This is a genomic window from Janthinobacterium sp. NKUCC06_STL, assembly GCF_019345455.1.
Taxonomy (GTDB): domain Bacteria; phylum Pseudomonadota; class Gammaproteobacteria; order Burkholderiales; family Burkholderiaceae_D; genus Janthinobacterium; species Janthinobacterium rivuli.
In genome coordinates this window covers 625,571-1,543,384 of record NZ_JAHKQY010000001.1, presented here as the reverse complement: position 1 = coordinate 1,543,384, position 917,814 = coordinate 625,571, and the positions used below count along the sequence as shown (strand labels likewise).

815 protein-coding genes, 8 tRNA genes, 1 other RNA gene and 4 pseudogenes (2 of these 828 only partly in view) are annotated in these 917,814 nt (G+C 62.7%); 435 read left to right on the top strand and 393 right to left on the bottom strand.

Going from position 1 to position 917,814, the window contains the following annotated elements; translation table 11 throughout:
- Together KO539_RS07025 and KO539_RS07020 are read left to right on the top strand one after the other, a co-directional pair.
- Positions 1-512, top strand: the final stretch of a protein-coding gene (locus KO539_RS07025) for a proline--tRNA ligase (RefSeq protein WP_219308059.1). It extends 1,228 nt beyond the left edge of the window; 512 of the gene's 1,740 nt are visible here — the last part of the coding sequence; its start codon lies beyond the left edge, outside the window; the stop codon is at positions 510-512.
- Positions 509-1,135: a lytic transglycosylase domain-containing protein gene (locus tag KO539_RS07020; RefSeq protein WP_219308057.1), complete on the top strand. Its 627-nt coding sequence runs from the start codon at positions 509-511 to the stop codon at positions 1,133-1,135. Before KO539_RS07025 ends, KO539_RS07020 begins: the two co-directional genes overlap by 4 nt.
- 78 nt (positions 1,136-1,213) lie before the next feature.
- Here the strand turns inward: KO539_RS07020 and KO539_RS07015 are convergent, their stop codons facing one another.
- The gene (locus KO539_RS07015; RefSeq protein WP_071653383.1) at positions 1,214-1,609 is read right to left on the bottom strand and encodes an SWIB/MDM2 domain-containing protein; all 396 of its coding nucleotides are present in this window, start codon (positions 1,607-1,609) and stop codon (positions 1,214-1,216) included.
- 355 nt (positions 1,610-1,964) lie between these two features.
- The gene (gene ffh / locus KO539_RS07010) at positions 1,965-3,332 is read right to left on the bottom strand and encodes a signal recognition particle protein (RefSeq protein WP_096237853.1); all 1,368 of its coding nucleotides are present in this window, start codon (positions 3,330-3,332) and stop codon (positions 1,965-1,967) included.
- Between the two features lie 239 nt (positions 3,333-3,571).
- Here ffh and KO539_RS07005 point away from each other — a divergent pair, with 239 nt between their 5' ends.
- From KO539_RS07005 to KO539_RS06970, 8 genes are all read left to right on the top strand, one after another.
- Positions 3,572-4,081: a sigma-70 family RNA polymerase sigma factor gene (locus KO539_RS07005; RefSeq protein WP_219308056.1), complete on the top strand. Its 510-nt coding sequence runs from the start codon at positions 3,572-3,574 to the stop codon at positions 4,079-4,081.
- Positions 4,078-5,070 carry a FecR domain-containing protein gene (locus tag KO539_RS07000; RefSeq protein WP_219308054.1) on the top strand — a complete coding sequence of 331 codons (993 nt, stop codon included), beginning with the start codon at positions 4,078-4,080 and terminating at the stop codon, positions 5,068-5,070. The genes KO539_RS07005 and KO539_RS07000 overlap by 4 nt, the downstream gene beginning before the upstream one ends.
- Positions 5,071-5,184: 114 nt before the next feature.
- Positions 5,185-7,386 (top strand): TonB-dependent siderophore receptor, encoded by a 2,202-nt coding sequence (locus KO539_RS06995; protein WP_219308052.1) that lies wholly within the window; start codon positions 5,185-5,187, stop codon positions 7,384-7,386.
- 110 nt (positions 7,387-7,496) lie between these two features.
- Positions 7,497-7,778 carry a hypothetical protein gene (locus KO539_RS06990; protein WP_219308050.1) on the top strand — a complete coding sequence of 94 codons (282 nt, stop codon included), beginning with the start codon at positions 7,497-7,499 and terminating at the stop codon, positions 7,776-7,778.
- Positions 7,775-9,478, top strand: a complete 1,704-nt coding sequence (locus tag KO539_RS06985; protein WP_219308048.1) for a PepSY domain-containing protein — start codon at positions 7,775-7,777, stop codon at positions 9,476-9,478. The genes KO539_RS06990 and KO539_RS06985 overlap by 4 nt, the downstream gene beginning before the upstream one ends.
- The gene (locus KO539_RS06980) at positions 9,475-9,816 is read left to right on the top strand and encodes a DUF3325 domain-containing protein (RefSeq protein ID WP_219308047.1); all 342 of its coding nucleotides are present in this window, start codon (positions 9,475-9,477) and stop codon (positions 9,814-9,816) included. Before KO539_RS06985 ends, KO539_RS06980 begins: the two co-directional genes overlap by 4 nt.
- A 91-nt stretch (positions 9,817-9,907) precedes the next feature.
- On the top strand, positions 9,908-11,095 hold the full coding sequence (locus tag KO539_RS06975) for an efflux RND transporter periplasmic adaptor subunit (RefSeq protein WP_219308045.1): 1,188 nt from the start codon (positions 9,908-9,910) through the stop codon (positions 11,093-11,095).
- Between the two features lie 5 nt (positions 11,096-11,100).
- On the top strand, positions 11,101-13,095 hold the full coding sequence (locus KO539_RS06970) for a MacB family efflux pump subunit (RefSeq protein ID WP_219308043.1): 1,995 nt from the start codon (positions 11,101-11,103) through the stop codon (positions 13,093-13,095).
- A 74-nt stretch (positions 13,096-13,169) separates the two neighbouring features.
- On the opposite strand, the gene KO539_RS06965 is transcribed toward KO539_RS06970, so the two are convergent.
- Positions 13,170-14,372, bottom strand: a complete 1,203-nt coding sequence (locus KO539_RS06965; protein WP_219308041.1) for an MFS transporter — start codon at positions 14,370-14,372, stop codon at positions 13,170-13,172.
- A 138-nt stretch (positions 14,373-14,510) separates the two neighbouring features.
- On the opposite strand from KO539_RS06965, the gene KO539_RS06960 reads away from it, so the two are divergent.
- Both KO539_RS06960 and KO539_RS06955 read left to right on the top strand, forming a co-directional pair.
- Positions 14,511-15,398 (top strand): LysR family transcriptional regulator, encoded by an 888-nt coding sequence (locus KO539_RS06960; protein WP_219308039.1) that lies wholly within the window; start codon positions 14,511-14,513, stop codon positions 15,396-15,398.
- A 191-nt stretch (positions 15,399-15,589) separates the two neighbouring features.
- Positions 15,590-16,534, top strand: coding sequence for an ABC transporter substrate-binding protein (locus KO539_RS06955; RefSeq protein WP_219308656.1), 945 nt, complete (start codon positions 15,590-15,592; stop codon positions 16,532-16,534).
- A 68-nt stretch (positions 16,535-16,602) separates the two neighbouring features.
- Here KO539_RS06955 and KO539_RS06950 read toward each other — a convergent pair whose 3' ends face one another.
- Positions 16,603-17,142 (bottom strand): hypothetical protein, encoded by a 540-nt coding sequence (locus tag KO539_RS06950; protein WP_219308037.1) that lies wholly within the window; start codon positions 17,140-17,142, stop codon positions 16,603-16,605.
- A 326-nt stretch (positions 17,143-17,468) separates the two neighbouring features.
- Here KO539_RS06950 and KO539_RS06945 point away from each other — a divergent pair, with 326 nt between their 5' ends.
- From KO539_RS06945 to KO539_RS06920, 6 genes are all read left to right on the top strand, one after another.
- A complete protein-coding gene (locus KO539_RS06945; RefSeq protein WP_035822139.1) occupies positions 17,469-18,272 on the top strand; it encodes an inner membrane protein YpjD in 804 nt (267 codons plus the stop codon).
- Positions 18,269-18,529: a PP0621 family protein gene (locus KO539_RS06940; RefSeq protein WP_219308035.1), complete on the top strand. Its 261-nt coding sequence runs from the start codon at positions 18,269-18,271 to the stop codon at positions 18,527-18,529. The genes KO539_RS06945 and KO539_RS06940 overlap by 4 nt, the downstream gene beginning before the upstream one ends.
- A 120-nt stretch (positions 18,530-18,649) precedes the next feature.
- Positions 18,650-19,726: a sigma 54-interacting transcriptional regulator gene (locus KO539_RS06935; protein WP_219308033.1), complete on the top strand. Its 1,077-nt coding sequence runs from the start codon at positions 18,650-18,652 to the stop codon at positions 19,724-19,726.
- On the top strand, positions 19,704-20,315 hold the full coding sequence (ampD, locus tag KO539_RS06930; RefSeq protein WP_219308654.1) for a 1,6-anhydro-N-acetylmuramyl-L-alanine amidase AmpD: 612 nt from the start codon (positions 19,704-19,706) through the stop codon (positions 20,313-20,315). The genes KO539_RS06935 and ampD overlap by 23 nt, the downstream gene beginning before the upstream one ends.
- Positions 20,316-20,707: 392 nt before the next feature.
- On the top strand, positions 20,708-23,671 hold the full coding sequence (locus tag KO539_RS06925; RefSeq protein ID WP_099401603.1) for a ribonucleoside-diphosphate reductase subunit alpha: 2,964 nt from the start codon (positions 20,708-20,710) through the stop codon (positions 23,669-23,671).
- A 118-nt stretch (positions 23,672-23,789) separates the two neighbouring features.
- Positions 23,790-24,941: a ribonucleotide-diphosphate reductase subunit beta gene (locus KO539_RS06920; protein ID WP_034746600.1), complete on the top strand. Its 1,152-nt coding sequence runs from the start codon at positions 23,790-23,792 to the stop codon at positions 24,939-24,941.
- Positions 24,942-25,660: 719 nt separating this feature from the next.
- Here the strand turns inward: KO539_RS06920 and KO539_RS06915 are convergent.
- Together KO539_RS06915 and KO539_RS06910 are read right to left on the bottom strand one after the other, a co-directional pair.
- The gene (locus KO539_RS06915; RefSeq protein ID WP_219308031.1) at positions 25,661-26,209 is read right to left on the bottom strand and encodes a hypothetical protein; all 549 of its coding nucleotides are present in this window, start codon (positions 26,207-26,209) and stop codon (positions 25,661-25,663) included.
- The gene (locus KO539_RS06910; RefSeq protein WP_219308030.1) at positions 26,167-26,796 is read right to left on the bottom strand and encodes a hypothetical protein; all 630 of its coding nucleotides are present in this window, start codon (positions 26,794-26,796) and stop codon (positions 26,167-26,169) included. Before KO539_RS06910 ends, KO539_RS06915 begins: the two co-directional genes overlap by 43 nt.
- A 253-nt stretch (positions 26,797-27,049) precedes the next feature.
- Between KO539_RS06910 and KO539_RS06905 the strand changes: the two genes are divergently transcribed.
- Complete coding sequence (locus KO539_RS06905; protein WP_225242595.1) at positions 27,050-27,583, top strand: YggT family protein; 534 nt, start codon at positions 27,050-27,052, stop codon at positions 27,581-27,583.
- A 49-nt stretch (positions 27,584-27,632) separates the two neighbouring features.
- Here KO539_RS06905 and KO539_RS06900 read toward each other — a convergent pair whose 3' ends face one another.
- From KO539_RS06900 to KO539_RS06865, 8 genes are all read right to left on the bottom strand, one after another.
- On the bottom strand, positions 27,633-28,571 hold the full coding sequence (locus tag KO539_RS06900; RefSeq protein WP_219308028.1) for a carbohydrate kinase family protein: 939 nt from the start codon (positions 28,569-28,571) through the stop codon (positions 27,633-27,635).
- 11 nt (positions 28,572-28,582) lie between these two features.
- Positions 28,583-29,839 carry a DUF3426 domain-containing protein gene (locus tag KO539_RS06895; protein WP_219308026.1) on the bottom strand — a complete coding sequence of 419 codons (1,257 nt, stop codon included), beginning with the start codon at positions 29,837-29,839 and terminating at the stop codon, positions 28,583-28,585.
- Between the two features lie 8 nt (positions 29,840-29,847).
- Positions 29,848-30,792 (bottom strand): 50S ribosomal protein L11 methyltransferase, encoded by a 945-nt coding sequence (gene prmA, locus KO539_RS06890; protein ID WP_035822121.1) that lies wholly within the window; start codon positions 30,790-30,792, stop codon positions 29,848-29,850.
- A complete protein-coding gene (accC, locus tag KO539_RS06885) occupies positions 30,789-32,204 on the bottom strand; it encodes an acetyl-CoA carboxylase biotin carboxylase subunit (protein WP_034746622.1) in 1,416 nt (471 codons plus the stop codon). The genes prmA and accC overlap by 4 nt, the downstream gene beginning before the upstream one ends.
- 101 nt (positions 32,205-32,305) lie before the next feature.
- The gene (accB, locus tag KO539_RS06880; protein ID WP_035822119.1) at positions 32,306-32,770 is read right to left on the bottom strand and encodes an acetyl-CoA carboxylase biotin carboxyl carrier protein; all 465 of its coding nucleotides are present in this window, start codon (positions 32,768-32,770) and stop codon (positions 32,306-32,308) included.
- A 91-nt stretch (positions 32,771-32,861) separates the two neighbouring features.
- Positions 32,862-33,299 carry a type II 3-dehydroquinate dehydratase gene (aroQ, locus tag KO539_RS06875; RefSeq protein ID WP_034746628.1) on the bottom strand — a complete coding sequence of 146 codons (438 nt, stop codon included), beginning with the start codon at positions 33,297-33,299 and terminating at the stop codon, positions 32,862-32,864.
- Positions 33,300-33,381: 82 nt separating this feature from the next.
- Positions 33,382-33,948: a TlpA disulfide reductase family protein gene (locus KO539_RS06870; protein WP_219308025.1), complete on the bottom strand. Its 567-nt coding sequence runs from the start codon at positions 33,946-33,948 to the stop codon at positions 33,382-33,384.
- A gap of 19 nt (positions 33,949-33,967) precedes the next feature.
- Entirely contained in the window at positions 33,968-34,606 is a 639-nt protein-coding gene (locus tag KO539_RS06865; RefSeq protein ID WP_219308024.1) for a hypothetical protein, read from the bottom strand.
- Between the two features lie 115 nt (positions 34,607-34,721).
- Between KO539_RS06865 and mpl the strand changes: the two genes are divergently transcribed.
- From mpl to KO539_RS06820, 9 genes are all read left to right on the top strand, one after another.
- Positions 34,722-36,098, top strand: coding sequence for a UDP-N-acetylmuramate:L-alanyl-gamma-D-glutamyl-meso-diaminopimelate ligase (gene mpl, locus KO539_RS06860; RefSeq protein ID WP_219308023.1), 1,377 nt, complete (start codon positions 34,722-34,724; stop codon positions 36,096-36,098).
- The gene (locus tag KO539_RS06855; RefSeq protein ID WP_219308022.1) at positions 36,095-36,679 is read left to right on the top strand and encodes a YqiA/YcfP family alpha/beta fold hydrolase; all 585 of its coding nucleotides are present in this window, start codon (positions 36,095-36,097) and stop codon (positions 36,677-36,679) included. Before mpl ends, KO539_RS06855 begins: the two co-directional genes overlap by 4 nt.
- Positions 36,676-37,290, top strand: coding sequence for a chorismate lyase (locus KO539_RS06850; protein WP_219308021.1), 615 nt, complete (start codon positions 36,676-36,678; stop codon positions 37,288-37,290). Before KO539_RS06855 ends, KO539_RS06850 begins: the two co-directional genes overlap by 4 nt.
- Before the next feature lie 2 nt (positions 37,291-37,292).
- A complete protein-coding gene (locus tag KO539_RS06845; RefSeq protein ID WP_176387399.1) occupies positions 37,293-39,380 on the top strand; it encodes a ribonuclease catalytic domain-containing protein in 2,088 nt (695 codons plus the stop codon).
- Positions 39,381-39,518: 138 nt separating this feature from the next.
- Positions 39,519-40,376: an energy transducer TonB gene (locus tag KO539_RS06840; RefSeq protein ID WP_034746649.1), complete on the top strand. Its 858-nt coding sequence runs from the start codon at positions 39,519-39,521 to the stop codon at positions 40,374-40,376.
- A gap of 11 nt (positions 40,377-40,387) precedes the next feature.
- Complete coding sequence (gene aroE, locus KO539_RS06835) at positions 40,388-41,215, top strand: shikimate dehydrogenase (RefSeq protein ID WP_219308020.1); 828 nt, start codon at positions 40,388-40,390, stop codon at positions 41,213-41,215.
- On the top strand, positions 41,197-41,940 hold the full coding sequence (mtgA, locus tag KO539_RS06830; RefSeq protein ID WP_374106371.1) for a monofunctional biosynthetic peptidoglycan transglycosylase: 744 nt from the start codon (positions 41,197-41,199) through the stop codon (positions 41,938-41,940). Before aroE ends, mtgA begins: the two co-directional genes overlap by 19 nt.
- Before the next feature lie 222 nt (positions 41,941-42,162).
- On the top strand, positions 42,163-43,128 hold the full coding sequence (gene corA, locus KO539_RS06825; protein WP_034746658.1) for a magnesium/cobalt transporter CorA: 966 nt from the start codon (positions 42,163-42,165) through the stop codon (positions 43,126-43,128).
- 266 nt (positions 43,129-43,394) lie between these two features.
- Positions 43,395-44,123 (top strand): HAD family phosphatase, encoded by a 729-nt coding sequence (locus KO539_RS06820; RefSeq protein ID WP_219308018.1) that lies wholly within the window; start codon positions 43,395-43,397, stop codon positions 44,121-44,123.
- Positions 44,124-44,134: 11 nt separating this feature from the next.
- Here KO539_RS06820 and KO539_RS06815 read toward each other — a convergent pair whose 3' ends face one another.
- The 7 genes from KO539_RS06815 to KO539_RS06785 form a co-directional block, all read right to left on the bottom strand.
- Positions 44,135-44,872 carry an SDR family oxidoreductase gene (locus tag KO539_RS06815; protein WP_219308017.1) on the bottom strand — a complete coding sequence of 246 codons (738 nt, stop codon included), beginning with the start codon at positions 44,870-44,872 and terminating at the stop codon, positions 44,135-44,137.
- Between the two features lie 2 nt (positions 44,873-44,874).
- A complete protein-coding gene (locus tag KO539_RS06810; protein WP_219308016.1) occupies positions 44,875-46,425 on the bottom strand; it encodes an FGGY-family carbohydrate kinase in 1,551 nt (516 codons plus the stop codon).
- A 13-nt stretch (positions 46,426-46,438) separates the two neighbouring features.
- A complete protein-coding gene (locus KO539_RS06805; protein WP_219308015.1) occupies positions 46,439-47,530 on the bottom strand; it encodes an alcohol dehydrogenase catalytic domain-containing protein in 1,092 nt (363 codons plus the stop codon).
- A gap of 36 nt (positions 47,531-47,566) precedes the next feature.
- Entirely contained in the window at positions 47,567-48,574 is a 1,008-nt protein-coding gene (locus KO539_RS06800; protein WP_219308013.1) for a ribose ABC transporter permease, read from the bottom strand.
- A complete protein-coding gene (locus KO539_RS06795; RefSeq protein WP_219308011.1) occupies positions 48,552-50,048 on the bottom strand; it encodes a sugar ABC transporter ATP-binding protein in 1,497 nt (498 codons plus the stop codon). Before KO539_RS06795 ends, KO539_RS06800 begins: the two co-directional genes overlap by 23 nt.
- Positions 50,049-50,121: 73 nt before the next feature.
- A complete protein-coding gene (locus KO539_RS06790; protein WP_219308009.1) occupies positions 50,122-51,039 on the bottom strand; it encodes an ABC transporter substrate-binding protein in 918 nt (305 codons plus the stop codon).
- A gap of 85 nt (positions 51,040-51,124) precedes the next feature.
- Positions 51,125-52,003, bottom strand: coding sequence for an AraC family transcriptional regulator (locus KO539_RS06785; protein WP_219308007.1), 879 nt, complete (start codon positions 52,001-52,003; stop codon positions 51,125-51,127).
- Positions 52,004-52,467: 464 nt separating this feature from the next.
- On the opposite strand from KO539_RS06785, the gene KO539_RS06780 reads away from it, so the two are divergent.
- Positions 52,468-53,160: an HAD family phosphatase gene (locus tag KO539_RS06780; protein ID WP_219308005.1), complete on the top strand. Its 693-nt coding sequence runs from the start codon at positions 52,468-52,470 to the stop codon at positions 53,158-53,160.
- 5 nt (positions 53,161-53,165) lie between these two features.
- Here KO539_RS06780 and hemL read toward each other — a convergent pair whose 3' ends face one another.
- Together hemL and KO539_RS06770 are read right to left on the bottom strand one after the other, a co-directional pair.
- Entirely contained in the window at positions 53,166-54,455 is a 1,290-nt protein-coding gene (gene hemL / locus KO539_RS06775) for a glutamate-1-semialdehyde 2,1-aminomutase (RefSeq protein WP_099401582.1), read from the bottom strand.
- 59 nt (positions 54,456-54,514) lie between these two features.
- Complete coding sequence (locus KO539_RS06770) at positions 54,515-55,372, bottom strand: hydroxymethylpyrimidine/phosphomethylpyrimidine kinase (RefSeq protein ID WP_035822099.1); 858 nt, start codon at positions 55,370-55,372, stop codon at positions 54,515-54,517.
- A gap of 96 nt (positions 55,373-55,468) precedes the next feature.
- Here KO539_RS06770 and KO539_RS06765 point away from each other — a divergent pair, with 96 nt between their 5' ends.
- The 7 genes from KO539_RS06765 to KO539_RS06735 all read left to right on the top strand — a co-directional run bounded on the left by KO539_RS06765 (position 55,469) and on the right by KO539_RS06735 (position 65,412).
- The gene (locus KO539_RS06765; RefSeq protein WP_010401308.1) at positions 55,469-55,621 is read left to right on the top strand and encodes a rubredoxin; all 153 of its coding nucleotides are present in this window, start codon (positions 55,469-55,471) and stop codon (positions 55,619-55,621) included.
- Positions 55,622-55,705: 84 nt separating this feature from the next.
- On the top strand, positions 55,706-56,128 hold the full coding sequence (locus KO539_RS06760; RefSeq protein WP_219308003.1) for a response regulator: 423 nt from the start codon (positions 55,706-55,708) through the stop codon (positions 56,126-56,128).
- Between the two features lie 34 nt (positions 56,129-56,162).
- Positions 56,163-56,528 carry a PleD family two-component system response regulator gene (locus KO539_RS06755; RefSeq protein WP_035822096.1) on the top strand — a complete coding sequence of 122 codons (366 nt, stop codon included), beginning with the start codon at positions 56,163-56,165 and terminating at the stop codon, positions 56,526-56,528.
- A gap of 2 nt (positions 56,529-56,530) precedes the next feature.
- On the top strand, positions 56,531-57,172 hold the full coding sequence (locus KO539_RS06750) for a chemotaxis protein CheW (RefSeq protein WP_219308002.1): 642 nt from the start codon (positions 56,531-56,533) through the stop codon (positions 57,170-57,172).
- Positions 57,172-59,409, top strand: coding sequence for a methyl-accepting chemotaxis protein (locus tag KO539_RS06745; protein WP_219308001.1), 2,238 nt, complete (start codon positions 57,172-57,174; stop codon positions 59,407-59,409). Before KO539_RS06750 ends, KO539_RS06745 begins: the two co-directional genes overlap by 1 nt.
- Positions 59,410-59,449: 40 nt before the next feature.
- A complete protein-coding gene (locus KO539_RS06740) occupies positions 59,450-64,753 on the top strand; it encodes an Hpt domain-containing protein (RefSeq protein ID WP_219308000.1) in 5,304 nt (1,767 codons plus the stop codon).
- A gap of 29 nt (positions 64,754-64,782) precedes the next feature.
- Positions 64,783-65,412, top strand: coding sequence for a hypothetical protein (locus KO539_RS06735; protein WP_219307999.1), 630 nt, complete (start codon positions 64,783-64,785; stop codon positions 65,410-65,412).
- On the opposite strand, the gene KO539_RS06730 is transcribed toward KO539_RS06735, so the two are convergent.
- Positions 65,405-66,868 carry a deoxyribodipyrimidine photo-lyase gene (locus KO539_RS06730; protein WP_219307998.1) on the bottom strand — a complete coding sequence of 488 codons (1,464 nt, stop codon included), beginning with the start codon at positions 66,866-66,868 and terminating at the stop codon, positions 65,405-65,407. The genes KO539_RS06735 and KO539_RS06730 overlap by 8 nt on opposite strands.
- 341 nt (positions 66,869-67,209) lie before the next feature.
- Between KO539_RS06730 and KO539_RS06725 the strand changes: the two genes are divergently transcribed.
- From KO539_RS06725 to KO539_RS06700, 6 genes are all read left to right on the top strand, one after another.
- On the top strand, positions 67,210-67,857 hold the full coding sequence (locus KO539_RS06725) for a YqgE/AlgH family protein (RefSeq protein ID WP_374106344.1): 648 nt from the start codon (positions 67,210-67,212) through the stop codon (positions 67,855-67,857).
- On the top strand, positions 67,854-68,252 hold the full coding sequence (gene ruvX, locus KO539_RS06720) for a Holliday junction resolvase RuvX (RefSeq protein WP_217916667.1): 399 nt from the start codon (positions 67,854-67,856) through the stop codon (positions 68,250-68,252). The genes KO539_RS06725 and ruvX overlap by 4 nt, the downstream gene beginning before the upstream one ends.
- A gap of 39 nt (positions 68,253-68,291) precedes the next feature.
- Complete coding sequence (pyrR, locus tag KO539_RS06715) at positions 68,292-68,816, top strand: bifunctional pyr operon transcriptional regulator/uracil phosphoribosyltransferase PyrR (RefSeq protein WP_035828187.1); 525 nt, start codon at positions 68,292-68,294, stop codon at positions 68,814-68,816.
- The gene (locus KO539_RS06710; RefSeq protein WP_034746695.1) at positions 68,809-69,774 is read left to right on the top strand and encodes an aspartate carbamoyltransferase catalytic subunit; all 966 of its coding nucleotides are present in this window, start codon (positions 68,809-68,811) and stop codon (positions 69,772-69,774) included. Before pyrR ends, KO539_RS06710 begins: the two co-directional genes overlap by 8 nt.
- Positions 69,775-69,798: 24 nt before the next feature.
- On the top strand, positions 69,799-71,100 hold the full coding sequence (locus tag KO539_RS06705; protein WP_219307997.1) for a dihydroorotase: 1,302 nt from the start codon (positions 69,799-69,801) through the stop codon (positions 71,098-71,100).
- Between the two features lie 147 nt (positions 71,101-71,247).
- The gene (locus KO539_RS06700) at positions 71,248-71,994 is read left to right on the top strand and encodes a 1-acyl-sn-glycerol-3-phosphate acyltransferase (RefSeq protein WP_219307996.1); all 747 of its coding nucleotides are present in this window, start codon (positions 71,248-71,250) and stop codon (positions 71,992-71,994) included.
- Here KO539_RS06700 and KO539_RS06695 read toward each other — a convergent pair.
- The 7 genes from KO539_RS06695 to KO539_RS06665 form a co-directional block, all read right to left on the bottom strand.
- Positions 71,991-72,755 (bottom strand): ABC transporter permease, encoded by a 765-nt coding sequence (locus KO539_RS06695; RefSeq protein ID WP_219307995.1) that lies wholly within the window; start codon positions 72,753-72,755, stop codon positions 71,991-71,993. The two genes, KO539_RS06700 and KO539_RS06695, sit on opposite strands and share 4 nt — an antisense overlap.
- A 2-nt stretch (positions 72,756-72,757) precedes the next feature.
- Complete coding sequence (locus KO539_RS06690; protein WP_219307993.1) at positions 72,758-74,002, bottom strand: ABC transporter substrate-binding protein; 1,245 nt, start codon at positions 74,000-74,002, stop codon at positions 72,758-72,760.
- A gap of 17 nt (positions 74,003-74,019) precedes the next feature.
- Complete coding sequence (locus tag KO539_RS06685) at positions 74,020-74,814, bottom strand: ABC transporter ATP-binding protein (RefSeq protein ID WP_219307991.1); 795 nt, start codon at positions 74,812-74,814, stop codon at positions 74,020-74,022.
- Positions 74,811-75,893: an acyl-CoA dehydrogenase family protein gene (locus KO539_RS06680; protein WP_219307989.1), complete on the bottom strand. Its 1,083-nt coding sequence runs from the start codon at positions 75,891-75,893 to the stop codon at positions 74,811-74,813. Before KO539_RS06680 ends, KO539_RS06685 begins: the two co-directional genes overlap by 4 nt.
- Position 75,894: 1 nt before the next feature.
- On the bottom strand, positions 75,895-76,449 hold the full coding sequence (locus tag KO539_RS06675; RefSeq protein ID WP_099401571.1) for a carboxymuconolactone decarboxylase family protein: 555 nt from the start codon (positions 76,447-76,449) through the stop codon (positions 75,895-75,897).
- Positions 76,450-76,567: 118 nt separating this feature from the next.
- Positions 76,568-77,488, bottom strand: coding sequence for an AraC family transcriptional regulator (locus KO539_RS06670; protein ID WP_219307987.1), 921 nt, complete (start codon positions 77,486-77,488; stop codon positions 76,568-76,570).
- 93 nt (positions 77,489-77,581) lie between these two features.
- Positions 77,582-78,421, bottom strand: a complete 840-nt coding sequence (locus KO539_RS06665) for a symmetrical bis(5'-nucleosyl)-tetraphosphatase (RefSeq protein WP_219307985.1) — start codon at positions 78,419-78,421, stop codon at positions 77,582-77,584.
- A 408-nt stretch (positions 78,422-78,829) separates the two neighbouring features.
- On the opposite strand from KO539_RS06665, the gene KO539_RS06660 reads away from it, so the two are divergent.
- The 4 genes from KO539_RS06660 to waaA all read left to right on the top strand — a co-directional run bounded on the left by KO539_RS06660 (position 78,830) and on the right by waaA (position 82,958).
- Complete coding sequence (locus tag KO539_RS06660; RefSeq protein ID WP_219307983.1) at positions 78,830-79,138, top strand: H-NS family nucleoid-associated regulatory protein; 309 nt, start codon at positions 78,830-78,832, stop codon at positions 79,136-79,138.
- Between the two features lie 93 nt (positions 79,139-79,231).
- Positions 79,232-80,626, top strand: coding sequence for a phosphomannomutase/phosphoglucomutase (locus tag KO539_RS06655; protein WP_099401567.1), 1,395 nt, complete (start codon positions 79,232-79,234; stop codon positions 80,624-80,626).
- Positions 80,627-80,630: 4 nt separating this feature from the next.
- Entirely contained in the window at positions 80,631-81,653 is a 1,023-nt protein-coding gene (gene waaC, locus KO539_RS06650) for a lipopolysaccharide heptosyltransferase I (RefSeq protein WP_219307981.1), read from the top strand.
- An 18-nt stretch (positions 81,654-81,671) separates the two neighbouring features.
- A complete protein-coding gene (gene waaA, locus KO539_RS06645) occupies positions 81,672-82,958 on the top strand; it encodes a lipid IV(A) 3-deoxy-D-manno-octulosonic acid transferase (RefSeq protein WP_219307979.1) in 1,287 nt (428 codons plus the stop codon).
- Between the two features lie 102 nt (positions 82,959-83,060).
- Here waaA and KO539_RS06640 read toward each other — a convergent pair whose 3' ends face one another.
- The 11 genes from KO539_RS06640 to miaB form a co-directional block, all read right to left on the bottom strand.
- Positions 83,061-83,996 carry a M48 family metallopeptidase gene (locus tag KO539_RS06640; protein ID WP_219307977.1) on the bottom strand — a complete coding sequence of 312 codons (936 nt, stop codon included), beginning with the start codon at positions 83,994-83,996 and terminating at the stop codon, positions 83,061-83,063.
- Positions 83,997-84,040: 44 nt separating this feature from the next.
- Positions 84,041-84,781 (bottom strand): 1-acyl-sn-glycerol-3-phosphate acyltransferase, encoded by a 741-nt coding sequence (locus tag KO539_RS06635; protein WP_034746739.1) that lies wholly within the window; start codon positions 84,779-84,781, stop codon positions 84,041-84,043.
- Positions 84,782-84,797: 16 nt separating this feature from the next.
- On the bottom strand, positions 84,798-85,385 hold the full coding sequence (gmhB, locus tag KO539_RS06630; RefSeq protein ID WP_176387426.1) for a D-glycero-beta-D-manno-heptose 1,7-bisphosphate 7-phosphatase: 588 nt from the start codon (positions 85,383-85,385) through the stop codon (positions 84,798-84,800).
- Positions 85,385-87,487 (bottom strand): glycine--tRNA ligase subunit beta, encoded by a 2,103-nt coding sequence (gene glyS / locus KO539_RS06625; RefSeq protein ID WP_219307975.1) that lies wholly within the window; start codon positions 87,485-87,487, stop codon positions 85,385-85,387. Before glyS ends, gmhB begins: the two co-directional genes overlap by 1 nt.
- A gap of 39 nt (positions 87,488-87,526) precedes the next feature.
- The gene (glyQ, locus tag KO539_RS06620; RefSeq protein ID WP_176387428.1) at positions 87,527-88,444 is read right to left on the bottom strand and encodes a glycine--tRNA ligase subunit alpha; all 918 of its coding nucleotides are present in this window, start codon (positions 88,442-88,444) and stop codon (positions 87,527-87,529) included.
- Positions 88,445-88,591: 147 nt separating this feature from the next.
- Positions 88,592-90,172, bottom strand: a complete 1,581-nt coding sequence (gene lnt / locus KO539_RS06615) for an apolipoprotein N-acyltransferase (protein ID WP_257626125.1) — start codon at positions 90,170-90,172, stop codon at positions 88,592-88,594.
- 16 nt (positions 90,173-90,188) lie between these two features.
- Entirely contained in the window at positions 90,189-91,067 is an 879-nt protein-coding gene (locus KO539_RS06610; RefSeq protein WP_034746750.1) for an HlyC/CorC family transporter, read from the bottom strand.
- A gap of 117 nt (positions 91,068-91,184) precedes the next feature.
- The gene (locus KO539_RS06605) at positions 91,185-91,613 is read right to left on the bottom strand and encodes a DUF4259 domain-containing protein (RefSeq protein WP_219307973.1); all 429 of its coding nucleotides are present in this window, start codon (positions 91,611-91,613) and stop codon (positions 91,185-91,187) included.
- Between the two features lie 4 nt (positions 91,614-91,617).
- Positions 91,618-92,082: an rRNA maturation RNase YbeY gene (gene ybeY / locus KO539_RS06600; RefSeq protein ID WP_219307971.1), complete on the bottom strand. Its 465-nt coding sequence runs from the start codon at positions 92,080-92,082 to the stop codon at positions 91,618-91,620.
- Complete coding sequence (locus KO539_RS06595) at positions 92,066-93,130, bottom strand: PhoH family protein (protein ID WP_034746759.1); 1,065 nt, start codon at positions 93,128-93,130, stop codon at positions 92,066-92,068. Before KO539_RS06595 ends, ybeY begins: the two co-directional genes overlap by 17 nt.
- Positions 93,127-94,494 (bottom strand): tRNA (N6-isopentenyl adenosine(37)-C2)-methylthiotransferase MiaB, encoded by a 1,368-nt coding sequence (miaB, locus tag KO539_RS06590; protein WP_219307969.1) that lies wholly within the window; start codon positions 94,492-94,494, stop codon positions 93,127-93,129. Before miaB ends, KO539_RS06595 begins: the two co-directional genes overlap by 4 nt.
- Positions 94,495-95,151: 657 nt before the next feature.
- Between miaB and KO539_RS06585 the strand changes: the two genes are divergently transcribed.
- Positions 95,152-95,478 (top strand): hypothetical protein, encoded by a 327-nt coding sequence (locus KO539_RS06585; RefSeq protein ID WP_034746769.1) that lies wholly within the window; start codon positions 95,152-95,154, stop codon positions 95,476-95,478.
- A gap of 141 nt (positions 95,479-95,619) precedes the next feature.
- Here KO539_RS06585 and KO539_RS06580 read toward each other — a convergent pair whose 3' ends face one another.
- Positions 95,620-96,465: an HDOD domain-containing protein gene (locus KO539_RS06580; protein WP_219307967.1), complete on the bottom strand. Its 846-nt coding sequence runs from the start codon at positions 96,463-96,465 to the stop codon at positions 95,620-95,622.
- Positions 96,462-96,791: a hypothetical protein gene (locus tag KO539_RS06575; protein ID WP_307789025.1), complete on the bottom strand. Its 330-nt coding sequence runs from the start codon at positions 96,789-96,791 to the stop codon at positions 96,462-96,464. The genes KO539_RS06580 and KO539_RS06575 overlap by 4 nt, the downstream gene beginning before the upstream one ends.
- 210 nt (positions 96,792-97,001) lie before the next feature.
- On the opposite strand from KO539_RS06575, the gene KO539_RS06570 reads away from it, so the two are divergent.
- The 3 genes from KO539_RS06570 to KO539_RS06560 are packed head-to-tail and all read left to right on the top strand — an operon-like array spanning position 97,002 to position 99,375.
- Complete coding sequence (locus KO539_RS06570; RefSeq protein WP_219307965.1) at positions 97,002-98,579, top strand: sensor histidine kinase; 1,578 nt, start codon at positions 97,002-97,004, stop codon at positions 98,577-98,579.
- A 15-nt stretch (positions 98,580-98,594) separates the two neighbouring features.
- Complete coding sequence (locus KO539_RS06565; RefSeq protein WP_219307963.1) at positions 98,595-99,176, top strand: DUF1697 domain-containing protein; 582 nt, start codon at positions 98,595-98,597, stop codon at positions 99,174-99,176.
- A gap of 19 nt (positions 99,177-99,195) precedes the next feature.
- Positions 99,196-99,375, top strand: a complete 180-nt coding sequence (locus KO539_RS06560) for a hypothetical protein (RefSeq protein WP_099376588.1) — start codon at positions 99,196-99,198, stop codon at positions 99,373-99,375.
- 82 nt (positions 99,376-99,457) lie between these two features.
- On the opposite strand, the gene KO539_RS06555 is transcribed toward KO539_RS06560, so the two are convergent.
- Positions 99,458-99,862 (bottom strand): hypothetical protein, encoded by a 405-nt coding sequence (locus tag KO539_RS06555; RefSeq protein ID WP_219307961.1) that lies wholly within the window; start codon positions 99,860-99,862, stop codon positions 99,458-99,460.
- A 331-nt stretch (positions 99,863-100,193) separates the two neighbouring features.
- On the opposite strand from KO539_RS06555, the gene KO539_RS06550 reads away from it, so the two are divergent.
- The 4 genes from KO539_RS06550 to KO539_RS06535 are packed head-to-tail and all read left to right on the top strand — an operon-like array spanning position 100,194 to position 102,305.
- Entirely contained in the window at positions 100,194-100,547 is a 354-nt protein-coding gene (locus KO539_RS06550; RefSeq protein ID WP_099401553.1) for a helix-turn-helix transcriptional regulator, read from the top strand.
- 7 nt (positions 100,548-100,554) lie between these two features.
- Positions 100,555-100,980, top strand: coding sequence for a YeeE/YedE family protein (locus KO539_RS06545; protein WP_099401552.1), 426 nt, complete (start codon positions 100,555-100,557; stop codon positions 100,978-100,980).
- Positions 100,977-101,408: a DUF6691 family protein gene (locus KO539_RS06540; protein ID WP_219307959.1), complete on the top strand. Its 432-nt coding sequence runs from the start codon at positions 100,977-100,979 to the stop codon at positions 101,406-101,408. The genes KO539_RS06545 and KO539_RS06540 overlap by 4 nt, the downstream gene beginning before the upstream one ends.
- A gap of 42 nt (positions 101,409-101,450) precedes the next feature.
- Positions 101,451-102,305, top strand: a complete 855-nt coding sequence (locus KO539_RS06535; protein ID WP_219307957.1) for a ChaN family lipoprotein — start codon at positions 101,451-101,453, stop codon at positions 102,303-102,305.
- Positions 102,306-102,308: 3 nt separating this feature from the next.
- Here KO539_RS06535 and KO539_RS06530 read toward each other — a convergent pair whose 3' ends face one another.
- Positions 102,309-103,136 carry an IclR family transcriptional regulator C-terminal domain-containing protein gene (locus KO539_RS06530; RefSeq protein ID WP_219307955.1) on the bottom strand — a complete coding sequence of 276 codons (828 nt, stop codon included), beginning with the start codon at positions 103,134-103,136 and terminating at the stop codon, positions 102,309-102,311.
- A gap of 165 nt (positions 103,137-103,301) precedes the next feature.
- Here KO539_RS06530 and KO539_RS06525 point away from each other — a divergent pair, with 165 nt between their 5' ends.
- The 7 genes from KO539_RS06525 to KO539_RS06495 all read left to right on the top strand — a co-directional run bounded on the left by KO539_RS06525 (position 103,302) and on the right by KO539_RS06495 (position 110,251).
- Positions 103,302-104,000: a 3-oxoacid CoA-transferase subunit A gene (locus KO539_RS06525; protein WP_076573106.1), complete on the top strand. Its 699-nt coding sequence runs from the start codon at positions 103,302-103,304 to the stop codon at positions 103,998-104,000.
- Positions 104,001-104,010: 10 nt separating this feature from the next.
- Positions 104,011-104,652 carry a 3-oxoacid CoA-transferase subunit B gene (locus tag KO539_RS06520; protein ID WP_219307953.1) on the top strand — a complete coding sequence of 214 codons (642 nt, stop codon included), beginning with the start codon at positions 104,011-104,013 and terminating at the stop codon, positions 104,650-104,652.
- Between the two features lie 26 nt (positions 104,653-104,678).
- Positions 104,679-105,881 carry a 3-oxoadipyl-CoA thiolase gene (gene pcaF, locus KO539_RS06515; RefSeq protein ID WP_219307951.1) on the top strand — a complete coding sequence of 401 codons (1,203 nt, stop codon included), beginning with the start codon at positions 104,679-104,681 and terminating at the stop codon, positions 105,879-105,881.
- A gap of 153 nt (positions 105,882-106,034) precedes the next feature.
- Entirely contained in the window at positions 106,035-107,330 is a 1,296-nt protein-coding gene (locus KO539_RS06510) for an MFS family transporter (protein ID WP_219307950.1), read from the top strand.
- A gap of 76 nt (positions 107,331-107,406) precedes the next feature.
- Positions 107,407-108,102, top strand: coding sequence for a fumarylacetoacetate hydrolase family protein (locus tag KO539_RS06505; RefSeq protein ID WP_099401546.1), 696 nt, complete (start codon positions 107,407-107,409; stop codon positions 108,100-108,102).
- Between the two features lie 21 nt (positions 108,103-108,123).
- The gene (locus KO539_RS06500) at positions 108,124-108,444 is read left to right on the top strand and encodes a thioredoxin family protein (protein ID WP_374106370.1); all 321 of its coding nucleotides are present in this window, start codon (positions 108,124-108,126) and stop codon (positions 108,442-108,444) included.
- Positions 108,445-108,952: 508 nt separating this feature from the next.
- Positions 108,953-110,251: an MFS transporter gene (locus KO539_RS06495; RefSeq protein ID WP_035822011.1), complete on the top strand. Its 1,299-nt coding sequence runs from the start codon at positions 108,953-108,955 to the stop codon at positions 110,249-110,251.
- Between the two features lie 52 nt (positions 110,252-110,303).
- Here KO539_RS06495 and KO539_RS06490 read toward each other — a convergent pair whose 3' ends face one another.
- The 9 genes from KO539_RS06490 to KO539_RS06450 all read right to left on the bottom strand — a co-directional run bounded on the left by KO539_RS06490 (position 110,304) and on the right by KO539_RS06450 (position 120,525).
- Positions 110,304-111,812 carry a histidine phosphatase family protein gene (locus KO539_RS06490; protein ID WP_257626124.1) on the bottom strand — a complete coding sequence of 503 codons (1,509 nt, stop codon included), beginning with the start codon at positions 111,810-111,812 and terminating at the stop codon, positions 110,304-110,306.
- 106 nt (positions 111,813-111,918) lie between these two features.
- Positions 111,919-114,402: a TonB-dependent receptor gene (locus tag KO539_RS06485; RefSeq protein ID WP_219307948.1), complete on the bottom strand. Its 2,484-nt coding sequence runs from the start codon at positions 114,400-114,402 to the stop codon at positions 111,919-111,921.
- 80 nt (positions 114,403-114,482) lie between these two features.
- The gene (locus KO539_RS06480) at positions 114,483-115,481 is read right to left on the bottom strand and encodes a FecR domain-containing protein (RefSeq protein ID WP_219307947.1); all 999 of its coding nucleotides are present in this window, start codon (positions 115,479-115,481) and stop codon (positions 114,483-114,485) included.
- Complete coding sequence (locus KO539_RS06475) at positions 115,478-116,005, bottom strand: sigma-70 family RNA polymerase sigma factor (RefSeq protein WP_219307946.1); 528 nt, start codon at positions 116,003-116,005, stop codon at positions 115,478-115,480. Before KO539_RS06475 ends, KO539_RS06480 begins: the two co-directional genes overlap by 4 nt.
- A gap of 181 nt (positions 116,006-116,186) precedes the next feature.
- Positions 116,187-116,263: transfer RNA gene (locus tag KO539_RS06470), tRNA-Met, on the bottom strand.
- A gap of 60 nt (positions 116,264-116,323) precedes the next feature.
- Positions 116,324-116,400: transfer RNA gene (locus tag KO539_RS06465), tRNA-Met, on the bottom strand.
- Between the two features lie 91 nt (positions 116,401-116,491).
- Complete coding sequence (gene miaA / locus KO539_RS06460) at positions 116,492-117,439, bottom strand: tRNA (adenosine(37)-N6)-dimethylallyltransferase MiaA (RefSeq protein WP_219307945.1); 948 nt, start codon at positions 117,437-117,439, stop codon at positions 116,492-116,494.
- Between the two features lie 109 nt (positions 117,440-117,548).
- Positions 117,549-119,456 (bottom strand): DNA mismatch repair endonuclease MutL, encoded by a 1,908-nt coding sequence (mutL, locus tag KO539_RS06455; protein ID WP_219307944.1) that lies wholly within the window; start codon positions 119,454-119,456, stop codon positions 117,549-117,551.
- Positions 119,457-119,583: 127 nt separating this feature from the next.
- On the bottom strand, positions 119,584-120,525 hold the full coding sequence (locus KO539_RS06450) for a peptidylprolyl isomerase (RefSeq protein ID WP_219307942.1): 942 nt from the start codon (positions 120,523-120,525) through the stop codon (positions 119,584-119,586).
- A gap of 248 nt (positions 120,526-120,773) precedes the next feature.
- Between KO539_RS06450 and KO539_RS06445 the strand changes: the two genes are divergently transcribed.
- A complete protein-coding gene (locus tag KO539_RS06445; protein WP_035822000.1) occupies positions 120,774-121,424 on the top strand; it encodes a VTT domain-containing protein in 651 nt (216 codons plus the stop codon).
- 208 nt (positions 121,425-121,632) lie between these two features.
- A complete protein-coding gene (locus tag KO539_RS06440) occupies positions 121,633-122,613 on the top strand; it encodes a carbonic anhydrase (RefSeq protein ID WP_257626123.1) in 981 nt (326 codons plus the stop codon).
- Here the strand turns inward: KO539_RS06440 and KO539_RS06435 are convergent.
- Genes KO539_RS06435 through tsaE form a run of 3 tightly spaced genes read right to left on the bottom strand, consistent with a single transcriptional unit; the run spans position 122,610 to position 125,310 of the window.
- Positions 122,610-123,446 (bottom strand): D-hexose-6-phosphate mutarotase, encoded by an 837-nt coding sequence (locus KO539_RS06435; RefSeq protein ID WP_219307938.1) that lies wholly within the window; start codon positions 123,444-123,446, stop codon positions 122,610-122,612. The genes KO539_RS06440 and KO539_RS06435 overlap by 4 nt on opposite strands.
- A gap of 14 nt (positions 123,447-123,460) precedes the next feature.
- Entirely contained in the window at positions 123,461-124,858 is a 1,398-nt protein-coding gene (locus KO539_RS06430; RefSeq protein WP_219307936.1) for an N-acetylmuramoyl-L-alanine amidase, read from the bottom strand.
- Positions 124,822-125,310 carry a tRNA (adenosine(37)-N6)-threonylcarbamoyltransferase complex ATPase subunit type 1 TsaE gene (tsaE, locus tag KO539_RS06425; protein WP_034746843.1) on the bottom strand — a complete coding sequence of 163 codons (489 nt, stop codon included), beginning with the start codon at positions 125,308-125,310 and terminating at the stop codon, positions 124,822-124,824. The genes KO539_RS06430 and tsaE overlap by 37 nt, the downstream gene beginning before the upstream one ends.
- A 78-nt stretch (positions 125,311-125,388) precedes the next feature.
- Between tsaE and queG the strand changes: the two genes are divergently transcribed.
- Complete coding sequence (queG, locus tag KO539_RS06420) at positions 125,389-126,480, top strand: tRNA epoxyqueuosine(34) reductase QueG (RefSeq protein ID WP_219307933.1); 1,092 nt, start codon at positions 125,389-125,391, stop codon at positions 126,478-126,480.
- A gap of 7 nt (positions 126,481-126,487) precedes the next feature.
- Here the strand turns inward: queG and KO539_RS06415 are convergent, their stop codons facing one another.
- On the bottom strand, positions 126,488-126,865 hold the full coding sequence (locus tag KO539_RS06415) for a DUF3052 family protein (protein WP_219307931.1): 378 nt from the start codon (positions 126,863-126,865) through the stop codon (positions 126,488-126,490).
- A 113-nt stretch (positions 126,866-126,978) separates the two neighbouring features.
- Here KO539_RS06415 and KO539_RS06410 point away from each other — a divergent pair, with 113 nt between their 5' ends.
- On the top strand, positions 126,979-127,635 hold the full coding sequence (locus tag KO539_RS06410) for a PadR family transcriptional regulator (RefSeq protein ID WP_219307929.1): 657 nt from the start codon (positions 126,979-126,981) through the stop codon (positions 127,633-127,635).
- Between the two features lie 22 nt (positions 127,636-127,657).
- Positions 127,658-128,485 carry a siderophore-interacting protein gene (locus KO539_RS06405; protein ID WP_219307927.1) on the top strand — a complete coding sequence of 276 codons (828 nt, stop codon included), beginning with the start codon at positions 127,658-127,660 and terminating at the stop codon, positions 128,483-128,485.
- Between the two features lie 83 nt (positions 128,486-128,568).
- Here the strand turns inward: KO539_RS06405 and KO539_RS06400 are convergent, their stop codons facing one another.
- Both KO539_RS06400 and KO539_RS06395 read right to left on the bottom strand, forming a co-directional pair.
- A complete protein-coding gene (locus KO539_RS06400; RefSeq protein ID WP_035821983.1) occupies positions 128,569-129,153 on the bottom strand; it encodes a response regulator transcription factor in 585 nt (194 codons plus the stop codon).
- 32 nt (positions 129,154-129,185) lie between these two features.
- The gene (locus KO539_RS06395; RefSeq protein ID WP_257626122.1) at positions 129,186-131,210 is read right to left on the bottom strand and encodes a PAS domain S-box protein; all 2,025 of its coding nucleotides are present in this window, start codon (positions 131,208-131,210) and stop codon (positions 129,186-129,188) included.
- A gap of 135 nt (positions 131,211-131,345) precedes the next feature.
- Between KO539_RS06395 and KO539_RS06390 the strand changes: the two genes are divergently transcribed.
- The 6 genes from KO539_RS06390 to KO539_RS06365 all read left to right on the top strand — a co-directional run bounded on the left by KO539_RS06390 (position 131,346) and on the right by KO539_RS06365 (position 136,449).
- Positions 131,346-132,338 carry a TRAP transporter substrate-binding protein gene (locus KO539_RS06390; RefSeq protein WP_374106368.1) on the top strand — a complete coding sequence of 331 codons (993 nt, stop codon included), beginning with the start codon at positions 131,346-131,348 and terminating at the stop codon, positions 132,336-132,338.
- A gap of 116 nt (positions 132,339-132,454) precedes the next feature.
- Positions 132,455-133,027 carry a TRAP transporter small permease gene (locus tag KO539_RS06385; protein WP_035821976.1) on the top strand — a complete coding sequence of 191 codons (573 nt, stop codon included), beginning with the start codon at positions 132,455-132,457 and terminating at the stop codon, positions 133,025-133,027.
- Entirely contained in the window at positions 133,024-134,304 is a 1,281-nt protein-coding gene (locus KO539_RS06380; RefSeq protein WP_070223052.1) for a TRAP transporter large permease, read from the top strand. Before KO539_RS06385 ends, KO539_RS06380 begins: the two co-directional genes overlap by 4 nt.
- A gap of 425 nt (positions 134,305-134,729) precedes the next feature.
- Complete coding sequence (locus tag KO539_RS06375; RefSeq protein ID WP_219307925.1) at positions 134,730-135,242, top strand: methylated-DNA--[protein]-cysteine S-methyltransferase; 513 nt, start codon at positions 134,730-134,732, stop codon at positions 135,240-135,242.
- Complete coding sequence (gene xerD, locus KO539_RS06370) at positions 135,239-136,156, top strand: site-specific tyrosine recombinase XerD (protein ID WP_225242529.1); 918 nt, start codon at positions 135,239-135,241, stop codon at positions 136,154-136,156. The genes KO539_RS06375 and xerD overlap by 4 nt, the downstream gene beginning before the upstream one ends.
- Positions 136,157-136,236: 80 nt before the next feature.
- Positions 136,237-136,449 (top strand): hypothetical protein, encoded by a 213-nt coding sequence (locus KO539_RS06365; protein WP_099376618.1) that lies wholly within the window; start codon positions 136,237-136,239, stop codon positions 136,447-136,449.
- 69 nt (positions 136,450-136,518) lie between these two features.
- Here the strand turns inward: KO539_RS06365 and KO539_RS06360 are convergent, their stop codons facing one another.
- From KO539_RS06360 to KO539_RS06350, 3 genes are read right to left on the bottom strand one after another with little or no spacing between them, the layout of a single operon-like run.
- The gene (locus KO539_RS06360; RefSeq protein WP_219307923.1) at positions 136,519-137,796 is read right to left on the bottom strand and encodes a TolC family protein; all 1,278 of its coding nucleotides are present in this window, start codon (positions 137,794-137,796) and stop codon (positions 136,519-136,521) included.
- Positions 137,783-140,887 (bottom strand): efflux RND transporter permease subunit, encoded by a 3,105-nt coding sequence (locus KO539_RS06355; protein ID WP_219307921.1) that lies wholly within the window; start codon positions 140,885-140,887, stop codon positions 137,783-137,785. The genes KO539_RS06360 and KO539_RS06355 overlap by 14 nt, the downstream gene beginning before the upstream one ends.
- Positions 140,880-142,013 (bottom strand): efflux RND transporter periplasmic adaptor subunit, encoded by a 1,134-nt coding sequence (locus KO539_RS06350; RefSeq protein ID WP_219307919.1) that lies wholly within the window; start codon positions 142,011-142,013, stop codon positions 140,880-140,882. Before KO539_RS06350 ends, KO539_RS06355 begins: the two co-directional genes overlap by 8 nt.
- A gap of 236 nt (positions 142,014-142,249) precedes the next feature.
- Between KO539_RS06350 and KO539_RS06345 the strand changes: the two genes are divergently transcribed.
- Positions 142,250-142,930, top strand: coding sequence for a response regulator transcription factor (locus KO539_RS06345; RefSeq protein ID WP_070287908.1), 681 nt, complete (start codon positions 142,250-142,252; stop codon positions 142,928-142,930).
- Positions 142,923-144,320: an ATP-binding protein gene (locus KO539_RS06340; RefSeq protein WP_219307917.1), complete on the top strand. Its 1,398-nt coding sequence runs from the start codon at positions 142,923-142,925 to the stop codon at positions 144,318-144,320. The genes KO539_RS06345 and KO539_RS06340 overlap by 8 nt, the downstream gene beginning before the upstream one ends.
- Here KO539_RS06340 and KO539_RS06335 read toward each other — a convergent pair.
- The 4 genes from KO539_RS06335 to KO539_RS06320 form a co-directional block, all read right to left on the bottom strand.
- Entirely contained in the window at positions 144,312-144,623 is a 312-nt protein-coding gene (locus KO539_RS06335) for a hypothetical protein (protein ID WP_046686166.1), read from the bottom strand. The genes KO539_RS06340 and KO539_RS06335 overlap by 9 nt on opposite strands.
- On the bottom strand, positions 144,623-145,345 hold the full coding sequence (locus tag KO539_RS06330) for an MgtC/SapB family protein (RefSeq protein WP_035821955.1): 723 nt from the start codon (positions 145,343-145,345) through the stop codon (positions 144,623-144,625). Before KO539_RS06330 ends, KO539_RS06335 begins: the two co-directional genes overlap by 1 nt.
- 360 nt (positions 145,346-145,705) lie before the next feature.
- Complete coding sequence (locus KO539_RS06325; protein ID WP_219307915.1) at positions 145,706-148,822, bottom strand: efflux RND transporter permease subunit; 3,117 nt, start codon at positions 148,820-148,822, stop codon at positions 145,706-145,708.
- Positions 148,823-148,825: 3 nt separating this feature from the next.
- Positions 148,826-150,067, bottom strand: coding sequence for an efflux RND transporter periplasmic adaptor subunit (locus KO539_RS06320; RefSeq protein ID WP_219307913.1), 1,242 nt, complete (start codon positions 150,065-150,067; stop codon positions 148,826-148,828).
- A gap of 391 nt (positions 150,068-150,458) precedes the next feature.
- On the opposite strand from KO539_RS06320, the gene KO539_RS06315 reads away from it, so the two are divergent.
- Positions 150,459-152,990 carry an EAL domain-containing protein gene (locus KO539_RS06315; RefSeq protein ID WP_219307911.1) on the top strand — a complete coding sequence of 844 codons (2,532 nt, stop codon included), beginning with the start codon at positions 150,459-150,461 and terminating at the stop codon, positions 152,988-152,990.
- Between the two features lie 20 nt (positions 152,991-153,010).
- Here the strand turns inward: KO539_RS06315 and KO539_RS06310 are convergent, their stop codons facing one another.
- Complete coding sequence (locus KO539_RS06310) at positions 153,011-153,982, bottom strand: endonuclease/exonuclease/phosphatase family protein (protein WP_219307909.1); 972 nt, start codon at positions 153,980-153,982, stop codon at positions 153,011-153,013.
- A 37-nt stretch (positions 153,983-154,019) separates the two neighbouring features.
- Between KO539_RS06310 and ybaK the strand changes: the two genes are divergently transcribed.
- The 21 genes from ybaK (at position 154,020) to eutC (ending at position 175,205) form a co-directional block, all read left to right on the top strand.
- The gene (ybaK, locus tag KO539_RS06305; RefSeq protein WP_219307907.1) at positions 154,020-154,511 is read left to right on the top strand and encodes a Cys-tRNA(Pro) deacylase; all 492 of its coding nucleotides are present in this window, start codon (positions 154,020-154,022) and stop codon (positions 154,509-154,511) included.
- Between the two features lie 97 nt (positions 154,512-154,608).
- Entirely contained in the window at positions 154,609-155,253 is a 645-nt protein-coding gene (plsY, locus tag KO539_RS06300; RefSeq protein WP_232730721.1) for a glycerol-3-phosphate 1-O-acyltransferase PlsY, read from the top strand.
- A gap of 90 nt (positions 155,254-155,343) precedes the next feature.
- Positions 155,344-156,015, top strand: a complete 672-nt coding sequence (locus tag KO539_RS06295) for a DsbA family oxidoreductase (RefSeq protein WP_219307904.1) — start codon at positions 155,344-155,346, stop codon at positions 156,013-156,015.
- 70 nt (positions 156,016-156,085) lie between these two features.
- Positions 156,086-156,376, top strand: coding sequence for a DUF427 domain-containing protein (locus KO539_RS06290; protein WP_219307902.1), 291 nt, complete (start codon positions 156,086-156,088; stop codon positions 156,374-156,376).
- 37 nt (positions 156,377-156,413) lie between these two features.
- Positions 156,414-157,373 (top strand): DUF2157 domain-containing protein, encoded by a 960-nt coding sequence (locus KO539_RS06285; RefSeq protein ID WP_219307900.1) that lies wholly within the window; start codon positions 156,414-156,416, stop codon positions 157,371-157,373.
- Positions 157,370-159,031: a GDYXXLXY domain-containing protein gene (locus KO539_RS06280; RefSeq protein WP_219307899.1), complete on the top strand. Its 1,662-nt coding sequence runs from the start codon at positions 157,370-157,372 to the stop codon at positions 159,029-159,031. Before KO539_RS06285 ends, KO539_RS06280 begins: the two co-directional genes overlap by 4 nt.
- Before the next feature lie 102 nt (positions 159,032-159,133).
- Entirely contained in the window at positions 159,134-160,366 is a 1,233-nt protein-coding gene (locus KO539_RS06275; RefSeq protein WP_219307898.1) for a metal-dependent hydrolase, read from the top strand.
- 111 nt (positions 160,367-160,477) lie between these two features.
- Positions 160,478-162,229 carry a cation:proton antiporter gene (locus KO539_RS06270; RefSeq protein WP_219307896.1) on the top strand — a complete coding sequence of 584 codons (1,752 nt, stop codon included), beginning with the start codon at positions 160,478-160,480 and terminating at the stop codon, positions 162,227-162,229.
- A gap of 80 nt (positions 162,230-162,309) precedes the next feature.
- Positions 162,310-163,218: an ion transporter gene (locus KO539_RS06265; RefSeq protein WP_219307894.1), complete on the top strand. Its 909-nt coding sequence runs from the start codon at positions 162,310-162,312 to the stop codon at positions 163,216-163,218.
- Positions 163,219-163,268: 50 nt separating this feature from the next.
- Positions 163,269-164,249, top strand: coding sequence for a 3-oxoacyl-[acyl-carrier-protein] synthase III C-terminal domain-containing protein (locus KO539_RS06260; protein WP_219307892.1), 981 nt, complete (start codon positions 163,269-163,271; stop codon positions 164,247-164,249).
- Between the two features lie 10 nt (positions 164,250-164,259).
- Entirely contained in the window at positions 164,260-165,297 is a 1,038-nt protein-coding gene (locus KO539_RS06255; RefSeq protein ID WP_219307890.1) for an NAD(P)-dependent oxidoreductase, read from the top strand.
- Positions 165,290-166,120 carry an MBL fold metallo-hydrolase gene (locus tag KO539_RS06250; protein WP_257626121.1) on the top strand — a complete coding sequence of 277 codons (831 nt, stop codon included), beginning with the start codon at positions 165,290-165,292 and terminating at the stop codon, positions 166,118-166,120. Before KO539_RS06255 ends, KO539_RS06250 begins: the two co-directional genes overlap by 8 nt.
- The gene (locus tag KO539_RS06245; RefSeq protein WP_219307888.1) at positions 166,117-167,412 is read left to right on the top strand and encodes a F390 synthetase-related protein; all 1,296 of its coding nucleotides are present in this window, start codon (positions 166,117-166,119) and stop codon (positions 167,410-167,412) included. The genes KO539_RS06250 and KO539_RS06245 overlap by 4 nt, the downstream gene beginning before the upstream one ends.
- Positions 167,409-168,047, top strand: a complete 639-nt coding sequence (locus tag KO539_RS06240) for a phosphatase PAP2 family protein (protein ID WP_219307887.1) — start codon at positions 167,409-167,411, stop codon at positions 168,045-168,047. The genes KO539_RS06245 and KO539_RS06240 overlap by 4 nt, the downstream gene beginning before the upstream one ends.
- On the top strand, positions 168,044-169,159 hold the full coding sequence (locus KO539_RS06235) for a sterol desaturase family protein (protein ID WP_257626120.1): 1,116 nt from the start codon (positions 168,044-168,046) through the stop codon (positions 169,157-169,159). The genes KO539_RS06240 and KO539_RS06235 overlap by 4 nt, the downstream gene beginning before the upstream one ends.
- Positions 169,156-170,274, top strand: coding sequence for a fatty acid desaturase (locus KO539_RS06230; RefSeq protein ID WP_374106342.1), 1,119 nt, complete (start codon positions 169,156-169,158; stop codon positions 170,272-170,274). The genes KO539_RS06235 and KO539_RS06230 overlap by 4 nt, the downstream gene beginning before the upstream one ends.
- A gap of 67 nt (positions 170,275-170,341) precedes the next feature.
- Complete coding sequence (locus KO539_RS06225; protein WP_219307885.1) at positions 170,342-170,896, top strand: GbsR/MarR family transcriptional regulator; 555 nt, start codon at positions 170,342-170,344, stop codon at positions 170,894-170,896.
- Positions 170,893-171,531: a DUF4166 domain-containing protein gene (locus tag KO539_RS06220; RefSeq protein WP_219307884.1), complete on the top strand. Its 639-nt coding sequence runs from the start codon at positions 170,893-170,895 to the stop codon at positions 171,529-171,531. Before KO539_RS06225 ends, KO539_RS06220 begins: the two co-directional genes overlap by 4 nt.
- Positions 171,528-172,991: a TIGR01777 family oxidoreductase gene (locus tag KO539_RS06215; RefSeq protein WP_219307883.1), complete on the top strand. Its 1,464-nt coding sequence runs from the start codon at positions 171,528-171,530 to the stop codon at positions 172,989-172,991. The genes KO539_RS06220 and KO539_RS06215 overlap by 4 nt, the downstream gene beginning before the upstream one ends.
- A gap of 43 nt (positions 172,992-173,034) precedes the next feature.
- Entirely contained in the window at positions 173,035-174,423 is a 1,389-nt protein-coding gene (locus KO539_RS06210; protein WP_219307882.1) for an ethanolamine ammonia-lyase subunit EutB, read from the top strand.
- An 8-nt stretch (positions 174,424-174,431) separates the two neighbouring features.
- Positions 174,432-175,205, top strand: a complete 774-nt coding sequence (gene eutC, locus KO539_RS06205) for an ethanolamine ammonia-lyase subunit EutC (protein WP_219307881.1) — start codon at positions 174,432-174,434, stop codon at positions 175,203-175,205.
- Here eutC and tsaD read toward each other — a convergent pair whose 3' ends face one another.
- On the bottom strand, positions 175,206-176,246 hold the full coding sequence (gene tsaD / locus KO539_RS06200; RefSeq protein WP_096237719.1) for a tRNA (adenosine(37)-N6)-threonylcarbamoyltransferase complex transferase subunit TsaD: 1,041 nt from the start codon (positions 176,244-176,246) through the stop codon (positions 175,206-175,208).
- Positions 176,247-176,455: 209 nt separating this feature from the next.
- Between tsaD and KO539_RS06195 the strand changes: the two genes are divergently transcribed.
- Entirely contained in the window at positions 176,456-176,863 is a 408-nt protein-coding gene (locus KO539_RS06195; RefSeq protein WP_219307880.1) for a nitrite reductase (NAD(P)H) small subunit, read from the top strand.
- A gap of 115 nt (positions 176,864-176,978) precedes the next feature.
- On the opposite strand, the gene KO539_RS06190 is transcribed toward KO539_RS06195, so the two are convergent.
- Together KO539_RS06190 and KO539_RS06185 are read right to left on the bottom strand one after the other, a co-directional pair.
- A complete protein-coding gene (locus KO539_RS06190; protein ID WP_219307879.1) occupies positions 176,979-178,040 on the bottom strand; it encodes a 3-deoxy-7-phosphoheptulonate synthase in 1,062 nt (353 codons plus the stop codon).
- A gap of 144 nt (positions 178,041-178,184) precedes the next feature.
- Positions 178,185-178,862 (bottom strand): hypothetical protein, encoded by a 678-nt coding sequence (locus KO539_RS06185; RefSeq protein WP_219307878.1) that lies wholly within the window; start codon positions 178,860-178,862, stop codon positions 178,185-178,187.
- Between the two features lie 157 nt (positions 178,863-179,019).
- Between KO539_RS06185 and ybiB the strand changes: the two genes are divergently transcribed.
- From ybiB to KO539_RS06135, 10 genes and pseudogenes are all read left to right on the top strand, one after another.
- The gene (gene ybiB, locus KO539_RS06180; protein ID WP_219307877.1) at positions 179,020-180,012 is read left to right on the top strand and encodes a DNA-binding protein YbiB; all 993 of its coding nucleotides are present in this window, start codon (positions 179,020-179,022) and stop codon (positions 180,010-180,012) included.
- A 56-nt stretch (positions 180,013-180,068) separates the two neighbouring features.
- Entirely contained in the window at positions 180,069-181,283 is a 1,215-nt protein-coding gene (locus KO539_RS06175; protein WP_219307876.1) for an NAD(P)/FAD-dependent oxidoreductase, read from the top strand.
- A 169-nt stretch (positions 181,284-181,452) separates the two neighbouring features.
- Positions 181,453-181,665 (top strand): 30S ribosomal protein S21, encoded by a 213-nt coding sequence (rpsU, locus tag KO539_RS06170; protein WP_008451879.1) that lies wholly within the window; start codon positions 181,453-181,455, stop codon positions 181,663-181,665.
- A 195-nt stretch (positions 181,666-181,860) separates the two neighbouring features.
- Positions 181,861-182,313, top strand: coding sequence for a GatB/YqeY domain-containing protein (locus KO539_RS06165; protein WP_058049818.1), 453 nt, complete (start codon positions 181,861-181,863; stop codon positions 182,311-182,313).
- A 129-nt stretch (positions 182,314-182,442) separates the two neighbouring features.
- The gene (dnaG, locus tag KO539_RS06160) at positions 182,443-184,239 is read left to right on the top strand and encodes a DNA primase (protein WP_035821898.1); all 1,797 of its coding nucleotides are present in this window, start codon (positions 182,443-182,445) and stop codon (positions 184,237-184,239) included.
- A 464-nt stretch (positions 184,240-184,703) separates the two neighbouring features.
- Complete coding sequence (gene rpoD, locus KO539_RS06155; RefSeq protein ID WP_034779848.1) at positions 184,704-186,944, top strand: RNA polymerase sigma factor RpoD; 2,241 nt, start codon at positions 184,704-184,706, stop codon at positions 186,942-186,944.
- A 109-nt stretch (positions 186,945-187,053) separates the two neighbouring features.
- Positions 187,054-187,132 (top strand) — tRNA-Ile (locus tag KO539_RS06150).
- A gap of 278 nt (positions 187,133-187,410) precedes the next feature.
- Positions 187,411-187,563 (top strand): annotated as a pseudogene (locus KO539_RS06145) (tyrosine-type recombinase/integrase); the annotation flags it as partial.
- A 29-nt stretch (positions 187,564-187,592) separates the two neighbouring features.
- Positions 187,593-189,056, top strand: a complete 1,464-nt coding sequence (locus KO539_RS06140; RefSeq protein WP_219307874.1) for a PIN-like domain-containing protein — start codon at positions 187,593-187,595, stop codon at positions 189,054-189,056.
- Positions 189,057-189,289: 233 nt separating this feature from the next.
- The gene (locus KO539_RS06135; RefSeq protein ID WP_219307873.1) at positions 189,290-189,625 is read left to right on the top strand and encodes an FKBP-type peptidyl-prolyl cis-trans isomerase; all 336 of its coding nucleotides are present in this window, start codon (positions 189,290-189,292) and stop codon (positions 189,623-189,625) included.
- Positions 189,626-189,641: 16 nt separating this feature from the next.
- Here KO539_RS06135 and KO539_RS06130 read toward each other — a convergent pair whose 3' ends face one another.
- Positions 189,642-190,118 carry a DUF2726 domain-containing protein gene (locus tag KO539_RS06130; RefSeq protein WP_219307872.1) on the bottom strand — a complete coding sequence of 159 codons (477 nt, stop codon included), beginning with the start codon at positions 190,116-190,118 and terminating at the stop codon, positions 189,642-189,644.
- Between the two features lie 96 nt (positions 190,119-190,214).
- Positions 190,215-190,928, bottom strand: a complete 714-nt coding sequence (locus tag KO539_RS06125; protein WP_219307871.1) for a YjjG family noncanonical pyrimidine nucleotidase — start codon at positions 190,926-190,928, stop codon at positions 190,215-190,217.
- Positions 190,929-191,053: 125 nt separating this feature from the next.
- Between KO539_RS06125 and KO539_RS06120 the strand changes: the two genes are divergently transcribed.
- Both KO539_RS06120 and KO539_RS06115 read left to right on the top strand, forming a co-directional pair.
- Entirely contained in the window at positions 191,054-191,779 is a 726-nt protein-coding gene (locus KO539_RS06120) for a pyridoxine 5'-phosphate synthase (RefSeq protein ID WP_035821887.1), read from the top strand.
- Entirely contained in the window at positions 191,767-192,297 is a 531-nt protein-coding gene (locus tag KO539_RS06115) for a DUF2947 family protein (protein ID WP_219307870.1), read from the top strand. Before KO539_RS06120 ends, KO539_RS06115 begins: the two co-directional genes overlap by 13 nt.
- Before the next feature lie 56 nt (positions 192,298-192,353).
- On the opposite strand, the gene KO539_RS06110 is transcribed toward KO539_RS06115, so the two are convergent.
- Together KO539_RS06110 and KO539_RS06105 are read right to left on the bottom strand one after the other, a co-directional pair.
- Entirely contained in the window at positions 192,354-192,755 is a 402-nt protein-coding gene (locus KO539_RS06110; RefSeq protein ID WP_219307868.1) for an STY0301 family protein, read from the bottom strand.
- Positions 192,756-193,011: 256 nt separating this feature from the next.
- Entirely contained in the window at positions 193,012-193,503 is a 492-nt protein-coding gene (locus KO539_RS06105) for a DUF4265 domain-containing protein (RefSeq protein WP_035821876.1), read from the bottom strand.
- Between the two features lie 130 nt (positions 193,504-193,633).
- Here KO539_RS06105 and KO539_RS06100 point away from each other — a divergent pair, with 130 nt between their 5' ends.
- Entirely contained in the window at positions 193,634-194,017 is a 384-nt protein-coding gene (locus KO539_RS06100) for a GFA family protein (RefSeq protein ID WP_219307866.1), read from the top strand.
- 106 nt (positions 194,018-194,123) lie between these two features.
- Here the strand turns inward: KO539_RS06100 and KO539_RS06095 are convergent, their stop codons facing one another.
- Positions 194,124-194,786, bottom strand: a complete 663-nt coding sequence (locus KO539_RS06095; protein WP_219307864.1) for a hypothetical protein — start codon at positions 194,784-194,786, stop codon at positions 194,124-194,126.
- A 175-nt stretch (positions 194,787-194,961) separates the two neighbouring features.
- The gene (locus KO539_RS06090; protein WP_035828139.1) at positions 194,962-195,681 is read right to left on the bottom strand and encodes a Crp/Fnr family transcriptional regulator; all 720 of its coding nucleotides are present in this window, start codon (positions 195,679-195,681) and stop codon (positions 194,962-194,964) included.
- A gap of 561 nt (positions 195,682-196,242) precedes the next feature.
- Here KO539_RS06090 and KO539_RS06085 point away from each other — a divergent pair.
- Positions 196,243-197,928: a methyl-accepting chemotaxis protein gene (locus KO539_RS06085; RefSeq protein ID WP_219307862.1), complete on the top strand. Its 1,686-nt coding sequence runs from the start codon at positions 196,243-196,245 to the stop codon at positions 197,926-197,928.
- Here the strand turns inward: KO539_RS06085 and KO539_RS06080 are convergent, their stop codons facing one another.
- On the bottom strand, positions 197,929-198,147 hold the full coding sequence (locus KO539_RS06080; protein ID WP_219307860.1) for an oxidoreductase-like domain-containing protein: 219 nt from the start codon (positions 198,145-198,147) through the stop codon (positions 197,929-197,931). It abuts the gene before it with no gap.
- A 375-nt stretch (positions 198,148-198,522) separates the two neighbouring features.
- Here KO539_RS06080 and KO539_RS06075 point away from each other — a divergent pair, with 375 nt between their 5' ends.
- From KO539_RS06075 to KO539_RS30695, 6 genes are all read left to right on the top strand, one after another.
- The gene (locus KO539_RS06075) at positions 198,523-200,073 is read left to right on the top strand and encodes a DEAD/DEAH box helicase (protein ID WP_219307858.1); all 1,551 of its coding nucleotides are present in this window, start codon (positions 198,523-198,525) and stop codon (positions 200,071-200,073) included.
- A 1,068-nt stretch (positions 200,074-201,141) separates the two neighbouring features.
- Entirely contained in the window at positions 201,142-201,507 is a 366-nt protein-coding gene (locus tag KO539_RS06070; protein WP_219307856.1) for a GtrA family protein, read from the top strand.
- Complete coding sequence (locus KO539_RS06065) at positions 201,504-202,424, top strand: glycosyltransferase family 2 protein (protein ID WP_219307854.1); 921 nt, start codon at positions 201,504-201,506, stop codon at positions 202,422-202,424. Before KO539_RS06070 ends, KO539_RS06065 begins: the two co-directional genes overlap by 4 nt.
- A 205-nt stretch (positions 202,425-202,629) precedes the next feature.
- Positions 202,630-203,829, top strand: a complete 1,200-nt coding sequence (locus KO539_RS06060; RefSeq protein ID WP_219307852.1) for a lipopolysaccharide biosynthesis protein — start codon at positions 202,630-202,632, stop codon at positions 203,827-203,829.
- Positions 203,830-204,167: 338 nt separating this feature from the next.
- The gene (locus KO539_RS06055; protein WP_257626119.1) at positions 204,168-204,371 is read left to right on the top strand and encodes a hypothetical protein; all 204 of its coding nucleotides are present in this window, start codon (positions 204,168-204,170) and stop codon (positions 204,369-204,371) included.
- 31 nt (positions 204,372-204,402) lie between these two features.
- Positions 204,403-204,630, top strand: coding sequence for a transposase (locus KO539_RS30695; protein ID WP_219307850.1), 228 nt, complete (start codon positions 204,403-204,405; stop codon positions 204,628-204,630).
- 225 nt (positions 204,631-204,855) lie between these two features.
- Here the strand turns inward: KO539_RS30695 and KO539_RS06045 are convergent, their stop codons facing one another.
- The 18 genes from KO539_RS06045 to KO539_RS05960 form a co-directional block, all read right to left on the bottom strand.
- The gene (locus KO539_RS06045; protein WP_219308645.1) at positions 204,856-206,796 is read right to left on the bottom strand and encodes a nucleoside-diphosphate sugar epimerase/dehydratase; all 1,941 of its coding nucleotides are present in this window, start codon (positions 206,794-206,796) and stop codon (positions 204,856-204,858) included.
- 290 nt (positions 206,797-207,086) lie between these two features.
- Positions 207,087-207,572, bottom strand: a complete 486-nt coding sequence (gene rfaE2, locus KO539_RS06040; RefSeq protein WP_219307848.1) for a D-glycero-beta-D-manno-heptose 1-phosphate adenylyltransferase — start codon at positions 207,570-207,572, stop codon at positions 207,087-207,089.
- Between the two features lie 58 nt (positions 207,573-207,630).
- The gene (locus KO539_RS06035; RefSeq protein WP_035821863.1) at positions 207,631-208,191 is read right to left on the bottom strand and encodes a sugar transferase; all 561 of its coding nucleotides are present in this window, start codon (positions 208,189-208,191) and stop codon (positions 207,631-207,633) included.
- The gene (locus KO539_RS06030; protein ID WP_219307847.1) at positions 208,188-209,147 is read right to left on the bottom strand and encodes an NAD-dependent epimerase/dehydratase family protein; all 960 of its coding nucleotides are present in this window, start codon (positions 209,145-209,147) and stop codon (positions 208,188-208,190) included. The genes KO539_RS06035 and KO539_RS06030 overlap by 4 nt, the downstream gene beginning before the upstream one ends.
- A complete protein-coding gene (locus KO539_RS06025; protein WP_219307846.1) occupies positions 209,144-209,980 on the bottom strand; it encodes a hypothetical protein in 837 nt (278 codons plus the stop codon). Before KO539_RS06025 ends, KO539_RS06030 begins: the two co-directional genes overlap by 4 nt.
- 183 nt (positions 209,981-210,163) lie before the next feature.
- Positions 210,164-210,697 (bottom strand): serine O-acetyltransferase, encoded by a 534-nt coding sequence (locus tag KO539_RS06020; RefSeq protein WP_035821856.1) that lies wholly within the window; start codon positions 210,695-210,697, stop codon positions 210,164-210,166.
- Positions 210,694-211,827: an NAD(P)-dependent oxidoreductase gene (locus KO539_RS06015; protein ID WP_219307845.1), complete on the bottom strand. Its 1,134-nt coding sequence runs from the start codon at positions 211,825-211,827 to the stop codon at positions 210,694-210,696. Before KO539_RS06015 ends, KO539_RS06020 begins: the two co-directional genes overlap by 4 nt.
- Positions 211,824-212,405 carry an SIS domain-containing protein gene (locus tag KO539_RS06010; RefSeq protein WP_219307844.1) on the bottom strand — a complete coding sequence of 194 codons (582 nt, stop codon included), beginning with the start codon at positions 212,403-212,405 and terminating at the stop codon, positions 211,824-211,826. Before KO539_RS06010 ends, KO539_RS06015 begins: the two co-directional genes overlap by 4 nt.
- Positions 212,402-213,646, bottom strand: a complete 1,245-nt coding sequence (locus KO539_RS06005) for an O-antigen polymerase (RefSeq protein WP_219307843.1) — start codon at positions 213,644-213,646, stop codon at positions 212,402-212,404. Before KO539_RS06005 ends, KO539_RS06010 begins: the two co-directional genes overlap by 4 nt.
- Before the next feature lie 24 nt (positions 213,647-213,670).
- Entirely contained in the window at positions 213,671-214,894 is a 1,224-nt protein-coding gene (locus KO539_RS06000; protein WP_219307842.1) for a glycosyltransferase family 9 protein, read from the bottom strand.
- Complete coding sequence (locus tag KO539_RS05995; protein ID WP_219307840.1) at positions 214,887-216,122, bottom strand: oligosaccharide flippase family protein; 1,236 nt, start codon at positions 216,120-216,122, stop codon at positions 214,887-214,889. Before KO539_RS05995 ends, KO539_RS06000 begins: the two co-directional genes overlap by 8 nt.
- Positions 216,123-216,129: 7 nt before the next feature.
- Positions 216,130-217,125: an ADP-glyceromanno-heptose 6-epimerase gene (gene rfaD, locus KO539_RS05990; RefSeq protein WP_035821841.1), complete on the bottom strand. Its 996-nt coding sequence runs from the start codon at positions 217,123-217,125 to the stop codon at positions 216,130-216,132.
- Positions 217,126-217,133: 8 nt separating this feature from the next.
- Entirely contained in the window at positions 217,134-218,069 is a 936-nt protein-coding gene (gene rfaE1, locus KO539_RS05985) for a D-glycero-beta-D-manno-heptose-7-phosphate kinase (RefSeq protein ID WP_081922576.1), read from the bottom strand.
- 67 nt (positions 218,070-218,136) lie between these two features.
- Positions 218,137-219,000 carry a dTDP-4-dehydrorhamnose reductase gene (gene rfbD / locus KO539_RS05980; RefSeq protein WP_035821839.1) on the bottom strand — a complete coding sequence of 288 codons (864 nt, stop codon included), beginning with the start codon at positions 218,998-219,000 and terminating at the stop codon, positions 218,137-218,139.
- Entirely contained in the window at positions 218,997-219,542 is a 546-nt protein-coding gene (rfbC, locus tag KO539_RS05975) for a dTDP-4-dehydrorhamnose 3,5-epimerase (protein WP_219307838.1), read from the bottom strand. Before rfbC ends, rfbD begins: the two co-directional genes overlap by 4 nt.
- A gap of 3 nt (positions 219,543-219,545) precedes the next feature.
- On the bottom strand, positions 219,546-220,439 hold the full coding sequence (gene rfbA / locus KO539_RS05970) for a glucose-1-phosphate thymidylyltransferase RfbA (protein ID WP_219308644.1): 894 nt from the start codon (positions 220,437-220,439) through the stop codon (positions 219,546-219,548).
- The gene (rfbB, locus tag KO539_RS05965) at positions 220,439-221,521 is read right to left on the bottom strand and encodes a dTDP-glucose 4,6-dehydratase (protein ID WP_219307836.1); all 1,083 of its coding nucleotides are present in this window, start codon (positions 221,519-221,521) and stop codon (positions 220,439-220,441) included. Before rfbB ends, rfbA begins: the two co-directional genes overlap by 1 nt.
- A gap of 482 nt (positions 221,522-222,003) precedes the next feature.
- Positions 222,004-222,900, bottom strand: coding sequence for a sulfurtransferase (locus KO539_RS05960; protein ID WP_219307834.1), 897 nt, complete (start codon positions 222,898-222,900; stop codon positions 222,004-222,006).
- Between the two features lie 137 nt (positions 222,901-223,037).
- On the opposite strand from KO539_RS05960, the gene dnaE reads away from it, so the two are divergent.
- Entirely contained in the window at positions 223,038-226,577 is a 3,540-nt protein-coding gene (gene dnaE / locus KO539_RS05955) for a DNA polymerase III subunit alpha (protein ID WP_257626118.1), read from the top strand.
- 63 nt (positions 226,578-226,640) lie between these two features.
- Here dnaE and KO539_RS05950 read toward each other — a convergent pair whose 3' ends face one another.
- The 4 genes from KO539_RS05950 to KO539_RS05935 form a co-directional block, all read right to left on the bottom strand.
- Positions 226,641-226,871 carry a DUF6139 family protein gene (locus tag KO539_RS05950; protein WP_035821830.1) on the bottom strand — a complete coding sequence of 77 codons (231 nt, stop codon included), beginning with the start codon at positions 226,869-226,871 and terminating at the stop codon, positions 226,641-226,643.
- A 113-nt stretch (positions 226,872-226,984) separates the two neighbouring features.
- On the bottom strand, positions 226,985-227,980 hold the full coding sequence (locus tag KO539_RS05945; protein ID WP_219307832.1) for a VirK/YbjX family protein: 996 nt from the start codon (positions 227,978-227,980) through the stop codon (positions 226,985-226,987).
- 46 nt (positions 227,981-228,026) lie between these two features.
- Positions 228,027-228,581 (bottom strand): universal stress protein, encoded by a 555-nt coding sequence (locus KO539_RS05940; protein WP_219307830.1) that lies wholly within the window; start codon positions 228,579-228,581, stop codon positions 228,027-228,029.
- 88 nt (positions 228,582-228,669) lie between these two features.
- Positions 228,670-229,491 (bottom strand): MipA/OmpV family protein, encoded by an 822-nt coding sequence (locus KO539_RS05935; RefSeq protein WP_219307828.1) that lies wholly within the window; start codon positions 229,489-229,491, stop codon positions 228,670-228,672.
- A gap of 157 nt (positions 229,492-229,648) precedes the next feature.
- Between KO539_RS05935 and KO539_RS05930 the strand changes: the two genes are divergently transcribed.
- From KO539_RS05930 to KO539_RS05915, 4 genes are all read left to right on the top strand, one after another.
- Positions 229,649-230,335, top strand: a complete 687-nt coding sequence (locus KO539_RS05930) for a response regulator (RefSeq protein ID WP_176387556.1) — start codon at positions 229,649-229,651, stop codon at positions 230,333-230,335.
- Positions 230,332-231,720 carry an ATP-binding protein gene (locus KO539_RS05925; protein ID WP_219307827.1) on the top strand — a complete coding sequence of 463 codons (1,389 nt, stop codon included), beginning with the start codon at positions 230,332-230,334 and terminating at the stop codon, positions 231,718-231,720. Before KO539_RS05930 ends, KO539_RS05925 begins: the two co-directional genes overlap by 4 nt.
- Positions 231,721-231,839: 119 nt before the next feature.
- Positions 231,840-233,435 carry an ATP-binding protein gene (locus KO539_RS05920; RefSeq protein ID WP_219307826.1) on the top strand — a complete coding sequence of 532 codons (1,596 nt, stop codon included), beginning with the start codon at positions 231,840-231,842 and terminating at the stop codon, positions 233,433-233,435.
- Positions 233,422-234,033, top strand: a complete 612-nt coding sequence (locus tag KO539_RS05915) for a response regulator transcription factor (protein WP_257626117.1) — start codon at positions 233,422-233,424, stop codon at positions 234,031-234,033. The genes KO539_RS05920 and KO539_RS05915 overlap by 14 nt, the downstream gene beginning before the upstream one ends.
- 15 nt (positions 234,034-234,048) lie before the next feature.
- Here KO539_RS05915 and KO539_RS05910 read toward each other — a convergent pair whose 3' ends face one another.
- The 4 genes and pseudogenes from KO539_RS05910 to KO539_RS05895 form a co-directional block, all read right to left on the bottom strand.
- Positions 234,049-235,149, bottom strand: coding sequence for a glycosyltransferase family 9 protein (locus KO539_RS05910; protein WP_219307825.1), 1,101 nt, complete (start codon positions 235,147-235,149; stop codon positions 234,049-234,051).
- Between the two features lie 35 nt (positions 235,150-235,184).
- Positions 235,185-236,918 carry a lipid A export permease/ATP-binding protein MsbA gene (gene msbA, locus KO539_RS05905; RefSeq protein WP_219307824.1) on the bottom strand — a complete coding sequence of 578 codons (1,734 nt, stop codon included), beginning with the start codon at positions 236,916-236,918 and terminating at the stop codon, positions 235,185-235,187.
- A 49-nt stretch (positions 236,919-236,967) separates the two neighbouring features.
- Complete coding sequence (locus KO539_RS05900) at positions 236,968-238,179, bottom strand: O-antigen ligase (RefSeq protein ID WP_219307823.1); 1,212 nt, start codon at positions 238,177-238,179, stop codon at positions 236,968-236,970.
- 251 nt (positions 238,180-238,430) lie between these two features.
- Positions 238,431-239,669 (bottom strand): annotated as a pseudogene (locus KO539_RS05895) (malic enzyme-like NAD(P)-binding protein); the annotation flags it as partial.
- A 207-nt stretch (positions 239,670-239,876) separates the two neighbouring features.
- On the opposite strand from KO539_RS05895, the gene KO539_RS05890 reads away from it, so the two are divergent.
- The gene (locus KO539_RS05890; RefSeq protein ID WP_219307822.1) at positions 239,877-240,902 is read left to right on the top strand and encodes a LacI family DNA-binding transcriptional regulator; all 1,026 of its coding nucleotides are present in this window, start codon (positions 239,877-239,879) and stop codon (positions 240,900-240,902) included.
- Between the two features lie 73 nt (positions 240,903-240,975).
- The gene (locus KO539_RS05885) at positions 240,976-241,515 is read left to right on the top strand and encodes a hypothetical protein (RefSeq protein WP_035821807.1); all 540 of its coding nucleotides are present in this window, start codon (positions 240,976-240,978) and stop codon (positions 241,513-241,515) included.
- Here the strand turns inward: KO539_RS05885 and KO539_RS05880 are convergent.
- From KO539_RS05880 to KO539_RS05810, 15 genes are all read right to left on the bottom strand, one after another.
- Positions 241,491-242,114 (bottom strand): LysE family translocator, encoded by a 624-nt coding sequence (locus tag KO539_RS05880; protein ID WP_219307821.1) that lies wholly within the window; start codon positions 242,112-242,114, stop codon positions 241,491-241,493. The two genes, KO539_RS05885 and KO539_RS05880, sit on opposite strands and share 25 nt — an antisense overlap.
- A 74-nt stretch (positions 242,115-242,188) precedes the next feature.
- Positions 242,189-242,974, bottom strand: coding sequence for an AraC family transcriptional regulator (locus KO539_RS05875; RefSeq protein WP_219307820.1), 786 nt, complete (start codon positions 242,972-242,974; stop codon positions 242,189-242,191).
- A 5-nt stretch (positions 242,975-242,979) separates the two neighbouring features.
- Positions 242,980-243,831, bottom strand: coding sequence for a retropepsin-like aspartic protease (locus tag KO539_RS05870; protein WP_219307818.1), 852 nt, complete (start codon positions 243,829-243,831; stop codon positions 242,980-242,982).
- Positions 243,832-243,850: 19 nt separating this feature from the next.
- Positions 243,851-245,314: a ribonuclease G gene (rng, locus tag KO539_RS05865; protein WP_034747098.1), complete on the bottom strand. Its 1,464-nt coding sequence runs from the start codon at positions 245,312-245,314 to the stop codon at positions 243,851-243,853.
- A gap of 43 nt (positions 245,315-245,357) precedes the next feature.
- Positions 245,358-245,978 carry a nucleoside triphosphate pyrophosphatase gene (locus KO539_RS05860; protein ID WP_219307816.1) on the bottom strand — a complete coding sequence of 207 codons (621 nt, stop codon included), beginning with the start codon at positions 245,976-245,978 and terminating at the stop codon, positions 245,358-245,360.
- 8 nt (positions 245,979-245,986) lie between these two features.
- Positions 245,987-246,457, bottom strand: coding sequence for a 23S rRNA (pseudouridine(1915)-N(3))-methyltransferase RlmH (gene rlmH, locus KO539_RS05855; RefSeq protein ID WP_035821794.1), 471 nt, complete (start codon positions 246,455-246,457; stop codon positions 245,987-245,989).
- Positions 246,458-246,463: 6 nt separating this feature from the next.
- Positions 246,464-247,153 carry a ribosome silencing factor gene (gene rsfS, locus KO539_RS05850; protein WP_099378127.1) on the bottom strand — a complete coding sequence of 230 codons (690 nt, stop codon included), beginning with the start codon at positions 247,151-247,153 and terminating at the stop codon, positions 246,464-246,466.
- Positions 247,154-247,810 (bottom strand): nicotinate (nicotinamide) nucleotide adenylyltransferase, encoded by a 657-nt coding sequence (gene nadD / locus KO539_RS05845; RefSeq protein WP_219308638.1) that lies wholly within the window; start codon positions 247,808-247,810, stop codon positions 247,154-247,156. It lies immediately after the preceding gene.
- A gap of 11 nt (positions 247,811-247,821) precedes the next feature.
- Positions 247,822-248,736, bottom strand: coding sequence for an oxygen-dependent coproporphyrinogen oxidase (hemF, locus tag KO539_RS05840; protein ID WP_219307814.1), 915 nt, complete (start codon positions 248,734-248,736; stop codon positions 247,822-247,824).
- Between the two features lie 101 nt (positions 248,737-248,837).
- Positions 248,838-249,641, bottom strand: a complete 804-nt coding sequence (locus KO539_RS05835) for a hypothetical protein (protein WP_219307812.1) — start codon at positions 249,639-249,641, stop codon at positions 248,838-248,840.
- Complete coding sequence (locus KO539_RS05830; protein ID WP_219307810.1) at positions 249,638-250,285, bottom strand: hypothetical protein; 648 nt, start codon at positions 250,283-250,285, stop codon at positions 249,638-249,640. The genes KO539_RS05835 and KO539_RS05830 overlap by 4 nt, the downstream gene beginning before the upstream one ends.
- 4 nt (positions 250,286-250,289) lie before the next feature.
- Entirely contained in the window at positions 250,290-251,573 is a 1,284-nt protein-coding gene (locus tag KO539_RS05825) for a hypothetical protein (RefSeq protein ID WP_219307808.1), read from the bottom strand.
- Between the two features lie 83 nt (positions 251,574-251,656).
- Complete coding sequence (locus tag KO539_RS05820; RefSeq protein WP_219307806.1) at positions 251,657-252,403, bottom strand: hypothetical protein; 747 nt, start codon at positions 252,401-252,403, stop codon at positions 251,657-251,659.
- A gap of 88 nt (positions 252,404-252,491) precedes the next feature.
- On the bottom strand, positions 252,492-253,760 hold the full coding sequence (gene purD / locus KO539_RS05815; protein ID WP_219307804.1) for a phosphoribosylamine--glycine ligase: 1,269 nt from the start codon (positions 253,758-253,760) through the stop codon (positions 252,492-252,494).
- Positions 253,761-253,820: 60 nt separating this feature from the next.
- Positions 253,821-254,546 (bottom strand): YebC/PmpR family DNA-binding transcriptional regulator, encoded by a 726-nt coding sequence (locus tag KO539_RS05810; RefSeq protein ID WP_034747129.1) that lies wholly within the window; start codon positions 254,544-254,546, stop codon positions 253,821-253,823.
- 155 nt (positions 254,547-254,701) lie between these two features.
- Between KO539_RS05810 and KO539_RS05805 the strand changes: the two genes are divergently transcribed.
- The 4 genes from KO539_RS05805 to KO539_RS05790 all read left to right on the top strand — a co-directional run bounded on the left by KO539_RS05805 (position 254,702) and on the right by KO539_RS05790 (position 259,624).
- Positions 254,702-257,173 carry an alkaline phosphatase gene (locus KO539_RS05805; protein ID WP_219307802.1) on the top strand — a complete coding sequence of 824 codons (2,472 nt, stop codon included), beginning with the start codon at positions 254,702-254,704 and terminating at the stop codon, positions 257,171-257,173.
- 99 nt (positions 257,174-257,272) lie between these two features.
- Complete coding sequence (locus KO539_RS05800) at positions 257,273-258,193, top strand: DMT family transporter (RefSeq protein WP_219307800.1); 921 nt, start codon at positions 257,273-257,275, stop codon at positions 258,191-258,193.
- 28 nt (positions 258,194-258,221) lie between these two features.
- Entirely contained in the window at positions 258,222-258,611 is a 390-nt protein-coding gene (locus KO539_RS05795; RefSeq protein WP_035821766.1) for a methylglyoxal synthase, read from the top strand.
- A 23-nt stretch (positions 258,612-258,634) separates the two neighbouring features.
- Entirely contained in the window at positions 258,635-259,624 is a 990-nt protein-coding gene (locus KO539_RS05790; RefSeq protein WP_219307798.1) for a quinone oxidoreductase, read from the top strand.
- Positions 259,625-259,930: 306 nt separating this feature from the next.
- Here the strand turns inward: KO539_RS05790 and KO539_RS05785 are convergent, their stop codons facing one another.
- Positions 259,931-260,560, bottom strand: coding sequence for a DUF4136 domain-containing protein (locus KO539_RS05785; RefSeq protein WP_035821761.1), 630 nt, complete (start codon positions 260,558-260,560; stop codon positions 259,931-259,933).
- Between the two features lie 197 nt (positions 260,561-260,757).
- Here KO539_RS05785 and pepN point away from each other — a divergent pair, with 197 nt between their 5' ends.
- From pepN to KO539_RS05770, 3 genes are all read left to right on the top strand, one after another.
- On the top strand, positions 260,758-263,412 hold the full coding sequence (pepN, locus tag KO539_RS05780) for an aminopeptidase N (RefSeq protein ID WP_219307796.1): 2,655 nt from the start codon (positions 260,758-260,760) through the stop codon (positions 263,410-263,412).
- Between the two features lie 136 nt (positions 263,413-263,548).
- A complete protein-coding gene (locus KO539_RS05775; RefSeq protein ID WP_034747152.1) occupies positions 263,549-264,550 on the top strand; it encodes a class 1 fructose-bisphosphatase in 1,002 nt (333 codons plus the stop codon).
- 115 nt (positions 264,551-264,665) lie between these two features.
- Positions 264,666-264,741 (top strand) — tRNA-Thr (locus KO539_RS05770).
- Positions 264,742-264,810: 69 nt separating this feature from the next.
- On the opposite strand, the gene KO539_RS05765 is transcribed toward KO539_RS05770, so the two are convergent.
- From KO539_RS05765 to KO539_RS05750, 4 genes are all read right to left on the bottom strand, one after another.
- Entirely contained in the window at positions 264,811-265,236 is a 426-nt protein-coding gene (locus tag KO539_RS05765) for a cupin domain-containing protein (protein WP_219307794.1), read from the bottom strand.
- 77 nt (positions 265,237-265,313) lie between these two features.
- Positions 265,314-266,141 carry an AraC family transcriptional regulator gene (locus KO539_RS05760; protein WP_219307792.1) on the bottom strand — a complete coding sequence of 276 codons (828 nt, stop codon included), beginning with the start codon at positions 266,139-266,141 and terminating at the stop codon, positions 265,314-265,316.
- A gap of 97 nt (positions 266,142-266,238) precedes the next feature.
- A complete protein-coding gene (locus tag KO539_RS05755; RefSeq protein WP_219307790.1) occupies positions 266,239-267,330 on the bottom strand; it encodes a porin in 1,092 nt (363 codons plus the stop codon).
- Positions 267,331-267,337: 7 nt separating this feature from the next.
- Positions 267,338-269,212, bottom strand: coding sequence for an amidohydrolase (locus KO539_RS05750; RefSeq protein ID WP_219307789.1), 1,875 nt, complete (start codon positions 269,210-269,212; stop codon positions 267,338-267,340).
- Between the two features lie 240 nt (positions 269,213-269,452).
- Between KO539_RS05750 and KO539_RS05745 the strand changes: the two genes are divergently transcribed.
- Together KO539_RS05745 and KO539_RS05740 are read left to right on the top strand one after the other, a co-directional pair.
- On the top strand, positions 269,453-270,151 hold the full coding sequence (locus KO539_RS05745) for a YoaK family protein (RefSeq protein WP_219307787.1): 699 nt from the start codon (positions 269,453-269,455) through the stop codon (positions 270,149-270,151).
- A gap of 6 nt (positions 270,152-270,157) precedes the next feature.
- Positions 270,158-273,232, top strand: coding sequence for a sensor histidine kinase (locus KO539_RS05740; protein ID WP_219307785.1), 3,075 nt, complete (start codon positions 270,158-270,160; stop codon positions 273,230-273,232).
- Here KO539_RS05740 and KO539_RS05735 read toward each other — a convergent pair.
- A complete protein-coding gene (locus KO539_RS05735) occupies positions 273,206-273,838 on the bottom strand; it encodes a response regulator transcription factor (RefSeq protein WP_219307783.1) in 633 nt (210 codons plus the stop codon). The two genes, KO539_RS05740 and KO539_RS05735, sit on opposite strands and share 27 nt — an antisense overlap.
- Positions 273,839-274,047: 209 nt before the next feature.
- On the opposite strand from KO539_RS05735, the gene KO539_RS05730 reads away from it, so the two are divergent.
- Positions 274,048-274,734: a hydrolase gene (locus KO539_RS05730; RefSeq protein WP_035828118.1), complete on the top strand. Its 687-nt coding sequence runs from the start codon at positions 274,048-274,050 to the stop codon at positions 274,732-274,734.
- A 73-nt stretch (positions 274,735-274,807) separates the two neighbouring features.
- Positions 274,808-275,086: a XapX domain-containing protein gene (locus tag KO539_RS05725; RefSeq protein WP_035821735.1), complete on the top strand. Its 279-nt coding sequence runs from the start codon at positions 274,808-274,810 to the stop codon at positions 275,084-275,086.
- 44 nt (positions 275,087-275,130) lie between these two features.
- On the opposite strand, the gene KO539_RS05720 is transcribed toward KO539_RS05725, so the two are convergent.
- The 3 genes from KO539_RS05720 to KO539_RS05710 form a co-directional block, all read right to left on the bottom strand.
- The gene (locus KO539_RS05720) at positions 275,131-275,772 is read right to left on the bottom strand and encodes a response regulator transcription factor (protein ID WP_219307781.1); all 642 of its coding nucleotides are present in this window, start codon (positions 275,770-275,772) and stop codon (positions 275,131-275,133) included.
- Between the two features lie 26 nt (positions 275,773-275,798).
- Positions 275,799-276,542 carry a sensor histidine kinase gene (locus tag KO539_RS05715; RefSeq protein ID WP_219307779.1) on the bottom strand — a complete coding sequence of 248 codons (744 nt, stop codon included), beginning with the start codon at positions 276,540-276,542 and terminating at the stop codon, positions 275,799-275,801.
- A gap of 164 nt (positions 276,543-276,706) precedes the next feature.
- Positions 276,707-277,687, bottom strand: coding sequence for an alpha/beta fold hydrolase (locus tag KO539_RS05710; RefSeq protein ID WP_219307777.1), 981 nt, complete (start codon positions 277,685-277,687; stop codon positions 276,707-276,709).
- 187 nt (positions 277,688-277,874) lie between these two features.
- Between KO539_RS05710 and KO539_RS05705 the strand changes: the two genes are divergently transcribed.
- Positions 277,875-278,288: a DoxX family protein gene (locus KO539_RS05705; protein WP_200880283.1), complete on the top strand. Its 414-nt coding sequence runs from the start codon at positions 277,875-277,877 to the stop codon at positions 278,286-278,288.
- Here KO539_RS05705 and KO539_RS05700 read toward each other — a convergent pair.
- On the bottom strand, positions 278,285-279,685 hold the full coding sequence (locus tag KO539_RS05700; protein WP_219307775.1) for a PLP-dependent aminotransferase family protein: 1,401 nt from the start codon (positions 279,683-279,685) through the stop codon (positions 278,285-278,287). The two genes, KO539_RS05705 and KO539_RS05700, sit on opposite strands and share 4 nt — an antisense overlap.
- A gap of 331 nt (positions 279,686-280,016) precedes the next feature.
- Here KO539_RS05700 and KO539_RS05695 point away from each other — a divergent pair, with 331 nt between their 5' ends.
- From KO539_RS05695 to KO539_RS05670, 6 genes are all read left to right on the top strand, one after another.
- Complete coding sequence (locus KO539_RS05695; protein ID WP_219307773.1) at positions 280,017-280,370, top strand: YqjD family protein; 354 nt, start codon at positions 280,017-280,019, stop codon at positions 280,368-280,370.
- Between the two features lie 247 nt (positions 280,371-280,617).
- Positions 280,618-283,029 carry a catalase gene (locus KO539_RS05690; protein ID WP_219307772.1) on the top strand — a complete coding sequence of 804 codons (2,412 nt, stop codon included), beginning with the start codon at positions 280,618-280,620 and terminating at the stop codon, positions 283,027-283,029.
- A 207-nt stretch (positions 283,030-283,236) separates the two neighbouring features.
- Positions 283,237-284,931: an MFS transporter gene (locus tag KO539_RS05685; protein ID WP_219307770.1), complete on the top strand. Its 1,695-nt coding sequence runs from the start codon at positions 283,237-283,239 to the stop codon at positions 284,929-284,931.
- A complete protein-coding gene (locus KO539_RS05680; protein ID WP_257626116.1) occupies positions 284,918-286,111 on the top strand; it encodes an HlyD family secretion protein in 1,194 nt (397 codons plus the stop codon). Before KO539_RS05685 ends, KO539_RS05680 begins: the two co-directional genes overlap by 14 nt.
- Positions 286,108-287,502 (top strand): efflux transporter outer membrane subunit, encoded by a 1,395-nt coding sequence (locus KO539_RS05675; protein ID WP_219307767.1) that lies wholly within the window; start codon positions 286,108-286,110, stop codon positions 287,500-287,502. Before KO539_RS05680 ends, KO539_RS05675 begins: the two co-directional genes overlap by 4 nt.
- A gap of 91 nt (positions 287,503-287,593) precedes the next feature.
- Positions 287,594-288,334: a tetratricopeptide repeat protein gene (locus KO539_RS05670; RefSeq protein WP_219307765.1), complete on the top strand. Its 741-nt coding sequence runs from the start codon at positions 287,594-287,596 to the stop codon at positions 288,332-288,334.
- Positions 288,335-288,353: 19 nt separating this feature from the next.
- Here KO539_RS05670 and KO539_RS05665 read toward each other — a convergent pair whose 3' ends face one another.
- From KO539_RS05665 to KO539_RS05610, 12 genes are all read right to left on the bottom strand, one after another.
- Positions 288,354-289,331 carry a hypothetical protein gene (locus KO539_RS05665; protein ID WP_219307763.1) on the bottom strand — a complete coding sequence of 326 codons (978 nt, stop codon included), beginning with the start codon at positions 289,329-289,331 and terminating at the stop codon, positions 288,354-288,356.
- A gap of 131 nt (positions 289,332-289,462) precedes the next feature.
- Positions 289,463-292,579 carry an efflux RND transporter permease subunit gene (locus tag KO539_RS05660; protein WP_219307761.1) on the bottom strand — a complete coding sequence of 1,039 codons (3,117 nt, stop codon included), beginning with the start codon at positions 292,577-292,579 and terminating at the stop codon, positions 289,463-289,465.
- A gap of 9 nt (positions 292,580-292,588) precedes the next feature.
- Positions 292,589-293,758 (bottom strand): efflux RND transporter periplasmic adaptor subunit, encoded by a 1,170-nt coding sequence (locus KO539_RS05655; RefSeq protein ID WP_219307759.1) that lies wholly within the window; start codon positions 293,756-293,758, stop codon positions 292,589-292,591.
- 13 nt (positions 293,759-293,771) lie between these two features.
- Positions 293,772-295,184: an efflux transporter outer membrane subunit gene (locus tag KO539_RS05650; RefSeq protein WP_374106339.1), complete on the bottom strand. Its 1,413-nt coding sequence runs from the start codon at positions 295,182-295,184 to the stop codon at positions 293,772-293,774.
- A complete protein-coding gene (locus tag KO539_RS05645) occupies positions 295,181-295,909 on the bottom strand; it encodes a CerR family C-terminal domain-containing protein (protein ID WP_219307757.1) in 729 nt (242 codons plus the stop codon). The genes KO539_RS05650 and KO539_RS05645 overlap by 4 nt, the downstream gene beginning before the upstream one ends.
- Positions 295,910-296,173: 264 nt before the next feature.
- Positions 296,174-297,535: a response regulator gene (locus tag KO539_RS05640; RefSeq protein WP_219307755.1), complete on the bottom strand. Its 1,362-nt coding sequence runs from the start codon at positions 297,533-297,535 to the stop codon at positions 296,174-296,176.
- 142 nt (positions 297,536-297,677) lie between these two features.
- Positions 297,678-298,412, bottom strand: coding sequence for a 2OG-Fe dioxygenase family protein (locus tag KO539_RS05635; protein WP_219307753.1), 735 nt, complete (start codon positions 298,410-298,412; stop codon positions 297,678-297,680).
- Positions 298,413-298,514: 102 nt separating this feature from the next.
- Positions 298,515-300,551, bottom strand: a complete 2,037-nt coding sequence (locus tag KO539_RS05630) for a TonB-dependent receptor (RefSeq protein ID WP_219307752.1) — start codon at positions 300,549-300,551, stop codon at positions 298,515-298,517.
- Between the two features lie 14 nt (positions 300,552-300,565).
- Complete coding sequence (locus KO539_RS05625) at positions 300,566-301,054, bottom strand: DUF6702 family protein (RefSeq protein ID WP_219307751.1); 489 nt, start codon at positions 301,052-301,054, stop codon at positions 300,566-300,568.
- Positions 301,051-303,426, bottom strand: a complete 2,376-nt coding sequence (locus tag KO539_RS05620; RefSeq protein ID WP_219307750.1) for a M1 family metallopeptidase — start codon at positions 303,424-303,426, stop codon at positions 301,051-301,053. The genes KO539_RS05625 and KO539_RS05620 overlap by 4 nt, the downstream gene beginning before the upstream one ends.
- Positions 303,427-303,591: 165 nt before the next feature.
- A complete protein-coding gene (locus KO539_RS05615) occupies positions 303,592-304,053 on the bottom strand; it encodes a MarR family winged helix-turn-helix transcriptional regulator (protein ID WP_219307749.1) in 462 nt (153 codons plus the stop codon).
- Between the two features lie 21 nt (positions 304,054-304,074).
- Positions 304,075-304,950 carry an aldo/keto reductase family oxidoreductase gene (locus KO539_RS05610; protein WP_219307748.1) on the bottom strand — a complete coding sequence of 292 codons (876 nt, stop codon included), beginning with the start codon at positions 304,948-304,950 and terminating at the stop codon, positions 304,075-304,077.
- A 120-nt stretch (positions 304,951-305,070) separates the two neighbouring features.
- Here KO539_RS05610 and KO539_RS05605 point away from each other — a divergent pair, with 120 nt between their 5' ends.
- The gene (locus tag KO539_RS05605) at positions 305,071-305,988 is read left to right on the top strand and encodes a LysR family transcriptional regulator (RefSeq protein ID WP_219307747.1); all 918 of its coding nucleotides are present in this window, start codon (positions 305,071-305,073) and stop codon (positions 305,986-305,988) included.
- Positions 305,989-305,993: 5 nt separating this feature from the next.
- Here KO539_RS05605 and KO539_RS05600 read toward each other — a convergent pair whose 3' ends face one another.
- Positions 305,994-306,815, bottom strand: a complete 822-nt coding sequence (locus KO539_RS05600; RefSeq protein WP_219307746.1) for a sugar phosphate isomerase/epimerase — start codon at positions 306,813-306,815, stop codon at positions 305,994-305,996.
- Entirely contained in the window at positions 306,815-307,654 is an 840-nt protein-coding gene (locus KO539_RS05595) for a phytanoyl-CoA dioxygenase family protein (protein WP_219307745.1), read from the bottom strand. The genes KO539_RS05600 and KO539_RS05595 overlap by 1 nt, the downstream gene beginning before the upstream one ends.
- A gap of 109 nt (positions 307,655-307,763) precedes the next feature.
- Between KO539_RS05595 and KO539_RS05590 the strand changes: the two genes are divergently transcribed.
- A complete protein-coding gene (locus KO539_RS05590; RefSeq protein ID WP_257626115.1) occupies positions 307,764-308,723 on the top strand; it encodes a LysR family transcriptional regulator in 960 nt (319 codons plus the stop codon).
- Here the strand turns inward: KO539_RS05590 and KO539_RS05585 are convergent.
- Complete coding sequence (locus KO539_RS05585) at positions 308,716-309,786, bottom strand: hypothetical protein (RefSeq protein ID WP_219307743.1); 1,071 nt, start codon at positions 309,784-309,786, stop codon at positions 308,716-308,718. The genes KO539_RS05590 and KO539_RS05585 overlap by 8 nt on opposite strands.
- A gap of 285 nt (positions 309,787-310,071) precedes the next feature.
- Between KO539_RS05585 and KO539_RS05580 the strand changes: the two genes are divergently transcribed.
- Entirely contained in the window at positions 310,072-310,491 is a 420-nt protein-coding gene (locus KO539_RS05580; protein ID WP_219308632.1) for a hypothetical protein, read from the top strand.
- A 224-nt stretch (positions 310,492-310,715) separates the two neighbouring features.
- Here KO539_RS05580 and KO539_RS05575 read toward each other — a convergent pair whose 3' ends face one another.
- Positions 310,716-312,218, bottom strand: coding sequence for a hypothetical protein (locus tag KO539_RS05575; RefSeq protein ID WP_219307741.1), 1,503 nt, complete (start codon positions 312,216-312,218; stop codon positions 310,716-310,718).
- Positions 312,215-313,099: a hypothetical protein gene (locus KO539_RS05570; protein ID WP_219307739.1), complete on the bottom strand. Its 885-nt coding sequence runs from the start codon at positions 313,097-313,099 to the stop codon at positions 312,215-312,217. Before KO539_RS05570 ends, KO539_RS05575 begins: the two co-directional genes overlap by 4 nt.
- A 168-nt stretch (positions 313,100-313,267) precedes the next feature.
- Here KO539_RS05570 and KO539_RS05565 point away from each other — a divergent pair, with 168 nt between their 5' ends.
- Entirely contained in the window at positions 313,268-314,185 is a 918-nt protein-coding gene (locus KO539_RS05565) for a hypothetical protein (protein ID WP_219307737.1), read from the top strand.
- A gap of 188 nt (positions 314,186-314,373) precedes the next feature.
- Positions 314,374-314,703 (top strand): hypothetical protein, encoded by a 330-nt coding sequence (locus KO539_RS05560; protein ID WP_219307735.1) that lies wholly within the window; start codon positions 314,374-314,376, stop codon positions 314,701-314,703.
- A gap of 45 nt (positions 314,704-314,748) precedes the next feature.
- Here KO539_RS05560 and KO539_RS05555 read toward each other — a convergent pair whose 3' ends face one another.
- The 4 genes from KO539_RS05555 to KO539_RS05540 all read right to left on the bottom strand — a co-directional run bounded on the left by KO539_RS05555 (position 314,749) and on the right by KO539_RS05540 (position 321,663).
- Entirely contained in the window at positions 314,749-316,791 is a 2,043-nt protein-coding gene (locus KO539_RS05555) for a tetratricopeptide repeat-containing diguanylate cyclase (protein ID WP_257626114.1), read from the bottom strand.
- A gap of 183 nt (positions 316,792-316,974) precedes the next feature.
- Entirely contained in the window at positions 316,975-318,780 is a 1,806-nt protein-coding gene (locus KO539_RS05550; protein ID WP_219307733.1) for an ABC transporter ATP-binding protein, read from the bottom strand.
- Complete coding sequence (locus KO539_RS05545; RefSeq protein WP_219307732.1) at positions 318,770-320,521, bottom strand: ABC transporter ATP-binding protein; 1,752 nt, start codon at positions 320,519-320,521, stop codon at positions 318,770-318,772. The genes KO539_RS05550 and KO539_RS05545 overlap by 11 nt, the downstream gene beginning before the upstream one ends.
- A 290-nt stretch (positions 320,522-320,811) precedes the next feature.
- Positions 320,812-321,663 carry a phasin family protein gene (locus tag KO539_RS05540; RefSeq protein ID WP_219307730.1) on the bottom strand — a complete coding sequence of 284 codons (852 nt, stop codon included), beginning with the start codon at positions 321,661-321,663 and terminating at the stop codon, positions 320,812-320,814.
- 369 nt (positions 321,664-322,032) lie between these two features.
- Here KO539_RS05540 and KO539_RS05535 point away from each other — a divergent pair, with 369 nt between their 5' ends.
- The 12 genes from KO539_RS05535 (at position 322,033) to KO539_RS05480 (ending at position 336,152) form a co-directional block, all read left to right on the top strand.
- Positions 322,033-323,307: an amidohydrolase family protein gene (locus tag KO539_RS05535; protein WP_219307728.1), complete on the top strand. Its 1,275-nt coding sequence runs from the start codon at positions 322,033-322,035 to the stop codon at positions 323,305-323,307.
- A gap of 35 nt (positions 323,308-323,342) precedes the next feature.
- On the top strand, positions 323,343-323,861 hold the full coding sequence (locus tag KO539_RS05530) for a GNAT family N-acetyltransferase (protein ID WP_219307727.1): 519 nt from the start codon (positions 323,343-323,345) through the stop codon (positions 323,859-323,861).
- Complete coding sequence (locus KO539_RS05525) at positions 323,858-324,400, top strand: GNAT family N-acetyltransferase (protein ID WP_257626113.1); 543 nt, start codon at positions 323,858-323,860, stop codon at positions 324,398-324,400. Before KO539_RS05530 ends, KO539_RS05525 begins: the two co-directional genes overlap by 4 nt.
- A gap of 136 nt (positions 324,401-324,536) precedes the next feature.
- The gene (locus tag KO539_RS05520) at positions 324,537-325,808 is read left to right on the top strand and encodes a sugar ABC transporter substrate-binding protein (RefSeq protein ID WP_219307725.1); all 1,272 of its coding nucleotides are present in this window, start codon (positions 324,537-324,539) and stop codon (positions 325,806-325,808) included.
- A gap of 119 nt (positions 325,809-325,927) precedes the next feature.
- A complete protein-coding gene (locus KO539_RS05515) occupies positions 325,928-326,818 on the top strand; it encodes a carbohydrate ABC transporter permease (protein ID WP_219307723.1) in 891 nt (296 codons plus the stop codon).
- Between the two features lie 134 nt (positions 326,819-326,952).
- A complete protein-coding gene (locus tag KO539_RS05510; protein ID WP_374106367.1) occupies positions 326,953-327,771 on the top strand; it encodes a carbohydrate ABC transporter permease in 819 nt (272 codons plus the stop codon).
- Positions 327,772-327,780: 9 nt separating this feature from the next.
- Positions 327,781-328,821 (top strand): NAD(P)-dependent alcohol dehydrogenase, encoded by a 1,041-nt coding sequence (locus KO539_RS05505; RefSeq protein ID WP_219307719.1) that lies wholly within the window; start codon positions 327,781-327,783, stop codon positions 328,819-328,821.
- Between the two features lie 2 nt (positions 328,822-328,823).
- Positions 328,824-329,948: an ABC transporter ATP-binding protein gene (locus KO539_RS05500; RefSeq protein WP_219307717.1), complete on the top strand. Its 1,125-nt coding sequence runs from the start codon at positions 328,824-328,826 to the stop codon at positions 329,946-329,948.
- Between the two features lie 35 nt (positions 329,949-329,983).
- The gene (locus KO539_RS05495) at positions 329,984-330,874 is read left to right on the top strand and encodes an AraC family transcriptional regulator (RefSeq protein WP_035821643.1); all 891 of its coding nucleotides are present in this window, start codon (positions 329,984-329,986) and stop codon (positions 330,872-330,874) included.
- Between the two features lie 17 nt (positions 330,875-330,891).
- The gene (xylB, locus tag KO539_RS05490; protein ID WP_219307715.1) at positions 330,892-332,373 is read left to right on the top strand and encodes a xylulokinase; all 1,482 of its coding nucleotides are present in this window, start codon (positions 330,892-330,894) and stop codon (positions 332,371-332,373) included.
- Between the two features lie 167 nt (positions 332,374-332,540).
- The gene (locus KO539_RS05485; RefSeq protein ID WP_219307714.1) at positions 332,541-334,169 is read left to right on the top strand and encodes a methyl-accepting chemotaxis protein; all 1,629 of its coding nucleotides are present in this window, start codon (positions 332,541-332,543) and stop codon (positions 334,167-334,169) included.
- A gap of 168 nt (positions 334,170-334,337) precedes the next feature.
- Positions 334,338-336,152 carry a bifunctional diguanylate cyclase/phosphodiesterase gene (locus tag KO539_RS05480; RefSeq protein WP_219307713.1) on the top strand — a complete coding sequence of 605 codons (1,815 nt, stop codon included), beginning with the start codon at positions 334,338-334,340 and terminating at the stop codon, positions 336,150-336,152.
- Here the strand turns inward: KO539_RS05480 and KO539_RS05475 are convergent.
- The 7 genes from KO539_RS05475 to KO539_RS05445 all read right to left on the bottom strand — a co-directional run bounded on the left by KO539_RS05475 (position 336,143) and on the right by KO539_RS05445 (position 343,207).
- Entirely contained in the window at positions 336,143-338,590 is a 2,448-nt protein-coding gene (locus tag KO539_RS05475) for a TonB-dependent receptor (RefSeq protein WP_219307712.1), read from the bottom strand. The genes KO539_RS05480 and KO539_RS05475 overlap by 10 nt on opposite strands.
- A gap of 77 nt (positions 338,591-338,667) precedes the next feature.
- Positions 338,668-339,621, bottom strand: coding sequence for a FecR domain-containing protein (locus KO539_RS05470; protein WP_257626112.1), 954 nt, complete (start codon positions 339,619-339,621; stop codon positions 338,668-338,670).
- The gene (locus KO539_RS05465; protein WP_307789015.1) at positions 339,618-340,145 is read right to left on the bottom strand and encodes a sigma-70 family RNA polymerase sigma factor; all 528 of its coding nucleotides are present in this window, start codon (positions 340,143-340,145) and stop codon (positions 339,618-339,620) included. Before KO539_RS05465 ends, KO539_RS05470 begins: the two co-directional genes overlap by 4 nt.
- 5 nt (positions 340,146-340,150) lie before the next feature.
- On the bottom strand, positions 340,151-340,504 hold the full coding sequence (locus tag KO539_RS05460; protein ID WP_219308624.1) for a DUF3325 domain-containing protein: 354 nt from the start codon (positions 340,502-340,504) through the stop codon (positions 340,151-340,153).
- Positions 340,504-342,126, bottom strand: coding sequence for a PepSY domain-containing protein (locus KO539_RS05455; protein WP_219307709.1), 1,623 nt, complete (start codon positions 342,124-342,126; stop codon positions 340,504-340,506). The genes KO539_RS05460 and KO539_RS05455 overlap by 1 nt, the downstream gene beginning before the upstream one ends.
- A complete protein-coding gene (locus KO539_RS05450; RefSeq protein ID WP_051959021.1) occupies positions 342,123-342,458 on the bottom strand; it encodes a DUF3649 domain-containing protein in 336 nt (111 codons plus the stop codon). The genes KO539_RS05455 and KO539_RS05450 overlap by 4 nt, the downstream gene beginning before the upstream one ends.
- A gap of 2 nt (positions 342,459-342,460) precedes the next feature.
- Positions 342,461-343,207 (bottom strand): DUF4198 domain-containing protein, encoded by a 747-nt coding sequence (locus tag KO539_RS05445; protein ID WP_219307707.1) that lies wholly within the window; start codon positions 343,205-343,207, stop codon positions 342,461-342,463.
- Between KO539_RS05445 and KO539_RS05440 the strand changes: the two genes are divergently transcribed.
- On the top strand, positions 343,206-343,538 hold the full coding sequence (locus tag KO539_RS05440; protein ID WP_219307705.1) for a hypothetical protein: 333 nt from the start codon (positions 343,206-343,208) through the stop codon (positions 343,536-343,538). The genes KO539_RS05445 and KO539_RS05440 overlap by 2 nt on opposite strands.
- Before the next feature lie 55 nt (positions 343,539-343,593).
- Here the strand turns inward: KO539_RS05440 and KO539_RS05435 are convergent, their stop codons facing one another.
- From KO539_RS05435 to KO539_RS05425, 3 genes are all read right to left on the bottom strand, one after another.
- Positions 343,594-345,990 carry a TonB-dependent receptor gene (locus tag KO539_RS05435; RefSeq protein ID WP_257626111.1) on the bottom strand — a complete coding sequence of 799 codons (2,397 nt, stop codon included), beginning with the start codon at positions 345,988-345,990 and terminating at the stop codon, positions 343,594-343,596.
- A gap of 91 nt (positions 345,991-346,081) precedes the next feature.
- Positions 346,082-347,173: a FecR domain-containing protein gene (locus tag KO539_RS05430; RefSeq protein ID WP_257626110.1), complete on the bottom strand. Its 1,092-nt coding sequence runs from the start codon at positions 347,171-347,173 to the stop codon at positions 346,082-346,084.
- The gene (locus tag KO539_RS05425) at positions 347,173-347,658 is read right to left on the bottom strand and encodes a sigma-70 family RNA polymerase sigma factor (protein ID WP_219307703.1); all 486 of its coding nucleotides are present in this window, start codon (positions 347,656-347,658) and stop codon (positions 347,173-347,175) included. Before KO539_RS05425 ends, KO539_RS05430 begins: the two co-directional genes overlap by 1 nt.
- Before the next feature lie 168 nt (positions 347,659-347,826).
- Between KO539_RS05425 and KO539_RS05420 the strand changes: the two genes are divergently transcribed.
- Positions 347,827-349,458, top strand: a complete 1,632-nt coding sequence (locus KO539_RS05420) for an alpha-D-glucose phosphate-specific phosphoglucomutase (RefSeq protein WP_219307701.1) — start codon at positions 347,827-347,829, stop codon at positions 349,456-349,458.
- A 50-nt stretch (positions 349,459-349,508) separates the two neighbouring features.
- On the opposite strand, the gene KO539_RS05415 is transcribed toward KO539_RS05420, so the two are convergent.
- The 5 genes from KO539_RS05415 to groES form a co-directional block, all read right to left on the bottom strand.
- The gene (locus KO539_RS05415) at positions 349,509-351,083 is read right to left on the bottom strand and encodes an oligopeptide:H+ symporter (protein WP_257626108.1); all 1,575 of its coding nucleotides are present in this window, start codon (positions 351,081-351,083) and stop codon (positions 349,509-349,511) included.
- A gap of 82 nt (positions 351,084-351,165) precedes the next feature.
- The gene (locus KO539_RS05410; protein ID WP_219307699.1) at positions 351,166-351,723 is read right to left on the bottom strand and encodes a GNAT family N-acetyltransferase; all 558 of its coding nucleotides are present in this window, start codon (positions 351,721-351,723) and stop codon (positions 351,166-351,168) included.
- 60 nt (positions 351,724-351,783) lie between these two features.
- The gene (locus tag KO539_RS05405) at positions 351,784-352,260 is read right to left on the bottom strand and encodes a hypothetical protein (protein ID WP_219307697.1); all 477 of its coding nucleotides are present in this window, start codon (positions 352,258-352,260) and stop codon (positions 351,784-351,786) included.
- 232 nt (positions 352,261-352,492) lie between these two features.
- Positions 352,493-354,142, bottom strand: a complete 1,650-nt coding sequence (gene groL, locus KO539_RS05400; protein WP_010400981.1) for a chaperonin GroEL — start codon at positions 354,140-354,142, stop codon at positions 352,493-352,495.
- Between the two features lie 50 nt (positions 354,143-354,192).
- On the bottom strand, positions 354,193-354,483 hold the full coding sequence (gene groES, locus KO539_RS05395; RefSeq protein ID WP_010400979.1) for a co-chaperone GroES: 291 nt from the start codon (positions 354,481-354,483) through the stop codon (positions 354,193-354,195).
- Positions 354,484-355,017: 534 nt separating this feature from the next.
- Here groES and KO539_RS05390 point away from each other — a divergent pair.
- The 5 genes from KO539_RS05390 (at position 355,018) to KO539_RS05370 (ending at position 357,271) form a co-directional block, all read left to right on the top strand.
- Positions 355,018-355,764 carry a hypothetical protein gene (locus KO539_RS05390; RefSeq protein ID WP_219307695.1) on the top strand — a complete coding sequence of 249 codons (747 nt, stop codon included), beginning with the start codon at positions 355,018-355,020 and terminating at the stop codon, positions 355,762-355,764.
- Between the two features lie 129 nt (positions 355,765-355,893).
- Positions 355,894-356,184 carry a DUF904 domain-containing protein gene (locus KO539_RS05385; RefSeq protein WP_306558416.1) on the top strand — a complete coding sequence of 97 codons (291 nt, stop codon included), beginning with the start codon at positions 355,894-355,896 and terminating at the stop codon, positions 356,182-356,184.
- Positions 356,184-356,495 carry a cell division protein ZapA gene (locus KO539_RS05380; protein WP_034747344.1) on the top strand — a complete coding sequence of 104 codons (312 nt, stop codon included), beginning with the start codon at positions 356,184-356,186 and terminating at the stop codon, positions 356,493-356,495. Before KO539_RS05385 ends, KO539_RS05380 begins: the two co-directional genes overlap by 1 nt.
- A gap of 54 nt (positions 356,496-356,549) precedes the next feature.
- Positions 356,550-356,727, top strand: a non-coding RNA gene (gene ssrS, locus KO539_RS05375) — 6S RNA.
- A 79-nt stretch (positions 356,728-356,806) separates the two neighbouring features.
- Positions 356,807-357,271: an EVE domain-containing protein gene (locus KO539_RS05370; protein ID WP_219307693.1), complete on the top strand. Its 465-nt coding sequence runs from the start codon at positions 356,807-356,809 to the stop codon at positions 357,269-357,271.
- Here KO539_RS05370 and KO539_RS05365 read toward each other — a convergent pair.
- From KO539_RS05365 to KO539_RS05355, 3 genes are all read right to left on the bottom strand, one after another.
- Positions 357,268-358,764 carry a GGDEF domain-containing protein gene (locus KO539_RS05365; protein WP_219307692.1) on the bottom strand — a complete coding sequence of 499 codons (1,497 nt, stop codon included), beginning with the start codon at positions 358,762-358,764 and terminating at the stop codon, positions 357,268-357,270. The genes KO539_RS05370 and KO539_RS05365 overlap by 4 nt on opposite strands.
- Positions 358,765-358,919: 155 nt before the next feature.
- Positions 358,920-359,750, bottom strand: a complete 831-nt coding sequence (gene lgt, locus KO539_RS05360) for a prolipoprotein diacylglyceryl transferase (RefSeq protein WP_035821609.1) — start codon at positions 359,748-359,750, stop codon at positions 358,920-358,922.
- A gap of 79 nt (positions 359,751-359,829) precedes the next feature.
- On the bottom strand, positions 359,830-360,741 hold the full coding sequence (locus KO539_RS05355) for a LysR family transcriptional regulator (protein ID WP_219307690.1): 912 nt from the start codon (positions 360,739-360,741) through the stop codon (positions 359,830-359,832).
- Between the two features lie 174 nt (positions 360,742-360,915).
- Between KO539_RS05355 and ilvD the strand changes: the two genes are divergently transcribed.
- Positions 360,916-362,781 carry a dihydroxy-acid dehydratase gene (ilvD, locus tag KO539_RS05350; RefSeq protein WP_219307688.1) on the top strand — a complete coding sequence of 622 codons (1,866 nt, stop codon included), beginning with the start codon at positions 360,916-360,918 and terminating at the stop codon, positions 362,779-362,781.
- Between the two features lie 220 nt (positions 362,782-363,001).
- Positions 363,002-363,313 carry a c-type cytochrome gene (locus tag KO539_RS05345; protein ID WP_034747381.1) on the top strand — a complete coding sequence of 104 codons (312 nt, stop codon included), beginning with the start codon at positions 363,002-363,004 and terminating at the stop codon, positions 363,311-363,313.
- A gap of 21 nt (positions 363,314-363,334) precedes the next feature.
- Here the strand turns inward: KO539_RS05345 and KO539_RS05340 are convergent, their stop codons facing one another.
- The gene (locus tag KO539_RS05340; RefSeq protein WP_219307686.1) at positions 363,335-364,336 is read right to left on the bottom strand and encodes an NAD-dependent epimerase/dehydratase family protein; all 1,002 of its coding nucleotides are present in this window, start codon (positions 364,334-364,336) and stop codon (positions 363,335-363,337) included.
- 108 nt (positions 364,337-364,444) lie between these two features.
- Between KO539_RS05340 and KO539_RS05335 the strand changes: the two genes are divergently transcribed.
- Positions 364,445-365,347: a LysR family transcriptional regulator gene (locus KO539_RS05335; RefSeq protein WP_219307685.1), complete on the top strand. Its 903-nt coding sequence runs from the start codon at positions 364,445-364,447 to the stop codon at positions 365,345-365,347.
- Between the two features lie 91 nt (positions 365,348-365,438).
- Here KO539_RS05335 and KO539_RS05330 read toward each other — a convergent pair whose 3' ends face one another.
- The 5 genes from KO539_RS05330 to folD form a co-directional block, all read right to left on the bottom strand.
- Entirely contained in the window at positions 365,439-366,581 is a 1,143-nt protein-coding gene (locus KO539_RS05330; protein ID WP_219307684.1) for a branched-chain amino acid ABC transporter substrate-binding protein, read from the bottom strand.
- A 261-nt stretch (positions 366,582-366,842) separates the two neighbouring features.
- Entirely contained in the window at positions 366,843-367,211 is a 369-nt protein-coding gene (locus KO539_RS05325; RefSeq protein ID WP_219307683.1) for a hypothetical protein, read from the bottom strand.
- Complete coding sequence (locus tag KO539_RS05320; protein ID WP_219307682.1) at positions 367,208-367,633, bottom strand: DNA polymerase III subunit chi; 426 nt, start codon at positions 367,631-367,633, stop codon at positions 367,208-367,210. Before KO539_RS05320 ends, KO539_RS05325 begins: the two co-directional genes overlap by 4 nt.
- A 5-nt stretch (positions 367,634-367,638) precedes the next feature.
- The gene (locus KO539_RS05315; RefSeq protein WP_374106338.1) at positions 367,639-369,723 is read right to left on the bottom strand and encodes a M3 family metallopeptidase; all 2,085 of its coding nucleotides are present in this window, start codon (positions 369,721-369,723) and stop codon (positions 367,639-367,641) included.
- 120 nt (positions 369,724-369,843) lie between these two features.
- Complete coding sequence (folD, locus tag KO539_RS05310; protein ID WP_219307681.1) at positions 369,844-370,689, bottom strand: bifunctional methylenetetrahydrofolate dehydrogenase/methenyltetrahydrofolate cyclohydrolase FolD; 846 nt, start codon at positions 370,687-370,689, stop codon at positions 369,844-369,846.
- A 588-nt stretch (positions 370,690-371,277) separates the two neighbouring features.
- Between folD and aceE the strand changes: the two genes are divergently transcribed.
- The 3 genes from aceE to lpdA (KO539_RS05295) all read left to right on the top strand — a co-directional run bounded on the left by aceE (position 371,278) and on the right by lpdA (KO539_RS05295) (position 377,540).
- Positions 371,278-373,974, top strand: a complete 2,697-nt coding sequence (gene aceE, locus KO539_RS05305) for a pyruvate dehydrogenase (acetyl-transferring), homodimeric type (RefSeq protein ID WP_099378038.1) — start codon at positions 371,278-371,280, stop codon at positions 373,972-373,974.
- A gap of 94 nt (positions 373,975-374,068) precedes the next feature.
- Entirely contained in the window at positions 374,069-375,742 is a 1,674-nt protein-coding gene (gene aceF, locus KO539_RS05300; protein WP_219307680.1) for a dihydrolipoyllysine-residue acetyltransferase, read from the top strand.
- A 10-nt stretch (positions 375,743-375,752) separates the two neighbouring features.
- Positions 375,753-377,540 carry a dihydrolipoyl dehydrogenase gene (gene lpdA / locus KO539_RS05295; protein WP_219307679.1) on the top strand — a complete coding sequence of 596 codons (1,788 nt, stop codon included), beginning with the start codon at positions 375,753-375,755 and terminating at the stop codon, positions 377,538-377,540.
- A gap of 82 nt (positions 377,541-377,622) precedes the next feature.
- Here the strand turns inward: lpdA (KO539_RS05295) and KO539_RS05290 are convergent.
- Both KO539_RS05290 and KO539_RS05285 read right to left on the bottom strand, forming a co-directional pair.
- Positions 377,623-378,988, bottom strand: a pseudogene (locus tag KO539_RS05290) (IS3 family transposase).
- A 271-nt stretch (positions 378,989-379,259) separates the two neighbouring features.
- A complete protein-coding gene (locus KO539_RS05285) occupies positions 379,260-380,453 on the bottom strand; it encodes a hypothetical protein (RefSeq protein WP_219307678.1) in 1,194 nt (397 codons plus the stop codon).
- A 425-nt stretch (positions 380,454-380,878) separates the two neighbouring features.
- On the opposite strand from KO539_RS05285, the gene KO539_RS05280 reads away from it, so the two are divergent.
- Positions 380,879-382,054: a hypothetical protein gene (locus KO539_RS05280; RefSeq protein ID WP_219307676.1), complete on the top strand. Its 1,176-nt coding sequence runs from the start codon at positions 380,879-380,881 to the stop codon at positions 382,052-382,054.
- A 23-nt stretch (positions 382,055-382,077) separates the two neighbouring features.
- On the opposite strand, the gene KO539_RS05275 is transcribed toward KO539_RS05280, so the two are convergent.
- Complete coding sequence (locus KO539_RS05275) at positions 382,078-382,797, bottom strand: TetR/AcrR family transcriptional regulator (RefSeq protein WP_219307674.1); 720 nt, start codon at positions 382,795-382,797, stop codon at positions 382,078-382,080.
- A gap of 144 nt (positions 382,798-382,941) precedes the next feature.
- On the opposite strand from KO539_RS05275, the gene KO539_RS05270 reads away from it, so the two are divergent.
- The 3 genes from KO539_RS05270 to KO539_RS05260 are packed head-to-tail and all read left to right on the top strand — an operon-like array spanning position 382,942 to position 387,272.
- On the top strand, positions 382,942-384,144 hold the full coding sequence (locus tag KO539_RS05270; protein WP_219307672.1) for an HlyD family secretion protein: 1,203 nt from the start codon (positions 382,942-382,944) through the stop codon (positions 384,142-384,144).
- A 6-nt stretch (positions 384,145-384,150) separates the two neighbouring features.
- The gene (locus KO539_RS05265) at positions 384,151-385,749 is read left to right on the top strand and encodes a DHA2 family efflux MFS transporter permease subunit (protein ID WP_176387968.1); all 1,599 of its coding nucleotides are present in this window, start codon (positions 384,151-384,153) and stop codon (positions 385,747-385,749) included.
- A 50-nt stretch (positions 385,750-385,799) separates the two neighbouring features.
- Complete coding sequence (locus KO539_RS05260) at positions 385,800-387,272, top strand: efflux transporter outer membrane subunit (RefSeq protein WP_219307671.1); 1,473 nt, start codon at positions 385,800-385,802, stop codon at positions 387,270-387,272.
- Between the two features lie 9 nt (positions 387,273-387,281).
- Here KO539_RS05260 and KO539_RS05255 read toward each other — a convergent pair whose 3' ends face one another.
- On the bottom strand, positions 387,282-388,199 hold the full coding sequence (locus tag KO539_RS05255; RefSeq protein WP_219307668.1) for a LysR family transcriptional regulator: 918 nt from the start codon (positions 388,197-388,199) through the stop codon (positions 387,282-387,284).
- Positions 388,200-388,311: 112 nt separating this feature from the next.
- Between KO539_RS05255 and KO539_RS05250 the strand changes: the two genes are divergently transcribed.
- From KO539_RS05250 to KO539_RS05230, 5 genes are all read left to right on the top strand, one after another.
- Complete coding sequence (locus KO539_RS05250) at positions 388,312-388,911, top strand: short chain dehydrogenase (protein ID WP_219307667.1); 600 nt, start codon at positions 388,312-388,314, stop codon at positions 388,909-388,911.
- Positions 388,912-389,023: 112 nt separating this feature from the next.
- Positions 389,024-390,745, top strand: a complete 1,722-nt coding sequence (locus KO539_RS05245; protein WP_219307665.1) for a hypothetical protein — start codon at positions 389,024-389,026, stop codon at positions 390,743-390,745.
- Positions 390,746-390,898: 153 nt separating this feature from the next.
- The gene (locus KO539_RS05240) at positions 390,899-391,594 is read left to right on the top strand and encodes a hypothetical protein (RefSeq protein ID WP_219307663.1); all 696 of its coding nucleotides are present in this window, start codon (positions 390,899-390,901) and stop codon (positions 391,592-391,594) included.
- A gap of 104 nt (positions 391,595-391,698) precedes the next feature.
- On the top strand, positions 391,699-392,430 hold the full coding sequence (locus tag KO539_RS05235) for a BON domain-containing protein (protein ID WP_219307661.1): 732 nt from the start codon (positions 391,699-391,701) through the stop codon (positions 392,428-392,430).
- Positions 392,431-392,586: 156 nt separating this feature from the next.
- Positions 392,587-393,879, top strand: a complete 1,293-nt coding sequence (locus tag KO539_RS05230; protein ID WP_219307659.1) for an MFS transporter — start codon at positions 392,587-392,589, stop codon at positions 393,877-393,879.
- Positions 393,880-393,933: 54 nt separating this feature from the next.
- On the opposite strand, the gene KO539_RS05225 is transcribed toward KO539_RS05230, so the two are convergent.
- The gene (locus KO539_RS05225) at positions 393,934-396,093 is read right to left on the bottom strand and encodes a S9 family peptidase (protein ID WP_219307658.1); all 2,160 of its coding nucleotides are present in this window, start codon (positions 396,091-396,093) and stop codon (positions 393,934-393,936) included.
- Between the two features lie 174 nt (positions 396,094-396,267).
- Here KO539_RS05225 and KO539_RS05220 point away from each other — a divergent pair, with 174 nt between their 5' ends.
- Together KO539_RS05220 and KO539_RS05215 are read left to right on the top strand one after the other, a co-directional pair.
- Positions 396,268-397,314, top strand: coding sequence for a lysozyme inhibitor LprI family protein (locus KO539_RS05220; RefSeq protein ID WP_219307656.1), 1,047 nt, complete (start codon positions 396,268-396,270; stop codon positions 397,312-397,314).
- 3 nt (positions 397,315-397,317) lie between these two features.
- Positions 397,318-397,821: a hypothetical protein gene (locus KO539_RS05215; protein ID WP_219307654.1), complete on the top strand. Its 504-nt coding sequence runs from the start codon at positions 397,318-397,320 to the stop codon at positions 397,819-397,821.
- Positions 397,822-397,824: 3 nt separating this feature from the next.
- Here KO539_RS05215 and KO539_RS05210 read toward each other — a convergent pair whose 3' ends face one another.
- The 5 genes from KO539_RS05210 to KO539_RS05190 all read right to left on the bottom strand — a co-directional run bounded on the left by KO539_RS05210 (position 397,825) and on the right by KO539_RS05190 (position 401,678).
- Positions 397,825-398,229: a hypothetical protein gene (locus KO539_RS05210; protein WP_219307653.1), complete on the bottom strand. Its 405-nt coding sequence runs from the start codon at positions 398,227-398,229 to the stop codon at positions 397,825-397,827.
- A gap of 104 nt (positions 398,230-398,333) precedes the next feature.
- Positions 398,334-398,409, bottom strand: a tRNA-Lys gene (locus tag KO539_RS05205).
- 68 nt (positions 398,410-398,477) lie between these two features.
- Positions 398,478-400,232 carry a GspE/PulE family protein gene (locus KO539_RS05200; protein WP_219307652.1) on the bottom strand — a complete coding sequence of 585 codons (1,755 nt, stop codon included), beginning with the start codon at positions 400,230-400,232 and terminating at the stop codon, positions 398,478-398,480.
- A 47-nt stretch (positions 400,233-400,279) separates the two neighbouring features.
- Positions 400,280-401,068 (bottom strand): spermidine synthase, encoded by a 789-nt coding sequence (locus KO539_RS05195; protein ID WP_219307651.1) that lies wholly within the window; start codon positions 401,066-401,068, stop codon positions 400,280-400,282.
- Positions 401,069-401,165: 97 nt separating this feature from the next.
- Positions 401,166-401,678 carry a glycine zipper 2TM domain-containing protein gene (locus KO539_RS05190; RefSeq protein WP_034785134.1) on the bottom strand — a complete coding sequence of 171 codons (513 nt, stop codon included), beginning with the start codon at positions 401,676-401,678 and terminating at the stop codon, positions 401,166-401,168.
- 400 nt (positions 401,679-402,078) lie between these two features.
- Between KO539_RS05190 and KO539_RS05185 the strand changes: the two genes are divergently transcribed.
- The 5 genes from KO539_RS05185 to KO539_RS05165 all read left to right on the top strand — a co-directional run bounded on the left by KO539_RS05185 (position 402,079) and on the right by KO539_RS05165 (position 407,409).
- Positions 402,079-402,477 (top strand): barstar family protein, encoded by a 399-nt coding sequence (locus tag KO539_RS05185; RefSeq protein ID WP_034747450.1) that lies wholly within the window; start codon positions 402,079-402,081, stop codon positions 402,475-402,477.
- 156 nt (positions 402,478-402,633) lie between these two features.
- Entirely contained in the window at positions 402,634-403,242 is a 609-nt protein-coding gene (gene purN / locus KO539_RS05180) for a phosphoribosylglycinamide formyltransferase (protein ID WP_219307650.1), read from the top strand.
- 21 nt (positions 403,243-403,263) lie between these two features.
- Positions 403,264-404,583, top strand: coding sequence for an RsmB/NOP family class I SAM-dependent RNA methyltransferase (locus KO539_RS05175; RefSeq protein WP_219307649.1), 1,320 nt, complete (start codon positions 403,264-403,266; stop codon positions 404,581-404,583).
- 125 nt (positions 404,584-404,708) lie between these two features.
- Positions 404,709-406,067: a mechanosensitive ion channel family protein gene (locus tag KO539_RS05170; protein WP_219307648.1), complete on the top strand. Its 1,359-nt coding sequence runs from the start codon at positions 404,709-404,711 to the stop codon at positions 406,065-406,067.
- A 172-nt stretch (positions 406,068-406,239) separates the two neighbouring features.
- Complete coding sequence (locus KO539_RS05165) at positions 406,240-407,409, top strand: fatty acid desaturase (RefSeq protein WP_369811458.1); 1,170 nt, start codon at positions 406,240-406,242, stop codon at positions 407,407-407,409.
- Positions 407,410-407,548: 139 nt separating this feature from the next.
- On the opposite strand, the gene rpmG is transcribed toward KO539_RS05165, so the two are convergent.
- From rpmG to radC, 3 genes are all read right to left on the bottom strand, one after another.
- Positions 407,549-407,716: a 50S ribosomal protein L33 gene (gene rpmG, locus KO539_RS05160; protein ID WP_010400929.1), complete on the bottom strand. Its 168-nt coding sequence runs from the start codon at positions 407,714-407,716 to the stop codon at positions 407,549-407,551.
- A gap of 22 nt (positions 407,717-407,738) precedes the next feature.
- The gene (rpmB, locus tag KO539_RS05155) at positions 407,739-407,975 is read right to left on the bottom strand and encodes a 50S ribosomal protein L28 (protein ID WP_010400928.1); all 237 of its coding nucleotides are present in this window, start codon (positions 407,973-407,975) and stop codon (positions 407,739-407,741) included.
- Between the two features lie 247 nt (positions 407,976-408,222).
- On the bottom strand, positions 408,223-408,897 hold the full coding sequence (radC, locus tag KO539_RS05150; protein WP_046686001.1) for a DNA repair protein RadC: 675 nt from the start codon (positions 408,895-408,897) through the stop codon (positions 408,223-408,225).
- 244 nt (positions 408,898-409,141) lie between these two features.
- Here radC and KO539_RS05145 point away from each other — a divergent pair, with 244 nt between their 5' ends.
- The 9 genes from KO539_RS05145 (at position 409,142) to KO539_RS05105 (ending at position 415,324) form a co-directional block, all read left to right on the top strand.
- Positions 409,142-409,402: a hypothetical protein gene (locus KO539_RS05145; protein WP_219307647.1), complete on the top strand. Its 261-nt coding sequence runs from the start codon at positions 409,142-409,144 to the stop codon at positions 409,400-409,402.
- Between the two features lie 94 nt (positions 409,403-409,496).
- The gene (locus KO539_RS05140; RefSeq protein WP_219307645.1) at positions 409,497-409,658 is read left to right on the top strand and encodes a hypothetical protein; all 162 of its coding nucleotides are present in this window, start codon (positions 409,497-409,499) and stop codon (positions 409,656-409,658) included.
- The gene (locus KO539_RS05135; protein ID WP_219307643.1) at positions 409,652-409,807 is read left to right on the top strand and encodes a hypothetical protein; all 156 of its coding nucleotides are present in this window, start codon (positions 409,652-409,654) and stop codon (positions 409,805-409,807) included. Before KO539_RS05140 ends, KO539_RS05135 begins: the two co-directional genes overlap by 7 nt.
- Before the next feature lie 118 nt (positions 409,808-409,925).
- Complete coding sequence (locus KO539_RS05130; protein WP_070224501.1) at positions 409,926-410,381, top strand: peptidylprolyl isomerase; 456 nt, start codon at positions 409,926-409,928, stop codon at positions 410,379-410,381.
- A 10-nt stretch (positions 410,382-410,391) separates the two neighbouring features.
- The gene (gene ispH / locus KO539_RS05125) at positions 410,392-411,339 is read left to right on the top strand and encodes a 4-hydroxy-3-methylbut-2-enyl diphosphate reductase (protein WP_035821545.1); all 948 of its coding nucleotides are present in this window, start codon (positions 410,392-410,394) and stop codon (positions 411,337-411,339) included.
- 295 nt (positions 411,340-411,634) lie between these two features.
- On the top strand, positions 411,635-412,564 hold the full coding sequence (locus KO539_RS05120; RefSeq protein ID WP_034747477.1) for a branched-chain amino acid ABC transporter permease: 930 nt from the start codon (positions 411,635-411,637) through the stop codon (positions 412,562-412,564).
- Positions 412,565-412,586: 22 nt separating this feature from the next.
- The gene (locus tag KO539_RS05115; protein WP_099378016.1) at positions 412,587-413,804 is read left to right on the top strand and encodes an ABC transporter ATP-binding protein; all 1,218 of its coding nucleotides are present in this window, start codon (positions 412,587-412,589) and stop codon (positions 413,802-413,804) included.
- A 12-nt stretch (positions 413,805-413,816) separates the two neighbouring features.
- A complete protein-coding gene (locus tag KO539_RS05110) occupies positions 413,817-414,590 on the top strand; it encodes an ABC transporter ATP-binding protein (protein ID WP_071075779.1) in 774 nt (257 codons plus the stop codon).
- Between the two features lie 11 nt (positions 414,591-414,601).
- Positions 414,602-415,324 carry an ABC transporter ATP-binding protein gene (locus KO539_RS05105; protein ID WP_139248441.1) on the top strand — a complete coding sequence of 241 codons (723 nt, stop codon included), beginning with the start codon at positions 414,602-414,604 and terminating at the stop codon, positions 415,322-415,324.
- 132 nt (positions 415,325-415,456) lie between these two features.
- Here KO539_RS05105 and KO539_RS05100 read toward each other — a convergent pair whose 3' ends face one another.
- Positions 415,457-416,023 (bottom strand): phasin family protein, encoded by a 567-nt coding sequence (locus tag KO539_RS05100; RefSeq protein ID WP_035821535.1) that lies wholly within the window; start codon positions 416,021-416,023, stop codon positions 415,457-415,459.
- 350 nt (positions 416,024-416,373) lie between these two features.
- Here KO539_RS05100 and KO539_RS05095 point away from each other — a divergent pair, with 350 nt between their 5' ends.
- The 3 genes from KO539_RS05095 to KO539_RS05085 all read left to right on the top strand — a co-directional run bounded on the left by KO539_RS05095 (position 416,374) and on the right by KO539_RS05085 (position 419,281).
- Entirely contained in the window at positions 416,374-417,291 is a 918-nt protein-coding gene (locus KO539_RS05095; RefSeq protein ID WP_219307642.1) for a DMT family transporter, read from the top strand.
- A 19-nt stretch (positions 417,292-417,310) separates the two neighbouring features.
- Positions 417,311-418,030 carry a nitroreductase gene (locus tag KO539_RS05090; protein ID WP_219307641.1) on the top strand — a complete coding sequence of 240 codons (720 nt, stop codon included), beginning with the start codon at positions 417,311-417,313 and terminating at the stop codon, positions 418,028-418,030.
- A 177-nt stretch (positions 418,031-418,207) separates the two neighbouring features.
- Positions 418,208-419,281, top strand: coding sequence for a serine hydrolase (locus tag KO539_RS05085; RefSeq protein WP_219307640.1), 1,074 nt, complete (start codon positions 418,208-418,210; stop codon positions 419,279-419,281).
- A 32-nt stretch (positions 419,282-419,313) separates the two neighbouring features.
- Here KO539_RS05085 and KO539_RS05080 read toward each other — a convergent pair whose 3' ends face one another.
- Positions 419,314-420,093 carry an IclR family transcriptional regulator gene (locus KO539_RS05080; protein ID WP_034747499.1) on the bottom strand — a complete coding sequence of 260 codons (780 nt, stop codon included), beginning with the start codon at positions 420,091-420,093 and terminating at the stop codon, positions 419,314-419,316.
- Positions 420,094-420,244: 151 nt separating this feature from the next.
- Between KO539_RS05080 and KO539_RS05075 the strand changes: the two genes are divergently transcribed.
- The 8 genes from KO539_RS05075 (at position 420,245) to KO539_RS05040 (ending at position 427,040) form a co-directional block, all read left to right on the top strand.
- Positions 420,245-420,628: a diacylglycerol kinase gene (locus KO539_RS05075; protein ID WP_225242383.1), complete on the top strand. Its 384-nt coding sequence runs from the start codon at positions 420,245-420,247 to the stop codon at positions 420,626-420,628.
- Between the two features lie 130 nt (positions 420,629-420,758).
- Complete coding sequence (locus KO539_RS05070) at positions 420,759-421,763, top strand: sulfate ABC transporter substrate-binding protein (protein ID WP_225242382.1); 1,005 nt, start codon at positions 420,759-420,761, stop codon at positions 421,761-421,763.
- Positions 421,764-421,807: 44 nt separating this feature from the next.
- Complete coding sequence (locus tag KO539_RS05065) at positions 421,808-422,374, top strand: alpha/beta hydrolase (protein WP_070224511.1); 567 nt, start codon at positions 421,808-421,810, stop codon at positions 422,372-422,374.
- Between the two features lie 41 nt (positions 422,375-422,415).
- Entirely contained in the window at positions 422,416-423,054 is a 639-nt protein-coding gene (locus KO539_RS05060) for a peroxiredoxin (protein ID WP_219307639.1), read from the top strand.
- A gap of 234 nt (positions 423,055-423,288) precedes the next feature.
- Positions 423,289-424,098, top strand: a complete 810-nt coding sequence (cysT, locus tag KO539_RS05055; protein WP_099408869.1) for a sulfate ABC transporter permease subunit CysT — start codon at positions 423,289-423,291, stop codon at positions 424,096-424,098.
- The gene (gene cysW / locus KO539_RS05050; protein WP_257626107.1) at positions 424,095-425,021 is read left to right on the top strand and encodes a sulfate ABC transporter permease subunit CysW; all 927 of its coding nucleotides are present in this window, start codon (positions 424,095-424,097) and stop codon (positions 425,019-425,021) included. Before cysT ends, cysW begins: the two co-directional genes overlap by 4 nt.
- A 1-nt stretch (position 425,022) precedes the next feature.
- Positions 425,023-426,093: a sulfate/molybdate ABC transporter ATP-binding protein gene (locus KO539_RS05045; protein WP_219307638.1), complete on the top strand. Its 1,071-nt coding sequence runs from the start codon at positions 425,023-425,025 to the stop codon at positions 426,091-426,093.
- Between the two features lie 14 nt (positions 426,094-426,107).
- Complete coding sequence (locus KO539_RS05040) at positions 426,108-427,040, top strand: CysB family HTH-type transcriptional regulator (protein WP_070256667.1); 933 nt, start codon at positions 426,108-426,110, stop codon at positions 427,038-427,040.
- Here the strand turns inward: KO539_RS05040 and KO539_RS05035 are convergent.
- Together KO539_RS05035 and KO539_RS30105 are read right to left on the bottom strand one after the other, a co-directional pair.
- Positions 427,037-427,390 (bottom strand): MmcQ/YjbR family DNA-binding protein, encoded by a 354-nt coding sequence (locus KO539_RS05035; protein ID WP_219307637.1) that lies wholly within the window; start codon positions 427,388-427,390, stop codon positions 427,037-427,039. The two genes, KO539_RS05040 and KO539_RS05035, sit on opposite strands and share 4 nt — an antisense overlap.
- On the bottom strand, positions 427,387-427,998 hold the full coding sequence (locus KO539_RS30105; RefSeq protein WP_257626106.1) for a DUF2185 domain-containing protein: 612 nt from the start codon (positions 427,996-427,998) through the stop codon (positions 427,387-427,389). The genes KO539_RS05035 and KO539_RS30105 overlap by 4 nt, the downstream gene beginning before the upstream one ends.
- Positions 427,999-428,288: 290 nt before the next feature.
- Here KO539_RS30105 and KO539_RS05025 point away from each other — a divergent pair, with 290 nt between their 5' ends.
- Positions 428,289-428,978 (top strand): hypothetical protein, encoded by a 690-nt coding sequence (locus KO539_RS05025; protein WP_035821517.1) that lies wholly within the window; start codon positions 428,289-428,291, stop codon positions 428,976-428,978.
- An 83-nt stretch (positions 428,979-429,061) separates the two neighbouring features.
- On the opposite strand, the gene KO539_RS05020 is transcribed toward KO539_RS05025, so the two are convergent.
- The 3 genes from KO539_RS05020 to KO539_RS05010 form a co-directional block, all read right to left on the bottom strand.
- Positions 429,062-431,479 carry a TonB-dependent siderophore receptor gene (locus tag KO539_RS05020; protein WP_219307636.1) on the bottom strand — a complete coding sequence of 806 codons (2,418 nt, stop codon included), beginning with the start codon at positions 431,477-431,479 and terminating at the stop codon, positions 429,062-429,064.
- Positions 431,480-431,774: 295 nt separating this feature from the next.
- On the bottom strand, positions 431,775-432,821 hold the full coding sequence (locus KO539_RS05015; protein ID WP_219308606.1) for an aldo/keto reductase: 1,047 nt from the start codon (positions 432,819-432,821) through the stop codon (positions 431,775-431,777).
- Entirely contained in the window at positions 432,821-433,870 is a 1,050-nt protein-coding gene (locus KO539_RS05010) for a quinone-dependent dihydroorotate dehydrogenase (RefSeq protein WP_219307635.1), read from the bottom strand. The genes KO539_RS05015 and KO539_RS05010 overlap by 1 nt, the downstream gene beginning before the upstream one ends.
- 203 nt (positions 433,871-434,073) lie before the next feature.
- Here KO539_RS05010 and KO539_RS05005 point away from each other — a divergent pair, with 203 nt between their 5' ends.
- Positions 434,074-437,385 carry a S41 family peptidase gene (locus tag KO539_RS05005; RefSeq protein ID WP_219307634.1) on the top strand — a complete coding sequence of 1,104 codons (3,312 nt, stop codon included), beginning with the start codon at positions 434,074-434,076 and terminating at the stop codon, positions 437,383-437,385.
- A 124-nt stretch (positions 437,386-437,509) separates the two neighbouring features.
- On the opposite strand, the gene KO539_RS05000 is transcribed toward KO539_RS05005, so the two are convergent.
- Genes KO539_RS05000 through KO539_RS04990 form a run of 3 tightly spaced genes read right to left on the bottom strand, consistent with a single transcriptional unit; the run spans position 437,510 to position 439,618 of the window.
- The gene (locus KO539_RS05000) at positions 437,510-438,232 is read right to left on the bottom strand and encodes an arginyltransferase (RefSeq protein WP_219307632.1); all 723 of its coding nucleotides are present in this window, start codon (positions 438,230-438,232) and stop codon (positions 437,510-437,512) included.
- A gap of 60 nt (positions 438,233-438,292) precedes the next feature.
- Positions 438,293-439,009 (bottom strand): leucyl/phenylalanyl-tRNA--protein transferase, encoded by a 717-nt coding sequence (aat, locus tag KO539_RS04995; RefSeq protein ID WP_099402950.1) that lies wholly within the window; start codon positions 439,007-439,009, stop codon positions 438,293-438,295.
- A 30-nt stretch (positions 439,010-439,039) separates the two neighbouring features.
- Complete coding sequence (locus KO539_RS04990) at positions 439,040-439,618, bottom strand: NUDIX hydrolase (protein WP_219307630.1); 579 nt, start codon at positions 439,616-439,618, stop codon at positions 439,040-439,042.
- Between the two features lie 186 nt (positions 439,619-439,804).
- Between KO539_RS04990 and KO539_RS04985 the strand changes: the two genes are divergently transcribed.
- From KO539_RS04985 to KO539_RS04945, 9 genes are all read left to right on the top strand, one after another.
- A tRNA-Met gene (locus KO539_RS04985) sits at positions 439,805-439,881 on the top strand.
- Positions 439,882-440,022: 141 nt separating this feature from the next.
- Positions 440,023-440,099: transfer RNA gene (locus KO539_RS04980), tRNA-Met, on the top strand.
- A 405-nt stretch (positions 440,100-440,504) separates the two neighbouring features.
- Positions 440,505-441,485: an ATP-binding protein gene (locus tag KO539_RS04975; protein ID WP_219307628.1), complete on the top strand. Its 981-nt coding sequence runs from the start codon at positions 440,505-440,507 to the stop codon at positions 441,483-441,485.
- A 62-nt stretch (positions 441,486-441,547) separates the two neighbouring features.
- Complete coding sequence (locus KO539_RS04970; RefSeq protein WP_219307626.1) at positions 441,548-442,750, top strand: hypothetical protein; 1,203 nt, start codon at positions 441,548-441,550, stop codon at positions 442,748-442,750.
- Positions 442,750-444,342 (top strand): methyl-accepting chemotaxis protein, encoded by a 1,593-nt coding sequence (locus KO539_RS04965; RefSeq protein ID WP_219307624.1) that lies wholly within the window; start codon positions 442,750-442,752, stop codon positions 444,340-444,342. Before KO539_RS04970 ends, KO539_RS04965 begins: the two co-directional genes overlap by 1 nt.
- A 1-nt stretch (position 444,343) precedes the next feature.
- Positions 444,344-444,985 carry an OmpA family protein gene (locus KO539_RS04960; RefSeq protein WP_219307622.1) on the top strand — a complete coding sequence of 214 codons (642 nt, stop codon included), beginning with the start codon at positions 444,344-444,346 and terminating at the stop codon, positions 444,983-444,985.
- 90 nt (positions 444,986-445,075) lie between these two features.
- On the top strand, positions 445,076-446,410 hold the full coding sequence (locus KO539_RS04955) for a hypothetical protein (RefSeq protein ID WP_219307620.1): 1,335 nt from the start codon (positions 445,076-445,078) through the stop codon (positions 446,408-446,410).
- Entirely contained in the window at positions 446,407-448,404 is a 1,998-nt protein-coding gene (locus KO539_RS04950; RefSeq protein ID WP_219307618.1) for a hypothetical protein, read from the top strand. The genes KO539_RS04955 and KO539_RS04950 overlap by 4 nt, the downstream gene beginning before the upstream one ends.
- Positions 448,401-451,118: a helicase-related protein gene (locus tag KO539_RS04945; protein WP_219307616.1), complete on the top strand. Its 2,718-nt coding sequence runs from the start codon at positions 448,401-448,403 to the stop codon at positions 451,116-451,118. The genes KO539_RS04950 and KO539_RS04945 overlap by 4 nt, the downstream gene beginning before the upstream one ends.
- Positions 451,119-451,238: 120 nt before the next feature.
- Here the strand turns inward: KO539_RS04945 and KO539_RS04940 are convergent, their stop codons facing one another.
- The gene (locus tag KO539_RS04940) at positions 451,239-452,027 is read right to left on the bottom strand and encodes a helix-turn-helix transcriptional regulator (RefSeq protein WP_219307615.1); all 789 of its coding nucleotides are present in this window, start codon (positions 452,025-452,027) and stop codon (positions 451,239-451,241) included.
- Between the two features lie 110 nt (positions 452,028-452,137).
- Between KO539_RS04940 and KO539_RS04935 the strand changes: the two genes are divergently transcribed.
- A complete protein-coding gene (locus KO539_RS04935) occupies positions 452,138-453,316 on the top strand; it encodes an MFS transporter (RefSeq protein WP_219307614.1) in 1,179 nt (392 codons plus the stop codon).
- On the opposite strand, the gene KO539_RS04930 is transcribed toward KO539_RS04935, so the two are convergent.
- The 7 genes from KO539_RS04930 to KO539_RS04900 all read right to left on the bottom strand — a co-directional run bounded on the left by KO539_RS04930 (position 453,313) and on the right by KO539_RS04900 (position 459,994).
- Positions 453,313-455,619 carry a xanthine dehydrogenase family protein molybdopterin-binding subunit gene (locus KO539_RS04930; RefSeq protein ID WP_219307613.1) on the bottom strand — a complete coding sequence of 769 codons (2,307 nt, stop codon included), beginning with the start codon at positions 455,617-455,619 and terminating at the stop codon, positions 453,313-453,315. The genes KO539_RS04935 and KO539_RS04930 overlap by 4 nt on opposite strands.
- Positions 455,616-456,092, bottom strand: coding sequence for a (2Fe-2S)-binding protein (locus KO539_RS04925; RefSeq protein ID WP_219307612.1), 477 nt, complete (start codon positions 456,090-456,092; stop codon positions 455,616-455,618). The genes KO539_RS04930 and KO539_RS04925 overlap by 4 nt, the downstream gene beginning before the upstream one ends.
- A 150-nt stretch (positions 456,093-456,242) precedes the next feature.
- Positions 456,243-457,043: an anti-sigma factor gene (locus tag KO539_RS04920; RefSeq protein WP_219307611.1), complete on the bottom strand. Its 801-nt coding sequence runs from the start codon at positions 457,041-457,043 to the stop codon at positions 456,243-456,245.
- The gene (locus tag KO539_RS04915; protein ID WP_219307610.1) at positions 457,040-457,555 is read right to left on the bottom strand and encodes an RNA polymerase sigma factor; all 516 of its coding nucleotides are present in this window, start codon (positions 457,553-457,555) and stop codon (positions 457,040-457,042) included. Before KO539_RS04915 ends, KO539_RS04920 begins: the two co-directional genes overlap by 4 nt.
- A 15-nt stretch (positions 457,556-457,570) precedes the next feature.
- Positions 457,571-457,942 carry a hypothetical protein gene (locus KO539_RS04910; RefSeq protein WP_219307609.1) on the bottom strand — a complete coding sequence of 124 codons (372 nt, stop codon included), beginning with the start codon at positions 457,940-457,942 and terminating at the stop codon, positions 457,571-457,573.
- Positions 457,943-457,998: 56 nt separating this feature from the next.
- Complete coding sequence (locus KO539_RS04905; protein WP_219307608.1) at positions 457,999-458,916, bottom strand: DNA-3-methyladenine glycosylase; 918 nt, start codon at positions 458,914-458,916, stop codon at positions 457,999-458,001.
- A 70-nt stretch (positions 458,917-458,986) separates the two neighbouring features.
- On the bottom strand, positions 458,987-459,994 hold the full coding sequence (locus KO539_RS04900) for an XdhC family protein (RefSeq protein ID WP_219307606.1): 1,008 nt from the start codon (positions 459,992-459,994) through the stop codon (positions 458,987-458,989).
- 98 nt (positions 459,995-460,092) lie between these two features.
- Between KO539_RS04900 and KO539_RS04895 the strand changes: the two genes are divergently transcribed.
- Complete coding sequence (locus KO539_RS04895) at positions 460,093-460,233, top strand: hypothetical protein (protein ID WP_162995759.1); 141 nt, start codon at positions 460,093-460,095, stop codon at positions 460,231-460,233.
- 128 nt (positions 460,234-460,361) lie between these two features.
- Here the strand turns inward: KO539_RS04895 and KO539_RS04890 are convergent, their stop codons facing one another.
- The 14 genes from KO539_RS04890 to KO539_RS04825 form a co-directional block, all read right to left on the bottom strand.
- Entirely contained in the window at positions 460,362-461,417 is a 1,056-nt protein-coding gene (locus KO539_RS04890; RefSeq protein ID WP_307789010.1) for a M48 family metallopeptidase, read from the bottom strand.
- A gap of 58 nt (positions 461,418-461,475) precedes the next feature.
- Positions 461,476-461,925: a dUTP diphosphatase gene (gene dut, locus KO539_RS04885; RefSeq protein WP_219307602.1), complete on the bottom strand. Its 450-nt coding sequence runs from the start codon at positions 461,923-461,925 to the stop codon at positions 461,476-461,478.
- Positions 461,926-462,080: 155 nt separating this feature from the next.
- Positions 462,081-463,301 (bottom strand): bifunctional phosphopantothenoylcysteine decarboxylase/phosphopantothenate--cysteine ligase CoaBC, encoded by a 1,221-nt coding sequence (coaBC, locus tag KO539_RS04880; RefSeq protein WP_219307600.1) that lies wholly within the window; start codon positions 463,299-463,301, stop codon positions 462,081-462,083.
- 17 nt (positions 463,302-463,318) lie between these two features.
- Complete coding sequence (gene lspA / locus KO539_RS04875) at positions 463,319-463,828, bottom strand: signal peptidase II (RefSeq protein WP_219307599.1); 510 nt, start codon at positions 463,826-463,828, stop codon at positions 463,319-463,321.
- 196 nt (positions 463,829-464,024) lie between these two features.
- A complete protein-coding gene (gene ileS / locus KO539_RS04870) occupies positions 464,025-466,925 on the bottom strand; it encodes an isoleucine--tRNA ligase (RefSeq protein WP_219307597.1) in 2,901 nt (966 codons plus the stop codon).
- An 88-nt stretch (positions 466,926-467,013) separates the two neighbouring features.
- Positions 467,014-467,985 carry a bifunctional riboflavin kinase/FAD synthetase gene (locus KO539_RS04865; RefSeq protein ID WP_176388010.1) on the bottom strand — a complete coding sequence of 324 codons (972 nt, stop codon included), beginning with the start codon at positions 467,983-467,985 and terminating at the stop codon, positions 467,014-467,016.
- Between the two features lie 242 nt (positions 467,986-468,227).
- A complete protein-coding gene (locus KO539_RS04860) occupies positions 468,228-469,439 on the bottom strand; it encodes a hypothetical protein (protein WP_035821474.1) in 1,212 nt (403 codons plus the stop codon).
- 78 nt (positions 469,440-469,517) lie between these two features.
- Entirely contained in the window at positions 469,518-469,949 is a 432-nt protein-coding gene (locus tag KO539_RS04855) for a biopolymer transporter ExbD (protein WP_170840419.1), read from the bottom strand.
- Between the two features lie 105 nt (positions 469,950-470,054).
- The gene (locus tag KO539_RS04850) at positions 470,055-470,483 is read right to left on the bottom strand and encodes a biopolymer transporter ExbD (protein ID WP_035821469.1); all 429 of its coding nucleotides are present in this window, start codon (positions 470,481-470,483) and stop codon (positions 470,055-470,057) included.
- A 3-nt stretch (positions 470,484-470,486) separates the two neighbouring features.
- Positions 470,487-471,419 (bottom strand): MotA/TolQ/ExbB proton channel family protein, encoded by a 933-nt coding sequence (locus KO539_RS04845; protein ID WP_200880281.1) that lies wholly within the window; start codon positions 471,417-471,419, stop codon positions 470,487-470,489.
- A gap of 86 nt (positions 471,420-471,505) precedes the next feature.
- The gene (locus KO539_RS04840) at positions 471,506-472,162 is read right to left on the bottom strand and encodes an energy transducer TonB (protein WP_035821463.1); all 657 of its coding nucleotides are present in this window, start codon (positions 472,160-472,162) and stop codon (positions 471,506-471,508) included.
- A gap of 539 nt (positions 472,163-472,701) precedes the next feature.
- A complete protein-coding gene (locus tag KO539_RS04835) occupies positions 472,702-474,303 on the bottom strand; it encodes a SpoVR family protein (protein ID WP_099402964.1) in 1,602 nt (533 codons plus the stop codon).
- Positions 474,303-475,571: a YeaH/YhbH family protein gene (locus tag KO539_RS04830; protein WP_219307595.1), complete on the bottom strand. Its 1,269-nt coding sequence runs from the start codon at positions 475,569-475,571 to the stop codon at positions 474,303-474,305. Before KO539_RS04830 ends, KO539_RS04835 begins: the two co-directional genes overlap by 1 nt.
- A 72-nt stretch (positions 475,572-475,643) precedes the next feature.
- Positions 475,644-477,566, bottom strand: a complete 1,923-nt coding sequence (locus KO539_RS04825) for a PrkA family serine protein kinase (RefSeq protein WP_099402965.1) — start codon at positions 477,564-477,566, stop codon at positions 475,644-475,646.
- 556 nt (positions 477,567-478,122) lie between these two features.
- Here KO539_RS04825 and KO539_RS04820 point away from each other — a divergent pair.
- Positions 478,123-479,154, top strand: a complete 1,032-nt coding sequence (locus KO539_RS04820) for an adenosine deaminase (RefSeq protein WP_219307593.1) — start codon at positions 478,123-478,125, stop codon at positions 479,152-479,154.
- Between the two features lie 23 nt (positions 479,155-479,177).
- Positions 479,178-481,709 (top strand): ABC transporter permease, encoded by a 2,532-nt coding sequence (locus KO539_RS04815; RefSeq protein WP_219307592.1) that lies wholly within the window; start codon positions 479,178-479,180, stop codon positions 481,707-481,709.
- On the opposite strand, the gene KO539_RS04810 is transcribed toward KO539_RS04815, so the two are convergent.
- Positions 481,706-482,713, bottom strand: a complete 1,008-nt coding sequence (locus KO539_RS04810) for a response regulator (protein WP_219307591.1) — start codon at positions 482,711-482,713, stop codon at positions 481,706-481,708. The genes KO539_RS04815 and KO539_RS04810 overlap by 4 nt on opposite strands.
- 3 nt (positions 482,714-482,716) lie before the next feature.
- Positions 482,717-484,015, bottom strand: a complete 1,299-nt coding sequence (locus tag KO539_RS04805) for a sensor histidine kinase (RefSeq protein ID WP_219307590.1) — start codon at positions 484,013-484,015, stop codon at positions 482,717-482,719.
- Positions 484,016-484,167: 152 nt separating this feature from the next.
- On the opposite strand from KO539_RS04805, the gene cqsA reads away from it, so the two are divergent.
- Positions 484,168-485,415 carry an alpha-hydroxyketone-type quorum-sensing autoinducer synthase gene (gene cqsA, locus KO539_RS04800; protein ID WP_099377975.1) on the top strand — a complete coding sequence of 416 codons (1,248 nt, stop codon included), beginning with the start codon at positions 484,168-484,170 and terminating at the stop codon, positions 485,413-485,415.
- A 21-nt stretch (positions 485,416-485,436) separates the two neighbouring features.
- Here cqsA and KO539_RS04795 read toward each other — a convergent pair whose 3' ends face one another.
- Genes KO539_RS04795 through KO539_RS04785 form a run of 3 tightly spaced genes read right to left on the bottom strand, consistent with a single transcriptional unit; the run spans position 485,437 to position 487,569 of the window.
- Positions 485,437-485,886 (bottom strand): MarR family winged helix-turn-helix transcriptional regulator, encoded by a 450-nt coding sequence (locus KO539_RS04795; protein ID WP_219307589.1) that lies wholly within the window; start codon positions 485,884-485,886, stop codon positions 485,437-485,439.
- 57 nt (positions 485,887-485,943) lie between these two features.
- A complete protein-coding gene (locus KO539_RS04790) occupies positions 485,944-486,291 on the bottom strand; it encodes a GIY-YIG nuclease family protein (RefSeq protein ID WP_219307588.1) in 348 nt (115 codons plus the stop codon).
- Between the two features lie 12 nt (positions 486,292-486,303).
- Positions 486,304-487,569, bottom strand: coding sequence for an MFS transporter (locus KO539_RS04785; RefSeq protein WP_219307587.1), 1,266 nt, complete (start codon positions 487,567-487,569; stop codon positions 486,304-486,306).
- 131 nt (positions 487,570-487,700) lie between these two features.
- On the opposite strand from KO539_RS04785, the gene KO539_RS04780 reads away from it, so the two are divergent.
- Entirely contained in the window at positions 487,701-488,096 is a 396-nt protein-coding gene (locus tag KO539_RS04780) for a group II truncated hemoglobin (protein ID WP_099378180.1), read from the top strand.
- Positions 488,097-488,101: 5 nt separating this feature from the next.
- Entirely contained in the window at positions 488,102-489,487 is a 1,386-nt protein-coding gene (gene rmuC / locus KO539_RS04775; protein WP_219307586.1) for a DNA recombination protein RmuC, read from the top strand.
- A gap of 12 nt (positions 489,488-489,499) precedes the next feature.
- On the opposite strand, the gene KO539_RS04770 is transcribed toward rmuC, so the two are convergent.
- The 6 genes from KO539_RS04770 to KO539_RS04745 form a co-directional block, all read right to left on the bottom strand.
- A complete protein-coding gene (locus KO539_RS04770) occupies positions 489,500-490,402 on the bottom strand; it encodes an MHFG family PEP-CTERM protein (protein ID WP_219307585.1) in 903 nt (300 codons plus the stop codon).
- Between the two features lie 297 nt (positions 490,403-490,699).
- Positions 490,700-491,482, bottom strand: coding sequence for a hypothetical protein (locus KO539_RS04765; protein ID WP_219307584.1), 783 nt, complete (start codon positions 491,480-491,482; stop codon positions 490,700-490,702).
- Entirely contained in the window at positions 491,479-493,338 is a 1,860-nt protein-coding gene (gene glp / locus KO539_RS04760; RefSeq protein WP_257626104.1) for a gephyrin-like molybdotransferase Glp, read from the bottom strand. The genes KO539_RS04765 and glp overlap by 4 nt, the downstream gene beginning before the upstream one ends.
- A 62-nt stretch (positions 493,339-493,400) precedes the next feature.
- Entirely contained in the window at positions 493,401-494,522 is a 1,122-nt protein-coding gene (gene moaA / locus KO539_RS04755; RefSeq protein ID WP_219307580.1) for a GTP 3',8-cyclase MoaA, read from the bottom strand.
- A 29-nt stretch (positions 494,523-494,551) separates the two neighbouring features.
- Entirely contained in the window at positions 494,552-495,883 is a 1,332-nt protein-coding gene (gene chrA / locus KO539_RS04750; RefSeq protein ID WP_219307578.1) for a chromate efflux transporter, read from the bottom strand.
- An 86-nt stretch (positions 495,884-495,969) separates the two neighbouring features.
- Positions 495,970-499,089 (bottom strand): Rne/Rng family ribonuclease, encoded by a 3,120-nt coding sequence (locus KO539_RS04745; RefSeq protein ID WP_219307577.1) that lies wholly within the window; start codon positions 499,087-499,089, stop codon positions 495,970-495,972.
- 697 nt (positions 499,090-499,786) lie between these two features.
- On the opposite strand from KO539_RS04745, the gene KO539_RS04740 reads away from it, so the two are divergent.
- The 4 genes from KO539_RS04740 to KO539_RS04725 all read left to right on the top strand — a co-directional run bounded on the left by KO539_RS04740 (position 499,787) and on the right by KO539_RS04725 (position 502,946).
- Entirely contained in the window at positions 499,787-500,782 is a 996-nt protein-coding gene (locus KO539_RS04740; protein ID WP_219307575.1) for an RluA family pseudouridine synthase, read from the top strand.
- A gap of 89 nt (positions 500,783-500,871) precedes the next feature.
- Positions 500,872-501,531 (top strand): HAD-IIIA family hydrolase, encoded by a 660-nt coding sequence (locus tag KO539_RS04735; protein WP_219307574.1) that lies wholly within the window; start codon positions 500,872-500,874, stop codon positions 501,529-501,531.
- Positions 501,528-501,905: a Rieske 2Fe-2S domain-containing protein gene (locus tag KO539_RS04730; protein WP_219307573.1), complete on the top strand. Its 378-nt coding sequence runs from the start codon at positions 501,528-501,530 to the stop codon at positions 501,903-501,905. The genes KO539_RS04735 and KO539_RS04730 overlap by 4 nt, the downstream gene beginning before the upstream one ends.
- A gap of 39 nt (positions 501,906-501,944) precedes the next feature.
- Positions 501,945-502,946 carry a S49 family peptidase gene (locus tag KO539_RS04725; protein WP_219307572.1) on the top strand — a complete coding sequence of 334 codons (1,002 nt, stop codon included), beginning with the start codon at positions 501,945-501,947 and terminating at the stop codon, positions 502,944-502,946.
- 376 nt (positions 502,947-503,322) lie between these two features.
- Here KO539_RS04725 and KO539_RS04720 read toward each other — a convergent pair whose 3' ends face one another.
- The gene (locus KO539_RS04720; RefSeq protein WP_219307571.1) at positions 503,323-503,706 is read right to left on the bottom strand and encodes a hypothetical protein; all 384 of its coding nucleotides are present in this window, start codon (positions 503,704-503,706) and stop codon (positions 503,323-503,325) included.
- A gap of 256 nt (positions 503,707-503,962) precedes the next feature.
- Between KO539_RS04720 and KO539_RS04715 the strand changes: the two genes are divergently transcribed.
- From KO539_RS04715 to KO539_RS04665, 11 genes are all read left to right on the top strand, one after another.
- Positions 503,963-504,673 carry a pseudouridine synthase gene (locus tag KO539_RS04715; protein WP_099403034.1) on the top strand — a complete coding sequence of 237 codons (711 nt, stop codon included), beginning with the start codon at positions 503,963-503,965 and terminating at the stop codon, positions 504,671-504,673.
- Positions 504,674-504,761: 88 nt separating this feature from the next.
- Positions 504,762-505,760, top strand: coding sequence for a fumarylacetoacetate hydrolase family protein (locus KO539_RS04710; protein WP_219307570.1), 999 nt, complete (start codon positions 504,762-504,764; stop codon positions 505,758-505,760).
- 139 nt (positions 505,761-505,899) lie between these two features.
- A complete protein-coding gene (flhB, locus tag KO539_RS04705; protein WP_219307569.1) occupies positions 505,900-507,084 on the top strand; it encodes a flagellar biosynthesis protein FlhB in 1,185 nt (394 codons plus the stop codon).
- Complete coding sequence (gene flhA, locus KO539_RS04700) at positions 507,081-509,177, top strand: flagellar biosynthesis protein FlhA (RefSeq protein WP_219307568.1); 2,097 nt, start codon at positions 507,081-507,083, stop codon at positions 509,175-509,177. Before flhB ends, flhA begins: the two co-directional genes overlap by 4 nt.
- A gap of 271 nt (positions 509,178-509,448) precedes the next feature.
- Positions 509,449-510,777 (top strand): flagellar biosynthesis protein FlhF, encoded by a 1,329-nt coding sequence (gene flhF, locus KO539_RS04695; protein WP_034754102.1) that lies wholly within the window; start codon positions 509,449-509,451, stop codon positions 510,775-510,777.
- Positions 510,770-511,633: an antiactivator of flagellar biosynthesis FleN protein gene (locus tag KO539_RS04690; RefSeq protein ID WP_219307567.1), complete on the top strand. Its 864-nt coding sequence runs from the start codon at positions 510,770-510,772 to the stop codon at positions 511,631-511,633. Before flhF ends, KO539_RS04690 begins: the two co-directional genes overlap by 8 nt.
- A 45-nt stretch (positions 511,634-511,678) precedes the next feature.
- Positions 511,679-512,410, top strand: a complete 732-nt coding sequence (locus KO539_RS04685) for an RNA polymerase sigma factor FliA (RefSeq protein ID WP_035821402.1) — start codon at positions 511,679-511,681, stop codon at positions 512,408-512,410.
- The gene (locus tag KO539_RS04680) at positions 512,392-513,138 is read left to right on the top strand and encodes a flagellar motor protein (protein WP_219307566.1); all 747 of its coding nucleotides are present in this window, start codon (positions 512,392-512,394) and stop codon (positions 513,136-513,138) included. The genes KO539_RS04685 and KO539_RS04680 overlap by 19 nt, the downstream gene beginning before the upstream one ends.
- 5 nt (positions 513,139-513,143) lie before the next feature.
- Positions 513,144-513,920 (top strand): flagellar motor protein MotD, encoded by a 777-nt coding sequence (gene motD, locus KO539_RS04675; protein ID WP_099378177.1) that lies wholly within the window; start codon positions 513,144-513,146, stop codon positions 513,918-513,920.
- A 49-nt stretch (positions 513,921-513,969) separates the two neighbouring features.
- Positions 513,970-514,332 carry a translation initiation factor Sui1 gene (locus KO539_RS04670; RefSeq protein WP_176390723.1) on the top strand — a complete coding sequence of 121 codons (363 nt, stop codon included), beginning with the start codon at positions 513,970-513,972 and terminating at the stop codon, positions 514,330-514,332.
- Between the two features lie 43 nt (positions 514,333-514,375).
- Complete coding sequence (locus KO539_RS04665) at positions 514,376-515,260, top strand: hypothetical protein (RefSeq protein WP_219307565.1); 885 nt, start codon at positions 514,376-514,378, stop codon at positions 515,258-515,260.
- 18 nt (positions 515,261-515,278) lie between these two features.
- Here KO539_RS04665 and KO539_RS04660 read toward each other — a convergent pair whose 3' ends face one another.
- From KO539_RS04660 to flgA, 3 genes are all read right to left on the bottom strand, one after another.
- Positions 515,279-515,746: a flagella synthesis protein FlgN gene (locus KO539_RS04660; protein WP_219307563.1), complete on the bottom strand. Its 468-nt coding sequence runs from the start codon at positions 515,744-515,746 to the stop codon at positions 515,279-515,281.
- A gap of 8 nt (positions 515,747-515,754) precedes the next feature.
- Positions 515,755-516,063, bottom strand: a complete 309-nt coding sequence (gene flgM / locus KO539_RS04655) for a flagellar biosynthesis anti-sigma factor FlgM (protein WP_219307562.1) — start codon at positions 516,061-516,063, stop codon at positions 515,755-515,757.
- A 111-nt stretch (positions 516,064-516,174) separates the two neighbouring features.
- Positions 516,175-516,870, bottom strand: a complete 696-nt coding sequence (flgA, locus tag KO539_RS04650) for a flagellar basal body P-ring formation chaperone FlgA (protein ID WP_219307561.1) — start codon at positions 516,868-516,870, stop codon at positions 516,175-516,177.
- 191 nt (positions 516,871-517,061) lie between these two features.
- On the opposite strand from flgA, the gene flgB reads away from it, so the two are divergent.
- From flgB to KO539_RS04585, 13 genes are all read left to right on the top strand, one after another.
- Positions 517,062-517,514: a flagellar basal body rod protein FlgB gene (flgB, locus tag KO539_RS04645; protein ID WP_219307560.1), complete on the top strand. Its 453-nt coding sequence runs from the start codon at positions 517,062-517,064 to the stop codon at positions 517,512-517,514.
- 2 nt (positions 517,515-517,516) lie between these two features.
- A complete protein-coding gene (gene flgC, locus KO539_RS04640) occupies positions 517,517-517,918 on the top strand; it encodes a flagellar basal body rod protein FlgC (protein ID WP_034754081.1) in 402 nt (133 codons plus the stop codon).
- Between the two features lie 15 nt (positions 517,919-517,933).
- A complete protein-coding gene (locus KO539_RS04635; RefSeq protein ID WP_219307559.1) occupies positions 517,934-518,632 on the top strand; it encodes a flagellar hook assembly protein FlgD in 699 nt (232 codons plus the stop codon).
- A 48-nt stretch (positions 518,633-518,680) separates the two neighbouring features.
- Entirely contained in the window at positions 518,681-520,228 is a 1,548-nt protein-coding gene (locus tag KO539_RS04630) for a flagellar hook protein FlgE (protein WP_219307558.1), read from the top strand.
- Positions 520,229-520,285: 57 nt separating this feature from the next.
- A complete protein-coding gene (locus tag KO539_RS04625) occupies positions 520,286-521,029 on the top strand; it encodes a flagellar basal body rod protein FlgF (RefSeq protein ID WP_219307557.1) in 744 nt (247 codons plus the stop codon).
- Positions 521,030-521,101: 72 nt separating this feature from the next.
- Entirely contained in the window at positions 521,102-521,884 is a 783-nt protein-coding gene (gene flgG / locus KO539_RS04620; protein WP_034754070.1) for a flagellar basal-body rod protein FlgG, read from the top strand.
- A 50-nt stretch (positions 521,885-521,934) separates the two neighbouring features.
- Positions 521,935-522,585 (top strand): flagellar basal body L-ring protein FlgH, encoded by a 651-nt coding sequence (locus KO539_RS04615; protein ID WP_219307556.1) that lies wholly within the window; start codon positions 521,935-521,937, stop codon positions 522,583-522,585.
- Positions 522,586-522,587: 2 nt separating this feature from the next.
- Positions 522,588-523,703 (top strand): flagellar basal body P-ring protein FlgI, encoded by a 1,116-nt coding sequence (locus KO539_RS04610; protein WP_257626103.1) that lies wholly within the window; start codon positions 522,588-522,590, stop codon positions 523,701-523,703.
- 10 nt (positions 523,704-523,713) lie between these two features.
- On the top strand, positions 523,714-524,640 hold the full coding sequence (gene flgJ, locus KO539_RS04605; protein WP_219307555.1) for a flagellar assembly peptidoglycan hydrolase FlgJ: 927 nt from the start codon (positions 523,714-523,716) through the stop codon (positions 524,638-524,640).
- An 88-nt stretch (positions 524,641-524,728) separates the two neighbouring features.
- Positions 524,729-526,696: a flagellar hook-associated protein FlgK gene (gene flgK / locus KO539_RS04600; protein WP_219307553.1), complete on the top strand. Its 1,968-nt coding sequence runs from the start codon at positions 524,729-524,731 to the stop codon at positions 526,694-526,696.
- Between the two features lie 51 nt (positions 526,697-526,747).
- Positions 526,748-527,989, top strand: a complete 1,242-nt coding sequence (gene flgL, locus KO539_RS04595) for a flagellar hook-associated protein FlgL (protein WP_219307551.1) — start codon at positions 526,748-526,750, stop codon at positions 527,987-527,989.
- 168 nt (positions 527,990-528,157) lie between these two features.
- Positions 528,158-528,601 carry a MarR family winged helix-turn-helix transcriptional regulator gene (locus tag KO539_RS04590; protein WP_219307549.1) on the top strand — a complete coding sequence of 148 codons (444 nt, stop codon included), beginning with the start codon at positions 528,158-528,160 and terminating at the stop codon, positions 528,599-528,601.
- Between the two features lie 48 nt (positions 528,602-528,649).
- On the top strand, positions 528,650-529,909 hold the full coding sequence (locus tag KO539_RS04585; protein ID WP_219307548.1) for an MFS transporter: 1,260 nt from the start codon (positions 528,650-528,652) through the stop codon (positions 529,907-529,909).
- Between the two features lie 9 nt (positions 529,910-529,918).
- Here KO539_RS04585 and KO539_RS04580 read toward each other — a convergent pair whose 3' ends face one another.
- Positions 529,919-530,815, bottom strand: coding sequence for a LysR family transcriptional regulator ArgP (locus KO539_RS04580; protein ID WP_219307547.1), 897 nt, complete (start codon positions 530,813-530,815; stop codon positions 529,919-529,921).
- Positions 530,816-530,888: 73 nt separating this feature from the next.
- Here KO539_RS04580 and KO539_RS04575 point away from each other — a divergent pair, with 73 nt between their 5' ends.
- Positions 530,889-531,536 (top strand): LysE/ArgO family amino acid transporter, encoded by a 648-nt coding sequence (locus KO539_RS04575; RefSeq protein ID WP_219307546.1) that lies wholly within the window; start codon positions 530,889-530,891, stop codon positions 531,534-531,536.
- Positions 531,537-531,542: 6 nt separating this feature from the next.
- On the opposite strand, the gene fliR is transcribed toward KO539_RS04575, so the two are convergent.
- The 13 genes from fliR to fliF form a co-directional block, all read right to left on the bottom strand.
- Positions 531,543-532,409, bottom strand: a complete 867-nt coding sequence (gene fliR, locus KO539_RS04570) for a flagellar biosynthetic protein FliR (RefSeq protein WP_035821367.1) — start codon at positions 532,407-532,409, stop codon at positions 531,543-531,545.
- A gap of 16 nt (positions 532,410-532,425) precedes the next feature.
- The gene (gene fliQ / locus KO539_RS04565; RefSeq protein ID WP_035821365.1) at positions 532,426-532,695 is read right to left on the bottom strand and encodes a flagellar biosynthesis protein FliQ; all 270 of its coding nucleotides are present in this window, start codon (positions 532,693-532,695) and stop codon (positions 532,426-532,428) included.
- Between the two features lie 10 nt (positions 532,696-532,705).
- Positions 532,706-533,464, bottom strand: coding sequence for a flagellar type III secretion system pore protein FliP (gene fliP, locus KO539_RS04560; protein WP_370385431.1), 759 nt, complete (start codon positions 533,462-533,464; stop codon positions 532,706-532,708).
- A 7-nt stretch (positions 533,465-533,471) separates the two neighbouring features.
- On the bottom strand, positions 533,472-534,071 hold the full coding sequence (fliO, locus tag KO539_RS04555; protein WP_219307545.1) for a flagellar biosynthetic protein FliO: 600 nt from the start codon (positions 534,069-534,071) through the stop codon (positions 533,472-533,474).
- Complete coding sequence (gene fliN / locus KO539_RS04550) at positions 534,068-534,502, bottom strand: flagellar motor switch protein FliN (protein WP_034754038.1); 435 nt, start codon at positions 534,500-534,502, stop codon at positions 534,068-534,070. The genes fliO and fliN overlap by 4 nt, the downstream gene beginning before the upstream one ends.
- 51 nt (positions 534,503-534,553) lie before the next feature.
- Entirely contained in the window at positions 534,554-535,540 is a 987-nt protein-coding gene (fliM, locus tag KO539_RS04545) for a flagellar motor switch protein FliM (RefSeq protein WP_034754035.1), read from the bottom strand.
- A gap of 6 nt (positions 535,541-535,546) precedes the next feature.
- Positions 535,547-536,059, bottom strand: coding sequence for a flagellar basal body-associated protein FliL (gene fliL / locus KO539_RS04540; protein ID WP_035821361.1), 513 nt, complete (start codon positions 536,057-536,059; stop codon positions 535,547-535,549).
- 186 nt (positions 536,060-536,245) lie between these two features.
- Positions 536,246-537,544: a flagellar hook-length control protein FliK gene (locus KO539_RS04535; protein ID WP_257626102.1), complete on the bottom strand. Its 1,299-nt coding sequence runs from the start codon at positions 537,542-537,544 to the stop codon at positions 536,246-536,248.
- A gap of 19 nt (positions 537,545-537,563) precedes the next feature.
- Complete coding sequence (gene fliJ, locus KO539_RS04530; RefSeq protein WP_035821358.1) at positions 537,564-538,004, bottom strand: flagellar export protein FliJ; 441 nt, start codon at positions 538,002-538,004, stop codon at positions 537,564-537,566.
- A gap of 32 nt (positions 538,005-538,036) precedes the next feature.
- A complete protein-coding gene (gene fliI, locus KO539_RS04525) occupies positions 538,037-539,353 on the bottom strand; it encodes a flagellar protein export ATPase FliI (RefSeq protein WP_225242837.1) in 1,317 nt (438 codons plus the stop codon).
- A gap of 89 nt (positions 539,354-539,442) precedes the next feature.
- Complete coding sequence (locus KO539_RS04520; protein WP_051959609.1) at positions 539,443-540,144, bottom strand: flagellar assembly protein FliH; 702 nt, start codon at positions 540,142-540,144, stop codon at positions 539,443-539,445.
- Between the two features lie 43 nt (positions 540,145-540,187).
- Positions 540,188-541,186, bottom strand: coding sequence for a flagellar motor switch protein FliG (gene fliG / locus KO539_RS04515; protein ID WP_034754023.1), 999 nt, complete (start codon positions 541,184-541,186; stop codon positions 540,188-540,190).
- Positions 541,179-542,894 carry a flagellar basal-body MS-ring/collar protein FliF gene (gene fliF / locus KO539_RS04510; RefSeq protein WP_099402998.1) on the bottom strand — a complete coding sequence of 572 codons (1,716 nt, stop codon included), beginning with the start codon at positions 542,892-542,894 and terminating at the stop codon, positions 541,179-541,181. Before fliF ends, fliG begins: the two co-directional genes overlap by 8 nt.
- 327 nt (positions 542,895-543,221) lie before the next feature.
- Here fliF and fliE point away from each other — a divergent pair, with 327 nt between their 5' ends.
- Positions 543,222-543,524, top strand: a complete 303-nt coding sequence (gene fliE / locus KO539_RS04505; RefSeq protein ID WP_230539976.1) for a flagellar hook-basal body complex protein FliE — start codon at positions 543,222-543,224, stop codon at positions 543,522-543,524.
- Positions 543,525-543,667: 143 nt separating this feature from the next.
- On the opposite strand, the gene KO539_RS04500 is transcribed toward fliE, so the two are convergent.
- The 9 genes from KO539_RS04500 to KO539_RS04460 all read right to left on the bottom strand — a co-directional run bounded on the left by KO539_RS04500 (position 543,668) and on the right by KO539_RS04460 (position 551,932).
- Positions 543,668-544,414 carry a flagellar brake protein gene (locus KO539_RS04500; protein WP_219307543.1) on the bottom strand — a complete coding sequence of 249 codons (747 nt, stop codon included), beginning with the start codon at positions 544,412-544,414 and terminating at the stop codon, positions 543,668-543,670.
- A gap of 25 nt (positions 544,415-544,439) precedes the next feature.
- Positions 544,440-544,766, bottom strand: coding sequence for an EscU/YscU/HrcU family type III secretion system export apparatus switch protein (locus tag KO539_RS04495; RefSeq protein ID WP_035821344.1), 327 nt, complete (start codon positions 544,764-544,766; stop codon positions 544,440-544,442).
- On the bottom strand, positions 544,759-545,940 hold the full coding sequence (locus KO539_RS04490) for a flagellar hook-length control protein FliK (RefSeq protein ID WP_219307541.1): 1,182 nt from the start codon (positions 545,938-545,940) through the stop codon (positions 544,759-544,761). Before KO539_RS04490 ends, KO539_RS04495 begins: the two co-directional genes overlap by 8 nt.
- A 26-nt stretch (positions 545,941-545,966) precedes the next feature.
- Positions 545,967-546,293, bottom strand: coding sequence for a flagellar protein FliT (locus KO539_RS04485; protein ID WP_219307539.1), 327 nt, complete (start codon positions 546,291-546,293; stop codon positions 545,967-545,969).
- Between the two features lie 3 nt (positions 546,294-546,296).
- On the bottom strand, positions 546,297-546,743 hold the full coding sequence (gene fliS, locus KO539_RS04480) for a flagellar export chaperone FliS (protein WP_219307537.1): 447 nt from the start codon (positions 546,741-546,743) through the stop codon (positions 546,297-546,299).
- Positions 546,744-546,765: 22 nt separating this feature from the next.
- A complete protein-coding gene (gene fliD / locus KO539_RS04475; protein ID WP_225242327.1) occupies positions 546,766-549,447 on the bottom strand; it encodes a flagellar filament capping protein FliD in 2,682 nt (893 codons plus the stop codon).
- A gap of 229 nt (positions 549,448-549,676) precedes the next feature.
- Positions 549,677-550,048: a flagellar protein FlaG gene (locus KO539_RS04470; protein ID WP_219307535.1), complete on the bottom strand. Its 372-nt coding sequence runs from the start codon at positions 550,046-550,048 to the stop codon at positions 549,677-549,679.
- 84 nt (positions 550,049-550,132) lie between these two features.
- The gene (locus KO539_RS04465) at positions 550,133-551,596 is read right to left on the bottom strand and encodes a flagellin (protein ID WP_219307533.1); all 1,464 of its coding nucleotides are present in this window, start codon (positions 551,594-551,596) and stop codon (positions 550,133-550,135) included.
- A gap of 141 nt (positions 551,597-551,737) precedes the next feature.
- On the bottom strand, positions 551,738-551,932 hold the full coding sequence (locus KO539_RS04460; RefSeq protein ID WP_219307531.1) for a hypothetical protein: 195 nt from the start codon (positions 551,930-551,932) through the stop codon (positions 551,738-551,740).
- A 95-nt stretch (positions 551,933-552,027) separates the two neighbouring features.
- On the opposite strand from KO539_RS04460, the gene KO539_RS04455 reads away from it, so the two are divergent.
- From KO539_RS04455 to KO539_RS04445, 3 genes are read left to right on the top strand one after another with little or no spacing between them, the layout of a single operon-like run.
- Complete coding sequence (locus tag KO539_RS04455) at positions 552,028-554,091, top strand: glycosyltransferase (protein ID WP_219307529.1); 2,064 nt, start codon at positions 552,028-552,030, stop codon at positions 554,089-554,091.
- Complete coding sequence (locus tag KO539_RS04450; RefSeq protein ID WP_374106336.1) at positions 554,091-555,029, top strand: UDP-glucuronic acid decarboxylase family protein; 939 nt, start codon at positions 554,091-554,093, stop codon at positions 555,027-555,029. Before KO539_RS04455 ends, KO539_RS04450 begins: the two co-directional genes overlap by 1 nt.
- Positions 555,026-556,237: a class I SAM-dependent methyltransferase gene (locus KO539_RS04445; RefSeq protein ID WP_219307526.1), complete on the top strand. Its 1,212-nt coding sequence runs from the start codon at positions 555,026-555,028 to the stop codon at positions 556,235-556,237. The genes KO539_RS04450 and KO539_RS04445 overlap by 4 nt, the downstream gene beginning before the upstream one ends.
- Positions 556,238-556,326: 89 nt before the next feature.
- On the opposite strand, the gene KO539_RS04440 is transcribed toward KO539_RS04445, so the two are convergent.
- The 4 genes from KO539_RS04440 to KO539_RS04425 form a co-directional block, all read right to left on the bottom strand.
- Positions 556,327-557,898: a diguanylate cyclase gene (locus KO539_RS04440; RefSeq protein ID WP_219308601.1), complete on the bottom strand. Its 1,572-nt coding sequence runs from the start codon at positions 557,896-557,898 to the stop codon at positions 556,327-556,329.
- Positions 557,899-558,096: 198 nt separating this feature from the next.
- Positions 558,097-558,744: a response regulator transcription factor gene (locus KO539_RS04435; protein WP_034753998.1), complete on the bottom strand. Its 648-nt coding sequence runs from the start codon at positions 558,742-558,744 to the stop codon at positions 558,097-558,099.
- A gap of 30 nt (positions 558,745-558,774) precedes the next feature.
- Entirely contained in the window at positions 558,775-560,277 is a 1,503-nt protein-coding gene (locus KO539_RS04430) for a histidine kinase (protein WP_257626101.1), read from the bottom strand.
- 17 nt (positions 560,278-560,294) lie between these two features.
- Positions 560,295-560,885 carry a membrane protein gene (locus KO539_RS04425; RefSeq protein WP_035821327.1) on the bottom strand — a complete coding sequence of 197 codons (591 nt, stop codon included), beginning with the start codon at positions 560,883-560,885 and terminating at the stop codon, positions 560,295-560,297.
- 115 nt (positions 560,886-561,000) lie between these two features.
- Here KO539_RS04425 and greB point away from each other — a divergent pair, with 115 nt between their 5' ends.
- Entirely contained in the window at positions 561,001-561,567 is a 567-nt protein-coding gene (gene greB, locus KO539_RS04420; protein ID WP_035821325.1) for a transcription elongation factor GreB, read from the top strand.
- Between the two features lie 70 nt (positions 561,568-561,637).
- Positions 561,638-562,282: a transposase gene (locus KO539_RS04415; RefSeq protein WP_219307523.1), complete on the top strand. Its 645-nt coding sequence runs from the start codon at positions 561,638-561,640 to the stop codon at positions 562,280-562,282.
- Between the two features lie 180 nt (positions 562,283-562,462).
- Here KO539_RS04415 and KO539_RS04410 read toward each other — a convergent pair whose 3' ends face one another.
- The 3 genes from KO539_RS04410 to gmk form a co-directional block, all read right to left on the bottom strand.
- On the bottom strand, positions 562,463-564,745 hold the full coding sequence (locus KO539_RS04410; RefSeq protein WP_219307521.1) for a bifunctional (p)ppGpp synthetase/guanosine-3',5'-bis(diphosphate) 3'-pyrophosphohydrolase: 2,283 nt from the start codon (positions 564,743-564,745) through the stop codon (positions 562,463-562,465).
- Between the two features lie 82 nt (positions 564,746-564,827).
- Positions 564,828-565,031, bottom strand: coding sequence for a DNA-directed RNA polymerase subunit omega (gene rpoZ, locus KO539_RS04405; protein WP_010400723.1), 204 nt, complete (start codon positions 565,029-565,031; stop codon positions 564,828-564,830).
- Between the two features lie 60 nt (positions 565,032-565,091).
- Positions 565,092-565,730 (bottom strand): guanylate kinase, encoded by a 639-nt coding sequence (gene gmk, locus KO539_RS04400; RefSeq protein ID WP_080753685.1) that lies wholly within the window; start codon positions 565,728-565,730, stop codon positions 565,092-565,094.
- A 210-nt stretch (positions 565,731-565,940) separates the two neighbouring features.
- On the opposite strand from gmk, the gene KO539_RS04395 reads away from it, so the two are divergent.
- Positions 565,941-566,351 (top strand): DoxX family protein, encoded by a 411-nt coding sequence (locus KO539_RS04395; RefSeq protein ID WP_219307519.1) that lies wholly within the window; start codon positions 565,941-565,943, stop codon positions 566,349-566,351.
- A 7-nt stretch (positions 566,352-566,358) separates the two neighbouring features.
- Here the strand turns inward: KO539_RS04395 and KO539_RS04390 are convergent, their stop codons facing one another.
- Positions 566,359-567,249 carry a YicC/YloC family endoribonuclease gene (locus KO539_RS04390; RefSeq protein WP_099403009.1) on the bottom strand — a complete coding sequence of 297 codons (891 nt, stop codon included), beginning with the start codon at positions 567,247-567,249 and terminating at the stop codon, positions 566,359-566,361.
- A 300-nt stretch (positions 567,250-567,549) separates the two neighbouring features.
- Between KO539_RS04390 and rph the strand changes: the two genes are divergently transcribed.
- The 3 genes from rph (at position 567,550) to hemW (ending at position 570,272) form a co-directional block, all read left to right on the top strand.
- The gene (gene rph, locus KO539_RS04385; protein ID WP_141170407.1) at positions 567,550-568,278 is read left to right on the top strand and encodes a ribonuclease PH; all 729 of its coding nucleotides are present in this window, start codon (positions 567,550-567,552) and stop codon (positions 568,276-568,278) included.
- A gap of 138 nt (positions 568,279-568,416) precedes the next feature.
- Positions 568,417-569,001: an RdgB/HAM1 family non-canonical purine NTP pyrophosphatase gene (rdgB, locus tag KO539_RS04380; protein WP_219307518.1), complete on the top strand. Its 585-nt coding sequence runs from the start codon at positions 568,417-568,419 to the stop codon at positions 568,999-569,001.
- Positions 568,998-570,272: a radical SAM family heme chaperone HemW gene (hemW, locus tag KO539_RS04375; RefSeq protein ID WP_219307516.1), complete on the top strand. Its 1,275-nt coding sequence runs from the start codon at positions 568,998-569,000 to the stop codon at positions 570,270-570,272. The genes rdgB and hemW overlap by 4 nt, the downstream gene beginning before the upstream one ends.
- A gap of 14 nt (positions 570,273-570,286) precedes the next feature.
- Here hemW and KO539_RS04370 read toward each other — a convergent pair whose 3' ends face one another.
- The 3 genes from KO539_RS04370 to KO539_RS04360 form a co-directional block, all read right to left on the bottom strand.
- Positions 570,287-571,474, bottom strand: a complete 1,188-nt coding sequence (locus KO539_RS04370) for a tetratricopeptide repeat protein (protein ID WP_219307514.1) — start codon at positions 571,472-571,474, stop codon at positions 570,287-570,289.
- A 129-nt stretch (positions 571,475-571,603) separates the two neighbouring features.
- Positions 571,604-573,322, bottom strand: coding sequence for a methyl-accepting chemotaxis protein (locus KO539_RS04365; RefSeq protein ID WP_219307512.1), 1,719 nt, complete (start codon positions 573,320-573,322; stop codon positions 571,604-571,606).
- 121 nt (positions 573,323-573,443) lie between these two features.
- Positions 573,444-574,523, bottom strand: a complete 1,080-nt coding sequence (locus KO539_RS04360; RefSeq protein WP_219307510.1) for a patatin-like phospholipase family protein — start codon at positions 574,521-574,523, stop codon at positions 573,444-573,446.
- Between the two features lie 203 nt (positions 574,524-574,726).
- Here KO539_RS04360 and KO539_RS04355 point away from each other — a divergent pair, with 203 nt between their 5' ends.
- Positions 574,727-575,587: a hypothetical protein gene (locus KO539_RS04355; protein ID WP_219307509.1), complete on the top strand. Its 861-nt coding sequence runs from the start codon at positions 574,727-574,729 to the stop codon at positions 575,585-575,587.
- Positions 575,588-575,657: 70 nt separating this feature from the next.
- On the opposite strand, the gene tal is transcribed toward KO539_RS04355, so the two are convergent.
- The gene (tal, locus tag KO539_RS04350; protein WP_035821310.1) at positions 575,658-576,593 is read right to left on the bottom strand and encodes a transaldolase; all 936 of its coding nucleotides are present in this window, start codon (positions 576,591-576,593) and stop codon (positions 575,658-575,660) included.
- A gap of 207 nt (positions 576,594-576,800) precedes the next feature.
- On the opposite strand from tal, the gene KO539_RS04345 reads away from it, so the two are divergent.
- The 10 genes from KO539_RS04345 (at position 576,801) to KO539_RS04300 (ending at position 587,110) form a co-directional block, all read left to right on the top strand.
- Positions 576,801-579,665, top strand: a complete 2,865-nt coding sequence (locus KO539_RS04345; RefSeq protein ID WP_219307507.1) for a type VI secretion system Vgr family protein — start codon at positions 576,801-576,803, stop codon at positions 579,663-579,665.
- 13 nt (positions 579,666-579,678) lie between these two features.
- Positions 579,679-580,608 carry a DUF4123 domain-containing protein gene (locus tag KO539_RS04340; protein ID WP_219307505.1) on the top strand — a complete coding sequence of 310 codons (930 nt, stop codon included), beginning with the start codon at positions 579,679-579,681 and terminating at the stop codon, positions 580,606-580,608.
- Positions 580,609-580,648: 40 nt separating this feature from the next.
- On the top strand, positions 580,649-581,101 hold the full coding sequence (locus KO539_RS04335; protein ID WP_219307503.1) for a DUF3304 domain-containing protein: 453 nt from the start codon (positions 580,649-580,651) through the stop codon (positions 581,099-581,101).
- Entirely contained in the window at positions 581,052-583,268 is a 2,217-nt protein-coding gene (locus KO539_RS04330; RefSeq protein WP_374106335.1) for a phospholipase effector Tle1 domain-containing protein, read from the top strand. The genes KO539_RS04335 and KO539_RS04330 overlap by 50 nt, the downstream gene beginning before the upstream one ends.
- Positions 583,269-583,306: 38 nt before the next feature.
- On the top strand, positions 583,307-583,759 hold the full coding sequence (locus KO539_RS04325; protein WP_219307501.1) for a DUF3304 domain-containing protein: 453 nt from the start codon (positions 583,307-583,309) through the stop codon (positions 583,757-583,759).
- A 272-nt stretch (positions 583,760-584,031) separates the two neighbouring features.
- On the top strand, positions 584,032-584,484 hold the full coding sequence (locus KO539_RS04320) for a DUF3304 domain-containing protein (protein WP_219307500.1): 453 nt from the start codon (positions 584,032-584,034) through the stop codon (positions 584,482-584,484).
- Between the two features lie 398 nt (positions 584,485-584,882).
- Positions 584,883-585,335, top strand: a complete 453-nt coding sequence (locus KO539_RS04315; protein WP_219307499.1) for a DUF3304 domain-containing protein — start codon at positions 584,883-584,885, stop codon at positions 585,333-585,335.
- A 108-nt stretch (positions 585,336-585,443) separates the two neighbouring features.
- Positions 585,444-585,908, top strand: coding sequence for a DUF3304 domain-containing protein (locus KO539_RS04310; protein ID WP_219307498.1), 465 nt, complete (start codon positions 585,444-585,446; stop codon positions 585,906-585,908).
- Positions 585,909-586,055: 147 nt separating this feature from the next.
- Positions 586,056-586,508, top strand: a complete 453-nt coding sequence (locus KO539_RS04305; protein ID WP_219307497.1) for a DUF3304 domain-containing protein — start codon at positions 586,056-586,058, stop codon at positions 586,506-586,508.
- Positions 586,509-586,654: 146 nt separating this feature from the next.
- Positions 586,655-587,110 carry a DUF3304 domain-containing protein gene (locus KO539_RS04300; RefSeq protein ID WP_219307496.1) on the top strand — a complete coding sequence of 152 codons (456 nt, stop codon included), beginning with the start codon at positions 586,655-586,657 and terminating at the stop codon, positions 587,108-587,110.
- A 153-nt stretch (positions 587,111-587,263) separates the two neighbouring features.
- Here KO539_RS04300 and KO539_RS04295 read toward each other — a convergent pair whose 3' ends face one another.
- The 3 genes from KO539_RS04295 to KO539_RS04285 all read right to left on the bottom strand — a co-directional run bounded on the left by KO539_RS04295 (position 587,264) and on the right by KO539_RS04285 (position 590,068).
- Entirely contained in the window at positions 587,264-588,118 is an 855-nt protein-coding gene (locus tag KO539_RS04295; protein ID WP_034750862.1) for an SIS domain-containing protein, read from the bottom strand.
- 86 nt (positions 588,119-588,204) lie between these two features.
- Positions 588,205-589,677, bottom strand: coding sequence for a glucose-6-phosphate dehydrogenase (gene zwf / locus KO539_RS04290; RefSeq protein WP_034750861.1), 1,473 nt, complete (start codon positions 589,675-589,677; stop codon positions 588,205-588,207).
- 193 nt (positions 589,678-589,870) lie between these two features.
- Complete coding sequence (locus tag KO539_RS04285; RefSeq protein ID WP_219307495.1) at positions 589,871-590,068, bottom strand: hypothetical protein; 198 nt, start codon at positions 590,066-590,068, stop codon at positions 589,871-589,873.
- A gap of 172 nt (positions 590,069-590,240) precedes the next feature.
- Between KO539_RS04285 and KO539_RS04280 the strand changes: the two genes are divergently transcribed.
- Complete coding sequence (locus tag KO539_RS04280; RefSeq protein ID WP_035821285.1) at positions 590,241-591,194, top strand: chemotaxis protein; 954 nt, start codon at positions 590,241-590,243, stop codon at positions 591,192-591,194.
- Between the two features lie 289 nt (positions 591,195-591,483).
- On the opposite strand, the gene KO539_RS04275 is transcribed toward KO539_RS04280, so the two are convergent.
- Positions 591,484-592,380 carry an SMP-30/gluconolactonase/LRE family protein gene (locus tag KO539_RS04275; protein WP_219307494.1) on the bottom strand — a complete coding sequence of 299 codons (897 nt, stop codon included), beginning with the start codon at positions 592,378-592,380 and terminating at the stop codon, positions 591,484-591,486.
- Positions 592,381-592,394: 14 nt separating this feature from the next.
- The gene (gene pgi, locus KO539_RS04270) at positions 592,395-594,059 is read right to left on the bottom strand and encodes a glucose-6-phosphate isomerase (RefSeq protein ID WP_219307493.1); all 1,665 of its coding nucleotides are present in this window, start codon (positions 594,057-594,059) and stop codon (positions 592,395-592,397) included.
- A 336-nt stretch (positions 594,060-594,395) separates the two neighbouring features.
- On the opposite strand from pgi, the gene edd reads away from it, so the two are divergent.
- From edd to KO539_RS04255, 3 genes are all read left to right on the top strand, one after another.
- Positions 594,396-596,309 (top strand): phosphogluconate dehydratase, encoded by a 1,914-nt coding sequence (gene edd / locus KO539_RS04265; RefSeq protein WP_219307491.1) that lies wholly within the window; start codon positions 594,396-594,398, stop codon positions 596,307-596,309.
- Positions 596,310-596,312: 3 nt separating this feature from the next.
- On the top strand, positions 596,313-596,942 hold the full coding sequence (locus tag KO539_RS04260; RefSeq protein WP_099403574.1) for a bifunctional 4-hydroxy-2-oxoglutarate aldolase/2-dehydro-3-deoxy-phosphogluconate aldolase: 630 nt from the start codon (positions 596,313-596,315) through the stop codon (positions 596,940-596,942).
- 62 nt (positions 596,943-597,004) lie between these two features.
- On the top strand, positions 597,005-597,517 hold the full coding sequence (locus KO539_RS04255) for a Rhs element Vgr protein (RefSeq protein WP_219307489.1): 513 nt from the start codon (positions 597,005-597,007) through the stop codon (positions 597,515-597,517).
- Between the two features lie 8 nt (positions 597,518-597,525).
- Here the strand turns inward: KO539_RS04255 and KO539_RS04250 are convergent, their stop codons facing one another.
- The 23 genes from KO539_RS04250 to KO539_RS04140 form a co-directional block, all read right to left on the bottom strand.
- Positions 597,526-598,542, bottom strand: coding sequence for a LytR C-terminal domain-containing protein (locus tag KO539_RS04250; RefSeq protein WP_219307487.1), 1,017 nt, complete (start codon positions 598,540-598,542; stop codon positions 597,526-597,528).
- Between the two features lie 13 nt (positions 598,543-598,555).
- The gene (locus KO539_RS04245; RefSeq protein WP_219307486.1) at positions 598,556-599,503 is read right to left on the bottom strand and encodes a type II secretion system F family protein; all 948 of its coding nucleotides are present in this window, start codon (positions 599,501-599,503) and stop codon (positions 598,556-598,558) included.
- Positions 599,504-599,522: 19 nt separating this feature from the next.
- On the bottom strand, positions 599,523-600,497 hold the full coding sequence (locus tag KO539_RS04240; RefSeq protein ID WP_219307484.1) for a type II secretion system F family protein: 975 nt from the start codon (positions 600,495-600,497) through the stop codon (positions 599,523-599,525).
- Between the two features lie 10 nt (positions 600,498-600,507).
- Positions 600,508-601,875: a CpaF family protein gene (locus tag KO539_RS04235; protein WP_219307482.1), complete on the bottom strand. Its 1,368-nt coding sequence runs from the start codon at positions 601,873-601,875 to the stop codon at positions 600,508-600,510.
- A 45-nt stretch (positions 601,876-601,920) separates the two neighbouring features.
- On the bottom strand, positions 601,921-603,072 hold the full coding sequence (locus KO539_RS04230) for an AAA family ATPase (protein ID WP_219307480.1): 1,152 nt from the start codon (positions 603,070-603,072) through the stop codon (positions 601,921-601,923).
- 36 nt (positions 603,073-603,108) lie between these two features.
- Complete coding sequence (locus KO539_RS04225) at positions 603,109-603,627, bottom strand: TadE/TadG family type IV pilus assembly protein (protein ID WP_219307478.1); 519 nt, start codon at positions 603,625-603,627, stop codon at positions 603,109-603,111.
- A 10-nt stretch (positions 603,628-603,637) separates the two neighbouring features.
- The gene (locus KO539_RS04220) at positions 603,638-604,105 is read right to left on the bottom strand and encodes a TadE/TadG family type IV pilus assembly protein (protein ID WP_219307476.1); all 468 of its coding nucleotides are present in this window, start codon (positions 604,103-604,105) and stop codon (positions 603,638-603,640) included.
- A gap of 7 nt (positions 604,106-604,112) precedes the next feature.
- Entirely contained in the window at positions 604,113-605,663 is a 1,551-nt protein-coding gene (locus KO539_RS04215; protein ID WP_219307475.1) for a Tad domain-containing protein, read from the bottom strand.
- A 46-nt stretch (positions 605,664-605,709) separates the two neighbouring features.
- Positions 605,710-605,997, bottom strand: coding sequence for a hypothetical protein (locus KO539_RS04210; protein WP_219307473.1), 288 nt, complete (start codon positions 605,995-605,997; stop codon positions 605,710-605,712).
- A 9-nt stretch (positions 605,998-606,006) separates the two neighbouring features.
- Entirely contained in the window at positions 606,007-607,620 is a 1,614-nt protein-coding gene (locus tag KO539_RS04205) for a type II and III secretion system protein family protein (RefSeq protein WP_219307471.1), read from the bottom strand.
- 22 nt (positions 607,621-607,642) lie between these two features.
- Positions 607,643-608,491 (bottom strand): Flp pilus assembly protein CpaB, encoded by an 849-nt coding sequence (gene cpaB, locus KO539_RS04200; RefSeq protein ID WP_219307469.1) that lies wholly within the window; start codon positions 608,489-608,491, stop codon positions 607,643-607,645.
- On the bottom strand, positions 608,488-609,834 hold the full coding sequence (locus KO539_RS04195; RefSeq protein ID WP_200880280.1) for an ATP-binding protein: 1,347 nt from the start codon (positions 609,832-609,834) through the stop codon (positions 608,488-608,490). Before KO539_RS04195 ends, cpaB begins: the two co-directional genes overlap by 4 nt.
- 31 nt (positions 609,835-609,865) lie before the next feature.
- Positions 609,866-610,486: an isoprenylcysteine carboxylmethyltransferase family protein gene (locus KO539_RS04190; protein WP_219307467.1), complete on the bottom strand. Its 621-nt coding sequence runs from the start codon at positions 610,484-610,486 to the stop codon at positions 609,866-609,868.
- Between the two features lie 39 nt (positions 610,487-610,525).
- Positions 610,526-611,113 (bottom strand): prepilin peptidase, encoded by a 588-nt coding sequence (locus tag KO539_RS04185; RefSeq protein ID WP_219307465.1) that lies wholly within the window; start codon positions 611,111-611,113, stop codon positions 610,526-610,528.
- Complete coding sequence (locus KO539_RS04180) at positions 611,110-612,180, bottom strand: phosphatase PAP2 family protein (RefSeq protein WP_219307464.1); 1,071 nt, start codon at positions 612,178-612,180, stop codon at positions 611,110-611,112. Before KO539_RS04180 ends, KO539_RS04185 begins: the two co-directional genes overlap by 4 nt.
- Positions 612,177-612,350, bottom strand: coding sequence for a Flp family type IVb pilin (locus KO539_RS04175; protein ID WP_081922552.1), 174 nt, complete (start codon positions 612,348-612,350; stop codon positions 612,177-612,179). The genes KO539_RS04180 and KO539_RS04175 overlap by 4 nt, the downstream gene beginning before the upstream one ends.
- Before the next feature lie 93 nt (positions 612,351-612,443).
- Positions 612,444-612,626, bottom strand: coding sequence for a Flp family type IVb pilin (locus tag KO539_RS04170; protein WP_035821247.1), 183 nt, complete (start codon positions 612,624-612,626; stop codon positions 612,444-612,446).
- Positions 612,627-612,699: 73 nt separating this feature from the next.
- Complete coding sequence (locus KO539_RS04165) at positions 612,700-612,846, bottom strand: hypothetical protein (RefSeq protein WP_158300249.1); 147 nt, start codon at positions 612,844-612,846, stop codon at positions 612,700-612,702.
- Between the two features lie 248 nt (positions 612,847-613,094).
- Positions 613,095-613,796, bottom strand: a complete 702-nt coding sequence (locus KO539_RS04160) for a response regulator transcription factor (RefSeq protein ID WP_257626100.1) — start codon at positions 613,794-613,796, stop codon at positions 613,095-613,097.
- Entirely contained in the window at positions 613,793-615,460 is a 1,668-nt protein-coding gene (locus tag KO539_RS30690) for a sensor histidine kinase (RefSeq protein ID WP_035821245.1), read from the bottom strand. The genes KO539_RS04160 and KO539_RS30690 overlap by 4 nt, the downstream gene beginning before the upstream one ends.
- A gap of 150 nt (positions 615,461-615,610) precedes the next feature.
- On the bottom strand, positions 615,611-616,582 hold the full coding sequence (locus tag KO539_RS04150) for a sensor domain-containing diguanylate cyclase (protein WP_219308599.1): 972 nt from the start codon (positions 616,580-616,582) through the stop codon (positions 615,611-615,613).
- Between the two features lie 5 nt (positions 616,583-616,587).
- Positions 616,588-617,214 (bottom strand): chemotaxis protein CheC, encoded by a 627-nt coding sequence (locus KO539_RS04145; RefSeq protein ID WP_034786994.1) that lies wholly within the window; start codon positions 617,212-617,214, stop codon positions 616,588-616,590.
- Positions 617,215-617,216: 2 nt separating this feature from the next.
- Complete coding sequence (locus tag KO539_RS04140) at positions 617,217-617,585, bottom strand: response regulator (RefSeq protein ID WP_219307462.1); 369 nt, start codon at positions 617,583-617,585, stop codon at positions 617,217-617,219.
- A gap of 206 nt (positions 617,586-617,791) precedes the next feature.
- Between KO539_RS04140 and rpiA the strand changes: the two genes are divergently transcribed.
- Entirely contained in the window at positions 617,792-618,469 is a 678-nt protein-coding gene (rpiA, locus tag KO539_RS04135; RefSeq protein WP_219307460.1) for a ribose-5-phosphate isomerase RpiA, read from the top strand.
- A gap of 47 nt (positions 618,470-618,516) precedes the next feature.
- Here rpiA and KO539_RS04130 read toward each other — a convergent pair whose 3' ends face one another.
- Positions 618,517-619,053 carry a DUF6622 family protein gene (locus KO539_RS04130; RefSeq protein ID WP_219307458.1) on the bottom strand — a complete coding sequence of 179 codons (537 nt, stop codon included), beginning with the start codon at positions 619,051-619,053 and terminating at the stop codon, positions 618,517-618,519.
- Between the two features lie 155 nt (positions 619,054-619,208).
- Positions 619,209-619,481 (bottom strand): oxidative damage protection protein, encoded by a 273-nt coding sequence (locus KO539_RS04125; RefSeq protein ID WP_034750797.1) that lies wholly within the window; start codon positions 619,479-619,481, stop codon positions 619,209-619,211.
- Positions 619,482-619,700: 219 nt separating this feature from the next.
- Here KO539_RS04125 and kdsA point away from each other — a divergent pair, with 219 nt between their 5' ends.
- A complete protein-coding gene (gene kdsA / locus KO539_RS04120; RefSeq protein WP_034750794.1) occupies positions 619,701-620,546 on the top strand; it encodes a 3-deoxy-8-phosphooctulonate synthase in 846 nt (281 codons plus the stop codon).
- A 44-nt stretch (positions 620,547-620,590) separates the two neighbouring features.
- On the opposite strand, the gene argA is transcribed toward kdsA, so the two are convergent.
- Positions 620,591-621,901 carry an amino-acid N-acetyltransferase gene (argA, locus tag KO539_RS04115; protein ID WP_046685875.1) on the bottom strand — a complete coding sequence of 437 codons (1,311 nt, stop codon included), beginning with the start codon at positions 621,899-621,901 and terminating at the stop codon, positions 620,591-620,593.
- A 56-nt stretch (positions 621,902-621,957) separates the two neighbouring features.
- On the opposite strand from argA, the gene hrpA reads away from it, so the two are divergent.
- A complete protein-coding gene (hrpA, locus tag KO539_RS04110) occupies positions 621,958-626,157 on the top strand; it encodes an ATP-dependent RNA helicase HrpA (RefSeq protein ID WP_257626099.1) in 4,200 nt (1,399 codons plus the stop codon).
- A gap of 191 nt (positions 626,158-626,348) precedes the next feature.
- Here the strand turns inward: hrpA and KO539_RS04105 are convergent, their stop codons facing one another.
- Positions 626,349-626,936 (bottom strand): PRC-barrel domain-containing protein, encoded by a 588-nt coding sequence (locus tag KO539_RS04105; protein ID WP_219307454.1) that lies wholly within the window; start codon positions 626,934-626,936, stop codon positions 626,349-626,351.
- Between the two features lie 398 nt (positions 626,937-627,334).
- Between KO539_RS04105 and KO539_RS04100 the strand changes: the two genes are divergently transcribed.
- The 3 genes from KO539_RS04100 (at position 627,335) to KO539_RS04090 (ending at position 632,173) form a co-directional block, all read left to right on the top strand.
- Entirely contained in the window at positions 627,335-628,534 is a 1,200-nt protein-coding gene (locus tag KO539_RS04100) for a PHB depolymerase family esterase (RefSeq protein WP_219307452.1), read from the top strand.
- Between the two features lie 307 nt (positions 628,535-628,841).
- Positions 628,842-630,056 carry an MFS transporter gene (locus tag KO539_RS04095; RefSeq protein ID WP_219307450.1) on the top strand — a complete coding sequence of 405 codons (1,215 nt, stop codon included), beginning with the start codon at positions 628,842-628,844 and terminating at the stop codon, positions 630,054-630,056.
- Between the two features lie 83 nt (positions 630,057-630,139).
- Positions 630,140-632,173, top strand: coding sequence for a GNAT family N-acetyltransferase (locus KO539_RS04090; RefSeq protein ID WP_219307448.1), 2,034 nt, complete (start codon positions 630,140-630,142; stop codon positions 632,171-632,173).
- Between the two features lie 52 nt (positions 632,174-632,225).
- On the opposite strand, the gene KO539_RS04085 is transcribed toward KO539_RS04090, so the two are convergent.
- Entirely contained in the window at positions 632,226-633,491 is a 1,266-nt protein-coding gene (locus tag KO539_RS04085) for a putative Na+/H+ antiporter (protein ID WP_219307446.1), read from the bottom strand.
- A gap of 206 nt (positions 633,492-633,697) precedes the next feature.
- On the opposite strand from KO539_RS04085, the gene imuA reads away from it, so the two are divergent.
- From imuA to KO539_RS04065, 4 genes are all read left to right on the top strand, one after another.
- Entirely contained in the window at positions 633,698-634,408 is a 711-nt protein-coding gene (gene imuA, locus KO539_RS04080) for a translesion DNA synthesis-associated protein ImuA (RefSeq protein WP_219308598.1), read from the top strand.
- On the top strand, positions 634,338-635,825 hold the full coding sequence (locus tag KO539_RS04075; protein WP_219307444.1) for a DNA polymerase Y family protein: 1,488 nt from the start codon (positions 634,338-634,340) through the stop codon (positions 635,823-635,825). The genes imuA and KO539_RS04075 overlap by 71 nt, the downstream gene beginning before the upstream one ends.
- 81 nt (positions 635,826-635,906) lie before the next feature.
- Positions 635,907-636,611, top strand: a complete 705-nt coding sequence (locus tag KO539_RS04070; protein WP_219307442.1) for a glutathione binding-like protein — start codon at positions 635,907-635,909, stop codon at positions 636,609-636,611.
- A gap of 70 nt (positions 636,612-636,681) precedes the next feature.
- Positions 636,682-637,440, top strand: coding sequence for a S9 family peptidase (locus KO539_RS04065; RefSeq protein ID WP_219307440.1), 759 nt, complete (start codon positions 636,682-636,684; stop codon positions 637,438-637,440).
- Positions 637,441-637,524: 84 nt separating this feature from the next.
- Here KO539_RS04065 and KO539_RS04060 read toward each other — a convergent pair whose 3' ends face one another.
- Positions 637,525-637,875: a hypothetical protein gene (locus tag KO539_RS04060; protein ID WP_035827997.1), complete on the bottom strand. Its 351-nt coding sequence runs from the start codon at positions 637,873-637,875 to the stop codon at positions 637,525-637,527.
- Positions 637,876-638,097: 222 nt separating this feature from the next.
- Between KO539_RS04060 and KO539_RS04055 the strand changes: the two genes are divergently transcribed.
- The 5 genes from KO539_RS04055 to coaD all read left to right on the top strand — a co-directional run bounded on the left by KO539_RS04055 (position 638,098) and on the right by coaD (position 643,640).
- Positions 638,098-638,565: an Hsp20 family protein gene (locus KO539_RS04055; RefSeq protein WP_219307438.1), complete on the top strand. Its 468-nt coding sequence runs from the start codon at positions 638,098-638,100 to the stop codon at positions 638,563-638,565.
- 283 nt (positions 638,566-638,848) lie between these two features.
- The gene (locus tag KO539_RS04050) at positions 638,849-640,369 is read left to right on the top strand and encodes a Do family serine endopeptidase (protein ID WP_219307436.1); all 1,521 of its coding nucleotides are present in this window, start codon (positions 638,849-638,851) and stop codon (positions 640,367-640,369) included.
- Positions 640,370-640,400: 31 nt separating this feature from the next.
- Positions 640,401-641,060: a response regulator transcription factor gene (locus tag KO539_RS04045; protein WP_010400558.1), complete on the top strand. Its 660-nt coding sequence runs from the start codon at positions 640,401-640,403 to the stop codon at positions 641,058-641,060.
- A 2-nt stretch (positions 641,061-641,062) separates the two neighbouring features.
- Positions 641,063-642,397 (top strand): ATP-binding protein, encoded by a 1,335-nt coding sequence (locus KO539_RS04040; RefSeq protein ID WP_046685864.1) that lies wholly within the window; start codon positions 641,063-641,065, stop codon positions 642,395-642,397.
- A 94-nt stretch (positions 642,398-642,491) separates the two neighbouring features.
- Complete coding sequence (gene coaD, locus KO539_RS04035) at positions 642,492-643,640, top strand: pantetheine-phosphate adenylyltransferase (protein ID WP_219307434.1); 1,149 nt, start codon at positions 642,492-642,494, stop codon at positions 643,638-643,640.
- 39 nt (positions 643,641-643,679) lie between these two features.
- Here the strand turns inward: coaD and KO539_RS04030 are convergent, their stop codons facing one another.
- Entirely contained in the window at positions 643,680-645,878 is a 2,199-nt protein-coding gene (locus KO539_RS04030; RefSeq protein ID WP_219307432.1) for an OsmC domain/YcaO domain-containing protein, read from the bottom strand.
- A gap of 228 nt (positions 645,879-646,106) precedes the next feature.
- Here KO539_RS04030 and KO539_RS04025 point away from each other — a divergent pair, with 228 nt between their 5' ends.
- Positions 646,107-646,634 carry a hypothetical protein gene (locus KO539_RS04025; protein ID WP_219307430.1) on the top strand — a complete coding sequence of 176 codons (528 nt, stop codon included), beginning with the start codon at positions 646,107-646,109 and terminating at the stop codon, positions 646,632-646,634.
- Positions 646,635-646,710: 76 nt separating this feature from the next.
- Here KO539_RS04025 and KO539_RS04020 read toward each other — a convergent pair whose 3' ends face one another.
- Positions 646,711-649,113 carry a TonB-dependent receptor gene (locus KO539_RS04020; RefSeq protein ID WP_219307428.1) on the bottom strand — a complete coding sequence of 801 codons (2,403 nt, stop codon included), beginning with the start codon at positions 649,111-649,113 and terminating at the stop codon, positions 646,711-646,713.
- Between the two features lie 177 nt (positions 649,114-649,290).
- Entirely contained in the window at positions 649,291-650,085 is a 795-nt protein-coding gene (locus KO539_RS04015; RefSeq protein ID WP_219307426.1) for a PhzF family phenazine biosynthesis protein, read from the bottom strand.
- 144 nt (positions 650,086-650,229) lie between these two features.
- Here KO539_RS04015 and KO539_RS04010 point away from each other — a divergent pair, with 144 nt between their 5' ends.
- The 4 genes from KO539_RS04010 to KO539_RS03995 all read left to right on the top strand — a co-directional run bounded on the left by KO539_RS04010 (position 650,230) and on the right by KO539_RS03995 (position 654,714).
- Positions 650,230-650,595 carry a DUF6516 family protein gene (locus KO539_RS04010; RefSeq protein ID WP_219307424.1) on the top strand — a complete coding sequence of 122 codons (366 nt, stop codon included), beginning with the start codon at positions 650,230-650,232 and terminating at the stop codon, positions 650,593-650,595.
- On the top strand, positions 650,592-650,942 hold the full coding sequence (locus tag KO539_RS04005; RefSeq protein ID WP_219307422.1) for a transcriptional regulator: 351 nt from the start codon (positions 650,592-650,594) through the stop codon (positions 650,940-650,942). The genes KO539_RS04010 and KO539_RS04005 overlap by 4 nt, the downstream gene beginning before the upstream one ends.
- A 112-nt stretch (positions 650,943-651,054) precedes the next feature.
- Positions 651,055-654,195: an error-prone DNA polymerase gene (locus tag KO539_RS04000; protein ID WP_219307420.1), complete on the top strand. Its 3,141-nt coding sequence runs from the start codon at positions 651,055-651,057 to the stop codon at positions 654,193-654,195.
- A 39-nt stretch (positions 654,196-654,234) separates the two neighbouring features.
- A complete protein-coding gene (locus tag KO539_RS03995; RefSeq protein WP_257626098.1) occupies positions 654,235-654,714 on the top strand; it encodes a GNAT family N-acetyltransferase in 480 nt (159 codons plus the stop codon).
- Here the strand turns inward: KO539_RS03995 and KO539_RS03990 are convergent, their stop codons facing one another.
- From KO539_RS03990 to KO539_RS03980, 3 genes are all read right to left on the bottom strand, one after another.
- Positions 654,715-656,124 carry an FAD-binding oxidoreductase gene (locus tag KO539_RS03990; RefSeq protein ID WP_374106334.1) on the bottom strand — a complete coding sequence of 470 codons (1,410 nt, stop codon included), beginning with the start codon at positions 656,122-656,124 and terminating at the stop codon, positions 654,715-654,717.
- Positions 656,125-656,227: 103 nt separating this feature from the next.
- Complete coding sequence (locus tag KO539_RS03985; RefSeq protein WP_219307418.1) at positions 656,228-657,478, bottom strand: low temperature requirement protein A; 1,251 nt, start codon at positions 657,476-657,478, stop codon at positions 656,228-656,230.
- A 119-nt stretch (positions 657,479-657,597) separates the two neighbouring features.
- Positions 657,598-658,455, bottom strand: a complete 858-nt coding sequence (locus KO539_RS03980) for an oxidoreductase (protein ID WP_219308596.1) — start codon at positions 658,453-658,455, stop codon at positions 657,598-657,600.
- A gap of 113 nt (positions 658,456-658,568) precedes the next feature.
- On the opposite strand from KO539_RS03980, the gene KO539_RS03975 reads away from it, so the two are divergent.
- The 6 genes from KO539_RS03975 to KO539_RS03950 all read left to right on the top strand — a co-directional run bounded on the left by KO539_RS03975 (position 658,569) and on the right by KO539_RS03950 (position 664,984).
- Positions 658,569-659,558, top strand: a complete 990-nt coding sequence (locus KO539_RS03975; protein ID WP_219307416.1) for a LysR family transcriptional regulator — start codon at positions 658,569-658,571, stop codon at positions 659,556-659,558.
- Positions 659,559-659,683: 125 nt separating this feature from the next.
- Positions 659,684-660,601 (top strand): ChaN family lipoprotein, encoded by a 918-nt coding sequence (locus KO539_RS03970; RefSeq protein WP_219307414.1) that lies wholly within the window; start codon positions 659,684-659,686, stop codon positions 660,599-660,601.
- Positions 660,602-660,742: 141 nt separating this feature from the next.
- Positions 660,743-661,489, top strand: a complete 747-nt coding sequence (gene exbB / locus KO539_RS03965; RefSeq protein WP_219307413.1) for a tonB-system energizer ExbB — start codon at positions 660,743-660,745, stop codon at positions 661,487-661,489.
- Between the two features lie 3 nt (positions 661,490-661,492).
- Complete coding sequence (exbD, locus tag KO539_RS03960) at positions 661,493-661,918, top strand: TonB system transport protein ExbD (protein WP_219307412.1); 426 nt, start codon at positions 661,493-661,495, stop codon at positions 661,916-661,918.
- Positions 661,915-662,694: a TonB family protein gene (locus tag KO539_RS30565; RefSeq protein ID WP_219307411.1), complete on the top strand. Its 780-nt coding sequence runs from the start codon at positions 661,915-661,917 to the stop codon at positions 662,692-662,694. The genes exbD and KO539_RS30565 overlap by 4 nt, the downstream gene beginning before the upstream one ends.
- A 31-nt stretch (positions 662,695-662,725) precedes the next feature.
- Positions 662,726-664,984 carry a TonB-dependent receptor domain-containing protein gene (locus KO539_RS03950; protein ID WP_219307410.1) on the top strand — a complete coding sequence of 753 codons (2,259 nt, stop codon included), beginning with the start codon at positions 662,726-662,728 and terminating at the stop codon, positions 664,982-664,984.
- Between the two features lie 52 nt (positions 664,985-665,036).
- On the opposite strand, the gene KO539_RS03945 is transcribed toward KO539_RS03950, so the two are convergent.
- Complete coding sequence (locus KO539_RS03945; RefSeq protein ID WP_034750714.1) at positions 665,037-665,444, bottom strand: PRC-barrel domain-containing protein; 408 nt, start codon at positions 665,442-665,444, stop codon at positions 665,037-665,039.
- Positions 665,445-665,690: 246 nt separating this feature from the next.
- Here KO539_RS03945 and KO539_RS03940 point away from each other — a divergent pair, with 246 nt between their 5' ends.
- From KO539_RS03940 to ftsB, 3 genes are all read left to right on the top strand, one after another.
- The gene (locus tag KO539_RS03940; protein ID WP_219307409.1) at positions 665,691-667,343 is read left to right on the top strand and encodes a CTP synthase; all 1,653 of its coding nucleotides are present in this window, start codon (positions 665,691-665,693) and stop codon (positions 667,341-667,343) included.
- Between the two features lie 141 nt (positions 667,344-667,484).
- On the top strand, positions 667,485-668,768 hold the full coding sequence (gene eno / locus KO539_RS03935; RefSeq protein ID WP_034750709.1) for a phosphopyruvate hydratase: 1,284 nt from the start codon (positions 667,485-667,487) through the stop codon (positions 668,766-668,768).
- Positions 668,769-668,829: 61 nt separating this feature from the next.
- Complete coding sequence (gene ftsB / locus KO539_RS03930) at positions 668,830-669,153, top strand: cell division protein FtsB (protein ID WP_035821182.1); 324 nt, start codon at positions 668,830-668,832, stop codon at positions 669,151-669,153.
- A gap of 264 nt (positions 669,154-669,417) precedes the next feature.
- Here ftsB and KO539_RS03925 read toward each other — a convergent pair whose 3' ends face one another.
- The 5 genes from KO539_RS03925 to KO539_RS03905 form a co-directional block, all read right to left on the bottom strand.
- Positions 669,418-669,705, bottom strand: coding sequence for a hypothetical protein (locus KO539_RS03925; RefSeq protein ID WP_099379086.1), 288 nt, complete (start codon positions 669,703-669,705; stop codon positions 669,418-669,420).
- A 164-nt stretch (positions 669,706-669,869) separates the two neighbouring features.
- Positions 669,870-670,988: a glycerophosphodiester phosphodiesterase gene (locus KO539_RS03920; protein WP_374106366.1), complete on the bottom strand. Its 1,119-nt coding sequence runs from the start codon at positions 670,986-670,988 to the stop codon at positions 669,870-669,872.
- Positions 670,989-671,011: 23 nt separating this feature from the next.
- Entirely contained in the window at positions 671,012-673,426 is a 2,415-nt protein-coding gene (locus tag KO539_RS03915) for a TonB-dependent receptor (protein ID WP_257626097.1), read from the bottom strand.
- Positions 673,427-673,577: 151 nt separating this feature from the next.
- On the bottom strand, positions 673,578-674,558 hold the full coding sequence (gene hslO / locus KO539_RS03910; RefSeq protein WP_219307407.1) for an Hsp33 family molecular chaperone HslO: 981 nt from the start codon (positions 674,556-674,558) through the stop codon (positions 673,578-673,580).
- Between the two features lie 4 nt (positions 674,559-674,562).
- Positions 674,563-675,087 (bottom strand): gamma carbonic anhydrase family protein, encoded by a 525-nt coding sequence (locus tag KO539_RS03905; RefSeq protein ID WP_219307406.1) that lies wholly within the window; start codon positions 675,085-675,087, stop codon positions 674,563-674,565.
- A gap of 206 nt (positions 675,088-675,293) precedes the next feature.
- Here KO539_RS03905 and KO539_RS03900 point away from each other — a divergent pair, with 206 nt between their 5' ends.
- The 8 genes from KO539_RS03900 to bamC all read left to right on the top strand — a co-directional run bounded on the left by KO539_RS03900 (position 675,294) and on the right by bamC (position 682,343).
- The gene (locus KO539_RS03900) at positions 675,294-676,172 is read left to right on the top strand and encodes an alpha/beta fold hydrolase (RefSeq protein WP_219307405.1); all 879 of its coding nucleotides are present in this window, start codon (positions 675,294-675,296) and stop codon (positions 676,170-676,172) included.
- Positions 676,173-676,257: 85 nt separating this feature from the next.
- Positions 676,258-677,091 carry a 3',5'-nucleoside bisphosphate phosphatase gene (locus KO539_RS03895; RefSeq protein ID WP_219307404.1) on the top strand — a complete coding sequence of 278 codons (834 nt, stop codon included), beginning with the start codon at positions 676,258-676,260 and terminating at the stop codon, positions 677,089-677,091.
- Between the two features lie 92 nt (positions 677,092-677,183).
- On the top strand, positions 677,184-678,068 hold the full coding sequence (htpX, locus tag KO539_RS03890) for a protease HtpX (RefSeq protein ID WP_070303511.1): 885 nt from the start codon (positions 677,184-677,186) through the stop codon (positions 678,066-678,068).
- Positions 678,069-678,106: 38 nt separating this feature from the next.
- On the top strand, positions 678,107-678,730 hold the full coding sequence (locus KO539_RS03885; RefSeq protein ID WP_219307403.1) for an L-threonylcarbamoyladenylate synthase: 624 nt from the start codon (positions 678,107-678,109) through the stop codon (positions 678,728-678,730).
- A gap of 83 nt (positions 678,731-678,813) precedes the next feature.
- Complete coding sequence (locus KO539_RS03880; RefSeq protein WP_035821162.1) at positions 678,814-679,491, top strand: site-2 protease family protein; 678 nt, start codon at positions 678,814-678,816, stop codon at positions 679,489-679,491.
- Between the two features lie 42 nt (positions 679,492-679,533).
- Positions 679,534-680,106: a bifunctional 2-polyprenyl-6-hydroxyphenol methylase/3-demethylubiquinol 3-O-methyltransferase UbiG gene (locus KO539_RS03875; RefSeq protein WP_219307402.1), complete on the top strand. Its 573-nt coding sequence runs from the start codon at positions 679,534-679,536 to the stop codon at positions 680,104-680,106.
- Positions 680,107-680,190: 84 nt separating this feature from the next.
- Positions 680,191-681,069 carry a 4-hydroxy-tetrahydrodipicolinate synthase gene (dapA, locus tag KO539_RS03870; RefSeq protein WP_116745242.1) on the top strand — a complete coding sequence of 293 codons (879 nt, stop codon included), beginning with the start codon at positions 680,191-680,193 and terminating at the stop codon, positions 681,067-681,069.
- Positions 681,070-681,149: 80 nt separating this feature from the next.
- On the top strand, positions 681,150-682,343 hold the full coding sequence (bamC, locus tag KO539_RS03865; protein ID WP_219307401.1) for an outer membrane protein assembly factor BamC: 1,194 nt from the start codon (positions 681,150-681,152) through the stop codon (positions 682,341-682,343).
- Between the two features lie 172 nt (positions 682,344-682,515).
- Here bamC and KO539_RS03860 read toward each other — a convergent pair whose 3' ends face one another.
- Positions 682,516-682,770, bottom strand: a complete 255-nt coding sequence (locus KO539_RS03860) for a hypothetical protein (RefSeq protein ID WP_034783358.1) — start codon at positions 682,768-682,770, stop codon at positions 682,516-682,518.
- Positions 682,771-683,123: 353 nt separating this feature from the next.
- Positions 683,124-684,245 (bottom strand): cupin domain-containing protein, encoded by a 1,122-nt coding sequence (locus KO539_RS03855; protein WP_035821152.1) that lies wholly within the window; start codon positions 684,243-684,245, stop codon positions 683,124-683,126.
- A gap of 93 nt (positions 684,246-684,338) precedes the next feature.
- Here KO539_RS03855 and KO539_RS03850 point away from each other — a divergent pair, with 93 nt between their 5' ends.
- Positions 684,339-684,884 (top strand): peptidylprolyl isomerase, encoded by a 546-nt coding sequence (locus tag KO539_RS03850; protein WP_035821149.1) that lies wholly within the window; start codon positions 684,339-684,341, stop codon positions 684,882-684,884.
- A gap of 198 nt (positions 684,885-685,082) precedes the next feature.
- On the opposite strand, the gene KO539_RS03845 is transcribed toward KO539_RS03850, so the two are convergent.
- The 4 genes from KO539_RS03845 to KO539_RS03830 form a co-directional block, all read right to left on the bottom strand.
- Entirely contained in the window at positions 685,083-686,120 is a 1,038-nt protein-coding gene (locus tag KO539_RS03845) for a hypothetical protein (RefSeq protein ID WP_219307400.1), read from the bottom strand.
- On the bottom strand, positions 686,117-688,807 hold the full coding sequence (gene mutS, locus KO539_RS03840; RefSeq protein ID WP_219307399.1) for a DNA mismatch repair protein MutS: 2,691 nt from the start codon (positions 688,805-688,807) through the stop codon (positions 686,117-686,119). The genes KO539_RS03845 and mutS overlap by 4 nt, the downstream gene beginning before the upstream one ends.
- A 432-nt stretch (positions 688,808-689,239) precedes the next feature.
- The gene (locus KO539_RS03835; protein ID WP_219307397.1) at positions 689,240-689,809 is read right to left on the bottom strand and encodes a hypothetical protein; all 570 of its coding nucleotides are present in this window, start codon (positions 689,807-689,809) and stop codon (positions 689,240-689,242) included.
- Positions 689,806-692,046, bottom strand: coding sequence for a serine/threonine-protein kinase (locus KO539_RS03830; RefSeq protein WP_219307396.1), 2,241 nt, complete (start codon positions 692,044-692,046; stop codon positions 689,806-689,808). Before KO539_RS03830 ends, KO539_RS03835 begins: the two co-directional genes overlap by 4 nt.
- Positions 692,047-692,356: 310 nt before the next feature.
- Here KO539_RS03830 and KO539_RS03825 point away from each other — a divergent pair, with 310 nt between their 5' ends.
- Entirely contained in the window at positions 692,357-692,620 is a 264-nt protein-coding gene (locus KO539_RS03825) for a PAAR domain-containing protein (RefSeq protein WP_099379104.1), read from the top strand.
- On the opposite strand, the gene KO539_RS03820 is transcribed toward KO539_RS03825, so the two are convergent.
- The 7 genes from KO539_RS03820 to cphA (KO539_RS03790) form a co-directional block, all read right to left on the bottom strand.
- Positions 692,617-693,939, bottom strand: coding sequence for an aspartate aminotransferase family protein (locus KO539_RS03820; protein WP_219307394.1), 1,323 nt, complete (start codon positions 693,937-693,939; stop codon positions 692,617-692,619). The two genes, KO539_RS03825 and KO539_RS03820, sit on opposite strands and share 4 nt — an antisense overlap.
- An 81-nt stretch (positions 693,940-694,020) precedes the next feature.
- On the bottom strand, positions 694,021-694,908 hold the full coding sequence (locus tag KO539_RS03815) for a MurR/RpiR family transcriptional regulator (protein WP_219307392.1): 888 nt from the start codon (positions 694,906-694,908) through the stop codon (positions 694,021-694,023).
- A 44-nt stretch (positions 694,909-694,952) separates the two neighbouring features.
- A complete protein-coding gene (locus tag KO539_RS03810; protein WP_219307390.1) occupies positions 694,953-695,237 on the bottom strand; it encodes a hypothetical protein in 285 nt (94 codons plus the stop codon).
- Between the two features lie 169 nt (positions 695,238-695,406).
- Positions 695,407-698,073, bottom strand: coding sequence for a TonB-dependent receptor (locus tag KO539_RS03805; protein ID WP_257626096.1), 2,667 nt, complete (start codon positions 698,071-698,073; stop codon positions 695,407-695,409).
- Between the two features lie 227 nt (positions 698,074-698,300).
- Positions 698,301-701,468 carry an EAL domain-containing protein gene (locus KO539_RS03800; protein WP_219307388.1) on the bottom strand — a complete coding sequence of 1,056 codons (3,168 nt, stop codon included), beginning with the start codon at positions 701,466-701,468 and terminating at the stop codon, positions 698,301-698,303.
- A gap of 172 nt (positions 701,469-701,640) precedes the next feature.
- A complete protein-coding gene (cphA, locus tag KO539_RS03795) occupies positions 701,641-704,211 on the bottom strand; it encodes a cyanophycin synthetase (RefSeq protein WP_035821128.1) in 2,571 nt (856 codons plus the stop codon).
- A gap of 79 nt (positions 704,212-704,290) precedes the next feature.
- Positions 704,291-706,468, bottom strand: a complete 2,178-nt coding sequence (gene cphA / locus KO539_RS03790) for a cyanophycin synthetase (RefSeq protein ID WP_219307386.1) — start codon at positions 706,466-706,468, stop codon at positions 704,291-704,293.
- A 467-nt stretch (positions 706,469-706,935) separates the two neighbouring features.
- Here cphA (KO539_RS03790) and KO539_RS03785 point away from each other — a divergent pair, with 467 nt between their 5' ends.
- The 4 genes from KO539_RS03785 (at position 706,936) to KO539_RS03770 (ending at position 710,756) form a co-directional block, all read left to right on the top strand.
- Positions 706,936-709,206 carry an ABC transporter ATP-binding protein gene (locus KO539_RS03785; RefSeq protein WP_257626095.1) on the top strand — a complete coding sequence of 757 codons (2,271 nt, stop codon included), beginning with the start codon at positions 706,936-706,938 and terminating at the stop codon, positions 709,204-709,206.
- A gap of 2 nt (positions 709,207-709,208) precedes the next feature.
- Positions 709,209-709,679, top strand: a complete 471-nt coding sequence (locus KO539_RS03780) for a DUF1854 domain-containing protein (RefSeq protein WP_099379111.1) — start codon at positions 709,209-709,211, stop codon at positions 709,677-709,679.
- Positions 709,680-709,812: 133 nt separating this feature from the next.
- Positions 709,813-710,289 carry an antitoxin Xre-like helix-turn-helix domain-containing protein gene (locus tag KO539_RS03775; RefSeq protein WP_233516225.1) on the top strand — a complete coding sequence of 159 codons (477 nt, stop codon included), beginning with the start codon at positions 709,813-709,815 and terminating at the stop codon, positions 710,287-710,289.
- The gene (locus tag KO539_RS03770; RefSeq protein ID WP_176389002.1) at positions 710,286-710,756 is read left to right on the top strand and encodes an RES family NAD+ phosphorylase; all 471 of its coding nucleotides are present in this window, start codon (positions 710,286-710,288) and stop codon (positions 710,754-710,756) included. Before KO539_RS03775 ends, KO539_RS03770 begins: the two co-directional genes overlap by 4 nt.
- 7 nt (positions 710,757-710,763) lie before the next feature.
- Here KO539_RS03770 and KO539_RS03765 read toward each other — a convergent pair whose 3' ends face one another.
- Positions 710,764-712,278, bottom strand: a complete 1,515-nt coding sequence (locus KO539_RS03765; RefSeq protein WP_070221052.1) for an AMP nucleosidase — start codon at positions 712,276-712,278, stop codon at positions 710,764-710,766.
- A gap of 112 nt (positions 712,279-712,390) precedes the next feature.
- On the opposite strand from KO539_RS03765, the gene KO539_RS03760 reads away from it, so the two are divergent.
- From KO539_RS03760 to KO539_RS03745, 4 genes are read left to right on the top strand one after another with little or no spacing between them, the layout of a single operon-like run.
- Complete coding sequence (locus tag KO539_RS03760) at positions 712,391-712,990, top strand: TetR/AcrR family transcriptional regulator (RefSeq protein ID WP_219307385.1); 600 nt, start codon at positions 712,391-712,393, stop codon at positions 712,988-712,990.
- Positions 712,991-713,007: 17 nt separating this feature from the next.
- The gene (gene map, locus KO539_RS03755) at positions 713,008-713,811 is read left to right on the top strand and encodes a type I methionyl aminopeptidase (RefSeq protein WP_100874007.1); all 804 of its coding nucleotides are present in this window, start codon (positions 713,008-713,010) and stop codon (positions 713,809-713,811) included.
- Between the two features lie 2 nt (positions 713,812-713,813).
- Entirely contained in the window at positions 713,814-714,341 is a 528-nt protein-coding gene (locus tag KO539_RS03750) for a hypothetical protein (RefSeq protein ID WP_219307383.1), read from the top strand.
- A gap of 56 nt (positions 714,342-714,397) precedes the next feature.
- Positions 714,398-715,045: an FABP family protein gene (locus KO539_RS03745; protein WP_176388999.1), complete on the top strand. Its 648-nt coding sequence runs from the start codon at positions 714,398-714,400 to the stop codon at positions 715,043-715,045.
- A gap of 120 nt (positions 715,046-715,165) precedes the next feature.
- Here the strand turns inward: KO539_RS03745 and KO539_RS03740 are convergent, their stop codons facing one another.
- Together KO539_RS03740 and KO539_RS03735 are read right to left on the bottom strand one after the other, a co-directional pair.
- A complete protein-coding gene (locus tag KO539_RS03740; protein WP_219307381.1) occupies positions 715,166-717,628 on the bottom strand; it encodes a tetratricopeptide repeat protein in 2,463 nt (820 codons plus the stop codon).
- Positions 717,629-717,709: 81 nt separating this feature from the next.
- Positions 717,710-718,489, bottom strand: coding sequence for a helix-turn-helix transcriptional regulator (locus KO539_RS03735; RefSeq protein ID WP_099403630.1), 780 nt, complete (start codon positions 718,487-718,489; stop codon positions 717,710-717,712).
- Positions 718,490-718,590: 101 nt separating this feature from the next.
- Here KO539_RS03735 and KO539_RS03730 point away from each other — a divergent pair, with 101 nt between their 5' ends.
- Together KO539_RS03730 and KO539_RS03725 are read left to right on the top strand one after the other, a co-directional pair.
- Positions 718,591-719,481: a DMT family transporter gene (locus KO539_RS03730; RefSeq protein WP_219307380.1), complete on the top strand. Its 891-nt coding sequence runs from the start codon at positions 718,591-718,593 to the stop codon at positions 719,479-719,481.
- Positions 719,482-719,519: 38 nt separating this feature from the next.
- On the top strand, positions 719,520-720,107 hold the full coding sequence (locus KO539_RS03725) for an O-methyltransferase (protein WP_099403631.1): 588 nt from the start codon (positions 719,520-719,522) through the stop codon (positions 720,105-720,107).
- On the opposite strand, the gene KO539_RS03720 is transcribed toward KO539_RS03725, so the two are convergent.
- The gene (locus tag KO539_RS03720) at positions 720,091-720,993 is read right to left on the bottom strand and encodes a LysR family transcriptional regulator (RefSeq protein ID WP_219307378.1); all 903 of its coding nucleotides are present in this window, start codon (positions 720,991-720,993) and stop codon (positions 720,091-720,093) included. The two genes, KO539_RS03725 and KO539_RS03720, sit on opposite strands and share 17 nt — an antisense overlap.
- A 90-nt stretch (positions 720,994-721,083) precedes the next feature.
- Between KO539_RS03720 and KO539_RS03715 the strand changes: the two genes are divergently transcribed.
- The 13 genes from KO539_RS03715 to KO539_RS03655 all read left to right on the top strand — a co-directional run bounded on the left by KO539_RS03715 (position 721,084) and on the right by KO539_RS03655 (position 737,489).
- Positions 721,084-722,070 (top strand): aldo/keto reductase, encoded by a 987-nt coding sequence (locus KO539_RS03715; RefSeq protein WP_219308588.1) that lies wholly within the window; start codon positions 721,084-721,086, stop codon positions 722,068-722,070.
- Positions 722,071-722,193: 123 nt separating this feature from the next.
- Complete coding sequence (locus KO539_RS03710; protein ID WP_200880276.1) at positions 722,194-723,018, top strand: protein-glutamate O-methyltransferase CheR; 825 nt, start codon at positions 722,194-722,196, stop codon at positions 723,016-723,018.
- A 1-nt stretch (position 723,019) separates the two neighbouring features.
- Positions 723,020-723,628: a chemotaxis protein CheB gene (locus KO539_RS03705; RefSeq protein ID WP_035821099.1), complete on the top strand. Its 609-nt coding sequence runs from the start codon at positions 723,020-723,022 to the stop codon at positions 723,626-723,628.
- Between the two features lie 106 nt (positions 723,629-723,734).
- Positions 723,735-724,859 (top strand): hybrid sensor histidine kinase/response regulator, encoded by a 1,125-nt coding sequence (locus tag KO539_RS03700; RefSeq protein WP_219307376.1) that lies wholly within the window; start codon positions 723,735-723,737, stop codon positions 724,857-724,859.
- A complete protein-coding gene (locus KO539_RS03695) occupies positions 724,856-728,254 on the top strand; it encodes a PAS domain S-box protein (RefSeq protein ID WP_219307374.1) in 3,399 nt (1,132 codons plus the stop codon). Before KO539_RS03700 ends, KO539_RS03695 begins: the two co-directional genes overlap by 4 nt.
- A 48-nt stretch (positions 728,255-728,302) precedes the next feature.
- Complete coding sequence (locus KO539_RS03690; RefSeq protein WP_176388990.1) at positions 728,303-728,701, top strand: MAPEG family protein; 399 nt, start codon at positions 728,303-728,305, stop codon at positions 728,699-728,701.
- A gap of 116 nt (positions 728,702-728,817) precedes the next feature.
- On the top strand, positions 728,818-730,515 hold the full coding sequence (locus KO539_RS03685) for an ATP-dependent DNA helicase RecQ (protein ID WP_219307372.1): 1,698 nt from the start codon (positions 728,818-728,820) through the stop codon (positions 730,513-730,515).
- A 90-nt stretch (positions 730,516-730,605) separates the two neighbouring features.
- Positions 730,606-731,637, top strand: a complete 1,032-nt coding sequence (locus KO539_RS03680; RefSeq protein ID WP_219307370.1) for a ligase-associated DNA damage response exonuclease — start codon at positions 730,606-730,608, stop codon at positions 731,635-731,637.
- Positions 731,630-733,261 carry an ATP-dependent DNA ligase gene (locus KO539_RS03675; protein ID WP_219307368.1) on the top strand — a complete coding sequence of 544 codons (1,632 nt, stop codon included), beginning with the start codon at positions 731,630-731,632 and terminating at the stop codon, positions 733,259-733,261. Before KO539_RS03680 ends, KO539_RS03675 begins: the two co-directional genes overlap by 8 nt.
- 7 nt (positions 733,262-733,268) lie before the next feature.
- Complete coding sequence (locus KO539_RS03670) at positions 733,269-735,734, top strand: ligase-associated DNA damage response DEXH box helicase (RefSeq protein ID WP_219307366.1); 2,466 nt, start codon at positions 733,269-733,271, stop codon at positions 735,732-735,734.
- A complete protein-coding gene (pdeM, locus tag KO539_RS03665) occupies positions 735,731-736,420 on the top strand; it encodes a ligase-associated DNA damage response endonuclease PdeM (RefSeq protein ID WP_219307364.1) in 690 nt (229 codons plus the stop codon). The genes KO539_RS03670 and pdeM overlap by 4 nt, the downstream gene beginning before the upstream one ends.
- Before the next feature lie 206 nt (positions 736,421-736,626).
- Complete coding sequence (locus KO539_RS03660) at positions 736,627-736,992, top strand: KGG domain-containing protein (protein ID WP_219307362.1); 366 nt, start codon at positions 736,627-736,629, stop codon at positions 736,990-736,992.
- Positions 736,993-737,225: 233 nt separating this feature from the next.
- Positions 737,226-737,489 (top strand): hypothetical protein, encoded by a 264-nt coding sequence (locus KO539_RS03655; protein ID WP_219307360.1) that lies wholly within the window; start codon positions 737,226-737,228, stop codon positions 737,487-737,489.
- 109 nt (positions 737,490-737,598) lie between these two features.
- Here the strand turns inward: KO539_RS03655 and KO539_RS03650 are convergent, their stop codons facing one another.
- Positions 737,599-738,096, bottom strand: a complete 498-nt coding sequence (locus KO539_RS03650; protein WP_219307359.1) for a pyridoxamine 5'-phosphate oxidase family protein — start codon at positions 738,094-738,096, stop codon at positions 737,599-737,601.
- Positions 738,097-738,375: 279 nt separating this feature from the next.
- Here KO539_RS03650 and KO539_RS03645 point away from each other — a divergent pair, with 279 nt between their 5' ends.
- From KO539_RS03645 to KO539_RS03620, 6 genes are all read left to right on the top strand, one after another.
- Positions 738,376-739,029, top strand: coding sequence for a PepSY-associated TM helix domain-containing protein (locus KO539_RS03645; RefSeq protein ID WP_035821075.1), 654 nt, complete (start codon positions 738,376-738,378; stop codon positions 739,027-739,029).
- Positions 739,030-739,061: 32 nt separating this feature from the next.
- Positions 739,062-739,577 (top strand): DUF2271 domain-containing protein, encoded by a 516-nt coding sequence (locus KO539_RS03640; protein ID WP_099403641.1) that lies wholly within the window; start codon positions 739,062-739,064, stop codon positions 739,575-739,577.
- A 10-nt stretch (positions 739,578-739,587) separates the two neighbouring features.
- On the top strand, positions 739,588-740,412 hold the full coding sequence (locus tag KO539_RS03635; protein ID WP_099403642.1) for a DUF4198 domain-containing protein: 825 nt from the start codon (positions 739,588-739,590) through the stop codon (positions 740,410-740,412).
- 26 nt (positions 740,413-740,438) lie between these two features.
- Positions 740,439-741,476, top strand: coding sequence for an FAD:protein FMN transferase (locus KO539_RS03630; RefSeq protein ID WP_219307357.1), 1,038 nt, complete (start codon positions 740,439-740,441; stop codon positions 741,474-741,476).
- 12 nt (positions 741,477-741,488) lie between these two features.
- The gene (locus KO539_RS03625) at positions 741,489-742,853 is read left to right on the top strand and encodes a sulfite reductase subunit alpha (protein WP_219307355.1); all 1,365 of its coding nucleotides are present in this window, start codon (positions 741,489-741,491) and stop codon (positions 742,851-742,853) included.
- Positions 742,854-742,922: 69 nt separating this feature from the next.
- Positions 742,923-743,474, top strand: a complete 552-nt coding sequence (locus KO539_RS03620; protein WP_176388981.1) for a glutathione peroxidase — start codon at positions 742,923-742,925, stop codon at positions 743,472-743,474.
- A 9-nt stretch (positions 743,475-743,483) separates the two neighbouring features.
- On the opposite strand, the gene KO539_RS03615 is transcribed toward KO539_RS03620, so the two are convergent.
- The 6 genes from KO539_RS03615 to KO539_RS03590 form a co-directional block, all read right to left on the bottom strand.
- Complete coding sequence (locus tag KO539_RS03615) at positions 743,484-744,710, bottom strand: DUF2325 domain-containing protein (RefSeq protein WP_219307353.1); 1,227 nt, start codon at positions 744,708-744,710, stop codon at positions 743,484-743,486.
- Between the two features lie 37 nt (positions 744,711-744,747).
- Positions 744,748-745,074, bottom strand: coding sequence for a hypothetical protein (locus KO539_RS03610; protein ID WP_219307351.1), 327 nt, complete (start codon positions 745,072-745,074; stop codon positions 744,748-744,750).
- Between the two features lie 85 nt (positions 745,075-745,159).
- On the bottom strand, positions 745,160-745,357 hold the full coding sequence (gene hemP, locus KO539_RS03605) for a hemin uptake protein HemP (RefSeq protein WP_034750559.1): 198 nt from the start codon (positions 745,355-745,357) through the stop codon (positions 745,160-745,162).
- 250 nt (positions 745,358-745,607) lie between these two features.
- Entirely contained in the window at positions 745,608-746,414 is an 807-nt protein-coding gene (locus KO539_RS03600; protein ID WP_035821063.1) for a Crp/Fnr family transcriptional regulator, read from the bottom strand.
- A gap of 341 nt (positions 746,415-746,755) precedes the next feature.
- Positions 746,756-747,400, bottom strand: coding sequence for a response regulator transcription factor (locus KO539_RS03595; RefSeq protein ID WP_034783426.1), 645 nt, complete (start codon positions 747,398-747,400; stop codon positions 746,756-746,758).
- Between the two features lie 157 nt (positions 747,401-747,557).
- Positions 747,558-748,025 carry a universal stress protein gene (locus tag KO539_RS03590; protein WP_035821061.1) on the bottom strand — a complete coding sequence of 156 codons (468 nt, stop codon included), beginning with the start codon at positions 748,023-748,025 and terminating at the stop codon, positions 747,558-747,560.
- A 466-nt stretch (positions 748,026-748,491) separates the two neighbouring features.
- On the opposite strand from KO539_RS03590, the gene KO539_RS03585 reads away from it, so the two are divergent.
- The 18 genes from KO539_RS03585 to KO539_RS03500 all read left to right on the top strand — a co-directional run bounded on the left by KO539_RS03585 (position 748,492) and on the right by KO539_RS03500 (position 769,570).
- Positions 748,492-749,331 (top strand): protein phosphatase CheZ, encoded by an 840-nt coding sequence (locus KO539_RS03585; RefSeq protein ID WP_219307349.1) that lies wholly within the window; start codon positions 748,492-748,494, stop codon positions 749,329-749,331.
- A complete protein-coding gene (locus KO539_RS03580) occupies positions 749,331-751,220 on the top strand; it encodes a chemotaxis protein CheA (RefSeq protein ID WP_219307348.1) in 1,890 nt (629 codons plus the stop codon). The genes KO539_RS03585 and KO539_RS03580 overlap by 1 nt, the downstream gene beginning before the upstream one ends.
- 278 nt (positions 751,221-751,498) lie before the next feature.
- Entirely contained in the window at positions 751,499-752,902 is a 1,404-nt protein-coding gene (gene leuC / locus KO539_RS03575) for a 3-isopropylmalate dehydratase large subunit (protein WP_219307347.1), read from the top strand.
- A 68-nt stretch (positions 752,903-752,970) separates the two neighbouring features.
- Positions 752,971-753,093 carry a lipoprotein gene (locus KO539_RS03570; protein WP_010400408.1) on the top strand — a complete coding sequence of 41 codons (123 nt, stop codon included), beginning with the start codon at positions 752,971-752,973 and terminating at the stop codon, positions 753,091-753,093.
- 51 nt (positions 753,094-753,144) lie between these two features.
- Positions 753,145-753,792 (top strand): 3-isopropylmalate dehydratase small subunit, encoded by a 648-nt coding sequence (gene leuD, locus KO539_RS03565; RefSeq protein WP_035821053.1) that lies wholly within the window; start codon positions 753,145-753,147, stop codon positions 753,790-753,792.
- 10 nt (positions 753,793-753,802) lie between these two features.
- Complete coding sequence (gene leuB / locus KO539_RS03560) at positions 753,803-754,873, top strand: 3-isopropylmalate dehydrogenase (protein WP_219307346.1); 1,071 nt, start codon at positions 753,803-753,805, stop codon at positions 754,871-754,873.
- Between the two features lie 45 nt (positions 754,874-754,918).
- The gene (gene asd / locus KO539_RS03555; RefSeq protein ID WP_219307345.1) at positions 754,919-756,046 is read left to right on the top strand and encodes an aspartate-semialdehyde dehydrogenase; all 1,128 of its coding nucleotides are present in this window, start codon (positions 754,919-754,921) and stop codon (positions 756,044-756,046) included.
- A gap of 250 nt (positions 756,047-756,296) precedes the next feature.
- Positions 756,297-758,780: a FimV/HubP family polar landmark protein gene (locus KO539_RS03550; RefSeq protein ID WP_257626094.1), complete on the top strand. Its 2,484-nt coding sequence runs from the start codon at positions 756,297-756,299 to the stop codon at positions 758,778-758,780.
- Between the two features lie 150 nt (positions 758,781-758,930).
- The gene (gene truA, locus KO539_RS03545; RefSeq protein ID WP_219307343.1) at positions 758,931-759,761 is read left to right on the top strand and encodes a tRNA pseudouridine(38-40) synthase TruA; all 831 of its coding nucleotides are present in this window, start codon (positions 758,931-758,933) and stop codon (positions 759,759-759,761) included.
- A 28-nt stretch (positions 759,762-759,789) separates the two neighbouring features.
- The gene (locus KO539_RS03540; RefSeq protein ID WP_219307342.1) at positions 759,790-760,473 is read left to right on the top strand and encodes a phosphoribosylanthranilate isomerase; all 684 of its coding nucleotides are present in this window, start codon (positions 759,790-759,792) and stop codon (positions 760,471-760,473) included.
- A complete protein-coding gene (gene trpB / locus KO539_RS03535) occupies positions 760,466-761,716 on the top strand; it encodes a tryptophan synthase subunit beta (RefSeq protein ID WP_035821039.1) in 1,251 nt (416 codons plus the stop codon). Before KO539_RS03540 ends, trpB begins: the two co-directional genes overlap by 8 nt.
- 97 nt (positions 761,717-761,813) lie before the next feature.
- Positions 761,814-762,611, top strand: coding sequence for a tryptophan synthase subunit alpha (gene trpA, locus KO539_RS03530; protein ID WP_219307341.1), 798 nt, complete (start codon positions 761,814-761,816; stop codon positions 762,609-762,611).
- A 197-nt stretch (positions 762,612-762,808) separates the two neighbouring features.
- A complete protein-coding gene (gene accD, locus KO539_RS03525) occupies positions 762,809-763,681 on the top strand; it encodes an acetyl-CoA carboxylase, carboxyltransferase subunit beta (RefSeq protein WP_010400390.1) in 873 nt (290 codons plus the stop codon).
- A 115-nt stretch (positions 763,682-763,796) separates the two neighbouring features.
- Entirely contained in the window at positions 763,797-765,095 is a 1,299-nt protein-coding gene (folC, locus tag KO539_RS03520; RefSeq protein WP_099403654.1) for a bifunctional tetrahydrofolate synthase/dihydrofolate synthase, read from the top strand.
- Positions 765,096-765,119: 24 nt separating this feature from the next.
- Positions 765,120-766,109 (top strand): SPOR domain-containing protein, encoded by a 990-nt coding sequence (locus tag KO539_RS03515; RefSeq protein WP_219307340.1) that lies wholly within the window; start codon positions 765,120-765,122, stop codon positions 766,107-766,109.
- A gap of 20 nt (positions 766,110-766,129) precedes the next feature.
- Complete coding sequence (locus tag KO539_RS03510; protein WP_035821029.1) at positions 766,130-766,618, top strand: CvpA family protein; 489 nt, start codon at positions 766,130-766,132, stop codon at positions 766,616-766,618.
- 38 nt (positions 766,619-766,656) lie between these two features.
- Positions 766,657-768,180, top strand: a complete 1,524-nt coding sequence (purF, locus tag KO539_RS03505) for an amidophosphoribosyltransferase (RefSeq protein ID WP_034750508.1) — start codon at positions 766,657-766,659, stop codon at positions 768,178-768,180.
- 148 nt (positions 768,181-768,328) lie between these two features.
- The gene (locus tag KO539_RS03500) at positions 768,329-769,570 is read left to right on the top strand and encodes a cystathionine gamma-synthase family protein (protein ID WP_219307338.1); all 1,242 of its coding nucleotides are present in this window, start codon (positions 768,329-768,331) and stop codon (positions 769,568-769,570) included.
- Positions 769,571-769,638: 68 nt separating this feature from the next.
- Here KO539_RS03500 and lexA read toward each other — a convergent pair whose 3' ends face one another.
- On the bottom strand, positions 769,639-770,274 hold the full coding sequence (gene lexA, locus KO539_RS03495; protein WP_035821024.1) for a transcriptional repressor LexA: 636 nt from the start codon (positions 770,272-770,274) through the stop codon (positions 769,639-769,641).
- Between the two features lie 275 nt (positions 770,275-770,549).
- On the opposite strand from lexA, the gene rpsF reads away from it, so the two are divergent.
- From rpsF to KO539_RS03460, 7 genes are all read left to right on the top strand, one after another.
- Positions 770,550-770,939, top strand: a complete 390-nt coding sequence (gene rpsF, locus KO539_RS03490) for a 30S ribosomal protein S6 (RefSeq protein WP_034750499.1) — start codon at positions 770,550-770,552, stop codon at positions 770,937-770,939.
- A 20-nt stretch (positions 770,940-770,959) separates the two neighbouring features.
- On the top strand, positions 770,960-771,259 hold the full coding sequence (priB, locus tag KO539_RS03485; protein ID WP_034783455.1) for a primosomal replication protein N: 300 nt from the start codon (positions 770,960-770,962) through the stop codon (positions 771,257-771,259).
- A gap of 25 nt (positions 771,260-771,284) precedes the next feature.
- Positions 771,285-771,575 (top strand): 30S ribosomal protein S18, encoded by a 291-nt coding sequence (gene rpsR / locus KO539_RS03480; protein ID WP_010400024.1) that lies wholly within the window; start codon positions 771,285-771,287, stop codon positions 771,573-771,575.
- Between the two features lie 27 nt (positions 771,576-771,602).
- The gene (rplI, locus tag KO539_RS03475; protein WP_034783456.1) at positions 771,603-772,058 is read left to right on the top strand and encodes a 50S ribosomal protein L9; all 456 of its coding nucleotides are present in this window, start codon (positions 771,603-771,605) and stop codon (positions 772,056-772,058) included.
- 135 nt (positions 772,059-772,193) lie between these two features.
- Positions 772,194-773,579: a replicative DNA helicase gene (locus KO539_RS03470; protein ID WP_034750488.1), complete on the top strand. Its 1,386-nt coding sequence runs from the start codon at positions 772,194-772,196 to the stop codon at positions 773,577-773,579.
- A gap of 91 nt (positions 773,580-773,670) precedes the next feature.
- On the top strand, positions 773,671-774,297 hold the full coding sequence (locus KO539_RS03465; RefSeq protein WP_010400015.1) for a DUF47 domain-containing protein: 627 nt from the start codon (positions 773,671-773,673) through the stop codon (positions 774,295-774,297).
- 42 nt (positions 774,298-774,339) lie between these two features.
- On the top strand, positions 774,340-775,350 hold the full coding sequence (locus KO539_RS03460; protein WP_034783457.1) for an inorganic phosphate transporter: 1,011 nt from the start codon (positions 774,340-774,342) through the stop codon (positions 775,348-775,350).
- Between the two features lie 46 nt (positions 775,351-775,396).
- On the opposite strand, the gene KO539_RS03455 is transcribed toward KO539_RS03460, so the two are convergent.
- Positions 775,397-776,293, bottom strand: a complete 897-nt coding sequence (locus tag KO539_RS03455) for an MBL fold metallo-hydrolase (protein WP_099403659.1) — start codon at positions 776,291-776,293, stop codon at positions 775,397-775,399.
- Between the two features lie 188 nt (positions 776,294-776,481).
- Here KO539_RS03455 and KO539_RS03450 point away from each other — a divergent pair, with 188 nt between their 5' ends.
- The 8 genes from KO539_RS03450 (at position 776,482) to KO539_RS03415 (ending at position 792,051) form a co-directional block, all read left to right on the top strand.
- Positions 776,482-778,104 (top strand): HD family phosphohydrolase, encoded by a 1,623-nt coding sequence (locus tag KO539_RS03450; RefSeq protein ID WP_219307336.1) that lies wholly within the window; start codon positions 776,482-776,484, stop codon positions 778,102-778,104.
- Positions 778,101-780,356 (top strand): CHASE2 domain-containing protein, encoded by a 2,256-nt coding sequence (locus tag KO539_RS03445; RefSeq protein ID WP_257626093.1) that lies wholly within the window; start codon positions 778,101-778,103, stop codon positions 780,354-780,356. Before KO539_RS03450 ends, KO539_RS03445 begins: the two co-directional genes overlap by 4 nt.
- A gap of 210 nt (positions 780,357-780,566) precedes the next feature.
- Positions 780,567-782,177, top strand: coding sequence for a ShlB/FhaC/HecB family hemolysin secretion/activation protein (locus KO539_RS03440; protein WP_219307334.1), 1,611 nt, complete (start codon positions 780,567-780,569; stop codon positions 782,175-782,177).
- 16 nt (positions 782,178-782,193) lie between these two features.
- On the top strand, positions 782,194-787,617 hold the full coding sequence (locus KO539_RS03435; RefSeq protein ID WP_219307333.1) for a YDG domain-containing protein: 5,424 nt from the start codon (positions 782,194-782,196) through the stop codon (positions 787,615-787,617).
- A complete protein-coding gene (locus tag KO539_RS03430; protein WP_257626092.1) occupies positions 787,586-788,341 on the top strand; it encodes a FecR family protein in 756 nt (251 codons plus the stop codon). The genes KO539_RS03435 and KO539_RS03430 overlap by 32 nt, the downstream gene beginning before the upstream one ends.
- 103 nt (positions 788,342-788,444) lie before the next feature.
- The gene (locus KO539_RS03425) at positions 788,445-790,886 is read left to right on the top strand and encodes a heavy metal translocating P-type ATPase (RefSeq protein WP_219307332.1); all 2,442 of its coding nucleotides are present in this window, start codon (positions 788,445-788,447) and stop codon (positions 790,884-790,886) included.
- 1 nt (position 790,887) lies between these two features.
- Positions 790,888-791,307, top strand: a complete 420-nt coding sequence (cueR, locus tag KO539_RS03420) for a Cu(I)-responsive transcriptional regulator (protein ID WP_034750463.1) — start codon at positions 790,888-790,890, stop codon at positions 791,305-791,307.
- 21 nt (positions 791,308-791,328) lie between these two features.
- Positions 791,329-792,051, top strand: a complete 723-nt coding sequence (locus KO539_RS03415) for a glutathione S-transferase (RefSeq protein ID WP_219307331.1) — start codon at positions 791,329-791,331, stop codon at positions 792,049-792,051.
- Between the two features lie 47 nt (positions 792,052-792,098).
- Here the strand turns inward: KO539_RS03415 and KO539_RS03410 are convergent, their stop codons facing one another.
- From KO539_RS03410 to KO539_RS03395, 4 genes are all read right to left on the bottom strand, one after another.
- Positions 792,099-792,299, bottom strand: a complete 201-nt coding sequence (locus KO539_RS03410) for a heavy-metal-associated domain-containing protein (RefSeq protein WP_034750458.1) — start codon at positions 792,297-792,299, stop codon at positions 792,099-792,101.
- 65 nt (positions 792,300-792,364) lie between these two features.
- Positions 792,365-793,306, bottom strand: coding sequence for a bestrophin family protein (locus KO539_RS03405; protein ID WP_176389569.1), 942 nt, complete (start codon positions 793,304-793,306; stop codon positions 792,365-792,367).
- 261 nt (positions 793,307-793,567) lie between these two features.
- Positions 793,568-794,101, bottom strand: coding sequence for a membrane protein insertion efficiency factor YidD (yidD, locus tag KO539_RS03400; RefSeq protein ID WP_374106329.1), 534 nt, complete (start codon positions 794,099-794,101; stop codon positions 793,568-793,570).
- Positions 794,053-794,727, bottom strand: coding sequence for a site-2 protease family protein (locus KO539_RS03395; RefSeq protein ID WP_374106328.1), 675 nt, complete (start codon positions 794,725-794,727; stop codon positions 794,053-794,055). Before KO539_RS03395 ends, yidD begins: the two co-directional genes overlap by 49 nt.
- Positions 794,728-794,910: 183 nt before the next feature.
- Between KO539_RS03395 and KO539_RS03390 the strand changes: the two genes are divergently transcribed.
- On the top strand, positions 794,911-795,225 hold the full coding sequence (locus tag KO539_RS03390; RefSeq protein ID WP_219307329.1) for a hypothetical protein: 315 nt from the start codon (positions 794,911-794,913) through the stop codon (positions 795,223-795,225).
- 220 nt (positions 795,226-795,445) lie between these two features.
- Positions 795,446-796,468, top strand: coding sequence for a PoNe immunity protein domain-containing protein (locus tag KO539_RS03385; RefSeq protein ID WP_219307328.1), 1,023 nt, complete (start codon positions 795,446-795,448; stop codon positions 796,466-796,468).
- 195 nt (positions 796,469-796,663) lie between these two features.
- Here KO539_RS03385 and KO539_RS03380 read toward each other — a convergent pair whose 3' ends face one another.
- The 7 genes from KO539_RS03380 to KO539_RS03350 all read right to left on the bottom strand — a co-directional run bounded on the left by KO539_RS03380 (position 796,664) and on the right by KO539_RS03350 (position 804,410).
- A complete protein-coding gene (locus KO539_RS03380) occupies positions 796,664-798,481 on the bottom strand; it encodes a PhoH family protein (RefSeq protein ID WP_219307327.1) in 1,818 nt (605 codons plus the stop codon).
- 289 nt (positions 798,482-798,770) lie between these two features.
- Positions 798,771-799,241 carry a peroxiredoxin gene (locus KO539_RS03375; RefSeq protein ID WP_034785468.1) on the bottom strand — a complete coding sequence of 157 codons (471 nt, stop codon included), beginning with the start codon at positions 799,239-799,241 and terminating at the stop codon, positions 798,771-798,773.
- Positions 799,242-799,316: 75 nt separating this feature from the next.
- On the bottom strand, positions 799,317-800,276 hold the full coding sequence (locus tag KO539_RS03370; protein WP_035820990.1) for a polysaccharide deacetylase family protein: 960 nt from the start codon (positions 800,274-800,276) through the stop codon (positions 799,317-799,319).
- Positions 800,276-801,328, bottom strand: coding sequence for a bifunctional UDP-4-keto-pentose/UDP-xylose synthase (locus KO539_RS03365; protein ID WP_035820989.1), 1,053 nt, complete (start codon positions 801,326-801,328; stop codon positions 800,276-800,278). Before KO539_RS03365 ends, KO539_RS03370 begins: the two co-directional genes overlap by 1 nt.
- Positions 801,329-801,349: 21 nt before the next feature.
- Complete coding sequence (locus KO539_RS03360) at positions 801,350-802,267, bottom strand: formyltransferase (RefSeq protein ID WP_219307326.1); 918 nt, start codon at positions 802,265-802,267, stop codon at positions 801,350-801,352.
- A complete protein-coding gene (locus KO539_RS03355; protein WP_257626091.1) occupies positions 802,267-803,262 on the bottom strand; it encodes a glycosyltransferase in 996 nt (331 codons plus the stop codon). The genes KO539_RS03360 and KO539_RS03355 overlap by 1 nt, the downstream gene beginning before the upstream one ends.
- Before the next feature lie 11 nt (positions 803,263-803,273).
- Positions 803,274-804,410, bottom strand: coding sequence for a DegT/DnrJ/EryC1/StrS aminotransferase family protein (locus KO539_RS03350; protein WP_219307322.1), 1,137 nt, complete (start codon positions 804,408-804,410; stop codon positions 803,274-803,276).
- Here KO539_RS03350 and KO539_RS03345 point away from each other — a divergent pair.
- Positions 804,409-804,552 (top strand): hypothetical protein, encoded by a 144-nt coding sequence (locus tag KO539_RS03345; protein WP_219307320.1) that lies wholly within the window; start codon positions 804,409-804,411, stop codon positions 804,550-804,552. The two genes, KO539_RS03350 and KO539_RS03345, sit on opposite strands and share 2 nt — an antisense overlap.
- Positions 804,553-804,614: 62 nt before the next feature.
- Here KO539_RS03345 and KO539_RS03340 read toward each other — a convergent pair whose 3' ends face one another.
- Together KO539_RS03340 and KO539_RS03335 are read right to left on the bottom strand one after the other, a co-directional pair.
- A complete protein-coding gene (locus KO539_RS03340; protein WP_219307319.1) occupies positions 804,615-806,288 on the bottom strand; it encodes a glycosyltransferase family 39 protein in 1,674 nt (557 codons plus the stop codon).
- Positions 806,285-806,677, bottom strand: a complete 393-nt coding sequence (locus KO539_RS03335; RefSeq protein WP_176389577.1) for an Mth938-like domain-containing protein — start codon at positions 806,675-806,677, stop codon at positions 806,285-806,287. Before KO539_RS03335 ends, KO539_RS03340 begins: the two co-directional genes overlap by 4 nt.
- A 423-nt stretch (positions 806,678-807,100) precedes the next feature.
- On the opposite strand from KO539_RS03335, the gene KO539_RS03330 reads away from it, so the two are divergent.
- Both KO539_RS03330 and KO539_RS03325 read left to right on the top strand, forming a co-directional pair.
- Positions 807,101-808,330: a pyridoxal phosphate-dependent aminotransferase gene (locus KO539_RS03330; protein WP_034750427.1), complete on the top strand. Its 1,230-nt coding sequence runs from the start codon at positions 807,101-807,103 to the stop codon at positions 808,328-808,330.
- A gap of 73 nt (positions 808,331-808,403) precedes the next feature.
- Positions 808,404-809,726, top strand: coding sequence for a homoserine dehydrogenase (locus KO539_RS03325; RefSeq protein ID WP_219307318.1), 1,323 nt, complete (start codon positions 808,404-808,406; stop codon positions 809,724-809,726).
- Between the two features lie 212 nt (positions 809,727-809,938).
- On the opposite strand, the gene KO539_RS03320 is transcribed toward KO539_RS03325, so the two are convergent.
- From KO539_RS03320 to KO539_RS03310, 3 genes are read right to left on the bottom strand one after another with little or no spacing between them, the layout of a single operon-like run.
- The gene (locus KO539_RS03320) at positions 809,939-810,289 is read right to left on the bottom strand and encodes a ribonuclease E inhibitor RraB (protein WP_219307317.1); all 351 of its coding nucleotides are present in this window, start codon (positions 810,287-810,289) and stop codon (positions 809,939-809,941) included.
- A gap of 21 nt (positions 810,290-810,310) precedes the next feature.
- Complete coding sequence (locus tag KO539_RS03315; protein WP_257626090.1) at positions 810,311-811,825, bottom strand: sensor histidine kinase; 1,515 nt, start codon at positions 811,823-811,825, stop codon at positions 810,311-810,313.
- Complete coding sequence (locus KO539_RS03310; RefSeq protein ID WP_077409227.1) at positions 811,822-812,544, bottom strand: response regulator; 723 nt, start codon at positions 812,542-812,544, stop codon at positions 811,822-811,824. Before KO539_RS03310 ends, KO539_RS03315 begins: the two co-directional genes overlap by 4 nt.
- Before the next feature lie 214 nt (positions 812,545-812,758).
- On the opposite strand from KO539_RS03310, the gene KO539_RS03305 reads away from it, so the two are divergent.
- From KO539_RS03305 to KO539_RS03285, 5 genes are all read left to right on the top strand, one after another.
- On the top strand, positions 812,759-813,820 hold the full coding sequence (locus KO539_RS03305; RefSeq protein ID WP_099403680.1) for a porin: 1,062 nt from the start codon (positions 812,759-812,761) through the stop codon (positions 813,818-813,820).
- A gap of 3 nt (positions 813,821-813,823) precedes the next feature.
- Entirely contained in the window at positions 813,824-814,819 is a 996-nt protein-coding gene (locus KO539_RS03300; RefSeq protein ID WP_219307316.1) for a tripartite tricarboxylate transporter substrate binding protein, read from the top strand.
- A 43-nt stretch (positions 814,820-814,862) separates the two neighbouring features.
- Positions 814,863-815,960: an ABC transporter substrate-binding protein gene (locus KO539_RS03295; RefSeq protein ID WP_176389579.1), complete on the top strand. Its 1,098-nt coding sequence runs from the start codon at positions 814,863-814,865 to the stop codon at positions 815,958-815,960.
- A 69-nt stretch (positions 815,961-816,029) separates the two neighbouring features.
- Positions 816,030-817,820, top strand: coding sequence for an iron ABC transporter permease (locus tag KO539_RS03290; protein WP_219307315.1), 1,791 nt, complete (start codon positions 816,030-816,032; stop codon positions 817,818-817,820).
- Positions 817,821-817,855: 35 nt separating this feature from the next.
- Positions 817,856-818,929 carry an ABC transporter ATP-binding protein gene (locus KO539_RS03285; RefSeq protein WP_046685768.1) on the top strand — a complete coding sequence of 358 codons (1,074 nt, stop codon included), beginning with the start codon at positions 817,856-817,858 and terminating at the stop codon, positions 818,927-818,929.
- Positions 818,930-818,966: 37 nt separating this feature from the next.
- Here KO539_RS03285 and KO539_RS03280 read toward each other — a convergent pair whose 3' ends face one another.
- Genes KO539_RS03280 through KO539_RS03270 form a run of 3 tightly spaced genes read right to left on the bottom strand, consistent with a single transcriptional unit; the run spans position 818,967 to position 820,621 of the window.
- The gene (locus KO539_RS03280) at positions 818,967-819,752 is read right to left on the bottom strand and encodes a DUF2145 domain-containing protein (protein WP_219307314.1); all 786 of its coding nucleotides are present in this window, start codon (positions 819,750-819,752) and stop codon (positions 818,967-818,969) included.
- 5 nt (positions 819,753-819,757) lie between these two features.
- Positions 819,758-820,174, bottom strand: coding sequence for a hypothetical protein (locus tag KO539_RS03275; protein ID WP_219307313.1), 417 nt, complete (start codon positions 820,172-820,174; stop codon positions 819,758-819,760).
- Positions 820,175-820,198: 24 nt separating this feature from the next.
- Positions 820,199-820,621 (bottom strand): hypothetical protein, encoded by a 423-nt coding sequence (locus KO539_RS03270; RefSeq protein WP_219307312.1) that lies wholly within the window; start codon positions 820,619-820,621, stop codon positions 820,199-820,201.
- A 160-nt stretch (positions 820,622-820,781) separates the two neighbouring features.
- On the opposite strand from KO539_RS03270, the gene KO539_RS03265 reads away from it, so the two are divergent.
- The gene (locus KO539_RS03265; RefSeq protein ID WP_257626089.1) at positions 820,782-821,525 is read left to right on the top strand and encodes a helix-turn-helix transcriptional regulator; all 744 of its coding nucleotides are present in this window, start codon (positions 820,782-820,784) and stop codon (positions 821,523-821,525) included.
- Positions 821,526-821,562: 37 nt separating this feature from the next.
- Here KO539_RS03265 and KO539_RS03260 read toward each other — a convergent pair whose 3' ends face one another.
- Positions 821,563-823,017: a DUF3999 family protein gene (locus KO539_RS03260; RefSeq protein ID WP_219307310.1), complete on the bottom strand. Its 1,455-nt coding sequence runs from the start codon at positions 823,015-823,017 to the stop codon at positions 821,563-821,565.
- Positions 823,014-826,190 carry a DUF2339 domain-containing protein gene (locus tag KO539_RS03255; protein ID WP_219307308.1) on the bottom strand — a complete coding sequence of 1,059 codons (3,177 nt, stop codon included), beginning with the start codon at positions 826,188-826,190 and terminating at the stop codon, positions 823,014-823,016. Before KO539_RS03255 ends, KO539_RS03260 begins: the two co-directional genes overlap by 4 nt.
- Positions 826,191-826,422: 232 nt before the next feature.
- Between KO539_RS03255 and KO539_RS03250 the strand changes: the two genes are divergently transcribed.
- Complete coding sequence (locus KO539_RS03250) at positions 826,423-828,309, top strand: MFS transporter (RefSeq protein WP_219307306.1); 1,887 nt, start codon at positions 826,423-826,425, stop codon at positions 828,307-828,309.
- A gap of 3 nt (positions 828,310-828,312) precedes the next feature.
- Here KO539_RS03250 and KO539_RS03245 read toward each other — a convergent pair whose 3' ends face one another.
- Positions 828,313-829,854, bottom strand: a complete 1,542-nt coding sequence (locus KO539_RS03245; protein WP_219307304.1) for an ATP-binding protein — start codon at positions 829,852-829,854, stop codon at positions 828,313-828,315.
- A gap of 8 nt (positions 829,855-829,862) precedes the next feature.
- Positions 829,863-831,374, bottom strand: coding sequence for an ATPase domain-containing protein (locus KO539_RS03240; protein WP_219307302.1), 1,512 nt, complete (start codon positions 831,372-831,374; stop codon positions 829,863-829,865).
- 576 nt (positions 831,375-831,950) lie between these two features.
- On the opposite strand from KO539_RS03240, the gene KO539_RS03235 reads away from it, so the two are divergent.
- From KO539_RS03235 to KO539_RS03210, 6 genes are all read left to right on the top strand, one after another.
- Positions 831,951-833,027: an efflux RND transporter periplasmic adaptor subunit gene (locus tag KO539_RS03235; RefSeq protein ID WP_374106327.1), complete on the top strand. Its 1,077-nt coding sequence runs from the start codon at positions 831,951-831,953 to the stop codon at positions 833,025-833,027.
- A 15-nt stretch (positions 833,028-833,042) separates the two neighbouring features.
- Positions 833,043-836,207 carry an efflux RND transporter permease subunit gene (locus KO539_RS03230; protein WP_219307301.1) on the top strand — a complete coding sequence of 1,055 codons (3,165 nt, stop codon included), beginning with the start codon at positions 833,043-833,045 and terminating at the stop codon, positions 836,205-836,207.
- Between the two features lies 1 nt (position 836,208).
- On the top strand, positions 836,209-837,657 hold the full coding sequence (gene adeC / locus KO539_RS03225) for an AdeC/AdeK/OprM family multidrug efflux complex outer membrane factor (RefSeq protein ID WP_219307300.1): 1,449 nt from the start codon (positions 836,209-836,211) through the stop codon (positions 837,655-837,657).
- Between the two features lie 68 nt (positions 837,658-837,725).
- Positions 837,726-838,340, top strand: a complete 615-nt coding sequence (locus tag KO539_RS03220; protein WP_035820927.1) for a TetR/AcrR family transcriptional regulator — start codon at positions 837,726-837,728, stop codon at positions 838,338-838,340.
- 102 nt (positions 838,341-838,442) lie between these two features.
- Positions 838,443-838,519, top strand: a tRNA-Pro gene (locus tag KO539_RS03215).
- A 197-nt stretch (positions 838,520-838,716) separates the two neighbouring features.
- Positions 838,717-839,484 carry a hypothetical protein gene (locus tag KO539_RS03210; RefSeq protein ID WP_219307299.1) on the top strand — a complete coding sequence of 256 codons (768 nt, stop codon included), beginning with the start codon at positions 838,717-838,719 and terminating at the stop codon, positions 839,482-839,484.
- 206 nt (positions 839,485-839,690) lie between these two features.
- On the opposite strand, the gene KO539_RS03205 is transcribed toward KO539_RS03210, so the two are convergent.
- The 5 genes from KO539_RS03205 to KO539_RS30685 form a co-directional block, all read right to left on the bottom strand.
- Positions 839,691-839,867 (bottom strand): hypothetical protein, encoded by a 177-nt coding sequence (locus KO539_RS03205; protein ID WP_219307298.1) that lies wholly within the window; start codon positions 839,865-839,867, stop codon positions 839,691-839,693.
- Positions 839,868-840,042: 175 nt separating this feature from the next.
- Positions 840,043-840,474, bottom strand: a complete 432-nt coding sequence (locus tag KO539_RS03200) for a hypothetical protein (RefSeq protein WP_219307297.1) — start codon at positions 840,472-840,474, stop codon at positions 840,043-840,045.
- A 133-nt stretch (positions 840,475-840,607) separates the two neighbouring features.
- Complete coding sequence (locus KO539_RS03195; protein WP_219307296.1) at positions 840,608-841,897, bottom strand: hypothetical protein; 1,290 nt, start codon at positions 841,895-841,897, stop codon at positions 840,608-840,610.
- Between the two features lie 485 nt (positions 841,898-842,382).
- A complete protein-coding gene (locus KO539_RS03190; RefSeq protein WP_219307295.1) occupies positions 842,383-842,643 on the bottom strand; it encodes a hypothetical protein in 261 nt (86 codons plus the stop codon).
- A gap of 172 nt (positions 842,644-842,815) precedes the next feature.
- Positions 842,816-842,971 carry a phage virion morphogenesis protein gene (locus KO539_RS30685; protein WP_374106326.1) on the bottom strand — a complete coding sequence of 52 codons (156 nt, stop codon included), beginning with the start codon at positions 842,969-842,971 and terminating at the stop codon, positions 842,816-842,818.
- 335 nt (positions 842,972-843,306) lie between these two features.
- On the opposite strand from KO539_RS30685, the gene KO539_RS03180 reads away from it, so the two are divergent.
- The 7 genes from KO539_RS03180 to KO539_RS03150 all read left to right on the top strand — a co-directional run bounded on the left by KO539_RS03180 (position 843,307) and on the right by KO539_RS03150 (position 858,498).
- The gene (locus KO539_RS03180) at positions 843,307-844,473 is read left to right on the top strand and encodes an efflux RND transporter periplasmic adaptor subunit (RefSeq protein WP_307789000.1); all 1,167 of its coding nucleotides are present in this window, start codon (positions 843,307-843,309) and stop codon (positions 844,471-844,473) included.
- Positions 844,473-847,661 (top strand): efflux RND transporter permease subunit, encoded by a 3,189-nt coding sequence (locus KO539_RS03175; RefSeq protein ID WP_219307292.1) that lies wholly within the window; start codon positions 844,473-844,475, stop codon positions 847,659-847,661. Before KO539_RS03180 ends, KO539_RS03175 begins: the two co-directional genes overlap by 1 nt.
- Positions 847,658-849,151, top strand: a complete 1,494-nt coding sequence (locus tag KO539_RS03170) for an efflux transporter outer membrane subunit (protein WP_219307290.1) — start codon at positions 847,658-847,660, stop codon at positions 849,149-849,151. Before KO539_RS03175 ends, KO539_RS03170 begins: the two co-directional genes overlap by 4 nt.
- Before the next feature lie 147 nt (positions 849,152-849,298).
- Positions 849,299-850,708 carry an MFS transporter gene (locus tag KO539_RS03165; protein ID WP_219307288.1) on the top strand — a complete coding sequence of 470 codons (1,410 nt, stop codon included), beginning with the start codon at positions 849,299-849,301 and terminating at the stop codon, positions 850,706-850,708.
- A gap of 190 nt (positions 850,709-850,898) precedes the next feature.
- Entirely contained in the window at positions 850,899-852,911 is a 2,013-nt protein-coding gene (locus tag KO539_RS03160; protein WP_219307286.1) for a S9 family peptidase, read from the top strand.
- Positions 852,912-853,536: 625 nt separating this feature from the next.
- On the top strand, positions 853,537-858,039 hold the full coding sequence (locus KO539_RS03155; RefSeq protein ID WP_219307283.1) for a putative Ig domain-containing protein: 4,503 nt from the start codon (positions 853,537-853,539) through the stop codon (positions 858,037-858,039).
- Positions 858,040-858,204: 165 nt separating this feature from the next.
- On the top strand, positions 858,205-858,498 hold the full coding sequence (locus KO539_RS03150) for a hypothetical protein (protein WP_255206422.1): 294 nt from the start codon (positions 858,205-858,207) through the stop codon (positions 858,496-858,498).
- Between the two features lie 64 nt (positions 858,499-858,562).
- Here KO539_RS03150 and KO539_RS03145 read toward each other — a convergent pair whose 3' ends face one another.
- The 4 genes and pseudogenes from KO539_RS03145 to KO539_RS30085 form a co-directional block, all read right to left on the bottom strand.
- Positions 858,563-859,096, bottom strand: a complete 534-nt coding sequence (locus KO539_RS03145; protein WP_176391027.1) for a tail fiber protein — start codon at positions 859,094-859,096, stop codon at positions 858,563-858,565.
- A 48-nt stretch (positions 859,097-859,144) separates the two neighbouring features.
- Positions 859,145-859,678, bottom strand: a complete 534-nt coding sequence (locus KO539_RS03140) for a phage tail protein (protein WP_219307281.1) — start codon at positions 859,676-859,678, stop codon at positions 859,145-859,147.
- Between the two features lie 30 nt (positions 859,679-859,708).
- On the bottom strand, positions 859,709-859,966 hold the full coding sequence (locus KO539_RS30090) for a phage tail protein (RefSeq protein WP_257626208.1): 258 nt from the start codon (positions 859,964-859,966) through the stop codon (positions 859,709-859,711).
- A 99-nt stretch (positions 859,967-860,065) separates the two neighbouring features.
- A pseudogene (locus tag KO539_RS30085) lies at positions 860,066-860,209 on the bottom strand (phage tail protein); the annotation flags it as partial.
- A 547-nt stretch (positions 860,210-860,756) separates the two neighbouring features.
- Here KO539_RS30085 and KO539_RS03130 point away from each other — a divergent pair.
- Positions 860,757-866,216, top strand: a complete 5,460-nt coding sequence (locus KO539_RS03130; RefSeq protein WP_219307279.1) for a putative Ig domain-containing protein — start codon at positions 860,757-860,759, stop codon at positions 866,214-866,216.
- Between the two features lie 77 nt (positions 866,217-866,293).
- Here KO539_RS03130 and KO539_RS03125 read toward each other — a convergent pair whose 3' ends face one another.
- The 9 genes from KO539_RS03125 to KO539_RS03085 form a co-directional block, all read right to left on the bottom strand.
- Positions 866,294-867,322, bottom strand: coding sequence for an acyl-CoA dehydrogenase (locus tag KO539_RS03125; protein ID WP_219307277.1), 1,029 nt, complete (start codon positions 867,320-867,322; stop codon positions 866,294-866,296).
- Positions 867,323-867,438: 116 nt separating this feature from the next.
- A complete protein-coding gene (locus tag KO539_RS03120; protein ID WP_219307275.1) occupies positions 867,439-868,059 on the bottom strand; it encodes a hypothetical protein in 621 nt (206 codons plus the stop codon).
- Between the two features lie 217 nt (positions 868,060-868,276).
- The gene (locus KO539_RS03115) at positions 868,277-868,939 is read right to left on the bottom strand and encodes a hypothetical protein (protein WP_219307272.1); all 663 of its coding nucleotides are present in this window, start codon (positions 868,937-868,939) and stop codon (positions 868,277-868,279) included.
- Positions 868,940-869,212: 273 nt separating this feature from the next.
- Positions 869,213-871,288, bottom strand: coding sequence for a methyl-accepting chemotaxis protein (locus tag KO539_RS03110; RefSeq protein ID WP_219307271.1), 2,076 nt, complete (start codon positions 871,286-871,288; stop codon positions 869,213-869,215).
- A 57-nt stretch (positions 871,289-871,345) separates the two neighbouring features.
- Complete coding sequence (locus KO539_RS03105) at positions 871,346-872,140, bottom strand: TorF family putative porin (RefSeq protein ID WP_257626088.1); 795 nt, start codon at positions 872,138-872,140, stop codon at positions 871,346-871,348.
- Between the two features lie 239 nt (positions 872,141-872,379).
- Positions 872,380-872,793: a hypothetical protein gene (locus KO539_RS03100; RefSeq protein ID WP_219307270.1), complete on the bottom strand. Its 414-nt coding sequence runs from the start codon at positions 872,791-872,793 to the stop codon at positions 872,380-872,382.
- Between the two features lie 63 nt (positions 872,794-872,856).
- On the bottom strand, positions 872,857-873,876 hold the full coding sequence (locus KO539_RS03095) for a YafY family protein (RefSeq protein ID WP_051958896.1): 1,020 nt from the start codon (positions 873,874-873,876) through the stop codon (positions 872,857-872,859).
- 81 nt (positions 873,877-873,957) lie between these two features.
- Entirely contained in the window at positions 873,958-874,977 is a 1,020-nt protein-coding gene (locus tag KO539_RS03090; protein ID WP_219307269.1) for a GGDEF domain-containing protein, read from the bottom strand.
- Positions 874,978-875,085: 108 nt separating this feature from the next.
- Positions 875,086-875,784, bottom strand: a complete 699-nt coding sequence (locus tag KO539_RS03085) for a FadR/GntR family transcriptional regulator (RefSeq protein ID WP_255206344.1) — start codon at positions 875,782-875,784, stop codon at positions 875,086-875,088.
- A gap of 152 nt (positions 875,785-875,936) precedes the next feature.
- Here KO539_RS03085 and KO539_RS03080 point away from each other — a divergent pair, with 152 nt between their 5' ends.
- The 4 genes from KO539_RS03080 to KO539_RS03065 all read left to right on the top strand — a co-directional run bounded on the left by KO539_RS03080 (position 875,937) and on the right by KO539_RS03065 (position 880,683).
- Entirely contained in the window at positions 875,937-876,728 is a 792-nt protein-coding gene (locus KO539_RS03080) for a (Fe-S)-binding protein (protein ID WP_219307268.1), read from the top strand.
- The gene (locus tag KO539_RS03075; protein ID WP_219307267.1) at positions 876,725-877,441 is read left to right on the top strand and encodes an LUD domain-containing protein; all 717 of its coding nucleotides are present in this window, start codon (positions 876,725-876,727) and stop codon (positions 877,439-877,441) included. The genes KO539_RS03080 and KO539_RS03075 overlap by 4 nt, the downstream gene beginning before the upstream one ends.
- On the top strand, positions 877,438-878,883 hold the full coding sequence (locus tag KO539_RS03070) for a LutB/LldF family L-lactate oxidation iron-sulfur protein (RefSeq protein WP_219307266.1): 1,446 nt from the start codon (positions 877,438-877,440) through the stop codon (positions 878,881-878,883). The genes KO539_RS03075 and KO539_RS03070 overlap by 4 nt, the downstream gene beginning before the upstream one ends.
- Before the next feature lie 93 nt (positions 878,884-878,976).
- Positions 878,977-880,683, top strand: a complete 1,707-nt coding sequence (locus tag KO539_RS03065; RefSeq protein WP_219307265.1) for a lactate permease LctP family transporter — start codon at positions 878,977-878,979, stop codon at positions 880,681-880,683.
- 58 nt (positions 880,684-880,741) lie between these two features.
- Here the strand turns inward: KO539_RS03065 and KO539_RS03060 are convergent, their stop codons facing one another.
- Complete coding sequence (locus KO539_RS03060; RefSeq protein WP_219307264.1) at positions 880,742-881,269, bottom strand: NADPH-dependent FMN reductase; 528 nt, start codon at positions 881,267-881,269, stop codon at positions 880,742-880,744.
- A gap of 109 nt (positions 881,270-881,378) precedes the next feature.
- Entirely contained in the window at positions 881,379-881,612 is a 234-nt protein-coding gene (locus KO539_RS03055) for a DUF3563 family protein (protein ID WP_080698581.1), read from the bottom strand.
- Positions 881,613-881,915: 303 nt separating this feature from the next.
- On the opposite strand from KO539_RS03055, the gene fucP reads away from it, so the two are divergent.
- Positions 881,916-883,217: an L-fucose:H+ symporter permease gene (gene fucP, locus KO539_RS03050; RefSeq protein WP_099400289.1), complete on the top strand. Its 1,302-nt coding sequence runs from the start codon at positions 881,916-881,918 to the stop codon at positions 883,215-883,217.
- Between the two features lie 51 nt (positions 883,218-883,268).
- Here fucP and KO539_RS03045 read toward each other — a convergent pair whose 3' ends face one another.
- The gene (locus tag KO539_RS03045) at positions 883,269-884,162 is read right to left on the bottom strand and encodes a LysR substrate-binding domain-containing protein (protein WP_219307263.1); all 894 of its coding nucleotides are present in this window, start codon (positions 884,160-884,162) and stop codon (positions 883,269-883,271) included.
- A 161-nt stretch (positions 884,163-884,323) separates the two neighbouring features.
- Here KO539_RS03045 and KO539_RS03040 point away from each other — a divergent pair, with 161 nt between their 5' ends.
- Positions 884,324-885,820 (top strand): acetyl-CoA hydrolase/transferase family protein, encoded by a 1,497-nt coding sequence (locus KO539_RS03040; protein ID WP_219308571.1) that lies wholly within the window; start codon positions 884,324-884,326, stop codon positions 885,818-885,820.
- Between the two features lie 62 nt (positions 885,821-885,882).
- Here KO539_RS03040 and KO539_RS03035 read toward each other — a convergent pair whose 3' ends face one another.
- Positions 885,883-886,254 carry a hypothetical protein gene (locus KO539_RS03035; RefSeq protein WP_219307261.1) on the bottom strand — a complete coding sequence of 124 codons (372 nt, stop codon included), beginning with the start codon at positions 886,252-886,254 and terminating at the stop codon, positions 885,883-885,885.
- A 95-nt stretch (positions 886,255-886,349) separates the two neighbouring features.
- The gene (locus tag KO539_RS03030; RefSeq protein WP_219307258.1) at positions 886,350-887,012 is read right to left on the bottom strand and encodes a TetR/AcrR family transcriptional regulator; all 663 of its coding nucleotides are present in this window, start codon (positions 887,010-887,012) and stop codon (positions 886,350-886,352) included.
- 301 nt (positions 887,013-887,313) lie between these two features.
- Between KO539_RS03030 and KO539_RS03025 the strand changes: the two genes are divergently transcribed.
- Positions 887,314-888,435, top strand: a complete 1,122-nt coding sequence (locus KO539_RS03025) for a M14-type cytosolic carboxypeptidase (protein WP_219307256.1) — start codon at positions 887,314-887,316, stop codon at positions 888,433-888,435.
- A 12-nt stretch (positions 888,436-888,447) separates the two neighbouring features.
- Complete coding sequence (locus KO539_RS03020; protein ID WP_035827883.1) at positions 888,448-888,912, top strand: CYTH domain-containing protein; 465 nt, start codon at positions 888,448-888,450, stop codon at positions 888,910-888,912.
- A 165-nt stretch (positions 888,913-889,077) separates the two neighbouring features.
- Here KO539_RS03020 and KO539_RS03015 read toward each other — a convergent pair whose 3' ends face one another.
- The 5 genes from KO539_RS03015 to KO539_RS02995 all read right to left on the bottom strand — a co-directional run bounded on the left by KO539_RS03015 (position 889,078) and on the right by KO539_RS02995 (position 896,021).
- Positions 889,078-890,331 carry a DUF2863 family protein gene (locus tag KO539_RS03015; protein WP_219307254.1) on the bottom strand — a complete coding sequence of 418 codons (1,254 nt, stop codon included), beginning with the start codon at positions 890,329-890,331 and terminating at the stop codon, positions 889,078-889,080.
- A gap of 213 nt (positions 890,332-890,544) precedes the next feature.
- Entirely contained in the window at positions 890,545-893,265 is a 2,721-nt protein-coding gene (gene acnA, locus KO539_RS03010; RefSeq protein WP_099380767.1) for an aconitate hydratase AcnA, read from the bottom strand.
- Between the two features lie 88 nt (positions 893,266-893,353).
- Positions 893,354-893,908: a hypothetical protein gene (locus tag KO539_RS03005; RefSeq protein WP_219307252.1), complete on the bottom strand. Its 555-nt coding sequence runs from the start codon at positions 893,906-893,908 to the stop codon at positions 893,354-893,356.
- A gap of 13 nt (positions 893,909-893,921) precedes the next feature.
- The gene (locus KO539_RS03000; protein WP_219307250.1) at positions 893,922-894,920 is read right to left on the bottom strand and encodes a CoA ester lyase; all 999 of its coding nucleotides are present in this window, start codon (positions 894,918-894,920) and stop codon (positions 893,922-893,924) included.
- Positions 894,921-895,031: 111 nt separating this feature from the next.
- A complete protein-coding gene (locus KO539_RS02995; protein ID WP_034789110.1) occupies positions 895,032-896,021 on the bottom strand; it encodes a malate dehydrogenase in 990 nt (329 codons plus the stop codon).
- A gap of 305 nt (positions 896,022-896,326) precedes the next feature.
- On the opposite strand from KO539_RS02995, the gene KO539_RS02990 reads away from it, so the two are divergent.
- The 20 genes from KO539_RS02990 to KO539_RS02895 form a co-directional block, all read left to right on the top strand.
- Complete coding sequence (locus tag KO539_RS02990; protein ID WP_219307248.1) at positions 896,327-897,220, top strand: GntR family transcriptional regulator; 894 nt, start codon at positions 896,327-896,329, stop codon at positions 897,218-897,220.
- A gap of 306 nt (positions 897,221-897,526) precedes the next feature.
- Positions 897,527-897,949, top strand: coding sequence for a succinate dehydrogenase, cytochrome b556 subunit (sdhC, locus tag KO539_RS02985; protein WP_034752080.1), 423 nt, complete (start codon positions 897,527-897,529; stop codon positions 897,947-897,949).
- 2 nt (positions 897,950-897,951) lie between these two features.
- Positions 897,952-898,317 (top strand): succinate dehydrogenase, hydrophobic membrane anchor protein, encoded by a 366-nt coding sequence (sdhD, locus tag KO539_RS02980; RefSeq protein ID WP_034752078.1) that lies wholly within the window; start codon positions 897,952-897,954, stop codon positions 898,315-898,317.
- Positions 898,318-898,319: 2 nt separating this feature from the next.
- Positions 898,320-900,101, top strand: a complete 1,782-nt coding sequence (sdhA, locus tag KO539_RS02975) for a succinate dehydrogenase flavoprotein subunit (protein ID WP_219307246.1) — start codon at positions 898,320-898,322, stop codon at positions 900,099-900,101.
- 9 nt (positions 900,102-900,110) lie between these two features.
- Positions 900,111-900,821, top strand: a complete 711-nt coding sequence (locus KO539_RS02970; RefSeq protein ID WP_034752075.1) for a succinate dehydrogenase iron-sulfur subunit — start codon at positions 900,111-900,113, stop codon at positions 900,819-900,821.
- 117 nt (positions 900,822-900,938) lie between these two features.
- Positions 900,939-901,220, top strand: a complete 282-nt coding sequence (locus KO539_RS02965; RefSeq protein WP_034752073.1) for a succinate dehydrogenase assembly factor 2 — start codon at positions 900,939-900,941, stop codon at positions 901,218-901,220.
- Positions 901,221-901,341: 121 nt separating this feature from the next.
- Entirely contained in the window at positions 901,342-902,643 is a 1,302-nt protein-coding gene (gene gltA, locus KO539_RS02960; RefSeq protein ID WP_071076256.1) for a citrate synthase, read from the top strand.
- Between the two features lie 98 nt (positions 902,644-902,741).
- The gene (locus KO539_RS02955; RefSeq protein WP_219307245.1) at positions 902,742-903,083 is read left to right on the top strand and encodes a helix-turn-helix domain-containing protein; all 342 of its coding nucleotides are present in this window, start codon (positions 902,742-902,744) and stop codon (positions 903,081-903,083) included.
- A gap of 224 nt (positions 903,084-903,307) precedes the next feature.
- Complete coding sequence (locus tag KO539_RS02950) at positions 903,308-903,850, top strand: NAD(P)H-dependent oxidoreductase (RefSeq protein WP_257626087.1); 543 nt, start codon at positions 903,308-903,310, stop codon at positions 903,848-903,850.
- 219 nt (positions 903,851-904,069) lie between these two features.
- Positions 904,070-905,044, top strand: coding sequence for a LysR family transcriptional regulator (locus KO539_RS02945; RefSeq protein ID WP_219307244.1), 975 nt, complete (start codon positions 904,070-904,072; stop codon positions 905,042-905,044).
- 257 nt (positions 905,045-905,301) lie between these two features.
- On the top strand, positions 905,302-908,154 hold the full coding sequence (locus tag KO539_RS02940) for a 2-oxoglutarate dehydrogenase E1 component (RefSeq protein ID WP_034752063.1): 2,853 nt from the start codon (positions 905,302-905,304) through the stop codon (positions 908,152-908,154).
- A gap of 117 nt (positions 908,155-908,271) precedes the next feature.
- A complete protein-coding gene (odhB, locus tag KO539_RS02935; protein ID WP_099380774.1) occupies positions 908,272-909,528 on the top strand; it encodes a 2-oxoglutarate dehydrogenase complex dihydrolipoyllysine-residue succinyltransferase in 1,257 nt (418 codons plus the stop codon).
- A gap of 94 nt (positions 909,529-909,622) precedes the next feature.
- Positions 909,623-910,006: a PspC domain-containing protein gene (locus tag KO539_RS02930; RefSeq protein ID WP_176390183.1), complete on the top strand. Its 384-nt coding sequence runs from the start codon at positions 909,623-909,625 to the stop codon at positions 910,004-910,006.
- Entirely contained in the window at positions 909,996-911,426 is a 1,431-nt protein-coding gene (gene lpdA / locus KO539_RS02925) for a dihydrolipoyl dehydrogenase (protein ID WP_035820749.1), read from the top strand. Before KO539_RS02930 ends, lpdA (KO539_RS02925) begins: the two co-directional genes overlap by 11 nt.
- Positions 911,427-911,496: 70 nt before the next feature.
- The gene (zapE, locus tag KO539_RS02920) at positions 911,497-912,594 is read left to right on the top strand and encodes a cell division protein ZapE (RefSeq protein ID WP_035820745.1); all 1,098 of its coding nucleotides are present in this window, start codon (positions 911,497-911,499) and stop codon (positions 912,592-912,594) included.
- A gap of 19 nt (positions 912,595-912,613) precedes the next feature.
- On the top strand, positions 912,614-913,339 hold the full coding sequence (locus KO539_RS02915; RefSeq protein WP_225242026.1) for a hypothetical protein: 726 nt from the start codon (positions 912,614-912,616) through the stop codon (positions 913,337-913,339).
- Between the two features lie 137 nt (positions 913,340-913,476).
- Positions 913,477-913,677 (top strand): YdcH family protein, encoded by a 201-nt coding sequence (locus tag KO539_RS02910; RefSeq protein WP_034752051.1) that lies wholly within the window; start codon positions 913,477-913,479, stop codon positions 913,675-913,677.
- A 43-nt stretch (positions 913,678-913,720) separates the two neighbouring features.
- Entirely contained in the window at positions 913,721-915,775 is a 2,055-nt protein-coding gene (locus KO539_RS02905) for an ATP-dependent DNA helicase (RefSeq protein ID WP_374106323.1), read from the top strand.
- Positions 915,776-916,046: 271 nt separating this feature from the next.
- Positions 916,047-916,652: a toll/interleukin-1 receptor domain-containing protein gene (locus KO539_RS02900; RefSeq protein WP_219307242.1), complete on the top strand. Its 606-nt coding sequence runs from the start codon at positions 916,047-916,049 to the stop codon at positions 916,650-916,652.
- A 19-nt stretch (positions 916,653-916,671) separates the two neighbouring features.
- Positions 916,672-917,814, top strand: the start of a protein-coding gene (locus KO539_RS02895) for a tetratricopeptide repeat protein (RefSeq protein ID WP_219307241.1). 1,311 nt of this gene lie beyond the right edge of the window; the window shows 1,143 of its 2,454 coding nt (coding positions 1-1,143); the start codon lies at positions 916,672-916,674; its stop codon lies off the right edge, out of view.

The following is a 917,814-nucleotide window of genomic DNA, read 5'->3' as shown; positions in this document are numbered from 1 at the left end:
TCGCCATCGAGCGCGGCATCGAAGTGGGCCACGTGTTCCAGCTGGGTACGGCGTACTCGGAAAGCATGAAAGCCACCTTCCTCGACGAAAACGGCAAGCCTGCGCCGCTGCAGATGGGTTGCTACGGCATCGGCGTGACGCGCATCCTGGGCGCCGCCATCGAACAGAACTTCGACGACAAGGGCATCATCTGGCCCGCGTCGATCGCGCCATTCGAGGTCGTGCTGTGCCCGATGGGGATGGACCGTAGCGAACTGGTCAAGGAAGAGACGGAGAAGCTGTACGCGGCCCTGCAAGGCGCTGGCGTGGACGTCATCGTCGACGACCGCGGCTTGCGCCCTGGCGCCATGTTTGCTGACTGGGAACTGATCGGCGTGCCGCACCGCATCGTCATCGGCGAGCGCGGCCTGAAAGAAGGCAAGCTGGAATACCAGGGCCGCCGCGACGCGGAAGCGACTGGCGTGGCACCGGACGAGATCGTCGCCTTCATCCAGGGCAAAATGGCGCAGTGAAGCGTTTATCTGTAAGCAAGACGGCTGGCGCGCTCGCGCTGGCCGCCGGCCTGGCCTGCGTCTCTCCGGCGCAGGCCGGCAACCAGAAGGAGGAGGCGCTGGCCGACTCCGTCCGGCTGGCCCTGTCGCACGCGATCCGCGACGAACGCCCGCCGCAACCCAAATTTGCCACGCCCGCCGACTTGCAGCGCTACCAGCAATGGCTGACGCAGATGTCGTCGCGCCTGCAGCGCAAGCTGCCGGACGCCCAGCTGCGCACGGAATTTCTGGAAACCGTATGGTATGAAGCGCGCCGCGCGGGCCTGGAACCGGCCCTCGTGCTGGGCCTGATCCAGGTCGAATCGGCCTACCGCAAATATGCCGTCTCGCTGGCCGGCGCGCGCGGCTACATGCAGGTGATGCCATTCTGGACGGGTGTCATCGGCGACCATGACCGCAGCAAGCTGTTTCACATGCAGACGAATCTGCGCTACGGCTGCGCGATCTTGCGCATGTATCTGGATATGGAACGAGGGGATTTGTATCTGGCGCTGGGGCGGTATAACGGCAGCCGGGGCAGGGCCGAGTATCCGAATGCGGTCAGGGCGGCGTGGCGGCAGTGGGAATTCAAGCCGGCCGCTTGAACGGCAGGCAAAAAAATGCCCCGCTCGCAGTAAAGCGGCGGGGCACTCACACGGCGTAGACGCCCTGTGCGTATCTGATTATTTCAAATGATCGGAGATCAGTTTCGTCATTTCAAACATGGAGACTTGGGCTTTGCCGCCGAAAACTGCTTTCAGCTTGTCGTCCGCATTGATCATGCGGCGGTTGGCCGGATCTTGCAGATCGAGTTTTTTGATGTAATCCCATACCTTTTTGGTCACTTCCGTGCGCGGCAGTGGTGCTGCGCCAACAACGGCGGCCAGCTCTTTCGATGGCGTCATTGCTTTCATGAATGCTGCGTTTGGCTTGCGTGGTGTTGCCGGTGCTGCCGCTTTCTTCGCCGCTGCTGGTTTAGCTGCTGCTTTGGCTGCGGGTGCTGCTTTCTTGGCGGCTGCAGGCTTGGCTGCTGCTGCTTTGGCTGGCGCTGCTACTGGGGTTTTTTTGGCTGTTGCCATCTTCGAGCCTCCTTAACAAACACATGGGAAATTGCGCAATTAATCGCACGGCTAATATTGGTGTGGATTTACCTTGTATGCAAGTGTTTTTCACGTTTTCACGAGGAAAATGCAGGGAAATGGCCATGCTGTCGCCCGGGCGCACCGCTTGGGAGCGCAGAACGGCGTTTTTGCCCGTAAATGGCATGGTTGCTGGCTATGCGGGGAGGGGCGCTGCTGGGGGAGGGAAGAGTGATGCCGGACACATGAAAATGCAATCCGGCATTATTTATAACGATGTTTTTTGCGTTTCAAACGAAGATGCTGCGGCATCTCGAAGGCCGTCAGAATCCCCGTGAGCGGGGATTCTGACGCCTTACCTCATGCCAGGCATCATGCCCTTCATCGAGCGCATCATCTTCATCATGCCGCCGCCCGACAATTTCTTCATCATCGTCTGCATTTGCTCGAATTGCGTCAGCATGCGGTTCACTTCCTGCACCTGCACGCCGGCGCCGGCGGCGATGCGGCGCTTGCGCGTGGCCTTGATCAGTTCAGGCTTGGCGCGTTCCTGCGGCGTCATCGAGTCGATGATGCCGCACATGCGGCGCACCTGCTTGTCGGCTTGATCCATATTCTTGCCGCCTGCCGCCTGCTGGAACTGGGCCGGCAGCTTGTCCATCAGGTTGGCCATGCCGCCCATTTTCTTCATTTGGCCCAGTTGCGCCTTGAAGTCGTTCATGTCGAACTTGCCGCCGACCTTGATTTTTTGCGCCAGGTCGGCCGCCGCCTTGCTGTCGACGCCCTTGCGCGCTTCTTCCACCAGGGCGAGGATGTCGCCCATGCCGAGGATGCGGTTGGCCATGCGGGTCGGGTCGAACGCTTCCAGGCCGTCGAGTTTTTCCGAGACACCGGCAAACTTGATCGGTTTGCCCGTGATGTGGCGCACGGACAGGGCCGCACCGCCGCGTGCATCGCCATCGAGCTTGGTCAGCACGATACCGGTCAGGGGCAGCGCATCATTGAAGGCTTTCGCCGTGTTGATGGCGTCCTGGCCCAGCATGGCGTCGACGACAAACAGGGTTTCGATCGGTTTCACGGCGCCGTGGATGGCGGCGATTTCGCGCATCATCTCTTCGTCGATACCGAGGCGGCCCGCCGTATCGATGATCAGCACGTCGTGGTAATGCTTTTTCGCCCAGTCCAGCGCAGCCAGGGCGATGTCGACCGGCTTGTCCGTGCTGGCGGACGGGAAGAAGTCGGCGCCTACCTGGGCGGTGACCGATTGCAGCTGGGCGATCGCGGCGGGACGGTACACGTCGGCCGAGACGGTCAGTACTTTCTTCTTCTTTTCTTCCTTCAGGTACTTCGCCAGCTTGCCGACGGTGGTGGTTTTACCCACACCCTGCAAACCGGCCATCAGGATGATGGCGGGCGGCTGCTGCGCAAAGCTGATCTGCGACGCTTCCGGTCCCAGGTCGGCGCCCATCAGGGCGGCCAGCTCGCGCTGCACCACGCCCACCAGGGCCTGGCCTGGCGTGAGCGAGGAAATGACATCCTCGCCCATGGCTTTTTCTTTGACTTTGGCGATGAATTCGCGCACGGCGGGCAGGGCGACGTCGGCTTCGAGCAGCGCCAGGCGCACTTCGCGCAGCATGTCGGCGGTGTTCGCTTCGGTCAGGCGCGCCTCGCCGCGCATGGTCTTGACGACTTTGGCAAGCCGTTGGGTGAGATTATCTAGCATGATGAACCTGCAATGAAAAGCTTGGGAGTGGGCGGCGCAAGCCGGACGATGGGCGCCATTTTACCTTATCGCGGGTCGCCGGCGGTCCCGCGCTGCGCCGCCTGGCGGTTGGCCTGCTTTTGAATTAGTTGGTATTTCTGGCAATGCCGCGATTGCATGAATGGCAGGAACGCGGTTAGAATGAGAATAATTCTTATTTACATTCTCGGGCGCCGCACGCCCGGGCGGAAAGGGATGCCATGTCGGCCGCCGATTTTGCACAGCAACAAGACCTGCACGCGCTCTACAGCAGCCATCACGGCTGGCTGCAGGGCTGGCTGCGGCATAAGCTGGGCAATGCAGGCGACGCGGCGGACCTGGCGCAAGACACCTTCATCAGCGTGCTGACGGCCGATTCCGCGCCGCAGATCCGCGAAGCGCGGCCGTTTCTCGCTACCATCGCGCGCCGTCTGGTGGCGCACCGCCATCGCCGGCAAGTGCTGGAAGACGCGTATCTGGAGGCGCTGGCCTGCCTGCCGCCCGAGCTGGCGCCCGCGCCCGAAGAACGGCTGCTGGCGCTGGAAGCCTTGCAGGAAATCGACCAGGCCCTCGATGGCTTGCCGGCGCCCGTGCGCACGGCGTTCTTGCTGGCGCAGCTGGAAGGCCTCAGCTATGTCGAGATCGCCGCACGCCTGAACGTGTCTGCCAGCTCGGTCAAGCAATACCTGACGCGCGCCAACCGCCAGGTGTTTTTCTCCCTGCCAGCATGAGCACGGTGGCAGCACCCGTGGCCGCGGCAGCCATCAGCGAGGACGTGCAGCAGCAGGCGGCCGAGTGGCTGACCATGCTGATGTCGGGCGAGATGGACGCGGCGCAGCAGGCCGCATGGCAGCGCTGGCGCGAGGCCGACCCGGAACACGAACGGGCCTGGCGGCATATCGAAGCCGTATCGCAGCGCTTCAATAGCTTGCACCGCGGTGCGGCCGCGCAGGCGCTGGCCGGCACGCAGCAGCAAGCCGTCAACGGCAAGCGGCGCCAGTTGCTGGCGTGGTTGGGCGTGGCGGCCGGCGGCGGCATGCTGGCCGCGCAGACGGATGCCTGGGATGGCGTGCGCGCCCTGCGCGCCGACTACCGCACGGCCACGGGCGAGCGGCGCGAAGTGGTGCTGGCCGATGGCAGTGTGCTCAGCCTGAATACGGCTTCGGCCGTGAACGTGCGTTTCGACGCCAGCCGCCGCCTGATCGAGCTGCTGGCTGGCGAGATCCTTGTCACCAGCGGCCATGGCGCCGGCAGCGGCGCGCCTTTGGTGGTGGCCACGCGCGAAGGTCTGGTGCGCGCGCTGGGCACGCGCTTTGCCGTGCGCCAGCAGGATGACTACAGCACCGTGGACGTGTTGGAAAGCGCCGTTGAAATCCTGCCCCGCGACGGCAGCGGCGCGCCCTTGCTGCTGGCGGCCGGCCACGGCGTGGCGTTTTCCCGCCAGGCGCCAGACGCGCCGCACGCCATCGATGCGTATGCGCACGCCTGGTCGCACGGGCAGCTGATCGTCGACGACGTGACCCTCGGTGATTTCCTGGCCGACCTGGCCCGCTACCGCCCCGGCGTGATCGATTGCGCACCGGCAGTGGCCCAGCTGCGCCTGTCGGGCGTGTTCCCGCTGGCCGATACCCAGCGCATCCTGAACATGCTGCCCAATTCGCTGCCGGTGCAGGTGCGCAGCCGCACGCGGTATTGGGTCAGCGTCGAACCGGCGCCGTAGTACCCCACAAAAAATACTTGCAGCCGGACTGCCCGTTTTTCGTTTTCGCGGCACCTACAGAGTAGGGCGCCTGTTTTTCACCGTCTGATGACGCCACTACTATCAGGAACTTGCATGTTTCACGCTTTGAATTTTGTCAGTTTGCCATCTCCTCACTGCGCATTGCGTCCGCTGGCGCAAGCGGCTGCGGCCCTGTGCCTGGCCGCCAGCCTGCCGGCGCTGGCGCAGCAGGCCACGCCTGCCATCCCTGCTGCCGAACAGACCATGCTCGGCGTGTCCGTCACGGCAGGGCGCGATGCGACAACAGAAGGCAGCGGCTCCTACACGACAGGCGTGAGCAATACGGCAACCAAGCTGAACCTGTCGCTGCGCGAGACGCCGCAGTCGGTCAGCGTGCTGACGCGCCAGCAGATCGACGACCTGGGCATCACGACCCTGGACGACGCGGTGCAGTCGATCACGGGGCTGGTCATGCAAAAGGGCAACTTTACGGGTGATTCGGGCAGTTTCAGCGCGCGCGGTTTCCCCGTCGAGAACATCCTGTTCGATGGCTTGCCTACCAGCCTGGGCGCGAACGGCACCTTCAATGGCGACAATGACGATCTGGCCATCTACGACCGCATCGAGGTGGTGCGCGGCGCCACGGGCTTGATGACGGGCAGCGGCACGCCCAGCGCGGCCATCAATATGGTGCGCAAGCGCCCGACGGCCACGCCGCAAGCGTCATTCTCTGCCAGCGTGGGCAGCTGGAGCAACTACCGCCTGGAAGCCGATGCGGCCAACGCGCTCAATGAAGCGAAGACTCTGCGCGGGCGCATCGTCGCGACGGTGCAGGATAAGAAGGATTTTGTCGACGTGCTGCATGGCCGCAACCACCAGCTGTACGGCATCATCGAAGCCGACTTGCGGCCCGACACCACGGTCACCTTGGGCGCACACTACCGCAAGACGGATAACGACGGCGTCGCGACGGGCATGGTGACGGCCGCCGACGGCAGCTTTTTGAACTTGCCCCGCTCGACTTACCTGGGCACCGACTTCGATGGCTGGCGCCAGACGGATAAAACCATCTTCGCCGAACTCGAACACCGCTTCGGCAATGGCTGGAAGGCCAAGCTGGCCGCCACGCGCAAGACGCCCGAGATCGACACGACGTTTTCCGGCATCAACCGCCGCGGCGACACCCTGCGCTTCAATTCGCAAAGCTACCGCGCCGAACTGGCCAATACCAGCTATGACGCGTATGCCAGCGGCAGCTACAGCCTGTTTGGCCGCGAGCACGAGCTGACGGTCGGCGCCAGCCACCGCCGATCGTCGAAAAACAGCTATGGCGGCTGGGCGGCGTACACCCGGCAAGCGAGCGCGCCGGTGATCGACCCCTACCACTGGGATGCGGGCAGCGTGGCGCGCCCCGTCATCAATTACGCGCAGTGGGGCACGGCCAGCATCACCGAGCAAAGCGGCGTGTATGCGGGCACGCGCATGCGCCTGGCCGAGCCGCTGTCGCTGGTGCTGGGCGGGCGCGTGAGCTGGTACAAGGACGATGCCGGCTACTCGGTGGCGCGCGAATTCACACCGTACGCCGGCGTCGTGTATGACCTCGACAAGCAGCATTCCGTGTACGCCAGCTGGACCGAGATCTTCCAGCCGCAAGCGGCCACCGACGCCAATGCGCAGCCATTGAAGCCGATCAGCGGCACCAACTATGAAGCGGGCGTGAAAGGCGAATACTTCGGCGGCGCCCTCAATGCCAGCGCGGCCGTGTTCCAGATCCGCCAGCAAAACCGCGGTGTGGACGACCTGGCCGGCCCGGATCCCTGCCCCGGCAGCACGTGGGGCTATTGCCAGCGCGCGTCGGGCGAAGTGCGCAGCGAAGGCGTGGAGCTGGACGTGGCGGGCGCGCTGACGCCCGACTGGCAGCTGTCGGCCGGTTTTACGTATGTGAAGGCGCAATTTACGCGCGACAGCGATCCGGCCAATATCGGCAAGGACTTCAACAGCCGCTATCCGCGCCAGCAGCTCAAGCTGGCCACCAGCTACCGCCTGTCCGGCGCGGCGCAGGGCTGGCGCATCGGCGCTTCGGTGTACGGGCAGGGCGCGACCGAGTCGAAGGAAGGCACCTACCATCTGCGCCAGGGCCGCTACGCGATCGTGGGTCTGAACGCGGCGTGGCAGATCGACAGCCGCGCCGAGCTGCGCCTGAACGTGAACAATGCGCTCGACAAGCGCTACTACCAGAGCATCTACTCCGATGTGGTAGGCAACCTGGTGGGCACGCCGCGCAACCTGATGCTGACCTTGAACTACACACTGTAAATAATCGCTTTTGAATGATCTATCTTGATGAAGGATGCATGGCTTATGGAAGTGCAGTTGAATCTGACCCGCGATGGCGCGCGCCAGCGTATGCCGCAGGGAGCGCCGCGATGATGAAATCGGCCCACATGATGTTGTTCTCGCGCGTGCTGGCCGCCGTCTTTGGCGGCTATGCACTGACGTCCGGCGTGGCCGTGCTGCTGGCCGCCGTGCTGCCGCTGTCGCGCGCCGAAGCCGTGCTGACGGCCACCCTGAGCGCCTTCGTCGTCTACACCTGCGCCGTGATCTGGGTCTTTGCCGTGCAGGATCTGCGCCGCGCCTGGCTGGGCATGCTGCTGCCGGCCATCGTCTGCGGCGGCCTTGGCCTGCTGCTGTCGCGAGGTGCCGCATGAACGCCGTCAAGGTAGATAAAGTGGTGAAAACGCCGCAGCAGGGCGGCTTGCGCCAGGCCATGGCCTGGCTGCATACGTGGAGCGGCCTGTGGATTTCCTGGCTGCTGTTCGCCATTTTCCTGACCGGCACCCTGGCCGTCTTCGACGACCCGATCGGCCACTGGATGACGCCCGAACACGCGCTCGAAGAGGCGGCGCATGCGAACGATCCGCCGCTGCCGAAGGTCACGGACCGTGGGCACCGCCTGGAACTGGCGCTCGACTTCATGGCCAAGGAACATCCGAAGGCGGACATGTGGGAAATCTGGCCCGTGCAGCGTCCCGGCCACGGCTTGTCCGCCTACTGGTTCCAGCCCGCCGGCGGCTACGGCTCGGCGGACCTCGATCCGCTGACGGGCGCCGTCGTCGAACATGCGCGCGAGGAAAATGCGCGCGAGACCATCGGCGGCCACCATTTCGTCGATTTCCACTACGAGCTGCACGCGGGGCGCATCGGCGTGTGGATCGTCGCCATCACCACCATGATCATGCTGGTGGCGCTGGTGAGCGGCGTCATCACGCACAAGCGCATCTTCAAGGATTTCTTCACCTTCCGCCCGGCCAAGGGCCAGCGCTCGTGGCTCGACGCGCACAACGCGGTGGCCGTGCTGACCTTGCCGTTCCAGTTCATGATCGCCTACACGGGCCTGGCCTTCTTCAGCGATGACTATGTGCCGGCCCCCGTGGTGGCGCAATACGGCATGGACAATGCCAAGAAAGCCTTTTTGGCCGACTGGAACGATGTGGGTAAACCCGTGAAAACGGGCCAGCCGCTGGCCATTCCCGCGCTGGAATCGTTCGCGCTGCGCGCCGAACAGGCCATCGGCCAGGAAATCCGTGCCGTGGTGCTGGACAACCCGAACGACGCGTCCATGCGCGTGTGCATGTACGGCTGGAATGAAGAGACGGATACGATGGAACGCCTCAGCGCCAACACGGGGCGGGCCTGCTATGCGCTGGCCACGGGCGAGCAGGTCGCCTTGCGCCTGCCCGGCGAGTCGGATACGGGCGGCGCGGGCCTGACGCGCTCCGTCATGTCGAACCTGCACATGGTGGGCTTCGGCGGCACGCCGATGCGCTGGCTGTACTTCTTCTGCGGCCTGGCCGGCACGGCCATGATGGGCACGGGCGCCATCCTGTTCATGGTCAAGCGCCGCCAGAAGTCGGGCGGCGAGTTCGGCGCCTACACGCAGCGCGTGTACCGCGTCATCGCCTGCCTGAACGTGGCGGCGATCGCCGGCCTGTCCATCGCCTGCGCGGGCTTCCTGTGGGCCAACCGTTTGATCCCCGTCGGCATCGAGCAGCGCGCCGGCTGGGAATTGCGGGCCTTCTTCGGCGTGTGGTTTGTGATGCTGGTGCACGCCTGCCTGCGCGCGGAAAAGCGCGCGTGGATCGAGCAACTGGGCTTGCTGGCCGCCCTGTGCCTGCTGCTGCCGGTGCTCAATGTACTGAGCACGGGCGACAACCTGGCGGCGCAGATCGCGCGCGGCGACTGGGAAAGCGCCGGCGTGGAGCTGGGCAGCATGGCCTTCGGCCTGCTGGCCGCCTGGGGCGCATGGAAAGTCCACAAGCGCAAGGAAAAACCGCTTAAAAAAGCGGCCGCCAGGGAAAACGCCGCGCCCACGGCCAGCCTGCACGTCACTACGGAAGGACAGTCATGATCAATACCATCCTGTGCGCGCTGGGCCTGTCGTATGCGGGCATGGCCAGCCTGTCGCTGGCGATGGACCGCCACCATGGCCAGGTCTGGGGCCGGGACGCGGCGCCAAACGTGCGGCGCGCGCTGCAACTGGCCGGCACCGTCCTGCTGGCGCTGGCCATCTGGCCCTGCGTGGCCGGCTGGAGCGTGACCGTCGGCGTCGTCGCCTGGCTGGGATTCATCGGTGCCGGCGCGCTGCTGGTGGCCCTGCTGCTGCCGTATGCCCCCCGCTTGCTGTTTCGTAGTTCCCTGCTGGCAGCCGTCGCCGCGCTGGCAGGTCTTGTGACGTTCCTGCGGTGATATTCACCGCCATTTTCAAGGATAGACCGATGCACTTTTCACGCCTGGCGACACCGATTGATGTGTTGAATGTATTGAAAGCGGCTGCCTGATGGCGGCCCGCCTGCCTACCCGCCGCGCCCGCATCCTGGGCGGCGTGGTCTTGCTGGCGCTGTTCGGCGCCGGCGCACTGTGGGCCACGCGCGGCCCGAAAACCGTGTTCGACACGGCGCCCGTCAAGCGCGGCAACATTGAGGCCAGCGTCACGGCCATCGGCACCCTGCAGCCGCAAACCTATGTCGACGTGGGCGCGCAAGTGTCGGGCCAGATCACGCGTTTGCACGTGCAGCCGGGCAGCGCCGTGGAAAAAGGCCAGCTGCTGGCCGAGATCGACCCCAGCGTGCAGCAGGCGACAGTCGACGCGGGCCGCGCCGCGCTGGCGGGCTTGCGCGCGCAGCTGGCCGACCAGCAGGCGCAGCACCGCCTGGCGGGCCAGCAGCATGTGCGCCAGAAACAGATGGCCAAGTTCGATTCCACGCCCTTGGCCGACCTGGAAACGGCCGAAGCCACGCTGGCCTCGGCCGGCGCCAAGATCGATCACCTGAAGGCGCAGATAGCCCAGACCCAGGCCAGCCTGAAGGCGGACGAGGCGCGCCTCGGTTACACGCGCATCTACGCGCCGATGGCCGGCAAGGTGGTGGGCCTGGACGCGAAAGAAGGGCAAACCCTGAACGCCACGTACCAGACGCCGAACATCCTGCGCATCGCCGATCTGTCGGCCATGACGGTGTGGACGGAAGTGTCGGAAGCGGACGTGCGCCGCGTGCGCCCGGACATGCCCGTGTACTTCACCACCCTGGGCGGCGACCAGCGGCGCTGGAGCGGCAAGGTGCGGCAAGTGCTGCCGGCGCCGCCAGTGCCCGGTGGTTCTGCCGCCGGCACGGCCCTGGCGCCGTCGACCAGCAAGGTGATTTTATATACCGTGCTGTTCGACGTGGATAACGCCGATGGCGAACTGATGCCGCAGATGACGGCGCAGGTGGTGTTTGTCACGGCAGCGGCAAACAATGTGCTGGCCGTGCCCTTGCCGGCCCTGAAACCATCGACCGAGGAAGGCGCCAAGCCGGGGCAGTTCACGGCCCGCGTGATGGATGCGGACGGCAAGGTCGATACGCGCGCCGTCACCGTGGGCGTGCGCAACCGCCTCAGCGCGGAAGTGCTGCAAGGCTTGCGTGAAGGCGAATTGCTGGTCACGGGCGAACAGCCATCCAGCAGCGGCAGCAGCAGGTTCCAGCTGTGAGCGCGATGAGCGAGGCCAGGTCGCTGGGACAAGCAGGAGAGCCTGGCCAGCCGGCGCCACTGATTGAACTGGAGGGCATCCGCAAGCGCTACGGCGGCCATGACGGCGCGCCGGCCGTGGAAGTGCTGCGCGGTTTGACTTTGTCGATTGGCGCCGGCGAATTCGTCGCCATCGTCGGCGCGTCCGGCTCCGGCAAGTCGACCCTGATGCATTTGCTCGGATGCCTGGACCGGCCCAGCGACGGCACTTACCGCTTCGCCGGCCAGGACGTGGCCAGCCTGAATCCCGATGAACTGGCATGGCTGCGGCGCGAAGCGTTCGGCTTCGTCTTCCAGGGTTATCACTTGATCGCCACGGAATCGGCGCGCGAAAACGTGGAAGTGCCGGCCCTGTACGCGGGCATGCCGGCCGCGGCCCGCCATGCGCGTTCCGCAGCGCTGCTCAAGCGCCTGGGACTGGGAGAACGGCTCGATCACCGGCCGAACCAGTTGTCGGGCGGGCAGCAGCAGCGCGTGTCGATCGCGCGCGCCTTGATGAATGGCGGGCGCATCATCCTCGCCGATGAACCGACGGGGGCGTTAGATAGCAGTAGCGGCGCCGAAGTCATGGCGCTGCTGGGCGAACTGGCGGACGCGGGCCACACCATCATCCTCATCACGCATGACCGCAAGGTGGCGGCCCAGGCGCGCCGCGTGATCGAGATCAGCGATGGCGAAATCATCGCAGACTCGGGCGCCATCGCCATTCCCGCCACGTCGACGGCCTTGCCGCCGCTGGACATGTCGCGCGCCGCGCACGATACAGGTGCGTCGCTGGGCACGGAATTGCTCGACGCGGCGCGCGCGGCATGGCGCGTGCTGTGGATCAACCGCTTCCGCACGGGCCTGACCCTGCTGGGCATCGTCATTGGCGTCGCCTCCGTCATCGTCATGCTGGCCATCGGCCTGGGCACGCGCCAGCAGGTGATGGCCCAATTGGGCGCCTTCGGCTCGAACCTGCTGTACATGGCGTCGCGTGGCGAAAGCTCGCGCATCCCGGGGCGCAGCATCACCCTGGCCGACCTCGATGCGCTCAAGGACGTGCCGGGCATCACCCACGTGCTGCCGAATGTCACGGGCAACAAGGTGATACGCCACGGTAACCTCGACGTGCAGACCTATGTGCGCGGCACGGGGCCGGCCCTGCCGCAGATCCAGACCTGGCCCGTGGCCAAGGGCGGCTTCTTTACCGAGGAAGACGAGCGCGAGATGGCCACCGTGGCCGTGCTGGGCGCGCACCTGGCGGAAAAGCTGATGCCCGACGTGGCCAATCCCGTGGGGCAGAATATCCTGATCGGCAACGTGCCGTTCCAGGTGATCGGCGTGATGAGCGCGAAGGGCGCGCTGACGGGCGAGAAGGATGAAGACGACGTGCTGCTGCTGCCGTTTTCCACGGCAGGCATCCGCGTCTTCGGCCAGCGCGAGCCGACGTACACCGTCATGGCGGTGGCTGACGTCAAGCGCGTGACGGAGGTGGAGGCGGCGGTCGACGCCACCATGTTCGAGCGCCACCGCATCCGCGACTACGGCATCAGCAACGCGGCCGCGTCGATCGCCGCGGAAGCCAAGACGCAGGACAACATGACCATGATGCTCAGCCTGATCGCCGCCGTCTCGCTGGTGGTGGGCGGCATCGGCGTCATGAACGTGATGCTGATGACGGTGCGCGAGCGCACGCGCGAAATCGGCATCCGCATGGCGACGGGCGCGCGTCGGCGCGACATCCTGCGCCAGTTCCTCACCGAAGCCGTGCTGGTGTCGGTGGTGGGCGGCGTGGCCGGCATCGTGGTCGGCGTGACGGTGGCCGGCTTGCTGCTGGTATGGGACGTGCCGGTGATTTTTTCCCTGAGCGCGATCGCCGGCGCATTTGCCTGCGCCGTGGTGACGGGGCTGGTGTTTGGCTTCATGCCGGCGCGCAAGGCGTCGGGACTCGACCCGGTCGTGGCGCTGGCTGGCCAGTAAGGCCGGCTGTTGTAAAAGCGCCGGCGCAGTGCCTGCCATCGCGGCCAGGCATGGCGCCGGCGCGGCCGCACGCATCAACTTCCGCTGCAACTCCTGCCTGCCAACGCCTTGTTCATGGCGAAGACTGTAGCGAGCAACGAGACGGCGAGAAATCCGATGACGGTCCATGCGAACGACGCCACGTCTGACCGGTCAAGCAAAATTCCGCCGACCACGCCGCCGCTGGCCACCGCCGTGTTCCAGCCCGTCGTGTACATCGATTGCGCCACATCAACCGATTCGCCGGCAAAGCGGGACAAGGCCGTTTGAGTGATCGTGGCAAAACCGCCCACAGCGAGGCCCCATACCGCCACAGAGGGGTAGACCACTTGCGACAGGTCGCCCCAAAGACCCAGCAGCAGGGATGCGGCGGCAAAGACCATGACGCTTGCCACGGCAAGAAACTGCAGCCGACGATCGACCATGGCACCGACGACCCATAGGCCGATGATCGAACCCAGTCCGAACACGAACAGGACGGTTTCCACGTTCGCTGACAAGCCCGAAGGCACGAGCAATGGCTCAATATAGATGTAGAGAATGTTGTGGGCAACAACGAAGGTGAGGACCACGAACAGCACGGCGCGAATGCCGGTCTTGAAAAATATGCTGGAAAGCGCTTGGCGCTGCCCCTTGCTCTGGCCAGGGAAGTCGGGGACGATGGCAATGATCCACAGCATGAGCAAGAGTGCCAGGGCACTCATCAGGCCAAACGCGCCTTGCCAGCCGATGGCGCGGCCAAGTAGCGCTCCGAGCGGCACACCGAGCACCAGCGCGATGGTCGCGCCGGCACCGGATATCGCAATCGCCCGTCCGCCGAGATGAGACGGCGACATGCGCACCGCATATCCAGCCAGCAGCGTCCAGACGATTCCACCGAAGACACCGGCGAAGAAGCGCGCCACCAGAGAGACGGCATAGCTGTCGGACAGCGCGGTGACGAGATTGACAAGCGCAAAGCCGAAGATCGCCGTCAATAGCAAGGGACGCCGCCGCATGCCTTGCGTAAGCATGGTGACGGGAATCGCGGCGACCAGCGCACCGACCGCGTAGGCGGTAATGAACTGGCCTGCCAGGCTGTCAGAGACGCTCAAGCCTTGCGCAATGGAAGAAAGCAATCCCGCCGGCATGATCTCGGTCAGCAGCGTGACAAAGGCTGCCATGGCCAAGGCAAGCAGTCCACCCAAGGGCAATCGCTCGGCGCTCTTGTGTCGAGCGGATGTTGTTGTCTGATGCATAAACTAGGTTCCTCAAATTGAAGTCGTTCTGGTTCTGTGTGAAGTATCAGTACGTATGCTGCCTGCTTACCAATAAAAGAAAAATAGGCTAAAGTGAACAATATATGTGACATAACCGTCATTAATTGATGGGCATAAATGGAAAATCTTGGTTCTCTTGATCTCTTCGTACGCGCGGGGGAGGCCCGCAGCTTCACCGCGGCCGGGCAGCAGCTGGGCATCTCCGCATCCGCCGTCAGCAAGGCCATCGCGCGGCTGGAGGAGCGCCTGGGGGTTCGTCTGTTCCACCGCTCTACGCGCACCATCAGCCTGACATCGGAAGGGGCGTTGTTCCTGGAGCGCTGCCGCCGCATCCTTTGTGAGGTGGAGTTGGCCGAAGCCGAACTCTTGCAAACGCAAAGCGCCCCGCATGGCAAGCTGCGCATCAGTCTGCCATCGCTCGGCACCTTGTTCATGCCCAGGCTGGCGGCCTTCCAGCGGTGCTATCCCGCTGTCGCGCTGGACATCGACTGTTCGGATCGTTTGGTGGAAGTGATCGAGGAAGGCTTCGATGCCGTGATCCGTACCGGAGAACCCAGCGATTCCCGCTTGATGGCACGCACGCTGGGCGCTTACCGACGAGTCATCGTCGGCGCTCCCGGCTATTTCCAGGAGGCGGGACTTCCGCAGCAACCGGAAGACCTGGTCAACCATGCCTGCCTGCTGTACCGCTATCCCACGACGGGCAAAATGGACGCATGGCCGTTGAGCAGGAACAATCAACCCCTCTCCATGGAGCTACCGGGCAGCATGGTCACGAATTCGCTGGATCCGCAGATCTGCTTTGCCGAACAAGGTCTCGGTATTGCTTGTGTGCCTGACATCGCCGTGCGTCGTCAGCTGGACGAAGGCCGGCTCGTCACGGTGCTGGACGAATACAACCAGGACCGCACCACATTCCGCATATTGTGGCCCTCCAGCAAACATCTGTCGCCCAAGCTCAGGGTGTTCGTGGACTTCATCGCGCAGAACTTGTTTCCGCTTTGACAGTGGACATAGCTTGCACTCGCTTAAGTCATCGTGCAATAAAAAAGATTGCTCCTGGCTTAACACACGGTACTATCTCCCCATAATAAAAAAGCAGTGATTCGCGTGCCCTTGCGGGCACACACCAACCACCACAGGAGAACCCGATGCAGAAAAAATCAACTTTGAAGACCGGTATCGCCGCCGCCCTCATGCTGGCGTTTGGCCTGGGCGCCGTGCAGGCGCAGGCGCAGGAAGTCGTACGCCTGGGCAATCTGAAATTCGCCCATTACGGCGCCGTGTCGTACATCAAGGAAATCGCGCCCAAGTGCGGCATCAAGGTCGAAGAGCATATCTTCGCCAAGGGCCTCGACGTGATGCAGGCGATTATCGCGGGTGAGCTGGACGTGGGTGCGACGGCATCCGAAGCGGCCATTTCCGGCCGCGCCGGCGGCGCGCCGATCTACGTGGTGGCCGGTTTTGCCAAGGGCGGCGCGCGCCTGGTGGGCGGAGCGGGGCAAAAGATCGCCAGCGTCAAGGAACTCAAGGGCAAGCGCGTGGGCGTGACGCGCGGCGGCATCCAGGAAGTGTTGCTGCTGGCCGAGCTGTCGCAAGCGGGCCTGACGTATTCCGAAACCAAGGGCAAGGATGTGCAACTGGTGTTCCTCGCCTACGCCGACCTGAACCAGGCGCTGATGGGCAAGAATATCGACGCCATGATGCAGTCGGAGCCGCAATCGTCGCAGGCCATCAACAAGGGCTTCGGCACCGAAGTCATCAAACCGTACGACACGCCGATCGGCGAACCCGTGCGGACCATGGTGATGACGGAAAAGTTTTACAAGGAACGCCGTCCCGTGGCGGAAAAATTCATGCGCTGCTTCGTCGAAGCCACCAAGACCTTTATCGACAACAAGGCGACGGCGGAAAAGTATGTGCGCGAAGTGGTGTTCCGCGGCCAGATCACGAAGGATGACTTCGACGACGCGATCAGCAATTCGCCGTATTCATATGACATCTCGCCCGAGCATATCCAGATCACCACCGACGTGATGGTGAAAACGGGCGTGGGCCGCATGACGAAGCCGCCCGTGGCCAAGGACTGGGTCAAGACGGACTTGCTGGAACAGGCGAAAAAGAGCCTGAACGTGAAGTAAATCAGGCAGCCATGAAAAAAACCTCCGGACCAGCGATGGCGCGGAGGTTTTTTGATGGAGGAGTGGCCTTAGCGGGCGTTAAAACCCATCCAGCCCTTCTCCGTCTGGCGGAAGCTCAGCGTGTAGATGCGGGTCAGCTCATCGCCTTTCTTGAGCTGGCGGTTGATGATGGCGCCGTAATTGTCTTGCACGATCTGGTCAGACCACTGCAGCAGGTTCTCGAAACGCTCGGCCGTCATTGCCGCCTGGCGGGCCAGCAGGGGCGCGGGGATCGCCTTCTTTTCCTGCTGCCGTACCCAGAATTCGTGGAAAACTTTGTTTTCGCCGCCCATGCTGCGCGCCATCAGGCCCAGGCCCATGGTCATGCCCACGGAGCTGTCCGTCTTCGCCTCCGCCTCGAGCTTGTTGGCCACGTCGGCCAGCAATTCCAGGTAGCCCACCTTGGCGCGCAGCACGGCCGAGCCCTTGATTTCGTACTGTTCGTTTTCTTTCCAGCCATTCAGCTTTTCCAGCTTCGCGATGTCGAAGTATTCCTTGTACAGGTCATAGCTCTGGATGGACGTACGGAAGTATTCCTCGTACGTGGATTGGGAAGGCGCATCTTTCATGCAGCCGCTAAATAGAGTGCAGGCGGCCAGCAGGAGACAGGTCCAGGACAATTTTCGAAAAGACATGGCGAGGGGCGGTGGCGTAAGGGTGGATAAATATTGCTATGTGGACATAATTATAGGACTGGCTCATCGGGATGGCAACGTGGCTGCGGCGCGGCGACCGTGCGCCGCAGGAAAGATTGCCGAAATCTTGAGGGTACGCCACCCCGTCATGCCTCAGGCGCGATATCATGGCAGGCTTGCGGCATTGGATGGCGGCGTCGTGCCTGTCACCCGGGCTGTCGCCTGAATCGCGCTTGCCGGCTATGGTGTAAACTTAAACTATGCAGATCTATTTCTTTTTCATCGCCGCCCTGTTGTACGCGGCGTGCGCGGTGCTTCCTTCGTCCCGTGCCCGGCTCATTGCCGGCCTGACCGGCGTCGCCTGGCTGGCGCACGCCGCCACCCTGTGGTTCGACCTGATGGCGCCGGGCACCTTGCGCTTCGGTTTTTCCGCCATGCTGTCGGCCGCGCTGTGGGTGTCGGTGGGCGCCTACTGGATAGAGAACCGCAATTTCAGTCTGGACGGACTGCGCCGCATGGTCATGCCCAGCGCCGTCCTCGCCATCGGCCTGGCCTGGGCCTTTCCGGGCAGCCAGGTCAACATGGAAGGCAAGTCGGCCGTTTTCGGCTGGCATATTGCCGTGGCCGTGCTCGCCTACAGCACCCTGACGATTGCCGCCTTTCACGCCGTGCTGATGGCGCTGCAGGAGTCGCGTCTGCATACGCGCAGCGAAAGCCGCGGCTTCATCGGCACGGCGCTGGACCAGCTGCCGGCCCTGCTGACGATGGAAAAGCTGCTGTTCCGCATGATCGGCCTGGGTTTTATTTTGCTCAGCCTGACCGTGCTGTCGGGCATCGTATTTTCCGAACAACTGTTTGGCAAGGCGCTCAACTGGGATCACAAATCCGTGTTTACCATGCTGTCGTGGCTGCTGTTTGCTTCGCTGCTGGCAGGGCGCCGCTTCCGCGGCTGGCGCGGCAAGACGGCCCTGAGCTTTACCCTGGCCGGTTTCGCCACCTTGTTGCTGGCCTATGTCGGCAGCCGTTTTGTACTGGAAGTGGTTTTACACCGAGGATTCGCATGACACGTGTTTTATTCTGGCTGGCGCTGGTGTTCCTGGTGCTGTTTGCTATCCGCAGCAAGATCCGTGGCATGCAGCAGCGCGCTCGCGCGCAGCAGCAACAGCAGCCGAATCCGTTTGCGCCACCGGGCCGGCCGCAGGAATTGCCGGATGCCGAGCTGATGCTGTGCTGCGCCCATTGCGGCGTGTATTACCCGGCCTCGGAAAACGTGCAGGCCAAGGGCCACGATTACTGCAGCCACGCGCACGCCACGGTGTAAGGGCAGGCCCGCAGGTTCGCGCGCGTTGCTCAGCCGTATCGTAACGTCGTCCGGCATCCGTCCGGCGTAGCATCTGCAAGAGGCGGTTCGTCGCCGCCATTGCGGAAAGGCGCGCTCCCCATGTCAAGTCCAAGCCCCCGTCCCAGTCCCAGCCAGCTTCCTGTCGCCGGCATGCCGCCGGCGCCGCAACTGAGCGGCAACTCGCTGCCCATGCAGGCGCTGCGCGCGCAGATCGGCCGCATCGCCCGCTGCGGCGCGCCGGTGGCCATCCGCGGCGAATCGGGCACGGGCAAGGAACTGGCGGCGCGCGCCATCCATGCGCAGGGCGCGCGTGCCAGCTTCCCGTTTATCGCCGTCAACTGCGGCGCCATTCCCGAAGCGCTGATGGAAGCGGAATTCTTCGGCTGCCGCCCGGGCGCCTATACGGGCGCGCTGCACGAGCGCCAGGGTTTGTTCCAGGCGGCCCACGGCGGCAGCCTGCTGCTTGACGAAGTCGACGACCTGCCGCTGGCCATGCAGGTCAAGCTGCTGCGCGTGCTGCAGGAGCGCCGCGTGCGCAAGCTGGGCGGCAGCAGCGACGAAGCCGTCGACGTGCGCATCCTGTGCGCCAGCCAGCATGGCCTGGCGCGCGGCGTGGCCGCCGGCACGTTTCGCCAGGACCTGTTTTACCGCCTGCATGTGATCGAGCTGGCGCTGCCGCCGCTGCGCGAGCGGCGCGGCGATCTGCAGGTATTATGTGAGGTGATCCTCGCGCGCCTGTCGCCACGCCGGGCCGTGAGCCTGGCGCCGGCCGTGCTGGCGGCCCTGGCCGCGTATGCGTTTCCCGGCAATGTGCGCGAACTGGAAAACGTGCTGGAGCGGGCGCTGGCCTTTGCCGACGGCGGCGTGATCGCGCTTGACGGATTGGATTTGCCATCCGCCGCTGGCAGTATGCCGCTGAGGGTACCACCGGCCTTGCCGGAACGGCAACTGTGCCTGCCCGGCATGGCGGCGCATGGCGTGGCCCCGGTCCTGCCGCTGGACGTGTATTTGCGCCAGGCCGAGCGCGACATGATCATGCTGGCGCTGGTGCAGGCGCGCTACCACCGGGCGCGGGCGGCGCGCCAGCTGGGTCTGAGCGTGCGCCAGTTGCGTTACCGCATGCAGAAATTGACGATACAGGAAAGCCTACTTGATGCGCGCATGGACGATAGATGAAGACGGCTGGTGCGACGGCGCGCTGCGCTACGACTCGCCATACCACGACGCGCGCCCGGACGGTGCGCAAGTCGACTTGCTGGTGATCCATAACATCAGCTTGCCGGGCGGCCACTTCGGCGGGCCGCATGTGTCGGACTTGTTTACGGGCCGGGTAGATTATAATGCCGATCCTTCTTTCGCCGACCTGCGTGGCTTGCAGGTGTCGGCGCACTTTTTTGTGCGGCGCGATGGTGCGCTGCTGCAATATGTTTCTGCTGATCAACGTGCCTGGCATGCGGGCGCGTCCACCTTCGAAGGACGTCCGCAGTGCAATGGCTATTCCATCGGTATCGAAATGGAAGGCGCGGACGATGTACCCTTCCAGCGGCGGCAATACCCTGTGCTGGCGGCGCTGACAGCGGCGCTGGTGGCGCGCTACGGGCTGTCCCAGGTGCGCGGCCACGAGCATATCGCGCCGGGAAGGAAGACGGATCCGGGGCCTTTTTTCGACTGGTCTTTTTACCAAGAGTGCTGGCTGGAAACCTTGCGCGGGCAGCCTGCGTTAGCGCTTACTTCGCGGGGATTGGGCTTTCCATCCATACCCTGAAAAGTCAACCGAAATCGTATATGAAAATACAAAAAATTACGCCGACGGATGCCGGAAAACTATTGCATCGCCCTTCGATGGGCACTACAATTAGTGCAGAAGTTGGACGTAAAGACTATATGTAGTGCCATCACAGACGTTTTCAGAATTATTGTCAAAGCTACCCGGATTGCTGATAAAGCACTGGAACTGGCGGTTTACCACCCTTGATCGTGTTTCGCGCCAGCCGGGCAGTGCGGTGTGGCGAGATGGATTCTGACACTGTTTTATGCATTATTAATTTACTATTTAGCAACAAATATCTGAAGAAACCCTGACCATCGGGCGTTCTATTCAACAACACACGCGGCAGCAAAACTGCAGGCTGACTTTAGCTGACAACGGGAGCTTCAATGCAATCACCACAAGATATTTCCATCCATCCAACGCCAGTATCGCCAGCGCCAGGCGCGGCCAACAGCGTGGCGAGCACGGGCGCGGCATTGGGCGACTATCGCATCATCCGCCGCAACGGCGCGGTGGTGGCATTTGAGCCTTCGAAGATCGCCATCGCCATGACCAAGGCGTTTTTGGCCGTTAACGGCGGCCAGGGTGCAGCCTCGGCACGCATCCGCGAACTGGTGGAACAGCTGACCGACGGCGTCGTCGCCGCGCTGGTGCGCCGCCATCCGGGTGGCGGCACCTTCCATATCGAAGACGTGCAAGACCAGGTGGAACTGTCGCTGATGCGTTCGGGCGAGCACGACGTGGCGCGTGCCTACGTGCTGTACCGCGCCAAGCACATGGAAGAGCGCCGCCTGCAGAAGGAAGCGCTGGGCGCTTCCGCGCAAGTGACCGCGCCCCAGCTGAACGTCACCGACAACGGCGTGCGCCGCCTGCTGGACATGCAGGAAGTGCGCGACCTGATCAACGCCGCCTGCGCCGGCCTGGAAAAGCACGTCGATGCCGACGCCATCCTCGCTGAAACCGTGAAAAACCTGTACGACGGCGTACCCGTCGAAGAACTGCACAAGTCGGCCATCCTGGCGGCGCGCGCGCTGATGGAAAAAGACCCGGCCTACAGCCAGGTCACGGCCCGCATCCTGCTGCACACGGTGCGCAAGGAAGTGTTCGGCAAGGAAGTGCCGCAAGCGGCCGCTGCAGCCGAATACCTGACGTATTTCCCGCAATACATCGCCAAGGGTATCGCCGCCGAGCTGCTGAACCCGGTACTTGCCAGTTTCGACCTGGAGCGCCTGGCCAAAGCCATCGTGGCCGACCGCGACTTGCAGTTCGGCTACATCGGCCTGCAAACCCTGTACGACCGCTACTTCCTGCACATCCAGGACGTGCGCATCGAAATGCCGCAGGCGTTCTACATGCGCGTGGCCATGGGCCTGGCGCTGAACGAAGCGGACCGCGAAGCGCGCGCCATCGAGTTCTACAGCCTGCTGTCCTCGTTCGACTTCATGAGCTCGACCCCGACCCTGTTCAACTCGGGCACCCTGCGCTCGCAGCTGTCGTCGTGCTACCTGAGCACCGTTTCGGATGACCTGGAAGGCATCTACGACGCCATCAAGGACAACGCATTGCTGGCCAAGTTCGCCGGCGGCCTGGGCAACGACTGGACGCCAGTGCGCGCCCTGGGCGCCCACATCAAGGGCACCAACGGCAAGTCGCAAGGCGTGGTGCCGTTCCTGAAAGTGGTCAATGACACGGCCGTGGCAGTCAACCAGGGCGGCAAGCGCAAGGGCGCCGTCTGCGCCTACCTGGAAACCTGGCACATGGACATCGAGGAATTCCTCGACCTGCGCAAGAACACGGGCGACGACCGCCGCCGCACGCACGACATGAACACGGCGAACTGGATTCCCGACATGTTCATGAAGCGCGTCATGGAAAAAGGCGACTGGACCCTGTTCTCGCCATCGGACACGCCAGACCTGCACGACAAGGTCGGCAAGGCCTTTGAGCAGGCTTACCTGGGCTACGAAGCCAAGGCCGCCGCCGGCGAAATCCGCGTCTTCAAGAAGATCGCCGCGCTGGACCTGTGGCGCAAGATGCTGTCGATGCTGTTTGAAACGGGCCACCCATGGATCACGTTCAAGGATCCTTGCAACATTCGCAGCCCGCAGTCGCACGTCGGCGTCGTCCACAGCTCGAACCTGTGCACGGAAATCACGCTGAACACGGGACCTGACGAAATTGCCGTCTGCAACCTCGGTTCCGTCAACATGCCGGCGCACATGAAGGAAGGCAAGCTCGATCACGTCAAGCTGGCCAAGACCGTGCGCACCGCCATGCGCATGCTCGACAACGTCATCGACATCAATTACTACGCCGTCGAGAAGGCGCGCAATTCGAACATGCGCCACCGTCCGGTCGGCATGGGCGTGATGGGCTTCCAGGACTGCCTGCACATGATGCGCATCCCGTTCGCCTCGGACGCCGCCGTGTCGTTCGCCGACACCTCGATGGAAGCCGTCTGCTACTACGCCTACCTGGCGTCGACGGAACTGGCCGAAGAGCGTGGCCGCTATGAATCGTATGCCGGTTCGCTGTGGGACCGCGGCATCCTGCCGCAGGACTCGGTCAAACTGCTGGCCGAAGAGCGCGGCGGCTACCTGGAAGTCGATTCCTCGTCGGCCATGGACTGGACGCCGGTGCGCGAACGCATCGCCAAGTTCGGCATGCGCAACTCGAACTGCGTGGCGATCGCCCCGACGGCGACGATTTCGAACATCATCGGCGTATCGGCCTGTATCGAGCCGACGTTCCAGAACCTGTACGTGAAATCGAACCTGTCGGGCGAATTCACCGAGATCAACGGCTATCTGGTGCGCGACCTGAAGGCGCGCGACCTGTGGGATGAAGTCATGATCTCCGACCTGAAGTACTTCGACGGCTCGCTGGTGAAGATCGACCGCATCCCGCAAGACCTGCGCGACATCTACGCCACCGCCTTCGAAGTGTCGCCAAGCTGGCTGGTGGAAGCGGCTTCGCGTCGCCAGAAGTGGATCGACCAGGCCCAGTCGCTGAACATCTACATGGCTGGCGCCTCGGGCAAGAAACTCGACGAGACCTACAAGCTGGCATGGCTGCGTGGCCTGAAAACCACCTACTACCTGCGTACCATCGCCGCTACCCACATGGAGAAATCGACCTCCAAGACGGGCGCCCTGAACGCCGTGGCAGTCGACGGCGGCATGTCGGCCAGCGCCCAAAGTGCACAAACCAGCGCCCAGGCAGCCGTCGTGGCGGCAGCAGCAGTGGCCGTGGCGCCAGTGACGGCAGCGGCAGCGGACGACGCCGATGGCGAAGCCTGCTACCTGCGTCCTGGAGATGACGGTTTCGAAGAATGCGAAGCCTGCCAGTAAGATTTTAGTTGTCAGCCCAGTACTTCTGGGCTGATTCAATGTTGTCAATGTCCGTATTGTCCGATTCAACGGGCCTGTTGCGGATCGCCGGCTCGCCGGCATGGAAAGGAAGAAGAATATGTCGTTGTCATGGGATGATGAAACCACGTCGGCAGCTGTGCCGCGTCCGGCGCAGCAAGCGCCATTGGGAAATACCGAATTGAACCTGCCGGCAGGTGCCGAGCCGTCCGAAGCGAACGCCGAGCAAGTGGCGCGCCGCGTGAATGCCGACGACAAGCGCATCATCAACGGCAAGACGGACGTCAACCAGCTGGTGCCGTTCAAGTACAAATGGGCGTGGGACAAATACCTGGCCGGTTGCGCCAACCACTGGATGCCGCAGGAAGTGAACATGCAGCGCGATATCGAGCTGTGGAAAAACCCGAACGGCCTGACGGACGACGAGCGCCGCCTGGTCAAGCGCAACCTGGGCTTCTTCGTGACGGCCGACTCGCTGGCCGCCAACAACATCGTGCTGGGCACCTACCGCCACATCACGGCGCCGGAATGCCGCCAGTACCTGCTGCGCCAGGCGTTCGAGGAAGCGATCCACACGCACGCCTACCAGTACATCGTCGAGTCGCTGGGCCTGGACGAAGGCGAGATCTTCAACGCCTATAACGAAGTCAAGTCGATCCGCGACAAGGATGAATTCCTGATCCCGTTCATCAACACGCTGACCGACCCGGCGTTCGTCACCGGCACGGTGGAAAACGACCAGAAGCTGTTGAAATCCCTGATCGTATTCGCCTGCCTGATGGAAGGCCTGTTCTTCTACGTCGGCTTCACGCAGATCCTGGCGCTGGGCCGCCAGAACAAGATGATGGGCGCTGCCGAGCAGTACCAGTACATCCTGCGCGACGAATCGATGCACTGCAACTTCGGCATCGACTTGATCAACACGATCAAGATGGAAAACCCGCAGCTGTGGACGGCCGAATTCCGCGAAGAGATTAAAGTGTTGTTCATGCAGGCCGTGGAACTGGAATACGCGTACGCGGAAGACACCATGCCGCGCGGCGTGCTGGGTCTGAATGCGCCGATGTTCAAGGGCTATTTGCGCTTCATCGCCAACCGCCGCGCGCAGCAGATCGGCATCGAGCCGCTGTTCGCCCAGGAAGAAAATCCATTCCCGTGGATGAGCGAAATGATCGACATGAAGAAGGAACGTAACTTCTTCGAGACGCGCGTGACCGAGTACCAAACGGGTGGTGCGCTGAACTGGGAGTAATCCTTTTTCAGTCAACGACAAGAAGCGCCGTCATCGTGACGGCGCTTTTTTTTTGTGTGCATGGCGGCAGAAAAATGCGTGCTTCATCAGGCCATGCGACGACGCTTGCGCCACGATTTTCGGCTGCCGCGAATGACCGTATCACGAACCCAAAAAATCATTTCCGGAGACGCTGGCGGCGGCATTTGCCGCGCGATTGTGCGATAGCACGCGTATCGTGCAAAAAAGCGGGCGAAAACGTGTCGTGCCGGTTGCGCATTGACAAGGTTTTCGTGTACTTTATGAGATTGCAAATGCGAGCGTTAGAATGCGGGGTTTTTTAACCAGCGCGGTAGCGAAAAAACCTCGCAAAACAGGGATACAGATTTACACGGATATGCACAAAACCACACCGTTTTCGTCTGCCGCCGTGCCCGAATTTTTTCAGGCATGGCGGTTTTTTATTTGACGTATCGGTGTTGTGGCGAGCGCGATGCGAGGAGCGAAAAAACGCACGGCATCGAAAACGAATGACCGAATTCAGACTTTGCCACCAGCTGCGAGATAAAGCAGGGTGGCACCGACGATGGCTGAAGTGCTGCAAACGTGAGGAGTTGCAGCAGTTCAGCTGGTGCCGAATTCATTAGCGCAAACGACCGTTTGTGCCGATGAATAATTCGCCTGGCCTATCCCTGTGGTGGGTCGGACGGGTTTAAATCTTGTAGCTTAAATTTCTCATCTCAGATGAAGGAGAGACAAATGGCAACAGCCGCTAAGAAATCAGAAGTAAAGAAACCAGCCGCCAAGGCTGCTCCTGCCGCGAAGAAGCCGGCAGCCGCAGTGAAGACGGTTGCCGCTAAACCAGTCGCTAAACCAGCTGCCAAGGCCGCAGCGAAACCAGCAGCAAAACCAGCCGCCAAAGCCGCAGCCAAGCCTGCGGCAAAAGTGGCTGCCAAGCCAGTAGCGAAAGCCGCAGCGAAACCAGCGGCCAAGGCAGCAGCGAAACCGGCAGCCAAGCCAGCAGCGAAAGCCGCAGCGAAACCTGCCGCCAAGGCAGCAGCCAAGCCTGTCGCGAAAAAAGCCGCAGCCAAACCGGCAGCCAAGCCAGCAGCAAAAGCCGCAGCAAAACCAGCCGCCAAAGCAGCAGCGAAGCCAGCAGCAAAAGCTGCAGCCAAGCCAGCAGTGAAAAAAGCCGCAGCGAAACCTGCAGCCAAGGCAGCAGCGAAACCGGCCGCCAAGGCAGCAGTCAAGCCAGCAGCGAAAAAAGCCGCAGCAAAGCCAGCAGCCAAGCCGGCCGCCAAAGCAGCAGCCAAGCCAGCAGCAAAAGCTGCAGCCAAGCCAGCAGTGAAAAAAGCCGCAGCGAAACCTGCAGCCAAGGCAGCAGCGAAACCGGCCGCCAAAGCAGCTGCCAAGCCAGCAGCGAAAAAAGTCGTCGCCAAGCCAGCAGCAAAAGCTGCAGCGAAGCCAGCCGCCAAGGCAGCAGCGAAGCCAGCCGCAAAAGCGGCAGCCAAGCCAGCCACCAAGGTAGCAGCGAAGCCAGCCGCAAAAGCAGCAGCCAAGCCAGCCGCCAAGGTAGCAGCGAAGCCGGCAGCAAAGGCAGCAGCCAAGCCGGCAGCCAAGGCAGCAGCGAAGCCAGCAGCCAAGCCGGCAGCCAAAGCAGCAGCGAAACCTGCCGCCAAGGTTGCAGCAAAACCTGCAGCCAAGCCAGCGGCCAAGGTAGCAGCGAAGCCAGCAGCAAAAGCTGCAGCCAAGCCAGCCGCCAAGCCAGCAGCGAAAGCAGCAGCGAAACCTGCCGCCAAGCCAGCCGCCAAGCCAGCCGCAGCGCCAGTCGTGGCAGCCGCACCAGCAGCAGCGCCGGCAGCAGCTCCAGCGGCACCAGCCGCCGTGGCAGCCAAGCCAGCCGCCAAGAAGGCCGCGCCTAAAAAGGCCGCACCGAAGAAGGCAGCTCCTGTCGCCAAGCCATCGGCGCCTATCGCACCTGTAGCAAAAACCGTGTTGGCACCGGCTGCAGCCTGGCCATTCCCAACCAGCACCCGCCCATCGTAATTCCTGCGATACGGGTGCCTGGATGAGGCAACACGCCGCTGTGTGACTCAATCACACAGCGGTTTTTTTTTGGAGAATTAGTCGTGCTGATCGTTATCCTTACATTGATCGTTGATACCATCGCCACCTTGCTGGGCGGCGTGTTGCTGCTGCGCTTCTGGATGCAGGCGGTGCGCGTGCGGCCGCCCTCGTCGGTGGCGCAATTCACGTTTCAATTGTCCGACTGGCTGGTGCGCCCCCTGCGCCGCGTAGTGCCGGGCGTGGGCGGGTATGACTGGGCCAGCCTGATCGGCGCCTTCCTGATCGTTCTGCTGGCCAGCTCGGTGCTGTTTATTGCCGGCGCTCCCGTCGAAGTGGTGCTGCTCAAGTCGCTGCAACGCTTCCTGCAATGGATACTGTACGGTTTCATGGCCTTGCTGATCATCGAAGCCATCTTCAGCTGGGTCAACCCGCATGCGCCGCTGGCGCCGTTTGTACGGGCCCTGAACGAGCCGCTGCTGCGTCCGATCCGCAAGGTCGTGCCGCTGGTCGGCAGCCTGGATTTGTCGCTGCTGGTGGCTTTGATCCTGCTGCAGATTGCGCAAGTGCTGGTGGGGATGATTATTGTACTGAGGTAAAGCGAGAAGGTCGGCTTGGCGCTTGGGCGCAAGCCGACCGGGTTACATATTAATAGCGGTAAGCAAACGCCGCTTCGAACTGATCGGCGATGCTTTCAGGCGTAAACACGTGGTTTTGCGCGCCCTGGGTGGCGATCTTGATGGCGCCCAGCAGGCTGGCCAGGCGGCCGCTGGTTTCCCAGCCCAGGTCGTTGGTGATGCCGAACAGCAAGCCGGCACGGTAGGCGTCGCCGCAACCGGTCGGGTCCAGCACTTCTTTGGCGGTCACGACAGGAATGTCGATGCGCTTGCCGTCCGTATAGATTTCCGACCCTTTTTCGCCACGCGTGACGATCAGCGCTTCCAGGCGGCTGGCGATGTCCCGCAGGGTCAATCCCGTGCGTTCCATCAACATTTCCATTTCATAATCGTTGGCCGACACATACGTGGCTTTGTTGATGAAGTCGATCAACTGTTCGCCATTGAAACGTGGCAACTGCTGGCCCGGATCGAACATGAAGGGGATGCCCAGCTCGGCCAGGTCGGCGGCGTGCTTGAGCATGCCCTGGTCGCCGTCCGGCGAAATGATGGCAACCTTGGCCGGGCCGGCATTGGCGATCGGGTTTTCATGCGCAAACGACATGGCGCCCGGGTGGAAGGCATTGATCTGGTTATTGTCCGCGTCGGCCGTGACGAAGCACTGCGCGTTGTAGCTGTCGGCCTTGATCAGGATGTTGGCGGTGGAAATGCCCAGCTTTTGCAGGCGTTCCAGGTAGGCGGCGCTGTCTTGCCCCATGACGCCGACGATGCGCGGGTCGCCGCCCAGCATTTTCAGGCTGTAGGCGATGTTGCCCGAGCAGCCGCCGAACTCCGTGCGCATGGTAGGCACGAGGAAGGAGACGTTCACCTTGTGCAACTGGTCGGCCAGCAGGGATTCGCCGAAGCGGCCAGGGAATTGCATGATGGTGTCGGTGGCAAGCGAGCCGCAGATCAGCGATGTTTTGGTCATGATAGTGTCGGTTAAGGGTAAAAGATGGCGATATGGTAGCCAGACGCCGTGAGCTGGTCTAATGCAAAGTACAGTTTGATGGTTTGTTCCGAGCGCGGCGCAAAGCCCTTGCTCACGTCGACCGTGGCTGGCAGATAGTCGCGCGGCGCGATCACGCGGCGCAAGACGGGCTTGTCGTTGGCGTCGTTGAGGATCAGTTCGATGCTGGGCCAGGCTTGCACGCTGCGGCTCTGGTTGCGCAGCAGCGAGACATAGGAAAAGGTGTGCTCCTTGATGGTCTGCAATTCGCCTTGTTCGATGGCCAGCGCCTCGATCTGCGCCGGCAAGTCGACCTGGCAGCCACTGAGCTTGCACAGCGTGACCAGGGTCGGCTTCCACTGCGGAAATTGCGCCGCCAGCGGGTTGCGGAAGGTGGTCATTACTTGCAGGAACAACAAAAGTAGCAGCACCACGGAGCCGGCGGCCATGGCCACGCGCAGGGCCTTGCCGCTCTGTTCGCGGCGCCGGCCCAGGGTCACAAAGGCCGGCTCGTCGTCGGCTGGCGGCAGGGCGGGTGCTTCCTGCTCTTCGGCGGCATCCGTCGCGATGGGGGCGGCGGGCAGTGGCGTGAAGGAATGGTCGGCCAGCGTCGGTTCCCGGCGTGCGGGCGCGGGCTTGTCCAGGCTGACTTTTTCGGCCGCGGGCAGCGCCGGTGCGGCGCCAGTTTCCAGGTTCGGTTCGCGGCGGCTGTCGCGCAGATACGTGGCGAAGGCGGGCGCGTCATCGACCTGGCGGCGCTTGAAGGGCGCCATCGGCTGGGGCAACGGTGGTTCGGGCAGTGCTTCCGGTGCTTCTACCGGTGTTGCTTCAGGTTCAGGCCTATCGAGCGGTATGTCGAGCGGTGCGGCGGCCGGTACCTCTTCGGGCAGGGCCACGTCGAGGTCCAGTTCGATGTGCTCGCCATCGTCTTCATCGTCCTTGAGCTGCGCCGTTTCCGGCAAGATGCCGAACGGGTCGAACGAGGTGTCGAAGTCGAGGGAATAAATGGGTTCGTCGTCCGTGGCGGATGGCAGGCTGGCGTCAAGCGGGTAATCGGTCGGCAGCGGGGCGGCAGTGCCGGGAGCGGAGGTTAAAAACGGCGATGCCGCGGCTGGATCGACCAGCGCGGCATTGCCGTCAAACACTTCTCTGCACGTGCCACAGCGCACGATGCCCCCACGTAACTTCAACTGGTCAGCAGCGACCCGAAATATCGTGTTGCAATGTGGGCATTTGGTGGCGAGGGCCATTGCTGTGCTTATGCACCTTCCGCGCGGGGCGCAGGCGCTTGCGTGCTGCCCAGGCGGCCATGCAGGGCCACCCAGCCGTCTTGCTCGGCCCACACGCCCAGTTGGATGAACGGTGCGTAGGCAGCGGCCACTTCTTCCGCCTGGCGTGCCAGCACGCCGGACAGGATCAGCGCGCCGCCGTCGGCGACACGGCCCGACAGCATCGGCGCCATCAGCTTCAATGGGCTCGACAGGATATTGGCGACGACGATGTCAAACTTGGCCGTGGCGTGTGCCGAGGTGGCAAACGTGTCTGGCAAGAAATATTCGATGTCGCACTGGTTGCGTTCGGCATTGTCGCGCGCCGATTCGATCGCTTGCGGGTCGATGTCGACGCCGGCCACCGTTTGCGCACCGAGTTTCTTGGCCACCATGGCCAGGATGCCGGAACCGCAACCGTAGTCGAGCACGGTCTTGCCTGGAGCGGGGTTCGCTTCCAGCCATTCCATGCACAGACGCGTGGTCGGATGGCTGCCCGTGCCGAAGGCCAGGCCAGGGTCCAGTTCCAGGATCAGGCCGTCAGGATCCGGTGCCTCGTGCCAGCTGGGCACGACCCAGATATTCTTGCCGATGTGAATCGGGGCGAATTGCGATTGGGTCAGGCGCACCCAGTCCTGCTCTTCCACGGGGCGCATGGTGAAGGCGGGCACTTCCGCCATGCCGACCGCCTGGGCGGCGGCGGCCACGATGGCGGCCTGGTCGGCGTCGACGTCGGTCAGCGCCACCACGCGGCTGCGTTCCCACGCCGCTTCCTTTGGTTCCATGCCGGGTTCGCCAAACAGAGGCTGCTCGGCATCCGTGCCTTCATCGGCGTCTTCCACCGACACCGACAGGGCGCCCGCTTCCATCAACGCGTCGGACATGGCCTCGGCGTTGTCACGGGCGATTTCGATGACGATTTCCGTCCAGCTCATGCGCCCGCCTTGATTTCGGATTTCTTGGCGATGCTGGGGCTGCCGCCATTCAGGTTCTTGCCCAGGTCCGGCATGTCGGCCAGTTTCTGTTCCAGATAGTGAATGTTGGTGCCGCCTTCGATGAAGCGCGCGTCGATCATCAGTTCGCGGTGCAGGGCGATATTCGTGTTGATGCCTTCGACCACCATTTCGGACAGGGCGATCTGCATGCGGCGGATCGCTTGCTCGCGCGTGGCGCCGTAAGCGATCACTTTGCCGATCATCGAGTCGTAGTGCGGCGGCACGTAGTAGCCGGCGTAGGCGTGCGAATCGACGCGGATGCCAGGGCCGCCCGGTGCATGCCACGAAACGATCTTGCCTGGCGATGGCGTGAACTTGAACGGATCTTCGGCGTTGATGCGGCACTCGATGGCGTGGCCCGACAGCAAGACGTCGCGCTGGCGGAAACGCAGTTTTTCGCCGGCGGCGATGCGGATCTGCTCTTGCACGATGTCGATGCCGGTGATCATCTCGGTGACGGGATGTTCCACTTGCACGCGGGTATTCATTTCAATGAAATAGAACTCACCGTTTTCGTACAGGAATTCAAACGTGCCGGCGCCGCGATAGCCGATCTTGCGGCAAGCTTCGGCGCAACGGTCGCCAATTTTCTCGATCAGTTTGCGCGGGATGCCCGGCGCTGGTGCTTCTTCGATCACTTTCTGGTGGCGGCGCTGCATGGAGCAGTCGCGCTCGCCAAGCCAGACGGCGTTCTTGTGTTCGTCGGCGAGGATCTGGATTTCCACGTGGCGCGGATTTTCCAGGTACTTCTCCATATACACTTCAGGGTTGCCGAAAGCCGTGCCGGCTTCCGTCTTGGTCATCGCCACGGCGTTGATCAGGGCCGCTTCCGTGTGCACCACGCGCATGCCGCGTCCGCCACCGCCACCGGCGGCCTTGATGATGACCGGGTAGCCGATCTTGCGGGCAATTTGCACGATCGCTTTCGGATCGTCGGGCAACGCGCCTTCCGAGCCAGGTACGCACGGTACGCCAGCCTTGATCATGGTTTGCTTGGCCGATACTTTATCGCCCATCAAACGGATCGATTCGGAGCGGGGGCCGATGAAGACGAAGCCCGATTTCTCGACGCGTTCGGCGAAGTCGGCATTTTCCGACAGGAAGCCATAGCCTGGGTGAATCGCTTGCGCATCCGTCACTTCAGCGGCGCTGATGATGGCGGGCATGTTCAGGTAGCTCAGGGACGACTGTGCCGGGCCGATACAAACGGATTCGTCGGCCAGCTTGACGTATTTCGCGTCCTTGTCGGCTTCGGAGTGGACTACAACCGTTTTAATGCCCATTTCGCGGCAGGCGCGCTGAATACGGAGGGCAATTTCACCACGGTTGGCAATCAGGATTTTTTCAAACATGGTAGGTTCGCGTATGTCTGTGAGAGCCGGCGAGCCGGCGAAACAACAAGTGTGAGGGGCTAAAACTGCAAACGGCCGTTGCCGGCCGTGTGGACTGGGTTTTAGCCGATCACAAACAAGGGTTGACCGAATTCGACCGGTTGGCCGTTTTCGACCAGAATCTGGGTCACGACACCGGCTTTATCGGAGTCGATTTCATTCAGGAGCTTCATCGCTTCGATGATGCACAGGGTATCACCTTCCTTGACAGTCGAGCCCACTTCAACATAGGCGGCGGTGCCAGGAGCGGAGGAGCGGTAGAAGGTACCGACCATCGGCGACTTGACCACATAGCCCGTTGGCTCGGCGGCGACCACGACGGCGGCTGCCGCAGCGGGGGCGGCGGCTGGCGCGGCTGGCTGGTACTGGGCTTGCATGCCTTGCGGCTGCATCATGACCATCTGGTTTTGCGGCATGGCCGACGATTTGACGATGCGAACCTTGCTTTCGCCTTCGGTAACTTCCAGCTCTGCGATATCCGATTCGGCGACCAGGTCGATCAAGGTCTTGAGTTTTCGTAGATCCATGTAAAACCCCTAGGAATGTAGTTTGTTTTATGAGTGATGCGGTGATGTCCAAGAACCTATCGCCGCGCTAAATGCGTGCAGATCGCGTAGATTAACGTTTTTTAAGCGCAAAGTCGATGGCAAACCGATATCCATCGATACCCAGGCCGCAGATCGTCCCCTGCGCGATCGCGCTGAGAAATGAGTGATGTCGAAACGTTTCGCGTTGATAAATATTCGAGATATGGACTTCCACGAACGGGATGGCGACCCCGGCCAGCGCATCGCGCAAGGCAACGCTGGTATGGGTCAGGCCGCCCGGATTGATGACAATGGCATCGATCCCTTCCGCTCGCGCGGCATGGATGCGGTCGATCAGCGCGCCTTCATGGTTGCTTTGAAAGCAAACCAGGTCGGCACCGGCCGCCATGGCTTGCGCCATTGCTGCCTGCTCGATATCGGCCAAGGTGCTGGCGCCGTAGACCTCAGGCTCGCGCGTTCCCAGCAAATTCAGGTTGGGACCGTTGAGCAGAAGGAGGTTTTTTGCCATGTATGGAAGACCGTTTTAGCGAAAGTTCCGCATTTTGCCGCCAAAGATACGCATTGGCAAGAGAAAAAAGCACGCTCCGAATTTACAATTTATCCAGATCGGCGCGTAACTGATCAAATTTCAAGCGGCCCAGATAGGTCTTTTTGACTTCGCCATCGGCGCCGATCAGCACCGTAAAGGGCAAACCGCCCGTGGCATTGCCAAAATGACGCGACAGGTCGGTACCGCTCATGCCGGACACATACACGGGATAGGCGATCTTGACCTTGCTGGCAAAAGTGGCAATATTGCTGGCCGAATCGATGCCGATACCGATCACCTGCAGGTTTTTCCCCGCATAGTGGCCTTGCACTTCGGATAACTCCGGCATTTCTTCAACGCACGGCGGGCACCACGGCGCCCAGAAATTCACCAGCAAATTCTTGCCTTTCCATTGCGACAAGGCTTGCGTGGCACCGGCCGCGTCCGGCAGGGACAGCGCATACAGTTCGTTGACGGGACCCGTCGCGCCTGGCGCGATGGCGGTCGTCTGCGGTCCCGCTTCTTTTGCCGCTTCTTTCGCTTTTTCCTTGCTCAAGCCGACGTAAGCGCCCATGCCGCCAAACATCAGCGCCACGATGGCGCAGGCGATCCAATTCTTTTTTGTCATAACTTTATCTATATCAATGTTAGTCGGCAGCCGGCACGCCATCGGCGAGGCTGGCGGCCAGCAGGCTGCGCAGCCCGGCGATGTCGGTGCGCAGCACCTTGCCGTCCGCCTTGGCTTTCAACGCGCCGCGCATATCGTCAAGCTCATACATGGCCGCGTGCACGCCTTCGTTTTTCCACAAGAAACTGGCTGTCTCGACCGCATCATAACGCGCTCCCTTGAAATGCGGGCTTTCCGACATATCGAGCACGATATTTTTATTCAGCAGGAAGATGTGGATTTCCTTGGCGCTCTCGGCAAACAGCTGCAGATAGATCTCGTCATGGGGGCCGGCAGTGCCATTGAGCACGGGGCCGCTGAGCAGGGGATGAAATTGTTGCAACGCTTCCATCACCTGCAGCGCGATCGTGCGCAGCTGAAACAATCGCGCCGGCTGGCTGTCGGCCAGGAACAGGGCATTGTATTGCCGCACCTGCTCTTCGATCATGTCGTTGTCGGGAAGTATATTGGGCCGGTTCGGCGCGTCGCCGAGGACTTGCCGCGCCGCCTTGCGCTTGGTGCTGCCATAGTCGGCGCCATCCTGCGCCACGAGGCGCGCGGCAGCGGCGGCGATTTCCAGGCGCAACTGCGCGCTATCGTCAAATGCATCGTTCGTCATGAGCGAGATGATACTCCGAAGCGGAAAAAGTCATGGCGTCAGGTAAAATCCTGCACTTGCTGTTTTTTATCTCACCGTCTTACTTACTTAAGCGTGCGCCTTTCGCACTGATCACATGCATATTCATATTCTCGGCATTTGCGGTACCTTCATGGGCGGCCTGGCTGTCCTGGCCAAGGAAGCCGGCCATAAAGTCACCGGTTGCGATGCCAACGTGTATCCGCCGATGAGCACCCAGCTGGAATCGCAGGGAATCGAACTGATCCAGGGTTTCGATCCGGAACAGACCAAGCTGAACCCGGATTTGTATGTGATTGGCAATGTGGTCTCGCGCGGCAACCCGCTGGTGGAAGAGATCCTCAACCGCAGCTTGCCATACGTGTCCGGCCCGCAATGGATCGGCGAACACATCTTGCGCAATCGGTGGGTACTGGCCGTGGCCGGCACACATGGCAAGACGACAACATCAGCCATGCTGGCCTGGATACTCGAAGACGCGGGCTATGCGCCGGGCTTCCTGATCGGTGGCGTGCCGATGAACTTTGGCATTTCCGCCCGCCTCAGCGGCAAGATTGACGGCAAGAGCGCCGAGTCGGACTTCTTCGTCATCGAAGCCGATGAGTACGACACGGCCTTCTTCGACAAGCGCAGCAAGTTCGTGCATTACCACGCGAAGACGGCCATCATGAACAACCTGGAATATGATCACGCCGACATCTTCCCCGATCTGCACGCGATCGAGACGCAATTCCACCATCTGGTGCGCACGGTGCCCGGCATCGGCCGTCTCGTCTTCAACGGCGACGAAGCGTCGCTGCAGCGCGTGCTGGCGCGCGGTTGCTGGAGTGAAAAGGAAAGTTTTGGTCAAGATGCTAACTGGCAACTGCAAGAGCAGGCCGATGGCAGCTTCGACGTGTTCTTCAATGGCAAGCAGGAAGGCCATGTGGCGTGGGCCCTGACGGGCAAGCACAACCGCAGCAATGCGCTGGCGGCCATCGCCGCCGCGCGCCACGTAGGCGTGCCGATTGCCCAGGCGTGCGCTTCGCTGGCCAGCTTCGAGAGCGTCAAGCGCCGCATGGAAGTGCGCGGCGTGGTCAACGGCATCACCGTGTACGACGATTTCGCGCATCACCCGACGGCCATAGCCACCACCGTGGGCGGCCTGCGCCAGAAGATAGGCGGCAGTGCCCGCATCCTGGCCGTGCTGGAACCGCGTTCGAACACCATGAAGCTGGGCGCCATGAAAGATGCGCTGCCAGGCAGCCTCAAGGATGCCGATCTGGTCTTCGGTTTCGGCAGCCATGCCGCGCTGGGCTGGAGCCTGGGCGACGCGCTGGCGCCGCTGGGCAAGATTGCCAGCGCCTACGAAGACATCGATACCCTGGTGGCGGCCGTGGCGGCCAGCGCCCGTCCCGGCGACCAGATCGTGGTGATGAGCAACGGCGGCTTTGGCGGCGTGCACCAGAAGTTGCTGGAGGCCCTGGGCCGATGATTCTGTACCTGCATGGATTTCGCTCGTCGCCCCTGTCGATGAAGTCGCGCCTGCTGGCCGCGCAGATGCAGGCGCTGGGCCGCGAAGCACAGTGGCTGTGCCCGCAATTGCCGGCTTCGCCCAAGCTGGCCATAGCACTGGCCTTGTCGCTGGTCAAGGACGTGGCGCCGGCCGAGCTGACGATAATCGGCTCCTCGCTTGGCGGCTATTACGCCACCTGGCTGGCCGAGCAACTCGGTTGCCGCGCCGTATTGCTCAACCCCGCCATCGTCCCCTTGATCGACCTGGAACAGCATGTGGGCGTGACGACGGAGTTCCATTCGGACAAGCCATTCGAGTTCAAGCGCGAGTACATCGATGAGCTGCGCGCGTTTGCCGTAGAGACAATTACTGAGCCGCAACGCTATTTCCTGATTGCCGCCACGGGCGATGAAGTGCTCGACTACCGCGACATGGTGGCGCATTATCAGGGGGCGCGGCAGTTGCTCATCGATGGCAGCGACCATGGCATCAGCGAATTTGCCGATTATCTGGCGCCCGTGCTGGCCTTTTGCGGCATCGATGCGGACGCCGTCAAGTGAGGCCGGGTTCGCTGCGGCAGGCGCAATGGCATGCGCACGTGAATGCCGTCAATGCGCCGGCGGCCTTGCGCCATTGGCTCACGGGCGGCGGTTCGCTGACGGCCAAGCTGAAAGCGCATAGCAGCGCGTTTCGCGTGCAATGTTTGCATCAGGAAACGGCACGTTGCTTGAGCGACGAGGCTGCCATCATTGGTTTGCACCGCGCGGGCCGGGTATGGGAACGCGAAGTGCTGTTGCGTTGTGATGACAAGCCGGCCGTGTTTGGCCATACCGTCGTGCCCATGCAGGCGACGGCCACGGACTGGCCCTTGTTTTCCGCGCTGGGCGAGCGTTCGCTGGGCACAACCCTGTTTGGCGACCGCATGGTACGCCGCGGCGCACTGGAGTTTGCCCGCTTGCGCGCCGGGCATCCGCTGGTGCAGCGGGCGCAGGCGGCGCTGGCATTCGAGGGGCGGCGCGCCGACGGGCAGGCGCTGTTTTTTGCCCGCCGCTGCCTGTATCAGCGTCACCAGGGCTTGCTGCTGGTAACCGAAGTATTTTTGCCGGCGGTGCTGGAGTTGACGTCCGTCACTCGCACCGTTGCAACCGACACATTAATAAACAAAGCATAACAATGAATCTATTTTTTGAAGAATCCGGCGATTTCAAGGTCGGCACGGTCCTGTCGCAAGCGGGTGAAGCCTACCAGGTCGAAATGGCCAGCGGCAAGCGCACCAAGGTCAAGGTCAAGGATGTGCTGCTGCAGTACGAAAAGCCGGCCCCGGCCGAGTTGCTCGAGCAAGCCAAGGCTGTTGCCGCCGAGATCGACCTTGATTTCCTGTGGGAAGTGGCTGGCGAAGACGAGTTCGGCTTTGCCGAGCTGGGCGCCGAGTATTTCGGCCATGCACCGTTGCCGCCGGAAGCGGCCGGCCTGATCCTGGCCCTGCATTCGGCGCCCGTGTATTTCTACAAGAAAGGCCGTGGCCGCTACAAGGCGGCGCCGGAAGCATCGCTGAAGGCGGCTCTGGCTGGCATCGAAAAGAAAAAGCAGCAGGCGCTGGTGCAGGCAGGCTATGTGGAAGAGCTGAAGCAGAACCGCTTGCCCGCCTCGATGCAGCCCATGGTGCTGCAACTGCTGTTCAAGCCGGACAAGAACACGATTGAATACAAGGCACTGGAAGCGGCGTGCACGGAATTGCACACGACGCCGCCGCGCCTGATGCTGGCCGTCGGCGGTATTGCTTCGCCGAAAGACTTGCACCTGTCGAAATTCCTGTTTGAAAACTTCCCGAAAGGCGCCGGTTTCCCGAACGTGCCCGTGCCGTCCGTGACGGCCAAGCTGCCGCTGGCCGATGTGGCCGCCTTCTCGATCGACGACGTGACCACGACCGAGATCGACGATGCCTTCTCCGTGCAACCCTTGCCCGATGGCACCGTGAAAGTGGGCATCCACATCGCCGCGCCGGGCCTGGGCATCCGCCCGGAAGACGTGATCGACAAGATGGCGCGCCAGCGCATGTCGACCGTCTACATGCCGGGCGACAAGATCACCATGCTGCCGGACGAAATCGTCAACGCGTTTACCCTGGCGGAAGGCACGACGTGCCCGGCTCTGTCGCTGTACGCGACGCTGGACCCGAAAGCCGACTGGGCCGTGGTCAGCACGCAGACGCGCGCCGAGCTGGTGCCGATTGCCAGCAATTTGCGCCATAACCAGCTCGACGACCTGGTCAACGAGGAAACCCTGGCCAGCGGTGAGGGCGAGTATCCGCACAAGGCCGATTTTGCCGTGCTGTGGCAATGGGCGCAGCAGCTGGAACAGGGCCGCATGAAGAAGCGCGAAGCGTTTGGCCTGAAGCCGGAACAGAATAACCGTGTCGATTTCAATTTCTATGTGGAAAACGACATCGTCACCGTGGCGCGCCGCAAGCGTGGCGCGCCGCTCGACAAGATCGTCGCCGAACTGATGATTTTTGCCAACAGCACCTGGGGCAAGATGCTGCACGACCATGGCGTGCCAGGCATCTACCGCAGCCAGGGCGGCGGCAGCGGCAATAGCTGGGCGGCAAAGATGCAGGTGCGCATGGTTACCCATGCGGCGCCGCACCAGGGCCTGGGCGTGGATCAATACGCGTGGAGCACCTCGCCCTTGCGCCGCTACACGGACCTGGTGAACCAGTGGCAAATCATCGCTTGCGCCGAGCATGGCGTGACGGCGCCGCTGGTGGCCCCGTTCAAGCCGCGCGACGCGAATCTGTTCGCCATCGTGTCGGCGTTTGACGCCGCGTATGCCGCGTATGGCGATTTCCAGTCGAACATGGAACGTTACTGGTGCCTGCGCTGGCTGCACCAGGAAAACGCGCGCCAGGTCGACGCCGTCGTGTTGAAAGACGAGATTTTGCGCCTGGTCGACATTCCGCTGGTCATCAAGCTGCCGGGCATGCCATCGGTGGCGCGCGGTGCCCAGGTGAAACTGGACTTGCTGCGCTGGGATGAAGTCGACCTGAGCATCGAAGCGCGCCTGCTGGAAATTGCCGCCGTGCCCGATGCGGCGGCCGACGCCGAGCTGGACTATGAGGAAGAGTCTGGCGACGAAGGCGCCGACGAGGGCGACGTGGCAGCGGAAGCCGCGCCGGAAGCGGCCAACCAGGTCGGCGACGCCGAGGCGGAAGTGGCGGAACTGGCCAGCGAAGACGTGGTCAGCGAGCCCGAGGTCAAGTAAGGCATTCCTCACGCCATCAAGGCGGTGCTGAAAACTGTTGCCGGCACCGCCCTTTGACGTAGAATTCAGCCATCTTGTATGGTGTGCTTGTTGCGAACTGGGTTGCGCGTGAAGTCTTTCCGAGAGAATCGTTTCCTGATGATAGCCGTGGCGGTATCGCTGCTGGCGCACGGCGCCTTGCTGGCGATGCATTTTGTCGCCCCGGCGCCGCAGCGGGCCGTGGCCACCGACCCCGGCCTGGAAGTGATCCTGGTCAACGCCAAGCATGCGAACAAGCCGCTGAAGGCCGATGCCCTGGCGCAAGCCAACCTCGATGGCGGTGGACAGGCCGACAAGGGCCGCGCCAAGTCGCCCTTGCCCGACATGCGCAAGGTGGAGGAGGGCGACAGCGTCAAGGCCAGCGCCAGGCGTATTGCCGAGCTGGAGCAGAAGCAGCAGGAACTGCTGACGCAGGCGGCCAGGCCGACGCCTTACAGCGCCGCGCCCGTCACTGAAAAAGACAAGCCCAATCCCCTGGCCACTGGCTCGGACTTGATGGAAAGCAGCAAGGCCATCGCCCGCATGGCGGCCGAGATCAGCCAGACCGTGGAAGACCAGAATAAACGTCCGCGCAAGACGTTCATTACGCCCAGCACGCAGGAGGTCGGCTATGCCATGTATTACAAGACTCTGCAAAAGCGTATCGAGGAAATCGGTACCCTGAATTTCCCGCAAAAGAATGGCCGCAAGATGTATGGCGAACTGGTCGTCTACATCCCCATCTTCCAGGACGGCACGATTTACCAGAAAGAGGGCGGCGCCCGCGTGGAAAAAAGCTCGGGCAACCCGGCACTCGATGCGGCGGCTCTGGCCATCGTGCGCCGCGCGGCGCCGTTTGGCCGTTTCCCACCGAACATGTTGTCGAGTGACAAGGATGACCTGTGGGTCGTCATCACCCGCTTCAAATTTACGCGCGAAGAAAAAATGGAAGCTAACCTGACTGGCGGCAGCAATTGAACAAGCAAGCAATGAATCCTGATCAGTATTGTGTCTTCGGCAATCCCATCGCCCACAGCAAGTCCCCATTGATCCACGCCGCGTTTGCTCTGCAGACAGGGCAAGCGTTGGTCTATGAGCGCCGGCTGGCGCCGCTCGATGGCTTTGCCCTGGCGGCCCGCACGTTTGCCGCCGAGGGTGGCAAGGGCGCGAACGTGACGGTGCCCTTCAAACTGGACGCGTGCGCGCTGGCCACCGAGCTGACGCCGCGCGCGCAAGCGGCCGGTGCCGTCAATACCCTGCGTTTCGATGGCGACACCATTCTTGGCGACAATACCGATGGCGCGGGCCTGGTGGCCGACATCGTGCGCAACGCGGGCGTGGCCATCGCCGGCAAGCGCGTCCTGCTGCTGGGTGCGGGCGGCGCCGCGCGCGGCGTCGTGCTGCCCTTGCTGGAACAGGGACCGCAGGAAATCTTCATTGCCAACCGCACCGTGGCCACGGCCGAGGCGCTGGTGGCGCAGTTTGCCGACGCGCTGGCGCACTCCGGCCAGCTGCGCGCCGGCGGCTTTGCGCAGCCCGATGGCGTCTTCGATATCGTCATCAACGCCACCTCGGCCAGCCTGGCGGGCGACTTGCCGCCCGTGCCGCCTGGTATTTTCGGCAGCCATACGCTGGCGCTGGACATGATGTACGGCGCCCAGCCCACCGTCTTCATGGACTTTGCCGCGCAGCATGGCGCGCAGGTGCGCGACGGCCTGGGCATGCTGGTGGAGCAGGCGGCCGAAGCGTTTTACGTGTGGCGCGGCGTGCGTCCGCAGACGCAGGACTTGCTGGCGCAATTGCGCAGTGCCCTGTGAGCGCCGGCAAGAAGGGCCAGCGCAAGGGGGGCAGCGGCAGCTATGGCTGGATCAAGTGGCTGTTCATCGTCCCCATATTGGCGTTTATCGTCGTGCAACTGTACTTCTTCCTGCAAATCTGGTGGTGGGTCGACCATAACCCGTCCAGCACGGCTTTCATGCGGGAACAGTTGTCCGTCTTGCAGGACAAGAATCCCAATGCCACCATCAAGCAGACGTGGGTGCCGTACAACCGCATCTCGAACAATCTGAAACGGGCCATCATCGCCTCGGAAGACGCGAATTTCTCCGAGCACGAAGGCGTGGACTGGGAAGCCTTGCAAAAGGCGTATGAAAAAAACAGCAAGAAGCAGAAGGTCGTGGCGGGCGGCTCCACCATCACGCAGCAGCTGGCGAAGAATCTGTTCCTGTCCGGTTCGCGCAGCTATGTGCGCAAGGGCCAGGAACTGATCATCACGTACATGCTGGAAAACCTGATGGAAAAGCAGCGCATTTTCGAGATTTATCTGAATGTGGTGGAGTTTGGCACGGGCACCTTTGGCGCCGAAGCGGCCGCGCGCCACTATTACAAGGTCAGCGCGGCGGGCCTGAGCGCGGGACAGGCGGCGAAACTGGCCGTGATGCTGCCGAATCCCCGTTTTTATGACCGTCACCGCGATACGGGTTACCTGAACCGGCGCACGGGCGTGATCCTGCGCCGCATGGGGGCGGCGGAATTGCCTTGATGGCAGCTGGCTTTCTTTGCATAAAATTAAAGCTGCCTGATTGGCACTATTGCGGCGCAGCATCTTAATCGGCCCCGCTTGGTGCAACGCCGCACTTTTTCCGTGAAAAAGCCGTGCCGGGGGTGGTCGTGAAAAGGCCTTTGCGGGTACACTTGCGCTGTTTTCATTTTTGGCGCCAGCGCCAGCACATCACGATAACCCCACATCCGGCTGAGAGCGCGCATGATCAATGTCTTTGTATTACAGAATGGCCGGCTCAACCAGGTGCCGATCGACAGCCGCGCAGACCTCGAAAATGCCGAACCGGTGTGGGTCGACCTGACCGACCCCACCGATGATGAACGGGCCTGGGTCAAGGCCATCTACAACGTCACCCTGCCGGGCGAAGACGAAGTCAAGGATATTGAAGCGTCGGCCCGCTATTACGAAGCGGAAAACGGCGACTTGCACCTGCGCACGGATTTCCTGCGTGAAGAGGACGACGGCCCGTCGCGCGTCATCACGGTCGCCTTCATTCTTGCCCGCAAGATTTTGTTTTCCATGCATACGGACGACTTGCCCGTGTTCCGCCTGGTGCGCATGCGCGCCCGTTCGCGGCCAGGCTCGATTGCCGACTACATGGATGTGCTGCTGGACCTGTACGCCACCGATGCCGAGTATTCGGCCGACGTGCTCGAAGGCATCTACCAGAACCTGGAAGAAGTCAGCACGCGCGTGCTGCAAAAGGAATTTACCGACGCGCACGCGGCCGAAGCGCTGAACGCCATTGCCCACGAGGAAGATTTGAATGGCCGTATCCGCCGTAATATGATGGATACGCGCCGCGCCGTCAGCTTCCTGATGCGCGGCAGGTTGCTCAATTCCGAGCAGTTCGAGGAAGCGCGGCAGATTTTGCGCGACATCGAATCGCTGGACGGCCATACTTCCTTCCTGTTCGACAAGATCAACTTCCTGATGGATGCCACCGTCGGTTTCATCAACATCAACCAGAACAAGATCATCAAGATCTTCTCGGTGGCCAGCGTGGCCTTCCTGCCGCCGACCCTGATCGCCAGCGTGTACGGCATGAACTTCAAGCTGATGCCGGAACTGGAATGGTCGTTCGGCTATCCATGGGCCTGGGGCTTGATGATTACCAGCGCCATCGCGCCCTTCCTGTACTTCCGCCACCGCGGCTGGCTGAAATAAGCCGCATCGCCGGGGCGCTTCCGCGTCCCGGTGTCAAGACGAACGCAGCGAATTCAAAAATCGGCGATAATCACTGGTATTGTGTGGTATTGAATTGGTATTGTTTATTTGCCGATTCATGCCTGCCGCCTGCTGCGCAGAAAAGTATCGTCATCGAGACGTTTTTTGCGTGGTGGCATCCGCCTGTTCCACCTATGATCGTTGCGACGCCTGCCCTGGCCGGCTGGCCGCCGCATTTCCCGTCACCATTGCTTTCTGGAGAGTCCATGCCTGATACCGCCACCACCCCACCGCGCTTCACCCACCTGATCAGCGACTGCGATGGCGTGCTGATCGACAGTGAAGCCGTGGCCCTGCAAGCGCTGCTGGAATTGCTGGGGCCGCGCCTGCAAAACCTGCCCGAGGGCGTCACCCTGCAAGGCTTGATCGAGCCGCGCCTGGGCCAGCGCCTGGTGCCGCTGATGCAGGATATCTACAAGGAACTGGGTCTGCCGCAATTGCCGGCCGACGAGATCATGGCCATCGGCAATGCCGTCGATGCGGCCTGCGATGCGCAGCTGCGCGCCGTGCCCGGCGTGGCGCAGGCGCTGGCCGCGATTCCCCTGCCCAAGGCCGTGGCCTCGAACAGCGTCAGCGCGCGCGTGCTGTCGGCGCTCGAGCGCACTAACATGGCGCCGCTGTTCGACAAGCGCGTATTTACGCCGGACCTGGTGGGCCATGCCAAGCCGCATCCGGGCGTCTACCTGGCGGCGGCGGCCGCTTTCGGCGTGCCGCCAGGCCAGTGCCTGGTGCTGGAAGACAGCGTCACGGGTGTGACGGCCGCCGTGGCGGCGGGCATGACGGTCCTGGGCTTCATCGGCGGCGGGCATATCGCGCCCGGCCAGGAAGCACGCCTGAAGGCGGCCGGCGCGCATGTCGTGTTCAGCGACATGGCCAGTTTGCCGGCGCTGGTGGCGGCACTGCTGCAGCCGGCCAGCGAGCCGCAAGTCGCTTAATTGCAAGTGATTTAGCGGCAGGTATAGCCGCCATCGATCGGCAGGCTGACGCCGCTGATCATGGCGGCGGCGTCGCTGAGCAGGAACAAAATGGGGCTGGCTACCTCTTCCGGGGTGGCGAAACGGCGCAGCGGGATGGCGGCCAGCATGGGGCCGCTTTTTACCGGATCGCTCCAGTCCCGTTCCGCCATCGGCGTCAGGGTCACGGTCGGGTTGACGCTGTTGACGCGGATGCCGTGCGGCCCCAGTTCCAGGCACAGGCTGCGGGTGATCGCATCCATGGCCGCCTTCGAGGCGCAATACGCCAAGTGATGCTCAAGCGCCACCAGCGCCGCCTGGCTCGAAACGTTCACGATGCTGCCCTTGTGTCCTTCGCGCAGCATGCCCTGCGCCACATGGCGCGCCATCATGGCCGCGCTGCGCGCATTGACCACCATCACGCGGTCAAAGCTGGCCGCATCGACTTCCAGGCTGGGCCCCAGTTGCGAGATGCCGGAGCAATTGACGAGACCATCGATGTTGCGCAGCGGTGCCAGCGCGGCCGCCATGGCGTCGCTGTCGCTGATGTCGAGCTGCAGCGGCTCGCAACCGGTTTCGTCGGCCAGCGCCGCCAGCCGTTCGGCGTTTTGTCCGATGGCAATGACGCGCGCGCCGGCCGCGCTCAGCATGCGCGCCGTGACCAGGCCGATGCCGCTGGAAGCGCCCGTGACGATGAATTTTTTGTGGCGGAAATCGAATAGCATGGTCATCCTTAGTTTGGGTTGGCGTGGTTGATACGGTGCATCAGGGGCCGCAAGGCGGGATAGGCATCGCGGTACAGGGCAAAGGTGCGGCGGTAGAGCTCGCTGGCGTCCGCTCGCGGCTTGCTGCGCGGCACCAGGGTGACCCAGCCCCGCTGGGCCGCGTCCTTGCTGACCAGGCCGGCACCGAGCGCCGCCAGCAAGGCCGCGCCCAGTGCCGCCTCGACGTTTTCCGCGATGGTGTAGACGGGGTAATTGGTGATGTCGGCAATGATCTGCATCCACAGGGGCGAGTGCGCGGCGCCGCCGACGACGATCAGCTTGTCGTCGAGCGCCACCGTGCCGGTACCCCTGGCGCCCGCCTCGATATTGTGTTGCAGGGCAAAGCTCACGCCTTCGAGCACGGCGCGGTACAGATGGGCGCGGCTGTGGTACAGGCTCAGGCCCAGGAAGGCGCCGCTGGCCCTGGCGTCCCAGATGGGGCTGCGCTCTCCCATCAGGTAAGGCAGGAACAGCACGCCTTCCGCGCCGGGCGGTACGGCCTGCGCCTGCTCTTCCATCAGCTGGTGCGCATCGGCATGGCCCAGCCGTCTGGCCGCCTCCACGTCGGCCTGGCAAAACTCGTCGCGGAACCAGCTGACGGAGGCGCCGGCCGTGATGGCGCCGCCGAACACATACAGGTCGGACTGGCTGTTGAACACGTGCGGCATGCTGATCAGGCCGTGGCGCGCATCGACTTGCTGGTGGATATAGCCCCAGCACATGCTCGTACCGATCATCGCCACATGCTGGCCCGCGCGGCTGGCGCCGGCGGCGAAGGTGGCCACGGCCGCGTCGACCCCGCCGGCGATGACGGGCGTGCCGGCCAGCAAACCGAGCTGCTGTGCTGCCAGCGGCAGCAGGGCGCCCACCACCTCGGACGAGTCGACCAGGCGCTGCGGCATCATGCGCGCGGGAATGCCCAGCGCGTCGAGCATGGGCGCTGACCAGCCGCGCGCGGCCAGGTCGTACACGCCGCCGATATTGCCGGCCGAACTATGGTCGACGGCCACTTCCCCCGTCAGCAGATAGTTGATGTAGCTGTTCGGCGGCAGGAAGTAGCGCGTGCCGGCCCACACGTCGGGCCGGTGGCGCTTGAGCCACAGCATCTTGGTATAGCCGTAATAGCTGTCGACGCCGTTGCCGGTCGTCGCGTACAGCCGTTCCAGGTCGACGTGCTGCTTGACCCATTCCACCTCGTCGGTGGCGCGCCGGTCCATCCAGATCAGGCAGGGGTGCAGCGGCTGCATGGCGGCATCGACGGGAATGCCGGAGCCGCCATACAGGCTGCTCACGCAGATGGCCTTGACGTGCTGCGCCGGCACGCCGCTGGCGTGCAGCATCTGCCGCACGCAGCTCACGACGGCGTCGTACCATACGGCCGGCCACTGTTCAGCCCACAGGGGGCGCGGCGTGTCGACCTGGTAGCCCTGCGCATGCTGGGCCACGATGGCGCCGCCGCTGGTGACGAGCAGGGCCTTGGTGCTTTGCGTGCCGATATCGACACCGATGACGTAATCCATGCCGGTTTCCCCGTTAATGTTGCGCTGGCTTCAGCAATACCTTGATGGAATCGAGCGAGTTGGCCAGCGCGAACGCCTGCTCCCAGTCTTCCAGCGGAAAGTCGTGCGTGACGATGCCTTTCGACGTGACCAGTCCGCGCTCGAGCAGGTCGATGGCGATCGGGTAGCAATACGGTCCCAGGTGGGCGCCGCGCACGTCGAGTTCCTTGCGGTCGCCGATGATGGACCAGTCGGCGCTGGTTTCCTTGCCGAACACGCTGAATTCGACGAAGCGGCCCAGCTTGCGAATCACATTCAAGCCCTGCGTCACGCCGGCCGGCACGCCCGTCGTCTCGATATACACGTCGCAGCCGTAGCCGTCCGTCAAGCCGTGGATGATGGCCAGCGCATCGTCGGTGGCGGGATTGATGGTGACGTGGGCGCCATATTCGCGCGCCAGCGCCAGGCGCTCCGGCACCATGTCGATCACCACCAGTTTTTTTGGCGTCTTCAGGGCGGCGATCTGCGTCATCATCAGGCCCAGCGGCCCGGCGCCGGCGATCACCACCACGTCGTCGAGCTGCACTTCGGCGCGGTTGACCGTGTGGATGGCGCACGCCATCGGCTCGATGATGGCCGCGTCTTCCAGCGAAATGCTGTCGGGAATTTTATGCACGAGGGCGGTGGGCGGGATGCGCATGTATTCGGCCATGCCGCCATCGGCCACTTCGCGCTGGAAGCCGAAGATATTGTGCACTTCGCACATCCAATATTTGCCCGATTTGCAAAAGCGGCACTTGCCGCAAGGCACGATCTGCTCGGCAATGATGCGGTCGCCCACCTTCACGCCGAAGTGTTCCTCGCCGTGTTCTCCCGCCTCGACCACGTAGCCGAAAAATTCATGGCCGGGCACCACGGGCGGCTTGACCCACGATGGCTGGCCGTCGCCGCCCCAGAACATGGCGGCGCCCGAGTGGCATTTGCAGTCGCTGGCGCAGATGCCGCAGGCGGCGATGCGGATCAGCAACTCGTTCAGGCGTGGCTTGGGGCGGTTGATCTTTTGCAGGCGGTAATCTTTCGGACCGTGGCAAACGACGGCTTGCATCTCGACTTCGGTGTACTTCATGGCAGGCTCCAGGTGGTAAAGGTGGTCAGACGATGGTCAGGCGCGCTTGCTGCTGTTGCGGCTGATGTAAATGGCGAGCAGGATGATCACGCCCTTGATGATGTTTTGCAGGTAGGGCGAAACGCCCATCATGTTCAGGCCATTGTTGAGTACGCCGAGCATGACGGCGCCGATCAGGGTGCCGACGATGGAACCGCGCCCGCCCGTGATGGCCGTGCCACCCATGACGACGGCGGCAATCGCGTCCAGCTCGAAGCCGATGCCGGCGTTCGGCTGGCCGCTCATCAGGCGCGATGTGAGTACCAGGCCCGCGATGGCGGCCGTGCCGCCGCTGATGGCATACACCAGCAGCTTGTAGCGCGCCACGCGCACGCCGCTCAGGCGCGTCGCTTCCTCGTTGCCGCCGATGGCGTAGATATAGCGGCCCAGCGGCGTATGGTCGAGCAGCACATAGGCGACGAGGAAGACCAGCAGCATGGCCAGGATCGGCGTCTGCACGCCCAGCACATTGCCGCGGCCAAAGAATTCGAACCAGTCCGGCAAGTCGTTGATCGGGTAGCCGCCCGTGTACAGCAGGGCCAGTCCCCGGGCGATGCCCATGGTGGCCAGGGTGACGATAATCGGCGGCATCCTGGCGTAGGCGACAAAGAAGCCATTGCCCACGCCAAAGGCGACGCCCACGGCCAGGCCGGCCGCGATGGCCAGCCCGGGCGGCAGGCCCGCCACCATCAGGCCCGCCGTCAAGGTGCCCGTCAGCGCCATGACGGAGCCGACGGACAGGTCGATGCCGCCGCTGAGGATGGCGCACGTCATGCCGACGGCAATGATGGCGTTGATCGACACTTGCCGGGCGATATTGACCAGGTTATCGCTGGAAAAGAAATGGTCGGTGGTGGCCGCCATCGCGGCCGATACCAGCAGCAGGCCCAGCAGCGGCAGGAAGGCGGGCGACTGCTTCAGCATGGCCCACAGGCGCCTGGCTGGCAGGGGAGGGGCGGGGCGGCGTGGCGCCGCGAGGGATTCAGTGTTGACCGGCTGTTGCATGGCGCATTACCTCGCTGGAGTGAATGGACGTGCCTTCCAGCATGGCCACGATGGCGCCCTGCTTGAACACGGCGACCCGGTCGCACATGCCGGTGATTTCCGGCAGTTCCGATGAAATCAAAATGATGGAATAGCCATCGCTGGTGAGGGCGCGCATCAGGCGGTAGATTTCCGCCTTGGCACCCACGTCGATGCCGCGCGTGGGTTCGTCGAAGATGAGGATCTTGCAGTGATGGTTGAGCCAGCGGGCGATCACCACTTTTTGCTGGTTGCCGCCGCTCAGGGTGCCCACGCGCGTACCGGGGCCGGGTGCCTTGACGCCCACCTTGGCCATCATGGCCCGCGTAGCGGCCAGCTCGGCCGGGCGGCGTATCAGGCCCGCACTCGTGTATTTCCCCAGGTTATTGATGGACATGTTTTCCGTGACGCTGAAATCGAGGATCAGCCCTTCGGTCTTGCGGCTTTCCGGCAACAGGCCTATGCCGTGGCGCAAGGCATCGGCCGGATCGCGCAGGCTGGCGCGCTTGCCGTGGATGCGGATGTCCTTGTGCCAGGCCGGGTGGGCGCCCATCACGGCCAGCGCCAGTTCCGTGCGGCCGGAACCGACGAGGCCGGCAAAGCCGAGGATTTCGCCCTGCCGCAGCTGGAAGCTGTTGGCGGGGCCATCCTTGCTCAGGCGCACGTCGCGGGCCTCGAGCACGATGGCGGGCGAGGCGGGGCGCGCCGGCTTGGCGGGGAAGTTCGCTTCCAGCTTGCGCCCGACCATCATTTCCACCAGCTGGCCGATATCGGTGGCGGCCACGTCCGTCATGCCCACGTACTGGCCATCGCGCAGCACGGTGATGCGGTCGCACACGTCGAAGATCTCTTCCATGTGATGCGAAATGAAGATCATCGCCACGCCTCGCTGGCGCAGTTCGCGCATGATGGCAAACAAATGCCCCGCTTCGCTGGGCGTCAGCGTGGCCGTCGGTTCGTCGAGGATCAGGATGCGGGCATTGAGCGAAAGGGCCTTGCCGATTTCCACGAACTGCTGCTGGGCGATGCTGAGCTGGCTGACTTCGGCCGACAGGTCGATGGCGATGTTCAGGCGCGCGAAGATGGCTGCCGCTTCCTGCCGCATGGCTTTTTTCGACAGCAGGCCCAGGGCATTCGTCCGCTCGCGTCCCAGGAAGATGTTTTCCACCGCATTCAGGTAGGGCACCAGGGAAAACTCCTGGAAGATGATGGCGATGCCGGCGGCGATGGCGTCGTTGTAGCTGTGAAAATCGCAGGGCTGGCCATCGACCACGATGTTGCCCGCGTCGGGCCGGTAGATGCCGCTGAGAATTTTCATCAGGGTCGACTTGCCGGCGCCATTTTCACCGAGCAAGGCGTGGATTTCGCCCTGGCGGATGCTCAGGTTAATGTCGTTCAAGGCTTTCACGCCGGGGAAACCCTTGGTGATGTTTTGTAGCTGCAAGATCGTCTGCATGATGGGATCCGGAGTAACGGTGAAGCTCCCGCAGCCAGGCCGCGGGAGTGGGCAGGCACGGTGGCGGCGACGCTTACCAGCTGAAGGACTTGGCGCCTGCCTTGTCCACCAGCTTGACGTCGACCGGCACTTGGGCCGGCACGTTGGCGCCCCATTTTTTTGCCATGGCGATGGCCAGCGCCAGGCGCACCTGGTCGCGCGGGTACTGGGCGGCCGTGGCGATGAATTTGGAATTGGGCTTGAGCATCGCCTTGATGGCTTCCGGCGCGCCGTCCACGCTGGTCAGTTTCACGTCCTTGCCGCTCGCTTCGATGGCCGACAGCGCGCCCATGGCGCCGCCATCGTTGACGCTGAAGATGCCTTTCAGTTTGGGCTGCGCCTGCAGGATGTTTTCCGTGACCGTCAAGGCCTGGTCGCGTTCCTGCTTGCCGTTCTGGGTGCTGACGATCTTGATGCCAGGAAAGGCTGCCAGCGCATCCTTGCAGCCGCGCACCCGCTCCAGGATGGGCACGACGGGGATGCCGTCGAGGATCGCCACGTCGCCCTTGCCGTCCAGGCTCTTGGCCAGGTAGGTGCAGGCCAGCTGTCCCGCATTGAAATTTTTCGAGCCGACGAAGGAATCGACGGGGCCGTTGGCATTCGCATCGACGGCGACGACGATCACGCCGGCCGCCTTGGCCGCCTTGACGGCCGACTGGATGCCGACCGAATCGGTGGGGTTGAGCAGCAGGATGTCGATCTTTTTCTGGATCATGTCTTCCACGTCGCTCGTCTGCTTGGCCACGTCGTGGCGCGCATCGGTGATCACCACCGTGGCGCCGATGCTGGCGGCCGCCTCTTCCAGCGCCTTTTTCATGGTGATGAAATACGGGTTGTTGAGTTCCTGGAAGGACATGCCGATCTTCAGCGGCGCGGCTCTGGCGCTCACGGACAGGCTGGCGGCGCACAGGGCGGTCGTGGACAGGGCCAGCAATTTTCTTTTCAACATCATCGTCTCCTGGTTTTTAGTATGGATTTTGGGTGTCGTGGCAGCCTTGCCTTGCCTGCTGCCGGGGCATGAAGCGTGAAAAAGGGAGTCAGGTGCCTGGGGCTGCCGTTTTGAGGCCGTCGTAGCGGCGGAATTTAGACGGTGAAATGCCCTTGTGCGCGAGGAACTGGCGGTTGAAGTTGGACAGATTGTTAAAGCCCACCTGATAGCAGATGTCCGTGATGCTCAAGGCGCTGTTGCTGAGCATTTCGCAGGACAGCTTGATGCGCAGCAAGTTCACGTATTGCACAAAGGAAATTCCTGTGTGCTTGCTGAACGAGCGCGAGAAGGAGCTGACGTTTTGTCCGATCAGTTCGGCCAGTTCCGATTCGCGCAAGTCGGTCGACAGGTTCTTGCCGATGTAAGCCAGCGCCAGGTTGATCTTCGAGGCCATATAGCTGTGCGGATCGGGCAGGTAGCTGGGACTGGACAGCTTGCGGCGCTCGCTGTCGTGCAGCAGCAGTTCCAGCAGCGACAGGAACAGCATGACCCGGCGGCAGCCGCGCGCTTCCAGCAAGGCCTGCATCAGGGGCCTGGCGGCGGCGCCGGCCTCCGGCGTAAACAGCAGGCCGCTGCGCGATTCGTCCAGCAGGGTCACGACCGGCTGCAATTCCGGGAAGGCGGCGATGGCCTTGGCCATGAATTCGGCCGTAAATTGCAGGATCAGGCAACGCTGCGGCACGGGCTGGTTATCGGGCAGCTCGCTGACCCAGTTATGCGGCAGGTTGGGGCCGGACATGACCAGGTTGCCCGGCTCGAAATCGCCGATATAGTCGCCGACGAAGTACTTGCCGCTGGTGTCGGTGATCAGCTGGATTTCATATTCGGGATGAAAGTGCCAGCGCACGGTGCGGTAAGGGTAGCCGTGCGACCAGGCTGTAAACGATTCATCGGCGGGCACGCGGACGACTTCGAGATCGGGTTTCATGATGTGCTCCCTCGCGCCGCTTAGCCGGTGACGGTGGGAAAAAGAGAAACAGCGCGGTGGCGGCGAGGCGTGAACGGGGCGAGGCGGATGCGTGGCATGACGTGTCTCCTGCTGGGTTACCGTGCGCTTCGACCCTGTTGCCGGCCGGGCGTGTTTTTGATTTATGGTTCCATTCTATGCAGGCGAACCCGGCGGGGCCACTCATTCCATGTGGGTATACCGATACTTTTTTTGCATTTTCCTTGCATCAGAGGAGATGTAGTCAAATTTTGTGCATCGCGTCAAATGTTGCTGAGCAATACGCTGGCGGGAAAAGATGGCAATTGCCCAAAATAGTATCGATAAAACAGGGTCTTTGACGTAGCGCCCGTCCCCATGCCGCTTGTATGCTGGCCAGGCTGGCCGCGACCGGGCCGGCGTCCCTTCAAGAATACCCATGCCGGAGAGCGCCATGCGAGTAGCGTATGTCTGATGTCTATTTGACGCACCTGATCAGCGATTGTGATGGCGTCCTGGTCGACAGCGAAAGCGTGACCTTGGTTTCTCTGCTGAAGCAGCTGCGCCCGTACGTGCCCGCCGATACGCCGCTGGTCGCCCTGATCCAGCCGCGGCAAGGGCAGAACTTCGAGACGCTGCTGACCGGCGTGTTCCTCGAACTGGGTCTCGCGCCGCTGGCGCCGGCGGTCTGCGCAGCGATCCGCCAGGGCGTCGAAACCGATTGCGACCGCCTGCAGCGGGCCGTGCCCGGCGTGCTGCGGGCGCTGGCTGCCATCAATATGCCGAAAGCGGTGGCGTCGAATAATACTGGCGCACGCGTGCGGTCGGCGCTGGAGCGGACCGGCATGGCACCGTTATTTGGCGGACGGGTGTTTACGCCGGACCTGGTGGGCCATGCCAAGCCGCATCCGGGCGTCTACCTGGCGGCAGCCGCTTCGTTTGGCGTGCCGCCGGGCCAGTGCCTGGTGCTGGAAGACAGCGTCACGGGCGTGACGGCCGCCGTGGCGGCTGGCATGACGGTATTGGGATTCATCGGCGGCGGGCATGTCGCCGCCGGCCAGGAAGCGCGCCTGAAGGCGGCCGGCGCGCTTCTTGTGTTCAATGACATGGCCAGGCTGCCGGCGCTGGTGGCCGCGGTGATGGACACCGCGGCCGTGTAAAACGCTTATGCCAGTTTGGCAAACACCTTGCGCGCGGCGGCGATGGTGGCGTCGATGACGGCATCATCGTGCTGCGCCGAGACGAAGCCCGCTTCGAAGGCGGCGGGCGCGAAGTACACGCCTTCGTCCAGCATGGCGTGGAAGAAGGCGTTGAACTTGCTGCGGTCGCCCGCCATCATTTCCGCGTAGCTGGTCGGCGGCGTGGCGCTGAAATAGATGCCGAACATGCCGCCGATGTAGTCGGCGCAGAAGACCACGCCGGCCTCTTTGGCGGCGGCGGTCAGGCCTTCGGCCAGGCGCTTGGCCGTGGCGCCCAGTTGCTCGTAGAAGCCTGGCTGCTGGATCAGTTTCAAGGTGGCCATGCCGGCTGCCACGGCGACCGGGTTGCCCGACAGGGTGCCGGCCTGGTAGACGGCGCCCAGCGGCGCCATGTTGTGCATTAGCGCCGCGCTGCCGCCGAAGGCTGCCACCGGCATGCCGCCGCCGATCACCTTGCCCAGGGCCGTCAGGTCCGGCTTGATGCCGTACAGCGCCTGCGCGCCGCCCAGAGCCACGCGCAAGCCGCACATGACTTCATCGAAAATGAGCAGGGCGCCGTGCTGCGTGCACAGTTCGCGCATCGCCTGCAGGAACTCCGGCGTGGCTTTCACCAGGTTCATGTTGCCGGCCACCGGTTCGACGATGACGCAGGCGATGTCCGCGCCGAAGCTGTCGAAGGCGTCTTTCAGCTGCTCCACGTTGTTATAGTCGAGCACCAGGGTGTGCTTCACAAAATCTTCCGGCACGCCGGCCGACGTCGGGTTGCCGAAGGTGAGCAGGCCGCTGCCCGCCTTCACCAGCAGCGAATCGGCGTGGCCGTGGTAGCAGCCCTCGAACTTGACGATCTTGTCGCGTCCCGTGGCGCCGCGCGCCAGGCGCAGGGCGCTCATGGTCGCTTCCGTGCCCGACGACACCAGGCGCACCTGCTCGATCGACGGCACCAGGCGCGTGATTTCCTCGGCCATCAGCACTTCGCCTTCCGTCGGCGCGCCGAACGACAGGCCCAGCGCGGCCGCATCCTGCACCGCTTTCACCACGTCCGGGTGGGCGTGGCCAACGATGGCCGGGCCCCAGGAGCCGATGTAGTCGATATAGCGCTTGCCATCCGCATCCCAGAAGTAGGGGCCTTCGGCGCGCGTGATGAAGCGCGGCGTGCCACCGACGGAGCGGAAGGCGCGCACGGGCGAATTGACGCCGCCTGGCGTGGTTTTTTGTGCGCGGGCAAACAGGATGTCGTTCTGTGAAGTCGTCGTCATGATAATCGTGCCTTGAAAGTGGATCGTTGTCTGTGTCGTCTGTCTGGTCTGCTACAGAGTTATTGGGCGCCGCGCTGGCGCTGCTGCCGGAACAGCCGGTTCGGCACCAGCTTGCCCATGCCGTGGCGCTGCGCGTGGGCCAGCGCGCCGGCCGTGAATTCCTGCGCCGCCACGACTACCTGCGGCACGTCGTCTTCGTTTTCCGCCAGGGCCAGCAGGGCGGTGGCCGCGGCCGACAGGGTGCTGCCGGCGCCGTTGAAGATGCCGGGCAGGTGCTGCCATTCGTCGTGGCGCACCACGCCGTCTTCGCCAAACAGGGTATTGGCGCGCAGCTTGCCTTCGCCCGTGCCGGACTTGCTGGCGTCGGCCGGCATGCCGGTGACGAGCACGTATTCGCAGCCCAGCGCCACCAGGTAGTCGACGTCGTTTTGCAGGGTGTCGTCGGGATCGGCGTCGCGCCAGGTCTCGGCCAGGCGCTCCAGTTCCACCGGCGAGAGCACCAGCAGGGTCGTTTGCGGGATCAGCAGCTGGCGCACGGCCGTCAGGATGTCTTCATCGTCCATGCCCTGTTCCGGCAGCGCCGAAATGAAGGGATCGAGGATCAGCGGCACGTTCGGATAGTCGGAGACGATTTCGGCGATGGCCGTGACGTTTTCCACGCTGCCCAGCGCGCCGATCTTGATGGCGGCCACGGACATGTCTTCCAGCAGCACGCGCGCCTGGTCGGAAACCCAGTCCGGGTCGACCGCCTGCACGTCTTCCACGCGCGCCGTATCGCTGATCAACAGGCCCGTGGTGACGGACAGTCCATGGCAGCCGAAGGCTGAAAAGGTGGCCAGATCGGCCTGGATGCCGATCGCACCGACCGGATCGGACACGCCGAAGCTTAATATGAGGGGAGAAGTTTGGTTTTGCACGGCGGGTAGATTAAGATACCTAATTCAGCATTTTACTTGATTGAAGGGTGGCAGAACGTGAGTAGCAACGAAACAACGCAGCAATTCCAAACGTGGATGTGTCTTATTTGCGGCTGGGTTTATGATGAAGCGGCCGGTCTGCCCGACGAAGACATCGCTCCCGGCACGCGTTGGGCCGATGTTCCGATGAACTGGACTTGCCCTGAATGCGGTGCGCGCAAGGATGATTTCGAGATGGTGGCGCTGTAATCAATCAGTTCCACGGGATGCCGCTGCCGCACGCAGGTATCGCGGCTGCCTGTGCTATCGTATGAAAGATTGTCGAATAATCACATGACGCGTCCTTTTTTGCCCGCGGCGCCGTCCGATGCCGTGGGTGCCAGCGCCACGATCCTCGTCATCGACGACAGCGCGACGATACGCAGCGCGGCCGCGAAGATCCTCGGCGAGGCCGGTTATCGCGTGGTGGTGGCGGAAAACGGCTTCGCGGCCCTGGCCATGATCGCCGACTGCCAGCCGGCGCTGATCGTGTGCGACATCGTGATGCCGCGCCTGGACGGCTACCGCACCTGTGCGCTGATCAAGGCCAGCGCGGCTTTCCACTCCACGCCGGTGCTGATGCTGTCGTCGAAGGAAGGCTTGTTCGACCGCGCGCGTGGCGCCATGGCGGGCGCCAGCGCCTGCCTGGCCAAGCCGCTGGCGCGCGAGGCGCTGCTGGAGGCCGTGCGGCTGCACCTGGCCGGGCATTTTGAGTAGTGATTTATTGATTGACAACGCAGCAAGGAAGCAGATGGCCATACACACAATTCTGATCGTCGATGACTCGCCGACAGAGCGCTACTACCTGAGCGAGATGCTGGTGCGTGCCGGTTATGCCGTGTTGACGGCGCAGGACGGCGCCGACGCGCTGGCGCAACTGAAGCAGGCCAGGCCCGACCTGATCCTGATGGACGTGGTGATGCCCGGTGCGAATGGCTTCCAGATCACGCGCGCCATCGCCCGCGATCCCGAACTGCAGGACGTGCCGGTGATTATCTGCTCCAGCAAGAGCCAGGAAACGGACCGCATCTGGGGCTTGCGCCAGGGCGCGCGCGATTACCTGGTCAAGCCGGTGGTCGAAGCCGATCTGCTGGCCAAGATCGCCGCGATTTCCTGAGCATGCACACGATGCCAGGTCACGGCGTGTCCACCGCGGCGTTTCCGCCTGCCGCTGCCGCCATGCCCGTCTTCGAGACGGGTGCGCGGCAGGGGCGCTTGCGCCAGTATCAGTTGCAATTGATCGAGCGGATACAGGCTGCGCGCAGCGGCGCGCTGGCGGCGCGCAAGGAACTGGGCGTGATGCTCGGTGGCCGGCCCTGCCTGCTCGACCTGACGCAGCTCGGTGAAATCGTCATCGCTACCGGCGTGCAGATCCAGGGCGTGCCGCTGGCGCAGGACTGGTACCTGGGCCTGGCGGCCATGCGCGGCCGCCTGACGGGTGTCGTCGACCTGGCCCGCTACATGGGCGAACCGGCTTGCGCGCCGGGCAATCACTGCCGCATCATCACCTTTTCTCCCCGCCTGGGCCTCAATTGCGCATTGCTGGTCGAACGCGTGCTCGGTTTGCGCCAGTTGCGCACCATGCAATCGGTGCCCGTTCAGGATGCGGCGCCGGGCATGCTGCCATCGTGGGCGGCGCAGGCGCTGCGCGACAGCGAAGGGCAAGAGTGGCTGCGCCTGGACCTGGCGCAGCTGGCGCAATCGGCACGCTTCCTCGATGCCGGCTTTGGCGGCTTCCCCGAACACAAGGATCTTTGCTGATGGGCGCCCATTCTCCCATTCTGGCGGCCGGCATGCCCGAAGCGCAGCATGCGCCGGACGCGCCGGCATCGGCGGCCGACTTGCCGCTGCGCCTGCGCGACGCGCTGGGACGGCGCAAGTCGCTGGCCAGCGCGCCGGCCGGGGACTGGAAGCTGCCGCTGATCGGCCATTTTCCGCTGCAAAAGCAGCTGAGCATCCTGTCGACGCTGATGGCCCTGAGCCTGGCCGCCAGCCTGCTGTTCGTCGGACTGAATACGCGCAGCAGCAATATCGCCTCGGCGCAGACGCAGCTGGCCAGCGATGCGCTGATGCATTCGCAGCGCATCGGCAAGGCCGCGCCGAACGCCGTGCAAGGCAATCCGGAAGCCTTCCGCCAGCTCGAGGAAAGCCGCAATGAACTGAACCAGGATTTCCGCCTGATGCTGCGCGGCGGGACGTATCACGGCCGCGATATCGGCGAGTCGCGTTCCGCGCTGCTGGCGGCGGTGGCCGACGCGCGCAAGAAGTGGGCCAGCAGCGACCGCGCGGCCAGCACCATCCTGCGCCTGAAGCCGGAGTTGGGCGAATTCGACAAGACCTTGCAGCAATTGAATGGGCTGTCGCCGGCGCTGCTGGCGCAGACCGAGGAAATCGCGGCCTTGAAGGTGCAGCGCGGCGGCAATGCGCGCGACCTGGCCGTCATCGGCCGGCTGATGATGCTGAGCCAGCGCATGAGCCGCAGCGCCAGCGAGTTCCTCTCGTCGGGCAGCATCAGCTCGGAAACGGCGTTTTCGCTGGGGCGCGACACGACGTATTTCCGCGCCGCCGTCGAAGGCCTGCTCAATGGCAGCGTGACGCTGCAACTGGCGCCCACGCGCGACGCCGAACTGCGCGACCGGCTGGTGGCGCTGAAAGCCAGTTTTGACAATTACCAGAAGCTGGTGTCGTCGATACTCGACCGGCTCGATAAATTCAGTGCGGCGAAAAGCGCAGAGCAGCTGATCTTCAACGAGAACGAAGACCTGCGTCAGCGCTTGACCCTGCTGCAGCAGATGTACCACGTGAACCAGGAAACCCTGGGCATCGCCTTCTGGATGATGGTCGGCGGCGTGTTGCTGACCCTGATCGCGGCGGCCGGTATCGGCAGGGTACTGCTGCAGGACTCCGTCAACCGCACGCGCGACGCCGAGCGGCGGCGCCAGGAAGCGGAAATCCGGCGCCTGCAGTCGCAGGAAAAAGAGGAAGAGGCGAAGGCCAGGAATGAGCAGAACCAGGCGGCCATCCTGCGCCTGATGAACGAATTGCAGAAGGTCGCCGATGGCGACCTGACGGTGCAGGCCACCGTGTCGGAAGACATCACGGGCGCCATCGCCGATTCCGTCAACTACACGGTCGAGGAATTGCGCGGCCTGGTGGGGAGGGTGACGGCGACGGCGGAACAGGTGAACCGCGCCTCGACGCAGGCGCAAAGCATCTCCAGCAAACTGTTGATCGCATCGCAGCAGCAGTCGCGCGAAATACAGGGCGTCAGCGCCACCGTGGTCAAGATGGCCAATGCGATTACCGACGTGTCGAAGTCGGCCAGCGTCTCGGCCGACGTGGCGCGCCAGTCGGTGGCGGCGGCGCAGCAGGGTTCGACGGCGGTGGAAAACGCCATCAAGGGCATGCATGAAATCCGCGAGCAGATCCAGGATACCTCCAAGCGCATCAAGCGCCTGGGCGAATCGTCGCAGGAAATCGGCGAGATCACCGAGCTCATTTCCGACATCACCGAGCAGACCAATGTGCTGGCGCTGAACGCCGCCATCCAGGCCGCATCGGCCGGCGAGGCGGGACGGGGTTTTTCCGTCGTGGCCGAGGAAGTGCAGCGCCTGGCCGAACGCTCGGCCGCTGCCGCCAAGCAGATCGGCGCGCTGGTACGCACCATCCAGGCCGATACCCAGGACGCGACGCGGGCGATGGAAACCTCCACGCAGGGCGTGGTCGAGGGTGCGCGCCTGTCCGACGCGGCCGGAGCGGCCTTGAACGACATCAGCCAGGTATCGAAACACCTGGCAGAACTGATCCAGGGCATCTCGTTCGCCACCGGCACGCAGGCCGGTTCGGCCAGCGGCGTGGCCTTGAATATCCAGCATATCCTGAGCGTGACGGAGCAGACCCAGGATGGCACGCAGCAAACGGCGCAATCGATCCATAAACTGTCGATGCTGGCGCAGGAACTGAAAAATTCGGTGTCGCGCTTCCGCGTCGCCGCCTGAACGCCGCGCCAGTCCAGGCGATTTCCTTACCGAGGCATGCATGAGCACACCAGATAGTCCACAGCAGTCCAAGCCGTTCGACAGCGAGCCTTTGTCGTGGGTGATGGTGGAAATCCGCGAAGCGCTGGGCCGCTCGAAAACGGCCCTGTTCGAAGCGGGTGGCCGCGAGCGCGAGGAACGCGCCACGGCCCTGCAGCATGCGCGCTCGCATTTGCACCAGGCGCATGGCGCGCTGGTGATGGTGGACGTGGCCGGCGCCAGCCTGCTGACGGACGGCGCGGAACAGGCGCTGGCGCGCTTTCGCGACGGCAGCCTCGAATACACGCTGGACCATGCGCAAGTCGTCGCCGAACTGTATCAGGCCTTGAACGAATACCTGGAAGACCTGGTGGCCGGCACGCCGCCGCAGCCGGTGCGTTTGTTCCCCTACTACCGCGACCTGCAAAGCATGCTGGGTGCCGAGCGCATCCATCCGGCCGACCTGTTTTTCCCGCCAGCGTCGACGCTGGAAGGGCATGCCATCGCGCTGGCGGAGGCACCCCCGGCAGCCGATTATCCGGCCTGGCGCGGACGCTTTGAAAAGTCGTTGCTGCCCTTCCTGAAGGCGCAGGATGACGCAACGCGGCGCCAGCATGCGGGCGATTTGCACGCCACCTTGACCCTGGTGGCCGATGCGCAGCAGGAAGCGCCGGCGCGCACTTTCTGGTTCGCCATGCAGGCGTTTGCCGGGCTGGCGGCCAGCGGCGAGGGTATGGGCACGCTCAACGTCAAACAGTTGTTTGGCCTGATCAATCTGCAGTTGCGCCGTCTGGCGCAGGGCACGGCCAGCCTGCCCGAGGCAATGCTGCGCGACGCCCTGTTCTTCATCGCCGCGGCACCCGAGCCGACACCGGAGGCACGCCAGCTGCGCGCCGCTTTCGCGCTGGAAGGCATGCTGCCCGCCGACGTGGAAACGCGGCGCTACGGCCAGGTCGACCAGGCAGCATTGCAAGGCGCCCGCACGGCGCTGGCGCAGGCGCGCGCCAGCTGGAGCCGCCTGGCGCAAGCCGACCTCGATCCAGCCTTGGGCGCCGAGTTTGAAGCGTCGCTACAAGAAGTGGCGGCACATGCGGAGTCCCTGAAGCAGCCGGCGCTGGCCAGCCTGCTGCGCGAATGCGCGGCCGTGGCGCGGCAAGCCGTGGCCAGTGGACGCAGCGCGGCCCTGGAAAATGAAATCGGCATGGCGCTGCTGTTTGCCGACACGGGGCTGGAGCAATTGCGCCGTCTGCCCGACGATTTCGCCGGCAATGCGGAAACCATCGCCGCGCGCCTGCAGGCGCTGCTGGCTGGCGAAGCGCCGCCGCCCGTCACGGCGGGCGAGTTGTCGCGCCAGATCGAACAGGGCCAGACGGTGGCCGCGCTGGCCGAGGACATGAAGACGGGCTTGCGCCAGGTGGAAAAGGTGCTCAATGCGTATTACGCGGATGCGGCGGGCGCGGGGACGGCAACCCTCGACGGCGTCGCGCCCGTGCTGGAGCAGTTGCAGCAGCAGCTGGCCGGGCTGGGACAGGAAGACGCGCGCGCCGCCGTGCTGCAGGTCGATGCGGCCGTGCGGCAGCTGGCCGCTGGCGACACCAAAGCGGACGCCAAGGCGGACGCCCATGCCGAGGCGCTCGACGAGATCGCGCAAAATGTCAGCGCGCTGGGCTTTTTTGTCGATATGCTGGGCCGCAACGCGCAGGCGGCCAGCGGGCGTTTCCATTTCGACGCGGCCGCCGGCACTTTCCGCGCCCTGCCATTTGAAAAAGTCGCCGCCGCCGGCGCCGTACCGGTACCCTTGCTCGACCAGGCCCTGGCGCCCGCCGCGCCAGCCGGCATGGATGCCGCGCCGGCCGTGACCGATGTTGATGCGGAAATGCTCGACATTTTCATCGCCGAAGCGCGCGAAGTGCTGGCCTTCATCGACACCACGCTGGCCCTGCCGCGCGAGCAGGCCGCCAGCGGCGACCACCTCGCCATGCTGCGCCGCTCGTTCCACACCCTGAAAGGCAGCAGCCGCATGATCGGCCTGGCGCAGTTTGCCGAAGCGGCCGGCGCCATCGAACGCGTCATGAATACCTGGCTGGCCGAATCGCGCCCCGTCAGCGACGACTTGTTTACCTTGCTCAATTACGGCTGGTACCAGCTCAGCGAATGGGTGGCCGAACTGGAAGGCGGCGCGGGGCGCGAGCGCGAGGCTGGCATGTTGCTGATGGCGGCCGAGCGCGTGCGCGAAGGCGGACCGTTCGAACTGCGCAAGCCGCGTCCGGCATCGGCATCGGCCGCGCCCGTGGCCAGCAATGGCAATGTGATCGGACTGCCTCTGGCCACGGCGCCCACGCTGCACGAAGCGCCGGACGATCACCTCAAGCACGTGGGCGAACTGCGCATCAGCCTTCCCTTGTACAACATCTACCTGGCCGAGACGGATGAATTGCTGCGCGTGCTCACGCGCGACTTCGGCGAATGGCGCCATGAGGAGCGCGCCGTCAGCGCGGAGGCGCTGCAAGCCGTGCATACCCTGGCGGGAACGTCGGGCACGGTGGGCTTCCAGTCCCTGCGCGACCTGGCGCACGCGCTCGAAACGGTGATTGAAACCGTGGTGCCGCCGCTGGCCGGCCTGCGCGCCGAGCAGCACGACGTGCTGGAGCAGGCCACGCAGCGCATCGGGCAAATGCTGCAGGCGTTCGCGCTGGGCGACCTGGCACCCACGCAGCCGGACATGATCGAAGCGCTCAACACCCTGTGGCGCGCCTTGACGGCGCCGCCCGGCGAGAGCCAGGAAGAGCGGCTCGACGCCCTGTTTGCGGCTGCTTACGCCAGCATCGTCGGCGCGCCGGCGCAGCCTGCCGAGCCGCAGGCCGAAGTCCCTGTGCAGCAGCTCGAGACCCTGTTCGAAGCGACGTATGCGAGCATCGTCGCCGACGCGCTGCAGCCGGAGGCTGCCGCGCTGCCGGCACCGGACACCGGCATTGGCGACGATCTGTTCGACGCCGGTTTCGAGCACGCGCCGCCGTTGGAGCATGCGGCGCCGGAAGCGCCGGCGCCCGCCATCATGCCGGCCGATGCGGCCGCGCTGCTGGCGGCGAGTGCCGGCATCAGCGATGAACTCGACCTCGATCTGTTGTCCGTTTTTCTGGAAGAGGGTGCCGACCTGCTGCCGCGGATCGGCGAGGCGCTGCGCAGCTGGCAGCAGCAGCCGCACGACAGCGGCCAGGCGCAGATGCTGCTGCGCACCCTGCATACGGTCAAGGGCAGCGCGCGCATGGCCGGCGCCATGCGCCTGGGCCAGCATGCGCATGAAATCGAGACGCATATCGAAAACATGCTGCACGCGGGCACCGCCACGCCGCAGGCCTTCGAGGAATTGCTGGCCCATTACGACCATGCGCTGCACCTGTTCGAGCAGCTGCAGCAGCCCTTGCTGCCCTTGCCGGGCATGGAAGATACGCCGGCCGCCGAACCGAAGGCGGCCCTGGTGCGCGTGCGCGCCGATATCCTCGACCGCCTGGTGAACCAGGCCGGCGAAGTGTCGATCACGCGCTCCAAAATGGAAAATGAAGTCGGCGTGCTGGGCGCTTCGCTGTCCGAGTTTTCCGACAACCTGGCGCGCTTGCGTCGTCAGCTGCGCGAAGTGGAAATGCAGGCCGAATCGCAGATCGCCTCGCGCATGGCCGTCGGCAGCGAGCGCGATTTCGATCCGCTCGAATTCGACCGTTTTACGCGCCTGCAGGAACTGACGCGCATGATGGCCGAAAGCGTCAACGACGTGGCCTCGTTCCACGAAAACCTCAGCCACAGCGTCGATGCGGTGACGGACGACCTGGTGCTGCAGGCGCGCCTGACGCGCGAGCTGCAGCGCGACCTGATGCAGATTCGCATGGTGCCGTTTGCCAGCATCGCCGAACGCCTGTTCCGCGTGGCGCGGCAAAGCGCCAAGGAAGTCGACAAGCGCGTCAACCTCGACATCCGCGGCGGTGGCGTGGAAATCGACCGCAGCGTGCTTGAACGCATGGCCGCGCCCTTCGAACACCTGCTGCGCAACGCCATCGTGCACGGCGTGGAGCCGCGCGACGCGCGTCTGGCCGTAGGCAAGAGCGAAACGGGCGAGCTGCTGGTGCAGGTCAGCCAGCAGGGCAATGAAGTGGCGATCGCTTTTTCCGACGATGGCGCAGGGCTGGACCTGGAACGCATCCGCGCCAAGGCGCACGGCGCCGGCCTGGTGGCGACGGATGCGCCATTGACGGACGCGCAAGCGGCCGAGCTGATTTTCACGCCCGGCTTTTCCACCGCCGACAGCCTGACGGAACTGGCCGGGCGCGGTTTTGGCATGGATATCGTGCGCTCCGAGGCGCTGGCCCTGGGCGGAAGAGTGGAAACGCAGACGCAGGCGGGCCTGGGCATGCGCTTCACCATCCACCTGCCGCTGACCCTGGCCGTCACGCAAGTGGTGCTGCTGGCGGCCAGCGGCAAGACGTATGCCTTGCCCTCGGTGCTGGTGGAACAGGTGCTGCACCTGAAAGGCGAACAGCTGGAGCAGGTGCGGGCGGCCGGGCGCATCGAGTCGCACGGACAGTCGCTGGCGCTGCACCACCTGTCAGCCATGCTGGGCGAGACGCCGGCGGCGCAGGCCACGCAGCGCTATGCGCCCGTGCTCCTGCTACGCAATGGCAATGACAGGCTGGCCTTGCAGGTCGATGACGTGGTGGGCAACCGCGAAGTCGTGGTCAAGCACGTGGGGCCGCAGTTGGCGCGCATGCCGGGCATCGCCGGCGCCACGGTGCTGGGCACGGGCGACATCGTGCTGATTCTGAATCCGGTGGCGCTGGCGCAGCACCTCGAGCATCATCCGGAACTGTTGTCGCAGTATGCGCTGGCCAGCAGCGCGCAGCATGCCGCTTCCAGCGCGCTGGAAGCGCCTGCCGTGCGCGTGATGGTGGTCGACGATTCGCTGACGGTGCGCCGCGTGATGCAGCGCCTGTTCGAGCGCGAAGGCTACCAGGTGCTGCTGGCCAAGGATGGCGTCGATGCGCTGGAGCAGTTGCATGCGCTGGAGCCGGCTGCCATGCCGGCCCTGCTGCTGGTCGACGTGGAAATGCCGCGCATGGATGGCTTTGATTTGACGCGCAATGTGCGCAGCGATGACAAGACGCGCGCCATCCCCGTCATCATGATCACCTCGCGCAGCGCCGACAAGCACCGCGCGCATGCCTTCGAGCTGGGCGTGAATGCGTATTTCGGCAAGCCGTTCCAGGAGGACGAATTGCTGGCGGAGGTGCGGCGCTTGCAAGCGCGTGACGGTTCCGAAACATCTCGGCTACCATAACAGGCCGACATCGCCAAACCAGGAAAATAATGAGCCTTCACGTCAAACTGAAAAAACTCGAAGACAAAGCCATGGCCGAAGGCGAGCATGCGGCCGCCGCGGCCGCAGCCCATCTGTTGCAGGATATTGACTCCATGGACAGGCAAATCAACCTTGTCGGGGCGCTGCACGAGGTGGGCTATCTTCAGAACTCGCTGAAGCCCTACTGGAATGCGTTCAGGGCCGATGAGCCGGCATGGATAGAACGCTGCCTGGCCAGGCTGCTCATTGCCGACCATGACTATTGGGCACTCGCCGCGCTGCTGGGATGCGATGGCCCGGCCACCATTGCCATCGCCACGGGCAAAGGTTTCAAATCCGCCGCGACAAGGCAGTACGAACGATTCGACAAGCCCGATGTCCATGTCGATACCTTGTATCTGACCGGTATGGGGAGCGTGCTGCACCCGATATTGGAAATCGGCTATGACACCAAGGACATGATCAATGTCGACGTGGGAAGGGCGCGGGCACTGAGTTTGGAAAACCAGCAATGGCAGCCGGGTGAGCCACTGGGGACGGGTGCACTATCCCTTTCCATGCAGGCGAAACTGCCGCACGGCGCCTGGCGGTCGGTCTGGACGCCGTTCACCACACCGGAAGCCGGCGGCCCTACTTGAGCACTTTGACCACTTCATAACGTTCCAGGGTCTCCTTGCGCGCCTCGTCGTGCTGCACCAGCGGTTCCGGATAATCGCGTCCCAGCACGATGTTTTTTTGCTCGAGCAGCATGCGCGGCACCAGCCAGGGGGCGTGGATTTCCTTGTCGCCCAGCGCCTTCAGCTGCGGCAGATAGCGGCGGATGAAGCGCCCGCTGGCATCGAATTTTTCCGACTGCGTGACGGGGTTGAAGATGCGGAAGTAGGGCTGGGCGTCGCAGCCGGACGACGAAGCCCATTGCCAGCCGCCGTTGTTCGATGCCAGGTCGAAGTCATTGAGGTGCAGCGCGAAATACGCTTCGCCGCGGCGCCAGTCGATACCCAGGTCCTTGATCAGGAAGCAGGCCGTGACCATGCGCAGGCGGTTGTGCATATAGCCCGTCTGGTTCAGCTGCGCCATGGCCGCGTCCACCAGCGGATAGCCGGTGCGTCCCTCGCACCAGGCGGCAAACGCGGCATCGGCGTCAGGCCCCGTTTCCCAGGCGATGGCGTCGTAGGCCGGTTTGAAGGCGCCGTCTTCCACGTGCGGGTTCTGGTACAAAATCATGGCGTAAAAATCGCGCCAGATCAGTTCCGCCAGCCACACGGGCGCGCCGTCGCCGCCGCCACCACGGTCCATCAGGTCGACTACGGTGCGCACCAGGTAGCGCAGCGACACGGTGCCGAAGCGCAGATGCATGGACAGGTAGGACGGTCCCTTCAGGGCGGGGAAATCGCGCGCCACGTCATAGCGTGCCACGCGCGGCAAAAAATCCTCGAACAGCGTGCTGGCGCCCGACATGCCGGTCGGAATGGCCAATTCGGCCAGGTTGCTGGCCTCGAAACCCAGCTCGCCCAGAGTGGGCAGGGGCGCCGGCACGGTACTGCGCGGCGGCGCCAGGCTGGCCGCATGCGGTTCGATGTCGAACGGCGCCAGGTAGCCGGGTTCGGCGCGCATTTTCTTCAGCCAGGCATTTTTATACGGCGTGTAGACGGTATACGGCTTGGCTGACAAGGTCAGCACCTCGTCCTTTTCAAAGATCACCTGGTCCTTGAAGCTGAACCACAGGCGCGCGTCGCGCGTGAGCGCGGCGGCCACCGTGGCGTCGCGCGCGATCGCTTGCGGCTCGTAGTCGTGGTTGGCAAAGACGGCGTCGGCATTCAATTCGGCGGCCAGGCGCGGGATGGCCTCGGCCGCGTCCGCGTGCAGCACGATCAGGTCGCCACCGAGCTGGCGCAGCTCACTGGCGAGCTCGGCCACGCTGGCATGGATGAAGTCGACGCGCCGGTCGCGGCGCGGCAGGGTTGTCAGGATGGCCGTGTCGTAGACGAAGACGCAATGCACGGCCTGGCTCTGGTGCAGGGCGTGATGCAGTGCAGCATGGTCAAATGCGCGCAGATCGCGCCGGAACCACACCAGGGAAGTCTTGATTGTCATTATTTCGCGTGTTCAGGGTCAAAGATAGGCGATTTTTTGCCGCCAACAGGGGTTTATGGCCGCTCGCGTCGCGCCTTTGGCGTCGCTGCGGCGGCAATTCAGTGTAAACTACCGGGTATGTTCATGGTGCTTTATGTGCGACGGCGATTTTGCAATCAATTTTACAATTGGCATTGAAATGCGCCGGCAAGCATGGCAAATGGATCACTAATTTATAACATAACAAGAATAACGCCTGGCACCACGGTGCGCGCCGCCCAAGATTTGCGGCAGCTTGTGCCAGGCGTACGATAGCGGGGTAAGCGAGACTTGCCAGCAAGCCCACAGAGAGAGCATCGCGTATGAAAAAGAGTAAAATCGACCAGACTCTACCAGGACATCGTCTGATGCAGGGTGTGGGAGAGCCGGCCGCGACCGGTTCCTCCCCCCTGAATCTGGCCAACCATTTCCTCATTGCGATGCCGGCCATGCAAGACCCGATCTTCGGCGGCACGGTCGTCTACGTGTGCGAACACAATGAAAACGGCGTGCTCGGCGTCGTCATCAACAAGCCCACCGACATGACCATGGAAGTGCTGTTCGACCGCATCGACCTGAAACTGGCGGCCGGCAGCGACACGCCCATCATCAATGAACCGATCATGTTCGGCGGCCCGGTGCAGGACGACCGCGGCTTCGTGCTGCATACGCCGGGCGCCCGCTATTCCTCGTCGCTGACGGTGACCGATGAAATCGCGTTTACCACGTCGATCGACGTGCTCGAAGCCGTCGCCAAGGGCGATGGCCCCGAGCGCATGCTGGTCTCGATCGGCTATTCGGGCTGGAGTCCGGGCCAACTGGAAGACGAAATCGGCCGCAATGGCTGGCTGACGGTAGGCGCCTCGGCCGACATCCTGTTCGATTTTCCCATCGAGCAGCGCTACGTGGCGGCCATCAAGTTGCTCGGTATCGACCCCCTCATGCTGGCATCGGAAGCCGGACACGCATGAGCGGTGACGCCATCGACACCATCCTCGCCTTCGATTTCGGCTTGAAACGCATCGGTGTGGCCATCGGCAATACCATGATTTGCCAGGCCAAGCCGCTCAGCGTGATCACGGCCACGGCGAACGAGCCGAAGTTTGCCGCCATCGATAGCCTGATCAAGGAGTGGGGCGCGAGCCGCATCGTGGTGGGCTTGCCCAGCCATCCCGATGGCACGGAACACGAGATGAGCGCGCGCTGCCGCCGTTTCGCCAACCAGGTGCATGGCCGCTTCAACCTGCCGGTGGAACTGGTCGACGAGCGTTATTCCTCGGCCGTCATCGCCGCCAGGCGCGGTGAAGTCATCGACGACCGCGCCGCCGCCATCATCCTGCAACAGTATTTTGACGCGAATTATTAATCTGACCTTTTGGCCCATTCCTGAATGATCAAGAACTCCATGCCGCATCCTACGAATCCATCCCAACTCGACGCCGAGGCCCTGTACGCGGTCTTGCTGCAGCAAGTGCAGAGCGGCCTGGCGGGCATCCCCAACGTGGCCATCGTCGGCATCCATTCGGGCGGCGCCTGGCTGGCCGAACGCCTGGCGCGCGACCTGAACCTGCCGGGCCGCCTGGGTGTGCTCGACGTCTCGTTCTACCGCGACGACTTCGCCCAGAAGGGTCTGCATGCCGACGTCAAGCCGACGCAAATCAGCTTTGACGTGGCCGGCGCCACCATCCTGCTGGTCGACGACGTGCTGTACACGGGCCGCACCACGCGCGCGGCCATCAATGAATTGTTCGATTATGGCCGTCCGGCGAAGATCATGCTGGCCGCCCTGGTCGACCGCGGCGAACGCCAACTGCCGGTGGCCGCCGATTTCGTGGCCGCCTTCACAGCCGTGCCGCCGGGCCAGGCCCTGGTCCTGAAGCAAGCCGACGATGGAAAATTCACGCTCACCATAGATACCCACCATGCTTAATCCGCAACTGAATAAACACGGCGAACTGCAACACCTGCTGACGATTGAAGGCTTGCCGAAGTCTATCGTCAACCACATCCTCGACACGGCTTCCTCGTTCGTCGGCATCTCCGACCGCGATGTGAAAAAGGTCCCGCTGATGCGCGGCAAGAGCGTTTTCAACCTGTTCTTTGAAAACTCCACGCGCACCCGCACCACCTTCGAGATCGCGTCAAAAAGGCTGTCGGCCGACGTCATCAACCTGAACATCCAGGCCTCGTCGGCCAGCAAGGGCGAGTCCCTGCTCGACACCATCGACAATCTGTCGGCCATGCATGCCGACATGTTCGTCGTGCGCCACGCGCAGTCGGGCGCGCCCTACCTGATCGCCAAGCACCTGATCGACACCAAGCAGCCGCACGTCCACGTCGTCAACGCGGGCGACGGACGCCACGCGCACCCGACCCAGGGCTTGCTCGACATGTACACGATCCGTCACTACAAGAAGGATTTCACCAATCTGACGGTGGCCATCGTGGGCGACATCCTGCACAGCCGCGTGGCCCGTTCCGACATCCATGCGCTGACCACCCTGGGCGTGCCGGAAGTGCGCGCCATCGGCCCGCACACCCTGCTGCCAGGCGGCCTGGAACAGATGGGCGTGCGCACCTTCACCAACATGGATGAAGGCTTGAAAGGCGTGGACGTGATCATCATGCTGCGCCTGCAAAATGAACGCATGAGCGGCGCGCTGCTGCCGTCGGCGCAGGAGTATTTCAAGAGCTACGGCTTGACGCCCGAGCGCCTGGCGCTGGCGAAACCGGACGCCATCGTCATGCATCCGGGCCCGATGAACCGCGGCGTGGAGATCGATTCGGCCGTGGCCGACGGTCCGCAGGCGGTGATCCTGCCGCAGGTGACCTTCGGTATCGCCGTGCGCATGGCGGTGATGAGTATTTTGGCTGGTAATCAGGGCTGATAGCCCAAGGACGAGTAAGCGAGCATGACGACACTACATATCAAGAACGGCCACCTGATCGACCCTGCCAATGGCATCGATGGCTTGCAAGACCTGTTTATCGCCGACGGCAAGGTGCTGGCCGTGGGCAGCGCCCCGGCCGGCTTCACCGCCGACACCACGTTTGACGCGGCCGGCCTGGTGGTTTCCCCCGGCCTGGTCGACCTGTCCGCGCGCCTGCGCGAGCCGGGCTACGAATACAAGGCGACCCTGGAATCGGAATTGCAGGCGGCGCTGCAAGGCGGCGTCACGAGCCTGGTCTGCCCGCCCGACACCGACCCCGTGCTGGACGAGCCGGGCCTGGTGGAAATGCTGAAATACCGCGCCAAGACGCAGAACAAGGCCCACGTGCATCCGCTGGGCGCACTGACCATGGGTTTGAAAGGCAAGTCGCTGACGGAGATGGCGGAACTGACGGAAGCGGGCTGCATCGGCTTCGCGCAGGCGGAAGAGCCGATTGAAGACACGACCGTGCTGCTGCGCGCCATGCAGTACGCGAACACCTTCGGCTACACCGTCTGGCTGCGCCCGCAAGACCCGCACATCGGCCGTGGCGGCATCGCCCACAGCGGCCCGCTGGCCTCGCGCCTGGGCTTGTCCGGCGTGCCCGTGATGTCCGAAACCATCGCCCTGCACACGATTTTCGAATTGATGCGCGCCAGCCGCGCGCGCGTGCACCTGTGCCGCATTTCGTCGGCGGCCGGCCTGGAACTGATCCGCGCTGCCAAAGCCGAAGGCTTGCCCGTCACCTGCGACGTGGGCGTGCACCATGTGCACCTGACGGATGCCGACATCGGTTTCTTCGACCCGAACGCCAGGGTCACGCCGCCATTCCGCAGCCAGCGCGACCGCGATGCGATCCGCGCCGGCCTGTTGGACGGCACGGTCGACGCCATGTGCTCGGACCATACGCCGGTCGACGATGATGAAAAACTGCTGCCGTTCGGCGAAGCGTCGCCCGGCGCCACGGGCCTGGAACTGCTGCTGTCGCTGGCCCTGAAATGGGCCGACGACTACGCGCTGGGCCAGCCGCAGGCGGGCGCCCGTCCGCTGGCGCGCGCCGTGGCCAAGGTCACGTCCGACGCGGCCCGTGTCGCCGGCATCCCGGCCGGCAGCCTGGCCGTGGGCGAAGCGGCCGACATCTGCGTCTTCGATCCCGCCGCGCGCTGGACCGTGTCGTCGGCCTCGCTGGCCAGCCAGGGCAAGCACACGCCTTTCCTCGGCTATGAGCTGAGCGGCATCGTCAAGGCAACCATCGTTGCCGGACGGGTGGCGTTTCAGCGTTAATTGTTTGTATCGGAGCCGTAGGTCGGATTAGCGGTACGCGTAATCCGACAAGTCCATGGCGGCTCCTGTCGGCTTACGCCGCGCCTCGCTGGCGCGGCTAAGCCGACCTACGCGGCTGTATGGATCTGCTTCCAACCTTGGTGTCATTTGAAACTTCTGCTTACCTACCGCCTCGCGCGCATCGCCATTCACCTGGGCTGCGGCATGGCCAAGAGCGCCGTGCTCTTTCCCTGGCTGGACCTGGAGGGGCGCAACCGGCGCATCCGCCGCTGGTCGACGCAGCTGCTCGACATCTGCGGCGTGCACGTGGCGCAGCCGGCAGACAGCGTGCCGGCGCTCGCCCATGCGATGGTGGTGGCGAACCACGTTTCGTGGCTCGACATCTTCGTCATCAATGCCGTCCATCCCTGCCGTTTCGTCGCCAAGGCGGAAATCCGCGCCTGGCCGATCTTGGGCTGGCTGGCGGGGCGCGCCGGCACCATTTTCATTTCGCGCGGCAGCAAGCGCGATTTGCGCCTGATCTTCCAGGGTCTGGTGGATAAATTGACGGCGGGCGAGCGCATCGCGTTTTTCCCCGAAGGCACGACCGCCGCGCAAGGGCAGATCCTGCCGTTTCACGCCAATCTGTTCGAGGCGGCCATCGACGCGCAAGTGCCGGTGCAGCCGTTCGCGCTCGTGTATGTGGATGACAAGGGGGCCTTGCACCATGCCGTCGATTTCATCGGCGACATGAGCTTTGCGCAAAGCATGGTGGCGATCCTGAGCGGCCCGCCCATCACGGCGCGCCTGACCTGTCTGGCGCCGGTGGCGACGCTGGACGCGCACCGGCGCGAGCTGGCGGCGGCAACGCAGGCGACTATCGCCGCTACGCTGCCGCTGGAGAAGGTAGCTTAATTCTTCACGTGCAGCCAGCGCGCATGCGCGGCGCGGGCCAGGTAGTCGAGGATAAAGCCTAAAATCCCGATCAGCACGATGGCGGCCATCAGTTCCGAATACGCGAGCCGGTCGCGCGTGTCGAGGATGAAGTAGCCGAGTCCCGCCGACACGCCCAGCATTTCCGCCGGCACCAGCACGATCCAGATGATGCCGATGGCCAGGCGCACGCCCGTCAGGATATCGGCCGTGATGCCCGGCAAAATCACCTTGAAGACGATCTCGCTGCGCGTGGCCGACAGGCTGCGGGCCAGCAGCAGCCAGTTCGGATCGAGCCGCGCCACGCCGGCCGCCGTATTGAGCAAAATCGGCCAGACGGCGGCAAACCCCAGCAGGAAGTACACGGGCGCGTCACCGACACCGAGCACCATCACGGCGATCGGCATCCACGACAGCGGCGAAATCATGCGCAGCAGCTGGAACAGCGGCATGGCGGCGCCGGAAAAGCTTTTCGACATGGCCACCAGCACGCCGAGCGGCACGCCGATGATGATCGCCAGTCCCAGGCCCACGGCCACCCGTTGCAGGCTCAGTACCACGTGCAGCCAGATGTCAAGGCCGCCGACCATCTCCTGGAACGCCAGCGCCGTGGGCAGCGGCGCGAAGGCGGTGGCAATCGGCGTGGATTTCTCCAGCGTCGTCACGCCCATGGACCACAACAGCAAGGCACAGGCCAGCCCCACCAGGGGCAGGCCGAACTTCGTGAACAACTTGCTCGCCATCGTCAGACCGCCACGGTTTCGCTGCGCAGCAGGTTGGCCGGCAAGCCGAAGGCGGCCGGGCCGCCGACTGCCGTGATGGCCTTGCGCACGAAGCGGTCATCGACCAGGTCGCGCGCGGCGAACTTCGGATCGAGGTTGGCCAGGAAGCGCGTATCGCCCTCGACCTTGGTGCGGCCGATGGCGCGCACCAGTTCTTCCGTGTACGAGGCGAACGGGTACGGCTGGAAGTCGATGCGGCGCTGCTGCCAGTTCTTGTGCACGATCAGGCCCTGCTTTTCATAGCCGGCGTAATCGGTGGTGGCCAGCACCTTGGTCAGCACCTGCAGCGGATGCGGCGTGTAGCGGTGCTCGCCCACGTTCGACAGCAGCTTGGCCGTGTCTACCTGGTTCGAGCGCGTCCACAGCTGCGCCTTGACGATGGCGTTGGTGACCTTTTGCGCCCATTCGGGACGCGTGTTGATGTCGCGCTCGGACAGGAAGGTGACGCAGCACGCATGGTTTTTCCACACGTCGCCCGAGAAGCGCAGGATCTTGCCGATGCCGGCGTTTTCCGCCGCCGCATTGAAGGGTTCCGCCACGATGTAGCCGGCAATCGACTTGCTGGCCAGGGCCGAGACCATTTCGGCAGGCGCCAGCACGATCAGGTTGACTTCATTCGGTTTGATGGCCGCGTTGCGCGCGCGCGTGACCGGGGTCAAGCCGTTCGAGGACAGGATTTGCTGCAGCAGGATGTTGTGGATCGAGTACCAGAAGGGAATCGCGACCGTGCGTCCGCCCAGGTCGGAGACCTTGTTGATCTCGTTGGCCACCGTCAGCGCGGAGCCGTTGACGTGGTTCCAGGCGACGACCTTCGCGGGGAACTTGGCGCCGTAGCGCACCCACAAGGTGGCCGGCGACAGCAAGTGGATGACGTTGACCTGGCCGGCGACGAACGCTTCGATGATCTGCGCCCAGCTGCGGAACAGGCGTGGCGTTTCCGCCTGCAAGCCTTCCGCTTCGAACATTTTACGGGCGTGGGCGACGAGCAGGGGGGTGGCGTCGGTGATCGGCAGGTAGCCGATTTTCACGGGCTGGTCGTCGCCTTTCGGGCCTTGCTGGGCCATGGCGTCGCCGGCGAACAGCAGGGGCGAGGCGACGCTGGCCGTGGCCAGGGCCGACATGCGCAGGAAGTCGCGCCGCGTCAGGCCGCAGTCGCAATCGGACGAGGCGCAGATATGCAGGGGTTTGTTGTGGTCTTCGAATGTCATGGGAAAGTTCCGGTCGATTAATGGGGAGCAAAGGCAGGCGCTTGATCCTGCTTTTGCAGCGCCTGCAGGGCGTCGAGGATATCCATTTTCAGGGCGATGACGTCGGCGCTGTGGCCGACGCGTGGCTGGTCGATGGCGACGGGCCATTCGCGCACGATGTTGCCCGGCTTGCCGCCCATCAGCAAGATGCGGTCGGCCACGAGAATCGCTTCGTCGATATCGTGCGTGACCAGCAGCACGGCCGTGTGCCAGCGGTGCACCACGTCGACCAGCAAGGATTGCATCTCGGCGCGGGTGATGGCGTCGAGGGCGGAAAACGGTTCGTCGGCGAACAGCAGTTCCGGTTCGCGGGCCAGCGCGCGGGCCAGGGCCACGCGCTGCGCCATGCCGCCCGACAGCGCGGACGGATACAGCTTTTCGCGGCCCTTCAAGCCGACCGCTTCGATGGCTTGCGCCACGCGCGCCTCGTGCGCTGCGCGCGTCAGCTGCGGCTGGTGCTTGAAGTCCAGGCCGAAGCCGGCGTTGCCCGTGACGTTCAGCCAGGGTAGCAAACTGGCTTGCTGGAAGACGAGGGCGCTGCGCGGGTCCGGTTCGCGCATGGGAGCGTCGAGGAACTGGATCTCGCCCGTGGATGGTGGCTGCAAGCCCGCCAGCACGCGCAGCAGGCTCGATTTGCCGCAGCCGCTGCCGCCCAGCAGACAGACGATTTCGCGCTTGCGCACGCCCAGCGAGACGTGCTGGAACACGGGTGCCGTGCCCGGATAGGCGTAGCTCAGGTCCTGTGCCTGCAGCGCCCAATCAGTCACGCTCATGCCGACGCTCCCGCCTTGGCCGCCTGCTGGCTGTCGAACAGCTGCAAGGCCGCCTGCAATTGCGTCAGGCTGGGAGTGACGATGGGGATGAACGACGATTCGCGCCAGCGGCGGGCAAAGCCCTGCTGCTCGGCGTTCAAATAGGCGCGCCCGCCCATCGCTTGCAGCTCCAGCATCAAGGCTTGCTGCAGCACGTCGGCCAGCTGTATGCGCAGGCGGAACATGGCCGGCGCCTGCGTCCTGAAACGGCCATCGTGCACGCCGGCCAGCAGGGTCGCGACGGCGCTTTCCAGGGTCGCTTGCAGCGCTTCGATGCGCGGCGTGAGCTGGTTGCGCGAACCGGCGGAAATCTGCGCCGCTTTGGCCAGGCTGGCGCGCGCCAGGCCGATCGACAGGCCGCACTGCATGCCGAGGAACGAAGGGCGCACTTGCGGCAGCCAGGCCGGCGCATTGTCGCTGATGATGTCCGCGGCGGGGATGTGCACCTGCGCCAGCTTGACGGAAGCCGTATTGCTGCCGCGCAGGGCGATCAGGTCCAGGTCGTCGCTGCGTTTGACGCCAGCCGTGCCGCTGTCGAAGGCGACGATGACGGGTGGCGCGCCGTCGTCCGGCGCCACGGCGGCCGCCGCGACGAAACCCGCCTTGCGCAAGTTCGTCACCCAGGCCAGGCCGCCGTCGACCAGCAGGCCGTCATCGTGGCGCGCGCCCGTGATTTGCAGCTGCTCGATGCCGGACAAGAATTTCATGGCGTTCGACAAACCGCTGGCGCCTGCCTGCGTGCCTGCCAGCAGGCCGGGCAAGCGGCGCTCGGCCAGCGCGCGGTTTTCGCTTTGCAGCAGGAATTCGATGAAGCAGCGCTGGCCCCAGAAGACAAAGGCCGCAGTCACCGATTGCTCGGCCACTTTGGCGATGGCGTCGATGGCGTCGCGCACGTCGCCGCCCGCGCCGCCGTGTTCCCGCGGCACGCCGATGGCCAGCAGTTGGTCGCCAGCGAGTGCCGGCAGGACGGTTTCAGCCAGTTCCGACGATTGGTCTAGCTGGTCGGCATGCATGTGCAGCCAGTGATTAAGCTGGCCCATGTCAGACGGCGCCAGGCAGGTAGGGTGTCAATTGCGGATTGACGGGCGTGCCGGCCAGGCTGTTGGAGAAATTGCACAAGGTGGCCAGGCTGATGCCCAGCACCACTTCCAGCGCCTGCTGTTCGTTGTAGCCGGCGGCCAGGAAGGCTTGATATTCGGCGTCGCTGACGGCGCCGCGCGTGGCGATGACGGCTGTGGCGAAGGCGGCGACGGCGTCGAGTTTTGCGTCGTTCGTCGGCTGGCCGTGCTGCAGGGCGCGCACCGTGTCCGGCGTCTGGCCCGCTTTTTTCAGCGAGATGGCGCTATGGCCGGCGATGCAGAAATCGCAGCCGTGGATGCGCGCGGCCGTGATCTGCACCACTTCGCGTTCCATCAGGCTCAGGCTGGCGCGCCCGTTGATGCCGGAGACGGTCAGATAGGTTTCCAGGGCCAGCGGGGCATTGGCCAGCACGCCGATCAGGTTGGGCAGGAAGCCATTGTTGGCGATGGCCTTTTCCACGAAGGGGCGGCTATCGGCCGGGGCGGTATCGAGAGTGTGCAGCGTCAGACGGGACATGGGGTACCTTGCTAAGTTGGTAAGTCACCCGGCCATTATATCGGCCATGCCGTGCACGCAACAGACGTCAGCGTCGTCGTTTTGTGTTCGTTCGTCTGCGATTTCGCGTTCCTTGACTTCAGCTGGCCAGCTGGCGCAATCTCTGGTCGCGCCGGTAGGCGCCCGGCTGCTCGCCCGTGACGCGTTTGAAGGCGCGCGTAAAGGCGGCGTGCGAGCGGTAGCCCACCAGTTCGGCCGCGCGTTCGACGGAGACGCCGTCGTGCAGGCGGCGCGCGGCGATCTTCATGCGCAGCAGGAGCAGGAACTGGGCCGGCGAGTGGCCGCTGGCGCTGGCAAAATGCTTGCAGAAGCTGGCGCGCGACATGCACGCCGCCTTGGCCATGTTCTCGATCGACCAGTCGTCGGCGGGCGCGTCGAGCATGCGTTCGAGCAGCGGCGAAAACGCGGGCTGGTGCAGCAGCGACAGCAGGCCGGCCGCCACCTGCTCGCCCTGCGCCACATGGCGGATCAGGTAAAAGAACAGCAGTTCGACCAGGCGCGCAATCAGCGGCGACGGCTGTTCCGGATCGCCGCCCGCTTCCGCCAGGATCAGGTCGAACAGCGCGGCGGCGGCGCTGAAGGCGGGGGCGTCGCCGCGTATCAGCAGGTACGGCGGGAAGGAGTCGACGATCAGCGCGGAGAGGGCACCGCGAAATTGAAAGAAGCCGCAGGCCAGCGCCGTCGCTGGCTGGTCCGTGGACGCTTGCAGCGGCAGCATCGTTTGCGCGCTGACCGCCTGCAGCGGGTCGCTGTGGGGGCTGAGGAAGTGCGGCAAGTCGCGCAGCAGGAAGACGCCGTCGCGCGGGCCGAGCGCAATCGGCGCCGCCCCATCGAGGTGCAGATAGCAGTGGCCATCGAGCACCAGGTGAAAGCTGCCCAGTTCCCGGCCGGCCGTGGAAGCGCGCCAGCGGCCGCAGTACTGGCCCACATGCAGGACGGCGGTGTCGAGTTCCAGGCTGCCGAGCAGCCAGCGCGCCAGTCTGTCGGTATCAGGATGCATGGGATCGCACAGGCAAAAGCGCCATCATACGGGCTGCGCGCGGCAAGGCCAACGACCGATTTCGACTAAGCATATGCGCGCCATGCTTGCCATTTAGCGCTTGCCGCTGTGCTGCTGGAAGGCGGGGCAGTCGACCTGCAGCAAGGAGCGGTCTTCCAGGCACACGGCCGACAGTTTTCCACCCCAGACGCAGCCGCTATCGAGGCCGATCAGGTGTTCCCGCAACTGCAGTCCCAGCGCCGACCAGTGGCCGAAGACGATGGTGTCGCCGGCGCTGCGCCGTCCCGGCACGTCGAACCACGGCAGCAGGCCGGAGCCCGGTGGCGGGCTGCCGCTCTCCTTCATCTTGAAGTCCATCACGCCGTCCGGCGTGCAAAAGCGCAGCCGCGTCATGGCGTTGACGATGCAGCGCAGCCGGTCGGCGCCCTGCAGGTCGTCGCGCCAGGCGGCCGGCTCGTTGCCGTACATGGTGCGCAGGAAGGCCACCCACTCGTCGCTGCGCAGCATGGCGGACACTTCGCCGCTCAGGGACAGGGCCTGGGTCGCGCTCCATTGCGGCAGCAGGCCCGCATGCACGAGCACATGGCCGTCGTGTTCCAGCGCCAATGGCCGCTGGCGCAGCCAGGTGAGCAACTCGTCGCGGTCGGGCGCGTCGAGGATCTCGGCCAGCGTATCGGACGCATGCTCGGGGCGGATGCCGTTGGCCACGGCCAGCAGGTGCAAGTCATGGTTGCCCAGGACGCTGTCGGCCAGGCCCTGCCGCGCCAGCGCGTAAATGTGGCGCAGGGTGGCCAGCGAGGCCGGACCGCGGTTGATCAGGTCGCCCGCGAACAGCAGGCGGTAGGGGCCATCGGCTGCCGCCTGGATCCGTTCGATCAGTTCGACGGTTTGTGCATGGCAGCCTTGCAGATCGCCGATAAAGTAAGTTTTCATGTGTGCCGGGTGAAGTGAACTATGCGCCTGCATTATAAGCATGCCGGCCCATTGGCGTCGGCTGCATTGCCGGCGATTTCCCGATTGCGAGTCTGGCCGGCGGAAGAAAATAAGGGCGCCGATTATGGCCGCAGGGGGATTTAATTGGGCGGAACTTTCCGCTGTCATATATCGGTCATTATCTTGCGGCACGCCGCTCAGGCATTCCGGAATGCCATTTCATCCATGTTTATTTACCTCCACGCACGCTTCCTGCATATTCTTCATTTAATCTTAATGTTGGGCCGCCAAATAAATCGGGAGTCGTGATTCAATTGGCGATGGATTATGCAATGGTGCGCAGGTATTTATGCAATGTAGTATATTCCACGTGATTTTATTATTTAAATTAATATAAAGGATGTACCAATGGATCTGTCGACGCTGACGATGCTGGAATTGCGCAAACTGGAAGATAATGTCAAGCAGGAATTGAACGGCCGCGAACGCGAAGACTTGAACAAGGCGCGCGAACAGATCATGGCCATCGCGCAGCAGGCGGGCATTCCGTTGAAACAGCTGATACTCGATGGCTTGCACCCGCGCACGGGCAAAGTCGCCGTGCGTTACCGCCATCCTGACAATGCGTCCGAGCAATGGACTGGCCGTGGCCGCCAGCCGCTGTGGGTCAAACAGTGGGTGGAATCGGGCAAGTCGATCGATCTGCTGCGCGTATAATTCGGTATACTCCTGGCGCAGTGGCACGGCTGTCAGCCGCGCGCCGCGCCTTGCCAGGCTTCCCTATTTGACCCTACTTATACCGCCCACACCATGCTTCCATTGTCCAGAACGATCTTCAAGGCCTACGATATTCGGGGCATCATCGCTAAAACCCTCGATGCCAGCGTGGCCCACAAGATCGGCCAGGCATTTGGCCAGGCCGCCCTGGCCAAGGGCGAGCAGCGGGTCGTGATCGGCCGCGATGGCCGCCTGTCGGGACCGGAATTGACGGCGGCGCTGGCGCAGGGCTTGCAAGCGGCCGGCGTCGACGTGATCGACCTGGGCGTGGTGGCCACGCCGATGGTGTACTTCGGCACGAACGTGCTCGATACGCGCTCCGGCATCATGGTCACGGGCAGCCACAATCCGCCCGATTACAACGGCTTCAAGATGGTGCTGGCCGGTGAAGCGATCCACGGCGAAGCGATCCAGGCCCTCTACCACAGCATCGTCGCGCACGACGGCAGCGCCAGCGCCAAGGACGTTGCCAACCCGGGAACCTATGCCACGCACGATATCCGCGCCGCCTACCTGGAGCGCATCCTGGGCGACGTCAAGCTGGCGCGCCCGATCAAGATCGCCGTCGACTGCGGCAATGGCGTGGCCGGTGCATTCGCGGGCGACCTGTTCCGCGGCATGGGCTGCGACGTCATCGAACTGTTCTGCGAAGTCGATGGCAATTTCCCGAACCACCACCCGGACCCGGCGCATCCGGAAAACCTGCAAGACCTGATCCGCTGCCTGGCCGAGACGGATGCCGAAATCGGCATCGCCTTCGATGGCGACGGCGACCGCCTGGGCGTAGTCACCAAGGATGGCCAGATCATCTACCCCGACCGCCAGATGATGCTGTTTGCCGCCGACGTGCTGACCCGCCACCCTGGCGCGCAGATTTTGTACGACGTGAAATGCACGCGCCACCTGGCGCCGTGGATCAGCAAGCATGGCGGCGTGCCGCTGATGTACAAGACGGGCCACTCGCTGGTGAAAGCCAAGCTGCGCGAAACGGGCGCGCCGCTGGGCGGCGAAATGAGCGGTCATATCTTCTTCAAGGACCGCTGGTACGGTTTCGACGACGGCATGTATTCGGCCGCGCGCCTGCTGGAAATCCTCACGCGCGAAGCGGATCCTTCGGCTTTGCTGAATTCCCTGCCGCAGTCCGACAGCACGCCGGAACTGCACCTGGAACTGAAGGAAGGCGAGAACGTCGCACTGATGGACATGCTGCGCCGCGACGCCGTCTTCCCCGGCAATGAACAGATCATCACCATCGACGGCTTGCGCGTGGAATACGCGGACGGCTTCGGCCTGGCCCGTTCGTCGAACACCACGCCGGTGATCGTCATGCGCTTCGAAGCGGAAACGCCGGCAGCGCTGGCGCGCATCCAGGGACAGTTCAAGAGCGTGATCCTGGCCGCCAAGCCAGACGCCGTACTGCCGTTCTGACAGCATGGCGGCTCAACCTGGCGCACAGGCGCCCTTGAAAATCCTGCTGGTGCGGGTATCCTCGCTGGGCGACGTGCTGCATAACCTGCCGATGGTGGCGGACATCGCACGCCATTTCCCGAACGCGACCATCGACTGGGTGGTCGAGGAGGGTTACGCCAGCCTGGTGCGCCTGAACCCGCGCGTGAACACCATCTTCCCGTTCGCGCTGCGGCGCTGGCGCAAGAGCCTGGGCAAGAAGGAGACGCGCGCGGAAATCGCCGCCTTCTTCCGCAGCCTGCGCCAGACGCATTACGATTATGTGTTCGATACCCAGGGCTTGCTCAAGACGGGCATCATCATGGGCGCCGCGCGCCTGGCGCCGGGCGGACAGAAGGTCGGCCTGGCCAATGGCAGCGAAGGCTCCGGCTACGAAGGCATCTCGCGCCTGTTCCATACCAAAAGCATTCCGCTTGACCCGCGTACGCATGCGGTGGCGCGCGGCCGACTGGTGGCCGGCGCGGCACTCGGCTACGCGGTCGACACCCCGGCCGATTTCGGCTTGCCGGAAGTATCGAACAGCGAGCCGCGCCCGGACTGGATGGGCGAAGCACCTTACTGCGTGTATTTCCACGGCACGGCGCGCGACGCCAAGAAATGGGCGCCGGAACACTGGATCGCTCTAGGCCAGGCGCTCGCACCCATGCCGATTTTGCTGCCCTGGGGTTCGCCCAAGGAAAAGGCGGAAGCGGAAGTGCTGGCGGCCGGCCTGCCCAACGCGCGCGTGCTGCCGAAACTGTCGATGGGCGACGCCACCCTGCTGGCGCGCCACGCGGCGCTGGTGGTCGGCGTTGACACGGGCCTGACGCACATCGCCGCCGCCTTTGTGCGCCCGACGGTGGAAATCTATGCCGATTCGCCGCTGTGGAAAACGGAAGGCAACTGGTCGCCGAAAATCATCAACCTGGGCGACAAAGGCGCGCCGCCCGGCGTGCCGGAAGTGCTGGCCGCGGCGCGGCGCCTGCTGGCCGACTATCCTCCCGCCTGACTTTAACATTCAATAAACATGCGACTTCTTTATACCCTCGCCTGGTGGCTGGCCTTGCCCCTGGTGCTGGCGCGGCTGTGGCTGCGCGGACGCCAGGAACCCGGCTACCGCCAGCACTGGGGCGAGCGCCTGGGCTGTTACGGCCGTCAGCCGGCACCTCTTCCTGACACCATCTGGCTGCACGCCGTCTCCGTCGGCGAGACGCGTGCGGCCGAGCCGCTGATCGATGCGCTGCTGGCCGCCTGGCCCGCGTGCCGCATCGTCCTCACGCACATGACGCCGACGGGGCGCGCCACTGGTAAATCCCTGTTCGCGAAACACGGCGCGCGCCTCGTGCAAAGCTATCTGCCGTATGACACGGGCGCCATGCCGGCCCGTTTCATCCGCCATTTCGCGCCGCGTATCTGCATCCTGATGGAGACGGAAGTGTGGCCGAATCTGATCCACCAATGCAATCGCTACAAAGTGCCCGTGGTGCTGGCCAATGCGCGCTTGTCGCAGCGCTCGCTGGGCAAGGCGCAGCGCCTGGGTCAACTCATCGCCGATGCGGCGCGCGGCATCACCCTGGTGGCGGCGCAGACGCAGGACGACGCCGATCGCGTGCGCCAGCTGGGCGTGCGGGACGTGGTGGTCACGGGCAGCATCAAGTTCGACGTCGTCGTGCCCGAGGCGGCGCTGGCGACGGGGGCATGGCTGCGCGGCGCCATCGATGCATCGTCCCACCCGCGCCCCGTGCTGCTATGCGCCAGCACGCGCGAAGGGGAAGAGCAGCTGATTCTCGATGCCTATACCCGTGCCAACTTGCCTGCGAATGCGCTGCTGCTGATCGTGCCGCGCCATCCGCAGCGTTTCGACGAGGTGGAAAAACTGATCGCGGCGCAGGGCCTGGCCGTGCAGCGCAGGTCTGGCCTGGCGCAGGGCGATGCCGTCGCTGCGGGCACGCAAGTGCTGCTGGGCGACTCGATGGGCGAGATGTTTGCCTATTACGCGGCCTGCGATTGCGCGTTCGTCGGTGGCAGCCTGCTGCCGCTGGGCGGGCAAAACCTGATCGAGCCGGCGGCCCTGGGCAAGCCTGTGCTGATCGGCCCGCACACCTTCAATTTCGCGCTGGTGACCGAACAGGCGATCACCGCCGGCGGTGCCGCGCGGGTGGCGGACGCCGATGCGCTGATGGCGCAGGCGTCGGCCTTGTTGCAGGATCCGGCGCAGCTGGCGTCGATGGGGCAAAAGGCGCTGGCGTTTGCGGCGCAGCACCGTGGGGCCACGCCGCGCACCGTCGCTGCGATCAAACCGCTGTTGGCGTGATGTATGCGCGGCCAACAATGTTGTCGGATTACGGCCTGCGGCCTAATCCGACCTACGTGACTGTAGGTCGGATTAGCTCGTAGAGCGTAATCCGACAGGCACCTACGTAAACAGCACCGGCAACTCCTGCGAGCGTTTTCTCAGCGCCTGCTTGGCGCCATCGTAATCGGGATAAATCGACTCCACGGTGGCCCAGAAGCGGGGGCTGTGGTTCATTTCCAGCAGGTGCGACAGTTCATGCGCCACTACGTAGTCGATCAGCGGCAGGGCGAAGTGGATCAAACGCCAGTTCAGGCGGATCTTGCGCTCGATGGTGCAGCTGCCCCAGCGCGTGCCGGCTGACGATAGCGACAGTGAATCGTAGCGCACCCCCAGCTTGTCCGCATACACGTCCAGGCGCGCCTCGAACAGCTGTCGCGCTTCGTGCTGGAACCAGCCCTTCACTTTTTCCTTCAATTGCTGCTCGCTGCCCGTGGGCGTGACCCATACGTGCAGCTCATTCGTCTCGCGCTGGAAGCTGGCGCGGTGGCGCGGCGCCTGGTGCAATCGCAAGGTGATCTCGCCGCCGAGGTAAGGCAGCACGGCGCCGTCGACCCAGGCCACGGGCGGGCGCTGCTGGCGCTGCACCTTGCGCTCGCCCCGCTCCAGCAGCTTCGAGACGATCCAGCTCTGCTTGGCGCGGATGGCGTTGTCGATTTCGGCCAGGGTGACGCGCTTGGGCGCCGTCACGCGCAAGCCGTTATCGTCGATCATGAAGCCGATGGAACGGCGCGTGGAGCGGCGCAGGGCGAATTCGACGAGGTGGCTGCCCAGCTGCAGCTGGCGCAATGGCGGGCCATCGGCGGTGCGTGGCGGGGAGGGAAGGACAGGGCGCGCGGGAGGCGTGGCAGGCGCCGGTGGCGGCGCCAGGGGAACTACAGGCTTTGCCTCCACGGGCGGCGCTGGCGGTGCCGTGGGGCGCACCGCCGGGGGCGTGCTGGTCGAGACGTCATGCGCGAACAAATCCAGTTGCTGGTCGCCGACCTTGATGGTCTTCATCTGCTGGCGCAGTGTCGGCTCCTGGATGACCGCGCTGATGCCGTCTAGCCAGCGTTGTAGGCGTGAGGCGAAATGACGCGCATTTCTGATTCTATCCAATTTTCCACCTGTTGCATCATGCTGTCCGGGGTTTGCCCTTCCGGCGAAATCGGTTTGCCTATCGAGACGGTGATCAGTCCCGGGCGTTTGAGGAATGACTGCTTGGGCCAGCACTCGCCTGAATTGTGCGCAATCGGCACCACCACGGCGCCCGTGGCAATCGCCAGACGCGTGCCGCCGCTTTTGTACTTGCCCGCCTGGCCGACGGGAATGCGGGTGCCTTCAGGGAACATGATAATCCATTGGCCATCGGCCAGGCGTCGCTTGCCATGCGCGACGACGCTCTTGAACGCATGCTTGCCCTGCTTGCGGTCGATGGGGATCATGCGCAGCAGCGCCATGGCCCAGCCGAAGAAGGGGATGTACAAAATCTCCTTCTTGAACACATACACGAGCGGGCGTGGCAGGCTGGGAAGCAAAAAGATGGTTTCCCATGCCGACTGGTGCTTCGACAGCACGATGGCTGGCGCATCGGGGAAGTTCTCGGCGCCCTTGACTTCGTAGCGGATGCCGCAAATGACCTTGGCACACCACAGGATAAACACGTTCCAGCGCGAGGTGACCCAATAGCGCTTGTTGTAGCTCAATGGCGCGGCAAAAAAGCACACGCAGGCCCAGACGATGGTGGCCACGATCATGATGATCATGAACAGCAGGGATCGCAGGAACAGGGAAATATTACGCAATGCGGTTCTCCGAAGATTAGATGCTCAATGCCACGGCGGGCGCCGATGCCGCGGGCGCCTTGAGCAGGTGGCTGACGACGGCGGCCAGGTCGGGGAAGACCTGGGTGCCAGGCGGCAGGCCACCCGTTTCGTTGGTTTTTTCGCCCTTGCCCGTCAAGACCAGGTAGGGCACGCAGCCGCTGATGAAGCCGGCCTGCAGGTCGCGCAGCGAATCGCCGACTGTGGGCACGCCTTTCAGGCTGGTGTTGTAGCGCTGCGAAATTTCATGGAACATGCCCGGTTTCGGCTTGCGGCAGTCGCAATTGTCCGCGCCCGCGTGCGGGCAAAAGAAGATGGCGTCGATATCGGCGCCCACCTGCTGCGCCAGGGTGTGCATCTTCTGGTGGATCGCGTTGAGCACCGTCATGTCGAAATATTCGCGCGCGATGCCCGACTGGTTCGAGGCGATGACCACGCGATAGCCAGCCTGGTTCAGGCGGGCGATCGCTTCGAGCGAACCGGGTATCGGCAGCCATTCGGCAGGCGACTTGATGAAGTCCGGCGAGTCATGATTAATGACACCGTCGCGGTCGAGAATAATCAGTTTCAGCGCCGGCGTGCCCATTATGCCGCCAGCTTGGAAATGTCGGCCACGCGGTTCATCATGCCGTGCAGCGACGACAGCAAGGCCAGGCGGTTGTTGCGCAGGGCGACATCCTCGGCCATCACCATCACATCGTTGAAGAAGCCATCGACGTCGTCGCGCAGCTGCGCCAGCGTTTGCAGGGTGCTGGTGAAGTCGCCCTCGGCAAAGGCTGCATCGACTTCCGGCTGCACGCGCGAGACGGCGGCGGCGAGTTTTTTCTCCGCCTCGTCCTGCAGCAGTGCCACGTTGACGCCGCCGGCGGCGACCTGGCTCACGGCTTCCTCGTTCTTTTTCAGGATGTTCGTGATGCGCTTGTTGGCCGCTGCCAGCGAGGCGCTTTCCGGCAGGGCGGCAAACGCCTGCACGGCTTCCAGGCGCTGCACGATGTCGTCCAGGCGGTCCGGGTTTTGCGCCACGACGGCTTCGATTTCATTCGGCGAGAAACCGCGCTCGCGCAGGATGCCGCGCAGGCGGTCCAGCATGAAGGTGGTGACATCCGCGACGGGGTCCTTGAATCCGGGAACGGCTGCGAACTGCGCGGCCGCATCCGCCAGCAAGCCCTGGATCGACAAAGGCAAGCGTTTTTCCAGCAGCATGCGCAGCACGCCCAGCGCATGGCGGCGCAGCGCGAACGGATCCTTGTCGCCCGTCGGCGCCAGGCCGATGGACCAGATGCCGACCAGGGTTTCGAGCTTGTCGGCCAGGGCCACGGCGGTGCCGGTACCGGTGGTTGGCAGGCTGTCGCCGGCAAAGCGCGGCTGGTAATGTTCGGAGGCGGCCAGCGCCACTTCTTCCGGTTCGCCGTCATGGCGCGCGTAGTAGGTGCCCATGATGCCTTGCAGCTCAGGGAATTCGCCCACCATGTCGGTCAGCAGATCGGCCTTGGCCAGCAGGGCGCCACGTTCGGCCAGGGCCACGTCATATTGCAGCTTGGCGGCGATGGCGCCGGCCAGCGACTTGACGCGCTCTGTGCGGGCCGCTTGCGTGCCCAGCTTGTTGTGATAGACGACGTTGGCCAGCAGCGGCAGACGCGATGCCAGGGTTTTCTTCTTGTCTTGCTCGAAGAAGAACTTGGCGTCGGACAGGCGCGGGCGCACGACGCGCTCGTTGCCGCCGATGATGTGCTCGGGCGTGTCCGTCTCGATGTTCGAGACGATCAGGAAGCGCGAACGCAGCTTGCCTTCGCTGTCCGTCAGCGCGAAATACTTCTGGTTCGTCTGCATGGTGAGGATCAGGCATTCCTGTGGCACGGCCAGGAATTCTTCCTCGAAGTGGCATTCATACACGACCGGCCATTCGACCAGGGCCGTGACTTCATCGAGCAGCGCTTCGGGCATCAGCACCTGGTCGGCGCCGGCCTTGTCCAGCAACTGGGCGCGGATGCGTTCCTTGCGTTCCTCGTTGCTGGCGATGACGCTGGCGTTGAGGATCAGGGACGGCGCATAGTTTTCCGCGTGCGCGATGGTGATCGGTTCGCCGTCGGTGAGGAAGCGGTGGCCCAGGGTGGTGCGGCCGGCCGTCAGTCCCAGCAGGGTCAGGGGCAGGATATTGATGCCGTGCAGGGCGATCAGGCTGTGGGCTGGGCGCACGAATTGCACGGTGGTACCGTCCGGGCGCTGATAGCTCATCAGTTTTGGAATCGGCAGCTTGGCGGCCGACTCCGTCAATGCCGCCTGCGCGCCGGTGGCGAGCTGGCTGCCTGGCGCCGTGTAGGTGTAGAAGAAGCTTTCAGCCTTGCCGTCGGCGGCGCGTTCCAGCTCGGCCACCGTCAGGTCGGGGAAGCCCAGCGCGGCCAGTTTCTTGGCCAGCGGCGGCGTGCCGTTGCCGTTCGCGTCCAGCGCCACGGAGACGGGCAGGACTTTTTCACGGATCGATTTGTCGGGCGAGACTTCGCGCACGTTGGTGATGGAGACGGCCAGGCGGCGCGGCGAGGCGTAGCTGGTGGCGACGCTGTCGGCTTCCAGGAAGTCGCGCGCCTTCAGGCCGTTGACGATGCCGGCCGTGAAGGCGGCGCCCAGTTTGGCCAGCGCTTTCGGCGGCAGTTCTTCGGTCAGCAGTTCGATGAGCAGTGTTTGGTTCATGGTGTTCTTGTCTGGTACGGCGGTGTATGAGCTAGGCGATCAAGCGGCGGCGGGTTGGTCTGCGGCGGGCAGCATCGGGAAACCGAGGCGCTCGCGCGAGTCGTAATACGCTTGTGCCACCAGGCGCGACAGGGTGCGCACGCGGCCGATGTAGGCGGCGCGTTCCGTTACCGAGATGGCGCCACGCGCATCGAGCATATTGAAGCTGTGCGAAGCCTTCATGATCTTTTCGTAGGCGGGCAGGGTCAGTTGCAGCTCGATCAAACGCTTCGCTTCCGCTTCGTAGTTGCCGAACTGTTCGAACAGCAGGTCCGTATTTGCGTGCTCGAAGTTGTAGGTCGATTGCTCCACCTCGTTCTGGTGGAAGACGTCGCCGTAGGTCAGCTTTTTCGTGGTGCCGTTTTCTTCCCACTCCGTCCACACCAGGTCATACACGTTTTCCACGCCTTGCAGATACATGGCCAGGCGTTCGATGCCGTACGTGATTTCGCCCAGCACGGGCTTGCAATCGAGGCCGCCCACTTGCTGGAAATAGGTAAATTGGGTCACTTCCATGCCGTTCAGCCAGACTTCCCAGCCCAGGCCCCAGGCGCCCAGGGTCGGGCTTTCCCAGTCGTCTTCGACGAAGCGCACGTCATTCTGCTGCAAGTCCAGGCCCAGGGCGGCCAGCGAACCCAGATACAGGTCGAGGATGTTTTCCGGCGCGGGCTTGAGCACCACCTGGTACTGGTAGTAGTGCTGCATGCGGTTCGGGTTTTCGCCATAGCGGCCATCTTTCGGGCGGCGCGACGGCTGCACATACGCGGCGCGCCACGGTTCCGGACCAATCGCGCGCAGGAAGGTGCCGGTGTGGAAGGTGCCGGCGCCGACTTCCATGTCGTAAGGCTGGAGCAGGGCGCAACCTTGCTTGTCCCAATAGGTTTGCAAGGTCAGGATAATTTGTTGAAATGTGAGCATCGTATGAGTTCGCCGCGCGGGAGGCTGCGCTTTGTTAAGGTTTGCTTGAAGCCCGGACGCATGCTTGGAAGCGCGTCCGGGCCGGGGTTTTGCTAATTTTAGCGGTTTTTACGGGCCCACTGTGACTCTTCGGGCAATATCGGCCGCTTATTGCTGCGCGGCGCGGCCACGGCGGGCGGCGCGCGACAGCAGGAAGGCCGTCAGCAGGGCCAGCGCGGCCAGGGCCAGCACCAGTTTATTGCCGTACAGAATGTATGGCGTCATGCCGCCCATGCCTTGCACCTTGGCCGCCAGGGTCGCTTGCTGCTCCGGCGGCAGCAGGCTTTGTACCACGCCCTTGCCGTCGATGACGGCGGTGGCGCCCGTGTTCGTCGAGCGCAGCATCGGGCGGCCCGTTTCCAGGCTGCGCATCTGCGAAATCTGCAAATGCTGCGGGATGGCGATCGAATCGCCAAACCAGGCCAGGTTCGAGATATTGAGTAGCACGGACGCCGACTGCTTGCCATGGCGGTGGGCGCTGGCCAGCTGTCCCGCGATTTCCTCGCCAAACAAATCTTCGTAGCAGATATTCGGCAGCACCAGCTGGTCGCGCACGGGCAAAGGCGCCTGGACTTCCGCGCCGCGGCCCATGTCGCCCAGCGGGATGGCCATCATGGCGACAAACCAGTGCAGGCCGGGCGGCACGAATTCGCCGAACGGCACCAGGTGGTGCTTGCGGTACTGGTAGTACGGACCCGGCGTGCCGTTGGGCGTGATCCCCACGGCCGCATTGTAGAAGCGCTGCTGCTCGTCGAGCACGGGCATGCCGACCAAAATCGTGCTGCCCGTCTGCTGTGAATACGTCGCCAGGTTATCCAGATAGCCGGGCGGCAGCTGGTGCGGCAGCACGGTGACGGCCGTTTCCGGCGTGGCGATCAGATCGGCCGGCGCGCTGGTGATGGCGCTCTGGTACATCTGCAGGGCGCCCAGCACGAAGCCGGGATCGAATTTCTGCTGCTGCGGCACGTTCCCTTGCAGCAGGCGCACGGTGATCGGGCGTCCGACCGGGTGCGTCCAGGCCACGTACTGCAAGCCAATGCCGGCCGCGTACAGGGCGATGACGCCGCCCAGCGCAAACCAGCGCGTGCGGTGTGTCAGCAGCAGCAGAGCGCCGGCCGACAACGCCGCCAGCCAGCCCAGGCCATACGCGCCGACGATGGGAGCAAAGCCGGCCAGCGGGCTGGCATTGTGGGCGTAACCGGTGGCCAGCCACGGGAAACCCGTAAACAGCCAGCCGCGCGTCCATTCGAACAGGGTCCAGGTGGCGGGCAGCACCAGCAGGGTCATGGCGGGCAGGGACAGCACCCAGCGCTGGCGCAGCCAGGCAGCCGCGCCCATGGCCAGGGCCACGTAAATGGCCATCAGGAGGGCCAGCAGGGCCACGGCGATGGCGGCGATCGGCGCGGCCATGTCGCCATAGCGGTGCATGGAGATATACAGCCAGTGCGTGCCGGCCGCGCACCAGCCAAAGCCATAGGCCCAGCCGATCAGCGCGCCGGCCTTGACGTTCGATGCGCGCAGCACCTGGTAGAACAGCACGCCCAGGCTGAGGATTTGCAGGGGCCAGTAGCCGAAAGGGGCGAACGCCAGCACGGCGACGGCGCCAGCGATGGCGGCAGTCAGCATGCGCGCCCACGTGCTGAGGGGCGGTTTGGCGGGGGCGTTGGGATCGACGCGTCTGAAACGCATTTACAGCACGCGCATGTCAGAGTTCCAGTTCCGGCACGTTGGGCAGGCGCTCGACGAGCAGCACGTGCACCTGGCGCGCATCGGCGCGCAGCACCTCGAAGCGAAGATTGCCCAGGTCGAAAATATCGCCCTTGTGCGCCATGCGGCCCAGGTACTTCGAGACGAGGCCGCCGATGGTGTCGACGTCGTCGTCGACCAGGTGGCTGCCCACTTCTTCGTTGAACTGTTCGATCTCGGTCAGCGCCTTGACTCTCCAGCGGGGGCCGAACTGGCCTTCCTTGAGCGAGAGGATATTGTCCTCGGCTTCGTCGAAGTCGTATTCGTCCTCGATGTCGCCGACGATCTGTTCCAGCACGTCTTCGATGGTGATCAGGCCGGCGACGCCGCTGTATTCATCGACGACGATGGCCATGTGATTGTGGTTGGCGCGGAAATCGCGCAGCAGCACATTCAGGCGTTTCGATTCGGGGATGAAGATGGCGGGGCGCAGCATGTCGCGCACGTCGAAAGTTTCTTCTGCGTAATAACGCAGCAAGTCTTTCGCCAGCAGGATGCCGATGACCTTGTCGCGCTCGCCTTCGATCGCGGGGAAGCGCGAGTGGGCGGTCGACAGGACTTCCGGCATCCATTCCTCGATCGGCTTGCTGATGTCGATGACATCCATTTGCGAACGGGGAATCATGATGTCGCGCGCGCAGAGATCCGATACCTGGAACACGCCTTCGATCATCGACAGGGCGTCGGCGTCGATCAGCTTGCGTTCATGCGCATCGTGTAGAACTTCGAGCAATTCTGCACGGTTCTCTGGCTCGGGGGATATGAGTGCGGTCAGGCGTTCAAACAGTGACCGGTGGGGCTTGACGTCAGTTCTGACGCCACTAGGGTGCTCGGGCATAGGAGGCGTGAGCCGTTGTTGCGAAGGGATATAGGATACACCAAAAGTGGGGGAATACCGGATTTCCCCGCTTTTGATGCAAATTTAATACGTTGAAGTGCGCCGTTGCGCGATCTTTCAGGCCGCTTCCTGGCCCAGCACGCGCGCGCGCAGGGCCGCCACGTCGGCCTGCCAGTCGGCGAAATGCTCGCTGTCCTGCCACAGTTGGCGCAGTTCCGACGACTCGGCCGTGATGCGCTCGAAGGCCAGGCGCGCTTTTTCCAAGAGCGGCGGCGTGACCTTCTTCTTGCAGGCGGCCACCCATTCGTCCACTTCGGCCGTGGCCGGGTCATCCTCGCCCTCGCCAGGCTGGCCCTGCAGGCGCGCGATCACGTCCAGCGCGGCCAGCGCTTCGGCGGCGAATGGCGCTTCGAGTGCCGCTTCCTGGCTGTCGATGACGTTGTCGAGCGTCGTCTCGACCAGTTCCAGGGTTTTATATTCGTGCAAGTCCTGCGCCCAATCCATGGCGTAGTCGTTGCCGAAGGCGTCTGTGGCCCAGGTTCCCATGCGCTTACTCCTTGTACGGGTCGGTAATGCCGAGTTTCGCGAGGATGTCCGTTTCCAGGCCCTCCATCTCGGTCGCTTCCTCGTCATCCATGTGGTCGTAGCCCTGCGCATGCAGCACGCCGTGGACGATCAAATGGGCCGTGTGCTCTTCCACGCTTTTCTTCTGTTCTTGCGCCTCCTTTTCCAGCACGTCCGTGCACAGGATGATGTCGGCGCGCGTCGGCTCGTCCTCGGCCAGTTCTTCGCCTTCGTTGTAGGCGAAGGTCAGCACGTTGGTGGCGTAGTCCTTTTCGCGGTAGTCGCGGTTCAGGCTGCGGCCTTCTTCCGCGTCGACGAAGCGGATGGTGAATTCGGCCGGCGCGAACAGGGCCGCCTTGACCCAGCGGCGCACTTTCGGGCGCGTGATCAGGGTTTCCAGGCGGGTGTCCGGGTATTGCACGGACAAGGACAGTTTATTTTTTTCGGACATTTTTGGCGGCAGCTGGTTTCAATAAGGAGGGCAGGTGGGCGGCGTCGGCGTTGGCCGCCTGCGCCGTTTCATACGCGTCGACGATGCGTGCGACGAGCGGGTGGCGCACCACGTCGGTGCTGTTAAATTGCGTAAAGCCGATGCCGCGCACATCTTTCAGCACATGCACGGCGTCGATCAGGCCGCTCGTCTGGCTCTTGTGCAGGTCGACTTGCGTGACGTCGCCCGTCACCACGGCCTTGCTGCCAAAGCCGATGCGCGTCAAGAACATCTTCATCTGTTCGACGGTGGTGTTTTGCGCTTCATCGAGGATGACGAAGGCGTGGTTCAGGGTGCGTCCGCGCATGTAGGCCAGCGGGGCGATCTCGATCACCTGTTTTTCAAACAGCTTTTGCGTGCGGTCAAAGCCCAGCAGATCGTACAGCGCGTCGTACAGGGGACGCAGGTACGGGTCGACCTTTTGCGCCAGGTCGCCCGGCAAGAAGCCCAGGCGCTCGCCCGCTTCGACGGCGGGGCGCGTCAGGATGATGCGCTTGACGGCATCGCGCTCGAGCGCATCGACGGCGCAGGCGACGGCCAGGTAGGTTTTACCCGTGCCGGCCGGACCGACGCCGAAGCTGATGTCGTGTTCGAGGATGTCGCGCAAATACGCGATCTGGTGCGGCGTGCGCCCGCGCAGGTCGGAGCGCCGCGTTTTCAGCACGGGGCTGGCGATGTCTGGCTCGACGAAGGTGCTGGCGGGCGCGTTGGCGTGGTGTTCCGAGGCGGCGGACAGGCCCGCGCGCTGCTCCACCAGGGCCAGTTGCACTTCTTCCAGCGGCACGACCTTGTTGGCGATGGCGTAGAACTGTTCGAGGATTTCCACGGCGCGTTCGGCATTGCTGCCGCCGACGATGAATTTCTCGCCGCGGCGGAAGATCGTCACGTCGAGGGCGGCGGAAATCTGGCGCAGGTTTTCATCGAGGGGGCCGCACAGGTGCGCCAGGCGCGTGTTGTCGAGCGGCTCGGGGATGAAGTAATGCGGCTGTATCGGGGCTTTGGTTTTCAACTGGCTCTTTTCAATGCGGGTGCGCTGGCGACGAGTTCGCCGCGTAGGGTGTAGGAATGGCTTTCGGTGATGCGCACGTCGACCAGCTGGCCGATCAATTGCAAACCGTCGGGGCCGGCGTCGAAGTTGACCACGCGGTTGTTTTCCGTGCGGCCTTGCAGTTCACGATCAATTGTGTCCTTCTTCGAACGGCCTTCGACGAGGATGGTTTGTACCGTGCCCACCATGGCCAGGCTGTACTTGCGCGTGTTGGCGTCGATGGCGGCCTGCAGCTGCTGCAAACGGGCCAGCTTGACTTCATGCGGCGTGTCGTCTTCCAGGCTGGCGGCCGGCGTGCCGGGGCGTTTGCTGAAGATGAAGCTGTAGCTGTTGTCAAAGCCCACGTCCGCGATCAGCTTCATCATGGCGTCGAAGTCGGCCTGGGTCTCGCCGGGGAAACCCACGATGAAGTCCGACGAAATGGCCATGTTCGGGCGCACGGCGCGGATGCGGCGGATGATGGACTTGTATTCGAGGCCCGTGTAGCCGCGCTTCATGGCGCCGAGGATCTTGTCGGAACCGTGCTGCGCCGGCAGATATAAATGGTCGACCAGTTGCGGGATCTTCGCGTAGGCGTCGATCAGGCGCTGCGTGAATTCCTTCGGGTGGCTGGTGACGAAGCGCATGCGCTCGATGCCGGGAATGTCGGCCACGTATTCGAGCAGCAGGGCGAAGTCGGCGATGTCTCCGCCTTCCATCGCGCCCCGGTAGGCGTTCACGTTTTGCCCCAGCAGGGTGATTTCCTTGACGCCCTGGGCGGCCAGGCCAGCCACTTCCGTCAGCACGTCCTCGAAGCGGCGCGACACTTCCTCGCCGCGCGTGTAGGGCACGACGCAGTAGCTGCAATATTTGCTGCAGCCTTCCATGATGGAGACGAACGCAGAGGCGCCTTCCACCTTGGCCGGCGGCATGTGGTCAAACTTTTCGATTTCCGGGAAGCTGATGTCCACTTGCGAGGTGCCGCTGGTGCGGCGCAACTCGATCATCTGCGGCAGGCGGTGCAGGGTTTGCGGGCCGAAGACCATGTCGACATACGGTGCGCGCTTGACGATGGCGTCGCCTTCCTGCGACGCCACGCAGCCACCCACACCGATCAGCAGGTGCGGCTTGGCCAGTTTCAGCTCGCGCAGACGGCCCAGGTCGGAAAACACTTTTTCCTGCGCCTTTTCGCGCACGGAGCAGGTATTGAGCAGGATCACATCGGCATCTTCCGGCGTGTCGGTGCGCACCAGGCCATCGGAGGCGCCCAGCACGTCGGCCATCTTGTCCGAGTCGTACTCGTTCATCTGGCAGCCGAAGGTTTTAATGAATACTTTTTTCTGCATGGCGTCGGGCGCTTATCGGTAAGTGTGGCGGCAAACAAGAGGGTTGGACAGGATGCTGCAGCGCAGAGGGGACCGCTCAGGGTCGGGCGCGGTGGATGACCGGCCGGGCGCCTCTGGCTACCCGGTGGCAGGCTCGCTGCAAGTTCAGGCCATAGTTTAGCGTAAATCGCCGGGGCGGGCCATGTTGTACTTACCTTGCCGACAAGGTTGCCGCCTGCATATGCGCCCATTTTCAGTAATGCCTAAAAGCATTTATTGCCGTGCGACACCATTGATTTGTAACAAGTTGCTGCAAAGCCTTGTGTGCGCCCGCTGGCATCCTAATGTGTTGAAATAGCATCGTTGCCAAGCCAACCAGCAGCTTGATTGATATTTAACAATCAGGAAGTTTGCGCGAGGCGCAGATGCTGCGTGATTGGGCTAGTATATTGTCTTATATGCAATTCATTTCAGAGAATTGCACGTGCTTTTAGTGTCTTTACTCACGCGGCAAGCTGCGTACCTTGGCTGGGCGTGGCTGTGCAGGTCCTGTGCAGGCAGTGCGATAAGGAGGGGAGGCTGAATCCGATGGAAAGACGTTTATTTAATTAAACACTCTAAGCCAGCCTTAAGTTCGAATCGGCATTATTTTCTACATTCACCAGACGAGGAAAAATCATGGCACATCATGCATTAGCATCGCAAGAGAGTTACAACCCGAACCACCTGCTGGATATTCTGCTGAGCAAGATGCAGCTGAAAAACGATGCAGCCCTGTCGCGTCTGCTGGAAGTGGCGCCACCCGTCATCAGCAAGATCCGCCACCACCGCTTGCCGGTCGGCGCCTCGCTGCTGATCCGCATGCACGAAGTGACGGGCATGAGCATCCGTGACCTGCGCGACCTGATGGGCGACCGCCGCACCAAGTATCGTTTGTCCGACGCCCAGGGCCGTCCAAAAGCGGAAGACCGCGGCGATGCGCAAGAATCGAATTACGCGCACTGATGTGGCGGTTGCACGCTGACTGTGCCGCTTGCGTAGCTGCTGGCGGCAACAGGCTGGCGTGGGCCGGGCAGCATGGACGTACCGTACTACCCCTAACGGCTTTCGCCTCGCAGCGAGAGCCGTTTGCGTTTGCGCCAGTGTTTAGCTCAGCAGCGCCGAGGTGATTTCATCGTAGCGCAGCTCCGTTTCGCGGAACAGTTGCAGATACGTGTCTTCGCCCAGGCCCAGCGCATCCCAGGCCACCGGCGAGACGCGCGGCACCATGTCGTCGCCCGCCTGCGCCAGGTCGAGCGCGCACACAATCGCATTGGCCACGTGGATCAACGATGCGAGGAAGCCTGCCCCCGGCGTTTCCGGCTGCAGGTAGTTGCCCAGCGCCAGGCGCATGGTGTCGGAAAAATTCCAGTGCTCGGCCAGCGCCACGCCAGCCTGCACGTGATCCACGCCCAGCACGGCCTGCTCCGCTTCGAGCAGGCTGCAATCGTGCGCCGCCTGGTACGCGATGACTTGCGCATAGTGCGCGGGAAAGCTGCTGACCAGCACCAGGCGGCCGATGTTGTGCAGCAGGCCGGCCGTGAAGGCGTAGTCCTGGTTGAAGCGGATCTGCCGCGCCAGCACCTTGGCGCAAGCGGCCGTCGCCACCGAATGGCGCCAGAAAGCCTTGTCGTCGAAACCGGGGCAGCGTCCTTCCGGGAAGCAACCCGTGATGGCGGCCGACGTGATCAGGCTGCGCGTCGTCTGGAAGCCCAAGTAAGTAATCGCCTGCTGGATGGTGGTGGCTTTGACTTGCAAGCCATATTGCGAGGAGTTGGCCAGGCGCAGGGTTTTTGCCGTCAGCGCCTGGTCGTACGACACTTTTTTGGCCAGCACGGAAATATCGACGTCTTCCTGGTCGATGCTGTTGAGCAGTTCCATCACGACGGCGGGTAGCGAGGGTAAATCATCGAGGTGGGCGACGATGTCGTCGAGCGTCAGCTGGGTGCTCATGCGGCCTCTCCCGTGCCCAGGCGGTAAGCCGTGACATAGCCGCGCAGCAAGGTGGTGGCCGCGTCCAGGGGATCCTCGGGGTCATGCTTGCGGAACAGGTAGGCCAGCCGTTCGCTGTCGGCCGCCTGTTGTGCGGCGATTTCTTCGGGTGACGGTGGCGGCGCCTGGATCGGCAGCATGTCGATGTTGTGTCGGGGCATCAGGGCCAGCATGTTTTCCGTGAGTACCGCGCCTTGCGGCAGCAGCACTTGTCCATGCGCATCGAGCAAGACATCCGACAAGACCATGCCAGGACGAACTTGTTCCAGGGGTAGATGTTGATGCATGACCGCCATGACGACTCCTTAGATGATTGCGGGATATTACCATTGCCATGACGCAATGTCTCAACCTGTATCAAGGCCTGGTGGAAAACGGCATTGCTGTAAATCTTGCCAATAAGCATGTCATACCGTACATTTGATTCAGGCTGTTGTCCGCTGACGTCTGTGCGCCCGCGCCGCGGGCTGGCGGCCTGGCACGGGGAGTATTGATCGATGGTGAGTATCCAAGTCCGGCTGACCCTGCTTTTTGTCGTGATCGTCACCCTGGTGCTGGGCATTTCGGGTACCTATACCCAATATACACTGAGCCAGGAACTTGAATCGGGCAGCGCGCGCCTGCGCAGCGGCGTGCTGACGCGCTTGCAGACCAGCTTGCCCTCGGCCCTGTGGGACCTCGACAAATCCAAGGTTGACAGCATCGTCGCGGCCGAAATGCTGCCGCCGGAACTGGTTGGTATTCGCGTCTACGACGCCTCCGTCGGCCTGTTCGCCGGCGAAGTGCGCGACGCGGCCGGCACCCTGGTGCCCTTGAGCGCCGACGTGGCCATGGGCGGCACGCCCGTCGAGGCGCCGCTGGTGTTCCGCGATGCCGTAGCCGCGGCCACGGGCGGCAAGCCGGTGATCGTCGGCAAGGTCATCGTCAATTTCAGCCGCGCCCAGATCGATGCGGCCCTGCGCGGCGAAGTGCGGCGCAAGGTGCTGGAAGTGTTGCTGCTTGACATCATTTTGGTGGGCGCCCTGGCGCTGAGCCTGCGCATCGTCTTTGGCCCCTTGAAACAGTTGCGCGACGGCTTGTTCGACCTGGCCACGCGCGGCAGCGACGAGGTCGAAGAGCTGCCGGAAAACCGGCGCGACGAACTGGGCGACGTGATCCGCGGCTTCAATGCCGTGCAGCGCAAGCTCAAGTCCATCATCGAGGGCAGCCGCGAGGCGGAAGACATGGCGCGCCGTTCGCAGCAGGCAACGGCGCAGGCCATGGACGAGCTGCGCCGCGCGCAGGAATCGTTGCTGCAGTCGGAACGCCTGGCCTCGCTGGGCAGCCTGGTGGCCGGCGTGGCGCATGAAATCAACACCCCGGTCGGCATCGCGCTGACCAGCGCCTCGGTGCTGAAGGAAGCGACCGATGAGATCAGCGCGGCGGTGGCCGGCGGCAGCGTGAAGAAGACCGATATCGTGCGCTACCTGGAAACGGCCGGCGAAAGCGCGCGCCTGATCATGAACAATGCCTACCGCGCCGCGCACCTGATCCACAGTTTCAAGCAGATCGCCGTCGACCAGGTCAGCGAGGCGCGCCGTTTATTTGAAGTGCGCGACTATATTGGCGAGGTGATCTCGAGCCTGCAGCCGACCCTGAAAAAGACGCGCATCCGCATCGATATCGATTGCCCACCTGGCATCATGCTCGACAGCTATCCGGGCGCGCTGGCACAGGTGCTGACCAACCTGGTCTTGAACTGCGTCGAGCACGCCTTTGATGCGGATACGGACGGCCATATCCATATCGGCGTGCTTGGCGACAAGGACTGGATCGCCATGCAGGTGCGCGACAACGGCCGCGGCATCGCGCCCGACATGCTCGACCGCGTGTTTGATCCGTTTGTCACCACGCGGCGGGGACAGGGCGGCACGGGCCTGGGCTTGAATATCGTATTCAACTTGATTGCCAAGCAGTTTGGCGGCACCATCACGGTCAGCAGCACCTTGGGGCAGGGCGCGACGTTCCTGCTGCGCCTGCCCAAGGTCACGCCATTGCCGGAAGGCGCCGCCAGCGTGCCGGCCGGCCAGGCATAGGCAAGGAGACAAGACATGGCACAGATGGAAAACAGTCAGCAAGTGGCGCTTTTGCGCGGCATCAATGTGGGCCGCGCCAAGCGCGTGGCCATGGCCGACCTGCGCAAGCTGCTGGGCGACCTGGGTTTTGCGCAGGCGCGCACCGTGCTCAACAGCGGTAACGTCGTGTATGACGGCGGCAAGGTCGCGCCGGCCGAGGCCGCTGCCCGCATCGAGGAAGCGCTGGTGCTGAAACTGGGCGTGGCGGCCAGGGTGACGGTGCTGTCGGCCGGCCAGTTCGCCGAACTGATCGACCAGAACACCCTGGCGCCAGCGGCCGATGCGGCCCGTTTGCTGACCCTGGTGCTGAACAATCCGGCCGACATGCAGCGCCTGGCGCCCTTGCTGCAGCGGCCGTGGCAGCCGGAAGCGCTGGCGCTGGGCCAATGGGCCGCGTATGCCTGGTGTCCCGATGGCGTGCTGGCCAGCAAGGTGGTGGCGGCGCTCGGTGTGCTGCTGGGCGATGGCGTCACCTCGCGCAACTGGGCCACCATGCAAAAATTACAGGCGCTGCTGAACGGGCCCGATGCGGCAGCCACATCTGCCAAGGAGCACTGATGCCTTTCATCGAGACGCCATGAACTGGGATATCGTCAAGGGCGTGCTGATCTTGCTGGTTGCCGTCAGCGCCCTGGGCACGGCCTTCGTGCTCATTTCCGCCTCGGGCACGGACAAGGCGGCCTGCATCGCGCGCGCCCTGAAGTCAGGCATTCCTGTCGGGAATATCGAACGGGTGTGCCGCTTGCTGGACAAGTGAGACCGGACGATTGACGTGGCCAAAAAAATTCCGCGCAATGCGGAATTTTTTTAAGGCAGCGGCATCGGCCGCCGAAATAAGCTCAGCTATCGAATTTTTCCTGTTTTTCACCGTGCATGCTAAAGGCCAGCAAGCCCAGTCCCACCAGCAACATCGAGACCATGCTCGCTTCGGGCACGGGCGGCGGCACGTTCGCGTGCTGTACCGCAGGGATGGTGGCCGCGGGCGGCGGCAGTGCGCCCTGGCGCGCACCGGCGCTGCGCCAGCGCGGGGTGGCATTGAGCGTCGAGTCCTGCGCCAGCAGGCGCGCATACGGCAAGTCCGGTGTTTCCCAGCCAGGATTGTCCGCCGTGTTGGTGAAACCGAGACTGTCGTCGCTCACGGCAGGCGCGCGTGCCGTGGGCGGGGAACTATCGCTGGCCGCCACATTGCCGGTACACGCCGACAGCGCCAGCATGGCCATGCATAGCGGCTCAAGTATCTTCATCTTTGACTCCCTGGTTCACCGTGCGGTGCGGCCGAAACCGGCCTGCGCCTGGACGGACAATGCGCCTGTACGGGGGCGTATCACGATTTTTCTAATGAGGTCTTATTACAGCACAAATCGTGGCAATTTTGCTACGTATATTTGCTTTAAATTACGAATATTTATCATTTTGATAGCGCGCAGGCTATCGCTGCCGCACACTTCGCATGAGTACGCTATCGTCGAAAAACACTGTTGTTTTTTTGTGCGAATCGCCAGCACGAAAACAATATATTGATTAGTATATTGTTTATCGTATGATGATCAATATGACCGCCTGTGGGAGGGCAAGATGGAGACAGTTACAACACAACACGCCGAATACAGCCTCGACGCCATGCGTGGCTCGGCCTACAAGGCCAGCTCGCTGCTCAAGGCCATGGGCAATGCCGACCGTTTGATGCTGCTGTGCCAGTTATCGCAGGGCGAGCATTGCGTCAGCGACCTCGAACAGAAAGTGGGCATCGGCCAGCCGACCCTGTCGCAGCAACTGGGCGTGCTGCGCGAAGAGATGCTGGTGGCCACGCGGCGCGACGGCAAGCAGATTTATTACCGCGTCGCCAGCGCGCCCGTGCTGGCCGTGCTGCAAGTGCTGTACGCACAATTTTGCGCGCCGCGCGCCCCGTTCAACGACGAAGCGGACTGATACTGCCATGAACATAGCCTGGCAGCACTTCACGCCATGGGCTTCGCTGGCCGGCGGCATGCTGATCGGCCTGGCCGCGGCCCTGCTGATTCTGTTCAATGGCCGCATCGCCGGCATCAGCGGCATTGTCGGCGGCTTGCTGCGCCCGCGCAGTGGCGACCTGGGCTGGCGCATCGCCTTTCTTGCCGGCCTGATCGGCACGCCCCTGCTGTACCAGTTGTGGCAATCCTTGCCGCCCGTGCAGATCGACGCTGGCACGCCGGCCCTGATCGTCGCGGGCCTGCTGGTGGGCGTGGGCGTGCGCTATGGCGCCGGCTGCACCAGCGGCCACGGCGTGTGCGGCCTGTCGCGCCTGTCTGCGCGTTCGCTGGCGGCCACTTGTGCCTTCATGGCGGCCGGATTCCTCACCGTGTATCTGTTGCGTCACTTATGAGCAAGCTGATCCTTTCCCTGTTGAGCGGCCTCGTCTTTGGTGTGGGCCTGATCGTCTCCGGCATGAGCAACCCGGCCAAGGTGCTCGCTTTCCTCGACCTGGCCGGCGCCTGGGATCCGTCGCTGGCGCTGGTGATGGGCGGCGCCATCGGCGTGGCCTTGCCGGCCTTCTGGCTGGCGCGGCGGAGGACCAGTTCTCTGCTGGGCGTAGCCATGCAATTGCCGGTATCGCGGCGCATCGACCGGCGCTTGCTGCTGGGCAGCCTGGCCTTTGGCGCGGGCTGGGGCATCGCCGGTTTCTGTCCCGGCCCCGCCCTCGTGTCTTTGCTGGCGGGCCAGCCGAAGGCGTGGCTGTTTGTGGGCGCGATGCTGGCCGGCATGGCCGTGTTTGAAGTGCTGGAGCGCCGCAAGCTGCCCGCGCCGGCCTGAGACGGTACAATCTGGCGCATCGCCACTTTGGATACCGCTTACATGACAACCGTGATTTTCCGCGCCGGCGCACGCGCCGCTCTGCTGTGCAGCGTGCTGGCGCTGGCCGCCTGCGGCAGCTTGCTGAAGAAAGACGCTCCGCCCGCTCCCGTGCCCGTGGCTGACACCTTGCCCAATCCGCAAGTGTTGCTGCTGGGCGAAGTGCATGACAATGCGCAAGGCCAGCGCCTGCGGGTCGAGGAATTGCGCCGCCGCCTGGCGGCCGGCTGGCGTCCTGTGATTGTCATGGAACAGTTCGACCGCGAAAACCAGGCCTTGCTGACGCGCGCCGCGCGCGATTGTGCCGACCCCGATTGCATCATCCGCGTGATGGAACAGCCGCGCTGGGATTGGAGCTTGTACCGGCCCGTGCTGGACCTCGTCATCAGCTATCAGCTGACCCTGGTCGCCGCCAATCTGTCGCCCGCCGATGCCTCGCGCATCGTGCGCGACGGCATCCAATGGTCGATGCCACCCGCCATGGTGGCCACCTACCTGGCCGCGCCCGTGCCGGCAGACATTTTGGATGGGCAACAGAAGGAAGTCCAGGCGGCCCGCTGCAATATGCTGCCCGACATGATGGTGGGTGGCGTCGTCAACGCGCAAGTGGCGCGCGATATCTGGATGGCCAAGCTGATCCGCGACCAGGCGCCGCGCGACGTGGTGCTGATCGCCGGCAACGAGCATGTGCGCAAGGATATCGGCGTGCCCCGCTGGCTGAAACTGGCCGACCCGCAACTGAACGTGCGCAGCATCGGCTACCTGGAACAGGGTAGCATCGGTTTCAAGGGCACGTTCGACCTCACGCAAACGATGCCGGCGCAACCGCGCCCGGACCCGTGCGCCAAATTCAAGTAAACGCTACTGCTGCACCCGCACCAGCGCGCTGACCCGGCTTGCCGTATCGAGCAGTTTCGGCAAGCTGTGTTCCAGCAGGTGCGCCACGGACGGCCCCGCCGTCTGGCCGCTGACGTTGATTGCCGCCACCACCTTGCCGGCCCGGTCGAATACGGGCGCGGCCAAGGCGATCAAGCCCTGTTCCAGCTCTTCCTGCACCAGGCACCAGCCCTGGCGCCGCACTTGCGCAATCTCTTCCATCAAGACGTCGATATCGACCTTGGTTGCCGGCGTGATTTTCAGCAGCGCCATCTTCGACAGCCGTTCGCGCAGCGCGTCGGGCGCCAGGCCCGATAGCAAAACCCGTCCCATCGAGGTGCAGTAGGCGGGCAGGCGGCTGCCGATGCCCAGGTTGATCGACATGGTGCGGTGCGCGGACAGGCGCACGACATACACGATGTCGTCGCCGTCGAGCACGGTGGCCGAGCACGACTGGCGCAAGGTCTGCATCAATTCTTCCAGCAGCGGCTGCGCCTGCGTCCACACGGGCAAGGATGACAGGTAGGCGTAACCGAGGTCCAGCACCTTCGGCGTCAAACGGAACAGCCGCCCATCCGCTTCCACATAACCGAGATGCAGCAAGGTGAGCAGGATGCGCCGCGCGCCCGCGCGCGTCAGCTGCGCCCGTTCCGCCACTTCGCTCAAGGTCTGTTGCGGCGCGTCCGCGCCAAAGCTGCGCAGCACGGCCAGGCCCCGCGCGAACGATTGCACATAGCTGTCGCCGGGACGCGGCACGCCGTCCGCATCGACGGTTTCTTCGGTAGCAAGGGAGGTGCTGCTGCGTGCGGTCATGGCAATTCCAATGGATCAAGGTGGCAATTATAGCCATGGCGCTGGCAAAAACGGCAAATTGACAAGCGCCCCGATCAGGCATATTCTCACGAATAAGTTCTAAATACGAATATTTGTTCGTTGTGCGAACAAATGGCCGATGGGTTTGATGTGAAGGAGACCGCAATGATCGACAAACTGCGTTCCAGCGTGCTTGATGCGCTGGCCGATATCCACGATGGCGCCACCGTCATGATTGGCGGCTTTGGCGGCGCGGGCCAGCCGGCCGAGCTGATCGACGGCTTGATCGCCCAAGGCGCGCGCGACCTCGTCATCGTCAACAACAATGCGGGCAATGGCGACACGGGCCTGGCCGCCCTGCTGAAAAACGGGCAGGTGCGCAAGATCATCTGCTCGTTCCCACGCCAGGCCGATTCCCACGTCTTTGATGCCTTGTACCGTGCGGGCAAGCTGGAACTGGAACTGGTGCCGCAGGGCAACCTGGCCGAGCGCATCCGCGCCGCCGGCGCCGGCATCGGCGGCTTTTTCACGCCCACCGGTTATGGCACGGACTTGGCCAAGGGCAAGGAAACACGCGAGATCGATGGCCGCATGTATGTGTTCGAGTCGCCGATCCACGCCGATTTCGCGCTGATCAAGGCGGAGCAGGGCGACCGCTGGGGCAACCTGACTTACCGCAAGACGGCGCGCAACTTCGGTCCCATCATGGCCATGGCCGCGAAAGTCAGCATTGCTTCCGTGCACGAGGTGCTTGACTTGGGCAGCATCGATCCCGAGCACGTCATCACGCCGGGCCTGTTCGTGCAGCGCCTCGTGCAAGTGCCGCGCACGGCCACCGGCCCCGCCGGCTTCAAAGCTGCCTGAGGAGTAACAAATGAACAAATGGAATCGAGATCAAATGGCGGCCCGTGTGGCGGCCGACATCCATGAAGGCAGTGTCGTCAACCTCGGTATCGGCTTGCCGACCCTGGTGGCGAACCACTTGCCGGCTGGCGCGGAGATCATCCTGCACAGCGAAAACGGCGTCATCGGCATGGGCCCCGCGCCAGCGCCGGGCGAGGAAGACTACGACCTGATCAACGCCGGCAAGCAACCCGTCACCCTGCTGCCCGGCGGCAGCTATTTCCACCATGCCGACAGCTTCGCCATGATGCGCGGCGGCCACCTGGACATTTGCGTGCTGGGCGCGTTTCAAGTATCCGCCACGGGCGACCTGGCCAACTGGCACACGGGCGCACCGGACGCCATTCCCGCCGTGGGCGGGGCCATGGATCTGGCCATCGGCGCGAAAAAAACCTGGGTCATGATGGAATTGCTGACCAAGACGGGTGAAAGCAAGCTGGTGCAGGCATGCACTTATCCGCTGACGGGCATAGCCTGCGTCAGCCGCATCTACAGCGACCTGGCCGTGCTCGACCTGGGGCCAAATGGCGCCACGGTGGTCGAACTGGTGGACGGCTTGAGTTTTGAACAGTTGCAAGCGTTGACGGCCGTGCCGCTGACGGACGGACGTTAATTCAACACTTTCTTGGAGGAGAGAACATGACCCACGCATACATTTGCGACGCGCAGCGTACGCCGTTCGGCCGCTACGGCGGCGGACTCGCTGGCGTGCGCGCCGACGACCTGGGCGCCGTACCCATCCGTGCCTTGATGGCGCGCAATCCCGAGGTGGACTGGACTTTTGTTACCGACGTGCTGTACGGCTGCGCCAACCAGGCGGGCGAGGACAACCGCAACGTGGCGCGCATGGCGGCCCTGCTGGCCGGCCTGCCCGACAGCGTGCCGGGCGCCACCCTGAACCGCCTGTGCGGTTCGGGCCTGGACGCCATCGGCAGCGCCGCGCGTTTCATCAAGAGCGGCGAGGCGGGATTGATGATCGCCGGCGGCGTGGAAAGCATGAGCCGTGCGCCGTTTGTCATGGGCAAGGCCGACAGCGCTTTTTCGCGCGGCATGAAAATGGAAGACACGACCATCGGCTGGCGTTTCATCAACCCGCTGATGAAGGCGCAGTACGGCGTCGATTCGATGCCGGAAACGGCGGAAAACGTGGCGTCGGACTTTGGCATCAGCCGCGCGGACCAGGATGCGTTCGCCCTGGCCAGCCAGGTCAAGGCCTTGGCGGCGCAGCAGGCGGGCGTGTTCGACAGTGAAATCTGCCCTGTCAGCATCGCGCAAAAGAAGGGCGACCTCGTTGTTGTCAGCCGCGACGAGCACCCGCGCGCCACCACCCTGGAGACCCTGGCCAAATTGAAACCCGTCGTGCGCGTGGACGGCACGATTACCGCCGGCAACGCGTCCGGCGTCAACGATGGTGCCGCGGCCCTGCTGCTGGCCGACGAGGCCAACGCGGCCCGCTTCGGCCTGACGCCGCGCGCCCGTGTCGTGGCCATGGCGACGGCTGGCGTGGCGCCGCGCATCATGGGCATGGGTCCCGCGCCCGCCACCCTGAAAGTGCTGGCCATGACGGGCTTGAGCCTGGCCGACTTCGATGTCATCGAACTGAACGAAGCGTTTGCCGCCCAGGGCCTGGCCGTGCTGCGCCAGCTGGGCTTGCCCGACGACGATGCGCGCGTCAACCCGAACGGCGGCGCCATCGCCCTGGGCCACCCGCTGGGCGCCTCGGGCGCTCGCCTGGCCATGACGGCCGTCAACCAGCTGCACCGCACGGGCGGGCGTTATGCGCTCTGTACCATGTGCATCGGCGTGGGGCAGGGCATCGCGCTGGTGCTGGAACGGGTCTGATTCCACGCGCCCGCAGGCGAAAAAAAGTTGCCCGTCATACGTATTAACGCGTATGCCGGGCGGCTTTTTGACCCGGATCAAGGGCGTATGATGCAAAACCAGCCTGGGCAATCCGGCTGGCGTTGGCTTTTTCACACGAACAAGAAGACTGATATGACATCCCACGATACTCCGCATGACGTTGCGCAGCTGACTTCCCAGCAGCGCATCAAGGCCATCATTGGCGCTTCCTCCGGTAACCTGGTCGAATGGTTCGACTTCTACATTTACTCGTTCTGCGCGCTGTATTTCTCGCACGCTTTCTTCCCTTCCGGTAACCCGACGACGCAGTTGCTGCAGACGGCCGGCATCTTTGCCGCCGGCTTCCTCATGCGTCCCGTGGGCGGCTGGCTGTTCGGCCGCATCGCCGACAAATATGGCCGCCGCCAGTCGATGATGATTTCCGTGCTGATGATGTGCGGCGGTTCCCTGATGATCGCCGTCCTGCCCACGTATGAAACCATCGGCGCCTTCGCCCCGTTCCTGCTGCTCGTGGCGCGTCTGTTCCAGGGCTTGTCCGTGGGCGGCGAATACGGCACCAGCGCCACCTACATGAGTGAAGTGTCGGAATCGGGCAAGCGCGGCTTCTTCGCCTCGTTCCAGTACGTGACCCTGATCGGCGGCCAGTTGCTGGCCTTGCTGGTGCTGGTGGTCTTGCAGCAACTCTTGACTCTGGAAGAGCTGCGTGCCTGGGGCTGGCGCATCCCGTTTGTCTTCGGCGCCCTGGCGGCCCTCGTCTCGCTGAACCTGCGTAAATCCCTGACGGAAACGACCACCGCCAGCGAGCGCAAGGACAAGGACGCGGGCAGCCTGCGCGGCTTGCTCAAGCACAAGCGCGCCTTCATCACGGTACTGGGCTTTACGGCCGGCGGCTCGCTCGTGTTCTACACGTTTACCACCTACATGCAGAAATACCTGGTCAACACAGCCGGCATGGATACCAAGACGGCCAGCGCCGTCATGACCTGCGCCTTGCTGGTGTACATGATTTTGCAACCGGTGTTCGGCGCCTTGTCCGACCGCATCGGCCGCCGCACGTCGATGCTGTTCTTTGGCGGCTTGGCCACCCTGTGCGTGTTGCCGATCATGCATGCCTTGAAAGACATCACCAGCCCGTACGCGGCGTTTGGCCTGATCATCATCGCGCTGGCCGTGATCAGTTTCTACACGTCGATCAGCGGCTTGATCAAGGCCGAAATGTTCCCCGTCGAAGTGCGCGCGCTGGGCGTGGGCCTGTCGTATGCGGTCGCCAACGCCATGTTCGGCGGTTCGGCCGAATACGTGGCGCTGCAGTTCAAGGCCTGGCACGTGGAAGAGTATTTCTACTGGTACGTGACCGTCATGTGCCTGATTTCCTTCATCGTCGCCATCCGCATGCCGGACCCGAGCCGCTCGGGGCTGTTGAAGTAACGTTGTCGTAAAATGAGGGACACTGCGGTGTCCCTTTTTCATCACCGTCTTTTTATCGTGCCGATCAGGAGTTTTCATGTCGTATGTCATTCCCGCAGCCATCCAGCCCAGCGTTCCCGTCACGGGCAGCGCCGACAGCTTTCCCGTCCACCGCATCTATTGCGTGGGCCGCAACTATGTCGACCACGCCAAGGAAATGGGCCACACTGGCCGCGAGGCGCCGTTTTTCTTCATGAAACCCAACGATGCCGTGCTGCCCGTGCCCGCCGGCACGACGGGCGAACTGCCGTATCCGGCGCAGACGCAGGATTTTCAGCACGAGATGGAGCTGGTGGTGGCCATCGGCAAGGGCGGCAGCGACATCGGCGTGGCCGACGCCATGGACCACGTGTGGGGCTATGCGGTCGGCCTGGACATGACGCGCCGCGACGTGCAGGGTGCGGCGAAAAAACTGGGCCGTCCGTGGGACACGGGCAAGGCCTTCGAGCATTCGGCGCCCATCGGCCCCATCACTCCGGCCGTGCAGGCGGGTGATATTGGCAGTGCTGCCATCACCCTGCACGTGAACGGCGAGTTGCGCCAAGGCAGCAGCATCGACATGCTGATCTGGAACGTGGCTGAAACCATCGCCGACCTGTCGACCTATTTCACTTTGCAGCCGGGCGATCTGATCTACACAGGCACGCCGGCCGGCGTGGCGGCCGTGCAGCGCGGCGACGAGCTGGTGGGCGCCATCGATGGCCTGGGCACCTTGCGCGTGAAAGTGGTCTAAGTTCTCAAGGAGACGGGCATGATGAACGACACATATTCCGTAGCACAACCGACTCGCGCCGAGATCGACGCCTTGACCGGGCCGGCCCTGCTGGAATTTGGCACGGGCTGGTGCGGCCACTGCCGCGCCACCCAGGCGCCGCTGGCCGCCGCGTTTGCGCAGCACCCTGGCGTGCCGCATATCCGCGTGGAAGACGGCCCCGGCCGCGCCCTGGGGCGTTCGTTCCGGGTGAAACTGTGGCCGACCCTGGTTTTTTTGAAAGATGGCCAGGAAGTGGCGCGCCTCGTGCGCCCGCTTGACAGTGCGGAGATCGGCAAGGCGTTTGCCCTGATCGAGGCGTAATTGGCTTGCATCATTTCTTGCCGCACCGCACCACTGCGCGTATCATAAGCCGCTTACAGCAAGATCAACCGCATCCTGAGTGATGCAGGCGCGATCATCGCCGGCCCGCTCCACCCGGAGGGGCCGCAGGCAAGGATTCACCACAAATGACCGATGCCGCGATGCCGACGCGCGGGTCTGGTACGGAATGCCTGGCGATACGCCGGGCCTGATACACGTCGCCCATCCCATGACGCCTTTCCTGCCGTGCCCCGGGTAACCGGATGGCGCACGACCGTTGTTTCTCTAAATCAGCACTGATCACGGCGCGATAGCGCGCGTTGCCAGCAGTTCGCTACGGCAACAAAAACCGTTGTTTTTGTTTGTAAATTTAATAGCAAATGCGCGGCAAATGCCTGCGCGCACGGCTATGATATGCCAACAACGCGCCTAGACACCGTGCTGTGCTGCTGCCTGAAAAAACATCCAGAGAATGGCCTTTAGACACCCTCCCCAAGGAGCGCAGTAAATGAGTAAGCCCCGGAGCACCCCCCCCAAGAAAAATTCCCCCGGCACGGTGCTGTTCGCCAGCCTGATCGGCACCACCATCGAGTTCTTTGACTTTTATATCTACGCCACCGCGGCCGTGCTGGTGTTCCCGAAACTGTTCTTTCCCGCCGGCGACCCGTCGGCCGCCGTGCTGCAGTCGCTGGCCACGTTCGCCATCGCCTTCTTCGCCCGCCCCATCGGCTCGGCCGTATTCGGCCACTTCGGCGACCGCATCGGCCGCAAGGCGACTCTCGTGGCAGCCTTGCTGACCATGGGTATCTCGACCGTCATCATCGGCTTGCTGCCGACATATGCCGCCATCGGCACCCTGGCGCCGCTGCTGCTGGCGCTGTGCCGTTTCGGCCAGGGCCTGGGCCTGGGCGGCGAGTGGGGCGGCGCGGTGCTGCTGGCCACGGAAAACGCGCCACCGGGCAAACGCGCCTGGTACGGCATGTTCCCGCAGCTGGGTGCGCCGATCGGCTTCTTCCTGTCGGGTGGCATCTTCCTCCTGCTGAGCGAAACCATGACCGATGAACAGTTCTTCAGCTATGGCTGGCGCATCCCGTTCCTGGCCAGCGCGCTGCTGGTCATCGTCGGCCTGTACGTGCGTCTGAAGATCACGGAAACGCCGGACTTCCAGAAAGTCATCGACAAGAACGAAGTCGTCAAGCTGCCCGTCGCCACCGTGTTCCGCCAGCATGGCCGCATGCTGTTCCTGGGCACCATCATCGCCCTGGCCACCTTTGTGCTGTTCTACCTGATGACGGTGTTCGCGCTGAGCTGGGGCACGACCAAACTGGGCTTCACGCGCAAGGAATTCCTCATCGTGCAACTGTTCGCCGTGCTGTTCTTCGCGCTGACGATTCCATTCTCGGCCGTGCTGGCCGACCGCCGCGGCCGCCGCGCCACCCTGATCTGGGTTTCCGTCGCCATCGCCATCTTCGGCCTGGTGCTCGCGCCCATGTTCGGCTCGGGTGTGACGTGGGAAGTGACCGTCTTCATGGCCGTCGGCCTGGGCCTGATGGGCATGACCTACGGACCGCTGGGCACGATGTTGTCCGAGCTGTTCCCGCCCGAAGTGCGCTACACGGGCGCTTCGCTGACGTTCAACCTGGCCGGCATTCTGGGCGCCTCGCTGGCGCCGTACATCGCCACCTGGCTGGCGACGAATTACGGCTTGCAATACGTGGGCTACTACCTGTCGCTGGCCGCCGTGCTGACCTTGGGCGCCTTGCTGATGGTGGGCAAGCCACGCGAGGGCAAGGAAGCCTGGCAGTAACTGCTTTCTGCTCGAAGTTCGAAAGCCGCCAGCTGCCCAGCTGGCGGCTTTTTTATTGCGCCGCCACGTGGCCGTAGCAGGCTTTCAGTCCCGTGTAATCATAGAACACGCTGCCCGGCGCGATGCGGGCACTGTCGCACGATGGCTGGAACGGCGTTTCCTTTTCGTTGTGCAGCAGGCGCACGATGAGCTGACCGTCGCCGTTGCGGTACACGTCCCACTGCATGTTGGCCGCCAGTGGCGCGACGGTCTGGCCGCGCCATGGATGATTGTCATAACTATAGCTGGCCGAAGCCGGCAGCGGCTGCTGCAAGCCCATGGCCGATGCCAGCGGAATGATCATCTCGGCATGTGTGAAGCGCAGCTTGGCCGCGTGGCGCAAATCTCCTTTGGCCAGCGCGTCGACTTCCTTGAAAAAATCGTCGCGCAAGGCCAGCGCGAAGCGCCAGGTCACGCCGGCGCTTTCCGTGGTGGCCGGTCCCTTTTCGTAGAAATCCTCGTGGTCGGCGACCGCGGCGTAGTAGCGTGCATCCTCGGCGGGCATGTAGCGGCTGAAATCGGCCGGCACTTCATGGCGCATGCCGGCGGCGATCGCGTACAGCGCATACAGTTGCGTGGCGGCCGCATTCAGGCTGCGGATGACGGTCTTGCCGCTGCCCGTCATGGTGCGCGTGAGTTTGCCGTCGTCGCTGGTGAAGGTGTAGTTGCCCGTGTCGGCATAGCTGGCGCCGCCGCGCTCAAGCTGGTCGAGGAAGGCGGGCGCAAACAGCCGTTCGAGCACATGGCGCGCGTGCGCGGCAGCCGCCGGCAGCCGGGCGGGCGAGTCCATCAGCGCGTGCAGGCCCTTGGTGCGGATATAGCGCTGGTACGCCTGGCTGGCATGGTAGGTGGCGTAATAAGGATGGGCCGGATCGGTGACCCGGTCCGTCTGCGGCGCCAGCTTGTGCGCGTACAGCAGGAAGCGGTTGACGCCATCCGCTTGTAATATCGGCTGTACCGCGGGCGCGTGTTCGAGCAGCGACTGCGTGAAGAAGCGGGCGCTGTCGCGTGCGCGGTCCACGCCGGAATGGATGGTGACGAGCTGGCGCGGCGCCGTCACGGCATCTTGCCCCACTTGCGCAAACAGGGCGGGCAGGCGCGCCAGCAGGCGCGCAGCCAGCTGTCGGTGTTCCTCGATGCCCGTCTGCGACAGATTGCCGTAGCCGGGTGTCTCGATGCCGACCACGCCATAACCGAGCAAGGCGTTCGCCCGCATCAGGGCCAGGATGTCTGGACCCAGTTCACGGCCCAGCGGCGTCAGGGCATCCTGCGCGGCCGCCTGCTGCCACATCGTATACAGGGCCGCGTCGCCCTTCATGCGCGTCAATCCGCGCGCACCGTGGCGCGCCACCAGCTGCGTGAAAATTGGCTGGAAGCCGGCCGGCGGCGCGGCATACGTGGCCGGATCCTGCTGCGGCGCATACGGCGTCTTGGTCTGGTAATGGCCGTCGATGGCCAGGGCGGGGCTGGCGCAGGCGGCCAGGGCCAGCAACATGCTGGACAGGGTAAGCGGTGGGGACATGTTTTTTTGGTGGATGGTTTCTTGAATGCAAGCCTAGCACTGAACGAAAAAAAGGCGGGCACGGCTGAATGCCCGCCCGCCTGTGCTGTCAGCGCAGTGCGTCAGCCTACCACTTCGGCGTGTACTTCAGGGTGAACTGCACGTTGCGCGGGTCGCCATAGTAGTTGTTCGAACCGGTGGTGTTGTAGGCGGGAATGATGTAGCGCTTGTCGAGCACATTGTTGACGTTGAGCGACAGGGCTACTTGCGGCGTGGCTTGCCAGGCCAGGCGCGCGTTCCAGATCGAGAAGCCGGCAACCTTGAACGTGTACGCGGTATCGAGCGTATGGCTTTGCGTGTTGACGCCGGCGCCCACGCTGAACTTGTCCCAGGCGCCGGGCAGGGTGTAGCTGGACCACACGCGCAGCATGTGTTTCGGCGTCCAGGTGGAAAAGACCTTGCCCTGATTGTCCGGGTCGTTCAGATACGTCGTCGTCGTGTAGGCGTAACCGGCAGACAGCTGCAAGCCGCGCGCCACTTCGCCCGATACTTCCGCTTCCATGCCCTGGCTGCGCACCTTGCCCGAGGCGCGCGAGCAGTACTGCCCGTCGCACGCGAGGTCGGCAGCATAGTCGGTGACGGAGCGGTTCTTGTGGTCGTAGCGGAATACGGCCAGCGAGGTGTTGACCTTGCCATCCATCAGTTCCCCCTTGATGCCCGCCTCGTAGTTGCTGCCCGTGATGGGCTTGAGGACCTTGCCTTGCACGTCGCGGATGCTTTGCGGCGTGAAGATGTCGGCATAGCTGGCGTAAGCCGACCATTGCGGATCGAGCGCGTAGATCAGTCCCGCCGATGGCGTGAACTTGGCGGTGGCGTTGAGTTGTTCTTCGGAACCTTTGGGCGTCGCATACAGGAAGTCATACCAGCTGAAGCGTCCGCCCAGCACGGCTTTCAGCTTGCCGGTCAACTGGCCGTTCCAGCTGCCATACAGGCCTTTCTGGCGTATTTCGTAGGTGCTGTTGCTGGTCACGCCCATTGGGCGCGCGGCGATGCTGTCGATATCTTGCCATGGGCGGTGGTGCTTGATGTTGAAGACGTTCGCCCCGGATTCCCAGACGCGCGCGTAGCGGTCGTCCGATGCCAGCGTGACATAGCTGGCGCCCACGAGCACTTCCTGCGCCATGCCCAGGCCGTCGAATTTGCCGCGTACGTAGGTATCGATGCCGCGCTTGCGGTTGTCGAAATCCATGCCAAAGTCGCCATAGCTCGCGCCGCTGCCGTCGGGCTGGATGGCGGAAGCCAGGCGCTGGTGCACGGAGCCGGTGTTTTCCTTCATGTTCACGGCCGAGGCCTTCAGGCTCCACTGGCTATTGAAATGGTGCTCCAAGTCGAGATACACGTTGGTTTGCTTGGCCTCGCTGCGGTTCCAGTCGGCACCCGTGAAGGTGGAGCGTGGCAGTGGTAGAGGGCTGCCATCCTCGTAGCGGGGCAGGCCGATGAAGGTGGGGCGGCCGTGGACATTGACGTTGCTGATGGCCAGACCCAGGGTGGTGGCCGGACCCAGGTCATAGTCGAGCGCCGCGTACAGGGTGCGGTTCTTGCTCCACACCTGGTCGATGAAGGAGTGGGTATCGTCTTCATCGACAATGACGCGTCCGCGCAGGCTGCCGTCCGCAGTCAGGGGGCTGCTGACGTCGAGCTGCGCGCCATAATGGTCCCAGGATCCCGCGCGCGCCGTCAGGCTGACACTGCGCGTGGCGCCCGGGCGCTTGCGCACCAGGCTGACGGAACCACCGGGGCTGCCCGTCCCAACGAGCATGCCCGAGGCGCCGCGCAGCACTTCCAGTCGGTCGTAGATGACCATGTTTTCCTGGCCCCAGTTACCCAGCGCATAGGTATTGCGGTCGATCGGCACGCCATCGTACTGCCATTGATCGATCTGGAAGCCGCGCGCCGTGATCACCACGCCCGGCCCCACGCCATGCACGCCCACCACGCCGGTGACGTTGTTGACCGCCTCGCGCAAATCCGTGATCCCTTGGTCGTCCAGGCGCTGGCGCGTCAGCACGCTGACCGATTGGGGGATGTCCTTCATCGCTTGCTCGCCCTTGCCGATGGTGAGCTTGCGCGCCGTGTAGGAGCCGCTGCCTTCCGTGGTGGCGCCTTGCTCGGCCTGGCCAACGATGGTAATCGAGGGCATCGTGCGCTCGGCCGCCGAGGCGCTACTGGCCGCCGCCGTGGGAGCGGCGACCGCAGGCGCGGCCACCAGCACATAGCCGGTGGACGTCTTGCCGATGGCGTAACCGCTGCCGCGCAGCAGCATGGCGAAACCGTCATCGACGGCGTAGCTGCCTTGCAGGCCGGCGCTGGTCAAGCCTTGGACCTTGGATGCATCGATGACGATGGACACGCCCGCCTGCTGCGCATAGCGGTTCAGGGCGCCGGCCAGCGGACCGGCGGGAATGCTGTAGCTGGCGGTGGCAGGCGCCGTTTGCGCAACTGCCTGGGCGTGCAGGCCGGCGCCAGCGAGCAGCATGGCCGCCAGGGCCAGCGGACGCAAACGCGTGCGCAAGGGATTCGGGGACGAAACGGGAACGACTTGAGCGTACATGGTGACAGCCTTTTTTGATTGATCTCAGCTGCCTTGACGCACGAGATGCGCAAAGTGGAACCGCGAACGCAAAAAAACATTTATTTTTTTGCGGTGCCAGTGTCTGGCGCGTCCACCATCACCAGGTAGCGCGTCAGCATGCGGATGCGCAGCTGCGGGAAATTGTCGATGAGTAGCTGCAGCGCCTTGTCCGTGTCGTCCAGCGGCAGCACGGCGGCCACGCGGATGCCGGCGATCTGCGCGCGGTCGTAATGCAGCTGGCCGGGGCGGTGGCGCGCCAGCTCGTCGAGCACCTGGGCCAGCGGCAAGTCGTCGACCACCAGCTGGCGCGCGCGCCAGGCATCCTGCACGCTGGCCGCATCGATGCTTGTCAGTGGCCCGACGCCATCGTCCGTGATGCGCGTGCGCTGGCCCGCCTGCACCACGACGGCCGGATGTTGCGGCACCTGCGCCAGCACCCTGGATTCCAGCATGCTCAGGATGGTGGCGCCGCCTTCCCTGCGCACCGTGAAGCGCGTGCCCAGCGCGCGGATCGCCGCCTGCTTGCTGTCGACGATGAAGGGGCGATGCGCATCCTTGGCCACGTCGACGAGGATGTCGCCGCGCACCAGTTCCACATGCCGCTCGCCCCCATTGAAACGCACGTTGACGGCGCTGTTGCCGGCCAGCGTGATCTGGCTGCCGTCGGCCAGGGTGTGCGTCTGCCATTGCCCCGTGGGGCTGCGCAGGTCGGCCAGCAGGTAGGCGGGGCGCTCGCCGAGGGCCAGTGTACCGGTCAGCGCGAGCACGGCCGCGGCGCTGGCGGCGGCCAGCTGGCGCAGACGCCGGCGCTTGGGCGCGATGGCGGCCAGGGCGGCGCGCGCGGGGCGATGGTCGCCGCCGGCCGGCTCGCGCACGGCGCTCAGTTGAAGCAGCAGGTTTTCCATGCCGGCGGCGACCGTCGCGTGCAGCGGGTCGGCCGCCTTCCACGCGGCAAAGCCGGCTCGCGCCGTGTCGCGTTCGGCTGGATCGTCGGCGCTGAGCTGCACGATCCAGCGCGCGGCCTGTTCGGCGGCGATATCGGCGCGCGTGCCGCTCATGCCGCCATGGCCGGGCAGGCGTGGCGGCAGGCCAGCAAGGCTTGCACCAGATATTTTTGCACCATGCGCGTGGAAACGTTCAGCTGCGCGGCGACGGCGGCCTGCGATTGCTCTTCCAGGTAGTGCAACAGAAAGGCGTCGCGCGCCTTGGCCTGCAAACCGTCCAGCGCCGTGGCGATCTGCCCGAGCGCCTGCACGGCCATCAGGATCTCGTCCGGCGAGGGCGCGCCGGGCAGGCTGTCGGCCAGCAGGGCCAGTTCCGCCAGGTAGCTGCGCTCGAGTACTTGCCGGCGCGCGCGGTCGAGCAGCAAACGCTTCGCCGTCGTGGACAGGTAGGCGCGCGGCTCGCGCATGCCGAACAGCGCGTCGCGCGAGGCGATGATGCGCACGAAGGTATCTTGCGCCACGTCGGCCGCGCCGTGCGGACAGCTGAGTTTTTTGCGCAGCCAGCCGACCAGCCAGCCGTGATGCTCGCTGTAGAGCGACTGCACTTGCTGTTGCAGGCTGGACTGGATGGCGGACATGGGCGATGAATAATATAAATGAGAATTATTCTCATTGTAAGCGGCAGAGGTGGCTCGCCACAATCCCCAATGCGTGGGGATGGGGCAGGTGTTGCGTACAGGCCGCACGCGAGATGGTGCCGGAAATGAAAAAACCCGCCGCTGCGCAGGGCAGGGGCGGGTTCTTCATGCTGCTAATTCTTGGTGGTGATAGGTGGACTTGAACCACCGACCCCAGCATTATGAATGCTGTGCTCTAACCAACTGAGCTATATCACCAAACAGACCGGTCAGACCGGATGCTGGTTTTGATCAGTAAAAAACCTGATCGATGTTCTTTGGTGGTGATAGGTGGACTTGAACCACCGACCCCAGCATTATGAATGCTGTGCTCTAACCAACTGAGCTATATCACCCAACAGCCGAGCATTATCCAGTCTTCCCATTTCCTTGTCAATGCCGGCGCAAAAAAATCTGTGGATTTTTTGTGTGCTGTAGCGTTCATGATTATTTCATCAACGGCTGGATCTGCGCCAGCATGGACGAGGCCGGATCAGGGCCCAGGCAATCGATGACGATGCGTTCCGGCATGGAGCGTAACCATGTCAACTGACGTTTGGCCAGCTGGCGCGTGGCGATGATGCCCGTCTCGCGCAAGGCGGCGCGGTCGATGCGGCCATCGAGGTATTCCCAGGCCTGGCGGTAACCGACGCAGCGCATCGAGGGCAAACCCGGGTGCAGGTCGCCGCGCCGGCGCAACCCATCCACTTCATCGAGCAGGGCGTCGTTTTTCAGCATGATGTCGAAGCGCGTGGCGATGCGCGCATGCAGCACGGCGCGGTCCGACGGTTCCAGCGCGAACGATTGGAGCTGGAACGGCAGCACGGTCTTTTCGCGCCGCGCCAGCAGGGCCGACATGGGCTGGCCGGACAAGGCGATGATTTCCAGCGCGCGGCCGATGCGCTGCGCATCCTGTGGCGCCAGGCGCGCGGCCGTGACGGGATCCTGCTCGGCCAGGCGCGCATGCATGGCGGGCCAGCCGATGGCGGCCGCGTCTTCTTCCAGCTGGGCGCGCAGCACGGGATCGGCGCCGGGCAAGTCGTCGAGGCCATCGGCCAGGCCCTTGAAGTACAGCATGGTGCCGCCGACCAGCAAGGGCAGCTTGCCGCGCGCCGAGATTTCGCTCACCAGGCGCAGGGTATCGTTGCGGAACTGCGCCACGGAATACGCGTCCAGCGGGTCAATGATGTCGATCAGATGATGCGGTACCTGGGCCAGCTCTTCCTTCGACGGCTTGGCCGTGCCGATATCCATGCCCCGGTAGACGAGGGCGGAATCGACGGAAATGATCTCGGACGGGATGGCTTGCGCGATGGCCAGCGCACTGGCCGTCTTGCCGCTGGCCGTGGGGCCCATGATGGCGACGGCCAGGGGGAGGTGTGGGGTGTTTGTCATGGTGCTCTATGTTTTGTGTGATGCACACCCCAACGTCAAAATACCGGGGTCGGACGGGGACGCCAAGTCCCTGAGGGTCCGACCCCAGCCCTTGCCGTTGGGGTTGGAATTATTGGCCGCGCAGGAATAATTTATCGAGCGCGTTGATCTCGACCTGCACCCACGTTGGCCGGCCATGGTTGCACTGGTCGGCGCGTTCCGTGCTCTCCATCTGGCGCAGCAGGGCGTTCATTTCCTGCACCGATAAAATCCGGTTCGCGCGCACGGCCGTGTGGCAGGCCAGGGTGCCCAGCAATTCGTTCTGGCGCTCGATCAACACGCGCGAACCGCCGTATTCGCGCACGTCGCGCAGCACGTCGCGCGCCAGGGTTTGCGCGTCGGCGTTTTTCAGTAGCGTCGGCACGCTGCGCACGGCCAGGGTGGTGGGCGACAGGGCGGCGATATCAAAACCCAGCGCTTTCAAGGTGTCCTGGTTTTCATTCGCCGTCGACACTTCGATGGCATCCGCGTAGAACGTCACGGGGATCAAGAGCGACTGCACCTGCATGTCCTGGCCCGAGACCTGCGCCTGCAGCGCGTTTTTCAGCTGTTCGTACAGGATGCGCTCGTGCGCCGCGTGCATGTCGACCAGCACCAGGCCCTTGGTATTTTGCGCCAGGATGTAGATGCCGTGCAGCTGGGCCAGGGCAAAGCCCAGCGGATATTCTTCGCGCGCCATCGCTTCGGGCGAGGCGATGTACGGTTCCACCTGCGTGATCGGCGAGGATGCGGCAGCGCCGCCGAACAGGGCGCCATACGCCGCCGTGTCCTGGGCCACGCCTGGCGCGTCGGCAAAGAAGGGAAGGTTCGCGCCGGGCGAGGCGGGCGCGAAGGTGTTCGTGAATTGCGTGCCGAACGACGTTTGCGTCTGCTCGCGGCGCCAGATGCCGGGGCCACCCAAACCGGCGCCCGCGGTATCGCCGCTCAGGGTGGAAGCGGCCGGCAAAGGTGCAGGCACGCTGCCAAACGCCGTGGCCGACGTCTGCGCCAGCGCGCGCTGCACGGCGTGGAAGACGAACTGGTGCACGGAGCGGCTGTCGCGGAAGCGCACTTCGATCTTCGACGGGTGCACATTGACGTCGACCAGGGCCGGGTCGAGGTCGAGCGCCAGCACGTACGAGGGAAAACGGTCGCCATGCAGCACGTCCTGGTACGCCATGCGCACGGCGTGCACCAGCAGCTTGTCGCGCACGAAGCGCCCGTTGACATAAAAGAACTGGCCGTCGGCGCGCGCCTTCGATGCCGTCGGCAAGCCGGCAAAACCGTGGATGCGCAGGCTGCCGGCCGATTCGTCCAGCGCCAGGCGCGCTTCGGCAAAGTCATTGCCCAGAATGTGGGCGCTGCGCTTGGCCAGTTCGCTGATATTCCACTGGTCGATGGTGCGCCCGTTGTGCGACAGCGAGAACGATACGTCCGGCCGTGCCAGCGCGATGCGGCGCACGACTTCGGCACAGTGGCCGTATTCCGTCTGTTCCGATTTGAGGAATTTGCGCCGCGCGGGCGTGTTGAAATACAGGTCTTGCACGTCGACCGTGGTGCCGTGCGCGCCCGACGATGGCGCGACGCTGCCATTGTGCGAGCCGACGATTTCCCACGCATGCGCGGCGTCCGCCGTGCGCGAGGTCACGGTGACGGCGGCCACCGAAGCGATCGAGGCCAGCGCCTCGCCGCGAAAGCCCAGGGTGCCCACGTTTTCCAGGTCGTGCAGGGACGCGATTTTCGAGGTGGCGTGGCGCGCCAGGGCCAGTGGCAGCTGGTCCTTGTCGATGCCGCGCCCGTTATCGGTAATCGCGATGCGTTTCACGCCCCCTTCTTCCAGCCGCACGGTGATCTGCGTGGCGCCCGAGTCGAGCGCGTTTTCCAGCAATTCCTTGACGACGGCCGATGGCCGCTCGACCACCTCGCCAGCGGCGATTTGCGAAATCAACTGGTCAGGCAGGGCCTGGATCGGGCGGTGGGGCGTGATGGGAGCGTTCATGCGCCAATTATACCGGGGTCAGACCCGCAACGCCGCCAACGCCAGCGTACTTGGGGTCAGACCCTCAACACCGCTAACTCAAAATTTGGCGCCGACGTGCCCGGGGGTCTGACCCCAGCCTTAGTCCCTATTTATTCCCCACCTCCCGCACTGGTATCGGCGCATTGCACAGGTCGATATGGCCGGCCGTGACCTTGCTCCACGGGCCACCGCGGTGGCGCTGGGCTTCCAGCACGGCCTGGTAGGTGGCGCTGTCGGTGCGCATCACTTCCAGGTTCGCGCGCTGCTCCGCCGGCACGCTGGCGGCCAGGCGGATGGACTTGATCGGCACGTTTTTCTCGGGGCTGTCATAAAAACCCATGGGGCCCGTGCCGCGTGGCAGGGTCGACAGCAATGGCATGCCGGAGACGACTCTGCCGACGACGGTGATGTCGCGGTCCAGGTGGCGCGGCGACTGGCCGATGACGGCGTACAGTTCCGTGCCGCCGCCACTGTCGCTGGCGCTGTCGCGGCCCACGCCCACGGTGGCATAGCAATGCGTGAGCCAGGCCGTGCCGGTTTTCGGATCGCGTGCGGACGGGAAGCCGTTCGAATGGCCGACCTGCGGCGCATAGCCGTCCACGTCCGGCAGGCGCGTGAAGCTCTTGATATTTTTCAGCGGCACCGTGAATTCGCCGGGCAGGGTGCGCTGCGCATGCTGGATCGGCTTGGGATTTTTCTCGTTCGGATCGCCCCACTGCGCCACCCAGTTATCCTGCGCGCGCGTGATGGCCAGGCCGTCGTAATACTGTTCGGCTACCAGGGCCTTGATGTTGGCCACGTGTTTCGGCGCGAAGTCCGGCGCCAGCTCGATCACCACGCGGCCGGCGGGAATGTCCAGGTACAGGGTGTTGTCCGGGTCTAGTGGGCGCCAGTCGGACGGTTTCGAAGCCTTGATCACGTCGGCCAAGGTCGCCTTGGCGGGCAGTTCGGCGGGCGCCTTGATCTGGACAGGCGCCGCGTGGGCAGTCAGCTGTGCAAGGCCCAGTACGGTGGCCATGGTCAGGCCGCTCAGTGGGTGTCGATACATGTTTTCTCCTGGTCGACGCGGGTTGCGCCGTGCAGAAAGTGTATACCGGAATGCCAATATTTCGTTGGAAAAACATTGCAGACAGCAATCCTGACAGTTGTCTGCCGATAAGGCGATTCCTTAACCTTTACTTAAATTGCCACGCCGCCAAGGGCGCCGCATAATTAATCCAGAAATATCGGCCCGGGGACTGCCGTTGCGCCGGTCCGGTGGTGTATGATTCCGCCGCTACCTTTAGGGAAAAATATATGGATTTTGTGCAATTCCTCGACATGATCGTGCATGTCGACAAGACGCTGGGTCTCTTGATCGAGCAGTACGGCACCCTCGTGTATGCGGTGCTGTTCGCCATTATTTTTTGCGAGACAGGCCTCGTGGTGCTGTTTTTCTTCCCTGGAGATACCTTGCTGTTTATCGCCGGCGCGTTTTGCGCGACGGGACAGATGCACCTGGGCTTGCTGATCTTCCTGCTCGTCACGGCGGCCGTCACGGGCAACACGCTCAATTACTGGATAGGCGAGGCCATCGGGCAAAGGGTGTTTACCCACGATTACCGCTGGATCAACAAGGACGCCATGCGCCGCACGCATGAGTTCTTTGAAAAGCACGGCGGCAAGACCATCATCCTGGCCCGTTTCGTGCCGGTGGTGCGTACCTTCGCCCCGTTCGTGGCCGGCATTTCCGACATGACGCATACGCGCTTCCAGATGTACAACATCACGGGCGCCCTGTTGTGGGTGGTCGGTCTGGTGACGGCGGGCTACTTCTTCGGCAATATCCCGTGGATCCGCGACCACCTGACCCTGATCGTGCTGATCGGCGTCGGCGCCGCCGTCGTACCGGTGGTGCTGGGCGGCATGTGGAAGCTCTACAAGCGCATGGTCGGCAAGTCGGCGTAAGGCCGCATGGATACGGGGCAAGCGCGCTGCGGCACAGTCCGCAGCCGGCCCCGGATCCCGTTTTCCCCTGCCTCGTTTCTGTTTTACTCCCGCCTTGATTCAAGTTTTGTTGCTTTCCAGCCGTAAACCAGAGGGTATTCTCACTTTCTGGATTTCCATGCGACATTTGAGCGCCCTGTTAGCTTGCAGCCTTGCCGCGATGGCGGCCATGGCAAGCGCCAAAGATGCCCCCGTCCCGGCGAGCGCCACCGCATCCGCGCCCATGTCGGCGTCGGCGCGCGCGGCCGCCATGAAAACCCTGACCGAATCGGTGAAGGGCAAAGAGGCCAAGGCGCCTGTCGTCGTCGCGCCCACGGCGCGCGAAAAGGAGGAAGCGGCCGAAGTCGACCTGTCCGAACGCATTGCCGCGCGCCTGGCGGAAATGCGCGCCACCCAGGCGGCCCGCGCCGCCGCTCGAGCCAAGCGCGCGGCCGTGGTGAAGGCCGCGCCGCCGCCACCGCCGCCCGTGCCGCGCGGCACGCACTGGTCGTACGAGGGCGACAGCGGCCCGGCCCACTGGAGCAAGATCAATGTCGACTGGGCCAAGTGCGGCAATGGCAGCCGCCAGTCGCCGATCGATATCCGCGATGGCATGAAGGTGGAGCTCGAGCAGATCAGCTTTGACTACCATCCGTCGTCATTCAACGTGGTCGACAATGGCCACACGGTGCAGGTGGGCGTGAGCGGCGGCAATTACATCACGGTGCAGAACCGCATGTTCGAGCTGCAGCAATTCCATTTCCACCGTCCGTCCGAAGAGCGCATCAATGGCAAGGCGTTCGAGATGGTGGTGCACCTGGTGCACCGCGACGCGGAAGGCCGGCAAGCCGTCCTGGCGCTGCTGCTGGAACGCGGTGCGCCGCAAGCGACCATCCAGACCGTGTGGAACAACCTGCCGCTGGAAAAATTCGAGACCATGCAGCCGACCATCCTGCTCGACCCGGCCGAGATGCTGCCCACGCGGCGCGATTACTACACGTACATGGGATCGATGACGGAGCCGCCTTGCAGCGAAGGCGTGCTGTGGATGGTGATGAAGCAGCCGGTGCAGGCGTCGCCGGCGCAGATGGCGCTGTTCAGCCGCTTGTATCCCTTGAATGCGCGCCCGATTCAGCCGACGAATGGGCGCATCATCAAGGAATCGAATTAAATAAATTCAAGGCGCTGGCGGCCCGTCCATTCGGCGCCGGCGGCCAGCAGGTCGGGTTGGATCAGGGCCGGCTCGATGCAGATGAAGCGCGGCTGCTCGTCGTCGGCCAGGTCGGGCAGGGCGGCCGCGTCTTGCGCACCGGGGTTCCACACGACGGCGTCCGTAAAGCCCTGCTGCTCCAGGCGCAGCGTGTGGCTGCCAGACTGCAGGCTCAAGGCGCCCGGCAGCTGGTAGTAGATGCGGTCCAGCTTGTCGGTGAACTGCAGCACTTCTTCCGCCTGCAAGGCGTCTTGCGGCGTCTCGTCCGAGTAGCGCACGCGCTGCAAGCCGCCAATGCGCGCTTCGCTCAAATCATCAATCGCAAAATACGTATGCAGGGCGGCCGAGAATGGAAACGCCTGCTCGCCCGTGTTGTGCACGGACAGGTGCAGCTCCAGCGATTGGGCCGTGACGGCCACGCGCAGGCGCAAGGTGAACGCGTAAGCCCAGCTGGCGGCGATCGCTGCCGGCAAGTCAGCCTGGGTCAGGATAAATTGCGCCCATGCGGCGCCATCGGCCTCGCCGCTCGATTCCTGCTGCCACGTCGCCACGCGCGCAAAGCCGTGGCGCATGCCGGTGCCGCGCGCGCCGAACTGGGGAAAGATCACGGGCACGCCGCCGCGGATGGCGCGGCTGCCGTCGAGCGCGGAATCTCGGCTGCAGAACAGGCGCTCCTGGCCATCGCTGGTCTGCCACGAGACCAGGTGGCCGCCGTACAGGGTGACGGTCGCTTGCGCGCCATCGGCGGCGCGGATGGTCACGGCCGGCAGCTCGCCAAAGATACTCTCGCTCATGCTAGGCTTTCATGTCAGGTCAGGCGGCTTTTCGCCAGCGGCGGATTCTTGGCAAAGTAATTCTTGATGCCCGTGACGATGGCGTCGGCCATCTGGTCCTGGTAGCCGTTGTCGGTCAGCTTGGCTTCCTCTTCCGGATTCGAAATAAAAGCCGTCTCGATCAGGATGGAAGGGATGTCGGGCGCTTTGAGCACGGCGAAGCCGGCCTGTTCGACGGAACCCTTGTGCAGGCGGTTGATGCCGCCGATTTCGCGCAGCACGGCCTTGCCCAGCTTCATGCTGTCATTGATCTGCGCCGTCGTCGACAAATCGAGCAGCACGCTGGCCAGCTGCTTGTCGTGGTTTTTGACGTTCACGCCGCCGATCAGGTCGGCCTGGTTTTCCTTGTTGGCCAGCCAGCGCGCGGCCGTCGAGGTGGCGCCCTTTTCGGACAGCACGAAGACGGACGAACCGCGCGCCGTCGGCTGGATGAAGGCGTCGGCGTGGATCGAGACGAACAGGTCGGCCTGCACCTTGCGCGCTTTTTCCACGCGCATGCCCAGGGGGACAAAGAAATCGGCGTCGCGCGTGAGCATGACGCGCATGTTCGGCTGCATTTCCAGCTTGGTCTTGAGGCGCTTGGCGATGGCCAGCACCACGTCTTTTTCGCGGCTGCCCCGGCTGCCCATGGCGCCCGGGTCTTCGCCGCCGTGGCCGGGATCGAGCGCGATGGTAATCATGCGCACCACCTTCTGGCCCGGCAGCGGGCGCGCTTCGGGGCGCTGTTCCGGACGCACGTCGGGCACGGGCGGCACGATGGGCGTTACCGGCGCGACGACGGCCACGGGCGGCTTGCCGCTCTCGGGCAATGGCAGCGCGGGCGGCGGCGTATGCGTGTCGGCCATGGGCGGCTTGGCCGGGTCGCTCGACCAGTCGCCCTTTTCGATCATCTGTGCGATCAGGTCCGGCTCGCGCACGGGATACAGGTCGAAGATCAAACGGTGGTTGTAGGAGCCGGCCGGCGGCAGGGTAAACAACTGCGGCGTGACTTCCTCTTTCAGGTCGAAGACCAGGCGCACGACGTTGGGCCGGTTCTGGCCCACGCGCACCTGCTTGATGTACGGGTCGTTCGATTGGATCTTCGCCACCAGGCCCTTCAAGGTGGGATTGAGTTCCAGCCCTTCGATGTCGACCACCAGCCGTTCCGGATCCTTGACGATGAAGTGGGTCGCCTTGAGGATGCTGTCGTTTTCCAGCGTGACGCGGGTGTAGTCCTCGGCCGGCCAGACGCGCACGGCGAGAATTTGCGCCGCCATCGCCGACATGGGCGCGAACACGGACAACAGCAGGGTGCCGCCGGCCTTGAGTACCGTGCGCCGGGTGATGGGCGAGGAGATCAAAGGTTCGGGGCGAATTTGAGACGGTGAAGGCATGACAGACCCAATTCAGAAGACGCTTGCAATTCTACATCACGTCCTGTACCCGCAACGTTCAAATAAATATTCAGGTCGGCCGGCGGCAGTACCGGTTCGGCTTTCTCCGGCCATTCGACGATGCAGATATTGCGGCCGTCGAAGTCTTCGCGAAAGCCCGCGTCGAGGAATTCCTCGGCGCTGCCCATGCGGTACAGGTCGAAATGGATGACGTTGACGCGCTGGCCATCGAGTTGCACCGTGTACGGTTCGGACAGCGTATAGGTGGGGCTTTTCACGTGGCCCGCATGGCCGGCCGCGTGCAACAGGGCGCGCGTGAGGGCCGTCTTGCCGGCACCGAGGTCGCCGTGCAGGTAGATCGCCAGGCCCGGCGCCAGCGCGCGCGCCAGCGCGGCGCCCAGCGCGGCGGTGCCGGCTTCGTCGTGGAGGTGGGCTTTGAAGTGTTCGGTCATGATCTTCGGTATCGCATAAAATGGAGGCTGCTGTCATTGTAACCGCCCACGCGCCTGCCGTTTTCCGTAAAGTCCCCTATGTCCGCCACCATCACCGATCTCGCCGTCCTGGCGCGCACCATTAAAGAATGGGGGCGCGAGCTGGGTTTTGCCGAGGTGCGCATCGCCGACGTGGACCTGTCGCACATGGAAGCGCCCCTGCAAGCCTGGCTAGCTGCAGGGTATCACGGTGAAATGGATTACATGGCCAGCCATGGCATGAAGCGTGCGCGCCCGGCCGAACTGGTGCCGGGCACGGTGCGCGCCATCAGCGCGCGCATGAATTATCTGCCGCCGGCGCTGGGGCCCGACTGGCGTGAGCACGAGGCGGCGCGCGATGCCGATCCCGAAGCGGCCGTGATTTCCGTGTATGCGCGGGGCCGCGACTATCACAAGGTGATGCGCTCGCGCCTGCAGCAGCTGGCCGAGCGCATCAAGGGCGAGATCGGCGACTTCGGCTACCGCGTCTTCAGCGATTCGGCGCCCGTGATGGAAGTCGAGCTGGCGCAAAAAGGGGGCCTGGGCTGGCGCGGCAAGCACACCTTGCTGATCAACCGCCAGGGCGGTTCCTTCTTTTTCCTCGGCGAGATCCTCATCGACGTGCCGTTGCCCGTCGACCCGCCGGAGACCCCGCGCTGCGGCCAGTGCTCGGCGTGCATCACGGTGTGTCCGACGCAAGCCATTCTGGGACCGTACCAGCTCGACGCGCGCCGCTGCATCTCTTACCTGACGATCGAATTGAAGGGCGCTATTCCCGTCGAGATGCGTCCCCTGATCGGCAACAAGGTGTACGGCTGCGACGATTGCCAGACTGTCTGCCCGTGGAACAAGTTCGCCCAGCGCGCCGTGGTGCCCGACTTCGACGAGCGCCACAGCCTGGGCAGCGCCGGCATGGTGGAGCTGTTCGCCTGGACGGAAGAGGAATTCAACCGCCGCATGGAAGGCAGCGCCATTCGCCGCATCGGCCACGAACGCTGGCTGCGCAACCTGGCCGTCGGCATGGGTAATGCGGCCACGAAGGCGAAGGGCCAGGCCGACATCGTCGCGGCCCTGCTGTCGCGCCGCGAGCACCCGTCGGCCATCGTGCGCGAACACGTCGAGTGGGCGCTGGCCTTGCACGGCGTCGCTTGACCTGCGTTTAAGCTTGCTTCAGCCGCAGCGCCGACCATTCGTTATCGATGGCGACCATCGCCACGCTGTCGAGTCCTGATTCCTGCGCATACAGGCGGATATCGTCGCGGTGGATGTCGCTGCCCGCTTTGATTCCACCCTTGCGGTACGCCACCCAGACGGCGCCGCCGGGTGCCAGCCGCGCCTGCGCCACCGGCAGGAATTGCTCCAGCTCCGCGCGGCTGCGGGCGAACAGCAAGATCCAGTCCGCATTGTCACCTTCCCGTACCAGCCGCTCCGCCGGCAACTGCGCCAGCAGGGCGGCATGTTCGCCGCCGTCATTGAACACGGCCAGGGCCGTGGCATTTTTCACATACATTTTTTCAGCAACGGTTTTTTCAGGCATGGCATCGGCGTGTGGATGGTGAAAAGAGGAGCATAACAAATTTATTCTTGACTTATCGATATATCGTTATAAAATGACGATACCTACTAACGATATATCTTTAAAGAGAAAACATGAGAAACTCACACCACACAGAACACGGCTATTGCGGTCAGCATCACCACCACCATCACGGCGAGCATCGCCACGACCACCGCCATGAGCACCGCGGTGATTACTTCATGCATGGCCGCGGCCCGCGCGGCTTCGACGAGCGCGGTGATGGCATGGGCGGTGGTCCTGGCGGGCGCGGTGGGCGCGGCGAACGGGCCGAGCGCGTCTTTGGCCGCGGCGACCTGCCGCTGATCGTGCTGGCGCTGATCGAGATCAGTCCCCGTCACGGCTATGAAATCATCAAGGCCATCGAAGAGCGTTGCGGCGGCGCCTACGCCCCCAGTCCGGGCGCCGTGTATCCGACCCTGACCTTGCTGGAAGAACAGGACCATGTCACATCGTCCGAAAGCGCCAGCGGCAAGAAGCTCTATACGATCACGGACCTGGGCCGCGCCTATCTCGACGAGAACCGCGCCCAGGTGGACGGCATCCTGGCCCGGCTCGACATGTTCGCCCGCGTCCAGGCGCGCAACGCCTTGCCCGAGCGCGTGCGCCAGGCCATGCACACCCTCAAGCATGCGCTGCTGCTGAACAAGACCAATTGGAACGAGGCGGAAGCCGAGCGCGTCTCCGCCGTGCTGGAACAGGCGGCGAACGCCATCGTCGACGGTCACTGAGCCCACTTTACAAGGACAAGCAATGACTAACGCCTCACCTGCAACGCCACGCCCGCACGCCATCGAGCGTGTGCGGCATGACTTGACACTGCGCGTGCTCACCGTCGTGCGCACCGAGCAGATCACGCCGCACATGCGCCGCATCACCCTGGCGGGCGACGACCTCGATGGCTTTGTCTCGCCGGCGCACGACGACCACGTGAAACTGTTCTTCCCCGCTCCGGGGCAGACTACCCCCGTATTTCCCGTACTGGGCAATGGCCCGAACCCCATCCAGTACGCGCAAGGCGCGCGCCCCATCGCCCGCAACTACACGCCGCGCCGCTACGACGCCGCGCGGCGCGAGCTTGAAATTGACTTCGTGCTGCATGGCGACGGCCCCGCGGCCAGCTGGGCGGCGCAAGCCGCGCCTGGCCAGACCCTGGGCGTGGGCGGCCCGCGCGGCTCGATGCTGGTGCCGCTCGATTTCGACTGGTATGTGCTGGTGGGAGACCAGACGGCCTTGCCGGCCATCGCCCGCCGCCTGGAACAGTTGCCGGCCACGGCGCGGGCGATGGCCGTGATCGAGGTCGTCGAAGACGGCGAACAGATCGCGCTCGATTGCGCGGCGCAGCTGGACCTGCGCTGGGTGGCGCGCAATGGCCGCAAGGGACCGCTGCTGCTGGATGCGCTGCGTCAGGTCACGCTGCCTTCAGAAGGCGACGGCTATGTGTGGGTGGCGTGCGAGCATGCGCAGGTGCAGGGCTTGCGCGGGCATTTTATCGATGCCGGGGTGCCGAAGCAGCATCTGCATGTGGCCAGTTACTGGAAGCATGGGGCGGCCGAGCATCATGAGCATCACGATGAGTGATGGTGGTGGTGTCGGCTTACGTTGCAAGTGGCGTACGTTGGATTAGCGGCGCGCCAGCGCCGCGTAATCCAACATGACGGTCATTATTTCAACAACCCCGCCAGCTCCACCGCCGTCTTGACCTGCATCTTGTCGAAGATATGCGCGCGGTGGACTTCCACGGTGCGCATGCTGATGCCCAGCTTGTCGGCCACCACCTTGTTCATCTTGCCCGCCAAAATCAGGTCCAGCACTTCGCGTTCGCGCGTCGACAGGGTGGCCAGGCGCGCATGCACGGCGGCCAGTTCGCCCGCCTGGCGCGAGTTGGCCAGGCCCTGCTGCACGCGGTCCATCAGGTCGTTGTCGTTGAACGGCTTTTCAAAGAAATCGAAGGCGCCCCGTTTCAGGCTGTCGACGGCCATCGGCACGTCGCCGTGGCCGGTGAGGAAAATCACGGGCAGGCGCGCCGTCAGGTCGCGCTTGACCAGCTGGTCGAACATGGCGATGCCGTTCATGTCGGGCATGCGCACGTCGAGCAGCACGCAGTCGCCGGCGGCATCGAAGCTGCCATCGAGGCTATCGAGGAATTGCTGGGCGCTGGCGTAGTTGCGCGATTCGATGCTGCGCGAGGCGGCCAGCCAGGACAGGGAGTCGCGTACGACTTCTTCGTCGTCGATAATGTGTAGCATGGGGTCTCCGGCTTGTCGTTATGCGTTATGCGTTATTCGTTATTGCTTGGTGCGGCGCGCGGCGCGGCCGGCACACTGAATGTAAAGATGGTACCGCCAGCGGGGTTGGCGCCGAAGGTCAGCGCGCCGCCGTGAAATTCGATGGCGGTGCGGCAGATGTTCAGGCCCATGCCCATGCCTTCGGACTTGGTCGAGAAAAACGGCGAAAACAGCCGCTCGGCCACGTCCTGCGGAATGCCATGGCCATGGTCGATCACGTCGACCGTCACCATGTCCTGCTGCGCGTCGTGGCTGGCCCGCAGGCGCATGATACGCCGTCCCGGCACCGCGTCCTGCATGGCCTCGATGGCGTTGCGCGTCAGGTTCAGCAGCACTTGCTCGATCATCACGGGGTCGGCGCGCAGCAGCGGCAGGTCCGGCGGCAGCTCTTCCTGGATGGTGACATAGTATTTGCGCGCCTGCAGGTCGATCAGCGCGCGGATGCCGTCGATCAGGGTGCGGATGGCGATATCTTGGCGCTGCGGCTCGCTCTTGCGCACGAAGTCGTGCACGCTGCGGATGATCTGGCCGGCCCGCTGCGCCTGCGCGCTGGCCTGTTCCAGCGCCGGCTTCAATGTATTCGGCTCGACGGGGGCACCGCTGTCGATGGCGCGGCGGATCAAATTCAAGGCGCCCGTCGTATAGCTGGAAATGGCCGCCAGCGGCTGATTCAATTCGTGCGCCAGCATCGACGCCAGTTCGCCCATGGTGGCCAGGCGCGAGCTCGTTTGCAGCTTTTCCTGCTGCTGGCGATTCAGTTCCTCGACCCGCTTGCGGTCCGAGATGTCGAGCACGGAACCCATCCAGCCCGTCTGCTGGCCGTTCTTGTCCACCAAGGGCGCCTCGAAGATCAGCACGGCCACGCGCGTGCCGTCCGGACGCTGGAAATAGGTTTCGAACTGCGGCGTGGGATTGCCGGCCAGGGCCTTGACGAAGCGCTGCTGGTATTCCTCCAGCGCCTCGGGCACCCAGTAAGGCATGGGCGGCAAACGGCCCAGGATTTCCTCGGGCGGATAGCCGACGATCTGGCAAAACGCGGGATTGACGTAGGTGACTCTGCCTTCCAGGTCGCGCGCGCGCATGCCCGTCACCAGCGAATTTTCCATCGCCGTGCGAAACAGCATCTGCTGGCGCAGCGCGCCTTCGGCCACCAGGCGGCGCGAAATGTGGCGCCACAGGGCCAGCAAGCTCCACAGCAAGCCCAGCGACAGGGCGATGACGGAGCCGACCAGCAAATTGGGCAGCAATTTCGGCTGGCTTTTCACGCTGTCGGTAAACAGGGTGATGCTGGCGCCGGGCACGTCGAGCGCGCGCTTGTGCGTGTACACGCCGTGGCCGGGACCGGCGGCGGCGCGCCGCGCCAGCACCTTGTCGTCGCGGTCGATCAGCGAAATCTGGTTATCCTGGGCGAACCACCACGGCACCATTTCATCGAGCAGGCTGCTGATCTGGTAGGTGGCCACCAGGCTGCCCACGTAGCGCTGGCCGTCGAACAGGGGCTGATGGTAATCCATCAGCATGGCGCCCGGCGGCGCGTCGGGAAAGCCCGTCTGCTGCGAAGGCTGGGCGTACTGGCCCCGGTGCAAACGGCGCGCATTGTCGGCCGCCGTCAGCGAGGCCGGCGAAAACGACAGCGCATGCGGCAGGCTGTTGTCGCTGGTAGCCAGCACCTTGCCGCTGGTGTCGAGCCACAGCACGCGCTGCAATTCGCGGCCATTGCGCAACATCTGCTGCAGCCGTTCGTGCACTTTTTCCGCCGACAGGGAGCTGCTGGCGATGTCCACGCCCAGGTTGAACAGGCTTTCCTCGTTGCGCGCCAGCTGGAAGCGGATGGTCTGCTCCACCCACAGCGTGTCGGCGATCAGCTGCTCCTGGCGTTCGTTGCTTTCCATCTGGCGCGCCTGCCAGGGCAGCCAGAACAGGATGGACAGGAACAGCAGCAGCAGGATGACGGGCAGCAGCCAGCGCATCGGGCTCGATAGCTTGAAGCGGCGTGCAAGGGTGGGGGGAGTCGGCATGGCTGGCAGGGTAGCGGCTTATCGGGAGCCGGCTATTGTGGTTAACCACAATAGCCGAAGCAGTTTCTTTGGCACAATATCCAAGTAGACAAATAATAAAGTTTTTCAAAAACCACTCAGGAGACAAAAATGCAGATGAAAACCATGTTCGTCGCGCTGTGCGCGGCCATCGGTGCCACCGCCGGCGTGCACGCTTACGCGCAAGCCCCCATCGTCATCAAGTTCAGCCACGTCGTGGCCACCGACACGCCGAAAGGCCAGGCCGCCGAGCGCTTCAAGCAGCTGGCCGAGAAAGCCACGAATGGCAAGGTCAAGGTCGAACTGTACCCGAACAGCCAGCTGTACAAGGACAAGGAAGAACTCGAAGCCCTGCAGCTGGGCGCCGTACAGATGCTGGCGCCCTCGCTGGCCAAGTTCGGCCCGCTGGGCGTGAAGGAATTCGAAGCGTTCGACCTGCCCTACATCTTCCCCACCAAGACGGCGCTGTACAACGTCACCGAAGGCGAAATCGGCAAGAGCCTGCTGAAAAAACTGGAACCCAAGGGTATCACGGGCCTGGCGTACTGGGACAACGGCTTCAAGGTGATGTCGGCCAACAAGCCGCTGCACAGCCCGGCCGACTTCAAGGGCCTGAAAATGCGCATCCAGTCGTCGAAGGTGCTCGACGCGCAAATGCGCGCGCTGGGCGCCAATCCGCAGGTGCTGGCCTTCTCGGAAGTGTATCAGGCGCTGCAGACAGGCGTGGTCGACGGCACGGAAAATCCGCCATCGAATATGTACACGCAAAAGATGCATGAAGTGCAAAAGCACGTGACCGTGTCGAACCACGGTTACCTGGGCTATGCCGTCATCGTCAACAAGAAATTCTGGGATGGCTTGCCGCCCGATATACGCGGCCAGCTGGAAAAAGCCATGCGCGAGGCGACCACGTTTGAAAAAGCCATCGCCCAGCGCGACAACGACCAGGCCCTCGACGCCATCAAGAAAGCGGGCAAGACGCAGATCTACACCTTGACGGTGCAGGAACAGGCCGAATGGCGCAAGGCGCTGGCGCCCGTGCAGAAGACCATGGAAGCGCGCATCGGCAAGGATCTGATCTCGGCCATCAACAAGGAAAGCGCGAAGTAATCGCGCTGGCCGCGCCACCCGGCGCGGCTGTCAGGGGCCTCCCTGTCTTTCTGCAGCAACGGCACCTGCGCGTCCTGCGCGGGTGCCAGCGTACCCGCATTCTTTGAAAGTCCACCATGAAATTTCTGGATCACCTGGAAGAGTGGCTGATCGCGACCCTGATGGGCGCGGCCACCTTCATCATTTTCGTTGCGGTCGTGCACCGCTACCTGGCAGGCTTGCCTATCCCCGGCCTGCAAGACTTCCTGATTCAAATCAATACCAGCTGGGCCCAGGAACTGTGCATCTATATGTTCGTCTGGATGGCCAAGTTCGGCGCCGCATATGGCGTGCGCACGGGCATCCACGTGGGTGTCGATGTCTTGATCAACCGCATGAACCCGCGCTGGCGCGACCGTTTCATCGTCTTCGGCCTCGGTGCCGGCGCCCTGTTTACGGGCATCGTGGGTACTTTGGGCGCCAGCTTCGTGTGGTCGATTGGCCACACGGACCAGACCTCGGCCGACATGGAAGTGCCGATGTGGCTGGTCTACCTGGCCGTGCCGCTCGGTTCCTACCTGATGTGTTTCCGCTTCCTGCAAGTGATGGTGCACTTCATCAAGACGGGCGCCTTGCCAAAACACGACCACTCGCACGTCGAGGGCCTGGAAGATGAACTGACGGCGGAAGAAAAAGGAGCCAAGGCATGAACGCGCTGATCATTTTTGTGTTGCTGCTGGCGCTGATGCTGACCGGCATGCCGATCTCCATTTCGCTGGGCCTGACGGTACTGACGTTCCTGTTTACCATGACCAGCGTGCCCATCGAATCGGTGGCCCTGAAGATTTTCACGGGCATCGAGAAATTCGAGATCATGGCCATCCCGTTCTTCATTTTGGCGGGCAACTTCCTCACGCATGGCGGGGTGGCGCGGCGCATGATCAACTTCGCCAGCTCCATGGTCGGCCACTGGCATGGCGGCCTGGCGCTGGCCGGCGTGATGGCGTGCGCGCTGTTTGCCGCCGTCTCCGGTTCCAGCCCTGCCACCGTGGTGGCGATCGGCTCCATCATCCTGCCGGCCATGGTCAAGCAGGGCTACCCGCGCGGTTTCGGCGCCGGCGTCATCACCACCTCGGGCGCGCTGGGCATTCTGATACCGCCATCGATCGTGATGGTGATGTATTCCGTCAGCACGAATACCTCGGTCGGTAAACTGTTCATGGCGGGCGTGATTCCCGGCATGATGCTGGCCATGCTGCTGGGCCTGACCACGTGGTTTTTGGCGCGCAAGCACAATTATCCGCGCATGCAAAAGGCCAGCTGGGGCGAGCGCTTCGTCACGTTCAAGAAGAGCGCCTGGGGCTTGCTCCTGATCGTCATCGTCATGGGCGGCATTTATTCCGGCGCCTTCACGCCGACGGAAGCGGCCGCCATGGCTGCCGTGTACGCCTTCATCATCGCCGTCTTCGTCTACAAGGACTTGAAGATCAAGCAGGTGGGCAAGGTCTTGCTCGATTCGGCCGCCATGTCGGCGATGCTGTTGTACATCATCACGAATGCCGTGCTGTTCTCGTTCCTGATGACCAGTGAAAACATTCCGCAAGCGATGGCCGAGTGGATTACGGGCAAGGGCCTGGGCGTGATCAGTTTCTTGCTGGTGGTCAACGTGCTGCTGTTGTTGGCTGGTAACGTCATGGAACCGTCGTCCATCGTGCTGATCATGGCGCCTATCCTGTTCCCCGTCGCCATGAAGCTGGGTATCGACCCTGTGCACTTCGGCATCCTGATCGTGGTCAATATGGAGGTCGGCATGTGCCATCCGCCCGTGGGCTTGAATCTGTATGTGGCGTCCGGCATCACGAAGATGGGCATCTCGGAGCTGACCGTGGCCGTGATGCCATGGCTGCTGACGATGCTGGCCTTCCTGGGCTTGATTACCTACGTACCACAAATCTCGCTGTGGCTGCCAAATTTAATTTACAACTAAAACAGTTGTCCCCGTCATGGTGCAAAAAAAGTCGATACGGCCGAATAAATGCGCTATGATGGGCAGCCTTAAGGGGAAACACGTATATGCATATGCGCCCCGGTAGCAAGGCTGAAATACAGAATTGGCAACAAGGTTAGTGGGGGAGTGGTCTATAAAAACGGTATTGATACCGGGGATATATTGAGGAGACACACGTTTCACAGAAGTTGTTGAGTCATAGCTGTCTGCGGCCACAAGCCGGCACCGGCGGACCCAAACGACCGGGAACGTGAAGCAATATTTGAAGCGCACCGACTGGTGCGCTTTTTTTTCGTGCGCGGGAAACGTCCGCCGGCACGCCCAAAGACGGTGCATAATTCCCGTGGCGCCGTTTCCCGCGCCGGCAGGTTGCATATTTGCCACACTTGAACAATGATCAGCAGATGAAAAAACAACAGGGCAGTGAACTGTTCAGCGCCATCGTGGCTGCGCCATTCGGCGCCATGGGCGTGCGCGCGCAGGATGGCCAGGTATGCGAACTGGTGTACCTGCCGCCGCACTTCGACGAGAAGGAACCGCAGGATGCCGTCTCCGAGCTGGCATGTCAGCAACTGGCGCGCTATTTCCACGATCCCGATTATGTCTTCGACCTGCCGCTGGCCGCTTCGGGCAGCGCCTATCAGCAACGGGTGTGGACGGCGATTCGCGGCATTGCGCGCGGCCAGGTGCGCACCTATGGCGACGTGGCGCGCCTGATCGGCTCGGCCCCGCGCGCCGTGGGCCAGGCTTGCGGCGCCAACTGGTTTCCCGTGGTGATCCCCTGCCACCGGGTCACGGCCGCAGGCGGCCTGGGCGGCTTTGCGCACCACGACGATGCGGCGGGCTTCCACCTGGGCGTCAAGCGCTGGCTGCTGGCGCATGAAGGCGTGGCGGGCATGGGGTGGTCAACACGATGATGAACAGCCTGCTGGCGCCCGACAACGCTACCCTGATCGACGAATTCTGCGACAGCCTGTGGCTGGAAGACGGCTTGTCGAAAAACTCGCTCGACGCCTACCGGCGCGACATGCGGCTGTTTGCGCGCTGGCTGGAAGTGGCGCGGCCCGGCCGCGAAGGCCTGTACGAGGTGTCCACGGCCGACATCGAAGCGTATTTCGCCGCCCGCCACGACGAGAGCAAGGCCACGTCATCGAACCGGCGCTTGTCCGTGCTCAAGCGTTTTTACCAGCTGGCCTTGCGGCACAAGCATATCGCGGCCGACCCGTGCCTGAAGATGGTCTCGGCCAAGCAGCCCGCGCGCTTCGTGCATACCCTGAGCGAAGCGCAGGTGGAAGCCTTGCTGGCGGCGCCCGACGTGAGCACGCCGCTGGGCCTGCGCGAACGCACGATGTTGGAACTCATGTATGCGAGCGGCTTGCGCGTGTCGGAACTGGTGGACTTGAAATCCGTCGAGCTGAGCCTCAACGATGGCGTGCTGCGCATCACGGGCAAAGGCAGCAAGACGCGCCTGGTACCGTTCGGCGAGCAGGCGCGGCTGTGGATAGAGCGCTACCTGAAGGAAGCGCGCGGCATCATCCTCGACGGGCAAATGGACGACGCGCTGTTCGTCACGCGGCGCGGGGGCGCCATGACGCGGCAAATGTTCTGGGTCATCATCAAGAAGCACGCGCTGAGCGCCGGCATCACGGCGCCGCTGTCGCCGCACACCCTGCGCCACGCGTTCGCCACGCATTTGCTCAACCATGGCGCGGACTTGCGTGTTGTGCAATTGTTACTGGGACACTCCGATATTTCCACCACGCAGATTTACACGCATGTGGCCCGCGAACGGCTGAAACTGCTGCATGCGCAGCATCATCCGCGCGGCTAAAAATTTTGTATTTGCTCCAACTGCGTCATAATGTGTCCTATGTGCTTATCTGTAACAATAAAAAACTAAAGAGGTAGTAAATGGCCAAGACAAATTTCCAATACGAAAAACGGCAAAAAGAGCTGGAAAAGAAGAAGAAAGCCGAGGAAAAAGCCAGACGCAAGCTGGAAGCGAAGAACAATCCGAAGCCGGCCGATGGCAGCGAAGGCGATGAGCCGGAAGCGGACGACGCCGACGACGCCGATGACGCAGATCCGGCCGCCGAAGGCGACGCACCCGTCCAGCCGCAGTAATTCCCCGTTCCTGACGACCGGTGCGGCACCATCGCCGCGCCGGTATCCCCTCGTTCTACTTTCTCCCCGCTACAAACTCGGCCGCTGGCCGATGGCCAGTTGCAGCTGCGTGCTGGCGATGGCCGCATCGGCGCGCGCCTGCACATAGCCCTGGTACGCCTCATCGGCCGAACGCTGCGCCGCCAGCCATTCCAGCAGCGAGGCATTGCCTTTGACGTAAGACAGGCGCATGCCGTCGACCACCTTCTGCGCATCGACCAGCACGCCATCGCGGTAGCGCGCCAGCCTGTCTTGCGCCGCACGCAGTTGCCGCTGCGCCGTGCGCACCTGCGTCTCCGCCGTCAGTTCCGCCTGGCGCAGGGCCAGCATCGCCTGCGTCACACTTGATTCCGCCTGCACGATGTCGCCCTTATCGCGCCGCGACAGGGGAATGGGGATGGCCAGCGAGATGGACAGCGCGCGCGAGCGGGCCGCGCCTTCGACGGGATTGCCGCTGGCATCGATGCCGTCATGGTAGCCGCGCGCGGCGGCCAGGCCCACGGTGACGGTCGGATCGACGGCGCGGTTGGCACGCACGAGGGCCGCGCCATCGCGCATATTGTCCAGAGTGGCGCGGGCGATGCGCACGTCGCTGCGGGCGCCGAGCGCTTGCGGTAGCAGCACGCTGGCATCCTGGTCGGCAAACGCGGCGAAGTCGCAGGCTAGCTGCACGTCGGGAAACAGCGCATCGAACTGGCGCCCCAGCGGCGGAGATAGGGCTAGCATGGCGCTGTCCGCCTCGCTGCGCGCCTGCGCCAGCTCGGCCTGGAACTGGTCGCGTTCCACGCGCGACTGCAGCAGTTCGATGCCGCCCACGTCGCCCGCCTTGCGCCGCACGGTGTTCGCCTCCACCACTGTCGACAGGGCCGCCATGGTCTGCTCCTTGCGCGCTGCGACGTCGCGCGTGCGGCACGCTTCCGTGAACGCGGCGGCGGCCGTGCCATACAGTTCGCTCTTGAAGCCGGCCACCGTTTCCTCTGCCAGCGCGACGTTGCTGTGCGCCGCCTTGATGCGCGCGGCGCGCTTGCCGCCCGTCTCGATGGCCATGCTGATGGACGGGTTCCACGTGACGGGACGGCGTTCGACGCTGCGCACGGTGTCGCGCGTGGCGCCCAAGGTGAACTCGGGATCGCGACGCAAGCCGGCGATGCCGACGCCGGCCTTGGCCGCAACGATGCCTTCCTGCTGCGATTGCAGTTCCAGGCTGTGGCTTTCCACGGCGGACAGATAGGTGTCAAAGCTCAACGGAGTGGCAAGGGCGCCGGGCGCGATCAGCCAGGCCGCCAGCAATACATTAAAACGTGTCATGGGTCTCTCCTTCGGTATGCGTCTGGCGTTTTTGCAGGTGCGCCTCGATCAGGTAATACAGCGCTGGCAACAGCAGCAAGGTCAATGCCGTGGCCGTCACCAGGCCGCCCACCACGACGGTCGCGAGCGGGCGCTGTACGTCGCTGCCCAGGCCTGTTGCCAGCATGGCCGGTGTCAGGCCCAGGGCGGCCACGGTGGCCGTCATCAGCACGGGGCGCATGCGGTCGCGCGCGCCTTCGAGCACGGCGTCGCGCAAGCTCTTGCCCTCGTCGACGCGCAAACGGTTGATCTGCGCCAGCATCAGCACGGCATTCAGGACGGCCACGCCGAACAGGGCGATGAAGCCGACGGCACTCGATACGTTCAAGGTCATGCCGCGCAGGTGCAGCGCGGCCAGGCCACCGAGCATGGCCAGCGGCACGGCCAGCAAGACCAGCGCGGGCTGGCGCAGGTTGCGGAACTGGCCAAACAGCAGCAAAAACATGGCGCCCAGGGTCATCGGCAGGATCAGGGCCAAACGGCTTTGCGCGCGCTGCAGGTTCTCGAACTGGCCGCCCCATTCGACGCTGATGCGCTGGTGCTCGTTGGCCACGGCTTGCGCCACCAGCGGGCGCGCTTCGGCCAGGAAACCGGCCAGATCGCGTCCGCGGGCATTCAGGCGCACGATGATGTGGCGCCGTCCCATTTCGCGCACGATCACGCTTTCGCCCGAGGTGGTGCTGATAGTGGCCACCTGCGCCAGCGGAATCCTCGCGCCATTGGCGGCCGTCAGCTTCAGGCTGGCGATGGCGTCCGGGCTGGAACGCGTGGCGGGCGGGAAGCGCACGGCAATGTCGTAGCTTTTTTCGCCGACATACACCTGGCCGATGGGCGCGCCGCCGATGCCAGTGGCAATCAGGTCAGCCACGTCGGCCGCATTGATGCCATAGCGGGCTGCCTTGGCGCGGTCCAGTTCCACCTTCAGGTTGGGCAGCGGCGGCTCGACGTCTACGGCCACGTCGGAGGCGCCGTCGACGGTCTTGAGGACATTGGCCACCTTGCCCGCGATGGCGCGCACTTCATCGAGGTCGTTGCCGAAGATTTTCACCGTCAGGTCGCTGTGCGCGCCCGACAATTTATCCTGCACGCCGTCGATCATCGGCTGCATGAAGGCCACCGTAAAGCCGGGCATGCGGGAGAAGCGTTCATTCATTTTGGCGATCAGCTGCTGCTTGCTCATGCCGGACTTCCAGCTTTTATACGGATGCAGTCCCACGCTGGCCTCGATGTGCGACGGCGTCCAGTAATCGGTACCGTCGTCGTTGCGCCCCGTCTGCGTGACGATGGTCGACACTTCCGGGAATTCCAGCGCGGCGCGGCGCAATTCGCTGGCCATCCCGGACGCCTTGTCCAGGGTGATCCCGGGCGGCATCTGCACCTGCAGCCACAAGGAGCCCTCATCGAGGTAGGGCAGGAAATCGCGCCCGATGCTGCCGCCCAGGATGGCAAGCGCTGCGAGCGATCCTGCGCACACCATCGCCACCCAGCGCTTCCTGCCCACCATGCGCTCGAGGAAGCGGCCATACGCGGCGGCCAGCGTGTCCAGCGCGCGGTTGTGGAAAGTGCGGCGCGGCTTGCGCAAGGCCAGCCAGGCCAGGCCGGGAATCAGCACCAAGGCCACCACCAGCGCGCCCACGAGCGCCGCGCCCACCGCATACGCCATCGGCGAAAACAGTTTGTATTCGATACGCTGGAAGGCGAACAGGGGCAGGTAGGCGGCGATGATGACGGCCATGCCGAACATGATGGGACGCGCCACTTGCAAAGTGGCGTCGATGGCGTCCTGCAGGCTCAGGGGCCGTTCCTGATCCCGTTCGCGGCGGCGCAGCATGTTTTCCAGCACAACCACGGAACCGTCGACGAGGATGCCGAAGTCGATCGCCCCCAGCGACAGCAAGTTGGCGGGAATCTTAAAATGGTGCATGAAGATGAAGGCGATCAGCAGGGCCAGCGGAATCGTCAGCGCGACGATGGCGGCCGCGCGCGGGCTGCCCAGGTACAGCAGCAGCACCAGGGCGACCAGCAGCATGCCTTCGCCGAGGGTGAATCCGACCGTGTGCAGGGTGGCGTCGATCAGCGAGCTGCGGTCCAGGTAGGGCACGACTTTCACATCCTTCGGCAGCAGCTTGGCATTTAAATCGTCCACGGCCGCATGGATGCCGGCCAGCGCTTCGGACGGATTGAAATCCTTGAGCAGCAGGGTGATGCCTTCGATGGTGTCGGGGTTGTCATCCTTGCCGAGGATGCCGCGCCGCTCCACGTTGCCGTAAGCGAGCTTGCCCAGGTCTTTTACCAGTACGGGCACGCCGTCCTTGCTGCTGACGACGACGTTGCCCATGTCGTCGAGGGTATGCAGCAAGCCCACGCCGCGCACCACGTACGACTGCTGGCCGCGGTCGATCACGCTGCCGCCGCCGCTGATGTTGTTGGCGTTGATGGCGTCCTTGACCTGCGCCAGCGAGAAGCCGTAGCTGTCCAGTTTTGCGGGATCGAGTTCCAGCATGAACTGCGTCGTCAGGCCGCCGAAATTGCTCACGTCGGCCACGCCGCGCACCTGCTGCAGGCGCGGGATCACGGTCCAGAACTGCAGCTCGGACAGTTCGCGCAAGCTGCGCGTTTTCGATTCCAGCGTGTAACGGTAGATCTCGCCCGTGGGCGAGGTATAGGGATCGAGGCCCGGCTTGGCGTCGTACGGCAGGTTCACGCTGGCCAGGCGTTCCTGCAGCCGTTCGCGCGTGAAGTAGCCGTCGCTGCCATCCTCGAACACCACGGTGATCAAGGACAGCGCGAACAGGCTGCGCGTGCGCAGCACGTGCATGCCCGGAGTACCGAGCAGGGCGCGCTCGAGGGGAATGGTGATCTGCTGCTCGATTTCCTCGGCGCCCAGGCCCGGCACCTGCGTGACGATCTGCGAGGTGACGTCGGCGATGTCGGGATAGGCTTCGATGGGCAGCTGCTTCCAGCAATAGACGCCGTAGGCGGCGACAAACAGCAGCACGAGCCAGACGATGCCGCGCCGCTGGCAGCAGGTGGCGATGACACGGTCAATCATTGAGCAGCACTCCTTCCTTGACGACGATGCGTTCGCCGGCCTTCAGGCCCGAGACGATTTCGACCTGGTCTCCATGGCTGGCACCCACCTGCACCGTGCGCGGCGTGAATACCAGCGGGCTGCGCTCGACCATCACGCGCGTCGATGGCCCGCTTTGCAGCACGGCGGCGGCCGGCACGAGGAGGGCGCGGCGGGAAGCGCCGGCGAATCCCGCGTGGGCGAACATGCCCGGCTTGAAGGCGCCGGCGCGGTTGTCGATGGCCACGCGTACTTTCACCGTGCGCGTTTCGGGATCGAGCACGGCGCCCACATACGCGACCTTGCCTTCGAAAGCCTTGCCGGGCCAGGCGTCAACGCTGATGCGGGTCGCTTGGCCCACGGCCACCTGCGCCAGATCCCTTTCGGCCACGTTGGCCGCCAGCCACACGGTGGACAGATCTGCCACCGTCATGACGGGCGCGTTGATGTCGTTCCAGTAGCCGCCCTGGGCGCCTTCCATGGCGATCACGGTGCCTGCGATGGGCGAACGCAAGACATAGTCGCGGCGGGTGCCGCGTGTGCCGCGTGTGCCGGCGCCGTACTGGGCCAGCTTGTCGGCGCTGGCCTGGGCGTCGCTGCCGGCCTGCGCAAAGGCGGCCTGCGCCGCTTCGTACTCCTTGCGCGCGGCGATTTCCGCCTCGAACAGGGTTTTCTGGCGCTCGAGTTCCTGGCGCGCCTGCAGCAGGGCGGACCTGGCTTTGCTGTCGTCCGCGTAGGCGGCGCTCAGTTCCGCCGAATCGAGCGTGAACAGCGGGTCGCCCGCCTTCACGCTGTCGCCCAGTGAACGCTGCAAGCGCGTGATGCGCCCGGCCAGCGGCGGCGTGATTTTCACCAGTTTTTCCGGCATCGCCTCGATGCTGCCGGGCGCCTGCGTCTGCGTGGCGATCTCCTGTTCCTGCACGGGCGCGATCTGCAGGCGCTGGCGCAGTGGCGACATTTTGTCGACGGCGATACTGCCGTCGTCCAGGTGCGTCGATTGGGCGGGCGGCGTGGCCGCCGGCGTCGGCTTGGCGCAGCCGGCCAGGGCCGAGCAGGCGAGAGCGAGGGCGCAGCTGGCGCCCAGGGCGTTGCGGGTGGTCGTGTTCATCCCGTGTTTCCTTGTTATTGATGGTGAGGGGGCATGCGTGGATGCGGTGCCCAGGCGGGCAATGAGAGGGGCGCAGGTGGCGCAGGCAGCGTCACTACAGCGCCGGGAAAGCATAACAATGTGCTCCTGAAGAAGCGCCCAAGAATGCCTGAATCATTCTTCAGGTTCTGTGCGCGCACGGTGGAGCGCGGTAAAATGCAAAGCATGGAAAATAAGGCGCGACGCGAAAGGCAGGCATGAGAATCCTCCTGGTGGAAGACGACCGCAAGGCGGCGCGCCTGCTGGCCCGCGGCTTGCAGGAAGAAGGCTTTGTTGTCGACGTGGCGCACAGCGCGGAAGAGGGCGAGGACGAAAGCTACGCCGTCGACTATGACGCCATCGTGCTGGACTGGATGTTGCCGGGCAAGCAGGGCATCGATTTTTGCCGCGACTTGCGCGCGCGCGGCATCCAGACACCCGTGCTGATGCTCACGGCGCGCGACGCCACGGCCGACCGGGTGGCGGGCCTGAACACGGGCGCCGACGATTACCTCACAAAGCCGTTCGAATTCGAGGAACTGCTGGCGCGCATCCGCGCCTTGCTGCGCCGCTCCGACATCAGCCGCCCGCTGGTGCTGGCGCTGGCCGATTTGACGCTCGATCCCGTCAGCCACCAGGCCACGCGTGCCGGCGCGCCCCTGGTGCTGACACCCAAGGAGTATGCGATTTTATTGATCCTGCTGCGCCAGGCGGGCGAGGTGGTCAGCCGTGCGCGCCTGGCCGAACAGATCTGGCAGGCGGACCTGATCGGCATCGACAACCTGATCGATGTCCACGTGCGCAACCTGCGGGGAAAAGTGGATGCGCCGGGCTTGCCGCCCTTGATCCACACGGTGCGCGGACGCGGCTTCCGCCTGGCGGAAAACCACGGTGGCTAGTTTTCGCAAGCGCTTGCTGCTGGTGCACCTGGCCGTCATCCTCGCCATCGTCGCCTGCACGGCGCTGGCCGGTTATTGGGGCCTGTCGCGCGCCGTGCATGGCCAGCTCGATGCGGCCCTGTTGGCGCTGGCCGAGACGGAAATGGCCATGCTGCCGGCCGCGCCGCGCCAGCCCGTGCAGGTGCACGAGGTGGCGCCGGGCCTGGCGCAGCCGTCATTGACGCGCCTGGACCGCCTGGTGCAGATCATCGATGGCGAAGGCCGCGTGCTGGCGCGTAGCCGCAATCTGGAGGCGGCGCAGCTGCCGGCGCCGCCGGCCTTGCTGGCGCGCCTGGCGGCCGGCGAGACCGTCTTCGAGACCTTGCCCAAGTTCGGCGAAGAGCCGCTGCGCATGGTGTCGATTCCCGTGCCCTCGTCCGGAACGCGCCTGGCGGTGCAGGTGGCCGGTTCGCTCGACGACACCAATCACGTGCTGGCCGCGGCCACCGTGCTGTTTGGCGCCATGGCGCTGGCCTTGCTGGCGGCCGTGGGGCTGGCCGGCGAAATGCTCACGCGCCGCGTGCTGGGCGCCATCGATGACGTGGTGGACCAGGCCCATTCGATCGGCGAAGCGAGCCTGCACCAGCGCTTGCCCCATCCCGGCACGCGGGACGAAATCGGCCGCCTGGTCGATACCCTGAACGCCATGCTGGACCGGCTCGAACACGGCTACGATGCGCAGCGCCGCTTCACGGCCGACGCCTCGCACGAATTGCGCTCGCCCCTGTCGCGCCTGCGCACGGAAATCGAAATCACCCTGCGCCGCCCGCGCGAGTCGCCCGAGTATGTCGATGCGCTGGCATCCTGCCTCGATGAAGTGCAGCGCCTGACGACCCTGGTGGAAGAGTTGCTGATGCTCACGCGCCTGGACGTGGGCCAGGAGCGCAATGCCGTGGAAACCATAGCACTTAATCCCCTCGTGCGGGCGGCCGCGCAGCGCCTGGAAAAGGCGGCCGCGCAGCGCGGCATCCGCATCGTTGTTGATGACAGTGTGGCCGTGCAGGCGCGGGTGGCGGCCGGCCCCGTGGATCTGGTGCTGGCCAATCTGCTCGATAACGCCGTGAAGTTTTCGCCGCCCGACAGCATGATCACGGTGCAGGTGTCGCGCGAGGGCGACCATGCGTTTGTCGGCGTGGCGGACGCGGGACCGGGCATCGGCGTGGAAGACTTGCCGCATCTGTTCGAACGTTTTTACCGGGGCGCCCAGGCGCGCGCGGGCGAGGCGCCCGGTTTCGGCCTGGGACTGGCCCTGTCGCAAGCCATCGTCCATGCGTATGGCGGCAGCATCGAGGCGCAGAACCGTCCGCAAGGCGGCGCCCTGTTCCTCATGCGCCTGCCTGCCTCAGATTGAGGGCGCGACGCCTTCCCAGCGCACTTGCCGCACTTGCGGCCAGGCGCCCGCGCGGTTGACGAAGCGCACCAGCACGGCGCGCTGCACGGCCTGGCACAGCACCGTGGCGATCAGCTGCACCACCTGCCTGGCTTCGTCCCAGCTGCGCAGCATTTGCGACGGGGCCAGGCCCGCGCCTTTGAGTTCGGCCAGCAGCAGGCGCACCACATGGTCGGCCTGCGCCGCAGGGCAAGTGACGGTCAGGCGGTAGGTGGCCACGACGGGACCGCGTCGGGCAAACCAATGGAAGAATTTTTTCATCATCACACTCCCCGTTCGGCGACAAATTCCGCGTTGTTCACCAGCGCCCAGCGCACGGCCGAGACGCTGCCTTCCAGGCTCACCTGGCTGACGATCTGCTCCAGCAATCCCAGGCTGGACAAGGGCGTGAGCAGGTCGGCGCGCACTTCGATGCGTCCGGCGTGCGCCGCGTCTTCGCTGTGCAAGGATTGCAGCATCAGGGCCGGCATGCCGCTGATCATGCGCAGCATGAGGTTGCGCACCTGGACTTCCTGCTCCGCCTCGCACACGGCCGTGACGCGGTAGATGCTTTCCGTCTCGATGCCCGCTTCGCTGCCGTGCGCGTTGATGCGTTGCGCCAGGTGGCGCAGCACGAGGTTGGCGATCAGCACGAAGCCCGTGCCGATGGCCGCTTCCAGCGCGAAGCCCAGGCCGCACAGGATGCCGATGGCGGCCGAGCACCACAAGGTGGCGGCCGTGTTCAAGCCGCGCACCGTCATGCCTTCGCGCATGATGACGCCGGCGCCAAGGAATCCAATGCCCGACACCACCTGCGCGGCGATGCGCATGTGGCCCGCGCTATCTCCTTCGAGCACGGAAACCATCACGAACAGCGAGGCGCCGACGGATACCAGCGCGTTGGTGCGCAGGCCCGCCATGCGCTGGCGCAGCTGGCGTTCGGCGCCGATCATGGCGCCCAGGGTCAATGCCGCGGCAACGCGCAGCGCAAAGTCAAATACCACCATCAGTTTCTCCCGGCTGGGGAGGAACAGGCGAGTGCACAAGGCGAAGACAATTCGCCCCGAAAGGGGGCAGCAGACGACAACGGTGGAACGATGAGGGGGAAGTGGCGGCGAGAGAGTACTGCCGCTGGTAAAACCACACCTTGCCGAGGGCAGGGCGGGCGGAATGCGCGCGTCTTGCCTAAGGCCGATCGCCGATGGTCAATCGACTACTGTCACTGGAACAAGCACCCACGAGTCACTCCATATCATTGATAACGGGGACAGTCTAGCCAGTGGAGCCGCTTTGGTCAACTGAAGCTCTCTTCAGGAAGCCGCCGCGTCGTCCCCGCCAATGCGGGGACGGTGAAGGCGACCGGTGGATCAGTGGGCGTGTGCCTTGGCGTCGTCGGCATCGGTGTGCGCATGCTCGCCGCCGCCAAAGAAGCGCGCGGCGCGCTTGCCCAGGCTATCGAGGTAGGTGTAGGCGACGGGTACCACCACCAGTGTCAGCAAGGTCGAGGTGATCACGCCGCCGATGACGGCGCGGCCCATCGGCGCCTGCGATTCGCCGCCGTCGCCCATGCCGATGGCCATCGGCAGCATGCCGAAGACCATCGCCAGGGTCGTCATCAGGATGGGGCGCAGCCGCACTTGCCCCGCTTCCATCAGCGCCTCGAACTGCCCCAGGCCTTCGCGCTGGCGCTGGTTGGTGAAGTCGACCAGCAAGATCGCGTTCTTGGTGACCAGGCCCATGAGCATGATGAAACCGATCACGGAGAAGATGTTCAGCGTGCTGCCCGTGATCAGCAGGGCGGCCAGCACGCCGATCAGGGAGAGCGGCAAGGACACCATGATGGCGATCGGCTGCAAGAAGCTGCCGAACTGCGACGCCAGCACCAGGTAGATGAAGATCACGGCGATGCCCAGCGCCATCATCGCGCCGCCCATGGTTTCAGCCATCTGCTGCGCATTGCCGGCCACGTCGAAGCGCACGCCGGGCGGCAGGTCGATGGACTTGATGGCTTTCTGCACGTCGGCGTCGACGTCGCCGGCGGGGCGGCCCTGCGTGCCCGCATAGATGGCGACCCGGCGCTGCAAGGCCTGGCGTTTGAGCACTTGCGGGCTCGATGACGGCACGAAGTCGACCACCTGGCGCAGCGGAATCATGACGGGCTTGCCGTTCGCATCGAGTTTGCTGGACGCCAGCGACAGGTCGGCCAGATCGGCCACTTTCTGGCGGCCCGACTTGGGCAGCTGCACGTTGACGTCGTAGTTTTGCCCGTCGCTGGCCAGCCAGTGGCTGACCGTGTCGCCCGCCACGAAAGGACGCAGGGCATTGCCGATCTGCTGCACCGACAATCCGAGATCGCTGGCCAGTTCGTTATTGATCTTCACGGTGGTCGATGGATTGGCGCCTTCCTGGCTGTACTCCATGTCGGCCAGGCCCTTGATGTTGCGCATCTTGTCCATCAGGCGGTGCGCTACCGCATCGAGCTTACCTTCATCCGTACCCAGGATGGCGATGAAGATGGGGCGGTTACCGACGGACAGGGTGATGCCGGCGATCGGCGCCAGGCGTTCGCGGATCAGCTTTTCCAGTTCCTGCTGCGAGCGGCGCTTGTGCGTCTTGAGGTCCGTCAGCTTCAGGTTCACCTCGGCCGCGTTGCGGCCATCGGGCGTGCCGATATTGGCCACCAGGCTGTCGATTTCGGGGAATTCCTTCAGGGCCGTTTCGATCTGGCGCACCTTGGAATCCGTGTATTCGAGGCTGGAGCCGACGGGCGTCTTGAAGCGCAGGTTGACCCAGCCCTGGTCCGTCTCGGGGAACATCTCGCCGCCGATCATGGGCACGAGCATCAGGCTGCCCGCGAACAGCGCCACGGCCGTGGCCAAGGTGGTCTTGCGCCAGCGCAGGGCCACTTTCAGCACCTTGCCATACCAGACGTGCAGGCGGTCGATACCCGTCTCGATCCAGGCCATGAAGCGGCCCAGCCACGGCGCGTACTTGAAGCGGTCCTTGACGGGGTCGCGCCAGACGGACGACAGCATGGGGTCAAGGGTAAAACTGACGAACAGCGAGACAAGCACGGCGACGGCCACGGTGATGCCGAACTGCAGGAAGAAGCGGCCGATGATGCCGTCCATGAAGGCGACAGGGACGAACACGGCGACGATGGCGAACGTGGTGGCCATCACGGCCAGGCCGATTTCATTGGTGCCGTCGTTGGCCGCCTTGTAGTGGTTCTTGCCCATGCCCAGGTGGCGCACGATGTTTTCGCGCACGACGATGGCGTCATCGATCAACAGGCCTATGCACAGGGACAGCGCCATCAGGGTCAAAAAGTTCAGCGTAAAACCGAAGGCCTTCATGGCGATGAAGCTGGCCAGCACGGAGATCGGCAAGGTCAAGCCGGTGATGATGGTCGAGCGCCACGAGTGCAGGAACAGGAAGACGATCACCATGGTCAGCACGGCGCCTTCGATGATGGTGCGCTTGACGTTATTGAGCTGGCTTTGCACGCGCTCCGATTCGTCGTCGAGCACGCGCAGCTTGATATCGGGCGGCAGGGTCTTTTGCAGATCGGCCGCCACTTTCAGGATGCCGGTGCCCACTTCCACCACGTTGGCATCCTGCACCTTGGTGATTTCCATCGTCACGGCTTGCTGGCCATTCATGCGCGAGATCGACAGTTCTTCCTGTTCGCCGTCGACGACGGTGGCCACCTGGTCCAGGTACACGGGGCCGACGGCGCGGCGCGCGACGATGATCTTGCCGAATTCGCGCGCATCCTTGATCTTGCCTTCCACGCGCACCAGTTGTTCGGCCGCGCCATGGCTGATCGAGCCGGCCGGCAGATTGGTATTCGTGGCCTGGATGGCGCGGATCACTTCATCGACGCCGATGCCCTGGGCATTGAGTTCGATCGGCTTCATGCTGATGAGGATCTGGCGCGCGCGCAGGCCGCGCAGCTTGACTTGTCCCACGCCGGCCACGCTCTGGAAGCGCTTGCTGATGATTTGCTCCGTCATGGTCGACAGCGAGCGCAGGTCATGTCCGGTCGACGTCAATACGATGGTGGCGATGGGGCGTTCGTTGTCGCCTTCGGCGCGGGCGATGAACGGGTCCTTGGCTTCTTTCGGGAAGCGCGGACGCACCAGGGCCACCTTGTCGCGCAAGTCCTGCATGGCCTTGTCCATATTCGTCGACAGCTCGAATTCCAGGTAGACGCCGGCGCGTCCTTCCCACGAGTTGGCGCGGATGGTCTTGATGCCGCTGACGGTGTTGACGGCGTCCTCGATGGGGCGCGTGATGTCGTTTTCCACGGCTTCGGGCGAGGCGCCCGGATAGTTCACTTCAATGGCGGCGAACGGGAACTGCACGCTGGGCATGCTTTCCACGCCCAGGCCACGGTAGGAGAAGATGCCCAGCACCACCAGCGCCACCATGACCATGGTGGCGAAGACGGGGTTTTGAATACTGACTTTGGTCATCCACATGGCTTAATCCTTCCGTGCCAGCACGGCTGCCGGTGTGGCGGGCGCGGTGGGGGAGGTGGCTGGCGCGGCGAAGGTCACGCTGTGGCCCGGCTTGACGCCATCGAGTTTGGCGATGATGACTTTCGCGCCCGGCACGAGACCCGATTTGACTTCCGCATAGCCTTCATCCTCGTTGCGCAAGCCCAGGGTGACGGGCTGGGCGACGACCTTGTTGTTCACCAGCGCATACACGACGGGCCCCTGCTTTTCATTGCGCACGGCCGTCAACGGCACCAGCGGCGCCACGCTTGATCGCTCGGTGACGATGCTGCCCTTGGCGAACATGCCGCCGCGCAGCGCGCCATCGCCATTGTCGACGGCGATGTAGACGAGCATGGCGCGCGAGCCGCTCTCGGTGGTGGGGTTGATGCGCGTGACCTTGCCGGCGAAGTCGCGCGCGCCGAAGCCGTCGACCTTGAAGTGCACGTCCTGGCCCAGCTTGATGCGGGGGATTTCCGCGCTGGGCACGGGCGCTTCCAGGGTCAGTTGCGCCAGGTTGACGATGGTGTAGACGGGCATGTCGGGCGAGACTTTTTCGCCGGCCTGCAGGTGGCGCTTGCTGACGATGCCGGCCATCGGCGCGCGGATCACGGTGTCGGCCAGCGCGATGCGGGCGATGTCGACCATCGCGGCGGCGGACTTCACATTGGCGCGCGCCAGGTCGACCGAGTTTTGCGTCGTGTCGTAGGCTGTTTGCGAAATGTATTTTTGCTTGAGCAGGGCCTGGCTATTCGCTTCATTTTTGCCGGCCATCGACAATCGCGCCTGCGCTTCGTCGAGCATGGCTTGCTGCTGCGTCAGGCGGGCGCGCAGGTCGGCCGCGTCCAGACGCACGAGGATTTGCCCATTCGCCACTTGCTGGCCTTCCTGCAAGGTGGTTGCCTCGATCACGCCGGAAACCTTGGCCTTGATGGTGGCCTGGGTCACGGGCGCCAGCGAACCGGACAGGGGCAGGCTGATGGACAGCGCGCGCGCGGCAATGGCGGCCACGTCGCCTTGCGCCAGTTCATGCACGGGCGTCTTTTCCTGCTCCTTCTTCTTGCTCGCCTGCAGTTCGGCCGCCTTGGCGGCTTGCTGCTTCGATTGCATCACCGTCCAGCCGCCGCCGGCCAGGCCCAGCACGACGAGGATCAGCACGGGGGTGCGCCAGCGCCGGCGGCGCGTGGCGGCAAGGGGGGAGGCGGGGGGCAGGGTCTCGTTTTTCATAGGTTTTTTTCAGGAGCGGCGCAGGGCTTCGGCGCCAGGTCTCGGTATGGCCGGCCTGTCGCTGGCCGGGAGAATTCGGGGTAGCGCATCACCGTGGCGGCCGCAGGCAGCACGCCTGCCGCTGCGGCCGTTCACGGCGATGCGCATGTTGCCACTTTAGGAAGATTCAAGTCCGGCCGCCATACCCGTGCGACAGATTGCACAAAATCGGGGCTGGAATGCAAAAAACGGCGACCGGAACCAACTTGCCCGTGTCGACGCCGCGCACGTCACGATGCTTGCGCATCCTCAAGAAGCCGATTCGCCGGCGCGCAAGAATGGTCGGGATGGTTGCGCCACCGGACAGGCCATACGTCCGCCGGTTGCCGCGCGGCCGCGCCACGGGGGGCTGATGTCTGATCGGATTGCCGGAGCCGCCCCGTCGCCGGGCCGTTTGCTGGCCGCTGCCGAACCGCAGGCGGGCGCGGCCGGCAAGGCGCTCGATTTGCTGTCCATCATCGTTGCCGCCGTCGAGCAGGCACCGGGCCTGGCCGTGCGCGGCATCGACCGCGATGGCATCGTGCGCTACTGGAGTGTTGGCGCCGCGCGCCTGTATGGCGTGACGGCCGAGCTGGCGCTGGGCCAGCCGTGGGCCAGGGTAGCCGCCGCGCTGCCGGATGCCGCCACCGTGGCCGAGGAGCTTGCCGGCGAACTGGCGGCCGTGTGGGAGAGCGGCAAGGCGCGCAGCACGCGCCTGTGGAAGCTGGGCGCCGACGGGGCCTCGCCGCGCTGCATCTGTTCCACCGTATTCCCCGTCATGCAGTCCGGACACGTGCGGCAAGTGGTCTGCATCGATGTCGACATCACGGCCAGTGGCCAGGATGGCGCGGCGCAGGGCGCTTTGTTGTTGATGGGCGACAATTTCCGCCAGCTGTACCAGAAATCCGCCGACGCCATCGTGCTGCTGCGCGACGAGCATATCGCCGAAGCGAATCCGGCCGCCATCGCCCTGTTTCAATGCGAAGACCGGACACGGCTGCTGGGGCGCCGCCTCAGCGACTTTTCGCCCTTGCGCCAGCCCGATGGCGCATTGTCCTCGTTGCGCGGCACGCAGCTGGCGGCGCAGGCCCACGCGGACGGCAACTGTCGCTACGATTGGCGTTACCAGACGTGCACGGGCCAGCTGTTCTGGGGCGAAGTGCTGCTCACGTCCGTCACGCTCGACCATAGCTATCTGTTTTACGCCGTGATCCGCGATATTTCCTCGCGCAAGCTGGCCGAGCGGGCCCTGTACCTGTCGGCACAGGTGGTCGAGCATGCGCGCGAGGCCATCGTCGTGCTGGACCCGCAGCAGCGCGTCGTCAGCATGAATCCCGCGTACAGCGAGATCAGCGGCTACAGCCTGGACGACATGCTGGGCAAACCCTTCGTCCTGCAGGGCGTGGAACCGGATGCGCCCGCGTTTTTCGACCACGTGTGGGATGAGGTCGAGGCGAACGGCTATTGGCAAGGCGACATCATGGGCCAGCGCAAGGCGGGCGGGCGCTACCCGGCCTGGCTGTCGCTGACGGCCATCCGCGACTCGCAAGGGCAATTGAGCAATTACCTGGCCATCCTCAGCGACATCAGCGAGCGCAAGAAAAACGAGGAGCACACGCGCCACCTGGCCGAGCATGATTTCCTGACCGACCTGCCGAACCGGGTGCTGCTGCTGGACCGGCTGTCGCTGTCGCTGGCGGCCGCGCGGCGCAAGCTGAGCATGCTGGCCATCCTGTACCTGGACCTCGACCACTTCAAGCACATCAACGACAGCATGGGCCACCACGTGGGCGACTTGCTGCTCAAGGAAGTGGCGCGGCGCCTCGTGCGCTGCGTGCGCGGCGTCGATACGGTCAGCCGGCATGGCGGCGACGAGTTCGTCATCATCCTGTCCGAGGTGGGCGGCATTGACCAGGTGGCCCACGTGGCGTCCAGCCTGCTGCATGCCGTCACGCAGCCCTATCAGCTGGGCGAATACGAACTGCATGTGTCGACCTCGATCGGCGTGGCCATCTTTCCCAGCGATGGCGACGGCATCGAGACCCTCGTGCACAACGCCGACATCGCCATGTACCACGCCAAGGAAAGCGGGCGTAACAATTTCCAGTTTTTCAATGCCGAGATGAATGCGCAAATCGTCGAACGGGCCAGCCTGGAGCAGGGCTTGCGCGCCGCGCTGGGCCGCGATGAATTCGTGCTGGAGTTCCAGCCCGCGCTCGATGTCGCCAGCGGGCAGATCCTCGGCGCCGAAGCGCTGTTGCGCTGGCGCCACCCGCAACTGGGCGTGCTGCCGCCCGAGCGCTTCATCGCCGTGGCCGAGGAATGCGGCTTGATGGTGTCGATCGGCAACTGGGTGCTGCGCCACGCCTGCCTGCGCGCGCGCGCCTGGCACGATGCGGGCCATGCCTGGCGTGTGGCCGTGAATCTGTCGCCGGCGCAATGCCTGCACAATAATTTATTGCTCAGCGTGCAAGAGGCGCTGGCCGTGTCGGGTTTGCCCGCCGCCTGCCTGGAACTGGAAGTGACGGAATCGTTGCTGATGAAGGGCGGCGCGCGCCTGGCCGGCGTGCTGGCGCAACTGCGCGCGCTGGGCGCCAGGCTGGCCATCGACGACTTCGGCACCGGCTATTCGCGCCTGGCCAATCTGCGCCATTACCCGGTGGATAAACTCAAGATCGATCCCTCGTTCCTGCCCGCCGCCGATGGCGCGGCCGGCGAATCCGACACGGCTGTCGCCGCCACCATCATCGCCATGGCGCGCGAGCTGCAATTGACGGTGATTGCCGAAGGCGTGGAAACGGCGCAGCAGCTGGCGTATCTGCGCGGGCAGGGCTGCCAGCAATACCAGGGCCGCTATGCCAGCGCGCAAGTGGAGGGCAGCGCGCTGGCGAAGTTGCTGCATTAGTTATTGCATTAGTGACTGAGTTAATCAATGTTTCCCAGCAGCTTGATGCGCGCCAGCACCTGGCCATGGTCGGATGCGTACGGCAAGCCCAGTAGCAAATGATCGTTGAGATAAGTCACTTCCTGCAGCACGCCGATGGCGCGCGGCGAGGCAGGATGAAAATGTTCGGACACGAGGATGTGGTCGATCGTCATGTAGGCGCTGTCGTGGATATTCGTGTAGCCCACGTGGCGCAGGGCATCCTGGCGCAGCTGGATGGCGTTGGCGTCGTACAGGCGCGCGCGCATTTCCGGCATGTCACCATGCGGCTCGCACGGCGCGCCCGCGCCCATGACGATGGCCGTGGTGACGGCATTGGCGATGTCGTTGAAGTCGCCCAGCACGATGCGGGGACGGCCGCTGTGGCCCAGCTCGCTTGCCAGCATGCGCAGCGCCACGGCTTCCGCGCCGCGCCGCTGCAGCGAGCGCAGGTTGGCCAGCGCGTAGCTGGCCGCATCGTAGCCGTCGCCATGGCGGTAATCGGGCCGGCGCGATTTCAAATGCACGACGACCACGTCCGTGAGCTGTCCGCCAGGCAAGATGACCTGCACATGCAGCGGTGCGCGGGCAAAGCGGCAGGCGTTGTCCTCGGCGGAGACGCTCACGCCGGTAGGGAAATCCGCCCAGGCAATACCAGCGCCGGCCAGCGGCAGGCGCGACACGAGCGCCACCGTGGGTAGCATGCGTCCGGCGGGGTCCATCGCGTCGTAGCCGGCCACGGTGGCTTCGCGGTAATGGCGCGTGCGCGACAGCACGTCGCGCAGGGCCGCTTGCGAGAAAATTTCCTGGAAAGCGATCACGTCGGCGTCGAGCAGGTCGATCTGCCGCGCCGTCCACTCCGCCTTGGCTGCGTATTGCGCCGGGCTCAACGGTTCCAGGTTGTCATACAATTTCGCCCCGGCGGGGGCAAGGTTGCAGACATTGAATGTGGCAAAGCGGATTTCTTCCTGCATAATTAGCACTCCTCACTGAACGATCAGCGTATCACGCATGGCTAAAAAAGAGCATATTTCCGAAACCCAGGCGACGCAGCTGCTGCGCAAGCATCAAGTTTCCTTCGATGAACACCCGTATCCGTATGAGGAGCACGGCGGCACCAGCGTGTCGGCGCGCGAGCTGGGCGTGCCCGAGCACTCTGTGATCAAGACCCTGGTGATGCAGGACGAGGCGGCCAAGCCGATGATCGTGCTCATGCATGGCGATTGCAAGGTGTCGACCAAGAACCTGGCGCGCGCCATCGGCTGCAAGTCCGTCGAGCCGTGCAAGCCGGAAGTGGCGCAGCGCCATTCCGGCTACATGATAGGCGGCACCTCGCCGTTCGGCACGAAGAAGGCCATGCCCGTGTACGTCGAGGAATCGATCCTGGCGCTCGAACGCATCTACATCAATGGCGGGCGGCGCGGTTTCCTCGTCTCGCTGGCGCCGCAGGTGCTGCTCGATTTGCTCAAGGCCAAGCCGGTGCAGTGCGCCTTGCAGGATTAAGAAAACTGGATACCGCCCTGTCCGTTGGCTGGGCGCTGGTGTATATTCTGCTGCGCCAGCCTCGATGCTGGTGCAATAAACACAATAAAGGGAAGAAATGAATCCAGTAATCACAACCGTGGCAATGACAGTGGCCGCTTACTTGCTCGGCTCGATATCGTTTGCCGTGGTGATGAGCAAGGTCTACGGCATTGCCGATCCGCGCACCTATGGCTCGAAAAATCCGGGCGCCACCAACGTGCTGCGCAGCGGCAACAAGGGCGCCGCCATCATGACCCTGCTGGGCGATGGCGCCAAGGGCTGGCTGGCCGTGTTCCTGGCTGACCATTTTGCCACCGCGCTGGGCGTGGGCGACACGGCAGTGGCCCTTGTGGCCATCGCCGTCTTCCTCGGCCATTTGTGGCCCGTGTTCTTCCGCTTTGTCGGCGGCAAGGGCGTGGCCACGGCCCTTGGCGTGCTGCTGGGCATCAATCCATGGCTGGGCCTGGCTACCCTGGCCACCTGGCTGATCATTGCCTACGCGTTTCGCTATTCCTCGCTGGCAGCGCTGGTGGCGGCCCTGTTCGCGCCGTTTTACTATGGCTTGCTGTTCGGCGTCGATCCCATCTTGCTGTCCGTCATCGTCATGAGCGTGCTGCTGGCTTACCGCCACAGCCAGAACATTGCGAACTTGCTCTCTGGTAAGGAAAGCAAGATCGGTGGCAAGAAGGATGCGGCCAAGGCGCCCGTCAAGAAAAAGTAAGCGCTTGATTTCCCGCGGCCCGCACGCATATGCTGTGCTTGCGGCGCCGCGCGGTGCGGCCGCCACCGACTCGCGCAAAGGCTGCCCACCATGACTGTTTCCACTTCCCCCGTCACACCCGTCCCCGTCCGTATCGATTTCGTTTCCGACGTTTCCTGCCCCTGGTGCGTGGTCGGCCTGAAATCGCTGGAGCAGGCGCTGGACAAGCTGCAAGACACCGTCCAGGCCGACATCCACTTCCAGCCCTTCGAGCTGAACGCCAACATGCCGCCCGAAGGCGAGGATATCGGCGAACACATCGCCCGCAAATACGGTTCCACCGAAGAACAGATGGCGCAGTCGCGCGAAGCCATCCGTGCGCGCGGCGAACAGCTGGGCTTTACCTTCGCCATGGACAAGCGCGGCCGCATCTACAACACGTTTGACGCGCACCGTCTGCTGCACTGGGCCGCTCTGGAAGGGCGCCAGAAAGAACTCAAAATGGCGCTGTTCGATGCCTATTTCACGCAGGGACAGGATCCGTCTTCGCACGAGGTGCTGCTGGCCGTGGCAGGCAAGGTGGGGCTAGACCCTGTGAAAGCGGCCGAGGTGCTGGCATCGAGCGTCTATGCGGACGAGGTGCGCGCGCAGGAGCAGTTCTACCAGCAGAACGGCATCAACTCGGTGCCGGCCGTCATCATCAATGAGCGGCACCTGATTTCCGGCGGCCAGCCGCCCGAAGTGTTCGAGCAAGCCTTGCGCCAGATCATCGCGGGCGCCTGAACCAGGCGCCAATGGCGCGCGCCATGGCGGACTTTTTGCGCTACACTCGGCGCAGAAGGAGGATAGTCAAATGCCAACAGCCCGCTGGAATGGCGCCGTCATCGCGCAAGCCACCGATGCGCAGGTGCAAGTCGTTGAAAACAATGTATATTTTCCTTTATCGGCAGTGACGCAGGATTACCTGCGTCCCAGCAGCCACACGAGCGTCTGCCCGTGGAAGGGCACGGCCAGCTATTACGACCTCGTCGTCGATGGCCAGACGAATGCCAACGCGGCATGGTTTTATCCCGAGCCCAAGGACGCTGCCCGGCAAATTGCCGGCCACGTCGCCTTCTGGCGTGGCGTGAGCGTCGAGCGCTGACCTGGCTCCCCCAATTTCCCGATAAAGAAAGCAGACGATGGATTTACGCCTCGCCGTGTACCAACTCGCCTCGGCCCATGCGCTCGATGCCCAACAAACCCGGCAGTTGCAGGAAGTGGCCGGCTTCCAGCGCGAGCCGGCTCGCCTGGCCTACTGGCTGCCGCGCGGCGTGGCCGTACTGGGCGCCGTGCTGCTGGGCATGGGGCTGATCTGCTGGGTCGCCGCCAACTGGGAAGACTTCGGCCGCATGGGCCGCTTCGCCCTGCTGCAAGCGGTGTTGGCCGCCGCTTGCGTGGGCGCGTTTGCCGTGCCCAGGGCGAAAGTCCCCTTATTGCTGCTGGCCTTGCTGGCCATCGGCGGCCTGTTCGCATATTTCGGCCAGACGTACCAGACGGGCGCCGATCCGTGGCAGCTGTTCGCCCTGTGGGCCGTGCTGGCCTTGCCCCTGTGTTTTGTCGCGCGCAGCGACGTGCTGTGGACGCCGTGGATGCTGATACTGGCGACGGCCGCCACCCTGTGGATGCAGGCGCAGGCGCGCCATAGCTGGCGCATCGATTCGGCCGACCTGAGCATTTTCGTCAGCGGCTGGCTGGCCGTGCTGCTTGCCTGTGCGTTTGTCTCGCCCCTGCTGGCGCGCTGGACGGGCGCGGGCAGCTGGGCCTTGCGCCTGGGCCTGGTGCTGGCCACCATCCTCATCACGGGCACGGCCGTCAGCGCCCTGTTCGGCCACGATATCGAATCACCGTACTGGGCCGGACTGGGCTTGCTGCTCGTCGCCGGCGTCCTGCTGGCCACCGGCCGGTTCTTTGACGTGTTCGGCCTGAGCGCCGTCGCGCTCGGTATCAACACCTTGCTGGTGGGCGGGCTGACGCACGTGCTGTTCAATGGCCAGGGCGATGGCGTGGGCGCGCTGGCCATGCTGGGCTTGCTGGCCGCCGTGCTGCTGGCCTTGACCGTGCAGGGCATTTTGTGGCGCACGCGCCGGGAGGCGGCATGAACAATGTGAATAGTCAGCGAACCGACGCGCTCGCCACCCTGATCGACGACGCCACGCGCGCCGGCCTGTTGCCGCCCAACGCCACCCGTCCCGTGCAGGATGTGCGGCCGTGGCCGCTGGTGCTGATGACGGCCTTCGGCGCCTGGCTGGCCGCCATTCCCCTGATGATTGCGCTGGGCGTGGGGCTGGAAAGCGTCGTGCGCCACGGTCCCGGCGCGTATGTCGTGGCCGCCATCGTGCTGGTGGTGGCCGTGCTGCTGATCCGCGCGCGCGGCGTGGCGCTGTTCGTCGAGCAGCTGGCCGTGCCCTGTCTGCTGGTGGGCGGCGGCTTGCTCGGCTATGCCCTGTACCGCGACTATTCCACGCAGACGGCGTCGCTGCTGTTGTGTCTGGCATGTCTGATAGTGGCCGCCGCCTTGCCGCGCGACTGGCTGCGCGTGTTGCTGGGCCTGGTCGCCTGCGGCTTGCTGGGGCTGGGCATCGTCGATAGCACGCGCGACTGGATTTTCGAGAACGACCCCACGGAGCTGTATTTTGCCTGGATGCTGGCCCTGGCCTTCTGGCTGGCCGCCCACTGGCTGCAGAAGCAAGCGTTCAACGACGGCCGCGGCGCGCCCGTCGCCGCCTTCCTGGAATCGCTGTCGACGGGGTGGGTCCTGGCAATCTTGCTGGGGCTGGTCTTCTGGTCCGGCATGACCTTCATGCTGGGCGGCGCCTTGGGCGGTGGCTTTGCTGGCGAAGTGGCGCGCGAAGTGACGCGGCACCAGGGTATCGCCTGGTATGCGCAAGCCTTGAATGGCGTGTCGCTCGTGCTGGCCGCGGCCGCGGCTGCCTGGACGGGATGGCGCTGGCCCGCATTGCGCCAGTTGCCGGCCATCGGCGTGGCACTGGTGCTGATCGTGCTGTCCTGGTTCATGCCGGCGCTGGGACCCGTGCTGCTGGTCCTCGCGTATTGCGTGACGAGCGGGCGCTCGCGCGTGGCCGTGGCGGCCGCGCTGGCGGCGGCGTGGATCATCGGCAGTTTTTATTATCAGCTGGCCTGGCCGCTGGCCAGCAAGGCGGCGCTGCTGGCCGTGGCCGGCGCCGTGCTGTGCGCGCTGTCGTGGCTGGCCACGCGCGGCGCAGTGCTGCACCTGGTGGAAAGCAAACCGGCGGACGTGGTCCTGGAGCGCCGCGCCGCGCGCCTGGGCGTGCTGGGCGGCTTGCTGCTGGTGCTGCTGGTCGCCAATGGCGGCATCTGGCAAAAAGAGCAGCTGATTGCCAAAGGACAAGCGATCTTCGTGGCGTTGGAACCGGTCGATCCCCGCTCGCTGATGCAGGGCGACTACATGCGCCTCAATTTCGTCAACCTGGGCGTGCTGTCCACCCTGGCCAGCGTGGAGCGGGCACCTGGCCGGCCCCTCGTGGTGGCCACGCGCGATGCACGCGGCGTGGCGGAACTGCTGCGCCCGTACACCAGGGAGGCGCTGGCGCCCGGCGAATTCCTGCTCGAACTGACGCCGAAGGATGGGAACTGGGTGCTGGTCAGCGATGCCTGGTTCTTCAAGGAAGGCGAGGCGGCGCGCTGGGAAAAGGCCCGCTATGGCGAGTTCCGCGTGCTGCCTGATGGTCGCGCCTTGCTGGTGGGCATGCGTGGGGAAGATTTACAGGCGCTGTAGCCGCTTGATTGAACAAACCCAATGGCAGAATCCGGGGTCGTACCCTGAGGGTACGACCCCAGCCTTTGCTCTTGGGGTGGCCGCATCCTGTAAAATTGCCCGATGGATAATATTACGCATTCGGTCATCGGCCTCGGGGTCGGCGAACTGGTACACCGCAGCCTGCCGCCCGAGCCGCAGGCACCCGCACAGCGCACCCGGCGTGCGCTGTTTCTGTTTTCGGCATGGTTTGCCAGCAACGCGCCCGACCTGGACCTGGTGCTGACAAAACTGTTGCCGCGCCCCTTCGGCTACATGTTGCACCACCGTGGCCACACGCACACCTTGCTGCTGGCCTTGCCGCAGGCGCTGCTCTTGCTGGCCCTGCTGTGGCTGCTATGGCCCGGCGCGCGCCGTCTACTCAAGGAAAGCGTGCCCGCCCGCATCGGCCTGGCCGCCTGTCTGTTGCTGGGATTCTGCTTGCACATGAGCATGGATTTCCTCAATTCCTATGGCTTGCACCCGTTTTATCCATTTGACAGCCGCTGGCTGTATGGCGACATGGTCTTCATTGTCGAACCCATGTTCTGGGTACTGCTGGGCGTGCCCGTGATCATGTCCTTGCGCTACGGCATCGTCAAAAGCGTGCTGCTGGCGGGGCTGGCGGCGGCCCTGTGTTTCTTCACCTATAAAACCTATCTGGCGCCGGCTTCGCTGGCCGTGCTGCTGGGGCTGGGCGTGATCCTGGCCGTGCTGCAAGGGCGGGCCGGCGAGCGGGGGCGCGGGCCGTTGCTGCTGGCTTTCGCGCTGGCCGCCACCTTTATCGGCACGCAGGGCGTGGCGTCGGCCCTCGGCCGTACGCGCATCGAGGCGGCCGTGCAGCGGCTCGATCCCGGCACGCGCGTGTGGGACGTGTCGATGACGGCGTTTCCCAGCAACCCGCTGTGCTGGATCTATGTCTCGCTCGACAGCAAGACGGACGTGTATACCTTGCGGCGCGGCACCTTGAGCCTGCTGCCCGCATCGCTGGCGCCCGCCGCCTGCCCGGCGGGCCTGGCCGAAACCAGCAAGCAGGGCCGGCAACTGGCGCCCGGCATTGCCGTCTCCGCCCAAGCGGCGGGCAGCCTGGCCGCCTTGCGCGCCTTGCAGGAAGACAATTGCTATGTCGACGCCTGGTTCCGCTTTGCCCGCATGCCCAGACTGAATGCGGACAAGCTGACGGACGTGCGTTTCAACCCCGGCATGCTGCCCAATTTCACCACCGTGGAACTGCAGCAGTTCCGCAACCGGCCGTGTCCCGCTTATGTGCCGGGCTGGGACCGCCCCCGCGCCGACATGCTGGCGCCGCCGAAATAGAGAGCGGAGATGTTGCTCTTGGGAAAAAATATCGCGTGTGAGCCTGTTTTGCCAAGGCCCAGCATGCAATAATTGCCAATTCAGCATGAATATCATTGAGTTAGGATTATTTTGGAAGAGCAACACGCCTTACCGTATTTGCGGGAAACCCTGCTGTTTCTCGCCCTGGCCGGGATTTTTATTCCGCTATTGCAACGCTTGAGAGTCAATCAGGTGCTCGGCTTCCTGGCCGTCGGCGCCCTGTTCGGCCCCTTCGGTTTCGGCCTGTGGGCCGGCGACTTCACGTGGCTGACGTATTTCTCGTTCGTGCGTGCCGAGCAGGTCAGCGGCCTGGCCGAGCTGGGCGTGATGTTTTTGATGTTCATGATCGGCCTGGAACTGTCGACGGAACGGCTGTGGGCGCTGCGGCGCTGGGTATTCGGCGCGGGCGTGGGACAGGTGGCCGTCAGCGCCTGCCTGATCGGCGGCGTCGTGTATTATTTTGGCCTGTCGCTGGAAGCGTCCATCGTGCTGGGCCTGGTGCTGTCGCTGTCGTCCACGGCCGTGGTGATGCAGTTGCTGACCGACCAGCGCTCGCTGCAGACGCCGGCCGGCCAGGCGGGATTTTCCATTTTGATGTTCCAGGATTTGATGGTGGTGCCGCTGTTCATCCTGATCGACGTGTTCGCCAGCGGGCGCAGCGACGACCTGGCGTATCTGCTCAGTTTTGCGGCCGTGAAATCGGCCGGCGCCATCCTGCTGATCTATCTGCTGGGCCGCCGCGTGATACGCCCCCTGTTCCAGTTTTTCGTCAAGAAACGCCAGCCCGACGTGTTCATGGCATTGACCCTGCTCAGCACCCTCGGTATCGCTGGCCTGACGTACCTGGCGGGCTTGTCGATGGCGCTGGGCGCCTTGCTGGCCGGCTTGCTGCTGGCGGAAACGGAATTTCGCCATGAAGTGGAAGTGACGATCGAACCGTTCAAGGGCTTGTTGATGGGCCTGTTCTTCATGTCCGTGGGCATGCAGATCGACGTGCGCGAAATCCTCAAGTCGCCCGTGTTGATTCCGCTTGCAGTGTTGAGCCTGTTTGCGGTGAAAACCCTGGTCATCAGCGTGATTTTCCGCATTGGCGGCTTTCACTGGGGGCGCGCCGTGGAAACGGGCGTGCTGCTGGGGCAGGGCGGCGAGTTCGCCTTTATCGTTGTCGCGTATGCGCTCGGTACCAAGCTGATCGGCCCACAGGTGGCGCAGTTCGTCATGCTGGTGGTGGGCCTGAGCCTGTTCGCCACGCCGGCGCTGGCCAAGGCGGCGCGCGCGTTCGGCAACTGGTGGGAAAAGCGCCACCACCATCAGCTGGCCGACCTGGCGCACGGCGCGCCGCCGCCGCAGGGCAGCACCGTCATCATCGCCGGATTCGGCCGGGTGGGGCAGTTGCTGGCCAAGGTGCTGACGGAGCAGGATATCGCGTATGTGGCGATTGAAAATGATGCGCGCCTGGTGACGACCTTGCATCCGCGCGGTTTCCCCGTATATTTCGGTGATGCGTCGCGCGCGGAACTGTTGCAAAAAGTCAATGCCGACCGGGCTGCCGCCGTGGTGCTGACCATGGACCATGCGGCCTCCGTGCTGCACGCCGTGAAATCGATCCGCCGCGAATATCCACAGCTGCCCGTGTATGCGCGGGCCCGTGACGAGGCGCATGCCGTGGCCCTGATACAAGCGGGCGCCACCCTGGTCGTGCCCGAGGCGCTGGAGTCCGCCCTGCAGCTGACGGCCACCGTGCTGCACACGGTGGGCCTGTCGGAAGCGCGCACGACGGACATCGTGCAAGCCGAGCGCGAGCGGCGCAATGCCGTGCTGCTGGCGAAGAAGCTGTCGTAGTGTTGTTGTCAGGCAATCGTGCGTGTCGCCGTGCTTTGTAAATTATCTATACAATAATAGTATATGAGCACACCAACCACATGAAAGCCGCGACGAAGAGCGGAGCGGCGCCCCTGACGCCGCAGCAGCTGGCGGCGCAGGAAACGCAGCAAAAATATGGCAAGCCCGAGCGGGGCTGGCGCGAGCAGGTGTACACCGTCATTTTCGAGGCGGAAACGCGCACGGGCCGCGCCTTCGATTTGCTGCTGATCGCCGCCATCCTGATCAGCGTGACGGTGGTCGTGCTCAGTAGTGTCGCCTCCGTGGCCGAGCGCTATGGCACTTGGCTGACGGCGCTGGAATGGTTTTTCACCATTTTATTTACCATCGAATATTTTGCCCGCCTGGCGTGCCTGCAGCATCCGGTGCGCTATGCCAAGAGTTTTTTCGGCATTATCGATTTGCTGGCCATCGTGCCGACCTACATCGGCTTGCTGCTGCCGGGCGCGCACGTGCTGATCGACGTGCGTATTTTGCGCCTGCTGCGCATGTTCCGTATCCTCAAGCTCACGTCGTATGTGCATGAATACACGGTGCTGGGGCGTGCCTTGCTGGCCAGCCGGCGCAAGATCCTCATTTTCCTGTCTTTTGTCATGATGGTGGTCTTTCTGTTGGGTACTGTGATGTACGTCGTGGAAGGGCCGGAGAACGGTTACAGCAGTATCCCCACGTCGATATACTGGGCCATCAGCACCATGACCACGGTGGGTTTCGGCGATATCACGCCGAAGACCGATATCGGGCGCACCATCGCTTCGATGATGATGTTGCTCGGCTGGGGTATCCTGGCAGTGCCTACCGGCATTATCAGCGCGGAAATGACGGTACAGCGCAGTTCCAAGCTGGTCACCACGCGTACCTGCCCCACGTGCCTGAAAGAAGGGCTCGATGACGATGCCAATTTCTGCAAGAACTGCGGTGTGGATTTGCCGCCGCTGGCACGCGACTAGCGCATCAACCGTTCATCAACCGTATTTACTTTACTTTTTTTAAGGCCAACATGATTCCAGTTCGCCTGATCGCGACGGGCAAAGCCGTGCCGTCGCACAGCGTTACCTCCGCCAGCCTGGACCTGACATTGGGCCATCCGGCTGGCTACACCTTGCGCAAGAGCGGCGTGCTGTCGCGCTTTGTCGCCGCGCCCGATGAATCGCAAAGCCAGCTGGGCGCCGCCGCCCTGCTCGACGCGCTGAAGAACGCCAGCCTGCGTCCGGCCGACATCGACTTGCTGATCTGCGCCAACGGCGTGCCCGAGCAGGCCTTGCCGAACACGGCCTGCTTCGTGGCCGACCATGCGGGCTTGCCGCCAGGCACGCAAAGCTTCGACGTCAACGCCAGCTGCCTCAGCTTCATGGCCGCCTTCCGCGTGGCCGCGTCCATGCTGGCCGGCGACGCCTACCGGCGCATCGCCATCGTCTCGTCCGACCTCGCCTCGCGCGGCGTCGACTGGAGCGAGCCGGAAGCGTCGATGATCTTTGGCGACGGCGCCGCCGCCGTCATCGTCGAGCGGGGCGACGGCAGCGCCGGCATCCGCGCCTACAAGATGGGCACGTATCCGGAAGGGCGGCGCTACTGCGAAATTCGCGGCGGCGGCACCGAGCGCAACCCGCGCAACGGCTGCGAACCGGGCGATTATCTGTTCCGCATGGATGGCAAGGCCGTGTTCCGCCTGGCCGTCAAGGTGATGCCGGATTTCCTCGCGGAACTAATGAAGGAATCGGGCGCGGGACTGGAAAAAGTCGACGTGGTCGTGCCGCACCAGGCCAGCCCGCTGGGACTCGCGCATGCGGCGCGCATCCTCGACGTCCCCGATGCTAAAATCATCAAGATCTTTGAAACGCATGGCAACCAGGTGGCCGCGTCCCTGCCCACCGCCCTGCACGAGGCGGTGATGACGGGGCGGGCCGTGGCAGGCCAGCGTTTGCTGATGATGGGCACGGCCGCGGGCCTGACCATCGGCGGCATGATACTTGACCTGTGAAGGTGGTGTGATGAGGCGGATACTGGTCACGGGAGCGACGGGCGGGCTGGGGCGCAATGCCGTGCGCACCCTGCTGGCGCAGGGCGTGGAAGTGCGCGCCACGGGCCGCAACGCCGCCGTGGGCCGCGAACTCGAACGCATGGGCGCGCAATTCGTGGCGCTCGACCTGGCGCAGGCATCGCCGCGCCAGGTCGATGAGCTGGTGCGCGGCATGGACACGGTCTGGCACTGCGCCGCGCTGTCCTCGCCCTGGGGTGCCGAGCGCGACTTCATCGCCGCCAATGTCACGGCCACGGCCCAGCTGCTGCGCGCGGCCGCCAGCCTGCACGTGGCGCGCTTCGTGCACATCTCCACGCCAGCCATCTATTTCGATTACCGCAACCGTTACGAGGTGCCGGAAACCTTCCGTCCCGACGCCTTCGTCAACGCGTATGCGCGCAGCAAGGCGATGGCGGAAAAACTGGTGCAGGATTGCGTCGACCGCCATCGCGGCATGACGTGCGTGATCCTGCGCCCGCGCGCCATCTTCGGCCCGCACGACCAGGTGCTGATTCCGCGCCTGGCGCGGGTGCTGGAACAGCGCGGTGGCAAGCTGCCCCTGCCCAACGGCGGCGCGGCCAGCATCGACATCACTTATGTCGACAACGTCGTGCATGCGATGTGGCTGGCCACCGTGCACAAGACCATCGCGTCCGGCGCCGCCTTCAACATCACGAATGGCGAACCGGCGCGCCTGTGCGACATTTTGCGCACCTTGTTCTGCGACCATCTGCAGCAGCCGTTCGAAATCGTCAGCGTGCCGTACCGCGTGCTGGCGGTGGTCGCGCGCCTGATGCAGTTCGCCTCGCGTTTTACCCGCCGCGAACCATCGCTGACGCCCTACAGCATCGGCGCGCTCAGTTTCGACATGACGCTCGATAACGCCAAGGCACGCAAGGTGCTCGGCTACCGTCCCATCGTCAGCCTGCAGGAAGGCATCGCCCGCACGGCGCAGTGGATGCGCCAGGAAGCGGCGGCGCACAAGGTGGGCAAGGAGCGCAATGGCTAGGATCACCGTGTTTCGCGTCGGCCACTGCACCCATCCTTCGTGCATGGTCTTGAAAGGCAGCGGGCTGGCCAGCCGCTGTTTCCCCTCGCGTGCCTACCTGATCGAAACGCGCGCGGGCCTGTACCTGTGGGACACCGGTTACGCCGAACACTTCCGCACCGCCACGTCGAAAGGCGTATATCGCATGTACGCGTGGGTGACGCCGATTTTCTTCGCCGAGAACGAGTCGCTGCAGGGCCAGCTGCGCGCGCATGGCGTGTCGCCCGGCGACATCCACACCTTGCTGCTGTCGCACTTCCATGCCGACCATATTGCGGGCATGCGCGATTTTCCCGGCGCGCGGCTGATGGCCTCGAAAACGGGCTGGGATGCGGTGCGCGGCCTGTCCGGCGTGGCCGCCGTGCGCCAGGCCTTCGTGCCCGAGCTGCTGCCGAACGATATCGCGGACCGCCTCGATTTCGTGGAAAGCGTGCCCGAAACGGCCCTGCCGTCGGCCCTGCTGCCATTCACGCACGGGCGCGACGTCAGCGGCACGGGAGAGATTTACATCGTCGACTTGCCCGGCCACGCCCTCGGCCATCTGGGCGCCTTCGTGCTGCAGGATGGCGGCTGGACCTTGCTGGCGTCGGATGCGGCCTGGGTGCCGGAAAGCTTCCAGCAGCTGCGCGGCCCCTCGGAACTGTCGTTCATCATCCAGCACAAGCGCGCGCCGTACTATGAAACCCTGAATCGCCTGCACCAGTTGCACCAGTCGGGCAATGCGCAGATCCGCATCACGCATGAAGACACGCTCGACTATATCGCTGTGGCGGGCCGCCCGTGAAGCGTCTTGTCTGGCTCTTGCTGTCGTACTGGCGCACGCGCCGCCTGCGTTTTACGGACCGCGCGCAGCTCGATGCCTACCAGCAGCGGCAGCTGGCCCGTTTCATCGAGGTGCTGTGCGCGCGCAGCCGCTATTTCGCTCCCTATCGCGCGCTGCCCCTGGCGCAGTGGCCGACGATGAACAAGGCGCTGATGCTCGAGCATTTCGACGCCATGAACACGCAAGGGGTGACGTTGGCGCAGGCGATGGACGCGGCCATGGCGGCCGAGCATAGCCGCGACTTCACGCCGGCCGTCGGCGACATCACGGTGGGGCTGTCGTCGGGCACGTCGTCGAAGCGCGCCGTGTTTACCGTCAGCCCGCGCGAAAAGGCGCAATGGGCGGGCGTGATGCTGGCCAAGGCGCTGCCCGACGGCCTGTTTTCCGGTGAAAAGGTCGCGCTGTTCCTGCGCGCGAACAGCAATCTGTACACGGCCGTGCGTTCGCCGTGGCTGACCTTTGCGTTTTACGATCTGTTTCAGCCCTTCGACAGCCTGTGTGCGCAGCTGGCGCGCTATCAACCCTCCGTCATCGTCGCGCCGGCCCAGGTGCTGCGCCAGCTGGCCTTGCGCGTGATCGATGGCAGCCTGGCGCTGGCGCCGAAAAAAGTCATCTCGGTGGCGGAAGTGCTGGAAGCCCAGGACCGCGCGCTGATCGTGCAGGCGTTTGGCGCCGTGCATGAAATCTACCAGGCCACCGAGGGTTTCCTTGCCAGCAGCTGCGAACACGGCGTGCTGCATTTGAACGAAGAATACGTGCACATCGAGCCGCAGTGGCTCGATGCGGAAGAACGTCGCTTCGTGCCGGTGATTACGGACTTTACGCGCATCACGCAGCCCATCGTGCGCTACCGCCTGGACGACATCCTGATCGCGCGCGCCACGCCATGCCCGTGCGGCCGCGCCACGCGCGCCATCGACGGCATCGAAGGACGCTGCGACGACATGCTGCTGCTTCCCTCTGCACGCGGCGGTGCCCCCGTCGCCGTGTTTGCCGACGTGCTGACGCGTGCCTTCGCGCAAGCCTTGCCGGCGGACGCCGATTACCGCCTGGCGCAAACGGGCGAAGCGGCCTTGCAGCTGCATGCGGCGCTGGACGATGCCGGCCTGGCCGCCCTGCGCGAACATCTGGCAGCGGTGCTGCGCGGCCTGGGCGTCGCCGCCGACGGCCTGGCCTGGACGACGAGCCGCGAACTGCCTCCCTTTGATCCCACCATGAAACGGCGCCGCATCCGGCGTCTTGCGACCGCATGAACCCTTCTTCCATGACCGTACGCAGCCGCCTGCTGCATTTGCTGGCCGGCTGGGGCAGCGTCGGCCTCGTGTATTTTTCCAGCGATCTGCTGCAAGGGCAGGGCGTGCTGCTGCCCGAGACGGCCATCGACCGCGCCATCCCCTACAGCGACTCTGCCATCTGGCTGTACCTGTCCTTCTTCATCCTGATCCCCTACGCCTACCTGGCGGCCGATGCGGCGCGCGTGCGCTGGCTGGCGCGCGCCATGGCGCTTTCGGCGCTGGCCTGCGGCGTGGTCTTCCTGCTGTATCCGACCACGCTTGCGTATCCGCCCGTGGGTGACGGGAATGCCTGGAGCACGCAGGCGCTGCGCATGCTGCAGGCGGCGGACTCCACGCAAAACTGCCTGCCGTCGCTGCATGGCGCCCTGACCTTGCTGTGCGTGTGGGCCTTGTGCGACAAACGCCAGTTGCTGCGCTCCGCGCTGTCCGTGGTGCTGGGCGTGGCCATCTGCTACGCCATCATCGCGCTGCGCCGGCACGTGAGCATCGACCTGGCCGCCGGCCTGGCTGTCGGCATCGCTGGCGGCATGCTGGCGAAAATGCAGGTATCCTTGGCTGCCCGCCGCGCCGTTTCCATCAAAACCGCACCATGATGAATCCTTTTGCCCTGTCGTTCCTGATCATGCTGGCCTTCGTGCTGGCCGAACTGCTGATACTCAAATGGGTACGCAAGACGCCCGTGCCGTGGAAGGACGTCATTTTCAACCTCAATTCCGGCCATATCCTGATGTGGGTATTTCGCGGCGTGGAAGTGGCGGCCTTCGCCCTGCTGCTGCGCCATGTGAACCTGCACATCGTCGACCAGTGGCCCGTGGCGGCGCAATGGATCTTCGCGTTTTTTGCCTGGGATCTGTGCTTTTACTGGATGCACCGGCTGCACCACAAGATTCCCTTGCTGTGGGCCGTGCACGTCGTGCACCACCAAGGCGAGCATTTCAACCTGTCGCTGGGCGTGCGCAATTCCTGGTATTCGTCGCTGACGAATTTCCCCTTCATCGCCATCCTGGCCGTGCTGGGCGTGCCGCTGGAAATCTTCCTCGTCGTCTCGTCCTTGCATTACACGGTGCAGCTCTACAACCACAATGCGCTGGTGAACAAGTCCGGCATCCTCGATCGTTTCATGATCACGCCGTCGCACCACCGCGTGCACCACGGCACCGACAAGCGCTACATCAACCGCAATTTCGGCGGCACCCTGCTGCTATGGGACCGGCTGTTCGGCAGCTTCCAGCCCGAACTCGAGGGCGTGGAAATGCGCTATGGCGTGAAGGGCATGACACCCACGCACAACCCGCTCCTGGCCAGCAACGGCAAATTATTTAGCTGGCTGCGCGCGCGCTTTCCCCACTGGCAGTCGCGCGGCACTTTCGAGGTGCCCGAACTGTTCATCGGCATCGGCGGCGTGATCCTGTTTGGCCTGGTGATCTATTACGTCAACCACGAAGCGGTGCTGGCCGGCGCGCAGCAGGCCATCCTGTTCGCACTGATCTTCGGCGGCACCCTGGCGCTGGGCGGCCTGTCCGACGCGCGCCGCTGGGGCGCCATCGCCTGGGTGGCCATCGCCCTGGCCATGCCGGCCCTGTACCTGGGCTGGTATGGCGCACGCGATGCGTGGGGCATGGTGTTCCTGGCCGCGTTGCTGGCGCATGGCCTCGATGGCGCGCGCCGCCTGTGGTGGCCGGCGGCAGCGGAGACGCGCGCGTGACGCAGCCTGTGCCTTCGTTGCCGCCGCTGCGCTTCCAGCCCGCCCGCGATTCCGCCTTCCGCCGCGAATTGCGCGCGCGCGCCGACGCCTATCTCGCCAGCGAAGGACGGCACCGCTTTGGCGACGCGCGCCTGCATGCAAAGACCGTGTTCCTGGCCGCGCTGACGGCGGGGCTGTATGCGCTGGCCTTGAGCGCCGGCAGCACCTGGCCGTTTGTCGCCAGCTATGTCGCCTGCCTGGTCGCGGCCATGGCGCTGGCCATGAATACCCTGCATGACGCGGCCCACAGCGCCGTCTTCCGCCAGGGACGCCTGAACCGCATGCTGATCCGCCTGGTGGGCTTGCCCGTGGGTGTGGACACGGATTTCTGGACCATCCGCCACGTGCACTTCCATCACACGTATGCGAACGTGGAAGGCTATGACCTCGACACGGAACCGAATCCCTTCCTGCGCCAGACGCCGTTCCAACGCTGGTCGCCGCAATACCGCTATCAATACCTGTACTGGCCCGTGGTGGCGGCCCTGTCGTTGCCGTACCTGAACTGGTATGGCGACTGGCTGGACCGCTTCGGCAAGACACCCGTGGCCGCGCACAGCCGGCTGCAGGGCTGGCGCGGCTGGCTGTCGTTCCTGGGCTGGAAGCTGGGCCACGTGGCGCTGGTGTTGGCGCTGCCCATGTGGGTGCTGCAGCAGCACGGCATCGCCTGGAACGTGGTGCTGGGCGCGTATTTCGTGGGCCAGATGATCGCTTCGTGCGCGCTGGTGGCGCTGATCCTCGGCACGCACTGGGCCGAAGTGGAGTTTTTCCAGCCGGGGCCAGACGGCACCTTGCCGCACGACTGGTACCAGCACACGTTTTATACGGCCTGCGACTGGACGCCAAAACCGCGCGCCCTGCGCTGGCTCGGTTACTGGCTGGGCGGCCTGAATCTGCACCTGACGCATCATCTGTTCCCCACCTGGAACCACCGCCACTACCCGGCGCTGGCGCGCATCCTGGCCGAACTGGCGCCGCGCCACGGTCTCGTCTACCGCGAACTCGGTTACGGCCAGCTGCACGCCTCGCAGCAGCAATTCCTGCGCGCCATGGGCCAGCCGCCCGCACAGTCCTGACGAATCGCGCTTGACTCGGTTTCTGTTCTGTCTTACATTTCTGTAACGACAGAAATAAGAGAAAATCATGGAACTGAGTCCCACCACGCAAAAGTACATTCTCCATTGGGGGGAAATGGGCACCCGCTGGGGCGTCAACCGCACGGTGGCGCAAATCCACGCGCTGCTGTTCCTGGCGAATGAACCGCTGACGGCGGAAGACATCGCGGCCAGCCTGAACGTGGCCCGCTCGAACGTCAGCAACAGCCTGAAGGAATTGCAAAGCTGGGGCCTGGCGCGCATCACGCACGTGATGGGGGACCGGCGCGACCACTTCGTCGCCCTGCAGGATGTGTGGGAAATCTTCCGTGTCATCATGGAGGAGCGTAAGCGGCGCGAGATCGACCCCACCCTGACGGTGCTGCGCGAATGCGCGATCGAGGGCGAGCACGATGCGGCCATTCCACCGGCGACGCTCGAGCGCATGGGCGAAGTGCTGGCGTTTTTGGAAATGCTCAGCAGCACCTACAGCGACTACAAGAATTTGCCGCCAGCGACCTTGCAGCGCATGCTGTCGATGGGTGGCAAGGTGGCCAAGTTTCTCAGCCCGGACGACAAACCTGGCAAGCGCGCAAAATCATGAGCGGCCCCTCGGAAGGAGAACTGTTCAAGAAGGTGATGGGCGAGCAATGGCTGACCCTGCACCCGGACATCCGCCGCCGCTTCGAGAAAAATCCCGCGCCGGGCCAGCCTTTGTACTACCGGGGTGAGCTCAGTGAACTCACGAGCTCGCGCCTGGGGAAGTTCCTCGGCTGGCTGACGCGCCCCTTCATCGACGGCGCCCTGATCCCGTATGACGACCACGATTTCCCCGTCGATATCGAAGTCTATTCGCGTCCCGGCTGCCCCTTCATCTTCAAGCAGCGCACTTACCGCCTGCATGGCCGCGCACCGATCCGCTTCACCTCCTACATGGCCGAAAGCGCAAAAGGTGAAGTGCTCGAATACGTGGGCATGGGCCTGGGCATGAAGCTGGTGCTGCACGTGGAAGACGGCAACCTGCACTTCACCAGCGACGGCTATTTCCTCGATCTTTTCGGCTGGCGCATGCCGCTACCCGGCGTACTCACGCCCGGCAAGACCTATCTGTGCCACCGCAACGAGACGCCACAGCAGTTCAACATCCGCATCGAGATTCGCCACGCCCTGTTCGGCACCACGTTTACGCAGGCCGGCGTGTTCCGCGAATCGGCCGCACCGGAAAAGGAGACACCATGAATACGCATTTGCTGGCCCTGCAACTGATGGCGGCGCAAGGCTGCCTGGGCGCCTTCGACACCATCTACCACCATGAAATCACGGAAGCGCTGCCGCAAAAAGCGTCGGCGCGCCTGGAGCTGACGATCCATGCCACGCGCGCCCTGATCTACAGCCTGCTGTTCGTGGGACTGGCGGCCTGGGAGTGGCATGGCGCCTGGGCCTGGGTGCTGGTCATCGTGTTTGGTGTGGAAATCGTGCTGACCCTGTGGGACTTCGTCGTGGAAGACCAGACCCGCCTCCTGCCCGCCACGGAGCGGGTCACGCACACGGTGCTGGCGATTAACGCAGGCGCCTTCATCTCCCTGCTGGCCCTGAACAGCAGCGAGTGGGCCAGCTTGCCGACGGCCCTCGTGTGGCAGCCGTATGGCTGGCTCAGCGTCTTCCTGGCCCTGTGCGGCGTGGGCGTGGGTTTGTCCGGCCTGCGCGACGCGTATGCCGTGTGGCAGCTGGGACGGCGCCAAGTGCAAGAGACGGCAGAGCAAGAGGAACAGCTGCGCTTTGCCAGCACGCCGCAGTCCGTGCTGGTGACGGGCGCCACGGGTTTCATCGGCCAGCAGTTGGTCAGCGCCCTGCTGGCCGACGGCCACGCGGTGACGGTGCTGACGCGCCAGCCCAAGCACGCCGCGTGGACCTTGAATGGCCAGGTGCGTTGCATCCAGTCGTTCGACGAATTAGCGGATGCGCAGCGCATCGACATGGTGGTCAACCTGGCCGGTGCGCGCATCGTCGGGCATCGATGGACGGACGCGCGCAAGGCGGCCTTGCGCCGCAGCAGAGTGGCGCTGACGCAGGAACTGGTGGCGTGGATCGCCCGTGCGCAGCACAAGCCAAGAGTGCTGCTGTCGGCATCGGCCATCGGTTACTACGGCGTGCAGCCGCATTGCGATCAGACGGAATTGACGGAGGAGAGCGCGCCGCAAGCCATCTTCATGTCGCAGCTGTGCCAGGAGTGGGAAGCGGCCGCGCGCCAGGCGGAGAAATTTGGCGTGCAGGTGGGCTGCATGCGTTTTGGCCTCGTCTTCGGCCATCAGGGTTCGCTGCCGCAGATGCTGCTGCCGATCCGCTTCGGCGTGGGCGGCCCGCTCGGCAGCGGCAAGCAGTGGGTCACGTGGGTGCACGTGCGCGACGTGATCCGCGGCATCGCCCATCTGGCGCGCCGCAGCGAAGAGCAGGCAGTGAGCGGCGCGTATAACTTCTGCGCGCCGGAAGCCATCGCGCAGCGCCGTTTCGCCCAGGTGGCGGGCGCCGTGCTGCATCGCCCCAGCGTCATGCCCACGCCGGCCTTCCTCATGCGCACTTTGCTGGGCGAGCAGGCCGATTTGCTGGTGGAAGGCCAAAGGGTCGCACCGCGCCGTTTGCTGGCCGACGGCTTTGTCTTCCGCTACCCGCAGCTGGAAGGGGCGCTGCGCAGCCTGTAGCCTGGCGTAGAATGGGCCATTGGGATGCCTTGGAGCACAATCTATGCCCCGCTTCAGCCATACGATAGACAGCCATGTTTACCAGTTTGCCAGTCTGAAGGAGCTGCTGGCCAAGGCCACGCCGCTGCGTTCGGGCGACGTGCTGGCCGGTGTGGCGGCCGCCAGCGCGCGCGAGCGGGTGGCGGCGCAGCTGGCGCTGGCCGACGTGCCGCTATCGCTGTTTCTCAGCGAGGCGCTGGTGCCGTATGAAGACGATGAAGTCACGCGCCTGATCATCGACACTCACGAGCGCGCCGCCTTTGCACCTATTTCCCACCTGTGCGTGGGCGATTTCCGCGACTGGCTGCTCGATGACGCGACGGATACGCCAACGCTGGCGCGCGTCGCCGCCGGCATCACGCCGGAAATGGCGGCCGCCGTCTCGAAAATCATGCGCCTGCAGGACCTGGTGCTGGTGGCCCGCAAGTGCCAGGTCGTCACGGCCTTTCGCAATACCCTGGGCCTGGAAAGCCGTTTATCCACGCGCTTGCAGCCGAACCATCCGACGGACGACGCCACGGGGATTGCCGCCTCCATCCTCGATGGCCTGCTGCTGGGCAGCGGCGACGCCGTGATCGGCATCAATCCGGCCACCGACAACGTGGCGCAGGTGGTGTCGCTGCTGCACCTGCTCGACGCCGTCATCGACCAGTACCAAATTCCCACCCAGTCGTGCGTGCTCACCCACATCACCAATACGATCGAGGCGATACGCCGCGGCGCGCCCGTCGACCTGGTGTTTCAGTCGGTGGCGGGCACGCAGGCGGCCAACCGCAGCTTTGGCATCGATTTGTCTCTGCTGGCCGAGGGGCAGGCGGCGGCCCTGTCGCTGGGGCGCGGCACGGTGGGCAACAACGTCATGTATTTCGAGACGGGGCAGGGCAGCGCGCTGTCGGCCGGCGCCCACCACGGCATGGACCAGCAGACGTGCGAGGCGCGCGCCTATGCGGTGGCGCGCGCGTATCAGCCGCTGCTGGTCAATTCCGTCGTCGGTTTCATCGGCCCCGAGTACCTGTACGACGGCAAGCAGATCATGCGCGCGGGGCTGGAAGACCATTTCTGCGCCAAGCTGCTCGGGCTGCCCATGGGCTGCGACGTGTGCTACACCAACCATGCGGAAGCGGACCAGGACGACATGGATGCCTTGCTGACCATGCTGGGCGTGGCCGGCTGCAATTTCATCATGGGCGTGCCGGGCGCGGACGACATCATGTTGGGCTATCAGAGCACCTCGTTCCACGACGCCCTGTATGCGCGCCGCGTGCTGGGCTTGCGCCCTGCGCCGGAATTCGCAGCCTGGCTGGCGCGCATGCGGATCACGGATGCGCAGGGCCGCTTGCACTCGGCGCTGGCGCCGGCTTTCCAGGCGGCCCTGCTGCGCCTGGGCGACTAGGAGGACGCATGGACGAAACCAATCTTTGGCAGGCGCTGCGCGCGCATACGGCGGCGCGCATCGCGTTGGGACGGAGCGGCGTGAGCGTGCCGACCAAGGCGCAACTGGCGTTCCAGCTGGCCCACGCGCAGGCGCGCGACGCCGTGCATCTGGCGCTCGACGGCGAGGCCCTGGCGCGCGACTTGGCCGCGCAAGGGCAGGACTGCGTGCAGCTGCACAGCGCGGCCGCCACGCGCGCCGAGTATCTGCAACGGCCCGACCTGGGGCGCCGCCTCGACGACGCTTCACGGGAGCGGCTGGCCGGAGGTAGCAAGGGAATCGACCTGGCGCTGGTGGCGGCCGATGGCCTGTCGGCGCTGGCCGTGCAGCGCCACGCGGCGCCGTTCCTGGCCGCCTTGCGCGAGCGGCTGGCGCGGGAAGCGTGGACGCTGTCGCCGCTGCACATCGTGGCGCAGGGACGGGTGGCCATCGGTGACGAGGTGGGGCAAATGCTGCAAGCGAAGGCCGTGCTGGTGCTGATCGGCGAGCGGCCGGGCTTGAGTTCTCCGGACAGCCTGGGCCTGTACCTGACGTGGGCGCCCAAGGTGGGGCTGCTGGACGAGCGCCGCAACTGCATTTCGAATGTGCGTCCCGAGGGGCTGGCGTATGCGCAGGCGGCGTACCGGCTGCACTACCTGCTGTCGCAGGCGTTCAGCCGGCAGCTGTCGGGCGTGGACTTGAAGGATGAAACGGTGGGAGAGGGCGCGGCCCTGGCGGGCGCGCGCAACTTCTTGCTGGAGTGATCAGACTTCGCGGATTTCGTCCAGCGGCCAGCGCGGGCGCACGTTGAACGAGTAATCGTACTTGGCGGCCTGCGGGTTGATCTGCAGGCGCATGGCGCCGGCGAAGGCGATCATGGCGCCGTTGTCGGTACAGAATTCCAGCTCCGGGTAATACACCTTGAAACGTTTCTTGGCGGCCGCCGCGTTGAGCGAAGCGCGCAGCTGCGCGTTGGCGCCCACGCCGCCGGCGATCACCAGGCGTTTCAAGCCCGTGTGCTTGAGGGCCGCCACGCATTTGGCCGTCAGCACGTCGACGATGGCGTCGACGAAGCCGCGCGCGATGTTCGCCTTGTCCTGTTCGCAGATGTTCGCGATGACTTTTTCTTCATGATTTTTCACCACGGTCAGCACGGCCGTCTTCAGGCCAGAAAAGCTGAAGTTGAAATCCTTCGAGTGCAGCATCGGGCGTGGCAGTTTATACGCCAGCGGGTCGCCGAATTCGGCCAGGCGCGAAATGGCGGGGCCGCCCGGATAGCCGAGTCCCAGCAGCTTGGCCGACTTGTCGAACGCTTCGCCGGCCGCATCATCGAGCGTTTCACCCAGCATCGTGTACTGGCCCACGCCATCGACGCGCATCAGCTGCGTGTGGCCACCCGATACCAGCAGGGCGATGAAGGGGAATTCCGGCGGCTCGGACGCCAGTAATGGCGACAGCAGATGGCCTTCCAGGTGGTGGATGCCCAGCACCGGCTTGTTTATCGCCAGGCCCAGGCTGCAGGCAACGGAGGAACCGACCAGCAGCGCGCCGGCCAGGCCGGGACCCTGCGTGTAGGCGATGGCGTCGATTTCGGGCAGGGTGATGCCGGCCTTGGCCAGGGTTTCTTCCAGCAGCGGGATGGCGCGGCGGATATGGTCGCGCGACGCCAGTTCCGGCACCACGCCGCCATATTGCTCGTGCATGGCGACTTGCGAATAGAGGGCGTGCGACAGCAGGCCGCGTTGCGTGTCGTACAAGGCCAGGCCGGTTTCGTCACAGGAGGATTCGACGCCAAGAACTATCATGAAGGTGCTAAATAGGGAGGAGTAATCCGCCATTGTAAAGGAAAGCCGGCCAGTCCACCGTGCGGCCGGCGCACCATTTCGGCGGCAGTGTGCACTTGCGCAGTGCGGCGCGGACCGGTTTTGCCCGGGATTCTGGCCGCTTTGCGCCTGTGACGGCACTGGCACCGCTCTTGCTTATGCAAGCGTGTGCTTTTTTCAAGGAGCTAGCAATGTCGGAACAATGGAAAATGATTTGCCGCCTGAAGGACATGCCGCTGGCGGGCGCGCGCATGGTGCAGCGGGGACTGGCGTGGCAGGATTTACCCGGCGTGGCGCTGTTTCGCGCGGCGGACGATACGGTGTACGCGCTGCTCGACACGGTGCCTTGTCTGGGCGGCCCGCTGGCGCAGGGGGTGCTGATGGAGAAAAACCTGATGGGGCCGAAGAACAGCTGGATCATCGAGCTCGATTCGGGCCGCCTGGTGGCGCCCGTGCAGGGCATGGCGCGTATGTACGCCGTGCGCATCCTGGATGGGCGCATCTACCTGGACGTCAATGAACTCAATATCCCGGCCAGCAAGGCGGAACAGGCGCTGGCGGGATCGTTCGCCGTGCTGCCGCATGTGCAGATGGCGTGATATGCCTCGTGGTGGTGTCGGCTTACGCGCTGCGCGCTAAGCCGACCTACGACCGGCCGGGTAGGTCGGATTAGGCCCACAGGGCCGTAATCCGACAACATTGTTGGCCGTGTATTTACGCCGGGCGATTGAGCAAATGCGCATGCGCATCGCGCAGCATGGTGGCCGTCGTGTCCCAGTCGATGCAGCCGTCGGTGACGGAGCAGCCGTAGGTCAGTTGCGACAGGTCTTGCGGGATTTTCTGGTTGCCGCCGACGATGTTCGATTCGATCATCACGCCCACCAGCGAGCGGTTGCCCTGGCGGATCTGGTTGACCACGTCGGCCATCACCAGCGGTTGCAGTTCCGGCTTTTTATAGCTGTTCGCGTGCGAGCAGTCGACCACCAGGTTGGCCGGCAGCTTGGCCTTGGCCAGCGCCTGTTCGGCGATGGCGATCGAGACCGAATCGTAGTTCGGACGGCCATCGCCGCCGCGCAGCACGACGTGGCCATACGCGTTGCCGCGCGTGCGTACGATGGCGACGTTGCCTTCGCCGTTAATGCCCAGGAAGGAGTGAGGGTGCGCCGACGACAGGATCGCGTTCACCGCAATGCTGATGTCGCCATCGGTGCCGTTCTTGAAGCCGACAGGGGTCGACAGCCCGGACGACATTTCGCGGTGCGTCTGCGATTCCGTCGTGCGCGCGCCGATGGCGGTCCAGGCGATCAGGTCGCCCAGGTATTGCGGCGAGATCGGGTCCAGCGCTTCGGTGGCCGTGGGCAGGCCCAGTTCGCACACGTCGAGCAGGAACTGGCGCGCCTTTTCCATGCCTTCGTTGACCTTGAACGAGTCGTCCATGTACGGGTCGTTGATATAACCTTTCCAGCCCGTGGTGGTACGCGGTTTTTCGAAATACACGCGCATCACCAGCAGCATCGTATCCTTGACTTCCTCTTGCAGCGCTTTCAGACGGCGCGCGTAATCGAGGCCGGCGACGGGGTCGTGGATCGAGCACGGACCGACGACGACGAACAGGCGCTGGTCCTTGCGGTCAATGATGTTGCGTAGCGCTTCGCGGCCGCGGCTGACGGTGTCGAAGGCGCTCTCCGACAGGGGCAGCCTGGCGTGCAGTTCGGCCGGTGTCGGCATGGGTGCGAAGGAGGTGACGTTGATATTTTCGATGTCTGGCGTATTCATGATTCTGGCTCGGCTTTCGCTATTGCGTTCTTTAAGAGGCAATAGTGTAGCGGAAATGCGGCCTGGCGGCGGGGATGGGGCGAAAACGGGAACGCATCAGTTGTTTTTATGGCAGGGCCGGCACGCGGCCGGCCCCCTGTGCGCTCAATGGCCGCCGGCCAGGCTGGCGCCAACGCTGTAGCGGGCGATGCGCTGGTAGTTGCCGGCCAGCTCGGGCGGCCGGGGCAGGCCTGGATGGCGCCGCACATGTTCGAGGATGGCGCTTTCGTGCTGGCGTATCTGCGCGTCCAGGCAGGCGATCTGCTGGCGCAACAGGGCGTGCAGCGCATGCTGGCCGGCCTGCAGATGCGCATCGAGGCGCGCCGATTCCTGCTGGCGCACGCCTACGATGGCGTGCAGGCGGCGCAGCCATAGCCGCAGTTCCACATAGGCGGGCGAGGGCGGCGTCCAGCGCGCGGGGCGCCGGTGCGCGCAGTAGTTGGCCAGCACCACGGCGCTGTGCGCCGCGTCATCGGGCAAGCCCTGGCAGCGCAGATAGTCGTCCAGCTGCGCGGGCTGGGCGTCGCACACCAGCATGCCCATTTCGGCAAGCATGCGGGCGGGCGCCTCGCTGTGCGGCATATCGAGGCGCATGCAGACGCGCAAGCCCATGACGGGCACGTCGTTCCTTTGCAGCCAGCTGCGCAGCCAGCGGTAGCCGGCCACGTCGTTTTCCAGCACCTTGCACAGCACTTCGTTGCCCGTGAGCAGCACGGCTTTCAGCAGCAGCTTGCTCGTTTCGATGCCGACGAAGGCAGTTTCCCGTTTGATCGCGTGTTCCATGATGAGTCCCCCCTGTGCAGTCTTATACGCAGCGGCGGCGCGTCTGGATGCAGGCGCGCAGCAAATTCGTAAAAAATAGCTGGAAAGACTGTTGCATCGGCGCCTATGGCACCCTCCAGCCCCTCTGCAAGGGAAAAAATCCGTGTAAGCTGGCGCCATGACGACTGTTTCCATACCCCATACCGATGTGGCCGGAGAGCCATTCCCCGCAGCACGTTTCATTAAAGAAATAGGACGCGGCAAGAACGGCGCGCGCAGCATGACGCGTGAAGACGCCCATGCTCTGTACCGCGCCATGCTCGAGGGCCGCGTGTCGGACCTGGAACTGGGTGGCATTTTGTTATCGATGCGCATCAAGGGCGAATCGGTCGACGAGATCGCCGGCTTCCTCGATGCGGCCGAAGCGTCGTTCGACCCGCTGGCCGCACCGGCCGGCGAATTCGCCCCGATCATCATTCCCAGCTACAACGGCGCGCGCAAGATGGCGAATTTGACGGCCTTGCTGGCGCTGCTGCTGGCGCGCGCGGGTGCGCCCGTGCTCGTGCATGGCGTCACCAGCGATCCGGGCCGCATCACCACGGCCGAGGTGCTGGCCGCGCTGGGCGTGCCGGCCTCGCTCGACCATGCGCAAGCCGAGGCCGCCATGGCGGGCGGGCAAGCGGCCTTCCTGCCCATCGAGGCCTTGGCGCCGCGCCTGGCGTACATGCTGTCGCTGCGGCGCGTGCTGGGCGTGCGCAATTCCACGCATACCCTGGTGAAAATCATGCAGCCGTTCGCCGGCCCGGCCCTGCGCCTGGTGTCGTACACGCACCCGGAATACCTGGAAATGCTCGGTGAATATTTCCTGACCGCCGCGGATCCCGCGCGCGGCGACGCCTTCCTGATGCGCGGCACGGAGGGCGAGACGGTGGCCAACGCCAACAAGGCGCAGCAGATCGACTGGTTCCATGGCGTGGAACGCACGGTGCTGGTGGAAAAGCAGTTACTGGTGGAAGAGCTGCCGCATTTGCCCGCCGAGCGCGATGCGGCCACCACGGCGGCCTGGATCGCGGCCGTGCTGCGCGGCGAGGTGCCAGTGCCGCCATCGATTGCCGAACAGGTGGAGCAATGCCTGATGGCGTCACGACAGATTGCAGCACGGCCGCGCTAGCCGCGTCGCCGCAGTTTACAATGGTGTCTTTGTAATCAGCGGTGACCGGAATTCTTATGGCAAAACAATTTGATGTGGCAGTGATCGGCGCGGGCGCGGCCGGCATGATGTGTGCGGCTGTTGCCGCCCAGCAAGGCAAGCGCGTGGTGTTGATCGATCACGCGGCCAAGCTGGCCGAAAAGATCCGCATCTCCGGTGGTGGGCGGTGTAATTTCACCAATATTAACGCCACCCCGCAAAATTTCCTCTCGGAAAACCCGCATTTCTGCAAGAGCGCGCTGTCGCGCTACACGCCGCAGGATTTCCTCGCGCTGGTGAAAAAATACCGGATCGGCTACCACGAGAAGCACAAGGGCCAGCTGTTTTGCAATGAATCGGCCGAGCTGATCATCGACATGCTCAAGGACGAGTGCGCCTCTGGCGGCGTGCATTGGCGCATGCCGTGCAAGATCGACAATGTTGTCCAGCAAGATGACGGCGGCTTCGTGCTGCAGACCGATAGCGGCGACATCGAGACGGCCAGCATCGTCATCGCCACGGGCGGCCTGTCGATCCCGAAGATCGGCGCCACGGATTTTGCCTACCGCATGGCCAAGCAATTCGATCTGGCGATGGTCGAACCGCGTCCGGCCCTGGTGCCGCTGACGTTCGATTCGGCCAGCTGGGCGCCGTTCGCGGAACTGTCCGGCATCGCCCTGGAAGTGGATGTGGAGACGGGCAGCCTGAAAGGCCGCAAGGCAACGGGCGCGCGTTTCCGCGAAGATTTGCTGTTCACGCATCGCGGCCTGTCGGGTCCGGCGATTTTGCAGATTTCCAGCTACTGGCTGCCGGGCGAACCCATCGTCATCAACCTGCTGCCGGAAGTGGACGTGGCGCAAACCTTGATCGAAGGCAAGGGCACCCTGAAGAAGCAACTGGGCAATATCGTCGCGCAATGGCTGCCACAGCGCCTGGCGGACTGCCTGCTGGCTGTCAACGGTCTGGCGCCGGACGCGCGCATCGCCGACATGCCCGACGCGCAGCTGCGCAAGCTGGGCCAGGCCATCAATGCCTGGTCCATCGTGCCGAACGGGTCCGAAGGCTACCGCAAGGCGGAAGTGACGCGCGGCGGCATCGATACGCGCGAGCTGTCGCAGCAGACCATGATGGCCAATAAGGTGCCGGGCCTGTACTTCATCGGCGAATCGGTCGACGTGACAGGCTGGCTGGGCGGCTACAACTTCCAGTGGGCCTGGGCCTCGGGTGTGGCGGCAGGTATTGCCTTGCAGTAAGCTACTCTGTAAGATGGGGTTCTGGCGCCCGGTGCGTGGTTTACGCCACATTCCGGCAGCGACCGCAGGCTGCATGCCGCACGCAAGTGGGGGAGGGGCTTCCCTTTCCGAATAAAAGCTGCTACTATCTATCTCTTCCTATACACCACCTCAACGGTTTGAATTTTACATGACCACTATTCGCCTTAAAGAAAACGAGCCGTTCGAAGTCGCAATGCGTCGCTTCAAACGCACCATCGAAAAAACGGGTCTGCTGACCGAATTGCGCGCACGCGAATTCTACGAAAAGCCAACAGCTGAGCGCAAGCGCAAGCTGGCAGCTGCTGTAAAGCGTCATTACAAACGCATCCGCAGCCAACAACTGCCGAAAAAATTATTCTAAGACTGTTCAGTCAGAACCAACCCGGGTAGTTCGGCGCATTGTTCGCCACGGGTTTTGTTTTGATTCGCCTGGAGTGATACTTCAGATGAGTCGCATACCCGCTCCGGTTCGCCGCAGCGGGTTTTCGCTTTTGTGGCCGCCTGCTTGGAGTGCCTGCACGAGTATCGAACCCTACTTACCAACACGAGGATTGCCATGAGCTTGAAAGAACAAATTACCGAAGACATGAAAAACGCCATGCGCGCCAAGGAAGCGGGCAAGCTGGGCACGATTCGCCTGTTGCTGGCGGAAATCAAGCGCAAGGAAGTCGACGAGCGCATCGAATTGACGGATGCCCACGTGACGGCCATCGTGGAAAAGATGATCAAGCAGCGCAAGGATTCGATCACCCAGTTCGAAGCCGGCGGCCGCGCCGACCTGGCTGACATCGAAAAAGCCGAACTGGTGCACCTGGCGGGCTATATGCCTGCCGGTCTGTCGGACGAAGAAGTGGCGGCCGAAGTGGCTGCCGCCGTGGCCGCCTCGGGCGCCGCCGGTCCGCAAGACATGGGCAAGGTCATGGCCATCGTCAAGCCGAAGCTGGCTGGCCGCGCCGACATGACGGTGGTATCCGCCCTGGTCAAGAAAGCCTTGACGCCGGCAGCGTAAGCAACAATAGTAGCAAGGGCTGCCCGCCGTCGCGCTGGCAGCCTGTTAACAGCCCACACGTTGACCTGGCTCAACCTCAGGCCACGTGCGGTAGTATAGTCTGACCTATAACAAGACCCGCCCTAGCCAGTGATACCTCAATCCTTCATTTCCGATTTGCTCAACCGCGTCGATATCGTCGATGTCGTGGGGCGCTATGTGCAACTGAAAAAAGGTGGCGCCAATTTCATGGGCTTGTGCCCGTTCCACAGTGAAAAATCGCCCAGCTTTACCGTCAGCCCCACCAAGCAGTTCTATCACTGCTTCGGCTGTGGCGCGCATGGCACCTCGATCGGCTTCCTGATCGAGTACTCGGGCATGGGCTTTGTCGACGCCGTCAAGGACCTGGCGCAGAACGTGGGCATGGTCGTGCCGGAAGCGGATGACAAGATTCCGCCGGCCCAGCGCGCACAGATCCAGGCGCAAAGCATGGCCTTGTCCGACGCCATGACGCAGGCGTGCGATTATTACCGTGGGCAATTGCGCCACGCGCCGGAAGCCATCGCCTACCTGAAGAACCGGGGCTTGACGGGCGAAGTGGCCGCTCGCTTCGGCATGGGTTTCGCGCCAGGCGGCTGGGATAATCTGCGCTCCGTTTTCCCCGATTACGACGTGGTGGCCCTGGCCGAGGCCGGTCTCGTGATCGACAAGGTCGATGAAGAGGGCAACAACCGCAAGCGCTACGATCGTTTCCGCGAGCGCATCATGTTCCCGATCCGCAATACCAAGGGACAAGTGATCGCCTTTGGCGGCCGCGTGCTCGACCATGGTGAACCGAAATACCTGAACTCGCCGGAAACCCCCTTGTTTTCCAAGGGTTTCGAACTATATGGGCTGTTCGAGGCGCGCCAGGCCATCCGCGACGCCGGCTACGTGCTGGTGACGGAGGGTTATATGGATGTGGTTGCCTTGGCGCAAATGGGTTTCCCGCAAGCAGTAGCCACCTTGGGTACGGCGTGCACGCCCACCCACGTGCAAAAACTGCTGCGCCAGACGGATAACGTGATTTTCAGCTTCGATGGCGACAAGGCCGGCCGCCGCGCCGCCCGCCGCGCGCTGGAAGCGAGCCTGGCCCACGTGTCGGACAATAAAACCATCAAGTTCCTGTTCTTGCCGTCGGAACACGATCCGGACAGCTATATCCGCGAATTCGGCGCCGAGGGGTTTGAACAGCAAGTGCATGAAGCCATGCCGCTGTCGCAATTCTTGCTGAAAGAAGTGTCGGGCGAGCATGATCTGTCGGAGCCGGAAGGGCGCGCCCGCGTGCAGTTCGATGCCAAGCCGCTGCTGCAACTGATGGCGCCATCGTCTTTGCGCCTGCAGATCGTGCGCGGTTTGGCGCAGCTGACGCAGTCCACGCCGGCCGAGATCGAAGCCCTGTTCGAGCTGGCGAAACCCGTTGCCGTGGCGCGCCGCGCGCCGCCGAAATCGGGCCGCCCCGTGCCTGTCGGTCTGGAATTGAAGATCATGCGCATGCTGGTAGCGCATCCGCCGCTGACGATGCGCATCGACGAGGCCGCCCTTGCTGCATTCCAGCACCTGGGGCCCGACGCGGCGCACAGCCTGGGCCAGCTGGTGGCCGTGGGTCAGGCCTTGGGCGAGCACGGCAGTTTTGCCGCGCTGGCGCAGCAGTTGAAGGAGCTGGGCAGCGAATACGACGAGATCATCGGCGAGATCGCGGCCGGCACGGAATCCGATTACGACAGCGAATTGTCGTGGCTGGTGAGCACCATCCGCGAGATCAAATTGAATGCCTTGAAGGCGGAATTGCAGCAATTGTTTGCCTCGGGTTTGCCATCGGAGAAAATTGGTGTACGCTACCGCGAAATCATGCAGGAGCAGGGGACGCTGGAACGCGAGCGCGATGCCGAGTTGGTGAATCGCTAACCTTGCCTTGAGGGTATGGCGCGCACTGGAAAAACATTTTTCGCGTGCTATAATTAAATGCTAAGTATTGTGTGCTTTGGCAAGCTAGTTCTGTTTCGTAAATAGTATTTGTTTTCAGTAAGTTAGGCTCTTGATCGGCGCGGTGGATCGTGTCGGCAGCCAGGGCCAACAGGCGCTTTCGGCGTTGCGGGCAAGGCTCGCAGACGCTGGCAAGCCGCGCCAGGCTCTCGCTCCCAACGCGGTCGATGCAGGAATTTTTGCCGAGGCGGCTGGCAACAGCCGGTGGACAGGAATTGCTGCGCTTCCCGCGGATCGTGGCCGATGAGGTGTAAGTAACGTAACAGTGTCGAATTTGCGTAGTCGGCAGGTTCGAAGATGGTGGTTCCCGCAGGTAGACAGGGAACTGGCAGCAAACTTTATCCTAATCCACCGTAAAGCAAGTCGTTGTGTAATCGAAAGCGCCTGTGCCAATCAAGAAACCCGAATCCAAAGCGGCTGTAAAGCCCACTAAAGTTACCACGAAAGCCGAAAAGGCGCTCGACCGGCCAGAAGCGCGCGTCACCAGCGCGCCCGTGGTCAGCCAGACCACCGACGCCGCCACCCTGGCCGCGATCGATACGTCCGGTTATGTCTTGCCGTCGGTAAAAGTGCCAGGCCGCCGCGGCCGCAAGCCAAAAGAATTCCAGCCAGAAAATGATGAAGTCGCCGCCCTGAACGCCGTCGAGCGGGCCGAACTGAAGGCCGTCGACAAGGCCAAGGCCAAGGACCGCAAGGCGAAGGAGCGCGCGCTGCTGAAGGACGCGTTCTCGTCCGACACGGAAGCGAGCGAGGAAGAACTCGAGCGCCGGCGCCAGAAACTCAAGACCCTGATCAAGTTCGGCAAGGAACGCGGTTTCCTGACCTACGCGGAAATCAACGATCACTTGCCCGAAAACATCGTCGATCCGGAAGCCATCGAAGGCATCATCGGTACCTTCAATGACATGGGCATCGCCGTCTACGAGCACGCACCCGATGCGGAAACGTTGTTGTTGTCTGATAACGTTGCCGTTGTCACCAGCGACGACGAGGCGGAAGCGGCGGCCGAGGCCGCATTGTCGACCGTCGACTCCGACTTCGGCCGCACCACCGACCCCGTGCGCATGTACATGCGCGAAATGGGCTCGGTCGAGCTGCTGACGCGCGAAGGCGAGATCGAGATTGCCAAGCGCATCGAAGATGGCTTGAAAGACATGATCCAGGCCATTTCCGCCTGTCCCGTGACGATCGCCGAGATCATCGCCGCCGCCGACCGCATCGCCAACGAAGAGATCAAGATCGACGAAATCGTCGACGGCCTCGTCGATGAAAACGAACCGGTCGCCGCCGCCCCTGTCGTGGCTGCCCCCGTCGAGGAAGACGAGGAAGAAGGCGAAGCGGAAGAAGAGGAAGTCGAAGAAGAGGAAGAGGCGAGCGCTTCGGGCGCGGCCGGCTTCTCCGCCGAGCAGCTGGAAACCCTGAAACGCACAGCGCTGGAAAAATTCGCCATCATTTCGCAGCAATTCGACAAGATGCGCCGCGCCTTCGAGAAAGAAGGCTACAACTCGAAACCCTACGCCAAGGCGCAGGAAGCCATTTCGCAAGAGTTGCTGGGCATCCGCTTCACGGCCAAGGTCGTGGAAAAGCTGTGCGACACCCTGCGTGGCCAGGTCGACGAAGTGCGCCATATCGAGAAGCAGATCCTCGACGTGGCCGTGAACCGCTGCGGCATGCCGCGCGCCCACTTCATCAAGGTCTTCCCGGGCAATGAAACCAATCTCGACTGGGTCGATGGCGAAGTCAACGCAGGACACGCGTACAGCGCCATCCTGGGCCGCAACATTCCGACCGTCAAGGAACTGCAGCAGCGCCTGATCGACCTGCAGGCGCGGGTCGTCTTGCCGCTGCCGGACCTGCGCAACATCAACCGCCAGATGGCGGCCGGTGAAATGAAGGCGCGCAAGGCCAAGCGTGAAATGACGGAGGCCAACTTGCGCCTGGTCATTTCGATCGCCAAGAAATACACGAACCGCGGCCTGCAATTCCTCGACCTGATCCAGGAAGGCAATATCGGCCTGATGAAGGCCGTCGACAAGTTTGAGTACCGCCGCGGCTACAAGTTCTCGACGTATGCGACCTGGTGGATCCGCCAGGCCATCACGCGCTCGATCGCCGACCAGGCGCGCACGATTCGTATTCCCGTGCACATGATCGAGACGATCAACAAGATGAACCGGATTTCCCGCCAGATCCTGCAGGAAACAGGCGCGGAACCCGATCCGGCCACCCTGGCGATCAAGATGGAGATGCCCGAGGACAAGATCCGCAAGATCATGAAAATCGCCAAGGAACCGATCTCGATGGAAACGCCGATCGGCGACGACGACGACTCCCACCTGGGCGACTTCATCGAGGACAACAACACCCTGGCGCCGGCCGACGCAGCCCTGCACGCGTCCATGCGCGGCGTGGTCAAGGACGTGCTCGATTCCCTGACGCCACGCGAAGCGAAAGTGCTGCGCATGCGTTTCGGCATCGAGATGTCCACCGACCACACTTTGGAAGAAGTGGGTAAGCAATTTGACGTGACGCGCGAGCGCATCCGCCAGATCGAAGCCAAGGCGCTGCGCAAGCTGCGCCACCCATCGCGCTCCGACAAGCTGAAAAGCTTCTTGGAAGGCAACTAGAAGCCAATAGGGCTTGACGTGCGCCCCTGATACCCCTATCCTCGCGTGTCCGTTTCCAAAACGGCCGCGCGAGGCGGGCATCAACAGCGCCGCCAGGCCGCAGTCCCCCGGGCCTCTAGCTCATGCTTGGTTAGAGCAGCGGACTCATAATCCGTTGGTGCCGTGTTCGACTCACGGGAGGCCCACCAGAATTTAGCAGTAGAGAATTAGCCCCGGCGGGTGACTGCTGGGGCTTTTTTTATGCGCGTGACAGTCACCGCAAGGTTTTGTCGTTTCGATGGGCTAGCTGGATTCTTCACTAATATCATCTTTATATCGGTATGGTGTGCATAGGAAGTGCTGCGTACTTTGCCTGCCGTTCGATCTTGTATTTGCAATTACGTACGCTACAGGTCATTATCGTTGTTCAATGCGACTATGGTTGGGTTTGTGTTTGAGTGGCGGACCTGACCCTGCCACTCGCGCTTGGGCCAGTTGGCATGTGCAAAATGGGACACCGCTGAACGTTTTGCAAGAGCTTGGCGGTTGGGAAAGTACACAGATGGTACGTCGATATGCACACTTCTCTGCTTCTCATTTGGCTGTGTACGCCGAAAGATTACCTAATTTTGTAAAATGAAATATTTTTATTAATTGTCGGGGGATTTAATGAGAGAATTTTTTCCTGGGTATTATCGCCCTTCGGATGATGAATTTAAAGTCATGTGGAAAGAGTCGAAGTTTATATTTGATGCTAATGTTTTACTTGATATGTATTCTTATCCTGAGTCCGCAAGAGATATATTTTTTTCTGTTTTAAGTAAAGTTGAAGGTAGAACCTGGATTCCCTATCAAGTTGCTCTTGAATTTCATAGAAATAGAACCAATAGAATTAAGCAGTCCAATAAAAAGATTGAGCAGTTGTTGGAGCAAGTTAAAAGAACTGGTGATGAACTTCAGAAGGAGTTGAGAAGTATTGAGTTTGAAAAAAGAAATACAGGAATAGAAGACATTGAGGAAAGACTTAATGCCGTACAAATTTCCCATCAATCATTGTCCGAGGCAATACAATTAGCTTGTAATCGATTGCCAGTTGTCGGATTGGATGAGGCAATTGGATTAAAGATAGCAGATATGTTTGATGGGAAGGTCGGCGCTCCGCCTGGAAGTCAAGCTGAATTATCTGAGATGCTTAAGGATGCAGAAGATAGATACGAGAAGAAAATACCTCCTGGATTTGAAGATGTAAAAAAAGGGAGCGAGTATAGAGATCGAGGTGTAATTTACCAAGCTAAATATGGTGATCTAGTCCTCTGGAATCAATTGATAAAATATGTTAATGATGAAAATATTGAAAATATAATATTTATCACTGGTGATAGAAAGTCAGATTGGTGGTTGATTGAGGATGGGAGAGCTCTTGGGCCATTGCCGGAGTTGGTTCAGGAAATTTTGCAACGGTCGAAGTTGAAGAAGTTTTGGATGTATTCTGCAGACCAATTCTTACAAAATGCGGAGCAGTATTTGGGCGCATCGGAAGTTACGCAAGAAACTATAGCGCAGGTTAAGGAGACATTAACTTCTTTAAATGATTGGGAGTTTACTTCTGGTGATTGGATAGATTTAAATAATAAAGAAATTATTGAACATGGCAATGATTATGCGAGAATATGGGCAGGTGAATTTCATGGAAAAAATTACTTGCCTGAGGCGCTGCGAGAGAAACTTGGGATGCGAACCGGTGACGTGATTTCCGCCATAGAAATGTGGCTGGTTGACACTATTGAGGAAGGAGCCATTATGCCGAATAGGACATTCCCCGAATATATTGTTACTAATGGGGATACCCGGTCAGGATATGGAATTACTATTTTGAATTCTTTGGAAAATTCATCAATAGCAAATTTGCCTAGAACATTTAAAAATGCACGGGCCGCGATATTTGAAGGTGAGGTTGATGATATGACAATAATAATTGGAATTCATTGTGATAATTTCAATCCGGATGATAGTTCATTATTAGGTAATTTCCGATTTTATATTCGTAGTTTGAAAGAGAAGATGAAGATAGATGGGGTTGTTTTTGGTTATTGTCGAGGTGCTATGTTCGTTCCAGTTTTTAAAATGAATTGATTTTTAAATGTGTGATATTTATTATTAATGAATAAGATTTTATTCAATGTCTATACGTTGTAGTGTGTGTTTAAGGTAGAGCATGTGTCTCATAATCCATTGGTGCCGTGTTCGACTCACGGGAGGCCCACCAGAATTTGCAGCAATAGAATTAGCCCCGGCGGGTGACTGCCGGGGCTTTTTGCATGCTGCCGTACAATCACGGCATCGAGATTGACGAAGGATGAAACAAGATGACGGCTGAAGTGAAGATTGACGATATCGTGGTCGGTGATGGCAAGGCGGCGGTGCGTGGCGCGCTGATCACGGCCCACTACCGGGGCTGGCTGGAAGATGGGACGGAGTTTGACTCGTCGCACAAGCGGGGCGAGCCTTTTCGCTGTGTGTTGAGCAATAACAAGGTGATCCAGGGCTGGATTCTGGGTTTGCAAGGCATGCAGGTCGGCGGCACGCGCAAGCTGTGGGTACCGGCGGCGCTGGCGTATGGCGAGCGGCAGGTCGGGTTGATTCCACCGCATTCCAATTTGATCTTCGAGATTGAGTTGCTGGAAGTGCTGACGCGCGATTGATGTCTGGATGGTGTCATCAGGCAGATACGACGCTGGCTTTTTTCAGCAGCAGTTGCTCGACATCGGCTCGCAGCGCCTGTTGCGTGGGGAAGTTGGCATAGCGCAAGGTGACATAGCCGGCCAGCCTGAGCATGGCGTCGCGCTCCTTGTCCTCGCGTTCGCGGCCGGCGTGGCTGCGGTCGTCGAGCTCGATCACGGCGATGACGTTCAGTTGCTGGCTGCACAGGACAAAATCGGCCACCTTGCGGTCGAAACGGTTTCTGTTTGCCCATCCTTTTGCCGTCACCAGCGCGGAAAACGCCACTTGCGCCAGCACCGTGCATTCCGGCAATGCCGTCTGCAGCAGGTGGTACATCTGCTGCTCGCGCGCCGTCATCACGGGTTTTCTGTGCAGCCGCAGCGGCCTGCGCGACTTGGCCGCCTGGCGCGTGGCCAGCATGGCAAAGAACAGGATCAAGGCCGCGATGGCGAGCAGGACTGTGAAGGAAGGCATGGGCTGGCATCAGGATGGACGAACCCTGATGGTACGCGAACAGCGGCGTGTTTCGTGCCGCTGCCAGCGTATTTCAGGTGGTGCGCTTGTTGGCGATCAAGCCTGTTTCAAGTTGACCGGCATGATGCCCAGCGCCGGCACGATGTCATGCAGGCTGGTCACTTCACAGGTGGGGATGGCGGCCGAGGTATTGGCCATGCTGTCCGGGTTGAACCAGCAGCTAGCTATGCCGTAGCGGTTGGCGCCGAGGATGTCGGCGTCCAGGCGGTCGCCGATGATGATAGTTGTATCCTTGCTGAATGCGCGCGCCATGTTGGCGGCATATTCGAAGAAGCGCACGTCCGGCTTGGCGTGGCCGCACGCTTCCGAGGTGGCGACGAAGGAGATGTAGTCGCTCAGGCCGGATGCGGCGATGCGGCGGTTCTGGATGGACTCGACGCCGTTGGTGATGATGCCCACTTCGCCGATGCGCGACAGCGTTTCGCACACTTCTCTGGCGCCATCGATGAGTACGACCGTGTCCGGCAGCGAGTCCAGATATAAACGGCTGGCCAGTTCCGGGTCGATGGCGATGCCGTTCAGCGCAAACGTCTTGCGGAAGCGTTCCACTTTCAGGAAATCCTTGGTGACGTCACCCGTTTCGAAACGTCTCCACAGGCCGACGTTGATCGCCTGATATTGGAAAAACAGTCCGTCGATACCGTCGCGCAAGCCCAGTTCGTGCATGGTGTGCAGGAAGGAGCGTTTTTCGGACGCCCGGAAGTCGAGCAGGGTATCGTCGAGGTCAAACAGGAATAGCTGGTAGGTCATGGTATGTATTGAAAGGAACTTGTCTTGCATCGTAGCACGTAGCGTTGAGTTCGGTTGGCCGTGCATTGCGTGGGCGATCCGCTACAATCGCTGACAGACCTGTCACCCTTACTTCACTCCTGCTCATGACCCAGCTCTCCGTCAACGTCAATAAAATCGCCCTGCTGCGCAATTCGCGCGGCCGCAACTTCCCCGACCTGCTGGCGTTTTCCGCGCGCTTTCTCGACCTGGGCGCCGCCGGCATCACCTTGCACCCGCGTCCGGACCAGCGCCATGCGCGCTACGATGATGTTGCCCCGTTGCAGCGCCTGTGCGCGGAGCGGGGGCGCGAGCTGAATGTCGAGGGCTATCCGGCGGCGGAATTTCTGCAAGTCGTAAAAAGCGCGCGCCCCGCGCAATGCACTCTGGTGCCCGACATGCCGGGGCAATTGACTTCCGATCACGGCTGGGACATCGAACGACATGCTGCGCTGTTGCGCCCCGCCATTGCGGAATTGAACGACCTGGGCATTCGCGTCAGCCTGTTTGTCGATGCAGACTACCCGGCGCTGGAATGGGCGCGCGAGGTCGGGGCGGCGCGGGTTGAGCTGTACACGGAGCGGTTTGCGGAGAGTTATGGCGGCGCGCAGGCCGATGCCGTGTTTGATACATATCTGCAGGCGGCGCGGCGGGCGCAGGCGCTGGGCTTGGGCGTGAATGCGGGGCATGACCTCGATTTGCACAACCTGGCGCGCTTCCTGGACATTCCCGGCATCCTGGAAGTGTCGATCGGCCATGCGCTCGTGGTTGAATGCCTTGAACTGGGCATGGACAAGGTGCTGGGCCGCTACCTTGAGATATGTCAATCGTAGGGAACTTGGGCTGTGCCGCTGGCCGGCCGCTGCAGCCTGAGCCGGACTGGCCCTTCTTCGATGCCGCCTTCGCCGTCACGGCACAGACGCTGGCGCAGGTGCAAGCGCTGACGTCCGATGCGGCGGCGCAACTGTGGACGCGCCATGTGTCGGCACATCCCGACGAGACGCATCCCATGCAACTGCGCGAGGGTCATCGCCTGCAGACTACGGTGTCGGGGCCGGACTGGCTGGCCGAGTTCGATGCCGTTTCCAGCGAACAGCCGGCGCAGGATGGCTGCGTGGCAAGGTTTCTCTCTTCCCATTTTCACCTTGTCGTGGCGGCACCCGTCTTTTTCATGGCCAGCCGGACACGCGTCTATGCACTGACACCGGCCGCGCTTGCCGCATGCTGGCCTTGCTTGTTGGCCATTTCTGACGAGGGCCCCTTGCTGTACCAGCCTGCCACGGGCAAGTTCGTCTATTTCTCGCCACAGGGGGCGCTGGCGGGTGGCGAGGAAGGTTTGCAGCCCGTTTAACGGGATGCATCCATCCGGTGGCGATAAGCGCTACGGCTGAATGCCAGCCGCGTTGCCTATTTGCACTTAAACCTGACTATTTTCGTTCGCTGTTTAACGGTTGCGGCGCACTGTTTGACTCCTGGCAAATCCATGCGCAGGTAGCGCTCGGTAGCGGCATACAGGCAATCCACCTGAAACAGATAGCGTGGGGCATCGAAATTGATATCCCAGCGTTGATATAAGGTGCCGGCACGTGTCCATTCCCTGATCGGGGCCAGGATGGGCAAGGCCTCGCCGTCCACCGGCGGCCGATCCGCCGGATAGGACAGCACGCGCACGCTGTCGAGCCTGGCGGCTGGCAGCTTCCAGGTAGAGGGGGTCGCTTGTGGGCAAGAAACGGAGACAAGGGGGGCTGCGGCAGCGTACTGCATCGCCATGCCCGCGATGGAAAATGCCAGCAGTGCGAGCGGCTTCATTCGAAAGAGTTCGGAGCGATCAACGCGAAGAGTCAGTGGCGCCGGTAAGGTGCCTGACCAGGGTGACGCACTCGCCATTTCCTACGATTTCTTTTTGCTTTGCATAGTCGGTATTCGCGATGTAGGGCATGGCGTTTCTCTCTGTGGCTGACGGTAGAGAGAGCGTACGCAAGATGGGGGACAGGTATCTTGATGTGCGCCAGGGCAATACGACGCATTGACGCGTGTCATGGTCCTGCCTGGCGCACGAGGAACTTTACATATCCACCCACCAGTTGAGCAAGGTTTCGTCATCGTCGTCATCGAGGTTGACGTAGATATTGGCGAAGTACCATTCCACGCCCGTCGCTTCGCGGAAGGCGTCGAAAGGGCCGTTCACACTGTAGATGCCGTGGTGACCCGGCACGCTGAAGGTGAGGTTGCCCTTGTACTGGCCGTCCATGGTGCCGCCCAGCTGTTCTTGTACGTCGCGTTCGAGCTGGTCCACTGCTGCTTGCGGCACGTCGTCGGCATAGATCTGGATGCAGAAGTTGCCGCCGCGCTTTAAGACTTCGGCGGGGGCCAGGGGATCGGCGATGCTGACGATGTCGCCGCGCGCCAGGTTTAGCGTCAGGCCGGGCGATGCCAGCAGTTCGTAGACGTGCTCGTCAATCTGGCGCGCCGGCAGGGTTTCATACACGGGGCCGCTGGTGTTTTCGCCTGCTAATACGCGGATGTGCGGCAAACCTTCGCAATTGATGTCTTCCATTGATTCTTTCATAGTGCCGGCGCCATATGCTGCGCGCCGTGCCAGATAGGGGTTTATGGCAATATTGTACCGGGTACGTGTCTGCTGCCAAGGCACGCAATAGTGCAAACGGGGAGCGGCAATGGAGAATATGGTGCAAACAGGTGGCTGTTTATGTGGCGCGGTGCGCTTCGAAGTGACAGGCGAGGGCGGCAATCCGCATCGCTGTTCCTGCCGCAATTGCCAGCAGCGCACGGGCGCGCCGACGGTGGCGTGGGTGGAGTTTACGTGCGATCAGGTGCGCTGGACGGGCACGGCCGGTGTGCCGGCCACTTACCGCTGTTCCGAGTATTCGAGCCGGGCCTTTTGCGCCACTTGCGGCAGTTCCATCGGCGCCATCGACGATGCGCCCACGGTGGCTTTGCTGGTGGGCAGTTTTGACGATGCGACCCAGGCCGCGTTTGCGCCCGAGTACCACTCGTTTGACGATGCCAGGCCTGGCTGGTGGCCGGTCACCACCGTTGCCGCCAGTTAGACGCGGCGTGCCGCAGTGCCTGGGTGCAGTGTTTTTCAAGTGCCCGGAATATAAAAAAGGCACGCCGTGGCGTGCCTCGATATCGTGCCAGGCGGGTAGCGCCCGCTTAGAAGCGGTAGCTGGCGCTGATGCGCAGCACCGGATACGCCTTGAAATCCTTGACCTTGTCGGCCAGTTTGTCGTTTTCAGCGGCTACGTCCGTTTTCAGGGCGGCGCACACCAGCGGGTCGCAGCCGGTATTGCGCAGCGAGGTTTTTGGCGAACCCTGGAACAATACGCCGATGTCGCTGGAAATGCCCCAGCCGGCTTCTTTCACCGGGTTGCCCCAGCCGATGCCGATGTAGGGGGCGACCTTGCGGAAATCGATGGTGCCGTCCAGCTGGCCAGCGCTGGCTGCCGTATAAGTGTTGCCGTTCAGCGTGTAGCTGCCGCTTTTGTTCGGCTTGCCTTTGGCATCGATTTTATTGCCGTTGTACACGACGCCGGCGCTCACGCGGAACGCGCCGTCCATGGGGAAGTAGTCGAGCAGGGCGTCGAAGGTGCGCAGCTTGAGTTTCAGCTTGTAGTCGACATCGTCGGTGCTGGAGTCGTAGGAGTAATTCAGGAAGCCGACGCCAAAACGGGCATTCAGATTCGATTGCAGCGGCACGCTCAGGTGTGCGCCGACGCCAGTCGTACCCACGTCGGCGGCGATGGCCATTTCTGCCTGGGCTTGGCTTGCGCAGAACATGCCTGCCAGCAGGGCGGCGATCAAGTGTTGCTGTTTCATGCTTGTTGACTCCAGTCGTTGGTCTAATCACGCGATAAATATCCCAATGGAAACTAAAGTTTCCATTTGGTAATTTCAGCAGGAATGATAGAGGCTGGATTCTTACAAGGCAAGATGAAGTGGCGAATGGTGGTGCAAGGTGTTGCTTTCCTGTCGCACCACCTTGCGATGTGGCCTAATTGTGTGCGCTGATGCCGCTGCGGAATTGTTCGAAACCGGCGCGGGCTGCCTTGTAGCAATTGCCGGCGGCTGCTTCCAGGCCTTCGCGGTCGAGTACTTCGACGGTGCCGCGGCGGTACTGGATCAAGCCTTCGTCCTGCAGCTTGCGGGCCGTGACGGTGACGCTTTCGCGGCGCACGCCCAGCATGTTGGCCATGGTGTCTTGCGTCACCTTCAGCTCGTTCGACAGCGAACGGTCGAGGCGGTCGAGCAGCCAGCGGCACAGTTTTTGTTCGATGCTGCAATGACGGCCGCCCACCACGTTCTGTGCCATTTGCGCAAACATGGCGCTGGTATAGCGCATCAGCAATTGTGCCAGCGCGCCGCCTTCATTGAACACTTCGCGCAGGAAGGCTGTTTTCAGGCGATAGCCGTAGCCGGCCGTTTGCACGATGGCCGTGCAGGTGGCGCGCTCGGCTTCGTACAGCACCACGCCGGCCACGCCTTCGCGGCCGATGACGGCGATCTCGGTGGTGGCGCCGTCTTCCATCACATACAGCAGGGAAACGATGGCGTTGGTGGGGAAGTACGTGTATTCAATCTTGCCGCCGCAATCGAACAGGTGCTTGCCGGCAGGCAAAGCGACCAGTTCCAGTTGGCAGAACAGGCGCTCCAGATCGGCGCGCGACAAGGCGCGCAGCAATTCGTTCTGTTGCGCACCAGTGATGCTGATCATCGGTGTGGCGGGAGCGGCTTGCCAGTTGTGCTGGACGGCGGCGTGGGTATTCGTGGCTGGTGTCAGGTTGCTATAAGCTTTGTACATGGTAGGGCCTCGTCTTCTGATTTTGTTGGATGGCGCTGCTTTTATGGCTTGCTAGCGTTGTGCTGAATCTTGTATCCACTATAGAACCAGGGGCCGCGGACGGGCATCGGATGAGCCGACGCGCTTATGTAGGCTAGGAACATTGCCTCGTGTCATCCGACTCCTACGCCTGATCCTGCATTTTTTCCCTTTGGAAACAAACGGAAAAAAAATAGGCTGCCCCGCCAGCTTCCTGTGAACTTTGGCTGCATGCCTTGATCAAACCACTCTGCGCTGACGTACGACGATGATAAAATGTTGCATTGCAGAAATTTGATTTGTGTGTCGGGATGAGCCGCTATCCTGCTCTCCATCACTGCTCACTTCCGCTGCGGCCTGCGATGCCTTCCTTGGTCGCTTCACTGCCCGCGCCGTGCATTTGCCGGCGCGCGGCTGTCTTGTCCCGTTTACCCGTTTAATAAAGGAACGCAACGCATGAAATGGTTTTTTGATTTGAAAATTGCCACCAAGCTGATCTTGTCGTTTGGCGCCGTGCTGCTGTTGACGGCCGCGCTGGGCGTGTCGGCGATCTTTTCCATGGCGCGCATCAATACCGCATCGACCGACCTGTCCGAGAACTGGATGCCCAGCGTGCTGGCGGCCATGAATATGCGCAGCGATGTCAGCGATTTCCGCCGCTGGGAACTGGCGCACATGCTGGCCGCGCAGGATGCCGACATGGCGCAGAACGAAACGCGCATGACGGAAACCCAGGCCAAGCTGAAGGTGGACGGCGACAAGTACCGCAGCCTGATTTCCGAGCCGGGCGAGCAGGAAGCGTTCGAACGTTTCCTGGCGCTCAACGATGAATTCATGCGCTTGCATGCAACCATGCTGAGCCTGTCGCGCGAGATGAAAAAGGAAGAGGCGCGCGCGCTGGCTGTGGGGCCGTCGGCCAAGGTCATGGCGGACATGATGGTGCTCCTCGATAAACTGGTGTCGATTAACACGGATGGCGGCGTGCGTTCGAGCGCCAGCGCCGACGCAACGTATGCGGCCTCGCGCGCCAGCCTGATCGTCCTGGTGGTGGGCATCGTCGTCATCGGCATGCTGCTGGCGCTGTGGGTGGCGCGCAGCGTGGCGCGTCCGCTGATCGCGGCCGTCGGCGTAGCGCGCCAGGTGGCGGCTGGCGATTTGACGGCGCATATCGTTGTGCAATCGCAAGACGAAACGGGGCAATTGATGCAGGCCCTGAAAGACATGAACGCCAGCCTGCAGACGCTGGTGGGCCAGGTGCGCAGCGGCACTGATACCATCGCCACGGCGTCGAGCCAGATTGCCGCCGGCAACCAGGATTTGTCGTCGCGCACGGAAGAGCAGGCCAGTTCGCTGGAAGAAACGGCCTCGTCAATGGAAGAGCTGACGTCGACCGTGAAGCAGAATGCGGACAATGCACGCCAGGCCAACACCATGGCGCTGACCTCGTCGAGCATCGCCATCGAGGGCGGCAAGGTGGTCGGCGAAGTGGTGGGTACGATGGCGTCGATCAATGCCTCGTCGCGCAAGATCGTCGACATCATCGCCGTCATCGACGGCATTGCCTTCCAGACCAATATCCTGGCCCTGAATGCGGCTGTCGAGGCGGCGCGTGCAGGCGAACAGGGGCGCGGCTTTGCCGTCGTGGCCACGGAAGTGCGCAACCTGGCGCAACGCTCGGCCGCGGCGGCCAAGGATATCAAGGTCCTGATCGGCGACTCGGTCGAGAAAGTCGAGGCGGGTTCGAAACTGGTGGATCAGGCGGGCCGCACGATGGATGACATCGTTGCCAGCATCACCCGCGTGACGGACATCATGAGCGAGATCACGGCCGCCAGCAGCGAGCAGAGCGCCGGTATCGAGCAAGTTAACCAGGCCATCGCCCAGATGGACCAGGTGACGCAGCAAAATGCGGCTCTGGTGGAAGAGGCGGCCGCGGCGGCCGAATCGATGCAGGAGCAGGCAGCCAGCCTGAGCGAAGTGGTCAGTATCTTCAAGCTCGATGTGGCGAGCGCCGCCGTATCCCGGCCGCGCGCCCCCGCCACCGTCAAGGCGCCGGCAGCCGTGACGCCGGCAGCTGCGCCACGTCAACTGGCCGGCACGGCGCGTCGCGCGGCGCCAGTGGATGAGTGGGAAAGCTTCTGATCAGGCGCGCTTGCGCGGTTTCTTGACATCCTGGATGGCGGGTGCGGCAGCGGCTTGCTGGCGCTGCTGCCACGCCCTCAGGGCGTCTTCGTAGGCGGCCAGGTCTTCCTGGTACATTTCCAGTACGCAAAAAGTGCAACCGCTGTGGCAGCACTCGTCATTGCCCGGTTTGCTGGGCCCTTGCGGTTGCGGATCGTGCGGTAAAGGCGGGGTGGGCATGGTGAGGGCAGGGGACGGTGGAGCTGGCATCGAAGCAGGCATAGAAGTTGGCATAATACGGCATCCCGGCGTGCCGTTGCTGGAACGCTTTTTGCTCAAAAATCACGGTTTCCGTGTACAGTTGCGGTGAATTAGGGTATCGTTTACAGCACTGATATTGTATCTTCTGCGCGCGATGTTCCGCCGGCGCGATCTCCGCCGCCATCGCAGCACATCTCTTCGACGCTCCCGCATACGCCCTACAGCATGTCCCGGAGCACAGAGGTGCCGCAAGAACAATGATCCATGGCTTGCAAGACGGAGCTGCCTGTGCCCCGAAATGTTGTTTATTGAGAAAGCATGGCTTCCGCAGTGCGGAGGCACACCAGAAAATTTATGTCTGAAACCGAATCGACTCCTACGCCCAGCCCGGCGATTGCCCCTGAAGCGGCGCCCGTCGCCGCTGCGCCTGCACCAGCACCTGCCGCATCCGCTGCTCCCAGCCTGACTTTTGCCGACTTTGGCCTCGCGCCTGAAATCCAGCGCGCGCTGACCGACCAGGGTTATACCCATCCGACACCGATCCAGGAACAAGCGATCCCCGTGGTGCTGCAAGGCCGCGATGTGATGGGTGCCGCGCAAACGGGCACCGGCAAGACGGCCGGTTTTTCCTTGCCGATCATCCAGTTGCTGATGGCGCACGCCAGCAGCAGCATGTCGCCGGCACGCCACCCGGTGCGCGCACTGATCCTGACGCCGACGCGTGAACTGGCGGTGCAGGTAGCCGAAAACGTCAAGGCCTACGCCAAGCACACGCCGTTGCGCTCGACCGTCGTCTTCGGCGGCATGGACATGAAGCCGCAAACCGTCATCCTGCGCGGCGGCGTGGAAATCGTCATCGCCACCCCAGGCCGCTTGCTCGACCATATCGAGCAAAAGAACATCAGCCTGAGCCAGGTGCAGATGCTGGTCATGGATGAAGCGGACCGTATGCTGGACATGGGCTTCCTGCCTGACTTGCAACGCATCATCAACTTGCTGCCGAAGCAACGCCAGAACCTGATGTTCTCGGCCACGTTCTCGCCAGAAATCAAGAAGCTGGCCGCCACCTTCCTCAACGATCCGCTGACGATCGAAGTGGCGCGCAGCAACCAGACGGCCGACAAGGTCACGCAAGTGGTCTACAAGGTGACGGAAGACCAGAAGCATGCCCTGGTCGCCCATCTGCTGCGCCAGCGCGACCTGAAGCAGGTCATCGTGTTCTCGAACACCAAGATCGGCGCCTCGCGCCTGGCCCGCGTGCTGGAACAGGAAGGCATGAGCGCCACGGCGATTCACGGCGACAAGAGCCAGCAGGAACGCATGGCGGCGCTGGAATCGTTCAAGAAGGGCGAGATCGACGTGCTGGTGGCCACCGACGTGGCGGCGCGCGGCCTGGATATTTCGGACTTGCCTTGCGTCATCAACTTCGACTTGCCGTACAACGCGGAAGACTATGTGCACCGCATCGGTCGCACGGGCCGCGCCGGCGCCTCGGGCGACGCTATTTCGATCTATTCGGATAAAGACGAGCGCTTGCTGGCCGATATCGAGAAACTCATCAAGCAAAGCATCAAGCGCGGTGAATTGACGGGCTTCAACCCGGCTCCCGCCCGCAGCAGCGACAGCGAGCGCCGTCCGCCGCGCCGCAGCGAAGGCGGCGAGGCGCGTCCCGCGCGCGCGCCGGAGAGCCGCCATGCCGGCGAGAGCCGCGACAGCCGCTCCGCCGAGCGCGGTGCGCGTCCCGCCTTTGGTCCCGGCGCCCGCCGCGAAAAGGCTGATCCCTGGTTCCTGAAGCCATATGAGCCCGCCAAAGCAGCCGCTCCCGCTGCCGCCAGCATGGCGCCTGCCGCGGCCAAGCCAAAGCAAAAGGTGGCCGCGTTGCTGGGGGGCTTGTTGAAGCAATAGTGGGTGACTGATGGTGCCTGTACGTCGAGCATTGACAATATCCTGCATGAAAATGCTGGATATTGTTGAGCGGCAATAAACCGAGGCGCGGTAACGATGAACGGCTTGATCGCTTTGTGCGAACAGGCCATTTTTCATTCTGGGGCACATGCAGCATACTGGCGCTGAGTTCTTTGCGCGAGGGCGTAGCGCACTAGCACATGGCACAGATGCTGGTTCACTCTGCGAATTGTATCGATGGCCCATCCATTTAGGCGTTCTACCGTCTGCCGACGCAATCCTGTTCGATGTCGTACGCGCCGATATCACCGCGCTGTCAACCTATGTCTACCGTCGGGCTGGTGCTCTGGTGAAGCGCACGCGCACCTTGATGGGCCTGCCAGCGATCGACCACGAGCGCCTGTATCGGATAATGAAAGCGAGCAGCTTGCTGCTACCCAAGGCGCCGAAATGCCCGGTGAGGAGGTGACCGGCGTGCTCATGCGGCGTGCTCATGAAGTATTGCTGCGGCCGTGAAATCATTGCCTGGCGCGCTAGGGAAAAACGCGACCTGCCTGGCGATCCCGTGCCCGCCATGCTGGTGGTGACGGTCGAGGCAGGATTCGGCCAGGCCAGCGTCGGATCGACAAGGCTGGAGTTCTTGAGCGATAATGGGGGCCAACCGCGCCAATGAAATGCAAGTCCTGGCGCGCGACTTGGGGATCAAACCAGTGCCAGACCGATACGTAGACCGCAGTCGAACGGCATCGCCGAAAGCTTCGTGAATACGTTTAAACGAGTGAACGGCCACAGTAGCGCAGAAATCGTTCTCGCTCAGATGTCAGACGCCTTATGTACTTCAACGAGGCCCATTCGCATTCATCGCTGAAATGGAAATCGCCTCGTATGTTCATGACGGAGCTGGCGCGCCGGACTCACGAAAGGGCGCTAACTAAACGGTTGGCTGTGTCTGGTTATAGGGGGAATCACTTGATCCTTCATGCAATCGTCCTGCTTTAAGAGCGTCACGTTATGATCTTAAGCGCCAGCATGATAGAATCCTTCCTTCCGACACCCACAAAAAAGTAAATGTTTAAGCTGTTTACTCGCTATTTATCAGTTGGCGTACTCAACACTGCGATACATTGGATAGTTTTTTATATTCTCCATTATGTAGTATATTTAGATCAAGCATTAAGTAATCTTGGTGCATTTAGTATTGCAGTAACCTTCTCGTTTCTTGCTAATGCTCGATATACATTCAATAAAGAAGTAACTGCAAGGCGCTATATAAGTTATGTCATCTTTATGGGCGGCATGAGCGTTGCAGTCGGTGCAGCAGCAGATAGGCTAGATCTTGCTCCGGTACTTACCCTCACATCATTTTCCGCGGTTAGTCTGCTATGCGGATTTTTCTATTCGAAATTCATCATTTTCCGGAGTAATAAGCAGTGAGAATATCTTTAGTCGTCCCAGTTTTTAATGAAGAAGATGCAATACCAATTTTCTATAAAACTGTCCGCAACTTGGCATCTCTAGCTCAATACGAAATTGAAATTGTTTTTGTTAATGATGGTAGTAAAGATAAAACATGTGATATCGCCAATGCTTTAGCATTGGTAGATCCGCTTGTAACTCTAATTAACTTTTCTCGTAATTTTGGCAAAGAACCGGCATTATTTGCTGGGCTCGAATATGCTACCGGCGATGCAGTCATTCCTATTGATGTGGACTTGCAAGATCCAATTGAAATTATTCCATTGTTAATTGAAAAATGGCAATCCGGAGTGGATGTCGTATTGGCTAAGCGAGTCGACCGTCAGGCTGATGGCTATTTGAAACGTCGTAGCGCAGAGGCATTTTATTCGTTGCACAATAAAATATCAAATCCAATAATAGAAGAAAATGTTGGTGACTTCCGATTAATGTCCAGGCAGGTAGTGGATGAGATTAAAAAGTTGCCAGAGAGAAATTTGTTTATGAAAGGAATTTTAAGCTGGGTTGGCTTCAACACTGAAGTGGTTGAGTATGTGCGAGCAGAACGTGTTGCTGGAAAAACAAAATTCAATGGTTGGAAGCTTTGGAATCTGGCATTAGAGGGAATTACATCATTTTCAACTTTTCCTTTGCGAATCTGGTCTTATATTGGTTTGGGTGTTGCATTATTTTCATTTCTTTATGCCGCTTGGATGGTCGTAGATAAACTAATATGGGGTAACGTAGTGCCAGGTTATCCATCATTGATGACGGCTATGCTTTTTCTGGGTGGAGTCCAATTAATTGGTATTGGTGTTCTGGGTGAGTATATCGGACGTATTTATATTGAAAGCAAAAATAGGCCTAGATATATAGTTAAGGATATTGTTAAATAATTGGTTTTGATGTGACAAAAGCCGTACGTATTGTATTTGCATTGTTGTTTTTTTATTTGGTATCTCTGGCATTGAATTTGGTGACGCCTTTAGTGACAGATATGATAGACGATTTTTCCTATGTGAAAAAAGGTACAGGATTGGCCGCCAAAAATCTTGCCGCAAGAAATTTTTAAGAAGAGAAATTATGCATAAAGAAGTAAACATGACTAAGGGAGATGAAATTGATGACGACATTCTTCCCGTTGCCGATCTACTGAAGACTGTATGGCAGGGCCGCCTTACCTTGCTCGTGATTACATTGCTTACCGTGATCATAGGCTTAACGGGAAGGATGTTATTTTCCGAGTATCGGAGCGAAGGTTTCTTCCAATTTGGCGGCACCATTCCTATGGTTAAGAAAACTTCCGACAAGGAAAAGGAAAAAGAGCCCAGCCCTGGTATAAAACTCGCAGATTACAAGCGCTATGCCGCCGCATTCAAATCCAATGAGCGTTTTACAGATTTTATGCTAGAGTATAAATTGGAACAAAATCCAAGTACCAGTGCTTTGCGCCGTTCCTTTTCATCGCGCGAAGGTATTTCAAAATGGATAGAGCCGGTGTTCCCCTTTACCAAACTCGACGCCAAGGAATTGCTCGAAGATTCAAAAGACGGCAACAACAACGTCATCGGATTACGCATCAATTATGATGATAAAAATCCGAAAGTTGCACAGAATATTGTTGGATTGCTGGGGCGCTATACGATGGATACCATCGTATATATCATTTACTCGGATATCCTGCGCTTCAAGCATATTGAAATAACAGCAAAAATCACCACCTTGGATAATGAAATTATCCAGAATAATGAACGTCTCGCGCATTTCCGCCGCAGTGGAGATGATTTGAAAAAAATTGTAGCTCGCTATCCTGACGCAGCGAGCCAAGCTTCGCGCCAGATCGTTTCAGTCAGTGATGAAACTGCACGTTATCTACCGCCAGTCACTCAATTGATGACCACTGAAGTTCAGGCATCTGAAGCTACGGAGAAAATCCACAAGGCACGACGCGAGCAACAACAAAACATCCTGTTGCGCGAGTACTACGATAAAGCCAAAATTTTGGTCGATAATACCAAGTCAGGAGAAGCCATCCTGCGCGGCTTGGAGCCGGTGAAGGTCGAAGTCTTCAAGAATAAGAATATGGAAGATGATACGGTGAAGGAAGTATTTAACCAGATCACCATCGACAATCAAACTGCGATCAGCCAGTACTTGGAAAAAAGCCGCTTCATTGCTGGTCCTAGTCGGCCCGAGAATCTGTCCTTGCGACTGTCTGTCACAATTTTGTTCAGCTTGTTTATCGGACTGATACTGTCGCTTTTCGTGATATTTGGACGCAAGTCTTTGAATAACAAGTAATTTTAGTTTCGTGTGATTATGTTTGCATAATCACACGAGCATAAACATACTGTACCTTGCAGAATTTATTTTTATTAATAATTTCAATAAAAGAAACTTTAAATAAAAATGTAATTTTGTCGATGACTCTAACTGTCTAGTTTCGTGTAATCATGTTCCTCGTCGCAGCGTGGTCCTGTTCCGCGCCAGAGCCGTGCTTGAAGAGTTGATCGCCGGCTTGCCACCGAGATCGTCCCAGCGGTCGCATCACACCGCATAAACTTCAGTCCATAAGCATACGCATTTATCCCCAAGTCCGCACTACCCCGAAAATCCACCAGGAAATCAAGGGCTCCGGCTTGTCCGACCGCGAGGCCTCCAAGGTTTTCAATATCGCCCGAGCCACGGCTGCCAAGTGGCTAAAGCGGGACGATGTACAAGACCGTTCGCACCGAGGCCAGACGCAGCATACGAGCCTGAGCGCGATGCAGGAGGCCATCGTGCTGTCACTGCGCCAGTCGCTCTATCTGCCGCCCGACGACCTGCTGTACATTACCCGGTAATACTGAATCGCCACGACCATTGTAGGCACTCTTGATCCATAATTTAGGCAAAGGGGCGATCACGAGTGGGAAGCGTGACACAGAAGAATTTAAGGAAGCCGCCGTCAAGCAAGTTGTTGATCGCAGACACTCAGTGGCCGAGGTCGCTGAGCGGTTTGGTGTCAGTATCCACAGCATTTATGCGTGGACAAAGCGGTATGGCGTGCCCGAAGTCGAGCCTAAGCCCAGGCCGTTCAATGTGACGAAATGCGGCGATTGAAGATTGAATGAAAGCGCGTTACCGAGATCAATCGCGTTCACCGCAAGAGTTTGAGCGAAGGCATTTTGAACGGCTCGCCAGTGTCTAGCAGACTCGTCGCGATTCATACCGACCGCATCGGGGCAGTGCAGGCAACGCCCCGATGTCACGGCTCAGATCCAGTCCGAATAACCTCTTGCACTTCATCTAGGGCGCATAATCCGGCACCGCCAGCCATTTCCAGCCTTACAGCATGATGGCCGCGCCAGGGGTTTCCTGTTTTTTCCGAGCTTGCTGGGCAGCCTGCTCTAGCCAGATAAAATCCTCGATACCGCACTGTGGTGTGTATTCCTTGATGATGGACTGGAGCGAGGCGCGCACACCCTCATAATCAAAGTTGCGACACGCCCGGTCCATTTCTTCCAGCATGCGGTGCAATTCGGACCACGCAATTTCTGACTCCTGGGCGCGCATGATCAGGGGGTGGCTCGTCCCCTCGACATTGTCGCCGATCAGCAATTCCTCATATAGCTTTTCACCTGGACGCAAACCTACATGTTCAATGGCAATGCCATCCGGCGCCGTCTTGCTGCGCACTTCCAGGCCGCTGAGATGGATCATCCGTTCCGCAAGGTCGATGATTTTGACCGGTTCGCCCATGTCCAGCACGAAGACATCGCCGCCCTCTCCCATGGCGCCCGCCTGCAATACCAGCTGCGCCGCTTCAGGGATGGTCATGAAGTAGCGCGTGATTTCAGGATGCGTCAGGGTAATGGGGCCACCCGCTTCGATCTGTTTGCGGAAGAGGGGCACGACGGAGCCGGACGATCCCAGGACATTGCCGAAGCGAACCATGCAAAAGCGGGTGTGCTTCTGGTTGCGGGCGAATGCCTGCAAAATCAGCTCGGCCAGACGCTTGGTCGAGCCCATGACATTGGTCGGCCGCACGGCCTTGTCCGTGGAAATGAGCACGAAGCATTTGACGCCGCTGGCAATGGCGGCGTTGGCGATGCTCAAGGTTCCGAACACATTGTTGCGCACGCCTTCGATCGGGTTATGCTCGACCAGCGGCACGTGCTTGTAGGCGGCCGCGTGGTACACCGTATCGACAACGTAGGTCGTCATGATCCTTTTGCATTTTTCAGTGTCGAGCACGCTGCCGAGAAACGGCAGCAAATCAAAATGCAATCCATTGGCCGACTTTATGCCCAGCAATTCCTGTTTGATGGAATACAGGGCAAATTCCGACATTTCCAGCAGGATCAGGCGTGTCGGACGCAAGGTAACGATCTGACGGCACAGCTCGGAACCGATCGAGCCTCCCGCACCGCTGACCATGACGCATTTGCCGGTAATGCAGGCGGCAATCAGCCCGGCGTCTGGCGTGACCTGGTCGCGTCCCAGCAAGTCTTCAATTTCGATGTTGCGGATATCCTGGAGGCGCAGCTCGCCGCTGACCAGGCTTTCCACCGGAGGCGTGACTTTGATATGCACTTTTAAAGGCTCGAGCTTGTCGAGGATGCGCTTTTGCCGGCTTTTTGAAATGGATGGCATGGCCAGCAGGATTTCGCTGATGCTGGTACGGGCGATCACATCGGACAAGTCGGCGGTGCCGTACACCTTCATGCCAGAAATGGTAATGCCATTCAGTTCGCTGTTGTCGTCAATGAAGGCCACGGGCAGGTAGTCATGGCCGGCACGCAAGGCGCTGGCCAGTTGCGTGCCAGCCCTGCCGGCACCATAGATGGCCACCCGCACCATGCCTTGGCGTTTGCTTGGATGCAACAGGAAGCCGCGCGCCAGGAAGCGGCTGGCCACCACGTAGGCGATGGCACTGATCCAGTAAATGCCGAACACGCCGCGCGACATGCCGACCATGTGGGTCATGAAGGCCGCCAGCGCGACCAGCAGGGCCACTGAAATCGTGACGCCGAGAATGACCGAGAATATGATTTTCTGATCGATGAAGCGTATCACCGCCCGGTACAGCCCCAGTCGTATGAAGATGGGCAGGGAAATGAGCGGCACGGCGACGATCAGGTACAGATAACTCATGAACAGAGCCGTATTGACCGAATCGTAGCGCAGCAGGATGGCGATGCAGAACGTAATCGGCAGAAGAATTAAATCTGCCGTTGCCGCGATCATCTGCTTATGGAACCGAGATAAATCAAGAATGGATTTCATTGTTTGGCTAAAAATTATTGTGATTCGACTCGATAAGCCTGTTTTTTTCTGCGCAATATCCGCGCATGGCATATGTCAGAAGTATTATCGATGTAAACATCAAGGTAAGAAAGGGTGGATTGGATACTCTTGATGTTAAAAAAACTTTCGATGAACATTCTTCACCGAATAAATTCAAAAAAAGCATGATGATTGCCAAACCGTACAAGGAAAAATTCCCGCGTTAATTGCCATCACACTGGTGTGCATTTTAATGGAACGGCTGAGGACATGGCGCGCATGCCTGCCTGCTAGCCCGGCGCCTGGCTGCGCACCTTGGCCAGCAGCTTGGAGGTCGAGCGGTCATGCTCGAAGTCGATCGCCACCGCCTGCCCGCCATAGGCGAGCACCGCCTGTCCTTCGGGAATGGCATCCATCTGGTAATCCCCTCCCTTGACGTAAATATCCGGATGGGCCTCGCAGACGACTTGTAACGCGGTATCGTCATTGAATGCCACCACCAGGCTGACCGATTCGAGCGCCGCGAGCACCGCCATGCGGTCCGGGCAGGCATTCAGCGGGCGGTCATCTCCCTTGTTCAGGCGCTTGACGGAGGCGTCGGTATTCGCCGCCACGACCAGCGAGCCGCCCAAGGCCCGTGCCTGTGCCAGATAGGTTACATGCCCGCGGTGCAGGATGTCGAACACGCCGTTGGTCATGACGACTGGCTTGGGAAGGGCCGCAACGCGTTGTTTCAGCTGTTCCAGGGAGGCGATTTTGTTTTCGAATTCAGGCATGGTAGACAGAGAGAGCTAGGTTAAATACACCTGCCGCGCAGAGGCGCGGCAGATCGTGTCAGTGTGTGACGCCGTCGCGTTTGATCACTTTCAGGAACGTCAAAAAGATGATTTTGATATCCAGTGCCAGGGACTGCTGTTTCAGGTATGCCACATCGAGTTGCACTTTTTGCGGGATGGGCAAGTCGTCGCGGCCATTGATCTGGGCCCAGCCCGTCAAGCCCGGCAGCAACCGGTCGACGCCGTGTTCCGTGCGCAAGGCGATCAGGTCATCCTGATTGAACAGGGCAGGCCGCGGTCCGACAAAACTCATGTCGTTGACCAGGATGCTCCACAGTTGCGGCAGTTCATCGAGGCTTGACTTGCGCAGGAAGGAACCGACGGGCGTGAGAAATTGCGCCGGATTTTGCAACAGGTGGGTGGCGACGGCCGGTGTGCCGATACGCATCGTGCGAAATTTCGGCATCTTGAAAATGCGGTTGCGTTGGCCCACGCGATCCGACCAGTACAGGACCGGACCGGGGGAGGTCAGGCGTACCGTCAGGGCGACGATGAGCAACGGCAATGCGAGGATGACGGTCGCAATCAGGGCCAGCAGGAGGTCGAATAGTCGTTTCATGATGTGTGTGTGTATTCCTTACCAGTTTTAATCAAGGCCTCGGCCGTTGTATAGGGTGCTTGCCATGCCAGCTGCTGCTGTGCCTTGGCGATATCGACCGTCAATCCTGCATCGAGCTTGTCAAGCATCTGGCGCTTGCCAACCAAGGTGCAGGCCAGCGCAAGCAATGACCTGGGAATAGCCAGCAGGCGCGCGGTCTTGCCCATGCCGATGGCCAGATGGCGGAAAATCTCGGGCAGGGTCACCGTTTGCGCATCCGCCGCCAGAAAAACGTCGTGCAGCGCTTGCGGGCAAGTTGCGCAGGTGCGCAGGAAATCGGCCAGGTTCCACACGCTGATCAGGCTGCGTCTCGACTGCAGGCGCCCGAACGGCAGCGGCCAGCCTTTTGCGGCAAGCTTGAGCAGGGTGCCGAAGTTGCCGGGGGCTTCCGGTCCAAAGACCAGTACTGGCCGTACGATGGCATACTCCATGCCGCATTGCTGCGCCATGTCCTGCACCAGCTGTTCGGCTTCCAGCTTGCTGATGGCATACAGGTCATGCGGCGCCGGCGTGTCTTGTTCCGAAAAGGGCGTGATATTGCTGTTGCCATTGACGCCGATCGAACTGACAAAGACAAAGCGCTTGACGCGCGCATCGGCGGCGCGCTCCAGCAAGCTCCTGGTCAGCCCGACATTCACGCGGCGAAATTCGCCAAGCGGATCGGCGGCGGTGTCGCGCATCACGTGGGCGCGGCCGGCCAGGTGGATCACGGCATCGCACTGTGGCAGCACCGTGTCGAGCGCGTCGAGGTTGGCGAAATCGGCGATGCACACTTCCTGCGCCACGCCAGGGATGGCGCGGCCGCCGTCACGCACCAGGGCGACCACGCGGTGGCCATGCCCGGCCAGGTGGCTGCAGAGCCGGCGTCCCACAAAACCCGTGGCGCCGGTCACCAGGATGGTCTGGCTGGTGCTCATGGCGCCACCGAAAACACGTCGCGCAGCCAGCCGTCGATCGAGTATTTGTCATACAGCGCGGCAGGCAGGTCGACATACGGCGTGGTCAGGAATGCCGGATCGATCTGGGGTGTTTCCCTGTCGATCACGGCGATGTTTTCCGGCCGATAAAAATCGTATTTCCTGACATTTTGATTCGTCGTGATCAATTTCTTCCGGGCGCCCACCATTTCGATGGTGCGCATCGTCAGGCCGATCTGATTCGGATGCTGGAAGTCCAGAATGACATTCGACTTGGCGATGGCTGCCATCACCTGCGCCTTGTTCATCGGCGTGAAGGAAAATTCGGAGATTTTCGATTTGAAGAAAGCTGGCACGAACAGTTTTTTCAAGCGATAGATCACGACGCTGGGAATGAACAGGAAAAAGAAATTCGGCTTGCCATTGGGTGGCAGCGCGGCGCTGATCTTCTTCACCAGCGCATAGCGGTCGCTGTGCGCCGTGCCGATAAAGGTGACGTTATAGCCGATCTCCGTGCGCGGCAGGTCGCGGTATTCGTTCAGGAAGAATAGCGGCCGCAGGCGGATGCCGGGAATCGTCTGGGCATCCTGGTCATCGAAGGTAAACGCGCTGTCGAACTGGCCGACGGATTGCCGGAAATTGCCATTGTTTTTCACCGAGTCATACGAATAGTAAATGAACTTGGCCTTCGCATTTTTTTCGCGCAAGGCTTGCAGGATGTCGGCCGGCATGCATTCCATCTTGATGATGAACACAAAGTCGTAATTGCCGTGGTTGCTATCGAGCAGAACGGAAAAATAGCGGTGAATCGCCTGCTGTTGCGTACGCGGCATGACACGGATGGCGAACTTCGACCAGGCGCTGGTGGACGGACGATCGTCGTGATAGTCGACGTGCGCCCCCAGCTCTTCGAGCCGTTTCTTTATTTCGCGTTCATACCCAAAAAAAGCCGGGGCGATAAACAGGATTCTTTTCCCGTTAAAAAAATTTTCCACTGTACTTAATCAATCAATTATTTAGATGGGTGCGGCGGGAATGCCGACCACGGTCAAGCCAGATGCCACATCCTTGAGGACCACCGCGTTGGCGCCGACGCGGACGTTGTCACCGAGGACGACGGCGCCGAGCACCTTGGCGCCGGAGCCGACGATCACATTGTCGCCGACCACCGGACGCGAAGCGTCGTGGTAGCCAATATCGATTTCGCGGGCGCCAAACGTGACGTTATGGTAAATCGTTGCATTCATGCCGATGCGCAGGGCGCCGATGACCGTGCCCTGCGTATGCGGGAAATACAGGCCTGGACCGATTTCGCAGCGGACGGCGATTTCCAGGCCGAAGACGACGAAATTAATCAGGGACACCAGCTTTGCCAGCGGCGACAAACGCTTCTGGAAAAACCAGTGAGACAGGCGAAACAGCACCACCGGCATGAAACGCGGCGAAAAAGACGTCAGCAGCAGGCGTCCGAAAGTCGGTTGCCGGTCCGGCTGGCCGGCATAGAAATATTGCCTGGCCAGATCGGCATACAAGGTGGTGCGCAGACTCATGACATCATCTTACGTTTTTTCAGCTCTTCATTTGCCTTGTCCAGACCGTCTTCCGGCAAGGGCTGGGAGCTGACCCAGGCAGCGAATTCCTCGATACCGCGTGCCAGCGACACTTGCGGCGTGAAGTTCAAGGTCGCCTTGATCTGGCTCAGATCGGCGTAGCAATGGCGGATGTCGCCTAGGCGATACTGGCCTGTCACTTCCGGACGGACGGTGCCGCCCAGGGCGTCGACGAGCAGATTGGCGATGTCGAGCACCGAGGTCGGCTCGCCGGCGCCAACGTTGAGTGTGGCGCCGCTGGCGGCGTCGCTTTCCATGGCCAGCTGAATCGCTTGCACGATGTCGTTGACGTGCACGAAATCGCGGCTTTCCAGGCCGTCTTCGAAAATCGGCAAGCTCATGCCGCGGCGGATACGGGTCGAGAAAATGGACAGGATGCCGGTGTACGGATTGTTCAGCGACTGGCCTGCGCCGTAGACGTTCTGGAAGCGCAGGATGGCGGTGCTGATGCCGAGCGAGTCGCCGGCGATGCGGATCAGGTCTTCCTGCGCGTACTTGGTTGCGGCATAGATGGACGCCGGGCTGGGGCGCGCTGTTTCCGGTGTTGGAATGGCGCGCAATGGGCCATTGCAGGTGGGGCAGAGCGGATCCCACTGGTGGTTTTTCAGCTGCGCCGCACTGCGGGCGCCCGGATAGACCGTGCCATGGGTGGGGCAGGCATACGCGCCTTCGCCATAAATCGAGCGCGACGAAGCGAGGACGATCTTTTTCACCGTATTGGGTTTGTTCGCCAGGATGTCGAGCAATTGCGCGGTTGCCTGCGTATTGACTTCATTGTAGTGGGCGATCTGGTACATCGATTGCGCGGTGCCGGTTTCGGCCGCCAGATGGACGACCGTGTCGACCGTTTGCAAGGCTTGCTCGAGCACGCCGGACTGGCGCACATCGGCGCGAATGAAATGGATGCGGCCGTCGCGCAGCATGGCTTCATCGAGTTGCGGGTAGGGGCCGTGAATTTGCGGCGACAGATTGTCCAGCACGGAGATGCGATAGCCGTCGGCCAGCAATTTGCGGCTCAGATTGGTGCCAATGAAGCCGGCGCCACCGGTGATCAAGATATGTTTGTTCATGCCGATTCCCAATTTCCGTAACCAAGTTGTTTTTCAATCAAGGCACAAATGACGTGCCCCCAAAAAATATGAATTTCTTGTATGCGAGCAGTAATGTTGCTTGGCGCGATCAGCGGCAGGTCTACCTGCTGAGCCAGTTTTCCGCCATCCTTGCCCAGCCAGCCAATCGATTGGATATCCATCGATTTTGCCGTCTCGACTGCATTGAGGATATTGGCCGAATTGCCGGAGGTTGAAATGGCAATCAGTACATCGCCAGCCTGGCCGACGCCGGACAACTGGCGTGCAAAGACGTGATCGTAGCCATAGTCGTTGGCAATGCAAGTGAGCGCAGAAGTGTCGGTTGTCAGCGACAGGGCTGGCAGCGCACGGCGGTCGTCTACCAAGCGCCCGACCAGTTCCGCCGCAATGTGCTGGGAGTCTGCCGCGGAACCACCATTGCCGCAAAAAATAACTTTTTTGCCTTTGGCAATGGCATCGGCGCAAATGCTGGCAGCCTTGGCAACATCATGCTCCGTTGCTGCCAATCTGCCGAAAGCCTCCAAATGTTGTTGAAGCGACTTTTCAAAAATGCTCATGATGTCCTCTTGAAATGAATATTTAAAATAATTCTTTGTAAAATAAACCAGATGAAAATATACAGTTCACCATGCAGCGGTACCATGTAAAGGGTAATCGTTGCCTGTGCCGCCAGAGAAAATAAAAATATATCGTCTTTATTCCTGCGGAAAAGTTCATACAGGGACCAGGACAGCCCGCCGACAAACAGGCCTGACATGATCACGCCGACGACCCAGAAATCCAGATACATGAATGCCCAGGATGCAAACGCCGGATAGTAACCAACGTCGGCCGCGTCTGGATATAGATAGTTTTGTATCAGTAACTGGCCATAGATCAGCGGTTTGTCGGGCGCAAATGCACGCGGGATGTAGCCCCAGAAACTGCTGATAAAAGCCTCGCCATAGGTGGGGCCAATATGGTCGTACTGTGCAACAAATTCGATGGTCTTTTGAAAGTAATCAAAATAGGATAATGCTCCGATCAGATCACTTGTCGTCCCCTGTAATAATTGCAGTCCAAGAAACATACTGAACAGAGTCGCGCCAATTACGGTAAAGAACTTGATGCCGATTATTTTTATGTAATGCGTATAATAAAATGCAACCAGTAATATATTTACCATCAAAATTTGCTTTGATCCGGTAAAGTACGTGAGGCCAAAAATCCCCAACAGCAGGGGGGCTATCTTCAGCAGGTCGCCTTTATTCGTGGGCTTGACTGAATAAAGCACATAGATAATGAAAAACGAAATACCCCAGACCCAGAAAAGATAATAATTTCCTGCTCCAAATTTATTGTTTTGATACGCTTCGCGCGGGTTGGTCAGCCACAAGGTGCCGCCTTCGCCAACGATCATCAGCATATAGAAATTAATTAAGATAAAGGCCGTGATCAGCACCACCGTCAACATCGAAAATGGCGTGCGGGCACGTGGCAGGCGCATGAAAAAGGCGCGTCGGATGGTTTCCACCGTGCGTAGCAACCAGCGAGGGCGCAGAACAAACGGCAAGGAGAAGCAGATCACATACAGTATATGCAGCAGCAATGCGTCAACAATGTCGGCATCGGTGAAATTTTGGATATTATCCGTAAAATAAATGAGCGAACAACTGAGGATGACACGCAAGCCGCTGTCAAGAGTCAGGTAGAAAGACAGCGGATTGAGCGGCGTCTTGTAAATTTTGATGCCATAGATGATAAGACCAACCACCAGCGTGGTTAAGAATATAAGTAGTGCAATGGAAGTCTGATGCATGCGTGTAGTCCAGTTCGATTTACATCAGTGGTCAGCCGAAGCGTGATTGTTCATACTTGCCTGGCCGACATATTGCAACACATAGGCAGGTTTCAGCTCATCCATGCATTTGGGAGAGGGATAGATACATGTGCTGCAACGGTCGATGATATGCCCCTGCCCGCAAGGTCCACAAGGCAGCTCCAGGGAGACGGATTCACAACGTCGTCCCCAGGCACTGAAGCGGTGGTGACAACTGGAACCAAAAATACCTGTCACCGGGATGCCGCTTGCTGCCGCAATGTGCATGGCGCCAGAATCATTGCCAATGAAGCGATCACAGTGCCTGAGCAAGGCCGCCATCTGCGCGATGCTGGTCTTTGCGATCATATTGACGACTTTGCCAGGGAAATTCGCTTCGAATTGCGCGCCCAACGCCGTGTCATCCTTGCCGCCGACGAGCAAAATGGTGAGTTCCCGCTCCTTGTGTTTTTCTTGTAACAGGCTAGCCAGTTCCACATAATACTGCAGTGGCCAGCGCTTCAGGATGGAATAGCCGCCGGACAGGCCCAGGCCGATGAGCATGCTGCCAGCGGGGACGTGCTCCTTGAGGAGCTGTTGTGCATAGGCATCGTCCTGTGCGGCACCCCAGAATTCCAGTGCCGTATCGGCCGGCTGAAAACCCAGGTGGCGCACGATATCGAGATTGCGTTCGACTTCATGCTTCAGGCCAAGCGCAGGCAGAATGTCAGTGTACAGCATGTCAAAGCCGGCATTGAGCACCTGCTTGCGTTGCGTCGCTTTTTCCGTATAGGCGATGCGCCGCTTTGCCCCGCTGAAGAGGGCGATGAAGCCCGCATGATGATCTTCGTCAAAGCGCGGGACGATGGCAATATCTGGCGGTTGCAAACGGAAGTGGGTCCAGCAGAACTTGAGGCTCAAGCAGTGCCGTACCAGCAAGCTTTTCGGCAGCGAACTGCCCCAGTCGTACGTCGCGATATGGTTGACGTACGGGCAATGTTGGACCATCGCCTGGATACGCGGATGCACGACCAGCGTGATGTCGGCATCCGGATAGGCATGCCTCAGTTCGCGCAGCAAGGGCGAATTCATGGCACTGTCGCCCAAGGTCTGGTCCAGGCGCACGACGAGCAGGCGCAAGCCGGCATGGGGCTTCCTGCGCGCCAGCAGCGCCAGGATACGCGCGCAGAGCAGGCCCAGGAGGACGCTCAAGACCATGAAAGTACGAATAGCGGTATTTTTAATCATCTTTGTTGTTGCTTTTTTGTAATTTTCTTAAAAGAATATTTTGAATAAGAAAATTAAGCGATTCCATTGCCAGTATCGAAAACAAGGCGCCATAGGCACCGAAGCGGGGTACCAGCAGCAGCATCGCAACGGACAGGAAGGTAAAGTTCCAGACCGCGACCGAGGTGATGAATTTATACTTCCCATGCGCCTGGATGGCAGCGGTACTGATCAAGTTGCCGCATTTGAATATCAGGATGCAGCCGGTCAGATTCAGCATCGCTTGCGCGGCAGCATATTGTTTAAACGTATACACCAACAGGACATTCGCCAGTACCAGCACCGTCAACAGGGCCAGGCCGGCGTACAGGGCCATGACTTTGCGGTAGCGGGCATTGACTGCCGATGCCGCCGCCACCGACGTTTTCAGCGAGGTGGCGATATGGCCATAAGCGTTGACGGCCAATGCGCCCGCAATAAATTGAAACGGTTCCACCAGACGCACGGCAAACGCATAGAGTCCCAGCTCTTCGGCGCTACGGAATTTCTCCAGGAAAAACACATCCATGCGTCCATAGGTGATGCCCAGGATGGTCGCGGCGGCAATCGGCAAGGTCATTTTCAGCAGCTTGAGCATGCCCGGGAAATTCAGGCAGGCCAGGCTGGCGCGCATGACCGGCACCTTGGCAATCAGGAACAGGCCAACCAGGGCTTCGGCCGCAGGAATGGAAAAGAATGCCAGCGCCGGATTGCTGGCAAACGTGAACAAACCATAAAAAACACCGAGCGACAACAAGCCCGCCATGGCCACGAACGGTGCAATATGGCGCCCGCGCATCTTGGCGATAAAAAAATTGATCGGCAAGTTCATCAGCAGCGGCGACATGACCATGAGCGCAAAGGGCAAGGTCGAACTAAGTTCCCCCGGACGCAAATGCAGCATGACGGCCGTGCTGGCGACGGCCACCAGCAAGCCCAGCATCAGCTTGGCGCTCATCGCCGCACCTATCGTCTGACGCAGCACCGCCTTGTTGCGATGCGATGCGTACTCGCGCATGGTGTACGTGTCGATGCCGAAATCGGCCAGCAGGCGTCCGATTTCGGCAACCGTGAAGAACAGGGCAATCGTGGCAAAATATGCCGGTTCCGAATAGCGCGCCGCAATCAGCAGGGCGAATATCCGCACGCCGAATGAGGCACCCCGTATTAATGCTGTGAGTATCGAGTTTTTTAGTATGTTCTTTAGCAAGATAATCTCATCGGGCGTGCAGCCAGTTCCGGATGTACCGGCTCACTCCCTCCGAGACGGAGTAGAACGGCGCGTCATAGCCGGCTGCCCGCAGGCGCGAGATATCTGCCTGGGTAAAGGACTGATACTTGCCGATCAAGGCATCGGGAAACTTGATGTATTCCAGCATGCCTTGTGCGACCATTTCTTCACGGGTCAGTGGCGCCAGCGCATCGAGTTCGCGGCAAGTATTGACAGCCGCGACGGCGATGTCATTGAACGGCTGCGATTGTCCGGTACCCAGATTGAAAATGCCCGACTGTTGCGGGTGGTCCAGGAACCACAGGTTCACCTTGACGACATCCTCGACGGAAACGAAGTCACGCAACTGCCCACCATCGGCATAGCCATCGCGGCCTTCAAACAGCTTGACCTTGCCATGTTCGCGGTATTGGTGGTAATGGTGGAATGCCACCGATGCCATGCGTTGCTTGTGCTCCTCGCGGGGGCCGTAGACGTTAAAGTAGCGGAATCCGACCACTTGGGAGGTCAGGTCGGCCATGCGTTCGCGGACGATCTGGTCGAACAGGAATTTCGAATAGCCATAGATATTCAATGGCTTTTCAAACTCGCGCTCTTCCTTGAAGATGCTGCCCGTGCCATACACCGAGGCGCTGGAGGCATACAGGAAAGGAATTTTATTGTCCTGGCAATAATCGAGCAAGGCCAGCGAATAACGGAAATTGTTTTCCATCATGTATTTGCCGTCGGTTTCCATGGTGTCGGAACAGGCACCCTGGTGAAACACGGCGCTGATCTTTCCTGCGTACGCAGGGCTGGCCAGCTTGCTCAAGAACTCGGTCTTGTCGATGTAGTCGCTGATATCGCAATCGACCAGATTGCGGAATTTGTCGCCGCGGGTCAAATTATCAACAGCGATGATCTGGCGATGGCCACGCGCATTGAGTGCTTTGACGATATTGGAACCAATGAGTCCTGCGGCACCTGTTACAACGATATACATAATTTCTCCTAGCAGAACAGTTCTTCTTGGCTTACCACTGCCGTGCCCAGCTTGCCGACGACGATGCCGGCCGCGCGGTTGGCGATGCTGATAGCTTCTTCATAGTCATATCCGGCCGCCAGCATCAGGCCGAGCGTGCCGATCACGGTATCTCCGGCGCCGGAGACGTCAAAAACCTGGCGCGCAACCGTGGGCTGATGCAAGACTTCGTCCTTCTGGTAGAGGGACATGCCTTCTTCGCTGCGCGTCACCAGCAGCGCGTCAAGCTCGAGTTCCTGGCGCAGCGCCTGGGCTTTTTGTGTCAGCGCGGCTTCGTCGGACCAGCTGCCCGCCACGGCCTGGAATTCCATGCGGTTAGGCGTAAGCAGCGTCGCTCCCTTGTAATGGCTGTAGTCGCTACCCTTGGGATCAACGAGGACGGGCTTGCCCAGCGCCCGCGCGGCAACAATCATTTTTTCCGCATAGCGCAGGCATCCCTTGCCATAGTCGGACAGAATCACCAGATCATGCTCGCTGACCAGCTTGGAATAGATTTCAAGCTTGTTCGTCAAAATCTCGTCCGTCGGAATTTCTTCGAAATCAATGCGCAGCAATTGCTGTTGACGAGACAGGACGCGTAATTTCACGGTCGTGGAAATATTGCTATCTCGATATAGCTGCGTATGCACACCATTTTCTTTGAGTAAGCTTTCCAAGGCGTCGCCTGCCTCGTCCTGGCCGATGACCGAAAGTAAGGTCGCCTGGCCGCCCAGGCTGGAAATATTGCGCGCCACGTTGGCCGCGCCGCCCGCGCGGTCTTCTCGATGGGAAATCTTTGCAATGGGAACCGGTGCTTCCGGAGAAATGCGATTGACTTGTCCAAACCAGTAGCGGTCGAGCATGACATCGCCGACTACCAGAATCTTTGCTTTGGATAAATTGTCTTTATAGCTATGGTTAACCATGATATGAGTAATTGGAGTACGCGATGCCGGAGGCCGCTGAGCCGACGAGCGGCAGGCAGGGACAGAATCAGGATTGACACAACCTTAAAGCGGCATCCCATTGTGGTAAGGGGCCAAAGCGGTCGATCAGCTTGGCGCATGAGAGCAGGGAATACATGGGGCGCTTGGCGGGCAAGGGATAGTCGGCCGTGGCGATGGCCTGGACATGGACGGGCTTGGCCGGCGGCGTATTGCGCAGGATTTCTTCCGTGAAGCCGGCCCAGGAGGTGCTGCCCTGCGAAGTCAGGTGATACAGTCCGCCATTGTCGCGCCACCAGCCATGGTCGCCGGTACGCGACTGGCTGACGATGTGCGCAGTCACGTCGGCAATCGTGCGGCACCAGGTGGGCGAACCGGTCTGGTCGCCAACAATGCGCAGTTCGCTGCGATCCTGCGCCAGCCGTTGCACGGTCAACAGAAAATTCTTGCCGCGCGTGCCATATACCCAGCTGGTACGCAAGATCAGGTGCGCTGCGCCCGAGGCGGCGATGGCCTGTTCGCCTGCCAGCTTGCTCTTGCCATAAACGTTCAGCGGATTGGTGGCAGCCGTTTCCACATAGGGTGTCGTGGCCGTGCCGTCAAACACATAATCGGTGCTGTAATGGATGAGGGCTGCGCCCAGCCGCGCGGCTTCTTCCGCCATGACGCCCGGCGCCTGCGCGTTCACACGCATGGCCAGTTCCTCGTCGGTCTCGGCCTTGTCGACCGCCGTGTAGGCGGCGGGATTGATGATCAGATCCGGCCCGATTTTGCGGATCACGTCGCGGACCTGATCGAGGTCGCTCAAGTCCATCTCGCTGCGGTCGACGGCGATAATATGACCGATGCCCTGCAGGCTGCGTTCCAGCTCATAGCCGACCTGGCCATTTTTTCCGGTGATGAGGATTTTCACGCGAATACCTCGGCGTCCGCCAGCAGTTTGCCCAGCTGGTCTTTGCCCGACAGCATGGGCTCGCCATCGCCTGGCCAGGTGATGCCCAGGGCCGGATCGTTCCAGAGTAGGCTGCGTTCGAATTCAGGCGCCCAGTAATCGGTGGTTTTATACAGGAATTCGGCCGACTCGCTCAGGACGATGAAGCCATGGGCAAAGCCTTCCGGAATCCAGAGCTGGCGCTTGTTCTCGGATGACAGCGTGACGCCGACCCATTGCCCGAACGTGGCCGAGCTGGCGCGCAAGTCCACCGCGACGTCAAAGACTTCGCCGGCGGTAACGCGCACCAGCTTGCCTTGCGGTTGCTGGATCTGATAGTGCAGGCCGCGCAGGACATTCTTGCTGGACTTGGAGTGGTTATCCTGGACGAAATTGGCCTGAATACCCGTCAAGCCGGCAAAGCGCTGCTGGTTGAAGCTTTCGTAAAAAAAGCCCCGGTCATCGCCAAATACTTTGGGCTCGAGGATCAATACGTCGGGAATGGCAGTGGTTTGAATTTGCATGGCTTAAAAAATCTTATCATTCAACAGGCGTAACAGATATTGTCCGTAACCGTTCTTTTTCAGCGGTTGGGCCAGTTGTTCCAGCTGGGTGGCGGTAATGTAGCCTTTGCGGTAAGCAATTTCCTCAGGGCAGGCAACTTTCAAGCCCTGGCGGTGTTCGATGGTGGCAATAAATTGGCCTGCTTCGAGCAGCGACTCGTGCGTACCCGTATCGAGCCAGGCCATGCCGCGGCCCATGCGTTCCACCTTCAGCGTGCCGCGGTTCAGATAGACGCGGTTGACATCGGTAATTTCAAGTTCGCCCCGTTCGGACGGCTTGATCGATGCAGCGATATCGGCAATGTCCTTGTCGTAAAAATACAGGCCGGTGACGGCATAATTCGATTTTGGCTGCAAGGGCTTTTCTTCGATGCTGATGGCTTGCTGATTGGCGTCGAATTCCACCACGCCATAGCGCTCCGGATCTTGCACATGATAGGCAAACACGGTCGCGCCGTCCGTGCGCTCGGAAGCGGCAGACAGGCTTGATTCGAAATCATGGCCATAATAAATATTATCGCCCAGGATTAATGCCGATGGCGCATCGCCCAAGAACTCGCGGCCGATGATGAACGCCTGCGCCAGACCATCGGGTGATGGCTGTACCGCATAGCTCAGGTTAATCCCCCATTGGCTGCCGTCACCGAGCAACTCTTTGAAACGGGGCGTATCGGCGGGCGTGGAAATGATCAGGATGTCGCGCATTCCCGCCAGCATCAATGTTGTCAGCGGATAGTAAATCATCGGCTTGTCGTACACGGGCAACAGCTGCTTCGAGACCGACATGGTCACGGGATACAGGCGTGTGCCTGAACCCCCGGCCAGGATAATGCCCTTGCGGGCCAGTTTGGCTTCCATCAGGCCTCCGTATTCTGTTCGGCGCGGGCCGTATAGTTTTTTTCCAGCCAAGTCAGGTAGGCGCCGGATTGGACGTCGCGCACCCATGCATCGTTGTCCAGATACCATTGCACCGTCTTGCGGATGCCCGTATCGAAGGTTTCTGCCGGCTTCCAGCCCAGTTCGCGCTCAATTTTGCGTGCATCGATGGCATAGCGGCGATCATGGCCTGGCCTGTCGGCAACATAGCTGATTTGTTCGCGATAGCTGCCGCCATTTGCCTTCGGTTGCAGTTCATCGAGGATGTCGCACAGGGTGTGCACGACGTCGAGATTGGCTTTTTCGTTCCAGCCGCCGATATTGTAGGTTTCTCCCGTGCGTCCGCTGTCCAGTACCCGGCGAATGGCCGTGCAGTGATCGCTGACATACAACCAGTCGCGCACCTGCTGGCCATCGCCATAGATGGGCAAGGACTTGCCTGCGCGCGCGTTGGCAATAATCAGGGGAATCAGCTTTTCCGGGAAGTGGTAAGAACCATAATTATTCGAGCAATTGGTGGTCAGCGTCGGCAAGCCATACGTGTGATGATAGGAGCGCACCAAATGGTCCGACGCTGCCTTTGTTGCCGAGTAAGGGCTGTTGGGCGCATAGGCCGTGGTTTCAGTAAATGGCGCATCATCCGGCCCCAGTGTCCCGTACACCTCATCGGTCGAGACATGCAGGAAGCGGAAGGCCGCACGTTCTGCTTCAGGCAGTGCTTGCCAATGGGCACGCACGGCTTCCAGCAGGCTGAAGGTGCCATTGATGTTGGTGCTGATGAATTCTGCTGGTCCATGAATCGAGCGATCGACATGGCTCTCGGCTGCGAAATGCACGATGGCACGTGGCTTATGCTGTGCCAATAACTGTGTCAGCAAGGCACCGTCATTGATGTCGCCCTTGACAAACAGGTGGCGAGGATCGTTCTGTACCGCCAGCAAGTTATTCAGATTTCCTGCATACGTCAGCTTATCCAGATTAATTACCGGTTCATTACTTTGCGCGAGCCAATCCAGAACGAAATTCGATCCGATAAAGCCTGCGCCACCTGTCACTAAAATCATCTGAGCTTCCTGTGCAAAAAAATACAATAAGAGATGCTGCTTAATTCATTTCTTTAATAATAGTAGGCAACGAGAATTTGCCTATCCAAGATGCTTTATTCCATGATGTGAATAACTGAAAACATCAATCAATCCTTAACTCTTGATTATAATTCAGAACCCCTTAAATTGCCATGTTTGCAGCAGTTTGCGCGCGTACTAGCCAACGCTTTCAGCAGGCTGTGTTGTTCTTTTTCCATAGACAAGCCCATGTGGGCGGGGCGGCGCGAAGCAGCCGTCGATTGAATTTTTGCATGGCTCACTGAGCCAGGGAAAGCTAGTGTTTATGAGAATGGCAAACAAATCCAATATTGTTACATTTGTTTGCTTTTTGACGCGTGCGGATAGCGCCAGGTCTGGCGGAGAAAATGCTGATCAATTGTTATTGTGCAATTGATTTTTTTGAAAGATGTCGCCTGGGAAATGGCGACATCGGAAACGCATCAAGGCATCGTTTTATCGTGGCAGTTTGGGCAAGACACTTCGTACACATATTCCGGCGCCAGTTGCTGGCGCGGCGTGACGACGGCGCGGCAGACGAAGCACTGCACCGTTTCTGTCGGTTCCAGTTTCGGGTTCAGCGCCGTGCGGTAGTCGAAGACGAAGCAGTCGCCAGTGTAGTGCTCGCCGCCCACTTCCTCGAAATATTTCAGGATGCCGCCGTCGAGCTGGTACACGCTGTCGTAGCCGATTTCCTTCATGTGGATGGCGGCCTTTTCGCAGCGGATGCCGCCCGTGCAGAAGGTGACGACGGTCTTGCCTTCCAGTTCATCCTTGTGCGCGGCAGCCACGGCCGGAAATTCCGTAAACTTGTCGATGCGGTAGTCGAGCGTGTTGTTGAACGTACCCACGTCCACTTCAAAGGCGTTGCGCGTTTCCATCATGACCACGGGCTTGCCCGCATCGTCGACGCCGGCATCGAGCCAGCGCTTGAGCGTATGCGCGTCGACGGAAGGGGCGCGGCCCAGCTCCGGCTTGATCAGCGGCATGCGCATGGTGATGATTTCTTTTTTCAGCTTGACCAGCATGCGCTTGTGCGATTGCTCGTTCGACAAGCTTTCCTTCCATTCCAGATCGGCCAGACGTTCGTCGCTGCGCACCCAGGCGAGGAAGGCATCGATATGCTCGCGCGTGCCCGACAGGAACATATTGATGCCTTCCGGCGTCAGCAGGATCGTACCCTTCAGTTCCAGCGTCAGGCATTGCTCCTGATACAAGGGACGCATGGCTTCCGTATCGTCGAGCGTGATGAATTTATACGCGGCAATATTGACAAACGAGGCGGCCAGCGGGCTGACGGCGGCGGAAACGGCGGGTGTTGCTGGGGTGATGGCTTGCATGATGGCGATCGGCTTAGACTGAACAGCCGATATTATAAGCCCGACAGGCCAGGCAGGATACCCGGTCCGCACCCGCGACGCGGTAGAATAGACCCCATTGAATTTTGCACGAAACGGTACACAGGATGGAAATGGTAATGCAAGAGGCCGGCGCTCCGGCAGGTTCACAGCAAGCGATGCAGCCCGGTCCTGCCTTCGTCCACTTGCGCGTGCACTCGGAGTACTCGATCGTCGATGGCCTGGTGCGCATTGACGACGTGGTCAAGGCGGCGGCGAAGGACAAGCAGGTGGCGCTGGCCGTCACCGACCTGTCGAACCTGTTTGGCATGGTCAAGTTCTACAAGGAAGCGCGCGGCAAGGGCATCAAGCCCATCGTCGGTGTCGACGTGTGGATCACGAATGACGACAACCGCGAAAAACCGTCGCGCCTGCTGTTGCTGGCGAAGAACCGCATGGGCTATCTGCAACTGTGCGAACTGCTGTCGACGGCCTGGCTGACGAACCAGTACAAGGGCCGTGCCGAGCTGCGCATCGAGTGGCTGCAGGCGCTGGCGACGAATACCTATGACCTGTACCCGGGCGAAAGCGCGGCGAATGGCTTGATCGTGCTGTCCGGCGCGCACTTTGGCGATGTCGGCATCGCTATCGAGAATGGCAACCTGGCCCTGGCCGAACGCAACGCGCAGCGCTGGGCCGAGATTTTCCCTGGCCATTTCTATGTCGAAATCCAGCGCGGCGGCCAGGCCAACCAGGAAGCGCAGGTGCGCCATGCGGTGGCACTGGCGGCCAAGCTGGGCTTGCCTGTTGTCGCCACGCACCCCGTGCAATTTATTTCCCCAGAAGAATTTATTGCCCACGAAGCCCGCACCTGTATCGCCGAAGGCGAAATGCTGGCCAACGCCAAGCGCGTGAAACGCTTTAACGACAGCCAGCGTTTCCTGTCGCAGGCCGACATGGCCGAATTGTTCGCCGACTTGCCGGCCGCGCTGGCCAATTCCGTGGAAATCGCCAAGCGCTGCAATCTGACCCTGACTCTGGGCAAGCCGCAATTGCCGAACTTCCCCACGCCCGAAGGCATGACGATCGACCAGTTCCTCGTTGCCGAGTCGCAGGCGGGCCTGGAAAAGCGTTTGTTGCAGCTGTATCCCGATGCCGAACGCCGCGAGAAAGAGCGCCCGCGCTACGAGTCGCGGTTGAAATTCGAGACGGACACGATTTGCAACATGAAATTCCCCGGCTACTTCCTGATCGTGGCCGAGTTTATCCAGTGGGCCAAGGAAAACGGCGTGCCCGTCGGTCCGGGCCGCGGTTCGGGTGCCGGTTCGCTGGTGGCGTATTCGCTGCTCATTACCGACCTCGATCCATTGCAGTACAACCTGCTGTTCGAGCGTTTCCTGAATCCCGAACGCGTCTCGATGCCCGACTTCGATATCGACTTTTGCCAGGAGGGGCGCGACAGAGTCATTCAGCACGTCAAGGATTTGTATGGCAAGGAGGCGGTCTCGCAGATCGCCACCTTCGGTACCATGGCGGCCAAGGGCGCGATCCGCGACGTGGGCCGCGTGATGGACTTCGGCTACAACTTCTGCGACGGCATCTCGAAGCTGATCCCGTTCAAGCCGGGCAAACCCGTGTCGATCGCCGACGCCATTGAAGAGGAACCGCTGCTCAAGGAGCGCCTGGAAAACGAGGAAGAGGTCAAGCAGTTGCTGGACCTGGCGCAGCAGGTCGAAGGCATCACGCGCAATATCGGCATGCACGCGGGTGGCGTGCTGATCGCTCCTGGCAAGCTGACGGATTTCTGCCCGCTGTACACGCAGGGCGGCGACTCGGGCGTCGTGTCGCAGTACGACAAGGATGACGTGGAGGCCGTCGGCCTCGTGAAGTTCGACTTCTTGGGTCTGACCACGCTCACCATCCTTGACCGCGCCGTGCGCTACATCAAGCAGCTCGATCCGGCGCAGGCCAATTTTGATCTGGCCACCTTGCCGCTGAATGACAAGCCGTCGTATGACTTGCTGACCAAGGCCAAGACCGTGGCCGTGTTCCAGCTCGAGTCGCGCGGCATGCAGGGCATGCTGAAAGACGCGCGTCCCGACCGCTTCGAAGACATTATCGCGCTGGTGGCCTTGTACCGTCCGGGCCCGATGGACCTGATTCCCGACTTCTGCAAGCGCAAGCACGGTGAGCGTTTCGATTATCCCGATCCGCGCACGGAATCGATTCTGTCCGAAACCTACGGCATCATGGTGTATCAGGAGCAGGTGATGCAGATGGCGCAGATCGTCGGCGGCTACTCGCTGGGCGGCGCCGACATGCTGCGCCGCGCCATGGGTAAAAAGAAGGCCGAAGAGATGGCCGAGCACCGCGAAATCTTCCGCGCCGGTGCGGCAAAAGACGGCTTGACGGCGGAAAAGGCCGACGAGATCTTCGACTTGATGGAAAAGTTCGCCGGCTACGGTTTTAATAAATCGCACGCCGCCGCCTATGCTCTGCTGTCGTATCACACGGCCTATTTGAAAGCGCACCACACGGCCGCCTTCATGGCCGCCAACTTGTCGCTGGCCATGGACGATACGGACAAGATCAAGATCCTGGTGGAAGACTCGCTGGAAATCTGCAAGCTGACCTTGTTGCCGCCGGATATCAATGAATCGGACTACCGCTTCACGCCGAGCGGCGCCGCGCCGTCCGTGAGCGGCAAGAAAGTCACGCAGATCCGCTATGGCCTGGGCGCCGTGAAAGGTTCGGGCCAGAACGCCATCGAAGCCATCATCGCCGCGCGCGAGGCCGGCGGGCCATTTACGAGCCTGTTCGATTTCTGCAAGCGCGTGGACAAGAAGCAGATCAACCGCCGCACCATCGAGTCGCTGATCCGTAGCGGCGCCTTCGATTGCCTGAAGGTCGACCGCGCCATCCTGCTCGCGTCCGTGGCCTTCGCCATGGAATGCGCCGACCAGGCCGCCAAGGCGGCAAACCAGGTGAGTCTGTTCGGCGGCGACGACAGCGACATGGTGGCGCCGCCCGAGTACGTCAAGGTGCCTGTCTGGAGCGACAAGCAGCGATTGAAGGAAGAAAAGATCGCGCTGGGCTTTTACCTGTCAGGCCACCTGTTCGATTCGTATGCGCCCGAGGCGCGCCGTTTTGCGCGCACGAAACTGTCGGAACTGTCGCCATCGCGCGAACCGCGCATGATGGCCGGCGTCATCACGGGTTTGCGCACGCAGATGACGCAGCGCGGCAAGATCCTCATCGTCACGCTGGACGACAAGAGCGGCACGGTGGAAGTGACGGTGTATGGTGAACTGTTCGATTCGAACCGGAAAATCTTCAAGGAAGATGAATTCCTGGCCGTCGTGGGCAAGGTGTCGGAAGACCGTTTTTCGGGCGGCTTGCGCATCACGGCCGAGAGCGCCTTCGACATCATCTCCGCGCGTGTACAGTATGGCCGCCAGCTGGGCTTGACCTTGCCCACGACGCTGGACATGAAACGCATCAGCGACGTGATCACGCCGCACCGGGCTGTGGACGGATTGCCGATCGCCGCCAAGGTCAGCCCGCAAGGCGTCAGTTGCGTGCTGCAGTTTGGCGACGAGTGGAAAGTGGCGCCGTCGGATGAATTGCAGATGGCGCTGGAGCAGATGCTGGGCGCACAAGAGGTGGCGGTCGAATACTGACCGGCACCGCCCGGCACAGACAACAAAGCCAAACCGCGGACATGCTGGTTTGGCTTTTTTCGTTTACATGTCTTTCAGGCCCGTGATCGCATAGCCCTTGGCGGCGATCTGCTGGTGCGGCTGTTCGATATGGTAGTTGGGCAAGATCTCGGCATCGTCGGCCACTTCGCTGGCGCGTGCTTCGATTTGCCAGTCGGTATTGGTCACTTCTTCCGGAATGAGCTTTCCTTCCGGCACGGCGAGGTAGGAAAAAATGCCGTCGTGCTCGGCCCGGCGGTAGATGTCTACGCGCATGAATGCCTCCTAGTAAGCGTTGGGGGAACCGGCGCACCGCGGTGCATGCCGATAGCGCTAGCGTAACAGGATTGGGCCGCGCATGGGTTGAAGCGTGTGCCGCCAGCGGGTGCTCAGGCGGCGGCGGAGGCGTAGTCTTCGTCGTCCAGATCGGCCGCTTGCCGTACTTCCTTGGCCGCCGCCGCAGTGGTCGCGGTGAGCTGCACCGGGCTGCGATGGGTATCGAGGCCGCTACGCAGGCTGCTGATCATGGCCAGCGTCAGTTCGTGGCGTTTGCGTGCTTCCGAGCGTTTTTTTGATGGAATCTCTTCCAGGGCAGGCAGGGGCAAGTTTTCGCATGGCAACTCAAAATCGCCATCTTTGCGTTCTTGGGCGCCAAGTTCTTGCCAAAGGGAATTGTAGTCGGCGAACAGACGGCCCTTTTTGGCGGAATGGTGGACGGTACGGTTGGCGTTGCCTACAAGCACCATGTTGCGGCAGCCATGATCATGTCCCAGCTGGCGCACCAGACGTACCATCAGGGCCTTGGGGCGCATGCCGTGCAGGTCGCGGGTAGCCTCGCGCACGCGGCGCAAGCCTTCCGCGCCGCGCGGACCCTGGATGCAGCCGATGCCCACGCCCATGCTGGCGGGCGCGCGGGAACCGAAAAAGCTAAACGCGACCGAGTAGATCACGTCATCGCCATGTGTCAGTTGCAAGACCATTTCGCCTTCACGGTCCATCGGTTGTAGCGAACACAGCTGCAGATGGTAGGGCGCGCCCGATTTTCCCGGCACGGAGCCCAGGCGCACGGGGGCGCGCGCCGCCTGCGTCATCAACTTGCCCCAGCCCTGTTGCAGGATGAAATGATAGTGCTCGACCAGCAAGGCGACGCGCTGGCGGCACGACAGGTTCGTGCTCAGGTAAGGGCGGTACACCTTGTGCATCAGGCGCGGATAGGCTTGCAGCAAGTCCCGGAACACGGGGTGCGAATTGAGCAGTTGCAGCCAGATGCGCGTCTGCCGGCGCTGCAGCTGTGCCCGCAATTGCAGCTTGAGCAGCTCGCGCACGCGTGACATGCCTGGCGGCATATTGCTCAGGCCCGCGTGCAGGGTAATGGCTTGTGTCATCAAAGGGTGTCCATGTGTATGTGGATGGGGGAGCGCCGGTGGCGCTTCAGGCCGGCGGCGGCCCGCTCATGCCGTCGCTATCGGCCAGCAAGACCGTGGCGCTGCGCGTGGCGCGCGCCAGCTTGCGTGCCAGCGCTCCGGCAAAGCGGCGCTGCCAGGGACTGTGCCGCAGCGCCGGCAGGACGATTTCGTGGCAGCCGAGCAGTTCAGCCGTATCGAGGATCGTAAACAGCAGCTCACCGGCGAAAAGATGCGTGCTGAAGGCGAGCTGCGAACGGCTCAGGTACAGTCCCGCCTCGTGCAGCATCTGCTGCGTGGCCGGGTCCAGCGCATGGCATGCGCCGGCAATGTGCCGGGGCAAGTCATCGGCCTGGCGCGCTGGCGCCGGTGTCACGTGCAGCAGGCGGATGCTGACCTGGATGCCCCATTCCTGCAGGCGCCTGGCGTAGCGCGCGCCGTAGATGATGTCGCTGGCGCGCTTGACGGGCAAGAGCAGCAGCAAGGTATCCTGGTCCGGCTTGCCGCCTGCGCCCGCAGCGTTGCCCGGGGCGCGGTGGCGTTGCGGGGCAAGGCGCGATGCATGCATGGAAGGGATGGCCATAGTCGGAAAACCATGTCATGGTATCCATGCCATCCCCCTGTGTAAATTGGCGAAACAGCGTACGGGTTCCCCTTATGCCGCCCTGGTGTTAATAGCGGTAGGTGACATACACGGCGCCGATCGGCGATGTCTTGCGCTGCACGATGGGGCTCTTGGCCGCGTCGCCCATGCGGTGCTCGACACCGACCAGGGTATTGATGCCCCAGCGCGCATCGAAGCGATGCTCCCAGTTGACGGTGGCCTGCGCTTCATAGAAACCGCCTTTGGGCGTGTATTGCTTGAACGAGGTATTCGCCGCCTGGGTGGCCGTCACGCCATACATGGTCTGCACGTACTTGCGCTCGCCCCAGCCCAGCTGGCCGCTGACGCTCACGCTGTCTTGCTGCACGCCCTTGGCATCGGCCCGGCCGTAAATCTGGCCACTGGCGCCGAAATGCACATTGGCGCCGTTTTCGCGGTTCGACAGGGGAATGTCGCTCGACACGCTCAGCGACAGGCCCGGCAAGGGCGAATAGCCCGCGCTGAGCAGGGCGCTGGCGTTGCCCTTGACTTCGCCCATGCCCTTCAGGTAATCGCTGCCGCCGAAGCCGTTAACGCCCGTGCGCTTGTGGTCTTCGCGATTGCCGCGGTAGCCCAGCGCGGCGCTGTAGCTGAAGGGGCCAGCCTGGCCGCCATAACCGATGCCGCGCGACGTGCTGAAGAACAAGCCATTGGCCATGGCGTAGTCGAGGATGATCACGGGCGAGGCCGACAGCTTGTCGGAGCCGGAATAGCTGGACACGGCAGCGACGCCGCCGCCAATGGTAAAGACATTTTCCGCAGCCGGTTCGGCCGCCGCGACAGCCAGGGGATTGAAGCTCAGGCCGCAGGCCAGTGCCAGCGAGGTCAACAAGGTTGTAGGTGCGTGCATGGAGTTTTCCGTCAGGTGGAGAACCGAGTCCGGAGTGGCTCGATTGACTGCCGACAGTATCCATCCTTGCCATGAAGGAAAAATGAGCCTTTTATTAAGATTGCATGAAGAGCGCTTCTTTACCCATTCTTCAGCTTGCGGTGGTTTAATACTCACCATGAAGATACTGCTGATTGAAGACGATATGGACCTGGGCAATGGCGTGCGGATCGCCCTGCGCGACCAGGGCATGCAAGTGGTCTGGGTGCGCAGCCTGGAGGATGCGGCGCGCAGCATCGAGCACGACAGTTGCGAGCTGGTGTTGCTGGACCTGGGCTTGCCCGATGGCGATGGCCTCGATTTGCTGGCCCGCCTGCGCGCGGCGCGCCTGCCGGTGCTGATCCTCAGCGCCCGCGATACGCTGGAACAGCGCTTGCGGGGCCTGGACGGCGGCGCCGACGATTACCTGGTGAAACCGTTCGTGCTGGCCGAGCTGCTGTCGCGCGTGCGCGCCCTGGCGCGCCGCAGCTATGGCTTCGACGGTGACACCATCGAGTTGCGCGGCCTGCTGCTGCAGGTACCCACACGCCGTGTCAGCGTGCATGGGCGGCCCGTGGAGCTGACGGCCAGTGAATATGCGCTGCTGAAAACCTTGCTGATGCGCGCCAACCGGGTCATCACGCGCCGCGTGCTGGAAGAACACATCCTGCCCGGCGGGCTGGCCAATGCCAGCAATACCTTGGATGTGCATATGGGCAATCTGCGCCGCAAGATCGGCGAAGGTTATATCCGTACCGTGCGCGGCGTCGGTTATGTCATCGACCAGCAGGGCGAGACAGCCACTTCGCCCGGTGCCGGCGCATGATGGGGCGTTTCTGGGCCATGCTGCGCCGGCCCACGCTGGTGCGCCGCCTGATGGTCGCGCAAATGCTGATGCTGACCGTGCTGTGGAGCCTGGCCGTGGCGTATGTGCTGGTCGAGGGCGCGGGCGAAGCGAGCAATGTGACCCGTGGCGTGTTGCACGCCATTGTCAGCGTGGCCGATAACCTGGCCGAACAGCCGCAGCGCCAGGAACAAAGCTTGCGCGCCATCGACGAAGCCTTGCGCGAGGAGTTTGAGATGGGGCAGGTGCCGGAGCTGGCGCCGCGCATCCTCGTCTGGCGCGAAGGCAAGCTGGTCTACAAGTCCCCCGATGCGCCCAGCGGTATCCGCAGCGCCGGCCCGGAACACATGGAAGTGGTGTACGTCAAGGGCCAGGCCTGGCGCAGCCGCAGCCTGGCTGAAGGAAGTACCCGCGTGACGGTGCTGGAGGTGGGCGGCGCGTGGCAATTTTTCATCACGATCAATTCACGCGGCTACTACCTGCTGCCGCTGCTGATCAGCCTGCCATTCCTGCTGGTGCCGGCCTGGCTGTCGATTCGCCTGGCCATGCGCCCGTGGCGCAAGGTGGCGCAGGAAGTGGCGGCGCGCGGGCCGCAGGATTTGCGTCCGCTGGCCTTCAAGCCGCCGCATGGCGAACTGGCGGCACTGGTCGACAATATCAATGCCCTGCTGCAGCGGGTCGATGCCAGCGCTTCGCGCGAACGCAGCTTCATCGCCGATGCCACGCATGAGCTGCGCACGCCACTGGCGGCCATGCGCGTGAATGTCGAGGCCTTGCAGGGGCAGGCGCATGACGCGCGCCAGCAAGAGCTGCTGGACGGTATCCTGAACAGCGGCAACCGCGCCGCGCGCCTGGTGGGCCAGCTGCTGCAACTGACGCGCAGCGAAGTGCAGGCGGGCGGGGGCGAGTTGCCGCGGCGGCAGGCGCTCGATACCTTGCTGCAAGACCGTCTGGCGGCCTTGTCCGGCCTGGCCCAGGCGGGCGATATCGAACTCGAATTGCAAGCCAGCGTCTCGCTCAGCGTAGCCGGACAGCGCGAAAGCCTGGTCTCGCTGATCGACAACCTGGTGGAGAACGCCATCAAGTACAGTCCGCGCGGCAGCAGCGTGACGGTGTCGCTGCATGCGGAACGGGGCCAGGCCGTGTTGCATGTGGCCGATCAGGGACCGGGCATCGCGCCGGCCCTGTATGACCGCGTGTTCGACCGCTTTTTCCGCGCGCCGCAGCAGGTGCAGCCGGGCAGCGGCCTGGGCTTGTCCATTGTCGCGTCCGTCGTGCGCCAGCATGGCGGCACGATTCAGTTGCATAGAGGTAATGGCGGCCTGGGCTTGCTGGTGGAGGTGCGCTTGCCGCTGGCCGAGGCCTGACTGCGCCGGCACCCCTTGCGGCCTTGCATGAAGATTATTTCATGTGCTTATAACGCAAGATGGCATGGCGTGGCGCACGCTTGCGATGCATAATGCGGGACAGTTAAAAAAACACCGTTATGCGCCCATTTTTGTCCCGTTACTTGCCGTATCCCGCCTTTGTCGGCCTGTATCTGCTGTTTGACTGGGCCACGTATATCGATCCGATGTACGGCTTGAACATCACGCCCTGGAATCCCGATCCCGCGCTGGGCCTGGTATTTTGGCTGATTCATGGCCGCAAGGCGGCGCTGCCGTGGTTTATCGCCCTGGTGGCTGGCGAGGTGCTGGTGCGCGGCATGCCCGCAGGCCTGCCCCTGACCTTGCTCTGTTCGGCGTGGCTGGTGCTCGGCTATGGCGGTATCGGCGCAGTCCTGCGCCGCAGTTTCAGCAGCAGCGACATCTTCGACAACCGGCGCCGCCTGAGCGCCTGGGTTACCATCGTGCTGTGTGGCACCGTGCTCAATGCGCTCGGCTATATTTCCTTGCTGTCGCTGACGGGACGCATCCCGGCCGGCGAATGGGCAACGGCCGTGTGGCGCTTCGGCATTGGCGACATGGTCGGCATGCTGGTGTCGATGCCGCTGATCTGGGTGCTGTTCAGCGAACGGGGGCGTGAGCGCCTGCATGCCGCCGTGTGGCGCTGGGAAACCCTGGCGTACCTGGCCCTGGCCAGCTTCGTGCTGTGGAGCCTCTTCGGTTCCATCGTGCGTTGCGAATACAAGCATTTCTACTTCCTGTTTCTCCCCGTGATCTGGGCCGCCTCGCGCCAGGGCTTGCATGGCGCCGTGCTGGCCGTGTTTGTATTGCAACTGTGCATCATCACTCTCGTGAAATGGACGCATGCGGTCGATATCCAGTTTTATGAATTGCAATTGCTCGATGCCGTGCTGGCGCTGGTGGGATTTTTTATCGGCATCGTCGTCGATGAAATGCGGCAGGTATCCAACGAACTGAAACACACGATGCGCCTGGCGGCCGCCGGCGAGATGGCGGCTGCGCTCGCGCATGAGCTGAACCAGCCGCTGACGGCCTTGTCGACCTATGGCAAGGCGTGCGAATACTTGCTGGAGCGGGGCGAGACGGGCGCCTTGCTGCAGGGCGCCGTGGGGCACATGATCGTCGAATCGGGGCGCGCCGCCGACGTGGTGCGCCGCCTGCGCGACTTTTTCCGCACGGGCGCGATGCAGCTCGAAGCGGTGGAGGCGGGCGCCTTGATCGAGGGCATGGCGCGTCAGTTCACGCCGCTGTTCCATGAGCATGGCATCGAGCTGGTGCTGGCACCTCCATCGCCGCTGGCCGTCAATGCCGACCGCCTGCAAATCGAGCTGGTGCTGCGTAATTTACTGGCCAATGCGCAGGATGCGGTGATGGGCCAGCCGCGCGGCCGGCGCCGTATCACGGTCTCGGCCGAGCGGCTCGACGGCGGGCGGCTGCGCCTGTCCGTGGAAGATAGCGGCCCCGGCATTTCCAACAGCCTGGCGGCACGCCTGTTCGAACCGTTCGTCTCGACCAAGGCCAGCGGCCTGGGTCTGGGGCTGGTGCTCAGCCGCAGCATCGTCGAAGCGCATGGCGGCCAGCTATGGGCCGAAGTAGGCAAGCATGGCATTTTTCGTTTTGTCCTGCCCCTGGCGCGCGCCAGCGCGGCCGCTACAGGAGAGTATGGTGACAAGTAATTTGACGGTGTTTATCGTCGATGACGATCCCGCCGTGCGCGATGCGCTGGGTTTGCTGCTGGGCATACGCGGCTATCGCACGGCCCTGTTTTCCTGCGGCGAGGATTTCCTGCGCAGCTGGCGGCCCGAGTGGGCCGGCTGTCTGCTGGTCGATATACGCATGTCGGGCATGGATGGCCTGAGCCTGCAGCGCCGCTTGCTGGAACTCAAATGCCTGCTGCCCGTCATCATCATCACGGGACATGGCGACGTGGCCCTGGCACGCCAGGCCTTCAAGGCGCAGGCCAGCGATTTCCTGGAAAAACCGTTTGACCACGACAAGCTGCTGGCCGCCATCGATGAGGCGTTTTCGCGCGAGGCGCATGCGCGCGGTCAGTTGCTGCGCCAGGTGGAGGGGTTAGCCTTGTTGCGCGCCCTGACGCCGCGCGAGCGGGAAGTGATGCAACTGGTGGTGACGGGGCAGCATAACCGCGATATCGCCCCTGTGCTGGGCATTTCCGTGCGCACGGTGGAAGTGCACAAGGCGCGCCTGATGGATAAGCTCGGTGTCGATAATGTGGCCGACCTGGTGCGCATCAGCATGCTGGGCAGCGGCTAGCCGCTGCCGGGTAGTCTAGGCGATGGTCTGCAATACCTGATCGACCGGGATCGCCTTGACCCAGTCGCTGCGCCGCGCCACCGTGATGACGGTGCTGTTGGCGCTGTCGAACGGCGCCCATTCCGGATTTTTCTTGCGCATCAACGCCACCACGGGCACATGCACGGCGTTCGCCAGGTGCATGATCGAGGTTTCCACTGAAATGATCAGGTCGCATTGCGCCAGCATGGCCGGCAGCTGGAAAAAGTTGTCGACGGCGCTGAAGGCTTGCGTGCGCGGCAGCTTGTGCGCCTGCACGACGGCATTCACCTTGGCCAGTTCCTGCGGCATGGCATTGATCAGGAAGCAGGCATGCTGCCATTTCGGCATCGCCTGCATGCGCGCGATCAGCTCGGCGATGCGCTCCAGCGGCCAGCCGCGCTTGTGCGACTTGGCAAACGGGTTCAGGAGGACGAGCGGACCCTGGCGCGGGGCAAAGCCCCAGTCCGTCAGCTGCTCTTGCGCCTGCTGCAGCGCGTGTTCGGGAATGTGCACGAAGGGATAGCGTTCGGCCACGGGAATGTCGAGTCCCGTCAGCTGGTGGAACCAGTCCGCATACACGCTGCTGATATGGTGCTCGCCCGCATCCTGTCCCGCATACGACGCCAGCACGGCGTCGATCTTGCGGTAAGCCAGGTAATGCCAAGGGCGCAGCGGGCTGAACGGTTTACGCGTGCCGATCACCAGCCCGTGCGGGCTGATCGCGCGGGCAAGGTCAGCGTACTGCTGTGGCCGTACGTGGGCCAATGACACGACGACGGGATAGTGTTCCGCCTTGGCTTCGCGCAGTGATTCTTCGTACAGTGCCGGGCTGTAGGTCTTGCGGTACACCTTGGCGAACAGGCCCGACTGCTCTACCCAGTCGTACAGCGAATAGGTGCGCAAGCCTTCCCATTGCCTGGCGTCGGACGTGCGGCGCACTTCGTCGACCCACAGGTGGATCTGAATATGCGGATAGGCCGCGGCAAAGGCGCGGAAACCGTTTTGCAGGTAGGTAAAGTCTCCCAGCGCCAGATGGGCGATGAACAGAATTTTGTCCGACTTTTGTAGAAGTTCGGCGGGAATCAAAGGCGTCATGTATCAGTACGATTTCAGGTATTCGGTCGATGGTGTCAAACCACTTGCTGGGAAAATTGCAGGCGATGCAGATTGGCATACGCGCCGTTGGCATCCAATAATTGCTGGTGACTGCCGGTTTCCATTATTTTCCCGTGTGACAATACCACGATACGGTCCGCACGTTCAATTGTTGATAGTCGATGAGCAATAACCAAGGTGGTTTTACCTTGCATCAGGTGCTCCAGTGCCGCTTGCACGGCCCGTTCCGCCTCCGTATCCAGTGCCGAGGTGGCTTCATCGAGGATCAGGATGGGCGCATCCTTGTAGATCGCGCGGGCGATGGCCACGCGCTGGCGCTGGCCGCCGGACAGGCGCGAGCCGTTGTCGCCCAGGCGCGTTTCCAGGCCATCGGGCAAGCCGTCGATGACGTCCGACAGGAAGGCGGCCGCGGCGGCCGCTTCGACGCGCTGCCGGTCCGGCGCCGCGTCGCCATACGCGATATTGGCGGCCAAGGTATCGTCGAACAGCACCACCTGCTGGCTGACCATGGCGATCTGGCTGCGCAGGCTGGTCAGGGCGATGGCATCGATATTCTGCCCATCGAGCAGAATCTCGCCACTGCTGGCCGAGTAAAAGCCGGGCAGCAGGCTGACCAGGGTCGATTTGCCGCCGCCGGACATGCCGACAAAGGCGACCGTTTGTCCTGGCGCAATGCTCAGATCGATGTGTCGCAGGGCCGGTTCCTGATGTCCTGGGTAGGCAAAGCTCACGTCCTTGAACTCGATGCGGCCGCCGCTGCGGCCAGCGAGCGGCTTGCCGCCCGTGCGTTCCGGTGTCTTGTCGATCAGCTGGAAGACTTCCTCGGCGGCGGCCATGCCGCGCTGCAGGGGGCCATTGACTTCGGCCAGTTGCTTCAAGGGTGTCAGCAGCATCAGCATGGCCGTGATGAAGGATACAAAGCCGCCGACCGTGATTTGCCCCTGCTCCGACTGGAACAGGGCCATCACGATGACCAGGGAGACAGCGGCGGCCGTGATCACCTGGGTGATGGGCACGGTGGCGGAAAAGGTGGTGGTCATGCGCATGCTGTAGCGGCGCAATTGCTCGGCACGCTCTGCGAAGCGCGATTTTTCATAGTCCTGGCCGCCGAAGATCTTGATCACTTGCTGCGCGCGCGTGGTTTCCTCGATGACCTGGGTCAGCTCGGCATTGACGGCCAGCGAGTCGCGGTTGAGTTTTTTCAGGCGCTTGCCCGTGGTGCGCACGACGATGGTCAGCACGGGCAGCAGCACCAGGGTCACCAGGGTCAGCGCCCAGTTCAGGTACAGCAGCCACGCGAGCAGGCCCAGCACGGTCAGCGAGGAGCGCACGATCGAGGTAAATACCTTGGTCACCATTTCGATGATCTGCTGCACTTCGAACATGATGGAGTTGATGACTTTGCCCACCGTGTGCGTGTTGTAGAAGTCAATGGGCAGGTTCAGCATGCTGGCGAACATCCGGCGCCGCAACTCGTTGAGGATGCGCGTGGAGACATAGCTCATCAGGTAGCTGCTGGCAAACGTCGACGCGCCGCGCATGGCAAAGATGCCGATGACGATCAGCGGCACCAGCCAGAAGGAAAAATTCACCTTGCCGCCAAAACCATTGTCGAGCAGTAGCTTGAGCGCATACGGCAGCAGCGGTTCCGTGGCCGCCGTGACGACCATCGCCAGCAAGGCCAGGGCCAGGTGTTTTTTATAGGGCGCGTGCAGTGCGGTGAGCCTTTTCAGGTCGGGCGTCAACATCGGTATATTTCCTAACAAATAAGAGGAGGCGAGTGAGCGGGGCGTCGCCTCAGGCGCTACGTTCCTGCTTGCGTAGCAGGCTCCACAGTATAGTCATTGGGAAAACCAGCATGATAATGCCGATATTTAAGGTGAGCGACGTGGTGCTCAAGCCAAATATCAGGTAGCACGTGCATAGTGCGACACCTGCCAGGCCATAGTGCTGCATCGCTGGCGTGCCGTGGCGCGCGGCGCGTGCAAACAGGCATAGTGGCACCAGCAGGAAGGCCAGCAGGGCCAGCAGGCCGATGCCGCCGCGCTTGACCAAGGCATCGAGGTAATCGTTATGGGCATTGGTGTAGTCGCGCACCGTATTGCTCATTTGCCCTGCCGCCGCCAGTGCTTCTTTTTGGGCCAGATAGCCCTTGCGTCCGATACCGAGAAGAATATGGTCATCCGACATGGTCAAGGCCGTGCGCCACATTTCGATCCGTTGGCCGATGGAGGTGTCGACATTGCCCGTACTCTCAAATTTCTGCACTTCATTGAGCGCGGTAATGGTGCGCTGGCGCACCAGCGAATTGGGGACCGCAAACGCGATGCCTGCAAGCACGACGATCACCGCCAGCGCCACTTGCAAATAACGTTTTCCACGCTGCCTGGCATGGTGCGCGACGAAGATGGCGGCAAATACGGGGATTGCCACCCAGCCGCCACGGCTGCCACTGGTGATCGAACCGAAAATACCCGCCAGACAACCCAGTATCAGCAGCAAATGCCAGGCTGCGGCGTGCCGTTGTTCGCGGGCCCACCCCAGGCCGCTGATGGACAGCAAGCCCAACAGCATGCTGACATTGCCATAATGGATGGCGTTGCTCGTCGCCGCATAAGGGCGCGCTTCGTTCAAGGCTATCATTTGCCATATGGCAACTCCAGCACCGGCAATTGCGCCGATTGCCACGCCGCCCCACCATGCGGCGGGCTGCGGCGGGTAAGCCAGCAGCAGCAGCAGGACGGGCACGGCCAGCAGTACCCGCAATGGCATGTCGAGTTCGCGTGCGGGATCACCGTGATACAGCATATTGGCGGTGAAAGTAAGGAAGTAGGCCAGCATCACGCCCATCAGCAGATAGTCCCGGCGCTGTAGATGCAGGCGGGGGCGTTTCCATAGCAGCCAGCTGCTGGCCAGCAGCAGCACCAGCGCGCCAAGGGAATACCCGCTGTTGACAGCCAGCGCCAATGCCGAAAAGAGAAAAACACAAACAGAAGTCAAGCCGAGCATGAATATCCTTGGTAACGCACGTCGTCGCCATTATGGCAACTGTAGCAACATAAAGTAGGCGTCATTGTAATCGAAGGTGGCAACAAAAATGTCCGTGGGGATTTGCTCTTAGGCAACTATTTTGGCGATCTCAAGGGGGAAATAGAAAAAACCATGGTTTTTAGCCATGGTTTTTTTGTAAGCAATGGTAACTTGCTGTTATTTTGCCAAGGCCGCAAGGCCTGTCATGCGTCTCAGGCGCTGGCCGGCACGCGGGTGGCCACGCCAGTGGCGATGGCCGCTTGCGACACGGCTGGCGCGACCCAGCTGCGCAGACGCTCGTCGAATGGCGACGGTATCAGTTGCAGCGGGCTCAAGGCGCTGCTTTCGTGACCCGGCAACGGCTCCTTGGCCAGCGCGGCGATGGCGCGCACGCAGGCCAGTTTCATCTCTTCATTGATGGTGGTGGCGCCCACGTCGAGCGCGCCACGGAAGATGTACGGGAAGCACAGCACGTTGTTGATCTGGTTCGGATAGTCCGAGCGGCCCGTGGCCACGATGGCGTCGTCGCGCACGGCGTGCACTTTTTCCGGGGCGATTTCCGGATGCGGATTGGCCAGGGCGAAGATCAATGGCTTGGCGGCCATCGATTCGACCATCTGCGCGCTGACCACGCCGCCCTTCGAGACGCCGATGAAGATGTCGGCGCCGACCATGGCGTCGGCCAGGTCGCGGTCGCTCGTGTCGTTCGCGTAGCGCGCCTTGTTCTCTTCCATGCTGGCATCGCGGCCCGGGTAAATCACGCCCTGGCTGTCGCATACCTTCAGCAAGGATTTGTTCAGGCCCAACGAAACGAGCAGGTCCAGGCAGGCGATCGACGCGGCGCCCGCGCCCGAGACGGCCACCTTGACGTTGCCGATATCCTTGCCCACCAGTTCCAGGCCGTTCAGGATGCCGGCCGCGACGATGATGGCCGTGCCGTGCTGGTCGTCGTGGAAGACGGGAATGTTCATGCGCTTGCGCAATTGCTGCTCGATGTAGAAGCAGTCCGGCGCCTTGATGTCTTCCAGGTTGATGCCGCCGAAGGTCGGCTCCATGCGCACCACGGTATCGATGAACAGGTCGGGATCGTTCTCGGCCAGTTCGATGTCGAACACATCGACGTCGGCGAACTGCTTGAACAGGCAAGCCTTGCCTTCCATCACCGGTTTGCTGGCTAGCGGACCGATATCGCCCAGGCCCAGCACGGCCGTGCCATTGGTGATCACGGCCACCAGGTTGCTGCGCGACGTATAGATGCCGGCTGTGCGCGGATCTTCCACGATGGCTTCGCAGGCGAAGGCCACGCCCGGCGAATACGCCAGGGTCAGCGCGCGGGCGTCGCCCAGCGGTTTGGTTGGCGTGACGGAAATCTTGCCTGCGCGAGGTTCGGCGTGATAGGCGAGGGCGGCTTCTTTCAGGTTGAAGGTTTCGCCGTTCTGTTCGGCGTGCTTGCTGTGGGAAGTAGACATAGGAATTCTGGGAAGGGCATGCATGGCCCGAGTGGTAAGTCCGAGCCATGGTATGCAAGCGTTTGCACGCTGTCAAGGCTGGATTGTGCTTAAGAGTACCAAAACCGCTTTGGGTAGCCCCTTTATTCTAATGCAAGCGTTTGCTCGGTTTTTAACGGGAAGCGGAATTTTTACGATAAAATCACAGTATTGCGATCCGGGAAGCCCATGACAAACAAGAACCCCACCTTAAGCGACGTCGCGCGGGCCAGCGGCGTGCACTTTTCCACCGTCTCGCGCGTGATGAACCCGGCAACGCGGCAAATGGTCAGCGCCGAGGTGGCCGCGCGCGTGCTGGCCGAAGCGGGCCGCCTCGGCTACCGGCCCAACCGTGCCGCCTCCACCCTCGTCACGCGCAAGTCGCGCATCATCGGCGTGGTTCTGCCCGACATTACCAACGCCGTTTTCCCGCCGATTCTGCTGGGCATCGAGGAAGGCTTGCGCAAGCATGGCTATCTGGCCATCGTCGCCAATGTGGGCGCCGACGAGCAAGAGCAGCTGTTCGTCATCAACCGTCTGCTGGGGCAGCAGGTTGACGGCCTGATCCTGGCCACGGCGCGCCGCGACGATCCCGTCATCAAGATGTGCATCGACCAGAACGTGCCCGTCGTCACCGTTAACCGCAGCGATGAAAACGGTGTCGCTTCCTGCGTCGTCAGCGACGACGTGGTGGGCATGCGCCTGGCCGTGGAGCACTTGCTGGCGCTGGGCCACCGCCATATCGCGCACATCGCCGGCCCGGAAAACCTGTCCACCGGCCATGTGCGCCGCCTCGGTTTCCTGGCCGCCATCCAGGCCAGCGAACTCGATCCCTCGCAAGCGTTCGTCTTTGAAAGCAGCGGCTATTCGCGCGAATGCGGCAAGGCGGCCCTGCTGGAACTGCTGCGTCAGTCCCCGCAGACGACGGCCGTGGTGACGGGCAGCGACCTGGTGGCCCTCGGCTGCTACGACGCCATCCGCGAACTGGGCTTGAGTTGCCCCGAAGATATTTCCGTCGTGGGCCACAACGACATGCCCTACATGGACATGATCCGTCCGCCCCTGACCACCATCCGCATCCGCCACCACGGCATCGGCACGGAAGCGGCCCGGCTGATCCTGCAAACCATCGACTCGCCCGATTCCCCCGTGCTGGACGTGCGCCTGAAACCTGAACTGGTGGTGCGCGAATCGACGGCCGCTCCCCGGGGCTGAGGCCGCGCCTGGGGCCGCGTCGCTGCAAGGTGGTACACTGGCGCCCCTCAACGTATTTTGCCCCTCTATCGCCATGACCAAAACCAACACGCCTTCCCCAAAACGCCGCGAAGAGGGCGTCGCCAAGCTGACCGTCAATCCCTTCCTCGACGCCGAGTTTTACGCGCGCATGCGCGACTATACGGAGCGCGATGCGGCCATCATCAAGGAACTGAAGGCGATCGCCGAGATCCGCGCCGGCAACAAGCAGCCCGATCCGCGCCTGGCGCCGTCGCTGCAGGCACTGCGCGATACCGTCAAAAAAGGTTTGACGTTTGGCGAGATGCTCGACCGCATCGCGGCCGGCAAGGAAAAGGGATTGTGGGAACCGTGGATGACGACCTTCGGCATCGAGATCCGCGCCGTCAACTATGGCGCCGGTCCGCGCAACGCCTGCCTGGTGCTGGACCTGGCCGCGAATGCTCCCGCGCACGCCATGTTCGCCAAGGCGGGCATCCAGAACTGGCGCAGCCTGGCCGCCGACGACTGCTCCGTCGTGCGCTCGGAAAAGGCGACGGAAACGACGCCCCTGAAAGTGTATGCCGTGTTTTACCTGGATCCATTGCCAGCTTGAATCAGTAACACGACCGCCAGCACGATCAGCATCACGCCCGACAGCCGTTCCAGCGACGGCAGCGCGCGGGCAAAGCGTTGCCGCAGGGCGCTGCTGCCGATGGCCAGCGCCACGGCCATATCCCACGCCAGCACGGCAAACACCATCCACGCGCCATACGCCGCCATCGCGGCGGGACTCGTCTGCCTGCCAGCCAGCACGGTGGCCAGGCTGACGTAGAACAGCGCATTCTTCGGGTTCAGGATGGCCGAGACAAACCCCATCGCGACACCGCCGCGCCAGCGCGCCTTGCCGCTGGCGGGTGCCGCTTCCAGGCTGGTCTTGCCCGCATGACGCAGGAACAGCCAGCCCAGGTACAGCAGATACGTGCATCCCGCCAGCCGCACCACGAGGAATGCCGTGCTGCCCTCCCGCAGCACCGACAGTCCGCCAAACGCCGCCACGATAAACACGGCATTGGCCACGGTAATGCCCACGCATGTGCCGGCGGCGGCGCGCCAGCCGTGGGCCAGCGAGGTGCGCGCGATCAGGAAAAAATCGGGGCCGGGCGACAGCAGGGACAGAAAGTGGGCAGCGGCGATGAATAAAAAGTCCTGCATGGCTTGCGCTCCTCAACGATAAGGAGGCGAGTATGCGATGGTGCCGCTGGCGCGTATTGAAGAAAATTGCAGACCTAGCGATAGCGTCCCGGCGTGATGCCCGCATGCGCCTTGAAGACGCGTTGCAGATGGCTCTGGTCGGCAAAGCCCAGCTCATGCGCCAGCTGCGCCAGCGCCGTCCCCGCCTGCAAGCGGCTGCGCGCGCGGTTGACGTGGGCATTCAACTGGTAGGCGTGCGGCGTCATGCCCGTGGCGGCGCGAAAGGCGCGGATCAATTGATAAGGACTCAGGCCTGCCGCTTGCGCCAGTTGCTGCAGGCTGGCCGAGGGCTGCGCCTGCAGCGTTGCGAGCACGGGTGCCAGCTGCCGCGGCAGCGGCTTGCGTTCAGACGGCAGCAGATCCGCACCGGCGCTGGCGCAGGCGCCGAGGAACACCAGCAGCGCCGCATCTTTCTCCGCCGCGCTGGCCGATGAAAACAGCAGCGCATTCATGGCGCAAAACTGCGCGTACAGCAGCGGGCAGTGCAGTACCGTCGCCGTGTCGCCATCGAGACCCGGCGCGTACGCTTGCAGCCACTGCGCATCGAGATGCAGCATCTGGTAGCTCCACAGGGCGTCAGGCAGTGGATTGCAGGCGTGCACGCAGCCGGCCGGCACCAGCACCAGGCTGCCATTGGCGAGCACGGCCTGGCCATCCTGGCTGCCCGTAAAGATGCTGCCACCCGCGTCGACGGCGCCGATGGAAAAGGTGGGATGGCTGTGCGGCTTGTAGCAGGCCCGGCTGTGGCAGGCGCGCCGGCTTTCCACGTGGGGCAGAGCCGGGTCGCGCCAGAAGGCGGTGGTGCTATTGCTTGCGTACATAGGCCTCAACCAGCCGGCGCGGACGGGCGCAAATACAGCATTTGATGCTGCAGGTCGAACAGTACCGGCATTTGCCTGAAGAAATCCGTGCCCAATATGCCATCTGCCTTGAATTCATCCGGCAACGTCATCAACAGGGGCGAGATACTTTTTCCGCCCGGCAGCGGCAGTGTGATCGTGCGGCAGGGGTGCCCGGGCCCCAGTTTGAAAGCGCATTTTTCCACGCGCGAAAACGCTTCGGCTGCCGAACTTTTTATAATGGAAATGGAGGCGGCCGTGTCGAGCACCAGGCGATAGGTTTTCTTGCCGTCGGCCAGATGCAGCAGCAAGCCTTCATCGATGCGCTCATATGGCACTGCCAGCCATCCGGAAGGTGGTGCGGCGCCATCGCTGGCGCTGATCTGCAGGATGCTCGCTGGCAGGTCGAGCACGACCCGTTTGCCGGCAAAAAAATTCAATCCCAGCACGGACATATTTGCCGGCAAGCCCTTTTGCTCGCCCAGCGACAGGCCCCATGGCGTCAGAATGACGCCCTGCATGGCAGCGAATGGCAAGCCGTTGACGGTCAGCGCGGGGACGAGAAATTCGTCCGATGCATGAACTTTGCCAGCCAGGTCGATGCTTTTGCGTTGCCGGCCCGTGTAGGCCAGCCCAGGCAGCGATCGTGCGACCTCCGGCGTCAGGTGCAGGCTGGTGCTTGCACCCGTGTCGAGCACGAAGGGCAGCGTCTTGCCGTTCAGCTCCAGTTGCACCACGGGCGTGCCCCTGGCGAGGGTGACGGGGAGCGCTGCGTTGGTAGCGGCCAGGGCCGTCGATGCGCACAGCAGCAACAGGCACAGGGCAGCGTTTGTTGTCATGGTCAGCGTGCGCAAAGGACTACATCAGGATCACGTCGTACTGCTCCTGGTGGTAGGCATTCTCCACCTGCAGCGAGATTTTCTTGCCGATGAAGTCACCGAGCATGGCCAGGTGCTGCGATTCTTCTTCCAGGAACAGATCCACGACTTCCTGCGAGGCGAGGATGCGGAATTCGCGCGGGTTGAACTGTTTTGCTTCGCGCAGCAGTTCGCGCAGGATTTCATAGCAGATCGTGCGCGAAGTCTTGACTTGTCCCTTGCCGGCGCAGGCGGGGCACGGTTCGCACAGAATGTGGGCCAGCGATTCGCGCGTGCGCTTGCGCGTCATTTCCACCAGGCCCAGCGGCGAGAAATTGCTCACCGAAACCTTGGTGCGGTCGCGCGACAGCGTGCGTTTCAGTTCGGCCAGCACGGCGTTGCGGTGCTCGGCATTGTCCATGTCGATGAAGTCGAGGATGATGATGCCGCCCAGGTTGCGCAGGCGCAGCTGGCGCGCGATGGCGTGCGCCGCTTCCAGGTTGGTCTTGAAGATCGTGTCGGCGAAATTGCGCCCGCCGACAAAGCCGCCCGTGTTGACGTCGATGGTGGTCATCGCTTCCGTCTGGTCGACGATCAGGTAGCCGCCCGATTTCAGGTCGACCCGGCGGCCCAGCGCGCGCAAAATCTCTTCTTCCACGCCGTACAGGTCGAACAGCGGGCGCTCGCCCGTGTAGTGCTGCAAACGCGTCAGTTCGCTGGGCGTGTAAATTTCCGCGAATTCGCGCAGCTTCACGTAGTTTTCGCGCGAGTCGACCTGGATGGTGGCCGTTTCATCGCCGACGAAATCGCGCAGCACGCGCTGTGCCAGGCTCAAATCCTGGTGCAGCAGGCTGGTGGCGGGACGCGTGCGCGCGCCGTGCGTGATGGTGCTCCAGGTCTTGCGCAGGTAGTCGACGTCCGCCTTCAGGTCGGCGTCGGAAGCGTCCTCGGCCATGGTACGCACGATGTAGCCGCCCTTTTCGTCGGGTGGCAGCAGGCTTTGCAGGCGCACGCGCAATTGCTCGCGCTCCGCTTCCTTTTCGATTTTCTGCGAAATGCCGATGTGCTTGTCTTGCGGCAGGTACACCAGCATGCGCCCGGCGATGGAAATCTGCGTCGACAGGCGCGCGCCTTTCGTGCCGATCGGGTCCTTGATCACCTGCACCGTCAGCACCTGGCCATCGAAGAGGATTTTTTCAATCGGCGCGGGGGTGGCGTTCTGGCCGTCGTGGCCGCGCGCTTCCCAGATGTCGGCCACGTGCAGGAAGGCGGCGCGTTCCAGGCCGATGTCGATGAAGGCCGATTGCATGCCCGGCAATACGCGCACCACCTTGCCGGAATACACATTGCCGGCCAGGCCGCGCGTGAGCGTGCGCTCGATGTGCAATTCCTGCACGGCGCCCTGCAGGATGAGAGCGACGCGCGTTTCTTGCGGCGTGATATTGATCAGGATGTCTTCGTTCATGGGGGCGCGGGAGTGGAGGCAACGAATGACATCATACTCGGGATCAGGGCAGGGGCAAACCTGCTTCACGCAGCAATTGCGCCGTCTCGTACAGGGGCAGGCCCATGATGCCGGAGTGGCTGCCTTCGATGTGCTCGACGAACAGCGCGGCGCTGCCCTGGATGCCGTAGGCGCCGGCCTTGTCGTACGGTTCCGGCGTGGCGCAATACGCGGCGATCGAGGCGGGCGAGAGAACGCCGAAGCGCACTTGCGACACCTGCGTGCGCTGCTCGGCGAAATCCTTGTAGTGCACGGCGATCGAGGTGAGTACCTCGTGCGTGCGGCCAGACAGCTGCTGCAGCATCGCCACCGCTTCCGCCCGGTCGGCCGGTTTGCCGAGGATGACGCCGTCGATGGTGACGGTGGTGTCGGCCGCCAGTACGGGGCGCGGGGTCAGGTGGCGGCGGCGCACCAGATCCCAGGCGAAGGCGGCCTTTTCATTCGATACGCGGGCGACATAGTCGAGCGCCGATTCGCCGGGCAGGACTTCCTCGGTGACGTCGGCGCCGCGCGGGCCGTCGCTGCGCAGCAGCAGCAATTCGAAATCGACGCCGATCTGGCGCAGCAGTTCGCGCCGGCGCGGACTTTTGGAAGCGAGGTAGATCTTGTGATCAGCCGTTTTCATGGGGGAGTTCAGACGCGGTGATAGGGGTGGTTTTGCGTGATCGACCAGGCCCGATAGAGCTGCTCGGCGAGGATCACGCGCACCACGCCGTGCGGCAGGGTCATGCTGGAAATGCGCAGCATGCCTTCGGCACGTGCCTTGAGTTGCGGATCGAGGCCGTCGGCGCCGCCGATCAAAAAGGCGGTGTCGCGGCCATCCTGCTGCCACGTCATCAACTGCTGCGACAGGCCGACACTGGTCAGGTCCTTGCCGCGTTCGTCGAGCGCGATGATGCGCACGCCCTTGGGCAGGACGGCTTCGATGCGTTCGCGTTCCAGCGCCATCGCCGTGGCGGCGGTCTTGCTGCCGGAACGCTCCACCGGCTTGATTTCTTTCAGCACGATGCGCAATTCCGGCGGCATGCGCTTCGCGTATTCCGCGAAGCCCGTCTCTATCCAGGCCGGCATTTTATGGCCGACCGCAGCGATGATGAGCTGCATCGAGGCTTACGCTTCGACTTTTTTGATACGCTTGATCACGGTTTTTGCCGGTGCAGCATCGGCTGCCGGCTTGGCCGCGCGTGGGGCGCGCACTTTTTTCTCTGGCAGCGCTTTCAAGGCTTTGACGGCAGCCGCTTCGGTCTTGGTTGGCGCGACTTTCACGGTTTTGCCGACAGCTTTGGAAGCGGTGGTTTTCTTCGCCGGGGCTTTCTTGGCTGCCGTGGCTGCCGTGGCTTTCTTGGCCGGTGTCTTTTTCTCGATCACGGGCGAAGCTTCCACATTGGCCTTGCTTGCCGCCAGATGGCCGCTGACCTTTTTCGGCTCGTCGCCGGCCGCTTTTTTCGGCGCGCGCTTGGCGGCGCCCAGTTTGATCGGGGTGTCGCCCCAGATTTCTTCCAGGCGGTAGTAGGCGCGGATAGGTGCTTGCATGATGTGGACGATCATGTCGCCCAGATCGACCAGCACCCATTCACCGGTGTCCTCGCCTTCCATGCCGATGATGTCGCCGCCGGCGTCCTTGACCTTGTTGCGTACCGAGGCGGCCAGCGCCTTGGTTTGACGGTTCGAGGTACCGGAAACGATCGCGATGCGGTCGAACAGGCTGGTCAGGTGACTCGTTTCGAAGACGGCGATGTCTTGGCCTTTGACGTCTTCAAGGGCGTCAACGACGAGGGTTTGCAGTTTTTTGATGTCCATTTAGCTTTTGTATAAATTATGTTGTTCAATATAGTCTAGCACTAGCGGGGAAACAAGCGAGTTTGCCCGATTCCCCCGTTGTAATGCCGCACGTATTTCGGTGGCGGAGATATCCACCGCGAAGTCTTGTGCCAGATAAGTCAGACCGTGCGGCGTGTTGCGGATGCTGTCCAGTGACCCCAGGCGGCGCGAAAATTCTTCGGCGACCACTTGCGGCACTGCGGTGTCATTCAGCGCGAAGCCGGGGCGGGCCGCGACGCAGATATGCGCGTATTCAAATAATTGCTGCCATTCGCGCCATGTCGCGAGCCGCTGCAGCTGGTCGGCGCCCATCAAAAAAACGATGGAAGCGCGCGCTCCCAGCTCGGCGCGTACCTGGCGCAAGGTATCGATGGTGTAGCTGGCCTGGCCATGTTCGCTGCGCTCGATTTCCTGGCGGTCGATCACGACCGGCAAGGGCAGGCCGGCAAACGCCAGGCCGGCCATCTCGGCGCGCTGCTGGCCGCTGGCGCCCAGGTGGCTCTTTTGCCAGGGCGCGCCGGCCGGGATCACGCGCAGTTCATCGGCGTGCAGCAGGCTGGAAAAATGCGTGCCCAGCGCGACATGGCCTATATGCACCGGATCGTAGCTGCCGCCCAGCAGCGCCACGCACGCCATACTACTTTCGTTCACGCCTGCAGCCAGTCGCGATGCACGAGGAAGTCAGTATACAACGCCGCTTCGGGACTGCCCGCTTCCGGGTGCCAGTCGTAGCGCCACTTGACCACGGGCGGCATCGACATCAGGATCGCCTCGGTGCGGCCGCCCGACTGCAGGCCGAACAGGGTGCCGCGGTCGAACACCAGGTTGAACTCGACATAGCGTCCGCGCCGGTAGCACTGGAAATCGCGTTCGCGTTCGCCGTAGGGCGTATCCTTGCGGCGCGCCAGGATCGGTACATACGCGTCGATGAAGGCGTCGCCGGCGCTGCGCATCATGGCAAAGCTGTCGTCAAAGCCCAAGGCGTTGAAGTCGTCGAAGAAGATGCCACCGGCGCCGCGCGCTTCGCGCCGGTGCTTCAGGTAGAAATAATCGTCACACCACTGCTTGAACTTCGGATGCAGTTCGCCGCCAAACGGCGCCAGCGCATCATGGCACACCTGGTGAAAGTGCTTCACGTCGTCCGCGTCGCCATAATACGGCGTCAGGTCCATGCCGCCGCCGAACCACCATACGGGTGCGCCATCGGCATTCACGGTGGTGAAGAACCGTACATTCATGTGCACCGTGGGCGCATACGGATTACGCGGATGCAGCACCAGCGACACGCCCATCGCCTCCCACGCCTTGCCACCGAGTTCAGGGCGCGCGGCCGCTGCCGATGGCGGCAATGCGGCGCCGGTGACGTGCGAAAAATTCACGCCGCCACGCTCGAACACATTGCCTTCCTCGATCAGCCGCGAAATGCCGCCGCCGCCCTCGGGGCGCTGCCATGCATCGGTCAGGAAGGGCTTGCCGTCCTGCGCTTCGAGCGCCTGCACGATACGGTTTTGCAAATCGAGCAAATAGGCCTTGACGGCCGAAGGAGAGGGAGTTGACGACATCGCGTGGGCCGACGAGGCCGAAATAAAAAAGTAAGGACGGATTGTACCCTGTAACGGATTTTTGTGATAGCAAAACCGGCGATGCTGTCGCCGGCCCTGCTTTACCGAGGTGGCTTGTCCTGCACCACCTGGACATCATATTGCACGCTGTCGTGGCCCGGTTGGCGGGCGGCGTCGAGTGCTTGCGCCGCGCGCTGCCGCAGGTCGTCGCGTTCCACCGTGTCGACCGGCTGCGCCAGCGGTGCCACAGGCGTCGGCTGTTCGCGCTTGAACCACGACGGTCCCACAATCGTCACGAGCATCAGCAGCACCAGCATCAGCACGATCATCAGGACGTTGAACGGGCGCGCGGCGCGCCGGCCATACCGGGCCGGCGGCTTGCCGGCGGCATCGACGATCACGCGCGCCAGTGGCGAGCCGTTCGCGCGCGTGCGCGCTTGCAGCTCCTGGTATTGCAGCGGCGATAGCGTGCCCTGTTTCAGCATATGGCGCAGGGCCGCGACGGGCGTGGCGGCCAGATGCTCGGCTGGCAGGCTGTCGTGGGCGGCGTCGCGCTGCCACGTGTTGATCAGGTTTTGCTGGTACAGCGCGTCAACCGCCTGCCGGTTCACCTGCTGCAGCGCGGCGCTGGCCAGTTGCCGGCGTGGTTCATCGGCGGGCAGCTTGCGCAGCATCCTGAAAAAACGCTCCTCGGGCACCAGTTCGGCGCGCAGCAGCCAGGCCAGCGTCGCGATCTGGTCGGCATTCATCTTCACCTCCGGCACATCAATGTCTTCGGCAGCATTGTGGGCGCGCTGCAGCTCGATGATCTCCAGCTCGGCCAGCGTATCGTCGTATTCGTCGCTGGTGATCAGGCCGAGGCGCAGCAGTTCTGCCAGCGGCAGCAGGCGCGGATCGGTGCTCATGGCTGCAGGCCTCCGCTAAACCAGCCGTACACGACGGACATTACCAGGATCAGCCCCAGCACGATCAGCGCGCCTTTCCAGGCCGGTGGGCGCTTGTACGGGATGCGGTCGTGACCATGGCGCAGCCTGGATGCTTCCATGATGTCGCGCGTCAGTTCGCTGCCATGCTCACGCACGCGCACTTCCAGCGCCTCGAACTGCGCCGTCGGCAGGATGTCGTTGACCACCAGCCAGCGCATGGCGATCCAGGGCGCATAGAACATGCGGTCGGCCGGCACCGCAGCGTGGGCCGCATCGCGCTGGAACTGGTTCAGCAAATTGAGCTCGTACAAGGCGTCGACCTCGCGGCGGTTGTAGTGCCGCACCCCCTCGGCTGCCAGCGCCTGTTGCCGGGGCGGCAGTTTGGCCATCCGCTTGGCGAAGTCATTCTTGGGCAGCAGATCGGTCAGCAGCAGCCAGCCCAGGGTGCTGACCAGGTCCGCGTCCTGCATCAGCTCCGGCATGTCGACCGGATCCTCGGGCGGGTGCAGGCGCTCATGGGCGGCGACATCGCGTTCCGAGTTGGCCTCGTCCAGTTCCTGCGCGGTGATCAGGCCAAGCTGGTGCAGCTGGTTCAGCGATGCGTGGGGCGGTTCGATATGCATGGACTTAGATTTTTACTTTGGCCTGGCGCAGTTCGCCGGCAAATTGCGGCGTCACCGACCAGCCATTGCCGGCGCTTTCTGCGCTGCTGCGCTGGAAGGTGAAGTCGCCTTCCAGCATGACCGCCGATCCGCCGTTGAGCATGCTCAGCACGGGGTCATTGCGTTCGATCAGCAGGCGGCAGGAATAGACGCCCGGCGAGATTTCCTTGCATGGCGCCAGCGGTTCGATTTCGGCGATTTCGCGCGTGCGCTCCATCGATTGCGTCAACGAAAACGCTTGCCGTGGCTGGGGCGTGATGCGCGCACCAGCCATGCCGTCGCGGAAAGCCTTTTCCAGCGCCTCGCGTCCCAGGGGCTTGGCTTGCTGGGCAAAGTCGCCATCCTCGATGGTGCCAAAGCGCGCCTGGACCAGCATTGGCTGCGCGCCAACATAGCTGATGCGGCTCTTGCTGCCGCTGTCGTCGCGCGCGACGGTATAGGCATAGTCCATCTTCTCGCCATCGAGCTCGATCGTGGCCAGGCAGCCCCGGATATTATGTGACGAGGCGTAACCGGCTTCTTTCACGTCGTGCAGGCTTGCCTTGCCCACGCCTTCCGGCGCTGCCTTGTTGAGCATGCGTGTCACGGTGGCGATCGTGTTGCTGGAGTCGCACTCGGGCACGGAATTGCCACCAACCAGGTACCAGACCATGCCGGCCAGCGCCAGCGGCGCGACGATTACCCAGGTCAGGCGCGAACCGGGAAACAGGCTGCCGAGGATCACGCCGCGTACCGCCTTCTTATGTTCCTCCTGGCGTCCTTGCGCATGCTGGATCGCGCGCTTTGCGTCATCGCTGCCGCCGGACGCGATGCGCTGGGCCATGGACTTGAATTCTGCGCGCTGCAGCAGTTCCACATGCAGCATCCAGTTCAGCACCTCGCCCGGCGTGGGCAGCAAGACGTCGCCGGGCAGGTGTGCCAGCGCCCGCTGGTACTGCTCCTGCGTGAGCAGCGTTTCGTCACGCAGGTGATCGAGCGATTCGCGATTGAGCACCTCCACCAGCTGCTGCAATATCGACAAACGCAGTGCCAGCTCGTCGCCGGTGAAGTGGCGCTCCAAGCTCAACAACAGGCTGCTCACATCCTCGGACGTAACGATCTCGCGCCGGTACAACCACATCAAGGTGTCGGGTAGCGGCGTTCCGACGGCGAGCTGCGGCAAGTCGGGATGCGCAAGCGCCTGCTCGCGCTGGCGGCGCGTGAGCAGCTTCAGCACATGCAGCGCCTCGACGGAAGTATGCGTGGACACAGGTGGATTGCTTGTCATTGGGAGTGGGTTTATCAAGAATAAAGATGATAAATTTTACAATGCAATCTCGTTTCCCCAGCGCACTATTGAAGTTGCGCCTGATCCAGTTCCATTCTGAACTGCGGTGTTACCGACCAGTTCTTGCCATCCTTGCTGCGCTGGAAGGTAAAGTCGCCTTGCTGCAGCACGGAGAGGCTCCACACGGTGGTTGGCGCCATGCGCGCGATATCGTTACGCTCGACCAGCAGCCGGCAGGACTGGATGCCAGGTCTTACCTCGCGGCATGGCGCGACCGCTTCGACATCGGCAATTTCGCGGTAATGCTGCGGCGACAGCAGCATGCCCAGGTCCGGGAACAGCAGCGGTTTGCCGCGCAAGCCATCCATGCCTGCCAGCATCGCCCGCAACAGTGCTTCTCGTCTGATCGGCTCCGCCTGCTGCACGAAGTCGCCGTTCCACGCGATCTTGCCGAAGCGCGCCTGTATCAGCTCCGGCCGCGCATCGTCATACACGATACGGCTCTTGCGGCGACCTTCGACGCGAGACACGGTATACGCGTATTGCATCGATTTGCCATGCGAGTTGACGGTGGCCAGGCAGCCACGGGTTTTTTGCGACCAGGCATAGCCGGCCTGTTTGATATCGTGCAGGCCGATCCTGGCCGCCGTCACGGCGGCCAGCGTTTCGCGGTCGTCGCATTGCGGTACCGCGTAGCTGCTGAACCAGTGCCAGGCCAGGCTGGCAACGAGCAGCGAGGCAAGCGTCAGCCAGGCCAGGGGGCTCACCGGGGCATCGTTGTCTGGTGCGGCAAGGCCGCTTGGCATGGTCATGGCGAGGAATGGGGGGCAGTCAGAATGAAAACGGGGCCGGGGCGGATGCTGTCCGCGCCGGCCCCGCCATGGGATCGTTATGGGGCGATCAATGCTTCAGGCCGCGCCAGCCGATGTCGCGGCGGTACTGCGCGCCGTCGAAATGGATTTTTTCCACGGTTTCATACGCCTGCTTCTGCGCCATCTTGATGCTGTCGCCCAGGCCCACCACGCACAGCACGCGGCCACCGTTGGTGACCAGGCGTTCGCCCTCGATGCGGGTGCCCGCATGGAAGGTGACGGCATCGACGGTTTCGGCCGGGATGTCGCCGATCGGCGTGCCTTTCACCGGATCGTCCGGGTAGCCGGCGGCAGCCATGACGACGCCGACGGCCGTGCGGCGGTCCCATTCCAGTTCCACGGCGTCGAGCGTGCCATTGACGGCGTGCTCCATGACGGTGACCAGGTCGGTCTTCAGGCGCGCCATGATGGGCTGCGTTTCCGGGTCGCCCATGCGGCAGTTGAATTCCAGCGTCTTCGGCGTGCCCTTGTCGTCGATCATCAGGCCCGCATACAGGAAGCCCGTGAACGTGATGCCGTCCTTGGCCATGCCCTGGATGGTTGGCACGATGATTTCACGCATGACGCGCGCATGCATGGCCGGCGTGACGATGGGCGCCGGCGAATACGCGCCCATGCCGCCCGTGTTCGGGCCTTCGTCGTGGTCCTTCAGGCGCTTGTGGTCCTGGCTGGTGGCCAGCGGCAGGATGTTCTTGCCGTCGCACATGACGATGAAGCTCGCTTCTTCGCCGGCGAGAAATTCCTCGATGACGATGCGCGCGCCGGCGTCGCCGAACTGGTTATCTGCCAGCATCATGTCGACCGCCTGGTGCGCTTCTTCCAGGGTCATGGCAACGACCACGCCCTTGCCGGCGGCCAGGCCGTCAGCCTTGATGACGATGGGCGCGCCCATGGCGTCGACGTAGGCGTGCGCGGGAGCGACGTCGGAGAAGGTCTGGTAGGCGGCCGTCGGGATGCCGTGGCGCTGCATGAAGGCCTTGGCGAAGTCTTTCGACGATTCCAGCTGCGCCGCTTCTTTCGTCGGGCCGAAGATTTTCAGGCCGCGCGAGCGGAACAGGTTGACGATGCCCGCTGCCAGCGGCACTTCCGGGCCGACGACGGTCAGGCTGATGTGTTCCTGTTGAACGAAATCGGCCAGCAATTGCGGGTCGCTGATGTCGAGGTTGACCAGGCGCGCATCGCGCGCGGTGCCGCCATTGCCCGGCGCGACATACACCATCTGTATGCGTTCGGACTGGGCCAGTTTCCAGGCCAGGGCGTGTTCGCGGCCGCCAGAGCCGACTACCAGAATTTTCATAGGTACCGTTCGTTCAATGTGGGTTGCAGGGCGGCGGTGCCGCCCTTGTGTGCAGAGTGATTAATTCTCTATCAGCGCGTTGGTAAACACTTCCTGGACATCGTCCAGCAGCTCCAGCGCGTCGATCAGCTTTTGCATCTTGATGGCGTCGTCGCCCGAGTACACGGTTTCCGTCGCCGGCTTCATGATGACTTCGGCCACTTCGGCCTTGAAGCCGGCCGCTTCCAGCGCTTCCTTGACGGTGGCGAAATCGTGCACGGGAGTGACCACTTCGAAGCCGCCCTCTTCATCGGCGATGACGTCGTCGGCGCCCGCTTCCAGGGCCGCTTCCATCAGCTTGTCTTCGTCGGTGCCCGGCGCGAACAGCAACTGGCCGCAGTGCTGGAACATGAAGGCGACGGAGCCTTCGTTGCCCATGTTGCCGCCGTTCTTGTTGAAGGCGTTGCGCACCTCGGCCACCGTGCGTACCTTGTTGTCGGTCATGCATTCGACGATGACGGCCGCGCCGCCCACGCCGTAGCCTTCGTAGCGCACTTCTTCGTAGTTGGCGCCATCGACGCCGCCGCTGCCGCGGTTGATCGCGCGCTGGACGTTGTCTTTTGGCATATTGGCGTCAGCCGCCTTGTCGACCGCCAGGCGCAGGCGCGGATTGGTGATGGCGTCGGCGCCGCCCATGCGGGCCGCGACCGTGATTTCCTTGATCAGGCGCGTCCAGATTTTGCCGCGCTTGGCATCGGTGGCAGCCTTTTTATGCTTGATATTGGCCCATTTGCTATGTCCTGCCATGTCGAATCTTCCTTAGACGGGTGTTCAATTGTGGCCGACATTTTAGCATATCGGCCCCTTGCGAAGCGGCATGGCCCCGTCATCAGGATGACACAATCTGTTGCTAAAGTGACGCGCTTTCACCATATCGAGGGCGCGACATCATGGCAAGTCAAATGGACAGGCGGCAATTTCTGAAATTGGGCGGCTTTATCACGGTCTCCGTGGCCACCGTCGGCCTTGCCGCCTGCGGCAGCACCGATTACAGCGATCCTGGCGTGCCGCTGGCCTCGGGCAGCGACTGGAAGTTCCCGCAAAGCGTGGCCTCGGGCGACCCCCGCGCCGACAGCGCCATGCTGTGGACGCGCGTCGTGCCCGCCAGTTTCGACGCCGTCGCGCCCGCCGTGGCGGGCAAGTCCGACGTGGCCGTGCGCCTGATCGTCAGCGCCAGCGACAATACGGCGGCCCTGGGCGGCAACACGGCTCTGGCCGGCACGCCCATCGTCGATGCCAAGTTGCCATTGAAGGCCGATTTCGACAATACCCTGCGCCACAAGGTCACGGGTTTGCAGCCGGGCCAGGTGTATTTTTACCAGTTCATCGCCGGCGACGTGCGCTCGAACGTGGGCCGCTTCAAGACGGCGCCCGCCGCCACCGCCGACGTGTCGCAGCTGCAGTTCGCCTACCTGACGTGCCAGGACTGGAGCATCAACCACTGGGGCGCGCTGTCGCACATCGCCGCCAATGAAAGCCTGGACTTCATCGTCCACCTGGGCGATTACATCTATGAAACGGTGGGCGAGACCTTCCAGAGCGGCGCCGTGGAAAGCCGCCACGAGCAGCTGAAATTGCCCGATGGCACGTATAAAAGCGGCAGGTCCGGCGCCAAGTACGCCACCACCGTGGCCGATTACCGCTACCTGTACAAGAAATACCGCACCGATGCGCGTTTGCAAGCCGTGCACGAGCGCTTCGCCTTCATCGCCGTCTGGGATGACCACGAGTTCACGGACGATGCCTGGCAGGACGCCTCCACCTATGAAGGCATCGTGGCGACGGACGGCAGCGATTTGCACCAGCCGGCCCGCCGCCGCAGCGCCAACCAGGCGTGGTTCGAATACATGCCGGCCGACGTCACGTTCGATGGCGCCGCGACCACGTTCCAGAACATCCAGATCTACCGCGATTTCCAGTTCGGCAAACTGATGCAGCTGGTGATGACGGACGAGCGCCTGTACCGCGCCGACCATGCGATCGCCGAGTCGACCGTCAACCCGGCCACGGGCAAGCCGCTGGGCAGCGTCGGCAGCCGCTACCTGGTGCCGCAAGCGCTGTTCGACAGCGTGGAAGGACAGAAAATGGCGGCAGCCACCAAGGCCGGCGCCGACCCGCTGGCCGCCGTCGGCATGCTGGGCACGACCCAGCGCGACTGGTGGAAAAGCAAGATGAAGGCGGCGACCTCCACCTGGAAGCTGTGGGGCAATGAAGTGTCGCTGCTGCGCATGGGTCTCAATGGCACGGATGCGATTGCCACCTTGCTGGCCCTGAGCGCCATGGCCAACGTGGGGCAGGCCATCGCCAGCACCTTGCCGCTGGTGGGCGGCAGCGTGCCGCTGGCGTCGGCCATCGTGGCAGCTTCCACAGCGGGAGCAGCGCAAAACGTGGCGCAAGCGGCGGCCATGGCGATCGCCGGCGCGGTAGCCAATGCCGGCGCGCAGGGTGCCGCTGCCGTGGGCGCCGGCTTGAGCGCGGCTCAGGCCGGCATCACTGTAGCGGCCTACAACAGCGGCTCGCCGACCGCCGCCGCGCAAGTGATTGCCTTCGGCTGGATCAAGCCCGACGTGCAGGCCAAGGGCGCGGCATCGAGCTTTGTCGCCGCGTCAGGCCAGCAGGCGGCGCTGGCGCCATTCTTCACGCGCTTCCTGCTCAATTGCGACCAGTGGGATGGCTACAACAGCGAGCGCAAGAATCTGATGGCCCACCTGAAAAACAATGCCATCGGCAACGTGGTGGCGCTGACCGGTGATATCCACTCGTTCTTTGCCGGTACCGTCAGCGACGACTTCGACGCGGCCGGTGGTGGCACGCCCGTCATGGTCGACCTGGTGTCGGCCGGCATCAGCTCCGATTCCTTCTTCAGCTACCTGAAGTCGGCGGCCGGCAGCATGGGCAATATCGGCACCCTCGTCAGCTATCCGCTGGCCATCCCCGTCACGGGCCTGGGCACGGTCAATCTGGACATCAACCTGCTCGACTACACCATGGGCAAGGCCGCGCCCACCGTCGACAGCCTGCTGGAGCAATTGCGCGTGCAACTGCGCGGCGCCCTGGCCGCCAAGGGCGTGCCGGAAGCGCAACTGGACGCCACGGTCGCTGCCGTGCAGGCTGGCTTGAAAGCGAGCACTGACTTCAGTGGGACCTTGCTGGGCCTGGCGCAGCAATTGTCCGGCCTGGGCAACAACCCGTGGATCAAGCATTTGAACACGGATGCGCAGGGCTACACGGTGGTCACCTTGACGCCGGGCAAGCTGGTGGCGCAGTTCAAGCAAGTGAATAAACTGATCGGCACGGCCGCGCCCGCGAACGTGATTGCGCGGGTGACGACGGCGACGGTGACGGCGGGTGTGGCGGCGGTGCTTATTTCCTAACCCAAAATGCAAGGGCTGGGGTCGGACCCTCAGGGTCCGACCCCGGTATTTGCCGTTGGGGTTATCAGCCGCCTTTGGCTTTTGCCTTACAATCTGGACATGAGCTCCAGTTCCCCGCAAGCAACCCCATCTTCGCTTCCCCGTTCCGTCTACCTCGGTGGCCTGGCCATCGCCGTGGGCGGTGCGGTGCTGTTTTCCACCAAGGCCATCGTCGCCAAGCTGCTGTACCGCTACCAGATCGACGCCGTCACCCTGATCGCTTTCAGGATGATCTTTTCGCTGCCCGTGTTCGCCGTCATCGCCTGGTGGAAGATGCGCACGGAGCCGCCGCTGTCGAACCGCGACCGCTGGCGCCTCGTCGGGCTGGGGCTCGTCGGCTACTACCTGTCCAGCTATCTGGACTTTCTTGGACTGCAATACATTTCCGTGGGCCTCGAGCGGCTGATCCTGTTCCTCACACCCACCTTCGTGCTCCTGATTACCACCGTGTACTTCAAGCAGCGCATCAGCCGCCTGCAATGGCTGGCCCTATTTACCTCGTATTGCGGCATCGTGCTGGTATTCGTGCACGACTTGCAGGGCGGCGCCAGCAATGTGGCGCTGGGGTCGACCCTGGTGCTGGGCTCGGCCTGTTCGTATGCCGTGTATCTGCTCGGTTCGGGCGAATTGGTGAAACGCATCGGTTCGATGCGGCTCGTTTCCTACGCGATGTGCGTGGCCAGCTTTGCCTGTATCGCCCAATTCTTCATCCTGCGCCCCGTCGAGCTGCTGATACAGCCCATGCCCGTGTATGGCTTGTCCTTGCTCAATGGTATCTTTTGCACGGTGATGCCCGTCTTCATGACGATGATCGCCGTCGAGCGCATCGGCGCGCCCGTCGCGTCGCAGGCGGGCATGATCGGCCCCGTGTCGACCCTGTTCCTGGGCGCCATGATTCTCGATGAACCGATCACCAACTGGCAACTGGCTGGCACCAGCCTTGTGCTCGCCGGGATTTACTTGCTGTCGAAAAAGAAATAATTCCTCCACCCACTGAAAAGTTCTCACCATGAAAACACGCATCGCCCTGATTGCCCACGACAAGAAAAAAGATGACATGATTACCCTGGCGGGCGAATACCTGGACTTTTTGAAGGGTTGCGAACTGTCGGCCACGGGCACCACGGGTGGCCGCCTGATCAATGAACTGGGCTTGCAAGTGGAACGCAAGCATTCCGGTCCGTTCGGCGGCGACTTGCAGATCGGCTCGCTGCTGGTGGAAGGCTTGATCGATTGCGTGATCTTCCTGCGTGACCCGATGACGCCGCAGCCGCACGAGCCGGACATCAATGCCCTGGTGCGCGCCTGCGACGTGCACAACGTGGCGTGCGCAACGAATCTGTCGTCGGCGCACCTGGTGCTGTCGCAATTGCAGGCGCAGGCCGTTGCTGCCGCCTGATCCACCTACACGAGGAGATGAGCATGAGCGCAACGATTACCACCAAGGCCATCCGCGTACAGCGCACGGGCGGCCCGGAAGTGATGGAGTATGTGGACGTGGAACTGCCGCCGCCGGGTCCCGGCGAGGCGCGCGTCAAGCATGAGGCCATCGGCCTCAATTTCATCGACGTGTATTTCCGCACGGGCCTGTACCCGCAGCCGCTGCCCAATGGCCTCGGCGTCGAGGGCGCGGGCATCGTCGAGGCGGTGGGCGAGGGCGTCACGGAAGTGAAGGTGGGTGACCGGGTGGCGTATGCGGCGCGCATCAATGGCGCGTATGCACAGCAGCGCAACCTGCCGGCGGTCCTGCTGCTGGTGTTGCCCGAGCGCATAGCTTTCGACACGGCGGCCGCCATGATGCTGCAAGGCTTGACGGTGCAATACCTGTTTCACCGCACGGTGGCCCTGAAGGCGGGCGACACGGTACTATTCCACGCGGCCGCGGGCGGCGTGGGCCTGATCGCCTGCCAGTGGGCCAAGGTGCTGGGCGTGAATCTGATCGGCACGGCCGGTTCCGATGAAAAGGCGGAGCTGGCCAAGGCGCACGGCGCGGCCCACGTCATTAACTACAACACGGAAAACTTCGTCGAGCGCGTGCGCGAAATCACGGGTGGCAAGGGCGTCTCGGTGGTTTACGATTCCATCGGCAAGGACACGTTTACGGGTTCGCTCGACTGCCTGGCGCCGCTGGGCATGATGGTCAGCTTTGGCAACGCCTCCGGTCCCGTGCCGGCGTTTACGCTGAGCGAACTGGCCTCGCGCGGCTCGCTGTTCATTACGCGTCCAGCCCTGTTCAGCTATGCCTCGAACCGCGCCAACCTGGAAGAGATGGCGACCTCGCTGTTCGGCGTCGTCAGCAGCGGCGAAGTGCAGATCGAGATCAACCAGCGCTACAGCCTGGCCAATATCGCCCAGGCGCACACGGATCTGGAAGGGCGCAAGACGACCGGCTCGACCATCATCGTGCCATGAGCGGCGGCAGTGACGGCACGCCGAAATTCGGCCGCCTGCTGATCGTGCTGTTATTGGCCGTGGCTCTGATCGGCGCGCTCACCTTTGCCGCCGAGGCGTATTACTCATAGGCATAAAACGCAGACATAAAAAACCGGCTTGCACATTGCTGCACCAGCCGGTTTTTTAAAGTACTCCAGACTTCTCGCGCCTGACAAAACCGTAGCGAGCGGCAGTGATTTGTGGCCGAGAAGCGCAACCGTACTTTAGTACGGTGAGCATCGCCGGCCGCAAAGCGCGACGCGCAGTAGGTTTTGGCTGGCGCTCTCAGTCCACCTTGACTTCCACTTTACGGGGCACGCCGCTCTGGCCGGGGAAATCGGCAAAGGCGCTGGCCACCATGGCCGGCATCACTTGCGACGTGGCGCGCTTGTTGCTGGTCGATTGCACGGTCACATCGTACAGTTTCTTGCCGTTGCGGTCATTGATCGTCACGCGCAATTCGCGTTCGTATTTATGGCGCACGGTTTCTTCCATGTCCAGCGGACCAAACCAGTAGGGATTGTAGCCAAAGCGGCCATAGCCTGGCCATGCGCCATAGCGGTAGCCGTAGCGGCCAGGCCAGTAGCCGGGGCCATTCCAGAATGGATCGGACGCCTGCAGCACACGCTCGGGATAGTCGACGGTGGAAAACTGCATCGCCACGCGCAAATTGGCTGCGGCAGGGCCGGAAGCTTCACCGAAGCCGTGCTTGGCCAGTTCCGCGCGCACCAGGTTCTGGTAGCTGCGGTATTCCAGCGTGTCGTGTTCGGCCGCTGGTGCTTCAAATGCATATGATTTGTCCTGCAATTGCGCAGGCCACTCGTGGAAAACGGTGACATCGCTGCGTATGGTGGTGGCGCATCCGGTCAGCAACACGGTCAATGCGGCCATCATGATGGTGAGATAACGTTTCATTGCATGACCTCCTGATAGTAGACACAATTCATCGCTTAGTATTATAAGAATAGTTCTATTTGTTTCTATTCATTATTACAGAATGTTACCGAGCATGTCGGCGTGTAAGGGAATCCAACATTCCTGGCCTGAATCGCGACGATCGGGGGCTGGTGTTGGTAAAATAGGCTTTTGCCTCCGCTCCCACCCAAATCCCTATGCGCACAGACAGCCCTCAGACGATTTACCGCAAAGATTACACGCCGCCCAGCTTCCTGGTCGACAGCGTCGAACTTGGTTTCGATCTCGATCCCGCCCGCACAGTGGTGGCGAGCCGGATTCACATGCGCCACAACCCGGCCAGCACCAGCCGCAGCATCGAATTGCACGGCGAACACATCGAACTGGTGCAAGTACGCCTGAATGGCAAAGTGTTGAAGCCGTCGCAGTACAAGCTGACGGCCAGCATGCTGACCATTCCGAAGGCTCCGGACGATGTTACGCTCGAGATCGAGACCGTGCTGGCGCCGCAGGACAATACCTCGCTGTCCGGCCTGTACGTGTCGAACTATAATTTCTTCACGCAGTGCGAGGCCGAAGGATTCCGCCGTATCACCTTCTTCCCGGACCGCCCGGACGTGATGGCCAAATACACGGTCATGCTGCGCGCCGACAAGGAACATTATCCGGTGCTGCTGTCGAACGGTAACCTGATCGAAGAGGGCGACCTTGGCGACGGCCGCCATTACGCCAAGTGGGAAGACCCGTTCAAGAAGCCGTCCTACCTGTTCGCGCTGGTCGCCGCGCGCCTGGTGTGCCAGGAGGAACGCTACACCCTGAAGTCGGGCCGCGAAGTGCTGCTGCAGGTGTGGGTGGAAGACGGCAACCTCGACAAAACCGACTATGCCATGCAGTCGCTGAAAAATTCCATTCGCTGGGACGAGGAACGCTTCGGCCTGGAGCTGGACCTGGACCGCTTCATGATTGTCGCCGTGGGCGACTTCAACATGGGCGCCATGGAAAACAAGGGGCTGAACATCTTCAATACCAAGTATGTGCTGGCCAATTCGCGCGTGGCGACCGACGTCGATTACGCGGGCATCGAAGCGGTGGTCGGCCACGAATACTTCCACAACTGGACCGGCAACCGCGTCACGTGCCGCGACTGGTTCCAGCTGTCGCTGAAAGAAGGCTTGACGGTGTTCCGCGACCAGGAATTCTCGGCCGACATGATCGGCACGGACACGGGCCGCGCCGTTACGCGCATCGACCAGGTGCGCACCCTGCGCCAGGCGCAGTTCCCGGAAGACGCGGGTCCGATGGCGCATCCCGTGCGTCCCGATTCCTTTGTCGAGATCAATAACTTTTACACGGTCACCATCTACGAAAAAGGCGCCGAAGTGGTGCGCATGTATCAGACCCTGGTGGGGCGCGACGGTTTCCGCAAGGGCATGGACTTGTATTTTGAACGCCACGATGGCCAGGCCGTCCAGTGCGACGACTTCCGCGCCGCCATGGCGGATGCGAATGGCCGCGATTTTAGCCAGTTCGAGCGCTGGTACAGCCAGGCGGGCACGCCCATCGTCAAGGCCTCCACGCGCTATGACGCGGACAGCCGGACGTTCGAGCTGACCCTGGCGCAAAGCTGCCCCGCCACGCCGGGCCAGCCGAAAAAACTGCCATTCCACATCCCCGTCACCGTCGGCTTGCTGGCTGCCGATGGTGGCGACTTGCCGCTTTACGTGGATGGTGTGGCCTCGAACGGCGCCACCAGCGTCGTGCTGGAATTGACGCAAGCGTCGCAGACTTTCCGCTTCACGCAGGTGGCGCAAACCCCCGTGCCTTCGCTGCTACGCGACTTTTCCGCGCCCGTGGTGCTGGAGTACGGCTATACCGACGCCGAACTGCTGCACCTGTTCCGCCACGACAGCGATCCCGTCAACCGCTGGGAAGCTGGCCAGCGCCTGGCCATGGAGCGCCTGCTGAAACTGACCGGTGCCGTGGCTGCTGGCGAGACCCTGGTGCTGGACGACACCTTCATCGCCGCGCAGCGCGCCTTGCTGGCCGACGAAGCGCTCGATCCCGCCTTCCGCGAGCTGGCGCTGATCCTGCCGTCGGAAACCATCATCGCCGAGCGCATGGCGCAAGTCGACCCGCAAGCGATCCATGCGGCGCGCCAGTTCATGCGCCGTACCATCGCCGCCGCCCTGAAGCCTGAACTGCTGGCGCAATACCACGCCAACCAGACGCCGGGCGAATACAGCCCTGACGCCCTGTCGGCCGGCAAGCGCGCGCTGAAAAACCTGGCGCTGTCGTATCTGCTGATCGCGCCCGAAGCGGCGGAGCTGGACCTGGCGCGGCTGCAGTTCGACAATGCCGGCAACATGACGGACCGCGCCGCGGCGTTGGCGGCGCTGATTCATTCCGGCTCGCAGCCGCATGCGCAGGCGGCCTTGACCAGCTTCTATACCGACTTCGAGAACGAAGCGCTGGTGATCGACAAGTGGTTCGCCATGCAGGCGGCCGCGCCAACGACCGATGTGCAAGCCGTGCGCCAGTTGATGACGCATCCGGCCTTCACCTTGAAAAATCCGAACCGCGCGCGCAGCCTGATCTTCAATTTCACCAACGGCAATCCATCGCAATTCCATGCGGCAGATGGCAGCGGCTACGCCTTCTGGGCCGAGCAAGTGATCGCGCTCGACGCCCTGAACCCGCAAGTGGCGGCCCGCCTGGCGCGTTCCATGGACCGCTGGCGCCGTTACGTGCCGGCGCTGCAAAGCCACATGCGCGACGCGCTGGAAAAAGTCGCCGGCCAGGCCAGTTTGTCGAACGACGTGATGGAAGTCGTTTCCAAGGCATTGGCGAATTGATGGCATGTCGGATTACGCCCTGCGGGCTAATCCGACCTACACGGCGTCATGATTTCGTAGGTCGGCTTAGCGCCAACGGCGCGTAAGCCGACAATCACCGCACGAAACGTATTTAAAACACTAACTAAGGGGTTTCATGAAACGCATCAGTCTTACGCAATACCTGGTTGAAGAGCAGCGCTCGAACAACAGCATTCCGGCCGAACTGCGCCTGCTGATCGAAGTCGTCGCGCGCGCCTGCAAAACCATCAGCCACGCCGTCGGCAAGGGCGCGCTGGGCGAAGTGCTGGGCACGGCCGACACGGAAAACGTGCAGGGCGAAGTACAGAAAAAACTCGACATCATCTCCAACGAGATCCTGCTGGAAGCGAACGAATGGGGCGGCCACCTGGCGGCCATGGCGTCGGAAGAGATGGAATCGATCCACCCGATCCCGAACCGCTATCCAAAGGGCGAATACATGCTGCTGTTCGATCCACTCGATGGCTCGTCGAACATCGACGTCAACGTCTCGATCGGCACCATCTTCTCCGTGCTGAAGGCGCCGGATGGCATGGGTCAGCCGACGGAGCAGGACTTCATGCAGGCAGGCAGCAAGCAAGTGGCGGCAGGCTACGCCGTGTACGGCCCGCAAACCATGCTGGTGCTGACCTTCGGCAATGGCGTGAACTGCTTCACCCTGGACCGCGAAATGGGTTCGTGGGTCCTCACGCAAAGCAATATGCAAATTCCGCCGACGACGAAGGAATTCGCCATCAACATGTCGAACGCGCGCCACTGGCATCCGCCTGTGAAACGCTATGTCGATGAACTGCTGGCCGGCGACACGGGCCCGCGCGGTACCAATTTCAACATGCGCTGGATCGCCTCGATGGTGGCCGACGTGCACCGCATCCTGAACCGCGGCGGCATCTTCATGTACCCGGCCGACCTGCGCGACACATCGATGCCGGGCAAGCTGCGCCTGATGTACGAAGCGAACCCGATGGCCTTCATCGTCGAGCAAGCGGGCGGCGCCGCCACCGACGGCCAGCAGCGCATCATGGACATCGCCCCGCACAAGCTGCACCAGCGCGTGCCCGTGTTCCTCGGTTCGAAAGACGAAGTGGCCCGCGTCACGGCCTACCACGCGGAATAAAAGCCGCACTTTTCCACGATTTTTAGCGGCCCGCAGCCGGGCCGCTAAAAAAATGCAAAAAAGTTCGCGTTGACACTAGCAAATTTTGTGCATTGTTTGTAGAATGTGGGTCTTCGCCGTTGTAGCTCAGTTGGTAGAGCAGCACATTCGTAATGTGAAGGTCGCCAGTTCGATTCCGGCCAACGGCACCAAGTTTCATCAGAAAACCCGCTTGACTTGCAAAAGTCGGCGGGTTTTTTGTTTTTGTCATCCTTCCGGCGTCATATCCACTGATCGTTCTGCACAGTGCGCTCATCCCCGTCGCCGTCGCCCGTGTTGACCACGCCGCGCGGCTCGATCAGCAGCAGCCTGGTTTCGGCAAGGGCGCAAGGTTTGTGTTCGACGCCCCGAGGCACCACCGCCATCTGGCCGGCGCGCAGCACGATGGCGTGTCCTTCCGCATAGCCAGGGCCGCGCAGGGCGATGCGCAATTCGCCGTCCAGCACGATGAAGGTTTCATCCGTGTCGGAGTGCCGGTGCCACTGGAATTGACCGAGTACCTTGACGACCTTGAATTGGTAGTCATTCATTTCGGCGATGACGCGCGGCTGCCAGTGGCCGTCGATCAGGGCGATCTTGCCTGCCAGGTCGATGGACTGGCCCTGGCCGCGCGTGGTGGTGGTGACGGTAGTGGTGGTGTCTGGCATGCTGTGCTCCGTTCAAGTGGCGATGCAGCCAGAATACGCAGCTGCTGGCCCGCCGTATTGAACGATCGTGGGTGTTTTCAGCGTGTGGTGGCGCCGCCAGCGTAATGCAGCCAGCGGCCGGGCGTGAGTCCATAAGTTTTCAGGAAATGCCGCGTCATGTGGCTCTGGTCGGCAAAGCCCGCGGCCATGGCGGTCGAGGCGAGCGTGCTGCCAGCCAGCAGCAGGCGCCGCACCATTTCCAGGCGCCGCATCGTCAGATAGCGGTATGGGCTGGTGCCGTAGAAGACGCGAAAGTCGTGCGACAGGCTCCAGCGGTCGCGTCCCGTCGCCGCTTCAAGTTCCGCCAGGGTGACGGCGCGCGTGCAGTGCGCCTGCAGGTAGTCGCGCGCGCGCCGCGCCGCCAGGTAGTCGCCTTTTGGACGCTGCGCCGGCGTGCCGGCCGCCGCCGCCAGCGCATGCGCCAGTTCGGCCAGCGCCTCGCTCTGTTCCAGCGCTTCGAGCGGATGGCCGTCATGCGGCAGCAAGGCGCAGGTGGCCGCCGCCAGGCGGGGATCGGTCGACACGCCGCCTTCGATGAAGGGCAGCGCGCGTCCGCCCAGCACATCCTGGAACAGCGCCGGTTCGATATACAGCATGCGGTAACGGAAGCCGGCGTCCGTACCCGCCTGGCCATCGTGCGCCTCGTCGGGATGCAGGATCATGGTATTGCCGGGCAGGCTGTCGCGCTGGCCGCGGCGATAGCTGAAACGCTGCACGCCGGCCAGCGTGCGGCCGATGGCGTAGGTGTCGTGGCGGTGCATGGCATAGGCCTTGCCCTGGAACCACGCCTCGATGCGTTCGATTCCCTGTACCGGTTCGGCGCACTTGACCCAGTCGCCAAGCGCCGGCGCTGATGCTCGCTTCATGGTGTCTGTTCGCAGATGCCTGCCCTGGTTGCGGAACGAAGACTGTACGCGCCGCGCGCAGGAATGTCCACGAAAACCGCGACTCAGAAGTGGTGCCTCAGAAGTTGTGCCTGATTCCCAGCGCCACGCCCGACAAGGTGGCGCCTGCAGCACCTGTTTCGCGTCCGAGGCTGTTGATGGCAAAGCCGGCGATGCCGTTGCGGCCGTTGGCCAGCCGCGTGTAGTAGGCAAACAGGCTGCTGCGTTTCGATAGCTGGTAGTCGTAGCCGATGGTGGCGTGGGTGGCGCCCGTGCCGCTGCCGGTGCGCACGGTGCCGATGGTTTCCAGCGCGCTGCCGGTGGCGCTTTGCGCGTGGGCCAGGCCGACACGCAGGCCGTGGCGGCCGAACTGGCGCGTGGCGGAGGCATACACCGTACGCCGGCGCAGCTCTCCCGTCGCCGTGGCATAGCGCAGGCGTTCCAAGGCTAACGCCAGCTGCGTGGCGCTGTCGATCCGCCACGCGATGGCCAGCTTGCTGCCACGGTCGCTCAAGCCCCGTCCTTGGTAGTCGCGGTGCTCTTCCAGCGCCACGGTGGCGTACAGGGAGCCGCCGTCGTAGAGCAGGGCGGCCGACGTCAGTGCGGGATGCGCGCCGTTGGCCGGTCGTTCTTCCGCCATGCCGCGCGCCACGCGCAGCGACCAGCCCTGCCACTGCGGCGTCCAATAATGCACGCTGTTTTGCTGGCGCCGGTCGAAGGAATACGTATTGCTGGTATTGCTTTCGGTGGCGCCCGCGCCATGGCCCATCAGGCTCATGTAGCCGGCCGTGGTGGGGTAGAACGGGTCGAGCGCGGAGGTGGCGCTGTTGTAGGGCAGGGTCCAGTTGCCGGCAAACAGCGTGCCCCACGGCCCGGCGATGCCGACACGCGTGTCGCGCGCGGCGATGGATCCCGCGCCCGTGTCGGGAGCCAAGGTGCCCTCGACCTGGAACAGCGCCTGCCAGCCGCCGCCCAGGTCTTCGCTGCCGCGAAAACCGAGTACCGAACGGTTGTTGGAGACGCGCTGCACGCTGTCGCCGCTGCCGCCACCATGCAGCGCTTCGAGCGCCACGTTCAGGCGGCCATACAGCTGCACATTGTCCTGTGCCGCGGCGGGCATGGCTGCCGCCAGTGCCAGGGCACCGGCGGCGCATGAAAACACGCGCGTCATACGCACCTCAGAACGCAAAGCAGCTGCACCCCAGCGCGCCCCAGAAGCCGGAATGGCTGGAGACGGGCACGGAACTCTTGCGCGCCACGTCGTGGGCGTGGGCGTGCACGCCGCAGGCGCCCTGGCACTGGTGCTGCTGCATGACGCTGGCCGTTTGCGGCGGCGCAGAGCGGTAGTGGCCGGCCACGTTTTTCACAGGCGACCAATCGGGCAGCACGGGAATCGGAGGCGGCGCCAGCTTGGTAAATTCCGCCTGGCCGTAGACGATCTTGCCGCCGACGATGGTAAGCACGGATTCGATCGACTTGATCGCTTCTTCATCGATGCTGAAAAAGTCCGCGCTCAGCACGGCCAGGTCGGCCAGCATGCCTTCCTGGATGCGGCCCTTCTTGCCTTGCTCGCTGGAGAACCAGGCGCTGCCCGCCGTCCACAGTTCCAGCGCCGTGTCGCGCGACAAACGGCTGCCCGCGTCGTACAGGCGCAAGCCGCCCACAGTGCGGCCCGACACCAGCCAGTACAGCGCCGTCCACGGGTTGTAACTGGCGACCCGGGTGGCATCGGTGCCGCCGCCCACTGGCACGCCCGAGGCAAGCATGCGCGCGATCGGTGGCGTGGCCTTGGCCGCTTCCGCGCCGTAGCGGTCGACGAAGTATTCGCCCTGGAAGGCCATGCGGTGCTGGATGGCGATGCCGCCGCCCAGCGCCTTGACCCGGTCGATGTTTTTCGGCGTGATGGTTTCGCAGTGGTCGAACATCCAGTGCAGGCCATCGAACGGGATATCGCGGTTGACCTTTTCAAACACCGTCAGCATGCGCTCTATCGATTCGTCATAGGTGGCGTGCAGGCGGAACGGCCAGCGTTTCGACACCAGGTGGCGCACGACCTTTTCCAGTTCGTCGTCCATGCCGGGCGCCAGGTCCGGGCGCGGCTCAAGAAAATCCTCGAAGTCGGCGGCGGAAAACACCAGCATTTCGCCGGCGCCGTTATGACGATAGTAATCGTCGCCCTGGCCCGGCGTCACCATCTCCGTCCATTTTTCAAAATCCTCCAGCTCGCGGCCCTTGTTTTGCGTGAACAGGTTGTAGGCGATGCGGATGGTCAGCTGGTCTTTCTGCGCCAGTTCGTCGACGACGGCGTAATCCTCGGGATAATTCTGGAAGCCGCCGCCCGCGTCGATGGCGCTGGTCAGGCCCAGGCGATTGAGTTCGCGCATGAACTGGCGCGTGGAATTGACTTGCAATTCGCGCGGCAGGGTTGGACCCTTGGCCAGGGTCGCATATAAAATCATGGCGTTCGGACGGGCGATCAGCATGCCTGTGGGATTGCCGGCAGCGTCGCGCACGATTTCGCCGCCGGGCGGGTTCGGCGTGTTCTTGTCGTAGCCGACCACGCGCAGGGCGGCGCGGTTCAGCAGGGCGCGGTCGTACAGGTGCAGGATGAAGACGGGCGTGTCGGGTGCTGCCGCGTTGATTTCATCGAGGGTGGGCATGCGCTTTTCCGCGAACTGGAATTCGTTCCAGCCGCCGACGACGCGCACCCATTGCGGGTTCGGCGTGCGCAAGGCTTGCTCCTTGAGCATGCGCAAGGCGTCGGCCAGCGACGGCACGCCTTCCCAGCGCAATTCCAGGTTGTAGTTCAAGCCGCCGCGGATCAGGTGCAGGTGCGAGTCGTTCAGGCCGGGAATCACCGTGCGGCCACCGAGGTCGATCACGCGGCTGTCGGGCGCGCGGTGGCGCATGACGTCTTCAAGATCGCCCACGGCAAGGAATTTGCCGTCGGCGATGGCCACCGCGCTCGCTTGCGGGCAGCTTTTATCGACGGTATGGAAGCAGCCGTTGAGCAGTATCAAGGGGGCGGCGGCGGGGAGGGTGTGTTCTGGCATGGTGCAGCTCCATGGTTGCGGTGCGGGGAGGGCCGGCGTGCGCGGCGCGAAAGTCACGTCGGCCAGTGTAGCGGACGCCTCGCGCTTGAACACGGGCCAAAAGATCAGGTGAAGCGGGGCGCACTGGCCGAAGGACGGGGGCGCAGGCCTGCCGCATGGCTTACCATGCAGGCAGCGGCGCCGGGGAGCTGGCGCGTTTTTTGTTTTTTTAGTGCATTGCACGGTATCAGGAGTCATTCGATGGATCAGCCACCACACAGCCGCTTGTTCGGCACCAGCCTGGGATTTTTAGCCGGGTATGTCGATACCCTGGGTTTTATTGCCCTGTTTGGCCTGTTTACGGCCCATGTCACGGGCAACTTCGTGCTGATCGGCGCCGCCCTGGCGGATGCATCGCGCGCTTCCATCCTGCTGAAGTTTCTCGCTTTTCCCGCCTTTATCGCCGGCGTCGCCATCACGCGCCTGATGGTGCTGGCCGTCGAGCGCCGCGCCGGCCCGTCACTGACCCTGGCGATGCTGCTGCAGTGGGGCTTGCTGGCCGGCTTCATGGTGTTTGGCATCCTGGCCGAGCCGATCGGCAAGGATGTCAGTAACATGGCCATGGCGGCCGGTTTGCTGGGCACGGCCGCCATGGGCGTGCACAGCGCCACCAGCCGGCTGCTGCTGGCGCACCTGGCGCCCACCTCCATGATGACGGGGAACGTGACGCAGATAGTCATCGATACCGTCGACGTGTTGCGCGGCGCGGCCGATGCCGCCACCCATGCGCGCTGCGGCAAGTTTTTCTGGCCGCTGGCTGCCTTCGCCCTCGGCGCCATCGCCGCCGCCTTTGCCTACCTGGCCTTCGGCTTCGTGGCGCTGGCCGTGCCCTTGCTGCTGCTCGCCGGCCTGATCATCGTGCAGCATCGCAGCGGCCGCGCGGCGGTGCCTGCCGCCTGAGCCGCCATGCGCCTGCCCGTCCTGGCCGCGCTGTGCTGCCTGCTGCTGTTGTTCAGCCCTCCGGCGCTGGCCATCGACGTGGCGCGCGGCATCCACCAGCTGCAGCACACCAGCTGGACGTCCAGAGATGGCGCGCCGGACGACATCAGCGTCATCGCCCAAGGCGGTGACGGCTTCCTGTGGCTGGGCACCCATGCGGGCCTGGTGCGCTTTGACGGCCTGCGTTTCGAACCCTTGCGCGCGCGCCAGGGTGTGTTTCCCGATACGGTGATTCTGGCCCTCAAGCGCGCTGCCGACGGCGGCATGTGGGTGGGCTGGCAAGTGGGCGGCATCAGCCATGTCAAGGATGGCGTGGTGCGCAATTACGGCGAGGCGCAGGGCGTGCGGCCCGGTTCCGTCTGGGGTTTCGCCATCGACGCCACAGGCGCCGTGTGGGCCGCCGGCGTGGCCGGGGTGTCGCGCTTCGACGGCCGGCGCTGGCAGGCGATGGGGCCGGGGCAAGGCTACACGGCGCAAAAGGCCTCGGCCGTGTTCGCGGACCGCGACGGCAGGCTGGGCGTGTTCAGCGAACAGGGTTTATTTATCTGGCAGCCGGGCCAGGCGCGCTTCGCGCCGCCCGTGGGCCGCCTCGACTTGCGCGCGCCGCCGCAGCAGGGACCGGATGGCCGCCTGTATCTGCTGGAGCTGCGCGGCATTCGCATCATCGACTCGCTCGAGCGCTACGACCAGCTCGACCACCGCTGGATCTACCGCGATACGAGCGGCACCAGCGGCAGCATGCTGGTCGACCGCCAAGGCACCCTGTGGTTCGACAGCCAGTTCGGCCTGCACCGCACGCGCAGCGCCGGCGCGCTGGGGCCGCAGCAGCTGGGCATCAGCGGCGACACGGAATCGTTCCTGCCCAAGGATGGCTTGAGCAATGTGCTGATCGCTTCCCTGTGCGACGACAACGAAGGCAATGTCTGGGTCGCCACGTATGCGGGCCTGGACCGCTTTCGCCAGGCCGCGCCCGTGATCCTCAGCGCGCGCGCGGGGCCCGAGGCGCCCGAAGCCTTCCGCGCGCAGCAGCTGTCGCCCGGCACCGGCGGGCGCATGTGGCTGTCGAAGGAGGGCGATACGCCGCTGATGCTGGCGGCGCCCGACGGCAAGGTGCTGCGCGCGCCTGCGCTGGGTCCCGTCACGGCCATCATGGCGGCGCCGGGCGGCATCCGCGTCGGCACCCGCGCCGGCTTGCTGCGGCTCGATGGCGAGGATGGCCGCGTGCTCGAGACGATTGCCTATCCGCCGGAAGCGGCTGCGTTGAAGCGAGTGCGCATGGCCGTGAACGCGCCCGACGGCAGCCTGTGGGCGATTTTCAGCGGCGCCGGCGTATTTCAGTACGCGGACGGCGCATGGCGGCGCGAACCGGCCTTGCCCGAGGGCGGGCGCAAGGTGCCGCTGGCGCTGTTGGCCGATGCGGCCGGGCGCCTGTGGCTGTCCTATCCGGACGGCAGCGTGGCGGTGCTGGAAGGAGGGCGCCTGGCCAGCTATGGTCCCGCGCAGGGGCTCGATCTGGGCAAGGTGCCGGCGCTGCTGGAAACGGGCGGCCAGCTGCTGGCGGGCGGCCAGCAGGGCCTGGCCCTGTGGCGCGGCGGGCGCTTCGTGCCGCTGCGCGCCGCGGCGCCCGGCGTTTTCGACGGCGCGGTCGGCATGCTGCGCGCGCGCGACGGCAGCCTGTGGCTCAATACGGGCAATGGCGCCGTGCGCGTGGCCGCGGCCGAAGTGGCGCAGGCCCTGCGCGATCCGTCCTACGCCATGCAGGCGCGCTTGTACGATGGCGCCGATGGTTTGAACGGCAAAATGAGCTTGCTGCACAACGGCTCGATAGCCGAAGCGGACGATGGCAAAATCTGGTTTTCACGCGAGAGCGCGACCTTCTGGATCGACCCGCTCCAGCCGGTGCCGCCGCTGCCGGCACCGCAGGCCGAGATCGGCGCATTGATGGTCGACGGCCAGCGCGTCGCCGCCGCCGACTATGAGCGCCTGCCGGCCGGCACGCGCGGCGTGCAGTTCGCCTACAACGCCAGCAGCCTGGGCGCGCCGGCCCGCCTGCGTTTCCGCTATCGTCTGGAAGGCTATGACAATGTCTGGCAGAGCGCGGACGAGCGCCGCCAGGCGCAATATACGGGCCTGGGACCTGGCGCTTACCGCTTCCAGGTGAAGGCCATCAATGGCGACGGCGTGGCCAGCGCGGTGGCGCAACTGCCGTTCCGCGTGTTGCCCGCCTTTTACCAGACCTGGTGGTTCCGCAGTCTGTGCGCGGCGGCGCTGCTGGCGGCCGCGTATGGCGTCTGCCGCTGGCGGATGCGCGAGCACGCCGCGCGCCTGCAGGCGCGGATGGAGGCGCAGCAGGCCGAGCGCGAACGCATCGCGCGCGAGCTGCACGATACCCTGCTGCAGGGTACGCAGGCGATGATCCTGCACTTTCACAATGCCAGCATGGCCATCGCCGAGGATGATCCCGCGCGCGCCGCCATGCTGCGTGCGCTCGACGACGCCGATCGCATGCTGGGCGAAGGACGCGACCACGTGCATGATTTACGCGCGGGCGACGATGCCGGCGCGCGCTGGAGCGCCATCCTGCGGCGCGAAGGCGAGCGGCTGGCGGCGCAGCACGGCATCGTGTTCCGCTATGCGCAGGAAGGCGAGGCGCGCCTGCTGCATGCGCGCGCCGCGCACGAGATCTACCGCATCGCCAGCGAAGCGCTGCGCAATGCCTTCCGGCATGCGCGCGCGCAGGTGGTCGAGGTGACGGTGCGCTATGCGTGCGGCGGCATCGAACTGCTCGTGCGGGACGATGGCCAGGGTTTGCCGCCGGTGGTGGCGGCGAACGGGCAGATTCCCGGACACTGGGGCATGCCCGGCATGCGCGAGCGCGCCGCGAAACTCGGTGCGCGCTTGTCCGTGGGCGGGCGCGATGGAGGCGGCACGCAGTGGCGCCTGCGGGTGCCGGCGCGGCGCGCCTGGCCGCTGGCGCAAGGACCGTTGCGCCGCTGGTGGCAGCGCTGGCGCCGCTCAGGCGTCGAGGATGCCGCGCCGTAGCGCGATGGTGACGGCGTGGGTGCGGTCCCGGGCGCCCAGCTTGGCCAGGATGGTGCTCATGTGCGCCTTGACGGTTTCTTCCTTGATCTGCAGCAGGGCGCCCGTTTCGCGGTTGGAATTGCCTTGCGCGACCTGCTTGAGCACGTCCAGTTCGCGGTTCGACAGCACGTCGCTGCACGCATACAGGGCCAGTTCCGCCTCGATCTCAGGCGTGATGTGGCGCCGCCCCGCGTGCACGTTCTGTATCGCCGCCAGCAATTCGTGGCGCAGCGCGCTTTTCAGCACATAGCCGCAGGCGCCCGCGCGGATGGCGCGCAGCACTTGCGTGTCGCCCTTGTAGGTGGTCAGCACGATGATGCGCGCCTGCGGATGGCGTGCGCGGATGGCGCCGATGGCGTCAAGGCCGCTCATGACCGGCATCTGCAAATCCATCAGCGTGACATCGGGCTGCAGCGCGTCGAACTGCTGCACCGCCTGCTGGCCATCGGTGGCCTGGCCCGCCAGTTGCACGCCCGGAAATGACTGCAGCAAGGTGGCGATGCCGTCGAGCAGCAACTGGTGGTCGTCGGCAATGAGAATGCGTATCGGTGCCGTATCGCTGCGCATGGTGTTGTCTGGCAAAGAGGAGTTAGCGATCAAGAGTCGTCGGAGCATGGTGAGCAAAAGGTATTTTACCGCAGCGCCTGCCCTCGTGCAGGAGGTATTTCCCATAGGCAATCAACATGCCAGCCTATATTTAGATAGTGGTGCGGGCACGCCGCCAGGCATACGATGCACGGCAGTACCCACTCAACCCTGTCTTCATGGATGACATCATGACCAATCCGAAACTGGAAGTCCTTACCCCCGACAATTGCCAGATCATTTTCATCGACCAGCAGCCGCAAATGGCGTTCGGCGTGCAGTCGATGGACCGGCAAGCGCTGAAAAACAATACCGTGGGCCTGGCCAAGGCCGCCAAGGTGTTCAACATCCCCACCATCATCACCACGGTGGAGACGGAAAGCTTCTCCGGCCACACCTATCCGGAATTGCTGGACGTCTTCCCCGGCAAGGATATCCTCGAGCGCAGCTCGATGAATTCCTGGGATGACCAGAAGGTGCGCGATGCGCTGGCCGCCAACGGCAAGAAGAAAGTCGTCGTGTCGGGTCTGTGGACGGAAGTGTGCAACAACAGCTTCGCCCTGTGCGCGATGCTCGAAGGCGACTACGAGATCTACATGGTGGCCGACGCTTCCGGCGGCACGTCGAAGGAAGCGCACGACTACGCCATGCAGCGCATGATCCAGGCCGGCGTGGTGCCGGTCACCTGGCAGCAGGTGCTGCTGGAATGGCAGCGCGACTGGGCGCACAAGGCAACTTACGACGCCGTGATGGCCATCGTGCGCGAACACTCGGGCGCCTACGGCATGGGCGTCGACTACGCCTACACGATGGTGCACAAGGCGCCGCAGCGCATTCACGGCGAACACGCCACCCTGGCGCCGGTGCCTGCCAAGTAAACGCCGCGCGGCTATGCCATGCGCCGCGCGCCTGACCGCGCGCGGCGTTTTTTTTCATCGAAAGGAATGCGCCATGAAGTTATATGTGATTTCGCTGGCCGTGGGCTTGCTCGTTGGCATCATCTATGCCGTCCTGCAGGTGCGCTCGCCGGCGCCGCCCGCGATTGCCCTGATCGGTCTGCTGGGCATGCTGATCGGCGAACAGATCGTCCCCGGCGTCAAGCGCCTGATGGCGGGCGAAGCCATCACGGTGTCGTGGCTGCGCAGCGAATGCGTGCCGAAGATCAGCGGCGTGGAAGCCAAGCCGACATTGGCCAAGGCCGCGGCAAAGTTGGATGATGATGCAGCGTAAATGCTGGGGTCAGACCCGGCAGGTCTGACCCCGGTTCCCTGGAGCTAGAACGCGCCCAGCAAGCCGCGCCGGGCGGCCACCGTGGCCGCTTCAGTGCGGCTTGATACGTTGAGCTTGGTCAAAATATTATTCACGTGAAATTTGACGGTGCCCACCTCGATGCCGGCGCTGCGCGCGATCATCTTGTTGCTCTTGCCCGCGGACAGGTGCAGCAGGATGTCGTGCTCGCGTTTCGACAGGCGGTTCGCCTCGATGCGGCCGGCTTGCTGCGCCGCCAGTTCCGGCGGCAGGTAATGTCTGCCGGCGGCCACCTGGCGGATGCACTGCGTCAGTTGCAGGAAACCGGAATCCTTCAGCAGGTAGCCGCGCGCGCCGGCGCGCAAGGCCCGGTGCACGCTGTCCTCGCCCTGGTAGGTGGTGAGGATGACGATTTTCGCTTGCGCGTCGTCTGCGCAGATGCGCTCGATCGCTTCGACGCCATGCATTTCCGGCATGTTCAAATCCATCAGCACCACGTCGGGCCGCAGCTCCCGGTACAGCTCCACGGCGGCGCGGCCCGTGCCGGCCTGGCCCAGCAGGAGGAAACCTGGCAAGGATGCGATCAGCGAGGCCAGGCCGGCCAGGATCAGCGGGTGGTCGTCGGCGATCAAGAGGGTAATCGCTGCATTGGCCGGGGGCGTGCTCATGTTCATGTCCATGTCCATGGTTGTCCTCATAACGCTGGCAGGGTGAAGTGGAAGACGCTGCCGTGGGGCGCGCCGGGCGCATGCCACAGGCGGCCGCCATGCGCGTCGACGATGCGGCGGCAGATGGCCAGGCCCATGCCCATGCCGTCCGGCTTGCTGGAATACAGGGCGTGGTACAGGCGGCCTGCCGCCTGCGGCGCGATGCCGGCGCCATTGTCGGCGATGCTGAAATGCTGCACGCCCCCATCCAGTTGCGAAGACAGCAGCACCGTGCGCGGCCGGCCGCTGGTGCCCTGCAGGGCTTCGATGGCGTTCATCAGCAGATTCAGGATGACTTGCCGGAATTGCACCGGGTCGGCGTGCAGCAGCGGGCGGCCAGGTGCCAGCTGCGTTTCCAGGTGGATGGCGTGGCGTTGCAGTGGCGCGCGCAGCAACGGCAGCAGGTCTTGCACGGCGTCGTCGGCAATAAAATGATCGTGGCTGCCCGGCGCCTTGCAGGCCAGGCCGTGCACGCTGCGCAGCACGGCGCTGGCATGGCTGCCGGCGCTGGCGACCAGGGCCAGCGCCGCGCGCGCCTCGTCGAGGCGGGGCGGATCGTGGTCGAGCCAGCGCAAGGCGGCATCGGCATTGAGCGCGATGGCCGCCAGTGGCTGGCGCACTTCGTGCGCGACCGATGCGGCAAATTCACCCATGCCGTCCATGCTGCCCATGCGCTGTGCGTGCGCCAGGCTGGCGTCTTGCGTCTGATGGAAAAAATGCATGCTGGCCATCGCCGTGCTCCTGTCGCTGTCGCGGCGGATGCCGCACTGCAACAAGTATGCACGCGCCGTCAGGCAAGGCAGTTATACGAATGGGGGAGGCGGGCGGTTTTTTTATGCGGCGGAGGCGATAAGCACCGCCGGGCGGGCCGGCGGTGCGGGGAGCGCAGAACGGATCAGGACTTGATAAAGGCCAGCAAGTCTTCGTTCAGGCGATCCTTGTGGGTGGCCGGCAAGCCGTGCGGCGCGCCTTCATAGATGACCAGTTTGGCGTTCTTGATGAGCTTGGCCGCGGCCTTGCCGGAAGCGTCGATCGGCACGATCTGGTCGTCGCCGCCGTGCACCACCAGGGTCGGCACGGAGATTTTCTTCAGGTCGGCCGTGAAGTCCGTCTCGGAAAACTGCTTGATGCAATCGTAGGCGTTCTTGATGCCGCACTGCATGCCCTGCAGCCAGAAGGTGTCGCGCATGCCTTGCGATACCTTGTTGCCGGGACGGTTGGCGCCGAAGAAGGGCACCGTCAGATCCTTGAAAAATTGCGAACGGTCGGCCAGCACGCCAGCGCGGATGCCGTCGAACACCGACATCGGCAAGCCGCCCGGATTGGTGTCCGACTTGACCATCTGCGGCGGCACGGCGCCCACCAGCACGGCCTTGGCCACGCGTTTTTCGCCATGGCGGCCGATATAGCGGGCCACTTCGCCGCCGCCCGTCGAATGGCCGACCAGGGTCGCGCCCTTGATGTCGAGCGCGTCGAGCAGGGTGGCCAGGTCGTCGGCGTAGGTATCCATGTCATTGCCCTGCCATGGCTGGCTGGACAGGCCGTGGCCGCGGCGGTCGTGCGCGATCACGCGGTAGCCGTGGCTGGCCAGGAACATCATCTGGTCTTCCCAGGCGTCGCCCTGCAATGGCCAGCCGTGGCTGAAGACGACGGGCGTGCCGGTGCCCCAGTCCTTGAAGTGGATGACGGTGCCGTCCTTGACGGTAACGCTGTTGACGCTGAGCTTGCCCGGCGCGTTGGCGGCTGCAACGGCAGGCTTGGCGGCTGCGCTGGCGCCACCGGCGGCCAGCAGGCCCGCACCGGCGGCGACACCGGCGACGCTGACGAGCAGCTTGCGGCGGGAAGTGACTTCTTCGGCTTCGATTTTCTTCGACATGATGCATTTCCTTCGGGGATGGGGGAGGGAGGCCGGTTGCGGCCTGGACCAGTGATGGTATCGGCCAGTCTAGGCCTTCGCGCGCGCTGGCGCCTCTGCCAAAAGACCAGTCGCGCCGCGTCTCCCGCCTGCCTATGATGGCTGGCAGCGGCGCGCCGCGCCGACTGGCTTTCCCACTGGAGTAATCATGAAGAAAAACTCGATGGCGGCGCTGGCCGGCCCCTTCTTACCCGATGCCGGCTTGCTGTTTGCGCGCGTGGCGGGCGCGCTGCTGGTGCTGCACGTGCACGGCTTGCCCAAGCTGCTGCATTTTTCCGAGGAACTGGCGCACATCGACGACCCGCTGCACCTGGGCCGCGCCGTCACCCTGTATTGCGCCCTGTTCGCGGAAATCGTCTGCCCGCTGCTGGTCGCCGCCGGCTTGCTGACGCGCCTGGCCTGCCTGCCATTGCTGTTCCTGCTGGGCGTGTCGATGCTGCTCGTGCACCCTGACTGGAGCATCGCCGACGGCCAGTTCGGCTGGCTGCTGATCATCGTTTTCGGCACGATTGCCATCAGCGGCGCGGGCAGGTATTCGGTCGATGCGCGGTTGCGCCGTTAAATGACGAATTCCCCGTGTACGGCCGGCTTGTGCGCCAGCAGCAGCGATAATTTCTTCAATGCGCTGGCCAGGCGCGCGCGGTCGCGGAGGCTGCCCAGCGAGATGCGGATGGCGTTCGGCGGGCGGCTGTCGTAGAAGGCGTCCGATGCCGTGACGGCCACGCCCTGGGCGCGGGCCGTGGCGGCCAGTTCGCGCGAGGTCCAGTAGCTGGGCAGTGAAAACCAGACATGGATACCGTCGCTGCGCGGGTGGCTGCTGCCGGTGAGGATGGTGCGGATGATGTCCTGGCGCGCATCCGCTTCGCTGCGGATGCCGGCCAGCAGCGCATGCGCGGAGCCGTCGTGTATCCATTGCGTCGCCAGCGCCGTCGTCAGCGGCGTGGCCATCAGGCTGAAGGACCGCAGCGCCTGCAGCAAGCGCTCGCGCAGCTGCGCGTCGGGCACCAGTGCATAGGCCATGCGCAAGCCGGGCGCCAGGCATTTCGACAGGGTGGCGATATACGACACGTGGCCAGGCGCGTAATGGGCCAGCGGGGGCGGCGCGTCGGACGCCAGCAGCCAGTACGGATCGTCCTCGATGATGTGCATGCCGCAGCGGATGGCCACTTCCGTGATGGCCAGGCGGCGTGCGGCCGGCATGGTGTGCGCCGTCGGATTTTGCAGGGTGGGATTCAGGTAGACGAGGCGCGCATGGTGCTTGCGGCTGGCTTTTTCCAGCGCCTCGGGCAGCATGCCGTCCGCATCCTTTTCCACGACGATGACCTTGCGGTTCAACTGTCCCGCCGCCGAGCGCAAGCCGGGGTACACGGCGCCTTCCGTGAGAATGGCGTCGCCGGGCCGGCTCAGGGTCAGGATCAGCGCCGCCAGCGCCGCCTGCGCGCCGGGGCAGGCCACCACGTGTTCCGCATCGACGTCGCCGAACATGGGCGCCAGCCAGACGGCGCCTGCCGCGCGATCGGCCTTGCCGCCGCCGCCCAGGTGATAGCTCATCAACAGATCGCTGTCCGTGCGCATCAGCACCTGCGCCACGCCCTGTTTCAGCAAGTCGTCAAAATCCACGCCCACCGGTGGCGGCGGGATATTCATGCTCAGGTCCAGCATCTGCGTCAATTCCACTTTCGGCGCCGCCACATAGGTGCCGCGCGCGCCATGCCCTTCCAGCAGGTTGCGGCGCTTGGCTTCGTCATAGGCGCGCGTCACCGTCGTCAGGTCGATCTGGAACAGCGCGGCCAGACTGCGCTGCGGCGGCAAGCGGTCGCCCGGGCGCAGGCTGCCGTCGGACAACGCGCGCTCGAGCATGTCGGCGATCTGCAGGTAGCGCGGACCGCCGTGCTGCACGAACGGCGTGATCCACGCATGGGCCCGGCTTTCTTCTTGTATGGCTTTTGATTTGGACATTTGTTTATATGTATGGGTATTGCCTCTCCCAATTATGCGGAAAATCCGCTTAAAAATCCATACATATTTGGTTTTCCCGCCCGCCCTACCAAGCCGGCGGGGATTGTTATTTCCAATAGGAATTTAAGTCTGCGCCTCAAGGTGTGGCAGCGCACGGTGGCGCCCGGCGTGGGCGGTTAAGGTAGTGCCAACAGCTTGCTGCTGATCCACTGTTTGATATGGCTCAGCCCGGCAGCGTTTAGGCGCTTCTTTTTCCCCGAAGCGAGGAGAATCATGATTCGGTCACGGCATCGAGCATGGTTGAAATTATTCACTGTTAAAGGAAACCATCATGAACGCGATTGAAAAAACCAGCTCCGATATGAACGGCACCGCCCAGGATACCCGCCAGGATTTGCACCGCACCATCGACAAGGTGGCAAGCCAGGCCCAGCCCCTGGCCGACAAGGTGGCCACGCGCGCCCATGACGGCGTGGACCAGGTAGGCGACCGCCTCGATCAGGTCAGCGATACCGTCAACAAGGCTTCCGAAACCCTGATGGCGCGTGGCAAGCAATTGGGCGCCGCCTGCCAGCGCGCCGGCGAAACGGGCCGCGATTATGTGCGCGAGCGCCCGGCCGTGTCCCTGCTGATCGCGGCGGCCGCAGGCTATGGCCTGTCGAAACTGCTGGGTTCGCGCAAATAAGTTCTGCGCCTTCCTGGAAGGTTTTTGTCGTGGGCGCCGCTCCCTTCGCCGTCATGGCGGGGCGGGCCGGCACCCACGCGCACAAGGTACAAGGTAGTAGCAGGCAGTAAAGGAGAGTGATGATGCGCTCCATTTTGTTGTGGTTGATCGGCATACCTATTCCCATCATTATTTTGATTGCCCTGTTCGTGCGCTGAATGAGGGAGTTATAGCGTTCTCCCGGGGCAAACTACTCACAGGAGACGTAATGGCTACCAACAAGAAAACGCCGTCCACGGACGGTGCAGGTTCCGTATTGAGCAGTATGTCCGGCCCATCCGACAGCAATGCGCCGCACAGCCTGGGCGCGGACAACGACGTGACCCGCGCGCTGCTGCAAAAGACGGCCGCCGGCCAGCAGCTATCCGCCGCCATGGCCGTCAATCCCAAGGAAGACGGGCAGTATGGCGAGGCGGCGCGCACGCCGGCCGAAGGCGTGCATGTGGCAACGGGCGAGCCGCTGGCCACGGCCAGCACCACGGGCGAAACGCTACCTTCTCCGAAGACGGGCGATGGCCAGCCGGCGCTGGGAGAAAATGCGCTGAATAGCTCGCTGGATGGCGCCCGTAGCGACGACAGCGGCTGCGTGCTGACGACCAATCAGGGCGTGCCCGTGGGCGACAACCAGAACTCGCTGAAGGCGGGCTTGCGCGGCCCCACCCTGATGGAAGATTTTATTTTGCGTGAAAAGCTCACGCATTTCGACCATGAGCGCATCCCCGAGCGCGTCGTGCATGCGCGCGGCTCGGCCGCCCACGGCTACTTCGAATGCTACAAGGAGCAAAGCAAGCTGACACGCGCTGCGCCGTTCGCCAGGGCGGGCAAGCGCACGCCCGTCTTCGTGCGCTTTTCCACGGTGGCCGGTGAACGCGGTTCCACCGATACGGCGCGCGACGTGCGCGGCTTTGCCGTGAAGTTTTATACGGACGAGGGCAACTGGGATTTGGTCGGCAATAACATCCCCGTCTTCTTCATCCAGGATGCGATGAAGTTCCCGGACGTGGTCCATGCCGTCAAGCCCGAGCCGCACCATGGTATGCCGCAGGCGGCCAGCGCGCACGACACCTTTTGGGACTTCGCCTCGCTGTCGCCGGAAATCACGCACATGCTGATGTGGGTCATGTCGGACCGCGCCATCCCGCGCAGTTATCGGATGATGCAGGGCTTCGGCGTGCATACCTTCCGCCTTGTCAATGCCAAGGGCCAGTCCGTGTTTTGCAAATTCCACTGGTCGCCGATGGCCGGCACGCATTCGCTCGTGTGGGACGAAGCCGTCAAGATCAGCGGTGCCGATTCCGACTTCCACCGGCGCGACCTGTGGGAATCCATCGAGTGCGGAGAATACCCGGAATACGAGCTGTCCTTCCAGGTCTTCACGGAAGCGCAGGCGGAAGCGTTTCCCTTCGACGTGCTCGACCCGACCAAGCTGATTCCCGAAGAAGTCGTCCCGCTCATCCCCGTCGGGAAAATGGTCTTGAACCGCAATCCCGACAATTTTTTCGCCGAGACGGAGCAGGTGGCCTTTTGCACGGCGCACATCGTGCCCGGCATCGATTTCAGTAACGATCCGCTGCTGCAGGGACGCATCCATTCCTATGTCGATACCCAGCTGACGCGCCTGGGCGGCCCCAATTTCCACGAAATTCCCATCAATGCGCCGCTGGCGCCCGTGCACAACAACCAGCGCGACGGCATGCACCGCCAGGCCATCAACCGGGGCCGGGTCGCGTATGAACCGAACTCGCTGGCGGGCGGCTGTCCGTTCCAGGCGGGCGCGAAAGGATTCAACAGTTTTCCCGCTTCCGCCGAGGGTGACAAGGTACGCGGCAAGCCCGAGAAATTCGCCGAACACTACGCCCAGGCGCGCCTGTTCTGGATCAGCCAGACGCCCGTCGAACAAGACCATATCGTGCATGCGTTCCGCTTTGAACTGAGCAAGGTGCAAACGGTGGCCATCCGCCAGCGCATCGTCGCCATGCTGCGCAATGTCGATGAGACCCTGGCGCAGCGCCTGGCCGATGGCCTGGGCCTGGCCCTGCCGCCCGCCATGCCGCGCGCCTCGCTGCAGCCACTGCCGGCGTATCCGCCATCGCCCGCGCTGTCGCTGTTTTTCCGCCCCGGCAAGACGGGCATTCACACCCTGCGCGTGGCCATCCTGGTGGGGCCGGGCAGCGATGGCGCGCAGGTGCGCAATATCTATGCCACGCTGCTGGCCGATGGCGCCGTACCGCGCCTGGTGGGCAGCCACCTGGGGAAAGTCGACACCAGCGGCGGCGCGCCGCTCGACGTGGAAATTTCGCTTGAAGCGGGACCGTCCGTGTTGTTCGATGCCGTCGTGGTGCCGGACGGCCAGGGCGCCGTGCAGCAGCTGGCCAGCGACGCCAATGCGCTCGACTTCCTGCGCCTGCAATACCGCCACTGCAAGCCGATGCTGGCCATCGGCGCGGGCAAGGACTTGCTGGACAAGGCGGGCGTGCCGGTGACCCTGCCCGACGGCAAGCCCGATCCCGCCATCATCGTCGCGCCTTCCGGCGACGTAGCGAAAGCCGTGGCTGCGTTCAAGAAAGCGCTGGCCGCGCACCGGGCGTTTGCGCGCGAGACGGATCCGCCCCGGTTGTAATGGGCGGCATCAGCACAGGGCCGGCGCCGCCGGCCCCGTTGCCTACCCCGTTTGCGCCGCAGGCGCAACGCCATGCAACAATGTAAACAATAAAAACGTCCTGCGGTGATATGCTGCTGACTAGAACTGTTCATTTGCAACTATTTGCTTGAAGGAAGCAGAACGGCAGCAAGGAACGGCTTCAGCAAACCGGATCGCGATTACTGCATGGACAAGTACACACCTCGGACCTGGGGGCCGGGCGAACGCCCGACCTTGCCCGGGTCGCCATCGATGCCCGAACATTCGACGCCCAAGCGTGTCGCGTATTTCATCGTCGGCCTGATCGTCGCGCTGACGGGGGGACTGGGCAACGGCCTGGTGACGGCCAATTTGCTGAACCTGCAAGGATCGCTGGCCGCCTACGCCTATCAGATGCAGTGGCTGCCGGCCGCCTACGTGATGACCATCGTTTCCATGAATCTGCTGCTGGTGAAGTTCCGCCAGCAGTTCGGCCTGCGCCTGTTCACGGAAGCGTTCCTGGTGCTGTATGCGCTCGTCACCTTCGCCCACCTGTATGCGAATACCTTGCCGTCGGCGATCGCCGTGCGCGCCGCGCATGGCATGGTGGGCGGTGCGCTGGGCGTGCTGGGGCTGTACTACACCCTGCAGGCGTTTCCCGCGCGCCACCGCCTCAAAGGCGTGGTGCTGGGCCTTGGTTTTGCCCAGCTGGCCTTGCCGCTGGCGCGCATCTTCACTTCCGAACTGCTGCAGATCGGCGAGTGGCACGGCCTGTACCTGTTCGAGCTGGGACTGGCCCTGCTGGCTCTGGGCTGCGTGCTGGCCCTGAAACTGCCGCCCGGCGACCGCGTGCAGACGTTCGAGCCGCTCGATTTCCTGACTTTCATCCTGTTCGCGCCCGGCGTGGCACTGCTGTGCGCCGTGCTGGCGCAGGGGCGCACGGCGTGGTGGATGGAATCGGAGTGGGTGGGCGTGTGCCTGGCGTGCTCCATCGTGCTGATCGCCGCGTCGCTGGCCATCGAACATAACCGCGCCCGCCCGCTGCTCAACACGCGCTGGCTCACCACGGGCAAGATCGCCAAGCTGTTTTTATCCGTGCTGCTGTTTCGCATCGTGCTGTCCGAATCGACGGGCGCCGTCGGGTTTTTGCAGGCGCTGGGCTTGAACACGGACCAGATGCAGAACCTGTTCATCGTGGTCCTGCTGGGCAGCGTGGCGGGCCTGGTGGTCAGCGCGCTGACGATCAATCCGGCCACCCTGAACCGCTCGCTGATGTTCGCGCTGCTGCTGATCGCCTTTGGTGCCCTGATCGATGCGCACGCCACCAGCCAGACGCGCCCCGTCAACATGTATGTCAGCCAGTTTCTACTGGCCTTTGGCGGCACGTATTTCCTCGGCCCCACCATGGTGGCCGGCATGGGCGCCGTGATCGCCGAACCGCGCAATCTGGTGAGTTTTTCCGTGATGTTTACCATGACGCAGAACCTGGGTGGCTTGCTCGGTGCGGCCATCGTCGGCACCATCCAGACGGCGCGTGAAAAATACCATTCCAGCTACCTGGTCGAGCATCTCACCATGCTCGACCCGCAGGTGGCCGCGCGCGTGCAGTCCGGCGCCGCAAGCTATGGCGGCGTGCTGACGGATCCCGCCTTGCGCAGCGCCCAGGGCGTGGCGCGCCTGGGCGCCATCGCCACGCGCGAAGCCAACGTGCTGGCCTACAACGACGTTTTTTTGATGATCGCCGGCGTCGCCATCGCCACCCTGATCTGGATGCTGGTCAGCCAGTCCTGGACCCGCATCACCACCGGCGCGCGCCGCCTGGTCGGCCCCGTGCGCGATGCGCAGACGGCCATGGCCATCGTCCCCATTACCAATTCGGAACCGAGCAATGACAGAAAATAACACCACGCCGCCAGTACAGCCCACCGCACCCGCACCCGCACCCGCACCCGCACCCGCACCCGCCGCCCCTTCTACGGCGCAGCCGGACCGGCGCCACCAGTGGCTGTCCGCGCTGGCCTTTGCCGCCGTGGCCCTGGTGGGCGTGCTGATCGTGCTGTACGCGTGGCGGCTGCCGCCGTTCACCAGTCCCATCGTGACGACGGAAAACGCCACCGTGCGCGGGCAGGTGACCATCATCGGCACCCAACTGTCCGGCTATGTAGTGGAAGTGACGGTGCAGGATTTCATGGACGTCAAGGAGGGCCAGCTGCTGGTGCGCATCGATGACCGCATCTACCAGCAGCGCTACGAGCAGGCGCAGGCCCAGCTGGCCGCGCAGCAGGCGGCGCTGTCGAACTGGGCACAGCAAAAGGCCAGCGCGCAGGCGGGCATTTCCGTCAGCGAGGCCGTGATGGCGAATGCGGAAGCGCAGGCGCGCAAGGCCAGCGCCGACCTCAATCGCGTGGAGCAGCTGGTGGCCGATGGTTCATTGTCGCAGCGCGAACACGACCAGTCGCGCGCCACGCAGGCGCAGATGGCGGCAGCGCTGGCGCAGGCCAGAGCCAACCTCGACATCGCCCAGCAAAGCGTGCATTCCGTGGTGGTCAACAAGCAGGCCCTGGAAGCGGCCGTGGCCAATGCGCAGGCGGCCGTCAAGGCGGCGAAGATCGATCTCGATAACACGCGCATCGTGGCGCCATCCGATGGCCAGCTGGGCCAGGTGACGGTGCGCCAGGGCGCCTACGTGAATTCGGGCGCGCAGCTGATGGCGCTGGTGCCGCGCCAGATGTGGGTGATCGCCAATTTCAAGGAAACGCAGATGAATGGCGTGCAGGAAGGGCAGAGCGCCACCTTCCACGTCGATGCGCTCGACGGCGCCGTGCTGACGGGGCAGGTCGAGCGCATTTCGCCAGCCACCGGCTCCGAATTTTCCGTGCTGCCGGCCGATAACGCGACGGGCAACTACCTCAAAATCGCCCAGCGCATTCCCGTGCGCATCCGTATCGATGCGGGCCAGGCAAATGCGCGCCGCCTCGTGCCGGGCATGTCGGTGGTGGTCAGCGTCGACACGTCCGCCGTGCTGAACGACTCGGCGGAGAATCCCGCGCCGCCACCGCCACCGAAGAAGGCCAAGCCATGAAGCGCCGTTTCCTGCTGATGGCCGGTGCGCTGGCGCTGGCCGGCTGCGCCGCCAACGCGCCACCGCAGCCCGCATCGGCACTGCAGCTGCCATCCGGCTGGCGTGCGCAAGCCATCGGCGCACCTGCGGCGACCGAGGCCCATGTCGAGCAGCTGTGGTGGCAGGCCTTCGGTGATCCGGTCTTGAGCGACCTGGTGGGCGAGGCGCTGGCGCGCAATGGCGATTTGCGCGTGGCGCGCGCCCGCGTGCAGGAGTACCGCGCGCGCCTGGCGCAGGCCGACGCGAACCGCGCGCCCAACCTGGCCTTCGACGGCTCGCCCACGCGCACGCGCACCCTGGCGTCCAGCGGCAAGCCGTATGTGACGAACGTCTTCCAGGCGGAACTGCAGGCCAGTTATGAAATCGACGTGTGGGGCCGGCTGGCCAGTCTGAGCGATGCGGCCGGCGAGAGCTATCGCGCCGAGCAGGCCAGCCTCGATGCGGCGGCCCTGTCGATCGCCGCCAGCGTGGCGACGAGTTATCTGAATTTGCGGGGACTCGACGCGCAGCTGGCGCTGACGCAATCGACCTTGCAGCTGCGCGAACAGTCGCGCGAGCTGGCGCGCAAGCAGTTCGAGGTGGGCTACAGCTCGCGCCTGGAATGGCTGCAGGCGCAATCGGAATACCATGCGGCGGCCGAACAGGTGCCGCAGCTGCAACGGCAGATATTCGAACAGGAAAACGCGCTGGCCATCCTCGTCGGCGGCAATCCCGGCCCCATCGCGCGCGGCTTGCCGCTGGCCGAGCTGGCGGCGCCCGGCGTGCCGGCCGGCCTGCCATCCGAATTGCTGCGCCGGCGGCCCGACATCGCGCGCGCGGAACACAACCTGGCGGCCGCCAACGCCAGCCTGGCCGCCACGCGCGACCAGCTGCTGCCCTCGTTCAAGCTGACGGCCGTCGGCGGTGGGCAGGCCACGACATTGACCGATTTTTTGCATGCGCCCACGGCCTTGTGGCGCCTGACGGCCTTGGCGGCCGGCCCCCTGTTCGATGGCGGCCGGGTGCAGGCGCAGACGGATGCGGCTGGCGCGCAGCGCGACCAGCTCGTGTACGCGTATGAAAACGTGGTGCGCAATGCCTTCGCCGAAACGGAAAACAGCCTGGGCGCCATCTACCGGCTGCGGCAGCAAGCCGTGGAAAACGATGCGCGCCGCGCGACGGCGGCGGACACCCTGCGCATCGCGCACAACCGCTACCGCAATGGTTATGCCTCGTACCTGGAAGAACTCGACGCCCAGCGCACCCTGTACAGCGCGGATGTGGGCCTGCTGCAGCTGAAGACGCGCATCCTCGTCGCTTCGGTCGACCTGTACCGCGCCATGGGCGGCGGCTGGTCGGCCAAGACGCAATAGGCGCGTGTGCACGGCGCGGCCAGTGTAATATTCTGAGCAGGGAAAGCGGCGGCATGGTGCCGGCTGCTCCCATCACGAACGAGGTCGCAGCATGACGATTTTTGGCATAGGCATCCACATCCTGATCGCGGTATTTTTTGCGATCCACGTGGTGCGCAACGGGCAGCAGCTGTACTGGCTGCTCATTTTATTCATGTTCCCGCTGCTGGGCAGCGTGGTGTATTTCTTCGCCATCTACCTGCCCAATTCGCGCCTGCCGCAAGGCGCGCGCAAGGTCGCTTCGGTGGCCGTGCAGGTGCTCGATCCGAACCGCGAATTGCGCGAGGCGAAAGCCGCTTTCGAGTACACGCCGACGGCGCAAAACCAGATGCGCCTGGCCAGCGCGCAGCTCGAAGCGGGCGATGCGCAGGAAGCGGCATCGACGTACGAAGCCTGCCTGCGGGGAGCGTTTTCCTCGGACCTGGAAATTCGCCTCGGTGCGGCACGCGCCTACCTGGAATGCGAACGGGGCGCCGAAGCGCTGACGCACCTGGAATTCATCCGCCGCACGGATATCCAATTTCGTCCCGAGATGGTGTCCCTGCTGACGGCGCGCGCGCTGGCGCAAAGCGGGCGCCAGGTGGAAGCGAAGGCGGAATTCGACGATGCGCTGACGCGCTACAACAGCTTCGAGTGCCGCGCCGAGTGCGCGATCTGGGCGCTGCGACAGGGCGACAAGGTATTGTCGGAGCGTTTGCTGCTCGATATCGACAGCGCCATGGCCCGCTGGAGCAGCCATACGCGTGCCATGTATGCGCCGCTGCTGGTGCGCCTGGAAGCGGCGCGCCGCTGATGTGTTGCCGGTGTCTGGCTCAGACGCCAGGCACCGTGTTCTTGCCCTCGACCAGTTTGTATCCCTTGCCATCGAAGCCATAGCGCGCGTGGCCGTTGAGGGACGTGGCGATGCGCGGCGGGTCTTCGTCGGGCTTGACCGTGATGCCGGGCTTGATCTTCTCGGAGGCGCCCTTGAAATCGATCAGCAAGTCATCGTAGGCGCCGCCATTGCGCGCTGGCGCGAAGCGCCACTTGCCATCGACCATCCAGCACTCGTCCATGTCCGGCGTGCAGGCGCCCATATTGTCCGAGTACAGGTCGATGCCGCCATCGAGTGCGGTCACCTTGTCGTCGCCGATTTCAAACAGGGCCAGTTGCGTGATGGTGTAGCCCTGACCCGTATAGCCATGGCGGATCGCCAGTCCCGGCTTGTTCGCGCCCAGCATGACCCAGTGGACTTCGCCGAGCTGGCCCGACGAACCGAGGGCGGCGATGTTTTCCAGCCGCTTCACAACTTGCCACTGGCCGTCTTCCGGCTGGCCCTTGGGCGCCAGGAAAAACACATTCAACAGTCCCGATGAGGCATGCGCCGATTCGGCCGTGCCTTCCGTGTTGGCCGTTTCCGCATTTGCCACCAGAATGGCACGTCCATCGGGCAGCAGCTTGTGGCTGACGGCGCTGACCACGTAACTGAGTTTGTCGACGTGGTTATCGGGATCGGACAGGTCGGCCAGCGCATCCTCGCTGTCGCTGCGGTAGTCCTTGCCGAAGACGGCGCGCATCATGCCCACCTCGCGCTCGCGCGCCTGCGGCGTGTTCATCGCTTCCGTCCTGGGGGCGGTGGCGGCCGGCGGCGGCACGTGTTCGGCCGATGCGGAGTCTGCTGCGGCAGCGGCTGCGGGGACTTCGGTGACCACGTCAGCTGCCAGGTCGGCGCTGGCGGGGGCGGTCTTGTCCGAGCAGGCGCCGAGCAGCGCGGATACCAGCAGCAGGACGAGCGGGGTACGGTAATTCATAGGCAGGGCAGATTGCGTTCATGGAGAATGGGCGCAGTATGCCAGATAGATGGCAGCGAGGGAGCGCGGCCTGGCGGCCGATCCCTCGCTTCCTTGCCCGCAGGGGGCGATTTTGCAAACAATGGCGGCGCTTATTTTTCCAGCGCCACCTTGTCATCGCGTCGCAGCGGCGCCTTCTGGCGGCGCAGTTTCGCCATGCCGCGCTTGAGCAGGTGCTCGAGGTCGTCGATGTAGGTGAACACGGCCGGCACCACCAGCAGGCTCAATAGGGTAGAGGTGATCAGGCCACCGATGACGGTAATGGCCATCGGCGAACGGAAGCTGGGGTCGGCGCCCCAGCCCAGTGCCAGCGGCATCATGCCGGCGCCCATGGCGATCGTCGTCATCAGGATGGGACGGCTGCGCTTGTGGCAGGCGTCGACCAGCGCGTCGAAGCGGTTCATGCCCGCCTGGCGCGCCAGGATCGCATAGTCGACCAGCAGGATCGAGTTCTTGGTGACGATCCCCATCAGCATGATCAGGCCGATCATCGACGGCATCGACAGGGCGCTGCCCGTGATCAAGAGCGCCACGAAGGCGCCGCCGATCGATAGCGGCAGCGCCGCCAGGATGGTCACCGGCTGCATGAAGTCCTTGAACAGCAGCACCAGCACGCAGTAGATGCACAGCACGCCGATCAGCATGGCCAGGCCGAAGCTGGCGAACAGCGAGGCCATCTCCTGCGCGTCGCCCAGTTCGGCGATCTTCACGGATGGCGGCAAATTCTTCATCGACGGCAGCGCGCGCGCTTCCACGTTCAATTCACCGAGGGTGCGCGAACCGAGTTCCACGTCCAAGGTGACGTTGCGGCTGCGGTTCAAGCGGTCGATCTGCGCCGGGCCGCTTTCCATCGTCACCGTGGCCACGTTCGCCAGGCGCACGGGACCATTCTTGCCGGGCACGGTCAGGCGCTCGATGGCGGCCAGGTCGGCGCGCACGCTGTTGGGCAGCTTGACGCGGATCGGCACTTGCCGCTCGGGCAGGTTCATTTTCGTCAGGTCCGTGTCGTAGTCGCCGGCCGTGGCCACGCGCACGGTTTCGCCGATGGCTGCCGCCGTCACGCCCAGGTCGGCCGCCTTGGCGAAATCAGGACGCACGATGATTTCCGGGCGCACCAGCGAGGCGCTGGAATTGACGTTGCCGATGCCTTTCAGGCCGCGCAGCTCGCGCTCGACCTTTTGCGCCGCCGCCATCAAAGCCACCGGGTCTTCCGAACGCAGCACCAGCTGCATCTTGACGCCCGTGTCGGGCGGTCCCACCGTGAAGCGGGCGCCGGGGATGGTATCGAGCTTGTTGCGCAACTGCGTTTCCAGGTCCGCCATCGATTCCTTGCGCTCGGTGCGGTGCACGGTGGTCAGGGTCAGCACGGCGCGGCGCGCCTCGGCCGCGGCGCCGGGGGCGAAGGCGTCGCCGCTGGAACCGCCGCCTATCGAACTGAAGACGCCCTGGACACCCGGCGTGCGCATGGCCGCATCGCGCGCCAGGGCTGCCACGGCCTGCGTTTCGCCCAGGGTGGAGCCGGGCGGCAGTTCCAGGTTGATCTGCGTCTGTGCGCGGTCGGCGGCCGGCACGAAGCCGGTCGGCAGCAGCGGCACGAGCGCGATGGCGCCGACAAAGAACAGCGCAGCGGCGATGGCCGTGATGCCGCGGTGGTTCAGGCACCAGCGCATGACCGTCAGGTAGCGCGTCATCAGCCAGCCATCCTGCTCTTCCTTGTGCGGCAGCGGTTTCAATATGTAGGCGGCCATCATCGGTGTCAGCAGCCGCGCCACCACCAGGGACGCCAGCACGGCCAGCACGGCCGTCCAGCCGAACTGCTTGAAGAACAGGCCGGGAATGCCGCTCATGAAGGCCGTCGGCAAGAACACGGCCACCAGCGCGAACGTGGTGGCGATGACCGCCATGCCGATTTCATCGGCCGCTTCCATGGCCGCTTCCATCGGCGACTTGCCCATGCGCAGATGGCGCTCGATATTTTCGATTTCCACGATGGCGTCGTCGACCAGCACGCCGACGACGAGGGCCAGCGACAGCAGGGTGACGGTGTTGAGCGTGTAGCCGAACCAGTAGATGCCGAGGAAAGCGGGCATCACGGACAGGGGCAGGGCGGCGGCGGCCACCAGGGTGGCGCGCCAGTCGCGCAGGAACCACCACACCACCAGCACGGCCAGCAGCGCGCCTTCATACAGCAGCTCCATCGAGCCGTCGAAGTTTTCCTCGACGGGGAAGGCATTGTCGATCGACTGCTGCAGCACCACGTTCGGGTTTTCTTTCTGCAGGTCGGCGATGGCGTCGCGCGCGCCCTTGGCGACGGCCACTTCGCTGGCGCCCTTGGTGCGGAACACTTCAAAGGCGACGACCGTTTTGCCATCCTGCTCGGCCAGCACGCGCGGCTCGGCGATGGTGTCGCGCACGGTGGCGACCTGGTCCAGGCGCACATGGCGCCCGTCGGGCAGCGGCACTTCCACGCGCGACAGTTCATCGGCCGTTTTCACGGTGGCGATGGTGCGCACGGACTGCTCGGCGCCGCTGATGTCGCCCCTGCCGCCAGGCGCTTCACGCTGCACCAGGCGCAGCTGGCGCGAGACGTCGAGGGCCGACACCTTCAATGCGGCCATGCGCGCCTCGTCGAGTTCCACCTGGATCTCGCGGTACACGCCGCCGACACGGGTGACGGCACCCACGCCGGGCACGGTCAGGAGGCGCTTGGCCACCGTGTTGTCGACGAACCAGGACAGGTCGGGCGCATCGAGCGGATTATCGACACCGGGTTTGGCCGTGGCGATAAAGGTCAGCACCACGCGTCCGGCCGTGGAAGCCTTGGTGACGGTGGGGTCGCGCAGCTCGGCCGGCATGTCCGCTTTCACGCGGGCGACGGCGTCGCGCACATCGTTGACGGCTTCGGCGATCTGTTTTTCCAGGATGAATTCGACGGTCACCGTGACGACGCCATCGAGCACCTTGGTGTAGATGTTTTTCACGCCTTGCAGGGTGGCGACGGAGTCTTCGATCTTGCGCGCCACTTCCGTTTCCAGCTGGGCCGGCGCGGCGCCGGGCAGCACCGCGCTGACGGTGACGATGGGCAGTTCGATGTCGGGGAAATCCTGCACCGGATTGGCCTTGTAGGCCAGCAGACCGGCCAGGGTCAGCAGCACGAACAGCATGATGGCCGGGATCGGATTCTTGATCGAGAGGGAGGAAAAATTCATGGCCTCTCCTTATTTTTTCACTGCGGCCGGCTTGGCTGCTGCCGGTGCCGCTACCGGGTTTTGCACATTGCGCACCAAATCTCCGTCATTGAGGAAGCCGGCGCCACTGACGACAATCGTCGTGTCGGCCGTGATGCCGCCAAGGATTTCGATGCGGTCGCTCAGGCGCCGTCCGGCCTGCACCTTGATCTGGCTGACCCGCTGGTCGGGATTGAGGCGGAAGACATAACTGAAGCCATCGCGCACGGCAATCGCCTGCTGCGGCACCGTCAGCGCGCCCGAGGTACCGAGTTCAAATTCGCCGCTGGCGTACATGCCGGCCTTGAACGGCGCATTCGTGCCCGTGCTGGCCGGCAGGTCGACATACACGAGGGCGGAACGCGTCTGCGGATCGACGGTGGGGGCGATCATGCGCACCTTGCCTGTCAAGACGCTGCCGTTGGCCGCCTTCACTTGCGCCAGGGTGCCCGGTTTCAGATTCAGCAGCTCGGTGGCCGTCACTTCGGCGCGCCATTCGAGGCGGCCCTGGCGGATCATGCGGAACAGTTCCGTGCCGGCGCCCACCACGGAACCGACTGTGGCCGAGCGCGAGGAAATGATGCCGCTGTCGGGCGCCACCACCTGCGTGTATTTCAAGCGCAGCTGCTGCGACGCCAGCTGCGCCTTGGCGGACGCGATGCGCGCATTGGCCGTCTGTTCGGCCGTCAGGTACTGGCTGATCTGCTGCGCGCTGATGGCGCCCGTGCTTTGCAGCGAGCGGGCGCGCTGCGCGTTGGCGGCCGCCTCGGCCGCATTCGCCTCCGCCTCCAGCACGGCGGCCTTCGCCTGCGCCACGTCGGCGTTCACCGTGTCGTTCGAGAACACGGCCAGCACCTGGCCGGCGCGCACGACGTCGCCGACATTCACGCGCACGTCGGTCAGACGCAAGCCGTTCGATTCGCTGCCGATGACGGCTTCCTGCCAGGCGGCCACGTTGCCGTTGGCCTGCAGCTTGATGGGCAGGCTGGCCGTCTGCGGCTTGGCCGTGGTGACGGTGAGCGCCGGCTTTTGCGCCGCGTTTTTATCCTTGGCGTCGTCCGCCGCGGTGGAGGAAGGGGAGTACAGGGCCACGCCGGCGCCCAGCACAACGCAAAGGGCGGCAAGGGCGAGCGCCATCGGTTTCAAGGTCAGTTTTTTCATGTTGTCGTATCCGTCAGGGGGCGTTGTTGGCGATGGCGCTGCTGGTCCAGCCGCCGCCGGCGGCGCGGTACAGCGCCACCCAGGCGGCGCTGCGTTCGCGCTCGAGATTGACCACCGTGTTTTCGGCGGCCAGGCGCGTGCGGCGCGCGTCTTCCAGTTCGATCAGGCTGGCCAGGCCATTCTTGTAGCGGTCTTCCGTGGCGACGAACGACACGCGGTAGCCTTCCAGTGCCGTTTTCGCATGGCTGCTGCGCTCGTCCGTGCTGGCCAGGTTGACCAGTGCCTCTTCCACTTCGCGCACGGCCTGGCGCACGCCGGCGCGGTATTTCACCACGGCTTCGTCGTAGCGCGCCGTGGACGCGTCGATCTGCGCGCGCCGGGTGCCGCCGTCGAAGATGGGCAGGCTGACGGCCAGCGGGCCGATGCTCCAGGTGCTGGCCGTGATGCTGGTGCCGCCGGCGCGGATATTGCCCTTGCCGATGGAGCCGGCAAGGCTCAGGCGCGGGTAGCGCTGCGCTTGCGCGCCGCGCACTTCGAAGCTGGCGGCCGCCACTTCGCGTTCGGCGCTGTAGATGTCGGGCCGCTGGCCCAGGGTTTGCGCCGGCAGTTCCGCGATCGCCACAGGCGAAGGCAGGATGGCGGGGCTGGCCGCCAGCTTCTGGCGCAGCGACGCTTCCGGCATGGCCGACAGGGCCACCAGCGCCTTGACATTCACGTCGCAGGCGGCGCGTTGTTCGATGGCGCGGCTGGCGCCTTCGGCCGCGCTGGCGCGGGCCAGGGCGGCGTTGGCGGGCGGTTGGAAGCCGGCGCCGGCGCTCAGTTCCGTCAGGCGCGCCGAGTCGCGGCGCGAGACGGCGTCCTGTTCGGACACGGCCTGCAATTGCTGGCAGGTGCGCAAGGCGTAGTACTGGTTCGCCACTTCGGCGGCCACCGAGACGCGGGCTTCATGCCAGAGCGCGCGGGCGCTGTCGTAGCGCTCCTGCGCCGCGTCGCGCGTGGCGCGGTTGGCGCCGAACACGTCAATTTCCCACGATGCCTGCAAGGCTGCCTGCGAGGTGGTGCCGCTCGGTTGCGCCGATTGCTGGCTGGTGCGCACTACGCTGCCCGTCGCGTCCAGGGTGGGCGCCAGCGCGGCGCCGCTGGCGATGCGGTCCGCGCGCGCCTGCGCGATGCGCGTGCCGGCGGCGGCGATGGTCGGGCTGACTTGCTGCGCGTCGGTGATCAATTCCACCAGCAGGCTGTCGCCCTGGCCCTGCCACCAGCTGGCCAGGTCCGTCAGCTTGCCGTTGTGCGGCAGCGGCGCCTGCCACTGCGCGGGCGCGCTGGCGGCCACCGCTGCGGGCGGCCCCTGCAGGGCGCAGCCGCCCAGCGCCAGCACGACGCTGGCGGCCAGGACGCGTTGAACGGTGCATCGAATAGTCATCATGCTGGTCCTTCTGCTTGTCGTTGAGGTGTAGAGAGTGAGGGAGGCATGGCCAGGCGCTGGCGCTCCACGTCGGCCATGGCCAGCGCGTAGTCGGTCAGGCGCGCCAGCCAGGTGTCGATGGCCTGCGGCGATTCCAGCAGTTGCGGGCGCAAGGTTTGCAGCACCTCGGTGCCGACCATGTGCTGCAGGGCCAGCGAGGCGATGGAAAACGCCAGCCGGTGCATGTCGTCGCTGTTGTCGGGGGCGCCCAGGTGGCGCGCCAGCACGCGCGCGAGCGCCTCGTGTTCGGCACGGATATTCTGGTCGACCTCGCGTGCCCACAGGCCTGTCGGTTCGAGCATTTCGCGGCACCACAGGCGCATGCAGTCGCGCGCGATGTCTCCCTGCTGCATGGGCGCGAGCAATTGCGCATAAAAGCCTTCCAGGCTTTGGCGCAGGGTGAAATGGGGTTGCTCGTACAGGGCGATATTGTCTTGTGGATCAGATAATTGATGGGAGAAGGCGGCGCGGTACAGGCCCGCCTTGTCGCCAAAATAATAGCTGATGGCGGCCGCGTTCGTGCCGGCCGCCTGCGCCAGTTCACGCGTGGAGGTCTTGGCGTAGCCCTGTTCGGCAAACAGGCGGATGGCGCTATGCAGCAGCCGCTCGCGCGACTGCTCGCCGTCGGAACGGGGCTTGCGCCCATCGTCGGCGTGGGAAGTGGGGATGGCGGTTTTTTCAATCATGCCGGAGATTTAATCACATATCTCAAACGATTGATATAACTAAGCCGCTTGATTTAGTTAAGAAAGGATGAAGATAATGAAAAACGCAGGCAAAAAAAAGCCCGCGGTTGTATTCGCGGGCTGAATCCAATGTTCGGAGAACGAATTGGAGGAGACAGTTCTACTATAGCGCTGAAAATGGTGCAGTGCAATACCGTAGAACTACTGTATCGGTCTCTTTTCGATGGCAAAAAGCCGGTGTTGCATGCTGCGGCGCACAGAAGCTCAGTCCTTGCTGCGCAGGGCCAGGGTAAACGTGCTGCCGGAGCCGTAGTCGCTGTTGAAGAACAGGGCGCCGCCGATGGCGTTGGCCAGGTTCTGGCACAGGTACAGGCCCAGTCCCGCGCCTTCCACGTGGCGCGTGGAGGTGGAATCGAGCTGCGAGAAGGCCTGGAACAGCTTGGCCTGGTCTTCTTCCTTGATGCCGGCGCCGCTGTCGGCGATGCTCATTTCCGTCACCTGCACGCCGTCTTCGTCGCGCTGGGACAGGCTGATGCGCACCGTGCCCTGTTCCGTGAACTTGATGGCGTTGTTGAGCAGGTTGATGAGGATTTGCGTCAGCGCGCGGCGGTCCGTCTCGATGATGGCGGGAGATTGACCTGGCTCGCCCAGTTCGAGTTCCAGCGCCAGGCCTTTTTGCTGGGCCAGAGGGCGCAGGGTGTCGGCCACGTCGGCCATCAGTTCCTGGCAGTGTACGGGTTCGATCGACAGGGTCAGCTTGCCCGCTTCGATCTTGGCCACGTCGAGGATGTCGTTGATCAGCGAGAGCAGATGGCGCGCGCTGGCGCGGATGGTATTGAGTTGCTTGTCCTGGTCGGACGTCAGGGGGCCGGGCAGTTTCATCAGCAGCGCGCCCGTAAACCCGATGATGGCGTTCAGCGGTGTGCGCAGTTCATGCGACATGTTGGCGATGAAGGCCGACTTCATGCGGCTCGCCTCGGCCAGCTCCAGGTTTTTCAGGGCGATTTCGCGGTTGATGGTCTCCAGTTCGGCCGCATGGTGTGCCAGGCGCATGTTCAGCTCGATCACCTGGCGTTCGCGCGCCTGCAGTTCACCGTTGACCTGCACCGCCTGTTCATAGGTCGAGATCAGCAGGTCGAGGATTTGCTGGCGTTCCGCATTGATGAAATGCTTCTGGTCGCCCAGGTACAGGGCGATGCCGATTTCCACATTCTGGTTCTTGCGCAGCTTCTGGTTCATCAGCATGTGGCTGATGCGGTTGAGCAGGTAGTCTTCCGCGTAGGGCTTGCGGATGAAATTGTCGGCGCCGCACTCGATGCCGCGGATGATGTCCTTCGGGTCGTTGAGCGAGGTGACGAGGATCACGGGGATGTCGCGCAGGGTCGGATCGGACTTGATGGCGCGGCACAGGTCGTAGCCATTCATTTCAGGCATGACGATATCGGACAGCACCAGGTGCGGCTTGCGCTCGCGGATGGCGGCCAGGGCCAGCTGGCCATTCGCCGCCACGCGCGCGTTATAGTGCAGTGACTGGATCAGGCGGCGCAAGCGCTCCGCCTGGGTCGGGCTATCCTCGACGATCAGGATCTCGATTTCGTCAGGCTTGATTTGGTTGTTGGAGTCCACAGACCTCTCCTAGGATTTCAGTGTGGTGATGCTGGGCGCCGTGAGCGCGCAATATCGACATCGTATGACTATATCGGATTTAGGTCTGCAAAAGTAACTTCCAAGTAACTATTTTGGCCACAGGGAATGCTGTGGCCGCTTGTCAGTTTTCGCCCTGAAACTGGCCTGCGCGATAGGTCAGCACGAGCGTATCGCGGTGTCCGTGGTCGCCGACGGGCTGGATCGGCGTCGATTCATGGATCACGGCAGCGTCATCGAGCAGCAGCAGCGACCACGGTTCGGTCAGGGTAAAGCGCTTGCCGTTGGGGCCGTCCGCTTCGAAGATGCGCGTCTCGCCACCCTTGACCTGTTCGCGCCCGATCAGCAGCACGGCGACGAAATCGACGCCGTCGCGGTGCGCGCCTTCCGGCGTGGGCCGGCCGATGCCATCGGTCGTATCGATGCGGAACTGGTGCGCCTCGATGAACCACGGCTGGCTGCCCTTGACCTGCGAGCAGGCGTCGCCCAGCGCGCGGATCAGCTGTTGCCAGGCTGGCTGCGCGACGATGGCCGGCTCGACCGGCTCGAACAGGCGGTGCATGCCGCCGTGCAGGGCGTTGTATTCCACCGGTTGCCAGTGCGGACGGTGCGCCGTCTGCGTCAGACGCTCGCCATCCTGCACGAAGCACGAGTGGCGCCGGCGGCGATAGCGGCCGCCATCCTTCAGGTAATTGTCCAGCGCCAGGGTATTCCAGCTTGGCTCCAGCGCGCGCAGCGCGGCCAGCGGACAGCCGGCCAGCGCGGCCACGTCCTGCGGGCGCAAGACGGCATAGCCGTCATCGCGCAAGGCTTCCTTGACGTGGGACGGGTCGGTAAAGATCGGTGCGGAAGTGCTCATGGCGGTGCGGCCGCAACGCGGCCTGTCTCAGTTTATCCAGCCTGGCATTCTACGACTTCGCGGCGTTTCCTGTGCGGTGCGACAGGAATTATTCTTGTTGCGTTAAAAATTCTTTACCAGGGTCAGGCGCAGCGAGCGCGATTCCACCGGATGGAAGTGGATATCGTCGACGGGCTGCGCCTCGCCGGGCAGGCGCGAGGCATAGTAATAGTCGATGGCCGAGTCGCGCCGGTTGGCCAGGTTGTAGCCTTCCAGCTCCACGCGCAAGGTCTTGTTGATCCGGTAGGCGATGCGCCCGTTCAAGCCCACGCTGGCCGACGAGCGCACGCTGTTGTCCTCCACCAGCGGGCGCGGACCGAAGTAGCGCAGGCGCAAGGAGCCCGACCACGGTCCCGATGGCGTCACCGTCATGGCCAGCTGGGCCACGCCTTCGATGGCGCCGGGGATGAAGTCGCCCGCCGGGTCGCTGCCGCGCGAACGCGCGCGCGCATATGCCAGGTCCAGGTCCAGCGACAGCCAGCTGGCCGCCTTGTAATAGCTGGAAAATTCGATGCCGTAGCGGCGGCTGGGGCGGCCCGCCTCGGTGGCGCCGGCGTCGCCGATGAACAGCAGTTCGGAATCGAAGTCCAGGCGGTACAGCGATAGCGACGTTTGCAGGCCGGCGATGGCGGCGCTGCGCAAGCCCAGTTCCAGTCCGCGCGAGCGCGCCAGGGGCGTGACCTTGTCGGCCGCTTCGTCCGATTTCGGATCGACCGTGATCGTCGTGCCGCGCGCGTCGTTGCTGTGAAAGCCATTGCCGATGTTGAGATACGCTTCCGTATCGCGCCACGGTCCCGCGATCACGCTCAGGCTGGGGCTGAACAAATGGTCGCTGGCCTTGCCTGAATTGGCGGCCCGGTCGCTGCGCACGTCGAAGCGGTAGGCGTCCGCGCGCAGGCCGGCCACGGTGCGCAGCCAGCGCGACCAGCGCGTGCTGTTTTCGCCATACACGCCGAGGCTCGATTCGACGATATGGTCTTGCCGCGTGGTCGACAGGATTTGCCGCTGCCGCGTGTTGTACAGGCCATTGTGGATATTGTCGTTCTGTAGCTGCAGGCCGATGGTGGTGTCGCTGCTGCCCCTGTCCGTGTGGCGGTGCCAGGTGTGGCTGGCGTTGACGCCGGACGTCACGCGCCGGTCGGGCTGGGCGAACTGGTCGCCGTTATCGGGATCGTCCATCGCATACGTAAAATTCGAGAACAGGGCCAGGCGGTTGGCGATCACATACGCGCTGACCCTGGACGACATGTCGTCCGTAGTCTGGCGCCAGGCGCCCGACAGGCTGTAGCGCTGCGCCTTGCCGCCGTCGCTGGCATCGATGGCGTCGAAGCGGCCCAGGGTGCCGTCTTGCACGGCGCGCAGCGCAATCTGGTCGGTGGCATTCCAGCTGGCGTCATACGCCATGGCCGTGACGTTGAAACCGTTGTTGGCATAGCCTTCGCTGTAGCGCAGCACGCCATTGAGCTTGCGGTAGCGGTCCGGCTGCGTGAACGGGCCATCGTTATGCTGCGCTTCGAGCGCATACAGCAGGCTGCCGTCGCCCGCATCGAGTGAGTCGGCCAGCAGGGCGCGGCGAAAGCCGTTTTGCCCGATGCCCGCGCTGGCGACGCCCTGCGTCAGGCGGTTCGCGTAGACGACGGACGCCGCGCCGGCCGAGGAAAAATCGCCCTGCGCCGCTGAATATGGCCCCTTTTTGTAATCGAGGCGCATGGCCAGTTCGGGGATCAAAAAGTTCAGGTCCGTCCAGCCCTGCCCGTGGCCATGGCTGCGCTGGTTGACGGGCATTTCGTCGACGGTGGTGCGCAAGTCCGTGCCGTGATCGAGATTGAAGCCGCGCAGGTAGAACTGGTTGGCCTTGCCTTCGCCGCTATGCTGGCTGGCGATCAGCCCCGGCACGGCTTCGAGCAATTCGCCGGGCCGGTAGCTGGTGCGCGCGTCGAGCTGCTGTTGCGTGACGCTGCCCGCGTTGGCCGAATCGGCCACGCCCAGCTGGTTCAGGCGCGAACCGTCGACCAGCACGCGCTGGAAGATGTCGTCGGCATGGGCGGCGGTGGCGGAAAACAGGGCGGCGAGAAGGAGGGGAAGAGAGCGTGGCGTCATGGATGTAGTGGGGCTTAACGGATCGGCAGTTCCGTGTTCTGGCGGTCGAAAATCAGCGTCTGGATGCTGCCGCTGTCCTGCACGTTGAGGGTATTGCGCTGGCTGGGCAGGAAGTCGATCAGCAACTGATTGTGGATGCGCGTGGCGGGGGCCAGGCGCGTGCGTTCGATCTCCTGGAAGATCACCACATTGTCGGCATTGACCTTCATGCCGACCCAGTTCAGGCGCAATCGCTTGCCATCCGGTCCCACCAGGTAAAACTGTTTTTCGACATAGCGGCGCAGGGCCGCTTCGCTGTCTTCCTGGCCCAGGTCGAACTGGCGCTGGTACAGGTTCGTCAGCAGCGCCTCGACATCGTGGCCCGTGTAGGTGTGCACCACTTCCGTGCTGCCGCTGGCCGCGTTATAGCTGATGTCGGCGATACCCATGTGGAAATTGTGGGCGCCGGCCGCCATGCTGGCGCAGGCCAGCAAGGCGCAAGCCAGCGCGCGCCAGCACTTCATGCCTCGTCGCCCTTGGACGCGCCGCCATTCTTGCCTTTCAGCGGCGTATGAAAGTCGCGCATCAGGTTATCCTTGGGCGACTTCTCGCTCTTGAACAGCTCCAGGCGCGATGGCGTGATCTTGCGCGGCCAGCTGTTGTTGCTCGTGTCGATGTCGGCCGTTTCCCAGTACGGGTCCTGCACCAGGCCCACCATCGGTTCATCCGTGATGACGACCTTGGTGATTTTCTTCGGCGAATAGCGCCACACTTCGGCCGGTACGCGCTCGACGTACTTCTTGCCGCTTTTCAGTTCGATTTCGAGGATCAAGGGCATGACCATGCCGCCCACGTTCGACAGGTCGACCAGGTACAAATGCTTGCCCTGTTTCAGCAAGTCCTTTTCCCACGGTTCCAGGTTGGCCAGCGCTTCGGCGTAGGTGTTGCGGTCCTTGTTGGTCACCGTGAAATCGTCGTGCTGGTTGTAGAAATCCTTCAGTTCCGGATGTGCATCGACCCGGCGCGGCATGCCCTTGTTGGCGCGGCTCGTGACGGATTCCGGCTGGGCCTCCTTTTGCGCTTTTTTCCACGCTTTTTCCGTGGCCGGATCTTTCGAGCTCACGCCGTATTCGCTGATGCCGTCGATGCTGATGTCGACCGGATCGGTCGTATAAAACCAGCCGCGCCAGAACCAGTCCAGGTCTGTGCCGGAGGCGTCTTCCATGGTGCGGAAAAAGTCGGCGGGCGTGGGGCGCTTGAACTTCCAGCGCTGCGCATATTCCTTGAAGGCGTAGTCGAACAGTTCGCGCCCGAGGATGGTCTCGCGCAGGATGTTCAGTCCCGCCGCCGGCTTGGCGTAGGCGTTGTTACCGAACTGCAGCAGGGATTCGGAATTGGTCATGATGGGCACCTGGTCGCGGCTACGCATGTAGTCGACGATCTCGCGTGGCTCGCCGCGCGAGGCCGGGTAGTTTTCTTCCCACGCCTGCTGCGCCAGGTATTGCACGAAGGTGTTGAGGCCTTCGTCCATCCACGTCCACTGGCGCTCGTCCGAGTTGATGATCATCGGGTAGTAGTTGTGGCCCACCTCGTGGATGATCACGCCGATCAGGCCATACTTGGTGCGCTTCGAGTAGGTCAGCTCGCCCGTCTTCTTGTCTTTCACGGGACGGGGCCCGTTGAACGAGATCATCGGATACTCCATGCCGCCCACGGGACCGTTGACGGAAATGGCCGTCGGGTACGGGTAGGCTATGCTGTACCTGTTGTACTGTTCTATCGTGTGCACGATGGCTTGCGTGCTGTATTTTTCCCACAGCGGATTGCCCTCTTTCGGGTAGTAGGACATGGCCATCACGTCGCTGCCGCCCTTGTTGTAGCCCTGCGCATCCCAGATGAACTTGCGGCTCGAGGCCCAGGCGAAGTCGCGCACGTTGGCCGCCTTGAAGTGCCACGTCTTTTGCGCGCGGCTCACTGTTTTCTCGGCCGCTTCCGCTTCTTTTTGCGTGACGATGACGACGGGCTTGTCGCTGCCGCGCGCTTTTTCCAGGCGCTCGCGCTGTGCGGACGACAGCACGTCCTGCGGGTTTTGCAGCTGGCCCGTGGAGGCGACGATATGGTCGGCGGGTACCGTCAGTTGCACATCGTAGTCGCCGAATTCCAGCGTGAATTCGCCCGAGCCGAGAAACTGCTTGTGCTGCCAGCCGGCCGCGTCGTAATAGGCCGCCATGCGCGGGAACCACTGCGCCACTTCGAACAGGGCGTTCTTGTCGTCGAAGACTTCATAGCCGGCGCGTCCGCCCAGCACCTTCTGTTCGTTGATGCGGTAATCCCAGTCGATCTGGAAGACAAAATCCTGGCCCGGTTTCAGAGGCTGCGGCAAGTCGATGCGCATCATGGTGCGGTTCACAACATATTTCAACGGCTGGCCATCGGCGCCTTTCAAGGCGCGGATATGGAAGCCGCCCTGGAAGTCGCCGCGCGCGAGGATGCCGCGCAAGCCTTCGAACTTCATCGTGTCTTCGCCCGCCGTCCTGGCCCAGGCCTGGCGCGACGGTGCCGTGGCCATGCGACGCGCGTCGGAATCGGGCTTGTAGATATTCTGGTCCAGCTGCACCCACAGGTAGCCGAGGGTATCGGGTGACTGGTTATGGTAGATGATGGTGCCGCTGCCGGCGATTTCGCGTTTGGCTTCATCGAGGGTGGCGCGTATCGTGTAGTCGGCGCGCTGCTGCCAGTAGGCGTGGCCAGGCGCGCCGGAGGCGGTGCGGTAGGTATTCGGGGTGGGCAACACCTCTTCGAGCTGGCGGAACTTGTCGTCGAATGGCTCGGCAGCGAAGGCCGACACGGTAAAGCAGAGAGCCAGCGAGGCTACGGAGCTGAAAGGTATGCGCATATTCACCCTGATGTTGTTGTAAGGAAATAGTGGCAACTATTCTATACGCAGGGTGAAGCCGTCCATGTATCGATTTGTAATAAAGAAAGGCGGATTTTATGCCAGCTTTTGCCTGGCGCTGTCAGGGCGATGCTTTGCCTGATTTTGCTCGGAAAAGCGGCGTTTTTACTCACTTTTCATCAGGCTGTCGCGCAACTGGTTCAGTTGTTGTTTCATGTCCACAACCTGCTCCACGCTGCAGTGGCTGGCCGTCAGGATGGCTTCGGGCAGCAGGGCCGCTTCGTGGCGCAGCTGGTCGCCCTGTGCCGTCAGGGAAATGATGACCTGGCGCTCGTCGCTGGCGGCGCGCGTGCGCGTCAGCAAGCCCGATTGCTCCATGCGCTTGAGCAAGGGCGTCAGGGTGGCCGAGTCGAGGAACAGCCGCTCGCCCACTTCCGACACCGTCAAGCCGTCGCGCTCCCACAACACCATCATCACCAGGTATTGCGAATAGGTGAGGCCGAGCTTGCGCAGCAGCTTGCGGTACAGCTTGTTCATGGCAAGCGAGGTCGAGTACAGCGCAAAGCACAGCTGGCCATCCAGGCGCGGCACCTGGTGCAAGGGGTTGGGAGCGGTAGTGGTATCCATGGGCACAGTATATATAGTGCGCTACTTAGTTGCAAGCGACCTCAATGCTTCCAGCGCCTGTGCACCGAGCGTGAGCGCGCCCGCCGCGACGTTCTCGCGCAGATGCGCCACCGACGAGGTGCCGGGAATGACCAGCATATTCGGCGCGCGCTGCAGCAGCCAGGCCAGGGCCACCTGCATCGGTGTCGCTTGCATGGCGGCCGCCACCTGGTTCAGGGTATCGGACTGCAGCGGCGAAAAGCCACCGAGGGGGAAGAAGGGCACATAGGCGATGCCTTGCGCGGCCAGGGAGTCGATCAGCGCATCGTCCGCGCGGTGCGCCAGGTTGTAGTGGTTCTGCACGCAGACGATGGGGCTGATGCGCTGTGCCTCGGCCACCTGGCCCGCATCGACATTGGACAGGCCGATATGGCGCACCAGGCCTTCGCGCTGCAGCTGTACCAATGCGGCCAGCGGTTCGGCAAGCGACGAGCCGTCCGGGCCGGCCATGCCCGGTGCGCGCAGGTTGACCACGTCGAGCACGTCCAGGCCCAGGTTGCGCAGGTTGTCGTGCACGGCGTCGCGCAATTGTTGTGGCGACGCGGCCGGCAGCCATGACTGGTCGGCGCCGCGCACGAAGCCGATCTTGGTGACGATGGTCAAGCCGTCGCGATAGGGATGCAGCGCCTCGCGGATGATCTGGTTGGTGACGTGCGGGCCGTAAAAGTCCGACGTGTCGATATGGTTGACGCCCAGTTCGATGGCTTCGCGCAGCACGGCGACGGCGGCGGCGCGGTCTTTCGGCGGACCCCAGACGTGCGGGCCGGCCAGTTGCATGGCGCCGTAGCCGAGGCGGTTGAATGCTATGTCGCAATGGGCGGGCGTGAATTGGTCGCGGGCGGGGGAATACGTGTGCATGGCAGCTCCAGTGTGGTGGTCGAGTAAGGGAGCCACCATCGTAAGGCTGATTGCGCTGTATGATAATCGGGTCAATCCGGCACAGGCTGTACTCATTTCCGCACAATGAAAGCGCTACTCATGCATGCAGACAATCCTTCCATGGCCGACCTGGCCGCCTTTGCCCTGGTGGCCCGGCACCAGGGATTTCGCCAGGCCGCGCGCGCCAGCGGCCAGTCCGCGTCCGCCATGAGCGAGGCGCTGCGGCGGCTGGAACAGCAATTGGGCATCCGTCTGCTGGAACGCACGACACGTAGTGTCACGCCAACGGCAGCCGGTGCGCTGCTGCTGACGCGCTTGCGCCCGGCGCTTGAGGAAGTGAGCAGTGCGCTCGATGTGCTGAACGACTTGCGCGACAGCCCGCGCGGCACCTTGCGCCTGAACGTGCCGGTCAACGCGGCGCGCTTCTTCCTGCAGCCCATGGTCGACCAGTTCCTGCGCGCCTATCCGCAGATCAGGGTCGAGCTGGTGGTCGATAATAATTTTGTCGATGTCGTCGCCAGTGGCTGCGACGCGGGCATCCGTTATGGCGAGCGGCTGGAGCAGGACATGATCGCCATCCCCATCGGCCCGCGCACGCAGCGCTTCGCGGTGGCGGGCGCGCCGTCCTACCTGGCGCAGCGCGGCGTGCCCTTGCATCCGCGCGACCTGCTGCGGCACGCCTGCCTGCTGGGGAAATTCCTCAGTGGCGCGGTGCCACCGTGGGAGTTCGAGCGGGACGGGCAAAAAGTGAGCGTGGAGCCGGACGGCCCCGTGATCGTCACGCCGACGGCGGCCGATTTTGCGGTCAGCATGGCCGTCGCCGGCCATGGCCTCGTGTATCTGTTTGAAGAGTGGCTGCAGCCGTATATCGATGCTGGCCAGCTGCAGCCCGTGCTGGAAGACTGGGCGATGCCCTTTCCCGGCCCGTTTTTATACTATGCGGGCCGGCGCCATTTGCCTGCGCCGCTGCGCACCTTCATCGATTTCGTGCAGGCCAATTTTGCGGAGCTTCCGTAGTTTCCTTACTCCGCCGGATAGCGTGCGCGCAGCAACTGCAGCATCGCGACATTCTGTTCCCACGCGTCGCTCACGGGCTGCTGCGTGTAAGGCAGGGTTTGCGTGTAGGGCGCGGGGCCGAATTCCGGCGTGAACGTCATGCGTTCGGCGCCGGCTGCGCGGCGCAGGGCGACGATGGCATCCCACCAGGCCAGGTGGGCGTCGAGCGCCTGTTTCGCTTCCGGCGCGCGGAAGTCGGCCACTTGTGGCCCCTGCGCATGACCCACGCGCGCATGCACGTGACGCACCAGCGGCAGCACTTGCGCCAGGGCCTGCGGCTGGTCTTCCAGCAAGGACTCGCAGGCGCAGCACCAGTGCGACAGGTCGGCCGTCAAAAGCAGCTCGGGATAGTGCTGCAGATACGGCAGCAGCAGCATCGGGTGGCCGGAAAAACGGCTGCGGTGGATTTCATGCACGATGGGCACGCCGTGTTTTGCCGAGATGGCGGCGGCCAGGTCGAGCAGTTCTGCGTTTTGTGCCTGCGTATAAAAATCTTTGCCAGTGTGGGTGTTGACCAGCACGGGGCGCGCCAGGCAGGCGTTTTCCAGCAGCTCGGCGAGAGCCGCGCGGTGCAGCTCGAAGTCGCTGTGGAACACGGTTTCCCACTGCGCGGCGATCAGCTGCAGTCCCGCCTTGGCGATGCGGTCCGTCCATTCCTCGCGCAGGGCGGCGTCCAGCGGCAGCGACATCTCGATGCCGTCGAAACCGGCCGCCGCTACCCTGTCGATGAAGACGTCGGGCGGCAGCTCGTTATTGCCCCAGTGGGCGGCGAAAACCTCGATGCGCATCAGACGAAGCCCCGCACGGGGAAGGAGTCGTCGCGCTGGATCCAGTTGTGGGCCGCGTATTGCGTCTGGCCGTCGGTGGCGTGCAAAGTGTAGGCGTGGCGCGAGACGGGCGAGCGGTTCGGCGCGCTGTAGTGGGGCAGCAAGCCGTGGAAGCAGACGAGGGCGCCCGCCTTGACTTCGAGCGGCACGGCCGTGCTGTCGTCGGGCCATGGCGTGGCGTCGAGTTTTTCCACGCGCACGGCGTCGCCGTTGCGGATGAAGCGTTCGCGCAGGGGGCCGCGGTGGCCGCCCGGTTCGGCCCACAGGCAGCCGTTGTCGAGGGTCGCGTCTTCCAGCGCGAACCAGAAGGTGGTCACGCTGATGGGCGTGGTCTCGAAATACGTGGCGTCCTGGTGCCAGCGCACTTCGCCGCCGATGCCGGGCTGCTTGAAAATGTACATCGATTGCCAGACCTGCGCATCCGCCAGACCCAGGTCGCGCGCCACTTCGGCCAGTTTCGGATCGGCCGAAAAAGCGCGGAAGACGGGGTCCAGGTCATGCATGGCGTGGCCGATCTTGTTGATCGACAGCGATTTCGCCTGCTTCAACTGGCCGTCCGGACCGAACGCTTCTTCTTCGAAGAAGCAGCGGATGGTGTTGTCGGACGCCAGGAAATAATCGTTGGTGTTTTTTGCCTGGTCGCGCGTGGTGAAGATCGACTGGCTGACGCTGGGGTCGAATTCGTTGACAATCTGCTCGGCGCGCGCGCGCAAGGCGGCGATGTCGTCCGCCCCTTTGAAATCGGGCAGGATCAGGTAGCCGTCACGTTGATACTGTTCTTGTTGTTCGATTGTTAGCATGGCGGCGGCTCCGGAGGTCAATGGAAAGCGCCATTGTAGGATGGGCGAGGGCGGCAAACAATTGCCCTGCGGTTGACAGATTGTCGCCAAAGCGCAGACAATCTTTGACATGGATCAACTAAAAGCGATGGAAATCTTTGTCGAAGTGGCGCGCCAGCGCAGCTTTACGGTGGCCGGCCAGCGCCTGGGCCTGACGCGCGCCATGGTCAGCAAGACCATCATGCAGCTGGAAGAACGCTTGCATGCGCGTCTGCTGCACCGCTCCACGCGCGAAGTGAGCTTGACGGATGCGGGCCGCGCCTACCTGGCGCCGTGCATGGCCACCGTCAGCCAGGCGCAGGAAGCGGCGCGCATGGTGGCGCACGTGGCGCAGGCGGGAGCGGGGGCGGAGCTTGCCGGGCCGCTGCGCATCCAGGCGCCGTCGAGTTTCGGCAGCGCGTGGCTGGCCGACGCCGTTGCCCGTTTCAGCCTGCTGCACCCGCAGGTGCGTGCCGAGTTGTTTGTCGACGACGCGCTGCTCGACCCGATACGCCACGGCTTCGATTTGACGATACGCGTGGGCGGCATCCCGGACAGCAGCGCGCTGGCCATGCGGCCGCTGGCGCCGTGCCGCGCCGTGCTGTGCGCCAGCCCCGCCTACCTGGCGCAATGGGGCGTGCCGCGCACGCCGCAAGAGCTGCTGCAGCACCAGTGCCTGCATTTCAGCCACCTGACCGATGGCACGAACTGGCATTTTCAGCGTGGAGCAGGGGAGCAGAGGGAAGAAGTGAGCGTGCGCGTGCAGGCGGGTTTTACGGCGAATAATGGCCTGGTGCTGCACCAGGCGGCGCAGCGGGGGCTCGGCATCGTCTATAGCACCACGTTTCTCGCCTGGCGCAACCTGCTCGATGGCAGCCTGGTGCCCGTGCTGACGGACTGGGAACTGCCCTTGAATCACCTGAGCGCCCTGTATCCGGCCAGCCGCCAGCCATCGCCCAAGGTGCGCGCGCTGATCGATTTCCTGGTGGCCGAATACCAGCCCGTGCCGCCATGGGACCGCGAGCTGGAAGCTGCAGGTTTCTTTAACTGAACGCGACGGGTTCTACCGTCCACGCGCCATCCGCGTACACGCGCTCATCGTCGAGGTAAACGGCCTCGGTGACGGCGAAGATGTCGACGTGGTAGCGTGCATCCTTGCGCTTGAATTGGGGCTTCGTGTAGACGCCGTGTTTGGCGCCCAGCGACAGATGGATGCCGCACATGCGTTCATACGTGCCGATGTCGTTGACCAGCTGCTCGCGCGAAAAGGCGCGGTTCATGCCGAAGCCCAGTTCGCGCACCCACACTTCGCCTTCGTGCGCGCGGATGATCTCCAGCATGGCCAAAAATTCCGGCGTGGCGTTTTCCGTGCCCGTGACTCGGCCCTTGTCGATGATCAGGGTGATCGGCGTGTCGGGGCGGTTGACCATGAAGTGCGTGTCGCCAAAAACGAAGATGCGCACGCGCCCGTTCACCGCTTCCAGGTCCTGCGCTTCCGTAAACACTTCGCCCAGGGGGAACTGGCCGCCGATATTGTTCATGCCCGCGTAATCGCCGATATTCAGTTTGGCCATTTCGAACGGCGAGGCGAAGACCAGCTGCTCGCCGCCGCTGTCGACCATGCCGTGGCGGGCACGGTCGATGCTCGCTTTCAGTGCATGGCCGACGCCGCGATAGTAATCGGGGTCGTAGGCCAGCGAAGCGATGTAATGCAGCCCTTGCACGCCGGGCATGCGCGACAGGTGCACGTGCTCGATGACCTTCAAGCCCCGCTTGAACAGTTCGATGCGGATGCGGAACGCTTCCAGGCGGAAGCTGGTCGACTGGATCAGCACGACGAGGCTGCCGGCCGGCAGTTCGGCAAACGCGGCCAGCACGGCCTCGGGCGTGACCTCGTCGAAATCGATGAAGGTCGCGTCCGGCAAGGCCTGGCGATACGCTTCCGTCAGGACGACGTTGAGCCAGCTGCGCTTGTCGCAGACGATCAGGGACGGTTCGTCCGGGCGGTGACAGATGGCCATGGCCAGCAGGTCGGCCACGTTTTGCGCGGCTACTTCGGTGGCGGCGGCGCTGATGGCGTCGAGCCGGCTGGTGTCATTCTCGGGAAGCGTCATGGTGCGAAGGTGGGGGACGTGAAGTAATCGCAGCATTATAAGGCGATTGCCCCGGACGCCACCATTCCCCATCCGGCGCAGGACGGGCGGCCGCCATGCCCCTGATTATCTTGTGTAGTGCTTTACGGCAATGTATTATTTGATAAACACAGCCTGGCAGCGGCCCGGCGCAGCGGTAAACGCACGCATGCGCAGGGAGTCCGCTTTCAGTGATGCAGGGACAACAAGCCAGCAGGCAATGATTAAGAGTGTGATGTGATGAGCATAATCGGACAAGATATTCCCATGGAGCGGCCGGATACGGATGGGCGCGCCGCCGTCTTCGTTCCCGTCACGGGCGTCAAGGAAGATGTCCTGTTGACCATACGCAAGGGTGCGGCCATCGTCGGCTTTGCCAACCACGACCGTACCATCACCGTGTATTTTGAAAGCAATCGCTTTGACGATCCCGTGCTGGCCAAGTGGGAGCACAAGGCGCGCAAGGCCTACGACCGCCTGGTCGACAATGCGCCCACCGTATCGAAACTGACCACCAGCCCCGCCAATTTCGAGCAGATCGGCTATATCAATGGCAAGGGCATCACCATCCGCCGCATGGAGAGCCTGCAGCGCTGGCTTGCGTATTCGGAGGCGATGGATACTTGTCCGGTAACGGATATCATTCCGCGCACGGTCATCGCCAAGGCTGAAAGCGTCAAGGTGTAGGAGCGGTTGATAAAACGCCCATGGCGTTGTTGCCTGCCTCTCGCCGTACTGAAGTACTGTCTTCGGGGCGGCGCCTAGCCCTGAGCATTTTCTCAGTCGCTCGTGGTGTGCGTACGAGAGCCAACAATGTTGTCGGCAGACGGGAGCCAACAATGTTGTCGGATTACGCGCGGCTTCGCCGCGCTAATCCGACCTACGCGACCTACGCCTGACCTTGCTTATCACTACACCACGATGATATTCGCCTGCGCCTTGAGCGGGCAGGGTAATGTATCGTCGAAGGTGATTTCGATGGCGCTGGCGACGAACATGCCGCCGATGTGCTGGGCGGCGATTTCCGGCGGCGTGCCGGGCTTGGTCAGGTTGACGTCCTGGGCGAAAACGAAGACTCTCCAGGTGCCGTAGACCTTCTGGTCGTATTGCAGCAGGGTGCGGTAAGCCCGTTTCAAGTCCAGGCTGCCTGCGTACACGCCATCGTTGGCGCCCGGGTCGAAGCCCAGGCCGTCGTCGGTCAGCGATTCCACGAAATACAGTCCTTGCGGCGCCTGAAACAGCACGAAGGCGTACAGTTCCGTACCGCGGAAGACATTGCCATTGTCGCGCTTGAAGCTGGCGCGTATCCACAGCGGTTCATACGCCTGCACGACGGCGGGCGTATCCGTTTCCACGGGCCCTGCCACGTGGATGTTGACTTGCGTTTCGGTGACGGCATGCTGGTAGGTGGCGCCCGTGGTGAAGCGTTGATATTCCCAGCTGATGTCGGCCGTGTAGGGCAGGCCCGCGTTCGGCGCTTCGGGCAGCACCCATTTCGCCACCACGCGCTCGGCCAGGGTCAGTTCGCCGGCGGCCGGTGGTGTTGCTTCCTGGCCACGCCAGAACGGGTCCGCGATATCGGAGCAGGCGACGGCGATGGCGCCCGAGGCGATGGCCGAGGCCACGCCCGCCACCGTGAATTCGGGCTGGCCCGAGCCGGCACCTTCGAGCGAGCAGCAATCGACGCTGGGATCGGTTTCCTCGAAACTGCCGCCCACGCTGAAGCTGGCCTTGCCTGAACCGAGCGCGGCAGAAATGATGGCCACCAGCGCGGCGATGATGGCGATGATGATGGCGAGAACCTTCCACCACGGGTCGGAAAACGGCAGCTCGCCATGCGTGCCTGCGTAGGCGGGATTCGGCGTCCAGACGAGGGTCATGCCGGTCGGCACGATCGGTCCCAGGCCGGGCGGACAGCGGCACTCTTTTCCATCATTACCCGTGCTGCCCCAGCGCTTGCCCGGCAGGTGGCCTTGCGGCTTGGATAGTTCCAGGGTGCCTTCTTCGACCGTGCACGTGTAGGTATTGGTGTCGCTGTCGAAGCGCGTTTGCGACACAAAAATCTGCTGGATCGAGCGGTGCGGCGTGTAGCCGTCCGCCTTGGCGACAAAGCTGACCAGGCGCTTGCCGGGCGCCGCATGCTGGAAGTCGGCATCCCACATCACCAGCATGGCCGCGCCGGCGGGAATGCTGGCAAAAAAGAAGGTGCGCGCCACGGGCACGATGCCGGGGTCGCCCACGCTTTCCAGGTACACGGTGACATTCGTCAGGGTGCTGCCGGACATATTGGTGACGTGGGCGGCGATGCGCAAGCCATAGATGGCATTGTCGAAGATGCCATCGGGCAGCATGATATTGGTGACGGGTTCGATCGCGAACGGCCGCGTCAGCACCTGCAGGGGGGTATCGCTCATGATGCTTGCTCCTCGGGGCTGTGCTGCTCTTGCGTCTGCTCTTGCGCTTGTTCTTTCTCCAGGTCGGTGACGACATACGTGACGCCGCCCATGAGCTTGCCATCCTGGTTCTCCAGCACGCGCAGCAGCGCATACTGGCGTGGCGGCAAGGCTTCGGCGCGCAGGCTCAGGTACACGGCTTGCGCCTGGCCGCGCGGCACTTCCAGCGCCAGCGTTTGCTCGCCGGGCGCATCGCCATTGCAATGGGGCGTGCGCGCCAGGCCCGCTACCAGGCGCGCCTCCTTGGCGGGTTGCCATCGCTCCAGCCCCAGGGTGGCCAGCAGGCGCTCGGGCAGCTCGCCGCCCTGCTCAATGTGCAGTTCCACTTTTTTCGTTGCGCGGGGCAGGGCCGCCACCGCGATGGTCAGCAATTGCGCGCGCCGCGCTGCCAGCACCACGGTGACGTTGCGCTGGGCGATCTGCTCGTGCTGTTTGGGCTGAAAGGGAAAACCGTTGGGCAGGGGATCGGGCAGCGGATTGATGTCGCCCGGGCCGTGGGCCACGGCCAGCAGGCATTCGTGGCCGCCATTGACGATGACGGGGACCCAGGGCACCAGGCACAGCACTTCCTGCGTGGCGCCCGGTGGCAAGTCGGCAAACGCGGAGCCGACCTGCGTGGCGGCGCCGACGGCGATCTGGCCGGAAGGGTCGGCCCAGTAAAAATCCACGCGCACGCCGTTCGAGGCGCTGTCGCCCGTGTTGTGTACGCGGCCCCATAGGTAATTGCTGGTGCCGGCAATGGGCGCGCCGGGCGGACCATTCGGATCATTGCCTGGCACGACCCAGATATCGGCGCTGTCCCACCAGGGTTGGCCGTCTTCGATGATCAGGTGGGCTGACATGGCGTTCTCCTTGTCCTTGACCGGTGCTTCCAGCTTAGGCCGCGGCGGCGGATGCTTTTTGATCGGTATCAAGGCGATGGAACAAGGCGCCGGTGCGCCGTTGCCGTGCTTGCGTAAGGTAATATTGCGGCAGAACGCAGTGGAATGACTCCAGGAAAAGGTTGGAATGTGCTTGAAACAGTGAATGACGTTTGCATCAACACCGCTTGCGGCCGGACCTTGCCGCTGCGCGTGGCGCATTGCCCGTTTTGCGGCGCGCGCCAGGTGGCGCAAGCGCCTGTTCTGGAGAAAACCGTGGCGCCGCCGCAGCCGCGCATGCCGACGCCGGTGCCTGTGGCTCAGCCTGCTCCTGCGCCGCAACCTGTGCCGACAGTCGCCGCTCCCCAGCCTGCCCCGCCACCGCCACCGCCACCGCCAGCGCCTGCCGCGCCAGCCAAGGCGCCGCCGGCCAAGCCTGCCGCCAGGGGTTCGGTGCCGCCGCCGCGCCCGCCCGTACGCTTGCGCACGTGGATCGCGGCGGCAGTGGTGCTGACGGGTATCTGGTTCTTCAACAAGCCGGCCGACAAGCCGGCCAGCGTGGCGGAACAGGTCGAGGCCGCCACTGCGCTGGCGGCGCAGTGCGACCTGGACGGGGCGCGCAGCGCGTTGGCCGTGCTGAAAAGCGCCAAGGCGCCCGCCGCGCAGATCAAGCGCTTGCAGGCGAGCATCACCAAGTCCGCCGCGGCTTGCGACAAGCAACAGCAGCGGGCGCAGGCGTGGCTGGTGCTGCAGGGCAGCGTCAACCAGGCGCTGGACGCAGGCAAGCCGGACGTGGCCGCCACGCGCCTGGCCGTCTATGTAAAACGCTGGGGCGACGATCCCGACACCCTGGAACTCGACGCCAAGGTGAAGGTGGCGCAAGCCAGCGCCCAGCTCGACCTGGCCGACGCCTGCCTGGCCAGGAGCGACCGGGTCTGCCTGGAAAACAGCCTGATCGCCGCCGAGCGCTACAAGCGGCCGGAACTGGCGGCGCGCACGCAGACGCTGCGTACGGCGCTGTCGCAATTGCTCGAGCGTTCGCTGCTGGACACTGCGCCGGGTCAGTAGCGCAAAGCAGTGTCCCTGTCATGCCCGTGTGGCGGGGGAAAGGCGCCGTGAAAAATATCAAGATACCATTGCTTACAACTACGCCACAAAAGCGTGTTTTTATGTGCGTTAGCGAACGCTAGAAAATTTTAGGCCGGTGTATATTGCAAACTGATCTGTGTCTTTTGATAACAATGAAAGGGAATATCATGAAAGTAAGCAAAAATTGGATGACCGTGTGCGCCGCCGGGATGATGGTTGTGGCACTGGCTGCCTGCCAGAAGAAGGATGATGTCGCTGCCGGTCCTGCTGAACAAGCTGGCCAGAAAATCGATGCGGCCGCCGCCAAGGCTGAAGCCGACATCAAGGCCGCCGCTACCAAAGCCGACACTGCCGTGAGCCAGGCCGCTGCCGATACGGGCGCCAAGATGGACCAGGTCGCCGCTGACGCCGACAAGAAAATGAGCGAAGCGGCCGATGCCGTCGGCAAGAAAGTGGAAAAAGCCGGCGAAAAGATGCAGGAATCCGCGCACAAGTAATCTCGCCAGGGCCGGCCAGCGCCGGCCCGGTCTCCGCAGCTGCCGTCAGCTGATGGCAGCTGCGGCGACGCCATCGCTGGCCTGGTTTGCTTGCGTCACCGTCTTTTCCATCCCGTCCGTTCCCCCCAGCACCACGCTCAAATCGACAAAGCCGTCGCGCCACGCGCGTTCCAGGTCTTGCTCCACCGCTTCCAGGGTCGTTCTTTCCACGTGTTGAAAACCGCGCAAGCCATACGCCCGGTTGCGTCCGTGCGCCTTGGCCAGGTACAGCGCCATGTCGATCAGGTTGACGCTGCGCTCCCACGTGAGCGGCCGTCCCAGCGGCGCCAGCGGATAGGGCGCAAAGCCGACGGATACGTGCACCTGGATGGCCTGTCCCTGGTAGTGGATGCTTTGCGCCGCCATGCCGTTGAGGATGCGCCGCGCGATATCGTCGAGTCCGTCGCGCGCGACGGCCGGCAGGAAGGCGAGGAACTCCTCGCCGCCCCAGCGCACGATCATGTCCGTTTCGCGCAACACCTCGTGCAAGGTTTCGGCGATCGTCGTCAGCACGAGGTCGCCCGCCGCATGGCCGTAACGGTCGTTGATATGTTTGAAATGGTCGACGTCGAGCAGGAACAGCGCACCGACGACATCGGCACCGCCATAGGATGGTTGCGGCTTGCCCGCATGGCTGCGCATGAATTCCTGGAAATGGCGGCGGTTGTACAGGGACGTCAGCGGGTCGCGCGAACTCTGGCGCTTGAGTTCCTGGTTTTTCACCTTCAGCTGCACGTTCGCGTGGCGCACCTTGCGGTACAGCAAGCCGACGATGACGGACGCCATGGCCAGTACCAGCGCGAGCAGCCACCACACGCGCTGCTGCAGGCGGCGGTTGTCGATTTCCGTGCTCTTCAGCTGATTCTCGCGGCTCAGCAGCTCGATCTGGCGCTGCTTCTTTTCCGCCTCATACTTTTCTTGCAGCTCATACACGGCCTTTTGCCGCTGCTTTTCGAACAGCTGGTTAGAGATGCCCCGTTCGCGGTGGTAGGCCGTCACGGCGCCGCGCAGGTCGCCCGCCTTTTCCAGCGCCATGCCGTATTCCAGCAGCACGGCCTGCATGTCCGGCTGGTTGGCCGTGCGTTCGTAGTAGGCCAGGCCCGTGGCCACGCTTTGCTTGCCTTCCTGCAAGCGTCCCTGGCCGATCAGCGCTTGGCCGATGTTCAGGCGCGCCGTCGCCTCCACCTGTTCATTGTTGACCAGGCGCGCCGCCGTGATGGCTTCATTCGCATAGCGCAGGGCGCGTGCGTAATCGCCTTCCTTCAGGTAGCTGTCCGACAGATTGACGAGGGTCACGGCCACCATGCCGCGCGCGCCCAGCTGGCGTTCCAGCGCCAGGGCCGCCAGCAAGGCGCGCTGGCCCCGCTGCGGCTGCTGCGCGTCGAGCGCCAGCCCGTATTCCGTATTCTTTGCCTGCGCCATGCGGCCTGGCGATGCCAGCGTGCCTGACACGGCCAGCAATTCGTCGAGCACCTCGAAGCCCTTGTCGTATTCGCGCATCTGCGTGTACAGCAGGGTGAGGGCATTCAGGGCGGCGGCCAGGCTGGAAGGGGAATTGCTCTGGCGCGCCAGGTCGACGGCCGCCTGCAGCTTGGCCAGCGCAAACGGGAAATTGCCTTCCTCGGCCCACGACTGGCCCGCGCTGATGGTGGCCTGCACGCGCACGGGCAAGTCGTCCGTGCGGTTGGCGATGCGTTCCGCCTCGAAGGCCAGCAAGTGCGAGGCGCGGCGCTCGTTCATGGCGAACGTGACATAAGCTTTGCAGAGCATGCCTTTCGCCAGCGCCACGTCGCTCTTGTTCAGGCGGGCGTAGGCGATCAGCTCCTCGGCCAGCTGCATGGCGATATCGTTCTGCCCCAGGCGCATGCGGACGGTACTTAACTGTGTCAGGAATTCCGCGCGCACGGGCAGGGGCGCGCTGCGCGCCTGCGTTTCCACCTCCTGCAGGCGCTGCAGGGCGCGCGCGGGCACGAAGCGGCCATCCTCGCGCACGGCGGCAATATGCTGCTCCAGCTTGCTGACCTGGGCATGGGCGGCGGGCGGCAGCATGCAGGCCAGTACCAGCAGCCAATGCGCCTTTCGCCATGATGCCCGTCTCTGTCTGCCTGCCAACGTCCCGCTCCCGCAATGACCACCTGTCTGTAACAGATTATATTCTGTTGCAATCAAGAAATATCATGCGGTGCGCAGAAATTTGCGAAAGTGCACACGGCAGGCATTGACAAGGCCCTCTTACTGCGCCAGTTGCTGCAGCAGGTACAGGCGCTGGTACAGGCCGCCTTCAATCTGCATCAGGGCATCGTGCGGCCCCGCTTCCGTGATGCGGCCATGGTTCAGCACGATGATCCGGTCGGCTTCGCGGATGGTCGACAGGCGGTGGGCGATGGCGATGATGGTCACCTTGCCGCGCAGTTCATTGAGAGCCAGCTGCACGATCTGCTCCGTCTGGCTATCGATGCGCGACGTCGCTTCGTCCAGCAGCAAAATGCGCGGCTGGCCGGCCAGCGCGCGGGCAATGGCGATCAGCTGCTTCTGTCCCGACGACAGGCGCGAGCCGCCTTCGCCCAGTGGCGTGTCGTAACCGTGTTCCAGCGCGGCGATGAAGTCGTGCGCATGCGCGGCGCGCGCGGCCGTCTCGATCTGCGCCTGCGTGTAGCCGCGGCCCATGTCGATGTTTTCGCGCGCCGAGGCGGCCAGCAGGAAGGGGTCTTGCGGCACCAGGCCCACGTCGGCGCGGAAGTGCTCATTGTCGATGCTGTCGAGGGCCACGCCATTGATGGCGATGCTGCCCTGCGTGACGGGATAAAAGCGCAGCAGCAAGGAGAGCAAGGTCGACTTGCCGCTGCCCGTGTGGCCGACGATGCCGAAGAAGGCTCCTTGCGGTATCGACAGCGACAGCTCGTGCAGCACGGGCTGGTTTTCCACGTAGGCGAACGTCAGGTTCTGGATGTCCACGGCGGGCAGGTCGCTGTCCGCTTTCGTCTGCCGCAGGGCCGGTGTTTCCCTGCCCTGTGCATGTTCGAGCGCCTGCGCTTCGTCCAGCAGGGCCGAGACGCGCGCCGTCGCCACCACCGATTGCTGCAACTGGCTGAACTGCATGGTGATCTGGATCAGCGGTTCAATCACGCGCGCGATGTAGCTGATGAACGCATACAGCACGCCCACTTCCACGGCGCCCATCTCGCGCCGGCCGAAGCTGAAGATGACGACGGCCAGCAGCACGATATTGAGCATGTCGAGCGCGGGGCGCAGCAGCCAGGCGTTGGCGCGCAATTCCTGCATGCGCGCCGTGTAGTGGTCCTGGTTGATGCCCGTGAAGCGCGCGCCGAAGCGTTTTTCCGCGTTATTCGCCTGCAGCACGCTCATGCCGCCGATCGATTCGGCGATCTGGCCATTGATCTCGCTGCGCAGGGCGCGCGCGCGCGTGACGGCCGGCGCGCTCCAGCGCTGGTACAGGAAGACGATGACCAGCACGGCCGGCAGCAGGGCCAGCACAATCAGCATCAAGCGCCAGTCGAGAAAAGCCATGGCGGCCATGGTGCCGACCAGGACGATGGAGCTGTCGAGGATGACGAACAGCACCTGCACGTACAGCGATTTCACGGCTTCCGTGTCGTTGGTGACGCGGCTGACCAGCTGGCCCGTGATGGCGCGGTCGAAAAAACTCATCGGCAGGCGCAGCACGTGCTGGTAGACGGTTTCGCGCAGGCGCTGCACCGAACGCATGGCCAGGCCGGACAGGCGCACCAGCTGCAAATAGCGCAGGCCGGAAGCGACCCAGCCCGTCAGCAGGCAGCCGCCCAGCAGCAATGACATGCGCGTCCAGTCCAGGTTGCGCGGCAGCAGATGCTGGTCGATCAGGGCCTTGCCCAGGATCGGGCCCGTCACTTCCAGGGCGGCGGCGAGGATCAGCCAGAACGTGGCCCAGTATAAATGGCGCAGGTCGGGCGCGGCGGCGCGGCGCAGCAGGCCGATGGCTTGCGCGGCCTGGCGGCGCACGGATTGCGTGGCGTTGGCTTGGTCGGTCTTAGATGGCATCGAGGCTGGCTTCCAGTTGTTGATAGCGCCACTGGCTGGCATACCAGCCGTCGCGCTGCATCAGCGCGTCGTGGTTGCCCGTTTCCGTGACGTGGCCGTCGCGCAGCACCAAAATCAGGTCCGCGTTGACGACGGCGCTCAGGCGGTGGCTGGCGATGATGGCGCTGCGCTCTGGGCGGCGCGCGCGCAGTTCTTCCAGGTGCTGCAGGATGCGTGTTTCCGTGCCCGTGTCGACGGCGGACAGCGCGTCGTCGAGCAGCAGCAAGCCGTTGTCGGCCAGCAGGGCCCGGGCAATCGCCACGCGCTGGCGCTGCCCGCCGGACAAGGTGATGCCCTTTTCGCCCACGTGCGTCTGATAACCGTCCGGGAATTGCAGGATATCGTCGTGGATGTCGGCCAGCTGCGCCGCCCGTTCCACTTCCTCGCGCGTGGCGCCGGGACGGGCCAGGGCGATATTGTCGGCGATGGTGGCGGAGAACAGGAACGACTCCTGCGGCACCCAGCTGATGGCCGCGCGCAGCGCATGCAAGGTATAAGCATCGAGCGCCTCGCCATTCCACGTGGCTTGACCTGATTGTGGCGTGACCTGGCGCAGCAGCACGCGCAGCAGGGTCGACTTGCCGCTGCCCGTCGGACCGACCAGACCCAGGGTCTGGCCCGGTTGCAAACGCAGCGAGATGCCGGACAGCGCGGGCGCCGTCTGGCCCGCGTAGGCGAAGCCGACGTCCTGCAATTGCAGGGGGCCGGGCGTCAGCGTATCGATCGTGCCATGGTCGTCGATGGCCAGCGGCGCGTCTAACATGGGTTGCAAGCGCTGCCAGGCGGCGCGGCCCCGTTCGATCAAGGAGAGTACCCAGCCGGCGGCGAACATGGGCCAGATCAGCTGGCCCAGGTACATGGAAAAGCTCGTCAGCGCGCCGATGGTCAGCTGGTCTTGCCACACGAGGTAGCCGCCCAGGCCCAGGGTCAGCGCCGTGGCGGCCGTCAGGGTCAGGCCGACGGCCGGTTCATACGCCGCTTCCCAGCGCTGCGCCGTCAGGCTGGCGTTGGCCGCGTGGCCGGCCAGGGTGGAGAACTGCTTGCTGCTGCGCTCTTCCAGGCCCAGCGCGCGCAAGGTGCGCACGCCCGACAAGGACTCTTGCACATGGTCGTTCAGCGCCGAAAAGCGCTTTAAGGAATCCGTCGACGCCGTGTGGATATGGCTCGAGATGCGCCAGAAGGCCAGTCCCATCAACGGGAAGGGCAGGAGGGCGATGCAGGCCAGGCGCCAGTCCACGCCCAGCAGCATGATGCCCAGCACCATCAGCAGGGTCAGTGTGCCGTCGAAGCCGGCCAGCATGGCTTCGCCGGCGGCCATTTCGATGGCGTCGATGTCGTTCGTCGCCAGCGCCATCAGGTCGCCCGTGCGCTGGTTCTGGTAAAACGACGCGCCCTGCTGCGACATGCGTGTGTAGAAGCGCGTGCGCAGCATCACGCCCAGCTGGTAGGCGGCCTTGAACAGGGTGATGCGCCAGCCCACGCGCAGGAAGTAGATGACGACGCCGACGGCGAGCAGGGTCAGCAGCTCAAGCCACAGTTCGGCCGCCGTCATGCGGTGCGCGGCCAGTGCGTCGATGATGGCGCCCACGCGGCGCGGGATCCAGACGGTCAGTGTTGCCACGCCTGTCAGCATGACGGCAGCGGCGGCATACGCCGGCCAATGCTGACGCACGAAGCCGGCGATGAGCCTCGATAAACTCATGGTTACCTTTTGTTTTTAGTAATGGGGTGTCGCGGGGCGGAAGGACGGGCACGCGGACGGAAAGTACGCGTAGGATACAACAAGGCGGAAAAGCGCGCTGTGGACGGGCACGCAAAAAACGGGCCGTAGCCCGTTGTTTTGCTGCGTCAGTGGCGTGCGCGAGGCTGACAACGCCGAACAAAACCGTAGCGAGCGGAAGTAAGTTGTGGTCGAGAAGCGCAACTGTACGAAGGTACAGTGAGCATCGCAGGCCGCAAATTACGACGCGCAGTAGGTTTTGATAGGTGTTCTTACTTGCGGCCGCCGCCTTTGCCGCCGCCCAGCATGTCGAGCTGTTTCGATGGCGTGCCCTTGGGCGCAACCTTGGGCGCAACCTTGGCTGCCGGCTTGGCGGCTGGCGCTGGCGCGTGCTTGACGGCGGCCTTGGCTACGGTCTTGCCAGCGGCGCTGGCCGGCTTGGCGACCGGTTTGCTGGCAGGAAATGGTTTCGCTGCTGGCTTGGCCGGTGCTGGCGCGGCGGCTTTCGCTGGCGCGGGTGCGGGCTTGGCCGCCGGTTTGGCTTCCACGGCTTTCACTGCTGGCTTGTCGGCAACCTTCTCGGCAACCTTGGCAGGCGCTGCCGCTGGCTTGGGTGCCGGTGCGGCAACAGGGGCAGGCGCGGGCGCCGCCTTGGCGGCAGGCTTGGCCACTTCGGCAGGCTTGGCGGCAGCGGGCACTGGCGCCGCTGCTGGTGCTGGCGCAGCAAGGGGAGCGGCAGGTGCCGGTGCGGCAGCGACAGGAGCTGGGGCGGGTGTGGCAACAGGGGCGGCCGCATCAAGGCGGTCCTTGGCCGAAGCCAGCAATTCAGCCTGGGTGCTCGAGGCGATGCCGAACAGCTGGCGGCTGTAGGCCAGCACGCTCTCGATGTTCGGCTTCGCCTGGCTGCTGCTGTAGCTGAAGAAGTCGCGCGGGTCCTGCGTTTCGAGCAGGTGCTGCGCCGTTTCCGCCGTCTGCGAGATGGCGGCCTTGCCGGCGTTCAGGTTCAGCGCGATGATTTTCTCGGCGCTTTCAAAGACTTTGCTGGTCAGGGTGCTGAAGATTTGCAGCTGGCTTTCCAGTTGCGACTTGGCGGCGCTGGAAAATTGTTCAGGAAGCGGAAACATATTTACTCCTTTGTACGGATTAAAATGCTGGCAAAACGCTCTGCAAAATCCCGAAAACCAGAGTTGGCCGCGTTTTGTAAAGTGGGTAGCGCGCGAATAGACTGTTTATGATGCAACGCAATATGAATATTCTAGCGGTGATTCGAGTTAGTTGAAAGCTATTTTCTCAAGGGCGTGCGCCGCAGGCTTGCCGCATTTAGGCGCCCGGCAGCATTTGCCGGAAGTTTGCGCGTGCGCAAGGCGTTGTCATGGAATCTATGGCTACGCTTTTGCCAGTGACTATATTCTTGCACTGCAGCATCCTTGAAACGATAAGATGACAATGCACAGGAAGCACCAGCTACCGTAATCAACCGAAGGAGTGTCCGCATGGACCTAGTCATCCGCAATGCCAGCCTGCCCGACGGGCGCCGCGCCATCGATATCGCCATCGAGGGCGGCCGCATCGCCGCCGTCGGCCCCGCCTTGCCCGTGACGGGCGCGCAAGAGATCGACGCCGCTGGCGACCTCGTCACGCCGCCGTTCGTCGACGCCCACTTCCACATGGATGCCACGCTCAGCTACGGCTTGCCGCGCGTGAACGCTTCCGGCACTCTGCTCGAAGGCATTGCCCTGTGGGGAGAATTGAAACCGCAACTGACGCAGGACGCGCTGGTGGCGCGGGCCCTGCAGTATTGCGACTGGGCCGTGGCGCGCGGCTTGCTGGCCATCCGCTCGCACGTCGATATCTGCGACCCGCGCCTGCTGGCGGTGGAAGCGCTGCTCGACGTCAAGCGCCAAGTGGCGCCGTATCTCGATTTGCAACTGGTGGCCTTCCCGCAGGATGGCATCCTGCGCAGTCCCGGCGCCTTCGATAATTTAAAACGCGCGATTGCCATGGGCGTCGACGTGGTGGGCGGCATCCCGCATTTCGAGCGCACCATGGCCGACGGCGCGGAATCCGTGCGCCTGCTGTGTGAATTTGCCTGCGAGCGTGGCCTGATGGTCGACATGCATTGCGACGAGTCGGACGACCCGCTGTCGCGCCACATCGAAACCCTGGCCTTCCACAGCCAGCGCCTTGGCATGCAGGGCAGGGTGACGGGATCGCACCTGACGTCCATGCATTCGATGGACAATTATTATGTGAGCAAACTGCTGCCCCTGATCCGCGAGGCAGGTGTGGCGGCCATTGCCAACCCCCTCATCAACATCACGCTGCAGGCGCGCCACGATACGTATCCGAAGCGGCGCGGCATGACGCGCGTGCCCGAGATGCTGGCCGCCGGCATCCCCGTCGCCTTTGGCCACGACTGCGTGATGGACCCGTGGTACAGCCTCGGTTCGGGCGACATGCTGGAAGTGGCGCACATGGGCTTGCACGTGGCGCAGATGACGGGCCAGCGAGCGATGCACGACTGCTTCCTCGCCGTGACGGAAACGCCAGCGCGCATCCTGGGCCTCGATGGCTACGGCATCGCGCCCGGCTGCCATGCGGACTTGCTGATCCTCGATTGCGGCAGCACCGTGGAAGCGCTGCGCCTGCGCGCGGCACGGCGCCTGGTGCTGCGCCGCGGGAAAGTCGTCAGCGAGGCGCCCCGCGCGCAATCGCGCCTGCACCTGCCGGGGCGTCCGGACAGTGTGAACTTCCGCCTGGGCCGCTGATACAATCAGCCATCACTTGTTATCGGAGCACCGCCTTGAAAGAAATTGATATCCGCCCGGCCAGCGAAGCCGACTTCGACGCCATGTGGGAAATCTTCCACACCCTGGTGGCCGCCGGCGACACCTATTCCTTCCCCGCCGACACGACGCGCGAAGAATGCCACGCCTACTGGTTCGGCCCCGGCGTGCAAAGCTTTGTCGCCGTGATGGGCACGGAGCGGCTGCTGGGCATGTACAAGCTGGTGGCGAACCAGCCGGGCCATGGATCGCACGTGGCCAATGCCTCGTTCATGGTCGATCCGGCCGCGCAGGGCGTGGGCGTGGGCCGCATGCTGGGCGTGCACTGCATGGAAGAAGCGCGCCGCGCGGGCTACCTGGCGATGCAGTTCAACTTTGTCGTCAGCACCAACCTGGCCGCCGTCACCCTGTGGAAAAAGCTGGGCTTCACGGTCGTCGCCACCCTGCCGCTGGCCTACCGCCACGCGCAGCTGGGCTATGTCGACGCCTACGTGATGTACCAGCTGCTCACCGACCCGATGCAGTGGCCGGCATGAGCGGCGCCGCGACAGAGCCGATGACCGTGATCGAGACGCCCCGTCTGCGTCTGCGCACCGCCACCCTGGACGATGCGGCCTTCTACATGGAGCTGGTGAACGACCCGTCGTGGATCGCCAACATCGGCCAGCGCAATATCCACACACTGGAGGCGGCCCGCGCCGCGCTGGAAACGGGACCCATGGCGCAGTTCCGCGCGCATGGCTATTCGCTGTACATCGTCGAGCGCCGCAGCGACGGTGTGCCCGTGGGCATGGCCGGCCTGGTGCGCCGCGACAGCCTGCCCGGCCCCGATATCGGCTATGCCGTGCGTCCCGCCTACTGGGGCCAGGGCTATGCCTGGGAGGCGACGGCGGCCATCGTGCAGCATGCGCAGCAGGTGCTGCGCCTGCGCACACTGTACGGCATCACCTCGCAGCAAAACCAGGCATCGATCAATCTGCTCAACAAGCTGGGGCTGCGCTTCGAACGTTTCTCGCGCCTGCCGCCCGAGGGCCGGGAGACGAATATCTACCGCAAGGATTTTCGCCTGGACTGAGGCGGCAAATACGTACCGGGAAAGTGAAAAATAGTATTTAAAATCTGGCCGTTTTTGTAGTGGTGGCGCGCGGTCTTTGTTTTTATAGTTGGCATACCGGTGGAAAACCGCCGGACTATAAAAATGGAGACGTGTTATGAAAATCATGACTGCTGTTGCATGGGGCGCCCTCATGTCCGCCGGGTTTGCAGACGCCTCGGCGCAAAGCTGCTCGGTGCCCATGCTCAAGGTGCTGGCGCAAAAAAGCCTGGGCCTGACGGTGATGGAAAAGACCCTCGCCGAGTATGAAAAGAAAAGCGGCACCAAGGTACAAATCAGCTATTTCGGCGAAAACGACCGCCGCTCGAAAGCCCGCCTCGACGCCTCCACCAAGGCCGGCTCCTACCAGATCTATTACATCGACGAAGCCAACGTGGCCGAATTCGCCACGGCAGGCTGGGTCGTCCCGCTGCTCAAATACCTGCCCAAGGAGGCCGATTACGAGGACTTCCTGCCGGGCCGCCGCGCCGTCGCCTCGTACAAGGGCGTGGCGTATTTCGCGCCCCTGATCGGTGGCAGCGACTTCCTGTTCTACCGCCGCGACTTGCTGGAAAAGGCCGGCATCGCCGTGCCGAAGACGCTCGACGAACTGGTCGCCGCCGTCAAGAAAATGAACAGCCCGCCGAATGTGTACGGCTGGGCGGCGCGGGGGCAGCGCGGCTCGGGCATGAATGTCTGGCGCTGGTCGCCGTTCATGCTGGCCGCCGGCGGCAAGTGGGAAAAGGACGGCGTACCCACCTTCAATTCGCCGCAGGCCGTGAAAGCCACCACCCTGTACCGCGACCTGTTCAAGTATTCCCCGCCGGGCGGCGCCACCTACGACTGGAGCAATGCGCTCGAAGCGTTCAGGTCGGGCAAGGTGGCCTTCATGATCGAGTCGACGCCGTTTGCCGACTGGATGGAAGACCCGAAAAAATCTTCGGTGGTCGACAAGGTCGGCTACGTGCGCCCGCCCGCGCCGCTGGCGTCTGCCGCCTACGGCCATGGCCTGGCCATCTCCGCCACGGGCGCCAGGGATGAATGCACGCGCCAGGCGGCCGGCAAGTTCATCGCTTTCGCCACGGGCAAGGAGCAGGAGCAGGCGCGCCTGAAGGACAACGTCTTCAGCGACTACAACCGCACGAGCACCATCAACAGCGACTACTTCCGCAAGCACGTCAAGCCGCAGATCCAGGCGGGCCTGACGGACACCACGCCCGTCTCGCGCGTCACCATCTGGCCTAGTCCCGAGTGGCCGGACATTGGCGACAACCTGGGCGTCGTGCTCGAAGAAGTCTTTACGGGCACACGCGGTGACGTGCAAAGCGCGCTCGATGAGGCGAATGAGTATGCGAGCGAGGTGATGCAACGGGCTAAGAAACGTCAGTAAGCCCGTATCGCCGACGACTCCGCTAGCTTAAATCAGGGGTCAGACCCGGCGGGTCTGACCCCAGCTCTTGCTTTTGGGGTAAAGCCAGCGCTTGCATCTTCACGTCTGAAAGCCATCCTATGCCGCACTCCATCCATAAAAAACGCCACACCTGGCTGCCGGCCGTGTTCCTTACACTGCCGCTGCTGGTCCTGCTGATACTGGGCCTGGTGCCCAGCATCGCCGCCATCAACCTGGCCCTGCAAAACCGCGTGCTGCGCTACAACGACAGCGACTACGTCGGTTTTGCCAATTTTCTTCGCCTGTTCGGCGACCGCCGCTTCGTCAATGCCGTGCAAGTGTCGGCCATCTGGGAAGTGGTGACCGTGGCCGGCTCGCTGATCGTCGGCGTGCTGCTGGCCGTGTTCCTGTTTGAAAAAGTGAAGGGCCGCACACGGGACGTCATCGCGTTGCTGCTGATCGTGCCCGTGCTGCTGCCGCGCGTGTCGGCCGCCTTCATCTGGAAATTCATGTATTCGCCGCTGATGGGCATCCTCAACTGGCTGCTCGAATGCGTGGGCCTGGGCGGCACGGCCTTGCTGTCCGATCCGGCCACGGCCCTGTACGCGGTGGCGCTGGTCGATATCTGGCAGTGGGGCCTGTTCTTCGGCGCCGTGATCCTGAAGCTGCTGGAAACCCTGCCCGGCGAACCGCTGGAAGCGGCGCGTCTCGATTACGCCAGCACCTTGCAGGTGTATGCGTATATTGCGCTGCCGATGCTGAAGGTACCCATCATGAGCCTCGTCTTCATCAAGATGGTCGAGTCGCTGCGCTCGTTCGACCTGATCTACGTGATGACCAAAGGCGGCCCCGGCATCTCCACGGAAACGCTGGACATGTACGCGTATGCGCAAGGCATCGGCTTGATGGGCAAGGTGTCGTACGCGTCCAGCATGGCCGTGCTGATGATGCTGGCCACGACTGTTATCTTCACTTTACTCTGGAAGCGGGTCGCCAAATGGGAAAACTGACTAAGAACACCCTAACCAAACCTACTGCGCAGCGCGATTTGCGGCCTCCGATGCTCACTGTGCATGCGCACAGCTCCGCTTCTCAGCCACAACTCACATCTGCTCGCAACGGTTTTGTCAGGTGTCTTAGGGTGCTGCGCACCCCGGGCGGCGTTGGCGCCGTCACCACCACCGCCATCACCACGCTGATTGTGCTGGTGGCGCTGTTCCCCATCCTGTGGGCCGTACTCAATTCCTTCAAGGAGCTGATGGATATCGTCACGCCCGTGCCGCGCTTTTTCTTCAGCCCGACCCTGGCCAACTACAAGCAGGTACTGGCCAGCCCTGAAGTGCTGACGGGGCTGGGCAACAGCGTGGCCATCGTCGGCGTGGCCGTGTTGCTGGGCGCCGTGCTGGGCGTGCCGGCCGCGTATGCGATCGCCCGCTATCCGATTCCGGCCAAGAAGGATATCCAGTTCTTCCTGCTGTCCCTGCGCTTTTTGCCGCCCGTGGCCGTCGCCATTCCCTTGATCTCGATCTGGATCGACCTGGGGCTGTACGACTCGCGCCTGTCGATGGTGGTGACGTATCTGCTGGTGACCCTGTCGACCATCATCTGGCTGTCGATTCCCGCGTTTGCCCGCATCCCGAAAGAGATCGAGGAAGCGGCGGCGCTGGACGGCTACGGTCCTTACCAGGTGTTCTGGCACGTGGCCCTGCCGGTGGCGTCGAAAACCCTGATGGGCGGCATCGTCTTCAGCTTCGTGCTGGTCTGGAATGAACTGATGATCGCGCTGGCGCTCACCTCGTCGAAAAGCATGACATTACCCGTGGTGGCGTCGGCCTTCACGTCGATGGGCCAGGAAGTGCCGTGGGGCGTGGTGAACGCTTCCACCGTGCTGCTGGCGCTGCCGCCGCTGCTGTTCGTCGGCATCCTGGGACGGCTGCTCAACTCCATGCTCAAACATAAATAAGGAATTACCATGCAAGCACTCGTATTGGAACAGGCGGAAAAAATCACCCTGCGCGACATCGACCTGCCGCTGGCCGTCGGCCCGCGCGACGTGAAAATCAAGATTCATACCGTGGGCATCTGCGGCAGCGACGTGCATTACTTCAAGCACGGCAAGATCGGCCCCTTTGCCGTCGAAGCGCCGATGGTGCTCGGTCACGAGGCGTCCGGCGTGGTGGCGGAAGTGGGCAATGAGGTGACGCACCTGAAGGTGGGTGACCGGGTCTGCATGGAGCCGGGCGTGCCGCAGTTCGATTCGCCGGCCACCATGCGCGGCCTGTACAACCTGGACCCCGCCGTGCGCTTTTGGGCTACGCCGCCCATCCACGGTTGCCTCACGCCGTATGTCGTGCATCCGGCCGCCTTTACCTTCAAGCTGCCCGATAACGTCAGCTTCGGTGAAGGCGCGATCGTCGAACCGCTGGCCATTGGCTTGCAGGCGGCGAAAAAGGCGGCCATCAAGCCCGGTGACGTGGCCGTGGTGATCGGCGCCGGCACCATCGGCGCCATGAACACGCTGGCGGCGCTGGCGGGCGGCTGCTCGCGCGTAATCCTGGCCGACCTGGTGCCGGAAAAACTGGCCCTGTTCGCCGGCAATCCGGCAGTGACCACGGTCGATGTGCGCCAGGCCAGCCTGGCGGACACGGTGCGCGACTTGACGGACGGCTGGGGCGCCGACATCGTTTTCGAGGCCAGCGGCAGCATGCGTGCCTACGACAACATCGTCGACTTGCTGTGCCCGAACGGCTGCCTGGTGCTGGTCGGCATGCCGCCCGAGAACGTGCCTTTCGATATCGTCGCCATCCAGGCCAAGGAAGTGCGCATCGAATCCGTCTTCCGCTACGCGAACATCTTCCCGCGCGCCATCGCCTTGCTCGCTTCCGGCAAGATCGACGTCAAGCCCTTCATTTCGCGCACCTTCGGTTTTGCCGATGGCGTGCAGGCGTTCGAGGAAGCGGCCAAGGGCCACCCGCGCGACGTCAAGATTCAAATTGAACTGGCAGGAGACTGATCATGGCAAATATCACCTGCAGGCAGCTGCACAAGACGTATGACGAGAAGACGGCCGTGCTGCAGCCGTTCGACCTGGAAATCGATGACGGCGAATTCATCGTCCTGCTGGGGCCATCGGGCTGCGGCAAGTCGACCCTGCTGCGCATGATCGCGGGCCTTGAAGACATCAGCGGCGGCGAGCTGCACATCGGCGGCGCCATCGTCAACGATTTGCCGCCCCGCGCGCGCAACGTGGCGATGGTGTTCCAGAACTACGCGCTGTATCCGCACATGACGGTGTACGACAATATCGCCTTCGGCCTGCGCCGCCTGAAGGTGCCGAACGACGAGATCGAGCGCCGCGTGCGCGAGGTGGCGGCCATCCTCAGCCTGGACAGCCTGCTGGAACGCAAGCCGCGCGCCATGTCGGGCGGTCAGCAGCAACGCACGGCCATTGCGCGCGCCATGATCAAGACGCCACAGGTGTTCCTGTTTGACGAACCGCTGTCGAACCTGGACGCCAAGCTGCGCGCGCAGCTGCGCGCCGACATCAAGCGCCTGCACCGCCGCCTGCGCACCACCACCCTGTACGTCACGCACGACCAGCTCGAAGCGATGACCCTGGCCGACCGGGTGGTGCTGATGAAGGGCGGGCACATCGAGCAGATCGGCACGCCGGCGGAACTGTACAACTATCCGCGCACCCTGTTCGCGGCCGGTTTCATCGGCACGCCGGCCATGAACTTCATCGATGGCGTCGTCGAAAAAGACGGCGGCCAGACGGTGCTCGTGTGCGCCGGCTACCGCTGGCCACTGGTCTCGTCCCGCTTCGCCGCGCTGACGGCAGGCAGCCGCGTGGTCTTCGGCCTGCGCCCGAACCACTTGCGCGCGGCGCGGTCGGACGAGCCGGCGGGTACGCATGGCCTGGCGTGCGCCATCGACCTGGTGGAGCTGCTGGGCGCCGAAGCGCTGATCAGCTTTCAGTGCGGCTCCTTGAGCCTGTCCGCGCTGCTGCCGGCGAACGCGGCCAACAGCGCGGCGCAGGTGGGCCAGACCCTGGCGCTGGCCTTCGATGAAGAGCATATGCACCTGTTCGACGCCGACAGCGGACTGGCTTTGGCGCTCAGTGCTCAGCTAAGTGGTTAGAATAGCTGGCAACGAGACCGCGCAAGGGAACTGCCGTGACGCCTGACCTGGAACTGATCCACAAACCGATTCACGAATCGTTTCGCGCGTGGGCGCACGGCTTTCCGCACACCGTGGCGAAATGGCATTTTCATCCCGAGTACGAACTGCACTTCATCATCACATCGAATGGAAAATTTTTCATCGGCGACCATATCGGCAGTTACGGGGCGGGCAATCTGATCCTGACGGGGCCGAACCTGCCGCACAACTGGGTCAGCGAACTGCCGGAAGGCGTGATCCTGCCCGAGCGCGACCTGGTGCTGCAGTTTTCCGGCGACTTCATCGAACGCTGCGCGCTGCTGTTCCCGGAAATGGCGCCCCTGAAAGCCCTGCTGGGCGAGGCCGGCAGGGGCTTGCAATTTCCCGATGCGCTGGGCCTGCGCCTGGTGCCGCTGATGAAGGAATTGACGACGGCGCAGGGTTTGCGCCGGGTCGAACTGTTTACGCGCCTGTTCGGCGAGCTGTGCGAGTGCCGCGAGCGGCGGCCCCTGGCCAGCGTCACTTACCTGGCGCAGGCGGGCCGCTACATGTCGTCGACCATCAACCTGGTGCTGGCCTACATCAAGCAGAACATCACGCTCGATTTTTGCGAGCAGGACGTGGCCGACGTGGCGGAAATGAACACCTTGAAATTCACGCGTTTCTTCCGCAAGCATACGGGCACCTCGTTCATTCAATACGTCAACCAGGAGCGCATCGCGCTCGCTTGCGAACTGCTGATGAACACGGACATGAAGGTCACCGATATCTGCTACCGCACGGGCTTCAACAACCTTTCCAATTTCAACCGCCAGTTTTTGGCGCACAAGCAGATGTCGCCGTCGAAGTTCCGCTCCTGCCTGCTGATGAACATGCCCGAGCCGTCCGGCGACGGCCATTCTTAACTTTCTTCTGGAATCAAATGACATATCTCGGTATCGATATCGGCACCTCCGAAATCAAGGCCATCCTCACCGATGACGCCCAGGCCATCCTTGCCAGCGCCGGCGTGGCCTTGCGCGTGTCCAGTCCCCATCCCGGCTGGTCGGAACAGAATCCCGAAGACTGGTGGCACGCCACCCTGGACGTCATCGCGGCCATCCGCGCCGCCCAGCCGGTGGCGTTTTCCGGCTTGCGCGGCATCGCGCTGTCGGGCCAGATGCATGGCGCCACCCTGCTCGACAAGCAGCAGCACGTGCTGCGCGCCGCCATCCTGTGGAACGATACGCGCGCCTTTGCCGAATGCGTGGAACTCGAGGCCTTGGTGCCCGAGTCGCGCGCCATCACGGGCAACCAGGCCATGCCCGGCTTCACGGCGCCCAAGCTGCTGTGGCTGCAAAAGTACGAACCGTCGCTGTTCCGCGCCACGGCCAAGGTCTTGCTGCCCAAGGATTACGTGGCGCTGCGCCTGACGGGCGAGTATGTGTCCGACATGTCCGACGCTTCCGGCACCCTGTGGCTGGACGTGGCCAAACGCGACTGGTCCGAGCGCATGCTGGCGGCCACTGGCCTGTCGCGCGAGCACATGCCGCGCCTGGTCGAAGGCAGCGCCGCCGCTGCGCAGGTGCGCCCGTCGCTGTGCCAGGAGTGGGGCATCGCGCACCCGGTGCTGCTGGCCGGTGGCGCGGGCGACAACGCGGCGGCGGCTGTCGGCCTGGGCGTGGTGGAGCCGGGCGCCGGCCTGCTGTCGCTGGGCACGTCCGGCGTGCTGTTCGCTGGCAGCGACGGTTTTGCGCCGAATCCCGGCCAGGGCGTGCACGCGTTTTGCCATTGCCTGCCCGAGCGCTGGCACCAGATGAGCGTGATCCTCAGCGCCGCGTCCAGCCTCAGCTGGGTGGCGCGGCTGACGCAGTCGAGCGACATCGGCGAATTGGTCAAGCTGGCGGAAAACGTCGAGGCGCGCAATGCGCCCATCTTCCTGCCGTATTTGAGCGGCGAACGCACGCCGCATAACGACGCCTCCGCGCGCGGCGTGTTTTTCGGTTTGTCGACGGAACACGGACGCGCGGAACTGGCCTACAGCGTGATGGAAGGCGTGGCCTTTGCCATGGCCGACGGCAATGCGGCCCTGCGCAGCGCCGGCACGCACCTGGAAGAAGCGTCGTTCGTCGGCGGCGGTTCGCGCAGCCGTTTCTGGGCGCAGCTGTGCGCGAATGCCTCGGGCTTGAACGTGCTGCGTCACGACCACGGCGCGGCTGGCGGCACCATGGGCGCGGCGCGCCTGGCGCAGATGGCGGTGACGGGCTTGCCGTCCGCGCAGGTGTGCACGCGGCCAGCCGTGCAGGAGACAATCGCACCACAAGCGTCCGCCGTGCTGGACGAGCGCCTGGCGCGCTACCGGCGGCTGTACCCGCTGCTGCGCGCGGAGTTCGCCGGCGCGCCAGGCGAAGGCGTGGCCGGATAGTCAACTTTTCATTGTAATTTGTTGTTTCTATGTTGAAAGTGTTTCTCTAGCGAAAGCGCTGCTTGGTTTTTCCCGGGGCGCGCCCCATGATTTCCCCATTTGGTGAGAATTGGATAGTTTTGGGGGCGCCTTTGTTGCCATCCTGTTCTTGCCGTCGGGAGAAACACATGCAACTTGCGAATCTGAAAATCTCCGTCCGCCTGGGTCTGTTGGGCGCCTTCTTCTTTCTTGCGCTGGTGTTCGTTGGCGCGCGTGGCTGGAGCGCGCTCGACGCGGCCAGTGCGCGCAGCGCGGACGCCATGCAGCGTTCCGTCGCCCTGACGGAAGCGGTCGACGCGGCGCGCAGCGCGCAAGTGGAATTCAAGATCCAGGTGCAGGAATGGAAAAACATCCTGCTGCGCGGCGGCGATGCGGCCGCCTTCCAGCGCTACCGCGAAGCGTTTGTCGCCAGCGGTGCGCAGACGCGCAAGGAATTGAAAAGCCTGCAATCGATGATGGCCGCGCTGGGGCTCGACACGGCGCCCGTGGAGCAGGCGCTGCAGGCGCACGACGCGCTGGGCGTGAGCTACCTGGCGGCCCTGCAAAAGTTTGATGGCGCGCGCGCCGACAGCGCCCACACGGTCGATGCGCTGGTCAAGGGCATGGACCGCGAACCGACGCGCCAGATCGACGCCATCGTCGCCGCTATCGGCAAGCAGTCGCACGCCCTGATGGCGCAGATGAAGGAGCGCGATGCGGCTGCGCACCGCAGCGCCAGCATCGCCATGCTGGCCACCGTGCTGCTGACCCTGGTCGTCGGTACCGTCACCGTGTGGTGGCTGATCCGCAGTATCACGGTGCCGCTGGGCGCTGCCGTTGGCATCGCCCAGCAAGTGGCGGCCGGCGACTTGCGCGCCGTGGTGGCCGACGGCAGCCGCGATGAAATCGGCGACCTGCTGCGCGCTTTAAAGGCGATGAGCGGCAACCTGGCCGCCATCGTGGGACGGGTGCGCGCCGGCACGGACGCCATCGCCACGGCGTCCGCTGAAATCGCCAGCGGCAATATGGACCTGTCGTCGCGGACGGAAGAGCAAGCCAGCTCGCTGGAAGAAACGGCCGCCTCGATGATCGAGCTGACGTCCACCGTGCGGCAGAATAACGACAACGCGGACCAGGCGCGCCAGCTGGCCGGCGGCGCGGCCGACGTGGCGCAGCGCGGTGGCGAGGCCGTGGCGCAGGTGGTGCAGACCATGAGTCATATCAATGCCTCGTCGAAGCGCATCGTCGACATCATCGCCGTCATCGACGGCATCGCCTTCCAGACGAATATCCTGGCCCTGAATGCGGCCGTGGAAGCGGCGCGCGCGGGCGAGCAGGGACGCGGTTTCGCCGTCGTGGCCACCGAAGTGCGCAACCTGGCGCAGAGGTCAAGCGCGGCGGCCATGGAAATCAAGCAGCTGATCGGCGCATCCGTGCGCACGGTGGAAGAGGGCAGCGTGCTGGCTGGCCAGGCGGGGCGCACGATGGACGACGTGGTGAGCAGCGTGCAGCGCGTCAACGCCATCATCGGCGAAATCGCCGTGGCCAGCGTGGAGCAGCGCGACGGCATCGAGCAGATCAGCATCGCCATCAGCCAGATGGATGGCGTGACGCAGCAGAACGCGGCCCTGGTGGAGCAGGCCGCCGCCGCCGCGGACGCGCTGCAGCAGCAGGCGGCCAGCCTGGCCGACGCCGTCAGCATCTTCAAGCTGCACGGAACGCCTGGCATGGCCGCGCCGGCGGGCGCCGCCCCGGCCAGGACGCTGTCGCTGGCCTGAAGCACACGCGCCGCGCGCCGCTTGATGCCAGTCAAGCGGCGTCCGATCAGGCAAATATCGCGCCAAAATTCTTATATTATTTCCTTTCAGCATGTATTTGCGCCCGGCCGCATGGCGCGCGTTGCAAAGGAAAGCCATGTTTTTCACTTTTCGCCTGCCGGGTGACGCATGACGGCGCTGCTGCTGGCGCTGTGCCTGACCCTCGCCGTGGTGCTCACCGTGCTGCTGGCTTGCCAGTGGCAGGCGGCGCGCACGTGGCGCATGCGCCATGCGACGGGCGTGGTGCTGCAGGCGGCGCAGGCGCAACGCATGACAGAGGCGCTGGCGCTGCTGCACGCATTGCCAGCGGCCATCATCGGCACCGACCACGCTGGCGTGGTGCGCTACCTGAATCCCCGCGCCAGCGCCATGGGCGGTCTGCTGGGCGACGATGGCCTGGGCCAGCCCGTGACGCAGCTGCTGCCCCTGTTCCATGACGGCACGCCCGTCGATGCGGCGCGTCAGGTGCGCGATTGCGTGGCGCAGCAGGAAGTGCTGGAAGTGGCGCGCGGCGCCGTGCTGCTGCGCCATCTCGACGGCAAGCGCATCGACGTGCAGTACAGCTGCGCGCCGCTGGCGCAGGGCGGCGCGGTGCTGCTGCTGCACGATGTGTCGGCGCGCCGGCGCGCCGAGCAGCAGCTGGAATTCATCGCCCACCACGATGGCTTGACGGGGCTGCCGAACCGCTTGCATTTCCAGATCCGCTTCGAGCACGGCATCGCCTACGCGCGCCGCCACCAGGCCTTGCTGGCCGTGCTGTTCGTCGATATCGACCGCTTCAAATCCATCAATGACAGCCTGGGACACGACGTGGGCGACCAGGTGCTGACGGAGTTCGCGCGCCGGGTGCAGCAGTGCGTGCGCAAGGTCGACACGGTGGCGCGCCAGGGCGGCGACGAATTCATCATCCTGCTGACGGAATTGCGCACGGCGCACGATGCCGAGCGGGTGGCCGAAAAAATCGTCGGCGCCATCGCCGCCCCCTTCGTCATCGGCGAATACAGCCTGTCGGTGGCAGCCAGCGTGGGCGTGGCCCTGTACCCGGACGATGACGACGACGTCAATGCGCTGATCGAAAAGGCCGACCTGGCCATGTATGCGGCCAAGCGTCACGCGCCCGGTACCTGCCTGCGCTACGCGCCGCGCATGCAGACGCAGTCGTATTCGCGCACCATCCTCGAGACGGCCTTGCGCCACGCGCTCGAACGCAACGAGTTCGCGCTGTTCTACCAGCCGCGCATGGACTTGAAGACGCGCACGATCACGGGCGTGAAAGCGCTGCTGCGCTGGAAGCACCCGGAACTGGGCCTGATGATGCCGCTCGACTTTTTACCGGTACTGGAGGAAAGCGCCCTGATCCTGCCGGTGGGAGCGTGGGTGATGGCCACGGCGGTGGAACAGGCGCGCAGCTGGATCGCGCAGGGGCAGAGGCTGACGGTGTCCGTCAGCCTGTCGGCGCGCCAGTTCTACCAGCGCGATATCGCGCGCAATTTCGCCGCCGCGCTGGAGGCGGCCGGTGTGCCGGGCCATTGCATCGAACTGGAAATCGCCGCCGGCATCCTGATCGACCGCAATCAGAACTGCGAACTGATACTGCGCCAGTTCCGCCAGCTGGGCATGGCGATTTCCATCAGCGATTTCGGCACGGGCGACGCTTCGCTGAACTACCTGAAACGCTTTCCCACGGATGCCGTGAAGATCGAAAAGTGTTTTGTCGACGACGTGGGCAAGCCGGGCGGCGACGGCGCCATGGTGCGCGCCATCGTGGCGATGGCGCGCACGCTGGGACTGCGCACCATCGCCAGCGGCGTGGAAAGCGGCGAGCAGCTGGAACTGCTGGCCGAGATGGGCTGCGACGAGGCGTTTGGCTACTTCCTGGGCCGCGCCATGGCGCCCGATGGCATCGAGGTGCTGCTCAAAACGAGTGAAGCCATTCAGAACTGATAGCGCAGCGACAGCATGGCGTTGCGCGGATCGCCGTAGTAGCCGCCCATGCCTGTCGAATAGTACTTTTTGTCGATGACATTGTTGACATTCAGGGTCGCCAGCAGCTGCTTGCTGACCTGGTACTGCGCCATCAATCCCGCCACCGCATACGCCTTCTGCGTGAAGCGTTCGCCGTTCGGTCCGCGGTCGTCCGTGTAGATATCGCTTTGCCAGTTCACGCCTCCGCCCAGCACCAGTCCCGGCACGCCTTGCGCCAGGCGCCAGGTGGTCCACAGCTTGGCCATGCTTTGCGGCTGGGTGGTCTGGATGCGTGCGCCGGCGGCATTGCGGATGCGGCTATGGGCATAGCTGGCCGTCAGTTGCCAGTCGGGACGCAGCTGGCCCGAGACTTCCGCCTCGAAGCCGCGCGTGGTGGCACCCTTGACCGTGTGGTAGGCGTAGGAACCGCCGCCCGTACCGATGATCCAGACATTGCCCGGATCGGCTTCGGCCAGGTTTTCCTGCTTCAGCTGGAAGAGGGCGGCGCTGGTGGTGAGCTTGCCGCCGAAAAATTCGCCCTTGGCGCCCACTTCGTAGTTCTTGCCTTCGAGCGGTGCCAGGAAGCGGCTGTTGACGTCGCGCTGGCTTTGCGGCGTGAAGATGCTGGTGTAGCTGGCATACGCCGACCAGTGCCGGCCCAGGTCGTAGACGAGGCCCGCATACGGCGTGATCTTGCCGTTTTCGCGCATCGCGTCGTACAGGTCCGTGTCATTGACATAATCGCTGCGGATGTCGCGCTTCCAGTACGACAGGCGCGCGCCGAGGATTACCGACAGCGCATCCGTCGGGCGCAGGCGCAGGGTGGAATACAGGCCGCTTTCCCGTTCCTTGTCGTCCGAACTGCCCAGGCGCGTGCCGCTGTAGTCGGGCACCGGCATGGCGCCGTTCCAGGCGTGGATATCCGGCACCGTATGGTCATAGCCATCGAGGCGCCAGTTCGGATAGAGGGGGCTATTCGTCTTGAGTTCCGAAGCGCTCACGCCCAGCACCAGTTCGTGCTGGCGGCCGAAGGCCTGGAACGGGCCGCTGACATAGGCGTCGAGCGAGGTCTGTTGCGGCTTGCTGTGCCAGTTGGCCAGCCACAGCTTCATGCCGCCGCCCGTTACGCGGTCCGGGTAGCCGTCGCCGGAAAAGCCCTGCAAGGCGTCGTACTGGTTGCTGCTGCGGCTCACGGCCACCCTGGCGATCCAGTCGTTGTCGAAATAATGGTCGAGCGTGGCGAACAGCATGCTCTGTTCGCGGTCATACGTGCTCCACGCCGCCGTGCCGTTCATCGAGCGGGGGAAATGCGTCTGCGAGCCGTCGGCGTAGAACATGGGGAATTCACGCCCCGCGCCTTTCAGCTTTTCCTTCTGGTAGTTGATGCCGGCGCCAAGCACCGTCGATGGCGACAGGTCCGCTTCGACGATGGCGTACAGCACATCCTTTTTCTGCTGGTAGCGGTCGATGAACGAGCGCTGGTCTTCATGCGCAGCGACGAGGCGCGCGCGCACCTTGCCGTCCGCCGTCAAGGGCGTCGAGACATCGCCTTCGATGCGGTAGCGGTCCCACGAACCGAGCTGCGCGCCGGCCGTGGCGGCAAAGCTGCGGCCAGGACGTTTGCGCACCAGGTTGACGGCGGCCGACGGACTGCCCGTGCCGCTGATCAGGCCCGTCGCGCCGCGGATGATCTCGACCCTGTCGTAGATGGCCATGTCGTAGGTGCGCGCTTCCAGGCTCTTGCTGGTCGGGATGCCGTCGAACATATACGACGTCACTTCGAAGCCGCGTGAAAACACCTGGTCGTATTCGCGCGTGCTCGAGGAATGGTCGACCGTGATGCCGGGCGACTGCACCAGCACGTCCTGCAAGGTGCGCAAGCCCTGGTCTTCGATTTGCTGGCGCGTGATGACGCTGACGGCTTGCGGCGTTTCGCGCAGCGACAGGTTCAGGCGCGTGGCGCTGGTCAGGCCCGCGTAACCGCGCTTGCCTTCCGTGGTGCCGTCGCGCAGGGCGCTGGAGCTGACGGCCACTTCGCCCAGGGTGGCGGCAATCGGCGCGGCGGGTAACGCGGTACCCGCCTTGCGCAGCACGTAGCTGCGTTCCCCGCTGGACAGCGCTTCCAGGCCCGTGCCGGCCAGCAGGCGGGCCAGCGCCTGCGGCACCGTGTAGCTGCCGCTCAGGCCAGGCGTGCGCATGCCTTGCAGCAGTTCCGCCGCGGCGCCCACGCTCACTTTTGCTTCGATGGCAAAGCTGGCGATGGCGGCGGACAGCTCACCGGCCGGCACGTGGAAGGCCGTTTGCGCGGTGGCTGGCGCGCTGGCGTCGGCGGCCAAGGCTGGCGCCTGCGCCAGCGACAGCAGGATCACGGCGCTGCCGATGGCGCGCGCGAGGGGAGTCAAACGGGGTGGGTGCATGGTGTGGCCTTTCCGGTGAGTGTCGTTGTCGTACTTACAGGACAGGCCATGCCGAAAAAAGGGGCCAAATTTCACGATTATTTTTTGCGGGCCGCGAGAGTGACCCAGTACGGGGTGCGGTACAGCACGTCGACGGGCAGCATGCGCGCCAGGCTGTCCAGCACGGCGTCCGTGTCGTCGAGCTGGAAGGCGCCCGACAGGCGCAAGCCCGCCACTTGCGGTTCCACGCGCAGCAGGCCGGGACGGTAGCGTGACAGCTCAAAAGCGAAGGCGTCGAGGCGCATGTCCTGCGCCGCCAGCATGCCGTGCGCCCATGCATCGGCTTGCAGCGGGGCCGGCGTGGGCAGGCCGGCGTGGCTGGCGTCGAAGCGGCTTTGCTGTCCCGCCACGAGCGTGCGCACGGTGGCCGACGGCGCGCGCGGCGTGATTTCCACCGCGTGTTCGAGCACCGTCACGCGGCTGGCGTCGTCGTCGACGCGCACGGTGAAGCGCGTGCCCAGCGCGCGGATGCGGCCATGGCAAGTGGCGACGATGAAAGGGCGGTTGCCCGCATGGTCGGGGCGCGTCTGCACCAGCACTTCGCCGCGGCGCAGCGTCAGCAGGCGTTCACCGGCGCCATACGCCACGTCGACGGCGCTGTCCGTATTGAGCACCAGGGTGCCGCCATCGGGCAAGGACACCTCGCGCCGTTCGCCCACGCCGCTGCGGTAATCGGCCAGCATCTCGTGGCGCACCAGCAGCCAGGCGGCGGGCGCCGCCATCAGCGCCAGCAATACCTGCACGGCCACGCGGCGTTGCGGCCGGCGTAGTACGGGCACGGCCAGCTCCGCCGGCAGCAGGCTGGCCGTCTGGCTCACCTGCCGCACCCTGTTCCAGGCGCGCGCATGTTCCGGGTCGCGTGCGCGCCACTGGGCGCTGGCGGCCAGTTCGTCCGGCGTGGCCTGGCCCGACTGCTCCAATAAATACCATTCGACGGCCTGGCGCGCCACCTTGCGCGACAGCGGCGGAGATGGCGAAGCGGCCGCGCTCATGCCGGCAAGTCCTGCGCCAGCAGCACGCATTCGGTCAGCGCCTCGGCCATGTAGCGCTTCACGGACCGTTCGCCGATGCCCAGTTGCGCGGCGATGTCCGCATAGGCATGGCCTTCGATCTGCGCCAGGATGAAGACGGCGCGCACCTTCGGTTTCAGGCCGTCGAGCATGGCATCGACGGCTTGCAGCGCCTGCAGGATTTCCACGCGCCGCTCGGTCGATGGCACATGCTGTTCGGGTAGGGCGGCCAGCGCATCGGCCCACGCGCGTTCCAGCGACTGGCGGCGCAGGTGGTTGATCAGCAGGTGCTTGGCGACGGTCGCCAGGTAAGCCTTGGGTGCGCGCAGGGCCGGCGTGTGCGGCTGCATGGGCGCGCCGGCCAGCAGGCGCGTGTAGGTGTCTTGCATCAGGTCGGCCGCCTCGGCGGCATTGCCCAGGCGCCGTTGCAGCCAGTGCGCCAGCCAACCGTGGTGTGCGCGGTAATGGCTTTCCAGTTGCGTGGACAGCAGGGGTGGCATGGCCATGATCGTTACCGTACTGCCAGCGCGACGGCGGCCAGCAAGGCCGCCACGCCGATCATGCGCGCCAGGCGCATGGCCTGGTGCGGCGCATACGGCAGCAGCCAGATCAGCAGCAAGCCGCAGCCCGTCAGGCTGCCGACCCAGTAGACGAGGCCATAGCCGCCGCCGGCGATGTGCATGGCCCAGGCCAGGCCGGCCGCCAGCGCCAGCCAGCCGGACCACTGCAGGCGGCGGCGCAGCGGCGCGGGCGGTTCGGCGCCGCGTCCGTGCAAGTCGGCGTAATGGCGGTCCATCGCCAGGCACAGCGAGGACAGGCCCGCGTAGCACAGCGCGAAGACGAGGAAATTGGCTAACAGTTCCATCACGCGGCCTCCATCGTTTGCGCCGGTTTCACCGGTGCCGCCTTGGCCGCCTTCACGGGCAGCGGCTTCAATTTGAACGCGGCATACGCGAGACCGAGGCCCAGCACCAGCACCACCAGATCGAAGGCGGCCACCGCCACGGGGCCGCGGCCCAGGAACAAGGTCACGCCCAGGTGCGAATCGGTGGTGAAGACGTTCAGCACGGGCAGCGACGCCAGCAGGAAGGCGCCGGCGGCCAGTTGCATGCGCCACATGGCGCGCGAGGGGCGCAGCTGGGCGATGATGGCGGCCAGGGCCCAGGCGCCGAAGAAGCAGGCGATTTCCTCTTTTGGCCGGTCTTCCATCGTCACCGACAGCAGGCGGTTGGCCCAGAAGTAGGCGCCAAAGGCGATCGGGATGCCGGCGATGGCGCCGATGTTGAGCGCCTCGACCAGGCGCAGGCCGAAGCTGGCGCGCTTGCCGGCGGCCAGCGCCTTGGCCTGCTTCTGGCGCGTCTTGACGGCCCATAGCAGGGCGCCCGTGGCGACCATGGCGCAGCCGGCCAGGCCGGACAGGAAGAACAGGGCGCGCAGCAGCGGGCCGCCGAAATGCGCGACGTGCAGTCCCACCATCACGCCTTGCGTGGCGGCCGCGCCGGGCTGCGCCTCGCCGTCGCTCGACAGCAGTTTGCCGGACACGCCATCGAATTCCATCGATGGCTGCTTCGACGACATGTCGCGTCCACCGGCGCGCGTCAGTGAAATGGTGGCGTTGGCGTCGCCCGGGTGGTTGACGGAGATGCGCTCGACCTTGCCGCCGCCCCAGTGCTGTTCCGCCTGGCGCACGAGGGGCGCCAGCGGCGTCAGCGGCGCGGCCACGCCGGCCGGCTTGCTGTCGCCCGAGCGGCCCGGGAAGGCTTCGGCGAAGAAGGCATCCTGGTCGCCTTTGTAGGCGGCCGTGACGCCGGAAGGCATGTACAGGAACATCAGCGTGACCAGGCCCGTGTAGGTGATCATGATGTGATACGGCAGGGCCAGCACGGCCGTCACATTGTGCGCGTCCAGCCATGAACGCTGGCCCTTTTTCGGCCGGAAGGTAAACAGATCCTTGAAAATGCGCTTGTGCGTGACGATGCCGCTGATGATGGAGACGAACATGAACATGGCGCAGAAACCCACGATCCAGCGGCCCCAGATGGCCGACATGTAGTGCAGGTCGAAATGCAGGCGGTAGAGGAATTCGCCGCCCCGCGTCTCGCGCGGCTTCGACAGCACTTCGCCCGTGGCCGGGTCGGCTTTTTCGCTATGAAAATTGCCGCGCCGGCCGCGTTTCTTTTCGCCTGGTTGCGAGGGTTTGCTCCAGCCCAGCTGCGTGGACGGGCTGCGCTCGCCGGGCAGGCTGATGAACCAGCGCGTGGCGCCGTCTGCCCGTTCTTCCATCGCCTTCTGCGCGACCTTGGCCGCTTCCTCGGTGCTTACCTGGCTGGCGGCGGCGCCGTGCAATTCGGGCTGCATCCACAGGGTGATTTCATTGCGGTAGTAGCTGGCCGTGCCGGCGCAAAACACCAGCAATAAAATCCAGCAGACGAGCAGGCCGGACCAGGTGTGCAGCCATGCCATCGACTGGCGGAAACCTTCTTTCATGCGAGACTCCAGGATAGTGCGTCCATCCACTGCAGGATGGCGGCGATGACGGCGGCCGGCATCAGAAGGCCCAGCCAGGCGCGCAGGGCGCTGCGCGTGGCGAAGACCCACAGCACGGCGCAGGTGTAGATGGCAAACGACAGCAGGGTGGCTGTCATGACGGCTTCGGAGCGGGCCATGGGCAGGCTCACCGACAGCAGCATGGTGACCAGCGCGGCCAGCACGTAGCCGCCAACGATGGCCGCCACGCTGCGCGACGCCACGCCGAGGCGGTAGATCGCCCCGGCGGACAGGCGCAGGCGCGCGATTTTAATGATGGCTGGCGCTGGCATGCTCAGTCGTGTTCCTTGCTCGGTGGCAGGGCCGGGCCGGCTGGCAGCGGCGTCACGCCTTGCGGCTGCACCAGGCTCAGGGTCGTCACGAACATGGCCTTGTCATAGGCTTGCGTGCCGCGCTGGCCAGCTGTTTTGTCCGTGTGCTGCACTTCCAGCACATAAGTGCCCTTCCATGGCAGCGGGAAGCTGACCAGGCCTTGCGCATCGCTCCACGCTTCCTTGCCCCAGCCCGACTGCACCACGGCATTGACCTTGGCCTGCGCCAGCGGCTTGCCCTGGTAGCTGACCTGGAACTGGCCTGGTTTGCCGGTCGGCACGAGATCCAGGGTCAGGGCCGGTGCTTGCGCCTTGCCGTCGGCGACCAGGCGCGCGGCCGGGACCCACACGGTACGCGTGCTCTTGCCATCCTTTTTCTCTTCCCACGACGGGTAGTTGTCTTCCTCGACGATGATGCTTTCGCCGGCGCCCGCCTTGCCATTGAGGAGGAACGCGCCGCCCGTCTTGCTCGCCTGCAGCGGCTGCGCGCCCTTGGCCGACACCCACGTCACGTTCCTGATGCTGAACTTGTCGAGCAGGCCGGGCGACGCTTCGCGCAGGTTGTCGCCGAATTCGCCGAAGTACACGCTGGCCGCCTTGCCGTCCTGCTGCAGCCAGATCTGGTGCGCGCTGGCCGTGCCGGAAGTGAGGGCCGCGCCCAGCAGGGCGGTGGCGAGGGCGCCGAGGCGCGCGATGGAAGTGAGGTGCATGGTGTATCCCTTGGTTTATGGTGAGAAACGTGGTTGTCGCAGCGGTGCAAGGTGCCGGGAAGCGGCGGCGGCAATGCCGGCCGGCGAACGTGCCCGCGCCATGAAACTACCTTTTTCGTTATTGATACGGGAAGGCTTGCTTGGCGGGGATGCCTGGCTGGCGCAGCGTGTCATCCAGCTGCGCATCAGCCATGCCGTCCTGGCCGGTCGATGGCAGGCGGGAATGCGGGATGCGGACTCCGAACGGAATCCAAATGTGAATGAGAACTATTCTTATTATAGTGTGAGGTTGCGAGACATGCAAGAGAGAGGTGTTGTAACGATGTCGTAAACGAGCACGACCACCGTACTGACGCGGTGGCCGTGCATGCGCAGGAGCGCGGGCGTTACAGCTGGCCGCGCAGGGTCAGCATGGCGTTGCGCGGTTCGCCATAGAAGTTGGAGCCATAGGCGGCCCACACGCGCGTGTAGTATTTTTTATCGAACAGGTTGTTCACCGTCAGCGACAGCGCCAGCTTGGGACTGAGGCGGTAGCCAGCCTGCAAGCCCACCGTGGTGACGGGCCCCTGCTCGAATTTCACGGGGCCGTTCAGGCGGTACATGCTGCTGACGCTGCGCAAGCCGCCGCCCACGCTGATCTTGTCGAGCGCGCCGGCCAGCCGGTAAGTGGTCCACAGATTGACATTGTGGCGCGGCGCGATGAAGGTGTACAGCTGGGCCTTCTGGTCGTCGCTGCCTTCGAGGGTGCGCGTGCTGGTGTAGGAATAGCCGCTCGTGATGTTCCAGCCCGGCAGGGGGCTGCCGCTCAGCTCGGCTTCCACGCCCTGGTTGCGCATCTTGCCGGCGCCGATGGAAAACAGCGGGTTGGCCGGGTCGGGCATGGCGCGGTTCTCGTCTTCCATGCGGAACAGGGCCGCATGCGCGTTGACGTTCTTGTCGAACAGTTCCGCCTTCAGGCCCAGTTCGAACTGCTGCCCCGTGCGCGGTTTCAGGGTCTGGCCGGCGGCGTCCGTGGTGGTCTGGGGCGAGAAGATGCGCGTGTAGCTGCCGTAGGCCGACACCTGCTTGTCGAGTTCATAGACCAGGCCTGCGTACGGCGTGAATTTCGCATTGATGGTGTTGCTGACATCGGTGAACTGGTTGAAATAGGCATTGCGGTTGACGGTATGGTTGTTCCGGTGCGTCAGGCGCCCACCCAGGTTGACGGCCAGCCGGTCCGTCGCTTGCAGGCGGGTGCGCGCGTACAGGCCGAACTGCTTGGTGCGGTTGTCGTTGCCGTTGGAAAAGGTGTAGCTGGGCCGGGCGATATTGTTATCCGGATGGAAGATGTTGATCGGCGCAGTGTCGCCGCCACCATACTGGAAATTTTTGTGCACCTGGCGGTAGTCGGCGCCCACGATCAGGTCGTGGCTGCGGCCGAATGCCTGGAACGGCGTCGCCAGCCAGGCATCGAGTCCCTGCGTCTTCCAGTGGCTGCGGTAGGTCCAGCTGATCAGGCAGCTCTCGCCCGTGACGGGGTCTGCCGAACAATCGGGCCAGCCGAAATGGCGCGATGGTTCGTCCTGCTCGCGGTACAGAGCGGTCACCTTGAACTGGCCGCCGTTGTCCAGTTTGTGATCGAGTTCGGCAAAATATTCCGTGACCTTTTCCGTGATGTGGTTCCAGGCCGGGTCGAGGTAAGTGGAGCGGGGCACGTCGAGCAGGCGCCCGTCTTCATAGGCGGGCAGGCCGAAGGCGGGACGGCCCTTGTATTCCTGCCAGGTGACGCCGCCCGTCAGCACGGTGCCCGGCGCCACGTCGACGGCAACGGTGCCGTACAGCAGCGGTTTTTCCGCATACACATGATCGACGAAGGAGCGCCGGTGTTCATAGGCGGCCACCAGGCGACCGCGCACCTTGCCGTCCGCGCTCAAGGGACCCGTGACGTCCGCTTCCGCATAGTAGCGGTCCCAGGAACCCGCGCTGAGCACGCCGCTGGCGGTGTAGGTGTCGCGCGCCCGCTTGCGCACCAGGTTGATGCTGCCGCCCGGGTCGCCCGCGCCCTGGAACAGGCCGTCCGGTCCGCGCAGCACTTCCACCCGGTCATAGATGGCCAGGCCGAAGCCGGCCGACAGATCGTTGCCCGTGCTGGCCGGCGTCATCACGCCATCGACCTGTACCGAGTCCAGCGCATGGCCGCGCGAATAAAAATTGCCGTGGTTGCCGCCCGTGCTGCTCGCTTCGACGGTGATGCCCGTCACGCCGCGCATGGCGTCGTCCAGGTTCAGCAAATTCTGGTCGTTCAGCTGCTGGCGCGTCAGCACGGAGATGGACTGGGGAATCTCGCGCAGGCTTTGCCGGCCCTTGCCGATGCTGACCGCCTGTGCCGCATACGACTTCGTCAGTTCGGTATCCGTCGTCGCCTCCTGGCGCGCGCTGACGGTGATTTCCGCCAGGGTCGCCACCTTGCCCGTGGTGGCGGGCGCTGGGCGGATGATGACGCTGTTGCCGTCGATGGCAGCTGTCAGGCCGCTGCCGGCCAGCAGACGCTCCAGGCTGTCGGCCACGCTCAGCATGCCGCTGACGGCGGGCGCCGTCTTGCCGGCCACCAGTTCCGGTGCAAACAGCAGTTGCAAATTGGCTTGCCGCGCCAGCTCATTCAGGGCTTGTCCCAGAGGCTGGGCGGCGATGGCCAGTTTGACGGATGACAAGGTTTGCGCGTGTGCCAAGGGAATGCTGCCCAGGGCCAGCATGGCGGCCAGGGCGAAGGGGGCGGGTGTCAGATTGAGGCGGGGGGACCACATGTTGCATTTCTCCAGGTTAATTTATTGTCGATTAAGCTGGTAGACGCGGCAGCGGGCAAAACCCTCACCTGCGAATGCGAATTATTTTCATTTATTTTTTTGGGAAGTGCATGGCCGGTGCCTGCGCGGCGGCTTTCGGCGCCATGCCGATGGTGCTGACGGTGCCGCTGCGCACTATCTGCACGGGCAAGAGTTGCGGCAGGGCGGCGGCGAAGCGGTCGAGCTGGGTCAGGCTGAAACTGCCGCCGATGCGCAAGCGCGCGACGGCGGGATCGCGCACGACGAAGCCCGTGTCGCCATAGCGCTCGAATTCGGCCAGTGCCGCGCCCAGCGGCACATTGTCGAAGGTGATTCTGCCGTCGCGCCACGGCGCCACGCTGCCCGGGGCCAGGCTGGCGACGGCGGACAGGCGGCCGCCGGCATCGCTGCTGACGCCCTGGCCGGCCCGCAGGTCGACCTGGTCTTGCCCTGCGCCGGCCACGCGCACCTGGCCATGCTGCACGGCCACGCGCAGCTGGCCGTCGTGCACCAGCGTGTTACGCACGGAAAACTGCGTGCCCACCACCGTCACTGTCAAGGGACCGCTGAGCACGTCGAACGGCTGGCCCTGCTTCGATTGCACCTGGAACAGCGCTTCGCCGTGCGCCAGGCGCACTTCGCGCCGCTGGCGGTACAGGGTGACGTGCAGTTGCGTGGCCGTATCGAGCTGCACCTGGCTGCCGTCGGGTAGCGAGACGGCCAGGCGCTGGCCGCGCGCGGTGGCATACGACTGGCTGAACGTGGGTTGCTGCCACCACTGGTAGCCGCCCGCGCCCACGCCGAGCAGTAGCATGGCGGCGGCCGCATACGGCAGCACGCGCAGGGAGCGCAGAAGCGGGCGGCGGGGGGATGGCGCTGGCACTGTCCAGCGGGCGGCCACCTGCGCGGGAATCCGGCGCGCCACGCGATAGGTGTCCTGCAACTGGGCATACGCCTGCGCGTGCAGCGCATCGGCCGCCAGCCAGGCGTCAAACTCGGCCTGTTGCCGCGCATCGAGGTTGCCGCGCCGGCTGAACCACGTGGCCGCCGCCAGTGCCACGTCGTCCTGCGTGGCGGCAAAGTCGGCGTACTCGCGCAATTCCGCCTGCTCCTGGGCGGAGGGGCCGAAATCATGGCGGGGCGGGCGGGCGGTCATGGACGGCATTATGCGCATTCCCGCAGAGAACGCAACTGCGCCTGGCAACTGAGCATGCCGCGCGCGATATGTTTTTCCACCATGCTCACGGAAATGCCCATGCGCGCGGCGATCTGTGCGTGCGGCAATTCCTCGAAGACGTGCAGCACGAAGGCGTCGCGGCAGCGCGGTGGCAAGGCGTCGATGGCGGCCACGCAGGCTTGCCAGTCCTGGCTGCTTTCCAGTGCCTGTTCCGGCTGCAAATGACGGGGCCCTGCCGGATGCGCGGCCTCCGGCAGGGCGTCGAGTTCCTCGTGCTGGCGCACGGCGGCGCGGCGGTGCTGGTCGACCAGCAGGTTGCGCGCCGTGTGGTACAGCAGCGCGCGCGGTTCGCGCACGGCCGCCTCGCCCAGCACGCGCGCATAGCTTTCCTGCACCAGGTCGGCCGCAGCCTCGCGGTTGCGCACGCTGCGCCAGCAAAAGTTCAACAGTTCTTGGTAATAGCGTGCAACCACGGCGTCCGATGTATGAGTCCGCAGCCAGGAATGCCGCATATGAGAATGATTCTCATTATATGGCATGCCGCGATGTCGCGCTAAGCGGCTTGGCGCACCGTGGCAGACGTACAACGCTTTGCCCTGCGGCCAGCATCGGTTAACATGGGAAGTTAATAAGGAGGCAAGATGGCTATTCAAATCATCAATACGGCGCCGGTGGCGGGCCAGCGGCCTGGCACCTCGGGCTTGCGCAAGAAGGTGGGCGTATTCAGCCAGCCGCAGTATCTGGAAAACTTCGTGCAGAGTGTTTTTGACACGCTGGGCGACTGCCGCGGCCAGACGCTGGTGCTGGGCGGCGACGGGCGGTACTACAACCGCGCGGCCATCCAGACGGTGCTGCGCATGGCGGCCGCGCATGGCTACGCGCGCGTGCTGCTGGGGCAGGGCGGCATTTTGTCGACGCCGGCCGTCAGCTGCGTGATTCGCAAGCATGGCGCCAGCGGCGGCATCATCCTGTCGGCCAGCCATAATCCGGGCGGCCCCGATGGCGATTTCGGTATCAAGTACAACATCGCCAATGGCGGCCCGGCGCCCGAAAAGGTCACCGAGGCCATCTACGCCTGCACGCAAGGCATCGCCGAATACCGCATCAGCGATGCTGCCGACATCGACCTCGATACCCTGGGAGTGGCGCGCATCGAGCAGATGACGGTCGAAGTGATCGATCCGGTGCTTGATTACGCGGAACTGATGCAGCAGCTGTTCGACTTCGATGCCATCCGCGCCCTGTTCGCGGGCGGCCTGCGCATCTGCTTTGACGGCATGCACGCCGTCTCGGGCCCGTATGCGACGGCCATCCTGGAAGGCATGCTGGGCGCGGCTAAGGGCAGCGTCATCAACGGCGTGCCCCTGGAAGACTTCGGCGGCGGCCATCCCGACCCGAATCCCGTCAACGCGCACGAGCTGATCGCCATCATGGCTGCCGACGATGCCCCGGACTTTGGCGCCGCCTCGGACGGCGACGGCGACCGCAACATGATCGTCGGCCGGCGCTTCGACGTGACACCCTCGGACAGCCTGGCCATCCTGGCCGCCAACGCCACGCTGGCGCCCGGCTACCGCGACGGTTTGAACGGCATTGCCCGCTCCATGCCCACGTCCGGCGCGGCCGACCGGGTCGCTAGCGCGCTGGGCATCCCTTGCCACGAGACGCCGACAGGCTGGAAATTCTTCGGCACCCTGCTCGACGCGGGCATGGCCACCCTGTGCGGCGAAGAAAGCTACGGCACGGGCTCGAACCACGTGCGCGAAAAAGATGGTTTGTGGGCCGTGCTGTTCTGGCTCAACCTGCTGGCAGAGAAAAAACAATCGGTGGAAGAGATCGTGCGCGCGCACTGGGCGGAATATGGCCGCAATTACTATTCGCGCCACGATTACGAAGACATCGACAGCGCCAGCGCGCAGCAGCTGATGGAGGCCGTGCGCGGCCAGCTGGCCGCCTTGCCGGGCCAGGTGTTCGATGGCTACACGGTGGCGCTGGCCGACGATTTCAGCTACACGGATCCGGTCGACGGCTCCGTGGCGACGCAGCAGGGCATCCGCATCATCATGACGGACGGCGCGCGCATCGTGCTGCGCCTGTCCGGCACGGGCACCGAGGGCGCCACCCTGCGCCTGTACCTGGAGCGCTACGAAGCCGATCCGGCCCGGCACGATATTCCCACCCAGGAAGCGCTGGCGGGGCTGATCGCCGTGGCCGGGCAGCTGGCGCAGATCCGCGAGCGCACGGGGCGCGATGGGCCGACGGTGACGACGTAAAAAAGGGCGCCCGAGGGCGCCCTTCTTGATTGCGGCAAATCAAACCGGCATCATGCTTTCGCCGGCACCACCGCCTGGCGGTAGTTATCCACCATCTTGTAGCGCCTTGCATACAGGCCGAAAGCCAGCATGGCGACAGCGGCAAAGGCGGCGAAGAAGAACATCTGGAAGGCCGTCACGCTGATGCCGCTTTCGGCGATCTTGCCGATCACGCCTTCGTTCATGACGCTGCGGTTGACGATCAGCACCCACAGGTTGCCCACCGTGGTCGACAGATTCCAGAAGCTCATGATGGCGCCCTTCATCGAGACGGGCGCCTGGCTGTAGGCAAACTCCAGTCCCGTCGCCGAGACCAGCACTTCGCCGAACGTCAGCAAGGCGTATGGCAGGATCTGCCACATGATGGAGACGGCGTTGCCGCTGTCGAGGGCCAGCTGCAGCAAGCCGATGACGATCCACGCCAGCGAGGAAAAGCCGATACCGGCCGTCATGCGGCGCAGGGCCGTCGCTTCCAGGCCGAAGCGGTTCAGCATCGGGTACAGCACCAGGTTGTTGAACGGGATCAGCAGCATCACCAGCATCGGGTTCAGCGCCTGCATTTGCGCCGGCAGGAACCAGCTTGGTTTTTCCATGGTGTTCGCTTGCACGATCCACGTCGAGGCCTTCTGGTCGAACAGCGAGAAGAACGGCGTGACGAGGGCGAAGATGACGAGGATGCGCAGCACGGCGCGCACGCCTTCGACGGCTTCGTCAGGGTGGATGCCGCGCGCGCGTTCCAGCTGCATGGCCGTGCCGATGCTGCCGAAGGCCAGCAGCAAGACCAGCGCGGTACATGCTGAAATCACGAAGCCCCATTCGGGAATGCTGTAGAACGCATACAGGGCGCCGACGACGCCGACATAGGCCACATACAGGCCGGGACGCGAACCGCCGTCGACGCGGGCCAGCAGGGCCGTGCGGGCCACGCGGGTGAACGAATCGGGATTCGGCGGTGCCGGCGGCACGTGCACGTATTTCTTGGCGCCCATCCAGAAGACGATGGTGGCGGCCAGCATCATGATGCCGGGGATGCCGAAGGCGATCGACGGACCGTAGTCGCGCAGGAACATCGGCATCAGCAAGGACGCGAAGAAGGAGCCGAAGTTGATGATCCAGTAGAACAGGTCGAAGACCAGCTTGGCCTTGTGCTTGTTGGTCTGGTCGAACTGGTCGCCGACAAACGAAGCCACCAGCGGCTTGATGCCGCCGGAACCGAAGGCGATCAGGAACAGGCCGAAATAGAAGCCGTTGACGCTGTTTTCAAACAGGGCCAGGCAGGCATGGCCGGCGCAATACACGAGGCTGAGCCAGAAGATGGTGTTGTACTTGCCGAAGAAGCGGTCGGCCAGCCAGCCGCCCAGCAGCGGGAAGAAATACACGCCGATGACGAAGGTGTGGAAGACGTGCTTGGCTTCGCCCGTGCGCTGGTCGATCGGGATCATCAGCAGCAAGGTGCTGATGAGGAATGGCGTCAGGATGTTGCGCATGCCATAAAAGCTGAAGCGTTCGCAGCCTTCGTTGGCGATGATGTACGGTATTTGCCGCGGCATTTTGCCCGTGGCGGTTTGTGTCTCGGCCGATGACATTGGCTCTCCCCCAAGTTTTTTTTGTAAGCCGCGATGCTAAGGCCTGCCGCGTTTGCTTGCAACAGAAAAAACGGCCTGTCCGCTATTTCGCAGGGATTTGTAAGGTATTGATTTTCATAAAGACATTACTTTCGGCACTTGCAAGGGCAGGGCGGGGCAGCAACAGCTGCATATGCAGCATGCCATCCGCTGCGAGACTGTCCTCCAGGGTAAAACCGCAAGCCAGGTACAGGGTCAACGCCGCGTGGTTGTCCTGCGCCACGGCCAGGCGCACGCGGGCCAGTTCGGGCACGCTGCAGGCGTGCGCAATGGCCGCCTGCACCAGTTGCCGTCCCGCACCGCGCCCGCGCGCCTGCGGCGCCACGTACACGCTCCACAGACTGGCCTTGTCATGCACGACGGCAATCGGCTCGCGGCGCAGGCCGGCCATGCCGATCAATTGTTCTTTGTTGAAAGCGCCAAATATTATTTGGTGCGAGGTGGCGCGCAAGCGCTCGGCTATCTGTGCCAGCGGCAAGCCGCTTTCCGCCGCATGCGTGGTGCAGAAGGCGGCGGGCAGTTCGGCGATGCCGGCCAGGCGCAGCGCGCGGTAGGCGCTGGCGTCGTCTGGCGTGAGGGGGCGGACAGTGATGGCGGGCATGTGGGCGAGTATCGGGCTTTGATGCCAGAAAGTAAAGCTTGCGCTACAACGCCGGCGTAGTTACTGCGTGGCGACGCGCTGCATGGGCGCATTATCCTTGCGCCATTGTTCCAGGCTGATCAGGTCGCCGCTGACGACGTCGTCAACGAGGATGCGCTTGCCATCGGGCGTCACGACAAAGCTTTCCCAGCGGTGCGCCGCATCGGGCGTGCTTTCGAAAAAGCTCAGCTGGTAGCTGGCGACGCCATCGACGAGGCGCGTCTCGGGCGACGTTTCCATCACGGCGCCGTGCGCGCGGCCGCCCGAAGCTTTTTCGATATGCGCCGACCAGGCCTTGATTTCCGGCAAAGCCAGCAAGGCATCGACGGCGCGCGCGTTCTGCTCTGGCGCCGCCGTGTTGGCGCTGGCGCCAGGGGCATTGCCCTCGTGCGGCGCGGACTGCTGGTGCATGTAAAAAGCGACTAGCCCGGCGGCCAGCAAGCCGGCCAGGATGCCGGCGATGATGGTGGTTCTGGAAGAGGAGGCGCGTGGCGGCATGATGGTGGGCGTGAGAAAGAGGGACGATGGCGGCCATGCTAAAGCAAAACGCACAGGCCGGCAATCGCCGGGCTTGCCAAATCAACAGGCCAACAGGCGAAAAAAAAAGCTACCTTCCGTAGAAGATAGCTTTTCGGGGCTGCCGGGGAAGAACAGGCAGCTTTTGGTCTGCTGTCTCTCCCCGGCGCATGCATCCCTGCGCGCCGTCGCCTGCGCGCGGGGATGCCGGACATTACATCATGCCGTCCATGCCGCCCATGCCGCCCATACCACCCATGCCGCCGCCCATGCCGCCGCCTGCTTTGTCGTCAGCGATTTCGCAGACCATGCAGTCGGTTGTCAGCATCAGCGAAGCGATCGAAGCGGCGTTTTGCAGCGCCGAACGGGTCACTTTGGCTGGGTCCAGGACGCCCATTTCAACCATGTCGCCATACGTGCCGTTGGCAGCGTTGTAGCCGTAGTTGCCCGTGCCAGCCAGTACGGCTGCCACGACGACCGAAGCTTCTTCGCCAGCGTTTTGCACGATCATGCGCAGTGGCTCTTCCATTGCGCGCAGAACGATCTTGATACCAGCGTCTTGATCAGGATTGTCGCCCTTGACCGTGATGTTGGCGCGTGCGCGCAGCAGGGCTACGCCGCCGCCTGGCACGATGCCTTCTTCCACGGCAGCGCGGGTAGCGTGCAGTGCATCTTCAACGCGGGCTTTTTTCTCTTTCATTTCGACTTCGGTGGCTGCGCCAACCTTGATCACGGCAACGCCGCCAGCCAGTTTGGCTACGCGCTCTTGCAGTTTTTCACGGTCGTAGTCTGAGGTCGCTTCTTCGATCTGTACACGCACTTGTTTTACGCGTGCTTCGATCGATGCTGCTTCGCCGGCGCCATCTATGACGATGGTGTTTTCTTTGCCCACTTCGATGCGTTTCGCTTGGCCCAGTTCGGCCAGGGTCACTTTTTCCAGGGTCAGGCCGACTTCTTCAGCGATCACTTGGCCGCCGGTCAGGACAGCGATGTCTTCCAGCATGGCTTTGCGGCGGTCGCCGAAGCCAGGGGCTTTCACTGCGCACGTTTTCAGGATGCCGCGGATGTTGTTCACAACCAGGGTGGCCAGTGCTTCGCCTTCGATGTCTTCCGCGATGATCAGCAGTGGACGACCAGCTTTGGCGACTTGTTCCAGTACCGGCAGCAGGTCACGGATGTTCGAGATTTTCTTGTCGCACAGCAGGACGAATGGGCTGTCCAGTACGGCAACTTGTTTCTCTGGGTTGTTGATGAAGTATGGCGACAGGTAGCCGCGGTCGAACTGCATGCCTTCAACAATGTCCAGCTCGTCGTTCAGCGACTTGCCGTCTTCCACGGTGATCACGCCTTCTTTGCCGACTTTTTCCATCGCTTCAGCGATACGCTCGCCGATCGAGTAGTCCGAGTTCGCCGAGATCGCGCCAACCTGGGCGATTTCTTTGGTCGTGGTGCAAGGACGGGCGATTTTCGCCAGTTCTTCGACGGTCGCTGCAACAGCTTTGTCGATACCGCGCTTCAGGTCCATCGGGTTCATGCCGGCGGCAACGAACTTCATGCCTTCGCGCACGATGGCTTGTGCCAGCACGGTTGCGGTGGTGGTGCCGTCGCCGGCGTTGTCGCTGGTGCGGGAAGCAACTTCCTTGACCATTTGCGCGCCCATGTTCATGAGCTTGTCTTTGAGTTCAACTTCTTTCGCTACCGATACACCATCCTTGGTGACGGTAGGGGCGCCGAACGAGCGCTCCAGAACCACGTTGCGGCCTTTCGGGCCCAAGGTGACTTTGACTGCGTTGGCGAGGATATTGACGCCTTCGACCATCTTGGCGCGCGCTGCGTCGCCGAATACTACTTCTTTAGCTGCCATGTTCAATTCTCCTGAGTTTCGGGATGTATCTGTCTACAACGTGGAAACAATTACTTGACGACGATCGCCATGATGTCTTCTTCGCGCATGACCAGCAGCTCATCGCCGTCAACTTTGACGGTTTGGCCGGCGTACTTGCCGAACAGGACGCGGTCGCCCACTTTGACATCCAGAGGACGCACTTTGCCGTCGTCGAGAATCTTGCCATTGCCTACGGCAAGGACTTCGCCTTGATCCGGTTTTTCAGCAGCTGCATCAGGAATGATGAGGCCGGACGCGGTTTTGGTTTCCTGGTCGAGGCGTTTGACGATGACGCGATCGTTCAATGGGCGCAGATTCATACAAAACTCCTTAAAGTTCAATGGATAGGTGTTGCTAAATGAATACATGCCTGGCGCAGCGCCAGGCCTGCTTTCAGTGACCGCCGTTGAAAGCAGCCCGCAACGGTCAAGCAAACCCCATGTCATCCTGTCCTTGCCTGTATCCGGCAGTGGTGCATCGCGGCGTCGCCCGCCGCGTAGCGTTCCCTGCAGTGGTCTGGCAAGCACCATCAGTCCTGAGGATTACTACGAAAGAGTTTGTTAGCACTCTCTACTAACGAGTGCTAATTATAGGGACGGTAGGGGGCTTATTCAAGGGCTTATTCTCCGGGAAGATATACATAGACGTTCTGCGCAGCCTGCATTTACGCAGGGTTTGCGCTGGCGCAAGCCAACTTCCCGGGCGTCAGCAACAGGCGCGACTCTAGCATGCCGTCCGGAGAGGGGCCGTTCCTGTACGCACAGGAAACAGAGTTTCACTATGGAATTTGATAAGATGATTGTAATTGCATATCAATATCGCCACATATCACTACTTGCACCAGAAAGAACGCCATGCCATTTCCGCCTTCCCGCTCCGCGCTGCGCCTGCTGGGCGCTACCCTCATCGGCCTCGCCTGCCTGGGCAATGCCGCCGCGCAAGCGCCCACCATCGCCGACGAGATCACCGTGGCCACCCTGACGCCGCAGGAAAAAGACAGGCTGCTGGGTGAGCTGTTCAACGACTTGAACAAGGACGACGACGACCAGGAAGCGCACGTGTGGGACAACGGCGGCGACCGCGGCGTGATGGTCAAAGTCACGTATAACTTCAGCAATTCCGGCATGACGGAGCACAGCCTGAAGGCGCATGTGTGCCGCGACCTGAAATTCGTCGTCACGGCGGGCGGCAAGTCGCAGGACCTGAGCCGCCGCACCTGTTCGCAGAACAGCGGGAAATGGGATGTGCAGGGCAAGGACCCGGCGCCCGTCGTGTATCCGCCTTTCCTGTCCGACGTCACCATCGCCAAGCTGAATGCACAAGAACAAGCATCGTTGCTGAAGGCCGCCGTGCGCACCTTGAAAGATGAAGAGGATGGCAAGACGCGCCTGTGGAGCAACAAGGGACTGGGCAATGCGGTGCCGCTGGCAGTGCGCCTGACGCCTTCGGGCACGGACGCCAAACCTGGCAGCTATAGCCGTACTTGCCGCGACTTGACGATGGTGCTTGACGGCAAGGGCGGAGAACAGACGCTGACGCGCCGCTCTTGCGAAAACCGCTATGGCGGCCTCGATATCGAAGCCGATTACGTCGACGAGTAAAACACGGCCATCGCGGCGCCGGCGGATGCGCGCACTTGGCGAAAAGCGCCGGAAAAAGCGTGTATTGTCCGCCAACTGCCCTGCATTGATGTAAATATGTGTGACAGCGGCGTGATTCGATTGACGCCCATGGAGCGTCCGCCCTATAGTGGCGGCATGATTTCCGAATTCAACGAATTATCCGACAAAATAGGCCTGCTGGCCGAAATGACCCATGCGCTGCGCCGCGAAAACGCGCAACTGCGCAAGGACAATGCCGCGCTGGCCGCCGACAACGCCCTGTATGTGCAACGCATGCGCGAGGCGCAGGAGCGGGTGGAAGCGTTGCTGGAAAAAATTCCCGAACTGGTGCAAGCCGGACTGGAGCAAGCCGCTTCGGAAGCGGGCGCCTATATTGCCGAGAACGAGAAGGAAGCGTAATGCCGCGTGTCGATGTCAATATCATGGGCCAGTCCTACAGCATGGTGTGCCGCGACGGCGAAGAGCGCGCGCTGCGCGAAGCGGCGATCTATCTCGATAGCAAAATGAAAGCCATCCGCGACGCGGGCAAGGTCAAGGGCAACGACCGCATCGCCGTGCTGGCCGCCCTGGGCGTGGCCGCCGAATTCCTCTCCGTGAAGTCGCCGCAAGGTCCGCTGTCGGAATTGACGATACTGGAAGTGAAGCAGAAAATCTCGGCCATGCACACGGTATTGGATAGCGCCTTGACGCCCCAGGAAAACCTTTTTTAAGCGTGCACGCGACGATTTGTCTTTGCGATGCGCGATCAAAGGAGTAAACTTGGGTCTACCCTGCGGTGTTCGCGATTGCCATATATTCCTTGAACCATTTATGCGCATCGGTTGCGAATTTTGTTTGATGGGAGTGAGCGTCGCTCGTTCGACGAACCCGAAATTGAACTAACGTGACCACCTTGAACCGTTTGGTTCGGGATGCCGGCATAGCGGCACAGGCGGGGCCCAATTTGAAAGAAAACGAAAAACGGTTGCAGCATCGATGCGCAACCGTTTTTTTACGTCTGTCGCTTTGATACGGAGTCTGCATGAAACAATACTGGCTGATGAAATCCGAACCCGATGAAGTGAGCATCGACGACCTGATGGCCGCGCCGCAGCACACCATGCCGTGGTTCGGTGTGCGCAATTACCAGGCGCGCAACTTCATGCGCGATGGCATGCAGCCGGGCGATGGCGTGCTGTTCTATCACTCGAGTTGCCCGCAGCCGGGCGTGGCGGGCGTGGCCGAAGTGGCCAGCGGCGCCTATCCCGATCACAGCCAGTTTGAAGAAGGCGGCAAATACTTCGACCCGAAAGCCACGCCAGAACAGCCGCGCTGGATCAGCGTCGACGTGCGCGGCGTGAAGAAGACGGCGCTGCTGCCCCTGTCCGAGATGCGCCAGATGCAGGAGCTGGAAGACATGCTGCTGCTCAAGAAGGGCAGCCGGCTGTCGATCACGCCCGTGACGCCGGCGCAATGGAAAGTCATTACCGGCAAGCTGACAAGTTAGCCTTCGACCCGGTTGCGGCCATTCTGCTTGGCCCGATACAGGGCCTGGTCGGCGGCGGCCAGCAATTGTTCCGGCGTCTGTCCTGCGTCATGCAAGGCCAGGCCGATGCTGGCCGTCACCAGACCGCCGCGTGACGGTGCGTGGACGATGGCGGCCGCGGCGATCGCCTCCTGCATCTTGTGCGCCACCGCCAGCGCGCCGTCGCCATCGGTGGCGGGCAGGATGGCGGCAAACTCCTCGCCGCCGAAGCGCGCCGCCAGGTCGCTGGCGCGCGGCAGCGCCGAGTGCAGGGCCGCCGCGATCCGCACCAGGCAGGCGTCGCCATACGGGTGGCCGAAGGTATCGTTGAGGCTTTTGAAGAAATCGATATCGATGATCAGCAGCGCCAGCCCCTGATGGTTGCGCGCGGCGCGCTGCCACTCCAGCTGCAGGGTCTGGTCGAAGCAGCGCCGGTTGGCGATGCCCGTCAAACCATCCGTCAGCGACAGCTTTTCCAGTTTGTCATGCGCCGCGCGCAAGGCCAGTTCGCTTTGCATGTAGCGGCTTTGCAGGGTGGCCGAGCGCAGCGCGTGGACCAGCAGCGCGACGAACAGCGACGCCGCCGCCAGGTAGAAATGCGCGCGCATGACGGCAAAGCCTAGGCCCAGCAAGGCGGCCGTAAAGAAGATGGGACTGAAATTGTCGATCAGCAGGGTCAGCTTTTGCGGGGTCTGCTGCGTCTGTGCGCTTTCCGCACCGGACCGCGCCGCCGTGACGCGCATGGACAGCAGCACCAGGATCAGGAAGGGCAGGCTCGGCAGCACCTCGCTCCAGGCTTCGGTCGCGCCATGCAAGGTCAGATAGTTATACGCGGCCGCGCAGCCCGCATAGCACCATAAGAACACCGCCAGCAGCAGGTAAAAGCGGCCTTGCCCGCCATCGCGCCGGTGCGCCAGCAGGCGCAGCGAGGCGCAACAGGCCAGGGCCAGGTTTTCCACGTTGTAGGTCAGCACCAGCAGGCTGGCGGGAATCGGCGCGATCGAGCGCTGGTCGAAGGGCGACACGGAAAAAATGGCCGTATAGGCCAGGTAGGCCGCCAGCAGCACCTGTACGGCGTCGAGCCATTGCAGGGTGCGCGAGGGATGCTCGTGGGTCACGGACGACATGGCCAGCAGCAGGGGCGCGCCGTACATGAAATAGGCGAAATCGGAAAAATACGTGGCGTCGGAAGCCACTTGTCCGCTCAGGTCCTGCCAGGCCGACAATATCATGCCGGTGCTCCAGAACAGCATGGCCACGGCGAACAGGGCCCAGCCTGTCCTGGCGGCGCCTGCCGCGCTGACATAGGCGCAGCGGCAACAGGCGGCCAGCGCCAGCAGGGGTGCGACGATGCTGAACGCATAGCTGACCCAGGGCGCGCGTGCGCCGGCCCACGCCGTCAAGGCCAGCTGCGCCAGCACATAGCCGGCGCCCAGCGCAATCGAGTACCTCAGTTTTTGTCCGGCAGACAGCATGGCAAGGCATTTCCCGGTGGCGGCACGTTGAAACGATGATACCGATATGTCAACAGCAAGTCTATTTCACTAGGAAATTTTATTGTGTCGAGGGAAATGTTGCGGAAGGAGATAGTGGCGCACCTGCCTGGCGCGCCACCGGGGAAGCAGCGGTGTTACGTGTTTGCCGGGCGGGCCTTGGTGGGCGGCGTGCCCATTACCTGGCTTTTATACGCCCACACCAGCAGCGCGATGGCGCCGACGATCATCGGCAGGGACAGCATCTGGCCCGACGTGATCGGCACGCCCAGCCACACGACTTCCCAGTCCGGCGTGCGGAAGTATTCCGTGAAGAAGCGCGCGCAGCCGTACAGCAGGGTGAACATGGCGCCCACGGCCATGCGCGGACGCTGCTTGCGCGCAAACAGCCACAGGATGATGAACACCAGGATGCCATCGACCAGCATCTGGTAGAGCGGCGACGGGTGCACGGGATACGGAATGCCCGGCCACTGCATGGCCCACGGCAGGGTGTCCGGCGCGATGCGGCCCGGCAGTTCGGCATTGATGAAGTTGCCCAGGCGGCCGGCCGCGTAGCCGAGCGGCACCAGCGGCGCGATGAAGTCGAGCACGTCGAACAGGTTGCGGCCCGCCTTGCGGCTCCACAGGTACATGGCCAGGATGACGCCGAGGAAGCCGCCATGGAAGGACATGCCGCCATGCCAGACCATGAAGATTTCGAGCGGATTGTGCATGAAGTATTCGGGACGGTAGAACAGCACTTCGCCCAGGCGCCCGCCGATCACCACGCCCAGCATGCCGTAGAACAGCATGTCATCGAGGTCTTCCTTCTTCCAGCCCAGCACGGCGATATGCGGCTGCTTGATGCGCACACGGCCCAGGATAATGAACAGGGCGAAGGCCAGCACATACATCAGGCCGTACCAGTGCACGGCGAGCGGGCCGATCTGGATGGCTATCGGGTCGGGCATCGGGTGTATCAGCATGGGGTTTCTTTCTTTGTTTAAAGCCAAGGTTGCGTAGTATGGGGGCGCTGGCGGTTTTTTGCCTTAGCGGCCACTTAATTTATTGCGCTGGGTGGCCTAACTGCTTGCGCAGCAGCGCCAAAAAACCTTGCAGCACGGCGGACGGATTGTCGCGGCGCCAGGCCAGGCCCGTTTCCACCAGCGGCGTGGCGTCCTGCAGCGGCCTGTATTCTACGCCGGGGCGCATCAGATTCGATACCGATTGTGGCACAAGCGCGATGCCCATGCCAGCCGAGACGAGGCTGACGATGGTTTGCATCTGGATCGCTTCCTGGCCGATCTGCGGCGTGATGCCGGCCGCGCGGAACACGCCGAGGATGGCATCGTGCAGGGCGGGGGAAATGGCGCGCGGGAAAATGATCAAAGGCAGGGGCGGCACGTCGCGCAGGCGCACGGGGCCCGGCGTAGTGAATATGTCGAGGCCGGACGGCGCGGCCAGCACCAGCGGTTCGGCCAGCACGGGCAGGTAGTCGAGTTCTCCTTTCGCCTTTTCGGGCAGCGGCGGGATCAGCAGGCCCGCATCCGTGCGCCCGGCCAGCAGTTCATCGAGTTGCAGGTCGGAGGTGGCTTCCTGCAGCGCGATCTGCACTTGCGGGTAAGCCGTCTGGTAGGCGCGCAGCAGCGGCGGCAGCACGCTGTAGTCGGCCGACGAGACAAAGGCCAGGCTCAGACGCCCTGCCTCGCCCTGCGCGGCCCGCTGCACCAGCGCGGGTAAATCCTGCGCCTGGGCCAGCAGGCGGCGCGCCTCGGGCAGCAGGGCCGTGCCGGCCGGCGTCAGCTGCACCTCGCGCCGCGTGCGCACGAACAGCGGGGTGCCCAGCAATTCTTCCAGGGCCATGATGGTTTGCGACAGGGGCGGCTGCGTCATGTGCAGCCGCGCGGCGGCGCGGCCGAAGTGCAATTCCTCGGCGACGGTGACGAAGTAGCGCAGCTGGCGCAGTTCAAGGTTCATATGCGTTTCCATGTGGAATAAGTCCTGTGATATGAAAATCGACTCACAGACACGTGCATCATATATTTGACAGTGGCGCGCGCGCAAGGCAATCTGGCGTACCCCCACTGCATGCAGGGTTTTGTTGAAAATCCGGGCAGTCAGGCATTATTCATTTCTCGGAAGGTCCCCATCATGCCGCAATACCGCTCCCGCACCACCACCCACGGCCGCAACATGGCTGGCGCCCGCGCCCTGTGGCGCGCCACCGGCATGAAGGACGGCGACTTCGACAAGCCGATCATCGCCGTCGTCAACTCGTTCACCCAGTTCGTGCCCGGTCACGTGCATCTGAAGGACTTGGGACAGATGGTGGCGCGCGAAATCGAAGCGGCCGGCGGCGTGGCCAAGGAATTCAACACCATCGCCGTCGATGACGGCATCGCCATGGGCCACGGCGGCATGCTGTATTCGCTGCCGTCGCGCGACCTGATCGCCGACTCCGTCGAATACATGGTCAACGCCCATTGCGCCGACGCCATGGTCTGCATCTCGAACTGCGACAAGATCACGCCGGGCATGCTGATGGCCGCCATGCGCATCAACATCCCCGTCGTCTTCATCTCGGGCGGGCCGATGGAAGCGGGCAAGGTCGTCAAGGTGGTCAACGGCACGCAGAAGATCATCAAGCTCGATCTGGTCGACGCCATGATCAAGGCGGGCGACAGCACCGTCTCCGACGCCGACGTGGCGGAAATCGAACGTTCGGCCTGTCCGACCTGCGGCTCGTGTTCCGGCATGTTTACGGCCAACTCGATGAACTGTCTGACCGAGGCGCTGGGCCTGGCCCTGCCTGGCAACGGCACCATCCTGGCCACGCACTCGGACCGCCAGCAGCTGTTCCTGCGCGCGGGCCGCCTGATCGTCGAGCTGGCCAAGCGTCACTACGAGCAGGACGATTACTCGGTGCTGCCACGCTCGATCGCCACCAAGGCGGCGTTCGAGAACGCCATGGCGCTCGACGTCTCCATGGGCGGCTCGACGAATACCGTGCTGCACTTGCTGGCCGCCGCGCACGAGGCGGAAGTGGAATTCACGATGGCCGACATCGACCGCATCTCGCGCAAGGTACCGTGCCTGTGCAAGGTCGCGCCGATGACGGACAAATACCATATCGAAGACGTGCACCGCGCGGGCGGCATCGTGGGGATTTTGGGCGAACTGGCGCGCGCCGGCCTGCTCAACACGACTTTGCCGACCATCCACGCGCCGACCCTGGCCGACGCCATCGCGCAAAACGACATCAAGTGCACGGACGATCCGGCCGTGCATGAACTGTTCCGCGCCGCCCCGGGCGGCGTGCCGACGCAGACGGCGTTCTCGCAGTCGGAGCGCTTCGCGGCAGTCGACACGGACCGCAGCACGGGCTGCATCCGCGACAAAGCCCACGCGTATTCGCAAGATGGCGGCCTGGCCGTCTTGTACGGCAACCTGGCCGAAAAGGGCTGCATCGTCAAGACGGCCGGCGTCGATGAAAGCATCTTGAAATTCTCGGGCAAGGCGCGCGTGTTCGAAAGCCAGGACGCGGCCGTCGCTGCGATCCTGGAGGACACCGTGCATGAAGGCGACGTCGTCATCATCCGCTACGAAGGTCCGAAAGGCGGCCCCGGCATGCAGGAAATGCTGTACCCGACGTCGTACATCAAGTCCAAAGGCCTGGGCAAGGCGTGCGCGCTGTTCACGGACGGTCGCTTCTCGGGCGGTTCCTCGGGCCTGGTAATCGGCCACGCCTCGCCGGAAGCGGCCGAAGGCGGCGCCATCGGCCTGGTGGAAGAGGGCGACTTGATCGACATCGACATCCCCGAGCGCACGATCAACCTGCGCGTGACGGATGCGGAACTGGCCGCGCGCCGCGCCGCCATGGAAGCGAAGGGCGACGCGGCCTGGCTGCCCGTCAACCGCGAGCGCTATGTGTCGCAGGCGCTGCAGGCGTATGCGGCGCTGACGACGTCGGCCGACCGCGGCGCAGTGCGCGATCTGTCCCAACTGAAGAAGCGCTGATCTGTTGCGCAAGTAAGACAGCCAGCCCCGTTTGACTATGCGGGGCCGGCTGTCGTTACATCGCCTTACAAACAACATGGTCATGGATGCGCAGATGGGGCAGAATATGCATGCCTCCCGTCTACATTGCGTTACTACATTGAAACGCTTGATCTGGGCTCGTGGTGCATCTGCGGAAACACAGTAAAATGCCGCAGGAAGTAACTTTGGAGAAAAGACAATGAAACGTTTTATGTTGGTGAGTGTATTGACCGTGTCGGCTCTGGCATCGCAAGCAGCGTTGGCCAATCCGGATCTGGCGAAAGCAAAGAACTGCATGGCTTGCCACGCGGTGAGCACGAAACTGGTGGGCCCTGCGTTCAAGGACGTGGCTGCCAAGTACGCTGGCCAGAAAGACGCTGAAAACAAGCTCGTGGCGAAAGTCATGAAGGGCGGTTCCGGCACCTGGGGCGCGATCCCGATGCCAGCGAACCCGCAAGTGAGCGATGCGGAAGCCCACACCCTGGTCAAATGGGTACTGGCACAGAAATAATCTGTGCCGCAGTATCTGCAATCAGCGCGCCGGCAAAGCCGGCGCATTTTTTTTGCCCGCCGCCTTTTGCAGATTGCCCATGCCCTGCAATGTCGCCCGCACGGCCTCGTCGAGCGGCGTATGCGGCTCCTGGCCCAGCACGGCCAGCAGCCGCGCATTCTCCATGGATAGAGGCGTTTGCCACAGATAGCGCATCTCGCGCATTTCGCGCAGGGTCGCCACGAATGGCGACGCCAGCGCCACCAGCCACCATGGAAAACGCCGGATGGCGGGCGCAGCTCCCGTTGCCTGTTCCACCACGCGGGCAATCGCCCGCGTCATTTGCCGGCCGTCGTGGTCCCAGTGGCCGGCCATGTGAAAGCGGGAGAACGGGGGCAAGGTAGCGCGCACGGCCAGCAATTGGACCATCGTGCGCGCCACGTCGGGCAGGTAGGACCACTGGTGGCCGATACCGGGCGCACCCGGATACAGCACGCTGCGCACGCTCTGGCCCGGTTTCACGAGACCCTGCGAAAACCAGTTATTGCCGGCACGGGGGCCGAAGAAGTCGCCCGCGCGCACGATGATGACCCTGGCGCCCTGCGTGGCGGCCCGTTCCAGCCGCGCTTCCAGTTCCACGCGGATAGCGCCCTTGCGCGTGAGCGGATGCTGCGGCGCGTCTTCCGTCAAGACTGGAAAGGCGTCGGGGCCGAAGTTGTACACGGTGCCAGGCAGCACGATGGTGGCGTTTTCGGTCATCGCCGCTGAAATCGTGTTGTCGAGCATGGGCAGCACTAGCTGGCCCCAGTGGCGGTAACCGGGCGGGTTGACGGCGTGCACGATGACGGCGCAGCCCTTGGCGGCCGCCAGCACGTCCGCGCGCGACAGGGCATCGCCGCGCAGCCATTCAATGCCGTCGCCGCGTGGCGATGGCAGCTCTCCCCGCGTCAGGGCGCGCACCTGCCAGCCCGCCGCCAATAGCTGGCGCACCATCTCGCCGCCGATGCCGCCCGTGGCGCCCAGTACCAATGCTATTTTGTCCATCGTGACCTCCGTGTGGTTGATGGTGCCAGTATCTGCCGCGCAGGGCTAATTGGGAATTGACGAACATCGACCACAGGCTATACATTTATGTATGACAAAGTTGATGCCATGAACCCATCCATCGCCTGGGAATACTACCGCTCGCTGCTGGCCGTGCTGAAGCACGGCTCGCTGTCTGGCGCGGCACGCGCGCTGGCCATCACGCAACCCACCGTCGGCCGGCATATCGCCGCGCTGGAGCAGGCGCTGGGCGCGACCCTGTTTACGCGCTCCCAACTGGGCTTGCTCCCGACGGAAGTGGCGCTGGCGCTGCGGCCCCATGCGGAAACCATGGAGCACACGGCGGCCCTGATGGAGCGCGCCGCCAGCAGCCAGGGGCAGGGCGTGGCCGGCGTCGTGCGCATCGCGGCCAGCGAAGTGGTGGGCGTGGAGGTGTTGCCACCGATCCTGGCCCGTTTGCGCGCGCGCCATCCGGGCCTGGTCATTGAATTGGTATTGAGCAACAAGGTGCAGGATTTGCTGCGCCGGGAAGCGGACATCGCCGTGCGCATGTTGCGGCCCCGCCAGGAGCAGCTGGTGGCGCGCAAGGTGGGCGAGATCGAACTGGGCCTGCATGCGCACGCGGATTACCTGGCGCGGCACGGCACGCCGCTGGCACTGGCCGACCTGGCGCGCCATGCCGTCATCGGCTACGACGAGGCGAGCCCCTTCGTGCGCAACGCGGGCGCGGCTTTCAAGGGATTTACGCGGGACAACTTTGCCTGGCGCAGCGACAGCGACCTGGCGCAACTGGCGCTGATACGGGCGGGCGCGGGCATCGGCGTATGCCAGGTGGGGCTGGCGGCGCGCGATCCGGCTCTGCGGCGCGTGTTGCCGCAAGCGTTTTCGCTACCGATGGAAACCTGGATCACCATGCATGAAGACTTGCGCGGCAGCCTGCGCTGCCGCGCCACCTTCGACGCGCTGGCCGAAGGTTTACTCGCTTACGTGGCCGGACAGCAAGAACCGTAGCGAGCGGATGTGAGTTGTGGCTGAGAAGCGCAGCTGTGCGAATGCACAGTGAGCATCGCAGGCCGCAAATCGCGCCGCGCAGTAGGTTCTATTATTTGACGACTTCCATTTTTGTCTTCTTGCCTTCACGATACGTAAAGAGCGTCAGCGCGCCATCCTTGATGTCGCCGTTGGCATCGAACGAGATCGGGCCCGTCACGCCCTGGTAGTGCACCTTGGCCAGGAATGGCAGGTAGACGGACGGTTTCGACGATTTGGCGTCGGCCATGGCGGTGGCCATGGTCATCACGGCATCGTAGACGTATGGCGCGTACAGCTGCACTTCCATGTTGTACTTTTGCTTGTAGCGGGCGCGGAAGTCGTCCATGCCTTTTTGGTGCGCGCCCGTCACGCCGCCCGCTTCCGCGCAGGTAACCATGTCTTCGCCCACGGCGTCGCCCGCCAGCTTGCCCAGCGGTTCCGTGCACAGGCCGTCGCCGCCCATGAACTTGGCCTTGATGCCCAGCGCCTTCATCTGGCGCAGCATGGGGCCGCCCACGGAATCCATGCCGCCAAAGAAGATCAGGTCGGGATTTTTCGACTTGATGCTGGTCAAAATGGCATTGAAGTCGGTCGCGTTGGCATTGGTAAATTCCTTGCCGACGATTTGCACGCCAGGCGCGGCCTTCTTGGCGCCCTTGACGAACTGTTCCGCCACGCCCTGGCCGTAGGCCGTGCGGTCATCGATGACGGCGATTTTCTTCGCTTGCAGCTTGCCCACGGCATACGCGCCCAAAGTTCCCCCCAGCTTGTTGTCATTGGCCACGACGCGGAAGGCCGTGTTGAATTTCTGCTGGGTGTACGTCGGGTTGGTGGCGGCCGGTGAAATCTGCGGAATGCCGGCATTGAAGTAAATGCGCGAGGCGGGAATCGTCGTGCCCGAGTTCAGGTGGCCGACGACGCCGTTGACCTTGGCATCGACCAGCTTTTGCGCCACGGCCGTGCCTTGCTTGGGATCGGCTGCGTCATCTTCGGGCACCAGCACGAATTTCACGGCTTTGCCGTCGATCTTGAAGCCTTTGGCGTTCAAATCCTCGATGGCCATCTTGGCCGCGTTCTCGTTATCCTTGCCCAGGTGGGAGCTGGCGCCAGAGACCGGGGCGACGTGGCCGATCTTGATGATTTCCTGCGCGCCCGCATGACCGGCAAAAGCGAGGGCGAGGGCGAGAGGAAGGACTTTGGTCTTGAGCAGCATAAACATTCTCCAATGGATAAAGATACGGCGGCGTCTCGTGAAAACCGCTTCGACAGGCGGTACGTGTGAAGAAAGGTACAACAAAAAACAGGCGGCGCAAAGCCGCATTTCGGGCTTTTTACATTTTGTCGCAACAATCACCAAAGTGAGGCGCGATGCACCGATTTCGCAGGCGCGAGCGCACCAAAGAATGGCGTTGGGAGGGAGAATAGAGTAGGTCGGGTTAGCGCGTAGCGCGTAACCCGACATTGCGCAGCATGCTCAGGCTTGCGCGGGAGGGTGCAGGTGACCCAACTCATGGCTGACAGCATGCGCCACGATCTGTTCCAGCGACTGCTGCAAGTCTTCGCGCAAAGCCCCCCGCATGCCGATCAGGGCGTTTTGCAGGGCCGTCTGCAGCACGTGGGCGATGCGCTCTTCCAGCAGATGGTCGATCTTGCCTTGCACCTGGTGCAGGATGCGCTGCGTCAGCCGCTGTTCGATGGCGTCCCAGTCGGGCTGGACTACGCTAGGCGGCAACGCCTGCGCTGTCTCGATAACAGGCTCTGCTGGCATGGAAGGAGATATCTCCGGCCCCAGCAGCACCTCCGTCAGCAGGGGGATGCCCTGGTCGAATGGCTGCTGGCTCATGTCTTCCCTGCCACGAAGTGGGTCGGCTGCACGTTTTGCTGGCGGTAGTGCAGGAAACGCTGGCGGCCCGCCTGCGCATCTTGCTCATCCATGGAAACGATCTCGAAGACGCGCTGGAACTGCGCGTAATTGGCCGGCGGCAGCTGCGACAGGTTGACGAGGATGTCGTGGTGCGGCAGCTCGGCCGCTGCGTCATCGGTCAGGATGATGGGCGTTTGCGCCGCCAGCGGGTCGCCGGCCAGCACGTGCGGCAGGAAATCCGTGGCGGAAATGGTCCACATGGCGCTGTTCAAGGCGTCGAGCTGGGCGCTGTCTTGCACCAGCACGACGATCTTGTTGCCAGCCATATAGGCCTTGCGCGCCAGGCGGCAGGCGTAGGCCAGCTTGTCCGGCACGTTGCTGTGAAAATCGACGCGGCTCATGGCGATCAAGCGGCCATGCCGCTGTGGCGCAGCAGGGCGTCGATCGACGGTTCGCGGCCGCGGAAGGCCGTGAACGATTCCAGCGCAGGGCGCGAGCCGCCGACGGACAGGATTTCTTGCAGGTAACGCTTGCCTGCTTGCTCGGTGGCGGCCGGCCCCAGCGCCTTGGCTTCCTCGAAAGCTGCATAGGCATCGGCGGACAGCACCTCGGCCCACTTGTAGCTGTAGTAGCCAGCGGCGTAGCCGCCGGCAAAGATATGCCCAAAGGCATTCTGGAAGCGGTTGAACGGGGGCGGGATGAGCAGCGAAAACTGGGCGCGCACGCCGTCGATCAGCTGCTGCACGCTCTGGCCCGTGCTGGCGTCGTAGTCATAGTGCAGATGCATGTCGAGCAGGGAGAACTCCACCTGGCGCAGGGTTTGCAGGCCGGACTGGAAATTCTTGGCGGCCAGCATCTTGTCGTACAGCGCGCGCGGCAGCGGTTCGCCCGTGACGGCATGCGCCGTCATGTGTTCGAGCACTTCCCATTCCCAGCAGAAGTTTTCCATGAATTGCGATGGCAGTTCCACGGCATCCCATTCGACGCCAGCGATGCCCGACACGCCCAGCTCGTCGACGACGGTGAGCATATGGTGCAGGCCGTGGCCGAATTCGTGGAACAGGGTGATGACTTCATCGTGCGTGAACAGGGCAGGCTGAGCCTTGCCGTCGACCACGGCCGGCTCCGTGAAATTGCAGGTCAGGTAGGCGATCGGCGTTTGCACGTGCTGTGCGTCGGCACGGCGGCCGCGCGCGTCATCCATCCAGGCGCCGCCGCTCTTGCCAGCGCGCGCATACAGGTCCAGGTAGAACTGGCCTACCAGCTTGCCGTCGCGTTCGATGCGGTAGAAGCGCACGTCCTTGTGCCAGACGGGCGCCGTATCGGGCTTGATCTCGACGTTGAACAGGTTCTGGATCTGGCGGAACAGGCCGTCGATCACCTTGTGTTCAGGGAAATATTGTTTGACTTCCTGGGCCGAGAACGCATAGCGGCGTTCCTGCAGCTTTTCGGAAGCATAGGGCACGTCCCACGCCTGCAGCTCGTTGATGCCCAGTTCTTCGCGGGCGAATTGTTTCAGTTCTGCCAGATCTTTCTCGGCGAACGGACGCGCGCGTTTGGCCAGGTCTTCCAGGAAGGCGATGACTTGCGCGGGCGAGGTGGCCATTTTGGAGACCAGCGACACTTCGGCGAAATTGGCGTAGCCCAGCAGTTTTGCCTCTTCGTCGCGTAATTGCAACAAGGTGACGATATTCTGGGTATTGTCCCACTCTTCTTTCTTGCTGAAGACGTCGCCCTGGTCCGACGCCTTGGTGGCGTTGGCGCGGTAGATGGTTTCGCGCAGGGCGCGATTGTCGGCAAATTGCAGGATCGGGTAGTAGGATGGGAAGTGCAGCGAGAATTCGTACCCTTGCTTGCCTGCCTTTTCGGCGGCGGCGCGCGCGGCGGCCTTCACGTCGTCAGGCAGGCCGGCCAGGTCGGCTTCGCTATCGACCAGCAATTTATAGTCATTGGTGGCGTCAAGCACGTTTTCGGAAAAACGCGTCGAGACGGCCGCGTGTTCTTCCTGGATGGCGCCAAAGCGCTCTTTCTTGTCCTCGGGCAACTCGGCGCCACCGAGGCGGAAGTCGCGCACGGCATTGTCGACGATGCGACGGCGCGCCGGCGACAGGCTGGCGAAATCGGCGCGTGCCTGCAATTGCTTGTATTTGCCGAAGAGGATTTCGTTCTGGCCCAGTTCGGTCCAGAATTCCGTCACCTTGGGCTGGTTCGCATTGTAGGCGGCGCGCAGCTCGGGCGTATCGACCACGCTATTCAAGTGGTTGACGATGCTCCAGGCGCGGCCCAGGGTTTCGGCGATCTGGTCCTGGGGCGCGACGAAGTTTTCCCAGCTCACTTCTTCCATGGGCGCTTCCAGCTGCGCCACCGTGGCGCGCGCCTGGGCCAGGAGGGTATCGATGGCAGGCGTGACATGCTCGTGCGTAATCGCGTCGAAACGTGGCAGGCCGGAAAAATCAAGCAGGGGATTGGTGTTCATCGTCGGTTCGTCCATTCTGTCTTCATATATGGAGCGCCTGAAAAACGTTCAGGGCAAGGCGCGGTGCCGAAGGCAGTACGAATAGTACGGCGAGGCACTGCAACGCAGCCATGGACGTTTTCTCAGGTGCTCCTTTTAAATGCGCTCGGCGGCTTCGACCGTGTTCATCAACAACATAGTGATCGTCATCGGACCCACGCCACCCGGTACGGGGGTGATGTGGGAGGCGACTTCTTTCACGCCAGCAAAATCCACGTCGCCGCACAGCTTGCCTTCATCGTCGCGGTTCATGCCCACGTCGATGACGATGGCGCCCGGCTTGACCATGTCGGCCGTCAGGGTGTTGCGGCGGCCGACGGCGGCCACGACCACATCCGCCTGGCGCGTGTACAGGCCCAGGTCCGGGGTCGCGCTATGGCAGATGGTGACGGTAGCGTTCGCTTGCAAGAGCAGCAGGGCCATCGGCTTGCCGACGGTGTTGCTGCGGCCGATGACAACGGCGTGCTTGCCGCGCAAGTCCATGCCCGTGCTTTCGATCAGTTTCATGCAGCCATACGGCGTGCACGGGCGGAAGCCGGGCAAGCCCGTCATTAGTTCGCCGGCGCTCAGGACGGAATAGCCATCCACGTCTTTCGTCGTGGCGATCGCTTCGATGACCTTGTGCGGGTTGATGTGCTTGGGCAAGGGCATTTGCACGAGGATGCCGTGGATGGCGGGATCCGCGTTCAGGCTGGCGATGCGTGCCAGCAAGTCCGCTTCGGACAGGTCCGCTTCATATTTTTCCAGCACCGAGTGGAAACCCACGTCGCCGCACGCCTTGACCTTGTTGCGGACATATACCTGGCTGGCCGGGTCTTCGCCGACGAGAATCACGGCCAGGCCGGGCTGGGTGCCCTTGGCCGTGAGGGCGGCGGCGCGCGTGGCGATCTCGCTGCGCAGTTGTTGGGAGAGGGCGATTCCGTCGATCAGTTGTGCTGGCATGGTAGGGAGGCTGTGTGGGAGGGAAAAGACAGATTATAAAGCCGGGCGGTGCAAAGGGGCGGTTTTGGCGTAACAACAGCGGGCCGGAGACGCGGGCCTGAGAAAATGCCGATGGCGGCGTTGCAGCTCCTTGCCGTACTGGCGTACTGTCTGTGTCGCCGCGCCTTGCCCTCGACATTTTTCAGGCCCGCCTGGCCCGGCATAAAAGCGGGCCGGAGACGCGAGCCTGAGAAAATGCCGATGGCGGCGTTGCAGCTCCTTGCCGTACTGGCGTACTGTCTGCGTCGCTGCGCCTTGCCCTCGACATTTTTCAGGCCCGCTTGGCCCGAAGCGCCTGGGCGGGCGACCGGGGTGTACATTCGTTTTGCTGCGTGCACATTCTAATTTCCGAACAGAATTTGCGGCAGTGCAGCATAAATTTCATAGGGTAATTTCATAATATGAAATGCTATATCGTAATTTGAAAAATAGTAAATACGCTGTTAGAATCCCCACACTAAACCGACTTAATAGTAAATAATCAGCGAAATACCGTCCGACAGCGATCCGGAAAATCGGGGTGGGGCGTTCACAAAGGAGACTCAACAGATGTCAGCTCAACTGAACCAGGTAACGACACAGATCGGCACCGACCCGGATATGCAGGAAACCAAGGAGTGGCTGGACGCGCTCGAAGCCGTTCTGGAAAATGAAGGTCCGGAACGCGCGCATTACCTGATGGAGCGCATGGTTGACCTGGCCCGCCGTCGCGGCGCCCAGATCCCGTTCTCCAGCACCACCGCCTACGTCAATACCATCCCCACCAAGCAAGAAGCACACTGTCCCGGCAACCTGGAGTACGAAGAGCGCCTGCGCTCGTGGATGCGCTGGAACGCCATGGCCATGGTCGTCAAGGCCAACCGCGCCGACGGCGATCTGGGCGGCCACTTGTCCTCGTTCGCATCGCTGGCGAACATGCTGGGCATCGGTTTCAACCACTTCTGGCACGCGCCAACGGCCGACCACGGCGGCGACCTGCTGTACATCCAGGGCCACTCCTCGCCCGGCGTCTACGCGCGCGCCTTCCTCGAAGGCCGTTTGAGCGAAGAGCAAATGCTGAACTTCCGCAAGGAAGTCGACGGCAAGGGCCTGTCCTCGTACCCGCATCCAAAGCTGATGCCTGACTTCTGGCAGTTCCCGACCGTGTCGATGGGCCTGGGCCCGCACATGGCGATCTACCAGGCGCGCTTCCTGAAGTACCTGCACGCACGCGGCATCGCGAAAACCGACAACCGCAAGATCTGGGCCTTCTGCGGCGATGGCGAGATGGACGAGCCGGAATCCCTGGGCGCGATCGGTCTGGCCGCACGCGACATGCTCGACAACCTGGTCATCGTGGTCAACTGCAACCTGCAGCGCCTGGACGGCCCGGTGCGCGGCAACACCAAGATCATCCAGGAACTGGAAGGCGAATTCCGCGGCGCCGGCTGGAACGTCGTCAAGGTCATCTGGGGGCCGGGCTGGGACGCCCTGCTGGCGCAAGACAAGGAAGGCATCCTGCAGCGCGTCATGATGGAAACCGTCGATGGCGAATACCAGAACTACAAGGCCAAGGATGGCGCCTACGTGCGCAAGCACTTCTTCGGCAAGCATCCGAAGCTGCTGGAAATGGTTGCCAACATGACGGACGACGACATCTGGCGCCTGACCCGTGGCGGCCACGATCCGCACAAGATCTACGCGGCATTCAAGATCGCCCAGGAGCACAAGGGCCAGCCTACCGTCCTGCTGGTGAAAACCATCAAGGGCTACGGCATGGGCAAGTCGGGCGAAGCGCGCAACACGGCGCACCAGACGAAAAAACTCGACGACGAAGCCATCCGCGAAATGCGCGACCGCTTCTCGCTGCCTATCCCTGACGACAAGCTGGCCGACATCCCGTTCTTCAAGCCAGCCGACGACGCGCCGGAAATGGTCTACCTGCACGAGCGCCGCAAGGCCCTCGGTGGCTACCTGCCGCAGCGCCGCCAGAAGTCGGAAGAAACCCTGCCGGTGCCTGGCCTGGACGCCTTTAAAAACGTGCTCGAAGCGACGCCTGAAGGCCGTGAAATCTCGACCACGCAAGCGTTCGTGCGTGTGATCTCGACCCTGCTGAAAGACCCGAACCTGGGCCAGCGCGTCGTGCCTATCCTGGTCGATGAATCGCGTACCTTCGGCATGGAAGGCCTGTTCCGCCAGATCGGCATCTACAACCCGAAAGGCCAGTTGTACGAGCCGGTCGACAAAGACCAGGTCATGTACTACCGCGAAGACAAGGCTGGCCAGATCCTGCAAGAGGGCATCAACGAAGCGGGCGGCATGAGCTCGTGGATCGCCGCGGCGACGTCGTACTCGACCAACGACCGCATCATGATCCCGTTCTACACCTTCTACTCGATGTTCGGCTTCCAGCGCATCGGCGACCAGGTATGGGCTTCGGCCGACATGCGCGCCCGTGGCTTCCTGATGGGCGGCACGGCTGGCCGTACGACCCTGAACGGCGAAGGCTTGCAGCACGAAGATGGCCACAGCCATATCTTCGCCGCGACCATCCCGACCTGCATGCCGTACGATCCGACCTTCAGCCATGAAGTCGCCGTCATCATCCAGGACGGCCTGCGCCGCATGATCGCCAACCAGGAAGATGTGTTCTACTACATCACGATCATGAACGAGAACTACGCCCAGCCAGGCATCAAGCCAGGCCAGGAAGAAGGCATCCTGAAAGGCATGTACAAGCTGCAGGAAGGCCAGGCTGACGCCAAGCTGCGCGTACAGCTGATCGGTTGCGGCACCATCTTGCGCGAATCGATCTTCGCCGCCGAACTGTTGCAAAACGACTGGGGCGTGGCCGCGGACGTGTGGTCGGCGCCGTCGCTGACCCTGGTGGCCCGCGATGGCCAGGATGCGGAACGCTGGAACATGGTCAACCCGTCGAAAGAGCAGCGCGTGCCTTACGTGACGTCGCTGATGCAGGACACGGACGGCCCGATCGTCGCCACGACCGACTACATGCGCGCGTTTGCAGAACAGATCCGCGCCTTCATGCCGAAGGGCCGCACTTATAAAGTGCTCGGTACCGATGGCTTTGGCCGCTCGGACAGCCGCGCCAAGCTGCGCGAGTTCTTCGAAGTGAACCGTTATTATGTCACCGTGGCCGCGCTCAAATCGCTGGCTGACGAAGGCAAGATCGACGTGTCGGTGGTGGAGCAGGCGATTGCCAAGTACGGCATCGACGCGAACAAACCGAATCCGGTGACCCAGTAATCGTTGTGCGGACCCGATGATGCCAGGGCGGTGCGAAAGTGCCGCCCTGGCGTGTGTGCGGGTCCATCTGACAAATAAAATAACGGAGCAAGCTATGAGCATTGTGGAAGTCAAAGTCCCGGATATCGGCGATTTCAAGGAAGTCGAGATCATTGAACTGATGGTCAAGCCAGGCGATACGGTCAAGGTTGACCAGTCCCTGATCACGGTCGAATCGGACAAGGCCAGCATGGAAATTCCATCGAGCCACGCCGGTGTCGTCAAGGAATTGAAAGTCAACGTGGGCGACAAGATCGCCGAAGGTTCGCTGGTCCTGCTGCTGGAAGTGGCGGACGACGCGTCGGTCCCGGTATCTGCGCCTGCGCCTGCCGCTGCCGCCCCTGCACCGGCTGCTGAAGCCGCACCTGCCGCCGCTCCTGCCGCCGCGCCAGCACCTGCCGCCCCATCCGGCGCGCCAGCGCTGGTCGAAGTGACCGTACCTGATATCGGCGACTTCAAGGAAGTCGAAGTCATCGAACTGATGGTCAAGGTCGGCGACAGCATCAAGGTCGACCAGTCGCTGCTGACGGTCGAATCGGACAAGGCCAGCATGGAAATCCCATCGAGCCATGCCGGTATCGTCAAGGAATTGAAAGTCAAGGTCGGCGACAAGGTTGCCAAGGGTTCGCTGGTGCTGGTCGTGGAAACGACGGGTGGCGCTGCTGCTCCTGCAGCCGCTGCTGCACCAGCGCAAGCCGCCGCCGCACCAGCCGCCGCCGTCGCTTCGGCGCCCGTGCCTGCCGCAGCACCTGCTGCTGCCCCGGCCCCTGCTGCCGCACCTGCCGCCAACGGCAAGCTGGCGCACGCGTCGCCATCGATCCGCAAGTTCGCGCGCGAACTGGGCGTGGACCTGACCCGCGTGGGCGGTTCCGGTCCGAAAGGCCGCATCACCCAGGAAGACGTGCAGAACTTCGTCAAGGGCGTGATGTCGGGCGCTGTCGCCGCGCCAAATTCGCCGGTCGCCAAAGGCGGTTCGGGCGTGGGCCTGGATCTGCTGCCATGGCCGTCGCTGGACTTCAGCAAATTCGGCACGACCGAATTGCTGCCGCTGTCGCGCATCAAGAAAATCTCGGGCCCGAATTTGCATCGCAACTGGGTCATGATCCCGCACGTCACGCAGTTCGACGAAGCGGACGTGACGGACCTGGAAGCGTTCCGCGTCGACACCAACGCGGCCAATGCGAAGAACAAGGATGCGGCCAAGCTGACCATGCTGGCATTCGTCATCAAGGCCTCGGTTGCCGCGCTGAAGAAATTCCCCGCGTTTAACGCGTCGCTCGACGCCAAGGGCGAGAACCTGATCCTCAAGCAGTACTACAACATCGGCTTCGCGGCCGACACGCCGAATGGCCTGGTGGTCCCGGTGATCAAGGGCGCGGACCAGAAGTCGGTGTCGCAGATCGCCCGCGAAATGACGGAACTCTCCTTGCAGGCGCGCGAAGGCAAGCTGAAACCGGCCGACATGCAGGGCGCCAGCTTCACGATTTCGTCCCTGGGCGGCATCGGTGGCACGCACTTCACGCCTATCGTCAATGCGCCGGAAGTCGCGATCCTGGGCCTGTCGAAAGCCTCGATCAAGCCGGTATGGGATGGCAAGGCCTTCCAGCCACGTCTGATGATGGGCACCTCGCTGTCCTACGACCACCGCGTGGTCGATGGCGCGATGGGCGCGCGATTCTCCGTGTACCTCGGCGAAGTCCTGGCCGACATGCGCAAAATTCTGCTGTAAGGAGCGATTGATGAGCACAGTAGAGGTAAAAGTACCGAATATCGGCGACTTCAAGGAAGTCGAAGTCATCGAACTGATGGTCAAGGTCGGCGACACCATCAAGGTGGACCAGTCCCTGATCACGGTCGAATCGGACAAGGCCAGCATGGAGATTCCGTCGACCCATGCGGGCGTTGTCAAGGAGTTGAAAGTCAAGGTCGGCGACAAGATCGCCGAAGGCAGCGCGCTGCTGGTGGTGGAAGCGCTTGACGGCGCTGCTGCTCCCGCAGCCGCACCGGCGGCCGCTGCTGCGCCTGCGGCGGCACCGGCTCCTGCAGCGGCGGCACCAGCTGCTGCCGTTGCCGCCATCCCGGCCGGCAATTACAGCGGCCAGGTCGACATCGACGTCGACATGATGGTGCTGGGCGGCGGTCCTGGCGGCTATTCGGCGGCGTTCCGCGCGGCCGACCTGGGCATGTCGACGGTCATCGTCGAGCGCTATGCGACCCTGGGCGGCGTGTGCCTGAACGTGGGCTGCATCCCGTCGAAGGCGCTGCTGCACGTCGCCTCCGTCATCGATGAAACGGCGCACATGTCCAACACGGGCGTGACGTTTGCCAAGCCGACCATCGACATCGACCAGGTACGCAAGTACAAGGAAGGCGTGATCTCGAACATGACGGGCGGTCTGGCCGGCATGGCCAAGGCGCGCAAGACGCAAGTGGTCACGGGCGTGGGCCAGTTCCTCTCCGCGAACCACATCGAAGTGACGGCAGGCGACGGCTCGAAAAAAGTCGTGCAGTTCAAGCAAGCCATCATCGCGGCCGGTTCGTCCGTGGTGAAGCTGCCATTCGTGCCGGAAGACCCGCGCATCGTCGATTCGACGGGTGCGCTGGAATTGCGCCAGATCCCGAAACGCATGCTGGTCATCGGCGGCGGCATCATCGGCCTGGAAATGGCGACCGTCTATTCCACGTTCGGTGCGCGCATCGACGTGGTCGAAATGATGGATGGCCTGATGCAGGGCGCGGACCGCGACGCCGTCAAGGTGTGGCAGAAGTTCAACGAGAAGCGCTTCGACAACATCATGACCAAGACCAAGACGGTGGCCGTCGAGGCTCTGCCGGAAGGCATCAAGGTCACGTTTGAAGCTGCCGAAGCAGGTGCCACGGCACCGGCGCCACAGATCTACGATCTGGTATTGGTGGCCGTGGGCCGCAGCCCGAACGGCAAGAAGCTGGCCGCCGACAAGGCTGGCGTGCAAGTGACGGATCGCGGTTTCATCAACGTCGACAGCCAGATGCGCACCAACGTGCCAAACATCTTCGCCATCGGCGATCTGGTCGGCCAGCCGATGCTGGCGCACAAGGCCGTGCATGAAGCCCACGTGGCAGCCGAAGCGGCATCCGGCCAGAAGTCGCACTTCGACGTCAAGGTGATTCCATCGGTCGCCTACACGGATCCGGAAGTGGCATGGGCCGGCATCACGGAAGACGAAGCGAAAGCCAAGGGCATCAAGGTCGAGAAGGGCCACTTCCCTTGGGCAGCTTCCGGCCGCGCCGTGGCCAATGGCCGCGCCGAAGGTTTTACGAAACTGCTGTTCGATGCGGAAACGCACCGCATCATCGGCGGCACCATCGTCGGCACGCATGCGGGCGACATGATCGGCGAAATCGCGCTGGCCATCGAAATGGGCTGCGACGGCACCGACATCGGCAAGACCATCCACCCGCACCCGACCCTGGGCGAGTCGATCGGCATGGCCGCTGAAGTGTACGAAGGCGTGTGCACGGACTTGCCGCCACCGCGCAAGCGCTGATGTTGTAGCGCTGTGTCGTAACACTAAAAACCCCGCAAGCGATTGAACTGACCCCAAATAGTTGGACGGTTTAGTTTATTTACTAGGTGGACAAGGGCTGAGTTCTGTATTGCACAGGACTCAGCCCTTTTAATTTGAGCTTGATACGCTCATGATTATAGTAGTGGATGTACTGTTTGATGCCACGCTGCAATTCATCGACACTGCTGAACTTGTTCAGGTAGAAGAACTCCGTCTTGAGCACGGCAAAGAAGCTTTCCATGGCTGCGTTGTCGAGGCAGTTTCCCTTACGGGACATGCTTTGCTCCACACCCTTATCGCGCAGCATTTTCTGGTAAGCAGGCATCCGATATTGCCATCCCTGGTTAGAGTGCAGCATGGGTTTGTCTTTCGCCTTCAGTTTGGCCAGCGCTTCTGGAGCATCGCGCTCACCAGTTTGAACACGGGCCGCCTGGACGTTTCAAAAGCCACGATTTCCCCGTTGTACAGGTCCATCACCGGCGACAGATACAGCTTCTCGCCGGCAACGTTAAACTCCGTCACGTCCGTCACCCATTTCTGATGGGCTGCCTGCGCCTGAAATTGGCGCTGCAAGACATTCGCCGCCGCCTGCCCCACTTCGCCCTTGTACGAGCGATATTTCTTGGGGCGCACCAAGGACCTCAGCCCTAACTGGACCATCTGCCTTTGAACGGTCTTATGATTGACCTGCCGGCCCAGCTGCCGAATCGCCAACGTCACGCGCCGATATCCATAACGCCCTTGATGGCGGGCGAAAATAGAACGAATTTGTTGCTTCAGTGCCTGATGCTTGTCGGCTACCTGCGCTACCTTCTGCTGATAGTAAAAGGTGCTGCGCGGCAGGACCGCGAGCTTGAGCAAGGCCGCCAGCGGAAATTGTTGCCTTAGTTCGCCAACTACTTGCGCTTTTTGCGCGCTGTTGTCTGCTGCTCTTGCTGCTGAACCAAGGCTTTCAACTTTTTTAGATAGGCGTTCTCCATGCGCAAGAAATTCACCTCGGCGAGCAGTTCTTCGCGGCTACGGGTTGCATCATCCACATGGGGTTGAGGCTGGGGCGGTTGAGAAGTGGGCATCTTTGTCGGTCTGCCGCGCTGTCGCGGCCTCAGGGCGTCTATACCACCGCTATGATAGCAGCGCTCCCAGGCAGGGATGCAAGAGGGACTACGGATATTGAATACCGCCGCGGTCTGACGATAGGAGAGCTGGTTGGCCCACATGTGCTCGAGCACCTGCAACCGTCGCTCGGCCGGGTAGTGGCTAAACTTTTTGCTTAAGCCAGCCTGTCCGTGCCGGTTAAATAAATGAAGCCATTGCCGAACCATGGCATGATCCAGACCATGTTGCCGGGCGATTGTTTGGACTCCTGCCTCACCCCGCATGCATTGCTGAACCACATCCAGCTTGAACTGCGTACTATGCTTAGCCATAGAAAAACCCCGAAAGTTGGTGTCCAACTTTCGGGGTTCAGTTCACGATTGTGGGGTTTTTTTATTCCTGGGTGTTAATAAGCAGCTGGCCAATTAGCAATACAAGGAATCGGTTAGGATGCTTCCTTGCGACATAGTGAGAAATTAGGTTAGGCGCCGTAGCAGAGGCTCCATGAAGATGCATGTCTAGCCTGACTGATTCGACAACCTTCGATAGCGAATAATCTCGAAGCTCTACAATGAGAGTTGGTGAAGCAAAGCGGATTTGTAGTCAGGCGGCACTGGCGGTGTGGCGCATGGCTCGGCGGAATCCCAGCTTCTCAGCTTCCTGCACGGTCTGGACATAGGTTTCGCCACGTGAAGGGTCGATGCGCACTCGGTCGTATTGCTGATCGAACGGCAAATGGTAAATTTTGCTTTTCCCGTTCACGTTGCATTTGATGAGTGGGTAATTTTTGTTCATGTCCAGGTTGCGCACCTCTACGCCAAGTTGCTTAGCTGCAAATTCGGCGGTTGGCGATAGTTTAGTGGTCGCAGCAAAAACTGGTTTGACTCGTATATTCTTTAAGTCTTCCCGGGTAAGCGGTAAAAGAATAGTCGTGCCGTAAAGCTGGAAGATATGTTTTTCATGCAAAGTCTTATGCTTTGCCCAGTATTTCGCCTGCACGACATGCATCGTGCTTCCTTTGATGCATAGGAGGTCACGCCCCATGTCTTCCAGACCTTCATTGGCGCCAAAATAAGTTACCGTCCAGCCGTCGCTTTCATATAGGTAGCCCAAATAACGCTCGTACATCCGTCCTATCTCGACTGAGGACTTCGGCCGAGCCTTCCATTTCTCAAGCGCCAATTGGTTCCGTTCCAAAGGCTTTAGCCTGTCATACTCTTGCTGACTTATGTAACGAGAAATCCGGTCACTCTCAGCATCTTCATCATCTAGGTTGAGCGTAGCGTCTTCATTAAGGATATCGTCGTGGTATTGCTCCAGTACGGGATAATATTCGTGATAGGTTTTAAGGACGTACTCGACGTGTTTAAGCCGTTGTGTCATATCCTTCTTTTCGCGGCCAATGCGCCGGACTTCGTCGGCAGCCTTATGGGCGGGATTCTTTTTTAGCTCTAAAGCTCGGGCCGAGGCTTCATCGGTAGCTTGGAAAGCCTCTGCGATGAAATTTGCTAACCAGGTGCGGCCGGTAACGTAGTTCACGTTAAACGCTGCGGTCAATGCGGTCAGTTCCGTTTTACGTTGATTGAACAACGTCGTGTTGTGCGCACGCTCTTGCTCCGCAAGCTTTGCCATTTGTGAACGCTCTTGCTCCGCAAATTTTGCCGTCTGCGTACGTTCCGTTCTCTCCTTTGTTTCTATCTCATGCATTCGCTTGCTCATCCGGCGCTCAACGGCGTTTGCAACCATGGTTGAGAACAGCCAATACATGCCTACAATAGCGACGATTCCCAGAAGCAAGACTACGCCGCCGCCATCAGAGCTACGTGCGAACGCTGGTGCGCACCAGCTGAAGAGTAAGACGGCTGCAAGTGAACGATGTCGCATTGTGTTCTTCGAAAAGTAATTGTGTAAGGTCTAGCAACTAACGAAGATTGCACTGATATTTCCTAAAAGGCAATGCTTGGATTGATGGAGGGCACGTTCGACGTTTTTTTGCCTCCTGCTTATTAATACCCAGATTTCTTGATCTTTGCAGCGTAAATCTCAGATTAAGCGCGGCGGATCCACCCCTGTGAACATTGGTGAGTATTGCCGTGTGGAAAAAGTGGCAGAATGGAGGTCTGTCACCATGTTCTGCTTCAATAGAAACGTGTGATTTTTCCAGGAATGTTGCCAGCGTGGGGTTCGGTCAAATTCCGCTGTACTGAAAGAGTTTTGCAACGATGAAAAAATTTACCGCCCTTCATATTGCCGATGTCCGTTTGCGCCGGGCCGATGAGCAAGAGCAAGCCGTGATGCTGCATGCCTTGTACCAGGACGTGGCCGCTATCCTGGCGGCGGGCAAGAAGATCGATGCGATTTTCTTCACGGGCCAGCTGGTGGCGCCCGACGCCTGTGCCGGCACGACGCCCGTGTATGTCTACGAATACTTCCTGCGCCCCTTGCTGCAGGCGGCCAGCTTGCCTGGCGCGCGCTTCTACCTGGTGCCGGGCAGCCGCGCGCAGGGTGTCGCGGCTGCGGCGCTGGGCAATGCCGGTTTCAGCTTTTTCTCCGCCGACGAGCACGCCAGTGCCGAGCATCGCGCGCACTACAAGAATATCCACGCCGTGTTCCATGGCAACCAGCATACGGGCGACGCCAGTTCGCTGATGAAGTCGCTGGGCATCCTGTTCAAGAGCAATCCGGGCAGCCTGTACAGTGCGCAAGGCCAGATGGCGGCGTTTGCCGTGCTCGAGTTCGGTACAGGCGAGGCCGCGGCCGATGGCGGCGCGGCAGGCACGCAGTGGACGGTGTCCCTGCGCGAATTCGATGACGTGAGCAAGCACTTCGCCCTGTCGGTGCTGTACACGCCGAATGGTCAGGAAACGGGGCAGGTGGATGCCGAGTATGTGTTTGCCACCTTGCTGCCGCAGCTGGCCGGCGAGCGCGATTATCTCGACGGCTTGCTGGGCAAGGCTGGCGCGCAGCAGCGCGTAAACGCAGGCGTGGCTGCCGATGCGCGCGAATTCCTGATCGAGCTGGCGTTCGTGATGTTCGAAGCCAAGACCGTCTTCCTCAGCGAGGCGGAGCTGGAACGCTTTGCCAGCGACTATTGTGGCGTGAAGGGCTGGAGCATGGCGGCCGGGGATTGGCTGGCGCCCTTGTATGCGCAGGGCTTGCTGCTGCGGGATGATGGCCAGGTGGCGTTTTCCTTCGATTACTTCCGCACATATTTCCTGGCGCAACGCTTTGAAACCTCGTTCGACCTGATGCGCTATGGCCCGGACCGCTACGATGGAAGTGAGTCTTCACTCAGTCTTGATGGCGCGTCGGCGGCCCAGCCTTTCCTGCGCGCGCTGGGCTTGAGCGAGGAACACCCCGCAGCGGCGGTGCCGGAAGACTGCAGCCGCCCTGGCTGATTTCCCCGGCCAGCCGTTCCGCGTCAGTCCGACAGTGGCTGGCGCAGGGTGCCGCGCAGGAACAGGTCGAGACTGACCGCCACCTTGGCGCGCAATTGCGCCACATCCGGTTGCGCCTGTGGCGGAAACAGCAGGCGCGACATCTGGTCGCCCAGCAAGCAATTGAGCAGGTGCAGCGACAGCATCGACGCCTCCAGCTCCGCGCGGAACAGGGGCGCGATGTCGGGGCGACTGAAAAACCTCGTCAGCATCTCGCGCGTCTGTCCCGGTCCCACCTTGTAAAACGTTTCCGCCAGTTCCGGATGCGTGGCCGCTTCGGCCACCACCATGCGATTGAGGCGAATCGCCGCCGGCATGGTGACGAGCTGCACGAACAGCAAGCCGAACTCGCCCAGAATGGTGGGCAGGGGCCGCATATCCGTTTCCAGCGCCGGCATGGTCGAGAAGTAGGCGGCGCGGCGCAATTCCACCACGGCATTGAACAAGCCCGACTTGCCGCCAAACTTCACATAAATCGTGCGCACGGCCACATGGGCTTCGCGGGCGATCATTTCCAGGCTGACCTTTCCATACCCTTTTTCCAGAAACAGGCAGCCGGCCGTGTGCAGCAGGTTTTCCATGCGCGCTTCCATATCGGCCGCGCGCGGGCGGCCGGCCGGCTTGCCGCAGCAGGAAAGCTCCTGGACGGCGTCGTCGGATTCTGTATCGGTAGGCAAGGTATCGCTGAGGCCGGGATCGGACATGGTCTGGGTCTCTTTATAAGGTGGAAGGTAAGTGATGGCTCACACTGTAGTGCAAATTAAAATGAAATGCAATCGTTTCATTTCTTGACTTTGGCTTTTCTTTGCCCAATAATGAACATACATCATTTCATTTCCGGAGCAAGTATGTCCAACCAGCCAGGCCAAGCAGAGCACAAGGTGCTGAGTGCCGTCCCACCCGCAGCCCCTGCCGCACCTTCCGCGCCCGCCGCTTCGGCCAGCTCCGCACCACCTAACAATCGCGTGAAAATCATCGCCGGCCTGATCGTCCTGGTTGCCCTGGGCGCCGGCGCCCGCATGTGGTACCGCAGCCACTATTTCGTGGAAACGGAAAACGCTTATGTGGCTGGTCACGTGCATCCCGTCTCGGCGCGCATTTCCGGCGTCGTCACCAAGGTCTTCATCGACGACAATCAAATGGTGAAAGAGGGCGACGTGATCGCCGAACTCGACCCGTTCGACCAGCGCGTGAAAACCGAGCAAATTGCCGCGCAGATCGCCAGCGCCGAGCAGCAAGTGCTGCAAGCGGACGCGCAGATCGCGCAAGTGCAGGCACAAGCGAGCGGTGCTCAGGCGCAAGTGGCGCAAGCCGATGCACAATTGCTGCGCGCAAATCAGGATGCGGACCGTTATGGCCAGCTGTACACGAGCCAGATGAAAGCCGTCTCGAAAGCGGAACTCGACGCGGCCAACGCGGCCCGCTCGAGCGCCGTGGCCGACCTGGCCGCCCGCCGCGACAGCGCTTCGGCCGCCAAGGCGCAGATCGGTGCGGCGCAAGCTGCGCGCGACGTGGCCAAGGCACAAGTGGCTGTATTGCGCGTGCAATTGAAGGACGCGGAACAGCAGTTGCAATACAACCGCATCCTGGCCCCTGTCGCCGGCCGCATCGGCAAGCGCAACGTGGAAACGGGCATGCGCGTGCAGCCTGGCCAGCAATTGACGGCCATCGTGCAGGACAACGTCTGGGTCACCGCCAACTTCAAGGAAACCCAATTGGCCGACCTGCACCGCGGCCAGAGCGTGCACGTGACCATCGACGCCATGCCGGGCAAGAAACTGGTGGGTACCGTGGACAGCTTCGCGCCTGCCTCGGGCGCGCAATTCGCGCTGCTGCCGGCCGATAACGCCACCGGCAACTTCACCAAGATCGTCCAGCGCGTGCCCGTGAAAATCGTCTTCCAGCCGGAAGACGTCAAGGCCATGAATGGCCGCCTGGTGCCGGGCATGTCGGTGATCGCCGAAGTGGAAGTGAATCAGCCTGAAACGCAGCCGGCCGCGCGCCACGCCGCCGCGCCAGCTGCTCCCGTCGCCCAGACCACCACGCGCTAAGCTTCCATGAGCAGCCCTTCCACCACGCTGGCGAAGCCGCCAGCGTTTCCCGTGATCGACGAGAAAGTCTCCGGGCGCACCTGGCTGGCGGTCGCCGCCGGCATGCTGGGCGCCTTCATGGCGGTGCTCGACATCCAGATCACGAATTCATCGCTCAAGGACATCCTTGGCTCGCTGTCGGCCACCCAGGAAGAGGGCTCGTGGATTTCCACGGCCTACCTGGTGGCGGAAATTATCGTCATCCCGCTCACCGCGCTGCTGGCGCGCGTGTTCGGACTGCGCACCTACATGATCGGCACCACCGCTTTCTTCCTGCTGTTCTCCACCCTGTGCGGCGCGGCCTGGAACCTGGAAAGCATGATCGTCTTCCGCATGCTGCAGGGCTTCACCGGCGGCGCGCTGATCCCGATGGCGTTCACCCTGGTGATGCTCAAGCTGCCGCCATCGAAGCGGGCCGTCGGCATGGCCATCTTTGGCTTGACGGCCACCCTGGCGCCGGCCATGGGCCCGACCCTGGGCGGCTACCTCTCCGAGCTGTATGGCTGGCCATCGATCTTCTACATCAACTGGGTGCCGGGCGTGCTGCTGATCGTCGGCATGATCTATGGTCTGGACAAGGAGCCGCTGCAGCTCAAATTGTTCTGGAAAGCCGACTGGCTGGGCATCTTCTTCATGGCCCTGGGCCTCGGTTGCCTGACCATCTTCCTGGAAGAGGGCAATTCGAAGGACTGGTTCGACTCGGGCTTCATCATCACCTTCGCCGCGCTGGCCCTGACGGGCATCCTGGGCTGGGTCGTCACCAGCGCCACGCGCGCCGAACCGTTCGTCAACCTGGGCCTGTACGGCCAGCGCAATTTTTTAGTGGCCACCGTGCTGTCGGCCGTGACGGGCATGGGCCTGTATGGCTCGGCCTTCTTGCTGCCCCTGTTCCTGGGGCAGATCGCCGGCTACTCGCCGATGCAGATCGGTGAAGTCATCATGTGGGTGGGCCTGCCGCAGTTGTTCATCATGCCGTTCGTCGCCAAGCTGTCGTCGACGGTGGACAACCGCATCCTGTGTTCGATCGGCCTGCTGCTGTTTGGCGGCTCGTGCATGATGAATGCCTACATGGACGCGTCCACCGGCTACGACCAGCTGCTGTGGTCGCAGGTGGTGCGCGCGCTGGGCCAGCCCTTTGTCATGCTGACCCTGTCGAACTTCGCCATGAAGGGTATCGCGCCGAAGGACATGGCGTCCGCTTCGAGCCTGTTCAACATGACGCGCAACCTCGGTGGCTCGATCGGTATCGCCCTGCTGGCCACGGCCCTGAGCACCCGCGAGCATTTCCATTCGCAGCGCCTGGGTGAAGCGATCAATGCCTATTCCAGCGCCACGCAGCTGCGCATCGACCAGCTGACGTCGTCGTTCATGGCCAAGGGCTATGACGCCGTCACGGCCGGCAACCAGGCCTTGCAGGCGATCGACGGCATCGTGCGCCGCGAAGCGTATGTGATGGCCTACAACGATGGCTTCTTCCTGATCGGCGCCATCCTGCTGGCCTGCATCGTGCCCCTGTGGCTGGCCGACAAACTCAAAGCTCCCGGTGGCGGTGGCGGCGGTCATTGACCGCGCACAGCCCGCACGTGCAGCACCTCAAGAACAAGAAGGTAATCATCATGCAAACAGTATTGACGAAAATCGCGCTGGCCGCTTCCCTTGCCGTGGCGCTCTCCGCCTGCGGCACCGTGGGCCAGGATTTCACCGCTCCGGCGAACGTCGCCGGCAGCGACACCTTCCGCCACGGCGCAGCTGCGGCGGACGCCGCGCAGCTGCCCAAGGAATGGTGGAGCATCTACGGCGACGCCACCCTGAACCGCCTCGAGCAAAGCGCGCTGCAGGACAACCCCGGCGTGAAGGCGGCCGGCGAGCGCCTGCTGCAGGCGCTGGCGCAAAGCGGCACGGCGCGCGCCAACCAGGGCCCGAGCGTCAACGTCAGCACGGGTGTCTCGAACTCGCGCACTTCGGCCAACACTTCGCAGGGCCTGGCCCTGGGCAACCGCTCCATCAGCGGCAATAACTTCTCCGTGGGCGGCTCGCTGTCGTATGAAGTCGACTTGCTGGGCCGTGTAAAACGGATGGTCGAAGCGGCCGACTCGCAAGCCCTGGCGGCGCAGGCCGACCGCGATGGCGTGCTGCTGATACTGTCGTCGCAAGTGGCCAGCAATTACTGGCAACTGCGCGGCCTCGATGCGGAAATGGCGATCCTGAATGGCGCTTTGGACACGCGCCGCGAGTCGGCCCAGCTGGTCGAGGCGCGCTTCAACGCGGGCTTGACGAATGAGCTGGACCTGGCGCGCGCGAAAGTCGAACTGTCGAACGCACAGGCCGACCTGCATGAAGTCAAGCGCCAGCGCAACCAGCTGGAAAACAGCTTGGCCACCCTGACGGGCAAGCCGCCATCGGCGCTGCAATTGCCAGTGGCCGCCGAGCCGTCGGCATTACCGCTGCCGCCCGCCATTCCCGTCGGCCTGCCCGCCAGCCTGCTGGCGCACCGCCCGGACCTGGTCTCCAGCGTGGCGGGCCTGCGCGCGGCGAATGCGCAAGTGGGCGTGGCTGAAGGCGCGTTTTATCCGACGCTGCAACTGACGGGCAATTTCGGCTACGCCTCGGAAAAGCTGCGCGACCTGGCGCAGGGCGGCTCGCGCCAGTTCAGCTTTGGTCCGCTGGCCCTGTCCCTGCCGATCTTCGACGGCGGCCGCAACCAGGCCAACCTGGATTTGAGCAAGGCGCGCTATGCGGAAGCCGTGGCGAACCACGAAACCAAGCTCTTGACGGCCTTGCGTGAAGTGGAAGATGCGCTGTCCGACGTGGAGCAGCGCCAGTTGCAGGGCGACGCGCAAGCCTTGTCGCAGGCCGCGGCGGCGCGCGCCTACCTGGTGGCGCGCACGCGCTACGAGCGCGGCATCTCGACCTACCTGGACGTGACGGATGCGCAGCGCAGCTCACTGGCCGCGGACCGCGCCGCCGCGCAGATCAAGACCCAGCGCTTGCTGGCGACGGTCGCCGTGGCGCGCTCTTTGGGCGCCGGCTGGCAGCCGGACGGCGAGCTGGCCAAGCTGGCATCCGCGCCAGCCGCGAAGGTGAACTAGGCACGACGATTACGTGAGCGTGGCCGGTGGCGGTGTCGCCGCCGGCCCGTAGCGTTCCAGCAGAAAATCGATGAAGGTCGTCAGCTTGGGCGTGGGCTGGCGGTCGCGCGGATACAGCACATGCATCAGGCGCGGCGCCGGCACGTAATCGGTCAATAGCGGAACTAGTCTTCCCGCCGCGATATCGTCGGCCAGTAAAATCTCCGCCTGCATGACGATGCCGAAGCCGTGCAGGGCTGCCATGCGCAGCGCCTGCCCATTGTTCGAGCGGAAGCGGCTCTCGGCCGCAGCGCCATCGTGGCGCGCTTCCTTGCCGCTCAAACGCCAGCGCATGTGGCGCGACCACTGCATGAAATCCACGCATTCGTGCCGCGCCAGGTCGTCCGGCGTGCGCGGCGTGCCGTGCTTTGCCAGGTAGGCGGGCGAAGCGCAGATCACCATCGCATACGGTCGCAAGGGCCGCGCCACCATGCCGGAATCTTCCAGCTTGCCGATGCGGATGGCCGCATCGAATCCTTCCTCCACCAGGTCCACCATCCTGTCATTCAAATTGAGTTCCAGGCTCACGTCCGCATAGGCCGTCAGATACTCGGCCATCAGCGGCGCGATGCATTCGCTGCCGAAGGACACGGGCGCCGTGATCTTCAGCTTGCCGCGCGGTGCCGTGCGCATGGCTTCCGCGCCACGTTCGGCCGCATGGATGCTGGCCAGGATCTGGCGGCATTGTTCCACATACTGCTGGCCGATTTCCGTCAGGCTTTGCCGCCGCGTCGTGCGCGCCAGTAAGCGCGCACCCAGCCGCTCCTCCAGCTGTTTGATGTGCTTGCCCACCATCACGGGCGAAATCTGGAACGCCTCGGCGGCGGCCGTGAAACTGCCCTGGTCGACGACGGACACAAAGATTTCCATGCTGCGCAATTTATCCATGGTGCCTTGATTGCAAACTCTGAGTTGGTAATCTTGTAAATTTTAACGCATTTATTCCTTTTTGGAAGCGGCGCATACTGGCTGCATCGTTCAACCCACACAAGGAAGCAGCATGAAAATCGTCATCATCGGCGCCAGCGGCACCATCGGCAAGGCCGTCACCGCACAACTGGCGCAACGCCATGAAATCATCGAAGTGGGCAGCCGCAGTGGCACGCACCAGGCCGACATGGGTGACATCGCGCAAGTGCGCGCCCTGTTCAAGCGCATCGGCAAGGTCGACGCCGTCGTCGTCACGGCCGGCAAACTGCATTTCGGCCCCCTGGCCGATTTCACGCCCGAGCAATTCCAGCTGGGCCTGGACAGCAAGCTGATGGGCCAGGTCAACGTGGCGCTGGTGGCGCAGGAATACCTGAATGACGGCGGCTCGATCACCCTCACCAGCGGCATCGTGGCCGAGCAGCCTATCCGCTTTGGCACGGCCGCCAGCATGACGAATGCGGCCGTGGAAGGTTTCGTGCGGGGCGCCGCCATCGAACTGGCGCGCGGCGTGCGCATCAATGTCGTCAGCCCGACGGTGCTGGCCGAATCGCTGGAAGCATATGGCCCCTTCTTCTATGGCTTCGAGCCGGCCGCCGCCAGCAGAGTGGCGCTGGCCTACAGCCGCAGCGTGGAAGGGGCGCAGACGGGGCAGGTGTACAAGGTCTGGTAAGCCGCTTGCCATGCCATGGGGGCAGGTGGGACAATCGCAGGCTGAACAAGGAAGCGCACGCGCCGTAACAGCGCGGGGCGCTTTCTTGCTGTGAACCATACACCGAGGCCCCATGAAAAACATCCTGATTCCCCTGCTGATGGCCGCCGCCGTCGGCAGCGCCTGCGCTGCAACGCCAGCCACCCCCGCTACGGCGCAACAATTGACCAGCATGAGCGCCCGCTATGCGCCCGTCGCGCTGACTGCCGATGTCACGCACCTGTCCGCGGGCGATCGCCAGGCCATCGCCAAGCTGGTCGAAGCGGCCAAGCTGGTCGACGTGCTGCAGCTGCGTCAGCGCTGGTCCGGCAACGAAGCGCTGTGGGCCGCATTGAAGAAGGACAAATCAAAGCTGGGCCAGGCCCGTTTGAATTATTTCTGGATCAACAAGGGACCATGGTCGGTGCTCGACGCCCACGCCTCGTTCATGCCGGCCAGCTATGCCGGCATCGCCATTCCCGCGCACAAGCCGGAAGCGGGCAATTTCTATCCGCAGGGCGCCACCAAGGCCAGCCTGGAAACGTGGATGAATGGCTTGTCGCCAGAGGACAAGCAGCAGGCGCAATGGTTCTTTACGACGATTCGCGCGGGCAAGGATGGCAAATACCAAACCGTCAAGTATTCGGATGAATACAAGGTGGAGCTGAAGCAACTGGCCAAGCTGCTCGACGAGGCGGCCGCCGCCACGGATAACGCGTCGCTGAAGAAATTTCTGACCCTGCGCGCCAAGGCTTTCCTCGACAATGATTACCTGCCGTCCGACTTCGCCTGGATGGATCTCGATTCACCTGTGGACATCACCATCGGCCCGTATGAAACGTATAACGACGAGCTGTTCGGCTACAAGGCTGCCTTCGAGGCCTACGTGAACATCCGTGACCAGGCGGAGACGCAAAAGCTGAACTTCTTTGCCAGGCACATGCAGGAACTGGAAGACAACCTGCCGCTCGACGCCCAGTACCGCAACCCGAAAGTGGGCGCGCTGGCGCCGATGGTGGTGGTCAACCAGGTGTATGGCGCTGGCGACGGCAACATGGCCGTGCAGACGGCTGCCTACAACTTGCCGAACGACGAGCGTATCATCAGCGCGCGCGGCTCCAAGCGCGTCATGCTGAAGAATGTGCAGGAAGCCAAGTTCAAGGCCACCCTGACGCCGATCTCGAAACTGGTGCTCACGCCCGAAGCGCAGCAGGACGTCGATTTCAATTCCTTCTTCACGCACATCCTCGCGCATGAAATCATGCACGGCCTGGGCCCGCACGCGACCGTCGTCGACGGCAAGCCTTCGACGCCGCGCCAGGACTTGAAGGAAGCCTATTCGACCATCGAGGAAGCCAAGGCCGATATCACGGGTCTGTTCGCGCTGCGCTACATGATGGACAAGGGGCAACTGAACGACACCCTGGGCCAGGGCGACGTGGCCGAGCGCAAGCTGTACAACACTTTCCTTGCCTCCGGTTTCCGCACCCTGCATTTCGGCTTGACGGATTCGCACGCGCGCGGCATGGCCATCCAGATGAATTACATCCTCGACAAGGGCGGCTTTGTGTCCTTGGGCGATGGCAAGTTCGGCGTTGATTTTGGCAAGATCAAACAGGCCGTGATCGACCTGGACCGTGAATTTCTGACCATCGAGGCGACGGGCGATTATGCGCGCGCGAAAGACCTGATGACCAAGTACGTGGTGATCCGCCCTGAGGTGCAAGTGGCGCTCGACAAGATGAAGGCCGTACCGAACGATATCCGCCCGGACTTCGTCACGGCCCGTGCGCTGGACCAGGCGGCGAAGAAATAAGCTGACCTTGATTATTATCAGCCTGAAAAGCCGGCGCATTCTGCGTCGGTTTTTTTTCGTCTTTATTTATGAAAAGTTGCCAGTTTTTCCTTGTGGAAATATTTTCACCGCTTACTCTGCAGTGGTAAATTCTCCTTTTCTCCCATCGATCCCATGTTGAAACTGTTCTCGCTGTTGAGTGTGTCCCTTGCCTTGCCCGCCGTGGCCGCCGCCCAGATCACTGATCTGGAAACCCGCTGGCTGCAGGCGGGCCAACCCGTCATCGCGTTTGCGCGTGCGCAGGGCTTGCCCATCGATATCATCGTGCAGCCGCAGGATGCGCCCGGCGCCGTGCCGCTGGCGCTGGGCTACGAAGCTGGGCGCTGCAAGCTGGTGCTGTCCTTGCGCGGCAATGCGCAGGCGGACAGTATCTTGCAGGGCGTGCCACCCATGCGCCACGGCCTGATGATGGAAGCGATGACGGCGCATGAGATCGGCCACTGCCGGCGCTATGCGCAGGGCGACTGGCATGCCTTGCCACGCGGCTTTGTCGAGCCGCGCAGCATGCAGCAGGGCAAGTTGACCCCGCTGGCGCAGGAGCTGCGCGAGACGCGCCGTGAAGAGGGCTATGCGGACCTGGTGGCCCTGGCCTGGATGCATGGACGCCATCCCGGGCAGTACCAGGAGGTGCTGGCCTGGATGCGCGGCGTGCGCGCGGCTGGTGAAGTCGCAAGCGGCGGCGCAGGCGGTTCGCACGCCACGCAGGCATGGCTGGCGCTGACCGATGGCGCCGGTGTATTTGATGAGTCCGCTTCAATATTTGAACAGGCGCAAGTATTGTGGCGGAAGGGTTTGAGCGGGGACAAATAAACGCTGATTTTTATGTGAATGGACTGTCAGCGTGTGCTGTCGCACGGAGCTTTGTGCGCGGCAGGGGTCTAATCTGGGCATCAACTAACCAGAGAGGAACCATCATGAACAAAATGATCGCACTCATGCTGGCCGCCAGTGCCAGCGCCCTGCTTGCCGCCACGCCCGCGTATGCGCAGGATGCCTCGTACAAGAGTTTGACGGACAAGGCATCCAGTGATTACAAACAGGCCAAGGCCGCCTGCGATAGCCACAGCGGCAACGCGAAAAAAGTCTGCGTGGAAGAAGCCAAGGTGGCGCGCGCCAAGGCCGATTCGGACGCCGTGGCGCAATACCGCAACACGCCGCGCGAACTGGGCAAGGCCCGCAAGGACGTCGCCAATGCCGAGTATGACCTGGCCAAGGCCAAGTGCGGCGACCGCACGGGCGCCGACAAAACCACGTGCATGAATGATGCCAAGGCAGCGAAAACGGCCGCGCTGGCCGACGCCAACACGGGCGCGAGGGATGGCACCAACGTGGCGCAAAATCTACCCGCCACGACGAAGGAAAACTGCGACGCCATGGATGCGACCGCCAAGGCCGCCTGCGTGACGCGCAACGCGGCCGGCAGCACCAAGGTGGCAGTGGAAGACTCCGTCATCACCACCAAGATCAAGGCTGACCTCGTCAAGGACAACGACTTGAAAGCGCTCGACGTACACGTGGAAACGGTCAACGGCGTCGTCATGCTCAGCGGCTTCGTGCCTTCCCAGGCGCAAGTGAAAAAAGCCGCCGACCTGGCCCGTGGTGTGGAAGGCGTGACGGATGTGAAGAATGGCTTGAAAGTGAAATAAGCGCATTCTGCACCGGCGCTCAAGCCAGGACTGGAGCCGTACGCAGCAATGCGGCTCCAGTTTTTTTCGATTGTATAAATTACGATCATAATATAACATGAGGAAAATCCTGTCGGCTGATGCTGACCGGTATTCACTTTTTCTCATGAGGACTGCATGCTTTCCTATCCCTTTTCGCAATGGCTGGCGCGGCGCGGCGTGCACTTTGCCTGGGTCATCGTCGCCATCACCTTCCTCACGGCATTGACCTCGTCCGCTGCGCTGGGCTTGCCAGGCGCACTGATGCAGCCCCTGAGCCGCGAATTCGGCTGGGATGCCGAGCAGATTTCCTCGGCCCTGGCCGTGCGCTTCGTGCTGTTTGGCCTGATGGGGCCGTTCGCCGCCATCCTGATGGAACGCTTCGGCTTGCGCAATGTCATCTGCGTGGCGCTGGGCCTGATCGCAGCGGGCATGCTGCTGGCCACGCGCATGACGCAGTTCTGGCACCTGGTGGCCCTGTGGGGCATCCTGCTGGGGCTGGGCTCTGGCATGACCGCGCTGGTCTTGAGCGCCGTGGTGGCGAACCGCTGGTTCGAGACGCACCGGGGCCTGGTGGTAGGCGTGCTGACGGCCAGCTCTGCCACGGGCCAGCTGCTGTTCCTGCCCGTGGGCGCCTGGCTGATCGAGCACTACGGCTGGCGCACGGCCATCATGCCCGTGTTTGCCGCCTGCGCCATCGTCGCCGTGCTGGCTTTCCTGTGCATGCGCAACCGTCCGCAGGACGTGGCCTTGCGTCCGTATGGCGCCGACCCGGCTACGCCGCTGATCGCGGCGCCGGCCGCGAAGATGACGTTTGCCACGCCGTTCCTGATTCTGCGCAGCGTGGCTTCCAATCGCACCTTCTGGATACTGTTCGGCACCTTCTTCATCTGCGGCCTCAGCACCAACGGCCTGATCCAGACACACTTCATTTCCCTGTGCGGCGACTCGGGCCTGTCCGCCGTGCCGGCCGCGTCCGTGCTGGCCATGATGGGCGCGTTCGACCTGTTCGGCACGATCCTGTCCGGCTGGTTGTCGGACCGCTATGACAACCGCAAACTGCTGTTCTGGTATTACGGCTTGCGCGGCTTGTCCCTGTTCTGGCTGCCGTATTCGGAATTCACCCTGTACGGCCTGTCCCTGTTCGCCATGTTCTACGGCCTGGACTGGATCGCCACCGTGCCGCCCACCGTGAAACTGGTGGGGGCCACGTTCGGGCGGGAGCGGGCGGGCATGGTCTTCGGCTGGATCTTTGCCGGCCACCAGCTGGGTGCCGCCGTGGCCGCGTACGGCGCGGGCCGCATCCGCACCCTGATGCTGACCTACAACCCGGCCCTGTTCGCCGCTGGCGCCGCCTGCCTCGTGGCCGCGCTGATGGTGCTGGCGATCCAGCGCCAGAAGGCGGCCGTGGCCGCCGCTCAGCCTGCATGAAAAAAGCCAGGCCCGCGTGAGCGGAGCCTGGCTTTCAAGTAGCGTGCGGCGCGATTATTTCAGATACTTTGCCAGCCATCCTTCGACTTCGCTATAGAAGAAGCGGCTGTTCTCGCCCTTCAAGATCCAGTGGTTTTCGTCCGGGAAGACCAGCAGTTTTGCCGGCACGTTCAGGCGTTGTTGCACGGCAAAGTTCATCAGCGCATTGTTGGCCGGCACGCGGTAGTCGAGTTCGCCCACGGTGATCAGGATCGGTGTCGTGAAACCCGTGCCTTTTTCATGATTGCCCGCTTGCATGATGGGGCTTTGCTCGCGCCACACGGGCAGGTTCGACCAGACGGGGCCGCCTGCATTCGTTTCACGTCCGAAGCCGCCATCGCTGGTGCCCCACTGCATGATCAGGTCCATTTCGCCCGCGTGCGAGACGATGGCCTTGTAGCGCGTGGTGGTCGCTTGCAGCCAGTTGGCCAGGTGGCCGCCATAGCTGGCGCCGCCGGCGGCCAGTTTCGTGCCGTTGATGAATGGGTATTTCTTGATGGCTTCATCGACGCCTTGGTTGACTTCATCGCCCGGACCTTTCAAGGGGTCGAACTGGATAGAGCGCGAGAATTCCTCGCCATAGCCGGTGGAACCCTTGTAGTCGGTCAGCAACACGACATAGCCTGGCTTGGCCAGCAAGTGATAGTTCCAGCGCAGCACGAACTGGTCGCGCCACATGCTGGCCGCGCCGCCGTGGATGACGGTAAACAACGGGTATTTCTTGTTCGGGTCAAAATTGGCCGGCTTGACAAGCATATTGTGGATCTGGCGGCCATCGGCCGTCGTGAACCAGAAGTGCTCGGGAGCCTGCCAGTCGATCTTGCTGGCTTTCTCCGTGTTGAAGGCCGTCAGGCGCTTGGGCTGCTTGCCGTTGAAGGCATAGATTTCCGGCGGGTTGATGGCGGATTCCCACACGCCGACCAAAGCCTTGCCACCGCTGCTCAGCGAGTTGATGGTACCCGTCGGCAAGGATGGCTCCTCGCGCACGTCGCCACCCCTGGCGTCGATCGAGTACAGCTTTTCCAGGCCAGCATGTTCATAGCTGAAGAGGACGCGCTTGCCGCCTTCGGGCAGCACGTAGCGGGAAACCGAACGGTCCAGCTTGGCCGTCAAAATCGTTGGCGCAGGGTTGTTCATCGGCCAGGCAAAACTGGCCAGGCGTTTCACGTCATACACTTTACCGGGGGTTTGCGCATCGCTGAGCGCGAACAGGGTCTTGCCGTCGGCCGCGAATTTCAGGCTGCCATAGCTGTGCTTATCCTGCGTCAAACGCTGCGCTTCGCCGCCCGCCACGGGCAACAGATACAGTTGCGAATAGACGGCTTCGCGCTGGGCCGCATCGCGGTTGGTGGCCGCGTTGAAGACGACGGCCTTGCCATCCGGCGTCCAGACGGCGTCCAGCGATTGCCCCTCGTCGCCCTGGCCACCGCCAAAGCCCGGCAGGGTGACCAGTTGCGTGCCCGACAGGATGTCGCGCGCTGTGTTTTCACCTTTCGCATCAGCTTGCGCATCGACGACGAACAGCCGCACTTGCTTGTCGGTCAGCCATTTGTCGAAATAGCGGGGCGCCGTCGTTTCATACGAGCGGGCGCTGTGTTTACGGTCCTTGCGCTCTTTCGCGCTTTGCTTGACGTCGGCTTCCGTCTTGTTGCCGGGATAGATGTCGCTGATGAACAGTAATTGTTTGCCGTCCGGGCTCCATTTCGGCATGCGCGCGCCCAGGGTGAGCGAGGTCAGCCGTTGCGCTTCGCCGCCGGCTGCCACGTCGAGGCGATAAATCTGCCCAGCTTCATCGCCGTCGCGCTTGGCAACGAAAACCAGCTGGCGGCTGTCCGGCGACCAGGCCACGGCGCTTTCGCCGCTTTTGGAATAGCTCAGGCGGCGCGCGGGGCTGTCGTCAAGCAGTGACTTGATCCACAGGTCCGACCATTGCTCCTTGCTATCGTAGGCGCTGTCGACCACGGAAAACACGGCCCACTTTCCATCCGGGCTGGCGACGGGCGCGCCCACACGTTTCATCAGCCACACATCTTCATGCGTGATGGCGTGTCTGGCTTGCATTTGCGTAGCGGCAACTGGGGTGGTGGTGTTGGTATCGGCGGCATGGGCAAGCGAGGCGCAGGCCGCTGCGATCAGCAGCGAGCCGAGGGAACGGCGAAGACGGGGTGAGGTCATGGGCGTGGTCCGGAGTAGTGAAAAAAGTACAGCGGGCAACATTATTGCCCATGCTTTCCCGCACTGCCAAGGCTGGGTACCGTTACTTACCAGGCCGACGCACGCATGGCGGACGGACCTGGCGTATCCGATCAGTTAAACTTGCCGCTTTACTCACGCTGGCGCTGACTGAACATGAAAATTTGTCTACCCTTATTGAAAACGGCATTGCTGGGCGCGAGCTGCCTGCTGGCGGCCCCGGTTTTTGCCGCTGCGCCCGCTCCCTACCCGAACACGAGCGCCATGGGCGTCGGTCACGCGGAAAGCACGGCCTGGTATGCGGGCTGCCTGAAGGTCAAGGATGCGGCGCCGCCGCCCGCCGACCTGCCGGCGCCATCGGCCGTGGCGTCCCTGCAGCAATGCCAGGCAACGGACCTGTACTACGATACCAAGAGTATGTCCGCGCCCAAGCCGGCCGACTGGCGTCCCGCGCGCCATTGCGCCATGGCCACGCAAAACAGCGCCGTCCTGATGATGCTGTACCAGAATGGACAGGGCGTGCAAAAAGACCCGTTGCTGGCGCTCAAGTATGCGTGCAGCATCGATGCGGCGCCGGCCGAGATGCGGGGCCGTATCGAGCACTTGCAGAAGATCAATGCCAGCGGTCGCGGCATGATCGATTTGTGCGACGACATCACCAGCGGCTACATGATGGGCGTGTGCAGCGCCATCGATGCGCGCCAGAAACAAAGAGTGCGCACGCAGGCGACAGGTAAAGTCAGCGACAGCATGCCTGCCGTGGCGCAAGCGTCGCTGCAAAAACTGCAGGCGGCGGCCAGCAAGTTTGCCGATGCGCGCGCGGCGAATGAAACGGACTTGAGCGGCACGGCGCGCGCCGCCCTGAGCATCGCCGCCCGCACGGCCGAGCTTGATCTGCTGGCGCACGATCTGCGTGACTACGAAGCGGGCAAGCTGCCGGCCAGCATGACGAAGGAGCAGGCGGCGGCGCTCGACAAGGAGCTCAACGCCATCTACGGCAAGCTCATGAAAAAGCCGGCGCAAACCCATGCGGGCGCCGTGGGCAAGGATGGCGTCCGCGCCACCCAGCGCCTGTGGCTGGCCTACCGCGATGCCTGGATGAACTTTGGCGCCGTGCGCTATCCGTCGGTGACGAGCGAAACCTGGGCCGGCCGGCTAACGTCGCGGCGCAATGTGCAACTGCAAGACTTGCTGGAGAACTAAAACATGCGGGAAGCGTACTACCACGAAGACGATTTTTGCAGGATCGAACTGCTGCCGCTCGATAACTTGCAGCACTGTCTGACGCAGATGGGCGAGCAAGAGGCGTTTGCCGATGCGCACCGCAGCGGCGCCGGCTGGACTCAGATGTACGTGCCCGAGGCGCCGCCGTCGCAGATGGGCGCGCTGGGCCTCACGATGGAACAGCTGCGGCTGGCGCTGGCGGACGCCTTGCCGCCGTATGACGCCGTCTACACGGGCTACAGCACGTACCGCGTGGAATGCAAGAACGTGCTGGCCTTTGGCGGCGAGAACACGGAAACCCTGTTTGCCGGCCTGGACGACAAGGGCATCGTGTGCGACCTGTGGTGCAGCGACGCCATGCCCGAGCTGTTGCTGTTGCCCTTGAAAGAGCAGTTGCTGCTGGCCGACTGGGGCGCGGGGTTTGCGTGCCCGCTGTCCGATGGCGACTTGTTTGCCCGTTATTTAGAGGAATACGAACTCGACTAGGGTTTATTCGCAGGCGATGGCGTTCGGCTGCGCCACTTTCACCACCGACGCCATGCGCGCCATGTCGTTGCCGTCGCCTTGCTCCACATACGGTTGATAGCTGTCGATGACGATGCGGGCACGCGCCTGCCAGCCGCAATTGTCGGCCTGGCGCGCGGGCACGCGCAGCAGCCGGCGCGCCTCGCCATCGTTGGAAAAACAGAACCACGCATCGTGTGTGGCGGCAGGGCGGGGCAGACGGCCCCACTGCGCCTTGTCGGGCGCGAAGCAGACGCGGTTGCCGATGATTTCCAAGCTCATCTCGTCCGTGCGCGCGCTGTACTGGCCGTCGAGCACGATCGGCGTTTGCGTTTGAGCATGGGCGGACAGGCAAGCGGTGGCAAGCAATAGGATGGCGGCAAGTTTCATGCGTTTCTTTCAGGGCTGGCAAGACGAAGAGCCAGTATAACCGTGAGGGCCGGAAACGAAAAAAGCCCATCCGTGAGGATGGGCTTTTTAGTACTGCGCATTCGTGGTAGGCCGTGCGGGATTCGAACCTGCGACCAACGGATTAAAAGTCCGCTGCTCTACCAGCTGAGCTAACGACCCGAAAGAGGCCGCATTATATATCAGTTGAAAAAGAATGCAAAGCATTCCTGCGAGAAAGTGCTGGCCAGCTAGGGCAGGGCTGCCGTGAGCTTCAGCACTTCGTCGATGCTGCTCGTGCCATCGATGATTTTACGGGCGCCGGCGATGCGCAGCGGCGTCATGCCGTCGAGGATGCTCTGGCGACGCAGCGCTTGCAGGTCGGCGCCGGCCTTGACCAGCTGGCCGAATGTTTCCGTCACGCTCAGTAGTTCATAAATGCCGGCGCGTCCCAGATAGCCGCTGTGCCGACACAGGGCGCAGCCGACGGGGCGGTACGCTGCGGCCGGCCGTGCCAGCTGGCCGCCCGTCAGGCGCTGCCAGGCGTCGGCGCCGGGGGCGTCGTCCAGCTGTTTGCAGGCCGCGCACAGGCAGCGCAGCAAGCGCTGCGCCAGCACGCCGATCAGGCACGCTTCCAGCAGATAGGCTGGCACACCCAGTTCCAGCAGGCGCATCACGGCGGACGGGGCGTCGTTGGTGTGCAAGGTCGACAGCACCAAATGGCCCGTCAGCGCCGCCTGGATGGCCATCTCGGCCGTGGCCAGGTCGCGGATCTCGCCCACCATGATGATGTCGGGATCTTGCCGCATCAGCGCCCGCACGCCATCGGCAAACGACAGTTCGATGCCGGCCTGGGTTTGCACCTGCATCTGGTTGAAAGCCGGCTCGACCATTTCGATGGGATCTTCCACCGTGCACACATTGACTTCGCTGCCGGCCAGCGCCTTCAGGGTGCTGTACAGGGTGCTGGTCTTGCCCGAGCCGGTGGGACCCGTGACGAGCACGATGCCGTGCGTGCGCGCCGTCAGCTGGCGCCAGCGTTCGGCATCCACGGGTGGAAAGCCCAGCTCGGCAAGGCTCTTGACGGCCACTTCCGGGTCGAAAATGCGCATGACGAGTTTTTCGCCAAAGGCCGTGGGCAAGGTCGACAGGCGCAGCTCGATTTCCTGGCCTTGCGCATTGCGCGTCTTGATGCGGCCATCCTGGGGTCGGCGCTTTTCCACCACATCCATACGCCCGAGCAACTTGATGCGCGCCGTCATGGCCAGCAGCACCACGGGCGGCAGCTGGTAAGCCTGGTGCAGGCGGCCGTCGATGCGCAGGCGCACGAGGCCCGCGTCGCGCTTCGGTTCCAGATGGATGTCGGACGCGCGCTGGGCAAACGCGTATTGCCACAGCCAGTCGACGATGCGCACGACGTGCTGGTCGTTGGCGTCGACGCTGGTCTTGTTGCGCCCCAGCTCCACCAGTTGTTCGACATTCTGGCGCAGCGCCAGGTCTTGCGTGGACGCCTGCCTTGCCACCTTGACGGAACTGGCCAGGCTGAAAAATTGCGCGATGGCGTCGGCGATGTGCAGCGGATTGGCGATGACCAGGCTGAGTTTGCGCGGCGCCAGGTTGCCCAGCTGCGCTTGCCAGGCGAGCGCATATGGCTGGGCCGTGGCGATGACGATGCGATCAAGCGTGCTTTCCACGGGCAGGATGTTGAAGCGGGCCGCGTAGCCGGCCGTCATCACGTCGGCCACCTGGCTGAAATCGATGTGCAGGGGATCGATACGCACATACGGCAGGCTGGAGCGTTGCGCCAGCCAGGCGCACAGGGTGTCGAGCGTCAGTGCGCCGTGGGCGATGCTGCACAGCGGATGCAAGGCAGGCGCGGGCAGCAGGGCGGCCTGGGCGTCGATGGCGGCCGCTTGCGCCGCATCGAGCAAGCCGTCTTCCTGCAGCCAGGCCAGCAGTTGCGGCAGTTGCAGCGGCGTGTCGGAGGGAGGAGGGGAAGCGGGCATGGCCGGCGCCTTTCCGGGCTGCCGGCCATGCGTGGACAGGCCGGCGGTTACAGGGTGCTGACGATGCCCTTGACCCAGGACTTGGCGGGCAGCTTGGTCTCGGCGACGATCTGCTTGGCGCGCTCGAGCAGGGCGGCTTGCGCCTCGTCATCGAGTGCCACTTTCGTCTTGAACGCGATCGCCACCACGTTCCCATCATGGACTTCCGGCAGGCAGATCACCTGTTCAAACGCAAACTTCATCGCCTTGATGTTCTTTGCATAGCTGGGGTGGTCGCCAAACAGGTTGACCGTCATGATGCCGTGCGGCGCCAGGCAGGCGCAGCAGGCGGTATAGAAATCGGCGCTGTCGAGCACGGGACCGCGCGCCGTGGCGTCATACAGGTCCACCTGCAGGGCGTCCAGGGTGCCGTGGTTGGCGTCATCGTTGACGTAGTCGAGCGCATCCATCTCGCGCACGTGCAGGCGCTCGTCGTTGGGCGGCAGCTTGAACATCGATGCGCAGATGGTAATGACGGATGGGTTCAGTTCGATGGCCTCGACCTGCGCCTGCGGAAACTGGCGGTAGCAGAACTTGGTCAGCGCGGCCGTGCCCAGGCCCAGCTGGGCGAGGCGCTGCGGCTGCTCGATCCACAGCATCCACGCCATCATCTGCTGCGCATATTCGAGTTCCGGCCAGTCCGGCTTGCGGATGCGCATGGCGCCTTGCACCCATTCCGTGCCGAAATGCAGATAGCGCACGCCATCCATTTCCGACAGGGTGACAGGGGCGTAGCGGGGCTTGCGCGCCGGGCGCGAGGATTCGACTTGTTCGATGGATTTTCGTTTGATAAGCATAAGGCGACCTGAAAGTGTGCCGCATTATAGCCCGTGCCGGGGCGCCATAAAAAATGCCAGCCACTGGGGCTGGCATGGTAGGGGCCGGTTGCTGCGCTTATTGCTGAGCGGGTTCAATAGAGACGCGCAGACGGATGCGTTCGCCCGGATCGTAGGACATGATGCTCGTGTAGTTGCGGCCGCGGTAGTCGTACGTGACCTGGTAGCCATTGTTGCGCGATTCCCAGTGGTCGACCTGGCGGCATTGCTTGACGGCTTGTTCCTGCATGCCGCCCTGGTAATTGTTCTGGTTGTCGACACGGTCGCCGACGACGGCGCCGGCAATCGCGCCAGCGGCTGCCGCGGCCGTACGGCCATTGCCGCCACCGACCTGGCTACCGAGCAGGGCGCCGGCGATACCGCCGACGATGGAGCCGCCAGCGCTGCGCTGCTGCGGCGGCGCCTGGACTTGCACGTATTCCGTACGGCATTCCTGGCGTGGACGATTGATCTGTTCCACTTGCGGCACGACGCGCACGACCTTGCCGAAATCTTCAAAGTCGGCGGCCTGGGCGAGTGGCAATGCACCGATACAAAGGGCTGACATCATCAATTTGGCTTGCAAGTTCATTTGTAACCTCGTTATGTAGAGAATCTTTCAGGGTATTTTTTACAACTTGGGACTATAGTAATCCCGCCAGACCAAGGCAAGTGTTTCGCATGGCAACAAAATGTAACAGCCCAAGCCCCTTGCCCCACAGTCTGTAACATGCACTTTCAATCGATACAAGATGTTGAAGTGACTTGAAACCAGCGGTTTGTAACAAATCTTGCGTTTGACATCATATTCGGGTTGATTCATGCAGGACAACACGTTACCCTAATACGCGTATGGCTTATATAAAATCGCACTGAATCGCATAAAAGTTGATACAGATCGAATCACCGCGTGCGCATTGACCCGCGTGCGGGGATGCAATAAGAAGAGCAGCTAGAACAATCCATACATAACAGGTCGATTTGAGGGAAAAATGAGTTTGTTACTAACCGTGCCGCCCAACCTTGTCCAGTCCATCCGTGCCTTTCGCGTGACCGAATTACAAGACGAGGCGATCCGTCTCGGGCAGCACTTTTTATATGCGCATTGCAACGCTGGACAGACCAAACAACAAGTCATCGGCATTATTGCAGAAGCATTCCTGTTTCCGAAAAACCTGGCGAAGAATTTCGATGCCCTGCGCCTGTGCCTGACGGACACCATGTTCAAGGCCGGCACGCAGACGGGTTTCCTGGTGGTGCTTGAGCAATTGCCAAATACGCAAAAATTCGACAAGGAAGCGCGCGAGATACTGCTCGACGTGTTCCGCGACGCGGCCGACTACTGGGCCGAGAAGAAAGTCCCGTTTCGCGTCTTCTATTCGTTCGAGTAAACACTTACTCACGTTGTGATAGCGTAAAATCAGCCTTTTTCCGGCTTGGCAGGCAGCATCGTCCGGCGAAAGCGCCTGTTGTGCGATCATGTTGCGGCGCAACAATATCGCCGGCCTTTCTTGGTTCGCATCGCCATAGCGGGTACAATGCGCGCTATGAAAAATATCGTTATCCTCATTTCCGGACGCGGCAGCAACATGGAAGCGGTCGTGCGCGCGGCGCAAGCCGAGCAATGGCCAGCCCGTATTGCCGCCGTCATCAGTAACCGGGCCGATGCCCAGGGACTGGTTTTTGCCGCGGAACATGGGATAGCGACGGCAGTCGTTGCCAACAAGGATTATGCCAGCCGCGAACAGTTCGATGCGGCGCTGCAAGCCGTGATCGACGGTTTTGCCCCCGACCTGGTCGTGCTGGCCGGTTTCATGCGCATCCTGACGCCGCCTTTCGTCGAGCATTATGCGGGGCGCATGCTCAATATCCACCCGTCGCTGCTGCCGCTGTTCCCGGGTATGGCGACGCACCGCCAGGCGCTCGAGGCTCGTGTAACGGAACACGGCGCGACCGTGCATTTCGTGACTGCCGAGCTCGATCATGGCCCGGCCGTGGCGAGTGCGGTGGTGCCCGTTTTGCCAGGCGACACAGAAGAGAGCTTATCGGCGCGCGTGCTGGTACAGGAACATCTGCTTTACCCGCGCGCCATCCGCCTGTTCATTGACGATAAACTGTCAGTCGAGCATGGCCAGGTCCGCGTGGATCCTCAATAAAATATTACAGGAAGAATAACAATGAGATTGCCACCAGCGATACTTGCCAATGCTGAAGAAGTATTGCGCGAAATTTTACGTTTTACGGCCCCGGCCGACACCACCCTGTCGCGCTATTTCCGCGACCATCCGCGCCTCGGTTCGCGCGAACGCGGCGCCATCGCCGAAGGCATTTATGCCGTGCTGCGCAACAAATCGTTCTTCACGGACTTCGCGGAAGCGGGCAGTGGCCCGACCATGCGCCGCCTGACTATCCTCGGCCTGGCCGAAGCCGTCGGTGCGGACTCCCTGGGCGGCCTGACGGAAGAAGAAGTGGAATGGCTGGAACGCATCACGCAGATCGACCGCAGCCTGATGCCGTCGAACATGCGCGCCAACATGCCGACCTGGCTGTTCGACAAGCTGATTGCCCAGTTCGGCGAAGCGGAAACCATGAAGCTGGCCGATGCGCTGAACGCGCCGGCGCCGCTGGACTTGCGCGTGAACTCGCTCAAGGCCACGCGTGAGGACGTGATGCTGGCCCTGGCCGAAGCGCCTATCCTCAGCACGCCGACGCCGTATGCGCCGCTGGGTTTGCGCGTGATCAAGAAGCCTTCGCTGCAAAACATGCCTTTGTTCCAGAGCGGCGCCATCGAAGTGCAAGATGAAGGCAGCCAGATCCTGTCGCAAATCGTCGGCGCCAAGCGCGGCGAAATGGTCGTCGATTTCTGTGCCGGCGCGGGCGGCAAGACGCTCGCATTGGGCGCGCTGATGCGCAACACGGGCCGTTTGTACGCGTTCGACGTGTCGGAAAAGCGTCTGGCCAAGCTGAAGCCACGCATGGCCCGCAGCGGCCTGTCGAACGTGCATCCGGTGCAGATCGCGCATGAGCGCGATGCCAAGATCAAGCGTCTGGCCGGCAAGATCGACCGCGTGCTGGTCGATGCGCCATGTAGCGGCCTGGGCACCTTGCGCCGCAATCCGGACGTGAAATGGCGCCAGCAGCCGAACTCGATCGTCGAGCTGCAAGCCAAGCAGGCAGCCATCCTGGCCGGCGCGGCGCGCCTGGTCAAGGGCGGCGGCCGCCTGGTGTACGCCACCTGCAGCTTCCTGAACGAAGAAAACGATTTTATCGCCGAGCAATTCCTGGCCGCCCATCCGGACTTCACCCTGGTGCCGATGAGCAAGGTGCTGGCCGAACAGAAAATCGAGCTGGAAATGGGCGACTACCTGAAATTGTTGCCGCACCTGCACCAGACCGACGGCTTCTTCGCCGCCGTGTTCGAGCGCAAGGTCATGCCGAAAAAAGTCTACGCCGATGAAAAGCCGGCCGACGACGCTGACGCTGAACAAGCCGAATAAGTTAGTCACGGGCCGCCGCTGCAGCATCGCAGCGGTGGCCAAGCACTTGCGCCAGCCAGTCTGGCGCACGCTGTGGGCACCCCGCCCGGTTATTTCCCCGCACCATCTTCCTGACTCCATCCGCCATGAATGAAACCCCGCTGCTCAACCTGATCACTGATTTTGTCAACGATTTCCGCCAACCGGCCATTCTGTGGCAGGCGCTGGTCATCGTCGGCTGCCTGGCGCTGAGCTGGCTGCTGGTGCGGCAGTTGCGCGTGTTCCTGCACCAGCGAGCGGAAGCGGCCACCGTGCCCGCCACGCCGGAAACCTTGCAGCGCACCGATAGTTTCATCCGCATCCTGACGCCAGTGCTGGCGGCCATGCTGCTGGGTATTGCGCAGCATTTCCTGGCCAAGTTCCAGTCCGTGAACCTGCTGAGCATCGCCATTCCCCTGTGCACCTCGATGGCGCTGGTGCGCTTCGGGTTTTACGTGCTGCGCCGCATTTTTGCCCGCCATGGCGACATCAGCCCGACCATGTTGTTGCTGGAAAAGATCTTCACGGTGGTGGTGTGGGCCGGCATGGCCCTGTACATCACGGGCCTGTGGCCGGAATTGCATACCTTCCTGGAAAGCATCGTCGTTCCGCTGGGACGCAATAAAGTATCGGTGGCTGCCATCTTGCAAGCCGCCATTTCGGTGGCCGTGCTGCTGGTGCTGGCCATGTGGGCCGGCACCTCGCTCGACGAGCGCCTGATGAAAATGCAGGGCCTGCACACTTCCTTGCGCGTGGTGATGTCGCGCATGGGCCGCGCCGTGCTGATCCTCGTTTCCGTGCTGGTCAGCCTGTCGCTGGTGGGCATCGACCTGACGGTGCTGTCCGTGTTTGGCGGCGCCTTCGGCGTGGCGCTCGGTTTTGGCTTGCAAAAGATCGCCGCCAACTTTGTCTCCGGTTTCATCATCCTGCTCGACCGCAGCCTCACCATCGGCGACATGATCACGGTGGGTCAATTTACGGGCAAGGTCACGCAAATCAATACGCGCTATACTGTGTTATTGGGTGGCGATGGCGTTGAATCCATCGTGCCGAATGAAATGCTGATTTCCGGCGGCGTGCAGAACATGTCGCTGAGCAACCGCATGGTCTGGCTGTCGACGGCCGTGTCGGTGGGCTATGAAACGGATCTCGATGTCATCTTCCCCTTGCTGGAAGCGGCGACGGCCAAGGTGCCGCGTGTGTCGCAAAGCAATCCGCCATCGGCCACCCTCGTGCGTTTCGGCGCCGACGGCCTTGATGTGCAGATCGGCTTCTGGATCGCGGATCCGGAAAACGGTACCGGCGGCGTGAAGTCGAATGTGAACCGCGCCATCTGGCGCACCTTGCAGGAACATAAGGTCACTGTACCCTTTCCGCAACGCGAATTGCGTATTGTTGGTACGCCTCCTGCCCCGCTCGCGGGCGCGGCAGAGGGTGAGTCCGCCCCATCCGGCACCCAGCCTTAACCTCGCTGCCTGCCTCCGATTTTGCCTGAGAATACCCATTAGGGCGTACAATCACGCCTAAAATTAACTCTGCCGGACCTCCAGAGTCACTGGAGCGACCGTGCGCACGCCCTGTCCACTTGGAGTAGTAGTAATGACATTGAGTTCCGTTTTACACGACGTTTTGCAGTTCATGGCAACTGGCATTACCGATCTGTCCGCATGGCAAGTTTTCCTGTACACCATGGTGGTCACGCACATCACGATCGCCAGCGTCACGATTTACCTGCACCGCCACCAGGCCCATCGGGCGCTGGAATTGCACGCCATCCCTAGTCATTTCTTCCGTTTCTGGCTGTGGCTGACGACGGGCCAGGTCACCAAGGAGTGGGCGGCCATTCACCGCAAGCACCATGCCAAGTGCGATACGGAAGAAGATCCGCACAGCCCCGTGACGCGCGGCATCAAGAAAGTGTTCTGGGAAGGCGCCGAGCTGTACCGCGCTGAATCGAAGAACATGGAAACCATGGCCAAGTACGGCCACGGCACGCCGACGGACTGGATCGAGCGCAACCTGTACACCAAATACAGCTGGCTGGGCGTGGTGTCCTTGTTCGTCATCAATTTCATCCTGTTCGGCGTGATCGGCATTTCCGTGTGGGCCGTGCAAATGATGTGGATCCCGATCACGGCGGCCGGCATCATCAACGGCATCGGCCACTACTGGGGCTACCGCAACTATGACTGCGCCGATGCGGCCACCAACATCATTCCCTTCGGCATCCTGATTGGCGGCGAAGAGTTGCACAACAACCACCATACGTATGCGACGTCGGCCAAGCTGTCGTCGAAATGGTATGAAATCGATATCGGCTGGGCGTATATCCGCGCGCTGGAAATGCTGGGCCTGGCGAAGGTGAAAAAGCTGGCGCCGGAGCCGAAGTTCTCGCACGGCAAGCTGGAAGCGGACTTCGAGACCTTGCAGTCCGTCATCGCCAACCGCTACGACGTGATGGCCAAGTATGCAAAATCGATCAAGCATGCCTGGAAGGAAGAGCTGGAACACCTGAAGCACAAGGCTGAGCTGGAAAAGCGCTTCCTGAAATCGTCGCGCAAACTGATGCAGCGCGAACCGGGCAAGCTGGCCGATGCGCACCACGAGCAGTTGTCGGAATTGTTCCAGCATAGTAAGGCGCTGGAAACCATGCACCACATGCGCGTGGAGCTGGGCGCCATCTGGGAACGTTCGCACTTTACGCGTGAACAGTTGCTGCAAAAGCTGCAAGACTGGTGCACGCGCGCCGAAGCGTCGGGCATCAAGTCGCTGCAGGATTTCTCCTTGCGCCTGCGCAGTTATGCCTAACTAGACTGTTGTGCTATATCAAGGCCCTGGATTCCAGGGCCTTTTTTTCGTCCCGGCAAAAGGGGCGGGGGCCGGCTGAAAATCAGGGCGAAAAAAAACCGCTCATCGGAGCGGCTCTTTTTACAGAACACAAGATCAATTACTTGATTTTGGTTTCTTTGTACGTGACGTGCTTGCGTGCTTTAGGATCAAATTTCATGATCTCCATTTTCGCAGGCGTCGTACGCTTGTTTTTGGTAGTCGTGTAGAAGTGACCCGTACCGGCGGTCGATTCTAACTTGATTTTGTCGCGGCCTGATTTTGCCATGATAGCTCCCTTATTCTGCTAATTAGACTTTTTCGCCACGAGCGCGCATATCGACCAATACGGCGTCGATGCCGACTTTATCGATGACGCGCAGACCGGCGTTGGACAAACGCAGGGAGACCCAGCGGTTTTCAGATTCAACAAAAATACGACGATTCTGCAAGTTAGGCAAAAAACGACGTTTGGTTTTGTTGTTTGCATGGGAAACATTGTTGCCGACCATCGGCTTCTTCCCAGTGACTTGGCAAACACGTGCCATGGCGCACTCCTTAAAGATATTCCAAATTGGAAAAACGAGAGTATATCCAAAATAAGCAGATTTATCAATGACTTGCGAAAAACAATTGTGTCATGTTGTGTTGAAATAATTTAACAATTTGACTTTCACCCTTCTTCCCAAGGGAAAGCACTGGTAAACAGCGCTGTTTACTGTTAGATAAGCGTGTCGCTGCTGTCACGTATGTCCTTGTTTACACATGGTTAACTGCTGCCTGGCCAGCCCCGGCCTAGATCTGGCCATGTTCCGCGAACGAATGCACTTGCCGCCCGGCCACGACGAAATGGTCGAGGATGCGCACGTCCACCAGCGACAACGCTTGCACCAGCGCGCGCGTCAGCAGCAGATCTGATTCGCTCGGTTCCGGCGTGCCGGACGGGTGGTTGTGCGCCAGCATGACGCTGGCCGCGTTGTGCAGCAGCGCTTGTTTCACCACTTCGCGCGGATATACGCTGGTGTGGGTGAGGGTGCCGCGAAACATTTCCTGGCTGGTGATCAGGCGGTTCTTGACGTCCAAAAACAACACGTGAAACGCTTCATGCGCCAGGTGGCCCAGGGTCAGGCGCAAATAGTCTTTGACGGCGTGCGGTGAATTGAGGGCTTGCCCCGCCTGCAAGTCTTCGATGATGGCGCGCCGCGCCAGTTCCAGTACCGCTTGCAGCTGGGCAAACTTGGCGCTGCCCATGCCGTGCACGGCGGAAAAACTCACGAGACTGGCGCCAAACAGGCCGCGCAGCGAACCGAAGTGCTCGACCGTGTCGCGCGCCAGTTCCACGGCGCTCTTGCCGCGCACGCCCGTGCGCAGGAAGACGGCCAGCAATTCCGCGTCCGACAGCGACTGCGCGCCGTCCTCGATCAGGCGTTCGCGCGGCCGTTCGCCGGCCGGCCAATCCTTGATGCCCATGCTGCCTCCCGTCGCGCCCAGCTGATCGTGGCGCCTGCCGACGATTGTCGCGCCTTCGCCGGGCAGCGGTGCTGCGCTAGCTCGTCTTTATGTCGGTTCATGGTGAAAAAACAAAAACCAAGATGCCCGGCCCGGCCATTTTCAGGCGCTATCATTTGCCTGTCGTTGCATTCCATGCAAGTTGCAGCGACGGGGAGTCAGGGCCCTGAACTCAATGTCTTCCACTTGTTTGACAGGAGTCGTCATGCCGTACATCAAAGTTATCAATGGAGTCATGCAAGAGTTCAACGCCGCCGGCGTCAATACGGGCAAGGTCAGCGGCATCGGCCTCAATGCGCATGCATATCTGGAACACCGTCAATGGAGCGTTAACGCACCGCTCGCTCCGGACCCGAAGACTCCCGATTACAGCACCGATGCCGCCCACGCCTTGCTTCGGCGTGAAGAAGACCTTGCAATTCCAGCCTGGACTCCTGTTGACCGTGCCGTCTTCCGTGCGCTATGAGAGTGCGGATTTTTCGTTGTCGTATTGTATCCGGCAGCAGGCTTTCTCCTCGACTGTCGGCCGGGGAGGGAGTTTTGTCGCGCGTCAGGCGGACATGAAAGGATGGACGCTGCTGGCGCAGGATATCAAGACCTTCCTGTACCTGCGCAACAGTGCTGGTGAGGGTATCAATAGTAATGGCCACGGCTTGAACGTGGACATTCCCAACCGCTGGTTTCGCTGCACCTACACGTCATCCTGTACGATCGCGTGCTGACGCCCAAGGAAGTATATGACTATGGCCAGTATGGCATCGTGCACCGGCCCGTGGGACGCTGGAAGCTGGACGGCAACCTGGAAGACAGCTCGGGTTTTGGCAATCACGCCAGCACGCCTGGCGGGTTGACGTACGTCAACGTCGGATAAGTGACAGGGCGCGCGGCCATGTTTTTTGACAAAAGCACGGCCGCGCCGAGATGGCATGGGGCGCGCTGGCTCAGGGTGGCTTACAATATCGTTTTGCACCAGTTACTTGAAAACTACTATGTCCAACGAGCAACCAGCAGTCGTCACCGAAGCGGCTTACCTCACCCTGCATTATCGTCTTGCCACTGTTGACGGTACTGACATTGTCACGACCTTCAGCGGCAATCCCGCGACCTTGATGCTGGGGCAGGGCCAGCTGGCGCCATTCCTTGAGCAGCGTCTGCTGGGCTTGCCTGAAGGCACGCACCAGACCTTCGAGCTGGCGGCCGGCGAAGGCTTTGGCGAGCGCAATCCCGAGCTGGTGCAGTCCGTTTCGCGCGCAACCTTGGACGAAAACTCCGTGCCCGGCGCCGACTACAAGATCGGCGACCTGGTCGACTTCGCCGCGCCGGGCGGCGGCCGCTTTGCCGGCGTGCTGCGCGAAATGCGCGAGGACTCGGCCCTGTTCGACTTCAACCATCCGCTGGCTGGCCAGCCGCTGCGGTTTGAAGTCAAGCTCATTTCGGTGCTGTGAAGGAATAGCGATGGATAAAGAACTGTTACTGGCCCAGCCCCGCGGTTTCTGCGCTGGCGTCGACCGGGCGATCGAAATCGTCGAGCGCGCCTTGCAGCAATTTGGTGCACCGATCTATGTGCGCCATGAAATCGTCCACAACGCCTATGTGGTGGCCGACTTGCGCAACAAGGGCGCCATCTTCATCGATGACCTCGATGACGTGCCTGCTGGCAATACGCTCGTGTTTTCCGCGCATGGCGTATCGAAAGCCGTGCGCGCCGAGGCGGAATCGCGCGGCCTGAGCATTTTTGATGCGACTTGCCCGCTGGTCACCAAGGTGCACATGGAAGTGGGCAAGATGCGCCGCGAAGGCCGCGAGATCATCATGATCGGCCACGATGGCCATCCCGAGGTGGAAGGCACGATGGGCCAGGCCGATATGGGCATGCATCTGGTGGAAACGCTCGACGATGTGGCGAAATTGCAGGTTGCCAATCCGGAAAGCCTGGCCTATGTTTCGCAAACAACGTTGTCAGTTGACGACACTAGCGACATTATTGCGGCCCTGAAAGCGAAATATCCGAATATCGCCGAGCCGAAAAAAGGCGACATTTGCTACGCCACCACGAACCGCCAGGAAGCCGTGAAATTCATGGCCCCGCAAGTGGAAGTGGTGATCGTCGTGGGCAGCCCGAACAGCTCGAATTCGAACCGCTTGCGCGAAGTGGCCGAGAAGATGGGCACGCCTGCCTACATGGTCGACAATGCCTCGCAAATCGACCCTGCCTGGCTGGAAGGCAAGCTGCGCGTGGGTGTGACGGCTGGCGCCTCGGCGCCCGAGGTGCTGGTGCAAGCCGTCATCGACCGTTTGAAAGAGTGCGGCGTGAAGAGCGTGCGCCCGCTCGACGGCGTGCAGGAAGCCGTCACGTTCCCGATGCCGAAAGGCCTCGACGGCATCAAGCGCGACGTCGCCTGAGTCTGCGGGACGATTGCGTATCGGTGAAATAGTTGCCTCAAAACCGAATTTAATTCGGAAATGATCGATTTATTCCAAGCTTAGTTTTTGCAAAAGATCGTTATGATTGCCTCAAGCTTGAATATGTTGTCGTTATGACTAAGCAAGGTCACGCCCGTTTTGAGTGCGTGCACCATGCTGGTGAGAACGGTCCAGGGATGGCACTGCAGGAATTCTTCCTCCGGTGCCGTTTTTGTATCAGCGGCATGTTCTGGCGGAAGTTGTTCCCGAAAAATGCATATTTGATAGGGCAATCATGGATACATTCATCCAGCAGATCATTAACGGCTTGGTGTTGGGCAGCATGTATGCCTTAGTCGCCCTCGGTTACACCATGGTGTACGGCGTTCTGAACCTGATCAACTTCGCCCACGGCGACGTGCTCATGATCGGCGCCATGGTGGGCCTGACCATCCTCAAACTGCTGGGCATTTATGTGCCGGACTGGCCCGGCTACCTGAAACTGGCCACCGCCATTCTCGGCGCCATTCCCATCTGTATTCTGGTCAATATCATCATCGAGCGGGTCGCCTACCGCCGCCTGCGCAACGCCCCCCGCCTCGCCCCCCTGATTACCGCCATCGGCGTCTCCATCCTGCTGCAAACCTTCGCCATGATGATCTGGACGCGCAATCCCTTGCCCTTCCCGCAATTGCTGTCGACCGACCCCATCAACATAGGCGGCGCCGTGATTTCGCAAACGCAAGTGCTGCTGCTGGCCCTGGCCGCGCTGTCGATGGGCGGACTGGTGTTGCTGGTGGAAAAAACACGGATGGGCCGCGCCATGCGCGCCACGGCGGAAAACCCCCGCGTGGCAGGACTCATGGGCGTCGATTCCGACAAGGTCATCGTTGCCACCTTCGCCATCGGCGCCGCGCTGGCGGCCGTGGCCGGCGTGATGTGGGGCGCCAACTATGCCTCCATTCAATTTTCCATGGGCGCCATCCCCGGCTTGAAAGCGTTTTGCGCGGCCGTGCTGGGCGGCATCGGCAATATCTATGGCGCCATGCTGGGCGGTATCTTGCTGGGCATTATCGAGAGCCTGGGCGCCGGCTATATCGGCGACATCACGGGCGGTTTCCTGGGCAGCCACTACCAGGATATCTTTGCCTTCGTCGTGCTGATCATCGTGCTGACCTTGCGCCCGTCCGGCATCATGGGCGAACGCGTGGCCGACCGTGCCTGATGTGAAAATGGGAGATTAAATCATGGCACTACTCGATTTTGACGCTAAGAAAAATCCGACCAAAGCCTACGCCGGCATGCTGGGCCTGGCCGCGCTGCTGATGGTGTTCCCGTTTTTTGCCGCCCAGTTCGGCAACTCGTGGGTGCGCATCATCGACATGGCCTTGCTGTACATCATGCTGGCCCTGGGCTTGAACATCGTCGTCGGCTTTGCCGGCCTGCTCGACCTCGGTTACATCGCCTTCTACGCCGTGGGCGCCTACCTGACGGCCTTGCTGGCGTCGCCCCAGTTCGCCATCCTGCTCGAATCGGTGGTGAATCAGTATCCGGTGCTGGGAGAAACCCTGGTGCAGCTGATGGGGCCGGAAATCCGCGAGAACGGCATCCATTTGTCGATCTGGATCATCGTGCCGCTGGCCGCCGCGGTGGCCGGCCTGTTCGGCGCCTTGCTCGGTGCGCCGACCTTGAAGCTGCGCGGCGACTACCTTGCCATCGTGACCCTGGGCTTTGGCGAGATCATCCGCATCTTCATGAACAATCTGAATGACCCGATCAATTTCACGAATGGGCCGCAAGGCATCAATCTGATCGATCCGATCCGCATCTTCGGCGTCAATCTGGCGGGCGAGGCAGGCACCAACAGCACCGTCACGGTGGCGGGATTTTCCATGCCGTCCGTGAACGCCTATTACTTTTTGTTCCTCTTCCTGTGCATCGCTGTCGTGTTCGTCACCAAGCGCCTGCAGCATTCGCGCCTGGGCCGCGCCTGGGTGGCCATCCGCGAAGACGAGATCGCCGCCAAGGCCATGGGCATCAACACGCGCAACGTCAAATTGCTGGCCTTTTCCATGGGCGCCTCGTTCGGCGGCGTGGCCGGCGCCATGTTTGCCTCGTTCCAGGGCTTTGTCTCGCCGGAATCGTTTTCCTTGACGGAATCGATCGCTGTGCTGGCCATGGTGGTGCTGGGCGGCATCGGCCATATCCCCGGCGTGATTCTCGGCGGCGTGATCCTCGCTTCGATACCGGAAGTGCTGCGCCACGTGGTGGAACCGGCCCAGCAGGCGCTGTTCGGCCACGTGGTGATCGAGGCGGAAGTGCTGCGCCAGTTGCTGTACGGCCTGGCCATGGTCTTGATCATGCTCAACCGTCCTGCCGGCCTGTGGCCATCGCCGAAGCATGAAGACCGGCCCGACCACGATGTGGACCAGCCGAACAAATCCACCGGCGTCGTGTCCGCTTAAGGGAGGGATAGCATGAGCGAACAGATCATTCTCAACATTGCCGGCGTGAATAAACGTTTTGGCGGCTTGCAGGCGCTGACCGACGTGGGCATCACCATCCGGCAAGGGCAAATCTATGGCTTGATCGGCCCGAACGGCGCCGGCAAGACCACATTCTTTAACGTCATCACCGGCCTGTACCAGCCCGATACAGGTACCTTCGAGCTGGCCGGCAAGCCGTATTCGCCATCCGCACCGCACAAGGTAGCCAAGGCGGGCATCGCGCGCACCTTCCAGAACATCCGTTTGTTTGGCGACATGACGGCGCTGGAAAACGTCATGGTGGGGCGCCACGTGCGCTCGCACCAGGGCGTGTTCGGCGCCATCTTCCGCCACAAGGCGGCGCGCGAGGAAGAGGCGTCCATCCGCCAGCGGGCCATGGAATTGCTCGATTTCGTCGGCATCGCCCAGTTCGCCAGCCGCACGGCGCGCTTTTTGTCGTATGGCGACCAGCGGCGCCTGGAAATTGCCCGCGCGCTGGCCACCGATCCGACCCTGCTGGCCCTCGATGAGCCGGCTGCCGGCATGAATGCGACGGAAAAGCTGGCCCTGCGCGAGCTACTGGTGAAAATCAAGGCCGAAGGCAAGACCGTGCTGTTGATCGAGCACGACGTGAAACTGATGATGGGACTGTGCGACCGCATCACGGTGCTTGAGTATGGCAAGCGCATCGCGGAAGGCTTGCCGGCCGAAATACAACAAAACCCGGCCGTCATCGAGGCTTATCTGGGGGGATCGCACGCATGAGTAACGCTGGCTTGAACAAGAATGTATTGAAAGTATCGGGCCTGCACGTGGCCTACGGCGGCATCAAGGCCGTGAAAGGCATCGACCTGGAAGTCAACCAGGGCGAGCTGATCGCCCTGATCGGCGCGAACGGGGCCGGCAAGACGACGACCTTGAAAGCCATCACGGGCACTTTGCCGGCCTGCAAGGTCGAAGGCACGATCAGTTACCTGGGCGAGTCGCTCAAGGGCACGAAATCGTTTCACCTGGTGGAAAGGAAACTGGCCATGGTGCCGGAAGGGCGCGGCGTGTTTACGCGCATGTCGATCCGCGAAAACCTCATGATGGGCGCCTACACGCGCACGGACAAGGCCGGTGTCGAGGACGACATCGCCCGCTGGTTCGATGTCTTTCCGCGCCTCAAGGAACGGGCGGCGCAGATGGCCGGCACCCTGTCGGGCGGCGAGCAGCAGATGCTGGCCATGGCGCGCGCCCTGATGAGCCATCCGAAGCTGCTGCTGCTCGACGAGCCATCGATGGGCTTGTCGCCCATCATGGTCGAGAAAATCTTCGAGGTGATCCGCAAGGTGTCGTCCGAAGGCATCACGATTCTGCTGGTCGAACAGAATGCCCGTCTGGCCCTGCAGGCGGCGCACCGCGGCTATGTGATGGATTCCGGCCTGGTGACCATGGGCGGCAACGCGGCCGCCATGCTCGACGATCCGCGCGTGAAGGCGGCGTATCTGGGGGAGTAATCACGTTCAGGAAGTGTTCAGGCATAAAAAATGCCCCAGCTAGGCTGGGGCATAATGGCATCCGTCGGGGAAGTACAGGATGGATGCCTGGAGGAGCTGGTACAGCGGACCGCCTTGGCGGTCGCTTAATAATTACTTGGCGGCAGCGCGCGGCACGACTTTTTCAGCCGCTTGCGTGAACTGGTTCACGGCCGATGCCAGGTTCGCTTCGATGGCTTCGACGGCTTGCTTGCTGGTTTTCGAGAATTGCTCGTAGCCTGCATTGGCGTTGCCGATGGCGCTTTTCAGGATGGCGACGGCGTTTTCCGAACCGGCTGGCGCGTTCTTGGTGACTTCTTCCACCAGGGACAGGACTTTACGGTTGGTTTCAGCGATTTGCGATTCAGCAGCTTTGCTGAACTCGGCTTGCGTGCCGGACGTGATGGCAGCCAGGTGACGGCCGTAAGCGATGGCTTTTTCGGCGCCAGGCTGGGCTTGAGCAGCGCTCAGCGAGAAGAATTCTTGTGGATCTTTTGCCGACAGCAATTGCTTGGCGGCGGCGGTCGATTCTTCCAGTGTTGCCTTGGCAGCGGTCAGGTTCAGTTCGACGATCTTTTCGATGCCTTCGAAAGCTTTGCCCGTCAACGACGAGAACAGGGCGAATTGGGCTTCCAGATTGGCTTTGGTAGCGGACGAGAATTGCTCAGGAATTGAAAACATATAAATCTCCAAAAAATCGAAATCTGGTTAATTTGATGCTGCGTGTACCGTTTGGGAAAGCAGGTGAATCTAAATTTTTCAAGCTGAACAAGAATTGTGCAACGCAACAAACCCTATTCTACGGTGAAAAAAAACGAAGTCAAGCGTTTCTTGTGCGATGCAACAATTGAATAGATTTGCGTCAAAAACCATTGTTTCTAAAGGGAAATATTTGATTTCTTGGTGTTAATGGTTTAACCCTAAACTGTTATTTCCCCGCCTTTCAGGACGGGTGCGGCGCAGCATGCTAGACTTTGCCTCCCGCACTGGCGCAGCGCCCCGGTGCCGATCCCGTTTCCCGAGTTGATACCATGTCCAATCTTCCCGCCGCGGCTGGCGCCAGCGGCAAAGCCTCTCTTCTGACCACTCTGACGCCGATGGCCTTGCCTGGTTTCTTTGTGTTGTTATGGAGCACAGGCTTTATCGTGGCCAAGTTCGGCTTGCCCTACGCGCCGCCACTGACCTTTTTGCTGCTGCGCTTCCTGGGCGTGCTGGTGATCCTGCTGCCGCTGGTGCTGCTGTTGCGCGCGCCGTGGCCCGTGGGCCAGTTCCGCCAGATCGCCGTGGCCGGCATCTTGATGCAGGCCGGCTATCTGGCCGGCGTCTGGTGCGCCATCAAGCTGGGCATGCCGGCCGGCCTGTCTGCGCTGATCGTCGGCATGCAACCCGTGCTGACGGCCTGCGCCGCACCGCTGATCGGCGAATCCGTGCGTCCGCGCCAGTGGCTGGGCCTGTTCTTTGGCTTGCTGGGCGTGGCCCTCGTCGTGTATGCGAAGATCAACCTCGTGGGCCTGACGGTGGAAAGCGTGCTGCTGTGCGTGTTCGCGCTGCTGTCGATGACGGCCGGCACCATGTACCAAAAACGCCACTGCCCGCAATTCGACTTGCGCACCGGCACGGTGGTGCAGTTTGCCGCCTCCATCGTCGTGCTCTTGCCGTTTGCCCTGTATTACGAAGGGCTGGACCTGCATTTCAGCAACGTGCAATGGACGGCGAATTTCATCGGCGCCTTGCTGTGGTCGGTACTCGTGCTGTCCATCGGCGCCATCTTCCTGCTGTTCGCCCTGATACGCCGCAGCGACGCGACGAAAGTGACAGGCTTGCTGTACCTGACACCGCCCACGACGGCCGTGATGGCCTGGCTGATGTTTGGCGAAGCCTTCAATATGCTGGGCATCGCCGGCATGCTGGTGGCCGTGGTCGGTGTGGTATTTGTCGTCAAGAAGTAGAGAGCAGGAGAGCAGGGCAGTGAGCAAGCAAGCATCCACCATACAGTCGGCGCAGCAAGCCGTCGACACCGTCATTCTGTCGCGCCGTTCGATCCGCGCCTTTTTGCCCACGCCGGTGGCGCAGGACGAGATCGCGCGCATCCTGGAAGTGGCGGCGCGCGCGCCCTCGGGCGCCAACATGCAGCCGTGGAAAGTGTATGTGCTGTCGGGCGAGGCGCGCCTGCGCCTGTCGCAGCGCATCCTGGCCGCCTACGACGCGCCGAAGGCACCCGACGCGCCTGCGCGCACGGCCTCGTATATCTATTACCCGCGCCAGTGGACGGCGCCGTTCATCGAGCGCCGCCGCAAGATCGGTCTGGACCTGTATCAGCTGCTGGGCCTGGAGCGGGGCGACACGGCCGGCATGGCGGCCCAGCACGGGCGCAATTTCCAGTTTTTCGATGCGCCCGTCGGGTTGATCTTTACCATCGAGCGGGTGCTGGAGCAGGGTTCCTGGCTCGATTACGGCATGTTCTTGCAAAACATCATGCTGGCGGCGCGCGCGCGCGGGCTCGACACCTGCCCGCAGGCGGCTTTCATTCATTACCATGACATCATCCGCGACGAGCTGGGCGTGCCGGCCAGCGAAATGGTGGTGTGCGGCATGGCTCTCGGCCATGCGGATCCGGACAAGGTCGAGAATCGCCTGAGTACGGAACGCGAGCCGCTGGCCGGCTTTGTTAAATTTATGGACAAATAGACATGACTGGCGATGGGCACAGGCAAACAGCCGGTTAAGGATGAGCCCGTTTGCGGATCGCCAACGATTTGTATTCCATTACTGCAATAAATACTGTCCTAACTGTTAAATAGGCTTGCGATTACTCTGCATTTCGCTACACTGCAATAATGCAACAGCTTCACGGGGAATTAACGAATGGCTAAGTTTAAACTTGCGCTGGGTATCCTGGCTTCCCTGCTGTTTGCGCTGGCGCCGGCTGCAGCCGTGCACGCCAAGGAAGCGAACGGCAAATCCTCAGCCTCCAAGAAACACAACACCAAGAAAGTCAAAGTCGTGCTGCGCAAGGGCGCGACGGCCGCGCCGCGCGACAAGACCGTGCGCCGGGTCGTCATGGTGCGCGGCAAACGCAAGGTCATCTATCAAAAAATCAGCAGCGTGGCCGTGCCCATGGCCGCACCGATGCCGACCATGGGCGACCTGGCCGGCCTGAACCTCACGCGCGATCCGCTCGACCTCAAGTCCAGCGTGGCACTGGTGCTGGATCAGGCCAATGCGGAAGTGCTGTTTGAAAAGAATTCCAATGTGGCCCTGCCCATCGCCTCCATCACCAAGATGATGACGGGCCTGGTGGTGGTCGAAGCGCGCCAGGATATGGATGAAGTGCTGACGATCACGGACGAGGACGTCGACCGCGCCAAGTTCAGCAGCTCGCGCCTGAAAGTGGGGTCGCAATTGACGCGCGCGAATATGCTGCACATTGCCCTGATGAGCTCGGAAAACCGCGCCGCCTCGGCGCTGGGCCGCAATTATCCGGGCGGCTTGCCTTCGTTTGTCGACGCCATGAACAGCAAGGCGCGCCAGCTGGGCATGATGGATACGCATTACGTCGATTCCAGCGGCTTGTCGAAAATGAACGTGGCCAGCGCGCGCGACTTGGGCAAGTTGGCCATGGCCGCCTTCCGCCATCCGCTGCTGCGCGAGTATTCGACCGACCCGAAAGCCATCGTCGAAGCCAGCGGCCAGCCCATGCAATTTGGCAATACGAATCACCTGGTGGCCAATCCGGGCTGGGAGATCGGCCTGCAAAAGACAGGCTTCATCAATGAGGCGGGACGTTGCTTGATGATGCAGGCCGTCATCGAAGGACGCGCCGTGATCATGGTCTTCCTCGATTCCAAGGGAAAACAGTCGCGTACGGCCGATGCGGGACGCATGCGCAAGTGGCTGGAAGCCTTGAAACCAGCCAACATGAGCTTGCCAGGCGGATAAAAGAAACAGGGCAGCGTTGCTGCCCTGTTTCTTTAGTCTTGGGGTATAAAACCCAACGTCACTGAAATCTGGTTCGCCGTTTCCACCAGGTCCACCAGCCACTCATCCTGCAAGCGGTCGGCTGGCGCCGAGATCGACAGTCCCGCGATCAGCTTGCCTGTATCGTCGCGAATACCGGCGGCCATGCAGCGCACGCCCAGTTCCAGCTCTTCATTGTCGCGCGCATAGCCGCGCTCGCGCACCAGGCTCAGCTCGCGCTCGAGCTTTTGCAGATCCGTGATGGAATTCTTGTTGTGTCCGGCCAAGCCCGTGCGCGTGGCGTAGGCACGGATGGCTTTCGGCTCGTCGACCGACAGGAACAGCTTGCCCGTCGAGGTCAGGTGCAGCGGACCGCGCCCGCCGATGGCGCGCACCACCTGCATGCCCGAGCGCTCGGAAAAGGCGCGGTCGATGTAGACGATCTCGTCGCCCTGGCGCACGGACAGGTTGATGGTTTGCTGGGTTTTCTTGTGCAACTGGCGCATGAAGTCCAGCGCCGCTTCGCGCACGCTGAGGCGGCTTTTCACCACATTGCCCAGTTCCAGCAGGCGCATGCCCAGCCGGTAGGTGCCCGGTTCGATGCGGTCGACAAAGCGCGTCAGTACCATGTCGTTGAGGATGCGGTGCGCCGTGGAGGGGTGCAAACCGGAAACTTTTGACAATTCCTTCAGGCTGACCGGGTCGGAATATTTGGCTAGGGCATCGAGCAGGGCGACCATGCGTTCGATCACCTGGATCGTTGTCTTCGGGGCAGCGACCGGTTCAATTTTCATGATGGATTTGGTGCAATGCAGTATTCATGCTTCTTTATACCATGATGTGAAAAAATAGTGAAATGTTCCGAGATATTCAGCGAATAAATGGTCACACTGCTATGTCACCCCCATAATGTGCCCACTGCACTTGCTTTACATATGGAAAACCATGCAACCTGTAAATGAATTCAAAAGTAAAAGTGGCTTGAAGCGGATCTTTTCCGCCTTTTTCTACTCGCTCGATGGCTTGAAAGCGGCCTGGTGTCATGAGCATGCGTTCCGCCAGGAACTGGGCCTGTTCGTCGTCGGCACGGTGATCGCCTTGCTGCTGCGCATCTCCGCGTTTGAAAAACTGGTGCTGATCGGCGTGCTGCTGCTGGTATTGATCGTAGAACTGATCAATTCGGCAATCGAAGCCGTGGTCGACCGCATTTCGCTGGAACGCCATCCGCTGTCGAAAAACGCCAAGGATTTCGGCAGCGCCGCCGTGCTGCTGACCTGCATCCTCGCTTTCGCCACCTGGGCCGTGGTCCTGTTCAACCGCTTCTATTAACTGCTAAATCCCCGCTGCGCGTCGCCCATATGCGGAAATCGCATATCAAACGGCGAAACGCTTCGTTCTCTTTGCGGCCATGGCGCCGTAATCTGGTGGCTCTGAAAGTTCAACCACTCGGGGATCTTAGATGCTGTCGAAAAAAATCATCATTGCCGCCGCCATCAGCGCGTTTGCCCTTCTGCAAACGGCGCAGGCTGCCGATATCACCCTGCTCAACGTGTCATACGACCCGACGCGCGAGCTGTACCAGGATGTGAACACGGCATTTGCCAAGGAGTGGAAAGGCAAGACGGGCGACAACGTCAAGATCAAGCAATCGCACGGCGGTTCCGGCAAGCAGGCGCGTGCCGTCATCGATGGCCTGGAAGCGGACGTGGTCACGTTGGCCCTGGCCTACGACATCGACGCGCTGGCCGAGCACAAGCTGTTGGCCGCCGACTGGCAAAAGCGTTTGGCGCACAACAGCTCGCCTTACACCTCGACCATCGTGTTCCTGGTGCGCAAGGGCAACCCGAAAGGCATCAAGGATTGGAACGACCTGATCAAGCCGGGCGTGTCCGTCATCACGCCGAACCCGAAAACTTCGGGCGGCGCCCGCTGGAACCATCTGGCCGCGTGGGGTTATGCCTTGCGCCAGCCGGGCGGCAACGAAGCGAAAGCCAAGGATTTCCTCGGCAAGCTGTATAAAAACGTGCCCGTGCTCGATTCCGGCGCACGCGGCGCCACCACCACCTTTGTTGAACGCGGTATCGGCGACGTGCTGATCGCCTGGGAAAACGAGGCGTATCTCGCCGTCAAGGAACTGGGTCCGACCAAGTTCGACATCATCACGCCTTCCGTCAGCATCCTGGCCGAGCCGCCTGTCGCCGTTGTCGACAAGTTTGCCGACAAGCACGGTACGCGCAAGGTGGCCGAGGCTTACCTGAACTACTTGTACACGGACGAAGCGCAAGACATCATCGCGAAGAATTACTACCGTCCGGCAACGGACAAGGCGGCGAAGAAATATGCATCGCAGTTCGCCAAGGTCAACCTGTTCACCATCGAGCAAGTGGCAGGCGGCTGGACGACGGCACAAAAGGCGCACTTTGCCGACGGCGGCATCTTCGACCAGATCTACCAGCCCAAGTAATACCGGATGGCACGATTGCCAGACCGTTACTAAAAGGACACATCATGGCGCTGCGCAGCTTTTCCGATTACCGGGTACTGATCGTGCCGGGCTTGCATAACAGCGGTCCCGAGCATTGGCAGAGCCGCTGGCAGCGTCTGTATCCGCAATTCGAGCGGGTCGAGCAGGATGACTGGAACGAACCCGACCTGGCCACCTGGTCGGCGCGCCTGGATCAGGTGCGCCGGCAAGATGCAAGACCGACCCTGATCGTCGCCCACAGCTTCGGCTGCCTGACGACGGCGCACAGCCTGGCCCGCGACCCGCAGGGCGTGGCCGGCGTGCTGCTGGTGGGGCCGGCCGACCCGGACAAGTTTGGCGTGGCGAAGGCATTGCCGCAAAAGCGGCTGCCTTGCCCCGGCATCCTGATCGCCAGCCAGACCGATCCGTGGATGACGGCCGAACACGCGGCGCAGTGGGCACGGCGCTGGAATTGCAAGTATATTGATGGCGGTGCGCTGGGCCATATCAACGCCGAGTCGCGCCTTGGCGACTGGGTCTACGGCCAGGCGCAGCTGCAAACACTGTTTGATCTGGCGCAAAGCGACAAGCGCCACCGTCAGGCAGCCTGATTCGACGAATTCGATTGCACATAACCTCACAGGAGATCACGATGACTTTACGCCTGGGCGATGTCGCCCCTGATTTTGAACAAGACAGCTCGATCGGCCCCCTCAAGTTCCACGAGTGGGCTGGCAATTCCTGGGTGGTGCTGTTTTCCCACCCGGCCGACTTTACCCCCGTGTGCACGACGGAACTGGGCCTGACGGCCAAGCTCAAGCCGGAATTCGACAAGCGCAATGTGAAGGCCATCGCCCTGTCCGTGGACGCGGCCGAGTCGCACAAGAGCTGGATCAAGGATATCGAAGAGACGCAAAACACGGTGGTGGGCTTCCCCATCATCGCCGACGTCGACAAGAAAGTGTCGGTACTGTACGACATGATCCACCCGGAGCAATCCGTCACGGCCACCGTGCGCTCCGTCTTCATCGTCGACCCGAACAAAAAGGTACGCCTGATCCTCACGTATCCGCTCAGTACGGGCCGCAACTTCAATGAAATCCTGCGCGTCATCGACGCCCTGCAACTGACGGACGGCTATACGGTGGCCACGCCCGGCAACTGGCAAGATGGCGACGACGTCATCATTCCATTGACCGTGCAGGATCTGGACGTGATCAAGCAGAAGTATCCGAAGGGGTTTACGGCTGCCAAGCCATACCTCCGTCTGACGCCGCAGCCAAATAAATAAACGTTTCAGCTTTCATAAAAACGCACCTGTTCGGTGCGTTTTTTTTCGCCCGCAGCTTTCACGGCAGGTATGCAAAATCCATCTAAGCAAATGAGAAATGGTTAGTTCTTTTTATAACGATTGCATGTGATTATTGCGCCCTATAACTCAAAAATGTAATAAGAAGGGGTTTCTATGTCTGCAGCATCAACATCAGCAGCACCGCTCAAGGCGCGCGGAGCGCCGTTTCGGGTCATGCCGGGGTTTAAGCTGTCACTGGGCTTCACGCTCTTTTACCTGGCCTTGATCGTTCTCATTCCGCTGTCGTCGGTGTTCCTGAAAACGTTCACCATGACATGGGACGCCTTCTTCAGCGCCGTCACGTCCGATCGCGTGATGGCGTCTTACCGCCTGACGTTTGGCGCCTCGCTGATCGCCGCGCTGTTGAACGTGGTGTTTGGCGGCATTCTGGCATGGGTGCTGGTGCGCTATAAATTCCCCGGCAAGCGCATTATCGATGCGCTCGTCGACTTGCCGTTCGCCCTGCCGACGGCCGTGGCCGGCATCACCCTGACGGCCTTGTATTCCTCGAACGGCTGGTTCGGCCAGTTCATCGAAGGCGTGCTGGGCATCAAGGTGGCGTTCACGCCGCTGGGCGTGGTGGTGGCGCTGACTTTCATCGGCTTGCCCTTCGTTGTGCGCACCGTGCAGCCGGTGCTGGAAGACGCGGAAAAGGAACTGGAAGAAGCGGCCGCCAGCCTGGGCGCCAATTCATTGCAAACGTTTATCCGCGTCATTTTCCCGACCATCTTGCCGTCCTTGCTGACGGGCTTTGCGCTGGCCTTTGCCCGCGCCACGGGCGAGTACGGTTCCGTGATCTTTATCGCCGGCAATATGCCGATGGTGTCGGAAATCACGCCGCTGTTCATTATTACCAAGCTGGAGCAATACGATTACGCAGGCGCCACGGCCATCGCCGTGGTGATGCTGGTGGTCTCCTTTTTGCTGTTGTTGACGATTAACCTGCTGCAAGCATGGACGCGCGGAAAGGCGAAGAAATCATGAGTACGAATACGACTGCCGCCGCTGGCGTGGACAAGGCGCTGCCGACGGTGCGCCGCTTCGAGCCGAATGTCGGCCCCGTCGTGCTGGAACCGTTGTGGGTGCGCACGGTACTGATCACCATCGCCTTGCTGTTTCTGACGACCTTTTTGATCGTGCCCCTGGTGGCCGTGTTTGCGGAAGCGTTCAAGAAGGGCTGGGAAGCGTATATCGCCGCCATCATCGATCCGGATGCGATTTCCGCCATTAAATTGACCCTGATCACGGCCGCCATCGCCGTGCCGCTGAACCTGGTCTTCGGCGTGGCCGCTTCCTGGTGCATCGCCAAGTTCGAATTCCGCGGCAAGAGCATTTTATTGACCCTGATCGACTTGCCGTTTTCCGTTTCCCCGGTGATTTCCGGCCTGATCTATGTGCTGATGTTTGGCGCCCAGGGCTGGTTCGGCCCATGGCTGCAGGCGCACGACATCAAGATTTTGTTTGCCGTGCCCGGCATCGTGCTGGCCACCATCTTCATCACCTTCCCGTTCGTCGCGCGTGAACTGATTCCGTTGATGCAGTCGCAGGGCAGCGAAGAGGAAGAGGCCGCCATCGTGCTGGGCGCCTCGGGCTGGAACACGTTCCGCCGAGTCACCTTGCCGAACATCAAGTGGGGCCTGCTGTATGGCGTGATCCTGTGTAACGCCCGCGCCATGGGCGAGTTCGGCGCCGTGTCCGTCGTCTCCGGCCATATCCGCGGCGAAACCAACACCATGCCGCTGCAGGTGGAGATTCTGTACAACGAGTACAACTTCGCCGCCGCGTTTGCCGTCGCCTCCCTGCTGGCCTTGCTGGCGCTGGTGACCCTGGCCCTGAAAGCTTTCATTGAGTGGCGTTTGAACGAGAGCGACGCCGACGATTCCGCCTTACGTTCTACGGAGCACTGATATGACCATCGCAGTTAAAAACATCAATAAACGTTTCGGTGATTTCGTCGCCCTCGACAATATCTCGCTGGACTTTCCCGCCGGCGAATTGACGGCCCTGCTGGGCCCGTCCGGGTGCGGCAAGACCACCTTGCTGCGCATCATCGCCGGCCTCGAGCATCCGGACAGCGGGCAGGTGCTGCTGGACGCGGAAGACGCGTCGAACCGCCACGTGCGCGAGCGGCAAGTCGGTTTCGTGTTCCAGCACTATGCGCTGTTCAAGCACATGACCGTGTTTGAAAACGTGGCCTTTGGCTTGTGCGTGAAGTCGCGCAGCGAGCGTCCGTCGGAAGACCAGATCCGCCGCAAGGTGAAAGATTTGCTGGAGCTGGTGCAGCTGGACTGGCTGGCCGACCGCTATCCGCCGCAGTTGTCGGGCGGGCAACGCCAGCGTATCGCCCTGGCACGCGCGCTGGCTGTCGAACCGCGCGTGCTGCTGCTGGACGAACCGTTCGGCGCCTTGGATGCCAAGGTGCGCAAGGAATTGCGCCGCTGGCTGCGCCGTCTGCATGACGACTTGCACGTCACCAGTATTTTCGTCACGCATGACCAGGAGGAAGCGCTGGAAGTGGCGGACCAGGTCGTGCTGATGAACAAGGGCACCGTCGAGCAACTCGGTTCCCCTGAGCAAGTCTACAACCACCCGGCTTCGCCGTTTGTCTACGGCTTCCTCGGCAACGTCAACCTGTTCCACGGCCGCGTGCATGACGGCGTGATGGCCACCGGTGACGCCAGCTTCGAAGTGCCCGATTACGCGGGCGTGAGCGACAGCAAGGGCACGGCCTATGTGCGTCCGCACGACCTGGAAATCGACCGCTACACGCCGGGCGCGGAAGGCATCGTCGTGAAACTGAGCCGCGCCCATGCGATCGGCCCACTGGCCCAGCTGGATCTGCAGCGCGTCGATAACAGCGAGTTGATCGAAGCGGTGATGTCGAACGAGCGTTTTACCCATCTGCAACTGAAAGAAGGCGAAACCCTGGTGGTTCGCCCGAAACGATTGCACGTGTTCGTTGAACCGACAAGAACCTAAAAGGTAGGAACACTATGAATTTTCAACAACTGCGCTCGATCCGCGAAGCGGCCCGCCGCGGCTATAACCTGACGGAAGTGGCCAACGCCCTGTTCACGTCGCAGCCGGGCGTGAGCCGGCAAATCCGCGAACTCGAGGACGAGCTGGGCGTGGTGATTTTCGAGCGCAACGGCAAGCGTTTGACGGGCTTGACGGAGCCGGGCAAGGGCATTTTGAAGATCGTCGACCGCCTCTTGATCGAGGCGGAAAACCTGCAGCAGGCCAGCCTCGAATACAGCGGCCAGACCAGCGGGACCTTGTCCGTGGCGGCCACGCACACGCAGGCCCGCTATGCGCTGCCGAAAGTGGTGCAAAGTTTCCGCGCCGCCTTCCCCGACGTGCGTATTGCGCTACAACAAAGCGCGCCCGAACACATCGCGGAATGGGTGTTGTCGGGCAAGACCGATATCGGCATCGCCACGGAAGGCTTGAGCCAGTTCCCCGACCTCGTGTCGTTCCCGTGTTACCGCTGGAGCCATTTGATCGTCGTGCCGGACGGTCATCCGCTGCTCGAACACTCGCCGATCCGCCTGGAAGACCTGGCGAAATATCCTTTGATTACCTACGACAAGGGTTTCACGGGGCGCGGCCATATCGACGACGCGTTCGCCAAGGCCGGTGTGGCGACCGACATCATCCTCACGGCCATGGATTCCGACGTCATCAAGCAATACGTGGCGCTGGGCCTGGGCGTGGGCATTGTGGCTTCGATGGCCTTCGACCATGGCCGCGACAAGGGCCTGCGGGCCGTGGAAGCGTCGCACCTGTTCGCCACCAACACGACGCGCCTGGCCGTGCGCCGCGGCGCCTACCTGCGCGCCTACGCCTATGAGTTCATCCTGCAACTGGCGCCGGACCTGACGCGCGAAGACATCGACCGCGCTATGGCGGGAGAGGACGCGCTCTAGGCGATGGCTGCCTTTTGCGCGCGCGTCAGGCTGGCCACGGTGCGCGCGTAGCTATCTTGCACCAGTTCCGCCAGGTAATCGGCGGGGAAGCGCGCCACGTTGACGATGGTCACCCAGTGGAAGCGGCCCATGTAGCGGGCCGGTTTCACGCCGGGCATATCCGTCAGCTCGATAAAACGCTCGGCGCTGACCCGCAGGCTGAAGCGCCACTGCTCGGGCGCGCTGGTCTTGAAATAGGCAAATTTCTTGCCGCTCACTTCAAACACGAGGATATTCGACGGCGGGCCGTACAGCACGGCTTGCGCGCCGGGCAGGGCCGCGCAAAAATCCTTCAATTCATCAGTTGTCATTCGTCCACCGCCACGAATTGTTGCGTGTTGTGGTCGAAGGCATAGGCCGCGCCGGCAGGTGCATCGAGCAGCGCGATAAAACGGTCATCCACGCTGAGCACGGCGCCCAGCGACACGAGGGCCACGTTGGCGCTGTCGTTGATGTAGTCATCGCTCTCGTCGTTGGCCGTGAAGCGCCAGCCGCTGTCGTCGCCGTTGTCCGGCTCCTCGCGATACAGATAACCGACGGGCGCACCGTCTTCCAGCACTCTTTTCGTCACGAAGCACAGGCCGGCGTAGCGGTTGACGAGGTTGTCGTCATCGTCGTGCTGCGTATTGATGATGTGGCGCGCATCGAAGGCGATGGGGTCTTTGGCCTGTAAATCGGCGATGTAGCCGGGCATGTTATCGAGCTTGCCGGTGAAGTGGCCATGCGGCTCGACCGTGTCGACCAGCACCCACATGCGCTCGGCGCCCGGCGCTTGCGGATCGTCGCTGTGGAAGGCGAAGATCAGCTTGACCACCTCGCCGGGGCGCACCTGGGCGATGGCCTTGGGCGGCGATTTATAGAAAGTGTAGGGATGGCGCGCCGCCAGTTCGGCAGCGTCGGCCAGGTGCCAGCTGGGCATGGTGATCCGTCATTGGAGTGGAAGAACCCCCATGGTAGCTGATTGCCCGTCGGCCTGGCCGGCGTTTTCTCATCCGTGCTCCCAGTTTGCACAGCGGGGTCGTTCTCAATAGCTTGTATGGTTTTTCAGGAGAGCAATTGCTGTGTATGGAAGCTTGATGAAGCGCAGACTCCAGCAACATCACTGCCTGGCTGGGTCGCCAGGTGCTAGTCTGGACTGAAACCGGTTCTTGCTGACTCTTTTCATTCGCAGCACAGATAGCTTTCATGATCTCAATCGTGGGGACGAACATGCTCAAATTTATGCTTCTTGGAGGCATTTCCCTATTGCTCTGCGGCTGTGCATCTCAATTGGGAACGCTATTCAATCGCCCGGTAGTGGAAGATAGCGTGGATAAAATGCCGGGCGTCTTTTCACTGTCTGCCGATAGGCGAACAGTCATCTTTGTCACCGAGGAAAACCTCGGCGTGGATGCCAACAATGCTGTTATCAAGCGTCAGACGCGTTTCTGCGCGGAGCCGCCGCCCGATACGGCCAATGGTATCGAGGCCGCCCTGAACGGCAAGCTGGATGTGACTGGCAAAGCTGGCGTCCGTGGCAATGCCGAGTTTGACGATGAGTTCGAAACGACAGTGAGCGTCCTCGCTGACAGGACTGCCGCACTCGACGCCTACCGTACCGGCGTCTATGCCTTGTGTCAGTATCATTTGAATGGCGCCATCCAGAGTGGTGATGTCAAGGTGCTGTTCAGCGAACTCACCAAGGCCTTTGTCGAAGTACAGATAGCACAGCAACAACAAACCGCGGCAGTCAAGATGGCAGCCAAAGAAGCACAACTGGTGCGCACCGAGCTGGCGGTCAAAAATAGCGAGGCACAAGCGCAGGCGCTGATGCAGACGCGGCAACAGGAGCAGACACATCAAGTTGCCATCGAACATGCCAAAGCGCAGCAAGCACCGCCTGCAACACCGGCTAAGTAGCCACTGGTCTTTGGCTGGGCTGCACGAGACATACCCAGCCAAAGACCAGTGTAACGGCTTTGCCTGCCGAGCCAGCCTGCCATTTACCAGCTATAGCCAGCCTTGGCGTAGTAGTAACGGCCGTTGAAGCCGTTCGGCGCGAAGCCGCTGTACGGCTGGGTGCCGCCATTGTTGAGGTTACCCACGCTGGTGATCTGGTCAGGATAGCGGTTGGTGACGTTGTCGATACCGGCCACCAGGCGCCAGTTCTTGCCCAGTTTTACGGAACCGGACACGTCCAGCACCCATTGCGGATCGTAGTGCTGGTCTTGCAGGGCATTGTTTTGCGGCACGATGAAACTGCCGTAGCGCGTCACGACGCCGTGCGCATTCCAGATGCCGAAGCTGTAGTCGGCGGCCAGGCTGAACTTGTCTTTCGGCGAACCGACTGTAGCGCGCTGGATGGTCTGGCGGTCGATCAGTTTCAGGTTGTTGGCCGTCAGGATGGCTGGATTGTCCGCCACTTTCTGCACCGAGGTCTTGTTGTGGTTGTAGGCCACGGTCAGGTCAAGGCGATCCTTGTCCTGCAAGTCGATGCGATAGGTGCTGACGATGTCCACGCCTTCCGTGCGCGTATCGACGGCGTTGGTGAAATAGCGTCCCGCGCCCACTGGCGTGCCCTGCGCGGCCAGGATGTTTTTCAAAGTAGTGCTGAGTATCAGATTGGAGGAAAACAGGATGCGGTCATCAATGTCGATGCGGTAGGCGTCGATCGTCGTCGTGAAGTTGCGGGTGGGCTGGAACTGCAGGCCCAGGCTGTAGTTGCGCGCTTTCTCCGCCTTCAGGTCTTGTGCGCCCAGGGCGCGTGCCTGTGGCGTGTTGACGGCAAAGGTGCCCGTTTCGATGGCCGTATTCGTGCCATTGATGACCTGGAAGTTGGTGGTGGTGATGGTGTAGTACTGCTGCGCCAGCGATGGCGCGCGGAAGCCGCTCGACACGGTGCCGCGCAGGGACAGGGCGTCCGTGAAGGCATAGCGGGCCGAACCCTTGGCCGAGGTGGTGCTGCCGAAATCACTGTAGCGCTCATGCCGCAGGGCCACGCCACCGGACAGTTTTTTCGTCGCTTCCGCTTCCAGGTTGATGTAGATCGATTCATTGTGGCGGCTGTGGCTACCCGCGTTTTCGGGGCGGAAGCCGGCAAAGCCCTGCGAACCGGTACCGGTATACGATGCTTGCTCGCCAGCACCGATCGTGTATTTTTCATGGCGCGCTTCGGCGCCCACGGCCACAGTCAGCGGCCCCGTAAAGTAAGCGACGGGGAATTCACGCGCCGCGTCGAGATTCAGGACGGTCTGTTCATTTTTCAGCGAGCCCACATAGAAATGCGTGGGGCTGGCGGCGGCCAGGTCGAAATTGACGGTATTGTCGAGATCCAGCTTGAACTTGTTGCTGCCGTAATTCAGGCTGGCATCCCAGCGCCAGCCGGCCGCCTCGCCGCGCAAGCCGGTTACCAGCGACTGGTCGGTCAGGGTACTGTTCTGGATCGGCAAGAAGCCTTCTGGGAAGATCGACGAGCGCGTGACGTATTGTCCATTTTTGTCCTTCACCAGGCCTGCGCGCCAGGTGGCGCCAGCCGAGGTGTCGCGCTGGCCGTAGCCGCCGAAGGCATACCAGTCCAGGTTGTCGCCGAGATGGTATTCGCTGTTGATGAAGACGGTGGCCGGTTTGCTCTCGGCATCGCCGTAGCGCAGGTTGACCTGGCCATAGCGTGGTTCCAGCGGGTTGCTGAAATCGCGGCCGGCACGGTTGGTCGGACCGCGATCGGCCACTTCTGCCGAGACGCGCACCCAGCCATCGTCGCCCAGGGCGAAGCCGGCCGAGCCTTTGATGGATTTTTGCTTGCCGTCGCGTTCCTGCGTCTGGCCATAGCCCACTTCGATGTCGCCGCCGGCCGCGCCTTTTTTCAGGATGATGTTGATCACGCCGGCAATCGCATCGGAACCGTACTGGGCCGCCGCGCCATCGCGCAGCACTTCCACGTGGTCGATGGCGGCCAGGGGAATAGCGTTCAGGTCGACCGGCGCCGAACCGCGGCCCAGAGTACCGTTGACGTTGACCACGGCCGAGGTGTAGCGGCGCTTGCCGTTCACCAGCACCAGCGTCTGGTCGGGCGACAGGCCGCGCAGCTGGGCAGGGCGCACGGCATCGCTGCCATCGGCGCCCGTCGGACGGGGGAAGTTCATCGATGGCAGCAGGCGTGCCAGCACGGTGGCCAGTTCGGCCGAACCCGTGCTTTGCAGGTCGCGCGAAGTGAGGATGTCGATCGGCGATTCGGAATCGATGGTGCGGCGGTTTTTGGCGAAGGTGCCGGTGACGACCACCGATTGCAATTCACCTTCGGCCGGCAGCTCTTGCTGCGCTTGCGCGTGCATGGGCAGGCTGAAGCAGGCGATCAGGCTGGCGGCGATAACGGTTTTCACGGGCAGGGCGGGAATCTGGGAGCGGGCGGTGCTTGAACTCATCGACGATATCTCTTCGGTTGGTGGATGCGCGAACCAGGGCGGTCCGGTGATGACATCAGAGTAACAGTGGGTCTGTGGCGTGCTTACGAATCGTTCTGTCTATCGATATGCAATAAATGTCTGATACACGTCCAAATGGCGCGGGTAGCGCATATGGCCTCGTTTCCAGCATACGACCGGGCATGGCCAGGCCGCAATGCTGCACAGCAGTAAATTGCCAGCTGTTGTATAAATACGACTATCTGGATCAGAGTGGGGAGCCTGGCGGCGGCATGCGCCGCCAGACGGAGTGCGCCTATTGCCCTGGATTGGGCAGGCTGGCGTGGATGGCGTCGACGGCCGCCACGAGGTCTGGCGACAGCGTAACTTGATGGGCGTCGATATTTTGCTGCAGCTGCGCCACGCTGGTGGCGCCGATGATGGTCGAGGCCACGAACCAGCGCGAGTAGCACCAGGCCAGCGCCAGTTGCGCCGGCGTCAAGCCGTGCGCGCGGGCCAGCGCCGCATACTGGCCGGCTGCCGCGATGGTAGCGGGGCGCACGTAACGGGGACTCCAGCCGGGCGGGAAAATCGTCAAACGGCCCCTGGCTTGCGGATCGTCGAGGTATTTCGCGGTCAGCTGGCCGAACGCCAGCGGGCTGTAGGCGAGCAAGCCCACATTTTCCCGGTGGCACGTTTCGTCGAGCAAACTCGTCTCGAAATGGCGCGCCGTCAGGTTGTACAGGTTCTGGATGGAGACGATGCGCGGCAAGCCTTTCAGCTGCGCCTGCTTGATGTATTCGCACACGCCCCACGACGATTCGTTCGACACGCCGATGTGGCCAATCTTGCCTTCCTCGACCAGCTTGCCCAGCACGGCCAGGGTGTCTTCGATGGCGACCGAGGCGTGTTCCTTGCGCGGGTTGTAGACGCTGGCGCCGAAGATGGGCAGGTTGCGGCTGGGCCAGTGTAACTGGTACAGGTCGATGTGCTCCGTCTGCAGCCGGCGCAGGCTGTCTTCGACGGCGGCGCGGATGTTGGCCGCGTCGTGATCCGTCTTGCCCTTGCGTATCCAGTGCATGCGCGAATTCGGCCCGGCCACCTTGCTGGCCAGCACGATCTGGCTGCGCTTGCCGCTTTTCTTCAGCCAGCTGCCAATGTAACGCTCCGTGCTGCCCTGCGTTTGCGCGCTGGCCATCACCGGATACATCTCGGCCGTGTCGATGAAGTTGATGCCCCGTTCCAGCGCGTAATCGAGCTGGCTGTGCGCTTCGGCTTCGCTATTTTGCTCGCCGAACGTCATCGTGCCCAGGCAGATCCGGCTCACTTCCAGGCTGCTGGCACCCAGTTTGACCTTGTTGATCATTTCGCCTGTTTGCCGCGCAGCGCGCGGGCGCAATCCTTGATCAGCGCCGGACCGGCGTAAATCAGGCCGCTGTACAGCTGCACCAGCTGTGCGCCCGCCTCGAACTTGGCCACGGCATCCTTGCCCTGCATGATGCCGCCCACGCCGATGATGGGCAGCGCGTCGCCCAGTTCCGCCTTCAGCAGGCGGATGACATTGTTCGACAGTTCGAACACGGGCGCGCCGGACAATCCACCCGCTTCGGCGCCGTGCGGCATGCCTTCGACGGCGCTGCGCGACAGGGTCGTGTTGGTGGCGATGACGCCGTCAATCTTGTGGCGCGTGAGCGACTCGGCGATGCTTTTCACTTGTTCGCCATCCATGTCCGGGGCGATTTTCAGGGCCAGCGGCACGTAGCGCTTGTGCTTGTCCGCCAGGCGCGCTTGGGCTTCCTTGAGCTGCGACAGCAGGGCGTCGAGTTCCGACGCGCCCTGCAGCTGGCGCAAATTCTTCGTGTTCGGCGACGAGATGTTCACCGTCACATAGCTGGCGTACGGGTAGACTTTTTCCAGGCACAGCAGGTAGTCGTCAGCCGCCCGTTCGATGGGCGTGTCGGCATTCTTGCCGATGTTCAGGCCCAGCACGCCGGCGCGGTTCTGGTAAAACTTGGACGCCTGCACGTTGGCGACAAAGGCGTCCACGCCGCCATTATTGAAACCCATGCGGTTGATGATGCCCTGCGCCTGCGGCAGGCGGAACATGCGCGGTTTCGGATTGCCCGCCTGCGCGCGCGGCGTGACGGTACCCACTTCGATGGAGCCGAAACCCAGGTCGGCCAGCGCGTCGATGTAGGCGCCATCCTTGTCCAGACCGGCGGCCAGGCCCACGGGATTCGGGAAGGTGATGCCCATCACCGTGCGCGGATCAAGCGCAGGCTTGCCGGCCAGCTTCGTCAGGCCCAGCGCGCTGGCGCGTTTCAGGGCGGGCAGGGTGAGATGGTGGGCCGCTTCGGCATCCATCGAGAACAGCAGCGGGCGGGCGAGGGAGTACAGGAATTTTTCAGACATGGGGCGCTTTGAGTAGGTGTGCGTGGCGCCGGGAAGGGCTGGCGGCGCGCGAAATAAGTGCCGTATTTTACCGTGTTCCACGCGGCTGCCGGGTGTATAGTTCTTGTTGGTCTAGTGCAATATTAATCCCTTGATAATCAGCATCGGGCCTTGGACTTTCCTGTTTCTTCCCTGTTCTCTTTACCTTATAAGCGAGACATCGATTGAAAAAGACACGCATCCTGACCGCCATCGCGGCCGCCAGCGCACTGCTGCTGAGCCACCCGGCCCTGGCACTGCCCAATACGCAAGACACCCGCATGCTGAGCGAACCGGCCGTCTCCAGCCGCCACATCGCCTTCATCTATGCCGGCGATTTGTGGCTGTCCAACCTCGATGGCGGCGGCGCGCGGCGCCTGACGTCCGACTTGGGCGACAAGTCCAACCCTGTGTTTTCGCCCGACGGCAGCCTGATCGCGTATAGCGCCAACATCGATGGCAATGTCGACGTGTATGTGATCGCGGCGGCCGGCGGCGTGCCGCGCCGCCTGACCTTCCACCCCGGAGTGGACCTGGCGCAGTCGTTCACGCCCGATGGCCAGGCCGTGATGTTCACCTCGCCGCGCGCCGCCTTCAACAACCGCTTCCAGAAGCTGTTTACGGTGCCGGTGGCGGGCGGCGTGGAAACGCAGCTGGAAATCCCGAACGCCTCGCGCGCCATGTATTCGCCCGATGGCAAGCGCATCGCGTACAACCCGCTGGCGCCCGCCTTCAAGCAGTGGAAGCGCTACCGGGGGGGCACCAATTCATGGCTGTGGCTGTTTTCGTCCAGCGACAAATCGATTGAAAAAATCCCCCAGCCGGCGACGCGCTCGAACGACGTCGATCCGATGTGGATAGGCGACACCGTCTACTTCCGCTCCGACCGCAACGGCGAATTCAATCTGTTTGCGTATGACGTCAAGACGAAAGCCGTGCGCCAGCTGACGCGGCATGCGGATTTCCCCGTGTTGAACGCGTCGGCCGCGAACGGCACCATCGTCTACGAGCAGGCCGGCTATCTGCATGCGTTCGACATCGTCAGCGGCCAGGCGCAAAAATTGACGATCGCCGTGGCCAGCGACCTGGGGCAAACGCGCCCCCGCTGGGTCAAGAACGCGAAATACATCCGCGACGCATCGATTTCACCGTCGGGCGCGCGCATCGCCTTCGAGTACCGGGGCGAGATCGTCACCATCCCCGCCGACAAGGGCGACGTGCGCAACCTGACGCAGACGGCCGGCGCCCACGAGCGCACGCCGATCTGGTCGCCCGACGGCCGCTCGGTCGCGTATTTCTCGGACGAGTCGGGAGAATATGAAGTGCATGTGCGGGCGCAGGATGGCAAGGGTGCCGTGAAAAAGCTCAAGCTCAATGGCAGCGGCTTCTATGACAACGCCGTCTGGTCGCCCGACAGCAAGAAGATCGCGTTTGCCGACAATGGCTGGAGCATGTACGTGATCGACGTCGGCACGGGCAAGGTGCAGAAAATCGCCACGGAGCCGATGTATGGCGTCGACAAAAGCATGCGCGCCTCGTGGGCGCCCGATTCGCGCTGGCTGGCCTACACGCTCAATTCACCCACCTACACGCGCAGCGCGTATATCTATTCCGTCGAGCAGAACAAGTCGATGCCCGTGACCGATGGCTTGTCCGACGTGGCCCAGCCCGTGTTCGACAAGAGCGGCAAATACCTGTACTTCTTCGCCTCCACCAATGCGGGGCCCAGCAACAACTGGTTCTCGCAGCAGAATGAAGACAACCTGGTGACGCGCACCGTGTGGATGGCCGTGCTGCGGCGCGACCTGCCATCGCCCCTGATCAAGGAAAGCGACGAGGAAAAGGCCGCCAGCGCGGAGAGCAAGAAGGACACGGCGAAGGCGGAAGCGGAGCCGAAGAACGAAACGAAGATCGATCCGAAGACGGGCCGCGACGACCCGAAAGTAGTCGTGGCGCCCGTGGCGCCGATCCACATCGATTTCGACGGCATCGCCACGCGCATCGTCGACCTGCCGCTGCCGGCCGCGCAGTTTTCCAGCCTGACCGCCGGCGCTGCGGGGCAGATCTTTTTGCTGCGCGAAAGCGATGGCAAGAAGGCCGTGCAGCGCTTCGACCTGAAGGAGCGCAAGGCGGAAACCGTGGTGGCGGAAGCGGACGATTTCGAAGTGTCGGCCGATGGCAAGAAGCTCCTGTACCGCCAGAAGGATAACTGGGCCATGGGGTCCGCCACGGGCAAGCTGCTGGCGTCCGGCGAAGGCAAGATCAAGGTCGACGCCATCGAAATAAAAGCCGATCCGCGCGCCGAATGGACGCAGATTTTCAATGAGGTGTGGCGCATCAACCGCGATTATTTTTATGACCCTGGCATGCATGGCGTGGACTGGAAAGCCATGCGCGACAAGTACGCCGTGTTCCTGCCCGAGCTGTCCAGCCGCGCGGACCTGAACCGCCTGATCCAGTGGATGTGCAGCGAACTGGCCGTGGGCCACCATCGCGGCGGCGGCGGCGATGATTTTATCGAGGCGAAGAAAGTGCCGGGTGGACTCTTGGGCGCCGACTATGAAGTGAGCGACGGTCATTACCGCTTCAAGAAAGTGTATGGCGGCTTGAACTGGAATCCGGCCCTGCGCGCGCCGCTGACGGAGCCTGGCCTGAACGTCAAGGCGGGCGAATACCTGCTGGCCGTCGACAGCCGTCCTTTGCTGCCGCCGACGAATATCTACAGCGCCTTCGAGAACACGGCCGGCAAGGCCATCGACCTGACCGTGGGGCCATCGGCCGACGGCAAGGGCGCGCGCACCATCACCGTCGTGCCGGTGCCGGCCGAGGATGCCTTGCGCAACCGCGACTGGATCGAAGGCAATATGCGCAAGGTCAATGCGGCGACCGGCGGCAAGGTGGCGTACGTGTACGTGCCCAATACGGCGGGCCTGGGCCACACCTACTTCAAGCGCTATTTCTTCCCGCAGGCGGACAAGCAGGCCATCATCGTCGACGAGCGTTTCAATGGCGGCGGCAGCGTGGCCGATTACTACATCGAGATCCTGCAGAAGAAGGAAATCGCCTGGTGGACCATGCGCTATGGCGCCGACATGAAGACGCCGTCCGCGTCGATCCAGGGCCCGCGTGCCATGCTGATCGACGAGACTGCCGGTTCGGGCGGCGACCTGCTGCCGTGGATGTTCCGCAAAAATAACATGGGCCCGCTGATCGGCAAGGCGACGTGGGGTGGCCTGGTGGGCGTCCTCGGCTTTCCCGTGCTGATGGATGGCGGCTTCATCACGGCGCCGAACCTGGCGTTCTGGACGCGAGAGAATGGCTGGGGTGTGGAAAACGAAGGCGTGCCGCCCGATATCGAAGTCGAGCAAACGCCGGCCGACGTCATCGCGGGCCGCGATCCGCAGCTGGAAAAAGCGATCGAGGTGATACAGGCCGAACTGGCGAAGAACCCGCCTGCGCGGCCTGCCCGTCCGGCGTTTCCGGACAAGAGCAAGTGAAAGAGTAGGTCGGATTAGCGGAGCGTAATCCGACAATATTGTTGGCGCCGCCGGTGGTGTCGGATTACGCGCTTGCGCGCTAATCCGACCTACCAGCTGCCCTCCCAGCGACATGCGCTTGGTTTTACATCACCACCCATTGTCCTTTGATTCTGGCTTCCAGCGGCTTGAAGTTGATTTTATACGCCATCTTCGGGCTCTGCTCGATCCAGTAACCGAGGTAGATGTAGGGCAGGCCCAGTTCGCGCGCCTGGGTGATTTGCCACAGCACGTTGTAGGTGCCGTACGAGGCGCCCGGCACGTCGGGGTCAAAAAAAGTGTAGACGGACGACAGGCCGTCGGCCAGCACGTCGATGATGCTGACCATGCGCAGGATGCCTTCTGTATCGCGGAACTCCACCAGGCGCGTGTTGACCCGGCTTTGCAGCAGGAATTGCGCATACTGGTCGCGGCTGTCCTGGTCCATGCCGCCGCCCGCGTGGCGCGTGCTCTGGTAGCGCAGGTACAGTTCGTAGTGCTCGTCGAGGAAGGACAGGGTGGCCACGCCCGCCTGCAGGCCGGCGTGGCGGCTCCAGGCGCGGCGCTGGTTGCGGTTCGGGGTGAACTCGCCCGTCACGACGCGCACGGGGATGCAGGCCTGGCAGCCGTCGCAATACGGGCGGTAGGTAAAAATGCCGCTGCGGCGAAAGCCGTTGCGCACCAGTTCCGAATACACGTCGCTGTTGATCAGGTGCGAAGGCGTGGCCACCTGCGAGCGGGCCTGGCGGTCGTCCAGGTAGCTGCACGGATACGGTGCCGTCGTGTAGAACTGCAGGGTGGCAAACGGTAGTTCGTTCAGGTGCGTCATGCTGATCCTGTCTGGTCTGTCCGCGGCAATGGAAGTCTGCGTGAAGCTATCATAGCTTTTTTATGCCGCTGGCGCAGCTTGCCAATCCGTGATTTGCGTTGCTTCAATGGCGCTGCGCACATGGGCCAGGAAGCGCGCGCGCGAAATGGGCGCCGCGCCCAGCGAGGCCAGGTGCTTCGTTTCTTGCTGACAGTCAATCATGGTCACGCCGCGCGCCTGCAAAAAGCGCACCAGCTGCGCCAGCGCGATCTTCGAGCCATCCGTCACCCGTGCGAACATCGATTCGCCGTAGAACATGCGCCCGATCGACACGCCATACGCGCCGCCCACCAGTTCCCCGTCGAGCCACAGTTCCGACGAATGCGCATAGCCCAGCTTGTGCAAGCCTGTGTAGCCGGCGATGATCTCGTCCGAAATCCAGGTGCCCGGGCCATCCTTGCGCGGCGCCGCGCAGGCGCGCATGACGGCCTCGAAATCGCCGTCGAAGCGCAGCTGCCAGCGACCATCCGTGGCGGCGCTGCGCTCGACCTTGCGGATCGCCTTGGCCAGGCTGTCGGACACTTTGAAATGCTCCGTCATCAGCACCATGCGCGGGTCGGTGCTCCACCACAAAATAGGCTGGCCTTCGGAAAACCAGGGGAAGATGCCGCGCCGGTAGGCGTCGAGCAGGCGCGCGGGCGACAGGTCGGCGCCGGCCGCCAGCAGGCCGGGCGCTTCGTCGGTCAGCGCGCGCGAGACGTCGGGGAACGGGGTGTGGATGTCGAGCCAGGGAATCATGCGGCGTGAGAGGTGGCGGTTGGATGGAACTTACTCGGCATCGGCGCGCGCCATCGGGCGCGTGATGTCGCCCGTATGCACGCCGTAGCTGCCGCCTTCGCGGATTTTCACGCGGTCGGCAAAGAACAGTTCCAGGGTGGCGCGGATGGTGGGGAAGGCCAGGTCATCCCAGGGAATCTGCGCCTCAGTAAACAGCTGCACGTCCAGGCTTTCGATGCCGGGCGCGAAATCGAGGTCGCGCAGGCGCGCCAGGTAGAACAGGTGCACCTGGTGCACGCGCTGCACGTTCAGCAGCGAGAACAGGGGACCCAGTTCGATATTCGCGCCCGCTTCCTCCACCGTTTCGCGCTCGGCCGCGTCGGACGTCGTTTCATCGTTTTCCATGAAGCCGGCCGGCAGGGTCCAGTAACCGAGGCGCGGCTCGATGGCCCGTTTGCACAGCAAGACCTGCAGCTGGCCATGCTCTTCCCACACGGGGATGGAGCCGACCACCATTTTCGGGTTCTGGTAATGGATGGCGTCGCAGTTGGCGCACACATAGCGGGGACGGTTGTCGCCTTCCGGAATGGACAGGCTGACAGGATGGGCGCATTCGGAGCAGAATTTCATGGGCGGGCTTCGGAAAATGAGTGTCTGGTGTAACGCTTACTGTACACCGATTGCGCACCGCGTGGCGAGCTGCGCAGGCACGCTGGGCCGGCGATCCTCTCGCCCGCGCATTCATTAGATTGGTCTATTACGGTTGAATTTGAGATAGCTATTGCCTAAGCTCCCCGTTTGCCCTTATAATTCTTGTGCGGGGTGGAGCAGTCTGGCAGCTCGTCGGGCTCATAACCCGAAGGTCACAGGTTCAAATCCTGTCCCCGCAACCAATACCGGAAAGCCGCTGATTCTTGCAAAAGATCAGCGGCTTTTTCATTGCTGGCCAACGGTGAATTCCTGCACACGCGGCACGCATGCAATTGTCAAATCAAGCCCTTTACGCCCCGCAACAATCTGGTATATAATTCTTGTGCGGGGTGGAGCAGTCTGGCAGCTCGTCGGGCTCATAACCCGAAGGTCACAGGTTCAAATCCTGTCCCCGCAACCAATTCGAAGCCGCTGGTTCCTCGCAAGAGGGCCAGCGGTTTTTTCGTTGTGCCTGCCGATTCGTCTTCCTTTTCATTCTCCATTGCATCCGCGTCCCCTGGCCTGTTTTTAATGGCTTATGCGTCGGAAGTATCTTTCTCGCCTCGAATAAATTCTTGAGATGCCTCGCCTGCATAAGCAGCGGCTTGCTGTATTGCCCGCTTCATGCCGCATTGGCATGGCAGATGACATCCCGGATTTGGAATTCACCAGCGACGCGACATAGTTTGTCGCAGTGCTTGGTATATTGAATCAAGAAATTGAATTATTGCTTTCAGTTTGGTGTTTGTATTTAATATAATTTGCGGGTTTTAAAGAATTTCTCCTCCAGGTGACATTGGTATCATTTTAGGATTGTTTGAAAAATATGCAGCGTGAAAAAAAGTCCATTGTCGGCGATGCTGAAATACCAGTAATAGCCTCCGAGCCGGAAGCGGGCTACCGAAAATCGATATCCGAGACGCGATTTCCATCACGCATACCTGCGGTTACATTGCGTGATGTAATTCTGTCGGTGGAAACTCAAAATCAATTTGACGAGTGTCTTGCGAAAATACGTTTTCACAAAAAAATATATGTGGAATGGGGGTTTGCGGAAGTCGATCCCTTGGGACGCAGTTCGGTACTGAATTTTTATGGCCCGCCAGGAACCGGGAAGACACTGGCGGCCGAAGGACTGGCTGGAACCCTGGGTTTGCCTATTATTCAGATTAGTATTGCCGATCTGGAGAGTAAATATATGGGGGATACCGCTAAAAATATCCAGATCGCCTTTCAAGCCGCACAGGATTGTGGTGGGCTGCTTTTCTTTGATGAGGCAGACACCCTGTTGGGACAGCGGCTTTCCTCTGTCACGCAAGGCATCGACAATGAAGTCAATGCCATGCGTTCCACATTGCTGATCGAATTGGAGCGTTTCGACGGTATCGTTGTTTTTGCCACCAATTTCGCCAAGAACTACGATGTTGCATTCCGCAGCAGAATAACCCACCACATCCGTTTTTCCTTGCCGGATATTGCCGCCCGCGTGCGTTTATGGCAGCGGATGCTACTTCCTGGAATACCCATTGCGGGTGACCGTCATGCACTCGCGCAGCAATGCGCTGCCTTGTCGGAACATTTATCAGGGCGCGAGATCCGCACGGCGATGCGCCTGGCTTTGCCCAAAGCCCTGATTGCCGCGGAGAAGACGCATTTGCCCGCCATGCTGGCGATTGAAAATCTGCAGGAGGCGATCACGCAAATCAGGGCAGCCCAGGCGGAAGTGGCATCGCAAGCGGGTACGGAACATGGACAGGCTGGACTTGCCAGGCAGTTGCTTGGCGTTAAAACAATCGAGGAGAAGTAAACATGGGTTTTTTTTCTAGCGTTGGGAGTTTTCTCGGTAGCGTAGCGTCGACCGTTGCCGGTGTGGCGAAAAATGTCTGGCGTGCCGCGAAGGAAACGGCAGCGAAAGCCATTGTGTGGATGGCCGATGGCGCCGAATCTGTGATAGGCGAAGCCAAGGAGCTATGGCGCATGGCCGAGCCATATGTCGCCAAGGCGCGTAAATTGCTGCAGTCCATGGCCGAAAACGCACCGCACCCGTGGTTGAGAGGCTTGGCCGGCATCCTCGATGGTTTGCTGGGTGCCTTGCAAGTGTTCGTGAAGGGCGACCTGGCCAAAAAACTGGAAAGCGCATTGCGTTGGTGCATTACCGTCGCACAAAAACTGCGGGAAACTTTCCTTTCCAAGGAGCAGGCGCAAGAGGCCACGCAACGCAAGGAAACGTTCAAGGATGCGCAGCAGCATGCAACACCTGAACAGCGTCACGCACTCGATCTGGCTGCCTTGATCAATAACTACGTCCTCGTGCAAAGCGGCATCAAGACCAGTCTCGATGGCGCCGGGGTCGATGACTTCGAACATTTCCTGCGTTTGCGGGCCACGCAAAAGCTGCTCAATCGCGTGGAGGGGGTCTTGAAGCGCGCGAAGAGCGTGGATGATATTTCCTCAGACGACATTTTTCTTGTCGCGACGGGCAGCGCCCTGCTCGAGGCTGATCCAGCCCTGTCGGATGCGGAGATCGAACGCCTGGATGGCATCGTGGCATCCATCTACGGCAAAAAGCTCATTCCCTTTGTTTTTGAAGAGATGATCCTGCTCTGGAACGAGAAATGGAAGAACGGTGAAGTGGCGTGGACGGATGCGAACCAGAAGGCGGCAAAAGACCGTTCCTTGCTGCGCCGCCTGCTGATGGAACAGCGCCTGGCCACCTTGAACGAGGAAGACAGCACCATCCTGCTGGGCTTGCAGGATTCGGTCGAGGCCGAGACGCGGCAACTCAATGAATTCGCTGCCAGTCAGCGCTACCTGCACAAATATGTTGGTGCCGCCGAGGGCTTCCTGCAAATGCTGGAGCAAGATGCCGAGACTCTGGAGGCCGAGGGCAAGGGCTTCCTCGCCGAAGAGGGAAGCCGGGTCGGCATGTTGATTATCGCCTGCGTCCAGAAGGGAAAACCGTGGAGCGCGCTGACGGAAGAAGAACAGAGTCTGATCACGGACTTTGCGAATATTTTTGAGCAGGACAGCCAGGCACGTGCCGATCAACTCATCGAAGTAACGGTAGATTAATGAATCTTGATATCTTGCATTTCCTGATACCTGGCTACGAGCCCCTGCAGCTCTTTTTCTTTGTACTCATCGTCGTTGGCGTGGCTTCCACACTCATCTTGCTGCGCAAGAATGCCACAGCCGCCTCCTGGGAGGCGAACTGGAGCGGTGGTGGCCTGGGGGATCTGTCCGGCCGGCTCGACGCCGAGCATGGTTCGGTGAATGATCTCAGCCATGCGGTTGCGACGCGTTCGGAGCAGCTGGCCGACACCATGCCTGGCATCCTGCTGATCCTGGGATTGCTGGGGACGTTTCTTGGCCTGGGGCTGGCGCTGGACAGTGCATCGAATATCTTGACCAGCCACAACACCAGTGCGGCCGATGGCATGAAGAATTCGATGGATCAGCTGATGCACATGATGGAAGGGCTTGGCACCAAGTTCAAGACGTCGACGTGGGGCATCATGGGTTTCCTGACCTTGAAACTATGTTCGTCCTACATGGGCGTCGATGAGCGTCGCCTGCGCTGGTGCGTGCGCAAAATGAAAGAACAGCTCGACGGTGCCCGCGATGAAGTGGCGCGCCGCGCCAGTCTGGGTACGGATCGGCTGGTCGATGCCGTTGGCGCCATGGGCGCGCAGCTGGGTAGCGTGCTGGAACGGGAATTTGGTGCGAACCGGAAAGTACTCGAGCAGAACGGGGCCTTGCTGGAAAGTAGTTGCAGCCTCGGACATCAAGCCAAGTCCAGCCTGTCCGATATCGCCGGGCTGATGTCGGCCATGCTGGAGAAAAACAATGACATGGCTGCAAGCAGCGCGGCGACCAGCCGGGAATTGTCCGCCTTCGTCGCAGCCAATAATGAAAACATGCAGGCAATGGCGAACTCGTCGCAACAAATGGCCGACGCGGCCGCCGGAGTCGGGCATTCGGCCAGCTTGCTGGACGTGGCGATTACGGGCTTTGGCAGCGATGTGAAGCAGGTGCTGGATGGTGTGAAGCAAGATCTGGCGAGCACGATTACCAGCATGAGCGACAATTTTGGCACGAAACTCGAGCAGATGGAGGCAAGTCTGAGCGGCGCGACGACCGACATCTCCACGGCGGTGCAGCAATTGTCGGGCCAAATGAAACAGACCTTGTCGAGCCTGGAGACGCAACTGGATACGACGCTGCGGGATATGAACGGCAGTTTCAGCAGCAACATTCATACCATGTCGTCCGACTTGACGGCGGCCACGGCAAAAATATCGGCGGCAGTGGAACAGTCTTCCGAGAACATGGCGAGCGCCATGCAGCAGATGGCTGGCAAGCTCGATGATGCGGTGAAAATCCAGAGAGCCGCTGGCACGCACTTCGCCACGATCAGCGTTGCGCTAGAAGAACAAGTCACTGCCATGATGGAATTGGTGAAGAAGCTCGGCGACGATATCAAGTCCAGTCTGGGCGCCGTGTCGACCAGTGCGCAGGAAGTCAAGCGCTTGAATAACCGCAACGAAGGTGCGACCGAGGCAATCGGCAGCGTGACTGCCGAGCTGGCCGCCATGGTGGCGCTGATGCGGGTGGCCCAGACGAAGGAAATGAGTCCGCCGCAGGCTGACGTGGCCGAGAGCTGAAATGAAAGAGAAACCTAACGAATGGGTCGCGATTTCCGACCTGATGGCCGGGGTGGTGGCGGTGGTCATGTTGCTGCTTGTCATGGCCGTCTTGAAGAATGCCGCGGCAGAAATGGCGCATCGCGAGCAGGCGGAAAAGGGCAGCATTGCACAGCGCAAGAAAATCGCCACCATGCTTGGCCAGTTGCAGGCGGATATGGCGAGCCAGGGCGCATCGCAACTGGTGCGCTTCGATATCGACAATGGCAAGATGACCTGGAGCGACAGCGTCTTTGCGCGCAGCAGCGCGTGCATTACGCCGCAGGCACGCGAGCTGTTCGGCAAGACGGAAGCGGTGATCGCCGATTTCCTGGCCAGCAACCGTGGCGCGCAAGTCTTTGTCGAAGGACATACCGACAATCTGGCGGTCAGCAAACCGGTCACCGATATCGAACGCTATTGCACGGTATATGACGACAACTACACCTTGTCGGCCGCCCGTGCGCGTGAAGCCAGGCGCCTGTTGGTCGGCCGCCTGAGCGCCGGCAGCGCGAAGAACGTCGTCGTTGCCGGCTATGGCGACTCGCATCCCTTGGACGCTGCCGATCCTGGCAACCCCAGGAACCGGCGGGTGGAAGTCCGTCTCGTTCCGGCCGAACCATAATCGGGCTGCGCAATCGCGCGTCGCCACCTTCCCGTACCGCCGCCGCATACCGGCACCGGTGCGGCACTCTCTTCTTTGTCAGGAATTGTCATGCATGAAATGCAATGGGGTCTGCTTGCGCCGGAATGGCTGAACAACGAGCGGCGAACGCGCACTCTCGATCTGGGTGTTGCCGTGCGCACATTTAACGACCTTGCCGTGCCAGGCATGGGGGGCGTGTGGTTTGGGCGTCAATTGTTCCTGGCAACATTGGGGGTCGCCGTCGCCCAGGCTGCGCGTGCGCGAAATATGGTGGTGAGCAATATCGAAACGGCCAATGCTATTGAAGCGCTCGCTTGCCTGCTGGCCTTGCGTGCCACACGCTGGGAATCGAATGAACGCCTGCGTGGAGCGCAAAAGATGCGTGGAACTACTGCCTTGACGTTCGCGCAGGCACGGCAGCGCAGTTTTTATGTCACCCAGCCCATGCGCATGGCGACCGTGCAGGCATTGCCGGCTTTGGGGCTGGTCTCGTCGTCAGGCGAACAGTTCAATTCCTATGCCTGTACGCCGCAAGGGTATGAATTGATCTCACGCATGTGTCACGGGTCTGCACCCCGTCACCAGACAGTGCTGGATTACCTGACGGGATGGGTTCTTGGCCAGTATGAGATCGGCGAAAAATCGCCGTCATTGCTGGCTGTCCTGTCGCCACTGGAATTGCTACCCTTGAGCGTGCGCGAATGGCTGCGTGAGCAGCTGGAAATGGGCAGCGGCAGCATGTCGCAGCGCAGGCGAGATACGTTGCGCTGGATGGATAAACTGTACCGCTCCGGCCCCCGCACCGTTGACTGGCATTTGCCTGCCGCTGAAATCTCGGACGCCGATCATTGGCGCGATCTCCATGTCGGCGCCTTGTTCTTCCAGACCAGGGATGCCGCGATTGCGTTACTTGAGGCGGTGGAAGTCGTCATGAGCCCGGCAGTAGTCCGGCAACTGCCCTTGCAGCAGGCCTTGCCCAGGCAGCTCACTGAAAAGCTGGCGGCCTTGCGTACGTGCGCAGGCAACTTTTTATTGCAACAATATGATCCGACGCCGGATAACTTGGCAAGCACATTCTGCATGGAGTGTCATGGCGCAGATGATGCCATGCTGTTGCGCAACTTGGTGCAACGCGATGGCCAGGTTTTGCAGCTGCGTGCTGATCGCATTATTCCTGGCGCAGCATTTCGCGCCACGCTCGATCCTTCACTTGGCGCCGCCCACGCTGCTCCCCGCAGCGATGAAGAATCGGGTATCGAGACAGCCGTGGATACCTCATCAATGCCTATTTTTCCAGATGGTATTTCACGCCGGATTCCCAATTTTTTCTATTTGAATCTTGACCTGCATGGCGAGCGTGCACCGCGCATGCCGCTAACGGAACTGGGGGGAGTCTTGTCATGAGCGATGCAAGCGACTTTCCACCAGCATTATCGCTGACGCAGCATTTTACCCCGCCGGAAGGGTATGCCGGCACCTTTGGCTGGCTTTGCGGCTATTCAGCCGATGCGGCATTTCTTGACGATGCCGTCGAGCGTTTTACCGGCCAGATGTTTTCTGGACGGGCCAATGCCGGCACCATAGCGCTCGCCGTCATGCTGGACCCCGGCAATGAGCAGATCCGGCCGGTGGAAGCGCCGGGAATTCTGCATGTGGGCCTGTGCAAGCAGGCGCCGTTCAAATTGCTGCACGCCAAGGTGGCGGTGTTGGGGTTTCAGCATCACACCGAACCACATAATTGGCAGATCCGCTTGCTCGTTTCGACTGGCAACTGGACCCGGGACAGCCTGGAGCGTAGTCTCGATCTCGTCTGGCGCATCGATCTCGATGGGGCGGATCTGCACGCGCTCCGGTCCGAACAGCGACGCGTGGATCTGAGCGCTGCGTGGCAGATGTTGCACTGGTTGCGCGGCCACTTTGATTTCCGTGCCTTGTACGGCACATCCGGCGCAGGCAAGGCGGGCCAGTCTCACCTGGCAGCGGATAGGGTGGAATCCTGGCTGCGAACCGTGACGGCGACGGTGCATGGCACGACGTTGCCGCCTCGCTATTTTGACAATCGAATGCAGGGATTGCTTGCTCAGTTGCCGACCATGGTCAGGCAGCAGGGCGGAGCTTTTTCACGCAATTACCTGGCGATGGGATCAGGATTTTATGAATCGGCGAATGACGCCACGTGCATCCCGGGGGTGCTGAAAAAGATACAGGTGGCTCTGGACGAGGCGGATCTGCTGACGGCCAAGGCAGAGGTCGACGTTTTTGTTAATCCGCTTGCTTGCCAGGCCGTGCACAGCGGGATGCCGGGTTTGCAGCGGGCAGGCTGGTCGGTGCGTGCAGCTGCCACGCCTCCTGCCTTCGGCAGCGCACCGCGTGAGCTGCATGCAAAGTTCATTTTTTCTGCTAATTATCGTCCAAGCTCCGATGCCTGCCTGCGTCCATGGCTGTACTTGGGTTCAGGCAATCTGACGGAACCCGGGATCGTCGAGAAAATGCGCACGGGTGGTGGCAATCTGGAAGCTGGCGTCGTTTTCGCACCGCAACGTCTTGTATGGCGCCGTGCGCGCGGACAGCCATCAGTACAGATGGTGAGCGAGGTATTGCCCGTGCAGTGGCAGGAAGGCGGCATCGAGGATGTCACGACGCTCTCGCCGGGGGGCAATATGCCCGAGCGTCCCGTCCTGTTTCTTGCGCCACCGCTGGCCTACCTGGTCTGGCGGGAGAACGAGGAGGGCGGCTGGCTGGCCACCGACGTCGAAGCAACGGGCGAATTCGAGTTGCTCGACAGTGCTGCGCATCCGTGTCCAGTTGATACTTGTGGGCGCTACATCTGGTCATCCGCACAGCCGCGTGAGGTAGTGCTGCGCTGGCGTGTCGCGGACAAAACGCTGATTGCGGCAGTGCCTGTGATCGATGAGCACGGACGGATAGCTGGCACCCCCTTGTTGCCAATTGAGTTGGAAGAGGCATGGGGTTTGTTGCTGCGATTCCCTTTGCCACCCGATGACGATGACGATGTGCCAGGGGACAAGCGTCAGCGCGGCAACAAGAAAGATGGGCATGGCGGCACGCCGTCGCCAGCGGCGCGCTATTGCATACGTAGCATGATGGAGCTGATCGAGAATATCGCAACCAAGCAAACAGCTTTGCGGGAGCCTAACTGGCAAGCCTGGTGTCATCGACTGGAACAATGCCTGATGCAGGCGGCGGGCAGCGATGTGGTGCTGAACTTCGCACGGCTTGCCTTTAATCCCCTGAGTCCGCTTTGGCAAGTCCCTTTTCGTCCGGACTTTGCTGCCACCAGCGACAGTCCGGCGGGGCGGACATATGAGGAGGCATTGGCGCGCATTGAAGAGGCATGGTGTGTAAATGAACTTGCAGCAATAGGAGCAACGGCATGAAGCAGTCATTTAAAGGATGGGATGCGGTACTTGCAAGCCTGTCGACCGTGGTTGCCGAACAGCATGAGCTGGAAAAGGCGCATGGTCCGGCGGCAGCGCAGTTGAATGTGGGGCAACGCGCCAGTCTGGTAAAAATCTCGACTTCACTGGCAACTTCACCGGGCATGATCATTGCCGATGAAGTTGGCATGGGGAAGACACGTATCGCCGTGGCACTGGCAAAAGCTGTCATCAACGCCGGTGGCCGCGTGGCGATTCTGGTGCCACCCGGGCTGGGTTTTCAGTGGCAAAAAGCATTGCTGGAAGGTGGTTTGTCTGCCACAGGTCTGGTGCGTAGCCTGGCCGCTTATCAGCAGGCATGGCAGCCGCAGGGACAAGGCAAAGAAGCGGCGCCATGGTTTGAACAGCCAGTCGTACTGGTTTCCCATGGCTTGACCAATTGGCGTCTCGGTGATGCGGCCAGTGCATGGCGCTGGGGCCTGCTGCCTGAATTGTTGGCGCAGTGGCGGAAGAAAACCCGGGAGCGCTTGCCAAACGGATACAAGAGTGTGCGCCGTGGTAGCGAAACTGATAGCTACAAGGCAATGCAGGACGCTGCACGCGATATTGCCAATGCCACGCCAATCGATGAGACACACCCTGGCTGGCGCCGTCTGACGCAGATAAGCGAGGCCGTGCCCTGGTCTGCCGGTGTCTGGGACAGTGCTTCCTATGGTAATCGCGAGGACTTGCGCAAGCCTTTGCAGCAGGCAGTCGGCATGGGTCTTGGCGTCTTTGATCTCATCATTGCCGATGAAGCGCATCGGAACCGTGCACCCGAGAGTGCATTGTCTGCCTTGCTGGGCACGGTGATGCTGGCAGCCAATGACGCGCGCCGTCTGGTGTTGACCGCTACCCCGGTGGAACTCAACGCAAAGCAGTGGCAGGATATTCTGAGCCGCATCGGCCTCGACCCCGTCAAAGTTGCCGGCCTGAGCCAGATTATCGAGGAGTATGCTGCCGCTGCGTTACGCCTGCGCCAAGTGTGGCGAACTAGCGAAGCCGCCCGCCTGGACTATGCCCGCCTGGCGACAATATTCAAGCGGGAATTGGCCCCATTTCTTGTTCGCCGGGACAAGCGTGAAGACGAGACCGTTCGCTTGTTCCAGCGCCATACGGGACGTCCGCTGAGCGATTACCGTGAGCAACGGGAAATCGTAGTTGAAACTGAAAAGCTGGCGCCTGCCTGGCGTCAGGCCGTATGTGTGGCCGAATCGCTTTCACTGGTAGCGCGCCAATCCACGCACGGCATGGCCAAGCGCCTGCGCCTGACCTTGGCCAATGGCCACGGCATTGCATGTCTGATGGATCAGATTCGACGCATAGAAGCCGATGGTGCGCAGGAAAAGGACGATGAAATTCAATCCACGCAAGACACAGCGCCAGCTGGTCGCGCTGTTGGCAAGGTGGTAGCTGACAACGATGACAAACGTGCAGCGCGCGCAAAATGGTGGCTCAATGCATTGGGGCGCGTATTTGATGACGGTGGCGAATCCTTGTTCGATCATCCTGCCATTCAGGCAGCGGTCGAAGCGATCGAGGAGGTTACGCAACAGGGAGGCAAGGTGCTGGTATTTGGGCGCTTCAGCATTCCCATGCATGCGTTGACAGCGTTGTTGAATGCCCGGGAAATGCTGCGCCGTATCGAGAAGGATTTGCCATGGCCGCAGGCCAAGGTGCATCTGGAGGAGTGGAAGGTCGCGCATCAGATCGACGAGTTGAGTGCCTTGCGCGCGGCCCAGTTGCAGCTGGGTACGAAAGTCGATTTTGCCGTGCTCGATGACTTGTTGAAGCAGCGTTATGAAAGCGAGCAGGGGCGACGGGAAACTGTGCGTAAACATTTGCTTGAGACGCTGGAACATGGCATGCAAGCCTTGGAGCCAGCGCAGAAATCGGCCATTTATCAAGTGTTTCTGGCCTTTTGCGAAAGCGAGGCGCAGTGGCTGCAGATGGAGATAAAAAAAGGACCGCACCCGTCAGTATTGATCGCACGTGCCTTGTCCGATCTGTTGGGGGAAGCGGATCGAGAACATGGCGCGCTCGCGTATGCGCAGGCATTTTGTGAGCTCTTCGACGCGATGGGCGGCCAGAATGAAGAGAATGATGATGCGGATCAGGATAAGGTACAGCGAAAACGCTGGGAAGTCCTGTGGCAGCGCTTGCAGGTGGAATATAACAATCCGGAAGGCGGCTTTGCGCGCTTGATGGTCGGGGCAACCAGGCAACCCACCCGGCGCTTGCTGCAGGCGGCATTCAACCGGCAGTACAGTTACCCTAAAGTATTGGTGGCCCAATCGTTGGTCGGGCGTGAAGGCCTGGATTTGCATAAAGCTTGCCGTACCGTCGTGCTGCTGCATCCTGAATGGAATCCTGGCGTTGTGGAACAACAAATTGGTCGTGTCGACCGGCTTGGCAGCCAATGGGGAACTGACGTGCGCGCAGCCATAGAGGCCGGCGTATCGGCAGAGGCGATACCTCGCATCACCATACGTCCGGTCATTTTCCGGGGCACGTACGATGAATATAACTGGGAAGTTCTGCAACAGCGCTGGGATGATTTACGTGCGCAATTACATGGTGTCGTTATCCCGCCACGTCTGGTTGAAGCGGAATATCAGGCGCTGGCTCAGGAATTGACCGCACTGGCACCGAGTTTTTCGCCCGGAAAAAGCTAGATCGGCCAGGCATGCTTGGCAAGGGAGGTATGCATCGCGCGTTCCCTTGATGCATGCGCAATAGCCGGTGTTTTCGTCCGCGGCATCACCACGCGCACGGCAGGCGGTTGTGCGCTCCGTTTACTCCGGCAACTGGCGCGCATACACCACCAGCCGCAAATGGCGGTCCGCATCGATGGTCAGCGAGGTGTGCTCATATGCGACCTGCTTGCCGTCGATGGTCAGGCGGCGCACGCCGGCGCATGGCGCATGTACGTCGTGGCGGCGCCACCACAGCTTGAATTCGGGCGAGACTTTTTCCAGTTCCTGCACCAGCGCGTGGATATCGGCTTCCTGCGTGGCGCGCGCGTAGTCGAGGCGAAAGCTCGACAGCATCAGCGGCGCCTGCTCTTCCCATGCCGTGAAGCGTGAGCGCAGCAGCGGATCGGTAAACAAGAGCCACAGCAGATTGCGGCGCGATGGCACATGCGCGCCGAAGCCAAACAGGGCGTCCGCGCCTGCATTGAACGCCAGCACGTCCCAGCGCAGGTTGAGCACATACGCCGGATGCGCCAGCTCGTGCATCAGGCGGCGCACCGGCGGAGGCACCACGCAAAACGTCTTGCCTTCTTCGACTGGCGGACGCGCATGCGCGAGCAGGAACAGATGGCGGCGTTCGCCCGCGTCGAGTTTCAGCACTTCGGCCAGCTTGTCGAGAAAGGCGCTCGAGACGCCGATGTCGCGCCCCTGCTCCAGCCAGGTGTACCAGGTCAGCCCCACGCCGGCCAGCGCCGCCACTTCTTCGCGGCGCAAGCCCGGCGTGCGGCGCCTTCCACCGCCGGGCAAGCCCACGTCTTCCGGCGACAGCCGCGCGCGCCGCGCCTGCAGATAGGCGGCCAGTTCGTGGCGGGTGCGGGCCAAAGTGCGCATGGTGTGGTCTTTCCGGTGAGCCTGTTGCTATCAGTAATAGCATAAACAGTTAAATTGTAATTGTTTATATTGTATTCCAGAATGCCTGCTTTCTTTCTGAAAGCTGGCCCATGTCTGACTATTCTTCCTCCCGTGCCGGTCTTCCCGCCACCGTCTACCTGATCGCCATTGGCGCGTTCGCGCTGGGCATGGCGTCGTATGTGACGGCGGGCCTGATGCCGATGATCGCCGGCGCGTTTTCCATTTCCCTGGCGATGACCGCGCAACTGGTGACGGCGTTCACCCTGGCCTATGGCCTCGGCTCGCCCTTGGCCGTGGCCTTGCTGCCGGCGCGCGCGCAGCGCTCGGGCCTCCTGATCGCGCTGGCCGTGTTCGTGCTGGCGAACGGGGCCAGCGCGCTGGCGCACGGTTTCAGCGGTTTGCTGGCGTGGCGCGCCATTGCCGGCACCGGTGCCGGTGTCTATCTTGCGCTCGGTATCGCGGCGGCGGCAGGCGTATCGGCGCCGCGGCAGCGGGGCAAGGCCATCGGCGTGATCATGGGCGGCATGGCCGGCGGCACGGTGCTGGGCGTGCCATTGAGCTTGCTGCTGGCGCAGCAGCTGGGCTGGACGGCGGCCCTGTGGCTGGTGACTCTTCTGGGCGGGCTGGCGCTGGCGGGCTTGCTGTGGAAACTGCCCGCGCTGCCGGCGGCGCCGGCCATTTCACTGCGCCGCAAGCTGGCCTTGTTGGCCGATGGGCAGGTGCTGTCCATCCTGCTCGTGTCGCTGCTGGCGGCCATCGCCAGCCTGGGCATGTACACGTTTATCGCGCCGCTGCTGGCATGGTCGGCGCAGGGGGCGGCGATGTCCGTCACGCCCTTCCTGTGGGCGTGGGGCGTGGGGGGGATCGTGGGCAGCGTGCTGGTTGGACCATGGGCGGACAAGGTGGCGGCACCGAAACTGACCTGCATGATCTTGCTGCTGCTGGCGCTGGCCTTGTGCGCGCTGCCGCTGGCGGCCGGCTGGTCGGCCTGGCTGATGCTGGCGCCGATCGCGCTGTGGGGCGCGGCTGGCTGGGCCCTGCAAGTGCCGCAAAACCAGCAGTTGCTGGCCGTGCGCGCGCGGCAGGGCGATGGCAACCTGGCCATCGCCCTCAACGAATCGGCGCTCTACCTGGGCAGCGCCATCGGTGCCGCCATGGGCGGGGTGCTGCTCTTGCTCAACTGGCCCATGTGGCTGCTGGCGGCCGGCGCCGCCTTGGTCGCCACTGCCGCGCTGCTGTTGCAGTTGCCGGTCGCGCGTCGGACTTAAGCCTTTTTCGCCAGCTGCATGCCCACGGGCAGGGCGCGGATGCGCTTGCCCGTGGCGGCGAAGATGGCGTTGCACAGGGCTGGCGCGATGGGTGGCGTGGCCGGTTCGCCCACGCCACCGAGCTCCATGTCCAGGGTGCCCGGCACCAGGTGCGTGTGGATCACGCGCGGCGCGTCGGCGGCGCGCAGCACCGCGTAGTCGTGGAAATTGCTTTGCTCGACGCGGCCATTTTTAAAACTGATCTCGCCGCTCATGGCCAAGGACAGGCCCATGATGCAGGCGCCCTCGATCTGCGAGCGCACGCGGTCCGGGTTGATCTGCGGTCCGCAATCCATGGCGATGTCGACTCTCGGCACGATGACTTCGCCGGCCGCATTGATTTCCACCTCGATCACGGCCGCCACATAGGTGACGAAACTGTAGGACACGGCCAGGCCCAGTCCCCGTCCCTTGGACAGCTTGCGGCCCCAGCCCGCCTTGGCCGTCGCCAGCTCGATCACGTGGCGCATGCGGCCGATATCGACCGGATACTTCGCCGGGTCTTCGCCATAGTTCCAGCCATCGGACAGGTCGGCCGGATTGATCTTGCGCGCGGGGCCCAAGAGCGCCAGCAGGTAGTCGCGATGGTCTTTCTTTGCCGCGTGGGCCAGTTCGGCCGTGAACGACTGGATGGCGAAGGCGTGCGGGATATTCGACACGGAGCGGAACCAGCCGATGCGCGTGTGGGCTGGTACCTCGGGCACCTCGACGCGGATGTTCGCAATAGCGAACGGCACGTTGATGGCCGACATGCCCAGCTCGAACGGCGCCTGCTTGTTCGCGCCGGCGGCAAAGGTCGAGGTGATGGTGGGCGCGGCCGTGCGGTGCAGCCAGGCCGTCGGCATGCCTTTCGCGTCCAGCGACGCTTCCAGCCGTTCGACGGACACCGTGTGCAGGTAGTCGTGCTGCAGGTCGTCGTCGCGCGTCCACGTCAGCTTGACGGGCGCGCCATCCATGGCTTTCGACAGCAGCGCCGCCTCGACAGCGAAATCGGGCTTCGATTTGCGCCCGAAGCCGCCGCCGAGCAGCGTCACGTGCACGGTCACGTCGTCATACGCCAGGCCCAGGGCCTTGGCCACGTTGCTGCGCGTCGCCTGCGGCGCCTGTACGCAGGCCCACACTTCGGCCTTGCCGTTGGCGATGCGCACGGTGGCGGCGGGCGGCTCCATGGTGGCGTGGGCCAGGTGAGGCAGATAGTATTCGGCGCTGAGTTTGCGCGCGGCGGGAGCGGCGGCCAGCGTGGCCACCGTCTTGCCCTGGTCGCGCGCCGGGCTGGCCGGCTGGCGCACGGCCGCTTCCAGGGTCTTGCGGAAGGCTTTCGAATCATAGCTGCCGTTCGGGCCATCTTCCCATTCCAGCACCAGCGCTTCGCGGCCCTTGATGGCGGCCCAGGTGTTACGCGCGATGACGGCCACGCCGCCCAGCGGATTGAACATGGCCGGCGGCGGGCTGCCCGCCAGTTCGACGATGCGCAGCACGCCCGGCACTTTCAGGGCCGCCGTCTTGTCCACGCTTTTCAGCTTGCCACCGAATACGGGAGGGCGGGCGATGACGGCATACGCCATGCCATCGAGGCGCGTGTCGATGCCGAAGTGGGTATTGCCCGTGACGATGTCGTGCAGGTCGATGCCGCGCGTGCTGGTCTGGCCGATGTAGCGCAGCTCGTCCGCCGTTTTCAGGCTGATGCGCGCGCGCGGCGGCACCGGCAATTTGGCCGCTTCCTCGGCCAGTGCGCCGAACGACAGCGAGCGTCCGCTGGCCGCATGCACGACGGCGTGGTTGACAGCTTTGACTTCCGTGACGGGCACGTCCCAGCGCACGGCGGCTGCCGTTTCCAGCATCAGGCGCGCCGTGGCGCCCACGTGTCGCATGGCGCGGAACGAGTGGCGCATGCTGCGCGAGCCATCCGTATCCTGGCTGCCGTAGCGCGCCTCGTCGGCGGGCGCCTGCTGCACGCGCACCTGCGCCCAGTCGGCGCCCAGTTCGTCGGCCGCCACCATGGGCAGGCTGGTGCGGATGCCCTGGCCCATTTCGGAGCGGTGCACCACGATCGTGACGATGCCGTCGGCGGCCACCGACAGGAAGACCAGCGTGTCGTCGACCACGCCGCCAGCCATCTTGTCGCCGCCGTATTTGACGGCGTCGGCCGCCATCACGAGGCCGGACGGGCCGGCCACCAGGGTCAGGCCGGCCAGCGCGCCGGCGGCTTTGATCCAGTTGCGCCGCGCAGGCGAATGTGCTGCAGGAGTGTCATGGATGCTCATTTGGCCGCTCCTTTTGCGTTGATGCTGGTGGCAGCCTGCTTGATGGCCGCGTGGATGCGCGTGTAGGTGCCGCAGCGGCAGATATTGCCGCTCATCGCTTCGCGGATTTGCTGGTCGTTCGGTTTTGGCGTCTTGTGCAGCAGGGCCGTGGCCGACATGATTTGCCCGGCCTGACAGTAGCCGCATTGGGGCACGCCGTGTTCCTGCCACGCTTGCTGCAGCGCCAGGCCTACCTGGTCTTCGCCCACGGCTTCGATGGTGGTGATCTTCTTGCCGGCGGCGGCCGACACCGGCGTCACGCAGGAGCGGATGGCTACACCATCGAGGTGCACGGTGCAGGCGCCGCACAGGGCCATGCCGCAGCCGAATTTGGTGCCTGTCATGCCCAGTTCGTCGCGCAGGGCCCACAGCAGGGGCGTGTCTTCAGGCAGTGCAAGGTCGTGCTGTTTGCCATTGATGGTCAGAGTCGTCATGTGTATTCCTTGGTGGGGGATGGTGCGGGACAGCGCGACGGCCATCCGCCATACGGATGAGCGCATCAGTAGGGGATGGTAGCACCAGCCGCCCTGCGCTGCAGGCGCGGGTCTGTTGGCCGCCACCGGCTGCCCCCAGGCGGAGCTGCTTCAGCGCGGCTGCTCCAGCTGCGCGTACACGGCGTCGGCGATCTTGCCCAGTTCCTGCTTGGGCAGGTTCGCCGAGAGGGCATAACCGAGCTGGCCGTCGATCCAGTAAAACACGCTCAACTCCTTTTCCTGCGCATAGCGGAAGGCCGTTTCCTGCCTGCCGGCCCGCTCGTTGGCCACATACAGGGTCAGGCGTTTGCCGCCGGCATCTTCATACATGAATTGCGCCACGGGGCCGTCGCCGTCGCCGGGCAGCAAGCGTCCGCCGATCAAGTGATAGCCGAGCGGCGACAGCGCGGGCGGCTGCAATTTCGTGCCCAGGCGTTTCGACAGCCATTGCACCAGGTGTGCTTCCTGTTCCGCACCCACTTCCACGGGGTGGCGCACTTCGGGCGTGTAGACGGCATGGGCGATGGCGGCGCTGCGCGCCAGAGACATCGGGCTGGCGCTGGCGGTCCGCAGGTCACCGGCATCGCCGCCATCGCCGCGCAGCAGCCAGCCGCCCGCGCCGCCGGCGATCACCAGCACGACGGCCGCTGCCGCCTGCATGGCGTGCCGCTGCCAGGCGCCGTTCGCCGCCGGCGGAGCCGCCGCCTGGCGCAGCGCTGTGGGTACGGCTTCGTCCAGCACCGGATCGAACAGGGCGCGCAATTGCCGGTTCTGTTCGCGCCAGGCGTCGACCCTGGCCGCGTCCTCGGGATGCGCGCGCAGGTGGGCCTCGATGGCCGTGCGCTGCGCCTCGGGCAGGACGCCGTCGGCCAGGGCGTGCAATTGCGCTTCGCTGATGGCTTGCGTTGTCATTTCACGACTTTCAGGGTGGGGGCGCCATGGCTGCCGGCGGGGCGGCCGTCGAGCAGTTCGCGCAGCCGCTCGCGTCCGCGCGATAAACGCGACATGACGGTGCCGACGGGGATGTCCAGGGTGGACGCCACCTGCTCATACGGCATCTGTTCCAGCGCGACGAGCAGGATGACTTCGCGCTGCCCCAGCGGCAAACGGGCCAGCGCCGCATCCATTTCGCCGATGGCGATGGCTTGCCCGGGCGCTCGCTCGGGCGCGGGCAGCAGGGCGTCGTCGTCGAGCTCCTGCAGCGCCAGGCCGGGGCGGCGCAATTGATCCACATGCAGGTTGTGCATGATGGAGAACAGCCAGGGCCGCATCTCGCCGCTGCGTTGATCGAGCTTGCGCCAGGCCCGCTCCACGGTGTCCTGCACCAGGTCGTCCGCGTGCAGGGCGCCCGCCAGCGCGCGCGCATATCGGCGCAGGCCGGGCAGGCACGCTTGCAACTGGCGGCTGTCGTCGAACGCAGTCATGGCGGCGCAGCTTTGTTATGGCTTGACGACGTGCCACACGTTCTTGACATTGTCGCCGGCCACGTCGCCCGGTTTCTTGTCTTCCTTGTACAGATACAGGGGCTTGCCCTTGTAGGTCAGCTGCATGGCGCCGTTGTCGTCGCGCTTGATGCTGCCATACGGGGCGGCGGGCGCCGCTTCGGTGGCGATGACGGCGGGCCAGGCCACCAGGCAGCCGCCGCTGCAGGCGCTCTTGCCGCTGTCGGCGACGTCCTTGTCGAACACGTACACGGTCATACCGCTGGCGTTGACCAGCATGCCATTGGCGGGCATGACGTCGGCGGCGAAGGCCAGCGGGGCGGACAAGGCGGTGAACAGGGTGGTGGCGGCAAAAGTGGTAAAGCGCATGATGGTCTCCTTGAGGTTTTGGGGCTTGCAAGGGATAGACGCATGCCGCCCGCAGTTTATTCCCTGGCCGGCAAAATATTTTTTTCCGGCGCATGCAGGCTGGCCCACAGGTGGGCGGCCGCCATGGTGCGGTGCGGCGCATACTGGCGCAGCCATTGTTCCGTGCGCGCCATGTCCGGCTTCGCTTCTTCGCCGAGCAGCTTTTGCAGCGCGGCGCGGATGGCCACGTCGCCGTGCAGCGAGCAGTCGGCATAGCCGTAGCCGCGCAGCAGCGCGTAGTTGACGGTCCACGGGCCGATGCCCTTCACGGCCAGCAGCGCCTGCGACATCGCCGCCACGTCGCCGGAGGGCGGCAGCTCCAGCGACAATTCTCCATCGTTGACGAGATGGGCCAGGCGCAGCACGGTTTCCGCCTTGGCGCGCGAGAATTTGCGGCTGGTCAGGTCTTCCACCGACAGCCGTGCCACGTCGCGCGCCTCGGGATAGCACCACAAGCCGCTGCCGTGCCGGCGTCCTGCCTGCAGAATGAAAGTACGGCGCAGGGCGATGGCGAACGGCAGGTTGATCTGCTGGCCGATGATGGCCCAGGTCAGCGCCTCGAAGGGGCTGGCCGATTGCACGATGCGCAGGCCTGGATTGACGCTGACCAGGGGCGCCAGCAGCGGGTCATTGGCCGCCAGTTGCGCGAACGGCTGCGGATCGATGCGCAGGCCGAGGATGTTCAACAAGGCGCCGTGCAGTGGTGTTTCAAGGTCGCCAACGCCATCGCCATCGATCTCGGCGCGGCAGACAGCCTCGGTGTCCGTGAAGGCCACGTCCAGCACGACCGGCACGCCCTGCATCTGGATGCCCTTGCGCAGTCCCGTTGGCGTGACCTGTTCCGCCACGGCTTCGCCATCGCGGCTGTGGAAGGTGATGACGTCGTCGCGGCGGTAGCCGGTGGGCAGGGGGAGGGTCCAGTGCAGCAGGGTCATGGTGGGGGGCCAAAGTCAGGGACGGTATCAGGGAGGCGATGCGGGCGCACCGCGTTTCTTGCTTTGTGCCTTAGCGCGCGCAGATGTCGGTGGTGGGCGGGCTCAGGGCCGCCGCGTGCTGGATCTGCAGCGCGTCGGGCACACCATTTTTCACGGCCGTCAGTTCGGCCAGGATGGAGATGGCGATTTCGGCCGGCGTCTTGCTGCCGATGTACAGGCCGATGGGGCCATGCAGGCGCGCCAGCTGTTCCGCGCTGACGTCGAACTGCAGCAGCCGTTCGCGGCGCTTGGCGTTATTCGCGCGCGAGCCGATGGCGCCCACGTAAAACGCAGGCGATTTGAGCGCTTCCATCAGGGCCAGGTCATCGAGCTTGGGGTCGTGCGTGAGGGCGACGACGGCGCTGCGGCTGTCGAGTTTGAGTTCCAGCACGAGGTCGTCCGGCATGGCGTGCAGCAGGGGCACGCCGGGTACGTTCCAGCCGCCCCGGTATTCCTCGCGCGGGTCGCAGACGATGACGTGGTAATCCATGGCCGTGGCGATCTGCGCCACGAAGCGCGACAGCTGGCTGGCACCGATGATCAGCAAGCGCCAGCGCGGACCGTGCTGCGTGGTGAGTACGCCGTCTTCCAGGGACAGCACGGCGCCCGGCGTGGCGCGCCGCAGGGTGACGGTGCCGGTATCCAGATCGAGGCGGCGCTCGACCAGTTCATGCGCTTCCAGGCGCGCCAGCAGTTCTGCCACACGGCTGTCCGCATGCAGCGGTTCGATGGCCAGTTCGATGGTGCCGCCGCAGGGCAGGCCGAAGCGGTGCGCCTCGTCTGCGCTGATGCCGTAGCTGACGATGTCCGGCTGCGTGCGCACGATGCCGTGCACGCGCACGGTGTCGATCAAGTCATCTTCGATGCAGCCGCCGGAAACGGAACCGACCACCGTGCCATCGTCGCAGATGGCCAGGGTGGCGCCCACGGGGCGGGGGCTGGAACCCCAGGTCTTGATGACGGTGACGAGTTCGCAGCGGTGGCCGGCGGCGAGCCAGGCGGCGCTGGTTTTCAGAACTTCAAGGTCGATGCTGTCCATGGGCCGCGAAAGGAAAGCCGCAGGTAGGCGGCAAAGTATGGAATATTTTTCAATATTGTGGCTATACTACGCTCTCCAACAGCCTGCGGAGAGTTTTCATGTCGAACGACCAAAAAACGCAAGACGACGGCATTCCCAAGTTTGGCAAACTGCTCATCGCCCTGTTCCTGGCGGTGGTATTTTGCGGCGCCCTGACATGGGTCATGGGCACCTATTTCCCGAACTTCCCCGGCGCCTGACCAAACCTGCTGCGCGTCGCGCTTTGCGGCCTGCGATGCTCACCGTACTAAAGTACGGTTGCGCTTCTTAGCCACAAATCACTGCCGCTCGCGACGGTTTTGTCAGGCGCCTCCTTTGTTGATCAGGCCTAAGGCTTGATCGGCTTCTTCGCCGCCTGCTTGGCGCGCACGTCGATGACGGCGCGGTTGACGGCGGCCATGCGCGAGTTGGTGCCAGGATGCAGCGCCGTGTAGCCATTGGCGACCGTGGCCGGCACTTGCGTGGCCAGGCGTTGCCAGAAACGCGCCGCGTTGTCGACGTTGTAGCCGGCGCGCGCCAGCAGGTAGATGGCCAGGGTGTCGGCTTGCACGTCGAGTTCCTGCGGCATGGCCTTGATGCCGGCGGCGCCCGTCAGCATCGACACGTCGGGCTGCACGGCGCCCAGGCTGTCGATGATGCTGCCGGCCGTCCCGGCCGAGCGCTGGCTGCGCGCGTGGTCGAGGATGTTGTGCGCCATTTCGCGGGCGATCACGAAGGCGATGCCTTCATCGTTTTGCGCCGCATTGACCATGCCGCGCGTGAGCATGATGCGTCCGCCGTCCGAGTAGGCATTGATATTGTCCGCATTGCCCAGGGCGACGCGGAAGGCGCAGGCGCGCGTGACGGGAATTTTGAGGTCTTGTTGCTGGCCATCGCGGGCGATGGTCATGTTCAGGCTTGCGCTTTTCGAGGCCAGCGGGCCGACGATGGCGCCGAACGGGCCTTCCGCTTTCGGGCCGGCCGGCAGCGGCTTGCCTTCGGCGGCCAGCAAGCCGTCGCCCTTGCGCAAGCCGGCGCGGGCGGCGCCGCTGCCCGGCAAGACGCCGGAGACCTGCATCTGTTCGCCGTAGCCGAGGGCTGCCTGCGCCGCGTCGGCATAGATGCCAGGGTAGGAATACTTGTTCTGCGCCGTGAAGCCCAGCAGGTTGCGCGCATACGTCTTGCACAGGTCCGCATTGTTGATCAGCAGGGGCGCCGAGACTTTCGACAGGCGGTCCTGCAGCGCCACCATCTTCACCAGTTCTTCCTGCGCCGCCTTTTGCTGCGCCGTCGGCGCGGGCGCATCGGGCGCCGGCACGACGTTGAACGGACCGCTGACATTCGTGGCCGGCGTGGTGCAGCCGGCGAGGATGGCCGCACTGGCCAGCAGGAGGGGAGTAGCCAATCGGCGCAGCGAAGTTGGGGCTGAGATCAGATGGCGGAAACCTGGCATAAGAAATTCCTTAATGTTTTCCGGTGCTGCCGAAACCGCCAACACCGCGTTCGCTGTCGCCGAATTCCTCGACGACGTTAAAGCCCACTTGCAGCACCGGCACGATAATCAGTTGCGCCAGGCGTTCCATGGGGTTGAGCGTGAAAGCGCTCTGGCCCCGGTTCCAGGTCGATACCATCAGCTGGCCCTGGTAATCGGAGTCGATCAAGCCTACCAGATTCCCCAATACGATGCCGTTTTTGTGGCCCATGCCGCTGCGCGGCAAAATCATGGCCGCATACGACGGGTCGCCGATGTGGATGGCCAGGCCGGTGGGAATGAGCACGGTCTGGCCGGCTTCGATGGTGATCGCTTCGTCGAGGCAGGCGCGCAGGTCCAGGCCGGCACTGCCGGGTGTGGCGTAGGCCGGCAGCAGTTCTTTCATGCGGGCGTCGAGGATCTTGATGTCGATATTTTTCATTAAAGCTTTACATTAAGACTGATAAAAAGGTTTCTGGAATGCCTAATAAACCGTAGCGAGCGGCAGTGAGTTGTGGCCGAGAAGCGCAACTGTACGAAGGTACAGTGAGCATCACAGGCCGCAAATCACGACGCGCAGTAGGTTTTTAGGCATTCTTATTTGAGCAGCGAGTTTTTTGCCAGCCGCTTCGAGATTTCCGAAATCAGCTGGCGCGCCAGGTTCAGTTTCGAGGCGCGCGGCAGCACGGTATGGCCTTCCTCGTCGAACAGGATGATGGTGTTGTCGTCCTGACCAAAGGTGTTCTGGCCGATATTGCCGACCAGGAGGGGAATGCCCTTCTTTTCACGCTTGGTCGAGCCGAATTCCACCAGGTTTTCCGATTCGGCGGCAAAGCCGACGCAATACGGATAGCCGGCCAGGTTGGTGCGTGCCGCCACAGTGGCGAGGATGTCGGGGTTTTGCACGAACTGCAGTTCGGGCACGGAGCCGTCGGCCTGCTTTTTCATCTTCTGGTCGCTGGCGTTGGCCACGCGCCAGTCGGCCACGGCGGCCACGGCGACGAAGACATGCTGGCCATCGACGTGGGCCAGCACCGCGTCGTGCATCTGCTGCGCGCTTTGCACGTCGATGCGGCGCACGCCGAATGGCGCGTCCAGCGCCGTGGGGCCGGAAATGAGCAGCACCTCGGCGCCCGCTTCGCGCGCCGCGCGCGCCACCGCATAGCCCATCTTGCCCGAGGACAGATTGGTGATGCCGCGCACGGGGTCGATGGCTTCAAAAGTTGGACCGGCCGTGACCAGCACGCGCTTGCCTGCCAATACCTTCGGCTGGAAGGCGGCGATCAGCTCCGTCAGCAATTGCTCCGGTTCCAGCATGCGGCCCAGGCCAACTTCGCCGCACGCCTGTTCGCCGGCGGCCGGGCCGAACAGCTTGATGCCGTCGTCGCGCAGCTGCTGCACATTGCGTTGCGTGGCGGGGTTCTGCCACATTTCCACGTTCATGGCCGGCGCCACGAGCAGGGGCAGGTGGGAGGGACGGGCCAGGCACAGGGTCGACAGCAGGTCGTCGCACACGCCGTGCGCCAGCTTGCGCAGAAAATCGGCCGAACATGGCGCGATCAGGATGGCGTCCGCATGGCGCGTCAGATCGATATGCGCCATGTTGTTGGCTATGCGTGCATCCCACTGGCTGGTGTGCACGGGGTGGCCGGACAAGGCCTGCATCGTGACGGCCGTGATGAAGTGGCTGGCCGCATCCGTCATCACCACTTGCACCGAGGCGCCGGCCTTTGTCAGCGCGCGGCACAGTTCCGCCGCCTTGTAGCAGGCGACGCCGCCTGACAGTCCCAGGACGATTTTTTTGCCGGACAATTCCATGCCGTTCTCCCGCGTGTTTATTTGTTTACCCGGCGCAGTTCATCGATGATGAACAGGGCCGCGCCGATGCAGATGGCGCTGTCGGCGATATTGAAAGCGGGGAAATGGCCCCAGCTTTTCCAGTGAAAGTCGAGGAAGTCGACCACGTGGCCGTACATCAGGCGGTCGATGGCGTTGCCCAGCGCGCCGCCCAGGATCAGCGCCAGGGCCCAGCAAAACATGCGCTGGCCGGCGTGCTTTTTCAGCAGATAGATGATGTAGACGGCCGCCGCCAGGGCGATACCAGTGAAGAAATAGCGCTGCCAGCCGCCCTGGTCGGACAGGAAGCTGAACGCGGCGCCCTTGTTATACGCGAGCACCAGGTTGAAATACGAGGTGATGACCATCTCTTGCGCATAGCGGAAGGTCTTCAGGATCGTGATCTTGGTGATCTGGTCGAACAGGATGACGATGGCGGCAATGCCCAGCCAGGGCAGGAGCGACGCCGAGGATGACGATTTCGATGAAAAACGGTTTTTAGTGGCCATATTTTTCCAGGGAAGATAATGCCGCCGCCTGGTAGCAGGCGGCGGTTGGATTCATAGCATACAACGGCGGGCAAAATCGTAGCGAGCGGCAGCGAGGCTCGGCGCCCCCGTTGGCCCGAGACGCGCAGCTGTACTTTAGTACAGCGAGCATCGCAGGCCGCAAATCGCGACGCGCAGTAGATTTTGACGACGTTGTTTATGCGAAGCGGCGTTTCTCGCCCGCGCCAAACAGATTGCTGACGCAGCGGCCGCACAGGGTAGCATGCGCGGCGTCCGTGCCCACGTCCGCACGGTAGTGCCAGCAGCGCTCGCACTTCGGCGCCGTCGACGCGGCCACGACCACTTCCTCGGCCGCTTCGTCAGCCACTTCGGCCACCGTTGCCTGCGAGGTGATGAAGACGAACTTCAAGTCGTCGCCCAGGGTGGTCAACAGCTTGTACTTCATCGGCGCGGCCTTGATCGTCAGTTCCGCCTGCAGCGACGAACCGATGGCGCCCGAGGTGCGCAAGTCTTCCAGCTGTTTCGTCACGTCCGTGCGCACGGCGCGCAGGGCCGTGTATTTCTCTAGCAGCTCGGCCGCATCCGCCACTGCCGGCAGTTGCCACCAGGTTTGCGTGAAGATGGTTTCATCGCTGGCGGCATACGCTTCCGGTCCGGCGAAGACGGCCCATGCTTCTTCGGCCGTGAACGACAGGGCCGGAGCCATCAGGCGCAGCAGGCTTTGCGTGATGTGCCACAGGGCCGTTTGCGCGGAACGGCGCGCGTGCGACGTCAGGCCCGAGGTGTACAAACGGTCCTTCAGGATGTCCAGGTAGAAGCCGCCCAGGTCTTCCGAGCAGTACGTCTGCAGCTTCGAGACCACCGGGTGGAATTCGTAGCGCGCGTAGTTGTTCTCGATTTGCGTTTGCAGCGACGCCATGTTGGCCAGCGCATAGCGGTCGATTTCGAACATCTCCGCCACCGGCACGGCGTCCGTGGCCGGATTGAAGTCCGAGGTGTTCGCCAGCAGGAAGCGCAGCGTGTTGCGGATGCGGCGATACGATTCCGTCACGCGTTTCAGGATTTCGTCGGAGATCGACAGCTCGCCCGTGTAGTCGGTCGAGGCGATCCACAGGCGCAGGATGTCCGCGCCCAGGGTGTCCGAGATCTTTTGCGGCGCCAGGGTGTTGCCCAGCGACTTGGACATCTTCTTGCCTTCGCCATCGACCGTGAAGCCGTGCGTCAGCAGGGCTTTATATGGCGGGCGGCCATTCAGCATTGAGGACACGAGCAAGGAGGAATGGAACCAGCCGCGATGCTGGTCCGAACCTTCCAGGTACAGGTCGGCCGGGAATTGCAGCTGCGTCGAGTGCGATCCGTAGCCTTGCGGGCCGCCCAGCACCGTCTGGTGCGTGGCGCCGGAATCGAACCACACGTCCAGCGTGTCCTTGTTCTTGGCGTAGATGGCCGCTTCGTCGCCGATCAGGTCTTTCAGATCCAGCGCCTGCCATGCCTCGATGCCGTCCTTTTCGATCAGCTTGGCCACTTGCTCCAGCAGTTCCGGCGTGCGCGGATGCAGGTCACCCGTTTCCTTGTGCACGATGAAGGCCATCGGCACGCCCCACTGGCGCTGGCGCGACAGGGTCCAGTCAGGGCGGTTGGCGATCATGCCATGCAGGCGCGCCTGGCCCCAGTCCGGGAAGAACTCGGTGTCGGCGATGCCTTTCAAGGCCGTCTCGCGCAGGGTCGCGCCGCCGTCTTTCGGCGTCACGTCCATGCCGGCGAACCACTGCGAGGTGGCGCGGTAGATGATCGGCGTTTTATGGCGCCAGCAATGCATGTAGCTGTGGTCGAACATCTTGACTTCGAACAGCGCACCCGCGTCCGTCAGGGCGTTGCAGATCGGTTTCGACGCTTCCCAGATGGTCATGCCGCCGAACAGGGGCAGGGTCGAGGCGAACTTGCCGTCGCCCATGACGGGCTTGATGATGTCGTCGTCCTTCATGCCGTGCGCCTTGCACGAGATGAAGTCGTCCAGGCCGTAGGCTGGCGCCGAGTGCACCACGCCCGTGCCGCTTTCCGTGGTCACGTATTCGGCCAGGTACAAAGGCGACAGACGGTCGTAGAAAGCATCGGCCGCATGCAGCGGGTGGCGGAAGCTGATGCCGGCCAGGGCCGCGCCGTCGCAGGTGGCGATCGTCGTGCCCTCTAACTTGAAGCGCGCCAGGCTGGCCACGACCAGGTCTTGCGCCAGGATCAGCAGCAATGGCTGGCCATCGCGCTCGGTCTTCACCAGCGCATATTTGACTTCCGGGTGCACGTTCAGCGCCTGGTTCGACGGGATGGTCCACGGCGTGGTGGTCCAGATGACGATGAAACCGTTATCGGTCGGCAGCGATGGCAGGCCGAAGGCGGCCGCCAGTTTTTCCGGTTCGGCGAACTTGAACCCGACGTCGATGGCGGGATCGCGTTTTTCCGCGTATTCCACTTCCGCCTCGGCCAGCGCCGACTGGCAGTCGAAGCACCAGTTGACGGGCTTCAGGCCGCGATACACATAACCTTTTTCCAGCAGCTTGCCCAGCGCGCGCAGTTCGTCGGCTTCATTGCCGTGCGCCATGGTCAGATACGGGTTGTCCCACTCGCCCAGCACGCCGAGGCGGATGAAGTCTTTTTTCTGGCGCTCGACCTGCACATTGGCGTAGGCGCGGGCTTTTTCCAGCACGTCGGCCGTCGGCAGGTTCTTGCCGTGCAGTTTTTCGATCTGGATCTCGATCGGCATGCCGTGGCAATCCCAGCCCGGTACATATGGCGCGTCGAAACCGGACAGCGAGCGCGACTTGACGACCATATCCTTGAGGATCTTGTTGACGGCGTGGCCCAGGTGGATGTCGCCATTCGCGTACGGCGGGCCGTCATGCAGGATGAATTTCGGGCGGCCGGCGGCGGCCTTGCGCACGCGCTCGTAGATTTTCTTGTCTTGCCATTGCTGTACCCATTGCGGCTCGCGCTTGGCCATGTCGCCGCGCATCGGGAATGGGGTTTCCGTCATGTTGACCGGGTATTTGCTTTCAGGCTTCTTGTTTTGCTTGGGCGTGGCTGGCTTGTTTTGATCGGACATAGTCTTCTTTACTTGTATGGTGTAGATGTTTTGCAGCAGGTGTGTGGCGGCGGCGGCGGGCGCCGCCAGGCGGCGGAGTTGGCCGGGGTCAAATTCGGTCGGTGGCGGTAATGGCGCTGCGGCGCTGCGCAAAATAGGCGCGTGCCTGGTTCGAGTCGCGCTCGATGGCGGCCGTCAAAGTGGGCAAATCGTCGTATTTCTCTTCGTCGCGCAGTTTTTCCAAAAATTCCACGCGCACCAGCTTGCCGTAGCAGGACTGATTGAAATCGAACAGATGCACTTCCAGCAGCACGCGGCCGCTGTCATCGACGGTGGGGCGCACGCCAAGGCTGGCCACGGCCGGCAGCGGTGCCGGTCCCAGGCCATGCACTTGCACGATGAAGATGCCGGACAGGGCGGGGCGGTGCGCCACGCGCAGGTTCAGGGTGGGGAAGCCGAGCGTGCGGCCAAGTTTCTGGCCGTGGATCACGTGGCCGGAAATGGCGTACGGATGACCGAGCAGCTGCGTGGCCAGCGGGAAATCGCCGGCGGCCAGGGCCAGGCGCACGGCCGACGACGAGATACGCGTGCTGCCGTTCATCACGGTAGGCAATGTTTCTACGTGGAAACCATATTGGCGGCCCGCTTCCTGCAGCATGGCCACGTCGCCGGCGCGCCGGGCGCCATAGCAGAAGTCGTCGCCGACCATCAGCCATTTCACGTGCAAGCCGTCGACGAGGACCTTTTCCGTGAATTCCTGCGGCGTCAAGGCGGCGAACTGGGCGCTGAAGTGCTCGACGACGACACGGTCGATGCCGGCGTCGTCCAGCGATTGCAGCTTGTCGCGCAGGTTGGCGATGCGCTGCGGGGCTTTGGACAGGTCGCCCGCGCGCTGCGCGAAGAATTCGCGCGGGTGCGGTTCGAACGTCATCACGGCCGCTTCGATGCCGAGCTCGGTGGCAGCTTCGCGCACGCGCGCCAGCAAGGCCTGATGGCCGATGTGGACACCGTCAAAATTGCCGATGGTCAGAGCGCAAGGCGCTCGTGCCTGGGCATTGGGAAGTCCGCGGAATACCTTCATAGGAATCTGATGAAAAACTGTGCCAAAAGGGGGATTATACGGACTGTTTCAGGGATGCACACCCGGCAGGGCGGCCGCAGGGGTAATTTCCCTGCTGAAATGATAAAAAGCGTTGCCGGCGGGTGTGCTGGCAACGCTTTTCGGGAACTAACGGCTTGACAACATGTTCAGGGCTAGGCGCCGCGTCGAAGACAGTACGAATGTACGGCGAGACGCGGCAACAACGCCCTGGACGTGTTGTCTTATTTATTCATTAAGGTCCAGTAACGGGCCAGGTCTGCCGCGCCATCCGTGCCCTTGACGGCTTTGAGTGCCGTCGTGGCGTTGGACTTCTTGCCAGCGTGGATGTAAGCGATACCCAGATGCAGCTTGGCTTCTTCCGCATACTTGGCGGTGCCCAGTTTCACGGCGTCGTTCATCAAGCCCAGGCCTTTCTCCGCCTGACCGTCGTAGACGAGGGCGAAGCCCAGCTTGCTCAAGCTGTCGGCGTCCTTGTTCTTGACGTATTCCGCTTCCGACTTGGCCGCGCTGGCTTTCAGGTCGGCCTGAGTTTTCAGGGCCAGGTCTTTCAGGCGCTGGTGACGGGCTGCATCGGCGCCGGTACCCAGCACGCCTTTTTTGTAGCCTTGCTCGATGATGCTCAACGCTTCGCCAGGATTGCCTGCTTGCAGGGCCAGCTGGCTGATTTCCATGTATTCGGAAGGCTTGCTGAACAGGCCGTTAGCCAGGCGCAGGCGCTGGACGTCCAGGCCCAGGCGTTGCGAGAAGCCAGGTTTGCCCGAAACGCGGTTCAGCAGGTCGGCCCAGTAGCTGGTTTTCGGATAGCTCGATGCCAGTTTTTCCAGGGTGGCGACGTAGCCGCCCTTGTCGTTTTGCTTCATCTGGATGTTGGCCAGCATTTGCAGGCTTGCTTCCGAGTTGCCGCCGCGCGCTTGCAGCTCTTTTGCCGCTTCGGCGTAGTTGCCGCTGACGTAGTAGGTCTGGATCAGCAGTTCGCGCATCTGTGGATCTTCGCGGTCTTTCAGCGAGCGTTTGATCCAGGTGATGGTGTTCGGCCAGTCCTTGGCGCGGTAGTACATGCCTGCCAGCGCTTGCGTGAATTTCGGGGCTTCGGCGGCGCTCAGGCGGCCGGAATTGATGACGGCTTCAAACGCCTTGATGGCGGTGCCGTTGTCGCCAGCGGCGGCGGCGGCCGAAGCGCGTACGCGTTCGATCTGGTAGCTTTCAAAGGCGGTCTTGCCGCCAACGCTGTCTGCTTCACGCAGTTTGGCCAGCGCTTCCTTGTTTTTGCCGCTGCTAGCGAGTTTTTGTGCTTCTTGCAGTGGCTTGCCGACTTCGGCGCGCACGGTGTCCGCGGCATATGCCAGCGAGCCCAGGCCGATTACAGGAGTTGCTGCGGTAAAACCGATAGCGGCCATGACGAGGCCGAGATGAGCGAGACGAAACTTGGACATGAGAAAGTCTTTCAGTAAAAAGCGAATAGGCAGGAAGTCCTGCCTATTCGGATGTAAAGATAACCTGATTGCTACAGCTTACTGGAATTGCTCGTTGCCGACCAGACCGATTTTGGTCACGCCCAGACGCTGCGCCGACGCCATCACACCGGCGACGACTTTGTATTCCACCAGCTTGTTAGGACGCAGATGCACTTCTGGCTGGTCTGCTTGCGCAGCAACGTTGCTCAGCTTGGCTTCCAGCGTATTACGATCAGGTACGACCTGATTGTCCCACAAGATAGTGCCATCAAAATCGACATCGATCGTGACGACCACTGGTTCGGTTGTCGGTGGCGGCGGGGTGCCGACCGGCATGTTCAGGTTCACCGAGTGGTTTTGCTTAGGAATCGTGATGATCAACATGATAATCAGCACCAGCATCACGTCGATGAGGGGCGTCATGTTCAGTTCCATCATTGGTTCCGGATCCGCGCCTGCTGCGCTTCCCGAACCGACATTCATACTCATAGTGTTTCCTTTAAGAAGTCCAACGAAGCACCGGGCAAAACTGCCGCCCGGCAAGCTTCCTTCAGCGGTGCCCCCGTGTTGCCGGGGCGCCGCTGTCAGTCGCTATCAGCTCTTGTCAGGTGGTTCGGTGATGAAGCCGACCTTCTGGATCCCGGCACGTTGGGTCGTGTAAATAACCCGGCCGATCGATTCGTAGCGTGTTTCTTGGTCGCCACGAACGTGTACTTCCGGCTGCGGTACTTTCACTGCTTCAACTTTAAGATAATCGAACAGCTCGTTCGTGTCTTTCAGTCTGGTCTGGCCCAGGTAAATCTCGCCATCCTTGTTAACAACGATGTTAACGTTTTGCGGCTTGGTTTGCAGGGCTTGGTTCGTCTCAATCGGCAGATCGATTTTCTGCAGCTTGAGGACAACCGGACTCGTAATCAAGAAAATGATCAGCAAAACCAACATGATGTCGACAAGCGGCGTCGTGTTGATTTCTGACATTACCTGATCTTGTTCTCCGCTGTCGGAGCCGACGGACATCGACATGACTTATCCGATCTTTTTAGCGCCGGCAGCACGGCCAGCTTCGCTGGTGGACATTACGCCGGAAACCAGAACCGAGTGAACGTCGGCGCTGAACGAGCGGATGTCTTCCATTGCGGTTTTGTTACGACGAACCAACCAGTTGTAACCCAGAACGGCAGGAACAGCGACCAGCAGACCGAAAGCGGTCATGATCAGTGCTTCACCAACTGGACCTGCAACTTTGTCGATCGATGCGTTACCGGTCATGCCGATAGCGGTCAGTGCGTTGTAGATACCCCAAACGGTACCGAACAGACCGATAAACGGTGCGGTCGAACCAACGGTTGCCAGGAACGACAGGCCATCTTGCAGACGCGATTGAACTTTGTCCGAAGCGCGCTGGATCGACATCGTCACCCAGGTCGACAGATCGATTTGTTCCAGCAGGGCGCCGTCATGGTGAGCCGTTGCCTTGGTGCCCGATTCAGCGATGAAGCGGAATGGCGAACCTTCTTCCAGGGTTGCCGAACCAGCAGCGATCGAAGGAGCTTTCCAGAATTTGGCAGCGGCTTCTTTAGCTTGCTTGAAGATCTTCATTTGATCGATCAGCTTGGTGATGATGATGTACCAGGTACCGATCGACATGATGACCATGATGATCAGGGTGGCGCGTGGCACGAAGCCGCCGTCCCACACTGCTTGCAGGCCGAACGGGTTGTGCACTTCTTCGGTTTTGGCTGGAGCTGCTGCATCAGCGGCTGGAGTTGCTGCTGCGTCTGCTGCTGGAGCGGCTGCATCTGCAGCAACTGGTGCTGGTGCAGCGTCTGCCGCAGGAGCCGAAGCGGCAGCCGATGCTGGCGCGTCAGCGAATGCCGGAGCTGCTACCAGAGCGGTAGTGGCGGTAACGGACAACAGAACCGCGGCAAAAAATGCGGACAAACGGGTATTCTTAAACATGCTTCCTCCAAAATTAAAAATAACAGATCGCTGAACGTAATGACAACGAAATCATAGTGTGAGACAGGGGATAACTGTCTCGGGTTTTAATCCAGCGACCAAACGTATTGCATTTGCTGCCAGCCTTGTTCCGGCTTGCCGTCAACTGTTGCCGGCTTAAATGTACAGCGGCTGATACCTTGCACCGCGGCTTTGTCCAGGTCTCTGAAGCCGCTGGACTTCACGATCTTCGAATCAGCGACCTTGCCGTCTACACCGATCAGGAACGACAGTGTCACCACACCGGTTTCCTCGTTGCGCTGCGACGACTTTGGATAAGCCGGTTTTTCGCAGACACTGAAGTCAACCACGGCCGGTGTACGCACCGATTTGGCTGGTCCAGGAGTTGGCGCAGGCTGTGCAGGCGGCGATGGCGGCGTCAATACATTCGTGGCTGGTTTCACGGTCGTCGCATTTGCAATCACGTTCTGCTGTGGCGGCGGCTGCTGCACGTTCACCTCGACTGGCGGAATGAATGGCGGCGGTGGCGCTTTCATTTCTGGCGGCGGTGGTGGCGGTGGAAGATCCTTCGGTGGAGGCGGTTTGACTTCCTCGATAATCTTGGTTTCAACCGGTTCCATCATTTTGGTGACTAACCGCTTGCCCAAGCCCGTCACGATCCCGTAAGCCGCGAGAACGTGCAGCAGGACAACGATAGTGATGCCTGTGTAGTTCTTGGGACTTTTCTCGTTCGAAAAATTCATGCCTGCTTTCTCCAAATACCATCTCTTGTCTTGCAACTGAACCCCAAAATGACGACACAAAGCTCCAGCCGTATCCGGGACGTCGCCGAATTATACATACGAATTCTTTATTTTACACAGATTTTTAACGCCTAAAACCGGTTAAATTTTTGGCGCTTTTGCGCCCTGAAAACGTACTTGCTTATGTCATCTTTGCACGCTTTCGGACAGAAAAAAAGGCGGTCTTATCGGTTTTTTACAGCCGTTTTGGGCGACCGCTGCTAAGTTCTCCGATGTGCCTATCTGGCGGAATTATATTTCGTGATATTCAATATGGAAACTGCTAAATTTGGAGAAAAATCTTTCTTTTAGGAAATGTTTTAGCTCGGAACCAGACCACTTAGCGGCACGTGCGCACCAAACGGGTGCGGAACGGACTTTATCCAGGTCAAAAAAGGCGCTCCCGACGGCTGTTTCGACGCCGCCAGGCCATACGGAATTCCTATACAGGCATAGGAAGCGCTTATATTCTTGCCATTGATTATTATCAAAAAATCATTTCATGGCCGGACAACCGGGTCATCGCGCCGGTTACGTTTTTCCCGTCGGCAATTCAAGGTGCCCAGGACAACCCCTTGCGGGTCGACCGTATCGAGGTGCACATCGAAGCCCCACAGCCGCGCCACGTGCTTGAGCACCTCGGCCGCCTGCTGGTTCAGGGGACGGCGCTGGAACTGCGTGTGGCGCAGGGTCAGGGCGCGGTCGTCGCGCGTATTGACGGACCAGACCTGGATGTTCGGCTCGCGGTTGCCCAGGTTGTACTGCTCGGCGAGCTGCTGGCGCACGTAGCGGTAGCCGGCATCGTCGTGGATGGCGGAAATGGCCAGCTTTTCATTCTTGTCATCGTCGAGCACGGCAAAGAAGTGGAATTCGCGGATCAGGCGCGGCGACAGATACTGGGCGATGAAGCTTTCATCCTTGAAATTGCGCATGGCAAAGTCCAGGCTCTTGCGCCAGTCGCTGCCGGCCATGTCGGGGAACCAGGCGCGGTCCTCGTCCGTCGGGTGCTCGCAGATGCGGCGGATGTCGCTCATCATGGCAAAACCCAGCGCATATGGATTGATGCCGCTGTAATAGGGACTGTCGATGGGCGGCTGGTAGACGACGTTGGTATGGCTTTTCAGAAATTCCATCATGAAGCCGTCGCCCACCACGCCTTCGTCATACAGCTGGTTCAATATCGTGTAGTGCCAGAAGGTGGCCCAGCCTTCGTTCATGACCTGCGTTTGCCGCTGCGGGTAGAAATACTGGGAAATTTTGCGCACGATGCGCACCATCTCGCGCTGCCACGGTTCCAGCAGCGGCGCGTACTTCTCTATAAAGTACAGCAGGTTTTCTTCGGGTTCGGGCGGAAAGCGGGGAGCGGCCTTGCGCTGCTCGTCCTCTTCCTCGTCTTCATCGCGCCGGGGCAGGGTGCGCCACAGCTGGTTGATCTGCGACTGCACATAGGCTTCGCGCTCTTTCTGGCGCGCATATTCCTTCGCCATCGACAGCTTCGCCGGGCGCTTGTAGCGGTCCACGCCATAGTTCTGGATGGCGTGGCACGAGTCGAGCAGCAGTTCCACGGCATCGACGCCATGGCGCTGTTCGCATTCGGCAATGTAATTCTTGGCAAACACCATATAGTCGATGATGGCGTCCGCATCCGTCCAGGCGCGGAACAGGTAATTGCCCTTGAAGAAGGAGTTATGGCCGTAGGCCGCATGCGCGATCACCAGCGATTGCATGGTCAGGCTGTTTTCCTCCATTAAATAGGCGATGCACGGGTTCGAGTTGATGACGATCTCGTAGGCCAGGCCCATCTGGCCCCGCTTGTAGCTTTTCTCGGTAGACAGAAAGTGCTTGCCGAACGACCAGTGGTTGTATGACACGGGCATGCCTACCGAGGTGTAGGCATCCATCATCTGTTCGGCCGTAATGATTTCCAGCTGGTTCGGATAGGTGTCGAGGCCAAACTGTTTCGCCACTCTGCGGATTTCCTCGTGGATTTGCTCGATCAGTTCGAACGTCCATTCCGACTGCTCGGGCAGGGCGTTCGGGTGGCGCAGGCGCTCGAACGGCTCGCCCGGGGTGTTGCTGGCGCGGTCAAAGGCTGCACTCATCATTTCACCTGTTTCTTGAACAGTTCGCGGAAGACCGGATAGATATCGGCCGGCGTGACGATCTTTTGCATGGCGAAATGGGCGTGATGGTCGAGCACGCCCGCATATTGCTCCCACAGGTTTTGCTGCGGGCCGTCGGTGATCTCGACATAGGTGTAGTACTGCACCTTGGGCATGATGGTGTTGATCAGCAACTGGCGGCACAGCACGGAATCGTTGTCCCAGTTGTCGCCGTCGGAGGCCTGCGCCACATAGCTGTTCCATTGCCCGGCGCCATAGCGTTCGTCGATGATGGTGTTGAGCAAGTGCAGCGCCGAGGACACGACGGTGCCGCCGGACTCGCGCGAATTGAAAAATTCATGCTCGTCCACTTCGGCCGCCGCCGTATGGTGGCGGATGAAGACAACCTCGATCTTGTCGTAAGCGCGCTTGAGGAACAGATACAAGAGGATGAAGAAGCGCTTGGCCGTGTCCTTGCGTGACTCGTCCATGGAACCGGAGACGTCCATAATGCAGAACATGACGGCCTGCGTCATCGGCTTGGGCACCTTGATGCGGTTGCTGTAGCGCAAGTCGAACGGGTCGATGAAGGGAATGGCCAGCAGGCGCGTGTGCAGGTGGTGGATCAGGCGGCGCAGTTCCGTGACGAGCGGGTCGCTGTCGGGCGCGCCTTCGTGCAGCAGCGCCGCCAGGTCTTCCTCGGCCTGCGCCAGCTGCTTGCGGGCGCCGCCGCCGACGGCGATGCGCCGCCCCAGTGCGCCGCGCAGGGAGCGCAGCACGTGGATGTTCGATGGCGTGCCCGACATATTGTAGCCGGCGCGCTGGTTCTTGAATTCCGTGGTGGCCGTCAGCTGGGTTTTTACCATGTGCGGCAACTCGAGGTCCTCGAAGAAATAATTCATGAATTCTTCGCGCGACAATTCAAAGATGAAATCGTCTTCCGTCGTCTCGTCGCTATTGCCCGCCTTGCCCCGCCCGGCGCCACCGCCGCCTTTCGGCCGCGCGATCTGGTCGCCTTTCAGGTATTCCTTGTTGCCGGGATTGACCACTTCCCACACGCCGCCATGCGCGTGGCCAAACGACGGTTCGCCCACGTCCTTGACGGGGATGCTGACCTTCTCGCCATTCTCGACGTCCGTGATCGAGCGCCCCTTGATGGCGCGCCCCACGGCATCCTTGATCTGGCCCTTGTAACGCCGCAGGAAACGCTCGCGGTTGACGGCGGATTTATTCTTGCTTTGCAAGCGCCTGTCGATGAGGTATGTCAAAGGGTGCCTCCTTGCCTCTCGTCTTGCGCGCCCCGCCAGTTGCCGGGCGGGAGCGCGCCTCCGCTGTCCGCGCTAGGATGACTTGCGTACGCGCAAGTACCATTCGCATAACAGGCGTACCTGCTTGGCCGTATAGCCTTTTTCCACCATGCGGGCCACGAAGTCGGCGTGCTTGTTGGCATCGTCGGCGCTGGCCTTGGCATTGAAGGAAATCACGGGCAGCAATTCCTCCGTATTCGAAAACATTTTCTTTTCAATTACGGTGCGGAACTTTTCATAACTGGTCCAGGCGGGATTCTTGCCGCCGTTCGAGGCCCGTGCGCGCAATCCGAAATTGACGATTTCGTTGCGGAAATCCTTCGGATTGGAAATGCCCGCCGGTTTCTCGATCTTTTCCAGTTCATTGTTCAGCGATTCGCGGTCAAAACTTTCGCCCGTGTCCGGATCGCGGTATTCCTGGTCCTGTATCCAGAAATCGGCAAACGTCACATAGCGGTCGAAAATGTTTTGCCCGTATTCCGAATAGCTTTCCAGGTACGCCGTCTGGATCTCCTTGCCGATGAATTCCACATAGCGCTGCGCCAGGTGCTCCTTGATATACGAGAAGTAGCGCTGCTCGAGTTCCGGCGCGAACTGCTCGCGCTCGACCTGCTGCTCCAGTACATATAATAGATGCACGGGATTGGCGGCCACTTCGGAATTGTCAAAGTTGAACACTTTCGACAGGATCTTGAAGGCAAAGCGCGTCGACAGGCCGTTCATGCCTTCGTCCACGCCCGCGTAATCGACGTATTCGTGCATGGACTTGGCTTTCGGGTCCGTGTCCTTGAGGTTTTCACCATCGTAGACGAGCATCTTTGAAAAGATGCTGGAGTTTTCCGGGTCTTTCAGGCGCGACAGGATGGCGAACTGCGCCATCATGCGCAGGGTGCCCGGTGCGCACGGGGCCTTGACCAGCGAGGAATTGGCCACCAGCTTGTCGTAGATCTTGATTTCGTCGGACACGCGCAGGCAGTACGGCACCTTGACTATATAGATACGGTCAAGGAAGGCCTCGTTGTTGCGGTTGTTCTTGAAGGTCTTCCATTCCGACTCGTTCGAGTGCGCCAGGATGATGCCGTCAAACGGAATCGCGCCAAAGCCTTCCGTGCCCTTGTAGTTGCCTTCCTGCGTGGCCGTCAGCAGCGGGTGCAAGACCTTGATGGGCGCCTTGAACATTTCCACGAACTCCATCAAGCCCTGGTTGGCCAGGCACAGGCCGCCCGAATAGCTGTAGGCGTCCGGGTCGTCCTGCGCATAGTCTTCCAGCTTGCGGATGTCGACCTTGCCCACCAGGGACGAAATATCCTGGTTGTTTTCATCGCCCGGCTCCGTCTTCGAGATGGCGATCTGTTTCAGTACGGACGGATAGCGCTTGACGACGCGGAACTGGTTGATGTCGCCATTGAATTCATGCAGGCGTTTCACGGCCCACGGGCTGGGGATGTTGCGCAGGTAGCGGCGCGGGATGCCGTAATCCTCTTCCAGGATGGTGCCATCCTCTTCCTCGTTGAACAGGCCCAGCGGCGACTCGTTGACGGGCGAGCCTTTCAGGCAATAGAAGGGCACGTGTTCCATCAGCGACTTGAGTTTTTCCGCGATGGACGACTTGCCGCCGCCGACAGGCCCCAGCAGATACAGGATCTGCTTGCGTTCTTCCAGGCCTTGCGCCGCGTGGCGGAAATACGAGACGACTTGCTCGATGACTTCCTCGGTGCCGTAGAACTCGCGGAAGGCGGGATAGATCTTGATCACCTTGTTGGCGAAGATGCGCGACAAGCGCGTGTCGTTGCGCGTGTCGACCAGTTGCGGCTCGCCGATGGCGGCCAGCATGCGTTCGGGCGCGCTGGCATACGTCAGCTTGTCCTTCTTGCACAGGGCCAGATATTCGGTGAGCGACATTTCCTCTTCACGGGTGCGCTCGTAGCGTGCTGCATAGTTATCAAAAATGGTCATGTCAATGTCCTTTAATGTAAACCTGAACTGCCAGTCACCATGGCCGCCCGCCTGGCACTCGCCTGGGCTTGCCGTCTGAATTTTTTCTGTACCCCGTACCGATTTTTATTGTTGTTTCAAGCCCGGCTGTCTTTGCGAGTCCGGATTGCCCGGACCAAAAAACTGGCGCTTGATGCCGTGCGCTGACGTGGCCAGCCGGCTTATTTTTTCACTGTTGATAGCGCTTGTTGCACCTACCATTACCCCATGAAATTAATTATTGCTCTAAAGGATCAGGAAGTCAAAAGATATGTCAGCATATCCTTAATACTTGTTTGTAAATTGTTGATTTAATTGGATAAATCATCAAATTTTCCAGCGGTTTCAATGAACCTTTGCATCCCTTTTAAACCATCATACGACAATTCGCCAGCGCGTGCCGATGCCGGCCACGGCGGCCGGGCGCCGGTGAGCCTGGCCATCTTGCGCTAAGATGCCTGCATGTCTGATGGCCCTGCGCGCCGCGCGTGCGCGTGCGCGAGCCAGCATTTTTATCGTCACCCTATAAGGAACACCCATGATGAACCCCCAATTGCGCGCGATCGTCCGCGGCATGCCGAAGGCTGAACTGCATATCCATATCGAAGGCTCGCTGGAGCCAGAACTGATTTTCGCACTGGCAGCGCGCAATGGCGTGCCGCTTGGCTATGAATCGGTGGAACACTTGCGCAGCGCCTATGCTTTTACGGATTTACAATCTTTTCTCGACATTTATTACGCTGGCGCAAGCGTGCTCTTGAAAGAGCAGGATTTCTACGACATGACGCAAGCGTACCTGCAGCGCGCCGAAGCCGATAACGTCTTGCACACGGAAATCTTCTTCGACCCGCAAACCCACACGGCGCGCGGCGTGGCCATGGCCGACGTGATCAACGGCATCCACCGCGCCTGCCAGGACAGCCCCGTCAGCGCGACCCTGATCCTGTGCTTCCTGCGCCACCTGAGCGAGGAAGAAGCGTTCGAGACCCTGGAAGACGCGCTGCCGCACCGCGACAAATTCATCGGCATCGGCCTCGACTCGTCGGAAGTGGGCAACCCGCCCGAGAAATTCTCGCGCGTGTTTGCCCGTTGCCGCGAGCTGGGCTTGCACCTGGTGGCCCACGCTGGCGAGGAAGGCCCGCCAGCCTACATCCGCACGGCGCTCGACGACCTGCAGGTCGAACGCATCGACCATGGCGTGCGTTGCCTGGAAGACGCGGAGCTGACGGCCCGTCTGGCGCGCGAACAGATCGCGCTGACCGTGTGCCCGCTGTCGAACACCAAGCTGCGCGTGTTCGACCAGATGCATGACCATAACCTGGTGCAACTGCTCGACGCCGGTCTGCTGGTGACGGTGAACTCGGACGATCCCGCGTATTTCGGCGGCTACATGAACGACAATTTCGACGCCATCTTCGACGCGCTGCCACTGGGCCTGTCCCACGCGCAACGCCTGGCGCGCAACGGTTTCATCGCCGCCTTCCTGCCGCAGGCGCAGAAAGACGCGTTTCTCGCTACCGTCGATGCGTATTTCGCGCAGCACGCCGCCGCCCACGGCATCGCGCAATAAATCTACCGGAAGACCCGCCGCCCATGTTCCGCCTCTCCCTGAAAATGACCGGCCGCGACTGGCGCGCCGGGCAACTGCGTTTCCTGCTCGTCGCGCTGATCGTCGCCGTGGCGGCCCTGTCGGCCGTGGGCTTTTTCGTTGACCGCCTGCGCGCGGGCCTGAACCGCGACGCGCACCAGCTGCTGGGGGCCGACCTGGTCATCAGCGCCGACCAGCCCGTCAATGCGGCCTGGCGCGCCGAAGCGCTCAAGCGCGGTTTTATTTTGGCCGACACGGTGACGTTTCCCAGCATGGCGCAGGCGGGCGAGGGCGAGCAATCGCTGTCGCAACTGGCGTCCATCAAGGCCGTCTCGCCCGGCTACCCGCAGCGGGGCAAGCTGAAAATCACGACCATATTGAGCGAAGCGCAGGATGCCGTGGGCCGGCCGACGGACCAGGTGCCGGCGCCCGGCACCCTGTGGGTCGATGCGGCGATTCTGTCCAGCCTGAACGCCAAGCTGGGCGACACCCTCACCTTGGGCGACAAGGCATTTACCGTCACGCAACTGATCGCCAGCGAGCCGGACCGTGGCGCGTCCTTTTTGAATTTCGCGCCGAGAGTGATGCTGCCCCTGAGCGACCTGGCCGCCACGGCGCTGGTGCAGAACGGCTCGCGCGTATCGTACCGCTTGCTGCTGTCGGCGCCGCCCGCCAAGGCGGCCGAGCTTGCGCAATATCAAGCCTGGCTGGAAAGCCAGATCAAGACGCAGGCCATCAAGGGCGTGCGCATCGAATCGCTGGAATCGGGCAGCCCGCAAATGCAATCGACCCTGGACCGCGCCGACCGTTTTCTTTCCCTCGTCGGCTTGCTGTCGGCCATGCTGGCGGCCGTCGCCGTGGCGATGGCCGCGCGCCGCTTCATGCTGCGCCACCTGGACGCCTGCGCCATGCTGCGCTGCCTGGGCTTGACGCAAAACCAGGTCACGGCCATGTACGTGATCGAATTCCTGCTCGTCGGCCTGGCCGGCAGCGTCGTTGGCGTGATAGTGGGTTTCGGCGGTCACCTGGTGCTGCTGGAGCTGTTGGGCAAGCTGGTGCAAAGCGACTTGCCGCCCGTGTCCATGCTGCCCGCCCTGCAAGGCGTGGCCACCGGCATGCTGCTCTTGCTGGGCTTTGCCCTGCCGCCGATTTTGCAGTTGCGCAATGTGCCGCACAACCGCGTGATCCGCCGCGAACAGGAGCCGCCGCAGGCGCTGGCTCTGGCCACGTATGGCCTCGGCATCGCCGCCTTCGTCGTGCTGCTTTTGTGGCAGGCGGGCGACGTGAAACTGGCGCTGCTGACGGCGGCCGGTTTCCTCGGCGGCTTCGCCCTGTTCGGCCTGGCCGGCTGGCTGGGCATCCGCTCGCTGAAAACCCTGCGCGGTGCTTTCAATCACCAGGGCTGGCGTTTTGCCGTCACGTCCTTGCAGCGCCGGCCGGGTGCCACCGTCATCCAGGTGGTGTCGCTGGCCTTGGGCCTGATGGCCTTGCTGCTGCTGACGGTGGTGCGCGGCGACTTGATGGTGGCCTGGCGCAACGCCACGCCGCCCGATGCGCCGAACCGTTTCATGATCAATATCTTGCCGGAACAGAAAGAGCCGATCGCCGCGCGCCTGGCCCAGGCCGGCGTGGCCAACGCGCCCTTGTATCCGATGATACGCGGGCGCCTGGTGGCCGTGAATGGCAACACCATTACGGAAACCACCTACGAGGATGACCGCGCCAAAGGCCTGGCCGACCGCGAATTCAATCTGTCGACGATGGCCACGATGCAGGAAGAAAACAAGCTGGTCGCCGGCAAATGGTTCGGCAATGCGCCCGGCGCGCCGGCTGAAGCGTCCGTGGAAGAGGGCATCGCCAAGACCTTGAAATTGAAACTGGGCGACAAGCTGCGCTTCGACATCGCCGGCCAGCCCGTCGAAGCGGCCATTACCAGTTTGCGCAAGCTGGAATGGGGTTCGATGCGCGTCAATTTCTTTGTCATCATTAACCCGGCCGTCATGGCGGACACGCCGCAGACGTGGATCACGGCCTTTCACCTGCCGCCCGCGCAGGCGGACCTGGGCAACGCCCTGCTGCGCGACTACCCGAACCTGACGGTGGTCGACGTGGGCGGCGTGCTGAAACAGATACAGGGCGTGCTGGACCAGGTGGTGACGGCCGTCGAATTCCTCTTCGCCTTCACTTTGGCCTCGGGCTTGCTGGTGCTGTATGCGGCGCTGATGGGCTCGCAGGACGAGCGCACGCGTGAAGCGGGACTGCTGCGCGCGCTGGGCGCCACGCGGCGCCAGCTGGCACAAGCGCAGCTGATCGAGTTCTCGCTCGTCGGCGCGCTGGCCGGCTTGCTGGCGGCGTCGGGCGCGGCCGCCATGGGCTGGGCGCTGGCCACGTACCAGTTCAAGTTCGCCTGGAGTTTCGCGCCCGGCGTGTGGGCCTTCGGCCTGCTGGCCGGCGCCCTGTGCGCGATCGCCGGCGGCTGGCTGGGCTTGCGCAATGTCCTGAAACATCCGCCGCTGCAAACCTTGCGGGAAAACTAGGTGCCCACGCTGTCGTCCGCCTGCGCGCGTAAAAATTGCGCGTAGGACATGACCGGTTGACCCAGCTGGTGTGCCGGCACGTCGAACAGGGCCCAGAAATACGTCACGCGGCCTTGGCAGATGGTGGGCGCGGCGCAGTAGCGGAACCAGTTTTCGCCGATGTGCGCCGCATACATGCCGTCGCTGTCGGCGTCCGAAAAATAGGGGATCACGCGCATTTCCAGCAGGGCCAGCAGCAGTGACTCGGGCGCATCGCTGTCGCGCGCCATTTCGTACTGCGTGTGCAAGCTGCGTTCCGTCTCGATGATCATCAGCCTGGCCTGGCCGTCGCGCGTGAAGAACAGGATGCCGCTGGGATTGGGGAAAATATAGTATTCGACAAAACCATGGCGCCGGCACAGCTCGTGCACGACGGCGGCCAGCGCTTCGTCTTGCAGGAAACTGTAGTCGTGCAGCATCAGCAGGTCGCGCACGGTGTCCGATTGCTGCAGGAAGAATTCGCGTTGCAGGGAATGGACTTCCTGTTCCAGGATGTCGAGCGCATCGTCGTCGCTCTTCTTGATGTAGCGGTCGATCAAGCCCCGGTTGAAGGCCGTCACGGCCACCTTTTCATCGGCCGCGCCCGTAAATAAAATCTTCTTGCACGGCAAGTCACGCACGGCCTGGCAAAATTCCAGGCCATTCATCTGCGGCATCGAATAATCGACCACCAGCACGGAGGGCACGGCAAAGCGCTGTGCCTGGCCGCTGATGCGCCAGATGCGCTCGATGTCGAGCGCCACGTTGCACTGGTCGGGCGGCAGGTTCTGCGTGTCGAAGTTCACGTGCAGCGGCGTTTCGCCCGGTTGCGTGCTCTGGCGCAACCAGTGCAGGGCGCTGCTGGTGTCGTGGAAGGTCTTGCGCGCCAGGCCGGGATCGAGCTGGAACGCCAGGCTTTTCAGGAAGGAATCGCTGTCGTCGATCAGGACGGTCAGGGTCGGATGGGTGTAGACGGGCAGTTGCATGCGTCACCTTGCGGGGAAAGAGGATTGGAAGCGGGCAGGCATGGGCTGGGGAAACTCCAGGATGAAAATCGCATACGCGTGCTCGCGCGACACGCAGCGGATGCGCGCCTGCCAGGCCGTGATGATCTGCTGGCACAGGGCCAGGCCGATGCCGCTGCCGTTATGTACGGGATAGGAGTAAAAACGCTCGAAGATCAGCGGCAGGCGATTCTTTGCGATGCCGCAGCCCGTGTCGATGAACAGCAACCTGGGCACGGGACGGGCGCCGTCGATGACGATGCGCACTCTTCCCTTGCCGGCCCGCTGGATGGCTTTCAGCGCGTTTCTTAGCAGGTTCAGCAGGATCACCACGCACAGTTCGTCCTGTCCCGCGAACTGGAAGTCGGCGCGCACGTCCACCTTGACGCTGCTGCGCTGGTTGTTGCCGGTAAATGGGTAGCGCTTGAGCACGGAGCTGACCATGGCCAGCATCGATAGTGCCTGGCTGGGCTGGAGGTTGCGGTTCACGGCACTGGCGCTCATCAGGAACAAATCGATCATGTGCTGCATGTGGCGCACTTCGAACTGGATGCGCGTCAGGGCTTCCTGCAGCGGGGGCATGTCGTCCGCCTGGCCGGCCAGCTGCGGCAGCAGCCGGCGCATGCCACGCACATTGGCTTCCACGCTGGTCAGCGGCGTGCGCAGCTCGTGCGCCACGGAACCGAGTCCGGCCGCCAGGCCTGCCAGCCGTTCCCGTTCCAGTACCTTGCTGCCCACTTTCACCACGGACAGCGCGGCAATGGTGAACCAGTGCACGGGCAGTTGCTGCAGTACTTCACGCTGCAGCAGGAAGCCGCCTTCCCCTTGCAGGATGACGGCGAGGCAGGCGGCGCTGGTGCCGATCAGGTAGGCGCGGCAAGCCAGTTTCGTTTCGAAATGAAACAGCACGACCAGGCCGATCAGCAGCGATTCGCTCCAGATGGACGAAGCATGGTTCATCACAAACATGAAGGTAAAGAAGAATGGCAGGATGTAGCTGAGCGCGAACAGCAGGTAGCGCGACAGCCAGCGGGCCGAGAAGCGGCGCGCAAACAGGCCGGCCACGCAGATGCCCACGCCCGTCAGGCGCAAGGTCAGGTTTTCATAGGCTTGCGGAAAAAAGTAATGCCACAGCAAATAGTACAGCGGCATCGCCACCGTGCCCACGGCGGCCAGCATGGCGACCCTGCCGGCCAGGTTTTCATGCGGCATGCGCTCATGCAGCAGCGAATGGAGCAGGCGCCTGCGCCAGTATGTCCATCGTGCTTGCAATTGCTGCGTCATGACTCTGCCTTGATTCTCTTCAGAACATTATCATCGCGTAAATTTTCCTGGTTGAACGGTTATCTCGCCGGACATTGATATACGTCAATGGATGGGTTGGCGAGACGGTCAAGGCTTTAATCCGCAGCAAACATTTCCCTAGGAGAAAACTCATGACCATCGCTACCAGCTTGCCCATCCCATCGTTCGCCCGTGCCGAACACTGCCTGCCAGACTACATCGTGCGGCGCATGGATGCGCATCACATCACGCGCATCGAAAAATTGCTGGGCGGCCAACATCCCCACGCCTGGCAACCGACACCGGCCCATGCCATTTTCCTGGCCGGCAACGACTACTTGTCCATCGCCGCGGAGCCGGCGCTGGTGGCGGCCCAGGTGGCATCCTTGCAGGCGCATGCGGGCGGCATGCTGATGTCGGCCGTGTACTTGCAGGAAGGCAGTGAACAGCACCGGCTGGAAAGCCGGCTGGCCCGTTTCATGGGCTGCGAGGACGGCATCCTGGCGCAGTCCGGCATGGCGGCCAACGTGGGCTTGATCCAGTGTATCGCCAGCCCCGGCATACCCGTTTATCTCGACATGCAGGCCCACGCCTCGCTGTGGGAAGGCGTGCTGTCGGCGCAGGCCCAGGCCGTGCCTTTCCTGCACAACGACATGACCCACCTGCGGCGGCAGGTGGAAAAGCATGGCCGCGGCGTGATCGTCGTCGACGCCCTGTACAGCACCAACGGCAGTCTGGCGCCGTTGCTGGAACTGCTCGAAATCGCCGAGCGTAGCGACTGCGTGGTGGTGGTCGACGAGTCGCACTCGCTGGGCACGCATGGCCCGCAGGGCGCGGGCCTGGTGGAAGCGTGGGGCCTGGGTCACCGCGTGCATTTCCGCACGGCGTCGCTGGCCAAGGCCTTCGCGGGCCGGGCCGGCTTCATCAGCTGTTCCAGCCGGTTCAAGGGCTATTTTTTGTCCGAATCGCGGCCCGCCATCTTCAGTTCCTGCCTGCTGGCGCATGAGCTGGCGTGGCTGGGCGCGGCGCTCGATTTCATCATGGCCGCCGACGGACGGCGCGCCACCTTGCGGCGCCATACGCTGCAGGTGCGCGAAGGCTTGCGCGAACTGGGCTACAACGTCAGCGATGGCACGGAGCAGATCGTGGCGCTGGAGGCGGGCGGCGAACCGGCCACCCTGGCCCTGCGCCAGGCGCTGGAACGGCAAGGTATTTTCGGCGCCATGTTTTGCGCTCCGGCAACGGCGAAGAACCGCGCCCTCGTGCGCCTGACCCTGAATGCGGGACTCGACGAGGCGGCCATCGACCGGGTGCTGGCGGGCTGCGCCGCCATTCGCGCCGAAGCGGGCGTGGAACAGTGGCAGTCGACGCGGCGCCTGCGCAAGCTGGCGCTCGTGTAAGCGGCTGGCCGGCTGGCAGCGTCAGCCGGCCAGCTTGCCGAGGATGGCCGACAGCGCCGCCAGTTGTTCCGCCGGCGCGTCCTGCAGCAATTCGCGTCCCACCGCCTGCGCCGTGGTGCTGGCATGTTCCAGCAATGCCAGGCCGGCGGCGGTCAGCACGGCATAGCCGACGCGCGCGTCGCGCGCATCGGCCTGGCGCGCCACCAGGCCAATCTTTTCCAGCGGCATCAGAGAGCGTGTGACGCCAGAGGCCGTCAACGCCAGGCGCTCGGCCAGGTCGATGCGGCGCAGGCGCGCACCGGGGGCGCGCTGCAGCTGGTACAGCAATTGATAGTCGCTGAAGCTCAGGCCATGCAAATTGCCCAGGGTGCTGTCGAAGCGGCGCACGATGAGCGCCTGGGCGCGCGCCAGGCGCAGGCAAAAGTCCAGCGCGCCATCGCCGTCCGGCGAGAGGGGAGTGTGATCGTTCATGCCATCCTTTATATTTACTGCGAAGTGCTTGAGTACGCAAGTGTAATGCACCGCAGCTCAATACAGTGGCTGACCCTGTTCCAGCCAGTGCGCGCGGTGCAGGGCCAGCAGGGCGCCCAGTTCGGCGTCCGCATCGAAGGCGGGATCGTCGGGGAGCTTGAGCGTATCGATGACCGCGCAGGAAAAGGCCGCCGCGCCGTCGCGCCGCCAGTCCGCCTGCAGCGCCGCATTGCGGTGCTTGCCCAGGTTCAGTTCGAAGCGGTGCCGGTTCAGCATGCCGGGCGCGTTGCGGCTGCTTTCAAGCAAGGCGCGCCCGCTGGGCAAGTGCTGCAGGGCGATGATGCCCAGCGGCGGTGGCTGTTGCCGGTAAGCCGCTTTCAGGGCTGCTTGCTGTGTTTTATCCATAGTGAAACTTTCTCAAGGTTGAATGACGCAATCGGCTTCCCCGATGCGGGGGATGCCGGTCAGCAGGGCGGCGGCCACGGCAGCCGCCAGCAGCAGGGCGCCGCCGCCGCAGAACAGTTCGCCCACGGTGACGTGGCGCAGCAGCGCGCCCGTGGCCGCCGCGGACAGGGGCGCCAGTCCCAGGAAGATGCCCATGAACAATGCCATCGCCCGGCCCAGCATGGCGGGCGCCACGCGCCGCTGTATCCACGTAAAGATGGCCACCTGCACATAGCCGCCCAGCATGCCCGTGACGGCCAGCAGGGCTGCGCCTTGCCAGGCCGTGCTGATTTGTCCCAGCGCCATCAGCAGCAGGCCCACAACCGCATCGACCAGCAGCAGGGTGGCGCCGAAGCGGCGGCGCAGCCAGGCGCCGCCCAGGCTGGACGCCAGCATGCCGGCCAGGGTGCCGGCGCCGTGCGCGCCCATCAGCAGTCCCAGCGCCGCGGCGCCGTGCAGGCGCTCGCTGGCCAGCACGGGCAAGGCCACTTGCAGCGGACCCATGACGAAGAACGCCACCACCGCCCAGTAGGCATAGCAGCTGCGCAAGGGAAGGTCGCGCCAGACCATGGCCAGGCCCGCTGCCATGTCTTGCCACATGCCCTGCGCCGTGGCCGCTGCCAGTGGCCGCAGCTTGACTTGCCGCAAGGTCCAGGCGGAAAACAGAAACGTCAGCGCATCGATGGCAAAGGCGGCAGCCAGCGCCGCCATAGCGGTTTTCTGCCCGCCCCCGTGGGCGCCGAGCACGAGCGCCGCCAGCAGGGGGCCGGCCAGCAAGGACAACTGGCGCGCACCCATCTGCAAGCCATTGGCGCTCTGCAACGATTGCGGCGGCACGGCTTGCGGCAGGATGGCCGTGCCGGCGGGAATGGCGAAGGCGGACGCGATGCCCAGCGCCAGCGCGGCCGCATACGCGAGCGCCAGGCTGGCCTGGTCCAGCATCAGCAGGCCGGACAGCGCCAGCAGGATGGCGGCGTTCGCATATTTACTCAGCTGCAGCACGCGCCGGGGCGAGTAGCGGTCGGCGATGGCGCCACCGAACAAGATGAGCACGGCGCGCGGCGCGCCCATCAGGGCCACGGCGATGCCCAGGCTGAGGCTATCGTTCGTCAGGCTGAGCACCAGCCAGGGCAGGGCCAGCATGCTGAACTGGTCGCCCAGCATGGACACGAGGCCGCCGCCCAGCAGCCAGCGGAAATTGGTATTGCGTAGCAAATGCGATTCTGCGGTGGTCGACATGGTAGTTTTGTCCGTGTTTAAAGATTGCATAGTAGTTGATATAAGCTTGAGTAGTCAAGTATATTGCTTTTTATTGTGGCAGAGGCGCCGGCGCCGCATGGGCCGCCGGCGCTTGCGCTATCATGGCGGCCATGACTGATACCACTGCCCCCACCCTGTACGAGACCATCGGCGGCGCCCCCGTGCTGCGTGAAATGGTTGACCGTTTTTATGACTTGATGGAACTCGAAACCGAGTTCGCCGGCATCCGCGTCATGCATCCACCGTCGACGGACGGCTCGCGCGACAAGCTGTATTTCTTCCTGACGGGCTGGATGGGCGGACCGGATTTGTATATCGAGAAATTCGGCCACCCGCGCCTGCGCGCCCGTCACTTGCCCTACGCCATCGGCACCAGCGAGCGCGACCAGTGGCTGCGCGCCATGGCCTGGGCCATGGAAGACACGGGCATCGAAGAATCCTTGCGCGTGCGCCTGATGGAATCGTTCTATCAGACGGCCGACTGGATGCGCAACAAACCTGACTGACAGCCATGAGCCCTATCGAGTTTTACAGCCTGCTGGGCGCCGCCATTGTCGCCATCATTTTATTGCTATTGATCTTGCTGCGCCCCCGTGGCGCGACAGGCGATGGCGCCACCACCCTGGCCCTGGTGCAGCAGCACCAGCAGCAAAGCCTGGAACGCATCGACCGGGTCGAGCGCGAAGTGCGGCTGCAACTGCAGGCGTCGGCGCAAGCCACGCGGCAAGACCTGGCCACCAGCCTGGCGCAATTCCAGGCGGCGACCCTGCAACAGCTCGACAGCCTGCGCACGCAGATGCAGGCGCAGGGGAAAGTCGGGCGCGAGGAGCAGGCGCAAAGCCTGGCGCGCTTTGCCGACAGCACCAACCAGACGCTGGCGCAGCTGACGGAATCGAATGCGCAGCGCATGCTGGAAGTGCGCGCCACCCTGGAAAACAAGATCCGCGACTTGCAGGCCGACAATGGCGCGCGCCTGGAAGAGATGCGCAAGACGGTCGACGAGAAACTGCACGCGACGCTGGAGACGCGTTTGACGGCCTCGTTCCAGCAAGTGTCGGAGCGGCTGGAAAAAGTCCACCAGGGCCTCGGCGAAATGCAGCAGCTGGCGCTGGGCGTGGGCGATTTGAAGCGGGTGCTCACCAACGTCAAGACGCGCGGCACCTGGGGCGAAGTGCAGCTGGAAATGCTGCTGGAGCAGGTACTCACTGTCGACCAGTACGCGAAGAACGTGGAAACGGTGCCGGGCAGCGGCGCGCGCGTGGAATTCGCCCTGAAGTTGCCGGGCATGCTTGATGGCGGGCCGCCCGTGTGGATGCCGATCGATGCGAAGTTCCCCAAGGAACAGTACGAGCGCCTGGTCGAAGCGGCCGAGCGCGCCGATGCCGACGGTGTGGCCCTGGCCGGACGCGAGCTGGAACGGGCCGTGCGGGGCGAGGCGAAAACCATTGCCGAAAAATACCTGGCGCCGCCGCAAACGACGGATTTCGCCATCCTGTTCCTGCCCACGGAAGGCTTGTATGCGGAAGTGCTGCGCCGTCCGGGCCTGGCCGACGAATTGCAGCGCGTGCACCGGGTCAGCATCGCCGGGCCTTCCACCCTGACGGCCTTGCTTAACAGCCTGCAGATGGGTTTCCGCACCTTGGCGCTGGAAAAGCGCTCGTCGGAAGTGTGGCAAGTGCTGGGCGCCGTCAAGACGGAATTTGGCAAGTTTGGCGACGTGCTGTCGCAAACCCGCCTGACCCTGGAAAAGGCGGCGAAGAATATCGAAAGCGCGGAAGTGCGCAGCCGGCAGATGGCGCGCAAATTGAAATCCGTCGAAGCCTTGCCGGGCGAAGCGGCCGCCTTGCTGCTGGGTAAGGCGGACGCGGGGCTGTCCGCCGAGGCGGACGGCGAATAGCGCCGTCCGCGTTCAGGCCGCTGCCGCCGGCCGGCGGCGCAGCGTGGCGCTGACCAGCAGCGCCAGTCCCGCCAGCAGCATGGCCCAGGTGTGCGGTTCCGGCACGGCCGGCAGGACGGACAGGTCGGTGGGCGGCAGCGAGGGCAGGATGACGGTGGGGATAAATGGCTCGACGATGATGCTGCTGCCGCGTGGTGGCTGGCCACCGCCTATGCTCGACGGCAGCATCGTGTCGTTGCCGGTGCGCACGACATCGAAGACCAGCAGGGGCAGGCTGGCCACCACGGCCGGCGGCACGCCCGTGAACGAACCGCCATGCGCGCCGGCGGGATGCTCGATGACGGGCACGCCCGCCGCTGCGGGCGTGGCAGGCGTTGCCGCAGGTGCGGCTGCCACCGGCGTTGCGCCACCCGGCGCGGCACCTGCGCCGCGCGGTCCGGCCGCCGCCTGCGTGATGCGGCTGACATTGCGGCACACGGTGGGCACGAGGATGCAGGCGCCCTGCACGCAGTAGACGAGTCCCCGTTCCTGCATCTGCTCGCTCCAGCCTGCACGCGTGACATTGCGACAGACGCGGCCCGGCCCGAAATGCATGTCGCTGATGCGTGCATCGTAATTGCCCTTGCCGCGGATGGCGTCGCGGCTGATCACGACGATTTCATCATACTGGCGCGCGCGCATGCGCGCCTTCAATTGCTCGCGCACCTGTGGCGCGATGTCCGGGTAGCGGTCCACGGCGGCCACGACATCGCCCATGAACGGGTCGGCGCCCGGGCGATTCCAGCTACAGTGTTCCAGCACATCGGCCCGTGGGGGCCCTTTGGCATCAGCGGGCAGCGGTGCCAGCGACAGCATGCCGAGCAGGCAAGCCGCTCCCAGCATGCCGGCGCCCGCGATCCATGAACGGTGTCTCATTATTAGTTTCCTCGTGAAAACAATATCAAAATTGAATTTTTGTGGTGGGAGAAGATGTTATCACCGAAGAAACCCTCATATCAACAAATAAATAAAATTATTACAATTATTGTTGTGTTTATTTATATGTTATTTAGAGAAATAATTAATATTTTTATCTCGATAGGCGAGCAGTTACCACATGGGAAAATTGATTGCGAAGGGGTAATGCAAACGGCCCGCGCAAGACGGGCCGTTTGGAGGGCGGAGGGGTTTTGAGGGATGCGCCGCCGGCAGGCGGCGGTGCAACGATGGGTGTTAGATGCGGCCCGGGCAGGCTTGCGTATCGAAGGCGGGATAGCCGATGGCGGGCAGTTTGTGCAGCCACGTGCGCATCAAGGTGCGCGCGCCTTGCGCATCGTACTGTCGCCCCTGCTGCAAGTCCGCGGCGAGCGTGTCCAGCTCCGCGCAGATGGATTGCTTGCCGGCCTGGGCCGCCAGCAAGGAGGCCAGCAGTTCCGGCAGCACGGCCGCCGCCGGCGCCACCTGGCGCGTGGCGCGGTAGTGCTGCCAGTAGCGCTCGGCGGCATCGCCGTCAAAGCTGGGGACGAAGCCGAACGTGGCGTCATCGTGGTACAAGCGGTACACGGTGGGGAAGTAATGCGGACCCGTCAGTTCGCCAGGGAAGCGGTCGCGCCGCTGGACGTCGATGGCCAGCGATCCGTTGCGCTCCACGCGCACGGGACTGGGCGAGTCGTACTGGTCCACGCTCACCATCGCTGGCGAGCCGCCTTGCAGCAAGATGATCTTTTGCGTGTAGTGGCGCCCGCCCAGGTGGCCGCACACGGCCACGAAGCGGTCGTTGATGGCGGTGACGGCCGCAACGACGCCGCAATCGGGGCGCAAGGGCGTGTTTTCCTGCCACACGAGCGCCTGGTCGCTGGTGCGCACGATGCTGACGCGGCCCACGGTTTCGCCGTGCAAGTCACCGCTTGCTTCCTCGATGCGCTCGTCGAAGCGTACCGTGTAGCCATTGCTGTGGACTTCGCCCGCATACGCCGCCATGCCCTGCAGCAGGGCTACTACCAGTATCAGTTTCATAACAATCCATGGAATAGCACGATATCGACCAGGTCGCCGGCGGCCACATGGCCTTGCGCTTCGTGCAGCACGATCATGCAATTGGCTTGCGTCATCGAGCGCAGGATGCCCGAGCCTTGCGCACCCGTCACGCGCACGTGCTGGCACCCATCCGCGCCCTGTTCGACGATGCCGCGCTGGTATTCCGTGCGGCCCCGTTTTTTGCGGATAGGCGCTTGCGCCGCCACTTGCAGCAGCGGCAGGCTGGAACTGTCCGCATCGGCGCCCATCAGGCGCAGCAGGGTGGGGCGGGCGAGGAAATAAAACGCCGCCATCACGGCCACGGGGTTGCCGGGCAGGCCCAGCAGCAAAGCCGTGTCGCCCTCGCTGGCAATCCGGCCAAAGGCCATGGGACGGCCCGGACGCATGTTGATTTGCCAGAAGGCCACTTCACCGAGGCGCGCCAGGATCTCGCGCGTAAAATCGGCCGCGCCGCTGGATACGCCGCCCGAGGTGACGATGACGTCGGCCGAGGCGCAGGCGCCACGCAGGGCCGCTTCCAGCGCTTGCGGATTGTCCTTGACGATGCCCATGTCGAGCACGTCGCAGCCGAGGCGGGTCAGCATGCCCAGCAGGGTGTAGCGGTTGCTGTCGTAGATGCAGCCGGCGTCCAGCGGCTCGCCGATCGAGCGCAATTCGTCGCCCGTGGAAAAGAAGGCCACGCGCAGGCGGCGGCGCACGGGTACCGCGGCGATGCCCAGCGAAGCCAGCAGACCCAGTTCGGCCGGTCCGAGTCGTTTGCCTTGCAGCAAAGCTGGCTGGCCCTGCATCAAGTCTTCGCCCTTGAAGCGGCGGTTGTCGCCGGGGCGGATGCAGTCGGGCGCCACAGTAATGCTGCTTGCGCCCGCTTGCTGTACCAGTTCCTGCGGCACCACGCTGTTGCAGCCGTCCGGCATGACGGCGCCCGTCATGATGCGCGCGCATTGTCCGCGCTGTACTGTGACCGTGCCGGGACGCCCGGCCAGGATGGTGTCGACCACGGCCAGGGTGACGGGGGTGTCGCCGCCGAGGTCGGCCCCAAGATCAGCGCCATGCAGCGCATAGCCATCCATGGCGGAATTGTCGTGCGCGGGCACGCTGATGGGCGAGACGATGTCGGCTGCCAGGATGCGCTCGAACGCTTGCGGCAGCGGCAGTTCCTCGATTTCGGCGACGGGGGTGACCGTGCCGGCCAGGATGGCTTGCGCCATTGGCACGGACAAGCCCTGCGCCTGCAGGGCGGCCAGCTCGTCCGGGGTATTGATGTTGCCGAACGCGCTATTGTTCTCGAACAGTACTTCGGCCAGCTTCAGGGGGCCGTGCCAGGTGCGCATGCGGCGTTCCCCGCCGCGCAGGTACGAGTCTAACTGGGGCAGGGCAGAGGTTTTCACCAGGCAGAAGACGGGGTGCGGGCGGCGCACAGTTTGCCCCGTCGCTGGGTAGATTTCCTCGGTGACGGCGATGGCCAGGTCGGCATCGTTCTCGGCCAGGCCGGCCGCCAGGCGCGCGGCCAGGTCGGGCGGCAGCAATGGCGAATCGCACGGCACGGTCAGCAGGTAGGGCGTGCCGGCATGTTGCATGCCGCTGTGCAAACCTGCCAGCGGACCCAGCTGGCCCGGCAGCACGTCCGGCCACACGGGCAGGCCGAAGTTTGCGTAATCGCCGGCGTCCGCGTGGACACTGATGGCCAGCTGGCCCACTTGCGGCGCCAGGCGCTGCAGCACGTGGCGGGCCAGGGGCTGGCCATGCAGGGGCAGCATGCCCTTGTCGCGCTGGCCCATGCGCGTGCCGAGGCCGCCGGCCAGGATCAGGCCGGTAATGTCGTGTTTGTTGATCATGTCAGGTAGAAAAATGGGGGCATGCGCCATGGTAGCAGCGGCGGGCCTGCGCCGCGCCCGATTCAGCCGCCGATGTACGACATTTCCACTTTCTTTTTACCGTAATCAAGCGAGCCGCCCGTCAAATCCGTCTGGCTGGTGCGCAATTGTGAATAGCGGTCGCCGCGGCCGCGCCACAGTTGCGCCACGGCCGAGGAGATTTCCGCGTCGCTGCGGCCGCCGCGCAGCAGGCTGCGCAAGTCGTGGCCGCTGCTGGCGAACAGGCATGTGTACAGTTTGCCCTCGGTCGAGAGGCGGGCGCGGCTGCAGTCGGCGCAGAACGCTTGCGTGACGCTGGAAATGAGGCCGATCTCGCCGCCGCCATCCGCGTAGCGCCAGCGCGCCGCCGTCTCGCCCGTGTAGTTCGGGTTAATGGGCAGCAAGGGCATGTGCGCGGCGATGCGCCGCACCACTTCGGCGGACGGGATGACTTCCTGCAAGTTCCAGCCGTTCGAGGCGCCCACGTCCATGTATTCGATGAAGCGCAGGATGTAGGGCGTATCCTTGAAGTGGCGCGCCATGGGCACGATTTCCTGCTCGTTCATGCCGGCCTTGACGACCATGTTGATCTTGATGGGTCCCAGGCCGGCGGCATGCGCCGCATCGATGCCGTGCAACACGTCGGCGACGGCGAAATCCACATCGTTCATGCGCTTGAAAGTGGCGTCGTCGAGCGAGTCGAGCGACACGGTGACCCGGTTCAGGCCCGCATCCTTGAGCGCCTGCGCTTTTCTGGCCAGCAAGGAGCCGTTGGTGGTCAGGGTCAGGTCCAGCGGCTGGCCCGACGGCGTGCGCAGGGCGGCCAGCATGGCGATGAGCTTTTCGATATTCTTGCGCAGCAGCGGCTCGCCGCCCGTCAGGCGGATCTTTTCCACGCCGTGCTCAACGAACAGGCGCGCGATGCGCGTGATTTCCTCGAACGACAGCAAATCCGTGTGCGGCAGGTACACGTGGTTCTTGTCGAACACGTCCTTCGGCATGCAATACACGCAACGGAAATTGCAGCGGTCGGTAATCGAGATGCGCAAGTCGTGCAGGGGCCGGCCCAGGCTGTCGGCCACGTTGCCGCTCGGGCTTTCCAGCTGCGCGGGGATCGCCGGTGCCCCATTGCGGGCTTCGGCGAGGTAGATAATCTTGTCAGCCATGAAAGGTGATACCACTTACGTTAAATCGGTCAAGGCAGATACGATAGCACGAGGCCGAAGATGGCACAGGCGAGCAGCAATTTGATGGTGCCCACTTGAAACCGGATCAGCGCCACGCCGGCCGCCAGCGCGATGGCGATCGCCAGCCAGTCCCAGTGCGGCAGCGGATTTTCCTGCCAGAAGACGTGGTGGCCAAAGAACAGGGCCAGGCTGGCGATGACGCCCACCACGGCCGCCGAAATGGCCGTTAGGGGCGCGCTCAGGCGCAAATTGCCGCGCGACGCTTCCACCAGCGGCGCACCGGCCAGGATGAAGATGAACGAGGGCAAAAAAGTAAACCAGCTGGCGACGAGCGCGCCGCACACGCCCGCCAGCCACAGCTGCTCGCCTGCGACCGCATGGCTCCAGCCGCCGACAAAACCGATGAAGGCGACGATCATGATCAGGGGGCCGGGCGTCGTTTCGCCCAGCGCCAGGCCATCCATCATTTGCGCGCTGCTGATCCAGTGGTAGTGGTCGGCGGCGCCCTGCACCAGGTAGGGCAGCACGGCATACGCGCCGCCGAACGTCAGCAGGGCCGCCTTGCTGAAAAACACGCCCATCTGCGCCAGCGGCTGGTCCGCGCCGCCCGCCAGCGCCAGGCCCAGCCAGGCTAGAAAGGCCAGCGCCAGGCCCACGGCGGCCGTGCCAAGCAGGCGCGGCCAGCGGAAGCGCGCGTGCTCCGGCGTGGGCGTGTCGTCATCGATCAGGGCGGCGCCGTAGCGGGCCGCGCCGCCATGAGAGGTACTTTTGGCATGAAAATGCGCCGGCAGCCAGCGGCCGCCCGCCATGCCCAGCAGGGCGGCGGCGAACACGATCAGCGGAAATGGCAGCCGTAGCGCGGTGATGGCGACAAATGCGGCCGCCGCGATGGCGATCAGGGCGGGGCTGCGCAAGGTGCGCCGGCCCAGGCGCCAGGCGGCTGCCAGCACGATGGCGACGACGGCCGGCTTGATGCCGTACAGAACGCCGGCGATGGCGCCCACGTGGCCATACGCCATGTACAGCCAGGACAGGACGATCAGCACCCCCAGCGAGGGCAGCAAAAACAGCAGGCCCGCCATCAGGGCGCCGCGCGTGCGGTGCATCAGCCAGCCGATGTAGATGGCCAGCTGGGTCGCTTCCGGCCCCGGCAGCAGCATGCAGTAATTCAGGGCGTGGAGGAAACGCTGTTCGGAAATCCAGCGCCGTTTTTCCACCAGTTCCGCATGCATCATGGCGATTTGCCCGGCCGGGCCGCCAAAGCTGACGCAGCCCAGCTTGAGCCAGTACCAGAAGGCGCTGCGCAGGCTGACGGGGGAAGGAGTGGCGTGCTCGTGCATGGCGGCTGGCTGGCAAAAAAGTGGACGTAAAAAAAGGGGAAGCCTGAGCTTCCCCTTTCATCATTGGCTGGGCGAACCCCGCCCGCTTATGGACGTTGCGTGTTGACCTGGATCAACGGCTCATCCGATTGCGGCGGCAATGGCTTGCGTTCGCGTGGCTTGCGTACCGGAGCAACTGCCTTGGCAGCCGCTTCCTGCGCCAGGCGCAGTTTTTCCGGATCGGTGGCCGCCAGGGTCAGGCCGGCCGAACCGAGCACAGCGCTCAAGTCCAGCGGCGCGGCGGCTGGTGCTGCCGGAGCAGGAGCCGGAGCAGGAGCAACGACGGGCGCTGGCGCTGGTGCAGGAGCCACAACGGGAGCCATTTCGGCAACTACCGGGGCCGCTTCCACCACGGCAGGTGCCGCTTCGGCGACTGGCGCTGCTGCTGGAACTTCTTCCGCCACGACGACGGTTTCCACGACAGCAAGCGTTTCCACGACTGGCGCCGCTTCGACGATGACTTCCGCTGGCGCAGGCGCTGGCGCCGGTGCGGCTTCCGCTTTTTCGGCGAAGCTGTACTCGGCAGCTGGTGCTGGTTCGGCAGCGGCTGGTTCAGCTTGCGCTGCAGCAACGACGGCTTCCACAGGGGCTGGCGGCACGATCACTTCAGCAGCTGGTGCGGCTTCTTCTACCTTGGCGATGTCCACGACCTTGGCGACTTCGACCACTTCAGCCACTTCAGCCACGACGGCTGGTGCGGCTTCGGCTACAGCTTCGACTGGCGCGACAGCGACGTCAGCGGCGGCTTCCGGCGCCGGAGCGACCGTAAAGCTGATCACTGGCGCGTCCTGGCCGTCGTTGTCACCGTTTGCCGATTCGATCAGCTCGCCCGTTTCGCGGTCGCGGCGGTTGCGGTTGCGGCCACCACGACGACGGCGGCGGCGCGGTTCTTCGCCTTCCACGTCGTTTTCCGTCTCTTCGCCTTCAGGACCGGCATTTGCCGGTGCTTTCAGCAGGTTCGCCGGTGCGGCGTCGGATTCCGGACCGCTTGACGCCACGACCACATTCACCGCGCTGGCGGTGGCGCCAACCAGGGCCAGTTCTTCAGCTTTCACTTCAGTAACAACAGCCTTGTCGGCGCGTGGTTCGCGGCCTTCGCGTGGCTGGCGTGGCGGACGTTCGGCCCGTTCCGGGCGCTCTGCGCGCTCAGGACGTTCCGCGCGTTCCGGACGCTCACCGCGTTCGCGTGGCGCCGCCGTTGCATCGCCGGCTTCACGCGGTTCGCGTGGCGGACGCGGTGGACGTGGCGGACGGGCCGCTTTTTCCAGTGCTTCAGCTTCCTTGGCTGCATCGTCCTGGGCTGGGCGGCCCTGGCCTGGTTCGCGTTCTTCGCGGCCAGGCTTGCCGTTGCGGCCACGGCCACGCGGGCCACGGCTGTTGCGGTCGCCGCGGTCGGCGCCGGCCGGCTTGGCTGGGGCGACAGGTGCTGGTGCCGGTGCCACCGGTGCCGGAGCGCCGGTGAAGAAGCTGATGATCTTGGCGATCAGGCCTTGTGGTGCGGCAGGCGCGGCCACTGGAGCCGGTTTCGCTTCGACGGGCTTGCGCTCGACCAGCGGTGCCGGCTGGTCAGGGGTGATCGTCTTGACGACGGCTTCCTGGCGCGGCTTGGCTTCTTCCTTCTGGCGCTTGCTGTAAGCCATGTCGGTTTCAGCGCTTTCAGCCAGGTTGTAGCTGGCCTGGCTGTCTTCCAGACGCGGATCGTCGTGCTTGATGCGTTCCAGCTTGTAGTGCGGCGTTTCCAGATGCTTGTTCGGGATCAGGATCACGGCGATGCGGTGGCGGTTTTCGATCTTCAGCACTTCGCCGCGCTTTTCGTTGAGCAGGAAGGCGCCCACGTCCACGGGCACTTGCACGTGGATGGTGGCCGAGTTTTCCTTCATGGCCTCTTCCTGGATGATGCGCAGCACCTGCAGGGCGGACGATTCCGTATCGCGGATGTGGCCGGTGCCGGAGCAGCGCGGGCACGTCACGTGCGAACCTTCGGACAGCGAAGGGCGCAGGCGCTGGCGCGACAGTTCCATCAGGCCGAAGCGCGAAATCTTGCCCATTTGTACGCGGGCACGGTCATGGTGCAGCGCGTCTTTCAGGCGCTGTTCCACTTCGCGCTGGTTTTTCGCCACTTCCATGTCGATGAAGTCGATGACGATCAGACCGCCCAAGTCGCGCAAACGCAGCTGGCGGGCCACTTCTTCGGCCGCTTCGCAGTTGGTGTTGAAGGCCGTTGTCTCGATGTCCGAGCCGCGCGTGGCGCGGGCCGAGTTGACGTCGACGGAGACCAGCGCTTCGGTGTGGTCGATCACGATGGCGCCGCCCGATGGCAACGGCACGGTGCGGCTGTACGCCGTTTCGATTTGATGTTCGATCTGGAAGCGCGAGAACAGCGGCACGTCGTCGCTGTAGCGTTTTACGCGGTGCACCATGTCGGGCATCACGTGGCTCATGAACTGGTGCGCCTGGTCGTAGATCTCGTCGGTGTCGATCAGGATCTCGCCGATGTCGGGCTGGAAGTAGTCGCGGATGGCGCGGATCACCAGGGAAGATTCCTGGTAGATCAGGAAGGCGCCGTTGGCTGACTTGCCGGCGCCTTCGATGGCGCGCCACAGTTGCATCAGGTAATTCAAGTCCCACTGCAGTTCATCGACGTTGCGGCCGATGCCTGCCGTGCGGGCAATCACGGACATGCCAGCTGGCAAGTCCAGTTTATCCATGGTTTCGCGCAATTCCTGGCGCTCTTCACCTTCCACGCGGCGCGATACGCCACCGCCACGCGGGTTGTTCGGCATCAATACCAGGTAACGGCCGGCCAGGGAAACAAACGAGGTCAGGGCGGCGCCCTTGTTGCCGCGCTCTTCCTTTTCAACCTGGACCATGATTTCCTGGCCTTCGCGCAGCGCTTCCTTGACGGAAGCGTTACGTACGTCGACGCCTTCGCGGAAATACGTGCGGGCAACTTCCTTGAAAGGCAGGAAGCCGTGGCGGTCTTCGCCATAGCTGACGAAGCACGCTTCGAGCGATGGCTCGATGCGCGTGATCACGCCCTTGTAGATGTTGGATTTGCGCTGTTCGCGCCCGGCTGTCTCGATATCGATGTCGATCAGTTTTTGTCCGTCGACAATCGCTACGCGCAGTTCTTCTTGCTGCGTGGCATTAAACAACATGCGTTTCATTTTTATAACTCCGCGACCCGTAGGCCATCTCAAAGCCGCTTCCGGGGAAGCGGCGAAAGTACAGGGATATATGCGAGAACGGGAGTGTTGGCGGGGGAAATGCCCAGGCGTGCGGAGCAACAACGCGTACGAGATATGCGTTACGGCCGCAACAGGCGCGGTGAGGTCAATCGTCATGCCGAGTGCACAGGACACTTGCAACTCATCTGAAACAGCCCGGATGAGAATGAACTGCATCGGGGGCAGAGAATGCAAGTGGTCAGCAAATTCAGAGCCAAAATCGTTAGCCGGCTCATTACAGGGATCGCGATGGCGAGGCTTGGCCTCAGCCTATCATCGACAACCCTCAGTATTTGGCCACATACGGGGTTTGGCGAAAACGGCAAGCGTTATCAACTTCATCAACCCGCGAGCCCGACTCGATAAGTCGCGCTAACGGGTACTTATCCTTATAATCCCACACTCACTTCAGCATCTCCACGCGTTATCCGATTACAACTACGGTGCAACCTTGATTCGCGCAGGGATGGTGCATATACATTTTTTTCCACCGAATTTGCAATTTGGCGAGGCCGGTGGAGACGCCCCTGTGTAAAATGTGCTTTTATTCTTACACTCGCAGCAGCCAGGGCCGCAGCAAAAACAATTATATATTCAAAATGAAGGACTTAGAGAGATTTCTGGGAAGACATAGTAAATGAAGAGTCAAAAAGATGTTGTTCCCCCTTCAACACCCCCGGTTCAGCCGCAAGCCCAATTCGTAACGATCGCCGAGGAAGAAGCAGGCCAGCGCATCGACAACTACTTATTAAGAGTGTGCAAGGGAGTGCCTAAAAGCCACATATACCGGATCTTGCGATCGGGAGAAGTGCGGGTTAATAAAGGCCGTATCGATCAGCTGTACCGTCTCGCCGCCGGCGACGTGGTGCGCATTCCACCCGTGCGCGTGGCCGAAAAGGCGCCCACGGGCGCGCCGGCCGCCGAATTCAAGATCATCTTCGAGGATGCGCAACTGCTCGTCATCGACAAGCCGGCCGGCGTGGCCGTGCATGGCGGCTCGGGCGTGTCGTTCGGCGTGATCGAGCAATTGCGCGCTTCGCGCCCCGACGCCAAGTTCCTGGAACTGGTGCACCGCCTGGACCGCGACACGTCCGGCTTGCTGTTGCTGGCAAAGAAACGCACGGCATTGACGAATTTGCATGAGCAGATGCGCGACGGCGTCACCGACAAGCGCTACCTGGTGCTGGTAGCAGGCGACTGGAAGAATGCGCGCCAGCATATCAAGTTGCCATTGCATAAATATACGACGGCCGAGGGCGAGCGCCGGGTGGCCGTGCAGGCCGATGGTCTGGCATCGCACACGGTGTTTTCACTGTTGCATAAATATCACAACTTCGCCTTGCTGGAAGCGGAATTGAAAACGGGACGCACGCACCAGATCCGCGTGCACCTGTCTTCCTCCGGTTTCCCCATCGCCGGCGACGATAAATATGGTGACTTTGCCCTCAACCGTGCCCTGTTGAAAGCCGACAGCACGCGCGGCGCCCTGAAACGCATGTTCCTGCACGCGCACCAGATCACGTTTACGCATCCGGAAACGGGCAAGACGATGACTTTGAACGCGCCGCTGGCTGCCGAATGCGAGCGTTTCTTGGTAAGCTTGGGCAAACCATTGGCCGTTGCCGCACGATAAGTATCCACGTGTGCGCGCGACACTACTCACAAGGTAGTCAGTCGCCATCATTCATTCTCAAGGAGCCGGCGGCTATGTCGTCGGGAAACATGGCAAGAAAGCAATTTGATCTGATCGTCTTCGATTGGGACGGTACCCTGATAGACAGTACCTCGACCATCGTCAAGTGCATCCAGGCATCGGCCAAAGACCTGGGCTTGCCTATCCCCACCGAGTTGCTCGCTTCGCATGTGATCGGCCTGGGCTTGCAGGAAGCCATGCAGCTGGTGATGCCCGACGTGGAGCCGAAATACCATGCGCGCATGGCGGAACGCTACCGTTATCACTACCTGTCGCGCGACCATGAACTGGCGCTGTTTCCTGGCGTCTACGAAATGTTGCAGGAATTGTCGCAGCAAGCCTACTTTCTCGCCGTTGCCACGGGCAAGAGCCGTGTCGGCCTGAACCGCTCCCTGAATGCCGTCAAGCTGCTGTCGCTGTTCGATGCGACGCGTTGTGCTGACGAAACCTTTTCCAAGCCCCATCCGGCCATGCTGCAGGAGCTGACGCGCGAACTGGGGCAGGATATGCGCCGCACCGTGATGATCGGCGACACCAGTCATGATTTATTGATGGCAAGCAATGCAGGCGCGGCCAGTATTGCCGTAGAGTATGGAGCGCATCCCGTGGAGCAGTTGCAAGCCTGCAATCCCCTGTATTCGGCCGCCACGGTGGCGGAGCTGCATCAATGGCTGAGCGAGCACGCATGATGAACGATGTTGTCGATGTATTCATTTGCGCCGCCGACGCTGTGGCTGACGGCGGCAAGGGCGTGCGCTTTCCCGTTTCGGCCGGTGGCGAAGCGACCACGGGCTTTGTCGTGCGCCACGGCGGCAAGGCGTATGGCTACCTGAACCGTTGCGCCCATGTGCCGATCGAACTGGACTGGGCGGAAGGCGAGTTTTTCGAGTCCAGCGGTTTGTATCTGATGTGTTCGACGCATGGCGCCATCTATGTGCCGGAAAGCGGCCTGTGCGCGGGCGGCCCCTGCAAGGGAGGGCGCTTGCGTCCGATCGCCGTGACCGAGCGCGATGGCCAGCTGTACTGGCAGCCCGACGAATATGTTCAGCCATTGCCGGCCTGAGGCCGGGGCAGGCCTTCTGTAATTTAAGCAAAGTGAACCATGAGCGATAACACGAATGACAAGCTGGACAGCAGCGCGCCAGCCGCCGGCCACGGCGCCCCTGCGGGACGCTGGGAGCGCGACGTGCTGGAAAAGCTGGTATTTGCCACTTTGCAAGAGCAACGCGCGCACCGCCGCTGGAGCATCTTTTTCAAGGTTTTCGGCCTGCTGATCGTGCTGTTCGCCCTGTGGGTGTTTTATGACTACAACACGGCCGACGACAGCGAAACCCTCGGCCGCCATACGGCCCTGATCGACATCAGCGGCGCCATCGAGTCCGAAGGCAGCGGCTCGGCCGCCGTCGTCATCCCCGCGCTGGACAAGGCGTTTTCCGATGCCGGCTCCGTGGCCGTGGTGCTGCATATTAATAGTCCGGGCGGCAGTCCCGTGCAGGCCGGCATGATCGTCGACGAGATGCAGCGCCTGCGCAAGGGCTATCCGGACAAGCCTTTGTATGTGGTGGTCGATGAAATGTGCGCCTCGGGCGGCTATTACATCGCTGCCGCCGCCGACCGCATCTACGTCAACAAGGCCAGCGTGGTCGGCTCCATCGGCGTGCTGATGGATGGCTTCGGCTTTACGGGCGTGATGGAAAAGGTCGGCGTCGAGCGCCGTTTGCTGACGGCGGGCGAGAACAAGGGTTTCATGGATCCGTTCAGCCCCCTGACGGAAAAGCACAAGGCGTATGCGCAGAGCATGCTCAATGAAATCCACCAGCAATTCATCGACGTTGTGCGCGCGGGACGGGGCAAGCGCCTGAAGGAAACCCCTGACACCTTCTCGGGCCTGTACTGGACGGGTGCGAAAGCCGTGGAAATGGGCCTGGCCGACGACTTCGGCACGGTCGACAGCGTGGCGCGCGACGTCGTCAAGGCGGAAGACATCGTCGACTACACGCAGCATGAAGGCTTGCCGGAACGGGTACTCAAGAAGTTTGGCGCCGCCATGGGCGCGGGCGCCATGAAGGCAGCCGTGCAGCAGTCACAACCGGCGTTGCGCTGAGAACATCACTGTTAGCTGGCAGGCAAGCCAGTCGAGAATGATTTTCAATAAGGTGGTAAATTGGCTTGAAAAAGGGGCTGCTTGGGCTATAGTGAAAGCGTAGTTCTTTTCAAGGAGGGGCGATATATCAACTATGTTGTCAGTACTAACTTGATTGGCAGGTCCTGGAACTACTTGCCGCATCGCAGATGTGGTTTTGAGTGAATTTACATTCCTCACTAAAGTCCCGATGGGGCTTGGGAACGGCGGCGCAATGCCGCCGTTTCCTTTTGTGTGTGCAAGATGGGTCGGTGTGGCTGAATGTTGTTGTCTGGGCTGGGCGTGCGGGCAAGGCAGGCATGCGAGGGCGGGGCATGGCTGGTCGCATGGGCCGCGTTCAGGCGGCGCAGCCGTTGCAGTGCGCGGGCAGGAGCGCGGTGCTTGCCTGCCGGGCCGCCGCTGCACTGGCGCTGCTGTTGGCGCTGCTGTCGGGCGGCATGTCCGCCATGGCAGGCGCGATGACGCTGTCGCTCTCCGCGTTCGCGTCCGCATGCGCAAAACCGCCCAGTTCCAGCCAGCACATGAAATGGCATTGCGCCTCGGCATGCCAGTGCGTCTGGCCTGCAGGCGCTGGCGGCGCGTCCGCATCGTGCGGCGCCGGGGCGCTGCTCCAGCGCGCCACGCCGAGCCTGACTTTGTGCATGGCCGCCTGTTCCGCGGCGATGCGTTGGCGCATGTCGGCGATGCTGCCTTGTAAGGCGATGGTATCGGTATGCTTCATACAATGTCCTTGTGAGTCGTTGTCTGGTTATTATTCCTAAAGCTCGTTAGGCGGATTCCTAACGAAGTTTCAGTCTATCAACGCGATATTTCGAGCGCTTGATATTTCTCAAAAGAATCAACCATTTCTCGCCAAATCTCACCTTGTTCTTTTTGGTATTTCTGCATGCGCCATGGTTTCGTGCAGCCTGGACCGCTGCGCAGGCGCCAGCTGCCGCCGCTTCACGCTGCCAGCTGCTTCTGGTAAAGTCACGCCCATGAGTAAATTATCCCTAGACCGCATCCTGCAATCGCAGGGTTTTGGCACCCGTAAATATTGTCGTTCCCTCATCGAGGATGGCGATGTCGTCATCGATGGCGTCACCCAGACCAATTACCGCACCACCGTCGAGACCGACGGCCTGGTGCTGCACGTGTTCGAAGAAGAGTGGGTCTACCGCGCGCACCTCTACCTGGCGCTGAACAAACCTGCCAATTTCGAATGCTCGCGCAAACCCAGCCATCATCCTGGCGTATTGACCTTGCTGCCGGAACAATTCACCTGGCGCGAAGTCCAGCCCGTCGGCCGGCTCGACCACGATACGACCGGCATGCTGCTGATGTCCGACGATGGCCCGTTTATCCATGCACAATCGTCGCCGAAGCGCCACGTTCCCAAGATTTACCAGGCCACTACGCAAGAGCCCGTGACGGATGAGCTGGTAGCCCTGCTGTTGGCCGGTGTGCAATTGCATGACGAACCGGCCCCGCTGGCGGCCCTCGTCTGCGTCAAGCGCGGCGAACACCAGCTGGAAATCGTGCTTGAACAAGGCAAATACCACCAGGTCAAGCGCATGCTGGCCGCCGCCGGCAACCATTGCAGCGCGCTGCACCGTTCCGCCATCGGCAGCCTGACCCTGGAATCGCTGGGCATTGCCGAAGGCGAGTGGTGCTATCTCACGCCAGAACAACTGGCGCTGCTGGCGTAAATCCCTTCTGACCGCCAAAGCCGGGAATATCCCGGCTTTTTGGCGTCTTTAGTCCCCAATTGCCTGCATTTGACGAAGTTTCCCGCCCATGAAATTAGCAACCCTGAACGATGGCACGCGCGATGGCCAGCTGGCTGTCGTCTCGCGCGACCTGAAAACGGCCCACCTGGCCGACGGCATCGCCCCGACCCTGCAAAAGGCGCTCGACGACTGGAGTTTCATCGCGCCCCAGCTCGATTTGCTGTACCAGACCATCAACAGCGGCCGCGGTCATCGCGCTTTCGAGTTCGATCCGGCCAACTGCATGGCGCCCTTGCCGCGCAGCAGCTTGCGCGTGGCCGGCGCGTCCTATCTGCAGCAGGTCGAGCGCGCCTGCAAGGCTGCTGGCGTTGATGTGCCCGCCAACTTGCGCGAGGCGCCACGGCTGTATCAGGGCGCCAGCGACGATTTCCTCGGCGCCCATGACGACATCACCCTGGCGCACGAGCAGTGGGGCATCGATTACGAGGCAGGCATCGCCGCCATCACGGATGACGTGGCCATGGGTTCCACGCCCGACCAGGCGCACCTGAACATCAAGCTGTTGATGCTGGTCAACGACATCACCTTGCGCAACCTGGCGCCCGACGAGCAAGCCAGTGGCTACGGCTTCCTGCAGGCGAAACCGGCCATGGCCTGCTCGCCTGTGGCCATCACGCCCGATGAGCTGGGCGACGCCTGGCGCGGCGGCAAGGTGCATTACGCCCTGCGCTGCAGCCTGAACGGCAAGTTGACGGGCCAGCCCCACGCGGGCGCCGACATGGCCTTCAATTATCCGCAATTGCTCGCTCATCTGTGCCAGACGCGCAACGCGCGCGCCGGCAGCGTGGTCAGCGCGGGCGGGGTCGCCAACAAAGAAGTCAAGAAGGGATTTTCCAGCATCGTTGAGCGACGTAACCTGGAGATGATCGCCGATGGCATCGCCAGCACGCCATTCCTGTTGTTTGGTGATGTGGTCCGGCTGGAAATGCTCGGTGATGACGGTAAATCCTTGTTTGGCGCCATCGAGCAGACCGTGAAGCAGGCCGAGGCGCGCAAGTCCCGCTAAGGTTACTGGAGAGCAAAGGAAAAGCAGGGGATTAGCCCTCCTTTTCCCTTGATGGCGTTGCGCTAATTAAACCGATAATGCGTCATGCCCAGTCCGTATTGCGCCTAGCCAGGCTGCAGGACTTCACCGGAGTTGATTGATGTCGGAAGACAGCGACGCAGAAAAGACCGAAGCCGCGTCACCGAAGCGCCTCGAGCAGGCGCGTGAGGAAGGCGACGTTCCGCGATCGCGTGAAGTGGCAACGTTTACTGTGTTGATGGCGTCCGGCTGCTGCCTGTGGTTTGCCGGCGACGCCATCGTGCGGCGGCTGACGGCCGTGATGGTTTCCGGCCTGACCCTGGACCGCGAGCAGATCCTCAATCCCGACGCGATGATGTTGCGCATCGGATACGACGTGGGCTCCGTCTTGCTGACTTGCCTGCCGTACGCGCTGGCCATCATGCTCGTCGCCCTGGCCTCGCCCGTGCTGGTGGGCGGCTGGCTGTTCAGTTCCAAGGCGTTCACCCCCAATTTTGGCAAGCTCAACCCGATTCGCGGCCTGGGCAATATGTTTTCGAAGAATGCGCTGGTGGAATTGCTCAAGGCCATCGCCAAGACCCTCGTCGTCGGCGTCGTGGCCTGGATGGTGATGCAGCATCAAAAGGACGCCGTGCTGGGCTTGTCGGTGGAATCGCTGCGCGCCGGCTCGGCCCATCTGATCAGCCTGCTGATCACGGCCTTCCTGATGATCGTGGGCGCGCTGGGCCTGATCGCCGCCATCGACGGCCCGTACCAGATGTGGCACTACGCTAACAAGATGAAAATGTCCTTGCAGGAAGTCAAGCAAGAGTCGAAAGAGTCGGACGGCAATCCGCAGATCAAGGCGAAGATCCGCCAGATGCAGCATGAAATGTCGCGCCGCCGCATGATGGCCGATGTGCCGACGGCCGACGTGGTGGTGACCAATCCTACCCACTACGCGGTGGCCTTGAAGTATGGCGAGAATTCGCGTGGCGCGCCGCAGGTGGTGGCCAAGGGCATCGACGAGGTGGCGGCGAAGATCCGCGAACTGGCGGGCGAGCACAAGGTCGCCATCCTGGAAGCGCCGGCCCTGGCGCGCGCGCTGTACCAGCATACGGACATCGGCGACGAGATTCCCGAGGCGCTGTATGGCGCCGTGGCCGAAGTGCTGGCCTACGTGTTCCAGCTGCGCAGCTACGGCAGTGGCCACGGCGAGCGTCCCGACAAGCCGAAAAAACTCGACGTGCCGCCCGAGCTCGACCCGCACAATCCCGCATCGCAGACACCGCCCGCAGCAGACAAGAATAAAGGAAGTACACCATGAACGGCCTGAGAATGCCAGCCTGGCTCAGTGGAATGGGTGGCAACGCCAGCAAGGGCATCGCCGCGCCTATCATCATCATCATGCTGCTGGCGATGATGGTGCTGCCGCTGCCGGCCTTCATCCTCGACATCTTCTTCAGTTTTAATATCGCGCTGTCCATCATCGTGCTGTTGACGGCGCTGTACACGGTCAAGCCGCTCGACTTCATGGCGTTCCCGACCATTTTGCTCGTGTCGACCATGCTGCGCCTGTCGCTGAACGTGGCGTCCACGCGCGTGGTGCTGACGGAAGGCCATACGGGCGCCGACGCGGCCGGTAAAGTGATTGAAGCGTTCGGCCACTTCTTGATCGGCGGCAACTACACGGTCGGTATCGTGGTCTTCATTATTTTGACGATCATCAACTTTACCGTGGTGACCAAGGGTGCGGGCCGTATCGCCGAGGTGGGCGCCCGCTTCGCGCTGGACGCGATGCCCGGTAAACAGATGGCCATCGACGCCGACCTGAACGCGGGCTTGATCGGCGAAGACGAAGCGCGCCGCCGCCGCACGGAAGTGGCGCAGGAAGCGGAATTCTATGGCGCCATGGACGGCGCCAGCAAATACGTGCGCGGCGACGCCATCGCCGGCATCATGGTGACCGTCATCAACATCGTCGGCGGCTTGCTGGTGGGCTTGCTGCAGCACGACATGGGCTTTGCCGATGCGCTCAAGAACTACACCCTGCTGGCCATCGGTGACGGCCTGGTGGCGCAGATTCCTTCGCTGATCATTTCCACGGCGGCCGGTATCGTCGTCTCGCGCGTGGCCAGCGACCAGGACATCGGCACCCAGCTGGTGGGTCAATTGTTTGCGAAACCGCAAGTGTTATATATTACCGCCGGCATCATCGGCGGCATGGGCTTGATTCCCGGCATGCCGAACATGGTCTTCCTGTTGCTGGCCTCGCTGCTGGCCGGCTCCGCCTATCTGATCAGCAAGAAACGCACGCAGGAAAAAGAGGCGGCCGAAAAGCCGGCCGAAGCGCCGCAAGCGACCGTGGCGCCGGAGCAGGAAGAAGCCAGCTGGCAAGACATCATGCCCGTCGATACCCTGGGCCTGGAAGTGGGCTACCGTTTGATTCCCCTGGTCGACAAGACGCAGGGGGGCGAATTGCTCAAGCGCATCAAGGGCATCCGCAAGAAATTTGCCCAGGAAGTGGGCTTCCTGGCGCCGCCCGTGCACATCCGCGACAATCTGGAATTGAAGCCGTCCGCCTACCGCATCACCCTCAAGGGCGTGGAAGTGGGAGTGGGCGAAGCGTTCAACGGCCAGTTCCTAGCGATCAACCCCGGCATGGCCAGCGGCACCTTGCCGGGCCTGGCCACCAACGATCCCGCCTTCGGCTTGCCCGCCACCTGGATCGACGCCAGCTTGCGCGACCAGGCGCAATCGATGGGCTATACGGTGGTCGACGCGGGCACCGTGGTGGCCACGCACCTGAATCACCTGATTACCTCGCACGCGTCGGAACTGCTGGGCCGCGCGGAAGTCCAATCCCTGCTCGACCATCTGGGCAAGGATGCGCCACGCCTGGTGGAAGACCTAGTGCCGAAGATGCTGTCGCTGTCGACCTTGCAAAAGGTGCTGCAGAACCTGCTGGCCGAGGGCGTGCACATCCGCGACATGCGCAGCATCATCGAAACCCTGGCCGAGCATACGGTCAGTACGCAAGATCCGAACGAGCTGACGGCGCTGGTGCGCGTGGCCCTGGGCCGCGCCATCGTGCAGCAACTGTTCCCCGGCGCGGCCGAACTGTCCGTGATGACCCTCGACAGCCGCCTCGAGCGGCTGCTGATGCAAGCCATGGGCAATGGCGGCGACGGCGCCGGCATCGAGCCGGGCCTGGCCGACACCATCGCCCACCAGGCGGGTCTGGCCGCGCAGCAACAGGAAGCGCTGGGCCTGACGCCGGTGCTGCTGGTGCCGGCGCCGCTGCGGGCCCTGCTGTCGCGCTTCCTGCGCCGCGCCTTGCCGCAGCTCAAGGTGCTGTCGCATGCGGAAGTGCCGGAAACCAAGACGATCCGCGTCACGGCGCTGGTGGGCGCGCAATAAAGCAAACCCAAGCGAAGGGCCGGGGTCGAACCCTCAGGGTTCGACCCCAGTTGTTGCTTTTGGTCAAATAAACATCAATTTCCTCCCGGCAAACTGAATAACGGGTACTTTCCCGTCCTGTTCCTTCGATCATTTCCTGCAAGCATCGCTAATAATGGAAACTGTCCGGGTGATCTGTGTCCATGTGGAAGACAGCACTCAAGCAACAGGAGTCGACGATGGTCACACAGTTCAGCCAATATTGCGCCACCCCCGCCCTGGGAGGCCGGTCATGAATGTGAAGAAATTTACGGGCGCCTCGTCGCGCGATGCGCTGCGCAAGGTGCGCGAAGCGCTGGGCCCTGACGCCGTGATCCTGTCGAACCGCCAGGCCGACGGCGTGGTGGAAATCCTCGCGCTGGCCAATGATGATGCCGCTTCGCTGGCGTCGCCGCCGGCCGCCTCCGAAATGGCCCAGCCCCGTCCTCAGTTGCAGACCCAGTTCGCCACGCCGCAGCGTCCGGCCGCTCCGGCCCAGCGCCCGGCCGCGCCACGTCCTGCCGCGCCGCGCCAGGCTGCCTCCGAGCCAGTGGACATGGCCCGCATGCAGCAGATGATGGCCAGCGCGCTGGCGCACGTCAAGGAAAACGCCGCCGCCGAGATGAGCGGCATGATGAATGAAATCCGCGCCATGCGCGGCATGATGGAAACCCAGCTGGCGGAAATTTCATGGGGTTCGACGCAGCAGCGCGAGCCGCAAAAAGCCGTCGTGTTGCGCGAAATGCTGGCCGCCGGCTTCTCGGCCAGCCTGGCGCGCTACCTGATCGACAAGCTGCCGGCCGGCCTCGATGGCGCGCAAAGCATGCGCTGGATCAAGACTGTCCTGAGCCGCAACCTGAACACGGTGGCCAATGAAGACGCCATGCTGGAGCAGGGCGGCGTGTTTGCCCTGGTCGGCCCGACCGGTGTCGGCAAGACCACCAGCACGGCCAAGCTGGCCGCCCGCTGCGTGATGCGCCACGGCCCGGAAAAGCTGGCCCTGATCACCACGGATGCCTACCGTATCGGCGCGCATGAGCAATTGCGCATCTACGGCAAGATCCTCGGCGTGATGGTGCATTCGGTGAAGGACGAGGCGGACCTGCGCATCGCCCTGAAGGAATTGAAGAACAAGCACACGGTGCTGATCGATACCGTGGGCGTGAGCCAGCGCGACCAGATGGTCACGGAACAGGTGGCCATGCTGTCGGGCGCCGGCGCCGACGTGAAACGTTTGTTGTGCCTCAATTCCACGGCGACGCAGGAAACGTTGAACGAAGTGGTGCGCGCCTACCAGGGTAGCGGCCTGGCCGGCTGCATCATGACCAAGCTCGATGAAGCGGCGTCGATCGGCAACGTGCTCGACGTGGTGATTCGCCAGAAGCTGAACCTGTTTTATGTGTCCAACGGCCAGCGCGTGCCGGAAGACCTGTACCTGGCCGACCGCGGCTACCTGATCGACCGCGCATTCAAGCTCAAGCGCGACTCGGCGGCGACGCAGTTTTCCGATGCCGAACTGCCGCTGCTGATGGCGCAGGCGGCCGCCCGCAACAATGAAGCGCGCGGGGTGCACCTTGGCTAATTTCGATTTCGATCAGGCCGAAGGCTTGCGCCGCATGCTGGCCGGCCCGCAGCCGCGCGTCATGACGTTCCTGTCGGCCACGCCGCAGGACGACAAGGGCGCCATGCTGGTCAACCTGGGCGCTTCGCTCGCCTACGGCGGCAATGACGTGCTGCTGCTCGACGCCAGCGGCGGCAGCGATGGCGTGGCCGCGCGCCTGGGCCTGGCGCACGGCGCCAGCCTGCGCGACGTGGCGCGCCAGCAGTGCGGCTTGAACCAGGTCATCCACCAGGTGCCGCAAGGCTTCGGCGTGGCCAGCCTGGGCGCGCGCAACCACCTGATGGACAGCATGGACTATGCGGGCGAGGACGAACTGCGCCGCCTGGGCAAGACTTTCGAGGTGCTGGCGCGCCAGAGCGGCATCGTGCTGGTTGACGGCGTCATGGCCGACGAGGGTGCATGCTTCCCCGTGCCCTTGATGGCCTCGTCCGATATCGTCGTGCAAGTCTCTACCAGCGCCACCTCGATCAAGGCGGCGTACTGCCTGATCAAGCGCCTGAGCCAGGAACTGGGACGCCGTCCCTTCGGCATTCTCGTCACCGGCGCTTCCGAATCCGAAGCAAAAGTGGTATACGATAATATGGCGCAGGCGGCGAGCCGCTACCTGGCCGTGAAGCTGACCTCGATGGGTTCGGTGCCTGCCGATGAATATCTGCACCGTGCGGCGCGCCTGGGCCGCAGCGTGGTCGATGCGTTTCCGCTGGCGGGCGCGTCGGTGGCGTTTCGCGGACTGGCGGAGCGGCTGGCCCGTTCGGCGGCGCCGGTGCTGGGCGGCACCTTGTACCAGACGGGGAGCCCGCACCAGTTCAGCGCCTGAAGCCAACCGTAGCACCAGATAAGATGAGAAAACAATAAGCAGCCTATGTACACGGTCAAAGGGAAATCGAACAAGGACTATTTGCTGACGGAGCATATTCCGCTGGTGAAGCGTCTGGCGCACCATATGAAGGCGAAATTGCCGCCTTCGGTCGAGGTCGATGACCTGATCCAGGCTGGCATGATCGGCCTGCTCGATGCCATCAGCCGCTATGAAGAGACGCATGGCGCGCAGTTCGAGACGTATGCCGTGCTGCGCATCCGCGGCGCCATGCTCGACGAATTGCGCACCAGCGACTGGCTGCCGCGCAGCATGCGCCAGAACATGCGCAAGATCGAAGAGGCGATGAGCACCTTGCAGCAGCGCCTCGGCCACCCGCCGACGGAGTCGGAAGTGGCGAAACTGCTCAAGATGTCGCTGGCCGACTACCAGGAAATGCTGGGCGACGGCGGCGGCCACCAGCTCGTGTACTACGAAGACTTTCATGACCCGGACGGCAATGACAGCTTCCTCGACCGCCATTGCGTGGACGAGGACAGCGACCCCTTGCGTTCCCTGCTCGATACCGATTTCCGGCAATCCGTGATCGATGCCATCGACGCGCTGCCGCCACGCGAGAAAATACTCATGGGCCTGTATTACGAAGAAGAGCTGAACCTGAAGGAGATCGGCGCGGTGATGGGCGTATCCGAATCGCGCGTCTCGCAGCTGCATACCCAGGCCGTCGCGCGCCTGCGCGCAACCTTGAGGGAGCTGGCGTGGACTGGTCCAGCGTAATCGGGCTGGCGCTGGCGCTGGCCGGCCTGTTGGTCGGCCAGGCGCTGGAAGGGGGCAAGATGGCCTCCCTGCTGCAGCCTGCCGCCTTCGCCATCGTGGTCATCGGCACCTTCGGCGCCGTGCTGCTGCAAACGCGGCTGCGTACTTTTGTGCGCGGCCTGGAAATGCTGCGCTGGGTCTTCCTGCCGCCCGCCGACACGCGCGCCGCGCTGGCGCGCGACATCGGACTCTGGAGTCTGACGGCGCGCCGCGACGGCCCGCTGGCGCTCGAGCGCCTGATGGAAAACACGGCCGACCGCTTCAACGCCAAGGGTTTGCGCATGATCGTCGACGGCATCGCGCCCGACAAGCTGCGCCAGCTGCTCGACGTGGAAATCTCCGCCTACGAGATGGCCGAGCGCCAGGCCGTCAAGGTGTGGGAATCGGCGGCCGGCTATTCGCCCACCATCGGCATCCTGGGCGCCGTGCTGGGCCTGATACACGTGATGGAAAACCTCACCGACCCGAGTAAATTAGGCAGCGGCATCGCCGTGGCGTTTGTCTCCACCATCTACGGCGTGGGCCTGGCCAACCTGCTGTTCCTGCCGGTGGCGAATAAACTCAAGGCCATCGTGTCGCGCCGCGTGCTGCAATATGAAATCACGGCCGCCGTGCTGTACGACATCGCCACGGGCGACCATACGCGCATCATCGAAGAGCGCGTGTCCAGCCTCTTGCACGAGCACTGACCATGATGCGGCGCGCGCGCAGGAAGTATGACGAGGAACCGGACAACCAGGACCGCTGGCTGATCTCGTATGCCGACTTCATCACCCTGCTGTTCGCCTTTTTCGTCGTGATGTACGCCATTTCGCAAGTCAACGAAGGCAAATACCGCGTCTTCCAGAATGCCATCGGCCAGGCCTTCAGCCTGGAAAAGGGCGCGCCGCCCATCATCATGGAAGCGCCGCAAGCCATTCCTTTGCCGAATCCCGCCCTGAAACGCCGCACGGAAGCCATCCGCCGCGAGCGCGAACACATGACGCGCCTGGCGCAGGACCTGACGTCGACCCTGGCGCCGCTGGTGAAGGAGGGCAAGGTGCGGGTCACGCAGACGAGCCGCGGCGTGAGCGTGGAAATCAATGCCAGCGTGCTGTTCGATCCGGGCGCGGCGCGCCTGACGACGGAGTCGGACCAGGCCCTGCGCGCCGTGGCCGTGCTGCTCAAGGACGATACGCACGACGTGCAGGTGGAAGGGCATACGGATGTCCAGCCGATCAGCAATTCGAACTTTGCCTCGAACTGGGAATTGTCGGCCGCGCGCGCCAGCGCCGTGGTGCGCCTGTTCATCGCCAGCGGCGTCAAGGCTTCGCGCCTGACGGCCGTCGGCCACGCCGACAATATTCCCGTGGCGCCCAATGAAACGGCGGAAGGGCGCGCGCGCAACCGCCGGGTCGCCGTGACGATTTTGTCGGGCATCCCCGAAACGGTGACGGAAGTGCCGACGGCGCCCGTGGCGCCAGCCAATTGAACGCCGCCGCTTGGTACAATCGCGGCATTCTCTCTTTTATCTCTTCCTCATGAAAAGCAGCTCCCTGGGCGGTCTCGTCTATTCCACCGAAACGGGCCGCATGTGTCCCGCCTGCCGCCAGCCGCTGGCGCAATGCGCGTGCAAGGCGCAAGCCAAAGCGGCGCCAATCGGCGACGGCGCGGTGCGCGTGTCGCGCCAGACCAAGGGCCGCGGCGGCAAGAGCGTCACGGTGGTAAAAGGCTTGGCGCTGGACGCCATCGCGCTGGCCCTGCTGGGCAAGCAGTTGCGCACGCAGTGCGGCTCGGGCGGCACGGTCAAGGATGGCGTGATCGAAGTGCAGGGCGACCATGTGGACACCATCCTGGCCGCGCTGGCCAAACTGGGCCACCAGGCGAAAAAGGCCGGCGGCTGAGGGTGCACAGGCGTGCGGCCCGCTGCCGCGCGCATGTGGTAACGTGCGCTTCCCATCCACGCGCATCGTCTCCATGAACGTCAAATTCACCGGCATCGCCATCGCCGCCGCCATCGCGGCCGTGCTGGCGCTCGTGTACTGGCCAGCGCCCGACGGCGGCGCGCCGGAACCTGTCGCCGTTGCCGCCAGCGCGCCGGCGGGGCGCAGCCTGGCATCGTATCTGAATATCGACGCCACCCCGGCCGCCGATGCCGCGCCCGTTGCCGTGACCCTGGCGCGGCGGCTAGAACGCCTGGGCGCCAGCGGCAAGCCGGAAGACGCGTATGCGGCCTTCAACCTGATCGACGACTGCATCGTCTTCCAGCGCGAAAGCCGCTTGCCGGGGCTGGAATTCGAACTGGGACGCGAGATGACGGCGGAAGAAAAAGCCGCCCAGCAGCAGTTGTGCGGGGGCCTGACGCAGCGCCAGCGCGAGGACCGTCTCGCTTATCTGGCCAGCGCCGCGCAAGGCGGCGTGCCCGGCGCCGCCACCCTGTTCCTGTCGGAAGGCCCGTTCGGCGACCGCAGCGCGCTGCGCAACCGTCCCGACGATCCGCTGGTGCAGGCGTGGAAGCGGCAAGCCATCGCCCAGCTGACGGCGCAGGCGGACGAGGCGGAACTGACGAGCGTGTCGACGCTGATGATGGCCTACCTGCGCGATGGCGAGGTGGTGCAGAAGGATGCGTCGCAGGCGTATGGCTACCTGCTGGCCCTGCGCCAGGTCTACGACGATATCCTCGCGCCCGGCGTCACCAATCCATATCAGGATGAATACTGGCACTGGCTGCAGGCGGAACTGACGCCGGAGCAGCAGGCGGCCGCCAGCGCCAGGGCGCAAGCCATCGTGGTGAAATGGCGCCAGCACGCGGGGCGTCCCGCCCACGGTTGAACTGCTCAATAAGGGAAATTAGCCGATGACGACGCGCCGGCTGGCCGTGTTCGTCGTCGGTTGGCCGCTGGGACCGTAGAAATTGCCGCTTTGGGCCGGGGGGCGCATGGCGTTCAGGGCGCCTTGCGTATGTACCATGTGCTTGTTGACGAGCAGGCTGTTCAGGCGGTTTTGTTCCTTGGCTTCGCGCGTCGTCTCGAGCAAGGCTTTCCACAGGGGCGCCGCTTCGGCTTCATTGGCGCCGACCAGCCAGTCTTCCATGCCCGCTTCGGCGGCGAGAAATCCCGCTGCCGCCAGCGCCTGGTGGCGTTGCGCCGCCAGCTGGCTCAATTGTCCTACGAGTGCTGTCTTGCGTACGGTGAGCTCCGTGATTGCATCGATGTCAGCCGCAACCAGATGCCGCTGTTCTTCTTTCATCAATGCCAGCAATGTGGTCATGAGCTGTTGCTCGTCGCGCAGGCTGGAAAACGGAGTCACTGATTGCATGAGGGAACCTATCTATTTCGTGAGTGCAGCAAGTCCTTGACCGTGTCGAGGAGACCGTCCGCCACTTTTTCAGAGTTGACCTGGAACTGGCCGTCGGCGATCGCCAGCTTGATGCGTTCGACTTTTTTCGTGTCGAACACGGCGCCGCTGCCGGCAGTTGCACTGGCCGCTAATGCCTGTCCTTGCGGCGACAGGCGTACATTGTCCGACGTTGTCGGTGTTGCCTGGGTTTTCTCGGCATTCCGGGCGCCGGAGGTACTCGCGGGCGCCACCGGCAGGCCGGGATTGCTTTTAATGGTGTTGTCGGTAATTTTCACAGCGTGATCCTCGTCTGGTCGAAGTCAAAAAACTCCGGGATATGTGTCATTATCGGCACCTTCTCCCGAAACTTTAGTGCGCCAGACCACAATATCGCTGTCCATCCGTGTTCAGAAGGCTACTTCGACCATCCCCCCGGCCCGCGCCACGCCGCTGATCTGCTGGCCGCTCTGCGTGCGCACCTGCACCGTCTGGCCATCGCCGGCGCTGCCGATGGCGCGTCCTTCTGATGCCACCTGGAAACCATTGCCACTGGAAACGACGCGCACCAGCTGGCCCTGCATCACCACCGGCTTGCGGCGCAAGGTGTCGAGGCGCATCGGCGTGCCTGGCGGCAAGGAAATATTCGTGCTGGCGCCGACCACCTGGGCCATGTCCGTGGCGATGCCTGCTGGTAATGCGGCCAGGTCGCCCTGCATCGTCACCAGCTGGCTGGCGTCGATGGCTTGCCCTTGCGCCAGCGGCACGGCGCTGGCCACGTAGTCGCCGACGACGGCCACGTTGGCTTGCAAATAAATGGTCCAGCTGCTTGGAGCCGTGCAGCGCACGCCGACGGTGGTCTTGCCCCAGGCGCGCGCGCCCGGCGCCATGAACGCTTGCGGCGCGGGGCAGGCGGCCAGGTTCAGGCGCGGATCGACGGCGCCGACGGTGATCGTCACCTTGCCCGGCAAACCGTTGCTTTGTACTTGCAGGAATTGTTCCACGCTGTTGCGCAGCGCTTCCGGCGTTTGCCGGCCGGCGTTTTGCGCCTGCGCCAGCAGTGGCAGGGCGGCAAGAGCGAGGAGGAAAGCAAGCGGTGTTTTCATGGTGATAGGCCTCTGGAATACTGCCATGATAGTGCGCGCCGCCCCGTTCGAAGCGCCGATTAAGGGGTAAAAGTATGGTCTGATCCGGCGATGGTCTTGCGGGTGGGCGCCGTACTATGTTTCCTGTCATCACTATACCGCCATCCTTCCGCCATCTCGGGCGCCAGTGGCAGATCTTTCCGGAGCCTGACATGATAGGGAAACTCGACGATTACATGCGCTTCAACGAGACGGCGCTGAGCCTGCGCTCGACGCGCCAGGAATTGCTCGCCTCGAATATCGCCAATGCCGACACGCCCAACTACAAGGCGCGCGATGTCGATTTCGCCAGCGCGCTGAAGGGTGCGATGGCGCGCAAGGATGGCGTGCCGCCGGCCCTGAAGGGTACGGCGCCGCAGCATATGCCGGGCAGGGGCGTGGCCGCCGCAGCGGGCGCAGCCGGTGGCGGCAAGGTCGAGACCCTGGCCGACGGCACGCCGCTGCTGTACCGCGCGCCGGCCCAAGGCGCCGTCGATGGCAATACGGTCGACATGGACCTCGAGCGCAATGCCTTTGCCGACAACGCCATCCGCTACGAGGCGGCCGTGACGTTCCTCAACTCGCAGATCAAGGGCATGCTGACGGCCATTCAGGGAGGACAATAATCATGTCGCTATTTAATATCTTCAATGTTTCCGGTTCGGCCATGAGCGCCCAGGCGCAGCGCCTGAACACGGTGGCCAGCAATCTGGCCAATGCGGACAGCGCCACCAGCGCCACGGGCGAAGCCTACCGCGCCAAGCAGGTGGTGTTCGAAGCCGTGCCCATGGCCAATGGCGCCACGGCCGTCAAGGTGCAAAAGGTGATCGAAGATCCGTCGCCGATGAAGCTGGTCTACGACCCGAAGAATCCGCTGGCCGACGAGAAGGGCTACGTCACCATGCCCAACGTGAATACGGTCGACGAGATGGTCAACATGCTGTCGGCTTCGCGCTCGTACCAGACCAACGTGGAAACCATGAACGCGGCCAAGTCGCTGCTCCTGAAAACCCTCACCATCGGCCAATAAGGCTGACTGATCATTATGGCAACCATCGATACCAGCACCGCCAAAGTCACCGACCTGATGGCGACGATGAATCCGAAGAAGAACACGGCCGCGAAAGGCAGCGTCGAGGAAGAAACGAACAAATTCCTGACCCTGCTGGTGACCCAGCTGCAAAACCAGGACCCGATGAACCCGCTGGACAATGCGCAGCTGACGAGCCAGCTGGCCCAGTTGTCCACGGTGACGGGCGTCAACAAGCTCAATACCACCCTGGAAACGCTCAAAACCAGCTACCAGCAGGCCGAATCGATGCAGGCGGCCAATATCATCGGCCACGGCGTGCTGACGGCAGGCAAGAGCATCAACTTGAGCAAGAGCGCGGCCCTGCTGGGCGTGGACCTGGCGACGCCGGCCGACAAGGTCAAGGTCATCATCTACAACAGCTCGGGCAAGGAAGTCCATTCCATCGACCTGGGCCCGCAGGACGCGGGTACCTTGCCGCTGGGCTGGAACGGCTCCACCGCCGAGCTCGACAAAGATGGCAAGCCGGTCGTGCTGGCCGACGGCGCCTACACCTTCACGGTGGAAGCCACGCGCGGCGGCGCCAAGCTGACCGATGCGGCGGCGCTGATGTTTGGCTCGGTCGCCAGTGTGTCGACGGGCGCGGGTGGCGTGAAATTGAACGTGCCGGGCGTGGGCAGCATCACCATGGCCGACGTGAAACAGATTTTGTAAACAATATTGTCAAGCTGGTTCGTAACTAATTCCTAACAGGAGAGCAAAATGTCTTTTCAACAAGGCCTGAGCGGCTTGAACGGCGCCGCCAAATCGCTGGACGTCATCGGTAACAACATCGCCAACTCGGCCACCGTGGGTTTCAAGCAATCGCAGGCGCAGTTTGCCGACATCTATGCCAACTCCCTGTATGGCGTGGGCGGCAACCAGCCCGGCATCGGCGTGTCCGTGTCGCAAGTGGCGCAGCTGTTCAACCAGGGTAACCTGGAAAGCTCGTCCAATCCGCTCGACATCGCCATCAATGGCGGCGGTTTCTTCCGCACCAGCGTGAACGGCGCCATTCAGTATTCGCGCAACGGCCAGTTCCAGGTCGACAAGAGCGGCTTCATCATCAATGCGCAGAAAGCCCAGCTGACCGGTTATCCGGCCGATGCGAACGGCAAGATCCTGGCCGGCGCCACCGTGCCGCTGCAGATCGATCCCTCCGACATGGCGCCGCAGGCGACCACCAAGGTCGATACCCAGGTCAACCTCGATTCCAAATCGCTCATGCCGACCGTGGTGCCGTTCACCGTGGGCGAGCAAAAGTCCTGGACCCAGCAATTCTCCGTGCCCGTCTACGATTCGCTGGGCAATGCGCACACCATGTCCAATTTCTACGTCAAGACGGGCACCAATACCTGGGATGTCTACTCGGCCACTGACGGCAAGGAAATCACCAGCGCGAAAGTCGTGGCCGCGGCGCAGACCGATGCCGCCTCGGTGGCCGCGCGCGCCGCCTACCAGGCCGCCGTTACGGCCGTGCCGCTGGTGCCGGCGGCTATCACGACCGCCGCCGTCGCCTATGGCATTGCGGCCGGCTCCGCCATACGCACCGCCGCGGCGGCGGCCGGCGCCAGCCCCGCCCAGCTGGCCGCCATCAGCGCCACCTATGGCAGCGCCGTGCCCGACGGCGTCAATTCCAGCCTGACGCCAGACCAGATCGATGGCAGGATCTCCGCGGTGACGGATGTGCCCGCCGTGAGGTCGGCTTCGCTGGTGTTCAACAGCGTTGGCAGCCTGGACAAGGCCGCCATGCTGGCCCTGACGCCGCCGCAAACCCTGCCGGTGACGGTCAACCTGCCAGTTTTTCCCGCCACGGGTGCGAACGCCAACCTGGCGATCAAGGTCGACTTTACCAATTCGACCCAGCTCAGTTCCTCCACCAGCGAAAAGCGGACCGTGGCCGATGGCTATGCAGCCGGCCAGCTGGACCGTTTCGTCGTGGGTTCCGATGGCGTGATCCAAGGACAGTACAACAATGGCAAGACGCGCGACCTGGGCCAGGTGGTATTGACCAAGTTTGCCAATCCGAATGGCCTCGAACCGCTGGGCAACAATGCCTGGGCGGAAAGCTCGACCTCGGGCAGTCCCATGACGGGTTCGCCGAGCACGGGCGGCCTGGGCGACTTGCGCGCCTCGTCCGTGGAAGTGTCGAACGTGGACCTGACGGCGGAACTGGTCAACATGATCACGGCCCAGCGCGCCTATCAGGCGAATGCGCAGACCATCAAGACGCAGGATTCCGTTTTACAAACCTTAGTCAACCTCCGCTAATAAGTTGACCGGGGGCGCATGCCCCCGATTTTATTGTTGGTTTGGGAGAAATAAAAAATGGACCGTCTCATCTACACCGCCGGCTCGGGCGCCAAGCACATCCTCGACAAGCAGGCGACCACGGCGAACAACCTGGCGAATGCCACCAGCACGGGTTTCCGTGCCCAGCTCGACTCGTTCCGCGCCGTGCCCGTGGTGGCCGAGGGCATGATGCCGACGCGCGCCTTTGTCGTCGATTCGACGGTCGGTTCCGATTTCACGCAAGGCCCCATGCAGCACACGGGCCGCGCGCTCGATGTGGCCGTGGAAAACGGCGGCTGGATCGCGGTGCAGTCGGCCGATGGTTCCGAAGCCTACACGCGCAACGGCGCCTTGAAACTCAATGAAAACGGCATGCTGCAAACGCAGTCGGGGCTGATGGTGCAGGGCGATACGGGCCCGATGGCCATTCCGCCCGGCGTGACGGTGGCCATTGCCAGCGACGGCACGGTGGGCACGATTTCCACCGACGTGCCGCCAGGGCCATCGACGGTGCTGGGACGCATCAAGCTGGTCAACCCGCCCGAGCAGCAACTGGTGCGCGGCGACGACGGTCTGTTCCGCCTGAAGGATGGCACGGTGGCGCAAGCCGACCAGGCCGTCAAGCTGACGACCGGTGCGCTGGAAGGCAGCAATGTCAGCCCCGTCGACTCGATGGTCAGCATGATCGCCCTGGCGCGCCAGTTCGAAACGCAAATGAGCTTGTTGAAGAATGCCGAGAATAACGCGGCGAAAGCCACCCAGATCCTCGCTTTGAATTGATGGGGGCCACCGCATAATGGTCACATAGAAATAGTCTACAGAGCTGACTAGCGCTGTTATTGGAGAAAAATCATGATTCGTTCCCTTTGGATTGCCAAAACCGGCCTGGAAGCGCAGCAGACGCAGATGGACGTGATCGCCAATAACCTGGCCAACGTCAGCACCACGGGCTTCAAGAAGTCGCGCGCCGTGTTTGAAGACTTGCTGTATCAAAACGTGCGCCAGCCTGGCGCGCAATCGTCGCAGCAAACCCAGCTGCCATCAGGCTTGCAGATCGGCACCGGCGTGCGCACCGTGGCGACCGAACGCATCCATACGCAGGGCAATCCCCAGGCATCGGGCAATTCGCGCGACGTGATGGTCAACGGCACGGGTTTCTTCCAGGTGCTGATGCCGGACGGCGCCACCGCCTACACGCGCGACGGCTCGTTCCAGACGGACGCCAACGGCCAGCTGGTCACCTCCGAAGGTTTCGTCATCCAGCCCGCCATCACCGTGCCGACCAATGCGCTGAGCCTGACCGTGGCGCGCGACGGCACCGTTTCCGTCACCTTGCCCGACACGGTGGCGCCATCGCAGATCGGCTCGCTGCAACTGACCACCTTCGTCAACCCGGCCGGCCTGGAATCGAAGGGCGAAAACCTGTACATGGAAACGGGCGCCTCCGGCGTGGCGCAAACCAACACCCCGGGCACGAACGGCGCCGGCGTGCTGATGCAGGGCTATATCGAGACCTCGAACGTCAACGTGGCCGAGGAAATGGTCAACATGATCCAGACGCAGCGCGCCTACGAGATCAACAGCAAGGCCATCACCACATCCGACCAAATGCTGCAGAAATTGTCGCAACTTTAATTTTCATAGTCGTCATGCCATCCGCCGCCGGATGGCAGCGGAGGTTCGCCATGCAATACCCCATCATCGCTTTGTTCTCTGCAGTCCTGCTGTCCGGCTGCGCCATCACGCCTACGTCCATCGTGCAATATCCGACCTCCACGCGCGCGCCGATGCCGGAACCGGTGGTCGTCAACAATGGCTCCATCTACCAGCCGTCGACCTACCGTCCCGCCTTCGAAGACCGCCGCGCGCGCCACGTGGGCGACACCATGACCATCGCCATCACCGAGCGCACGAATGCCGTCAAGGCGGGCGCCAGTTCCGGCAACAAGTCGGGCAGCGTGGGCTTCAGCACGCCGGGCATGCTGCAGGGCCGCCTGGGCGGCAGCGTCTCGGCGAATGGCGCGACGAAATTTGCCGATGGCGACAACCAGTCCGCCAGCAACACCTTTAGCGGCGTGATCGGCGTGACGGTGATTGAAGTGCTGCCAAACGGCAACCTGATCGTCGCCGGCGAAAAACAGATCGCCATGAACAAGGGCACGGAATTCATCCGCTTCTCGGGCATGGTCAATCCGGACACCATCGGCACGGGCAACGTCGTGCCATCGACCCAGGTGGCCGAAGCGCGCGTCGAATACCGCACCAACAGCCAGATCGACCGCGCCGAAATGGCCTCGATGGCGTCGCGCTTCTTCCTCAGCCTGCTGCCATTCTGATCATGGCCACTTTCACCTTTCCCCGCTTTGCCGCCATTTTCGGCCTGACCGTTTCCCTGCTGGCGCCCGTGGCGCAGGCCGAACGCATCAAGGACCTGGCCAGCATCGCCGGCGTGCGCCAGAATCAGCTGATGGGCTATGGCCTCGTCGTCGGCCTCGACGGCAGCGGCGACCAGACCACGCAAACCCCATTCACCATCCAGAGCGTGGCGGCGATGCTGCAGCAGCAAGGTATCAACTTGCCGCAAGGCACCAGTTTGCAGCTGAAAAACGTGGCCGCCGTGATGGTGACGACGTCCTTGCCCGCGTTTGCCCAGCCGGGCCAGATGCTCGACGTGACGGTGTCGTCGATGGGTAATGCGAAAAGCTTGCGCGGCGGCACTTTGTTGATGACGCCCTTGAAGGGCGCCGACGGCCAGGTGTACGGCATGGCGCAGGGTAACGTGCTGGTGGGCGGCGTGGGCGCGCAGGCGGCCGGCAGCTCCGTTGTCATCAATCATCTGAGCGTGGGACGTATTTCTGGTGGTGCTACCGTCGAGCGCAGCGTGCCTTCGGCGCTGGGCGCCAACAACACCATCCGCCTGGAATTGAACGCCACCGATTTTGCCACCGCCAGCCGCGTGGTTGACGCCATCAACAGCCGCTACGGCGCCGGCACGGCCGCCGCGCTCGACGGCCGCGTGATCCAGGTGCAGTCGCCCAGCGGCAGCGATCAGCGCGTGTCTTTCCTGGGCCAGCTGGAAAGCATCGAAGTCAATCCGGCCCGCCTGGCGGCCAAGGTCATCATGAATGCGCGCACCGGTTCCGTCGTGATGAACCAGTCCGTGACCCTGGAAACCTGCGCCATTTCGCACGGCAACCTGTCCGTCACCATCAATGTCGAGCCGCAGGTGAGCCAGCCGGCGCCCTTGTCGGGCGGACGCACGGTGGTCACGCAGACGGCGCAGATCGATATCAAGAAGGAACCGGGCAAGGTCATGCTGGTCAAGGGCGGCGCCTCGCTGTCCGAGGTGGTGAAGGCCCTCAACGCCATCGGCGCCTCGCCGCAAGACTTGCTGGCCATCCTGCAGGCGATGAAAGCGGCCGGTTCGCTGCGCGCCGAACTTGAAATCATTTGATGGACACGCCATGATCAGCCAAACCGACCTCAGCAATACCGCCGCCTATGACGTCAAGGGCATGGATGGCTTGCGCCAGTCCGCCAAGGCGAAGGACCCCGCCGCCCTGAAAGAGGCGGCCACGCAATTCGAAGCCATGTTCATCAACATGATGATGAAAAGCATGCGCGAAGCCACGCCGCAGGACGGCATCATGGATAGCCAGCAAAGCAAGATGTACACCTCGATGCTGGACCAGCAGACGAGCCAGAACCTGGCCAAGCGAGGCACGGGCCTGGCGGACGTGCTGATCCGCCAGTTGTCGTCGACGAACCATGCGCTGGCCGCCGATGGCGCCGAAGCGCCGTCGCCCCGCTCGTCGAGCATGGCGCAGGCGCTGGCCGCGTTCCGCCAGCAGCAGGGCGCCTTGACCGATGGCGCAAGCGGCGCCAGCGCCACCGGCAAGACCCTGAGCGACAAGGCCAATGCCACGCAGGCGCCGCACGTGCGTGCCTTCCAGGAAAAACTGGGCGTGCATGCGGAAGAAGCCAGCCGCGCCACCGGTATTCCGGCCAAGTTCATGCTGGGCCAGGCGGCGCTGGAAACGGGCTGGGGCAAGCGCGAAATCATCGCCCGCGACGGCAGCAGCAGCCACAACCTGTTCGGCATCAAGGCTTCCAGCGACTGGAAGGGCAAGGTCACGGAAGCCGTCACGACGGAATACGTGAATGGCAAAGCGCAGCGCAAGGTGGAAAAATTCCGCGCCTACGACAGTTACGCGGACAGCTTCAAGGATTATGCGCAGTTGATTACCAACAACAAGCGTTACGAAAAAGTCCTGGCCAGCGCGGGCGACGCCAGCACCTTCGCCCACGGCTTGCAAAAGGCCGGCTACGCGACGGACCCGAATTACGCTGCCAAATTGACAAAAATTATCAAGCATTCGCTGGTCGGTTAAGCCACCGCCATACCCCTGTGCAGGCCGCGTGCTTCAAGTTTTCGCCGCGGCTGCCGTAAATACATTTGACGGTAACCAATAAGACACCATGACTTCGAATCTACTCAGCATCGGTAAAAGCGGTTTGCTTGCAGCGCAGGTGGGCCTGTCGACGACCGGGCATAACATCACCAATGCCAACGTGGCCGGCTACAACCGCCAGGTGGTGTTGCAGCAGACTTCGCAGTCCAACTATGCGGGCTACGGCTTCATCGGCACGGGCACGGAAGTGTCGCAGATCAAGCGCCAGTACGACAGCTTCATGGCCACCCAGGTCAATGCCGCGCAAAGCGCCACCAGCGCGCTCGACGCCTATTACACGCAGATCAGCCAGATCGATAACCTGCTGGCCGATCCCACGGCGGGTCTGTCGCCCGCCCTGCAGGACTTCTTCAAGGGTGTGCAGGATTTCAGCTCGAATCCCTCTTCGGTCGCGTCGCGCCAGGCGCTGCTGTCGAGCGCCGGTTCGCTCACTTCGCGTTTCCAGGGCCTGAGCGCGCGCCTGACGGAGATCGGCGACGGCGTCAATTCGCAGATCACGTCGAATGTGATGGTGATCAATACCTATGCCAAGCAGCTCGCTGAACTGAACAAGTCAATTTCCCAGTTATCGGTCGACGCCAGCAACCAGCCCAACGATCTGCTGGACCAGCGCGACCAGGTGATCACGGAATTGAACAAATATGTCAAGGCGACGGTGCATCCGGCTGCCAACAATACCGTCACCATCTCCATCGGCGCGGGCCAGCCGCTGGTGGTGGCGGACCGCAGCTTCGAACTGGCGGCCACGCCTTCGCGGACAGACCCGAACCGCATCGAGGTGGGCTATCTTACGGGCAGCACCGTCACCGTGCTGCCGGATAGCTCCCTGACCGGCGGCTCGCTGGGCGGCTTGCTGGAATTTCGCAGCGGCACCCTGGACAATGTTCAGAACTCGCTGGGCAAGGTGGCCATCGCGCTGGCCAGTACCTTCAACGATCAGCACAAGCTGGGGCAGGACTTGAATGGCGCCATGGGCGGCGACTTTTTCAAGATACCCGACCCCGTGATCGGCGCCGACCGCGGTAACAACGCCACCAGCACGACCGTGCTGTCGGCCAAGGTCAGCGACCCGACCAAACTGACGGCCAGCGATTACAGCCTGAAATACGACGGCAGCAATTATGTGGTGACGCGCGAGTCCGACGGCGCGCACACCATCATCAATCCCTACCCGCAAACGGCGCCGCAAACCATCGACGGCGTCGATTTCTCGATCTCGGGCACGGCTGCCCAGGGCGACAACTACGTCATCAGGCCGACGGCAAACGGCGCGGCCGGCCTGAACGTGCTGATCACCGACCGCAACAAGATTGCCGCCGCCGCGCCGATCGCCACGTCGGCGCCCGTGGCCAATACGGGCTCAGGCAAGCTCGGCGCCGGCTCCGTCGACAAGGCCTACCTGACCCCGGGCAATGCCTTGACGGGCCCCGTGACCTTGACGTACGACAAGGCGACCACCTCGCTGACGGGTTTCCCGGCAGGCCAGGCGGTGACGGTCAAGGGCTTGAATGGCGCCACCACGACCTATCCGGCCGGCACGGCGAACATCCCCTATACGGAAGGCGACAACTTCAGCTTTGGCGGCATCAATGTCGGCATGACGGGCGCGCCGGCGCAGGGCGATACCTTCGTCATCCAGCCCAACCCGGGCGGCGTGGGCGACAACCGCAATGCCGCGCTGCTGGCGGGCTTGCAGACGAAGAATATCCTCGATGGCGGCAAGGCCACGTTCCAGGGTTCGTATGCGCAAACCGTCAGCTTCGTGGGCAACAAGACGCGCGAAGTACAGGTCAGCGGCCTGGCCAGCCTGGCTTTGCTGCAGCAGACCAGCACCCAGCAGCAGGCCGTTTCCGGCGTCAACCTCGATGAGGAGGCGGCCAACCTGCTGCGTTATCAGCAGTCCTACCAGGCGTGCGGCAAGGTCATGCAGATCGCCAGCACCCTGTTCGACGTGGTGATCGGCCTGGGACGTTAATCAATTTTTACCGCAGCGCAGCGCGCGGCGGCTTTCTGGAAGGGCAGCATCATGCGCATCAGCACACGAATGATTTATGACCAGGGCAGCTCGCAGCTGAACAATCTGCAGGGCGCCTTGAATCGCACGCAGATGCAGCTGTCGTCGAACCGCCGCAACCTGACGCCGGCCGACGATCCTATCGCCTCGTCGCGCGCGCTGGAAGTGACGCAGTCGCAATCGATCAACACGCAATTCGTGACGAACCGCTCGAACGCGAAGAACTTCCTGTCGCAGGAAGAGCTGGCATTGGCCAGCACCACCTCGCTGATCGCCGACGTGAAAGACCTGGTCCTGAAGGCCGGCAATCCTTCCCTCAAGGATGTCGACCGCGATACCCTGGCCAGGGAGCTGGAAGGCCGGCTGACCGACTTGCTGGGCATTGCGAACACGGCCGATGGCGCCGGCGGCTACCTGTTTTCCGGCTATAAATCCACCACCCAGCCCTTCAGCCAGACGCCGACGGGCGCCACCTATGTGGGCGACCAGGGCCAGCGCGAACTGCAGGTGGGCTCGGCGCGCTACCTGGCTACCAGCGATTCCGGCGCTACCGTGTTTGAAAACAACCTGACCGGCAACGGCAAGTTCACCACGGCGGCCGCCACCGCCAACTTCACGCGCGGCGGCTCGGGCATCGTTTCCGGCGGCACGGTGACGGACCCGTCGGCATTGACGGGGCATAAGTATTCGATCGATTTCAAGGTCACGGGCACGGGCACCGACGCCGTCACCACGTACACTGTCACGGACGCCACCTTGGGCCAGACGGTGCCCAATCCCGCCGTGCCCATCCCCTACAAGGCGGGCGACGCCATCACCTTCGACGGCCAGCAGGTGAACATCACGGGCAAGCCGGCCGACCAGGACAGCTTTACCCTGGAGCCGAGCGCCAAGGAATCGCTGTTTACCACCGTGAAAAACCTGATTGGCGTGCTGCGCCAGCCGGGCAGTGGCGATGCGGGACAGGCGCGCCTGACGAATGGCTTGAACGCCGCGCATAATATTCTCGACACCGCCTACGACAATGTCCTGTCCGTGCGCGCGGAAGTCGGTTCGCGCATGAAGGAACTTGATTATCTCGACAGCGCCGGCGACGACCTCGACATCCAGTACGCCACCACCCTGTCGGATCTGCAAGACCTCGACATGGTCAAAGCCATTTCCAACTTCAGCCAGCAGCAAGTTACCCTGCAGGCGGCGCAGAAAACGTTCACCTCGATCTCGGGCCTGTCGTTGTTCAACTACATCAGCTAAACAGCCGGCATCGGCAGGATGGCCGGCAAGCCGGGGCAGGGAGGACATCTCCCGCCCCGGCTTTTTTGCGTCCGCACGATGGCCGTCTTGATAAGACATGCAGGCAAACTGTGCAGTCTACCTGCATATCTGTTATAGTAGGGGCCGTTGATCCACCACACGGCTACCATGACCACCCCGCAAGAAGACCACGAACAAGTCCTGCAATTGGCCGGCGAATTGCGCATCCTGGTCGGCAAGCTGCGCCGCCGCCTGCGCGAAGAAGCGCACCTGGGCGACGTCAGCATGTCGCAGGCATCCGTGCTCAGCCGTCTTGAACGCGACGGCCCGGCCACGGCCAGCAGCCTGGCGCGCGCCGAAGGCATGCGGCCCCAGTCGATGGCCGCCACCGTGCAAGCGTTGACGGAAGCGCGGATGGTGACGGGTTCGCCCGATCCGCTTGATGGCCGGCAAACGCTATTGACCCTGACGGACAGCTGCCGCGCCTGGATCGCGGTCAGCCGTGCCGCGCGCGAAGACTGGCTGGCGCGCACCATTGAAACCCGGCTCACGCCGGACGAAGTCACCGAACTGGACAAGGCGGTGGCATTACTCAAACGCTTGGCGGAGTGATCCGCTGAATTTTTCACCACGACCCCGGCAAGGAGCCCGCACGCCCAGATGAACAACACATTCCGTTCGCTACGCATTCCCAATTACCGTATCTGGGCCGGCGGCGCCCTCGTGTCGAATATCGGCACCTGGATGCAGCGCACGGCGCAAGATTGGCTGGTGCTGAGCGAATTGACGCAGCACAATGCCAGCGCCGTCGGCATCGTCATGGCCTTGCAATTCGGCCCGCAACTGCTGTTGCTGCCCCTGACGGGCATGGCGGCCGACTTGCTGGATCGCAGGAAATTGTTGTTGTGTACGCAGGCGGCCATGGGTTTGCTGGCGCTGGGACTCGGGATCTTGTGCATCACCGGCCTGGTGCAGCTGTGGCATGTATATGTGTTTGCTTTCCTGCTGGGCTGCGTGACGGCCTTCGATTCGCCCGTGCGCCAGACTTTTGTTGCCGAAATCGTCGGCGAGGAAGATTTGACCAATGCCGTGGCGCTCAATTCCACCTCGTTCAATGCGGCGCGCATGCTGGGCCCGGCGGTCGCCGGCTTGCTCATCAGCAGCGTCGGCAGCGGCTGGGTCTTCATCATCAACGCTGTCAGTTTTGCGGCCGTGATCGGATCGCTGTTGCTGCTGCGCGTGGAATTGCTGCGCCGCGCGCCGCGCATCAAGGCCACGCGTGCCAGCCTGGGCGAGGGTTTCCGCTACGTGCGCCAGCGGCCCGACCTGATGGCCATCCTGCTGATGCTGTTCCTGATCGGCACCTTCGGCTTGAATTTCCCGATTTTCCTCTCGACCATGTCGGTGACGGTCTTCCATGCGGGCGCCGGCCAGTATGGCGTGCTCAGTTCCATCATGGCGTGCGGCTCCGTGGCCGGCGCCCTGCTGGCGGCGGGGCGCGGCCAGCCTACACTGGCCTTGCTGCTGGGGGCGGCGGCGCTGTTCGGCCTGGCGTGCGCGCTGGCCGCCGTGATGCCCAATTACTGGCTGTTCGGCATGATGCTGGTGGTCATCGGCATCGCCGCGCAAACCTTTACCACCAGCGTCAACAGCAGCGTGCAACTGTCGACGGCGCCCGCCATGCGGGGCCGCGTGATGGCGATACTCCTGGCCATCTCGGCGGGCGGCACGCCGCTGGGCGCGCCCGTCGTGGGCTGGGTAGCCGACACCTTCGGCCCGCGCTGGGCGCTGGGCATAGCCGCCCTGTCGGGGCTGGCGGCGGCCCTCGTCGGTGTGCGCTACCTGGTCAAACATCACCAGCTGCGTTTGAATGTCGATGTGCGGCGCTGGCGCTTTGCATTCAGCAGCGACCAGCCCTGAGCTTGGCAATCAGGGCGGCAGCAGGCCCGTGCGGGCGGCGGACAGGATGGCGCCGCTCAAGCCGTCGAGCAGGTTCGACGCGGCACGCGCCGTGTGCCAGTGCAGGGGCACGTCCAGGGGCGAGTCCGGCAGCAGTTCGACCAGGCTGCCATTGTCGAGACAGGCCTGGATCAGCGCCTGCGGATGCAAGCCCCAGCCCATGCCGGCCAGGCCGGCCGTGACGAAGGCGTGCGACGAGGGCAGGGTGTGGCGCGGCAATTCCACGTGCCGGTGGCACAGGCGCCGCACCCAGCGCGCTTGCAGCTCGTCCTTGGTATTGAAGACGAGGCTGGGCGCCAGCGCCAGGCTGGCGGCGCCCACGCCGTGGGCAAAATGCCGCTGCACGAAGGCGGGACTGGCGGCCGCCAGGTAGCGCATGGCGCCCAGCGGCCGGCTGTTGCAGCCTGATGCGGGCCGGGCCGTGGCGCTGACGGCCGCCAGCACGGCGCCGCTGCGCAGCCACTCGGCCGTATGGTCCTGGTCGTCGACGGCCACTTGCAGCAGCACCGGGTGTGCGGCCGCGAAGGCGGCGATGGCGGGCGCCAGCCAGGTGGCCAGGCTATCGGCATTCACGGCGATGGGCACGCTGGCGCGCGACATGCCCTGCGCGGCCAGCGCCGGCAAGGTACCTTGCAAATCCTGTTCCAGCAGTTGCACCTGGTCCACGTGCTGGCACAGGCGCCGGCCCGTCTCCGTGGCGCGGCAGGGCTGGTCGCGTATCACCAGCGCGCAGCCGACGCGCTCTTCCAGCAGGCGGATGCGCTGCGAAATCGCCGATGGCGTCACGTGCAAGGCGCGCGCCGCGCGCTCGAAACTGCCTTCGCGAATGACGGCGGCCAGGGCGGCGAGGGCGGCATAGTCGAGCATGAATGAAGTTTTCCTTAACTGGCAATAGAAAAGGTAGTTTGCCTTCATTCCCTGCGGCTGGCAAGATCGCCGCATGACACTCCCGACCGCCACCACACCACTCGTTTTTTCCGTCTTTCTCCAGGGCTTGACCCTGGGCCTGGGACTCATCGTTGCCATCGGCTCGCAAAATGCCTTTGTCTTGCGGCAAGGCTTGCGCCGCGAACACGTGGGTGCCATCGTGCTGTTTTGCGCCCTGGCCGACGCGGCGCTGATTGCCGCCGGCGTCCTGGGCATGGCCAGTGCGCTGGGGCAGCGTCCCCTGCTGGCCAGCGCGCTGGCGCTGGGCGGCGCCGCTTTCCTGGCCGTGTATGGTTGGCAAGCCCTGCGGCGCGCGCGCCGGCCGCAGCAGTTGCGCGCGGCCGAGGGCGGGGCGCAACTGGGCCTGGCTGCCATCCTGGCGCAGGCGGCGGCGTTTACCTTGCTCAATCCCCATGTGTATCTGGATACGGTATTGCTGGTGGGAAGTATCGGCGCCCAGCAGCCGGGCGTGCTGCGCAGCTGGTTTATCGCCGGCGCCAGCGCGGCCAGTCTGCTGTGGTTTGCCTCGCTGGGATTTGGCGCGCGCTGGCTGGCGCCGTGGTTTGCGCGGCCCCGGGCCTGGCAAGTGCTCGATGGCTTGATTGGTATCACGATGTTCGTGCTGTCGGCGCTGCTGCTGCGCCACGCGCTGGGCTGGTAGCCCGGATCAGGGCGCGGGCGGCAGCGGCGCGGGCGCAGGCAGTGCCGGGCGCAAGGGATTCGGCGGCGCGGGCGGCGGTGGCCGGTCGCGCGTGGCAAAGCCGCGTGGCAGCAGACGCGCCGTTTCTATGCCGCGCAGGAACATGTTCTGGAACGGTGTGGCCAGGTAGGGCAGGACCATGCTGATCACCAGCAAGCCCACGCCCAGGGTGACGGGAAAGCCGATACCGAAAATGTTCAGCTGCGGCGCGGCCCGCGTCAGTATGCCCAGCGCCACGTTGGTCAGCAGCAGGGCGGCGATGATGGGCAGCGAAATTTGCAGGCCGGAACGGAAGATTTCCCCGCCCCAGGCCGCCAATTGCTGGAAGCCGCCGCCGCTGATGGGACTCGACGAGATCGGCAGGCTGACAAAGCTTTCCGCCAGCGCCGCCAGCAAGACCAGGTGGCCGTTGACGGTCAAAAACATCAAGGTGGCCAGCATGACGAGGAACTGGCTGATGGCGGAAGAGCGGCCCTTGGTTTGCGGGTCGAAGAACGAGGCGAAGCCCAGGCCCATGGTGAGACTGCTGATCTCGCCGGCCATTTCGATGGCGGAAAACACGATGCGGATGGAAAAGCCCATGGCCAGGCCCACCAGCATCTCCTGCGTGAGGATCAATAAGCCGGGCAAGGACATCGGATTGACAGCAGGCAAGGCCGGCACCGTGGGGGCGATGATCATGGCCAGCAGCGCGCCCAGGGTCACCTTGACGGTGGCCGGCACGGATGCATTGCCGAACAGCGGGGCGGCCGCGATCAGGCCGAGGATGCGGCTAAGCGGCCACAGCAATGCTGCGATCCACGTGTTCAGTTCGATGCTGGACAGGGTCAGCATGGCAACGTTTGCTGCACTAGCCCACCAGGTTCGGGATGCCCGTAAACACCTGGCGCATGTAGTCGAGCATGACGGACAGCATCCACGGGCCGGCCACGACGAGGGCGACGAAAATGCCGACCAGCTTCGGGATGAAGGACAGGGTCGCCTCGTTGATTTGCGTGGCCGCCTGGAAAATACTCACGATCAAGCCGATGATGAGGGCGACGAGCAGCATGGGCGCGGCCACCATCAGCGTGATTTCCATCGCATGGCGGCCCAGGGTCATGACGCTTTCGGGTGTCATCGTACTTCCCCTAGTAGAAACTCTGTGACAGCGAGCCCAGCAGCAACTGCCAGCCATCGACCAGCACGAACAGCATCAGCTTGAACGGCAGCGAGATCGTCGCGGGCGACATCATCATCATACCCATCGACATCAGCACGCTGGCGACCACCATGTCGATGATCAAAAACGGGATGAAGATGGCAAAGCCGATCTGGAATGCCGTCTTCAGTTCGCTGGTGACGAAGGCGGGCACGAGGATGCGCAGCGGCACGTCTTCCGGGCCTTGCAGGGCCGGCGAGCGCGACATCTTGGCGAACAGGGCCAGGTCGGCCTGGCGCGTCTGCTTGAGCATGAAGGTTTTCAGGGGATCGACGCCCTTGTCCATCGCCTGCTGCATGGTGATCTTGTTTTCTTGGTAGGGCTGGTAGGCATCCGTATAAATCTTGTCGAACACGGGGCCCATGACGAACAGGGTCAGGAACAGGGCCAGGCCCACCAGCACCTGGTTCGGCGGCGCCGATTGCGTGCCGATGGCCTGACGCAGCAGGGACAGCACGATGATGATGCGCGTAAAGCAGGTCATCATCAGCAAGGCCGCCGGCAGGAAGGTGAGCGACGTCATCAGGATGAGCGTCTGCACCGGCAACGAGTAGTTCTGTCCCCCGCCTGGGGCCGGCGTGCTGTTGAAGGCCGGGATGCCCGGCTGGGCCATGGCCCACAGCGGCAAGGCCAGGGCGGCGGCCGCCAGCAGCCAGGTCAAAGGAGTCTTCAAGGTGGACCACGCCATCTGCTGCTTATTTCCCATTGCGTTTTTCGATGGTCTGTTTCAGCCATTCGGAAAAATTGGCGGCCGCGGGGCCGTTTTGCGCCGTGGCCAGTTGCGGCAGATCGCCTTCCTGGCGCGGCATGGTGGCCAGCGCGTTGATCCTGCCGGGCGAGGCGCCGACGACGATCCACTGGTCGGCCACTTCGACGAGGACGATGCGTTCGCGTCCGCCCAGGTTGAGCGAGCTGACGACGCGCATCTTGTTGTTGCCGCCCATCACCTTGGGGCCATAGCGTTTCATGAACCAGGCCAGGCCGATCAAGAGGGCCAGCACGAACACGAGCGCGAAGATGGTTTGCAGCAGGCTGCCGGCCGAGCTGGTCGGCGCCATCGTCATCGGTGCGCCGGGCGGCATGGCGGGCAGGGCGGCGGCAGGCGAGGCAGCCGCTGTAGTGGCAGGTGAGGCTGCTGGCGCCGCTGCGGCAGGCGGCGTCTCGCTTGCCAGCGCGACGGAAGCGCTGGCGGCGCTGGCCGCCGCTGGTGCGGACGCGGCTGGCGCTTCAGCCAGGGCAATGCTGCATGCCGCCATCAGCGGCAGCATGGTGGAAATCAACAGGCCAGGCTTCATTTATTCAATTTTCGGATGCGTTCGGAAGGCGTGATGATGTCAGTCAGGCGGATGCCGAACTTGTCATTCACCACCACCACTTCGCCCTGGGCGATCAGGCAGCCGTTCACCAGCACGTCCATCGGTTCGCCGGCCAGGCCGTCGAGCTCGACCACGGAACCCTGTGCCAGTTGCAGCAGGTTCTTGATGGCGATCTTGGTGCGGCCCAGTTCGACCGTCAGCTGCACCGGGATATCGAGGATGAAATCAATATCGTTGTGCGTTTCCGACTTCGACGCCTGCTTGGAAAAGTCCTTGAACACGGCGGCGCTGGCCGCGCTGGCCGTATTGGCGGCCTGGTTCTGCAGCGCTTCGGCTTCCGCCTTGGCCTGCTCGGCAATGGCCGCGCCCCAATCGTCTTCCGCGCTTTGGTCGTCTTGGTTGTCAGACATGTGTTTCTCCTGTTGTACAGATACGGACCGCAACGCGGCCCGGGTATTTATTTAGTGGTTATTCATGTTATCGGCATTGGCCAACAACTTTTCAACCTTTAAGGCATATTGTCCGTTCAACACGCCGTACGTGCAATCCATCACGGGCACGCCGTCGACGGTCGCGGCGATCAGTTCCGGAATATTCAGCGGGATGATGTCGCCCACCTTCATGTTCAGGATTTCATCGAACGACACGCGCGCCGTGCCCAGCGAAGCCACCAGCTCGACTTCGGCGATCTGGATCTGCTGCGTCATCAAACGGATCCAGCGCTTGTCCACTTCCAGCGCCTCGCCCTGCAGGCTCGAGGTCAGCGAATCGCGGATCGGCTCGATCATCGAGTACGGCATGCAGAAGTGGATTTGTCCGGAAACGGAGCCCAGTTCCACCGTAAACGTGGATGCCACCACCACCTCGTTCGGCGTGGCGATGTTGGCGAACTGCGTGTTCATTTCTGAACGGATATATTCGAACTCGACGGGGAAGACCGGCTCCCACGACTTGGTATAGGCTTCGAAGACGATGTCGAGGATGCGCAGGATGATGCGCTGCTCCGTCTGCGTAAAGTCGCGCCCTTCGACGCGCGTATGGAAGCGCCCGTCGCCGCCGAACAGGTTGTCGACCAGCAGGAACACGAGGCCCGGATCGAAGACCATCAGGGCCGTGCCGCGCAGCGGCTTCATGTGCACCAGGTTCAGATTGGTCGGCACCACCAGATTACGGATGAACTCGCTGTATTTCGACACGCGCACGGAACCGACCGACACTTCGGCGCTGCGGCGCAGGAAGTTGAACAGGCCCACGCGCAGCAGCCGGGCGAAACGCTCGTTGATAATTTCCAACGTTGGCATCCGGCCGCGCACGATGCGCTCCTGGGTTGCCAGGTTGTAGGTACGAACTCCCGTGACATCTTCCGGCGCCTGCGCGTCGTCCTGGTCTCCGTTGACGCCCTTGAGTAGGGCATCGACTTCTTCCTGGGAGAGGAAATTATCGGCCATGGCTGCTTATTGAATGATGAATGCGGTAAATAATACGTCCGTTACGTCCTGCTCCGGCCCTTTGTCCTCGAACGGCTGGTTCACCTGATTGATGATTTCGGCCGCCAGTTGTTGCTTGCCTTCCACGGTATTGAGTTCGGATGCCTTCTTGCCGGACAGCAGCAGCAACAAGCGGCTGCGCACTTTCGGCATGTTGATCTTGATCAAGTCCATTTCTTCCGGGCTGCTGGCCTGCAAGGTAAACGCGATTTGCAGGTATTGCTCGCCATTTTCCGGCTGCAAATTGACGGTGAAGGCATCGATGGGCACGAAGACGGGCGGACCTGCCTTGGAAGCGGCATGTTTTTTCTTGCTCGGTGCCGATTCTTCTTTATCGGCCTTGCCATGCAGGAAGTACCAGGCGGCACCGCCACCGATACCGCCAGCCACCAGCACCGAGGCCAGCACGATGATCAGAAGCTTCTTTTTCGAGGCGCCGGCGGGAGCCAGGCCTGCATCTGCTTTCGGATCTGCTTTCATTTTTGGATTTGCTTTCAATGGTACTCGAGTGCATGGAAGTGGATCACGACGCCATTATGTCATTATCGGCAAATTCTGCGCAGAAGGATGCAGTGAAAAGAGGGCGGAAGCGCCCTCAACTCGCTGTTTTTAGACGAAAAGTTACGCCGTGGGGCGCGCCAGTGGCTTGCGGATGACGAATTATCCTCAGGCAAAGGTATCCACGGCACTCAGGCTGGGCCGGCTGCGTCCGCCTGTCGCCGGCGCGATGGCGATCTCGCCACCCGATGCGCCACCACCCTGGCCATTGCCACGGCGTTCGCCAGATGCTTCCCGGTTACCCTGGTCCTGCTGTTCCGGTGTGCCGGCCGAGACGGTGGCGCTGCCAAAGGCGATGCCCGCTTCGCTCATCATTTCGCGCAGGCGCGGCATGGCCGCTTCCAGCGCCTGGCGCACTTCCGGCTGGGCCGACATGAAGGCGGCATCGGCCTGGTCATTGGTAACCGTCAGTACCACTTGCACGGGGCCCAGGTCGGGCGGATTCAGGGTCAGGGTGGCGCTCTGGTCGCCGCCAGCGGCCATCCACACAACTTTCTGCCCCAGTTGCTGGTCCCAGGCCGGCGTGCCGACCCGGCCAGTCAGCTTGTCTGCCGGCACGGCCACGGCGGCCGCGGCCTGCTGCAGCGCGCCCGGCTGCAACTGGGCCGCCAGGCGGCTCAGGTCGGCAGGGGTTTCCCTGAGGACCGGTTCGGCCACGGCAGCGCCCGCCTTGGCGGTCGCCGCCAGCTGCGCGTCGATGGCCAGCTTGCCCGGTTCGGCCTTGCCGGTCGGCACGCTGGCGCCCGGTGTGGCGGCAGCCTTGCCTTGGGCCTGGCCCAGGCTGTCGGCAAAGTCGCCGCTGTCGGCTTGCGCGATGACGGTGGCGGCAGCCTTGCCGCTGCCCTGGCCGGCTGCCAGCAATGGCCCTGTCGCCGGGTTCTTGCCTTCTGCCTTGACGCTGGCGCGCGCCGGCAGTTCCGGCACGGCCTTGGCGGTGGCTGCCGGTGGCTGGATGGCCAGCTGGATGCTGCCTACCAGGGCCAGCATTTCGGCGGCCGGATCGGCTGGCGGCGTGACTGGCGCGGCGGGGGCGGCGGGCACGCTGGCTTCGGCCGTGGCGCTGTCGGCGGTGGCGGGTGTCGCTGCCTCGCTCGATTGCGCGGGCGGCTGTTCGCTGCTGGCCGCCTGTTCGGTGCCTGCTTGCGCCGCTTTCGCTTCGTTCGCTGGCGCCTGGGCGGGTGCCTGCGTGGCGGCAGGGCTGGCGGGACGAGCTGCCGGTGCCGGCGCAGGCGTTTGTATTTGCGCTTGCGCCATATTGCGGCTGGCCTGGCGTTGCTCGATCTGGCGGTTCAGGGTGCGCTGGAAGTCACCCGCCGTGCCGCTGGTGGACGGCTGGCTGCGGTTGGCGGCACCCGGCGTGGCGTTCGGCGAGATAATCTGGGAAATCGGTGTTGGCTGGGTTTGCATGATGCTGCCTCAGTGTTGCTTAGCGTTTGTAATAGGCTTGTCGCGCCGCGTGCTCATCCATTGCTTTCTGGTCGCGCTTGTTTTCCAGCTTCAGCGCCTGTTCCTGCGCCCGGTTGTTCAGGGTGGTGTAGGACATGCGCTTACGTTCGGCCAGCTGCCAGCGCATCTTTTCATTGTCGCTGCGCGCTTGCGCATGCTCGACCACTTGCTGCTGGCCCAGGATGGCGCTGTCGAGCTTGACCATGAAGGCCTGGAAGTTGCGGTAAGCCATGGGCGTAATGCCGCTGCTCATGCTTGCCTCGAAGCGCTTGGCGTAATCGTCGCGGTAGCCGGACAGCATGTCGAGTTTCTGGCGGCAATCGTCGAGCGCTTTCAGGGCCGCGCCCAGGCGCTTGGCGCAGTCATCCGTTTCGCGCTGGGCAAGGTCGATCAGGGTTGCAAGTTGGGAAGGAGAGGCCATGGCTGATTATATTCCCGCTATGCAAGCCCTAATCACTCGAATAGAGCGGTAAGTTGCCCCAAGCTCTCGTCCATGCTGACCCGCTCCGTGATTTGCTGTTGTAAAAACGCCTCGATCTTTTCATGCAGGGCAATCGCCTGGTCCAGCACGGGGTCGGTGCCGGCGCTGTAGGCGCCCACGCTGATCAGGTCGCGGCTGCGTTCATAGCGCGAATACAGCTGTTTCAGCTTGCGCGCCTGCTGCTGGTGTTCGTGCGTGGTGATCGAGTGGGCGGCGCGCGAAATCGATTGCTCGATGTCGATGGCGGGATAGTGTCCCGCTTCGGCCAGGCGGCGGTTCAGCACGATGTGGCCGTCAAGAATCGCGCGCGCCGAGTCGGCGATCGGATCCTGCTGGTCGTCGCCCTCGGTCAGCACGGTGTAGAAGGCCGTGATCGAGCCGCCACCTTCCTCGCCATTGCCGGCCCGCTCCACCAGCACGGGCAGCTTGGCGAAGACGGACGGCGGATAGCCCTTGGTGGCCGGTGGCTCGCCGATGGCCAGGGCGATTTCGCGCTGCGCCATGGCGTAGCGGGTCAGCGAATCCATGATCAGCAGCACGTTTTGCCCCTGGTCGCGGAAATACTCGGCAATCGCCGTCGCATACGCGGCCCCTTGCAGGCGCATCAGTGGCGGCGTGTCTGCCGGCGCGGCCACGACGACGGAACGGGCCAGGCCTTCGGGGCCGAGGATTTGCTCGATGAATTCTTTTACTTCGCGTCCCCGTTCGCCGATCAGGCCGACGACGATCACGTCCGCTTCCGTGTAGCGGGCCATCATGCCCAGCAGCACGCTTTTACCGACGCCGGAACCGGCGAACAGGCCCATGCGCTGGCCACGGCCCACGGTCAGCATGGCGTTGATCGAGCGCACACCCACGTCGAGCGTGTCGACGATGGGGGCGCGGCCCAGCGGATTGGCGGGGCGTACATTGATGGGGGCGCTGTCGGTCGTGTGCAGCGGACCGAGCTGGTCGAGCGGGCGGCCCGCACCGTCGAGCACGCGGCCCAGCAGTTGCGGCCCCACGGGCAGGTGGCGCGCGCGGTCGCTGGGGCGGCGGCGCGGGTGCGCCACGCTGCCGGGTCGGGGAATGGCCGGTTCGACGGAAAACACGCGCGTGCCGGGCACGATGCCCTCGACATCGCTTTGCGGCATCAAAAACAGGCGCTCGCCTTCAAAACCGACCACTTCCGCCTCGACCCTGCCGCCATTGGGCAGCGGCACGGTGCAGGCGGCGCCGACGGCCAGGCGCAAGCCCACGGCTTCCATCACCAGGCCGGCCACGCGCGTGACGCGGCCTGAAATCTGCATCGGTTCGACAAAGCCGACCACGGCCGTACAGTCGCTCAGGTAGGCGCGCCAGCGCGCCGCATGGGCAGTCGGGCCTTTGACGGGCTCGCTCACGGCGCCAGCCAGTCCAGGTCTTTGCCCAGCGCATGCGTCAGGCGGTGCCAGCGGGTGGATGTCTGCGCGTCGATCTGGTTGCTGGCCGTGTCGATCTTGCAACCGCCGCGTTCCACGCTGGGGTCTTCGATGACGCGCCAGCCACCTTTGTCGAGCTCATCGCCGATGCCGTCGCGCACCACTTGCGCGTCTTCCGGGTTGAGCATCAGCAAGGCAGGTTGTTGCAGCACGGGCAAGTATTCGATGGCTTCGCGCACCATCGGCAGCATCAGCTCGGGGCGCACGGGCAAGGCTGTCTTGAGCATGCCCTTGGCCAGTTGCAAGGCCAGTTCCATGACGTCGTTGGCGATCAGCTCGTCGGCCTGCTGCACGGCCGTGCCAAAGTCGACGGCGATGGTTTGCAGATGCGCCAGTTCCACGGCGGACGCCGCCTTGCCTTGCGCATACGACTCGGCATGGCCATCGGCATGCCCGGCCGCGTGGCCTTCCGCATAGCCGGCCGCGCGGCCTTCGTCGAAGGCCGTGGCGCGCGCTTCTTCGCGGATGGCGTCGAGTTCTTCCTGCGTCGGGTATTCGAGCGGCGGCGCCGGCTCTTCCTCTTGCAGCTCGGCAAATGGATCGAATTCCGGTTCGGGATCCGGTTCCAGCAGCTTGCGCGCCGCCACCACGCTGGGACGCTCGTCGCCAAACGAGGTCATTTCCCAGCGCTGGTAGGCGGTTTGCTGCTCTTTGGGAATCAAGTTAGACAAACGAATCCTCGCCTTTTCCGCCTAGGACAATCTGCCCCTCGTCCGCCAGGCGGCGCACGATCTGCAGGATCTGTTTCTGCTGCGATTCCACTTCCGACAGGCGCACGGGGCCTTTCGATTCCAGGTCTTCGCGCATCATCTCGCCGGCGCGCTGCGACATGTTCTTGAAGATCTTGTCGCGCAGCTCCTGCGAGGCGCCTTTCAGGGCGATGATCAGCATTTCCGACTGCACTTCGCGCAGCAGCAGCTGGATGCCGCGGTCGTCGATGTCGATCACGTTGTCGAACACGAACATTTCGTCCATGATCTTTTGCGCCATGTCATTGTCGTAGTTCTTGATATTGTCCATGACCGAGCCTTCTTGCTCGCCGCTCATGAAGTTCAGGATCTCGGCCGCCGCACGCACGCCGCCCAGCGACGATTTCTTGATGTTTTCGTTACCCGACAGCAGTTTCGTCAGCACGTCGTTGAGCTCGCGCAAGGCGGCCGGCTGCACACCGTCCAGGGTGGCGATGCGCAAGACGACGTCGTTGCGCAAGCGGTCCGTGAAGTGGCCGAGGATTTCGCAGGCCTGGTCGCGTTCCAGGTGGACCAGGATGGTGGCGATGATCTGCGGGTGCTCGTTGCGGATCAGCTCGGACACGGATTGCGAATCCATCCACTTCAGCGATTCGATGCCGGACGCATCCTTGCCGCCCAGGATGCGCGACAGCAGCACGGACGCCTTGTCGTCGCCCAGCGCCTTGGTGAGCACTTGCCGGATGTATTCGTCCGAATCGAGGCCGACGGTGGAATTGAGTTCCGTCTGCGCGCGGAAGTCGCCGAGCACCTCGACCACTTGCTCGTGCGCGATGCCCTTCATGGTGGCCATGGCGGCGCCCAGTTTCAGCACTTCGCGCGGGCCGAGGAATTTCATGACCTCGGCCGCTTCGCTCTCGCCCAGTGCCAGCATCAGGATCGATGCCTTTTGCAGTCCCGTTGTCTCAGTCATTATTGCCTATCCATGCTTTGATTACGTTGGCCACCACGCGCGGGTCTTCCTGCGCCAGTTTCCTGGCCATCGCCAGGTTTTCGCGATAACCGCGCGCCGTATCTTCTTCCAGCTCTTCCAGTTCCGCTTCGCTGAGCAGGACTTCGTTTTCTTCGTCCGTCTTGGCCAGTTCCGGTTCGATGACGGGCGGCGGGGCGCCGAAATCGTCGATCTTGCGCATCACGGGGCGCAGCATCGGGCGCACGATCTTGATGAAGATATACAGCAGGATCAGGGCCGTGATGAGGAATTTCGCCAGTTCCTTGGCCAGCGGCAAGTTGGCCGGGTCGCGCCACCACTCCAGCTTGCCTTCCGGCGCGCGGTCGATGCCGTCGAAGGGCGAGTTGGCCACGCTGAAGCTGTCGCCGCGCTCCTTGTTGTAGCCCATCGCTTCCTTGACCAGATTATTGATCTGGACCATTTCGGCAGGGGAAATCGGCTTGACCGTGACCTTGCCATCCTTGTCGAAGCTGCGGCGATAGTTGACGACGACGGCCACCGACAGGCGGCGCAGGCCGCCCATCGATTTCTGCTCATAGCGCACGGTCTTGTCGACTTCATAATTCGTTGTCGATTCCTTCTGTGTCGGCGCCGTCGGCGCGCCGCCCGGTGCGCCAGGCGCTTCGGCCGTCAACGGCGCCGTCGCCACGCCTGGCGGCTGGTTCGACAGCGCGCCCGGCACGCCGGATGGGTTGGCATTGCCGGCGCCCGTCGATTCGCTCGTTTGCTGGCTGCGGATGGTGGACGCTTCCGGCGGCGAGTTCGGCTTGTAGGTTTCAGCCGCCTGCTCGCTTTGCGAAAAATCGACATCGGCCGTCGCTTCGGCGCGCACATTGCCTTCGCCGACGATGGGCAGCAAGATCGATTCGACCTGCTTGATCACGCTTTGCTGCAATTGCTGCACGTACTTTAATTGGTTCGGGTCCAGGCTCTTGATGCCGTTGGCACGGTCCTTGTCCTTTTCCTGGTTCGACAGCAGGGTGCCGGCCTGGTCGACCACGGTGACATTGATTGGCAGCAATTCCGGCACGCTGGACGCCACCAGGTGCACGATGGCGCTCACCTGCAACTGATCGAGGCCGCGGCCAGGATGCAGGTTCAGCAGCACGGACGCCGTCGGTTTTTGCTGTTCGCGCACGAAGACGGACGGTTTGGGCAGCGCCAGGTGGACACGCGCCGTGTCGACGGCGGACACCGATTCGATCGATTTGGCCAGTTCGCCTTCGAGGGCGCGCTGGAAATTGACCTGTTCCAGAAATTGCGACACGCCCAGCTTCTGGTTTTCCATCAGCTCGAAGCCCACGTTGCCGCCCTTCGGCAAACCTTGCGCGGCCAGTTTCAGGCGCGCGTCATGGACTTGTTCGGATGGCACGAGAATGGCGCCGCCGCCTTCGGAAAACTTGTGCTTGATGCCCAGCTGGTCCAGCGAGGCGGTGATGGCGCCGCCGTCGCGGTCCGTGTAGTTCGAGAACAGGACTTTGTATTCGGGCGGCTGGTTCCACATGTACAGGGCCACGCCGATGGCGACCAGTGCCGCCACGCCCAGGCCGCGCAGGAAATTCTTGCCCATCGGCGTCTTGGCGAAGGCTTGCACGGACTCCACGGGCGAGCGGGCAGGCGCCGGTTCCGGGGGTATGCGGTTCACATCGATTTCTTCGGCTACAGCCATGATTGCCTTCCAGGGCGCGTATGTTTGGTAATGAGCGGGGGCCGCTTCCTCGGGAGGAGGGGCGATATGCAGAATTATCCGCCACTGTCACGCGCTTCAATCGTCCAAATAGAAGGCGCTTTTGCCGCCTGCTCGGCCGAGCGGCTGGCGTTGACGCTGGTATTGTGGAACCCTGGCAACATGTGACGGAAGTTATTGTACCCGTCGTTGCCTTGCAAGCCAGGGTTTTGTTCTCTGGGTGCAACAGGCATGGAACAGATATGAAGCAGACCAGAATCGGGAGGCAAAGTGAAAACAGGCGGTATCGATAGCAGCAGGATCGAGGCGATGATCGCGCAACTGAAGTCGGCGGCCACGCGGCCGGAGGCGAAAATACCGGCGATCCAGACCGAGATGCCGGCGGCAAAGGTGAATTTTGCCGATGCCTTCAAGAGCGCGCTCGACTCCGTGAGCGGCGCGCAAAAGGCCTCGTCGGCACTGGGTCAGCGCTTTACCATGGGCGACGAAAAGGTCAGCCTGTCGGACGTGATGGTATCGATGCAAAAGTCGAGCATCGAATTCCAGGCGACGGTGCAGGTGCGCAATAAGTTAGTCTCGGCATATCATGAGATCATGAATATGCAGGTTTGATACAGACAAGTGTATTGGTACGTCACGAACGCCTTACAAACCGTAGCGAGCGGAAGCCAGTTGTGGCCGAGAAGCGGAACTGTACTCTAGTACAGTGAGCATCGCAGGCCGCAAATGGCGACGCGCAGTAGGTTTGTAAGGTGTTAACCTAACCCAGCCATCCTGGCATTCCGCTCGCGTTCAAGACGCGTGATATAGCGCTGCACGTGCGCCAGCATGCTGCGCGGCAGGTCGACGAACTGGCAGCCGAGGCGGCGGTTCAGCTTGTTGTTCAGCAGGGTCATGTCCAGCGAATTGCGAATTTGCAAAGTCGCCGTGACGATGCCGACGTCGGGCAAGTCGATGCGGCAGCCGGGATAGTCCCTGCCGATGGTTTCGCCCAGCATCAGTTTATTGTCGAGGATGGCGATGCCGCCGCAGCTGATGTCGGCCAGCGGGAACAGGGTATCGGCGCCGCCCAGCGAAGGCGGCAGGGGGATCGAGACGCGCACGGGATTGCTCACCGGTGTCGTCATGCGGTAATACTCGCGCCGCTGCAAGCGGATCAGCGTTTCTGGAATGGCAATTTTCAAGGCGGGCGTGCCGCCGTAATGGCACTCTTCCACCTGGGCGCTGGCAAACAGGATGCGGATCTTGTCGAGCGAGGTTTCAAACGAAATGCCCTTGGCGGCCAGCATGCGCCGGTTCTGGTCGGCGTTCACGGAACGGTCGAGGATGACGCTATCGTGCTCGGCATCGACTTCCAGGATGGAAGTGACGCACACATCGGATTCACCGTGGATCAGCATGCGGATCAGCTGGTTCTTTTCGCTGATGCTGCGCAGCAAGGCGATGATTTCCCGCCGCGATTCCACTTCAAAATCATGCCAGTTTTCGAGGCCGGAATCCATAATATGTGCTTGCATTGATGCCTGTCTATGTATCGGTGAGGTTGACGCTGGTGTCGGGCGGCGGCGGGATCGGCCCGCCATTCGCAGATTCAATATGATATAACCAGGCCAGCAGTTCCGCAATCGCCCGATACAGGCCGGGCGGAATCTGGCGGTCCAGGTCGACATCCATCAGCAGCGCCACCAATTCCTTCGATTCATGTACGAAGACGCCGTGCTCGCGCGCCGTGCTGATGATCTGGTCCGCGATCAGGCCGCTGCCCTTGGCCACCACCTTGGGCGCCGGCGTGCCGCTCTGGTAAGCCAGGGCGACGGCCGTCTGCGGCACCTTGCGCTTGGTGTCGTCAAGCATCATCTTCTCCAGCGGCCGCCTCCGGCTTGCCGGCGATCGTCAACGACGACAAGGGCCAGCCGGCCGCATCGAGCGACGCTTCCAGCGCCGCCGCATGCTGGCGCAAGGTGCCGGCGCTGCCTTCGCTGCCCGCCTGCAGCTGGATGGCCACTCTGCCTCCCTGCAAGACCACGTGCGCGGCCAGGTCGCCCAGCAGGGGAAACTGGAAGCGCACGTTGCTGCGCCAGGCCGTCGTTTCCTCGTCGGCCTCCGTGCCAGCGTGCTGCTGGCCTTCCGGCGCATCGCGGCTGATATCCCACTGCATCTTCTGGCCGGGCCAGGCTTCGCCCTGCCACTGCACGCGCGCCTGTTCGTGCGTATGCAGCTGCAAATTGATCAGTTGCGCCGAAGCCAGGTCGGTCCCTGTTCTGCTCGTCTCACCCTGGGCCGCCTTCTGCATTTGCGGCTCCAGCAGCAGCGACGCGAGCGGCCGCTTGCCTTCGGCCCATTCGGCCACATGCGATTCATAGAACAAGCCGCTGCTGCCGACGGCATCGCGCAGATTCTGCGCTACCTGGGCCGGGGCGGCGCCGGGCGTGGCCATCAGCGGCGTCTTGCCGACCAGCGACAGGGGCGCACCGGGCACGCTTTCCGCCTGGCTGAGCACTGTGCTGATGGCGCGCGCTGTGGAGCTCAGCTCGGGCGCGGGCGTGTCGCTTGCCAGGGCGGGCAGCAGATTGGCGGGTGTCAGCGGCGCGCGGCTGAGCAGGGTGGCGGCCGTGCTGCTGGCGCGCGTGCCGGCCTGAGCGGCACCGGCCTGGGGTCCGCGCGCGTCAAGGGCGTCGGGTTCGGCTTCCGCGTCCGCATACGTGAGCAGGGCGCTGGCGGGCTGGTCGCGGTTATTGCCGATTTGAAAAGAGGGGCGGGGATTGATGCCGATCAAGGTCAGCGGGATTTCCGTGCCTGGGTGGGCGCCGGCGGGCAGTTGCATGCTGGCCGGCGTGCCGGCCACGCGCACGAGGAAGCTGCCGTCGCCCATGCGGGCCAGCACTTGCCCCTGCATGGATTTGCCGATCAGTCCCTGCAGCGAGCGCTGGAACTCGGCCTGGCGCGGATCGGCGACGGCGTCGGCCGCCCGCGTGGGCTTGACCGGGGTCAGGGGCGTCATGCCGATCGCATCCATCTTCGGCAACATGATAGCGGACCTTGCCCCGTGGGCGCTTACGCGCCGTAGGCGTTGGCCAGGCGCCGCTCAGTGCCGGTGCTGCTGATCAGCTTGGACAATTGCGCCATCCACGGCATGGTCAGATCGCGGATCTTGCGGTCGTCTTCCAGGATCTGCTTGATCAGGGCGACTTTGCGCTGGCGGCCGGCACTTTCCAGCACGACTTTTTCTTCATTCGCCTTCAGCGCTTCCACATGCGCGCTCACTTGCTGCTCCAGCGCTTCGAGCTCGTCCCAGTCGGCGTTGCCGGCGGCGGTCACCATCCGGCCCGTCAGGGTCTGCATGGTTTCGTAGGTGGTCAAGACTTCTTGATTGGTCATCATGGGTCAGGCACTCGCAAGGCTGGGCATACGTTTCAGATCGGCGCCGGGGATGGCGGCGGGCGTGGCGCCGATGGCGTTCCAGGTTTCGCGCAAGTCGGTGAGCAGCCGCTGCACTTCCTCCAGCATGGCCAGATCGTTGCGGATGTTGGCCGCCAGCAGGCGCGCGCCCATGTATTCGTACAGGGAGTCGAGGCCTTCGGCGATCTGGCCGCCCGCTTCCTTGTTCAGGCTGGCGCGCAAGCCATTGTCGATGATCTGGATGGCTTTCGAGATGGACTTGCCTTTTTCCGGCACATTGCCCGATTTCATGTGCATCTGCGCGCTGAGCACGGCCACCAGGGCGCCGTCGTACAGCATCACGATCAGCTTGTGCGGTGAGGCCGCGCCGATGCCCGTTTCCAGGCCGACCTTGGCATAGGCGTTGACGCCGCGTTGTTGGGTTCCAAACATTTAATTCTCCTGATGATTGGGCTTAACGGTTGGCGGCGATGGCGGCCAGTTGCTGGGTCAGATAGGTTTGCGTGCCCTGCAATTTGTTCAGGGATACGTCCAGCCGCGAGTACTGGGCACGGTAGCGCGCTTCGATGTCGGTCAGCTTCGCGCTGAATCTGTCGCGCTGCTCGGCAACCGACTTGATGCTGTCGTTGATGCCTTTGGACTTATTGGTGATCATGCCGTCCGTACCCAGGAAGGCGGTGGCCAGGTTGTTCAACTGATAGGCATAGCCTTGCGAGAAACTGACCGTGCCGCGCGAGCCGGTGACACCGCCCGTCACTTCAATCTTCAAGCCTTCGGCTGGCGAGCCGGGGGCGCCTGTGAGGGTCTGGCCAGAGCCGGTGACCGGTTGTCCGCCCAGGGTGCCGGCCACGTCGGTACCCTTGACGGGCGTGGCGGCGCCAAACAGATTTTCGATACCGGTTCCCGTACCGTTGCTCAATGCCAGATTCGATACCGAGCCGTAGCGGCTGGACGCCAGGACCAGTTTGCCGGTGCCGTCGATGGAAGCGGAGACCGTCGCGCCATTGTCCGAAAAAGATTTCACGCCGTTGATCGATGATTGTATCAGCGATGCCATCTGCGCCGGCGTATAGGTACCTGCCGGTATCGACACCTGGGCCGTATTCTTGGCCGCCGACGGGTCCGTATCGTTGAGGGTGATATTCCAGGTGGTGTCGCTGCCAATCGTGGTGCTGGCGGGCAGCGCGCCGAGCGACGTGAGCGAGCCTTGGCTGGCCATGGTGGTGATGGTCAGGTCATAGGTGCCGGGCTTGGTGGCGGACGTCGAACTGGTGAAGGCGACGTTGCTGTCGCTGACCTTGCCGATGGCGGAAAACAGGCCCGCGATATCGCCGAAGTTCGCGCTGATGGCTTTGTCGAGCTTGCTGGTATCCAGGGCCAGGCTGCCATCCTTTTGGAAGGAGATACCTACCTGGCTCAAGGTGTTCATGCCGCCGTTCAAGCCAGTAATCGGCGCGCCCAGCTGCCTGCGCAGCTGGCTCTGGATCGATTGAACGGTCGAGTCGCCCAGCAAGACACCGCCGGTCTTGGTTTCGGGGTTGTAAGCCGTCATCTTGCCGATCGAGGTATTGAGCTCGTTGTAGGCCTTGACGAAGGCGTTGATGCTGGTCTTCACCGTCGAGGTATCCTTGGACACTGACAGGCTGGTGGTGCCGACTTTGCTAATGCCGAGGGTAACGCCTTCGATGGCCGTATCGACACTGTTCGAGCTGCTGGAAATGGCAATACCGTTGACGCTGAACATGGTATTTTGCGCAGCGCTGTTTTGCTTCAGGTTTTGCGTGCCGGAAGCGTCATAGGACAGCAGATCGTTCAAGGCGCTGTCGGCAGGCTGGCCGTCACTGCCGCTGAGCGAAATTTTCATGGCCGAATTGGCGCCCGTCTTGGTCGAACTGAGCACCAGGTGATACGGCTTGTCGCTGCCGTCGGAAACGATACTGGCCGTGACGCCGAGGCCGGCGTTATTGATGGCGTCACGTATGCCTTGCAAAGTGTTGTTGGTGGAGTCGATGACCACCGAACCGGTTGCCTGCGTGCCGTCCTGGGTGAAGTTCGTGTTCATGTAGCTGCCGCCCGTGCCTGCTGTCAGGCCGGCTGCCGCAGGATTGCTGCCGGCGATGACGATGGGGCTGGCGTTGCCCGAAGCCAGGGTGATCGAACTGGCGATGGTGACGTTGGAACCGTCGTTGACGGCATTGGCGGCGTGTCCGATGCCACCCATGACGCTGCCGGTGACGACTTCTTCAATATTGAGGTTGGAACCATCGGCACGCGTAAATTGCAAGGTGCCGTCTGCGGCCTTGCCGGTGACCGTAATATTGGCTGCCGCCAGTGCATTCGAGACGGCATTCGGACCGGTAAGTGTCGTATCGAGCGATGCGGCGGTGATGCCGCCGCCTGCGGCGACGCCATTACCCTGGGTAACGATTTCGATGCCGCCCACCGACAGCGAATAGGTGCCGTTCGCACCCGTGGCGATATTGCCGAAACCGTTGAACATGGTGGCGTTGCTGGCCGTTGGCTGGGCCGTGGCGGTCACGCCCGTGGTACTGCTCTTGGCGTTGATGGCGTCGGCCAGGGCGCGCGCGCTCTTGGTGCTGGCATCGGTGGGGATGGCCGTGCCATTGATGATCAGCGAGCCGTTGCTTACGCCCGTAAGCAATGTGCTGCCGCTCAGTGCCGTGCCCGTTACACCAAAGGTGCCGCCGGCGAGTGCGCCAAGCTGGAAGGATACCGTCGTCTTGGCGCCGCTGCCGATGGTCGACAGTTTGCTGGCCATGCCACCCGACGTCAGCGTCTGCGCCTGGGCCAGCTGGGAAACGTTGATGTTGTAGTTGCCAGCAACGGCCTTGGCGCCCGCGCTTGCCGATAGCACCAGCGGATCGGACGGCGTAGCGCTGACGGCACGGAAGTTGTTCGAATTGCTTAGCGCCGATAGCGAGTTTTGGAAGGTGCCGACGGCACCGCCCAAGGTACCTATCGCGCTGAGCTTGGCTTGGTAGGAGGCCGTTTTCTTGTCAAAAGTGCCCAGCGGTGCCGCTTCCGCGGTCATCAGCTTGTCGATGATGGCGCCCACGTCCAGGCCGCTGGCGCCGGCGCCGATGCCAACGGATGATATTGTAGGGGTAATGGCCACGGAATGCTCCTAGGAAAACGCTAATATAAGCTGTTATCGGCAGAATCAATCAAGACTTGAGAGGGGGATTTACCGCGCTGTTTCCAGCGGAAGCCAAAAAGCGGGGAGGAGACAGCAGTATATTGCTTTAATTGAAATTAAAGCGGGGCCGGATAGTCAGGCTATCGGGCCCCATGGTCATGCTGATGCGTATTGCCACGATGTCGCATGTCCGTGTGCCACGCCATCATCAGGCGCTTTGGCTGATCAGCGAGCCTTTGGCCGAGTCAAAGGTCTTGGCCAATTCCAGCGCTTCCCGCGTGGGAATCTGGCGCAGTACTTCCTTGGTTTCCTGGTCGATGACCTTGACCACCGTGCGCTGGCTGTCTTCGTCGATGGAAAATTCCAGGCCTTGCGTCTTCATTTGCGAGGACTGGTTCAATTCCGAGACGGCTTTGTCCAGCTGCTCGCGGCTCGGTTCCTTGCTGGCTTGCTGTGGCGTAACCGTAGCGTTTTCCGTGGCGTTGCGGGGCGCTGCCGGGCGCGCCGGTGGCGCATCCGTCGCGGCGTAACTCTTGTCTATCCTGGCCGCGGAGGCGGCCGCTATCGTATCGATAGTCATGGTGCTCTCCTAGTGAAAATTCCCCTGCCGAAAAAATCCGGCAGGGGAATCAGAGTCCTACGCTGTTGCCTGACTAATCGGAGATTAGCCGCGCAGCAGGCTCAGGACGCCGTTTGGCAGCGAATTCGCTTGCGCCAGCATGGCCGTACCAGCTTGTTGCAGGATCTGGCCGCGGGTCATGTTGGCCGTTTCCGAAGCAAAGTCGGTGTCGACGATGCGGCTGCGCGATGCGGACAGGTTTTCCGTCGTCGATTGCAGGTTCGAGATCGCCGAGGCGAAGCGCGATTGCAATGCACCGTACTGGGCGCGTTGGCTGTTGACCGTCGACAGGGCGGCGTCGGCAATTTTCAGCGCCAGCTGGGCGCCAGCGAAGGTGGTGACGTCGAGCGAGGCGACCGATTTCAGTTTCGATGCGGTACCGCCTGCTGTCAGGGCCAGGCCGGAACCTGGGTCGGTGACGGAGAAGCTGCTATCCGAGTCGAACGTCACGGTGCCGTTGGCAACGGCTGCCGCACCTTTGGCATCTTGACCGCCAGCAACAATGCCGCCGGCCAGGGTGTAAGTGCCGACTTTCAATTGCTTCTGGGCTGCGGCGGCGAGCTTGTCGGTAATCGCGATGTCGGAGCCGCTGGAGTTGCTCAGCTTGATGCCGCCATTTGTCGTGTCGAACTGGGCAGAGACACCGGTCTTTGCCGTTTGGGCATTGATGGCATTGATGCCGGCTGCAAAGTCGGTCGCGCTGGCGGCGCCAGCGGCGACGTCGAACGAGACGGTCACTGGGGTTGTCGCATTGTCCGATGCGATCGAGAAGGAGTAAGAGCCAGCGACCAGGCCCAGATTCGCTTCCGTTTTCGCGGTTGCCGTCACGCCGGAGCTCGCCGTTTGCTGGTTCAGGCCGGCAGCGATCGTTTTGGCCGAATCACCGGCTACGGTGGTGTACGTGGCCGTGCCGAGCTTGCCGTTGACGGCGATGGCGCTGCCTGCTACCACACTCGATGAGGCGGTTGTCTTGACTGCATCGCTTTCAATGCGGTTGTTGCCGTAGGTGCTGGTCAGGAAGTTCGCGCCATTGGCCGAAATCAGCTGATTGGCATCGGCGCCGACCTGGAAGTTGGCCGTGCCCATGGTGCCATCGAGCAGCGCCTGGCCGTTGAACGAGGTCGTGGTGGCGATGCGGTTCAGTTCCGAACCCAGTTGGCCTACCTCGGTTTGCAGCGCCTGACGGTCGCTCGACGAGTTGGTGGCGTTCGACGATTGCACGGCCAGTTCGCGGATGCGTTGCAGGATGTCGCCCGAGCTCGACAGTGCGCCCTCGGCCGTTTGGGCCAGCGAGACGCCGTCGTTTGCATTGCGGGTGGCTTGGGTCATGCCGCGGATTTGCGACGTCATGCGGTCGGAAATGGCCAGGCCAGCTGCATCATCCTTGGCGCTGTTGATACGCAGACCAGAGGACAGGCGTTGCAGCGAGGTGGACAGGGCCGATTGCGAGGTCGACAGGTTGCGTTGCGAATTCAGGGATGAGATGTTGGTATTAATTACTGCAGCCATGATAATTCTCCAGACAGGTACTACATTGCGCTATGTGCTATTCACTTTGGCCTGCCCCGCTATTCCGGAGCAATCAAGCCGCTGTTGTAATGTTTATCGGTCACTGGCTGGGAAAGTTGATAGGGAAAAACATTCTTTATTTTATTTTTTTCCTCTAATTGTTTGAGGTGATGGCCCGCTAATCGGCAGGCTTGTGTGAAACTTGAGGGCTAATTCAGATTTATTTTTCTTCTTTATCACCGTGTCAGCCTGCCGGTTTTTGTTGAACAAATCCAATTTCCCCTGGCGGATGCCTGCCGCAGCGAGACTATAAACTGCTAAGATCGTCGCCATCATGTATAGACACCTGTGCCTGGTTCAGATTAACAGGGTAAGAGCGGGCCGCTTTTGCCCACCGTGCTGTGATGTGCGTATTGCATTTACTTACTAAAATGAAGACTACTGATATTGCTGGCAGCGACCGGGCTGGCCCGCCAGATGCGAGCGAGATCGCGCAGGCTGTGGAACAGGCCATGCAGTTGGCTGAAGCGCACTTGCTGGCGGGCCGCATCGGCGAAGCGGAGCAGCTGTACAAAGCGGTACTGCAACTGTCGCCATTGCATGCCGGCGCGAATCGTCAACTGGGATTGCTGGCATTAAAGGCGGCGCAGGTCGAGGCCAGCCTGCCTTTCTTTGCTGCCGCACTCGAGTCCCGTCCCGACCTGGCTGCCAGTTGGCTGGACTATGTCGAAGCGTTGATGCTGGCCGGCCAGGAGGTGCTTGCAGCTCAGGTCCTGCAATTCGGACGCGAGCATGGACTCGATAATATATGGGCGGACCAGTTGGCTCGCCGACTCGCCGGCGACGCGCCGCCAGCGGCGCAGGCCGTTATCGCCCCCTTGGGCGGCGCCGGCGCTGCAGATGAGGTGCAAGACGGGAGGCCTGCGGAAGTCGATTTGAGCGCCTTGTTTGAGCTGGGCTGCTATGCGGAGGTGGAGAAGTCTGCGAGGGCCCTGACGCGAAGCCACCCCAACGATGGCTACGGCTGGAAATTGCTGGGTGCCGCATTGCGGGAGCAGCATCGTCCGCGCGAGGCCTTGCCGTGCATGCAGAAGGCGGCGCGTCTTATTCCTGGCGATGTGGGCGTGCAGCAGAATCTGGGGGGCATATTGCAGGAGTTGGGCAATCTCGATGCCGCCGAGAGTGCATGCAGGAATGCTGTTGCCATGGCGCCAACCGATATGTTGGCACACAGCGACCTGATCATGATACAGAGCTACCATTCCCGCGCCACTCCAGCCCGGCGCCTGGCCGATGCCAAACGGTTTGGCAAGGTTGCCAGCACCTTGGCGACCACCCCGTTCAAAGACTGGTCCTGTAGCAAGCAGCCGCAGCGCCTGCGCATCGGCCTGGTATCGGCCGACCTGAGAAACCATCCGGTTGGTTTCTTTCTGGAGGAACTGCTGGCCGCGCTCGATCCGCGCCGCGTGGAACTGATCGCCTATCCGACAGTGCCTTACGTTGACCGGATGACGTCGCGCCTGCGGCCGTATTTTGCCGCATGGCGCCCTATTTCCGGCTTGGATAACGCCGCGGCGGCGCAGTTGATTGAAAGCGATGGCGTGCACGTTTTGTTCGATCTTGGCGGCCATACCGGCAACAATCGTTTGCCCGTATTCGCCTGGCGCCCAGCGCCCGTTCAGGTGAGCTGGCTTGGTTATTTTGCCACCACGGGCATGGCGGAAATGGATTATTTATTGGCAGACCCTCATGTGGCCCCCTTGGGAGAGGAGGGCGAGTTCACCGAGACGCTGTGGCGCATGCCCGACAGCTATCTGTGCTTCACGGAGCCGCGCGAGGAGGTGTCTGTGACGCCGTTGCCGGCTGTGTCGAATGGTTTTGTCACATTTGGCTGTTTCAACAATCTGGCCAAGATGACCGATGCCGTCGTCGCCCTGTGGTCGCGCGTACTCAAGGCCGTGCCCGACTCCCGGCTGTCGCTCAAGACCAAACAGCTGGATGACGCGGCTGTGCGTGCGCGCACCCTGGCGCGCTTTGCTGTGCATGGTATCGGTGCCGAGCGTATTTCCATGTCGGGAACCGGAACCCGCCTCGCCATGCTGGAAGCCTATCAGCAGGTCGATATCGCACTCGATCCTTTTCCGTATCCCGGCGGTACCACCAGCATGGAGGCGCTATGGATGGCCGTGCCCATCGTGACGCGGCGCGGCACGCACTTTTTGTCGCATCTGGGAGAGTCGATACTGCACAATGCAGGCTTGCCGGACTGGATCGCCAGCGACGATGACGATTACGTGGCCGTCGCCCGGCGCTTTGCTGGCGACGTCGATGCGCTGGCGGCACTGCGGGGGAGCTTGCGCCAGCAGGTCGTCAACTCGCCGCTGTATGACGCACGCCGTTTCGCGCGCCACTTCGAGGATGCGGTCTGGGGCATGTTTCATGCGAAGTACAAAAAACTGGCCGAGTCCGGCGATATACCCCAAGGAGAACAATGATGCCCCGTACCACACTGATTACTGGCGGCGCCGGCTTTCTCGGTTCGCACCTGTGCGACCGCATGATCGCCGATGGCCACGATGTGCTGTGCGTGGATAATTTCTACACGGGCAGCAAGGACAATATCCGCCACCTGCTGGGTCACAAGCGCTTCGAACTGCTGCGCCACGACGTCTGGCTGCCGCTGTACGTGGAAGTGGACCGCATCTATAACCTGGCTTGCCCGGCCAGTCCTGTGCATTACCAGAACGACCCCACCTCGACCACCAAGACCTCGGTGCTGGGCGCCATCAACATGCTGGGTCTGGCCAAGCGCAAGCGCGCGCGTATCCTGCAGGCATCCACCTCGGAAGTGTATGGCGACCCGCAAGTGCATCCGCAGCGCGAGGATTACTGGGGCCATGTCAATCCCATCGGCCCGCGCGCCTGCTACGACGAAGGCAAGCGCTGCGCCGAAACCCTGTTCTTCGATTACCACCGCCAGTCGGCCGTGGATATCCGCGTCGTGCGCATCTTCAATACCTATGGCCCGCGCATGCATCCGAACGATGGCCGCGTGGTCAGCAACTTCATCGTGCAGGCGCTGCGCGGCGATCCGATCACCCTGTATGGCGATGGCCAGCAGACACGCTCGTTCTGCTATGTCGATGACTTGATCGAAGGCATGGTGCGCATGATGAATCAGACGCAGGAAACCGGACCTGTGAATCTGGGCAATCCTGCGGAATTCACCATCCGCGAACTGGCCGAACTGGTGCTGCGCCTGACGGAATCGAAAAGCGAGCTGGTTTTCCGTCCCTTGCCGGCCGACGACCCCGTGCGCCGGCAACCCGATATCGCCAAGGCGCGCGCCGCGCTGGAGTGGGAGCCGGCAGTGAGTCTGCATGATGGCTTGAAAGAAACTATCGCTTACTTCAAGAAAGTGATCTTTGCATGAAACAGCAATTGCTCCCGGCAGTGTGCCCGGTCTGCGCCCACACGGTGGCGGCAGCGTTTTTCGATGGTGGCCAGCAAGCGTTGGCGACCCTGGGCTGGCCGGCCAGCGCAGCCGAAGCGCAGGCGATGGCCGTGCAGCCGCACGACTTCGTGCAGTGTCCGCAGTGCACCCACGTGTGGAACCACGCGTTTTCCTATGACGCCATCCCCTACCAAAACAATCCTAACCGCATGTTCAACAAGGGCGGCATCTGGAAAGGCCACCTGGCCGATACGCGCGACGTGCTGCTGGCCCAGTTGCCGGCCTCGCCCACGGTGATCGACATCGGTTGCGGCGAAGGTCATTTCGTGCGCGCGCTGGCCGATGCCCTTGGCGAGCAGGGACGTTTCATCGGCTTCGACCCGAATGCCACGCCGGAAACGGGCCGCGGGGTGGAGTTTCATGCGCGCTATTTTCAGCCCTTGCAGGACGTGCCCGAGTTCACGCCCGATGCGCTGGTGATCCGCCATGTGCTGGAACACCTGACCGATCCCGCTTCGCTGGTCGAGCAAATGGCGTGGGCCGCCGCGCGCTCGGACAAGCCAATGTGGCTGTTTGCCGAAGTGCCTTGCATCGACCGGGTCTTCGCCACGGGCCGCCTGGCCGATTTCTTCTATGAGCACATGTCGCATTTCACGACGGAATCGTTCCGTACCTTGATGCAGCGCGCTGGCGAAGTGGTGCAACTGGCGCATGGCTATGACGGCGAAGTGGTGTATGCGCTGGTGCGCCTGCAGATTCCGAAGGCGCTGCGCGACCAGGCGCGCCACAGCAATGCGTTTGCCATTGCCGCCCAGCGCAGCCGCAAGGCCATTGCCGCCCAGCTCGACACCTTGGCCACTGGTGGCCAGCGCGTGGCCATCTGGGGCGGCACTGGCAAGGCCGCCGCCTTCATGCACCAGTTCGGCGCCGACGCGCAGCGCTTTCCGCTGGTGGTCGACTCCGACCCGGACAAGGCCGGTACCTTCGTGCCTGGCCTGGGCCAGGAAATCGTCTATCGCGACGTGCTCAAGACGCAGCCCGCTGACGTGGTCATTATCCCCACGCAGTGGCGCGCGCGCGATATCGCCGCCGAAATGGCGCGCGAGGGTATTGAAGCCAAATCCATCCTGATCGAGCACGAAGGCCGCTTGATCGAATTCTTTGCCGACGAGCATCCTTACCGCTGATGCTCGCGCCAGGTGCCCAGCTGGCGCCCGAATGCAAAAATGCCGCTCGATGAGCGGCATTTTCGTTGGCGCGTACCGTGTGGCGCGGTTCAGTCCGCCACCACCACGCGGTTCTTGCCCGTTTGCTTGGCCTGGTACATGGCGCGGTCGGCGCGCTTGACCAGTTCGGCCTGGTCTTCGTTGGGCAGGCGCAGGGCCACGCCGGCGGAAAAGGTGATCAAGACTTTTTCGTTGTCGTGCAGGAAGAAATGCCGGGTCAGCTCGCGCTGCAAGCGCGTCATCGTCGACGAGGCGGCCTCGACCGTCGTTTCCGGAAGCAGGATGAGGAATTCCTCGCCGCCGAAGCGGGCGATGACGTCCATCGAACGCAGGGTTTCCTTGACGATTTTGACCAGGTGTTTCAGCGCCGCATCGCCGGCCAGGTGGCCGTAGGTGTCGTTCAGGCGCTTGAAATCGTCGAGGTCCAGCATGGCGATGCACAGCGGCGTGCCGCGGCGGTCGGAGCGGGCCGTCTCGCGCTCGAACACGTCATCCAGGCCACGGCGGTTCAGGCTGCCCGTCAACTGGTCTTCCCGCACCAGTTCGCTCATATGCTGGAGCTTTGCTTCCAGCGTGTGAATGCGCTGTTCCGCATCCTGCACTTCCTGGCGCGCCAGCACCATCTTGTCGCGCGCGCGCAAGGCTTCGTTCTGCACCATGCGCGTTTCGCGCAAGACTTCGTCGAGAACGCTGTTCAGTTCGCTGATATTTTCCGCCTGGCTGATCTTTTCCGAATAGCCGCCGATCTTTTCATGGAAGTCGCCCGTGCTGGCCGCCACTTGCCCCAGGCGGTCGATGAAGGTCATCATCATGTTCTTGACCGTCAGCTTGACGTCGGACAGGCTGTGCTTGAGCTGGCCCTGCTTGTAGATGACTTCCTTCAGGCTGCGCGTGGCGTCTTCCAGCGCGCGCTGGTCGAGCGGGCCGGCGATCAGGTTTTGCACGGCATCGACCTGGCCGCGCAGCCAGCTGTCGTCGTCGAGCAACTGGCTGACGTTATCGAGCAGCAACTTGAACAGGCGCAGCAGCAATTCCTGCTGCTCGGCCGTGTCGCCGCTTTTCAGTTCGATCTGGTAGCACAGCTGTTTCAGGCGCAGGGCCGCTTCGTTCAGCGCTTCTTCCGTGTGGGCCAGCTTGATGGCCGCGCCCAGCGATTCGGCTTCTTCCACCAGCGCGGGCGTGCCCGTGAGCAAGGTGGCGACGGCAAAACCCAGGGTGCGGCTGAGCAATTCACGCAGGGTGCGCGTCTGTTCGCCGTCCGGCAGGGGCGGCAATTCGATGCCGCCGCCTTTCTTGACCTGTTTTTCCGCCAGTTGCGCCAGCGTGCGCGCATAGCTGTCCCAGTCGCGCGCTTTCAGGGCGCGCTGGAAGCGCCGGCCAAAGTCGCCCAGTTCGCCCGTCGATTCGCTCATCTTGGCGGCAAACTGCGTCAGGACATTTTCCGCGCCGCTCTCCGTGGGTGCGCTGGCGGCCAGCACGGCGCCAGGCGTAGCTGGCGTCTCTGCCGGTTCGCTGATGCCGGCGATTTCATTGTAGATATCGCGGTAGGCGCTTGGCGTCGGGGCGATGCGGCGCGTGGCCAGGCGGCGAAACGCTTCGCGGGCGATATCGGCCGGGTTCATCGCGGCGGTGGCGGTATTCGTGGCGCCAGCGGGAGCGTTTGCTGGGGAAGTTGGCAATTTACTGGACATGTAGGCACAGCCTTTTTAGATATTTCTCATTATCCTCATGATATGCGAGTTGGCAAAGAACTTATTGTGCGAGAAGCAAGGAGAAGTCCTGTCAATTCGCCCGATGCCAGCGTGCATGCCACTTTGCCGTCAATCCACCAGCTGGTTGCGGATGGCGTAATGCGTCAGTTCGGCGCTGTTCTTGAGCTTCATCTTGACCAGCAAGCGGGCGCGGTATTCGCTGACGGTCTTCACGGATAATTTCAGCTCTTCGGCGATGGCGCCCACGGCCTTGCCCGAGGCGATCATGACCAGGGTCTGGTATTCGCGGTCCGACAAGGTGTCGTGCAAGGCCGTTTCGTGGTCTTCGCCCACCGTGTTGGCCAGTTCCTGCGCCAGCGAGGCGCTGATGTATTTCAAGCCCTGCGCCACCTGGCGGATGGCCGTGACCAGTTCGCGCGGCGCGCTCTGTTTCGTCAGGTAGCCGGCCGCGCCCGCTTTGAGCGAACGGATGGCGTACTGGTCTTCGCGGTGCATGGACAGCATCAGTACGGCCAGCTCCGGCTTTTCTTTCTTGATCTGCTTGAGCACCTCGATGCCGCTGCGGTCGGGCAGGGAGATGTCGAGCAGCAACACCTGGCATTTCGAGCCACGGAACAGCTTGATGGCGTCGTGGCCATTTTCGGCCTCGCCGGCCACGATGATGTCCTTCGTGTCGGCGAGGATTTGCTTCAAGCCCTCGCGCACGATCGCATGATCGTCGGCGATGAATACCCGGATGGTGGCTTTTTCTTTCATGACTGCGTTGTTTCCTATCTAATTCACCCACTAGGCCGTGTCTGGCGACGGCCCGCTGTGCGCGGGCGCACTGGCTGCAGCCGCTATTATCGCCTCTCGCGCTGTGGTCAGCCGGATTTTTATGCTCAGGATGGTGCCGCCGCCAGGCCCGTCCATCAGACTCAGGGTGCCGCCCAGCGCGCTGGCCCGTTCGGCCATGCCGCGGATGCCGAACGATTGCGGCTTGGCGCGGTCTGACAGACGCATGCCGACGCCATTGTCGGCGATCGACAGGCTGATATGCTGGCGCTGCCGGGCCAGGCGTACGCTAACCTTGCTTGCCTGCGCATGCTTGGCGATATTCGTCAGCGCCTCCTGGGCGATGCGGAACAGGCTGGTCGCCTGGTCCAGTTCCAGTTCGATATGCTGGCGGTTCGAAATGAACTGGCATTCGATGCCGGCCTGGCGCGCGAATTCCTTGACTTGCCAGTCCAGCGCGGCAACCAGGCCCAGGTCCAGCATGGACGGGCGCAAGTCCAGCGAAATGCGGTGCACGGCGTCGATGCTGCGGTCGACCAGGGCATCGACATAATCGGCCTTTTCCTGCAACTGCGGGTCGTCCGGCGGCAAACGGCGCGCCAGCATGGCCAGCGCCATCTTGATCGCCGTCAGATTGCCGCCCAGGTCATCGTGCAATTCGCGCGCCAGGCGCGTGCGTTCGTGTTCCTTGACCTTGTCGATGTGCGCGGTCAGCTCGGCCAGGCGGGCGCGCGACTGGCGCACTTCGATCTGTTCGAGCCGGCTTTCCGTGATATTCGTCATGATGCCTTCCCACTGCACCGTGCCGTCGGCCAGCGCGCGCGGCGTGGAGCGCAGGTTGATCCATTTGACGTCCTTCCAGGCATCGATCCAGATGCGGCCTTCCCAGTTCCAGCTCCACAAAGCGCTTTTTGACGCTTGCATCGATTCCAGATACGAGGCGCGGTCGTCAGCGAGGATCAACTGGTAAAACAGTTCCGGGCGCGCGTGCAGCTGTGCCGGTCCCAGGCCAAGCAGAGCCTGGCAGCCGTCGCTCAGGTAGGGGAAGGCGGCGCGCCCATCCGCATGCAGGCAGAACTGGTACACGAGGCCCGGCGTATTCGAGACGATGGCGTTAAAGCGCGACTGCACCTGCGCCAGGGCGGCGGCCGTCGCCTGCGGCGTGCGCAAGTCTTCGCCTTCGGCCAGCAGCAGGGCGCGTCCCTGGCGGCTGGCGCGCGACAGGTGCAGGCTGAGCGAATACAGGCTGCCATCGCGGCGGCGCAGCTGCACGTGCAGCCGGGCTTGCGCACCGATGCTGTCGTCCAGGGTCGCCAGCACGGCGGCCAGTTGCTGCGCATCGAGCTGCGGCGCCAGGGTGAAGGGCGTCATCGCCAGCAATTGCTTGCGTGCATACTGCAAGTTGTCGCAGGCGGCATCGTTGGCGTCGAGCAATTGCAAGCTGGCCGCGTCAAACAGGTAGATTTCCGGCGTCGCCGCGCGCATGGCGGGCGCCAGCCGGGGAGTGTCGTGCATGGCGTTGGCTTTCTTCATCAGCGGCGCGCGCGCCAGAAGGCGGCGAAGCGGCGCAGCACCCTGGCCGGGCGCGAACTGTGGCGCCCGGCGGCGGCGCGCGTACGCAGGCGCTGCCACCAGGCGCGGCGGGCGCGGCCCAGCGCGGCCGACAGGCGGCTGACACGGCGCCATGGGCGCGTGGCGCGCAGACGGGCGATCCAGCGGTCCTTGGTTTCCATGAACAGGCCATGCCAGCGCGCAAACCACGGCAAACTCAATAGGGTGGGGCGCGTCAGGCTGTACAGGCGCGCGACGGCGGCCGCGCCGCCCAGCTTGGCGATCACGATCACGCCGATGCCGGAAAACGCATGGCCGCGCGCGATCGCCAGCAGGGCCAGCAGCTTGACGGGGAACAGCAGCACGGCTGGCAGCACGAAGATGGCCAGCGCCCAGTACGGCGGCAGGCGCTTGATCCACGCTTCGAGCGCATGCAGGGGCGGAAATTGCGCGATCACCTGCATGATGCGCGCGCCGGTCGCCCACAGCCATTCCTCGATCAGCAGGAAGATGGCGGCCAGGTAGACCAGCGGCGCGAACAGCCAGCGCCTGACTCTGTAGAATTTTTTCATCCGTCTCCGTGTGCGGCGCAGGTTTGCCGCGATTGCCACGATGATACGTCAAAAAAGCCCGTTTGCCCCCGCATCGCGTGTGCCCGTGGCTCCCTGGCGGGGCTACAATAGGCAGATGAATAAAGCCTTTGTAAAAGAATCCGACAACGACGACGATGAAGAGGCGGCCGCGCTGGCGCTGGCCATTCCCGCCGGCGCCAAGAACTACATCACGCCGGCCGGCTATCAGCGCATCAAGGAAGAGCTGCTGCAGCTGATCGACGTCGACCGTCCGGAAGTGGTGCGCATCGTCCATTGGGCGGCGTCGAATGGCGACCGTTCGGAAAATGGCGACTATATCTACGGCAAGCGCCGACTGCGCGAAATCGACCGCCGCATCCGTTTCCTCACCAAGCGCATGGACCTGGCCGCCATCGTCGACCCCAGCGTGCACCATGGCAACGATCAGGTGTTTTTCGGCGCCACGGTGACTTACCGCACCAGCGACGGCGAAACGCACACCATCACCATCGTCGGCATCGACGAGTTCGATCCCCTGAACGGCAAGATCAGCTGGGTCTCACCCATGGCCCGCACCATCACCAAGGCGCGTGAGGGCGACGTGATCACCCTCACCACGCCGCTGGGCGAGCAGGAACTGGAATTGCTGGAAGTGACGTATCCGGCGCCGGGGGAGGGGTAGTTTGCGGTGACGCAGGGTGCGTGAGGCGCGCGCAGGCACACTGATTCTTTAGTTGCTATCAGGAGCCGCCATGCCCCGCCGCCTTCGCCTCGCCTTGCCCGGCGTTCCGCTGCATGTGGTGCAGCGTGGCGTGAATCGTCAAGCCTGCTTTCTTGATGGGCAGGACAAGCAGCGTTATCTGGATTATTTACGCAGTTGTTTGGCGCTTGCGCCATGCCAATTGCATGCCTATGTGGTCATGAGCAATCATGTGCATCTCTTGCTTTCCACGCAAAGCACAGTTTTCCTGTCGTCGCTGATGAAAATGCTGAATCAGCGTTATGTCCAGTACTTCAACTGGCGTTATGGCCGCACCGGCAGCTTGTGGGAAGGTCGCTACAAGTCTTGTCTCGTGCAAGAAGAACGTTATTTATTGATTTGCCAGCGCTATATCGAACTCAATCCCGTCAGGGCCGGTATCGTGGCATTGCCTGGGCAATATTGCTGGTCCAGCTATCGGAGCAATGCGCAAGGCAAGCTCGATGACCTGGTGTCTCCGCACTCCTTGTATTTGACGCTTGGACGTGACGTGTCTGAACGGCAAGAGAAATACCAAGCGTTATTTCAGGATGAGTTGGGCGAGCGTTGCATTGGACAACTGCGAGAGGCAGTCAATGCCGAATTTGCCGTAGGCGATCAGGTGTTTTTACGGCGAGTCGCGGAAATGCGCCGGTAGTCCGCAGCGGAGATCAGGGGTCAGACCCGGCGGGTCTGACCCCAGTTTTTTGCTGCGTAAATGAATTACGTTCGAACCTGCAAAGCGTGAGAGCCGGGGTCAGTCGCTTCGCGATTGGAATGCGCCCCATTGGGACGTATTCCCCCGGCGGGTCTGACCCCAGCTTTTTGCCAACAATTCCTAGTTACGTTCGCGCAGGATGCGATTCACGCCGGCCACTCTGCGCACGTTGCGCAGCAGGGCGGCCAGGTGGACCCTGTCCTTGACCTGCACGGTGAAGCGCAGCTGGTCGAGGACGTTGTCCTTGTCTTCGTCCATGCCCACATAGATGATGTTGGCGTCGGATTCGCCGATTTCGGCTGCCACGCGGGCCAAAATACCCCGTTCGCTGTTGATCAGCACCTTGATGCGGCAGTCGAAGCGGCGGTTCAGTTCGGTTCCCCAGCGCACGGCGATCCAGCGGTCCGGTTCCTTGGCGCGCTGGCGTTTTGCCTGCGAGCAGTCGCTCGTATGCACCAGCAGCCCCTGGTCGCGGCGCAGCTGGCCGATGATCTGGTCGCCGGGAATCGGCAAGCAGCATGGCGCCAGTTGCACCGAGACGCCTTCGCTGCCGCAGATGGTGACGGGGTCGAGCTCGCTGCCGCTATTGTGTTCCACCGGCATGCTGGCCGCTTCGCCGCCGATCAAGCCGAAGATGTGGCGCGCCACCAGGGTGGCCATGCGCTTGCCGATGCCGATGTCCGCGTACAGCTCGTCCATGGAATTGGCGCTCGACTCGTTGAGCAGGCGTTCGACCAATGGCGCTGGCAGGTCGGCGTCGATGTTCAAGGTCTGCAGCGCCTGCGACAGCAATTGCTGGCCCAGGGCGATCGATTCGGGCAGGTTGATCGTGCGCAAATGGTGGCGGATGGCCGAACGGGCCTTGCCGGTGCGCACGAACGACAGCCAGGTCGGGCTGGGGCGCGACGAGGAATCGGTGATGATTTCGACGATGTCGCCATTGTGCAGCTCGGTGCGCAGGGGCGAGGTTTCGTTGTTGATCTTGACGGCCACGGTCTGGTCGCCGATGCCCGTGTGGATCGAGTAGGCGAAGTCGATGGCCGTGGCGCCGCGCGGCAGGGCGATGATCTTCGACTTCGGCGTAAACACGTAGACGGAGTCGGGGAACAGGTCGACCTTGACGTGTTCGAGGAATTCGGCCGAGTCGCCCGTCTGTTGCTGGATGTCGAGCAAGGATTGCAGCCATGCATGCGTGCGCTGCTGCAAGTCGGACGGGTTCGATTCACCGCTCTTGTACAGCCAGTGCGCCGCCACGCCGGACTCGGCCGTGCGGTGCATTTCCTGCGTGCGGATCTGGAATTCGACGGGCGTGCCGTACGGGCCGATGACGGTCGTGTGCAGCGACTGGTAGCCATTCAGCTTGCGGATCGCGATGTAATCCTTGAACTTGCCCGGCATGGGCTTGTACAGGCTGTGCAATGTGCCCAGGGTCACGTAACAGTCGGCAAAGCTGCCCACCACCACGCGGAAGCCGTACACGTCCAGCACTTGCGAGAACGACAAATGCTTGCTGCGCATCTTTTTATAGATGTCGTACAGGGTCTTTTCGCGGCCCGTGACGTCGGCCTCGAGTTCGGCCATGGACAAGGTGCTTTTCACCGCTTCCATGATCTTGTTGACCACTTCGCGCCGGTTGCCGCGCGCCGCCTTGACGGCTTTCGCCAGGGTGCGATAGCGCATCGGGTACAGGTGCGAAAACGACAGGTCCTGCAGCTCGTGGTAAATATTGTTCAGGCCGAGGCGGTGCGCGATCGGCACGTACACTTCCATGGTCTCGCTGGCGATGCGGCGTTTTTTTGCCGCCGTCATGAAGTCCAGGGTGCGCATATTGTGCAGGCGGTCGGCCAGCTTGATGAGGATCACGCGCACGTCGGAGGCCATGGCCAGCAGCATCTTGCGGAAGTTTTCCGCCTGCGCTTCGATCTGGCTCTGGAATTCGATCTTTTCCAGTTTCGACAGGCCGTCGACCAGGTGCGCCACCGGCGCGCCGAAGCGCTCGATCAATTCATCCTTCTTGACGTCCTGGTCTTCCATCACGTCATGCAGCAGGGCGGCCATGATGGCTTGCGCGTCGAGCTTCCAGTCGGCGCAGATTTCGGCGACGGCGATCGGGTGCGAGATATACGGCTCGCCCGAGCGGCGCATCTGGCCCAGGTGCATTTCGTCGGAGAAGCGGTAGGCTTCCTTGACTTTTTTCAGGTCGGCGGGAGACAGGTATTCGGCCAGCTTGTCGGCCAGGTGGCTGACGGAGGCCACGCCGAGGGCGGGCGCTGGCGGTGCTGCGGGGGAGTTGCTGCCGGACGTGCCGGCGCCGGGCGCGGAAGCGCCCTGCGGTTTTGCCGCCTGGCGCGAGGCCAGGGGCGGCAGTGCTGCGGAAGTCGTGTCGGCTGGGGTCAGACTCATAAAACGTCGCGTTGCTTCACAGTGTGAATAAAGGATACGGTAGAACCAGGGGTCAGCACTGTTCCGGCACGCGGGTTCCCACTTACATCGGGACCTTTTTCAGCATTTCGATGCCGACTTTACCGGCAGCGATTTCACGCAGTGCGACAACGGTAGGCTTGTCCTTGGCTTCCACCTTGGGGGTGTGGCCTTGCAGCAACTGACGTGCGCGATAGGTCGCAGCCAGGGTCAGCTGAAAACGGTTAGGGATCTGCTTCAGGCAATCTTCGATTGTGATACGGGCCATAGTAACTCCTAAATTGTGTGCGTGGTGCGGGGCGCTGTGTGAACTGGCGTGCAGAGACGATTATTCTGCGTGCAGGCCCAGCTGGGCGAATAGCGATGCGTTGCGGGCCGCTTGTTGCGCAAACCGGCAACGGGCCGCTCTCACGATCGCGCTCAGTTCGGACAAAGCGACCGTAAACTCTTCATTGATAATAACATACTCGAACTCCGGAGCGTGTGCGATTTCGCCGCCGGCCGCCAGCAGGCGGCGCGTGATCACGTGCGGCTCGTCCTGGCCGCGCTTGTTCAAGCGTTCTTCCAGCGCATCGATCGATGGCGGCAGGATGAAAATGCCGGCCGCGCGGGGAAATTGCTTGCGCACCTGGCGCGCGCCCTGCCAGTCGATTTCCAGCAGGATATCGGTGCCGGCGGCCATTTGCTGTTCCACCATGATGCGCGAAGTGCCGTAGTAATTGCCATGCACTTCCGCCCATTCCAGGAATTCACCCTGGTCGGCGCGCGCGACAAAGTCTTCCGCCGTCGTGAAGTAATACTCCCGGCCATGCTGCTCGCCCGGACGGGGCGCGCGCGTGGTGGTCGAGATCGACAATTTGATGCCGGGCTCTTGCGCCAGCAATGCATTGACCAGTGTCGATTTGCCGGCGCCCGATGGCGCGGCGACCACGAACAGGCTGCCGGAGAAGGCGGTAGGGTGGCTCATGCGGATCTTTCCATATGCGTGTGATGGCGGCGTGTGCGCTTGCATGGGCGCCGCCCAATCCGGTATTTTACCAAGAGGCAAGGCGGTGAGCCAGCCCCGCGATGCGCCTTGCCGCCAGGCTTGTGCATATTTTGCTTGTTATCTTGAGGAAATAGTTATTTAATTTGGAATGGTTTTTTCTTGATAACTATTTGCCGACAGGATGCGCGCATGAAAAATTTCCCGTTTCTCAGTGTTGCCCAGGCCATGTTGCTGCTGCGCGTGGCCATCGCCGTGATGTTCATGGCGCACGCCATCACGCGCATCGCCAATGGCACCATTCCCCGCTTTGCCGGTTTCCTGGAAGACAAGGGATTCATCTACGGTCTGGCCGTCGTGTGGGCGATTACCGTCGTCGAAATCGTTTGCGGCAGTTTGCTCATCGCCGGCAAATACACGCGCTGGGCGGCGGTCGGGCTGATGGTGATCTGCATCGGCGGCATCGCCATCGTGCATGCGGCCAAGGGCTGGTTCGTGGGCGAGCATGGCGCCGGCGGCGTGGAATACAGCATCGTGCTGTTTGTCGCCTGCGTCGTCATCGCCGCCAGCGACAAGGGGCGCGCCGGAGCGCGCCTGACCTGAAGGGAGCTTATTCCAGGTTCTGCACCTGTTCGCGCATCTGCTCGATCAGCAGCTTCAAGTCCATCGAGGCGTCGGCCAGTTCCTTGACGGACGCCTTGGCGCCCAGCGTGTTGGCTTCGCGGTTCAGTTCCTGCATCATGAAGTCGAGGCGCTTGCCCACTTGCCCGCCCTTGGTGAGGATGTGGCGCGTTTCGCCCAGGTGGGCCGACAGGCGCGCCAGCTCTTCCGATACGTCGATGCGGATGCCGTACAAAATCACTTCCTGGCGGATGCGCTCCATGGCGTCCTGGCGCGACAGGGCCGAATTCGAGCCTTGGCTGGCCAGGCCCAGCGCATCCTGCATGCGTTCGATGGCTTTTTGCTGGAAGGCCGCCACCACTTGCGGTATCAATGGCGTGATGCGCTTGACGATGGCTTCCATCGCTTCGATGCGCGACACCAGCACCGCTTCGAGCGCGGCGCCTTCGCGCTTGCGGCTGTCGACGAAGGCCGCCACGGTACGGCGGGTCAGCGCGCCCACGTCCGCCTGCAAGGATTCTTGCCCCACTTGCGCTTCTTCGATGACGCCAGGCCAGCGCAGCAGTTCGGCCACCGTCATGACGGGAGCGGAGACAAAATGCTGGCCCACTTCGTTTTGCAGGCGCGCCAGTTCGGCCAGCAGGGGCAGGTTCAGCGCCTGCGTGCCGGCGGTCGCGGCCTTGCGGCCAAAGCTCAGGCGTACCTCGACTTTGCCGCGCGTGATGGCGGACATGACGGCGGCGCGCAAGTCAGGCTCCAGGGCCCGCAGATCGTCGTTGATCCGGAATTGCAGGTCGAGAAAGCGCGAGTTGACGCTCTTGATTTCAATTGTCAGTGTGCCTGCAGCACCTTCGCTGGTGGCAACCGCGTAGCCTGTCATGCTTGAAATGCTCAAAGGATTCCCCGATTTGGTCTTGTATACAGTCACTTATACACTTAATCAGCCAGCGCAGGCAATACCGCCCGCGCCGCAAAACAGACCGAAGTACACGATGGCCTGAAAATTGCTGAATAGTGTGCGTTTTACGGCATTGTAAAGAAAATTGTGTTTGGCGGGGCAGGATTGTAGGGATCATGTGTGCGCGGCCCGCCATTGCGTCCTGCGCTGTTGCATGACTGCAAATACACAGGCGCGCGGTGGTAAAATCGCTGCCGCAACCCCAATCACACAGGACACCCCATGACATTTGAATCCCGCCCGAGCGGCCGCGCCGTCGACGCGCTGCGCGCCATCCGCATCACCCGCCAGTACACCAAGCATGCCGAAGGCTCGGTGCTGATCGAGTGCGGCGACACCAAGGTCATCTGCACCGCCAGCATCGAAGACAAGGTGCCGGGTTTTCTGAAAGGCAAGGGCCAGGGCTGGTTGACGGCCGAGTACGGCATGCTGCCGCGCTCGACGCACACGCGCATGGACCGCGAAGCGGCGCGCGGCAAGCAGTCGGGCCGCACGCAGGAAATCCAGCGCCTGATCGGCCGCTCGCTGCGCGCCGCCTTTGATTTGCAGGCCTTCGGCGAACGCACCCTGCACCTCGATTGCGACGTCATCCAGGCCGACGGCGGCACGCGCACGGCCTCGATCACGGGCGCCATGGTGGCCGCGTATGACGCGTTTTCCCAGCTGCAGGCGCGCGGCGCGATCACCGCCATTCCCGTGAAAAGCTTCGTCGCCGCCATCTCGGTGGGCGTCTACCAGGGCATGCCGGTGCTGGACCTCGATTACGTGGAAGACTCGGGCTGCGACACGGACATGAACGTGGTGATGACGGAAGCGGGCCACTTCATCGAAGTGCAAGGCACGGCTGAAGGCGCCGCTTTCGACCGCGCCGGCATGAACCGTTTGCTGGACCTGGCGCAGGGCGGCATCGCCGACCTGATCGCCCTGCAGAAGCAAGCCCTCGGCATGTAATCTTTACACAGATTTACACATCGCTGCCCGCCACGCCGGGTAAAAAGCCCACACTTGCCGCCGTTGAGCGCGGCGGTGGGGCACGGTGAGGGGAGCGCAAAAGGTTTACAATGTCGGCACTTCAACCGGACTACTGACATGACCCAACGCCTCATCCTCGCCTCCAACAACGCCGGCAAGCTCAAGGAATTCAACGAGCTGCTCTCGACCATCGGTTTTTCCGTCCACGCCCAGGGCGAGTACGCCGTGCCGGAAAGCGACGAACCATTCCACACCTTCGTTGAAAACGCCCTGCAAAAGGCGCGCCACGCATCGCGCCTGACGGGTTTGCCGGCGCTGGCCGACGATTCCGGCGTGTGCGTCAATGCGCTCGGCGGCGCGCCAGGCGTGTACTCGGCCCGCTATGCGGGCGAGCCGAAATCGGATGCCGCCAACAGCGCCAAGCTGATCGCCGACCTGGAAGCGCATGCCGACAAGTCCGCCTACTACTACTGCGTGCTGGTGTACGTGCGCCATGCGGACGACCCGCAGCCCGTGATCGCCGATGGCCGCTGGAATGGCGAGATGATCGCCACGCCGCGCGGCCAGGGTGGCTTCGGCTACGATCCGCACTTCTTCATTCCCGCGCTGGGCAAGTGCGCGGCCGAACTGACGTCCGATGAAAAGAACGCGCTGTCGCACCGTGGCCAGGCCCTGCGCGCGCTGGTGGAAAAGCTGCGATGATTCCGATCAAACTGGTGGGCGCCGTTGCCAGGTCGGCAGCCAAGCCGAATACCGCTCCCGCGCCGCAGGAAGGCATTTCCGGCGCGGCCGGGGCGGCCCTGAAATACCTGCAGCCGGGCGCGCTGAACCTGACGGCCCTGCCGCCGCTGTCGCTGTACATCCATTTCCCGTGGTGCGTGAAAAAATGCCCGTATTGCGACTTCAATTCGCACGAGGTGCGCGGCGACCTGCCGGAAGCCGAATACCTGGCGGCCCTGCGCCTGGACCTGGAAATGGCGCTGCCGCTGATCTGGGGCCGCAAGATCCACACGATCTTCATCGGCGGCGGCACGCCCAGCCTGATGTCGGCGGCGGGCCTGGACCGGTTGATGTCGGACGTGCGCACCTTGCTGCCCCTGGAGCCCGATTGCGAAATTACCATGGAAGCCAATCCGGGCACCTTTGAAGCGGAAAAATTCAAGTCTTACCGGGCCAGCGGCATCAACCGGCTGTCGATCGGCATCCAGAGCTTCAATGGCCGTCATTTGCAGGCGCTGGGCCGCATCCATGACGACAACGAGGCGCGCCGCGCGGTGGAGATCGCGCACGCCAACTTTGACAATTTCAATCTCGACCTGATGTACGCGCTGCCCACGCAGACGCTGGCCGAGGCGCAGCAGGACCTGGACACGGCGCTGTCGTTCGCGCCGCCGCATTTGTCGCTGTACCACCTGACGCTCGAACCGAACACCTTGTTCGCCAAGTATCCGCCGGTGCTGCCGGACGACGACGAGAGTGCCGACATCGCCGACATGGTGGCCGCGCGCGCCGCGCAGGCCGGTTATGGCCGCTATGAAGTGTCGGCCTATGCGCAGCCGGGCCGCCAGGCTAAACACAACCGCAATTACTGGGAATTCGGCGACTACCTGGGCATCGGCGCGGGCGCCCATTCGAAGATTTCGTTCCCGCACCGCGTGCTGCGCCAGGCCCGCTACAAGCAGCCGCGTGCCTACATGGACGCGGTACTGGCCGGTAATCCGGTGCAGGAAGAGCGCGAACTGGCGCGCGAGGAAATGGGTTTTGAATTCATGCTCAATACCCTGCGCCTGACGCAGGGCTTTGCGCCGAACCTGTTCGCCGAGCGCACAGGGCTGGCTCTCAACGCCATCGAGCAGCCGCTGAATGCGGCCGAAGCGAAAGGCTTGCTGTACCGCGACCACCAGGTCATCCGCCCGACGGCGCTGGGATTGTCCTTCCTGAACGACCTGCAGCAGATGTTCCTGGAAGACTGACGCCGCCTGATGCGCTAATGCGCGCTGGCGGCGCGCAGGCGCTGCAGCTTGGCCGCGTACAGCCCGTGCTCGCTGCGCGTGGTGCTGTTGTCCATCGCCAGTTCCAGCTGGCGTCCGGCCTGCGCCAGCTGTCCCATGCGCGCATATGCCTGCGCCAGCCAGAAGTGAAATTCATGGTAGTAGGGGTCGCGCGCGATCTCGCGCTTGAACAGGTGTGCCGCTTCCTGGTAGTCGGCCGTTTCCATGGCGCGCTGGCCCAGGTTGAAAAAGTGGAACGGCGGCTCTGGCTGCAGGGCCAGCAATTTGCGCCGCAGCAGCTGGGCTTCGCCCGCGCGGCCCAGGCCGTCGAGCGCCTGCGCCAGGTTGGACAGCAGCACGGGGTTTGAGGGCGAGCGTTCCAGTGCGTAAGCGAGCGTGCGCCGCGCCGGTTCGGTATCGCCGTGGCGCAGCTGGATGATGCCCAGGGTATTGAAGGAACCCGCAAACGTGGGGTCTTGCAGGATGGCGGCGCGCGCATACCAGTAGGCTTGATCGAGTTCGCCGCTGGCCATGGCTTCGGCGGCGCGATTGTTGAGGTACATGGCCACGATGGTTGCCTCGCGCACTTCCTGCGTGCGCTGGCCGACGAGGTCTTCGCCAGGCAGGAAGTCGATGAGCAGGATGGCATCGGAATCGTAGCCGACCGCATTGCTGAGGGGGCGGCGTTCCAGCGCGAGATTGACGTGGCCGGCGACGAAATACATGTCACCGCTGCGGCTCCAGCTCTCTTCGCCCAGGACCACCTGGTAACGTACTTCCAGCCCCATCTCCTTGGCCAGTGCCGCCGTCATCAGCACCAGCGACAGGCAATTGCCGCTGCGCGCATCGAACGCCTGCGCCGCCGTGCGCGTCATGGCGGCATCATATTCCAGCTGCAGCCCGGCCCGGTTGCGCAGGGCATCGGCCAGCGCGCGGCGGGGATTCTTGCTGCGCGCCTCGCGCGCGATATCGACACGCACGTAAAGCCGCATGGCGTCGCTCATGGCAAACGCCTGCTGCGGGTCGACCGGCACGGCCGGCGCGGCAAAGCTGGCATCGTTGAACAGGTCGGGTGGAGGCGGGGTGGCGGGCGCCGTGGCGCAGCCGACAAGGGCTGCGCACAGCAGCAAGGGGGACAGGAAGCCCAGGCGCAGCTGTTCGCTAACGCGGCGGATACTTTTCATGTTCGTGCTCCCGCAGAACGATGTCAGGCGCAACACGTATCGCTGCCGGTGGAGCGCCCTGCCACCTGAAGCCAGTATCCTCGCGCGCCACGGCGCTGTCAAACCCTTTTGACGGGTCCTGTTGCCAGCCTAAAACTCTTCCCAATCCTGCTCGCCAGCCACCTGCGCCTGGGGCTTGCGCGCGGCAGGCGCGCTCCTGGTCGCGATGCTGGGTTGCCTGGCGGTGGCGCTCCTGGCCGCCGGCTTGGCCAGCCGGGTGGGCGCCGGCCGCGCGGTGCGCACCGGCGCCGCCGCGGCCATGTGTTCGAGCTGGAAGCCGGCCGCCACTTGCGCCAGGCGCGCGGCCTGGTCCTGCATGCTTTCGGCCGCTGCCGCCGCTTCTTCCACCAGGGCCGCATTTTGCTGCGTCACCTGGTCCATCTGCGCGATGGCCTGGTTGACCTGGTCGATGCCCATGCTTTGCTCGGCGCTGGCGGCAGTGATTTCGGCCATGATGTCGGTGACCCGGCGCACGCTGTCGACCACTTCGCCCATGGTGTTGCCGGCCTGCTGCACCAGCCGCGTGCCGTTGTTGACCTGCTCCACCGAGTCGCCGATCAGGGTCTTGATTTCGCGCGCCGCCGCGGCCGAGCGCTGCGCCAGGCTGCGCACTTCCGTGGCGACGACGGCAAAGCCGCGCCCCTGCTCACCGGCGCGCGCCGCTTCGACGGCCGCGTTCAATGCCAGGATATTCGTCTGGAAAGCGATGCCGTCGATGACGCCGATGATGTCGACGATTTTCGTCGATGCCGTATCGATGGCGCCCATGGTGTCGACCACCTGGCTGACGATGCTGCCGCCCCGTTCGGCCACGCCGGAGGCGGCCACCGCCATCTGGTTGGCCTGGCGCGCATTGTCCGCATTCTGCTTGACGGTGCTGGTCAGTTCTTCCATCGACGACGCTGTCTCTTCCAGCGAACTGGCTTGCTGCTCTGTGCGTGCCGACAGGTCCTGGTTGCCGGCGGCGATTTCGCCCGACGCCGTGGCGATCGCATTGGTGCCCGTCTGCACTTCCGACACCACCTTGCGCAGTGCCTCGTTCATGCCGTGCAGCGCGCGCATCAGGTCGCCGATTTCATCGCTGGCGGGCGTGCCGAAATGCGTGCGCAAGTCGCCATCGGCCACCGTTTCGGCGACCTTCACGGCGGCCTTCAACGGTTGCGTGATCGAGCGCGTGATCAGCCACGCGCACACGCTGCCCAGCGCCACCACCAGCACGCACAAGGTCAGCAGCAGTGTGAAGCTGCGCCCGTTGGCCGCCTCGATCGCGTGCGCCGTGGCGTCGATGGCCTGGCGCTGCTGCGACAGCAGGGCCTTGACGTTGCTCTGGTATTTGGCGGCGGCCGGCGCGAAGCTGTCGCGGTAGGTGCTTTCCGCCTGTGCCGCGTCGCCGGCCTTGCGCGCATTCATCACCAGGGTCTTGGCGTCCTGGTATTTGACGCGCTCGGCGATGGACGATTTGAAGATGGCTTTTTCCTCGTCACTGTCGAGCAGCGCCTCGATTTTCTTCAGCAGTTCGCTGCCCTGTTTCGTGCTGTCGGCGATGGTGTCGGCAAACACGCTGGAGAGGGTTTCATCCGTGCTTTTGGCGATCATCGAGGTGCGCGCGATGGCCGAATAAATCAGCACGTACCAGTCCGAGACGAGGCGTTCCTTGGCCAGCGGTTTTTCCATCATTTGCCGCGTCGCTTCGGCATTCACGTGGGCGCTGTACAGCGCGTACGAGGTGGAGATCACGGACAGCAGCAGCACCAGCGCGAAGCCTGCAGCCAGGCGCGTGCCGATACGAAGGTGGGAGAGGGCGTGCATGGTTGGAGCTCCTGTCGCAGAGGGGATTTAATTGCCTGTGCGACATAGTATGCACTGATAAGTGACCAATAGGCGAGGGAAAAGCGCGCTTGTTTTGGCGCCTGTTGCAGTCTCGCCCGTGCTACAGATCGCCCGCCTGGCGCAGGTCGGGCTGCTCGGCCCAGCGGGCGAAGGCGGCCACCATGCGTTCGCTTTCCGCGATGGCGCGGCGCCAGTCGCGCATGCGCGACGCGTGGTCTTGCCCGTAATGGGGGAAGTCGCGCCGGTCCGGCAGTTTGCCGTTCGGCAGGCTGGCCACGAAGGCGGGCGAGGGCGAGACGAGGATCATGTTGTCGAGTGCGCTATCGCCGCTGCGCGCGCGGCGCCAGGGCATGGCCTTGTCCAGCCAGCCTGGCACGATATGGTCGGGGTCGGCAAAATGCGGGTACAGCACCAGATCCGGTTCGCGCTGGTAGGGTAGGTGCAAATGGTAGTCGACCAGGCCGCCGTCCCAGTAGCGCCCGGTTGGCGCGCCGGCGATGTCCGTCACGGCATCGAGCACCAGCGGGATGGAGCCGGAAGCGAGCAGCGCGTCGCGCAGGTTCTCTTGCGCCAGCGGCACGAAGTGGGAATGAAAGGCGTCGAAGCGCGAGCGCAGCCAGCTGGCGCCATCCGGCCCTGCATGGAACACGGTTCGTTCCAGCGAGGCGGCCAGGCGCGCGCGCGCCACGGCGTTGCCGGCGGCCGCCAGCAGGAAGCCGCGCCGGTCGCGCCATTTTCCCGGCTGCGCCAGCGCGCCGATGCCGCGCACGGCCAGCACCGACAGGCTGTGGCGCTCGTGCCGCAGCAGCTGCGCATCCTGGCCATCGAGGACGGCGTCGAGCAGGGCGCGGCAGGTGCGGCTGACGTGCGCCGCCTCGGGCTTGTCGGGATAGCGCTGGCCCACGTATGCGCGCACCAGGCGGCGCTGCGCGGCCACCGGGTCGGGGAACACGGCGGCGGCCATGCGCCAGGCGCCTATCGAGGCGCCGACGAAGTGGCGCGGGCGCGGCGCCTGCGCCAGAAAATCACCGAACAGCCAGCAATCGAGCTGATGCAGGATCAAGCCTTTCGGCCCGCCCGCGGCGGCAGGGACGATGGCGATGTCGCTCGCGCGCAAGCCGTTTTCGGCAATGCGGGCGCGGGCGCGGCGGCCCAGGCGGATGGTGATTGGTGATTGCATGAGTAGTCGTTGGCGGCCGGTAGCCAGGTATTTTACCGCCAGCGTGGCGCCACGACGCAGTCGCGCTCGTTATAGTCACATTGTTAGTATTAATAAATTTCTTTAAGGCAACCATTCTTTTGAGAAATGTTGCATAATATTGGACGTTGAATTTTTGGCATGTGCCAAGGATTCCTTATGTCTTGCTTTTTTATTGGAATCGTATGCAACTGAATCACGCTTTTGTTCTGACCCTGATCGCCGCTTCGCTCGCCGCTTGCGGTGGCGGCGGTTCGTCTTCCCCATCCGACACGTCGGTTGCCGTGAATTCGGCCAAGCCTGCCGATCCGGTAGCGCCCGTCGTTCCAGTCGTTCCCGCCGTGCCGGCGGCCACTGGCGAAAACACGGGCACCGTCAGCGCACGTTTCGTCAATGGCGACAACAGCCGCTACGTCTTTACGTCGATCGGCTTGCAGGGTAATGGCAAGGCCAGTCTGCTGGTACAGGATGCCTCCGGCGCCTTGAGCAATATCGGCGGCATCGTCCTGACGGGCAATCCGGCCGTGACGCGTGAAATCAGCGGCGACGCCAGCTTTGCGCAGGGACGCTGGTTCAAGGGCTCATTCAGCAATAGCTCTGGCGCCACTACGTTGAGCGGCAACAATGCCAGTGCGCATTACGTCGCTTATAACGTGCTCGCCGCACTGCCAGCGACCGGCACGTTCTCCTGCGATGCCGGCATGTTCACGGCGCCAAGCTATACGGGTGGCAGCAGCGTCTCGTCGACAGCTTACTTTGGTACCGTCAGCGGCAATGCCAGCATGTCCTTCGATGCCTCCGGCGCCAAAATAGCGCTGACCGTCGACGCCAGCGCAGGTGGCAGCACGGGCAAAGTAACGGCTTCGACGACCATGGCTTCGGCCGCGTCGAGCAGCATCACCGGCGGCTACCTGTCGAATGGCACGGGCGCGCAGCTGATGCTGGGCGACGGCGGCGCTGGCCGCTATCTGCTGATCGCCGCTTACAAGGCGCAACTGGCAAATGGCGCCAATTACCAGGGCGTGGCCACCTTCCGCTGCTCCTGATCACGCGGGCATGAAAAAAGCGGCGCCGTGCACTGCACGGACGCCGCTTTTTTGCGGTGAGGATCAGCGATTAACGCAGTGCCGCGACCATCTGTTTCAGCTTGCCGGAATCGACGCAGAAGGCGCGGATGCCTTCGGCCAGTTTTTCCGTCGCCATCGCGTCTTCATTCATCATGAAGCGGAAGGCTTCCTCGTTCAGCGACATTTGCACGATGTTGGTCGACGGCGCCGCTTCGGCGCTCAGCTTGCGTTCCACCGGCGCATCGCTGTCGGCCAGCTTTTGCAGCAGGTCGGGGCTGATGGTGAGCAGGTCGCAGCCGGCCAGTTCGAGGATTTGCGACGTGTTGCGGAAGCTCGCGCCCATCACCTCGGTCTTGTAGCCGAACTTGCGGTAGTAATTGTAGATGCGGCGGACCGATTGCACGCCCGGATCTTCCGCGCCCATGTAGTCGATGCCCGTCGATTTCTTGTACCAGTCGTAGATGCGGCCGACGAACGGCGAAATCAGCTGCGCGCCCGCTTCGGCGCAGGCGATGGCCTGGGCCAGCGAGAACAGCAGGGTCATGTTGCAGCGGATGCCTTCCTTTTCCAGGATGGCGGCGGCGCGGATGCCTTCCCAGGTGGAGGCGATCTTGATCAGCACGCGCTCGCGGGCAATGCCCGCGTTCGAATACAGGGCGATCAGGTCGCGGCCCTTGGCGACAGTACCTTCCGTGTCGAACGACAGGCGCGCATCGACTTCGGTGGAGACGCGGCCGGGGATGGTTTGCAGGATTTCCACGCCAAAGGCGATCAGCAGGCGGTCGATGATTTCGGCGGTCGAGGCGTTCGGATGGTCGCGCACGGCCTTTTCCAGCAGCGGCTTGTATTCATCCTTTTGCACGGCCTTCAGGATCAGCGACGGATTCGTCGTCGCATCGCGCGGCGTGTAAGCCTGGATCGATTGGAAGTCGCCGGTGTCGGCCACCACGGTAGTAAATTGCTTCAGTTGTTCGAGTTGGTTCATGGCTGCACGGGAAAGAGTGAATGGGCTTGCCGGAGTATTGTACCGAATCCATTGCCCGAAGCATCGACTATTGTCTTCCCCGCGCACTACTTGTTCAATTGAATCTTGCTTTTTTGAGAACTCGCGCATAATTGCCTGGACTTGTTTATTTTGCACATTGTTTTGATAAGCAATGTGTGATGCCACTTTCCAGATGAAGAGCATCCTTTGACACAAGATATCGTTAGCGCGGTAGCCGCCTTCAATGGTGCGACGCGTCTGTATGCATTGTCCATCGGCGATGATGGACAGGACGGCGGCTTGCTGGTCGAAGCCTTCGCCGCCGATGACCGGCTGCAGGCGGTTGGCGCGCGCGAGATTATCGCCTTGTCCACCAACGCCCATGTTGCGCTGGCCTCCCTGCTGGGCCAGCCTGCCAGCCTGCATATCAGCCTGGCCGACGGCACGCGCACGCAGTTTCCCGGCTATATCAGCGCAGCGGCCATGCTGGGCAGCAATGGCGGCCTGGCGCGCTACCGCTTGCGCATCACGCCCTGGCTGTGGCTGCTGACGCAAGTGCGTAACAGCCGCGTATGGCAAGACCGTAGCGTGACGGCTATCGTCGACGAGGTATTGCAAGCCTATGCGCCGCATGCCCTGTGGCAATGGAGCGACGAGGTGGCGCAGTGCATGCGGCAGGCGGGCGAGCGCAGCTATTGTTGCCAGTACCGTGAATCGGACTACGATTTCGTGCGCCGGCTGCTGACGGAAGAGGGCATCGCCTGGCGCTTTGAGGCGCACACGCTGATTTTGTTCGCCGACAGCAGCCAGCCCTGCGCCACGCCCGAGGACGCCAGCAGCGCGCAAGACGGCGGCTTGCGCTTTCATGGCGCCAGGGCCGGCGAAGCGAGCGACAGCGTGCAAGCGCTGTGCGCGCGGCGCAGCCTGCACGTCGGGCTGAGTAGCGTGCTGAGCTACGATTACAAGGCCAAGAAGGCGGTCGCCGCCAGCGTGCCGACGAATCTGGCCATCGGCGGCAAGCATGCCCCCGTGCTGGAAAGTTACGATACGCCGGGCCAGTACTGGTATGCGAATGGCGCGCAGGCACAGCACTATGCCGCGTTGCAGATGCAGTCGCGCGAAGCGCGCGCCCAGTTGTGGCAGGCGCGCTCGACGGTACGCACCCTGCGCGCCGGCACGCGGTTCACCCTGACGCAGGGGCCGTTGCCGCAGGTCGACGGCGCCGCGTCCGACTATGTCGTGCTCCGCGTGGCCAGCATCGGCATCAACAACCTGCCGGCGCCCGCGTCGCAGGCGCTGGCAGAACTGTTCGGCCCAGTGCCCGAACTGCTGCAAGAAGCCATGCCTGGCCTGGGCGACGGCTTTGCCGACTTTGCCGCCGCGATTGCCCAGGCGAAAGCCAGCGGTTACGCCAACTGCATCGAGATGCTTGCCGCAGCAACGCCATGGCGCCCCGTGCATGACGGCGGCGACGCGCGCCACCACCCAAAACCGACGGCTTGCGGCAGCCAGAGCGCCATCGTCGTCGGCGCCGACGGCGGCACCAGCGCCAGCGGCGGCAGCGAAATCCATTGCGACAAGCTGGGCCGGGTGCGCATCCGTTTCCACTGGCAACTTGACGGCAGCGCCACCTGCTGGGTGCGCGTGGCGCAGCGCTCGGCCGGCGGCGGCATGGGCAGCCAGTTCCTGCCGCGCATCGGCCAGGAAGTGCTGGTCCAATTCCTGGAAAACGATATCGACCGGCCCATCATCGTCGGCGCCCTGTACAACGGGCAAGGCGAGGGCGGCGTCGCGCCCACGCCGGGCGGCATCACGGACAAGCCCGCGGACGCCAGCGTCTTCGAGCCGGCGCGCGACCATGCGTCATCGGCGCAGGGCAACGTGGCCGGCGGTAACAGCCCGCTCTGGCATGGCGCGGCTGGCGGCAGCGCCGGTCACCGCAACGGCGCGGCGCAATGGGGCATCCGCAGCAAGGAATTCGGCGCCGCCGGCTCCGGCTCTGGCTACAACCAGTTGCTGTTCGACGATACCGACCAGCAGGGGCGCATCCAGCTCAAGAGCAGCCATGCGGCAAGCGAACTCAATCTTGGCCACCTGATCCATGCGGCCGACAATTACCGGGGCAGCCTGCGCGGCACGGGCGCCGAGCTGCGCACGGACGCTTACGGTGCCGTGCGGGCCGGCGCCGGCCTGCTCATTTCCAGCTACCTCGTCAACCACGACGCGCAGGCGCGCGATCCGGCCGGCGACAATGCACCGGGCATGGTCTTGCTCAAGCAGGCCGCCAAGCTGGGTGCAACCTTCAGCGCCGCCGCCGTCACCCACAAGACGGTCGCGTATGCCAGCCACCTGGGCCCGGCCAAGGCGAATGCCAGCGTGCTCGACGAAAAGGCGGCGCCCTTGCCAGCGTTCCTGACCAGCGTTTCCGGCATGCTGAGCCAGGAAAATACGGCCGCCGCCAGGAGCGACGCAGCGGGCAAGCCGACCAGTCCCGGCGACGACAAGCTGCCGCACAGCAGCGACGCCATCATCGCCATCGCCGCCCGCGCCGGCCTGGGCGTGCTGGCGGGCCAGGATATCCAGCTGGTCAATGGCGAAACCACCTCCCTGATGAGCGGCCAGGACACCCAGTTCGTCGGCGGCGGCCAGTTGCGCGTGCACAGCGGCCAGGCTATCGGCGCGCTGGCCGGCGTCGTCAAGGCGGGCGAGAACAATATCGGCCTGCAACTGATCGCCGCCAAACAAGCCATCGACCTGCAGGCGCAGGCCGACGTGCTCAACGTGCAGGCGCGCGAGGAAGTCAATATCGTCAGCGCCGCCGCGCACATCGACTGGGCGGCGGCGAAAAGCATCCGCCTGTCGACGGCGGGCGGGGCGAATATCACCATCGAGGGCGGCAACATCACCGTGCAGTGCCCGGGCAAGATCACGGTGCATGCCGGCAAGAAGAGTTTTATCGGGCCGGAACGGCTCGCTTATCCATTGCCGGCGCTGCCTGCCAGCGTCTGCAAGGCGTGCCTGTTGGCAGCGTTGCGTAGCGGCAGCCCGTTTGTCGCGCCCACGGCAGCCTAGAAAAGGAATCCTGATGTACTTTGCCATCAATCTTCCCGACCCTGCAGTTCCAGCGCTGATCGCGCAGCAACTGCAGGCCTTGCGCACGGAGGCGGCGGTGGCGAACGGCGGCCAGCCCTTGCATTTGCTGGCGCTGCTCGACGGCGCCTGCGATGAGGAGTTTTTCACCAAGCGCTACCCGAGCCGTTTGCGGCGCCAGTCGCTGTATGCGCACACCTCGCTGCAAAACTTCAAGAGCGCCGCACCGCATTTAATGGCGGCGCCATCGACAAGCAGCGAGCAGGCCGAGTGGCTGCAGCGCCTGTTTTCGCTGTGTGCAGGCAAGCCCATGCTCAGCATCATCGCCAGCACGCTCGATATCGACCAGCTGGAGCAGCATCTGCGCCCCTATTTGATTGCCATCACGCCAGATACCGTCGAATGGCCCGTGCGCTGGGCCGATAGCCGCACATTGCCGGCCTTGCTGGCAGCCTTGACTGAAACGCAGTCCGCGCATTTGCTGAGCCCCATCTACCACTGGTGGTCGCTGCGGCGCGATGGTTCGCTGATCAGTTGGCAGGGCGAGGCGCAGCCCAGTCCCGTCCCTGCGGAGTTTGATAAATTCCCCCTCGGCGACGCCGCCTTCGCCGCCCTGGTGGATAGCGCCGAAGCCGACGCCATCCTTGCCAACCTGCATGATGTGCAGCCGGATCTGTTTCATTCCGGTACCCCGGCCCAGTGCCACGCGCGCGTGGCGCGTCATTTGTTTGTGGCAAACGCCAGCGGCATCGAGGCGGCTGGCCAGCGTCAGCATTTCAGCGCCCTGGCCTTGATGCTGGCCGATGATTTCACCTTGCATCCTGCGATGGCCAGCCTGTTGCGGCGCACGCGCCAGGGTGCGAATTACCTGTCCGAGCTCGACACGCTGCCCGACGATTTCTGGCAGGCGCGCTCGGCTGCCTAGCCATGTTCATTCAACTGCTTACTTTGATAAAAGGAAAATCATGAAATGGATTATGTATCTTGGCACTGTCTTGCTGCTGAGCGGTTGCGCCCTCAAGGCCAGGCAGGTTGAGCAAGTCGGCCCAAGTCCTACCGCGACGGCGCAGGTGGGTATTGTCAACCATACGGGGAAGTATATTTATTCCGCATCGGTTGATGGGGCGGGAGGAGCCAATATGGCCAGGTGGGGAGCGGGGGGAGCCGAAGTTTGCTGCGCCTCTATCCCGAGAGTGTGGTATCCGGGAATGATGGTGCTGGTGCGGTGGGATATGCCGGATGGACTAAAACATATTATTAAAGAAAAAATGGTGGAAGTGGAAAAATACGATAGGCCAGGAGATATCTATATGCATTTTTTTCCTGATGACAAGGTGAGAGTGGTTGTGTCAAATGTGGACGGCGATAGTGAAAATCATCCTATTCTTCATTCCGGAAAACCTGCGAATATTCCTTGATATTATGATTAGTGAAACTCCTACTTCCGCGCCGTTTCCTGTCGATTTTTTTCTTGATCCATCGGCGCTTGAGCAATCCAAGATTGCTAAGATATTGTGTAAAAATAAATATGAGGCGCCGTGTAGTATTCCAGTGATGCTTGGGATTTTCTTTGATGGAACCAATAACAACCTGGAGCGCGATAAAAATGGGATTAGAACAGGCGTGATTGATCCGAGAACAAAGAAGCCCATAGCGATAAATAATGTTGTGGTAGACCCCAATGATGCCAGTCATAGCAATGTGGCACGTTTATTTTCTGCTTTTCCATCTGATAAGCGGGGTGCCGGGTATTACCGATATTACATTCCTGGCGTGGGAACGCCATTTAAGGAAATTGGTGAACTGACTGAGTCTGATGAGGGGAAGGCTTTTGCCAAAGGAGGGCAACCACGCATTATATGGGGGTTGTTGCAGGTTTTAAATGCAGTTCATCGGACTCTTGTCGGTAAGTTACTGTACGAATCAGATAAGGCTGGCGAGCTTGCCCGTACTTATGATAATGCCGTAGGCCACAAAAAGGTGCTGCATCCCTCAACCGGCAGGGAGCGCTTCATGACTCACTCGGACTGGTTCGCTGAGCATATTGAAAAACTAAGGGAGGCGATGGCGGCACGGCCCAAGCCGCATATCCCATCGCTGACCCTGTCCGTGTTCGGTTTTTCGCGGGGCGCCGCCGAGGCGGTGGCGTTTTGCCAGCTGTTTGCCGATTTGCTCAAGCCGGGCGAGAAGGGGCCGGAGTTTGCCGGTATCCTTGCCAGCATCGATTTTCTTGGCGTATTCGACACGGTGGCAACCGTGGGCAGCTCGGCGTCTGTAGCGAAAACCACGATCGCGCCTGGTGCGATGTTCGATGGCCATTGGGCCTGGGCCAATGAATTGCTCAAGCCGTTGCCATCCTGCGTCCAGGCAGGTCTGCATTGTATTGCCACGCATGAGCAGCGCATGAATTTTCCCGTCACGCGCCTGGAAGGGAAAATCGAGGAAGTATATTTTCCTGGCGTGCACTCCGATGTCGGGGGCGGCTATGGTCCGGGCGAGCAGGGAAAGGGACGCGGCGGACAAGCGGCCTTGCTGTCGCAAATCCCGCTGGCGCATATGTTCAAGGAGGCGCGCCTCAAGGGAGTACCCTTGATACCGTTCAGTGAACTGGAGGCTACGGACCAAGTTGATTTCCAGGTCAGTCAAGAGCTTGCCAAGGCATGGGAAGCATATACCGCCGAGCTTAACAAGCAAGGCGGTTTGCTGAGCAAGCACATGGAGCTGTATTACCGCTGGCGCGCCGTGCGCGTCAAGACCCTGGAGGCCACAGCCAGCTTCAAGGCGGCCAATGCGCAAGAGCGGGAGGATCTGGGGTCCTACAACCGTTTGCTGGCAGGCGATCTGGAAGCGCTGCGCGCGCGCAAAGCCTTCCTTCATGGCGATGAGGGGCAACCGTTCAGCGCCCGGGACATTGCGCGCATCAATCACTGGCAATACTATCGCGCCCAAAATCACATCTCCTTGGATGATTGGGAAGCATGGGCGCTCGACATATTCGATCACCCCAAACCGCTGCCGCCCGAAGTGATGCGTTTTTTTGACGACTATGTGCATGATTCCCTGGCCGGCTTTTATATGGCAGGCGAAGTGACGGAATACGACAAGCGGGCCAGGATCGCCTCGTTCGCCGATAAACCGCCTAAAGACGGCTTTTATAAACGCGTATATGAGCTCAGCCGAAAGACGGAAGCCGCGCAACTGAAACAGAAGAATGGCGAAGCATTGACGCCAGAAGAGGAAGCACTGGTCAAGGAAGCGCAGTATGGCACTCCCTATCCGATCCGTACGGATGCCGACAGCGCCGACATGCGTAGCAGGCTGATCACCACGCAAACCTATACACGGCGCGAGGGTGGCGGCTATATCTTGCGCCGAGGCTATTACCCGCAAAGTGGTTTCTTCCGGAAAAGCGTGCACGAGAAGGAGCTGCAACGCATGCCGACGGCCGGCATCGAGGCGAAAGAAGCACCCGAAGAATTTGTGTGGAGCGAAAACTTAACACAGGATATTGCGCAAGCCAAAGCCGATGAAGAGATTTACCTGGCGCAGCAGCGCTACGCAACGCGTGCCGAGGCGCTCGCATAGGGGGTGATTTCAGCGCGACTGGAGCCGAAAGGAAAATCATGAAATGGATTATTTATCTTGCCACTGCCTTGCTGCTGAGCGGTTGTGCTCTCAAGGCCCGGCAGCTTGAGGAAGCCGGCCCAAGTCCGACCGCGACAGCGCAGGTGGGTATTGTGAACCATACCGGTAAGTATATTTACTCAGCATCGGTGGATGGGGCGGGAGGGGGAAATATGGACAAATGGGGGGCGGGAGGTGCAAATATCTGCTGTACATCTATCCCGAGAGTATGGCATTCAGGAATGAACGTCTTGGTGCGGTGGGATATGCCTGAAGGGCATACGCATATTGTTAAAGAAAAAGTGGTGGAAATTGAAAGATATGACAGGCCTGGAGATATTTATATGCACTTTTTTGAGAATGATGAGGTGAGAGTTGTTGTATCGAATGATGCAGGATATGGAAAAGATCATCCGATTCAACACACGGCTAATCCATCGACTAAAAAATGAATCCTTAGGATTAAAGCACCACCTTCCAAGGCTACGATTCCTGTCGATGTTTTCTTAAAGCCAGACGTGCTTGATCAGCCAAAAAATGCTCAAGGTGCATGTGGCGTGGCGTCAGACGCACCGTGTAGCATAGCTGGCCAGCCAGTTGCGGCGGACGCGCCAGGGTGCGAATTACCTGTCCGAACTCGACACGTTGCCCGACGATTTCTGGCAGGCGCGATCAGCTGCCTAGCTTTGTTCATTCAACTGCTTACTTTGATAAAAGGAAAATCATGAAATGGATGATTTATCTTGGCACTGCCTTGCTGCTAAGCGGCTGTGCGTTCAAGGCCAGGCAGGTTGAGGAAGCCGGTCCAAGTCCTACCGCGACAGCGCAGGTGGGTATCGTGAACCATACGGGCAAATATATTTATTCTGCGTCGGTGGATGGGGCGGGAGGGGGGAATATGGCCAGATGGGGGGCGGGGGGAGCAAATATTTGCTGCACATCGATTCCCCGTGTATGGCATCCAGGAATGAATGTCTTGGTGCGGTGGAATATGCCTGAAGGTCATACTGACGTCATTAAAGAAAAAATGGTTGAAATTGAAAAATATGACAGGCCAGGAGATATCTATATGCACTTTTTTGAGAATGATGAGGTGAGAGTTGTTGTGTCGAATGATGCAGGATATGGGAAAGATCATCCGATTCAACACACGGCTAATCCATCGACTAAAAAATGAATCCTTAGGATTAACAACACCTAACAAAACCGTAGCGAGCGGAAGGAAGTTGCGGTTGAGAAGCGCAACTTTACGAAGGTATAGTGAGCATCGCAGACCGCAAATTACGACGCGCAGTAGGTTTTGATAGGTGTTCTAAAGCACCACCTTCCAAGGCTATGATCCCTGTCGATGTTTTCTTAAAGCCAGACGTGCGTGATCAGCTAAAAAAATGCTCAAGGTACATGTGGCGTGGCGGCAGACGCATTGTGTTGCATAGCTGGCCAGCCTGTTGCGGCGCACGCGCCAGGGTGCGAATTACCTGTCCGAGCTCGACACGCTGCCCGACGATTTCTGGCAGGCGTGCTCGGCTGCCTAGCCTTCTTCATTCAACTGCTTACTTTGATAAAAGGAAAATCATGAAATGGATTATGTATCTTGGCGCTGCCTTGCTGTTGAGCGGCTGTGCCTTCAAGGTCAGGCAGGTTGAGCAAGCCGGCCCAAGTCCTACCGCGACGGCGCAGGTGGGTATTGTGAATCATACGGGGAAGTATATTTATTCCGCATCGGTGGATGGGGCGGGAGGGGGGAATATGGCCAGATGGGGGGCGGGGCTTGCCAATATTTGCTGCACATCCATTCCTCGTGTGTGGTATCCGGGAATGAAAGTCCGGGTGCGGTGGAATATGCCTGAAGGGCATACCGATGTTGTCAAAGAAAAAATGGTGGAAGTGGAAAAATACGATGAGCCGGGAGATATCTATATGCACTTTTTCCCCAATGACGAGGTGAGAGTTGTCGTGTCAAATGCTGGAGGGGGTGCAAAAACGCATCCTATTCTTCACTCCGGAAAACCTGCCACTATTCCTTGATGGGATGATCGATAAAATTTCCATTTCTGGGGCGCTTTCCAGTATTTTTTCTTAATCGGTCGACGCTTGATCGATCCAATTAGCCATTGGTCTTATATGATGAAAATTATGAAACGGATTATTTTTTTTGGTGGTGTTTTGTTTGCTGCCTTGCTGCTGAGCGCTTGCGGCCTCAAGACCAGGCAGCTTAAGGACACCGGCCCACGTCCTACGGCAGGGGCGCAGGTAGGTATTGTGAACCATACAGGGGAATTTATTTACTCCGCATCGGTGGATGGGGCGGGAGGCGCCAATATGGCCAGATGGGGAGCGGGGGGAGCCGAGGTTTGTTGTACTTCTATTCCGCGAGTGTGGTATCCAGGAATGATGGTGCTGGTCCGGTGGGATATGCCGGATGGACTAAAACATATTATTAAAGAAAAAATGGTGGAAGTGGAAAAATACGATGAGCCTGGCGATATCTATATGCATTTCTTCCCCAATGATAAGGTGAGGGTTGTCGTGTCAAATGCTGGAGGGGGGGCAAAAACTCATCCTATTCTTCACTCCGGAAAACCTGCCAATCTTCCTTGATAGGATGATCGATAAAATTTCCATTTCTGGACCGCTTCCGAGCACTTTTTCTTGAAGCATCGACGTGTTGATAGTCCGCTATTTTCTATTGCCGTATATGACAGTAAAGTAGAAAAACTACGTAGCATTTTTTTCAAGGTGAAAAGCATGAAATGGATGATTTATCTTGGCACTGCCTTGCTGCTGAGCGGTTGCGGCCTCAAGGCCAGGCAGGTTGAGCAAGCCGGGCCAAGTCCGACCGCGACGGCGCAGGTGGGTATTGTGAATCATACGGGGAAGTATATTTATTCCGCATCGGTGGATGGGGCGGGAGGGGGGAATATGGCCAGATGGGGGGCGGGGCTTGCCAATATTTGCTGCGCATCTATTCCTCGAGTGTGGCATCCGGGTATGAAAGTCTTGGTGCGTTGGAATATGCCTGAGGGGCATACCGACGTTGTCAAAGAAAAAATGGTGGAAGTGGAAAAATATGATAGACCAGGAGATATTTATATGCATTTTTTTGAGAATGACGAGGTGAGAGTGGTTGTGTCAAATGCTGGAGGGCCTAGCAAAATTCATCCTATTCTTCACTCCGAAAAACCTGCCAATCTTCCTTGATAAGATGATCGATAAAATTCCATTTCTGGGCCGCTTCCGAGCACTTTTTCTTGAAGCATCCACGTGTGGACAGTCCCCTATTTTCTATTGCCGTATATGGCAGTAAAGTAGAAAAGCCACGTGGCATTTTTTGCAAGGTGAAAATCATGAAATGGATGATTTATCTTGGCACTGCCTTGCTGCTGAGCGGCTGCGGCATCAAGGCCAGGCAGGTTGAGCAAGCCGGGCCAAGTCCTACCGCGACGGCGCAGGTGGGTATCGTCAATCATACTGGAAAATATATTTATTCCGCGTCGGTGGATGGGGCGGGAGGTGCCAATATGGCCAGATGGGGAGCGGGAGGACCTGAAGTTTGCTGTGCCTCCATTCCGAGAGTGTGGTATCCGGGAATGATGGTGCTGGTGCGGTGGGATATGCCGGATGGACTAAAACATATTATTAAAGAAAAAATGGTGGAAGTGGAAAAATACGATGAAACGGGAAGTATCTTTATCCATTTTTTTCCAAACGATGAAGTTCGGGTTGTGGTTTCAATTTATCCCGGTTATAGCACTGCTCATCCGATACGCCACTATGGGAAACCAAAGGATCCCAATTCTTAGACAAGGATGGTGGGCTGATTTTTCGATGCAAAGGCTGCCATGGCGTGTACCGGTTCCTCTTGTGAAATCAAGGAAGAGACATCCCGGTCGAATGGAGACGTTTGGATAAGGAGCGGCTCCGGCGATGCTGGAGCCGGCAGGGTATCAGCCAGATCAGCCGATGAAGGAGTCGAACTGCATGTCGAATTCCTGCAGCGCCTTCTGTGCATTTTGCATTTTCTTGCGGAACTCCGGTCCCCGTTGCAGGGCCAGGCCCACGGCCAGCACGTCGATCACGACCAGGTAGGCCAGGCGCGCGGAAATCGGCGTGTAGGGGTCGGTGTTGAAGACCAGGTCGATCGGGATCAGCACGGTTGCCAGGTCGGCCAGCGGCGTGCCCGATGGGGCCAGCACGACGACGTCGGCGCCGCCGCGGCGCGCCAGTTTCACGGAACGCACGAGGGCGGGGCTGTTGCCGCGCTGCGAGATGGCCACCAGGCAGTCGCCGCCGCGCAGCAGGGCCGCCGCGATGCTGTGGATGTTCGGATCGCTGTAGGCCACCGTCGGCACGCCCGAGCGGAAGAACTTGTGCTGCGCGTCGGCCGCCACGATGCCCGATGTGCCCTGGCCATAGAATTCGATCTTGCTGGCGCGTGACAGGATGTCGAGCGCGCGCTGGATCGCTTCCGGGTTCAGGTTGTTGCGCAGGTCGAGCAGGGTGTTGATCGAGCGGCTGCAGATTTTATTCACCAGGTCGGCCGCCAGGTCGTCCTGCGCCGGCTGCTCGTTCGCACCCGGCATGGCCAGGGCCAGGCCCTGCGCCAGCTTCAGCTTGAATTCATGCCAGCCGTCATAGCCCAGGGTGCGGCAAAAGCGCACCACGGTCGGTTCCGACACCTGCGCGCTTTTCGCCAGTGCAGTGATGTTCTGGCTGACTGTCTGGTTAGGCTGGTCAAGCACGGCCAGCGCGACCTTCTTCTCCGACTTGGAGAGCGAATCGAGCTGGGTGCGGATGGAATCAAGCAGCATCAGGGTAGTCTTCTGGTAGGTGTTCAGGAGTGTAGGGATAATAGGTAAAAGGCCTGCCCATCTGCGGGCAGGCCCTGTTTTGCCTGTTAATCCTCGGGTAATGCCTCTTCACGCCACTGCAAGCCATCGCGGCCGATCAGGGCGCTGGCGGCCGCAGGGCCCCAGGTGCCGGCCGTGTACGGAATCGGCGCGCTGTCGTTCTGTTCCCAGTTGTCTAGAATCGGCTCGACCCATTCCCAGGCCGCTTCCAGTTCGTCGCCGCGCATGAACAGGGTCAGCTGGCCGCGCAGGACGTCGAGCAGCAAACGCTCGTAGGCGTCCATGCGCGGGGTCTTGAACGATTCGCGGAAGTCGAGTTCCAGTTCCGCCGGTTTCAAGCGCATGCCGTCGCCCGGGGTTTTCGCCATCAAATTCATGCGCAAGCCTTCGTCCGGCTGCAAACGGATCACCAGGCAGTTCGGCTGGAAGCTCGACGTGGGCTGGTTGAAGATCGAGTGCGGGATCTGCTTGAAGCGCACGACGATCTCGGCCAGGCTGTCGGCCATGCGCTTGCCCGTGCGCAGGTAGAACGGCACGCCGGCCCAGCGCCAGGTGTCGATTTCCGCCTTCAGGGCAACGAAGGTTTCGGTGCGCGAATGTTCCGGCGCATCCGGTTCGTCGCGGTAGCTCGGCACGGTGGCGCCGTCGACGTGGCCGGCGCGGTACTGGCCGCGCACGATGTTTTGCGCCAGGGTGGTGGGCGTGAATTTTTTCAGCGAGCGCAACACTTGCAGCTTTTCATCGCGCACGGCGTCCGGCGCGATCGAGGTCGGCGGTTCCATGGCGACGATGCACAGCAGTTGCAGCAAGTGGTTTTGCAGCATGTCGCGCAGTGCGCCCGAGGTATCGTAGTAACCCATGCGGTTGCCCACGCCCAGCTTTTCGGCGATGGTGATCTGCACGTCGGAAATCCATTCGCGGCGCCACAGCGGTTCAAACAGGATGTTGCCGAAGCGCAGGGCCAGCAAGTTCTGCACGGTTTCCTTGCCCAGGTAATGGTCGATACGGTAGATCTGCGATTCCTGGAAGACCTTGCCCACTTCGGCATTGATCTGCTTGGCGCTGGCCAGGTCGCGGCCCAGCGGCTTTTCCAGCACCACGCGCGAATTCGGCGTCACCAGGCCATTGTCTTCCAGGTTGTCGCAGATGAGGGCGAACAGATGCGGCGGCGTCGCCAGGTAGTACACGCGCGTCAGGTCGGCATCGCCGCGCAGTGCTTCGACCAGCGGCGCGTACGTGGCCGCATCGCTGGCGTTGAGCGACACATACACGATGCGCGCGCAAAATTTGCTCCAGGTGGCGGCATTCAGGGTGCTGGCCTTGATATGGGGACGCGAGTTGGTCTCTACCATCTTCAGGAAGGCATCCTGGCCGCTGTCCTGGCGGCCCACACAGATGATGCGCGCCGTCGGCGGCAAATCGTTCGCGACGTCGCGCGCATACATTGCAGGCAACAACTTGCGCATTGCTAAATCGCCGCTGCCGCCAAACAGGACCAGGTCAAAATCGGTAAGTGCCATAAGTGAGTGTCGTCGCAAAAGTAAAAGGGCCGGAGCGGGGAGAAAGCCGACCGGAAGTGCCAGTCTGTCGCTACTATAATCGATGGTGTAAATTTACTACGTAGAACCGGCAATTGCAAGAAATTTTACTACATTCCATCGGCTGCCGTCGCCATTTTGCCCGGTATGCCTGCCAGTGCTGCCAGCATGCTCATTATATGCCGTTCGCCGCTGCTGGCGCTGCGCTGTACTTTTCACCTGGCTTTTCAAAGCAACCATGGTTGCCAGGGAAATTTTCGATTCTCTCCGTCATCATTTGCGCTGTAGCAACAAGCAAATCAAGAAATGCTGTCAGGATCGCCGTTGGCAGCGTAAAGTAGCTTTGAAGAAAGTAAAAAACCGTATAATTCAAGCTGGAATCGATAGCAACTATTGGTTGTAAGAAATTGTACGATACACACTGCACCGCTAGCGCCGGCCATGCCCCGAACCCGCCATCCGACGTCCATGCGACGTGCAGTCCGCACTGTCCGCAGCATCAGGGGCAGGCGACTTAACTTTACAAGACGGCTCAAGGGGACACAATGAATTCAATGCAGCAAGATGTCGATGAACGCACCAGCCTGACAGGCAATAATAAATTCGAACTGTTCCTGTTCAAGCTGGGCACCAGTGATCACTCGACCAGCCGCGAACTGTTCGGCATCAATGTGTTCAAAGTCCGTGAAATCATGGAAATGCCGGCCATCACGGCCGTGGCCGGTTCGCACCCGCACATGCTGGGCGTGGTCAACATCCGTGGCCAGATCGTGCCCGTGATCGACTTACCGATGGCGGTCGGCTGCAAGAGCAATGGTTTGAAGATCCTGATGGTGACCGAATTTGCCCGCTCGACACAGGCGTTTGCCGTGGAAGAGGTTGATGAAATCGTGCGCCTGGAGTGGAATCAGGTGCTGTCGGCCGAGTCGAGCGTCGGCGGCGGCCTCGTCACCAGTATCGCGCGGCTCGATGGCGACACGGACAAGACACGCCTGGCGCAAGTGCTGGACGTGGAGCAAATCCTGCGCAACGTGCTGCCGTCGGGCGACCCGGACGTGGATGAGAACAGCATCGGCCCGCAAGTGCGCTTGCCGGCCGGCGCCGTGATCCTCGCGGCCGATGATTCCTCGCTGGCCCGCTCGCTGATCGAAAAGGGCCTCGAAGCGATGGGCGTGCCTTTCATCATGACCAAGACGGGCAAGGAAGCGTGGGAACGCCTGCAGGCCATCTCGGCCCAGGCGGCCACCGAAGGCAAGACGGCGAAAGACAAGGTCGCGCTGGTGCTGACCGACCTGGAAATGCCGGAAATGGATGGTTTTACCTTGACGCGCAACATCAAGAACGATGGCCGTTTCTCCAACATCCCCGTGGTGATCCACTCGTCGCTGACGGGCTCGACCAACGAAGACCACGTCAAGGGCGTGGGCGCCGATGGTTATGTGGCGAAATTCGTGGCGGCTGAATTGGCAGAGACCATCCGCAAGGTATTGTCGCGGTAATTCGACGCGGCCATGGTTAACATTGTTGTCGGATTACGCGGGCCTTCGTCCCGCTAATCCGACCTACGCCGTTGTGCAAGAAAAAGCGCCGAACCCTTGCGGGTGTCGGCGCTTTTTCTTGCTGGCAAACGGTTGAGACTGGTCCGCCACGCCTCTGGGCATGTGGCAGTCCGGTAGGTCGGATTAGCGCTGCGAAGCTGCGCGTAATCCGACGCCGCCACGGTCAACAATGGTGTCGGATTACGCGGGGCTTTGCCCCGCTAATCCGACCTACGTGACTGGCCAACGATTACGCCTGGTAAGCTGTTTCCGGCTGGCCTGCCACGTCCACGCGCACGGACAGCACGTGGCCCGTCAACGGGTAGTCGGCGATCTCGGCGGCGGAGCGGTTGTGGCTGGCGCTGGTGATGTACAGGGTGCGCAGGTCGGGGCCGCCGAACGTCACCATGGTGGGGCAGCGCACGGGCACGGTAATTTCACCGAGCAAATGGCCATCGGGGGCGAAGCGCAAGATATTGCCGCCTTCAAACATGGCCGACCAGTAATTACCTTCGCTGTCGACGGCCGCGCCATCGGGGCGCCCGCCGTAATCAAAGGCTTTCTTGTCCATGGAGAAACGCTGGAACGGTTGCGGCGCGGAAATGGCGCCCGTGGCCGCGTCGAAATCGAAGCGGTCGATGCGGTGCGTGGTGGTATCCGAGTGGTACATGGTGCGCTTGTCCGGACTGAAACCCAGGCCGTTCGACACGGTCATGCCGCCCGACCAGACCTTGCGCACCTGTCCTTTTTCCAGCACGAACATTTCCGCCGCATCGGCATTGCGCGGCTCGAAAATCGTGCCGACCCAGAAGCGGCCGGCCGGGTCGACCTTGCCATCGTTGAAGCGCGTGGTGGCCATGTCGAACGGCGCCGGGGCGATTTCCGCCAGGCTGCCCGTCTTCGTGTCGAGGTGGGCGAAGCCGCTGCGCAAGGCCACGATCAGGCCGCCGCCGGCGTTGATCGCCAGCGCCGACGGTTCGGTCGGCATGCTCCACTGTTCATGCTTGCCGCTGGCCGGGTGCAAGCGGTGCACGGCGCGGCCATCGATATCGACCCAGTACAGGGCCGCTTCCTTGCCATGCCATAGCGGGCATTCGCCCACTTGCATGGGCTTGTCGCTGACTACTTTGATTTCGTAAATATTCATAAACCTCAATTAAGTTAGTACGCCGCCTTGGCGGCTTTCGCCAAGGCAATCAAGCCATTGGTCGAGCTGTCGTGGTGGTCGGGACGGGCTTCGCCCGTCAGTTCGGCCTGGATTTTCTTGGCCAGCACCTTGCCCAGTTCCACGCCCCACTGATCGAAACTGTTGACGTTCCATAAGACGCCCTGCACGAAGGTCTTGTGTTCGTACAGCGCGATCAGGGCGCCCAGGGTGGTCGGGGTCAGCTGGTCCATCAGGATGGTGTTGCTGGGGCGGTTGCCGGGGAACGTCTTGTGCGGCACCAGCGCTTCGACCTCGCTTTCCGGCAAGCCTTGCGCCTGCAAATCAAGGCGCACTTCCTCACCCGTCTTGCCCGTCATGAAGGCTTCCGACTGGGCGAAGCAGTTCGCCAGCAGGGCGTCGTGGTGGCCCGGCAAATCGTGCGTGGCGCGCAGGGCGGCGATGAAATCGATGGGCGTGATGTCCGTGCCTTGGTGCAGCAGCTGGAAATACGCGTGCTGCGCATTCGTGCCGCAATCGCCCCAGATGACGGGACCGGTAGGCACATCGACGGGCACGCCGTCCTTGGTGACGCGCTTGCCGTTGCTTTCCATGTCCAGCTGTTGCAAGTAGGCGGCAAAGCGGCTCAAATCCTGGTGATACGGTGCGATGGAAACGGAGCCGCAATCGAGGAACTGGCGGTTCCAGAAACCGACCATGGCCAGCACAACGGGCATGTTCTGTTCCAGCGGGGCCTCGCGGAAATGCTGGTCCATTGCATGTGCGCCGGCGAGGAAATCGCTGAAGTATTCAAAGCCGACGGACAGGGCCACGGCCAGGCCGATCGACGACCAGACGGAATAGCGGCCACCGACCCAGTCCCAGAACGGGAACATATTATCCGGCGAAATGCCGAAGTCGACGATGGCTTGCGTGTTGGTCGAAACGGCCACAAAATGTTGCGCCAGATCCTTTTCTTCGCCTTCGAGCAGGAACCAGGCGCGCGCCGTGTTGGCGTTGAGCATGGTTTCTGCCGTCACAAAAGTTTTCGAAGCCACGATGAAGAGCGTTGTTTCCGGATCGACCTTGGACAGGGTCGCTTCCATGTCGTGGCCGTCGACGTTGGAAACAAAGTGCATTTCCAGGCCCGGGTTGGCGTACGAGCGCAGCGCCAGGCACGCCATTTTCGGGCCCAGGTCCGAGCCGCCGATGCCGATGTTGACGATGTCGCAAATCGGCTTGCCCGTGTAGCCGAGCCAGCTGCCATTGCGCACCTTGTCCGTAAACGCCTTCACGCGTTGCAGCACATCTTGCACGTCGGCATCGATATCCTGGCCATCGACGACCAGCCTGGTGCCGCGTGGCGCGCGCAAAGCCGTATGCAGAACGGCCCGATGTTCGGTAAGATTGATTTTCTCGCCAGTGAACATGGCTTCGCGCTGCGCTTCGACGCCGCGCTCGCGGGCCAGGTCCATCAGCAGGCCCATGGCGGTGGCGTCAACTCTGTTCTTCGAGTAATCGAGCAGCAGGCCGGCCGCATCGACGGTCATGCTGGAAAAGCGGGCGGGGTCGGCCGCGAACAGCTGGCGCAGATGCACTTCGCGCAGGCTGGCGCTGTGCGCTTGCAGGGACTGGAAACTGGCGGTGGCGGTGATGGCAGGAGTAGGTGCTGGCTGGCGCATGGCGGTCGGCTTGGGTGCTTGTCTCGGTTGAAAGGAGCGCGGCGCGTTCGTGGTGGCGAACAGCGGATCCGGCATTGGTATGAGAATAATACATCAGAAAAACGTAATTTCACTACAGTTTGTGAGGTGAAGCCGATTTTGTTGTGCTTTTTTTAGCGATTGCCCCCGTGACATATAAGAGCCGTGTTGGCAGGTGCCGATACGCGATATTGCCCGGGTTTGCCTTGATACGCCGCAATCCGTCGCTTATTTGTGTTGTTGGCCCATGCAAGAGTGCTTCTTCTTCACCATTTTGTAGTAAAATTTCACGAAATACTCATTTTTAAGGAAATCCATATGGCGCTGCATCCAGTAGTCGAATCCGTAACAGCGCGCATCATCGCGCGCAGCCGGCCATCGCGCGGCGCCTACCTGGCGCACCTGGATGCGGCCCGCATCCAGGGCGTGCAGCGCGGCGCCCTGTCGTGCACCAACCTGGCGCACGGCTTTGCCGCTTTTCCCGCCAACGACAAGCTGTCGCTGAAGGAATACAAGAAGCCGTCCGTGGCCATCGTGTCCTCGTACAACGACATGCTGTCGGCGCACCAGCCGTTTGAAGGCTTTCCGCAGATTATCAAGCAAGCCGTGCGCGAAGTGGGCGCCGTCGCCCAGTTCGCCGGCGGCGTACCCGCCATGTGCGATGGCGTGACGCAAGGCCAGCCGGGCATGGAACTGTCGCTGTTTTCACGCGACACCATCGCCATGTCGACGGCCGTGGCGCTGTCGCACAATATGTTCGACTCGGCCCTGTACCTGGGCGTGTGCGACAAGATCGTGCCGGGCCTGTTGATCGGCGCGCTGCACTTCGGCCACTTGCCGGCCGTCTTCGTGCCGGCCGGTCCGATGACGTCGGGCCTGTCGAACCAGGAAAAAGCCAAGGTGCGCCAGCTGTATGCACAAGGCAAGGCCACGCGCGAAGACTTGCTCGAAGGCGAATCGAAAGCCTACCATGGCGCCGGCACCTGTACCTTCTATGGCACGGCGAACAGCAACCAGATGCTGATGGAAGTGATGGGCCTGCACTTGCCGGGCGCCGCCTTCATCACGCCAAATACCCCGCTGCGCGATGCGCTCACAAGAGCCGCCGCCCAGCGCGCCGCCGTCATCACGGCGCAAAGCGCCAGCTATTTGCCGGTTGGCCATATCGTCGACGAAAAATGTATCGTCAACGCCGTCGTGGGCTTGCTGGCCACGGGCGGCTCGACCAACCACACCTTGCACCTGGTGGCGATCGCCAAGGCGGCCGGTATCGTTATCGACTGGAACGATTTCAATGAGCTGTCGGCCATCGTGCCGATGCTCACGCGCATCTACCCGAACGGCGACGCCGACGTGAACCATTTCCACGCGGCCGGCGGCACCGGTTATCTGATCCGCGAACTGCTGGACGCGGGCTTGCTGCACGAAGACGTCAACACCATCCTGGGCCATGGCTTGCGCGCGCACTGCATGGAGCCGTTCCTCGGCGAAGATGGCAAGGTATTCTGGAAAGATGCGCCGGCTGCAAGCGCCGACGAAAACGTGCTGCGCCCCGCCTCGAACCCGTTCGCGCCGGACGGCGGCATGGTCCTCGTCGCGGGTAACCTGGGCCGCGCCGTGATGAAGGTCTCGGCCGTCAAGCCGCAGCACCGCACGGTCGAAGCGCCGGCCCTGGTGTTCAATTCGCAGGAAGAATTCATGGCCGCCTACAAGGCGGGGTCCCTGGACCGCGACTTCGTCGCCGTGCTGCGCTTCCAGGGCCCGCGCGCCAACGGCATGCCGGAACTGCATGCGCTGACCCCCGCGCTGGCCAACCTGCAGGATGCGGGCCGCCATGTGGCGCTGGTCACCGATGGCCGCATGTCGGGCGCGTCGGGCAAGGTGCCGGCCGCCATCCACGTCTCGCCTGAAATTCTCGCCGGCGGCCCGCTGGGCCTCGTGCGCGACGGCGACATCATCCGCCTCGACGCCTTTACCGGCGTGCTCGAGGCGCTGGTGCCGGCCGACGTCTGGCACGCCCGTGCGCTGGTCACGGCCGACCTGTCGCCGAACCACGTCGGCATGGGCCGCGAGCTGTTTTCCATGTTCCGTTCCACCGTCAGCGCGGCGGAAGAGGGTGCCACCACCTTCGGCCTGCCGTCGCCGATTCCCACCACCGTCGCCTTGCACGACGCCGACAATGTCGGTGATACCGTACCGGGTTCCGATGAAGACTTTTTGGCTAGGAAATAAGAGATGACCATGACACTACTGGAAATTATGCGCACCTCGAGCGTGATCCCCGTGATTGCGATCGACGATCCTGAACATGCCGTACCGCTGGCGCGCGCGCTGGTGGCGGGCGGCATCCGCGTGCTGGAAGTAACCCTGCGCACCAAGCACGGCCTGGAAGCGATCCGCGCCATGTCGGAAGTGCCGGGCGCCATCGTCGGCGTCGGCACCCTGACCCGTCCCGAGGAGTTCGCACAAGCGCGCGATGCGGGCGCCGTCTTCGGCGTCTCGCCAGGCCTGACGTCGGCCCTGGTGGCGGCGGCGAAAAGCAGCGGCTTGCCCTTGCTGCCAGGCGTGATGACGCCGGGCGAAGTGATGGCGGCGCGTGAAAACGGCTTCCAGCAGCTGAAACTGTTCCCGGCCGTGCCGGCGGGCGGCATCGGCATGCTCAACGCGATCTACGGCCCGCTGCCGGACATCACGTTCTGCCCGACGGGCGGCATCTCGCAAGAGACGGCGTCGCAGTTCCTGGCGCTGAAAAACGTCGCCTGCGTGGGCGGCTCGTGGCTGACGCCGAAAGACGCGATCGCGGCCGGCAACTGGGACCGCATCACGGAAATCGCCAAGGCGGCCAGCGGCCTGCGTTCGGTTTAAGCGGTACCCGCGCGGCAGGCTCTACGCTTGCCGCGCTTTTCCCCCTACTCATCATGCGAGTCTTGCGCCGCCCCCTCACCATCGGCGAAACCGCCATGGCCCGCAGCGTCTTCCAGGGCGCCATCGACTACGCGCGCGTGCGCGTCGTGCGCGGCTCCTTTCTACCGTTCGGCTTGCAGGACCAGAATACGGCGATGACGCCGCGTGGCAGCCTGTACTTCATGCCGGCCCAGTACCGTGACGATTTTTCTCGCGAAGCCAACAGCGGCAAGCTGTTCTTCATCCACGAGATGGTGCACGTGTGGCAGTACCAGCTTGGCTACAGCGTGCTGCTGCATGGCGTGCTGCTGGCGCTGTGCGGCGGCTACATCCGGCAGCGCGCCTACCGCTATGATGCGCAGGCGGGCGGCGTCCTGTCCGACTTCAACATGGAACAGCAGGGTGACATCATCGCCCACTACTTTGGCGCGCGCCAGCTGGACATTCCCGCCTACGTGGCGAAACTGCCGCAGCTGCAGGACATCCTGCAAGGCTTCCTGATCAACCCATCCGACCGGCGCCTGCTGCCGCGCTGATTTCACCGTTACTGCGCCAGGTTCGACGCCAGGCGCACGTCCGGCGCGCGCAGGCTGGCTGGCGCATCCTTGCCCAGCAATAAACGCAGGTCGGCGCCCGCGCCGACGCCGCTGTCGCCGGCCGCCTGCACTTGCGGCATGCCGCCCAGCGCCAAGGCCAGTGCGGCGGCCGCCTCGGCGTGGCCGGGCCGGTAGACGATGCTGCTGGCCTGCACCATGTACGGCCGCTGGTTGCCCAGCCGCAGTACGCTGATGCCCATGCCGCCCAGCATGCCGCGCATGCGCGCCGCCATCCCCGTTGCGCCATTGCCGTTGATGACTTCCAGCCGTGGCAGGGCTGCCGCCGTCGCTGCCGGTTTTGCCGGGGCTGGCAAGGCGGCGCGTGCCGCCACGGGAGAATCGCGCCAGCTCAGCGTGAAGATATTCGGCTGCGACTGCGTCAGCTGCAGGCGGCTGGCCGGCGCCGCTGGCGTGGGTGCCGGCGCCAGATCGGGCGCGATGGTCTCTGCGGTGGCATCGACCGTGACTATGCTGCGCGCCAGCGCCGCGATGGTGAGATCCAGGTTGGCGCGCGCCGGCTGCTGGCCGTTGTCGAGCTGCAGCGACTGGCGCAGCACGGCCGCCGCCTGGGCATAGTCTCCCTGCAGGTACAGCACGTAGCCGAGATTGTTGTAGGTCCTCGCCGTCGGCGCCTCTTGCGCCAGCGCCTGCAGCATGGCGCGCGCCGTTTCCAGCTGGCCCAGCTGCGCGTGCAGCACGGCGGCGCCATTGCGCGCATCGGCCGAGCCGGGCGTCAATAGCAGGGCTTCGCGGTAGGCCGCCAGCGCCGCGCGCGGGTCGCCCACTTCCTGCAGGCGCTTGCCCAGCTTGCAGAACGCGGCGCTGCGGGTGGCGGCGCTGTCCTCGATGCGCGCCTGCGGTGGAGGCTCCCGGTGACCTTGGCTGGCCGGGCCGGGCAGGTGGCCGCAGGCGGGCAGCAGGCCGGCGCAGGCCAGCATGAGCATCAGGGTGGTGTGCTGTGACATGGCGGTTCTCCGGTCAGTTGCCGCTGCCCATGCTGGGCAGGAGCACGCGGTAGATTTGCAGGAATGCTGGTCCCATCAGGACGACCAGCAGCGACGGGAAGATGAAAAAAATCAGCGGAAACAGCAGCTTGAGGGCGATCTTCGCCGCTTCTTCCTCGGCCAGCTGGCGGCGCTTGGTGCGCAGCTGATCCGACTGCACGCGCAGCGAGGCGGCGATGCTGGTGCCGAAGCGCTCGGCCTGGATCAGCATGGCCACCAGCGCGTCGACATCCTCGACGCCCGTGCGCAGGGCCAGGTTGCGCAGGGCACGCTCCTTGGTATTGCCGGCGCGCAGTTCCAGCATCACCAGATGCAATTCCTCGGCCAGCACGGCGCTTTTCAGGGCGATTTCTGCCGCCACCCTGGCCAGCGCCGCATCCATGGCCAGGCCCGCTTCCACGCACACCGTCATCAAGTCCAGCGCATCGGGAAAGCTTTCAAAGATATCGCGCTGGCGCCGCTTGATCATTTGTGCCAGGACGATATTGGGCAGGTAGTAGCCGATGGCGGCCACGATCAGCAGCCAGAACAGGAGAGCTTTGCCCGCCATCTGGCTGCCCGAGGCGCTCAGTCCCAGGAACAGCAGCAGCGGCAAGCCGATGGCCAGCATGGTCTTGGCGGAAAAGAACAGCACGGGCGCCGACGCGTGGCGCAGGCCGGCATTCATGAAGCGCCGGCGCATCACTGAGCCTTCCCAGCCCTGGTCGGGAATCGACAGTTTGGCCAGCGGGCCGCTCAGGCGCACCATGCGCGCCAGCCAGGGGCTGGGCGCGGAGGCGCCAGGCGCCGCCGCGCTCTTGCCGGTGGCGTTGTCCATGCGCTGGCGCAGTGGATCGGGGGCGAAGCTGCGCATGGCCACCAGCACGGTGCCGAAGACGGCGATGAAGAGCAGGGCGAGAAAGGCGAAATGGACGGGATTCATGAGGGTTCTCCTTGCGTGCTCAGACACGGATGCGGATGATGCTGCGCATGACCAGGACGCCGCACACCATCATCAGCAGGGCGCCGACCAGCATCTTGCGTCCGCCCGGGTCGACGAACAGCATTTCCAGGAACTGCGGATTGGTCACGTGGATCATGGCCGCCGCGCCGAAGGGCAGCAGCGACAGGATCCAGGCCGACAGCCGGCCTTCGGCCGACAGCACGCGTACCTGTCCCAGCAGCTTGATGCGCTCGCGGATGATGCGGCTGATGCTGTCGAGCAGTTCGGCCAGGTTGCCGCCCGTTTCGCGCTGGATCAGCACGGCGATGACGAAGTAGCGCAAGTCCGTGCTGGGCACGCGCGTGGCCAGGTTCATCAGCGCGTCCTGCATGGCGATGCCGAAATTGACTTCGTCGAAAGTGGCGCGAAATTCCACGGCCAGCGGCGCATTCATTTCATCGCCGACCATTTTCAGGGCCGTCGGGAAGGCGTGGCCGGCGCGCAGGGCGCGCGCCATCAGATCGAGCGCATCGGGCAATTGCTGCTCGATGCGCTGCAGGCGCTTGGCCTTGGCGCGCAAGACCACCAGCAGCGGCAGCAGGGCCGCGCCGGCCACCAGTGGCAGGCGCAGCAGCCACGGCACGCTGAAGTAGCTCAGCAGCAAAAACGCGGCGCCGGCCGAGGCCAGCATCACGCCGGCGAAGCTGGCCACGCTCCAGCTCAGGCCCGACTGTTCCAGCAGGCGGTCGAGCGCATGCACGCGGGGCACGCTGAGCAGCACGCGCTGCAGGGCCGGGGTGTCGCTCAGCAGGCGCTTCTTGATCATCGAGCTGCCCGCGTCGCCGTGCGCGCCGGCCGACATGATGCGCAGGCGGCGCGCCACCCGTTCCGCTTCCGGCCCGCGCGAGGTGTTCCAGGCCAGGTACAGTCCCTCGATCAGCAGCACCACGGCGATGAAGGTGAGGATGGCGAATACGTAATAGAGATAGTCCATGATGCTCCCCTTAATGGTACTGGCGGGCGGGATCGAACAGGGTTTCCGGCAGGCTGATGCCGAAGGCGCGCAGGCGTTCCAGGAAATGCGGCCGCACGCCGCTGGCATGGAAATGCCCCTGCACCGTGCCATCCTCGCCGATGCCCGTCTGGCGGAAGGTGAAGATTTCCTGCATGGTGATCATCTCGCCTTCCATGCCCGTGATTTCCTGGATCGAGATGATCTTGCGCTTGCCGTCCGTCAGGCGCGCCACCTGCACCACCACGCTGATGGCGGAACTGATCTGCTGGCGCATGGCTTTCATGGGCAGGCCCGCCGAGGCCATGCTGATCATGTTTTCCAGCCGCGTCAGCGCGTCGCGCGGGGTGTTCGCGTGGATGGTGGCCATCGAGCCTTCGTGGCCCGTGTTCATGGCGCCCAGCATGTCGAGCGCCTCGGCGCCGCGCACCTCGCCGAGGATGATGCGGTCGGGGCGCATGCGCAGCGCATTGCGCACCAGCGCCCGCTGCGTCACTTCGCCCTTGCCCTCGATATTCGGCGGGCGCGTTTCCAGGCGCACCACGTGCGGCTGCTGCATCTGCAGTTCGGCCGCGTCCTCGATGGTGACGATGCGTTCGGCCGTGCTGATGAAGCCGGAAATCGCATTGAGCATGGTGGTCTTGCCGCTGCCCGTGCCGCCCGAGATCAGGATGTTGACCTTGGCCTTGCCCAGCGCCTGCAGGGTGGTGCTCATTTCCTCCGTCAGGCTGTGCTTGAGCATCAGGTCGGCCAGGCGCAGGGGCTGGGCCGAGAAGCGGCGGATCGACATCACTGGGCCGTCGATGGCCAGCGGCGGGATGATGGCGTTGACGCGCGAACCGTCGGGCAGGCGCGCATCGACCATCGGGCTCGATTCGTCGATGCGCCGGCCCACGCGCGAGACGATCTTGTCGATGATTTTCATCAAATGCGCGTCGTCCGTGAAGCAGACGTCGCTCAGCTCCAGGCGGCCATGGCGCTCGACATACACCTGGCGGTAGGTGTTGACGAGGATATCGGACACGCCGGGATCGGCCAGCAGCGGTTCGAGCGGGCCGAAGCCGAGCACCTCGTCCTGGATGTCGCGGATCAGCGAGCGCCGTTCCAGCTCGTTGATCACCACATTGTCTTCCGTGAGCACGTCGCTGACGAGGATTTTCAGTTCTTCGCGGATCTGCTCGCGCGACAGGCGCTGCATGCCTTCCAGGTCGACCCTGTCGAGCAGCGCCTGGTGGGTGCGGTGCTTGAGCTGCTGGTAGCTGTGGCTGGCTGCGCCCTGGTGCGCGGCATCGTCATTCAGGCTGGCGTCATCCTGGGCATAGCCCAGGCGGTCCCGCAGGGTGAGTTTTTCGGCAGTCATGGTCGGTCTCCGGTGAATGTAGGGGATCAGGCGCGCTGTAGGGGATCAGGCGCGCGCCAGCAGCCGCGAAACCCAGCCTTGCGCGGCGGGCGGGGTTTCGCCGGCCAGGCTGGCGGCCAGTTCCTGCAGGGCGCGCGAGACGGCGTTGTGCGGCGTCAGCTTGAGTATGGGCACGCCCTGGCTGACGGAAGCCGCCACCGCCTCGTAGTGGTTGGGGATGGATTTGTAGACGTGTTTGCCGTACGCTGCTTCCAGGTCGGCCACGCGGATGCTGTCGCTGCTGGCATAGCGGTTCAGGATCAGGCGGATCTTGTCTTCGCGGTAGCCGAGCCCGCGGAACACGTCGAGCAGGCGCTTGCCGTCGCGCACATACGGCAAGGTTGCCTGCAGCACGGGGAAGATCAGGTCGGCCCGGTCCAGTGCGCGCACGCTGACGGGGTCGAGGCCGCGTCCCACGTCGAGCAGGATGTAGTCGTACTGGCTGCGCGCCAGGGTCAGCAGGCGGTCGATATGGTCGGCCTCGACGTCGGCCGCATGGGCCGGATCGTCGGCGGCGGCCAGCACGCTGTAGGCGGGCGTGATCTGGATCATGCTGGCGCTCAGCAGCGAAGCGTCGAGGCGCACGATCTGCTGCGACAGCTGCGACAGGGTGGTGGCCGGCTTGTGGTCCGAGACGAACAGCGCGGCGTCGCCGAACTGCAGGTTCAGGTCGAACAGCGCCACCTTGCGTTGCTCGCCGGCGGCCAGCGCGTAGCCGAGGTTGGCGGCGATGAAGGTGGCGCCGCTGCCGCCCTTGCACGAGACGAAGGCCAGCACCTGGCCCTTGCGCGTGACCTGCTTTTGCAGTTTTTCCTCGATGCGGCGCAGCGCGGCGCACAGGCCGGCGTCGTCGTCCGGCAGCAGCACTTCGCGCACGCCGGCGCGCATCGAGCGCAGCAGGAATTGCGGACTTTGCTGCGGACATTGCACGATGATGGCCAGGTTCGGATGGCGTCCGCCCAGCAGCTCGAGCCGTTCCAGCTCCGCCTCGCCCGTCTGCTCCTGCTCCAGCAGCAGCAAGTCCGGCGTGACGCCGTTGTCGAAGACATCGGGTATGCTCGCCAGCAGCGCGACGCGGTCGGCCGCGCTGCGTTCGCGCAGCAAGCGCGTGAGCCGCTTGAGCTGGGCTTCATTTTTCGAGACGATGACGATATTCACGTGGCACTCCCTGGTAAAGGCGTTCGGTAAAGGGGTTCAGTTGATCTGGAAGCCCAGGCTCTCGGCGTGCATGACGACGACCGAGGCGGGCACGGCGATATTGAGAAAACCGAACAGGCTGACCATCGGCGTATAGCTGACGTTGTCGATCGATACGCGCACGCTGTCGATGCAGCTGGCCGTGCGCGTGATGTCGCCGCAGGCCGACAGGTTGTCGCCCGGGTCCAGCGGCGGCAAGGTCACTTCGGCGCCGCTCTTGTTCAGGTAGCGGATGGTGATGTTGGCGGCCGTCAGTTCCGGCGCGGCCGGCAGGGCCGTGCCGCCGAACAGGGCCAGGGTCTTGATGGCGTCGGTCTGGTCGATCCAGCGCACCACCGCTTCGCGCGCGGCGCGGCGGCTCACTTCCTGCACCGTGTTGTACAGGTACAGCATGCGGCCAAATTCCAGGATGCCGAATAGCAGGGTGAAAAACAGCAGCGCCACCAGGGCGAATTCGACGGCGGCGGCGCCGCGCTGGCGGCCAGTTCGGAGGGCAAGTGGAAGGCGGTGGCGCATGGCGTTCTCCTTACAGCATGTAGCGCATGGTGGTGCGCGGCGACAGCGGCGTGGCATAGCTGCTGGCCGCGCCGATCACGAAGGGCAGGTACTGGCCCACCGACAGCGTGTAGTTGACGACTTCGACGCGGATGCCGCCCGGCGCCGTGCCATCGGTGCAGCTGCTGTCGTTGAACGCCGCGTCCAGGCAGGTGACCGTCACGTTGGCCGTGGTGAAGTCGCTGATGCCGGCGCTGAGTGCCGCATCGACTACCGTCTGCCTGGCGGCCGGCACGCCCTGCGAGGCGATGCCGGCCTTGGCCTTGACGGACATGTTGCGCGCCGCGTCGCGCGTGGCCTTGGTCAGCGCGTCGTAGTACCAGAAGGCGCGGCCGAAGCCGAAGATACCGGCCAGCAGGGTGATCAGCAGGGCCAGCACGATGCCGAATTCGACGGCGGCGCCGCCGCGCTGCCTGAGGGGGGAATGGTGGATGCGCATGGCCGCCTCACTTGTAGAGTTTGATTTCGGAATTCGGCACGGGCTCGATCAGGCCCGCGAATTCGACGTCGAGGCGCTTGGTGCCGCCGCTGAAATCGGCTTTCATCGTCATGAAGAATTTGCCGATGCCCACCGCGTTCATGGTGCCGCACGAAGCCGGCCCCACGGGCGCCGTGCGGCAGTCGACCAGCACCACGTTGAGGATGCGCCGGTTGCGCTGGCCCGGATGGGCCGCAGACGGCGCCTGGAACGTGGGGCCGCTGGTCTGGTTGTAGGGCGAAGGCGGCGTACTGGCGGGAAAACCCGCGCCGGGGCTGACGGGGTAGCTGGCCGTGTCGAAGTAATTCGCCTTGGCCGTGCTGTACATGGGGTTGGCGTTGCCGTCCGCGACGCTGTACGCCGTGCCGGCCTTGGCCGGGGTGGCGCCATTGCTTTGGTAGGCGGGACCATAGGACCACAGCACGCCGTAGCCGGCGAACTGGGCGAACGTGGCCGAGGGTGCGGGGACGGCGCCGGCCGACGGCAGCTGGTAATTCGGCTTGTTGCCGGCCAGGCTGACGGGCTGCTGGCTGGGCAGGGTGCTGGCGCCCGGCTGCATCCAGCTGGCGGGCGGCGAGCTGGCGGCAGCGGCGGCGCAGGGCGACGCGGCGCCCACGCAAGGATATTCCTTGATGTTGGTGTCGGGCGGCGCCGTGGCGGGGTCGCACACGGAGGGGCCGCCGTAATCGTCGAAGCGCGAATTGAGCGAAGCGGCCAGCGAAGCCGTCAGCCCCGTGTTCGTGTAGACCTGGCCCGTGCCGCTGGTGATGACGGCGCTGCTGCCCGTGCACATGAACGGCGCGGTGGAGGCGGCGCTCGAATGCGAGGCGCTGCAGCTGCCGGGCGGGGCGTCGACAGGGTTGATCAGGTAGGGGTCGGACGGGCCGCCCAGCGGGTTGAGACCGAACAGGTTGTAGGTGACGCCGCGGCGAAAGCCGAATTCCACCAGCTCCGTCAGGCCCGTGCCGGCTGGCGCGGCCGGATACGTGTATTGCGCCGTCTTGTTGGCCGGATCGACGGCGCACACGCCGATCGGCGTGACGTCGTTGACGAAGCGGCCCGCCACGGCCACGCCCGAGGTGCTGGTGCTGGCGATGCCGGCGATGCCCATCAGGTAGGTGGCAAACGTCTTGCTGCCCGTGTCGACGCGGATGAAGGTCTGGCCCGCGGGGCTGGTGCGGGCGCTGGCGCCGGACGACCATGGGCCGTCGGGGCCGGGGCCGAACTCGATGTTGGCGGCCGTGATGGTCAGTGCGGTGGAAAAATCGTAGCGGTTCTTTTGCGCGATGGCGATGGCCTTGGCCTGCGCATTGTCGATGCCGGCGGCGCTTTGATTGAGCTCCACGGCGCCAGCCAGCGCGGCGCTGTCGGCGCCGTTCTGCAGCTCCGTCTTGGCGATGTACAGGTGGCCCAGGTCCAGCACCAGGCCGCCCATGGCAAACAGCACCACCAGGGTCAGCCCCAGCACGATGGCGATCGCGCCCTGCTGCTTGTCGTGCCTGCGAAATGCGGTGTTCATGGCTGTCTCCTGGTGGCCTGGGGGGAGTGCATCGCGGGACTGGCGCCTACTGGCGTCCGCCCACGCCGATGGTGAAGACATTCGGTTGCGGTTCCGGCGCCGCGAACGATTTCTGGTAGCGCTGGTAGGCGCTGGCGCCGGCCTTGCCGTCGATGCCGCTGACGGGGTTGGCATTGCGGTAGGCGTCCGGATACATGATCTGCTGGGCCTTGAGCAGGGCCACCGATTCGCCGAAGTGCGAATCGAGCACGGGCGTGGTGGTGGCGGCGCAGCCGGCCAGCAGCGACAGCAAAGACAACAGGGCGGCGCAAGGCAGGCGATGTGCGGTTTTCATGGTGTTCTCCTATTTGAGGTCGAAGCCGGCGGCAGGCTGGGGCGCGGCTGCTTGCGGCGGCATGGGCGCTGCCGGCGCTGGTTCCTGTGCCGCTGCGGGCGCCGGTGCGCTGCCTTCCATTTTTCCCTGCATGAACATGTCGCCGCGCGTCGGCTGGATGTAGCCGTCGGTGGGCAGCTTGTAGTCGGGCGGCAGCGGCTTGACCAGGTGCGGCGTGATGATGAAGACCAGTTCCGAACGGTCCGTCTGGAAGTCCGTGCTGCGGAACAGGGCGCCCAGCACGGGCACTTCGCCCAGGCCCGGCAGGGCCTTGATATTGCTGGTCACGTTGTTCTTGATCAAGCCGCCGATGGCGAAGCTCTGGCCGTCGAACAGCTGCACCGTGGTGGTGGCGCGCCGCGTCGTAAACGAAGGCAGGATGGCCGTGGCCGAGATGCCGGTGGCGGTGATGCCGATGCCGTCCTTGTTCAGGTCCGACACTTCCGGCGCCACCTTCAGGTTGATGCGTCCCCCTTCGAGCACGGTGGGCGTGAATTTCACGGCCACGCCGAACTCCTTCTCTTCCAGCGTGATGGTGGGCACGCCGTTATTGTTGGTCTGGCTGACGGGGATGAAGATCTTGCCGCCGGCCAGGAAGCTGGCCTCCTGGCCGCTGATGGCCATGATGTTCGGTTCGGCCAGCACCTTGATCAGACCATCGCGTTTTTGCGCGTCGAGGTTGAAGAAGTTGTTCTTGCTGGCGCCGCTCAAGCCGCTGGGATTGTTGCTGAGCAGACTAGACAGCAGCGAATACGACCAGCTGCCGATGGTCTTGTTGATGCCGAGGCTGGCGCCCAGCTGGTCCACCAGCACTTTCGACACTTCGGCTACCTTCACTTCCAGCATCACCTGTTGCGGCGCGGCGATCGACAGCAGGTTGATCACGCGCGGCATGCCCGCATCGGGCGCCGCGGCGGGAGCGGCAGCGGCGGCGCCTGCGGCTGGCGCGGCGCCGGAGGCGGCACCACCGCTGCGGCTGCTGCGCTGCACATAGGCGTTGGCCAGCGACAGGGCCTGGTCGGCCTTGACGACGTCGCTGACCATGCCCGACAGGATCAGGGTGTCGCCCGCCACCGTGACGTGGATCTTTTCGTTCGGCAGCAGCTCGGCCATGCGTGCCTGCAGGCTGCTGCTGTCGATGCCGACGGCCAGGTCGATGATGGTGGCGTCATTGCTCTTGTTCCACAGGATCAGGTTGGTGGTGCCGACGGAGCGCCCCAGCAGGTAGACCTCGTTGGGGTTGAGCAGGATGACGTCGGCGATGCGCGGGTCGCCGACGGACATGCGGCTGGCGGCGAACGGCAGGCGCATCAGGGTCGACTTGCCTTCGGCCAGGCTCATTTGCGGCGCCATCTCGGTGCGCCCGGCGCGCGATTCGCTTTGCGGCGGCGTGGACTTGGGACGGACGGCGGTGCGGCTGCTCCTGGCGCTGCCCGCTTCGGCGGCAACGGCCGTGGCGGTAACGGTAGCGGCCGTGGCGGCGGCTGGCTCGGCATGCGCCCAGGGCGCCAGGGCGCCGATGGCGGCGATGGCAAGCGCCAGGTGCAGGCCCCGGATGCCGCTTGCTGTGCGATATGTACTCATGGCGTGGCTCCTCTGGTGCAGGTTAGAATTGTTGGGAGCTGCGTTCCAGCCCCTTGATGACATCGACGCGGGGACCGGCCTGTGGCGCTGGTGCGGCGGCAGGACGGCGGCGGGGGAGCGGCTTGGCTTGCACCATGGCGGCGGGGGCCGCCATGGCGACTTTTTCATCGAGCAGCGTGCTCTTGGTGGCGCCTTCCGTGTTGACGGGCTTGTCCTCGATCTGGTTGCGCAGCACGAGCGACAGGGTGCCCACGCTGCGCGCCAGGTCGAGTTTTTCAGCCTGCTCCGGGGTCAGTTCTAGGGTCACGGCGTTGACGACTTTCGGCTTGGTGTCGTCGCGGCTCGATTCCTGGGCGATGGCCAGCACGAGTATGCGTTCGAGCACGATCTTGGAAATGTTCGGATCGCGGTCCGGCGTCTTGCGCGCCCCTTCGCCCTGGGTGTTGACGAGGATGTCGACGAAGTTGCCGGGCAGGGCGAAGCCGGCCACGCCCACCACATCGTTGACGCGCACGGTCATGGCGCGCTTGCCCTCGGCGACGACGGCCGACAGGCCGCCTTGCGTGCCGGGAGGCGCCAGCTTGCCTTCCATGATAGGTTCGCCGTGCTGGATGCTGGTGCGCGTGACGCGCGTTTCCAGCAGTTTCGGATCGTTGATGGCGCCCGGCGGCAGCGCGTTCGATGGCCAGTCCACCATGCGCACCATGTCGGGCGTGAGGCGCGCCCCCAGGCTGATGTCGACCTGGGCCACGGCCACCTTGTTGATGTTGCCCGAGGCTTGGGCATTGATCCAGCGCGCGGCCACGATGACCGCGGCGAACGCCAGGATGACCGCAATGGCCATCATCGTCAGTGCGCGTGCGTTTCTCATTTTGCTTCCCCTTTGTGCTGGACCGCTGCCGGTCCGTTATGTGTGCTTGCAAGGTCGTCATCGCTGCCGAAATAGTTTTTCCATGCCCACAGCAGCACTTCCGGATTCAGTTGCGCCGCGTGGTCTTCATAGCGCGCCTGGTCGCACACCTGCGCCAGGATGTCGCGCGGATAGCAGGCCAGCAAGGGCCGCTGGTACTGGCTGTGCAGATGCAGCAGGTAGGCGTAGGCGGCTTCGTCGAAGTTGATGCCCAACTGGGCGCAGGTGCTGCGGAACACGGCCAGGTAGTGGTAGGCGCTCAGGGGGCCCACGTGGATCTTGTAGCCGATGCGGCGCAGGAAGGAGTCGTCGGCCAGGTGCTGCGGCGCCAGGTTCGACGAGAACACGACGATGACGTCGAAGGGCACGGGGAATTTGTAGCCCGTGTGCAGCGACAGATAATCGATGTGCCGCGCCATCGGCACGATCCAGCGGTTCATCAGTTCCACGGGCGAGCAGCGCTGGCGCCCCAGGTCGTCGATGATGAAGATGCCGTTGTTGGCCTTCAGGTGCGGCGGCGCCTGGTACAAGCGCGTGCCCTGGTCGAATTGCAGGTCCAGCATGTCGAGCGTCAGCTCGCCGCCCGTCAGCACGGCGGGGCGCTCGGCGCGTACCCAGCGCGGGTCGGACGGCACGGGGCCGCCGCGCGACAGGGTGTGCAGCATGGGGTCGAGGAAGGGCAGCACTTCGCCGTCGACCATCACGGCGTGGGGCAGGGCGATGGCGCCGCTGAGCAGGCCGTTCAGGCGCTCGGCCAGGTAGCTCTTGCCGCTGCCGGCTGGGCCATGGAAGAACAGGGCGCGCCCGGAATTCATGGCCGCGCCCAGCTGGTCGAGCACGGCCGAACTGGCCACCACGTCGCGAAATTCGCGCTGCACATCGTCGCGCGTGACCTGCATGTCCGCCACGCTTTGCGCCAGCACCTGGTTGCTGTAGTCGGCCAGGGTGACGGGGGCGGGGCCGCTGTAGGCATTGCGGCGCATGTACTCGGCGGCGCGCAGGCGGCCCTGGTCGCCCAGCAGGTAATACAGGTCGGCGTCGGTGCCGCTGCCGCCGTTGCGGCGCGCTTCGCACAGCTTTTCGGCGCGCATGAAGGTGAGCAGCGGTTCGAGCACGCCGGCGCCCAGTTTCACGTGCGTCGACAGGGCGGGCAGGCCGATCTGGCCGCGCAGGAAGAGTATCTTGACCAGCAGTTCGACCAGGAACAGGAAGGGCAATCCCGTTTCCTCGACCGTGCGTGGCGCGCGCCTGGCCGCCGGCTCGATGCCGCCGCCGTCGCTGCGTTCTGGATAGGTGTCAGGCATGATGGATACTCCTCGTTCGGGTGGCCGGTGATCAGAAAATGAAGGGCAGCAGGCGGTACTTCACCTGGCGCATGTAGACGCGGTAGCGCACGTCGGTGGACAGGAAACGCTCTTCGCGCAGCAGGCGCATCACCATCATGCTCATCGTCGCGACATAGATGATGCTGTTGGCGGGCGAGGTGTTGGTCAGCAGGTAAGCGCTCAGGGAAATCAGGTAGCTGGCGTACAGCGGATGGCGCACCATGCGGTAGACGCCGCCCGTCTTGATCTCGCGCTGCGCCGCCACCAGGCCGAAGCTGCGGTTCAGCGACAGCAGGCCGGCGATCTGCAGCAGGCTGCCGACGGCCAGCAGGTAGCGCGCGCCGGGCCAGATGGCCATGTCGGCGGGCGAGAGCAGGAAGGGCGCGAAGGTGGCGCCGATGGCCAGCAGCCAGTCGCCCGCATCGGTCGAGACGCTGACGGGGGCCGAGCGCACGATGAAGAACAGGGCGGCCAGGGTTTCGGCGGCGCAGAACAGCACATAGCTCCAGTCGCCGCTGTGCAGGAATCCCACCACGTGGGCGCTGGCGAAGAAGGCCCACAGGCAAGCCATGGCGATGCTGGTGAACAGGCTGGCGTGGCGCGAGTGGCAGAGGGTGGCGAGGGTGTGCATGGTCGGTCCCGTGGTGGCTGGTGGTCGGCGCGGCGCGTTTCAGCGCAGGCTCCACAGATGGTGGTATTGCAGGAACACCTGCAGCGCGGTGCCGCTGGCAATGGCGAAGGCGTAGGCCAGCTTGCCCGTGGCTGGCGGCGGTTCGGCGATCGTGGCGGCGCCGCCGGCAAGGCTGTGCAGCAGCGCGCCCAGCATCATGTGGTAGGTGTTGCGCAGCACCAGGCGCAGGCGGCGCCCTGCCAGCGCGGCGGCCAGGGCCAGCAGGCCGCCGCACAGGAAGGTCAGCAGGGCCGCTTCCAGCACCGCATCGGGGCCGAGGAAGGCGCCGCACATGGCCATCAATTTGACGTCGCCGGCGCCCAGGGCGCGCAGCAGGTACATGGGCAGCAGCAGGGCCAGTCCGGCAGCGGCGCCGGCCAGTGCCTGCAGCAGTCCCAGGCCGCCGAAGGAGGCGTCGAACAGGCCGGCGCCGGACGGCGTGAAGCTGTTCAGCGCCAGACCGGCCAAGGTGCCCCACAGCACCAGCTGGTTCGGGATGCGGCGCGTGCGCAGGTCGTGCCACAGGGCGGCAGCGAGCAGGCTGGCCAGCACGGCCAGGCACAGCAGCATGGGCAGGCGGGCGCTCATGATGTCAGTCCTTCCTTGCCCATGCAGGGCGCGGTGGCCATGTGCATGCTGGGGGCCGCGGCCTGGCTGCCCAGCAGCCGTCCCACCAGCTGCCACACGAGCGCCGCGCCGGCCGCACCCACATAGCCGTCGAGCGCATAGTGCCAGCCCAGGTGAATGGAGCCGAGCAGGATCAGCACGGCGAAGATGGTCAGCGAGATGCCTGCGGCGCGGCTTACTTTCCAGCCCATGATCGCCATCAGCACGGCGGTGGCCACATGCATGCTGGGCATGGCGGAGATGCCCAGTTCGCCGTTCGCGCCCTTGCTTTGATAGCCTTGCCACAGCATCTCCTGCACTTGCAGGGCCCAGACGGGCACGTGCCCGTTGGCCTCATGCAGGTAGGCCATCAGCGGCGCATACGGGTCGCTGGCGTGCAGGTGGCCGTAGTAGCAGGGGCCGACCGAGGCAAACAGCACGGCCATGACACTGCCCAGGATGATCCAGGTCAGCGCAAAGCTGAGCAGGAACTGCATGCGCAGCAGCGGGCGGCGCGTGTCGAGGATGAGCCAGTACAGGATGGCGTAGAACAGGAAGAACCAGAAGTGGTAGCTGAAGTTGAGCAGGCCCGTGACGAGCGGGTGGCCCAGCAGCGGCTGCAGCCTTTCCCATGGGGCCTTGCCGCCATGCAGCGCGATGTCCCAGGCCGACAGGCTGGCATCCCAGGTGTACGGATGCAGGCGCGGGATGGCGGCCTTGAAGACGGTGAAGCTGGAGGCGAAGACGGGGATCAGCAGCATGGCCGGCAGCGCGTGCAGCAGGCGCTCGTTGCTCAGGTAGTGGCGCAGATCGTGGTACAGATAGTGGCACAGGCGGTGCGGGCGTTTCACCACCATGACGTGGATGGTGTAGCCGCACAGGATGAAGACGGGGCCCGTGAGGATGGCCACGAGGAAGCCGGCCAGCACGTTGAGGGTGTCCGAGGCGCTGGGCAGGCCGCCGGCCAGCAGGGCCGCCGCGGCGGCATACAGCAGCACGATCAGCAGCAGGGCGCGGTGGGTGCGCAGCGAGGCGCGCAGGGTATTCATGACAGGGCCAGGACCACCTGGTCCTTGACGTAGACAAACAGCAGCCGGACCTGGTCACCGAGCAGGGTGATCGTGATCACCAGCACTGCCGCGATCAGGCTCGCCAGCAGCGCGTACTCGATCGCCGTGACGGCGGACTCGTCGGATAAACGGCTGAAGAGAGATTTCACGATGGGCCTCTGATAGGTAAGCACGAGAAACTGGCCGGTGGCGTTGACCTGGCGGTAACCGGGCTGGCGCCGTGCCAGCCCGGAGCACCGTGTTCAGGCGGCAGCCGTATTGGCGGAAGTGAGCTTGGTGCCGATGGTGCTGAAAGTCTTTTTCAGCTGCGTGCCGACGATGGTGACGGCGGCGATGATCACCACGGCAATCAGGGCAGCGATCAGGCCGTATTCGATTGCGGTGACGCCATCTTCTTCGCGGATAAAGTTTTTGATGAGGTTCATGACAACTCCTGGTGGTGGTTAAGGTACAGCGGTGGGTAAAACGGCATGGCAGCGTTGCTACGACCTGGTGCTCTCACGGGCTTTCGCCCAGTGCCAGCAGTCCGATGATGCAGACCACCGCCATGAGGGCCGCCACCAGGGCATAGCGGTAGAACGCAGCCTTTTCCTTGCCCTGCAAATAGGTGATCAGGGCTGTCGGAAGAAACTTGTCAAAGCGCATGCTGTGCTCCGTGTCGTGGTGGGCCGCGCGGTGATTTGCACTCCGGTAAATCCACTATAGAAGTCGGCACCTTGATCTACATCAGAAGAACATCCTTTTATTGCGGGGAGGAACTGCTTGTTTTTTTCGTGACAATTGTCATGCTTGCGTCTGGCGCGCAGACGCAATGGCCGTGCCGCTGGCGGGCGCAGGGGGAGGCGGGGAGGAGGGGCGCGGCCGTGCGGTGGCCGCGCAGGGGGACTGTGGCGTCAGGCGCCGGGCGGCAATTGGCCCAGCTGGTGCTTGGTGGCGTAGGCGTACAGTTCCAGGCGGTTGTACACGCCCAGCTTGCGGTAGATCGACGTCAGGTGGTTGCGCAAGGTGTGTTCGGAGATGAACAGCTGGTCGGCCAGCAGCTTGGCCGGCGTGCCGCTGCCGTGCACCAGCGCGGCGATGATCTTTCTTTCCTTGAGGGTCAGGCTGGCGACGGCGATGGCTTGCGCCGAGCCGCCGCCGGGCTGGGTCAGCTGCGTCAGCATGCGTCCCAGCATCGCGTGTTCCAGCCACAGTTCGCCCTGATACACCTTTTCGATGGCCTTCAGGACCATCTCCGCCGGGGCATCCTTGCTGACGATGCCGCGCGCGCCTTTCAGTACCGTCTGGTCCAGGACGGCCTGGTCGTGGCTGGCCGTCAGCACCAGCACGCGCGTGCCGCCGCACTGCGCCAGCGCGGGCAGGATGGCCAGCGAACTTATGCCGCCCAGGTCCAGGTCCAGCACGATCACATCCGGTTGCAGCGCCTTCGCCTGCTCCAGCGCCTCGGTGCTGTCGGACGCCGTGGCGACCACGCGCATGCCCGAGTGCTCGCCGCCGATCAGCCGTTCCAGGCCCCACAGCATGGTCTTGTGGTCGTCCACCAGCATGACGCTGATGACATGTCCGGCCGGTGGCATGTGGCGTAAGTCGTTCATATGGGGATCTCGATCTGTACGGAGGTGTTGCCCAGCATGCCATGCGTGACGCGTGCCGTGCCACCGAGGGCGGCGGCGCGCTCGGCCAGCGAGTCGGGCAGGAAGTCGGGGACGTGCGCGGCGGCGCATTCGTTGTCGATGCTGATGTGCAGCGCACCCTGCACGCAGGTCAGCTTGACGGCGCCATGGCGCGCCGACGTATGCTTGCGGATATTGCTCATGCCTTCGTTGACGATCTGGAACACCTCGGCCGCCAGGCGGTCGTTGATGTGCAGGTCGCCTTCGATGTGCAGGGCGATGTCGATGCCATAGAATTCGCGGATCTGCGTGGCCTGGCGGCGCAGCGCGACCAGCAGTTCCGGCTCGCTTTGCACCTGGCCGTTCTTGAACGTGCGCGCATAGCTGCGCAGGTCGGTGATCACCTGGCCCGACATGATGATCAGCTTTTCCAGTTCGGGCAGCAGCGGGTTGCCCGGCGTGGCTTCGTTGCGCAGGGCGGCCAGGCCGTGGCGCAGGCCGATATACGGCTGCACGGCCGTGTCATGCAGGTCGCGCGCGATCTTTTCGCGCTCGCGCGAGGCTGCCTGCGACGCCAGGCGGTCGAGCAGGTCGATGTTTTCAATGACGGGAAACGCCTGCGCGCCTATATGGCTGAGAAACAGGGCGTCCGTCTTGCTCATGCTGGTGGCGGACACGACAAAGATGCGGCCTTTGCCATTGCGCAAGGGCAGCGGCGCGCTGATGAAGGCGTGCGCTTCGAGCAGTTCGGCCAGGCGGGCGCCTGCCGCGTCGTCATGCCGCAGCCAGCGCCCGCTGTCGGGTTCGAGCATGCGCGCGCCGCCGGTCCACGGCAGCCAGCGCCCGGCGGGCTGGTTGTACAGGGCGATCTTGTCGTACGGAAAGGCGAGCAGGGGGCTGGCCGCGTCGTCGCTGAGGAGCGAACTCGTATGCACGACGCCCGTGCCCGTATGGATCACGCTGCGCAGCGACCAGACCCGCGTGCCCTTGTCCTGCATGATCAGCAGGCAACTGCGGCCGTTGAAGTAACTGCGGGTTTTTTCCAGCACCGAGGTGATGGTCTGGTCGACGCCGAAGCGGGGATTGGACAGCTGGCTGACATCGCGCAGCAGCGCCAGGTGGCTGCGCTGGGTGATGGCCGAGCCGCCCCAGTAGGCGATCATGTAGCCGAGCGCCAGCAGGAAGGTGGTGCGCAGCAGCAGGCGCGACAGTTCGGCATCCGTTTCGCCGAACAGGGCCGTGGCGGCGAACAGGCCGGCCGAGGCCAGGGTGACGCGCGCGCCTTCCTCGAAGCCCCGCTGGAACGACGAGGTGAGGATGGCAAAGAAAAAGAACAGGAAGAATAAATTGTTGTGGCTGCTGGTGGAAAACACGATCAGCGCATACCAGGCCACGTCCAGCCAGTACAGCAAGATGTCCTGCGGCAAGCTGAGGCCCAGCAGGGCCAGCACGTAGAGCAGCAGGCTGTGCATGGTATATGCGGAAAAGATCAGCCAGGTGATCTTGCTCAGCTTGCCGGCGCTTTCGGGGTCGATGAACAGGGTCAGCAAGGTGGCGCTCGACAGCAGCAGGCGCATGCCGTTCACCATGGTCGTATCCATGCCGGCGCCCGGCAAGCCGGATCTGAGGGGAGGATCGAGATTCACAAGCGCTCCTGGCCATGTCCCGCATGGGTGGGCCATGCGCAGGGATAGATACCACAGAAAAATTCTTGTTGTTGTTGCTGCAATCAGTAACGAGTCTACGCACACGCCGTAAAGATGTCTACAGGAATCCTTTGCCTGGCGTTGTATTTCCTACAATGGCTGTACCATCACACGGTTGCGCCCGGCGCCCTTGGCCAGATACAGGGCGCGGTCGGCGGCGCCGATCAGGGCGGAGATGGCTAGCGGCTGCTGCGGCTGTTGCGTGGCGATGCCGATGCTGACCGTGATGTACTTGACCTCATTGCCCGTCTTGGCATGCGCAATGCGCAGGTCGGCCGCATGCTGGCGGATTGCCTCGGCCATGCGCAGCGCCTGCGCCGCGTCCGTGTCGGGCAGGATGGCGGCAAACTCTTCGCCGCCATAGCGGGCCAGCAAGTCGGTCGGGCGCTGCAGCATGGCGGCCAGTTCGGCCGCCACTCTTATCAGGCAATCGTCGCCCTGCTGGTGGCCGTAATGGTCGTTGTAGTCCTTGAAATGGTCAATGTCGATCATCAGCAGCGACAGCGGGCTGCTGGTGCGCATGGCGCGCCGCATTTCCTTCTCGATCGCCACGTCGAAGTGGCGGCGGTTGGCGATGCCCGTCAAGCCGTCGGAAAAGGTTTGCGAGCGCAAGACCATGGTCTGTTCGCGCAGCAGCTTTTCGCGCCCCACGGCGATGGTGACGTCATTGATCTGGATCAGGCAGTGGCGCGGCGAACCGGGTAAATTGATCGGCGTGACGGCAATGGCTTGCTGCATGCGTTCCTCGCCGTCGCTGCCGCCCGTGGCCGCGCCATGCGTGTACAGCGCAAACGGCGCCTTGTGCAGGGTTTGCGACAGCAGCGACTGGAAATTGTCGCGCAGTGCCTGGGTGATGGCCGAATCGATGCGCTTGTGCCGCATTTCCGGGAAGACGGCGAAGAAATCCTGGCCCAGCACGGTGTCGGCCGGGCGGGCCGAGTGGCGCACCATCCAGCGGTTCCACAGCACGATGCGGTGCTGCTCGTCGAGCACGATGGCGCCCAGGTTCACGGCGCCGAGTATGCTCTCGAGCAGGGCGAGTCGGTGCAAGGCATCCGGCATGATCGTCACGCCTGTCCCAGCACCTTGGCCAGGTAGCGGCTGACTTGCTGCTTCAGGTCGTGCAGGGCGGACAGGTCGAGCACGAATGCCACATAACCGTGGATCTGGTGCTTGGACAGCACGAAGTCGATATGCAGCATCAGCACGACGGCCTCATCATCCTGGCCGCCGAACGAGGACAGGATTTCCGCGCTGGTGCCCACGTGGTACAGGGGCAGCGAGCCATGCAGTTCGCTGTCGAACAGGTTGGCCAGGGTGCCCACGCAGGAGTTGAGGATGATGTTGCCGATCTCGCTCATCGCTTCCTGTTCCATCTCCGTCAGTTCCTGCAGTGGCATGGCGTCGCCCACCATCAGGCGCACGATTTCCAGGCTTTTATCTTCGGGAAACATCAGGATGGCTTCGGTGGCGAAAGCGCCATCGTAATGCTGGCTGACGCCGCAGATGCGTTCGCCATCCTTTTTGCTGCCCAGCAAGGCGGCCGCGTCGGCACGGTTCAGGAAGGTGATCGACGGCACCGACATGGTGACTTCTTCATTCACGATCTCGCTCATGGCCGCCGCCGCATGGCCCACCCCGATGTTGAATATCTCTACCAGGGCGTCGTTTTCGAGTTCGGAAAGATTGACCATGCTCACAGTCCCAGTGATTCGATCAACTGGTGGATGCGCGTTTCCGTGATCGGTTTTTCCATGAAGCCCACACCCAGTTCGCTGGCGCGGTTGCGCGTGGCGTTCTGCACATTGGCCGTGACGAGAATGATGTGCGTCTGCGGGCACAGCGCACGCAATTGTTCCGCGGCCGCGATGCCGCCCATGCCTGGCATGTTGACATCCAGTAGTATCAGCACAGGAGTGACGGTCTTGACCTTTTCCAGGGCTTCCTCACCCGTCGCCGCCTCAATCACTTGCCAGTCGGCATGTTTGCTGAGGATGAACTGATGCGACATCAAACGTGAAACCCGGCTGTCATCGACAACAAGTACCTGTTTACTGTGAGTCATGTGCTATTCCTGAAACGTCATATCGGTGTATCGTTTCATTTTCGCATATTTTAGAGGGCATAGAGTGTAATTGGGTGCGCAATTGCCCTAGGGCAAGGTTTTCCCGTTTTGCTGTTGTATCGCGTCGCAGCGTCGGTCATGATGGCCGGCTGGCCGGGCCGGCAATCCGTTAAAATAGCGCCATTCCTCACTTTAGCCTGAATGCCATGACCCAAGACGAATTGAAGCAAGCCGTAGCCCGCGCCGCCATCGCCTATGTAGTTGAAGGTGAAATCATCGGTGTCGGCACCGGTTCCACCGCCAACTTTTTCATCGATGAACTGGCCAAGATCAAGGACAGCATCAAGGGCACGGTCGCGTCGTCCGAAGCGACGGCCGCGCGCCTGGCCGGCCATGGCATTCCCGTCTTCGACCTGAACGATGTTGAATCGATCGCCGTCTACATCGATGGCGCCGATGAAATCACGGCCAGCGGTGCCATGATCAAGGGCGGCGGCGCGGCATTGACGCGTGAAAAGATCGTTGCCTCGGTCTCGAAACAGTTCGTCTGCATCGCCGACGGCTCCAAGCTCGTCGAGACCCTGGGTGCTTTCCCGCTGCCGGTGGAAGTGGTGCCGATGGCCCGCGCCGCCGTCTCGCGCCAGCTGGCGGCGCTGGGCGGCACGCCCCGCTTGCGCCTGAAGGCCGGCAGCACGGAAGCGTTCATTACCGACAACGGCGGCGAAATCATCGACGTGCTGGGCTTGAAAATTGCCGACCCGGTGGCGCTGGAACAGCAGATCAACCAGATCGTCGGCGTCATCGCCGTCGGCCTGTTTGCCGTGCGCGGCGCGAATGTCTGCCTGCTGGGCATGCCGGAAGGCGTGCGTACTTTGGCATACTGATACGCAGCAGAAATCCGGGGTCAGTCACTGCGTGATCGGAATGCGCCTCACTGGGGCGCATTCCCCCGCCGGGTCTGACCCCAGCCTTCACTTTGCACAGCCCGGTACACAGCCACGGTGCGCAGCAAGCCACCAAGGAAGATGCCGCTGAAGCATCCATAGGCGAAGCAGACAGGCACGCTGAAGCCGGGCGCATGGGCATAGGCCGGGGCGATGGCCAGGGTCACGGCGACCGCATATTTCATGCAGAAGATGCTCATCATCAAGATCAACGGCACCCAGCTGCCGGGACGCTGCACGCTGGCCCGTTCGGGAATGGCGACGATCTTGCGCGCATCGGCCAGCGTCCATGCCAGCGCCGCGCCGGCCAGCGCGCCGGCGGTCCAGGCGAACGGCGCCACGCCATCGAAGCCGAAACTGCCATGCACGCCGCTCAGCGACAGGGCCAGCATGACGAGGGGAATGATGCACAGCTTGCGCAAGGTCACTTCGCGCGCCCGGCTGGCCAGCACGCCCCGATAGACGAGAAAGCCCAGGATGGCCCAGACGTAGAGGGGAGTGTGGCTGAAGATTTGCTGCAACATGGTGTCCGCCTTGGAATGAGGTTGTCGATGGACGTACTGTGCCAGCCGGCGGCGTGGGCGGCGAGCGGTGTGCGACGAAACAGGGAGGCAGTGCCGTGAAACGGCGGGGGCGGGCGTGAAACTGCCCGTGACGTGGTCACGGGCATGCTTGAAACTTACTCGGTAGGGGGAACGTAACCCATGGCCGCATCGGCGCCATCGCCGAAGAAATGCTTTTCCATCTGCGTGGCCAGGTATTTGCGGGCGCGCGCGTCGGCCAGGTTCAAACGGTTCTCATTGACCAGCATGGTCTGGTGCTTGAGCCAGGCAGCCCAGGCTTCCTTCGACACGGATTCGTAAATCTTCTTGCCCAGTTCGCCCGGGTACGGCGGGAAATCCAGTCCTTCGGCTTCCTTGTTGAGTTTGATGCAGTGGATCGTGCGGGCCATCTGTGCTCCTGAATCAGTGTAGAGATAAAGCGTGATTATAAGGCACTTTGCGCCTGCCCTCGCGGGGCCGTCGCGGCCTGGCGACACGCCGTTTGCCGCACCCTTGCGCTGGATCAAATTTGATCTGCGCCGCCCCAGCTAGTAAGATGCCTTATCGCGCCAGCCACTGGCTGCGCCTCTTCCAAGCAAGTAGTAACAATTAACCAATATGGAATCCCTATGACCTCAGTGAAAGTCCATGGCATCGACGTCAGCAATACCGGCAGCTTCGCGCTGTTTGGCGGCATCAACGTGCTCGAATCGCGCGATCTCGCCATGCGCGCCTGCGAAGAATATGTGCGCGTGACGCAAAAGCTGGGCATTCCCTATGTGTTCAAGGCCAGTTTCGACAAGGCCAACCGCTCGTCGATCCATTCCTACCGCGGTCCGGGCCTGGAAGAAGGCATGCGCATCTTCCAGGACGTCAAGGCGGCGTTCGGCGTGCCCGTGATTACCGACGTGCATGAACCGTGGCAGGCGCAGCAAGTGGCCGAAGTGGTCGACGTGCTGCAATTGCCCGCCTTCCTGGCGCGCCAGACGGACCTCGTCGTGGCCCTGGCGAAAACCGGTAAAGTCATCAACATCAAGAAGCCGCAATTCCTCAGTCCTGGGCAGATGGCCAATATCGTCGAAAAATTCAAGGAAGCGGGCAACGATCAACTGATCCTGTGCGACCGCGGCACCTGCCTCGGCTACGACAACCTGGTGGTCGACATGCTGGGCTTTGGCGTCATGAAAAAGACCTGCGACGACCTGCCCATCATCTTCGACGTCACGCACGCGCTGCAGCAGCGCGACCCCGGTGGCGCCGCATCGGGCGGCCGTCGTCAGCAAGTGGCGGACCTGGCTCGCGCCGGCCTGGCCGTCGGCATCGCCGGCCTGTTCCTGGAAGCCCATCCTGACCCGGACAACGCCCGCTGCGACGGCCCCAGCGCCTTGCCGTTGGACCAACTGGAGCCATTCCTGGCGCAACTGAAGGCGCTCGATGACCTGGTCAAATCGTTTGCGCCGCTGAATATCAAATAACGGTTCCAATGTAAAAAAGCCCGGCATGCCGGGCTTTTTCAGTTTTACAGGGTCTTGATCAATACTTGCGATTTACGTTGCCAGTTATACATATGCTGGCGGTCCTTCGGCAAATCGTCGACGGTGGCCGGCACGAAACCGCGTTTCTTGAACCAGTGCGAGGTGCGCGTGGTCAGCACGAACAGCTTGTTCAGGCCGGCGGCGCGCGCGCGGTTTTCCATGTGTTTCAGGATGCGTTCGCCGTCGCCCTGGGCTTGCACTTCCGGGTTGACAGTCAGGCATGCCATTTCCGCCATTTTTTGCGCGGGGAACGGGTACAGGGCGGCGCAGCCGAAGATCACGCCATCATGTTCGATGACGGAGAAATAATCGATTTCGCGCTCGATCAGCTCGCGGCCCCGTTTCACCAAAGTGCCGTCCGCTTCCAGCGGTTCGATCAGCTTGATGATGCCGCCCACGTCTTCGATGGTGGCCTGGCGCAAACTTTCCAGGTTTTCATGGCTGATCATGGTGCCCACGCCATCATGGGTAAACAATTCCAGCAGCGCCGAACCATCCATCGAGAAGGGCACGATGTGCGAGCGCTCGACGCCGTTGTGGCATGCCTTGACGCAATGTTTCAGGTAAAACGCCGTCGCGTCGGGCAGGAAGCCGGCCATCAGCACGGCTTCGGCCTGGTGCGACGACAGTTCGCGGATTTCCACGCCCGTGGCGTCTTCCATCATCGGCGTTTCGGTAATGAAAATCAGTTTATCCGCGTGCAGGGCGATGGCGGCGCTGCACGCCACGTCTTCCATCGTCAGGTTGAACGCTTCGCCGGTGGGCGAGAAGCCCAGCGGCGACAGCAGCACCAGGCCGTCCGAACCGAGGATGGAATGGATGGTTTCGGCATCGACCTTGCGCGTGATGCCCGTCAGTTCCAGGTCCACGCCATCGATCACGCCCAGCGGGCGCGCCGTGATGAAGTTGCCGGAAATGATACGGATGGCCGCATGCGACATGGGCGTGTTCGGCAAGCCCTGGCTGAACGCGGCCTCGATATCGAGGCGCAGCTCGCCGGCGGCTTCCTTCGCGCATTCCAGCGCGGCGATGTCGGTAATGCGCACGCCGTTGTGGAAGCGGCCTTCGACGTTACGCAAGGCCAGCTGTTCCGCCACCTGCGGCCGCGAGCCGTAGACAACAGTGACATTGATGTCCAGCGCATGCAGCAGGGACAAATCATGGGCCAGCACCTGCAGCGCCCCGGCGCTGACGAGTTCACCGGGGAAGGCGACCACGAAGGTCTTGCCGCGAAAGGCGTGGATGTAGGGCGCGACTGAGCGCAGCCATTGGACGAATTGGGTAGGGTTTTCCATTAAGCGCATTATAATTCGCTGCGCGATGTGCGCGCTTAAAATACCTGTAAAAAACAATGTCTTCAGCCAGCAATAAGTCTTCCCCTCCTTCCAACGTTGCAAATGTGCCCGCCAGCGGGGATGTTTCCGCGCCTGCCGCCACGCCTGCGCAGGGCCGCCAGCGCCCGCCCGTGAGCCAGCAAAGGCAGCAGCCGCCGCGCGCGGAACAACAGAAACAGCAACAGCAACAGCGCGCGCCGCGCCCGCCGCGCGAGGGGCAGGAGAGCCGCGAAAGCCGCGACGCAGCCCGCGCCGCGCGCGAAGCCGAAAAGGCTTTCCGCAATCCGCTGCCGCCGATTACGTATCCGGAAGACTTGCCCGTCTCGGGCCGGCGCGCGGAAATCGCCAAGGCATTGACGGAAAACCAGGTCATCATCGTTTCGGGCGAGACGGGTTCCGGCAAGACGACCCAGTTGCCGAAGATTTGCCTGGAGCTGGGACGGGGGCAGAAGGGCATGATCGGCCACACGCAGCCGCGGCGTATCGCCGCTTCCTCGACGGCCAAGCGCATCGCGCAGGAACTGGGGACGCCGCTGGGCGAAACCGTGGGCTTCAAGGTGCGTTTTACCGATACCCTGAGCCGTGGCGCGTCCGTCAAGCTGATGACGGACGGTATCTTGTTGGCCGAGACGCAGACCGACCCGTTGTTGAAAAACTACGACACCATCATCATCGATGAAGCGCACGAACGCAGCCTGAACATCGATTTCCTGCTCGGCTATCTGAAGCAGCTGCTGCCGCGCCGGCCCGATCTGAAAATCATCATCACCTCGGCCACCATCGATGCGGAACGCTTCTCGCGCCATTTCGGCACACCGGAAAAACCGGCGCCCGTGATCGAAGTGTCGGGCCGTCTGTACCAGGTGGAAGTGCGCTACCGTCCCGTCGAGCGCGAGCAGGTGGCCATGCCCGGTGCCGCCAACCCCGACAAACCTGGCCAGCGCACGGCTGCCGCGCGCGAAAAGCGCGACCTGATGGATGCCGTCGTCGATGGCGTGGAAGAACTGTGCCGCATCGGCTCGGGCGACGTGCTGGTGTTCTTGCCGGGCGAGCGCGAAATCCGCGACTGCGCCGAAGCGCTGCGCAAGCACCATCCGCCGCACGTGGAAATCCTGCCCCTGTTCGCCCGCCTGTCGGCCGAGGAGCAGGAGCGCGTGTTTAAAACCAGCAATGCGCGCCGCATCGTGCTGGCCACCAACGTGGCGGAAACCTCGCTGACCGTGCCCGGCATCCGCTACGTGGTCGATGCTGGCCTGGCGCGGGTGAAACGCTACAGCTACCGCAATAAAGTGGAGCAACTGCAGGTCGAGCCGATCGCCCAGTCCGCCGCCAACCAGCGTGCCGGCCGTTGCGGCCGCGTGGCCGATGGCGTCTGCATCCGTTTGTACGAAGAGCAGGATTATTTGCTGCGCCCGAAATTCACGGAGCCGGAAATCCTGCGCTCCTCGCTGGCGGCCGTCATCCTGCGCATGAAATCCCTGCACCTGACGGACGTGGAAACCTTCCCCTTCATCGAGCCGCCGCTGGCGCGCGCGGTGGCCGACGGTTATCAATTGCTGCAGGAACTCGGTGCCGTTGACGACGTCAACAAGCTCACGCCGCTGGGAAACAAGCTGGCCAAGCTGCCGCTGGACCCGCGCGTGGGCCGCATGATCCTCGCCGCGCTCGATAACGCGTGTCTGACGGAAGTGCTGATCGTCGCCTCGGCCCTGTCCGTGCAAGATCCGCGCGACCGCCCGATGGAACACCAGCAGGCGGCCGACGAGGCGCACAAGAAATTCGCCGATGAAAAATCGGAATTCTTGAGTTACCTGAAAATCTGGCGCTGGTTCGAATCGGCCATCGAGCACAAGAAAACCAACCGCCAGCTGCAGGATAATTGCCGCACGAATTTCCTGTCGCAAATGCGCTTGCGCGAATGGCGCGACGTGCATTCGCAGCTGCTGACCATCGTCAAGGAACAGGGCTGGCGCCTGAACGAAGCACCGGCCACCTACGACAATCTGCACATGGCCTTGCTGACCGGCTTGCTGGGCAATATCGGCTTCAAGGGCGAGGACGAGCCGGGTGCCGGGTATCTGGGCGCGCGCGGCATCAAGTTCCACATCTGGCCCGGTTCCTCGCTGCTGAAAAAGCCGGGCAAGTGGATCATGGCGGCCGAACTGGTCGACACGACGCGGCTCTACGCGCGCTGCGTGGCGCAGATCCAGCCCGAGTGGCTGGAAAAGGTCGGCGAGCATTTGCTGAAGAAATCGTGGGGTGAGCCGCGCTGGGAAAAACGCTCGGCGCAGGTGACGGCGTCCGAACGGGCGACCTTATATGGCCTGGTGGTGTACAGCCAGCGCCGCATCAACTACGGCAATTTCAACTTGCCGGAAGCGCGTGAAATCTTCATCCGCGACGCGCTCGTTGGCGGCGACTTCGACACGCGCGCGCCGTTCTTTGCGCATAACCATAAACTGATCAAGGACATTGAAAACCTTGAACATAAATCGCGCCGCCTGGACGTGCTGGTCGACGATGAACTGATCGCCGCCTTCTACGACAAGCTGCTGCCGGCGGACGTGTGCAATGGCGCCGGTTTCGAGAAATGGCACAAAGAGGCGACGCGCGACAATCCGAAACTGCTGTATCTGAACCGCGAAGAGCTGATGCGCCACGAGGCGGCTGGCGTGACGACGGACCTGTTCCCGAAAACCATGTCCGTGACGGGCCTGGAAATGGGCCTCACGTACCACTTCGAGCCGGGCAGCGTGCGCGATGGCGTGACCTTGGCCGTGCCGCTGTATGCGCTGAACCAGTTGCCGCGCGAACGCTGCGAATGGCTGGTGCCGGGCATGCTGAAGGAAAAAGTGCATCTGCTATTAAAATCGTTGCCGCAAAAGCTGCGCCGCCACTGCGTGCCGCTGCCCGACTATGCGGCCAAGTTCTGCGAGCGCGTACATGCAGCGGGCGTGTTTGGCCGCGGTGACCTGATCGACGCCATCATCCTCGACATCCGCACGCAGATCACGATCAATGTGCTGACGACGGACTTCAAGCCGGAAACCCTGCCTGCCCATCACTTCATGAATTTCAAGGTGATCGACGAGCATGGCCGCCAGCTGGACATGGGCCGCAACCTGGCCACCCTGCAGGCGGAATTCGGCGGCCAGGCGCGCCAGAGTTTCCAGAAGCTGGCTGAAGTGTCAGGCGTTTCCGGGACGGGCACGCCCGGCGCCAAAGTGGCGGGCGCGCAAGTGGCGTCGCGGCTGCAGGCGCAAGCGCAGGGCGCCGCCGCCAATGCGGCGGCAGGCAAGGGCGGTGCGCTGGCCAAGGGTGCTGCCGCTGCGGCCGCACCGGCGTCAGGCAATGCCACCGTCTCGCAGCACATGGGCTTGACAGCCTGGACCTTCGGCGAATTGCCGGAGTTGCTGGAAATCGTGCAAGGCAAGCTGACCCTGATCGGCTTCCCCGCGCTGGTCGACAAGGGCACGCATTGCGACCTGGAAGTGTTTGACGACCCGACCGTGGCCGCCCGCACGCACAAGATCGGTTTGCGCCGCCTGTTCGCGCTGCAAATGAAGGAGCAGATCAAATACGTCGAGAAAAGCATCCCCGGCCTGCAGCAGATGGGCATGCAATTCATGGCCCTTGGTTCGCAGGAAGAGCTACGCGAGCAAATCATCAACAAGGCGCTCGACATCGCCTGCCTGCAAGATCCGCTGCCGCTGGACGCCGCTTCATTCGCCAAGCGCCAGGCGGAGGGCAAGTCGCGGTTGGTTCTGCTGGTGAATGAAATCGCCCGTTTGCTGTCGCAAGTGCTGACGGAATTCCACGGCTTGCCGAAGCGGCTACAAAATATTCCCGCAGCGGCCGCCACCGATATTCAGTCGCAGCTGCAGGGCCTCGTGCATAAACGCTTCCTGATGGAAAACGAGTACTCGCAGCTGGCGCATTTCCCCCGCTATCTGAAGGCGATCAATGTGCGCCTGGAAAAGCTGCGCGCCGACCCCGCGCGCGACACCAAGTTGATGGCCGAGTGGCAATCGGCCGCCGCGCCGTATCTGCGCCAAGCCAAGGACCGCCAGGCCGGCAAGAACACGGATCCGAAACTGGTCGACTTCCGCTGGATGCTCGAAGAGCTGCGCGTGTCGCTGTTTGCGCAGGAGTTACGGACGCCGATGCCGGTGTCTGCCAAGCGCCTGCAGAAAGTATGGGAGTCGATGCAGCGGTAGGTCTGATGAGCGCGTCCGAAGGGCGCGCGTAATCCGACAATATCGTTGGCGCGATGGTGGTGTGGTGTTAGCGGTGTTAGCCGGGTTAACGGTTTGGCGGTGTTAACCGTGTCGCTGGTGGTGTCGGATTACGCGGCTTCGCCGCTAATCCGACCTACCCGACCTACCCGACCTACGTTCCACCTGATCTCTCAAGTGCGCTTGTTGAGATCATCATCATCGCTGAGCGAGGAGCCCAGATTGCTCTGGCTGCCGCCCGTGCCGGCGCGGCTGCCGCTCATGGAACTGCCGGACATGCTGCCTTCGCTGCCCGATTGCAGGCTGGCGCCGCTGCGCAGGTCGCTGCCGGAGGGCATGTGGCCCCCTGCCATGGCGCCGCTGCCGTAGCGCGTGCCGCTGCCATAGAACGCTTCCATCTGCTGGTTCCACGCTTCGCTGCCCATGTCGGGCCAGTTGTTCTTGTCGAAGCCGGGAGCGTCTTTCAGCAGGTCTTTGTCGACGTTGAGCAGGAAGCGCTTGTTGACGGTGTCCAGGGTCAGGCGTTCCCAGGGCACGGCAAACAGCTTGTCGCCCATGCCCATGATGCCGCCGAAGGACAGCACGGCATAGGCGATCTGGCCGGTGCGCATGTCGAGCATGATTTCCTTGATGTCGCCCAGCTCCTCGTCGTCGTGATTGTAGACATCGTCCCCGATCAGGGTATCGGCCCCCATCAGGGCCGGCCCCGGGCCGTCGTGGTTGCGGTACATGCCCAGGATATCGCGGTCCAGATAGCTCATGGTGTTCTCTCCTCGTGTGAAGTGCTGATCGAACATCCAGAGTAAGCATACGCACCAGGTCACGCTTGATCTGCCTCAATGGTGCTAAGTAACCCCCAATAAATTATTATGATTTCTGACTTCCATAACCGGCGCTCTGCGGCGTTGCCCGCTGCTAGCAGTGCTCGCACTGCGTCGCAGTGGGCGCCTTGCATAGCATCCGGTTCTGTTCGTCATAAATTCACAATAATTTCCTGAGGATTACTTAGCGGCACTTTATCGGTGTGCAACCGTACGGTGTGGTCAGCCAATTGCGGTACTCTATGCGTTCCAATGAGGAGGCCGCACATGCTGACGATGCAACGCTGCAGAGGGATGAACTTGCGGTACGCTCCACAACGACACGCGCGCCGCGCGCCATGGTAAAGCCCGCCACCAAATGGCTGCGCGGGCTATTGCGCGCCGGTAAGGCGCAGCAGCGCACGGCGACCAAGCTGGCCAAAGTGCTGTTCGGCCCGGTGCCAGCCAAGCCCAAGGCCAAACCCCGCGGCAAGGCCGTGGCCAAGACCAAGGCCAAAACAATCGCCAAGCCGCGCGCCAGGCCCGTCAGCGGCGCCGTGCCCGCCCTGGCGCCCTTTGCCACGCCCCTGTCGCCACCGCGCGTGCGCAAGCGAACGGCGCCCCCGCCGGGCAAGTGGCTGGCCGCCCACTATGCACCGTTGCCTGAACTGGGTCAGTTGCCGGGCCGGCGCCTGCCATATTTCCTGTACTTGCCCGAGAAGGCGCCGAGCGCCGCCATGCGCAGCCGGGGCCGGCCGCTGCTGGTAATGCTGCACGGCTGCGAGCAGAGCGCCACGCAGTTTGCCGACGGCACGCGCATGAACCGCCTGGCCGAACGCAAGGGCTATGCCGTGCTGTATCCGCAGCAATCGCTGCGTTCGCATGCGCGCCGCTGCTGGAAGTGGTACGACAAGCTGACGCAGGAGGGCGGCGGCGACGTGCGCCTGATCGTCGGCGCCATCGAGCAGGTGGCGGCCCGCTACGCGATCGACCGCGCGCGCATCTATATCTGCGGCATTTCCGCCGGCGCCGGCATGGCGCATATCGTGGCCCTGAATCATCCCCATCTGTTTGCCGCGCTGGGCCTGCATTCCGGGCCCGTGTTTGGCGCCGGGCATAACCTGATCGGCGCGCTGGGCGTGATGCAGCATGGCGCCAGCGCCCGTACCGACGCGGCCATCGATGAAGTGCTGGCGCGCCAGCCTGCGTTTCCCCGCCTGCCCACCATCCTGCTGCAAGGGCTGGCCGACAAGGTGGTGCGGCCCATTAACCAGACGCAGCTGGTGCGCCAGAGCGTGCGCGTCAACCGCTTGCCGTTCGATACCGTGGTGACGGCGCAGCGCCTGCCTGGCGGCGCTGCGGGCGGGCGCAATCCGGCGCATGCGTATGCGCTGCACGATTATCAGGTGGGCAAGGATGTGCTGCTGCGCGTGGCGCAGGTCGAGCACCTCGAGCACGCGTGGAGCGGCGGCGACGCCAGCCTGCCATTCAACGACAAGGCCAGGCCCGACGCCAGCAAGATGCTGCTCGATTTCTTCGCGAGCCACCGCCGCCGGTAAGCCAGTGTGCCGCGCGCCGCAACGGTGCGCGGGCACTGGTACGCATCGTTCTTCCTTTCCCCGCAGGGCCGAGGCCAGCCTGCCGGCACGCTGGCCGCGCCCTTTCCCGCGCAGATTTCCCAATGTCGCAGCAGCATGGATTTTGTAAAGTGGTATTGCTGCGGTATGTAAAAATCACAAAAACAGGCGCTAAAAATACGAACTGGTATACAATTGGTACACGTTTTCAGTGTGATCCGTGTCTGCCGTCCCATGCCCCGACGGCAGATACGCACTGACGGCAGCCACCCACGTTACGGAACGCGCCATGTCCATCAAGTCCAAGCAGTTGCTGTGGTTCTTTGCGTTTTTCCTCGTCTTTGAACTGAATATTTATTTGTCGAACGACATGATCATGCCGGCCATGCTGGGCATCGTCGGCGAGTTCCAGGCAACGGAAAAATTCGTTCCCCTGTCCCTGAGCCTGTATCTGCTGGGCGGCAGTTCCCTGCAGATTTTCCTGGGGCCCCTGGCCAACACCATCGGCAAGCGCAAGCTGGTGCTGACCGGCAATATCTTGTTCCTGCTGGCCACCTTGGCCGTGCCATTGACCGCCTCGATCGAGCAATTTCTCGCCGCCCGTTTCATCCAGGGCATGGGCTGCTGCTTCATCTTCGTCGGCTATGCCATGATCCATGAACTGTTCGACGACATGGCAGCCGTCAAGCTGAGCAGCATCCTGTCGAGCACCACCATCCTCGCGCCCCTGGCCGGCCCCATCCTTGGCAGCGCCATCATCAGCCAGCTGGACTGGCGCTACGTCTTTTTCCTCTCCGGCCTGCTGGCGCTGCTGTCCTTGCTGGGCCTGTTCAAGACCATGCCGCGCGCGGCGCCGGCCGTCACGCGCCCGGACCTGGCCGCCATCGTGCGCAGCTATGTCGCCATTTTCAGCAATGGGCGCTTCATGTTCGGCATGTTCACGGCCGGGCTGGCCACCGTGCCCCTGACGGCCTGGATCGGCTTTTCGCCCATTTTCGTGCTGCAGGAAATGGGCGCCTCGTACGCCACGTATATCGCCCTGCAATGCGTGATTTTGTCCGGTTTCGTTCTCAGCAGCATCGCCATCCAGCGTTTGCGCCAGGATTTCCCGCTCGTGTCCCTGCTGCGCCTGGGCGGGCTGATCGCGGCCGCCGGCATGCTGGGCGCCGGCGCGGGCCGCCATCACGTCGACGTGTTTGCCGCCTGCATGTTTGTCTATTCCATCGGCTTCGGCCTGTTCAATGGTGCCCTGATCCGCAGCGCGATTACGGCCAGCAAGGAATCGATGACACTCACGACGGCCGCCATGAGCTTGCTGTACTGCATTTATCTGTCCGCCTGGCTGCAGCTATACAACGTGCTGTGCCAGCGCTTCGGCTATGCGCTGGAAACGTATGCGCTGCTCAATATTCCCGTCATCGTGGCCATCACGGCCTGCCTGCTGCTGTTTACGCGGGGCATGGCGGGGCGCCGGGAAAGCGGGGTGCGGCTGGCCCGGCACTGATGGCGCAGCGATGCGCCTGTTCTCGACCTTGTTTTACCTCCTGCGAAGTTCATTGACACTCTCCTGCGGAAAATGGTGCGCCCATGAAAATAGATGACCTGGCCTCGAAACACGATCAAGCAAAGATTTTCAACCTGGAATACGAGTTCCGCATCAACCGGCTGAAACTCGATTACATCACCCTGGCCGATGTCCGGCCCGCCGGCAGCGACCTGGAGCAACTGGCCGTGGAGCACCAGGCTGGCATCGCGGCCCTGCGCAGCTTCGTCGCCCTGAACTTTAACCATTTCAACGCGGCAAGCTGTTCCTCGCTCAGCTGCATCCCCACGCGCGCGCTGGGTGACGACGAGCGCTACCTGCACCGCATCTGGATGGGCGGACCCTTGCCGGCCATCGCTTCCGAAGCGATCTGGCAGTGGGGCGCGGCGCTGGAGGAAGTCCGCTACAACGGCGGCGCGCCGTACGTCTCCATCCTGTGGGTGTGGGATGCGCAGCAGCTGCGCAATGACGAGCGCTTCAGCCCCACGGGCGGCGCCGGGCGCTACACGATAGGCCGCTACGCCATCGGCGGCACGACCCTGCATATCAACTCGCTGCGCGCGCTGGCGCTCGATTTCGCGCCGGCCCGCTTCGGCATCCTCGATACCCTGCATACGCAGCGCTACTTCGCCACCTTGTCCGATTATTTCCGCATCCTCATCATGTGTGAATACGGCGGCATGTATATGGATGTCGATACGGTGCCGCACAATCCGGCGACGATTTTCCTGATGAAGCCGGAAGTGCCCGATTATTTCCAGCGTAACGGTGATGACAGCGAAGAGCGCCGGCACGTCAGCTGGATGAATCTGTTTCTCGATGAAACGGGCATGCTGATCGCCAAGAAGAACGATGCGGCGCTGCGCGTGATCCAGCGCAATGTGAACCTCGCCTATGCGGGCATCGATGCGCGGATCCCCCGTTCCTGCCCGCAATTCGAGGGACAGCTGTTTGGCCAATTCTATGCCGAATGGAAGAAAAACCTGGGCGTGACCCTGCTCAGCCATGCCGAGTTCTACCAGCGCTATTGCGTGCTGTATGACGGCGCGCGCGAAGCGGTGGCGGGCGGCATCCGCGGCATGCGCTTGCTGGACGATATCATTACCGACATGCACATCCCCTTGAGCGACGAGGAACGGCGCGCATATGCCCGCTGCGTGGCGCGGCTCGACGACATCGGCTGGCGGCTCGATGACCCTTTGCGCCTGCCCGACATCGTCGACGTGTTCGACATCGAGGAAGTGCCGCGCATGGCGTATGCGGCCCAGCTGCGGGCCGACATCGATCATTTTCACTATTACTCGGTGCTGTCGGACGACCCGCAGCTGGACCGCGTGAATGCCGTCTTTTGCCGCTACCTGCTGGCCCACCGTTCGCAGCAGATTACCGCCGGCAATTTCTGGCGTCCGACCGTGGGCCGCCACGGCAGCCGCATGCCGGCCGCCGGCGATGCGCCCCCGCCAAGTGACGAGGCGCAGGCGGACTTGCTGTCGCATGCGCCGCTCACGCTGGTGCCGGGCGAACTGCTGGACGACGAGACGAAGAACCGCATGGCGAAACTGCTGTTTGCCACCAGCTACCTTGAATACTGCTCGTTCGGCAACAAACTCAATTTGCAGTTCGTCGAATTGCAGCGGCGGCAAAATATCGACCCGTATCTGGAACACATCCACGGCTTGCATGACGAGGACGGGCGTTTCATTGGCTTCTTCACGGCCGCGACGATGGACGAGTTCCAGGCCTGCGGCGCCGTGTCATATTACCGCGACGACATGAAGGCGCTTGACGATGCGTATGACGCCTTCGTGCTCGCGCATGCGCGCGCCGACGACTGTTTCGTCAGCAGCCTGGCCATCGACGAGAAATACCGGGGCCAGGGCTTGTTCCGGCAAATGTTCCATGAAATCCGCGACCTGGCCAGCCGCAAGGGCTGTGCGCGCATCACCCTGACGGTGTGGGAAAAGAGCGAAGCGCTGCAAGTGTATCTGCACAAGGGTTTTCGCAGCGTGGGCACGTTCGACTATGCCTACAGCCTGTTCTATGACCGGCTGCACTTTCTCGTGTATGAGGGTAATTGAGGAGGGAAACTGAAGGGAGCGGGGGCGGCCGGCAGCCGCCCCGTGAGTAGGCTTACAGGGCCAGGAAGGCCAGGCCCGCCACGGCCGTCGGCAGCAGGGCGCCGGCCAGCAGGCCGACGGCGCCGATCGATTCATCCTTGAAACCGCGGCGCAGCAGGGCCACGCCGGCCGGGTTCGGCGCGTTGGCGATGACGGTCAGGCCGCCACCGGCCACGGCGCCGGCCATCAGCATGTATTTCGCTTCGTCCGTCATGCCGACGATCAGCGAACCGAGGTAAGTGAGGGCCGCATTGTCGGTAATCGCCGTCAAGCCCAGGGCGCCGAAGAACAGGGCCAGCGGCTTCAGGCTCGAGACGATGGGCTGCAGCCACCATTGCTGCATGCCGCCCAGTACCACCAGGCCGCCCAGGAAGAAGCCGACCAGCAAGCCTTCCTTGAGGATCAGCGGGCTTTGATAGCGCTCGTACGCCTGCACGAAGCCGAGGAAGAACAGGAACAGGCCGATGAACAGCACGGGATGGTGCGCCAGTGTCACCACGCCGGCCAGCACGATCATGTGCACCAGGCTGACGGCCAGCGGCACTTTCGGCGCTTCCACCTCGCCCGCTTTCGGCTTGATGTCGGAAGTGTTGCTGTGCAGGTATTTGCGCAGCAAAATGCTCACGCCCGTGGCGTTGACGAGCACGGCGATGGCGGCCTTCCAGCCGAAATGGCTGGCCATGTAGGCGCTGTCCCAGTTCCACGTGGTGGCCACCATCAGCACGGGCGGCGCCGCGTACGAAGTGAGGGTGCCGCCGATGGAAACGTTGACGAACAGCACGCCCAGCGCGCCGTATTTCAGCCATTCAGGGATGCCCGGGCGGAAGATTTGCGGCGCCAGCATCAGCGCGGCCAGGGTCATGGCGGCCGGTTCCGTGATCAATGAGCCCGTCAGCGGCACGAGCGCCAGGCCCAGCCAGACGAGGGCCAGTTCCGTGCGCAGCGGCATCACGCGCGCCACGCTTTTCAACAGGCGCTGCACGGCGTCGAGCACGGGGCGTGAGGCGGCCACGACCATGACGACAAAGACGAACAGCGGCTCCGTGTAATGGCGCGACTCGGCATACTCGATGGCCGCATCGCTGCCCGAGACAAAGGCCATGATGATGATCAGGATGAAGGCCCAGAAGCCGAACACGACTTCCACTTCGCCCAGCAAATGCAGCAGGCCCGCATGGCGGGGATGGCGCCGCGACAAGGTTTCAAACGACTTGGCGGCGAAGGTGTGGATGAGCGCAAGGCCGAAGACGATGGCGCTGATGATTTGGATGGTGGTCAAATGCGTTTCCTTATGGACGGAGGAAGCCGCCCGGTGCATTGCCGAGCGGTAAGGAGAGTGCTTATGGTACAGCAATCGATGCCAAAAACGGGGTTTTTCGGACATGGCGGAGCGGCCCCTGCGGTAGCGGCAGTCAGATAAACCTTGCCAAAAGCCGGGCCGAATAGTACTGTATATGCATACAGTATTCATCTATCTATTCAATGATGCAACATTCTCAATTGATGGCCTCGCCGGAAGCCTTGCACCCGTCTTTATGGCGCGCATCGCAGCTTGGGCAGGGCGCCACGCGCTGCCTGGACACGGGCTTTGCCGCCCTGTCCGCGCAGCTGCCCGGCGGTGGCTGGCCCAGCGGCAGTCTCATCGACCTGCTGGTGCAGCAGGCGGGCAGCGGCGAATTGCGCCTGCTGGCGCCCGCGCTGGCGCAACTGCAGGGCTTGCCCATCGTGCTGCTGCAGCCGCCCCATCCGCCTCAGGCGCTGGCTCTGGCCGCGCAGGGGCTGGCGCCGTCGCAGCTGCTGTGGCTCAAAAGCGCCAGCAGCAAGGATGCCCTGTGGGCGGCGGAAAACATCTTGCGCAGCGGCAGTTGCGGCGCCTTGCTGTTCTGGCAGCCGCACGTGCGCGCCGACAGCCTGCGCCGCCTGCACCTGGCCGCGCAAGGCGGCAACACCTTGTTCTGCATGCTGCGCCCGCTGCACGGCGCGCAGGATGCGTCGCCGGCGCCGCTGCGCCTGTCCGTGCGCCCGGCCGCCGGCGGCATCGAGATCGGCTTCATCAAGCGCCGGGGACCGCAGCGCGACGCGCCCCTGTTCCTGCCCCTGCAACCACCTTCATTATTGCCACGCCATGCGACTCTGGATCGGCCTGTGCCTGCCCCGGCTCCCGCTCGAAGTATTTTGCCCGCGCTGGTCGGCTGACAGCCTGGGCGTAGTGCTGGAGCAGGAGCAAGTGATGGCCGTGTCGCCGCTGGCGCGGGCCGCCGGCATCCGGCCGGGCATGCGCCGCGCGGGCGCGCTGATGCTGGCGCCGCAGGCGCGCCTGCACGAGCGCTCGCTTGAACTGGAAGCGCAGGCCCTGCAAGCGGTGGCGCTGGCGCTGCTGCAATATTCGCCGCTGGTGGCGCAGGGCGAGGAAGCGACCCTGGTGGTCGATGCGGGCGCCAGCCTGCGCCTGTTTGGCGGCGTGCGCGCCCTGTGCCGGCAGATCGCGGCCAGCTTGCGCGCGCTTGGCTACACGGCCCAGCTGTCGTGCGCTCCCACGGCGCGCGGCGCCTGGCTGCTGGCGCGTGCCGCTACGCGCCGGCGCCGCGTGCTTGGCATGGAAAGCCTCACCCGCCACCTCGACGGCCTGCCGTGCGCTCTGCTGCCGCCCGCGCGCCCTTACCTGGACTGGTTCGAGGGCATCGGCTGCCGCACCCTGGGGCAGCTGCGCCACTTGCCCCGGCCCGGCTTGCAGCGCCGCTGCGGCGGGGCTTTGCTGGCCATGCTCGACGACGCGCATGGCCACAGCACGGAACTGTTCGTGTGGATTGAGGCGCCGCCCACGTTCCGCGCCAGCCTGGAACTGTTCGACCGCGTGGAGCACGCGGACGCGCTGCTGTTCGGCGCGCGCCGCCTGCTGCAGCAAATGACGGGCTGGTTGTGCGCGCGGCAATTTGCCGTTGAGCGCATACAGTTGCTGCTGGCGCACGAGCGGGGCAGGGTGGCGCGCGCTCCCACCGTCATCGACCTGGCGCTGGGCGAGGCCGTGTGGCGCGACGAGCACCTGGTGCGCCTGCTCAAGGAGCGCCTGGCGCAGCTGGCGCTGGAGGCGCCCGTCATCGGCTTGACCTTGGAAGCGCTGCAGGTGCAGCCGATGGCGCCGCCCAGCGATACCCTGTTCCCCGAGCCGGGCGGCACGCCGCAGGAGCGCCAGCGCTTGCTGGAATTGCTGGTGGCGCGCCTGGGGAGCGAGAATGTCTTGCAGGCCGCGCCGCGCGCCGATTACCGCCCCGAGGCGGCCAACCAGTGGCTGCCGCTGCCGGCCAGGCCAAACGCAAAAAACGCGCTACCCGACTTGCCGCCCGGCTTGCCCGGCATGCCCCGTCCCGGCTGGCTGCTGGCCCAGCCCATCGCCCTCTTGATGCGCGAGCACCGGCCGTTTTATGGCTCGCCTTTGAAAATGGTGTCCGTTGCCGAACGCATCGAGGCAGGCTGGTGGGGCCAGTCGCAGGCGCGCGATTATTTCATCGCCGAAGGCCTCGATCACGCCCATTACTGGGTCTACCGCGAACGCATCGCCGGCAGCGCGGAAGACGCCGCGCCGCGCTGGTTTTTGCATGGCTTGTTTGGCTAAATGCGCTGTCCTGCTGAAATTGCCATGCTTGGCTATACTGGCTTCCCGGTGCCGCATCTTTCATTGAAACAAAGGATATCCATGACACAGCTTTCCGACTTCCCCATTACCCAAAAATGGCCTGCACTGCATCCCGAGCGCCTGCAGCTGTACTCGCTGCCGACGCCGAACGGCATCAAGGTTTCCATCCTGCTGGAAGAGCTGGGCCTGGCGTACGAGCCGCACCTGGTCAGCTTCGAGCAGAACGACCAGCTGTCGCCCGCCTTCCTGTCCCTCAATCCGAACAACAAGATTCCCGCCATCCTCGACCCGGACGGTCCCGATGGCAAACCGCTGGCCCTGTTCGAGTCGGGCGCCATCCTGCTGTACCTGGCAGAAAAGACGGGCAAGTTCATCCCGCAGGATGCGGGCCTGCGCTATGAAACGATACAGTGGCTGATGTTCCAGATGGGCGGTATCGGCCCCATGTTCGGCCAGGTGGGCTTCTTCCACAAATTCGCCGGCAAGGACTACGAAGACAAGCGTCCGCTCGAGCGCTATCTTGGCGAAGCCAAGCGCCTGCTGGGCGTGCTCGAGCAGCGCCTGCAGGGCCGCGACTGGATCATGGGCGAGCAGTACACGATTGCCGACATCGCCATCTTCCCGTGGGTGCGCTGCCTGGTGGGCTTCTATGGTGCGGGCGACCTCGTCGGTTTTAGTAATTTCCCGAACGTGCAGCGCGTGCTGGATGTTTTCCTGGCCCGGCCTGCCGTTGCCAAAGGCGTCAATATTCCTAAGCGCGATTAACGCAGGCAGTGGCCGGGCGGCGCTACAATGCGCCATCGGCCGCCCTGCGCGGCAGCTTTGATCTGAGACAATGAAATCCACCCGGCAAGATTTTCCCGGCGCGCATGGCCATGTGCTGGCGGCGCGCCTCGATGCGCCCGACGGCGCTATCCGCGCCTACGCGCTGTTCGCCCACTGTTTTACTTGCGGCAAGGACGTGCTGGCCGCGCGGCGCATCGCGCAAGGCTTGACGGAACACGGCATCGCCGTGCTGCGCTTCGACTTTACGGGACTGGGCGCCAGCGAGGGCGAGTTCGCCGCCACCAATTTCTCGTCGAACGTGGACGACCTGGTCGCCGCCGCCGATTTCCTACGGACCAAACACGCCGCACCGCAATTGCTGATCGGCCATAGCCTGGGCGGCGCCGCCGTGCTGGCCGCCGCGTCGCAAGTGCCGGAAGCCACCGCCATCGCCACCCTGGCCGCCCCGAGCACGCCCGCCTACGTGACGCGCATGTTCAGCGACCACCTGGAGCAGATCGCCGCCGAGGGCGAAGCGCTGGTGCAGCTGGAAGGGCGGCCTTTCCGCATCCGCCAGCAATTCGTCGACGACGCGGGCAGCCACAGTTTAAAGGAGCACATCGCCGGCCTGCGCCGAGCCCTGCTGGTGATGCACGCGCCGAACGACACGACGGTAAGCCTGTCGAATGCGATGGATATCTTTACGGCGGCCAAACACCCGAAAAGCTTCGTTTCGCTCGACGATGCCGACCATTTATTGACGGGGCGCGATGACGCTGCCTATGTCGCTAATGTGATTGCCGCCTGGAGCGCGCGCTATATCAACTAAGCAACTAAGCTGAATTAAGTCTTCACCCATGAAAAACGCCGTACCGGCAAGATGCGGGTACGGCGCAGATGGGGAGAAAACGGCTCAGTCCTCGTCGAATTCTGCCGAAAGATCTTTCCAGCCTTTGCTGATTGCAAAGGCGGAAAATTCCTCGGGCGCTTCCAGAACGATCAGTTTCTTGTCTTGCAGGCCAAGGTCGCCATGGCCGAAGTCGGGGCCAACGTAGCCGAGGCTGCGCAGGCGGGCCAGGATGTGGCCGACCAGTGTCTTGTCCTTGTAGGCGCCCGCTTCGAGCGGGGCGGCGAAATCGACGTAGACGTCGATGATGCCGTAGCCTTCGTCGAAGATGCGGATGGCCTTGATGTCGTGGGCACGGCCGGAGCCGTCGGTGGCCTTGAAGGGGCCGCTGAGCTGGATGTCGGTGTCATTATTCATGCCGCCAGCATACACCAAAAGCCGGCCCCGCATGGGGGACGCCATGCAAAATCCCCTTGGAGGGAGCTTGTAAAAATTTCTTACAAATTTCGCGAGGTCTGGGGTGCTTTTCGCCAATTTCAAGGCCTTGAAGGCCGCTTGATCGTCCTTAGATTGGTAGCAAGCGGATGCTCATGGTGAGGTCCGCCCCTCTTATCGCTTCATTTGAAAAGGATATTTATCATGCGTACTTTTGACCTTGCTCCCCTGTATCGTTCCGCCATTGGCTTTGACCGCCTGGCACAGCTGCTCAACGAACAGCGCGCCGATGCGCAACCGAGCTACCCACCGTACAACATCGAACTGGTGTCGGAAGATAAATACCGCATCGTGATGGCCTTGGCCGGCTTCTCGCGCGAAGAGATCGACATCATCACCGAACGCGATTCCCTGCACGTCACGGGCCGCAAGCAGAAAGATGGCGTCGAGCGCACCTTCTTGCACCGCGGCATCGCTGCCCGCGATTTCGAACAGCGTTTCCAGCTGGCCAACCATGTGAAAGTCACGGGCGCCACGTTTGAAAACGGCATGCTGACCATCGACCTCGTGCGTGAAGTGCCGGAAGCGCTGAAACCGCGCAAGATCGAGATCGGCGCCGGCGGCGACACCGCCGCTAACGTGAATGTGCTGGAACAGCGCCAGGCAGCCTGAGCTGAGCTGAGCTGAGCTCAGCTGAGCTGACCCCGGCGCCCCTCCGGCGCCCAGGTAGGCTCTTTCCATGCAGTAAAATACTGGCCGGTTGATCCGGCCAGTGTCACGTCCGGAGCCCGTTCGGGTCCTCCTTGATCGCCATGCAACAAGCGTGCGGCAGGCAAGATTAAACCCTGCTTAAAGGCGCAAATGCCTGTTTCCAAATGGAAAAATGTTAAGCACCGCCTAAGACTCGTGGCCCACTATTGCATACATCAAAATCTCATTGAATGAGGAGCAATTCATGGAACAGCAAAAGAATACCGCATCCCTGAAAATCAAACGCACCGTAGCCGCGCTGGCCGCGATCGGTGTGCTGGGCGCCGGTGGCGCCATGGTGGTGCATCAGAACAATGCTGGCGCGAATGCCGCTGCCGCTGCCGCTGCCCCAGGCGCCCTCGTGGCTGCCGCCGTGGCACCTGTAGCCAGCGCGCCGCTGGTGGCCTTGCCCGACTTTAGCCAGATCGCTTCGCGCAACAGCCCGGCCGTCGTCAATATCAGCGTCACGGGCAGCACCAAGGTGGCCTACGATCCCTCGGCCCAGGCTGGCAACGACGATTTCGGCAACGACCCTTTCTTTGAATTCTTCCGCCGCTTCCAGGGGCCGCAAGGCGGGCAGCGCGGTGGCCGCGACGTGCCCACGCACGGCCTCGGTTCCGGCTTCATCGTCAGCCCGGACGGCATCATCATGACGAACGCCCACGTGGTGCGCGATGCGCGCGAAGTGACCGTCAAGCTCAATGACCGCCGCGAATTCCGCGCCAAGGTGCTGGGCACGGATCCGAAGACGGACATTGCCGTATTGAAAATCGACGCCAACAACCTGCCCATCGTGCCGCTCGGCCATTCGAGCGACCTGAAGGTGGGCGAGTGGGTGCTGGCCATCGGTTCGCCATACGGCTTCGACAGCACGGTAACGGCCGGCGTGGTCAGCGCCAAGGGCCGCTCCTTGCCGGACGACAGCAATGTACCGTTCATCCAGACAGACGTGGCGGTGAACCCCGGCAACTCGGGTGGTCCGCTGTTCAACACGCGCGGCGAAGTGGTCGGCATCAATTCGCAGATCTACAGCCAGACGGGCGGCTTTCAGGGCTTGTCGTTCGCCATCCCCATCGACCTGGCCGGCCGCATCAAGGATCAGATCGTCGCCACAGGCAAGGCCAGCCATGCCAAGCTGGGCGTGACGGTGCAGGAAGTCAACCAGGGCTTTGCCGATTCGTTCAAGCTGGCCACGCCGGAAGGCGCGCTGGTGGCCAATGTGGAGCGGGGCAGCCCGGCCGACAAGGCGGGCCTGAAATCGGGCGACGTGGTGCGCAAGGTGAATGGCCAGCGCATCATCGGCTCGGCCGACTTGCCGGCGCTGGTGGGCACGTCCTTGCCTGGCGACAAGATCAGCATGGATGTCTGGCGTGACGGCAAGATCGTGAGCCTGACGGCAACCCTGGGCAATGCGGCCGACAAGGTGGCCGAAGTGGCGAAGAGCGACAGCGCCGCCGGCAAGGTAAAGCTGGGCCTGGCCCTGCGTCCGTTACAATCGGATGAAAAACGCGAGGCCGGCATCAGCGCCGGCCTGCTGGTGGAAGACGCGGGCGGCGCCGCCGCGAATGCCGGAGTGCAGCCGGGCGACGTGCTATTGTCGGTCAATGGCCGTCCCGTCAACACGGTCGAGCAGGTGCGCGACGTGGTGGAAAAATCCGCCAAGTCGGTCGCCTTGCTGATCCAGCGCGGCCCCGACAAGATATTCATTCCAGTACGCCTGGGTTGAACACACGAGTAACGAGATAGAGAGGCAAGCCATGCGCTTATTGCTGGTAGAAGACGATACGATGATCGGCGAGGTGGTGCTCGATTTGCTGCGCGCCGAGCATTACGCGGTGGACTGGGTCAAGGATGGCGACATGGCCGACACGGCCCTGCAGACGCAGACCTATGATCTGGTGCTGCTGGACCTGGGCTTGCCGCGCAAGGATGGCCTCGACGTGCTGCGCTCGATGCGTTTGCGCAAACTCGACACTCCTGTCCTCGTGGCCACGGCGCGCGACGCCGTCGAGCAGCGCATCGCCGGCCTCGACGCAGGCGCCGACGATTATGTGCTCAAACCGTATGACCTCGATGAATTGCTGGCGCGCATACGCGCCTTGCTGCGGCGCGCCTCGGGGCGGCCGGAACCGATCTTCGAGCACCAGGGCGTGTCCATCAATCCGCTGACGCGCGAAGTGATCGCCGAGGGCCATCCCGTCAACCTGTCGGCGCGCGAATGGGCCGTGCTGGAAGCGCTGATTGCGCGTCCCGGCATCGTGTTGTCGCGGGCGCAGCTGGAAGAAAAACTGTACAGCTGGAAAGATGAAGTCAACAGCAATGCCGTGGAAGTGTATATCCACGGCTTGCGCAAGAAGCTGGGCAGCGACTTGATCCAGAACGTGCGCGGCCTCGGCTACATGGTGCCCAAGGCATGAGGATGAAGGTCACGGTGACGCATTCGCTGCGCGGCCGCCTGCTGTGGTTTTTGCTGGCGGCCATCATCATGGCGGCCCTGGCGCAAGCGTCGATCGCCTACCGCAGCGCCCTGTACGACGCCGACCAGATCTTTGATTATCACATGCAGCAGATGGCCCTGTCGCTGCGCTCCGGCGCGCCGCTGGCCAACCACGCGCAAGCCTTGCCGGCCGACCCCGTCAACAACGACATGGTGGTGCAGGTGTGGACGCCGGACGGCGTGCAGGTGTTCCGCTCGATCACGCGCGCGGAACTGCCGCAGCGCGCCGTGCTGGGCTTTTCGAATGTGAAAGCCAACGGCACGACTTACCGCATCTTTTCCGTGCAAACCAGTTCCCAGACCGTGCAGATCGCCCAGGACATGGCCGTGCGCAAGCGCATGGCCGGCAGCCTGGCGCTGCGCACGGTGGGGCCCATCGCGCTGATGGCGCCAATATTGATGCTCGTCGTCTGGTGGGTCGTCAGCGGTTCGCTGGCGCCCGTTTCGCGCGTGCGCAAGCAGGTGGCGGCGCGCCAGGCGGACGACCTGTCACCCGTTTCGGAAGCGGGCTTGCCCGACGAAGTGCGCCCCCTGGTGCATGAATTGAACTTGCTTTTCGGGCGCGTGAAAACGGCGTTCGACGCGCAGCAGCACTTTGTTGCCGACGCCGCGCATGAATTGCGCACGCCGCTGGCGGCATTGAAGTTGCAGGTATTGAGCCTGGAACGGGCCGAGTCGGAAGAAAAGCGCAGCCTGGCAATCAGTCGCGTGAGCGCCGGCATCGAGCGGGCCACGCGCCTGGTCGAGCAGCTGCTGGTGCTAGCGCGCCAGGAAGCGAGCGCCGCCAGCGGCGACCAGCTGCAGGCGGTGGACTTGAACGACGTCGTCAAGCGCGCGCTGGGCGACATGGCCGGCATCGCGCAGGCGCGCAAGATCGACCTGGGCCTGCACCACATGGATGCGGCCAAGGTGGCGGGGCAGGCCGATGCGCTCAACATCATGCTGCGCAACCTGGTCGACAACGCCATCAAGTACACGCCGCAGGGCGGCACGGTCGATATCGACCTGCGCGCCAGCCCCGTCGGCGTGACCTTGTCGGTGGAAGACAGCGGCCCCGGCATTCCGCCCGAAGAGCGCGAGCGCGTCTTCAGCCGCTTCTACCGCGTGCCCGGCACGGACGCCAACGGCAGCGGCCTGGGGCTGGCCATCATCAAGGCCATCGCCGAGCGCCATGGCGCGCGCCTGGTGCTGGATAAATCCGAGCGCCTGGGCGGCCTGTGCGTGCGCGTGGAATTCCCGCAAGCCGTGAAAAAATAACGTTTTGATCATGATCTTTGGCCTGTTGCATTGACGCGCGCGCCGCTGGCATATATTGTCTGCGCAATAAGCAATCAAGCAAACGGAGCGCAGCATGCAGAAGATCGGCTTTTCAGGCACCCTCGACCCCATCACCAACGGCCATATGTGGGTGATCGGCGAAGCGCGTTCGCTCGCCGACGAGGTGATCGTGTTCCTGTCGCAAAACCCCGCCAAGAAGCCGCAATTCCCCGCCGAAGACCGCAAGCGCATCATCGAGCAGAGCGCGCGCGAATGCGGCTGGGACAATGTACAGGTGGTTATCGTCAAGGGCGACTACACGGCGCGCGCGGCGAAAAAGCATGGTTGCGACTACCTGATCCGCGGCATCCGCACGACCGCCGATTTCGACTATGAAAACCTGATCCAGCAAACCAATGTAGACGTGCTGCAGGGCGCCAAGACCATCTTCGTGATGCCGCCGCGCGACCTCGGTTCCGTCAGCTCCAGCTTCGTCAAGGCGCTGGAAGGGCCTGTCGGCTGGAACTGGACCATGAAGAAATTCGTCCCTGGTCCCGCCTACCAGGCGTGGATACTCGACTGCCTGCGCAAGGAGTGGGAGGCGCTGTGGAACTACGCCACCGCCTCGCCAGCGGACATCGCGCTGGCGGATCACTGGTTCGCCCACCTGACGGGGCCGCAGGCGTATGGCGGCGCTGACCGCCACTATCACAACCTCGACCATCTGGTGCACGGCCTGTCCGAGATCCGCGTGTGGGCCGACAATACCTTTGCGCCCAAGCGCGACAGTGCGCTGGTGAAAAAGGCGTTCTGGTTCCATGACGCCGTCTACAGCCACGACGACGATGCCCTGTATTCCAGCGAAGAGGCGAGCGCCCAGCTGTGGCTGGCCAGCGGCCTCGATGTGGGCGACAACCAGGATGTGGCGCAACTGATACGCGCCACCGACCACTTCCAGGGACCCGGCATCAGCCACGCGCTGAAGGACGCCATGCTCAGCGCCGACCTGGCCATCCTGGGTCAGGATGAAGAGGTGTATCAAGCCTACACGCAAGCCATCGTCCGCGAATACGCGCACGTGGACCCCGTGCGCTTCAACGAGCAGCGGGGCCTGGCCCTGCAGCACCTGAGCGCCAAGGCGCAGGCGGGCCAGCTGTTTGGCGATGCGTATTTCGCCGACCAGTACAACGCGCGTGCGATAGACAACATGCAGAAAGAGATCGCGGCGCTGGCGGGCGGCTGACTGTCGTCAGCCGGTTGTTAGCAGCCCGGGCTTGCCGCCCTAGCGGGCAGCAACCTTGGCGCGCGCCGCATGCAGTTTCTTGAAGCTGTCGATCAGGCGCTGGTGCCTGTCGAGGCCTTCCAGTTGCATGCTGGTCGGGGTCAGGCCGAAGAAGCGCACGCTGCCGTCCACCGAGCCCAGCACCGCGTCCATGCGTTCGTTGCCAAACATGCGGCGGAAATTGACGACGTAATCGTCCAGCTCCAGCTCGTCATCGAGTTCCACTTCCAGCACCACGTTCAAGGCTTGATAGAACAGTTTGCGCTCGAGCGTGTTGTCGTTGTACTGCAGGAAGGTTTCCACCAGCTCTTTCGCTTCTTCGAATTGCTGCAGGGCGAGATGAATCAGCAGCTTCAATTCCAGGGTCGTCAACTGGCCCCAGACGGTATTTTCGTCAAACTCGATGCCGATCAGGGTGGCGATGTCGCCGTACTCGTCGAGCTCGCTGTTTTCCAGGCGGTCGAGCAAGTCTTCCAGGCTGGCATCGTCCAGTTTATGCAGGTTCAGGATGTCGGCGCGGAACAGCAGCGCCTTGTTGGTGTTGTCCCAGATCAGATCTTCGACCGGATACACTTCCGAATAGCCGGGCACGAGGATGCGGCAGGCCGTGCCGCCCAGCTGGTCGTACTCGGCCGTGTAGACTTCCTTGCCCATGCCGGCGAGGATACCGAACAGGGTCGCCGCTTCCTCGGCATTCGAGTTTTCGCCGTGGCCGGAAAAATCCCACTCGACAAAATCGTAATCTGCCTTGGCGCTGAAGAAGCGCCACGAGACGATGCCGCTCGAATCGATGAAGTGTTCGACGAAGTTGTTTGGCTCGGTGACGGCTTCGCTGGCAAAGGTCGGCTGCGGCAAGTCGTTGAGGCCCTCAAAGCTGCGGCCCTGCAGCAATTCCGTCAGGCTGCGTTCGAGCGCCACTTCCAGGCTCGGGTGCGCGCCGAACGAGGCGAACACGCCGCCCGTGCGCGGGTTCATCAGGGTGACGCACATCACCGGATACACGCCGCCCAGCGACGCATCTTTGACCAGCACGGGAAAGCCTTGCTCTTCCAGGCCCCGGATGCCGGCCAGGATGCCGGGATACTTCGCCAGCACGTCCTGCGGCACGTCGGGCAGGGCGATTTCGCCTTCGAGGATTTCGCGCTTGACGGCCCGCTCGAAAATTTCCGACAGACATTGCACCTGCGCTTCGACCAGGGTATTGCCGGCGCTCATGCCATTGCTGACGTACAGGTTTTCGATCAGGTTCGAGGGGAAGTACACGACCTCGCCATCGGAGTGGCGCACATACGGCAGCGAGCAGATGCCGCGCTCCGTATTGCCGGAGTTGGTATCGATCAGGTGCGAGCCGCGCAGTTCGCCATCGGGGTTGTAGATGTCGAGGCAATACTCGTCGAGTATCTCCTTCGGCAGCGCATCCTTGCGGCCCGGCTTGAACCAGCGCTCGTTCGGGTAGTGGACGAATGGCGCGTTGGCGATGTCCTCGCCCCAGAACGACCCGGCGTAGAAATGGTTGTTGCTGAGCCGCTCGATATACTCGCCCAGGGCCGACGCCAGCGCGCTTTCCTTGGTCGCGCCCTTGCCGTTGGTGAAACACATGGGCGAATGCGCGTCGCGGATATGCAGCGACCACACGTTCGGAATGATGTTGCGCCACGAGGCGATTTCAATCTTGATGCCCAGGCCCGCCAGCAGGGCCGACATATTGGCGATGGTCTGTTCCAGCGGCAAATCCTTGCCGACGATATAAGTATTCGCGCCAGGGGCCGGATTCAGGGCCAGCAAGGCCTGGGCGTCGGCGTCCAGGTTCTCCACCTCTTCAATGACGAACTCGGGACCCGTTTGCACCACTTTTTTCACCGTGCAACGGTCGATCGAGCGCAGGATGCCCTGGCGGTCCTTGGCCGAGATATCGGCCGGCAACTCGACCTGGATCTTGAAAATCTGCTGGTAGCGGTTTTCCGGATCGACGATATTGTTTTGCGACAGACGGATGTTTTCGGTGGAAATATTGCGCGTATCGCAATACAACTTCACGAAGTAGGCAGCGCACAGGGCCGACGATGCCAAAAAGTAATCGAACGGACCAGGCGCCGAACCATCACCTTTGTAGCGGATGGGCTGGTCGGCGATGACCGTAAAATCATCGAACTTGGCTTCGAGACGCAGCTTGTCGAGAAAGTTGACTTTAATTTCCATGAGGTAATCCAATACTGTGCTTATGAGTTAGGCGCTATTATCCGTGCTTTCTGCCGCAGGGCAAACATTGTTCACTGCGGCTGTGCTGGCTGGGAGCCGCTGGGGCGGGCCAAGGGGGCACGTTCCCCTACGAAGCAAGCGGATAGTCCATGGCTTTTCACCTATCGCACTGAAGGTTGTTTCTCTATTATGATTATTCTTGCTGATATACAAGAATCGCAAACTGTGATGGACGAGCTCGCATCGCATTGCGATTTTGACCTTGGCCGCGCCGCTCGGGACAGCTCCTGGATCACGCTGCAGCCAGAACATCCTTTCATGGTACTGGCCGGTGAAAGCAGCGGTGGCGTTTTTCTGGCGTACGGTGATGGCGAGGTCGAACGACGCCCTGTCCTGTATGTTACATCCGAGGGGCAGGCGGGCTGTATCGCCACCAATCTCACGGAGTTGATTGCCATGATGCTGGCGCTGCCTTACTGGCGCGACCTGCTCAAATTTTCAGAGGGTGGCAACTTGAAAGAGATGCGACAGGCCGCTCGGTTCAGCGAGCAGGACTACGTAGACGAATATGCCGAATTTTCTGCTGCCAGGAAACGGATATTGGATACATTACCTGTTCCTGTTATTGCTGATCCAGTCAAATTGCTGCATGACTGCGTACGCGCCACCGATTGCAGTGTCGTGGCCGAGGACGGCTGGCCTTACGAGTCGCTGTTTCATCATTTCAAATCAAGCGATAATCCAGACTGGACGTGAGTGTATGGACGCCAGCATGAAAAACAGCGGCTGCCCATGCTGGCGCAGCCGCTGTTTTCTTACGCAGGCAAGGTGATCAGAACTTCACCCACAGCCGTCCGAAATACGAGGCGCCGTTCAGGCCGAATTGCACGCTGTCGTATTTGAAGCCGTTATCCGTCTCGTCCGCGTTTTGCGTGGTGGGCTTGACGTTGAAGATGTTGTTGCCGCCAAAGGTCAGCTTAGTATTTTTGTTGATACTGTAGGTGAAGCTCAGGTCGGCGGACGTCTTGGCCTTGTAGCGGGCGTTCGGTACGCCTTCAGCCGTGCCGCTGAAGGTACCCAGGGTTTGCGGGCCAAAGTAGATGACGCGCAGGTCGGACTCCAGCTTGCCCGTGATGTAGTCGAAGCCCAGGGTGGCTTTCGCGCGCGGGCCGCCCTGTTCGATGAACAGGCGTTCGCGCTCGGACAGCAAGACATCCTCGAAGCCCGTCAGCGAGGCGGGCGTCTTGACTTTCGTCACTTCCGTTTTGCTCAAGTTCAAGGCCAGGAAGGTGTTCAGGCGGTTGCCGGCCAGCTCGCCCTTGTGCGAGGCGGTCAGGTCCAGCCCACGCGTGCGCGTGTCGATGGAGTTGACGAAGAATTGCGCCTCGCCCACGCCTAGCAGGGCCAGGCGCGCGGCCAGGTCCGGATAGTTGTCGGCATTGAAGCGGCCCGACAGCACGATGCGGTCCTTGATCTTGATGTTGTACAGGTCGGCCGTGACGGAGATGGCTTGCGTGGGTGTCCAGGTGGTGCCCAAGGTAAAGCTGGTGGATTTTTCCTCTTTCAACTTGGGAATGCCGGCCGCGTTGGCGACGGTGCCGCCGTTCGGCGCCAGCACCACGTCGGTGGGCACGCCGCCGATGAAGTCGGTGAAGGTGGACGAGAAATACACTTGCTGCAACGATGGCGCGCGGAAACCCGTGCTGGCCGAACCGCGCAGCAGCACGTTCGGCGCCAGCTTGTAGCTGCCGGCCAGCTTGCCCGTCACGGTGGAGCCGAAATCGCTGAATTTTTCATAGCGCAGGGCGGCCTGGGTTTTCAGGCGCTCCGTCCATTCCAGTTCCACGTCGCCATACGCGGCGATGCTGTGGCGCTTGGCCTTCGTGGCGTCGCCGGGCTGGAAGCCGGGGAAGCCCTGGCTGCCCGCATTGCCGCCCACGCCCACGCCGTCCGCGTCGATGTAGGAGGCCTGTTCACCGGCCATGATCTTGTATTCCTCGCTGCGGTATTCGGCGCCGAAGGCCACGTTCATGCCGCGCATCACCGTGTCGTAGTAGCGGCTGAAATCGGCGTTGCTGGTCAGTTGCTGGAACGAGAAGCCGCCTGCGTCAAAGCTGCTGGCGCTGACACCCTTGCCGCCGTTCATCAGGTCAAGGTTGGCGATCGATGCGTTCAGCGTATTGCTGATGTCGTAGCGCATCTTGTTGTAGCCATAGGTCTGCGAAAAGTCCGCATGCCATTCGCCGATCTGGCTGCGGTGGCCGATGGTGGCGTACTGGTCGTCGATCTTGCCGTTAATGAAGGGCACGAAACCGTCCGGGTACATGGCGGCCGAATTGCGCGATGGAATGTCGTCGCTGCCGATGCCGCCCCGGCCAAACGCGGCGCTCGAGGCATCGCGCGTCTGCGCGCCGGCCGTGAAGTACAGCTTGCCCGTGCCGCTGGTGGCGTAGTCGCCATTCACATACAGGGTTTTGTTCTTGGATTTGGTGTCGCCGATGATGCGCATGCTGTCGGAATCGGCGCGGTTCGAGCGGCCCCGGTCCAGGTATTCGCCCGTGATGGCCAGGGTACCCTTGTCGCCCAGCGCGATGCCGCAATAGGCTGAGGTCATGTAATTCTTGCCGTCGCCTTCGGAATACTGGCTGTAGCCGGCCACCGCTTCGCAGCCCAGGCTTTTCTTCAGTTCGATGTCGATCACGCCGGCAATGGCATCCGAGCCGTACTGGGCGGCGGCGCCGTCGCGCAGCACCTGCACGTTCTTGATGGCCAGCAAAGGAATCGCATTCATGTCCGTGCCCGTGTTGCCGCGGTTGCGGGCGCCGAACAGGTTGACCAGGGCCGTCGTGTGGCGCCGCTTGCCGTTGACCAGCACGAGGGTCTGGTCGGAACCGAGGCCGCGCAGGGCGGCCGAGTCGATCAGGTCGGCCCCGTCGGCGCCCGTCTGGCGCGTGGAATTGAACGAGGGCGAGATGTATTGCAGCGATTGCGCCAGGTCGAACTGGCCGCCTTGCTCGGCCACCTTGGAAATCGGAATGATATCGACCGGCACCATGGTATCGGTGGCGGAACTGGCGACGCGGCGCGAGCCGACCACGCTGACCGTTTGCACGGGGCCGTCCGTGGCCGCAGGGTCGTTGCTCTGCGCCATGGCGGCGGGACTGAAGGCGGCCATGGCGGCGCTGCCGTACAGGCTGATGAGGACTGCTTTACGCAAGGTGGTGAGGGTCGGCACGCAGTATCTCCAAGTGGCTGATGAGCAAGATTCGTGACTTGATTCTAGTGCCATCATTTCATCATTCACCAGCGATACTTTGTTTTGTTATTACAAATTTGTAGTAACTGTTGTTTCCTGGTTGATTATCTTTTCGCCGCTGCCTGGCTTGCCTTGTACTGGTGCGGCATGCCCCGTTCAGGTGCTGCGTTGCACCATGCCGCCCACCAGGATTTCCACAGGGCTGTATTGCACCTCGATCAAACATGGCTGCTGCGTCACGTGGCCCTGATGCAGGCGCAGCGACTGTTGCAAATGGGCTGACAGCGCGCCTGCCGCCACGCCCGTGGCGCTGTCTTCCAGTGCCGGATCGAGGTGGTTGAAGTTGCGCCCCTCGTATTCATGCTCGCCCGTACGGCAATACGCATAGCAGCCATTGATTTGATGTAAAGCGCTCCAGTCGGCGATCAGTTCCAGGTTCGGCCGCAGCGCGCGCAGGGTGGTGCGGTCGGCCACTTCCAGCAGCAGTTTCGGGCTGCCGACGGAGGCGATGACGGGCGGCGACAGCAAGTGCATGTGCTGGCCCATCAGTTCGGACGGCACATATTTTTCCAGCATGACGAACGGTGCTGGCTGCGGCGCCAGGCCGATAAACAGACCGGCTGTGTTGTACACCAGTTGCAAGGCTTGTCCGCGCATGGCCGTGGTGACCGTCAGGGTTGCCGGGGCGCCAGGCGCCGTCAGCAGCACATGCGCGGCCGCCAGGGTGGCGTGCAGGCACAGCGGACTGCGCGTGTGCGGATAAAAATAGTCGAGCACGAGGCATCCCTCCGCGCCGTCCGCCTGCCGGTCGATGAAGACGCAGGCGCTGACCTGGCGCTCGCGGGCGAATTGCTGGCGCGCCGTTTCGCTGCTGCCGTCGTTTTCCACGACCAGCGCCGCATTGCCGCCACCGGGTGCGGCGCCGAAACATTTCAAGAGATGGACGATCATGGCGGGCGATGTGAACGGTAAAACACGAGCATAAACGAAAATCCGTGCAAAGCTTCAGGATGTCTTGGTCGACTGTAGTCCCAAGGCTCTGCTTATTGATCATTTCGTAGAAGTGGCATATCAACAGATGATATACTTTGTCGCATGTGGATCGATCCTGCCATTGATACATTGCTGGACCTCGACGGTTGCATCCTCGATCAGGATGGCGGCTATTGGGTCAAGATAGAGGCCAAACGGACGAAGGTATCGGATGAGATCCCTCACGGCATACGCTATTCTCTGACGCTGCACGAACCGTATGGTAAACGCATCCTCGGTTACGACAATGCGCACATGGTAAAGCCGCCAAAGAAATTCAAATATGCGGGACGTATCGTGGCTTTTGACCATAAACACCGGCATCCGTCGGATCAGGGAGTGCCTTATGAATTCAAGGATGCGCAGCATCTGATCACTGATTTCTTTGCTGACGTGGACCGCGTTTTGCTGGAGGTAAAAAAACAATGAAACCGATTTTTATTGGCATCATGCCGCAAGAGAAAATCCGCGAACGCGTGTTGGCTATCGCTAGCGGTACCTATAAACCGAAGCCGAACGAACCTAAAGTCTGGTTCACTTCCATCAAATCGCTGGCGGAAGTCCTGAGCGACGAAAACCGGGCATTGCTGCACGTGATTCTGGAAACGCAACCGGAATCCATCTCCGCATTGGCTGAAACAACAGGCCGTAAACCGAGCAATCTGTCGCGCACATTGAAAACCATGTCCAACTACGGCATCGTGGAACTGAAACGGGAGCGCAATCAAGTTCGCCCCATCGCCACCGCGACGGAGTTTCGCATTGTCGCGCATTGACTTTTCATGCTCTCAGCAGTTGACTTTCTAGATCAACAGTCGTTGCGCTTCCCGGCCACCTTTTCCAGATGAGTATAATATACTGTGTTTATATACAGTATTGAGGTAGATCATGTGGGGCGCCGTCTTACCCGAGTATGCTGAGTTGTACTGCCTGAGCAATTTCAGCTTCCTGCATGGGGCCTCGCATGCGGAAGAGCTGGTGGCGCGCGCCGTCCAGCTCGGCTACAAGGGGCTGGCCATTACCGACGAGTGCTCGCTGGCGGGCGTCGTGCGCGCGCATGCGACGGCCAAGCGGGCCGGTTTTCCGCTGATCATCGGCGCGCATTTTCACTTGACGCAGGCCGACGGCAGTCCGGCCCTGTCCCTGCTGGCGCTGGTGCAGGACATCGACGGTTACGGCAATTTGTCGGAACTGATCACGATGGCGCGCACGCGGGCGGCCAAGGGGCGCTATTTGCTGACGCCCGACGATTTCGCCGCGCCCTCGACCGAGTATGCCCATTTGCAGGGGCTACCCGGCTGCCTGATGATCTTGCTGCCCAGCTATCCGGCCCAGCTGGAAACCGTGCGCGCGCAGGGGACGTGGATGGCGGCCACCTTTGGCGGCGAGCGCAGCTGGATCGGCCTGAACCTGCTGCAGCGGGCGCAGGATGACGCACACCGCAGCGCCGTGCAGGAGGCGGCGCAGGCGCAGGGCTTGCCCGTGGTGGCTGTGGGTCACGTGTGCATGCACGTGCGTTCGCGCAAGCCCCTGCTCGACACCCTGTGCGCGATACGCGTGGGCAAACCCGTGGGCGAGTGCGGCTACGCGCTGGCGCAAAATGCGGAGCAGCATCTGCGCGCGCGCCTGCGCCTGGCCAATGTGTATCCGCCGCAGGCGCTGGCGGAAACCGTGCGCATCGCCAAGAAGTGCACATTTTCCCTCGACAGCCTGCGCTATGACTATCCAGTCGAGCTGGTGCCGGGCAGCCACACGCCGGCGACCTATCTGCGCGAGGAAACGTATGCGGGCGCGCGCAGCCGCTTTCCGCTGGGAATTCCGGCCAACGTGCAGGAGCAGATCGAGCAGGAACTGGAACTGATTGCCGAGCTGTCGTATGAAGCCTACTTTTTGACCGTGTACGACATCGTGCGCTTTGCCCGCTCGCAAAATATCCTGTGCCAGGGCAGGGGCTCGGCCGCCAATTCGGCCGTCTGCTATTGCCTGCACATCACGGAAGTGGACCCGGCACGGGGCAATTCGCTGGTCGGGCGCTTCATGTCGCGCGAACGCAACGAGCCACCCGATATCGACGTCGATTTCGAGCACCAGCGGCGCGAGGAGGTGATTCAATATATCTACGGAAAATATGGGCGCGAGCGGGCCGCGCTGGCAGCCGTGGTGATCAGCTACCGTCCGAAGAGCGCCTTGCGCGACAGCGGCCGGGCGCTGGGGATCGACCTGGCCATCGTGGAAAAAGTGGCCAAGGCGCACCGCTGGTTCGATGGCAAGCGCGATCTGCTGGAACGCCTGGCCGAATGCGGACTCGACCCGGAAGCGGAACTGTCGCAGCAGTGGGCCGGCCTGGCGCAGCAACTGCTGGGCTTTCCCCGCCACCTGTCGCAGCATCCGGGCGGCTTTGTGATTGCACAGGGAAAATTGTCGCGCCTGGTGCCGATTGAAAACGCCAGCATGGCCGAGCGCAGCGTCATCGAGTGGGACAAGAATGACCTCGAGGAGCTGGGCTTGATGAAGGTCGACGTGCTGGCGCTGGGTATGCTGTCGGCCCTGCGCCGCGCGCTGGAGCTGGTGGGGGCGCGGCGCGGCGAGGAATTCCGCCTGCAGGATATTCCCGCCGAAGACCCCGCCACCTACGACATGATGTGCGAGGCCGACACCATCGGCGTGTTCCAGATCGAGTCGCGCGCCCAGATGAGCATGCTGCCCCGGCTGCGCCCCCGTGAATTTTACGACCTCGTCATCGAGGTGGCGCTCGTACGTCCCGGCCCCATCCAGGGCGGCATGGTGCATCCGTATCTGCAGCGGCGCCAGCAGAAAGAACCGGTCGACTATCCGAAGGGTCTGGAAAAGGCGCTGGGACGCACCCTGGGTATCCCGATTTTTCAGGAGCAAGTGATGCAGGTGGCCATCATCGCCGCCGATTTCACGCCCGGCGAGGCGGACCAGTTGCGGCGCGCCATGGCGGCCTGGAAACGCAAGGGCGGCATGAACAATTACCATGACCGCATCGTCGATGCCATGGTGGACAATGGCTATGAGAAAAAGTTTGCCGAGGCCATCTTCAGTCAGATCGAGGGCTTTGGCGAATACGGTTTTCCCGAGTCGCACGCGGCCAGTTTCGCGCTGCTGACATACGCCAGTTCCTGGCTGAAATGCCACGAACCGGCCGCCTTCCTGTGCGCCTTGCTCAACAGTCAGCCCATGGGCTTTTACAGCCCCTCGCAACTGGTGCAGGATGGTCGCCGGCATGGCGTGCAGGTGCTGCCCGTCGACGTGGCCGTCAGCGGCTGGGAAGCGGCATTGGAAGAAGGCACGGGCGCGGCGCCCGCCGTGCGCCTGGGTTTGAACAGCCTGTTCGGCATGCGCGAGGAGGCGGCCCTGCGCATCGAGGATGCGCGCGCCATTACCGCCTTTGTCGACGTGGCCGATCTGGCGCGGCGCGGCGGCCTGGACCGCCATGACTTGCAGGTCTTGGCAGCCGGCAACGCGCTGCACGCGCTGGCCGGCCACCGGCGCGAGGCCTTATGGCAGGCGGCCGGCGCCGTGCCCGACAGGGATTTGCTGCGCGTCACCACGCAAGAGGAAGACTTGCCCGTGCTGGCCGCACCGACGGAAGGCGAGAGCATCGTCAGCGACTATCGCGCGCAAGGCCTGACTTTGGGCCGCCACCCGCTGGCGCTGCTGCGCAGGCAATTGCTGGAACAGCGTTTCCTGCCCGCGTCCGCGCTGGCCAGCTACACGGATGGCCAGCTGGCGCGCGCCTGCGGCATCGTCACCGTGCGCCAGCGGCCGGGCACGGCCAAGGGCGTGATCTTCATGACACTGGAAGACGAGACGGGCACCGTCAACGTCATCGTCTGGCCTGACCTGGTGGAAAGCCAGCGGCGCGAAGTGCTGAGCGCGCCATTGCTGGGCGTGTACGGCGTGTGGCAGCGCGAGGGTATCGTGCGCAATCTGGTGGCCAAGCGCCTGGTCGACATGTCGCATTTGCTGGGACGCTTGCGCACCAGCAGCCGGGATTTCTGTTGAGAGTTGCCGGCGGGGAGGAGGGCATGGCATTATTTGAATATGACAACATTACCCGAACCGATACTGCGTCCCGCCCTGGTTGCCGATGCGCCCGCCATCGTCGCCCTGATCGACGACCTGATGCCCTTTCTGACCTTGCACCCGGACGGCGCGGGGGCGGAAAAATTCATCGAACATTGCCGCCAGCCGGCCATCGAAGGTTATCTGTCGCAGTCGCGCTACGCGTATCAGCTCGCGTATATCGACGGCGCACTGGCCGGCGTGGTGGCGATGCGTGACAACACGCATCTGTTCCACATGTTCGTGCCGCGCGCCCTGCACCGGCGCGGCATGGCGCGCCGGCTGTGGCAGGCCGCCCGCGATGCGTCCTTGGCCAAAGGCGATGTGACGGCCTTTACCGTCAACTCCTCAATGTATGCCTTGCCCCTGTACACCAGCCTGGGCTTTGTCGCCACGGGGCCGAAGGTGGAAATGGATGGCATCGCCTTCGTGCCGATGCGCATGGAATTGACGGCCTGATTACCAGCGCACGATCTTGCCCGGATTCATGATGTTCTTCGGATCGAGCGCGTGCTTGAGGGCGCGCATGGTGTCGATGGCGCCCTCGCCATGTTCTTCCACGAGGAAAGCCATCTTGTGCATGCCCACGCCGTGTTCTCCCGTGCACGTGCCATCCATGCCGATGGCGCGCGTGACCATGTCGCTGTTGACCTTTTCCGCGCGCGCGATGTCGGCCGGGTCGTCGGGATCGACCAGCATCTGCACGTGGAAATTACCGTCGCCGACGTGGCCGATGATGGCGTAGACGAGGCCCTGCGTTTCGCAATCGGCCTTGGTGGCGAGGATGCATTCGGCCAGGCGCGAAATCGGCACGCAGCAATCGGTGGAAATGGCGCGGCTGCCGGGGCGCATCTGCAGCAGCGCGAAATACGCGTTGTGGCGCGCGGCCCACAGGCGCGAGCGGTCTTCGGGGCGGCTGGCCCACTCGAAATCGCTGGCGCCGTGTTCGGCCGTGATGGCTTGCACCAGCTGCGCTTGCTCGGCCACGCTGGCCGGCGTGCCGTGAAATTCAAACAGCAACAAGGGTTTCTCCGGCAGCGCCATCTTGTCGTAGGCATTGATGGCTTTCACGCCATTTTCATCGAGAAACTCGACCCGTGCCACAGGAATACCCATCTGGATGGTCTGGATCACGGCGCTGACGGCTTCGCCCGTGCCGGGGAACGAGCATACGGCCGCCGAGATCGCTTCCGGCAGCGGATACAGTTTGACCGTCACTTCCGTGATGATGCCCAACGTCCCTTCGCTGCCGACGAACAAACGCGTCAGGTCGTAGCCGGCCGACGATTTTTTCGCCCTGGTCCCCGTCTTGATGATGCGCCCATCGGCCGTCACCACCGTCAGGGCCAGCACGTTTTCGCGCATGGTGCCGTAGCGCACGGCGTTCGTGCCAGAGGCGCGCGTGGCTGCCATGCCGCCCAGCGATGCATTGGCGCCGGGGTCGATGGGGAAGAACAGGCCCGTGTCGCGGATTTCTTCGTTGAGTTGCTTGCGCGTCACGCCCGCCTGCACGGTGGCCGTCAAGTCTTCAGCATGCACCGCCACCATCTGGTGCATTTGCGACAGATCAATCGTCACGCCGCCATGCAGGGCCAGCACGTGGCCTTCGAGCGACGTACCGCTGCCGTAGGCGATGATGGGCACGTCGTGCGCGCTGCACAGCTTGACGGCGGCCGCCACTTCCTCGGTGGAATGGGCGAAGATGACGGCGTCCGGCAGCATGGGGGGATAGCTCGACTCGTCGCGGCCATGGTGTTCACGCATGGCTTGCGTCATGGAAAAGCGGTCGGCAAAGATCAGGAAAAGTACGGCAGCAAGGGATTCTGGCAGCGGTTTTTTCAGTACCGCCAACTGGTCAGTTTGATTCACGCGAGTCCTCCGTTTTTTTTATTCTACCCCGCGCTCGGGGATTTTATCGGTGGACTCTCGCATCAGCCGCGCTGATCGGGCTTGCCTGCCGGCGGCCCTGCCACTAGTGGGACGTGAGCATGTCACCCTGGTGACGATGTCCCAGTATCTCATAGCCGACGACCGTGATGACCGGTGCAAAGAGCAGAATGCCGAGGCATTCAACGATATTCGCGCCAAAGATCGCCGCCATGATCGCCGTCGCGATGACGGCAGCTGTTGCGAGCAGAAGCCATAAATGCAGTTGATCGTAGCGGCGCACAAGAAAATAGTGGAGCGCATAAATCAAGGCGAGAAAAATGGTCACGGGAATCGCGGTGGCGAGCAGGGCCGGGAGTGTGCCGATATGGGCCTTGTTTTCAATCAGGTTCGCCGCGACGTCAAGACCCGCGCCCGTTGCCACAATAGATGCAATGATCAGTATCTGCCCATAGCTCCAGATGAAAGCGCGTGAGCGATGCACGTGCAGCACATGCGCCGACGGCAGAATGGAGTACACCCACCACATGCCAAAGGTCAGCCCGACGCCTGCAATGCAAGCGAGTGCCGTTTCCAGCGTCCAGCCCTGGTGCTCCATTTCGGCAGACAAGGTCGCGACCGTACCGACCAGTCCTTCACCCAAGGCAAGGATGGCGAACAGGCTGTAGCGTTCGGCAATGTGCTCCGCGTGCCAGGGCGTACCGCCATCCTGGCGCTCCGCCAGCACGGGGCCGGCAAACTCGATGAGAAACCAGAGGACAACCAGGGCAATGGTCACGCCCATCGAGAAAGGGAAAAGAATAATCGCTATCCAGCCTATCTGTGCAATCGTAATGGCAGCGGCATAGGTGAGGCACGCGCGGCGCCGCGCGAGGTCTTGCCTCGCTGCCCGCAACCATTGAAATATCAGCGCCACGCGCATGATCACGTAGCCGAGTACCATCACCGAGTTATCCAGCTGCTGGCCGTGTTCGAGTGACGAGAACAGGCGCGGCAAGCCGACCGCCAGCACCAGCACGCCCGTCATCTGTACCATCGTGGTGATGCGGAAAATCCAGTCGTCAGTGTCGTAGGCGGATGCAAACCAGGTGAAATTGAACCAGGCCCAGCAGATGCAGAGGCTGGCGAAGCCAAACCCGATGAGTGCGCTGGCGTAATGGCCTGCCGCGAGCGCGTGTGCAAACTGGGCGGCGGCAAACGCAAAGCATGTGACGAAAGTCAGGTCGAATAACAATTCCAGGGACGATGCGACGCGGTGTGGTTCGTGCGGATCGCGTCCTGACATCCGCCGTAGGTGATGGTGGAAAACTTTGACAACAGAATCAGATGTGCTCATGCTTTATTCCTCGCCTGCGTACGCGATATATCAAGGTGGTTTCAAGAATCAGGTACGGAGTAGCCCGCGAATTGTCCATATGGGAAAATTCAGGCATGGCCCACCCCGGTCAAGCTCTGTCAGGCGGGAAAATCCGTAGATGCGGAGAGGTCGCGCCACGTATGCATTTCCTGTGCCACAAAGGCGTTTTTTGCGGCAATCGCAGCCAGCGTGTCGGTGCCCATGGGAAGACGCAGTGGCGGATGGGGCGCGTCTGCAAGGCGGAGCATGGCGGCCGCCAATTTTTGGGGATCACCGGGCTGATTGTGGTTCAGCGCCAACGCCTGTTTGCGCACGGCGCCCGAAGTCGCCGCGTAATCGCCAATTTCATCGGGCGCTACGAGCAGCGACGATGCATCCAGGAAATCGGTGCGGAAATAGCCTGGCTCGACGACAGTGACGTGAATTCCCAGTGGCTTGAGCTCGGTATGCATGGCCTCGGTGATGCCTTCGACGGCAAATTTTGTCGATGAATACACCCCGAATCCTGCTGCAGCCTGATAGCCGCCTATCGATGAAATATTGATTACGTGACCGGAACGCTGCGCCCGCATTATAGGCAGCACGGCGCGCGTCACGTTCAGCAAGCCGAAGACATTCGTGTCAAACATCCGTCGCACATCCGCATCGCCAGACTCTTCCACGGCAGCCAGCAGACCGAAGCCCGCATTATTGACGAGCACGTCAATACGCCCAAAATGCTCCAGCGCAATGCGCACGCCCAGCCTGGTTTGCTCCTCATTCGTCACGTCGAGCGCAATCGGCAGCAACGCGGCGGACGTGCCAAGCCGTTCGATGATCGCGGCGACGTTACGCCCGGTTGCGACCACCGCATTGCCGTCCGCCAGTGCCGCCTCTGCAATCAATGCGCCGATGCCTCTTGACGCACCGGTGATTAACCAGACGCGCTTGAATTCATGCTGTTGAACGTTATTCATCATTCTGCTCCCGAGGTGGTGAAGGGGCGAATGATAAAAGCAAAAATTGGCATGAACTAGTGGTCAAATGCTAGAATGATAATCAACTAAAACTTGCTAATCATCATCGCTCCATGAACGATATCCGCGCCATCACCGTCTTCGTCCGCACGGCAACGCTGGGCAGTCTGTGGCGCGCGGCCATTGACCAGGGCATTTCGCCACAGGCGGCCAGCCAGTCGGTGATCCAGCTGGAAAAATCACTTGGCGTGCGCCTGTTCCATCGGACCACGCGCAAGCTGAGTTTGACGGAAGAGGGCCAGCGCTTGTTCGATAGCGTGAAACCGGCACTTGCCATACTGTCGTCGTCCCTCGACGAAGCGCGCCGGTCCAAGGAAGAAGTCAACGGGATATTGCGCATCAACGCTCCCCGGTCGCTGGGGCTTTCGGTGCTTTGGCAATTTTTTGAATTATTTCAGCAGCATAATCCCAAAGTGCAGCTTGACATCCAGCTCGATGACCAGTTCACCGACCTGGTGAGCGGACGCGCCGATGTCGGCTTCCGGGGTGGGCCGCCGCCTTCGGCTGGGTCGATTGCGCGGCGGCTCATGCCCATCCAGTTGATCGTCTGCGCATCGCCGGACTACATCCAACGCCACGGCGCTCCTCAAACGATAGACGAACTGAGCCAGCACAGCTGCACCGGCTATCGGTGGGCAAATACAGGCAAGGTTGCGCAATGGCAGTTTCAGATCGGCGACGAGATTGTGCATCGGGACATCCCGGCAGTCATTTGCGTGAATGACACCGCGATGGAGACACAGGCTGTGTTATCGGGTCTTGGTATTGGACAACTAGGTAGTTTCGAGGCCATGCCGCATATCCGCAGCGGCCGGCTTGTGCCTTTGCTCATGCAGCATGTCAGCGAATGCGGCGCCATCTATATCTATTACGGGCATCGAGCGGAACAGTCACTGCGGGTGAGGACTTTTATTGATTTTATGATCGGGAAACTCGCTGATAACCGTGCTTTTTTCCTGGATCGGTCCGAATTGGCCGCTTCCGTTCCTTTGCTGAAGGCACGTCTTCATGCACAGATCGGGGGCGCCGGGCGCCAGCGTTGATTTTTGCCAGTTGTAAAAAATTTTCATGGCGTGCCGTGCATTGGTTGTAAATGAGAATCATTTCCATTAAAATGCCCGCCAGTAGTTATTTTGCAATGCGTGCTTCCATCCGAAAGGCCATGCCCATGAGATTTCCCCTGTCCCTCGCCGCCGTGCTGCCCGCCTGCGTACTGGCCTTGAGCGCCTGCAGCAGCGTCGCACCCGTCACCGGTGCCGGCGCCACCGCCGTTGCGCCTGCCGCTGCGCAGGACGTGCGCCAGCTGGGCGAGATCGTCGACCTGCGCAGCGGCCAGCGCGTGACTGCCGAACAATTGCTGGCCCAGCTGGCCGCCGCGCCGCGGGTCATCGTCGGCGAGCAGCATGACCAGCTCAGCCATCACCAGATCGAGCAGTGGCTGTTGCAGCAACTGCAGGGCCAGCGTCCGCAAGGAAGCGTGCTGCTGGAAATGCTGAACCCGGACCAGCAGGCCAAGGTGGACAAGGTCAAGCCATGGCTGCAGACGGATCCCGTCGTGCGCCCAGAGCATGTGGCCGAGCTGGTGGCGTGGCAGCCGAGCTGGAAGTGGGAACAATATGGCGATCTGGTCATGACCGTGATGCGCGCGCCGTATCCCGTCTGGTCGGCCAACCTGGACCGCAGCGAGATCAAGCAACTGTTTATCGACAAGCCGGCCGTGCAGGGCAAGCACTCGAACCTGGCCAACGATGCCAAGGTGCATGAGAAATTGAAGGACATCATCCGCGTCATGCACGACAACCAGATCGACGAACCGCGCCTGGCTGCCATGCTGTCGGTGCAGCAGCAGCGCGACCGCCGCATGGCCGAGCGCCTGCTGGCCGCGCCCGCGCCGGCCGTGCTGATCGCCGGCGCCTACCATGCGCACAAGGACCTGGGCGTGCCGCTGCACGTGCAGGACTTGACGGGTGGCGCGGCGCCGCTGGTGCTGGTGCTGGCGCAGCAGGGCGCCACGGTGCTGGCGCCGCAGGCCGATTTCGTCTGGTTCACGCCGGTTGTTGCACCTGCCGTCGCCAGCGCCAAATAATTTTTTGTATGTCCGCCGGGCGTTCTGCCCGGCACTCTCCCCCAGCAAGCTCCCCCGCAGCAGCCAGGTAGTCCGTCCGATTTTTTTGCATGCGCGTGCGCGCCGTTGGCGCAGCCATGCCTGTTACCTGTCAAAGTTCTCATGCGTATCTTTTTTCTTAAAGCCGCCAGCTGCGGTGCCGTTCTTTCCCTCTGTCACGCCACCGCGCAAGCGTCCGCCTTGCCGCATGACATGTCGCCGCTGGGCATGTTTTTCGCCGCAGACCAGGTCGTCAAAAGCGTGCTCATCGGCTTGCTGCTCGCCGCGCTGGCTACCTGGGTGGTCTTGCTGGTGAAAGGCGCCAGTTTGCTGCACGCCCGGCGCGAAGCGGCGCAAGCCGTCGCTGTGCTGAAGACGGCGATCTCCTTGCCGGACGCGGCAGCAAAGAGCGGGGCGTCCATGCTGGCGCAGCAGCTGCTCGGCGACGTGCAGCAGGAACTGAAGTTGTCGCACGCCAATGCACCGGCTGCGGCCCTGAAGGAGCGGGTTGGCTTTCGTCAGGAGCAGTGGATCGCGCACAATGTACGCAGCATGACGCAAGGCATCGGCCTGCTGGCCAGCATCGGCGCCGTGGCGCCGTTTGTCGGCCTGTTTGGCACCGTGTGGGGCATCATGAACAGTTTTATCGGCATCGCCGTCAGCCAGAGCACGAATCTGGCGACAGTCGCGCCTGGCATCGCGGAAGCTTTGCTGGCCACCGCCCTGGGCCTGATGGCGGCGATACCCGCCGTTGTCATTTATAACGTACTCAGCCGCGGCATCAACCAGTACAAGGCGCAGCTGCGCGCCGCTTCCGCGCAAGTGCTGTTGATGCTGAGCCGCGACCTCGACACGCGCCAGCAGGCCTGAACCATGGCGTCCCTGTTTCCTTCGTCGGACGACGACACGGCCGATATGCCGGAGTTGAGCGAGATCAATGTCACGCCCTTCATCGACGTGATGCTGGTGCTGTTGATCATTTTCATGGTGGTCTCGCCGCTGGCCACCGTCGACCTGAAAATCGACTTGCCGGCCGCCACGGCCAAGCCCGAACCGCGACCCGAAAAACCGCTGTTCGTTTCCCTGAAAGCCGACCACAGCCTGTACCTGGGGGAGTCGCCCGTGGCGCGCGAGCAGCTGGGCAGCTTGCTCGATGCGCAAACGGGCGGCGACCGCCAGCGCACGCTGTTTTTCCAGGCCGACAAGCAAGCGACATATGAACACGTGCTGGGCGTCATGGACGCGCTGCGCCAGGCCGGCTATCTGAAAGTGGGCCTGGTGGGCCGGGAGGGCGGGTGAATCCGCGTCCGGTATTGAGCTGGGGCATCGCCACGTCGCTGGTGGCGGCCGCCGCGCTGGCGCTGCTGTTGTGGGCCAGCTGGCAACCCGTCACCGTCGTGCCCGCCAACCCGGCGGCCAGCGTGATGCTGGTCTTTGCCGCGCAAGCGATGTCGCCCGAGACACAGGTGGCGCATGCCGTGGGCGCGCGCCAGTCGGCGGCGTCCAGCGCCGCCCGGCCGCCCAAGAGTGCAGTCAGGCAAGAGACGCTACCGGTGCTGGCGCGTGCCGCCGCGCCGGACATCGTCGCCGCGGAAAAAGAGGCGAAGGCGGAAACCAGTCCGTCGCCCGATCCCGGCAAGGATGCCGCGAAGGAAGCGTCACTACCCGCGCAGGCCAGCAGCAGCGCCACACCGGCGCCAAGCCCCATGCGCGGTCCGCAGGCGGCGCCGTTCAACAGCGATATGCCGTCGACCAGTGCGGCGCCGGCCAGCTGGCAAAGCCAGGTGCTCGGCCATCTGGCCCACTTCAAGCGCTATCCGGGCGATGCGCGCCAGCGCAACAAGGCTGGCGCCGCCTGGGTGCGCTTCCAGGTAGACCGCGACGGCAAGCTGCTGGCCAGCGAACTGCTCACCTCGTCGGGCACGGTGCTGCTCGACCGCGAAGCCTTGCAAGTGCTGCAGCGCGCGCAGCCGCTGCCGGCGCCGCCCGCCAGCGTATTGCGACAGGGCACGGTGACGGTCACCTTGCCCGTGTCGTTCAAGCTCGACGTCAGGAACTGCCACGGCGCCAGCTGAATTTTTCAATCACATAAGAAATCGAGGGTGTATGCATATCAAGACAATGACGCAGGCCGTGGGCATCTGCATGGCTTTGCTCGCGCAGCAGGCATGGGCGCAACAGGCGCAAGACAGTGGCAAGGTGGAATTTTCGCCGCTGAATGTATCGGGTGAAACGGTTCCCGTGGAACAGCAGGCGCTGGAAAAACCGGGCGCCGTCAGTGCGCGCGGCGCCGATACGCGCTTGCAGCCCGTGGACCAGATCGTGCGCAGCATGCCGGGCACGTTTACCCAGATCGACCCGGCGCAGGGCGCCGTCAGCGTCAACATCCGCGGCCTGTCGGGCCTGGGGCGCGTGAACATGATGGTCGATGGCGTGAGCCAGAATTACTATGGCAGCGCGCCGTCGTCCGTGTCGCACGGCGGCGTGCCCAGCAGCCAGTTCGGCGCCCTGATCGACCCGAACTTCATCATCGGCGTGGATGTGTCGCGCGGCAATGTCGTCGGCGGCGACGGCGTCAATGCATTGGCTGGCAGCGCCAATTTCCGCACCATCGGCGTCGATGACGTCGTGTTCGCCGGCGAAAAAACGGGGGTGCGCACGAAGATGTCGACCGGCAATAACGGCGTGGGCCGCAGCGCCATGCTGGCCGTGGCCATGAAAAACCCCGCCTTCGATGGTGGCAGCGTGGGCTTCATGGCCGCCACCAGCGCTAGCGTGATCGGCAACAACTACAAGAATGCCAAGGGCGTCAACAGCGAGGAATTCGGTTTCGGCTACAACCGCTATTACAAGCAGAAACCCAAGTCGCAACTGCTGAAGCTGGACCTCAAGTTGAGCGACTTCCACGCGCTGGAATTGTCGGCGCGCGATTACCGCAACACGTTTACGCGCCGCGATATCCAGAGCAATGACTACTACGTGAAATATCACTACACGCCGTTTTCGGAATTGATCGACCTCAATGTGGTAGCCAGCAGCAGTCGCGGCAACCAGAAATACATGCCCGAGGCGCTGACCAATTTCATCAACACGAATGCGGCCAACCGCGCCGACGCCATCGACATCAACAACACCAGCAGTTTCAAACTGGCCGGTGGCGACGCGCTGGTGACCATAGGCGGCAAGCTGATGCGCAATAAATACAGCAAGCACGTGGAAAGCCTCGTCGACGATCCCGACAACCCCGAGGCGAACCAGCAATCGATTGAAAACAATACGTTTGGCCCCGAGGGCGTGCAAAAGATCAGCAGCCTGTATGCGGGCCTGCAATACAACCGTGGGATTGTGCAGGTCAATGCGGGCCTCAACACCACGCACTTTGATTTGACCGGCTACAAGCCTGCCTGCGATCCGCGCGTGCAATGTTTCCCGCAAGGGGCGAGCAATATTGCGCTCAAGGAGCATGGCATCAATCCTTCGCTGCTCGTTTCCGCGCAAGTGACGCCGTGGTTCCAGCCATTCGCCAGCGCCGAGCGCACCATGCGCGGGCCGAATCCGCAGGAAGTGTTTTTCTCGAATGACGGCGGGGCCTCGATGAATCCGTTTTTGAAAGGCGAGCGGGCCAGCACCTATCAGCTGGGTTTCAATTCCAGCCTGCATGGTTTGCTGAGCAAGAATGACGTGCTGAACTTCAAGGCCCTGTATTTCAAGAGCAAGATCGACGGCTATATCACCAGTCAGTCCTTCCTCGTGTGCGACCGCGGCCGCAAGTGCAATATCGCAGAAGTGCTGGCCAACGACTGGCAGAATGTGGATGACTACATGACGAACATGTATATCTACATCAACTCGGCCACGCCCGTGTATTCGCGCGGATGGGAGCTGGAAGCGCAATATCAGCTGGGGCCGGCCTATGCGCGCCTGTCGTACACGCGTGAAACGACGCGCCAGCCCACGTCAATCGCCAGTGCCTGGTTTGGCGCGGCCGACATCAGCGAGCTGCCCAGCGTGTACTACAACCTCGACGTGGGTACGCGATTGCTGGACAACAAGCTGGAAGTGGGCGCCATCCTCAAGCATACGGGCTCGAACCGCCGCCTGTCGCCGGACAATGAAGCCGATGAAGCGACGGGCGAAGTGCTCAAGGCCGACAATCCAAAGATCCCGGCCGTGATCGACTTGTACGCGAGCTGGCAGGTGACAAAAAATCTGTTCCTGCGCCTGTCCGTGCAAAACGCCATGAACAAGGATTTCTCGGAAGCGCTGAACCGTTTGAACTCGATGCCGTCCCAGTCGCAGGACAACACGCCGCTGAGCACGGCGCGGGGCCGGACGTATGTGGCGGGGCTGGAGTACCGTTTCTAGTTTAAAGCTGGGGTCAGACCCGGCGGGTCTGACCCCAAATGAGGCCAACTGTTTAATATTCGCGTGGAGTCGTTCCATAATAGCTATGGATCGACGTCGCCCATGCTTGGTCCGCCATGTTCGGCCAGTTATCCGTATCGAAGCCGGGCGCGTTTTCGATGCGTTCCTTGTCGACGTTGAGGGTGAAGCGCTTGTTGACGGTGTCGAGCAGCAGCGCTTCCCACGGCACGGCGAACAGCTTTTCGCCGATGGTGAAGACACCGCCGTGCGACATGACGGCGTAGGCGATTTTGCCGCTGCGCATGTCGATCATGATTTCCTTGATTTCGCCCAGATGTTCATCCTTGGCGTTGTGCACATGGTCGCCGATCAGGGTGTCGGCGCCCATCAGTTCGGGGCCGGGACCTTTGTGGCCGCGGTTGACATACATGCCGTAGGCGTCGCGTTCTTCGTAGCTCATGATGGACCTCCTGTTGAAAATGCCAGTCTGCCGCCAGGGCGCGGCAGGGTCTGTTCGCTCGCCCACACAAAGTATGGAATTGGAAATATTTCAATTATTGCCAACTTGCAATTTTGTTGTGCGTAGACAGCAGGAGGGGGAGGGATAGTCGGTATTTGCCGCAAATTTCCGCGCGCGGGGAGCGACGCAGGCGGGCTTTAGTGTATAATTTCAATTTCCCGCACGTGCCGTTCGGCACCATCTGCAATGACCAAATTTGTCTTCGTCACTGGTGGCGTTGTGTCTTCCCTTGGAAAAGGGATTGCCGCCGCCTCCCTCGCCGCGATCCTCGAATCGCGCGGCCTTAAAGTCACCATGCTCAAGCTCGACCCGTATATCAACGTCGATCCTGGCACGATGAGCCCTATGCAACACGGTGAAGTATTCGTCACCGATGACGGGGCCGAAACCGACCTCGACCTCGGTCACTACGAGCGCTTCATTTCCACTCGCATGAAAAAGGTGAATAACTTCACCACTGGCCAGATCTATGAATCGGTGATCCGCAAGGAACGCCGGGGCGAATATCTGGGCAAGACCGTGCAGGTGATTCCGCATATCACCAATGAAATCCAGGATTACATCCGCCGTGGCGCCGAAGGCTACGACGTGGCCCTGTGCGAAATCGGCGGCACCGTCGGCGATATCGAATCCTTGCCCTTCCTGGAAGCGGCGCGTCAGCTGAGCCTGCGCGCCGGCCGCAAGAACACGGCTTTCGTCCACCTGACCCTGGTGCCTTACATCGCCTCGGCCGGTGAACTGAAGACCAAGCCGACCCAGCACTCGGTGCAAAAGCTGCGCGAAATCGGCATCATGCCGAATGCGCTGCTGTGCCGCGCCGACCGCGCCATCCCGGAAGACGAACGCGCGAAAATCTCGCTGTTCTCGAATATCGAAGAGCAGGCCGTCATTTCCGTGTGGGACGTCGACACCATCTACAAAGTGCCGCAAATGCTGCACGACCAGGGCCTCGACAAGATCATCTGCGACGCGCTGGACCTCGATCCGGCACCGGCCGACCTGTCGATCTGGAGCAAGCTGATCTACACGATGGAGCACCCGAAGGCGGAAGTGACCGTCGGCATGGTCGGCAAGTATGTCGAGCTGACCGAGTCGTACAAGTCGCTGATCGAAGCGCTGCGCCACGCCGGCATCCACACGGAAAGCCGCGTCAACATCGAGTACATCGATTCGGAAGAAATCGAAACGACCGGTTGCGAGAACCTGGGCAAGTATGATGCCATCCTGGTACCGGGCGGCTTCGGCAAGCGCGGCGTGGAAGGCAAGATCAAGGCGGCCCAGTTCGCCCGTGAAAACAAGATCCCTTACCTGGGCATCTGCCTGGGCATGCAAGTGGCCCTGATCGAATACGCGCGCAACAAGGCAGGCATGCCGAACGCGAATTCGACCGAGTTCGACCTTGATACGGATCAACCTGTCGTTGCACTGATCAATGAGTGGCAAAACCACGATGGTAAAGTCGAGTTGCGCGATGAAAACTCGGACCTGGGCGGTACCATGCGCCTGGGCGCGCAGACCTGCGCCGTCAATCCGGGCACCCTCGCCGCCGAGATCTACGGCAGCGTGGTGACCGAGCGTCACCGTCATCGCTACGAAGCCAATAATCACTACCTGGCCCGTGTCGAAACGGCTGGCCTGATCGTGTCGGCCCGCACGCCGAGCGAAGATTTGTGCGAAATCATGGAATTGCCACGCACGGGTGAAAATTCCCACCCATGGTATATGGGCGTGCAATACCATCCTGAGTTCAAGTCGACGCCACGCACCGGCCATCCGTTGTTTACCTCGTTCATCAAGGCAGCGCTGGCGCACAAAGAAGCCAACGCCGCTGCGCAATAACGCGGTCGATCGCGACAGTATTACCCGTAAGACAGCTCCCGGCCAGATCGTTCCCGCCGGGAGTTTCTTTGCCCCCTTTGTGCAATTGCGCATCAGAACGCAGTGTGCAGCCCCCTGTTAAGCTTAACTTTGGAGAATGACATGAGTGCTATTGTTGATATTATCGGTCGCGAAATCCTGGACTCGCGCGGTAACCCGACCGTCGAATGCGATGTGTTGCTGGAATCGGGCGTGATGGGCCGTGCGGCCGTGCCGTCGGGTGCCTCGACCGGTTCGCGCGAAGCCGTGGAATTGCGCGATGGCGACGCCAAGCGCTACTTCGGCAAGGGCGTGTTGCAAGCATGCGAAAACATCAATACCGAAATCTCCGAAGCCATCATGGGCCTGGACGCCAATGAACAGGCTTTCCTGGACCGTACCCTCATCGACCTGGACGGCACGGAAAACAAATCGCGCCTGGGCGCCAACGCCATCCTGGCCGTCTCGATGGCCGTTGCCAAGGCTGCCGCCGAAGAAGCGGGCTTGCCGCTGTACCGCTATTTCGGCGGTTCGGGCGCCATGCAGATGCCAGTGCCGATGATGAACGTCATCAACGGCGGCGCACACGCCGACAACAACCTGGACATCCAGGAATTCATGATCATTCCCGTGGGCGCGCCATCGTTCAAGGAAGCCGTCCGCTACGGCGCGGAAGTGTTCCACACGCTGAAAAAGATCCTGCACAAGAAGGGCCTGAACACCAACGTGGGCGACGAAGGCGGTTTCGCGCCATCGCTGGCCAACCATGAAGAAGCCATCAAGCTGATCATCCAGGCTATCGAAGAAGCGGGCTACGAGCCAGGCACGCAGATCGCCATCGGCCTCGATTGCGCCGCGTCCGAGTTCTACAAGAACGGCAAGTACGAAATGGAAGGCGAAGGCCTGAGCCTGACCGCTACCGAGTTCACCAACCTGCTGGCGACCTGGTGCGACAAGTACCCGATCATCTCGATCGAAGACGCGATGCATGAAGGCGACTGGGACGGCTGGGCGATTCTGACGGCGGAACTGGGCAAGAAAGTGCAACTGGTCGGCGACGACCTGTATGTCACCAACACCAAGATCCTGAAAGAAGGCATCTCGAAAGGCATCGCCAATTCGATCCTGATCAAGATCAACCAGATCGGCACCCTGACGGAAACCTTCGCCGCCATCGAAATGGCCAAGCGCGCCGGCTACACGGCCGTCATTTCGCACCGCTCGGGCGAAACGGAAGACTCGACCATCGCCGATATCGCCGTTGCCACGAACGCCCTGCAGATCAAGACCGGCTCGATGTCGCGTTCGGACCGCATGGCCAAGTACAACCAGCTGCTGCGTATCGAGGAAGATCTGGGCGACATCGCCAGCTACCCTGGCCGCGATGCGTTCTATAATCTGAAGTAAGCTGATGTAAAACCCACTGGCCGGCCGGAGATATCCGGCCGGTTTGTTAACTGAATACCCCATGCGCCTGATTACGCTCGCCCTGGCAGCCCTGCTGCTGTTGATTCAATTTCCCCTCTGGCTGGGCAAAGGCGGCTGGCTGCGTGTTGCCGACATGGAAGCCCAAGTGGCGGTGGCGAATAAAAAGAATATGGAATTGAAGGCGCGCAACGCCAAGCTCGAATCCGAAGTGCGCGACCTGAAAGATGGGACGGGCGCCGTCGAAGAGCGTGCCCGCTACGAGCTGGGCATGGTCAAACAGAATGAGATTTTCGTGCAGATCGTGCGCAAGGGACAAACCCCGCCACTGCTGGAAACGCCGGTGGACGCCGCTGCGCCACACTAAGATAGTACTACTTCCCGCTTGCCAGCCTGGACCGATTGCCAGGCTGACCTGTCACATGACTACTTTGTTACCTTGTTACCTTCTTACCTTGTACTGCTGCACACGACTGGCCGCATGGCGCGGCGTGCTGCTGCCTTGCTGCTTGCTGATCAGAAACGGGCCTTGCCGGTCGAGATCAGGTAAAAATGGATGCTGGTGACCACGACGGCGACAGCGATCAGTGCGGTTTCGAGAAATATCATATAAAAATCCTTTCAGTGTTTTTTATCCGCGCGACGCCAGGAAGCGCAATTCTGCGGCCAAGTTCGGCATCAGGTTTTCGTAACGGGCCGCTTCCGAGTTCAGCAGGGCGATATCGCGCTTGCTTGGGCGCACATAGCGCTGTTCTTCGACGTTGCTGGTGCTGATGTTCGTGGCGATGACTTCCTTCTGTGCCAGTTCGCTGTACGGCTTGGAAGCGAGCAGGGCGCCCAGGAAAGCGCGCGTGGCGCGGCCCAGGTTGCTGAAGTAGTTGTCGTTGTCGTTGCTGTAGGTGTTGGTAAAAGTGGACATATGCCCTCCATGAATGGTCTGTTGTTGCATTGCACAATAATGGAGTTTGCGATATGCGTCCAATTTCAAATTCCAATTTCAGAAATTCAAGAAACGAATAATAAGGGCGTAGCCATCGGCCACGCCCTGAAAATGAATTTGTTACGAAATGTTTATCCTGCGGTTTATCCTGCGGCGATGCGTCCCAAACCCGGATCGTCGCTGAAAAAGCCGTCGAGTCCCGTCTCGATGTAGCGCCGCATTTCCGCCACGGAACCGGCTTCGTTGCGCGCATTTTCGCCATTGTCGTCGCGGAAGTCAGCCGCCAGGAAACGGTTTTCCGGGCGGAAGGTCCACGTATGCAAGAGCAAGCCCGCCTGGTGCGCATCGTCGACGATGGACGAAGGTTTTGCCAGGCGCTGGTCGGCGCCCAGCGCGATGATTGCTCGCGTGGGCGGCGCCACCACGTCGGCATAGGCGGCGATGTCGCGCAGGCCGGCTGGCGTGATCATTTGCCCGAAGGTCAGCTTGCCGCCTGCCTTGGCCACGTCCATCGGGCGGATATCGCCACCCACCACCAGCTGCATCAGGCGCACGTTGGCGCGCCGTCCCAGTTTCTCGCGCAGGTATTTCAAATTTGCCACTTCGAAGGATTGGATTTCGATCGGCGCGCGGCGCGTGTACTCGTGCGCGAGCAGGGTCGACAGGAAGCGGTCTTCCAGCGCCAGGCCCGCATCGCGGAAGTAGGTCGAGCTTTTCAGCTCCGGCACGAGGCCGATGATGCGTCCGCTGGCGGCTGATTGCGCTGCAACAAAATCGATGATTTCTTCCCAGGTCGGGATCTGGAATTGTCCATCGTACAAGGTGTTGCCGGTGCGTACTTTCGGCAGCCGTTCGATGGCGCGCAGGGTCTTCAGTTCGGCCAGGGTGAAGTCGTCGACGAACCAGCCTTCGTGCCATTCGCCATCGACCATCTTCTTGCCGCGCCGGCTGGCAAACTCGGGCCGGCGCGCCACGTCGGTGGTGTCGATCAGATTGCTTTCGTGGCGCGCCACGAGGATGCCGTCGCGCGTGGCGACCAGGTCCGGCTCGACGTAGTCGGCGCCGTCGAGGATGGCCTTGGCGTAGGACGCCAAGGTATGCTCGGGACGCAGGGCGCTGGCGCCGCGGTGGGCGAATACCAGCGGACGGGCCGGTGGCGCAGCCAGCAGGCCGGCCGCAAAGCCGGGCGCGGCCGCCAGGGCCAGGCCGCCCACGGCCGCCCGGACGAAGCTGCGGCGCGAAAAGTGACGCCGGGGCAGCACAGGGGCGATATGCGGCGTGCGCATCAGAAATCCGCCGTCAAGGTGAGGAAGCCCTGGCGCGGGGCGATCGGGAAGGTGTTGTAGGTCTTGTCGGCCGCGCCGACCACCACGTTCAGCGAGCCTTCGCGGTTGGCCAGGTTGCTGACGTTGACACGCCAGCGCGGGTTTTTCAGCCAGCTGGCCATGGCAGGCAGCTTGCCCGACACGCCCAGGCCCATCAGGAAGTAACTGGGGACCGATAAATCGTTGGTGTATGTCGCGTAGCGTTTGCCCACATAGTCTCCCGTCAGTTGTACTTCGATATCGCCGAACGTCGCGGAAGCAACAAACTTGTTCAGCCATTCCGGCGAGCCGGGCACGTTCTTGCCGGCCGTCAGCACCAGCGCGGCGCCATTGTTGTAATTGTCCGCGTACTGCGAGCGGTTGTACGACAGGGCATTGTAGAACGAGAAATTGTTGCCGAAGTGGACGGTGCCCGCGATATCGATGCCGTCCGTGCGCACGCTGCCCACGTTGGCCAGCACGGGGTTGCCGCCTATGATGGAGGAAATCACAGGGGTTGGGCTGATCTGCAGCAAACGGTTGCTGAAATCGACGTGGTAGACGTTGACCTGGCCATCGATGGCCGTGATGGCGCCCAGGTTCAAGGCGTGGCTGCCGCGCACGCCCACTTCATAGGTGAGGGCCGTTTCCGGCTTGGCATCACGCTTGAACAGGTCGAACGCGGCCTGGCTCGACAAGCTCCATGGCGAGGCGCCGCCACCGCCATAGGTGACGAACTGGCGCATGTTTTTCTGAATGTTGAAATACAGCTGGTCTTGCGGCGTGACATCCCAGCGCGCGCCCACTTGCGGCAAGAACCATTTTTTCGTGTTGATGGTGCCGACCGGCAAGGCCGTCGAACCGCCGGAAATGGCGCCTTTGGCCGGCTGCACGGGGAACTGGCCATCGGCGAATTGCAGGCTGGACTTGAAACCGGCCTGCAGGGCGATATCGGGGCGGATGCGCCATTCATCCTGCAAGTGCAGCTGCACCACCTTGTTGTCGATCTCGCTGCCGTATTGCGTGATCAAAGGATTGCTGGGGCGGTCGTAGGGCGAGGTCGGGTTGTTGACGTCCAGCGCATACCAGCGGCGGTAGGCGGACGAGCGGTTCTGTTCCAGCCACAGGCCCGCTTCCAGCTGGTGTTCGCCGATTTCCTTGCGCAGGGTGGAAAGGAAGCCACCGCGCTTGATGTCATATTCCGTCGTGCGCACGGCGTAGCCCGAGTTGCCGAACACTTGCTTCAAATTCTGTTTCGGGTAGTACACGCTGAACAGGCCCGGCAAGCCGGCCACGCCGATGGGGCCGGCCACCACGCCCGCGCCGTCATCCTTGTGGTAATACACCTGGTTCGACCAGGTCATGCCTTCGGCCAGGTTGGCGTCGAACTTGGCATACGCCAGGTAATCGGTGCGCTGCGCATCGCTGTAGTAATTGCGGTAATTGTTGCCGTCCGCGGCAGGCGTGGCGCCCGTTGGCGACAAATAATTGAGGGCAGCCTTGAAGTCCGGATACAGGAAGGGGCGCGTGTACGGCGCGCTCGTTTCGCCGGCCACGTGCACGGTGCTGTCTTCGTTCGGTTCGATCTTGTCCGAGTAATTGAAGAACAGGGTCAGCTTGCCTGCCTCGCTGCGGTTGACGTATTTGGCGTTGAACTGGTCGCCGCCCTGGCGCGCATCGAAATCCCAGGCGCGCGCTTCGTGGTGCAGGATGGAAAAGTAGGCGCTGCTGCCGTCGCCGAAGGCGCCCGTGTCGTAGCGGGCAAACGTGCGCGAGGTGCGGTGGCTGCCCACGGTCTGCTGCACGCTGGCGCCCTGCGTGGCCAGCGGGTCGCTGGAATAGGTTTCGATGGTGCCGCCCAGGTTGCTGGTCGAGGCCGTGGCCAGGTCGCCCGCGCCCGACGACAGCACGACGCTGCGCACGTTTTCACTGATCACGGCGCGCTGCGGCGACAGGCCGTTGTAGTTGCCGTACTGCTGGTCGCCCAGCGGCACGCCATCCATGGTGTAACCGAGTTGTTGGCCGGAAAAGCCATGCACGAACAGCGACAGGTTTTGCTCGTTGTTGCCCCACGGGTCGGCCGTCTGGAAGCTGACGCCTGGCAGGGTTTGCAGGGCTTTCAGGGGATTCGTGCCGGGCAGGATTTTCTGGATTTCATTCTTGCTCAGGGCGACGGAAGAGCGCGTCTTGCGCGAGGAAATCTCCACGGTGGCCATCGGAGTATTGTCGTCGGCAGCCGGGGCGGCCGCTGCGGCCATGTCGGTAGTGGCCGAGGCCACGGCGGCGGCGACGGCCGTTTGCGCCAGGGCAGGCAAACTCAAGCCTGCGGCGCAAGCGCCCAGCAACACGTGGAAGGAATGGCGGCGCAGGGCCAGCGTCAAGTGGGTGGTCATCATCAGCCTGTGGAAAGTGGGGAGTAATACAAGCTGCGCAGCGTAACGGCGGCGCGTGACGGGCTGATGACGAACTGATGACGGAACGATGACAGTGGAAACAATTGCGCCGCCTCAAGGGCGGCGCGGCAGATTCATTACGAAACTGTAATGCTTAGTTGATGCTGGCTGCGGGTGGAATCAAAACTTCCGCTGGCGCATCCGTGATGAACAGCTGCGCGCAATCGACCTTGTCGAATTCATAGTGCTGGCCGCAGAAATCGCAGTTCACGCCCACCTGGCCCACTTCGTCGAGGGTGCTGTTGACTTCTTCCTCGCCCAGCATCTTGAGCATATTACCGACTTTTTCACGGGTGCAACTGCAATGGAAGCTTGGGTGCAGCGGGTCGAAGACGCGGATCGTTTCTTCCCAGAACAAACGCTGCATCAGGGTCTCGATGTCCGTCGACAGGATTTCCGCCTCTTTCAGGGTCGACGCCAGCATCACGGCGCGGTTCCACGTGTCCAGTGCCGCTTCTTCCGACACGGGCGTCGCTTCGGCCTTGCCGCCATGGTGGGGCAGCTTTTGCAGCAGCAGACCGCGCGAGACGGTGTCGTCCGTGGCCAGCCACAGACGCGTGTCGAGCTGTTCCGAGCGCAACATGTAGTTTTCGATCACGGTCGCCATGTCGTCGCCATCCAGCGGCACGATGCCCTGGTATGGTTGCTGGCCTGGCACCTTGTCGGCCGGATCCAGGGTGATGATGAAGCGGCCCTTGCCCGTGGCGTTGAGCAATTGCGGCACAGTGGCGACGTCGGGGATGGTGGCGTCCGGGTCCAGCTTGGCCGTGGCGCGCAGGCGCAGGTCGGAGTCGCACTCGACCACCATCAGGCGCACGGGACCGTCACCATGGATTTGCATGATGATGGAGCCGTTGAATTTCAGGTTGGCCGACAGCAGGGCGGCGGCGGCCACCATTTCGCCCAGTACTTTTTTCACGGCCGTCGGGTAGGCTTGGCGCGACACCACTTCTTGCCAGGTGCCGGACACGTCGATGAACTGGCCGCGCACGGCGGCGTTGTCGAAAATAAATTTTTGCAGGGTATCCTGGCCGCTAACGGCTGCGCTGACCGCGCCCGTGGTTTCAGTCGTCATTCTCTTATCCAATCTTCTTGAGTTGCGTATTAAATAGCTGGCCGCGTTGCACATAGTTCACGGCGTTGCTTTGTAGCCTGGTGATATCGTCTGCCGTCAGGACCCGCACGGCTTTCGCCGGTGAGCCGATGATCAGCATATTATCGGGAAATTCCTTGCCTTCCGTGACCAGCGCACCCGCGCCGACGAGGCAGTTCTTGCCGATCTTCGCGCCATTCAGGATCACGGCCTGGATGCCGATCAGGGCGCCATCGCCGATGGTGCAGCCATGCAACATTGCCTGGTGACCAATGGTGACGTTCGATCCGATGTCCAGCGGATAGCCCGGATCCGTATGCAGCACGGCGCCTTCCTGCACATTGCTGTTGGCGCCCACGGTGATGCGTTCGTTGTCGCCGCGAATCGTGGCGCCGAACCATACGGACGTATTCGCTTCCAGGGTCACCTTGCCGATCACATTGGCCGTGTCGGCAACAAAAGCGGAAGCATCAATCTGTGGCGCATCGGCGCCCAATTGGTAGAGTGTCATCGTTAGCCTGTGGCGGTCGTGGAAGCGCCGGGCACGGCCGGACGCGGAAGTTTTGCGCTATTTTACGCTGTTGCAGGGCAAGTCCGAACGTCGGGCGTTAATCCGGTATAATTATCGAACGGTCGTACTTTTATGCGCACCCTATCTACAGACACAGCATGTGGCGCCATCTGCGCCACTTTCAAGGCAGGCATCCGATGAAACCCATGAAACTTTCCCGTTCCGAATTCATCAACATCCGCGGCGCCCGCACGCATGTGCGCCACTGGGGCCGCGAAGGTGCGCCCATCCTGTTCATGGTGCACGGCTGGATGGACGTGGCCGCCTCATTCCAGTTCGTCGTCGACGAGCTTGCCGGCGACTGGCACGTGATCGCCCCCGACTGGCGCGGCTTCGGCCTCAGCGACTATACGCAATCGGACACTTACTGGTTCCCCGACTACCTGGCGGACCTGGACGCCATGCTGCTGCATTACTCGCCGGACGCGCCCGTCAACCTGCTGGGCCACAGCATGGGCGCCAACGTGGCCGGCCTGTACGCGGGCGTGCGGCCCGAGCGCATCAGCCGCTTCATCAACCTGGAAGGCTTCGGCATGATGGCAACAAAACCGGAGCAGGCGCCGGGCCGCTACGCCAAGTGGCTGGACGAATTGCGCGAGCCGCCCGCCATGCGCAGCTATCCCACGCAAAAGGCCGTGGCCGAGCGCCTGCAAAAGACCAACCCGCGCCTGCCGGACGAGCGCGCGGCTTTCCTGGCCGAGCACTGGTCGGCGCAGAACGAGGCGGGCGAGTGGGACATCATGGGCGACCCGCAGCACAAGCGGGTCAATCCCATCCTGTACCAGGTGGAAGAAGTGATGGCGTGCTGGCGCAGCATCACGGCGCCCGTGCTGTGGGTGGAAGCCGACGATACAAATATGTGGCAATGGATGGGGCCAAAGGAAGAGGCGCGCATTGAAATCGACCGGCGTTTGGCCTGCATCAAGGATGTGCGCTGCGAGATGATGGCGGATGCGGGCCACATGCTGCATCATGATCAACCGGCGGAGCTGGCGCGCCTGGTGGAAACCTTCCTGGCGCAGTAATGCGCTAACGCGACTTCCTTATCGGGCAAGCAGCGTACAATGAAAACTTCTTCCATGCTGAGCCCGTGCAGGGTATTGTTTTCACATGCTTAAAGTCGACCTGCATTGTCATTCGAATATCTCCGACGGCGTGCTGTCTCCCGCCGCCGTGGCCGCGCATGCTTGCCGCGCCGGCGTCGATGTATGGGCGCTGACGGACCACGATGAAGTGTCCGGTGTTGCCGCCGCGCGCACGGCTGCGCTGGACCTGGGCATGCGCTTCGTGGCCGGCGTGGAAATTTCCATTACCTGGGCCGGCCAGACCGTGCACATCGTCGGCTTGCAAGTCGATGAAAACAATCCGGGTCTGGTACAGGGCTTGCACCAGACGCGTTCGGGGCGCGATGCGCGTGGCCGCGAAATCGCCCGCCAGCTCGACCTGGCCGGCATCCCCGACGCCTATGAAGGGGCCTTGAAATTCGTCGGCAACCCGGACCTGATGTCGCGCACGCACTTTGCCCGCTACATCGTGGAAATGGGCAAATGCGCGAACATCCCTGACGTGTTCAAGAAATACCTGTCGGAAGGCAAGCCCGGCTACGTCGAGCACCGCTGGGCCACGCTGGCCGAAGCGGTCGGCTGGATACGCGGCGCGGGCGGTGTGGCCGTCATCGCCCATCCGGGCCGCTACCGCTTCAGCGACATGGCGCAAGGCGTGCTGTTCGATGAATTCAAGCAACTCGGCGGCTTGGCCATCGAAGTCGTCACGGGCAGCCACAGTCCGGACCAGTATCCGGAATACGCGCAACTGGCCAACGCCTACGGCTTCCTCGCTTCGCGCGGCACGGATTTCCATGCGCCGGGCGAATCGCGCGTGGATTTTGCCAAGTTGCCGCCTTTACCAGCGAATGTAACGCCTATCTGGCACGACTGGTTCTAGGGCGCGGCTTGCATGCGCCTGCCGCGCGGGCTTGAAAAGTCGCGGCTGCATACTTATCTTTTAGCTATTCTGTTTTTCCGGAGCCAACGCCCATGAAACGTATCGTCCTTTTTATTGCAACCAATCTGGCCGTGATGCTGGTGCTGTCGCTCGTGCTCAGTTTGCTGGGCGTAGGCAATCCGGCGCGTGGCAGTACCTTGAACCTGGGTAGCCTGCTCGTGTTTTCGCTGGTGGTGGGCTTCACGGGATCGATCTTTTCCCTATTGATCAGCAAACCGATGGCCAAGTGGAGCACGGGCGCGCGCGTGATCGACAACCCGACGTCGTCGACGGAATTGTGGCTGGTCAATACCGTGCGTGCGCTGTCCGAGCGGGCCGGCATCGGCATGCCGGAAGTGGCCGTCTATGAGGGCGACGCGAATGCGTTCGCCACGGGCGCCTTCAAAAATTCGGCGCTGGTGGCCGTCTCGACCGGCTTGCTGCAAAGCATGAACCGCGATGAAGTCGAAGCCGTGCTGGGCCACGAGATCGCCCACGTCGCCAATGGCGACATGGTGACCTTGACCTTGATCCAGGGCGTGGTGAATACCTTTGTCGTCTTCATGGCCCGCGTCGTGGGTTTCTTTGTCGACAATGTGCTGCTGAAAAATAACAACCGCGAAGGCGGCGGGCGCGGCATCGGCTATTTCGTCACCGTGATGGTGTGCGAAGTGATCTTTGGTCTGCTCGCTTCCATCATCGTCGCCTGGTTCTCGCGCCAGCGCGAATTCCGCGCCGATGCCGGTTCGGCCAAGCTGCTGGGCAGCCCCACGCCGATGATGCATGCGCTGGCCCGCCTGGGCGGCGTGCCGCCGGGTGAACTGCCGCAATCGATGCAGGCGCTGGGCATCAGCGGCGGCAATGGCGGCTGGGGCGCGCTGTTCGCCACCCATCCGCCGATCGAACAACGCATCGCCGCGCTGCGCGGCGTACAATAATGCTAACTTAACAAGCTGGTTCGCCAGAACGCTTACACATGAGTCAATTTTTCCAGATTCACCCTGACAATCCGCAATTGCGCCTGATCAAGCAGGCAGCGCAGATCATCCAGTCCGGCGGCGTCGTGGCCTTGCCCACGGATTCCTGCTACGCGCTGGTGTGCCAGCTCGACGACAAGGGCGCCGTCGAGCGCCTGCGCCGCATCCGTGGCATCGATGAAAAGCACCATCTCACCTTGCTATGCCGCGACTTGAGCGAGCTGGGCGTGTATGCCCGCGTCGACAACCGCCAGTTCCGCCTGCTCAAGGCTGCCACGCCGGGCGCCTACACCTTCATCCTGGAAGCGACCAAGGAAGTGCCGCGCCGCCTCAGTCATCCTTCGCGCAAGACCATCGGCCTGCGCGTGCCGCAGCACCGCATCGTGCAATGCCTGCTGGAAGAACTGGGCCAGCCGCTGCTGGGCGCGACATTGACCTTGCCCGGCGACGAGGATAGCCTGACGGATGCCGACACCATCCGCGAACGCCTGGAAAAACTGGTCGACCTGATCATCGATGGCGGCGTCTGCGCACATGGCCCCAGCACCGTGATCGACCTGACGGGGCCGGAGCCGGAAGTGGTGCGCGTGGGACGCGGCGACCCGGCCGTGCTGGGTTTGTAGTGGCTGGCGCAGGGCACCGGATTTACCTATCTTTAATGGCAACATAAGAAAGTGCCTGGGACGCCTCTGGTAGAATCGCGGTCATGAGCGATTTCAATACGATAGTCCAGACCGTTGCGGTGTACCTGGTGCCGGTGCTGTTTGCCATTTCCCTGCATGAGGCGGCGCACGGCTACGCTGCCCGCTATTTCGGCGACCCCACGGCCTCGAATGAGGGCAGGCTGAGCCTCAATCCCATCCGGCATATCGATCCTTTCGGCACGATCCTGCTGCCCCTGATGCTGTATTTCACGATCCAGGTGCCGTTCGGCTATGCCAAGCCGGTGCCCGTCGATTTCAGCCGCCTGCGCAATCCGAAGAAGCAGATGGCCTGGGTGGCGTTTGCCGGGCCTGGCGCCAATTTCGTCATGGGCTTCGGCTGGATGATCGCCTTTGTCGTGCTCAGCGTTATGCCGCCGACGGAAATGGGCATGTTTTTCCGCAAGATGGCGGGCGCCGGCGTCAGCGTGAATGCGGCCATGTTTGTCTTTAACCTGATTCCCGTGCCGCCGCTCGATGGCGGACGCATCATGACGGGCTTGCTGCCGATGCAGCTGGCGCGTCCTTACGCCAGCATCGAGCGCTACAGCCTGTATGTGTTCGGCGCCCTGGTGCTGCTGATGTACACGGGCGTATTGAACCGTGCCTTGCTGGCGGCGATCGAATTTGTCATCGGCATTTTTGTCACCCTGGTCACGCCCCTGACGGCCCTGTTGACTTGATGCCCGCAACTGGAAGTACGCAAATAATTGATGGAAGTACCGATGCAAGTAATTGAACCAACAATAGAAACTGAAGCGATTTCCGGCTGGTTGCGCCGCTGGGCGCCCCTGATCCCGGGCGGCGAAGTGCTGGACCTGGCCTGCGGCGCCGGCCGCCATGCGCGTCACCTGGTGAGCCTGGGCCACCCCGTGATCGCGCTCGACCATGATCCGGAAATGCTGGAAAAGGCGGCCGGCACGGGCATCACCACCTCGCTGGTGGACCTGGAAGCGCCAGGCGCCGTCTGGCCCTTCGCACCCGGTCGCTTTGCCGGCATCGTCGTCACCAATTATCTGCACCGGCCGCTGCTGGAGGCCATGATTGCCAGCCTGGCGCCCGATGGCGTGCTGCTGTATGAAACGTTTGCCGAGGGTAATGAGCAGTTCGGCAAGCCGTCGAATCCGAAGTTCCTGCTGAAGGACGGCGAAATGCTGACCTGGGCGGTGCAGCAGGGCTTGCGTGTGGTAGCGTATGAGGATGGGCGCGTGGAACAGCCAAAAGCTGCTCTGGTGCAACGAATTTGCGCCGTCCGGCCGGATTTTCCACGGTTGGCAGCGCTGCTGCCGACGTTTTGAGCGGCCATACTATGTCAGAATGCACCACAGGCGCGGGCTATCCGCTACAATCGTTGTTTTATTTATCGGCGCTATAAACTTACTATGATCAAGGGCAGCATTGTAGCAATCGTCACCCCGATGCACGCTGACGGCAGTCTGGACTTTCCAGGTCTGCGCAAGCTGATCGACTGGCATATCGCCGAGGGTACGGACAGCATCGTCATCGTTGGCACGACGGGCGAATCGGCAACAGTCAGCGTGGAAGAACACTGCGAACTGATCAAGTTGACCGTCGAACATGCCAAGGGACGCATTCCTATCATCGCCGGCGCCGGTGGCAACTCCACGGCCGAGGCCATCAAACTGACGCGCTATGCGAAAGAAGCGGGCGCCGATGCTGTCTTGCAAGTGGTGCCGTACTACAACCGTCCTACCCAGGAAGGCATGTACCAGCACTTCAAGGCCATCGCCGAAGCCGTCGACATCCCCGTCATCCTGTACAACGTGCCGGGCCGCACCGTTGCCGACATGAGCAACGAAACCATCGTGCGCCTGTCCGCCATCCCGAATATCGTCGGCGTGAAAGATGCGACCGGCAATATCGGCCGCGGCATCGACCTGCTGCGCCTCGTGCCAGCCGACTTCGCCGTGTACTCGGGCGATGATCCGACGGCCATGGCGCTGATGTTCTGCGGCGGCCACGGCAACATTTCCGTGACGGCCAACGTCGCGCCGCGCGCCATGCACGAACTGTGCGTCGCAGCGATGGCGGGCGAGCGCGCCACGGCGATCGCCATCAATAACAAAGTTTTCCCCCTGCACCAGAAATTGTTTGTCGAGCCCAACCCGGTGCCCGTCAAATGGGCGCTGGCCGAAATGGGCATGATGCCAGCCGGCATACGCTTGCCGCTGGTGCCGCTGGCTGAAAATTGCCATGCCACCGTGCGCGATGCCTTGCGCGACGCTGGCATTCTGTCTTAAGCCGAACTTCAAGCCCGGGCTTGACCAGTCCGGACCTTCCCTGATTCCAGCTGCTACTTAGCTTCTTATCCAGTTACGACATGACTAATTGCAAGAAAACCCCATCGGCGCCTGCCACCATCGCCGTCCGCGGCATCGTCATCGGCGCCGTCGCAGCCAGCCTCGCGGGCTGTGGCATGATCAGTTCGGTAGTCGGCGGCGACAAGGTCGATTACAAATCGGTCAAGAAAGCCAGCACCCTGGACGTGCCGCCTGACCTGACGCAATTGCAGCAGGACAACCGTTATTCCTTGCCGGATGCGAAAAACGGCGTGGCTACGGCTTCCGGCTACAACGCCCAGCGCAACGCCACGGCCGGCACGCCCGTCATCATGGGTGCCGACGGCGTGGTTGGTGTCGTGCCCGTCACGGCCGGCGGCGTGAAGGTCGAGCGCGCGGGCAACCAGCGCTGGCTGGTCGTCAAGCAGTCGCCTGAAGTGCTGTGGCCGCAGCTCAAGCAATTCTGGGAAGATTCCGGCTTTACCGTGGCCATCGACCAGCCTACGGCTGGCATCATGGAAACCGAGTGGAACGAAAACCGCGCCAAGCTGCCGCAAGACTTTATCCGCAACACCATCGGCAAGGCTTTCGATTCGATGTACTCGACCGGTGAAAAAGACAAGTTCCGCACCCGCGTGGAACGTCTGGCCGATGGCTCGACCGAGATCTACATCAGCCACCGCGGCGTGGAAGAGGTCGTCACGGGCCGCGACAAGGAAACCACCACCTGGACCGCGCGTCCCAACGATCCGGGCCTGGAAGCGCAATTCCTGGCCAAGCTGATGACGCGCCTGGGCGCGGCCAGCGACGAAGCGCAAGCGAAGACAGCCGTCGACGGCGCCATCGTGCAGCCGCTGCACGCCAAGCTGGTGGGCGACGCCGCCACGCCGGCGCGCGCCATCGAAGTCGATGAAGGTTTCGACCGCGCCTGGCGCCGTGTCGGCCTGGCGCTGGACCGCGTTGGCTTCACCGTGGAAGACCGCGACCGCACGCAAGGCACGTATTTCGTGCGTTACGTCGATCCGGACGCGGTCAAGAAAGATGGTTTCTTCTCGAAACTGTTCAGCTGGGGCTCGTCCTCGGACAAGGACAAGGAAGCGCAGCGCTATCGCGTCCTCGTCAAGGCCGGCAATGGCTCGACCAGCCTGGTCAGCATCCTCAGCAACGAAGGCCAGCCGGACGTCTCGCCAGTGGCCGAGAAGATCCTGGGCCTGCTGAACGAGCAGTTGAAATAAGTGGTGTGACAGCGGCAGGTTTGAAAACCTGCCGCGCATTAAAAAGGCTGGCCCGGTGCAAACCGGGTCAGCCTTTTTTATTGCCTGCGTCCGGCGTCATATCCTGCGGACAAAACGCCGGACGCAAAAAAGCCGACCCGAGGGTCGGCTTTTCCTAGTGCAGGGTGCTAAATTACTTAGCAGCCGATGCAGCAGCCGAAGCAGCCGAAGCAGCGTCGGTAGCGGCCGAAGCGGCAGCCGAAGCAGCAGCAGCAGCGTCGGTAGCGGCCGAAGCAGCAGCGTCAGCAGCAGCAGCTGGAGCAGCTTCAACTGCTGGTGCTGGTGCTGGGGTTTCAACTACTGGTGCTGGTGCAGGAGCTTCTTCTTTTTTGCTGCAAGCAGCCAGAGCAACAACCATCAGGGAGGCGATCAGCAGGGATTTTTTCATTTGTTTTCCTTAATTATTTCAAAAAATAAATCAATATTGTTGCGATGAATAATTACCGGTAATTATCGCTCGTTAGGTCGTCTTCGAAGGCTTTTCGTACCAGGTGGTGCCTGCCAGACAACGGAAACTTCCTAACCGAATATTATAGCGATTTTTGGTGCGTCGCAATAGGAGCAAGAGGCAAATTCGCAACTATTTTGTGATATCGCAATATTTGCCGAAGCAAATTGCAAGCAAGTGTAAGCGATTTGCGAAAGCGCGACAAAACGATATAAAAATAATATGTTTTATTGCGCTAACGCAGATGCTGTTATTTTACCTACTGTAATACCACTTTGCTACGCCGCACCCATTCAAGCCAGTTCGATCCAGCCATCCTGATACCAGGTATATAAGGCATCCATCACGTCATCGGAAGCCTGGGCCACGGCGGCGCCATCGAGGGCACGTTCGTTGGCCAGGGTTTCCAGGGCCGTTTTATCGGCCTTGCCAATGGCAAACGATTCGCCATTGATGAAGACATTCTTGCCACGATACAGCATCAGCGTCTTGCGCGACAACACGACCCCCTTTTTCTGTGCGGCATCCGCGAAGCGGCCCACCGTCAGCGGCTTGGACAGCGGCGTGAAAAACACATTGTGCTTGGGTTCCGACAGGTGTTCACCGAGGAAAATGGTCACGTCTTCTTCCGTGAAGCGCACCTTGTTCATTTCTTCCGCGATGGTGCTGAGCATTTCACGGGGGATTTCCGCCGGCTTGCCCGATGCTTTCAGGTCCGGATCGCTATAGATACCCGGCAAGTCGATCGAGTCGGCCATGAATTGCAGGAAAGCTTCGCCCAGTTCCTGGAACGTCGGCGAGCGGAAGCCGATCGAATACGTCTGGCAGTCGCCGATGGCCACGCCGTCGTGCGCGTAGTGGGGCGGCAAATACAGCATGTCGCCCGGTTCCAGCGTGAATTCTTCGTCGGGCGTGAAGTTGCTGAGGATTTTCAGCGGCAAGCCGTCGATCAGGCTCAGGTCTTTCTGCGCGCCGATGCGCCAGTGGCGCTTGCCCTGGCCTTGCAGCAGGAACACGTCATAGGAATCGAAATGCGGGCCCACGCCGCCGCCATCGGTGGCAAAGCTGACCATTAGGTCGTCCAGGCGCGCGTCCGGCAGGAAACGGAACTGGCGCAGCAGGGCGTCGGCCTTGGCGCTGTGCAGGTTGGCGCCCTGCACCAGCAGGGTCCATTCCTTCTGTTTCAGCGAGGGCAGGCTGGTCAGTGGACCTTGCTGCATGTTCCAGTGGCCATCCGCATGGCTGACCAGGCGCGATTCGACATGGTCGAGGGTAGCCAGTTCGGCCAGGGCCTTGAAATCGAACAGCGCCTTGAAGCCAGGCACGGCTTGACGGATCAACAGGGGCTTTTTATGCCAGTAGTCGCGCAGGAATTGCGCCGGCGTGATATCGCCGAGGAGAGTTAATGTTTTCATGCGCCCATTATAACAACCGGAAATGCAGGAATGCGCCTGCCGTTGGCGGCGTGAAGGTATAATTTGCCAGCTTATACAATGAAAGGAAGCATAATGAAGATTGCCAAAAATACGGTCGTGACTGTCAACTACAAACTGTCAGACGCGCAAGACAATCTGATCGAAGACGGCCGCCAGCCGATGGTCTACCTGCACGGTGATTATGAAAACACCCTGCCAAAGATCGAAGAAGAGCTCGACGGCAAGGAAGTTGGCTATTCCAACACGATCCAGATCGAACCGGATGATGCTTTCGGTGAATACGATCCAGCCCTGGTGAAGGTCGAGCCACGCAATCGCCTGCCTGAGCCGCTGGAAGTGGGCATGCAGTTCGAAGGCATGCCTGAAAGCGATTCGCCGGACGAAGAAGCGATGATCTTCACGGTCACCGACATCGCCGACGACAAGGTCGTGCTGGATGGTAACCATCCACTGGCCGGCATCGCGCTGCGCTTCTCGCTGACCGTCGCTGACGTGCGCGAAGCCACCGAAGAAGAAATCGCCCACGGCCACGTGCATGGCGCACACGGCCATGACCATGGCGATGATGAAGATGAAGGCGACGAAGGCGACCACTTCCGCACGCATCCTATCCACTAACACCTGACCAAACCTACTGCGCGGCGCGCTTTGCGCCCGGCGATGCTCACCGGCTCGGCGCCCCCGTACCGAGTACGGTTGCGCTTCTCGGCCACAAATCACTGCCGCTCGCTACGGTTTTGTCAGGCGTCGTGACGTTTGTTGGTCGTGACGTCTGTTGTCGGATAGATGAAGGCTGGCTGCGTGCCGGCCTTTATTTTATCGGCGCACGGTCGACGCCCTGGCCCTGGCTTGCGCCGATGGCCTGACGGCGCGTTGACGCACCTCAAAGAATGGCGTCTTGCCGGGCCGTACGGCGATGGCGGACCAGTCGTTGTCGATGCTGACGTGGCCCAGGTTGCCTTTCCAGCTGATTTTCGGCCCGCCTGTTTTGGCCGCTGTCTTTTTACTCTTTCCTTCCTTGCCATCGGCGTCGCCATCGCGCTGCGTATCAACCAGTAACACCTTGCCGCTGAATTTTTTCGCCAGGGTGCGGATCTGCTTGCGCGGTCCGGCAAAGCCGTCCTGTTTCGAACTGAAGCTGGGCAGCAGCGAATTGTCGTCTTCATCGAGCGCGCCCACGTCGCCATCGGAAAACAACACGATGCCGTCGAGCTGCTTGCGCTGCGCCATGGCGAACAGGCGCTGCAGCCAGGAACGGTTGGCCACCAGGCGGTCTTCGAATTCGCTGTTGCGTCCCGCTTCCGGTAGGAAATGGTTGTTATTCGCGGGCAGGTTGACGGTGGCAAACAGCACGCCGCCATATTCCCAGTGGGCGTTTTCCGCATAGCTGCGGAACTTCGCCGTCGATGACAGCCGTGACAGGGTCAGCTTGCGCTGGCCCAGGCTCTGGTCGTCGGCAAAATACACGTCACGCAGGCGGTTCAGGCGTTCGATGGCGTTGACCCTGCCGCGCGAGTTGCGGCAGTTGGCCCAGTCGCTGGCCGACAACGAGACGATCAGAGGCGGTCCGCTGGCGTCCAGCAAATCCTTGCGCTGGCCATACAGCTTGTCGCTGCACGATTCGCTGGCCGCCTTGATGCCGGTGGCCACGACGAACGAGGCATTGAAGGCGCTGGTGTCGGCGATGGCTTTTTTCAGGGGACCATCGTCCGGCCCCGCATTGAAGGAATGGCCCAGCACGGCAAACTCGAAGCCGGCCTGGTCGCTTTGGGCGGCCAACGCCGCTTGCCACGGCAGGCTGGCAGCCAGCAAGCCGGCGGCCAGCAGGTGGATCGTGCCGCGCCGGCAGGTCATGCGGCGGCCAGCCGTTTCAACTGGTACAACTGCTCCAGCGCATCGCGTGGCGTCAGCGCATCGGGATCGAGGTCGGCGATGGCGTCGAGCAAGGCTTGCTGCGCCGCATTCAGCGCGGCCAGCGGCGCCGCTTCCTCTTCTTCCTCTTGCGCATATGGATCGGTTGCCGGCGCGGCGAACAGGTCGCGTTGCGGCGTGGCGTCGAGCGCCTGCGCTTCCAGGCGCGCCAGATGCTTGCGCGCAGCCTTGATCACGGGCTGCGGCACGCCAGCCAGTTGCGCCACCTGCAAGCCATAGCTTTGCGAGGCGGGACCTGCCTGCACGGCGTGCAGGAAGACGATGCTGTCCTTGTGCTCGACGGCGGACAGATGCACGTTGGCGGCGCTCGGGTGGCTGTCCGGCAGTTGCGTCAGTTCAAAGTAATGTGTGGCGAACAGCGTAAAGCTGCGGCTGGTATCGATCAGATGGCGCGCGATAGCCCAGGCCAGAGCCAGGCCGTCGAAGGTCGAAGTGCCGCGGCCCACTTCATCCATCAGCACCAGCGAGTGTTCGGTGGCGCCGTTCAAAATCGCCGCCGATTCCGTCATTTCCACCATGAAGGTCGAGCGTCCGCCCGCCAGGTCGTCGGTGGCGCCGATGCGCGTGAAGATGCGGTCGATGGGGCCGATGGTGGCGGACGCGGCCGGCACGTAGCTGCCCACGTAGGCCAGCAGCGTAATGAGTGCCACCTGGCGCATGAAAGTCGATTTACCGCCCATGTTCGGACCGGTGATCAACAGCAAACGGCGCTCGTTGACGAAGCGGCAGTCGTTGGCGATGAAGCGCTCGATCTGCTTTTCCACCACGGGGTGGCGGCCTTCGACGATGTTGATGCACGGTTCGTCGACCAGTTGCGGCGCGGCCCAGTTGTGCTGCTGCGCATGTTCCGTCAGCGCGTTCAGGGTGTCGAGCTGGGCCAGGCCCTGCGAAATGGTCTGCAAAGTCCCAATGTGCGGCGCCAGGTCGGCCAGCAGCAGGTCGTACAGCATCTTTTCGCGCACCAGCGCCTTGTCTTGCGCCGACAGGGCCTTGTCTTCGAACACCTTCAATTCCGGCGTGATGTAGCGCTCGGCGTTTTTCAGGGTCTGGCGGCGGCGGTAGTCGTCCGGCACCTTGTCCGTCTGGCCGTGCGTGACTTCAATATAGAAGCCGTGCACCTTGTTGTATTCCACGCGCAAATTGGCGATGCCCGTGCGCGCGCGTTCGCGCGTTTCCAGGTCGAGCAGGAACTGGCCCGCGTTTTCCGACAGCGCGCGCAATTCGTCCAGTTCCTCATCGAAGCCGGTGGCAAACACGCCGCCGTCGCGCACCATGGCGGCCGGTTCCTGCGCCACGGCGCGCACCAGCAAGTCCAGGCAGGCCGTTGGTGTGGCCAGCGCCGCGTGGATGGCGGCCAGCAAGCCGGTTTCGCCGCCCTGGCCAGGACCATAACAACGGACCACGTCGCCGCGCAGGGCCGGCAGTTGCAGCAAGCCGTCACGCAGGGCGGCCAGGTCGCGCGGACGCGCCGACAGCAGCGCGATGCGCGTGGTGATGCGTTCGATATCGGGTACTTGCGCCAGGGTGGCGGCGAGCGGACTGGCCGCTTCGCTTTGCGCCAGCGCGGCGATGGCTTCATGGCGCGCGCGCGCCACGTTCTGGTCGCGCCGCGCATGGTGCAGCCAGTGGCGCAGCATGCGCGAACCCATGGCCGTGCGGCAATGGTCCAGCAGGGAAAATAAAGTGGGCGATTCCTGGCCACGGATGGTTTCCGTCAACTCCAGGTTGCGCCGTGTGGCCGCGTCCAGGCCGATGAATTCGCTTTCCGTTTCTGTCGTCAGGGAGCGCACATGCTGCAAGCCGCGACCCTGCGTCGATTGCGCATAGCGCAGCAGCGCGCCGGCCGCGCCGAACGCGGCGCCTAGGTCGTCGGCGCCAAAGCCCGTCAGGGTCGCCACGCCCAATTGATCCAGCAGGGCCTTGTGGCCGCCGACCACATCGAAATGCCAGTCCGGCACGCGGTTGATGTGCGTGCCTGCGTAATCGTCGAACAGGTTGCCATTGTCGCCGCTGAGAATTTCAGCCGGCACGATGCGCTCGAGCTCCTGCTGCAGGCGTACGGCAACGGTGCTGCTGTCGCCGGAAAACTCCATCAGTTTCAAGGCGCCGCTGGCCAGCGACAGCCACGCCAGGCCCGTGGTCACCGTCTTGCGCTGCGTGATGCTGCACATGGCCAGCAGCGGGCGCTCAGCCTTCTCCGGCAACAAGTCCGCATCCGTCAGGGTGCCGGGCGTGACGACGCGCATGACCTTGCGCTCGACCGGACCCTTGCTGGTGGCCGGGTCGCCGATCTGTTCGCAAATGGCCACCGACTCGCCCAGCTTGACCAGCTTGGCCAGATAGCCGTCGAGCGAATGAAACGGCACGCCGCACATCTTGATCGGGTTGCCACTGGCTACGCCGCGCGCCGTCAGGGTAATGCCCAGCAGGCGCGACGCTTTCTCCGCGTCCTCGAAAAACAGCTCGTAGAAATCGCCCATGCGATAGAAGACCAGCATCGTCGGGTGGTTTTCCTTGATGCCTAGATATTGCTGCATCATCGGAGTAAGCTTTTCAGCCGAATTTTTCTTTGCCGCAGCGGCGTTGATTTCTTTTGGGACGGTGGTCATGTGTTCTTTGTCGTTGGTCCGGCGGCAGGGAAGTGCGTGCCTGCCGGGCTGTGTGTGGTGCTATGTGCAGTCAAGGCCGCGCCAGGGGGCGGAGCTTGGGTTCAAGGCCGTCATTTTACCGCTTTCGGCGGGCGGGGCGGCGTATTGCGTGCGGATGTGAAAAAGCCGCGCGGATGGAGGTCGGCGCGGCCTGGACGTCGAGGCGTCAAGCGATGGCCGTTACATATCAATTGACCCGCCGGCGGAACTTTAGACTGCAGTCCGCTAAGATTGCTCTGAAAGAAATTCGTAAGAAATCCTTCGATGTGCAGGAGTGGTAGTAAGCCTAGCTACCCTTGCGGTAAAAATAGAGTGGTACTGGCAGTTGTCTGTACCGCTCATTAGTTTCATTGACCTAGCCTGCAGTGTCGGCAGCAGTTTTATGGGATGTGTTTAATCCCAGCCGGATGATCCGCCGACCGAACTCTCGGGGTCGAATGAGAATACACGCAGTTCAGGCTGTACACCTTCACCGCGCATGATGCGTACGGTGATAACAAAAGACAATTCCCAGCGGCCGGTTGCGTAGCCTACGTCAAGGTTATGTTTCCATTCCTGGCGTATGCGGCGAAGTGGTGGTAAAACTTTGTTTTCTGCCTCGTCCAGTAAAACCTGAGCTTCGAAGTCCAAGGGGAAACTGTAGGTGGCGCCCACGGCTTGTAGGAATGGCGATGGCGGCGAGTAAACCGTTGGCACTTTCGGCCCGATTTGCGTCAATTGTGGAATCGTAATGATACTGCAGTCGACGATCTGGAATGAGGTGAAACCGCTTTCCTTAGAACCGCAGCAATTGACATCCAAATATACGTGCTGGCCTTGCTGAAAGTGAATGCCGCCCATGTAGGGACCATGGCGTGGATCTGCCGTACCGTCGCATGAGGTGAAATTATAGTCGAGTTGATTGGTTATCTGGTCCACGTCGAAATGTACTGACAACTTCATCCAAGGGCTTACAGGCATCATGTCTTAGTATCTCTTTTTAAGTTAAAAACAAACTGCTGGTAGCGAGTATCTCGCCTGAGGTTCAATAGATCGGGTGCCGTTTCGATCAGATTGATAGGATAGCCAAGCCTGGCGGCTTCCAGCAGCGCCGCCATAGCTGCGTCGCGGTTGCCCATCAGCTCATGCGTTAACGCTGCCCGGAATTGCACATCGGGAAGGTGTGGGGCAATGGAGAGGGCTTTTACCACCCTCTCCAATGCCTCCTTTTTTGACCCTACATAGGACGAATACAAGGCCATGCGCGAGTTAATTGTGGCGTCGTTCGGCATGCGCGCCAATAGGGGGGAAAGTAGCTTTATGGCGTGTTGATAAGACTGCTGTGATACAGCGGCTTGTGCAGGTATCCAACGCTGTGCATCGGCAAGATTGGCCCACAATTGATAGGTATTCGGACTACCTTTGCTGGAGGAAACGGCGTTTTCAAACGCTTGCACGGCACCTAAATAGTCGGCTTTTGCGAACAGAGATGTTCCCAGATTGCTATACAGTTCCCAGTTCGGCTGGAGTTGCAAGCCTTGCTGTAATACGCGCAGCGCTTCGTCATTCCGGTTTAGGCGTAAGAGGACTGCGTTGAGGTAGGCATAAGAATTGGCCGACTGCGGATCGAGTTCTATACTTTTGCGAAATGCTTGTTCTGCACCCGTGTAATCCGCTTGTCGATACAGCATTATCCCCAATTGCAATGGAAAAAGCCGTTCCTTGGGATAAAGGGTGGCTGCACTGTCCAGCACTGGTTTGGCAAGGTCAAATCTTTTCGCAAGGACTAGAAGGCGCGCCTTGCCATACAGACCCAGTAGGTTGTGTGGGTCAAGATTCAATGCATTAGCTACGGCCCTCAATGCATCTTCCTGTTTGCCCTGAAATTCAAGCACCCAGGCATGCGCCACATGAGCCAGCGCCAATTGATTGTCCAATGCAAGCGCTTGCTGCGCGGCTGCATCCGCGCGCTGCAGCCAAGTCTCGTCGCGCCCATTGCCGATATAACGAAGACTGGAGGCCAGCGACAGGCCCGCCGAGGCAGCGGCGTTGGCAGGATTGTGCTTAAGTACTGTGCTGAAGTGGACGATTGCTTGTTCCTGACTGGAGTCGCGATCAAACACCCGCAACGCCTCCATCCCCGCCGCCATGCTGGCAATTTCCGAATATGGCGCGGGCGCCTTTTCGCCCGTGACGAACGATTTGACGCCGGGAATAATATTGGGCAGCTGCCATCCCGCCAGTACGGCCAGTAGCGCCACGCCCGCGCCCCATTTCAAGGTGCGCTTGCGTGGCAGGGGCAGGCGGATGGAGACGCTGGCGGGTGGTTCTTCCTTCGCGGGTATCTCGTCGGCAAGGGGCGTGGCCAAGGTGAGCGGTTCGCCACGCTGCGCCCCAATCGCTTCGCGCACGTCGCGCATGGTGCGTGGCCGTTCGGCAGGGTCGTGCGCCGTCATCGCGCGCGCGAGGGCGTTGATGGCGGGCGGGACGGAGTCCGGCAGGTCGGGCCACGGCTGCGTCGCCTGCATGTGGGCGGCGGCCAGGGCCAGGCCGTTCAGGTGGGCGAAGTGGCGCTGGCCGGCCAGCATTTCGTACAGCATGGCGCCCAAGGCATACACGTCGCCGCGCGTGTCGGGCAGGCGGCCCATCAGGCGCTCGGGCGCCATGTAGGCGATCGTGCCCTGCAAGTCGCACAGGGTGGTCGTTTGCGTTGCTTGCGGGTCGATGTGACGCGCCAGGCCGAAGTCGAGGATGCGCACCTTGCCATCCGCCTCCAGCATCAGGTTCGATGGTTTCAGGTCGCCGTGCACGAGATCCATGGCGTGCGCCTCGTCCATGGCGTCGGCGATCTGGTAGGTGATGTCGAGCGCGGCTTGCAGGTCCGCCTTGCCGCTGTGCATGAACTGGCCCAGGGTCTGGCCTTCGACCAGTTCCATGACGATGGACTGGCTCGTGCCCTGGCCCTCGATAGCGAAGATGCGCACGAAGGCCGCATGCTTGAGCGAGGCGGCCAGGCGCGCTTCATTGATGAGTTTTTCCGGATGCAGCACGTCGGCTTGCGGTTTCAGGCGTTTCAGCGCCACGCTACGGCACAGCTTGGCATCCCAGGCTTCGAATACATGGCCGAAACCGCCTTCGCCCAGCAAGCGGCGCACTTCATAGTGCCCGCTGATCGTGTCGTCTTGCGGTGGGGTCTGACGCAGGGAGTCGAGCAGTTCCATATACCTTGGCTTCAGAGTGCATCAACGTGGGCGTCCAGCATCGAAAAGGGGTAATGCGATGTTTGAATGCTCAAGATGATTGATTTTGAGTAACTTCCTGATTTAAAACGATTGTTTCGAATAAGTCAATTAATATTGACAAGGAGTGAACAAAAGTTGCCAATGCAGGCGATTGCCATTTCGGCGGCGGGCAAGCCGTCAATGTGCTCGAGCGCAATGACGACTGTGTCGTCGCGCCTGATAATGCAGATGGGAGCGGCAACGTATGGACCGGTGCCGCGGTATGCGCTGGACAGGAACAGGAGGCAGTATGCGTGGCGTGATCCGCTTGAACGACCCCACCAGCCATGGCGGCAAGGTGGTGGGGGCGGCGCCGAATAGTACGGTGCTGGGCGTGGCCGTGGCGCGCAAAGGGGACCCTTGCGTGTGCCCGATCAAGGGCCATGTGCGCTGCGTGATCGCCGAGGGAGATCCGCAGGTGCTGATCGATGGCGTGCCCGTGGCCTTTGACGGTCACAAGACCAGCTGCGGCGCCAGTCTGATGTCCACCGTGGGCAACAGCGGGCGGGGCTAGACGACGCAGGCGTCGATGGCCGCGCCCAGCTTGTCGACGATTTCTTCGACGTGGCTGGCGGCTATGATGTAGGGCGGCGCCAGCAGGATGTGGTCGCCGTGCAGGCCGTCGATGGTGCCACCCATGGGGTAGCACATCAGTCCGTTTTGCATGGCGTGCGCCTTGATGCGCGCGTGCAGGCGGCGGGCCGGGTCAAACGGTTGCTTGGTATTGCGGTCCTGCACCAGTTCCAGGCCCAGGAACAGGCCGCGGCCGCGGATGTCGCCCACGTGCGCGTGGCCATCGAAACGCTGGTGCAGGCGCTCCTTGAGCAAGCCGCCCATGGCGCGCACGTTGGCCAGCAAATCGCGTTCCTCGATCTGTCGCTGCACGGCCAGGGCGGCGGCGCAGGCCGTGGCGTGGCCGATATACGTGTGGCCATGCTGGAAGAAGCCCGTGCCGGCGCGGATGGTGTCGCGGATATCCTTCGATACCATGACGGCGCCGATGGGCTGGTAGCCGGCGCCCAAGCCCTTGGCGATGCAGATCAGGTCGGCCGTGACGCCTTCCTGCTCGCAGGCGAACAGGCTGCCCGTGCGCCCCATGCCGCACATGACTTCGTCGAGGATCAGCAGGATGCCGTGGCGCTGGCAGATGTCGCGCATGCGCGCAAAATAGCCGGCGACGGCGGGCAGGGCGCCGGCCGTGGCGCCGACGACGGGTTCGGCGATGAAGGCCATGACGTTGTCCGCGCCCAGTGCGGCGATATGGTCTTCCAGCTCCTGGCCCAGGCGCGCCACGTAGTCGCCGTCCGTTTCATTTTCCTGCTGGTCGCGCCAGGCGTAGCAGGGAGAGACATGGGTCACGCCAATGAGCAGCGGCTCGAACTGCTGCCGGCGCCAGGCATTGCCGCCCGTGGCCAGCGCGCCCAGGGTGTTGCCGTGGTAGCTCTGGCGGCGCGCGATGACGTGGCGGCGCTGCGGCTGGCCCCGTTCGACGAAATACTGGCGCGCCATTTTCAACGCGCTTTCCACCGCTTCCGAACCGCCCGAGACGAAATACACGCTGTCGATGCCGGCAGGCGCGCGGGCGACGAGGAAATCGGCCAGTTGCTCCATCGGCTCGCTGGTAAAGAAAGAGCTGTGCGCGTAGGCCATGCTGGCGATCTGCCGCTGCACGGCGGCGATGACGGCCGCATCCGCATGGCCAAGGCAGGAGACGGCCGCGCCGCCGCAGGCGTCCAGGTAGCGCTTGCCATCCGCATCGATCAGGTAAGGGCCATCGCCGCCCGTGGCGACAGGATAGCTGGCGGTCAAGCTGCGGTGGAAGACATGGCTCATGGCATCGCTTTCTTATCGGCAAGGTAGATGGCCGATTATAGGAGGCGCTGCGCCGCAATGCAACGTTTGATGTATTTGTTTTTAATTTACATCATTTGATGTTTTTGCGTAGGCGCCCAGCGTCCGCAGCTGCTTTTCCGCCGCGCCGATGGCGTGTACGGCGTCCGGCCCCGCGCGCGCCACCAGCAATTCCACCAGGCTTTCCACGGCCGCGACGCCGGCCACGATGGAGGGGAAGAACGACGGGCTGTCGACGGCGATGACGATGCTGGCGTCAGCCTGCAGGGCCAGCGGCGACATGGCGCTGTCGCTGATGGCGACCACCTGGCAGCCGGCCTGGCGTGCCGCCTGCGCCACCAGCAGCGCTTCGCTGGAATACGGCGCGAAACTGATGACGACGACGGCTTCGTCCGCCTGCAGGGCGCGCAAGTCCATCTCCAGCGTTCCGCCCTGGCCGCTCAGCAGCTGCACGCTGGGGCGCAGCAAGCGGTACAGATAGTGCAGGGTGTAGGCGATCGGGTGGGCGGCGCGAAAGCCGGCCACGTGCACGCGGGGCGCCGCCTGCAGCAGGCTGGCGGCCGCGTGCAGGGCGGCGTGGTTGGCGCTTTCCGTGGCGGCCAGGTTGCGCTGCTGCGCCGTGAACACTTCGGTGACCAGATTGCCTTCCTTGCCAGCCAGCGCGTTGGCTTTTTCAGCATACCCGGCCGGCCCCGCGCGCAGGCGTTCGACGAAGATGGCTTTGAGTTCCGGCCAGCCGGCAAAGCCCAACTGCTGCGCCAGGCGCACGAGGGCGGCCGATTGCACCTGCGCGCGCGCGGCGATGCTGCGCATCGACGAGACGGCCACTTCGTCCGGATGGTCGGCCAGGTAGCGCGCGCCGGCCTGGAATTGCGGGCTCAGTGCCGCATGGCGCGCCTTGATCAGGTCCATCAGTGCCGCATAGGAATCGTGGGGTGTCGCTGCCTGCATCGCCGTGCCTCATTGAATAGGTTGCGGCGATGGTACAGGATTCGTCAGCGCGCCGGTAGCGGCGCGCCTTGCGCCAGGGTGGCCGTGCGCGGACGCAGGCGGGCAAACAGGTGCGGCCCGGCCGGCTGGCGGCGCGGTCCCGTCGTCAGCACGCGCAGGGCGGTGGGCAGCGGCACGTCGTGGCAATGCAGGAACAGGGCGGCGGCGCCCGTGCCGGCCATTTCCTGCAAGGCCAGCGCATGCTCGACCAGCGCCGCCGTGCGCATGTCGAGCCGCACCGGGATGTCGGGTTGAAATAGTTGTGTGTCGACGTGCCGTGCATCGCGCATGCTGTCCCCGCCGGGTTCGATGGTCAGACTGCCAGCATAAAAGCGCCCCGGCGCCGCCACTTTGCGTTAAATCAATTCCTGTGTCGGATAGATTCCGCAAGGCAAAAAAAACGCCAACCGTTGCCGGCTGGCGCTGAAAACCCTCAAGGAAGAAAGGGTGGGGGACTGGCTAGTAACTCCAGCGGAGGGACAAACCGACAACCTTGTCATAGCGCCGCACATCGCGCACATAGTCCGGCGTGTCGTGGTAGTCGCGGTAAGTCGAGTCGAGCAGGTTGTTCGCGTCCAGGGTCACCGTGGTGTTCGGGTTGAGCTTGTACGACACCGACGCGTCCAGGGTCTTGGTGGGCGCCACGGTCAGGTGGATGCCCTTGCCGCGGTAGTTGTAGTCGTCGACGTACTTGTCGCGCCAGCTGTAGGCCAGGCGCGCCGACCACGCTCCCTGTTCGTACAGGCCGACGAGATTGGCCGACCACTTCGACATGCCCGTGAACGGATGCGCGCTGCCATTCAATTCTTCCAGCTCGCCCGTCATGTAGGTGGCGTTCGCCTGCAGGCCCAGGCCGCTCATCCAGCCAGGCAGCTTGTCGTAGAACTGCTGGTAGGCCATTTCCACGCCTTGCAGATGGCCCTTCGAGGTGTTGCGCGGACGCGTGATGTCGTACTCGATGCCGCCATACGTTTCCTTGGCCGATCCGGACAGGATGTAATTCTTGAAGTTGTGGCGGAACACGGTGGCCGTGACGGAGCCCGTTTGCGCGAAATACCATTCCAGCGCCACGTCGAGGTTCTTGCCTTCCACGGGTTTCAGGTCGGGGTTGCCGCCGCCGCCCGTCGGGCGCACCATTTCCAGGCTCTGACCCAGGCTCACGCCGGGGTTGAAATCGGCGAAGTTCGGGCGCTGCACGGCCTTGCCGGCCGTCAGGCGGGCGACCAGGTCCTGGCGCAGCATGGCTTTCAGGGTCATGCTGGGCAGCACGTCCGTATCCGAGGTTTTTACGCGCACGGGCGTGATGATGCCGTTTTGCGAGGAATTGCCTTGCAAGTCCTGCTTGGTCTGCACCACGCGCACGCCCAGGGTGCCGTCGACCGGCACTTGCGCCAGGTCAAAGCCGATGCGCGCCTTGCCGTAGACGGCATTGGTTTTTTCCACATCCTTGAAGTGGGTCATCGGATCGTCCGGGCTGCGTTCGCTGCTGCCCGTAAACAGCTGGCGCAGCGCGGCCGTGTTGTTGAGCATGAAGTCGCGGCACGGCGTGAGCCAGCTTTGCAGGCCGAAGTTGCCCGTGTTGTCGTGCGAGGTGCAGGCCAGGCCGGGAATCGCGTCCGCAGTCATGATCGACGTCAGCCCGCCCTGGCCATTTTTTTCGCGGATCGATTCGGCCTTGCGCTTGGCCAGGCGCACGCCGCCCGAGAATTCGCGGAAGAAGCCCGTGCTGTCCATGTCGTAGGTAACGTCGCCGCGCCAGTCGGTCGAGCTGCCTTCGTCGTGGTTGTGATTGTCGTAGAAACCGAGCAGGGTGTAGTTCTTCGGGTCCGTCATGTTGTAGCCGGGGTAGCTGATCTGCGCGCCGCCGTTCACGTTCGTGCTGCCGATCACGCTGGTCGGATGGGCGAGGAAGTCGAGGATGGGGAATTCGCGCTCGAAGTTGCTGACCGTGCGCGCCAGTTCCGTCGTGGCGCGCAGCTGCGGCGTAATGTCCCAGCGCGCGCCGATGGCGCCTTGCGAACCGATCGAGCGGTCGCGCCGCGCCTGGGTCGAGCCCAGCGTGAACGGCGACCATGGGCCGTCGATCTTGCCCACCGTGGCGGCCTGATTGGTGCCGGGGATCAGGGTGATGTCCGGGTTCTGGCCCCAGGGCAGCGAACCGACGAAGAACTGGCTGTCGAACGCGTGCTTGATCAGGGTCGACATGCCTTCCGCATACACTTCCACCTGCGAGTTCGGGCGCCACTGGAAGGCGGCATTGGCCGCGTAGCGCTTGCGGTCGCCCACGGTCGGGATCATGCCGACGGAATCGGGACCCGTGATGTTGCCCGCTTCGGGGCGCTTGACGGGTTCGGCGTTCCAGATCGTCTCGTCATAGTATCTGCCGCGCTGGTAGGACAGGCCGAGCAGGGCGCCGAATTCGCCGTATTGGGTCTTCCAGCGGTTCGAGACCATGCCGCCGACGTTCGGGTCCGTCGAGCCGGACTTGTCGCGGTGCTCGGCGCGCACATTGCCCGATGCCGTAAAGCCCTTGAAGTCGAACGGTCGGTTGGTGCGCACGTCGATCACGCCGGCCGTGCCGCCTTCGACCATGTCGGCGCCCTGCGATTTGTACACGTCCACGCGCTGCAGCATGGCCGTCGGAATGTCGGCCAGGTACAGGCTGCGGCCCACGGAGGTGAACATTTCACGGCCGTTGAGCAAGGTCACCACGCCTGGCAAGCCGCGGATGATGACGGTGCCCGCCTCGCCACCCTCGCGGCGGATCTGCACGCCCGTCACGCGGCCGAGGATTTCGGCCACGTTCTTGTCGGGGAATTTGCCGATTTCATCGGCGACGATGGAGTCGACCACCTGGTCGTTGTTTTTCTTGATCGTCTGCGCGCTCTGTGCCGCCCTGCGCACGCCCGTGACGGCGACGACGGCGATGCCGCCATTGTCTGCCGCGGCTGGTGCTGCTGCCGGTGCCGTTTCTTCCACCGGTGTGTCCACGGCGGGCGCCTGTTGCGCCCAGACGGAAGCGCTGCTCAGCAGGCCAGCGCTGGCCAGCGCGGCCACCGTTGCCTTCAAGGTCAAGCGCGTGTTTTGTGCGGACGTGCGGGTGCCCGTTGCCATCAATTGCTTCATCTTGTCTCCACCTGTATTTTAGTTATGTTGAGAACGCTGCGGCAGTCGCCGCCAGAGCTGGAACCTGCTCAGAAACATGGTAGGTGGGAATGACTTTGCCCCACAAATGACTTCTTTTGCGATGTCAATACCGATTCCGGTATCCCTGCTGCATTCATGCGCCCTGGCGGTGCGCCGCGTGGTGTCGAACCTGGCGCGTGCGCGTTGCGGACGCTCCACAGGCAGTGTCAGGCGGCGCAGGGCGCGGCGCTGTGCGCCAGCCAGGCCATGAAGTGCGCCTGCGGCATGGGACGGGCGAAGTAAAAGCCCTGCAATTCATCGCAGCCGGCGTGGCGCAGCACGTCGGCATCGGCCGCGCTTTCCACGCCCTCGGCGGTGACCGTCAAGCCCAAGGTATGGCCAAGGCCGATGATGGTTTTCGTCACCGCCAGATTCTGCGGTGAACCGTGGATGTCCTGCACGAAGCTCATGTCGATTTTCAGCTTGTCGAGCGGGAAACGGCACAGGTAGTTCAGGCTCGAATAGCCGGTGCCGAAATCGTCGATCGACAGCGCAAAACCGAGCGCCTTGATGGCGTGCAGGGTGGCGATGGTGTCGTCCACGTTGTCCATCAGGATCGATTCGGTCAGCTCGAATTCGATCTGTCCCGGCGTGACGGGAAACTCGCGCAGCACTTCGCGCACGGTCGCCACCAGGCCGCCGTTTTTCAGCTGGATGGCCGACAGGTTGATCGACACGGCGATGTCGCCCGCGCCCGCCTCGCGCCAGGCCAGCTGCTGGCGGCATGCTTCGCGGATGACCCACGCGCCGATGGAGACGATCAGGCCCGATTCCTCGGCGGCGGGAATGAAGCTGTCGGGCGCGATCAGGCCGTGCTGCGGATGCTGCCAGCGGATCAGGCTTTCCACGCCATTCAGGCGGCTGCTTTTCGCATCGATGCGCGGCTGGTAGTACAGCACCAGTTCCTGCCGCTCGATGGCGTGGCGCAGATCGCTTTCCAGGTGCAGCTGCTGCAACTGCTGCTCCTGCATCTGCGGCGTGAACATGCGCGCGTGATCGCGCCCGCCGCTCTTGGCCTGGTACATGGCCGCATCGGCGTGGCGCATCAGGGTATCCATGTCGTCGCCGTGGTCCGGGTAGACGGCCACGCCCACGCTGCACGAGACATACAGCGCGTTGCCTTCCACCTGGTGCGGCTCGCGCATGGCCGGTATCAGCCGCGTGTCGAGCAGGGCGGCGATGGCTGCGGCGTCGCCGACGCCGTTGAGGATGACGACGAATTCATCGCCGCCCAGGCGGCTGACGGTGTCGCCTTCGCGCACCAGCTGCAGCAGGCGCTTTGAGACCGATTGCAGCAGCGCGTCGCCCACATGGTGGCCCAGTGCGTCGTTGACGTGCTTGAAACGGTCCAGGTCGACGAACAGCACGCCCACCTTTTCACCGCTGCGGCGCGCCTGTGCGATGGCGGCCGCCAGGCGCAGTTTCGACACGTGGCGGTTCGCCAGTCCCGTCAGCGCGTCGTGGTGGGCCATGTGCTCGATCTGCCGCTCGCTGGCCTTGCGTTCGCTGATGTCGAGCGAGCTGGCGATGAAATGCGTGGTGACGCCATCGAGGCCGCGCACGGCGTTCATCACCAGCCAGGCGGGATAGCTTTCCAGCGACTTGCGCTGCACCCGGATTTCGCCCTGCCAGTAGCCGCGCCGCGCCAGGGTCCGGCGCAGGCTGTCGAGCTGTTCGGGACTGTTGTCGGGCGCGAGCAAAAAGGCCGGGCGCTTGCCGATCAGCTCCACCATGTCGTACAGCGAATGGCGGCGGAAGGCCTGGTTGACGGTGATGATGCGCATGCCGGCGTCCATCACGATCAGGCTTTCGGCCGACGCCTCGAAGACCTTGGCCCACAGTTCCAGGCGCGACTCCATCAGCTTCATCTTGTTGATCGGCGTGAAGGTCGACAGCACGGCGCGCTGGCCCTGGTAGTCGATCAGGCGCGCGGAAATCAGGGCCCACGTGGGCGTGCCGCCGCCGCTCCAGCACACTTCGAATTCATCGACGGCGCCCAGGTCGCTCAAGCGCTGGAAGAAGCGCGAACGGGCTTGCGGACTCATGCCGCCCACCCATGGATCAAGTTCCAGGCCGCCCTGCCACGCGTGCGCAGCCTGGTTCGCGTGCAGCACCTGGTGATGGGGGATCGAGGTGACCATCAGCGGAATGGGAATGGCGTCGACCAGCTGGCGCTGCGCATCGGCCGCGCTGGCGCGCGCCACCAGTTCCTGTTGCGCCATGCGCTGGAAGTCGAGCTGCTGCAGCATGGTATTGAAGGCGCGCACCAGGCGTCCCGTTTCATCTTCGCTGTCCCAGATGGCGCGCAGGCTATGGTCACCCGTTTCGCGCACTTCCTGCGCCACGCGCGCGAGGCGGCGGATGGGCAGGGCGATCTGGCGCGCGACGAAAAACACCAGGCCCAATATCATCACCAGCAGCAGCACGGCCGTGCCCAGGTGCAGCCACATGCGCGTAAAAAAGCCGTCCACGCGCAGCTGGATCAGGCGCTGCAATTCATTCGCCGTGTCGCGCCATGCGAGGCGCAGGGCGGCGAGCGCCGCGTCGTCGTGCCGCCGCAGTGCCTGCGTGCCGGCGGGGGTGGCTTGCGCGCCGGCCAGCGCCTGGGTGCTGGCGCGGAAGCGCGCCACGGCTTGCTGCAGGGCCGCGCGCGAGGCTTCCAGGTGCTGGCGTAGCAGCGGCGTGCTGGCCGCGAACGCCTCCGTGTAGTCGCTGCCGATGCCGCCCATGGTGGCGTCCATGCGTCCTTCCAGGATCAGGAACTGGGTCTGCAGGCGCTGGCGCTGCGCGCCTTCGGCCGTGGCCAGTTGCAGGGCCAGGGCGCGCGTGCTGTTGATCACTTCCAGCAGCTCGGGAAAGCGCAGGATCACCAGCGACATGGTGTAGTAGCTGTCGAGGTCCGGGTCGAGGATCAGGTTCGACTGGTTGCCCACGCGCGTGAGCAGTGCGCGTCCCGCGACAAAGGCGGGCGAGGGCGCGATGCCGTCGTCGGCTGGGGCGGGATTGCTGCCGGCCTGGTGCAGCAGGGCGGCAAATTGCGCATTCAGTTCGGCGCTGCGCATGCCGGCGCCGAAGCGGCTTTCTGCCTGCTCCACGGCTGCGGCCTGGGCGCCCGCTTGCGCCGTGCCGCGCGCCAGGGGCAGCAGGGCATCGCGGATCGCGGCGATGTAGTCATTGCCTGCCATCTCCTTGCGCGAGAAATCGATGGCGATATATTTTTCGTTGATGAGGATGCCGGAAATGAAGATCACGGCGGACAGGTCGAGCAAATAGATCAGCGCCAGTTTGCGCCCCACCGTCAATTTTCCGATCATGCGCGAGATTCTGCCCAGCATGCGTGCCCCACCTTCTCGTCAGCCCCTATATGTTTTCTTATGTGCAATTTTCATGCCTGAATTTACAAGCTTGCAAGGGGGCTTTTGCACCATGCGGGTGCGCGCAGGGAGGTGGCGGGCGCCAATAAAAAGGGCGGCCCGCAGGCCGCCCTTGTGTGCGATGCGACTACGCTCAGGCTTCGGCGACGCGCTTGGCGATGTGCGCCAGCGCTTCTTCCACCTGGTCGATCAGGATCAGGCACAGATCGCCTTCACCGAGGCGCGCCAGGGCCTTGTCGATGGCGACGAATTCGCCGTTGATTTCATCGATATGCGTGGTGCGCTTGGCGCCGTTCAAGCCCTGGCGCAGCAAGGCCACCACTTCGCCGTCGGCGCGGCCGCGCTGGCATTGATCCTGGTACAGCAGCACGTCGTCGAAGGCGGCGCCGAGGATTTCCGTCTGCTGGCGGATGTCTTCGTCGCGGCGGTCGCCGGCGCCGCTGATGACCACCGAGCGGCGCTTGGCCGGCATGCTTTCCACGGCCTGCACCAGGGCCAGGATGGCGTCCGGATTGTGGCCATAGTCGGCGATCAGGGTGGCGCCCTTGTAGTCAAAGACGTTGAAGCGGCCCGGCGCATTGTCGGCTTCATTGGCAAAGGTTTTCAGGCCCAGCGCGATGGTTTTCCAGTCCAGGCCCACGGCCCAGGCGGCGGCCAGCGATGCCATGACGTTGTCGACCTGGAAGCCGATGGCGCCGTTGCGCGTGATCGGCACTTGCGACAGGGCGATTTCGTGGCGTTCCTTGCCCTGCGCCGCGACCAGCTTGCCGTCTTCCACGTACACGACGCGATTGCCTTGCGCGCGGTGCGTGGCCATCACGGGATGCGTCTTGTCGGCGGCGAAGAAGGTCACCGTGCCGCTGCAATTTTTGGCCATGCGGGCCACGGCCGGGTCGGTGGCGTTCAGGACGGCCACGCCGCTGTCGGCCACGTTCTGCACGATCACGCGCTTCAGGACCGCCAGGTCTTCCACGGTGGTGATGTAGTTCAGGCCCAGGTGGTCGCCGGCGCCGATATTCGTCACCACGGCCACCTGGCAGCGATCAAAAGCCAGGCCTTCGCGCAGCATGCCGCCGCGCGCCGTCTCGAACACGGCCGCGTCCACGTCCGGGTGCAGCAGCACGTTGCGCGCGCTGCGCGGGCCGCTGCAGTCGCCGCTGTCGATCTGGCGCCCTTCGATGTAGACGCCATCCGTGTTGGTCATGCCGGTGCGCAGGCCGGAGGTGGTGAGCAGGTGGGCGATCAGGCGCACGGTGGTGGTCTTGCCGTTGGTGCCCGTGACGGCGACGACGGGAATGCGGCCGTCGTCGCCCTCGGCGAACATGGCGGCGATGATGGCTTCACCGACGGGGCGCGGCTTGCCGAACGACGGCGCCAAATGCATGCGCAGGCCAGGCGCGGCGTTCACTTCGACGATGCCGGCGTTCTGCTCTTCCAGCGGTTTCAAAATGCTTTCGGAGACGACGTCCACGCCGCAGATGTCCAGGCCCACCATGTGCGCGGCCGCGACGGCGCGCGCCGCCACTTCCGGGTGCACGTCGACGGTGACGTCGGTGGCCGAGCCGCCCGTCGACAGGTTGGCGTTATTGCGCAGGATCACGCGCTGGCCGACCGGCGGCACGGATTCGGCCACATAGCCCTGCTTGGCCAGGCTGGCCAGGGCGATGTCGTCGAAGCGGATTTTCGTCAGCGAGGTGGCGTGGCCGCTGCCGCGGCGCGGATCGAGGTTGACCTGATCGACCAGTTCGCGCACCGTGTGCTGGCCGTCGCCCACCACCTGCGGCGGGTCGCGGCGGGCCGCGGCCACCATCTTGTTGCCGATGACGAGCAAGCGGAAATCGTGGCCCGGCAGATAGCGTTCGACGAGGATATCGTCGCGGAATTCCTGCGCCGCGAGGAAGCCGGCCGTCAGCTGTTCGCGCGTGGTGACGTTGACGGTGACGCCCTTGCCCTGGTTGCCGTCCTTCGGTTTCACGACGACGGGCAGGCCGATTTCGCAGGCGGCGGCCCAGGCGTCGTCCGCATCGATGGCGACGCGGCCATGCGGCACCGGCACGCCGGCCGAATCGAGCAGTTTTTTCGTCAGTTCCTTGTCTTGCGCGATGGCTTCGGCAATGGCGCTGGTACCGTCCATTTCGGCGGCCTGGATCTTGCGCTGCTTGCTGCCCCAGCCGAACGTCACCAGGCTGCCTTCGGTCAGGCGGCGGAACGGAATGTTGCGCGCCACGGCGGCGTTGACGATGGCGCCCGTCGATGGACCGAGGCGCACGTCTTCATCGAGTTCCTGCAACTGGTGCAGGGCGCCGGCCAGGTCGAACGGCGCATCGTCGAGCGCGGCCTGGCACAGCTTCTGCGCCAGGGCCAAAGCCAGGCGGCCGACGGCTTCTTCCGAGTATTCGACGACGACCTGGAAGATGCCCGTTTCCAGCGTCGGCGTGGTGCGGCTGAAGGTGACGGGGCAGCCGGCTTGCGCCTGCAGGCCCAGCGCCGCCAGTTCCAGCACCTGCGCCATCGGCGCGGCGTTGTAATTGCCCAGCGGTTGCAGCGGGCTCAGTTGCGGAAAGAGTGCGCGCAGGCGGGCTTCGAAGCCGGGCAGCTGGGCGATGTCGAGTTCCTGCGTGGTGCAGGAAACAATGGCTTCCACGGCGGTGTCGTGGCTCCAGAGGTTAGGGCCCCGCAAGGCCCGTACGCGAGATACTTCCATAATTAAACCGTAATCCTGTTGTGTTCTTGTGGGCCCGGCCGTGCTGGCCGGGCTTGAGTGCTGCTTTGCCTGTTGCCGATTAGTTGCCGATGCAGCCGGGTGCGGCGTCGAAGGTACGCAGTCCTGCGCAAATCAAATCGACAGGCAGGTTCAGGGCCCAGGCGGCGGCCGCGACGGCCAGCACGCTGTCGACATTGCCGGCCGTGGCCGGTTTCAGCAGGTCCAGGCACAGCAACACCGTTTCGATGCCGCCTTCGGCCAGCACGATGTGGTTGCCGCGCACGAAGACGGCGCGCTGGCCGGCGGCCAGTTGCGCCGCGATGGCTGGCAAGCCGCCATCCTGCGCATACAGGGTCACGGTGCCGTCGCACAGCTCGGCCAGTTCCAGCACGTGCGCGTTGGCGGCGTTGAGCACGGCCACGCCCGTCGGCACCACCACGTCGACCTGGCTGCGCACGGCCTTGTACAGGCCCGCTTCGTCCAGCACGTCGAAATCCTTGACGCTATCGAGGCTGCCCATGTCAGTGACGACGCCGATCTGGCATTTGTCATAGGCCAGGCCTTCGGCCAGGATCATGCGCGGATTGCTCTCGAACAGGGCCGTCTGCACGGTGCGGTTGAGCAGCAGGCGCTGGCCCGCGTCCCAGTTCACGCAATCGCTGCTGACGACACGGCGCTGGTCCAGGTACATGCCTTCGCTGCAGACGGCGCCCGTGTGCAGGCCCGACAGGTTGAGCAGTTTGCACAGCATGCGCACGATCAGGCTGGCGCCGCGCGTGCCCGTCACGCCGATCAGCGGAATGCGGCCCGTTTCCTCGGGCGCGAACAGGTGGTCGACGATGGCCGCGCCGACAGGGCGGCTCTGGCCCACGCCAGGCTTGATGTGCGCCAGCAGGCCGGGGCTGGCATTGACTTCGATGATGGCGCCGCGCTGCTCTTCCAGCGGACGCGTGATGTCGGTGGTGACCAGGTCGATGCCGGCGATATCCAGGCCGACCACGCGCGCGGCCAGCAGGGCAGCATGCACGACGGACGGATGCACGTCGTCCGTGACGTCGATGGCCACGTTGCCGTTCGGCTGGATCAGCACTTTCTGGCCGGCCTGCGGCACGGACAGGGCGGTCATGCCCTGGCGCTGCAGTTCCAGCACGATTTCGCCCGATTCGTGCGGCTTGACGGTACCCAGCGGGAAATCTTCGCCTTCGCCGCGGCGCGGGTCGATATTGATCTGTGTGTTGACCAGTTCCAGCACGGTGGAGACGCCGTCGCCGTCGACCCACAGCGATTCACCCTTGGCGGCCGCGATCAGCTTGTTGCCGACCACGAGCAGACGGTGTTCGTCGCCCGTGATGAAGCTTTCCACCAGCACGGCCGAGCTGTCGCCCTTGCGTGCGGCCAGCTCGTAGGCGGCCTTCACGTCGCTTTCGGTCATCAGGTTCAGCGACACGCCGCGGCCATGGTTGCCGTCATACGGCTTGACGACGACGGGCACGCCGATGTCCTGCGCTTCTTCCCAGGCCGCTTCGGCGCTGCGCACCAGGCTGCCTTCGGGCACGCGCACGCCGCACGATTTGAGCAGGAATTTGGTCAGGTCCTTGTCGCTGGCGATGCCTTCGGCGATCGCGCTGGTGCGGTCCGTTTCGGCCGTCCAGATGCGGCGCTGCGCGGCGCCATGGCCCAGCTGCACCAGGTTGCCGTCGTTCAGGCGCAGCGAAGGGATGCGGCGCTCGGTGGCCGCATCGACGATGCTGGCCGTGCTCGGGCCCAGGCAGCGCGCATCGACCATGTCGCGCAGGGGCGCCAGGGCCGCTTCCAGGTCGTAGGCTTCATCGTTGATGGCGGCCATGAGCAGTGTGCGCGCGGCGGCCAGTGCGGCGCGGCCCACGTGCTCTTCGCGCGTGCGGAAAGCCATCTTGTAGACGCCGCGCTGGCTGGTCGAGCGCGTCTGGCCGAAGCCGGTGCGCATGCCTGCCAGGTTTTGCAGTTCCAATACGACGTGTTCGAGGATGTGGGCCGACCACGTGCCTTCGCGCAGGCGCTCGAAAAAGCCGCCCCGTTCGCCCACGCCGCAGCGGTGCTCGATCATGCCGGGCAGCCACGCCACCAAGCGCTCGTACAGGCCGGGCAGGGTATTGGATGGATAGTCTTCCAGTTCGCCGATGTCGACCCAGGCTTCAATCACCGGGCGGTAAGTCCAGATGTTGGGGCCGCGCAAGTGGGTGACGCGGGCAAATTCGATGTTCTTCTTCTTGATCATGTAAGTGGTTTCTTGATAACAAGCCAGGCGTCTGGGCGCCAGATACTTTATGTTGGCTCTACAGAGTCTTTTCAGGCTCGTGCTTGGTTCTTTATCCCGGGTATGCGCAGTGTGCCACTTTTAGCGGCCTCTTGTCGCGTTTGCTGCCCTTATTCTGCTGGTGTTGTCATTCTAATTGTTACTAATTGTTGCCATACTTGTTATAAAGATACCGACTCTGGGCTAAGCTGGAGCATTTGCGCAACAGCGGGCTGTTGTATACTTGCTCCCGTACGACGGACGCCCATTTTTTTGCGCCGTTTCGCCATCATTCCTTACCGGCAGGCATCCATTCGATACAATACAGGAAATTGCCACTGGTGCATCCACCTCGCCATCGCGCAGTACACAAACATTGATCGGGCGTCTGCCCCATCCCCCAAATCCCGCCCTGAAGGGCTTGGCCTCGAGCCGGAGTATGCTTTACGATGACAACTGAACTGAGTGTTCCTGCAACAACTATTCCCCTCACATCGCTGCCTGAACACTGGCTGGCGGAAGTGGAGAGCAACCTTTCTCCAGGGGAGAACGTTTTAAGTAGCGTTGAGGTTGACCTCGATGCGCGATTACGTTTCACAAAAGGCATAATAGTTGTCACCGAGAAGCGTTTGCTGGCCCGTTCGCCGGGCGATGCCGTCTGGAAAAGTTGGTCTTTCCGCCACGGACTGCGCCTGACGCACCACGACCACGCCGGTGTCGGCCACCTGGAGTTGTTCGATGACCACGGCCGCCTGGCGTCGTGGCGCTTTACTTTGGGCCAGAACCTGCATGCGATCCGCGTGCTGGAACAGTTCGTCGAGCGCCTCGACAGCCACCTGACGGGCCAGCCCGTGCTGGAAGCGGAGCAGGAAGTCTGTCCTAGCTGCAAGGCGCCTTTGGAGCCGGAGCAGGAAGAATGCCCGATCTGCGCCAAGGTGCTGCACACGCCGCCATCGACCTGGACCCTGTTCCGCCTGTGGCGCTTCGCCCATCCCTACCGTGGCCAGCTGGCCCTGGGCTTCATGCTGATGCTGCTGAGCACCGCCGCGCACATGATTCCGCCTTACCTGACGGCGCCGCTGATGGACAATGTGCTGATTCCGTATCAGAACGGCAAGCATATCGACCCATGGCTGGTGGTGTACTACATGAGCGGCTTGCTCGGTTCGGCCCTGCTGGCCTGGCTGCTGGGCTGGGGCAAGACGTATGTGCTGGCCCTGGTGTCCGAACGCATGGGCGCCGATTTGCGCTCGGCCACGTATGAACACCTGATGAAACTGTCGCTGGAATTTTTCGGCGGCAAGCGCACGGGCGACCTGATGGCGCGCATCGGCAGCGGCAGCGACCGCATCTGCGTCTTCCTGTCGCTGCATTTGCTCGATTTCGCTTCCGACGTGCTGATGATCATCATGACGGGTGTGATCCTGTGGTCGATGAACCCGTGGCTGGCCATCATGACCCTGGCGCCCTTGCCCTTCATCGCCTGGATGATCCACCTGGTGCGCGACCGCTTGCGCACGGGCTTTGAAAAGATCGACCGCGTGTGGAGCGAAGTGACCAACGTGCTGGCCGATACGATTCCCGGCATCCGCGTGGTCAAAGCGTTTGCGCAGGAAAAACGCGAAGCTGCCCGCTTCCGCGACGCCAACGCGCACAACCTGGCCGTCAACGACAAGTTGAACAAGGTCTGGTCGCTGTTCTCGCCGACGGTCTCCTTTCTGACGGAGATGGGTTTGCTGGTCATCTGGTGCTTCGGCATCTGGCAGCTGTCGCGCGGCGAGATCACCGTCGGCGTGCTGACCGCCTTCATCGCCTACAGCACGCGTTTCTATGGCCGCCTCGATTCGATGAGCCGCATCGTCTCCGTGACGCAGAAATCGGCATCGGCCGCCAAGCGCATCTTCGACATTCTCGACCACGTGTCGAGCGTGCCGGAACCGGCGCAGCCCGTGAAGCTGGACAAAATCGAAGGCAGGATCGATTTGCGCGAAGTCGGATTCCGCTATGGCAACCGGGCCGTCAACCGCGGCATCACCCTGAACATCAAGGCGGGCGAGATGATCGGCCTGGTGGGCCACAGCGGTTCGGGCAAGAGCACCCTGGTCAACCTGATCTGCCGTTTCTACGACGTGTCGGAAGGCGCGATTCTGCTCGATGGCGTCGACATCCGCTCGTTTGCCGTGTCCGACTACCGCCGCAACATCGGCCTGGTGCTGCAGGAGCCATTCCTGTTCTTCGGCACCATCGCGGAAAACATCGCCTACGGCAAGCCGCACGCGACGCGCCAGGACATCATCGCCGCGGCGCGCGCCGCGCATGCCCACGAATTCATCCTGCGCCTGCCGCAAGGCTACGATTCGATGGTGGGCGAGCGTGGCCAGGGCTTGTCCGGCGGCGAACGCCAGCGCATCTCGATCGCCCGCGCCTTGCTGATCGATCCGCGCATCCTGATCATGGACGAAGCGACATCGTCGGTCGACTCGGAAACAGAGAAGGAAATCCAGAAGGCGCTGGACAACCTGGTGCAAGGCCGCACGACGATCGCCATCGCGCACAGGCTGTCGACCCTGCACCGGGCCGACCGCCTGGTGGTGCTGGACCGCGGCCAGGTCGTCGAAGTGGGCAGTCACGATGAACTGATGGCGAAAGAGGGCGCCTATTTCCGCCTCTACGAAGCACAGGCGCGCAACAACGAACTCGCCCTGGATGACAAGGAATAAGCATGGCCAGTACAACTTTTACATTAAGCCGCGACACCTTCGGCAAGCTGGTGATGACGGACGCGGACGGCCAGGTGTTTGAGGGCGTGGCGCCCGTGCGCGCCTTCCCCATCCAGTCGCCGGACGAAGGCATTTCGCTGGTGCTGGGCAATGGCAAGGAAGTGGCGTGGATCGACCACATCGACGCCTTGCCGGAACCGGCGCGCAGCCTGCTGCAGGAAGAGCTGGAAGGGCGCGAATTCATGCCCGAGATCGCGCGCGTGAAAAGCGTGTCCAGCTTCGCCACGCCATGCACCTGGCATGTCGACACGGACCGGGGCGAGACGCAATTCGTGCTGAAGGGCGAGGAAGACATCCGCCGCATCGGCGCCGCGTCGCTCTTGATCGCCGATAACCACGGCATCCACTTTTTGATACGCGACATGTTCAATATCGACAAGACGACGCGCAAGATTTTGGATCGCTTCCTGTAAGAAACCTCCTGGAATACAGTGCGGCGCCGCCGCTCATGCCGTTCAGCTTGCGCTGAGCGGCATTTTTTTGACCTTGTGCTTTCCTTGTGGCTTGCCTCATTTGAGCTATACTAACGTCTTAAAGGAGGTGGCTATGGAACGACACATTGATGCTCCCGTCCCGGCTCAGCAAGCGAGGACGCTGTACGAAGGCATGGCGCTGTACGGTTTTGATACTGATGCGCGCATTGCGTTGATACGGCGCGGTATTCCAGCCTCGACGATCAGCCGCCTGTCCGCGCGCATGGGCATGAGCAAGGAATTCCTGTTGTCCAGCCTGGGGTTGTCGCGCGCCACCATCAGCCGCAAGGAAAAAGACGCCAGCTTGCTGTCGAAGGATGAATCGGAACGCGTGCTGGGGATTGAAACCCTGATTGGCATGGTGCAGGCGATGGTCGAACAATCGGGCGATCCCGCCGGTTTTGACGCGGCGCGCTGGGTCTCCGATTGGTTGAGCAAACCGCTGCCTGCGCTGGCGGGTGCCACGCCGGCCAGTTACATGGACACCTTCGAGGGGCAAAAACTGGTGGCGGAATTGCTGTCCATGACGCAGAGCGGGGCCTATGCATGAATGTGCTCTGGCGTATTGCCGTCGAGACGCCAGCTTATGCCGCCAGTGACCTGAGCGGCACCGGCGCCAGGATCACGGGTGGCCGCTGGAACAGCAAGGGCGCGCCTGTCGTGTATTGCTCGACGAGTATCGCCCTGGCCACCTTGGAAACCGTGCATTACCTGCGCGGCGGCGGCTTGCCATTCAACCGTTACCTGGTGCGTATCGCCATTCCCGATGGCGTATGGAATGCGCGCCAGGTACTCGACCCATTTCCCGGCGGCTGGGACGCCATACCGGCCGGCCTGGCGGGCAAGCGGGCTGGCGATGGCTGGATTGCAGCGGGAAAATCCGCCTTGCTGCTGGTGCCTTCCGTGATCGTGCCCGACGAATACAATGTCTTGCTCAACCCCCGCCATGCCGATGCCGCGGCGGTCACCGCCAGCACCGTCCGGCGGTGGAGCTACGACCCCCGCTTTTTCCCCTGACGCACGCTTACTGAAACGCCACTTCCGCAAAGCTGCGCAATTTGCGGCTGTGCAGCCGGTCCACGCCCTGGCGGCGCAGCAGTTCCACGGCGCGGATGCCGATGCGCAGGTGCTGGTCGACCCGTTCGCGGTAGAAGTGATTGGCCATGCCGGGCAGCTTGATTTCGCCGTGCAGCGGCTTGTCGCTGACGCACAGCAGGGTGCCGTAGGGGACGCGGAAACGGAAGCCGTTGGCGGCGATCGTCGCGCTTTCCATGTCCAGCGCGATGGCGCGGCTCTGGCTGAAGCGGCGCTCCGGCGTGCGCTGCGGCAGCAGTTCCCAGTTGCGGTTGTCCGTGCTGGCCACGGTCCCCGTGCGCATGATGTGTTTCAGATCATGTCCCGTCAACTGGGTGATTTCCGCCACGGCCGTTTGCAGCGCCTGCTGGATTTCCGCCAGTGGCGGGATCGGCACCCACAGCGGCAAGTCTTCGTCTAGTACGTGGTCTTCGCGCACATACGCATGCGCCAGCACGTAGTCGCCCAGGCTTTGCGTGGTGCGCAGGCCGGCGCAATGACCGAGCATCAGCCAGGCGTGCGGGCGCAGCACGGCGATATGGTCGGTGATGGTTTTTGCATTGGCGGGACCGACGCCGATATTCACCATGGTGATGCCGCTGCCATCGGCGCGCAGCAAATGGTAGGCGGGCATCTGCGGCAGGCGCGGCGGGGCGGCGCCCAGCGCATCTTCGCTCTCGACCGTCTGGCCGACCCGGCGCGTGACGACGTTGCCCGGTTCGACAAAGGCGACATAGCCGTCGTCGTCCGATGGCGCGGCCGCATCGGGTGCGCGGTCCATCATGGCGTGGCCCAGGCGGATGAATTCGTCGATGTAGAACTGGTAATTTGTAAACAGGACGAAGTTCTGGAAATGCTGCGGCGACGTGCCGCTGTAATGGCGCAGGCGCTGCAGCGAATAATCGACGCGCGGGCCCGTGAACAGCGACAGCGGCTGCGCTTCGCCATGCGCCGGTTCGTGCGTGCCGTTGGCGATGCCGTCGTCCATGGCCGACAGGTCGGGCAGGTCGAACAGGTCGCGCATGGCCAGGCGGCGACCCGCATCCATATTGCCTTCGATATGGTCATGCTCGGCGAACGAGAAATGCACGGGGATGGGTTGGGCGCTCACGCCCACTTCCAGGTGCACCTTCTGGCCGCTGTTATGGTTTTTCAGTAGCAGGGTGAATTGGTCGAGGTAGTAATCGCCGAACAGGTCGGGGCGCGTCAGGGTGGTTTCAAACACGCCGGGGCCGGCGACAAAACCGTAGGCCAGCGGCGAGTCGGCGCGCGCCACGGTGTCGGTCTGGATGCGCACGAAGGGGTAGCAGGCGCGCACGCGCTCGTGCATGTCTTCGCCGGCGACAAAGCGCTGCAGCGCATCGCGCAAGTGTTCGATGCTGCTGCGGTAAATGGCTTGCACTTGTTCCAACGCCAGGCGTGGATCGTCGAAGCGGGAGGAGGCGATGAAGGGGGGCGTAAGCAAGCGGATTCTCCTTGTAGCGGTTCGTGCATACCATTGTAAGGCAGCGGGGCAACTCTTGTCGGTGCATCTGGGGCCGCTTGACGAATTCAAATAGAATCTGTATTCTATTTGAATGGTCAGACTCGCAAAATTCAACGAAAACAACTTTATCGACAGCGCGATTGCCGTCGCCGCCCAGTGCGGCGTGGGCGCCGTTTCGATGGCCGCCATCGCCGTCAAGGCCGGTGCCCCCATCGGTTCCGTGTATCACCGTTTCGATTCGCGCAACGCCATCCTGGCGCGCGCGTGGCTGCGCGTGAAAAGCGACTTCCGCGAGGAAGTGGCCAGCCGCTGGCTCGGCGGCGACACCTGGGCTGGCGTGCATGGCTTGCTGGACTGGTGCCGGCGCAAGCCCGTGTATGCGCGCTTTCTGCTGCAATGCGCGGACAGCCCCGATTTCAGCAGTGGCCTCAGCGAGCAATTGCTGGCCGCCGTGGAAGAAGAGCAGGCCGCGCTCGACGCCTGCTTTGTCCGCTGCGCCGAAACCATGCCCGCCACCACGGAGCTGGACCTCGATCACATGCTGCTCAAATTCGTCCTGATCGACGCCCCCGTGGCCGTCGTCAAGCCTTACCTGACCCAGGAGCGGCCGATACCGGCCAGCGTCGACGCCATGCTGCGCGCCTCGCACGACGCCGTGCGCGGCTGGGCCGCCCACACTACCTCACACTAACAAAGAAAAGAATCCCTATGCGCTATTCCACCCAGCTTGAACACGGCAAGAAAATCCCGCTGCACGACGAAGAAGGTTTCATCGGCATGCGCGCGGCCGGCCGCATCGCCGCCGACACGCTCGACTACATCGCGCCTTTCGTGAAACCGGGCGTGTCGACGGCCAAACTCGACGCCCTGTGCGAAGAATTCATGCGCGCCGCCGGCGCCATTCCGGGCACCATCGACTACCACGGCTACAAGCACGCCAGCTGCATCTCCGTCAATCACGTGGTCACGCACGGCATTCCGTCGGAAACGAAAATCCTGAAAGTGGGCGACATCCTCAACATCGACGTGACGCCGAAGTTCCAGGGCTGGTTCGGCGACACCAGCCGCACTTTCAAGGTGGGCGCCGTCTCCATCCTGGCCAACCGCCTCGTCAATACGGCGTATGACGCCATGATGGCCGGCATCCACACCGTGCGTCCGGGGGCGACTTTGGGCGACGTGGGCGCCGCCATCGAGGCGGTGGCCAAGGCGCAGGGCTTTTCTTCCGTGCGCGACTTCTGCGGCCATGGCGTGGGCCAGGTCTTCCACGACACGCCGCAAGTGCTGCATTACGGCCGCGCCGGCACGGGCATCGTGCTGGAGCCGGGCATGATTTTTACCATCGAGCCGATGCTCAACGTGGGCAGCTACCAGGTCAAGGTCTTGCCGGACAAATGGACGACGGTGACGAAAGACCGTTCGCTGTCGGCGCAGTTCGAGCACTCGCTGGCCGTGACGGAAACGGGCTTTGAAATCTTCACCCTGACCGGTTCGACCGAGCCGCTGGTGTAAGCATGGATGACGCGCGCCGGCAGCAGCTCACCGATATCGTCGCCGCGAAAGCCGGCGTGGATGTCGCTTGCGCGGCGCGCCACCTGGCGCTGCATGACGACGACGTGGCGGCCGCCCTGCGCGGCATCGACGCCGAACGCTACACGCTGACGCAGCGCCTGTTGAACAAATACGGGCGCGATCCGGAAGACGCGCTGCAGCACGTGGCGCTGGCCGTGCTGCAGCAGGAAGACATCCGCAGCGACAGCGTGTTGCGCCTTGATCGCATCGCGGCCCTGGCGCCGCCCGTCGCCGGCATGGTGCTGCTGGCCGAGTGGCTGGCCTATGTGGACTGGGAAGGTTTCGACAGCGCCCTGTACGCGAATATCGACGCGGTGGCGGCGATCATCTCCGCTGCATTGGACCTGCCCGAGGTGGCTGACAACCTGCTGCAAACGCGCGATGAAGCCGTGTTTGAAACGCAGCGCCCCGCGCTGGCGACAGCGGCCTTGCTGTTCATCGAACGCCACATCGCGCTCTTTCCCAGATAGTGGCGCGCGTCTTACAATGGCGGCAAGCACTGTTGCCCCATTTTGAAGACTTCCGCATGAGCGATTTTCCCGAAGATATCTACACCGAGCCGTCCGCCGACGTGCATACCCTGAACAACCTGGGCCCCTTGACCGGCATGGCCGGCATCTGGACGGGCACGCGCGGCCTGGACGTCAAGCCGAAAGCGGACGGTCCGCGCAAGCAGGCCTTCGTCGAGCGCATCGAACTGCAGCCGATCGACCCCGTCACCAACGGCCCGCAACTGTTCTACGGCTTGCGCTACTACATCCACATCACCAAGCCGGACCAGGTCAAAACGTATCATGAGCAGGTCGGCTATTGGCTGTGGGAACCGGCCACGGGCGCCGTGATCCAGACCCTGGCCATCCCGCGCGGCCAGATCGCCATGGCGTCCGGCACGACGACGGCGGACGCCAGCAGTTTCGAGCTGGTGGCCAAGCGCGATTCGACGGCCTACGGCATCTGCTCGAACCCCTTCCTCGAACACGCGTTCACCACCGTCGAATACCGCATCAAGGTCGACATCCACGCCGATGGCACCTGGGGCTACGACGAAGACACGGTCATGCTGATCCGCGGCAAGGACGAACCGTTCCACCACACGGACCGCAACTTGCTGACGAAAATCGCCGAGCCGACGCCGAATCCGATGGCGCTGCAGGCGCTGGCGGCAGCCGCTTAATAGCACCTGTCAAAACCTACTGCGCGTCGTAATTTGTGGCCTGCGATGCTCACTGTACCTCCGTACAGTTGCGCTTCTCGACCACAACTTCCTTCCGCTCGCTACGGTTTTGTCAGGGCTCTAGGGTTTTCCCTGCGCGACGGCTTTGATGGCGCGCTCCTCGCCCATGGCGGCCGCGATTTTCCAGCGCTGCATGGCGCTGGCGCGGTCGGGGCGTTTCAGTCCCGCCCCTTCCCAGTCCATCAGGCCCAGGTTGTAGATGTCGCCCGCGCTGCCCTTGTCGGCGGCGAGGGTGAACCATTTGCGCGCTTCCTTGTGGTTGACGGGGATCTGGTAGCCGCGCACGTGGTACAGGCCCAATAAGTGCATGGCTTGCGCATTGCCCTTGTTCGCTGCCTGTTTCAGCAGGTCGAGGCCGCGCGCCATGTTGCGCGGTTCTTGCCAGCCTTCGGCCAGCATCACGCCTTTCGCCGTCAGCGCATAGCTGTCGTTTTTCACGAGACCCTTGCCGATCAGCGGCTTGGCGGCCACCTGGCGCGCCGCGCGCTGCTGCGCCGTTGGCGCCGTGACGGGGCCGGGTTTGCCTTCGCCCATCAGCAGCATCCAGCCATACAGGCCATACGCGCCGGCGTCGCCCTTGCCGACCAGGTTCTCCAGCATGGCCAGCGCCTGCACCTTGTCGCCATTTTCATACAGCTTGACGGCCTTGGCGCTGCTCGCATCCTGCGGCACGACGGCTGGCGCATGGGGCGCGACGGGCGCCGACGCGATGGCCGCTTGCGGCGGCGCGGACACCGGGCGCACGCGCACGGGCAAGCCATAGCTGGCGGCCAGCACGGCCAGGCTGGCGGGCGCGAGGATCAGCACGTGCGCCAGCTGGTTGCGGCGGCCCTTGCCGGCGATGCCCATAGCCCGTTCGGCTTGCTGCTCGCCGCCCAGCGCTTCGCTCAGCACGGCTTTCACCTTGCGGTTGAACAGCCAGTAGCCAGCGCCCGTGACGAGCAGGCCCGCGACGGCGGCCGCACCGCGTCCCGCGAAAAGCCAGGTGGCGATGGCGGCGGCCAGGGCGGCCAGCGCGCTTTTCCACCAGAACTGCTTGGCCAGCCGCGTGTAGACTTGGCGCAAGGCGCCCAGCACGCAGGTGCGCACATTTTGCGCATACTCGGCGGAGACGACGTCGACGTGCGCGTGGTCGGTTACTCCGCTGAGCACCGATTCAATCACGTCCGCATTCAGTTCCGAAGCCGCCACATCGCGCAGCGGCGTCAGCAAACCCTGCACGTGGGCCGAGAACAGGCCGTCGTCGGCGCTGCCGGCCAGCGCATCGCTGAGCGCCTTGAGGTCGCCGCGCAGCAGCTTTTCCACGATGTCGTCCAGGGTCAGCCAGCGCAGATCCGTGCCGTACGCCACCAGGTGGTGCTTTTCGGCGTTGCACGATGCGTCCAGGCGCACGATGCGCAGTTTGCCCGCATACAGGGCGTCGACTTCCTGCGGCTGGTCTTCATTGTAAATGCTCACTTTCGCCAGGCCCAGGCTGCTGGCAATGGCGGCCAGTGAGTGCACGCTCTCCTTGTCGCGGATGCGGCGCGCGTCGTCGGGCGCCTGCTTGGGCAGGCTGACGCTGTAGCCGGGCGCCACGTGCACGTCGACCCAGGCTGCCTTGCCCACCTTGCCGGAACCGTCGCACGGGTTGCAGCGCAGGTCGCCCACGCCGCTGCAGGTGCGGCACGTGACCTTGCCGCTGGCGCGGCAGGTGCCGCAATTGATGCTGCCGGAACCGTGGCAGGTGTTGCAGCTGACCTTGCCGAAGCTGCAATGGTAGCAATTACGGTATTCGGTGCGGTACTGGGGCCGCGTTTCGCTGTGGTAGCTGGTGTGCGAGCTGCCGTTGCTGTAGGTGGTAGTGGGCACTTGCACCGTGATGTAATCGGTGACTTGCTCGGACACCGTGCCGCTGCCGCTGCAATACGAGCACGACACCTTGCCGCTGCCGTAGCAGCCATACGCGTCGCAGCTGACGGTGCGCCCGCCGTGGCAGCTCCAGCACGTTTCCGTCGTCGCGCCATAACAGGTGTGGCAGCCGATGCGGCCTTTGCCGGTGCAGTTGCTGCAGGTATCGAGGTGCCAGTACTTGACGGCGTGCGGCAGGTAGACGCCCGCTTCGACGCCGTTGTAGGCCTGGCCTGCCTGGCGCAAGGCATTGTCGAGCTTGCCGGCCGCGCGGCGCAGTCTTTCCTTTTCCTGCGCGTGAGCGAGCGCTCCCACCTCGTGGGAGCCACAGCGGCAGTCGTTGCCCGCCGGCGTGAAATAGCCATTGATGACGCGCTGTTCGAAGCGCGCTTCGAGCGCGTAGTTTGCTTGCAGGGAAAACTCCTGCAGTACGTCTTCTTCGTCCAGCGGCGTGATGTCGTGCGGCTCGAAACGCGTCTTGTCCTGCACCAGGGTGCGCAGCTTGCCCAATACCGTAGGTATCTCTTCCTTGTCGAGCCGGAGGGGCGCTGGCGCCGTCACGACCGTCTCCGTCACCTGCGGCGCATCCTCGCTGCCTGGGGTTTCATGGGTCGTCTCGGTGCTGGGGTTCATGCGCGTCCTTTTGCTCTCTGGAAAGATGTTTGAATTTTAGCATCCCCATATGACAAACCATGACAAAGCGGATCCGCTTTTTCAGCGCAGGCCGCGGCGGAACTGGTCGGGCGTGCCGCCGCTCTGGCGGCGAAACATGGCGATGAAGGCCGAGGCCGTGCTGTAGCCCAGTTCCAGCGCGATCGCCTGCACGGTGTCTCCCTGTTCCAGCAGGGGCAGGGCGGCCAGGAAGCGCTGGCGCTGGCGCCATTCGCCGAACGGCATGCCCAGTTCGCGCTGGCAGCGGCGCGCCAGGGTGCGCTCGGTCACGTGCAGTTGCGCGGCCCACTCCGCCAGTGAGCGGTTACTGCCCGGCTCCGCCTGCAGGGCGGCCAGCAGCGCCGCGATGACGGGCTCGTCGCTGCCGGGCAGGTAGTTGCGGCTGCACGGCGCCAGTTGCAGCTGGTCGACCAGCACTTGCGCCAGGCGCTGGTCGGCTTCGGTGGCGGGCGTGGTGACGTTTCTTTCTGCAAAGTCGCCGAGTATGGCTTTGAGCAAGGGACTCAATACCAGCGCACACGGCTGGGCCGGCAGTTGTGCGCACAGGCTGGCGTCGATGTAGGCCGAGTGAAACACGACATCCTGGCGGATATAGCCGTCGTGCAAGGTCTCGGGCGGTATCCACACGGCGTACTGGGGCGGCGACAGATAGCGCTGGCCCGCCACCATGATTTCCATCACGCCCGTGGAGCAATACGTGAGCTGGCCCCACGGATGGCTCTGGTAATCGAACTGCTGGTGCGCGTGGTAATCGTCGAGGCGAAAGTACACGGGATAGGGCAGGGTGTCGGAAACGGCGGGAAAATGCTGGTTGCTGGCCATGGTGTCTTTGTCCTGTTCTTCGCATCGTTTGTCCGATATTCATTATATCCATGGAATCGGACCATGCGAAAATGGCGGTATTGAATAATGGAGTACGCCGCATGCAAGTGAAACACTATCTGTTACCCGTGATCGCCGTGCTGATCTGGGCCATCAATACCATCGTCAGCAAGATGGCCGTGGGCGTGATCGATCCGGCCGCCATCTCGTTCTACCGCTGGCTGCTGGCCGGCGTGCTGCTGGCGCTGGTGTTCGCCCGTCCCGTATGGAAGCAGCGGGCCGTGGTGAAGCCCTACCTTGGCAAACTGTTTGTGCTGGGCATGCTGGGCATGGTCATGTACCAGTGCCTGGCCTACATCGCCGCGCAAACGACGACGGCTACCAATATGGGCATCCTGGCGTCCATGATGCCGCTGCTGGCCGTGGGCCTGTCCGTATTGTTGTTGAAAGAAGCGCCCACCGTGGGCGGCGTGTTTGGCGGCCTCGTGTCGCTGCTGGGACTGGCCTACTTGCTCAGCCATGGCGATCCTGCCGCCCTGCTGGCCCATGGCGCGGCCGTGGGCGACGCCCTGATGCTGCTGGCGTGTCTGTCGTATGCGGGCTATGGCGTGCTGCTCAAGCGCTGGAAGATTCCCCTGAATAACTGGCATTCCTTGCTGATCCAGGTCTGGTGCGCCGTGCCCGTGCTGTTCGTGTATTACCTGAGCCAGTTCGCGCCGCCCGTCACCAGTGCCGGCCTGCCGCTGGTGCTGTTTGCCGGCATCCCCGCCTCCATCCTTGCGCCGTTTTTGTGGATGCACGGCCTGGCCAAGCTGGGACCGAGTCGCGCCACGACCTTGATGAACTTGCTGCCCGTGTTCACGGTGATCATCGCCATGCTGTTCCTCGGTGAAACCCTGCACAGCTACGACGTGATCGGCGGCGGCGTGACCCTGCTGGGCGTGGTGATGGTGCAGTATCTGAAACGTCCGTTGCGCTGCGCACCGGCATAGTTTTTTTGCTATGCTGGTGTTTTGAACAAGGAGGCGCCATGCCCAGCATCGATACACTGTTGAGTGAACTGGAAGCATTTGGTAACAGCAACGATGCGGCGCACACGGCGCGGGCCAGCCGCATGCTCAACATCACGCGCGACACGGGCGAATTGCTGGCCGTAATGGTGCACGCGCGCGGCGCCCGGCGGGTGCTGGAAATCGGCACGTCGAACGGCTATTCCACCCTGTGGCTGGCGCGCGCCGTGCAGGCGCTGGGCGGCAAGGTGGTGACGGTGGAAAAGGCGCAGGACAAGTTCGACATGGCGCACGACAACTTTGTGCGCGCGCAATTGCAAGGCGTGATCGGTCAGCTGCTGGCGGACGCGGGCGACGTGCTGCGCGATGCGGCCGACGGCGCCTACGATTTCATCTTCCTCGATTCCGCGCGCCAGCAATACGCGCAGTGGTGGCCGCAGCTGGACCGCGCGCTGGCGGCCGGCGGCGTGCTGGTGGTCGACAACGCCAGTTCGCACTACGCGGACATGGCGGAGTTTCTTGAGGCCATCCGCGCCGACAGCCGCTACACGACGTGCCTGGCCACCGTCGGCAAGGGCGAATTCATCGCCGTCAAGGCCGGTAACTGATGTTCAGATGTTCTTGCGCCAGTTGGCGCAACAGGGGCAGGGACGCATGGCCCGCATCGGCCTGCCAGGCCAGGCCGATGCCGGCCGCCAATTCCTCGCCCTCCACCAATTTTCGGTAGGCCACGCCGTCCAGGCGCAGTGCGCGGAAGGAGTCGGCCAGCAGGGCCATGCCCTTGCCTGCCGCCACGTCGCCGAGCAGCACATGGTGATCGGGCGCTTCACGCAGGAAATGCGGCGCGAAGCCATGCCGGCGAAACACTTGCTGGCAATGGTCGAAGAAGGCGGGCTGGCGCGCCCTTTCGAACCAGTAGACGGATTCCATCGAAATGTCGGCCAGGCTGAGCTTGCGCTTCTTCGCCAGCCGGTGGCCGGCGGGCAGGGCCAGCATCATGGCCTGGCGCGCCAGCGGCTGCACGGCCAGTTCGAACGTGGCGCTCGGCAAGGCAAGCAGGGCCGCATCGAGCTGGCCCTTGCGCACGCTAGCCACCAGGCGCGGCGACGGTGCCGCCGTCAGCTCCAGACGGACATTGCCCAGCTGCTCCTCCAGCGCCGCCAGCAGCGGACGGAACAGGCCGGCCGCCACGGAACTGGTCAAGCCCAGGCGCAGGCGCGCGGGTGCGCTGTCTTGCCGCAGCGACGCTTGCGCCGTCTCCAGCAAGTCGAGGATGTGCAGCGCCTGCGGCAGCAGGGTGCGGCCCGCTTGCGTCAAGGCCACGCCTTGCGTGTCGCGCTCGAACAGGCGCGCCCCCAGCTTGTCTTCCAGCCCTTTGATGGCGCGCGACAATGGCGGCTGGGTCATGTGCAACTGTTCCGCCGCCTGGCGAAAGTTCAGGCAGCGGGCGACGGCGCAAAACAGGGTCAAGGCATGGGTATCGAGGGCTCTCATACCATAAAGGTATCACGAAATCAGGCATTCCCTTGCCGGTCGGCGCGGTCCAGACTGGCCGCATTGACAATGAGGGAGATCAACATGCAACTGCAACAACGACGCATCGGCAATAGCGGCTTGACCAGCTCGGCATTGGGCCTGGGCTGCATGGGCATGTCGGAGTTCTATGGCGCCACGGACGAGGCACAATCCCTGGCGACGCTGGAAGCGGCCCTGGCGGCCGGCGTGACCCTGTTTGACACGGCCGACGCCTACGGTTTCGGCCACAACGAGCAATTGCTGGGACGTTTTCTGGCGCGCTACCGGGGCCAGGCCCTGGTCGCCACCAAGTGCGGCTTGGCGCGCGAGGCGGGCAGTTATGCGCGCCGCGTCGACAATTCCCCCGCCTACATCCGCCAGGCGTGCGAAGCGTCGCTGAGGCGCCTGGGCGTGGAGAGCATCGACCTGTTTTACCTGCACCGCCTGAACCTCGAGACGCCATTGGACGAGTCGATGGGCGCGCTGGCGCAACTGCGGCAAGAGGGCAAGATCCGCGCCGTGGGCCTGTGCGAAGTGAGCGCCGCCACCTTGCGGCGCGCGGCGGCCATCTGCCCCGTGGCCGCCGTGCAGAGCGAATACTCGCTGTGGACGCGCGAACCGGAGCAGGGCGTGCTGGCCGCCTGCCGCGACGTGGGCGCCAGTTTCTTTGCCTACAGCCCGCTGGGGCGCGGTTTCCTGACGGGCGCCATCGCGGACGCGGCCAGTCTCGACGCTGGCGACTTTCGCCACTTCAATCCCCGTTTCTCAGCCGATAATCTGGCGCACAATCAGGCCATCGTCGCCCAGGTCAGGGATCTCGCACGCGCAAAAGGCTGCACGCCGGCCCAGCTGGCGCTGGCCTGGCTGCTGGCGCAAGGCGATGACGTCATTCCCATCCCCGGTACCAAGCGCATCGCGTATCTGCACGACAACCTCGGCGCGCTGACCGTGCGGCTGGACGGGGCGGAACTGGCGGCGATGAACGCCGCCTTTCCCTTGGGCATGGCGGCGGGTGCGCGCTATACGGACGAGGGCATGAAGGGCGTGGATGCCTGAAAAAAACGCGCGAGTGTACGCCAGCGTACCTAACTGATACTTTCTCTGCGGGATAATTGCCGGTGATCTGCTAGCATTTGGCAGGTTGTACCGTGTTCAACGGTCCGGTATCCGATGAGGTGGATGTTGTTAGATGACGATATTTTCGATATAGAACTGAAGTTATTGCTTGAGGGAATACTGCTGCGCTATCAGCACGATTTCCGCGATTATTCCGTGGCATCGCTGCGCCGGCGCATGCGCCAGGCCATGGAGCGCTTCGGCTGCGCCAGCCTGTCGCAATTGCAGGACCGCATCTTGCACGAGCCGGCCATGTTCGCGCAGATGCTGCAGTTTTTCACGGTGCAAGTGAGCGAGATGTTCCGCGATCCCGCCTATTTTCGCGCCTTGCGCGAAAAAGTCGTGCCCATCCTGCATACCTATCCTTCCATCAAGATCTGGGTGGCCGGCTGCAGCAGCGGGGAAGAGGTATGGTCGCTGGCCATCTTGCTGGAAGAGGAAGGCTTGCTTGAGCGCAGCATGATTTACGCGACGGACATCAACGTGGAAGCGCTGGCCGCCGCCGAAGCGGGCATTTATCCGATCGAGCGCATCGCCCAGTTCAGCGAGAATTACCAGCTGGCCGGCGGCAAGCGCTCGCTGTCCGACTATTACACGGCGGCCTACAAGGGCGCCATCTTTGAGCGGCGCTTGCGGCGCCAGTTCGTCTTCGCCGACCACAGTCTGGCGACGGACAGCGTGTTTTCGGAGGTGCACATGGTTTCCTGCCGTAACGTCATGATTTACTTCAATAAAGACTTGCAAGACCGCAGCCTGGGCCTGTTCCACGAAGCACTGGTGAACCGGGGCTTCCTGGGGCTGGGCATGAAGGAAAGCCTGCATTTCAGCCGCCATGCGGCCAGCTTCAACGAGCTGAGCCCGGCGGAACGCATCTTCCAGCGTGCCTGACATGCTGCCAAGCTGCGACGTGGCGCCACCGCCCGCCGGCCTGCGCCTGATCGCCATCGGCGCCTCGGCCGGCGGCGTGGAAGCGCTGGGCATCGTGCTGCGCGCCTTGCCCGCCACCTGCCGCGCCACCGTCGTGGTGGTGCTGCACCTGGCGCCTGGCCGCTCGAGCCAGTTGCCGCATCTGTATGCGGAACGTTGCCAGCTGCCCTTGCGCGAGGCGCAGGACAAGGAGCCGCTGCAAGCGGGCACCGTGTATTTTGCCCCGCCCGATTACCACCTGCAAGTGGAACCCGATGGCTGTTTTTCCCTGTCGCAGGAAGCGCCCGTGTATTTTTCGCGCCCGTCCATCGATGTCCTGCTGGAAACGGCGGCCCTGGCCTATCGGCGCGCCATGCTGGCCATCATCCTGACGGGCGCCTCGGCCGATGGCGCGGCGGGCCTGGCGCGCGTGCGGCAGCTGGGTGGCAGTGCCTGGGTGCAAGACCCGCAGCGGGCCAGTTGTGGCATCATGCCGGCGGCCGCGCTCAAGCGGGCCGGCGCCGACCGCGTGCTCGATTTGCCGCAGATGGCTGCCAGCCTGGCATTGCTCGGCGATGGCGAACACAAGTGAATCGAAATAGTGCAGTGCGTGTAATATATGTGAGAATTGAAACAATGTTTATGTCCATATCGAAACACGATGGCATCTTGCCGTTGCGATGCCTGAAGATGACCCCGTGACCGCACCTATCCATATCCTCGTCGTTGACGACATCGCGCAAAACCTGGTCGCCGCCGAAGCCGTGCTGGCACGGCCCGGTATTGTCATCCTGAAGGCAAGCTCGGGCGCGCAAGCGCTGGAATTGCTGTTGACGCACGAGGTCGCAGTGGCCCTGATCGACGTGCAAATGCCCCAGATGGATGGCTTTGAACTGGCCGAGCTGATACGCGGCAGCGAGCGCACGCGCAGCATCCCCCTGATTTTCCTCACGGCCGCGTCGCGCGAACCGAGCTACAGCTTCCGCGGCTACGAGGCGGGCGCCGTCGATTTTCTTTACAAGCCCATCGACGTGAAAGCCTTGCAAAGCAAGGTGGCCGTGCTGGTCCAGCTGTACCAGCAGAAACGCGAATTGTCGGCCCAGCTCGACGAGCTCAAGCATGCATTGCACCTGAATGAACTGTTCACGGCCGTGCTGGGCCACGATTTGCGCACGCCTTTGTCGGTGGTGATGAATGGCGCCATGCTGTTGCCGATGATGAGCGACCACCCGAAGGTGGTCGTCACGGCGCAGCGCATCGAAAGCAGCGCCAAGCGCATGGCGCGCATGGTCGACCAGTTGCTGGACCTGGCGCGCATCCGTTCCGGCACGATGGAGTTGCGCAGCAGCACGCACGACTACCTGGCGCTGGCGCGCGCCATCGTCGAGGAGTTCGAGACGGCCGGCCAGGCCACCCTTGTCGAGGTCAGCAGTGTCGGCGAGCTGCACGGGCTCTGCGATGCGGGCCTGCTGTCGCAAGTCATCTCGAATCTGTTAAACAATGCCCTCACGCATGGCGAGCCGGGCGCGCCGGTGCAACTGGCCCTGGACGGACGCGACGCGGACAGCATTCAATTGCGCATCGCCAATCGCGGCGTCATCCCCGCCGCCTTGCTGCCGACCCTGTTTGAACCGTTCCAGCAGGCGGGCGAGAAGCGCAAGACGGGGCAGGGCCTGGGGCTGGGCCTGTACACGGTCAACATGTTCGTCAAGGCCCACGGTGGCACGGTCGAGCTCACTTCGACGGCTGCGCAGGGCACGCTGGTGACCGTGCGCATCCCGCGCCAGTGCCAGGTGCGCGTGCAAGCGGGACTGTCCACATGAGCGCGCCAGCCTGGCCGCGTGGCGGCGGCAGCATGGGCGAACTGGTGCGCCAGCGCGACTGGTCCGCCACCAGCCTGGGCCCGCTCGATGGCTGGCCTGCCCATTTGCGCACCAGCGTCGACATCGTGCTCCATTCGCCGATGGCGATGGTGCTGATGTGGGGCCCGCAGCACGTGATGATTTACAACGACGACTACATCCACATCGCCGGGGCGCGCCATCCGGCGGCGCTGGGCGATACGGTGCCGGCCGTCTGGCCCGAGATCTGGGACTGGAACGCGCGCATCCTCGATGCGGGATTGCGCGGTGAGACGCAGGTGCACCGCGAATGCTGTTTGCCGCTGTTGCGCGATGGCCAGCGCGCGGACGTCTGTTTCGACCTGTATTACACGCCCGTGCATGGCGCCGACGGCCAGATCGATGGCGTGCTGTGCACGGCGCTGGAATTGACGGCGCGCATGGAAGAGGGGCGCCAGCTGAAGCTGGCCACGGCCGAGCTGGGCGAACTCAACACCACATTGCAGGCCGAGAGCGAAGCCGTGCGCGCGGCCAACCGCCGCCTGGGCGAGGAGCGTGCGTTGCTGCGCGCCCTGTTCCAGCAGGCGCCCAGCTTCATGGCTCTGCTGCGCGGACCGCAGCACGTGTTCGAACTGGCGAATGAGCATTATCTGCGCCTCGTGGGGCACCGCGATTTACTGGGCAAGACAGTCGAAGTGGCCTTGCCCGAAGTCAAGGCGCAAGGTTTCATCGAACTGCTCGACCAGGTCTACCGCACGGGCGAACCTTACGAGGGGCGCCAGGTCAAAGTGGATTTGCAGACGGCGGATGGGCAGACGGGGCAGCGCCAGATCGATTTCGTCTACCAGCCCATCAAGGATGACGAGGGCGCGGTCACGGGCATCCTCGTCGAAGGCATCGACGTCACCGAGCGCATGGAAGGCGAGGAACGCTTGCGCCTGGCCCAACAGGCCGGTGGCATCGGGACCTTCGAATGGTTCCCCGAGACGGGCGCGATGCTGGTGTCGCCCACCTTCCGCCGCCTGTGGGGCATTGCCGACGAGGAAGAAGTGACGGAACGCCTGCTGGTAAGCCTGGTCGATGCGCGCGACCAGCAAAAGGTCGGGCCCAGCAAGCTTGCTCTGGCGCCCAATCCCCTCGAATACGTGGAATACCGCATCCGCCGCCCTGCCGATGGCGCGCTGCGCTGGATCGCGCGCCAGGGCGAGGTGGTGGCCGGCCGTGTGCCGGGCCAGCGCCGCTACGTGGGTGTGTCGTTCGACGTGACGGAGCGGCGCCAGATCGAGGATGAACTGAACGCCAGCCAGGAGCGCATGGCGGCCATTTTCGGCCAGGCGTCGGTGGGCTTGTCCGAGCTGGGCCTTGATGGCAGTTTTCAGCGGGTTAACGGCGCCCTGTGTTGCATGCTGGGCCGTTCCGCCGAAGAACTGCTGAGCCTGAACATGAATGACATCATGCATCCGGCGGACGTGCCTGGCAACAGCGTGCTGTTCCAGCGCCTGGTGGAAACGGGCGAGTCGTTCTCGCTGGAAAAGCGCTACCTGAAACCCGATGGTTCGCAAGTGTGGGTGTCGAGTAATGTCAGCCGCCTGGTCGATGAGCAGGGTCATACGCGTTCCTTGATCGCCGTCAAGACGGACATCACGGACCGGCGCCGCGTGGAAAAAGCGCTGCATGAATTGAACGAAACGCTCGAGCACCGGGTCGAACAGGAAGTCAACGAGCGCACCAAGGCCGAAGACGCCTTGCGCCAGGCGCAAAAGATGGAAGCCGTGGGGCAACTGACAGGGGGGATCGCGCACGATTTTAATAATGTGCTGCAAATCATTTCCGGCAATTTGCATTTGTTGCATCATCTGGCGGGCGCGGATGGCTTGATGCGCCAGCGCCTGGACACGGCGATTGCCGCCGTCGAGCGGGGTGCCAAACTGTCGTCGCATTTGCTGGCGTTTGCGCGGCGCCAGCCCTTGAAGCCCGTGGTGGCCGACCTGGCGCGCGTGGTGCGCAACATGGATGCCTTGTTGCGGCGCGCCCTGGGCGAAGCGATCGACATCGTGCTGGTGGGCGGCGGCGGGCTGTGGAATACCCTGATCGACCGCAGCCAGATCGAGAACGTCATCCTCAACCTGGCCATCAATGCGCGCGACGCCATGGATGGCGCGGGCAAGCTGACCATCGAGCTGGGCAATGTCGTGCTCGACGAACAGTATGTGCATAACCTGGTCGACGTGCCTGCCGGCCAGTACGTGATGCTGTCGGTGACGGACACGGGCCGCGGCATGAGCAGCGCCGTCCTGCAGCGCGCGTTCGAGCCGTTTTTCACGACGAAGCCGGAAGGTGCGGGCACGGGCCTGGGTTTGTCGATGGCGTACGGCTTCGTCACGCAAAGCCGCGGCCATATCCGCATTTACAGTGAACCTGGTGTGGGCACGGGAGTCAAAATTTATTTGCCCCGCTCCCTGATGGCGGAAGCGGACGAGGAACTGGAATTGAGCGGCGTCGTCACGGGCGGCACGGAAACGGTGCTGGTGGTGGAAGACGACGTCGGTGTGCGCACCACCGTGGTCGACATGCTCGGTGCGCTGGGCTACCAGGTGCTCAAGGCCGAGGATGGCGAAAGCGCGTTGGCCGTGCTGCATAGCGGCGCGCAGATCGATTTGCTGTTTACGGACGTGATCATGCCCGGTCCCGTCAGCAGCACGGAGATGGCGCTGCAGGCGCGCCAATTGCAGCCCGATATCGCCGTGCTGTTTACCTCGGGCTACGCGCAGGATGTCATCGTGCACGAGGGCAGGCTGGACGCGGGGGTGGAATTGCTCAGCAAACCATACCGGCGCGAAGAGCTGGCACGCAAGCTGCGCCATGTGTTGGCCAATCGCCAGCAGCAAATGCGTGCGCGCCAGTTTGAGCGGTCCGGCGCGCCGGTGGCCGGCATTCAGGCAGACGGCAGCACGGCGTCCAGCGTGCTGGGCGGTGGTACGCCGGGGCTGGACTTGACGGGCCATGCGCCAACACCGCAGGGTGACATGCCGACATCGATGAAAATACTCGTGGTGGAAGACAATCTCGATTCCCAGCTGATGGTGTGCGAACTGGTCGGCATGCTGGGCCACACGGTCAGCGGCGTGTCCGATGGCGAGGCGGCGTGGGAATTGCTCAACGAGCAAGACTTCGATATCCTGTTTACGGATGTCAGCCTGCCCGGCATGTCCGGCATCGCGCTGGCACGCATGGTGTTGCGCGACAAACCGGACATGCGCATCATCTTTTCCACCGGCTATGGCAAGGAATCGATGGATGAGCTGGGCTTTTCCGCCAGCGTCTTGCGCAAGCCTTATGATTTGATGGAGTTGCAAGCGGCACTCGACCAACCCTGACGGGCACGCGCCGGCACGGCTTGCCCGTCTCACCCGCAGAGGTAAGGCATGACCCCTGAACTGACGATGCTGGCTTGTACTTTGGTGCTGGCGCTGGTGCAAATCCTCCTGCCCGCGCTGTTTCGCACGCGCGAAACGGGCACGGCCTATAACGTGAGCGCGCGCGACGGCGACGGGCCGCCCGTGGGCAAGATCACGGCCCGCTTGCGGCGGGCCCAGGCGAACCTGTTCGAAACCTTGCCGCTGTTCGCCGCCGCCGTGCTGATCGCCCACGTGACGGCGCAGGAAAGCGCGCTCACCCTGTATGGCGCCGCCCTGTACCTGGCCGCGCGCGTGCTGTATTTACCCCTGTACGCGTTTGGCGTGCCCGTCGTGCGCACGCTCGTCTGGTGCGTGTCGATTGCCGGCTTGCTGATGCTGTTCTGGGCCATCCTGTTTACTTCTTGAAGTCCTACACGGGCTGTGGCAGCCGTCCTATGGCGGCGCGCCAGGCCCGGCCGTAAAGTAACTGCAGCCAGGCGCAAGGGCGCCGGCATGGCGCTTTTACTTTTGGGATGGCAATCATGCAGGCTACTGCGAACCAATCCGGCAAGTCCGGCAAGCACATACAGCGTCTGCTGCGCACGGTCTTTGGCGTGACGCGGCTGCGCGCGGGCCAGCAAGACGTCATCGGCAGTGTGCTGGCCGGGCGCGACACCCTGGCCATCATGCCCACCGGCAGCGGCAAGTCGCTGTGCTACCAGCTACCCGCCGCGCTATTGCCGGGCGCCACTTTGGTCGTGTCGCCGCTGATTTCGCTGATGAAAGACCAGCTGGAAAAGCTGCATGAACTGGGCATCACGGCCGTGCAGCTCAACAGCAGCCTGTCGCGCGCCGAAGAGGACGAGGCCATCGCCCGCATCAGCCAGGGCGGCAGGCTCATCATCTTTTGCACGCCGGAACGCCTGGCCAGCGCCGATTTTCTGTCCATGCTGGCCAGTGCGCCGCCCAGCCTGGTCGTCATCGATGAAGCCCATTGCATTTCCCAGTGGGGCCACGACTTCCGTCCCGCCTACCTGGAAATCGCGGCCGCCCTGCGCGCACTGGGCCGTCCGCCCGTGCTGGCGCTGACGGCCACGGCCACAGGGGAAGTGATCGACGATATCGACACGCAGCTGGAAGCGCGCAAGCTGCAGGTCATCAATACCGGCATCTACCGCGCCAATTTGCGCTACCGCGTGATCCAGGTCACGAATGCCGCGGAAAAACAGGACGAAGTCTTGCGCCTGCTGCGCGAGACGGCCGGCGTGGGCATCGTGTATGCGGCCACCGTCAAGGCCGTCGAGGACCTGGCGGCGCGGCTGGAGGAATTGGGCGAGAGCGCCACGTGCTACCACGGCAAGCTGGCGGCGCGCGAGCGCAAGCACAACCAGGATTTGTTCATGAATGGCGAACGCCGCATCATGGTGGCCACCAACGCCTTCGGCATGGGCATCGACAAGCCCGATACGCGCTTCGTCATCCACTTGCAGGTGCCGGCCAACCTGGAAGCGTACTACCAGGAATCGGGCCGGGCAGGGCGCGACGGCTTGCCCGCCGACTGCACCTTGCTGTATTTCCAGGAAGACAAGCGGGTGCAGCAATTCTTTCTTGCCAAGCACTATCCCACGGCGGAAGAACTGGCGGCCATCGTGGCGGCCGCGCAAACATTGCCAGCCACGTTTGCGTTCGCTGCGCTGGCGTCCAGCTTGCCCGAGTTTTCCGACGGCCACTTGAAGGTCTGCCTGAAATTGTTAAAGGACGGCAAGCTGCTGCGCCAGGACCGCAAGCTGGGCTACCGCTTGACAGCGCCGTCGTCCGCCACGCCCCCGTATGCGCAACTGGCGCAGATCTATGTCGACAAGCAGGAGCGCGACAAGCAGGCGCTCGAGCAAATGGTGGCGTATGCGCAAAGCGGTCTGTGCCGCTGGAAACTGCTGCTCGATTATTTTGGCGATGCGGGCGATGCGGGCGATGCGGACGATTTTGAGCGCTGCTGCACCTGCGACAATTGCCAGTCGCCGCCCGCGCTGGCCGCGCCCATCTCCCTCGACGAGTTCCCTCCAGCGCCTGCTGAAGCGCCGCCGCCCGCGCCAGCGCCCCAGATCGCTGTCGGCAGCCGCGTGCGCGTACCGCGCTACCAGATCGGCACCGTGCTGTCCGTGGCGGGCGACCAGGTCACGATTACCTTTCCGGAAAACACCACGCGCACCTTCATGGCGGAGTTCGTCGTCCCCGCGTGAAGCCATGGTGCGCTGCCGAACAGTGATCTGGCGCAAGCGCGCTAGAATCAGCCCATTCCAACGCGCTTTTTTTAACGCAGGGGGCAGGGCATGGCAGACATGGTGGTGGTGCGCAAGGAAGGCTTGTACTGTGTGCCGGGTCAGTTCTACATTGACCCGTGGCGCCCCGTCGAGCGCGCCATCATCACGCATGCGCATGCCGACCATGCGAGAGTTGGCCACCGGCATTACCTGTGCGCCGCGCCCGGCGAGCAAGTATTGCGCGCGCGCCTGGGCGCCGTGTCCATCCAGGGCCTCGCGTATGGCGACAGCATCGACCATCACGGCGTGCGCGTGTCGCTGCATCCGGCCGGCCACGTGCTGGGTTCGGCCCAGGTGCGTATGGAACACGGCGGCGAAGTGTGGGTGGCGTCAGGCGACTACAAGCTGCAGCCCGACCCCACTTGCGTACCGTTCGAGCCCGTGCGCTGCGATACTTTTATTACGGAATCGACCTTCGGCCTGCCCATCTACCGCTGGCAGGCGCCACAGGAAATCAATGATGACATCAACCAGTGGTGGCGCAGGAATGCGGCCGAAGGGCGCACCAGCGTGTTGTTCTGCTATGCCTTCGGCAAGGCGCAGCGCATCCTGGCCGGGCTCGATTCTTCCATCGGTCCCATCATCTGTCATGGCGCGGCGCAGGCCTTGACGCAGGTCTACCGCGAATCGGGCGTGGCCTTGCCCGCCACCGTGATGGTGGGCGACGTGACGGACAAGGCGGCCCTGAAGACGGCGATGGTGATCGCGCCGCCGTCGGCTGCCGGTTCGCCGTGGATGAAGCGCTTCGGCGACTACAGCGATGCGTTCGCCAGCGGCTGGATGCTGCTGCGCGGCGCGCGCCGGCGGCGTGGCGTGGACCGGGGTTTTGTGCTGTCCGACCATGCCGACTGGCCTGGCCTGATGCAAGCGATCAAGGCCACGCAGGCCGAACGCATCATCGTCACGCATGGCGCGATTCCCGTGATGGTGCGCTGGCTGCAGCAGAACGGCTGGCAGGCGGGCGGCTTCGAGACGGAATATGGCGACGACGAGGCGGAAGACGGCGTAGTGACACAGCAGGAGGCAGCGCCCCATGCGTGACTTTGCCCGGCTGTATGCGGAACTCGACGAGACCACGTCCACCAGCCGCAAGCTGGCGGCCCTGCAAGCCTATTTTCGCGGCGCCTCGCCCGAGAATGCGGCCTGGGCTGTGTACTTCCTGGCCGGCGGCAAGCCGCGCCAGGCCGTGCCCACCAAGTTGCTGCGCGAGTATGCGACCGAGCGGGCTGGCCTTGACGCCTGGCTGTTCGACGAGGCCTACCACGCCGTGGGCGACCTGGCCGAAACCATCGCCCTGATCCTGCCCGCGCCCGCCAAGCGCAGCGACGTCGGCCTGGCCGAGTGGGTCGAGCAGCGCATCGCACCGTTGCGTGGCGCGCCGCCCGAGACCATTCGCGTCGACTTGCTGGCCTATTGGGACGAGCTGGAAACACGCGAGCGCTTCCTGCTGATCAAACTGATCGGCGGCGGCTTTCGCGTGGGCGTGTCGAAACTGCTGGTGACGCGTGCGCTGGCGTCCATTGCCGCCGTCGACAGCAAGCTGATCGCCCAGCGCCTGATGGGCTGGACCGATGGCAAGGTCAGCCCCACGGGCGCGGGTTTTCTCAAACTGATCGCCGCGCAGTCCGATGGCGAACATGCGCTGCGCGGCGGCCAGCCGTATCCGTTTTTCCTCGCGCACCCCTTGCAGGCGGGGCCGGAGAACTTGGGCGACATCGGCGACTGGCTGGCCGAGTGGAAATACGACGGCATGCGTGCCCAGCTGCTGCGCCGCGAAGGCGTGAACTGGCTGTGGTCGCGCGGCGAGGAATTGATCACGGAGCGCTTTCCCGAACTGGCGCAGCTGACTTTGCCCGAAGGCACCGTGCTCGATGGCGAAATCCTCGTCTGGCAGCCGGGCGACGTGCCGGCGCCATTTGCCGATCTGCAACAACGCATGGGCCGCAAGAGCGTGTCGCCCAAGCTGCTGGCCGGGTTGCCGGCCGTGCTCGTGGCCTACGATGTGCTGGAACTCGATGGCGTGGACGTGCGCCAGCTGCCCCAGATCGAGCGCCGCGCGCTGCTGGAACGCGTGGTGGCCGGCGTGAACTCTCCCGCGCTGCGTTTGTCGCCGCGCATAGCGGCGGCAAGCTGGGAGGCGCTGGCGGCCATCCGTAGCGAATCGCGGGCGCGTGGCGTGGAAGGCTTGATGCTCAAGGCCATGTCGGCCGCGTATGGCGTAGGCCGCACGAAAGACGTGGGCACCTGGTGGAAGTGGAAGATCGACCCGTATGCCGTCGATGCCGTGCTGATCTACGCCCAGGCGGGCCACGGCCGGCGCGCGTCGCTGTACACGGATTACACGTTCGCCGTGTGGGATGACGTTGAGGAAGGGGAACGCAAGCTGGTGCCGTTCGCCAAGGCGTATTCCGGCCTCACTGACGTGGAGATCGGACAAGTCGATGCCGCCATCCGCAAGACGACGATAGAAAAATTCGGCCCCGTGCGCAGCGTCAAGCCGACGATGGTGTTCGAGATCGGCTTCGAAGGCATCGCCGCGTCCAGCCGGCACAAGGCGGGCATCGCCGTGCGCTTTCCCCGCATTCTGCGCCGGCGTGACGACAAGGCCATCGCCGATGCGGACACCCTGGCCACCTTGAAGGCCATGCTGGCGCAAAACACATGAGCAAGCGATGAACAAAAGCGCGCTGGCGCAGCGCATCGATGCATGGTTTGTTGCGCGCGGCTGGACCGTGTTCCCGTTCCAGCGCGCCGTCTGGCGTGCGGCAGCACAGGGCCAGCCCGGCCTGCTGCATGCAAGCACGGGCTCCGGCAAGACCTATGCCGTCTGGTTTGGCGCCTTGCTGCGCGCCGAGCGGCTGGCGCGCAAAGCTAAAAAACAGGGCTTGCGCGTCCTGTGGATCACGCCCATGCGGGCGCTGGCGGCCGACACCGTGCGCGCCCTGCAAGCGTCTGGCGCCGAGCTTGCACCCGGCTGGCGCATCGAGGCGCGCACGGGCGACACGAGCGCCGCGCAGCGCGCACGGCAGGCGAAGGCCTGGCCCGAGGTGCTCGTCACGACGCCGGAAAGCCTGTCCCTGATGCTGAGCCAGGAGGATGCCCGCGAACGATTCAGCCTGCTGGAAACGGTGATCGTCGACGAGTGGCATGAATTGATGGGCAGCAAGCGCGGGGTGCAGGTGCAGCTGGCGCTGGCCCGCTTGCGCCGCTGGAATGATACGTTGATGACGTGGGGCCTGTCGGCCACCCTGGGTAATTTGCGGCAGGCGCAGGACGTCTTGCTGGGCGAGGAAAATGCCGGCGTGCTGGTGGAAGGGAAAGTCAAAAAGCGCATCCTCGTCGACAGTCTGATCCCCGTCAATCCCACGCGTTTTCCCTGGGGCGGGCATTTGGGCATCCAGATGCTGCAACCGCTGATTGCCGAGATCGAGGGCAGCGCCACCACCCTGGTGTTTACCAACACGCGTTCGCAGGCCGAGCTGTGGTACCAGCACCTGCTCGATGCGCGCCCGGACTGGGCCGGCCTGATCGCCCTGCACCACGGTTCGCTGGACCGCGAAGTGCGCGAGTGGGTCGAGCAGCACCTGAAATCGGGTGAGCTGAAAGCCGTCGTCTGCACTTCCAGCCTGGACCTGGGCGTCGATTTCCTGCCCGTCGAGCGCGTGCTGCAAGTGGGCAGCGCGAAAGGCATCGCGCGCCTGGTGCAGCGGGCCGGGCGCAGCGGCCATGCGCCGGGGCGCATTTCGCGTGTCACCCTGGTGCCCACCAACAGCCTGGAATTGCTGGAAGCGGCTGCTGCCCGCGCGGCCCTGGCGCAAGGCCACCTGGAAGCGCGGCCCGTGCCGGACAAGCCGCTCGACGTGCTGGTGCAGCACCTGGTGACGATCGCGCTGGGCGGCGGTTTTGCGTCGCCCGAGTTGTACGCGGAAGTGCGCGCGGCCTGGTCCTACCGCCACCTGACCCTGGACGAGTGGCAATGGGCGCTCGATTTCGTCGCGCGCGGCGGGCAAAGCCTCACCGTGTATCCGGAATACCGCAGAGTGCTGCCGGACGAGGAGGGCGTGTACCGCGTGCCGGACGTGGCGCTGGCGCGGCGCCACCGCATGAGCATCGGCACCATCGTCTCGGAGGCGGCGATCCAGGTCAAGTTCCTCGGCGGTGGGCGCATCGGCAGCATCGAGGAATCGTTCATTGCGCGCCTGAAGCAGGGCGACCATTTTTTGTTTGGCGGGCGCATCCTGGAATTCGTGCGCGTGCACGAAATGACGGCCTACGTGCGGCGCGCAACAGGCAGCCGCGGCGCCGTGCCGCGCTGGCAGGGCGGCAAGATGCCGCTGTCGTCGGAACTGGCGCACGCCGTGCTGGACCAGTTGCAGCTGGCGCAGGAAGGCCGTGCCAGCGGCCCGGAAATGCGCGCGCTGGCGCCGCTGCTGGCCATCCAGCAGGCATGGTCGAGCCTGCCCACGCGCGCGACCTTGCTGCTGGAAACCCTGTCCAGCCGCGAAGGCCACCACTTGTTCGTGTATCCATTTGCGGGACGCTCCGTGCACCTGGGCCTGGCGTCATTGCTGGCTTACCGCATCGCGCGCGTACAGCCGGCGACCTTGTCGATCGCCGTCAACGATTACGGCTTTGAATTGCTGGGTGCGGACGACATCGATTTTTCTCCGCTGTTGATTGGTGCCAGCGGCGCCGGTATTGCCCTGTTCAGCACGGACAACTTGCTGGAAGACGTGCTGGCCAGCCTGAATGCGACGGAATTGTCGCAGCGGCGCTTCCGCGAAATCGCCCGCATCGCGGGATTGGTGTTCCAGGGCTATCCGGGCCAGCCGAAAAGCGCGCGCCAGTTGCAGGCCTCGTCCTCGCTGTTTTTTGAAGTGTTCCGCAAGCACGATGCGGCCAACTTGCTGCTCACGCAGGCGCAGCGCGAAGTGCTGGAACAGGAACTGGAATTGACGCGCTTGCGCGCCACCTTGCGCGAGCTGCATGGACGGCGCATTTCCCTGCAGCCGCTGGAGCGGGCCTCGCCCTTTGCCTTCGGCCTGATGGTCGAGCGCTTCCGCGAACAGCTGACGACGGAAAAATTGTCGGACCGGGTGGCGCGGCTGGTCAGCGCGCTGGAAAAGGCGGCCGCATGAGTGAGTCGCAGCAGGCGCACTGCGTGGTGGAACTGGCCGGTGAGATTGTATGGCTGCTGGCGCACAAGGCCGTGTACTGGCCGGAGCGCAAGATGCTGGTCATCGCCGACATCCATTTCGGCAAGGCGGCCGCGTTTCGCGCGCTGGGCGTGCCCGTGCCGCGCGGCACCACGACGCAAAACCTGCTGGCGCTCGATACCTTGCTGGCCACTTACGCTTGCGAGGAAATCGTCTTTCTCGGCGATTTTCTGCATGCGCGCGCCGCGCATGCCCCCGCCACCGTGGCCGCCATGCTGGCCTGGCGTACGCGCCATCCGGGCCTGCGCCTGACGGTGGTGCGTGGCAACCACGATGCCCATGCGGGCGACCCGGCCGGCGCGCTGGGGATACGCATGGTCGATGAACCGCATCGGGTGGGCAAACTGTCGTTCTGCCATCACCCGGACACCGCCGCGCCCGGCTATGTGCTGGCCGGCCACGTGCATCCCGTGTTTCACTTGCGCGCAGCAGGGACAGGACGGCATGGGGGCCGCTTGCGCTTGCCGTGTTTCCTGCTGGGCCAGCAGTGCGCCATCCTGCCCTCGTTTGGCGCATTCACGGGCGGCCATGCGGTGCGGCCAGCCGCTGGCGAACGTGTCTACGTGACGGCCGACGCGGCGATTTTCGCACTATCCGCTAACTGCTGAGTGTCTGGTACTTTTGGTGGAAAACTGAAAGTAACTACGCTACCGTAGGCGGGACTCATCCTACATGCGCTCTTGCCATCCTCCTATTTCTTGTGCCCCATGTGCGCACTAAGATGACTGTTCCCTTGCCATGCGAGGGGGAAGAATTGCATGGTTTGCATTGTTTTTTTGCATTGTTTCTGATTCCATCGATCAAGGAGATCATCATGGCCACATCGAACGACAATAAACAGCAAGGTAGTAAAACCAGTAGCAGCAGCGGCAGCGGCGGCAACAAGCAAAGCGATACCAGCAAACGGGGTTTCGCTTCCATGGATCCCGCCCAGCAGCGCGAAATCGCCAGCGAAGGCGGACGTGCGGCGCATGAAAAAGGCACGGCGCATGAATTCACGTCGGAAGAGGCACGCCGCGCAGGCAGCCAAAGCCACAAGAACGATGCCAACCGGCAAAGCGCTTCCAGCTCCAGCGGGTCGCGCGACAATGCCAGCATGAACCAGGATGGCAACCGCGACAGTGGCAACAAGCAAAGCGGCGGTTCGGGATCCAGTTCGGGGTCGCGCAACAAGCAGTAAGAAGCAGTAACAAGTAGTCACGAGCAGTAGCAAGCAGTAGTAAGTGAGCATGACCAGCGGCAGGCAGGTGCGCCGCTGGTCATGTCGCATCTGTCCGCTTGCCACACAATTTTGATGCAATGCAGCAGCCATGGACTATGATGAATGAGCTGGGCGGGCAAGGTGCAATCACCGTGCAATGACCTCGCAGTCAACCTGCACTCAGGTACTCACTCACGATCAGGGAGAAGATAATGGGCAACTCGAATACGCCGCAAGCGGGCAATAGCCAGGGCGGCACGCCATCCACGGCGGGCAGCAAACAAAGCACGGCCGATTCGGCCGAAAACTTTGTGCTGGTCGATAGCGAGCAAGGCCTCGATATCGGCGACGATCTGTTTTCCATCGGCGAAGTACGGCGCGCCGACCGCTTGCCCCATCACCAGTCCGGCGTCGCCGGACAGAGCCGACAGAGCGCCGACGATGCGCCGGACACCACGGGCAGTACGGGCGTCTGAGCTTCCCTTCCTGACGGTCTGATCATCCCCACAGGGCCAGCCGCAAAGCGTGTTCGCGCACGCCGGCTGGCCATTCCTGCGTGCGCGCGGGTAAATCACGAAGGCTCGGCTACAGATCGACCCGGCCGTGTTCACCCAGGTCCTTCGGCGGCTCGCCCGTGATGGCGGCCTTGGCCATCTCATAGAATTGCATCATCTTGCTGGCGCTGCTATCCCAGTATTCGGCCGACTGTATCGTCACCTTGATCAGCGACAGCTTTGGATCGTCGAGTCCGCCCGGGAACCAGGCTTTCACCAGCGGGCTCCACAACTCCTCCGCCTTGGCGCGGTCCTTCATCAACTGCGCGTGGCCGCAGACGGAGACATACAGGCTGTCGCCCGTGTCGACGAAGCTGACATTGACTTGCGGATTGTTCAGCAAGTCGCGCGTGTAGGCGGCATCGTCCGAGACAAAGAACCAGATGTGCCCTTCGCTATCGACCTGCTGCTGCGTCAGCGGCCGGCTGGTGAGGGTGCGCATGTCGTCGCTGGTGGTCAGCATGCCGAATTTGACGTCCTTGATCCTGGCCGCGATGCTGGCCAGTTGTTCGCTGGAATACTGTTGCATGTCCTTGCTCCTGTTTGATTGTCCTGAACAACAGCATAGGCGGGTGTGGCAAGCGGCTCTGTACGGCAGCTTACGTAGTGGCGTGGGCCTGCCTGCCTCGCGCCATGTTTCAAAGCTGTTACAAAACGCTGGCCCGGCGGGGCGCCCCATGTATTGACTTAATAAATGATAATCATTATCATTTGTTTGAAAATATCAGCATGCACTTTGATTGAAGGATGGGAATGAAGCACACTGACTTGTCGCGCCACTTGGCCCGCTCCTTGCAAGGAGCAATTGATGGGTAATGCTGGCGCCGCGGACAAGGCCAAGAACAACGCCAGCCGCGCCGTCTGGCTGAAGAACTTGCATCAATGGCACTGGATCAGCTCGGCGCTCTGCCTGCTGGGCATGTTTTTGTTCGCCATTACCGGCATCACTCTGAACCACGCCGGCCAGATCGAATCCAAGCCGTCCATCACGCGCCAGAAGGCGGAATTGCCGGCGCCCCTCGTCACGCAACTGGCCGCGTATGCCGCCAAGCACGATGGCGCCAACGCACCGATGCCGGCCGCCGCCGAAGCCTGGCTCAAGCAGCAGTGGTCGCTCAATGCGGGCGGGCGTCCCGCCGAATGGTCGATCGACGAAGTGTATTTGCCGCTGCCCAAGGCAGGCGGCGACGCCTGGGTGCGCATCGGCCTGGAAGACGGGGCCGCTGAATATGAATTGACGGACCGGGGCTGGGTATCCTGGCTCAACGATGTCCACAAGGGCCGCAACACGGGCGTGGCCTGGAGCTGGTTCATCGACATTTTTGCCGGCGCCTGCATCGTGTTTTGCCTGACGGGTTTGCTGATTTTGAAGTTCCATGCGGCCAACCGGCCATTTACCTGGCCGATGGTTGGCCTCGGTATCTTGATACCTTGCGCGATCGCCTTGCTGTTTATTCACTGATGTTTTTATTTTTTCCTTTTTACAGGCACACCATGAAATTACGCTACTCCCTGGCGCTTGGCCTTCCCCTGATCGGTACGTCGGCGATGGCGGCCGACCTGGCCCTCAAGCTTGAAATCCCGCAATTGAACGTGGCCGAATACCACCGTCCCTACGTGGCGGCGTGGCTGGAAACGGCGGACCAGAAGGTCGTCGGCAATCTGACGGTGCTGTATGACGTGAAAAAGAAGGACAAGGCAGGCGAAAAATGGCTGAAGGACATGCGTCAATGGTGGCGCAAGAGCGGCCGCGACCTGGCCATGCCCGTCGACGGCGTCAGCGGCGCCACGCGTGCGCCGGGCGAACATACCCTGACTTTCCCCGGCGCCAAGGCCTTGCTCGACAAGCTGCCGGCCGGCGAATACCAGGTGGTGGTGGAAGCGGCGCGCGAAGCGGGTGGACGCGAACTGGTGCGCGTGCCGTTCCAGTGGCCGCTGAAGTCGGCCCAGTCCGTGCCTGCCAAAGGCAAGGAAGAACTCGGCAATGTCGTCGTCCAACTCAAACCATAAGGCGCACATCATGTTCAAGCAATTCAATAAACCCCTGATCGCCCTGGCCCTGGCCGGCCTGGCCATGAACGCCCACGCCCACCGCGGCTGGATGGTGCCATCGAGCACGATGGTGGAAAGCAAGGACGCCTGGGTGACGGTGGATGCGGCCGTCTCCGACGGCCTGTTCGAGATCGACCACCAGCCGCTGCGCCTGGACGCGCTGCAAGTCATCGGTCCGGACGGCGCCAAAGTTACGCCGGCGAACACGGTCACGGGCCGTTTGCGCAGCGTCTTCGACGTCAAAATGGAAAAGCCGGGCACGTATAAAGCGGCCATCGTGTCGCAAAACGTGATGGGTAGCTACAAGCTCAACGGCGAGCAGAAGCGTTTCCGCGGCAACGAAGAGACGTTCAAGAAGGAAGTGCCGGCCGATGCGCAAGAGCTGAAAATCACGCGCACGGCAGCGCGCCTGGAAACCTTCTTCAGCAATGGCGAAACCAGCACGGAAGTGTTCAAACCGACCGGCGTGGGCCTGGAATTCGTGCCAGTGACGCACCCGAACGACTTGCGCGCGGGCGAGAAAGCCACGTGGCGCTTCCTCGTCGATGGCAAGCCGGCGGCGAACCAGGCGTTCAGCCTGGTGCCAGGTGGCGTGCGCTACCGTGGCGTGCTCGGTGAAATCCGCCAGAGCACGGATGCCAAGGGCGAGATCACGTTTACGGTGCCAGCGGCCGGCATGTATTACCTGAGCAGCACCTGGCCAGCGGCCGCCCCGGCCGTGGCCGGCCAGCCGCCCGCCATGCCCGAGCGCCGCATGACGTACGCGGCCACCGTGGAAGTGCTGCCGCAGTAAGCGGCGGCATCGTCACGAGAGCGCCGATGCGCCGGGTCCTGCTGCCGCAGCATATTTCCGATCAGGTCGCGCCGCCCGGCGCCGCGATCCGGGACTTGCGCGGTCTGACCATGGGCACCAGCTGGTCGGTGCGCCTGCTCGAATCCGCCATGCCGGGACGCGCGGGCAGCGCCGACTTGCAGCAGGGCTTGCAGCAGCAGCTGGACCTGGTCGTGGCGCAAATGAGCCACTGGAGCGACGAGTCCGACCTGGGCCGCTTCAACCGGGCCGTGCCCGGCAGCTGGCACAGCCTGCCCGCCGCCTTTTTCGAGGTGCTGGGTTTTGCCATGCACGTGTCGCAAGCGTCCGGCGGCGCGTACGACCCGTGCGCCGGCGCCCTCGTCAATCTATGGGGCTTCGGCCCCCGCCACCGTTACGATGAACCCGGTTTTCTGCCGCCGAAAGACGATAGCGTGGCCTTGCTGCTGGCGCAGCGCCAGCGCCGCCGCCTGGAACTGGATTTACCGGCCCGCCGCGCGCGCCAGCCCGGCGGCTTGCAGCTCGATTTGTCCGCCATCGCCAAGGGCTATGGCGTGGACCGCCTGGCCCGCTACCTGGACAGCCAGGGCATCGGCCATTACCTGGTCGAAGTGGGCGGCGAGCTGCGCGGCGCCGGCAGCAAGCCCGACGGTCAGCCATGGTGGGTGATGCTGGAACAGGTCGATGGCGCCGATAGTGCCGATCATGCGCAGCATCCGCCGGAAATGTTGCTGGCGCTGCACGGCCTCTCCGTGGCGACGTCGGGCGACTACCGGCGTTTCTTCCAGGATGGCACCGTGCGTTTCTCACACACCATTGATCCGCGCAGCGGCATGCCGATCGCCAATCAACTCGCTTCCGTCACCGTCGTGCATGCCGAATGCATGGCGGCCGACGCCTGGTCGACGGCCCTGACCGTGCTGGGTGTCGAGGCCGGCATGGCGCTGGCGGAAGAGCAGGGTCTGGCCGCGCGCTTCCTGCGGCGAGACGGCGACGGCTACCATGAAACGCTGAGCAGCCACATGCTGGCCATGCTCGACGAATGAACGATTAATTCCATGATTTTTACGCACGATACGACGCGGCTGGCCTTGCTGGCCGCCCTGTCCCTCAGTTATGCGGGCGTGTGCCTGGCGCCCTGGCTGCGCGCGCGCGCCAAGCGCCGCGTGTCCGACGCCGCCAGGGCGGCGCTGGCCAACAGTCCCGCCTGGCTGGTGGCGTATGCGAGCCAGACGGGCAATGCCGAGGAACTGGCCACGCAAACGGCGCAGAGCCTGCAACTGGTCGGCATCCCCGTGCGCCTGTGCGCGCTGGCCGACCTCACAGCCCTTGATCTGCAACAAGCGGAACGGGCCCTATTTTTGGTCAGCACGTATGGCGAAGGCGATGCGCCCGACAATGCGGCCGCCTTCATGGGCCGCCTGATGACGGGCGAGCTGGCGCTGCCGCAATTGCATTACGCCGTGCTGGCCCTGGGCGACCGCAGCTATGGCCAGTTCTGCGGCTTCGGCCGCGCGCTCGACGCCTGGCTGGAGGGACAGGGCGCGTCGCGCCTGTTCGAGCGCATCGAAGTCGATCGCAGCGCCAGCGCCGCCATCGAGCAATGGTTCCAGCACTTGAGCCACCTGGCCGGCACCAGCGACGCGCCCGACTGGAGCGCGCCCGCCTTTGGCGACTGGCGTTTGAGGCAGCGGCGCCACCTCAACCCTGGCAGCGCTGGCGGCGCCATTTATCACGTGGAACTGGCGCCCGTGGCCGGTAGCCTGCCTGACTGGCAGTCGGGCGACCTGGTGCAGGTGACGGCGCCTGCCGACCCGTCGCAGCCGCGCGAATATTCGATCGCCTCGATTCCGCGCGATGGCGGCGTGCATCTGCTGGTGCGCCAGCATGCGCATCCCGATGGCAGTCTGGGCCTGGCCTCGGGCTGGCTGACGGCGCAAGCCAAGGTGGGCGACGTGGTGCAGCTGCGCTTGCGCCAGCACAAACGCTTCCGCCTGGAAGACAATGCCCAGCGGCCATTGATTTTGATCGGCAACGGCAGCGGCATCGCCGGCTTGCGCGGGCATTTGAAAAGCCGTGTGCTGGCAGGGCAGCGGCGCAACTGGCTGATCTTTGGCGAACGCAATGCGGCCCATGATTTCCATTATCGCGAAGAAATTGAAGGCTGGCACGCCAGCGGCGACCTGCCGCGCCTGGACCTGGCGTTTTCGCGCGACCAAGCGGAGCGGACCTACGTGCAGGACCGCCTGCGCGGCAATGCCGACGAGGTGAAACTGTGGCTGGAACAGGGGGCGGCCATCTATATTTGCGGCAGCCTGGCGGGCATGGCGGGCGGCGTCGACCAGGCGCTGCAAGAGATACTGGGCCGGCCCGCGCTCGACGCGCTGGCAGCCGAAGGACGCTACCGGCGCGACGTGTATTGAGTTTTTGACGCCGTCAGCGCGTTCGTGCGCACACGGCTATCATGATTGTTTCATTCAAGGAGACACATCATGAGCGACAGCATTTACGACATTCCCTTGCGACGCATCAATGGCGAGCCCGCCAGCCTGGACGCGTATCGCGGCAAGGTCGTGCTGGTGGTCAATGTCGCCTCCGCCTGCGGCTTGACGCCGCAGTACGAAGGCCTGGAAAAACTCTACGCCGACAAGCAGGCCGAGGGCCTGGTGGTGGCCGGTTTTCCCGCGAATGAATTCGGTGCGCAGGAGCCGGGCAGCAATGCCGAGATCGCGGACTTTTGCCGTGGCACGTTTGGCGTGCAATTTCCCATGTTTGAAAAAATCGTCGTCAAGGGCCCGGGCCAGCATCCGCTGTACCAGCGCCTGGTGCAGGAGCAGCCGCGGGCGCAGGAAAAGCCGGGCAGCGATTTCCGCGCCAAGCTGGCCGGCTACGGCATCACGCAGGAGCAGCCGAGCGACGTGCTGTGGAATTTCGAGAAGTTTTTGATCAGCAAGGATGGCAAGGTGGTGGGGCGTTTCGCGCCCGACACCACGGTCGATGATGCGCTCTTGCGCGAGGCCATCGCGCGCGAATTGCAGGCTTAGGCTTAGGCTCTAGTCGGCGGCGTCCAGCGCGGCCGGCTCCATTTCGCCACTCACTTCCTGCAAGCCGCGCGCCAGGCTGGAAATGCTGGGGTTGTCGATGAAGACGCAGCGCTTGCCCGTGCGCTTGCAATAATCCTTCACGCGCCAGTAGGCGCTGTGGCTGATGCAGCCCGTCTGGCAAATCACCAGGTCGGCCGCCGCCAGGCTCGAATCGAGCAGGTTGGCATTGTCTTCCAGGCCGCCGTCGTGGTGGGCAAACTGCGCGCCGACCCGTTCGATCAGGGCGCGGTAGGTGGCGACATTGCCGCTGCGTCCGCCCACGCACAAGACGCTTTGATCGACCAGGCGGATCGGCATTTTCAGCTTGCCGCCGGTCGGCACTTCCAGCTTCGGCGCCGGTGGCGGTACGACAGCGGCCGGGCGCGGCTGGGCCTGCTTCAATTCCGCGATTTGCTGGCGCAATTCCTTTTCGCGCTCATCCATTTGCGCCAGGCGTTCGACCAGGCGCGTGCGCGATTCCAGCGCCGGGATGGCCGCCTGCAATTGCGCCAGTTCTGCGCGCAAGCCGTCGATCACGCTGTCCTTGCCGATCGCCTCGGCACGCGTGCGCAGCAGCACGGCTTCCTGGCGTTCCAGTTCGCCCGTCTTTTCCATCAGTGCGGCCTGGCTGCGCTGTTGCAGTTTGGCCAGTTCGTGCGTCAGGCGCGCATTTTCTTCCTGCAGGGCCGTAAATTTTCCCATGTCGGCGCGCACGCAGGCGCCGGCCTGGTGCTGGATCATGTGCAAGTCGCGGCACATCTGCTCTTCCAGTTCGGCATCGCAGCGCGGGTGCGTCAGGCCCGCCCAGAAAGCGCCCGACACGTCGCCGTTGGCGACGGCCGTGCGCCACAGTTGCGCTACCTGCTCCGTGGTCTTGGCGCCGCGAAAGCGCAGGATCACGGGGGCGTAGCGGCGTTCGAGTTCCTTTTGCAGCGCTTCGGACAGGCGGTTGCGCGCGCCGCATTCCGTCACGGCGCCCACGTGCACTTCATAGTCGTCGGCCAGCACGCGCCCGCCCGTCATCTTGCCCACCAGCTTGCGCAGGTATCCCAAGGGCAAGCCCACGCCGACCAGGGGGCAATGGCAGGTGTGCGACAGTTCCCACAGCCGACGGCGGCGCGAAGCGAGTGCGGCCGTTTCGGCCCCGTCGCTGGAACAATTGCTGATGACGGGCAGGGACTGGTCTTTGTCACACATGGCGATATCCTGTTGGACGGTGGGGATGGAAAAGAAATTATTGCGGCAGGGGCGAGGCAGGGCGCTTGGCGCTCAGCATGCGTGCCAGGCGATCGAGCAGGGTGCTCCTGGGTGGTGCGGGCTTGTGCAGCGCCACCAGGGTGGCCCATTGTTGCGACAGTTGCTGGCACGTCGCTTGCAGCACGGGACCCAGGCCGGGCGAACCCGACAGCACTTGCAGATGGCGTTCGATGACACCGGCCAGTTTCTCGCAGGGACTGCCCGCATGGTAGTGCGACATCAGGTGCAGCACGGCCGACAGCAGCAATTCAGGCTGTTGGCCTTGCGGGGAAGGAAACGTCGGGGAAGGTCGGTCGTTCGCCATCAAACACTCCTGTGCGGTGGTTTGGCTGGCTGCGCGCACGGGGTGCGACTGGCTGGCGAGTGTGGTGACTGGCTGCCGTGCTGCTTCAGGCAGTCAGGATCAGCTTGTTCAATTGGGTGACGCGCAGGCGATAGATCTTGCCGCTGTGCTCAATCTCCACTTCGCGTCCCTGCTGCAGCAGCGCTTCGCTGGTAATGCGGCGTGCCGGCTGGGCCATGCTGACGGGAGGACGGACGTGGGCGGTAGCGGCATCCTGGATCAAGGCTGGTTTTGAGCTTTGCATGTTGGGCTTTCTTTATCTCAGTTGAGAATGATTCGTATTTGCATTATTGTTGAATGTGGCCCGAAAAGCAAGGCTTATTTGTGCGGAATCCGCGCTTTTTTATGGTGACATGGCAGCGTGGACGATCGTGCTGCGCAAAGCAGGCCGCAGGAGCGGCGCGGGAGGCGGGGGTGGCAAAAAAGACCCGGCAAGGCGTTGTGCGCCTTGGCCGGGCAAAGCCTGTGCCAAGCTTGAGGAAATCGGGATGAAGCTAGATGGTAGCCAGCAATTGCGCCGAGGCGCTGGCGGCGGCGGTGGTATCGGCCTTGAGCTTGGCGGCGGCCAGCTGCTTGGCGCGCGAGCGCGACGGCGGCAGGCGGCGCAGGGTTTTCAGGGCGTCCGGATCCTTGATGCCGATGGTGCGCTGGTCAACTGTGATCAGGCCGATTTCATTGAAGGCGGACAAGGTGCGGCTGACCGTTTCCAGGGTCAGGCCCAGGTAGCTGCCGATTTCATGGCGCGTCATGCGCAGGTTGAACAGCTTGCTCGAGTAGCCCATCTGCGCGAAGCGGTCGGCCAGCGAGACGAGGAAGCGCGCCACGCGGGCTTCGGCGCTGAGCGCGCCCAGCATGCCGATCATGGCTTGCTCGCGCACCAGTTCGCGGCTCATCACGCCGTACATGACATTTTCCAGTTCCAGGTGGACTCTGCCCAGCGCCGTCAGCTTCTTGAACGGCAGCAGGATCAGGTCGCAGTCGGACAGGGCCACTGCTTCCGAGGAGTAATGGCGCGAGTGGATGCCGTCGACGCCCAGCATGTCGCCCTTCATGGGGAAGCTGAGTACCTGTTCATTGCCGAATTCATCGATCAGCACGGTTTTCAGGAAGCCCGAATTGACGATGTACAGGGTGTCGAACGGCTGGCCAATGGTGTGCACGCGCTGGCCCGTCTTGAATTGCACGTGCTGGAACAACAGTTCGTCGGCGGCGATGGTGCAGGCGCTGGAGATATGCAGCAGGTCGCACACCTCCTTCAGGTTCGACCAGAGCCGGCCCTGGCGCTGGCGCCCCGCTTCCATTGGAGAGGAGGGGGCCAGCGATGGTGAGGCAGCGCGGGTGTCGGGCGTTTGCGTGGACAGCATGTTCATCTCCTGGTGACAGGTAGTTCAGAGTTGAATGACGGGGTGCACGGGGCGGCGGGCAGGCAAGGGTCGGCGGCGCGCGTCCAGGCAGGTAATGCTCAATTCGCTGAAGACTTGCTGTGTGATGAAATAACTTTCCAGCAACTTGATTACTGGTTTCAGTATGCCAACAACCGTATGCAATTAATATCAGCAGTGGCTGAATATGGCAGTAGGAGCTGTGGTAGGTGAGGTAGGATTGTTCCTACAGTTGGCGCGCGGGCGCGCGCCAGGGAGGATCACGTCTTGAAGGGCGATAGCAGGCGGTGCGCGACGGCATACTGGACCATTTCGGATAGCGAACTCATGCCCATCTTTTGCATGATGCGCGTCTTGTGCGTACTCACCGTTTTGACGCTCAGGTGCAGGTTGTTGGCAATTTCCGTGATCGACTTGCCTGCCACCAGCAGGGAAAAGACTTCGAATTCGCGATCCGACAACTGTTTATGCAGCAAGCTTTCATTCGGCATCATGATGTTGAGCACGAGTTGCTCCGCCACCTCGGCGCTGATGTAGGGACGCCCGGACGCCACCTTGTGGATGGCGCCCACGAGCTGGGTGCCCGCGCTTTCCTTGGTCAGATAGCCTTGCGCGCCGGCGCGGATGGCGCGCACCGCATATTGCTCTTCCTCGTGCATGGTGAGGATCAGGATCGACAGCTTGGGCGCCTCGCTGCGGATTTGCCGGATCAGGTCGACACCGCTGCGGCCCGGCATCGACAGGTCGAGCAGCAACAGGTCGAAGCCGCCCTGGCGCACGTGGTTGAGGACTTCAAAGCCGTCGATGGCTTCACCCACGATGTCGATATCCGGCGCGCCGTCAAGGATGCGCTTTAATCCTTCACGCATGATGGTGTGGTCGTCGGCAATCACAATACGTATCATAGGCGGGCAATCTGGTGGCGTGTAATCTGCTCTGTCCGTCACCGGACAATCAAATGTTAAGAAACGAGAAACGTTGTCATTTTAACTGAAGCGGCCGCGCCTTTGCCTTTTTCTTGGTGTGCCGGCAATGGCGCTGGCCCCGTGGCCATGTGACCTTTTATTTTGCCGCGGGTTCCTTGATCAGCCTGTGCACGAGCACGGGCAATTTCGAGTGCGACAGCACCTTGTTGGTGACGCTGCCCAGCAGTAACTGACCCCAGCCGCTGCGGCCATGCGAGCCCATGAAGATCAGGTCGCATTGCTGCAGTTGCGCCACTTCCACGATTTTCAGGGCCGGGCTGTCGGAAAAGGCCGTCAGGCCTGTTGCCTGCAGGCCCCGCTTGGCAGCCGCGTCGAGGATGGGCTGCCAGTGGTCGGCGCCCGCCTTGCGCATGGCGATGCGGTATTCCTCTTCGCTGGGATAGCTCGGTGGAATGATTTCGATGTACACCGGGTACTGGTATTCAGGCGCCACGTACACGGCAAGGATGTCGGCGTGCATCTGTTCGGCAAAGGCAACGCCGGCACAGGCCGTCAAGTTGGAGACGGTGGAGCCGTCGGTGGCGATCAGAATTTTCTTATACATGGCAGGTCCTTTGGCAGTGACTCAGCGCGCGCAACGCCTCTTATTGTAGACGCGGCGGCAGCATTGTATTCATGTAAAGACTTGATAATTATCAATACTACTGCACCTTCAGTATAGACAACATTGGCAGAAAGATCGTGTTTAGCTGCAACGATGGCCGTGCAGGGCTGTTGCGCAGGCGCCCGCAGGCAGGATTTCTTGTGTCGCGCGTGGTCTTGCACGCACGCCAATGGTAGTATTTCAAAATACAACAGCAGGAACACTTATTTCCTGGTGGAAAAGCTCTTGTGGACCTGCTTTGCACCAGGAAGCGCGTTTTGAGATTTACCAACAGGGCGGCGCCCTGCTACACTCGCACCATCGCAGCGGTATTGCCTCAAATCATCTTAATCGAGAAATTGTGGGTATCAGTCTGTAAAACGCACAGTTCAGGCGGAATTTTGACAAATTATGGAGAAGCAGGGATATGACCAACGCCGCTGATGATTTCGATGCATTATTCGATGAAGTATCCGCGCAAAGCGCGGCCGCAGCTACGCCGGCGCCCGCCGCCGCGCCCGCTCCCGCCGTGATCGCGGATGACGATTTTGACGCGCTGTTCGATTCCGTGTCGGCCAGCACCGCCGTGCCGGCGGCCGCCGAGCCGGTAGCGGCCCCCGTGGCCAGCGCCGAGGCGCCTGGCGATGCGGCCGATCCGGTCGACCAGTCCGACAAGCCGATGTTCGAGCGCCTGGGCGGCATCGTGCGCCTGCTGCACGATTCGCTGCGCGAACTGGGCTACGACAAGGCGTTGACGGAAGCGTCGTCGCAGATCGTCGACGCCCAGGACCGCCTGGAGTATGTCGCCACCCTGACGGAACAGGCCGCCAACAAGGTACTCAACACGCTCGACGAAGGCATGCCGGCGCAGGACGTGCTGTCGAAGAAAGCCAAGGACATGGACGGCCGCTGGACGGCCCTGTTCGACGGCAAGCTGAGCCTGGAAGAATTCAAGGCCCTGGCCGGCGATTCGCGCCAGTTCGCGCAAGCCGTTGCCGAAGCGACGGAAGCGGAGAAAGCACGCTTGCTGGAAATCATGATGGCCCAGGACTTCCAGGACATCACGGGCCAGCTGATCAAAAAAGTGGTCAACATCACCAAGACGGTGGAGCACGAGCTGGCTCAGCTGCTGCGCGACAACGCGCCGGCCGAGGTGCGCGAAAAGCTGGCGCAAAAGCCGGTGCCGCTGATGCAGGGCCCGTCCGTGCCGTCGGTGGCGCTGGACCAGGATAATGTAGACGACCTTCTTGCGGATTTGGGATTCTAATGGACGATATGCTCAAGGATTTCGTCGTTGAGGCGATGGATCTTGCGGTTAATGTTGAAGAGCACTTATTGCGCCTCGAGCGTGATCCTGACAACAAGGAAACACTGAATGCCGTGTTTCGTTCCTTCCACACCATCAAGGGCGGCGCCGGCTTCATGGGCTTGCCCGCGCTGGTGGCGGCCTGCCATCTGACGGAAAACCTGTTTGACGCCTTGCGCACGGGCGCCGCGCCCGTGACGCCGATCGCCATCGAGGCGGCGCTGCAAGCGTCCGGTTTCGTCGCCGACCAGCTGACGGAACTGGCGAATGGCGCCGCGCCGGAAAGCTTGCCGGCCATGCCGGAAGAGCTGGAACACATCCTGACGAACGCCATCGAAGGCAAGGGCATGGATGCGCCTGCGCCAGCCGCCGCCGTGGTGGCGGAAGTGGCCGCGCCCGTTGCCCAGGTCGCTGAAGTCGTCGCGGCCGCACCTGCCGCCGCCGTGTCCACGGCCAGCGCCGATGGCCTGGACTGGGAAGCCATGTACAACGCCGTCGTGCCTGCCGGTAGCCAGATCGCTGCCGCGCCGGTGTCCGCCGTCGCCGCTGCGCCTGCCGCAGTGGCCGCCGCGCCTGCTGCCGCTGCCGCCGCCAAACCGGCCGGCAAGGCCTGGGATGGCGCGGAACGCCGCGAAGAGCGTCCGGAAGTGCGCCATGCTGCGCCCGTCAAGGAAGACAGCATCCGCGTCGACGCCGTCAAGCTCGACGCACTGCTGGAGGTGGCCGGCGAATCCGTGCAGGCCGCCAACCAGGCTGCCGTGCTGCTCGAACGCTTGCTGCAATTCAAATTTGAAGGCCAGGCCGCCACCCTGATGGCGACCCTGGCGGAAACCCTGGAACGCGCTTCGCGCTACTCGACGGAACTGCAGCGGGCCACTCTGGCCACGCGTATGCAGCCCGTCGGCCGCCTGTTCCAGAAATTCCCGCGCCTGGTGCGCGAACTGGCGAAAGACCTGGGCAAGGATGTCGAACTGACCATCGAAGGCGCGGAGACGGAAGTCGACCGCGTGGTGGTCGACAGCCTGTACGATCCGCTCGTGCACATGCTGCGCAACTCGCTCGACCATGGCGTCGAATCGCCGGAAGCGCGCCTGGCTGCCGGCAAGCCCGCCAAATCGTATATTTCACTGAAAGCATGGCAGGAAGCCAACAGCGTCATGATCGTGCTGCAGGATGACGGCAAGGGCATGGACCCGGTCTTCCTGCGCAGCAAGGCCCAGCAAAAGGGTTTGATCAGCGAAAACGCGCAGTTGAGCAACGATGAATGCTTCCAGCTGGTGTTCCTGCCGGGCTTCTCGACCAAGGAAGTTGCCTCCAGCGTCTCCGGACGCGGCGTGGGCATGGACGTGGTGAAAACGGCCGTGGAGAAAAACCGCGGCGCCATCCACATCGAATCCATACTGGGCAAGGGCACGAAATTTGCCATCCGCCTGCCGATCGAACTGTCGATCGTGCCGACCATGCTCGTGTCGACCTCGGGCGCCGCGCTGGCGCTGCCGATGGCGGTGGTGCAGCGCGTCGTCGAATTGCCGGAAACCTTCATGGAAGTGGGCGGCGCGCCGGTGCTGAAAGACCAGGGCCGTCCATTGCCCGTGCGCTCGCTGGCCGGCTCGCTGGGCTACGAATCGTGCAGCGAACGCGTCGGCATTGTTGTCGCTGCGCCACAGCCGTACATTCTCGCCGTGGAAGCCGTCGATGGCACGGCCGACCTGGTGATCAAGCCGATGACGGCCATCACCGTGGAAGGCATTACCGGTACGGCGCGCTCGGCCGAAGGCGAGCTGGTGCTAGTCGTGGGCCTATCTTTCCTGATGGATGGTTGCAGGGGAAGTGTGCGCATGGCTGCCTAACAACACAGGCCAATTCACATCCAGCCCGCTGCAGACCTCTGCAGCGGGCTTTTTTTTCAGCTTTTTTCGATTTTTATTCGCCCCGCCGGCATTTTGGCGGATTTTCGTATCAGCAATTTTTTCGCCATATCCGCAAAGTGCGCCAAATTTTGTATCGCCCATCCCACGCTAGGGCGGCTTTTGGTTCTGCATTGCACAATATATGGCATAATCATTGCCGATCCCTTCGATCAGTACGACAGATCAATTAAACAGGCTGTGGCAACGCTGCATATATCATGATGAAGACGCTTTACGACAAACTCTGGGAATCCCACGTTGTTCGGGCCGAAGATGATGGCACGACAATTTTGTATATCGACCGGCACCTGCTGCACGAAGTTACCAGCCCGCAAGCCTTCGATGGCCTCAGCGTGGCGGGCCGCCAGCCGTGGCGCATTTCCGCCAACCTGGCCGTGGCCGACCATAATGTGCCGACCACCAGCCGGGTCGACGGCATTGCCGACCCGGTTTCGCGCCTGCAGGTGGAAACGCTGGACAAGAACGCCAAGCATTACGGCTTGACCTACTTCAACATGAACGACAAGCGCCAGGGCATCGTGCACGTGATCGGCCCGGAACAGGGCGCGACCCTGCCCGGCATGACGGTCGTCTGCGGCGACTCGCACACGTCCACACACGGCGCTTTCGGTGCGCTGGCGCACGGCATCGGCACGTCCGAAGTGGAGCACGTGCTGGCCACGCAGACCTTGCTGCAAAAGAAATCCAAATCCATGCTGGTGCAGGTCGACGGCGCCTTGCCGGCCGGCGTGACGGCGAAAGATATCGTGCTGGCCATCATCGGCAAGATCGGCACGGCCGGCGGCACGGGCTACTGTATCGAGTTCGGCGGCTCGGCCATCCGCGCGCTGTCGATGGAAGGGCGCATGACGGTGTGCAACATGGCCATCGAGGCGGGGGCGCGCGCCGGCATCATCGGCGTCGACGACACCACCATCAATTACGTCAAGGGCCGTCCGTTTTCGCCGGCCGGTCCGCACTGGGAACGGGCCGTGGCCTACTGGCGCACCCTGCATTCGGATCCGGGCGCCCGCTTCGACCTCGTCGTCACGCTCAACGCGCAAGAGATTCAACCGCAAGTGACGTGGGGCACGTCGCCGGAAATGGTCATCGGCATCGATGGCCGGGTGCCAGACCCGGACAATGAAAAAGACAGCGTCAAGCGCGACGCCATCGAAAAAGCCCTGGTCTACATGGCCCTCAAACCGAACACGCCGATCACCGACGTACGTATCGACAAGGTTTTCATCGGTTCCTGCACCAATTCGCGCATCGAGGATTTGCGCGCGGCCGCCGCCGTGGTGCGCGGCAAGTACCGCGCCTCGAACGTGACCCTGGCGCTGGTCGTGCCCGGTTCCGGCCTCGTCAAGGATCAGGCCGAACGCGAAGGTCTGGACCGCATCTTCAAGGATGCCGGCTTCGAATGGCGCGAACCAGGCTGTTCCATGTGCCTGGCCATGAATGCGGACCGCCTGGAACCGGGCGAACGCTGCGCGTCCACGTCGAACCGCAACTTCGAAGGCCGGCAAGGGCAGGGCGGCCGTACCCACCTGGTGTCGCCCGCGATGGCGGCCGCGGCGGGTATCGCCGGCCACTTTGTCGACGTGCGGGGATTGCGATGACGGCAGGGACTGGCGCCGCTGGTTTACACTAGCGTTCCCAGTCCCTTACTTACTATCAAGAAATCATCATGAAAAAACTCTTCGCCCTCCTCATCGCCACCGTGATCCTGTCTGGCTGCAACACCGTCTCCGGCATCGGCCGCGATGTGCAGAAAGTCGGCCAGGTCGTCACTGGCGCCGGCGGAAAATAAACCGTGACGTGCCGGCGCCCTGCGCCGCGCGTCTTACCGAGTAGAAACAGCATGGATAAATTTACGATTTATGAAGGCCTGGTCGCCCCGCTGGACCGCGCCAACGTCGACACCGACGCGATTATCCCGAAGCAATTCCTGAAATCGATCCACCGCAGCGGCTTCGGCCCCAACCTGTTCGACGAATGGCGCTATCTCGACCATGGCGAACCGGGCCAGGACAACAGCCGCCGTCCGCTGAACCCGGAGTTCGTGCTCAACGAGCCGCGCTACCAGGGCGCGTCGATCTTGCTGACACGCAAGAATTTCGGCTGCGGTTCCTCGCGCGAACACGCGCCGTGGGCACTCGATCAATATGGCTTCCGCGCCATCATCGCGCCTTCCTTCGCCGACATCTTCTTCAATAATTGCTACAAGAACGGCTTGCTGCCGATCGTGCTGTCGGAAAGCCAGGTCGAGCACCTGTTCAATGAAGTCAAGGCGTTCCCCGGCTTCAAGCTGGTGGTGGACCTGGAACAGCAATGCGTGCGCACCAGCAATGGTTCCGTGTCGTACCCGTTCGAGATCGACGCCTTCCGCAAATATTGCCTGATGAATGGCCTTGACGATATTGGCCTGACCCTGCGCCACGCCGACGATATCCGCGCCTTCGAAGAACGGCATCTGACCAATCAGCCTTGGCTGGCCAACGTTATCTAAAGATCATTCCATGAAAATTGCAATCTTACCCGGCGACGGTATCGGTCCTGAAATCGTCGCGCAAGCCGTCAAGGTTTTGAATGTGCTGGGCGAATCGTTCGAGCTGGAAACGGCGCCCGTGGGCGGCGCCGGCTATGCGGCCCATGGCCACCCGTTGCCCGAAGGTACTCTTGCCCTGGCGAAAGCGGCCGATGCCGTGCTGTTCGGCGCCGTGGGCGACTACAAATATGACAACCTCGAGCGCCAGTTCCGCCCCGAGCAGGCGATTTTGGGCTTGCGCAAGAACCTGGGCCTGTTCGCCAACCTGCGTCCGGCGATTCTGTATCCGGAACTGGCGGGCGCCTCGACCCTGAAGCCGGAAGTGGTGTCGGGCCTCGATATTTTGATCATCCGCGAATTGACGGGCGACATTTATTTTGGCCAGCCCCGTGGCGTGCGCGAGTGCCCGGACGGTCCGTTCAAGGGCCAGCGCGAAGGTTTTGACACCATGCGCTATGCGGAAGGCGAAATCCGCCGCATCGCCCATGTGGCTTTCCAGGCGGCACAAAAGCGCGACAAGCGCCTCACCAGCGTGGACAAGGCGAACGTGCTGGAAACCTTCCAGTTCTGGAAAGACATCGTCACCGACGTGCACAAGGAATACCCGGATGTTGCGCTCGATCATATGTATGTCGATAACGCGGCCATGCAACTGGTGCGGGCGCCAAAGAAATTCGACGTCATGGTGACCGGCAACATGTTCGGCGACATCTTGTCGGACGCGGCCGCCATGCTGACGGGTTCGATCGGCATGCTGCCGTCGGCCTCGCTGGATGCCAACAACAAGGGCTTGTACGAGCCATCGCACGGTTCGGCACCCGATATCGCGGGCAAGGGCATCGCCAATCCGCTGGCGACGATCTTGTCGGCCGCCATGATGCTGCGCTATTCGCTGAACCGCGAAGAGCAGGCAAACCGCATCGAGGCAGCCGTCAAGCAAGTGCTGGCGCAGGGTTTGCGCACGGCCGATATCCACGAAGCGGGCACGACTTTGGTCGGTACCGAGGCCATGGGTGATGCAGTTGTAAAAGCTCTGGGATAAAATAGTCTAATGACGGCAGTCGCCGTCTCATCTTGAGGAATGGTAATGAAATTAGTTGGCTTGGTAGGTTGGCGCGGTATGGTCGGTTCGGTCCTGATGCAACGCATGCAGGAAGAGGGCGATTTCGCCCACATCGAACCGGTGTTTTTCACCACCTCGAACACGGGCGGCGCGGCGCCGGCCATGGCGAAGAATGAAACCATCCTCAAGGATGCCAACAACATCGCCGAACTGTCCAAGTGCGACATCATCATTTCCTGCCAGGGCGGCGACTACACGAGCGCCGTCTTCCCGCAGCTGCGCGCAGCGGGCTGGAATGGCTACTGGATCGATGCGGCCTCGACCTTGCGCATGGAAAAAGACGCCGTCATCGTGCTCGACCCCGTCAACCTGCACGTCATCAAGGATGCGCTGGGCAAGGGCGTCAAGAACTACATCGGCGGCAATTGCACCGTATCGTGCATGATGATGGGCCTGGGCGGCCTGTTCCAGCACGACCTGATCGACTGGATGACGTCGATGACCTACCAGGCGGCATCGGGCGGCGGCGCGCAGCACATGCGCGAACTGCTGACGCAATTTGGCACCATCAACGGTTCCGTCAAGGCGCTGCTGGACAACCCCGCTTCCGCCATCCTGGAAATCGACCGCCAGGTGCTGGCCACCCAGCACGGCTATTCCCCGGATGAAATCAAGCAATTCGGCGCGCCGCTGGCCGGCAACCTGATCCCGTGGATTGACAAGGACCTGGGCAACGGCCAGTCGAAGGAAGAGTGGAAAGCGGGCGCGGAAACGAACAAGATTCTGGGCCGCGGCATCGACTTTGGCACCAAGGAAATTCCTGTCGACGGCCTGTGCGTGCGCATCGGCGCCATGCGCTGCCATTCGCAAGCGCTGACCATCAAGCTGAAAAAAGACGTGCCGCTCGATGAAATCAACGACATCATCGCCAGCAACAATGAGTGGGTGAAACTCGTGCCGAACACGCGCGAAGCGTCCGTGCGCGACCTGTCGCCGGCGGCCGTCACGGGCAGCCTGACAATCCCCGTCGGCCGCGTGCGCAAGATGAGCATGGGCGGCGAATACCTGTCCGCCTTCACCGTGGGCGACCAGTTGCTGTGGGGCGCGGCCGAGCCGCTGCGCCGCATGCTGCGTATTTTGCTGGACGCGTAAGCGCCACAAATTGCTGATCCAGATCAAGCCGGGGCTGTTTTCCCGGCTTTTTTTTCGTCCTGAGCCCGTCAAGGCTCAACCATGCGGAGCTTGCATAGCTCTGGGCATGATGATATGTTGATACCTCTGGAAAAGTAACAGTTTTCCCATGTCAACTAAGATGCCGCCAACTATGCCTGTACACACTCGTCCCCGGGTCGCCTCCCTTGCCATTCAAACACTCAGCAGCGCTGTCGCCTGTGCGGTGTTATTGTCACCGGCGGTATCCGCAGCCGAGCTGGGCAAGATCACGGTGCTGTCCGCCGCCGGCCAGCCGCTGCGCGCCGAGGTCGAATTATCGGCCGTCAAGCCAGGCGAGGCGACCAGCCTGCTGGCCAAGCTGGCGCCGCCTGACGCCTACCGCCAGGCCAACGTGGAATTCAATCCTGCCCTGAATGCGCTGACGTTTGCCGTGGAAAACCGCAACGGCAAGTCCTTCATCCGCATCAGTTCGGCGCAACCGGTAGCCGAGCCGATGGTCGACCTGCTGCTGGAACTGAGCAGCAAGAGCGGCCGCCAGGTGCGCGAGTATGCATTCGTGCTCGACACGCCCGAAGCGCGCCAGACGCGCGGCGCGCAAGTGACGGCGCCAGTCGAGCCGGGCAAGGCCAAGCCGGCCGCCGCCGAGACTGCGCCGGCGCAAAAAAAGGCGGCAGGCGAATACAAGGTCAAGGCGGGCGACACCCTGAGCCGCATCGCCAGCGAACTGAAGCCATCTGGCGTTTCGCTCGACATGATGCTCGTCGCCCTGTACCGCGCCAATCCCGACGCCTTCAAGGGCGAGAACATGAACCGCATGCAGGCCGGGCGCATCCTGGCCGTGCCGGGCGCGGACACCGTGCGCGCCACCGGCGCGGCCGAAGCGAAGGGTATCGTGACGGCGCACGCCATCGATTTCGACGCCTACCGCAACAAGCTGGCGGGCCAGGTGTCGCAAAGCAAGCCGGCCAAGGCCGCGCAAGCGACGCAAAGCACGGCTGGCAAGATCGGCGCCACGAAGGTGCAGGAAAAGCCGACGGCCGTGAGCGAGTCGCAAGACAAGCTGAAGCTGTCGAAGGCGGAGCCGGCGGCCAAGTCGGCCGGCAAGAGCGCCGTTGCCAGCGAGGAAGACAAGATCGCCAAGGCGAAACAGGTCGATGAAGCGGCTGCCCGCGTCAAGGAGCTGGAAAAGAACGTCAGCGATTTGGAAAAGCTGATGGCGGTCAAGAGCAAGGCCATGGCGGACAAGAGCGCGCCCGCCCCCGCCAAGCCGGCCGAGGCCGCTGCCAGTGCATTGGCAAGCTCGCCGGCCAGCGTTCCTGCCCCGGCCGCCGAAGCCCTGCCACCCGTGCCAAAGGCGAAACCGGTGCCGCTGGTGAAAAAACCATCGCCGCTGGAACCGACCTTTGCCGACAAGATCAACGACCACCTGGGCGCCATCGGCATCGGCCTGGCCGCGCTGCTGGCCGCCGTGGCCGCGCTGGTGATCGCGCGCCGCCGCAAGGAGACGCCGCCGCCCGCCGAAGCTATCGCTCCCGTGCTGGAGCCGGAAGCGCCAGTGGCGCCGCCGACGACCGGCCTGGCGCCGGAAGACCAGCAGTCCGAAGCGAGCAACCACCTGTTCGGCACGGGTGCGGCCGCTGCCGGCGTGGCCGCCGCAGCGGGCGCCAGCATGCTCGACGCGAATGAAACGGACCCGGTCGCCGAAGCGGACGTGTATATCGCCTACGGCCGCGATGGCCAGGCGGAAGATATCCTCAAGGAAGCCTTGCGCATCCATCCGGAGCGCCATGCCGCCCGTTTGAAGTTGCTGGAAATCTATTCGGCCCGCAACGACGTGCGCGCGTTTGAAGACCAGGCCAGCGAGCTGTACAGCCTGACGCGGGGCCAGGGCGAAGAGTGGCCGCAGGCGGCCGCGCTGGGCCTGGCGCTCGATCCCACCAATCCCCTGTATGGCGATACGGAAGACGACGCCGTCGTCAGCCTGAGCAAGGGTGTTGGCGACGACTTGCATGGCCACAGCATGGACTTGCCTGACGACTTGTCGACTCCTGCGCCCGCACCGCTGGCCGACCTGGCGCCAGCCGAGCCGGTGTCCTCGGTGACGGCCCGCGATGCGCGCGATCCCCTCGATTTTGACCTCGACAGCCTCGATTTCGAGCCTGTTTCCACCAGCGACCCGATCGTCATGCCGGGGCCGGACAGCAAGCCCGTCTCCGCCGCGCACGATGCGCAGTATGACGCCAGCATGGATTTCGGCCTGGACCTGGAGCCGCCAGCCGGCCCCGTGAATGGCGTGGGCGCCGGCTTGACGCCGTTGCCTGATCCGTTGAAAGATGTCGATCTGGCCCATTTCGACCTCGACGAGCCGGTGGCGCCCGCTGCCGCGCCGGTCGCGTCGGCCGAGCCTTCCATCGACAGCCTGTTCGACGATGCGCAAACGCCCGCCACCTTGCCGGAAGCCATACCGCCGGCACAGGAGTTCGACCTGTCCGGCATCGACCTGGACCTCAACGATGGCAAGGCTGCCAGCGTGGGCGTGGACGACCCGCTGTCGGCCATCCACATGGAAATGGATACCAAGCTGGACCTGGCGATCGCTTACCAGGAAATCGGCGACAAGGAAGGCGCGCGCGAGCTGATCGATGAGGTCATCAAGGGCGGCAGCGAAGAGCAGGTCAAGAAAGCCAATACGATGCGCGCTTTGCTCAGCTAAGCTAAGCGTCGATACGACGTCCATGGCTGCGTTGCACGGTCTCGCCGTACTATTCGTACTGTCTTCGACCGTGCGCCTTGCCCTGAACGCCGTCTCGCTCGCTTAGGGGGATACGGCGCACCGGGGCTGCCGCGCCGGTATAATGCTTCGATGCAAAATATTACGACAGCAACGCCACTCAAGCGTATCGTCCTCGGCCTGCAGTACGACGGCACGGCCTGGCACGGATACCAGAAGCAGGAAGACGGGCAAACGGTGCAGGACCAGCTGGAAAACGCGCTGGAGCAGTTCGCCCGCGTGCGCCTGGCCACCACCTGCGCCGGCCGCACGGATACGGGCGTGCATGCGCTCGAGCAAGTCGTGCACTTCGATACGGACCTGAACCGCGACGTGCACTCGTGGGTGCGTGGCGTCAACGCCTTCCTGCCGAAATCCATCGCCGTGCGCTGGGCCAAGGAACTCGAAGGTGATCCGACGGTCAATGACTACTTCCACGCCCGTTTCAGCGCCCGCGCACGCACCTATCATTATGTGTTGTACAACAACGCTACCCGTTCGCCGCTGGTGGAAGGGCGTGCCGGCTTCTTTTTCCGGCCGCTGGACGTGGAACTGATGCGCCAAGCCGTGCAGCCGCTCTTGGGCTGGCACGATTTCACGGCCTTCCGCGCCGCGCAATGCCAGGCCAAGTCGCCTGTCAAGCTCATGCACGACATCCGCATCGAGCGGCGCGGCGATTGCGTGATTTTTACGATTACGGCCAATGCCTTCCTGCACCACATGGTGCGCAACCTGGTCGGTTCGCTCGTCTACATCGGTACGGGACGGGAAAAGCCGGAATGGTTGGGGCATCTGCTGGAAAGCAAAGACCGCCACGCTGCCGCGCCCACCTTCATGCCGGACGGCCTGTACCTGGCGCAGATCGATTACGATCCGAAATGGGCATTGCCGCAGGACAGCAGCAGCGCTTTGCCCTGGTTTTGATCTGCATCAAATCAAGTAAAGGATTGCCATGCCTCGCACACGCATCAAGATCTGCGGCCTGACCCGCGTTGAAGACATCCAGGCCGTCGTGGCGGCCGGCGCCGACGCCATCGGCTTCGTGTTCTATCCGAAAAGCCCCCGCTACGTGACGCCCGAACAGGCAGCTGCCCTGATCGCCGCCGTGCCGCCCTACGTGACGACGGTGGGCCTGTTCGTCAACGCCACGGTGGAAGACGTACGGGCAACGAAGGCCGTGGCGCCTTTGTCACTGCTGCAATTTCATGGCGACGAGACGCCGGAACACAGCGCCGCGCTCGCTGGCGCCGTGAATACGCCGTTTACGCAAGTGTTCCGCGTCAAACCCGACACCTCCTTTGAAGATTTGCTAGAATACGAACAGCGCTATCGCGCCGCCAGTCCCTTGTTCTCCAGCCTCTTGCTCGATACCTATGTGGATGCCTATGGTGGTGCAGGAAAGGTATTTGATTGGTCCCTCATTCCAAAAGAACTCGCGCCTCGGGTCGTTTTAAGTGGTGGCTTGAGCGTACAAAACGCGACTGACGCAGTGGTGCGCGTGCGCCCTTACGCCGTCGACATCAGCAGTGGTGTCGAAGCGTCCAAGGGCATCAAGGACGCATCCCGAGTCCGCGCGTTTATCGCCGCGCTGCAGGATGCCGATGCCATCATTGCCAGAGGAAACAACCATGAATGACCACACCACCGCGCCCGGCGCAGCCGCCGCATTGTTCCACGCCACCGATTACCCGTTTCCCGACCTGCGGGGCCACTTCGGCCCGTACGGCGGCTCCTTCGTTGCCGAAACGCTCACGCATGCGCTGGCCGAGCTGAAAGATGCCTACGCCCGCTACAGCGTCGATCCGGAGTTCCTCGAAGAATTCCGCTACGAGCTGAAACACTTCGTCGGCCGTCCATCGCCGATCTACCACGCCAAGCGCTGGTCCGAGCTGGCCGGCGGCGCGCAAATTTACTTTAAACGCGAAGACTTGAACCACACGGGCGCGCACAAGATCAATAACGTGATTGGCCAGGCTCTGCTTGCCAAGCGCATGGGCAAGCCGCGCATCATCGCCGAGACGGGCGCCGGACAGCATGGCGTGGCCACGGCCACCATCTGCGCCCGCTTCGGTCTTGAATGCGTGGTCTACATGGGCAGCGAAGACGTCAAGCGCCAGGCGCAGAACGTGTACCGCATGAAACTGCTGGGCGCCACCGTCGTGCCCGTTGAATCCGGTTCCAAGACCCTCAAGGATGCGCTGAACGAAGCCATGCGCGACTGGGTCACGAACATAGAAAACACTTTTTATATTATCGGCACCGTGGCCGGCCCCCATCCGTATCCGATGATGGTGCGCGACTTCCAGTCTGTGATCGGCGAGGAGTGCCTGGTGCAAATGCCTGAAATGACGGGCCGCCAGCCCGACTACGTGCTGGCCTGCATCGGTGGCGGCTCGAACGCCATGGGCATCTTTTACCCGTATATCGACCAGAAGGATGTAAAACTGATCGGCGTGGAAGCGGCCGGCGAAGGACTGGACACGGGCAAGCATTCTGCTTCGCTGACGGCCGGCTTCCCAGGTGTGCTGCACGGCAACCGTACCTATCTGCTGCAGGATGACAACGGCCAGATCATCGAGACGCACTCCGTCTCGGCCGGCCTCGACTATCCGGGCGTAGGTCCGGAACACGCGTGGCTGAAAGACTCGGGCCGCGCGCAATACGTGTCCATCACCGATGACGAGGCGCTGCAGGCTTTCCACGACTGCTGCCATATCGAAGGCATCATCCCGGCCCTGGAATCGTCGCACGCACTGGCTTACGCGGCCAAGCTGGCGGCCACCTTGCCGAAAGACCAGATCGTGCTGGCCAACCTGTCGGGCCGTGGCGACAAGGACATGCATACCGTGGCGGAGCGCATGGGATTGAATTTCAGTTAAATAACTGATAACCCCAGTATTGCGTAGGTCGGATTAGCGGGGCCGCCGAGGCGCGAGCGCGTAATCCGACATCTCTCACCGATAAAGAAAGCTATCCATGTCCCGTATCGCCACCACCTTCGCCAATTTAAAATCCAACAACAAGACCGGCCTGGTCACTTTCATCACCGCCGGCGACCCCGGCCCTGACGCCACCGTGCCGCTGATGCACGCGCTCGTCGAGGGCGGCGCCGATGTGCTGGAACTGGGCGTGCCGTTTTCCGACCCCATGGCCGAAGGCCCCGTCATCCAGCGCGCCTGCGAGCGGGCCTTGAAATTCAATGTCGGCATCCATGACGTGTTCGGCTATGTGCGCCAGTTCCGTGAAACGAACCAGACGACGCCCGTGGTGCTGATGGGCTATGCCAACCCGATCGAGCGCATCGGCAGTGCCGCCTTCATTGCAGCGGCGCAAGCGGCCGGTGCCGACGGCGCCATCGTCGTCGACTATCCGCCGGAAGAGTGCGAAGAATTCGCGGCCGCCATGCGCGAAGCGGGCCTCGACCTGATCTTCCTGCTGGCGCCCACCTCGACGGAAGAGCGCATCGCGCAAGTGGCCAAGGTTGGCGGCGGCTTCAGCTACTATGTGTCGCTGAAGGGCGTCACGGGTGCCGGCAACATTGATACGGAACAGGTGGCGGAGCGCCTCGCTGCCATCCGCCAGCATGTAAAATTGCCTATCGGCGTGGGCTTCGGCATTCGCGATGGCGCCACGGCCAAGGCTGTTGCCAAGGTGGCCGATGCCGTCGTGATCGGCAGCCGCATCATTCAGGAGATAGAAAATGCCCCGGAAGGCGGCGCCGTCGACGCCGTGCGCAGCTTTACGGCAGGCATCCGCGCCGCACTGGATGCCTGAGCAAGCTTGTTGTTTACACAAGCTCGGGTGGCGGCAAAGTTCGACAGCCCGGCGATAAACGGCTACACTTCGGCCACTGATTTGCCTGTTATTGTGCAATAGATAAAATTTTTGGTGGCGCCCTGCGGGGCGTCGCCGTTTACCGTCTGCCGGGGGCGTCCACCGACGCTACCCCTACAAGGGCCCAAGGAGAAAATATGAGTTGGTTGGAAAAACTGCTGCCACCGCGCATCCAGCGTTCGGACGCCGCCGCGCGCAAGACCATGCCGGAAGGCCTGTGGGTCAAGTGCCCGTCGTGCGAAGCCGTGCTGTACCGTACGGACCTGGAATCGAATCTGCACGTGTGCCCGAAATGCGACCACCACATGCGCATCCGCGCGCGTGAACGCCTCGACAGTCTGCTCGACGCGGGCGGCCGCTATGAAATCGGCCAGGAAATCCTGCCCGTCGATACCTTGAAATTCAAGGACAGCAAGAAATACCCGGACCGCCTGAAATCCGCCATGGAAGCGACGGGCGAGACGGATGCGATGGTCGTCATGGGCGGCGCCATCATGAGCTTGCCGGTGGTCGTGGCGTGCTTCGAATTCGAATTCATGGGCGGCTCCATGGGCTCCGTCGTGGGCGAGCGCTTCGTGCGCGGCGCGCAAATCGCGCTGGAACAGAAAGTGCCGTTCATTTGCATCACCGCCACCGGTGGCGCGCGCATGCAGGAAGGCTTGCTGTCGCTGATGCAGATGGCCAAGACCACGGCCATGCTGACCAAGCTGTCGGAAAAGAAATTGCCATTCATCAGCGTGCTGACCGACCCGACCATGGGCGGCGTGTCCGCCTCGTTCGCTTTCATGGGCGACGTCGTCATTGCAGAGCCGAAAGCACTGATCGGCTTTGCCGGCCCGCGCGTGATTGAAAACACCGTGCGCGAAAAACTGCCGGAAGGCTTCCAGCGCGCCGAGTTCCTCGTCACCAAGGGCGCCGTCGACATGATCGTCGACCGCCGCAAGATGCGCGAAGAAATCGCCCGCTTGCTGGCCTTGTTGCAAAACCAGGCTGTGGAAGTACTGGCGTAATTTGATTTACCCCAAAACCTGAACTGCCGGGGTCGGACCCTCAGGGTCCGACCCCAGTCTTCGGTTCGGGTCTCATGTCTTTCCCGCCTCGCGCACTCTTTTCAAGAAGTCTCCCATGCACAACCTCCCCACCACCTTGCCGGACTGGCTCGCCATGCTGGAAACCCGCCATTCAGAAACCCAGATCAACATGGGCCTGGACCGCGTGCGAGCCGTCAAGGCGCGCATGCAACTGGCTTTTACCTGCCCCGTGATCATGGTGGCGGGCACGAATGGCAAGGGGTCCACCTGCGCCATGCTGGAATCCGTGCTGTTGCGTGCCGGCTACAAAGTGGGGCTGTACATCAAGCCGCACTTTCTCGACTTTAACGAGCGCGCGCGCGTGCTGGGCGAGATGGCCAGCGACGAGCAGATCGTCGCCAGCTTCCATGCCGTCGAAGCCGTGCGCGGCGATACGCCGCTGACGTATTTCGAATTCACCACCCTGGCGATTTTGCATTTGCTGTCGCAGGCGAAGCTGGACGTGGCCATCCTGGAAGTAGGCCTGGGCGGGCGCCTGGATGCCGTCAACGTGATCGACGCCGACGTGGCCATCGTCACCAGCGTCGATATCGACCACACGGATTACCTGGGCGACACGCGCGAAGCGATCGGCTTTGAAAAGGCGGGCATTTTCCGTCCGGGCAAGGCGGCCATCTGCAGCGACCCCGTGCCGCCGCAGTCGCTGATCGACCATGCCGAGGCCATCGGCGCCGACCTGTGGCTGATGGGCCGCGATTTCAATTATTCGGGCGACAAGCAGCAGTGGAACTACGGCGGACGCGAGCAGCGCCGCAATTCGCTCGCGTATCCAAGCTTGCGCGGCGCCAACCAGATCCTCAATGCGACGGCCGTGCTGGCCGCCCTGGAAGTGCTGAAGCTGAAACTGCCCGTGGGTGCGCAGGAAGTGCGCACGGGCTTGGTGACGGTGGAACTGCCGGGCCGCTTCCAGGTCTTGCCTGGCCGACCCAGCGTGATCCTCGACGTGGCGCACAACCCCCACGCGGCCTCGGCGCTGAACCAGAACCTGGGCAATATGGGTTTCCACCCGTACACCTATGCCGTGTTCGGCTCCATGCTGGACAAGGATATCGATGGCGTATTGGCTGCGATGAGCGAACATGTCGACCACTGGTGCCTGACGGGCCTGCCTTCGCCGCGCGCGGCCACGGCTTCCGAGCTGGCCGCCAAGGTGCAGATCATGCTCGAAGATAAGCCTGACAGCAGCGAACATACTGTGTCTATTTTCGATGATCCGGCACAAGCTTTTGCAAATGCAATGAGCCGGGCCGGTGAGAATGATAGAATTGTGGTCTTTGGTTCTTTCCTCACCGTTGCCGGCGTGATGAAGGCCCGAAAATCCTCACTTCACTGAAACGCACTCGACTGAAAATCACGCATGGGCTTGTTCTCGAAACTGTTTAAAAACAAGCAAGAATCCTCTGGCGAAGACAGCGGCTTTTATGTCCCTGGCGAAGCACAGTCGCCGACCCGCAAGCGCGCAGCCAACACCTCCGGTGGCGGTGGATCGCGCCGTGGCGGCAAGGAAGCGCCGGATCCGGTCTTGCCTGAAAAAAAGCGCGCACGCCGCCGCCTGGTCGGGGCCATTGCCCTGGCCTTGGGCGTGGCTGTCGGCTTGCCGATGCTGCTCGATTCCGAGCCGAAGGCGCCGTTCAACGATATCGCCATCGACATTCCGTCGAAGGAAAAGGCTGTTGCGCCTGCGCCTGCACCGGCGCCCGTCCCGGCCGTCCCGGCGCAAGCTGCAGCGAATGGCCTGGACCAGTCCGAGGAAATCGTCGATACGCCGCTGCCGCCTGCGGCCAAGCCGACGCCCACACCGGCACCCGTGCTGGCCGCCGCCCAGCCTGCACCGGTCAAGCCAACTTATGTGGAACCGAAACCCGAGCCCAAGCCTGAGCCCAAGCCGGTCAAGGTGGAGCCAAAGCACGAAAGCAAGCCGGAGCCGAAACACGAATCCAAGTCCGAGTCCAAGCCAGAGCCCAAGCATGAAGTAAAACCGGAAGCCAAGCCCGAACCGAAGCCTGCCAAGCCGGCGCAATCGGCCGACGATGCTGCGCGCGCGCTGGCGATTCTGGAAGGCAAGCCGCAAGAGAAAGCACAAGACAAGGCGCAAGACAAGGCGCACGACGCCGGCAGCGGCAAGTTCGTGGTGCAGGTGGCGGCCCTGGCGACGCAGGACAAGGTTGACGAATTGCAGGACAAGCTGCGTGAAGCGGGTATCAAGTCGTACACGCAGAAAGTCTCCAGCCCGGCGGGCGAGCGCATCCGCGTGCGCGTGGGCCCGTTCGGCAGCCGCGAAGACGCCGAAAAGACCCGTGCCAAGCTGCAAAAGCTGGGCCTGGGCGGCAGTCTGGTGCCGGCGTGATGTTGCAAGGCTGAGCGCGCGTGACGATCTTCGATTACCTGGTGCTGTTCGTGCTGGTGACGTCCGTGCTGATCAGCATGATGCGTGGCCTGGTCAAGGAAATACTGTCATTGGTCAGCTGGGTCGTGGCGTTCGTCATTGCCAACGCCTATGGCGCCACCCTGGCGAAATTCCTGCCGGAAGCCGTGCCGGGCGAGGCCATCCGTTTGTTGCTGGCTTTCGTGGTGCTGTTCATCGGCGTGCGCATTTTGATGGGATTGCTGTCCATGACGGTCGACGCGCTCGTCAAGGTGACGGGCCTGAGCCTGGCCGACCGCACCCTGGGCACCCTGTTCGGCGTGGCGCGGGGCCTTGTGATCGTGCTGACCGCCGTCATCTTGTGTGGCATGACGTCCATACCGCAGCAGCCATTCTGGAAAAACGCGCAGCTCAGCCCGCTCGCGGAGCAGGGCGCGCGCGCCATCAAGCCTTATCTGCCTGCCGCTTACGCGCAGCATGTGAAATTTTGAATTTTTTTAAAATCAGTAGCACAGTTTAGGAGCACACCATGTGTGGCATCGTCGGCGTCGTTTCCCATCAACCTGTCAATCAATTGCTCTATGATGCATTGTTGCTCCTGCAACATCGCGGTCAGGACGCGGCAGGGATTGCGACCAATCACAGCAGTATGTTTTCCATGCACAAGGCCAACGGCCTCGTGCGTGACGTCTTCCGTACGCGCAACATGCGTTCGCTGCAAGGCACGACGGGCATCGGCCATTGCCGCTACCCGACGGCCGGTTCGTCGAGCGAAGAGGAAGCACAACCGTTCTATGTGAATGCGCCGTTCGGCATCACCCTGGCGCACAATGGCAACCTGACCAACTGGGAACAGTTGAAGCTGGAAATGTTCAAGAACGACCGCCGCCACATCAATACCGATTCCGACTCGGAAGTGCTGCTCAACGTGCTGGCGCATGAAATCCAGGAAGCGACGACGGGCCTGAACCTGGACCCGGAAGCCATCTTCAAGGCCGTTACCGTGCTGAACCGCCGCGTCAAGGGCGGTTACGCCGCCGTGGCGCAAATCGCCGGCGTGGGCTTGCTGGCCTTCCGCGATCCGCACGGCATCCGTCCGCTGTGCCTGGGCATCAATGAAACGGAGCAAGGTCCCGAATACTTGATCGCTTCCGAATCCGTGGCCCTGGAAGGCATGGGCTTCCGCTTCGTGCGCGATATCGGTCCCGGCGAAGCCGTGTTCATCGATGCCGACAAGAAATTGCACAGCGCCCAGTGCGCCGACAACGCCAGCCTGAACCCGTGCGTGTTCGAATTCGTCTACCTGGCCCGTCCCGACTCCGTCATCGACGGCGCCTCCGTGTACGCCACGCGCCTGAAAATGGGTGAATACCTGGCCGAAAAGATCCGTGCCGAGTTGCCAGGCGTGCATATCGACGTGGTCATGCCGATTCCCGATTCCTCGCGTCCGGCCGCCATCCAGCTGGCCATGGCGCTGAACATCGAGTACCGCGAAGGCTTCATCAAGAATCGCTACATCGGCCGCACCTTCATCATGCCGGGCCAGGCGGCGCGCAAGAAATCCGTGCGCCAGAAGCTCAACGCGATCCCGTCCGAGTTCAAGGACAAAGTCGTGCTGCTGGTCGACGATTCCATCGTGCGCGGCACCACCAGCCGTGAAATCGTGCAGATGGCGCGTGAAGCGGGCGCGACGAAAGTCATCTTCGCCTCGGCCGCGCCACCGGTGATCTACCCGAACGTGTACGGCATCGACATGCCGACGCGCGACGAACTGATCGCCTACGGCCGCACGACGGAAGAAGTGTGCCGCGAAATCACGGCCGACTACCTGGTCTACCAGGATATCGGCGCGCTGAAGCAGGCGATCGCTGACGTCAATCCGGCGCTCACCAACTTCGAGGCTTCGTGCTTCGATGGCGTCTACGTGACGGGCGACGTGTCGCAGGAATACCTGGACCGCCTGGAATATGCGCGCCACCATCCGAAGGCGGCAGCGCCCGAAGATACGCCACGTTCCCAGCTGAACCTGAACCTGGCGACGACAGAAGCATAAGTACCTGCCCGGCCGATGCCGGGCTTTTTTTCGGGGTCAGACCCGTCGGGGGAATGCGCGCCAGTGGTGCGCATTCCGATCCCGGAGGGACTGACCCCAGCATTTGCCTTGGGGTTACGCGGCAAATCGAATATTCGGAATTCTCACCATGACCACCAAAAAAACCTACGGCTTTACCACCACCATCCTGCATAACGACCGCCGCAAGGGTATCGAGCACGGCTCCCTGCACAAGCCCGTGCACACTTCCGTTGCTTTCGGTTACGCCGATGCGCGCCAGCTCGCTTCCGTGTTCCAGGGCAAGGAGCCGGGTTTCCGCTACGGCCGCCAGGGCAACCCGACCGTTTCCGCGCTGGAAGACAAGGTCAACAAGATGGAAGACGGCGTGGCGACCTTGTGCTTCGCCACCGGCATGGGCGCCATCGGCGCCGTGGTGCAATCCTTGCTGCGCGCCGGCGACCATGTCGTGTCGTCGGCCTTTTTGTTTGGCAACACCAACAGCCTGTGGCAAACGGTGACGGGGCAGGGTATCGCTGTGGCGTTTGTCGACGCCACCGATGTCGCCAATGTCGCGGCCGCCATCACGCCGGCCACGCGCATCGTCTTTGTGGAAACCATCGCCAATCCGCGCACGCAGATCGCCGACCTGAAAAAAATCGGTGACTTGTGCCGCGAGAAGGGCATTTTGTACATCGTCGACAACACTATGACGACGCCTTACCTGTTCCGCCCGAAAGCCGTGGGCGCGGGACTGGTGGTTAATGCCTTGACGAAATCGATTGGCGGCCACGGCAATGCCTTGGGCGGCAGCTTGACGGACACGGGCGTGTTCGACTGGACGCAGTATCCGAACATCTTCGAGAACTACAAGAAGGCGGCGCCGGCCCAGTGGGGTATCGCGCAAATCCGCGCCAAGGCCTTGCGCGACTTCGGCGCTTCGCTGGGACCGGAAGTGGCGCACCATATCGCCGTCGGCGCGGAAACCATGGCCTTGCGCATGGACCGCACTTGCTCGAACGCCCTGGCGCTGGCCACCATGCTTGCCGCCGACCCACGCGTGGCGGCCGTGCATTACCCGGGCTTGCCATCGCACCCGCAGCACGCGTTGGCGACGGACTTGTTCCGCAGCTATGGTTCGCTGTTCAGCTTTGAGCTGAAGGATGGCATCGACTGCTTCGATTTCCTCAATCGTTTGAATTTGGCTATTCCAGCGAGCAACCTCGGCGACACGCGCACCCTCGTCATTCCCGTCGCCCACACGATTTTCTATGAGATGGGTGCCGAGCGCCGCGCCAGCATGGGCATCGCCGAATCGCTGATCCGCGTGTCAGTCGGTATCGAGGATGAAGCAGACTTATTGGAAGATTTCAGCAACGCGCTGGATGCATAAGCAGCCGCGTATGTAAAAAGGGCCGCGACAGTGATGCTGTCGCGGCCCTTTTTTTTTGCACATAAAGTTTAATGCCAGCTGCGCATCAGTCCGACCGCCAAGCCTTCCAGTGCAAACTCGTCTTCCGGCGACACGGTGATCACCTTGAAGTCCGGGTTTTCCGGCAGCAGTTCGATGACGGAGCCCGTTTTCTTGTAGCGCTTGACGGTGACTTCGTCGCCGATGCGGGCGACGACGATCTGGCCGTTCTTGGCGCTGTCGACCTTTTTCACGGCCAATAAATCGCCATCCATGATGCCGGCGTCGCGCATGGACCAGCCGCGCACCTTCAGCAGGAAGTCGGGCTTGGCCGAGAACAGGGCCGGGTCGACGTTGTAGCTCGCTTCCAGGTTTTCCTGCGCCAGGATGGGCGAGCCTGCCGCCACCCGGCCGATCAGGGGCAGCGACATCAGCAGCGCTGCCGGCACTTTCGATGGCGCCGCTTCGGCGGCCGCGCCGATCAGGCGGATGCCGCGCGAGGTGCCGGGCGAAATCTCGATCGCCCCCTTGCGGGCCAGGGCCTGCAAATGCTCTTCGGCCGCGTTGGCCGATTTGAAACCCAGTTCATTGGCGATTTCGGCACGGGTGGGAGGAAAGCCCGTGTTTTCAATCGCGTCCTTGATCAGGTTCAGGATTTGTTCTTGTCGTGCTGTCAGCTTGATCATGAGCGGTGGGTGCATACTAAAATGCTGTCTATATGAACAGTCTGTATTTTTGTACAGTATCGTCCACTATGCAAGGGGATTTCCGTGTTTTCGGCGAATTTCGCAAGAAATAGTCGGCCATGGGCGGAAAGCACGCTGGCGCACGGTCTTTTCGGACGCTGATGGAAGGAATGATTGAAACGTTTGCAAAAGGCGGTTATAATCTTCGGCTGACCTTCCCACACCCGTCTTGACGCCGGGGTGGGCGATTATCAATCCGACCTGAAGGAGTTTGCATGCGTCATTATGAAATAGTCTTTATCGTCCATCCGGACCAAAGCGAGCAAGTGCCCGCGATGATCGAACGCTACAAAGCCAGCGTAACCACCCGCGGCGGTTCGGTTCACCGCGTGGAAGATTGGGGCCGCCGTCAAATGGCTTACTCGATCCAAAAGCTGCCTAAAGCACACTACATCTGCCTGAACATCGAATGCGACAACGAGACCCTGGTCGAGTTGGAAACAGCATTCAAATTCAATGATGCCGTGTTGCGTCACCTGACCGTTAAAATGAAGAAAGCTGAAACAGCTCCTTCGCCGATGATGAAATCGGTACAACGCGAAGACGCGGCCAAAAGCCACCGCACCGAAGCACCAGCAGCCGCTCCAGCCGCAGCAGCAGCTTAATTCTTGACCAGGATCGTGCGCTGAACCAGCTACAAGTCACCGCCATCATTGCCGAGCGCGAAATATTGCGCTATACCCCGGCAGGGCTGCCGATTGTGAATGCAGTATTGCAACACAGTTCGCAGCAGATGGAAGCAGGGATTGCCCGTTTGACCGAGTTTGATGTTGCCGCGCTAGCCGCTGGCGAAATCTCAGGCCGGTTCAGCCAGGCAAGCTTGGGCGGGGTGTATCAGTTCACGGGTTTCCTGGCCAGGAAGAGCCGCAACAGCAAGAGTTTGGTGTTTCACATCATTGATTTTAGTGCAGTCAATTCTGACTAGCGCATTTTAGATACAGGAGCCTGACATGGCATTCGGTAAAAAGTTCGACAAAAATAAGCTCAAGCTTAAAGAAAAACGCAAACAGCAAAACCCGTTGTTCAAACGCAAGAAGTTCTGCCGCTTCACCGCAGCTCACGTTGAGCAAGTCGACTACAAAGACGTCGACACGCTGAAAGACTTCGTCCAAGAAAACGGCAAGATCATGCCAGCACGCCTGACCGGTACCAAAGCGCACTACCAGCGCCAAGTTGACACCGCAATCAAGCGCGCTCGCTTCCTCGCGCTGCTGCCATACACCGATCTGCACCACGCTTAATCGGTCAGATATTCCTGGAGAAGAACTATGCAAATCATTCTGTTAGAAAAAGTTGTTAACGTCGGTAACCTCGGCGAAGTCGTCAAAGTCAAAGACGGTTACGCACGTAACTTCCTGATCCCGCAACGCCTGGCACGTCGTGCTACGGCAACCGCTGTGGCTGAATTCGAAGTCAAGCGCGCCGAACTGGAAAAAGCTGCTGCCGCCAAACTGGCCGCATCGCAAGCCCAGGGCGAAAAACTGAGCGGTCTGACCGTTCAAGTTGCTCAAAAAGCTGGTGTTGATGGCCGTCTGTTCGGTTCCGTCACCAACTTCGACATCGCTGAAGCGCTGACCAAGCAAGGTTTTGCTGTTGAAAAAGCACAAATCCGCATGCCTACCGGCCCGCTGAAGATCGTTGGCGAGCACAACGTTTCGGTTGCTCTGCACACCGACGTGGTCGTGGAAGTTGTTATCGCTGTCGTTCCAGACGCGAACGCGTAATTGTCTGCGGGCCTGGCCCGCAAGCATTGCCGCACTATGAAAAGCCGGGTTCGCCCGGCTTTTTTGTGGCCTTTTTTTCGCTCAATTTCAGCCCTTTATTTTTGCCAGCACGCCGAAGCGGGTATAATTCGCGCCATGAACGCCCCCTCTGATCCGCAACTGGATTCCCTCCGTATTCCGCCGCATTCGATCGAAGCAGAACAATCCGTTATCGGTGGTCTGCTGCGCGACAATGCCGCATATGACCGCATCGCCGACTTCATGCATGCGGAGGATTTCTATCGCTATGACCATCGCATCATCTTCGAGCAAATCGTCAAGATGGTTAACGCTTCCAAGCCAGCCGATGTCATTACTGTTTTTGAAACCCTGACCCAGCTCGGCAAGGCCGATGATGTGGGCGGACTCGCTTACCTGAACGCCATGGCGCAAAACACGCCATCGGCCGCGAACATCCGGCGCTACGCCGAGATCGTGCGCGACCGCGGCGTGCTGCGCAAACTCATCACCGTCGCCGACGATATCTCCGGCACGGCCTTCAGCCCGCAAGGCAAGGAAGTCAAGCAGATGCTTGACGAGGCCGAATCGAAGATTTTCGCCATCGCGGAAGAAGGCGCGCGCGGCGCCCAGGGCTGGACCGCCATCCAGCCCCTGCTGACGCAGGTGGTCGAGCGCATCGATGAGCTGTACAGCCGCGACAACCAGAGTGAAATCACGGGCGTGCCCACCGGTTTCATCGACCTCGACCGCATGACCTCCGGTCTGCAGCCGGGCGATCTGGTGATCGTGGCGGGCCGTCCATCGATGGGCAAGACGGCGTTTTCCGTCAATATCGGCGAAAACGTGGCCATCGACAGCGGCTTGCCCGTGGCCGTGTTCTCGATGGAGATGGGCGGCGCCCAGCTGGCCATGCGTATGCTCGGCTCCGTCGGACAGCTCGACCAGCACCGCCTGCGTACTGGCCGCCTGAACGACGAAGACTGGCCGCGCCTGACGAATGCGATCCAGAAGATGAACGACGCGCAGTTGTACATCGATGAAACGCCGGCGCTCAATTCCATCGAATTGCGCGCCCGCTCGCGCCGTCTGTCGCGTCAATGCGGCAAGCTGGGCCTGATCATCGTCGATTACTTGCAGCTGATGTCGGCCAATACGCCGGGCGACAACCGCGCCACGGAGATTTCCGAGATTTCGCGGGGCTTGAAAGGCCTGGCGAAAGAACTCGGTTGCCCCGTGATCGCGCTGTCCCAGCTGAACCGCTCACTGGAACAACGCCCGAACAAACGTCCTGTCATGTCCGACTTGCGCGAATCGGGCGCTATTGAGCAGGATGCCGACGTGATCCTGTTCATTTACCGCGACGAGGTGTATAACCCCGACTCGCCAGACAAGGGAACGGCCGAAATCATCATCGGTAAACAACGTAACGGTCCAATCGGCAGCATCCGCCTCACCTTCATGGGGCAGTACACCAAATTTGGCAATTACAGTGGTGGCCTGGCGCTTTACCAAGGCGACTAACACAGCAGCACTGATATTCCATTGGCCGCCCCCTCATACGGGGCGGCTTTCTGTAGTAAATAACACGACTCAATGCTTAACGGAGAATGACATGTTTGGACGCTTGATGCCCACTGAGGGCAAGTTTTTTGAATTGTTTAACCAGCACGCGGAACTGTGCGTCAAGGGCGCGAAAGAGATGCTCGGCCTGATGACCAATTTCGACGACCTGGAAAACCGCGTACATGCGATCGAAAGCATCGAGAAACAGGCGGACAAAGTCACCTACGCCACCGTGGAAATGCTGCACAAGACCTTCATCACGCCGATCGACCGCGATGACATCCACCAGCTGATCACGCGCCAGGACGACATCCTCGACCTGCTGGAAGATGCGGCGCAAACCGTCTCGCTGTACGACCTGAAAGCCGTCACGCCGGAAGCCAAGCGCCTGGCCGAACTGGTGCTGGCCTGTACCGAAAAAGTGCGCGACGCCGTCGCCATGCTGCACAACATGGACAACTCGCGCAAGATCGTCGCCATCTGCGAAGAGATCGACCGCCTGGAATCGGACGCCGACCACGTGATGCGCGCCGCCATGTCCAAGCTGTTCCGCGACGAGCCGGACGTGCGCAACCTGATCAAGCTGAAAGCGATCTACGAAATTCTGGAAACCGTGACCGACCGTTGCGAAGATGTGTCCAATATTATCGAAGGCATCATCGTCGAAAACGCGTAAGCGTTGGGCCTGTCCTGAACCAGAATCAGAAAAGAAACTACAATGACCATACAAATCAGCATCTACGTGCTAGGCCTGTTGATCGTCCTCGCGCTGCTGTTTGACTTCATGAACGGCTTCCATGATGCCGCCAACGCGATCGCCACGGTGGTCTCGACGGGCGTATTGAAACCGCAGACCGCGGTTGCCATGGCCGCCACGTTCAACTTCGTCGCCATCTTCGTGTTCCACCAGCTGACCGTGGCCGCCACGGTGGGCAAAGGAACCATCGATCCGGCCGTGATCGACCAGTACGTGATCTTCGGCGCGCTGATGGGCGCCATCTTCTGGAATTTGTTTACCTGGTACTACGGCATTCCTTCGTCGTCCTCGCACGCGCTGATCGGCGGCCTGGTGGGCGCCGCTGTCGCCAAGTCCGGCACGGGCGCGCTGGTCGCCGCCGGCCTGTGGAAAACCGTCGCCTTCATCGTCATCGCACCGGTACTGGGCTTCGTGTTCGGCTCCATCATGATGCTGCTCGTGTCGTGGATATTCGTGCGTTCGACGCCGCGCAAGGTCGACAAGTGGTTCCGCCGTTTGCAGCTGGTCTCGGCGGCCGCCTACAGCCTGGGCCACGGCGGCAACGATGCGCAAAAAACCATCGGCATCATCTGGATGCTGCTGATCGCCGCCGGTTATTCCAGCGCGGCCGATGCCATGCCGCCGATGTGGGTCATCATCTCGTGCTACACGGCCATCAGCTTCGGCACCCTGTTCGGCGGATGGCGCATCGTCAAGACCATGGGCCAGAAGATCACCAAGCTCAAACCGGTGGGCGGCTTCTGCGCCGAAACGGGCGGCGCGATCACCCTGTTCGTCTCGACGGCGCTGGGCATTCCCGTGTCGACCACGCACACCATCACGGGCGCCATCGTCGGCGTCGGCTCGTCGCAAAAAATGTCGGCCGTGCGCTGGGGCGTGGCGGGCAATATCGTCTGGGCCTGGATCTTCACGATTCCTGCGTCCGCGTTTGTTGCCGCAGTCGCCTGGTGGATTGGCCACCACATCATGTGATGGATAGCCAACGCCAGTAAAAAGGGAGCCTTGCGGCTCCCTTTTTTTATGCGCCGGCCAGTTCCACCGTCAGCCCCTCGCAGGCGAGGAACACCTGCAAGCCGGCCAGGCGGCTCGCATAGCGGCCCATCACGTCGGCAAACACGGCTTCGAGCTGCTCGTCGCTGCGGGTCGGTTCGTGGTGGGTGCAGTACAGGCGCCGCGCGCCGCAGCGCAGGGCCAGGTCGAAGGCGGCGTCGAAGGTGCCGTGGCCCCAGCCCTGCTTGCCCGGGTATTCCTCGCGCGTGTACGAACAGTCCATGATCAGCGCGTCGACGCCGGCGACCAGCGCGTCGATGCCGGCCTGGCGCTGCGCATTGCGCGCCGCGCAGGCCGCATGCTCGGCATGGCCGGGCGGATGCAGGTTGTAGAACGGTTCATGGTCGCCGCTGAAAAACAGCGCGGCGCCGCCGCAGTCGATGCGGTAGCCGAGGTTGACGACGGGGTGGTTCATTTCCGCGCCGCGCACGCGCGCGCCGCCCACTTCGACCGCTTCGCCGGGCGCCAGGGTGCGGTACTCGATGCAGGCCGCCATGGCCGCTTCGCTGACGGGAAAATAGCTGTTTTGCAGCTGCACCGCCATCACGTGCTCGATGCCGCGTCCGGCGGCCGCATCGTGGGCGCCGTGCAGGCGCATGCGGTTGCCAGCCACGAACAGGGGCGAAAACATGGGCAGGCCGTGGATGTGATCCCAGTGGCTGTGCGTGATGAAAACGTGCGCGTCGACGGGTTCGCCCGGCGGCAGGTGCTGCGCCAGCGAGAAGATGCCGCTGCCCGCATCGAGAATGATCAGGCTATCGTTGTCGGTGCGCACTTCGATGCACGTGGTGTTGCCGCCGTAGCGCGCCGTGCGCGGGCCGGGGGAGGGGATGGAGCCGCGCACGCCCCTGAACGTGAATTTCATTCAGTACCTTGTTACGGTGTAATTATTGTTGATTCTATTCTAATTAATAAGATTGGCGGCAACATTTATGCGTGTTGCGATACGGAAAGTTATTTCATTTTGTTGTAACTAAGTAATGTACAGTGCGCGGGACGGCCGTTACACTGGCGCTTGCCGGTTTCCCTTTTCTTTACCTGATTGCTACCAACATGCCTCAGTTGCACCCTGAGAAAATCGCCCACAGACTGGAGCAATTGACCGAACTCAGTGTCGCGCTCGGCCACGGCCTGGGCGGCGAGGGGCACGATATCGGCGCGCTGTTGCAGCGCATCGTGCTGCTGGCAAAAAGCATGAGCGGCGCCGATGGCGCGACCCTGTACCGGCCCGTGGCCGAGGGCCGCCAGCTGGCGTTCGACATCAGCGTCAACGACAGCCTGGGCATCGCGCAGGGCGCCGACATGGGCTTGCCGGGCGTGGCCCTGTACGACGCCGCCGGCCAGCCGAATCTGGCGTCGGTGGCCGCGTATGCGGCGAACCTGCGCCGCAGCGTGAATATCGCCGACGTCTACCGCGACGAGGGCTTCAATTTTTCCGGCATGCGCGAGTTCGACCGCCACCACGGCTACCACACGCAATCGATTTTGACGGTGCCCATGAGCGACCACGAGGGCGACCTGATCGGCGTGCTGCAGCTGGTCAATGCCAAGGATGGCGAGACGGGCCAGGTGCGCGCCTTTTCCTCGACCGATCAGCGCTTCATCGAGGCGCTGGCCGCGCAGGCGGGCGTGGCGCTGACGAATCAATTGCTGATCTCGCAGCTGGAAGAGCTGCTCGAGTCCCTGGTCACCCTGATCAATATCGGCATCGATGAAAAGTCGCCGTACACGGGCCGCCACTGCCAGTTCGTGCCCGAGCTGACGATGTTGCTGGCCGACGCCGCGCATGCGACGGACACCGGGCCGCTGGCCGATTTCCGGCTCAGCGACAACGAGCGCAAGCAGCTGTGGCTGGCCGGCCTGCTGCACGATTGCGGCAAGATCACCACGCCCGTGCATGTGGTCGACAAGGCCACCAAGCTGGAAACGATCTTCGACCGCATCGCCCTGATCGACACGCGCTACGAAGTGCTGCTGCGCGATGCCGAGATCGCGGCCCTGCGCCAGCAGGCGGCGCAGCCGCAGCAAACAGACGCCATCTCCCGCGCGCTGGAGCAGGAGCAAATGGCGCTGCGCGAAGAGCGCGATTTCATCCGCACGGTGAACGTCGGCGGCGAAAGCATGGCGCAGGCGGACCAGGAGCGCGTGCGGCAGATCGCCAGGCGCCGCTGGCGCGCGGCCGATGGCGAATTGCGCGATTTTCTCGATGCCGACGAGACGGAAAACCTGACCATCCGCGCCGGCACCCTGACGGCGGCCGAGCGGGCCATCGTCAACAACCATATCAGCGTGTCGATCCGCATGCTCGAAGCGCTGCCGTGGCCCAAGCACCTGCAAAAGGTGCCGGAATATGCGGGCGGCCACCACGAGCGCATGGATGGCAAGGGCTATCCGCGCGGGCTGACGAAAGAGCAGATGTCGGTGCCGGCGCGGTTGATGGCGATCGCCGATATTTTCGAGGCGCTGACGGCGCGCGACCGGCCCTACAAGAAGGGCAAGTCGCTGTCCGAATCGCTGCGCATCCTGGGTAACTTTAGCCTGAACGGGCATATCGACCCGGAGCTGTTCGACGTTTTCATCCGCAGCAAAGTCTATCTGACCTTCGCTGAAAAGCACATGCATCCGAGCCAGATCGATGCCGTCGACGAGGCGGCCATTCCGGGCTATATCCCTTGAAGCTGTCGCTGGCCTGGCGCAAGCATGGGGCGCGCTGCTTGCTGGGCATACTGCTGACGCTGGCGGCGGCCGTGCTGTGCCTGGCCGGCAACGACAACATCGCGCGCCTGGACGCCATGCTGGGCGACTGGCGCATGCGCGCGGAAAAGCCGCAGCTCGACCGCCGCATCGTCATCGTCGACATCGACGAGCAAAGCCTGGCCCGGGTGGGCCGTTTTCCCTGGAGCCGCGATATCCAGGCGCGCCTGGTGCGCCAGCTCACCGGCCATTACGGCGTGGCCGCACTGGGTTTTGACATTGCATTCCCCGAAGCCGACACCAGTTCCGGCTACGCCGTGCTGCAAGGCCTGGCGCAGGGTGAACTGGCGGGCGTGGCCGGCTTGCCGGCGCAGCTGGAAAAACTGCGCCCGGCCATGGATTACGACGGCCTGTTTGCCGAAGCCATGCGCGGCCAGCCCGTGGTGCTCGGCTACAGCGTCTCGGCGCAGCAAAGGAAGGGCGTGCTGCCCAAGCCGGCCTTCACCGTCGCCGACCTGAATGGCCGCACGGTGACGGCTTACGTGGCGCGCGGCTACGAAGCCAATATCGCGCCCCTGCAGGCGGCCGCGCAAGGCGCCGGCATCTTCACGGCGCTGACCGATGCCGACGGCGTCGTGCGTTCATCGACCCTGTTGCAGCGCATCGGCGACGGCTATTATCCTTCGCTGTCGCTCGCTACCGTCACCGTCTACCTGCAGGCGCGCGCCATCGCTCCCCGTTTCACGGGCACGGCCGATACACTGTCGGCGCGCGAACTGGCCAGTGGCGGCCTCGAACACATCATGCTGTTTACGCCGCGCGGCGCGCTGGCGATCCCCGTCGGCGAAGCCTTGACGACGACGGTGCAGTACCGCGGCGCGGGCGGCCCCGATGGCGGCGCCTTCCGCTATGTCTCGGCGTCCGACGTGCTGGCCGGCACGGTGCCCCCCGCGCTGCTGAAGGGCGCCATTGTGCTGGTGGGCACCACGGCGCCCGGCTTGAACGATATCCGCGCCACGCCCGTGAATGCCGAATATCCGGGGGTGGAAGTGCACGCCAACCTGATCAAGTCCATGCTGGATGGACGCTTCAAGGCGCGGCCCGACTATGCGCTGGCATTGGAGTTGGTGCAGATCGTGCTGTTTGGCCTGCTGCTGGCGGGCGCCCTGGCCGTGCTACCGCCAGCTGGCGTGATGCTGGCGACTCTGGGCGCGCTGGCGGCCGCCATCGGCATCAACCTGTACCTGTACACCGCGCACGACCTGGTGCTGGGCGGCGCCGTGCTGCTGTTGCTGATCGCGGCGCTGTTCATCGCCAACCTGGCGTGGGGTTACTTTTTCGAGGTGCGCAAGGGGCGCGCGCTGGTGGCCCGTTTCGGCGAATACGTGGCGCCCGAGCTGGTGGCCGAGATGGCCGACGATCCGCAGCGCTACACCATGGAGGGCGAGAACCGCGAACTGACGGTGCTGTTTGCCGACGTGCGCGGTTTCACGGCCATTTCCGAACAGCTGGCGCCGGCCGCGCTGCGCGAATACATCAACGCCTACCTGACGGCCATGTCGGAAGATATCCGCGACAGCCATGGCGGCACCCTGGACAAATACATCGGCGATGCCGTGATGGCGTTCTGGGGCGCGCCCGTCGCCTTTGATGATCACGCCAGCCGGGCCGTGGCCAGCGCCCTGCTGATGCAGGCCAGCGCGGTGCGGCTGCACCAGCAGTTTTGCGCGCGCGGCTGGCCGGCGCTGCGCATCGGCATCGGTCTCAATACGGGGCCCATGCATGTGGGCGACATGGGCTCGCGCATTCGCCGCGCCTATACCGTCATGGGCGACAGCGTCAACCTGGCCGCGCGCCTGGAAGGCGCCAGCAAGCTGTATGGCGTGGGCATCGTGGTGGGCCCGGCCACGCGCGCCGCCGCGCCGGATTTCCTGTACCGCGAACTCGATCGCATACGCGTGCTGGGCAAGCAGGAAGCGGTGGCCATCTTCGAGCCGCGCTGCCTGCTGGCCGGCGCCCCCGCCGCCGAACTGGCGCAGCTGGAACGCTGGCACGCCGTGCTGGCACGTCTGCGCGCGCGGGACTGGGCGGCGGCCGGCGCGCAGCTGGCCCGTTTGCAGGCGGACTTTCCCGATGATGGCTTGTACCGGCTGTACGCGGTACGCCTGAAGCAGTACCGCGACGCGCCACCGCCGGCCGACTGGGATGGCGTGACGGAATTGCACAGCAAGTAAGGCTGGCAGCGCGCCGGAAAATGCTAGCGATTGCGGCATTTTTATCCTGCTGCGCGCATGGTTTGTTGCGCTGCGATGAAAATCGCGGAGAAATGTTAGAAATTTCTGACTGGAAACTAAAAGCCGTCTAAAATTTGTCTTCAATCCATTGCCGGACAGGCAGGCGCCTGCGGGCCGCGCGCTTGTCCGGTTACACAAGAAATCCTTCACATGACATATCGTTTGGTGCACCTGCTTGCGGGTTCCGCGCTGCTGTTCGCCGTCGGCGCCGCCGGCGCTGCCGTTTCCGTGGATGAGGCCGTTCCTGCCACGCAGGACGACGGCGTGCCGCGCTTCGAGATCCGCCGCTTCGACGTCCAGGGCAATACCTTGCTCACCTCCGCGCAGGTGGACGCCCTGCTGGCGCCCTTTACAGGAGCGCAGCGCGATTTTTCCGACATCGCCCGCGCCGTCGAGGCGCTGGAAGCGGCTTACCGCGAGCGTGGTTACAGCGCCGTGCAGGTGCAATTGCCCGAACAGGAACTGGAACGGGGCGTGGTGCGCCTGAGCGTGCTGCAAACGCCGCTGGGCAAGCTCGCCATCAGCGGCAATGCCTGGGTCGACGAGGCCAACGTGCGGCGCGCCTTGCCGTCCCTGCGCGAAGGCGAGACGCCGAACGTGCCGGCCCTGTCGCAAAGCCTGAAGCTGGCCAATGAAAACCCCGCGCGCAAGATCGAAGTGCGCCTGCAGGCCGACGAGCCGGCCGGCGCCATCGACGCCATCGTCACGGTGACCGATGAAAAGCCGTGGAAAGCCATGCTCAATGTGGACAATACGGGCAATGCGCAAACGGGCAAGACGCACGTGGGCGTGGTGCTGCAGCATGCCAACCTGTTTGGCCGCGATCACGTGGCCAGCCTGCAATACACGAGCAGCCTGGAAAAGCCGGACAAGGTGGGCGTGTATGGCGCCGGCTACCACTTGCCGCTGTATGCGCTGGGCGACTCGATGGATTTTTTCGCCAGCTATTCGAACGTCGATTCGGGCAGCGTCTCGGCCGGCATTGTCGACCTGGCCGTCAGCGGCCAGGGCAGCATGGCCGGCATCCGCTACAACCAGAACTTTGCCCGCAGCGGCGATTTCGAACCCAAGCTCGTGTACGGCGTCGACTACAAGGCCTACCGCAACAGCGTGCAATTGTTCGGCATGGAGCTGGGCGCCGACGTCACCGTGCATCCGCTCAGCGTCAGCTACATCGGCAACTGGACCTTGCCGACGGGCGAGACCAGCGTGGCGGTCACCTTCGCGCATAACATTCCCGGTGGCAAGCACGGCGCGCAAGCCGATTTCGACCGGGTGCGCGCACACGCCAAGGCCGCCTACAACACCTTGCGCCTGAGCGCCAGCACGGGACGCGTGCTGGCCGGCGACTGGCAATGGCGCGCGCTCGTCAACGCGCAAGTCACGCCGGATGCGCTGGTGCCTGGCGAACAGTTCGGCGCCGGCGGCGCTTCGTCCGTACGCGGTTTTGCCGAGCGCGAGGTATCGAACGATTCGGGCGCCAACCTGAACCTGGAACTGTACACGCCGAACTGGTGCGGCCAGGCGCTCGGCTACCAATGCCGCGCGCTGGCTTTCTATGACACGGCATGGCTGCGCCGCAACCATGGGCTGCCCGGCGAAAGCGCCTCGCAGGCCATCGGCAGCGCCGGGCTCGGCCTGCGTTTGCTGCTGAGCCGTTACGCCAATTTGCAACTCGATTACGCCCACGTCGTCAATGGCGGCGACACAGGACAGCGCGATGCCAACCGCCTGCATTTCCGCCTCGCCTTGGCCTACTAGTATCAGGATGAACACCATGCACAACCATGTCCAGCACGCCTCTGTTTTCATCCTGACGCCACCGTTTGCACCACCCCTGCGCCGCACGGCACTGGCACTGCTGCTGGCGGGCTGCTTCGGCGCGGCGCAGGCCAACCCCGCCTTGCCGCAGGTGGTCAACGGACAGGCCACGTTCAACCAGCAGGGCAACATCTTCTCGATCACGAACACGCCCAACACCATCATCAACTGGCAGAGCTTTTCCATCCATGCGGGCGAAATCACGCGCTTCATCCAGCAAAACGGCAATAGCGCCGTACTCAACCGCATCACGGGACAAGACCCCAGCAAGATCCTGGGCAGCCTGGAATCGAACGGCAAGGTCTTCCTGATCAACCCGAACGGCATCGTCTTCGGCCAGGGTGCGCGCGTCGATGTGAACGGGCTGGTGGCGTCCAGCCTGGGCATGACGAACGAGGATTTCCTGGCCGGCAAGCGCCAGTTTACGGCTGGCGGCGTGGCCGGCGGCGTCGGCAATGCGGGCACCATCAACGCGGGCAAGGGCGGGCAAGTGCTCCTGATCGCGCCGAACGTGGAAAACACGGGCATCATCACGGCGCCGAACGGTGAAGTGATCCTGGCGGCCGGGCGCAGCGTGCAGCTGGCCGACCCCGGCAATCCGCAATTGCGCGTGCTCGTTTCGGCACCGACCGACCAGGCCCTGAACCTGGGCCAGATCATCGCCCAGGGCGGCAGCATCGGCATGGCCGGCGCACTGCTCAGCCAGCGCGGCGTGCTCAACGCCAACAGCGCCGTCGTCGGCGACAATGGCAGGATCGTCCTCAAGGCCAGCGGCAAGACGCTGCTCGAGGCGGGCAGCGTCACCAGCGCCACGGGCGCGGCTGGCACGGGCGGCCAGATTCACGTGCTGGGCGAGCAGGTGGGTTTGCTTGGCAATGCGAAGGTCGATGCCAGCGGCGCGGCGGGCGGCGGCACGGTCTTGCTGGGCGGCGACTACCAGGGCAAGAACGCGGCCGTGCAGAATGCACGCCAGGTACTCGTCGGCAAGGAGGCCAGCGTCCGTGCCGATGCGATCGTCAGCGGCAACGGCGGCAAGGTCATCGTCTGGGGCAATGAATCGGCCCAGGTGCACGGCAGCATTTCCGCGCGCGGCGGCGCCCAGGGCGGCGACGGCGGCTTCGTGGAAACCTCGGGCCACTACCTGGCCGTCGACGGCATCCGCGTCGATACCAGCGCGGCGCGCGGCAAGCGCGGCAACTGGCTGCTCGATCCTTACGATATCACCGTGGTCGCCGGTTCGGACGGCGAACTGAGCGACGTCGACCAGTTCGCCGACTCTCCGTCCAGCGGCAACACCAATCTCGGCGCCGACCTGATTTCTGGCGCCAGCAGCAACGTCACCTTGCAGGCCAAGCATCGCATCAACTTCAACAGCGACATCAATATCACGCAGCAAGGCGTGGGCCTGACGGCACAGGCGGGCGAAGCGATCAACGTCAACTCATCCATCACCACCAATGGCGGCGCCGTCAGACTGTTGGCCAATGATGCCAGCAGCGGCAGCGTCGGCGGCGCCGGCTCGCATGTGAATCTGGCCGCGCCGATCACCAGCAATGGCGGTAGCGTTTATCTTTCCGGGGCCAGCGTGAGCGGCGCCGGCGTGGTCAATGTCGGCAGCGGCCATCTGAGCCTGATCAGCAATGTCCAGGGCGGTGCTGTTGACCTGACCGGTAGCGGAGATCAGTTGCTGGGCAGCGGAGCCGCCGACCAGACGGTGATCTTGCAGGCAGATAATATCGGCATTAACGGCAAGGTCAACTTCGGCGGCACGACGGGCGGCGCAAAGGTGATCATCAAGCCCCTGAACAGTGCGCGCAGCATCGACCTGGGCACCAAATCGGGCACGGCCCTCAGCTTGGACGCGATTGAACTGGCTGGCATCTCGGCCGCATCGCTGACCATCGGCGACGGCACGAACACGGGCGGCATGCGGATATCGGATGCGCTCGCGAGGACCGGCGATCTGCACCTCAATTCAGGTTCCGCCATCACGGCCACGAGCGCCGTGACGGTGGACGGCAGCTTTGTGCTCGACGGCGGCGCCTGGGTGCAAAACGCGGCTGTTCTGTCGGGGTTCGGCGCCCGAAGCTTTGCCATCGGCAGCGGCGCCAGTTTCCTGCGCGCGTCCGGCGGCGACGGCGGCGCGTCCTCGCCTTATCTGATCGCCGATATCTACGGCTTGCAAGGCATCGGCAGCCTGGGACTCGGCAACAGCTATCGCCTGGCTAGCAGTATCGACGCCAGCAGCACGGTGAACTGGAATGGCGGCAAGGGCTTTATTCCCATCGCTGGTGGTGGCGCGGCCTATTCCGGCATATTCGATGGCGCCGGCTTAGCCATCAGCAACTTGATCATCGATGGCGGCACATACGATACACCCGTGGGGCTGTTTGGCAGCTTGCAGGGCGGCACCGTGCGCAACCTGAACCTGAACGGTGGCAGCGTTTCAGGCGTGGCAAACGTGGGCGCGCTGGTGGGCAATGTGCTCAGCGGTACGATCGACAATGTCAGCAGCAGCGCCAGCGTCAGTGGCGGGCGCAATGTGGGTGGCCTGGTGGGCAATAACGAAGGGGCGATCGCCCAGTCGTACGTCACGGGCGCCGTGCGCGGTGCGGCGAATATCGGCGGCTTGGTAGGACGCAACGGCGGCAGCATCAGCAATGCCTATGCCACTGGCGCCGTCGGTGCTGCCGCCAACAGCGATCCCGCCGCCTCCCATGAAAACCTGGGCGGCCTGATCGGCTGGAGCGTGACCGGCAGTAGCGCCAGCCACGTCTACAGCAGCGGCGCCGTGGCCGGTAGCGGCTTTGCCGGCGGCACGGTGGGCGGCCTGGTGGGCCGGGCCGATGCGGGCGCTGGCGTGGCATATGGTTTCTGGAACTATGAAACGGCCGGCACCATGCTGGACCAGGGCGGCGCCACGGGCCGCACCACGGCGCAGATGCGGCAGCAGGGCAGTTTTAACGATTACAATTTCAACGGCGTCTGGCGCATTTATGACGGTTATACGACGCCGATGTTGAAAGCCTTTTTGAAGCCGCTGCAAGTGACCGTGACGGCCGATGCCAGCAAGGTCTACGATGGCCAGCTGGCCAGCTTCCTCGGCAGCCTGAGCTATTCGGGCCTGCTCGATGGCGATACGGGCGCGAATGGCAGCCTCGGCTACGGCAACGCGCGCAATGTCGGCAGCTATGCGCTGACGGGTCTGTGGTCGACCAAGTACGACATCAGCCTGGACGGCAGCACCACCCTGGCCATCACGCCGCGTATGCTGACGGTCAGCATTGGCGGCGGCAAGGTCTACGATGGCCAGCTGGGTTTTGGCGGCGCCACTTTTACCTTGGGAAATGTGGTCAATGGCGACAGCGTCAGCGCGCAAGGCACGGCCGTGTTTACCGACAAGAACGCGGGTAGCGGCAAGGTCGTCAACGCCAGCGGTATCAGCTTGTCGGGCAATGAACTGGGCAACTACAGCGTGGCGGCCGACGCCAGCGGCCTGGCCGGCATCAGCCGCGCCGTGCTGAATGCGGGCGCCTTCAGCGCCGCCAGCAAGGCATATGACGGCAATGCCAGTGCCAGCCTCAGCGCCCTGTTCGAAGGCCTGATCGGCAACGACCAGGTGGCCTTGTCCGGCGCCGTGGCCAGTTTCAGCGACAAGAATGCGGGCAAGGGCAAGAACGTCAATTACCGCTTTGACAGCGGCAATCTGCAGGGCGCCGACGCGGGCAACTACGTGCTGACCAGCGGCAGCGGCAGCACCACGGCCGACATCACGCCGCGCGCCCTCAACGTGCAATTTAACGGCGTCAACAAGACCTATGACGGCACGACGGGCGCTGCGCTGAGTTTGGGCGACGACCGGGTCGTCGGCGACCGCCTGGACCTGTCGGCCCTGGCTAGCTTCAGCGACAAGAATGCGGGTGCGGGCAAGACGGTGTTCGTGACGAACCTGGGCCTGGGCGGCGCCGATGCGGGCAACTATGTGCTGACGTCCGCAGGCGGCACGGCGCAGGCATCGATTGCGCAAAAGCAATTGTCGACCTGGGTCGGCAGCGGCAGCGGCTTGTGGAGCGATGCGGCCAACTGGGACGGCGGCGTGGTGCCGGAAGGCGCGAACGTGCTGGCCGTCGACTTTAGCAACAGCAAGGGCATCGTCACGTACAGCGCGGCGGCTGGCAACACCATCCTGAAAAACCTGAATTTGGCGACGGGCTTGCTGTTGACGGGCGGCAGCCTGACCCTCGGCGAGAATGTGCCGGACCGTTCCTTGCTGGGCAGCCTGGAAGTCAATGGCGGCAGCTTGCTGCTGAACGGCAGCCTGTCGGCGGACCGTTACGCGCAAGGCGGCGGCGTGCTGAGCGGCAACGGCAACTTGCTCGTCGCCAATAGCTTCAATCAGGCGGCCGGCGCCATCCGCCTGGCGGGCCAGCTGGCCATCACGCAAGCGGCTGGCGATCTGCGCTTCGCCAGTCTGGCGGCGAATGATGTGACATTGAGCACCCTGAACGGCGCCATCGGCCAGGATGGCGCCTTGCTCGCCGGCAGCGTCACTGCGCAGGCGCGCGACGGCATTGTGCTGGGCCATGCGGGCAACCAGCTAAGCAGTTTTACCGCAAGCAATAGCGCAGGGGGCGGCATTACGCTGAACAATACTTCGGCGCCGGGCACCCTGACCCTGGGAACCCTCGTCACTGGCGCGGGCAATATCGCCATCGACAATACGGGCGGCGTCGCGGTTGGCAATATCAATGCGAATGGCGGCAACGTCAGCGTGACGGCGCACAGCCCCGTCACCGTCAACGGCAGGATCGCGGGCAACGATATTGCGCTCGATGCCAGCACGGATGTGGTGCTGGGTGATGGCGCGCAACTGGCGGCGGTGCGCAATGTCAGCATGACGGCGGGCCGCGACATCAATGTCGGCGGCAATGCGCAGATCGCTGGCGGCGGCAATGTCAGCGCCAGCGCGGGCGCGAATGTGCGTTTTGCTGACACTGCCAGCGTCACCTTGCCGGCAGCGGCCAGCATGAGCGTGCTGGCGAAAACGGGCAGCATCACGGGAGGCTCGGGCGTGCGCATCAACCGCCAGCGTGCCAACGTCAGCTTGCTGGCGCCGAATGGCACGGTGAGCATGGCGGACACCATCTTCCTGCCAGCGACCACCATCGACAAGCCCGCGATCGACGCCGCCACGAGCGCGGCCATTGATGATGCCTTGCGCATCATCAAGCAAGCCGATCGTGCCAACGATACGCTCGTGTCCGCGCCGCAAGCCAAGCCGGACGACAAGAAGAAAGACAGCAAGGATGTTGCCGAAGCCAAAGATAAACCCACAGGATACAAACTCGATGATGCCGCTAAAAAAATGTACTGCAATTAAGGCCTTGCTGTGGCTGGCCCTGACGTGCGTGGGTGCGCACGCCTGGGCCGGACAGGTGGCCGGTACCGTCATGCAACTGAGTGGTCCGCTGATGGCCAAGAAGATGGACGGCAAGGTGAAAATCCTGGCCATCAAGTCCGAGGTCGAGCAGGGCGATACCTTGCTGACGGAAAAGGACACCTATGCCTTGATCAAGCTGATCGACAATAGCGAAATCACGCTGAAGCCGAATACCAGTTTCGTGATCGAGCAATTCAGCTACACGGCCGAGCAGCCCGATGGCGACCATGCCATCTTCAGCTTGCTCAAGGGAGGCTTGCGCTCCGTCACGGGCCTGCTGGGCAAGCGCAACAAGGAGCGCTTCGAAATGAAGACGCCGGCCGCCACCATTGGCATCCGCGGCACGACGTTTATTGCCAGCTATGTCGCTCCTTCCGCAATACCGTTGCCAACGGCGGCGCCATCGGCAGGACCAGGCCTGGCTCCCGGCCTGTATGTGCACGTGCTTGAGGGCCTGATTCAGGTGAGCAATCCGGCTGGCGCGCAAAGCTTTGCCCCTGGCCAGTTTGGCTTTACACCCAACTTCAGGCAGCCGCCTGTGTTGTTGCCCGTCAATCCAGGCCTGCCGTTCACGCTGCCGCCGGCCTTTTTGCCATCGCCCTCAAGCGGCGGCGCTCCGGCCGGCGGCACCAAGGCGGCCGCCATCGACTGCGTGGTGCGCTAAGTCTTCAAGCAAGCTCTGCACACCGTGCAAATAGGGCTTGACCTTCCCATCATGGGATAGCAGATCCTGACCCTATTCGTTAATCTTTCGTACAGGATCTGCCATGAACCAGAGTACACTCGCTCCCGCCAATTCCAGTCCGCCCCCTCCCGCCGCCGCGCATGCGCAGGCGCTGGCCATCGAAGGCATGACTTGTGGCTCGTGCGTGGGCCGCGTGGAAAAGGCCCTGGCCGCCGTGCCCGGCGTGACCCAGGCCAGCGTCAACCTGGCCACGGAAGTGGCCAAAATCAAATCCGATACGCCGATTCCCCTGGCCACCTTGCAGGCGGCCGTGGAAAAGGCCGGCTACACGGTGGCGCAGCGCGAGATCGACCTGAACATCGCCGGCATGACGTGTGCCTCTTGCGTGGGCCGGGTGGAAAAAGCCTTGCTGAAAGTGCCAGGCGTGCTGGCGGCCAGCGTCAACCTGGCCACGGAAAGCGCGCGCATCAAGGTGACGGGCGGCCTGGAAGCAGGCACCCTGATCGCCGCCATCGACAAGGCCGGCTATGCAGCCACGGTGCCCGCTGCCAGCGCGGCCAGCGCGGCCAGCGCGCCCGCTGCCGCACCGAACCGCGACGGCATGAAAGTGGCGTTCGCGGCCGTGCTGGCTTTCCCCTTGATGCTGCCGATGCTGCTCGAGTGGGCCGGCATCCATTTGATGCTGCCCGGCTGGCTGCAATTCGCCCTGGCCACGCCGGTGCAGTTTTACTTTGGCGCGCGTTTCTACAAGGCAGGCTGGAAGGCGGCCCGCGCCGGCAGCGGCAATATGGATCTGCTGGTGGCCTTAGGCACGAGCGCCGCGTATGGCTTGTCCGTCTACCAATGGCTGACGGCGGGCGAAATGCTGCCGCACTTGTATTTCGAGGCATCGGCCGTCGTCATCACCCTGGTGCTGCTGGGAAAATGGCTGGAAAGCCGCGCCAAACGCCAGACGGCCTCGGCCATCCGCGCCCTGCAAGTCTTGCGTCCGGAATCGGCCCGCGTGCGCCGCGACGGCGTCGAAATCGACTTGCCCGTGGAACAAGTAAAAGTGGGCGACCTGGTGGTCATCCGTCCCGGCGAGCGGGTAGCCGTCGATGGCGTGGTGGTGGAAGGCGCCAGCCAGATCAATGAGTCCTTGATCACGGGCGAAAGCTTGCCGGTCGATAAGCATCCGGGCGACAAGGTCACGGGCGGCGCCATCAATGCTGACGGCTTGTTGCTGGTGCGCACGCAAGCCGTGGGCGGCGAGACGACCTTGTCGCGCATCATCCGTCTGGTGGAAGATGCGCAGGCGGCCAAGGCGCCGATCCAGCACCTGGTCGACAAGGTCAGCGCGATCTTTGTGCCCGTGGTGCTAGTGCTGGCGCTGCTGACCATGCTGGGCTGGTGGTTCGCCACTGGCGAACTGGAGAACGCCATTATCAATGCCGTGGCCGTGCTCGTCATCGCCTGCCCCTGCGCGCTGGGCCTGGCCACGCCGACGGCCATCATGGCCGGCACGGGCGTGGCTGCCCGCTACGGCATCCTGATCAAGGATGCGGAAGCGCTGGAAGTGGCGCACGCCGTCAATACCGTCGTGTTCGACAAGACGGGCACCCTGACGGTGGGCAAACCCGCGCTGGCGGCCCTGCATGCGCACGGCATCGACGATGCACGGCTGTTGCAGCTGGCGGCCAGCATCCAGCGTGGGAGCGAGCACAGCCTGGCGACGGCCGTGCTGGACGCGGCGGCCGCGCGCCACATCGAACCGTTGCCAGCCACGGGCCTGTCGGCCTTGCCGGGCCGCGGCTTGGCGGCCCACGTCGATGGCCTGGAATTGAAACTGGGCAGCACGCGCCTGATGCAGGAGTTGCACGTGGACATGACGCCGCTGGCGGCACAGGCCTTGTCGCTGGAAAACACGGGCAACACGATTTCGTGGCTGGCGTCGGGGTCGGAACTGCTGGGCTTGTTCGCCTTTTCCGACCAGGTCAAGCCGAACGCGCAGGCGGCCATTGCCCACTTGCACAGCCTCGGCATCCAGACGGTGATGTTGACCGGGGACAACCAGGGCAGCGCGGACGCCGTCGGCAAGCTGCTGGGCATCGACACGGTGGCGGCGAAAATGCTGCCGGCCGATAAAACCGCTAAAATTGTTGCGCTGAAAGGCGAGGGCGCGAAAGTGGCCATGGTGGGCGACGGCATCAACGATGCGCCCGCGCTGGCGGCCGCCGACGTGGGCATCGCCATGTCGACGGGCACGGACGTGGCCATGCATGCGGCCGGCATCACTCTGATGCGCGGCGATCCGGCCCTGGTGGCGGACGCCATCGATATCTCGCGCCGCACCTACAGCAAGATACGGCAGAATCTGTTCTGGGCATTCATTTATAACCTGATCGGCATTCCCTTGGCTGCCTTCGGCCTGCTCAACCCCATGGTGGCGGGCGCGGCGATGGCCTTCAGCTCCGTCAGCGTGATCAGTAATGCCCTGTTGCTGCGCCGCTGGAAAGCCCGCAGCGCGCATACCAAGGAGTCATAGGATGAATATCGGCCAGGCGGCAAGCGAGACGGGCGTATCGGCAAAAATGATACGCTACTATGAAAGCATTACTTTGTTAAAACCCAGCGCGCGCAGCGACGCCGGTTACCGCATCTACACGCCGAACGACTTGCACGCCCTGCGTTTCATCAAGCGCGGGCGGGGCCTGGGCTTTTCGCTGGAGCAGATCCGCGAGCTGCTGTCGCTGTGGCAAAACGACCAGCGCGCCAGCGCGGACGTGAAAGGCATCGCGCTGGCGCATGTCGCCGATTTGAATCAGCGCATCGCCGAACTGACGGAAATGCGCGATACCCTGGCGCACCTGGCGCAATCGTGCCATGGTGATGACAAGCCCGATTGCCCCATCCTGCAAAGCCTGGGGTTGGCCGGTGACAAGGAAGCGAAAGCATGTTGCCCTTGATGTAAGTCAACGGAGGTGCCTATGGCGTATGAACTGTACTATTGGCCCACGATACAGGGGCGTGGCGAATTCATCCGTCTGGCCCTGGAAGAGGCGGGCGCCGACTACCGCGACGTCGCCCGCTTGCCTAAGCGCAAGGGGCAAGGTGTTCCCGCGATGCTTGCCTGCCTCGATGGCGGCAGCACGCCACAGGCCGCCTACGCTCCGCCCGTGCTGCGCGATGGCGACGTGCTGATCGGCCAGACGACGAATATCCTGTTGTATCTGGGCCGGCGCCTGGGCCTGGCGCCGCGCGCGGAAAGCGGCCGTTTGTGGCTGAACCAGCTGCAGCTGACGATGGCCGACTGGCTGACGGAAGTGCACGACACGCACCATCCGCTGTCGATGAATCAATATTACGAAGAGCAAAAACAGGCCGCCACGCTGCGCAGCGCGGATTTCCGCCAAACACGTTTACCCAAGTTTCTCGATTATTTCACGCAAGTGTTGCTGAACAGCCGCAGCCAGTATCTGGTGGGGGCCAGACTCACGTATGGCGACCTGTCGCTGTTCCAGATGCTGGCGGGCCTGCAGTATGCGTTTCCGCAAGCCATGGCGCGGCTGGCGCCGCAGTATCCCGCCTTGTTTGCGCTGCACGATATGGTGGCGGCGCGGCCGAACATCGCCCGCTACCTGAAGTCAAAGCGCAGAATCTCGTTCAACGAGGAAGGCATCTTCCGCCATTATCCCGAACTGGACGGATAAAAAAACAGCCGGCGCAAGGGCCGGCTGTCTTGTCGAAGCGACTGCTGTTATTGAGCGCTGGTAACGGGAAATCCCGCCTCCACGATGGCCGCGCTGATGGCGCCCAGTTCGGCGGGTGATTCCACCGTGACGCGCTTGCTGGCCAGGTCGATTTGCACCTGGGCTTGCGGATCGATGGCTTGCACCGCTTTCGTGACCGAGCCGACGCAATGGCCGCAGCTCATGTTTTCAACTTGTAACTGGTACATGGCAAGCACTCCTTGAATGGTTAAGTGTGTCCACTGTAAGCCTTACCCCAATGGGAAGGTCAAGCTTAGTGCAGCAGAAAATCGTCAGCCTGCATGGGCGGCGGCACGTTCTCGTCCTGCACGGATTCGCGCAAGCTGATTTCGATGGCGCGGCACATGGCCGACAGCGGCAGGTCGTTGGCGTCTTCCCCGAACGGTTCCTCGATCTCGTCGCCCAGCGCATCGAGGCCAAAGAAGGTGTAGGCGACGATGGCGACGACGAACGGCGTCATGAAACCGAGCGAATCGACGAGGCCGAAAGGCAGCAGGAAACAGTACAGATAGGCCGTGCGGTGCAGCAGCAGCGAATACGAAAACGGAATCGGCGTGCTGCGGATGCGTTCGCACGAAGCGCCCGCGCCCACCATGGCCGAGACCGTATTATCGATCTGCGTGGCCAGGATGCTGTCGATGCGGCCTTGCCGGACGCAGTCGGCCAGGTCGTGGCCCATCTGCAGCATCAGGTAGTCGGACGGATTCGATGCCTTGCAGGCCGCGTCCCATTCGGCCGGACGCAGCAGCGGCTGCAAATCGGCCGGCCCGCGCGTGTCGCGCAGCTGGTGGCGCAGGGCGTGGCAAAAGGCGATGGTGCGGTAAATCATGCGCACGCGCACGTCTTCCAGGCCCAGCCTGGCGTGGGCCGGCGTGTCGCTGCGTATCATCGTCTGGCACTGGCGCGAGAAATTCCGGCTGCGCAAGACCAGTTCGCCCCACAGCTTGCGCGCTTCCCAGTAGCGGTCGTAGGCGGCCGTGTTGCGAAAGCCCAGGAAGATGGCCAGCGGCAAGCCGATCAGGGTGAACGGGATGGTCGTGAGGATCACCTTGTGGTCGAACAGGGTGCCGTGGCACCAGGTGACGAGGGTGGCGATCAGGGTATTGACGATCAGCGTGGTGCGGATGCGCGGCAGGACGGAACCGCGCACCACGAGGAACAAGCGCAGCGCCGAAGGACGCTCGCGCACGATCATGCGGTGCTCCCTGTGGGGAGCTGGGCTGGCGGGGAACGGCGCGCCCGGTGATCGTTAAAAGGGGTAAAACGGAGTGGCAATGGCCGGGAACAAAAAGCCCGCGAGGTATGCGGGCTGAGCAGGGTGTGCATGGGAAGCAGTGTAGGGGAGACGGCTTGAGTATAGGCCGCTGACCCGTTTCCAGCCAATTCACAGTGATAATGGGCATCATTCATTTCATGAATGAATATTTCATTTGTAATTTAAATTCGCGTCATCACCTCAATGACGATTGTCTTTTTTCTTGCGCTGTGGCCAGTCGCAGCACTCGAAGATATCAGCAGTATCACATGCCTTGTCCAGGCAGTTCATCGATGGCAAGTCACAGGGCACGTCGCAGTCGCAATACCCCGCCTGTGCCTGGCGGCGCGCGCTGCGCCGTACTTGCGGATGCAGCGCGAGGTGTTGGCGATGCCGTTCGCCGCAGGCGCGCAAGCGGCGTTGCAACAGGGGCAGGCCCGTGCGCAAGCCATGACGTTCAATCACCCGGTAGCCATAGGCGGAGCAGCTGTCGCGCCCCGTCAGCACGCGGTAGGCGCAGGAAAAACCTTTCCATGGCGACAGGTAGCGCTGGTAGGCGCGAATGGCCCACAGGGCCAGGCGTGTGCCGCAAGTGTCGAACGAGAAAATGCCAGCTCCTTTGCCGAGGGCGTCAAGACGGTGGTGCGAGCATACGACAAGTGTCCAAAAATAATAGCGCCAGCGGCCTAGGCTGCCATGATTTTCCAGCCATACCAGCCGAATGCCGCCACCCACGCCAGCAAGATCGCCAGCCCCGGCAGCAGCAGCCACTTCACCGCCGCCTCTTCCCACGCCGCATACGGCTTGCCGCCGCGCATGATGGCCAGCAGCGCCTGTCCCCCGTTCAAACTGGCAAACGGCAGCAGGTTGAAGGCGCACAGTTTCAACGAGAACAGGGCGAACGCCAGTGCAAAGCCGTGCGTGCGCGCAAACGTTTCCCCATCACCCAGCAATGCCTGCGCCGTCGACAACGGCGCCAGCGCACCGTGGACGATCTGCCCGAAGGCAGCGACAAAGCGCTCCCAGCCCGACGCCCCCATGATGCCCAGCGACAAGGCCAGCAGCACCCCCACGCCGCTCAATGGCAGCAGCGCCTGCTTCCACAGCGGCTGGAAGTTATAGGCGTCAAGACAGGGATCGTCGTCATACAAGGTTTCCTCGCGCGTATCCTTCAGCACCACGTTGCCGGCCAGGGGCAGCAGCTTGACCTGGACCTTTCCCACGGCCAGCAGGGTAGGTCCCACGCCGTAGCTGATGCTGCGCACGGTAATGCCGAATGCGCGAGCGCACGCGGCCATGACGGAAATGTGGATGAGAATGAAGAGGGCGGCGCAGAGCAACAACGGGAGAATGGGATGCATTGCAGGAAAGTTGGGATGGTCAAAGCCATGTATTAGAACATAGCGCCAGGAAAGCTCCTGCCCGGTAGCGCGCATGTCAATCGAATCACTCTTGCTAGAAAAATAATTCTGAGGTGTAATGTCTTTAGCAAAAATATATATTTAGTAATTTTCAGGCGCGAGATCGCCTATTGGGAGTCGCTGATGCTCGCTTCGCCGCTTACGGACTTCACGCAAGCCACCAGATTACTGCAATTGACCACGCCACTGGGCGAAAATCGCTTGCTTGCCGAATGCGTGCGCGGCGAAGAAGGGCTCAGCCAGGGGTTTGCGTTTCAGATCGCGGCCCTGTCCACGGACGCCGCCATCTCGCTGCGCACGCTGATCGGTCAACCCGCCCTGCTGCAGTTGTTGACCGCCACCAGCACCGACGACTGGCGCCCGTTTCACGGCCATGCGTTATTCGACCCGGACAGCGATGACGAACGCCATTTTTTAATCGTGCGCACGGTCCATTAGATGGATAACAACTTGAGCGCCGCCTTGCAGGCCAGCATCGCGTAGAAAATCAGGTACCGGCCGGCCTGCCATGGCGATCAGCAAGGAGCAGGACAGCGGCCAGCACGGCCTGGCGGCCATGGCGGGCGCCAACTGGGTTTGCATAATAAATCAAGGGGCTCTGAACATCACGTGCAAATAATTTTTGATTTGCCAAAAAGAATTATAAAAAAGGTAAAGAATGAATGCATTATTAAGTTCTGCTGACTTTTCGAAAAAAAAGAGGGAGAATTTGTTGTCCCATGATGTCTACGAAGAAAATTTTACAGGATTCATCACCTGTATTGAAAAATTGCGCAAGGCTTTTAGACAGTCAGATGAGAAATTAAGAAAAATCCCCTTATATAATTTCATGGTGGCTACTCAAGAGCAGGCATGGATTGTCGTTAATAATCTCGCAAATATGTACAGTGCTGGGCATAGTATAAATGAAATTAGATCACGCTACCCAGAGGCATTGGAGTGTTGGGAGCTATATGCGAGATATAATGAGGAATATGACAATAGTCGGAAAAATGAAAATGACCGTGGATTTCCTCATTTCGCATTGCCTGGAAAAGACTATAACAAAGTAAATAGAATGCTTTGTTTTGGAATTTTATTGGGTTGGGGTGGTTTGATTTCGAAGTTGATTCCAATTATGGATTTCAATAATCACGAAAAAGATGGGATGATTGAGAGGATATTAAGCTATTACTCCGAAAATCGATCTGTTTCCTTGAATGATTGCGTGCGGCATCTGCCATATTTTAAGACATTGAAAATTTTTTCAGCCGCGGAAAAAGATCGTCCAGCTTTGATGGCCGAGTATTTGGAGGATTGGTACCACGCCAGCCGGCGCGAGCCATATTACGATGCGCATACGCGCGATATTTCGTTCTGGGGTTATTGGTCCTGGGAAGCCGCAGCCATCACTTTTTTGCTCGACATCGACGACAGCAGTTATGCCAGCGCGCAGTTCTATCCCAAGGATCTGGTCGATTTCGCAAGGCAGGCCAGAAAGGATTACGCGCCGGAAGGCAGCGACCCGATGGCGCCCAAGGAACTGCGCGCCAAGGCTGGCGATCCCTGTCCCAAGGCAGGATTATGGCAGTCGCTCGATGTGGTGCCGGAACTGCGTCGTTATCAACAGAACGAGGAAATGGATAATCTGGGCTCGGTGTATGGACTGACCGTCTGGCGACTTACTGAACATGAACAATGACTTCATTGCGTATCTATTTTCGAGTCTGAAAAAGCATCGCTTGAAATCCAGAATATAGTCCGCTGCACGGGACGCATGGCCCTGCGGGGCAGCAGCCAAGCGCGGCACACGTAAAAAAGCCCCGGCCGCAATCGCTGCAGCCGGGGCTTTCGAATGACTGGGCAGCTTGCGCCGCCCGCTATCAGTTACAGCACGTTACAGCACTTCGCTGGCGTGGTCGGCCAGGCGTGAACGCTCGCCGCGGGCCAGAGTGACGTGGCCGCTGTGGGTCCAGCCTTTGAAGCGGTCGACCACGTAAGTCAGGCCGCTCGAGCCTTCCGTCAGGTACGGCGTGTCGATCTGTGCGATGTTGCCCAGGCACAGGATCTTCGTGCCGGGACCGGCGCGCGTGACCAGGGTCTTGACTTGTTTCGGCGTCAAGTTTTGCGCTTCATCGATGATGAGGAACTTGTTCACGAACGTGCGGCCGCGCATGAAGTTGAGCGACTTGATCTTGATGCGCGAGCGGATCAGGTCTTGCGTTGCCGCACGGCCCCATTCGCCGCCATCCGAGTCGGACTTGTTCAGCACTTCCAGGTTGTCGTCGAAGGCGCCCATCCATGGCGACATCTTTTCTTCTTCCGTGCCTGGCAGGAAACCGATGTCTTCGCCCACCGGCACCGTCACGCGGGTGACGATGATTTCATTGTAGAGCTTGGTTTCCAGCACTTGCGCCAGGCCGGCGGCCAGGGCCAGCAGGGTCTTGCCGGTACCGGCCTGGCCCAGCAGGGTGACGAAGTCGCATTCCGGATTCATCAGCAAGTTCAGCGCGAAGTTCTGCTCGCGGTTGCGCGCCGTCACGCCCCACACATTGTTCTTCGTGTGGCTGAAGTCGCGCAGGGTTTGCAGCACGGCCGTCTTGCCGTTGATCTGTTTTACCTGGCCGTAGAATGGCGTTTCGCCGTTTTTCGGTTCCAGGTAGATGAACTGGTTGACCAGCAAGGATGGGATGAACGGACCCGTCACGCGGTAGAACGTCGAGCTGTAGCCGTTCTTGCTTTCCTGCCACGATTCCATGTCCTTGCCGTGCTTGTTCCAGAAGTCGTCCGGCAATTGCACGATGCCCGAGTACAGCAAGTCCGTGTCTTCCAGCACATGGTCGTTGAAGTAGTCTTCGGCCGGCAAGCCCAGGGCGCGCGCCTTGATGCGCATGTTGATGTCTTTCGACACCAGCACGACGGGACGGCCTTCCTGTTCCGCTTCCAGCGAACGCACGACGGCCAGGATCTGGTTGTCGGCCTTGCCCACTGGCAAGCCTGCCGGCAGGTCGGCGCTTTGCAGACGCGTCTGGAAGAACAAGCGGCCCTTGGCGTCCTTGTTGCCCAGCTTGGACAGCAGGATGCCGTGTTCGATGGCGTCGTCGTCCGTGTTGCTGATCAGGGCGTCGAGCGTGCGCGAAACCTGGCGTGCATTGCGCGCCACTTCCGTCATGCCCTTTTTATGGTTGTCCAGCTCTTCCAGGGTCATCATCGGCAGGTACACATCGTGTTCCTCGAAGCGGAACAGCGACGATGGGTCGTGCATCAGCACGTTCGTGTCGAGCACGAACAGTTTGCTGATGCCGCGCTGGTCGGCGGCGCGGCTGGCGGACGACTTGAGCTGCACTTCCACCGCCTTGTGCTTGGCCGGATGTGGCTGCTCGGCTTGCTTGACGGGCTTGATCGGCGTGACCTTGCCTTTTGCCGCCGGCCTGGCTTTCGCCCCAGGCGCGGCAACGACGGCAGGAGCGGCCGCAGGCACAGCAACGGCTGGCGCAGGCGCCGGCTTGGCGACCATCAGGGCCGCCACTTGCTTGATCTTCGTGGCCGCATTGCGGACCGGCTTGGCAACTTCGGCGATCGCCGCTTCAATGATCGGTGCAGCCACTTTCTTGGCTGCCGGGGTTTTGGTGGCCGGGCGCGCTGCGCCTGCGGTTGGGTAATCTTGGGTGGCCAGGATGGTGGCTGGCTTGCTCGGTAATTTTGGCAGTGGCATCAGGATCTCAATCAAAAAATTTCTGGAATGAATCGCCCATGGGCAGCCAGCTTCTGGCGGCACTTCTCATGGGGTGGATGCGGGGGAACAACAATGCTACAGGACGAGTAACTGCCGGAAGGCCGGCAGCATGGCCGGTCATGGACGCCATAGTCGGGCTGCAGGCCCGCCTGGCGGAGTGGATGGAGGCGCTTCGTTGACTCAAAATGGCGATAGGTACCGTGAACTGAACTGCGGTTGAACCAGGCTCGCTGGAAGCCGACAACGCGCATTGGATCAATATGGACGATCAATTCAGATGCGCTACGAATTCCAGCACTTCTTCCACGTGAGTTGCGACCTTCACGCCTCTCCATTCTTTCACCAATCGGCCCTGGGCGTCAATCACAAACGTGCTGCGCTCGACGCCACGAACCGTCTTGCCGTACATCTGTTTCATCTTCATGACGTTAAACAGCAGGCAAACGGCTTCGTCCGGGTCGGAAATGAGCTCGAATGGCAGCTCCAGCTTGGCTTTGAAGCTTTCGTGCGAGCGCAGGGAATCGCGGCTGATGCCGTAGATTTCCACGCCGGCAGCGACGAATTGCGAATACGCATCGCGGAAGGCGATGTTTTCCGTGGTGCAGCCAGGAGTGTTGTCCTTCGGATAGAAAAACAGCACCGTGGCCTTGGCCGGACGGCCCAGCAACTGAAAGGTCTTGCCGCTGGTCATGGCGGCGCTAAAGTCGGGTATGCTAACGAGGGATTGGCTATCAGCCACAGGTTCTCTCCTGAACGGTGATCATCAGCGCTGGTTTTTAATCTGGCAACGCATCCAGGTGCAACAATACAGCATTCAGGCCGCTTTGCCCTGCACAATCAGGCGTCCCGAACGGCCTGGCAACTCATCCCAGGTGACGGGACAAACGGGCAAGTCCGTATTTTTTATCTTTTCATAATAATCGCCCATCGCTGCAAACTGGTAGCCCTGGGTTTTCCAGCCAGCCAGCAGTTGTTCGAAAATGGGGGCGAGTTTCTGTCCTTCAAGTTCCGCATGCAAGGTATACACGTGATCGCGGGGATTATCCGCCGTCAGCGACAATATATGCGCGGCAACATTGCCGGTCGTGATCAGCTTGCCGTCGATTTCGCAGCCCAGCAATTCATCCAGGGTGGGCAGGGTGGTGGGCAGTTGCACGCATTGCAGGATGGTGTTGCCATTGCGCACGCGGTGCGGGCCATTGCTGGCATGCACCATGGCGCCGCGCGCGTCGAGCATGGCGCGGCCGTCGGAGGCAAAGCGGTAGCCGGCCGTGTCGTGTTCGACAAAGGCGCTGACATTCATTTGCCAGCCGGCCGCGCCGTGCGTGTGCGGCTTGGCGCCAAACACTTGCTCGTAGCGGTTGGCGGCCTTGCGCATCATGTTGATGGTCCAGGCGGCGTTGCGCTTGGCCACGTTGTCTTGCCACAGGGTGTGATCCCAGGTGTGGATGCCGCACTCGAAACCGGCATCGCGCACGGCGCGCAATTGCGCCGCGCATTGCTTGCCGATATCGGGTCCCGGCAGCAAAGTGCCGTACATCAATGTTTTCAAGCCGTAGTGCTCAACCACCGAGGTGCGCGAGACCTTGCTGAAAAAGCCCGGCTTCAAGGCGCGCCGCAGGGCCCAGCCCGTATGGTCGGGGCCCAGCGAGAACAGAAAAGTGGCCTTGGCCTGGTGCGCGGCCAGCATGCGCACCAGATTGCCCATGCCTTCACGGGTGCCGCGATAGGTATCGACGTCGATTTTCAGGGTCAGGAACGGCTTGCTCAACATTAATCCATCAGTGCTTTGGCTTGGGCTACCTGGCTGCGGTAGGCGTCGAAAATATTGCGCAGGGAGTCGGCCATGGTGGTGGTCGGCGCCCAGCCCAGCTCTTCGCAGGTATTCGTGATTTTCGGCACGCGGTTTTGCACGTCCTGGTAGCCGGCGCCGTAGTAGGCGCCCGAGGTCGTTTCCACGATGTTCACGTGTTTCGCGCCTTCGGCGTATTCCGGATATTCGGCGGCCAGGGTCAGCATCATGCCGGCCAGGTCGCGGATCGAATAGTTATTGATCGGATTGCCAATGTTGTAAATCTTGCCGCTGGCGATGCCGTTCTTGTTGGCGATGATGCGCATCAGCGCATCGATGCCGTCGTCGATGTAGGTGAACGCGCGTTTCTGCGCGCCGCCGTCGACCAGCGAGATGTTTTCGCCGCGCACGATGTGGCCGAAGAATTGCGTCACCACGCGCGAGGAACCTTCTTTCGGCGTATGGATCGAATCGAGGCCCGCGCCGATCCAGTTGAACGGACGGAACAGGGTGAAGTTCAAGCCTTCCATGCCGTAGCCCCAGATCACGCGGTCCATCAGCTGCTTGGCGTTCGAATAGATCCAGCGCGGCTTGTTGATCGGGCCGCAGATCAGTTCCGAGTTTTCCGGGTCGAATTCCTCGTCATGGCACATGCCATACACTTCCGAGGTCGACGGGAAGACCAAGTGCTTGCCGTACTTGGCGGCCGAGCGGACGATGGGCAGGTTGGCTTCGAAGTCCAGTTCGAAGACGCGCAGCGGCTGCTTGACGTAGGTCGACGGCGTGGCGATGGCCACCAGCGGCAGGATCACGTCGCATTTCTTGACGTGGTACTCGACCCATTCCTTGTTGATCGTGATGTCGCCTTCGAAGAAGTGCATGCGCGACTTGTAGTTGTCATCTTCCAGCAATTCCGTGATGCGGTCCGTGTTCATGTCCATGCCGTAGACATGCCAGTCGGTGGTTTCCAGGATGCGCTTGGACAGGTGGTGGCCGATGAAGCCGTTGACGCCTAAGATGAGGACTTTTTTCATGTGAGATTCTCTTGTGTGATATCAGTGTGTGCTGACGCGGGTGGTCAGACTTGCTTGCAATTGCTGAGCCGTAATTGGCTCCCCGGCAGCCCTCAGCGCGGAAATGGCCAGCATGCGGCCGTCTCCGCAGACGCCAAAGATGCAATTATCCACTACCGCCAAGCCAGGTGGCAAACTTCCTGCTGAAAGCTTGCTTAAACGGGCTTTTTCGATGATGTAAATGACATCGTTGACTTCGGTGAACGCGCCGGGATAGGGGGGCGCGACGGCCCGGTGCAGGTTGTATACCTGCTGCGCCGGTAACTTCCAGTCGATGCGGCCGTCTTCCGGCGTGCGTCCGCCAAAGTAGCCGCCCTGGCGCAAATCGTTGAGCTGGCGCGGCGCAGTGCCGTCCAGCAAGGCCGGCAGCACGTGCCACAAGGTTTGTTCCGCCGCCACGGTGACCTTGCCGAAGACTTCGAAGGCCGTGTCGTCGGGCAGGATGGGCACGGCCGTTTGCGCGACGATGGCGCCGGCATCGGGCTTGACCGTCATTTCATGCAGGGTGGCGCCCGTTTGCGGGGCGCCATGCAGCACGGCCCAGTTGACGGGCGCGCGGCCGCGGAACTGCGGCAGCAGCGAGCCGTGCATATTGTAGGCGGGCGCGACTTCCAAAATGCTGGCCGGCAGCATGTGGCGGTAGTAAAAGCTGAACAGCATGTCCGGTGCCGCCGCCTGCACCTGCGCCAGCAATTCGGGCGCGCGGGCGTCCGAAGGCGTGATGTACGGAATGCCTTCGGCCTGGCACAGGCTGGCGACGGATTCGAACCACAGGTTTTCCGTGGGGCTATCTTCGTGCGTGACGACCAGGGCGATGTCGACGCCGCCGGCCAGCAGCACCTTGATGCAGCGCACGCCGACATTGTGGTAGCCGAAGACGACGGCGCGTGGGGCGCCCATCAGCGGCCCACCTGGCGCTTTTCCAGGCGCACATGCGATGCCGCCTCGGCTTCCGCCTGGACCATGCCGTCCTGCAAGATGGTTTGCACCACGTAGCGGGGACGGGCGCGCACTTGCTGGAAGATGCGTCCCACGTATTCGCCCACCAGGCCGATGCCGAACAGGATCACGCCCATCAGGAAGAAGGCGATGGCGAACAGGGTAAACACGCCCTGCGCCTCGGCGCCGAACAGGAAGCGGCGCGCCAGCAGATAGATCACCAGCACGGCCGAACTGAAGGACAGCAGCATGCCCAGCATCGAAAAGATTTGCAGGGGTATCAGCGAAAAGCCCGTGACCAGGTCGAAATTGAGGCGGATCAGGCTATACAGCGAATATTTCGACTCGCCGGCCGAGCGTTCCTCGTGCTCGACGGTAATTTCCGTGGGCTTGCGCGCAAACGTGTAGGCCAGGGCGGGCACGAAGGTGTTGACCTCGGCGCACTGGTTGACCAGGTCGATCACGTTGCGGCCATACGCGCGCAGCATGTTGCCCTGATCGGTAATTTTGATATTCGTGATCTTTTCACGCAGACGATTCATCATCTTCGAGGCCAGGGTGCGCCAGGCGGAATCTTGCCGCTTGCGCCGGATCGATCCCACGTAATCGTAGCCTTCGCGCATCTTCGCCACCAGGTTGCCGATTTCCTCGGGCGGGTTTTGCAGGTCGGCGTCGAGCGTGACCATGATCTGCCCGCGCGACGCTTCAAAACCGGCCAGGATGGCCATGTGCTGGCCATAATTACCGTTGAACAGGACGACGCGCGTGACGTCGGGGCGCTGGCGGAACTGTTCCGCCAGGATGGCCACCGAATTGTCGCGGCTGCCGTCGTTGATGAAGATGATCTCGTAGCTCGTCTGCAGGGCGTCGAGGGCCGGATACAGGCGGGCGAACAGGCTGGCCAGGCCATCCTGCTCGTTGTAGATCGGAATGATAATGGACAGTTCAGGTTTCATCGGCGCGCTGCTCATTTGATGAGTATGGATTTGACGGTGGCGACGGCGCGTTCCACGTCCTGTGTCGTCATGGCGTAGAACATCGGCAAGGTCACGGTCAGGCGGCCGATCTTTTCCGAGACGGGGAACATGCCCTCGGTAAAGCCGCGTTCGCGGTACATGGTAAACAGGTGGATCGGTGCGTAATGATAGCCCGTTCCCACGTTTTGCTGCGCCATTTGCTGCATGAAGGCGGCGCGCGTGCCGGGGCCATTATCGGGCAGGATGATCTGGAACAAATGCCAGTTGCTGTTCTCAAAATCCTGCACCGGCAGCTGGGCGCCGCTCAGGGCTTCGAAGTCGCTGCCGAATTGCTCAAAGTAATGGCGCGCCAGCGCGCGGCGGTGGGCCGTGATCGCGTCGATATTGGCGAACTGGCCCAGGCCGATGGCGGCCATGATGTCGCTCATGTTGTATTTGCCGCCCAGCACGTCGACGTCGATACCGTCGACGCCGCTGCGCGTGACGCCCTGCAGCCGGTATTTCTCGGCCAGCTTCGCTTCTTCCAGGTTGTTCAGGACCAGCGCACCGCCTTCGCCCGTGGTGATGTTCTTGTTGGCCTGGAAGCTGAACGAGACGAAGTCGCCAAACGCGCCGATGCGCTTGCCTTTCCAGGTGGAGCCGAACGCTTGCGCCGCGTCTTCCACGACGCGCAGCTTGTACTTGTCGGCAATCGCGTACAGGCGGTCCATGTCGACGGGCAAGCCGGACAGGTAGACGGGGATGATGGCTTTGGTGCGCGGGGTGATGGCCGCTTCCAGCTTGTCGAGGTCGATATTCCGGGTGACGGGGTCGATGTCGGCAAACACGGGCGTGGCGCCCACTTCGATGATGACGTTGGCCGTCGCTACCCACGACACGGGCGTGGTGATGACCTCGTCGCCGGGGCCGATGCCGGCGATGCGCAGCGCGATTTCCATGGTGCACGTGCCCGAATTGAAGGTGCGCACGGGACGCCCGCCGAAATACTCGGACAGCTGGGCTTCGAAGGCCTGCACTTTCGGGCCGCTGGTGATCCAGCCCGAGCGCAGCACGTCGCCGACGGCGGCGATGGTCGCTTCATCGATGGTGGGTTTGGAAAAGGGCAAAAAGGGCAGGGTAGAGGTCATGGGCGCAATTCTTGAATCTGTGTTGGGTCAGGGTATCGGCATCGCCGAGGCTGCCAGTGCCGTCAAAGGCGCCGGCAGGCATGGCTATTTTATATCGTCAGTATGGCGGCGCAGCCAGTTCAGCGGTGAAAAATCCAGCTGATGCGGGGGCGGGGCAGGCTGGCCGGGGGCGCGGTCCGTGCTGCCTCGCGCCCCGGTTAAACATTATTTGTTGGCAATGACCATGCGGCGCGCATCTTCGGCAATCACGCGCATGGGCACGCCACGCGCTTGCAATTCCTTGTAACGGTTCAGGCTGATAATGGCCATGCCGCGCACGCCGGCATTGGCATCGTTCGTCCATTGCGTGATGAAAGTCTCGATGTCCGGAATGGACAGCTCGGGCTGCTGTTTCAGGCCAAACGTGAACTCATCCCAGTAATCGACGAGGATCACGGGCCGCTGCAGGTAATACGTCAGCGACTGCTCATAGATGCCGACCGAATAGAGCTTGGTATCGGCCGTCAGTTCGGCCTGGATCTGCGGCAGCATGTCGGTGCCTGCGCGGTTCTGGCCATATAGTTCGGAGCCGGCCAGGATGCAGTGCGTGGCCAGGAAGCCGGCGCCGGCAATCGTCAGCACCGTCATGTCGCGGCGCAGCTGGCGTGCATGCAGCAAGGCCAGGGCGCCGCCGGCCAGGGCGAAGAAGCCGGCCGCCATCAACCATGGCTGGTAACCCTTGAGCGCGACCAGGGCTTCCGCGTCGCGTGCGCTGGCCTTGCCGAAGGCGATCGGTCCGCCGATCAGGATGGCCGCGCCCAGCACGCACAGCAGGCCGGCGGCGAACAGGCGCTGGCGGCGCGAAGCCGATTCCAGATACAGCGCCACCAGCAGGGCCAGCGCCGGGAAGACGGGCACGATGTAGCCAGGCAGCTTCGAGGTCGAATAGCTGAAGAAGAAGAAAATGAAGACGGCCCAGATCAGCAGCATCAAACGGGGCTGGAAGGCGCCTTCCTGGCGCTGGAACGCGGCGGCCAGGCTTTGCGGCAGCACGCCTATCCAGGGCAGGATGCCGGGAATGAGCAGCACGAGGAAGTAGTACCAGGCGCCTTCGCGCTTGTGGCCCTTCATCAGGAAGCGCTGGAAATGCTCGTGGATGAAGAAGAAATGCGGCTGTTCCGGATTGCGCAGGGCGACCAGCACGAACCATGGCGTGGCGATGGCGAAAAACACCAGCAAGCCCTTGGCCAGGTGCAGACGCGTCCAGATGCGCCAGTCGCGCGCGCACAGCGAATACAGCACCAGCACGGCGCCCGGCAGGACGATGCCGATCAGGCCCTTGGCCAGCACGGCCAGCGCCATGGCGGCCCAGCAGGCCAGCATCCAGTTGCGCCGCTCGATCGCCGTGGCCTCGTCGCGCTGTGCGACCAGCAGGCTGCCCAGGGTGAGGGTCATCATGCCCGACAGGCCCATGTCCAGCGAATTGATCTGGCCGGAAGCGAGCCAGAACAGGCTCGACGCGAGCACCAGGCCGGCATACAGGCCCACGCGCGGGCCGAACACTTTTTTGCCCGCATACGCCGTCATGCACACGCCGATGATGCCGCACAGGCCAGTCCACAAACGCGCCTGCCATTCGCCCAGGCCGAAGGCGGCGAAGGTCAGCGCATTCATCCACGTTTGCAGCGGTGGCTTTTCAAAGTACTTGATGCCGTTCAGGCGCGTGGTGATCCAGTCGCCCGTGACGAACATTTCGCGCGCCATCTCGGCGTAGCGGCCCTCGTCGGGCGGTACCAGGGTACGGATACCTAGCGCATACAGGGTGACGACGATGAAGATGCCTAGCAGCGACCACATCAGCACCCGCGACGAGTGCAGCTCGTTGACGTTGATTTTCATGCGGCCTTGCCTGCGGCCGGGGCCAGGATCAGGGCCAGGGTGACCTTGCGGCCTTCGCCCATGAGGATATTGTAGGTGCGGCAGGCAGCCTGGCTATCCATGCATTCGACGCCGATGCGGCGCATGGTCAGCGCGGCCGTCAGTTTCGGATGCACGAAGCGCTGGCGCTCACCCGTGCCGAGGATGACCACGTCGGGTGCGTCGGCCAGGATTTGGGCGAAATGCGCCTCGGTCAATTCTTCGAAACTGGTGACTTCCCACGCCCGTGGCGGTGTTTCCGGCATGACGATCAGGCTGTAGTTGTACGGCTGGGCATTGATCTCGACGCCGTTTTCGTCATAGCCGGTGACAGTCTGGTATTGTTGGGTGCTGCTGGCGTGGAGTTTCATGGCGATATCGGGGCTGGTTGTGTCGGTTGATCGGTGCGCGCGCGGCCAAACTGCGTGCCGCGGCCAAGGGCGTAAGCATGCCATAAATGACAGAAAAGAGCGACTGAAAAGCAACATCCTTTCCAAATTGCAATGTTCGGCGCCACAGTGGCGATGCCTGCTTGCGCCATGGTAATGCTGCAAGATTAAGGGAAGATGAAGATGGCGCCCGCCCGATTGCCGTCCGGAGGCGCCGGCGTGGCAGAATCGGCGTCAAATGCTGGGGTTCGCCATGTTTAATTTGATAAAATGGCCTGTTTTCGGCGAGAATGGTTGTTTTCGCCTTGCAGTCTTTCGCATCGCAGTTTCACGGGTTCATAGTTCTGGCGCGGCTATCATGCTGCAAGCTTCGGTCTCCGCGCCGCATCACGACAGGGATTTATTTTGCGACCGATTCAGAAATCGAATAAATTGGCGGACGTCTGCTACGACATCCGCGGCCCGGTCCTGGAAAAATCCAGGCAAATGGAAGAAGAAGGCCACAAGATCACCAAGCTCAATATCGGCAATCTGGCCGTATTCGGCTTCGATCCGCCCGACGAGATCGTGCGCGACATGATGCTCAATCTGCAGAACGCGGCCGGCTATACGGATTCGAAAGGCATGTTCGCGCCGCGCAAGGCCGTCATGCACTACACGCAGGGCAAGAATATCGCCGGCGTGACCATCGATGACATTTACCTGGGCAATGGCGCTTCCGAACTGATCGTCATGTCGATGAACGCGTTGCTCAACAGTGGCGACGAAGTGCTGGTGCCGGCGCCCGATTACCCGCTGTGGACGGCCGCCGTCAGCCTGTCGGGCGGCAATCCCGTGCACTATGTGTGCGACGAGCAGAACGAGTGGTATCCCGACATCGAGGACATGCGCCGCAAGATCACGCCGCAAACGAAAGCCATCGTCGTCATCAACCCGAACAATCCCACGGGCGCGCTGTACCCGGTTTCCGTGCTGCTGCAGATCGTCGAACTGGCGCGCCAGCACCAATTGATCATTTTCGCCGACGAGATCTACGACAAGGTGCTGTATGACGAAGCCGAGCACGTGTCGATCGCCTCGCTGGCCGACGACGTGCTGTTCATCACCATGAACGGCCTGTCGAAGAATTACCGCTCCTGCGGCTACCGTTCCGGCTGGATGGTGGTCTCGGGCGAAAAACGCCACGCAAAAGATTACATCGAAGGCCTCAACATGCTGGCCTCGATGCGGCTATGCGCCAACGCGCCGGGGCAGTTTGCCATCCAGACGGCGCTTGGCGGCTACCAGAGCATACAAGACCTGGTGGGGCCCGGCGGGCGCCTGTTGAAACAGCGCGACCTGGCGCACAAGCTGCTGACCGATATTCCGGGCGTCACCTGTGTCAAGCCAAAGGCCGCGCTGTACATGTTTCCGCGCCTGGACCCGGAGATCTATCCGATCGCCGACGACCAGCAGTTTGCCTATGAATTACTGGCCGAAGCGAAGGTCCTGATCGTGCAGGGCACGGGCTTCAACTGGATCGCGCCCGACCATTTCCGCGTCGTCTTCCTGCCCAACTCCGATGACCTGACCGAGGCCATGGGGCGCATTGCGCGCTTCCTCGAAGGCTATCGCAAGCGTCACGGCCGGGGCTGAACCAGCCAGCAGCAATCTCGATCAACCTGGCGCTGCCCAAGGGGGCGCCACTTATGAGCAGTCAAGCACAACTATGAAATCCATCAAGATCGGCCTGCTGGGCCTGGGCAATGTCGGTTACGGCACGTTCAGCGTCCTGAAACGCAACCAGGAAGAAATCAAGCGCCGCGCGGGCCGCGGCATTGAAGTCGTCGCCGTCGCCGTGCGCGACGTGGCGCGCGCCGAAGCACTGGTCGCCGGCGCCTGCAAGGTCGTCAACGACCCCTACCAGATCGTCAACGATCCCGAGATCGACATCGTCGTCGAACTGATCGGCGGCTACGACCTGTCGAAAACCCTGGTGCTGCAGGCCATTGCCAACGGCAAGCACGTGGTCACGGCCAACAAGGCCCTGCTGGCCGTGCACGGCAACGAAATCTTCGCCGCCGCCCAGGACAAGGGCGTGATGGTGGCCTTCGAGGCGGCCGTCGCCGGCGGCATCCCCATCATCAAGGCGCTGCGCGAAGGCTTGACGGCCAACCGCATCGAATGGATCGCCGGCATCATCAACGGCACCACCAATTTCATTCTGTCCGAGATGCGCGACAAGGGCCTCGATTTCGCCACCGTGCTGAAACAGGCGCAGGAACTCGGTTACGCGGAAGCCGACCCCACCTTCGACATCGAAGGCGTCGACGCCGCGCACAAGGCGACCATCATGTCGGCCATCGCCTTCGGCATCCCGGTGCAGTTCGACAAGGCCTACGTGGAAGGTATCAGCAACCTCAATGCCGTCGACATCCGCTACGCCGAGCAGCTGGGCTACCGCATCAAGCTGCTGGGCATCACCAAGCGCGCCACCGTCAACGGCGTGGAAGGCATCGAGCTGCGCGTGCATCCGACCCTGATCCCGGCCAAGCGCCTGATCGCCAACGTGGAAGGCGCCATGAACGCGGTGCTCGTGCATGGCGACGCCGTCGGCGCCAGCCTGTATTCGGGCCGCGGCGCGGGCGCCGAGCCGACTGCCTCGTCGGTGATCGCCGACCTGGTCGACATCACGCGCCTGGCCACGGCCGATCCGGAACACCGCGTGCCGCACCTGGCCTTCCAGCCGAACGCGATGACCGATATCGCGATTCTGCCGATGTCGGAAATCACCACCAGCTACTACCTGCGCATGCACGTGGCCGACCAGCCGGGCGTGCTGGCCGACCTGACGCGCATCCTGGCCGAACGCGGCATCTCGATCGACGCCATGCTGCAAAAAGAGCCGGCCGAGGGCGAGACGCACACGGACATCATCATGCTGACGCACCAGACGCAGGAAAAGAACGTCACGGCGGCCATCGAGAAGATGGAAGCCCTCAACAGCGTGGTAGGCACGGTCACTAAGATCCGCCTGGAAAACCTCAGCTGAGCGTTTGCAGCGAGCCATGCAAAACGGCGCCCGCGGGCGCCGTTTTTTTATGCGTGATGTTGCCGGATGACGGCGCCCACGCCCATGTGGTCATGGCAAGTAGGTCGGATTAGTGCGGCAAGGCCGCACTAATCCGACAACATTGTTGGCATGGCCGATGGTGCTGTCGGATTACGGCCCTTCGGACCTAATCCGACCTACGCCTACGCCGCTCAAGGCGCGGTGACGGGGCCCACATCCATGCCGTCATAGCTGGCCAGCTGGTTTTCCTGCGCAAACGCCATCAGTTCGCCATTGCGCGCGTGCAGGCTGTCGACGCCATGCACTTCGGCCTTTTCCACGTGCAGCACCCACACGGGCGGTGCCGCCGGGTCGTCGAGTTCCGGCTGGTACAGTTCCACCGGGCGGTAGCCCTGCAGCGCCAGCAGGGTGGCGGCCTGCTCCAGCGGTTCGGACGTGGGGTTGGTGAAGTAATAGCCCCACAGCAGCGGCTGGGACAGGTCCCAGGGCGCGTTCTCGGCGATATTGGCAAACAGTTCGGTTACATCTTCTTTGGTCATCATGGCGCTGCCTTCCTTAAAATCTCAGGACGCGATCTTAGCATCGACTGGCGCCGGGGCGAAATACACGCCGACTTTCAGCCCATGTCCATTCGCCGCCGTCGCCAGTTCCAGGCGCGCGCCGTGCAGGGCCGCGATGTCGCGCACGATGGCCAGGCCCAGGCCGGCGCCGCCCGGATTGCTTTCCAGCGCCGCGCCGACCCGGTAGAACGGCGTGAACACGCGTTCGCGTTCCGCGGGCGGGATGCCGGCGCCGCTGTCTTCCACTTCCAGCACCGTTTCGTTTCCACGGCCGCCCGCGCGCACGCGCAGGATCACGCTGCCGCCCTGCGGCGTGTAGCGCAGGGCGTTGTCGACCAGGTTGGCCACCAGCTCATGCAGCAGCAGGGCCTGGCCATGCACGGGCGCTTCGTCGGGCGCTTCCAGCGACAGGTCGATATTTTTGCCGACGGCGGCCATGGCCATTTCCAGCCCAACCTGCTGCGCCACGTCGCGTAAGGGCACCGTGTCCATTGCCAGGTTCTCGCCGCCATGCTCGATGCGCGCCAGGGTCAGCAGGCGGTTGGCCAGCAGCACGGTCGAATCGGTGGTGACGGCGATCGAGCGCACGATGTCGCGCAGGGCGGCGATGTCCGGCGGCGCGCCCGCCTGGCGGTCGCATTCGCGCATGGCCAGTTCGGCCTGGGTTTTCAGCACCGTCAACGGCGTGCGCAGCTGGTGCGAGGCGTCGGCGATGAAGCGGCGCTGGCTGGCGATCAGCTGCTGCAGGCGCGACATGGAGCCGTTCATGGCGCTCACCAGCGGGCGCATTTCCTTGTGCACCAGCGTGGGATCAACGTCGGACAGGTCGGACAGGGTGCGCGTCTCGACTTCCGTTTTCAGGCGCATCAGCGGGCGCAGCACCAGGCGCACGGCAAACCACACGAGGGCGCCCATCACCAGTATCATCGCCGCCTGCCAGATCAGGGTATCGAACAGGATCTGGTTCGACAGGCCGCGCCGCGCATCCAGCGTCTCGGCCACCTGGATCAGGGCAATGCCGCGCATCGAGTCGTCATACACGGGTTGCAGCAGGGCGGCGATGCGGATCGGCTTGCCGTGGTAGTCGGCATGGTAGAAGCGCACCAGGGCCGGATAATTCTGCGAGCGGGGCACGTTTTTCGGCACGGGCGGCAAGTCGCCATAGCCCGATACCAGCTCGCCATTGATGCCCGTCACCTTGTAGTAGATGCGGCCCAGGGTGTCGGTCTCGAAGCTGTCGAGCGCCACGTAGGGTACTTCGGCCACCACTTTGCCGTTGACGATGGAGACTCTTTCGGCCAGCGCCCGCGTCGACGCCAGCAGGGAGCGGTCGTAGGCCATGTCGGCCGCGTCGAGCGCATTGCGGTACACAAAAACGGCATCGAGCAGCACCAGCATCACCAGCGGGATGAGCAGCCAGCGCAGCAGCTGGCTGCGCAGGCTGCCCAGCGGCCGGCCCTGCGCCCGGCGCCGGCGCAGGCGTTCCAGCAGGGGCGGGCGTGGGGCGCGTTCGGTCATTTTGGCGCGGCCGGCGCCATCGCGCTGCGCGGCTGCAGCAGGTAGCCGATGCCGCGCAGGGTGGTGATGACGGCGCCGTCGGGCGAGCCGCTTTCGACGCCGCTTTCCAGCTTCTTGCGTACGCGGTGGATATACAGTTCGATGGCGTCGAGGTTGGCGTCGTCGGCCAGCGCGAAGACTTCGTCGAACAGCTTTTCCTTCGACACGGCGCGCCCCGAGCGCGTGATCAGCGCTTCGAGCACCGCGTGTTCGCGCGGCGTCAGGGGAAAAGGGGCGCCAGCATAGCTGAACATGCGCGTGACGGTGTCGAAACTGAGGGCGCCGCAGGTGTGGACAAGGGCTTCGTTGCCCTGGCTGCGGCGCAGCAGGGCTTTTACGCGCGCTTCCAGTTCGGCCAGTTCGAACGGCTTGGCCATGTAGTCGTCCGCGCCCAGGTTCAGGCCCTGTACTTTTTCATCGAGGCCGCCGCGTGCCGTGAGTATCATGACGGGAGTCTTGCCGCGCGTGCCGCCGCGCGCGCGCAGGCGGCGCAGCACGTCCAGGCCATCCATCTTCGGCAGGGTCAGGTCGAGCAGCACCAAAGAATATTCCTGCGTGTGCAGCAGGGCGTCGGCATCGGCGCCGTTGTGGGCGGTCTCCACCGTCAGGTGCGCGTCGCGCAGGGCCTTTGCCAGCCAGTGCGACAGCTCCAGATGGTCTTCCACTAGTAATATGCGCATGGTCTCCGCCATTCGTTTGAAACGATACAGTGTAAGCCTGCTGGCGCCGCGCCGACAGGGGCGGCGATGAATAAGTTTGTCCTCCTTGTGGCTGGCGGACGACACCTGTCAGTCTGAAAGCGAATTGAAAGGATCACGATCATATAGTGTGATCCTGATTCATGAAATTGATCAGGCATATCACCAATAACTATATCTAAGGGAGACACTTTACATGAAGAAAACTGCATTCTCGCTGGCCGCCATGGCGGTACTCGCCGCAGCCGGCAGCGCCCACGCCCAGTCGAACGTCACCCTGTACGGACGTCTTGACGCCGGCATCAGCAACACCAGCAACGCCGGCCCGAACAAAAGCTCGATGACGCAAGTGAGCTCCGGCGGCATGAACACCTCGCGCTGGGGCATCCTGGGCAGCGAAGACCTGGGCGGCGGCCTGAAAGCCGTCTTCAATCTGGAAGGCGGTATCCTGGTTGACACGGGTGCGGCCGACGGCGCGCTGTTCAAGCGCCAGGCCAACGTGGGCCTGGAAGGCGCGTTTGGCCGCGTCGTGCTGGGACGTTCGTTCACCACCGTGTACGACTTCGTGCTGCCATTCGATCCGATGGCGTATGCGCCGTTCTACTCGTGGGCCACTTCGGCCAACGCGACGGGGCCGAGCAAATACGGCATGACGACGGCCTTCGACAATATGGTCAAGTATTCGGGCAAGACGGGCGACTTCAGCTACGGCGCATCGTACGGTTTCGGCGAACAGTCGACGGGCAACTCGGACAGCGCCAAGCTGTCCACGGCCGTCACCTACAAGACGGGTCCTGTCAGCCTGCTGGCCACGTATGAACAGGTCAACGGCAACACCATCGCCGGCGGCGCGCGCGACAAGACCACCGTCTACCACCTGGGCGCCATGTATGACGACGGCCCGTGGAAAGTGCAGGCGGCGGCGCGCGACTACAAGCTCGATCCTGCGGCAGCCGGCAAGGCCGACGTGCGCGGCACCCTGTACTGGGGCGGCGTCAGCTACAAGACCACACCGGTCGTCACCCTGACGGGCGTGATCTACTACCAGGACGTGAAAAACGTGGCCGCCAACCTCAATGCCGATCCGATCATGTACGTGGCGCGCGTGCGCTATGCCCTGTCCAAGCGCACCGACCTGTACGTGGCCGGCGCCTACGCCAAGGCCAAGCACAACCAGCTGGTCAGCCTGTCGCGTGACGACGCCGGTTTCGGCGACACGCAGCGCGGCCTGATCGCCGGCATCCAGCACCGCTTCTAAGGCATGACCATGCTGCGCACCGCGTTCCTGTCGTTGCTGTTGTCGTTTGCGCCGCTGCCCGCGCTGGCGGCAGCGGCCGCGCCTGAAGTCGACTGCGTGGTGCCGTCCAAGCCGGGCGGCGCCATGGACCTGACCTGCAAGCTGGCGCAGAAAGGGCTGCTGCAGCCCGATCCGGCGGCGGCAGCGCCGTTCGCGTCGTCGGTGCGCATCAGCTATCTGCCGGGCGGCATCGGCGCGGTGGCGTGGCGCTCGATGGGGTCGCAGCGCCGGCGTGCCGAAGCCAACACCCTGGTGGTGTTTTCGGGCGGTTCGCTGCTGAACCTGGCGCAAGGCAAGTTCGGCAACGCCAAGACGGGCGACGTGCGCTGGGTGGCGGCGCTGGGCGCCGACTACGGCATGATCGCCGTGCGCAGCGACTCGCCCTACAAGAGCCTGGCCGACCTGATCGCCGCGCTCAAGCGCCACCCCGACAAGGTGCTGATCGGCGTGTCCGGCACCATCGGCAGCCAGGACTGGGTGAAGATGGCGCTGGTGGCGCGCCGGGCCGGCATCGACCCGAAAGTGCTGCGCTTCGTGGCGCTGGAAGGTGGCGGCGAGATCTTCACGGCGATGCAGGCCAACTACGTGCAGGTGATGTCGGGCGACACGTCGGAAGCGACCCTGAACGCGGGCGACAGCCATGCGCGTGTGCTGGCGGTGCTGTCGGAAAAGCGCTTGCCCGGCGTGCTGGCCAGCGTGCCGACGGCGCGTGAGCAGGGCGTCGACGTGGTCTGGCCCATCATCCGCGGCCTGTGGATGGGGCCGCAAGTGCCGGAAGCGGATTACCAGCGCTGGGTGGCCACGTTCGACCGTGCGATGGCCACGCCGCAGTTTGCCCAGTGGCGCACGCAATCGGGCATGTATCCGTTCGCGCTGACGGGCGACAAATTGACGCAGTACGTGAACCAGGCAGTCGAACGCTACTCCAGGCAGGCGGCCGAACTGGGCCTGATGCGCTGAATCCAAGAGCAAACCATACAACAATCACAGACGGAGACAAACCATGCAAACCAAAACCATACTCGCCATCGCCCTGGCCGCCGCTTTCGCGGGTAGCACCGGCGCCGCTTTCGCGCAGGTGCCGGCAGGCTATCCGGCCGACTACCAGAAGATCATCGACGCGGCCAAGAAGGAAGGCAAGGTGGTGATCTACAGCGCCACCGACAGCAAGGCCGCCGCGCCGCTGATCAAGGATTTCAGCGCCCTGTATCCCGGCATCTCGGTCGAATACAACGACATGAATTCGACGGAAGTGTACAACCGCTTCATTTCCGAAGTGGCCGCTGGCGGCAACACGGCCGACGTGATGTGGTCGTCGGCGATGGACTTGCAGATGCGCCTGGCCTCCGATGGCTACGCCCTGAAATACAAGTCGGTCGAAGCGGGCAAGATTCCCGGCTGGGCCATGTGGGACGACCAGGCTTACGGCACCACGTTCGAGCCTGCCGCCATCGTCTACAACAAGCGTTTGCTCGATCCGAAGGAAGTGCCGAAGAACCACGACGACTTCGTCAAGCTGATCGCCACGCCGAAGTTCAAGGACAAGGTCACCACCTACGACATCGAAAAGTCGGGCGTGGGCTTCATGTTCATGTCGCAGGACGCGAAGGAATATCCGCAGTTCCTGGCGCTGCAAAACGCGTTTGGCACGGCCAAGGTGCGCGTGCAGTCGTCGACGGGCACCATGATGGAGCGCATTTCGTCGGGCGAAAACCTGATCGGCTACAACGTGCTGGGCTCCTACGCCCTGGTGCGCGCCAAGACCGATCCGTCGATTGGCGTGGTGCTGCCCAAGGATTACACCCTGATCCTGTCGCGCGTGCAGTTCATCAACAAGAACGCGAAGAACGTCAACGCCAGCAAGCTGTGGCTCGACTACATCCTGTCGCACCGCGGCCAGACCATCATCGCGAACGGCGCCAAGCTGTTCGCCATCCGCGCCGACGTCACGGGCGAGACCACCTCGGCGGACCTGATCAAGGAAATCGGCGCGGCCAATGTCAAGCCGGTGCCCGTGCATCCGATCATCCTGCAATTCCTGGGACCTGCCAAGCGCATGGCATTCCTCAAGCAATGGAAAGAAACAGCCGGCAAGAAGTAACGCCGTTCTGGCCGTCCGCAGGCGCGTGCCCGCGGACGGATGCCGTACCCTTCATTCATTGGATTCATCATGCAAACTGCTATCTTGCCGCTGCCTGCACGGTCGCGCTCTCCCTTGTCGCGCCTGAACTGGCCGCGCGGCGTGGTCGTGGCGATCACCATGGTCGCCATTTTCCTGCCGCTGTTCCTGATTTTTTACCAGAGCTTTTTGAACGCGCCGTTTTTCATGCCGGTGCGCGAATTCGGCTTTGATTCCTATCGTTTCATCTTCGATGATCCCGATTTCTCGATGGCCTTCAAGAATGGCCTGATGCTTGCCTGCGGCCTGACCGTGATCGCCGTGCCACTGGGCGGCATGCTGGCCTTCCTGATGGTGCGCACCGATTTGCCGGGCCGCGGCTGGGTGGCGCCGATGCTGCTGGTGCCGATCTTTGTCTCGCCGATGGTGATGGGCTTTGGCTACGTCGTGTCGATGGGGCCCGTGGGCTTCTACTCGGTCTGGGCCAAGGAGCTGCTGGGCTTCGTGCCCTGGAATATCTATTCCTTCACCAGCATCGTCATCATCGCCGGCCTGACGCACGTGCCGCACGTCTACCTGTATGCGTCGTCGGCCCTGAAAAGCCTGGGCTCGGACGTGGAAGAAGCGGCCCGCGTGGCTGGCGCCTCGCCGATCCAGGTGATGCTCAATGTGTCGCTGCCGATGATCATGCCGGCGCTGGCGTATGCGGGCGTGCTGGTGTTCTTCCTCGGCTTCGAGGTATTCGGCCTGGTGCTGGTGCTCGGCGATCCGGAAGGCCATCTGGTGCTGCCGACCTATCTGTACAAGCTGACGAATAAACTCGGCACGCCGTCGTACCACCTGATGGCCGCCGTCGCCGTCTGCCTGGTGATGGTGACCATGCCACTGGTGATGATACAGCGCTGGCTGCTCAAGTCCGCCAACAAATATGTGTCGATCAAGGGCAAGGGCGCGCGCAGCAAGGCGATGCCGCTGGGCCGCTGGAAGTGGCTGGCGTTTGCCTTGCTGGCAGGCTGGCTGATTTTCACCATCATCCTGCCTTTGAGCGGCATCGTGCTGCGCTCCTTCGTGCAGTACTGGGGCGAGGGCGTGCATCTGGCCGACGTATTGACCTTGCAGCACTTCCGCGATATTTTCGACCAGCCATCGCTGGTGCGCGGCATCGTCAACACCATCCTGATCGGCGTCGTCGGCGGCGCGCTGGCCGTGGGCTGCTACAGCTTCATCGCGCTGGCCATGCACCGCAAGCAGGACGGCATTACGCGCCTGCTCGATTACAGCGTGCTGGTGCCGCGCGCCGTGCCGGGTTTGCTGGCCGGCCTGTCGTTCCTGTGGGTGTTCCTGTTCGTGCCAGCCTGGCTCGACGGCATATTGAAAGGCATGGACAACGGCGTGGCCCTGTGGCTGAGCGGCCATGTGATCCCCGTGCTGCGCGAAGTGCGCTCGACGATCTTCGCTCTGTGGCTCGCGTATTCGGTGGTGTGGATGGCTTACGGCATGCGCCTCATTTCCACCGCGCTGTTGCAGGTGGGCCCGGAACTGGAAGAGGCGGCGCGCGCCGTCGGCGCCAACCGTGGCCAGGTGACGCGCGACGTGACCCTGCCGCTGATCAAATACGGCTTGCTGGGCGCCTGGCTGATGGTGTTCCTGATCTTCGAACGCGAATATTCGACGGGCGTGTACCTGCTCTCGCCGGGCACGGAAGTGATCGGCGCCATGCTGGTGTCGCTGTGGGCGGGCGGCTCGACCGATCTGGTGGCGGCGCTGTCCTTCATCAATATCACCCTGGTGGCCATCGGCCTGGGCATCGCGCTGCGCTTCGGCGTGAAGTTACACAACTGAGCCGCATAACTAAATACAAAGACTGAGACCACATCATGAATGAATTGACCGTCAATGAGCTGTACCTGGACTACGGCACCGGCGCCTCCGCCAACCAGATCCTGAAGGGTGTCTCGATGCACCTGAAAAAAGGCGAAGTGGTCGCCTTGCTGGGGCCTTCGGGCAGCGGCAAGACCACCTTGCTGCGCGCCGTCGCTGGCCTGGAAAGCCCGAAGGCGGGCACGATCCAGATCGGCGAGCGCAATGTCTTCGATGGCGCGAAGCATTTCGAAATGCCGGCCGAGCACCGCAACCTGGGACTGGTGTTCCAGTCGTACGCGCTGTGGCCGCACAAGACCGTCTTCGACAACGTCGCCTACGGCCTCAAATTGCGCAAGATGGGCAGCACGGAAATCGCCGCGCGCATCAAGGAAGTGCTGACGCAGCTGGGCCTGGGCCACCTGGGCGAGCGCTATCCGCACCAGCTGTCCGGCGGCCAGCAGCAGCGCGTGGCGATCGCCCGCGCGCTGGTGTACAACCCGCCCGTGATCCTGCTCGACGAACCGCTGTCGAACCTGGACGCCAAGCTGCGCGAGGAAGCACGCGCCTTCCTGCGCGAACTGATCGTGCGCCTGGGCCTGTCGGCCCTGATGGTGACGCATGACCAGGGCGAGGCGATGGCCATTTCCGACCGCATTCTGCTGCTCAATAACGGCAAGATCGAGCAGCAGGGCACGCCGCAAAGCATGTATGAAACGCCGGACACCCTGTTCACGGCCGAATTCATGGGCAGTAACAACCGCCTGCCCGGCAAGGTGGTGCAGCGCGAAGGCAATCAGGTGCGCTTGCTGGTCGATGGCGCCTCCATGCAGGGCGTGGCGCGCGGCGCCAACGTGGGCACGGAGGTGACCACCATGATCCGCGTCGAGGAAGTCAAGATCAGCGCCACGCAGGTCGACAATGCCATCGAGCTGCCGCTGCTGACGTGTATGTACCTGGGCGACCGCTGGGAATGCCTGTTCGAACGCGGCGGCGCCGAAAACATCAGCCTGCGCGCCTATTCGCGCCACAAGCTCGAAGCGGGCAAGTACTGGTTGCACATGCCGGCCGATAAGCTCTGGGTGTTTTAACGTTGGCGAGGTGGCCACCCTGGCCGCCTCGCCCTGCTTAATTCCCCCGCACGACGATTTCCTGCGCTTTCGGTTCGCGCTGGCGCATGAAGCGCACGATGGAATCGACGCTGACGACGTCGATCTGGCGCGTCATGCGGCGCTCGAACGGGTGATCGTCGAAAGCGATATTCGCGCGGAACATGCGCGCGCCCAGGCGCGTGGCGGCGGGTATGCTCAGCGTTTGCGGCGCGTAGCTGGCGCTGCGCAGCCAGGTTTGCGCTTCGGCGCGCGTTTCTATCTTGCCCGGCTCGTTGCTGGCGGCGGCCAGGGTTTCCAGCACCCACTGATTCGAGTTCTGGTATTTGGTGGAAAACGGGTAGGCCAGCATATTGTAGTGCGCCTCATGCAGGCGCTTGGGCGTGTTCGACGTCAGCAGGCGCACCAGTTGCTGCTGCGTATCCTGGCCCGGAATCAGGATCATGCTTTCATACATGAACACATCATCCATGAAGAAATTGCCCAGGCCTTCGTTGTACAGCGACGATTGCGCCGTGCCGCACTCATTGAGTTCATGCACTACCAGCCAGCGGCCCTTCGGGTGGTCGCGCCACGCCAGCGCCATGTGCGAATAGCGCAAATTGTACTTCGACAGGTCTTGCCCGGCGCGCGCCAGCAGCGCCACCTGCGCGCCCGAAGCGTCGAGCGCCTGCAGGGTCTTGTTTGCCAGGTCCATCGATTTGACGAGGGTGGTCGCATCCGTTTGCTTTTCCTCGCACGAGCGTCCCGCATGGGCGGCGCCGGCCAGGGCCAGGCTGATGATCATGGCAGTCAGGCGTTTCATGGGATTCACGCTTTCGAATGGTGGAGGATGGCATTGCCGGCCGCATTCGGCACATAGGCGATGGCCTTGCCCGACAGCACCAGCATGTGGCCCGTCGAGACGGCCACCACATTGACTACCGTGCCGGCCGCCAGCGACAGGCCTTGCGTGGCCTTCTGGCTCAGCTTGACGGAGGCCGTGGCCGCCTGCGAGGCGCCTTTGGCAGCGCTTTTCAGCACGAGGACGCTGCCGTCGGCCACGTCTTCCACCTTGTCGATGATGATTTCACCGGCGGCGGCCAGCACCGACATGGAGCCGACGAGCACGATGGCCGACGCCATGCTGGCGTTGTCGGACGCGTTGGTGGTGTCGGAGTTGGCGGCCTGGGCCAGTGGCGCCATGGTGGCGGCGCACAGCAGGGCGGTGGCGAGCAGATGTTTCATGGAATGTCCGTTCTTCATTGGTGGTTACACTTTGGAGTGGTGCAGCAGCGCCTTGCCCAGTTCGTTCGGGATAAAGGCGATGGCCTTGCCGGACAGCACCAGCATGTGGCCGGTGGACAGCGCCACCACGTTGACCACGGTGCCGGCCGCCAGCGACAGGCCCTTGGCCGCTTGCGTGCTCATCTGGATGGACGCGCCGCCCGCTTCGGACGCGCCTTTCAGCACGATGACGATGCCTTCGCCCACCGTTTCCACGCTGGCGACCACCACCTGGCCGGAGGCGACCAGCATCGACATCGAACCGGCGACGACGATGGCGGATCCCTGGCTCAGGTTTTGCGAGCCATTCGACAGATTCTCGGAGGCGGCGGCGTGGACCCGGCCGGGAGCGGCCACGGAGAGCGTCAACAACGACAGGGACAGGCAGAGGGGCAGCAGGCGTTTCATGTGTTTCTCCTTCAAGTGTGCCAAGTGGCAACGCCATCATTGTAGACTGTGGGCAATTGGTCAATGAAAACGCTACTCGTAGCGGGCAGGCATACCGCAGGTAGCGTATAGCGCTACTTTTTTGCCGCTGGAACCGATGCTATTTATATAAAGGAAGTGCATGCCGCAAACCCACGCCTTGATCGAAGCCTTGAAACGCCTGTTGAAAGCGCGTTCCGTCACGTATGCCGAGCTGGCCCAGCGCATCGGCGTGTCCGAAGCCAGCGTCAAGCGGATGTTTTCGCAAAAGCAATTTACCCTGCAGCGGCTGGACCAGATCCTGGTGGCCATCGGCAGCGATTTCCAGCAACTGGCGCTGGCCGTGCAGTCAGCCCAGGCCGCGCCCACCCTGATCACGGGACTGACGTATGCGCAGGAAAAGGAAATCATCGAGGATACCCGGCTGTTCGTGGTAGCTGTCTCCGCCCTGAACCTGCTGCCGCTGGAACAGATCGTCGCCATCTACGACATCAGCGAGGCGCAAGCCGTGAAATACCTGCTGCGTCTCGACAAGATCGGTTTTCTGGAACTGCTGCCGAATAACCGGGTCAAACTGCTGGTGGCGCGCACGTTTGCGTGGATACCGAACGGTCCTATCCACACGTATTTCAAAAAGGAAGCCTATGGCGACTATTTGAACTCGCAGTTCGATGGTGAGACGGAATTGCTGCGCCTGGTGAACGTGATGCTGTCGAAAAAATCCACGGCGGCCTTGCTCGAACGCCTGAAGCAGGTGGCCGTGGAATTCTCGCAGCAACACCAGGAAGACGCGCGCCTGCCCGGCGAAGAGCGCCTGGCCATCAGCTTCATGCTGGCGGCGCGGCCGTGGATGCCGCGGACGTTCAAGGCACTGCTGCGGCAGTGAGTCGGCGAGTAGGGCGCTCAAGCGGCGAATGTTGCGATTAAGGTTGTTGCTTGTCGGTACTGCCTTGTTCCTCTTTCATCTGCGACAGCAAGCGCCAGGCAAAAAAGCCCAGCACGGCCACGCCCAGCAGCAGTGCGGCCCACAGCGCGGCCAGGCGCCATGGCGCCCCGTCCTTTGTGACGGGTGCTGGCGCTTCTACGCCCCCGTTGGGTTTGAGCGGACCGGCGCTGGCAGTCTTGAGCGCCAGCAGTTCGTCCGCCCTGAAGCCGGGCGCCACCTGCGCCAGCGGTTGCGCAACGGCGGCGGCGTTGCTGTTGCCGAATGCCAGTTGATAGGGCGGCTTGCCGCTGGCCAGGAAAACGACGGTGGCCGGTGTCCAGCCCAGACGCAAGGAGGGCACATTGGCTGCGGGGACAGGATGTTCCGTGGAGGTCTGCAGCACCCATTCGTTTGTTTGCGTCACGGGCATGGCCAGGTCGCCCGAGACCCTTTCTTTGCCATCGAGACCGATGCGGTAAAACGTGGTGCTCAGCAGGGGGTCGAAATACGCGCCTTGCGCGGGACGCGCCTGGTGGCGCAGGTGCAGCCGATGCCGGGGAACATAGCTGTTCTGGCGATACACGCCCAGGGTCACAGGCAGTACCGTATTGGTCTGTGTCAATTGCAGGGCGATGCTGTCGGCGGGAATGGCGAGAGGAGTGGCATAGCGCCATTCATTTGCCTGCTTGCCGGGTGTGCCTTGCAGCACGACGCTGGCGCGCGGCGCGGCGATGTCCGTTTCGCTGACGGCTTGCGCAGTAATCGCCGCAAAGGCCAGCGGTTCGCCTGCTTGCCAGCTCAGGCGCGCATAGCGAAAAGCGCGCGGCGCAAAGGTGATGCTGTCGTTGGCCAAGGTTTGCGTGTCGCTGTTGCTGAGCCAATTCAGGGTGGTGGTGCCGATGGCGTCCCATTGCTTCAGGTCATCGCTCACTTCCAGCAGCACTTGCGCACTGTAATTGTCCGTGCGGGGAGGTGGCGTGAAGCGCAAGGCGGCGATGCGCTTGTCTTGCGTTTGCCTGCCCAGGTCGAGGATCAGCGCTTGCAGCGCCGCCATCGCCGCGGCCGTGCCGGCGCGTGTGCTGACCGACAGCAAGCGGCCATCGTCGGCCGTGCGGATGTCGATGCCTTGCAAGCCGTCGCCAATTGCCGGCGCGCCCGTCACCGGGAAAATGCGCACTGGAATGGCTGTCCGTTGCGTGGCCGATTGCGCGGGCGGCGCGCCGAGGGCATAGGCCAGGCGCTTGCCGTCGGCGTCGAATAGCCGAACGTCGGCCAGGTTGGCCGAGCTGGCGTGCATGTAGACTTCCCTGGGCAATGTTAGCTGCACGACGCCGGCGCCGGCCGGCGACTGGATGGGCATGCTCCAAGCATAGTCCTGTGGCCGGTCCTGGCCAGGCGCGGCCAGCGCGGCGCCTGCCACCAGCAGGCTGCAGCAGATCAATGTGGCTTTCATGCGGCTCCTTGTTGCGGTTCGGCCGGCGCTGGCGCGGCAGCCTTGGGGAAGGGCGCCAGGTAGCCGATCAAGACCATCAGCAAGCCGACACCGACAAAGGAAATGATGCGTTCGATGCCGCCCACGTTCGACAGGTCGATCAGGAACAGTTTCACGACTACCAGTCCCAGCAGCACGGCGCCCATGCTCCATTGCTGGCGCCGCTGCTGGCGCGCCGCATGGCGCATCAGCAGCAGGGCCGTGACGCTCCACACGAGCGACAGCATCGCTTGCACGAACTGCGAGGCCAGCATGGCGTCAAAGGTATATGGCACGCCCAGGTAATGCGACACGGTGCGCAGCAGCATCAGGTTGAACCAGCCATACAGCAAGCACGCGGCCACGACAGGCAGGCGCGCCTGCCACACGGCGGGCAGCGGGATCTGGCCGGCCGGGAATAAACGGTAGCTGGCAATGGCCAGCAGGACGGCAAAGCCCGTGCTCAGGTCCAGCGGATTGAGCAGCGGCAAATAGGGCAGCGGGGCCATGGCGCCATCGTCGAAAATGTTCCATGCGGCGATCAAAAGCAGCGACCATGCCGCCGCCAGCGGGATCAGATACCGCTGGTACCAGTCTGCAATCGGCGCCACTGGCCAGGCGTTCGCTCGGCAGCGGCGGATCAGCAAGGCCAGTACCAGCATCATGGCCCACGCCGGCAAGTAGCGGGCCCAGGCAGGGCTGACCTTGTCTTCATGCTGTGCCAGCCAGGCGTTGACATGCATGGCGCCCACGGGCCACAGCATCAGCCATGGCGCGGCAGTGCGCAGCGTATGCAGCAGGCGCTGCGCCCGCACGTCGAGTTGCCAGCCCGCTTGCGGCCAGGCCCGCAGCAGGTATTCGCCGGCCGCCAGGGCGCTGGCCAGGGCCAGCCAGCTCAAGCCCGTCGGCAGGTAATCGCGCAGGTACAGCGCCAGCAGCATGTTGACGCTCCACAAGCCCAGGCCGAGCCAGGCGGCCACGGTGAACCAGCGCAGCTGCGGCCAGTCGAGGCGCCGCGCCAGGAGGGTGAACGCGGGCGTCGTGACGCACACGGCGATCAGGTACAGCGCCAGCCAGTGTTCGCCCGCGTGCGGCTGCATCGTCAGGTCGCCGTCGATCAGGCGCAGCAGCCAGCTGGTGAAGGGCACGAGGATGGCGGCAAACCACAGCAAGCCGCTCCACACCAGCAGGGGACGCGCTACCAGGGCCGGCAGTTCGTCGCCGCCGCGCGCGCGCAGCGCAAGGAAGCGGGCGCTGGCAAAGGCGGCGGCGCCCAGCAGCAGGGCGCTGAGGAAGGAACCCTGGAACAGGCTGGCCGGGTGCTGGTCCCAGGCCCAGCTGGCGCGGCTGAGCATGACCATGCCGGCCAGCACCTGCACGGCCAGCAGCAGGGCGCGCGGCGCATGCCATTGTTCGCGCCGCGCCAGCACCGCCAGCAGGGCTGCCACGGCCAGCGCGCTGACGGTGAGCAGGTTCAATTGCGTGGCGGCATCCGTGCGCAGCAGGATTTCCGTCCAGATGCCGCCCAGCAGCCAGACCGTGGCGGCCGTCAGGAACAGCACGGACAGGCTGCGCATGAACTCCGGGTGCAAGTGGCTGCCGTGGCGGCGGAAATTGTAGGCCATCACCAGCGCGGCGGCGGCCAGCAGCGTGCAGCCGAGCCAGATGTTGGCGTCCAGGGCCGCTGCCGTATTGAGTTCCTGCATGGCGCCAAGGAAAGCCAGCCAGGCGGCCCCCTGCACCAGCAGACCGAAGACCCAGGCCAGCGTCTGGCGCTGGCGCAAGCCGACCCAGACGATGCCCGCGCCTTCCAGCGCCCAGGCGGCGGAGGTCCAGCGGCCATCTAATGCAAACGGAATGGCCAGGGTGCCGAAGACGATGCCCAGCGCCAGGAAGGCTTCGGCCAGCAGTTTGAAGCCGTTCCTGCGCCACAGCGCCACGGCCAGTCCCGTGTAGGTCAAGCCGGCAAGCAGCGCGGAAAACGCCAGGCCGAAGTCAAAGTGCCGCACCAGGCCATATTGCAGGCCCATGGCCGCCAGCGGCGTGCCGAACACGAGGGTGCCATCCACGTAATGCTTGAGGCGCGGCGCCTGGCGCGCGCAGTAGGCAATCGCGATGCCGATATAGAACAGCACGAACAGGATCAAAAACAGCTGCGTCGACAGATAGTGCTCGGGCGTGTAGCGCAGCAGGCCCCAGGTGGTGGCGACGACAAAGGTAAAGCCAAAGCTCAGCACATTCAGCACGCGCCAGGCGCGTTTCAGGGCGATGGCGAAGACGCCCGCGTTGAGCAGCGCGTAATAGCTGAACAGGCCGATATGGTTGCCGCTGCCCGTCGATACGAGCAGGGGCACGGCAAAGCCGCCGACGATGCCGAAGACGGCCAGCCAGACGGCGTTTTGCAGCACGGCCAGCAAACACGTGAACGCCGTCAGCACGAACAGCACGGCAAATGCCATGCCGGCCGGAATCAGTTCATACAGGCGGAAGGCGCCAAACGTCACCAGCATCAATATGGCCAGCGCCGTGCCCTGCAGCGGCAAGCTGATGCCGGGACGGCTGATGCGGATGCGCCAGGCCCAGGCCAGCAGGGCGATGTCGGCCAGCGCGATGCCGGCCAGGCGCAGCTCGATGGGCAGCGTGACCTGCGCCGACACGTATTTGAGCAGGAAGCTGACGCCGAGGAAGAGGATCAGCAAGCCCAGCTTGGCGACCAGGTTGCCCGTGAACAGCCAGTTCTTCGCCTTGGCAACGAGACCGTTCGGGTGCGCGATCCAGGACGGGGTGTTGGGGACGGCAGGGGCGGACTTTTGGGGGACTGGCGGGGCAGGCGGAACTGGTTTCGGCGGCACAGGTGCGGCTGGCGCGGGGGCTGCTGCCGGTGCTGCCTTCGCCACTTCGGCCACCTTGATCGCAGCGGCTTGGGGCGCGGGTGGGGGCGCCGGCACCGCCACTGGCGCCACGCTGGCAGACGCGGCAGCTGGTGCTTCGGCGCGCCCTTCCAGCGTGTGCAGGCGCGCCTGCACGCTGTCGACGTCCTTGCGCAGGCGCGCCGTCAGCAATTCCAGATCGGCCACTTTCCTGCGGTATTGCAGCACCTGCACGAAGGCGGTGATCAGCAAGCCAAATATGATCAGCGATATCAATCCAAACATGGGGCAGCTTTCCTGGATGGTCAGGGCGAAGGCGCCCGATGTATGCGCACATTACCTTATTATCAAGAAAAAGGCGTTTTTTGTTGTGCCATGGAAGTAGTAGGGTGCGGGGCCAGCATGGCGCGGCGCGGCGCTTTACGTATTGATGCCAAGCAAGATGACGACATTCAGATTGTCGTGCGCAAGATAGTGCTGTATTTTAGCAATTCCTTAATTGCCCGTTCCCCATGCCATGAGTCAAAGCAGCCAGTTTTCCTTATTGTCGCAGCGCCGTTTCGGGCCCTTCTTCTGGACCCAGTTCTTTGGCGCCTTCAACGACAATCTGTTCAAGACGGCCCTGATGGTGATCCTCGCCTACGATGCGCTGAGCTGGACCACGCTCGACCCGTCCACCATCACCAACCTGATCCCCGGCCTGTTCATTTTGCCGTATGTCGTGTTTTCGGCCACGGCGGGCCAGCTGGCCGACAAGTTTGAAAAGGCGGGCCTGGCCCGCTTCGTGAAATGGATGGAACTGGCCATCATGGCCGTGGCCGCCGCTGGCTGGATGACGCATACCCTGTGGCTGCTGGTGGCCGCCGTGGTGGGCATGGGCGTGCATTCGACCCTGTTCGGCCCCGTCAAGTATGCCTACCTGCCGCAGCAGCTCAAACCCGAGGAATTGGTCGGTGGCAATGGCCTGATCGAGATGGGGACGTTTGTCGGCATTTTGTTGGGCGAAATCCTCGGCGCCGTGCTGATCGTGCACAAGCCGCTGGGCGTGGAGCTGGTGGCCGGCGCGACCATCGCCGTGGCCGTGTTCGGCCTGATCGCCAGCTACCGCGTGCCGCGCACGCCGGCGCCCGAGCCGGACTTGAAGGTGAGCCTGAATTTCGCCGCCGAATCGTTCCGCAACCTGAATTTTTCGCGCAAGAACCGTCCCGTCTTCCTGGCCATGCTGGGCAATTCCTGGTTCTGGTTTTACGGCGCCCTGATCCTGGCCCAGTTCCCCGTGTATTCGAAGGATTTCCTGCATGGCGACCATAGCGTGTTCGTGCTGCTGCTGACCGTGTTTTCCGTCGGCATCGGCACGGGTTCGCTGCTGTGCGAGCGCCTGTCGGGCCACAAGATCGAAATCGGCCTGGTGCCGTTCGGCTCCATCGGCCTGTCGCTGTTCGGCATCGACCTGTATTTCGCCAGCAATGCGTATGCGAATACGCAAGTGGTCGACGCGCTGGCGTTCGTCAGCCAGGCGGGCGTGCCGCGCATTCTGATCGACATCGTCATGATCGGCGTGTTCGGCGGCTTTTTCATCGTGCCCCTGTTCGCCCTGATCCAGACGCGCTGCGACCCGAAACACATTTCGCGCACGATCGCCGGCATGAATATCCTGAACGCGCTGTTCATGGTGGCGGCGGCCGGCGTGGCCATCGTGCTGCTGGGGCAAGGGTTTACGATTCCGCAGCTGTTCCTCGTCACGGCCATTTTGAATGCGCTGGTGGCCGCCTACATCTTCTCGCTGGTGCCGGAATTCCTCATGCGTTTCCTCGCGTGGATCTTGATCCAGACCGTGCACAGGGTCAAAGTCGTCGATGGCGAGCGCATCCCCACGGAAGGGGCGGCCGTGCTGGTGTGCAACCACGTCAGCTATGTGGACGCCATCGTCATCATGGCGGCCAGCCCCCGCCCCATCCGTTTCGTCATGGACCACCGCATCTTCAAAATGCCGCTGATGGGCTGGATATTCCGCACGGCCAAGGCGATTCCCATCGCGCCGGCCAAGGAAGATCCTTTCCTGATGGAAAAAGCGTTTATCGATATCGCGCAAGCGCTGCATGAGGGCGAACTCGTGTGCATCTTCCCGGAAGGCAAGCTGACGCGCACCGGCCAGATCAGCGAATTCAAGGGCGGCATTGCGAAGATAGTCGAGCGCAGCAAGGTACCCGTGATTCCGCTGGCGCTGCGCGGCTTGTGGGGGCATCTGTTGAGCCATCGCAATGGCCATTTGTTCGAGCGCGCCTTCAAGGCGGGCTTGCGCTCGCGTTTGTCGCTGGCCGTGGGCATGCCCGTGGCGCCCGAGGCCGCCACGCCAGAGTTGCTGCAACAGAAGGTGCAGGAATTGCGCGGCAAGTGGAAATAAGCGCTATTGCGTCTGCGTAGCTGTCCCTGCCTGCCGCGCGAGGTGTGTGCGGAGCAGGGCGGCAATGGCGTCGAAATCCACCGGTTTCGTCAGGTGGTGGTCGAAGCCCGCTTGCTCGGTCCGAGCGCGGGCTTCAACCTGGCCCCAGCCCGTCAGGGCGATCAGCAGTACGTCGCGCCCTTTCGCACGCTGGCGTATCTGGCGCGCCGCTTCATAACCATCCATGTCCGGCATGCCCAGGTCCATCACCACCAGTTGCGGCCACGCCATCTCGACGGCAGCCAGCGCCTGCACGCCGCCATACGCGACCTTGGCGGCATAGCCTTCGAGCTGGAACAGGCTTTGCAAGGAATCGGCCGCATCGAGGTTGTCGTCCACCACTAGTACTTGCACGGGCTCGCTTGCGCCGGTGGGGGACTCCTGAACGGCAGCCGGCGGCATGACGGCCGGGGCGTCGCCGGCGCTGGCCGGCAAGCTGACGATGAAGCGGCTGCCGCGGCCGGGGCCGTCGCTGTAGGCGTCGATGCTGCCGCCATGCATCTCGGCAAATTGACGCGCCAGGCTCAGGCCGATACCCAGGCCGCTGGCCATCTGGCCTTCCACCGTGCGCCCCTGTTCGAACATGGAAAAGATGCGCGCGATGGCATCCGGTTCGATGCCGATGCCATTGTCTTCGATCATCACCTGCAACAGGCCCTGTGCCAGGCGCACCATGATGTGGATGTGCCCGCCGTCCGGCGTAAACTTCACGGCATTCAACACGAGATTGGCAAAGATCTGCACCACCCTGGCATAGTCGGCGTGCAGCGTGATGGCCAGCGGCGGCAACGCCTGCGTGATGCTGATGTGCCGGCTGTCGGCGGCGGCCTGGCACAGTTCCATCACATGGTCGAGCACTTGTTGTAATTCAATATTCTCGCGCTGCAGCAATATCTTGCCGCTGGTGATGCGCGCCACGTTGAGCAAGTCATCCACTAGCCGCGTCAGGTGCGTCACCTGGCGCTCGATCACGCCGCTCACTTTGCCGATCTGCTCCGATGCCGGGTACAGATGCTTGAGCAGGGCCACGGAAGTCTTGATGGGCGCCAACGGATTGCGCAGTTCATGTCCGAGGCTGGCAAGAAATTCGTCTTTGCGCCGCTGCGTCTCGCGCACCTGGTACTGGCGCTGGCGCGCGCGCAGCATGGCATGGGCCGAGGTGATCAGTGTCAGTATGTGCACGGGGCGTTCCAGCAGGGTCAGGTTGCCCAGGGTGGCGACGGCTTGTTGCAAGGGCAGTGAATCGAGTCCCGCGTGCGTCAGCAGGAGGATGGGCAAATCGGACCAGTCCGGCTGCTGGCGGGCGTAGGCGTCGAGCACGGCGTAGACGCCTGCGTGCAAGGCCTCGTCCACCGTCAGCACGCCGCCGGCGCCCAGCGCCAGCTGCTCGGCCAGCTCGCCGGCGGAGCGGCAGGCGTGGCTGGCGATGGCTTGGCCGGCGAGTACCCTGGCGGCCAGGGCGGCGTCCTGGCCGCCAGGCGCGTAAATCAGGATGCGCTGCTCCATGGCAGTTCCTAGGGGAAGGGCGTGCCACCGATGGTGGGCAAGCCCGACAGGATGCCGTGAAAGCCGGCCAGGGCTGGGCCGATGCGGATGCCCTGCGGGCTGATCTCGAAGCGGCGGATGCTGCGCTCGTGCGCGCTGCCGCGCTTCTTGAACACGGAAATGGCTTGCCGCACCTCGCCTTCCGTTTCGTAATAACGCAGCATGATGACGCTGTCGGCCAGATAGCTGGCGTCGGCCGCCGTCGTCATCGAGGTGCCCAGCATGTTTTGCTGCACCCCGACGAGCAGGGTGGCCACGCCGCGCTGGCTCAGGTAATTGAGCAGTTCATGCAGATAGGTGCTCTGGAAGCGTTCATCGGGCACCGCATGCATGTAGCCGTTCAGGCTATCGATGACGATGACCCGCGCGCCCCTTTCTGCCGCGTCGACGACGGCCTGGGCGAATTCTCCCGGGGCCAGCTCGGCCGGATCGATTTGCTGTGCGCTCAGCAGGCCGGAGTCGAGCGCCGCCTGCAGGCGCATGCCGACGCCGTCGGCGCGGTTCAGCAGCTTGCTGCGCGCTTCCTCGAACAGGAACATGGCGCACGGTTCGCCGCGCGTTGTTGCCGCGTGCACGAATTGCGCCGCCAGGGTGGACTTGCCGCTGCCGGCCGGGCCGGAAATGAGCGTGCTCATGCCTTCTTCCAGGCCGCCGCCTGTCATGATGTCGAGTTCGGGTACGCCGCTCGACAGGCGCTGATGGCCGCCATCGCGGCGCGTGTCGGCCGCCACCAGGCGCGGATAGACGACCAGGCCGTCACGGGCGATCTTGTAGTCGTGCGTGCCGCTGCGAAACGGCACGCCCCGGTATTTCACCACCCGCACGCGGCGCCGGTCATTGCCATAGTCCTGGTTTTGCAGCTCCAGTGAAATGACGCAGTGGGCCACGCTACGCACTTGCAAGCCGTCGTCCAGCGCGGAACGGTCATCGATCAGCAGGGTGGTGCAGTGCCGGCTGGCCAGGTATTGTTTCAACGCCACCACCTGGCGCCGGTAGCGCAGCGGGTTTTCCGCCAGCAATTGCAGTTCGGACAGCGAATCGAGCACGAGGCGCGCAGGGCGATGCTTTTCGATGGCGGCCAGGATGCGCTGGTTGGTCGAGGCCAGTTCGATTTCAGACGGGTGGAAGATGGTGTACTGGCGCTCGGGGTCGAGGATGTCGTCGCTGGGCGCCACCTCTTCGATGGCGATGCCGGCCAGGTCCCATCCATGCGACAGGGCCGCGCCGCGCAGCTCGATCTCGGATTCCGCCAGGGCAATATACAGCACCGGCACGCCGTTGCGCGCCCCTTCGCCCAGAAATTGCAGCGCCAGGGTGGTCTTGCCCGTGCCGGGCACGCCTTCGACCAGGTACAGGCGTTCGGCCAGCAAGCCGCCATCGAGTATGGCGTCGAGGCCGGCGACGCCGGTCGACAGCAGTGGCGGCGCCTCCGTGCCGCGCGCCCCATCCTGCTGTCTTGTATGTCGCTCCTGTGCTGTCATCGTTGCGCCCCCGCTTGCCACGCTGTGGTCACGCGTTGGTCACGCGTTGGTCAATATACTAGCGCGTCCGCCGTGGCATGTCTTTTCGATACCATTGGTAAATATTTATGGTGGCCGGGCGTGTGCGCGCAGGGCAGTGTTGCGCGCGCGATCAGGGCTTCAGCAAAAAACGCATTACCCTGCTACAGTATTCATTCAATCCAACTTTCCGCATTGCCGTTTTGCCGCCGCCCGCCAGCTTTTTGTTCGAACTGGCTGACGTGCAGACGCTGTCGCTGTCTTCATTTTATTGCTTCATTGATAATTTAATTCGCTTGATAGTTACTATGTTTCAATTGTAACGATGCTTGACGATTTTAGAATGATCGTTCATTCTTTGATCTGCGTTAATAAATTTAGTCATTTCTAACGACACTAGCCAGCTTCTTTTTCAGAAAGTCCAAGATGCAACCAACCTTTTCCCTGACGTCGCCGCGTACGAGCGGCGCTATTGCCGTTCTGTGCGCCACTGTAATCATGGCCGGCTGCAGTAAAAAACAGGAAGCACCTCACGCGCAACAAGCGCCACAGGTGGTCGTGTTTACTGTTAATCCGGCCGCGTTGCCGATGAGCGCCGAACTGCCCGGCCGTACGAATGCCTACCAGGTCGCCGATGTGCGCCCGCAAGTCGGTGGCTTGATCCAGAAGCGCCTGTTCGTCGAAGGCAGCGATGTGAAAGCGGGCACGGCCCTGTATCAGATCGATTCCGCCACGTACCAGGCGGCCGCCAATTCGGCCAAGGCCGCGCTGTCGAAAGCCAAGGCCAACTTGCTGACGGCCGGCCCGAAAGCGTCGCGCTACAAGGAACTGGTTGCCATCGAAGGCGTGAGCCGCCAGGAATACGATGATGCCGTCGCCGCGTTCGAGCAAGCCAAGGCAGACGTCGAGTCCGCCACTGCGGCGCTGGAATCGGCAAACATCAACCTGCGCTACAGCACCGTGACGGCGCCGATCAGCGGCCGCACCAGTCGCTCGACCGTGACGGCCGGCGCGCTGGTCACGGCGGGCCAGGCGGAAGCCCTGACCACGGTGCAGCAACTCGATCCGATCTACGTCGACGTGACGCAGTCGAGCACGGACTTGCTGCGCCTGAAGCGCCAGATGGCCGACGGCTCGCTGAAAAAAGTCGGCGAAGGCCAGGCCAAGGTTGACTTGCTCCTGCCGGATGGCAGCAAGTACAGCGAATCGGGCAAGCTGCAGTTTTCTGGCGTGAGCGTCGATCCGACCACCGGCAACGTGGTCTTGCGCGCGCTGTTCCCGAACCCGAAAGGCGAATTGCTGCCAGGCATGTACGTACGTGCTCAGCTGGAAACGGGCGTCGATGAAAAAGCCATCACCGTGCCGCAAGTGGGCGTGACGCGCAACCAGAAGGGCCAGGCAACTGCCCTGATCCTGAACAAGGAAAACAAGGTCGAGCAACGCGTGCTGACTACCAGCGGCACCGTCGGCACCAACTGGCTGGTGACGTCCGGCCTGGCCGCAGGCGACCGCGTGATCGTGGAAGGCTTGCAAAAAGTCAAGCCAGGCGCACCCGCCGTTGCCGTGCCGGCCAAGGCCGACGCTGCTCCTGCCGCTGCCGCTTCTGCCGCAGCATCGGCTGCCAGCGCCCACTAATTCAGGAGAATATTAATGGCCCGTTTTTTCATTGACCGCCCGATTTTTGCCTGGGTGGTCGCGATCGTCATCATGCTTGCCGGCGTGATTTCGATCCTCAGCCTGCCGATCGCGCAGTACCCGAGCATTGCCCCGCCGTCGATTTCGATCAGCGGCTCCTACCCTGGCGCCTCCGCCAAGACCGTGGAAGACGCGGTCACCCAGGTCATCGAACAAAAGATGAAGGGCATCGACGGCTTGCGTTACATGTCCTCGTCGAGCGATGCGACTGGCGGCATCAGCATTACGCTGACGTTTACCAGCGGCACCAATCCCGATATCGCCCAGGTGCAGGTACAGAACAAGCTGCAGCTGGCCACGCCACTGCTGCCGACGGCTGTCACGCAACAGGGTCTCGTCGTCTCGAAAGCGACGAAGAACTTCCTGATGGTGTTCGGCTTCATTTCCGAAAACGGCAAGATGGACCAGACCGACTTGAGCGACTATGTGGCCGCCAACGTCGTCGATCCGCTCAGCCGCGTGCCGGGCGTGGGCGACGTGACCCTGTTCGGTTCGCAGTACGCGATGCGCATCTGGCTCAATCCGGCCAAGCTGCAAAGTTTCAACCTGACCCCGGCGGACGTGATCACGGCCGTGCAGGCGCAGAATGCGGAAGTGTCGGCCGGTGAGCTGGGCGGCACGCCGTCCATCAAGGGCCAGCAGCTGAACGCTACCGTGTCGGCGCAAAGCCGCTTGCAAACGGTGGAGCAGTTCGGTGCCATCTTGTTGAAAACCACGACCGACGGCGCCATGGTGCACCTGAAGGACGTGGCCAGCATGGAACTGGGCCGCGAGAACTACAACACCGTGGCCCGCTACAACGGCCATGCGGCAACCGGCGTGGCGATCAAGCTGGCGACGGGCGCCAACGCGCTCGATACGGCCAATGCGGCGAAAGCCATGCTGGGCAACCTGAGCAAGCAATTCCCTGAAGGCATGAGCTACCAGGTGGCGTTCGACACGACCCCGTTCGTGAAACTGTCGATCGAAGAAGTGGTCAAGACCCTGGTCGAAGCCGTCATCCTGGTGTTCCTGGTGATGTATCTGTTCCTGCAGAACTTCCGCGCCACCCTGATCCCGACCATGGCCGTGCCGGTCGTGCTGCTCGGTACCTTCGGCATCCTGAATGCGTTCGGCTATTCGATCAATACGCTGACCATGTTCGCCATGGTGCTGGCCATCGGTCTGCTGGTCGATGATGCCATCGTGGTGGTGGAAAACGTCGAGCGCGTGATGAGCGAAGAGGGCTTGTCGCCGCTGGAAGCGACGCGCAAGTCCATGACGCAGATCACGGGCGCGCTGGTCGGTATCGCCATGGTGCTGTCGGCCGTGTTCGTGCCGATGGCCTTCTTCGGCGGTTCGACGGGCGTGATTTACCGCCAGTTCTCGATCACGATCGTCTCGTCGATGGTGCTGTCCGTCATCGTCGCGCTGGTGTTTACGCCAGCCCTGTGCGCCACCTTGCTCAAACCGGTCGAAAAAGGCCATCACGCGACGAACAAGGGTTTCTTCGGCTGGTTCAACCGCAGTTTTGATAGCAGCAGCAACAAATACCAGGGCCTGGTCGGCAGCATGATCCGCCACCGCGCCCGTTCGATGCTGTTGTACGTGTTGTTGCTGGCTGGCCTGGTGTTCGTCTTCATGCGCCTGCCAACCTCCTTCCTGCCGGAAGAAGACCAGGGCATCCTGTTTACGCAGATTCAATTGCCGACGGGCGCCACGCAAGAGCGCACCCTGAAAGTGATCGAACAGGTCGAAGACCACTTCATGAACAGCGAGAAAGACAACGTCGCTTCCGTGTTTGCCGTCGCCGGTTTCAGCTTCGGCGGTAACGGCCAGAATACGGGTATCGCCTTCGTGCGCCTGAAAGACTGGTCGCTGCGCAAGGACGTGGCGCAAAAAGCGCCGGCCGTGGCCGGTCGCGCCATGGGCAAGTTGTTGCAGATCAAGGATGCGATGGTGTTTACGTTTGCACCGCCTGCCGTGCTGGAACTGGGTAACGCCACCGGTTTCGACATGCAGCTGCAGGATATCGGCGGTGTCGGCCATGACGCCCTGATGGCGGCGCGTAACCAGTTGCTGGGCATGGCGTCGCAGAATCCGGCCATGGTCGGTGTGCGCCCGAACGGCCAGGAAGATACGCCGCAGTACAAGATCGACATCGACCAGCAAAAAGCGACCGCGCTGGGCTTGCAGATCTCGGAAATCAACCGCGTGCTGAGCGTCGGCTGGGGTAGTTCGTATGTGAACGACTTCCTCGACCGTGGCCGCGTGAAAAAAGTGTTCATCCAGGGCGATGCCAGTTCGCGCATGCTGCCGGAAGACTTGAACAAGTGGTTCGTGCGCAATACCGCTGGCCAGATGGTGCCGTTCTCGGCCTTCGCCACCGGCAAGTGGATTTACGCCTCGCCACGCCTGGAACGCTACAACGGCTTGCCGTCGGTGGAGATCCTGGGTACGCCGGCGCCGGGCCAGAGCACGGGCGCCGCCATGAACGCGATGGAAGAAATGGTCGCCAAGCTGCCGCCTGGCATCGGCTTCAGCTGGACCGGCGTATCGCTGGAAGAGCGCGAATCCGGTTCGCAGACGCCGCAGCTGTACGCGCTGTCGCTGCTGATCGTGTTCCTGTGCCTGGCTGCGCTGTATGAAAGCTGGTCGATTCCGTTCTCCGTGCTGCTGGTGGTACCGCTGGGCGTGATCGGCGCCGTGCTCGGTACGTGGATGTTCGGCTTGTCGAACGACGTGTACTTCCAGGTGGGCTTGCTCACGGTGGTGGGCCTGTCGGCGAAGAATGCGATTCTGATCGTCGAATTCGCCAAGGAAATGCAGGAATCGGGCATGTCGCTGCTGGACGCGACCTTGCATGCGGTGCGTCTGCGTCTGCGTCCGATCCTGATGACCTCGATTGCCTTCGGCCTCGGCGTGTTGCCACTCGCCATTTCCAGCGGCGCCGGTTCCGGCAGCCAGAACGCCATCGGTATTGGCGTGCTGGGCGGCATGTTGACGGCCACGTTCCTCGGTATCTTCTTCGTGCCGGTGTTCTTCGTGCTGGTGCGCGGCTTCTTCTCGAAGCCGGACGCGCCCGCCACGCCGGCGACGCCTGGTTCGCCAGCCGTCACGCTTTCTAAGGATGCGCATTAATATGAAAAAAACGCTACTCTCCATGGCGGCACTGGCCTTGCTGGCCGGTTGCAGCCTGGCTCCCACGTACGAGCGTCCGGCAGCGCCGGCGCCCACGGCGTGGCCGACCGGTCCTTCCTACAAGGCCGACACGGCCGCCGCCGACGCCAAGCCGGTGGCGGACATCGCCTGGCGCGAGTTCTTTGCCGATGCGCGTTTGCGCCAGGTACTGGAACTGGCGCTGGCCAACAACCGCGACCTGCGCGTCTCGATCCTGAACATCGAGAAGGCGCGCGCCACCTACGGCATCGAACGCGCCGCGCTGATCCCGACCCTGTCGGCGTCCGGTGGCCAGTCGGCCACGCGCATCTCGAAAAACCAGAGCGCCACGGGCGAAGCGTCCATCAATCGCCAGTACACGGCGAACCTGGGCGTGTCGGCCTACGAGCTGGATTTCTTCGGCCGCGTGCGCAGCCTGTCCGACAGCGCTCTGGAGCAATACCTGGGGACGGAAGAAGCACGCCGTGCACAGCAGATCAGCCTGGTGGCCGAAGTGGCCAGCACCTATCTGAACCTGGTGGCCGACCAGCAGCGCCTGCGCGTGGCGCAAGATACCTTGAAGAGCCAGCAGTCGTCGTATGACCTGGCCGTGCGCCGCTTCAGTGCCGGTGCCACCTCGGGCCTGGACAAGTACGATGCCCAGACCAGCGTCGAGTCGGCCCGTTCCGACGTGGCCGTCTACACGAGCCAGGTTGCGCTGGATCAAAACGCGCTGGTCCTGCTGGTGGGCGGCCCTGTGCCGGCCGACCTGCTGCCGCCAGCCGAGTTCGGCGCCGTGACGGCCCTGGCGGACATTCCGTCCGGCGTGCCGTCGGATGTGCTACAACGCCGTCCCGACGTGCTGGCGGCCGAGCGCACCTTGCGCGCGGCCAATGCCAACATCGGCGCGGCGCGCGCGGCCTTCTTCCCGCGCATTTCGCTGACGGCGACGGCGGGTTCGGTCAGCGACAACCTGTCCGGCCTGTTCAAGGCGGGCAGCGGCACGTGGAGTTTCTTGCCGCAGATCAGCTTGCCGATCTTCGATGGCGGCGTGAACCGCGCCAACCTCGATATCGCCAAGGTGCAGCGTGAAATCTCCGTGGCGCAATACGAAAAGGCGATCCAGATCGCCTTCCGTGAAGTGTCCGATGCGCTGGCCCAGCGCGGCACCATCGACGAGCGCCTGCAATCGCAGGTCTCGCTGGTCGAGGCGTCGACGAAGAGCTACACCATCCATGACGCGCGTTACAAGCAGGGCGCCGAGTCCTACCTGAACGCCCTGGTGGCCCAGCGCGCGCTGTACACGGCGCAGCAAAGCCTGATCACGGCGCGCCTGGCCAAGTCGACCAACCTGGTGACCTTGTACAAGGTGCTGGGCGGCGGTTGGCAGCCTGAGCAGACAGCCGTCGCGGCGGCTGGCGGCGCCCAATAATCACGGGGACGCCGACGCCGGCCTTGCCCTTGTCCGCAAGGGCAGGGCCGGCGCGCTACTGGAAAATCATGAACCAAGTTGAAAAGAAGCATCCGGATCCCGAGCGCGCCAACACGCGGCGCAAGCAGGTGCTCGATGCGGCCGAAAGCTGTTTCAGCCGCCGCGGCTTCCACGGCGCCAGCATGGCCGAGATCTCGAAGGCGGCCGGCATGAGCGCGGGCCATATCTATAATTATTTTGACAGCAAGGATGCGATCATCGCCGCCTTCGTCCTGAAGAATATGGAGCGTGTCACCAACCTGATGCAGGATCTTGCGCAGCGCGAAGATCCGCTACAGGCCGTGATCGACAATGCTGGCGAGCATGTGCTGGAGAGTCTGGACCCGAAAACGTGGGTGATGCCGCTGGAGATTTTTGCCGAAGCATCGCGCAATCCCGTGATTGCTGAAATGTTGCATTGCGCGGACGTGCGCTCGCGCAAGCTGTTTCTCTCCATCATCCGGGATGCGCGCATCAAGCGCGGCTTGCCGGCTGACGAAGAGATGCTGGAAGGGCGGCTCAATACCATGATCGCCATGTACCAGGGCTTGCCCGTGCGGGCGGTGCACAATCCCGACATGAAGGTCGAACCCCTGATCGCCGGTTTCCGCATCGTCCTGACGGCGTTGCTGCTGAACGAATAGGGCGCCTGGACGGGCCATGCAAAAAAGTTTGCGCAGTTCGATATGAATCATGCGCAAAGCATGGCAAAAACCTAAAAGCCTCTGCTATAATTCCCACCTCGTCGGGGCGTAGCGCAGCCTGGTAGCGTACATGCATGGGGTGCATGGGGTCGGAAGTTCGAATCTTCTCGCCCCGACCATTAGATTCAAGGACTTACGGCGCAAGCTGTATGAAACCCGGTACCGTATATTGGACATTGGTCTGGTATCGGTGCCGGGTTTTTCCGTTTATGGGACGTATGATTTGCTCATTGCTTCAAGTCAATGACTACTACCCGCAGCCATTAGTTGTTAAGAGGTTTATTTTTCTGTAACCCTTTTACCTAGAATTGTATCCATGACGATTTTTTACCACGATGTTGATCCTTTAGCATTTCAGTACCAAGTACTTGGTGTGGCTAAGGAAATGAAATTTCGCCTCACAGAATTGATTGAAGCCAGTAGCCGTGAGATTGCGCTCTATCAGTTAGCGATGGAGAGTGGGCGTCCTAGTGAGGAAGCTAATGAACCAAGAGAAAATGTTTTCGCTTACCGATTCGGCTCATTGATCGCATTATTGCAAACATTTCGTGACGCGCTAATTGGAGCGCTGGGAAAGACAGCCGATATTAGTTCACTCGAAATTGATGTTCCACATGCAGAGCTATTTCGGAATTTGCGTAACGCCCTTGTCCACGACGGTTATCAACCTCTCAACCTTTGGGTAGAAGGTCGCTACTATTTCCCGGTAAATATAAGGCGCACGGGAATGGGGGGGAAGGTAGTGCTGATTGACGCACCCGCGGAAGACATAGAGACGTTGGCTCTGCAGTATGTAAGTGGATATGGCTTGCGTCTTGCGATTCTGCTTGAAACACTGCCGCCACAGCAAAGACTGCAGGGGCCTCAGCGAGACTATGATTGGTTCCAAGCGGCCAGTAAACATCCAGCGGTAGAAAAAATGAAAATTATGATGGAGCTACCGAGCCGGGACAAGTGGCCCGTCCCTCCAACGGATGAGCGCCATCCGATTGATGTAGCGGCAAGTCAGCTTCGCGAGCTTATTAAAACTTGCGAAACTCGACTATCTACGCTTGATTTGCTACGAACCTATCCGTTCCCTTAAAGGCGTGCCGATTTTATCTGAATGAGTTAGCCGTTGTTCAGTTTCACAGAGTATCATTTGTTATTGAGAGTTCCGAATGACGTAAGCTGAAAGGCAAATGTTATGAGTCGGAGCGATGTTGCACGCTTGACAGTGTATGTCTCCTTCGGGCGGAAGTAGCCATTCAACATTCACTGCGGATGGCGGCTATTTGCGAAACTTGGCCCTTACTTAAGCCATGGTAGTGCCATAGGAATCTCGGAAACATCCGCAATCACTTCTTTGATGTAAATATCCGTGGTCTTGCCTGACGTGTCCACCAGGCGCTTTTGAATGTCGCTGCGGTTCTCGACGCGCCGTGCCGCATCGATGGCCGCCAGGGCCTGGATATCGCGAAATACCACATCATCCCTTATACCATGCGCTCCTTTGCGCGATCCCACATAGAACTGAGGCCGGAGCGGGTGTAGGCGCCGCCTTTTTACATCGGGAACACGAATTGGCTGATTAGCCCATACTCGATTTTCTGTCCACGGGCGCGGGCGATCACTTCGGCAATCTCAGGCGTGACGACGATATCTACAGCATTGCCGCTGGTTTTTGTGTCTTGCTTAGCTTGATCCTGATCCACCCATCCTCAATCTGTGATTTTTTTAGCATGCGGATATCGATGCCATGCGTCCACAGTAGGTAGGACATATCGATGATGCAGGCGAACATCGGGCCGCTGAATTCGGGTGCGTCAAATTCCTGCGAGTACAGGGCCGATACGATGATGCCGCGCGTCAGGTCGCCGCCGGGGGAAAGACGATCACCTGTTCGCCGACTGTGGGGCCGACTAGGTACGGGGGCTGCCGGCGGGTCGTGTGGCCATTTCAGGCATTCGGTGATGAGTGTCGGCCCTAGCCGCACGCGCGCCTTGATCCCTTTGACATCGGCGATTGTGCCCAGGCGAATCAGGTTTTGCAGCAAGCGGGAGAGGTCAAACAGGTTGGCGTTCATGCCGTGCATGTTGCCGAAGTCCGCGTGCGGATGCACGCGGGGGCAGGTTGATAAGCGGCTTAACGACTATGGCAGCCAGTAAGGCGTAAGCTTATATTTCGCAAATAGGGGGCGATGTGGCGGGTGTCCGCTTTCACCTGACCTATGATGGCTTTCGCATAAAAAACTCCGCAAGTTTCTCAACCGTTGGAATTTTATCTAAAACCTTATCTGTTATGGATTTAATAATTTCGCTATTCAAAGCATCAGATGTTGGACTAATGGAATTCTTCTTATCGTACAGTCGAATAGGGTTTTGGCCAAAATTTTCAATCGAGATGGATAGTAGCTGGCTAAGTAGTTCTCTATCAATATTAGACGTTTCGGTCTTGAATCCCTCAAAAGATAAAGCTGTAGCCTCCTTAAAGGCGTAATCTTCCCGCACCTTTTCTATATAGGAGTACCTTGATCCACTAAAATAGCCTAACCAGATTAAAGGAATAGTCATTGGTAGTTCAATCAGAAGGTGCTCATAAAGATTAGCTCCATTCCTTCCAATCAAATTGGGGAAAATTACAAAACCGCCAAGACTGCACAAGCCTGCAATAGCTGCGAGAAAAATTCCGCCCCAGATATATAAAGGCATATCAAGGTCTTTTCGGCGATTCTCAAATGCTTTCGCAAGACCAACTCGATTTGCGGCGGCCAAGGTGTTTTCGATCAGCGTCGCTTGCTCGATAGAATTTTTTGCTGCACTTCCTAATTCATCATGAAGCCTATCCAAGTCTTCGCGCTTCTTATCGAGATGACCTATCGATTCGGTGATTGCACCAAGCGATACATTGGTTTTAATAGTAAGGTCATTCAAGTCACTTGAGGTAGATGCAATTTTTCCGGCCAAAACCTCCGTTTCATCTCTTCGTAGCCTGACTGTTTCGACCGACCGCTCAAGTGTTGTTGCTAGCTCTAAGCTGCGATTCCTCATGTCTGTTAGCTCTTTGTGTAGTGTGTCGACTTGGTTTTTCTCAGTTTTTAGCGTTATTGCCTGGTCGTAAAGAACTTTTACAGCGAGCCGCTCCTCATCACTAACCTTTTTCGTTACTGAAAACATATTTCGTTGTATTAAAGTGCTCCGCCAACTCTGTAATGTTGAAACAATAGGAGGAATGTGTCCGGCGGCATTTCCAGGAATGTTTGCGAACCATGAAATAAAATTCGGTAAATTACCTTCGACATTTATTTCATTATAAATATATTGGCGGTCAAAGTTGTCGAAAACTTTCCCAAATAAATTATCTTCTTGGAGGAATGCTATCTGTTCCTCCAAGTATTTAGTGATGTCAATTTTTTTAACGTGCGGCAGACCGAAAGGTGTAAAGTCCTCAGGTATATTGTTGCTATTGGCAGCCCATTGGTATTGAATTTGTTGAAAAATACTGATCGCTTTTTGCATATTATTTTAAATTTAAAGTGGTTGAGATGATGATTGTGGAATTGCATTTTATTGTGATCTATTAAATACTGATATAGTTGCAGATCCTCACTAAATCTCTTGATTTTAACGTCTACTACCAGCCTTTAGCGCTAGCTAATTTAATTAGAGGCTAGGGATGAAGAGACGCAAAATCGGTAAATCGAGTTATTTAAGTACGAAATTTCGCTCCATGACAGTTCAGAAACAGCGGTAATCGACCCGAATTATCATTCGGGAAGCCTTTTTGACTACATTTGATACAGAGGTGCACACCGATTTCTGGTTTCTTTCTGTTGCTGGACATAAATTCCAAATTTGTAAGAGTGCAGTCCTTTACGGATAAACCTAGGCGGGCTATTGCCTTAGGTTCTTTGTTCACGGTCTGCTTTTGGCTGCCGATTGAAAGCTACCGGGCGAAGGCTTGGTGATTTTTTATCTCTTGCGATTAATTGTTTTTTTCTGCTTCATAGGCAACGGAACGTAATCTCTGTTTTTGGAAAATCCCCTAGGATGAACGGCGGTTCAGAATCTTTTGGCATAATTATTTGGGCGGTCTTACCTTTGCTATTGCAGAACTGACCCGCTTCGCCAATCGCCTCTGCCTTGAGTGACCCCATGCCAGAGAATCCGGTAGCGGCTTGCTTCAATACAAAATAAGTGGCTGGCCCCATGGAAAAAATGCCAGAATTATTCGCGCAGCCAGACAATACGATCATGCCAAGCATCACTAAATTTTTTCACTTATTTACCCTCATTTTAACAATCGTTTTTTTCCCGAACTGCCATTCGACTACTAGTAATCCAGAAAATTTTAGTTGAATGTCGGCTATTAGTTGGCATTATGCGACTCTAACTCACTTGATAACTAATGTCAGTTGAAGTTTGCATTGATGCGTCTTAGTTTTTTTCGATGTGACGCAGCAAGGATTCGCGTATCGACGTCCGACCCATTCCACTCAAGCTCAGCAGCGGCTGCTCCGGATACTTGTCTGCCGGCCTTTTTTTCACGCGGTCTGGCTTGCCAAATTGATGCACATCCGCCACGCGTGCCACCCAGCCAAAGAACCCGACCTCGATCTAGTCGCCAGTGGCCTTCACTTTCAGGTGTCTGGCAGTGCGAATCTTGGCGAAACATGGCCGCCTTCTGTCGTTTGATGCGCCCTTTCTTCCCCCTTGAGTTCTTTACGTTTCTTGCGTGCCGCATAAGGAAGATGGCGGCAGCCATACGAGCCAGGGAAATATCGACACGGTGCGCACCACCGCACCGCTCCCCCCAACCCTCACATTCATAAAAAAGCTTGACCTTCCAAGTGTGTCAGGTCGGATAAAGGTCATGGGAGTTGTTTCAGCTCAACAAAACCATGTCGACTCCAGTCGCGAAAGGCACAATGATGAAAGTCACACCAATAATCCTGATCCCCGCGGTGCTGGTCACCGCGCTTGCCGTCAGCGGATGCAAGCAGACGGCATCGCCTGCCGCTGCGGCCAAGCCGCCCGGCGTTCCCGTTGCCGAAGTGGTCGTTCGCCAGGCAACACCGTACGTCGAGTTCAACGGCTCGCTGACCGCCGTCAAGCGGGTTGAGCTGCGCCCGCAGGTGGCTGGCTACCTGCAGGACGTGAGCGTGCCGGAAGGGCGCTTTGTCGAGAAGGGCAGCAAGCTCTTTGTGATCGATCCGCGCGTGTTCCAGGCGGCGGTGCATGCCGCCACGGCGCGCCTGCGCGAGGCTGAGGCGGCATCGATGCTGGCGCAGACCGAGCATGAACGGGCCGAACAGCTGTTCGCCACGAAGATTGTCGCGCGCGACCGTCTCGACGTGGCGACGGCGGCGCTGCATGCGGGCAAGGCACAGGTCGACGCCGCCAGGGCCGCGCTCGACGCCGCGCAGCTGGAACTCGGTTTCACGCGCGTCACGGCACCGATCAGCGGAAGAGTCGGCCAAGTTCTCGTCACCGAGGGCAACTACGTCGCCAGCGGCGTGACACCCCTGACGACGATCGTTTCCGTCGATCCCCTGCACGTGTATTTCGATGTCGATGAACGCACCTATTTGCGCTCGCTCGCCGCCGGCCGCGCCAGCGCCACTGCGCGTGGGGCGCAGGCCGCCAAGGTGATGGTGGCGCTGGCCACGGACAAGACATATCTACGTCCCGGCCGTGTCGATTTCCTGGCCAACGCCGCCGATCGCGGGACGGGTACGGTGCGCGTCCGCGCTGTGGTCGACAATCCCGATGGAAAACTGACGCCCGGCCTGTTTGCCAAGGTCAGGCTGGAGACGGGGGCACAGCAAGCCAGGGTGCTGGTGTCCGATCAATCGATAGGCACGGACCAGGGGCGCCGCTATGTGCTGGTGGTCGGCAAAGGCGACAAGACGGAGTTCCGTCCCGTCGAGCTTGGCCCGATGGTCGACGGTTTGCGCGTGATCGAGCAGGGGCTGCAGCCCGGCGAGCGCATCGTCGTCAAGGGCCTCGTGCGCCCTGGCATGCAGGTGACGCCGCAGCCGGCCGGCATCGACGGCACGCCCATTGCCGTGCCGAAAACGTCGGGAGCCGCGTAATGTCCTTCCCACGTTTCTTCATCGATCGCCCGATCTTTGCCATCGTCCTTTCGGTCCTGATGGTGCTCGCCGGCATCGTCGCTTTCTTCCAGATGCCGCTCAGCGAATATCCCGCCGTGACGCCGCCGACCGTGCAGGTCAGCGCCGCCTATCCTGGCGCCAATCCCAAGGTGATCGCCGAAACGGTGGCGGCGCCGCTTGAGCAGGCCATCACCGGGGTCGAGGGCATGCAGTACATGTCGTCGCAATCGGCAACCGACGGCCGCATGACCCTGACCGTCACTTTCGCGCAGGGAACGAATGCCGACATGGCGCAGATCCAGGTGCAGAACCGGGTCGCGCGCGCGCTGCCGCGTTTGCCTGAAGAAGTGCAGCGCCAGGGCGTCGTCACGCAGAAAACCTCGCCGGATATCCTGATGGTGGTGCACCTGCTGTCGGCCGACAAACGCTACGATCCGTTATACATTTCGAATTACGCCTACCTGCAGGTGCGCGACGAGCTGTCGCGCATCCCCGGCATCAGCGACGTCCTTGTCTGGGGCGCGGGCGAATACAGCATGCGGCTGTGGCTCGACCCGAACCTGATCGCCGCACGCGGCCTGACGGCCGGCGAAGTGATTGCCGCCGTGCGCGAACAGAACGTGCAGGTGGCCGCCGGTTCCGTCGGCCAGTCGCCCGATTCCAGCGCCGCCTTCCAGGTGACGGTCAACACGCTCGGACGCTTGACCGACGAGGAACAGTTCGGCGACATCATCATCCGCACGGGCGCCGAAGGCCAGGTGACGCGTTTGCGCGACGTGGCCCGCATCGAGATGGGCGCCGACGCCTATGCGTTGCGCAGCCTGCTCGACGGCGAGCCGGCCGTCGCCTTGCAAATCATTCAAAGCCCCGGCGCCAATGCGCTCGACGTTGCGCAGGCGGTGCGCGATACCATGCAGCGGCTGGAGGAAAATTTCCCGGCCGGACTGAGCTCGCGCATCGCCTATGACCCGACGGTGTTTGTGCGTGCCTCGCTGGAGTCGGTGGCGACGACCTTGCTCGAGGCGATCATTCTCGTCGTCATCGTGGTGGTGCTGTTCCTGCGCAACTGGCGCGCGTCGCTGATTCCCCTGATGGCGGTGCCGGTCTCGCTGATCGGCACCTTCGCCGTCATGCACCTGATGGGGTTTTCGCTCAACACCCTGTCCCTGTTTGGCCTGGTGCTGTCGATCGGTATCGTCGTCGATGACGCCATCGTGGTGGTCGAGAACGTCGAGCGCCACATCGAAAATGGTGAAGAACCCAGGCAAGCCGCAAGGCGCGCCATGGACGAGGTCACGGGCCCCATCATCGCGATCACCTCGGTGCTCGCCGCCGTGTTCATTCCGACCGCCTTCCTGAGCGGCTTGCAGGGCGAGTTCTACCGCCAGTTCGCGCTGACGATCGCCATCTCGACCATCCTGTCGGCCGTCAATTCGCTCACGCTCAGCCCGGCGCTTGCCGGCCTCCTGCTCAAGCCACGCAAGGCCAAGGCCGGGGCCGAGGTCGTGCATGATCCGCGCAGCCTGCGTGGCCGCGCCGAGCGCCTGTTGCAGATGCTGGGCCGGCCGTTCCAGCGCGCGCCGGATGCCTATGGCAACACGGTGCGCAAAGTCGTCAGGGTCAGCGGCGTGGCCTTGCTCGTGTACGGCGGCCTGCTCGCGCTGACCTTCTTTGGCTTCAAGGCCGTGCCGCCGGGCTTCGTGCCGATGCAGGACAAATACTATCTGGTGGCGATCGCCCAGCTGCCCAACTCGTCATCGCTGGACCGTACCGACGCGGTCGCCAAGCAGATGTCGAAGATTGCGCTGGCCGAACCTGGCGTTGAAAGCGTCGTTGCCTTCCCCGGCTTGTCGATCAACGGCTTCGTCAACGTGCCGAACGCGGCCGTCATGTTCGTCATGCTCGACCCGTTCAAGGACCGCACGACGCCCGACCTCACGGCGAGCGCGATCGCGGCGCGCCTGCAGGCGAAATTCGCCGGCATTCCCGACGGTTTCCTCGGCGTGTTCCCGCCGCCGCCGGTCCCCGGCCTTGGCGCGACGGGCGGCTTCAAGATGCTGGTCGAGGACCGCGGCAGCGCCGGGCTCGATGCCCTGGTGCAGCAGACGCATATCCTGATGACCAAGGCAAGCGAGTCGGGCCAGGTGGCCGGACTCATGACCAGCCTGGACGTCAATGCCCCGCAGCTTGAGGTCGCCATCGACCGTACCCAGGTCAAGAGCCAGGGCGTGCGACTGGCCGACGTGTTCGAGTCGCTGCAGATCTATCTCGGTTCCCTCTACGTCAATGACTTCAACCGCTTTGGCCGGACCTACAAGGTGACGGCCCAGGCCGATGCGGAGCATCGCATGCAGGCCGAGGCCATCGGCCGCTTGCAGGTGCGTAACGCGGCCGGCGACATGCTGCCCTTGTCGTCGTTTGTCACCGTCACGCCCAGTTCCGGTCCGGACCGCGTGGTTCACTACAATGGCTATCCCTCGGCCGACATCTCGGGCGGCGCGATGCCAGGCGTCAGTTCGGGGCAGGCCGTGGCGGTCATGGAACGCATTGCCAAAGAGGTGCTGCCTGAAGGCATGAGCTTTGAATGGACGGATATTACCTACCAGCAAAAGCTGGCCGGCGATTCGGCGCTGTTCATCTTCCCGCTGTGCGTGCTGCTCGCCTATCTCATTCTTGCCGCGCAGTACAACAGCTGGCTGCTGCCGCTGGCCGTCCTGCTGATCGTGCCGATGTGCTTGCTGAGCGCGATCATCGGCGTGTGGCTGGCGGGCGGCGACAACAACATCTTCGTGCAGATCGGACTCATCGTGCTGGTCGGATTGGCCGCCAAGAACGCCATCCTCATTGTCGAGTTCGCACGTAGCCAGGAAATGGAAGGGGCCAGCGCGCTCGATGCCGTCATCGAGGCTTGCCGGTTGCGGCTGCGGCCCATCCTGATGACCTCGCTTGCCTTCATCGCCGGCGTCGTGCCGCTGGTGTTCGCCAGTGGCGCCGGCTCCGAGATGCGCCAGGCCATGGGCATCGCGGTGTTCGCCGGCATGCTGGGCGTGACACTGTTCGGCTTGTTCCTCACGCCCGTGTTTTATGTGGTGATGCGCGCCCTGGCGGTCCGCTTCGAACGCCACACGCCAATTACCAAGACAAGCATGGACAGGAGCACGACATGAATAGCCCGTATCAAACAATTGTAGTTTCATTGAGTGGGCTCACCTTGCTGGCCGGCTGCGCGGTCGGCCCCGATTATGCGACGCCTTTGCCGCCGCCGCTGTCCGCATCGCAGTTTTCCGGCAGCTTGGGCCAGAGCCACGCCGGTCTCGTGCCGGGGGCGGTCGAGGTGGAGTGGTGGCGCAGCTTCGACGACCCGGTGCTCGTCACCCTGATCCAGCGGGCGCTGGCGGCAAACCATGACGTCGGCATCGCTGCCGCCCGGCTCGCGCAGGCAAAAGCCCTGCTGCGCGAAGACAGGCAAGGCTTCCTGCCGCAGGGTGGCGCCGCGCTCGGGTATGAGAAGCGCCGCCTGAGCAAGGCCGAAACGCTGCCCGGCCAGCCGCGCCACAGCGAAAGCTATCGCGGCGCCGTCGACGCTTCATGGGAAGTCGACCTGTTTGGCCGCGTGCGGCGCTCCGTGGAGGCGGGCCAGGCGCAGGCGGGCTCGCGCGAAGCCTTGCTGCGCGGCGTGCAGGCGGGCGTGGCCGCCACGGTGGCGGCTACCTGGTTCGAGCTGGGCGGCATCGAGGCTGAACTCGCTGTCGTTGCCAGCATCGTGCAAAGCCAGCGCGACAGCCTGGCTCTCGTTGAGCGCATGCTGAGCGCAGGCTCTGCCAGCGAGTTCGACCGCCTTCGCGCCGAGGCCTTGCTGCGCTCGGTGGAGGTGGCCGCGCCCGAGCTGGAGCGCCGCCGCGCGGCCTCTGTCAACGCGCTGGCGGTCCTGCTTGGTGAAGTGCCGCAGACGTTCAGCCTTCCCGCCGCCCCGCCTGCAGGTGACGCGCTGACGGTGCGGACGATTGCCGTGGGCGACCCTGCCGGGCTGCTCGCGCGGCGCGCCGATATTGCGGCAGCCGAGCGCAACCTGGCTGCCGCGACCGCCCGCATCGGGGTGGAGACGGCTGGCCTGTATCCCGACGTCCAGGTAACGGGGTCCATCGGACTCGTCGCGGGCAGCCTCGATGCCATGGGCGACGCTGGCATGCAGTCGAGCTTGCTCGGCCCCGTCATTCGCTGGAATCTGCTCGACACGGGGCGCGTGCGCGCCCGCATCGCCGCCAGCGAGGCGCGCACCCGGGAGGCCCTGCTTGTCTATGATCAGACCGTCCTGCGCGCACTGCAGGAAACGGACGATGCCTTCAAAGCCCATGGCACGGCAGGCAGCACGCTTGGCTTGCGGCTGCTGGAGGCGGCGGCAAATCGCGAGGCTGCGCATCTTGCCAGGCTACAGTTTTCCGCAGGCGCAGGCCTCTACCTGGAGGTGCTCGAAGCGGAGCGGGCCGACTTTGCCAGCCGGCGTGCGCTGGCCGTCGCGCGCACCAACCAGCGCCTTGCCGTTGTCAGCATCTACAAGGCGCTGGGCGGCGGCTGGGAGATCTGCGCGCAGGCAAGCTACGACTGTGATGGCGCCGGGTCGCTTCCGCGGACGACGCAACTCGCCGGCAGGCCGTGACCTGACTGCGTCCGAGCAGCATGCCGGGCCGACCCTGTTGATACACGGCGGCCCGGGTCTTGCGCCTTTTGCTTGACCATCCCTGCGTTGTAAGCCAAATACTCCATATCAATCGCAATACGCGGGAAATTGATCTGGAGAACGTCAATGCAACAATTTATACCTGATCCGAAAAGATGGGCTGCTCTGGCCTTGCTGTGCGCCGCGCAGTTCATCGTGATCCTCGATACGTCCATCATCGGTGTGGCACTGCCCGCCATGCAGCGGGACCTCGGCTTCAGCGCCAGCGGGCTGAGCTGGATCTTCAATGCCTATGTCATCGCCTTTGGCGGCCTGCTGCTGCTGGGAGGGCGGCTGGGCGACCTGCTTGGCGCCCGCCGCATTTTTACGGGCGGATTTGCCATACTGACCGCCGCTTCGCTGCTGGCCGGGCTGGCACACAGCCAGGAAATGCTGCTTGCCGGCCGTGCACTGCAGGGAGTGGGCGCCGCATTGATCGCACCGTCCGCCCTGACGATCATCATGCGCCTTTTCGGGCATGACGGCGCGGAACTGGGCAAGGCATTCGGCTTCTGGGGTGCGGCAGCTGCCGCAGGCGGCTCAGCCGGCGTGTTTCTGGGCGGCGTGATTACCGAATGGATGGCGTGGCAGTGGACTTTCCTGATTAACGTGCCGCTCGGCCTGCTCGTGCTGGCCCTGATTCCAGCCGTGCTCCGCAAGTCTGCGCGCAGCAGCGGGGCCATCGACTGGTTTGGCGCGATCAGCGTCACTGGCGCGCTGGTCAGCCTGGTGTATGCCATCGTCACCATCGAATCTGTCGGGTCTGGCTCCGTGCCGGTTTTGCCGATGTCGGCCGGACTGTTCGTCGTCTTCCTGATCAGCCAGTTCGTGCGACGCGAACCGCTGCTTCCTCTGGGCATCTTCAAGACGCGGAACTTGGCAGCAGGCAATGTTGTGATGGCGCTGCTTGGCGCTGCCTGGATCCCGCTCTGGTTCTTCCTGAACCTGTATCTGCAGCAAATTCTTGGTCTGTCGGCGCTCGCCAGCGGCTTGGCGCTCCTGCCCATGACCATGACGATCATGGTCGTGATGGTGGGATTTTCCGGCAAGCTGATAGGACGGTTTGGCGTCAAGTCCAACCTTGTGCTTGGCTTGTTCCTGATGGCTGGCGCACTGCTCATGTTTGCGAAGCTTCCGCTGAACGGCTCCTATGTGACGCACGTTCTCCCGGCCTCCATGCTGGCCGCCCTGGGGATGGCCCTGGCGTATATTCCGACGACGATGACAGGCATGGCCGGCGCCAGGCCTGAGGAAACAGGCCTCGCATCAGGCCTGATCAATACGAGCTACCAGATCGGCTCTGCCATCGGTCTCGCCATCATGGTTGTGCTCTCGACCTCCGGCATCGGTCACGGCACCGGGCACACTGCCGAAGGCATGCTGGCGGGTTTCCAGGCGGCATTCTTGGGAGCTGGTGTCGCCGCTGGCCTGGCCGCGTTCGCGGCACTGGTCTTCGTTGGATCTGCTGGTCCGCAACGCGAGGTAGCCGCGGGCTAGCGCGGCTTCAGCGAACGCACATGCACGGCATGCATCATCGGCCGTGCATTTCATCGCCCGTTTCCGCCATCCTGTGCCTGGATTTCCGTCTCCTGTCGCTGTAGTCAACCTGGCAATACGGGTTTGGCCTATGATTTACTGGCACGTGCACGTGTGACGTTTCCCTTCATTCATCAACCATGAGGTGTCCATGATTCGCTATGTCCTGCCTGTCCTGTTGTTCGCCGGCGCACTGCCGGCGCACGCCCAAGCCCCCGTCAAGGAAGCGCCGCTGATCGAGCGGGCCAAGCTGTTCGGCAATCCCAGCAAGTCCGGTGGCAAGCTCAGTCCCGACGGGCGGTGGCTGTCGTGGATCGCGCCGCGCGATGGCGTGCTCAATGTGTGGGTGGCGCCGGCCAATGATCTGGCGCAGGCGCGCCCGCTGACGGAAGAAAAGGTGCGGCCCATCCGCAGCAGCTTCTGGTCGCCCGATTCGACAACCCTGCTGTTCATCCAGGACAAGGGCGGCGATGAAAACTTCCTGCTGTACGGCGTGAACGTGGCGAGCGGCAAGCAGATCAATTACACGCCGTTCGAGAAGACGCGCGTGCGGATCGTGCAAATCAGCAGCAAGGTAAAGGACCGCATCCTCGTCGGCATCAACAACCGCGATGCGCGCTGGCACGACGTGCACAGCCTGGACCTGGCCAGCGGCAAGCTGACCCTGGTGCAGCAGAACGATGGCTATGGGGGCTATGTCGCCGATGAGCTGCTCAACTTGCGCATCGCCAGCAAGGCGCGGGCCGATGGCGGCATGCAGTATTTCCGCCTGAGCGATGGCAAGGTCGAGAGCACGCCGCTGGCTGAAGTCGATCTGGAAGATGCGCAGACGACGTCGCCGCTGGGCTTTACGGTCGACGGCAAGACCCTGTACTGGACCGATTCGCGCGGCCGCAATACTTCGGCGCTGCTGGCGCAGGACGTGGCCAGCGGCAAGACCACGGTGGTGGCGCAAGACCCGCGCACGGATATCGCCGATGCGCTGTACGACATGCGCACGGGCAAGGTGCAAGCCTATACCGTCAATTACCTGCAGCAGGAATATCTGCCGCTGACGGACGAGCTGAAAGCCGACCTGGCTTTCCTGAAGAAAAATACGAAGGGCCAGTTCACGGTGACGTCGCGCACGGATGCCGACGACAAGTGGCTGGTGGCAGTCGACGCCGTCACGGCGCCGCCATCGAGCTGGCTGTACGAGCGCAAAACCAAAAAGCTCACGCGTCTGTATGTGACACGTCCGGAACTGGAAGGCGCGCCGCTGGTGCCCATGCATGCGCAGCAGATCAAGGCGCGCGACGGCCTGACCCTGGTGTCGTATCTGACCTTGCCGCAGGCGTCGAAGGCGACGGCCGGCGGCAAGGCCACGCAGGCCGTGCCGATGGTGCTGCTGGTGCACGGCGGCCCGTGGGCGCGCGACACCTATGGCTACAATGGTTATCACCAGTGGCTGGCCAACCGCGGCTACGCCGTGCTGTCGGTGAACTTCCGCGGTTCGACGGGCTTCGGCAAGCAGTTCATCTCGGCCGGCGACCTGCAATGGGGCCGCAAGATGCATGACGACTTGCTCGACGCCGTGCAATGGGCGGTGCAGAGCGGCGTGACCACGGCCGACAAGGTGGCCATCATGGGCGGCTCGTATGGCGGTTACGCCACCCTGGCCGGCATGGCGTTTACGCCGACGACGTTTGCCTGCGGCGTCGACATCGTCGGCCCGTCGAACCTGTTTACCTTGCTGCAAACCATCCCGCCGTACTGGGAAGCGGGCAAGCAGCAGTTCTACAAGCGCATGGGCGACCCGACGACGGAAGAGGGCAAGGCGCTGCTGAAGGAACGTTCGCCGCTGAACTTTGCGCAGAACATCCAGCGCCCGCTGCTGATCGGTCAGGGCGCGAACGACCCGAGAGTCAACGTGGCCGAATCGGACCAGATCGTGGCGGCCATGGCGGCGAAGAATATTCCCGTCACGTATGTGCTGTTCCCGGACGAGGGCCATGGCTTTGCCCGGCCCGTGAACAACATCGCCTTCAATGCAGTGACGGAAAACTTCCTGGGACAATGCTTGGCTGGCCGTGCCGAGCCGATCGGCGCCACCCTGAAGGCATCCACCGCGCAGGTCAAGCACGGCGCCGAGTTTGCGCCGGGGTTGCAGCAAGCAATGCAGTAAGCGGCCACCAGGTGGCGCGGCCTGCCGGGCACCCAGTCTGGCAGGCCATGCTGCCCGCCGACAGGAAGTTATGGGCGGGTGGCTTGCAAAATGACAGTCTCCGGCGTTGCGTGCGTACAACTGACTTTGGGGTGCGCAAGGCCGGTTCGCTGCGGCCGTCGCCGATGAGCGGCTGGCATGACATACGTCGAGTGGGGCAATCCCACCTTCCCAAGGCCTTCTTTTTCTCATTTGTTGTTAATAAATACATCATTTCAACAATAATTCTTTTTCGTTAAAAAACTTCCCTATTTGATAATATTTTTGGAGTTGCTTTCTTTGTAAGTCGTAGTAGCATGGATTGACGCAAAGCAAGGTTCAATCATGCTGGGAAGCCATCTTCAGTCCTGTTGACGGTCGCTGTCATCGGCGTCAGGTTTGCCATGACCGATATCCGTACAAGGCCCAGCGCCAGGATAAATGTATCGAGGGAATACAAATGTTTCTAAATTTCATGAAATTTGGATGGTTAAACACGCCTGTCCGGGCTGTTGATTGTCTCGTTGCCGGAAACCTTGGCGCATCGGCTGCCCAGACCCTGGCGCGATCGTGGCTGACATGTCTGGCGGGAACTTTGCTATTTGTCTTGCTGTCCCTTTTTTCCAGCCAGGCTTCCGCCGCCAGTACCTGCCCCAGCCCGCGCGCCGTCAGCATCGTAGCGGGGGGGGAGTATTACGAGGATTACACCAATGCGCCTTGCTCCCAGTTCGGCCTGACGGGAACCCTGGTGGCGCCGCTGTATGGCACGCTGGAAGATTCAAATGCCACGAATGCCGTACGCTACAAAAATACAGTTCTCAGCGCGACCTCGGACACGTTTACCGTCAGGGACGATGTGGGGCAGCCCATCGTGTACAACGTCACGATCACCTCCGCCATCGTGCTGTCGCCGGCCACGGTGCCGAATGCCACGGTGGCCCAGGCTTACCCGACGACGACCTTGACGGCGACGGGTGGCGCGGCGCCATACACCTACACGGTCAGCGCTGGCGCCTTGCCGGCTGGCATGAGCTTGAGTGGTGGCGGTGTGCTGTCGGGTACGCCGACAGCGGGCGGCACCTTCAACTTCACCGTGCGCGCCACCGACTCGCTGGCCATCAATGGCACGCGTCCTTATACGCTGACGGTCTCCGCGCCCACCATCGCCATCCTGCCGACGACCCTGCCGGCAATGACATCCGGTCTCGCCTATAGCCAGACGATAGCCGCCAGCGGCGGAACCGGCACCTACACCTATGCCAGAACGGCCGGCAGCCTGCCGGCGGGCTTGACCCTGGCGGCGAACGGCACCCTGTCCGGCACGCCGACGGCGGCCGGAGCCTACAGTTTTACCGTCACCGCGACGGACAGCAGTACCGGCGCCGGCCCCTATTCGGGCGCGCGCGCCTATTCCGGCACGGTGGCGGCCGGTGCTCCGGTTGCCGGCGCCGTCAGCGCCACGGTGGCTTACGGCAGCAGCGCCAACCCCATTACCCTGAACCTGAGCGGCGGTGCGGCAACGTCGGTGGCCATCAGCTCCGGCGCATCGCACGGCACGGCGACGGCCAGCGGCACCAGCATCACCTACACGCCGACGGCAGGCTACGGTGGGCCGGACAGCTTTAGCTACACGGCCAGCAACGGCGTCGGTACCTCGGCGCCGGCCACCGTGACGATTACGGTGGCCGGCCCCACCATCGTCCTTGCGCCAAGCACCGTGCCTGCGGCAAGCGTAGGGACGGCGTATAGCCAAAGCGTGACCGCCGCGAACGGCACGGGGCCATACACTTACGCCATCAGCGCCGGTGCCTTGCCGGCCGGGCTCAGCCTGAATACCGCCACCGGCGCGCTGACGGGCACGCCGACGGCGGGCGGCGTCTTCAACTTTACCGTGCGGGCCACGGACAGTTCGGCGGGCAGCGGCCCGTATTCCGGTGCGCGCGCCTACTCGCTGACGGTGTCGGCACCAACCGTCACCATCGCACCGACGACCTTGCCGGCCATGACGGCAGGTCTCGCCTACAGCCAGAGCATTACGGCCGCCGGCGGCACGGCGCCACATAGCTACGCCATCACAGCCGGCAGCGTGCCGGCGGGCTTGACCCTGGCGGCGGACGGCACCTTGTCCGGCACGCCTGCGGCCACCGGGGCCTACAGTTTTACCGTCACCGCGACCGACAGCAGCGGCGGCGCCGGACCCTATTCGGGAGCGCGCGCGTATTCCGGCACGGTAGCTGTTGGTGCGCCCGTTGCCGGCGCCGTCAGCGCCACGGTGGCGTATGGCAGCAGCGCCAACCCGATCACCCTGAACCTGAGCGGCGGCGCGGCAACGTCCGTGGCCGTAGCCTCCGGCGCCTCGCACGGTACGGCAACGGCCAGCGGCACCAGCATCACCTATACGCCGACGGCCGGTTACGGCGGCAGCGACAGCTTTACCTATACTGCCACGAATGGCAGCGGCACGTCGGCGCTGGCCACGGTGACCATTACCGTGGGCGCGCCCACTGTCAGCCTGACGCCGGTCAGTTTGCCCAATGCAGCGGCGGAAACGCCGTATAGCGCGACCCTCACGGCGACGGGCGGCATGGCGCCATACACCTACAGCGTCAGCGCCGGCAGTCTGCCTGCCGGCTTGAGCCTGAACAGCGCCACGGGCGTGCTGTCGGGTACGGCGACCGTGGCGGGCAGCTTTACGTTCAGCCTGCGCGCCAGCGACAGCAGCACGGGCACGGGCGCGCCGTTCAGCGCGACCAACAGCTATACCCTGGCCATCGCAGCGCCAACCTTGACCCTGACGCCGGCCAGCCTGGCGGCGATCCGCGCCGGCGACGCGTATAGCCAGACATTCACGGCCGGCGGCGGCGTTGCGCCCTACGTCTACTCCTTGAGCGGCGGCGCCTTGCCGACCGGCCTGGTGCTCAATGCGGCGACGGGTATCGTCAGCGGCACGCCGACCGTGGCGGGCAGCTTTGCCTTTACCTTGCAAGCGAAGGATGCGCACCAGTTCACGGTGCAGCAGGCGCTGACCCTGCAGGTGAACCAGGCGCCGCCGCCGGTGCCGAATGAAACGGCGACCACTTCGTCCAACCAGGAAGTGAGCCTGACCATCGCGTCCACGGATGGCAGCCCGATCACGGCAGTGACCATCGTCACGCCGCCGCAGCATGGCACCGTCACGGTGGTGTCGAGCGGCGCGGCGGGCGGCGGCAGCGGCCGCTCTTTCAAGGTGACGTATGTGCCGAATGCGAACTACTTCGGCCCTGACGCCTTCAGCTACACGGCGACGGGTCCGGGCGGCACGTCCGCGCCGGCCACGGTCAGCCTGACGGTGGCGCCGCAGCCGGTGCCGGTGCCGGTCGCCAAGACGGCGACGGTATTGGCCGGCACGCCGGTGACCTTGAGCGTGACGCAAGGCGCGACGGGCGGGCCGTTCACGGCGGTGGCCATCACCACGCAGCCGGCCAGCGGCACGGCGACAGTCAATGGCCTGGACATCGTCTACACGCCAGGCATCAACACCAGCGGCGAGATCCGCATCGGCTACACCGTGTCGAACGCCTTCGGCACCTCGGCGCCGGTGACGTCGACGATAGCCGTCAATCCGATGCCGCAGGTACTCAGCCAGAGCGCCACGGTGGTGGCCGGCCTGACGGTCACCGTCGACCTGACGGCGGGCGCCACGGGCGGCCCGTTCACGGCGGCGAATGTCCTGAGCGTGGCGCCGGCGGAAGCGGGCAAGGCGGTGGTGCGCGATGTCGGCACGGCCGGCAAGCCGTCGTACCAGCTGAGCTTTGCGGCCTCGGGCAAGTTCGCCGGCGCGGCCGTCGTCAGCTATACCCTGAGCAATGCGTATGCCACCTCGAAACCGGGCGTGGTGAACGTGACCGTGACGGCGCGCCGCGATCCGTCCGTCGATCCGGAAGTGATCGGCCTGCAGGCGGCGCAAGCCGATGCGGCGCGGCGCTTCGCCAGCGCGCAGCTGTCGAACTTCACGCAGCGCCTGGAAAGCCTGCATGGCGATGGCTGGGGACGTTCGAACTTTGGCCTGAGCCTGACACCGCCGAACGACAGCGGCAATCCGACGGCGGCGCTGGCGCGCTGGCAGGCGGACGAAGCGGACCGCGTGTTCGGCACGGCCGTGAAACCGTTCATGCGCAAGGCGGCCTTGCGCCAGGTTGACACGGGTTTCAGCAGCGAGCGGCAGCAGGTGGACGTCAGCGGCGCCACCAGCGGATTGCCGGACATGCCGCAAAAACCGGACACGCAGAAGCAGGCGTTATCGCTGTGGCTTGGTGGCGCGGTGGACTTCGGCCAGCACTATGTAAACGGCCGCGAGACGGGCTTCCGCTTCCGCACGAATGGTGTCAGCGTGGGTGGCGATTACCGCCTCAGCGACCTGGCCACCCTGGGCGTGGGCGCCGGTTTCAGCCATGACCGCAGCGACGTGGGCCAGAACGGCAGCCGCAGCACGGCCGACAGCGCCGTGGCGGCCGTGTATGGCAGCCTGCGTCCAAGCAAGGGCGTCTTCCTCGACGGCGTGCTCGGTTACGGCACCCTGCAGTACGACGCCTCGCGTTACCTGAGCGACGGCAGCGGTTTCGCCACCGGTGAACGTGACGGCAAGCAAGTGTTTGGGGCATTAGTGGGCGGTATCGAGATGCGCCAGGAAACCTGGATGTGGTCGCGGTATGGCCGCGTGGAACTGATGTCGGCCAAACTCGATCCGTACACGGAGAAGGCGGCGGGCATTAACGCGTTGAGCTACTTCAAGCAGACCGTGCGTTCGCGCATCGGCGCGCTCGGTGTGCGGGCCGAGGGCATCTATGTGGGTGGCCTGGGCACGTGGTTCCCGCGCGCGCGGCTTGAGTACCGGCACCAGTTCCAGGGCGCCGATGATGCGCGCCTGGCGTATGCCGACCTGGCGGCGGACGGCCCCGTGTACGTGATCCGCACGGTACCGCAGCAGACGGGCAACTGGACGGCCGGGCTCGGTGTCAAGCTGCTGCTGTCGAACGGCATGACGATCACCCTGGACTACAACAGTAATCTGAACATCGATAGCGGACGTACCCAGTCGATGATGTTCGGTATCGCCATGCCGCTCAAGTAGGTCTGCGCATCAAGGAAGTGACGCCACGGGGCGGGAGCGGCTTGCTCCCGCCCCGTGGCGCATGTGGGGCTGATTTTTCATGTCATTGTCGTGCCAGGGCGGCAATGATTCCATTAGAATCAGACATCGTCTTGATCACACTGCTTACGGAATGGAATGCCTGGAATGATGAATGTCCTGACCCTCGAACATTTTGCCGCGCGCATCAATGAGACGTTTATTGCGGCCAGTGACGGCAATGCCGCCTTTGTCCTGAAGGAAGTGCAGCCGCTGCCGTCAGCGACCCTGGAGGGCTTGATGCGCAAGCCGTTCAGTTTGCTGTTTCACCATAGCTCACCCATCCTGTTCAACCAGAAAATTTTCCAGATGCAGCATGAGGCGTTTGGCGAGGTGGGGATCTTTCTGGTACCGGTGGCGCGTGACAGCCACGGTTTTCTGTACCAGGCCGTATTCAACTGAGGCCGGTATGGGGAGAAGGGCAGGGCGGCGCCGCGATGGCGTCGCCTGCCTGGATTAATCCAACTTAGTCAAACGATGGGAACTCGCCTTGCAGCGCGATGCAGAAATTGACCGCCAGCATCGGCTGGCGGTTTTCATGCGCCTGGCCGCCACCGGCACTACCGATCGCGGCCGGCGACAGCGATACATTGGGTGGCGTTGCCGGCACGAACGCGGACGTGCCGCCAAGCGCAATCAAGCCATCGCCCGGAAGCGGCGTGTTGTGCTGCAGGGCGGCGGTGGGCTGGCGGTACACATTGAGTTGATGGCTGTGGTTCGGCATCTCCGTGGCGTTCAACGTGACACTGTTGGTGCCGAAGGTCTCGCCCATCACGCGCGGCGTCAGGCCTGGTCCTTGTCCCTGGCTGCAGGGCGCGCGTCCCGTGAAGTTGGGCAACTGGAAGGTGGTGGTGCCATTGCCGCCATACTGCGTGCCGATCAAGGAAAACAGCGCGCTGTATTGCTGGATTTGCAGGGTGGCGCCATTGCAGCTGGCCCACCCGTAGGGTGTGAAATTGAAGCCGAAGACTTGTATCTCGCCAAGGTATGGTGATGTCACGGTAGGTTCTCCTGATCGATTTTATGGGCTGCGCTTGCGTGCCGGCTGTTATTGCTGGGATGGGAAAATGCCTGCCCAGGCGATGCAAAATGAGGCCGTCAGGGTTGGCATGGTGTTCTCGTGCGGCAGGGTGCCGCCTGTCGCACCCGTGGCGGTGCTTGCCAGTGCATAGGCGGTCAGGCCGGTCAGGTCGCTCGTGTACATCTTGTCGTTGTTCGACGGGGCTGTCAGCAGCAGATTGGCCGCTGGTACGTTCGCCGTTGCCAGGGTGCTGTTCACGCTGAACGGGTGCGTATGCTGCGGTAACTGGGTCGGCAGCAAGGTCACCGATTCGCTGCCGCTGCGTTGTCCGAGGGGGCGGTTGCTCAGGCCTGGACCGGTTCCCATGTGCAGGGGAACCTGGCCGCGCAGGTCGGGTACGGCAAAGGTGGTGACGCCGTCGCCGCCGTAGGTGGTGCCCAGCAGGACGTACAGTACTTCGTATTCGGAGATCGGTTTCAGGCTGCCGTCGCAGGCGAACCAGCCGCTGGGAATGCGCGGAAAGGAAAACAGGCGAATTTCGCCGACATAGGGTGTGGTCATGACTATGCTCCGTAAGAAGTGGCTGATTCGTTAGTTGCGCGACGGGAAGATACCGCTCAAGGCGATATTGAAGTTAATGACCGAGAACGGCTGCATGTTGGGATGCGCCTGGTTGCCGCCGGACAACGCCAGGGTCTGGCCGGCCAGGGTGACTTGCGGTCCGGCCGAACCGTAGATGGATTCCGCGCCACTGCCGCCAAACAGGGTATTCGTGGGATTTTTCGAGGTGCCGGGCGTCGTCACCGCATTGGCCGCATGCGTGTGCGGCGGCATCTGGGTCGGTAGCAAGGTGACAGTCTCCTGCCCCGCCCGCGTACCGATCTGATAAGGCGCGGGTTGCCAGGAACCATCCACCGAACTGCCAGCTCCCACAGGAGTACAGCCTTGCAAGTTAGGCAAGGCAAAGGTGGTACTGCCATTCCCCCCGTAATACGTCCCCAGCAACGCAAACAGCGCCTGATTTTGCGCAACAGGCAGCAATTGCCCGTTACATGCTGCAAATCCACGCGGCGCAAAATTGAAGCCACCCATCATGATTTGTCCTAGATACACATCAGCCATCATCGTTCTCCCACGGTTGGAATGCCATCAAGTGTTAGGAAAATAATATTTTCCATTTGCAATCAATCTTGTTTTTTGAAAAACCCTTTTTGTTATAGTTACTTTATTGAAATCTCGGAGTAGCATACGTTGTCATATGGCAAGCGTCAACATCTGTTGGCACTCTGGAAGAGCTCGGAATGGGCATCGCTGGCGGCCTGAAATCACCCTCATTTTTGTCTGAATTTCGTCTGAAAAACTCTGTATTGGAGAAACTATGTTGCGTCTTTGCAACGATGTCCTGAGCCGTCCGGCACCTTCTTTTCTGCTCGCTTTGTTTGCTGGAAATCGGAAGCGAATGCCGGATCACGCGGCCGCCGTGACGTCGGTCTCTTGCCGTTTCGCGCAGTGCTTCGCTTCGCTGTGCCTGGTGATGCTGGGACTCGTCGCAGGTCCTGCACAGGCGGATCCGGGTGATCCGAGCACGAAATGTACTCCCAATCAGAGAAGTTTTACCGTCGCATCAGGAGCCCCCTATGTGATTGATTTGTCTGACTGTAGCGAATTTGGCTTGACGGACAATGGCGCGACGGCGTTGCACGGCACGATTACCGGGCTCGTGGGTAACGGTACCGGCATTGCGACTTATATCAATAATGGCGACGGGGCCTTGTCCGACAGCTTTGTTCTGTGGGACGAGGACAGCAAGGCCGTGACTTTCACGGTGACTGTCTTGCCTCCCGCGGCAGCCTTTACCGTTTCGCCGGCCGGTTTGACGCCACCCGTGATTGGCGTGCCGTACAGCCAGGCCATGTCGGCGAGCGGCGGCGTCGCTCCCTACACTTACGCGCCTGACTCGGGAACCTGGCCGCCTGGCATCAGTGTATCGTCGAGCGGCGTGATTTCCGGTACCGTGACGGCGACCGGCGCCTATGTGTTCAGCGTCAAGGTCACCGATTCGACCCCAGGCACGCCGCAGGAGGTCATCAAGAACTATTCCGTGTCGATCGCCATACCGATCTTGTCCATCACGCCCACCACCTTGACGGCGGGAGGTCTGGCGACGCCCTACAGCCAGCAGATGTCGACCGCGAATGGCACCGCGCCCTATACCTATGTGGTGGAGTCGGGTGCCTTGCCCACGGGCCTGAACATGTCGAGCAGCGGCCTGATTTCGGGCACGCCCACCGCCCTGGGCACCTATAACTTTGTGATCAAATCCACCGATGTCACGGGCGGCAACGGACCGTACAACACGTCGCGCAGCTATTCCCTGGTGATCAATGCCCAGCCACCGCCGACCATCACCGGCGTGACGCCGGCGTCCGGCCCAGCCTCTGGCGGCACCGCCGTCACCATTACCGGTACCGGTTTTTCGGGCGTCACGGCGTTGAAGTTTGGCGCCAACAATGGCGTCGCCGTCACCGTCGTCAATACCACGACCATGACCGCCACGTCGCCAGCCGGCAGCGCTGGCACCGTGAACGTGACCGTCACGGCCAGCGGCGGCACCAGCGCCACCGGCGCCGCGAACCAGTTCACGTATATTCCTGCGCCGACGGTCACCAGCATTTCACCCACGGCAGGTCCTACCGCCGGCGGCGGCAGCGTCATCATCACGGGCACGGGCTTTACCGGTGCCACGGCGGTGACCTTTGGCGCCACGGCAGCGAGCGGCTTCACGGTCAACAGCGCCACGCAGATCACGGCCACGGCGCCAGCTGGCAGCGGCGGCACGGTCGATGTGCGCGTCACCACGGCGGGCGGCACCAGCGCCACCAGCGGGGCGGACCAGTTCACCTTTGTGCCGGCGCCGACGGTGACGAGCATTTCGCCCACGGCCGGCCCGGCTACGGGCGGCAGCACCGTCATCATCACCGGCACGGGTTTTAGCACGACGACAGCGGTGACCTTCGGCGCGACTGCTGCCACCGGCTACACGGTCAACAGCGCCACGCAGATCACGGCGACGGCGCCTGCCGGTACCGGTACCGTGGACGTGCGCGTCACTTCGCTCGGTGGCACCAGCGCCACCAGCGCCGCCGATCAATTTACCTTTGTAGCACGGCCGGTGGTGAGCAGCATTTCGCCCACTTCGGGCCCTACGACCGGCGGCGCCACCGTCATCATCACGGGGTCGAATTTCAGCGGCACGACAGCCGTGACGTTCGGCGCCACAGCTGCTGCCGGCTTCACCGTCAACAGCGCCTCGCAGATCACGGCGACGGCGCCGGTGGGCAGCGCGGGCACGGTCGATGTGCGCGTCACTTCTGCCGGCGGCACCAGCGCCACCGGCGTGGCCGATCAATTCACTTATTTCGCTGCACCAGTTGCCGGCGCCGTCAGCGCCACGGTGGCTTATGGCAGCAGCGCCAATCCGATCACCCTGAACTTGAGCGGCGGCGCGGCGACCTCGGTGGCCGTCGCCTCCGGCGCCTCGCACGGTACGGCAACGGCCAGCGGCACCAGCATCACCTATACGCCGACGGCAGGCTACGGCGGGCCAGACAGCTTTACCTACACGGCCAGCAACGGCGCTGGCACCTCGGCGCCGGCTACCGTAACGATTACGGTCAGTGGGCCCACCATCACGCTTGCGCCAAGTACCGTTCCTGCGGCAACTGTGGGGGCGGCCTACAGCCAGAACGTGAGCGCCGCGAATGGCGCCGCGCCATACACCTACGCCATCACCGCTGGCGCTTTGCCGGCCGGCCTTAGCCTGTCCAGCGGCGGTCTGTTGTCGGGCACACCGACGGCGGGCGGCGTCTTCAACTTTACCGTGCGGGCCACGGACAGTTCGGCGGGCAGCGGTCCGTATTCCGGTGCGCGCGCCTACTCGATGACGGTCAATGCGCCAACGATCAGCATTACGCCGACGGTCTTGCCGGCCATGACTTCCGGCGTGGCCTACAGCCAGGGCATCACCGCCGCCGGCGGTACGGCAGCGTACAGCTATGCCGTCACTGCCGGCAGCGTGCCGGCGGGCCTGAGCCTGGCGGCGGACGGCATCCTATCCGGCACGCCCACGGCGACCGGCGGGTACAGTTTTACCGTCACCGCGACCGACAGCAGCACCGGCAGCGGCCCATACACGAGTTCACGCTCCTATTCCAGCAGCGTGGCGATCGCTGTGCCCGTTGCCGGCGCAGTCAGCGCCACGGTGGCCTATGGCAGCAGCGCCAATCCGATCACCCTGAACCTGAGCGGCGGCGCGGCAACGTCCGTGGCCGTAGCCTCCGGCGCCTCGCACGGTACGGCAACGGCCAGCGGCACCAGCATCACCTATACGCCGACGACGGGTTACGGCGGCAGCGACAGCTTTACCTATACGGCCACGAATGGCAGCGGCACGTCGGCGCCGGCCACCGTGACCATTACCGTGGGCGCGCCCACTGTCAGCCTGACGCCGGCCAGTTTGCCCAATGCAGCGGCGGAAACGCCGTATAGCGCGACCCTCACGGCGACGGGCGGCATGGCGCCATACACCTACAGCGTCAGCGCCGGCAGTCTGCCTGCCGGCTTGAGCCTGAACAGCGCCACGGGCGTGCTGTCGGGTACGGCGACCGTGGCGGGCACCTTCCCGTTCAGCATCAAGGTCACCGACAGCAGCACGGGCACGGGCGCGCCGTTCAGCGCCAGCAACAGCTACACGCTGGCAGTGGCGGCGCCGGTATTGACACTGACGCCGGCCAGTCTGGCGGCGATCCGCGCCGGCGACGCGTATAGCCAGACATTCACGGCCGGCGGCGGCGTTGCGCCCTACGTCTACTCCTTGAGCGGCGGCGCCTTGCCGACCGGCCTGGTGCTCAATGCGGCGACGGGTATCGTCAGCGGCACGCCGACCGTGGCGGGCAGCTTTGCCTTTACCTTGCAAGCGAAGGATGCGCACCAGTTCACGGTGCAGCAGGCGCTGACCCTGCAGGTGAACCAGGCGCCGCCGCCGGTGCCGAATGAAACGGCGACCACGTCGTCCAACCAGGAAGTGAGCCTGACCATCGCGTCGACGGATGGCAGCCCGATCACGGCAGTGACCATCGTCACGCCGCCGCAGCACGGCACCGTCACGGTGGTGTCGAGCGGCGCGGCGGGCGGCGGCAGCGGCCGCTCTTTCAAGGTGACGTATGTGCCGAATGCGAACTACTTCGGCCCTGACGCCTTCAGCTACACGGCGACGGGTCCGGGCGGCACGTCCGCGCCCGCCACGGTCAGCCTGACGGTGGCGCCGCAGCCGGTGCCGGTGCCGGTCGCCAAGACGGCGACGGTGCTGGCCGGCACGCCGGTGACCTTGAACGTGACGCAAGGCGCGACGGGCGGGCCGTTCACGGCGGTGGCCATCACCACGCAGCCGGCCAGCGGCACGGCGACAGTCAATGGCCTGGACATCGTCTACACGCCAGGCATCAACACCAGCGGCGACATCCGCATCGGCTACACCGTGTCGAACGCGTTCGGCACCTCGGCGCCGGTGACGTCGACGATAGCCGTCAATCCGATGCCGCAGGTACTCAGCCAGAGCGCCACGGTGGTGGCCGGCCTGACGGTCACCGTCGACCTGACGGCGGGCGCCACGGGCGGCCCGTTCACGGCGGCGAATGTCCTGAGCGTGGCGCCGGCGGAAGCGGGCAAGGCGGTGGTGCGCGATGTCGGCACGGCAGGCAAGCCGTCGTACCAGCTGAGCTTTGCGGCCTCGGGCAAGTTCGCCGGCGCGGCCGTGGTCAGCTACACCCTGAGCAATGCGTATGCCACCTCGAAACCGGGCGTGGTAAACGTGACCGTGACGGCGCGGCGCGATCCGTCCGTCGATCCGGAAGTGATCGGCCTGCAGGCGGCGCAAGCCGATGCGGCGCGGCGCTTCGCCAGCGCGCAGCTGTCGAACTTCACGCAGCGCCTGGAAAGCCTGCATGGCGATGGCTGGGGACGTTCGAACTTTGGCCTGAGCCTGACGCCGCCGAACGACAGCGGCAATCCGACGGCGGCGCTGGCGCGCTGGCAGGCGGACGAAGCGGACCGCGTGTTCGGCACGGCCGTGAAACCGTTCATGCGCAAGGCGGCCCTGCGCCAGGTTGACACGGGTTTCAGCAGCGAGCGGCAGCAGGTGGACGTCAGCGGCGCCACCAGCGGTTTGCCGGACATGCCGCAAAAACCGGATACGCAGAAGCAGGCGTTGTCGCTGTGGCTCGGTGGCGCGGTGGACTTCGGCCAGCACTATGTGAACGGCCGCGAGACGGGCTTCCGCTTCCGCACGAATGGTGTCAGCGTGGGCGGCGATTACCGCCTCAGCGACCTGGCCACCCTGGGCGTGGGCGCCGGTTTCAGCCATGACCGCAGCGACGTGGGCCAGAACGGCAGCCGCAGCACGGCCGACAGCGCCGTGGCGGCCGTGTATGGCAGCCTGCGTCCAAGCAAGGGCGTCTTCCTCGACGGCGTGCTCGGCTACGGCACCCTGCAATACGACGCCTCGCGCTACCTGTCCGATGGCAGCGGTTTCGCCACGGGCGAGCGCGATGGCAAGCAGGTGTTCGGCGCCCTTGTTGGCGGCATGGAGATGCGCCAGGAAACCTGGATGTGGTCGCCGTATGGCCGCGTGGAACTGATGTCGGCCAAGCTTGATCCGTACACGGAGAAGGCGGCGGGCATCAATGCCCTGAGCTACTTCAAGCAGACGGTGCGTTCGCGCATCGGCGCGCTCGGTGTGCGGGCCGAGGGCATCTATGTGGGTGGCCTGGGCACGTGGTTCCCGCGCGCGCGGCTCGAGTACCGGCACCAGTTCCAGGGCGCCGATGATGCGCGCCTGGCGTATGCCGACCTGGCGGCGGACGGCCCCGTGTACGTGATCCGCACGGTGCCACAGCAGACGGGCAACTGGGCGGCCGGGCTGGGCGTGAAACTGCTGCTGTCGAACGGCATGACGATCACCCTGGACTACAACAGCAATCTGAACATCGATAGCGGCCGTACCCAGTCGGTGATGTTCGGTATTGCCATGCCGCTCAAGTAATCAACTAGCCCTCAGCTTAGCCCTGATCGCCGGCCCGGAATCAATCCGGTCCGGCGATTTTTTTTACCCGCGCGCCATCACAGCGTCCACGGATGGTCTTCGGCGCCGGCAACCATGCCGCCCAGCACTGCCTGGTCGCGTTCGGCATGGCTTTGGCGCAGGAAGACGGGCAGGTCGGCAACCAGGCGGGCGAAACGGGCATCGCGGCACAGGGGACTGGCGCCCAGCGCCCGCGTGGCCAGGTGCAAGACCAGGGTGGCGGCGTCTTCCGTTGCCAGGCGCAGGCGCAGGGCCAGCCCCATGGCATCGCGTTGCGGGTGCCGGTCGATTTCGGCGGCCCCTTCGCGCAGCAGGGCGCCGGTGGCGCGCAGGACGTAATCGATTTGCCCCAGCTGCGCCAGGCGCACGGGGTCGGGGGCGGCGTGCTGCGCGCGCGCATGCAGGTGGCTGGCGACGGCGCAGGCCGCGCCATACCAGGCGGCCGCGATGCCCGCGCCCCCATGCCAGAAGCCGGGCCGCTGCAGATAGGCACCGGGTGCGCCCACGGGATAGGCGCGCGCGGCAGAAAAGGTCACGTCGACGCTGGCACAGGCATGCATGCCGACGGCTTGCCAGCCTTCGTTCGTGACGTGCACACCGGGCTGCGACACGGCCACCGAGGCGAGGCAAGCCTGGCCAGCGTCGTTCCAGCAGCTGATTAATGCATGGCTGAGGCCCTGTGCCCCGGCACACCAGGCCTTGCGTCCATCGAGCACATGGCGCCCTTCGGCCGTCTGCCGCACGCGCACGCGCGTGCCCGGCATGTCCGTGCACCAGACGCCCCAGCTGCTGCCGGCCGGCACGCCGGAGCCGCCGATTTCCGCCTGGATGGCGAGCGCATCGGTATGGCCTTCATACAGCTTGAGCAGGGAGAGGTCGACGGCGGCGATGGCCGCCAGCATTTGCCAGCGCCGCAGGGTGGCGCCGTGGCCGGGCAAGGGCAACTGGTCGAGTCCCGCGTCGCGCAAGCGCCGCAAGCCTTCGAGGGGGTGGAAAGCGTTGTCCTGAGGCTGCAGCAGGGTGTCCAGTGCGGCGTGGGAGGGCAGGGGAAAGGTACGCTGCGACATGGCAAGCTCCTGTTTTTTAACAGGATAGCTTTTTATTTTTGCAATGTCTGTTCGATTTTGCACGGAAATACGCGAACGGCCACGACTCCATGACGTGGCCGCAGCAGCTCATGCGCTTACTTTTTTACGTAGTGCATGTCCAGCACATACACACCCTTGTCCAGCACCACCGAGTACAGGTCGTTGCCGCGCAAGGACAGGCCGCCGGGGACGCTTAGCGCTGGCTGCATGCCTTCGTCCCACAGGCACGATTCGCCATTGTCCACCTCGACGCACCATTGCTGCTGGTTTGCTCTCAGCACATATTTCACGGTGGCGCCGCTGCGCTGGAAGGCATAGGCCGGCACCGACGAGGTGAACTTATCGACGCGCAAGTTCGTTGCCGCCGCATTTTCCGCCAGCTTGATCAGCATATCGGCTGTACCGTCCGGCTTGCCGGTGATCTTCGCGCTCATGCCGTCCGTCGCTATCACGGGGCCGGAGCAGTCGGCCTTGAAGTAGGTTTCGCCGGTTGGCGTCAGTTCCAGCGAGCCGCTGCCGTCGCTCTTGAGCGCGATGACGAGTATTTGACGGTCGTGATCGTCGCAAGCCGATTGCCACGTGCCGATATACGCGGCCAGCGGCGAGGTGGTGCCGGAATCGCCGGCGAGCTGCTGCGTGGAACCGCCGCCACCACCGCCGCAGCCCGTCAGGAGTGCCGCGGCCGAGCCGGCCAATACTGCCAATAATGTTTTCATTCAAAGTCCTTTTTATCCGGCAGCGGTGCGTGCCGTCAACGCGGCCTGATTATAGGAGTATTAATAAGAAGAAAATCTCACCAAATCTATCGCTGAATTGATTTTGATCAAGTCGCGACAATGCGCTGAAATGGTTTGATGGACTGCAGGGGAAATGTGATGTAGCTGCTACGCATTGCGCCGACTGTGCGGCGCAATGGCTAATTCTTGGCTGATTTTATTGTTTTACATAGCGCATATCGAGCACATAAGCACCGTCTTTTTCCATTACGGTAAACAATTCGTTACCGCGCAGGTAAAAGCCGCCCTTGCCACTTACTGCCGTTTGTACGCCGGTATCCGGAATGTCCGTGGTGTTGCCATTGCCATCATTGATGTGCCAATGAGGTTTGCCATTCAGCATCACGGTGGTGACGGCCGGACCCGTAATCTGGACGGTGTGCGCTGGAAGCGACGATACGACCTTGTCGATGCGGATGTCCGAAGCCGGGCTGTCCGCCGTCAGCTTGAGCTGAATATTGCCTGCGCCATCTGGCGTCGCGGTAATTTTTTCACTCGTGGTTTCCGTAAATTGCACGGGGCCGCTGCAATCGGAAGTGGCGAAGGTTTCGCCGTAGGTCGACATTTCCAAAGCGCCACTGCCATCGCCTTTGAGGGCGACGACGAGGCGCTGGCGGTATTGGTCGTCACAAGCGGGTTGCCAAGTGCCAACATAAGCGGCCAGTGCCGGCGGCGGCGGGGGGGCGACCACCACTGGCGGAACGGGAACGGCTACATCACCGCTGGCGCTATTCGCACCGCTATTGCCATCGCTGCCACCACCGCAGCCGGTCAATGCCACCGTGCCCGATACCATTAATAATGCCAGTACTTTTTTCATGCGTTATTCCTATCAATCTTCAATCGGCTGAAAGCGTGCCGTATGCGCGGCGATATTATAAAGTACATGCGCATCTTATTTCTCTGCAATCTGAAATGGGCCGCAATAAATGGGCCGCAATACTTGTATTGAAAGTGCGGCCATTGAATGGCGGGGCGGAGAAACAGGCGGGTGCCGCACTTAATCCAGTGCGAGGCAGGTATGGAGATGGCAGATTATGAAACGCGTGCCGGCGCCTGAGCATGGCGCCGGCCGAAGCCGGAAATGTCCGGCTTAAAACTCTTCCCAGTCATCACCTGCCGGCGCCTTGGCGGGCGCGTGCTGTGTCGCTTGCGGCTTGGCAACATTCAGGCGCTTGGCTGGCGTCGGTGTCTTGGGCGTCGCGGCGCGCGGCGCGGCCGTTGCTGCCAGCGCTGGCTGGCGCGTCTGCTCGCCCAGCTTGAAGACGCTGACCACCTTGGCCAGATGGCTGGCCTGGTCTTGCAGGCTTTCGGCGGCCGCTGCCGCTTCCTCGACGAGGGCCGCGTTTTGCTGCGTCACGCCATCCATTTGCGCCAGCGCCTGGTTGACTTGCGCGATGCCGTCGCTCTGCTCGGTGGTGGCGACGCTGATGTCGGCCATGATGGCGGTCACCTTGCGCACGCTGTCGACCACTTGCTCCATGGTGGCGCCCGCCTCATCGACGAGTTTGCTGCCAGCGGCCACCTTGCCCACGGAATCGTCGATCAGCAGCTTGATTTCCTTGGCCGCCGCGGCCGAGCGTTGCGCCAGGTTGCGCACTTCCGTGGCGACGACGGCGAAACCGCGGCCCTGTTCGCCCGCGCGCGCCGCTTCCACGGCCGCGTTCAGCGCCAGGATATTCGTCTGGAAGGCGATGCCGTCGATGACAGAAATAATGTCGACGATCTTGTTGGACGAGTCATTGATCGACGTCATCGTTGCTATCACCTTGCCGACCACTTCGCCGCTCTTCTGCGCCACGCTGGACGCTGATGCGGCCAGTTGATTCGCCTGGCGCGCATGGTCGGCGTTTTCCTTGACGGTGCCCGTCAGTTCTTCCACCGAGGCGGCCGTTTCTTCCAGCGAGCTGGCTTGCTGTTCCGTGCGGGCCGACAGGTCGTTATTGCCTTGCGCAATTTCCGCGCTGGCGCGGGCCACATTGTCGGCACTGGCTTGCACTTGCAGCAGCACGGCGTGGATCTTTTCCACGAAGGCGTTGAAACCCTTGCCGATGACGGCCAGCTCGTCGGTACCCTTGACTTCCAGCTTGACGCGCAGGTCGGCGTCGCCGCTGGACAGGTCCGTCATGGTGCGGCCCAGGGTGCGCAGGGGACGCGTCAGCTGGTTGACGACGAGGATCAAAATGCCGGCCGTGGCCGCCGCGCACAGCAGGGCGACGATCAGGGTGTAAATCATCAGGTCGCGCGCCGAGGCCGTGGCCACGCTTTTCGGGAAATTCAGTTCCACGCTCCACGGCGCGATGTCGGGGTGGATCTGCAGCGGCTGCAGCAAGTGGATGTAGCCCTTGTCGTCCTCGTATTCATACGCCTGGCCCTGGCGCACCTTTTCCAGGCCGGCGGCCGGCACGTCGTCCGCCTTCTTGCCCAGCCGTTCAGGCGCGGGATGGCTGGCGTACAGGCCGCCGTTCGAGATCAGGGCCAGCTTGCCGCCTTCGATCACTTTCAGGTCGGCGAGGATTTTCGTCAGGCGCGTGAGCATGAAGTCGGCGCTGGCCGTGCCCTTGAAGCTGCCGTCGATCATGATGGGCGCCACCAGCGAGGCCATCAGCACATCCTTGCCATCGACGGGGTAGATGTACGGTTCCGTAAAGTAAGTCTTGCCCGTGCGTTTGGGCACGTCATACCAGTCGTTGGCGCCCGGTTTCGGGTCGAAGACGATGGGTTCGACTTGCAGCTTGCCGCCGGCACCGCGCGTCCAGTAGGGCATGAAGCGGCCGCTGGCGTCGTAGTTCGGCTTCTGGTTGGCGAAATCCGCATCCTTGCCGTCGAGCGCGTTCGGCTCCCACGTCACGGCCGAGCCCAGCAAATCTTCCGAGCTGGTCAACGTTGCCTTGGTCAGTTCATTGATCTGTTCGCGCTGCAGGGGCAGGCTGGCGCTTTTGGTGCCGCGCATGGCGCCGGCCAGGCTGGACACGCTGGACAGGTTGCTGGCGATGCGCGCTTGCAGCGCACCGGCCACTTCGCGCGCCGACGTGCGCGCCAGTTCCAATGCGGCCGCTTCGGCGCTGGCGCTGCTCTTGTAGCCGATCACCGCCGCCGTGACGCCGAGGCTGAGGATGGCGAGCGCGGTGGCGGCGACGCAGATTTTACTGTTCAGTGATAGTTGCATGATGCTGTTCCTTGATGGGGATAGATATCGGTGTCATGGGCATCGCGGGTAGCGCGCCTAGAAAGTCTTGCTGACGGCCAGCACGAAGGTGGCCGCGGCCGGGTTCGAGGTGTCGAACTGGCCGGCCGCATTCGGGATGCCTAAAGTGTAGTGGTCGTAGGCGTCGCTGGCGCCCCAGGCGCGCGTGACGGCAGCGCTGGCACTCCAGCCGCCGTCGAAGGCCCGGGTGACACCGATCTTGGCGTCGCGCCAGTTCCATATCGCATTGCCCGTGCCCGCCACCCGGCCGTTGCCGGCGTGCAGGTTCAAGGTCCAGGCATTGCCCAGGTCGACATTCGCGCCCACGTCCAGGTAGCCCGTGCCGCGCGCGTTCGTGATGCCGAAGAAATCCGGCGTGACGGTATGGTTGTACTTGGCGTACAGCATCTTGTAGCTGAGGCCCAGCGACAGTTCGCCATAGTCGTACTTCACGCCTGTGGCGCGGTAGACGGCGCCCGGATATTTGTAATAGTAGGCCAGCACGCTGTAACCGAGTTCGCCCAGCGTGCCGCCGTAGCCGCCGTACAAGTCCCATTCGACGCTCGCATCCTGAATGTAGCGGTCGCTGACGGTGGACGCCCACGTGCCCAGCGACCAGCCGCTCGGGTGCGCGTAGTCGGCACCCGCCTGCAGGGCCGGCTTGCCCCAGGTCTGGCGAAAACCGCGCGAAATGTATTGCGAAGTGAGGCTGGCATTGGCGCTGAAGGTGGCGGCAGGGCTGTCCGTGCTCTGGGCCTGCACGGGCAGGGCGGCTGCCAGCAGGAAGGCGCAGCCCAGCAACGATGATGCGGGAAAATGGTGGTGCGATGGCATGGCAGTCAGCTCCGTATTTGCTGGCAGCGGCCGTTCAGGCGCGTTGCCCTGATGGTTGCAATAAAAATGCGGAATGGACTTTTGTGAAGGCAAGGCGGCTTGCGGGCATGTTCGTCTGACCATGCACACATTCTCACCAAACGTAACTGAAAGGATAGGGGCTAGGGCTAGTGGAAGTCAATAAAGTTGCGCGGCGGAAAGCGTAAGTTGTTGTTTCCTGGCACTTTTTCATGCGCCTGTCATCTTGCTGGTACGCCACGGCTGGCTGAATGTTGCAAGCTGGCCAGCAGGTCGGGCAGAGCCGCATGCAAGGCCTGCAGGTCGCCAGCATCCAGCTCGGCCTGCATTTCCACCTGGCCCGAGGGTTGGCCCCAGACGACCTGTGCGCTGAGCCGCGCGTCCGACGCGAGTCCCGTGACGCTGACCAGCAGGGCGACTTCTTCCGGAGCATCCGCGGGCACGCCTGCGAGCAGGCAGGAAATGCCGAAATGATAATCCTGGAAGGCGCTGGCCGTGCCGCTGGAAAAGGCGAAGACGGAAGCGAGCGCCTGTGGCGCCGCAGCCGCAAGTGACGGCAGGGCGGCGCGAAACAGGGGCAGCAAGTCGTTTTCCAGCTGGTGTACCAGCGGATGAGTGTGGCTGAGGACGGTCATGGGCGGATGAAAGGAGTGGCGGCGCGCGATGGTAGCAGTTTTCGCCGCCGCCGGGGGCCATCGTCAGGCGGCGTAGCGGCTGGCCATGCTGGCGATGGTGTTTTTCATCTGGTCGCGCAGCGCGGCGGGTGCCAGCACTTCCACGCCATCGCCCAGGCCCAGCAACCACCATTGCAGTTCGCGCGTGCTGGGCACGGTGGCGGTCAGGTGCAGCGAGCCATCGGCGCGTTCCTGCAATTGCTGGTCCGCGCTCAGCGGCGTCTCGTACAGGTGCTCGCCGCTGCGACGGGCAAACACGGCTTCGAGCAGCAGCGGTTCGCCATCGCGGATGCCCATGGCACCCGAAGCAATATACGCATCGATGTCGAAGCCCGGCTGCGCGCGCGCGGAAAGGTAAAGCATTTCCGCCTGCTGCACGCGGTGCAGGACCAGGGTGCGCACGTCGTTGTAGTCGGCGAACAGGCAGACCAGGTAGAGCAACTGGCCGCGCTGCACGATGGCCAGCGGATGGACGGCGTCATAGCTGACGGGATTGTCGTTATCGCGCTTCTTGTAGCTCAGCTTGAGCTGGCGGTTTTGCATCAGCGCTTCATACACGGTGCGCTGGCAAGCTTCGTCGATGTCGGGCGCCAGCAGCCGCTGCATGGGGGCGATGACGCGTATCTTGCCCAGCCAGGCCGATGCGCTGGCGCGCTCGCTGGCCGCGTTCAGGGTCTGGCGCGCCGCGCTGAAATACGGCTGCATGCTGTCGAGCGTGGACGGCGGCAAGGCATGGCGCATGTGCTGTTCCATCAGGGCCAGGGTCAGCGCGGCCGGCGTCGACAGGCCCGGCATGTCCATGCGCGCCGCATTTTCCATCCAGCACCAGCCAAACGGCTTGCTGTCGACTGGATTGGTCAGCGGGAAAATCTCGGCCAGGTCGAGCAAGTCGCGCTGGATGGTGCGGATGCCGATGGCAAAGTCGATGGCCTTGAGCTTGTCGTGCAATTCGGCGACGGTGATGGTGCGTGGCGCCGGCGGTATCAGGCGCAGCATTTGCCATTGGCGCATGATGGTGGAAGGGCGGGGCGCGTGTTCAGACATGGTGGTTCCGTTCTCTTCAGTGGCAGGATGTGTACTGATAAGTACATAAGTTAACGAATGGTAACATTGATTCGATGGCAATTACAGGGCGTCCAGCATGGCTGCCCTGACGCAATTGCGCCCCGCGTGCTTGGCCTGGTACAGCAGGCGGTCGGCGGCATTGACCAGGGCGGGGGCACCGGGTGCCTGGCTGCCGGGCGCGCACGCGAGCGAGGCGACGCCGAAGCTGGCCGTCGTCCCGATGTGCTGTGCCAGACCGTCGCGCAGGCGTTCGGCCAGGCGCACGCCGCCAGCCAGGTCCGTTTCGGGCAGGATCAGCAGGAATTCCTCGCCGCCGTGGCGCACCACGCTGTCGATGCCACGGCGCGTGGCGTTGCCGAGCAGGGCGGCAAAGTTGCGCAGCGCGGCATCGCCCGCGGCATGGCCGTGGGCGTCGTTGATGCGCTTGAAGTGGTCGAGATCGCACAGGATCGCCGTCAGGCACAGGCCATGGCGTTGTGAGCGTGCAAGCTCGGCGCCCAGCAAGTGCTCGTCGAGGTAGCGGCGGTTGTAGCAGCCGGTCAGATGGTCGCGCACGGCCTGTTCGGCGAGGATGGCGTGTTGCAGGACGTGCGCGCGGCGCTGGCGCTGCTGGCCATGGCTGGTGCACAGGCCGGTCAGGTTGAGCAGCAGCAAGGTGGCGGCGTTGCCGGCTTGAAAGTTATCCTGCAGGCCGAGCCAGGCCAGGCTTGCCACGATGGCCAGGCCGGCGCCGGCCAGCAGGTGCCGCGTGACGCCGGCATAGGGCGCGACGAGCAGGATGCAAAAGGCGGTCGCGTGCCAGCTTGCGTCGGCTTCGCGCAGTGCATAGCAGAGCAGGAACACGAGCAGGTCCAGCGCCAGCAGCGCGGTGCCGGAGGCGGCGCTGCCAGGCTGTGCAGCGGGTGCGCGCAAGGCCCGCAGCAGCATGGCCAGAATAAGCAGGCAGCAGGCCAGGCCCAGCGGCCAGCCGGCGGGCGGCAGCAGCGCGGCGGCAAGGATGGCGCTGGCGCCGGCATGCAGCGCCAGCAAGGGAAGCGGCGCCGGCTTGCGGAGATCGTCAGTTGCATGGTGCAAATGCATGGAAACCTGTCGGATAGCGAATCGGGATCCCATTCTTGCCCGGCCCTGCGACAAGCCGCGACGCATTGCCCACTATCCTGCGTATTGGATTGGTCCTACCAGTGACCCTTATTCGTCGCTGGTGACGCGCGTGCGCACGAAATCGATGTGGCCTTGCATGGCCGTGCGCGCCTCTTCCGGCTGGCTGGCGCAGATCGCTACGCACAGGGTGCGGTGCTGCGACAGCAGTTGCAGCGAGGTGGCCTCGTCCTGCTGGCGCAAGCCCGTGCCATTGATGGTGATGTGTTCGCGCAGCATGCCGATGATGCTGGTGTGCAAATGCAAAAACATGGTGTTGTGCGACGCCTGCGCGATGACTTCATGCAGGCGGGCGTCGGCCTGCGCCTCGCCGTGCTTGTCGTCGCTGGCGCGCGCCTGTTCCAGCTCGGCCAGCAAGGCCATGATCTGCGCGCGCTCGCCGCCGCTGGCCCGCTGCGCCGCAAAGTAGGCCGTCGCCCCTTCCAGCACGCGGCGAAATTCCAGGATGTCGTCGCGCAGGGCGGGGTGGTCGGCCACCAGCTGGCTCCACGGTGACGCCATGCCGGTGCGCAATTGATCCGTCACAAATACACCGGCGCCGCGCCGGCTGCGCACCAGGCCCCGCGCCGCCAGCCGCTGCACGGCTTCGCGCACGGTATTGCGCGAAACCGCATATTGCTGCGCCAGCAGGCGTTCGGCCGGCAGTTGCGCGCCCGCCGGCAAGCTGCCGTCCAGCAGGGCCGTTTCCAGCCTGCGCATCACCATCTCGACCCTGCCCCGCGTTTGCATGCCTGTCGCCATCGCTGTCTTCCGGTGTTGTTTTAAAGTGGTCCGAGCAATTTGAAGTGGCTCGCGGAAGCTGGAATTATGCGTGAACCGGTCATTCTTAACAACACACAGCGGCGCCGCAGCAACACACAGAGCGCCGGGGAGACACACTCATGCAGCCAGACCCGCGCCAGCCACGCCGCTATCCACCCGCACCGCTCCAGGTGTACCTGTTCGCCACCTGCCTGGTCGACCTGTTCGTGCCGCAGGCGGGGCTCGACGCGGTGCGTCTGCTGGAGCGGGAAGGCTTGCTGGTGCACTATCCGCGCGGCCAGAGCTGCTGCGGCCAGCCTGCCTACAGCAGCGGCAACCCGGAACAGGCGCGTGCCGTGGCCCGGGCCCAGCTCGACCTGTTTGCGCAGCCTTGGCCCGTGATCGTGCCGTCCGGTTCCTGCGCCGGCATGATGCGCCACCACTGGCCGCAGCTGTTTCAGGACGATCCCGTCGCCGGCCCCAAGGCGGTTGAATTGGCCGAACGCGTATATGAGCTGAGCGAATTTCTCGTTTGCGTGCTGCAGCTCGACCTGGCCGGCATGGCTGCCGCCGGGCAGGCCGATGAAAACGTGGTGCTGCACACCTCGTGCGGGGCGCGCCGCGAGATGGGCACGCGCCTGCACGGTGTGGCCCTGGTCGACGCCTTGCCCGGCGTGACGCGCATCGAACACCAGCGCGAATCGGAATGCTGCGGCTTTGGCGGCACGTTTTCATTGAAGCACCCCGATATTTCCGGCGCCATGGTCAGCGACAAGATCGCCTCGGCCTGCGCCACGGGCTGCGACCGCCTCGTCTCGGCCGACTGCGGCTGCCTGCTCAATATCGGCCACGCCGCGCAGCACCAGGGCGCGCCGCTGCCCGTTGAGCACATGGCCAGCTTCCTGTGGCGCCGCACGGGAGGCGCGGCATGAGCGCGATCCTGACCGCCCGCGAACGCATGCTGGGGCGCTTGCGCGCCGCGGCCCCCACCGCGCCCGAGACGGTGGACGCCATCGATACGGCCATCGACCAGCACTACCTGGCGCGCCGCGCGCAAGCGCCGCAGTCACCGCGCCAGCAGCTCGACGCCATGCAGGCAGCCTTGCGTGCCTCGCATGCGGAGGTCGATTGCGTCGGCGTGGACGCCTGGCCAGCCCTGCTGGCGCAGCGCCTCGGCGAACACGGCGTGCGCCGTTTGCTGCTCGATGCCGGCAGCGCCGAAGGGCGGGCCTTGCGCGCCGCCTTGCCGGCCGAGGTGGAAGCGTTGTCATTCGAACGTCCGCTGGCGCATTGGAAAAGTGAACTGTTCGACACCGTCGATGCCGGTGTCACCGTCGCGCGTTCCGGCATCGCCGCCACGGGCACCCTCGTCATCGCGCCCGATGCGGCCACGCCGCGCACGGTGTCCCTGGCGCCGCCGCTGCATATCTGCCTCGTGTATGCGAGCACTGTGCACGCGGACTTGCACGCTGCGGCGCGCGCCGAGCGCTGGGCGGACGGCATGCCGGCCAACCTGGTGCTGGTGTCGGGTCCCTCGAAAACGTCCGACATCCAGCAAACGCTGGCCTATGGTGCGCACGGTCCGCGCTGGCTGTGGGTGCTGATCATCGATGATTTATCTGCCCATGCAGGAGGCCAGCCATGAACGCCAAGCCCCTGCAATTCGTCAAGCCGGCGGACTTCCATGCGCGCGCCCGCGCCGCGCTGGACGACCCGAAACTGCGCCAGAGCTTTCGCGGCGCCATGGATTTTTTACAGGACAAGCGCACGGCGCAATTCCCCGACGGCGACGAACTGGAACGCCTGCGCGACATCGGCGCAGCCGTGCGCCGGCACGCGCTGGCGCACCTGCCCGATTTGCTGGTGCAGCTGGAAGACAGGCTGACGGCGGCCGGCGTGCAGGTGCACTGGGCCGAGGATGGCGAGCAGGCCAACGCCATCATCCACGCCATTGCGCAGCGTAATCAGGCGACGCGCTTCATCAAGGGCAAGTCGATGGCCAGCGAGGAAATCGAACTCAATCACTACCTGGAAGCGCGCGGCATGACGTGTTTGGAATCGGACATGGGCGAGTACATCGTGCAACTGGCCGGCGAAAAACCGTCGCACATCGTCATGCCGGCCATTCACAAGACCAAGGCCGACATCGCCGGCCTGTTCGCCGAGCACATTCCTGATGCGCCCTACACGGAAGATGTCGACAGCTTGATCCAGACGGGCCGGCGCGCCCTGCGCCAGGCCTTTGTCGAGGCGGACATCGGCCTGTCGGGCGTGAACTTCGCGGCGGCCGACACGGGCACCCTGTGGCTGGTGGAAAACGAGGGCAATGGCCGGCTGACGACCTCCGTGCCGGAGGTGCACATCGCCATCATGGGCATGGAAAAAGTCGTGGCCAAGCTCGAACATATCGTGCCGCTGTCCAGCCTCCTGACACGCTCGGCGACGGGGCAGGCCATCACCACGTATTTCAACCTGATTTCCGGCCCGCGCCGCGCCGGTGAGCTGGATGGCCCGCGCGAAGTGCACCTGGTCTTGCTCGATAACGGCCGCAGCCAGGCCTACGCCGACGAGCAGCTGCGCGCCACCTTGCAATGCATCCGCTGCGGCGCCTGCATGAACCACTGTCCCGTCTACACGCGCATCGGCGGCCACGCCTACGGCACCACGTATCCGGGGCCGATCGGCAAGATCATTTCGCCCCACTTGCTGGGACTAGCTGCGACGGCGGACCTGGCCACCGCGTCGAGCCTGTGCGGTGCCTGCGGCGAAGTGTGCCCCGTGCGCATTCCGATTCCGCAGCTGCTGGTGCGCCTGCGCACGGAGGCGAACCGCAATCCGAACGAGGAAGTGGCGCATCCGCTGCGCGGCCAGGGCGCCAAGTTCAGCCGCGGCGAAAGCCTGATTTGGCGCTTCTGGAGCGGCGCCTTCGCGCGTCCCGCCAGCTACCGGCTGTTCCGCTGGGCCGCCACGCGCCTGCGCCTGCTGACGCCGCGCGCGCAGCTGGGCTGGACGCAGCACCGCAAGCCCTTGACGCCGGCGCCGCGCAGCCTGGCCGACTTGCTCAATGCAAGGGGGCAGGAAGAATAGCGACGCTCCGCCATACCGCAAAAAACACGCTACACACAATTACATCAAAAGCCGTTTTTTCAATCAACCCGCATCCACCGGAGGAGACCCGACATGCAAACCTGGACCCAACTTTATACACCGCTCGGCAGCTTGTGGCTGTCGTCGCTGGCGGCAGCCATTCCCATCATTTTCTTCTTCATCGCCCTGGCGGCGCTGCGCATCAAGGGGCACGTGGCGGCCGCCGTCACCCTGGCCCTGGCGCTGGCCGTCGCCATCTTCGCCTACGGCATGCCCGTGCCGCAGGCGCTGGCGGCGGCCGGCTACGGTTTTGCGTACGGCTTGTGGCCAATCGCCTGGATCATCGTCACGGCCGTCTTCCTGTACAAGATCGTCGTGAAGACGGGGCAGATCGAGATCATCCGCGCCTCCGTATTGTCTGTTACGGACGACCAGCGTTTGCAGGTGCTGCTGATCGGCTTTGCCTTCGGCGCCTTCCTGGAAGGGGCGGCCGGTTTTGGCGCGCCCGTGGCGATCACGTCGGCCCTGCTGGTGGGCCTGGGCTTCAACCCCCTGTATGCGGCGGGCCTGTGCCTGATCGCCAACACGGCGCCCGTGGCCTTTGGCGCCATGGGCATCCCCATCATCGTGGCGGGCCAGGTGACGGGCATCGACCCCTTCCTGATCGGCGCCATGGCGGGCCGCCAGTTGCCGCTGCTGTCGCTGGCCGTGCCCTTCTGGCTGGTCTTCATGATGGACGGTGTGCGCGGCGTGCGCGAAGTGTGGCCGGCCGCCCTGGTGACGGGCGCCAGCTTCGCCGTCACCCAGTATTTCACGTCGAACCATATCGGCCCTGAACTGCCGGACATCACCTCGGCCCTCGTCAGCCTGGTGTCGCTGACCCTGTTCCTGAAAGTGTGGCAGCCGAAGAATGCCAAGGTGGTCAACGCCGTCGGCGGCGGCGCCGCTGCGCTGTCCGGTTTTGGCGGCGGCGTGGGCAATGCGGACTTGCGCGGCAGCGGCAGCCGCGCCGCCTCGCCCTACACCCTGGCGCAAACGGCGCGCGCCTGGGCACCGTTCGGCCTGCTGACGGCCATCGTCACCGTCTGGAGCCTGCCCGGCTTCAAGTCCCTGTTCGCCGCCGGCGGCGCGTTGGCCAGCCTGGTCGTCAAGATCCACGTGCCTTACCTCGATAAACTGGTGATCAAGACCATGCCCATCGTGGCCGAGCCGAAGGCATATGACGCCGTCCTCAAGCTCGATTTGCTGTCGGCCGTGGGTACGGCGATCTTGCTGACGGCCGTACTGTCGATGTGGATGCTGCGCATGAAGCCGCGCGATGGCCTCAAGGCCTTCGTCGAAACGGTGGTGGAATTGCGCCGACCCGTGCTGTCGATCGGCCTGGTGCTGGCGTTTGCCTTTGTCGCCAATTACTCGGGCATGTCGTCCACCCTGGCCCTGCTGCTGGCCGGCAGTGGCGCCGCCTTTCCGTTCTTCTCGCCGTTCCTGGGCTGGCTGGGGGTGTTCCTGACGGGCTCCGACACGTCGTCGAACGCCTTGTTCTGCTCCCTGCAAAACACCACGGCGCACCAGATCGGCGTGTCCGACACCTTGCTGGTGGCGGCCAATACGACGGGCGGCGTGACGGGCAAGATGATTTCGCCCCAGTCGATCGCCGTCGCTTGCGCCGCGACTGGCCTGGTGGGCAAGGAATCGGACCTGTTCCGCTTTACCTTGAAGCACAGCCTGCTGTTTGCCGTGATCATCGGCATCATCACCATGTTGCAGGCATACGTGTTCACGGGCATGATCCCGCATTGAGCGGTCCGTAGAAGTACGTAGTAAAACTAGATGAATTGATAGTAAAACGTGCAGAGGGTCATGCAAATGACCTGATGCACTGCAGCATATCGAGGATGGCCCGGCGCAATGCCGGGTCCGCAGCGATGCCTTCCGCATCGAGACCCGACCCCAGCAGGGGCAGGCTGATGCAGGCGTCGTCGATCAGGCGCGCCGACATGGTGCGCACCGTTTCGCGCAGCGCCGCCTGTGCATGCGTGGCGCGCGGCGAGGCGTTCAGCAGCACCAGCGGCTTGTCGATGAACGATTCATTTCCCACCATCCAGTCCAGCGCATTTTTCATGGGACCGCTCACGCCGTGCGCATACTCGGGACTGGCCAGCATCAGCACGTCGGCCGCGATGATCGCGTCGCGCAGGCCCGTCACGGCAGGCAAGCTGTCGGCGTCGAGGTCGGGATTGAACAAGGGTAATTGCCCGAGTCCCGGATAGATGCGGATGTCGAATGGCGCTGGCGCAAGCGTGGCGATGGCGCGCAACAGGGCGGTGTTCAGCGAGGCGGCGCGCAGGCTGCCGGCGATGGCGAGGATGGTAATGGGCGTGTGCATCCCGCCTGTATAGCCCATCCTGTGCTCAAGCGCAAGGCGAGCAGGATGGCGCTATCGTTGTTGCAACAGCCGTTGAGCGACTGGGGACTGCGGCAATGCTGCGTCAATCTTAACGGCTCAGACCGCTCATCCAGCTAGGCTGCGGATTGGCACGGGCCAGTTCGCGCATGCGGTATTCCAGGTCGTAACGGTCGGTCGATTCGGCCAGGTAGGCTTCTTCGTAAGCGCGCTCGCGGCGGTCGCTGCTTTGGTTCAGCCAGGCGCCGACGCGTTTGGCGGCGTGGACCAGGGTGGCGACGATATTGCTGTTTTGCGTGGTGTGGTAAGTAAATGCGGTAGACATGGCAGACTCCTTAAGTGGCGTGCCGCGTTGTGCTGCACTGCAATATAAGTATAGCGGTTTCAAGTTATAAGGCTACTTTTGATTTCGAATGTCAGCTATTCAATTATCGAATAATTGATGTGAAACCTGCGCAATCCGGGGCCTTTCGGGCATAATGCGGCCGCAGCTAGGTAGTTTTACTACGCGCTCGGCCTTGCGAAGATGTTGCTTTCAAACACGAGCGCTGCCGCTGCCTGGCGGCGTCCATGCAAGCGATGGGCCAGGGCAGGGCACGACAATCTTGGATAGAACAATGGAGAAAGTATGGAACACGTAAAGCAGGGGCTGGACGCATCGCGCGCACAGGCCGGCACGCAAAACAATACAGGCGCCCTGATCATTGTCACGGTGCTGTTTTTCATGTGGGGGCTGCTGACCTCGCTCAATGATGTGCTGATCCCCCATCTGCGTTCGATCTACACCCTGACCTATGTCCAGGCGATGCTGGTGCAGTTCTGCTTCTTTGGCGCCTACGCCATCGTCTCGCTGCCGGCAGGCATGCTGATCAAGAAAATCGGCTATCAGCGCGGCGTCGTCGCCGGCCTGCTGATCGCGGCCGCCGGCTGCGCCATGTTCTACCCGGCATCCACCGGCAGCTACGCGCTGTTCCTCTTGTCCTTCTTCATCCTGGCGGCCGGCATCACCGTGCTGCAGGTGGCGGCCAACCCGTACGTGACGGAATTGGGCGACCCGCAGACGGCGTCGAGCCGCTTGACTCTGACGCAAGCGTTCAACGCGCTGGGCACCACCGTGGCGCCTGCGCTGGGCGGCATGCTGATTTTGTCGGGCACCGTGCTGACGGTGCAGCAGTTCGACCTGCTGCCGGCCGCTGAGCAACTGGCGTACCGCGCCAAGGAAGCGGCCTCCGTGCAAGGCCCGTACCTGGTGCTGGCCGCCACCCTGGTGATCCTGGCCGTACTGTTTGCGCTGGCAAAATTGCCGAAGATTTCGCATGCCGACGATGCTGCCGCCCTGGCGCAGGATGGCCACAAGGTTTCGATCTGGTCGCACCGCCACCTGGTGCTGGGCGCGCTTGCCATCTTCCTGTATGTGGGCGGTGAAGTCAGCATCGGCAGCTTCCTGATCAACTTCCTGGGCGAGAGCCATATCGCGGGCCTCAGCCACGCCGACGCGGCCTATTTCGTCAGCTATTACTGGGGTGGCGCCATGCTGGGCCGCTTCGTCGGCTTTGCCGTGATGCGCTACGTCAGCCCAGGCAAGACCCTGGCCTTCAACGCCGCCGTCGTCATCGCGCTGATCCTCGTCGCCGTGTTCTCCAGCGGTCACACGGCCATGTGGGCATTGATCGCCGTCGGCCTGTTCAACTCCATCATGTTCCCGACCATCTTCAGCATGGCCCTGAACAAGCTGGGCGCGCAAACGGGTCAAGGTTCGGGCATCCTGTGCATGGCCATCGTCGGCGGCGCCATCGTGCCGTTCATCCAGGGCTTCCTGGCCGACCACATCAACCTGCAACTGTCCTTCCTCGTGCCGGCCGTGTGCTACACCTTCATTCTGTACTTCGGCTGGAAGTACGCCAGCATGTACAACGACAGCGCCAAGTAAGCAAGGTGGCGTGATCAAGCAAAAGGGTGGCCTCGGCCACCCTTTTTTACGTCAGTGCGCGAACTGCGTGCCCAGCACGTCCTGGCACACCTCGAGCCAGGCGCGCGCCGCATGCGACAGATAGCGCCCGCTCCAGATATGCGCCACCTGCCACGCCACCTCCGGCTCGACGATGCGCACCGCCTCCAGCGGCTCGCCGGCCAGGCGGTGGATGAAGGGCTCGGGCAACAGGGCCACGCCCAGGCCCGCCGACGCCATCGCCACCAGCCAGTCCCACTGCCCGCTCTGGGCCGCGATGGTCGGCGTGAAGCCCGCTTGCGCGAAATGCTGACGCAGGCTGCGCGTGAGGGCGAAATCATCTTTTAACAGCACCAGCGGCAGCTCGGCCAGCGCCTTGAAGGGCAGGGTCGTGCGGTTTTTCTGGAAGGTGCCCGGTTCGGCCAGGGCCCAGATCGGGTAGTTGGCCACTTCCACGGCCACGAGGTCGAGTTCCGGATCGGCAGGCAGCACCGTCATGCCGATTTCCAGCTCGCCGGCCGCCACCTTGCGCTCGATCTGCTGGCCCGTGTCTTCCTGCAGGGTCAGGCTGATGTGCGGATGGCGCGCGCGGAAGGCCTTCAATACCGGAGTGAACAGCACATTGATCATGGGCGGGATGCCGACCGTCAGGCTGCCGCGCTGCAAGGCCTGCGTGTCGCGCACTTCCAGGGTCAGCTGGCGCATATTGGCCAGCATTTCCTGGCCGTGCTGGTAGACGATGCGGCCCGTATCCGTCAGGGTCAGCTTGCGCCCGTCGCGCACCAGCAGTTGCGCGCCCACTTCATCTTCCAGCTGGCGCACCATCTTGCTGATGGTCGATTGGGTCAGGTGCAGCGATTCGGCCGCCTGCGTAAAGCTCGACAGGCGCACGGTTTCGACGAAATAGCGCAGGGAACGGATATCCAAGATGGGTGCTCGGCGTTGACAAGGCATGAAAATAGCGACTGGATGTGGCGAAATTAATTCATGCCATGCATGTGACCGCGATTTTATACTGAATCCACTTATGGGGTTGGTGTATGACAGCCATCCAGTTTGAGAATATGAAGAAGATCAGGAGCATCACGATGTACGAGGACCGTATCCGCCACCCAGGCTTGCTCGGCAAAATCATGAGCGCCGATGAGGCAGCCAAATTGTTCCACAACGGCATGCGTGTCGGCATGAGCGGTTTTACCCGTGCCGGCGATGCCAAGGCTTTGCCGCGTGCGCTGGCCGAGCGCGCCCTGCAAGACCCGCTGAGCCTGACCCTGATCACGGGCGCGTCGCTGGGCAATGGCAGCGATGGCCTGATGGCCGAGGCGGGCGTGCTGGCGCGCCGCATGCCGTTCCAGGTCGACCCTGTGCTGCGCGGCAAGATCAACAACGGTGAAGTCATGTTCATCGACCAGCATCTGTCGGAAACGGCGGAGCAACTGCGCTCGGGCAACCTGGCCGCCGTCGATATCGCCGTCATCGAAGCAACCGCCATCACGGCGGCCGGCGCCATCATCCCGACCATGTCGGTGGGTAATTCCGCCGCCTTTGCCCAGCAGGCCACGCAGGTGATCATCGAAATCAACCTGTCCACGCCGCTGGCGCTGGAAGGCTTGCACGACATCTATATTCCGCAAACCTTGCCGGGGCGCGAACCGATTCCCCTCACGCGCGTCGACCAGCGCCTGGGCAGCACGGCGATTGCCATCGACCCGGCCCGCATCGCCGCCATCGTCATTACGGACAGCCCCGACAGCCCATCGAACGCCTTGCCGCCCGACGAAGAGACGCAAGCCATCGCCGGCCACGTGATCGCCTTCCTGGAGGGCGAAGTGGCGGCCGGACGCATGGGGCCGGAATTGCTGCCCCTGCAGGCGGGTATCGGCACCATCGCCAACGCCGTGCTGCATGGCCTGATCGGCTCGCCTTTCCACAACATGACGATGTATTCGGAAGTGTTGCAGGACAGCGCCATCGAGCTGCTCGATTCGGGCCAGCTGGCGTTCGCCTCGGCCTCGTCGATTACCCTGTCGGCCGCCGTGCATCAAAAGCTGATGGACAATATCGACCATTACCGGTCGAAGATCGTGCTGCGCCCGCAAGAGATCAGCAACCACCCGGAAATCGTGCGCCGCCTGGGCATCATCGCCCTGAACACGGCGCTCGAGTTCGATATCTACGGCAACGTCAATTCCACGCACGTGTGCGGCACGCACATGATGAACGGCATCGGCGGCTCTGGCGACTTCGCGCGCAATGGGCAAGTGTCGATGTTCGTGTCGAAATCGGCGGCCAAGGGCGGGCGCATTTCCAGCGTCGTGCCAATGGTCTCGCATGTGGACCATACGGAGCATGACGTCGACGTGCTGGTGACGGAGTGGGGTTTTGCGGACTTGCGTGGCCTGGCGCCGCGCGAACGGGCGCCGTTGATCATCGAGCGCTGCACGCATCCCGCTTACCGCGATCAATTGCGCGCGTATTACGACGCGGCATGCCAGCGCGGCGGCCACACGCCGCATATTCTGGAGCAGGCGCTGTCGTGGCATACGCGCTACCAGGAAACGCAGAGCATGCTGGCAGCGCAGTAAATCTTCGTCAGCGCAAAGACAGGGCAGGGCGGTGCAGCACCGCGCCTGCCTTTTTACGTTGCTCAGTACATGTGCAGCGCCTTGGCGCCCAGGCCAAGCAAGGCAAACGTGGTGGTGGCCTGTATGCCCATGAACCACAGGAAATGGGTGTGCATGTGCTTGCGGATGTCGCCCAGTTCCGTGCGCAGGGCATGGCAGTCGCCGCGCAAGTCGCCGCGAAATTGCGTCAGGTCGGCACGCAGCAGCTGCGATTCGTCGTGCAATTCCGTGCGTACCTTATCGAGGCCTTCGCCAAGACGCTGTTCCAGCGTCTTGAACCATTGCCGGTCATGTTCCCGATCCGTTTCCAGTTTTGGCAGGCGCGCTTCCATGCGTACAGTACTGTTCGCGCTTAGCTGTTTGTCAAGCCGGTCCGTGGCATAGGCTTCGTTCATCTCGCACTCCTTCGCGCGAACCGCGCTGCATCAGTGCAGGCGGCATCACCCACTATCCGCTTTTTTGGCGGATGCGGTTTGCGCTGGATCAAGCGTCAGGAAGCCGGCGCAAAGCGCAGGCGGATGCCTGTCGTGACGACGGCCAGCAAGTCGTCGATATGTGTGTTCATTTCCGGGTGCGGCGTCCATGGATCGCCCGCATCCATGACGATGCGCAGCGACACGAGGCCGTGCAGCGATTGCCAGAAGATTTGCGTCATCGTGTGCAGAGCCGGCGGATCCTGGCGTACCTGGCCCGCTTGCGCCAGTTCGGTAAACAGGTGCAGCGCATAGGCGTACGGGTCTTGCTCGATATTGCCGTGTTCCACTTCGACGGCGTCCACTTCCGCGTGCGGACGCAGCTCCATGAAGATTAGCGAATACTCATCGGGATGCTGGAAGCCGTACTCGATGTAGGCGCGGCCGATCAGGCTGATGCGTTCCCATGGGTCCATGCTGGTGGCGCAGGCCGTGCGCATGGCGCGCACCAGTTCCAGCAAGTCTTTGTCCATGGCCTGGGCGATCAGGGTGGCCTTGTCGCGGAACAGGGCGTACACGACGGTGGTGGAAAAGCCGGCCGCCTCGGCCACCTTGCGGATGGAGACGGCGCGCGCGCCGCCCTTCTTGATGAGATCCTTGACGACGTCGATGATGTGCTCGCGCCGCGCCTGGGCCTCGCGTAATTTTCTTTCCTGAATATTGGTCAGCTTCTTGTCCACGACTCTTTCCTGGCGACTCTATGAAAGCAGGAATTATAGGGGGACGAGGGGCTGCCAATGTTTCTGGCATTGTTACAATTCAGTTTTTTGTCCGGTAGATGCGACAGTCGACCGATTTTTCGCGCTTTTGCCCAGCGCTTTTCCATCGATGCCCCGGAATGGTGCACAAATCGCCGGGCCAGGCTTTGCGAACGAGCCCAAAGGGCGGAAAATAGCGGGATAGCTTACACTGCGTTTTTTAGCGCGACGGCGGAGCCCACGAGGCAACGCTGGAACACTTACCTTCGGACGGGATCATTACATGACCATTAAAATCAGCCAGAACTTCGACTCGGGCGCCATCGACGTGGTGAGCGCCAACAGTGCCGGCGCCATCGACCTGAACTTGCGCAAGGATAGCCACGCCGACATCCACCAGTGGTTCCACTTCCGCCTGCAGGGCGCGCGGGACCAGGCATGCACGCTGCGCTTCCTGAACGCGGGCCAGGCCACCTATCCGGCCGGCTATGAAGACTATCAGGCCGTGGCCAGCTACGACAGCGAAAACTGGTTCCGCGTACCGACGGCGTTCGACGGCCAGGTCATGACGATCTCGCACACGCCGGAACTCGACAGCGTGTACTACGCGTATTTCGAACCGTATTCGTGGGAACGCCATCTGCGCCTGCTGGGTGAAGTGGCCGAGCATCCGCTGGCGCGCGTGTCCGACCTGGGCAGCACGGTCGACGGCCGCGACATGAACATGGTTACCATCGGCAATCCGCAGGCGGAAAAGAAAATCTGGGTCATCGCGCGCCAGCATCCGGGCGAATCGATGGCCGAATGGTTCGTCGAAGGCTTGATCGACTCGCTGCTCGACGACGCCAACCCGATTGCGCGCAAATTGCTGCAGCGCGCAGTGTTCCACATCGTGCCGAACATGAATCCGGACGGCTCCATCCGCGGCAACCTGCGCACGAATGCGGCCGGCGCCAACCTGAACCGCGAATGGATGACGCCTTCGCTGGAGTCCAGCCCGGAAGTGCTGTGCGTGAAAAACAAGATCCACGAAACGGGCGTCGACATGTTCTTCGACATCCACGGCGATGAAGCGCTGCCGTACAACTTTGTGGCCGGCAACGAAATGCTGGAAAACTTCACCCCGGCGCAAGCGGCGCACCAGAAGGCCTTCATCGAGCGCTACAAGCAGGCCAGCCCCGACTTCCAGGACAAGTTCGGCTATGCGGCCAGCAAGTACAAGTCTGACATGCTGACCCTGGCGTCGAAATACATCGGCCACCACTTCGGCTGCCTGGCGCTGACCCTGGAAATGCCGTTCAAGGAAAACGCCGATTTGCCGGATCCAGCCGTCGGCTGGAACGGCGCGCGCAGCGCGGCCCTGGGCGCGGCCATGCTGCAGCCTATCCTGCTGTCGCTGGATTGAACGGCGTTGTTCATGGGTATCGAGATCGAGCGTAAATTTTTGCTGGCCGGCGACGCCTGGCGCGGCCTGGGCCAGCCGGTCCTGCTGCGCCAGGGTTATTTGTCGTCCGCGCGCGAGCGCGTGGTGCGCGTGCGCATCGAGGGCGGGCAAGCGATGCTGACCATCAAGGGCGCGAACGTGGGCGCGACGCGCGGCGAGTGGGAGTATCCGATTCCGCTGGCCGACGCGGCCGAACTGCTCGACGGCCTGTGCGAACAGCCGCTGATCGAAAAGTACCGTCACCGCATCGAACACGCGGGCATGGTGTGGGAAGTCGACGAGTTCCTGGGCGCCAATGCGGGCCTGGTGGTGGCCGAGATCGAACTGGCCTCGGAAGACCAGGCCTTCGAGAAACCGGAGTGGATCGGTGCGGAAGTGTCGGGCGATGTCCGCTATTACAACGCGAATCTGATCCGCCATCCGTTTTCACAGTGGTGATGGTGTTGTAAATGACGTTGCAATGAAAAAGGCGGAACCGAGGTTCCGCCTTTTTTATGCGCCAACGCTGTTGTCGGATTACGCCGTGCCGGCTAATCCGACCTACGGCTTATGACAGCAGCGTAGGTCGGATTAGCGCGCAGCGCGTAATCCGACAAGCCTGCATTAATGGAAGTGTTCCGTACCTTGCGGCGTATCTTCCGGCATTTCCGCATGCGCCAGCTCGCCGACAGGGTCGGCAAACAGGGGTGCGCCGCAATCGTCGCAGTATTCACCGACAAAACGTTCCGCGTGGCGCTTGATCTGCGTCACGCCGGCGGCGTTCAGGTGCTCGATGATTTCATCGACGGGCGTCTTTTGCTTGTCCAGCGCGGCGATGCCGACCTGGATCAGGCCTTCGATCGGCGTGCCATCCTCGTCTTCCTGGCCGTACAAAGGCCAGACGATGCCGTAGATGACGTCCGGCGCCTGGCGCAGGGTGAAGGCGATGCGGTACTCATCGACCTGGCCATCGGCCGCTTCTTCGCCGAAACCGGCGATGACGGCGCGCAATTCCGAGGGCTCGATGGCCAGGGTATGCGTCAGGTAGTGCACGGCGGCGCGCACGGAGACGGGGCGTATCAGCTTGTCCGCTTCGCGGCAGGCCACGTAGTACGCTTCCGGCAGCAGCAATTCCAGGCCGCAGCCGGGCAGCAGGCGGGCAATCGTCGGCGTCGCCTGCGTGCGCCATTGTTCCAGGGCAGCGCTGCGCTCGGCGATGAAGTCGAGCTGGCTGGCCGGCGTCTGCCAGCGGAACAGCGGCGCGCCGCTTGGCGCCACCACGGCCACCAGCAGGTAGCGCGTGTCGGCCAGGAAGGGCGCCGTTTCCGCCTCTTTGCCTGAAGGCTTGACGGCCGTGCCTTTCAGCGCGGCCAGGGCCAGCTTCTGCGTCTTGGCATAGGTCTCGACGTGGCTGCGCGGCAGCTGGTCGATCGAGTAGAGCGTTGGCGCCATGGCCATCTTCGTGCCATCGGCCAGCAGGTGGGCGGCGAAATGCGCCGACAGCACGCCGTGCGCGTCGCCGGCCATGGGGCCGGAGGCGATGGAAAAGCGCGTCCACGCGAGGATGGGCACGGCGACGAGCAGGGCGTCGTAGCGCACGTCTTCATGCGTGACGACGGTCGATTCGCTGACGGCTTCAACGCAGTCCATCAGCACGTCATAGGCGTTCAAGTCATCCTTGAACAGGCTGCCCAGGGTGTTGTCGATGGTGTCCTGGTGGCCGGTTTTGAGTAATTTCTGGAGCTGCGTATCCAGGCTGTGTTCCCAGGACCGCTCTTCGAGACGGCTGGCTGCCTGTACGATCGCCTGGGCAAAGGTGACCAGGCGCTGGCTGTCGGCAGTCAGTTTATGGGATGAATCTTTGGAAGGACGACGCATAGCGGGATAAGAGTCTCGGAAAGTGAAAAAAATGGATCAGTCAAACAATGATAAACCCTTATAACCGTATTGTAGAGGATTCAGCCGCACGCAATACGTAAGCTGTCCTTAGATCATGCCAATAGTCGAAATTTCAAGTCGGAACGGGATGCAGGGACGAAAAAAAGCGCCGGTCGGAACCGGCGCTTTTATCTTACCTCACAGCTGGGCTGATTACTCGGCCAGCAGTTGACGCAGCACGAATGGCAGGATACCGCCATGCTTGTAGTAATCGACTTCGATCGGCGTATCGATGCGCAGCAGGACTTTGACTTCCTGGCTGCTGCCGTCGGCGCGGTGGATCACCAGGGTAGCCAGTTGCTGTGGCTTGATTTCGCCTTCGAGGCCTTTCAGGTCGAAGGTTTCCTTGCCGGTGATGCCCAGGGTTTGCACGCTGTCGTCGCCGATGAATTGCAGCGGCAGCACGCCCATGCCCACCAGATTCGAGCGGTGAATACGCTCGAACGAACGGGTGATCACGGCTTTCACGCCCAGCAGTTGCGTACCTTTTGCCGCCCAGTCGCGCGACGAGCCCGTACCGTACTCTTCGCCGCCGAAGACCATGGTTGGCGTGCCTTCAGCAACATATTTCATCGCTGCGTCGTAGATCGACATTTCTTCGCCGGAAGGCTGGTGGATCGTGATGCCGCCTTCGACCGCCGAACCGTCTGCCTTGGCAGGGATCATGCGGTTTTTGATACGCACGTTGGCGAACGTGCCGCGCATCATGATTTCATGGTTGCCGCGACGCGAGCCGTAGGAGTTGAAGTCCGCTTTCAGGACGCCGTTTTCCTTCAGCCATTTGCCTGCAGGACCGTTTTCCTGGATCGAGCCGGCTGGCGAGATGTGGTCGGTGGTGATGGAATCGCCGAACACGCCCAGTGCGCGCGCGCCTTCGATGCCGGTGGCCACTGCCGCTGGCGTCATCGAGAAGTTGTCGAAGAACGGTGGTTCCGCGATGTAGGTCGATTTTGGCCAGTTGTAGACTTGACCGGACACGGTCGTGACTTTTTCCCACAGTTTGCCTGGCGCGCCCTTGACGTCCGCGTAGTTGTCCTTGAACACCTTGGCGTTCATGGCGAACTTCATCATGGCCGACACTTCAGCCGAGGTTGGCCAGATGTCGCCCAGGTAGATGTCCTTGCCGCCCTTGCCCTTGCCGACTGGTTCCGTCATCAGGTCGCGCGTCATGTTGCCGGCGATGGCGTAAGCGACGACCAGCGGTGGCGAAGCGAGGAAGTTCGAGCGGATGTTCGGGTGAATACGCGCTTCGAAGTTACGGTTACCCGACAGCACGGCCGACGCGACGATGTCGTGCGTGGCGATCGCTGCGTTCAGCTCGGGCGTCAGGTCGCCCGCATTGCCGATACAGGTGGTGCAGCCGTAGGCGGTGACGCCGAAGCCCAGTTTTTCCAGGTAAGGCAGCAGGCCGGCAGCGGTCAGGTACTCGGTCACGACGCGCGAACCAGGGGCCAGCGAGGTCTTGATGTGCGGCGCGACTTTCAGGCCAGCTTCGACGGCTTTCTTGGCCAGCAGGCCGGCAGCCAGCATCACGCTCGGGTTCGAGGTGTTGGTGCACGAGGTGATCGCGGCGATCAGCACGTCGCCGTTCGACACTTTCACGTTGTTGGTGGTCTCGTACACGGCGTTCAGATCGGCCGGGTTCTTGTTGAAGCCGTTTTCCGACGTTGGCTTGGCGAACAGTTCGGCGAAGTTCGCCTTGACGTTGCCGATTTCGATACGGTCTTGCGGGCGTTTCGGGCCGGCCAGCGACGGAGCAACCGATGCCAGGTCCAGTTCCACCACGCGGGTGTAGTCGATGTCGCCGGCTTTTGGCACGCCGAACAGGTTTTGCGCCTTGAAGTAGCCTTCGAACGCGGCGATTTCAGCCTTGCTGCGGCCGGTGCCCTTGAAGTAATCGATGGTCGCTTCGTCGACCGGGAAGAAGCCCATGGTCGCGCCGTATTCCGGTGCCATGTTGGCGATCGTCGCGCGGTCGGTCAGGGTCAAGGACTCGGTGCCTTCGCCGAAGAATTCGACGAACTTGCCGACGACTTTTTCTTTGCGCAGCAATTCGGTGATGGTCAGTACCAGGTCGGTGGCGGTGCAGCCTTCGCGCAATGCGCCCGACAGGTTCACGCCGATGACGTCTGGCGTCAGGAAGTAGACCGGTTGACCCAGCATGCCGGCTTCCGCCTCGATGCCGCCCACGCCCCAGCCGACCACGCCGATACCGTTGATCATGGTGGTGTGCGAGTCGGTGCCGACCAGGGTGTCAGGGTAGTACACGTCGCCGGCTTTCTTGCCGGAGTGGTGCACGCCGCGCGCCAGGTATTCCAGGTTGACCTGGTGGACGATGCCGAAGCCTGGTGGCACGACGCCGAAGGTGTCGAATGCCTGCATGCCCCATTTCATGAACTGGTAACGCTCGTTGTTGCGCGAGAATTCCAGTTTCATGTTCAGGTCCAGCGCTTTCTTTTCGCGGTAGTGATCGATGGTCACCGAGTGGTCGACCACCAGGTCGACCGGTACCAAAGGTTCGATCTTCTTGGCGTTGATGCCCATCTTGGCGGCCACGTTGCGCATGGCTGCCAGGTCGGCCAGCAATGGTACGCCGGTGAAGTCCTGCAGCACGACGCGCGCCACTACGAACGGGATCTCGTCGGTGCGCTCGGCGGTCGGGCCCCAGCTCGCCAATTGCTTGACGTGTTCTTCGGTGACTTTTTTGCCGTCGCAGTTGCGCAATACCGATTCGAGCACGATACGAATCGACACTGGCAGGCGGGAGACATTGATGCCCAGGCTTTTTTCCAGCGCAGGCAGGGAGTACAGCTTGCCCTTCTTGCTATCCGAAATATTAAAGTCCTTGAGCGTGTTCAGAGTGTTGCGGGACATGACCTCTCCTTGTTGGGTATCGTCTATTTATTGATTATTCAAATTACAAAACATGACTGAGCCCCCGAAGAGGCCCTTGCTGCTCACATCAGCCGCCGGTTGCCGGCAGCACGCCCAGCGATGGCGCGGCTTCCACCACTGCCGCTGGCTTGGCTTGCTCCGCATCCTTGCATTCATTGGCCAGCTGGCGGCCCTGCTTGGAATCGAGCAGCATGCCTTTGGCCGGGATGCCGATCCAGACGAGACCATATAAACGGTTCTCGAAGCGGTTGGCGCCGGTGGTGGTGCCAACGCGGCTCAGGCGGTGCAGGCGCTTCTTCCAGCGCAGGGCGATGTGTTTGTCGTCAGTGGCATTGGTGTAGATGGTAATTTTATTACCAAGTTCACAATTGAAATCGGTGGAGGCCGAGCCTGCGGTGTCCGGTTCGTCGGATTCTTCCTTGTCGGCGACTGACATGGCGAGCGGATGGGCTTCCTTGGCGGCTGCCTTGGCTTTGGTGGTCTTGGCTTTTGGCTTGGCCTTGGCAGCCTTCACTGCCTTGGGATTTGGCTCTGCCGTGGCGGCGAAGCTGGCTGGCGCCAGCGTGAGGGTCATGGCGCCCAGCGCGACGCTGCAGGCAATGGCTAATTTGGAGAGGGACATCGTGTAATTCCTGTCAGTTTTCAGTGGTGCTGGAAGAGGGGGTGTTGAGTAATGCAGCGGCCGCCTCGGGCAGGCCGAGGCCCGCCAGTTTGGCGCGTTGCAAAACGGTCCAATAATATCGGTAGCTGGCGCGGTCGTGCAAGCGGCCATTTTGCGCAATCGGTCCCCAGTTGGCGCGCAGCGCTTCATTGAGGATGTTGCTGGCCTCGTTGACTTCGGACAGGCGCGGCGTGAAGGCCTTGATGATGGGCTTGATCTGGTCCGGGTGGATGCTCCACATGCGCGTGTAGCCGAACTCGGCCGTCGCGCGCTGGGCGTCATTCGCCACCACGGCCGAATCGCGCACGTCCGTCGTCACGTTATGCGACGGCACCTTGCCGTGCGCATGGCAGGCGGCCGCCACTTCCAGCTTGGCGCGCACCACCAGCGGGTGCGTGAACTGGCCCGGCGTGCGCATGGCGGCGGCGGGAATGGCGCCGTAGTGGGCCGAGACGAAATCCATGATGCCGAAGGACAGGCATTCGACCTGGGGCAGGGCGGCGATCGCATAGGCGTCGCGCAGCGCGCCATGCGTCTCGATCAGGATGTGCACGGGCAGGTTGTCGCGGCCGGCGCGGCGCGCGTGCAGGTTGATCAGGTCGATGGCCAGCATGGCATCCTGCACGCCGCCCACTTTGGGCACGGCGATGTAGGCCAGGCGGGACGCGGCGGTGCAGATGATTTCCACGTCGCGCGCGAAAAACGGGCTGTCGACGTCGTGCACGCGCACGCCGATGCGGTTGAACTGGTTGTCGTCGCTGGCCAGCAGGCCGGCGATCATCAGGGCGTGGGCTTCTTCATTGCCGGCGCTGGCGCCGTCTTCGCAGTCGAACGTGATGTCGAACAGGGGGCCAAGCTCTTGTTGCAAAGCAATCGATTTACGCATCAGCTTTTCGGAGCCGGCGTAGTGGTCGCAAGCGGCGAGCAACAGCGGCTGGCGTTTGCCTTGGAATAAAACCTCGGAAGGGTGCATGCTTAAGGCATTTCTGCAGGTAAAAATTACTTGATAAAACAGCCGCGCCGCGAATCTCGCGGGGCGGCCTTCTTTGGCGGGCGGCGCATTGCCGCGCCGCCAAAACTGGACTTAGGCCAGCAGGTGTTTCACGCCTTCGCGCTCTTCGGTCAGTTCTTTCAGGGTCAGGTTGATGCGCTCTTGCGAGAATGCATCGATTTCCAGACCTTGAACGATGGTGTACTCACCGTTGTCGGTGGTGACCGGGAAGCCGAACACGGTGCCTTCAGGAATGCCATACGAGCCATCCGAAGGAACGCCCATGGTGGTCCACTTGCCAGCCGTGCCCAGCATCCAGTCATGGATGTGGTCGATGGCGGCGTTCGCTGCCGACGCTGCCGACGACAGGCCGCGCGCTTCGATGATGGCCGCGCCGCGCTTGCCGACGGTCGGCAGGAAGGTGTTGGCGTTCCATTCCTGGTCGTTGATCAGGTCTTTCACAGCCTTGCCGTTGACGGTGGCGAAGCGGTAGTCGGCGTACATCGTTGGCGAGTGGTTGCCCCACACGGTCAGCTTCTCGATATCCTTGACGGCGGTGCCGGTCTTGGCAGCGACTTGCGACAGCGCGCGGTTGTGGTCCAGGCGCAGCATGGCGGTGAAGTTTTTCGCTGGCAGCGATGGCGCCGATTTCATGGCGATGTAGGCGTTGGTGTTGGCAGGGTTGCCGACCACCAGGACTTTGACATTGCGCGAAGCGACGGCGTCGAGCGCCTTGCCTTGCACCGTGAAGATCTGGGCGTTCGCTTCCAGCAGGTCCTTGCGTTCCATGCCTGGGCCGCGTGGACGCGCGCCAACCAGTACGGCCACGTCGACATCCTTGAAGGCGGTCAGCGGATCGGAGTGGGCGGTCATTTCCGTCAGCAGCGGGAAGGCGCAGTCGTCGATTTCCATCATCACGCCCTTGAGCGCCTTCTGGGCTTTTTCGTCCGGGATTTCAAGCAGTTGCAAGATGACAGGCTGGTCTTTGCCGAGCATGTCGCCATTGGCGATGCGGAACAACAGGGCGTAGCCGATCTGGCCGGCGGCGCCGGTCACTGCAACACGCATTGGGGTTTTAGCCATGATGAATCTCCAAAAATGGTAAAGAAAACGGGCTTGAAGCTGGGCTTACGCTTATCCGGAAAAACTATAATGATACCAAAACCGGCCCGCGCCACCGAAATGCTGGTGTACGCTGCCGTCACGCTTGTGCTGCACGAGACCAGAGTGGCTGGCCAACAACATAAAACGCTGGCTCACAAGTTTTATCGAGGGCAGTTTAGGCCTCCGATCCCTATCTGTCAATCATATCTTATGTCTTATATAAGACAGATAACTGCGAGTCTTTTACTGGACGCGGGCAGTGATTTGTGTTGAAATGTCGGACTATGAATTCCGCCTCGTCCAATCTGACCAACAATGCCACTGCTGCAAGCGGGGCGGTCAGTCCGACCGCGGGCACCCCGGCCACGCCCGTTGCCGCAGCGGCCAGCACCGCCGCCACCCCTGTCGCCAGCCTCAATACCACTGCCTCCACCGCCGTGGCCGCGCCTGCCGCAACTGCCTCGCCCACCTTCAGTCCCCTGTACCAGCAGATCAAGGCGCTCATCACGCAGAGCCTGCAATCGGGTGAATGGAAACCGGGCGAGCTGATTCCCAGCGAAGTCGAACTGGCAGGCCGCTTCAAGGTCAGCCAGGGCACGGTGCGCAAGGCCATCGATGAACTGGCCGCCGAGAATCTCGTCATGCGCCGCCAGGGCAAGGGTACCTTCGTTTCCACCCACCATGAGGCGCGCGCGCATTTCCGCTTCCTGCGACTGGTGCCGGACGAAGGCGTGCCGCATTATCCTGAGAGCAAGTTTATCGAAGTCAAGCGCGTGCGCGCGCCGGCCGACGTGGCGCGCCTGATGGACCTGAAGTCCGGCGACGCCGTCATCTTCATCAAGCGGGTGCAGTATTTTGACGGCGTGCCGACCATCGTCGAGGAGCTGTGGCTGCCTGGCCTGATCTTCAAGGGCCTGACGGCCGAGCGTCTGGTGGAGTACAAGGGCCCGATGTACGGCTTGTTCGAAACGGAATTTGGCACGCGCATGATACGCGCGTCCGAGCAGATCCGCGCCGTGTGCGCCGACGCGGGCGCCGCGCAATTGTTAAATATCGACCTCGGCACGCCCTTGCTCAGTTCCGAGCGCGTGTCGTTTACCTACGGCGACAAGCCGGTCGAACTGCGCCGGGGCTTGTACCTGACCAGTCGCCATCATTATCAGAATGAACTTAGCTGAAGCGGCGGGGTGCCTGCGGGCGTCCGGACAAGCAGCAAGGCTGAAGTGCATCGCTTGCAAGATGCCTGCCGCAAGGCGGGCAACGGAGACAGCGGAAAGCGCAGCGACAGCATGGCCCGCCCCGGCGGGCCGTGTTTTGCCGGCGATTCTGTAATTAAATTACGTGAACTACGGAAAGTAGCGCGGTATTTTGTAGTAAAAAACCATTTTGGTTATATGTAACAATAGATATTGGTATGGGTTGCGAAAATCGGCGAAAATCGCGGCTTCAATATTTAGTTGAAATTCAAAGGGGAGGTTTTTGTTATGTCTGAAGCCGTAAGAGAAGTACCAAAAAAAGAACGGCCGCAATTCCGTAACATTCATGTTACCGAATTGTCGAACTACCGCATGGCTGTCGGCGCCATCGTCTCGATCCTGCATCGCATCAGCGGTTTCATCATTTTCGCCTTGCTGCCATGCATACTGTACATGCTGGAACTGAGCCTGCGTTCCGAAATGTCCTACGCCTACTTCCAGGGCATCGCCTCGCACTGGTTCGTCAAGCTGATCACCCTGGGTCTGGTCTGGGCCTTCCTGCACCACTTCTGCGCCGGTATCCGTCACCTGTTCATGGACGTGCACGTTGCCATCGAAAAAGATTCGGCACGCAAGACCGCCTCGTCCGTGCTGGTCGTGAGCCTGGTGTTGACGGCTCTGGTCGCTTTGAAACTGTTTGGAGTATTTTAAACATGGCAGACAATAATATCGGACCGAAACGCCTCGTCGTCGGTGCCCATTACGGCTTGCGCGATTGGCTGGCGCAACGCGTTACCGCCATCGTCATGGTGGCCTATGTAGCCATCCTGCTTATTTCTTTCCTGACCGGCAGCAACTTCAGCTATGAAGGCTGGGCTGGTCTGTTCGCACAGCAGTGGTTTAAATTGTTCAGCCTGGTGACCTTCGTCGCCCTGTTCTACCACGCATGGGTCGGCGTACGCGACATCTGGATGGACTACGTGAAAAGCGCTGGCCTCCGTCTGACCCTGCAAATTGCCACCATGCTGTGGTTGATCGCTTGTGCCGGCTGGACGGTACAGATACTCTGGAGTGTGTAATCGTGGCAGCATATAAATCTGCAATCCCTACCCGCCGCTTTGATGCGGTCATCGTTGGCGCCGGCGGTTCCGGCATGCGCGCGTCGTTGCAACTGGCTGAAGCCGGTCTGAACGTCGCTGTTTTGTCGAAAGTTTTCCCGACCCGCTCGCACACCGTTGCGGCGCAGGGCGGTATCGGCGCGTCGCTCGGCAACATGGCCGAAGACAACTGGTTCTGGCACATGTTCGACACCGTCAAGGGTGGCGACTATCTGGGCGACCAGGATGCCATCGAATTCATGTGCCGCGAAGCACCGAAGGTCGTGTACGAACTGGAACACTTCGGCATGCCATTCGACCGCAACCCTGACGGCACCATCTATCAGCGTCCATTCGGCGGCCACACGGCCCACTTCGGCGAAAAGCCGGTGCAGCGCGCTTGCGCGGCAGCCGACCGTACCGGTCACGCCCTGTTGCACACCCTGTACCAGCGCAACGTGCGTGCGCGTACGCACTTCTTCGTCGAATGGATGGCACTCGACCTGATCCGTGACGCCGAAGGCGACGTGATCGGTGTTGTCGCGCTGGAAATGGAAACCGGCGAATGCATGATCCTGGAAGCAAAAACGACGGTCATGGCAACGGGCGGCGCAGGCCGTATCTTCGCCGCATCGACGAATGCCTTCATCAACACGGGCGACGGCATGGGCATGGCGGCACGCGCCGGCTTGCCGCTGCAAGACATGGAATTCTGGCAGTTCCACCCGACCGGCGTGGCCGGCGCGGGCGTATTGATCACCGAAGGCGTGCGCGGCGAAGGCGGCATCCTGATCAATAGCGAAGGCGAACGCTTCATGGAGCGCTATGCGCCGACCCTGAAGGATCTGGCGCCGCGCGACTTCGTCTCGCGTTCGATGGACCAGGAAATCAAGGAAGGCCGCGGCTGCGGTCCTAACAAGGACCACGTGATGCTGGACCTGCGCCATATCGGCGCCGACACCATCGCCAAGCGCCTGCCGTCGATCCTGGAAATCGGCCACAAGTTCGCCAACGTCGACGCCACCAAGGAACCGATTCCTGTCGTGCCGACGATTCACTACCAGATGGGCGGCATCCCGACGAACATCCATGGCCAGGTCGTCACCCCGACCGGTCCGGACAATTCGGCCAAGGTTGTCAACGGCCTGTACGCGATCGGCGAATGCGCCTGCGTGTCCGTGCACGGCGCCAACCGCCTGGGCACGAACTCGCTGCTCGACCTGGTGGTCTTCGGCCGCGCGGCCGGTAACCACATCGTCAACAGCGGCCTGAAAGCCAAGGAAAACAAGCCTTTGCCAGCCGACGCCGCCGAATTTGCCATGGGCCGCCTGGCGCGCCTGGAAAACTCGACCGGCACGGAAACCGTGCAGGGCGTGGCGAACGACATTCGCGCAACGATGCAGAAGTACTGTGGCGTGTTCCGTACCGACGAGATGCTGAACAAGGGCGTCGAAGAAATCATGAAGCTCGACGAGCGCCGCAAGCACGTCGCCTTCAAGGATAAATCGATGGTCTTCAACACGGCCCGCGTGGAAGCGCTGGAGCTGGACAACCTGATCGAAACGGCGAAAGCGACCATCGTTTCGGCGGCAGCGCGCAAGGAATCGCGCGGCGCCCACGCCCAGGACGACCATCCGCAACGTGACGACGACAACTGGATGAAGCACACTCTGTGGTATTCGGAAGGCAACCGACTGGAATACAAGCCAGTCGTGACCAAGCCGCTGACGGTTGATACCTTCAAACCGAAACCACGTACTTTCTAAGGCTATACCATGGCACGCACTCTTAAATTCAAAATCTACCGCTACGATCCTGACCAGGATGCCAAGCCGTACATGCAAGACCTGACGGTCGAACTGAAAGACACCGACAAGATGCTGCTCGACGCACTGCAGCGCATCAAGGCGGACGTCGATGACTCGCTGGCCCTGCGCCGCTCGTGCCGCGAAGGCGTGTGCGGTTCGGACGCGATGAACATCAACGGCAAGAACGGCCTGGCATGCACGACCAACCTGAACGAACTGTCGGAGCCTATCGTGCTGCGTCCGTTGCCAGGCTTGCCGGTCATCCGCGACCTGATCGTCGACATGACGCAATTTTTCAAGCAGTACGATTCGATCAAGCCTTTCCTGATCAACGATTCGATCCCGCCTGAAAAAGAGCGCCTGCAATCGCCGGAACAGCGCGAAGAACTCGATGGCCTGTACGAGTGCATCCTGTGCGCATGCTGCTCCACGTCGTGCCCGTCGTTCTGGTGGAATCCGGACAAATTCGTCGGCCCGGCTGGCCTGCTGCAAGCCTACCGCTTCATCGCCGATTCGCGCGACGAAGCCACCGGCGCGCGTCTGGACAACCTGGAAGACCCGTACCGCCTGTTCCGCTGCCATTCGATCATGAACTGCGTCGACGTCTGCCCGAAAGGGTTGAACCCGAACAAGGCGATCGGCAAGATCAAGGAATTGATGGTCCGCCGCGCGATCTGATTCTCCTGATCGCATCCGCCGGGCGCCGTTTGCGGGAAGAGGGTATCCTCTCTTGCCTGCAGGCGGCGCCTGCAAAGCAGCACCGTGCCGCAAGGCACACGTAAAGTGGTAAACCAAATGACAGAATCAATTTTGTCCTCGCATCAGGCCGACCCGGCCAACCGCGCCCGCCTGCGCTGGCGTTCACGCCGTGGCCTGCTGGAAAACGACATTATCCTGACCCGTTTTCTCGATGCGTATGAAACCGAATTGACCGATGAAGAAGTTGACGCGCTGACGCGTTTGCTGGATTTATCGGACAATGCGTTAATGGATCTGGTACTGGCCCGTAAAGAGCCGGAAGGCGAAGTCGATCTGCCGCATGTGCGCGCACTGCTGCAACGACTGCGCATTGCCTAGACGCCTGGGCGATATATTGCAAACGGTGCGAGTGGCGCGCTGTAGCACTGCCGAATGCGGTGCGAATTGCAGCCAGAATTTTTGATTTTAATTTCGACTCACTCCCGAGAAGGAAGAGCCCATGAATATCTCTGACACAAAAGCTACCCTGTCGTTCTCCGATGGCAGCCCATCGCTTGAATTTCCAATCTACAAAGGCACGGTTGGCCCGGACGTCATCGACATCCGCAAACTGTACGCCGGTAGCGGCAAGTTCACCTACGACCCAGGCTTTATGTCGACGGCAGCCTGCAACTCGTCGATCACCTACATCGACGGCGACAAGGGCGAGCTGCTGTACCGTGGTTACCCGATCGAACAGTTGGCCGTCAACGCCGACTTCATGGAATCGTGCTACCTGCTGCTGAACGGCGAACTGCCGAACGCGGCGCAGAAAGCCAAGTTCGTCGACACCGTCACCAAGCACACGATGGTGCACGAACAGATGCAATTCTTCTTCCGTGGCTTCCGCCGCGACGCGCATCCGATGTCGGTCCTGGTGGGCACCGTCGGCGCGCTGGCATCGTTCTACCATGACTCGCTCGACATCAACGACCCGCATCACCGCGAAGTGTCGGCCATCCGCCTGATCGCCAAGATGCCGACCCTGGTCGCCATGACCTACAAGTACTCGGTCGGCCAGCCGTTCGTGTACCCACGCAACGACCTGTCGTACAGCGCCAACTTCATGCACATGATGTTCGCCAACCCGTGCGAAGAGTACAAGGTCAACGACGTGCTGGTGCGCGCCCTGGACCGCATCCTGATCCTGCACGCGGACCACGAGCAAAACGCATCGACTTCGACCGTCCGTCTGGCCGGTTCGTCGGGCGCCAATCCGTTCGCCTGTATCGCTGCCGGTATCGCCTGCCTGTGGGGCCCTGCCCACGGCGGCGCCAACGAAGCGGCACTCAACATGCTGAAAGAAATCGGCACCGTCGAGAACATCCCTGCCTTCATCGAGCAAGTCAAGGACAAGAACTCCGGCGTCAAGCTGATGGGCTTTGGCCACCGCGTGTACAAGAACTTCGATCCACGCGCCAAGCTGATGCGTGAAACCTGCTACGAAGTGCTGCAAGAACTGGGTCTGCAAGACGACCCGCTGTTCAAGCTGGCGATGGAACTGGAAAAGATTGCACTGAACGACGACTACTTCGTGTCGCGCAAACTGTACCCGAACGTCGACTTCTACTCGGGCATCGTGCAATCGGCGCTGGGCATCCCCGTGTCGCTGTTCACCGGTATCTTCGCTATGGCCCGTACGATCGGCTGGATCGCCCAGTGGAACGAAATGATCGCCGACCCAGAGCAAAAAATCGGCCGTCCGCGCCAGCTGTTCGTCGGTTCGACCACGCGTGAAGTACTGCCACTGGACAAGCGTTAATCCAGAGCGGTATCGAGCAAACAAAAAACGGGCTTCGGCCCGTTTTTTTATGCCGGGCTGTTATGCTCGGACCCTGGATCCACAGGAAATACAACGCGATGAATGAAGAAACCTGCGCCCCGAGCGGCGTGGCTCTGGCCGATACGGCATTTGGCTACACCTTGTCGCTGATCGGCGGCAAGTACAAGATGCTGATCCTGTATGCGCTGGCGGAAAACACCGTGCTGCGGCATAACGAACTCAAGCGCCATCTTGGCGGCATCGCTTTCAAGACCCTCAGCGTCGTGCTGAAGGAGCTGGAGGCCGATGCGCTGATCATCCGCAAGGAGTATCCGCAAGTGCCGCCCAAGGTGGAATATTCGCTGTCAAGCAAGGGCGCCTCGCTGATCCCCGTGCTGCATACCCTGTGCGAATGGGGTGAGCGGCACCAGCCAGTCTGACCAGGATGCGCATGCCCAAGGGGCTTTGCATGGCCAGGTAACTTACTTTTCTTCCTGTATGACCAGTCAATGTGCGTACTTGTGAAAAGTACTCGTGATGGTTATGCTGTTTTTGCCTCTGCAGGCGCACGGTTATGTGCCACGCGCCACGGGGCAGGGTACCGGCTTGCCTGCTTTTCTGTGAGCGCGGGGCCGGTGCGTCCACCCATTTTCAGGAAAGCAGCATGATGAAAACCCTCGTTATCGTCTTCCATCCCTCCATCGACACGTCGGTCGCCAACAAGCGCTGGCTGCAGGAGCTGGCGCAGTATCCCGACCGCTACACCATCCACGATGTGCACCAGGCTTACCCTGATGGAAATATCGATGTGGCGCGCGAGCAGGCGCTGGTGGAGGCGCACGCCAATGTGGTCTTGCAGTTCCCCGTGTACTGGTTCAACTGCCCGCCCATGCTCAAGCAATGGCTCGATCAGGTGCTGGCGTATGGCTGGGCCTACGGTACGGGCGGCGATGCCTTCCGGGGCCGCAAGGTGGCGCTGGCCGTCACGGCCGGCATCCGCGAGGACGATTTCACGCCGGCAGGCAAGTGGCACGTCACCGTGGCGCAGCTGCTGGCGCCGTTCGATGTGACTCTGGCATATATCGGCGCCGACAACCGCCGCTTCTTTGCCTTCTATGGCGCGGAAGACGGGCCGAAGGAGCCGGACTATGCCGAGCGGCTGGCGCGCAGCGCGCAAGCATATGAGCGCTTCCTGGCCGCCTTGTAAGGGCGCCGCTCCAGCTTCAGTTCAATGCCGCTGGCCGGTCGTGGTGATGGTGTGCGCTAACTGCGCCACATCGGAAAGGTTGCCCGGGTGCGGGAGGAGGCGGGCGGCGCGTGCAAACATATTATTTGTCGTCGCATGGATCCTTTCGACCCGGCGCGGCAAATAGGGTAGATTGCAATACTTAGTTGCATGGATCGGATGAATCAAGGGAGTATCCGCATGGACCGCATCACCGCCGCACAAGTATTTGTCGCCATCGCCGAGCGCGGCAGCATGGTGGCCGCCAGCGAAGCGCTCGACATGTCTCGCGCCATGGTGACGCGCTACCTGGCCGAGATGGAAGAGTGGGCGGGGGCGCGCCTGTTGCATCGCACCACGCGCCGGCTGAGCCTGACGGATGCGGGCGACGCCACCCTGGCGCGCTGCCGGCAGATGCTGGAAGTGGCCGGCGCCATGGCCGTCACTTCGCCCGAGGGCCTCGACACGCCGCACGGTTTGCTGCGCATCACCTGCTCGCAATCCTTGGCGCAGACGGCGCTGGCCGGCGCAGTAACCGCTTACCTGCGGCGCTACCCGCGCGCCGCCGTCGACCTGCAGATGGAGAACCGCGCCGTCAACCTGGTGGAGCAGCGCATCGACCTGGCGATCCGCATCACGAACGCGCTCGAACCGAACCTGATCGCGCGCCAGCTGGCCAGCTGCGCCTCGGTGGTGTGCGCCGCACCATCGTATCTGGCGGCGCACGGCACGCCGCGCCGGGCGGAGGACCTGGCCTTGCACAACTGCCTGACCTATACGTATTTCGGCAAGAGCCTGTGGCAGTTTACGCATGAAGGGGAAGCGCTCACTGTCCCCGTCAGCGGCCGCCTGTCGGCGAATGAATCGCTGGTGTTGCTGGTGGCCACGGTGGCGGGGGCGGGCATCGCCATGCAGCCGCGCTTTTCGGCCGCGCCGTTGATCGCCAGCGGGCAGCTGGTGGAGCTGCTGCCCGCGTACCAGCCCCAGGACATGGGCATCTACGGCGTCTACACGTCGCGCCAGCACATGTCGCCCCTGCTGCGCACCATGCTCGACTTTCTGGTGGAGTGGTTTGCCGGCGATGCCGATTGGCTGGCGGCCATCGCGGCGGCACCGTTGCCGGGCAGACCAGTTGGGCGCAAGCGGCATGCCGGCAGGGGCGCCGATGTGTTGTAAGCATAACAGTGACAGGCTTGCAAGCCCGGGAAAATCAACAACACAGCTTACATTTGCTTGCCAAATAAAATTCAACTAGTCGTTGTTGCGTTACAATACTGCGTGCTATTCTAAATGACGGTATGCAGAATGCTGGTGCAATAAAAAAGCCCTTCCCCACAACTTGATGTGCAATCCGCTAACCGGTCAGGCCGTGTCGCGGAAGGTTAGATTAACCCGCTAATTCCTCGCGAAACGCGAAGAAAGGTGAGCAATATATGCAGCAATTAACGACCAACTCCTACCTGTTCGGTGGGAATGCTCCGTACGTGGAAGACCTGTACGAGGCGTATCTGAACAACCCAGGCTCGGTACCCGATAACTGGCGCTCCTACTTCGACGCGATGCAGCACGTGCCTGCCGTCGATGGCACCAACAAGCCTGACGTGGCGCATGCCTCAGTCGTCGCCTCGTTCGCCGAACGCGCAAAAGCTGGTCCGATCCGCACAGTAACCGCTTCCTTCGATGCCGAAATGGGCCGCAAGCGCGTCGCCGCCACGCAGCTGATCGCCGCTTACCGCTACCTCGGTTCGCACTGGGCCAATCTGGATCCGCTGCAACGCCAGGAACGTCCGATGATCCCGGAACTGGAGCCAAGCTTCTACGGTTTCACCGACGCGGACATGGACACCGTGTTCAACATCAGCAATACCTATTTTGGCCCCGAGACCGCCACCCTGCGCGATCTGCTGAACTATCTGCGCGATACCTACACGCGTTCGATCGGCGCCGAATTCATGTACATCTCCGACCCGGCCGAAAAGCGCTGGCTGCAAGAGAAACTGGAATCGATCCGCTCCACCCCGAATTTCACCCCAGAGAAAAAAATCCACATCCTCGACCGCCTGACCGCGGCTGAAGGCCTGGAACGCTATCTGCACACCCGTTACGTGGGCCAGAAGCGCTTCTCCCTGGAAGGCGGCGAAACCTTCATCGCCTCGATGGATGAAACCATCCAGCGCGCCGGCGAAAAAGGCGTGCAGGAAATCGTCATCGGCATGGCCCACCGCGGCCGCCTGAACGTGCTGGTGAACACCCTGGGCAAGGCGCCGCAGGAACTGTTCGAAGAATTCGAAGGCAAGCATGGCGACGACCTGCCTGCCGGCGACGTGAAGTACCATCAAGGCTTTTCGTCGGACATCTCCACCGCAGGCGGCCCGGTCCACCTGTCGCTGGCGTTCAACCCGTCGCACCTGGAAATCGTCAACCCTGTGGTCGAAGGTTCCGTCAAGGCCCGCATGGATCGCCGCGGCGACGCGCAGGGCGCGCAAGTGCTGCCTATCCTGGTGCACGGCGATGCCGCTTTCGCCGGCCAGGGCGTGGTCATGGAAACGCTGAATCTGGCGCAAACCCGTGGCTACCATACCGGCGGCACGGTGCATATCGTGATCAACAACCAGATCGGTTTCACCACCTCGGATCCGCGCGATGCCCGCTCGACCCTGTACTGCTCGGACGTCGTCAAGATGATCGAAGCACCGGTCCTGCACATCAACGCCGATGATCCGGAAGCCGTGGTACTGGCGACGCAGATCGCGCTCGACTACCGCATGGAATTCAAGAAGGACATCGTCCTCGACATCATCTGCTACCGCAAGCTTGGCCACAACGAGCAAGATACGCCGGCGCTGACGCAGCCACTGATGTACAAGAAGATCGGCCAGCATCCAGGCACCCGCAAGCTATATGCGGACAAGCTGGTAGCGCAAGGCGTGATCCCTGCCGATGGCGGCGACAAGATGGTAGCCGCCTTCCGCGACGCCATGGACGCCGGCAAGCATACCGTCGATCCAGTCATCTCGAACTTCAAGAACAAATACGCCGTCGACTGGCTGCCGTTCCTGAACAAGAAATGGACCGATTCGGCCGACACCGCCGTGCCGATGACGGAACTGAAACGCCTGGCCACCCGCATCACCACCGTGCCGGAAGACTTCAAGGTCCACTCGCTGGTTGAAAAAGTACTGGGCGACCGCGGCACCATGGGCCGTGGCGAAATGAACCTGGACTGGGGCATGGGCGAACACCTGGCCTACGCCTCGCTGGTATCGTCCGGCTACGCCATCCGCCTGACGGGCCAGGATGCCGGCCGCGGCACCTTCGTGCACCGCCACGCCGTCTTGCACGATCAAAACCGCGAGCGTTGGGATGCAGGTACCTACATTCCGCTGCAAAACGTGTCGGACAACCAGGCGCCGTTCACCGTCATCGACTCGGTGCTGTCCGAAGAAGCCGTACTGGCCTTCGAATACGGCTACTCGACCGCTGAACCGAATACGCTGACGATCTGGGAAGCCCAGTTCGGCGACTTCGCCAACGGCGCGCAAGTGGTGATCGACCAATTCATCAGCTCCGGCGAAGTGAAGTGGGGCCGCGCTTCTGGCCTGGTCATGATGCTGCCGCACGGTTACGAAGGCCAGGGTCCTGAGCACTCGTCCGCGCGTCCCGAGCGTTTCCTGCAGCTGTGCGCAGACAACAACATGCAAGTAGTGCAGCCGACGACGGCTTCGCAGATCTTCCATTTGCTGCGCCGCCAGATGGTGCGCCAGTTCCGCAAACCGCTGGTCATCCTGACGCCGAAGTCGCTGTTGCGCAACAAGGATGCGGGTTCGCCGCTGACCGACCTGGCCAAGGGTGGTTTCCAGACCGTCATCGGCGAAGTCGACGACAAAATCGACGCCAAGAAAGTCAAGCGTGTGGTCGCCTGCTCGGGCAAGGTCTACTACGACCTGGTCAACGCACGCAAGACCCGCGGCCAGACCGACACGGCCATCGTGCGCCTGGAACAGCTGTATCCGTTCCCGCACAAGTCGTTCGCTGCTGAACTGAAGAAGTTCCCGAACCTGGTCGAAGTCGTCTGGGCGCAGGACGAGCCGCAAAACCAGGGCGCCTGGTTCCAGATCCAGCACAACATCTTCGAAGGCCTGGAATCGGGTCAACGTCTGGCCTACGCCGGCCGTCCTGCTTCGGCGTCGCCTGCTGTCGGTTACTATGACAAGCACTACGCCCAGCAAAAAGATCTGCTGGAAACGGCATTCTCGAAGCTGAAGGGTTTTATCCTGACCAAGTAAGTGGCAGGATAAGGGGCGCCATGCGAGTGCATGGCGCCTGCTTGCATACATCATGACGGAGCGCCGCCCTTGCTACGCAGGGGCGGCGCCGCAATAACAAAATAAACGGAGTTTTACATGGCACAAATCGAAGTCAAAGTTCCCCAGTTGTCGGAATCGGTTGCAGAAGCGACCTTGCTGGCATGGCACAAGAAAGTCGGCGAACCAGTCGCGCGCGACGAAAACATGATCGATATCGAAACCGATAAAGTCGTGCTGGAACTGCCAGCGCCTGCCGCCGGCGTGATCGTGCAAATCATCAAGGCTGACGGCGCCACCGTCGTCGCCGGCGAAGTCATCGCCATCATCGACACCGACGGCTCGGCCAAGGTCAGCCCGATGGAAGTGTCGGCCGTGCCTGCACCAGCCCTGGCTGCCGCCGCGCAAGACGCTTCGACCGCTTCGGCGCCTGCCGCTGCGACCAAAGGCGATGTCGCCATGCCTGCCGCTGCCAAGATCCTGTCCGAAAAAGGCCTGTCCGCTGGCGACGTCGCCGGTTCCGGCAAAGACGGCCGCGTGACCAAGGGCGACGCCCTGGCCGCTTCCGCCAAGCCAGCTGTCGCGCCACTGGCGCCAGCCGCTGCCAAGCCAGCGCTGCAACAAGTTGCCACGCCGTCGGCCGCCAGCCTGGGCGACCGCCCTGAAGAGCGCGTGCCGATGAGCCGCCTGCGCGCACGTATCGCCGAGCGCCTGCTGCAATCGCAATCGACGAACGCCATCCTGACCACGTTCAATGAAGTGAACATGCAGCCGGTCATCGACCTGCGCAACAAGTACAAGGACAAGTTCGAGAAAGAGCACGGCGTCAAGCTGGGCTTCATGTCCTTCTTCGTCAAGGCCGCCGTCGCCGCCCTGAAAAAGTACCCGATCATCAATGCCTCCGTTGACGGCAACGACATCGTCTACCACGGCTACTTCGACATCGGTATCGCTGTCGGTTCGCCACGCGGCCTGGTCGTGCCTATCATCCGCAACGCGGACCAGCTGTCGATCGCCGACATCGAGAAAAAAATCGGTGAATTCGGCGCGAAAGCCAAGGAAGGCAAGCTGACCCTGGACGACCTGACGGGCGGTACGTTCTCGATCTCGAACGGTGGCACCTTCGGCTCCATGCTGTCGACCCCGATCATCAACCCGCCACAATCAGCCATCCTGGGCGTGCATGCGACCAAGGACCGCGCTGTTGTCGAAAACGGCCAGATCGTGGTGCGTCCGATGAACTACCTGGCCATGTCCTACGACCACCGCATCATCGACGGCCGCGAAGCCGTCCTGGGCCTGGTGGCGATGAAAGAAGCGCTGGAAGATCCTGCACGCCTGCTGCTGGACCTGTAAGCACCGTAGTCCCCCGGCGTCGCCGCCGGGGCAATGTAGCTGATACCCCTTGCCAGAAGACGCAGCTGGCTGATCTCAATGAAAGAGGATTCCCATGAACGTCTCTGAAGAAATCAAGCGTCTGCACGAGTTGCACCTGGCGGGCGCCCTGAGCGACGCGGAATTCGCGCAAGCGAAAGCCAAGCTCCTGAGCAATATCAACCTGGACAAGCCGGACAACGCGTCCGGCGCCGATGCGGCCCCCGGTCCGTCGAACGACCTGGTGCAGGAATTCAACCGCCTGCGCCGTTCGCGCAACGACCGCTGGCTCGGCGGCGTGTGCGGCGGCTTGGGACGCGCTTCCGGCATGGAAGCGTGGATCTGGCGCCTCGTCTTCGTCCTGTTTACATTGACCTTCGGCTTCGGCGTGGTGATTTACCTTCTATTGTGGATTTTCGTACCAGACGAAGAGATTGGAATAACAAAACATGAGTACTAAACAATTTGACGTAGTTGTCATCGGTGCGGGCCCTGGCGGCTACATCGCCGCCATCCGCGCAGCGCAGCTGGGCTTTTCCGTCGCTTGCGTCGACGAGTGGTCGAACGCCAAGGGCGGCGCCGCTCCTGGCGGTACCTGCACCAACGTCGGCTGCATCCCGTCGAAAGCGCTGCTGCAATCGTCCGAGCATTTCGAACACGCGGGCCACAGCTTCGCCGAGCACGGCATCGATGTCGCCGGCCTGAAGCTGAACCTGGGCCAGATGCTCAAGCGCAAAGACACCGTCGTCAAGCAAAACAACGACGGCATCCTGTACCTGTTCAAGAAGAACAAGATCGCCTTCTTCCACGGTCGCGCCGCTTTCGCTGCCGCCGCCGCTGGCGCGTATGAGATCAGCGTGACGGGCGAAGCCAACGAAACCCTGAGCGCCAAGCACGTGGTCATCGCCACGGGTTCGAACGCACGCGAACTGCCGGGCGCACCATTCGACGAGAAACTGATCCTGTCGAACACGGGCGCACTGGCCATCGACGCCGTACCAGCCAAGCTGGGCGTCATCGGCGCCGGCGTGATCGGCCTGGAAATGGGCAGCGTCTGGCGCCGCCTCGGTTCCGACGTCACCGTGCTCGAAGGCCTGCCGGTCTTCCTGGGCGCCGTCGACGAGCAGATCGCCAAGGAAGCGTCGAAGCTGTTCACCAAGCAAGGCTTGAAGATCAACCTCGGTTGCAAGATCGGCGCGATCACGCCAGGCAAGAAAGACGTCACCGTGGAATTCGTGGACGCCAAGGGCGAAGCGCAAAAAGCCGTGTTCGACAAACTGATCATCTCGATCGGCCGCACGCCGAACACGAATGGCCTGGGCGCCGATAAAGTCGGCCTGCAGCTGGACGAACGCGGCTTCATCGCCGTCGACGGCGACTGCAAGACCAATCTGCCGAACGTGTGGGCGGTGGGCGACGTCGTGCGCGGCCCGATGCTGGCGCACAAGGCCGAAGAAGAAGGCGTTGCCGTGGCCGAGCGTATCGCCGGCCAGCATGGCCACACCAACTTCAACACGATTCCTTGGGTGATCTACACCTCGCCGGAAATCGCGTGGGTCGGCAAGACCGAGCAAACCCTGAAGGCCGAAGGCATCGCCTACAAGGCCGGCACCTTCCCGTTCATGGCCAACGGCCGTGCGCGCGCGCTGGGTGACACCTCGGGCATGGTGAAATTCCTGGCCGATGCGACCACCGATGAAATCCTCGGCGTGCACATCGTCGGCCCGATGGCGTCCGAACTGATTTCCGAAGCCGTCGTGGCGATGGAATTCAAGGCCTCGGCCGAAGACATCGCGCGCATCTGCCACGCTCACCCATCCCTGTCGGAAGCGACCAAGGAAGCGGCACTGGCGGTTGACAAGCGCACGTTGAACTTTTAATTGTAGTTAGTCCAGCAGGGGCGCTCGCGGATTTTTTCCGCCGGCGCCCTTGTGCGTTAAAGCGAATCCCATGAACGTAGAAGAGTTTTACCAGCACGCGTTGCAGAAGCGTGATTTCAAGGCCGATGCCGCCCAGCGGCGCGCGGTCGACCGCCTGCAGCTGTGCTATGACGAGTGGGTGGCCTACAAAGGCCAGCGATCGAGCACCTTCAAGCGCCTGCTGAACCGTCCCGCCGTGCCGAAAGGCGTGTACATGTGGGGTGGGGTGGGGCGCGGCAAATCGTTCCTGATGGACAGTTTTTACTCGGTCGTGCCCCTGGTGCGCAAGACGCGATTGCACTTCCACGAATTCATGCGCGGCGTGCACCAGCAGCTCGATGAATTGAAAGGCGTGGCCGACCCGCTCGACGAAGTCGCCAAGCGCATCGCCAAGAAATACCGCCTGATCTGTTTCGATGAATTCCACGTCTCCGACATCGCCGACGCGATGATCCTGTACAACCTGCTGTCGGCCCTGTTCGCCAATGGCGTGTCCTTCATCATGACCTCGAATTACGATCCGGACCTGCTGTATCCGGACGGCCTGCACCGCGACCGCATGCTGCCGACCATCGCGCTGCTCAAGGACAAGCTCGACGTGATGAACGTCGACGCTGGCGTCGATTACCGCGGCCGTGCGCTGGAACAGGTGGAAAGTTATTACACGCCGCTGGGCGCCGATACCGACAAGGCCCTGCGCGACGCCTACACGCGCATCGCCGAAACGGCCGACGAAGACGCGCGCATCCGCATCGAGAGCCGCGAAATCCATTGCCTGCGTCGCGCCGGCGGCATCATCTGGTTCGATTTCGCCACCCTGTGCGGCGGTCCCCGTTCGCAAAATGATTACCTGGAAATCGCCAGCCGTTTCCATACGGTGATATTGTCCGGCATACCGGCCATGTCGGCGGCGCAGTCGTCCGAGGCGCGCCGCTTCACCTGGCTGATCGACGTGTTTTACGACCAGAAGGTCAAGCTGATCATGTCGGCCGAAGTGGCGCCTGACGAGCTGTACACGAACGGCATGCTGGCCAACGAGTTTCACCGCACCGTTTCGCGTATCATCGAGATGCAATCGCGCGAATACATGGAAAAAGAACAGCGCGGCGCGGCCGACGCGATCGTTTGAGGCAGGGATAAGGAACATGATGGCAAATACACTATACAAGCTGGGTGCGGCGCTGGGCCTGGTCCTGGCGTTGTCCGCCTGCGCGCACCAGGGTGCTCCGGCATTGGATGAAGTCGGCGCGCCGCAGGTGCCCGCCACCTTGTCGGTGGACGAGGCGGACGCCAAGCTGAAGCAGGTCGCCAGCGAGCGCGCGGCGGCGGAAAACGAGTTTGCCGTGCGCGAACTGGAGTGCTACGACAAGTTTTTCGTGAATAACTGCCTGGACACGGCCAAGGAAAAGCGCCGTCTGATCCTCGTGCGCCTGCGCGCCGTCGAAGCGGAAGCGAACTACTTCAAGCGCGCCGAATCCGTGCGCCTGCGCGATATCGACCTGGCCCGCACGCAGGAAAGCGCGCGCCTCGACGCGGAGCAGCGCGCCGCGGCTGTGCCCAAGCCCGTGAAAGTGGTCACGCCCGAGCCGGCGCCGCCCAAGCCGCAAGGCAAGAGCGTTGCTGAGCGCGAAGCCGAGCATGCGGCGAAGGTGGCGAAACAGGCTGCCGCCGACGCTGCCGATGCGCCGCGCCGCGCGGCCCGTGAAGCGCAATATGCGAAAAAACAGGCTGACGCCGTGGCGCGCCAGAAGCGGGTGGCGCAACGCCTGGCCGAGCGCCAAGCCGAAGCGCAGGCCAAGGCTGACAAGGCGGCCGCCGCCGCTGCCAGCACGCCGGCCGCTGCTGCGCCTGCGCCTGTGCCGCCGGCCAAATAACACTGCCGCGCAGGGGCATGCCGGAAATGGCGTGCCCTAACCCGCGCGGCAGGTTAAACTACGCACGATGGCTGCCTGCGTACGCTGCGCGCGCCGGTTTCCCAACACTGTCACCAACACTGCCTGGAACGCAACACATGAGCGATGCACAGCAAATAGAGCGGCGCCTGATTGAACTCAACGTGGAACACCGCGACCTCGATGCCGTCATCGAGTTGCTGATACTCGATGGCCACCATGACGAGTTGCAGCTGCGCCGCCTGAAAAAGCGCAAATTGCAATTGAAGGATCACATCACCTTGCTGAAAATGCAGTTGGTGCCCGACGTTCCCGCCTGAGGGGCGCCAGTAGCGTCCAGTCCAGCCTTCACCTAAGTATATTTTGACCGATCACAATTTATTGCCAGTAAACCCAGATGGCCAGCCTGCTGTCTTGCCAGCCGATGTGCCAGCCGAACCGCAGGCGGCGCCTGGCAAGCACGATGCCGACATCGAGCGCCTGTTTGGCGCCGGCGGCCCGCTCGGTCCGGCCGTGGGCAGCTACAAGCCGCGCCGTTCGCAAACGGAAATGGCGAAAGCCATCGCCAGCGCCATCGACAGCCAGACAACCCTGATCGCCGAGGCGGGCACGGGCACAGGTAAAACTTTCGCCTACCTGGTGCCGGCCCTGATGTGGGGCGGCAAGACCATTGTTTCCACCGGCACGAAGAACTTGCAGGATCAATTGTTCCTGCGCGACATCCCCACCGTGCGCGCCGCGCTGCAGGCGCCCGTTTCCGTTGCCCTGCTGAAAGGCCGCTCGAACTACGTTTGCCACTATCACCTGGAACGCACGCTGCAAAACGGCCGCATGACGTCGCGCGACGACGTGGGCCATTTGCGTGAAATCTCGCGTTTCATCAAGATGACCAGCTCCGGCGACAAGGCCGAGCTGGCCAAGGTGCCGGAAAACGCCATGATCTGGAACCTGGTGACGTCCACGCGCGACACCTGCATGGGCGCCGAATGCCAGTATTACCAGGATTGTTTTGTGATGAAGGCCCGCAAGGAAGCCCAGCAGGCCGACGTGGTGGTGGTCAACCATCACCTGTTCTTTGCCGACGTGGCCCTGAAAGACACGGGCGTGGCGGAATTGCTGCCCTCGGCCAACACCATCATCTTCGATGAGGCGCACCAGTTGCCCGATACGGCCACCTTGTTCTTTGGTAACACGGTGTCGACCTCGCAAATCCTGGAACTGTGCCGCGACGTGCTGGCCGAGGGCCTCGCGCACGCGCGCGGCATCGACTGGGCCAAAACCGTCATGGTGGTGGAAAAGGCGGCGCGCGACCTGCGCTTGACCTTCCCGCAGGATATCGTGCGCCTGTCGCTGCCGCAAATCGCCCCGTCGAGCGACTTTTTCCCCGCGCTCGACACCCTCAAGGATGAGCTTGACGGCATGGTGGCCGTGCTGGAAACCCAGGCGGAACGGGCGGAAACGCTGGAGCAGTGCAGAGTGCGCGGCGTCGAACTGGCGCAGCAGCTGAGCGGCTGGAAGTTCGATCCGAAGGCCAAAGTGACGGCTGGCGAGGAAGCCGTGTTCTGGGTGGAAGCGTTTTCCAGCTCCCTGCAATTGCATAAAACGCCATTGTCGATCGCGCCGATCTTCAACAACCAGCGCGAAGGCACGCCGCGCAGCTGGATTTTCACGTCCGCCACCCTGGCCGTGAAAAACGATTTCAAGCATTTTTCCGAACAGATGGGTTTGACGGGCGAACCGTCGCACACGTGGCCGTCGCCGTTCGACTATGGCCAGCAAGGCTTGCTGTTCGTGCCGCAAAACCTGCCGCAACCGAACTCGCTGGGCTACACGGACGCCGTCATCGACTGCGCCCTGCCCATCATCGAAGCGGCGGGCGGGCGCACCTTCTTCCTGTGCACCACCTTGCGCGCCGTCAAACGCGCGGCCGAGCGCCTGGCCGATGAATTCAAGCAGCGCGGCCTGAACTTCCCCCTGTTCGTGCAGGGAGAAAAGGGCCGCACGGAATTGCTGGACCAGTTCCGCGCGGCCGGCAATGGCGTGCTGATCGGTAGCCAGAGCTTCTGGGAAGGCGTCGACGTGCGCGGCGATGCGCTGTCGCTCGTCATCATCGACAAGCTGCCGTTTGCGCCGCCCGACGATCCCGTGCTGGCCGCGCGCATCGAAGTGATGGAAAAGCAGGGCAAGAACGGTTTCATGCACCATTCGCTGCCGGAAGCCATCATCAACCTGAAGCAGGGCGCGGGCAGGCTGATCCGCGACGAGGGCGACCGGGGCGTACTGATGATCTGCGATCCGCGCCTCATTTCCAAGCCGTACGGCAAGCGCATCTGGCAAAGCCTGCCGCCGTTCAAGCGCACGCGCGACACCGCCGAAGTGGTGGAGTTCTTCCGCAACCTGCCCGCCAAGGGCGCTTAAGTCCCGCTTGCCGGCGCCCTCCGCGCGCCGGCATATTTCCCTTTGTTATCAAGCGAGTAGCGTTTTTTGCGCGGCGCGGCCTTGCGTGCCTGGCATGCCAGAAATCGGCGTGATCGCGCCAGTTTCTGGCTTTCTTGCGAATGTCCAGGACGCCAGACACATCTTTGCGCCAGCGCAAACAGGCCGTTGCTCAGCGGTCTACAGTGACTTCATGCCTTGTGGGATCAAGGCGCGGCGATGGCAGGGCCGCACGGGGAACAGGGGGGATGCCATGGAGATCCGCTACGGCTGTTTCTTGAGCTACGCGCACGGCCAATATGCGTTCATGAACAAGTTCAAGAATGACCTCATCGAGGCGCTGGCTTGCTATCTGGAGCCGCACCTGGACCGCGAGGAAGTCCTGTTCATCGACAGCGAACAACTGGGCGGCGGCGACGATATCGATCTGCGCGTGGCGCGCGCCATGTGCCAGAGCGTCTGCATGATCGTGCTGTACACGCCCAAATATGAAGCGCACGGCTACACGCGGCGCGAATTTGCCGCCATGCAGCTGATCGAGCAGGAGCGGCGCGCCTGGTACGACTTGCCCAGCCATCTGATCATCCCCGTCATCATGACGCGCCATCCGGACGGCTTGCCGCCGCAGATCACGGAATCGGGCCTGTACGTCGATTTTTCCGGCTACACCCTGGCCAGCGGCGACCTGAAGTCGAACCCGCAATACCTGCCCGACATCGAACGCATCGTGCAGCGCATCGCCACGCATTACCACTTGCTCAAGCGGTCAACACCGCCCGGCCACGATTGCAGCCGTTTCGTGTTGCCCGCTATTCCACCGGAATGGCGCGCCATTCCGCCTCCCCATTTTCCGCGTTAATCACGTAAAAGGTCCTGTCATGGAATGCCAACGCCTCTCCCTGCCGCCTTTGAGCGCCCCTGGCGAAGTCGTCACCTTCTATTCCTACAAGGGCGGTACCGGCCGCACCATGGCCCTGTCGAACATCGCCGTCCTGCTGGCGCGCCGTGAAAACGCCAGCGTGCCCGTGCTGATGCTGGACTGGGACATGGAAGCGCCGGGCCTGCACCATTATTTCGAACAGCATGAGGAGCGACCGGGCGTGCTGGAATTCTTTGAAGCGTGCCGCCAGCAGCTCGAGCGCCTCAGCCTGGAGACGGGTGGCAAGCGCGGCTCGAGCGCCGACGATGTCGCCCTGGCCCAGCGCGTGCTCGACGCCATCGACTGGCAGCAATACGTGGTGCGCGTCGACCAGGGCAGTCCGCTGTACCTGATGCGCGCGGGGCGCTTCGACGCCAGCTACAGCGAGCGCCTGGCGCAGATGCGCTGGGATCAGCTGTTCGACAGCTGCCCGGCCCTGTTTCGCTGCTTCGCCGATACCCTGGCCCAGCATTTCCGCTATGTGCTCGTCGATTCGCGCACGGGCCGCACGGACAGCGCCGGCATCTGCACCACCTTGCTGCCAAAAAAACTGGTGGTGGTCTTCACGCCGAACCGGCAAAGCCTGGAAGGCGTCGATGCGCTCGTCACGCGGGCCATCGAGTACCGCCGCAGCCATGAGGACGAACAGCGTCCGCTGCTCGTCTACCCCTTGCCCTCGCGCATAGAAATGGGCGACGGGGCGCAGCGCGCCGAGTGGCGCCGCGGCGACGCGCACAAGGGTATCGCCGGCTTCCAGCCCATGTTCGAGCGCCTGCTGCGCAGTTCCTACGGCTTGCCGCAGATCGCCCTCGACAGCTATTTCGACGAAGTCCAGCTGCAGCAGACGAAAACCTTTGCGTATGGCGAGCAATTGGCCGTGCGCATCGACCAGGGCGGCGACCGCTTTTCCCTCACGCGCACCTTCGAAGCCTTTTTGCAGTGGCTGACGGGCGGCTACTTTCCCTGGCAATCGAGCCGTGAAATCGCCTTGCTGGGGGCCATCAGCGAGGCGCGCCAGGCCTTGCAGGCTGAGCCTGGCCGCGCCGTGGCCCTGCCGCTGGCGCGCGACCTGGCCCGCCTGGGTGAGCTGTACCGCAAGGAT

Excerpts from the sequence above, each read along its gene's own strand:
- KO539_RS05800 (WP_219307800.1), top strand. The coding sequence starts at position 257,273 with ATGAGCTCCAGTTCCCCGCAAGCAACCCCATCTTCGCTTCCCCGTTCC.
- KO539_RS06935 (WP_219308033.1), top strand. The coding sequence starts at position 18,650 with ATGTCAAGTCCAAGCCCCCGTCCCAGTCCCAGCCAGCTTCCTGTCGCC.
- KO539_RS06810 (WP_219308016.1), bottom strand. The coding sequence starts at position 46,425 with ATGGATTACGTCATCGGTGTCGATATCGGCACGCAAAGCACCAAGGCC.
- waaA (WP_219307979.1), top strand. The coding sequence starts at position 81,672 with ATGCGACTTCTTTATACCCTCGCCTGGTGGCTGGCCTTGCCCCTGGTG.
- KO539_RS03980 (WP_219308596.1), bottom strand. The coding sequence starts at position 658,455 with ATGAATAACGTTCAACAGCATGAATTCAAGCGCGTCTGGTTAATCACC.
- KO539_RS04470 (WP_219307535.1), bottom strand. The coding sequence starts at position 550,048 with ATGACTATCGATACGATAGCGGCCGCCTCCGCGGCCAGGATAGACAAG.
- KO539_RS05175 (WP_219307649.1), top strand. The coding sequence starts at position 403,264 with ATGAGATTGCCACCAGCGATACTTGCCAATGCTGAAGAAGTATTGCGC.
- KO539_RS04070 (WP_219307442.1), top strand. The coding sequence starts at position 635,907 with ATGACACAGCTTTCCGACTTCCCCATTACCCAAAAATGGCCTGCACTG.
- KO539_RS06390 (WP_374106368.1), top strand. The coding sequence starts at position 131,346 with ATGAAAACCATGTTCGTCGCGCTGTGCGCGGCCATCGGTGCCACCGCC.
- KO539_RS05765 (WP_219307794.1), bottom strand. The coding sequence starts at position 265,236 with ATGCCAGACACCACCACTACCGTCACCACCACCACGCGCGGCCAGGGC.
- KO539_RS05380 (WP_034747344.1), top strand. The coding sequence starts at position 356,184 with ATGCCGCGTGTCGATGTCAATATCATGGGCCAGTCCTACAGCATGGTG.
- KO539_RS06960 (WP_219308039.1), top strand. The coding sequence starts at position 14,511 with ATGGAAAATCTTGGTTCTCTTGATCTCTTCGTACGCGCGGGGGAGGCC.
- KO539_RS03080 (WP_219307268.1), top strand. The coding sequence starts at position 875,937 with ATGCAGCCAGACCCGCGCCAGCCACGCCGCTATCCACCCGCACCGCTC.
- KO539_RS04075 (WP_219307444.1), top strand. The coding sequence starts at position 634,338 with ATGCGACTCTGGATCGGCCTGTGCCTGCCCCGGCTCCCGCTCGAAGTA.
- KO539_RS06290 (WP_219307902.1), top strand. The coding sequence starts at position 156,086 with ATGCCAACAGCCCGCTGGAATGGCGCCGTCATCGCGCAAGCCACCGAT.
- KO539_RS06215 (WP_219307883.1), top strand. The coding sequence starts at position 171,528 with ATGAATACGCATTTGCTGGCCCTGCAACTGATGGCGGCGCAAGGCTGC.
- KO539_RS03680 (WP_219307370.1), top strand. The coding sequence starts at position 730,606 with ATGGCAGACATGGTGGTGGTGCGCAAGGAAGGCTTGTACTGTGTGCCG.
- KO539_RS05755 (WP_219307790.1), bottom strand. The coding sequence starts at position 267,330 with ATGACGCGCGTGTTTTCATGCGCCGCCGGTGCCCTGGCACTGGCGGCA.
- dut (WP_219307602.1), bottom strand. The coding sequence starts at position 461,925 with ATGAAAAATATCGACATCAAGATCCTCGACGCCCGCATGAAAGAACTG.
- KO539_RS05730 (WP_035828118.1), top strand. The coding sequence starts at position 274,048 with ATGACCAATCCGAAACTGGAAGTCCTTACCCCCGACAATTGCCAGATC.
- KO539_RS04765 (WP_219307584.1), bottom strand. The coding sequence starts at position 491,482 with ATGAAACTGATACTGGTAGTAGCCCTGCTGCAGGGCATGGCGGCGTAT.
- KO539_RS03070 (WP_219307266.1), top strand. The coding sequence starts at position 877,438 with ATGAACGCCAAGCCCCTGCAATTCGTCAAGCCGGCGGACTTCCATGCG.
- KO539_RS06140 (WP_219307874.1), top strand. The coding sequence starts at position 187,593 with ATGAGAGAATTTTTTCCTGGGTATTATCGCCCTTCGGATGATGAATTT.
- KO539_RS06365 (WP_099376618.1), top strand. The coding sequence starts at position 136,237 with ATGGCCAAGACAAATTTCCAATACGAAAAACGGCAAAAAGAGCTGGAA.
- KO539_RS03195 (WP_219307296.1), bottom strand. The coding sequence starts at position 841,897 with ATGCAAAAAGCGATCAGTATTTTTCAACAAATTCAATACCAATGGGCT.
- KO539_RS06350 (WP_219307919.1), bottom strand. The coding sequence starts at position 142,013 with ATGAACACGACCACCCGCAACGCCCTGGGCGCCAGCTGCGCCCTCGCT.
- KO539_RS06985 (WP_219308048.1), top strand. The coding sequence starts at position 7,775 with ATGAACGCCGTCAAGGTAGATAAAGTGGTGAAAACGCCGCAGCAGGGC.
- KO539_RS06000 (WP_219307842.1), bottom strand. The coding sequence starts at position 214,894 with ATGATTAAAAATACCGCTATTCGTACTTTCATGGTCTTGAGCGTCCTC.
- ileS (WP_219307597.1), bottom strand. The coding sequence starts at position 466,925 with ATGTCCGATCAAAACAAGCCAGCCACGCCCAAGCAAAACAAGAAGCCT.
- KO539_RS03855 (WP_035821152.1), bottom strand. The coding sequence starts at position 684,245 with ATGAAAACATTAACTCTCCTCGGCGATATCACGCCGGCGCAATTCCTG.
- KO539_RS03220 (WP_035820927.1), top strand. The coding sequence starts at position 837,726 with ATGAACCAAGTTGAAAAGAAGCATCCGGATCCCGAGCGCGCCAACACG.
- KO539_RS06260 (WP_219307892.1), top strand. The coding sequence starts at position 163,269 with ATGATTCCAGTTCGCCTGATCGCGACGGGCAAAGCCGTGCCGTCGCAC.
- tsaE (WP_034746843.1), bottom strand. The coding sequence starts at position 125,310 with ATGACCGAACACTTCAAAGCCCACCTCCACGACGAAGCCGGCACCGCC.
- KO539_RS06670 (WP_219307987.1), bottom strand. The coding sequence starts at position 77,488 with ATGCATCCTGATACCGACAGACTGGCGCGCTGGCTGCTCGGCAGCCTG.
- KO539_RS06070 (WP_219307856.1), top strand. The coding sequence starts at position 201,142 with ATGTTTAAGCTGTTTACTCGCTATTTATCAGTTGGCGTACTCAACACT.
- leuD (WP_035821053.1), top strand. The coding sequence starts at position 753,145 with ATGGATAAATTTACGATTTATGAAGGCCTGGTCGCCCCGCTGGACCGC.
- KO539_RS06265 (WP_219307894.1), top strand. The coding sequence starts at position 162,310 with ATGAAAGCCGCGACGAAGAGCGGAGCGGCGCCCCTGACGCCGCAGCAG.
- KO539_RS03730 (WP_219307380.1), top strand. The coding sequence starts at position 718,591 with ATGCAAGTGAAACACTATCTGTTACCCGTGATCGCCGTGCTGATCTGG.
- KO539_RS06555 (WP_219307961.1), bottom strand. The coding sequence starts at position 99,862 with ATGAAGATACTTGAGCCGCTATGCATGGCCATGCTGGCGCTGTCGGCG.
- KO539_RS03065 (WP_219307265.1), top strand. The coding sequence starts at position 878,977 with ATGCAAACCTGGACCCAACTTTATACACCGCTCGGCAGCTTGTGGCTG.
- KO539_RS04575 (WP_219307546.1), top strand. The coding sequence starts at position 530,889 with ATGACACTCCCGACCGCCACCACACCACTCGTTTTTTCCGTCTTTCTC.
- KO539_RS03810 (WP_219307390.1), bottom strand. The coding sequence starts at position 695,237 with ATGCGCGATGCACGGCACGTCGACACACAACTATTTCAACCCGACATC.
- KO539_RS06580 (WP_219307967.1), bottom strand. The coding sequence starts at position 96,465 with ATGAGCACCCAGCTGACGCTCGACGACATCGTCGCCCACCTCGATGAT.
- KO539_RS05630 (WP_219307752.1), bottom strand. The coding sequence starts at position 300,551 with ATGACGCCACGCTCTCTTCCCCTCCTTCTCGCCGCCCTGTTTTCCGCC.
- KO539_RS03645 (WP_035821075.1), top strand. The coding sequence starts at position 738,376 with ATGGGTAATGCTGGCGCCGCGGACAAGGCCAAGAACAACGCCAGCCGC.
- folC (WP_099403654.1), top strand. The coding sequence starts at position 763,797 with ATGCACAACCTCCCCACCACCTTGCCGGACTGGCTCGCCATGCTGGAA.
- KO539_RS03000 (WP_219307250.1), bottom strand. The coding sequence starts at position 894,920 with ATGCACCCTTCCGAGGTTTTATTCCAAGGCAAACGCCAGCCGCTGTTG.
- KO539_RS04215 (WP_219307475.1), bottom strand. The coding sequence starts at position 605,663 with ATGAACACCGCATTTCGCAGGCACGACAAGCAGCAGGGCGCGATCGCC.
- KO539_RS03015 (WP_219307254.1), bottom strand. The coding sequence starts at position 890,331 with ATGCGTCGTCCTTCCAAAGATTCATCCCATAAACTGACTGCCGACAGC.
- KO539_RS04930 (WP_219307613.1), bottom strand. The coding sequence starts at position 455,619 with ATGAGCATCCATGACACTCCTGCAGCACATTCGCCTGCGCGGCGCAAC.
- KO539_RS04455 (WP_219307529.1), top strand. The coding sequence starts at position 552,028 with ATGAAGACTACTGATATTGCTGGCAGCGACCGGGCTGGCCCGCCAGAT.
- KO539_RS06865 (WP_219308024.1), bottom strand. The coding sequence starts at position 34,606 with ATGACGAACGATGCATTTGACGATAGCGCGCAGTTGCGCCTGGAAATC.
- KO539_RS05610 (WP_219307748.1), bottom strand. The coding sequence starts at position 304,950 with ATGCACACGTATTCCCCCGCCCGCGACCAATTCACGCCCGCCCATTGC.
- KO539_RS06950 (WP_219308037.1), bottom strand. The coding sequence starts at position 17,142 with ATGAAAGATGCGCCTTCCCAATCCACGTACGAGGAATACTTCCGTACG.
- KO539_RS03850 (WP_035821149.1), top strand. The coding sequence starts at position 684,339 with ATGAAGATTGCCAAAAATACGGTCGTGACTGTCAACTACAAACTGTCA.
- KO539_RS05355 (WP_219307690.1), bottom strand. The coding sequence starts at position 360,741 with ATGAACCTTGAACTGCGCCAGCTGCGCTACTTCGTCACCGTCGCCGAG.
- KO539_RS05750 (WP_219307789.1), bottom strand. The coding sequence starts at position 269,212 with ATGCCAGAACACACCCTCCCCGCCGCCGCCCCCTTGATACTGCTCAAC.
- KO539_RS03340 (WP_219307319.1), bottom strand. The coding sequence starts at position 806,288 with ATGAAAATCAACGTCAACGAGCTGCACTCGTCGCGGGTGCTGATGTGG.
- KO539_RS06280 (WP_219307899.1), top strand. The coding sequence starts at position 157,370 with ATGAACAATGTGAATAGTCAGCGAACCGACGCGCTCGCCACCCTGATC.
- KO539_RS05385 (WP_306558416.1), top strand. The coding sequence starts at position 355,894 with ATGGAGCGTCCGCCCTATAGTGGCGGCATGATTTCCGAATTCAACGAA.
- KO539_RS06025 (WP_219307846.1), bottom strand. The coding sequence starts at position 209,980 with ATGCCGCGTACGCAACAGCAGGCGATTCACCGCTATTTTTCCGTTCTG.
- KO539_RS06130 (WP_219307872.1), bottom strand. The coding sequence starts at position 190,118 with ATGCCTTCCTTCACAGTCCTGCTCGCCATCGCGGCCTTGATCCTGTTC.
- KO539_RS05140 (WP_219307645.1), top strand. The coding sequence starts at position 409,497 with ATGAAAGGATGGACGCTGCTGGCGCAGGATATCAAGACCTTCCTGTAC.
- KO539_RS06135 (WP_219307873.1), top strand. The coding sequence starts at position 189,290 with ATGACGGCTGAAGTGAAGATTGACGATATCGTGGTCGGTGATGGCAAG.
- corA (WP_034746658.1), top strand. The coding sequence starts at position 42,163 with ATGATCAATGTCTTTGTATTACAGAATGGCCGGCTCAACCAGGTGCCG.
- KO539_RS02965 (WP_034752073.1), top strand. The coding sequence starts at position 900,939 with ATGACAGAATCAATTTTGTCCTCGCATCAGGCCGACCCGGCCAACCGC.
- KO539_RS06530 (WP_219307955.1), bottom strand. The coding sequence starts at position 103,136 with ATGACCGCACGCAGCAGCACCTCCCTTGCTACCGAAGAAACCGTCGAT.
- KO539_RS06755 (WP_035822096.1), top strand. The coding sequence starts at position 56,163 with ATGGCCATACACACAATTCTGATCGTCGATGACTCGCCGACAGAGCGC.
- KO539_RS03370 (WP_035820990.1), bottom strand. The coding sequence starts at position 800,276 with ATGTTGAGCAAGCCGTTCCTGACCCTGAAAATCGACGTCGATACCTAT.
- KO539_RS04435 (WP_034753998.1), bottom strand. The coding sequence starts at position 558,744 with ATGAAAGAAAAAGCCACCATCCGGGTATTCATCGCCGACGATCATGCG.
- KO539_RS06345 (WP_070287908.1), top strand. The coding sequence starts at position 142,250 with ATGAGAATCCTCCTGGTGGAAGACGACCGCAAGGCGGCGCGCCTGCTG.
- lexA (WP_035821024.1), bottom strand. The coding sequence starts at position 770,274 with ATGATCAAGCTGACAGCACGACAAGAACAAATCCTGAACCTGATCAAG.
- KO539_RS03165 (WP_219307288.1), top strand. The coding sequence starts at position 849,299 with ATGCAACAATTTATACCTGATCCGAAAAGATGGGCTGCTCTGGCCTTG.
- KO539_RS05645 (WP_219307757.1), bottom strand. The coding sequence starts at position 295,909 with ATGATTGAAAAAACCGCCATCCCCACTTCCCACGCCGACGATGGGCGC.
- KO539_RS03390 (WP_219307329.1), top strand. The coding sequence starts at position 794,911 with ATGCTCGCTTCGCCGCTTACGGACTTCACGCAAGCCACCAGATTACTG.
- KO539_RS03105 (WP_257626088.1), bottom strand. The coding sequence starts at position 872,140 with ATGCCATCGCACCACCATTTTCCCGCATCATCGTTGCTGGGCTGCGCC.
- KO539_RS06925 (WP_099401603.1), top strand. The coding sequence starts at position 20,708 with ATGCAATCACCACAAGATATTTCCATCCATCCAACGCCAGTATCGCCA.
- fliG (WP_034754023.1), bottom strand. The coding sequence starts at position 541,186 with ATGACTGAGACAACGGGACTGCAAAAGGCATCGATCCTGATGCTGGCA.
- dnaE (WP_257626118.1), top strand. The coding sequence starts at position 223,038 with ATGCAAGAGGCCGGCGCTCCGGCAGGTTCACAGCAAGCGATGCAGCCC.
- KO539_RS03745 (WP_176388999.1), top strand. The coding sequence starts at position 714,398 with ATGAGCGATTTTCCCGAAGATATCTACACCGAGCCGTCCGCCGACGTG.
- KO539_RS06415 (WP_219307931.1), bottom strand. The coding sequence starts at position 126,865 with ATGCCTGAAAAAACCGTTGCTGAAAAAATGTATGTGAAAAATGCCACG.
- KO539_RS03365 (WP_035820989.1), bottom strand. The coding sequence starts at position 801,328 with ATGAAAAAAGTCCTCATCTTAGGCGTCAACGGCTTCATCGGCCACCAC.
- KO539_RS05910 (WP_219307825.1), bottom strand. The coding sequence starts at position 235,149 with ATGACGCCTTTGATTCCCGCCGAACTTCTACAAAAGTCGGACAAAATT.
- KO539_RS05130 (WP_070224501.1), top strand. The coding sequence starts at position 409,926 with ATGTCCAACGAGCAACCAGCAGTCGTCACCGAAGCGGCTTACCTCACC.
- KO539_RS04460 (WP_219307531.1), bottom strand. The coding sequence starts at position 551,932 with ATGATGGCGACGATCTTAGCAGTTTATAGTCTCGCTGCGGCAGGCATC.
- KO539_RS06585 (WP_034746769.1), top strand. The coding sequence starts at position 95,152 with ATGGCACATCATGCATTAGCATCGCAAGAGAGTTACAACCCGAACCAC.
- KO539_RS03780 (WP_099379111.1), top strand. The coding sequence starts at position 709,209 with ATGGCCAGTACAACTTTTACATTAAGCCGCGACACCTTCGGCAAGCTG.
- KO539_RS05325 (WP_219307683.1), bottom strand. The coding sequence starts at position 367,211 with ATGAGCCAGCAGCCATTCGACCAGGGCATCCCCCTGCTGACGGAGGTG.
- KO539_RS03305 (WP_099403680.1), top strand. The coding sequence starts at position 812,759 with ATGAAGAAAACTGCATTCTCGCTGGCCGCCATGGCGGTACTCGCCGCA.
- KO539_RS06235 (WP_257626120.1), top strand. The coding sequence starts at position 168,044 with ATGATGAATCCTTTTGCCCTGTCGTTCCTGATCATGCTGGCCTTCGTG.
- KO539_RS05080 (WP_034747499.1), bottom strand. The coding sequence starts at position 420,093 with ATGAAAATTGAACCGGTCGCTGCCCCGAAGACAACGATCCAGGTGATC.
- motD (WP_099378177.1), top strand. The coding sequence starts at position 513,144 with ATGCGGCGCGCGCGCAGGAAGTATGACGAGGAACCGGACAACCAGGAC.
- KO539_RS05195 (WP_219307651.1), bottom strand. The coding sequence starts at position 401,068 with ATGCTTATCAAACGAAAATCCATCGAACAAGTCGAATCCTCGCGCCCG.
- KO539_RS05280 (WP_219307676.1), top strand. The coding sequence starts at position 380,879 with ATGAAAAAATTTACCGCCCTTCATATTGCCGATGTCCGTTTGCGCCGG.
- KO539_RS05570 (WP_219307739.1), bottom strand. The coding sequence starts at position 313,099 with ATGTCAGCCCACCTGATCATCGAAGACGGCCAACCCTGGTGGGACAGC.
- KO539_RS03140 (WP_219307281.1), bottom strand. The coding sequence starts at position 859,678 with ATGACCACACCCTATGTCGGCGAAATTCGCCTGTTTTCCTTTCCGCGC.
- KO539_RS04410 (WP_219307521.1), bottom strand. The coding sequence starts at position 564,745 with ATGAGTCTGACCCCAGCCGACACGACTTCCGCAGCACTGCCGCCCCTG.
- KO539_RS07000 (WP_219308054.1), top strand. The coding sequence starts at position 4,078 with ATGAGCACGGTGGCAGCACCCGTGGCCGCGGCAGCCATCAGCGAGGAC.
- KO539_RS04715 (WP_099403034.1), top strand. The coding sequence starts at position 503,963 with ATGAGTAAATTATCCCTAGACCGCATCCTGCAATCGCAGGGTTTTGGC.
- KO539_RS06955 (WP_219308656.1), top strand. The coding sequence starts at position 15,590 with ATGCTGGCGTTTGGCCTGGGCGCCGTGCAGGCGCAGGCGCAGGAAGTC.
- KO539_RS03690 (WP_176388990.1), top strand. The coding sequence starts at position 728,303 with ATGACCCCTGAACTGACGATGCTGGCTTGTACTTTGGTGCTGGCGCTG.
- pepN (WP_219307796.1), top strand. The coding sequence starts at position 260,758 with ATGCGCACAGACAGCCCTCAGACGATTTACCGCAAAGATTACACGCCG.
- KO539_RS02940 (WP_034752063.1), top strand. The coding sequence starts at position 905,302 with ATGCAGCAATTAACGACCAACTCCTACCTGTTCGGTGGGAATGCTCCG.
- KO539_RS06450 (WP_219307942.1), bottom strand. The coding sequence starts at position 120,525 with ATGTATCGACACCCACTGAGCGGCCTGACCATGGCCACCGTACTGGGC.
- KO539_RS04670 (WP_176390723.1), top strand. The coding sequence starts at position 513,970 with ATGAAAAGCAGCTCCCTGGGCGGTCTCGTCTATTCCACCGAAACGGGC.
- KO539_RS05185 (WP_034747450.1), top strand. The coding sequence starts at position 402,079 with ATGAGTTTGTTACTAACCGTGCCGCCCAACCTTGTCCAGTCCATCCGT.
- argA (WP_046685875.1), bottom strand. The coding sequence starts at position 621,901 with ATGGAAAACCCTACCCAATTCGTCCAATGGCTGCGCTCAGTCGCGCCC.
- KO539_RS04940 (WP_219307615.1), bottom strand. The coding sequence starts at position 452,027 with ATGCGCACTTTGGCCCGCACCCGCCACGAACTGGCCGCCTATCTGCAG.
- KO539_RS03760 (WP_219307385.1), top strand. The coding sequence starts at position 712,391 with ATGGTCAGACTCGCAAAATTCAACGAAAACAACTTTATCGACAGCGCG.
- rfaE2 (WP_219307848.1), bottom strand. The coding sequence starts at position 207,572 with ATGCCTGAATTCGAAAACAAAATCGCCTCCCTGGAACAGCTGAAACAA.
- KO539_RS04160 (WP_257626100.1), bottom strand. The coding sequence starts at position 613,796 with ATGAACGACTTACGCCACATGCCACCGGCCGGACATGTCATCAGCGTC.
- KO539_RS04195 (WP_200880280.1), bottom strand. The coding sequence starts at position 609,834 with ATGCCTGACACCTATCCAGAACGCAGCGACGGCGGCGGCATCGAGCCG.
- KO539_RS05720 (WP_219307781.1), bottom strand. The coding sequence starts at position 275,772 with ATGAGCACGCCCCCGGCCAATGCAGCGATTACCCTCTTGATCGCCGAC.
- KO539_RS06815 (WP_219308017.1), bottom strand. The coding sequence starts at position 44,872 with ATGACCATGCTATTCGATTTCCGCCACAAAAAATTCATCGTCACGGGC.
- KO539_RS04615 (WP_219307556.1), top strand. The coding sequence starts at position 521,935 with ATGCAATACCCCATCATCGCTTTGTTCTCTGCAGTCCTGCTGTCCGGC.
- KO539_RS04850 (WP_035821469.1), bottom strand. The coding sequence starts at position 470,483 with ATGTCGATGTCCGTCGGCTCCGACAGCGGAGAACAAGATCAGGTAATG.
- KO539_RS03500 (WP_219307338.1), top strand. The coding sequence starts at position 768,329 with ATGACCACCAAAAAAACCTACGGCTTTACCACCACCATCCTGCATAAC.
- KO539_RS03415 (WP_219307331.1), top strand. The coding sequence starts at position 791,329 with ATGGCGTATGAACTGTACTATTGGCCCACGATACAGGGGCGTGGCGAA.
- fucP (WP_099400289.1), top strand. The coding sequence starts at position 881,916 with ATGGAACACGTAAAGCAGGGGCTGGACGCATCGCGCGCACAGGCCGGC.
- KO539_RS02990 (WP_219307248.1), top strand. The coding sequence starts at position 896,327 with ATGAATTCCGCCTCGTCCAATCTGACCAACAATGCCACTGCTGCAAGC.
- KO539_RS04275 (WP_219307494.1), bottom strand. The coding sequence starts at position 592,380 with ATGAATATTTACGAAATCAAAGTAGTCAGCGACAAGCCCATGCAAGTG.
- KO539_RS05830 (WP_219307810.1), bottom strand. The coding sequence starts at position 250,285 with ATGCATATCGAACCGCCCCACGCATCGCTGAACCAGCTGCACCAGCTT.
- KO539_RS03600 (WP_035821063.1), bottom strand. The coding sequence starts at position 746,414 with ATGGAAGCGGGGCGCCAGCGCCAGGGCCGGCTCTGGTCGAACCTGAAG.
- KO539_RS06845 (WP_176387399.1), top strand. The coding sequence starts at position 37,293 with ATGAATCTATTTTTTGAAGAATCCGGCGATTTCAAGGTCGGCACGGTC.
- KO539_RS05235 (WP_219307661.1), top strand. The coding sequence starts at position 391,699 with ATGAACAAAATGATCGCACTCATGCTGGCCGCCAGTGCCAGCGCCCTG.
- KO539_RS04770 (WP_219307585.1), bottom strand. The coding sequence starts at position 490,402 with ATGAGACACCGTTCATGGATCGCGGGCGCCGGCATGCTGGGAGCGGCT.
- pyrR (WP_035828187.1), top strand. The coding sequence starts at position 68,292 with ATGCCGCATCCTACGAATCCATCCCAACTCGACGCCGAGGCCCTGTAC.
- KO539_RS02995 (WP_034789110.1), bottom strand. The coding sequence starts at position 896,021 with ATGGCTAAAACCCCAATGCGTGTTGCAGTGACCGGCGCCGCCGGCCAG.
- miaB (WP_219307969.1), bottom strand. The coding sequence starts at position 94,494 with ATGCAGAAAAAAGTATTCATTAAAACCTTCGGCTGCCAGATGAACGAG.
- KO539_RS04100 (WP_219307452.1), top strand. The coding sequence starts at position 627,335 with ATGGTAAAGCCCGCCACCAAATGGCTGCGCGGGCTATTGCGCGCCGGT.
- lgt (WP_035821609.1), bottom strand. The coding sequence starts at position 359,750 with ATGCTGATACACCCGATGCCCGACCCGATAGCCATCCAGATCGGCCCG.
- KO539_RS04490 (WP_219307541.1), bottom strand. The coding sequence starts at position 545,940 with ATGTTGCCGAAGATGGATGCGATCGGCATGACGCCCCTGACCCCGGTC.
- KO539_RS05665 (WP_219307763.1), bottom strand. The coding sequence starts at position 289,331 with ATGAATTACCGTACCCCGCTCGTCCTGCTGCTGGTATCCGCGCTGCTC.
- KO539_RS04235 (WP_219307482.1), bottom strand. The coding sequence starts at position 601,875 with ATGACTGCCGAAAAACTCACCCTGCGGGACCGCCTGGGCTATGCCCAG.
- KO539_RS05675 (WP_219307767.1), top strand. The coding sequence starts at position 286,108 with ATGAAGCGCCGTTTCCTGCTGATGGCCGGTGCGCTGGCGCTGGCCGGC.
- KO539_RS05745 (WP_219307787.1), top strand. The coding sequence starts at position 269,453 with ATGGATCAGCCACCACACAGCCGCTTGTTCGGCACCAGCCTGGGATTT.
- KO539_RS06965 (WP_219308041.1), bottom strand. The coding sequence starts at position 14,372 with ATGCATCAGACAACAACATCCGCTCGACACAAGAGCGCCGAGCGATTG.
- odhB (WP_099380774.1), top strand. The coding sequence starts at position 908,272 with ATGGCACAAATCGAAGTCAAAGTTCCCCAGTTGTCGGAATCGGTTGCA.
- KO539_RS05660 (WP_219307761.1), bottom strand. The coding sequence starts at position 292,579 with ATGAATTTTTCCTCCCTCTCGATCAAGAATCCGATCCCGGCCATCATG.
- KO539_RS03845 (WP_219307400.1), bottom strand. The coding sequence starts at position 686,120 with ATGACCTGCCGGCGCGGCACGATCCACCTGCTGGCCGCCGGCTTGCTG.
- KO539_RS03295 (WP_176389579.1), top strand. The coding sequence starts at position 814,863 with ATGCAAACCAAAACCATACTCGCCATCGCCCTGGCCGCCGCTTTCGCG.
- KO539_RS03025 (WP_219307256.1), top strand. The coding sequence starts at position 887,314 with ATGACCATTAAAATCAGCCAGAACTTCGACTCGGGCGCCATCGACGTG.
- KO539_RS04360 (WP_219307510.1), bottom strand. The coding sequence starts at position 574,523 with ATGCAATCACCAATCACCATCCGCCTGGGCCGCCGCGCCCGCGCCCGC.
- coaD (WP_219307434.1), top strand. The coding sequence starts at position 642,492 with ATGCAGAAGATCGGCTTTTCAGGCACCCTCGACCCCATCACCAACGGC.
- fliJ (WP_035821358.1), bottom strand. The coding sequence starts at position 538,004 with ATGGCCTCTCCTTCCCAACTTGCAACCCTGATCGACCTTGCCCAGCGC.
- KO539_RS03570 (WP_010400408.1), top strand. The coding sequence starts at position 752,971 with ATGAAAAAACTCTTCGCCCTCCTCATCGCCACCGTGATCCTGTCTGGC.
- KO539_RS04740 (WP_219307575.1), top strand. The coding sequence starts at position 499,787 with ATGAAGAGTCAAAAAGATGTTGTTCCCCCTTCAACACCCCCGGTTCAG.
- KO539_RS04835 (WP_099402964.1), bottom strand. The coding sequence starts at position 474,303 with ATGAGTGCAGCCTTTGACCGCGCCAGCAACACCCCGGGCGAGCCGTTC.
- KO539_RS05045 (WP_219307638.1), top strand. The coding sequence starts at position 425,023 with ATGACCATCGCAGTTAAAAACATCAATAAACGTTTCGGTGATTTCGTC.
- ruvX (WP_217916667.1), top strand. The coding sequence starts at position 67,854 with ATGAGCGGTGACGCCATCGACACCATCCTCGCCTTCGATTTCGGCTTG.
- cysW (WP_257626107.1), top strand. The coding sequence starts at position 424,095 with ATGAGTACGAATACGACTGCCGCCGCTGGCGTGGACAAGGCGCTGCCG.
- KO539_RS05445 (WP_219307707.1), bottom strand. The coding sequence starts at position 343,207 with ATGCACCTCACTTCCATCGCGCGCCTCGGCGCCCTCGCCACCGCCCTG.
- exbB (WP_219307413.1), top strand. The coding sequence starts at position 660,743 with ATGCGTATCTTTTTTCTTAAAGCCGCCAGCTGCGGTGCCGTTCTTTCC.
- KO539_RS05725 (WP_035821735.1), top strand. The coding sequence starts at position 274,808 with ATGAAGTTATATGTGATTTCGCTGGCCGTGGGCTTGCTCGTTGGCATC.
- adeC (WP_219307300.1), top strand. The coding sequence starts at position 836,209 with ATGAAAAAAACGCTACTCTCCATGGCGGCACTGGCCTTGCTGGCCGGT.
- KO539_RS04315 (WP_219307499.1), top strand. The coding sequence starts at position 584,883 with ATGAAATGGATTATGTATCTTGGCGCTGCCTTGCTGTTGAGCGGCTGT.
- KO539_RS04580 (WP_219307547.1), bottom strand. The coding sequence starts at position 530,815 with ATGCTCGACTATGCCGCCCTCGCCGCCCTGGCCGCCGTCATTCGCGAA.
- KO539_RS04045 (WP_010400558.1), top strand. The coding sequence starts at position 640,401 with ATGCGCTTATTGCTGGTAGAAGACGATACGATGATCGGCGAGGTGGTG.
- flhA (WP_219307568.1), top strand. The coding sequence starts at position 507,081 with ATGAACGGCCTGAGAATGCCAGCCTGGCTCAGTGGAATGGGTGGCAAC.
- KO539_RS05880 (WP_219307821.1), bottom strand. The coding sequence starts at position 242,114 with ATGCAGGACTTTTTATTCATCGCCGCTGCCCACTTTCTGTCCCTGCTG.
- KO539_RS05605 (WP_219307747.1), top strand. The coding sequence starts at position 305,071 with ATGCATGCAGACAATCCTTCCATGGCCGACCTGGCCGCCTTTGCCCTG.
- KO539_RS03460 (WP_034783457.1), top strand. The coding sequence starts at position 774,340 with ATGACCATACAAATCAGCATCTACGTGCTAGGCCTGTTGATCGTCCTC.
- hemL (WP_099401582.1), bottom strand. The coding sequence starts at position 54,455 with ATGACGACGACTTCACAGAACGACATCCTGTTTGCCCGCGCACAAAAA.
- KO539_RS03440 (WP_219307334.1), top strand. The coding sequence starts at position 780,567 with ATGACATATCGTTTGGTGCACCTGCTTGCGGGTTCCGCGCTGCTGTTC.
- KO539_RS03915 (WP_257626097.1), bottom strand. The coding sequence starts at position 673,426 with ATGATGACCACCCACTTGACGCTGGCCCTGCGCCGCCATTCCTTCCAC.
- KO539_RS06545 (WP_099401552.1), top strand. The coding sequence starts at position 100,555 with ATGAACATAGCCTGGCAGCACTTCACGCCATGGGCTTCGCTGGCCGGC.
- KO539_RS03695 (WP_219307374.1), top strand. The coding sequence starts at position 724,856 with ATGAGCGCGCCAGCCTGGCCGCGTGGCGGCGGCAGCATGGGCGAACTG.
- KO539_RS05735 (WP_219307783.1), bottom strand. The coding sequence starts at position 273,838 with ATGCGCAGCGATACGGCACCGATACGCATTCTCATTGCCGACGACCAC.
- KO539_RS06220 (WP_219307884.1), top strand. The coding sequence starts at position 170,893 with ATGAGCGGCCCCTCGGAAGGAGAACTGTTCAAGAAGGTGATGGGCGAG.
- KO539_RS06575 (WP_307789025.1), bottom strand. The coding sequence starts at position 96,791 with ATGCATCAACATCTACCCCTGGAACAAGTTCGTCCTGGCATGGTCTTG.
- KO539_RS05685 (WP_219307770.1), top strand. The coding sequence starts at position 283,237 with ATGGACAAGTACACACCTCGGACCTGGGGGCCGGGCGAACGCCCGACC.
- KO539_RS03860 (WP_034783358.1), bottom strand. The coding sequence starts at position 682,770 with ATGAAAAAATCCCTGCTGATCGCCTCCCTGATGGTTGTTGCTCTGGCT.
- KO539_RS03150 (WP_255206422.1), top strand. The coding sequence starts at position 858,205 with ATGATGAATGTCCTGACCCTCGAACATTTTGCCGCGCGCATCAATGAG.
- pcaF (WP_219307951.1), top strand. The coding sequence starts at position 104,679 with ATGACCCACGCATACATTTGCGACGCGCAGCGTACGCCGTTCGGCCGC.
- KO539_RS07015 (WP_071653383.1), bottom strand. The coding sequence starts at position 1,609 with ATGGCAACAGCCAAAAAAACCCCAGTAGCAGCGCCAGCCAAAGCAGCA.
- lpdA (WP_219307679.1), top strand. The coding sequence starts at position 375,753 with ATGAGCACAGTAGAGGTAAAAGTACCGAATATCGGCGACTTCAAGGAA.
- KO539_RS03210 (WP_219307299.1), top strand. The coding sequence starts at position 838,717 with ATGACGATTTTTTACCACGATGTTGATCCTTTAGCATTTCAGTACCAA.
- KO539_RS05215 (WP_219307654.1), top strand. The coding sequence starts at position 397,318 with ATGCGGGAAGCGTACTACCACGAAGACGATTTTTGCAGGATCGAACTG.
- KO539_RS05020 (WP_219307636.1), bottom strand. The coding sequence starts at position 431,479 with ATGAGTTCAAGCACCGCCCGCTCCCAGATTCCCGCCCTGCCCGTGAAA.
- rpsF (WP_034750499.1), top strand. The coding sequence starts at position 770,550 with ATGCGTCATTATGAAATAGTCTTTATCGTCCATCCGGACCAAAGCGAG.
- KO539_RS05600 (WP_219307746.1), bottom strand. The coding sequence starts at position 306,815 with ATGCGCATCGAGGTTTTCGCCGCCCACTGGGGCAATAACGAGCTGCCG.
- KO539_RS04300 (WP_219307496.1), top strand. The coding sequence starts at position 586,655 with ATGAAATGGATGATTTATCTTGGCACTGCCTTGCTGCTGAGCGGCTGC.
- KO539_RS05200 (WP_219307652.1), bottom strand. The coding sequence starts at position 400,232 with ATGCCCGCTTCCCCTCCTCCCTCCGACACGCCGCTGCAACTGCCGCAA.
- KO539_RS04320 (WP_219307500.1), top strand. The coding sequence starts at position 584,032 with ATGAAATGGATGATTTATCTTGGCACTGCCTTGCTGCTAAGCGGCTGT.
- KO539_RS03265 (WP_257626089.1), top strand. The coding sequence starts at position 820,782 with ATGCCGCAAACCCACGCCTTGATCGAAGCCTTGAAACGCCTGTTGAAA.
- KO539_RS05260 (WP_219307671.1), top strand. The coding sequence starts at position 385,800 with ATGCAAACAGTATTGACGAAAATCGCGCTGGCCGCTTCCCTTGCCGTG.
- flgG (WP_034754070.1), top strand. The coding sequence starts at position 521,102 with ATGATTCGTTCCCTTTGGATTGCCAAAACCGGCCTGGAAGCGCAGCAG.
- tal (WP_035821310.1), bottom strand. The coding sequence starts at position 576,593 with ATGAACCAACTCGAACAACTGAAGCAATTTACTACCGTGGTGGCCGAC.
- rmuC (WP_219307586.1), top strand. The coding sequence starts at position 488,102 with ATGAGCCCTATCGAGTTTTACAGCCTGCTGGGCGCCGCCATTGTCGCC.
- KO539_RS05230 (WP_219307659.1), top strand. The coding sequence starts at position 392,587 with ATGCTTTCCTATCCCTTTTCGCAATGGCTGGCGCGGCGCGGCGTGCAC.
- KO539_RS05575 (WP_219307741.1), bottom strand. The coding sequence starts at position 312,218 with ATGAGCGATACCCCCCTGCAGGTGCTGACGCGGCCGTTCGCGATCGAA.
- KO539_RS05170 (WP_219307648.1), top strand. The coding sequence starts at position 404,709 with ATGAATGAAACCCCGCTGCTCAACCTGATCACTGATTTTGTCAACGAT.
- ftsB (WP_035821182.1), top strand. The coding sequence starts at position 668,830 with ATGCGCCTGATTACGCTCGCCCTGGCAGCCCTGCTGCTGTTGATTCAA.
- KO539_RS03975 (WP_219307416.1), top strand. The coding sequence starts at position 658,569 with ATGAACGATATCCGCGCCATCACCGTCTTCGTCCGCACGGCAACGCTG.
- rfaD (WP_035821841.1), bottom strand. The coding sequence starts at position 217,125 with ATGTATATCGTTGTAACAGGTGCCGCAGGACTCATTGGTTCCAATATC.
- KO539_RS06400 (WP_035821983.1), bottom strand. The coding sequence starts at position 129,153 with ATGCTACACATTATCGACGACGAAGAAGTCGTACGCGACTCCCTGTCC.
- KO539_RS03115 (WP_219307272.1), bottom strand. The coding sequence starts at position 868,939 with ATGAAAAAAGTACTGGCATTATTAATGGTATCGGGCACGGTGGCATTG.
- hemW (WP_219307516.1), top strand. The coding sequence starts at position 568,998 with ATGATTCCGATCAAACTGGTGGGCGCCGTTGCCAGGTCGGCAGCCAAG.
- flgB (WP_219307560.1), top strand. The coding sequence starts at position 517,062 with ATGATAGGGAAACTCGACGATTACATGCGCTTCAACGAGACGGCGCTG.
- rdgB (WP_219307518.1), top strand. The coding sequence starts at position 568,417 with ATGACCCAACGCCTCATCCTCGCCTCCAACAACGCCGGCAAGCTCAAG.
- KO539_RS06385 (WP_035821976.1), top strand. The coding sequence starts at position 132,455 with ATGAAATTTCTGGATCACCTGGAAGAGTGGCTGATCGCGACCCTGATG.
- KO539_RS05345 (WP_034747381.1), top strand. The coding sequence starts at position 363,002 with ATGAAACGTTTTATGTTGGTGAGTGTATTGACCGTGTCGGCTCTGGCA.
- KO539_RS03035 (WP_219307261.1), bottom strand. The coding sequence starts at position 886,254 with ATGAACGAAGCCTATGCCACGGACCGGCTTGACAAACAGCTAAGCGCG.
- KO539_RS04145 (WP_034786994.1), bottom strand. The coding sequence starts at position 617,214 with ATGGTCAATCTTTCCGAACTCGAAAACGACGCCCTGGTAGAGATATTC.
- KO539_RS06730 (WP_219307998.1), bottom strand. The coding sequence starts at position 66,868 with ATGACAATCAAGACTTCCCTGGTGTGGTTCCGGCGCGATCTGCGCGCA.
- KO539_RS05370 (WP_219307693.1), top strand. The coding sequence starts at position 356,807 with ATGAAACAATACTGGCTGATGAAATCCGAACCCGATGAAGTGAGCATC.
- KO539_RS05210 (WP_219307653.1), bottom strand. The coding sequence starts at position 398,229 with ATGAAACTTGCCGCCATCCTATTGCTTGCCACCGCTTGCCTGTCCGCC.
- KO539_RS04990 (WP_219307630.1), bottom strand. The coding sequence starts at position 439,618 with ATGAAATTCTGCTCCGAATGCGCCCATCCTGTCAGCCTGTCCATTCCG.
- KO539_RS05860 (WP_219307816.1), bottom strand. The coding sequence starts at position 245,978 with ATGAAAACGGCTGATCACAAGATCTACCTCGCTTCCAAAAGTCCGCGC.
- KO539_RS05650 (WP_374106339.1), bottom strand. The coding sequence starts at position 295,184 with ATGATGACTATTCGATGCACCGTTCAACGCGTCCTGGCCGCCAGCGTC.
- KO539_RS06995 (WP_219308052.1), top strand. The coding sequence starts at position 5,185 with ATGTTTCACGCTTTGAATTTTGTCAGTTTGCCATCTCCTCACTGCGCA.
- KO539_RS04840 (WP_035821463.1), bottom strand. The coding sequence starts at position 472,162 with ATGAATTTTTCGAACGAGAAAAGTCCCAAGAACTACACAGGCATCACT.
- KO539_RS03100 (WP_219307270.1), bottom strand. The coding sequence starts at position 872,793 with ATGACCGTCCTCAGCCACACTCATCCGCTGGTACACCAGCTGGAAAAC.
- KO539_RS03585 (WP_219307349.1), top strand. The coding sequence starts at position 748,492 with ATGACCAACGCCGCTGATGATTTCGATGCATTATTCGATGAAGTATCC.
- KO539_RS06750 (WP_219308002.1), top strand. The coding sequence starts at position 56,531 with ATGCACACGATGCCAGGTCACGGCGTGTCCACCGCGGCGTTTCCGCCT.
- KO539_RS04745 (WP_219307577.1), bottom strand. The coding sequence starts at position 499,089 with ATGAAACGCATGTTGTTTAATGCCACGCAGCAAGAAGAACTGCGCGTA.
- KO539_RS03260 (WP_219307310.1), bottom strand. The coding sequence starts at position 823,017 with ATGAAAGCCACATTGATCTGCTGCAGCCTGCTGGTGGCAGGCGCCGCG.
- KO539_RS04630 (WP_219307558.1), top strand. The coding sequence starts at position 518,681 with ATGTCTTTTCAACAAGGCCTGAGCGGCTTGAACGGCGCCGCCAAATCG.
- KO539_RS06250 (WP_257626121.1), top strand. The coding sequence starts at position 165,290 with ATGGCTAGGATCACCGTGTTTCGCGTCGGCCACTGCACCCATCCTTCG.
- fliF (WP_099402998.1), bottom strand. The coding sequence starts at position 542,894 with ATGGCTGTAGCCGAAGAAATCGATGTGAACCGCATACCCCCGGAACCG.
- accB (WP_035822119.1), bottom strand. The coding sequence starts at position 32,770 with ATGGATCTACGAAAACTCAAGACCTTGATCGACCTGGTCGCCGAATCG.
- KO539_RS04415 (WP_219307523.1), top strand. The coding sequence starts at position 561,638 with ATGCCCCGCCGCCTTCGCCTCGCCTTGCCCGGCGTTCCGCTGCATGTG.
- exbD (WP_219307412.1), top strand. The coding sequence starts at position 661,493 with ATGGCGTCCCTGTTTCCTTCGTCGGACGACGACACGGCCGATATGCCG.
- nadD (WP_219308638.1), bottom strand. The coding sequence starts at position 247,810 with ATGGCGTGCGTGGCGCTGCTGGGCGGCAGCTACGATCCGGTGCATATA.
- KO539_RS05430 (WP_257626110.1), bottom strand. The coding sequence starts at position 347,173 with ATGCCGTCCATGACCGCCCGCCCGCCCCGCCATGATTTCGGCCCCTCC.
- KO539_RS07005 (WP_219308056.1), top strand. The coding sequence starts at position 3,572 with ATGTCGGCCGCCGATTTTGCACAGCAACAAGACCTGCACGCGCTCTAC.
- KO539_RS04220 (WP_219307476.1), bottom strand. The coding sequence starts at position 604,105 with ATGCGCATCCACCATTCCCCCCTCAGGCAGCGCGGCGGCGCCGCCGTC.
- flgC (WP_034754081.1), top strand. The coding sequence starts at position 517,517 with ATGTCGCTATTTAATATCTTCAATGTTTCCGGTTCGGCCATGAGCGCC.
- KO539_RS06445 (WP_035822000.1), top strand. The coding sequence starts at position 120,774 with ATGGATTTTGTGCAATTCCTCGACATGATCGTGCATGTCGACAAGACG.
- KO539_RS04040 (WP_046685864.1), top strand. The coding sequence starts at position 641,063 with ATGAAGGTCACGGTGACGCATTCGCTGCGCGGCCGCCTGCTGTGGTTT.
- KO539_RS03200 (WP_219307297.1), bottom strand. The coding sequence starts at position 840,474 with ATGCACGGCATGAACGCCAACCTGTTTGACCTCTCCCGCTTGCTGCAA.
- KO539_RS06705 (WP_219307997.1), top strand. The coding sequence starts at position 69,799 with ATGACGACACTACATATCAAGAACGGCCACCTGATCGACCCTGCCAAT.
- KO539_RS06125 (WP_219307871.1), bottom strand. The coding sequence starts at position 190,928 with ATGACCTACCAGCTATTCCTGTTTGACCTCGACGATACCCTGCTCGAC.
- KO539_RS05405 (WP_219307697.1), bottom strand. The coding sequence starts at position 352,260 with ATGCCGCCACGCGCCTCCTCTTCCAGAACCACCATCATCGCCGGCATC.
- cpaB (WP_219307469.1), bottom strand. The coding sequence starts at position 608,491 with ATGAGAAACGCACGCGCACTGACGATGATGGCCATTGCGGTCATCCTG.
- KO539_RS05760 (WP_219307792.1), bottom strand. The coding sequence starts at position 266,141 with ATGAAGCGAGCATCAGCGCCGGCGCTTGGCGACTGGGTCAAGTGCGCC.
- KO539_RS04495 (WP_035821344.1), bottom strand. The coding sequence starts at position 544,766 with ATGCTTGACGACACCAAGCGCAAGGTGCCGCAGACGGCCGTCGCCCTG.
- KO539_RS05500 (WP_219307717.1), top strand. The coding sequence starts at position 328,824 with ATGGCAAATATCACCTGCAGGCAGCTGCACAAGACGTATGACGAGAAG.
- KO539_RS06320 (WP_219307913.1), bottom strand. The coding sequence starts at position 150,067 with ATGAAAAACGAGACCCTGCCCCCCGCCTCCCCCCTTGCCGCCACGCGC.
- KO539_RS06740 (WP_219308000.1), top strand. The coding sequence starts at position 59,450 with ATGAGCACACCAGATAGTCCACAGCAGTCCAAGCCGTTCGACAGCGAG.
- KO539_RS04975 (WP_219307628.1), top strand. The coding sequence starts at position 440,505 with ATGCAGCGTGAAAAAAAGTCCATTGTCGGCGATGCTGAAATACCAGTA.
- eutC (WP_219307881.1), top strand. The coding sequence starts at position 174,432 with ATGGACGAAACCAATCTTTGGCAGGCGCTGCGCGCGCATACGGCGGCG.
- KO539_RS05930 (WP_176387556.1), top strand. The coding sequence starts at position 229,649 with ATGAAGATACTGCTGATTGAAGACGATATGGACCTGGGCAATGGCGTG.
- KO539_RS06295 (WP_219307904.1), top strand. The coding sequence starts at position 155,344 with ATGACTGTTTCCACTTCCCCCGTCACACCCGTCCCCGTCCGTATCGAT.
- KO539_RS04465 (WP_219307533.1), bottom strand. The coding sequence starts at position 551,596 with ATGGCTGCAGTAATTAATACCAACATCTCATCCCTGAATTCGCAACGC.
- fliP (WP_370385431.1), bottom strand. The coding sequence starts at position 533,464 with ATGGCGTGGTCCACCTTGAAGACTCCTTTGACCTGGCTGCTGGCGGCC.
- KO539_RS04185 (WP_219307465.1), bottom strand. The coding sequence starts at position 611,113 with ATGAGCGCCCGCCTGCCCATGCTGCTGTGCCTGGCCGTGCTGGCCAGC.
- KO539_RS04190 (WP_219307467.1), bottom strand. The coding sequence starts at position 610,486 with ATGCACACCCTCGCCACCCTCTGCCACTCGCGCCACGCCAGCCTGTTC.
- msbA (WP_219307824.1), bottom strand. The coding sequence starts at position 236,918 with ATGTTGACGCCCGACCTGAAAAGGCTCACCGCACTGCACGCGCCCTAT.
- KO539_RS06665 (WP_219307985.1), bottom strand. The coding sequence starts at position 78,421 with ATGAAAACTTACTTTATCGGCGATCTGCAAGGCTGCCATGCACAAACC.
- KO539_RS03630 (WP_219307357.1), top strand. The coding sequence starts at position 740,439 with ATGCGCCGGGTCCTGCTGCCGCAGCATATTTCCGATCAGGTCGCGCCG.
- KO539_RS06090 (WP_035828139.1), bottom strand. The coding sequence starts at position 195,681 with ATGATCAGCATCACTGGTGCGCAACAGAACGAATTGCTGCGCGCCTTG.
- rfbB (WP_219307836.1), bottom strand. The coding sequence starts at position 221,521 with ATGATTTTAGTGACAGGTGGCGCAGGCTTTATCGGATCGAATTTCGTT.
- KO539_RS05945 (WP_219307832.1), bottom strand. The coding sequence starts at position 227,980 with ATGACACAAGCCATTACCCTGCACGCGGGCCTGAGCAATATGCCGCCA.
- KO539_RS03940 (WP_219307409.1), top strand. The coding sequence starts at position 665,691 with ATGACCAAATTTGTCTTCGTCACTGGTGGCGTTGTGTCTTCCCTTGGA.
- KO539_RS04030 (WP_219307432.1), bottom strand. The coding sequence starts at position 645,878 with ATGGAAATTAAAGTCAACTTTCTCGACAAGCTGCGTCTCGAAGCCAAG.
- KO539_RS03005 (WP_219307252.1), bottom strand. The coding sequence starts at position 893,908 with ATGTCCCTCTCCAAATTAGCCATTGCCTGCAGCGTCGCGCTGGGCGCC.
- KO539_RS06820 (WP_219308018.1), top strand. The coding sequence starts at position 43,395 with ATGCCTGATACCGCCACCACCCCACCGCGCTTCACCCACCTGATCAGC.
- KO539_RS04125 (WP_034750797.1), bottom strand. The coding sequence starts at position 619,481 with ATGGCCCGCACGATCCACTGCATCAAACTCAACAAGGAAGCCGAAGGA.
- KO539_RS04805 (WP_219307590.1), bottom strand. The coding sequence starts at position 484,015 with ATGACGCAGCAATTGCAAGCACGATGGACATACTGGCGCAGGCGCCTG.
- KO539_RS05270 (WP_219307672.1), top strand. The coding sequence starts at position 382,942 with ATGTCCAACCAGCCAGGCCAAGCAGAGCACAAGGTGCTGAGTGCCGTC.
- KO539_RS06535 (WP_219307957.1), top strand. The coding sequence starts at position 101,451 with ATGACAACCGTGATTTTCCGCGCCGGCGCACGCGCCGCTCTGCTGTGC.
- KO539_RS05025 (WP_035821517.1), top strand. The coding sequence starts at position 428,289 with ATGCTCAAATTTATGCTTCTTGGAGGCATTTCCCTATTGCTCTGCGGC.
- KO539_RS06185 (WP_219307878.1), bottom strand. The coding sequence starts at position 178,862 with ATGGAACACGCGATCAAACGGGAAACTGCCTTCGTCGGCATCGAAACG.
- KO539_RS05590 (WP_257626115.1), top strand. The coding sequence starts at position 307,764 with ATGGATCAACTAAAAGCGATGGAAATCTTTGTCGAAGTGGCGCGCCAG.
- KO539_RS05330 (WP_219307684.1), bottom strand. The coding sequence starts at position 366,581 with ATGCTGCTCAAGACCAAAGTCCTTCCTCTCGCCCTCGCCCTCGCTTTT.
- KO539_RS04430 (WP_257626101.1), bottom strand. The coding sequence starts at position 560,277 with ATGCACGACACTCCCCGGCTGGCGCCCGCCATGCGCGCGGCGACGCCG.
- bamC (WP_219307401.1), top strand. The coding sequence starts at position 681,150 with ATGACTAATTGCAAGAAAACCCCATCGGCGCCTGCCACCATCGCCGTC.
- KO539_RS02930 (WP_176390183.1), top strand. The coding sequence starts at position 909,623 with ATGAACGTCTCTGAAGAAATCAAGCGTCTGCACGAGTTGCACCTGGCG.
- KO539_RS05245 (WP_219307665.1), top strand. The coding sequence starts at position 389,024 with ATGAAAAACATCCTGATTCCCCTGCTGATGGCCGCCGCCGTCGGCAGC.
- KO539_RS05690 (WP_219307772.1), top strand. The coding sequence starts at position 280,618 with ATGGCTACCAACAAGAAAACGCCGTCCACGGACGGTGCAGGTTCCGTA.
- KO539_RS06710 (WP_034746695.1), top strand. The coding sequence starts at position 68,809 with ATGCTTAATCCGCAACTGAATAAACACGGCGAACTGCAACACCTGCTG.
- KO539_RS05715 (WP_219307779.1), bottom strand. The coding sequence starts at position 276,542 with ATGGCCAGCATGCATTTTTTCCATCAGACGCAAGACGCCAGCCTGGCG.
- KO539_RS03595 (WP_034783426.1), bottom strand. The coding sequence starts at position 747,400 with ATGATACGTATTGTGATTGCCGACGACCACACCATCATGCGTGAAGGA.
- KO539_RS04355 (WP_219307509.1), top strand. The coding sequence starts at position 574,727 with ATGCAACTGAATCACGCTTTTGTTCTGACCCTGATCGCCGCTTCGCTC.
- KO539_RS04720 (WP_219307571.1), bottom strand. The coding sequence starts at position 503,706 with ATGAAGCATACCGATACCATCGCCTTACAAGGCAGCATCGCCGACATG.
- KO539_RS06610 (WP_034746750.1), bottom strand. The coding sequence starts at position 91,067 with ATGCCCGAGCACCCTAGTGGCGTCAGAACTGACGTCAAGCCCCACCGG.
- KO539_RS06735 (WP_219307999.1), top strand. The coding sequence starts at position 64,783 with ATGAGCCTTCACGTCAAACTGAAAAAACTCGAAGACAAAGCCATGGCC.
- KO539_RS06190 (WP_219307879.1), bottom strand. The coding sequence starts at position 178,040 with ATGAATACGCCAGACATCGAAAATATCAACGTCACCTCCTTCGCACCC.
- KO539_RS03090 (WP_219307269.1), bottom strand. The coding sequence starts at position 874,977 with ATGCATTTGCACCATGCAACTGACGATCTCCGCAAGCCGGCGCCGCTT.
- KO539_RS05115 (WP_099378016.1), top strand. The coding sequence starts at position 412,587 with ATGGCACTACTCGATTTTGACGCTAAGAAAAATCCGACCAAAGCCTAC.
- KO539_RS04915 (WP_219307610.1), bottom strand. The coding sequence starts at position 457,555 with ATGACTGCGTTCGACGACAGCCGCCAGTTGCAAGCGTGCCTGCCCGGC.
- coaBC (WP_219307600.1), bottom strand. The coding sequence starts at position 463,301 with ATGGAATTGTCCGGCAAAAAAATCGTCCTGGGACTGTCAGGCGGCGTC.
- KO539_RS05340 (WP_219307686.1), bottom strand. The coding sequence starts at position 364,336 with ATGGACAAAATAGCATTGGTACTGGGCGCCACGGGCGGCATCGGCGGC.
- KO539_RS06605 (WP_219307973.1), bottom strand. The coding sequence starts at position 91,613 with ATGGGAACCTGGGCCACAGACGCCTTCGGCAACGACTACGCCATGGAT.
- KO539_RS05060 (WP_219307639.1), top strand. The coding sequence starts at position 422,416 with ATGACTTTACGCCTGGGCGATGTCGCCCCTGATTTTGAACAAGACAGC.
- lpdA (WP_035820749.1), top strand. The coding sequence starts at position 909,996 with ATGAGTACTAAACAATTTGACGTAGTTGTCATCGGTGCGGGCCCTGGC.
- aceE (WP_099378038.1), top strand. The coding sequence starts at position 371,278 with ATGTCAGCTCAACTGAACCAGGTAACGACACAGATCGGCACCGACCCG.
- prmA (WP_035822121.1), bottom strand. The coding sequence starts at position 30,792 with ATGAGCTGGACGGAAATCGTCATCGAAATCGCCCGTGACAACGCCGAG.
- KO539_RS03830 (WP_219307396.1), bottom strand. The coding sequence starts at position 692,046 with ATGGAACTGCTCGACTCCCTGCGTCAGACCCCACCGCAAGACGACACG.
- KO539_RS03125 (WP_219307277.1), bottom strand. The coding sequence starts at position 867,322 with ATGTCGCAGCGTACCTTTCCCCTGCCCTCCCACGCCGCACTGGACACC.
- KO539_RS05010 (WP_219307635.1), bottom strand. The coding sequence starts at position 433,870 with ATGTCTGAAAAATTCCTGTACTCCCTCGCCCGCCCGCTGCTGTTCTCG.
- KO539_RS05085 (WP_219307640.1), top strand. The coding sequence starts at position 418,208 with ATGGCTAAGTTTAAACTTGCGCTGGGTATCCTGGCTTCCCTGCTGTTT.
- KO539_RS03625 (WP_219307355.1), top strand. The coding sequence starts at position 741,489 with ATGATTTTTACGCACGATACGACGCGGCTGGCCTTGCTGGCCGCCCTG.
- KO539_RS04820 (WP_219307593.1), top strand. The coding sequence starts at position 478,123 with ATGATGAACCCCCAATTGCGCGCGATCGTCCGCGGCATGCCGAAGGCT.
- KO539_RS06760 (WP_219308003.1), top strand. The coding sequence starts at position 55,706 with ATGACGCGTCCTTTTTTGCCCGCGGCGCCGTCCGATGCCGTGGGTGCC.
- KO539_RS05390 (WP_219307695.1), top strand. The coding sequence starts at position 355,018 with ATGCCATTTCCGCCTTCCCGCTCCGCGCTGCGCCTGCTGGGCGCTACC.
- KO539_RS05460 (WP_219308624.1), bottom strand. The coding sequence starts at position 340,504 with ATGGAACTGTTAGCCAATTTCCTCGTCTTCGCGCTGTGCTACGCGGGC.
- glyQ (WP_176387428.1), bottom strand. The coding sequence starts at position 88,444 with ATGCTCACATTTCAACAAATTATCCTGACCTTGCAAACCTATTGGGAC.
- KO539_RS03880 (WP_035821162.1), top strand. The coding sequence starts at position 678,814 with ATGAGCGATTTCAATACGATAGTCCAGACCGTTGCGGTGTACCTGGTG.
- KO539_RS06980 (WP_219308047.1), top strand. The coding sequence starts at position 9,475 with ATGATCAATACCATCCTGTGCGCGCTGGGCCTGTCGTATGCGGGCATG.
- KO539_RS06395 (WP_257626122.1), bottom strand. The coding sequence starts at position 131,210 with ATGCCGACTCCCCCCACCCTTGCACGCCGCTTCAAGCTATCGAGCCCG.
- KO539_RS06380 (WP_070223052.1), top strand. The coding sequence starts at position 133,024 with ATGAACGCGCTGATCATTTTTGTGTTGCTGCTGGCGCTGATGCTGACC.
- KO539_RS04090 (WP_219307448.1), top strand. The coding sequence starts at position 630,140 with ATGAAAATAGATGACCTGGCCTCGAAACACGATCAAGCAAAGATTTTC.
- KO539_RS03815 (WP_219307392.1), bottom strand. The coding sequence starts at position 694,908 with ATGCAGGCAGCGACACCCCACGATTCCTATGCGGCACTGATGGACCTG.
- KO539_RS05680 (WP_257626116.1), top strand. The coding sequence starts at position 284,918 with ATGACAGAAAATAACACCACGCCGCCAGTACAGCCCACCGCACCCGCA.
- KO539_RS03085 (WP_255206344.1), bottom strand. The coding sequence starts at position 875,784 with ATGCAAACGCGGGGCAGGGTCGAGATGGTGATGCGCAGGCTGGAAACG.
- KO539_RS04935 (WP_219307614.1), top strand. The coding sequence starts at position 452,138 with ATGTCTGACTATTCTTCCTCCCGTGCCGGTCTTCCCGCCACCGTCTAC.
- KO539_RS03275 (WP_219307313.1), bottom strand. The coding sequence starts at position 820,174 with ATGAAACATCTGCTCGCCACCGCCCTGCTGTGCGCCGCCACCATGGCG.
- ampD (WP_219308654.1), top strand. The coding sequence starts at position 19,704 with ATGCGCGCATGGACGATAGATGAAGACGGCTGGTGCGACGGCGCGCTG.
- KO539_RS02970 (WP_034752075.1), top strand. The coding sequence starts at position 900,111 with ATGGCACGCACTCTTAAATTCAAAATCTACCGCTACGATCCTGACCAG.
- KO539_RS03900 (WP_219307405.1), top strand. The coding sequence starts at position 675,294 with ATGAAACTTTCCCGTTCCGAATTCATCAACATCCGCGGCGCCCGCACG.
- KO539_RS06785 (WP_219308007.1), bottom strand. The coding sequence starts at position 52,003 with ATGAAACCCGATCTCGAAGTCGTCCGCGTGCCCGCCGATGAATCGTTT.
- KO539_RS06435 (WP_219307938.1), bottom strand. The coding sequence starts at position 123,446 with ATGAGCGAGAGTATCTTTGGCGAGCTGCCGGCCGTGACCATCCGCGCC.
- lspA (WP_219307599.1), bottom strand. The coding sequence starts at position 463,828 with ATGGCCACTAAAAACCGTTTTTCATCGAAATCGTCATCCTCGGCGTCG.
- KO539_RS04660 (WP_219307563.1), bottom strand. The coding sequence starts at position 515,746 with ATGCAATCAGTGACTCCGTTTTCCAGCCTGCGCGACGAGCAACAGCTC.
- KO539_RS06275 (WP_219307898.1), top strand. The coding sequence starts at position 159,134 with ATGGATAATATTACGCATTCGGTCATCGGCCTCGGGGTCGGCGAACTG.
- KO539_RS04445 (WP_219307526.1), top strand. The coding sequence starts at position 555,026 with ATGAAACAGCAATTGCTCCCGGCAGTGTGCCCGGTCTGCGCCCACACG.
- KO539_RS06745 (WP_219308001.1), top strand. The coding sequence starts at position 57,172 with ATGGGCGCCCATTCTCCCATTCTGGCGGCCGGCATGCCCGAAGCGCAG.
- KO539_RS05885 (WP_035821807.1), top strand. The coding sequence starts at position 240,976 with ATGACCAAAACCAACACGCCTTCCCCAAAACGCCGCGAAGAGGGCGTC.
- KO539_RS04225 (WP_219307478.1), bottom strand. The coding sequence starts at position 603,627 with ATGCGCCACCGCCTTCCACTTGCCCTCCGAACTGGCCGCCAGCGCGGC.
- KO539_RS05515 (WP_219307723.1), top strand. The coding sequence starts at position 325,928 with ATGCCGCACTCCATCCATAAAAAACGCCACACCTGGCTGCCGGCCGTG.
- KO539_RS05695 (WP_219307773.1), top strand. The coding sequence starts at position 280,017 with ATGAACGCGATTGAAAAAACCAGCTCCGATATGAACGGCACCGCCCAG.
- KO539_RS06115 (WP_219307870.1), top strand. The coding sequence starts at position 191,767 with ATGTCAATCGTAGGGAACTTGGGCTGTGCCGCTGGCCGGCCGCTGCAG.
- KO539_RS06570 (WP_219307965.1), top strand. The coding sequence starts at position 97,002 with ATGGTGAGTATCCAAGTCCGGCTGACCCTGCTTTTTGTCGTGATCGTC.
- KO539_RS06940 (WP_219308035.1), top strand. The coding sequence starts at position 18,269 with ATGACACGTGTTTTATTCTGGCTGGCGCTGGTGTTCCTGGTGCTGTTT.
- KO539_RS03740 (WP_219307381.1), bottom strand. The coding sequence starts at position 717,628 with ATGAACCCCAGCACCGAGACGACCCATGAAACCCCAGGCAGCGAGGAT.
- KO539_RS04240 (WP_219307484.1), bottom strand. The coding sequence starts at position 600,497 with ATGGACTATCTCTATTACGTATTCGCCATCCTCACCTTCATCGCCGTG.
- KO539_RS03710 (WP_200880276.1), top strand. The coding sequence starts at position 722,194 with ATGTTGTTAGATGACGATATTTTCGATATAGAACTGAAGTTATTGCTT.
- KO539_RS03060 (WP_219307264.1), bottom strand. The coding sequence starts at position 881,269 with ATGCACACGCCCATTACCATCCTCGCCATCGCCGGCAGCCTGCGCGCC.
- KO539_RS06095 (WP_219307864.1), bottom strand. The coding sequence starts at position 194,786 with ATGAAACAGCAACACTTGATCGCCGCCCTGCTGGCAGGCATGTTCTGC.
- KO539_RS05100 (WP_035821535.1), bottom strand. The coding sequence starts at position 416,023 with ATGTTTTCAATTCCTGAGCAATTCTCGTCCGCTACCAAAGCCAATCTG.
- KO539_RS05365 (WP_219307692.1), bottom strand. The coding sequence starts at position 358,764 with ATGCTGTCTGCCGGACAAAAACTGAGGTACTCGATTGCGCTGGGCGCC.
- KO539_RS06225 (WP_219307885.1), top strand. The coding sequence starts at position 170,342 with ATGGAACTGAGTCCCACCACGCAAAAGTACATTCTCCATTGGGGGGAA.
- KO539_RS04340 (WP_219307505.1), top strand. The coding sequence starts at position 579,679 with ATGTACTTTGCCATCAATCTTCCCGACCCTGCAGTTCCAGCGCTGATC.
- fliS (WP_219307537.1), bottom strand. The coding sequence starts at position 546,743 with ATGTTTGGAACCCAACAACGCGGCGTCAACGCCTATGCCAAGGTCGGC.
- KO539_RS06945 (WP_035822139.1), top strand. The coding sequence starts at position 17,469 with ATGCAGATCTATTTCTTTTTCATCGCCGCCCTGTTGTACGCGGCGTGC.
- KO539_RS03770 (WP_176389002.1), top strand. The coding sequence starts at position 710,286 with ATGAATGTGCTCTGGCGTATTGCCGTCGAGACGCCAGCTTATGCCGCC.
- KO539_RS06900 (WP_219308028.1), bottom strand. The coding sequence starts at position 28,571 with ATGACCAAAACATCGCTGATCTGCGGCTCGCTTGCCACCGACACCATC.
- KO539_RS05440 (WP_219307705.1), top strand. The coding sequence starts at position 343,206 with ATGGTGTATCCCTTGGTTTATGGTGAGAAACGTGGTTGTCGCAGCGGT.
- ybeY (WP_219307971.1), bottom strand. The coding sequence starts at position 92,082 with ATGTCCGAAAAAAATAAACTGTCCTTGTCCGTGCAATACCCGGACACC.
- hemP (WP_034750559.1), bottom strand. The coding sequence starts at position 745,357 with ATGCAAAGCTCAAAACCAGCCTTGATCCAGGATGCCGCTACCGCCCAC.
- KO539_RS06210 (WP_219307882.1), top strand. The coding sequence starts at position 173,035 with ATGCCCCGCTTCAGCCATACGATAGACAGCCATGTTTACCAGTTTGCC.
- KO539_RS05225 (WP_219307658.1), bottom strand. The coding sequence starts at position 396,093 with ATGACCTCACCCCGTCTTCGCCGTTCCCTCGGCTCGCTGCTGATCGCA.
- KO539_RS03670 (WP_219307366.1), top strand. The coding sequence starts at position 733,269 with ATGAACAAAAGCGCGCTGGCGCAGCGCATCGATGCATGGTTTGTTGCG.
- KO539_RS06490 (WP_257626124.1), bottom strand. The coding sequence starts at position 111,812 with ATGTCCCCACCGCTTACCCTGTCCAGCATGTTGCTGGCCCTGGCCGCC.
- kdsA (WP_034750794.1), top strand. The coding sequence starts at position 619,701 with ATGACCTCAGTGAAAGTCCATGGCATCGACGTCAGCAATACCGGCAGC.
- KO539_RS06525 (WP_076573106.1), top strand. The coding sequence starts at position 103,302 with ATGATCGACAAACTGCGTTCCAGCGTGCTTGATGCGCTGGCCGATATC.
- KO539_RS03435 (WP_219307333.1), top strand. The coding sequence starts at position 782,194 with ATGCACAACCATGTCCAGCACGCCTCTGTTTTCATCCTGACGCCACCG.
- KO539_RS05435 (WP_257626111.1), bottom strand. The coding sequence starts at position 345,990 with ATGTGGTCCCCCCGCCTCAATCTGACACCCGCCCCCTTCGCCCTGGCC.
- KO539_RS04790 (WP_219307588.1), bottom strand. The coding sequence starts at position 486,291 with ATGGATAAAACACAGCAAGCAGCCCTGAAAGCGGCTTACCGGCAACAG.
- rfbC (WP_219307838.1), bottom strand. The coding sequence starts at position 219,542 with ATGCAAATTCAAACCACTGCCATTCCCGACGTATTGATCCTCGAGCCC.
- KO539_RS03455 (WP_099403659.1), bottom strand. The coding sequence starts at position 776,293 with ATGAAATTCACGTTCAGGGGCGTGCGCGGCTCCATCCCCTCCCCCGGC.
- KO539_RS03590 (WP_035821061.1), bottom strand. The coding sequence starts at position 748,025 with ATGTATAAGAAAATTCTGATCGCCACCGACGGCTCCACCGTCTCCAAC.
- KO539_RS06360 (WP_219307923.1), bottom strand. The coding sequence starts at position 137,796 with ATGACACGTTTTAATGTATTGCTGGCGGCCTGGCTGATCGCGCCCGGC.
- pgi (WP_219307493.1), bottom strand. The coding sequence starts at position 594,059 with ATGCGCCAGCCAGCACCTACTCCTGCCATCACCGCCACCGCCAGTTTC.
- KO539_RS03995 (WP_257626098.1), top strand. The coding sequence starts at position 654,235 with ATGACAACATTACCCGAACCGATACTGCGTCCCGCCCTGGTTGCCGAT.
- KO539_RS05120 (WP_034747477.1), top strand. The coding sequence starts at position 411,635 with ATGGATACATTCATCCAGCAGATCATTAACGGCTTGGTGTTGGGCAGC.
- sdhC (WP_034752080.1), top strand. The coding sequence starts at position 897,527 with ATGTCTGAAGCCGTAAGAGAAGTACCAAAAAAAGAACGGCCGCAATTC.
- KO539_RS06510 (WP_219307950.1), top strand. The coding sequence starts at position 106,035 with ATGACATCCCACGATACTCCGCATGACGTTGCGCAGCTGACTTCCCAG.
- KO539_RS05070 (WP_225242382.1), top strand. The coding sequence starts at position 420,759 with ATGCTGTCGAAAAAAATCATCATTGCCGCCGCCATCAGCGCGTTTGCC.
- KO539_RS05625 (WP_219307751.1), bottom strand. The coding sequence starts at position 301,054 with ATGAAGTGCTGGCGCGCGCTGGCTTGCGCCTTGCTGGCCTGCGCCAGC.
- KO539_RS06195 (WP_219307880.1), top strand. The coding sequence starts at position 176,456 with ATGTCGGAACAATGGAAAATGATTTGCCGCCTGAAGGACATGCCGCTG.
- KO539_RS04950 (WP_219307618.1), top strand. The coding sequence starts at position 446,407 with ATGAGCGATGCAAGCGACTTTCCACCAGCATTATCGCTGACGCAGCAT.
- KO539_RS04945 (WP_219307616.1), top strand. The coding sequence starts at position 448,401 with ATGAAGCAGTCATTTAAAGGATGGGATGCGGTACTTGCAAGCCTGTCG.
- KO539_RS02950 (WP_257626087.1), top strand. The coding sequence starts at position 903,308 with ATGATGAAAACCCTCGTTATCGTCTTCCATCCCTCCATCGACACGTCG.
- KO539_RS05870 (WP_219307818.1), bottom strand. The coding sequence starts at position 243,831 with ATGACAACAAACGCTGCCCTGTGCCTGTTGCTGCTGTGCGCATCGACG.
- KO539_RS06680 (WP_219307989.1), bottom strand. The coding sequence starts at position 75,893 with ATGGGCCAGCTTAATCACTGGCTGCACATGCATGCCGACCAGCTAGAC.
- lnt (WP_257626125.1), bottom strand. The coding sequence starts at position 90,172 with ATGCGTTTCAGACGCGTCGATCCCAACGCCCCCGCCAAACCGCCCCTC.
- flgL (WP_219307551.1), top strand. The coding sequence starts at position 526,748 with ATGCGCATCAGCACACGAATGATTTATGACCAGGGCAGCTCGCAGCTG.
- KO539_RS05795 (WP_035821766.1), top strand. The coding sequence starts at position 258,222 with ATGAAAACACGCATCGCCCTGATTGCCCACGACAAGAAAAAAGATGAC.
- KO539_RS03190 (WP_219307295.1), bottom strand. The coding sequence starts at position 842,643 with ATGCTTGGCATGATCGTATTGTCTGGCTGCGCGAATAATTCTGGCATT.
- rng (WP_034747098.1), bottom strand. The coding sequence starts at position 245,314 with ATGAACGAAGACATCCTGATCAATATCACGCCGCAAGAAACGCGCGTC.
- folD (WP_219307681.1), bottom strand. The coding sequence starts at position 370,689 with ATGCCAGCACAACTGATCGACGGAATCGCCCTCTCCCAACAACTGCGC.
- KO539_RS04025 (WP_219307430.1), top strand. The coding sequence starts at position 646,107 with ATGGACGAGCTCGCATCGCATTGCGATTTTGACCTTGGCCGCGCCGCT.
- KO539_RS04205 (WP_219307471.1), bottom strand. The coding sequence starts at position 607,620 with ATGAGTACATATCGCACAGCAAGCGGCATCCGGGGCCTGCACCTGGCG.
- aroQ (WP_034746628.1), bottom strand. The coding sequence starts at position 33,299 with ATGGCAAAAAACCTCCTTCTGCTCAACGGTCCCAACCTGAATTTGCTG.
- KO539_RS04130 (WP_219307458.1), bottom strand. The coding sequence starts at position 619,053 with ATGTTGCAGCAAATCTTCAGCCACACTCCCCTCTACGTCTGGGCCATC.
- asd (WP_219307345.1), top strand. The coding sequence starts at position 754,919 with ATGAAATTAGTTGGCTTGGTAGGTTGGCGCGGTATGGTCGGTTCGGTC.
- KO539_RS06315 (WP_219307911.1), top strand. The coding sequence starts at position 150,459 with ATGTCTGATCGGATTGCCGGAGCCGCCCCGTCGCCGGGCCGTTTGCTG.
- KO539_RS04015 (WP_219307426.1), bottom strand. The coding sequence starts at position 650,085 with ATGATCGTCCATCTCTTGAAATGTTTCGGCGCCGCACCCGGTGGCGGC.
- trpA (WP_219307341.1), top strand. The coding sequence starts at position 761,814 with ATGTCCCGTATCGCCACCACCTTCGCCAATTTAAAATCCAACAACAAG.
- KO539_RS03250 (WP_219307306.1), top strand. The coding sequence starts at position 826,423 with ATGAGTCAAAGCAGCCAGTTTTCCTTATTGTCGCAGCGCCGTTTCGGG.
- rsfS (WP_099378127.1), bottom strand. The coding sequence starts at position 247,153 with ATGGACATCAAAAAACTGCAAACCCTCGTCGTTGACGCCCTTGAAGAC.
- KO539_RS05165 (WP_369811458.1), top strand. The coding sequence starts at position 406,240 with ATGGCAACTGGCATTACCGATCTGTCCGCATGGCAAGTTTTCCTGTAC.
- flgA (WP_219307561.1), bottom strand. The coding sequence starts at position 516,870 with ATGAAAACACCGCTTGCTTTCCTCCTCGCTCTTGCCGCCCTGCCACTG.
- cphA (WP_219307386.1), bottom strand. The coding sequence starts at position 706,468 with ATGATCAAGAAGAAGAACATCGAATTTGCCCGCGTCACCCACTTGCGC.
- KO539_RS05700 (WP_219307775.1), bottom strand. The coding sequence starts at position 279,685 with ATGTCCAAATCAAAAGCCATACAAGAAGAAAGCCGGGCCCATGCGTGG.
- KO539_RS05535 (WP_219307728.1), top strand. The coding sequence starts at position 322,033 with ATGGACCTAGTCATCCGCAATGCCAGCCTGCCCGACGGGCGCCGCGCC.
- KO539_RS05520 (WP_219307725.1), top strand. The coding sequence starts at position 324,537 with ATGAAAATCATGACTGCTGTTGCATGGGGCGCCCTCATGTCCGCCGGG.
- KO539_RS04295 (WP_034750862.1), bottom strand. The coding sequence starts at position 588,118 with ATGCTGCTTGATTCCATCCGCACCCAGCTCGATTCGCTCTCCAAGTCG.
- leuB (WP_219307346.1), top strand. The coding sequence starts at position 753,803 with ATGAAAATTGCAATCTTACCCGGCGACGGTATCGGTCCTGAAATCGTC.
- KO539_RS03540 (WP_219307342.1), top strand. The coding sequence starts at position 759,790 with ATGCCTCGCACACGCATCAAGATCTGCGGCCTGACCCGCGTTGAAGAC.
- KO539_RS04955 (WP_219307620.1), top strand. The coding sequence starts at position 445,076 with ATGCATGAAATGCAATGGGGTCTGCTTGCGCCGGAATGGCTGAACAAC.
- KO539_RS03300 (WP_219307316.1), top strand. The coding sequence starts at position 813,824 with ATGACCATGCTGCGCACCGCGTTCCTGTCGTTGCTGTTGTCGTTTGCG.
- KO539_RS04735 (WP_219307574.1), top strand. The coding sequence starts at position 500,872 with ATGGCAAGAAAGCAATTTGATCTGATCGTCTTCGATTGGGACGGTACC.
- KO539_RS06375 (WP_219307925.1), top strand. The coding sequence starts at position 134,730 with ATGAAAAAACAACAGGGCAGTGAACTGTTCAGCGCCATCGTGGCTGCG.
- miaA (WP_219307945.1), bottom strand. The coding sequence starts at position 117,439 with ATGACAAACACCCCACACCTCCCCCTGGCCGTCGCCATCATGGGCCCC.
- KO539_RS04855 (WP_170840419.1), bottom strand. The coding sequence starts at position 469,949 with ATGAGTATGAATGTCGGTTCGGGAAGCGCAGCAGGCGCGGATCCGGAA.
- KO539_RS04425 (WP_035821327.1), bottom strand. The coding sequence starts at position 560,885 with ATGAAAAAATTCTACAGAGTCAGGCGCTGGCTGTTCGCGCCGCTGGTC.
- fliQ (WP_035821365.1), bottom strand. The coding sequence starts at position 532,695 with ATGACACCCGAAAGCGTCATGACCCTGGGCCGCCATGCGATGGAAATC.
- KO539_RS04810 (WP_219307591.1), bottom strand. The coding sequence starts at position 482,713 with ATGCAACTGCCCGTCTACACCCATCCGACCCTGACCGTCCTGATCGAC.
- KO539_RS04450 (WP_374106336.1), top strand. The coding sequence starts at position 554,091 with ATGCCCCGTACCACACTGATTACTGGCGGCGCCGGCTTTCTCGGTTCG.
- KO539_RS06790 (WP_219308009.1), bottom strand. The coding sequence starts at position 51,039 with ATGATGTTGAAAAGAAAATTGCTGGCCCTGTCCACGACCGCCCTGTGC.
- KO539_RS05670 (WP_219307765.1), top strand. The coding sequence starts at position 287,594 with ATGACGATTTTTGGCATAGGCATCCACATCCTGATCGCGGTATTTTTT.
- KO539_RS06255 (WP_219307890.1), top strand. The coding sequence starts at position 164,260 with ATGAGGCGGATACTGGTCACGGGAGCGACGGGCGGGCTGGGGCGCAAT.
- KO539_RS03805 (WP_257626096.1), bottom strand. The coding sequence starts at position 698,073 with ATGAAGCAATTGATGGCAACGGGCACCCGCACGTCCGCACAAAACACG.
- KO539_RS04910 (WP_219307609.1), bottom strand. The coding sequence starts at position 457,942 with ATGCGCTTTACCACTTTTGCCGCCACCACCCTGTTCACCGCCTTGTCC.
- KO539_RS05705 (WP_200880283.1), top strand. The coding sequence starts at position 277,875 with ATGAAGAAAAACTCGATGGCGGCGCTGGCCGGCCCCTTCTTACCCGAT.
- KO539_RS05485 (WP_219307714.1), top strand. The coding sequence starts at position 332,541 with ATGCAACTTGCGAATCTGAAAATCTCCGTCCGCCTGGGTCTGTTGGGC.
- KO539_RS06045 (WP_219308645.1), bottom strand. The coding sequence starts at position 206,796 with ATGAAATCCATTCTTGATTTATCTCGGTTCCATAAGCAGATGATCGCG.
- KO539_RS05635 (WP_219307753.1), bottom strand. The coding sequence starts at position 298,412 with ATGAGCACTTCCGCACCGATCTTTACCGACCCGTCCCACGTCAAGGAA.
- KO539_RS05475 (WP_219307712.1), bottom strand. The coding sequence starts at position 338,590 with ATGCACCCACCCCGTTTGACTCCCCTCGCGCGCGCCATCGGCAGCGCC.
- KO539_RS05915 (WP_257626117.1), top strand. The coding sequence starts at position 233,422 with ATGGTGACAAGTAATTTGACGGTGTTTATCGTCGATGACGATCCCGCC.
- KO539_RS05935 (WP_219307828.1), bottom strand. The coding sequence starts at position 229,491 with ATGCACGCACCTACAACCTTGTTGACCTCGCTGGCACTGGCCTGCGGC.
- KO539_RS06520 (WP_219307953.1), top strand. The coding sequence starts at position 104,011 with ATGAACAAATGGAATCGAGATCAAATGGCGGCCCGTGTGGCGGCCGAC.
- map (WP_100874007.1), top strand. The coding sequence starts at position 713,008 with ATGCGCTATTCCACCCAGCTTGAACACGGCAAGAAAATCCCGCTGCAC.
- rpsU (WP_008451879.1), top strand. The coding sequence starts at position 181,453 with ATGACCACTATTCGCCTTAAAGAAAACGAGCCGTTCGAAGTCGCAATG.
- cueR (WP_034750463.1), top strand. The coding sequence starts at position 790,888 with ATGAATATCGGCCAGGCGGCAAGCGAGACGGGCGTATCGGCAAAAATG.
- KO539_RS04260 (WP_099403574.1), top strand. The coding sequence starts at position 596,313 with ATGACCATGACACTACTGGAAATTATGCGCACCTCGAGCGTGATCCCC.
- KO539_RS06020 (WP_035821856.1), bottom strand. The coding sequence starts at position 210,697 with ATGAGTCTGCGCACCACCTTGTATGCCGATCTGGCCAGGCAATATTTC.
- KO539_RS04780 (WP_099378180.1), top strand. The coding sequence starts at position 487,701 with ATGACTGATACCACTGCCCCCACCCTGTACGAGACCATCGGCGGCGCC.
- KO539_RS03055 (WP_080698581.1), bottom strand. The coding sequence starts at position 881,612 with ATGTCTACCGCATTTACTTACCACACCACGCAAAACAGCAATATCGTC.
- xylB (WP_219307715.1), top strand. The coding sequence starts at position 330,892 with ATGACATATCTCGGTATCGATATCGGCACCTCCGAAATCAAGGCCATC.
- KO539_RS06805 (WP_219308015.1), bottom strand. The coding sequence starts at position 47,530 with ATGAAGTACACCGAAGTCGAGATGCAAGCCGTCGTTTGCCACGGTCCG.
- KO539_RS06120 (WP_035821887.1), top strand. The coding sequence starts at position 191,054 with ATGACCCAGCTCTCCGTCAACGTCAATAAAATCGCCCTGCTGCGCAAT.
- KO539_RS06560 (WP_099376588.1), top strand. The coding sequence starts at position 99,196 with ATGAACTGGGATATCGTCAAGGGCGTGCTGATCTTGCTGGTTGCCGTC.
- accD (WP_010400390.1), top strand. The coding sequence starts at position 762,809 with ATGAGTTGGTTGGAAAAACTGCTGCCACCGCGCATCCAGCGTTCGGAC.
- KO539_RS06480 (WP_219307947.1), bottom strand. The coding sequence starts at position 115,481 with ATGAGCGGCACGCGCGCCGATATCGCCGCCGAACAGGCCGCGCGCTGG.
- KO539_RS06920 (WP_034746600.1), top strand. The coding sequence starts at position 23,790 with ATGTCGTTGTCATGGGATGATGAAACCACGTCGGCAGCTGTGCCGCGT.
- KO539_RS04535 (WP_257626102.1), bottom strand. The coding sequence starts at position 537,544 with ATGCAAACCCAGCCAACACCGATTTCCCAGATTATCTCGCCGAACGCC.
- KO539_RS06565 (WP_219307963.1), top strand. The coding sequence starts at position 98,595 with ATGGCACAGATGGAAAACAGTCAGCAAGTGGCGCTTTTGCGCGGCATC.
- KO539_RS03110 (WP_219307271.1), bottom strand. The coding sequence starts at position 871,288 with ATGCAACTATCACTGAACAGTAAAATCTGCGTCGCCGCCACCGCGCTC.
- purN (WP_219307650.1), top strand. The coding sequence starts at position 402,634 with ATGAAAAATATCGTTATCCTCATTTCCGGACGCGGCAGCAACATGGAA.
- waaC (WP_219307981.1), top strand. The coding sequence starts at position 80,631 with ATGGCGGCTCAACCTGGCGCACAGGCGCCCTTGAAAATCCTGCTGGTG.
- KO539_RS04900 (WP_219307606.1), bottom strand. The coding sequence starts at position 459,994 with ATGGACAGCATCGACCTTGAAGTTCTGAAAACCAGCGCCGCCTGGCTC.
- KO539_RS03685 (WP_219307372.1), top strand. The coding sequence starts at position 728,818 with ATGCAGGCTACTGCGAACCAATCCGGCAAGTCCGGCAAGCACATACAG.
- KO539_RS06855 (WP_219308022.1), top strand. The coding sequence starts at position 36,095 with ATGATTCTGTACCTGCATGGATTTCGCTCGTCGCCCCTGTCGATGAAG.
- KO539_RS03075 (WP_219307267.1), top strand. The coding sequence starts at position 876,725 with ATGAGCGCGATCCTGACCGCCCGCGAACGCATGCTGGGGCGCTTGCGC.
- KO539_RS03835 (WP_219307397.1), bottom strand. The coding sequence starts at position 689,809 with ATGATGCCTGTAAGCCCTTGGATGAAGTTGTCAGTACATTTCGACGTG.
- KO539_RS03325 (WP_219307318.1), top strand. The coding sequence starts at position 808,404 with ATGAAATCCATCAAGATCGGCCTGCTGGGCCTGGGCAATGTCGGTTAC.
- fliE (WP_230539976.1), top strand. The coding sequence starts at position 543,222 with ATGATCGCGCAACTGAAGTCGGCGGCCACGCGGCCGGAGGCGAAAATA.
- KO539_RS03160 (WP_219307286.1), top strand. The coding sequence starts at position 850,899 with ATGATTCGCTATGTCCTGCCTGTCCTGTTGTTCGCCGGCGCACTGCCG.
- KO539_RS05095 (WP_219307642.1), top strand. The coding sequence starts at position 416,374 with ATGTCCAATCTTCCCGCCGCGGCTGGCGCCAGCGGCAAAGCCTCTCTT.
- KO539_RS04585 (WP_219307548.1), top strand. The coding sequence starts at position 528,650 with ATGAACAACACATTCCGTTCGCTACGCATTCCCAATTACCGTATCTGG.
- KO539_RS04005 (WP_219307422.1), top strand. The coding sequence starts at position 650,592 with ATGAAACCGATTTTTATTGGCATCATGCCGCAAGAGAAAATCCGCGAA.
- KO539_RS05540 (WP_219307730.1), bottom strand. The coding sequence starts at position 321,663 with ATGTTTCCGCTTCCTGAACAATTTTCCAGCGCCGCCAAGTCGCAACTG.
- KO539_RS04335 (WP_219307503.1), top strand. The coding sequence starts at position 580,649 with ATGAAATGGATTATGTATCTTGGCACTGTCTTGCTGCTGAGCGGTTGC.
- KO539_RS05455 (WP_219307709.1), bottom strand. The coding sequence starts at position 342,126 with ATGAAAGAAGGTTTCCGCCAGTCGATGGCATGGCTGCACACCTGGTCC.
- KO539_RS05220 (WP_219307656.1), top strand. The coding sequence starts at position 396,268 with ATGAAAATTTGTCTACCCTTATTGAAAACGGCATTGCTGGGCGCGAGC.
- KO539_RS05740 (WP_219307785.1), top strand. The coding sequence starts at position 270,158 with ATGCGCCTGCCCGTCCTGGCCGCGCTGTGCTGCCTGCTGCTGTTGTTC.
- mutL (WP_219307944.1), bottom strand. The coding sequence starts at position 119,456 with ATGAACGCTCCCATCACGCCCCACCGCCCGATCCAGGCCCTGCCTGAC.
- KO539_RS06100 (WP_219307866.1), top strand. The coding sequence starts at position 193,634 with ATGGTGCAAACAGGTGGCTGTTTATGTGGCGCGGTGCGCTTCGAAGTG.
- KO539_RS05710 (WP_219307777.1), bottom strand. The coding sequence starts at position 277,687 with ATGTCGAAGAAAATCGAAGCCGAAGAAGTCACTTCCCGCCGCAAGCTG.
- KO539_RS04050 (WP_219307436.1), top strand. The coding sequence starts at position 638,849 with ATGGAACAGCAAAAGAATACCGCATCCCTGAAAATCAAACGCACCGTA.
- KO539_RS06085 (WP_219307862.1), top strand. The coding sequence starts at position 196,243 with ATGAAATGGTTTTTTGATTTGAAAATTGCCACCAAGCTGATCTTGTCG.
- KO539_RS06285 (WP_219307900.1), top strand. The coding sequence starts at position 156,414 with ATGGATTTACGCCTCGCCGTGTACCAACTCGCCTCGGCCCATGCGCTC.
- KO539_RS03120 (WP_219307275.1), bottom strand. The coding sequence starts at position 868,059 with ATGAAAACATTATTGGCAGTATTGGCCGGCTCGGCCGCGGCACTCCTG.
- KO539_RS06675 (WP_099401571.1), bottom strand. The coding sequence starts at position 76,449 with ATGTCCCGTCTGACGCTGCACACTCTCGATACCGCCCCGGCCGATAGC.
- KO539_RS06975 (WP_219308045.1), top strand. The coding sequence starts at position 9,908 with ATGGCGGCCCGCCTGCCTACCCGCCGCGCCCGCATCCTGGGCGGCGTG.
- KO539_RS03785 (WP_257626095.1), top strand. The coding sequence starts at position 706,936 with ATGACAACTGAACTGAGTGTTCCTGCAACAACTATTCCCCTCACATCG.
- KO539_RS04250 (WP_219307487.1), bottom strand. The coding sequence starts at position 598,542 with ATGTCACAGCACACCACCCTGATGCTCATGCTGGCCTGCGCCGGCCTG.
- KO539_RS03615 (WP_219307353.1), bottom strand. The coding sequence starts at position 744,710 with ATGTGTGACAAAGACCAGTCCCTGCCCGTCATCAGCAATTGTTCCAGC.
- KO539_RS05000 (WP_219307632.1), bottom strand. The coding sequence starts at position 438,232 with ATGACGCACCTGAACGAACTACCGTTTGCCACCCTGCAGTTCTACACG.
- KO539_RS05620 (WP_219307750.1), bottom strand. The coding sequence starts at position 303,426 with ATGCGCATACCTTTCAGCTCCGTAGCCTCGCTGGCTCTCTGCTTTACC.
- ffh (WP_096237853.1), bottom strand. The coding sequence starts at position 3,332 with ATGCTAGATAATCTCACCCAACGGCTTGCCAAAGTCGTCAAGACCATG.
- gltA (WP_071076256.1), top strand. The coding sequence starts at position 901,342 with ATGAATATCTCTGACACAAAAGCTACCCTGTCGTTCTCCGATGGCAGC.
- KO539_RS05555 (WP_257626114.1), bottom strand. The coding sequence starts at position 316,791 with ATGCTGCCGCCCGCCGCCCATGCCCAGGTCAGCAAGCTGGAGCAGCAT.
- ybiB (WP_219307877.1), top strand. The coding sequence starts at position 179,020 with ATGACGACTGTTTCCATACCCCATACCGATGTGGCCGGAGAGCCATTC.
- KO539_RS05110 (WP_071075779.1), top strand. The coding sequence starts at position 413,817 with ATGAGCGAACAGATCATTCTCAACATTGCCGGCGTGAATAAACGTTTT.
- KO539_RS05615 (WP_219307749.1), bottom strand. The coding sequence starts at position 304,053 with ATGGATACCACTACCGCTCCCAACCCCTTGCACCAGGTGCCGCGCCTG.
- KO539_RS04925 (WP_219307612.1), bottom strand. The coding sequence starts at position 456,092 with ATGACGACTCTGACCATCAATGGCAAACAGCACGACCTTGCACTGCCT.
- KO539_RS04245 (WP_219307486.1), bottom strand. The coding sequence starts at position 599,503 with ATGAATCCCGTCCATTTCGCCTTTCTCGCCCTGCTCTTCATCGCCGTC.
- KO539_RS04730 (WP_219307573.1), top strand. The coding sequence starts at position 501,528 with ATGATGAACGATGTTGTCGATGTATTCATTTGCGCCGCCGACGCTGTG.
- KO539_RS06330 (WP_035821955.1), bottom strand. The coding sequence starts at position 145,345 with ATGGTGGTATTTGACTTTGCGCTGCGCGTTGCCGCGGCATTGACCCTG.
- hslO (WP_219307407.1), bottom strand. The coding sequence starts at position 674,558 with ATGACGACTGAAACCACGGGCGCGGTCAGCGCAGCCGTTAGCGGCCAG.
- KO539_RS06895 (WP_219308026.1), bottom strand. The coding sequence starts at position 29,839 with ATGGCCCTCGCCACCAAATGCCCACATTGCAACACGATATTTCGGGTC.
- KO539_RS03345 (WP_219307320.1), top strand. The coding sequence starts at position 804,409 with ATGGGCGCAATTCTTGAATCTGTGTTGGGTCAGGGTATCGGCATCGCC.
- tsaD (WP_096237719.1), bottom strand. The coding sequence starts at position 176,246 with ATGATAGTTCTTGGCGTCGAATCCTCCTGTGACGAAACCGGCCTGGCC.
- KO539_RS04710 (WP_219307570.1), top strand. The coding sequence starts at position 504,762 with ATGAAATTAGCAACCCTGAACGATGGCACGCGCGATGGCCAGCTGGCT.
- KO539_RS05775 (WP_034747152.1), top strand. The coding sequence starts at position 263,549 with ATGAAACGCATCAGTCTTACGCAATACCTGGTTGAAGAGCAGCGCTCG.
- KO539_RS04000 (WP_219307420.1), top strand. The coding sequence starts at position 651,055 with ATGTGGGGCGCCGTCTTACCCGAGTATGCTGAGTTGTACTGCCTGAGC.
- KO539_RS05805 (WP_219307802.1), top strand. The coding sequence starts at position 254,702 with ATGGACAGGCGGCAATTTCTGAAATTGGGCGGCTTTATCACGGTCTCC.
- KO539_RS06485 (WP_219307948.1), bottom strand. The coding sequence starts at position 114,402 with ATGTACGCTCAAGTCGTTCCCGTTTCGTCCCCGAATCCCTTGCGCACG.
- KO539_RS06030 (WP_219307847.1), bottom strand. The coding sequence starts at position 209,147 with ATGAGCACCAGCCAGACCATCCTGGTGACCGGCGCCACGGGTTTTGTG.
- KO539_RS03355 (WP_257626091.1), bottom strand. The coding sequence starts at position 803,262 with ATGAAACCTGAACTGTCCATTATCATTCCGATCTACAACGAGCAGGAT.
- KO539_RS05075 (WP_225242383.1), top strand. The coding sequence starts at position 420,245 with ATGCAACCTGTAAATGAATTCAAAAGTAAAAGTGGCTTGAAGCGGATC.
- KO539_RS06725 (WP_374106344.1), top strand. The coding sequence starts at position 67,210 with ATGAAAAAGAGTAAAATCGACCAGACTCTACCAGGACATCGTCTGATG.
- KO539_RS05415 (WP_257626108.1), bottom strand. The coding sequence starts at position 351,083 with ATGTCATCGGCCGAGACACAAACCGCCACGGGCAAAATGCCGCGGCAA.
- KO539_RS05505 (WP_219307719.1), top strand. The coding sequence starts at position 327,781 with ATGCAAGCACTCGTATTGGAACAGGCGGAAAAAATCACCCTGCGCGAC.
- KO539_RS05810 (WP_034747129.1), bottom strand. The coding sequence starts at position 254,546 with ATGGCAGGACATAGCAAATGGGCCAATATCAAGCATAAAAAGGCTGCC.
- KO539_RS03170 (WP_219307290.1), top strand. The coding sequence starts at position 847,658 with ATGAATAGCCCGTATCAAACAATTGTAGTTTCATTGAGTGGGCTCACC.
- KO539_RS04825 (WP_099402965.1), bottom strand. The coding sequence starts at position 477,566 with ATGACCATTTTTGATAACTATGCAGCACGCTACGAGCGCACCCGTGAA.
- KO539_RS04065 (WP_219307440.1), top strand. The coding sequence starts at position 636,682 with ATGAAATCCACCCGGCAAGATTTTCCCGGCGCGCATGGCCATGTGCTG.
- KO539_RS04395 (WP_219307519.1), top strand. The coding sequence starts at position 565,941 with ATGAAAAATTTCCCGTTTCTCAGTGTTGCCCAGGCCATGTTGCTGCTG.
- KO539_RS03240 (WP_219307302.1), bottom strand. The coding sequence starts at position 831,374 with ATGACAGCACAGGAGCGACATACAAGACAGCAGGATGGGGCGCGCGGC.
- KO539_RS04905 (WP_219307608.1), bottom strand. The coding sequence starts at position 458,916 with ATGACCCTGCTGCACTGGACCCTCCCCCTGCCCACCGGCTACCGCCGC.
- KO539_RS06795 (WP_219308011.1), bottom strand. The coding sequence starts at position 50,048 with ATGCAGACGATCTTGCAGCTACAAAACATCACCAAGGGTTTCCCCGGC.
- KO539_RS05320 (WP_219307682.1), bottom strand. The coding sequence starts at position 367,633 with ATGAGCCGCGTCGATTTTCACAGCAACGTGCCGGACAAGCTGGCCTAC.
- KO539_RS04105 (WP_219307454.1), bottom strand. The coding sequence starts at position 626,936 with ATGAGCTATCTGGACCGCGATATCCTGGGCATGTACCGCAACCACGAC.
- KO539_RS03800 (WP_219307388.1), bottom strand. The coding sequence starts at position 701,468 with ATGCTGGGCAGAATCTCGCGCATGATCGGAAAATTGACGGTGGGGCGC.
- KO539_RS05145 (WP_219307647.1), top strand. The coding sequence starts at position 409,142 with ATGCCGTACATCAAAGTTATCAATGGAGTCATGCAAGAGTTCAACGCC.
- KO539_RS03660 (WP_219307362.1), top strand. The coding sequence starts at position 736,627 with ATGGCCACATCGAACGACAATAAACAGCAAGGTAGTAAAACCAGTAGC.
- KO539_RS06655 (WP_099401567.1), top strand. The coding sequence starts at position 79,232 with ATGCTTCCATTGTCCAGAACGATCTTCAAGGCCTACGATATTCGGGGC.
- KO539_RS03405 (WP_176389569.1), bottom strand. The coding sequence starts at position 793,306 with ATGATCGTGCGCGAGCGTCCTTCGGCGCTGCGCTTGTTCCTCGTGGTG.
- KO539_RS03450 (WP_219307336.1), top strand. The coding sequence starts at position 776,482 with ATGCCTCAGTTGCACCCTGAGAAAATCGCCCACAGACTGGAGCAATTG.
- aat (WP_099402950.1), bottom strand. The coding sequence starts at position 439,009 with ATGATTCCCTGGCTCGACATCCACACCCCGTTCCCCGACGTCTCGCGC.
- KO539_RS06780 (WP_219308005.1), top strand. The coding sequence starts at position 52,468 with ATGTCTGATGTCTATTTGACGCACCTGATCAGCGATTGTGATGGCGTC.
- KO539_RS04310 (WP_219307498.1), top strand. The coding sequence starts at position 585,444 with ATGAAACGGATTATTTTTTTTGGTGGTGTTTTGTTTGCTGCCTTGCTG.
- KO539_RS06800 (WP_219308013.1), bottom strand. The coding sequence starts at position 48,574 with ATGCAACAGCCGGTCAACACTGAATCCCTCGCGGCGCCACGCCGCCCC.
- cysT (WP_099408869.1), top strand. The coding sequence starts at position 423,289 with ATGCCGGGGTTTAAGCTGTCACTGGGCTTCACGCTCTTTTACCTGGCC.
- htpX (WP_070303511.1), top strand. The coding sequence starts at position 677,184 with ATGAAACGTATCGTCCTTTTTATTGCAACCAATCTGGCCGTGATGCTG.
- KO539_RS05525 (WP_257626113.1), top strand. The coding sequence starts at position 323,858 with ATGAGCGGCGCCGCGACAGAGCCGATGACCGTGATCGAGACGCCCCGT.
- KO539_RS03675 (WP_219307368.1), top strand. The coding sequence starts at position 731,630 with ATGCGTGACTTTGCCCGGCTGTATGCGGAACTCGACGAGACCACGTCC.
- KO539_RS05480 (WP_219307713.1), top strand. The coding sequence starts at position 334,338 with ATGACGGCGCTGCTGCTGGCGCTGTGCCTGACCCTCGCCGTGGTGCTC.
- KO539_RS03095 (WP_051958896.1), bottom strand. The coding sequence starts at position 873,876 with ATGTCTGAACACGCGCCCCGCCCTTCCACCATCATGCGCCAATGGCAA.
- KO539_RS03175 (WP_219307292.1), top strand. The coding sequence starts at position 844,473 with ATGTCCTTCCCACGTTTCTTCATCGATCGCCCGATCTTTGCCATCGTC.
- KO539_RS04635 (WP_219307559.1), top strand. The coding sequence starts at position 517,934 with ATGGCAACCATCGATACCAGCACCGCCAAAGTCACCGACCTGATGGCG.
- KO539_RS03925 (WP_099379086.1), bottom strand. The coding sequence starts at position 669,705 with ATGTCCACTTTTACCAACACCTACAGCAACGACAACGACAACTACTTC.
- KO539_RS06505 (WP_099401546.1), top strand. The coding sequence starts at position 107,407 with ATGTCGTATGTCATTCCCGCAGCCATCCAGCCCAGCGTTCCCGTCACG.
- KO539_RS03720 (WP_219307378.1), bottom strand. The coding sequence starts at position 720,993 with ATGAGAGCCCTCGATACCCATGCCTTGACCCTGTTTTGCGCCGTCGCC.
- KO539_RS03350 (WP_219307322.1), bottom strand. The coding sequence starts at position 804,410 with ATGACCTCTACCCTGCCCTTTTTGCCCTTTTCCAAACCCACCATCGAT.
- purF (WP_034750508.1), top strand. The coding sequence starts at position 766,657 with ATGTGTGGCATCGTCGGCGTCGTTTCCCATCAACCTGTCAATCAATTG.
- KO539_RS03255 (WP_219307308.1), bottom strand. The coding sequence starts at position 826,190 with ATGTTTGGATTGATATCGCTGATCATATTTGGCTTGCTGATCACCGCC.
- KO539_RS04920 (WP_219307611.1), bottom strand. The coding sequence starts at position 457,043 with ATGACAACGCAAGCCATCAGCGAAGCGCAATTGCACGCCCTGGCCGAC.
- mpl (WP_219308023.1), top strand. The coding sequence starts at position 34,722 with ATGCATATTCATATTCTCGGCATTTGCGGTACCTTCATGGGCGGCCTG.
- KO539_RS03610 (WP_219307351.1), bottom strand. The coding sequence starts at position 745,074 with ATGGCGAACGACCGACCTTCCCCGACGTTTCCTTCCCCGCAAGGCCAA.
- KO539_RS04815 (WP_219307592.1), top strand. The coding sequence starts at position 479,178 with ATGTTCCGCCTCTCCCTGAAAATGACCGGCCGCGACTGGCGCGCCGGG.
- greB (WP_035821325.1), top strand. The coding sequence starts at position 561,001 with ATGAATAAAGCCTTTGTAAAAGAATCCGACAACGACGACGATGAAGAG.
- KO539_RS06840 (WP_034746649.1), top strand. The coding sequence starts at position 39,519 with ATGATAGCCGTGGCGGTATCGCTGCTGGCGCACGGCGCCTTGCTGGCG.
- KO539_RS05785 (WP_035821761.1), bottom strand. The coding sequence starts at position 260,560 with ATGAAACGTTATCTCACCATCATGATGGCCGCATTGACCGTGTTGCTG.
- KO539_RS05595 (WP_219307745.1), bottom strand. The coding sequence starts at position 307,654 with ATGCTAACAATCGAACAACAAGAACAGTATCAACGTGACGGCTACCTG.
- rpmB (WP_010400928.1), bottom strand. The coding sequence starts at position 407,975 with ATGGCACGTGTTTGCCAAGTCACTGGGAAGAAGCCGATGGTCGGCAAC.
- KO539_RS04365 (WP_219307512.1), bottom strand. The coding sequence starts at position 573,322 with ATGCACGCCCTCTCCCACCTTCGTATCGGCACGCGCCTGGCTGCAGGC.
- KO539_RS06405 (WP_219307927.1), top strand. The coding sequence starts at position 127,658 with ATGACTAACGCCTCACCTGCAACGCCACGCCCGCACGCCATCGAGCGT.
- KO539_RS06500 (WP_374106370.1), top strand. The coding sequence starts at position 108,124 with ATGAACGACACATATTCCGTAGCACAACCGACTCGCGCCGAGATCGAC.
- pdeM (WP_219307364.1), top strand. The coding sequence starts at position 735,731 with ATGAGTGAGTCGCAGCAGGCGCACTGCGTGGTGGAACTGGCCGGTGAG.
- KO539_RS04865 (WP_176388010.1), bottom strand. The coding sequence starts at position 467,985 with ATGAAGGTATTCCGCGGACTTCCCAATGCCCAGGCACGAGCGCCTTGC.
- KO539_RS06765 (WP_010401308.1), top strand. The coding sequence starts at position 55,469 with ATGTGTCTTATTTGCGGCTGGGTTTATGATGAAGCGGCCGGTCTGCCC.
- KO539_RS03430 (WP_257626092.1), top strand. The coding sequence starts at position 787,586 with ATGATGCCGCTAAAAAAATGTACTGCAATTAAGGCCTTGCTGTGGCTG.
- KO539_RS05820 (WP_219307806.1), bottom strand. The coding sequence starts at position 252,403 with ATGACCATGCCAAGCGGCCTTGCCGCACCAGACAACGATGCCCCGGTG.
- aceF (WP_219307680.1), top strand. The coding sequence starts at position 374,069 with ATGAGCATTGTGGAAGTCAAAGTCCCGGATATCGGCGATTTCAAGGAA.
- KO539_RS03515 (WP_219307340.1), top strand. The coding sequence starts at position 765,120 with ATGGGCTTGTTCTCGAAACTGTTTAAAAACAAGCAAGAATCCTCTGGC.
- KO539_RS05410 (WP_219307699.1), bottom strand. The coding sequence starts at position 351,723 with ATGCCCGCCATCACTGTCCGCCCCCTCACGCCAGACGACGCCAGCGCC.
- KO539_RS03180 (WP_307789000.1), top strand. The coding sequence starts at position 843,307 with ATGATGAAAGTCACACCAATAATCCTGATCCCCGCGGTGCTGGTCACC.
- fliL (WP_035821361.1), bottom strand. The coding sequence starts at position 536,059 with ATGAAAGCAGATCCGAAAGCAGATGCAGGCCTGGCTCCCGCCGGCGCC.
- KO539_RS06660 (WP_219307983.1), top strand. The coding sequence starts at position 78,830 with ATGGATCTGTCGACGCTGACGATGCTGGAATTGCGCAAACTGGAAGAT.
- rlmH (WP_035821794.1), bottom strand. The coding sequence starts at position 246,457 with ATGCAGCTCATCATCGCTGCGGTCGGCCATAAAATGCCGGCCTGGATA.
- fliM (WP_034754035.1), bottom strand. The coding sequence starts at position 535,540 with ATGGCCGATAATTTCCTCTCCCAGGAAGAAGTCGATGCCCTACTCAAG.
- KO539_RS04895 (WP_162995759.1), top strand. The coding sequence starts at position 460,093 with ATGTCGAACGACCAAAAAACGCAAGACGACGGCATTCCCAAGTTTGGC.
- KO539_RS03380 (WP_219307327.1), bottom strand. The coding sequence starts at position 798,481 with ATGCCACTGCCAAAATTACCGAGCAAGCCAGCCACCATCCTGGCCACC.
- rplI (WP_034783456.1), top strand. The coding sequence starts at position 771,603 with ATGCAAATCATTCTGTTAGAAAAAGTTGTTAACGTCGGTAACCTCGGC.
- KO539_RS06335 (WP_046686166.1), bottom strand. The coding sequence starts at position 144,623 with ATGATGAAAAAATTCTTCCATTGGTTTGCCCGACGCGGTCCCGTCGTG.
- KO539_RS04965 (WP_219307624.1), top strand. The coding sequence starts at position 442,750 with ATGAATCTTGATATCTTGCATTTCCTGATACCTGGCTACGAGCCCCTG.
- KO539_RS03230 (WP_219307301.1), top strand. The coding sequence starts at position 833,043 with ATGGCCCGTTTTTTCATTGACCGCCCGATTTTTGCCTGGGTGGTCGCG.
- ybaK (WP_219307907.1), top strand. The coding sequence starts at position 154,020 with ATGGCTAAAAAAGAGCATATTTCCGAAACCCAGGCGACGCAGCTGCTG.
- KO539_RS03320 (WP_219307317.1), bottom strand. The coding sequence starts at position 810,289 with ATGATGACCAAAGAAGATGTAACCGAACTGTTTGCCAATATCGCCGAG.
- KO539_RS04625 (WP_219307557.1), top strand. The coding sequence starts at position 520,286 with ATGGACCGTCTCATCTACACCGCCGGCTCGGGCGCCAAGCACATCCTC.
- mutS (WP_219307399.1), bottom strand. The coding sequence starts at position 688,807 with ATGACCACCGTCCCAAAAGAAATCAACGCCGCTGCGGCAAAGAAAAAT.
- KO539_RS04165 (WP_158300249.1), bottom strand. The coding sequence starts at position 612,846 with ATGCGCTTTGACAAGTTTCTTCCGACAGCCCTGATCACCTATTTGCAG.
- flgK (WP_219307553.1), top strand. The coding sequence starts at position 524,729 with ATGACTTCGAATCTACTCAGCATCGGTAAAAGCGGTTTGCTTGCAGCG.
- KO539_RS03470 (WP_034750488.1), top strand. The coding sequence starts at position 772,194 with ATGAACGCCCCCTCTGATCCGCAACTGGATTCCCTCCGTATTCCGCCG.
- KO539_RS03985 (WP_219307418.1), bottom strand. The coding sequence starts at position 657,478 with ATGAGCACATCTGATTCTGTTGTCAAAGTTTTCCACCATCACCTACGG.
- KO539_RS03875 (WP_219307402.1), top strand. The coding sequence starts at position 679,534 with ATGCAAGTAATTGAACCAACAATAGAAACTGAAGCGATTTCCGGCTGG.
- KO539_RS05265 (WP_176387968.1), top strand. The coding sequence starts at position 384,151 with ATGAGCAGCCCTTCCACCACGCTGGCGAAGCCGCCAGCGTTTCCCGTG.
- KO539_RS06005 (WP_219307843.1), bottom strand. The coding sequence starts at position 213,646 with ATGCATCAGACTTCCATTGCACTACTTATATTCTTAACCACGCTGGTG.
- rph (WP_141170407.1), top strand. The coding sequence starts at position 567,550 with ATGACATTTGAATCCCGCCCGAGCGGCCGCGCCGTCGACGCGCTGCGC.
- KO539_RS03280 (WP_219307314.1), bottom strand. The coding sequence starts at position 819,752 with ATGAAACGCCTGACTGCCATGATCATCAGCCTGGCCCTGGCCGGCGCC.
- rpoZ (WP_010400723.1), bottom strand. The coding sequence starts at position 565,031 with ATGGCCCGTATCACAATCGAAGATTGCCTGAAGCAGATCCCTAACCGT.
- KO539_RS04590 (WP_219307549.1), top strand. The coding sequence starts at position 528,158 with ATGACCACCCCGCAAGAAGACCACGAACAAGTCCTGCAATTGGCCGGC.
- KO539_RS06165 (WP_058049818.1), top strand. The coding sequence starts at position 181,861 with ATGAGCTTGAAAGAACAAATTACCGAAGACATGAAAAACGCCATGCGC.
- queG (WP_219307933.1), top strand. The coding sequence starts at position 125,389 with ATGTCCGCCACCATCACCGATCTCGCCGTCCTGGCGCGCACCATTAAA.
- KO539_RS03285 (WP_046685768.1), top strand. The coding sequence starts at position 817,856 with ATGAATGAATTGACCGTCAATGAGCTGTACCTGGACTACGGCACCGGC.
- KO539_RS04180 (WP_219307464.1), bottom strand. The coding sequence starts at position 612,180 with ATGAATACCCTGCGCGCCTCGCTGCGCACCCACCGCGCCCTGCTGCTG.
- KO539_RS05950 (WP_035821830.1), bottom strand. The coding sequence starts at position 226,871 with ATGCGCGTAGACATCTACCGCCGGGCCGAGCACGACGGCATTTTTTCC.
- KO539_RS05940 (WP_219307830.1), bottom strand. The coding sequence starts at position 228,581 with ATGGCCATCCCTTCCATGCATGCATCGCGCCTTGCCCCGCAACGCCAC.
- dapA (WP_116745242.1), top strand. The coding sequence starts at position 680,191 with ATGATCAAGGGCAGCATTGTAGCAATCGTCACCCCGATGCACGCTGAC.
- plsY (WP_232730721.1), top strand. The coding sequence starts at position 154,609 with ATGAATCCAGTAATCACAACCGTGGCAATGACAGTGGCCGCTTACTTG.
- zapE (WP_035820745.1), top strand. The coding sequence starts at position 911,497 with ATGAACGTAGAAGAGTTTTACCAGCACGCGTTGCAGAAGCGTGATTTC.
- xerD (WP_225242529.1), top strand. The coding sequence starts at position 135,239 with ATGATGAACAGCCTGCTGGCGCCCGACAACGCTACCCTGATCGACGAA.
- KO539_RS03335 (WP_176389577.1), bottom strand. The coding sequence starts at position 806,677 with ATGAAACTCCACGCCAGCAGCACCCAACAATACCAGACTGTCACCGGC.
- KO539_RS06325 (WP_219307915.1), bottom strand. The coding sequence starts at position 148,822 with ATGTGGATGACCAAAGTCAGTATTCAAAACCCCGTCTTCGCCACCATG.
- KO539_RS05560 (WP_219307735.1), top strand. The coding sequence starts at position 314,374 with ATGAAAGTAAGCAAAAATTGGATGACCGTGTGCGCCGCCGGGATGATG.
- cqsA (WP_099377975.1), top strand. The coding sequence starts at position 484,168 with ATGACCATCGCTACCAGCTTGCCCATCCCATCGTTCGCCCGTGCCGAA.
- rfaE1 (WP_081922576.1), bottom strand. The coding sequence starts at position 218,069 with ATGGTTAACCATAGCTATAAAGACAATTTATCCAAAGCAAAGATTCTG.
- KO539_RS03580 (WP_219307348.1), top strand. The coding sequence starts at position 749,331 with ATGGACGATATGCTCAAGGATTTCGTCGTTGAGGCGATGGATCTTGCG.
- KO539_RS04725 (WP_219307572.1), top strand. The coding sequence starts at position 501,945 with ATGAGCGATAACACGAATGACAAGCTGGACAGCAGCGCGCCAGCCGCC.
- KO539_RS02910 (WP_034752051.1), top strand. The coding sequence starts at position 913,477 with ATGAGCGATGCACAGCAAATAGAGCGGCGCCTGATTGAACTCAACGTG.
- KO539_RS06990 (WP_219308050.1), top strand. The coding sequence starts at position 7,497 with ATGATGAAATCGGCCCACATGATGTTGTTCTCGCGCGTGCTGGCCGCC.
- radC (WP_046686001.1), bottom strand. The coding sequence starts at position 408,897 with ATGGGCATCAAGGATTGGCCGGCCGGCGAACGGCCGCGCGAACGCCTG.
- KO539_RS03950 (WP_219307410.1), top strand. The coding sequence starts at position 662,726 with ATGCATATCAAGACAATGACGCAGGCCGTGGGCATCTGCATGGCTTTG.
- KO539_RS06075 (WP_219307858.1), top strand. The coding sequence starts at position 198,523 with ATGTCTGAAACCGAATCGACTCCTACGCCCAGCCCGGCGATTGCCCCT.
- KO539_RS05920 (WP_219307826.1), top strand. The coding sequence starts at position 231,840 with ATGCGCCCATTTTTGTCCCGTTACTTGCCGTATCCCGCCTTTGTCGGC.
- KO539_RS04095 (WP_219307450.1), top strand. The coding sequence starts at position 628,842 with ATGTCCATCAAGTCCAAGCAGTTGCTGTGGTTCTTTGCGTTTTTCCTC.
- ilvD (WP_219307688.1), top strand. The coding sequence starts at position 360,916 with ATGCCGCAATACCGCTCCCGCACCACCACCCACGGCCGCAACATGGCT.
- KO539_RS03040 (WP_219308571.1), top strand. The coding sequence starts at position 884,324 with ATGTACGAGGACCGTATCCGCCACCCAGGCTTGCTCGGCAAAATCATG.
- KO539_RS05470 (WP_257626112.1), bottom strand. The coding sequence starts at position 339,621 with ATGAGCGCGGCCGCTTCGCCATCTCCGCCGCTGTCGCGCAAGGTGGCG.
- rpiA (WP_219307460.1), top strand. The coding sequence starts at position 617,792 with ATGACCCAAGACGAATTGAAGCAAGCCGTAGCCCGCGCCGCCATCGCC.
- KO539_RS05875 (WP_219307820.1), bottom strand. The coding sequence starts at position 242,974 with ATGTACGCAAGCAATAGCACCACCGCCTTCTGGCGCGACCCGGCTCTG.
- KO539_RS04140 (WP_219307462.1), bottom strand. The coding sequence starts at position 617,585 with ATGACTCACAGTAAACAGGTACTTGTTGTCGATGACAGCCGGGTTTCA.
- KO539_RS03820 (WP_219307394.1), bottom strand. The coding sequence starts at position 693,939 with ATGAGCCATGTCTTCCACCGCAGCTTGACCGCCAGCTATCCTGTCGCC.
- KO539_RS05790 (WP_219307798.1), top strand. The coding sequence starts at position 258,635 with ATGAGCGCAACGATTACCACCAAGGCCATCCGCGTACAGCGCACGGGC.
- KO539_RS03315 (WP_257626090.1), bottom strand. The coding sequence starts at position 811,825 with ATGACCGAACGCGCCCCACGCCCGCCCCTGCTGGAACGCCTGCGCCGG.
- KO539_RS06640 (WP_219307977.1), bottom strand. The coding sequence starts at position 83,996 with ATGAAGACCATCAAGGTCGGCGACCAGCAACTGGATTTGTTCGCGCAT.
- KO539_RS04210 (WP_219307473.1), bottom strand. The coding sequence starts at position 605,997 with ATGAAAACCGCACATCGCCTGCCTTGCGCCGCCCTGTTGTCTTTGCTG.
- KO539_RS05190 (WP_034785134.1), bottom strand. The coding sequence starts at position 401,678 with ATGAACTTGCAAGCCAAATTGATGATGTCAGCCCTTTGTATCGGTGCA.
- KO539_RS05040 (WP_070256667.1), top strand. The coding sequence starts at position 426,108 with ATGAATTTTCAACAACTGCGCTCGATCCGCGAAGCGGCCCGCCGCGGC.
- gmhB (WP_176387426.1), bottom strand. The coding sequence starts at position 85,385 with ATGGGCACGCCGGCGCTGAAACTGATTATTCTCGACCGCGACGGTGTC.
- KO539_RS06685 (WP_219307991.1), bottom strand. The coding sequence starts at position 74,814 with ATGAGCGTGACTGATTGGGCGCTGCAGGCACAGGACCTGAGCTACGCC.
- groES (WP_010400979.1), bottom strand. The coding sequence starts at position 354,483 with ATGAATCTGCGCCCATTGAACGATCGCGTCATCGTCAAACGCCTCGAC.
- moaA (WP_219307580.1), bottom strand. The coding sequence starts at position 494,522 with ATGGCTGACAAGATTATCTACCTCGCCGAAGCCCGCAATGGGGCACCG.
- KO539_RS03725 (WP_099403631.1), top strand. The coding sequence starts at position 719,520 with ATGCCCAGCATCGATACACTGTTGAGTGAACTGGAAGCATTTGGTAAC.
- KO539_RS02945 (WP_219307244.1), top strand. The coding sequence starts at position 904,070 with ATGGACCGCATCACCGCCGCACAAGTATTTGTCGCCATCGCCGAGCGC.
- KO539_RS06970 (WP_219308043.1), top strand. The coding sequence starts at position 11,101 with ATGAGCGAGGCCAGGTCGCTGGGACAAGCAGGAGAGCCTGGCCAGCCG.
- KO539_RS03385 (WP_219307328.1), top strand. The coding sequence starts at position 795,446 with ATGAATGCATTATTAAGTTCTGCTGACTTTTCGAAAAAAAAGAGGGAG.
- chrA (WP_219307578.1), bottom strand. The coding sequence starts at position 495,883 with ATGCACGAGCACGCCACTCCTTCCCCCGTCAGCCTGCGCAGCGCCTTC.
- aroE (WP_219308020.1), top strand. The coding sequence starts at position 40,388 with ATGAATCCTGATCAGTATTGTGTCTTCGGCAATCCCATCGCCCACAGC.
- rfbA (WP_219308644.1), bottom strand. The coding sequence starts at position 220,439 with ATGGAAGCCAAACTGGCCCGCAAGGGCATTATCCTGGCCGGGGGTTCA.
- flhB (WP_219307569.1), top strand. The coding sequence starts at position 505,900 with ATGTCGGAAGACAGCGACGCAGAAAAGACCGAAGCCGCGTCACCGAAG.
- KO539_RS05065 (WP_070224511.1), top strand. The coding sequence starts at position 421,808 with ATGGCGCTGCGCAGCTTTTCCGATTACCGGGTACTGATCGTGCCGGGC.
- KO539_RS06475 (WP_219307946.1), bottom strand. The coding sequence starts at position 116,005 with ATGTCCGCCATCCAGTCCAGCCTGCAACAGCAAGTGCAGTCGCTCTAC.
- KO539_RS03705 (WP_035821099.1), top strand. The coding sequence starts at position 723,020 with ATGCTGCCAAGCTGCGACGTGGCGCCACCGCCCGCCGGCCTGCGCCTG.
- KO539_RS04440 (WP_219308601.1), bottom strand. The coding sequence starts at position 557,898 with ATGAACCCGGCCGATATCGCCCGCGAAGCGTTTCGCCGCCTGGCCACG.
- KO539_RS06240 (WP_219307887.1), top strand. The coding sequence starts at position 167,409 with ATGAACCCTTCTTCCATGACCGTACGCAGCCGCCTGCTGCATTTGCTG.
- KO539_RS03905 (WP_219307406.1), bottom strand. The coding sequence starts at position 675,087 with ATGACACTCTACCAATTGGGCGCCGATGCGCCACAGATTGATGCTTCC.
- KO539_RS06035 (WP_035821863.1), bottom strand. The coding sequence starts at position 208,191 with ATGAAACGACTATTCGACCTCCTGCTGGCCCTGATTGCGACCGTCATC.
- KO539_RS04325 (WP_219307501.1), top strand. The coding sequence starts at position 583,307 with ATGAAATGGATTATTTATCTTGCCACTGCCTTGCTGCTGAGCGGTTGT.
- groL (WP_010400981.1), bottom strand. The coding sequence starts at position 354,142 with ATGGCAGCTAAAGAAGTAGTATTCGGCGACGCAGCGCGCGCCAAGATG.
- KO539_RS05545 (WP_219307732.1), bottom strand. The coding sequence starts at position 320,521 with ATGAGTTTATCGAGGCTCATCGCCGGCTTCGTGCGTCAGCATTGGCCG.
- KO539_RS03945 (WP_034750714.1), bottom strand. The coding sequence starts at position 665,444 with ATGAGCTACGAAGAACGCGACGCCTACGGCATGTATGTCAACCGCGGC.
- KO539_RS06410 (WP_219307929.1), top strand. The coding sequence starts at position 126,979 with ATGAGAAACTCACACCACACAGAACACGGCTATTGCGGTCAGCATCAC.
- glp (WP_257626104.1), bottom strand. The coding sequence starts at position 493,338 with ATGATCAACAAACACGACATTACCGGCCTGATCCTGGCCGGCGGCCTC.
- KO539_RS03635 (WP_099403642.1), top strand. The coding sequence starts at position 739,588 with ATGTTCAAGCAATTCAATAAACCCCTGATCGCCCTGGCCCTGGCCGGC.
- KO539_RS05900 (WP_219307823.1), bottom strand. The coding sequence starts at position 238,179 with ATGCTCGGCTTGACTTCTGTTTGTGTTTTTCTCTTTTCGGCATTGGCG.
- KO539_RS03425 (WP_219307332.1), top strand. The coding sequence starts at position 788,445 with ATGAACCAGAGTACACTCGCTCCCGCCAATTCCAGTCCGCCCCCTCCC.
- KO539_RS06695 (WP_219307995.1), bottom strand. The coding sequence starts at position 72,755 with ATGGCGAGCAAGTTGTTCACGAAGTTCGGCCTGCCCCTGGTGGGGCTG.
- ispH (WP_035821545.1), top strand. The coding sequence starts at position 410,392 with ATGGATAAAGAACTGTTACTGGCCCAGCCCCGCGGTTTCTGCGCTGGC.
- KO539_RS06015 (WP_219307845.1), bottom strand. The coding sequence starts at position 211,827 with ATGAACAAACATATCTTGATCACCGGTGGCGCCGGCTTCATTGGCACC.
- KO539_RS04500 (WP_219307543.1), bottom strand. The coding sequence starts at position 544,414 with ATGGATTCCGGCCTCGAAAACTGGCATGATTTTGAAGTGGAATCGCGG.
- KO539_RS06440 (WP_257626123.1), top strand. The coding sequence starts at position 121,633 with ATGGCAAGCGCCAAAGATGCCCCCGTCCCGGCGAGCGCCACCGCATCC.
- KO539_RS06870 (WP_219308025.1), bottom strand. The coding sequence starts at position 33,948 with ATGACAAAAAAGAATTGGATCGCCTGCGCCATCGTGGCGCTGATGTTT.
- KO539_RS05250 (WP_219307667.1), top strand. The coding sequence starts at position 388,312 with ATGAAAATCGTCATCATCGGCGCCAGCGGCACCATCGGCAAGGCCGTC.
- KO539_RS06495 (WP_035822011.1), top strand. The coding sequence starts at position 108,953 with ATGAGTAAGCCCCGGAGCACCCCCCCCAAGAAAAATTCCCCCGGCACG.
- KO539_RS04305 (WP_219307497.1), top strand. The coding sequence starts at position 586,056 with ATGAAATGGATGATTTATCTTGGCACTGCCTTGCTGCTGAGCGGTTGC.
- KO539_RS05315 (WP_374106338.1), bottom strand. The coding sequence starts at position 369,723 with ATGGACGAACCGACGATGAACACCAATCCCCTGCTTGATTTTTCCGGC.
- imuA (WP_219308598.1), top strand. The coding sequence starts at position 633,698 with ATGCAACATTCTCAATTGATGGCCTCGCCGGAAGCCTTGCACCCGTCT.
- KO539_RS04860 (WP_035821474.1), bottom strand. The coding sequence starts at position 469,439 with ATGTCCAAGTTTCGTCTCGCTCATCTCGGCCTCGTCATGGCCGCTATC.
- KO539_RS06690 (WP_219307993.1), bottom strand. The coding sequence starts at position 74,002 with ATGACATTCGAAGACCACAACAAACCCCTGCATATCTGCGCCTCGTCC.
- KO539_RS04010 (WP_219307424.1), top strand. The coding sequence starts at position 650,230 with ATGTGGATCGATCCTGCCATTGATACATTGCTGGACCTCGACGGTTGC.
- KO539_RS05925 (WP_219307827.1), top strand. The coding sequence starts at position 230,332 with ATGATGGGGCGTTTCTGGGCCATGCTGCGCCGGCCCACGCTGGTGCGC.
- KO539_RS04280 (WP_035821285.1), top strand. The coding sequence starts at position 590,241 with ATGAATTCAATGCAGCAAGATGTCGATGAACGCACCAGCCTGACAGGC.
- eno (WP_034750709.1), top strand. The coding sequence starts at position 667,485 with ATGAGTGCTATTGTTGATATTATCGGTCGCGAAATCCTGGACTCGCGC.
- hemF (WP_219307814.1), bottom strand. The coding sequence starts at position 248,736 with ATGTCGTCAACTCCCTCTCCTTCGGCCGTCAAGGCCTATTTGCTCGAT.
- KO539_RS06010 (WP_219307844.1), bottom strand. The coding sequence starts at position 212,405 with ATGAGCATTTTTGAAAAGTCGCTTCAACAACATTTGGAGGCTTTCGGC.
- KO539_RS03395 (WP_374106328.1), bottom strand. The coding sequence starts at position 794,727 with ATGCATCCCATTCTCCCGTTGTTGCTCTGCGCCGCCCTCTTCATTCTC.
- KO539_RS04610 (WP_257626103.1), top strand. The coding sequence starts at position 522,588 with ATGGCCACTTTCACCTTTCCCCGCTTTGCCGCCATTTTCGGCCTGACC.
- cphA (WP_035821128.1), bottom strand. The coding sequence starts at position 704,211 with ATGGAAGTATCTCGCGTACGGGCCTTGCGGGGCCCTAACCTCTGGAGC.
- KO539_RS06110 (WP_219307868.1), bottom strand. The coding sequence starts at position 192,755 with ATGAAGCCGCTCGCACTGCTGGCATTTTCCATCGCGGGCATGGCGATG.
- rpsR (WP_010400024.1), top strand. The coding sequence starts at position 771,285 with ATGGCATTCGGTAAAAAGTTCGACAAAAATAAGCTCAAGCTTAAAGAA.
- fliO (WP_219307545.1), bottom strand. The coding sequence starts at position 534,071 with ATGAAGCCTGGCCTGTTGATTTCCACCATGCTGCCGCTGATGGCGGCA.
- KO539_RS03270 (WP_219307312.1), bottom strand. The coding sequence starts at position 820,621 with ATGAAACGCCTGCTGCCCCTCTGCCTGTCCCTGTCGTTGTTGACGCTC.
- edd (WP_219307491.1), top strand. The coding sequence starts at position 594,396 with ATGGCGCTGCATCCAGTAGTCGAATCCGTAACAGCGCGCATCATCGCG.
- KO539_RS03650 (WP_219307359.1), bottom strand. The coding sequence starts at position 738,096 with ATGCAACAGTATTCCAGCGAACAACTGGCCAGCATCGCGGCCAGGATC.
- KO539_RS05035 (WP_219307637.1), bottom strand. The coding sequence starts at position 427,390 with ATGACAACTGATGAATTGAAGGATTTTTGCGCGGCCCTGCCCGGCGCG.
- KO539_RS04390 (WP_099403009.1), bottom strand. The coding sequence starts at position 567,249 with ATGACAGGCTACGCGGTTGCCACCAGCGAAGGTGCTGCAGGCACACTG.
- KO539_RS03735 (WP_099403630.1), bottom strand. The coding sequence starts at position 718,489 with ATGGCCAGCAACCAGCATTTTCCCGCCGTTTCCGACACCCTGCCCTAT.
- flgJ (WP_219307555.1), top strand. The coding sequence starts at position 523,714 with ATGATCAGCCAAACCGACCTCAGCAATACCGCCGCCTATGACGTCAAG.
- KO539_RS03885 (WP_219307403.1), top strand. The coding sequence starts at position 678,107 with ATGAGTCAATTTTTCCAGATTCACCCTGACAATCCGCAATTGCGCCTG.
- KO539_RS05835 (WP_219307812.1), bottom strand. The coding sequence starts at position 249,641 with ATGAGCACCGATCCGCGCCTGCTGCCGCTGGCAGAACTGCTGCGCCTC.
- KO539_RS04170 (WP_035821247.1), bottom strand. The coding sequence starts at position 612,626 with ATGAACCTCATCAAAAACTTTATCCGCGAAGAAGATGGCGTCACCGCA.
- KO539_RS04520 (WP_051959609.1), bottom strand. The coding sequence starts at position 540,144 with ATGACCTCGTTTGGCGACGAGCGTCCCAGCGTGGTGGCGGCGCGCAAG.
- KO539_RS03245 (WP_219307304.1), bottom strand. The coding sequence starts at position 829,854 with ATGGAGCAGCGCATCCTGATTTACGCGCCTGGCGGCCAGGACGCCGCC.
- KO539_RS03825 (WP_099379104.1), top strand. The coding sequence starts at position 692,357 with ATGCGTGGCGTGATCCGCTTGAACGACCCCACCAGCCATGGCGGCAAG.
- KO539_RS05420 (WP_219307701.1), top strand. The coding sequence starts at position 347,827 with ATGGCTATTCAAATCATCAATACGGCGCCGGTGGCGGGCCAGCGGCCT.
- hrpA (WP_257626099.1), top strand. The coding sequence starts at position 621,958 with ATGTCTTCAGCCAGCAATAAGTCTTCCCCTCCTTCCAACGTTGCAAAT.
- purD (WP_219307804.1), bottom strand. The coding sequence starts at position 253,760 with ATGAAAATTCTGGTAGTCGGCTCTGGCGGCCGCGAACACGCCCTGGCC.
- KO539_RS03775 (WP_233516225.1), top strand. The coding sequence starts at position 709,813 with ATGGAACGACACATTGATGCTCCCGTCCCGGCTCAGCAAGCGAGGACG.
- accC (WP_034746622.1), bottom strand. The coding sequence starts at position 32,204 with ATGTTTGAAAAAATCCTGATTGCCAACCGTGGTGAAATTGCCCTCCGT.
- KO539_RS02955 (WP_219307245.1), top strand. The coding sequence starts at position 902,742 with ATGAATGAAGAAACCTGCGCCCCGAGCGGCGTGGCTCTGGCCGATACG.
- rpmG (WP_010400929.1), bottom strand. The coding sequence starts at position 407,716 with ATGGCAAAATCAGGCCGCGACAAAATCAAGTTAGAATCGACCGCCGGT.
- KO539_RS02900 (WP_219307242.1), top strand. The coding sequence starts at position 916,047 with ATGGAGATCCGCTACGGCTGTTTCTTGAGCTACGCGCACGGCCAATAT.
- KO539_RS06105 (WP_035821876.1), bottom strand. The coding sequence starts at position 193,503 with ATGGAAGACATCAATTGCGAAGGTTTGCCGCACATCCGCGTATTAGCA.
- KO539_RS03310 (WP_077409227.1), bottom strand. The coding sequence starts at position 812,544 with ATGCGCATATTACTAGTGGAAGACCATCTGGAGCTGTCGCACTGGCTG.
- KO539_RS04685 (WP_035821402.1), top strand. The coding sequence starts at position 511,679 with ATGTACACGGTCAAAGGGAAATCGAACAAGGACTATTTGCTGACGGAG.
- KO539_RS06550 (WP_099401553.1), top strand. The coding sequence starts at position 100,194 with ATGGAGACAGTTACAACACAACACGCCGAATACAGCCTCGACGCCATG.
- KO539_RS03360 (WP_219307326.1), bottom strand. The coding sequence starts at position 802,267 with ATGGGCGCCCCACGCGCCGTCGTCTTCGGCTACCACAATGTCGGCGTG.
- truA (WP_219307343.1), top strand. The coding sequence starts at position 758,931 with ATGCAAAATATTACGACAGCAACGCCACTCAAGCGTATCGTCCTCGGC.
- KO539_RS04785 (WP_219307587.1), bottom strand. The coding sequence starts at position 487,569 with ATGTCGACCACCGCAGAATCGCATTTGCTACGCAATACCAATTTCCGC.
- KO539_RS04370 (WP_219307514.1), bottom strand. The coding sequence starts at position 571,474 with ATGAAAAGTATCCGCCGCGTTAGCGAACAGCTGCGCCTGGGCTTCCTG.
- KO539_RS03970 (WP_219307414.1), top strand. The coding sequence starts at position 659,684 with ATGAGATTTCCCCTGTCCCTCGCCGCCGTGCTGCCCGCCTGCGTACTG.
- KO539_RS05465 (WP_307789015.1), bottom strand. The coding sequence starts at position 340,145 with ATGGCCATGCCACCCCTGCTGTCCACGCAACTGGAAAGCCATTACCGC.
- KO539_RS05450 (WP_051959021.1), bottom strand. The coding sequence starts at position 342,458 with ATGCCAGCGCCAGCCATCATTAAAATCGCGCGCCTGCGCCTGTCCGCC.
- fliR (WP_035821367.1), bottom strand. The coding sequence starts at position 532,409 with ATGCTGACCCTGTCCAGCATCGAACTGAACACGTGGATCGCAGCATTG.
- KO539_RS05550 (WP_219307733.1), bottom strand. The coding sequence starts at position 318,780 with ATGCCATCTAAGACCGACCAAGCCAACGCCACGCAATCCGTGCGCCGC.
- KO539_RS05890 (WP_219307822.1), top strand. The coding sequence starts at position 239,877 with ATGACAAACAAGAACCCCACCTTAAGCGACGTCGCGCGGGCCAGCGGC.
- glyS (WP_219307975.1), bottom strand. The coding sequence starts at position 87,487 with ATGAACCAAACACTGCTCATCGAACTGCTGACCGAAGAACTGCCGCCG.
- KO539_RS04055 (WP_219307438.1), top strand. The coding sequence starts at position 638,098 with ATGCGTACTTTTGACCTTGCTCCCCTGTATCGTTCCGCCATTGGCTTT.
- KO539_RS06175 (WP_219307876.1), top strand. The coding sequence starts at position 180,069 with ATGGCAAAACAATTTGATGTGGCAGTGATCGGCGCGGGCGCGGCCGGC.
- KO539_RS02915 (WP_225242026.1), top strand. The coding sequence starts at position 912,614 with ATGGCAAATACACTATACAAGCTGGGTGCGGCGCTGGGCCTGGTCCTG.
- KO539_RS03640 (WP_099403641.1), top strand. The coding sequence starts at position 739,062 with ATGAAATTACGCTACTCCCTGGCGCTTGGCCTTCCCCTGATCGGTACG.
- KO539_RS06540 (WP_219307959.1), top strand. The coding sequence starts at position 100,977 with ATGAGCAAGCTGATCCTTTCCCTGTTGAGCGGCCTCGTCTTTGGTGTG.
- KO539_RS04845 (WP_200880281.1), bottom strand. The coding sequence starts at position 471,419 with ATGTTTAAGAATACCCGTTTGTCCGCATTTTTTGCCGCGGTTCTGTTG.
- KO539_RS05240 (WP_219307663.1), top strand. The coding sequence starts at position 390,899 with ATGTTGAAACTGTTCTCGCTGTTGAGTGTGTCCCTTGCCTTGCCCGCC.
- KO539_RS05960 (WP_219307834.1), bottom strand. The coding sequence starts at position 222,900 with ATGCAAGCCATCACCCCAGCAACACCCGCCGTTTCCGCCGCCGTCAGC.
- KO539_RS03655 (WP_219307360.1), top strand. The coding sequence starts at position 737,226 with ATGGGCAACTCGAATACGCCGCAAGCGGGCAATAGCCAGGGCGGCACG.
- KO539_RS06355 (WP_219307921.1), bottom strand. The coding sequence starts at position 140,887 with ATGATTGACCGTGTCATCGCCACCTGCTGCCAGCGGCGCGGCATCGTC.
- KO539_RS05275 (WP_219307674.1), bottom strand. The coding sequence starts at position 382,797 with ATGTCCGATCCCGGCCTCAGCGATACCTTGCCTACCGATACAGAATCC.
- KO539_RS04795 (WP_219307589.1), bottom strand. The coding sequence starts at position 485,886 with ATGAACGATCACACTCCCCTCTCGCCGGACGGCGATGGCGCGCTGGAC.
- KO539_RS03895 (WP_219307404.1), top strand. The coding sequence starts at position 676,258 with ATGCTTAAAGTCGACCTGCATTGTCATTCGAATATCTCCGACGGCGTG.
- zwf (WP_034750861.1), bottom strand. The coding sequence starts at position 589,677 with ATGGCACTTACCGATTTTGACCTGGTCCTGTTTGGCGGCAGCGGCGAT.
- gmk (WP_080753685.1), bottom strand. The coding sequence starts at position 565,730 with ATGAGCCACCCTACCGCCTTCTCCGGCAGCCTGTTCGTGGTCGCCGCG.
- KO539_RS04150 (WP_219308599.1), bottom strand. The coding sequence starts at position 616,582 with ATGCCGGATGCCTTGCACCGACTCGCCCTGCTCGAGAGCATACTCGGC.
- flhF (WP_034754102.1), top strand. The coding sequence starts at position 509,449 with ATGAATGTGAAGAAATTTACGGGCGCCTCGTCGCGCGATGCGCTGCGC.
- KO539_RS03020 (WP_035827883.1), top strand. The coding sequence starts at position 888,448 with ATGGGTATCGAGATCGAGCGTAAATTTTTGCTGGCCGGCGACGCCTGG.
- KO539_RS05580 (WP_219308632.1), top strand. The coding sequence starts at position 310,072 with ATGGAGCGGCCGGATACGGATGGGCGCGCCGCCGTCTTCGTTCCCGTC.
- KO539_RS05335 (WP_219307685.1), top strand. The coding sequence starts at position 364,445 with ATGAACCCATCCATCGCCTGGGAATACTACCGCTCGCTGCTGGCCGTG.
- fliI (WP_225242837.1), bottom strand. The coding sequence starts at position 539,353 with ATGCAGATTTCAGGCCGCGTCACGCGCGTGGCCGGCCTGGTGATGGAA.
- leuC (WP_219307347.1), top strand. The coding sequence starts at position 751,499 with ATGATGAAGACGCTTTACGACAAACTCTGGGAATCCCACGTTGTTCGG.
- KO539_RS06080 (WP_219307860.1), bottom strand. The coding sequence starts at position 198,147 with ATGCCCACCCCGCCTTTACCGCACGATCCGCAACCGCAAGGGCCCAGC.
- acnA (WP_099380767.1), bottom strand. The coding sequence starts at position 893,265 with ATGTCCCGCAACACTCTGAACACGCTCAAGGACTTTAATATTTCGGAT.
- KO539_RS03290 (WP_219307315.1), top strand. The coding sequence starts at position 816,030 with ATGCAAACTGCTATCTTGCCGCTGCCTGCACGGTCGCGCTCTCCCTTG.
- KO539_RS03620 (WP_176388981.1), top strand. The coding sequence starts at position 742,923 with ATGAGCGACAGCATTTACGACATTCCCTTGCGACGCATCAATGGCGAG.
- KO539_RS06430 (WP_219307936.1), bottom strand. The coding sequence starts at position 124,858 with ATGCCTTCACCGTCTCAAATTCGCCCCGAACCTTTGATCTCCTCGCCC.
- KO539_RS05255 (WP_219307668.1), bottom strand. The coding sequence starts at position 388,199 with ATGGATAAATTGCGCAGCATGGAAATCTTTGTGTCCGTCGTCGACCAG.
- KO539_RS03465 (WP_010400015.1), top strand. The coding sequence starts at position 773,671 with ATGTTTGGACGCTTGATGCCCACTGAGGGCAAGTTTTTTGAATTGTTT.
- KO539_RS06060 (WP_219307852.1), top strand. The coding sequence starts at position 202,630 with ATGACTAAGGGAGATGAAATTGATGACGACATTCTTCCCGTTGCCGAT.
- KO539_RS03750 (WP_219307383.1), top strand. The coding sequence starts at position 713,814 with ATGGATGACGCGCGCCGGCAGCAGCTCACCGATATCGTCGCCGCGAAA.
- KO539_RS04485 (WP_219307539.1), bottom strand. The coding sequence starts at position 546,293 with ATGATGACCAATCAAGAAGTCTTGACCACCTACGAAACCATGCAGACC.
- KO539_RS05585 (WP_219307743.1), bottom strand. The coding sequence starts at position 309,786 with ATGACGCTTCCCGAGAATGACACCAGCCGGCTCGACGCCATCAGCGCC.
- KO539_RS30105 (WP_257626106.1), bottom strand. The coding sequence starts at position 427,998 with ATGCCCAGCTGGCACCTGGCCGACGCTGCCGAACTGGCGGCGCGCCAT.
- trpB (WP_035821039.1), top strand. The coding sequence starts at position 760,466 with ATGAATGACCACACCACCGCGCCCGGCGCAGCCGCCGCATTGTTCCAC.
- KO539_RS04960 (WP_219307622.1), top strand. The coding sequence starts at position 444,344 with ATGAAAGAGAAACCTAACGAATGGGTCGCGATTTCCGACCTGATGGCC.
- KO539_RS05655 (WP_219307759.1), bottom strand. The coding sequence starts at position 293,758 with ATGAAAAAACTGACCTTGAAACCGATGGCGCTCGCCCTTGCCGCCCTT.
- KO539_RS06310 (WP_219307909.1), bottom strand. The coding sequence starts at position 153,982 with ATGCAGGAAGAAATCCGCTTTGCCACATTCAATGTCTGCAACCTTGCC.
- KO539_RS04060 (WP_035827997.1), bottom strand. The coding sequence starts at position 637,875 with ATGAATAATGACACCGACATCCAGCTCAGCGGCCCCTTCAAGGCCACC.
- fliN (WP_034754038.1), bottom strand. The coding sequence starts at position 534,502 with ATGTCTGACAACCAAGACGACCAAAGCGCGGAAGACGATTGGGGCGCG.
- sdhD (WP_034752078.1), top strand. The coding sequence starts at position 897,952 with ATGGCAGACAATAATATCGGACCGAAACGCCTCGTCGTCGGTGCCCAT.
- KO539_RS03410 (WP_034750458.1), bottom strand. The coding sequence starts at position 792,299 with ATGTACCAGTTACAAGTTGAAAACATGAGCTGCGGCCATTGCGTCGGC.